The organism is Actinoplanes sp. NPDC021490 (assembly GCF_055562135.1).
Window position 1 is genome coordinate 114087 of sequence record NZ_JBVHFW010000002.1, and the last position, 707931, is coordinate 822017.

Annotated in this window: 608 protein-coding genes, 7 pseudogenes and 1 riboswitch (1 of these 616 cut by a window edge); of the genes and pseudogenes, 305 read left to right on the forward strand and 310 right to left on the reverse strand. The window is 71.0% G+C overall.

The genetic code is table 11. The features are described 5' to 3' along the window. Positions 1-735, forward strand: partial view of a methyl-accepting chemotaxis protein gene (locus tag ACZ3I4_RS05055; RefSeq protein WP_465380558.1) — the 3' portion only. It extends 780 nt beyond the left edge of the window; 735 of the gene's 1515 nt are visible here — the last part of the coding sequence; its start codon lies off the left edge, out of view; its stop codon occupies positions 733-735. 63 nt (positions 736-798) lie between these two features. Here ACZ3I4_RS05055 and ACZ3I4_RS05060 read toward each other — a convergent pair whose 3' ends face one another. Beyond that, complete coding sequence (locus ACZ3I4_RS05060) at positions 799-2379, reverse strand: methyl-accepting chemotaxis protein (RefSeq protein WP_465380559.1); 1581 nt, start codon at positions 2377-2379, stop codon at positions 799-801. A 174-nt stretch (positions 2380-2553) separates the two neighbouring features. Then, positions 2554-3294, reverse strand: coding sequence for an acetoacetate decarboxylase family protein (locus ACZ3I4_RS05065; RefSeq protein WP_465380560.1), 741 nt, complete (start codon positions 3292-3294; stop codon positions 2554-2556). Between the two features lie 65 nt (positions 3295-3359). On the opposite strand from ACZ3I4_RS05065, the gene ACZ3I4_RS05070 reads away from it, so the two are divergent. From ACZ3I4_RS05070 to ACZ3I4_RS05090, 5 genes are all read left to right on the forward strand, one after another. Continuing rightward, a complete protein-coding gene (locus tag ACZ3I4_RS05070; protein ID WP_465380561.1) occupies positions 3360-4490 on the forward strand; it encodes an NAD(P) transhydrogenase subunit alpha in 1131 nt (376 codons plus the stop codon). After that, positions 4487-4771 carry an NAD(P) transhydrogenase subunit alpha part 2 gene (locus ACZ3I4_RS05075; RefSeq protein WP_465380562.1) on the forward strand — a complete coding sequence of 95 codons (285 nt, stop codon included), beginning with the start codon at positions 4487-4489 and terminating at the stop codon, positions 4769-4771. The genes ACZ3I4_RS05070 and ACZ3I4_RS05075 overlap by 4 nt, the downstream gene beginning before the upstream one ends. After that, the gene (locus ACZ3I4_RS05080; protein WP_465380563.1) at positions 4768-6159 is read left to right on the forward strand and encodes an NAD(P)(+) transhydrogenase (Re/Si-specific) subunit beta; all 1392 of its coding nucleotides are present in this window, start codon (positions 4768-4770) and stop codon (positions 6157-6159) included. The genes ACZ3I4_RS05075 and ACZ3I4_RS05080 overlap by 4 nt, the downstream gene beginning before the upstream one ends. Before the next feature lie 81 nt (positions 6160-6240). Continuing rightward, entirely contained in the window at positions 6241-7389 is a 1149-nt protein-coding gene (locus tag ACZ3I4_RS05085; RefSeq protein WP_465380564.1) for an alpha/beta hydrolase-fold protein, read from the forward strand. Continuing rightward, positions 7386-7997 (forward strand): maleylpyruvate isomerase family mycothiol-dependent enzyme, encoded by a 612-nt coding sequence (locus tag ACZ3I4_RS05090; protein ID WP_465380565.1) that lies wholly within the window; start codon positions 7386-7388, stop codon positions 7995-7997. Before ACZ3I4_RS05085 ends, ACZ3I4_RS05090 begins: the two co-directional genes overlap by 4 nt. Here the strand turns inward: ACZ3I4_RS05090 and ACZ3I4_RS05095 are convergent. Further along, positions 7990-8829, reverse strand: a complete 840-nt coding sequence (locus ACZ3I4_RS05095; protein WP_465380566.1) for a hypothetical protein — start codon at positions 8827-8829, stop codon at positions 7990-7992. The two genes, ACZ3I4_RS05090 and ACZ3I4_RS05095, sit on opposite strands and share 8 nt — an antisense overlap. A 31-nt stretch (positions 8830-8860) precedes the next feature. Here ACZ3I4_RS05095 and ACZ3I4_RS05100 point away from each other — a divergent pair, with 31 nt between their 5' ends. From ACZ3I4_RS05100 to ACZ3I4_RS05110, 3 genes are all read left to right on the forward strand, one after another. Next, positions 8861-9616: a phosphotransferase enzyme family protein gene (locus ACZ3I4_RS05100; protein WP_465380567.1), complete on the forward strand. Its 756-nt coding sequence runs from the start codon at positions 8861-8863 to the stop codon at positions 9614-9616. 164 nt (positions 9617-9780) lie between these two features. After that, the gene (locus tag ACZ3I4_RS05105; protein ID WP_465380568.1) at positions 9781-10554 is read left to right on the forward strand and encodes a S1 family peptidase; all 774 of its coding nucleotides are present in this window, start codon (positions 9781-9783) and stop codon (positions 10552-10554) included. Between the two features lie 375 nt (positions 10555-10929). Further along, positions 10930-12123 (forward strand): cytochrome P450, encoded by a 1194-nt coding sequence (locus ACZ3I4_RS05110; protein ID WP_465380569.1) that lies wholly within the window; start codon positions 10930-10932, stop codon positions 12121-12123. 17 nt (positions 12124-12140) lie between these two features. On the opposite strand, the gene ACZ3I4_RS05115 is transcribed toward ACZ3I4_RS05110, so the two are convergent. The 6 genes from ACZ3I4_RS05115 to ACZ3I4_RS05140 all read right to left on the reverse strand — a co-directional run bounded on the left by ACZ3I4_RS05115 (position 12141) and on the right by ACZ3I4_RS05140 (position 21183). After that, positions 12141-13016, reverse strand: coding sequence for a DUF4253 domain-containing protein (locus ACZ3I4_RS05115; RefSeq protein WP_465380570.1), 876 nt, complete (start codon positions 13014-13016; stop codon positions 12141-12143). Positions 13017-13074: 58 nt separating this feature from the next. Next, positions 13075-13710, reverse strand: a complete 636-nt coding sequence (locus ACZ3I4_RS05120) for a hypothetical protein (protein ID WP_465380571.1) — start codon at positions 13708-13710, stop codon at positions 13075-13077. 241 nt (positions 13711-13951) lie between these two features. Then, on the reverse strand, positions 13952-15478 hold the full coding sequence (locus ACZ3I4_RS05125) for a pentapeptide repeat-containing protein (protein ID WP_465380572.1): 1527 nt from the start codon (positions 15476-15478) through the stop codon (positions 13952-13954). A gap of 1030 nt (positions 15479-16508) precedes the next feature. Next, entirely contained in the window at positions 16509-17660 is a 1152-nt protein-coding gene (locus tag ACZ3I4_RS05130) for a cytochrome P450 (protein WP_465380573.1), read from the reverse strand. 23 nt (positions 17661-17683) lie between these two features. Beyond that, positions 17684-18940: a glycosyltransferase gene (locus ACZ3I4_RS05135; RefSeq protein WP_465380574.1), complete on the reverse strand. Its 1257-nt coding sequence runs from the start codon at positions 18938-18940 to the stop codon at positions 17684-17686. Continuing rightward, a complete protein-coding gene (locus ACZ3I4_RS05140; RefSeq protein WP_465381154.1) occupies positions 18937-21183 on the reverse strand; it encodes a GH92 family glycosyl hydrolase in 2247 nt (748 codons plus the stop codon). The genes ACZ3I4_RS05135 and ACZ3I4_RS05140 overlap by 4 nt, the downstream gene beginning before the upstream one ends. A 161-nt stretch (positions 21184-21344) precedes the next feature. Here ACZ3I4_RS05140 and ACZ3I4_RS05145 point away from each other — a divergent pair, with 161 nt between their 5' ends. Next, a complete protein-coding gene (locus ACZ3I4_RS05145; RefSeq protein WP_465380575.1) occupies positions 21345-23771 on the forward strand; it encodes an Hsp70 family protein in 2427 nt (808 codons plus the stop codon). On the opposite strand, the gene ACZ3I4_RS05150 is transcribed toward ACZ3I4_RS05145, so the two are convergent. After that, a complete protein-coding gene (locus tag ACZ3I4_RS05150) occupies positions 23753-25147 on the reverse strand; it encodes a dynamin family protein (RefSeq protein WP_465380576.1) in 1395 nt (464 codons plus the stop codon). The genes ACZ3I4_RS05145 and ACZ3I4_RS05150 overlap by 19 nt on opposite strands. Then, a complete protein-coding gene (locus ACZ3I4_RS05155; RefSeq protein WP_465380577.1) occupies positions 25144-26874 on the reverse strand; it encodes a dynamin family protein in 1731 nt (576 codons plus the stop codon). The genes ACZ3I4_RS05150 and ACZ3I4_RS05155 overlap by 4 nt, the downstream gene beginning before the upstream one ends. Positions 26875-27071: 197 nt before the next feature. On the opposite strand from ACZ3I4_RS05155, the gene ACZ3I4_RS05160 reads away from it, so the two are divergent. The 7 genes from ACZ3I4_RS05160 to ACZ3I4_RS05190 all read left to right on the forward strand — a co-directional run bounded on the left by ACZ3I4_RS05160 (position 27072) and on the right by ACZ3I4_RS05190 (position 35637). Continuing rightward, positions 27072-28667 carry an acyl-CoA dehydrogenase family protein gene (locus ACZ3I4_RS05160; protein ID WP_465380578.1) on the forward strand — a complete coding sequence of 532 codons (1596 nt, stop codon included), beginning with the start codon at positions 27072-27074 and terminating at the stop codon, positions 28665-28667. Between the two features lie 49 nt (positions 28668-28716). Beyond that, the gene (locus tag ACZ3I4_RS05165) at positions 28717-30906 is read left to right on the forward strand and encodes a putative bifunctional diguanylate cyclase/phosphodiesterase (protein ID WP_465380579.1); all 2190 of its coding nucleotides are present in this window, start codon (positions 28717-28719) and stop codon (positions 30904-30906) included. 9 nt (positions 30907-30915) lie between these two features. Next, positions 30916-32127, forward strand: a complete 1212-nt coding sequence (locus ACZ3I4_RS05170; protein WP_465380580.1) for an MFS transporter — start codon at positions 30916-30918, stop codon at positions 32125-32127. Positions 32128-32176: 49 nt separating this feature from the next. Further along, positions 32177-33055, forward strand: coding sequence for an ABC transporter ATP-binding protein (locus ACZ3I4_RS05175; protein ID WP_465380581.1), 879 nt, complete (start codon positions 32177-32179; stop codon positions 33053-33055). Continuing rightward, positions 33052-33783, forward strand: coding sequence for a hypothetical protein (locus ACZ3I4_RS05180; RefSeq protein ID WP_465380582.1), 732 nt, complete (start codon positions 33052-33054; stop codon positions 33781-33783). The genes ACZ3I4_RS05175 and ACZ3I4_RS05180 overlap by 4 nt, the downstream gene beginning before the upstream one ends. 70 nt (positions 33784-33853) lie before the next feature. After that, complete coding sequence (locus ACZ3I4_RS05185) at positions 33854-34990, forward strand: sensor histidine kinase (protein ID WP_465380583.1); 1137 nt, start codon at positions 33854-33856, stop codon at positions 34988-34990. Then, a complete protein-coding gene (locus ACZ3I4_RS05190; protein ID WP_465380584.1) occupies positions 34987-35637 on the forward strand; it encodes a response regulator in 651 nt (216 codons plus the stop codon). The genes ACZ3I4_RS05185 and ACZ3I4_RS05190 overlap by 4 nt, the downstream gene beginning before the upstream one ends. 6 nt (positions 35638-35643) lie before the next feature. On the opposite strand, the gene ACZ3I4_RS05195 is transcribed toward ACZ3I4_RS05190, so the two are convergent. Then, complete coding sequence (locus ACZ3I4_RS05195; RefSeq protein ID WP_465380585.1) at positions 35644-37104, reverse strand: ATP-binding protein; 1461 nt, start codon at positions 37102-37104, stop codon at positions 35644-35646. A gap of 107 nt (positions 37105-37211) precedes the next feature. Here ACZ3I4_RS05195 and ACZ3I4_RS05200 point away from each other — a divergent pair, with 107 nt between their 5' ends. From ACZ3I4_RS05200 to ACZ3I4_RS05240, 9 genes are all read left to right on the forward strand, one after another. Beyond that, on the forward strand, positions 37212-38822 hold the full coding sequence (locus ACZ3I4_RS05200) for a glycoside hydrolase family 13 protein (RefSeq protein ID WP_465380586.1): 1611 nt from the start codon (positions 37212-37214) through the stop codon (positions 38820-38822). Positions 38823-38932: 110 nt separating this feature from the next. Further along, positions 38933-40312, forward strand: coding sequence for an alpha/beta hydrolase (locus tag ACZ3I4_RS05205; RefSeq protein ID WP_465380587.1), 1380 nt, complete (start codon positions 38933-38935; stop codon positions 40310-40312). A gap of 13 nt (positions 40313-40325) precedes the next feature. Further along, positions 40326-41282, forward strand: a complete 957-nt coding sequence (locus ACZ3I4_RS05210; RefSeq protein ID WP_465380588.1) for a DUF1996 domain-containing protein — start codon at positions 40326-40328, stop codon at positions 41280-41282. Continuing rightward, positions 41279-41992 carry an anti-sigma factor family protein gene (locus ACZ3I4_RS05215; RefSeq protein ID WP_465380589.1) on the forward strand — a complete coding sequence of 238 codons (714 nt, stop codon included), beginning with the start codon at positions 41279-41281 and terminating at the stop codon, positions 41990-41992. The genes ACZ3I4_RS05210 and ACZ3I4_RS05215 overlap by 4 nt, the downstream gene beginning before the upstream one ends. Positions 41993-42100: 108 nt before the next feature. Next, a complete protein-coding gene (locus tag ACZ3I4_RS05220) occupies positions 42101-44506 on the forward strand; it encodes a glycogen/starch/alpha-glucan phosphorylase (RefSeq protein WP_465380590.1) in 2406 nt (801 codons plus the stop codon). A gap of 46 nt (positions 44507-44552) precedes the next feature. Continuing rightward, positions 44553-45713, forward strand: a complete 1161-nt coding sequence (locus ACZ3I4_RS05225; protein WP_465380591.1) for an ROK family protein — start codon at positions 44553-44555, stop codon at positions 45711-45713. Between the two features lie 181 nt (positions 45714-45894). Further along, on the forward strand, positions 45895-46314 hold the full coding sequence (locus ACZ3I4_RS05230) for a hypothetical protein (RefSeq protein ID WP_465380592.1): 420 nt from the start codon (positions 45895-45897) through the stop codon (positions 46312-46314). Continuing rightward, a complete protein-coding gene (locus ACZ3I4_RS05235) occupies positions 46311-46631 on the forward strand; it encodes a winged helix-turn-helix domain-containing protein (protein WP_465380593.1) in 321 nt (106 codons plus the stop codon). The genes ACZ3I4_RS05230 and ACZ3I4_RS05235 overlap by 4 nt, the downstream gene beginning before the upstream one ends. Further along, positions 46624-47328 carry a class I SAM-dependent methyltransferase gene (locus ACZ3I4_RS05240; protein ID WP_465380594.1) on the forward strand — a complete coding sequence of 235 codons (705 nt, stop codon included), beginning with the start codon at positions 46624-46626 and terminating at the stop codon, positions 47326-47328. The genes ACZ3I4_RS05235 and ACZ3I4_RS05240 overlap by 8 nt, the downstream gene beginning before the upstream one ends. A 10-nt stretch (positions 47329-47338) precedes the next feature. Here ACZ3I4_RS05240 and ACZ3I4_RS05245 read toward each other — a convergent pair whose 3' ends face one another. The 4 genes from ACZ3I4_RS05245 to ACZ3I4_RS05260 all read right to left on the reverse strand — a co-directional run bounded on the left by ACZ3I4_RS05245 (position 47339) and on the right by ACZ3I4_RS05260 (position 53517). Further along, the gene (locus ACZ3I4_RS05245; protein ID WP_465380595.1) at positions 47339-47866 is read right to left on the reverse strand and encodes an AAA family ATPase; all 528 of its coding nucleotides are present in this window, start codon (positions 47864-47866) and stop codon (positions 47339-47341) included. Positions 47867-47994: 128 nt separating this feature from the next. Further along, a complete protein-coding gene (locus ACZ3I4_RS05250; protein ID WP_465380596.1) occupies positions 47995-49425 on the reverse strand; it encodes a hypothetical protein in 1431 nt (476 codons plus the stop codon). Positions 49426-49486: 61 nt separating this feature from the next. After that, positions 49487-52207, reverse strand: a complete 2721-nt coding sequence (locus tag ACZ3I4_RS05255; protein ID WP_465380597.1) for a trypsin-like peptidase domain-containing protein — start codon at positions 52205-52207, stop codon at positions 49487-49489. Beyond that, positions 52204-53517 carry a caspase family protein gene (locus tag ACZ3I4_RS05260; RefSeq protein ID WP_465380598.1) on the reverse strand — a complete coding sequence of 438 codons (1314 nt, stop codon included), beginning with the start codon at positions 53515-53517 and terminating at the stop codon, positions 52204-52206. Before ACZ3I4_RS05260 ends, ACZ3I4_RS05255 begins: the two co-directional genes overlap by 4 nt. Before the next feature lie 158 nt (positions 53518-53675). Between ACZ3I4_RS05260 and ACZ3I4_RS05265 the strand changes: the two genes are divergently transcribed. Continuing rightward, positions 53676-54083 (forward strand): hypothetical protein, encoded by a 408-nt coding sequence (locus ACZ3I4_RS05265; protein WP_465380599.1) that lies wholly within the window; start codon positions 53676-53678, stop codon positions 54081-54083. A gap of 232 nt (positions 54084-54315) precedes the next feature. On the opposite strand, the gene ACZ3I4_RS05270 is transcribed toward ACZ3I4_RS05265, so the two are convergent. Continuing rightward, positions 54316-54921, reverse strand: a complete 606-nt coding sequence (locus ACZ3I4_RS05270) for a TetR/AcrR family transcriptional regulator (RefSeq protein ID WP_465380600.1) — start codon at positions 54919-54921, stop codon at positions 54316-54318. Between the two features lie 22 nt (positions 54922-54943). Then, entirely contained in the window at positions 54944-56536 is a 1593-nt protein-coding gene (locus ACZ3I4_RS05275; protein WP_465380601.1) for an MFS transporter, read from the reverse strand. Between the two features lie 179 nt (positions 56537-56715). On the opposite strand from ACZ3I4_RS05275, the gene ACZ3I4_RS05280 reads away from it, so the two are divergent. Next, positions 56716-58962: a putative bifunctional diguanylate cyclase/phosphodiesterase gene (locus ACZ3I4_RS05280; protein ID WP_465380602.1), complete on the forward strand. Its 2247-nt coding sequence runs from the start codon at positions 56716-56718 to the stop codon at positions 58960-58962. Positions 58963-58970: 8 nt separating this feature from the next. Here the strand turns inward: ACZ3I4_RS05280 and ACZ3I4_RS05285 are convergent, their stop codons facing one another. Beyond that, positions 58971-60239, reverse strand: a complete 1269-nt coding sequence (locus ACZ3I4_RS05285; RefSeq protein ID WP_465380603.1) for an acetyl-CoA C-acetyltransferase — start codon at positions 60237-60239, stop codon at positions 58971-58973. Positions 60240-60315: 76 nt separating this feature from the next. Between ACZ3I4_RS05285 and ACZ3I4_RS05290 the strand changes: the two genes are divergently transcribed. The 3 genes from ACZ3I4_RS05290 to ACZ3I4_RS05300 are packed head-to-tail and all read left to right on the forward strand — an operon-like array spanning position 60316 to position 63722. Further along, positions 60316-61644: a 3-oxoacyl-ACP reductase gene (locus ACZ3I4_RS05290; RefSeq protein ID WP_465380604.1), complete on the forward strand. Its 1329-nt coding sequence runs from the start codon at positions 60316-60318 to the stop codon at positions 61642-61644. Positions 61645-61648: 4 nt separating this feature from the next. Further along, positions 61649-62467 (forward strand): MaoC family dehydratase, encoded by an 819-nt coding sequence (locus ACZ3I4_RS05295; protein ID WP_465380605.1) that lies wholly within the window; start codon positions 61649-61651, stop codon positions 62465-62467. Positions 62468-62510: 43 nt separating this feature from the next. Next, positions 62511-63722, forward strand: coding sequence for an acyl-CoA dehydrogenase family protein (locus ACZ3I4_RS05300; RefSeq protein WP_465380606.1), 1212 nt, complete (start codon positions 62511-62513; stop codon positions 63720-63722). Between the two features lie 12 nt (positions 63723-63734). Here ACZ3I4_RS05300 and ACZ3I4_RS05305 read toward each other — a convergent pair whose 3' ends face one another. Continuing rightward, entirely contained in the window at positions 63735-65102 is a 1368-nt protein-coding gene (locus tag ACZ3I4_RS05305; RefSeq protein WP_465380607.1) for a hypothetical protein, read from the reverse strand. Between the two features lie 68 nt (positions 65103-65170). Continuing rightward, the gene (locus tag ACZ3I4_RS05310; protein ID WP_465380608.1) at positions 65171-65386 is read right to left on the reverse strand and encodes a CDGSH iron-sulfur domain-containing protein; all 216 of its coding nucleotides are present in this window, start codon (positions 65384-65386) and stop codon (positions 65171-65173) included. A gap of 74 nt (positions 65387-65460) precedes the next feature. Here ACZ3I4_RS05310 and ACZ3I4_RS05315 point away from each other — a divergent pair, with 74 nt between their 5' ends. Both ACZ3I4_RS05315 and ACZ3I4_RS05320 read left to right on the forward strand, forming a co-directional pair. Continuing rightward, positions 65461-66456: an iron-containing redox enzyme family protein gene (locus tag ACZ3I4_RS05315; RefSeq protein ID WP_465380609.1), complete on the forward strand. Its 996-nt coding sequence runs from the start codon at positions 65461-65463 to the stop codon at positions 66454-66456. Between the two features lie 9 nt (positions 66457-66465). Then, the gene (locus ACZ3I4_RS05320) at positions 66466-67296 is read left to right on the forward strand and encodes an MBL fold metallo-hydrolase (protein ID WP_465380610.1); all 831 of its coding nucleotides are present in this window, start codon (positions 66466-66468) and stop codon (positions 67294-67296) included. Positions 67297-67338: 42 nt separating this feature from the next. Here the strand turns inward: ACZ3I4_RS05320 and ACZ3I4_RS05325 are convergent, their stop codons facing one another. Then, positions 67339-68922 carry an MDR family MFS transporter gene (locus tag ACZ3I4_RS05325; protein WP_465380611.1) on the reverse strand — a complete coding sequence of 528 codons (1584 nt, stop codon included), beginning with the start codon at positions 68920-68922 and terminating at the stop codon, positions 67339-67341. Then, positions 68919-69374: a MarR family winged helix-turn-helix transcriptional regulator gene (locus ACZ3I4_RS05330; RefSeq protein WP_465380612.1), complete on the reverse strand. Its 456-nt coding sequence runs from the start codon at positions 69372-69374 to the stop codon at positions 68919-68921. The genes ACZ3I4_RS05325 and ACZ3I4_RS05330 overlap by 4 nt, the downstream gene beginning before the upstream one ends. Before the next feature lie 125 nt (positions 69375-69499). On the opposite strand from ACZ3I4_RS05330, the gene ACZ3I4_RS05335 reads away from it, so the two are divergent. Together ACZ3I4_RS05335 and ACZ3I4_RS05340 are read left to right on the forward strand one after the other, a co-directional pair. Next, positions 69500-70435, forward strand: a complete 936-nt coding sequence (locus ACZ3I4_RS05335; RefSeq protein ID WP_465380613.1) for a DUF2332 domain-containing protein — start codon at positions 69500-69502, stop codon at positions 70433-70435. Between the two features lie 106 nt (positions 70436-70541). Next, on the forward strand, positions 70542-71765 hold the full coding sequence (locus ACZ3I4_RS05340; protein ID WP_465380614.1) for a PP2C family protein-serine/threonine phosphatase: 1224 nt from the start codon (positions 70542-70544) through the stop codon (positions 71763-71765). Here the strand turns inward: ACZ3I4_RS05340 and ACZ3I4_RS05345 are convergent. From ACZ3I4_RS05345 to ACZ3I4_RS05365, 5 genes are read right to left on the reverse strand one after another with little or no spacing between them, the layout of a single operon-like run. Beyond that, positions 71748-72956 (reverse strand): PP2C family protein-serine/threonine phosphatase, encoded by a 1209-nt coding sequence (locus tag ACZ3I4_RS05345; RefSeq protein ID WP_465380615.1) that lies wholly within the window; start codon positions 72954-72956, stop codon positions 71748-71750. The two genes, ACZ3I4_RS05340 and ACZ3I4_RS05345, sit on opposite strands and share 18 nt — an antisense overlap. A 10-nt stretch (positions 72957-72966) precedes the next feature. Next, positions 72967-73455, reverse strand: coding sequence for an ATP-binding protein (locus ACZ3I4_RS05350; RefSeq protein ID WP_465380616.1), 489 nt, complete (start codon positions 73453-73455; stop codon positions 72967-72969). Between the two features lie 30 nt (positions 73456-73485). Further along, entirely contained in the window at positions 73486-74601 is a 1116-nt protein-coding gene (gene menC / locus ACZ3I4_RS05355) for an o-succinylbenzoate synthase (protein ID WP_465380617.1), read from the reverse strand. Further along, complete coding sequence (locus tag ACZ3I4_RS05360; protein ID WP_465380618.1) at positions 74598-75227, reverse strand: MurR/RpiR family transcriptional regulator; 630 nt, start codon at positions 75225-75227, stop codon at positions 74598-74600. Before ACZ3I4_RS05360 ends, menC begins: the two co-directional genes overlap by 4 nt. Then, positions 75224-75904, reverse strand: coding sequence for a GNAT family N-acetyltransferase (locus ACZ3I4_RS05365; protein WP_465381155.1), 681 nt, complete (start codon positions 75902-75904; stop codon positions 75224-75226). The genes ACZ3I4_RS05360 and ACZ3I4_RS05365 overlap by 4 nt, the downstream gene beginning before the upstream one ends. 86 nt (positions 75905-75990) lie before the next feature. On the opposite strand from ACZ3I4_RS05365, the gene ACZ3I4_RS05370 reads away from it, so the two are divergent. After that, a complete protein-coding gene (locus ACZ3I4_RS05370) occupies positions 75991-77109 on the forward strand; it encodes a M20/M25/M40 family metallo-hydrolase (protein ID WP_465380619.1) in 1119 nt (372 codons plus the stop codon). Positions 77110-77204: 95 nt separating this feature from the next. Then, entirely contained in the window at positions 77205-78104 is a 900-nt protein-coding gene (locus tag ACZ3I4_RS05375; RefSeq protein WP_465380620.1) for a DUF5995 family protein, read from the forward strand. A 9-nt stretch (positions 78105-78113) separates the two neighbouring features. Here ACZ3I4_RS05375 and ACZ3I4_RS05380 read toward each other — a convergent pair whose 3' ends face one another. The 3 genes from ACZ3I4_RS05380 to ACZ3I4_RS05390 form a co-directional block, all read right to left on the reverse strand. After that, positions 78114-78593 (reverse strand): hypothetical protein, encoded by a 480-nt coding sequence (locus tag ACZ3I4_RS05380; RefSeq protein ID WP_465380621.1) that lies wholly within the window; start codon positions 78591-78593, stop codon positions 78114-78116. Positions 78594-78673: 80 nt separating this feature from the next. Beyond that, entirely contained in the window at positions 78674-79090 is a 417-nt protein-coding gene (locus ACZ3I4_RS05385) for an MmcQ/YjbR family DNA-binding protein (protein WP_465380622.1), read from the reverse strand. 81 nt (positions 79091-79171) lie between these two features. Continuing rightward, the gene (locus ACZ3I4_RS05390) at positions 79172-79915 is read right to left on the reverse strand and encodes a class I SAM-dependent methyltransferase (RefSeq protein WP_465380623.1); all 744 of its coding nucleotides are present in this window, start codon (positions 79913-79915) and stop codon (positions 79172-79174) included. A 77-nt stretch (positions 79916-79992) separates the two neighbouring features. On the opposite strand from ACZ3I4_RS05390, the gene ACZ3I4_RS05395 reads away from it, so the two are divergent. Genes ACZ3I4_RS05395 through ACZ3I4_RS05405 form a run of 3 tightly spaced genes read left to right on the forward strand, consistent with a single transcriptional unit; the run spans position 79993 to position 84095 of the window. Continuing rightward, entirely contained in the window at positions 79993-80568 is a 576-nt protein-coding gene (locus ACZ3I4_RS05395) for a hypothetical protein (protein WP_465380624.1), read from the forward strand. Beyond that, the gene (locus tag ACZ3I4_RS05400) at positions 80565-81464 is read left to right on the forward strand and encodes a nucleotidyl transferase AbiEii/AbiGii toxin family protein (RefSeq protein ID WP_465380625.1); all 900 of its coding nucleotides are present in this window, start codon (positions 80565-80567) and stop codon (positions 81462-81464) included. The genes ACZ3I4_RS05395 and ACZ3I4_RS05400 overlap by 4 nt, the downstream gene beginning before the upstream one ends. A 57-nt stretch (positions 81465-81521) precedes the next feature. Beyond that, a complete protein-coding gene (locus tag ACZ3I4_RS05405; protein WP_465380626.1) occupies positions 81522-84095 on the forward strand; it encodes a tetratricopeptide repeat protein in 2574 nt (857 codons plus the stop codon). Here ACZ3I4_RS05405 and ACZ3I4_RS05410 read toward each other — a convergent pair. Beyond that, positions 84067-86691, reverse strand: coding sequence for a PQQ-dependent sugar dehydrogenase (locus ACZ3I4_RS05410; RefSeq protein ID WP_465380627.1), 2625 nt, complete (start codon positions 86689-86691; stop codon positions 84067-84069). The two genes, ACZ3I4_RS05405 and ACZ3I4_RS05410, sit on opposite strands and share 29 nt — an antisense overlap. Positions 86692-86983: 292 nt before the next feature. Here ACZ3I4_RS05410 and ACZ3I4_RS05415 point away from each other — a divergent pair, with 292 nt between their 5' ends. Further along, a complete protein-coding gene (locus ACZ3I4_RS05415) occupies positions 86984-92245 on the forward strand; it encodes a diguanylate cyclase (protein ID WP_465380628.1) in 5262 nt (1753 codons plus the stop codon). A gap of 25 nt (positions 92246-92270) precedes the next feature. Here the strand turns inward: ACZ3I4_RS05415 and meaB are convergent, their stop codons facing one another. The 12 genes from meaB to ACZ3I4_RS05475 all read right to left on the reverse strand — a co-directional run bounded on the left by meaB (position 92271) and on the right by ACZ3I4_RS05475 (position 105773). After that, positions 92271-93230 (reverse strand): methylmalonyl Co-A mutase-associated GTPase MeaB, encoded by a 960-nt coding sequence (gene meaB / locus ACZ3I4_RS05420; RefSeq protein WP_465380629.1) that lies wholly within the window; start codon positions 93228-93230, stop codon positions 92271-92273. Positions 93231-93269: 39 nt separating this feature from the next. Continuing rightward, positions 93270-95450 (reverse strand): methylmalonyl-CoA mutase, encoded by a 2181-nt coding sequence (gene scpA / locus ACZ3I4_RS05425; RefSeq protein ID WP_465380630.1) that lies wholly within the window; start codon positions 95448-95450, stop codon positions 93270-93272. Continuing rightward, positions 95447-97240: a methylmalonyl-CoA mutase subunit beta gene (locus ACZ3I4_RS05430; RefSeq protein WP_465380631.1), complete on the reverse strand. Its 1794-nt coding sequence runs from the start codon at positions 97238-97240 to the stop codon at positions 95447-95449. The genes scpA and ACZ3I4_RS05430 overlap by 4 nt, the downstream gene beginning before the upstream one ends. Positions 97241-97364: 124 nt before the next feature. Next, positions 97365-98084 carry a tetratricopeptide repeat protein gene (locus ACZ3I4_RS05435; RefSeq protein WP_465380632.1) on the reverse strand — a complete coding sequence of 240 codons (720 nt, stop codon included), beginning with the start codon at positions 98082-98084 and terminating at the stop codon, positions 97365-97367. A gap of 150 nt (positions 98085-98234) precedes the next feature. Beyond that, positions 98235-98828: a hypothetical protein gene (locus ACZ3I4_RS05440; protein WP_465380633.1), complete on the reverse strand. Its 594-nt coding sequence runs from the start codon at positions 98826-98828 to the stop codon at positions 98235-98237. After that, positions 98825-100162, reverse strand: coding sequence for a hypothetical protein (locus ACZ3I4_RS05445; RefSeq protein ID WP_465380634.1), 1338 nt, complete (start codon positions 100160-100162; stop codon positions 98825-98827). The genes ACZ3I4_RS05440 and ACZ3I4_RS05445 overlap by 4 nt, the downstream gene beginning before the upstream one ends. Further along, positions 100159-101472 carry a hypothetical protein gene (locus tag ACZ3I4_RS05450; RefSeq protein ID WP_465380635.1) on the reverse strand — a complete coding sequence of 438 codons (1314 nt, stop codon included), beginning with the start codon at positions 101470-101472 and terminating at the stop codon, positions 100159-100161. The genes ACZ3I4_RS05445 and ACZ3I4_RS05450 overlap by 4 nt, the downstream gene beginning before the upstream one ends. Then, positions 101469-102269 carry an ABC transporter ATP-binding protein gene (locus ACZ3I4_RS05455; protein ID WP_465380636.1) on the reverse strand — a complete coding sequence of 267 codons (801 nt, stop codon included), beginning with the start codon at positions 102267-102269 and terminating at the stop codon, positions 101469-101471. Before ACZ3I4_RS05455 ends, ACZ3I4_RS05450 begins: the two co-directional genes overlap by 4 nt. Positions 102270-102282: 13 nt before the next feature. Then, positions 102283-103068, reverse strand: coding sequence for a hypothetical protein (locus tag ACZ3I4_RS05460; RefSeq protein WP_465380637.1), 786 nt, complete (start codon positions 103066-103068; stop codon positions 102283-102285). Further along, positions 103065-103616, reverse strand: a complete 552-nt coding sequence (locus ACZ3I4_RS05465; protein ID WP_465380638.1) for an RNA polymerase sigma factor — start codon at positions 103614-103616, stop codon at positions 103065-103067. The genes ACZ3I4_RS05460 and ACZ3I4_RS05465 overlap by 4 nt, the downstream gene beginning before the upstream one ends. A gap of 55 nt (positions 103617-103671) precedes the next feature. Beyond that, positions 103672-104133 carry a hypothetical protein gene (locus ACZ3I4_RS05470; protein ID WP_465380639.1) on the reverse strand — a complete coding sequence of 154 codons (462 nt, stop codon included), beginning with the start codon at positions 104131-104133 and terminating at the stop codon, positions 103672-103674. A 14-nt stretch (positions 104134-104147) separates the two neighbouring features. After that, positions 104148-105773, reverse strand: coding sequence for a copper resistance CopC/CopD family protein (locus ACZ3I4_RS05475; protein WP_465380640.1), 1626 nt, complete (start codon positions 105771-105773; stop codon positions 104148-104150). A 171-nt stretch (positions 105774-105944) separates the two neighbouring features. On the opposite strand from ACZ3I4_RS05475, the gene ACZ3I4_RS05480 reads away from it, so the two are divergent. The 4 genes from ACZ3I4_RS05480 (at position 105945) to ACZ3I4_RS05495 (ending at position 110289) form a co-directional block, all read left to right on the forward strand. Next, positions 105945-107015 (forward strand): FecCD family ABC transporter permease, encoded by a 1071-nt coding sequence (locus ACZ3I4_RS05480; RefSeq protein ID WP_465380641.1) that lies wholly within the window; start codon positions 105945-105947, stop codon positions 107013-107015. Beyond that, positions 107012-107953 carry an ABC transporter substrate-binding protein gene (locus ACZ3I4_RS05485; RefSeq protein WP_465380642.1) on the forward strand — a complete coding sequence of 314 codons (942 nt, stop codon included), beginning with the start codon at positions 107012-107014 and terminating at the stop codon, positions 107951-107953. Before ACZ3I4_RS05480 ends, ACZ3I4_RS05485 begins: the two co-directional genes overlap by 4 nt. Beyond that, positions 107950-108720: an ABC transporter ATP-binding protein gene (locus ACZ3I4_RS05490; RefSeq protein WP_465380643.1), complete on the forward strand. Its 771-nt coding sequence runs from the start codon at positions 107950-107952 to the stop codon at positions 108718-108720. Before ACZ3I4_RS05485 ends, ACZ3I4_RS05490 begins: the two co-directional genes overlap by 4 nt. Before the next feature lie 153 nt (positions 108721-108873). Next, positions 108874-110289 carry a PepSY-associated TM helix domain-containing protein gene (locus ACZ3I4_RS05495; protein ID WP_465380644.1) on the forward strand — a complete coding sequence of 472 codons (1416 nt, stop codon included), beginning with the start codon at positions 108874-108876 and terminating at the stop codon, positions 110287-110289. On the opposite strand, the gene ACZ3I4_RS05500 is transcribed toward ACZ3I4_RS05495, so the two are convergent. Then, positions 110283-111422: a DUF3500 domain-containing protein gene (locus ACZ3I4_RS05500; protein ID WP_465380645.1), complete on the reverse strand. Its 1140-nt coding sequence runs from the start codon at positions 111420-111422 to the stop codon at positions 110283-110285. The genes ACZ3I4_RS05495 and ACZ3I4_RS05500 overlap by 7 nt on opposite strands. 100 nt (positions 111423-111522) lie before the next feature. Here ACZ3I4_RS05500 and ACZ3I4_RS05505 point away from each other — a divergent pair, with 100 nt between their 5' ends. Beyond that, the gene (locus tag ACZ3I4_RS05505) at positions 111523-111834 is read left to right on the forward strand and encodes a hypothetical protein (protein ID WP_465380646.1); all 312 of its coding nucleotides are present in this window, start codon (positions 111523-111525) and stop codon (positions 111832-111834) included. A gap of 24 nt (positions 111835-111858) precedes the next feature. Continuing rightward, on the forward strand, positions 111859-112632 hold the full coding sequence (locus ACZ3I4_RS05510) for a (2Fe-2S)-binding protein (RefSeq protein WP_465380647.1): 774 nt from the start codon (positions 111859-111861) through the stop codon (positions 112630-112632). Here ACZ3I4_RS05510 and ACZ3I4_RS05515 read toward each other — a convergent pair. Genes ACZ3I4_RS05515 through ACZ3I4_RS05525 form a run of 3 tightly spaced genes read right to left on the reverse strand, consistent with a single transcriptional unit; the run spans position 112539 to position 116489 of the window. Further along, positions 112539-113030 carry a restriction endonuclease gene (locus tag ACZ3I4_RS05515; RefSeq protein ID WP_465380648.1) on the reverse strand — a complete coding sequence of 164 codons (492 nt, stop codon included), beginning with the start codon at positions 113028-113030 and terminating at the stop codon, positions 112539-112541. The two genes, ACZ3I4_RS05510 and ACZ3I4_RS05515, sit on opposite strands and share 94 nt — an antisense overlap. A gap of 4 nt (positions 113031-113034) precedes the next feature. Then, a complete protein-coding gene (locus ACZ3I4_RS05520; protein WP_465381156.1) occupies positions 113035-114030 on the reverse strand; it encodes a ribonucleotide-diphosphate reductase subunit beta in 996 nt (331 codons plus the stop codon). Between the two features lie 38 nt (positions 114031-114068). Further along, the gene (locus ACZ3I4_RS05525) at positions 114069-116489 is read right to left on the reverse strand and encodes a ribonucleoside-diphosphate reductase subunit alpha (protein ID WP_465380649.1); all 2421 of its coding nucleotides are present in this window, start codon (positions 116487-116489) and stop codon (positions 114069-114071) included. Between the two features lie 125 nt (positions 116490-116614). Then, positions 116615-116834: riboswitch (cobalamin riboswitch) on the reverse strand. 95 nt (positions 116835-116929) lie between these two features. Between ACZ3I4_RS05525 and ACZ3I4_RS05530 the strand changes: the two genes are divergently transcribed. Next, entirely contained in the window at positions 116930-117700 is a 771-nt protein-coding gene (locus ACZ3I4_RS05530) for a sulfite exporter TauE/SafE family protein (RefSeq protein ID WP_465380650.1), read from the forward strand. Positions 117701-117758: 58 nt separating this feature from the next. Here ACZ3I4_RS05530 and ACZ3I4_RS05535 read toward each other — a convergent pair whose 3' ends face one another. Continuing rightward, complete coding sequence (locus ACZ3I4_RS05535) at positions 117759-118184, reverse strand: PPOX class F420-dependent oxidoreductase (protein ID WP_465380651.1); 426 nt, start codon at positions 118182-118184, stop codon at positions 117759-117761. 91 nt (positions 118185-118275) lie between these two features. Between ACZ3I4_RS05535 and ACZ3I4_RS05540 the strand changes: the two genes are divergently transcribed. The 6 genes from ACZ3I4_RS05540 to ACZ3I4_RS05565 all read left to right on the forward strand — a co-directional run bounded on the left by ACZ3I4_RS05540 (position 118276) and on the right by ACZ3I4_RS05565 (position 126219). Beyond that, on the forward strand, positions 118276-119283 hold the full coding sequence (locus ACZ3I4_RS05540; RefSeq protein WP_465380652.1) for a hypothetical protein: 1008 nt from the start codon (positions 118276-118278) through the stop codon (positions 119281-119283). 26 nt (positions 119284-119309) lie between these two features. Next, on the forward strand, positions 119310-120302 hold the full coding sequence (locus tag ACZ3I4_RS05545; protein ID WP_465380653.1) for an SEC-C metal-binding domain-containing protein: 993 nt from the start codon (positions 119310-119312) through the stop codon (positions 120300-120302). Positions 120303-120318: 16 nt separating this feature from the next. After that, positions 120319-120525: a hypothetical protein gene (locus ACZ3I4_RS05550; RefSeq protein ID WP_465380654.1), complete on the forward strand. Its 207-nt coding sequence runs from the start codon at positions 120319-120321 to the stop codon at positions 120523-120525. A 49-nt stretch (positions 120526-120574) separates the two neighbouring features. After that, positions 120575-121444 (forward strand): NmrA family NAD(P)-binding protein, encoded by an 870-nt coding sequence (locus ACZ3I4_RS05555; RefSeq protein ID WP_465380655.1) that lies wholly within the window; start codon positions 120575-120577, stop codon positions 121442-121444. A gap of 937 nt (positions 121445-122381) precedes the next feature. Next, positions 122382-124568, forward strand: a complete 2187-nt coding sequence (locus ACZ3I4_RS05560) for a glycoside hydrolase family 3 N-terminal domain-containing protein (protein ID WP_465380656.1) — start codon at positions 122382-122384, stop codon at positions 124566-124568. A gap of 55 nt (positions 124569-124623) precedes the next feature. Next, positions 124624-126219 carry a diguanylate cyclase domain-containing protein gene (locus ACZ3I4_RS05565; protein WP_465380657.1) on the forward strand — a complete coding sequence of 532 codons (1596 nt, stop codon included), beginning with the start codon at positions 124624-124626 and terminating at the stop codon, positions 126217-126219. A gap of 7 nt (positions 126220-126226) precedes the next feature. Here ACZ3I4_RS05565 and ACZ3I4_RS05570 read toward each other — a convergent pair whose 3' ends face one another. Next, the gene (locus ACZ3I4_RS05570; protein ID WP_465380658.1) at positions 126227-127036 is read right to left on the reverse strand and encodes an alpha/beta hydrolase; all 810 of its coding nucleotides are present in this window, start codon (positions 127034-127036) and stop codon (positions 126227-126229) included. Between the two features lie 225 nt (positions 127037-127261). Between ACZ3I4_RS05570 and ACZ3I4_RS05575 the strand changes: the two genes are divergently transcribed. Continuing rightward, complete coding sequence (locus ACZ3I4_RS05575; RefSeq protein WP_465380659.1) at positions 127262-127843, forward strand: DUF6346 domain-containing protein; 582 nt, start codon at positions 127262-127264, stop codon at positions 127841-127843. On the opposite strand, the gene ACZ3I4_RS05580 is transcribed toward ACZ3I4_RS05575, so the two are convergent. After that, entirely contained in the window at positions 127803-128669 is an 867-nt protein-coding gene (locus tag ACZ3I4_RS05580; RefSeq protein ID WP_465380660.1) for an alpha/beta fold hydrolase, read from the reverse strand. The two genes, ACZ3I4_RS05575 and ACZ3I4_RS05580, sit on opposite strands and share 41 nt — an antisense overlap. A gap of 82 nt (positions 128670-128751) precedes the next feature. On the opposite strand from ACZ3I4_RS05580, the gene ACZ3I4_RS05585 reads away from it, so the two are divergent. Continuing rightward, a complete protein-coding gene (locus tag ACZ3I4_RS05585; RefSeq protein WP_465380661.1) occupies positions 128752-129198 on the forward strand; it encodes a CGNR zinc finger domain-containing protein in 447 nt (148 codons plus the stop codon). An 81-nt stretch (positions 129199-129279) separates the two neighbouring features. Next, positions 129280-129669, forward strand: a complete 390-nt coding sequence (locus ACZ3I4_RS05590) for a VOC family protein (protein ID WP_465380662.1) — start codon at positions 129280-129282, stop codon at positions 129667-129669. Positions 129670-129676: 7 nt separating this feature from the next. Here the strand turns inward: ACZ3I4_RS05590 and ACZ3I4_RS05595 are convergent, their stop codons facing one another. Then, complete coding sequence (locus ACZ3I4_RS05595) at positions 129677-130480, reverse strand: SDR family NAD(P)-dependent oxidoreductase (protein WP_465380663.1); 804 nt, start codon at positions 130478-130480, stop codon at positions 129677-129679. A gap of 83 nt (positions 130481-130563) precedes the next feature. Here ACZ3I4_RS05595 and ACZ3I4_RS05600 point away from each other — a divergent pair, with 83 nt between their 5' ends. After that, positions 130564-131487, forward strand: coding sequence for a LysR family transcriptional regulator (locus ACZ3I4_RS05600; protein ID WP_465380664.1), 924 nt, complete (start codon positions 130564-130566; stop codon positions 131485-131487). A 297-nt stretch (positions 131488-131784) separates the two neighbouring features. Here the strand turns inward: ACZ3I4_RS05600 and ACZ3I4_RS05605 are convergent, their stop codons facing one another. The 5 genes from ACZ3I4_RS05605 to ACZ3I4_RS05625 form a co-directional block, all read right to left on the reverse strand. After that, on the reverse strand, positions 131785-132348 hold the full coding sequence (locus tag ACZ3I4_RS05605) for a copper resistance CopC family protein (protein WP_465380665.1): 564 nt from the start codon (positions 132346-132348) through the stop codon (positions 131785-131787). Then, positions 132345-133511: a Dyp-type peroxidase gene (locus ACZ3I4_RS05610; RefSeq protein ID WP_465380666.1), complete on the reverse strand. Its 1167-nt coding sequence runs from the start codon at positions 133509-133511 to the stop codon at positions 132345-132347. Before ACZ3I4_RS05610 ends, ACZ3I4_RS05605 begins: the two co-directional genes overlap by 4 nt. Further along, complete coding sequence (locus tag ACZ3I4_RS05615; protein WP_465380667.1) at positions 133508-134089, reverse strand: copper chaperone PCu(A)C; 582 nt, start codon at positions 134087-134089, stop codon at positions 133508-133510. The genes ACZ3I4_RS05610 and ACZ3I4_RS05615 overlap by 4 nt, the downstream gene beginning before the upstream one ends. An 863-nt stretch (positions 134090-134952) precedes the next feature. Next, a complete protein-coding gene (locus ACZ3I4_RS05620; RefSeq protein WP_465380668.1) occupies positions 134953-136914 on the reverse strand; it encodes a bifunctional copper resistance protein CopD/cytochrome c oxidase assembly protein in 1962 nt (653 codons plus the stop codon). A 39-nt stretch (positions 136915-136953) separates the two neighbouring features. After that, a complete protein-coding gene (locus tag ACZ3I4_RS05625; RefSeq protein WP_465380669.1) occupies positions 136954-138063 on the reverse strand; it encodes an epoxide hydrolase family protein in 1110 nt (369 codons plus the stop codon). A gap of 89 nt (positions 138064-138152) precedes the next feature. Here ACZ3I4_RS05625 and ACZ3I4_RS05630 point away from each other — a divergent pair, with 89 nt between their 5' ends. From ACZ3I4_RS05630 to ACZ3I4_RS05640, 3 genes are all read left to right on the forward strand, one after another. Then, a complete protein-coding gene (locus ACZ3I4_RS05630; RefSeq protein ID WP_465380670.1) occupies positions 138153-138803 on the forward strand; it encodes a CGNR zinc finger domain-containing protein in 651 nt (216 codons plus the stop codon). 535 nt (positions 138804-139338) lie between these two features. After that, the gene (locus ACZ3I4_RS05635) at positions 139339-139812 is read left to right on the forward strand and encodes a hypothetical protein (protein ID WP_465380671.1); all 474 of its coding nucleotides are present in this window, start codon (positions 139339-139341) and stop codon (positions 139810-139812) included. A gap of 58 nt (positions 139813-139870) precedes the next feature. Next, entirely contained in the window at positions 139871-142018 is a 2148-nt protein-coding gene (locus ACZ3I4_RS05640) for a rhamnogalacturonan lyase (RefSeq protein ID WP_465380672.1), read from the forward strand. On the opposite strand, the gene ACZ3I4_RS05645 is transcribed toward ACZ3I4_RS05640, so the two are convergent. After that, on the reverse strand, positions 141985-142362 hold the full coding sequence (locus tag ACZ3I4_RS05645; RefSeq protein ID WP_465380673.1) for an STAS domain-containing protein: 378 nt from the start codon (positions 142360-142362) through the stop codon (positions 141985-141987). The two genes, ACZ3I4_RS05640 and ACZ3I4_RS05645, sit on opposite strands and share 34 nt — an antisense overlap. 131 nt (positions 142363-142493) lie before the next feature. Between ACZ3I4_RS05645 and ACZ3I4_RS05650 the strand changes: the two genes are divergently transcribed. Further along, positions 142494-145196 (forward strand): hypothetical protein, encoded by a 2703-nt coding sequence (locus ACZ3I4_RS05650; RefSeq protein WP_465380674.1) that lies wholly within the window; start codon positions 142494-142496, stop codon positions 145194-145196. Further along, positions 145183-145812: an ATP-binding cassette domain-containing protein gene (locus ACZ3I4_RS05655; protein ID WP_465380675.1), complete on the forward strand. Its 630-nt coding sequence runs from the start codon at positions 145183-145185 to the stop codon at positions 145810-145812. Before ACZ3I4_RS05650 ends, ACZ3I4_RS05655 begins: the two co-directional genes overlap by 14 nt. 83 nt (positions 145813-145895) lie before the next feature. Here the strand turns inward: ACZ3I4_RS05655 and ACZ3I4_RS05660 are convergent, their stop codons facing one another. The 3 genes from ACZ3I4_RS05660 to ACZ3I4_RS05670 all read right to left on the reverse strand — a co-directional run bounded on the left by ACZ3I4_RS05660 (position 145896) and on the right by ACZ3I4_RS05670 (position 149072). Further along, on the reverse strand, positions 145896-147410 hold the full coding sequence (locus tag ACZ3I4_RS05660; RefSeq protein ID WP_465380676.1) for a glycosyltransferase family 2 protein: 1515 nt from the start codon (positions 147408-147410) through the stop codon (positions 145896-145898). Next, positions 147407-148048, reverse strand: coding sequence for a hypothetical protein (locus tag ACZ3I4_RS05665; protein WP_465380677.1), 642 nt, complete (start codon positions 148046-148048; stop codon positions 147407-147409). The genes ACZ3I4_RS05660 and ACZ3I4_RS05665 overlap by 4 nt, the downstream gene beginning before the upstream one ends. Before the next feature lie 91 nt (positions 148049-148139). Next, the gene (locus ACZ3I4_RS05670) at positions 148140-149072 is read right to left on the reverse strand and encodes a helix-turn-helix transcriptional regulator (RefSeq protein WP_465380678.1); all 933 of its coding nucleotides are present in this window, start codon (positions 149070-149072) and stop codon (positions 148140-148142) included. Between the two features lie 62 nt (positions 149073-149134). On the opposite strand from ACZ3I4_RS05670, the gene ACZ3I4_RS05675 reads away from it, so the two are divergent. After that, positions 149135-149542, forward strand: a complete 408-nt coding sequence (locus ACZ3I4_RS05675) for a VOC family protein (protein ID WP_465380679.1) — start codon at positions 149135-149137, stop codon at positions 149540-149542. A 126-nt stretch (positions 149543-149668) separates the two neighbouring features. On the opposite strand, the gene ACZ3I4_RS05680 is transcribed toward ACZ3I4_RS05675, so the two are convergent. The 4 genes from ACZ3I4_RS05680 to ACZ3I4_RS05695 all read right to left on the reverse strand — a co-directional run bounded on the left by ACZ3I4_RS05680 (position 149669) and on the right by ACZ3I4_RS05695 (position 154209). After that, a complete protein-coding gene (locus ACZ3I4_RS05680) occupies positions 149669-151435 on the reverse strand; it encodes a hypothetical protein (protein WP_465380680.1) in 1767 nt (588 codons plus the stop codon). 7 nt (positions 151436-151442) lie between these two features. Beyond that, entirely contained in the window at positions 151443-152540 is a 1098-nt protein-coding gene (locus ACZ3I4_RS05685; RefSeq protein WP_465380681.1) for a MerR family transcriptional regulator, read from the reverse strand. 44 nt (positions 152541-152584) lie between these two features. After that, on the reverse strand, positions 152585-152923 hold the full coding sequence (locus ACZ3I4_RS05690; RefSeq protein ID WP_465380682.1) for a hypothetical protein: 339 nt from the start codon (positions 152921-152923) through the stop codon (positions 152585-152587). A 113-nt stretch (positions 152924-153036) separates the two neighbouring features. After that, positions 153037-154209: a hypothetical protein gene (locus ACZ3I4_RS05695; protein WP_465380683.1), complete on the reverse strand. Its 1173-nt coding sequence runs from the start codon at positions 154207-154209 to the stop codon at positions 153037-153039. A gap of 278 nt (positions 154210-154487) precedes the next feature. Here ACZ3I4_RS05695 and ACZ3I4_RS05700 point away from each other — a divergent pair, with 278 nt between their 5' ends. After that, entirely contained in the window at positions 154488-155117 is a 630-nt protein-coding gene (locus ACZ3I4_RS05700) for an ATP-binding cassette domain-containing protein (RefSeq protein ID WP_465380684.1), read from the forward strand. Here ACZ3I4_RS05700 and ACZ3I4_RS05705 read toward each other — a convergent pair. Beyond that, positions 155077-156207 carry an MFS transporter gene (locus ACZ3I4_RS05705; RefSeq protein ID WP_465380685.1) on the reverse strand — a complete coding sequence of 377 codons (1131 nt, stop codon included), beginning with the start codon at positions 156205-156207 and terminating at the stop codon, positions 155077-155079. The genes ACZ3I4_RS05700 and ACZ3I4_RS05705 overlap by 41 nt on opposite strands. A 46-nt stretch (positions 156208-156253) precedes the next feature. Here ACZ3I4_RS05705 and ACZ3I4_RS05710 point away from each other — a divergent pair, with 46 nt between their 5' ends. After that, positions 156254-156628 (forward strand): helix-turn-helix domain-containing protein, encoded by a 375-nt coding sequence (locus tag ACZ3I4_RS05710; RefSeq protein WP_465380686.1) that lies wholly within the window; start codon positions 156254-156256, stop codon positions 156626-156628. A 527-nt stretch (positions 156629-157155) separates the two neighbouring features. Here ACZ3I4_RS05710 and ACZ3I4_RS05715 read toward each other — a convergent pair. Both ACZ3I4_RS05715 and ACZ3I4_RS05720 read right to left on the reverse strand, forming a co-directional pair. Next, positions 157156-157614: a peptidoglycan-binding domain-containing protein gene (locus ACZ3I4_RS05715; protein ID WP_465380687.1), complete on the reverse strand. Its 459-nt coding sequence runs from the start codon at positions 157612-157614 to the stop codon at positions 157156-157158. 361 nt (positions 157615-157975) lie between these two features. Beyond that, a complete protein-coding gene (locus tag ACZ3I4_RS05720; RefSeq protein ID WP_465380688.1) occupies positions 157976-160408 on the reverse strand; it encodes a tetratricopeptide repeat protein in 2433 nt (810 codons plus the stop codon). A gap of 197 nt (positions 160409-160605) precedes the next feature. On the opposite strand from ACZ3I4_RS05720, the gene ACZ3I4_RS05725 reads away from it, so the two are divergent. From ACZ3I4_RS05725 to ACZ3I4_RS05750, 6 genes are read left to right on the forward strand one after another with little or no spacing between them, the layout of a single operon-like run. Continuing rightward, positions 160606-161523, forward strand: coding sequence for a hypothetical protein (locus ACZ3I4_RS05725; protein WP_465380689.1), 918 nt, complete (start codon positions 160606-160608; stop codon positions 161521-161523). 51 nt (positions 161524-161574) lie between these two features. Then, complete coding sequence (locus tag ACZ3I4_RS05730; protein WP_465380690.1) at positions 161575-162069, forward strand: RNA polymerase sigma factor; 495 nt, start codon at positions 161575-161577, stop codon at positions 162067-162069. After that, positions 162066-163154 (forward strand): hypothetical protein, encoded by a 1089-nt coding sequence (locus ACZ3I4_RS05735; protein ID WP_465380691.1) that lies wholly within the window; start codon positions 162066-162068, stop codon positions 163152-163154. Before ACZ3I4_RS05730 ends, ACZ3I4_RS05735 begins: the two co-directional genes overlap by 4 nt. Positions 163155-163202: 48 nt before the next feature. Then, positions 163203-163730, forward strand: a complete 528-nt coding sequence (locus ACZ3I4_RS05740; protein WP_465380692.1) for a PadR family transcriptional regulator — start codon at positions 163203-163205, stop codon at positions 163728-163730. Continuing rightward, positions 163727-164413 (forward strand): ABC transporter ATP-binding protein, encoded by a 687-nt coding sequence (locus ACZ3I4_RS05745; protein ID WP_465380693.1) that lies wholly within the window; start codon positions 163727-163729, stop codon positions 164411-164413. Before ACZ3I4_RS05740 ends, ACZ3I4_RS05745 begins: the two co-directional genes overlap by 4 nt. Continuing rightward, on the forward strand, positions 164410-166611 hold the full coding sequence (locus ACZ3I4_RS05750; RefSeq protein WP_465380694.1) for an ABC transporter permease: 2202 nt from the start codon (positions 164410-164412) through the stop codon (positions 166609-166611). Before ACZ3I4_RS05745 ends, ACZ3I4_RS05750 begins: the two co-directional genes overlap by 4 nt. 17 nt (positions 166612-166628) lie before the next feature. Here ACZ3I4_RS05750 and ACZ3I4_RS05755 read toward each other — a convergent pair whose 3' ends face one another. Then, positions 166629-167480 carry a helix-turn-helix transcriptional regulator gene (locus ACZ3I4_RS05755; protein WP_465380695.1) on the reverse strand — a complete coding sequence of 284 codons (852 nt, stop codon included), beginning with the start codon at positions 167478-167480 and terminating at the stop codon, positions 166629-166631. A gap of 103 nt (positions 167481-167583) precedes the next feature. Between ACZ3I4_RS05755 and ACZ3I4_RS05760 the strand changes: the two genes are divergently transcribed. Next, positions 167584-168489, forward strand: coding sequence for an SDR family NAD(P)-dependent oxidoreductase (locus ACZ3I4_RS05760; RefSeq protein ID WP_465380696.1), 906 nt, complete (start codon positions 167584-167586; stop codon positions 168487-168489). Here the strand turns inward: ACZ3I4_RS05760 and ACZ3I4_RS05765 are convergent. Genes ACZ3I4_RS05765 through ACZ3I4_RS05775 form a run of 3 tightly spaced genes read right to left on the reverse strand, consistent with a single transcriptional unit; the run spans position 168468 to position 169671 of the window. After that, on the reverse strand, positions 168468-168731 hold the full coding sequence (locus tag ACZ3I4_RS05765; protein ID WP_465380697.1) for a hypothetical protein: 264 nt from the start codon (positions 168729-168731) through the stop codon (positions 168468-168470). The two genes, ACZ3I4_RS05760 and ACZ3I4_RS05765, sit on opposite strands and share 22 nt — an antisense overlap. Further along, positions 168728-169333: a hypothetical protein gene (locus tag ACZ3I4_RS05770; RefSeq protein WP_465380698.1), complete on the reverse strand. Its 606-nt coding sequence runs from the start codon at positions 169331-169333 to the stop codon at positions 168728-168730. Before ACZ3I4_RS05770 ends, ACZ3I4_RS05765 begins: the two co-directional genes overlap by 4 nt. Then, positions 169330-169671, reverse strand: a complete 342-nt coding sequence (locus tag ACZ3I4_RS05775) for a PadR family transcriptional regulator (RefSeq protein ID WP_465380699.1) — start codon at positions 169669-169671, stop codon at positions 169330-169332. The genes ACZ3I4_RS05770 and ACZ3I4_RS05775 overlap by 4 nt, the downstream gene beginning before the upstream one ends. A gap of 165 nt (positions 169672-169836) precedes the next feature. Here ACZ3I4_RS05775 and ACZ3I4_RS05780 point away from each other — a divergent pair, with 165 nt between their 5' ends. Next, complete coding sequence (locus ACZ3I4_RS05780) at positions 169837-170547, forward strand: copper homeostasis protein CutC (RefSeq protein WP_465380700.1); 711 nt, start codon at positions 169837-169839, stop codon at positions 170545-170547. Here ACZ3I4_RS05780 and ACZ3I4_RS05785 read toward each other — a convergent pair. From ACZ3I4_RS05785 to ACZ3I4_RS05795, 3 genes are all read right to left on the reverse strand, one after another. After that, complete coding sequence (locus ACZ3I4_RS05785) at positions 170519-172714, reverse strand: putative bifunctional diguanylate cyclase/phosphodiesterase (RefSeq protein ID WP_465381157.1); 2196 nt, start codon at positions 172712-172714, stop codon at positions 170519-170521. The genes ACZ3I4_RS05780 and ACZ3I4_RS05785 overlap by 29 nt on opposite strands. 61 nt (positions 172715-172775) lie before the next feature. After that, on the reverse strand, positions 172776-173573 hold the full coding sequence (locus ACZ3I4_RS05790; protein ID WP_465380701.1) for an SDR family oxidoreductase: 798 nt from the start codon (positions 173571-173573) through the stop codon (positions 172776-172778). 9 nt (positions 173574-173582) lie between these two features. Further along, on the reverse strand, positions 173583-173939 hold the full coding sequence (locus tag ACZ3I4_RS05795; RefSeq protein WP_465380702.1) for an ArsR/SmtB family transcription factor: 357 nt from the start codon (positions 173937-173939) through the stop codon (positions 173583-173585). A gap of 246 nt (positions 173940-174185) precedes the next feature. Between ACZ3I4_RS05795 and ACZ3I4_RS05800 the strand changes: the two genes are divergently transcribed. From ACZ3I4_RS05800 to ACZ3I4_RS05810, 3 genes are all read left to right on the forward strand, one after another. After that, positions 174186-174557, forward strand: coding sequence for a hypothetical protein (locus ACZ3I4_RS05800; RefSeq protein WP_465380703.1), 372 nt, complete (start codon positions 174186-174188; stop codon positions 174555-174557). 517 nt (positions 174558-175074) lie between these two features. Then, complete coding sequence (locus tag ACZ3I4_RS05805; RefSeq protein ID WP_465380704.1) at positions 175075-176706, forward strand: fatty acyl-AMP ligase; 1632 nt, start codon at positions 175075-175077, stop codon at positions 176704-176706. Between the two features lie 110 nt (positions 176707-176816). Beyond that, a complete protein-coding gene (locus ACZ3I4_RS05810; protein WP_465380705.1) occupies positions 176817-177068 on the forward strand; it encodes a DUF397 domain-containing protein in 252 nt (83 codons plus the stop codon). Positions 177069-177115: 47 nt separating this feature from the next. Here the strand turns inward: ACZ3I4_RS05810 and ACZ3I4_RS05815 are convergent, their stop codons facing one another. Further along, a complete protein-coding gene (locus ACZ3I4_RS05815) occupies positions 177116-177907 on the reverse strand; it encodes a methyltransferase domain-containing protein (protein ID WP_465380706.1) in 792 nt (263 codons plus the stop codon). A gap of 122 nt (positions 177908-178029) precedes the next feature. Between ACZ3I4_RS05815 and larE the strand changes: the two genes are divergently transcribed. From larE to ACZ3I4_RS05835, 4 genes are all read left to right on the forward strand, one after another. Beyond that, positions 178030-178944 carry an ATP-dependent sacrificial sulfur transferase LarE gene (gene larE / locus ACZ3I4_RS05820; RefSeq protein WP_465380707.1) on the forward strand — a complete coding sequence of 305 codons (915 nt, stop codon included), beginning with the start codon at positions 178030-178032 and terminating at the stop codon, positions 178942-178944. Beyond that, positions 178941-180020, forward strand: a complete 1080-nt coding sequence (larB, locus tag ACZ3I4_RS05825; protein ID WP_465380708.1) for a nickel pincer cofactor biosynthesis protein LarB — start codon at positions 178941-178943, stop codon at positions 180018-180020. Before larE ends, larB begins: the two co-directional genes overlap by 4 nt. Beyond that, positions 180017-181270 carry a nickel pincer cofactor biosynthesis protein LarC gene (gene larC, locus ACZ3I4_RS05830; RefSeq protein WP_465380709.1) on the forward strand — a complete coding sequence of 418 codons (1254 nt, stop codon included), beginning with the start codon at positions 180017-180019 and terminating at the stop codon, positions 181268-181270. The genes larB and larC overlap by 4 nt, the downstream gene beginning before the upstream one ends. Positions 181271-181331: 61 nt before the next feature. Beyond that, a complete protein-coding gene (locus tag ACZ3I4_RS05835; RefSeq protein ID WP_465380710.1) occupies positions 181332-182171 on the forward strand; it encodes an alpha/beta fold hydrolase in 840 nt (279 codons plus the stop codon). Positions 182172-182523: 352 nt separating this feature from the next. Here the strand turns inward: ACZ3I4_RS05835 and ACZ3I4_RS05840 are convergent, their stop codons facing one another. Together ACZ3I4_RS05840 and uxaC are read right to left on the reverse strand one after the other, a co-directional pair. Beyond that, complete coding sequence (locus ACZ3I4_RS05840) at positions 182524-183744, reverse strand: mannitol dehydrogenase family protein (RefSeq protein ID WP_465380711.1); 1221 nt, start codon at positions 183742-183744, stop codon at positions 182524-182526. Beyond that, positions 183741-185138 (reverse strand): glucuronate isomerase, encoded by a 1398-nt coding sequence (gene uxaC / locus ACZ3I4_RS05845; protein ID WP_465380712.1) that lies wholly within the window; start codon positions 185136-185138, stop codon positions 183741-183743. Before uxaC ends, ACZ3I4_RS05840 begins: the two co-directional genes overlap by 4 nt. Positions 185139-185300: 162 nt before the next feature. Here uxaC and ACZ3I4_RS05850 point away from each other — a divergent pair, with 162 nt between their 5' ends. The 8 genes from ACZ3I4_RS05850 (at position 185301) to ACZ3I4_RS05885 (ending at position 193819) form a co-directional block, all read left to right on the forward strand. After that, positions 185301-186629, forward strand: coding sequence for an extracellular solute-binding protein (locus tag ACZ3I4_RS05850; protein WP_465380713.1), 1329 nt, complete (start codon positions 185301-185303; stop codon positions 186627-186629). A 60-nt stretch (positions 186630-186689) separates the two neighbouring features. Then, complete coding sequence (locus ACZ3I4_RS05855; protein WP_465380714.1) at positions 186690-187571, forward strand: carbohydrate ABC transporter permease; 882 nt, start codon at positions 186690-186692, stop codon at positions 187569-187571. A 166-nt stretch (positions 187572-187737) separates the two neighbouring features. Beyond that, positions 187738-188607, forward strand: a complete 870-nt coding sequence (locus ACZ3I4_RS05860; RefSeq protein ID WP_465380715.1) for a carbohydrate ABC transporter permease — start codon at positions 187738-187740, stop codon at positions 188605-188607. Then, a complete protein-coding gene (locus ACZ3I4_RS05865) occupies positions 188604-189545 on the forward strand; it encodes a Gfo/Idh/MocA family protein (RefSeq protein WP_465380716.1) in 942 nt (313 codons plus the stop codon). Before ACZ3I4_RS05860 ends, ACZ3I4_RS05865 begins: the two co-directional genes overlap by 4 nt. Positions 189546-189566: 21 nt before the next feature. Then, positions 189567-190394: a sugar phosphate isomerase/epimerase family protein gene (locus ACZ3I4_RS05870; RefSeq protein WP_465380717.1), complete on the forward strand. Its 828-nt coding sequence runs from the start codon at positions 189567-189569 to the stop codon at positions 190392-190394. Beyond that, positions 190391-191446: a Gfo/Idh/MocA family protein gene (locus ACZ3I4_RS05875; protein WP_465380718.1), complete on the forward strand. Its 1056-nt coding sequence runs from the start codon at positions 190391-190393 to the stop codon at positions 191444-191446. Before ACZ3I4_RS05870 ends, ACZ3I4_RS05875 begins: the two co-directional genes overlap by 4 nt. Continuing rightward, positions 191443-192306, forward strand: a complete 864-nt coding sequence (locus ACZ3I4_RS05880) for a sugar phosphate isomerase/epimerase family protein (RefSeq protein WP_465380719.1) — start codon at positions 191443-191445, stop codon at positions 192304-192306. The genes ACZ3I4_RS05875 and ACZ3I4_RS05880 overlap by 4 nt, the downstream gene beginning before the upstream one ends. Positions 192307-192541: 235 nt before the next feature. Beyond that, a complete protein-coding gene (locus tag ACZ3I4_RS05885; RefSeq protein WP_465380720.1) occupies positions 192542-193819 on the forward strand; it encodes a lactate racemase domain-containing protein in 1278 nt (425 codons plus the stop codon). Positions 193820-194005: 186 nt separating this feature from the next. Here ACZ3I4_RS05885 and ACZ3I4_RS05890 read toward each other — a convergent pair whose 3' ends face one another. Then, complete coding sequence (locus ACZ3I4_RS05890; protein WP_465380721.1) at positions 194006-195088, reverse strand: LacI family DNA-binding transcriptional regulator; 1083 nt, start codon at positions 195086-195088, stop codon at positions 194006-194008. A gap of 169 nt (positions 195089-195257) precedes the next feature. On the opposite strand from ACZ3I4_RS05890, the gene ACZ3I4_RS05895 reads away from it, so the two are divergent. Then, complete coding sequence (locus ACZ3I4_RS05895; protein ID WP_465380722.1) at positions 195258-196610, forward strand: SdiA-regulated/phytase-like domain-containing protein; 1353 nt, start codon at positions 195258-195260, stop codon at positions 196608-196610. Between the two features lie 13 nt (positions 196611-196623). Here the strand turns inward: ACZ3I4_RS05895 and ACZ3I4_RS05900 are convergent, their stop codons facing one another. Then, positions 196624-196839 (reverse strand): hypothetical protein, encoded by a 216-nt coding sequence (locus ACZ3I4_RS05900; protein WP_465380723.1) that lies wholly within the window; start codon positions 196837-196839, stop codon positions 196624-196626. Next, on the reverse strand, positions 196820-197371 hold the full coding sequence (locus ACZ3I4_RS05905) for a hypothetical protein (protein ID WP_465380724.1): 552 nt from the start codon (positions 197369-197371) through the stop codon (positions 196820-196822). Before ACZ3I4_RS05905 ends, ACZ3I4_RS05900 begins: the two co-directional genes overlap by 20 nt. A gap of 208 nt (positions 197372-197579) precedes the next feature. Between ACZ3I4_RS05905 and ACZ3I4_RS05910 the strand changes: the two genes are divergently transcribed. Beyond that, on the forward strand, positions 197580-199019 hold the full coding sequence (locus ACZ3I4_RS05910; RefSeq protein WP_465380725.1) for a lysyl oxidase family protein: 1440 nt from the start codon (positions 197580-197582) through the stop codon (positions 199017-199019). Here the strand turns inward: ACZ3I4_RS05910 and ACZ3I4_RS05915 are convergent. Beyond that, positions 199016-200395, reverse strand: coding sequence for an acyltransferase family protein (locus tag ACZ3I4_RS05915; RefSeq protein ID WP_465380726.1), 1380 nt, complete (start codon positions 200393-200395; stop codon positions 199016-199018). The genes ACZ3I4_RS05910 and ACZ3I4_RS05915 overlap by 4 nt on opposite strands. 130 nt (positions 200396-200525) lie before the next feature. Continuing rightward, positions 200526-201023, reverse strand: coding sequence for a nucleoside deaminase (locus ACZ3I4_RS05920; RefSeq protein WP_465380727.1), 498 nt, complete (start codon positions 201021-201023; stop codon positions 200526-200528). A 380-nt stretch (positions 201024-201403) separates the two neighbouring features. Here ACZ3I4_RS05920 and ACZ3I4_RS05925 point away from each other — a divergent pair, with 380 nt between their 5' ends. Together ACZ3I4_RS05925 and ACZ3I4_RS05930 are read left to right on the forward strand one after the other, a co-directional pair. Continuing rightward, positions 201404-201772, forward strand: a complete 369-nt coding sequence (locus tag ACZ3I4_RS05925) for a hypothetical protein (protein ID WP_465380728.1) — start codon at positions 201404-201406, stop codon at positions 201770-201772. A gap of 51 nt (positions 201773-201823) precedes the next feature. Further along, positions 201824-202939 carry a phospholipase D-like domain-containing protein gene (locus ACZ3I4_RS05930; protein ID WP_465380729.1) on the forward strand — a complete coding sequence of 372 codons (1116 nt, stop codon included), beginning with the start codon at positions 201824-201826 and terminating at the stop codon, positions 202937-202939. Here the strand turns inward: ACZ3I4_RS05930 and ACZ3I4_RS05935 are convergent. Together ACZ3I4_RS05935 and ACZ3I4_RS05940 are read right to left on the reverse strand one after the other, a co-directional pair. Next, positions 202917-203579 (reverse strand): response regulator, encoded by a 663-nt coding sequence (locus tag ACZ3I4_RS05935; RefSeq protein ID WP_465380730.1) that lies wholly within the window; start codon positions 203577-203579, stop codon positions 202917-202919. The two genes, ACZ3I4_RS05930 and ACZ3I4_RS05935, sit on opposite strands and share 23 nt — an antisense overlap. Beyond that, complete coding sequence (locus tag ACZ3I4_RS05940; protein ID WP_465380731.1) at positions 203576-205012, reverse strand: sensor histidine kinase; 1437 nt, start codon at positions 205010-205012, stop codon at positions 203576-203578. The genes ACZ3I4_RS05935 and ACZ3I4_RS05940 overlap by 4 nt, the downstream gene beginning before the upstream one ends. A gap of 143 nt (positions 205013-205155) precedes the next feature. On the opposite strand from ACZ3I4_RS05940, the gene ACZ3I4_RS05945 reads away from it, so the two are divergent. The 7 genes from ACZ3I4_RS05945 to ACZ3I4_RS05975 all read left to right on the forward strand — a co-directional run bounded on the left by ACZ3I4_RS05945 (position 205156) and on the right by ACZ3I4_RS05975 (position 212276). Then, complete coding sequence (locus ACZ3I4_RS05945) at positions 205156-206148, forward strand: carboxymuconolactone decarboxylase family protein (RefSeq protein ID WP_465380732.1); 993 nt, start codon at positions 205156-205158, stop codon at positions 206146-206148. 10 nt (positions 206149-206158) lie between these two features. Next, complete coding sequence (locus tag ACZ3I4_RS05950; RefSeq protein ID WP_465380733.1) at positions 206159-206659, forward strand: DUF6220 domain-containing protein; 501 nt, start codon at positions 206159-206161, stop codon at positions 206657-206659. After that, complete coding sequence (locus ACZ3I4_RS05955) at positions 206656-208476, forward strand: multicopper oxidase family protein (protein ID WP_465380734.1); 1821 nt, start codon at positions 206656-206658, stop codon at positions 208474-208476. The genes ACZ3I4_RS05950 and ACZ3I4_RS05955 overlap by 4 nt, the downstream gene beginning before the upstream one ends. Positions 208477-208567: 91 nt before the next feature. Then, positions 208568-209197, forward strand: a complete 630-nt coding sequence (locus ACZ3I4_RS05960) for a DUF899 family protein (protein ID WP_465380735.1) — start codon at positions 208568-208570, stop codon at positions 209195-209197. Between the two features lie 13 nt (positions 209198-209210). Beyond that, the gene (locus tag ACZ3I4_RS05965) at positions 209211-209768 is read left to right on the forward strand and encodes a dihydrofolate reductase family protein (RefSeq protein WP_465380736.1); all 558 of its coding nucleotides are present in this window, start codon (positions 209211-209213) and stop codon (positions 209766-209768) included. Positions 209769-209962: 194 nt separating this feature from the next. Next, positions 209963-210226, forward strand: a complete 264-nt coding sequence (locus ACZ3I4_RS05970) for a hypothetical protein (protein WP_465380737.1) — start codon at positions 209963-209965, stop codon at positions 210224-210226. Between the two features lie 103 nt (positions 210227-210329). After that, positions 210330-212276 carry an acyl-CoA dehydrogenase family protein gene (locus ACZ3I4_RS05975; protein ID WP_465380738.1) on the forward strand — a complete coding sequence of 649 codons (1947 nt, stop codon included), beginning with the start codon at positions 210330-210332 and terminating at the stop codon, positions 212274-212276. 62 nt (positions 212277-212338) lie between these two features. Here ACZ3I4_RS05975 and ACZ3I4_RS05980 read toward each other — a convergent pair whose 3' ends face one another. Next, the gene (locus tag ACZ3I4_RS05980; protein ID WP_465380739.1) at positions 212339-213388 is read right to left on the reverse strand and encodes a M48 family metallopeptidase; all 1050 of its coding nucleotides are present in this window, start codon (positions 213386-213388) and stop codon (positions 212339-212341) included. Positions 213389-213635: 247 nt separating this feature from the next. On the opposite strand from ACZ3I4_RS05980, the gene ACZ3I4_RS05985 reads away from it, so the two are divergent. After that, complete coding sequence (locus tag ACZ3I4_RS05985) at positions 213636-214493, forward strand: alpha/beta fold hydrolase (RefSeq protein ID WP_465380740.1); 858 nt, start codon at positions 213636-213638, stop codon at positions 214491-214493. A gap of 823 nt (positions 214494-215316) precedes the next feature. On the opposite strand, the gene ACZ3I4_RS05990 is transcribed toward ACZ3I4_RS05985, so the two are convergent. The 4 genes from ACZ3I4_RS05990 to ACZ3I4_RS06005 form a co-directional block, all read right to left on the reverse strand. Then, positions 215317-216423 (reverse strand): endo-1,4-beta-xylanase, encoded by a 1107-nt coding sequence (locus ACZ3I4_RS05990; protein WP_465380741.1) that lies wholly within the window; start codon positions 216421-216423, stop codon positions 215317-215319. 86 nt (positions 216424-216509) lie between these two features. Next, positions 216510-217043, reverse strand: coding sequence for a GNAT family N-acetyltransferase (locus ACZ3I4_RS05995; RefSeq protein WP_465380742.1), 534 nt, complete (start codon positions 217041-217043; stop codon positions 216510-216512). Positions 217044-217188: 145 nt separating this feature from the next. Beyond that, entirely contained in the window at positions 217189-219213 is a 2025-nt protein-coding gene (locus ACZ3I4_RS06000) for a serine/threonine protein kinase (protein WP_465380743.1), read from the reverse strand. A 296-nt stretch (positions 219214-219509) separates the two neighbouring features. Beyond that, on the reverse strand, positions 219510-220049 hold the full coding sequence (locus tag ACZ3I4_RS06005) for a TIGR03086 family metal-binding protein (RefSeq protein WP_465380744.1): 540 nt from the start codon (positions 220047-220049) through the stop codon (positions 219510-219512). Positions 220050-220116: 67 nt separating this feature from the next. Here ACZ3I4_RS06005 and ACZ3I4_RS06010 point away from each other — a divergent pair, with 67 nt between their 5' ends. The 3 genes from ACZ3I4_RS06010 to ACZ3I4_RS06020 are packed head-to-tail and all read left to right on the forward strand — an operon-like array spanning position 220117 to position 223056. Then, on the forward strand, positions 220117-220893 hold the full coding sequence (locus ACZ3I4_RS06010; RefSeq protein WP_465380745.1) for an AraC family transcriptional regulator: 777 nt from the start codon (positions 220117-220119) through the stop codon (positions 220891-220893). Positions 220894-220910: 17 nt separating this feature from the next. Continuing rightward, complete coding sequence (locus tag ACZ3I4_RS06015; protein WP_465380746.1) at positions 220911-221468, forward strand: phosphoesterase PA-phosphatase; 558 nt, start codon at positions 220911-220913, stop codon at positions 221466-221468. Between the two features lie 58 nt (positions 221469-221526). Beyond that, positions 221527-223056, forward strand: coding sequence for a sensor domain-containing diguanylate cyclase (locus ACZ3I4_RS06020; protein WP_465380747.1), 1530 nt, complete (start codon positions 221527-221529; stop codon positions 223054-223056). A gap of 14 nt (positions 223057-223070) precedes the next feature. On the opposite strand, the gene ACZ3I4_RS06025 is transcribed toward ACZ3I4_RS06020, so the two are convergent. From ACZ3I4_RS06025 to ACZ3I4_RS06035, 3 genes are all read right to left on the reverse strand, one after another. After that, positions 223071-224237, reverse strand: coding sequence for an RtcB family protein (locus tag ACZ3I4_RS06025; protein WP_465380748.1), 1167 nt, complete (start codon positions 224235-224237; stop codon positions 223071-223073). 159 nt (positions 224238-224396) lie between these two features. Further along, positions 224397-224669, reverse strand: coding sequence for a hypothetical protein (locus tag ACZ3I4_RS06030; RefSeq protein WP_465380749.1), 273 nt, complete (start codon positions 224667-224669; stop codon positions 224397-224399). A 40-nt stretch (positions 224670-224709) separates the two neighbouring features. Continuing rightward, positions 224710-225774 carry a hypothetical protein gene (locus tag ACZ3I4_RS06035; protein ID WP_465380750.1) on the reverse strand — a complete coding sequence of 355 codons (1065 nt, stop codon included), beginning with the start codon at positions 225772-225774 and terminating at the stop codon, positions 224710-224712. A 103-nt stretch (positions 225775-225877) separates the two neighbouring features. Between ACZ3I4_RS06035 and ACZ3I4_RS06040 the strand changes: the two genes are divergently transcribed. Genes ACZ3I4_RS06040 through ACZ3I4_RS06050 form a run of 3 tightly spaced genes read left to right on the forward strand, consistent with a single transcriptional unit; the run spans position 225878 to position 227786 of the window. Further along, positions 225878-226531: an HAD family hydrolase gene (locus tag ACZ3I4_RS06040; protein WP_465380751.1), complete on the forward strand. Its 654-nt coding sequence runs from the start codon at positions 225878-225880 to the stop codon at positions 226529-226531. A gap of 54 nt (positions 226532-226585) precedes the next feature. Next, positions 226586-227074, forward strand: a complete 489-nt coding sequence (locus tag ACZ3I4_RS06045) for an RNA polymerase sigma factor (protein WP_465380752.1) — start codon at positions 226586-226588, stop codon at positions 227072-227074. Continuing rightward, a complete protein-coding gene (locus ACZ3I4_RS06050) occupies positions 227067-227786 on the forward strand; it encodes a hypothetical protein (protein WP_465380753.1) in 720 nt (239 codons plus the stop codon). Before ACZ3I4_RS06045 ends, ACZ3I4_RS06050 begins: the two co-directional genes overlap by 8 nt. Before the next feature lie 21 nt (positions 227787-227807). Here ACZ3I4_RS06050 and ACZ3I4_RS06055 read toward each other — a convergent pair whose 3' ends face one another. After that, a complete protein-coding gene (locus ACZ3I4_RS06055; RefSeq protein WP_465380754.1) occupies positions 227808-228890 on the reverse strand; it encodes a PQQ-dependent sugar dehydrogenase in 1083 nt (360 codons plus the stop codon). A gap of 121 nt (positions 228891-229011) precedes the next feature. On the opposite strand from ACZ3I4_RS06055, the gene dacB reads away from it, so the two are divergent. The 3 genes from dacB (at position 229012) to ACZ3I4_RS06070 (ending at position 233439) form a co-directional block, all read left to right on the forward strand. Beyond that, positions 229012-230700: a D-alanyl-D-alanine carboxypeptidase/D-alanyl-D-alanine endopeptidase gene (dacB, locus tag ACZ3I4_RS06060; RefSeq protein WP_465380755.1), complete on the forward strand. Its 1689-nt coding sequence runs from the start codon at positions 229012-229014 to the stop codon at positions 230698-230700. A gap of 9 nt (positions 230701-230709) precedes the next feature. After that, positions 230710-232107 carry a serine hydrolase domain-containing protein gene (locus ACZ3I4_RS06065; protein ID WP_465380756.1) on the forward strand — a complete coding sequence of 466 codons (1398 nt, stop codon included), beginning with the start codon at positions 230710-230712 and terminating at the stop codon, positions 232105-232107. Positions 232108-232278: 171 nt separating this feature from the next. Next, on the forward strand, positions 232279-233439 hold the full coding sequence (locus ACZ3I4_RS06070; RefSeq protein ID WP_465380757.1) for a calcium-binding protein: 1161 nt from the start codon (positions 232279-232281) through the stop codon (positions 233437-233439). Between the two features lie 170 nt (positions 233440-233609). Here the strand turns inward: ACZ3I4_RS06070 and ACZ3I4_RS06075 are convergent, their stop codons facing one another. Next, entirely contained in the window at positions 233610-239057 is a 5448-nt protein-coding gene (locus ACZ3I4_RS06075) for an ATP-binding protein (protein WP_465380758.1), read from the reverse strand. A gap of 160 nt (positions 239058-239217) precedes the next feature. Here ACZ3I4_RS06075 and ACZ3I4_RS06080 point away from each other — a divergent pair, with 160 nt between their 5' ends. Further along, positions 239218-239718 carry a response regulator gene (locus ACZ3I4_RS06080; protein WP_465380759.1) on the forward strand — a complete coding sequence of 167 codons (501 nt, stop codon included), beginning with the start codon at positions 239218-239220 and terminating at the stop codon, positions 239716-239718. On the opposite strand, the gene ACZ3I4_RS06085 is transcribed toward ACZ3I4_RS06080, so the two are convergent. After that, complete coding sequence (locus ACZ3I4_RS06085; protein ID WP_465380760.1) at positions 239696-240349, reverse strand: response regulator; 654 nt, start codon at positions 240347-240349, stop codon at positions 239696-239698. The genes ACZ3I4_RS06080 and ACZ3I4_RS06085 overlap by 23 nt on opposite strands. A 90-nt stretch (positions 240350-240439) precedes the next feature. Here ACZ3I4_RS06085 and ACZ3I4_RS06090 point away from each other — a divergent pair, with 90 nt between their 5' ends. Beyond that, positions 240440-240706 (forward strand): DUF5999 family protein, encoded by a 267-nt coding sequence (locus tag ACZ3I4_RS06090; RefSeq protein WP_465380761.1) that lies wholly within the window; start codon positions 240440-240442, stop codon positions 240704-240706. Between the two features lie 76 nt (positions 240707-240782). On the opposite strand, the gene ACZ3I4_RS06095 is transcribed toward ACZ3I4_RS06090, so the two are convergent. Then, entirely contained in the window at positions 240783-242189 is a 1407-nt protein-coding gene (locus ACZ3I4_RS06095) for a sensor histidine kinase (RefSeq protein ID WP_465380762.1), read from the reverse strand. Between the two features lie 69 nt (positions 242190-242258). Further along, positions 242259-243035 carry a DeoR/GlpR family DNA-binding transcription regulator gene (locus ACZ3I4_RS06100; RefSeq protein ID WP_465380763.1) on the reverse strand — a complete coding sequence of 259 codons (777 nt, stop codon included), beginning with the start codon at positions 243033-243035 and terminating at the stop codon, positions 242259-242261. A gap of 111 nt (positions 243036-243146) precedes the next feature. Between ACZ3I4_RS06100 and melA the strand changes: the two genes are divergently transcribed. The 7 genes from melA to ACZ3I4_RS06135 all read left to right on the forward strand — a co-directional run bounded on the left by melA (position 243147) and on the right by ACZ3I4_RS06135 (position 250780). Further along, positions 243147-244463 carry an alpha-galactosidase gene (melA, locus tag ACZ3I4_RS06105; RefSeq protein WP_465380764.1) on the forward strand — a complete coding sequence of 439 codons (1317 nt, stop codon included), beginning with the start codon at positions 243147-243149 and terminating at the stop codon, positions 244461-244463. A 129-nt stretch (positions 244464-244592) separates the two neighbouring features. Continuing rightward, on the forward strand, positions 244593-245699 hold the full coding sequence (locus tag ACZ3I4_RS06110; RefSeq protein ID WP_465380765.1) for an SIS domain-containing protein: 1107 nt from the start codon (positions 244593-244595) through the stop codon (positions 245697-245699). A 34-nt stretch (positions 245700-245733) separates the two neighbouring features. Continuing rightward, a complete protein-coding gene (locus ACZ3I4_RS06115) occupies positions 245734-247038 on the forward strand; it encodes an ABC transporter substrate-binding protein (RefSeq protein WP_465380766.1) in 1305 nt (434 codons plus the stop codon). Next, complete coding sequence (locus ACZ3I4_RS06120) at positions 247038-247970, forward strand: carbohydrate ABC transporter permease (RefSeq protein ID WP_465380767.1); 933 nt, start codon at positions 247038-247040, stop codon at positions 247968-247970. Before ACZ3I4_RS06115 ends, ACZ3I4_RS06120 begins: the two co-directional genes overlap by 1 nt. Continuing rightward, positions 247970-248800, forward strand: a complete 831-nt coding sequence (locus tag ACZ3I4_RS06125; protein WP_465380768.1) for a carbohydrate ABC transporter permease — start codon at positions 247970-247972, stop codon at positions 248798-248800. The genes ACZ3I4_RS06120 and ACZ3I4_RS06125 overlap by 1 nt, the downstream gene beginning before the upstream one ends. Before the next feature lie 23 nt (positions 248801-248823). Further along, complete coding sequence (locus tag ACZ3I4_RS06130; RefSeq protein ID WP_465380769.1) at positions 248824-249786, forward strand: NAD(P)H-dependent flavin oxidoreductase; 963 nt, start codon at positions 248824-248826, stop codon at positions 249784-249786. 19 nt (positions 249787-249805) lie between these two features. After that, positions 249806-250780 carry a zinc-dependent alcohol dehydrogenase gene (locus tag ACZ3I4_RS06135; protein WP_465380770.1) on the forward strand — a complete coding sequence of 325 codons (975 nt, stop codon included), beginning with the start codon at positions 249806-249808 and terminating at the stop codon, positions 250778-250780. 437 nt (positions 250781-251217) lie between these two features. Here the strand turns inward: ACZ3I4_RS06135 and ACZ3I4_RS06140 are convergent, their stop codons facing one another. Continuing rightward, positions 251218-251805, reverse strand: coding sequence for a hypothetical protein (locus tag ACZ3I4_RS06140; RefSeq protein ID WP_465380771.1), 588 nt, complete (start codon positions 251803-251805; stop codon positions 251218-251220). A gap of 68 nt (positions 251806-251873) precedes the next feature. Here ACZ3I4_RS06140 and ACZ3I4_RS06145 point away from each other — a divergent pair, with 68 nt between their 5' ends. The 3 genes from ACZ3I4_RS06145 to ACZ3I4_RS06155 are packed head-to-tail and all read left to right on the forward strand — an operon-like array spanning position 251874 to position 254178. After that, positions 251874-252731 (forward strand): LysR family transcriptional regulator, encoded by an 858-nt coding sequence (locus ACZ3I4_RS06145; RefSeq protein ID WP_465380772.1) that lies wholly within the window; start codon positions 251874-251876, stop codon positions 252729-252731. 34 nt (positions 252732-252765) lie between these two features. Continuing rightward, positions 252766-253359 (forward strand): DUF6518 family protein, encoded by a 594-nt coding sequence (locus ACZ3I4_RS06150; protein WP_465380773.1) that lies wholly within the window; start codon positions 252766-252768, stop codon positions 253357-253359. Positions 253360-253371: 12 nt separating this feature from the next. After that, positions 253372-254178, forward strand: coding sequence for a poly-gamma-glutamate hydrolase family protein (locus ACZ3I4_RS06155; RefSeq protein ID WP_465380774.1), 807 nt, complete (start codon positions 253372-253374; stop codon positions 254176-254178). Positions 254179-254643: 465 nt separating this feature from the next. Here ACZ3I4_RS06155 and ACZ3I4_RS06160 read toward each other — a convergent pair whose 3' ends face one another. Further along, positions 254644-255549, reverse strand: a complete 906-nt coding sequence (locus tag ACZ3I4_RS06160) for a carbohydrate kinase family protein (RefSeq protein ID WP_465380775.1) — start codon at positions 255547-255549, stop codon at positions 254644-254646. 275 nt (positions 255550-255824) lie between these two features. On the opposite strand from ACZ3I4_RS06160, the gene ACZ3I4_RS06165 reads away from it, so the two are divergent. The 4 genes from ACZ3I4_RS06165 (at position 255825) to ACZ3I4_RS06180 (ending at position 260797) form a co-directional block, all read left to right on the forward strand. Beyond that, positions 255825-256754, forward strand: coding sequence for a 1-phosphofructokinase family hexose kinase (locus ACZ3I4_RS06165; protein WP_465380776.1), 930 nt, complete (start codon positions 255825-255827; stop codon positions 256752-256754). Further along, positions 256748-257620: a class II fructose-bisphosphate aldolase gene (locus tag ACZ3I4_RS06170; protein WP_465380777.1), complete on the forward strand. Its 873-nt coding sequence runs from the start codon at positions 256748-256750 to the stop codon at positions 257618-257620. The genes ACZ3I4_RS06165 and ACZ3I4_RS06170 overlap by 7 nt, the downstream gene beginning before the upstream one ends. 334 nt (positions 257621-257954) lie before the next feature. Further along, on the forward strand, positions 257955-259775 hold the full coding sequence (locus ACZ3I4_RS06175; protein ID WP_465380778.1) for a hypothetical protein: 1821 nt from the start codon (positions 257955-257957) through the stop codon (positions 259773-259775). A gap of 35 nt (positions 259776-259810) precedes the next feature. Next, on the forward strand, positions 259811-260797 hold the full coding sequence (locus ACZ3I4_RS06180) for a LacI family DNA-binding transcriptional regulator (RefSeq protein WP_465380779.1): 987 nt from the start codon (positions 259811-259813) through the stop codon (positions 260795-260797). Between the two features lie 172 nt (positions 260798-260969). On the opposite strand, the gene ACZ3I4_RS06185 is transcribed toward ACZ3I4_RS06180, so the two are convergent. The 3 genes from ACZ3I4_RS06185 to ACZ3I4_RS06195 form a co-directional block, all read right to left on the reverse strand. Then, entirely contained in the window at positions 260970-261299 is a 330-nt protein-coding gene (locus ACZ3I4_RS06185) for an ArsR/SmtB family transcription factor (RefSeq protein WP_465380780.1), read from the reverse strand. Next, on the reverse strand, positions 261286-261720 hold the full coding sequence (locus ACZ3I4_RS06190; RefSeq protein WP_465380781.1) for an SRPBCC domain-containing protein: 435 nt from the start codon (positions 261718-261720) through the stop codon (positions 261286-261288). Before ACZ3I4_RS06190 ends, ACZ3I4_RS06185 begins: the two co-directional genes overlap by 14 nt. 129 nt (positions 261721-261849) lie before the next feature. Next, entirely contained in the window at positions 261850-262878 is a 1029-nt protein-coding gene (locus ACZ3I4_RS06195; protein ID WP_465380782.1) for a class I SAM-dependent methyltransferase, read from the reverse strand. A gap of 153 nt (positions 262879-263031) precedes the next feature. Between ACZ3I4_RS06195 and ACZ3I4_RS06200 the strand changes: the two genes are divergently transcribed. Then, positions 263032-267399, forward strand: coding sequence for an AAA family ATPase (locus ACZ3I4_RS06200; protein ID WP_465380783.1), 4368 nt, complete (start codon positions 263032-263034; stop codon positions 267397-267399). Positions 267400-267521: 122 nt separating this feature from the next. Here the strand turns inward: ACZ3I4_RS06200 and ACZ3I4_RS06205 are convergent, their stop codons facing one another. Then, positions 267522-267731, reverse strand: coding sequence for a hypothetical protein (locus ACZ3I4_RS06205; RefSeq protein WP_465380784.1), 210 nt, complete (start codon positions 267729-267731; stop codon positions 267522-267524). Between the two features lie 298 nt (positions 267732-268029). Between ACZ3I4_RS06205 and ACZ3I4_RS06210 the strand changes: the two genes are divergently transcribed. Beyond that, positions 268030-268323, forward strand: a complete 294-nt coding sequence (locus tag ACZ3I4_RS06210) for a hypothetical protein (RefSeq protein WP_465380785.1) — start codon at positions 268030-268032, stop codon at positions 268321-268323. 79 nt (positions 268324-268402) lie between these two features. Here the strand turns inward: ACZ3I4_RS06210 and glpK (ACZ3I4_RS06215) are convergent, their stop codons facing one another. Both glpK (ACZ3I4_RS06215) and ACZ3I4_RS06220 read right to left on the reverse strand, forming a co-directional pair. Further along, positions 268403-269893: a glycerol kinase GlpK gene (gene glpK, locus ACZ3I4_RS06215; protein ID WP_465380786.1), complete on the reverse strand. Its 1491-nt coding sequence runs from the start codon at positions 269891-269893 to the stop codon at positions 268403-268405. Positions 269894-269913: 20 nt separating this feature from the next. Next, positions 269914-270666 carry an IclR family transcriptional regulator gene (locus ACZ3I4_RS06220; protein WP_465380787.1) on the reverse strand — a complete coding sequence of 251 codons (753 nt, stop codon included), beginning with the start codon at positions 270664-270666 and terminating at the stop codon, positions 269914-269916. A gap of 142 nt (positions 270667-270808) precedes the next feature. Between ACZ3I4_RS06220 and ACZ3I4_RS06225 the strand changes: the two genes are divergently transcribed. The 3 genes from ACZ3I4_RS06225 to ACZ3I4_RS06235 are packed head-to-tail and all read left to right on the forward strand — an operon-like array spanning position 270809 to position 274860. Beyond that, positions 270809-271651, forward strand: coding sequence for an MIP/aquaporin family protein (locus tag ACZ3I4_RS06225; protein WP_465380788.1), 843 nt, complete (start codon positions 270809-270811; stop codon positions 271649-271651). Further along, the gene (glpK, locus tag ACZ3I4_RS06230; RefSeq protein WP_465380789.1) at positions 271644-273161 is read left to right on the forward strand and encodes a glycerol kinase GlpK; all 1518 of its coding nucleotides are present in this window, start codon (positions 271644-271646) and stop codon (positions 273159-273161) included. Before ACZ3I4_RS06225 ends, glpK (ACZ3I4_RS06230) begins: the two co-directional genes overlap by 8 nt. 4 nt (positions 273162-273165) lie before the next feature. Continuing rightward, on the forward strand, positions 273166-274860 hold the full coding sequence (locus tag ACZ3I4_RS06235) for a glycerol-3-phosphate dehydrogenase/oxidase (RefSeq protein ID WP_465380790.1): 1695 nt from the start codon (positions 273166-273168) through the stop codon (positions 274858-274860). Between the two features lie 87 nt (positions 274861-274947). Here ACZ3I4_RS06235 and ACZ3I4_RS06240 read toward each other — a convergent pair whose 3' ends face one another. From ACZ3I4_RS06240 to ACZ3I4_RS06255, 4 genes are all read right to left on the reverse strand, one after another. After that, complete coding sequence (locus tag ACZ3I4_RS06240) at positions 274948-275334, reverse strand: Imm7 family immunity protein (RefSeq protein ID WP_465380791.1); 387 nt, start codon at positions 275332-275334, stop codon at positions 274948-274950. 2 nt (positions 275335-275336) lie between these two features. Beyond that, positions 275337-279095, reverse strand: coding sequence for a restriction endonuclease fold toxin (locus tag ACZ3I4_RS06245; RefSeq protein ID WP_465380792.1), 3759 nt, complete (start codon positions 279093-279095; stop codon positions 275337-275339). A 709-nt stretch (positions 279096-279804) separates the two neighbouring features. Then, positions 279805-280653, reverse strand: a complete 849-nt coding sequence (locus tag ACZ3I4_RS06250) for an LLM class flavin-dependent oxidoreductase (RefSeq protein WP_465380793.1) — start codon at positions 280651-280653, stop codon at positions 279805-279807. A 34-nt stretch (positions 280654-280687) separates the two neighbouring features. Next, on the reverse strand, positions 280688-282253 hold the full coding sequence (locus ACZ3I4_RS06255) for an FAD-binding oxidoreductase (RefSeq protein WP_465380794.1): 1566 nt from the start codon (positions 282251-282253) through the stop codon (positions 280688-280690). Between the two features lie 80 nt (positions 282254-282333). On the opposite strand from ACZ3I4_RS06255, the gene ACZ3I4_RS06260 reads away from it, so the two are divergent. The 4 genes from ACZ3I4_RS06260 to ACZ3I4_RS06275 all read left to right on the forward strand — a co-directional run bounded on the left by ACZ3I4_RS06260 (position 282334) and on the right by ACZ3I4_RS06275 (position 286323). Then, complete coding sequence (locus tag ACZ3I4_RS06260) at positions 282334-282804, forward strand: MarR family winged helix-turn-helix transcriptional regulator (RefSeq protein ID WP_465380795.1); 471 nt, start codon at positions 282334-282336, stop codon at positions 282802-282804. Positions 282805-283004: 200 nt separating this feature from the next. Beyond that, entirely contained in the window at positions 283005-283733 is a 729-nt protein-coding gene (locus ACZ3I4_RS06265) for a polysaccharide deacetylase family protein (RefSeq protein ID WP_465380796.1), read from the forward strand. A gap of 40 nt (positions 283734-283773) precedes the next feature. Then, positions 283774-285363, forward strand: a complete 1590-nt coding sequence (locus ACZ3I4_RS06270; protein WP_465380797.1) for a protein kinase domain-containing protein — start codon at positions 283774-283776, stop codon at positions 285361-285363. 57 nt (positions 285364-285420) lie between these two features. Then, positions 285421-286323: a phosphotransferase enzyme family protein gene (locus ACZ3I4_RS06275; RefSeq protein ID WP_465380798.1), complete on the forward strand. Its 903-nt coding sequence runs from the start codon at positions 285421-285423 to the stop codon at positions 286321-286323. 7 nt (positions 286324-286330) lie between these two features. Here the strand turns inward: ACZ3I4_RS06275 and ACZ3I4_RS06280 are convergent, their stop codons facing one another. Together ACZ3I4_RS06280 and ACZ3I4_RS06285 are read right to left on the reverse strand one after the other, a co-directional pair. Next, positions 286331-286714: a PNPOx family protein gene (locus ACZ3I4_RS06280; protein WP_465380799.1), complete on the reverse strand. Its 384-nt coding sequence runs from the start codon at positions 286712-286714 to the stop codon at positions 286331-286333. A 48-nt stretch (positions 286715-286762) separates the two neighbouring features. Continuing rightward, entirely contained in the window at positions 286763-287776 is a 1014-nt protein-coding gene (locus ACZ3I4_RS06285) for an alpha/beta fold hydrolase (protein ID WP_465380800.1), read from the reverse strand. A gap of 119 nt (positions 287777-287895) precedes the next feature. On the opposite strand from ACZ3I4_RS06285, the gene ACZ3I4_RS06290 reads away from it, so the two are divergent. From ACZ3I4_RS06290 to ACZ3I4_RS06300, 3 genes are all read left to right on the forward strand, one after another. Further along, complete coding sequence (locus ACZ3I4_RS06290; protein ID WP_465380801.1) at positions 287896-290823, forward strand: M36 family metallopeptidase; 2928 nt, start codon at positions 287896-287898, stop codon at positions 290821-290823. 112 nt (positions 290824-290935) lie between these two features. Continuing rightward, positions 290936-291616: a GTP pyrophosphokinase gene (locus ACZ3I4_RS06295; RefSeq protein ID WP_465380802.1), complete on the forward strand. Its 681-nt coding sequence runs from the start codon at positions 290936-290938 to the stop codon at positions 291614-291616. A gap of 94 nt (positions 291617-291710) precedes the next feature. Continuing rightward, positions 291711-292643 (forward strand): NADP-dependent oxidoreductase, encoded by a 933-nt coding sequence (locus tag ACZ3I4_RS06300; protein ID WP_465380803.1) that lies wholly within the window; start codon positions 291711-291713, stop codon positions 292641-292643. Here the strand turns inward: ACZ3I4_RS06300 and ACZ3I4_RS06305 are convergent. Then, the gene (locus ACZ3I4_RS06305; protein ID WP_465380804.1) at positions 292630-293829 is read right to left on the reverse strand and encodes an MFS transporter; all 1200 of its coding nucleotides are present in this window, start codon (positions 293827-293829) and stop codon (positions 292630-292632) included. The two genes, ACZ3I4_RS06300 and ACZ3I4_RS06305, sit on opposite strands and share 14 nt — an antisense overlap. A gap of 107 nt (positions 293830-293936) precedes the next feature. Between ACZ3I4_RS06305 and ACZ3I4_RS06310 the strand changes: the two genes are divergently transcribed. Continuing rightward, positions 293937-294719, forward strand: coding sequence for an SDR family NAD(P)-dependent oxidoreductase (locus tag ACZ3I4_RS06310; RefSeq protein ID WP_465380805.1), 783 nt, complete (start codon positions 293937-293939; stop codon positions 294717-294719). A 1-nt stretch (position 294720) separates the two neighbouring features. Then, a complete protein-coding gene (locus ACZ3I4_RS06315; RefSeq protein ID WP_465380806.1) occupies positions 294721-295245 on the forward strand; it encodes a GNAT family N-acetyltransferase in 525 nt (174 codons plus the stop codon). Here ACZ3I4_RS06315 and ACZ3I4_RS06320 read toward each other — a convergent pair. Beyond that, on the reverse strand, positions 295222-296271 hold the full coding sequence (locus ACZ3I4_RS06320) for a saccharopine dehydrogenase family protein (protein WP_465380807.1): 1050 nt from the start codon (positions 296269-296271) through the stop codon (positions 295222-295224). The two genes, ACZ3I4_RS06315 and ACZ3I4_RS06320, sit on opposite strands and share 24 nt — an antisense overlap. Before the next feature lie 85 nt (positions 296272-296356). Between ACZ3I4_RS06320 and ACZ3I4_RS06325 the strand changes: the two genes are divergently transcribed. Continuing rightward, complete coding sequence (locus ACZ3I4_RS06325; RefSeq protein ID WP_465380808.1) at positions 296357-296995, forward strand: TetR/AcrR family transcriptional regulator; 639 nt, start codon at positions 296357-296359, stop codon at positions 296993-296995. 26 nt (positions 296996-297021) lie between these two features. Here the strand turns inward: ACZ3I4_RS06325 and ACZ3I4_RS06330 are convergent, their stop codons facing one another. Next, positions 297022-297273, reverse strand: a complete 252-nt coding sequence (locus ACZ3I4_RS06330; protein ID WP_465380809.1) for a type B 50S ribosomal protein L31 — start codon at positions 297271-297273, stop codon at positions 297022-297024. Positions 297274-297357: 84 nt separating this feature from the next. Continuing rightward, positions 297358-299112 carry a GAF domain-containing SpoIIE family protein phosphatase gene (locus ACZ3I4_RS06335; protein WP_465380810.1) on the reverse strand — a complete coding sequence of 585 codons (1755 nt, stop codon included), beginning with the start codon at positions 299110-299112 and terminating at the stop codon, positions 297358-297360. A gap of 82 nt (positions 299113-299194) precedes the next feature. On the opposite strand from ACZ3I4_RS06335, the gene ACZ3I4_RS06340 reads away from it, so the two are divergent. The 3 genes from ACZ3I4_RS06340 to ACZ3I4_RS06350 all read left to right on the forward strand — a co-directional run bounded on the left by ACZ3I4_RS06340 (position 299195) and on the right by ACZ3I4_RS06350 (position 302351). Then, entirely contained in the window at positions 299195-299812 is a 618-nt protein-coding gene (locus ACZ3I4_RS06340; RefSeq protein WP_465380811.1) for a flavodoxin family protein, read from the forward strand. Between the two features lie 99 nt (positions 299813-299911). Continuing rightward, positions 299912-300685 carry a cyclase family protein gene (locus ACZ3I4_RS06345; protein WP_465380812.1) on the forward strand — a complete coding sequence of 258 codons (774 nt, stop codon included), beginning with the start codon at positions 299912-299914 and terminating at the stop codon, positions 300683-300685. Positions 300686-300716: 31 nt separating this feature from the next. Next, positions 300717-302351 carry a thiamine pyrophosphate-binding protein gene (locus ACZ3I4_RS06350; RefSeq protein WP_465380813.1) on the forward strand — a complete coding sequence of 545 codons (1635 nt, stop codon included), beginning with the start codon at positions 300717-300719 and terminating at the stop codon, positions 302349-302351. An 11-nt stretch (positions 302352-302362) separates the two neighbouring features. On the opposite strand, the gene ACZ3I4_RS06355 is transcribed toward ACZ3I4_RS06350, so the two are convergent. The 5 genes from ACZ3I4_RS06355 to ACZ3I4_RS06375 form a co-directional block, all read right to left on the reverse strand. Then, complete coding sequence (locus ACZ3I4_RS06355; protein WP_465380814.1) at positions 302363-303520, reverse strand: molybdopterin-binding protein; 1158 nt, start codon at positions 303518-303520, stop codon at positions 302363-302365. A gap of 223 nt (positions 303521-303743) precedes the next feature. After that, complete coding sequence (locus ACZ3I4_RS06360) at positions 303744-304715, reverse strand: hypothetical protein (RefSeq protein WP_465380815.1); 972 nt, start codon at positions 304713-304715, stop codon at positions 303744-303746. Next, positions 304712-305209 carry a SigE family RNA polymerase sigma factor gene (locus ACZ3I4_RS06365; RefSeq protein ID WP_465380816.1) on the reverse strand — a complete coding sequence of 166 codons (498 nt, stop codon included), beginning with the start codon at positions 305207-305209 and terminating at the stop codon, positions 304712-304714. The genes ACZ3I4_RS06360 and ACZ3I4_RS06365 overlap by 4 nt, the downstream gene beginning before the upstream one ends. An 84-nt stretch (positions 305210-305293) precedes the next feature. Then, positions 305294-306613 (reverse strand): FAD-dependent oxidoreductase, encoded by a 1320-nt coding sequence (locus ACZ3I4_RS06370; RefSeq protein ID WP_465380817.1) that lies wholly within the window; start codon positions 306611-306613, stop codon positions 305294-305296. 57 nt (positions 306614-306670) lie between these two features. Further along, on the reverse strand, positions 306671-307762 hold the full coding sequence (locus ACZ3I4_RS06375) for an alpha/beta hydrolase family protein (RefSeq protein ID WP_465380818.1): 1092 nt from the start codon (positions 307760-307762) through the stop codon (positions 306671-306673). Positions 307763-307862: 100 nt separating this feature from the next. Here ACZ3I4_RS06375 and ACZ3I4_RS06380 point away from each other — a divergent pair, with 100 nt between their 5' ends. Further along, positions 307863-308552 carry a hypothetical protein gene (locus tag ACZ3I4_RS06380; protein WP_465380819.1) on the forward strand — a complete coding sequence of 230 codons (690 nt, stop codon included), beginning with the start codon at positions 307863-307865 and terminating at the stop codon, positions 308550-308552. On the opposite strand, the gene ACZ3I4_RS06385 is transcribed toward ACZ3I4_RS06380, so the two are convergent. Next, the gene (locus ACZ3I4_RS06385) at positions 308546-309394 is read right to left on the reverse strand and encodes a MurR/RpiR family transcriptional regulator (RefSeq protein WP_465380820.1); all 849 of its coding nucleotides are present in this window, start codon (positions 309392-309394) and stop codon (positions 308546-308548) included. The genes ACZ3I4_RS06380 and ACZ3I4_RS06385 overlap by 7 nt on opposite strands. A gap of 44 nt (positions 309395-309438) precedes the next feature. On the opposite strand from ACZ3I4_RS06385, the gene ACZ3I4_RS06390 reads away from it, so the two are divergent. Both ACZ3I4_RS06390 and ACZ3I4_RS06395 read left to right on the forward strand, forming a co-directional pair. Then, entirely contained in the window at positions 309439-310461 is a 1023-nt protein-coding gene (locus ACZ3I4_RS06390; protein WP_465380821.1) for an ornithine cyclodeaminase family protein, read from the forward strand. Beyond that, positions 310458-311876, forward strand: coding sequence for an aromatic amino acid lyase (locus ACZ3I4_RS06395; protein WP_465380822.1), 1419 nt, complete (start codon positions 310458-310460; stop codon positions 311874-311876). The genes ACZ3I4_RS06390 and ACZ3I4_RS06395 overlap by 4 nt, the downstream gene beginning before the upstream one ends. A gap of 114 nt (positions 311877-311990) precedes the next feature. On the opposite strand, the gene ACZ3I4_RS06400 is transcribed toward ACZ3I4_RS06395, so the two are convergent. Then, entirely contained in the window at positions 311991-312971 is a 981-nt protein-coding gene (locus ACZ3I4_RS06400) for a LacI family DNA-binding transcriptional regulator (protein ID WP_465380823.1), read from the reverse strand. A 137-nt stretch (positions 312972-313108) separates the two neighbouring features. Between ACZ3I4_RS06400 and ACZ3I4_RS06405 the strand changes: the two genes are divergently transcribed. Continuing rightward, a complete protein-coding gene (locus ACZ3I4_RS06405) occupies positions 313109-313987 on the forward strand; it encodes an amidohydrolase family protein (protein WP_465380824.1) in 879 nt (292 codons plus the stop codon). Then, the gene (locus tag ACZ3I4_RS06410) at positions 313984-314478 is read left to right on the forward strand and encodes a cysteine dioxygenase (protein ID WP_465380825.1); all 495 of its coding nucleotides are present in this window, start codon (positions 313984-313986) and stop codon (positions 314476-314478) included. The genes ACZ3I4_RS06405 and ACZ3I4_RS06410 overlap by 4 nt, the downstream gene beginning before the upstream one ends. Before the next feature lie 150 nt (positions 314479-314628). On the opposite strand, the gene ACZ3I4_RS06415 is transcribed toward ACZ3I4_RS06410, so the two are convergent. Further along, entirely contained in the window at positions 314629-316077 is a 1449-nt protein-coding gene (locus tag ACZ3I4_RS06415) for an aromatic amino acid lyase (protein WP_465380826.1), read from the reverse strand. Positions 316078-316196: 119 nt separating this feature from the next. Between ACZ3I4_RS06415 and ACZ3I4_RS06420 the strand changes: the two genes are divergently transcribed. From ACZ3I4_RS06420 to ACZ3I4_RS06445, 6 genes are all read left to right on the forward strand, one after another. Further along, complete coding sequence (locus ACZ3I4_RS06420; protein WP_465380827.1) at positions 316197-317207, forward strand: ABC transporter ATP-binding protein; 1011 nt, start codon at positions 316197-316199, stop codon at positions 317205-317207. Then, positions 317204-317854 carry an ABC transporter permease gene (locus tag ACZ3I4_RS06425; protein ID WP_465380828.1) on the forward strand — a complete coding sequence of 217 codons (651 nt, stop codon included), beginning with the start codon at positions 317204-317206 and terminating at the stop codon, positions 317852-317854. Before ACZ3I4_RS06420 ends, ACZ3I4_RS06425 begins: the two co-directional genes overlap by 4 nt. Then, positions 317851-318507, forward strand: coding sequence for an ABC transporter permease (locus ACZ3I4_RS06430; RefSeq protein WP_465380829.1), 657 nt, complete (start codon positions 317851-317853; stop codon positions 318505-318507). Before ACZ3I4_RS06425 ends, ACZ3I4_RS06430 begins: the two co-directional genes overlap by 4 nt. Positions 318508-318518: 11 nt before the next feature. Beyond that, positions 318519-319451 carry an ABC transporter substrate-binding protein gene (locus tag ACZ3I4_RS06435; protein WP_465380830.1) on the forward strand — a complete coding sequence of 311 codons (933 nt, stop codon included), beginning with the start codon at positions 318519-318521 and terminating at the stop codon, positions 319449-319451. Positions 319452-319571: 120 nt separating this feature from the next. After that, the gene (locus tag ACZ3I4_RS06440; RefSeq protein WP_465380831.1) at positions 319572-320621 is read left to right on the forward strand and encodes an alpha/beta fold hydrolase; all 1050 of its coding nucleotides are present in this window, start codon (positions 319572-319574) and stop codon (positions 320619-320621) included. A gap of 4 nt (positions 320622-320625) precedes the next feature. Then, positions 320626-321261: a class I SAM-dependent methyltransferase gene (locus ACZ3I4_RS06445; RefSeq protein ID WP_465380832.1), complete on the forward strand. Its 636-nt coding sequence runs from the start codon at positions 320626-320628 to the stop codon at positions 321259-321261. 145 nt (positions 321262-321406) lie between these two features. On the opposite strand, the gene argG is transcribed toward ACZ3I4_RS06445, so the two are convergent. After that, positions 321407-322819: an argininosuccinate synthase gene (argG, locus tag ACZ3I4_RS06450; RefSeq protein WP_465380833.1), complete on the reverse strand. Its 1413-nt coding sequence runs from the start codon at positions 322817-322819 to the stop codon at positions 321407-321409. Positions 322820-322928: 109 nt separating this feature from the next. On the opposite strand from argG, the gene ACZ3I4_RS06455 reads away from it, so the two are divergent. Genes ACZ3I4_RS06455 through chrA form a run of 3 tightly spaced genes read left to right on the forward strand, consistent with a single transcriptional unit; the run spans position 322929 to position 325236 of the window. After that, entirely contained in the window at positions 322929-323402 is a 474-nt protein-coding gene (locus tag ACZ3I4_RS06455) for a Chromate resistance protein ChrB (protein ID WP_465380834.1), read from the forward strand. Beyond that, positions 323399-323827: a chromate resistance protein ChrB domain-containing protein gene (locus tag ACZ3I4_RS06460; RefSeq protein WP_465380835.1), complete on the forward strand. Its 429-nt coding sequence runs from the start codon at positions 323399-323401 to the stop codon at positions 323825-323827. The genes ACZ3I4_RS06455 and ACZ3I4_RS06460 overlap by 4 nt, the downstream gene beginning before the upstream one ends. A 41-nt stretch (positions 323828-323868) precedes the next feature. Continuing rightward, positions 323869-325236 (forward strand): chromate efflux transporter, encoded by a 1368-nt coding sequence (gene chrA / locus ACZ3I4_RS06465; protein ID WP_465380836.1) that lies wholly within the window; start codon positions 323869-323871, stop codon positions 325234-325236. A 601-nt stretch (positions 325237-325837) separates the two neighbouring features. Here the strand turns inward: chrA and ACZ3I4_RS06470 are convergent. Continuing rightward, a complete protein-coding gene (locus ACZ3I4_RS06470) occupies positions 325838-327085 on the reverse strand; it encodes a DUF1062 domain-containing protein (protein ID WP_465381158.1) in 1248 nt (415 codons plus the stop codon). A 304-nt stretch (positions 327086-327389) separates the two neighbouring features. On the opposite strand from ACZ3I4_RS06470, the gene ACZ3I4_RS06475 reads away from it, so the two are divergent. Continuing rightward, positions 327390-328418, forward strand: coding sequence for an NADPH:quinone reductase (locus ACZ3I4_RS06475; protein ID WP_465380837.1), 1029 nt, complete (start codon positions 327390-327392; stop codon positions 328416-328418). Here the strand turns inward: ACZ3I4_RS06475 and ACZ3I4_RS06480 are convergent. From ACZ3I4_RS06480 to ACZ3I4_RS06495, 4 genes and pseudogenes are all read right to left on the reverse strand, one after another. Beyond that, positions 328402-329550, reverse strand: a pseudogene (locus ACZ3I4_RS06480) (lycopene cyclase family protein); the annotation flags it as partial. The gene ACZ3I4_RS06475 and the pseudogene ACZ3I4_RS06480 sit on opposite strands and share 17 nt — an antisense overlap. Positions 329551-329593: 43 nt before the next feature. Further along, complete coding sequence (locus ACZ3I4_RS06485; protein ID WP_465380838.1) at positions 329594-330145, reverse strand: SigE family RNA polymerase sigma factor; 552 nt, start codon at positions 330143-330145, stop codon at positions 329594-329596. Continuing rightward, positions 330142-330759, reverse strand: a complete 618-nt coding sequence (locus tag ACZ3I4_RS06490; protein ID WP_465380839.1) for a permease-like cell division protein FtsX — start codon at positions 330757-330759, stop codon at positions 330142-330144. The genes ACZ3I4_RS06485 and ACZ3I4_RS06490 overlap by 4 nt, the downstream gene beginning before the upstream one ends. Before the next feature lie 62 nt (positions 330760-330821). Continuing rightward, positions 330822-331445 carry a TetR/AcrR family transcriptional regulator gene (locus tag ACZ3I4_RS06495; protein ID WP_465380840.1) on the reverse strand — a complete coding sequence of 208 codons (624 nt, stop codon included), beginning with the start codon at positions 331443-331445 and terminating at the stop codon, positions 330822-330824. Between the two features lie 105 nt (positions 331446-331550). Here ACZ3I4_RS06495 and ACZ3I4_RS06500 point away from each other — a divergent pair, with 105 nt between their 5' ends. The 3 genes from ACZ3I4_RS06500 to ACZ3I4_RS06510 all read left to right on the forward strand — a co-directional run bounded on the left by ACZ3I4_RS06500 (position 331551) and on the right by ACZ3I4_RS06510 (position 335249). Beyond that, a complete protein-coding gene (locus ACZ3I4_RS06500; protein ID WP_465380841.1) occupies positions 331551-332327 on the forward strand; it encodes a siderophore-interacting protein in 777 nt (258 codons plus the stop codon). 12 nt (positions 332328-332339) lie between these two features. Continuing rightward, positions 332340-334361, forward strand: coding sequence for a 2Fe-2S iron-sulfur cluster-binding protein (locus ACZ3I4_RS06505; RefSeq protein WP_465380842.1), 2022 nt, complete (start codon positions 332340-332342; stop codon positions 334359-334361). Between the two features lie 135 nt (positions 334362-334496). Further along, positions 334497-335249, forward strand: coding sequence for an alpha/beta fold hydrolase (locus ACZ3I4_RS06510; protein WP_465380843.1), 753 nt, complete (start codon positions 334497-334499; stop codon positions 335247-335249). A gap of 38 nt (positions 335250-335287) precedes the next feature. Here the strand turns inward: ACZ3I4_RS06510 and ACZ3I4_RS06515 are convergent, their stop codons facing one another. Continuing rightward, complete coding sequence (locus tag ACZ3I4_RS06515; RefSeq protein ID WP_465380844.1) at positions 335288-336106, reverse strand: SDR family NAD(P)-dependent oxidoreductase; 819 nt, start codon at positions 336104-336106, stop codon at positions 335288-335290. 30 nt (positions 336107-336136) lie between these two features. Between ACZ3I4_RS06515 and ACZ3I4_RS06520 the strand changes: the two genes are divergently transcribed. Then, the gene (locus tag ACZ3I4_RS06520) at positions 336137-336742 is read left to right on the forward strand and encodes a DUF998 domain-containing protein (RefSeq protein WP_465380845.1); all 606 of its coding nucleotides are present in this window, start codon (positions 336137-336139) and stop codon (positions 336740-336742) included. Here ACZ3I4_RS06520 and ACZ3I4_RS06525 read toward each other — a convergent pair. Further along, complete coding sequence (locus ACZ3I4_RS06525) at positions 336717-337922, reverse strand: helix-turn-helix domain-containing protein (protein WP_465380846.1); 1206 nt, start codon at positions 337920-337922, stop codon at positions 336717-336719. The genes ACZ3I4_RS06520 and ACZ3I4_RS06525 overlap by 26 nt on opposite strands. Then, positions 337919-339565 carry a diguanylate cyclase domain-containing protein gene (locus ACZ3I4_RS06530; protein WP_465380847.1) on the reverse strand — a complete coding sequence of 549 codons (1647 nt, stop codon included), beginning with the start codon at positions 339563-339565 and terminating at the stop codon, positions 337919-337921. The genes ACZ3I4_RS06525 and ACZ3I4_RS06530 overlap by 4 nt, the downstream gene beginning before the upstream one ends. 180 nt (positions 339566-339745) lie before the next feature. On the opposite strand from ACZ3I4_RS06530, the gene ACZ3I4_RS06535 reads away from it, so the two are divergent. The 3 genes from ACZ3I4_RS06535 (at position 339746) to ACZ3I4_RS06545 (ending at position 343835) form a co-directional block, all read left to right on the forward strand. Next, positions 339746-342142: a hypothetical protein gene (locus tag ACZ3I4_RS06535; RefSeq protein WP_465380848.1), complete on the forward strand. Its 2397-nt coding sequence runs from the start codon at positions 339746-339748 to the stop codon at positions 342140-342142. 95 nt (positions 342143-342237) lie between these two features. Then, positions 342238-343314 carry a hypothetical protein gene (locus ACZ3I4_RS06540; protein ID WP_465380849.1) on the forward strand — a complete coding sequence of 359 codons (1077 nt, stop codon included), beginning with the start codon at positions 342238-342240 and terminating at the stop codon, positions 343312-343314. Beyond that, positions 343311-343835: a SigE family RNA polymerase sigma factor gene (locus tag ACZ3I4_RS06545; protein ID WP_465380850.1), complete on the forward strand. Its 525-nt coding sequence runs from the start codon at positions 343311-343313 to the stop codon at positions 343833-343835. Before ACZ3I4_RS06540 ends, ACZ3I4_RS06545 begins: the two co-directional genes overlap by 4 nt. Before the next feature lie 161 nt (positions 343836-343996). On the opposite strand, the gene ACZ3I4_RS06550 is transcribed toward ACZ3I4_RS06545, so the two are convergent. The 7 genes from ACZ3I4_RS06550 to ACZ3I4_RS06580 form a co-directional block, all read right to left on the reverse strand. Continuing rightward, positions 343997-344398, reverse strand: coding sequence for a hypothetical protein (locus tag ACZ3I4_RS06550; protein ID WP_465380851.1), 402 nt, complete (start codon positions 344396-344398; stop codon positions 343997-343999). Between the two features lie 123 nt (positions 344399-344521). Then, complete coding sequence (locus tag ACZ3I4_RS06555) at positions 344522-345343, reverse strand: amidohydrolase family protein (protein ID WP_465380852.1); 822 nt, start codon at positions 345341-345343, stop codon at positions 344522-344524. A gap of 8 nt (positions 345344-345351) precedes the next feature. Then, entirely contained in the window at positions 345352-348054 is a 2703-nt protein-coding gene (locus tag ACZ3I4_RS06560) for a glycosyl hydrolase family 95 catalytic domain-containing protein (RefSeq protein WP_465381159.1), read from the reverse strand. Positions 348055-348417: 363 nt separating this feature from the next. Continuing rightward, a complete protein-coding gene (locus ACZ3I4_RS06565; protein WP_465380853.1) occupies positions 348418-350154 on the reverse strand; it encodes a beta-galactosidase in 1737 nt (578 codons plus the stop codon). After that, complete coding sequence (locus tag ACZ3I4_RS06570) at positions 350151-351092, reverse strand: carbohydrate ABC transporter permease (RefSeq protein ID WP_465380854.1); 942 nt, start codon at positions 351090-351092, stop codon at positions 350151-350153. Before ACZ3I4_RS06570 ends, ACZ3I4_RS06565 begins: the two co-directional genes overlap by 4 nt. Continuing rightward, positions 351089-352045: an ABC transporter permease gene (locus ACZ3I4_RS06575; protein ID WP_465380855.1), complete on the reverse strand. Its 957-nt coding sequence runs from the start codon at positions 352043-352045 to the stop codon at positions 351089-351091. The genes ACZ3I4_RS06570 and ACZ3I4_RS06575 overlap by 4 nt, the downstream gene beginning before the upstream one ends. Then, complete coding sequence (locus ACZ3I4_RS06580; protein WP_465380856.1) at positions 352042-353718, reverse strand: type 2 periplasmic-binding domain-containing protein; 1677 nt, start codon at positions 353716-353718, stop codon at positions 352042-352044. The genes ACZ3I4_RS06575 and ACZ3I4_RS06580 overlap by 4 nt, the downstream gene beginning before the upstream one ends. 160 nt (positions 353719-353878) lie before the next feature. On the opposite strand from ACZ3I4_RS06580, the gene ACZ3I4_RS06585 reads away from it, so the two are divergent. The 4 genes and pseudogenes from ACZ3I4_RS06585 (at position 353879) to ACZ3I4_RS06600 (ending at position 357926) form a co-directional block, all read left to right on the forward strand. Then, positions 353879-355078, forward strand: a complete 1200-nt coding sequence (locus tag ACZ3I4_RS06585; protein WP_465380857.1) for an ROK family protein — start codon at positions 353879-353881, stop codon at positions 355076-355078. Positions 355079-355195: 117 nt separating this feature from the next. Next, positions 355196-355780, forward strand: a pseudogene (locus ACZ3I4_RS06590) (alpha/beta hydrolase fold domain-containing protein); the annotation flags it as partial. 479 nt (positions 355781-356259) lie between these two features. Next, on the forward strand, positions 356260-356763 hold the full coding sequence (locus ACZ3I4_RS06595; RefSeq protein WP_465380858.1) for a hypothetical protein: 504 nt from the start codon (positions 356260-356262) through the stop codon (positions 356761-356763). An 854-nt stretch (positions 356764-357617) separates the two neighbouring features. Beyond that, the gene (locus tag ACZ3I4_RS06600) at positions 357618-357926 is read left to right on the forward strand and encodes a hypothetical protein (RefSeq protein ID WP_465380859.1); all 309 of its coding nucleotides are present in this window, start codon (positions 357618-357620) and stop codon (positions 357924-357926) included. Between the two features lie 401 nt (positions 357927-358327). On the opposite strand, the pseudogene ACZ3I4_RS06605 reads toward ACZ3I4_RS06600, so the two are convergent. The 4 genes and pseudogenes from ACZ3I4_RS06605 to ACZ3I4_RS06620 form a co-directional block, all read right to left on the reverse strand. After that, positions 358328-358492, reverse strand: a pseudogene (locus tag ACZ3I4_RS06605) (transposase); the annotation flags it as partial. 149 nt (positions 358493-358641) lie between these two features. Continuing rightward, on the reverse strand, positions 358642-359928 hold the full coding sequence (locus tag ACZ3I4_RS06610; protein WP_465380860.1) for a class I SAM-dependent methyltransferase: 1287 nt from the start codon (positions 359926-359928) through the stop codon (positions 358642-358644). Between the two features lie 90 nt (positions 359929-360018). After that, positions 360019-361302, reverse strand: coding sequence for a hypothetical protein (locus ACZ3I4_RS06615; RefSeq protein ID WP_465380861.1), 1284 nt, complete (start codon positions 361300-361302; stop codon positions 360019-360021). 97 nt (positions 361303-361399) lie between these two features. After that, entirely contained in the window at positions 361400-362353 is a 954-nt protein-coding gene (locus tag ACZ3I4_RS06620; RefSeq protein ID WP_465380862.1) for an alpha/beta fold hydrolase, read from the reverse strand. 244 nt (positions 362354-362597) lie between these two features. Here ACZ3I4_RS06620 and ACZ3I4_RS06625 point away from each other — a divergent pair, with 244 nt between their 5' ends. Continuing rightward, entirely contained in the window at positions 362598-363620 is a 1023-nt protein-coding gene (locus tag ACZ3I4_RS06625; protein ID WP_465380863.1) for a UbiA family prenyltransferase, read from the forward strand. A gap of 14 nt (positions 363621-363634) precedes the next feature. After that, the gene (locus ACZ3I4_RS06630; RefSeq protein ID WP_465380864.1) at positions 363635-364660 is read left to right on the forward strand and encodes a fatty acid desaturase family protein; all 1026 of its coding nucleotides are present in this window, start codon (positions 363635-363637) and stop codon (positions 364658-364660) included. A gap of 100 nt (positions 364661-364760) precedes the next feature. Here ACZ3I4_RS06630 and ACZ3I4_RS06635 read toward each other — a convergent pair whose 3' ends face one another. The 3 genes and pseudogenes from ACZ3I4_RS06635 to ACZ3I4_RS06645 all read right to left on the reverse strand — a co-directional run bounded on the left by ACZ3I4_RS06635 (position 364761) and on the right by ACZ3I4_RS06645 (position 367736). Next, the gene (locus tag ACZ3I4_RS06635; RefSeq protein WP_465380865.1) at positions 364761-365246 is read right to left on the reverse strand and encodes a hypothetical protein; all 486 of its coding nucleotides are present in this window, start codon (positions 365244-365246) and stop codon (positions 364761-364763) included. 32 nt (positions 365247-365278) lie between these two features. Beyond that, positions 365279-366056: pseudogene (locus tag ACZ3I4_RS06640) on the reverse strand (transposase family protein). Between the two features lie 1179 nt (positions 366057-367235). Then, positions 367236-367736 carry a hypothetical protein gene (locus ACZ3I4_RS06645; protein WP_465380866.1) on the reverse strand — a complete coding sequence of 167 codons (501 nt, stop codon included), beginning with the start codon at positions 367734-367736 and terminating at the stop codon, positions 367236-367238. Positions 367737-368117: 381 nt separating this feature from the next. Between ACZ3I4_RS06645 and ACZ3I4_RS06650 the strand changes: the two genes are divergently transcribed. Next, a complete protein-coding gene (locus ACZ3I4_RS06650) occupies positions 368118-370850 on the forward strand; it encodes a glycoside hydrolase family 3 protein (RefSeq protein WP_465380867.1) in 2733 nt (910 codons plus the stop codon). After that, positions 370847-371869, forward strand: a complete 1023-nt coding sequence (locus tag ACZ3I4_RS06655; RefSeq protein ID WP_465380868.1) for a LacI family DNA-binding transcriptional regulator — start codon at positions 370847-370849, stop codon at positions 371867-371869. The genes ACZ3I4_RS06650 and ACZ3I4_RS06655 overlap by 4 nt, the downstream gene beginning before the upstream one ends. A 262-nt stretch (positions 371870-372131) precedes the next feature. Here the strand turns inward: ACZ3I4_RS06655 and ACZ3I4_RS06660 are convergent, their stop codons facing one another. Further along, complete coding sequence (locus tag ACZ3I4_RS06660; RefSeq protein WP_465380869.1) at positions 372132-373109, reverse strand: hypothetical protein; 978 nt, start codon at positions 373107-373109, stop codon at positions 372132-372134. 293 nt (positions 373110-373402) lie between these two features. Between ACZ3I4_RS06660 and ACZ3I4_RS06665 the strand changes: the two genes are divergently transcribed. Together ACZ3I4_RS06665 and ACZ3I4_RS06670 are read left to right on the forward strand one after the other, a co-directional pair. After that, the gene (locus ACZ3I4_RS06665; protein WP_465380870.1) at positions 373403-374347 is read left to right on the forward strand and encodes a hypothetical protein; all 945 of its coding nucleotides are present in this window, start codon (positions 373403-373405) and stop codon (positions 374345-374347) included. A 20-nt stretch (positions 374348-374367) separates the two neighbouring features. Continuing rightward, positions 374368-376185, forward strand: coding sequence for a caspase family protein (locus ACZ3I4_RS06670; RefSeq protein ID WP_465380871.1), 1818 nt, complete (start codon positions 374368-374370; stop codon positions 376183-376185). Between the two features lie 4 nt (positions 376186-376189). On the opposite strand, the gene ACZ3I4_RS06675 is transcribed toward ACZ3I4_RS06670, so the two are convergent. The 9 genes from ACZ3I4_RS06675 to ACZ3I4_RS06715 form a co-directional block, all read right to left on the reverse strand. Further along, positions 376190-377311, reverse strand: coding sequence for a hypothetical protein (locus ACZ3I4_RS06675; RefSeq protein WP_465380872.1), 1122 nt, complete (start codon positions 377309-377311; stop codon positions 376190-376192). 195 nt (positions 377312-377506) lie between these two features. Then, entirely contained in the window at positions 377507-378235 is a 729-nt protein-coding gene (locus ACZ3I4_RS06680) for an SDR family oxidoreductase (protein ID WP_465380873.1), read from the reverse strand. 52 nt (positions 378236-378287) lie between these two features. Then, positions 378288-379103: a carbohydrate ABC transporter permease gene (locus ACZ3I4_RS06685; protein WP_465380874.1), complete on the reverse strand. Its 816-nt coding sequence runs from the start codon at positions 379101-379103 to the stop codon at positions 378288-378290. After that, positions 379100-380026, reverse strand: coding sequence for a carbohydrate ABC transporter permease (locus ACZ3I4_RS06690; RefSeq protein ID WP_465380875.1), 927 nt, complete (start codon positions 380024-380026; stop codon positions 379100-379102). The genes ACZ3I4_RS06685 and ACZ3I4_RS06690 overlap by 4 nt, the downstream gene beginning before the upstream one ends. Before the next feature lie 55 nt (positions 380027-380081). Then, positions 380082-381437 carry an ABC transporter substrate-binding protein gene (locus tag ACZ3I4_RS06695; RefSeq protein ID WP_465380876.1) on the reverse strand — a complete coding sequence of 452 codons (1356 nt, stop codon included), beginning with the start codon at positions 381435-381437 and terminating at the stop codon, positions 380082-380084. Positions 381438-381494: 57 nt separating this feature from the next. After that, positions 381495-382778 carry a zinc-dependent alcohol dehydrogenase gene (locus tag ACZ3I4_RS06700; RefSeq protein WP_465380877.1) on the reverse strand — a complete coding sequence of 428 codons (1284 nt, stop codon included), beginning with the start codon at positions 382776-382778 and terminating at the stop codon, positions 381495-381497. 164 nt (positions 382779-382942) lie between these two features. Continuing rightward, a complete protein-coding gene (locus ACZ3I4_RS06705) occupies positions 382943-383929 on the reverse strand; it encodes a LacI family DNA-binding transcriptional regulator (RefSeq protein ID WP_465380878.1) in 987 nt (328 codons plus the stop codon). Between the two features lie 60 nt (positions 383930-383989). Further along, on the reverse strand, positions 383990-384880 hold the full coding sequence (locus tag ACZ3I4_RS06710) for a tagatose-bisphosphate aldolase (RefSeq protein ID WP_465380879.1): 891 nt from the start codon (positions 384878-384880) through the stop codon (positions 383990-383992). Continuing rightward, positions 384877-386802 carry an FGGY family carbohydrate kinase gene (locus tag ACZ3I4_RS06715; protein ID WP_465380880.1) on the reverse strand — a complete coding sequence of 642 codons (1926 nt, stop codon included), beginning with the start codon at positions 386800-386802 and terminating at the stop codon, positions 384877-384879. Before ACZ3I4_RS06715 ends, ACZ3I4_RS06710 begins: the two co-directional genes overlap by 4 nt. A 188-nt stretch (positions 386803-386990) precedes the next feature. Here ACZ3I4_RS06715 and ACZ3I4_RS06720 point away from each other — a divergent pair, with 188 nt between their 5' ends. Then, positions 386991-389042, forward strand: a complete 2052-nt coding sequence (locus ACZ3I4_RS06720; protein ID WP_465380881.1) for an HAD-IA family hydrolase — start codon at positions 386991-386993, stop codon at positions 389040-389042. 250 nt (positions 389043-389292) lie between these two features. Here the strand turns inward: ACZ3I4_RS06720 and ACZ3I4_RS06725 are convergent, their stop codons facing one another. From ACZ3I4_RS06725 to ACZ3I4_RS06735, 3 genes are all read right to left on the reverse strand, one after another. Then, on the reverse strand, positions 389293-390297 hold the full coding sequence (locus ACZ3I4_RS06725) for a glycoside hydrolase family 6 protein (RefSeq protein ID WP_465380882.1): 1005 nt from the start codon (positions 390295-390297) through the stop codon (positions 389293-389295). Between the two features lie 244 nt (positions 390298-390541). Beyond that, on the reverse strand, positions 390542-391804 hold the full coding sequence (locus tag ACZ3I4_RS06730; protein ID WP_465380883.1) for a PQQ-dependent sugar dehydrogenase: 1263 nt from the start codon (positions 391802-391804) through the stop codon (positions 390542-390544). Between the two features lie 9 nt (positions 391805-391813). Continuing rightward, a complete protein-coding gene (locus tag ACZ3I4_RS06735; RefSeq protein WP_465380884.1) occupies positions 391814-392254 on the reverse strand; it encodes an Lrp/AsnC family transcriptional regulator in 441 nt (146 codons plus the stop codon). A 131-nt stretch (positions 392255-392385) separates the two neighbouring features. On the opposite strand from ACZ3I4_RS06735, the gene ACZ3I4_RS06740 reads away from it, so the two are divergent. The 5 genes from ACZ3I4_RS06740 to ACZ3I4_RS06760 are packed head-to-tail and all read left to right on the forward strand — an operon-like array spanning position 392386 to position 397682. After that, positions 392386-393468: a thiamine pyrophosphate-dependent enzyme gene (locus ACZ3I4_RS06740; protein WP_465380885.1), complete on the forward strand. Its 1083-nt coding sequence runs from the start codon at positions 392386-392388 to the stop codon at positions 393466-393468. Then, entirely contained in the window at positions 393465-394448 is a 984-nt protein-coding gene (locus ACZ3I4_RS06745) for an alpha-ketoacid dehydrogenase subunit beta (RefSeq protein ID WP_465380886.1), read from the forward strand. The genes ACZ3I4_RS06740 and ACZ3I4_RS06745 overlap by 4 nt, the downstream gene beginning before the upstream one ends. Further along, on the forward strand, positions 394445-395980 hold the full coding sequence (locus ACZ3I4_RS06750; protein ID WP_465380887.1) for a dihydrolipoamide acetyltransferase family protein: 1536 nt from the start codon (positions 394445-394447) through the stop codon (positions 395978-395980). Before ACZ3I4_RS06745 ends, ACZ3I4_RS06750 begins: the two co-directional genes overlap by 4 nt. A 43-nt stretch (positions 395981-396023) precedes the next feature. After that, positions 396024-397256 (forward strand): phosphotransferase, encoded by a 1233-nt coding sequence (locus ACZ3I4_RS06755; RefSeq protein WP_465380888.1) that lies wholly within the window; start codon positions 396024-396026, stop codon positions 397254-397256. Between the two features lie 18 nt (positions 397257-397274). Beyond that, positions 397275-397682, forward strand: a complete 408-nt coding sequence (locus ACZ3I4_RS06760) for an SRPBCC family protein (protein ID WP_465380889.1) — start codon at positions 397275-397277, stop codon at positions 397680-397682. A gap of 126 nt (positions 397683-397808) precedes the next feature. Here the strand turns inward: ACZ3I4_RS06760 and ACZ3I4_RS06765 are convergent, their stop codons facing one another. The 5 genes from ACZ3I4_RS06765 to ACZ3I4_RS06785 all read right to left on the reverse strand — a co-directional run bounded on the left by ACZ3I4_RS06765 (position 397809) and on the right by ACZ3I4_RS06785 (position 401010). Beyond that, positions 397809-398552: a class I SAM-dependent methyltransferase gene (locus tag ACZ3I4_RS06765; protein WP_465380890.1), complete on the reverse strand. Its 744-nt coding sequence runs from the start codon at positions 398550-398552 to the stop codon at positions 397809-397811. A 42-nt stretch (positions 398553-398594) separates the two neighbouring features. After that, positions 398595-398939: a DUF6174 domain-containing protein gene (locus ACZ3I4_RS06770; RefSeq protein ID WP_465380891.1), complete on the reverse strand. Its 345-nt coding sequence runs from the start codon at positions 398937-398939 to the stop codon at positions 398595-398597. Between the two features lie 118 nt (positions 398940-399057). Further along, positions 399058-399681 carry a S26 family signal peptidase gene (locus tag ACZ3I4_RS06775; protein ID WP_465380892.1) on the reverse strand — a complete coding sequence of 208 codons (624 nt, stop codon included), beginning with the start codon at positions 399679-399681 and terminating at the stop codon, positions 399058-399060. Positions 399682-399727: 46 nt separating this feature from the next. Then, positions 399728-400114, reverse strand: a complete 387-nt coding sequence (locus ACZ3I4_RS06780; RefSeq protein ID WP_465380893.1) for a DUF2255 family protein — start codon at positions 400112-400114, stop codon at positions 399728-399730. Beyond that, on the reverse strand, positions 400111-401010 hold the full coding sequence (locus tag ACZ3I4_RS06785; RefSeq protein ID WP_465380894.1) for an alpha/beta fold hydrolase: 900 nt from the start codon (positions 401008-401010) through the stop codon (positions 400111-400113). The genes ACZ3I4_RS06780 and ACZ3I4_RS06785 overlap by 4 nt, the downstream gene beginning before the upstream one ends. 184 nt (positions 401011-401194) lie before the next feature. Between ACZ3I4_RS06785 and ACZ3I4_RS06790 the strand changes: the two genes are divergently transcribed. Together ACZ3I4_RS06790 and paaK are read left to right on the forward strand one after the other, a co-directional pair. Continuing rightward, complete coding sequence (locus ACZ3I4_RS06790; protein ID WP_465380895.1) at positions 401195-402427, forward strand: aminotransferase class I/II-fold pyridoxal phosphate-dependent enzyme; 1233 nt, start codon at positions 401195-401197, stop codon at positions 402425-402427. Then, on the forward strand, positions 402424-403692 hold the full coding sequence (paaK, locus tag ACZ3I4_RS06795) for a phenylacetate--CoA ligase PaaK (RefSeq protein WP_465380896.1): 1269 nt from the start codon (positions 402424-402426) through the stop codon (positions 403690-403692). The genes ACZ3I4_RS06790 and paaK overlap by 4 nt, the downstream gene beginning before the upstream one ends. Positions 403693-403733: 41 nt before the next feature. Here paaK and ACZ3I4_RS06800 read toward each other — a convergent pair whose 3' ends face one another. Continuing rightward, entirely contained in the window at positions 403734-404816 is a 1083-nt protein-coding gene (locus ACZ3I4_RS06800) for a M15 family metallopeptidase (protein WP_465380897.1), read from the reverse strand. A gap of 27 nt (positions 404817-404843) precedes the next feature. Then, on the reverse strand, positions 404844-405434 hold the full coding sequence (locus ACZ3I4_RS06805) for a TetR/AcrR family transcriptional regulator (RefSeq protein ID WP_465380898.1): 591 nt from the start codon (positions 405432-405434) through the stop codon (positions 404844-404846). A gap of 95 nt (positions 405435-405529) precedes the next feature. On the opposite strand from ACZ3I4_RS06805, the gene ACZ3I4_RS06810 reads away from it, so the two are divergent. After that, positions 405530-406468: an LLM class F420-dependent oxidoreductase gene (locus ACZ3I4_RS06810; protein WP_465380899.1), complete on the forward strand. Its 939-nt coding sequence runs from the start codon at positions 405530-405532 to the stop codon at positions 406466-406468. 105 nt (positions 406469-406573) lie between these two features. On the opposite strand, the gene ACZ3I4_RS06815 is transcribed toward ACZ3I4_RS06810, so the two are convergent. Then, positions 406574-407314 carry a helix-turn-helix domain-containing protein gene (locus ACZ3I4_RS06815; RefSeq protein WP_465380900.1) on the reverse strand — a complete coding sequence of 247 codons (741 nt, stop codon included), beginning with the start codon at positions 407312-407314 and terminating at the stop codon, positions 406574-406576. Positions 407315-407541: 227 nt separating this feature from the next. Between ACZ3I4_RS06815 and ACZ3I4_RS06820 the strand changes: the two genes are divergently transcribed. Both ACZ3I4_RS06820 and ACZ3I4_RS06825 read left to right on the forward strand, forming a co-directional pair. After that, the gene (locus tag ACZ3I4_RS06820) at positions 407542-408207 is read left to right on the forward strand and encodes a DUF4097 family beta strand repeat-containing protein (RefSeq protein WP_465380901.1); all 666 of its coding nucleotides are present in this window, start codon (positions 407542-407544) and stop codon (positions 408205-408207) included. A gap of 57 nt (positions 408208-408264) precedes the next feature. Then, positions 408265-409053 (forward strand): alpha/beta fold hydrolase, encoded by a 789-nt coding sequence (locus ACZ3I4_RS06825; protein WP_465380902.1) that lies wholly within the window; start codon positions 408265-408267, stop codon positions 409051-409053. On the opposite strand, the gene ACZ3I4_RS06830 is transcribed toward ACZ3I4_RS06825, so the two are convergent. The 5 genes from ACZ3I4_RS06830 to ACZ3I4_RS06850 form a co-directional block, all read right to left on the reverse strand. Then, positions 409050-410465, reverse strand: coding sequence for a serine hydrolase domain-containing protein (locus ACZ3I4_RS06830; RefSeq protein WP_465380903.1), 1416 nt, complete (start codon positions 410463-410465; stop codon positions 409050-409052). The genes ACZ3I4_RS06825 and ACZ3I4_RS06830 overlap by 4 nt on opposite strands. Before the next feature lie 18 nt (positions 410466-410483). Next, positions 410484-413261 (reverse strand): peroxidase family protein, encoded by a 2778-nt coding sequence (locus ACZ3I4_RS06835; protein ID WP_465380904.1) that lies wholly within the window; start codon positions 413259-413261, stop codon positions 410484-410486. A gap of 203 nt (positions 413262-413464) precedes the next feature. Then, complete coding sequence (locus tag ACZ3I4_RS06840; protein ID WP_465380905.1) at positions 413465-414214, reverse strand: hypothetical protein; 750 nt, start codon at positions 414212-414214, stop codon at positions 413465-413467. Positions 414215-414388: 174 nt separating this feature from the next. Further along, the gene (locus ACZ3I4_RS06845; protein WP_465380906.1) at positions 414389-414568 is read right to left on the reverse strand and encodes a hypothetical protein; all 180 of its coding nucleotides are present in this window, start codon (positions 414566-414568) and stop codon (positions 414389-414391) included. 41 nt (positions 414569-414609) lie between these two features. After that, a complete protein-coding gene (locus ACZ3I4_RS06850; RefSeq protein WP_465380907.1) occupies positions 414610-415389 on the reverse strand; it encodes an LLM class F420-dependent oxidoreductase in 780 nt (259 codons plus the stop codon). A 116-nt stretch (positions 415390-415505) separates the two neighbouring features. Between ACZ3I4_RS06850 and ACZ3I4_RS06855 the strand changes: the two genes are divergently transcribed. The 5 genes from ACZ3I4_RS06855 (at position 415506) to ACZ3I4_RS06875 (ending at position 419020) form a co-directional block, all read left to right on the forward strand. Continuing rightward, complete coding sequence (locus ACZ3I4_RS06855) at positions 415506-417008, forward strand: amidohydrolase family protein (RefSeq protein WP_465380908.1); 1503 nt, start codon at positions 415506-415508, stop codon at positions 417006-417008. Between the two features lie 48 nt (positions 417009-417056). Then, the gene (locus ACZ3I4_RS06860; protein ID WP_465380909.1) at positions 417057-417257 is read left to right on the forward strand and encodes a hypothetical protein; all 201 of its coding nucleotides are present in this window, start codon (positions 417057-417059) and stop codon (positions 417255-417257) included. 81 nt (positions 417258-417338) lie between these two features. Next, positions 417339-418085 carry a hypothetical protein gene (locus ACZ3I4_RS06865; RefSeq protein WP_465380910.1) on the forward strand — a complete coding sequence of 249 codons (747 nt, stop codon included), beginning with the start codon at positions 417339-417341 and terminating at the stop codon, positions 418083-418085. A gap of 24 nt (positions 418086-418109) precedes the next feature. Further along, complete coding sequence (locus ACZ3I4_RS06870) at positions 418110-418448, forward strand: YnfA family protein (protein WP_465380911.1); 339 nt, start codon at positions 418110-418112, stop codon at positions 418446-418448. Positions 418449-418477: 29 nt separating this feature from the next. Next, positions 418478-419020, forward strand: a complete 543-nt coding sequence (locus ACZ3I4_RS06875; RefSeq protein WP_465380912.1) for a GNAT family N-acetyltransferase — start codon at positions 418478-418480, stop codon at positions 419018-419020. Positions 419021-419330: 310 nt separating this feature from the next. On the opposite strand, the gene ACZ3I4_RS06880 is transcribed toward ACZ3I4_RS06875, so the two are convergent. From ACZ3I4_RS06880 to ACZ3I4_RS06970, 19 genes are all read right to left on the reverse strand, one after another. Next, positions 419331-419786, reverse strand: coding sequence for an NUDIX hydrolase (locus tag ACZ3I4_RS06880; RefSeq protein ID WP_465380913.1), 456 nt, complete (start codon positions 419784-419786; stop codon positions 419331-419333). A 10-nt stretch (positions 419787-419796) separates the two neighbouring features. After that, entirely contained in the window at positions 419797-421689 is a 1893-nt protein-coding gene (locus ACZ3I4_RS06885; protein WP_465380914.1) for a hybrid sensor histidine kinase/response regulator, read from the reverse strand. 38 nt (positions 421690-421727) lie between these two features. Then, positions 421728-423029 (reverse strand): lysine N(6)-hydroxylase/L-ornithine N(5)-oxygenase family protein, encoded by a 1302-nt coding sequence (locus ACZ3I4_RS06890; RefSeq protein ID WP_465380915.1) that lies wholly within the window; start codon positions 423027-423029, stop codon positions 421728-421730. A gap of 4 nt (positions 423030-423033) precedes the next feature. Next, on the reverse strand, positions 423034-423672 hold the full coding sequence (locus ACZ3I4_RS06895; protein ID WP_465380916.1) for an isochorismatase family protein: 639 nt from the start codon (positions 423670-423672) through the stop codon (positions 423034-423036). 5 nt (positions 423673-423677) lie between these two features. Then, positions 423678-425267: a (2,3-dihydroxybenzoyl)adenylate synthase gene (locus ACZ3I4_RS06900; RefSeq protein ID WP_465380917.1), complete on the reverse strand. Its 1590-nt coding sequence runs from the start codon at positions 425265-425267 to the stop codon at positions 423678-423680. Then, positions 425257-426432 carry an isochorismate synthase gene (locus ACZ3I4_RS06905; protein WP_465380918.1) on the reverse strand — a complete coding sequence of 392 codons (1176 nt, stop codon included), beginning with the start codon at positions 426430-426432 and terminating at the stop codon, positions 425257-425259. Before ACZ3I4_RS06905 ends, ACZ3I4_RS06900 begins: the two co-directional genes overlap by 11 nt. A 17-nt stretch (positions 426433-426449) precedes the next feature. Beyond that, on the reverse strand, positions 426450-427169 hold the full coding sequence (locus ACZ3I4_RS06910; RefSeq protein ID WP_465380919.1) for a 2,3-dihydro-2,3-dihydroxybenzoate dehydrogenase: 720 nt from the start codon (positions 427167-427169) through the stop codon (positions 426450-426452). Continuing rightward, positions 427166-428500 (reverse strand): cation:proton antiporter, encoded by a 1335-nt coding sequence (locus ACZ3I4_RS06915; RefSeq protein WP_465380920.1) that lies wholly within the window; start codon positions 428498-428500, stop codon positions 427166-427168. The genes ACZ3I4_RS06910 and ACZ3I4_RS06915 overlap by 4 nt, the downstream gene beginning before the upstream one ends. Then, positions 428493-429275: a siderophore-interacting protein gene (locus tag ACZ3I4_RS06920; RefSeq protein ID WP_465380921.1), complete on the reverse strand. Its 783-nt coding sequence runs from the start codon at positions 429273-429275 to the stop codon at positions 428493-428495. Before ACZ3I4_RS06920 ends, ACZ3I4_RS06915 begins: the two co-directional genes overlap by 8 nt. Continuing rightward, a complete protein-coding gene (locus ACZ3I4_RS06925) occupies positions 429272-430060 on the reverse strand; it encodes an alpha/beta fold hydrolase (protein WP_465380922.1) in 789 nt (262 codons plus the stop codon). Before ACZ3I4_RS06925 ends, ACZ3I4_RS06920 begins: the two co-directional genes overlap by 4 nt. Further along, positions 430060-431757 carry an ABC transporter ATP-binding protein gene (locus tag ACZ3I4_RS06930; protein WP_465380923.1) on the reverse strand — a complete coding sequence of 566 codons (1698 nt, stop codon included), beginning with the start codon at positions 431755-431757 and terminating at the stop codon, positions 430060-430062. Before ACZ3I4_RS06930 ends, ACZ3I4_RS06925 begins: the two co-directional genes overlap by 1 nt. After that, positions 431750-433393, reverse strand: a complete 1644-nt coding sequence (locus ACZ3I4_RS06935; protein ID WP_465380924.1) for an ABC transporter ATP-binding protein — start codon at positions 433391-433393, stop codon at positions 431750-431752. Before ACZ3I4_RS06935 ends, ACZ3I4_RS06930 begins: the two co-directional genes overlap by 8 nt. After that, positions 433390-445032 (reverse strand): amino acid adenylation domain-containing protein, encoded by an 11643-nt coding sequence (locus ACZ3I4_RS06940; protein WP_465380925.1) that lies wholly within the window; start codon positions 445030-445032, stop codon positions 433390-433392. Before ACZ3I4_RS06940 ends, ACZ3I4_RS06935 begins: the two co-directional genes overlap by 4 nt. Then, positions 445029-459665: an amino acid adenylation domain-containing protein gene (locus tag ACZ3I4_RS06945; protein WP_465380926.1), complete on the reverse strand. Its 14637-nt coding sequence runs from the start codon at positions 459663-459665 to the stop codon at positions 445029-445031. Before ACZ3I4_RS06945 ends, ACZ3I4_RS06940 begins: the two co-directional genes overlap by 4 nt. Positions 459666-459746: 81 nt before the next feature. Then, positions 459747-459959, reverse strand: coding sequence for an MbtH family protein (locus ACZ3I4_RS06950; protein ID WP_465380927.1), 213 nt, complete (start codon positions 459957-459959; stop codon positions 459747-459749). Continuing rightward, on the reverse strand, positions 459956-461434 hold the full coding sequence (locus tag ACZ3I4_RS06955) for a tryptophan 7-halogenase (RefSeq protein WP_465380928.1): 1479 nt from the start codon (positions 461432-461434) through the stop codon (positions 459956-459958). Before ACZ3I4_RS06955 ends, ACZ3I4_RS06950 begins: the two co-directional genes overlap by 4 nt. Further along, the gene (locus ACZ3I4_RS06960; protein ID WP_465380929.1) at positions 461431-461679 is read right to left on the reverse strand and encodes a phosphopantetheine-binding protein; all 249 of its coding nucleotides are present in this window, start codon (positions 461677-461679) and stop codon (positions 461431-461433) included. Before ACZ3I4_RS06960 ends, ACZ3I4_RS06955 begins: the two co-directional genes overlap by 4 nt. A gap of 70 nt (positions 461680-461749) precedes the next feature. Next, the gene (locus ACZ3I4_RS06965; RefSeq protein ID WP_465380930.1) at positions 461750-462328 is read right to left on the reverse strand and encodes a GNAT family N-acetyltransferase; all 579 of its coding nucleotides are present in this window, start codon (positions 462326-462328) and stop codon (positions 461750-461752) included. Positions 462329-462345: 17 nt separating this feature from the next. Further along, positions 462346-463353, reverse strand: coding sequence for an iron-siderophore ABC transporter substrate-binding protein (locus ACZ3I4_RS06970; RefSeq protein ID WP_465380931.1), 1008 nt, complete (start codon positions 463351-463353; stop codon positions 462346-462348). Positions 463354-463538: 185 nt separating this feature from the next. Between ACZ3I4_RS06970 and ACZ3I4_RS06975 the strand changes: the two genes are divergently transcribed. From ACZ3I4_RS06975 to ACZ3I4_RS06990, 4 genes are read left to right on the forward strand one after another with little or no spacing between them, the layout of a single operon-like run. After that, positions 463539-464561, forward strand: a complete 1023-nt coding sequence (locus ACZ3I4_RS06975; protein ID WP_465380932.1) for a FecCD family ABC transporter permease — start codon at positions 463539-463541, stop codon at positions 464559-464561. Beyond that, complete coding sequence (locus tag ACZ3I4_RS06980; protein WP_465380933.1) at positions 464558-465613, forward strand: FecCD family ABC transporter permease; 1056 nt, start codon at positions 464558-464560, stop codon at positions 465611-465613. The genes ACZ3I4_RS06975 and ACZ3I4_RS06980 overlap by 4 nt, the downstream gene beginning before the upstream one ends. After that, on the forward strand, positions 465610-466455 hold the full coding sequence (locus ACZ3I4_RS06985) for an ABC transporter ATP-binding protein (RefSeq protein WP_465380934.1): 846 nt from the start codon (positions 465610-465612) through the stop codon (positions 466453-466455). The genes ACZ3I4_RS06980 and ACZ3I4_RS06985 overlap by 4 nt, the downstream gene beginning before the upstream one ends. A 49-nt stretch (positions 466456-466504) precedes the next feature. Further along, positions 466505-466873, forward strand: coding sequence for a VOC family protein (locus ACZ3I4_RS06990; RefSeq protein WP_465380935.1), 369 nt, complete (start codon positions 466505-466507; stop codon positions 466871-466873). Positions 466874-466878: 5 nt separating this feature from the next. Here ACZ3I4_RS06990 and ACZ3I4_RS06995 read toward each other — a convergent pair whose 3' ends face one another. Together ACZ3I4_RS06995 and ACZ3I4_RS07000 are read right to left on the reverse strand one after the other, a co-directional pair. Further along, the gene (locus ACZ3I4_RS06995; protein ID WP_465380936.1) at positions 466879-467799 is read right to left on the reverse strand and encodes a S66 peptidase family protein; all 921 of its coding nucleotides are present in this window, start codon (positions 467797-467799) and stop codon (positions 466879-466881) included. 335 nt (positions 467800-468134) lie between these two features. Beyond that, complete coding sequence (locus tag ACZ3I4_RS07000) at positions 468135-468485, reverse strand: hypothetical protein (protein WP_465381167.1); 351 nt, start codon at positions 468483-468485, stop codon at positions 468135-468137. 25 nt (positions 468486-468510) lie between these two features. Here ACZ3I4_RS07000 and ACZ3I4_RS07005 point away from each other — a divergent pair. Together ACZ3I4_RS07005 and ACZ3I4_RS07010 are read left to right on the forward strand one after the other, a co-directional pair. After that, a pseudogene (locus ACZ3I4_RS07005) lies at positions 468511-468636 on the forward strand (cellulose binding domain-containing protein); the annotation flags it as partial. An 84-nt stretch (positions 468637-468720) separates the two neighbouring features. Then, positions 468721-469368, forward strand: a complete 648-nt coding sequence (locus ACZ3I4_RS07010) for a cellulose binding domain-containing protein (RefSeq protein ID WP_465381160.1) — start codon at positions 468721-468723, stop codon at positions 469366-469368. A 57-nt stretch (positions 469369-469425) separates the two neighbouring features. On the opposite strand, the gene ACZ3I4_RS07015 is transcribed toward ACZ3I4_RS07010, so the two are convergent. Together ACZ3I4_RS07015 and ACZ3I4_RS07020 are read right to left on the reverse strand one after the other, a co-directional pair. Then, positions 469426-470817, reverse strand: a complete 1392-nt coding sequence (locus tag ACZ3I4_RS07015; protein ID WP_465380937.1) for a class I adenylate-forming enzyme family protein — start codon at positions 470815-470817, stop codon at positions 469426-469428. A 32-nt stretch (positions 470818-470849) separates the two neighbouring features. Continuing rightward, positions 470850-472412: an NAD(P)-binding domain-containing protein gene (locus ACZ3I4_RS07020; protein WP_465380938.1), complete on the reverse strand. Its 1563-nt coding sequence runs from the start codon at positions 472410-472412 to the stop codon at positions 470850-470852. Between the two features lie 62 nt (positions 472413-472474). Here ACZ3I4_RS07020 and ACZ3I4_RS07025 point away from each other — a divergent pair, with 62 nt between their 5' ends. From ACZ3I4_RS07025 to ACZ3I4_RS07055, 7 genes are read left to right on the forward strand one after another with little or no spacing between them, the layout of a single operon-like run. Beyond that, complete coding sequence (locus ACZ3I4_RS07025; RefSeq protein WP_465380939.1) at positions 472475-473971, forward strand: aromatic amino acid ammonia-lyase; 1497 nt, start codon at positions 472475-472477, stop codon at positions 473969-473971. 10 nt (positions 473972-473981) lie between these two features. Continuing rightward, positions 473982-475514 (forward strand): NAD(P)-binding domain-containing protein, encoded by a 1533-nt coding sequence (locus ACZ3I4_RS07030; RefSeq protein ID WP_465380940.1) that lies wholly within the window; start codon positions 473982-473984, stop codon positions 475512-475514. After that, positions 475511-476581 carry an alpha-hydroxy acid oxidase gene (locus ACZ3I4_RS07035; RefSeq protein WP_465380941.1) on the forward strand — a complete coding sequence of 357 codons (1071 nt, stop codon included), beginning with the start codon at positions 475511-475513 and terminating at the stop codon, positions 476579-476581. Before ACZ3I4_RS07030 ends, ACZ3I4_RS07035 begins: the two co-directional genes overlap by 4 nt. A gap of 34 nt (positions 476582-476615) precedes the next feature. Then, positions 476616-477941: a cytochrome P450 gene (locus tag ACZ3I4_RS07040; RefSeq protein WP_465380942.1), complete on the forward strand. Its 1326-nt coding sequence runs from the start codon at positions 476616-476618 to the stop codon at positions 477939-477941. 16 nt (positions 477942-477957) lie between these two features. Then, positions 477958-479208, forward strand: a complete 1251-nt coding sequence (locus ACZ3I4_RS07045; RefSeq protein WP_465380943.1) for a cation:proton antiporter — start codon at positions 477958-477960, stop codon at positions 479206-479208. Positions 479209-479266: 58 nt separating this feature from the next. Then, a complete protein-coding gene (locus ACZ3I4_RS07050; protein WP_465380944.1) occupies positions 479267-479923 on the forward strand; it encodes a response regulator transcription factor in 657 nt (218 codons plus the stop codon). Then, positions 479920-481215 carry a sensor histidine kinase gene (locus tag ACZ3I4_RS07055; RefSeq protein ID WP_465380945.1) on the forward strand — a complete coding sequence of 432 codons (1296 nt, stop codon included), beginning with the start codon at positions 479920-479922 and terminating at the stop codon, positions 481213-481215. The genes ACZ3I4_RS07050 and ACZ3I4_RS07055 overlap by 4 nt, the downstream gene beginning before the upstream one ends. Here the strand turns inward: ACZ3I4_RS07055 and ACZ3I4_RS07060 are convergent. Next, positions 481197-481559 (reverse strand): annotated as a pseudogene (locus tag ACZ3I4_RS07060) (MarR family winged helix-turn-helix transcriptional regulator); the annotation flags it as partial. The gene ACZ3I4_RS07055 and the pseudogene ACZ3I4_RS07060 overlap by 19 nt on opposite strands. A gap of 199 nt (positions 481560-481758) precedes the next feature. On the opposite strand from ACZ3I4_RS07060, the gene ACZ3I4_RS07065 reads away from it, so the two are divergent. Beyond that, on the forward strand, positions 481759-482874 hold the full coding sequence (locus ACZ3I4_RS07065) for an epoxide hydrolase family protein (protein WP_465380946.1): 1116 nt from the start codon (positions 481759-481761) through the stop codon (positions 482872-482874). Between the two features lie 327 nt (positions 482875-483201). Next, the gene (locus ACZ3I4_RS07070; RefSeq protein WP_465380947.1) at positions 483202-483534 is read left to right on the forward strand and encodes a YciI family protein; all 333 of its coding nucleotides are present in this window, start codon (positions 483202-483204) and stop codon (positions 483532-483534) included. 68 nt (positions 483535-483602) lie between these two features. Here ACZ3I4_RS07070 and ACZ3I4_RS07075 read toward each other — a convergent pair whose 3' ends face one another. The 4 genes from ACZ3I4_RS07075 to ACZ3I4_RS07090 all read right to left on the reverse strand — a co-directional run bounded on the left by ACZ3I4_RS07075 (position 483603) and on the right by ACZ3I4_RS07090 (position 488938). Then, positions 483603-485066: a protein adenylyltransferase SelO gene (locus ACZ3I4_RS07075; protein WP_465380948.1), complete on the reverse strand. Its 1464-nt coding sequence runs from the start codon at positions 485064-485066 to the stop codon at positions 483603-483605. Between the two features lie 1052 nt (positions 485067-486118). Continuing rightward, positions 486119-486763, reverse strand: coding sequence for a response regulator (locus ACZ3I4_RS07080; RefSeq protein ID WP_465381161.1), 645 nt, complete (start codon positions 486761-486763; stop codon positions 486119-486121). Between the two features lie 28 nt (positions 486764-486791). After that, positions 486792-488048 (reverse strand): sensor histidine kinase, encoded by a 1257-nt coding sequence (locus ACZ3I4_RS07085; protein WP_465380949.1) that lies wholly within the window; start codon positions 488046-488048, stop codon positions 486792-486794. Then, positions 488045-488938 carry a CPBP family intramembrane glutamic endopeptidase gene (locus tag ACZ3I4_RS07090; protein ID WP_465380950.1) on the reverse strand — a complete coding sequence of 298 codons (894 nt, stop codon included), beginning with the start codon at positions 488936-488938 and terminating at the stop codon, positions 488045-488047. Before ACZ3I4_RS07090 ends, ACZ3I4_RS07085 begins: the two co-directional genes overlap by 4 nt. A 109-nt stretch (positions 488939-489047) precedes the next feature. On the opposite strand from ACZ3I4_RS07090, the gene ACZ3I4_RS07095 reads away from it, so the two are divergent. Next, a complete protein-coding gene (locus ACZ3I4_RS07095; protein WP_465380951.1) occupies positions 489048-490091 on the forward strand; it encodes a hypothetical protein in 1044 nt (347 codons plus the stop codon). After that, positions 490073-490732 carry an alpha/beta fold hydrolase gene (locus tag ACZ3I4_RS07100; RefSeq protein WP_465380952.1) on the forward strand — a complete coding sequence of 220 codons (660 nt, stop codon included), beginning with the start codon at positions 490073-490075 and terminating at the stop codon, positions 490730-490732. Before ACZ3I4_RS07095 ends, ACZ3I4_RS07100 begins: the two co-directional genes overlap by 19 nt. Before the next feature lies 1 nt (position 490733). Here ACZ3I4_RS07100 and ACZ3I4_RS07105 read toward each other — a convergent pair whose 3' ends face one another. The 5 genes from ACZ3I4_RS07105 to ACZ3I4_RS07125 form a co-directional block, all read right to left on the reverse strand. Continuing rightward, complete coding sequence (locus tag ACZ3I4_RS07105; protein WP_465380953.1) at positions 490734-492257, reverse strand: diguanylate cyclase domain-containing protein; 1524 nt, start codon at positions 492255-492257, stop codon at positions 490734-490736. Positions 492258-492587: 330 nt separating this feature from the next. Beyond that, on the reverse strand, positions 492588-494018 hold the full coding sequence (locus ACZ3I4_RS07110) for an amino acid permease (RefSeq protein WP_465380954.1): 1431 nt from the start codon (positions 494016-494018) through the stop codon (positions 492588-492590). 437 nt (positions 494019-494455) lie between these two features. Beyond that, on the reverse strand, positions 494456-495067 hold the full coding sequence (locus tag ACZ3I4_RS07115; RefSeq protein WP_465380955.1) for a HEAT repeat domain-containing protein: 612 nt from the start codon (positions 495065-495067) through the stop codon (positions 494456-494458). Between the two features lie 135 nt (positions 495068-495202). Further along, positions 495203-496693, reverse strand: a complete 1491-nt coding sequence (locus ACZ3I4_RS07120; protein WP_465380956.1) for a DHA2 family efflux MFS transporter permease subunit — start codon at positions 496691-496693, stop codon at positions 495203-495205. Between the two features lie 84 nt (positions 496694-496777). Further along, positions 496778-497998, reverse strand: coding sequence for a M48 family metallopeptidase (locus ACZ3I4_RS07125; RefSeq protein ID WP_465380957.1), 1221 nt, complete (start codon positions 497996-497998; stop codon positions 496778-496780). A gap of 80 nt (positions 497999-498078) precedes the next feature. Here ACZ3I4_RS07125 and ACZ3I4_RS07130 point away from each other — a divergent pair, with 80 nt between their 5' ends. After that, the gene (locus ACZ3I4_RS07130; RefSeq protein WP_465380958.1) at positions 498079-499026 is read left to right on the forward strand and encodes a hypothetical protein; all 948 of its coding nucleotides are present in this window, start codon (positions 498079-498081) and stop codon (positions 499024-499026) included. Here ACZ3I4_RS07130 and ACZ3I4_RS07135 read toward each other — a convergent pair whose 3' ends face one another. Next, positions 499027-500199, reverse strand: a complete 1173-nt coding sequence (locus tag ACZ3I4_RS07135; protein WP_465380959.1) for an NAD(P)/FAD-dependent oxidoreductase — start codon at positions 500197-500199, stop codon at positions 499027-499029. A 170-nt stretch (positions 500200-500369) separates the two neighbouring features. On the opposite strand from ACZ3I4_RS07135, the gene ACZ3I4_RS07140 reads away from it, so the two are divergent. Continuing rightward, the gene (locus ACZ3I4_RS07140) at positions 500370-502172 is read left to right on the forward strand and encodes a peroxidase family protein (RefSeq protein ID WP_465380960.1); all 1803 of its coding nucleotides are present in this window, start codon (positions 500370-500372) and stop codon (positions 502170-502172) included. A 49-nt stretch (positions 502173-502221) separates the two neighbouring features. On the opposite strand, the gene ACZ3I4_RS07145 is transcribed toward ACZ3I4_RS07140, so the two are convergent. The 3 genes from ACZ3I4_RS07145 to ACZ3I4_RS07155 are packed head-to-tail and all read right to left on the reverse strand — an operon-like array spanning position 502222 to position 504668. Next, a complete protein-coding gene (locus tag ACZ3I4_RS07145) occupies positions 502222-502899 on the reverse strand; it encodes a GOLPH3/VPS74 family protein (protein ID WP_465380961.1) in 678 nt (225 codons plus the stop codon). A gap of 9 nt (positions 502900-502908) precedes the next feature. Beyond that, positions 502909-503511: a response regulator transcription factor gene (locus tag ACZ3I4_RS07150; protein WP_465380962.1), complete on the reverse strand. Its 603-nt coding sequence runs from the start codon at positions 503509-503511 to the stop codon at positions 502909-502911. Next, positions 503508-504668, reverse strand: a complete 1161-nt coding sequence (locus ACZ3I4_RS07155) for a sensor histidine kinase (protein ID WP_465380963.1) — start codon at positions 504666-504668, stop codon at positions 503508-503510. The genes ACZ3I4_RS07150 and ACZ3I4_RS07155 overlap by 4 nt, the downstream gene beginning before the upstream one ends. A gap of 109 nt (positions 504669-504777) precedes the next feature. Here ACZ3I4_RS07155 and ACZ3I4_RS07160 point away from each other — a divergent pair, with 109 nt between their 5' ends. Both ACZ3I4_RS07160 and ACZ3I4_RS07165 read left to right on the forward strand, forming a co-directional pair. Beyond that, the gene (locus ACZ3I4_RS07160) at positions 504778-505659 is read left to right on the forward strand and encodes an ABC transporter ATP-binding protein (protein ID WP_465380964.1); all 882 of its coding nucleotides are present in this window, start codon (positions 504778-504780) and stop codon (positions 505657-505659) included. A 32-nt stretch (positions 505660-505691) separates the two neighbouring features. After that, on the forward strand, positions 505692-506411 hold the full coding sequence (locus ACZ3I4_RS07165; RefSeq protein WP_465380965.1) for a hypothetical protein: 720 nt from the start codon (positions 505692-505694) through the stop codon (positions 506409-506411). Positions 506412-506416: 5 nt separating this feature from the next. Here ACZ3I4_RS07165 and ACZ3I4_RS07170 read toward each other — a convergent pair whose 3' ends face one another. The 5 genes from ACZ3I4_RS07170 to ACZ3I4_RS07190 all read right to left on the reverse strand — a co-directional run bounded on the left by ACZ3I4_RS07170 (position 506417) and on the right by ACZ3I4_RS07190 (position 509842). Further along, positions 506417-507127: a DedA family protein gene (locus ACZ3I4_RS07170; protein ID WP_465380966.1), complete on the reverse strand. Its 711-nt coding sequence runs from the start codon at positions 507125-507127 to the stop codon at positions 506417-506419. Between the two features lie 99 nt (positions 507128-507226). Next, positions 507227-507808, reverse strand: a complete 582-nt coding sequence (locus ACZ3I4_RS07175; RefSeq protein WP_465380967.1) for a hypothetical protein — start codon at positions 507806-507808, stop codon at positions 507227-507229. 6 nt (positions 507809-507814) lie between these two features. Then, complete coding sequence (locus ACZ3I4_RS07180) at positions 507815-508243, reverse strand: hypothetical protein (RefSeq protein ID WP_465380968.1); 429 nt, start codon at positions 508241-508243, stop codon at positions 507815-507817. A gap of 74 nt (positions 508244-508317) precedes the next feature. After that, entirely contained in the window at positions 508318-508779 is a 462-nt protein-coding gene (locus ACZ3I4_RS07185) for a 2'-5' RNA ligase family protein (RefSeq protein WP_465380969.1), read from the reverse strand. Between the two features lies 1 nt (position 508780). Next, entirely contained in the window at positions 508781-509842 is a 1062-nt protein-coding gene (locus tag ACZ3I4_RS07190) for a spore photoproduct lyase family protein (protein ID WP_465380970.1), read from the reverse strand. A gap of 89 nt (positions 509843-509931) precedes the next feature. On the opposite strand from ACZ3I4_RS07190, the gene ACZ3I4_RS07195 reads away from it, so the two are divergent. After that, entirely contained in the window at positions 509932-510825 is an 894-nt protein-coding gene (locus ACZ3I4_RS07195) for an ion transporter (protein WP_465380971.1), read from the forward strand. Between the two features lie 114 nt (positions 510826-510939). Next, on the forward strand, positions 510940-511650 hold the full coding sequence (locus ACZ3I4_RS07200) for a hypothetical protein (protein ID WP_465380972.1): 711 nt from the start codon (positions 510940-510942) through the stop codon (positions 511648-511650). A 162-nt stretch (positions 511651-511812) separates the two neighbouring features. Here the strand turns inward: ACZ3I4_RS07200 and ACZ3I4_RS07205 are convergent, their stop codons facing one another. Genes ACZ3I4_RS07205 through ACZ3I4_RS07235 form a run of 7 tightly spaced genes read right to left on the reverse strand, consistent with a single transcriptional unit; the run spans position 511813 to position 518043 of the window. Beyond that, positions 511813-512268 carry a MaoC family dehydratase gene (locus ACZ3I4_RS07205; protein WP_465380973.1) on the reverse strand — a complete coding sequence of 152 codons (456 nt, stop codon included), beginning with the start codon at positions 512266-512268 and terminating at the stop codon, positions 511813-511815. 56 nt (positions 512269-512324) lie between these two features. Continuing rightward, positions 512325-513524: a sensor histidine kinase gene (locus tag ACZ3I4_RS07210; RefSeq protein ID WP_465380974.1), complete on the reverse strand. Its 1200-nt coding sequence runs from the start codon at positions 513522-513524 to the stop codon at positions 512325-512327. Between the two features lie 3 nt (positions 513525-513527). Beyond that, positions 513528-514205, reverse strand: coding sequence for a response regulator transcription factor (locus ACZ3I4_RS07215; RefSeq protein ID WP_465380975.1), 678 nt, complete (start codon positions 514203-514205; stop codon positions 513528-513530). Positions 514206-514212: 7 nt separating this feature from the next. Further along, positions 514213-515070, reverse strand: a complete 858-nt coding sequence (locus tag ACZ3I4_RS07220) for a S1C family serine protease (protein ID WP_465380976.1) — start codon at positions 515068-515070, stop codon at positions 514213-514215. A gap of 56 nt (positions 515071-515126) precedes the next feature. Further along, positions 515127-516077: a VWA domain-containing protein gene (locus ACZ3I4_RS07225; RefSeq protein ID WP_465380977.1), complete on the reverse strand. Its 951-nt coding sequence runs from the start codon at positions 516075-516077 to the stop codon at positions 515127-515129. Then, the gene (locus tag ACZ3I4_RS07230; protein ID WP_465380978.1) at positions 516074-517036 is read right to left on the reverse strand and encodes a DUF58 domain-containing protein; all 963 of its coding nucleotides are present in this window, start codon (positions 517034-517036) and stop codon (positions 516074-516076) included. The genes ACZ3I4_RS07225 and ACZ3I4_RS07230 overlap by 4 nt, the downstream gene beginning before the upstream one ends. Further along, positions 517033-518043: an AAA family ATPase gene (locus tag ACZ3I4_RS07235; protein WP_465380979.1), complete on the reverse strand. Its 1011-nt coding sequence runs from the start codon at positions 518041-518043 to the stop codon at positions 517033-517035. Before ACZ3I4_RS07235 ends, ACZ3I4_RS07230 begins: the two co-directional genes overlap by 4 nt. Positions 518044-518127: 84 nt before the next feature. Between ACZ3I4_RS07235 and ACZ3I4_RS07240 the strand changes: the two genes are divergently transcribed. Further along, the gene (locus tag ACZ3I4_RS07240; protein WP_465380980.1) at positions 518128-518610 is read left to right on the forward strand and encodes a cupin domain-containing protein; all 483 of its coding nucleotides are present in this window, start codon (positions 518128-518130) and stop codon (positions 518608-518610) included. Positions 518611-518622: 12 nt separating this feature from the next. Here the strand turns inward: ACZ3I4_RS07240 and ACZ3I4_RS07245 are convergent, their stop codons facing one another. The 3 genes from ACZ3I4_RS07245 to ACZ3I4_RS07255 all read right to left on the reverse strand — a co-directional run bounded on the left by ACZ3I4_RS07245 (position 518623) and on the right by ACZ3I4_RS07255 (position 521003). Next, a complete protein-coding gene (locus tag ACZ3I4_RS07245; protein ID WP_465380981.1) occupies positions 518623-520170 on the reverse strand; it encodes a diguanylate cyclase domain-containing protein in 1548 nt (515 codons plus the stop codon). A gap of 117 nt (positions 520171-520287) precedes the next feature. After that, on the reverse strand, positions 520288-520542 hold the full coding sequence (locus ACZ3I4_RS07250) for a DUF3817 domain-containing protein (protein WP_465381162.1): 255 nt from the start codon (positions 520540-520542) through the stop codon (positions 520288-520290). 2 nt (positions 520543-520544) lie between these two features. Then, positions 520545-521003 carry a DUF2269 family protein gene (locus ACZ3I4_RS07255; protein WP_465380982.1) on the reverse strand — a complete coding sequence of 153 codons (459 nt, stop codon included), beginning with the start codon at positions 521001-521003 and terminating at the stop codon, positions 520545-520547. Positions 521004-521088: 85 nt separating this feature from the next. On the opposite strand from ACZ3I4_RS07255, the gene ACZ3I4_RS07260 reads away from it, so the two are divergent. Continuing rightward, positions 521089-522027 (forward strand): GlxA family transcriptional regulator, encoded by a 939-nt coding sequence (locus tag ACZ3I4_RS07260; protein WP_465380983.1) that lies wholly within the window; start codon positions 521089-521091, stop codon positions 522025-522027. Between the two features lie 76 nt (positions 522028-522103). Here ACZ3I4_RS07260 and ACZ3I4_RS07265 read toward each other — a convergent pair whose 3' ends face one another. The 6 genes from ACZ3I4_RS07265 to ACZ3I4_RS07290 all read right to left on the reverse strand — a co-directional run bounded on the left by ACZ3I4_RS07265 (position 522104) and on the right by ACZ3I4_RS07290 (position 527075). Next, positions 522104-522883, reverse strand: coding sequence for an ABC transporter permease subunit (locus tag ACZ3I4_RS07265; protein ID WP_465380984.1), 780 nt, complete (start codon positions 522881-522883; stop codon positions 522104-522106). Then, positions 522880-523761: an ABC transporter ATP-binding protein gene (locus ACZ3I4_RS07270; RefSeq protein ID WP_465380985.1), complete on the reverse strand. Its 882-nt coding sequence runs from the start codon at positions 523759-523761 to the stop codon at positions 522880-522882. Before ACZ3I4_RS07270 ends, ACZ3I4_RS07265 begins: the two co-directional genes overlap by 4 nt. Next, positions 523745-524140, reverse strand: coding sequence for a GntR family transcriptional regulator (locus ACZ3I4_RS07275; RefSeq protein ID WP_465380986.1), 396 nt, complete (start codon positions 524138-524140; stop codon positions 523745-523747). The genes ACZ3I4_RS07270 and ACZ3I4_RS07275 overlap by 17 nt, the downstream gene beginning before the upstream one ends. A 124-nt stretch (positions 524141-524264) precedes the next feature. Continuing rightward, positions 524265-524939: a YceI family protein gene (locus tag ACZ3I4_RS07280; RefSeq protein ID WP_465380987.1), complete on the reverse strand. Its 675-nt coding sequence runs from the start codon at positions 524937-524939 to the stop codon at positions 524265-524267. A 508-nt stretch (positions 524940-525447) separates the two neighbouring features. Then, entirely contained in the window at positions 525448-526443 is a 996-nt protein-coding gene (locus tag ACZ3I4_RS07285) for an LLM class flavin-dependent oxidoreductase (RefSeq protein WP_465380988.1), read from the reverse strand. A 23-nt stretch (positions 526444-526466) separates the two neighbouring features. Next, positions 526467-527075: a class I SAM-dependent methyltransferase gene (locus tag ACZ3I4_RS07290; RefSeq protein ID WP_465380989.1), complete on the reverse strand. Its 609-nt coding sequence runs from the start codon at positions 527073-527075 to the stop codon at positions 526467-526469. 127 nt (positions 527076-527202) lie between these two features. On the opposite strand from ACZ3I4_RS07290, the gene ACZ3I4_RS07295 reads away from it, so the two are divergent. From ACZ3I4_RS07295 to ACZ3I4_RS07315, 5 genes are all read left to right on the forward strand, one after another. Further along, the gene (locus ACZ3I4_RS07295) at positions 527203-528915 is read left to right on the forward strand and encodes a type IV pilus modification PilV family protein (RefSeq protein WP_465380990.1); all 1713 of its coding nucleotides are present in this window, start codon (positions 527203-527205) and stop codon (positions 528913-528915) included. Continuing rightward, positions 528912-529571 carry a PilW family protein gene (locus ACZ3I4_RS07300; protein WP_465380991.1) on the forward strand — a complete coding sequence of 220 codons (660 nt, stop codon included), beginning with the start codon at positions 528912-528914 and terminating at the stop codon, positions 529569-529571. The genes ACZ3I4_RS07295 and ACZ3I4_RS07300 overlap by 4 nt, the downstream gene beginning before the upstream one ends. Further along, the gene (locus tag ACZ3I4_RS07305) at positions 529544-531076 is read left to right on the forward strand and encodes a ricin-type beta-trefoil lectin domain protein (protein ID WP_465380992.1); all 1533 of its coding nucleotides are present in this window, start codon (positions 529544-529546) and stop codon (positions 531074-531076) included. The genes ACZ3I4_RS07300 and ACZ3I4_RS07305 overlap by 28 nt, the downstream gene beginning before the upstream one ends. Before the next feature lie 55 nt (positions 531077-531131). Continuing rightward, positions 531132-532943, forward strand: a complete 1812-nt coding sequence (locus ACZ3I4_RS07310; RefSeq protein ID WP_465380993.1) for a glycoside hydrolase family 9 protein — start codon at positions 531132-531134, stop codon at positions 532941-532943. Positions 532944-533025: 82 nt separating this feature from the next. Beyond that, on the forward strand, positions 533026-534018 hold the full coding sequence (locus ACZ3I4_RS07315; RefSeq protein ID WP_465380994.1) for a cation diffusion facilitator family transporter: 993 nt from the start codon (positions 533026-533028) through the stop codon (positions 534016-534018). Positions 534019-534085: 67 nt separating this feature from the next. Here the strand turns inward: ACZ3I4_RS07315 and ACZ3I4_RS07320 are convergent, their stop codons facing one another. The 6 genes from ACZ3I4_RS07320 to ACZ3I4_RS07345 all read right to left on the reverse strand — a co-directional run bounded on the left by ACZ3I4_RS07320 (position 534086) and on the right by ACZ3I4_RS07345 (position 540471). Beyond that, on the reverse strand, positions 534086-535165 hold the full coding sequence (locus ACZ3I4_RS07320; RefSeq protein WP_465380995.1) for an amidoligase family protein: 1080 nt from the start codon (positions 535163-535165) through the stop codon (positions 534086-534088). Continuing rightward, positions 535162-535998 (reverse strand): hypothetical protein, encoded by an 837-nt coding sequence (locus tag ACZ3I4_RS07325; RefSeq protein ID WP_465380996.1) that lies wholly within the window; start codon positions 535996-535998, stop codon positions 535162-535164. Before ACZ3I4_RS07325 ends, ACZ3I4_RS07320 begins: the two co-directional genes overlap by 4 nt. After that, on the reverse strand, positions 535995-536513 hold the full coding sequence (locus tag ACZ3I4_RS07330) for a SigE family RNA polymerase sigma factor (protein ID WP_465381163.1): 519 nt from the start codon (positions 536511-536513) through the stop codon (positions 535995-535997). Before ACZ3I4_RS07330 ends, ACZ3I4_RS07325 begins: the two co-directional genes overlap by 4 nt. A 92-nt stretch (positions 536514-536605) precedes the next feature. After that, a complete protein-coding gene (locus ACZ3I4_RS07335; RefSeq protein WP_465380997.1) occupies positions 536606-537535 on the reverse strand; it encodes a diacylglycerol/lipid kinase family protein in 930 nt (309 codons plus the stop codon). 10 nt (positions 537536-537545) lie between these two features. Then, a complete protein-coding gene (locus ACZ3I4_RS07340) occupies positions 537546-539111 on the reverse strand; it encodes an alkaline phosphatase D family protein (protein WP_465380998.1) in 1566 nt (521 codons plus the stop codon). 100 nt (positions 539112-539211) lie between these two features. Beyond that, the gene (locus ACZ3I4_RS07345; protein WP_465380999.1) at positions 539212-540471 is read right to left on the reverse strand and encodes a pyridoxal phosphate-dependent aminotransferase; all 1260 of its coding nucleotides are present in this window, start codon (positions 540469-540471) and stop codon (positions 539212-539214) included. Between the two features lie 319 nt (positions 540472-540790). Between ACZ3I4_RS07345 and egtA the strand changes: the two genes are divergently transcribed. From egtA to egtD, 4 genes are read left to right on the forward strand one after another with little or no spacing between them, the layout of a single operon-like run. Beyond that, positions 540791-541990 (forward strand): ergothioneine biosynthesis glutamate--cysteine ligase EgtA, encoded by a 1200-nt coding sequence (gene egtA, locus ACZ3I4_RS07350; protein WP_465381164.1) that lies wholly within the window; start codon positions 540791-540793, stop codon positions 541988-541990. Continuing rightward, complete coding sequence (gene egtB / locus ACZ3I4_RS07355; protein ID WP_465381000.1) at positions 541987-543288, forward strand: ergothioneine biosynthesis protein EgtB; 1302 nt, start codon at positions 541987-541989, stop codon at positions 543286-543288. Before egtA ends, egtB begins: the two co-directional genes overlap by 4 nt. Continuing rightward, positions 543288-544031, forward strand: a complete 744-nt coding sequence (gene egtC, locus ACZ3I4_RS07360) for an ergothioneine biosynthesis protein EgtC (protein WP_465381001.1) — start codon at positions 543288-543290, stop codon at positions 544029-544031. The genes egtB and egtC overlap by 1 nt, the downstream gene beginning before the upstream one ends. Further along, a complete protein-coding gene (egtD, locus tag ACZ3I4_RS07365; RefSeq protein WP_465381002.1) occupies positions 544028-544975 on the forward strand; it encodes an L-histidine N(alpha)-methyltransferase in 948 nt (315 codons plus the stop codon). Before egtC ends, egtD begins: the two co-directional genes overlap by 4 nt. Positions 544976-544978: 3 nt before the next feature. Here egtD and ACZ3I4_RS07370 read toward each other — a convergent pair whose 3' ends face one another. From ACZ3I4_RS07370 to ACZ3I4_RS07385, 4 genes are all read right to left on the reverse strand, one after another. Next, positions 544979-545791 (reverse strand): haloalkane dehalogenase, encoded by an 813-nt coding sequence (locus tag ACZ3I4_RS07370; RefSeq protein ID WP_465381003.1) that lies wholly within the window; start codon positions 545789-545791, stop codon positions 544979-544981. Positions 545792-547102: 1311 nt separating this feature from the next. After that, positions 547103-547519, reverse strand: coding sequence for a MerR family transcriptional regulator (locus tag ACZ3I4_RS07375; protein ID WP_465381165.1), 417 nt, complete (start codon positions 547517-547519; stop codon positions 547103-547105). 178 nt (positions 547520-547697) lie between these two features. Further along, a complete protein-coding gene (locus ACZ3I4_RS07380) occupies positions 547698-548009 on the reverse strand; it encodes a hypothetical protein (protein ID WP_465381004.1) in 312 nt (103 codons plus the stop codon). A 53-nt stretch (positions 548010-548062) separates the two neighbouring features. After that, positions 548063-548788, reverse strand: a complete 726-nt coding sequence (locus ACZ3I4_RS07385) for an alpha/beta fold hydrolase (protein WP_465381005.1) — start codon at positions 548786-548788, stop codon at positions 548063-548065. A 96-nt stretch (positions 548789-548884) separates the two neighbouring features. Between ACZ3I4_RS07385 and ACZ3I4_RS07390 the strand changes: the two genes are divergently transcribed. Further along, the gene (locus ACZ3I4_RS07390) at positions 548885-549475 is read left to right on the forward strand and encodes a TetR/AcrR family transcriptional regulator (RefSeq protein ID WP_465381006.1); all 591 of its coding nucleotides are present in this window, start codon (positions 548885-548887) and stop codon (positions 549473-549475) included. Here the strand turns inward: ACZ3I4_RS07390 and ACZ3I4_RS07395 are convergent. Both ACZ3I4_RS07395 and ACZ3I4_RS07400 read right to left on the reverse strand, forming a co-directional pair. Further along, on the reverse strand, positions 549418-549963 hold the full coding sequence (locus tag ACZ3I4_RS07395; RefSeq protein WP_465381007.1) for an AAA family ATPase: 546 nt from the start codon (positions 549961-549963) through the stop codon (positions 549418-549420). The genes ACZ3I4_RS07390 and ACZ3I4_RS07395 overlap by 58 nt on opposite strands. After that, positions 549879-550754, reverse strand: a complete 876-nt coding sequence (locus ACZ3I4_RS07400; protein ID WP_465381008.1) for a TolB family protein — start codon at positions 550752-550754, stop codon at positions 549879-549881. Before ACZ3I4_RS07400 ends, ACZ3I4_RS07395 begins: the two co-directional genes overlap by 85 nt. Positions 550755-551004: 250 nt before the next feature. Between ACZ3I4_RS07400 and ACZ3I4_RS07405 the strand changes: the two genes are divergently transcribed. Further along, positions 551005-551793 carry a G5 domain-containing protein gene (locus ACZ3I4_RS07405; RefSeq protein WP_465381009.1) on the forward strand — a complete coding sequence of 263 codons (789 nt, stop codon included), beginning with the start codon at positions 551005-551007 and terminating at the stop codon, positions 551791-551793. Here ACZ3I4_RS07405 and ACZ3I4_RS07410 read toward each other — a convergent pair. Next, complete coding sequence (locus tag ACZ3I4_RS07410; RefSeq protein ID WP_465381010.1) at positions 551790-552182, reverse strand: HIT family protein; 393 nt, start codon at positions 552180-552182, stop codon at positions 551790-551792. The two genes, ACZ3I4_RS07405 and ACZ3I4_RS07410, sit on opposite strands and share 4 nt — an antisense overlap. Positions 552183-552227: 45 nt before the next feature. Between ACZ3I4_RS07410 and ACZ3I4_RS07415 the strand changes: the two genes are divergently transcribed. After that, positions 552228-553658, forward strand: coding sequence for a hypothetical protein (locus ACZ3I4_RS07415; protein ID WP_465381011.1), 1431 nt, complete (start codon positions 552228-552230; stop codon positions 553656-553658). Here ACZ3I4_RS07415 and ACZ3I4_RS07420 read toward each other — a convergent pair. Next, positions 553655-554752, reverse strand: coding sequence for an FAD-dependent oxidoreductase (locus ACZ3I4_RS07420; RefSeq protein WP_465381012.1), 1098 nt, complete (start codon positions 554750-554752; stop codon positions 553655-553657). The two genes, ACZ3I4_RS07415 and ACZ3I4_RS07420, sit on opposite strands and share 4 nt — an antisense overlap. Positions 554753-554776: 24 nt before the next feature. Here ACZ3I4_RS07420 and ACZ3I4_RS07425 point away from each other — a divergent pair, with 24 nt between their 5' ends. Continuing rightward, positions 554777-555499 (forward strand): TetR/AcrR family transcriptional regulator, encoded by a 723-nt coding sequence (locus tag ACZ3I4_RS07425; protein WP_465381013.1) that lies wholly within the window; start codon positions 554777-554779, stop codon positions 555497-555499. A gap of 54 nt (positions 555500-555553) precedes the next feature. Here the strand turns inward: ACZ3I4_RS07425 and ACZ3I4_RS07430 are convergent, their stop codons facing one another. Together ACZ3I4_RS07430 and ACZ3I4_RS07435 are read right to left on the reverse strand one after the other, a co-directional pair. Then, positions 555554-556267 (reverse strand): GGDEF domain-containing protein, encoded by a 714-nt coding sequence (locus tag ACZ3I4_RS07430; RefSeq protein ID WP_465381014.1) that lies wholly within the window; start codon positions 556265-556267, stop codon positions 555554-555556. A 66-nt stretch (positions 556268-556333) separates the two neighbouring features. Next, positions 556334-557098 carry an IclR family transcriptional regulator gene (locus tag ACZ3I4_RS07435; RefSeq protein ID WP_465381015.1) on the reverse strand — a complete coding sequence of 255 codons (765 nt, stop codon included), beginning with the start codon at positions 557096-557098 and terminating at the stop codon, positions 556334-556336. A gap of 67 nt (positions 557099-557165) precedes the next feature. Here ACZ3I4_RS07435 and ACZ3I4_RS07440 point away from each other — a divergent pair, with 67 nt between their 5' ends. Genes ACZ3I4_RS07440 through ACZ3I4_RS07450 form a run of 3 tightly spaced genes read left to right on the forward strand, consistent with a single transcriptional unit; the run spans position 557166 to position 559413 of the window. Then, positions 557166-557993: an isocitrate lyase/phosphoenolpyruvate mutase family protein gene (locus ACZ3I4_RS07440; protein WP_465381016.1), complete on the forward strand. Its 828-nt coding sequence runs from the start codon at positions 557166-557168 to the stop codon at positions 557991-557993. After that, complete coding sequence (locus tag ACZ3I4_RS07445; RefSeq protein ID WP_465381017.1) at positions 557990-558616, forward strand: maleylpyruvate isomerase N-terminal domain-containing protein; 627 nt, start codon at positions 557990-557992, stop codon at positions 558614-558616. Before ACZ3I4_RS07440 ends, ACZ3I4_RS07445 begins: the two co-directional genes overlap by 4 nt. A gap of 38 nt (positions 558617-558654) precedes the next feature. Then, positions 558655-559413, forward strand: a complete 759-nt coding sequence (locus tag ACZ3I4_RS07450) for a 3-keto-5-aminohexanoate cleavage protein (protein WP_465381018.1) — start codon at positions 558655-558657, stop codon at positions 559411-559413. Here ACZ3I4_RS07450 and ACZ3I4_RS07455 read toward each other — a convergent pair. Further along, positions 559391-560308 (reverse strand): hypothetical protein, encoded by a 918-nt coding sequence (locus ACZ3I4_RS07455; RefSeq protein ID WP_465381019.1) that lies wholly within the window; start codon positions 560306-560308, stop codon positions 559391-559393. The two genes, ACZ3I4_RS07450 and ACZ3I4_RS07455, sit on opposite strands and share 23 nt — an antisense overlap. A 214-nt stretch (positions 560309-560522) precedes the next feature. Here ACZ3I4_RS07455 and ACZ3I4_RS07460 point away from each other — a divergent pair, with 214 nt between their 5' ends. From ACZ3I4_RS07460 to ACZ3I4_RS07495, 8 genes are all read left to right on the forward strand, one after another. Further along, on the forward strand, positions 560523-560963 hold the full coding sequence (locus ACZ3I4_RS07460) for an SRPBCC family protein (RefSeq protein ID WP_465381020.1): 441 nt from the start codon (positions 560523-560525) through the stop codon (positions 560961-560963). A gap of 3 nt (positions 560964-560966) precedes the next feature. After that, a complete protein-coding gene (locus ACZ3I4_RS07465; protein ID WP_465381021.1) occupies positions 560967-561491 on the forward strand; it encodes a GNAT family N-acetyltransferase in 525 nt (174 codons plus the stop codon). Between the two features lie 42 nt (positions 561492-561533). Beyond that, a complete protein-coding gene (locus tag ACZ3I4_RS07470; protein WP_465381022.1) occupies positions 561534-561944 on the forward strand; it encodes a helix-turn-helix domain-containing protein in 411 nt (136 codons plus the stop codon). Positions 561945-562065: 121 nt separating this feature from the next. Then, a complete protein-coding gene (locus ACZ3I4_RS07475) occupies positions 562066-562638 on the forward strand; it encodes a hypothetical protein (RefSeq protein ID WP_465381023.1) in 573 nt (190 codons plus the stop codon). Positions 562639-562870: 232 nt separating this feature from the next. Then, positions 562871-563743, forward strand: a complete 873-nt coding sequence (locus tag ACZ3I4_RS07480) for a class I SAM-dependent methyltransferase (RefSeq protein WP_465381024.1) — start codon at positions 562871-562873, stop codon at positions 563741-563743. A gap of 132 nt (positions 563744-563875) precedes the next feature. Then, entirely contained in the window at positions 563876-564760 is an 885-nt protein-coding gene (locus tag ACZ3I4_RS07485) for a hypothetical protein (protein ID WP_465381025.1), read from the forward strand. After that, positions 564757-565941 (forward strand): serine hydrolase domain-containing protein, encoded by a 1185-nt coding sequence (locus ACZ3I4_RS07490; RefSeq protein WP_465381026.1) that lies wholly within the window; start codon positions 564757-564759, stop codon positions 565939-565941. Before ACZ3I4_RS07485 ends, ACZ3I4_RS07490 begins: the two co-directional genes overlap by 4 nt. A 199-nt stretch (positions 565942-566140) precedes the next feature. Beyond that, positions 566141-567184: an alpha/beta fold hydrolase gene (locus tag ACZ3I4_RS07495; RefSeq protein ID WP_465381027.1), complete on the forward strand. Its 1044-nt coding sequence runs from the start codon at positions 566141-566143 to the stop codon at positions 567182-567184. Between the two features lie 45 nt (positions 567185-567229). Here ACZ3I4_RS07495 and ACZ3I4_RS07500 read toward each other — a convergent pair whose 3' ends face one another. Next, a complete protein-coding gene (locus ACZ3I4_RS07500; RefSeq protein WP_465381028.1) occupies positions 567230-568354 on the reverse strand; it encodes an erythromycin esterase family protein in 1125 nt (374 codons plus the stop codon). A 98-nt stretch (positions 568355-568452) separates the two neighbouring features. Between ACZ3I4_RS07500 and ACZ3I4_RS07505 the strand changes: the two genes are divergently transcribed. Further along, positions 568453-569685: an endonuclease/exonuclease/phosphatase family protein gene (locus ACZ3I4_RS07505; protein ID WP_465381029.1), complete on the forward strand. Its 1233-nt coding sequence runs from the start codon at positions 568453-568455 to the stop codon at positions 569683-569685. Positions 569686-569773: 88 nt separating this feature from the next. On the opposite strand, the gene ACZ3I4_RS07510 is transcribed toward ACZ3I4_RS07505, so the two are convergent. Continuing rightward, positions 569774-570148, reverse strand: coding sequence for a winged helix-turn-helix transcriptional regulator (locus ACZ3I4_RS07510; RefSeq protein ID WP_465381030.1), 375 nt, complete (start codon positions 570146-570148; stop codon positions 569774-569776). Between the two features lie 74 nt (positions 570149-570222). Here ACZ3I4_RS07510 and ACZ3I4_RS07515 point away from each other — a divergent pair, with 74 nt between their 5' ends. After that, on the forward strand, positions 570223-571215 hold the full coding sequence (locus tag ACZ3I4_RS07515; RefSeq protein ID WP_465381031.1) for a zinc-binding alcohol dehydrogenase family protein: 993 nt from the start codon (positions 570223-570225) through the stop codon (positions 571213-571215). 59 nt (positions 571216-571274) lie between these two features. Here ACZ3I4_RS07515 and ACZ3I4_RS07520 read toward each other — a convergent pair whose 3' ends face one another. Together ACZ3I4_RS07520 and ACZ3I4_RS07525 are read right to left on the reverse strand one after the other, a co-directional pair. Continuing rightward, positions 571275-572642 (reverse strand): hypothetical protein, encoded by a 1368-nt coding sequence (locus tag ACZ3I4_RS07520; protein ID WP_465381032.1) that lies wholly within the window; start codon positions 572640-572642, stop codon positions 571275-571277. Next, positions 572635-573426 (reverse strand): RNA polymerase sigma factor, encoded by a 792-nt coding sequence (locus tag ACZ3I4_RS07525; RefSeq protein ID WP_465381033.1) that lies wholly within the window; start codon positions 573424-573426, stop codon positions 572635-572637. The genes ACZ3I4_RS07520 and ACZ3I4_RS07525 overlap by 8 nt, the downstream gene beginning before the upstream one ends. 1544 nt (positions 573427-574970) lie before the next feature. Here ACZ3I4_RS07525 and ACZ3I4_RS07530 point away from each other — a divergent pair. The 4 genes from ACZ3I4_RS07530 to ACZ3I4_RS07545 all read left to right on the forward strand — a co-directional run bounded on the left by ACZ3I4_RS07530 (position 574971) and on the right by ACZ3I4_RS07545 (position 578380). Further along, entirely contained in the window at positions 574971-575360 is a 390-nt protein-coding gene (locus tag ACZ3I4_RS07530) for a hypothetical protein (RefSeq protein ID WP_465381034.1), read from the forward strand. Then, positions 575354-575581 (forward strand): helix-turn-helix transcriptional regulator, encoded by a 228-nt coding sequence (locus ACZ3I4_RS07535; protein WP_465381035.1) that lies wholly within the window; start codon positions 575354-575356, stop codon positions 575579-575581. Before ACZ3I4_RS07530 ends, ACZ3I4_RS07535 begins: the two co-directional genes overlap by 7 nt. Before the next feature lie 154 nt (positions 575582-575735). After that, positions 575736-576680: an NAD(P)-dependent alcohol dehydrogenase gene (locus tag ACZ3I4_RS07540; protein ID WP_465381036.1), complete on the forward strand. Its 945-nt coding sequence runs from the start codon at positions 575736-575738 to the stop codon at positions 576678-576680. Between the two features lie 953 nt (positions 576681-577633). Next, complete coding sequence (locus ACZ3I4_RS07545; protein WP_465381037.1) at positions 577634-578380, forward strand: methyltransferase domain-containing protein; 747 nt, start codon at positions 577634-577636, stop codon at positions 578378-578380. On the opposite strand, the gene ACZ3I4_RS07550 is transcribed toward ACZ3I4_RS07545, so the two are convergent. Then, positions 578347-578934 (reverse strand): GrpB family protein, encoded by a 588-nt coding sequence (locus tag ACZ3I4_RS07550; RefSeq protein ID WP_465381038.1) that lies wholly within the window; start codon positions 578932-578934, stop codon positions 578347-578349. The genes ACZ3I4_RS07545 and ACZ3I4_RS07550 overlap by 34 nt on opposite strands. An 81-nt stretch (positions 578935-579015) precedes the next feature. Here ACZ3I4_RS07550 and ACZ3I4_RS07555 point away from each other — a divergent pair, with 81 nt between their 5' ends. Both ACZ3I4_RS07555 and ACZ3I4_RS07560 read left to right on the forward strand, forming a co-directional pair. Further along, positions 579016-580032, forward strand: coding sequence for a methyltransferase (locus ACZ3I4_RS07555; protein ID WP_465381039.1), 1017 nt, complete (start codon positions 579016-579018; stop codon positions 580030-580032). Between the two features lie 924 nt (positions 580033-580956). Further along, positions 580957-582228: an SGNH/GDSL hydrolase family protein gene (locus ACZ3I4_RS07560; RefSeq protein ID WP_465381040.1), complete on the forward strand. Its 1272-nt coding sequence runs from the start codon at positions 580957-580959 to the stop codon at positions 582226-582228. 112 nt (positions 582229-582340) lie between these two features. Here ACZ3I4_RS07560 and ACZ3I4_RS07565 read toward each other — a convergent pair whose 3' ends face one another. Together ACZ3I4_RS07565 and ACZ3I4_RS07570 are read right to left on the reverse strand one after the other, a co-directional pair. Beyond that, complete coding sequence (locus ACZ3I4_RS07565; protein ID WP_465381041.1) at positions 582341-586462, reverse strand: hypothetical protein; 4122 nt, start codon at positions 586460-586462, stop codon at positions 582341-582343. A 55-nt stretch (positions 586463-586517) separates the two neighbouring features. After that, positions 586518-587447: a M56 family metallopeptidase gene (locus tag ACZ3I4_RS07570; RefSeq protein WP_465381042.1), complete on the reverse strand. Its 930-nt coding sequence runs from the start codon at positions 587445-587447 to the stop codon at positions 586518-586520. 83 nt (positions 587448-587530) lie between these two features. Between ACZ3I4_RS07570 and ACZ3I4_RS07575 the strand changes: the two genes are divergently transcribed. Then, positions 587531-588880, forward strand: a complete 1350-nt coding sequence (locus ACZ3I4_RS07575; RefSeq protein WP_465381043.1) for an MFS transporter — start codon at positions 587531-587533, stop codon at positions 588878-588880. Here ACZ3I4_RS07575 and ACZ3I4_RS07580 read toward each other — a convergent pair. The 8 genes from ACZ3I4_RS07580 to ACZ3I4_RS07615 form a co-directional block, all read right to left on the reverse strand. Continuing rightward, complete coding sequence (locus ACZ3I4_RS07580) at positions 588877-591450, reverse strand: tetratricopeptide repeat protein (protein WP_465381044.1); 2574 nt, start codon at positions 591448-591450, stop codon at positions 588877-588879. The two genes, ACZ3I4_RS07575 and ACZ3I4_RS07580, sit on opposite strands and share 4 nt — an antisense overlap. A 29-nt stretch (positions 591451-591479) precedes the next feature. Continuing rightward, positions 591480-592298, reverse strand: a complete 819-nt coding sequence (locus ACZ3I4_RS07585; protein WP_465381045.1) for a MetQ/NlpA family ABC transporter substrate-binding protein — start codon at positions 592296-592298, stop codon at positions 591480-591482. Positions 592299-592310: 12 nt separating this feature from the next. Then, on the reverse strand, positions 592311-592967 hold the full coding sequence (locus ACZ3I4_RS07590; protein WP_465381046.1) for a methionine ABC transporter permease: 657 nt from the start codon (positions 592965-592967) through the stop codon (positions 592311-592313). Beyond that, positions 592964-593962, reverse strand: coding sequence for a methionine ABC transporter ATP-binding protein (locus tag ACZ3I4_RS07595; protein ID WP_465381047.1), 999 nt, complete (start codon positions 593960-593962; stop codon positions 592964-592966). Before ACZ3I4_RS07595 ends, ACZ3I4_RS07590 begins: the two co-directional genes overlap by 4 nt. A 399-nt stretch (positions 593963-594361) precedes the next feature. Further along, entirely contained in the window at positions 594362-595957 is a 1596-nt protein-coding gene (locus ACZ3I4_RS07600; RefSeq protein WP_465381048.1) for an SLC13 family permease, read from the reverse strand. A 53-nt stretch (positions 595958-596010) separates the two neighbouring features. Next, on the reverse strand, positions 596011-597003 hold the full coding sequence (locus tag ACZ3I4_RS07605; RefSeq protein ID WP_465381049.1) for an ArsR/SmtB family transcription factor: 993 nt from the start codon (positions 597001-597003) through the stop codon (positions 596011-596013). A gap of 627 nt (positions 597004-597630) precedes the next feature. Next, positions 597631-597951, reverse strand: a complete 321-nt coding sequence (locus tag ACZ3I4_RS07610; protein WP_465381050.1) for a DUF3817 domain-containing protein — start codon at positions 597949-597951, stop codon at positions 597631-597633. Positions 597952-598085: 134 nt separating this feature from the next. Then, entirely contained in the window at positions 598086-599183 is a 1098-nt protein-coding gene (locus tag ACZ3I4_RS07615; RefSeq protein WP_465381051.1) for a ScyD/ScyE family protein, read from the reverse strand. A 253-nt stretch (positions 599184-599436) separates the two neighbouring features. Here ACZ3I4_RS07615 and ACZ3I4_RS07620 point away from each other — a divergent pair, with 253 nt between their 5' ends. Continuing rightward, positions 599437-599862 (forward strand): hypothetical protein, encoded by a 426-nt coding sequence (locus ACZ3I4_RS07620; protein WP_465381052.1) that lies wholly within the window; start codon positions 599437-599439, stop codon positions 599860-599862. 43 nt (positions 599863-599905) lie between these two features. Here the strand turns inward: ACZ3I4_RS07620 and ACZ3I4_RS07625 are convergent, their stop codons facing one another. Then, the gene (locus tag ACZ3I4_RS07625; protein WP_465381053.1) at positions 599906-600586 is read right to left on the reverse strand and encodes an MBL fold metallo-hydrolase; all 681 of its coding nucleotides are present in this window, start codon (positions 600584-600586) and stop codon (positions 599906-599908) included. An 81-nt stretch (positions 600587-600667) separates the two neighbouring features. Between ACZ3I4_RS07625 and ACZ3I4_RS07630 the strand changes: the two genes are divergently transcribed. Further along, on the forward strand, positions 600668-601372 hold the full coding sequence (locus tag ACZ3I4_RS07630; RefSeq protein ID WP_465381054.1) for a hypothetical protein: 705 nt from the start codon (positions 600668-600670) through the stop codon (positions 601370-601372). Here the strand turns inward: ACZ3I4_RS07630 and ACZ3I4_RS07635 are convergent. Continuing rightward, positions 601319-602656: an NAD(P)/FAD-dependent oxidoreductase gene (locus ACZ3I4_RS07635; protein WP_465381055.1), complete on the reverse strand. Its 1338-nt coding sequence runs from the start codon at positions 602654-602656 to the stop codon at positions 601319-601321. The genes ACZ3I4_RS07630 and ACZ3I4_RS07635 overlap by 54 nt on opposite strands. A gap of 336 nt (positions 602657-602992) precedes the next feature. Here ACZ3I4_RS07635 and ACZ3I4_RS07640 point away from each other — a divergent pair, with 336 nt between their 5' ends. The 3 genes from ACZ3I4_RS07640 (at position 602993) to ACZ3I4_RS07650 (ending at position 605563) form a co-directional block, all read left to right on the forward strand. After that, positions 602993-603835 (forward strand): helix-turn-helix domain-containing protein, encoded by an 843-nt coding sequence (locus ACZ3I4_RS07640; RefSeq protein WP_465381056.1) that lies wholly within the window; start codon positions 602993-602995, stop codon positions 603833-603835. Positions 603836-603888: 53 nt separating this feature from the next. Continuing rightward, entirely contained in the window at positions 603889-604680 is a 792-nt protein-coding gene (locus ACZ3I4_RS07645) for an SAM-dependent methyltransferase (protein ID WP_465381057.1), read from the forward strand. A gap of 148 nt (positions 604681-604828) precedes the next feature. Then, positions 604829-605563 carry a hypothetical protein gene (locus ACZ3I4_RS07650; protein WP_465381058.1) on the forward strand — a complete coding sequence of 245 codons (735 nt, stop codon included), beginning with the start codon at positions 604829-604831 and terminating at the stop codon, positions 605561-605563. 822 nt (positions 605564-606385) lie between these two features. Here the strand turns inward: ACZ3I4_RS07650 and ACZ3I4_RS07655 are convergent. Beyond that, complete coding sequence (locus ACZ3I4_RS07655) at positions 606386-607588, reverse strand: class I SAM-dependent methyltransferase (RefSeq protein WP_465381059.1); 1203 nt, start codon at positions 607586-607588, stop codon at positions 606386-606388. A gap of 62 nt (positions 607589-607650) precedes the next feature. Between ACZ3I4_RS07655 and ACZ3I4_RS07660 the strand changes: the two genes are divergently transcribed. Together ACZ3I4_RS07660 and ACZ3I4_RS07665 are read left to right on the forward strand one after the other, a co-directional pair. Then, positions 607651-608286 carry a TetR/AcrR family transcriptional regulator gene (locus tag ACZ3I4_RS07660; RefSeq protein WP_465381060.1) on the forward strand — a complete coding sequence of 212 codons (636 nt, stop codon included), beginning with the start codon at positions 607651-607653 and terminating at the stop codon, positions 608284-608286. Then, positions 608283-608720, forward strand: a complete 438-nt coding sequence (locus ACZ3I4_RS07665) for an acyl-CoA thioesterase (RefSeq protein WP_465381061.1) — start codon at positions 608283-608285, stop codon at positions 608718-608720. The genes ACZ3I4_RS07660 and ACZ3I4_RS07665 overlap by 4 nt, the downstream gene beginning before the upstream one ends. Positions 608721-609083: 363 nt before the next feature. On the opposite strand, the gene ACZ3I4_RS07670 is transcribed toward ACZ3I4_RS07665, so the two are convergent. The 4 genes from ACZ3I4_RS07670 to ACZ3I4_RS07685 all read right to left on the reverse strand — a co-directional run bounded on the left by ACZ3I4_RS07670 (position 609084) and on the right by ACZ3I4_RS07685 (position 613924). Then, on the reverse strand, positions 609084-611426 hold the full coding sequence (locus ACZ3I4_RS07670; RefSeq protein WP_465381062.1) for a putative bifunctional diguanylate cyclase/phosphodiesterase: 2343 nt from the start codon (positions 611424-611426) through the stop codon (positions 609084-609086). 56 nt (positions 611427-611482) lie between these two features. Then, entirely contained in the window at positions 611483-611971 is a 489-nt protein-coding gene (locus ACZ3I4_RS07675) for a nuclear transport factor 2 family protein (RefSeq protein WP_465381063.1), read from the reverse strand. A gap of 361 nt (positions 611972-612332) precedes the next feature. Further along, entirely contained in the window at positions 612333-613430 is a 1098-nt protein-coding gene (locus tag ACZ3I4_RS07680; protein ID WP_465381064.1) for a hypothetical protein, read from the reverse strand. A gap of 2 nt (positions 613431-613432) precedes the next feature. Then, entirely contained in the window at positions 613433-613924 is a 492-nt protein-coding gene (locus ACZ3I4_RS07685; protein ID WP_465381065.1) for a sigma-70 family RNA polymerase sigma factor, read from the reverse strand. A 137-nt stretch (positions 613925-614061) separates the two neighbouring features. Between ACZ3I4_RS07685 and ACZ3I4_RS07690 the strand changes: the two genes are divergently transcribed. Then, positions 614062-615270, forward strand: a complete 1209-nt coding sequence (locus tag ACZ3I4_RS07690) for a CobW family GTP-binding protein (RefSeq protein WP_465381066.1) — start codon at positions 614062-614064, stop codon at positions 615268-615270. A 587-nt stretch (positions 615271-615857) separates the two neighbouring features. Then, positions 615858-616154, forward strand: a complete 297-nt coding sequence (locus ACZ3I4_RS07695) for a hypothetical protein (RefSeq protein WP_465381067.1) — start codon at positions 615858-615860, stop codon at positions 616152-616154. Positions 616155-616181: 27 nt separating this feature from the next. Here ACZ3I4_RS07695 and ACZ3I4_RS07700 read toward each other — a convergent pair whose 3' ends face one another. Further along, positions 616182-616970, reverse strand: a complete 789-nt coding sequence (locus ACZ3I4_RS07700) for an ElyC/SanA/YdcF family protein (RefSeq protein ID WP_465381068.1) — start codon at positions 616968-616970, stop codon at positions 616182-616184. A gap of 240 nt (positions 616971-617210) precedes the next feature. Here ACZ3I4_RS07700 and ACZ3I4_RS07705 point away from each other — a divergent pair, with 240 nt between their 5' ends. Further along, a complete protein-coding gene (locus tag ACZ3I4_RS07705; protein WP_465381069.1) occupies positions 617211-618566 on the forward strand; it encodes a cellulase family glycosylhydrolase in 1356 nt (451 codons plus the stop codon). Positions 618567-618895: 329 nt separating this feature from the next. On the opposite strand, the gene ACZ3I4_RS07710 is transcribed toward ACZ3I4_RS07705, so the two are convergent. Then, positions 618896-619654 (reverse strand): SDR family oxidoreductase, encoded by a 759-nt coding sequence (locus ACZ3I4_RS07710; protein WP_465381070.1) that lies wholly within the window; start codon positions 619652-619654, stop codon positions 618896-618898. A gap of 320 nt (positions 619655-619974) precedes the next feature. Between ACZ3I4_RS07710 and ACZ3I4_RS07715 the strand changes: the two genes are divergently transcribed. After that, on the forward strand, positions 619975-620589 hold the full coding sequence (locus tag ACZ3I4_RS07715; protein WP_465381071.1) for a ribonuclease FAU-1 family protein: 615 nt from the start codon (positions 619975-619977) through the stop codon (positions 620587-620589). Between the two features lie 2 nt (positions 620590-620591). On the opposite strand, the gene ACZ3I4_RS07720 is transcribed toward ACZ3I4_RS07715, so the two are convergent. Both ACZ3I4_RS07720 and ACZ3I4_RS07725 read right to left on the reverse strand, forming a co-directional pair. Then, positions 620592-621461, reverse strand: coding sequence for a family 43 glycosylhydrolase (locus ACZ3I4_RS07720; protein WP_465381072.1), 870 nt, complete (start codon positions 621459-621461; stop codon positions 620592-620594). 205 nt (positions 621462-621666) lie between these two features. Continuing rightward, complete coding sequence (locus ACZ3I4_RS07725; protein WP_465381073.1) at positions 621667-622812, reverse strand: AI-2E family transporter; 1146 nt, start codon at positions 622810-622812, stop codon at positions 621667-621669. Positions 622813-622961: 149 nt separating this feature from the next. Between ACZ3I4_RS07725 and ACZ3I4_RS07730 the strand changes: the two genes are divergently transcribed. The 3 genes and pseudogenes from ACZ3I4_RS07730 (at position 622962) to ACZ3I4_RS07740 (ending at position 628413) form a co-directional block, all read left to right on the forward strand. Continuing rightward, a complete protein-coding gene (locus tag ACZ3I4_RS07730; RefSeq protein WP_465381074.1) occupies positions 622962-625991 on the forward strand; it encodes an ATP-binding protein in 3030 nt (1009 codons plus the stop codon). A 509-nt stretch (positions 625992-626500) separates the two neighbouring features. Beyond that, positions 626501-627442, forward strand: a pseudogene (locus tag ACZ3I4_RS07735) (ATP-binding cassette domain-containing protein); the annotation flags it as partial. Positions 627443-627630: 188 nt separating this feature from the next. Further along, complete coding sequence (locus ACZ3I4_RS07740) at positions 627631-628413, forward strand: ABC transporter permease (protein WP_465381075.1); 783 nt, start codon at positions 627631-627633, stop codon at positions 628411-628413. A gap of 173 nt (positions 628414-628586) precedes the next feature. Here the strand turns inward: ACZ3I4_RS07740 and ACZ3I4_RS07745 are convergent, their stop codons facing one another. Then, positions 628587-628931, reverse strand: a complete 345-nt coding sequence (locus ACZ3I4_RS07745) for an MmcQ/YjbR family DNA-binding protein (protein WP_465381076.1) — start codon at positions 628929-628931, stop codon at positions 628587-628589. Between the two features lie 123 nt (positions 628932-629054). Between ACZ3I4_RS07745 and ACZ3I4_RS07750 the strand changes: the two genes are divergently transcribed. Both ACZ3I4_RS07750 and ACZ3I4_RS07755 read left to right on the forward strand, forming a co-directional pair. After that, a complete protein-coding gene (locus ACZ3I4_RS07750; RefSeq protein WP_465381077.1) occupies positions 629055-629747 on the forward strand; it encodes a DivIVA domain-containing protein in 693 nt (230 codons plus the stop codon). A 32-nt stretch (positions 629748-629779) separates the two neighbouring features. Next, a complete protein-coding gene (locus ACZ3I4_RS07755; RefSeq protein ID WP_465381078.1) occupies positions 629780-630601 on the forward strand; it encodes a hypothetical protein in 822 nt (273 codons plus the stop codon). On the opposite strand, the gene ACZ3I4_RS07760 is transcribed toward ACZ3I4_RS07755, so the two are convergent. Then, on the reverse strand, positions 630598-632040 hold the full coding sequence (locus tag ACZ3I4_RS07760; protein ID WP_465381079.1) for an aldehyde dehydrogenase family protein: 1443 nt from the start codon (positions 632038-632040) through the stop codon (positions 630598-630600). The genes ACZ3I4_RS07755 and ACZ3I4_RS07760 overlap by 4 nt on opposite strands. A 149-nt stretch (positions 632041-632189) precedes the next feature. Here ACZ3I4_RS07760 and ACZ3I4_RS07765 point away from each other — a divergent pair, with 149 nt between their 5' ends. Then, entirely contained in the window at positions 632190-632876 is a 687-nt protein-coding gene (locus ACZ3I4_RS07765) for a S1 family peptidase (RefSeq protein WP_465381080.1), read from the forward strand. Between the two features lie 7 nt (positions 632877-632883). On the opposite strand, the gene ACZ3I4_RS07770 is transcribed toward ACZ3I4_RS07765, so the two are convergent. Beyond that, the gene (locus ACZ3I4_RS07770) at positions 632884-633540 is read right to left on the reverse strand and encodes a class I SAM-dependent DNA methyltransferase (protein ID WP_465381081.1); all 657 of its coding nucleotides are present in this window, start codon (positions 633538-633540) and stop codon (positions 632884-632886) included. A 385-nt stretch (positions 633541-633925) separates the two neighbouring features. Here ACZ3I4_RS07770 and ACZ3I4_RS07775 point away from each other — a divergent pair, with 385 nt between their 5' ends. Further along, on the forward strand, positions 633926-635155 hold the full coding sequence (locus ACZ3I4_RS07775) for an LCP family protein (RefSeq protein ID WP_465381082.1): 1230 nt from the start codon (positions 633926-633928) through the stop codon (positions 635153-635155). On the opposite strand, the gene ACZ3I4_RS07780 is transcribed toward ACZ3I4_RS07775, so the two are convergent. After that, entirely contained in the window at positions 635130-635918 is a 789-nt protein-coding gene (locus tag ACZ3I4_RS07780) for a class I SAM-dependent methyltransferase (RefSeq protein ID WP_465381083.1), read from the reverse strand. The two genes, ACZ3I4_RS07775 and ACZ3I4_RS07780, sit on opposite strands and share 26 nt — an antisense overlap. A gap of 169 nt (positions 635919-636087) precedes the next feature. Between ACZ3I4_RS07780 and ACZ3I4_RS07785 the strand changes: the two genes are divergently transcribed. Next, positions 636088-636585, forward strand: a complete 498-nt coding sequence (locus tag ACZ3I4_RS07785; protein ID WP_465381084.1) for a hypothetical protein — start codon at positions 636088-636090, stop codon at positions 636583-636585. 4 nt (positions 636586-636589) lie between these two features. On the opposite strand, the gene ACZ3I4_RS07790 is transcribed toward ACZ3I4_RS07785, so the two are convergent. Beyond that, entirely contained in the window at positions 636590-637546 is a 957-nt protein-coding gene (locus ACZ3I4_RS07790; RefSeq protein WP_465381085.1) for a TIGR03885 family FMN-dependent LLM class oxidoreductase, read from the reverse strand. 138 nt (positions 637547-637684) lie between these two features. On the opposite strand from ACZ3I4_RS07790, the gene ACZ3I4_RS07795 reads away from it, so the two are divergent. Both ACZ3I4_RS07795 and ACZ3I4_RS07800 read left to right on the forward strand, forming a co-directional pair. Then, positions 637685-638404 (forward strand): MBL fold metallo-hydrolase, encoded by a 720-nt coding sequence (locus ACZ3I4_RS07795; RefSeq protein ID WP_465381086.1) that lies wholly within the window; start codon positions 637685-637687, stop codon positions 638402-638404. 126 nt (positions 638405-638530) lie between these two features. Continuing rightward, positions 638531-639487 (forward strand): ABC transporter substrate-binding protein, encoded by a 957-nt coding sequence (locus tag ACZ3I4_RS07800; RefSeq protein ID WP_465381087.1) that lies wholly within the window; start codon positions 638531-638533, stop codon positions 639485-639487. Here ACZ3I4_RS07800 and ACZ3I4_RS07805 read toward each other — a convergent pair. After that, the gene (locus ACZ3I4_RS07805; RefSeq protein ID WP_465381088.1) at positions 639450-640451 is read right to left on the reverse strand and encodes a helix-turn-helix transcriptional regulator; all 1002 of its coding nucleotides are present in this window, start codon (positions 640449-640451) and stop codon (positions 639450-639452) included. The two genes, ACZ3I4_RS07800 and ACZ3I4_RS07805, sit on opposite strands and share 38 nt — an antisense overlap. A 151-nt stretch (positions 640452-640602) precedes the next feature. On the opposite strand from ACZ3I4_RS07805, the gene ACZ3I4_RS07810 reads away from it, so the two are divergent. Together ACZ3I4_RS07810 and ACZ3I4_RS07815 are read left to right on the forward strand one after the other, a co-directional pair. Further along, positions 640603-641367, forward strand: coding sequence for an esterase/lipase family protein (locus ACZ3I4_RS07810; RefSeq protein ID WP_465381089.1), 765 nt, complete (start codon positions 640603-640605; stop codon positions 641365-641367). 276 nt (positions 641368-641643) lie between these two features. Next, positions 641644-642090, forward strand: coding sequence for a DUF6918 family protein (locus ACZ3I4_RS07815; protein ID WP_465381090.1), 447 nt, complete (start codon positions 641644-641646; stop codon positions 642088-642090). A gap of 70 nt (positions 642091-642160) precedes the next feature. Here ACZ3I4_RS07815 and ACZ3I4_RS07820 read toward each other — a convergent pair whose 3' ends face one another. From ACZ3I4_RS07820 to ACZ3I4_RS07830, 3 genes are all read right to left on the reverse strand, one after another. Further along, positions 642161-642853, reverse strand: coding sequence for a GNAT family N-acetyltransferase (locus tag ACZ3I4_RS07820; protein ID WP_465381091.1), 693 nt, complete (start codon positions 642851-642853; stop codon positions 642161-642163). A gap of 98 nt (positions 642854-642951) precedes the next feature. Further along, a complete protein-coding gene (locus tag ACZ3I4_RS07825) occupies positions 642952-643902 on the reverse strand; it encodes an S-adenosylmethionine:tRNA ribosyltransferase-isomerase (protein ID WP_465381092.1) in 951 nt (316 codons plus the stop codon). An 11-nt stretch (positions 643903-643913) separates the two neighbouring features. Continuing rightward, positions 643914-644585: an SDR family NAD(P)-dependent oxidoreductase gene (locus tag ACZ3I4_RS07830; protein WP_465381093.1), complete on the reverse strand. Its 672-nt coding sequence runs from the start codon at positions 644583-644585 to the stop codon at positions 643914-643916. A 123-nt stretch (positions 644586-644708) separates the two neighbouring features. Between ACZ3I4_RS07830 and ACZ3I4_RS07835 the strand changes: the two genes are divergently transcribed. After that, positions 644709-645830: a GAF domain-containing sensor histidine kinase gene (locus tag ACZ3I4_RS07835; protein WP_465381094.1), complete on the forward strand. Its 1122-nt coding sequence runs from the start codon at positions 644709-644711 to the stop codon at positions 645828-645830. After that, entirely contained in the window at positions 645823-646455 is a 633-nt protein-coding gene (locus ACZ3I4_RS07840) for a response regulator (protein WP_465381095.1), read from the forward strand. The genes ACZ3I4_RS07835 and ACZ3I4_RS07840 overlap by 8 nt, the downstream gene beginning before the upstream one ends. 1 nt (position 646456) lies before the next feature. Here the strand turns inward: ACZ3I4_RS07840 and ACZ3I4_RS07845 are convergent, their stop codons facing one another. Further along, positions 646457-647020: a hypothetical protein gene (locus ACZ3I4_RS07845; protein WP_465381096.1), complete on the reverse strand. Its 564-nt coding sequence runs from the start codon at positions 647018-647020 to the stop codon at positions 646457-646459. A gap of 211 nt (positions 647021-647231) precedes the next feature. On the opposite strand from ACZ3I4_RS07845, the gene ACZ3I4_RS07850 reads away from it, so the two are divergent. The 3 genes from ACZ3I4_RS07850 to ACZ3I4_RS07860 all read left to right on the forward strand — a co-directional run bounded on the left by ACZ3I4_RS07850 (position 647232) and on the right by ACZ3I4_RS07860 (position 650549). Further along, positions 647232-647984, forward strand: coding sequence for a hypothetical protein (locus ACZ3I4_RS07850; protein WP_465381097.1), 753 nt, complete (start codon positions 647232-647234; stop codon positions 647982-647984). Positions 647985-648412: 428 nt separating this feature from the next. After that, on the forward strand, positions 648413-650005 hold the full coding sequence (groL, locus tag ACZ3I4_RS07855; protein WP_465381166.1) for a chaperonin GroEL: 1593 nt from the start codon (positions 648413-648415) through the stop codon (positions 650003-650005). Next, positions 649998-650549 (forward strand): hypothetical protein, encoded by a 552-nt coding sequence (locus ACZ3I4_RS07860; RefSeq protein WP_465381098.1) that lies wholly within the window; start codon positions 649998-650000, stop codon positions 650547-650549. The genes groL and ACZ3I4_RS07860 overlap by 8 nt, the downstream gene beginning before the upstream one ends. A gap of 82 nt (positions 650550-650631) precedes the next feature. Here ACZ3I4_RS07860 and ACZ3I4_RS07865 read toward each other — a convergent pair whose 3' ends face one another. The 3 genes from ACZ3I4_RS07865 to ACZ3I4_RS07875 all read right to left on the reverse strand — a co-directional run bounded on the left by ACZ3I4_RS07865 (position 650632) and on the right by ACZ3I4_RS07875 (position 654005). Further along, a complete protein-coding gene (locus tag ACZ3I4_RS07865) occupies positions 650632-651429 on the reverse strand; it encodes a maleylpyruvate isomerase family mycothiol-dependent enzyme (RefSeq protein ID WP_465381099.1) in 798 nt (265 codons plus the stop codon). 63 nt (positions 651430-651492) lie between these two features. Then, positions 651493-652446 (reverse strand): cyclase family protein, encoded by a 954-nt coding sequence (locus ACZ3I4_RS07870; protein ID WP_465381100.1) that lies wholly within the window; start codon positions 652444-652446, stop codon positions 651493-651495. A 125-nt stretch (positions 652447-652571) separates the two neighbouring features. Beyond that, on the reverse strand, positions 652572-654005 hold the full coding sequence (locus tag ACZ3I4_RS07875; RefSeq protein ID WP_465381101.1) for an LVIVD repeat-containing protein: 1434 nt from the start codon (positions 654003-654005) through the stop codon (positions 652572-652574). A gap of 130 nt (positions 654006-654135) precedes the next feature. Between ACZ3I4_RS07875 and ACZ3I4_RS07880 the strand changes: the two genes are divergently transcribed. The 7 genes from ACZ3I4_RS07880 to ACZ3I4_RS07910 all read left to right on the forward strand — a co-directional run bounded on the left by ACZ3I4_RS07880 (position 654136) and on the right by ACZ3I4_RS07910 (position 662474). Beyond that, positions 654136-654807, forward strand: a complete 672-nt coding sequence (locus ACZ3I4_RS07880) for a DUF305 domain-containing protein (protein ID WP_465381102.1) — start codon at positions 654136-654138, stop codon at positions 654805-654807. A 9-nt stretch (positions 654808-654816) separates the two neighbouring features. Beyond that, positions 654817-655932 carry an NAD(P)H-dependent flavin oxidoreductase gene (locus tag ACZ3I4_RS07885; protein WP_465381103.1) on the forward strand — a complete coding sequence of 372 codons (1116 nt, stop codon included), beginning with the start codon at positions 654817-654819 and terminating at the stop codon, positions 655930-655932. Then, positions 655929-657434 (forward strand): acetyl-CoA acetyltransferase, encoded by a 1506-nt coding sequence (locus ACZ3I4_RS07890; RefSeq protein WP_465381104.1) that lies wholly within the window; start codon positions 655929-655931, stop codon positions 657432-657434. Before ACZ3I4_RS07885 ends, ACZ3I4_RS07890 begins: the two co-directional genes overlap by 4 nt. A gap of 91 nt (positions 657435-657525) precedes the next feature. Continuing rightward, entirely contained in the window at positions 657526-657972 is a 447-nt protein-coding gene (locus tag ACZ3I4_RS07895) for a hypothetical protein (protein ID WP_465381105.1), read from the forward strand. Between the two features lie 89 nt (positions 657973-658061). Continuing rightward, positions 658062-660140, forward strand: a complete 2079-nt coding sequence (locus ACZ3I4_RS07900; RefSeq protein WP_465381106.1) for an MMPL family transporter — start codon at positions 658062-658064, stop codon at positions 660138-660140. A 257-nt stretch (positions 660141-660397) separates the two neighbouring features. Then, positions 660398-661270, forward strand: a complete 873-nt coding sequence (locus ACZ3I4_RS07905) for an RNA polymerase sigma-70 factor (RefSeq protein ID WP_465381107.1) — start codon at positions 660398-660400, stop codon at positions 661268-661270. Positions 661271-661340: 70 nt separating this feature from the next. Beyond that, positions 661341-662474, forward strand: a complete 1134-nt coding sequence (locus ACZ3I4_RS07910; RefSeq protein WP_465381108.1) for an NAD(P)/FAD-dependent oxidoreductase — start codon at positions 661341-661343, stop codon at positions 662472-662474. Positions 662475-662485: 11 nt separating this feature from the next. Here ACZ3I4_RS07910 and ACZ3I4_RS07915 read toward each other — a convergent pair whose 3' ends face one another. Further along, positions 662486-662713, reverse strand: coding sequence for a hypothetical protein (locus tag ACZ3I4_RS07915; RefSeq protein WP_465381109.1), 228 nt, complete (start codon positions 662711-662713; stop codon positions 662486-662488). A gap of 125 nt (positions 662714-662838) precedes the next feature. On the opposite strand from ACZ3I4_RS07915, the gene ACZ3I4_RS07920 reads away from it, so the two are divergent. Together ACZ3I4_RS07920 and ACZ3I4_RS07925 are read left to right on the forward strand one after the other, a co-directional pair. After that, positions 662839-663597 carry an aminoglycoside phosphotransferase family protein gene (locus ACZ3I4_RS07920; protein ID WP_465381110.1) on the forward strand — a complete coding sequence of 253 codons (759 nt, stop codon included), beginning with the start codon at positions 662839-662841 and terminating at the stop codon, positions 663595-663597. Between the two features lie 75 nt (positions 663598-663672). Next, a complete protein-coding gene (locus ACZ3I4_RS07925; protein WP_465381111.1) occupies positions 663673-663840 on the forward strand; it encodes a hypothetical protein in 168 nt (55 codons plus the stop codon). 42 nt (positions 663841-663882) lie between these two features. On the opposite strand, the gene ACZ3I4_RS07930 is transcribed toward ACZ3I4_RS07925, so the two are convergent. Beyond that, entirely contained in the window at positions 663883-666021 is a 2139-nt protein-coding gene (locus tag ACZ3I4_RS07930; RefSeq protein ID WP_465381112.1) for a beta-glucosidase, read from the reverse strand. Positions 666022-666337: 316 nt separating this feature from the next. Here ACZ3I4_RS07930 and ACZ3I4_RS07935 point away from each other — a divergent pair, with 316 nt between their 5' ends. The 4 genes from ACZ3I4_RS07935 to ACZ3I4_RS07950 all read left to right on the forward strand — a co-directional run bounded on the left by ACZ3I4_RS07935 (position 666338) and on the right by ACZ3I4_RS07950 (position 670154). After that, positions 666338-667522: a zinc-dependent alcohol dehydrogenase gene (locus ACZ3I4_RS07935; RefSeq protein WP_465381113.1), complete on the forward strand. Its 1185-nt coding sequence runs from the start codon at positions 666338-666340 to the stop codon at positions 667520-667522. 82 nt (positions 667523-667604) lie between these two features. After that, a complete protein-coding gene (locus ACZ3I4_RS07940; RefSeq protein WP_465381114.1) occupies positions 667605-667991 on the forward strand; it encodes a DUF6394 family protein in 387 nt (128 codons plus the stop codon). A 10-nt stretch (positions 667992-668001) separates the two neighbouring features. Beyond that, a complete protein-coding gene (locus tag ACZ3I4_RS07945; protein WP_465381115.1) occupies positions 668002-669750 on the forward strand; it encodes a potassium channel family protein in 1749 nt (582 codons plus the stop codon). 164 nt (positions 669751-669914) lie between these two features. Further along, positions 669915-670154 carry a hypothetical protein gene (locus ACZ3I4_RS07950; RefSeq protein ID WP_465381116.1) on the forward strand — a complete coding sequence of 80 codons (240 nt, stop codon included), beginning with the start codon at positions 669915-669917 and terminating at the stop codon, positions 670152-670154. 7 nt (positions 670155-670161) lie between these two features. Here ACZ3I4_RS07950 and ACZ3I4_RS07955 read toward each other — a convergent pair whose 3' ends face one another. Next, positions 670162-671181, reverse strand: coding sequence for a chemotaxis protein CheB (locus ACZ3I4_RS07955; RefSeq protein WP_465381117.1), 1020 nt, complete (start codon positions 671179-671181; stop codon positions 670162-670164). A gap of 100 nt (positions 671182-671281) precedes the next feature. Here ACZ3I4_RS07955 and ACZ3I4_RS07960 point away from each other — a divergent pair, with 100 nt between their 5' ends. Beyond that, positions 671282-671467: a hypothetical protein gene (locus ACZ3I4_RS07960; protein WP_465381118.1), complete on the forward strand. Its 186-nt coding sequence runs from the start codon at positions 671282-671284 to the stop codon at positions 671465-671467. A gap of 154 nt (positions 671468-671621) precedes the next feature. On the opposite strand, the gene ACZ3I4_RS07965 is transcribed toward ACZ3I4_RS07960, so the two are convergent. Both ACZ3I4_RS07965 and ACZ3I4_RS07970 read right to left on the reverse strand, forming a co-directional pair. Beyond that, positions 671622-672353: a DedA family protein gene (locus tag ACZ3I4_RS07965; protein WP_465381119.1), complete on the reverse strand. Its 732-nt coding sequence runs from the start codon at positions 672351-672353 to the stop codon at positions 671622-671624. 305 nt (positions 672354-672658) lie between these two features. Next, positions 672659-673711 carry an EamA family transporter gene (locus tag ACZ3I4_RS07970; RefSeq protein WP_465381120.1) on the reverse strand — a complete coding sequence of 351 codons (1053 nt, stop codon included), beginning with the start codon at positions 673709-673711 and terminating at the stop codon, positions 672659-672661. A 123-nt stretch (positions 673712-673834) separates the two neighbouring features. Here ACZ3I4_RS07970 and ACZ3I4_RS07975 point away from each other — a divergent pair, with 123 nt between their 5' ends. Next, a complete protein-coding gene (locus tag ACZ3I4_RS07975) occupies positions 673835-674386 on the forward strand; it encodes a CGNR zinc finger domain-containing protein (protein ID WP_465381121.1) in 552 nt (183 codons plus the stop codon). A gap of 16 nt (positions 674387-674402) precedes the next feature. Further along, on the forward strand, positions 674403-674888 hold the full coding sequence (locus ACZ3I4_RS07980) for a helix-turn-helix domain-containing protein (protein ID WP_465381122.1): 486 nt from the start codon (positions 674403-674405) through the stop codon (positions 674886-674888). A gap of 256 nt (positions 674889-675144) precedes the next feature. Here the strand turns inward: ACZ3I4_RS07980 and ACZ3I4_RS07985 are convergent, their stop codons facing one another. Both ACZ3I4_RS07985 and ACZ3I4_RS07990 read right to left on the reverse strand, forming a co-directional pair. After that, entirely contained in the window at positions 675145-675849 is a 705-nt protein-coding gene (locus ACZ3I4_RS07985; RefSeq protein ID WP_465381123.1) for a response regulator, read from the reverse strand. Continuing rightward, on the reverse strand, positions 675846-676682 hold the full coding sequence (locus tag ACZ3I4_RS07990; protein WP_465381124.1) for a sensor histidine kinase: 837 nt from the start codon (positions 676680-676682) through the stop codon (positions 675846-675848). The genes ACZ3I4_RS07985 and ACZ3I4_RS07990 overlap by 4 nt, the downstream gene beginning before the upstream one ends. Positions 676683-676783: 101 nt before the next feature. Here ACZ3I4_RS07990 and ACZ3I4_RS07995 point away from each other — a divergent pair, with 101 nt between their 5' ends. From ACZ3I4_RS07995 to ACZ3I4_RS08005, 3 genes are all read left to right on the forward strand, one after another. Then, positions 676784-677485, forward strand: coding sequence for an ABC transporter ATP-binding protein (locus ACZ3I4_RS07995; protein ID WP_465381125.1), 702 nt, complete (start codon positions 676784-676786; stop codon positions 677483-677485). Next, complete coding sequence (locus tag ACZ3I4_RS08000) at positions 677482-678240, forward strand: hypothetical protein (protein ID WP_465381126.1); 759 nt, start codon at positions 677482-677484, stop codon at positions 678238-678240. Before ACZ3I4_RS07995 ends, ACZ3I4_RS08000 begins: the two co-directional genes overlap by 4 nt. 101 nt (positions 678241-678341) lie before the next feature. Then, on the forward strand, positions 678342-678920 hold the full coding sequence (locus ACZ3I4_RS08005) for a hypothetical protein (RefSeq protein WP_465381127.1): 579 nt from the start codon (positions 678342-678344) through the stop codon (positions 678918-678920). A 370-nt stretch (positions 678921-679290) separates the two neighbouring features. On the opposite strand, the gene ACZ3I4_RS08010 is transcribed toward ACZ3I4_RS08005, so the two are convergent. After that, a complete protein-coding gene (locus ACZ3I4_RS08010) occupies positions 679291-679950 on the reverse strand; it encodes a hypothetical protein (protein WP_465381128.1) in 660 nt (219 codons plus the stop codon). A gap of 32 nt (positions 679951-679982) precedes the next feature. Between ACZ3I4_RS08010 and ACZ3I4_RS08015 the strand changes: the two genes are divergently transcribed. Continuing rightward, positions 679983-682109, forward strand: coding sequence for an endo-1,4-beta-xylanase (locus ACZ3I4_RS08015; RefSeq protein WP_465381129.1), 2127 nt, complete (start codon positions 679983-679985; stop codon positions 682107-682109). A gap of 490 nt (positions 682110-682599) precedes the next feature. On the opposite strand, the gene ACZ3I4_RS08020 is transcribed toward ACZ3I4_RS08015, so the two are convergent. Genes ACZ3I4_RS08020 through ACZ3I4_RS08045 form a run of 6 tightly spaced genes read right to left on the reverse strand, consistent with a single transcriptional unit; the run spans position 682600 to position 689725 of the window. Then, on the reverse strand, positions 682600-683703 hold the full coding sequence (locus ACZ3I4_RS08020; protein ID WP_465381130.1) for an LLM class flavin-dependent oxidoreductase: 1104 nt from the start codon (positions 683701-683703) through the stop codon (positions 682600-682602). Beyond that, entirely contained in the window at positions 683700-684740 is a 1041-nt protein-coding gene (locus tag ACZ3I4_RS08025; RefSeq protein WP_465381131.1) for an LLM class flavin-dependent oxidoreductase, read from the reverse strand. Before ACZ3I4_RS08025 ends, ACZ3I4_RS08020 begins: the two co-directional genes overlap by 4 nt. Then, entirely contained in the window at positions 684737-686347 is a 1611-nt protein-coding gene (locus tag ACZ3I4_RS08030; RefSeq protein ID WP_465381132.1) for a dipeptide ABC transporter ATP-binding protein, read from the reverse strand. Before ACZ3I4_RS08030 ends, ACZ3I4_RS08025 begins: the two co-directional genes overlap by 4 nt. Then, positions 686344-687189, reverse strand: a complete 846-nt coding sequence (locus ACZ3I4_RS08035) for an ABC transporter permease (protein WP_465381133.1) — start codon at positions 687187-687189, stop codon at positions 686344-686346. The genes ACZ3I4_RS08030 and ACZ3I4_RS08035 overlap by 4 nt, the downstream gene beginning before the upstream one ends. Continuing rightward, complete coding sequence (locus tag ACZ3I4_RS08040; protein ID WP_465381134.1) at positions 687186-688124, reverse strand: ABC transporter permease; 939 nt, start codon at positions 688122-688124, stop codon at positions 687186-687188. Before ACZ3I4_RS08040 ends, ACZ3I4_RS08035 begins: the two co-directional genes overlap by 4 nt. Beyond that, positions 688121-689725, reverse strand: coding sequence for an ABC transporter substrate-binding protein (locus ACZ3I4_RS08045; protein ID WP_465381135.1), 1605 nt, complete (start codon positions 689723-689725; stop codon positions 688121-688123). The genes ACZ3I4_RS08040 and ACZ3I4_RS08045 overlap by 4 nt, the downstream gene beginning before the upstream one ends. 143 nt (positions 689726-689868) lie before the next feature. Here ACZ3I4_RS08045 and ACZ3I4_RS08050 point away from each other — a divergent pair, with 143 nt between their 5' ends. The 6 genes from ACZ3I4_RS08050 to ACZ3I4_RS08075 are packed head-to-tail and all read left to right on the forward strand — an operon-like array spanning position 689869 to position 695546. Then, positions 689869-690738, forward strand: a complete 870-nt coding sequence (locus ACZ3I4_RS08050) for an amino acid ABC transporter permease (protein ID WP_465381136.1) — start codon at positions 689869-689871, stop codon at positions 690736-690738. Then, entirely contained in the window at positions 690735-691451 is a 717-nt protein-coding gene (locus tag ACZ3I4_RS08055; RefSeq protein WP_465381137.1) for an amino acid ABC transporter ATP-binding protein, read from the forward strand. The genes ACZ3I4_RS08050 and ACZ3I4_RS08055 overlap by 4 nt, the downstream gene beginning before the upstream one ends. 13 nt (positions 691452-691464) lie before the next feature. Then, on the forward strand, positions 691465-692433 hold the full coding sequence (locus ACZ3I4_RS08060; RefSeq protein ID WP_465381138.1) for an ABC transporter substrate-binding protein: 969 nt from the start codon (positions 691465-691467) through the stop codon (positions 692431-692433). Positions 692434-692435: 2 nt separating this feature from the next. Next, positions 692436-693524, forward strand: coding sequence for an LLM class flavin-dependent oxidoreductase (locus ACZ3I4_RS08065; protein ID WP_465381139.1), 1089 nt, complete (start codon positions 692436-692438; stop codon positions 693522-693524). After that, complete coding sequence (locus ACZ3I4_RS08070) at positions 693517-694851, forward strand: NtaA/DmoA family FMN-dependent monooxygenase (protein ID WP_465381140.1); 1335 nt, start codon at positions 693517-693519, stop codon at positions 694849-694851. Before ACZ3I4_RS08065 ends, ACZ3I4_RS08070 begins: the two co-directional genes overlap by 8 nt. After that, positions 694848-695546, forward strand: a complete 699-nt coding sequence (locus tag ACZ3I4_RS08075; protein ID WP_465381141.1) for a GNAT family N-acetyltransferase — start codon at positions 694848-694850, stop codon at positions 695544-695546. The genes ACZ3I4_RS08070 and ACZ3I4_RS08075 overlap by 4 nt, the downstream gene beginning before the upstream one ends. A 32-nt stretch (positions 695547-695578) precedes the next feature. Here ACZ3I4_RS08075 and ACZ3I4_RS08080 read toward each other — a convergent pair whose 3' ends face one another. Genes ACZ3I4_RS08080 through ACZ3I4_RS08120 form a run of 9 tightly spaced genes read right to left on the reverse strand, consistent with a single transcriptional unit; the run spans position 695579 to position 705963 of the window. Continuing rightward, entirely contained in the window at positions 695579-696274 is a 696-nt protein-coding gene (locus ACZ3I4_RS08080; RefSeq protein WP_465381142.1) for a hypothetical protein, read from the reverse strand. After that, complete coding sequence (locus ACZ3I4_RS08085) at positions 696271-697227, reverse strand: NAD-dependent epimerase/dehydratase family protein (RefSeq protein WP_465381143.1); 957 nt, start codon at positions 697225-697227, stop codon at positions 696271-696273. Before ACZ3I4_RS08085 ends, ACZ3I4_RS08080 begins: the two co-directional genes overlap by 4 nt. After that, positions 697224-698528 carry a nucleotide sugar dehydrogenase gene (locus ACZ3I4_RS08090; RefSeq protein ID WP_465381144.1) on the reverse strand — a complete coding sequence of 435 codons (1305 nt, stop codon included), beginning with the start codon at positions 698526-698528 and terminating at the stop codon, positions 697224-697226. Before ACZ3I4_RS08090 ends, ACZ3I4_RS08085 begins: the two co-directional genes overlap by 4 nt. Before the next feature lie 15 nt (positions 698529-698543). Beyond that, positions 698544-699419, reverse strand: a complete 876-nt coding sequence (locus ACZ3I4_RS08095; protein ID WP_465381145.1) for an endo alpha-1,4 polygalactosaminidase — start codon at positions 699417-699419, stop codon at positions 698544-698546. Then, entirely contained in the window at positions 699416-700252 is an 837-nt protein-coding gene (locus tag ACZ3I4_RS08100; protein WP_465381146.1) for an NAD-dependent epimerase/dehydratase family protein, read from the reverse strand. The genes ACZ3I4_RS08095 and ACZ3I4_RS08100 overlap by 4 nt, the downstream gene beginning before the upstream one ends. Further along, positions 700249-700977, reverse strand: coding sequence for a sugar phosphate nucleotidyltransferase (locus ACZ3I4_RS08105; RefSeq protein ID WP_465381147.1), 729 nt, complete (start codon positions 700975-700977; stop codon positions 700249-700251). The genes ACZ3I4_RS08100 and ACZ3I4_RS08105 overlap by 4 nt, the downstream gene beginning before the upstream one ends. A 24-nt stretch (positions 700978-701001) precedes the next feature. Next, entirely contained in the window at positions 701002-702405 is a 1404-nt protein-coding gene (locus ACZ3I4_RS08110) for a hypothetical protein (protein ID WP_465381148.1), read from the reverse strand. Further along, a complete protein-coding gene (pelF, locus tag ACZ3I4_RS08115; protein WP_465381149.1) occupies positions 702402-703892 on the reverse strand; it encodes a GT4 family glycosyltransferase PelF in 1491 nt (496 codons plus the stop codon). The genes ACZ3I4_RS08110 and pelF overlap by 4 nt, the downstream gene beginning before the upstream one ends. Positions 703893-703899: 7 nt before the next feature. Next, positions 703900-705963, reverse strand: a complete 2064-nt coding sequence (locus ACZ3I4_RS08120) for an Agd3-related carbohydrate-binding protein (protein ID WP_465381150.1) — start codon at positions 705961-705963, stop codon at positions 703900-703902. Positions 705964-706628: 665 nt separating this feature from the next. On the opposite strand from ACZ3I4_RS08120, the gene ACZ3I4_RS08125 reads away from it, so the two are divergent. Further along, a complete protein-coding gene (locus ACZ3I4_RS08125) occupies positions 706629-707837 on the forward strand; it encodes an alpha/beta hydrolase family protein (RefSeq protein WP_465381151.1) in 1209 nt (402 codons plus the stop codon). Positions 707838-707931: the final 94 nt, after the last annotated feature.

A 707931-nucleotide genomic window follows, 5' to 3' on the forward strand; every position in this document is an offset into this window, starting at 1 on the left:
GGACGCGCCTGGCGGGCCCGTGACCTGGTCTTCATCCGCGACATCGGCCAGCTCACCGACTGCGTCCGCGCGCCCGCGGCCCAGCGGGCGGGCGTACGCTCCGGCGTCTGCTTCCCGATCCTCAGCAGCGACCGCATCATCGGCACGATGGACTTCTTCACCACCGAATACGTCGACCTGTCGGAATCCCGGATGGACGCCCTGCGCAACGTGCAGCAGCTGGTCTCGCAGCGCCTCGACGTGGTGCGTGGCGCCGAGACCGCGGCCGGCAACGCCCGGGCGCTGCTCGACACCGTCGACCGGTTGCGCACGGCCACCGCCGACGCCAGCCGGGTCGCCGACGAGGCGGTCGGGCGGGCCTCGGACATGACCGGCGACGTGGCCTCGCTCAACGACGCGTCCGCGGCGATCGGCGACGTCATCCAGATCATCTCGTCGATCGCCGACCAGACCAACCTGCTGGCCCTCAACGCCACCATCGAGGCCGCCCGGGCCGGGGAGATCGGCAAGGGCTTCGCCGTGGTCGCGGGTGAGGTCAAGGAACTGGCCCGGGAGACCGCGGACGCCACCAAGAAGGTCTCCGAGCAGATCGCCGCCCTGCAGTCGAGCGCCGAGTCGGTGGCCGGCGGGATTCGCAGCACCAGCGACACCATCGCCCAGCTGGACGCCGTCCAGGCCCGGATCGGCGAAGTGCTCGAGGAGCAGGCCGAGATGGCCCACGCCTTCGAGCACTGAACCCCGTACGGCAGAACAAGAAGGCGGCCCCCGAACCGGGGGCCGCCTTCGTTCTTGTCTCGATCAGTAGCGGAAGCGGGACACCAGGGCCTGCAGCTGGGTCGCCGTCGTGGCCAGGTCGTCGGCGGCGTGCCGGGTCTCGCCGACCGAGGCCGTCGTCCGCTGAGTGGCCTGCGAGACGCTGCCGATCGTGGCCGCGATGTCACCCGCGCCCGCCGCCGCCTCGGACAACGTGCGGTTCATCTCCTGCGTGGTCGCGGTCTGCTCCTCCACCGCCGAAGCGATGGTCATCTGGATGCCGTTGATCCGCTCGATGATCGCCGAGATCTCGCCGATCGCCGTCACCGCGTTGCCGGTGTCGCCCTGGATCGTCTGCACCCGTCGCGAGATGTCCTCGGTGGCCTTCGCCGTCTCCTGAGCCAGATCCTTGACCTCGCCCGCGACCACCGCGAAGCCCTTGCCGGACTCACCGGCCCGCGCGGCCTCGATCGTCGCGTTGAGCGCGAGCAGGTTGGTCTGCTCGGCGATCGCGGTGATCGTCTTGACCACCGACGCGATCTCGCTGGACGACTCGCCGAGCCGGGCCACGATCGCGTTCGTGGCCGAGGCGACCTCGACGGCCTGCACGGCGACCTCGGTCGCCTCGGTGGTCGAGACGCTGATGTCCCGGATCGCCGAACCCATCTCCTGCGAGCCCGACGAGACGACCTGCAGGTTGTTCGACACCGCGTCGGCGGCCGCGGCGACCGTGCCGGCCTGCGACGACGCCTCCGAGGCGGCCGCGTCGACGGCCCCCGAGACCGCGCTGAGCTGCCCGGAGGCCGAGTGCAGCGTGCTGGCGTTGCCGGCCAGCGTCACGACGTCCTGGCGCAGCCGGGCCACGGCCTGGTCGAGCGAGGCGGCCATCCGGCCCACCTCGTCGTCCGACACCACGCCGGATGTCCGGGTCAGGTCGCCCTCGGCCAGCCCCTCGGCCACCCGGGACACCTCGCGGACGCTGTTGCGGACCCGGCCGGCCACCCGGAAGCCGAGCAGCAGGCTGGCCAGCACCCCCGCGGCCAGCAGACCCGTCACCAGCCAGGTCGCGGCGGAGGTCTCCCGCTCGGACTGCGCGATCGATTCCTCCCCCAGGGCACGAGCCCGCTCGAGCAGCGCGTTCTGGTCGGCGTTGAGGGCGCCGTAGAGCTTCTCGTACGTCTCGACCGCGGCCGCCAGCTGCGCGGGTGTCGCCTTGCTGAGGTCGGTGCCGATGAAGGCGAGGTAGGCCTCCCAGTCCGTGCGGGCCTTGGCCGAGGCCGAACTGCCCGTGGAGTCGCCGTCGAAGGCCGCGTCCAGCTCGTCGAGCGCCTTGGTGATGGCGGCCTTGTTGGCATCCATGTTCTTGCGGATGCCCTCGGCCAAAGTCGGATAGAGACGCAGGCTGGAATTGTTGCCGCTGAACGCCTCGATGTTCTTGGCGAACTGACCGGCCGCCGACTCCAGCACGATCGTCTTGCGCTGCGCGGCGGCCGTGTCGCTGTTCTGGCCCCGCAAGGTCGCGATGGAGACGCCACCCACCACGAGACCGCTGACGGTGCCCACCAGGACAGCCGTTCCGATCTTGGTGCGCAGCGAACGGTTGTCGAAAGCCCCTACCAGTCCCATGCCTGTGCCTCTCTGTCCTGACGTGCGAAGACGCAGATCGGCACCGGCGGCCCCCAGGTGAGAAGTCGCGACACAGTTCCGGCCAAGATCCGCCCTTACGCTAAGCGGATAGAGCCCCGGCCGGGCCGCGTTCACTACATCAGCGACTCGTGGGACGGGTGAGCACTTGCGCGGCTAGCGTCCTAGGAGGCTAGGGCTGATGGTCACCTGCTGAAACTCGGCCAGCGAGCCGTGCAAGTGGTCGGCATGAACGGTCAGCAGCGGCTTGCTGCCCATGCCGAGGGCCCTCATCCGGGCGGCCATCGGGTGCCGGCCCAGACCCACGCGGAAGGCGCCGCGGCCCAGGCGTACGCCGGAGAGATGCATCGGCACGACGCCGCGCAGCAGCTTGCCGGCCTGGGCGCCGTGTTCCATATAGGACCACGCGGGCAGCGACGAGCGGAGGTCGAACGGCAGGCGGAACCGGCCGTGGCGGAACGACGCGCGCATCACCTCGTCGGCGCGGTCACGCACCACGACGTCGGTCTCCATCTTGGAGAAACGCAGGTCGGCGTCCATCAGCCACTTCGGCAGGGCCCAGAAATCCTGGCCCGCCTCGCGGGTGAAGGCGCCGGTCACGGGCAGGTCGGCGAAGTGCAGGCCGGGCGGGCCGGACGGGCCGCGCACGAGCAGGCCGACGCCGACCTCGTCGTACGACTTCAGCGCCCACTCGTCGTAGTGGACGCACATGAGCACGCCGAACGCGCGGCCCAGCAGCGAGAACGGGCGCAGCGGGGTGCCCTCGAGGACGGCGCGGGCCGAGGCGACCGGCGTGGTGAAGACCGCGGACGTCAAGCGGGCCGACGTGATCTCCACCGGGAGGGTGACCGTCTCGCCCTGCAAAGTCCACACACCGTCGCCCACGCGCTCCGCCATGGGACGACCCTACCGGGCGCAGGGTGGTCGGGCCGAGCGCGAAGTGATAGGGCTTCGATATGTCGATGACGACAGTGGGCGTACTGCATGAGACCGCCGGCCGTGAACGCCGCGTGGCACTGACCCCGGACGGGGTGACCCGGCTTCGCCGTACGGGCGTGCGGGTCCTGGTCGAGACGGGTGCGGGACGCCACGCCTGGTTCGGCGACCCGGACTATGCCGCGGCCGGCGCCGACATCGGGGACCGCCGGCAGGTGTACGACGAGAGCGACGCGCTGCTGGTGGTGCGGCCACCCGACGACGTGGCCGCGCTGCCGCCGGGCCGGGTGCTGATCGGCATGCTCGACCCGCTGGGCGACCCAGCGCTGGCCGGGACGCTCGCCGCGCAGGGCGTGACGGCGATCAGCCTCGACCTGCTCCCCCGCACGCTGAGCCGGGCGCAGCCGATGGACGCGCTGACCTCCCAGGCCAATGTGGCCGGTTACAAGGCCGCGCTGCTGGCCGCCGAGGCGTACGGGGGCTTCTTCCCGATGCTGGTCACGGCGGCCGGCACGACCCGGCCCGCGCAGGTGCTCGTGCTGGGGGCGGGGGTGGCCGGGTTGCAGGCGATCGCGACGGCGCGGCGGCTCGGGGCGCTCGTGTCCGGCTACGACGTGCGCGCGGCGGCCCAGGCCGACATCGCTTCGACCGGCGCCGCCGTCCTCACGCTCGATGTCACCCAGAACGGCGCCGACGGCTACGCCCAGGCGCTGGCCGGGGACGAGGCCGCGACCCAGCTGCGGGCCCTCACCCAGGCCGTCCCCCGGTTCGACGTGGTGATCACGACGGCCAAGGTGCCGGGCGGCCGTTCCCCGTTGCTCGTCTCGGAGGAGGCGCTGCGGGCCATGCGGCCGGGATCGGTGGTGCTCGACCTGGGCGGCGGCAACGTGGCCGGCTCGGCTCCCGACACGCGCGCGGTGACCGACCACGGGGTCACGGTGATCGGCGCGCCGCAGCTGGCCGCCACGGTGCCGGTCGCGGCGTCCACGGCGTACGCGAGAAACATCGTCGCCCTCGTAAGCAATCTGATGCCCGAAGGGCGTCTTCGTATCGACAGCGCCGACGAAGTCCACGCGGCCGTGCTGATCTGCCGGGACGGCGCCGTGGTGCATCCCCGGCTGACCGCACTGCGGCAAGACCATGAGGAGATCCGATGAGCCCGCTGCTCCTGGCCGATCTGACCGTCTTCACGCTCGGCCTGCTCGTCGGGTTCGAGGTGATCAGCAAGGTGCCGGCCACTCTGCACACGCCGCTGATGTCCGGGGCCAACGCGATCCACGGCGTGGTGCTGGTCGGCGTCATGCTGCTGGCCGCCACGATCTCCACTCCGGCCGGCTACGCGCTGCTGGTCGTGGCCGCGTTCTTCGCCGCGATGAACGTCGCCGGGGGTTACGTGGTGACCGACCGGATGCTGGCGATGTTCCGGAGCCGGTCGTGAGCGCCTTCGACACGATCGTCCACCTGATCTATCTGGCCTGCGCGACGGCCTTCGTGATCGGTCTGCACCTGATGAACGCGCCTGCCACCGCCCGCCGCGGCAACCAGGTGTCGGCGGCCGGCATGGGGGTGGCCATCCTGGTCACGGTGGCCGTCCTGGCCGAGGACGGGCAGATCAACGCGTACGCCGCCTGGGCGCTCGCCCTGGGCACGGCCGGCGGCGCCGCGGCCGGCCTGGTCGCCGCGCGGGTGGTCCGCATGACGGCCATGCCGCAGCTGGTGAGCCTGTTCAACGCGGTCGGCGGTGGCGCGGCGGCCCTGATCGCGCTGGGCGACCGGCCGGTGTCCACGCAGGCCGAGGTCACCGGCGTGCTCGACGTGCTGATCGGCGCGCTCACGTTCAGCGGCTCCCTGATCGCCTCGGGCAAGCTCGCCGGCCGGGTGCCGGGCCGGCCGATCGTCGTGCCCTACGGCCGATGGATCTCGATCGGGCTGGCCGCGGCCGCGGCCGTCCTGGCGGTGCTGGTGGTCGGGTTCGACGGCGGCACGGCCGCGCTGGCCGGGGCGGCGGTCGCCGCCCTGGCCGCCGGGGTGCTGCTGACCCTGCCGATCGGCGGGGCCGACATGCCGGTGGTGATCTCGCTGCTCAACGCGTGCACCGGCACGGCGGTGGCGATGGCCGGGTTCGTGCTCGGGAGCACGCCGCTGATCATCGCGGGCGCGCTGGTCGGCGCGGCCGGGGCGATCCTGACCAAGCTGATGGCCGACGCCATGAACCGGCCGATCGGCGCGATCATCGCGGGTGGTTACGGCACCGGCGACGCCGTCGCGGTCGAGGCCGGGTCCGGTTCGGCCTCCGTACGCGAGATCACCGCCGACGACGCGGCGATCCAGCTGGCGTACGCGGGAAAGGTCGTCATCGTGCCCGGCTACGGGCTGGCCGCGGCCCAGGCCCAGCACGAGGCGGTGGCGCTGGCCCAGGCACTGACCTCGCACGGGGTGGAGGTGTCCTACGCGATCCATCCGGTCGCCGGCCGCATGCCGGGGCACATGAACGTGCTGCTGGCCGAGGCCAACGCGCCGTACGAGCAGCTGCAGGATCTGGAGGAGAGCAACCCGGCCTTCCCGCGTACGGACGTGGCGCTGGTCATCGGGGCCAACGACGTGACCAACCCGGCGGCGCGGCGGGCCGGCAACCCGGTGTCGGGCATGCCGATCCTCGACGTCGACCTGGCCCGGAGCGTTATCGTGATCAAGCGGTCGCTCGGGCACGGGTATGCCGGGATCGACAACGAGCTCTACTCCGACCCGCGGACGGCGATGCTGTTCGCGGACGCCAAAGCCGGGCTGAACGCGCTCCTCGCGGGCGTGTCGGCGTACGCGAAATAGGCTCTCGTCTTGACTAAGCAAGATCCACTTGGGACTCTCGGTTGCGGATCGCTCACCCTCCGCCGCCACAGGAGTGTCGCTGTGCAGAGTCCGCAGATCGCCCGGCTGCTCGAAGACCCGGCCGCCCTCCCCGAGTGGTGGGAACGCGTCACCGCGGCCGGCACCCCGCTGATCGAGCCGTGGCGCGACGGCTCGCAGCTCGTCACGTTCCTGTGGCGCGGATCGGCCCGCAGCACCCGCGTGTGGTGGGGCCTCGACGTCCCGCTCGAGCGGATGCCCGGCAACGACCTCTGGTACGCGACCCGGGTGATGCCCTCCGACCTGCACACCGTCTACTGCCTGGTGCACGACGGAGCCGAGGAGGCGCCGCGTGACGGCTCCGGGCGGGGCCTGTCCCACATCGACCCGTACAACCACTCCCCGCATCGCTTCCCGGCCGACCCGTCCGACCCGGGCGATCACGAGGTGTGGGTTTCGATGCTGTCGCTGCCGGACGCCCCGTCCGAGCCCTGGCTCGCCCCCCGGCCGGGCGTGACCCCCGGCCCGCTGATCGAGGCGCCCTTCGACCGTGACGTCGTCGCCTACCACCCCGCCGGGGTGCCGACAGCCGGGCTTCCGGTGCTCGTCGTCTTCGACGGCTGGGTCGCCCGCGAGGTGCAGCGGGTTCCGGCCATCCTCGACAACCTGATCGCGGCCGGTGAGATCCCGCCGCTCGTGGCGCTGTTCGTCACCAGCCTCACCGCCGACCGCGACCGGGAACTGTCGCCGGCCCCGGAAATGCGCGAGTTCGTGACCGGCGAGCTGCTGCCGTGGGCCCGGACGACGTTCGGGGCCGGGACCGACCCGCGGGCCAACATGATCACCGGCGCCTCCCGGGGTGGCCTCGCCGCGGCGTACATCGGGCTGACCGCCCCGGACAGCTTCGGCGCCGTCATCTCGCAGTCGGGCAGCTTCGGCTGGCCGGACGACGCGCCCGGGCAACTGATCCGCGACGTATCCCGGTGGCCGCTCGCCGACGTGCGGTTCTCGCTCGACGTGGGCATCTTCGAGACGTTCCCGGGGGCGAACGGCGGACCGTCCCTGATCGACATGAACCGGGCCATGCGCGACGCGCTCCGTAAACGGGGCTACTCGGTGGCCTACGCCGAATACTCGGGCGGGCACGACTACGTGAACTGGCGGCGCACCTTCGCCGACGGGCTCATCGCCGTGGCCGGGGTGAAGGCGTGAGCGCGGCCGGCACGCTCGGGGAGCTGTGGGCGGTCTGGGCCTCGTACGGGTCGAAGCTGACCGGCGAGCAGTGGGAGGCGCCGACCCGGTTGGAGCCGTGGACCGTACGGGCGCTGTTCGCCCACACCGCACAGTGGCCGCACTGGCTCGGGCACCTCACGACGCAGGTCCGCGACACGCCGCCCACCCACGAATCCGCGGCCGACCTGCTGCGGGCCTTCAACGCGCCGGACGGGGTCGCCACCCTCAACCGGTCCCGGGTCGCCGCCCAGGCCGTCGACGACTCGGCCCGATACTCGCCGGAGCAGCTGATCTCCGCCTTCGCCGAGACCGGGCCGCAGTCCCTCGACGCCGCCGGCAAGCTGGGCGACTCCGTCGTCGACTACTTCGGCCTGGGGCAGATGCGCATCGGCGAGGTGCTCGGCATCGGGATCGTCGAGGCCACCGTCCACCTGCTCGACCTGCAGCGCGCCCTGGGCGAGACACCGTCCGTGCCCGGGGCGGGGCTCGCGCACACGGCATCGATCCTGACCCGGATGACCGACCCGGTGGGCCTCATCGAGGTGCTCACCGGCCGGAACGCCGGCCTCACCCCGGTGCTCACCTAGCGACGGCGAGCACGGCCACGCCGGCGAATACCAGCGTGGCGCCCATCGCGGTGCGCATCGTCGGCCGGGCGTCCTCGCTTCTCGCGGCGAGCCACGACAGGAGGATGACGAACAGGATGCCGGTCTCGCGGAGGGCGGCGATCGCGGGCACCTGGGCCGTGCCGACGAGGGCGAGCGCGGCCAGGGTGAGCACGTGGGCGGCCACCGAACCGAGCCCGATGGCCAAGGTGATCGGCCTGACCTGGGCGTACAGGGAAACCGGTCTGGTCAGCAGCCGGATGGTGACCGAACCCAGAACGACCGGCGTCAGGGAGATCCAGAGGTACGTGCTGGGGTCCACATGGCCGAGGCCGCGCGAGGCGACGTACGTGTAGCAGGTCAGCGAGACGGCGACGGGCGCGGCGGCCAGCACCGAGCGGCGGTTCGCCCCGGACGCGGTGACCAGGATGCCGGCGCTGATGATCAGCACGCCGAGGCCGGCCCAGGCGGGAACGGAATCCCCGGCGATCACGGTCACGAGCAGCACGAGCACCGGGGCCAGACCGCGCGCGACCGGATAGGCGGCGTGCACCGGGACGCGCGCGTAGGCGACGTTGAGCAGCAGGAAATACGTCGCCGACAGGCAGGCCGACACGGCCAGATAGCCCCACGCGGCCTCGTCCACACGCCAGCGGGCCAGGGCGAACGGGGTCAGGACGAGCCAGCCGAGGGCGTTGCTGACGATCCCCGCGTCGAAACCCTGGGGCACGGCCCGGCCCAGCAACACGTTCCACAACGCGTGCAGCAGCGCCGACGACAGGATCAGGATCAGCGCCAGGGCGGGAAGACCCATGCCGCCAGTCTGTCCCACTATGGTGTGGGGCGTGGAGATCCTTTCCGGCGGGGGCATCAACGAGGTAGTGAAGATCGGCGATTCCGTACGCCGCCCGACCGGCCCGTGGTCCCCCCACGTGCACGCGTTGCTGCGGCATCTGTCGGCAACCGGTTTCCCGGGCGTGCCCGAGGTGCGGTCGGTCTCAGGCGGCTACGAATTCCTGTCCTACCTGCCGGGCGACGTCTCCAACTACCCGCTCACGCCCGCGGCCGAGTCGGCCACGGCCCTCACGTCGGCGGCCACGTTGCTGCGCGCCTACCACGACGCCACCGTCGCGTTCGCCCGGTCCGCCCCGCGCGACGGCTGGCAGGTTCCGGCCCTGGACCCGGTCGAGGTCATCTGCCACGGCGACTACGCGCCGCACAACTGCGTCCTCAACGACTCCGCGGTCACCGGCATGTTCGACTTCGACTTCGCCCACCCCGGGCCGCGCCTGTGGGACGTCGCGTACGCCGTCTATCGCTGGATCCCGCTGACCGACCAGCCCGGCCTCGAGACCCAGGCCCGGCGACTGCGGACGTTCTGCGACACCTACGGCCTGGACGCGGCCGGACGGGCCGCCCTGATCGACACCGTGGCCGACCGTCTGCACGCCATGGTCACCCTGATGCGCACCCGGGCCGCCGCCGGTGACACCGCCTTCGCCGGTCACCTCGCCGACGGCCACCACATCCTGTACCTCAACGACGCCGACTACGTCCGGGCCGAGCGGGCCACTCTGGAGCGCCACCTGCTGGCGGACTGACACCGAACGGGTTAGGCGGATCGGCGAGCCGGGGTGGCCGTCCTGCGGGCAGAGGCGATGGGACGGCTGATTCCCCCGGTTGCGCGACCTTCGTAGCGTGAGGTGGCGTCGTAGTTACGCGGCGTTCCGGGACGAGGGGGCGCGCTGTGACGAAGCCGGGGCTCATGCGCTCACTCTCCGTGGCCCTGACCGTCTTCGTCGGCTGGGCGATGACGGGCCAGGCATCGGCGCTGGTGGCCCCGCGGACCGCGACCGGTGGCTCCCCCGTGCTGCCGGTCGCCCGCGTCGAGGCCGACCACGGGCTGCTCGACCGGGGGCTGAGCTGCACCGGCACGTTGATCGCGCCGGCCTGGGTGGTGACCGCGCAACACTGCACCAACATCGGGCGGCGGCCGGGGAACCCGTACGGGCCGCAAGATTTTGAAGTGCACTTCGACATGCCCGTACGGGTCGTGGCCGTCTATCAGATGCCCGGCTACGACGCGGCGACGCTGGTCAACGATGTGGCGCTGCTCCGGCTGGCCACCCCCGTGACCTCGGTGACGCCGGCCCGGATCGCCCCGGAACCGCTGCCCTCGCCGGTCGCGGCCCAGGTCTACGGCTTCGGCGCGCCCTCCTCGGCGCTGCACACGGCCGACGTCCGGGTCACCTCGCGGGCCGCGGTCAACGACGGCCCGTGCCTGTTCCCGGCCGGCCCGCTGACCTTCGTGCAGTCCGTCCACGGTGGCTCGGCGCCGGGTGACAGCGGCGGCCCGATGCTGCTCTGGCGGGACGACGTGCCGCTGTTGCAGACGGTGACCGCGGGCGCCGCCGACCGGACGACCTGTGGGCCGCCCAGCCTCCAGGCGCACCCCGAGTCGTGGGTGGGCATCTACAACCGGGTCGACCGGACCAGCTCGGCATGGTCGTTCCTGTCCATGCACGTCCCCGGCCTCTGACGTTCCCACGGGAGGGTTAGGCCCATCGGCCTCCCCAACGCGAGGGGGTCGAGTGGTGGATCGGCCGATTTCCCGTGACAAGGTTCGTTCATAGCGTGGACTCGGCACTCCGAACTTCGCCGGAGAGCCGGCTCGCGGCCCGGGGAACCGGTGGCGACCGGCCTCGGTGGCCGCCGCCGGGGGGAACGCTTCGTCCAAGCGCGGAGGCGGTCACGTGCCGGGGTGGGCGGGCAGCGGGGCGGCGGCCCGCCCACCCGACGGCCGACTGCCCACCTGACGGCCGACCGACCGGGTGACGGCCGACCGGGCAGCAATGGCGGCGGCGGGCGGCGATGATGCAGGGGCACGGCATCGTCGATCCGGAGGCACAACCGCATGGACCACCTGACCGCGCTCGGCTCGCTGTTCGAGACCGAGGGACGCCAAGACCCGTATCCGGCCTACGACGTGATCCGGGCCCGGGCGCCCATCTTCCAGGCCCCCGACAACGGCTGGTACGTGACCACGCACGCGCTGACCAACCGGTTGCTCCGCGACACCACGATGCGAGTCGCCGACGCCGGCGACTACGACCAGTTCTGGCCGGACTGGCGGCAGAACCGCGGCGTCGCCTCCGTCGTCCTGTCCATGTTGCAGACCAACCCTCCGGACCACACCCGCGTACGCCGGGCCGCCGCGGCCACCTTCACGCCGAAGCGCATCGCCGCGATGCGCGACGTGATCGCCGGGCAGGCCCGCGACCTGATCGCGGCGATGCCCGGGGAAACCGACTTCGTGACCGCGTTCGCCTATCCCCTGCCCGTCGGGGTGATCTGCGCCCTCCTCGGCGTGCCCGCGGCCGACCACCCCTGGTTCCGCCGGCGGGCCCACGACCTCACCGTCGTCCTCGAGCCGATCAGCACCCCCGACGAGATGCAAATGGCCGACGCGGCCGGGCGTGAACTCGAGAACTACTTCGTCGGCCTGATCGCCGACCGTCAGAAGAACCCGCAGGAGGACCTGACCAGCGCTCTCGTCGAAGCCGGGGCGGGCGGCACCCTGACCGGCGAGGAACTGCTCGCCAACCTGCTGCTGCTACTCGTGGCCGGCTTCGAGACCACGGCCAACCTGCTCGGCACCGGCCTGCACCTGCTGCTTGAGCGCCCCGAGCAGGCCGACCGGCTGCGGGCCGAGCCCGGGCTGGCGCCCGCCTTCGTCGAGGAGATCCTCCGCTACGACAGCCCGGTCCAGCTGACGAGCCGCTTCACGACCATGCCGGTCGACGTGGGCGACGGCATCACCCTGCCACCCGGCGCCGCCCTGACCATGCTGCTCGGCGCGGCCAACCGCGACCCGGCCCGCTACGACGACCCGCACCGCTTCGACCCCGACCGCCCCAACATCCAGCCGGTCTCGTTCGGCGGTGGCGCCCACTACTGCCTCGGGTCTCCGCTCGCCCGCATGGAGGCCCAGGTCGCATTGCCGTTGCTGCTTTCCATGCTGCCCAAGCTGGCCCTCAACGGCGATGCCGTACGCCGTGACCGCCTCGTCCTGCGCGGCTTCTCCGAGGTGCCGATCACGACAGGCTGAGCCGCGGTCGTGCGGCGTCAGGGACGGCGATGGAGGAACCAGCTGTCGGTTGCGGGCAGGACGGTGGCGATCTCCCAACGGGTCAGATCCAGCGAGGAGGCCAGCTCCTTGAAGTCACCGGCCAGTTCCCAGGCCTCGTCACCCGGCGCCGGTGGCCGGTGGACCACGAACTGCAGCATGGTTCCCCACGAGGCGAACAGCCGAGCGTCCCAGCGCTGCTGCCACTGCCAGAGCACCGCGGCCAATTCCTCACTGCCCACCTCGAAGAGGCGGGCCCACGCTGCGGCCAACCAGGGTGTGGCCGTGGGCAACAACAGCAGGGCGGCTCCCTCCGGCGGCACATACCAGGAACTCATCGTGGGCTGCGCCGCGGCACGGACCCGGGCCTCCCGAGCCGGATCGGCGCGGATCCGCTCATAGACGAGACGTCCCAGATCGCCGTCGGTGATCGGGGACCGGACCTCCCGCAACTCGTCCTCGCTCAGCCCGAGGTCGAAGAACCCGGCGGCGAGGAACTCCGCCTCGTCCCAATCCCCGTCCAGCGGATCCTGCGGAAACAAGTCGAGCAGTTGTTCGCCCTCGTCGGACAGCCGCCAGGAGGCCCACGGGTCCCGCGTGCGCGCAGCCTCGTCCAAGGCGGCCAGCTCGGCCGGGGCCGCCTCCGCCTGTGCCCGCGTCCACGGGCCGTCCAGTTCGCTGACCGTGACCGGCCACCGCCCGGTCACGGGCACAAGGGCACACGCCGTCTGCCAGACCGCGAGCATGTCGGCCGGTGGGATCCCGCTGACCACCAGGGAGCCGCGGTCCCCGTGTGACAGCGGCAAACCATCAAGCCGCGTCCCCTGAACGGCGACGACAACCTCGTTGAGCTCGGCAGCAGGGTTTTCGTTCACGGCTCCATGATCCGGGCCGGCGCTCGCGCGGTCAGCCCCTCGCTGATTCGCTCCCCGCTCAACCACCCTCCGCGTCGCGGTGGATGAGTTCGTCGCATGACGTTGCGTTGGAAATTTGGTGCAGGACCCACAGAGACTGGTTCGCCTTGTTGAAGTTCGGCCAGTCAACATTCGGCCAACCCGATGTGCGCTGGAGCTGCAAGTTCCGTTTCCGGAGGACGCTCACCTGTTCAAGCGGCACGCGACTGACGTCACCGTCGGCCTCCAGGACGGATGATGCGAGGCGGATGACATCGGTGTCTGCGTGCCAGATTCGATGCGGCTTGCTCAACAGGAAGCTCAGTGCGAAGGTCGCGGCCCGTCGCGAATCGCCGTACCAGCGGGGCAGCAGAGTGGGGCTGGAGTCCGGCGATCGAGGGGTGCGCGACCCGAGCCGTTTGGCCTCTTTCCGACGGGCGGCATACGCGTCGATGTCCGCCAGCCACAGCCGGCGACTCGCCGTCAGCGTGTCCAGCGCGCGGAGTAACGCGGTCTCGTCACGGCGAAAGGCTCCGGCGACATGAGCGAGGTAACCGAACGTCGCCCGATATCCCAGAGGCTGGTAGAGCCGGACGCATCCGGCCAGGGCATTGACCCGCCGCCCGTAGGGCAACGAGCCATCTGTCACCTTGCGGGCGTAGGTCCCGAAACTCACGAGGCAAGGTTATGTGCCGCGGCCATCGACTAACGAGAAAGTCCACACTGTTTTCATGGGTGAGGGCCGGGCCTCTTCGGGCCCAACCTTCTGTCACCGTCGCGACGCAGCGACTCCAGGGCTGGGGCCGGCACCGCGGCCGTTCGCCGGCCAAGCGGCTGGCCAACGCGGTTCGTCGTTCGCACGGCTTCTACAGCGCATGTGGCGTTGTTGGGCACCATCGGTCGACGTGAAGCGCACACTAGCGTTTTATTCGGGCACGAATCGCTAGCGCGGCCAGGCCGAGCAGCAGAGGTCCGCTGAGTTTGAGAATTATCTTGAAGACCTCGCCTGCGAAAGTGAGCTTGGCATCTGGTCCGTTTATGAAAGCCGTTGCCGTCGCCAGGGTATACAAAAAACTTGCCGAAGGCGAGTGTGCAGCCTGGCCAGTAAAGCCGTATGCCAAAAACAGCAGCCAGAAGATCCCCAACGAGACACCGAGTGCCGCGTAAGCACGCCACGCTCGCAGGCCATATCCGGAGACCAGCCAATAGGCGGTAAGAAGAAAACGCTCAACTCCTCGAGTGGAACGCTTTCGCATCTCCATCTCACCATAATAGAAATCGGCGGCACCGGGCTCATCCTTGTTGTCCTCTCGGCCTTTGCGTAAGGCCCGATAGACACCGGCGAGCCCCACGGCCACAGTCTCGAGGTCATCTCCTTGCGAGAGCTGCTTTATCTCCTTGTACCAACCGCGATGATCTGGTCCTCGCCATCGCGAATTCTTGGTAAATCGCCATTGGCACTCTTGCGCAATTATTCGCCGACGCGTCTGGCCGCGGCCGCCAACGGTCAAGAACGTTGTACCAGCGTCCAGCCGGAGCCGATCCAGGTTCGTAGTCTCCTCGAAGTAGCAAAAAGACAGATCAACCTCAGCTACCGAAACATTGTTATTGAGATTACAACCCCTTAAGTAGCGCAACCGCGCAGGCGACGCGGGTTCGACACGCTCGGACCCCGCGTTGTACAGCTCCGCCCACATGGCGAGGGTAGCTGCCCTGCGGATTGTCGAGGGTGCTGTGAAGTCGACGGACCAGAGGCTGATATCGGCGTTGTACACCTCAATGGCAGCCGAACCCTGAAACACAACCGTGGAAATCTCGACGGCCGCCGGGGCGCCTAGCCGTCCGTGAATACTAAGCCGGGCCCGCTGCGTGAATACAACATTACGCAGCCGGATTCCGACACAGAACATAGGACCGATATCAACCGAAGCAAAGGTGCATCGACTGAAGTCAGGCGTGCTCCATGCGACCGCATCGGCGAAGCTGGTCGAAGCTCCAATGAACTTCGCCCCTTCGAAGCGGACGGCATGCAGCATCTGTTCCGCTTTCGTTCGCGGGCTGGATGATGTAGACACGCGTCGCGCCGGCTCGTCTGGATCGCTTGTCACCGGCTGCAGGATTGACTGCACGATTGCAGTCTGTCCGTAGAAAGCGCATTGGTTGAAGATTGCGGCGCCGCGGAAAGTTGTCATCCCGAAGTCAACAGGCCCGTTAAAGGTAACGCCACTAAAATCAGCGTCGGCTTCAAATATTGCGCCTTCGAAGTCGCACAGGTCTTCGAAAACGATCGCTTGCTGGTCGCTTCGAGGGTACGACCTCCCAAACCGGACGCTGGAGCTGAAAGTTGCGTTTCGAAAGTCAGCTCCAACCAGTCGAGGTTGACCCTCGTCCGTGTGCGGAACGTGCTCTGTCAACTCATCCAGTAGATCTTGATCGAATGTCATGCCTCGACCGAAGTCGAGCGGCTTACCCTCTCGTAGCCTTTGCAGCACAAGGTCGCGATCAGAATCTGTCGCATGACGATAGCATCGAGGTTCGGCCGACAGGCTCGAGATTGATATTCCAGAGCAACTTTCACAGGTCGCCGCGGCGGCCACATCGCACCCCTTCTCTTTAAGCGCTACGCGGCGTCTGCAAGACCCCATACCAAGGACTGAATGAGTTCGGCGTCCAGTTACCATGGGGCGGAGCCGGAAGATGTGTAGGTGGAGGGGGCGGAGGCGAAGCCATCATCCGCAGGTCATACCGCCAGTACAGATCTCGCTGGATGTCGCTCCCCTTTCTACTGTCCAGCTTGTTCTCGTAGAAAAGCGCGAGCAGGTCCCGGTAATACCTGGACAGGTCAAGGGTGACAACCATGAATCCTTCCGCCAGATCAGTCCGCGTTCTGCCGGCAAAGCTCCAATGATGTTCATTACGTGGCAGCATGCTTCCCCGGAGTGCCGTCCAGGCGAGGGCGCTGGCCAGGTCACCCATGACTGCTGGACCACGCTCCGTGATCCGTCTCGCAGCGTCGCGAACCTGCGTAAAATTGTCGACTCCTGCGGCCTCCCCATTGTGCAATGAGGCTCGAATCTTTTGAATCCGACTTTCCACGCCAGCTATGAGAATCTGATAGTCGTCGTACTCGCCAGCCATCGTCACCCTCTGTTCGATCGATGGAATTTCACATTAGACGAACTTGTTGCAGGAAGTCAATCATCCTGGTGTTGAAGCGATGAACCGATAAGCGCTCTCTCTCGACCACATTCCAGATTCGACAGGATGACCCATATTCGACGCCGACAAAATGTTTCTTCCGCTTACTCATGATTCGTACTTTTCCAAGGGAGTTGCTTACGCGGTGAAGGCCTGAAGGCGCTCTCGACGAGAGAGCTGGGCGCATCGCGACTTGCGCGGACGACGAAGCTTGGGGCAGAGGGCGACGCCTGAACGGGTCCGGTGCTGGGATGGTCGAGCGCGGGACCTGAGCGGTCAGCTTGTGGACAGCTGGATGGAACGGTAGGCGCGCAGCACGAAGGTCGGCCGGTTGACCGGCTCGGCCGTCAACGTCAGAGGCAACGGCAGCAGGGCCTCGAGGGCGGCCCTCAGTTCGATGCGGGCGAGGGGCGCGCCCAGGCAGAAGTGCAGCCCGGCGCCGAAACCGAGGTGCGGGTTGGGGTTCCGGGCGACGTCGAAGGCGTCCGGGTCGGCGAACACCGCCGGGTCGCGGTTGGCCGCTCCGAGCAGCGCGGCGATCGCGGCGCCGGCCGGGATGCGTACGCCCGCTATGTCGACGTCGGCGGCGGCCGTTCGGACGAACATGTGCAGTGGGGGGTCGTACCGGATCATCTCCTCGGCCGCCGTGGGGAGCAGGGACGGGTCGGCTCGCAGGCGCGCGAGCTGGTCGGGGTGGCGTAGCAGGGCGACCATGCCGCCGCCCAGGGCGTTGACCGAGGCCTCGTGGCCGGCGTTGAGGAGCAGGATGGCTGACGCCACGAGTTCGTCGGGGGTCAGCTCGCGGACGGCGACCAGGTGGCTGATCAGATCGTCGCGCGGGTCGGCGGCGCGTCGGGCGGCCAAGGAGCGCAGGTAAGCGGCGAACTCGCGGCAGGCGTCGAGGGCGGCCGCCTCGGTTTCGGGCGTGCGGGAGACCTCGTACATGCGCACGATCGCGGCCGACCAGGGACGCAGCTTGGCCCGGTCGGCCGCCGGCACGCCGAGCAGCTCGGCGATGACCGTGACGGCCAGCGGCTCGGCCACGTCGGCCAGCAGATCGAAACGCGGGCCGGCCGCGGTCACCAGCCGGGTCGCCTCGGCGGCGATCGGGTCGCGGAGGCGCTGGACGTGACCGCGGGCGAACGCCTTGGCGACCAGGGACCGCAGCCGGGTGTGTACGGGCGGCTCGTTCTCCATCATCTGGTTGCGGTGCAGCAGGTTGAACGGCTCGTAGACGTCGGCGGGCTCGCGGTCATGCCAGAACCGGCCGAGCCGGCGGTCCCGCAGGACCGCGTCGGCGGCGGCGTGGCTTGCGGCGAGGAACTGGCCGGTCGGCTCGTGCCAGGTGACCGCACCCCGGCGCCTCAGGGCGGCCAGGCCGGGGTACGGGTCCTGAAGGAACGCGGGGTCCGTGAAGTCGAGCGCCACGCTTGGCACGGTAGCGGCCGGGGTCAGCCCTTGCCGGCCAGGAGGGAGTCGAAGACGGCGCCGCGGTCGAAGGTCATGGCCTTTTCCAGGGCGCGGGCGGCCATCTTCTGCTTGTCGGCCTCGGTCATGTCGAGGACGGCGTGGTCCAGGGCCTCGGCCAGGCCGTTGATGTCGCCGGGCTCGACGATGACGGCGGTGTCGCCCACGGCCTCGCCGGTGCCGCCGGTGATCGTGGTGATGACGGGGCCGCCGCCGGCCAGCATCTTCTCGGCCAGGGCGATCCCGAAGGTTTCCACGAAGTCGGGTTCGGGCTTGGTGGGCAGGGCGTAGGCGGCGCAGCCGCGCATCAGCAACGGCTTCTCCTCGTCGTCGACGTCGGTCAGGAAGACGATGCGGTCGTCCTCCTTGGCCATCGCCTGGACGTGTTCCAGCGCCGGACCGGTGCCCGCGACGACCAGCTTCACCTTCTCGCGGGCGCGCATCTGGCCGTACGCGATGATCAGGTCGTAGATGCCCTTGGCCCGGGCCACCCGGGACAGGAACAGCACGTAGCCGCCGGGAGACAGACCCCGCCGGGCCAGGGCGGCCTCGACGGCCGAGGGGTCCAGGTCCAGGTAGGCCGAGGCGTCGATCGGCGGGTAGCTGACCGTCACCCTTTCCCGGCACTGCTCGGCGAACGACGTGCCGCAGGCCGCGTCGACCTCGACGGCCGAGGCGATGATCTCGTCCTTGGTGTATTCGGAGACCGCCACGACCTCGTCGTTGGCCAGGAACGTGGTGAACAGGACGGTCGCGGCGCCGAAGCGGCCCTCGCGCAGGCACTGGCGGATGACGTTGGTGACGTCCGAGCCAACCGCCTTGGCGATGGTGTGCACGTCGGGTTGGAGGCCGGCCGCCCGGGCCGAGTTCACCGCGTCGACCACGACCGTGGTGTGCGGCACCGTGTACATCGACAGGCAGACCGTGGGGATCGGCTCGGCCAGCAACTCGACCAGGCGCCCGGTGAGGCCGGCCAGATGCCGGCCGTCGGGCACGCGGTAGTCGCCGACCGCCTCGGGCCGTTCGATGGTGATGCCCTCGCTGTACGGCAGCAGCCGGTCGAGCGGCTTGAGCGGCAGACCGGCCGCCTGCAGCACCGGGATGGGCCAGGTGAGCAGGCGTACATCCGTGAAGCCCCGGGTGAGCGCGACCTCGGCGAGGTTGCGGGCCTCGCCGGAATGGCCGCAGATCACCGGGTCGGCGCGGACCACGATGACGAGACGACGGTCGGGCTGTTTCACCGTGCACCCTCCGGGACGGACGGATCGGAGAGGGAAGGCGGGCGGATCCCGTTCCCCCAGCTCGACGGCTCCGGACCCAGCCGCAGGTGCAACCGGCCGCCGCGATGCACCTCGGCGGCGCTCAGGTGGGTGGCGTGCAGGGGTTTGCCGTTCAGGGTGGCGCTCTGGACGAACAGGGCCGGCGGCTCGCGGTCGAGGCCGTCGACGCCGATCGGGGTCTCGCGGTGACCGCTGGTCTCGATCACGAACTCGCCCTCGGGCACCTGGATCGCCGCGCGTTCGAAGGCGGGCGCGTTGACCAGGAACAGCTGCTGGCCGGCCACCGGGAACAGGCCGAGCGACGCCCACACGTACCAGGAGGACAGCCCGCCCGAGTCGTCGTTGCCGGGCAGCCCGCCCGGGCCGGTGCCGAACTGCCAGGTCAGGGCGGAATGCACAACCTGGGCCGTACGGTCGGGGCGGCCCGCGTAGTGGTAGGCCCAGGGCGCTTCCATGTCGGGCTCGTTGTTGAGTCCTTCGAACCGCTTGAGGGCGTAGCCGGCCTGCATCTCGGCCGTGGGCGGGCGCTGCCCGGGTTGTTTGACCGGCTCGGCGCCGTAGCCGAAGAACCGGTCGAGTTTGCCGAGGAACGCGTTGTCGCCGCCGGCCAGCTCGATGCGGGCGCGCATGTCGTGCAGCAGCCGGAACGAGTAGTTCCACTTGCCGCCCTCGTAGAACTCGGAGTCGCGCAGCAGCCCGGTGACCGGGTCGAACGCGTTGACCCAGCCGCGGCTGCGGTCCTCCAGGTCGGCCGCGAGACGGTGGTCGCCGAGCGCGCGGGCCACCCGGGCGGTGCAGTGATACCCGTACGCGAGGTCGAGGGTGTGGGTGATCGGGTGCACCACGCCGTGCTCGTAGAAGTCCTCGCCGTACATGCGGCGCAGGTCGTCGACCATGTGCACGAGCGCCCACGACCAGTCGATGGGGGCGCGCCCGAGCGCGTGGGCGTCGGCCAGGGCGGTGTGGGCCAGGGCGCTGGCCTGGCGGAAGAACCGGTCGGCGCCGCGGGCCATGCGATAGCCGATCGGGAAGTTGCCCTCCTCCTCGCACACCCGGATCAGCGATTCGAGCAGGTCGGCGGCCCGGTCGGGGGCGATCGCGGCCAGCAGCGGGACCTGCGTCTTGTAGATGTCCCACATCGTGCAGACGTCGAAGGCGTACGGGCCGGAGTTGGGCCAGAACGGGCTCTCGTCGTCGGCGAAGCACGGCTTGATCAGCGCGTGGTAGAGAGCAGTGCCGAGCACCGTACGCCGGGCTTGAGTGCCCCCGTCGACCTGGACCTTGTCGAAGTGCTCGCCCCATTTGGCCCGCGTTTTCGCCCGTACGGCGGTAAAAGCCGGACCCTCCCCGCCGCACTCGCGCCGCAGGTTCTCCCGGGCCTGGTCGCATCCGCGCAGCGAGAAGCCCATCCGCACCTCGACCGTCTGACCGGCGCGGGCCGAACCGCGGAACAGCATGCCGAACGGGCGCAGGTTGGTGTGCCGGATGCTGTCGAAGTCGAGCCGGGTGCCGCCGTCGATGAGCCGCCGGTCGTACCAGAGCATCTGCCGCCAGCCGGGGCTGTCCACCTCGACGTAGACCGACAGCGGCACGCCCTCCATGACCACCGTGCCCTGGGCCCGGCCGTGGCCCATGCTCTCGATCTGCGCGCGCAGCGGCACCGTGCGGCCGAGCTCGGTGGCCAGGCCGCCGCAGGACAGGTCGAGCACCACGCGGGCGCTGCTCGCGGCCGGGAACGTGTAGCGGTGCACGGCCACCTTGTCGCCGACCGTGATCTCGCTGCGGATGCCGGTGGCCAGCGTGGCCGCGTAGTAGCCGGCCTCGGCCGTCTCGTCGTGCAGGGCCCAGGACTGGCCGAGGTCGTCCAGCGGCTGCACCATCGGGGTGACGCGCACGTAGTTGTAGTACTTGCGGATCGCGCCGGTGCCGGACTGCTGGAAGTGGGTGAAGCCGGACGCCTGGATCCGCTCGAACATCCTCTCGGGGACGCCCTCGGTGTTCTTCGTGTAGAGCCCGTAGCCGGTCGGGTACGCGCCCGAATAGGCGCACGCGGAGACCATGCCGAAGGGCGCCGTGGCGCCCGGGTGGGTGTTGCCCACCTGCGGTTTCGGGAACCACCACGTGGCGGCGAGACCGCGGGCGGGTGGCAGGTCGGTGGCCGCGGTGCCGATGAAGGGGTCAACGTTGTCGAGGATGGCGGGAATCTATCCAGAGGAGTGCGGCCGGAGGTTTCGCCGAAGTGAACTCCCCGGGTCGGAACCGGACACGCGGAGATCCACACTGTCGGACATCCGGCCCTTTCCGCACCGCGGATACCCGATCGGGCAGCGTCGCGATGTCGCACCCGGATGCGAAAATCCACGGCGTGGAGCGGACCTACGGCCTCGGCATCGACCTCGGCACGACCCAGACGGCGGCGGCCGTGCGCGACGACGCGCCGGCCGGGGTGGTCCGCCTCGGCGGGCGCCGGGCCGAGATCCCGTCGCTGGTCTTCGTCAAACAGGACGGCGGGCTGCTGTTCGGCGAGGCGGCCGAACGGCGGGGCCTGGCCGAACCGTCCCGCCTGGCCCGCGAGTTCAAGCGCCGCCTCGGCGACCCGGTGCCGATCCTGGTCGGCGGCGCCCCGTTCTCGGCCCACGCGCTCACCGGCAAACTCCTGCGCCACGTGCTCGACGAGGTAATCCGCCTGCGCGGCGCCGCCCCGTCGGCGATCACGCTGACCCATCCGGCGAACTGGGGACCCTACAAGCGTGAGCAGTTCGCCCAGGCCGTGCGGCTGGCCGGCGCGGAGGACGTTGCCTTCCGCACCGAGCCCGAGGCGGCCGCGCTGCAGCACGCGACCGCGCGGCGGATCGCGCCGGGCGAGACCGTGATGGTGTACGACCTGGGCGGCGGCACGTTCGACGTGGCGCTGCTGCGGCGCGACGGCGACGGGTTCACGCTGCTGGGCGAGCCCGAGGGCATCGAGCAGCTGGGCGGGGCCGACTTCGACGAGGCCGTGTTCTCTCACGTCGTGGCCGCGCTGGGCGACGCGGCGCTGGAGCTCGACGCGGACGACCCCGAGGTGGTGGCCGCGCTGTCCCGGCTGCGGCGCGACTGCGTGGAGGCCAAGGAGGCGCTCTCCTTCGACACCGAGGCGATGATCCCGGTGGCGCTGCCGGGGCTGCACAGCCGGGTGCGGCTCAACCGGTCCGAACTGGAGTCGATGATCTCGCCGGCGCTGGCCGACACGCTCGACGCCACCCGGCGGGCCATGCGGTCGGCCGGGCTCGACGCGACGGAGGTCAGCGCGATCCTGCTGGCGGGCGGGTCGTCGCGGATCCCGGTGGTGGCGCAGTTGCTGGGCGAGGAGTTCGGGCGGCCGGTCGTCGCCGACCCGCATCCGGAGCACAGCGTCGCGCTGGGCGCGGCGATCGCCACCGGCGAAACCGTCCCGGCGTCCACCCCCACCCAGCCGATGCCGGCGCAGCGGTTCGCACCGCCGCAGCAACGATCGGGGGCCGGGGTCCCGGTGGCGTTCCAGCGGGGCGCGGCCCCGGTTCCGGATCCGGCGGCCGCCCGGGAGCCGCTCACACCTACGGCGCAGTTCCCGTCCGAGCCGCCCACGCCCACGTCGGCATTCCCGTCCGAGCCGCTCACGCCGACGACGCCCTTCGCGAGAGACACCGCGCCGACAGCCGCGCCGAGGCCCGCGCCGACCACCCAGTTCGCCGCCGACCCGGCGCCGCCGTTCACCGGCACGACGCCCTTCGCGGCGGAGCGGCCGACGCCGCCCGTGTTCGACGGCCGCCAGGCGTACGGGAAGGAAAAGACCCGGCGCCTCGCGCTCGCGGCCGGGCTCTCGGTCGTGCTGGTCGTCGGCGCGGTCGTGGCCGTGGTGGCCTACAACAATCGTGGCCAGGGTGAGACGGCCGCCCAGCCCAGCACCCCGGTCACATCGGCGACCCCGCCGCCGCCCTATCCGACCGACGCCTCGATTCTCGTCCGGGTCGACACGGGCGCCGGCGACAGCGCGGGCCGGGTGTCGAAGGTGGTCTCGTTCAAGCCGGGCATCGGCACGGAGCGCACCGAGTTCGCCGGGACCGTTCCGGGTGACGTGCTGCCGCGCTGGTCGCACGACCGGGAACTGATCGCGCTGACCCACACCAACGCCGACAACACCAACGACATCGTGATCATGAACAAGACCGGCACCAGCCGGCACACGCTGGTCGAGGACGTCGCCAACAGCCGCGCCACCTGGTCGGGGGACGACTCGAAAGTCGCGTACATGAAGAAGGTCGACGGTTTCAACCAGATCTTCCGGATCGGGATCGACGACGGCGAGCCCGAGCAGCTGACGTTCTCGAAGGAAGCCAAGGACGACCCGTTCTACACGGTCGACAGCAAGGCGATCGTCTACTGGGTGTTCCGCGCCGGCGAGAAGCTGATCTACGTGCTCAACGCGAAGACGCTCGAGGAGCCGGGCCGCCGCATCACCAACCCCGCGGACGGTCCGGCGGTCGACCCGGCGCTGGCCCCCGACGACAGCTACATCCTGTTCACCAAGGAGAGCGCCGACGGCAACTCGGACATCTGGATCGTCGACAAGCTGACCAAGAAGCCGCCGCGCCGGCTGACCAGCGATCCGGCCCGCGAGATGGATCCGACATGGTCACCCGACGGCAAGTGGTTCGCCTTCACCCGCGGCGACTACGAGCGGCCGCAGATCGTGATCATGAAGCCGGACGGGACGGGCGAGACCGTGCTGACCGCGGCGGGCGACCGCGAGGGTCATCCCTGCTGGTTCTGACCGGCGACAATGCCTTCGCACGTACGGGTCACCGCGCGGGCCGCCGTGCGCAGGTCGCGATTGGACAGCGGGTGTTCGGCCAGGCGTTGCCAGCGGGCCTGAGCGGCCCGGGCGGCCTCGCCGACATCGCCGTCGCCGGGCAGGCCGAGCCGGGCCCGCGCGCCGCCGCCGGACCCGCCGAGGAGCCGATCCATCTCGGCCCGGCGGTCGTCGGCCAGCGCGAGCCGGCCCGAACGCAGCTGATGCAGCAGGCGCAGCTCGACGAACTCGTGCGCGCCGGCCCGGATCTCCTCGGCGCCGGCGGCCAGCGGTGAGCCCGGCGGCAGCCATGCGTCGGCCGCCGCCAGGGCGCTGCGGGCCTTGAGCACGTCGGCCCGGCCTTCGAGGTGGACGGCTAGCACCTCGCGCAGCCGGGTGATGCCGCTGTGCTCAGTCAGGGCCGCGGCCAGACCGGCGGCGTCGGTGACCGCGCTCTCGCGCAGCAGGCGGGTGCTCAGGCGTACGCCGAACAGCCCGACGCGGGTGAGCACCCGCCGGCGGTCCTCGCCGCTCGCGGCGAACCGGTCGGCGGTCAGCAGCAGCTCGACGATGTCGTCCATGGGCAGCGCGGCCACCTGGGCCAGCACCCGGAACTCGTCCTCGCGCAGGGTCGCCCCGGCCGCACCGAGCAGCCCGGCGACCGGGACGACAACCGGGCAGAGCCGCCGCAGCCGCTCGTCGGTGGCGTACCGGCCGGCCACCCGCCCGGCGGCGGTCATCGCGTCGAGGCGGCACCCGCCGATCTCGTCGGCCCGGCTGAGCACGCCGACCGCGTTGACCGGGGTGCCGCCCTCGCCGCCGTGGAAGGCCTCCAGGAAGCGGACGTCGCCGCCGTGCAGGTGCCGGAGCAGGTAGATCACCGCGTCGGCCTGGCCCTCGTCGTTGACGAAGGTGTGGGTGCGGGCGGACACGCCGGACGACAGCGACTCGATGCCGGGGGTGTCGATCAGGGTGTGGCGGCGCAGGCGTGCGCTCGGGACCCGCACCTCCAGCCGTTCCACCTGCTCGGCCGGGCGGCCCAGGTCGATGCGGACCGCCCTGTCGCGACGCGCGAACGGTCTCGGCTCGGCGGTGCCGTCGCGCAGGTGCGACGTGACCGCGTAGGCCGGGCCGTCGGCGTACCAGGTGACGATGCGGGTGCACTCCCCCGCGTCGGTCGGGGCCAGTTCCTCGCCGATCAGCGCGTTGAGCAGGGTGGACTTGCCGGCCTTGAGCTTGCCGGCGATCGCCACCCGCAGCGGCTCGTCGAGGCGCCGCCGGGCCCGGGCCAGCCGGGGGTCGCCGGTGGCCGTCACCGCCTGGTCGAGCAGGGCCCGGGTGCGCGCGATCAGGGTCACGAGGCCAGCCTGTCGAGGCGGCGGCGCTCGTCGTGCAGGGCGGCGGCGCGTGTGCGGCGCTGGTCGTCGCCGAGGGCGGCCACCTCGCGGACGGCGGCCTCGGCGGCCTGGGCCGAGCGGTGCAGCTCGCGGGCGCGGGTTGCGAACTCGTCGCGCAGCAGGCGCTGGGTGCGGCGTACCGCCTCGCGGCTGTCCCGGCCTACGTGGAAGCCGACCTCGTCGACGTAGCGGCGCAGTTCCTGCCCGGCCTGCGCGCGCCGCTGCTGCACCTGACGTTCCTTTTCGGCCTTGACCAGGCGGCGCCCCAGCGTGACCCCGGCCAGCAGGCCGAGCGGGGCGGCCCAGGCCACGCTGAACAGCGCGCCGACCGCGCCGAGCAGATAGAAGCCGCCGTACGCGACCCGGGCCGCGGTGAAGGCGCCGAGGAAGTGCGCCATGCCGGACTTCTGGAAGCTCAGCTCGATCTGCCGGGCCTTGTCCGCGCTCGTCGGCAGCGCGGGCAGGGTGGCGCTGAGCTCGTGCGCCTCCAGGCCGAAGCGCCCGGCGACCTCGGTGGCCAGCTGCTCGGCCCGGGTGACCAGCAGCATCAGGTTGTCGGCGGCGGCCCGGGAGGCCTCGCGCGCGGCCCACGCCTGGAAGTCGGGCCAGGTGTCGCGCGGGTCGGAGCCGGTCAGCTGCTCCTCGCCCAGCCGGATCATCAGGCGCAGGCGTTCGCGCAGGTCGTGGTCGACGTCGGCCGCCAGGTCCTGGATGCCGTCCTGCAGCACGACCTGCCAGCTGCCGTTCTGCAGGGCGGCGCTGCGGCGCGAGCGCTCGGCGTAGCCGTCGGTCACCCGCGGGTCGAGGGCGGCCGCGGCTCCGGCGTCGAGCCGCTGACGGAGCTGGGCGGCGACGAAGGCGAGCTCGGCCCGGGCGGCCTCGATGCGGTCGTCGAGGGCCGTGCCGATGACTTCCGTCCGCAGGAGGCCGACCAGCCGCGGGAAACCCGACTCGGCGTTGAGGGCGGTGTCGTCGCGGGCCTGGGCGCGCATCCGCAGGAACGACGAGACCGGCACGACCGGCACCTCGAGCCCGGAGCGGCGCAGGTGGGCCTCGTTGAGCTCGGCGATGCGCCGCCACTCGACGTGCAGGTCGGTCTTGGTCAGCACCAGGTACGTCCGGGGGCAGCGCTCGACCGTACGGCGGAGGAAGTCGACCTCGGGCGCGGTGAGCTCCTGGGCGGCGTCGGTGACGAACAGGGCCGCACCCGCCGTCGTCAGCGTGGCCAGCGTGAGGTTGCCCTGCGCCGAGTCGAGACCGCCGACGCCCGGGGTGTCGACGACCGCCAGGCCCGCGCCGAGCAGCCGCCGGTCGATCCTGATCTCGACCGCCCGGGCGCCGGGGCCGCCGCCGGTGATGTGCCCGGGAACGTCGGCGAAGTCGATCGGGGTCTCGCCGTTGTCGTCGAGCAGGGCCGCCGAGGGCGGGCGCCCGAAGCGCAGGATCGTCGGCAGCGCGGTGACGACGTCGGCGTCGACCGGGCACAGGTCGGTGCGCAGCAGGGCGTTGACCAGCGTGCTCTTGCCCTGCTTGAACTCGCCGGCCACGGCCACGGCGATGTCGCCGCCGGACCCGAGCCCCCCGGCCGCCCGCGCGAGCCGCTCGGCCAGGTCGTCCCGGCCCGCGGCGGCGGCGATCCGGCCGGCCTCGGCCAGCCGGGCGAGCATCTCGGCTGCCGTCGTGCTCAACCGTTCCCCCTCCGCGCTCGCAACGCCCGACCATAGCGCCCCACGCCCGCCGACCGGCCGACGGATTTCCGACACTCCCGTCCCCGTCTCAGGTGTGCGATGTTGTGCGCGCTTCGCACGCGCCGCTCCGGGACGGCACCTCCCTCCACCGGCGCGTGCGAAGCCTTCCGGGCCTAGTTACTGAGCGGTAGGCTGCGGTGGTGACGCACGAGGTCTTCAACCAGGCGCCCCCGCTGGCCGGTCACGACGTCGCCGGCGATGCTGCCCTGCTCGCGGCGGTGACCCGCGAGGGCGCGCCGTGGGCCGTCGACGACCTGCACCGGCTGGGCAAGCTCGCGGGCACGGCCGAGCCGCAGCGCTGGGCCGACGAGGCCAACCGGCACGAGCCGCGACTGATCACCCACGACCGCTACGGGCACCGCGTCGACGAGGTCGACTTCCACCCCTCGTGGCACCGCCTGATGGAGGTCGCGGTGGGCGAGGGCCTGGCCGGGAGCCCGTGGGCGGACAGCCGGCCCGGCGCGCACGTGGCCCGGGCGGCCGGGCTGTACGTGTGGTCGCAGGTCGAGGCCGGCCACTCCTGCCCGATCTCGATGACCTACGCCGTGATCCCGGCGCTGCGCCACGCGCCGGAGCTGTCGGCGCTCTACGAGCCGCTGCTGGCCTCCCGCTCGTACGACCCGGGCCTGCGCACCCCGTCGGCCAAGACCGGCCTGCTCGCCGGCATGGGCATGACCGAGAAGCAGGGCGGCTCCGACGTGCGCGCCAACACGACCGCGGCCACCCCGGCGGGCGACGGCACGTACCGGCTGCGCGGCCACAAGTGGTTCACCAGCGCGCCCATGTGCGACCTGTTCCTGGTGCTCGCGCAGGCCCCGGCCGGCCTGTCCTGCTTCCTGGTGCCGCGTGTGCTGCCCGATGGCACCCGTAACACCTTCCGCATTCAGCGCCTCAAGGACAAGCTGGGCAACCGCAGCAACGCCAGCAGCGAGCCCGAGTTCGACGACACGGTGGCCTGGCTGGTCGGCGGCGAGGGCCGGGGCGTGCCGACGATCATCGAGATGGTCGCGATGACCCGGCTCGACTGCGTGACCGGCTCGGCCTCGGGCATGCACGCGGCGCTGACCCAGGCGATCCACCACACCCGGCACCGGCACGCGTTCGGTGGCCCGCTGATCGACAAGCCGGTCATGCGCAATGTGCTGGCCGACCTGGCCCTGGAATCGGAGGCCGCGACCGCGCTGGCCATGCGGCTGGCGGGGGCGGTCGACCGCGACGAGCAGGCCTTCAAGCGGCTGGCCATCGCGGCCGGCAAGTTCTGGGTGTGCAAGCGGCAGCCGGCCGTGGTCGGCGAGGCGCTGGAGTGCCTGGGCGGCAACGGGTACGTCGAGGAGTCCGGGCTGCCGCGGCTCTATCGGGACGCGCCGCTCAACTCGATCTGGGAAGGGTCGGGCAACGTCCAGGCCCTCGACGTGCTGCGGACGATGCAGCGCTCGCCCGAGAGCGTCGACGCGTTCCGGGCCGAAGTGTCCGCGGCGGCGGGCGCGGACCGGCGGCTCGACGCGGCGGTCACCGCCTTCGAGCGCGACCGGCCGGGCGAAGCCGGCGCCCGACGGCTCGTCGAACGCATGGGCCTGCTGCTCCAGGCGTCCCTGCTGGTCCGGTTCGCCCCGCCCGCGGTCGCCGACGCCTTCTGCGCCAGCCGGCTCGGCGGCGACTGGGGACACACCTTCGGCACGCTGGGCCCGCAGGCCGACACCGCGGCGATCGTGGACCGGGCCGCACCGGCGTAGCAACCAGCGAATCGTCAAGCCGCTGCCGATCCGGCCGATCCGGAAGTCGATGAGGTTCTGGTGGAGCTGGATGGTGGCGGGCACTCTGGTGTCCTCCGGCTACCTGCTGCTGCCCGACGGCGACGTCGCCTCCGTGGCGACCTACAACGGCCTCGGCCTGGTCTCGATTGTGATGATCATGGTGGGCATCCGGCGGCACCGCCCGGCGGCCCGGCGCGGCTGGTGGCTCTTCGCGGCCGGCACGATCAGCACCGTCGTCGCCGACATCGTCTACGAGGTGACCGGGCTCGTCCTGGGCCGGCATCCGTTCCCGTACTGGGACGACCTGATCTACTTCGCCGCGTATCCGATGCTCTTCGCCGGTCTGCTGCTGATCTCGCGGGGCGAGGGCCCGCGGGAACGCTCCGGGATCATCGACGCGGCGGTCATCGCGGCCGGCGTCGGGCTCGTCTACTGGGTCCTCGTCATCGAGCCGGCGCTCGCCGACGCGGGCACCCCGCCGCTGGAGCGCCTGGTCACGGTCGGCTACCCGACGTTCGACGTGCTCATGTGCGCGGTCGTGACCCGGCTGCTGAGCCGCCCGGGCGCGCGGGCCCCGAGCCTGTGGCTGCTGGCCGCCGGCTGTGCGGTCAACTTCACCTGCGACGTGGTCTGGAGCCTCACCGAGGCGTTCTCCAGCTATTCGGGCGGGCTGATCAACGCGGGCTTCATGGTCATGTACGTGCTCTGGGCGGGCGCCGCGCTGCACCCGTCGATGCGCGACATCGGGCGGCGGACCGGCCGGACCCGCTTCGGCCGCGGCCGGCTCGTGCTGCTGGGCGGCGTCACGATGACGGTGCCGGCCGTGCTCTTCCTGCAGGGCGCCCGGGGCCAGACCATCAACTGGGCCGCGATCGGCGCCGGCGCGGTCGTGCTGTTCCTGCTGGTGATCGCCCGCCTCGGCGGGTTCGTCGGCCGGACCCAGCGGCAGGCGGCCCGGCTCGAGGAACTCGCCATGCGCGACGACCTGACCGGGCTGGCCAACCGCCGCCGGTTCGAGCTGCGGCTGCGCACCGCCGCGGCCACCGGCTCGCCCCAGGTGTGCCTGCTCGACCTCAACGGCTTCAAGCAGGTCAACGACCGGCTCGGGCACGCCGTCGGCGACCACCTGCTGATCGCCGTGGCCGCCCGCCTCGGCGCCGAACTGCACGGCGAGGGCCTGCTGGCCCGCATGGGCGGCGACGAGTTCGCCGTGCTGCTCTCCGACGCCAACGCCGAGCAGGGCGATGCCGTCGCCCAGCGGCTGAGCGGCGCACTGCGCCGGTCGTTCGAGGTCGACGGGCACGAGTTGCTGATCGGCGCCGCGATCGGCATCGCCGGGGACGGCGACCCGGCCGGCCTCCTGCGCCGCGCCGACGTGGCCATGTACGCGGCCAAGACCACCGAGACCCGCTTCCGCCGGTACGCCGTCGAACTCGACGACCGGGCCGGCGAGGAGGCCCGGCTCGGCGCCGAGATGCGGGCCGCCCTCGACAGCGGCCAGTTCCACCTCGTCTACCAGCCCATTGTGTCGCTGCCCGGCGGCGAACCGCGCTACGTCGAGTCGCTGATCCGCTGGACCCATCCGGCCCGCGGCTTCGTCAGCCCGGCCGAGTTCATCCCGGTCGCGGAGCGCAACGGGCTCATCGTCGAGCTCGGCGAGTGGATCCTGCGGACGGCCTGCGAGCAGTTCATGGCCTGGCGCGCCGCCGTCGGCGCCCCCGAGCGGATCAGCGTGAACGTGTCGGCCCGGCAGCTCGCCGAACCTGGCTTCGCCGAGGTCGTCGCCGAGGTGCTGGCCTCCTGCGGGATGGCTGCCGGGCGCCTGATCGTCGAGGTCACCGAGACCGCGGTGTCCGGCGGGGGCGTCGCGGTGCGCGCGGTCGAGGACCTGCACCGGCTGGGCGTGCGGATCGCGCTGGACGACTTCGGCACCGGGCATTCCTCGCTGACCCTGCTGCAGACCGTCCCGGTCGACGTGCTCAAGGTCGACAAGTCGTTCGTCGACAACATCACCGAGGCCGGCCGGCACGCGGTCATCGCCACGGCGCTGATCCAGGTCAGCGACGGTCTCGGGCTGACCGCCGTGGCCGAGGGCGTGGAGACGGCCGAGCAGGCGGCGGCGCTGTTCGAGCTCGGCTACCGGTACGCGCAGGGCTACCACTTCGGGCGACCCGTCGAACAGCCCGCCTCCCACGGCGCCGAGGTCGCCGCCCAGTAGGGTGCCCGGGTGGCGCTCAGCTCCGATTTCCGCCGGCTCTGGTCGGCGTACGCGGTCAGTGAACTCGGCACGGGAATCGGGTTCGGCGCGTTGCCGCTGGTGGCCGTGCTCGTGCTGGACGTGCCCGAGTTTCAGGTGTCGCTGCTGGCCGCGCTGGGCGGGCTCGCCGCGGCCGTGCTCGCGCTGCCGCTGGGACCGTGGATCGAGCATCGCCGCAAACGGCCCGTGATGATCGGGGCCGACCTCGTCCGCTTCCTGATCATGGTGAGCGTGCCGGTGGCGATGCTGGCCGGGGTGCTTTCGTACGCGCAGCTCTGCGTGGTCGCGGTCGTCCAGTCGGCCGGCACGATCGCGTTCGCCGCGGCCAGTGGGTCGCACCTCAAGGCGCTCGTCGGGCCGGACGACCGGGACACGGCCAACGGGCGCTTCGAGGCGACGTTCTGGACCGCGTACAGCGCCGGCCCGGCCCTCGGCGGCGCGCTGACCTCGTGGTTCGGGGTCGCGTGGACCATCACGGCCGACGCGGTGAGCTTCCTGCTCTCGGCCCTCGGTGTGCGTTCTCTCCGGACTCCCGAGCCGGCACCGCCCGTACGGGCGAAAGCTCCTCGGCTCGTCGAGATCACTGCCGGGTGGCGCTACATCGCCGGTCACCGCGGGCTGCGAACTCTGTTCATCAACTCTCAGCTGTTCGGCGGCTCCATGATGGCCGGCTCCCCGCTGCTCACCGTCCTGATGCTGCGCGACCTGGGCTTCGAGCCGTGGCAGTACGGCCTCGCCTGGGGCATTCCCTGCCTGGGCGGCATCGCCGGCGCGCTGCTGGTGCGCCCGCTGACCACCCGTTACGGCCGCCGCAAGGTGCTGCTCGTCTCGGGCGTGGGCCGCGCGCTGTGGCTGTGGACGCTCGCGTTCATGCCCCCGGGCCTGCCCGGCCTGATCCTGATCACCACGGTCGAATTCCTGGCGCTGTTCGGCTCCGGCGTCTTCAACCCGGCCTTCGCCACCTACCGCATGACCGAGACCGCCGACGGCTTCCTGTCCCGCGTGATCGCCTGCTGGCAGATCACCTCGCGCACGGTCCAGCCGGTCTGCATCGCGCTGGGTGGCCTGCTGGCCGCGGTGACCAGCCTCCGGACCGCCCTGCTGGTGTGCGGCCTCGGCGTCCTGGCCAGCTCGGCCCTGCTCCCCTGGCGCACCCGGCAGACCGCGGTAGTGCCCGGATAGCGACCGTGGGTGGTTCCGGCCCGGCCGCCCGGTTCCTAGCGTCGAAGCCATGATTGAAGTTCACGACCTTGTCAAACGCTACGGCTCGACCACCGCGGTCAACGGCCTGTCGTTCACGGTCGAACCCGGCCGCGTGACCGGCTTCCTCGGCCCCAACGGCGCCGGCAAATCCACCACCATGCGAATGATCATCGGACTCGACCGGCCGACCGCCGGGGCGGCGCTGATCAACGGCAAGCGCTACCGCGAGCACCGGGCGCCCCTGTGCGTGGCCGGCGCGCTGCTCGAGGCCCGCTCGATCCACCGGGGACGCACCGCCCGGACGCACCTGCTCGGCCTGGCCCGCACCCACGGCATCCCGGACGGGCGGGTCGGCGAGGTGCTCGAACAGGCCGGGATCGCCCCGGTGGCGCGGCGGCGGGCCGGGACGTTCTCGCTCGGCATGGGCCAGCGGCTCGGCATCGCGGCCGCCCTGCTCGGCGACCCCGAGGTGGTGATCCTCGACGAGCCGGTCAACGGCCTCGACCCGGACGGGGTGCTGTGGGTGCGCACGCTCATCCGTGAGCTCGCGGCCGACGGGCGTACGGTGCTGGTCTCCAGTCACCTGATGAGCGAGATGGCGGTGACCGCCGACCACCTCGTGATCATCGGCGACGGCCGCCTGCTCGCCGACACCACGGTGGACGGTCTGATCGGCCGGGTCGCTCCGGCCTCGGTCACCGTACGCACCCCCGACGCCGTACGGCTGAGGTCGGCGCTGCGGTCCCGGGGCGCCACTGTGTCCTCCCCGGACGCCGACCGGCTGTCGGTCTCCGGCCTCGGGGCGCCCGACATCGGCGCGCTGGCCGCCGCCGAGGGTGTCGTGCTGCACGAGCTGACCCCGCGGCGGGCCACGCTGGAGCAGGCGTACATGGAGCTGACCCGATGATCCGCGGAGTCACCTTCGCCCGGGTCGTCCGCTCCGAGTGGACGAAATTCGTGGCCCTGCGCTCCACGTGGACACTGCTCGCGCTGATCGCCGCGACCACTGTCGGCCTGTCGGCCACCATCGCGGCCAACGACACCGCGCCGTCGTCCTCGGCGCCCTTCCTCGGCGTCGACGTGGTGTCCCTGCTTCTCGGCGTGGTCGGCATCGTCATGATCACCGGCGAGTACGGCTCGGGGCTCGTGCGGGCGACGTTCGCCGCCGTGCCGGCCCGGCTGGCCGTGCTGGCGGCCAAGGCCGTCGTGCTGACCGTGGCAGCGCTGCCCTTCATGGCCGCGGTCGTGTTGCTCTCCGCGGCCGTGTTCCGGCGGGTGGCCGGGCCGCTGCCGGGGATGGGCGACCACCTCGTGGGCGCGTTCGTGGCACCGGTGCTGCTGGCGCTGCTCGGGCTCGGGCTGGGCGCGCTGATCCGGCACACGGCCGCCGCGATCACGACGTTCGTGCTGGCCATCATGGTGTTCCCGGCGTTGCTGGGTGCGGCGCTGCCCGACGATCTGGGTGACCGGCTGGTCAAGTACACGCCGGTGGCTGCCGCGCAGGCGCTCTACACGGACACGGCCCGTGACCCGGCGGGCATGCTGTCGCCGGGTCCGGCGGCTGCGGCGCTGGCGGTGTGGGTGGTGGTCGCGCTGGCCGTGGGAGCGGCCGTCGTGGCGCGCCGCGATCCGTGATCCCCTCATTGCGGGCCTGACCCCGGCCCGGGAGAGTACACCGCGACAGCACCGAGAAGGGCGGCCAACCATGCGAATCCGTCTGCACCCGGCCGACATCCTCGCAACGGCCCTGACCCTGGCCGCCTGCCTGGTGATCCAGACCGGTCGCACGGGCGCCACCTCCCCCGGCACGTCGTGGCTCGACTGGACGGCCGTGGTCGTGCCCTGCCTCCCGCTGCTGTGGCGAACCAGGTGGCCGGTCGCGGTCTTCTGGCTGGCCATCGTTCTCATCGGCCTGGGCGGCGCGCTCGGGGCCCGCACGCCGGCGATCTTCCTGGTCCCGCTGGTCGCGCTCTATGCGGTGGCCCGTCATCGACCGGCCCGGCCCACCTGGGCGGCGGTCGCCTTCACGCTGCTGGCCGGGCTGCTCGCCCAGCCCGGCGACGCGGCCGGCTGGGCGGGCTTCGGCGCCGTGGCGGTCATGACGGTCGCGATCGCCGCGATCGGCATCAGCCAGCACACCCGCCAGGCGTATCTGACCGCTCTCGAGGACCACGCCCGTCGCCTCGAGGTCGAGCGGGACCAGCGGGCCCGCCTGGCCGTGGCCGACGAGCGGGCCCGCATCGCCCGCGAGATGCACGACGTCGTGGCCCATCACCTGACCGTCATGGTGGCGCTCTCCGAGGGCGCTGCGGCGGCCCCGCAGCAGGCCCCGCCCGTGATGACGCAGGTCGCCGCCACGGGACGGCAGGCTCTCACCGAGATGCGGCGCCTGGTCGGCCTGCTGCGCGAGGGCGACCAGCCGGGGCGGGAGCCTCAGCCCCGGCTCGACGAGCTCGGCGAGCTGATCGAGCAGGTGCGCCGGGCCGGGCTCGAGGTGACGCTGACCCGTGAGGGCACCCGGCGGGACTGGGGGCCGGGCGCCGAGCTCGCGATCTTCCGCATCGTGCAGGAGGCCCTGACCAACACGCTCAAACACGCCGGGCCGGGCGCCGGTGTGCGGGTGCGGCTCGCGTACGGGCCGGACGGGGCGACCATCGACGTGGTGGACGACGGCGGTGGCCGGGCGGCGCGCGAACCTGGACCGGCCGCCCGGCACGGGCTGATCGGGATGGCCGAGCGGGCGGTCGCGTACGGGGGCCGGGTCGAGGCCGGGCCGCGCGAGGGCACCGGGTGGCGGGTGCACGCGCGGCTGGCGTTGCGGGAAGCGCCGGTGGACGCATGACGATCTCGGTGCTTCTGGCCGACGACCAGCCGTTGCTGTCGCTCGGGTTCCGGCTGGTGCTCGAGGCCCAGCCCGGCATCACGGTCGTCGGTGAGGCCCCGGACGGCGCAAAGGCGGTGGCGATGACCCGGGCGCTGAAACCGGACGTGGTGCTGATGGACATCCGGATGCCGGTGATGGACGGCATCGAGGCCACTCGCGCGATCGTGGCGTCCGGCTGCGCGTCCCGGAGCCTGGTGCTGACCACGTTCGACCTGGACGAGTACGTGTACGCCGCCCTGCGCGCCGGGGCCAGCGGCTTCCTGCTCAAGGACGTGCCGCCGGCCGACCTGCTGTCCGCGATCCGCGCAGTGGCCGGCGGTCACGCCGTGGTGGCGCCGGCCGTGACGCGACGCCTGCTGGAGAGGTTCGCGCCGATGCTGCCCACAGCCGGCGGGCCGGCGCCGCTCGAGCAGCTGACCACCCGGGAGCGGGAGGTGCTCGGCCTGGTCGCCCGCGGGCTCACCAACACCGAGATCGCGGCCGAACTGGTGCTGAGCGAGGCCACGGTCAAGGCCCACGTCGGGCGGCTGCTGGCCAAGCTCCAGCTGCGCGACCGGGTGCAGATCGTCATCTTCGCCTACGAGAACGGTTTCCGGAGCCCGTGAACCTCCTCACCGGGGGCCGAGCAGCTCCCGGACGCTGGCCAGCAGCTCGTCGGTGGTGATCGGCGCGACGTTCCCGCCCGTACGGGCGTCCTGCATCGCCTTGGACAGCTGCACCCGGCGCAGGATCTCCTTGATGTCGGCTCCGGTCAGGCCGTGGCTGGCCGTGGCCAGCGCCGCGATGTCGAGGTCGTCGGCGAACATCTGGAAACCGGGCGCCTCGTGCGCGGCGATCAGGCCGCGGATCATCTTGCGGAAGATCTCGGCCCGCGACGCGTCGTCCGGCTTGGGCACGCTGATCTTGACGTCGAAGCGGCCGGACCGGATCAGCGAGTCGTCGACCCGGTGCGGGAAGTTCGTCGTGGCCACCACGATCACGTTCGGGTTGGCCTCGATCAGGTCATTCATCTCCTGCTTGAAGATGCCGGCCACCGCGTTGATGGCCTGGCTGGCCGCGTCCCCGCCGGACCCGGCGTAGCTGATGATCGAGTCGAACTCGTCGAACAGCATGAGGGTCGGCACGCGGTAGCGCCGGGCGTCCCGGAAGATCTGCTTGATGTTGCGCTCGGAGCCGCCGAGCCACTTGTCGAGGATCTCCGGCGTCCGGATCTCGCGGAAGTCGGCGCCGATCTCGTTGGCCAGCGCGCGCGACAGCATCGTCTTGCCGGTGCCGGGCGGGCCGTACATGAGCAGGCCCTGCGGACGGCGGGCGCCCCAGCGGGCCATCGCCTCGGGGTGGCGGAACGACACGGCGATCTGCCGCAGCTCGGACACCACGTCGGCCAGCCCGCCGACCATGTCCAGCGTGACCTCCTGGGTGGTCACGGGCACCGCCGACAGCGTCTCGCGGCTCACCACGTACCGCCGCCCGGTCAGCGAATCGGGGCCGGTCAGCTCGATCACCGCCTGCAGCGTGAGCCCGACGAAAGCCTGCAGGTGGGCCGGCGTCACGTCGTCGCGCGGCACCTCGGCGTGCAGCCGCACGACCGTGCCGGTCTCGTCGTAGGAGATCTGCGCCTGCAGCCCCACCACCGCGTCGGCCAGCGTCCCCGGTTCCCGTTCGGCCACCGGCGGGGCCGGGCGATCAAGACCGAGTTTCTTGTACGCCGCCGCGGCCGCCGCGCCCACCCCGTCGACGATCCGGGTGGCGATCGGGTCGCCCGCCTCGATGCGCTTGGCCAGCAGCAGCCCGACCGGGTCGTTGCCGAGCACCAGCTTGCGGATGCGTTCCTTGCTCAGCGGCTCCTCGGCCGTGCTGATCGCCGCCGCGAACGTGTGCACCGGGCCGCCCGGGCGGTCGGCGCTGCTCACGGTCAGGTCGACGCGTTGCACGGGGGCGGGCCAGACGGACCGGCGAAGCAGCTCGACCGGGTTGACCCGGGCCGCGGCGAGCATGGTCGCCGCGTCGACGAGCTCGACGGTCGCGCCCGCGTATTCGAAGGTCTCGCCTCGTGGACGCGTGTCGGACATTGCTACCTCCCGGAGGGTGTCGGCCTACCAAGAGTGACACGGGTCCACAGCAGTTGCCGTTCGGTGCGACCCTGACTCCCCCCGGGGAACCAGCCGATCGGTACGGCATGTCAGCTGAGCCGATCGAAGACATGTGCCTGGCCACGCGCTCCGGGCGCGACGAATGGTGGCGTGACGCGGTGATCTACCAGGTCTACCTGCGCTCGTTCGCCGACGGGAACGGCGACGGCGTGGGCGACTTCGCCGGTCTCCGGTCGCGGCTGCCCTACCTGGCCGAGCTGGGTGTGGACGCGGTCTGGGTGACCCCGCACTACGTGTCGGGCGGCGCCGACGGCGGCTACGACGTGATCGACTACACGGCGGTCGACCCGGCCTACGGCACCGTCGAGGACGTCCGCTCGATGGTCGCGGACGCCCACGACCTGGGCCTTCGGGTGCTGCTCGACATCGTTCCCAACCACACCAGCGACCAGCACGAGTGGTTCCGGCGCGCGCTGGAGGACCCGTCCTCGCCCGAGGCCGCGCGCTACCACTTCCGTCCCGCTTCGGATTCGCCGCCCAACAACTGGCAGTCGATGTTCGGCGGTCCCGCCTGGTCGCGGACGCCGGACGGCCGCTGGTACCTGCACCTGTTCACGCCCCAGCAACCCGACCTGAACTGGGACAACCCCGCGGTGGCGGACGACTTCGACCGGACGTTGCGGTTCTGGTTCGACCTGGGTGTCGACGGGTTCCGGGTCGACGTGGCGTACGGGCTGTTCAAGGACCCGGCGTATCGCGACAACCCGGGCATCTACTCGCCCACGCTGTTCGGGCACGGCCCCGAGCAGGCCATGACCACCAACCAGGCCCGGGTGCACGGGATCTGGCGGCGGTGGCGGGGCGTCTGCGACGAGTACGCCGGCGAGAAGATGCTGGTCGGCGAGGTGTCGCTGGCCGATCTGGAGCAGGTCGGCCTGTACGCCCGCCCGGACGAGATGCACCACGCCTTCCAGTTCCGCCTGCTCAAGAGCGACTGGGACGCCCGGGCCTTCGCCGAGACGATCTCCGAGGCGCTCGCCGCGTTCGACGCGGTCGGCGCGCCCGCGCCGTGGGTGCTCGGCAACCACGACAAGGCCCGGCAGGTCACCCGGTACGGCAGCGAGCGCCGGGCCCGCGCGGCCGCGTTGCTGATGCTGGCCCTGCCCGGGTCGGCCTACCTGTACGCCGGGGAGGAGCTCGGCCTGCCCGAGGCGTCCGTGCCCGACGAGGCCCGCCGCGACCCGATCTTCTTGCGGTCGGGCGGCAAGCGCGCCGGCCGGGACGGCTGCCGCATCCCCATGCCGTGGGACTCGTCCGCCCCCGCCGCGGGCTTCACCTCCGGCGCCGACCCGTGGCTGCCGCTGCCCGCCGGCTGGTCCGGCTACGCGGTCGACCGGCAGGAGGGCGACCCCGCGTCGACGCTGACCATGTACCAGCAGGCGATCCTGCTGCGCGACCTCTACGAGCCGCTCGGCTCGGGCCTGGCCTCGGTCACCCGCACCGGCGAGCTGATCCGGATCGACCTGGTCGCCCGGCACGGCGACCCCGACCCGATCACGGTCTGGATCAACATGGGCGCCGAGCCGGCCTCGGTGCCCGCCCACCGCCTGCTGCTGGCCTCCGCCCCCGACGTCGGCGGCCCGGTCGCCGGCAAGCTGACGCTGGCCCCGGACACCGCCGTCTGGACCCGCGTCTGACCCCCCGGGTGCCCGGTCCGCCTCCCCCTGGCGGACCGGGCACACACCGGGGTCGGCTCAGGGATCTCACCGATGTCTTCTCGGTGCGCCGGTTGTCCAGGATGGACGCCATGAGTCGCCGCAGTGTCGTCGCGTCCCTTGTCGCCCTGGTCACCGGTCTGGCGCTGGCGGCCGGCCCGCCCAGCCACGCCGGGCCGAAACAGCAACAGCCGCCGATCACCTGGACGGTCTGCGGCAAGGACAGCGCCGTGCGGTGCGGCACGCTGCGATTACCGGTCGACTGGTCGCGGCCGGACGGCGCCACGTTCGAGCTGGCGGTCGCGCGGCGCACGGCCCGCCATCCGTCCGGGAAGGTTCTGGTCTTCGGGCCGGGCGGGCCGGGTGACTCCGGCGTCGACCGGATCCTGGCCGGCGACCGGTTCAGCGCCGAGATCCTCGACCGCTTCGACACGGTCAGCTTCGACCCGCGCGGGGTCGCCCGCAGCGGCGGGCCGAAGTGCGACCTCTCGCTCGATCGGCCGGGACTGCTCACCAGCCAGGCCGACTTCGACTCTGTCATTGCCTCCAACCAGGCGAAATGGGCGGTCTGCCGGGACACGAGCGCGGTCTGGGACCACGCCGGCACGGCGAACGCGGTCCGCGACCTCGACGCCCTGCGGCAGGCCCTCGGGCTTCGGCAGCTGACCTTCCACGGCAGCTCGTACGGCACCCTGCTCGGCCAGCAGTACGCCGAGCGCTACCCGGGCCGGGTCCGGGCGATCGTGCTGGAGAGCGTGTTCGACCACAGCCTCGGTGTGCGCGAGTTCGTCCGGACGCAGGCCCTCGCGGCGCAGGACGCGTTCGACGAGTTCGTGGCGTGGTGCGGGCGGAGCGACGACTGCGTGCTCCGCGGCCACGATGTCCGCGCCATCTGGAACGACGTGCTGCGCCGGACCGACCGGGGCGAATACCCGCCGTACACGGCGTTCGAGATCGCGATGCTGCCGATCGCCCGGCTGGCCGCACCCAACCGGGCCGGCCTGGCCGACGACATCGCCGGCCTGCGCGACGGCACCGCGCCGACGATCAAGCTGCCGCCGCTCGTGTCGTCGGTCTTCTGCGCCGACTGGCCCGCCGCGGTGCGTGATTTCGCAGCATACGAGCGATTGGTGGGCGACGCCCGCCGGGCCGCGCCCGATGTCCGGTACGGCGGGGGGCTGCTCGCCATCCGGGCCTGCCTGGGCTGGCCGCAGCCGGTCGCCAACCCGCCGCACCGGCTCGACGTGCACACCCGGACGCCGTTGCTGCTGCTCAACTCGCGGCACGACGTGCGCACCGGCTACGTCTGGGCCGCCCATGTGGCGGCCCAGCTCGGCCGGCACGGGCGGCTCGTCACCTACGAGGGGTCGGGGCACGGGGCGTACGGGAACACGCCCTGCACCACCGCCGCCGTGGACAGATATCTGATCGACCTGGTCCTGCCGCCGCCCGGGGCGACCTGCCCGGGTTGAGTATCGTCGAACCATGTCGATGGGTCGGGCGGCCGTCGCCCTCGAGGGGGCCCTGGTCGCCGTGGTGGCAGTCGCCGCCCTGGTGCCGGCGTTGCGCGGGCCCGACCTGGGGCCCTACTCGGTCAGCATGGCCGACGCCGATCCGGTCGCGGCCGCTCCCCCGGCCATGCCGGGCGCCTCGACCGGGTCGTACGCGTGGAACTGCGGCCGCAACGAGGGCGGCCACCGCAACACAGCCAACATCGTGGTCACGCCGGGCCGGCCGGGGCCACAACATCACATGCACGACTACGTGGGCAATCTGGGCGTGCGGGACGACTCGACCGTCGACAACCTGCTGGGAAAGCCCACGACCTGCACCAACGGTGACGCGTCGACGTATTTCTGGCCGGTGCTGCGCTACGTTGAGGGTGGCCGGGACGAGCACGGCGGGCCCATCCAGGTGCCGGTGTCGCTGACGATGACCTACCGCGGCAACCCGCGCGGGCCGGTGCTGGCGATGCCGCGGCTGCTGCGGGTGGGGGTCGGGGACGCGTACGCGCACACCAACGGCGGGCGGCTGGCCAAGGCCTGGTGGACTTGCTCCGACACACTGGACCGGCAGACGATGAGCTACCCCGCGTGTGAGGACGGAGCCCAGGTGGTACGGATCTTCGACTTCCCCAGCTGCTGGGACGGCCGTCAGCTGGACAGCCCCGGCCACCGTCAGCAGGTCGTCTTCCCGGCCGAGGGCGGCGGCTGCCCGGCCGGCACGTTCGCGGTCCCGCAGCTCAGGATCACGATGACGTACGCGGTCCCGCCGGGCACGCGCTACCAGATCGACGCTTTCGACGGACAGGACAACCACCCCGCCACCGATCACGGGTTCCTGGTCAACCTCATGCCCGACGCCGCCATGAAACGGGTCGTGACCTGCCTCAACAACGGTCTCACGTGCGACGAGACGGCCACCCGGCGGGCGGCGTCGTGACCACCCCCGAGACCGGCGACCACGTCGACCTCGCCGGCTATCTGGTCGGCGAGCTCACGCCCGGGCAGCGCGACGAGGCCGACCGGCATCTGGCCGGCTGCGCCGAGTGCCGGACCGAGGTCGAGTCGCTGCGCGAATGGACGTCGCGGCTGCAAGCCGTGCCGGAGGAGATGCTGCTCGAGGGCCCGCCCGACGGCGGCGACCTGCTGCTGCAGCGCACCCTGCGCGAGGTGCGCAGCCAGTCGTCGGGGGCCAGGCGCCGGCGGATGTTCCTGATGTCGGCCGCGGCCGCGGTCGCCGTCCTCGCCGCGGTCGGAGGCGGCGTCTTCGCGGGCCGGTCCACCGCTCCCCCGGCGCCGGTCGCGCAGGCCCCGCCGACCGCCACGACGCCCACGTCGGTGGCCGGCACGCGTACGGGCACCGCGGTCGACGCCACCACCGGCGCCCGGATCACGGTGGCGGTCGCCCCGGCTACGGGCTGGGTGCGGGTCACGGCGGCGGTCGCCGGCATCCCCGCGGGCGAGAAGTGCGTGCTCGAGGTGGTGGCCCGCGACGGGTTCACCGTGCAGGCCGGCAGCTGGATCGTCTCGCCCGCCGGCGAGGCGGGCGGCACCACGCTCAACGGCAGCGCGCTGATCGACCCGGCCGATGTCGCCTCGGTCCGGGTGGTCAACACCGCGGGCCGGCAGTTCGCCAGCGTCAACGTCTGACATTCAGCAACCTGACGGCAACCCGGGCGTTTGCACGGCTCACATCGAGGACTCGGCGTTCGCTGCGCAGTAAGTTGCTGGAAACGTCTATGGGGCAGGGTGCGGAACATGGACCTTCGCAACGGGCTGCGGCCGCTCGGAAGCACACCGGCCGAGTTCGAACAGGATCTGCTGAGCAACCTGTACTACCGCCGGGGCACGACGGTCGAATCGGCGAGCGCGCAGGACGCGTACGAGATGCTCGCCCTGACCGTGCGGGACCGGCTCGCCGCCCGCCGCGCCCGCACGGCCGCGGCGCACTACGAGAGCAACCCGCGCTGGGTCTACTACCTGTCCGCGGAATACCTGCTCGGTCCGCAGCTCGAGCAGAACCTGCTCTACAGCGGCACCGCCGACCTGGCGCCGGCCGCGCTCGAGGCGCTGGGCTTCTCGCCCGCGGAGGTGGCCGCGCTCGACGTCGAGCCGGGTCTGGGCAACGGCGGCCTGGGCCGGCTCGCGGCCTGCCTGCTCGACTCGATGGCCACCATGGACATCCCCGCGGTCGGCTACGGCATCCGCTACGACCTGGGCATCTTCAAGCAGGAGTTCGTCCACGGCGAGCAGGTCGAGCGGCCCGACGACTGGGCGTTCCAGGGCGACCCGTGGGAGTTCCCGGCCGCCGACGACTGGCAGACGGTCGGCTTCTACGGCTTCCTCGGCCCCGAGGGCTGGGTGCCGGGCGAGGTCGTGCACGGTGAGCCCAGCCATCTGCTGGTCCCGGGTTACGGCACCGAGACCGTCAACATCGTCCGGCTGTGGCGGGCCCGTGCGGCGCAGGCGTCGTTCGACCTGCGGCGGTTCGCGGCCGGGCAGTACGCCGAGGCCGTGCAGGACGCCGTGCGCGCCGAGAACATCAGCAAGGTGCTCTATCCCGACGACAGCACCGACATGGGCCGCGAGCTGCGCCTCAAGCAGCAGTACTTCCTGGTGTCGTGCTCGCTGCGCGACATCGTGCGGCGCTTCCGGTTCCGCAATTCCGACTGGGCCGACTTCCCGGCCAAGACGGTCATCCAGCTCAACGACACGCACCCGACGCTCGCCATTCCCGAGCTGATGCGGCTGCTGGTCGACGAGGAGCGGCTGGAGTGGGACCAGGCCTGGTCGATCGTGCGGCAGACGTTCGCGTACACCTGCCACACGCTGCTGCCCGAGGCGCTCGAGACGTGGCCGGTGGAGATGCTGGGCCGGCTGCTGCCCCGCCACCTCGAGATCATCTACACGATCAACGAGGCGTTGCTCGGCGAGGTCCGTTCCCGTTTTCCCGGCGACCTCGACCGCGTACGCCGGATGTCGCTGATCCAGGAGGAGCCGCAGCGCCGCGTCCGGATGGCCAATCTGGCCGTCACCGGCACCTTCGCGGTCAACGGCGTGGCCGAACTGCACTCGCAGCTGCTCACCTCGACCACGTTCACCGACTTCGCCGCCCTGTGGCCGGACCGGTTCACCAACGTCACCAACGGCGTCTCCCCGCGGCGTTTCGTCCGGCTGGCCAACCCCGGCCTGGCCGAGCTGATCACCTCGGGGCTCGGCAGCGACGCCTGGCTGCGTGACCTGTCCCTGCTGTCCGGCCTGGCCCCGCTGGCCGACGACGCGTCGTTCCGGTCGCGCTGGCGTGCCGAGAAGCGGCACGCCAAGGCGGCTCTCGGGCTCGGCGACCCGGGCGCGATGCTCGACGTGATGATCAAACGTTTCCACGAGTACAAGCGGCAGCAGCTCAAGCTCCTGCACGTGATCACGCTGTACCACCGGCTGCGCACCGACCCGGGCCGCTTCGGCGTTCCCCGCACGGTGCTGTTCGGCGGCAAGGCGGCCCCGGCCTACTACGCGGCCAAGTCGATCATCCGGCTGATCAACGCGGTGGCGGCGACGATCGCGGCCGACCCGAAAGCGTCGGGCCTGCTGCGAGTGGTGTTTCCGCCCAACTACAACGTGACGCTGGCCGAGCGGATCATTCCCGCGGCCGACCTGAGCGAGCAGATCTCGATGGCCGGCAAGGAGGCTTCCGGTACGGGCAACATGAAGCTCGCCCTCAACGGCGCGCTGACGATCGGCACGCTGGACGGCGCCAACGTCGAGATCCGCGACCGGGTCGGCGCCGGCAACTTCTTCCTGTTCGGCCTGGACGCCCCGGCCGCCGCCGCGCTGCGCGCCTCGGACTACCGCCCCCGTTCCGTCAGCGACTCCGACGAGGAGTTGCGCGCGGCCCTCGACGCCATCCGGTCCGGCGCGTTCGGCGGGGTGGGCCAGGAGGTGGCGCAGTCGCTGCTCGACCGCGACGAATACCTGACGCTGGCCGACTACCGCTCCTACGTCGACAAGCAGGACGAGGTCGCCGCGGCCTGGCAGGACCAGGAGAAGTGGACCCGCATGTCGATCCTGAACACCGCGAACAGCGGGTTCTTCTCGGCCGACCGGACGGTGGCCGACTATCTGTCGCGGATCTGGCACGTCGAGCCGGTGCGCGTGTCTCCCTGACCGGGGGCTTGGCAAGCGCAGCCCGTGCGCGTTGGATGTCGGTGGGATGCACAGACACCGGCCGAGCCTCGGGATCCTGCTCCACCACATCCATGTGAGCGGGCCACTCTCGCGTGCCGCGCTGGCCGAGCGGATGGCCGTCAACCGGAGCACGATCCTGGCGCTGACGGCCGAGCTGGTCGCGGCCGGGCTCGTCACCGAGGAGCATCCGGCCGGCACCCAGGGGGCGGGGCGGCCGTCGCTGGTGGTGCGCCCGTCCCCGCACGTCTTCGTGCTGGCGTTCGACGTGGCGGTCGACCATCTCACGGCCGCCCGGGTCGGGCTGGGCGGCCGGGTGCTCGACCGGCGGTCGGCCCCGCGCACCCGTACGGGCGTGGACCTCGACACCGTCGTCCGCAAGCTGGCCGGTCTGGGCCACGACCTGCTCGCCACCGCCCCGCCCGGCTCGACCTGCGCCGGGGTCGGCGCCTCGTACTGCGGCATGATCCGGCCCAATGACGGCATGGTCCGCTACGGCCCCGAGATGGGCTGGGTCGACCAGGCGTTCGGCACCGAACTGGCCAAGGCCCTCGACATCGGCCGTCCCGTGGCCGTCGGCAACGAGGCCCACCTGGGCGCGCTGGCCGAGTTCGAACGCGGCGCCGGCGCCGGGATCCCCGACCTGATCTATCTGCACGGCGACGTCGGCGTGGGCGGCGGCATCCTGGTCGGCGGTCAGCTCCTGGGCGGCGACGGCGGCTACGGCTGCGAGGTCGGCCACATGCTGGTCAACCCGAACGACGGCCGCCCGTGCCTGTGCGGCTCGCACGGCTGCCTGGAAGCCGAGACCGGCGAGTACGCCCTGCTGGCCGCGGCCGGCCGCACCCCGGGCCCGATCGGCGCCGAGGCCATCCGCGCGGTGGTTCGTGACGCCCGGTCGGGCGACCCGGCGGCGGCCGCGGCCGTGGCCGAGATCGGCGACTGGCTCGGCATCGGCGTGGCCAACCTGATCAACCTGTTCAACCCCGGCGTGGTCATCTTCGGCGGCATGCTCCGCGACGTCTACACGGCCGCCGCGCCCCAGGTGGCGGCCCGCATAGCCCGGCACGCGATGCCGGTCTCGCGAGAGCGGGCCCGGCTGACGGTCTCGGCGCTGGCCGCCGACGCCACCCTGCTGGGCGCGGCCGACCTCGGCTTCGCCGCCCTGCTCAACGACCCGATCGGCTAGCGTCCGCCGGTCCGGTGCCGATCAACGATCCGATCGGCCGGGGGCCGCACGGTCCACGGGCCCCCGCCGCGCCGCCGGTTCGGTCCGGGCCTGACTCCTTCTCGACGGTGTGCCGCTGCGACGACACTTTTCGAAGTGCTTAGTAGTTTCCAAGTTGGAAAGTAAGTCGTAGCCTGAGGACATGACGGGGGACGACGAGATGAGCCCGGCCCGGGCGGCCGTGGCGCTGGCGGGAATAGACCAGTCCGGGGCGGCGGTCCGGGATCACTCGTCGTGGGTGCGGCGCGCCCTGGCCGCGTACGGGATGGCCACTCTGGTGTTCTTCCCGGCCGGGGGCCTGACGCACGGGGCCTGGGCGGTGGTCACCGGTGTGGTGTGGGGCGGGTTTCTGCTGAGCGTCCTGAGTTATGCCCGGCCGCGGCGGGTGGTCGGGCACGGGTTCCGGCGGCTCTATCTGCGCGCGACCGCGGCCTGGACGGCGCTGTGGCTGGCCGGGACGATGATCGGGCATCTGCTGTTCGCCGATCGGGTGGCGTTCTGGGTTCCGGCCGGCGCGGTGGTGGCTCTGCCGATGGTCGCGGCCGCGGCGAGGGCCCGATGACCGGGCATCCCCGGCACGGGCTCGACCCGGTCATCCACTCGCCGATCCGGCTCTCCATCGTGGCCTGTCTCGCCGCCGCCGACAAAGCCGAGTTCGCGTTCGTCCGCGACACCGTGGAGGTGAGCGACTCCGTGCTCTCGCGGCAGGTGACGTTACTGAGCGAGGCCGGCTACGTGAAGGCGCGTAAGGGGTACGTCGGGAAGCGGCCGCGGACGTGGCTCTCGCTCACGGCGGCCGGGCGCAGCGCGTACGGGAAGCATCTGGCCGCTCTGACCGCGATCGCCACCATGCCGGTCCGGGACGAAGCCGATGTCTGAGCGCCCGCCCGGCAGTTACGGATTCGACGCGCCGCGCCTGATCGCGGTCCCGGCCCTGCTGATGGCCGCCGGTCTCGTCCAGGCCGTCGTCAGCCGCACCTTCTGGCCGCTGATCGGCGTCGTGCTGATCGGCGCGTGCTGCGGCCTGGGGTTCTACGCCTCGCGCTACGGCAAGTTCGTCGTCTGGGCGCGGCTGCTCGACGACCTGCGCGGCGACGAGGAGGTGCTCGACCTGGGCTGCGGGCGCGGCGCCGTGCTGATCACGGCGGCGATGCGGGTGCCGGCGGGCCGGGCGGTCGGAGTGGACCTGTGGCGGACGGGCGACCAGTCCGGCAACGGCCCGGAGGCCACGCTGCGCAACGCAGCCGCGGCGGGGGTGGCCGGCGTGGTGACGGTCGAGACGGCGGACATCACCGCGCTGCCCTTCCCCTCGGAGTCGTTCGACCTGGTCGTCTCGAACATCGTCCTGCACAACCTCAAGGCGTTCGGCGACCGCGACCGGGCCGTGGCCGAGGCCGTACGCGTGCTGCGCCCCGGCGGCCGTCTGCTGCTGGCCGACCTGAACCACACCCGCCAGTACGAGCTGCGTCTGCGCGGCCTGGGCCTGCAGTCGGTCTCCCGGCGCGACCTGGGCCGGCGGCAGTGGTGGTCGGGCCCGTGGTTGCCGACCCACCTCGTGAGCGCCCGCAAGCCCTAGAAGAGCGCGTTCACGCCTCCCGGACGACGTCGGCCGGCCAGCCCGCCTTGCCGAGGATCTCGCGGACGGACTGCTCGACGGTGACCGGGTGCGTGCTGACCTGGAAGTGCCGGATGCGCTCGTGGTCGGAGCGGGAGTGGTAGAGGTCGATGTAGTCGCGCAGCCGCTCCCGCCACTCGTCGGTGGGCTCCCGCTCGGTGACCCGCTGTTTGAGCACGGCGACGGGGGCGGTCGTCTCGCAGATGAGCAGACGCGCGCCGGGCACGGCCGCCCGCAGCAGCTCGACCTCCTCCTCGTCGGCGAACACGGTCGGGATGATCAGCTTGAGGCCCGGCGCGGCGGCCCGGTAGTTGGGCCAGAGGGCGCGCAGGTTGTCGCGCGGGAACTGCCGGCCGGGGTGCGGGTACACGATGCTCAAGTCGTCGAGGTCGATGACGCCGTGCGCCACCCGCTGGACGGCGAGCGTCTCGGACAGGGCCCGCGCCAGGGTGCTCTTGCCCGACCCGGGCGAACCATGCAACACCAGCACATCGGTCACGCCGCGATTCAACACGGCCCCTCGTCCGGCCGAAACCGATTTTCCGCGGCGCCGCGGCCGGCCGGGGAAGACCGGTGCCGCGGCCGGCCGGGGAAGACCGGTGCCGCGGCCGGCCGGAGGCGGGGCGGTCAGGCCTCGCAGGCCGAATCGGAGGTTCTCTGCTGCAGGCGGGCGGCGTGGGCGGGCCAGCCCTCGGCGGCGGCGAAGGTCGCGGCGGCGGTCAGGGCGGCCGGGGCCTCGGGGGCGGTCAGCAGGTGGTCGAGCAGGCGGGTCAGGGCGGCCCGGCGGTCGGCCCGCCTGTCCTCGTCGGCCGAGCGGCCCGCCGCGTACACCTGGACGAGGTCGTGGATCGCCCAGCGGCCGGGCGCGGCCGGGGTCACGAGGTGGTGCTGGGCCAGCTCGCGCAGCTCGTCCCGCGCGCAGACGCCGGCGAGGGCCTCGGCGGCGTCCGCGTCGAAGGTCGGGCCGGGGTGGTGGGCGAGCAGCCGCAGCAGGTCGCGGGCCCGCGGCGACAGGTTCCGGTAGGAGATGTCGAGCGCGGCCTGCACGCCCGGGTCGAGCCGGCCGGTGCGGCGGCGTTCGGCGAGCCAGTCGGCGTGGTCGGTGAGCGTCCAGCCGGGCCGGTTGCGCATGTGCCCGGCCACCAGCGACAGCGCCAGGGGCAGGTAGCCGCACGTGGCGGCGATGCGGTCGACCGCGGCCGGGTCGGGGCCGGCCGGGATCTCGGGCACCGCGGCCCGCAGATAGGCGCGAGCCTGGGCCGGGGTGAAGACGCCGACCGGCACGTGCAGCGCGTCGATGAGCCGGTCGAGGCGGCGGCGGCTGGTGATGAGGGTGACGCTGCCGGGGGCCTCGGGCAGCAGCGGGCGGACCTGATCCTCGTCGGCCGCGTCGTCGAGCAGGATCAGCGTGCGCGCGCCGGCCAGCCGCGACCGGAACGCCGTGGTCCGCGCGGCCAGGTCGTGCGGCACCTGCTGGCCGGCCATGCCGAGCAGCCGCAGGAACCCGTCGAGGACCGCGCCCGGCTCGACCGGCGGCTGGTCGGGGTGGCAGCCGCGCAGGTTGACCACGAGCACCCGGTCGAACGGGCCGGTCGCCGCCAGCTCGTGGGCCAGGTGCACGGCCAGCCGGGTCTTGCCCGCGCCGGCCATGCCGGACAGCACCGTGACCGCGGCCGGCACGACCGGGGCCCGGCCGATGTGGCCCGGCGGGTCGGGCGGCAGCGAGTTGAGCACCCGCACCTGAGCGTCGGGACGGGTCTCGCCGCTGACCACCCGCAGCGCCTGCCGCCACTGGGTGGTGTAGCCGACGTCGTCGTGCAACGCCTCGACGACCGCGACGACCAGGTCGGGGTCGAGCCGGCGGCGGCCCGCGCGGAAACAGTCGACGACCGTGGTCTTGCCGACCTGCTCGCCGGCCGGGCGCTTGGCGTTGACCCGGGCGGCGATGGTCTCGTACGACGGGTTGCCGGCCCAGGTCTTGAGCAGGCGCAGGCAACCGGCGACCTCGTCCAGGGTCTGGGCCTGGCCGGGGTCGGGCAGCACGGCGAACTGCGACACGGCGGCTCCCGCGGGGTTCGGGACGTCGGGACGATCGACGGTAGTCGGTTCCGGCCCGAGCTTATGTCGGCGGATCGACAGCGACCGCACCTTGGGACACCCGGCCGATGCGAACCGTGACATGCAGCGGCACCGACACCGTGACCTCGTGATCCGAAGAGGAGACCGAGGAGGAGACGGAGGAGGAGACCGCGGACGAGACCGAGGAGGAAGCCGAAGCCCGCGACGAGGGGGCCGAAGCCTCCGGGGAGGAAGGCACGACCACCGCGGCCGGCGGGCTCAGCACGTCGTGCAGGAGTCGCTGCGGGCCGTCCGGCACGGTCGCCGACGAGGCCTCCAGCCAGGCGATGATGCTGCTGATGCGGGCGCCCTCGTTGGCGATCCAGTCGATGCGCGTCTCCCCCATGCCCTCGGTCCACACCGCGCCGTCGGTGGTGAGGATGCGACCCTCGCCGTCGCGCCGCGGCACGCCCGAGTGGTGCAGCCCGACGACCTCCCACTGGTTGTTGTAGAGCGGCGAACCGGACGAGCCGGGCGCGGTGTCGGTGCGGTAGTGCAGGAAGTCGTCGAGGCGGTCGATCAGCTCGTTCTGCTGCAGGGCCAACTGCTTGGGCCCGCCGTCGGGGTGCTGGACGATGTTGATGCACTCGCCCAGCAGGATCTTGCCCTGGTCGCGGCTGATCCGGTTGAATCCGAGCCGGGCCAGCGGCTCGGGCGCCGGGCCGGCCGACTGCTCCTGCACCGCGACGACGCTGAAGTCCAGCTCGCGGTTGGTCAGGAACAACGCCTCGGGCATCAGGCCGAACGTCTGCGTGGTCCGCAGCCGCCCGTCCAGGCCGTTCTCGAAGTGGAACTCGACCCGCGAGGTGGCGGCCACGTCGGCCGAGGGCAGCACGTGGTTGTTGGTCAGCAGCACGCGGGGCGAGATCAGGAACCCGGTGCCGAAGCCGCGGCCCTGCACCCGGTCGCGGATGTGCACCCGTCCGACGGTGCGCGCCACCACGCTTCCCAGCTCCAGGAAGGCCACGCCGAGCAGGTTGTCGCCGCCGAGGACCCGTTCCAGCACGATGTCGTGCTCGACGCTGCCCAGCGATTCGAGCGGCCGCCCGAGAACCCCGGCCAGAGATTCCCGTACGAGGGGCTGCTGCATCACCCGCTGGGAGCGCAGCGCCACCCGGCTGGGGTCGTCGACCTCGGTGATCTTCAGGTCGCCGGCCCGGACCCGGGTGATCCGCTCGCGCGTCTCTTCCCGCTCGGCGGTCCGGGCGGCGTAGCGCAGCTCGGTGGCCGGCGTGCTCGTGAGCTGATCCACGGCGTTCTCCGATCCGGTGACGGGTTCCGGGGCCGGGACGGGTTCGGAGAGCGGGAACGCGACGACCAGGCGGGTCGGGTCGCCCTCGCCGGGCGGCGGTGTCCGCACCGGGTCGGCGCCGGGGGCGCACGGCGTCGACCCGGTGAAGCGCAGCAGCATCTTGCGGAAGTCGGTGACCGCCGCGAAGCGCTGCAGCAGGGCCAGGACCGCGCGGATCCGTTCCGACCGCGTGCCCGCTTCGGCGCTGTTCAGATAGAGCGTGAGGCGGTCGATGGCGACGCTCAGGCCTTCGTTGTAGAGCGGCAGCCCGCGGTCGACCATGCGCAGGAACGCGTCGATGGCCTCGTCGTGGCGGCACTGCCGGGCCAGGTACTCGCCGCGCAGGGCGGCGCCGTCGGGCAGCCAGCCGAAGTCGTCCTGCAGGGTGAGGGTGTACTGGTCGAGGTCGGTCACCCGGTTGAGCCGCAGCAGCGCGTACGCCTTGACCGCCGCGGCCACCGGGTCGGCCGGCACGCTCGCCGCGTCCTGGGCGGACAGGCTGGTCGCGGCCTCGGAGGTCAGGCCGAGAGCCCGGTAGCGCAGCAGCGCGTCGGCCTCCATGTCGGCCATGTGCACGTCCAGCGAGACGCCGTTGCGGGACCCGCCGGCCTCGTCGCCCTCGCCGACCACGGACAGCACCACCTCGCACCCGTGGCCCGCCGAGATCGGCAGAGCCACGTTGAGGGCGGGGTGCCCGGCCTGCAGCGCCTGCAGGAAGCTGGGCCGGTCGGAGCCGGGCACGCTGATCCGCAGCGAGCCCGGATGGCGGGCCGAGACGACCAGCGGGCCGACCGGCTGGGGCTCGGCGGCCGAGGTCAGCGCGTTGCCGCGGAACAGCCGGACGTGCACCAGCGCGCGGGCGTCCGGCGCGGGCCCGGGTTCGGGCCGGGGCGCCAGCGGCGGCCGCAGGACCGTGACGTCGGACCCGGGCATGCCGAACCCGAAGTATTCGCCGAGCAGGTCGTCGACGGCGACATCGGAGTCGGCGGGCGCCGCGGGGGCGCCGAGCGACTCGAGGACGACGGGCCCCGCGGTGTCGACGACCGAGGCGGCCGGCCCGTGCCAGGGTGTGGCCGGCGGCGGCGGTCCCGGCAGCAGGGTGCGGCCGGGGTTGCCGATGTAGAGCGAGATCTCGTCGCCGGCGTCGGACGGCGAGGCGGCCCGGGGTGGTGCGAGCACCGCGACCTCCGGCTGGTCGCTCGTCTCGGGGATGCGGACCTCGCTGGTGAGCAGGTGGCCGCCGGGCATCTGCGCGCTGACCACGTACGTCGCCCCGCGCGGGAGCCCGCCGACGGTCTGACCGCTCACGGTCTGCGCGACCAGCGACAGGTCGGCCCCGCGCACCTCGACCGGCACCGCCAGCCGGTTCAGTTCGTCGCTGTGGAACCGGGTCTCGATCCGCAGCTCCCCCGTCGTCTCCGGCCTGGTCATGGCGTCATCCTCGCTGTCCACATCCGTGGCCGGAGCGGCTCGACGAGGAACGGCTCGGCCGGGCTGTCCTGCAGGCCCGCGGTGGGCGGGTCGACCACCGCGGAGAAGTGGTAGTAGCCCGCGCGCAGCGACGGCGCCGGCACGCTGAACCGGGCCCCGGCCGCCGGGATCTCGCGGCCGGCGCCGGAGTCGCGGATGTCGCGCACCCGGATCCGGGTCGAGGCCGCGGCGTGGCCGGGCTCGACGAGCAGTTCGAACGGCACCTGCGGGCACTCCGCGAGATAGCACAGCACCGCGTTCTCGGTGAAGCCGTCGAAGATGACCGCCTGCTTTCCCCCGTACGCCCGGTTCACCTCGTCCATGCGCAGGGCCATCCCCTTGCTGAGCGAGAACGACGTGACGTGCCAGTCGGTCGCCCGGCGGCCGGCCGCACCACGGTCGGGGGGCTCGGCGGCGTCGCCGGACAGGCAGCGCAGCAGCGCGATGCTGAACAGCGTCTGCTGGCCGGGCACGGCCTGGGCCTCGCCGGACGGGATGGAGGCGTAGAAGACCGGCGCGCGGCGGTCGTCGAGCAGGTCGCTGCGTTCGCCGTCGAAGGCCGGCATGGCCCGCAGATCCTCGAACGAGAGCATGCGCGAGGGCGTGTTGCGGCACGCGTCGACGAAGTAGAACTGCGTACGGGCGATCTCCGGCCGGGCCGACGCGGATCGGCCGCCGCCGGCCTGATCGGCGTACGGGGCCATGCCGTTGCGCAGCGAGGCCAGGTCGACCGCGTTGAGCGCGAGCACCCCGCCGTCGCCGAAGCTGTCCATCAGCATCAGCTGGTCGCCGCGGGTGCGCTGGATGCCGTGGCCGGCGAAATAGAACATGGTCGCGCCGTCGCGGTGGTGTTTGGCGCTGTCCCGCCAGCCGGCGGCCGCCCGCACGAAGTTCGTCACGGTGCAGCACGGCGCCTGCAGCTCGTCGATCGGCGGGGCCGCGAACGACCGGCCGGGCTGCTCGGTGGCGGCGGCCTCGGCGCCCTGCGGCGAGAGCAGCAGGCGGACCGAGCCCAGCGGCAGGGCGAGACGGTTCTCGGCGGCGGCCCGCAGGAGCCAGTCGAGCATCAGATAGGCCGAGAGCCCGGTCGAGGAGAGCTGCCGCATGCCCAGTCCGGCCTCGGTCGCCGGTTGGTCGCGGGCGGGCAGGTTCGGGTAGGCGCTCACGCCCGCGATCAGCACGTGCATGGCCGGACGGCCGGCGACCGCCGGGTCCTCGTAGATCAACCAGGGCTGGCTGGACGGGCGGTTTCCCGGAGTCAGCAGAGGCATCGCTGTCACCTCCCGCGCGGGTCACCCGGACCCGCGGAAAGGCCAGTCTGCGCGCCGGGTGGCGGCCGCCGGAGGCTTGTGTCGGGATCTCGACCTACCCCCGTCACCCGGCCGGGCGGGCGACAAACTGCGGTTCTACTTGAAGGAGAGTGATCCCGTTGACCCCGACCCCGACACCGCTCCCGGCCCGAGTGTCCGGCACGACCCTGGTGGTCGCGATCGCCGTTCTGATGGCGTTCGCGTTGTTCGTCGTGTTCCTGATCGTCGAGCGCGATGCCTCCGAGCAGACCTGGACGCGGATGGCGTGGTTGTTCGCGTCGATCGAGGCGATCGCGTTCGGGGCGGCGGGCGCCATTTTCGGCTCGAGCATTCAACGGGAGCGGGCCGAGAAGGCCGAGGCCTCGGCCAAGGAGAACGCCGGTGCGGCCGAGAAGGGCAAGGCGCTCGCGGCTGTCGTCAAGGCCGACGACCCGGGGGCCGGAACGCCGGGGCTGGAGTCTCTCGGTGCCGGTGCGGATTCCGTCGCGGCCCGGCACGCGGCCGTGGCGCGGCACCTTTTCCCCTGAACGGACCGGACCTTTTCCGCTGAAAGTATGGGGTGCGAATCAGACATCCGGATTCGTTCGGATTCCGCATACGGGGGCCGGATGTGCCGCAAAGTAGTTGGTGCCGGACGGATCCGATAACGGGGGGTCGTTCCCGCACGGGGGCGTGAGCGACACGGTTCCGGACGGCGAGTACCGGGCGTGGCTGCCTTCGAGGCCCACGCCCGGTTCTCTTTTTGCCCCGTAACGGGCCTTAAGCGGCCGCGCCGCGCAGCACGCCGTCGACCAGCTTCTCGACGAAGCCCTCGTCGGGCACCCGGGGCTCCCACTGGAACAACCCGTGCATCATCGACGGGCCGGTCAGCATCAGCAGGGTGAGCTCGATGTCGAGATCGTCGCGCAGTTCCCCGGTCCCGATGCCGCGCCGCAGCACCGAGCGCATCAGTTCGCGCCGGGGCTCGACGACAGCCCGGTACATCTCCAGGATCGAGTCGTCGCGCACCAGCTCGGGCAGCAGACAGGCGGTGACCTTGCCGAAGCCGCGCTGGTGGCCACTGCGGTTGGCCCTGATCAGCGTGATCAGGTCGTCGCGGACGGACTCGCCGGCCAGCGCCGGCAGCGGGCCCTTCATCGCCGCGACGGCGTCGATGACCAGAGCCTCCTTGTTGGGCCAGCGGCGATAGATCGTCGCCTTGCCGACCCCGGCCCGCGCGGCGACCGCCTCGATCGAGATGGCGGCCACCGTCTGGCCCTCACTGAGCAGTTCGAGCACGGCGCGCAGAATCGCCTCGTCGGCCTGGGCGTTGCGTGGCCGGCCAGGAGCCTTACGCTCCTGGCCGGTCAACGAGGCACTGGTCATGGGGTTCATTGTTACCGACGCGTCACGCCTCGACCAGCTCCACGCCCTGCTCCTCGGCCAGGCCCTCGGCAGAGGTCGGCGCGGGAGCGGAGGCGGGGCGCTTGCCGGGCAGCCAGAGCAGCGCGACCACGGCGCCGAGCACGGCGAAGACGGCCGAGCCGATCGACGCGTAGTGCATGGCGTCGAGGAAGGCGCTGTTGGCCTGCGAGATCAGAGCGGGGGCGGCCGCACCGGCCTGCTCCGCGATCCCGTACGCCCCGGAGATCGACTCCCGGGCCGCGTCGGCCGCCCCGGCGGGCAGGCCGTCGGTCGCGTCACCGAGGTTGTTGCGGTAGACCGACGAGAGCACGGCGCCCAGCACCGCGACGCCGAGCGCGCCGCCGAGCTGACGGATCGTGTTGCTGACGGCCGAGCCGACACCCGCCTTCTCGCGGGGCAGCGCTGCCATGATCGACTCGGTGGCGGGCGGCATCACGTTGGCCATGCCGACGCCCATCACGAAGAACGCGGCGCCGACCACCCAGATCGGGGTGTCCTGACCGATGAAGATCCAGATCGACAGGCCGGCCGCGACCAGGAGCAGGCCGACCGTGCTGACCGCCTTGGGGCCGAACCGCTTGACCATCGCGGCGCTGCGCGGGGCGAACACCATCTGGGCGACCGCGAACGGGACGAACAGCGCGCCGGACGCGAGCGGGCCGTAGTCGCGGACCAGCTGCAGGTAGAACGCGCCGAAGAACATCGCGCCCATCGCGGCGAAGAAAACCAGGCCGATCACGCCGGTCGAGGCCGAGAACGTGCGGTTGCGGAACAGGCGCACGTCCAGCGACGGGAACTTGGTGCGCAGCTCCCAGATCACGAACACGGTCAGGACGACCACGGCGCCGGCCAGCGTGCCCCACGACCTGGGGTCGCCGAACCCGGCCTCGCCGCCTTCGATCACGCCGTACGTGAGAAGGGTGAGACCGACGATCGAGAGCAGGACGCCCGGGATGTCGATCCGGTTGGGCCGCGGATCGCGGGACTCGGGCACGAGGAAGCTCACGAGGAACACCCCGGCGACGGCGATCGGCACGTTGATCAGGAAGACCGAGCCCCACCAGAAGTGCTCGAGCAGCAGGCCGCCGACGATCGGGCCGATGGCCACGCCGAGACCGACGGCGCCGGCCCAGATGCCGATGGCGCGCGGGCGCTCCTGCGGGGTGAAGACGTTGGCGATGATCGACAGGGTGGCCGGCATGACGGCGGCGGCGCCCAGACCCATCAGCGCGCGGGCCGCGATCAGCTGGTTGGCCGTGTCGGCGTAGCTGGAGATCAGCGAGGCCAACGCGAAGATCGCGAGGCCGGTCACCAGCGTGATCCGGCGGCCGAGCCGGTCGGCCAGGATGCCGGCGGTGAACAGCAGACCGGCGAAGACCAGGGTGTACGAGTTGATCGCCCATTCGAGTTCGCTCTGCGTGGCCCCGAGACCGTGCTCCGGGTCGGCGATCGTGCGCAGAGCGACGTTCAGGATCGTGTTGTCGAGCACGACCACCAGCAGGCTGATGACCAGCACGCCAAGGATGGCCCACCGCCGGGGGTGACCGGCGGGAGCGGTCGTTGTGCTTGCGTCCATCTGGCGTTCCCCCATATTTCGAAACGGAACTGTTCCGTATCCGAAGAGCACGTTAGACCCTCCGGAAATGAAACGGAACGTCTCCGTATCGGAATGTGCCGCCGGTCACTCGCGGAACGCAACCCGCCTGCTCCCGGCCGTTCCCGCGACCGGCGGCCCCGGCGGCCGACATTGAGCGCATGGTGACTGGGACGCACGGGCTGTCACGCTGGCTGCCGACCGGAGGCGGATTGCGGGACGAGGACTGGTCCGGGCGGCATCTTCTGCTCACCCGGCTGCTGGCCGCCGCCCTGGCGGCGCTGATCGTCTTCGGCCGCTTCCGGGACGCGCTGAACGGCGGCGTGGCCACCTGGATGCTCCTGGTGATCATCGCGTGCATCTTCGCGGCGGCCCGGCTCCCCGGCCGGCGGCTTCCGTCGATCTTCGTGTCCTTCGGCTTCGTCTCGGCCTGCACCGCGTTCGTCGCGATGTGCCAGGGCACGACCGAGGCCCACTTCACCTTCTTCATCGTCGTCGGCGCGCTCGCCCTCTATCGGGACTGGGCGCCGTTCGGTGTCTTCCTCATGGCCACCACGGCCCACCACGCGATCTTCGGGCTGGTCGACCCCGACCTGACCTACGGGCACGAGGCCGGGCACACCCACCCGCTGTTCTGGGCGCTGGTGCACGGCGTCGCGGTGCTGTTCGCGGCCGCCTTCCAGCTGATCGCGTGGCGGCTCAGCGAGGCCGAGGAGCTGCGTGCGCAGGAGAACCTGGACGAGAGCCAGGCCCAGCTCAGCGTGGCCTTCGACGAGACGCCCGTGCCGATGGCCATGCTGTCGCCGGACGGCCGGATCCTGCGGACGAACTCGGCCTACCGGACCTGGCTGCGCCTGCCCGACGAGCTGCCGGCCGGCTATCACGTGTCCGACCTGCCGATCGAGCCGGTCGACGAGGACGCGGCCCGGATGATGGACCAGCTGGTCGCGGAGAAAGGCTCCGCGACACACCTGCGCAACTACCGCCGCAAGACCGACGGCGAGAACCTGTGGATCGAGATTCACGGCACCAGCGTGTACGACAAGACGGGCGCGCTGCGCCTGATCTTCGTGCACTGTCTCGACGTCACCGAGAGCCGCCGTCACCAGGAGGAGCTGCAGAACCAGGTGCGCCACGACGCGCTCACCGGCCTGCTCTCCCGCTCGGCCTTCGAGCACGACCTGGCCGAGCTGCTGGCCACCGGCGAGCCGGTCAACGTCCTCTACCTCGACGTCGACCGCTTCAAGTCGATCAACGACGGGCAGGGGCACGCGGCCGGCGACGAGCTGCTGCGCGCGCTGGCCGCCCGCCTGCGCGACTCGGTGCCGGCCGCTTCGCTCGTGGCCCGGCTCGGCGGCGACGAGTTCGTGGTCGCGCTGGCCGCCGCGCCCGAGATCGGCGCCCAGACCGGCTACGGCATGCTGGCCGCGTTCTCCGAGCCGCTGCTGCTGGGCGACGGTCACCTGCAGGTCGCGCTGAGCGTCGGGCTGGCCACCGGGCGCGGCGCCGGGCAGGCCGACGAGACCGTGCTGGCCGCGGACACCGCGATGTACGCGGCCAAGCGGGCCGGCGGCAACCGGCTGCACATCTTCAGCGACGACCTGCGGGTCAAGGTGCGCGAGCGCCTGACCGCCGAGGCCCGCCTGCGCGAGGCCCTGGCCGGCGACCTGGAGGAGACGCTGCCCATCTGGTTCCAGCCGATCGTCTCGGCCGCCACCGGCGAGATCACCGGCGCCGAGGCGCTGGTGCGGATGCGCGTGTCCTCGGGACAGATCCTCGCCCCCGGTCACTTCATCCCGGTCGCCGAGGAGACCGGGCTGATCGTGCCGCTCGGCGAGCACGTGCTGCGCCTGGCCGTCCGCCAGCTGCTCGCGTGGGGCGACCAGCTCGGCTACGTGTCGGTGAACGTCAGCCCGCGGCAGCTGGCCGAGGCCGACTTCGTGCCGATGCTGGCCAACCTGCTGGCGGCCCACCCGCAGCTGGACCCGTCACGGCTGGTCATCGAGATCACCGAGACCGCCCTGCTCGGTTTCTCGGTCGACGTCCGCGAGCGCCTCGAGATGATCAAGGCGCTGGGGGCCCGGATCGCCCTGGACGACTTCGGCACCGGGTACAGCTCGCTGACCTGGCTGCAGTCGGTGCCGGCGGACGTGGTCAAGCTCGACCGCTCGTTCGTGGCCGGGCTGTCGGCCGACCCCCGCAAGGCCTCGATCATCGAGGCCGTGCTCTGGCTGGCCCGCTCGCTCAACATGTCGGTGGTGGCCGAGGGCGTCGAGGACCCGGCCGACTGGGACGCCCTGCGCGGTCTGGACTGCCCGTCCTGCCAGGGCTACCTGTTCGGCAAGCCGATGCCGGCGGCCGAGTTCGGCGCGACATTGCGGCCGGCCCTGGAGGCGCAGGACGCGTGAGGCGCGGCTCAGCGCTCGAGGATCGCGACGACGCCCTGGCCGCCGGCGGCGCAGATGGAGATCAGGCCCCGGCCCGAGCCCTTGTTCGCGAGCAGCTTGGCCAGGGTGGCGACGATCCGGCCGCCGGTCGCCGCGAACGGGTGGCCGGCGGCGAGCGACGAGCCGTGGACGTTGAGCTTGGCCCGGTCGATCGGGCCCAGCGGGCCCTCCAGGCCGAGCTTCTCCTTGCAGAACTCCGGCGACTCCCACGCGGCCAGGGTGCTGAGCACCTGCGACGCGAACGCCTCGTGGATCTCGTAGAAGTCGAAGTCCTGCAGGGTGAGGCCGTTGCGGGCCAGCAGGCGCGGGACGGCGTACGCGGGAGCCATCAGCAGGCCCTCGTCGCCGTGCACGTAGTCGACGGCGGCGGTCTCGCTGTCGGTCAGGAACGCCTGCGGGGCCAGCCCGTTCTCCGACGCCCACTCCTCCGAGGACAGCAGCACGGCCGATGCTCCGTCGGTCAGCGGTGACGAGTTGCCGGCGGTCATCGTCGCGTCGGTGCTGCCGAACACCGGCTTGAGCCGGGACAGCTTCTCGAGGCTGGTGTCGGCGCGCAGGTTCTCATCGCGGGTCAGCCCCAGGTACGGCGTCATCAGGTCGTCGAAGAAGCCCCGGTCGTACGCGGCGGCCAGGCGCTGATGCGAGGCCAGCGCCAGCTCGTCCTGAGCGTCGCGCCCGATGTTCCAGCGCAGCGCGGTGAGCGCGGCGTGCTCCCCCATCGACAGCCCGGTACGCGGCTCGGCGTTGCGCGGGACGTCCGGCTTGAAGGCCAGCAGCGGGTTGAGCCGGGCCGCGGCCCTGAGCCGCTCGGGCAGCGTACGGGCGCGGTTGAGGGCCAGCAGCGAGCGGCGCATGTCGTCGTTGAGCTGCAGCGGAGCGTCCGAGGTGGTGTCGGCGCCGCCGGCCACGCCCACGTCGATCTGGCCCAGGGCGATCTTGTTGCCGACCAGGATCGCGGTCTCGAGCCCGGTGCCGCAGGCCTGCTGCACGTCGTACGCCGGGGTGCGCGGGTCGAGGCGGGACCCCAGCACGGTCTCGCGGGTGAGGTTGAAGTCGCGCGAGTGCTTGAGAACCGCGCCCGCCACCACCTCGCCCAGGCGCCGGCCGGCCAGCCCGTACCGCGCGATCAGGCCGTCGAGCGCGGCGGTCAGCATGTCCTGGTTCGAGGCCTGGGCGTACCGGCCGTTCGAACGGGCGAACGGAATCCGGTTTCCACCCAGCACAGCGACGCGGCGCACGGCAGCCTCCCACAGGGTCGGGCACTCATTACCGTTGAGTAGCTTAGCAACGCGGAGGCCGAGTAGGCTGCGGCGCATGGGCGACAGGTACGCGAGCTTCGCGAATTCCGGTCCCGGGCGCGGCCTGGTCAAGCGGCTGGGCCTGCCGGACCCGCCACGACTGCGGCGCTACCGGCCGGGTGACCCGCTGACCGAGGGGCCGGTGCTGATCGGCGCGGCCCCGGGCGGGCGCCTCGGCGACCAGGTGCGCAAGGTCCTGTCGGCCGCGGGGACCGAGACGCTCGACGAGCCGCTGACCGACGGCCGGCACGGCGCGCTGATCTTCGACGCGACCGGCATCACCGATACCGCGAGGCTCACCGCGCTGTACGAGTTCTTCCACCCGAACGCGCGGTCGGTGCACCGGTCCGGCCGGGTGATCGTGCTCGGCACCGCCCCGGAGCACACGGACGGCGCGCACGAGGCCACCGCGCAACGCGCCCTCGAGGGGCTGACCCGCAGCATCGGCAAGGAGTTCGGGCGGGGCATCACGGCCCAGCTGGTCTATGTGGAGCCGGGCGGCGAGGGCGCCCTCGAGTCCACGTTGCGCTTCCTGCTCAGCGGCCGGTCCGCGTACGTGTCGGGTCAGGTCGTCCGGATCGGCGCCGGGAACCCGCCCGCGCCCGCCGACTGGCAGCAGCCCCTGGCCGGCAAGACCGCGCTGGTCACCGGGGCGGCGCGCGGCATCGGCGCGGCCATCGCCCGGGTGCTCGCCCGCGACGGCGCCGACGTGCTCGCGCTCGACGTGCCGCAGGCCGGGGACGCCCTGGCCTCGGTGGCCAACGACGTGCGCGGCCGGGCGTTCCAGCTCGACCTGACCGCGCCCGGGGCGGGCGAGCGCCTGGCGTCCTATCTGAGCGGCCCGCTGGACATCGTCGTGCACAACGCCGGCATCACCCGCGACCGCACGATCGCCAAGATGGACGCGGCCGGCTGGCAGTCGGTGCTCGCGGTCAACCTGATCGCCCCCGAGCGCGTCAACGAGGCGCTGCTGGCCCGCGACCTGATCGGCGAGGGCGGGCGGATCGTCGGGGTGGCCTCGATCGCGGGCATCGCCGGCAACCGCGGGCAGACCAACTACGCGACCAGCAAGGCGGGCGTGATCGGGCTGGTGCAGTCGAGCGCGCCGGGCCTGCGCGAACGCGGCATCACGATCAACGCGGTGGCGCCGGGGTTCATCGAGACGGCGATGACGGCCAAGATGCCGGTCACGCTCCGCGAGGCGGGCCGCCGGATGAACAGCATGGCCCAGGGCGGCCTGCCGGTCGACGTGGCCGAGACGATCGCCTGGTTCGCGTCGCCGGGGTCGGGCACGATCACCGGCAACGTCGTCCGGGTGTGCGGCCAGAGCCTGCTGGGGGCCTGACGCCATGCCGGTCGTCGTGGTCAGCCGGCGCGACCTCGGGGGCACCACGCTGCGGGCGGCCCTGGGGCTGATCCCCCGCTCCCGGCCCGACCGGCTGCCCGAGATCGGCCTGGAGCAGCCGGGCGTCACCGTCGACCGGGACCATCTGGCCGCGTACGACCGGGTCTGCGGTTTCCGGTTGAGCGACCGGCTCCCGGCGACGTATCCGCACGTGCTGGCCTTCCCGCTGGTGATGCACCTGCTCACCCGGCCCGGCTTCCCGTTCCCCGCGGTCGGCCTGGTTCACATCGCCCAGTCGATCACCGTACGCAAGCCGATCGGGTCGGACGCCCGCCTCGATCTGGCGGTGAGCGCACGCGACCTGCGTCCGCACGACCGGGGCCGGCAGTTCGACGTCGCGGTGACCGCGCTCGTGGACGGCGAACAGGTGTGGACCGGCGTCTCGACCTATCTGTCCCGGTCGGGCCTGTCCACCCCGGGCGCCCGCACGGAATTCGAGCCGCCGGCCTCGACGGCGGCGTGGCGGGTCCCGGCCCGTACGGGCACCGACTATGCCGCCGTCTCGGGCGACCGCAATCCGATTCACACGTCCCGGCTCGGCGCGCGCCTCTTCGGCTTCCCCCGCCCGATCGCGCACGGCATGTGGAGCATGGCCCGCTGCCTGGCCGCGCTCGAGGGACGACTGCCCGACGCGTACACGGTGGACGTCCGGTTCCAGCAGCCGATCCTGCTGCCCGCGACCGTCCACTTCGCCTACGCCGGCGGCAAGTTCGAGCTCTTCGGCAAGCGCCCGCATCTTGCCGGGCAAGTTACGCCTGCGTAACGTTACCGGCCAGTAATTGCCGCCGGAGAGACAAGGCTGACGCATGGAGTTCTGGCTGGACCTCAACGAGGAGCAGACCGAGCTGCGCGACTGGGTACACGGATTCGCCGAGGGGGTGATCCGGCCCGCCGCCGCCGAGTGGGACGAGCGCGAGGAGACTCCGTGGCCGATCCTCCAGGAGGCCGCCAAGATCGGCCTGTACGGGTTCGAGTTCCTCATCAACACGTGGTCCGACCCGACCGGCCTGTCGCTGCCGATCGCCAACGAGGAGCTGTTCTGGGGCGACGGCGGCATCGGCATGGCCCTGTCCGGCACGTCGCTGGCGGTGGCCGCGATCTATGGCTCCGGCTCGCCCGACCAGCTCGTCGAGTGGGTGCCGCAGTGCTTCGGCGACGAGGCCGATCCCCAGGTCGGGGCGTTCTGCTCGACCGAGCCCGAGGCCGGCTCGGACGTCGGCGCGATGCGCACACGGGCCGTCTACGACGAGGCCCGCGACGAGTGGGTCCTCAACGGCCAGAAGGCGTACGCCACCAACGGCGGCATCGCCAACGTGCACGTCGTCACCGCGTCGGTCGAACCGGCGCTGGGCTCGCGCGGGCAGGCCGCCTTCGTCGTGCCGCCGGGCACGGCCGGGTTGCAGGCCACGAAGAAGCTGCGCAAGCTCGGCCTGCGCGCCTCGCACACCGCGGATGTCTTTCTCGACGACGTGCGGGTGCCCGGCAGCTGCCTGCTCGGCGGCAAGGACAAACTCGACGAGCGGCTGGCCCGTGCTCGCGAGGGCAAACGCGCGTCCGGTCAGGCGTCGATGCGCACCTTCGAACTGTCCCGGCCGGCCGTCGGCGCGCAGGCGCTCGGCATCGCCCGCGCGGCCTACGAGTACGCGCTCGGATACGCGCAGACGCGGGTCCAGTTCGGCCGGCCGATCGTCGACAATCAGGCCATCGCGTTCGCCCTGGCCGACATGCGCACGGAGATCGACGCCGCGCGGCTGCTGGTGTGGCGGGCGGCGTGGATGGGCCGCAACGACCGGCCGTTCAGCGCGGGCGAGGGTTCGATGTCCAAGCTGAAGGCGGGCGAGGTCGCGGTGGCCGTCACCGAGAAGGCGGTGCAGATCCTGGGCGGGGCCGGCTACCTGCGGGACCACCCGGTCGAGCGGATGTTCCGGGACGCCAAGATCTACACGATCTTCGAGGGGACGTCGGAGATCCAGCGCCTGGTCATCTCGCGCGCCATCACGGGACGGCAGATTCGCTGATCGGGCCGGGCCTCAGCTGACGAGGAGACCGGACGCCGCGCCGGATTCGCGCAAGCGGCTCAGGGCGTACGTCATCGTCATCGCCGGTGGCTGGGGGCGCTCGCCCGCGTCGGCCAGCACCCGCGTGGCGTGCCGGGTGGCGAGCGGCAGGGTCGGATAGCGGCTGGCCGCAACCCGGTCGACGGGCTCGCGCTCGCGGCCGAACGCGACGAGCGAGCGCCACTGCCCGAGCGACGCCACCCGGTCGCCCTCGTAACCGGGCGGGCCGGGCAGCACGGTGACGCTGTCGAACGACGGGCTGCCCCCCAGCCACCACTCGGCCGCCTCGACCGCGGTGCTCGAAGCCGACTCGCACCAGTACGGGATCAGGCCGGCCGCGCGCGCCTTCCACGGGTCGAGCAGCCGGCCGCATTCGACGACGCAGCGGTCGGCGGCCTGGTGGCGCCACTTGCGCAGCAGATCGGCGACGCTCGCGCTGAGCACCTCGGGCCGGGCGTAGAGCACCCGGTGCGAGGCGCGCCCGATGCGGTTGAGGTCGACGCCGAGGGCGGGTTCGCCGGACCGTTCGGCGTAGCGGGACGGGGAGGCCGGGTCGGGCGGGGCCCAGCTCAGCGCCCCGTTCTCCTCGAGCAGGTGCCGGAACTCCCAGTTGTCGGCGCGGTACGCCTCGGGCCGGACGCCGGACACGGGACTGCCGATCTGGAAGGCGAACCGGCGGGAGACCGGGACCACCGGCCAGGCGCGCAGGTCACGCAGCAGCAGGGTGCAGCCGCCGGCCACGATGCGGGTACGCAGGAATTTCTCGTACGCGGTGGGCAGCGCGTGCCAGCGCAGATAGAGCCGCACGGTGGAGCCGCAGATCGGGCCGCCGGCCATCGGGTCGTGCACCTGCCGGACGGTGACCGACGGGTTCCGGTCGTTGATCGCCGCGGCCAGCCCGGCGCCCCAGGCCAGCGCGCCGGGCCAGTTGCCGGTCGAGCCGCCGGGCCAGGTCACCGTGACCGGAATGCTGGTCGGCAGCCAGGCCGCGCCGAGCGCGACGGCCAGATGGGCGGCGGCGCCGTGCGGCGAGCCGAGCAGCACCGACGGATACGCGGAAGCCCGGTAGTGCCCGACGATCCACTCGGCGATCGCCTCGGTGTCGAGCACGGCGGCCGCCTCGTGCGGCACCGCCTCGGCGTACGCCTCGCGCGCCAGCTCACCCAGGCGGCGCTCGACGGGCAGCCGGCCGTGCCGGCCGAGGAGAGGAACGCGGTGGGCCCAGTCGCCGGGGGCGCCCGAGACTCCGGCGAGCAGCGTCCGGCTGAGGCTCTCGGCGCAGAACGCGCTGTCGGACGGCAGGCCGCCGCGTGCCCCGGTCACGGTCTCGAACGTGGTCACCAGCAAGGCCCTCTCTCATAGGCCGCGCCCGCCTACCCACAAGAGGAAGCCCTAAACATTTCGTTTGATCACCTCGGCGGCGGCGTCTCCCGTCCCGCTTCGGCGTGGAAGCGGACAACCTTGTGGGTGCCGTCACAGAACGGCTTGGTGGCCGACCGGCCGCACCGGCAGAGCGCGATGGTGCCGCGTCCGGGGTCGATCGGCTCGCCGTCGGGGGTCTGCAGCTCGAAGTCGCCGCGCACGATGAGGGGGCCGTCGGGGTAGGGAACGATCGTCGAGGACATGGCGCCGCGGATGCCCACTGAGCTGCGGGCGAAACAGATCGTTTACCGGCCGCCGGGTGGGGAAGCTTGCTGCCATGCACCTTCCTGCGGCCCGCGGCCGTGTCTCCGCCGCACTCATCGACGTGCTGAGCGGCCGGACCACCAAGCTTCCGGCCTTCGCCCGATTCGACGGCGACGAGGACCTGCACCTGACGTTGTTCGTCTGCTACGAGCTCGCCTATCGCGGGTGGGACGGCGTCGACGACGGCTGGGAGTGGGACCCCGGCATGCTGCGGCTGCGCGCGGTGGCCGAGCAGCGTTTTCTCGAGAACCTGTACGAGCGGGTGGGACCGCCGGAGCAAGGTGTGGACCCGGCCTCGGTGCCGGCCCGGCTGGCCGCGATCGTCGAGGCCGACGACGGGCCGGCGCTGTCGAAGTATCTGCGCGGCCGCGCCACCCACGAGCAGTTCCAGGAGTTCGTGACGCACCGGTCGATCTACCACCTGCGCGAGGCCGACCCGCACACGTTCGCGATCCCCCGGCTGGGCGGGCGGGCCAAGGCGGCCCTCGTCGAGATCCAGGCCGACGAGTACGGCGGCGGGTCCGAGCCGCGGATGCACCAGGAGCTGTTCAAGCGGACCATGCGGTGGTTCGGGCTCGACCTCACGTACGGGGCGTACGTCGACTCGGTCGGGGCGCGGACGCTGGCCGTGAACAACGTGATGTCGCTGTTCGGGCTGCACCGGGCCCGGCGCGGCGCGATCCTCGGGCACCTGGCGGCGTACGAGATGACGTCGTCGCTGCCCAACCGGGCGTACGCCAACGGGTTGCGGCGTCTCGGTGGCGACGCCGACGCGACCGCGTTCTACGACGAGCACGTCGAGGCGGACGCGGTGCACGAGCAGATCGCCGCGCACGACATGTGCGGCTCGTTCGCCGCGGCCGAGCCCGCCCGCGCCGGCGATGTGCTGTTCGGGGCCCGCTGCGCGCTGGCCGTCGACGCCTGGTGGGCGACCGGGGTGCTGGACGCGTGGAACCGGGGCGCCTCTTCGCTTCGGGATTCGGCGGTTGCGACGGAGCTGGCGGGGTAGACACGCGCGATGCAAGCCAGTGTCACGTTCGTCGGCAACGCCACCACCCTGCTCCGGCTGGGCCAGTTCACCCTCCTGACCGATCCCGCGTTCGGGGCGGCCGGCAGCCGTGTCTATCTCGGGTACGGCGCCTGGACCAAACGCGTACGGGATCCCGCCCTGAACGTCCTGACCGGAGTGAAGGTCGACGCCGTCGTGCTGTCGCACCTGCACGGCGACCACTTCGACCGTGAGGCCCGGCAGTGGGTCGAGCCCACGCTGCCGATCCTGACCACCCCGGAGGCCTCCCGCAAGCTGCGGCGCAAACGGTTCCTGTCGGTCAACGGGCTGCCGACGTGGGAGTGTCACGAGTGGACCCGCGACCGTCAGCGGCTGCGCGTGACCGCGGTGCCCGGCCGGCACGGTCCCGGCGTCGTGAACCGGCTGCTGCCCCAGGTGATGGGCTCTATCATCGAACTCGAGGTGGACGGCCGCCTGGCCACCCGCCTCTACATCACCGGCGACACCCTGATGGACGCCGTGCTCGAGGAGGTGCCGCGCCGGTTCGGGGAGATCGACGCGATGCTGATCCACCTCGGCGGCACCCGCCTGGCCGGCCTGCTGCTGACCATGGACGGCAAGCAGGGCACCGACCTGACCCAGCTGATCCGGCCCGGCCTGACGATCCCGATCCACTTCGACGACTACCAGGTGATGAAGTCGACCCTCGACGACTTCGTCACCCGCGCCGACCGGCAGGGCCTCACCGGCATCACACCGATCCCCCGCGGCGGCACGCTCGACCTTCCGCTGCGCCCGAGCGTCGCCGGTTCGAGCCGCCCGCACAACCCCGCCGGCTGACCGGGCAGGGCGGCGCCGGTCGCGCCGCCCCGCCCGTCGGGCTCAGGCTTCCGGGCCGGCCGGCGCCGGCTCGCGGGACGTGTCCGGCAGGTCGAGGCTCGACCGCAGCGTCGCCCGCGGCAGGAAGATCGCCGCGACCAGGCCGAGGACGGCGACGGCCGTGCTGATCAGGAAGATGTGGCCGGTGGCGTCGCCGTAGGCGGCCCGGACGATGTGCTGGACGGCCTCGGGCAGCGCGGCGATGTTGAGGCTGCCGCCGGCGTCGCCGCCGGATGCCGGAACACCGGCCGCGGCCAGGTCGTGGGTGATCCGGTCGGTGACGCGGTGGGCCAGCACGGCGCCGAGCACCGACACGCCGATCGCGCCGCCCATCGAGCGGAAGAACGCCACCGTGGCCGAGGCCGCGCCGATGTTGCGCAGCGGCACCGTGTTCTGCACGGCCAGCACCAGGTTCTGCATGCTCGCGCCGACGCCCAGCCCCACCAGCAGCATGCCGAGGCCGACGAAGACCAGCGACGTCTCGTGGTCGATCGTGCTGAGCATGAGGAAGCCGGCGAACAGGACGATCAGACCGGCGATGATGTACGGCTTGATCGTGCCGGTGCGGGTGATGATCCGGCCCACGATGATCGAGGAGAGCAGCACCCCGACCATGAGCGGGATGGTCAGCAGGCCCGCCTCGGTCGGGCTGTACCCACGGCCGATCTGGAAGTACTGACCGAGGAAGACCGCGCCGCCGAACATGGCCATGCCGACGGCCAGGCTGGCCACGATGGACAGGGCCGTGGTGCGTTCGCGCACGATCTCGAGCGGGACGACCGGTTCGGCCGCGCGCGACTCCACCAGGACGGCCAGGGCCAGCAACACCAGGGCGCCGCCGACCATCGTGTACGTCTGCCACGACAGCCAGGCGAAGGTCCCGTCGACGAACGACACCCAGATGAGCAGGACGCTCACGCCCGCGGCAATGAGCGCGGCGCCCAGGTAGTCGATCTTCACGTTGTCCCGCCGGGCGGTCTGCACGTGCAGGGTGAGCTGCAGCAGGAGCAGCGCCACGATCGCGAACGGCACGCCGACGAAGAAGCACCACCGCCAGCCCAGCCACGAGGTGTCGACGATCAGGCCGCCCAGCAGCGGGCCGCCCACCGTGGCCAGGGCCATCACGCCGCCGAGGTAGCCGTTGTAGCGGCCACGCTCGCGGGGCGGGATCATCGCGGCGATCACGACCTGGACGAGCGCCTGCAGGCCGCCGACGCCGATGCCCTGGAACGCGCGCGCGGCGATCAGCTGCCCGGCGGTCTGGCTGAAGCCGGCGATCACCGAGCCCAGCACGAACACCACGATGGCGATCTGGACGAGCAGCTTCTTGCTGAACAGGTCGGCCAGCTTGCCCCAGATCGGGGTGGTCGCGGTCGCGCTGAGCAGGGTCGCGGTGACCACCCAGGTGTACTGGGTCTGGCTGCCCTCGAGCGCCCCGATGATCTTAGGTAGCGCGGTCGAGACGACGGTGCTGCTGAGCAGCGCGACGAAGAGCACCAGCAGCAGGCCGCTGAGGGCCTCGAGGATCTGCCGGTGGCTCATGTCCCCGGCGGCCGGGGGCGCCGGGGCGGTGGTGCGTGCGCTCATCGCGCGGTCTCCTTTTCCAGTGCTACGGACAGGGCCGGCAGGAAGGTGCCGAGCCCGAGGCTGAGCCGCTGTACCTCGATCGGCTCCCAATCGGCCAGGGCGCGCTCGAGCAGGTTGCCGAACCACACGCGCGCCGCGCCGAGCAGCTCGTGCCCGGCCGGGGTGAGCGCCAGCTCCGACGCACGCCGGTCGGCACTATCGGTGCGGCGCTCGACCAGGCCCTGCCCGACGGCCGCGGCGACCGCCCGGCTGACCGTGGAGGGGTCGAGCCCGGCGCGCCCGGCGAGGTCCTTGGCGTGGCAGCAACGGTCGTCGCCGGCGCCGATCTCGTCGATCAGCTTGAGAATGCTGACGGTGCCGATCGGCACGTCGGGGCGCTCCCGCAGCCACTGCTGCCGTGCCTTACGGACGAGCTGCGACAACTCGAGGATCTGGGTTACCAGAACGTCCATCTCCGCCTGCCTCGTGCCGACGCCGGCCTCGCGCCGGCGTTTGCTTGAAGCAAGCATCCATCAATTCTTCCCAGTGAGCAAGTTTGCCCGACGGGCACTTAAAGGAGGAGTGCGATCATGCCACCATGACCACCACGGCCGACTGGTATCTCGACTTCGCCGAGCGGCAGGCCCGGGGCAGCTCCCCCGCCTACGAGCGCCTGACCCGGGCGGTGGCCGGCGACGACGAGCTGCTGGCCCTGCTCGACACCCTTCCGCAGCCGAAACGCCAGCCCAACCTGCTGCTCGGCGTCGTCCGCCTGCTCGGCGGCCCCACCGGCGACTTCCCGGCGTTCCGCTCGTACGTCGTCACGCACTGGGCGGCCATCGGAACCGAACTCCGCCGGCGCGCCACCCAGACCAACGAGATCGGCCGCTCCGCCCTGCTGCTGCCCGTCCTGGCCGCCCTCCCCCAGCCGCTGGCCCTGCTCGAGGTGGGCGCGTCGGCCGGTCTCAACCTCTACCCCGACCGCTACTCGTACGACTACGACGGCACCCGCGTCGGCCGGTCGGGCCCGGTCCTCTCCTGCCACCTGACCGGCCGTACGCCTCCGGACGCGCTGCCCGAGATCGTCTGGCGGGCCGGCCTCGACCTCAACCCGCTCGACATCACCGCCCCCGGCGACCGCGCCTGGCTCGACGCCCTGATCTGGCCGGAACACGACGACCGTCGCGCCCGCCTGCGGGCCGCCGCCGAGATCGCCGCCGCCGACCCACCCCGCCTGATCCGGGGCGACCTCGTCGACGACCTGCCCGCCCTGGCCGCCCGGGCGCCCCGCGACGCGACCCTGGTCGTCTTTCACACCTCTGTGCTCTACCAGGTGCCGGCCGGGCGCCGGGCCGCCTTCACCGCCCTGGTCGGCACGCTGCCCGGGCACTGGCTCGCGGTCGAGGACCCGGAGATCACCGGGCGCCCCGCACCGCCCGGCGACGGCCCGCACAAGAACGTGCTGAGCCTGGACGGCGAGCCGCTGGCCTGGGCCGAGGGACACGGCCGCAGCCTCGCGTGGTTCGCCGGCTGATCACCGTCCGCCGTTATCGTTCGCACAGGTTGGTGCCGGTCCGTGCCCGATCTGGTTGAATCGGCCTTCGTGCCGGCAGCTAGCCGAGCCGGGAAGAAGGTTCACGGTGAGCGCGCTCGACGCCGTACGGCAACTGCTGCGCCAGGGCTATCGGGCCCGCCCCGAGGAGCTGGCCGACATGACCATGGAGGCCGCCTCCCGGCTGGGTGTGACCGCCTTGATCATCTACGTGGTCGATCACCAGCAACGCGTGCTGCTGCCGCTGCGGGGCGCCTCGTCGCCGGCCGCCGAAGACGTGCGGATCGACGGCACGCTCGCGGGGCGGGCCTTCAGCACGATCTCGCCGGTGGCCGGCCCGGACGAGCAGGTCGTGTGGGTTCCGCTGCTCGACGGCAGCGAACGCATGGGTGTCCTGCAGGTCACGGCCGACCGGCCGTTGAGCGAGCAGGCCCTGGCCGACTGCGCCACCGTCGCCGCGGTTGTCGGTGAGCTGGTCGTGACCTGCGATCTCTACAGCGACACGATCGAACGGCTCCGGCGCCGCGAACCCATGATGCTGGCGGCCGAGATGCTCCGCGCCCAGCTGCCGCCGCTCACGTTCGCGACCAGCCGCACCGTCATCGCCGGCATCCTTGAACCCTGCTACGACGTGGGCGGCGACGCCTTCGACTACGCCGTCAACGGCGACACCGCCCACCTGGCCCTGTTCGACGCCGTGGGCCACGGCTCGACCGGCGGCATGCGCGCCGTCGTGCTGGTCTCGATCGCGATCGCCGCGTACCGCAACGCCCGCCGTACCGGCCTGGGCCTGACCGCCACCTATCACAAACTGGACGACGCGATCCGCGACCACGACCGCACCGGCATGATCACCGCCGTGCTGGCCGAGCTCGACCAGGACACCGGCATCCTGCAGGTCATCTCGGCCGGGCACCCCAGCGGCATCGTGCTGCGCGGCGGCCGCGTCGTCACCGTGCTGCCCAGCCCGACCGCCCTGCCGGTCACGCTCGGCCATCACCGGCCCCCGGTGATCATCCAGGAGGCCCTGGAGCCCGGCGACCAGGTGCTGCTCTACACCGACGGCATCACCGAGGCGCGCGACCGCGACGGCAAGCCGTTCGGCGTCGACCGGCTCATCGACTTCGCTCAGCGAGCCCTGGCCGACCACCTGCCCGCCGCCGAGACGACCCGCCGCCTCGTGCACGCCATCCTCGAGCACCAGGACGACTGCCTGCAGGACGACGCCACCGTGCTCCTGCTGCACTGGCTCGGGCCGCCCGCCGACGCGGCCCAGCTCCCGCACCCGGCCGGATCAGACGCGGCGCAGTGACAGGACGGCGACGTCGTCGCTCGGCGGCCGGCCGGCCATGACCGACATCGCGGTGCGGCAGGCCGACTCCGGGTCGTCGGCCCGGACCAGCCCGGCCAGCGCCTCGATGCCGGCGTCGATGACCTGGTCGCGTCGTTCGACGAGCCCGTCGGTGTAGCAGAGCATCAGCGAGCGCGGCGGAAAGCCGACCACGGTGCTGCGCCGCCGGGTGCGGGCGCGGACGATGCCCAGCGGCGGGTCGACCGGGATGTCCAGCGGGGCCGCGTCCTGCCCGGGCACGGCCAGCAGCGGGCGCAGATGGCCCGCGCACGAGACGAGCAGGGATTCCCGGTCGGCGCTGATCATGGCGTACAGGCAGGTGGTGAGGCTGCCCGCCTCGAAGTGCTGGATCTTGCGGTCGAGCAGGGTCAGCACCTCGGCCGGGTCCTCGGAGATCAGGGCGTAGGAGCGCAGCGCGCTGCGGACCCGGCCCATGACCACCGCCGAGGCCAGGCCGTGGCCGGAGACGTCGCCGATGACGACGCCGAGCCAGCCGGAGGGCAGGGTGAACAGGTCGTACCAGTCGCCGCCCACGCCGGAGCCGTGACCGGGCTCGTACCGCGCGGCCGCGGTCAGGCCGGGCAGCGCCGGCAGTTTCGGGGGAAGCAGGCTCCGCTGCAGGGCCAGCGCGGCGGTCTGCTCGATCTTGTGCCTGCGGATCCGCCCGGCCGCGCCGGCCCGGTCGGCGGCCAGCTGCAGCAGCTGCACGTCCTCCTCGCTGAACTGGCGAGGTCCGAGCGTGCCCACGTGCAGCACGCCGATCACCTCGCCGGCCACGAAGATCGGCACGCCGAGCAGCGACCGGACGCCCTTGCGGACCAGCAGCGGGCTGAGCACGTCACCCTCGCCGACCTCGCTCAGCACGACCGGCCGGCGGTCCTGCGCGATGCGCCCGGCGAAACCGCGCCCGAGCGGGATCCGGAGCCCCTGGCGCACCTCGTCCTCGAGGCCCTTGGCCGCGGTCGGCACCAGGCGGCGGGTGTCCGGGTCGAGCAGCAGGATCGCCGCGGTGTCAGCGCCGAGCAGGTCACGGACCCGGTCGAGAAGCTCGTCGAGCAGATCGGAGACGTCCAGGCGGGACAGGGCGGCGTCGGCCATCGACTCCAGACGCCGCAGCCGCTCCTCGGGGCTGCCCGCCATCGGAGTGTCCACGTTCGTCAGCCTAGACCCGCCGGTCGCCGCCCTCCGGATTCAGGTCACGTTCGTGTCGGCGTGATCGGGGCCCGGCCGGGGTGAGGGCGAACGTGGCCCAGACGCCCTTGCCGGCGCCGGTCCGATACCAGCCGACGTCCTGGGCGAGCCGTTCGGCCAGCACGAGCCCGAGCCCTCCCTCACCCGGCGGGCGCCGGTCGTCGACCGCCGGCCCCCGTTCGGGGTCGCTGTCGCGCACGTCGACGATGAGGCCCTCGCCGGCCCAGTGCAGGGTCACCACCGCCGGTGGCCGGCCGTGGCGCAGCGCATTGCCGGCCAGCTCGGTCGCGACGATCGTGAGCCGCTCGGTCAGATCGTCCCGGTCAGCGGCCGCCGACGTGTCCCGGATGGCGTCCTGCAGCCCCGCCCGCAACATCTCGAGCTGCGGGGCCGCGCCTAGCGTCCACCGGACGAGTTCTTCCTCCATGCCCGGCGGACGTCGCTGTTCCCACCCTGCCATAACCCTGCATTGTGCCCACTTTCCCGGATTTCATGGCTCCGGGGATGTCCACCGGCCGGTGGTGTGCGCCTCGATGAAAGCGGCGTCGGGGTCGCGGCCCAGGCCGGTGACGGCAGGCACCTCGACCAGGCCGTCCGTGCTGACGATGGGCGCCGTGGTGACGTCGCGGGCGTAGTACTTGTCGGAGCCCGACACGTCCGAGGGCAGCGTGAAGCCCGGCAGCGCGCTCAGGGCGACGTTGGCCGCCCGGCCGATGCCGAACTCGTGCATGCCGCCGCACCACACCGGCAGCCCGTGAGCGGCCGCGAGGTCGTGGGCCCGGACGGCCGCGGTCAGTCCGCCCATCCGCGAGACCTTGATGTTGAGGATCCGCCCCGACCCCAGCCGCAGGGCGGTGACCAGATCGTCGACCTCCTCGACCGACTCGTCCAGGCAGATCGGCGTGTCCAGCTGGGCCTGGAGGTCGGCGAGGCCGGCGAACGCCCGGGGAGCGTACGGCTGCTCGATCATCAGAAGCCCGAGCCCGTCCAGCTGCTTCATGATCGGCAGGTGGCCGGGGGTGTAGGCGCCGTTCGCGTCCACGTGCAGCGGCACCCCGGGAAAAGCCGACCGCACGGCCCGTACGGGCTCCACGTCCCAGCCCGGGGCGATCTTGAGCTTGATCCGGCGGTAGCCCTCCTCGACCCGGGGCGCGACCTGGGCCAGCAGCTGGTCGATGGTCGGCTCGATGCCCAGCGACACACCGGCCTCGACCGTGGGCCGGGTGCCGCCGAGGGCCGCCGCCAGCGGGACACCCCGCGCGGACGACCACACCGACCAGGCCGCCATGTCGAACCCGGCCCGGGCGAAGTGGTTGCCGCGCACCTTGGCCAGTGCGGCGGCGAGCGTGGCCGGATGGTCCCAGCCGGCGCCCAGCACGAGTGGCGCGAGGTGGTCGCGGGCCACGGCCCAGCAACTGTCGACGGTCTCGGCCGAATAGAACGGGCCGCTCGGCGACGCGATCTCGCCCCAGCCCACCGTGCCGTCGCCTGCGGTCAGCGCGACCAGGATGTGCTCGAGGGAGCGCTTGGCGTGCGAGCTGGTGGTGAACTCGTGGACGAGCGGCAGGCGAACCCGGCGCATCTCCACGCGATGAATCTGAATCATGCCGGGTCCGTGTAGAGGTCGAGTTCGGCGGCCAGGGCGTCGCGTTCGTGCAGGCGGCGACCGGCGCCCTTGGAGCTGGCGATGGTGAGCGTGGCCAGCAGGTGCAGCGCCAGCACGACCGAGGTGGGCGAGCTGGCGTAGGAGGCGGTGTCGGTCCCGATGACGATGCGGGTCGAGGCGCGGCCGGTCAGCGGCGCGTCCTCGGAGTCGGTGATCAGCACCAGCTCACCGCCGTGCCGGGCGTAGGCCTCAGCCACCCGTACGGTGTCCCGCCGGTACCGGGCCATCAGGATCGCCACGAGCAGGTCGCCCTGCCGGATGTCGCCGAGCACGTCGAGGGGCCGCAGGTTCGCCCCGTCGACCAGGTGCACGCCGGACAGGCCCGCGCTGAGGTCGGCGTTGAGCATCGAGGCGTAGCTCAGCGACTTGCCGTGGCCGAGCAGGTAGCGCCGGCGGGCCGACACGATGCGGGCCGCGGCCTGCTCGATGGCGTCGTGCTCGGCCGCCCAGGCCAGGGCCTTGCCGAACGCGTCCCGCTGCTGGTCGAGCACGCGCTGCTTGAGCACCTGGGCCGAGCGGCGCTGGACGTTGCGGTCGAAGCGCTCGGCCGGGCTGGAGGCGGTCACCGCGGGACCTGCTCAAAGGTGTAGACGGCCTGGTCGCCCTGCTTCTCCACGTCGATCAGCGCTTCCCCCGCGGCGAACCGCCCGGCCAGCGCCTCCCGCAGCCGGGCGCGTCCGGCCGGGTCGGGCGCGGCGTAGTGCCCGTCGGTCGCGGCACACAGCCGGTTCCCCCGGACCGCTCTGCCCGGCCCGGCATCCTCGCCGGCCAGCTTCCACGACACGAGCAGGCGGTCGGACGAGCCGTCGTCGTAGTAGTCGGGCAGGAACCGGATCGCCGAGGCGCCCAGCACCGCGAGATTGAAGTGCGCGTTCCGCAGGGCGTACGGGTCGAAGGTCCACCGCATCGTGCGGGCCCCGGTCGCCCGGGCCGCGGCCGCCTGGGCGAACTTGAGCCGGCGCCCGACCCCCTGACCCTGGGCCCGCGGGGCGACGGCGGCGGCCTGCGAATAGTGGTAGATCTCCCCGCCCTCGACCGCCGTGAACCCGTAACAGAACCCGACCAGCTCGGCCCGGTCGAAGGCGCCGATCACCGACCCCGAGTTCTCGCGCAGGGCGGCCAGCAACCGCGGGCTGATCCCGAACTCGGGTTCGCGGTATCCGAAGACGGCACGGTAGAGCGCCGACGCCGCCGCCCACTCGCCGAGGCCGGCCAGGTCCCGCACCTCGATCCCCACAGCCACCTCCAAGATACGAAACGTATGTCGCCCTCATCGTGCCCCTGTACGTGCACGTTGACAACGCCTGAGCGCGAACTTAGCGTTCGTATATGTCGCTCGACAAGCTGCACCACTACACCGGGCTCGAGTCGCCGACCGGCGATGCCCGCGCGCTCGCCGCGCTGGCCGAGGTGCTCGAGGCCGACGCCGCCGGGGCCGGGTTCGCGACCACCCGCGAGCACGGCCATCTGCTCTGGACGCTGCCCGCCCGCGGCGTCACCGGCGGGGAGCTGCTGCTGCTCAGCCACTACGACACGGTCTGGCCGGTGGGCACGCTGGCGTCGATGCCGTGGTCGGTCGACGGCGACACCGTGCGCGGCCCCGGCGTCTACGACACCAAGGCGGGCCTGGTCGCGCTGCTGGCCGCGGTCACCCGCCTCCGCACCGCCGGGCACGAGCATCCCGAGGTGCGGGTCATCGTGGTCGCCGACGAGGAGATCGGCTCGCCCACCGCCGGTGACCTGGTGCGCGCCGAGGCGGCCCGGGCCACCGCGGTGCTGGGCATGGAACCCCCGCACCCGGGCGGCGACCTCAAGACGGGCCGCCGCGGCAGCACCCGGGCCCGCATCGAGGTCACCGGCATCGAGGCGCACGCCGCCCTGGACCCTGAGGCCGGCGTCAACGCGATCGACGAGCTGGTCGATCAGCTGGTCCGGGTGCGGGCGCTGGTCGAGGGACGGCCGGTGCTGCTCAACGCGGGCACGATCGCCGGGGGTGGCCGCACCAACGTGGTCGCCGGGCACGCCCACGCCGACCTGGGGCTGCGCTTTCTCTCGCCCGGCGACGAGAAGGCGGTCCTGGACGGGCTGAACGGGCTGACCCCCGTACGGGAAAGGGCGGCTCTGAAAACGACGCTGCTGGCCCGCCGCCCGACATGGCGCGAGTCCGGACCCACCACCAGCCTGCTCGCTCGGATCGCCGGCCTCGCCGCCGCCGTGGGGCAGACCCTCGGCGGGCGCCCGGCCGACGGGGCCGCCGATACCAACACCACCGGCGCCATGGGCCGCCCCACGGTCGACGGCCTGGCTCCGCCCGGCGGCGGCGCCCACGCCCGACACGAGTGGGTCTCGGCCCGGGGCATCACCGACCGCACCGAGCTGCTCGAGGCTCTGCTCACCGGCCTGCACCGGACGACCGGAGAAACCGGCAAAGCTGACGGAACAGGCTGAGCCGGCCGCACCCGGCACCCGTGTGAGGGAACTCGCGGGACAGTTTGCCGACAGGGAGGTGGTGCGGGCCCGGGCGGAGGCGAAAAGTGTCCCGCATGAATCCGACGGTGTTTGACCGGGAGCTCGCGCGCGGGAGCGCCGAGCTGTTGCGCACCAAGCGAATCGAGCTGTCGGCGCTCGAGATCCCGGCCGGCCGCGGCTGGCAACCGCTGCACGAGAAGGTGACCGAGGTGCTGGCCGAGCATCCGGGCAGCATCGGCGCGGTCGTCACCAAGCTGGTCACGTTGCAGGCCATTCTGGACGAGCTTCCGCCCAGCCCGGCCGCCAACCGGGTCTCCGCGTTCAACGAGCTCTACCTCAAGATCACCCGGCGGGTGGAGCAGGCCATCCGCACCGGCGTCAACGAACCCGGCTTCCTCGAGCTGCTCGACGTCGAGTTCGCCAAGCGGTATTTCGACGCGCTCACCCTGTGGAACGACGACAACGAGGACACTCCCGACGTCTGGGAGGTGCTGTTCAAGCGGGCCTCCGACACGCGGATGAGCCGGCTGACCGCGGCCATGCTCGGCGTCAACGCGCACATCAACCACGACCTGGCGCTGGCCCTGATCGGCACGTGGAACGAGACCGGCGCCCCGCTGCCCGGCGACGACACCATCCACCCCGACTACCTGCTGGTCAACGAGATCTTCTTCCAGGAGATCCCGCCCCTGCGCCGCGGCTTCTCGACGAAGTGGCAACTGGAGCTGGACGAGTTCGTCGGCCCGCTCGACGACTGGAGCCAGCGCGTGCTGGTCACCGTGACCCGGGCCCGCGCCTGGGACCAGGCCCGCGACCTGTGGCTGCTGCGCCAGGACGCCGACGATTTCGAGCAGGCCCGCCGCACGATGGACCGGGCCGCCTCGCTGCTGGCCGAGTGGGTCATCATCGGCGACCGGATCGTCAACCGGGCGGGCGGCGGCCTGCGCCGGTTCCGCCGGCGCTACGTGGCCTGACCGGCGCGGTCAGTCCTCGATCAGCCCCGCCGAGCCGGGCGTCCAGCCCGACACGTCGGCCAGCCGGCCGCGCCACAGCGTGCCCACGTCGCTGAGGTGCATGCCCGGGCTGTGGATGCGCGCGTTCCGCAGGTGGATGTAGCGGGTCGGGGCCATCAGCGCCGTGTGCTGCCGGTGCGTGATCTCGCCACCGACGTCACGGATCTTGACGGCGTCGTGAGCAAGGTCGGACTGCTCCTTCACCTGCTCGGCCGTGCCGACATAGAAGGCGTCCTCGTGGTCGTTGAGCTCGCTGACCTCGGCGAACCACTGCCACTGCGGAATCAGCTCGCCGCTGACCAGCAGCCCGTGCACGCTCAGGCTGAGCGCCACGCCGGGGTCGACGCGCTCGATGAGGCGGTCCATCTGGGCGACGTAGGTGGCGAGCACACTGTCCGGCTCGCTCCAGCTGACCTGCGCCGCGCCGCCGTTGAGCATCGGATCCAGCATGTCCACGACTCTAGGAGCCGGGCCCGCCCTCCGTGGGCGTTATCGCCGGTTCCGAGCCGTAAGGTTGCCGGGACGGTCCCTCAGCCGGCGCGGGTCGCCCGCCAGGCCGCGGCCGCTCGTTTCGGGGCGCGGGCCAGCCAGGCGTCCTGCACGATCTCGGCCAGCTCGTCCCGGCTGAGCCGGCCGATGTCGCGGGCCAGCAGCAGCACGGCCCGATAGCCGTTCCAGTGCGGCGTGGTGAAGAACGGCGTGCTCTCGTCCCGCACCAGGGCCTGCTTGTCGTCCTCCGACTCGACGTGGAAGGCGATCACATCGGTGTACCGCTCGCCGGTCTCCGGGTCGAACGCGTCCTTGCGGGGCTCGCGAAAGAAGACGAACGTCTTGCCGCCGACCGAGAAGCCGGGAAGGTCACCCTCGCTGACCACCACATCGGGCATGGCCGTGGCCAGCTCGCGCACGTCCTCGACGCGGGCCGGGCGATTTTCGGCGGCAGACACAATCAACAGCCTATTCCCGTACGGGCGAAGGGTCGTCACCATGCTCGACAGGGTCAGATTCGGCGCGCTCTTCCGACGGCGTCAGATCCGGCGCGCGAAATGGCCGGTTACGTCGGCGATGACCTCGACGGTTGCGGGCAGGGCCCGGGCGATCCGATCGAAGGCCCGCTCGCGTACGTCGGCCGGCAGCTCGAGATAGGCCGACAGCGTCGACAGGTGCCCGACGTAGTCGGCGGCGCTCACCGGCAGGCGGCGCTCGATCACGAAGGGCCGGACATCGGCGAACCACTCCGACGCCCGGAGCTCCTGAGCCGGCCACTGCGGGTCGTCCCCTCCCGACGGGGCGTCGTCGTCGGCCAGGAAAGGGCTCCGCGCCGCGCGTACGGCTTCCTCGACGCCGGGGTCGGCCAGGTTGAACGGGGCTCCGAACGCGGCGAAGACGCCCCCGGGCTCCAGCAGCCCGGCCGTCCGGGACCAGCGTCCGAGCGGTTCGGTCCAGTGCATCGCCGCCGCCGCGTAGACGAGGTCGAAGCTGCGGCCCGGGCCGAAGTCCTCGAACGTGCCGGGGACGGTCTCCACGTTGGCCGGCACATGCTTCCGCAGCTCGGCCCGCATGGCCTCGTCGGGCTCGACCGCCGTGACCGCGACCCCGCGCCCGGCGAAGAGGCGGGTCGCCTTGCCGGTCCCGGCTCCGATCTCCAGGGCGGTCCGGACCGGCCGGCCGGCATAGCTCGTCACCGCGTCGAACAGCTCGGCCGGATAGCCGGGCCGGAACCGCTCGTACGCCCCGGCCACCGCCCCGAACGACAAAGCCCGATGTGTCATGGCGGCATCCTGACACGCACGGCCCCATGGCGTCCGGGGGTTTTCGGGCCGCGCCGGCTCTGGGCTAGATTCCGGCGGTGGCGGTTTACGAGACGCATCTGACGGTCGCGGCCGACGCCGACCACGCCCGGCTCGGCGCGTGGGCCGACCGGCACGGGTTCAAGCACGTGCGGATCCTGCTCGATCGCGGGGTCCAGCCCGACCAGCCCATGCTCAGCCGGCACGGCCCGGGCACGCTCGAGGACACCGTCCGGGCCGCCCGGGCCGCGACCAGGGAGCTGGCCGGTGCGGGGTTCCGCGTCGTGCGGCTCAAGGTGGAGGGTTCGCCCCGGGCCTTCGACGAGCACGGGCCCGCCCTGGGCCGCTACTTCGAGCATCACGTCAAGCTGGTGCTCAGCCCCGGCGCCGGGCTCGACGGTATTCGGGCGCTCGGCCGTCCGCACGGGGCCCGGCTGTCGCGCAACGCCCGCCGCGAGCGCCCCGACGGCCGGCGCGAGCACTTCCTCACGCAGCGCTGCCACGACGCCGACCGCGGGCGGGCCGAGACCGCGCTGGGCGCGCTGCTGGCGGCGCTCGACGGGCACGAGGTGGCGGAGGTCGAGCAGGAGTACGTGCTGCTCGACGACAACGTGGCCTGGGACGCCGGTTGGTGACCAACCATCACCGGGCGGTGCTCGACCACCTGCTCGGCCTGGTCTCCGAGTCGCCGTGCGCCGACGTCCTGGTGCTGCGGGGCAGCTTGACCATGCCGGCCTGGGTGGGCGCCCACGCCCGGACGCCGGGTGACATGGACTGGGTCGTCCGGCCGCGGGCCGTCGTCGTCCGCGACGCGCTCGACCCGTACCCGTACGTCGACAATCTCGACCCGGTGCAGCACTGGCCGGAGGCGGTGCACGGCGCCACCCGTTACGTGATGTGGGACTACGAGAACTTCGAGACCGGTGGCCGGCATCCGCGGGTGGCGCCGGAGGGCCTGCGCTGGGTCACCGAGTCCGACGAGTACGACGCGCCGCACGCCGACCTCATCGAACTGGCCGGCGAACGGCCGGTCACCGACACCGGCGCCGAACTGGGCGAGCCCGACCTGGACGACAGCTGGGGTTACGGCAGCTACGGGGGCACCGGGGGCGTCCGGGTGCACCTGCCCTGGACGGCGCCCGACGGGCAGAAAGGAAGCGTACAGATCGATTTCGCGTACGACGAGACCCTGCCCGAGCCCGCGGTGCTGACCGCCGTTCCCCGCCACGACGGCCGCGCGCCGCTGGGCCTGTGGACCGCGAGCCGGGAGCTCTCGCTGGCCTGGAAGCTGCAGTGGCTGAGCACCGACCAGGCCGAGCAGGGCGCGTCCGCGGCCAAGGACCTGTACGACGCCGTCCTGCTGGCCGAGCTGGACGGCCTCCGCCTCTCCCCCGCCCTGCGCCGGCTGTTCGAGGGACTCGACCCGCGGGCCGTTCCCGGCTGGACCATCGAGGGCCGGATGCCCGGCGACCGGCCCGCGGAGCCGTGGTTGCACCGCCTGCGCGCGGCGCTGGAACTGTCCACCCGGTAGCCGCGTGCCGGGCCTGAGTATGGTTCCGGGTTCGACCGAGATCAATGGGGGATCACCATGGGGACCTTGGCCAGCCTGCCCGGACCGGAACGGGCGACGTCCCTCGACGACCTCGTGGAGCGGCTCCGGCTTCTCAAGGTGTGGGCGGGTGACCCGTCGTACGAGACGATCAAGACCCGGATCAACACGGCGTGGACGGCGGCCGGGCGCCCGCGCAGCGAGCTGGCCCGGCGGTCCACGGTGGCCAACTGCTTCGTGCCCGGGCGGCGGCGCTTCAACACCGAGCTCGTGCTGGCCGTCGTCGAGGCGCTGCACCCCGATCCGGGTTACGTGGACCAGTGGCGGCAAGCGCTGCGGGTGATCGGCGGCGAGACCGAGGCCGTGGCCCAGGTGCGGGTGCGGGACGCGCTGCCGGCCGAGCTGGACACGTTCACCGGCCGGGCCGCCGAGCTCGACCGGCTCCGCGACGCCGTGCTCCGCAGCGACGGCCGGGCCGTGGTCATCTCGGCCATCGAGGGCATGGCCGGCGTGGGCAAGACCCTGCTGGCCGTCCACGCCGGACACCGGCTGACCCGGGAGAAGGCCGTCGACCGGGTGCTGTTCGTCAACCTGCGGGGCTTCCACCCGGACGACTCCCAGCCGCCGGCCGACCCGTCGGCCGTGCTCGACGGGTTCCTGCGCCTGCTCGGCGTGCCCGGCCACCAGATCCCGTACGGGCTCCGGGCCAGAACCGACGCCTATCGGGACCGGATCGCCGGCACTCGTGCCCTGGTCGTGCTGGACAATGCGGCCTCGGCCGAGCAGGTCCGCCCGCTGCTGCCGGAGGCCGCGGGCTGCCTGACCCTGATCACCAGCCGGCGCAGCCTGGCCGATCTGCACCCGGCCACCCGCCTGACCGTCGACGCGTTCACCCCGGGCGAGGCGCTGGCCTTCCTGGCCGATGCGCTGCCCGGCGTCGAGACCGGCCCGGACCCGCAGGCGGCCGCGCGGATCGCCGGGCGCTGCGGCCACCTGCCGCTGGCGCTGAGCCTGATCGCCGGGCACATCCGGGGCACCAGCGGCTGGACGCTGACCGACCACGCCGACCGCCTCGACGAGCGGCAGCGCGACCGGCGCCTGGACACCGGCGTCGAGCACGCCCTCGACCTGTCCTACCGCGCGCTGCCCGACGGCCGTCAGCGCCTGCTGCGCCTGGCCGCCCTGCATCCGGGTCAGGACTTCGACGCGTACGCGGCCGCCGCCGTCGCCGGTGTCCCTCTGGACGAGGCCGCCGACGGGCTGCGCGAGCTGGCCGCCGACCACCTGCTGCAGGAGACCGGTCCGGGGCGTTACACGTTCCACGACCTCGTGCGCGCGTACGCCACCGGCCGCGCCCACGATCAGGACCCTCCGGCCGCCCGCCGCGCCGCCCGGACCCGCCTCTACGACTTCTATCTGGCCACCGCCGCGGCCGCGATGAACACGCTGCACCCGACCGAGGCCGGGGCCCGCCCGCAGATCGCGCCGGCCGGGTCGCCCACGCCCGGCCTGACCGACCCGGCCGACGCGTTCGCCTGGCTCGACACCGAGCGGCCGGCCCTGGTCGCCGTGGCCGCGCAGACCGCCGCCGACGGCCGGCCCGGCCACACCACCCGGCTGGCCCGCACCCTCTACCGGCATCTGCAGGGCGGTTACAACGCCGAGGCGCTGACCGTCCACGGCCATGCCCTCGAGGCCACCAGGGGCAGCGGCGACCGGGAGGGGCAGGCGCACGCGCTGGCCGGCATCGGCGTCGCGCACCTGCAGATGGGCGACAGCGCGACCGGCATCGAGTGCTTCCGGCAGGCGCTCGAGCTGTTCCGGCAGATCGGTGACCCGGTCGGGCAGGCGTTCTCGCTGCGCAACCTGGGCGGGGCGGCCGACCGGTCGGGCCGGTTCGACGAGGCGGTCGACTGCTGGCGGCAGTCCCTCGAGCTGTGCCGGCAGGCCGGCGACCGGTCGGGCGAGGCCAACACGCTGGCCCTGCTGGGCGACGCGCTGGAACGGATGGGGCGCTTCGACGAGGCCATCGAGCACTGCGGGCAGGCCCTCGCGCTGGCCCGGGCGACCGGCAACAAGCACGGGGAGGCGTTCGCGCTCAACAGCCTGGCCATGGCCGAGACCGGGTCGGGCCGGTACGAGCCGGCCCGGGAGCACCTCGGGCAGTCCCTCGAGCTCTTCCGCGAGATCGGCATCCGGCACGGCGAGGCGATGGTGCTCGACACGCTCGGCCTGCTGCACACCCGCCTGGGTGAGCCCGGGCAGGCGGTCGACTACCACGACCGGGCGCTGACGATCATCCGCGAGATCGGGGGCCAGGACGGCGAGACCCACGTGCTCAACGGGCTCGGCGCGGCCCTGCTGGCGGCCGGGCGGCCCGCCGACGCGCTCGACCGGCACGCGGCGGCGTACGAGATCGCCACGGCCATCGGCGTCGGCAGCCAGCGGGCGAGCGCGCAGGCCGGGCTCGGCCATGCGCGACTCGCCCTGGGCCGGCCGGTCGAGGCCCGCGAGCACTACGAGCGGGCCCTGGCCCTCTATACCGAACTCGGTCAGCCCGAGGCCGCCCAGATCCGGGAACGGCTCACTGAGCTCGGGGTTTCAGCAGGGTGACCCGGGAGGCGCCGAGCTCGGTGACGTACAGGTTGCCGGTGGCGACGTCCTGGGTCACGTCGAGCGGCTGGCTGAACCCGGTGAAGCCGGTGATCCCGGTCGTGCGGCCGGACAGCGCGCCCGAGGCGGCCACGTTGAACGTCTCGATGTCCTGCCCGGACGAGTAGCGGACCACCAGCAGTTTGCCGTCGAGCGGGGCGCCGCGGTATTCGACCGCGCCGTTGGCCGAGGCGTGCAGGCCGGCGTCGTACGTTCCGGCCAGGTCGAAGTTCGGGTCGGGCTGGGTCCCGGCCGGGTAGGCGCCGACCTGGAACGGGTCGGTGCCCGCGGTCGGGTTGCCGCCGGCCAGCACCCATTCGCAGCGCAGCGGGTTCGGGTGGCCGTAGTAGCGGCCGGCGCGGACGTCGAAGACGTAGTCGGTCTCGGCGGTGGGCACGTTGGTCAGCGCGGGCACGGCCGGGCCGGTGTAGCCGCGGCGGGCGCACGCGGCGGGCAGGGTGGCCGGGGTGGCGGGGGTGTTGCCGCCGGCCGCCGAGCCGTTGGTCGGCGCGTACAGGCGGCCGTTGCGATGCCAGACCAGATCGAAGGCGTTCCGTACGCCGGTGGCGTACAGGGTCATGGGGGCGCCGGTCGCGTACGGGTCGTAGGTTCCGCCGTCCCCGGTCTTCACGTCGAGCGGCAGGGTGACCGGCAGCCGGGCCCGGTCGAGCCGCAGCACCGCCGCGCTGAGCAGCCGTTCGGGCCGGTTGCCCCAGGTCGAGTCGGCCGCGCCCATCGCGTTGTTGGCGCCCTGGGACACGTAGAGCGCGCCGTCCGGCCCGAAGGCGAGGGAGTTGGTCTCGTGGTCCTTGACCGAGCGGGGCAGGTTGACCACGACCGGGGTGTACGTGCCTAGGTCGGGTCCGCTGAGCCGGCCGATCCGCCCGGACCAGTCGGGCACGTCGAGCGGGCCGGTGTACTCGTAGTTGTCGGTCACCCACAGGATCGGGGCGGTGGCGGTCGAGGCGGGGTCGAACGCCATGCCGATGACGGTGCGGGCCGGGGCGCCGGGCAGGCCGAGCGCCGCGGCGTTGGTGCGTACGGTGGAAATGATCGTGGGGGTGCCGAGGGTGCCGCCGGAGTTGATCGGGAAGCGGAAGATCCGGCCGTCGAGGGTGCCCGCGTAGAGCCGGCCGTCCGGGCCCTTGACCACCGTCGTGAACGGCGCTCCGGTGGCCACGCCGACCGTCTTGTCGAAGGCCGCGGTGCCGCCGGTCGGGTTGCCGCTCGCGGTGGTGAAGACCATCGAGTAGGGCGCGAACGGCTTGCCGGTGACGTCGGTGACGCCGCTGGTGACGGTGAACCGGTACGCGGTCATCGGCGCGAGCGGCGCGGTCGGCGAGAGGTTGATGACGTCGCCGCCGCCGCTGGTGATCACGGTGGCGGCCACCGGAGCGCCGTCGCCGAGCCGGGTCAGCGTGACCGTCGAGCTGCTCAGCGAGGCCGCCCGCACCCCGCCGTTGGGCAGCACCAGATCCTCGACGATGCTGCTGGTGAGCGGGACTCCGGTCGCGCCGTTGGCCGGGGTGCTGGTGCGCACGGCCGGGATGGAATCGCCCCCGGCGACGGCGGTGATGTCGGCGTAGGCGATTTTGGTGTTGACGCCCCCGGCCGGGCTGATCGTGACGCGGCCGTCGGTGACCCGCACCGTACGGGTGGCGGTGGCGAACTTGGTGGTCGCGGTGGGGGTGAACGCGGCGATGGCGTTCTGGTCCTCGATCGACAGCCAGTTGGTGCTGTTGACCGCGGTGCCGGCGTCCCCGGCCGCGACGGTCACGGTGTAGAGGCCGGACGGCACCGCCGCCTCCCACGCGCCCGGGGTGGTCACGCCGGCCGAGCCCGCGGGCAGCTGGGCGTGCATGAAGGTGGCCAGCCGCTGGTCGGTCTGCCCGGCGGCCGGATTGCGGTTGCGGCCGTTGCCGGTCAGGTCGAGCGGGGTGCGTTCGCCCAGGTCGACCCAGCCGTAGCCGCGCGCGGCGGTGAAGGCGCCGCCCGAGTCGCGGACGTATCCGGCGGCGGGCGCGGTGGCCGCGTCCGAGAAGTCGGCCTTGAGCGGCGCGGGGTCGGCGGTCACCCGGCTGATCTCGACGTAGTTGAGCTTCGTGTTGGCGCCGCCCAGCGCGTCGACGGTCAGTCGGCCGTCGGCGACCGCGACGGTCACGGTGCCCGACCGGAACTCGGCGGTGGCGGACGGGACGAAACCGTCGACGGCGGTGACCCCCTCGGCCCGTACGGTGTTGCGGCTGTCGTACGCGGGCTGGTCGCCGGCCGAGACGGTCACCTGGTAGGTGCCGTTGGCCAGCGCGTACTCCCAGGCGCCCTCGGCCGCCACCCCCGCCGTGCCGCCCGTATCGCCGTACTGGAGGTGGATCAGCGTGTTGAGCCGGCTGTCCACGCCGGACCGGGCCCGGTCGCGGGTGTTGCGGGTCAGGTCGAGCGGCTCGCTGGTCCCCCGGCCGACCCAGCCGTATCCGCGCCCGGCGTCGAAGGCGGCCCCGGTGTCGGCGGAATACCCGGCCGGCCCGGTCGAAGTGGCGGGCTGAAAGTTGATTTTCACGAGCGGAGTGACCGCGGCATCAGCCGGAGTGGCCGGTGCGACGGCGGCGGCCAGTATGAGTGCGGCAACGGCTGTCCAGAGACGGGGGCGCATGGCCGACAACGTCGCACGTCGATGACCTGCTGGAAGAGTCGGAAATCGGCAGCCGGGCCGATTTGCGGGCCGGCGCGAACAGCGACCACTGCCGTCAAAGCGGAGTCGGCCGTACAAGCGATCGAATTCGCCCCGGAGGTGGTATCCCACCAGGAGCGGGGCGTACCGTCCGGGTAGCCCGCGGAAGAGGAAGGAAACGTTGACCGCCATCTTTGGGACGACACCGGGATCAATCGCCGATCTCGAAATCGTCGCGCAGCTCGGCCGCGGGGCCGAGACGGTGGTCTACCGTGTCCGGCGCCGCGGCGCCGACTACGCGTTGAAGGTCCTGGCCGGGGCCGACTCCGCGCGGGCGCTGACCGCGATCCGCCGCGAGGCCGCGCTGCTCGGCTGCGTCGGGCACCCCGGACTCCCGCAGATCTTCGAGGTCGGCCAGTCCGACGCCGGGGCCTATCTGGTCCTGGAGTACATCGACGGCGCCCCGCTGGCCCAGGTGCTGCGGCGCGGCCCGCTCGACGAGGACGACGTGGTGCGCCTGGCCGTCGATCTGGTCGGCCCGCTCGCCGCCGCGCACCGGGCCGGGCTGGTGCATCGCGACGTGAAGCCGGACAACGTGATCGTGGACCGGGCGGGCGGCGGCCGCCTGATCGACTTCGGACTGGCCGGGCGGGGCGGGGCGGCCGACGACGGTGTCGCGGGCACGTTGTCGTACAGCGCTCCCGAGCAGACCGGCATGCTCAACCGGCCCGTCGACGGTCGCTCCGACCTCTATTCGCTGGGCATCCTGCTCTACGAGTGCGTCACCGGCCAGGTGCCGTACTGGTCGGAGGATGTCGGCGAGCTGATCCGGCTGCACGCCACCGCGCCCGTTCCGGACGTGCGGGCGCTGCGCCCCGGGGTGTCGCCGACCCTGGCCGCCGTCATCGCCACCCTGATGGCCAAGGACCCCGACGACCGCTATCAGAGCGGCGAGGGCCTGCTGACCGATCTGCGGCGGCTGGCCGAGCGGCCGGGCGAGCGGTTCCCGGCCGGGACGGACCGTCGTGGCGTCCGGCCGATCGGCCCGACCCTGCTGGTCGGCCGCGATCAAGAGGTGATCGCGCTGGCCAACCGCTGGCTGCGGGCCCGCGACGGCGCGGGCGGCGCGGCCGTGGTCGAGGGTCCGGCCGGTGCGGGCAAGACCCGGCTGGTGCGCGAGCTGACCAAGGCCGTCGCCTCGGACGGCGACCTGGTGCTCTACGGCAAGTGCGTGCCCGACGACCCGGTGCCGCTGGCGCCGCTGCGCGGGGCGGTCGAGCGTTACCTGCGCAAGGTCGAACAGCTTCCGGACGGCCAGCGCGAGCAGGCCGTCGGCCGGTTGCGCCGGGCCGCGGGCCGGGGCGGTCCGCTGCTGCGCACACTGTCGCCGCTGCTGGCCGACCTCATGCAGGCGCCCCGGATCGGCGAACTCAACCGGCAGGAACAGTTCGTCAACGCGGTCGCGGCGTTCCTGGTCGGGCTGGCCGACGAGTTCCAGGGCGCGGTGCTGCACATCGACGACGTGCAATGGCTCGACGGCCCGACGCGGCGGGTGCTGCAGCAGGTGACCAACCGGCTGACCGGCACCCCGCTGCTGGTCATCGCGACCAGCCGGGACGACCCGGACAGCGCGGCCGCCCTCGACCGGTTCGGCGCCGACATGGACGCCACGCTCGACACCCGGCTCCCGCTGCGCCCGCTCGACACCGGCGCCGTGGTCCAGCTCGTCGAGGAGCATCTCGGGGGCGTCCGGCTGCCCGCCGAGCAGATCACCGAGCTGGCCGAGCGGGCTGGAGGCAACCCGTTCATCGTCGGCGAGTACGTGCGCGCGGTCTTCGACGCCGGGCTGGTCACCCCGGCGTGGGGCGGCTGGCGGCTCGACCTGGCCGGGCTCGACCGCCTCGAGCTCTCCGGCGACGCCGTCGACCTGGTGCTGCAGCGCATCGACGGCCTGGGCGAGGAGAGCCGCCGGCTGCTGATGGCCGGGGCCACGGCCGGCCGGTGGTTCCCGACCGAGCTGGTCGCCGCCGTCTGCGGCATCGACCCGCGGCACGCGGGCGGCCTGCTGGCCGAGGCCGAGTCGCGGCGGCTGGTGATCGCGGCCGGGACGGGCGGGTACCGCTTCCTGCACGACCGGATCCGCGAGGCGCTGCTGATCGGGCTGGACGAGCCGGCGACCCGCCGCCTGCACCAGCGCATCGCCGAGATACTGGACGCGGCCACCTTCGACGACCCCCGCTACGTCTATCTGACCGCCCGGCACTACGCGCTGGGCGAGCCGCACCGCCGTCCCGACCGGGCGCATCTGAGCGGGCTCGCCGCCGGTCGCCTGGCCCTGGCCGAGCACGCCCCGGCCGAGGCGCGCACATTCCTCGAGGCCGCCGGGCGCGCGGCCGAGGGCGCCGGGCTGACCCCGCAACCGGGCTTCTATGTCGCGCTCGGCACCAGCTGCGCCCGCACCGGACGCTTCGCCGAGGCTCTGCGCCACCTCGACCACGCGTTGCGCGACGAGCCCGACAAGCTGCGCCGGGCCGAGATCCGGGCCCAGGTGGCCCAGGTGCACAACAGCTCGTGGAACCCCGACCGGGCCTACGACGCCGTCCGCCGCGGCCTGGCCGAGCTGGGCCGGCCGCTCCCCCGCGGCCGGGTCGCGCTCATCGTCACCACATGCGTGTCGCTGCTGGTGGGCCTGGTCGTCGGGCGCACCAAGATCGGTTTCGGCACCGCCCGCGACCGGCGCCGCGAGCGCTACCGGCTCCAGGCCGTCCTGTACGACCTGGGCACGTTCGCGCTGTCCATGCGGATGCGCCGCCTGATGCGGGCGCTGATGGGCCTGCGCGCGGTGTACCCGATCAACCGGCTCGGTCCGGGCCGCGAGTACGCGCAGCACATGGCCGGGCTCGGCGTGATCGCCGACGTGGCCGGCCGGCCCGCGCTCGCCCACCGGCTCTTCGCCCGCGCCGCCGCGGTGGCCGCCGAGATGGGCGACCCCGAGCTGGTCGGCTACGTCGAGTGGAAGCGCGGCGCGGGCAGCCACCTGGGCGGCCGCGACGACGACTCGCAGGTCTGGGGCCGGGCGCTGATCGAGCACGAACGCTGGCTCGAGCTGGGCGACTACCTGACCGCGGTGGGCGGCGTGTGCCTGCAGTACTTCCAGCGCGGCCGCACCGCCGACGCCGAGGCCTGGCTCAAGCGGGCCAAGGCGCGCATCGGCCCGGGCGCCGAGGCCGAGGGGGCGGGCATCTGGGCGGTCGAGGCGGCCGTGGCCGCCCAGCGGGGCCGGCACGACGAGGCGACCCGGCACATCGAGGCGCTGCGCCGGTTCCTGCGGGCCAACCCCGACAACCCGGTGCAGCAGATCAACCTGTACGGGGCCGGGGTGATCGCGCTGGTCGAACGCGACCAGCTGGGCGAGCCGTTCGACCGGCTCACGGCCGAGTTCGCCGCGCTCGGGGTCAAGCCGGGCTCGCTCGTCCCCCAGCAGCGGGTGATCTACATCTTCGAGGCCCTGGGCCGGCTGACCCGGTGCCGCCGGGCCCCGGGCGCGGAGCTGCGGGCGGCCGCGGCCGAGGCCATCGACCGGCTCGGCGAGAAGGCGACGAGCAAGCCGCTGCGCGCGTTCCACCGGGTGACCCGGGCCGATCTCGAGGTGCTCGAAGGCCGGCCCGAGGACGCCGTACGCACGCTGTCCGGTGTCGAGTCCGACCTGCTGCCGATGGACGCGCCGCTGATCGCGTACGAGGCGGCCCGGGTCCGCGCCCGCGCGCTGCAGGCGCTCGACCAGCCGGTGCCGGCCGCGCTGTCGGCCACCCTGGCCCGGACGATCGCCACCGACCAGCAGTGGCCGCAGCGGGTGCGGTGGGTCGACGACGAGTTCCCGGAGAGCCGCCCCGAACCGCCGAGCCCGGCGCCGCTGGTGACCACCGGGGGCCGGCACGCGGCCGAAGGCGGGGCGGCCGCCCTTTACCGGCGGCGTCTGGAGGCCCTGCAGCAGGTCAGCCTGGCCTCGGCGACCGTGCTCGACCCGCGCGAGCTGGCCCGGGTGGCGCTCGACGAGACCCTGCGCTTCCTGGGCGCCGAACGGGCCTTCCTGTTCCTGCTCGACCGCGACCTCAACCAGCTCGTGCCGCACGTCGGCCGGGACGGCGCCAGCCACGACATCCGCCAGCTCACCGGTTACAGCGCGACGCTGGTCGAACGGGTCCGTGAGACCGGCGAACCGCTGGTGGTGACCGGCACCGAGGAGGGCGTCGCGCTCGGCTCGCACAGCATGCAGGCGCACGGCCTGCGCAGCATCCTGATCGCGCCGCTCAAGTTCGACGGGCACCTGCGCGGCGTGGTCTATCTGGACAGCCGGGTCGCCAAGGGCGTGTTCACCAACGACGACGTGGCGATCCTCAAGGCGATCACCAACCACATCGCGGTGTCGCTCGAGACGGCCCGGGCCGCCCAGCTCGAGGTGGCCGTGCAGACGGCCAGCCGGCAGCGCGACGTCGCCGAGACGCTGCGCGCGGCGATGGCCGACCAGAGTTCGTCGCTCGACCCCGACGAGGTGATGCGGCGCCTGCTGAGCAGCCTGACCCGGACGGTCGGGGGCAACTCGGCCGTGCTGCTGACCCGGTCGGAGGGTGACGGGCTGACCGTGGCGGCCTCGCACGGTGACGGCGCCGCGGTCGGCCAGCGGTTCTCGGTGCCGTCCGATCTGCTCGGCCTGACCGGTCCGCGCACCCGTACGGCGGTGCACGGCACCGAGTCGGTCGACGCGCTGCTCGGATCGCCGCACAGCTGGTGGGCGATCCCGGTGGCCGTGCGGGGCGAGTCGTTCGGCATCCTGCTCGTCGGCTCGGCCCGCGACGAGCCCATCGCCGAGGCGCAGGCCCAGATCGCGGCGGCCATCGCCGGGCAGGGCATGACCGCGTACGAGAACGCCCGGCTGTTCAGTCAGGTGCGCCGGCTGGCCACCATCGACGGGCTGACCGGCCTCTACAACCGGCACCACTTCTTCAGCGAGGCCGACCGCGAGATTCGCCTGGCCCGCGCGCACCGCACGCCGATCGCCGCCGTCATGGTCGACATCGACCACTTCAAGAGCATCAACGACACGTACGGGCATCCGGTCGGCGACGAGGTGATCCGCGTGGTCGCCGCCCGGCTGCGCCAGGCCCTCGGCGACGGGGACGTGCTGGGCCGCTACGGCGGCGAGGAGTTCGCCGTGGTCACGCCGCAGGACGTGGACACCGCGACCAAGGTGGCGGAGCGGTTGCACCGGGTCGTCTCGGACGAGGTCATCCCGACCGTCGCCGGCCCCCTGCCGGTCACCATCAGCGTCGGCCTGGCCTGCGGCAGCGGCGACGACCCCGACCTGCGGCAGCTGCTGACCCGGGCCGACCGGGCCCTCTACGAGGCCAAACAGACCGGCCGCAACCGCGTCTGCATCGCCTAGGGTCTGTTTCGTGGCGAAACAGACCCTAGCGCTCGTCGTAGGCGGACAGCAGCTGCCGGGCGGCCTGGGCCGGGGTGAGGGAACCGTCGAGGACCTGTTCCCGTACGAGGCCGGCGGTGGAACGCACGGCGGGGTCGGTGGTGAAGCGGGTCAGAACGGAGTCGCGGGCCATCGACCACATCCAGTCGAGCTGCTGGTGGCGGCGGCGCCCGGCCACGTCGGTCTTCGCGTGGTGGGCGGTGACCTGGGCCCACACCTCGTCGATGCCCGTGCCCTCCAGGGCGCTGCAGGTCAGCACCGGGGTGGTCCAGTCGGTGGTGCGCAGCAGGCGCAGCGCGCCGGAAAGCTCGCGGGCGGCGCGCCGGGCGTCCGGCTCGTGCGGCCCGTCGGCCTTGTTGATGGCGATGACGTCGGCCAGCTCGAGGATGCCCTTCTTGATGCCCTGCAGCTGGTCGCCGGTGCGGGCCAGGGCCAGCATCAGGAACGTGTCGACCATGTCGGACACCGCGGTCTCGGACTGCCCGACCCCGACGGTCTCGACGATGACGATGTCGTAGCCGGCCGCCTCGACGACGACGATGGCCTCGCGGGTGGCCTTGGCCACGCCGCCGAGCGTGCCCGCGGTCGGTGAGGGCCGCACGTACGCGTCGGGGTCGGCGGCCAGGCGGGCCATCCGGGTCTTGTCGCCGAGGATGCTGCCGCGGCTGCGGGACGACGACGGGTCGACGGCGAGCACGGCCACCCGGCGCCCGGCCGCGGTGAGCGTGCTGCCCAGGGCGTCGATGAACGTCGACTTCCCCGCCCCCGGGACGCCGCTGATCCCGATGCGGTGCGAGTTTCCCGCGTACGGGGAAAGGGTCGCCAGAAGCTCCTGGGCCATCTCCTGATGGTCGCGGCGGGTTGACTCGACCAGCGTGATGGCGCGCGCCACCCACGCCGGGGTCCGGGCGCGCACCCCCTCGGCCATCGCGGCGAGATCGGTCACAGCGCACGCCCCTCGCCGGTCGCTCCGGCCGCGGTGTGGTCAGTCACCGCGGCGCCGGGACAGCTCGGCCAGCAGCTCGATGGCGGCCTCGGTCAGCACCGTGCCCGGCGCGAAGATCGCCGCCGCCCCGGCCGCGCGCAGCGCGTCGTAGTCCTGCGGCGGGATCACCCCACCCGCGATGATCATGATGTCGGGGCGGCCCTGGGCGGCCAGCTCGTCGCGCAGCGCCGGCACCAGCGTCAGGTGCCCGGCCGCGAGCGAGTTGACGCCGACGATGTGCACGTCGGCCTCGACCGCCTGCCGGGCCACCTCGGCCGGGGTGGCGAACAGCGGGCCCACATCGACGTCGAAGCCGAGGTCGGCGAACGCGGTGGCGACCACCTTCTGCCCGCGGTCGTGACCGTCCTGACCCATCTTGGCGACCAGGATGCGCGGCTGGCGGCCCTCCTGCTCGGCGAACGCGGCGGCCGCGGCCCGAGCCCGCTCGAGGTCGGCCATCTGGCCCGCTTCCTGCCGGTACACACCGGAGATCGTACGGATCCGGGCCGTGTGCCGCCCGAACACCTTCTCCAGCGCCATCGAGATCTCACCCACGGTCGCCTTGGCCCGGGCGGCGTCGACGGCCAGGGCCAGCAGGTTGCCGTGGCCGGGCTCGCCCGCCGCCCGGGTCAGCGCGTCCAGGGCCCCGGTGCAGGCCGCCTCGTCACGCTCGGCGCGCAGCCGGCGCAGCTTCCCGACCTGATTGGCCCGTACGGCGGCGTTGTCGACCTTGAGGACGTCGATCGGCTCGTCGGCCTGCGGGCGGTACTTGTTCACGCCGATCACCGGCTGGCGGCCCGAGTCGATGCGGGCCTGGGTGCGGGCGGCGGCCTCCTCCACGCGCATCTTGGGGATGCCCTCGTCGATCGCCCGGGCCATGCCGCCGGCCGCCTCGACCTCGGCGATCCGCTCCCACGCGCGGGCGGCCAGGTCGTGGGTGAGCCGCTCGACGTAGGCGCTGCCGCCCCACGGGTCGATCGCCCGGGTGGTGCCCGACTCCTGCTGGATCAGCAGCTGGGTGTTGCGGGCGATCCGGGCCGAGAAGTCGGTGGGCAGCGCGAGCGCCTCGTCGAGCGCGTTGGTGTGCAGCGACTGCGTGTGCCCCTGGGTGGCCGCCATCGCCTCCACACACGTACGCATCACGTTGTTGTAGACGTCCTGCGCGGTCAGCGACCAGCCCGAGGTCTGGCAGTGCGCGCGCAGGCTGAGCGACCGCGGGTCCTTCGGCTCGAACTCGCGCACCAGCTTGGCCCAGAGCAGCCGCCCGGCCCGCAGCTTGGCCACCTCCATGAAGAAGTTCATGCCGACGGCCCAGAAGAACGACAGCCGCGGCGCGAACGCGTCGATGTCGAGCCCGGCCGCCCGCCCGGCCCGCAGGTATTCCACGCCGTCGGCCAGCGTGTAGGCCAGCTCCAGGTCGGCCGTGGCCCCGGCCTCCTGGATGTGGTAGCCGGAGATGCTGATCGAGTTGAAGCGGGGCATGCGCTGCGACGTGAACGCGAAGATGTCGGAGATGATCCGCATCGACGGCGCCGGCGGATAGATGTAGGTGTTGCGGACCATGAACTCCTTGAGGATGTCGTTCTGGATCGTGCCGGACAGCTTCTCCGGAGCGACCCCCTGCTCCTCGGCCGCGATGATGTAGAGCGCGAGCACCGGCAGCACGGCGCCGTTCATGGTCATCGACACGCTCATCCGGTCCAGCGGGATGCCCTCGAAGAGCCGCCGCATGTCGTAGATGGAGTCGATGGCCACCCCGGCCATGCCGACGTCGCCGGTGACGCGCGGGTGGTCGGAGTCATAGCCGCGGTGCGTGGGCAGGTCGAACGCCACCGACAGGCCCTTCTGCCCGGCGGCCAGGTTGCGGCGGTAGAAGGCGTTCGATTCCTCGGCCGTCGAGAACCCCGCGTACTGGCGGATGGTCCACGGCTGGTTGACGTACATGGTCGGGTACGGCCCGCGCAGGTACGGCGCGATCCCGGGATAGGTTTCGAGGAAGTCGAGCCCGTCCAGGTCCGACCGGGTGAACAGCGGCGGCACGGCGATACCCTCGGGCGTCTGCCAGATCAGCTCCCCGGCCGGGCGTCCGGTTTCCTCCCGTACGGCGGCCCGCCAGGCCTCCTCCGCCCCGGGTGCGAGCTCCGGCGTCGTCAGCCGCGCCGTGGAGAAGTCGGGAATCACTGCGCTACCCCCAGGTCGTCGAGCGTGCTCGTCAGCGCGGCCACGGCGTCGCATCCCACGTGGACGTACGCGTCGACGCCCGGGTAGTCGCCCCGGCCGGCCACCAGGACCCGGGTCGCGCCCGCCTCCCGCAGCCGCGCCGCCTCGGCCGCCGCGTGCTCCGCGTACTCCTTGTCGGGCCCGCACAGGCACACCACCGGCGAGGAGCCCTCGGTCGTGACCTCGATGCCCCCGGCGGCGAACAGGTTGGTGGTGAAGGTGAGCCGGGCGCCGTGCGCGGCCGCCGAGCCGGACATGACCAGCCGTACGGCGGGCCGCTGGCCGGTCGCGGCCAGGTGCGCGTCGCTGCGGTCGCGCAGCCGCTCGTACGCCTCCGCGTAGCGCCGCCGCGGCAGTCCCCCGCCGGGTGGCCCGGCCGCGGGACGCCGTTCGGGCCGCCGCTCGGCCAGGTCGGGGAACTCGCTGACCCCGGTGATCGGGTCGCGGCGGTGGGCCAGGTTGCTCTCGCGGGCGGCCCAGACCTCGGCCAGCCGGTCGGCGATCAGTCCGCTGCCGAGCGCGGCGGCCAGCCCACCCTCCCTCTCGATGCGGGTGAACCATTCCCAGGCTGCCCCGGCCAACTGCTCGGTGTACTGCTCGACGTACCAGGAGCCGCCGGCCGGGTCGACCACCCGGGCCACGTGCGACTCCTCGACCAGCAGGGTCTGCGTGTTGCGGGCCAGCCGGCGGGAGAAGGCGTCGGGCCGGCCGAGCTGGTGGTCGAACGGCAGCACGGTCACCGCGGCCGCCCCGCCCACCCCGGCCGCGAAGGCGGCGATCGTCGTGCGCAGCAGATTGACCCACGGGTCGCGGGCGGTCATCATCGCGGCCGAGGTCACGGCGTGCTGATGCTGGCCGCCGTCCCGCGCCGCCCCGGAGAGTTCGGCGATCCGGGCCCAGATGCGGCGGGCCGCCCGCAGCTTGGCGATGGTGGCGAACTGGTCGGCCGTGGCCGCATACCGGAACTCGAGCTGGCTCAGGGCGGCCGGCACGGACAGCCCGGCGCCGGTCAGCGCGCGCAGATACGCCACCCCCGCCGCCGCGGCCGCGCCCAGCTCCTCCACTTCGGAGCCGCCGCCGTCGTGGAAGACGGTGGCGTCGACGGTCACCGCCCGCAGCCCCGGCGCCTCGGCCACGCAGCGGGTGGCCAGCGCGGCCGCCTCGCCCAGGTCGCCCGGCGAACCGGTGCGGGCCAGCCATCCGAGCGGATCGGCGCCCAGGTTGCCGGAGACCTTGCCGAGGTCGATGCCCCGCGCGGCCAGCAACTCGAACCAGGCCCGGGCGGCCCGTCCGGTGGCGTCGCCGGCGTCCAGCACCACCGGGGCCAGGTCGGGGTAAACGCCGTCGAGGGCCTCGGGCAGCGAGTCGAGGGGCAGCGCGCCGTCGCCGAGCACCAGCCAGAGCGAGGTCGTGCCGTTCTCGAGATCGGTCAGGATGGCCTCGCGGGCCTCCTTGGGCTCCGGGTCGGCGTAGCGCTGCCGCACATCCCACCCGCCGGCCACAGAGCCGGCGGCCCGGGCGCCCCGGACGAACGGCGGCAGACCCGGAACACCGGCGTCCGGTCCCGTGGTGTGCAGCGCCGCGATCGACGGGCCACCGTAGGTCACCGAGGCGAGCAGTTCCTCGACCTGGTCCGGTGTGGTTTCCTCGGTTGCGGCCCCGGATTTGCGCAGGGCGGCCAAGGCCAGACGACGCCACTGCTCAGCGCTCGCGACGGGAAAGTCCGCCCCCAGCGACAGGTTCTCGGCCATGCCCCGCCCTTCGTCGTCCCGAGTCACATTTAGCGGGCCGGGACGCTCCGCTGCCAACCCCTACTCGACGTTACGGCACCCCTCGAACGAGCCCGGACGCTGGTCAGCCCCTGACCGGCCCGGCTCAGTCGCCGAAGGCCGGCCGGGGGTCGAGGAGCCGGCCGTGCGCGTGCTCGCGGGCGAACTCAGCCGGGCCCAGGGCGTTCAGCGCGGAGGCGCGTATGGCGTCCAGGTCCTTGGCGTCGTCCGGGTCGGGCACCTGCCCGAGCGCGGCGAACGCGGCATCGGTGACCCCGGTGAGCCGGGCCGCCCGCACATAGTCCTCCTCGGCCACCGCGAGCGCGGCGCCCGCCAGGCCCACGTACGGCACGAAGTCGTCCCAGCCGTTGCCGAACACCCGCTCCCGCACCTGCGCGAACAGCCGGCGGGCGACGTCGACGTGGCCCAGGCCCAGCTCGCAGAACGCCAGGTTGTGGTACTCCGAGTTGACCGTCTCGGGCCGGCCGAGCGCCTCGTTGACCGCGATGCTCTCCCGATAGAGGTCCCGCGCCCGCTCCAGATCGCCCGACATCCGCGCCACCGCGGCCAGCACGTGCCGCGGCCGCTCCTCGAGGCTGCGGTCCCCCGCCCGCACGGCGACCTCGAGCGCCTCCCGCGCCCGCGCCTCCCCGCCGACGAGATCCCCCTGCCGAATGGCCACTCGGGCCAGGCTGTACCGCGCCTCAACCTCGCCCGCCGGATCCCCCGCGGCCCGGGCCCGCCCGATCTCGGCCTCACTCATCCGGACCACGGCCTCGTTGTCCCCGCGCCGGAACGCCGACCGAACCTGCTCGCTGAAAGGCACGCCGCCAAGCTACCGGCCCGGCGCAAGCACCCGCCGTCAGCCGTCGTCGGAGAGGCGGCCGCGTCCAACTGCCGTCAGGGAAGCAGCCGCCGCCAACTACCGCCCGGGAAAGCAGCCGCCTCCAACTACCGCCGGGGAAGGCGGCCGCCTTCAGCTGTCGTCGGGGAAGCGGCGGGCCGGGCCGGCCAGGGCGTACGTGAGCAGGCCGATGACGGCGAAGGCGGCGGCCAGCACGGCGGCGGGCCGGCTGCCGGCCGGCTGGGTCTGCCAGGTTGTCACGGCGCCCCACGGACCCGGCTGGGGGAAGAGCGCGGCGACGACCGTCCACCCCAGCGGGACGAACCAGGAGCGGGACGCCCCGGCCGTGGCCGCGCCCAGGGCGGTCAGTCCGAGCAGGCCGGCCGCGTCCCGGAGCACCACGCCCGCGGGCCCGAGGCGGGCGCCGGTGTAGCGAGTGGACAGCAGCAGCACCAGGATGACCGCGAGCGCCGCCAGCAGGTGCAGCGACCGCCGCCACGGCCAGCGGAACGACGCCGTGCGTTCGAGGCTCTCGTCGGGGGCCGACAGCGTGGTCGACAGCACCGCCACCATCAGCACGACCGTCAGGATGACCACGAGCGGGCTGGCGTCCCGTTCGGCCGAGAGGGTCAGCCAGAGCACCCAGACCAGGCCCGCACCGCCGGCGGCGACGGCCAGGGCCAGCGGAACCCGCCGCGAGCGCAGGTAGAGCACGGCCCAGGTCATCGGGCGCTCCTCGTCAGCAGCGCGGAGCTGTCCCGGCAGTCGATGATCGCCTGGCGCACCGCGGCCACCCGGGCCAGCGCCTCGTCCTCGGGCAGTTTCCGCAGGCCGCGCCACTGTTCGACGGCCTCCTCGTTGAGGCCGGGGCCTTCGCCGGTCACGCCGGGCACCACGCCGACGTCCGAGACCGGTTCGCGGCCGAGCAGATAGTAGGCGGCGGCCCGTTCGACCGAGCTGCGCCGCTCGTCGCAATACCCGTCGATGGTCACGCCGAGCGAGTCGACCATCAGCGGCACGACGGAGGCCGGGTGGGCCAGGCGGCCGTGCCGGTCGGCGGTGATGCTGAGCAGGACGACGCGGGTCTCGGGGGGCGCCGCCGGCCGCTTCCAGGAGTTCGCCTGCCGGATGTCCTCGTGGACCTCGGCCGGCGCGCCGGGCAGCCGGGCCAGCACGGCCAGGCCCTCGCGGGCGAGCGGGGTCAGCTCGTCCAGCATCACGGCGTTGACCCGGCTGACGCACACCTTGGGGGCGTCGGCCGTGCAGACCAGCGCGGCCGCGGCCGGGTCGATCGGCGAGTCGAGCACGCTGTCGGCGCGGGGGACGACGGCGAACGCAACGCCCACCCCGACCACGGCCGGGAGCACGGCGGCGGCCCGGCGCCATCGACCGTCGGCAGCGAACAGCCACGCCCCGGTGAGGGCGAGGGCGGCCATCCAGATCGAGAACGCGGCGCTGACCCGGCCGTCGATGGTCTGGTACGGATACGACTGCAGCGTTCCGTGCATCGGGGACAGCACCGCACCCAGCCACATCGGCGGGACGACCGCGGTGAAGCCGACGAACACGACCCCGGCGATGGCGAGCACCGGGGGCGTGACGGGGAGGGGCATCAGGCGGCCGAGGCCCAGGCCCAGCCAGGCCGCGGCGATCAGCGACAGCGCCCCGGCCGCCCCGACGACGACGAAGCCGGGCGGGAGAAAACGCGCGGGCGACAGGAGCCGGACGGCCCCCGCGGCCAGGACCAGCCCGTACGCGAGGGTGACGGCGCCCGCCATGGCCAGGAGCAGCGGCACCGATCGCCGGGCGCGCGGCCGCGGCGTGGTCGCGAACAGCTCGATCACTCGCGCCTGATGGTCGCGGCGGCCCTGCCGGGCGCCCGCGGCCAGGACCAGCGGCCACAGGAACACCGTGTATTCGCGGGTGCTCAGGGCCAGCGGCATCCACCCGCCGGCCCACCGGCCGGGCGCGACGTAGAGCGCGGTGACCCCGACGGTCAGGGCGAACAGGGCCGCGCCGAAAGCGGAGGAACGCTTCAGCTCGACGCCGAGGACGGTCACTTGGCCCGCCGGGCGAGCAGGCCGGTGGTGTCCCGGCAGTCGCGGGCGGCATCCCGGACGGCGGTCACGCGGGCCAGAGCCTCGGCCCGCGGCAGCTTCCGCAGGCCCTGCCACAGCCGGACGGCCCGGTCGTTGGATTCCGGGTCCTCGAAGGTCACCTCGGGCACCACCCCGAAGTCGGATTCGGGTTCCCGTCCGAGCAGCCAGTACGCCGCGGCCCGCTCGGCCATGGCGTCGCCCGGGCACCGCTGTCTCCGCTCGACACCGAGCCCGACCACGACCTCGAAGGCCACGACCGACGGGTGCGCGAGCCCGCCGTTCTTGTCGACGCGCACGGGGATCGTCACGACCCCCGGGCCGGGCGCGGGCAGGCCCCGCCCGTTCTCCTGCACCGTGGTCGGCGCCCCCGGCATCTGGGCCAGCACGGCCAGTCCCTCGCGGGCCCGCGGCGCCAGGTCGCCGAGCACGGCGGCGTTGACCCGGGTGACACAGACCTTCGGGGTGTCACCGGTGCAGACGAGTTCGCGGGCGACGGGGTCGATCGGCCAGGTGAGCCGGTCGTGGTCGCGCGGGACGACCGTCGTCGCGAGTCCGAGTCCGATCAGGGCGGGCAGGACGGCCGCCGCGCGGGCCCGCCGGTCGGTGGCCACTAGCAGCACCACGCCGGTGGCGGCGAGCGCGGTCATCCAGATCGCCAGCGCGCCGCTGACCCCGCCGTCGATGGTCTGGTACGGGTCGAACTGGCCGGTGCCGTACATCGGGGACAGCACCGCGGCCAGCCAGTCCGGGTTGGTGACCGCGCTGAAGAAGACGAGCAGCACGCCGGCCACCCCGAGCGCGGGCGCGGTGGCCAGGGCGGGCAGCAGACGCCCGAGGCCCAGGCCGAGCCAGGCCGCGGCGACCAGCGACAGCACCCCGACGGCCGAGATGACCAGGAAATCGGGTGACACGTAGTGCGATCCCGCGGCCAGCTTGGCTCCTCCGGCCGCGACCACCAGCACGTAGGCCAGACCGATCGTGATGGCCGTGGCGCCGAGCACCGGGATCATCCGCTGCCGGCGGGGCCGCGGCGTGGTGGCGAACAACTCCCCCACCCGGGCCCGATGCTCGCGGCGGCCCTGCCAGGCGCCGGCGGCCAGGGCCAGCGGCCACAGCAGGACGGTGTATTCGCGGGTGGTCATGGCCAGCGACAGCCAGCCGTGCGACCAGCGGGCCGGTGCGACGTACAGCGCGGCCACCCCGACCACCAGCGCGATCAGGGCCGCGCCGAGGGCGGCCGAGCGGCGAAGTTCGACTCCGAGCACGTTCATCGGGCGGCCCCGGCCCGATGGCGGCGCAGGATCGCCGAATAGCCGCGCTCGGCGGCGCTGTCTCCAGCGAAACCCGCGTCGCCCTGGGCGTTCAGCGACGCCGGCGTGCCGTGCCAGAGCAGCTTGCCCTCGTTGATCAGCACGACCTCGGTGCAGGCCGCGGCGACGTCCTCGACCAGGTGGGTCGAGACCAGCACGCAGGCGTCCAGGCCCAGGTCGCGCAGCAGCTCGCGGAAGTCGAGGCGCTGTTCCGGGTCGAGGCCGACGGTCGGCTCGTCGAGCAGCAGCATCTGCGGGTCGTTGACGATGGCCTGGGCAATGCCGGCCCGGCGCAGCATGCCGCCGGACAGCGTGCGCAGCTTGGCGTCGGCCTTGGCCGCCAGTCCGACCCGGTCGATCGCGCGCTGCGCCGCCGAGGCGATGCCCGCCTTGGGCATCTCCTTGAGCCAGGCCATGTACGCCACGAACTCGCGCACCGTGAATCGCGGGTAGTAGCCGAACTGCTGGGGCAGGTAGCCCAGCGCGCGCCGCACCGGCCGCAGGTCGGCCCGCCCGTCGGCCGGCCGGCCGAGCAGGGTCAGGGTGCCGCCGGCCGGTTTCACGACGGTGGCCAGGGCGCGCATCAGGGTGGTCTTGCCGGCGCCGTTCGGGCCGAGCAGCCCGTGCACGCCGGTGCCGAGCCGCAGGTCGAGCCCGTCGACGGCCAGGTGCCGCCCGGCCCGGACCTTCAGGGCCTCGGCGTGGATGGCCCAGGGGTGGGTGGTGGCGGCCGTCTCGGCCGTGGTCACCGCACGCATCGTGATGAGCTCCTTAGAAGGATGTCCGGCGCCGGAAGCTGGGGGCGCGCAGGACGGTGAGGACGGTGAGGACGACCGTGAGCACGGCCCACGCGCCGGTGCTGGACGGCTCGAGCAGCACGGGCAGGTCGGCGGTGGCCAGGCTGGGGGCGACCACGGCGACGGTCCACGCGACCATCAGGCCGATCGCGGCGCGGTGCACGCCGACCACCGAGCCCAGCAGCAGCGCCGCCGCCGTGAAGGCGAGGCCGGGCAGCAGCATCAGCGCGAGCCCCTGGGAGCGGCCGGTGACGGCCAGCACCGGAATGACCAGGATCAGGACCGCGGCCGTACGCCGGAGAAGCATCGTCAGGCCCGTGGCCGGGGTGCTCGAGACCAGCTCCCAGGCCGGATCGCCGTGGCGGCTCCACGCGACCGCGACGCCGGGCAGGGGCGCGAGCGGGGCGAGCAGCAACACGACCGACGGCAGCTGGGGCAGGAACCGGGTCAGCAGCGCGGCCGCGGCCAGCACACTGGCCGTCATCGCAACCCAGGGCAGCAGCGCCGTCACGAACCAGCGCCGGGGCGTCCGCAACGGCCGGCCCGCGGGCGCCGGGCCGGTGGTGATCCGGTGCTCCAGCTCGGCGCCGACTTGGACGATCAGGTCGCGGGACTGGCCGGTGGTGCTGCCGGCGAGCCGGGCCCGGCAGTCGGCGCAGGTCTCCAGGTGCACCTCGATCGACCAGACCGTCGCCTCGTCCTGGCTCGCGTCGGAGGTCGCGTACCGGGAGATCTCGATCAAAGTGGGGTGGGTGCTCATGACAGGGCCTCCCGCAGGGCGATCCGGGCGCGGCGGACCCGGGACTTCACCGTGTTTTCGGGGACGCCCAGCAGCAGGGACGTCTCCCGGATCGAGAATCCGTCGAGAACCGTGGCCCGCAGCACCTCGCGGGCCTCGGGCGGCAGCAACGACAGGGCCTGTTCCAGTTCCTGCCCGACCCGGCCGGCCATCACTTCTTCCTCGGCAGCGGGCGCGATCGTCTCGGCGGTCGTCACCCGCGGCACCTGCTCGTGCCGGGCGCGGCGGCGGAAGGCGTCGACGAGCCGGTGCGCGGCGATGGTCCAGAGCCAGCCGACCGCGCTGCCCTTGGCCTCGTCGCCGGTGAAGCTCGCGGCCGCCCGCCAGACCGACAGGTAGGTCTCCTGCAGCACGTCCGCGATCACATCGGGGTCGGCGCAGCGGCGGCGCAGTCTCACTTCGAGCCACGGCGCCGTACGCCGATAAAGCTCCTCGAATGCCCGCCGGTCGGCACGGGCGACGCGACGGACGAGTTCTCCCTCGTCAACCGCGTCCAGGCTTCGTTTCACACCAGGTAAGACGCAGCGGCCCGCGGAATCGGGTTCAGCCCTGATGTGATCGCCGTCACGGCACCTCGAGGAGCCGGCCGAAGCCCGCCGACAGCAGGGCGCCGGAGTGGCCGACCGCCTCGAACGAGCGTTCCCCGCCCTCGGCCAGCTGCAGCGAGACGGTCACCTTGGAGGCCTCGGCCCGGCTCCGCGCATCGACCACCGACGACGCCGGAATGGTCTCGGTGGCCTGCCCCTGCTCGCGGCGGGCGACAACCAGCCACCGGGTCGCGCCGGTCAGGGCGGCCAGCAGCGCCAGACCGACGGCGATCCACAGCCCGAGATCGAGGCCGGGGATCCCCCGATCACCCGCGTTGACGGCGACCGCGGCCAGCCCGGCGCCGAGGATCAGCCCGCCCGCGCAGGCCCGGACGGCGCGCTGCCGGGCCTGCGACACCTCGCGCACCTCGACCCGGCCGTCGGAGAACTGCAGCGTCACCGGTTGCCCGGTGCCGGTGGTGACGTGGGAGATCTTCACCCGGCCAGGGTAGGTCACCGCACGGGGACGACCGTGGTGACGGTGGCCTGGTCGATGTCGGACACTCGCAGCGTCATGGACAGATGCCAGTCACCGGCGATCGGGAAGGTGACGGCGCCGAGCCCCTGGTTGTCGACGACCGTGGCGACCGGGGCGTTGATCGCCTCGATGCCCTGCGACGGCAGCGAGACCGACACCTTCCACTCGGCCACCTCGAGCGGCTTGCCCTCGGGGGTGTAGGCGAAGGCGTGCAGCGTGTTGTATTCGCCCACCGTGGCCGGGAAGATCTCGAACTGCACCGCGAACAACTTGCTGTTGAGGGTTTCGACGAAGCCGCGCGAGCGCTCCGCCGCGACCGCCTCCACGTCGACCGTACGGCCGGTGGTGGTCTGCACCAGCACGGCGCTGGCCGCGAGCACGAGCACGGCGAGGCCGACCTCGAGGCCGGCCGCGCGCCGCAGCCGTCCCGGGGTGGCCTCGGCGATCCCCCGCAGCACCAGGCGCCGCGACACGAAGGCGACCGCCAGCACCAGCGCCAGCAGCCCGGTCTTGGCCAGCACGAGCCGTCCGTAGGTGGAGGAGACCAGGGCGTCGAGCGTGCCGATCTGGATCAGCGCCTGGATCACCCCGGCCGCCACCAGCCAGTAGACGGCGAACGCGGCCCACCGCGACCAGGCCGGCAGCACGAGCCGCAGCTCCCGCGCCTGCATGCGCCGCAGGACGAATACGACCAGCGCAACGAGCCCGCCCAGCCAGACGGCCATGGCGGCCAGGTGGGCCAGGTCGGCCACGACCAGCAGCCAGGCCTGCGGTCCGGCCGCCGGGTGGCCGGTGAGCGGCCACGTCACCAGGATCCCCAGGGCGAGCGCGGTCAGCAGGGCGGCCGGTTTCCACCCGGCTCCGCGCCGCAGCCGGCCGACCAGCCCGGCCGCGACGGCCAGCAGGGCCAGCCGGAGGGCCAGGGTGACCCCGAAGTCGCTGCTCAAGACCTGTCCGAGCTCCCCCGCCGAGACGTCCAGCACGCCGGCGCCGGAGGACGCGGGCGCCTGCAACCAGAGGGCGGCCAGCGTTCCGGCGGCGATCAGCCCGAGGCCGGCCCGGGCCATCCGCACCGGCCCGTTCCGGGAGAGCCGCCGCGGCCACCACAGCGCGAGCAGCAGCACCGGGCCGGCCACCAGCACGAGACCGGCGTACCCGAACCACTTGGTGACGGCCGTGGCCGCCTGCACCGCCGGGTCGACCTCCTCCTTCGGCGCGGTCGGGGCATTCGCCGAGGGCGCGCCGACCGAATACGTGTACGCGCCTGAGACGGGGTGGCTGTCGGCCGAGATGATGCGATAACTGACGAGGTAGGTCCCGAGCGGCCGGTCAGCCGGGCGCACCTGGAAGACCAGTCCCTCGGGTGTGATCTCGGGGTCGCCGTCGTTGATCCGCTTGCCGTCCGGGCCGATCACCTGCGACCGGCCGGGCACGATCTGCACGGCCTCGCTGAAGGTCAGCACGATCCGCTCGGGCGCCACGCCGACCACCGAGCCCTGCTGCGGGACGGCCACTCTGAGCACGGCATGCGCGTACGCGGGCTGGGCCGGCCAGCAGAACAGGGCCATGAGACAGACCGCCAGCAGAGCGGACTTCCGCACTGAGACCTCCCAACGTCCGGCGCAATATACCGAGGCCCTCGCGAGCCTCTTAGGGCATACGGACGGGCACCCGGGCGGGGATCAATGATCACCTCCCCGATCCGCCGGTTGAGTGGTTGATCTCCCCTTGATACGTTGTTGCACATCTTTGGCAACAACGAAGGGATGGCGGTGACGATCGAGCTCGACGTGCTGGGCGTCGGCGCGCAGCGGCGCCGGACCGTGATCTGGCTCGGGGCGCTCACGGCCGGCCTGCTCGTCACCGGGGTCGCCGCGGTCGGCACGGGGGCGATCGCGATCGACCCGGCCACCGTGGCCCGGATCATCGGCCACCAGCTGACCGGCCTGGGCCGGGTGGCCTGGACGCCGCCGCAGGAGGCGATCGTCTGGCAGGTGCGGCTGCCCCGGGTGCTGCTGGCCATGCTGGTCGGGGCCGGACTGGCGGTCTGCGGCGTCGCGCTGCAGGCGATGGTGCGCAACGTGCTCGCCGACCCATATCTGCTGGGCATCAACTCGGGCGCGTCCAGCGGCGCCGCCGCGGCCATCCTGTTCGGCGCGGGCGCCGGCTTCGGCCAGTACGCGTTGCCGGCCAGCGCCTTCGCCGGAGCGCTGGCCGCCTCGCTGCTGGTCTTCCTGATCGCGCGCACCGGCGGCCGGGTCACCTCGATCCGCCTGCTGCTGGCCGGAGTCGCCGTCGGATACGCCCTCTACGCCGCGACGAGCTTCCTCATCTTCGCCTCGGGGTCGGCCGAGGGCTCCCGGTCGGTCATGTTCTGGCTGCTCGGCTCGCTCGGCCTGGCCCGCTGGGACGCGCTGCTGACAGTGGCCGCCCTGGTCATCGGCGGCACCGTCCTCTACCTGACCGTCTCGGGCCGCCGCCTCGACGCGCTCGCCGTCGGCGACGAGACCGCGCACACGCTCGGGGTCTCGCCCGACCGGTTCCGCCTGCGCCTGCTCGTGATCGTGTCCCTCTGCGTCGGCGTGCTGGTCTCCGCGTCCGGCAGCATCGGCTTCGCCGGCCTGGTCGTGCCGCACCTGGCCCGCCGCCTGGTCGGCGCCGCGCACGTCCGGGTCGTGCCCGTGGCCGCCCTGCTCGGCGCGATCCTGCTGGTCTGGGCCGACGTCATCGCCCGGGTCCTGCTCGCCCCGCAGGAGATCCCGATCGGCATCGTCACGTCGCTGCTCGGCGCCCCCTTCCTGCTGGTCCTCATCCGCCGACTGCACGCCGGAGGCAACGCATGAGAAAGCTCGCCGCCCTGTCCGCCCTGCTGCTGCTCACCGCCGGGTGCGGCGGGACCCGGGCCGAGGCCGGCTCGCCGGTCACCATCACCAACTGCGGCGTCGACGTCACCTTCGACAAGGCGCCCGAACGCGTCGTGATGCTCAAGAGCGCCGCCGTGCCCTACCTGCACGCCCTCGGGGTGCTCGACCGGGTGACCGCCCGCGCCGGGCAGTATCCGCGGGAGTACTACGACGCGGCGACGCTGGCCGAGATCGACAAGATTCCGCTGCTGACCGACAAGACCGACACCAGCGGCCACCTCCAGATCTCCCCGGAGGTGGTGATCAGCCAGCAGCCCGATCTGGTGCTCGGCCAGGTCGAGAATCTGTCCCGCGACAGCCTGTCGGCGGCGGGCATCCCGCTGCTCGAGGAACCGGCGATGTGCCCGGGCAGCACCGCGGCGCCGAGCTTCGACGACATCTATGCGCAACTGGTGGCGTACGGGAAAGTCTTCGATCGTCCGGAGCAGGCGGCCGCGGCGGTCACGGCGCTCAAGGCCCGGAAAGACACGATCAAGGCCGGCAAGGACGGGCGTACGGCCGCGGTGCTCTACCCGACGGTCGGCGGCGGGGTCACGTACGCGTACGGCTCGGCCAGCATGGCCCATCCGCAGCTGGAGGCGGCCGGCTTCACCAACGTGTTCGGCGAGAACAAGGAACGCGTCTTCGAGGTCACGCTGGAGGAGCTGCTCGGCCGCGATCCGGACGTGCTGATCCTGCTCCACGGCGACGGCGAGCCCCGGGCGGTCGAGCAGGCGCTGACCTCGCTGCCCGGGGCCGCGAAGCTCAAGGCCGTACGCGACAAGAACGTCATGACCCAGCTGTTCAACTTCACCGAGCCGCCGTCCCCGCTGTCGGTCGACGGCCTCGAGAGGATCGCCGAACGGTTCCCCGCATGATCACTGCCACCGGCGTCTCCTGGCGGTACGGCTCCCGGCCGGTGATCGACGGCGTCAGTGTCACCGCGCGGCCGGGCCGGGTGCTCGGGCTGATCGGCCCCAACGGCAGCGGCAAGACGACGTTGCTGCGGCTGCTCTACGGCGCGCTGCGCAGCCCGGCCGGTTCGGTGGCGGTCGACGGCAGCGCCTTGCCGTCGCTCGGCCCTCGCGAGGCCGCCCGCCGCCTGGCCGTGGTCGTGCAGGAGACCGGTGGCGAGACGGCGCTGACCGTGGCCGAGATGGTGCTGCTGGGGCGCGGCCCGCACCTGTCGGCGTTCCAGCGCACCGGCCGCGCCGATCACGAGATCGCCGCCCGTTCGCTGGCCCGCGTCGGCGCCACCCATCTGGGCCCGCGCCCGTTCTCGGCCCTCTCCGGCGGCGAGCGGCAGCGGGTGCTCATCGCCCGGGCGCTCGCCCAGCAGGCCACCCATCTGCTGCTGGACGAGCCGACCAACCACCTCGACATCCGCTTCCAGCATGAGATCCTTCGCCTCGTACGCGGCCTGGACACCTGCTCGGTCGTGGTGCTGCACGACCTCAACCTGGCCGCCCGCTACTGCGACGACCTGGTGCTGCTGGGCGACGGCGGCGTCGCCGCGGCCGGGACGACCGGCGAGGTGCTCGATCCGGCGGTCCTCGAGTCGGTCTACGGCATCGGCATCAAGCGGATCGAGCTCGACGGCCACATCCACCTGCTGTTCCACCCGTTCGCCGAGGAGGCCGCATGACCACCGCCGCCGCGAGCCGTTCAGCACTGACCGAGCGCGAAAAGGTCTGACTTCATTCGGACGGGTGGGGCCGGGAACCCGGGGCCGGGGAGCAGCGACCAACCGGTGCGCCCATCCCCTGCAGTCGCATGTGGACCCCGAGCAAGGAGCCCCATGACCGCCACCCCCGACACCGTCCGGCCCGCGCCCCCATCCCCAGCACCGGGGCGCCCGCGAGCCGGCCGCAGCGTCTTCGGACCGCTGCTCCTACGCCTGCACTTCTACGCGGGTGTCTTCGTCGCACCGTTCATTCTGCTCGCCGCGCTCACCGGCCTGGCCTACGTCTTCACGCCGCAACTGGACCGGGCCGTCTATGCGCAGGAGCTGACCGTCACCCCCGGCGGCGAGGCCCGGCCGCTGTCAGCGCAACTCGACGCGGCCCGCGCCACCCACCCCGAGGGCACCATCGCCGCGGTCCGGCCCGGCTTCGGCGAGACGACCACGCAGGTCGACTTCACGTCGCCCGGGCTCGATGCAGAGCACATGCACACCGTCTACGTGAATCCGTACACGGCCGAGGTCACCGGCCAGCTCACCACCTGGTGGGCCGCCACCCCGGCCCGGACCTGGTTCGACGACCTGCACACCCACCTGCACCTGGGCGATGCCGGTTACTACTACTCGGAGTTCGCCGCCAGCTGGCTGTGGGTCATCGCCCTGGGCGGCGTCGCGCTGTGGTGGCGCCGGCAGCGCGGCCGGCGCATGCTGCGGCCGGACCTGAGCGCCCGCAAGGGCGTGCGCCGCACCCGCGGCTGGCACGCCTCCACCGGCCTGTGGCTGTCGGTCGGGCTGATCTTCCTCTCGGTCACCGGCCTGACCTGGTCGAACCAGGCGGGCGAGAACTTCGGCAAGGCCGTCGACGCGCTTCGTGGCAGCCGGCCCGCCGTGTCGGCCGACCTGGGCGGCGCGGCCGCCGCACCGTCCTCCGGCGGTCACCACGGCGGAGGCGAGACGTCCGCGGGCAACGCCCCGGCCGACCCCGCGGCCATCGACGGCGTGATGCGGGTGGCCGACGCGAACGGGATCGGCGGAAAGCTCACGGTCACCCCGCCCGCCGAGGCCGGTACGGCTTGGACGGTCACCGAGGAGGACGCGTTGTGGCCGGTCGGCCGGGACAGCATCGCCGTCGACGCCGCGACCGGCACGGTGACCGACCGGATCGACTTCGCCGACTGGCCGGTGATGGCCAAGCTCACCCAGTGGGGCATCTACGCGCACATGGGCGACCTGTTCGGCCCGGCCAACCAGATCGTGCTGGCGCTGCTCGCGCTCGGCCTGATCTGCGTGATCGTGTGGGGCTACCGCATGTGGTGGCAGCGCCGCCCGACCCGCACGGACCGCCGCGCGCCGGTCGGAGCACCGCTCGGTGAGCGCGGCGCCTGGCAGAAGCTGCCGCCCTGGGCCATCGCCGCCGGCGTCCCGATCGTCTTCGGCCTGGCCTGGGCCCTGCCCCTGTTCGGCATCCCGCTGGCCGCGTTCCTGCTGGCCGATCTGGCGATCGGAAGGCTGCGCGACCGCTCGCGTCAGTGATGCTTGCGGCGGTGGGCGCGCAGGACGTCGAGGCCGAAGTCGTTCTCGGGGTCGCGCCAGACGGAGTGGGCGTGGTTGGCGTCGCGCTGGGTGTTGTCCCACTCGATCAGCAGGCCCGGCCCCTGCACCCGGTAGTAGTGCGGCTCGCCCGGCTCCGTCGCGCCCGCCCACGCGAAGTGCACGGCGTCCAGCGCGGAACCCTCGTACGAGGGCATCGGGGAAACCGCCTCGGGAACCCGGCCGAAATACGTTCCGAGCAGCGCGCGCAGCAGGTCACGCTGCTCGGCCGGCAGCTGGGAACCAGCCACCCCTTTCCCCCGTACGGTGTATTCGAGTGTCCGGTGCTCAGCGTCCCCGTAGCCGGCCGCTTCGTCGATCTTGTCGCTGAGCTCCTGCAGCTTGTCCTGTTCGGCCGGGTCGGAGAACCGCTCGTCGCGCCAGATCCCCGACAGCGGAACCACCCGGTCGCCCTCGCCGATCGTCGTCCGGTTGCCGGTCACCAGGTCGGACGGCGCCCGGCCGGACAGGATCGCGCGGCGCCGCAGCTCGTCCGGCAGCGATCGGACCAGCTCGCGGGCCAGATCTTCGACCCGGGCCAGGGGCCGGTTCACCGCCCCGCCGAGCAGTTCGGACGAGGCCGGATCGGCCCCCAGGAAACAGGGCGTGGTCGCGACCAGTTCGCCGTCGACGACCAGGTTGTTCAGCGACACGTGATGCCCGCCAAACCGCCACCCCCAGGTGCCGCGCCGCGGATCCCCGAAGACCCGCAGGTAGTACAGCCCGGGGTCGCGGCCGCGTTCGCGGTCGAACCTGGTCACGAACCCCTCGGTGTGGTCGAGGACGTTCTCGAGCCCGATCGTGGTGGCCACGGTGACGTAGCCGGCGCGGGACAGGCCGGTCGAGACGAGCCGCATGGCCGCCTGCTGCTGCGCCGGCCGCTGCTGGTGAAAGGTCAAACCGCCGTGGTCGGTCGGCGTGTAGAACCAGCGCCGCCGTTCGCCGTCGCTCGCGTCGTCCGACGGCATGGGCCCCACGGCCGTCTGCCGCTGCTCCGGCGTCAGCCGCTCCAGCCATGCCCCGGCGGCCTCGGCCATCACCGTGGCCAGGTCGCGGCGGTCCGACTCTGCAGCCATGACCCAATCTAACCCGCGTCAACGCCTCGGATCATGGCGGGCGCCCCGGGAAAGCGGCGTTTCCCCGGCCCCGCAACCGGCGGCCCCTAGTGTCGTTCCGGTGAGCGGCGAGGAGCGCGTGATCGTACGGGATCTGCTGATCGGGGCCGGTTATCCCGAGGAGTGGGTGACCGCCAAGGCCGCCCACGTCAGCCGGATCTACTACCACCATCGCCGGCCCGGCCCGAAGGCGCCGAAGGACAGCGCCGGGATCGCCGTTTACGGGCCGGAGGACCGGGCGGGCCTGCTCGACGCCGCCCGCGAGCTGAAGGACGGCCCGGGCAGCCGGTCCGAGACTGCCGCCGCCGGCACCTGCGACAACCCCGAGTGCATGATGTGGCGTCAGCAGCACGGCGGCCCCTGCGAGGTCTGAGACCGCGCCCGTAGAGTGGGGCCCGTGCCGGCCGAGAGTGATGCCGGGGCAGCGCTCGCAGCGGCGGCCCGGCTTGGACCCTATTTCGTGTGGCAGCCGCACGACGCCGGGGACCATTGGCGTCCCCTGTCCGATCTGCTCGATCCGGCGGTCGTCGCCGACCGGGTCACGGCCGGGCAGCAAGTGCTCATGCGCATGTCCGGGCTGGGCGCGGACGACATCGGTGAACGCGTGGTCGCCTCCACGATCTTCCTTGGGCTCGCGTCCCGGCTCGTTTCCCCGCTGCTGGCCGCGGCCGCGCTGACCGGCACCCTGCCCGTGGCCGATCCTGCCCGGCTCCGGTGGCGCGCCGTCCCAAGCGGTCCCATGCCCATCTCGTACGGGAACCTGGACGCCCTCGAAGCAACCGCGCACACGCTGAACCAGGTCGCGATCCGCGATCTCGTCGCGCCGGTGCTCGCGGTGTTCGAGCGCCGGTTCGTGCTGTCACCGCAGGTGCTGTGGGGCAACGTGGCGTCGGCGCTGGGCGGGGCCGCCGGCATGATCGCCGACGACCCGGCCGCTCCCGCCGCGGCCGCCGGGCGCAGCGCCACCCTGCTCGGCGAGCTGCTGGAATCGCCGCCGCTGAAGGGCATGGCCACCCTGCACCAGCCCGACCCGGGCCGGGCGCGCTGGTTCCTGGAACGCCACAACTGCTGCCTGTACTACCGCATCCCCGGCGGCGGCACCTGCGGCGACTGCGTCCTCACCCCGGCCGCGGATCGCCGCCGCCACTGGCTTGCGGTGCTCAGCCGCTGACCAGAAGCGCCGTCCGCCGGTGACTGCCAGCTCGCCCACCAGGACAGGCTGCCGGCGTCGACGAGGGTGACGCCCGCGCGGGCCGCCGCGTGCAGCAGTGGCTCGGAGGCCGCGCCCCCCAGGACGATCATCGTGCGGTCACCGCGGCGCCATTCGCGGGCGGTGCGGGCGAAGCGGTGCACGTCGGCCGGGGTGAGGCGGGCCGGGTCGGGGTGGCAGCGCAGCAGCCACCGCAGCCCGTCGGCGGCCGTGCCGACCACGTCGGTGCCGAGCTGCCCCATCGGGGCGGTCACCGTCACCTCACGCCAGCCGCCGGCGCGCATCAGGGCCGCGACGCGGCCGGAGAGATCGCCGGCGCCGGGAGTGTCCCGGCGCCGGCCCTGCTCGTGCCGGTTCACAACCTCAGAAGTCGTCGTCGAAGCTGACGGTTCCGGACACGCCGACCTGGTACGCGGAGACGCGGCGCTCGAAGAAGTTCGAGAGTTCCTGCACGTCCTGCAGTTCCATGAAGGCGAACGGGTTCTTGCTGCCGTAGAGCGGCTCGATGCCCAGCACCTGCAGCCGGCGATCGGCCACATGTTGCAGGTATTCGCGCATGTCGGCCAGGGACATGCCGGACACGCCCTGGGTGAGCAGGTCCTCGGCGAACTGCACCTCGCATTCGACGGCCTCGGCCAGCATGTCCCGGACCTGCTGCCGCATCTCGTCGTCGAACAGGTCGGGTTCCTCCTGCCGTACGGTGTCGACCACGTCGAACGCGAACGCCATGTGCATGCTCTCGTCGCGGAACACCCAGTTGGTGCCGGAGGCCAGACCGTGCAGCAGCCCGCGTGAGCGCAGGTAGTAGACGTACGCGAAAGCGCCGTAGAAGAACAGGCCCTCGATGCACGCGGCGAAACAGATCAGGTTGAGCAGAAACGCGCGCCGGTCGGCCTTGGTGGACAGCGAGCGCATCTCGTAGATCGAGTCGATCCACTTGAAGCAGAACTCGGCCTTGCGCGCGATCGACGGGATGTTCTCGACCGCGGCGAACGCCTCGAACCGCTCGTTCTCGTCCGGAACGTACGTGTCGAGCAGGTTCAGATAGAACTGGACGTGCACGGCCTCCTCGAACAGCTGCCGCGACAGATAGAGGCGGCCCTCGGGCGAGTTGACGTGCTGATAGAGGTTGAGCACCAGGTTGTTGGCGACGATCGTGTCACCGGTGGCGAAGAAGGCGACCAGCCGCGACACCAGGTGCTGCTCGGCCGGTGACAGCCGGCCGAGGTCGGTCAGGTCGGAGTGCAGGTCGACCTCCTCGACGGTCCAGGTGTTCTTGATGGCGTCCTTGAACCGGTCGAAGAAGTGCGGGTAGCGCATCGGCCGCAGCGTCAGGTCCATGCCGGGGTCGAGCAGCATCCGGCGGTCGGTGGGCGTGCCGGCTTCGGAGATCGTGGTCACTGACAGGCCTCACAAGACTCGGGGTTCTCCAGGGAGCAGGCCAGCGCCTCGTCGTCGGAGACGACGGCGATCGGGGCCGCGGCGGGTGCGACCGCCACGGTGGCCTGCTGGATGCGCGTCGCCGGGCGCGAGCGCAGGTAGTACGTCGTCTTCAGCCCGGACTTCCAGGCGTGCAGATACATCGAGGACAGCTTGCCGATGGTCGGCGCGCTCAGGAACAGGTTGAGCGACTGAGACTGATCGATGTACGGGGCGCGCGCGGCGGCCAGGTCGATCAGTGCGCGTTGCGGCAACTCCCAGGCCGTACGGAACAGTTCGCGCACCTCGGCGGGCAGTTCGCCGATCTCCTGCACCGACCCCTCGGCCCGCTTGATCCGCTCCCGGATCGCGGCCGTCCACAGCCCGCGAGCCTTCAGTTCCCGTACGAGATAGGCGTTGATCTGCAGGAACTCGCCCGACATGGTCTCGCGTTTGAACAGGTTGGACACCTGCGGCTCGATGCACTCGTAGCAGCCGGCGATCGACGCGATGGTGGCCGTGGGAGCGATCGCCACGAGCAGGGAGTTGCGCAGACCGCTCGTTTCGATGCGCGTTTTGAGCGCCGCCCATCGTTCGTTCTGCGCGGGTCGTTCGTTCTGCGCGGGTCGGTCGTTCTGCGCGGGTCGGTCGTTCTGCACGGGCGTGACGCCCCACAGCTCCGGATGCAGCTTTCCGTTCGAAGCGCGCGTTTCCCCGTACGCGGGATGCGGCCCGAAACGCTCGGCCAGCCCGGCCGAAGTCTCGAGCGCGGTCAGGAAGATCTCCTCCTGCACCCGGGTCGACAGTTCGCGCGCCCGATCCGAGTCGAACGGCAGTCGCAGCGTGAAGAACGCGTCCTGCAGGCCCATCAGCCCCAGCCCGACCGGCCGCCACCGCGGATTCGACTTCGCCGCCTGCACCGACGGGTAGTAGTTGATGTCGATGACCCGGTCGAGGAACACGACGGCCGTACGAACAGTTTCGCGCAACTTCGGCCAGTCGACGCCGTCCGCCGTGGTGTGCGCGCCCAGGTTGATCGACCCGAGGTTGCACACGGCCGTCTCGTCGTCGCTGTTCACTTCGAGAATCTCGGTGCACAGATTGGACAGGTGGATCGTGTTGCCGGGCGCGCCGGTCTGGTTGGACAGCGCGTTCGAACGATCCTTGAACGTCATCCATCCGTTGCCCGTTTGCGCAAGAGTGCGCATCATCCGCCCGTACAGGTCGCGCGCTTTGACGGTCTTGACGGCCTTCTTCTCGGCGGACCGGTAGGCCAGGTCGAACTCCTCGCCGAACAGATCCGGCAGCGAAGGGGCGTCGGACGGGTCGATCAGCGACCAGTCGCCGTCGGCCTCGACCCGGCGCATGAACTCGTCCGGGATCCAGTTGGCCAGGTTCAGGTTGTGCGTGCGGCGGGATTCCTCGCCGGTGTTGTCGCGCAGCTCCAGAAACTCCTCGATGTCCGGGTGCCACGGTTCCAGATAGACGCAGGCCGCACCCTTGCGCCGGCCGCCCTGGTTGACCGCGGCCACACCGGCGTCGAGCGTCTTGAGGAACGGCACGATCCCGTTCGACTTGCCGTTGGTGCCCCGGATCAGGGCGCCCCGGCCCCGCACCCGCGACCACGCGATGCCGATGCCGCCGGAGAACTTGGACAGCTTCGCGACCTGGTGATAGCGCTCGTAGATGGAGTCGAGCTCGTCGCGCGGCGAGTCGACCAGGAAGCACGACGACATCTGCGTGTGCCGGGTGCCCGAGTTGAACAGGGTCGGCGAGCTGGGCAGATAGGCCAGCGACGACATCAGCCGGTAGAAGCCGATCGCCTCGGCCGGGGTCTGCGACAGCCCGCACGCCACCCGCAGCAGCCAGTACTGCGGCGTCTCCACGACCTCCCGCGAGACCGGGTGGCGCAGCAGGTAGCGGTCGGCCACCGTACGGAGCCCGAAGTATTCGAACCGGAGATCGCCTCGCGGGTCGACGGCGTCGTCCAGTTTGCGCGCGTTCGCGGCCACGAACTGCGCGGTCTCGTCGCCGATCAGGCCCTGCTGATGCGCGTATCTGATCGATTGGCTGAAGCTCGCCACCGACTGCAGGCGAACTTCCTTGTCCACGTACGCGGCCAGCAGGCGCGCGGCCAGCTTGGAGTACTGCGGTTCCTCGCCGATCAGCTCGGCCGCCGTCTGGATCGACAGCTTGTCGAGCTCCGCGGTCGTCGCGCCGTCGTAGAGCCCGCTGATCGTCTTGGTGGCCACCCGCAGCGGGTCCACCTCGCCCAGGCCGTCCGCCCAGCGCTCGACTGCCTTGACGATCTTGTTGACGTCGACCGTCTCGAGATCGCCGTTGCGTTTACGGACCTGCATCCCGTGCCGGCGTTGCTCCGGCACCCTGGTGTCGGTCATGTCCCCCTCTTCCCAGCCCTCGTTGGGGTCGGAAGGACACGCAGGGGGACGCCACCGGGCACAGAGAGGCCCGGCTGTCACGGCGTCGGCCGTCCCGCGCGGCCTTCGACCACCGCACACCGAGGCCGGCGTGCGGTGCGCTGGCAGGTCTTCGGACTCGTGGGCGCGATCTCTCGACGAGATCTCCTACTGGCCGTCGCTTCCCAAGCTCGTGACGAGCCCAGTGCTGTGTGACGGCGGTCGTTCCCACTCACCGCTGCGGGGCAGTCCCGGTTTCACACCGGATTCCCTCTTGCCTCGGCCACCACGTCACGCGGCGGCCGAACCAGCTGCGAGAGACACCATATATGGACGCCGCCGCCGACGCGCAACACCACATCCTGTGCCCGGCGTGTCGTGTTCGCCGCGTCACTCCAAGATCGTCCGATACAGTTCCGGCCATGACATGGCCGACCGCGCTCGGCGGGTTCGGCGCGGGCCTGCTGATCGCGCTGGTGACCACGCCGGTCGGGGTGTCCGGGGCGGTCTTCCTGCTGCCGGTCCAGCTCAGCGTCCTGCACGTGCCCAACCCGGCCGTCACCCCGACCAACCTGCTGTTCAACGTGGTCTCCGGCCCGGGCGCGTTGCTGCGCTACGGCCGCAACGGCCAGTTCGCCGGCCCGCTCGCCCGCCTGCTGCTCACCGGCACCCTGCCCGGCGTGGTGCTCGGCGCCTGCCTCCGCGTGTTCCTGGTGCCCGGCCCCGGCGCGTTCCGCATCGTGGCCGGCGCGGTCCTGCTGCCCCTGGGCCTGTGGCTGTGCGTACGGGCGCTGCGTCCCGGCCGGCCCGACCGGCCACCGTTGTCGCCCCGGACAATCGTCGGCCTCGGCGTGGCCGCCGGAACAGCCGGCGGCATCTACGGCATCGGTGGCGGTTCCCTGCTCGGCCCGATCCTGGCCGGCCGGGGCACGCCGATGACCCAGATCGCCCCGGCCGCCCTGGCCGCGACCTTCGTGACGTCGGTCGCCGGCGCCGCCACGTACGGCCTGCTGGCCCTGGCCACATCCGGCGACATAGCCCCACACTGGACGCTCGGCCTGCTCTGCGGCGCCGGCGGCCTGATCGGCGGCTTCCTCGGCGCCCGCCTGCAGCCCCACCTCCCCGAAACCGCCCTGCGGCTCCTGCTCGGCACCCTCGCCACCGCGATAGCCGTGTTCTACCTGGCGTCGTGACGCCCGGACCGCTCCGGCCTCCCGACGCCGACTCCATCGGCGCTTTGACGGCCGGCGGTCAGCCCAGGCTCTGGCCGTAGACGTGGTCGACCTTCAAAACCAGCAGGACCCGGCGGTCGGAGACCATCACCTGGCGGTACTCGTCCCAGTCGGGGTGCTCACCGGCGGCGCGGCGGTAATAGTCGACCAGGGCCTCCACCTCGGGGCCCTGCGGGTCGCGGCCCGGGCCGATCAGCTCGACCGTGCCCTCGGCGGTGGCCCACGACCGGCCGTCGGCGCTGGTCACCTCGAGGGCGGCGCGCGGGTCACGGCGTACGTTGGCCGTCTTGGCCCGGCCGTCGGTGACCGACACATAGATGCGTTCGGCGTCGCGGTCGTAGAAGGGGGTCACGGGAGAGAGCTGAGGGAGGCCGCCGGCCTTGATCGTGGCCAGCACGCCGAGGCGGCTTTCGGCGAGCAGCGCCCGCGGATCGAATTCAGTCACCCGGCCATTGTGCCCCCGGCTGACATTTGTCATGGCCGATCCCGGTCGTTCGGCCCGCCCGCCCGGGTCGCTCAGGTTGTCCAGTAGAGACATGACACGTCGGATCGCTCCCGCACTGGCACTGTTCTTCCTGGCGCCGCTCGTGGCCGAATTCCTGCTGGGAAACCTGCCCATCACGTTCCTGCCCGCGGTGGTCGCGCTGGCGCCGATGTACGGCGGGGGCGCGCTGCTCATTCGCGAACTGGTGCGCCGCCGCGGGCTGGGCTGGCCCAACATCGTCGTGCTCGGGGTGGCGTACGGCGTACTGGAAGAGGGGTTGACCACGCAGTCGCTGTTCAACCCCAACTATGCCGATCAGCACCTGCTGGTCGACGGTTTCGTGCCCGCGCTGGGCATCGCCGTCCCGTGGACGCTGTTCGTGATCGGCCTGCACGTGTTCTGGAGCGTCTCCACGCCGATCCTGATGATGGAGGTCGTCGCCCGCGACCGGCGGACCACACCGTGGCTCGGCCGCACCGGTCTGATCGTGACCGGGGTGCTGTTCGCGGCGGGCATCGCCATCACGACGGCGATCAACATGTCGATGTGGCCCTACACGGCCACCGCCGGGCAGTTCACTGCGACCGGGGTCATTCTCGTGCTGCTGATTGCGGCCGGACTGCTGCTGCGTCTCCCGCTCAGAGCCACACCGGCAAGAGCACCCCGCGCCCGTACGGTACTGGTCGCGACCCTGATCGCGGGTGGTGTCTTCATGGGCCTGACGCTGGTGGACGTGCCGGCGTGGGCCGGCGTGGCCCTGTGGACCGCCGACGTGGCCGTGTTCCTGACGCTGATCGCCCGCTGGTCCTCCCGGGACGGCTGGGCCGACCGGCACCGGCTCGCCATCGGCGCGGGCGCACTGCTCACGTACGCCTGGCACGCGTTCGCCGAAACGCCGGTGGGCGCGGCCGCCGCCGCGGTCGACCTGATCGGCAACGTCGTCTTCGCCGCCGGCGCATTGTGGCTGATCTGGTTCGCCGCGCGCCGCCTGCGCGCGCAGAATCGCGCACGAACGAACAGAGATCTGCGCCATGCCGGACCGTCGATCAATAGCCGATGAGTCACGCGGCGCAGTACCGTGACGGCGTGGCTTTCAAAACCGAGCTGACCAGCGAAGACCTTAGTGAGATCCGGCAGTCCGCCCTCGGCGCGGCCGACCCCCTCGGCATGGCGGCCGATCTGGCCGACGCCGCCGAGGCCGGGCGCCTCGCGGACAAGGACGACGCGGGGTATGCCCTCGCGCTCGCCGCCGAGATCGCGGAGAGCCGCGCGAAGCTCGACGCCGCACTCCGCTACGTGGAGCGCGCCGTCGAGGCGTACGGGGAAAGGGACGACAGCCAGGCGGGCGGCGCGCGGGCCCTGCGCGCGCGCATCCTGTTCCGGATAGGCCGCGCCGACGAGGCGATGGCCGCCCTGGAACCGCTGCGCCCGCTGCTCACCCGCTATCCGGACGCGCCGGCCTTCATCACCGCCGCTCTCGGCGCCGGCCAGGAGCACAGGCTGGCCGAGAAGTGGCTGACCGAGGCCGTACAGGAAGCCCTGGCCTCCTCCGGCGGCACGGCCGAGCCGTCGTCGGCCGAGGACGCCGGCGTGTCGTTCTTCCTGCTGCAGCAGCGGCACCGCCTGCGGCACGCGCTCGGCCTGCAGCACGACACGCACGACAACCTGGCCGAACGGCTCGAGACCCGGCTGGCCAACGCCGGCGCCACCACGAACGCCGGTGTCGACCTGCTGTTCTGGCGGCAGGCCGAGTTCGACCGGCTGCTCACCCAGTTCCCGGCGCTGGCCTCGGTGTTCGGCGCCGACTGGGACGAGCACCGGGCGACCCTCGAGCGCGAGCTGGTCCGGCTGACCGGCGCCGGCCGTACGGGACTGACCCTGCTGCCCGCCACGGTCGTCGGCCTGACCGGTTTCGCCGGCGCCGACGGGGACGTGACCGACGCCGGGATCCGCTCCGGCTACGCGCAGCAGCTGGCCGGCCGCGAGGGCCAGATCCCCTGGCCGCCGGAGCGCAACGGCGCCTGCTGGTGCGGCTCGGGCAACAAATACAAGAAGTGCTGCCTGCCGCGTTCGCGGTGACGTCTAAACTCCTGGGGTGACCGATCCTGATGAGGATCCGCTGGTTCCTTATCAGGACTCGGATGCCGAACCTGGAACCCGGCGCGGCGACTGGCGATGGCTGATCATCACAGTCGTCGTGCTGCTGTTCCTGTGCGGCGGCATGGCCCTGGCCATCAACGCGTGGCTGGGCGACAACGCCGGGAAGGTCCGCGACTCGGTCGCCACACGTCTGCACCGTTAGGCCGCCGTTCCGCCGGAATATGTCGTACCCCCGGTGTTGCATGACAGCCATGACGATCGCCGTGACCACACCCACCGGAAATGTCGGCTCCCGTGTCGTCCGTCTGCTCGTTCAGGCCGGCGAACGACCGCGCGTGCTCGTCCGCGACCCCGGCCGGCTCCCGGCCGACCTGCGCCCGCACGTCGAGGTGGCGCGGGGCGACCTGCTCGACGAGTCGTTCGTGGCCGGCGCCGTGAAGGGCGCCGACGCGCTGTTCTGGGCCAGCCCCGAGCCGTTCACCTCCCCCGACCCGCTGGCCGACATGGTGACCATGGGCGCCCATGCCGCAGCCGCCGTCCGCGCCGCCGGCATCCCCCGCGTGCTGCAGGTCAGCAGCGTGGGCGCCGAACGCCGCCACGGCGCCGGCCTGATCGACGGCCTGTCCCGCAACGAGGAACAGCTCCGCGGCACCGGCGCCGACGTGCTGACCCTGCGCTGCGGCTATTTCTTCACCAACCTGCTCGGCATGCTCGACGCCCTCCGGGCCGGCGTGCTGACCACCACGATGCCGCTCGACCGCCCACAGTCCTTCCTCGACCCGCGCGACATCGGCGAGGTGGCCGCCGCCCGCTTGCTGGCGGGCTGGTCAGGCAGCTCGATCGGCGCGGTGCACGGCCCGGCCGACCTCTCATGGACCGACGTGGCGGCAATTCTGTCCGCCGCCACCGGCCGCCCGATCGAGCCCCAGCAGATCACCGACGACCAACTTCGCGAGGCCCTGCTCGCCGCCGGCATGACCGAACCAGCCGCGGCCGGCGTAGTCGGCATGACAGCCGGCACCCGAGACGGCTTCGAGCCCGAACAAAAACGCGACTACGTCAGCACAACTCCGACGACGCTGGAGGCGTGGGCCTACTCGACGTTGCGGCCGTTGCTCTGAGCCGGAGCCAACCGCCTCGTATGCCAGTCCCGCGTCAGTGCAGAACCGCCGCCTCCCAACGTTGGGACCATTGCACTGAGCCGGGAGCCAACCGCCTCGTACGCCGGGTCGTCCCGCGTCCGTGCAGATCCGCGCCTTCGACCGTTGCGGCCGTTGCGCTGAGCCGAGAGCCAGCCGCCCAGTGCAGGTCGTGCCCGTTCCGGCGCGCCCGTGCTGCCGGGCGTGGCCGTCCTGCTGCTGATCGCGACAGTGCCCAACCGCCGCCTCCGACGCTTGCCACCGCTGTGCGCTCATGGCCGTAGCGAGCAGCCGGATCTGACGGCACTCAGTCATCCGCAATCCCGTCGCCCGCCGGCATCTTCAGCTGGCCTTGAGCAGGACCGCTCACAGGGCCTTAAGCATCCTAGGAGGCTAGGAATTGGAGTGGGACACGAATGGCGGTTACAGCGAGCTCAAGCAAAGCGCCGAGGTGTGTGGGCCCAGCGAGAAGCTAAGGCCGGCGAAGGGGTCGCCGCCTGGAAGACACCGGCCAGCTCGATGGCCTCAGCGGGCGAGGTCGACCGGTTTCGGCTGGCTCCCGACGCGTCCGGTTCCAGGCGCGCGGCCCAGTCGCGGTCCAGCGGGTCGAACCGCTCGGACGCCCAGTCACGGTCCAAAGCACGCGTCCAAGCGCGGCTGAACGGATCGCGGGTCCAGTCGGGGGTCCAACGCGCGGGCCCAAGCGCGGTGAGACGGCTACCAGGCCCATCGAGCGGTATGCAGCCGCAAGAGAAACGAGTAAGCTTCGCGCTTACACGTGTAAGCGACAACTAAACCCGACCGGAACGGCAGACGCGCAATCGTTGCCCGGACGATGCTGGTCGGAGCGCATCGCCCGATGTTGTGGCTTGAGGAAAGTGGCACGCGGGCCGGTGCGAAGAGGCAGGAGAGGACGCCCATGGCGAACGTCGAGGAACTGCTGGCCGGCATGTCGGCCGAGGACAAGGCCGCTCAGCTGACGCAGTACTTCTATTTCAAGCTTCCGGCCGGCGCCCAGCCCGACCCGGCGCTCGGGCTCGACACCGATGCCCAGCCCCGCGCGGTCGAGGAGGCGCTGGCGCGCGGTGGGGCCGGGTCGCTGCTGTTCGTGACCGATCCGGCCGAGATCAACCGGCTGCAGCGTCAGGCCCTCGACGGCAACCCGCACGGCGTTCCGCTGCTGTTCGGCTTTGACGTCATCCACGGGCTGCGCACGATCTTCCCCGTGCCGATCGCCATGGCCGCCTCCTGGGATCTCGACACCATCACGCGTGGTCAGGCCGTCGCGGGGCGGGAGGCGCGCGCGGTCGGCATTCACTGGACGTTCGCCCCGATGGTCGACATCGCCCGGGACCCGCGGTGGGGACGCATCGTCGAGGGTGCCGGGGAGGACCCGTTCCTGGGCGCCGCCGTGGCCGCGGCTCAGGTGCGCGGGTTCCAGCAGCACATCATCGCCGGCCCCAAGCATTTCGCGGGCTACGGCGCGGCGGTCGGCGGGCGGGACTACGACGAAGCCAACCTTTCCGAGTACGAGTTGTGGAACGTCTACTTCCCGCCGTTCCAGGCCGCGATCGACGCCGGGGCCGGGAACGTCATGACGGCGTACATGGATCTCAACGGCATCCCCGCCTCGGCCAGCCACTGGCTGTTCACCGAGGTGCTGCGGGAAACGTGGGGTTTCGACGGCTTCGTGGTGAGCGACGCCAACGCCGTACGCAATCTGGTCACTCACGGCTACGCGCGCGATCTGGCCGAGGCGGGGGCCCGCGCGGTGACGGCCGGTGTCGACATGGAGATGGCGATCAGCGAGCCCGCGTACGACACCATCGCCAACCAGGTCGACGACAAGGTGCTGGACGAGCGGGCGCGCAAGGTTCTGGAGGCCAAGGACAAGCTCGGCCTGTTCGAGGACCCGTACGTGGATGAGGACCGCGCCCGCGAGATCCTGGCCGACCCGGCCCACCGCGACGCCGCCCGCGAGGCTGCCCAGCGTTCGGCCGTGCTGCTGCGCAACGAGGGCGGCCTGCTCCCCCTGGACGCCGCCGCGCTGAGCTCGATCGCCGTGATCGGCCCGCTGGCCGCCTCCCGCCGCGACATCCTCGGCCCGTGGGTGTTCGACTTCGACCTGGACGAGACCGTCACCGTGCTCGACGGCCTCCGCCACGCGGCCGGCGACGACGTGCGCGTCGACTATGCGCAGGGCATTCCGGTCGCGCAGCGCACGTTCCCGTCGATGTTCGACATGTTCGGCCGCAACCGCCCGTCCGACCCCGAGGGCTTCGAGCCGGAGGCCGAGTTCGAGCGGGCGATCGCCACGGCCACCGCGGCCGACGTCGCCGTGGTCGTGATCGGCGAGTGGCAGAACATGATCGGTGAGGCCGCCTCCCGGTCCTCGCTGGAGCTGCCCGGCCGTCAGCTCGAGCTGCTGGAGGCCGTCGTGGCCACCGGCACGCCGACCGTCGCGCTGATCATGAACGGACGCCCGCTCGATCTGCGGTGGGCCGCCGAGCACGTGCCGGCGATCCTCGACATCTGGTATCCGGGCACCCAGGGTGGGCACGCCGTGGCCGACCTGATCTTCGGCCGGGTCTCCCCCGGCGGCAAGCTGCCCTTCACCTGGCCGCGCACGGCGGGGCAGATCCCGATGACCTACTCGCACACCACCTCGCACGAGCCGGAGAACCAGGTGCGCCGCTACTGGGACGAGGCCAGCACCCCGCTGTTCCCGTTCGGTCACGGCCTCAGTTACGCCACGTTCGCCTACGACGACCTGACCATCAACCAGCATTCCCCCGTACGGGACGGGTCGGTCACGGTCTCGGTCGAGGTGACCAACGAATCAGATCGGGAGGCGGCCGAGGTCGTCCAGCTCTATCTGCACCAGCGGCACGGCAGCGCGTCCCGGCCCGTACGGGAGCTCAAGGGTTTCGAACGTGTCGTCGTGCCCGCCGGGTCGAGCCGCCGGGTCGAGTTCACGGTCGGTCCCGAGCACCGGCGCTACTGGAACGCCGTCGCCCGCGACTGGGTGCTCGACGCCTCCACCTTCGACGTCTGGGTCGGCGGCAGTTCGGAGGCCGACCTGCACGGAACGTTCCAGGTCGTCTAGGCCGCGGGCGGGCGCTCAGCACCGCGGCGTCCGAGCCGATTCACCCTATGTGCGCGTGTCAGCGGAGAGCCGCCGGCGCGGCTGGACCGGTGTGCTGCTGGTCCTGGCCGTGCTGGCCACCGGAGGCGCGGTCACCGCGGCGGCCTACGCCGTGGTCGACCGGGGCGAGAACCGCTACGCCGGGCAGGTCATGGACCGCTACGCCGACGACCTGTCGGCCGCGGTGACCGACCGGGCCGACCGTTACGCGGCCACGGTGAGCGATCTCGCCGCCGCCGTGGGCGCCCAGTCCGACCTGCGCGCCGACGACTTCACCCGGATCACCGCCACGCTCGACTCCACCCGTCTGCCCGGCGCCGCGGGCGTCGACTTCATCGTGCCCGCGATCAGCGCCGAGATCCCGGCCGTGCAGCGGTACTGGCGTGCGCGCGGCGCGGCCGGGATGACGCTGCGCCCGGCGTCCGGACAGTCCGAGCACCAGTTCATCGTCTTCGAGCGCACGTTCGACAGCGTCTCGGGCGTCGCCGGTGTCGACCTCGCGCAGCGTTCGCAGGCGAGCGAGGCGTTGCGCACCGCCCGGCAGAGCGGCCGGCCGGCCATCAGCCCGGCCTTTGAGCTGATCCGCGACCAGGGTGTCCGGGCGGGCACCCGGCAGACCTCGATCACGTTCGCCGCTCCCGTCTACTCCGGCCTGGGCTCGGCCGCGCCCGACGTCTTCCGCGGCTGGATCGTGATGCCCGTCCGCGGTCAGGACTTCCTGTCCCAGACCCTGCTCGACCGCGGCCACGGTGCGGTGCAGGTCCGGCTGGCCGAGGCCGGCCGCGGGACACCGGTGATCGCGGCAACCACGATCGGCACGAGGGTCGACGACGAGGGGCTGGACCGGCTGCGCGCAATCACGGTCGGGCAGCGCCACTGGGAACTGTCCCTGTGGCCGACCACGCGTCTGTTGCACGCCACCGACCGCGGGATGAGCCGGTTCACGCTCGCCGCCGGGGCCGCGCTGACCGTGCTGCTCGGTTTGATGACCGGGATGCTCACGGGCAGCCGGAACCGCGCCCTGCAGCAGGTCGACGAGGCCACCGCGGCGCTGCGCGACGACATCGCCCGCCGTGAGCACGTCGAGGCGCGGCTGCGCGAGCGCGAGCGGGAACTGCAGGACCTGGCGTTCCACGATCCGCTGACCGGCCTGGCCAACCGGCTGCTGTTCTTCGACCGGCTGACCCACGCGGTGGCGACCCACGCCCGTACGGGCCGCCTGCTCGCCGTTCTCTTTCTCGACCTGGACGGCTTCAAGCAGGTGAACGACCGGCACGGCCACCATGCGGGCGACCTCGTGCTGCGCACCGTGGCCGGCCGTTTGCGCACGGGACTGCGCGAGACGGACACGGTCGCGCGGTTCGGCGGTGACGAGTTCGCCATCATCCTCGAGAACGCGGCCGTGCCCGGCGACGCGCGCATCGCGGCCGAACGGGTCATCGGCGAGGTGCAGGCGCCGATCGACATCTCGGGCACACCGGCGGCGGTGTCCGCGAGCGTCGGCATCGCGATCAGCCGGGCCGGCGTCACCGCCGACGATCTGATGCGCGAGGCCGACGCGGCCATGTACGCCGCGAAGAACGCGGGCAAGAACCGCTACGTCGAGGCCTGAGCCGTCCTCAGCTGGCCGAGCGCCGGACGAACTCGATCACCTCGTCGATCACGTCGTCCGCGTTGAGCTCGTTGAACAGCTCGTGCCGGGCCTCCGGATAGGTGCGTTCGATGAAGTTCGGCCCGCGTAGGTGGTGGACGCCCGGACGCGAGCCGTCGATCGGGACCAGCGCGTCGTCCTCGCCGTGGATCCACATGAGCGGCAGGGTGCCGAGTTCGGGACCGCTCGCGACGGCGTCGATCCCGCGTTCCAGGGCCACCAGCGTCGGGCGTTTGAACGGGCCGTGCCAGACCAGCGGGTCGGCCGCGTACTCCTCGCCCACGGCCGCATCGCGCGAGAGCGTGGTGATGTCGAGCGGCACGTCCGGGATCTCCTCGAGCGCCAGCAGCTGACTCACCGCGTCCCAGCGGCCCACCACCGGGCTGGACAGCACCAGCCCGGCCAGCGTGTCGCCGTACCGCTGGGCGTACCGGGCCGCGATCAGCCCGCCCATCGAGTGGCCGAGCAGCACGACCGGCAGGTCCGGATGCTCTCGGCGGGCCGTCTCGTCGAGCGTGTGGAAGTCGGTGACCACGTCCTCGAAGTCCTCGATCAGCACCCGGTCGCCGTCGCTGCGGCCGTGGCCGGCGTGGTCGGCCGCGTACACGACCGCGCCGTCGGCGACGAGCCGGTCCGCGAGCCGCTCATAGCGGCCGATGTGCTCGCCGTACCCGTGCGCGAGAAGGACCACGCGGGACGGTTCCCCGGGGCCTTCCCACGTACGCGCGGTCAGTTTGCCCCGATGTCCCTCGTACGTCCATTCCCGCGAATCCGCCATGGCCGCCGCCTCCCTGACTCTCATATGTCCCGGGCGTCCCGGGGCAAACCCGGGACTGCGGACGTGGCACGCGGCCCGGCCCGCCCGGGACGCGCCCCGGACAGAGTTCTCCCTGTCCGCGAGGCAACCCCATGACAAGGAGAACGACAATGTCCGTCACCGTCAACCCGGCGCCCGATCCCGCCCGGGTCCGGCGGTTTGCCGTCACTCATCATGATGGATGCGATGAGGAACGAGAGGCTGCGCCGGCGTCGCCGGGCCGGACTGCTGGCGGAGCGCCCGGCGCCGGTTCCGGCCGCGGCGGCCCCGGCGCCCGCCCGGCCCGGCCGCTGGTATCACAACCTGCTCGCCCTGGTGCTTCTGCTCGCGCTGTCCTACGTGCTGATGGCCGCGGCCATGACCGTGTCCCGCTTCACCGGCCGCGACTTCGGCGACGCCGAGCAGACCGGCTACGCCACGGTCGAGCGCTGTGAGCGGCGCGGCCCGCTCTCACTCAAGGGCTTCGGCTACTACCAGCGCTGCACCCTGGACGTCGACTGGGCGGCCCCGATTCCCAAGTCCGTCACCGTGGACAAGCCCGGCTTCTTCCGGGACGCCGAGCCGGGTGACACCTTCGAGATCGGCCGGCACACGGGCAGCCGGGGCAGCGTCGGCTACTCCCGCGCCGACGTGCCCTCCCGATGGTGGGTCACGACGATCGGCGTCCTGCTCGGCGGCGCCGCCGTCCTGCCCCTGTTGATCGCGTTCCTCTACCTCCGCGACACCGTCAAGGACGGTTTCCGCCGGTTGCGCCGAACTTCCGGATGAGCTCGGCCACCTCGTCGACGGCCGTCTCCAGCAGGAAGTGACCGCCGGGCCGGAGGTGGATCTCGGCGTCGGGCAGATCGGTGGCGAAGGCACGCGCGCCGGCCGGGCCGAAGATCTCGTCGCCCTCGCCCCAGATCGCCAGCAGCGGGGGCCGGTGGGTGCGGAAATACTCGTGCAGCCGCGGATAGAGCGGCCGGTTGGTGGCGTAGTCGTAGAAGAGGTCGAGCTGGACAGCGTCGTTGCCGGGCCGCGACACCAGATGGAAGTCGTGCCACCACGTGCTCGGGTCGACCAGCGTCTCGTCGGCCACGCCGGTCACGTACTGCCAGCGGATCGCCTCCAGCGTCAGCGCCTGGCGCACGGCGGCCTCGGTGGTGGCGTTGCGATCGCGGTGATAGGCGAACACGCCCGCCCAGAATTCCGGGACAAAGCCTTCCTCGTACGCGTTGCCGTTCTGCGTGACGATCCCGGTGATCGCCGACGGGTCCCGCAACGCCAGCCGCCAGCCGATCGGCGCGCCGTAGTCCTGCACGTAGATCGCGTAACGCCGGACCCCGATCTGGTCGAGCAGCCCGGCGGTCAGCTCGGTGAGCGCGTCGAACGTGTACCGGAACTCGTCCGCGCCCGGCGCGTCGGACAGGCCGAACCCGAGGTGGTCGGGCGCGATCACATGGAAGTCCGCCTCGAGCCGCGGAATCAGCTCGCGGAACATGAACGAGCTGGTCGGATAGCCGTGCAGCAGCACGATCGCGGGCTTGGCCGGGTCGCCCGCCTCCCGGTAGAAGAGCCGCCGGCCGTCCACGATCGCATACCGGTGATGCACCATGACTCTAACCCCCTTGGTGTTCATTGATAGTTAGATCCTGCCGCCCGATCGTGTAACCTGTCAAGCGTCGATTGGAGGTTGGATGGAAGACGTGCTCCTGCTCAGGTTGCTCAACAGCACCCCGATGGCCGACGGCGTCCGCACCGACACGCTCGACATCGAGACCGACGATCCGGCCCTGCTGCGCGCCGGGCGGGACACCCTGCAGGACGTCGTACGCGGCACGCGGCCCCCGTCCGCGCTGACCCCGTTCCTGCAGGACGTGGTGTCACGCCCGTCGATCGACGACGAGGGCCGGCTCGCCTGGACGGTCGAGGCGCCGCACGCGCGGGCCCTCCTGATCCGGGCCATCGAGGCGTGGGACGAGCTGGAACGGACCCGCCTGGGCCGCCTTCGTGCGTGCGCGAACGACGAGTGCGCCCTGTTCCTGCTCGACCGGAGCAAGTCGAACAGCGCCCGCTGGTGCTCGATGTCGTCGTGCGGCAACAAACTCAAGGCCCGCCGCCATTACCAGCGCCACAAAGGCTGAGGACCACCCCGCCGTCACACCTGCGCGACGCGCTCCGTCAGAGGGATGAAGGACACGACGATCCCGTACGGAGGAACCATCATGACGCTCGCAGCGAACGCCATCGTGCTCGGAGTGCAGGACCTGGACCGGGCCAAGAAGTTCTACGGCGAGGGCCTGGGCGCGGCCGTCGTCCAGGACTATCCCGGATTTGTGATGTTCAGCCTGGGCGAGGGGTCGTCGTCCCTCGGCCTGTACGACCGGGAGGCCACCGCGCGGGAGGCGGGCGTCCCGGCGGAGGGCAGCGGCTACCGGGGTGTGGCCTTCCACCACCTCGCGGGGAGCCGGGCCGAGGTCGACGACGTGATGGGCCGGGCCGCGGCGGCCGGGGCAACGGTCGTCAAGCCGGCCGCCGAGGCGCAGTGGGGCGGCTACTTCGGATACTTCGCCGACCCGGACGGGTTCCTGTGGAAGGTCGCGTCGGCCTCGTAGGCGCCCCCTATTGGAAGGCGGCCTCGGACACCGGCTGCCAGTCCCGCCACGTCTGCAGGCGGTCCTCGTAGATGGCCTCGATGGCCGGGAGCAGTCGTCCGAGGATGAGCCGGCGGGGCGGCTGCTCGGCGTCGACCAGCTGCAGGATGGCCGGCTTGGTGGCCTCCGGGTCGCCGACCTCGAACTCGGGCGCGGTCGCGGCGCGAGCCTCCGCATAGGCGGGCAGCTCGGCGCTGCGCCGCGAACCCCGGTCGAGCCAGTCGGTGGCGTACGGGCCGGGCTCGACGCAGGTGACGTGAATGCCGAAGCCCGCGACCTCCTGAGCCAGCGACTCGGAGAGACCTTCGAGGGCCCACTTGGACGCGTGGTAGGCGCCGATGCCGGGGTATGTGCGCACGCCGCCCTCGCTCGTGACCTGCAGCAGATGCCCGCCGCCCTGGCGCCGCAGCACCGGCAGGACGGCCTGGGTCACCCACACGGATCCGAAGAAGTTGGTCTCCAGCTGCTGCCGCAGTTCGCGTTCGGTCAGCTCCTCGACCATGCCGAAGTGCCCGAAGCCGGCGTTGTTGACGACCACGTCGAGGCGGCCGAACCGCTGCACCGCCCGGTCGACGGCGGCGAAGACCCCCTCCCGATCGGTGACGTCGAGCTCGAGAGCCAGAACCGTCTCGGGGAAGCGCGCCACGAGATCGTCGAGCGCGGACACCTTGCGCGCGGTGGCGACCACCCGGTCACCCCGCTCCAGAGCCGCCTCGGCCCACAGTTTGCCGAACCCGCTGGACGTACCCGTAATGAACCAGATCTTGGACATGTCCCCAAGTCTCGCCTCCGCCGGGGCATGCCACCAGCGAATGGTCGTCAGGTCAGGCATTCCATGCTGGCATACTGGGCGGCATGAGCCTGGACGTGCATCCGCAGCTGTTGCGCGCCTTGCGGGCGGTTCTCGACACCGGCTCACTGACGGCCGCGTCCGAGCGCCTGGGCTTCACGCAGTCCGCCCTGTCCAAGCAGATCGCCGCATTGGAGACGGCCGCGGGCACCCAGCTGTTCCGCCGGGGCCCGCGCGGAGTCGAGCCGACCGAGGCCGCGACCCGCCTGGCCGTACGAGCGGCGACCGTTCTCGACCAGCTCGACGCGGCCGCACGCGACCTGGCCGCCCTGTCCACCCCGCTGGGCGGCCGGGTCGCTCTGGGCGGTTTCCCGACCACGGCGATGCGCCTGGTTCCCCGTACGATCGCCCGCGTCCGCGCCTCTCATCCGGCCATCGACATCGACTTCCTCGAATCGTCGACGCCCGTGCAGATCCGTCGCCTGCGAGCCGGACGGGTAGATCTGGCCATCCTGGGCGTCGGTCCGGACCTGCCGGCGTGGGATCTGACCGGCATTGAAATCGAAGAGCTGCCGGGTGGTCCCCTGCTGCTCGCCGTGGGCGTCCGGCACCGCCTGGCCCGCGCGGGCAGGGTGCCGGTGGCCGACCTGGCCGGCGAGGACTGGATCGCCGGGCGGGGCGCCCGAGGCGAACCCCAGTTCGGTCCGTGGCCGACTGTGCCGGACCCGCGGGTCGTGGCCGAGCTGAGCGACTGGTCGACCCGGCTGGGGTTCGTGGCGGCGGGCCTGGGCATCACCACGGTTCCCCGGCTGGCCGCCCGGAACCTGCCGCCAGAGGTGACGTGCCTGGAGGTCGACGACCCGCAGATGAGCGGACGCACGATGAATCTGGCCCGGATCGGCGCGCTGCCCGGGCCGGCCGCAGCGGTCCGCGCCGCCCTGGTGCAGGAAGCGCGCGAGATAGCCGGCTACAGCCCGCAGCCGTCCTGAGCGCGCCATTCCCGTCCAGGACAGCTACGTCCGGGCATCCGTGTCCGTCTCGGGAACAGCCACATCCGGGCATCCGTGGCCGTCCCAGGAACAGCCACGTCCGGGCATCCATATCCGTCCCGGGAACAGCCACATCCGGGCATCCATATCTGTCCCGGGAACAGCCACGTCTGGGCATCCGTATCCGTCCGGGGACAGCCCACGTCTGGGCATCCGTACCCGCCCGGGACAGCTACGTCTCGGGATCCGTATCCGTCCGGGACAGCTACGTCTCGGGATCCGTATCCGTCCGGGACGCTACGCCTGGGCATCCGATCGGTTTGGTGGCCGCGCATGGGTCGCCGTTCGGCGCCGCGCCAACAGGGCTCCGGCGGCGATCAGAACGAGGCCCGCCACGCCGGAGCCGATCAGCACGGCGGTCGTGGTGCCGTCCGATTGGGCAGCGGTCACGCTGCTGTCCGGCCGGACAGCGGGTGGCGCGGCCGGGGCGGACGACGACGGGGATGCGCCGACCGTGAAGGCGTACGAGCCCTGCACGGTGTGCCCGTCCTTGGACACGACCCGATAGGCGACCGTGTAAGCGCCGTCGTTCACCGGCGGGTCCACCGTCACCGTGGCCGTCCCGGCGGCGATCACCGGCGTACCGGCCGGAACTCGTCGCCGGGCGGCGTCACTGATCACGATCGTCGTGAACGCCGGGTTGAGCTCCTCGCTGAAACGCAACGTGACCACGGGCGGCGAGGCCGGAAGCGCGGCGCCCGCGGCCGGAACCGACGACAGCAGCTGCGCGTGCGCCCACGCCGGACTCGACGGCGCGAGTACTGCCAGCACGGCGGTCAGAGCGACCAGAACACGTCTCAACCCAGGACCCGTTCGCCGATCCAGCCGCCATCGGAGCAGCCGGGCGGCACCGCGAACACCGCCGAGCCGATCGGGGTGATCCACTCGTTGAGCAGATCCTTTTCGGCCAGGCGCTGCTGGATGGGGATGAACTGCTCGGTCACGGAACGCTGGTACGAGGCGAAGATGAGCCCCGAATCGGGATGCCCGGCCGCGTTCGGGGCGCCGTCGTAGTTGTACGGGCGGCGCAGGATCTTCAGCCGGGGATCGGTCACGCGGGCCCGGGTGACGTGCGAGTAGTCCGGCATCGCGGGCAGTCCGGAGGCGTCCAGCTTCGCGAAGTCCGGCTCGTCGCGCTCCTGCGTACCGCTCAACGGCGCCCCCGACTCGAGACGACGGCCGACCGCGTTCTCCTTGTCGGCCACGGCCAGGATGTCCCACGTCTCCATCTCGGCCCGGATCCGCCGCACGACCAGCGTGGTCGAGCCGTCCGGGTTCCACACCGCCGGTTCGATCTCGGCCCCGCGCGGGTTGGCCGTGCCGTCCAGCTGGCCGAGAACGTTGCGCTGGGTGTGTTCGGGCGCCTGAACCCCCGGGCTGCGCCGGAATCCCTGCTGCACCCAGCGGACCGCCGCGAACGGCCGGGTGTCCTTGATGAGCATCCGTTGCGTGTGGGCGACGGTCAGCGGGTCGTCGGCGCAGATCTGCAGCAGCAGGTCGCCGCCCGACCAGCGCCTTTCGAGCCGGTCGATGCGGAATCTGGGCAGGTCGTCCACCGGCGGCCGGAGACCGGCCGCGCGGTAGAGGCCCGGCCCGAACCCGAACGTCACGGTGAGCCGGGCCGGCAGCACGGCGAGGGTCGCGTCGGTGTCGCCCAGCGCGGGCACACCCGCGGTGAGCCGGGCGACGTCGTCGGTGAGCAGTCGCATCATCCGGGCCAGGGCCCGCCGGTCGGTGCCGGCGGGCAGGGTGAAGGCGACGAACGAGGCGTGCGCGGGCGGATCCTCGGCGACGCCGGCCTGGCGCGGACCGTGAAACGGCACAGTGGCCGTCCCCGTGGTCACCGAGGCCGCGGCCGCGACCGGCTGTTCCCGGCCGGTCGTGGCCACCACCGCGGCGCCCGCGGCCACGCCGAGACCGGCAACCGCCGCTCCCCCGGCCAGCACATGGCGCCGCGTCGTCACGGCGCGGTGCTTCCCATCGGCATGCCCGACCCGTGCGCGCCCGGCTCGTAGCTTTCACCCGCACCCGCGTACGGCTTGGCAATGGCCTTGAACGGAACCGTCGAGCCGTCACTCAGCTTGAGCGTGAACGACACTTCGTCGCCCGGCTCGATCGCCGCGGCCGGCTTCATGAGCATCAGGTGATCGCCGCCCGGCCCAAGCTCGTGCGTGCCCTTGGCCGCGATGACAAACCCGCCCTCCTTGGGCCGCATGACCATCTTGCCGTCCTTCATGGCCATCTCGTGCAGCTCCATCGGCGAGGCCGGCGACTCCACACCGGTGACCGTGATGTCCGCTCCCGTGTCGTTGACCAGCGTCCCGAAAGCCGCCGTCATCGTGCCCGCCGCGGCCGCCTTCACCCACGGATCCTTGATGGTCAGCGCTGCTGCAACCGCCGTAGCCGACGGCGCCACCGTAGGCGTCCCGCCCGAAGCGGCCGGCGTGTCGTCGCCGTTGGCGCATCCGGTCAACCCAAGCGTGGCCAGAGCCGCAACCACGAAAATCCGCCGCCGCGCACCGCCGATGAGAGTGTTTCGCATGATGTCCGTTCCTCGTAGGGGACTGCGATGCTTTGGTCCCGATCGAGGCCCGGGAAGTTCCCGCCGCCACCAAACTTTCTCGCAAACCGCTCGCCCGCAGGCGCTCTCTCAACACCACCCGACAGCCCACCGCCCGTCCGGCCGATCCACACCGACCACCATGATCGAGCCCCCGTACGCCATCTCGGCCGCAACCTCCCGAGCCCGTACGAGGCAGCCGGCGAGCCACGGTCAGCGGCGCTCGCACGCGCCCGAAGCCCGTGCCGAACAAGCCAATGTGCACAACAGGAGCAACACCCGCGCAACACGAGCAACCGACGCGCAACATGAGCAAGGAACGCGCAAGACGAGTTGCCGCTGAGCCCGCGTCAGGCGCAGACCGATCCGGGCGGTGCGGTGCACCACCGGGCCGGTCCCAACATCCCCGACATCTAGGCACTCCGCCAGTATCGCAGGACTAGTTGCTCAATGACCGGCATTAGACCCCGCAACGTATAGCCACCGCACTAGCCAGACGGCGCTTGCGCGAGGCGAGCAACACAGGACACCAGAACGCGCAACGCGAGCAACTCACGAGGCGGACGACGCGCAACGCGAGCAACGCCCCACGCATAGGCCGCGCAACGCGCAACGCGAGCAACGCGCAACGCAGCAACGCGCAACGCGCTACGCAGACGCCGCGCGACGCGAACAAGGCCCAACGCAGACGCCGCGCGACGCGAACACGCGCAACGCAGACGCCGCGCAACGCGCACAACGCGCAACGCACACAACGCGCAACGCGGACTACGCGCAACGCGGACTACGCGCCCGGCGCACATCGCGCGAGGGCGAGCAATGTGGGCGTGCGACAAAGATGCTCGTTATGGGTCCTGGCGTGCGGCGGTGGCGAGGAAAGCGTTGTAGCGGGCCAGCTCGTCCTCCTCTCCGGACGCGTCAGCGCGGTCGGCGGCGCGGTCCAGGCGGGCCTGTTCGCGTTCGTCGGAGCGGATCCACTGGCGTACGAGAATGAGCATCACCACGACCGCGGGTAACTCGCCGAACGCCCAGGCCAGGGATGCGCCCAGATGCTGGTCGTCCAGCAGGGACGCGGCCCATGGCGGGTGGACGGCGGTGTACCAGTTGGAGGCGATGACCGTGGTGGACTGCAGCAGGACGAAACCGAAGAACGCGTGCGCGACCATGGCCAGGAAGTGGACGACTGTGAACACGGCGGGATGCGCGCGGCGGCGGCCGGGGTCGGTGCCGATCAGGACCCAGAACAGCAGGTAGCCGGCCAGCACGAAGTGGACCAGCATGGCGAGGTGGCCCAGGTGGTAGCGCATGAGCGTGCCGAGCAGGCTGCCCATGTAGAGGCCGTACAGGCTGCCCACATAGATGACCAGCGCGACGATCGGATGGCTCAGGAAACGCGCAACGCGGCTGTGCAAAATGAGCAACAGCCACTCGCGGACGCCGCGCACCTGGGGGTCGGCGGGGCGGCGAAATGTGCGCAGGGCGAGCGTGATCGGGGCGCCACCGACGAGCAGGATCGGCACGGCCATCGACAGAATCATGTGCTGCACCATGTGGACGCTGAACAGCACGTACGCGTAGCGCGCGACGCCCAGCCCGGTGGCCGCGCCGAGCAACAGCATGCCGCCCACCCACGATGCGGTCCGGGTGGCCGGCCAGGCATGTCCGGCGCGTCGCAAACGGACAACTCCGGTCAGGTAGGCGGCGATGCCGACGGCCACGACGGTCAGGAAGAACATGTCCGGCAACGGGTTGACCAGCATGTCGCGGGCGGTCGGCGGGCCGGGCATCGCGAAGCCGAGCAGTTCGACCAGCGGATCGGGTTCGGTCACGTCCTCGGGTACAGGGGTGGGGCTGCGGGACAGCGCCACGGCCAGGCCGGTCGCGGCGGCCAGGACGATCAGTTCACCGGCGGCCAGGCGCACGAACGCAAACGTTGTCGAGGCGCGCAGCGTCCGCGTGCGGTGCACGGCCCCGATCGCGCCCACGGCGAGCAGGGCGGCGACCTTGAAGAGGACAATCAGCCCGTACGGGGAACTCCACAACGCCTCCCAAGTGCCCAGCCGGACTCCGGCGTTGACGGCGCCGCTGATCGCCGTGGCCACGAAGCACGCCAGGGCGAGCCGGCTGTAACGCGCGGCCGTCTCGGCGAAACGGCGGTGACGGCGTACGAGGAGAAGGCCCGTCAGACCACCCACCCACAGCGCGGCGGCCAGCACGTGCAGGGCCAGGCTCGTGACCGCGATCTGGTGGTTGCCCGCGCCGGCCGAGTGCCCGGTGAACGCCGGCGGCAGCAGCGCGATCATCGCCAGTCCGGCCGTGAGCGCGGCGGTGCCCCGGGAGAGACCCGCACGGGAGACGACGGCGACGGCCAGCGCGAACCCGATCTGCAGCAGTAGCGCCTGGCCCTGTGAGACGGAAAAGGCAAAGCTCACGACGACCTGCCGGCTCAGACCCGGAACCGGGATGCCGAGGATGTCGGACACGGTGAGCAGCACGAGCGCGGCTGAGGTGAAGGCCCAGGTCAAGGCTAGCCAGGTGACGCGGCGCAGCAGCAACCAGCCGTGCGCGGCGACGCTGCGGCCGTCGCCCGGCAGCAGGAACGCCGCCGTGACGGCCAGCCCGACGGTGAGCACGCCCAGGATCTCGCCGAGCAGGGTGAACGCCGGCAGCGCCCACTCGGTCACCGGCCCCGGGACGGGAAGGCCGGGCAGCGCCTCCGTGTCGACCGCGCCACCGAACACGAGCGCCGCCACCAGCACCGCACCGGCCGCCCCCGCGGCCGAACCCACCACAACCGGAGTCTTCACACCGGGTGGTCGCCCGTCGCCGTCCGGGAGTTCCCGCCGTCACCGCCGCGTGCGGAAGAACACCGTGATGTCGTCGGCGAGCAATTCGGTTTCCTCGTACGCGGCGAAGTGTCCTCCGCGCGGCATGACCGTGTATTGAGCGATGTTGTACGAACGCTCAGCCCAACTGCGCGGTTGCGCACCGGCGATGTCGGCCGGGAACAGCGCCAGCGCGGTCGGCACCTCGACCCGCTTGATCTGCGGAACGAGCTCATGGCGGCGCTCGTAGTACGGCCGGAACGAGGTCGAGATCGAGTCGGTGAACCAGTACAGCGACGCCTGAGTGAGCAGGAAGTCGTCGCCGAACTTGGCCGGATCGTCACTCCACGCCCGATACTTCTCCCCGATCCAGGCGAGCAACCCGGACGGCGAATCGGACAACCCTTGCGCGAGGGTGAGCGGACGGGTCGCCTGCTCGTGCGAATAGCCACCCTCGGCGGACAGCCACTGTCGCTTCGTGTCCAGGTACGTCCGTTCCTCCTCGGTCAGCGACGCCGGATCCCACTCGGGCGGGTCCGCGATGTCGAGCACGTGCATCCCGGCCAGCGCGTCGGGATAGGCCTGCGCGAGCCGGATGACGTCCCCGGCGCCGATGTCCGACCCGTGCACGCCATAGTGTTCGAATCCGAGCGCTTCGCGCATGAGCCGATGCCACAAGTCGTGCGTATGCGCACCACCGAGCTGCGGCCGTTGCGGGGCGACCCCGTAGCCCGGCAGCGACGGCACCACGACGGTGAACGCGTCCGCCGGGTCGCCACCGAAGCGCGACGGCGCCGACAGCCGCTCGGCCAGCCTGATCAGCTCGAGGAACGAACTCGGCCAGCCGTTCGAGAGCAACAGCGGAAGGGCGCCCGCACGCTCAGCCTCGAAGCGCAGGTAGTGAACGGCCTGCCCGTCGATGTCGGCGACCCCGGACGGCAGCGCATTGATGTCCGCCTCGTGCTTGCGCCAGTCGTACGCCGACCCCCAGTACTCGACCAGCCGGCGCAGCTCGTTCCCGTCGAAGCCGGCCTCCCACGCACCGACGGGCCACGGCTTCGCCCAGCGGGTCGCCCGCAGGCGGTTCCGCAGATCGTCGAGCTCGGCATCGGAAACGTTCAACAGCTTCATCGTTCCTCCTTGATCGCTCAACAACACCATCAAAAGCTAATACTGGTGTCGCGACCAAGTCAACACCAGTCAAGCGGTACGATGGTGTCGTGGCTGATCTGGACCTGATCGTGGCGTTCCTCAACACGGTCGACGAACGCACGTTCCGCCGGCACGGAACCGACCACGTCGCCGGCGAACAGCTGACCTCTCCCGAGGCCCTCGCGGACTGGCTGGCAGCCACCCCGGCCCTGCCTGCCACCAACCGATCCACAGCCGGCCCCGATCCTCGACCGGCCGCCGTCAACACGGGCTTCGGCTCTCAACGGGCAACCGGCAGGAACGTCGGCGACGCACCAGGGCCGGCCGACCTCCAGGCCACGATCGCGCTACGTACGGCGTTGCGCTCCGCCCTCGACGGCAAGGTGACTGCACTCGACGGCAACGCGACTGCGCTCCGCGGCGACGCGACGGCGCTCGCCGACTATCCGGTGCATCTCGCGCCCAGCCCGGCTGACGGCGAACTGCGCCTGGTCGCCGCGACCGGCAGGCCATGGCTCGACAAGATCGTGGAGGAGGTGGCGGAAAGCGTGGCCCGCGGCGACTGGAAGCGCGTCAAGCTCTGCAGCGCTCCGGACTGCCGCTGGGCTTTCCACGACACTTCCCGCAACGGCCGCGGTCGCTGGTGCGAGATGGGCGTCTGCGGCAACCGCCACAAGACCCGCGCCTACCGCGAACGCCGCCAGCAGCAGACCGCCTGAACCGGAACTTCTCCGCCACCGGAAACGACTACCAGCGCGTGAACAACGGGGACGCACGTGAGCGACCGCATGCGCGCAAATGAAGACGTACGCGCGCGTCACGACATACGAGCGCGTCACGACATGAACATCCGCAACGACACGCACGCTCGCGAGGCATACGCGCGGGCGACCGCCTACGCGCGAGTCCTGACATACACACCCATGACGACATACCAGCGCATGGCGGCATGCTCGCCCGGGACGGCATACGCGCAAGTTGCGACAAGCACGTCCATGACGACCTACGAGCGTGCGGCGGCCTGTGCGGGAATGACGGGCCTGCGCGCAGGAGTCGGGGACGCCCGTGGGTGACGGGGATGAGCGGGCTACTCGGCAGCACTGTCGCGCACGTGGACGGCACCCGGAGCCTCGATGGGCGCCGGTGGCCGTGCGGCATGTCGAGGGTGGGCTGGCGGTACGGTCTCGCCCTCGGCAGCGTGCCGCGCGCCCCGGCCGGAGGGGCCGGCTTCGCTTTCGCGGGGGCCTGGTCGCCGTGGGGGCGGCTGCGGTGCTGCTGGCGGTGTGCGTGACGGCCCTGCTGGGAACGCCCTCGTGGTCGCCGGTGGCCAGTGAGCCCTGCCCGGCCCGGAGCTCCGACGTGGCTACGAGCGGCGGGCACACCCTTCGCCTGTGGGCCGAGCCCGGCGGCGCGACGCTCATCCACCTGTGCGCGGGCTCGTCGACCGGCCGGGTCCGCGAATGGCGCGTCGCTGCGGCGACCGGGGCCGACGCGCCGGCCGATCCGGCGCCGGGGTTCCGCGATTCGTACGTGATGGTGCAAGCGCCCGGCCCCACAGCGACAGCGAAGACCGCGCTTCCGGTTCTGGCCGTCGGGGATCGGCTGGCGCTGGCCGCCGCCGTTCTCGCGCCGGGGCGGAGGACTTCGCTCACGGTCGAGGCCGTCCCCGAGTCCGGCCCGGCCGTCCGGTTTCACGCCTTTCTCACGGCGCCTTCGATGCATCCTTGACCAGTGACGTCCATCAATGGACACTCGTCAGGCAAGCGCTTTCCTCAGGAGGTTCGCCGTGAAGAGTGTCCTTGCTGCCGCGACCGCTGTCATGTTGCTGGCTGGTCCCGCGGCGGCGAAGCCCGGCGCGGGGCCCCGGCTCGAACGACTCGATCGTGGGCTCGTCGTGGCGGGTACGAGCGAGGGCGCCTTCCTGAGCTGGCGGCTGCTCAAGGGTGAGCGAACGAGCGCGAGTTTTGTCGTTTACCGGGACGGCGAGCGGATCGCCACGGTCACCGACAGCACCAACTACGTCGACCGCAAGGGCGGGCCGGCGTCACGCTACGTGGTGTCGGGCAGCCGGCCCACCGCGACCAGCAGCACGAACTACTTCGACCTGCCGCTGAAGAAGCCGGCCGACGGCGTGACCCCGGCCGGGGAGGCATACACGTATTCGGCCAACGACATGAGCGTGGGGGACGTCGACGGGGACGGTCAGTACGAGTACGTGGTCAAGTGGGATCCGTCGAACTCCAAGGACGTCTCGCAGGTCGGATATACGGGCCCGGTGTTCGTGGACACGTACGAGCTGGACGGCACCCTGCGGCATCGCATCGACCTCGGCGTGAACATCAGGGCCGGGGCGCACTACACGCAGTTCCTGGTCTACGACTTCGACGGGGACGGCCGGGCCGAGATCATGATGAAGACCGCGCCGGGCACGCGCACGCTGCGCGACGGCCGGTCGCGCTACATCACAATGCTCGCGGCCGATCTGAAGGCCGGATACCGCAACACCGACGACTATCGCCTCAGCGCCGCCGGCTACTACGAGCATCTGGTGGCCATGTTGGAAGGCTGGGACACCCACCCCGAAGTCGTGGCCGGACGGTGGCCGGCCACCCCGGAGGAGGCCCTCGGCATCGAACCCCTGGCTGATGCGCGCGCCGTGGCCGACTACTTCATCGACGTGTACGCCCCGGCCCGCAGCCCCCGCAACATGTTGCGCGCGTTCCAGGGCTTCATCGTCGACGGCCCGGAATACCTGACCGTGTTCGAGGGCGCGACCGGCCGGGAGTTGCAGACGATCCGCTACAAGCCGGGCCGCACCGACGACGGCCTGATGTGGGGCGACTACGCCATGCCGCGGATCGAGCCCGCCAACCGCGTCGACCGGTTCCTGGCCGGGGTGGCCTACCTGGACGGGCGGCGTCCGAGCGCGGTGTTCGCACGCGGCTATTACACGCGTTCGACCCTGGTGGCGTACGGGTGGAACGGACGGAAGCTGACCGAGAACTGGTATGTGGACAGTGGCTGGGTGCCGATGACCAACCCGTTCAACGACTCGCCGCACGGGCGGGACGGCACCGATCCGGCCTTCGGGACGCTGACCACGCAGGGCTTCCATTCGCTCAGCGCGGCCGATGTGGACGGCGACGGCCGGCAGGAGATCGTGTACGGCTCGGCCACCATCGACGACGACGGCAGCCTGCTCTACTCCTCGTTCGATGTGCTGCCCGAGGGCAGCGCCGCGCCGGGGCAGCGGGTGCGGCTGGGTCACGGCGACGCCATGCACGTGACCGACATCGATCCCGACCGTCCGGGGCTCGAGATCTTCACCGTGCACGAGAACGGCACGATGGCCCCGTACGGGATGGCCATGCGCGACGCCCGTACGGGAGAGGTGTTGTTCGGCTCCTACTCCGGTCGTGACACCGGCCGGGGCATGATCGGCGATGTGCTGCCCGAGGTGCGCGGCCTCGAGTCGTGGGCGAGCATGCCGGGCGGCTCCGAGGCGCTGGGACTGCACACGGCCCGGGGGGAGGTCCGGCCGGGCCCGATTCCTGGCACCAATCAAAGCATCCGCTGGGCGGCCGACCGGACCACGCAGGTCGTGAACGGCGCGGGTGACGTCACGCCGACGATCGACGACTGGCGGCGCGGCACGCTGCTGACCGCCGACGGCACCCGCGCGAACAACGGCACGAAGGGCAATCCGAGCCTGGTGGCCGACATCTTCGGGGACTGGCGCGAGGAGCTTCTCGTACGCACCACCGACAGTTCGGCCATCCGCGTCTATCTGAGCACTGAGCCGGCAACGTACAAGATGGTCACGCTGATGCACGATCCGCAGTACCGGGCCGAGGTGGCGCGTCAGCAGACCGCCTACAACCAGCCGTCGTACCCGGGCTTCTACCTGGCTTCCGACGCTCCCGGCGCGTCCTGAGTCACGTCGAGCAGCACGAGCAGGCCGGTGATCTCGAGGACCCGGTGCACGTTCGGCCCGGCGTGATCGACCGAGAACGACGCTCCGGCCCGCGCCGCGGCTTCCTGGCAGTCGAGGAGGGCATGGATGCCGCCGGAGTCGAGGAACGTCAGAGCGGACGCGTCGATGCGGACGGACTTGGGGGCGTCGCGATCGATCGCCGTGGTGATCGCGGTGACCAGCGGCCCGGCGTCGTCACGGTCGAGTTCGCCGCCGAGGCTGACGTGCAGCACCCCGTCGGGGCCGGGCTCACTCACCTGAACCGTGACAGCGGTGACCCGGTCGCCGTAATCTTGGTCAAACACGACATCTCCAGTCAATAGCGCGGCTAATCCCTCGCTGCTGAAGGCGTCGCGCAGACTTTACGCCCATTCGGCGTGAATAGCACCGGTGAACCGGGGCACATGCCGGACCCGCCGTGCGGCAGGATGGCCCCATGCTGGTGCGGGCCGCGTTCGGGGCGCTGTTGCGCGCCGGCCTGTGGTCCGTTCTGGTCGTGCTCGCGTTCGTGGTCGCGGGCGTGGCGTGCGCCGCGCCGGCCATGTTCGCCGAGGCCGGGCGCAACGCGGCCTTCCAGGCGGGACGCGACGCGGTGCCCGGCACGGCCCGCCAGGACGACGCCGCCCTGGTCCGGCTGACCGGCTCCCGCTCGCCGCGCAGCGCCGACCAGCAGCGGCTGCTCACCGAGTTGCGCACCATCCCGCATCTGACGGAACCGCGGCTCGACGGCGGCTCGACCGGCAAAGAGCTGGCCTGGTCGCAGCCGTGGTCGTCGACCCTCTCGGCGGGCTCCCGCCGGGCCGGGGCCCGGCTCTACGCGGTCACCGATCCCGCCCGCGAGTTGGTCGTGGCGGCCACCGGCGGTCCCCCGGGCGGTGTCTGGCTGCCCGGGCCGCTGGGCTTCCGCCCGGGCGAGACGGTGACGCTCACCGTCGGCCGCAAGCAGGCCACCACGACCGTCACCGGCCTCTACGTGGTCGTGCCGGGCGGGCGGCGACCGGCGGATGTGCCGGGCAGCCAGTCCTGGGCCCTGCGCGACCGCGACCTGCCGTTCGACCCGGCCACGACCACGCTCAAGGCCAACCTCGTGATCGCCGACGTGCCCACCACCGAGAGCCTCGCCGCGCGGGTCGGCGACCGCATCCTGTGGGCCGCCGAGTCCACGCTGGAACCCGGCGTGACCCTGGCCGAGGCGCGCGAGACCGGCCGCGGCGTCGCCGAGTTGCGCCGCCGGGTGGCGGCGCAGAGTTTCGACGGCGGCCAGGACGCGGTGGAGGGACGGCTGGCCAGCGGCATCGGGACGATCGCCGAGCAGGCCCGGACGGTTTCCGAGACCGTACGGCAGCGGACCCGCCCGACCGAGTGGGCCGCCGTCGCCGTCGCCTTCCTGACCGTGCTCGCGATGGTGCTGCTGTCGGTGCGGCGCCGCCTGACCGAGGTGCGGCACGCGGTCGGATCCGGGATCGTGCCGGTCGGCGTGGGCGGTCTGTGGGTGGCCGAGCACCTGCTGCCCGCCGTGCTGGGTTCGGCCGCCGGCTGGGGTGTGGCCTGGCTGCTCGTGACCCGGGCCGGGCCGCCGGGCGCGGTGACCGGCTCGTCGATGCTGCCCGCGCTGGGCGCGGCCGGGCTGGCCGCCCTGGCCGGGCTGGCCGTCGCGGGCGTGGCGCCGGCGCTGGCCGCGGCCCGATACGTGCGCCCGCTGCCCCCGGCGACTCTGCGGCGGCCGCTGCCGTGGGCCACGCCGGTGCTGATGCTGGCCCTGGTCGCGGCGGCCGGGCTGGCCACTTCGGGCGCTTCCGGCGGAGACGTACGGGAAGTGGATCTGCTCGTGCCTTTGCTCGTGCTGGCCGCCGCCGGGGTGCTGGCCGGGCTGCTGCTGAGCCGGCTCACCGGGTTCCGCCGCTCGGGCACCGGCCCGCTGCGGGGCGTCGGCTGGCTGACCCGGCGCCGCCTGGCCGGCCCGGCGAACGAGCGTCGTCTCGCGGTGGCCGTGATGACCGCCGGGCTGGGCATGCTGTTGTTCGCCTTGTGCGCGCTGACCGCGACCTCCACCACTGCCGCCGACCGGGTGGCCGTGCAGGCCGGCGCCGAGTCGGTGGCCGTCCTCGAGGGCGGCTCGTCCCAGCTCGATCCCGGGGCGGTAAAGGCGCCCGCAGAGCCGAGCCGGGATCCGGTTCCCGGCGTACGCACCCCGCCGCTGCCCGGATACGCCACGGTGGTCTGGCGCTACGACGTGTTCTCCGACCTCGACGGCTCCCAGCGCGACATGCTCGTGGTCGACCCGGTCAAATTCCGCGAGATCGCCCTCTGGGGCCGCGGCGCCGACCTGGCCCGGGCCCGCGACGCGCTCGCGCTGCTCGAGGCCCGGCCCGCCGGCGGCCGGGTGCCCGTCATCGTCGCCGCCGACCCGGCCGCCGACGGGGAGAGCGCCGTCTCGGCCGACACCGGCTCGTGGAAGGGCGCCCTCGACGTCGTGGCCCACGTCGGCGCCTTCCCCGGACTGGACGCCAAACCGATGTACGTGGTCTCCGAGAACGCCTTCTTCCCGCAGCTGGGCTCGGCCGATCCGCGTCTGGCCTCGCGCGACCTCAACACCTCCTCCGGCGGCTTCTTCCGGACGCTGCTGTGGAGCACCCAGGACACCGGCGCGATCACCTCCTCGCTCGGCGTCGAGCCCGAGCGCGTCAAAACGGCGGCCAGCCTGCGCCAGCACGACATCTATGTGGCCGCCGCCCGGGCCCGCGGCTATCAGGTGGCCGTCGCCGCCTACCTCGCGCTGCTGGCCGTGCTCGCCCTCTGCGTGCACGCCCAGCGCACCGCCGCCGCCCGTCGCGCGAGTGACCTGATGCTGATCCGCGTCGGTCTGGGGCGCGGCCGGGCCCTGCGCGCCCGCCTCCTCGAACTGTCCCTGCTCGGCGCGGCCGCCCTGGCCGGCGCGCTCGCCGGGGTCGCCGCCCTGCTCCCGCTGGGCTCCCGCCTGCTCGACGACGAACCCTTCCGGCTCCCGCCGCTCCACTTCGTCCTGACCGTGCCCGCGCTGACCATCACGGCCGCCGTAGCCGTGGCCGCAGTCCTTCTGGCCGCCCTGTCCACCATTAGCCGCTCTGCCGAGGAGGCCTCCTACCGTGACGACGGCTGATCTCGTACGCCTGCATGCCGTGACCCACGTGCGCGGCGCGACCACCGTGCTCAGCGACATCTCGCTGTCGCTGTCCCCCGCCCGGCTCGCCGTGCTGGCCGGCCGCTCCGGCTCGGGCAAGTCCACCCTGCTGCACCTGATCGCCGGCGTCATGTCTCCCACCTCGGGCAGCGTGCTGGTCGACGGCAAGCCCGCGGTCTCCCACCACGAGTGGGACCGGGTGGCGCTGCTCCCCCAGCGGCCGGCCCTCTCCCCCGAGCTGACCGTGGCCGAGAACGCCCACCTTCCGGCCCGGCTGCGCGGCCGGACCCCGCCGGCCGACCTGCTCAGCCGCCTGGGCCTGGACCCCTTGACCAACCGCCCCGCGCACGACACGTCCCTGGGCGAGCAGCAACGCACAGCCATCGCCCGCACCCTGGTCCTGACGCCGGCGGTGGCCCTGCTCGACGAGCCCACCGCCCACCAGGACGACGACCACGTGGCCCTGGTCCTCAACGCCCTGACCACCGCCGTCTCCGAGGGCACGCTGGTGGTGGTGGCCACCCACGACCAGCGCATCATCGACCTGGCCGACGACCTGCTCCCCCTGCACTCCGGCCACCTCACGATGGCCTGATCGCCGGTCCGGGCAAACGGAACCGTCCGGCCGATCGCGGGGATCGGCCGGACGGCAGAGACCGCGCAGCGGCGAAACGTGGGTCAGACGGCGAAGCCGCGGTGGCGGCGGACCAGCTTGCGGAGCATGAAGACGGTCTGGGCGATCGTGGCGATGTAGAGGATCGGCCAGCCCAGCGACAGGATCGCCGACTGGACGCCGACGCTCTGCTGGGTCCAGGCGAAGACCGCGCCGCCCATGATGGCCAGCAGGACGACCAGCGGCATGACGTAGGCGGAGCCCTTGCCCTTTTCGGCGTTGGCCTGGGCGGCCCAGTTGTCCTGGTCGGTCTTGGCCAGGAACTGCGCCCACGCGGAGACGAAGTGGCCCATGCGGACCCACATGTACAGCTCGGCGGGCAGCATGAACGCGGCGTACATGAGGTCGGAGGCGCTCTTGTCCTTCATGGCCAGGGCCAGGCGCAGGTTGAGCAGGATGGCCACGGCCGGCGGGATCAGCCAGATCGGGTTGAAGACGAAGGCGTCGATCGACAGGGCCGCCACGAGCAGCAGCATGAAGCCCAGCCGGGAGGCGATGTTGAAGCCCATCGAGATGTTCTCGAACCAGCGCAGCCGCAGGTTGGGGTGCAGCGGCTGGCCCTTGCTGTCGCCGCGCTGGCCGGGCCAGAACAGGTCGATGGCGCCGAAGTTCCACTTGACCTGCTGGCCGTGCAAGGCGCGCAGGTTCGTCATCGGGCCGACGAACGCGCGGGCGGTCGCGCTGATCTTCGTGCTGTAGCCGGCGTCCTTGATCTGCAGGGACAGCTTGCTGTCCTCGACCTCGGAGTCGCGCACCCACGGCGCCTGCTGGTGGTGGCGCACCATGACCATTTCCAGCGCGCGCACGTTGAACAGGCTGCACTGGCCGCCGAGCACGGCCATGTTGCGTCCGCGCAGCAGGTTGTCCATGTTGAACGCGGCGAACTGCGCGCGCTGGCCGGCGACCAGGAACCGCGCCATCAGACCCTTGTAGCGACTTTTGTCGATGGTGTAGATGGCGCTCAGACCGCCGATGCGCGGGTCGTCGGTCATCTCCAGCTCGAGACGCTCGACGGCGTCGCGGGCCAGCGTGGTGTCGCCGTCGACGCCCAGGATGAAGTCGTAGCCGCGCGACAGGAAGTAGCCGTAGTTGAGCGCGCCGACCTTCTTGTCGGGGTTGACGCCCATGTCGTGCACGTGGATATGCGTGGTGAATTCTTCACCCTTGACCGTACGGGTGTGCTCGCCCTCGAACGTACGGGCGATCTCGGGGGTGTCGTCGTCGGTGTTGTTGATGATGACGTGGATGACGTCGGGCAGCCGGGTCTGAGCGAGCAGGCTCTTGAGGACGTCGGCGATCGTGTCCTGCTCGTTGTAGCAGGGGATGATGCAGCTGATCGTGGCGTGCCGCGGCCCGTTGGCGGCCCGGGCGGCGATCTCGCCCGACACCGTCTCGACGGTCTCCAGGTCGGTCAGTTGCGGGGTGGCCGGCGGCAGAGCCAGCTGGCCGGCCTTCGCGCTGCGGGGCAGCAGAATCTGGCGATCGGAGGCCCGGCGGAATCCAGGCACGGTGTCGGTCACTGAGTGTCACCATTCGTGAGCAGCGGCAGGGTCAGGGTGTCAAGGGCCGTGGAGCGGTAGTAACTGTTCGACTTGGGAGCGGTCTCCACGAGGAGATCCAGCCGGACGGTGAGCGTGAGCGCCTTCGCGCCCGCGGTGACCGCCGGCAACGTCACGACCGTGTTGTAGGGGTACGGCGGGGTGACGTCGAACTTGCCGCTGTCGGTGGCGACCTCGGCCCGATTGGTGCCGTCGTCCTGCGTCACCTGGAACGTGGTGAGCCGGATGCGATGGGTGCTGTCGGCGTCCTCGATGTGGGCGGCGACGTTGATGGTCTTCTGCGACTCGGCGGTGTAGAGCTTCGCGTTGTCGGAGGTCCAGTAGGTCAGCTTCACCGAGAAGGTGCCCTGCTTGAGGCTGTGGGTGACGGTGCCCGTGTCCAGTGCTCCGCTGGCCCGGACGGGGAGCTTGACCGCCTGAGCCGTGGGGGAGGCCGAGGCGGACGGCTTGCTGCTGGTGGCCGAGCCGCCGGGGAGGAGCGGCTTGCTGCTGCTGGTGACCTCCTTGAGGCTTGCGCAGCCGGTCAGACCACCGCAGAGCAAGGCGGCGGCCATGGCGAGGGGGAAGCCGGCTTTGAGGCCGGCGAAGCTACGACTCATTCGGCGTGTCCCGCGGGGTTCGGTTCGGGTCTGGGGACGTTGCAGATCGGCTGCCGGGCCGCCTGGTTGAGCACTCCCTGAGTGACGACGGTCACTCGGACGCGTACAGCGCCGCCAGTTCCGACCCGATCCGGGCGAGTTCGGCCCGGACGGCGGCCGGTTCGAGCACCTCGACGGTTGCGCCCCAGCCGGACAGCGTCCGGGCGATGTCGGTCGCGGTCGGCGCCCCGACCCGGACGGGCACCCGGCCGTCGTCCCGTTCGTCACCCGGGTGGCAATGGCGCCCGAAGTGGTCGCGCAGCACCCACAGGAACCGGGCCGGAATCAGCAGCGTGGCCCAGGTGCGCGACCGCCGCTCCTCCATCGCCCCGACCACCTCGCCCCATGCCGCGTCCAGGGTGAAGTCGTCCGGCCGCTCGAACGTCTCCGCCGTCACCTCGAGCCCGCCGAGCCGGTCGAGCCGGAACGTGCGCCGCCCCGACGCGGTGCCGGCGATCAGATACCAGACGCCGTCCTTGTCGATCAGCCCCCACGGATCGGCCGTCCGCGGTGCGCCCCTGTAGCTGAAACGCACCCGCTGCCGCCGGACGACCGCCTCCTGCAGGCGCCGCACCTCCTCCGGCCGGTCGCGTTCCACCTCGCCCCAGCGCGCCGGATCGATCAGCGTGGCGTCCGCCGCCGCCCGCGCCTCGGTCCGGTACGTCTCCGGCAGCGCCCGCATCAGCTTGCGCAGCGCCGCCTTGACCTCCTCCGACGACTCCGCGGCCGGCCCCGCGAGCAGGAACAACGCCTGCGCCTCACGCGCCGACAGCCCGCTCAGATCGGTGCGCGCCCCACCCACCAGCTGCCAGCCGCCGTGCCGCCCCGGTTGCGGATAGACCGGGATCCCGGCCGCCGACAGAGCCTCCAGGTCGCGGCGCGCGGTGGCCACCGAGACCTCCAGCTCCCCCGCGAGCTCGGCCGCGGTCACCCGGCCCCGCGTCTGCATCAGCAGGAGGGCCGCCACAAGACGATCGGCGCGCATGCCCGGAATTCTGCCCGGAAAAGTGCTCAGAAGGTGAGCACTTAAGCTCCGAGAATGGGTTCATGACTTCCTCAGCGACCCTCCGCGGATTCACCACCGTCACGTTCTTCGCCGACGACCTCGGCGCCGCCCGCGACTGGTACACCCGCGTTTTCGAGCTCGAGCCCTACTTCGTCCGCGACGGCGCCTACCTCGAATGGCGGGTCGGCGACTACCAGCACGAGTTCGGCATTCTCAACGCCGCCTACGCCCCGCACGCCCATTCCGCCGGCCCGTCCGGCGCCGTCCTCTACTGGGCCGTCGACGACGTCGAGGCCGCCTATCAGCGCCTGCTCTCCCTGGGCGCCGCCGAACACGACAAGCCCACCGAACGCGGCCCCGGCTTCGTCACCGCCTCGGTTCTCGACCCTTTCGGAAACGTCCTCGGCGTCATGGCCAATCAGCATTACCGCGACATCCTGGCCCGATAACCACCCAGCAGCCGTACGCCTCGTCGCCGGAAAACAACCGCACCAGGCCGGCACCGGGGATTTCCCGCGACGTGCGCGATCGGAACGGCCGTAGCGCGACCGCCGGGACGTTCCCGGTGGTCACCCTCAAGCCCCGCGGCGGCGCCGCTGCCGGTCAATGGCCGAGGCGACCTCGCCCGGGCGCAGGCGGCGGTATTCGTGGTCGCTCTTGCCGTTGTCGATGTCGAAAAGCAGGAACGAGTATTCCCAGCCATCACGGGTGACCTGCTCGTCGCGGTCGGCGGACCGGCGCACCACCTGCAACTCCTGGCCGGTCGTTTCGTGGAGGACGGCGAAGTGCTGATAGAGCACCGGCTCGTCCGGGTGCAGCAGCCGGCGAACCAGGGCGACGTCAGCGCGGGCGCGGGCGCGGACGGTGTCCCAGCCCAGCCGCAGCGTGTCGCCGGACGCGGACAGGGCCGGCCACAAAGTCATTCCGGGCTGCTCGGTGAGCGCGTCGAACACGAACGAGCGGGCCGCGAACCCGGCGTCCTCCGGATCGAGGGCCAGGGCCAGCAGCAGCCGCATCACGTGGCGTACGGCGGCGTCCGAGGAGCCGAAATCGAACCGCACCGGACCGCCGTCGACGAGGGCGGCGGGAAGCGGATCGGCCCGGACACCACCGTCGGCCTCCGGAGTAAGCGCCAGCAGAGGGCCGGGCCGGTCGCCGGGACGGTCGGCCGACAGCACCGTCTGCGCGGTCCAGGTCGCGGCCACCGACGGGTCGCGGGGCCACTCGGCCCACAGAACCGGTTCCGGGCCGGGCAGCACCAGCACGTAACGGCCGGCCGCGTCCCGGTACACCTCGTCCGGCGTCCCGTGCTCGAGCAGGCGGGCGAGCCGGTGCCGCCGCAGGGCCGCGGCCCGGTCCCGTACGGGAACAAGGGTCTGCCGCCAGGCCCGGACCACCGGCCCCGACCAGGCGGCGGTGGCGGCAACCAGACCGGCGGCGCGAGCGCGATCGAAGTAAGGCTCCGGCGGCTCCCGGGCGATGATCCGGGACGTCACGTCCTGCGACATCAGGCGGGACAGCAGGCTGGTCGCGGTGGTGAACACCGCCACGCGCGGGTCGTCGCGGTCCAGGTCCCGCGCGGCCGCCCGCAAGGCGATGATCTCGTCGGCGGCCCGCGCGCCGCGGTCGGTGGACAGGGCCACCGCGGCCAGCAACCTCGGCAACGGATCGGGCGGCCGCGGCGGCTCCGCCCGGGCTGCGAAATACCAGCCCGGGCCCCGATCGGGCAGGCGGGCGTGAGCGGCCAGAATCCGGTGCAGGACAACGGCGTGGTCGGCGGCCAGGGTGGCCCAGAGCAGCGGATATGTCTCGGGCAGCCCGGCCCGGACCGCCTCCAGCAGCGCCGCCTCGTGCCGGGGCCAGGTCGTGGTGTCCGGCACCTGGACCGTGCGGCCCGGCTTGTCCCGGGCGGCGCGCGCGGCCGCCACCGTGGCCGAGTCCCGGCACCAGATCGGCAGGTCCGCGCCCAGCACCTTGCCGATCCGGGAGGCGAGATACTTGCGGCCCCGCCGCACCCGATCGCCGTCCACAAAGGAGGGCAAGAACACGTCGACGTGCGGGCCGGCCGCGATCTCGTGCGCCAGCCCCTCGAGCAGGACGGGATAGGGCCGGATCAGCACGGTGTGGGCGGGGAGCTGCAGATGATCGAGCAACTGCCGCACGTGAGGCGCCTGATCGGCTCCGAGCCATTCGTGGTAGAGAACCGGCCCGTGTGCGGTCTCCCAGACGATGACGTACGCGGGGACGGCCGTTGCCTCGACGACCTCGTGCCGCACCTCGCGGGCCGGTTGCCCCTCGGGCCGGGTCCGCCGGATCAGCCAGGGTTTCCGCGGGTCGGACATGCCCCCATCATGCAACGAGCAGGCGAAGACCCAGTTCGGCCGCGTCCAGGGCGGCGACGTCACGATTGCGGCCGGCCCACCGGCCCGAGCCGAGGTCGTCGCGCAGGGCGTCCACGGCCCGCCGCTCGGCCTCCGGGCCGACCCTGGTCCACACCGACACCGCCCGGCGTACGTGTTCGTCCAGATAGGCCTCGGGCCGGCGCCAATGGGCCTCGAAGAACCCGTCGGCGCAGTCCCACGGGATGAGCAACGGCTCCGCGCGCCCGCCGATCGCGCGGGTCATGTCGGCCAGCGACGGCCACCCGTCCAGCAGTCCGCCGAACTCGGGCAGATAGTCGCGGGTGAGCCAGAACCGCTGCCGCCACCCGGCCGCGTCGTAGGTGAACACGACCACCCGGCGGGCCACCCGGCGCATCTCCCGCAGCCCGGCGATCGGGTCCGGCCAGTGGTGGACGGTGCTGACCGCCATCGCGGCGTCGAACGACTGGTCCTCGAACGGCAGGTTCCCGGCGTCGGCGGCCACGCACGGCGCCGAGCCCGGCGGCCGCTGCGCCCGCATGACGGCCGACGGTTCCACCGCCGTGACGTCGCGGTCGAGGGGCTCGTACGAGCCGGTGCCGGCTCCGACGTTCAGCACCGTCCGGGCGTCGCCCAGCGCCTCCCAGAGGCGCGCGGCGATCCGCGGCTCGGTGCGCCGCGTCGCCGGGTAGGCCGAGCCGATGACGTCGTACAGCATCTTCAACTGCTCCTCAGGTGTCGTCGTGATCCCCCGGGCCCGCGCCTGGAGCTCCCGGTCGATGGCCGTCACCATCGCCGCCGCGCTGTCGCGCTGATCCACCAGCAGGCCGCGCAGCCGCCGCAGGTGCGCGACGGCGTCGGTGTCCGGATCGTCGACCAGGTCGGCGATCTCCCGCAGGCCGAACCCCAGCCGCCGGTACGCGAGCACCTCCCGCAGCCGCTCCACGTCGCCCGGCGCGTACGCGCGATAGCCGCCCGTGGTCCGCGCACCCGGCCGCAGAAGGCCGATCTCGTCGTAGTGATGCAGCGTGCGGACGGTGACGCCGGTCAGTTCGGCCACGCGCCCGACGGTCAGGTGCTCCTCCACGCCCCCGACTATGGAGCATGACGCCACGTGAGGGACAAGCCCGCTCAGGACAGAACAGCGCGGACCACGTCGGTCAGCGTGGTGATGATCATGACCACGACCCGCAGGTTTTCCTTGAGGATGGCGACGGAGAGCTCGCGGTTCACGGCGATGAGGATGAGAACGACCGCGGTCAGCGGCGCCCAGCTCAGATGCAGCCCGATCTGCCCGATGAGCTCCCTGCGGGCGATGGACCCGCAGATCAGTCCGACGATGCCCGCGATGGTGTAGACGGCGCTGAGCCTCAGCACCGGGGTTCCGTCCGAAAGCGCCGCCGCGATGAGGTCGATGGCGAAGGCGACGAGGCCGATCACCGCCGCCGTCAGCGAGCTGTAAGAGAACATCTCGTCACTTCCCCGTGGGCCTGGTCCGGCAAGACGCCGCTTCGTGGCCAGCGTGACATTCCACCCTTACGGAAGGAAGTGGGCGAATCGCCGGTTACGTCGGCCTGTTCCGGCTACCCCGATCGGGCTTCACCGGCCAGCTCCCGATAGACGGTGTGGACCAGGATCGGGCGGCGGATGCTGCGCAGGACCGGCTCGAAGAACTCGTGGCGGTATTCGTGGTTGGTCATCGAGGTGGTGGCGAACGAGACGCCGCCGAACGAGGCCAGCAGGGCGGCCAGCTTGAACAGCGCCACCGGCACCCCGAAGAACCCCGACCGTTCCGGGTCGTGGCCGATCCAGGTGGCCGCGGTCTCGTACTGCACGGTGATCAGGCCCAGCGCCACGAAGAAGAGGAACAGGCCCACGCCGATGACCGCCGCCTGCACCAGCTGCCGGACGGTCAGCAGGACGAGCACGTTGAGCGCCTGCCGCCGTTGCAGCGGCCGCAGCTCGGCGACGAGCGGGACTTCGACGTCGGCCAGCGGGGTGCCCGCGCAGGCCTCGGCCAGGTCCTCCGGCGTGGGCGGCGGGCCGGCCGGGTCCTCGTCGTAGCCCTTCACCACCCGCCAGATGGCCAGCGCCACGATGACGGTCAGCAGCACCAGCACGAGCCAGACGCGCGGCCACGGGAGGGCGTCGAGCAGCTGCCACAGCTCGCCGGTGAAGAACAGGAACACCGTGCCGAACAGCACCACCGGCAGCGACCGCCCGAACGAGCGCGGGATCTCGGCCAGCCCCCGGGCCAGATCACCGACGGCGTGCCGCATGGCCGCGATGACCCCGTACGAGGTGGCCAGGAACCCGGCGGCGAAGGTGGCGAGGAAGATGACCAGGCCCGCCACCCCGGCGATCAGCCAGGCCGGTCCGCTTCCCCCGGCCAGCTCGCGGCCGAACGCGCCGGGCCGGGCCGCGTGCACCAGCGGGCCGCCGACGACGAACACCGCCCCGAAGAGCAGGACCACCACGACCATTCCCGTACGCCCGAGCCGAGGCGGACGGCGGCCGTGCATCCCGGTCGTGAACGGCCAGATCGCGGCCACCACGAGCAGCGAGATGGCCAGGGACAGGAAGGTGCCGACCGATGCGACCTGCAGCAGCCAGTAGACGGAGGCGCCGGTCAGGAACGGCAGCATCCTCGGCACCACCTGGGCCCGCGCGGTGAAACCCGGGATCAGCTGGGGCAGCGCGGCTTGCACGAACCAGCGCTCGGTGCGGTTGAGGGTCGCCGCGCTCGGTTCGCTCACGGTGACGATCGAACCACGGCGGGCGTGACGCCGGGGGCGCGGGATGTCCCCGCTCGGCGCGGGACGGCCGTAGCGGTGAAGCAGCTCGACAACGGGGGCATCATCGATCACCGGAGCCCGCTGAAGCACTTCGATACGGGCGGCGTCATCGGGTGCCGGGGCCCGCCGAAGCACCTTGATACCGGGTGACATCATCGGGCGCCGGGGCCCGCTATGGACAGCACCTCAAAAGCATACTAAGTTCGTGGGGATTCTAGGCGATGCGAGCGGGGGGCCCGATGCGGGTCGAATTGAGCAAGGCCACGGTCACGCGGGACGGCCGCCGCATTCTGGACAGCGTCACGCTGACGCTCGAACCGGGCACGGTGACGGCTGTCGCGGGCGCGGGCGGATCGGGCCGGACCACATTGCTCGACCTCGCGGCGGGCCTCGCCCCCACTTCGGGAGTGGTGCGGTTCGACGGCATCGACGTACGCGGCCTGGATGGTGACGAGGTCGCGTCGAGCGTCGCGGTCGTGACGCGCAGGCCGTTCGTGCTGGCAGCGTCGATCCGGGAGAACGTCACGCTCGGGGTCTCGTACGGGGAACTCGAATGTGAAAGTGCCCTGCGGGTGGCCGGCATCGACGAGGCGCCGGACACGATGGCCGGGGCGGGTGTGCCCGACGGACTGCGGCAGCGGATCGGGCTGGCGCGGGCGATTCTGCGCCGGCCGCGGCTGCTGGTGCTCGACGACGCCACCAGCGCCCTCGACGAGCCGGCGGAACGTCACGTGCTGGAGGGGCTAGGTGTGACCGTGCTGGTGACGACGAACCGGCCGGCCGCGCTGGCGATGGCCGGCCAGGTTGTGCAGCTGGTGGCGGGCCGGGTCATTCACGGCGCGCCGGGACCGGCGTACGCCGCGGCGTGATGAAGGCGGCGCCCAGCACCAGGAGGCTGAAGGTGTTGAGCGCGGCGCCGAGTGAGGTCAGCGAGACGACGGTCGCCGCCAGCAAGGCCCCGGCCACGGCGGCCACCGCGTCGCCGGCGTAGAACGTCGCGGAAACACGGCCCAGCAGGGCGTTCGGGGTGGCGACCTGCAGCCGGTAGGTGACGGCGATCGTCGCGATCACGCCCGGCACGCCCGCCACGGTCACGGCCGCGACGGCCACCCAGACGGTGGTGGTGTTGACCATGACGAGGAAGCAGACCCCGACCGCGGCGTAGGCGACGGGCAGGACGATGCCGGTGTCGTAGCGGCGGACCACCCGGCCGCTCAGGGCCGAGCCGAGAAGGTAGCCGGCGCCGAGCCCGGCGATCAGGTGGCCGAGGACCGAACCGGAACTGTGCAGTCGCAGCATCGTGAAGGGAACCAGCAGGGCGGTCAGCGCGGCGTTCCCGGTCCAGTAGACCGCGCTCGCGACCAGCATCGCGCGCAGCAGCGGTGTCTCCAGGACGTACCGGCCGGCCGGTGGCGACGAACCGACGGGCGGCGACTTGATGGTGACACCGGCGACGACCAGTGCGGCGATCACGTAGCTGACCGCGTCGACGACGACGACCAACGGGAACCAGCCGTGCGCGGTCAGGAACGTTCCGATCACCGGACCGGCCATGCGCAACACGCTGTCGCTCAGGCTCGTGAGCGAATTGGCCCGGGCCAGGTCGTCCGTGACCGTCGGCAGAACGGCTCGGAGCGCCGGGCGGAGGAAGCATACGGCCACGCTTTCGGCGAACAGACCGGCGAACAGGAACGTGGCGGGACCGGCCAGCATCAGAGCCACCGCGCCCGCCGCGGCCACGTTGGACCCGACCAGGATCGCCTTGCGAGGCCCGCGGTCGATCGCCACCCCCGCCCACGGCCCGATCAGCACGGCCGGCGCCGCCTGCACGGCCAGCGCCAGCCCGGTCGACATGGCCGAGCCGGTGAGCTGGAAGACCTGCACCGGCACGGCCATGACAAGCAGCCACGACCCGAGCGAATCGATGGTCGTGGCCAGCCAGAACCGTCGGAAGCTCACGACACGAGGCTATTCCCACAGAAGACATTGTGGCAAGATGTGTTCCGTGGAGATAAGCGAACTTGGAGCCGAACTGCGGCAGCGGCGGGTGGCGGGCGGCCGCACGATCGCTTCGGTGGCGGCGGAGGCGGGCCTCTCGGTGCCCTACATCGCCAACCTGGAGAACGGCCGGGGCAACCCCACGCTGGCCGCGGTCAACCGGCTGGCCGAAACGCTCGGGGTCCGGCTCACCCTCGGCCACGAGGACCGGCTGACCGTGGAGGCCGCCCGCCTGGCCAAGGCCACCAGACAGCCGGAAGCCGTGGTGCGGCAACGCCTGCAGGAAGTCATGGCCGCGATGGGCGCGCTGGCCGGCCGGCCCCTGACCGAGCGCGACCAGCACCGCGTCCTCGACACGGCCCGGCTGCTCCTGCTCGATTGAGGCGCCGGCGGCCGCGCTCGCCCCAGAAGCGCTGTTGTTCCGCTCAGCTCGGGATCGCTGCTGCTTCCGGCCGCCCCGGATCGCTGCCGTTTTCCGGCCCGGAATCGGCGCCGTTTCCGCTCAGCCCGGAATTCGGTGCTGCTCCTGGCCGGCCCGGAATCACTGCCGGTTCCGGCCCGGAATCGGTGCCGTTCCCCGCTCAGCCCGGAATTCGGTGCTGCTCCCAGCCGGCCCGGAATCACTGCCGGTTCCGGCCCGGAATCGGTGCCGTTCCCCGCTCAGCCCGGAATCGGTGCTGCTCCCAGCCGGCCCGGGATCGGTGCCGTTCCCGCTCAGCCCAGAATCGGTGCTGCTCCCGGTCGGCCCGGAATCGCTGCCGGTTCCCGGTCGGCCCGGAATAGGTGCCCTCCCCGGCCGGCCGGGCTCGGTGGCGGTCAAGCTGATCGGCCGCCCCCGCCGGCCAGTGGATCGCGGTTGTGGCGGCGGACCGGCTGGGCGGCCTGAACCCGCCGCCGCCTACGGTGCGATCAGCCCAGGTACATCCCGCTGATCAGCGACTGCCACGTCATGCGCCCGACGATCCCGTCGACGCTCATGGCCGGTTCGTCGTTGTCGCGCAGGAACTCCTGCCAGCCGGTGACCGCGGTCTCCGTCCTCGGCCCGAAGATGCCGTCGACCAGGGGAGCATTGCTCGGATCGTCCGACAGATTGCGCGCTTGGAACTCCTCCTGCACCGCTTTCACCGCATCACCGGTGTCATTGCGGCGAACGGTCGTCACCAGCGCCTGCCAGGTCAACGGCCCGACCACGCCGTCCACGCCCAGATTCTTCTGCTTCTGGAACGACCGCACCGCGGCGTCGGTGAGGGGACCGAATTCACCATCCACGGTCACCGTGAACCCACGCGCCCGCAGGTGATATTGCAAACTCGAAACCGGGTGCGCCTTGGCGCTTTTCTTGATCTGTGGCCACGGTTGTAAAGCCATCTAGACCATCTCCTCCCGCATCACCGCCATCCTCACGCCGCACACCATCAGGCCCGCCCCAGAGTCACACTGCCGACACCCCCTTGGCACGCCCCGAGCGCGTCCCCACCGGCAAGGGATCGACGAATGCCACGACAGAAAGCATCCGATTCTTCCGGTCCTAAAGGTTCGGGCACCGGCCCTGCGGCGCTTTGTGATAGCCATTCCGGACAAGGCGGCTTTCCTCACAGACGGCCTTCCACTCAACCGGCCCATCAAACGGAATACCGAACAGCCCGCTGCTCAGGACTCTCAGCGCGGTGTTTTACGCAATCGCGATGACCCGGCCGTATGCTTGCATGATTCGATCGTTACACGAGCCTCAGCGATCGCCGAGCACCTTCAGCATTCGCTGCGTCTCATTCAGCTCGTCCTGCATGCCGGTCGCGGAGGCGACTTCCCGCGCCTCGACCACCGCGGCTCGCGCCTCTTCGCGCAGTCCCTGGTCGATTAGAACCGCGGCGAGCCGAATGAGCAGGGTTGCCACATTGGCGACGCTGCCGTGCACCCGGGTGAAGCGAAGCGCGCGCCGCAACATTTCGTTGGCGGTGGCGAGATTGCCCCGGCGGTATTCGACAACGGCCCGGTTCCCGATCAGAGCCAACGATCGCTCGAGTTCGTGCACCGGCCGTTGTCCGCCCTCGATCGCTTCTTCGAGCTGGTCGAAATCAAACACGCGGCTGGCCTGTGCGAAACACCGATCGGCCTCGTTCCAATCGGCGACGTCGCGCGCGATCTTGCCGCGCTCGAACATGATGTTGCCCCGGTGAGCCGGAGCCATCGCGGCCTCCAGTTCGGGCAGCACCTCCTCGGCCTCCTGGATGTAGCGGAACGCATCGTCCAGGCGGCCCTCCCGCCGGCAGGTCTGCGAGCAGCCGACCAGGAAGTGGATCCGATGGACGGGCGCCGTGATCGAGGTCTTCGCCCGCTCGAGACTCGCCCATGCGGCTTCGAAGTCACCCCGCTGGCTGTGCAACCAATTCAGCGTCCATACAGCATCCGACACGGCGTCGTAGTTGCCGGCAGTGCGACCGTGGGACTCCAGCTCGCCCGCGACATCGATGAGGTCGTCCCAGCGACCGACCACGTCGTAGTAACCGATCAAGCCCCCGGCCATTTCGACCAGTGCCTCCGTGCGCCCGAGGTCCTGCGCCATGGTGTACGCGGTTTCGAAGTGGGGGCCCACCGTGCGCAGACGTGCCCTGTCACGCCACAGTACGTTCGAGCCGCGATAGTCGGCCGCCAGGCTCAGGACAGCACCCAACCAGTTGTTCTCGGCAACCCGCCGGAGGTCGTTCCGCTCGGCCAACAGGCGAAGGGTGTAGGTACGGGTCAGCGGCAGCAAGGCGAAGCCCGTGGGACCGTGGTTGATGAGAGACAACTCGATGAGCATTTGCAGCGCGTCATCGCGCCCGACCACGTCAACGCCGAGCCCCGCTGCCCGGCCGAGCAGATCCCGGTCGACGGGCGCCTCGAACAGGGCGGCAGCCGTCAGCATCCGCAGCGCATCGCCGTCGCGCAACGCCTCGACGCTACGGTCGAAGCAGAACGCTGCGATATCCCCGGCGCCTGAGCCCAACCGGCGCAGCACCGACTCGGCACCGTGGCCGAGACTCATCAGCCCAAGGCTCCACACGATGGCCAGCGGAACGCCTCCGCTCTTGCGCGCAAGGGCGGTCACCTCGACATCGTTCAACGCCAGCCCGCGAAGAGTAGCCTCGGAACGGACAAGGTCTGCCGACTCCGCCGGATCGAGGCCTTCCAGGCGGATCGACAAAGCGACGTCGATCCGATGCCGCGAGGTGACGATCGCCTTCGCAGGGGTGGGGAGATCGCGCAGGAACGCCGTGATGGTCTCGTCGTCCACCGCTTCAAGGTTGTCGAGGATGAGCAAAACCCGACGTGGACCGCCGAGCAGCGTCTGCACAAGCGTTCGTTGTTGATTTTCCGGCAGTTGCGGAAGGTCGGGGCGTCCACATACCGACCCGATCGCTTCGAAGACGTCGCGAAGGTTCACGAAGTCCGTCCGCCGCGACACGATGCCGTGGGCGGTCAACGTATCTCGTTTCGCCGACGCCCACACCACAAAGTCGAAGCGCCCCTCTCCCTCGGCGAGCCGGTACGCCGCCTCAAGCGCGAGACTGGTCTTGCCGACGCCGCCGATGCCGTCGACAACCACCACCCACGTACGGTCCTGGGGGCTCATCCGGGCCAGAAGCGTCGCAAGCTCGACCGAACGTCCCACGAAACGTTCGTACAAGCGTTGCGGCAGATTGCTGGTAGTCACCGAAACCTGCGGGCCGGGCCCTGCCGGTGCCGCCATCCGGGTCAGCAGCTCCGTCTGCTGCTGCTGGTACATGAGGTCGAAGAGCGGACGCAGCTCGGCAAGGTTCTGAAGCTCGTCGCGCAGGCAGGTGACGAGGACGACCAGCGTGCGCTCGAGGCGATCCCGCGGCACGGTCGGCAGGAACCTACCGATCACGTCCACGAATTGGGCGTTGGCCTGGTCGCCTGCCCGTGCGGGCTTGAAGATCAGATCACGGAAGGCCGTCTCGACGGACGGCAGGTCAAGAACAGGAGCGTCGTCCAGAAGCATTGAGACCACGTCCGCGTCGACCGCGGACCCTACCTCCCGGAAACGCGAGACGGCCCGTTCGACGGCCTTGCGGAACCTGCGGTTGAAGTCGGCCTTCCGCACCTGATTGGAAACGACCGGCTCGATCGCCTTGATAAGCAGATTGGCGAGGGCCATCATCACCTCACGGTAGCGTCCACAGTCGATTTTTCGAAGAATGAACCGTGGCCGGTTAGTCCGAACCGGACGAGCTGCGCTGTTCAAGTCGCGCGGGACGGTGGCGCTTGCCCTTCGGACCCACGAGCCATTACCGAGCCCTCTTAACGTCGACGTAACCTGCCTGCTCGGCTCGATCACCGGCCCGCCATGATCGACGCGTGGAGCTGAGTGAGCTGACCCTGCAGAAGTGGTCACAACTGGATGAGCGGGCGGCCGCCGACCTTGTCGAAACGATCGCGAACGAGCACAACCTGTCGGTTGTGTCGATCGGGGCGGTCGAGTGCGGCGACCGGGTCAACCGGGCCGTGGTCTTCGAGCAGGACGGCCTGCGGTTCGGGCTCGTGCCGGGCGGGCCGGTGACGCTGGGGTTCGACGCCGCACGGTTCAGCCCGACCGCGGAGCAGGCGCAAAGCTATGCGGACAGCGCGAGCGAATACGGGCTGCCCGCAGTGCGCGACTATCTTGCGCGAACGCTCACTCCACTGCGCGAGGTGCGCATCCCGACGATGCTCGTTTCTGTCGACCCGTACGAGGTCGGTGTCAGCCCGGTGCCGGCGGACGATCCGCGGGTCGTGGCGATGCTGAAGAAGCACGGGAACGACGTCGGCGAGATCTACAGCCGGCGGATGCGCATCAAATCGCATCCGGACGGAACGATCGACGCGTGGCAAGTCGATCGGCCCGCTCATGGGGATGCGCTGGCCGCTCTGGCCGCCCGCGGGATGCGCGCCACCACGCCGGACGAATGGGAGTACGCGTGCGGCGCCGGGGCGCGGACCTTGTTCCGCTGGGGCGACGACAGTCCCGGTGACGGTTACCCGTACGACCGTCCCGACGGGCCGCAACACCGTCCGAACCTGTTCGGGCTGACGATCGGCTACGACCCGTACAAGCCCGAGCTCACCGCGGAACCCGAGGTCGTGTGCGGCGGCGACGGCGGCTCGGTCACGCACGGCGGGGCGGGGTTCTTCCTCGGCTGGGTCACCATCGCCACCGCCTTCCGCGACCGCTCGTTCGCCGAGTGGGACAGCGGCCTGGAGGAGCGGTTCTTCCGGCCGGCCCTTGTCGTGAATTGACCGGGAGCGTACGGGCCCGCTCGCGCGTCTACCCGCATGGACACTGACATCGTGTCGGAAACGCGCGACGATCCACCGGCGGACGCCACGTTCGAAAGCTTCTACGCGTCGACGGCGGACCGGGTCTATCGCGCGCTCGCGGTGGCGCTCGGCGACATCCATCTGGCCCGTGAGGCCACCGACGAGGCGATGGCCCGCGCGTTCGTCCGGTGGCGGCAGGTGTCCGCGGCGGACAACCCGGCCGGCTGGGTCTTCCGGGTCGGCCTGAACTGGGCCACCTCGTGGCGGCGCAAGCTGAGGCGGGAGCGCGCGTTTCCCGAGTCCGAGCACGGGCTGCCCGTCCTCGAGCCGGGCCTGCCCGACGGCGATGCCGAGGCCGCCCTGGCCCGCCTGCCCATCCCCACCCGCGCGGTCGTGGTCTGCCGGGTGCTGTTCGGCATGTCCACCGCCGACACCGCGGCCGCGCTGCGGATTCCCGAGGGCACCGTACGCAGCCGCCTGTCCCGCGCGATGTCGGCGCTGCGCGACACCCTGGAGGAGCGATGACCGATCTCGAGCATGTCGTCCGCAGGAGCGCAGCCGGGGTCCCGCCGGTCCCCCAGGATCTCGGTGCGGTCCTGGTGCGGGCCCGCCGGATCAAGCGCCGCCGGACGATTCTGACCGCGGCCGCGGCGGTCGTCACGGTGGCCGCCCTCGCCGCCACGGTGCCGCAGCTGATCCCCCGCCGCGACCTGATCGTCGGCGATCCCCTCGGCGGCCCGCCGATCGGGTTGTGGCTCGACCGAGAGGCCCCGCCGACCACGCAGGGCTTGCCCTCGGGCCGTCACGTCCCCGGTTCGTCCGGCGAAGTCGTCGCCCAGCTGCGCACGGTCGGCGGCCGGCCCGCGGTCCGTGCGGTCAGCGAGCCGCAGCCCGGCCTGGGCGACGGCACCTACCTCGGCCCGGCGCCCCTGCCCGGCGGCGGCCTGGCCACCGTCGGCTTCCCGCCCGGCCGCGGCGGCTACCGGGTGGTCGTGACCGACGCCGACGGCCGCACGACGAGCAGCAAGCCCCTGCCCGCGATGAGGTCGAACGCCGGCCGGTCGATGCCGATGACCGGGAACAGCACCTCGCTTTTCTGGTGGCACTTCCTGCCCGAAACCGTCTCGGAGACGCGCCCGGTGCTCGTCACGTACGACATCGCGCGCGGAACACTGAGCGAACGCACACCCAGCACCGCCCTCAGCGGCTGGGAGCTGCCGTACTTCGGCATGCAGGCCACCGAGGACCGGATCGTCGAGTGGCCGTCCGAGTTCGGGCGAACCTGCTCGTTCGAGATTCTCGACTCGGCCACCGGTGAGCGGCTCGCTCAGTTCCGGCCCGGCATCGCCGGCTGCAGCGACGTCTACTACGCGCTCTCCCCCGGCAACCGGCACGTCGCCGCGCTCGTGACGACCCGGTCCGGCGGCGAGCGCACCCAGCGCGTCGTGGTTCTCGACGCGACGACCGGGCAGGAGGTCAAGACGTTCGGGACGCCGGGCCCGGTGACGGCGAGCCTGTCCGGGCTGGCCTGGGCCGGCGACGACACCATCCGGTACGCCCGGGGTGACCTTGGCGCGGGCGTCCCGCTGGTGCTGACGATGAAGCTGTGAGCGCGATGCTCTACCCTGAGCGTATACTCTCGGCGTATAGTCCTCGGCATGACAGTGCCGCTCACCCTCCTCGGACTGCTCGAACGCGAGCCCCGCCATGGCTACGACCTCAAACGCGACTACGACGCGTTCTTCGGGCGCGACAAGCCCCTGTCGTTCGGTCAGGTGTATTCGACGCTGAGCCGGCTGGCCCGCGACGGCAAGGTCGTCATCAGCGACCTCGAGGCGGGCGCCGGCCCCGATCGCAAGCGCTACGTCATCACGGACCGGGGCGCCACCGAGGTCGGCGCCTGGCTGACCGAGCCGGTCGCGCCCGAGCCGCACCTGCAGACGGTGTTGTTCGCCAAGGTGACGCTGGCGCTGCTGCTGGACCGTCCGGCCGAGCAGTATCTGGACACCCAGCGCGCCGCCCACATGCAACGCATGCGCGAGCTGACCAAGGTCAAGCGGACCGGCAGCCTCGTCGATTCGCTGCTGGCCGACCACGCCATGTTCCACATCGAGGCCGACCTGCGCTGGATCGACCTCACCGCCGCCCGGCTCGACGCGCTCGCCCAGGAGGTCCGGTCACGATGAGCAAGACCCTTCTCGAGGCCCACGATGTGCATCTCTCGTTCGGGGCCACGCCCGCCCTGCGCGGCGCCTCGATCTCCGTGCGCGAGGGCGAGATCCTGGCCGTGATGGGCCCCAGCGGCTCCGGCAAGTCCACGCTGCTCCACTGCCTGGCCGGCATCCTCGTGCCCGGTCAGGGCGAGATCCGGTTCGACGGCCACCGCATCGACCGGATGAGCGAGACCGCGCGGAGCAGTCTGCGCCGCGACACGTTCGGGTTCGTGTTCCAGTTCGGACAGCTGGTTCCCGAGCTGAGCGCCGACGAGAACGTCGCGCTTCCCCTGCTGCTTGCGGGCGTACGCCGGCCGAAAGCGCTGGCCGAGGCGCGCGCCTGGCTCGACCGGCTCGGCCTCGACGGGCTCGGCGCCCGCACCTCCGGCGAGTTGTCCGGCGGTCAGGCCCAGCGCGTCGCCCTGGCCCGCGGACTGGTCGCCCGGCCGCGGGTCCTGTTCGCCGACGAACCGACCGGCGCGCTCGATTCGCTCACCGGCGAACAGGTCATGGACCTGCTGGTGAGCGCCGCGCGCGACGAGGGCACGACCGTCGTGCTCGTCACGCACGAGCCGCGCGTGGCCGCGTACGCGGATCGGGAAGTGGTCGTGCGGGACGGCAAAGTGCTGGCCCTGACCGCGGAGGCCGTCGCATGATCCGCTTCGGGCTGCGTCTCACGCTGGCGGGGGGACGTGAGGCGCTCGTCCGGCTGGTGGTCATCTCGGTGGCGATGGCGCTCGGCGTCGGCATGCTGCTGACCGCGCTGGCCGGCCTGGGTGGCGTCACCACGCAGGCCGACCGGTACGCGTGGCTGAACTCGGCCAACGAACCCGGGGCCGAGCAGGGCGTGGACCCACTGTGGTGGCAGCTGCGCACGGACGTGGTCGGCGAGGAGGTCGCCGGCCGGATCGACCTGGCCGCCACCGGGCCGCGGTCACCGGTTCCTCCGGGCCTGGAGCGGCTGCCCGCCCCGGGCGAGTTCTTCGCGTCACCGGCGCTGGCCGAGCGGCTGGCCCGCACCCCCGCCGATCAGCTCGGCAACCGCTATCCGGCCCGGCTCGCCGGCATCATCGGCGACGCCGCCCTGCCCGCGCCCGATTCCCTGATCGCCGTGGCCGGCTGGTCCCCGGCCGAGCTGTCGCAGCGGGTCGGCGTGTCCAGGGTGGGCACGATCGTCACGACACCGCCCGCGCAGTGCAAGAACTGGTGCTTCACCGGTGTCGATCCGGCCGGGGTCAAGCTGATCCTCGCGGTGGTGGCCGCCGCGCTCATCTTCCCGCTGTTCATTCTGATCGCGACGACCACCCGGCTGTCGGCGACCCGCCGGGAACAGCGGTTCGCGGCCATGCGCCTGGTCGGCGGCACGCCCCGGCAGATCGCCCTGGTGGCCGCGGTCGAGGCCACCGTGTCGGCGATCGCGGGCATGCTCGGCGGTTTCGCGGTCTTCTTCGCGTTGCGGGAACAGGTGGCCGCGATCCCGTCCACCGGCGCGCCGATGTTCGTCTCCGACCTGGCCCTGTCCGCCCCGATCGTGCTCGGGGCGGGGCTCGGCGTGCCCGCGCTGGCCGTCGTGGCGGCGCTGCTGGCCCTGCGGCGCGTGCAGATCTCCCCGCTCGGCGTGACCCGCCAGGTGCGGCCGCGCCCGCCCCGCGCGTGGCGGATCGTCCCGCTCCTGCTGGGGCTGGGCGAGCTGGCCTACTTCATCGGCCGGCGGCCACCCACCACGAACGAGCAGATCCTGGTGTACCTGCCAGGAATCTTCCTCACCATGATCGGCCTGCTGGTCGCCGGTCCGTGGCTCACGATGGCCGGCGCGCGTCTGGTCGCGCGGCGGACCGGCGGCACCGCGTCGCTGATCGCCGCCCGCCGCCTGGCCGCCAACCCGAAGGCCGGTTTCCGCTCGGTCAGCGGCCTGGTGATCGCGCTGTTCGTCACCACGGTCGCGGTCGGCATCATGGGCACGATCGCCGCCGAGCGCTACCCCGCGGCCCCGGACGCCGACCGGTCGATGCTCATTACGATGATGCGCGGCCAGGGAACCGACCCGGTTCCGGACGCCCTGCCCGGGCTCCCCGGCGTACGGGAGATCGCGGTGACCCGGCAGCCGACCGAATCGATGCCCGTGCCCCGCGGCGACATCGGCGACTGGGGTTTCCCGACCACCCTGGCCGCCTGCGCCGACATCGCCCGGATGCCGTCGAACGGCCGGTGCGCGCCGGGCGCCGAGGTGGCTTGGACGTGGCACGACCTGCAGGGCCCGGACGACTGGACCGGCATCTGGCCCACCGCCGCCATCCCGGCCGCGGCCCTGCCGTCGCTGCGCGCGGAGTCGTTCATCACGCTCACCGACGGCACGGCGGCCACCCTGGCCCGGGCCCGGACGACGATCGAGAACGCCATCCCCGCCGCGATGCCGCCGTACACCGACGACGAGGGCCGGGCCGAGGACGCCCGCGTCTTCAACGGCTGGAAACGCCTGGCCGATGTGGTCGTGCTGGCCAGCCTGGCCATCGCCGGGTGCAGTCTGGCCGTCAGCATCGCCGGCGGGCTGAGCGAACGGAAGCGGCCGTTCAGCATGCTGCGCCTGACCGGCGTCCCGCTGTCCACCCTGCGGCGGGTCGTGGCCCTGGAGAGCGTGACCCCGCTGCTGGCCGCGTCAGCCGTGGCCCTGGGCGCGGGCCTGCTGGCGGCGCATCTGTTCCTGCGGGCGCAGATGGGCGAGTCGTTGCGGCCGCCGGGCTTCGCCTTCTACGGCGTCGTGCTGATCGGCCTGGCCGCCTCGCTCGGCGTGATCAGCCTGACCCTTCCCCTGCTGCGCCAGATCACCGGCCCGGAGGTGGCGCGCAACGAGTGATCGCCGGCCGGGGCGGCTCAGCCCGCGGTCAGCGACTGGGTTCCGACCACGACGGCCAGGGCCAGCCGGTCGGCGTCCCCGGTGCCCGGCTCGGCGGTGTAGACCGTGATGCGCAGATCGTCGACCGCCACCATCAGGGTGTCGCAGTCGAGGGCGATCCGGCCGACCGCCGGGTGGTCGATGATCTTGCGCTTCGACGTCTCGCCGGGCGCCGGCGGCGGCACGTCGTTGTCCCACAGCTCGGCGAAGCGCGGGCTGGCCCCGGCTAGCTCGCCGACGAGCCGGCGCAACGCCCGGTCGGCCGGGTAGCGCGACGCGGTCAGGCGCAGGTCGGCGATCAGCCGCTGCACATGCTCGGCCTGCTCCTCGGGCGTGTGCACGACCCGGGTGTTCGGCTCGAGCAGATTGCGCCAGATCGCGTTGCGTTCCAGGCCACGCCAGCCGGTCGTCGCCCCCATCAGCGCGTCGTACGGGGCGTTCGCGAGCACGAGCGTCCAGGAAGCGTCATAAACGACCACCGGGGTGTGCGCGAGCCGGTCGAGCAGGCGCTGCACGCTCGGCGTGACCCGCGACGGCACCACGTCGGGCCCGGGAGCGGCGTGACCGGCCAGCCGATAGAGCAGATTCCGCTCGGCGCCGGCGAGCCGCAGCGCCCGGGCCAGCGACTCGACGACCTGGGCCGACGGCGCGGTCGCGCGGCCCTGTTCGAGCCGGGTCAGATAGTCGGCCGAAATCCCGGCCAGCCCGGCCAGTTCCTCGCGGCGCAGCCCGCCGGCCCGCCGTCGCCGGCCGACCGGCACCCCGACCGCCTCGGGGTTCACACGGTCACGCCAGCGGCGCAGCGTCCGGCCGAACTCCCACGACTCCATACGGTCGAGTCTGCGCGCCGGCCCGGCGGTTGTCCTGGCCCTGCCAGTCCTACGACAACCGGGCGACTGCCTGCCGCCGCGGCACGACCGCAGGCTGAACGGCATGACAACCGTGCTGATCACCGGCCCGACCCGCGGTCTGGGCCGCTCCACCGTCCTGGCCCTGGCCGCCCGCCCGCCGGCCGAGCGCCCCGATCTGCTGCTCGTCGGCCGTCCTGGCCCGGCCCTGACCGACGTCGCGGACGAGGCCCGGGCACTGGGCGCGACCGTGCACGAGATCGGCTGCGACCTGGCCCGGCTGGCCGACGTGCGGGCCGCGGCCACGACCGTACGGGAAATGCTCGATTCCGGCGCCGTGCGGCAGCTTCGCGCCGTGATCGCCAACGCCGGCGCCATGACGACCGACACGCGCAAAGCGTCGGCCGACGGCTACGAGATGACGTTCGCGGTGAACTATCTCGCGCACGCGCAGCTGATCGGCGACCTGGTCGACGTGCTGGACCGGCCCGCGCGCATCGTCATGCTCGGCTCGAACACCTATCACGCCAACTTCTGGCGCCGGCTGCTGAGCGTTCCCGAGGCCAAGTGGGCGGACCCGCTCGACATCGCGCGGCCGGCGGCCGGTTCGGCCGGTGTCGCCTACTCCAACGCCAAGCTGGCGATCCTCTACTACGCCCACGAGCTGCAGCGGCACGTCGGCGACGGCATCGACGTCACGGTCTTCGAGCCCGGCTGGATGCCCGGCACCGCCCTGGGCCGGGGCGCCCCCGCGGCCGCGCAGGCGGTCATGCGCGGCATCGCCCGCATCCCCGGCGTGGCCACCCCCGGGAGCTCCGGCCCCCAGCTGGCCTCGATGGCCCTGGACGCCCGATGGGCCGGCCTGCGCGACGGCGCGTTCGTCGTCCGCCAGCGCCTGACCGAGGTCCGTCCGGTGGCTGTGGACCGCGACCGCGAGCGCCGCCTGTGGGCCGCCACCAGCGAACTCCTTCAGCGGGCGGCCTCCGTCTGATCGTTGTCCGCCCGCTCGGTCGACGCCCGCAACCGGCGCGGACGTGCCCCGGTCGCGGCGGGCAGGCGGAAGGCCCGGACCAGTTCGACGAGGTTGGCCGTGCGGGCCGGGCTGGCCACGACCCAGCAGAGCGCGATCAATGTCAGGGTCAGGACCGCGGCCAGACCGGCCAGGGCCGGCCCACCCAGGGCGGCCGCCGCGGTGGCCGCGCTGCCGGCACCGGCGAGGGCGAGGGCTTTCACGGCCGGATCCGCTGAGGGGCGGGCGCCTTGAGCTCGGCCCGGAGCACCCACGCCTCGTTGAGAATGCGGAGCGCGTAGGCGAGCTGCGCCCAGCGTGAGGCGCCGGCCAGTGCGAGTTCGTACAGCTCCGCCCGCCATTCCTCGTCGTAGCGCGACCGTTCGGCCGCCGGCAGCACGCGAGCCGAGATCTGGGTCAGGCGCACCGCGCTCGACACCGGCACCGCCCGGCCGTCGGTGACCGGCACCGGGACGGACTGACGCTCGGTGGCGATCTGCTGCGCCAGCTGGCGAATGTCTTCGGCACACCGGGCCAGGTGCAGGACCAGCGAGTCGTCGGCTGACTCGTCGGCCAGGGCGACGAAGATCTCTTCGAGGTTCTGGAAGAGCCTGTCGATCAGGACATCGTCGAGCAGTCGCTCGTGAAAGACCGCGTTGTCGAGGATGCGCACGCAGATGATCGCCTGCCGGGTGCACGAGGGCAGCCGGATGACGTCGAGCAGGAACTTCTGCATCGACCGGCTGCCCAGGGCCCGGGACAGCGCGGCGCGATCACCGCGGGAACCGTGCAGCTCGGGAATGTCGGGGATCGGTCGGCCGGTCACGGGTGTCCCCCTTGGGCGAGCCCCGGCTTCTGGCCCCAGCCCAGGAAACGCCCGACGGGCAGACGTGCCTCGGCGAGGGCCTGGCGGGCAACCTCGGCGCCGTCGGGACTGAGCCGGTAGTAACGCCGGCGGGGCCGTCCCTCGTGTGCCGGGTCGACGTCCTCCCAGCGCGACTCCAGCCACCCGATCTTTTCCAGCCGGGCCAGGATCGGATGGATGGTGCCGGTGGGCAGTCCCGACGCGGTCGAGAGCTCGAGCCCGTAACGTTCATGCGCCGGGTTCTCGAGCAGGGCACGCAGCACGAGCTGCGTCTGCAAAGTCATCCTGGGCCGAGCCATGCTCTATCTCTAGCATGCCCCTAACTAGAGTTCGAGCAAGAAGCCGGAAAGTCGTCCCGGAGCCACGCGATCGTGGTCGCGCCGAGTCGGTGACGACCAACGCGGGAGATCGATGAAATACTGGGCCGGTCCCGCCCCGCCCAGACAAGTGGAGAACGCGCCCTGATGGTTGCCTTCGAGTTGGCTGTTCAGGACGCGTACGGGCTGGCCGTCGCGGCACGCCCCGGTGTGGACCGGATCGAGTTGTGCTCGGCGCTGCCGCTGGGCGGGGTCACGCCGTCGCTCGGGTTCATCGAGGCGGCCGTGGCGACCCCGGGCATCCCGCCGGTGCACGTTCTGGTGCGGCCGCGGCCCGGCGGCTTCGACTACTCGCCCGACGAGGTGGCGACGACCCTTTCCGACGTACGCCATGCGCTCGCGGCCGGTGCGTCCGGTGTGGTGATCGGCGGCGTACGGGACGGAAGGGTCGACGCCGACCTGGTCAGCCGGATCGTCGACACGGGCGCCGACGTGACCTTCCACCGCGCCTTCGACACGCTCGCCGACCCGGCCGGGGCGATCGACGACCTGGTGAAACTCAGGGTGCGCCGCATCCTCACGTCGGCCGGCGCGACCAGCGTGGCCGATGCCCTGCCCGCGCTGGCCCGCCTGGTCACCGAGGCCGCCGGCCGGATCGAGATCATGGCGGGCGGAGGCGTACGCCCCGAGGTGGTCGCCGCGATCGTGCGGACCGGGGTCCCGGCCGTGCACGCCTCGGCCAAGCGCACCCTGCCCGGCACCGGCGGCGTGTCGCTGGGCACGGCCGACGCCGGGCGCGAGACCACCGACGAGGCCGAGGCCGCCCGCATCATCGCCGAGCTTGCGACAGCCGGCTAGCGAACTCGGGCTCACGCACCGGCTTGCCGAAGTAGTAGCCCTGCCCGTACCGGTAGCCGAGCGACCGCAGGTAATCGGCCTGCTCGGCGGTCTCCACACCCTCGGCGACCGCGCGCAGGCCCAGCCCGTTGCTGACGTGGATGAGCGCGTCCACGATGACGGCCCGGCCACCGGCGATCTCGTCGACGAACGACTTGTCGACCTTGAGGACGTCGACCGGCACCGTGCGGAGCAGGCCCAGCGACGAGTGGCCGGTGCCGAAATCGTCCAGCGCGATCAGCACGCCCGCGTGGTGCAGGGCCTCGACCGCCTCGATGGCCACACCTCCGCCGAAGATCGCCGTTTCGGTCACCTCGACCAGCAGCGAACCCGGCTCGAGCGCGTGCTCGGCCAGGATCGCGGCCACCACCCGTGGGAAGCCGGGCTCGCTGAGCTGCCGGGCCGACACGTTGACGCTGATGTACTCCGGGGCGGCCTGGCCCTGCTCCTGCCGCCAGACGGCGAGTTGCCGGCACGCCGTGCGCATGACCCATTCGCCCAGCTCGACGATCAGCCCGTTGTCCTCGGCGACCGGAATGAACGTGGCCGGGCTGACGAATCCGCGCACCGGGTGCATCCACCGGACCAGAGCTTCCACCGCCACCGTACGGCCGTCCCCCAGCTCGACGATCGGCTGGTAGACGACGTGGAAGTCGCCGTCGGTGAGGCTGTGCCGCAGGTCGGCCCCGAGCCGCTCGGCCGCCTCGGCCCGCTCGTCGAGCTCGGCGCTGTAGACCACCAGATGCCCGCCCGCCGCCTTGGCCGCGTACCGGGCGGTGTCGGCCCGCCGGACCAGCTCGGCCGCGGTCACGTCGCTGCCCGAGGACACCCCGACCCGCGCGCTCAGCAGCAGCTCGTGCTCGCCGGCGTGCACCGGCCGGCGCACCAGGTCGGCCAGGCGCGCCGCGACCGTTTCGGCCTCGCCGGGCCGGGTGTCCCGCACCAGGACGGCGAACTCGTCGGCGCCCATCCGCGCGACCAGGTCGCCCTCGCGGACGCTCGTGCGCAACAGGTCGGCCACCGCGGCCAGGGCCTGATCGCCCACGGCCCGGCCGAGCCGGTCGTTGAGGTGCTTGAAACCGGCCAGGTCGAGCATCATCACCTGGCACGGTTCGGCGTCGACCGCCGCGCCGGCCAGCCGTTCGAACTCGCGGCGGTTGGGCAGGCCGGTCAGGTCGTCGCGGGTCGCCTGGTCGCGCAGCTGCCCGGCCTGGTTGTCGACGCGCGAGACATAGCCGTACAGCCGGGTGGCAACCAGGACGAACAGGGCCATGGACCCGAACGCCACCGCCTGCCAGCTGTCGTCGGTGCTGCCGCGCTTGCCCTGCACCAGCAGCAGAGCCGGCACCAGCAGCATCGAGCCGGTGAGCACGGCCAGCCGGGCCCGGCCCAGGCTGTCGTTGTCGGCCGCGACGGTCTGGGCCGCCGACGGATGCGCGGCGGCGGCGGCCCAGAGGGCGTACGCGAAAAGGTAGCCGGAGAACAGGAACGAGCCGAGGAAGGCGGTGACGCCCGGCATCAGGGTGTAGATGACGTTGAGGGCCAGGGTGATGCAGCTGCCGGCGGTCAGCATCCACAGGCTCGGCGTGCGGTGCCCGCGCCGCAGCAGGATCGGCACGATGACCGCGCACAGCAGCACGCCCGCGGTGGGATAGCCGGCGGTGGCCAGCCGGGTCAGCAGCGGGGCCGAGCCGTCGGCGAGAATCGGCGCGATCAGCAGCACCCAGTACACGATGCCGACGGCGACGGCGATGATGGCCGAGTCGATGAGGCTGCCCGACCAGAGCGGGCCGCGCTGCCGGGTGAGCCGGAACAGCGCCACGGCCAGCAGCGGATAGGCCGCCAGGTAGCAGGCGTCGGCCGGCGACGGGAACGTGAGCGTGCCGTGCGCGCCCTGCACGGCGTAGGCGATGTCGCCGGCCATCCAGACGAAGATGCCGGCCGCGAACGGATACCACGCCCCGGCCGTGCGGCCGCGTCGTGCGGCGGCCAGCATGGTCGCGCCCGACCCGGCCGAGACCAGGGCGGACAGCACCACCGAGGCCCAGCCCGGCGGCAGCAGCGGGTAGACCACCGTGGCCGCGCTGCCGACGGCGAGCCAGACGGCCCACCAGCGGGCGGACAACATTCTCGGCACAACTACCAGTTCGGCCGGTTTCGCGGGGACTTGAGTGGGTACGTGGCCCGCCCTATCGCGCCAGATCGTGCCGCCGATGCGTGAGCTTCTCGACCAGCGCCGCCGGCACCAGCCGGCTCAGCGGGAACACCACGGCGGCGTTGCTGCCCACCGCGTACCGCTGCTTGGGCTTGTCCGCCTCGATCGCGCCGACGATCGTCGTGGCGACCGTTCCGGCGGGCACCCCGGCTGACTCGTTGCGGTTCAGCGCGGCCAGCATGCGCTCGTAATCGGCGCGGTGCGGCGAATCCGGCTCGATGTAACTGGTGCGGCGCTGACTGATTCCGGTGGCGATCGAACCCGGTTCCACCGTGGTGAACCAGACCCCGTACGGCGAATACTCGTGCCGGGCCCCGTTGGCGAAACCCTTGATGGCCGCCTTCGTCGCGACATACGACGAACGGTAGGACAACGGGAACGACGCCAGCATCGAACCGACCATCACCACCCGGCCGTAACGCCGTTCCCGCATGCCGGGCAGGGCCAGCTGCGCCAGCCGTACGGGACCCAGGACGTTGATCTGGAAAATGCGGCGCAAGGCCTCGGCGGGTAGTTCCTCGAACGGGCCGGACTGGCTCTCGCCGGCGTTGTTGACCAGGATGTCGACCGTTTGCAGCGGCTCGGCCAGCGCCTCGATCGAGGCCGGGTCGGACAGGTCGAGCGGCAGATATTCGACACCCTCGACCGGCTTTTCGATGCGGCCGGGATCGCGGCTGGTGCCGAGCACCCGATAGCCCTTGGCCACGAGCGCGGCCGCCGTGGCCAGGCCGATGCCGGACGAGGCGCCGGTGACCAGCGCGGTGCGGTTCATCGATGCACCCTATCGGGTGGGCGCGCCCCCGTCGGCCGGTGTGTGGGCGTTCAGCTCGGCCAGCAGACCGTCCCGGTCGGCCAGCACGGCGCCCAGAATGCGGCGCCCGGCGGCCAGCAGATCGGCGACGTCCGGGGTGCTCAGCGCATACATGACCAGGCTGCCGTCGCGGAACGACACGACCACCCCGGTGCGGCGCAGAACGGCCAGCTGCTGCGACAGATTGGACGGCTCGACGTCGATCTCGGAGAGCAGATCCCGTACGGGGCGGGGCCCGGCCTGCAGCAGTTCGAGCACCCGGATCCGCACCGGGTGGCCCAGCGTGCGGAACATCTCGGCCTTCGCCTGGTAGAGCGGCACTGACATCGACGTCTCCCCCACCTGAATGCGTGCCGGCGATTTTACGGAATTCCCGGCGCGGCCCGATAAGCAGGCCCGGCCCCGCGACGATCCGAAATTGGTGATCTGCCCAATTGCAGAACTCTTCAATTCGGGGCCCGCACACAAACACCATGGCTTTCCCGTACGCGGCCACGACGGACCCGCTGTCCGATAGACACCCGCCGCTCCCCGTCATGCTGGCTCCAGGCGTACGGAAGGAGCACACGGGGCATGGCCGAGATGGACGTTGCACTCAAGGACGCGTTGCAGGTCGACGGCGCGATCGCGGTGGCAGTTGTGGACTGGACCAGCGGCATGGCACTCGGGACGGCGGGCGGCGGGTTCGGCTTCGACACCTCGGTCGCGGCGGCCACCAATACCGAGGTGCTGCGCGCCAAACTGCGTACCTTGGAAATGCTCGGAATGCGGGAAAGCGTCGAGGACATTCTGGTCACCCTCGACTCGCAATACCACCTGATCCGGCCGGTCACCTCACCGGACGGCCGGGGCCTGTTCGTTTATCTGGCATTGCACCGGGATCGCGCCAATCTGGCCATGGCGCGGCACCGGCTGCGCCTTATCGAGCAGCAGCTGGAGATCTGATCGGCACGTCGGCCGCGGTCCGACATCGACGACCGAATGCGCAAGTCCTGGTGGCCAGCCGCAGCGCGCAGACAGCTCGCCAGACCGGACGGTCGTGGGGGCCAAGCGCACTCACCGTCCACGCCGAGTCCCAGGCGCACGCAGCAGCTCGCCAGGCCGGATGGTCGTCGCGGCCAGACGCACTCACCGTCCACGCCGAGTCCCAGGCGCACGCAGCAGCTCGCCGGGCTGGGCGGTCGTAGCGGGCAGACGCACCCACCGTCCCGCCAAATCGACGCGCGCACGCAGCTCGCCGGGCCGGACGATCGTCGCGGCCAAGCGCACCCCCCGTCCCCAACTGGACAGTCCCCGCCCTCCCAGGGGGCTGGCCCGCACGGTAGCGCAAACCTGAGCCCAGCCGCGGGTTATCCACAGGCGACGGGAACGCATCGGCCCCTGTGGACAACGGGACGCGATCTTGAGGGTGGCCGCGTAGCGTGAGGGCGGATTCGAAGCCGTCCACCGTGGGAGGGGTCGCGTGAGTCGTTTCGTGGAGGGCGTGGTGGCGAACGCCGCCCGGGCCCGCACCGGCATGGTGACCGGCGAGCCCAGCCAGGCGGTCCGGCGCACGTGGGCCGACCTGCACGCCCATGCGCGTCGCGTCGCGGGCGGACTGATCGCGAACGGTCTGCGCCCGGGGCAGGCGGTGGCCGTGCTGGCCGGGATGCCGGCCGAGATCGCCCCGGTGGCGCAGGGCGTCTGGCTGGCCGGCGGCAGCGTGACGATGTTGCACCAGCCGACCCCGCGCACCGATTTGACCATCTGGCGCGACGACACCCTGCGCGTCCTGCGCATGATCGACGCGCAGCTGGTCGTCGTCGGCGCGCCTTTCGAGCAGATAACGCCGATCCTGGATGCGTACGGGATCAGGCACTCGAATCTGGCCGATCTCGCTCAGGGCGACGAGGCCACGCCGGTCGGCGCCGACGAGGACAGCCCGGCCCTGCTCCAGCTGACCAGCGGCTCGACGGCCGAACCCAAGGCCGTCCGCATTACGCACCGCAACCTGTTCGCCAACCTGACCGATTCCAGCGAGCATCTGCGCTGCGGCGAGGACGGCGTCATGGTGTCGTGGCTGCCGATGTTCCACGACATGGGCATGATCGGCTGCCTGGCGCTGCCCATGCTCAGCGGCCTCGAGCTGGTCTGCGTCACGCCCGCCGATTTTCTGAGCCGGCCGCTGCTGTGGGCCGAGCTGATCAGCAAGTACGGCGGCACGATCACCACCGCGCCCAATTTCGCGTGGGCCGTGCTCACCCGCCAGCTGGCGCGGGTCGAGCCGGGCACGCTCGACCTGTCCACGTTGCGCGTCGCGTGCAACGGAGCCGAGCCGATCGATCCGGCCACGATGCGCGCGTTCGTCACCGCCGCGTCCCGGTTCGGTTTCGATCCCGGCGCGGTGAACTGCTGCTACGGCGCCGCCGAGAGCACCCTGGCGATCTCGCTGTCCGAGGTGTCCGATCCGATGGCGTTCGACAGCGTCGATCCGGTCGCCCTCGAACGGGACCGCCTGGCCAAGCCGGGTTCGCGGGAGCTCCCGATGCTCGGCCGGCCTTATCCGAGCGTCGAGGTGCGCGTGGTCGACGACGACGGCAAGACGCTCGGCGAACGTCAGGTCGGCCGCCTCCAGCTGCGCGGCGAGTCGGTGACTGACGGCTACATCACGCCCGCCGGGTTCGAGCCGGCCCGCGACGCCGACGGCTGGCTCGACATCGGCGACGAGGGCTATCTGGCCGACGGGCAGATCGTGGTGTGCGGGCGGCGCAAAGACGTGATCATCATGGGCGGCCGCAACATCTATCCGACCGACATCGAGCGGGCGGCCGGAGCAGTTCCCGGCGTACGCGAGGGGAACGTGGCCGCCGTCCGCCTGTCGGCCGGGGACGGGGTGGCGCGCGAGTCGTTCGCGGTGCTGGCCGAGTCCCGTCAGGCCGGCGAAGCGGACACCGCCGCTCAGATCGCCAAAGAGGTCACGGCCCGGGTGGTGGCGGAGGTCGACGCGCGGCCGGCGGCGGTGCGGATCCTGCCGCCCGGTTCGCTGCCCAAGACTCCGTCCGGCAAGCTGCGACGAGCGGCCGCGCGGGCCCTTCTCGGAAATACAAGTGATTGACTGCGATCAATTAACAGTCGACTTCCGGACAGTCGCTGGACATAGCGACACTCCGTTTACTCCATACGATGGGCTGGGGGAAGCGATCCCATCTCTGGAGGTGGAGAATCATGCATCGGCCCGATTTTCGCGGGGCCCGGTGGCGCAAGTCCAGGAACAGCTCCGAGACGAACTGCGTCGAGGTGGTCCTGGTCGACGGGGTCATCGGCGTCCGCGATTCGAAGAACCCGGACGGTCCTGTGCTGGCGTTCACGAGGTCGGAGTGGACGGCGTTCCTGAGCGGCGTCCGGGACGACGAGTTCGAGCTTGAGGAACTGGGGCGCGCGGGTGGCCGACTGGCGCACCCTCGACCGCATCGCTAGCGATATTGACTGGCAATAATGGCGTTAGGGTCGACCGGATTGCTGTCCTACTCCAAAGACTCCGTTTGGATAATGCGTGAAAGCGACGCCCGGCCGGTGTACAACCACGCATAGCGGTGCAGAGTCAGGCGGTCACGGCCGTTCAGGTCGGCCAGCAGCCGGGTCCGGAACTCTTCGCGGCGGGCGGCGGGCAGGTCGTCGAGGAACTTGCGGGCCCCGTGCGTCTGATACCACCGCCACACGGTCTCGGCGTCGGGAACGGGCAGGTCGACGCGCAGGTCGGTCTCGGTGACGTCCGCGAAGCCGGCCCGGGCCAGCTCCTCGAACTCGTCGAACGGCCGGCCCATGCTGCCACCCGGGGGAAGGTGAACGGCGAACTCGGCGAACAGCTCGTTGGCGCCGTCGGCGAATTCGAACCCGTCGGGCACCCGCCCGGGCACGGTGAAGGCGATCAACCCACCCGGCTTGAGCACCCGGCGCACCTCGCGCAGCGCGGCCGGCGGATCGTCGAGGAGGTGCACGACCAGACCGGCCGTGACCACGTCGAAGGTGGCGTCCGCGAAGCGCAGGTCGGCGGCGTCCATGAGTTGCGCGTCCAGGCCCGCACCGAGCCGGGCGACCATGCCCGGGGCGGCGTCGATGGCGGTCACCGTGTAGCCGCGCTCGCGGGCCGCGAACGCCACCGCCCCGCGGCCGGCTCCGATGTCGAGCAGTCGCGCGCCGGGCGCCGGCGGCGGAAGCCGATCGGCCAGGCCACGGCCGAGTTCGCGGAAGAAGGGCAGCACCTCGTCGTACGAACCGGCGAGCCGGTCGAAGAGGTCGATTACGTCGGACGGCACAGTCCTGGAGCATGTCGGCTGCGGCGGGCCACCGCCAGCGATTAATCTCGATCGGTGAGCTCACAGGCGCAACAAATGGCAACCCCTTGCCTGCGACCGGGACGGGCGGCGTGAATGACAGCGTGACAAATCCGGATCCACCCGACGTCGAGCGGGCGCTGACCCACGTGGCGGAGCAACTGCGCGGGGTCGGACGGCTCGGCGTGGCGTTCTCGGGCGGGGTCGATTCGTCGGTGCTGCTCGCGCTGGCCGTTCGCACACTCGGACCTGAGCGAGTGTGCGCGATCCTTGGCGTCTCGCCCAGCCTGGCCGCGGACGAACGGACGGCCGCGCACGGGGTGGCGCGGCACATCGGCGTACCGGTGATCGAGGTCGAGACGCACGAGGGTGAGCGCGACGCGTACCGCGCGAACGGCCCGGATCGCTGCTTCCATTGCAAGGACGAACTGTTCACGCGCATCGACGACCAGGTCAGCGCGCGGCACGGGCTCGACGCGGTGGCGTACGGGGAGAACGCCGACGACGTACGCCGCCGCGACCGGCCCGGGGCGAAGGCGGCCGCGGCGCATCGTGTGCTGACGCCGCTGGCCGACGCGGGTCTCGACAAGGCGGCCGTACGCCGCATCGCGCGCGCCTTCGAACTGCCGTGCGCCGACAAACCCGCGGCGCCCTGTCTGGCATCGAGGATTCCGCACTACGAGATCGTCAGCCCCCGCAAGCTGAGCGAGGTCGAGCAGGCCGAGGCGGCGTTGCGCCGGCTGGGTTTCGGCGATCTTCGCGTACGCCACCACGGCGACGTCGCCCGGGTCGAATTACCCGCCGAGGACCTCGTACGGGCCGTCGTCGAACCGATGCGCGCGCAAGTGGTCGAGGCTGTGACCGGGGCGGGCTTCCGTTTCGTGACGCTCGACCTGGTCGGCATCCAGTCCGGCGCGTTCACCGGCGCCTTCACCAACACGTCCACCGGCGCCTCCACCCCGCCCAGCTCGGCCCGGGCTGGAACCGAGGACCGCCCGGCGGCCGGGACCGGCCGATGACCGACGACCTGTCCTCCTACGCGCACCTGGATCTGGACCGGACCCGAAGGCGCGGCTACCCCGAGGCCGTCTACTGCGCGGGCAAGACACCCGAGCAGGTGGCAGGCATCGCCGCGGCGCTACGCGACCGGTCCGACGGCGTCACCTTGTTCACCCGCGCCGGAAACGAACACGCTCGCGCAGTCCTGGCGACACTCCCCAGCGCTTTCCACGATCCGGTCGCGGGCCTGCTGGCCTGGCCACCACACCCACCGGCCCCCACCGGCGAGCCCGTAGTCGTCGTAGCCGCCGGCACGTCTGACCTGCCCGTCGCGCGCGAAGCGGCCCTGACCGCGCAGTACCTCGGCCGGGCCACGGAGCTGATCGTCGACGTCGGCGTGGCCGGTCTGCACCGGATCCTCGGCCACGTCGGCACTCTGCGCCGCGCCCGCGCAGTCGTGGTCGTCGCAGGCATGGACGGCGCGCTCCCCGGTGTCGTGGCCGGCCTGATCTCCGCCCCCGTGGTCGCCGTGCCGACGTCGGTCGGTTACGGCGCCGCCTTCGAAGGTCTCGCCGCCCTCCTGACCATGCTGAACGCCTGCGCCCCCGGCGTGGCCGTAGTCAACATCGACAACGGCTACGGCGCGGGTCACCTGGCCGCCCAGATCGCCGCCCCGCCCAGCCCTCCAAACAGCGAAACCACCGCCGACAGCGCCGCCCCGCTTGGCGCCACGCCCAGTGAGGCCGCCACACCACTCAAGACTCCGCCCGACGCCACAACCAACAATCCAGCCCCAGAGACCGCCGCCCCGCTCAACGCCGCGGCCAGCGAGGCCCCCGACCACATTGCCGTCCCACCCAGCAGCGGCACTGCCACAGAAAACGCCGCGCCACCCAGCACCGCCAGCAGTGAAGCGGTGGTGCTAGGGAACACAGACGGCGACGCGGGCCCGGCGGCTGACGGGCCGGACCTGGCCGCTGACGGACCGGACCTAGCCGCTGACGGACCGGACCTAGCCGCTGACGGACCGGAGCTAGCCGCTGACGGGCTGGACCTGGCCGCTGACGGGCCGGGCCCGACGGTGGATCGCCCGTGAGGCGGCATGCGTGGGTGGACGCGTCGGCCGGGATTGCGGGTGACATGTTGCTCGGCGCCCTGCTCGATGCCGGCGCTTCGCTCACGGTCGTGCAGTCCGCGGTGGACGCCGTCTCGGGCGGAACCGTGCAAGTGCGCACCCGCGAGGTCACGCGGGGCGGGCTGCGCGCGGTCAAGGCCGAGGTGCAACCGCTCGTCGACGACCCGCCGCACCGCACCTGGCACGACGTGCGCGAGATGCTCGGACGCGCAGGAACGGACACCCGGATGGCCCTGGCGGTCTTCCGGTGCCTGGCCGAGGCCGAGGGAAGTGTGCACGGCATGAAGCCCGACGATGTGCACTTTCACGAGGTCGGCGCGCTCGACGCGATCGCCGATGTGGTCGGTTGCTGCGCGGCGATAGCCGATCTCGGCGTGAGCACCGTCTCGGCGGGGCCGGTCGCGCTCGGATCGGGCACGGTCCGCACCCGGCACGGGCGGCTGCCGGTGCCCGCACCCGCGGTGGCCGAGCTGGCCAAGGGGTGGCAGGTGTCGGCGGGCGGCGACGGCGAACTGGCCACGCCGACCGGGCTGGCCCTGCTGCGCACCCTGGCCGGAGCGTGCGAGCCGCTGCCGCCGATGACGCTGGAGGCGGTCGGCGTCGGCGCGGGCACCCGCGACCCGTCCGGGCACGCCAACGTCGTCCGCGTGATGATCGGCAGCATCCAGGCGGGGACACCGCGGCCGATCGCTTCGGAAGTGCAGACACCCCAGCCCAGTGAGCCGGCCGGCGCGGCGGTGCTGCTCGAGGCGAACGTCGACGACCTCGACCCGCGGCTCTGGCCGGGCATCCTGACCGGCCTGCTCGCTGCCGGCGCCTCCGACGCCTGGCTGGTGCCGATCGTCATGAAGAAGGGCCGCCCCGCGCACACGTTGAGCGTTCTCTGTCCGCCCGGCCTGGCCGGTCCGCTGCGTGACCAGATCTTCCGCGACACCAGCACGCTCGGCGTCCGGCACAGCCCGCGCGGCAAGGTCGCGCTGGAACGCGCGTTCGCCGACGTCACCGTGGGCGACACGCGCATCCCGGTCAAGGTCGCGCATCGCGACGGCGTGGTCGTGCAGGTCATGCCCGAGTTCGACGACGTCGCCGCGCTGGCCCGCCGCCAGGAACGCCCGGAACGACTCGTGCTTCAGGAGGCCCTGGCCGCCGCCGGCGAGGCGGGCCTGGTCGTGGGCGCGGCCCTGCCGGAGAACCTGCGATCTGCCCAATAAGCGGCTCTCCGAAGAATCTGCAATCTGCCCAGTAACGAGCTCGCACAGTAGGCTCCCGATCATGACCAGCACCGTGCGGGCCGCCGACGGCCACACCATCGGCTACGAGCTCCGCGAGCCCTCGGCCGACGCCGGCCAGGGCACCACCGTCGTGTTCCTGCCGGCCCTGGGTGTGCCGCTGTCGTACTACGCCAAGCTGTTCGACGTCTGGACCGCGGCCGGGCGGCGCGTCGTCGGGATCGAGCACCGCGGCCAGCCGATGAGCCCGATCGCCGGGATCCGCCGGGGTCGCTTCGGCTACTCCGACATCATCCGCACGGATCTGCCGGCCATTTTCGCGCTGCCCGAGGTGCGCGAGGCTGAGCGAACGATCCTGATCGGCCACAGCATGGGCGGCGCGCTCGCCCTGCTCTCGACGGCCGCGGGCACGGTCGCACCGCACGCAGTGGTCACCATCGCGACCGGAACCAGCCTGTGCAGCGCCGAGTTCGGGACGCGGCTGCGTGTGCAGCGCTATGCCGGAATCCGGGTCGTACGGACAGTAACGCGCACTCTCGGCTACTGGCCCGGCCACCGTTTCGGTTTCGGCGGACGCCAGCCCAGCACCGTGATGCGCGACTGGGCGTACGAGGCCAGCCATGGACGTTTCCGCCTGCACGGCGACACGTTCGACTACGAGGCAGCACTCGCGGGCCTCACGACGCCGCGGCTGATGCTCGACATCGAGGGCGACGATCTGATCAACCCGCGCGCGGTCGCCCTGCTCGCCAAACGCGCAGCCAAGGCCGAGCGAATGCAGGTTCGCTCGGCCGACGGCGTACGGGTCAATCACTTCACCTGGGCACGCCGCATGCCGGCCGAGGTGGCCGCCCCCATCGACGAGTGGCTGGCCACGCTGTAGCGGCCAGCCGGCCACGCGCGCGCTCCTGTCGGCCATGCCGCCGGCCGGCCACGCGCGACCTCAGCCGGTACGCAGATCCGGGCGGGACGGACATCTGCTCAAGGAGCGGGTGCGCCGGGGTGGGGAATGCGCCGCGGTCGGGAATGCGCCGCGGTCGGGAAGTCGCCGCGGTCGGGAAGTCGCGAAGCTGTTGCCGGACAGGGCGGTCGCCGCGGTCAGCCGGACGGTCTCCTCGACGGTGTAGTTCCCTGGACGCGCTGCACCACGTGGCCACAAGGCGGCCCGGCCGCGGCGATGCAACGTTCGGCGACGACCGGGCCACGCCGCAGCTGTTCGTGACTGGCAGCCCGGGTTAGCCACGAAGGGCCGACTCGACCGCCTTGATGAGCTCGTCGTCGCCGGCCAGATCGGGGGCGAGCAGTGACAACACGTCCCGTACGGAACCGGCGCGGTCGATGTACGGCTGTGCGCCCGCATCGGACACCGGCGCGCCGGCTCCCCGCAGATGGCCGATCCACGCGGCCAGGACGCGCACGGCGCCGGCCGGCAGGCGGCCGGCGGATCGTTCACCGCGCAGGACCGGCAGCACGCGGATGGGGATCTTCTGCGAGCCGTCCGAAGCGATCTGCGCAAGCGTGTGTCGGATGCGCGGATTGGCGAAACGCTCAAGAAGCGCCACTCGGTAGGCGTTCAGTTCATCCGCGGCCAGCGGCACATAGCGGCAGGCCTCGTCCCACCATTCGTCGAGCCAGCCCCGGCACACCGGATCGGCCACGGCGTCCGACACAGTCTCGTGGCCGAGCGCGCTGCCGGCGTACGCGAGCAGGGAATGCCCGCCGTTGAGCAGCAGGAGCTTGCGCGTCTCGTACGGCACGACGTCGTCGACGAACCGGGCGCCGGCCTCCTCCCACGGGGGACGTCCGGCCGGGAAGTCGCCGCTGAGCACCCATTCGGTGAACGGCTCGGTCACCACCGGCGCCGCGTCGGCCCATCCACCGGCCGACTGCACATCCCGTACGTCGGAAGCAGTTGTCTTGGGGGTGATGCGGTCGACCATCGTGGTCACGAAGGAGACGTTGGCGGTGATCCACTCGTCGAGCGCGGGATCGAGACGGGCGGCCAGCTCGTGCACCACGCGCGCCGTCACCTCGCCGTTGCCGGGCAGGTTGTCGCAGGACACGACGGCCAGCGGGCCCGAGCCCGCCAGGCGACGCGCGGCCAGGCCGTTGACCAGGCGGTCGGCCACCACCCCGGACGGCGCGTACGCGGCCTCGGTCATCGTGATCGTCACGACGGCCGTCGACTGCGCGGACATGAGCGTTCGCCACGCCGCGGCGTCGCTTCCCGGATGCGCGGAGGTGAGCGCTTCCTGCACGAACAGTTCGTCGGTGGACGGACCGCGCACCACGAGCGTGTAGCGGCAGTCCTGAGCGCTCAGCGTCTCGGCGAGCGCGGCCGAGCGTCCGGTGAACGCGGCGATGCCCCAGTCACCGGAGCTGGCACCGGTGTACCAGGCCTGGTGGGCCCGGAAGAACCCGCCGAGCCCCAGATGGACGATGCGGGTCGGCCTCACAGTTTGAACACCTTCCGGGGTTGGGTGGCGACAAGCGCGGTGAGCGTATCGAGCGCCTCGTCCTCGTCCAGACGGTGCGTGGAGACGAGTTCGGCCAGAAAACCGGCGTCGAGGCGGCGCGACATGTCGTGCCGGGCCGGGATCGAGCAGAACGCGCGCGTGTCGTCGATGAAGCCGGACATCCGGCTGAATCCGGCGATCTCGGTGACGGCCCGCTGGTAGTGCCGGATCTCGCTCGGATTGTCGAGGAACCACCAGGGCGCGCCGGCGTACACGGCGGGGTAGAAGCCGGCCAGCGGCGCGATCTCGCGGCTGTAGACGTCCGGGTCGACCGTGAACAGCACGAGGTGCAGGTTGGGGTGCGTGCCGAAGCGATCGAGCAGCGGCTGCAGCGCGGCCGTCAGTTCCAGCTGGACGGGGATGTCGTGCCCGGTGTCGGGGCCGAAACCGGCGAGCGTGGCCGGGTGGTGATTGCGCCATACGCCGGGGTGCAAGGTCATCACCAGGCCGTCGTCGCACGACATGCGCGCCATTTCGAACGTCATGTGCCGGCGGAACGCGGTCGCCTCGGCCGGTGTGATCGTCCGTTCGAGCGCGGACCGGTAGATTCGCTCAGCTTCGCTCACCTCGAGCGGTTCGGTTCCGGCGTCGAAGTGACCGTGGTCGGCCGAGACCGCGCCGAGCGAGACGAAGTAGCGCCGCCTCTCCTCGAGGGCCGTGATGTAGCCGGCGTAGCTGCCGGTATCGCCGTGCAGCTCCTTGATCACTTCAGGCCAGCCGGGACGGCCGAGCTCGAGATACCGGTCGGGCCGGAAGGTCGGTGCGATACGCGTCCGGACGGCCGGGTCGTCACGCAGCGCCCGGTGGGGGGCCAGGTCGTCGGCCGGGTCGTCGGTGGTCGCCAGGAAGTCGATGTTGAACCGCGCCAGCAGCGCGCGGGGCCGATGGCTGTCCTGCCCGAGTTGCGCGCCGATCTGGTCGTACAGGGCGTCGGCGTTCTCCGACGACGGCCGCTCGGTCACCCCGAACACCTCGGCCAGCGACGACTCGAACCAGTAGCGCACCGGCGTGCCGCGCAGCACGTGCCAGTTCGCGCAGAACAGCCGCCACGCATCGCGGGCACGCTCCTCGGAGAGCGGTCCCTCCCCCACGCCGAGCGCCGTCAGCGGCACCCCGCCGGCGTGCAGCAGCCGCGTCACGTAGTGGTCGGGCTGGATGAACAGCGAGGCCGGGTCGACGAAGGGCTCGTCGTCGAGGATCAGCCGCGGATCGACGTGCCCGTGCGGACTGATGATCGGCAGCCCCCGCACCTGCTCGTAGAGACGGCGGGCGATCGAGCGGACCCCCGGGTCAGCTGGCAGCAGCCGATCGGGGTGCAACGTCAGAGCAGCCATGCGTCCGAGCCTGTTCGCCCACATTCGCCGCAGGCAATCAGTTGCCAGTTGTTGCCTGGGCGTCGCGGCAACAACTGGCAACTAATTGCGCTCAAGTTAACGGGAGACACACAGTGACCCCGATCACTCCCTACCGCAAGCGGCTCAGAGGAGACAACTTCCATGAATTCGAAACGGTTGACGGCGCTGGCCGCTGTGACGGCTTTGGCGCTGGGTGTTGCCGCCTGTGGTGGCGACGATGAGGGCGGCGAGGGTGGCGCCGGCAAGACGCTCAACGTGCTGATCGGCGCGAACACTCAATACCCCGAAGAGTTCCAGGCGTGGCAGAAGGACATCAGCACGAAGTTTAAGGCGGCCACCGGCGCCGAGGTGAAGTTCGAGACCTTTGCCAGCGCCAACGACGAACTGACGAAGATCCAGACCTCGGTGGTGTCGGGCTCCGGGCCCGACGTCTACGCGGTCGGCACCACGTTCACGCCGACGGCCTATTCGACCGGCGCCTTCGTGAAAATGGGCGACGAGCAATGGCAGAAGATCGGCGGCAAGGAGAAGTTCAACCCGGCCACGCTGGGCATCTCCGGCCCGGACGAGCAGAACCAGGTCGGCATTCCGTGGGTGAGCCGCCCGTTCGTCATGGCCTACAACACCGACGTGCTCAAGGCGGCCGGCATCGACAAGCCGGCGACCACGTGGGACGAACTGACCGCACAGGCCAAGCAGCTGACCAAGGGCGACCAGTACGGTCTGGCCATCGCCTACAAGGACAACTTCGACCCGTGGAAGTTCGTCTGGGGCATGTCGACCCAGGCCGGCAACCCACTGGTGGACGGCAAGACGGCGAAACTGTCCGACCCGGCCGTGCAGAAGGCGTACCAGACTTACTTCGGCTGGCTGGCCAACGACAAGGTGGTCGACCCGGCCGCCGTCGGATGGACGAACCCGCAGGCCCTCGCCGCCTTCGCCAAGGGCAAGACCGGTTACTTCCTGCTCACCACGACGACCGCGACCAACTCGCTCGATCAGGGTGCGGTCAAGGGCAAGTGGAAGTTCGCGCTGCTGCCGACCGTCCCGCCCGGCGCGACCAGCCGGCCGGCCAACGGCGTGGAGGCCGCGAGCATCCTCTCCGGTGACAACCTTCTGGTCGCCGACTACTCGAAGAACAAGGACCTTGCCTTCGAGTACGTCAAGCTGGTCACCGACCAGGAGGCGCAGCTCGACTACTACAAGAAGTTCGGCAACCTGCCGGCCAACGCGGCCGCGCTGCAGACCCTCGCGTCGGACGAGCAGCTCGCGCCGGTCACCGAGGCGGCCAAGAAGTCGGTGGCGACCCCGTTCACGGGCGCCTGGGCCGACATCCAGCTCGCGCTGACGAACGTCGCCGTGCAGACGCTGCCCGAACTGACCAAGGGCCCGCTCAACACCGGTCAGCTCGACTCGCGCATCGCCGACGCGCAGAAGTCGGCACAGAGCTCGCTGGACAGGGCCAAGTAGATGGCCACCCTCGCGCCCCCCGAGCAGAAAGCGCCACCGGGGCACGTACGCCGGAAAGGGGTGACGGAGCAGCAGCGCCCGCTGTGGCTCCTCACCCCCGGCGGGGTGCTGATGACGCTGGTCATCGTGCTCCCGCTGATCCTGGCCCTGTGGATCTCGCTGATCGACCTGGACCAGTACACACTGCGCCGGTGGGTGGAGGCGCCGTTCATCGGGCTGGACAACTACGTCGAGTCGTTCAGCTCGGGCCTGCTCAACTCGATCTGGATCAGCGTCTCGTTCGCGGTCATCTCGACCATCGCCACCGTGCCGATCGGCATCGCTGCCGCCCTGGTCACGCAGAACAAATATCGGGGCCGCGGCCTGGTCCGGGCGGTTTTCCTGATCCCGTACGTCCTCCCGTCGTTCGTCGTCGCGTCGGTGTGGCGCACGATGCTGCAGCCGGACGGGATCGTGAACGCCTGGCTGGCCAAGGTGGGCATCGACGGCGGCCTGTGGCTCAGCGGTCCCACGTCGTACTGGACCCTGATTCTGGTCGAGATCTGGGCGGCCTGGCCGTTCATCTACCTGATGTCGCTGGCGGCCCTGCAGTCGGTCGACCATGAGGTGCACGAGGCGTCGGCCGTCGACGGGGTGACCTGGTGGCCCAAGCTGCGCCGGGTGATCCTGCCCTACCTGCGCGGCCCGGTGCTGCTCGCCTGCCTGCTCGCCACGCTCAATCACATCAACAACTTCACGTTGCCGTTCGTCCTGTTCGGGGCACCCGCGCCGGAGGACGTGAACGTGATGCCGATGATCGTCTACGTCACCAGCTTCCAGAGCCTGAGGTTCGGGCTGAGCGCGGCGATGGCGGTGCTGTCGCTGGTGCTGATCGCCATCCCGCTGTTCATCTACTTGCGCGCGGTTCGGCTGGACGTGCACGAGGATGGAGGCCGGCGATGACCGCACTGAGCGAAGCGACCAACGAGACCGCTAGCGAAGCGACCAATGAGACTGCTAGCGAAGCGACCAACGGGACCGCTAGCGAAGCGGCCACAGGGACCGCCGGCGAAGCGACCTCAGAGACCGCCGGCGAAGCGACCAATGGGACCGCTCAGGAGGTTCGGAAATGAGCACTTCCGCCTCGGCCGAGGCCACCCGCCTGCTCCCCCGCTGGATGCTGGTCGTTCTGACCGCGATCCTGGTCGCCCTGGTGCTCATCCCGGTGCTGTACATCGTGCTCGCCTCGCTCAACAGCGACGTGGGCGTGGCGTCCGGCGAGTTCTGGCCCAGCTCGTGGAGCCTGGAGAGCTACAGCCGCATCTGGACAACCGCCGATCTGTCCACCGGCATCGTGAACAGTCTGATCGTCTGCGCGTTCACCGCCGTCGCGTCGGCGATCCTCGGCACCACCACCGCGTACGTGCTGGTCCGCTACACGTTCGTCGGCCGGCTGACGATCCTGCGCGGGCTGGTCGGCCTGCAGAGCATCCCCGGCACGCTCATGCTCCTGCCGGTGTTCGTGCTGTTCTCGTCGGCCGGGAACTACCTGGGCGTGACCGTGATCGGCACCCGGTGGGGCCTGTTCATCGCCTACCTGACGTTCGCCCTGCCCTTCTCGACGTGGGTGATGGTGACCTATCTGCGCGGGCTGCCGCGCGAACTCGAGGAGGCAGCGCGCACCGACGGCGCGTCGACCCTGGTCATCCTGTGGCGGATCATCTTCCCGCTCAGCCTGCCGGCGATCGTGGTGTCCGGGATCTTCGCGTTTCTGCTCGGATGGAACGACGTGTTGTTCGCTTCGGTGCTCACCCGGCCGGAAACGCACACCGCGGCCGTCGCTCTGCAGATCGTCGGCTCGTCGCAGGAAGGCGGCGCGCTACCGGTCTACTCGCAGATCATGGCCGCCTCGCTCATCTGCGCGGCCCCGGTCGTGCTGTTGTACCTGCTGTTCCAGCGCTACCTGGTCGGCGGCCTGACCGCGGGCGGCGTGAAGTGACCGGCCGGCCCAGGGTTGTGGTGATCGGTCTGGGCGACGTCTCCATCGTGCACCTAGCGGCGATCGAGAAGCTGGGCGCCTCGCTCGCCGGGGTGTGCGACTCGCACGGCGACTATCGCGCACTTCTGGACGACGTACGCCCGGATGTTGTCCATATCTGCACGCCGCACGACCGGCACGTGCAAGTCGCGCTCGCCGCGCTCGAGCTCGGTGTGCACGTCCTGCTCGAGAAGCCGGTCGCGCACACGGTCGAGCAGGCCGACCTGTTCGTCACGGCGGCCAAGGACCACCCGGAGCTCAAGGTCGGCGTGTGCCTGCAGAACCGCTACAACCTGACGTCGCAGGCCGCCCACGAACTGCTCACCTCGGGCGAGATGGGCCGGGTGCGCGGCATCTCGGCGTCGGTCCTCTGGCATCGCGACGCGACCTACTACGCCGCGCGACCGTGGCGGGGTGTGCGCGAACGCTCAGGCGGCGGCGTTCTGATCAACCAGGCGATTCATACGCTCGACCTCGTGCAGTGGCTGGCCGGTGAGGTCACGGTCGTCCGCGGGCACGCCGGGCAGTACGGCGGGGCCTCCGGGGACGTCGAGGACACCGCGCACATGGTGCTCGACCATGCGGGCGGCGCGCGCAGCGTCTTCTTCGCCACGACTACCAACGCGGTCGACTCGCCGGTCACGATCGAGGTCGCGGCCGAGCGCGGCACGCTGCTCATCCGCGGCGATCTGACGGTGGCGTACGCGGACGGCCGGGTGGAGACGATCGCCGAGCTCGCCCCGGACGGAGGCGGACGCGCGTACTGGGGCGCCTCGCACGAACTGCTCATCGCCGACTTCTACCGCTCGCTCGACGACCCGGAACCGTTTTGGATCGGACCGCAGGAGGCCCTCAAGAGCCAGCACCTGATCGACGAGCTCTACCGACAACACACCTGAGCTGCAGGAAGGGCATCCTCCATGTGGACTCTCTCCGGATTCTCCGACGAGATCTCACCCGACTTCACCGAGCAGTGCGAGGTCGTCTCGGGCCTCGGCATGAAGTTCGTCGAGGTGCGCAGCGCCTGGGACGTCAACATTCTCGACCTCTCCCCCGACCAGCTCGACACGATCAAGAAGACCCTTTCCGCGTACGGGCTGAAGGTGTCCTCGATCGGGTCGCCGATCGGCAAGATCCCCGTGACCGAGGACTTCGCGCCGCACCTCGAGCGCATGAAACACGCGGCCGAAGTGGCCAAGCTGCTCGAGGCCCCGTACATCCGGATCTTCTCGTTCTTCATGCCCGCCGGCGACGATCCGGCCACCCATCGCGCGGAAGTGATCGATCGGATGCGCGCGCTCGTGCGCGTGGCCGAGGACGCCGACCTGATCCTGCTGCACGAGAACGAGAAGGAGATCTACGGCGACGTGCCCAGCCGCTGCCTGGATCTGATCCGCTCGGTCGGCTCGCCCTACCTGCGCCTGGCCTGGGATCCGGCCAACTTCGTGCAGGTCGGCGTGCGGCCGTACACGGACGGATACGCGCAACTGCGCCCGCACGTCGAGTACGTGCAGATCAAGGACGCGCTGTTCGCCGACGGAACCGTGGTGCCGGCCGGGCAGGGCGACGGTGAGCTGGCCACCACGATGCGCGCGCTGCGGCACGACGGGTTCGACGGGTTCTTCTCGCTCGAACCGCACCTGGCCGCGGGCCACACGACCGGGGGTTTCTCCGGGCCCGAGCTGTTCACGACCGCCTGGCGGGCCTTCACCGGCCTGCTCGACAACGAGGAGATCGAGTACGCATGAGTGTTCCCAGGTTTGCGCTGGTCGGCGCGGGTGTGATCGGGAAGCACCACGGCCGGGTCATGAGCGAGCTCACCGACCGGCTCGAACTGGTCGCGGTGGCCGACGTGGTGCTCGATCGTGCGCGTTCGCTCACTGCCGAGCGCGGCGGACGACCGTACGGGTCGCTGCAGGACGCGCTGGCCGCCGAACAGATCGACGTCGTGGTCGTCTGCACGCCGACCGGGCTGCACGGTCCGGTCGCGATCGAGGCGCTCGGCGCGGGCAAGCACGTCATCATCGAGAAGCCGGCCGAGACGACCGTCGCGCGCACCGACGAGATCATCGCCGCCCGCGACAAGGCGGGCACGCTGGTCACCGTCATCTCGCAACACCGGTTCGACCCGTCCACCGAGCAGACCCTCGCGGCCATCGCGGCGGGCGAGTTCGGCCGGGTCAGCTCGGGCATCGCGGCGATCGACTGGTGGCGCGGGCAGAGCTACTACGACTCCGGCGACTGGCGCGGCACCTGGGAGCTCGACGGCGGCGGCGCGCTCATGAACCAGGGGGTGCACACGGTGGACCTGCTCGTGGCCGCGCTCGGCAAGCCGGTCGAGGTGTTCGCTTATGCGGGAACGCTCGCCCACGAACGCATCGAAGTCGAGGATGTGGCCGCCGGAGTTGTTCGTTTCGAGTCGGGCGCGCTGGGCGTGCTGCACGCGACGACCTCGGCGTACCCAGGCCTGAGCGCTCGTCTGCAGGTGCACGGCGACCGGGGGTCGGCCGTCATCGACAACGACGAGCTGGCGTTCTTCCACGCCACGCCGGTCGGTGCGCCGATCGAGGAGAAGCTGATGGGCACGACGCAAGCCGTGTCGGGCGCCGGCCCGGACACCGCCAGCAGCAACCCCGGCATGCTGTCGGACGCCCACCGCATGCAGTACCTGAACTTCCTGGACGCCCTGGCCGGTGATGCTGCCCTCCGCGTCGACCTGGAGACCAACCGGCAGTCGATCGCCGTGATCACCGGAGCCTACGAATCCGCGCGGACCGGAAAGCCTGTGAAGCTCGCATGAGCAGGATCGCGGCCAACCCCATCCCCTACTGGGCGTCGGCGGGCAAGACCAAAGAGGTGTTCGACGAGGCCTTCGCCGACTTCCACGCGATCGGTTTCACCGCGGTCAAGGCCGACGTCCCCGAGGGCATGACCGCGGACGACTATCGCGCCTGGATCGGCGGGTACGGGTTGTCGCCGTCGCTCAGCCTGTTCAACTCGCCGTTCGACGACACGGTCACGGCCGCGGGCGAGGTGGAGAAGGCCAAACGGTTCGCTGCCGACCAGGTCGCGCTCGGTCTCGACCGTACGATGGTCTCCTCGATGTCGCTTCCTGCGCGTCTGGAGCATCCGGCCGTGGGCGCCGACTTCGACGAGGGACGACTGAGCCGCGCCATCGACATGTGCGGCGAGGTGTGCCGGGCGCTGGCCGCCGAGGGACTCCGGCCGTTGCACCATTCGCACATCGGCGGAGTGTTCGAAACCGAGCGCGAAATCACCCGCCTGCTCGACGACCTGGGCGCGGACGTGATCGGTTTCGGACCCGACACGGGCCATCTGCGCTGGGCCGGCATCGAGCCGGCCGCGTTCATCCGCCGCTACGCGGACAGAATGGGCGGCATCCACATCAAGGACGTCTTCCCCGACTACCTCGACGGCTCGAAGCTGTCATACCGGGAGGCCACCGCTTCCAAGCGCCTGTGGGCCGAGCCCGGCCTGGGCGTGGTGGACTTCGCCGCCGTCCTCGACGCCATCCCGGCATCCTACGACGGCGACTTCATGATCGAGGTGGACGAACCGTCCGTGTCGTCGAAGCTGGAGTCCCACGAGATGTCGTTCGCGTGGGCCCGCCGCGCCCTCGCCGACCGAGTCACCGAGTGACGCCCGCAGCCGGCCCCGGCCCGTCCGTCACTTGCCGACTCAGCCGGCCCGGCGGTCGCAGGCAATGTGACCGGGTCGCGGTCGCGGCCAGGATCAGCCCGCTCGGGCGGGCACGGGCATAGTTACGAAGTGACGGCACTATCGGGCTCGGCGCCTGGCGTTCGCGGGAGTCACTGACTGGCGGTCGCGGCCGGGCTCGGCGTGCAACGATTTCGAGCAACGGGAAGGACCAGCGATGACTTCGACTGTTGCGGGACAGGCGGCACGGCTCGGGGGCGCCGATCGGGTGCTCACCGAGGACGAGGTCACCGCCTTCGTGCTCGAGCAACTCGGCGGCCTCGACGTGGACGGGCGCAGCGTGTGCGTGCTCGTGCCCGACGCGACCCGTACGTGTCCGTTGCCGTTGCTCGTCGGCGCCGTGCATCGCGCACTGCACGGGCGCGTGTCGCGGCTGACCGTTCTGATCGCTCTGGGCACACACGGCGCGATTTCGCCCGAGGCCCTGAACGCGCACGTCGGCGTCTATCCGGACACGACCGTCGTCAACCACGAGTGGTGGAAGCCGGAGACGTTCGCTCATCTTGGGACGATCCCGAGTGAGCGAATCGCCGAACTGTCCGGTGGGCGGATGAGCGGAGACGTCCCCGTCCTGCTCAATCGCGCAGTGGTCGAGCACGACATCGCGATCGTCGTCGGGCCGGTGCTGCCGCACGAGGTGGTCGGCATGTCGGGCGGCAACAAATACTTCTTCCCGGGCGTAGCGGGCCAGCAGATCATCGACGTGTCGCACTGGCTGGGCGCGCTCATCACCTCAGCGGAGATCATCGGAACGACCGGGCTCACCCCCGTACGGGCCCTGATCAACGACGGCGCCGCCATGATCCCCGCCGAGAAGTACGCGTTCTGCGTGGTCACCGCCGAGTCACCGCCCGAGGGGACGGACAGCGACAAGAGCAGCGCCCTGCACTCGGTCTCGTTCGGCGACTGCATCTCGTCGTGGGCGAGCGCCGCCGAGATCAGTGCGGCCACCCACGTCAGCTACCTCGACCGCCCCCGCCGCCGGGTGCTGTCCCTGGTCCCCCAGATGTACGACGAGATCTGGACCGGAGCCAAGGGCTTCTACAAAGTGGAACCGATCGTGGCCGACGGCGGCGAGGTGATCCTGTACGCCCCGCACATCCGCGAGATCGCGACCAGTCACCCTCAGATCCACGAGATCGGTTACCACTGCCGAGACTATTTCGTGAAGCAGTGGGACACGTTCGAACACGTGCACTGGGGAGTGCTCGCCCACTCGACACATCTGCGCGGGGCGGGCACCTACGACCCGCAAACGGGCATCGAGAAGCTGCGCGTTGATGTCACTCTGGCCACCGGCATCCCCGAGGACGTGTGCCGCGCGGTCAACCTCGGCTACCGCGACCCGGCCACGATCGACATTGCCGAGTTCGCCGCCGACCCGAACACGCTGGTGGTTCCCCGAGCCGGCGAGGTCCTCTTCCGCCTGAGATGAACGCCCAGTGCGCGCGGACACCATCGAACACTCACGGCGGGCCGTCGACGGCAACGCTCACAAACGGCCAAGCGATGGTGCTCCCTGCGCGCAACGACCATCAAGCGCTCATAGCGCGCGACAGACACGAGCACTCACCGCCCGCAACAGACACGAGCACTCACCGCCCGCAACAGACACGAGCGCTCATCGCGCGCGGATGACATGGGCGCGAGCGGGCTGGCTGTCGGTCAACGTGGGCGGGCGCCCGAGGGCGGTTCGCGGGCGGGGCACGGTTGTGGCGCCGCGCGGTGGGGCGGTCGACTCGCGGATCACGAGCCGTACGGGAAGGACCAGTGGCCGGCCGCTCGTGCGGGCGCCCTGGGCTACGGCAATGCAGTTCTGCACGCCGGTGAAACCCATGCGGTACAGCGGTGACGCGATGGTCGTCAGCTGCGGCTCCACCAGCTCGTCGAAAATGATGTTGTCGAAGCCGACGACGCTGACCTGCTCGGGCACGGCCACCCCGAGCCGGCTCAGTCCCTTGACGATGCCGATCGCCAGCTGGTCGTTGTAGGCCTGCACGGCCGTCGCATCGATCTCGGCCACGCGCAGCGCCGCGCTCAGACCGGCGAGCACCGTCGGCTCGTACGGGCCGAGCCTGCGCGCCTCGAGACCGAGCTCGGCGGCGGATTGCCGCAGGGACCGCCACCGTACGCCGTCCGACCAGCTCGTCTCCGGACCGGCCACGTACACGATTCGCTCATGTCCGAGCGACGCAAGATGCTCGACCGCGCGCCGGATGCCCCGCTCGGCGTCGTTGAGCACGCAGTTGGCCTCCGGGATGATCCGGTTGAGCAGTACGACGGCTTTCTGCTTGGCGACCATCCGCAGCGCCGAGTCGGTCATCCGGGAACTGGCGATCACCACGCCGTCGACCTGGGCCAGCTCCTGCTCGATGGTCTGCCGTTCGACCTTCGGTGACTCGTTCGTGTGCGACAGGATCAGCTGGTAGCCGGCCTCGCGAGCCGCCTCGTACGCCCCCTTGATGATGTCGCCGTAGAACGGGTTGGTCACGTCGGCCACGACAAGGGCGATCGCGTTCTGGACGACTCCGGTGCCGGGCCGCCGGGCCTGAGCCCCCGTCCGATATCCCAGCTTCTCGGCCGCCTCGAAAATACGCTGCGCGGTGTCCGCGTTGACCCGGCCGGGCCGGGCATAGGCCCGCGAAACGGTGGAGGCGGCTACCCCCGCCTCCCGCGCCACGTCATAAATTGTCGGGCGGCTCATGTCGAGGATGTTAAATCCGCGGGACGCCGCGAAACAGCCCTGCCGCCGATTCGCCGATCTCGTCGTCACCGAGTCCCGTGTATCGCAGGTGCGCACCGAGGTCCCCGGGTGGTTGATCCCTGTCATAGTCGGGTGAGCGATTTCGTTCCAGGAGGTTGAATCGGTCATCGTGCGCGTCCTCAGTCTCCTCGTCATCGCCGCCAGTGTCGTGTCCCCGCCGCCAACCGCCTTACGGCCCGCGCTCGCCCAGCTGACTGCCCCGCAGGCCGCGCGCGCCCAGCCACCGGCCTCACGGAACACGCTCACCCGCCAAGCTGCCCCACCGTCCGCCTTCACGCACCAAGCCCCGGGGTCCGCTCTCGCCTACCAGGCCGACCCACTGGCCGCGCTCGGCTACCGAGCCGACCAACCGGCCGCGCTCGCCCACCTAGCCACCAACGCAGAGCCGGCCGCCCTCGCCCAGCAGGCCGCCCTCGCCCAGCAGGCCGCCCTCGCCCAGCGGGCCGCCCCGGTGTGCACGATTCGCGACGAGCGGCTCGACGAACTGTCCGGGATGGTGGCCGTCCAGTCCGGCTATGTCGTCGTCAACGACGGCTCGGACTTCACGGCCCGCCGGAGGATCTTCTTCCTGAACTCGGCCTGCAAGGTGACGAAAACCGTGTCCTATCCGTCGCGGCCACGTGACACCGAGGATCTGGCGCGCGGCACCGACGGCACGCTCTGGGTCGGCGATATCGGCGACAACAGTGGCAGTCGAAGCACTGTCGCGGTGTGGAAACTCGCTCCCGGCGGCAAGCGTCCGGCCCTGTTCCGCATGGCTTATCCGGATGGCGCCCGCGACGCCGAAGCTCTGCTCGTGACCGCGGACAACACGCCGATCGTTATCAGCAAGGAAGGGGGAACGGCCGGGCTTTACGTGCCGACCGGGGCGCTCAGCCGCAATTCCACGACGCCGCTGCGCAAGGCGGGCGAGGTGACCGTGCCTCTGACCTCGACGAGCAATCCGTTCTCGTTTCTGGGCCGGGCCGTCGTCACCGGTGCCGCCATGTCGCCCGACGGCCGTCACGTGGTCCTGCGAACCTATGCCGACGCGTTCGAATTCGACGTTTCCGACGGCGACGTGATCAGCGCCCTCACGAGCGGAAAACCGCGTCAGATTCCGCTCCCCGACGAGCCTCAGGGCGAAGCGATCACCTACAGCGCGGACGGCCGTTCACTGCTCACCGTCTCCGAATCCTCGGGCGACGGCGCCGCACAACCAAGCATTCTCCGGTACGCCGTGGCCGACCGTCCCGCCGTGACGCCGGAGCAACCGGCCGAGGTCCCCGCGTCGGGCACCACAACCACGCCGACCAGCGCGGCCACCGACTCGCCCCGGAGCGACGCCCCTCGAAACGCCGCAGCCGAGGACGAGCCGCCGTCCAAATACATTGCCGTGGTGGCCGGGCTGATTGCCGCATCGGCTTTGGTCCTGGCCGCGGTTCTCGTCCTGGTCCGCCTGGCTCGTCGTCGTAAGCGATAGGCAAGCAGCGACGTTACTTTCCGTCGGGATCTGTCCGGCGGACCTTGCGCATCAGCATGGCCCACACGCCGTAACCGGAACCGATGTTGCCGGTCGTCACGCCGGCCGCCATTCCCATGAAGAGAGCCTGGGCGCAGTCGGGGCAGACCTCCCGCCCCGTCACCGTCTTCTCGAACGGCTCTCTCACCCGTCGCCGGCAATCCGGGCATTCACGCCCTCCGAACGCCATGCGCCGCCTCCTTCACGTCAATACCCATCTCGGCCCGGACGGCCCGATCGTTGAAGCCGGCAATCGGCATGATGAAACACAGCTCGCCCCGGCGCCGTTTGCGCGGCGCTCGCCGGCCGCCGCGGGCAATGTGAACAACGCGCGCAATGCCGGCCTCGCTGATATGGACTTCCAGCATGGCGAAGGGCCAACGACCGCGCACCCGTACGCGTTCGACGATGTCATGAGGCAGGACGACACCGTCACAACCGGCCGCCGCCAGCATGATTCCGTCCGGCCCGGATTCGAGCACGGACGGCCGCTTGTGGGACCTCAGGACAGAGAAGCCCGGATACAAGATCGTGAAAGTCACGACGTAGAGGACGCCGAAGGACGCGGACGGAAAGTCCCATCGACCGGCCAACGCCGAGGTCGTCAGGCCGGCCACCAACCAACCCAGCGCACCGGCGAACACGGCCACCGTCGCGGTCGCGAGCAGAAACCGCCGCAGCGACCAACCGCGGGCTGCCGAAGCCGTGCTCTCCGCGCTCACGGACAGATCATGACAGCCGCGCGCACCTCCGAGCAGGGTCAGGTTGTCGGATCGCGGACACGAGAGGCTACTTCGACCAACTTGGCGTACGGGCTCACAGCAGGCTCACAGGCGAAGGGATTCCATGGGCGGACATCCATTCGTACGCTCTGGGGGGATCTTTGTGGGACGGGCACGTAGATGGGGGCTCGCCGCGGTCGCGGGAGTCATGCCGGCCGCGCTGGCATTCACCGGCATCCAAGTAGCCGACGCGGCCGAGAACGACGGCGTCAAGCTGGTCAGCGCGGGCAAGAACATCAAGGCCGAACGGTATGACGACGGGGACGGCTACGCGGTCGATCTCGACCTGGGCCTCAACATCGTCGCGGGTCAGGAGCCTCTCGAGATCAGGGCCACCCGCAAGTCGTACGCGGACCCGATCGTGGCCCAGCTGGTCACGAAGAAGGGCAACGTGACGCTGCCCAAGGCGCTCGCGACGGACCTGTACACGCTCAAGCAGTTCACCACGGTGACGATCAAGAACGCCAAGGGCGCCGTGGTCAAGCGCTACTGGACCAACTTCTGCCCCAACTCGTCCGACTCGGTGCGCACGCGCCCGGACGCGCCGGCCCAGACGCCGTACCCGATGGGTTGCCCGGACGGTAACCCGTTCACGCTGGGCACGGTGTGGGGTGTGCAGGCCGGATGGAGCGCGGCGACAAGCGACGTGCCCACCCACGGCAAGGCGTTCGACCTGCCGCCCGGCAAGTACTCGGTCGGCGTCACCGTCAATCCCCCGTACCAGAAGCTCCTGAATCTGACCGCCAAGGACGCGACCGTCGCGCTCAACCTGACCGTCGTCAAGGAGTCCATCGAGGCCAAAGCGCGCACAAACGCTCATCACCACGGCCCGCAGATCTCCGACAGCCGCCCGGAGTATCGGGTTCCGGCCAAGCGGCCCACGACCCGGCAGGCCGCGCCGGCGACCGGCCCCAAGCCCGACCTGCGTTCGCTGCCCGCCTGGGGCATCTCGCTCAGCAAGGGCGCCAAGAACAAGTGGTACGTGAACTTCGGCGCGACGGTCTGGAACGCGGGCAACTCGCCGCTGCTCGTCGACGGGTTCCGCCGCAGCGGACAGGGTCTGATGGACGCGTACCAGTACTTCTACGACGCCCAGGGCAACCAGGTCGGCGCGGTGCCGGCCGGGACGATGGAGTGGGACGCGCGCGCCGGTCACATGCACTGGCACTTTACCGACTTCGCGCAGTACAACCTGCTCAAGTCCGATCAGAAGCAGGTCGCGCGCAGCGGCAAGGAGGCGTTCTGCCTGGCCAACACCGATCAGGTCGACTACACGATCCCGCTCGCGAAGTGGCGGCCGCTCAACACCGACCTCGAGACGTCGTGCGGCGTCGCCAACTCGGTCGGTGTGCGTGAGGTGCTCGACATCGGCAACGGCGACACCTACACGCAGGATCGGCCGGGGCAGTCGTTCGACGTCACGTCGCTGGCCAACGGCACCTACTTCATCCAGGTGAAGGCCAACCCGGCGGGCAAACTGAGCGAATTGAGCGCCGCGAACAACACGTCGCTGCGCAAGATCGTGCTCGGCGGCACGGCGTCGAAGCGGACGCTCACCGTGCCGCCGGTCAACGGCATCAAGGGTTAACGAGGCTCGTCGGTCCGCGGGGGCTGTCCGGGGTTGAAGCCCTCGACACGCACGACCCCGCGGGCCGACGACGAGCCGTAGACGGTGCCGGACGCCGGACGAGCGGGAGCGGCCGGCGGGACAGCGGGACTGGACCGAAGGACAACGGGAGCCGCCTGCGAGACAGCGGGACCGGCGTGCGGGACAGCCTGAGCAGGAGCTTCCGTACGGAGGGTGGGACTGATCTCGGTGTTGACCAGGGCCGGACCGCCACCGGCGCCGGCCAGCGCGGGGACGGGAACGGCAAGGCGTGGCCACAGCGACGCCTTCCGCTTGGCCGACACGTCCTCGACCCAGCCGAAGACGACCACCGCCCCGAGCACCATGACCGTTTCGAGCACGAGCATCCACACGATGTACTGGAATGTCGCCCACGGCACCTGGTAGTGCTCGAGCACGGCCGCGCCGACGGTGATGAGCGGGAAGTGCCACAGGTAGATCGTGATCGCGCGCGCGTTGATGACGCGAACGGACTCCGACAGCCATTTCACCTTGTCGAGAACGACCATCGTCGGACGGAAACGCAGCACGATCAGAACGAAGGCGAGAGACCACAGCGTACGGGCGATGGGCTCCTCGTTGAGGTCGAAGCCCCACGCCGTCGGGTGGGTGAACAGCCAGTACAGGCCGATGCCACCGATCACGGCGGTGACCGCGACCCAGACCGCGGCCGGCAGCCGGTGCAAACGGCCGTCACGATGGGCAAAACCGGCCATCCAGCACGCCGCGTAGGTGACGAAGTCCCACATGATGCCGTCGATCGGGTCGGGCAGACGGAAACCGGTCACGTGCAGCACGGCCAGAACAACCAGCGGCATCGCTACCACGGCCCAGCCGAGCTTCTTGTACGCGAAGTACAGGATCGGCGAGACCAGGACGAAGATCAGGTACGCCCGGAGGTACCACAGAACCTCCCAGAACGGCTCGCCCCACGAGCTGCCCGGCGGATCCTCCAGCGGGAACAGCCAGAAGATCAGGTTGAGCTTGTGCAGCGGGTGGTCGGGGTCGCTGGTCGACCAGCCGTGCCAGAACATGAGCGGCAGCGCCACCGCCGCGAACGTCCAGAGCGCGGGCAGCAGACGCCGGATGCGCGACCAGACCGCCTTGCGCGCGCCGCCCTTGGCGAGCGACGCGGCCATGAGCGAACCGGCGATCGCGAACATGACACCCATCGCGGGCAGCACATACGTCAGCCAGGCCCAGCCGAAGGCGTGGTAAACGACCACGCGGACGATCGCCAGCGCACGCAGAGAGTCGATGTACCGGTTGCGCGACGACGCCGGCACCGGTGGCTTCTCCTGCGCGGCGGGGGCCGCTGTGACGGGACTTGCAGACATGGATGAGGCCTCCGCCACGGTCGCGCATTGACAGCCTTCGTAGACGATCATGAAGAGTGGGGGCGCGTAAACCTCCTGTCGCACCCCGGCACCCATCCGACCGGTCAAGTCTCACTGGCCGTCCGGGGCCCTATTTCCAGAAGCCTCTATGCACGTCGGCGGCGCTGGCAAGCGCGGCCGGACCATCGATCACTATCGGGCGTCCGCCGCGCGCGAAGACCTCCCGCGACGACAGCCTGAGCGGCGGCACGCCGTCCTCGTCGTCGTCCTCGACGATCGAGCCGAGCTCATCGGACGAGAACGCGAACACCATCCGGCCGATCCCGGACCAATAGATGGCACCCGCGCACATCGCGCACGGTTCGGTGCTCGTGTAGAGCGTGCTGTCGTTCAGCACGGCCATCTCCCAGCTGCCGGCCACCCGTACGAGATTGGTCTCGGCGTGCCCGGTCGGGTCGGCCTGGGTGACCGTCGAATTCATCGCCTCGGCCACATTTCCGGCCGGCCCGACAAGCAGCGCGCCGAACGGATGGTCGCCGCGTTTACGCGCGTCCCAGGCCAGAGCGACTGCCCTCTCCAGGTACGCCTCGTCGGCCTCGGTGATCCCCCTGGACGTCACGAATGTCATCGAATCTCCCCGTTCGCTAGCACTCCGACCAGATCAGCAGACAAGTTGACGGCCGTTACACCGCCGTCCCGCTTTCGGAGGCCCGCGCCCGAACGCGCCGTTCCCTTGCGATGCGACCCGTCGGCCGGCAGCTCGCACACCGCGTCGACGATCGATTCGGCGCTCACCGGCCTGCGCATCATGCGCCCGCTTCGCGCCGCGCGGCCGACTGAGCGATCCCGGCGTCGGACGGCCACCGCCGTCGATCGTGACGACCAGCGCGCGCAACGGACCACTCCTCCGGCCGAAGTTGTCGTACCCCTGCCATAGCTTGAGCGACAAGTCCCGTGGAGCGCATCGGCTCACCGGCCGGGAGCGCTCGCCGAAGGAGGCGAACATCCATGACGGTCACCGGCCGCATGATTGCCGACAGCTTGCGGCCCGGCACCGAGTTCGCGCCGCCGGGCACCCGGATCGTGAAGGTGTTCCGCGCCGACGTGGGCGACTCGGCCGGTCCCGGTCAGCCCCGATTCTGGACGATCATCGACTTCGAGGCCGACGACGCCGGTGCGGTCGCTTCGGCGCTGGCCGAGACGCTCGATGCCGACGGCGGCTGGTACGCCGACTTCCAGGACGGCGACGACCATGTGGTCGTCTTCGCGCACAAGATCTTCCGGTACGCCCGTGACGACCGGGCGGCGTACGAGGCGGCGGTCGCCTACGGCCGCAGCGTGGGCGTTCCCGAGCATCAGCTCGACTGGGAGAGGTGACTCGTCGGGCAGGCGACACCATGGCAGCCCCGGGAGCGCCACACTGACCGCATGGGTGTGGATCTGGGCAGTGTGGAGTTCTATGCAGGACCGACTGTGCTCGGCGGGCCTGACGACCTCGACGCCGTGATTCGTGAGTTCATCGCGGGCGCCACCGACACGTTGCTGATCGCCGTGCAGGAGCTGGATTCGCGGGCGGTCGCCGAGGCGATCCTCGCGGCCAAGGCGCGCAAGGTCAGCGTGCAGATCGTGCTCGAGGGCGACTACCTGGTCGAGGATCCGCCCATCGCCGACCCGTGGAGCCTCACCGGCGACAACGAGCACAACCGCGTCATCCACTCGGCGCTGCTACGGGCGGGCGTCGATCTGGTCACCGATCTCAACCCGAAGATCTTCCATCAGAAGTTCATCGTGCGGGACCCGGGCGCGCCGACCGCGGCCGTGCTGACCGGCTCGACCAACTTCACCCTGACCGACACCGGCAAGAACGCGTTGGACGGCCGCGGCGGTGGCAACAACCTCAACCACGTGCTGATCCTGCGCGGCCAGACGGCCACGGGTCTGTACATGCGCGAGTTCGAGCGGCTGCGCAGTGGCACCTTCGGCGAGCTGCGGGAACGCCGGGAACCGCGGCCCCGTGAGTTCCGTCTCGGCGGCATCCGGGTCAAGCCCATCTTCGCGCCGCATCAGGGCCCCGAGATGGAGATCATGAAGCAGATGCTCAAGGCGCAGCACCGCGTCGACTTCGCGATGTTCACCTTCGCCCAGTCGTCCGGCATCGACGACACGATGTTCTGGCTGCTCAAGGCCGGCATTCCCGTGCGCGGCGTCCTGGATCGCGCTCAGGGCAGCCAGGCGTGGGCGGCCACGGCGCCTCTGCAGCAGAAGGGCGCCGACCTGCACGAGAACACGCCGGGCAACGGCGTGCGCAAGGTGCACCACAAGCTGATGGTGATCGACGAGCAGCTCGTGATCGTGGGCAGCTTCAACTACACCGCGCCCGCCGCGACGCTGAACGACGAGAACATCGTCGTGCTCGGCGACCTGGAGGAGAAGGACCCCGACGCGATCGCGGCCCAGCGTCGGCTGGCCGCGTACGTCCTCGATGAGATCAACCGCGTCATCGCGAACCTGTCCCGCCCGGTCAGCGCCGCCGCGGAGCGATAAGCCCCGACTCGTACGCCCACACGACCAGCTGGGCGCGGTCGCGACAGTGCAGCTTGGTCATGGCCCGGTTGACGTGCGTCTTCACTGTCAACGGGCTGATCACCATCCGCGCCGCGATGTCGTCGTTGGTCAGCCCCCGCGCCACCAGCTCGACGATCTCCTGCTCGCGCCCGGTCAGCACGTCCCGACCCGCGCCCGGGTCGGGCGGCGGTGGCCCGGTGACGAACTCGCTGATCAGCGTGCGGGTGACCGCCGGCGCCAGCAGCGCATCGCCTCGGGCCACGATGCCGATCGCCTGCAGCAGGTCGCCCGGATCGGCGTCCTTGAGCAGGAACCCACTGGCCCCCGCCCGCAGCGCGGCGAACACGTACGAGTCGAGCCCGTAGTTGGTGAGGATCAGCACCCGCACCCCGGCGAGCCCGGGTTCGGCGGCGATGCGACGGGTCGCCTCGATGCCGTCGAGCCCGGGCATCTGCACGTCCATCAACACGACGTCGGGCCGCAGCACCCGGCACTGCTGCACAGCACCGCCTCCGTCAGCGGCCTCCCCCACCACTTCGACGCCGTCCTCGGCCTCGAGCAGCGCCCGAAAGCCGGCCCGCATGAGCGCCTGATCGTCGACAAGCAGAACGCGAATCAACCCTGGCCATCCCGCGCCACGCCGTCCCGTTCGCCACCGCCTCGTATCGCGCGGGCCGCCGCCGAGCTCCCTGCCGGCGATGAGCCGTCAGGTGCGGAACCGTTCGTTGCTGAAGCGCTGTTCGTCGTTGAGGCAGCGCTTGTCGTTGAGGCAGCGCTTGTCGTTGAGGCAGCGCTTGAGGTTGAGGCAGCGCTTGTCGTTGAGGCAGCGCTTGTCGTTGAGGCAGCGCTTGAGGTTGAGGCAGCGCTTGTCGTTGAGGCAGCGCTCATCGTTGAGGCGCCGGCCCTCCGCATGGCCGAGTTGTCCGCCGACGTGCCCAGCGGCAACGTCGCTCGCACGGCAAAACCGCCGCCATCGCGCGCGGCCGCCTGAAGGGTGCCACCGAGGCCGGTGACCCGTTCGCGCATGCCACGCAGGCCCACGCCCGGTGTCACGGGACATTCCGGAGAAGCCAGACCGTCGTCGGTGACGGAGATTGTCAGGTTCGCAGCGGAGTATTCGATGTGGACCTCGGCCGTGGCTGGACCGGCATGACGGGCGATATTGGTCAGCGCCTCTTGCACCACGCGGTAGCCCGCCTGGTCAACCTCGATGGGCACCTCGGCGGGATCGCCCGAGACGGTGAGGCGTACGGGAAAGCCTGCCGCCCTGGTCCGCTCGACGATCTCCTCCACGAGAGCCAACCCGACGCCTTCCACATCGGACGGCGTCCGCAACACCTCGAGCGTTTCCCGCAGTTCGCGCATCGCCGCGCCGCCCGCTTCCTGAATCGCCAGCAACGCGGCCGGCGGCTCCTCGCCCCGCTTGCGCGCGAGGTGAACGGCAATGCCGGCCTGCACCTTGATCACGGAGATGCTGTGGGTGAGGGAATCGTGCAGGTCGCGGGCGATCCGCAGTCGTTCCTCCCCCGCCCGGCGCAGCGCCATCTCTTCCCGGGTGCGTTCCGCCTCGGCTGCCCGTTGCTCGACCTGCTCGAGATAGGCCCTCCGCTGCCGGCCGACCACTCCGGCGACGTTGGCCGCCACGAACCACCCCAGCAGCAGCGACGTACGTTCGACGAGTTGCTGCGCGACCTCCCCCTCAGGGGCCGCGGAGATGTCGCGCGCGAGAAAACCACTGAGGAACACGAGACTGGCCAGGGCCGCGGGCACCCGGCGACCGCGCCAGGCCGCGAGATAGACCAGGCCGAGCACGGGGAAGGCCGCGGCGACACCCGCATGCACACGCACGTGCAGAGCGAGCATCGACGCGGTCCCGACGGCGAGCGCCACCACCGGATAACGCCTGCTCACGGTCACTGCTGCGGCCATGGCGACGATCAGCAGGATGCCGATGCCCCCGAGCGGCCCGGCGTCGGGTGCGGCAGCGGCATTGCCCAGCAGCAGCGCCCCGAGGAGGAGGCCGCCGGCAAGGTAGGACAGGTCGCGTCGCATGCTGGCACTGTAGGACGGCGGCCCATCGACCGGCATCCCCTCGGCGCGGTAGTTCTGGCGTACTGCGAACGCAGTATCCGGTGGTGGTCAGGTGCCTGCGGCGGAGGGACGTTTTCGCGCGGCGGCCGCCCGAGCATCAGACCATGACCTACCGCTTCTTCACCCCGCCCCGGCCCGCCGGCCTCGCCACCGAGGTCAATCGCCAGTTGCGCGCGGACTTCCTGGGCCCGCTGCCCGCCTTTCAAGCCCTGTCACCGGTGCCGCCGTTGATGGCCGCGACGTGGTCGCTGATGCGCGAATCGCTCATCGCCGCCGACGCCGATCGTCCGACCGATCGGGTCGACCGCGAGCTGGTGGCGGCCGTCGTATCGCGGGCCAACCGCTGCCGGTTCTGCGTGGACGCTCATGTGACGCTGTTGCACGGCCTGGGTGAGCATGGCCTGGCCGAGACGATCGCGCGAGGCGACCCACCGCCCGGCCCCCGGCAGGCCGAGATCGCCGCCTGGGCCACGGCCAGCCGCAACCCCACAGCAAAGGCCTGGACCAGCCCGTACGCCCCTCAGCTGACCGGCACGCTGCTGGCGTTCCACTTCGTCAACCGGATCGTTTCCGCGCTCCTCGCCCCGGACCTGCTCCCCGGCGGACTGCAACGTCTCCCGGCCGTGCGGTCGGCCGGCGGACGGCTCATCGCCCGGACCACCCGGGAGCCTCGGGAACCCGGTCGCAGCCTCACCCTTCTTCCCGCCACCACCACGTCACCGCCCGCGTGGGCCGGAAACAGTCCGGTCGGGACGACGTACGCCGCACTGCTGAACGCCGCCGCTGAGGGTGGCCGCCTCTTGACCGGGGCGGGGCGGGAGACCGTCGTGGCCACCGTCCGCTGGGAGGACGGGCGGCACCCCGAGCGCCCGGCCGAGTGGGCCACCGAGCTGGTCCGCGAGCTGCCCGCCACCGATCGCGTCGGCACGCGCATCGCCCTGCTGGCCGCCTTCGCCCCGTCCGCGATCGCCCGGGGCGACGTCGGCCTCTGGCAGCTCACCCACCCCGCCGACGCCGACCTGGTCCGGTTGGTCGCCTTCGGGGCGATCACCGCCACCGACCACGTAGCCCGGGCTCTCGACCCGGCTCACCGTTAGGACCGTCATCATGCGCAAGGCCTTCGTCATCAGCAGCACAGCCCTGTTGATCGTCTTCGCTCTGCAGTTCGTCTTCGCCGCCGTGGGCGCGTTCACCAAGCCCCAGGCCGATTCCTCGTACGCCCTCCACAGCCTGACCGCCATGGCCGTCATACCCGTCCTGATCCTGCTGACCACGCTGCTCGCCGTTCTGGCCAAAGCCCCCGGACGTCTCGTCGCGCTGACGATCCTGCCGCTCGGCCTGACGATCCTGCAGGTTCTGCTGGCCATGCTGGCCAACAGTTTCACCGACGCGTCGGGCGGCAGCACGGTCGCCGGCCTGATCGTCGGCGGTTTGCACGCGGTCAACGGAATCGTCGCCGTGCACGTCGTGGTCGGCGTTGTCCGCGGAGCGAACAAACTCGCACAGCCCGCCCAGCCCGCCCAGCCCGCCCAGCCCGTACAGCCCGCACAGCCCGCCCAGCCCGTGCGAGCAGAATCGGCCACCACACCAACCGCGGATGTCGCATGACGACGGGCACGTTGCTCGCCGTGGACCTGGTCGTCGCGGTGCTGCTGGCCGCGGCCTGGCTCGCCGCCGGCGCCACGGCAGCGACCGGACGCCGGCGGATCGCGCTCGGACTGGCCGGATTCGCGCTGCTCGCCACGATCGGCCGGGCGGTCACGACCGTCGCGCTCGCCCGGACCGGGTGGTGGTTCGCCGCCGAAAAGGTCGTCGTGGCCGGACCGTTTCTGATCGCCGGACTGCTCGTCGCCGCGACGCCCCTGCTCCGGCGCCGGCTCAGCCCGGCCGCATTGCTGTTCGCCGGTTACGCGTCCGCCGCGGGCCTGCTCGTGACGGTCCTGCACGGCTACCCCGTCTCGGCGGGCACGGCCCTGTTCGCGATCTCGGGTGTAGCCGCGGCGACCGCAATCACGTGGCGCCTTCTCGGTCCGCGACCCGCACCCACGGCGCTGCGGACGGTAGTCATAGTGGCGGTAGCGGCCCTCGTGGCGGGGACCGGCTTGGCCGCTTCGACCGGGACGCCTCCCGCCGTGGAGCATCAGCATGCAGCGGTGGCCACGTCCAGAGTGGGCGAGCCGACCAAGCGCCTCACATTGACCGCCGGAACCGCCACTGTGAACGTCAGTGGCAAGAAAGTCGACGCCTGGGCGTTCAACGACCAGGTGCCCGGCCCGGAGATCACGGCCACGGTCGGTGACGTGCTGGAGGTGACGCTGCGCAACCGCGACATCGATCGGGGCGTAACGCTGCACTGGCACGGATACGACGTCCCGAACGACCAGGATGGCGTGCCCGGAGTCACCCAGGACGCGGTGTTACCAGGTCAGCAGTTCGTGTACCGCTTTCAGGCTGACCAGCCCGGAACGTATTGGTACCACACGCATTCGGCTTCCGACGTAGGCGTGCGCATGGGTCTGTACGGCGCCCTCGTTGTCCGCCCGCGTCCTGTAACCGGCGTCGACGTGACCGTTCCGGTGCACACCCTGTCCGGGCATGTCCTCCCCGAGCCGGCCGTCACTCCGGCCGAGCGTGGCTCTCCCGTACGACTCCGCCTGATCAACACCGACAACACGACGCACCGGTACGCCGTGGCGGCCGCGCCGTTCCAGGTGGCGGCAATCGACGGCATGGACCTGCAGAGCCCGGCGCCGCTCGAGAAGAAGGCATTGCTGATCCCGGCCGGCGGCCGCTACGACGTGACAACAACGGCCCCTGCGACGCTCTACGTCGACGGCCGCCAGATCTGGTCGACCACAGAACCGCCAAACGGAACGAAAACCGAGTCACCAATGACCAGATCACCCTCAGGCGCAACGCCGTCCAGTGTGACGCCATCGCTCGGACTGGAAGCGACCGAGACGTCATCGGGCGATACCGCTCAATGGCCGGTGTTCGATCCGCTCATCTATGGTGCGCCTTCACGCAGTCCATGGTCACGGTTCGATCGTTCGTTCACGCTCGTTCTTGACCGCGGGCTCGATCTGCGCGGTCTGCTGCCCCGATATGCGCATACGGTCAACGGGGCGGCCGATCCGGACATCCCCGTGCAGTCGGTCCGGCGCGGCGACATCGTCAAGTTCACGATCGTCAACCGCTCATTGGTTGTTCATCCGTGGCATCTGCACGGCCATCACGTGCTCGTGCTCGCGCGCAACGGCACCCCCGCACGCGGCAGCTCGCTGTGGCTGGACTCGTTCGACGTCCGGCCGGGCGAGGTGTGGGAGGTGGCGTTCGAGGCGGACAACCCCGGCATGTGGGCCAACCACTGCCACAACCTGCCCCATGCCGACGCCGGCATGATGCTGCACTTGGCCTACGAGTAAGACGAGCGTGCCGATCGGGACCGGTTGCGCACGATTGGGCGTACGAGGGAAGCGGGGTTTTGGAGCTGCGCTCAAGGGAAACGTCGCTTAGATGAACAAGCCGCAGGTAGTGACGGCCGAAGAGTGGGAGCGGGAACGCGCGGAACTGCTCGCGGCCGAGAAGGAGGCGACTCGGAAGCTGGACGCGATCGCGGCTCAGCGGCGCCGGCTGCCCATGGTTCTGGTGTCGAGTCATTACGTGTTCGACGCTCCGGACGGCAAACGCTCATTGCTCGAACTGTTCGAGGGTCGTCCGGAACTGGCCGTTTACCAGTTCATGGACAACGGACCCGATCACTTCTGCCCGGGCTGCACGGCGTTCACCGACAACGTGCCTGAACATGCGCTGCAGATGCTCGCCTCGCGCGGGATCAGCTGGGCGACGGTGTCGGACATGCCGATCGAGCAGATCGAACGCTACAAGGCCGAGCGCAAATGGACACTTCCGTTCGTCTCTTCGCGCAACACGACGTTCGCCGGCGACTGCGGGGCGGGCGGCGGCTTCCTGTTCAGCATGTTCCTGCGCGACGGCGACGACATCTTCCGCACCTACAGCACCACCAGGCGCGGCGTCGACCGGCTGCTCTTCTCGAACAACATCAAGGATCTGAGCGCGTACGGCCGCCAGGAGGACTGGGAGGACTCGCCCGCGGGCTGGCCCCAGCACCCCACGTACGGCTGACGGAAGGGCTTTCATGCGAGTCGTCGCGCAGCAGTGGATCTCAGTGGACGGGTACGCGTCCGGTCCGAGCGGTGAGGAGGAAATCTTCGCCGCGGTCACCCCAGAGGCCGACGCCGCGAGCCAGCGCTGGAACGAGGCCCTGCTCGACGAGGTGGACACCGTCATGCTGGGCCGCCGCTCGTACGAGACGTTCGTGCAGTTCTGGCCAAGCTCGGACGAACCCATTGCCGGCCGGGTGAACAGCATCGGCAAGGTGGTGTTCAGCCGGACACTGGACGCCGCGCCGTGGGGCAGCGGTTCGGTGGCCGTTCACTCGGACGCCGTCGCGTACGTGCGTGAACGCCGCCGTGACACGCCGGAGGCCACGCTGCTTCTCTGGGGCTCGCTGGCACTGATGCACGATCTGATCGCGGCCGGTCAGGTGGACGAGCTCGACCTGTTCGTCGCGCCGGTCGTGCTCGGCGGCGGCACCAGACTCGTGCTCGAACGAGCGGCTTTGACGCAGATCGACGGGCACATCTGGCCGGGAGCGACTCATCTGCGTTACGCGGTCGGCCGCGGCAACCCTTAAGGCCTGGCGAGAGGCTATCCGCATCGGCCCTTCCTTCGACGCGAGGAAGGGCCGCTCGTGTGACGGCGTCATAACTGCGGGCTAACGACGCGGGCGCGCAGCAGAAATTGTCGTACGCCGGGGCTAACTTGGCGATTAGTTCCCCACGGGCCACCGGTCCTATCTACGGAGAGTGTCAGACGAAGGAGGACCTCATGACCACCACCGCCCCGATGTTGACCGTTGCTCGCGCGGAAGCGCTGTTCACGAGCCATCTGCCGACCGGCAGCAGTCCGTCTCCCGTCGCAGTCGAGCAGGCGATCCGTCACGCGGTGCGCACGCACGGCGGTGTCCGAGGGTGCGCGGTCGATGTCGCCGGGGAATACGGCGATCATCCCGAGTGCGCCGCTCCGCGCATGCGCTGGGCCCGTGACGTCGTCGAGCGCCTTTACGGGTCCCGCTGGGTTCTGGCTGCTTGAAGGCCCGCGTGGCGTGCTTCACGTCCCGATAACGGCGGAGATCGGCGGAGTTTCCCCGCGGCGGGGTAATGTTGCTACTCACCAGTAACAAGGTGGAGGCGACATGCTCAGCGAACGACTTCAGGACGTCCTCGACGGCCGGTGGGCGCACGTCCGGAAGGCCGCGCGCACCCAGCTGGCCGGTGAAAAGTTCGTCACTGTGTACGGCGAGACGATCGACGAGGCGCGCGAACGCGTCACCCGGCTGTTGCGGGAGCTGCCGTCCGACCCGGGCGTCGCGGCGGGCTTCCCGATCGAGTACGGCGGTCAGTCCGATCCCGGTGGGTCGGTGGTCGCGGCCGAGATGCTCGCGCAGATCGACCTGTCGCTGATGGTGAAGGCCGGCGTGCAGTGGGGCCTGTTCGGCGGGGCCGTCACCGCGCTGGGCACCAAGTACCACCACGACCGCTATCTGGCCGACATCATCTCGGCCGACCTGCTCGGCTGTTTCGCGATGACCGAGACCGGTCACGGCTCGGACGTGCAGCAACTGCGCACCACGTGCACGTACGACCCGGAGACCCAGACGTTCGACCTGCACACCCCGCACGAGGCGGCCCGCAAGGACTACATCGGCAACGCCGCTCGTGACGGCCGGATGGCGGTCGTGTTCGCCCAGCTCATCACCGGCGGCAAACGCTACGGCGTGCACGCATGGCTGGTTCCGATCCGCGACGAGGACGGCAACCCGCTGCCCGGCGTGACGATCGGCGACGACGGGCACAAGGCCGGTCTGCTCGGCGTGGACAACGGGCGCCTCGCGTTCGACCACGTCAGCGTCCCGCGCGAGATGCTGCTCGACCGCTACGGCCAGGTCGCGCCCGACGGCTCGTACACGAGCTCGATCGACAACGACGTGCGCCGCTTCTTCACCATGCTCGGCACGCTCGTCCGCGGGCGCGTGGTGGTCGGCGGTTCGGCCGCGAACGCCGCCAAGAGCGCGTTGACGATCGCCGTACGGTATGGGGAAACGCGCCGTCAGTTCGCCGCGCCGGGCGAGGACCGCGAGATCGTGCTCAACGACTATCTCGCTCACCAGCGCATCCTCACGACGCACCTGGCCCACGCGTACGCGCTGCACTTCGCTCAGGACGAGCTGGTCAGCGCGCTGCATGAGGTGCAGACGGCCGAAGGTCCGGTTGACGAGCACCGGCAGCGCGAGCTGGAGTCCCGGGCGGCGGGTCTCAAGGCCGCACAGACCTGGCATGCCACCCGTACGATCCAGGCCGCGCGCGAGGCCTGCGGCGGCGCCGGCTATCTGGCCGAGAACAGGCTGCCGGGGCTCAAAGCGGACACCGACGTGTTCACCACGTTCGAGGGTGACAACACCGTCCTGCTCCAGCTCGTCGCGAAGGGCCTGCTCACCGGCTATCGGGATGCGTTCGGGTCGCTCGACGGCTGGGGCCGCGCCACGTTCGTCGCGGATCAGGTGCGCGCGATGGTCCTCGAACGTACGGCGGCCCGGGGTTTGATCCAAAGGCTGATCGACGCGGTGCCCCGGCGGGACGAAGAGGTCGCTCTCACCGACCGGGGCTGGCACCTGGCGTTGTTTGAGGATCGCGAGAAGCACCTGCTCGAGGGCGCGGTGCGGCGGCTGCGCAGCGGGGCCGCGCAGAAGAAGAACCGGCAGTTCGACATCTTCAACGACGTGCAGGATCACGTGCTCGAGACGGCTCGCGCACACATCGACCGGATCGTGCTCGAGGCGTTCGTGGCCGGCATCGACCGCGCGGCCGACGACGAGGTCAAGGCGCTGCTGTCCCGGGTGTGCGACCTGTACGCCCTGAGCACGATCGAGGCGAACAAGGGCTGGTATCTGGAACACCAGCGTCTGACGCCGGCCCGATCGAAAGCGGTCACCGGCAAGGTCAACGACCTGCTCCGGCAGCTACGCCCGCACATGACGACCCTGGTCGACGCGTTCGCCGTTCCGGAGGAGTGGCTGAACGCCGACATCCTCCGCGAGGAGCCGGGCCGCCAAGACGTGATGGCCGCGCACGACGCGCGGTGATTCCGGGGCGGCAGTGATTCCGGGGGCGGCACGGCCTCGATACCCGCGCCACCCCCGGAAGATCAGTTGCCGTTGCTGTCGCCGCGTCCGCGAGCCCAGTCGCGGGCGCCGCGCGCGGCCGAACCCACCAGGTCGGCCGCCCCGCCCGCGGCCTTGCGGGCGAAGGTGACCAGCGGATCCGGCGTGTCGCGCAGCGTGTCGCGATAGCTGGCCGCCGCGTCCTTGATGTCGGCGGTCACCGAAGCGTCACGGTCGTCGTCGCGACGCGGGTAGTCACCACCGAGGATCCGCGCGTACTCCCCCGAGTCGACCCACTTCTGCAGCTCGGCGGCCCGCGCCACCGGCACCGGCTCGCCGCTGAACGCGGTCATGCCGATCTTGTGGATGCTGTCGCGGATGTCGCCGCCGCCCTCGTACTCGGCCGCCTGCTCGAGGAACGCCGCCGTGTCGATCTGCGAGAGATCGCCACCACCGGCCATCTTCATGAACAGGCGCAGCGACGCCGCCGGGTCCTGCTCGGCGAGCAGACCGGCCCGGTCGGCCGACAGCTCGGCCTTGCGCCACCACTCGTACATCGCCGCGATGATCGCCCGCATCGCGATCACACCCACCGGCACCCAGCTGATGTTCGTGACCCAGCGGGTCAGGATCGTCATGATCGTCTGGTAGACGGCATGACCGCTGCGAACATGGCCGATCTCGCGGCCGAGCAGGGTGCGCAGTTCCTCGTCGTCCAGCTTCTCGACCGATCCCGTGCTGATCACGATGAACGGGCGGTCCATCCCGATCGCCTTGCCGCTGATGATCGGCGACTGGCTGACGTACAGCTCGGGGCGCTCGGCGACGTCGAGCGCGTCCGCGGCCTCGGCGAACAGGCCGTGGACCCGCGGGTACTGCCGGTGATCCACGCGGATCGCGCCGGCCAGGTACGACAGGCGGAACCCCCGCTCGTTCCACATGCCGAACAGGCCGCGCACCACGTCGTCGAAGCCGCGCAACTCGCGCAGCGCCGTCAGCGCGCCGCGGTCGGCGGGATGCTCCCAGGCCCGCGAGCTGATGCCGGTCAGGGCGACCCGCTGCCGCGCCGGCCGGTTGTCATCCTCGATAGTCATCGTGACCCTCCCGTGGTCGATTCCGGGAACAGAATCCCGGAGCCGGGCGGATCCTCGCATCGGCTCCGGGCCGGAAACATACCGGATCCACTCCGACTTTCGGCTGATGCTCAGGTGCTGCCTCGACCCAGTACCTAAGTCGGTTCCCCGCCCCCGGCCGGCGGGTCAGAATTTTCTCCGGCGGCACCGATGAGTTCAGCCGGCGAGGCAGGTCTTACGGGCAAGACTTGAGATGAGAGGCACTGAAATGAGCATTGAGACGCACACGCTGACCACCGACGGCGCCGAGATCACTTACGACGTACGCCCTGGAGACGGCCCCACCCTGCTGCTGATCGGCTCGCCGATGGAAGCGAGCGGATTCGCCACGCTGGCCTCGCACTTTCCTGACCGCAAGGTGGTGACGTACGACCCCCGCGGAATCAGCCGCAGCAAGCTCACTGGCGGCCAGAAGACGTCGACGCCCGAGCAGCACGCCGACGACGTCAGCCGCCTGATCGACGTGGTCGGTGGCGGCCCGGTCGACGTCTTCGCCAGCAGCGGAGGCGCCGTCAACGCGCTCGCGCTGGTCACCGCCCACCCCGAGCTGGTACGCACGCTGGTCGCGCACGAGCCGCCCGCCCTGCCCGTCCTGCCCGACCGGGAGAACGCGCTGGCCGCGGTGCAGGGCATCTACGACCTCTATCAGAAGTCGGGTTCCGGTCCGGCCATGGTGAAGTTCATCCTGAGCACCAGCGTCAAGGGCGAGATCCCGGCCGGATGGATCGACCAGCCCGGCCCCGGCCCCGAGGCGTTCGGCATGTCGGCGGAGGACGACGGCTCCCGCGACGACATGCTCCTGGGTCAAAACCTCATTTCCTGTACGCACTACCAGCCCGACTTCGCCAAACTGCGCTCGGCCTCGACGCGCATCGTGATCGGCGTGGGCGAGGAGTCGAAGGACGAGCTCGCCCACCGCGCCGGAGAGGGTGTCGCCGCCGGCCTCGGCGTCGAGCCGGTGACGTTCCCGAGCCACCACGGCGGTTTCCTGGGCGGCGAGTTCGGCCAGACCGGCGACCCGGACAACTTCGCGGCCAAGCTGCGCGAGGTGCTCGAGCAGGCCTGACCGGCCCACGGACACGGCCGCCCGGTGGTGATCCGCTCGCTCGCCCGAGTCTTGAGAAACGGGGGCCCGGGCCGGCGAGCGGGTCAGCAGCGGGCGGGCGTGGTCAAACCCTTCGGCGCGAGCGCACCCTGGCTTGTGCCGCTGAGCTAGCCCTGTTTGGCCGGCACCTCTGAACCGGGCGGACTGGCGTCCGCGATCGGACGCCAACGCAAATGCGACCTGCGATCCGACACTGCCCCGACACGGCCGCGGTCGGACGCCAGCCCAGACTCAGCCTGCGCTTCTCCACCGGGAGGGCCTGCGATTGGGTCCCAGCGCTGGCTCAGCCCGCGACTGGACACCAGCCCGGACGCGCCAGGCGGCCGGACGCGCCTCGGACTCGCCCGGCGATGACGCCAGCCCAGACTCTCCCGGCCAACGGACGCCAGCCCGGACTCGTCCCGCGATGACGCCAGCCCGGACGCGCCCCTGCGATTGACGCCAGCGCCGCCTAGTCGGGCCTCGGCGCCAGCCCAGACTCAGACAGCGGTCTCCAGCAGCCGAAACCGGCCCACGATTGGGTGCCGGCCCTGGCTGAATCGCGCTGAACAGTCCCTCGTTTCTGCACCGCTGCGACTTCGGCCGCACGTCCCGGCCCGCGCTCGACGTCAGCGTCAGCCCGGCCCACGATTCGGTGCCGGCCCTGGCTGAATCGCGCTTTGGCGTGAACAGTCCATCGTTTCTGCACCGCTGCGACTCGGCCGCACGTCCCGGCCCGCGGTCGACGTCAGCGTCAGCCCGGCCCGCGGGTCGGTGCGGGCCGGGCCGGTTGGCTGGTGACGCGTCAGCGGTGGGCGCGGGCCAGGGTGTCGCGGAGCGTGTAGTAGGCCGGCTTCTTCGTGAAGTCGTCCCACATCACCGTTGCGGCGCCCTCGGCCGGGAAGAAGACCGGCACCCAGGAGTACTTGTCGGTGAAGCCCCAGATCGTGAACGAGTTGCAGTCGTCGACCGCGAGGCACGCGTCCAGCACGGTCTTGTAGTACGACGCCTGCGTCTGCAGCTGCTCGGCGGTCGGAACGCTGCCCTCGGGCAGGTCCATGCGCACGTCCAGTTCCGTGATCGCGGTCTTGAGGCCGAGATCGTCGAAGCGCTGGAGCACGCCCGCGAGCTGGTCGGGCGCGCCGTAACGCGTGCTCAGGTGCGCCTGCGAAGCGAAGCCGTGCAGCGGGACACGCGCGGCGAGCAGCTGCTTGGCCAGTGCCTCGTAGGCGTCGACCTTCACGCCCGGCCACTCCACGCCGTAGTCGTTGAGGAACAGCTGCGCCCGCGGGTCGGCCTGGTGCGCCCACCGGAAGGCGTCGGCGACGATGCCCGGGCCGAGCTCACGGATCCAGATGTTCTCCTGGCGGTACTCACCGTTCTCGTTGAAGATCTCGTTCGCCACGTCCCACTGCTGGATCTTGCCCTTGTAGCGGCCGACCACCGTGAAGATGTGGCTCTTGAGGATCTGCCGCAGCTCGGCCTTGGTGAACGTGCCCTCGCTGAGCCAGGTCGGGTTCTGGCTGTGCCACAGCAGCGTGTGACCGCGGACGACCTGGCCGTTCTCGCGCGCGAACCGCACGATCGCGTCGGCCGGCCCGAAGTTGTACTTGTTGCGCTCGGGGTGGATGAACTCCCACTTCATCTGGTTCTCGGGCGAGACCGAGTTGAACTCCTTGGCCAGCACGCGACGGTACGGCTTGTCGTAGGTGAACGGGTCGGGATACGGCTGCTCGAGGTGATGACCGCCGCCGGCGACCGCGGTGCCGATCCGCAAGTCTCGGGGCGCTACCGATCGAAGTGTCTTGTCTTTGCCGTGGGAGCCGGAATGAGCTTGGACAGGTTGGACGACGAAACCCAGTGTGGCCGTGGTGGCGAGGACGGCCACCACGGCGCGGGTTGCTTTCTTCAAGTGAAACTCCTTCGAGGAACGTCGGTGGATTCGCTCCCGTAACTTCCGGAGGTTCCTCGTAAGTTATTTCGATAGAATGCCGTACGTCAATGTTGTCTTTCGCGGACGATCGTGGAGGAACTCTCGCCGGGCGCTTGCGGCTCGCGGATCTCGCGGCCGACTTCGGCGAACCCGGCCTTGATGGCGACCGCCGCCGACGCCTTGTTCTGCTCGTCGTGCTTGATCGCCACCCGCGTGATCCCGGGCAGCGTCAGCGCCACCCGCGTCAGCGCGTTGACCGCCGCCGTCATGTAGCCGCGCCCCGCGTACGGCGTCCGGGTCCAGTAGCCGATCTCGAGCACGTCCGGCCCCATCCGGGTCATCAGCCCGATCGAGCCGACCAGCTCCCCCACGCTGGTGAAGATCGCGTAGTTGAACTGTTCGCCCTCGGCCCAGCCCTCCCGTGACCGCGTGATGTAGTCGACCGAGTCGTCGAGGTTGTAGGCCTCCGTGGCCCAGGGCAAGAACTGCCGCAGCTCGGGGAGAGACTCTTTGATCGCGGCAAGGGCGTCCGGGGCCCAGGCCAGCTCCCATCGCTTGAGCACGAGCTCACCAGCATTGATCATCTCGGGTGGTTCCATGCCGGAAAGCCTCCCTGCATCCGCACACCGGACGCAAACGACATACCTCGCCTGCCGGCGACCGTGGAGGGCAGCGACACGCGCGACCTATCGCAGACGCGTCACTCCCGCCGATCGCGGGCCCGCGCCGGCCACCCCGCCGCGCTCAGGAGCCGAGGTCGATCCGGGCCACTGTGGTTACTTTGCCGCCGCGGATCGTCACGAGAGAGGGGCGCGGGGACGGTTCGGACAGGACCGTCACGTAGGTCTTGAACGGGACTGCGCATGTGCCCGCGTGGGTCCGCGGGTCGAGGCACTTCGCGGGGTCGTGGCGGTAGTCGAGGTACCGGGGCTTCGCGGCGATCGGCAGGCTCACCCGGGTGCCGCTCGCTATGGGGACCAGCTTCTTGGCGCACTGCGGGGACGTCGGCGGCAGTTCGAAGCGCCGGCAGTATTCGGTGCCGGGCACGTAGTCGGCCGGCTCCAGGATGGCCACCTTGCCCAGGTCGTAGAGCATGTGCATGCCCGCCGTGAGCTGGGCGTCGCCCGTCATGAAGGGCGGCACGTCGGTGGCGTCGCCCGAACGTAGCTGGGCGTCGGTGAAAGTGACGACGGCGCGGCGACCAGAGGCGACGGCACCCGAAGCGGCGGCACTAGGGGCAACGGCTTCGGAAGCAACGGCTCCGAGGAGCACGCGGCCGCCGGTCAGGGACGACTCGGTGAGCGGGCCCCGGACGGCCGCCTCGCCGTCGATGGACAGAGTCGCCTGCTGCTCGTCGGCGACCAGGCGCAGTTGGTGGGCGGCGCCGGTCGACGTCGTTCGTTTCGTCGTGGCGATGACCGTCTCGCTGCCGTCGATCATGCTGCTCAGGCGGGTTTCGCCGGGACAGACCAGGGCGCGATAGCCGTCGGCGTAATCGTCGTCGTCGTTCTCGACCCGGAAAAGCAGCGCCGCGCAGGATCGGTCGTCGGCGAGGGTGGCCCGTACGGCGATGCTCTGGTCGGACGGGAACACGGTGTCGGTGTACGGCGAGCACACCGAGGCCTTGGCCGCCACCACCCGGAGACCGTTGCGGTACGAGCAGTAGTCGGTTCTGGCGAAGATCGACTCGGTGCGCAGCGGATCGAAGATGTTCGGGCCCGCGACGATCGGCGGCGCGGCCGAGGAAGCGGAAGGAACCGGAGTCGATGCGGGGTCGAGTGAGCGGAACCCCACACCCGCGGCGGCGGCCAAAACGGTAGCGACCCCGGCGGAAAGCAGGACGGCCTTGCGACCGGGGCGGCGACGCGTCGAAGCCGACCGGAAACGGCCGGAGTGCGCCGCCGCCTCCGCCGAATGCTGCAACGCCGCGGGCAGCGGCGGACCGCCCGGCGCGCTGGTGACCAGCAGCCGGTCGAGCAGTTCAGGCGCGGTGGGCCGGTTCTCCGGGTGTTTGTCGAGTGCCGCGGTGACCAGCTCGGCGAGATAGGGCGGGAGGTTCTCGATGCGCGGCGGCTGGGTCAGGATCCGGGCCGCGGTCACCGCCGGGGTGTCGCCACCGAACGGGGTCCGGCCGTTTCCCGCGTACGCGACCACGGCGCCCCACGCGAAGACGTCCACCGCCGGTGTGAGCTGCCGGTCCGTCTCGGGGTCGAGGCGCTCAGGAGCCATGTAGGCCAGCGTTCCGACCACTTCCTCGGCGCGTGTGTGGAAGCTCGTCGGCTCGAGCGGCCGGGCGATCCCGAAGTCGATGACCTTGGGCTGGCCCAGCGCGAACAGCACGTTGCGCGGCTTGAGGTCGCGGTGGATCACCCCAGCTCCGTGGATGGCCGCCAGTGCGGTGGCCACCCCGACCGCGACGCCGTGCAGGCTTCCGCCGGCCAGCGGCCCGTTCTCGGCCACGACCTCGCTCAGCGTCGGCCCGTCCACGTATTCGACTACCAGGTAGGGCGTGGCGTGGTCGGGGTCGGCGTCGAGCACCTCGGCCGTGCAGAACGGCGGCACCTGCCGGGCCCGGCTGACCTCGCTGCGGAAACGCGCACGAAAGTGCTCGTCGTGCGCATACTCGGCGCGGATGACCTTGACGGCGACGAGCCGGCCGCCGGGCGCCTCGGCAAGGAACACCGATCCCATGCCGCCCTCGCCGAGCCGGGACAGCAGCCGGTAAGGGCCGATGAACGGCGGGTCGGTCGAGCGCAAGCGATCAGCCACGGGTGGCCAACCTACCGCGCACCGCACGAACAGCTGTCGCGCGGGTCGGTTGCGGTCACCGAAAAGAACAGCCATCAGCCAAGGACAACCAACCTGCCGCGCCGCGCGAACGACTGTCGCGCGCTCCGAATGCGGCCACCGAGCGGGACAGCGATCAGCCACCGATGGCCGACCAGCCACGCCGGGCCAACGGCTGTCGCGCGCGTGGGACGCGGCCACGGAGAGGGGTCGCCATCAGCCAGGGATGGTCGACCTACCGCGTGTTGGGCGAACGGCTGTTGCGCGGTTGGGTGCGGTCACCGGGAGGGATCACGACCGCTCAGGGCGAGCGCACGAACGAGCATCGGGGCGTCGTCCGGAACGCTCACCGATGGCGCGAAGATGCCCATTGCCCGACCCTGGTCGCCCATCGTGGTGACGAAACGCAGCGTCGTCGCGGCCACGTCGTCGTCCACGTGCAAGTTCTGGCTGGTGGCCCGCGCTAGGTCCCAGCCGTGGATGACCACGTCGCTGACCAGCATCGCAACGGCCATCTCGGCCGGCATCGGCATGGTGCCCATACGCACCGGGCGCTCCCAGGCCTCGGGGGCCTTCCACGCGTCGGAGGCGGCCACGTTGAACGGACGCGCAGAAACCGACACCCAGTGCTCATCCGGAATCGGCTCGCCCCGGCCGGCCAAGTCGAGGGCGTCGGCCACGAGCACCAAGTGATTGGTCAGGGTTTGTACGTCCCATTCGCAGCATGGCGTGGGCAGAGCCGACTGCCCGGGTGTGACGTCGCGGACGACCGCCGCGGACGAGGCGAGGGCCCGGACCATGATGTCGTGAAGTTCCATGCGGGGCAGCCTAGGAACGTCGCTCACCTGCGCGATTGAAGAAACGCGACTTGTTAGGCTTTCTCGCGTGCCGGCGATCCTCAATCCGGGCATGGGCCGGCAGAAGTTCGACTTCAGCGCGCATGCGGCCGCCCCGGAGCTGCGCCCGTACGTCGAGCACTACTGGGTTGTCGCCTGGGACCTGAGCGGTCAGAAGCCGTACGAGCAGCGTGTTCTGCCCTATCCCGCGGTCAACGTGACGTTCAAGCCGGGCCGCTGCCGCATCGCCGGAGTGGTCACCGGCCCCTTTCACGAAGTGCTCGAGGGTGCCGGACGCGTGTTCGGTGTGCGTTTCCGACCGGGCGGGTTCCGCCCGTTCCTCGGCGCTCCCGTCTCGACGATCACGGGCCGCTACCTTCCGGTCGGGACGGTGTTCGGCGACGACATCGCTCAGCGCGTCCTCGAAGCGGACGACCATGACGCCGTACAGGAAATGGACGCTTTTCTGACTGCTCGCGCGCCCGGCCAGCCGTCTCCCGCCGCCGAGCTGGCCGCAGCCGTGGTGGCCCGGACGTCCGAGGACACCACGATCACGCGCGTGGACGACCTGGCCCGCGAGTTCTCGGTCGGAGTCCGGCAGTTGCAGCGGTTGTTCGCGGACTATGTCGGGGTGAGCCCGAAATGGGTCATCCGGCGCGCGCGCCTGCACGAGGCGTCCGACCGCATTCAGGCCGGCACGCACGTCGACCTGGGGGCGCTCGCGGCCGGCCTCGGCTACAGCGACCAGGCTCACCTGACGCGCGACTTCACCAGCATGGTCGGCGTGCCGCCGGCGTCCTACCGGAAGGCCCAGGACCAGAGTTGAGAACCAAGGTTGCCCGCGTGATCACCGAGGTGTTCGCGCCGGGGGTGCTTGTCGCCGTGCTGCTCGTCGTGGTCGGCTTCCACGCGGGCACGCAGCCGGGCGTCTCGCGGTGGTGGGGGGCGCCGGCCGCGTTGTTCACCGCCGGCATTCCCATGGCGTACGTGGTCCGGGGTGTCCGCCGGGGGCGGCTCACCAGCCATCACATCCCCGAACGCGAGCACCGGCGCGGGCCCCTGATCTTCGGCATGGTGTCGGTCGCGATCGGCACCGCCGCGCTCGTCGCACTCGGCGCTCCCCGCGAGCTGCTGGCCCTGCTCGCGGCGGGCATGACCGGACTGATCGTGTTCGCGGCGGTCACGGCGTACTGGAAGATGTCGATCCATTCCGGGGTGGCCGCCGGGACCGCGGCCGTGCTGATCGCCGTCTACGGGCCGATCGCCCTGATCGCCGTGCCGCTGGTGCCGCTCGTGGGCTGGTCGCGGCTCGTGCTGTCCGCGCACACCGTCGCCCAAGTCGTCGCCGGGACCCTGGTCGGAGCCCTGATCGCCGGGACGGTTTTCCCCATTCTGCGGTGATCTGTCACTTCCGGCCATAACCTGGTCACGCTGACGAAGACGGCATCGGGAGGGGTGCATGTCTCTGCCCCGGCGGCCGGGCGACGAGCACGTCGAGGCGATCGAGCACGCGTACGCCCTCATCGAGTCGGCGCAGGGCGAGATGAGCCCGGCCGAGGTCGAGGCCGCCTGCCGGCAGATCGGCCGCCCGGAGTGGCCCGACGTCGAGATCCTGCTGCATTTCGCGCGGTCCCTGGCCGTACGGGAAACCGGTGTTGATCATTCGGCCCATCTGCAGGACATGCTGCGGTGCGCTGTCGACCTCGGGGATCCGGCTCTGCTCGCGCTGGCGCTCGGAGCCAGCGCGGCCCGGCGTGCCGACGCGCGCCACGCGCTGGACGTCTCCGAGGGCGCGGCCAGCCCGTTCGTACGCGCGGTCGGGTTGCTCGACGCGGCCGGCGGACCGGTCGTGCACCGGGTGGCCGCGCAGATCGAAGTCGGACAGGTCGCGCACCTCATGGGGTTCTGGGAGGTCGCACTCGAGCACAGCGACCTGGCCGAACAGGCCTTGGACGCCGCGGGCGGCGAACCATGGGCGACGACCGTTCGCAGGCAGCGGATCGTCATCGCGATCAACAAGGTCGATCTGGTGCTCGACTGGAGCTGCGCGCAGGCCATGATCGGCGATTGGGCCGGCGCGGCCGAACGCGCGGCGCCGCTGCTCGACGGGGCCGAGGAGGTGATCGGTGCGGACTGGCCGCCGACCTGGCGATTCCAGTATCACGGGCACGTGCTGCTGCTGGCCGCGCTGGCCGGACACCCGTTCGCGGACCTCTACTTCATCGAGTTCGACGAGGCTGTGGCCGCGCTGGCCTCGGCCATCCGCGCAGCCCGGGCCGGGGAAGCGCTCAAGGCCGCACGTCTCGCCGACGGGCTCGTGTTCCCCGAGATGACCCCCGGCAGCGTCCGGCTGCTCGCGATGAGCCTGGCCGCACACCGGCCGGGCACGCCCCCTGCGGCTGTGCGCTACGGCGACGAGCTGGCCCGGCTGCGGTGGAGTGACCGGATCGAGCGGATGACGGCGATGCGCGACGCGATCGAAGTCGAACGTCGGCGGGTCGAACACGAGCAGTTGCGCCGGGACGTGCTGACCGACGATCTGACCGGGCTGGCCAACCGCCGTGGCTACCAGGCATATCTGGCCGGTGATCTGGTGCAGCCGGACTACGCGGTCATGATGATCGACGTTGACCGTTTCAAGCTCGTCAACGACAGATTCGGACATGATGTGGGCGACCTTGTGCTCGCGGCGATCGGGGCGATCCTGTCCGAGCACGTCCGGCCGGCCGACTTGGCGGCCCGCCTCGGCGGCGACGAGTTCGTGGTGATCCTGGCCGGGGTGCGACCCGAGGTCACCGAGACCCGCGCCCAGGCCGTCGTCGACGCCGTACGGGATCACGCCTGGTCCCTGATCGCCGAGGGGCTAACCGTGTCGATCAGCGTGGGCGTGCACCACGGCGGCCCCGACCAGCTCGCCGCCCTGGCTTCGGACGCCGACAAGCGTCTCTACCAGGCCAAGAGCTCGGGCCGGGGCCGCGTAGTGGTGTAGCAGCGTGGCCGGTTCTAGTCGCCCTTCACGTTGACGATCTGACGCAGCGTGTGACGCACCTCGACCAGGTCGTCCGCGTCCCGCATGACCACGTCGATCGGCTTGTACGCGCCCGGGATCTCGTCCAGGAACGCGTCCGTGTCGCGGTACTCGATGCCCTTCATCGCCTCCCGCAGCTGGTCACGGGTGAAGGTCTTGCGCGCCTTGGACCGCGACAGCTGACGTCCCGCGCCGTGCGGCGACGAGTTCAGCGCGACCGGGTTGCCCTTGCCGACCACCACGTACGACGCGTCGCCCATCGACCCCGGGATCAGGCCCGGGCGGCCCTTCTCGGCGTTGATCGCGCCCTTGCGGGACAGCCACACCTTCTTGCCGAAGTGCGTTTCCTGCTCCGTGTAGTTGTGGTGGCACTGCACCCGCTCGAGTTCGCGCACCGGTCCGCCCACGAAGTCGGCGAAACAGTCGACGACGCGGTCCATCATCTCGTCGCGGTTGGCCAGCGCGAAGTCCTGGGCCCAGCGCAGCTGCCGGATGTACTCCCAGAACTCGTCCGTGCCCTCGGCCAGGTAGGCCAGGTCGGGATCCGGCAGGTCGATCCACCAGCGCTTGGCCGATTCCTGCGCCACCTTGATGTGATGCGTGGCGATCTTGTTGCCGACGCCGCGCGACCCCGAGTGCAGGAACAGCCAGACCTGGCCCTTCTCGTCCGCGGTGACCTCGATGAAGTGGTTGCCCGAGCCGAGCGTGCCCAGCTGCAGCTCCCAGTTCCCGGCGTACCGGCCCGGCTCGAACCCGGCCTTGCCGGCCTTGGCGGTGAGCTTCTCGATGCGCGTACGCGCAGTGTCGCTCACGCTCGTGTTGTACGAGCCGGCGCTGAGCGGCACGGCGTTCTCGATCGCCGTGCGCAGCTTGGCCAGGTTCGGCTTGAGCTCGTCGCGGTGATACTGCGTGCGCACGGCGGCCATGCCACAGCCGATGTCCACTCCGACGGCAGCGGGGATGATCGCCCCGAGCGTCGGAATGACCGACCCGACCGTCGCGCCCTTGCCGAGGTGGGCGTCGGGCATGAGCGCAATGTGCGGGAAGATGAACGGAAGGCGGGAGGCTTTCTCGGCCTGTCCCTTCGTCTCCGCTTCCAGCAGGCTGGCCCAGTTCACCAGTCGCTCGTTGATCTTCTCCATCGCTGCTCCTTCCTCAGGATCGGCTCCGTCACGCTAACCGCGCAAGATCGGGAACGCCTCCCAATTACGGTTCCTCTCGGCTGGCATGCGCCGGACGAAAGCGACGGCTTCGCGCGGTTCGCTCGTACGGTGGAGAAGTTTGCCGTCGTCAGGCGTCGATCAATGACTAAAGCTCCACGAGTCCATCGGCACCACGGGTTTGCCCGCGCGCAGCATGAAACTGATCTCGGAGAGAGTGCCGTTGCCGCCGTCTATCGCGATCATCGCCGCGCAGCATTGGACTGAACGCTCGCGCATTGAACGCTCGCGCACAGACCACTCGCGCACTGAACGCCCACTGAACGCTCGTGCACTGACCGGTCGCGCACTGAACGCGCGCGCCCGGTTCCGACGGCATGATCCGATCGTCGCGGGACGGCCCGCTGATCGCACCAGGAACCTCCGGGATCGAGCTGCGCGGCCGCGGCGACCTCTACTTCACGGATAGGGTGACCTGGCTGCTCGTGCCATAGGCGAGGGTCGTGCCGTTGGCGGCGATCACCCGGAGCGGCCACGTGCCCTTGGCGAAGGCCTTCCCGATTGCGTACGAGCCGTCGGCCTTGAGCGTGCTGCCAGCGATGGTCACCCAGGCACCGGCGGAGTAGCGCTGGAGGCTGACCTTGACGCCGGGCTTGATCGGGCGGGCGGCGCCGCTGATCGTGACCGTCTGGTTCGGCTTGGGCTTCATGGTGCTCGCCTTGATCGAGACGAGGAAGCGCACGGTGACCGTTCTGGTCATCGTGGTCGGCCAAGTGCCTTCCGAGCCGGCGTTGGAGACGCGGTAGGCCGTGGTCTCGGCCGGCTTGGTGACCAGCGTCCACTTCCGGTCCGCGCCGGTCCGGAGCGACCCGACCTTGATCCAGGCGGTGGTCCCGGCCGGGAGGCGTTCGAGCGTGGCGATCTCGCCGGCTTTCGGGGTCACGCCGCTGAGCGTCACCGGAGAGCCGTACACCGCCGTCGCGGGTGTGGTGGTCAGAAAGGCCGAGGCCGTCCGCAGAAGCTTGGGGACGTCGGCGCTTGTGCCTTGCGGGCCGTTGGCCCTGACGTGAACCTCATAGGTGACAAGCTTGAGCCCGGTGAAATCGGCCGAACGAACGGTGATCGGCAGGTTCTGCGACGCGACAGGCGTCGGCGGAACCGTCGGCGGCCCCGGAGTCGGGCTGGTCGGCACGGGGCCTGGCGTGGTGGGCGGCACGGTCGGCGGCGTGGTGTCGATAAAGAAGACGCTGTACGTGCTGAAGGTGACGCCGGACGGCGTCTCGACAGCTTCCCATTCGACGTGTGCCGAGCCGTCGGCCTTTCCGGTGACCGTGAACTTGACCGCCGGCGCCACCACGGGCGCGAACGTCAGCATCGGCTTCACCTTGACGGACCCGGGAGCCGGCTGCGTCGTGTCCGCCGAGGACTGCGCGGCGAAGACGATCATGCCGGTGCCCAGTGCCGCGGCGGCGGTCGTTGCGATGATCGCGCCGCGTACGCGGCCGTTCCGGAGCGCCATGAGTTCCCCTCGATCAGCCGTTGACGGCGGAACGCTACCGGACCGGCCTACACCCTCGCCTCCGCCGAACAACCGACCCCTTCCGGGCGGCGATACTGATCCGGTGACTCTCGATGCGCTGATCTTCGACTTCGACGGCCTGATCATGGACACCGAATCGACGCTGCTGGAGAGCTGGCGCTGGCTGTGGCGGCAACACGGCCTGGACCTGCCCGAGGAGGGCTTCTTCGCGGAGCACGGCGGGCCGGTTCCGGAGCGGTACACGATCCTGGCCGCCGCGGTCGGCGCGGGCTTCGACCAGCAAGCAAGCCATGAGCGGCGCAACGCGTACCGGGCCCGCCTGCACGAGACGCTGGAACCCGCGCCGGGAATCCGGGAATGGTTCGATCAGGCGTCCGCGCTCGGGCTGCGGCTGGCCGTGGCGAGCAGCTCGGCCGAGGACTGGGTGCACGGCAACCTGGCCCGCGCCGGTCTGCTCGATCGCATCGAGGTCACGGCCTGCGGCAACGAGGTCGGCGCGCCGAAGCCCGACCCGGCCGTCTATCGGCTCGCGCTCGACCGGCTGGGAGTCGAGCCCGCCCGGGCACTCACCTTCGAGGACACCCCGCACGGCGTCGCCGCCGCCCGGGCCGCGGGGCTGCGCTGCGTGGCCATTCCCAATGCGTTCGTGCAGCCCGAGCGCCTGGCCGCGGCCGATCTCACCCTGTCCAGCGCGGCCGACCTGACCCTGTCGGCGCTGATCGACAAGATCTCGTGAAACCGGGAGGCGGTCCCGCGGGTGTTGGTCAGTGACGACACCAAGGGAGGCGGGGTGGCCGATCATGACGGCTTCGAGGAGTTCTACAGCGGAACCCGGCATCGGCTGGTGACTTACCTGTACGCGATGACCGGCGACCGGGCCGAGGCTCAGGACGCGGCGCAGGAGGCGTACGTCCGGGCCTGGCAGCGATGGCCGGCCGTGTCCGCTTACGACAACCCGGAGGCGTGGCTGCGCACGGTCGCGTACCGGCTGTCCGTGAACCACTGGCGTAAGGCCAGGAACCGGGTCCGGGCGTACGTGCGGCACGGAGCCGCCGCCGACATCCTGCCCCCGCACCCCGACTCGGTCGCGCTGATCGCCGCGCTCAAGCAGCTCACCGTGGGCGAACGACAAGCGATCACCCTGCACCACCTCATGGATATGTCCGTCGCCGAGGTCTCCGCGCAGACCGGTGTTCCCGTCAACACGGTCAAGACCCGGCTGGCCCGCGGCCGCCGCGCCCTGGCCGGGCTGCTGGACGAGGAGTACGACCATGCCTGACCAGAGGTTCCGTTCCTTGCTGGCCGAGACCGAGAACACCGCGTGGGATCCGGTGGCGCGGGTTCGTCTGCGGGCCCGCCGCCGCACGGCCGTGCGGACCGGGGTGGTGGGAGCCGTCGTGGCGATCGGGATGGTCGCGGGCGGTGTCGCCCTGGCTCGTGATCCGCAGTCCAATCCGGCGCCGGCCGCCTCCGTACCGGCAACGGCTGACCCCGCCACGCCGCCGTCCGCCGACGTCACGCCGGCGATGATGTTGCAGCCGGCCGACGCCGGCGCCGGCTACCTTCCCGGCGGTTTCGAGGAGGTCGGCGACCGGAATTTCGAGTTGAACGGAGCGTCGATGGGCTGCTTCGGTGGCTCGAAGCCGGAGGCGATCACCGGACGGGTGCGGGCGCTCCGCAAGGGACCAGAGGCGGTCATCCTGCAGGAGACGACTTGGTACGCCGACGGCGGGGCAAGTGCCTACCTTTACGACGTACGGGAACAGGTATCGAACTGCAAGCCGCAAGCCGGGCAGTCGGTGCGGATCGCGAGCCGTGACTTCGCCGGCGACGAGTCGCTGCTGGTCGTCTTCGACTACGGCGGCGACCATCGGACGCAGATCGTGCTGGTCCGCAAGGCCGAGGTGCTGACCGAGATCTTCAGCGAGCCCAGCCTGGAGGAGTCGGTGAGCCGGTCGCTGGGCCGCAAGGCGGCGGCGCGGCTCGGATAGGCCCCCCGCATCTCATGGGCGCTACTGCGTGGCCGTCCCGGGCTGGGGTGCGATGCGCAGAATACGATCGTCACCGTCGCGGACATCGCCGCGGCCGTCCGTGTTCGACGTGGTCACCCAGAGCGAGCCGTCCGGGGCGGCTTCGACCGTACGAAGCCGGCCGTACTGCCCGTCGAAGAGCGCACGCGGTTCGCCCAGGCCGTCGCCCTCGATCGGGACGGTCCACAGCCGCTCGCCGCGCAGCGCGGCCACATAGAGGGTGTCGCCCGAGATCGCCAGCCCCGACGGTGACGCCTCGCTCGTCGGCCACGTGACCAGCGGATTTGTGAAGCGGCCGCCGCCGGTGTCGCCCTCGCCCTCGACGTCGGGCCACCCGTAGTTCCGGCCCGGCTCGATCAGGTTGACCTCGTCGACGTCGTTCTGGCCGAACTCCGTGGCGAACAGGCGATCCTCGTCGTCCCAGGCCAGGCCCTGAACGTTGCGGTGGCCGAGGCTGTAGACCGGGGAGCCGGCCGTCGGGTTGCCCGGCGCGGGATCACCCTCCGGGGTCAGCCGCAGGATCTTGCCGTTGGGGCTGTCCGGGTTCTGCGAGCGGCTGGTGTCGCCCGCGTCGCCGGTGCCGACATAGAGCATGCCGTCCGGCCCGAACGCGATCCGGCCGCCGTTGTGGTTACCGGCCTTCGCGATGCCATCGAAGATCACCTCAGGCTGCGCGTTGCCTTCCAGCCGGAACCGTACGATCCGGTTGTCGTCGGCCGCGGTGAAATACGCGTAGACCCAGTCGCCCCTCGCCGCGACGCCGAGCAGGCCGCCCTCTCCCCCGGCGGCGACGCCCGGGACCTCGTACACCTGCTCGGGTTGTCCCCCGCCTGGTTCGACGCGCAGGATGCGGCCGCTGTCGCGCTCGGCGATCAGGGCGTCGCCGCCGCGCCGGAAGGCCAGGCCCCAGGGCACGTCGAGGCCGGACGCGACCACCTCGGGGCTGCTTCCGCCGCCTCCTCCGGCACTCGGCGGTGCGGTTGTCGGGTCCGGGCCGGCGGGACCGGCCGTGGTGCCGCAGGCGGCCAGGGCGAAGACCGCGGCCAGGGCGGGGAGTGCTCGCAAGACAAACCTCCGTCGTCGTTACCGTCCATGCTCGCCGCCGGCCCCGAAATTCCGGCGAAAGGCGGTCCGCGTACGCAGACGTCCGGAGCCACGCATCAGGTTCCCGCTCGTTGATCAACACATGACCCGCGTACGAGCCGCCGGCGTGACGCTCGCTGTGGCGCTCTCCCTCGTGGCCCAGCCGGCACTGACCGCTCCCGCCGCCGCGGCGTCGCTCGCCACCTCCCGGCGCGCGCCCGTCCCATGCTTGACGGCTCCCTCGAGCACGACCGTCCCTGGCGCCACCGCTCCCCCGAGCGCGACCGTCCCCGGCGGCACGGCCGCCGCACGCGCGACCGTTTCCGGTGGCACCTCTGCCGCGCGCGCAATCGTGCCCGACTCCCACGTTCCGGCAAACGCGCATCAATCGGCCGGCCTGGCGCGGGCGATCGACGACGTCCTGGCCGATCCGGCGCTCGCGGGCGCGCAGACCGGCGTAGTGGTGGCCGACGCGCGCACCGGGGCGACGCTCGTTAATCGCCGGGGCGCGCGCCGCCTGCTGCCCGCGTCCAACGCCAAGCTGTTCACCTCGGCCGCGGCCCTGGCGATTCTCGGTCCGCAGTTCCGTTTCGCGACAGAGGCCAAGGCTTCCGGCGTACGCCGTGGAAGCTTGCTCACCGGCGATGTCTACCTGCGCGGCACGGGCGACCCGGCGCTCAGCCCCGGCGACCTCGACGCGCTGGCGCGGGACGTGGCCGCGACCGGACTCCACGAGATCACCGGCGACCTGGTCGCCGATGACACCTTCTTCGACTCGCAACGGCTCGGACTGGAATGGGCGTGGGACGACGAGACGTACCCGGGGGCGGCACCGATCTCGGCGCTCACGCTGGCGCCCGATGAGAACTATCTGGCCGGAACGGTGAACGTCCAGGCCGCTCCGGCGACGGTGGACAACCGTCCGGCCCGCATCTCGGTGAACCCGCCCAGCCGGCAAATGACCGTGGTCAACCGGACGATCACGGTGGGCACAGCGCCCGGCATCTCCGTCACGCGCCGCCACGGGACCAACGAGATCACGGTCACCGGGCGCGTCCTGCGGGGTGCTCCGCCGGTGACCGAGGCGGTGACTGTCCTGGAGCCCACGGCGCTGGTCGCGGACGTCTTCCGGACGGCGCTGCGTCGTCACGGCGTACGGGTGGAGGGTCTGATTGTCACGGGCCGGCCGACGCCGGCTGCGGCGAAGGCGCTCGCGCGGCACCATGGGAAGCTGCTCCGCGAGCTGATGAGTCCGCTGCTCAAGCGCTCGAACAACGCCATGGCGGAGCAACTGGTCAAGGCGATCGGGCAGCGGGCGGCCGGCGCCGGAACGTGGCCGGCGGGCACCAACGCCGTGGCCGCCTACCTGGCCCGGCTCGGCGTCGGCACCGGCGCGATGCGGCAGGTCGACGGCTCGGGCCTGTCCCGCCGCAACCTTGTGCCGCCCGCCGCGATCGCCCGGTTCCTGCTCGCGGTCCGGTCCGAGCCCTGGTTCCCGCTCTGGTACGCGGCGTTGCCCGTGGCCGGCGACCCCGACCCCCTAGTCGGAGGCACCCTGCGTGACCGGATGCGGGGCACGCCCGCCGCGGGCAACGTCCGGGCCAAGACCGGGACGCTCACCGGCGCCTCGGCGCTGTCCGGATATGTGACCGGCCCCGATCACCGTCCGCTCATCTTCTCGGTCGTGGTCAACAACCAGCTGTCATCGCCGGTGACGCCGCTGCTCGACCGGATCGCCGTCGCGCTGGCGAGTTGCCGACCTGAGCCGGAAGGTGCCGGGGCGGCCTTGTAGGTTCGCGAGATGCCATCGAACCAGCCGGATCTGCTGCCCGAGACCAGTCGCGCGCTCCGTCACCGCCTGGCCACCGCGCAGGTGTCCGCTCGGGCTCCGTCCGTGGTCGCGGCCGTGGTGCGCGACGGCCGGCCGGTCTGGCGTGAGGGCTGGGGCAGCGTCGACGGGGTGACGCCGGGCGGCGAGGTGCAATACCGGATCGGCTCGATCACCAAGACGTTCCTCACCGTGCTGGTGCTGCGCCTGTGTGACGAGGGCCGGCTCGCCCTGAGTGACCGGCTCGACGATCATCTGCCCGGCACGACGATCGGTGACGCCACCATCGGCGACCTGCTGGCCCACACCGCCGGTCTGGCCGCCGAGCCGCCGGGCCCGTGGTGGGAGCGCTCGCCCGGCGCGTTGCGGCCCGAACTGCCCGACGTGCTGCAGGCCGAGCCGCGGGTCTTCCCGCCCGGCCACCGCTTCCACTACTCCAATCCCGGCTTCGCGGTGCTCGGCGCCCTGGTCGAGCGGCTGCGCGGCGATACATGGACGGAGGTGCTGGCGCGCGAGGTGCTCGAGCCGCTGGGCCTGACCCGCACGGGTCTGCGGCCGTCCGCGCCGCACGCTTCCGGCTGGGCCGTGCACCCGTGGGCGGACGTGCTGCTTCCCGAGCCGGTCCAGGACTACGGTCCGATGGGTCCGGCCGGCGAGCTGTGGTCCACCGCGGACGACCTGGCCCGGTTCGCCGTCTTCCTGCTCGGGGGCGACGAGCGGGTGCTGCGGGCGGAGTCACGCGAGGCGATGCGCTTCCCGTCCTCGGCGCCCGAGGCGACGGCGTGGAATTCCTCGTACGGTCTCGGCACCCAACTGTTGCGCCGGGGCGAGCGGCTGCTGAGCGGCCACACCGGCTCGGTGCCCGGGTTCGTCGCCACGGTCTGGATCAGCCCCGACGACGGGCTGGGCGCGGTGCTGCTGGCCAACACGACCTCGGGTCTGCCGGTCGGCACCGTGACAGCCGACCTGATCGAGCTCGTGGCCGACCGCGAGCCCCGGATCCCGGAGCCGTGGCAGCCCATGACCGACGTCGATCCGGCCGTGCTCGAACTGGCCGGACCCTGGTATTGGGGACCGGCCGCGCAGGTGCTGCGCCCCCTGGCCGACGGCGGCCTCGAACTGGGCACGCTGTCCCCGGGCGGCGGGCGCGGGGCCAAGTTCCGCCCGGCCGGCGACGGCAGCTGGATCGGGCTGAACGGCTACTTCGCCGGGGAGCGCCTGACCGTGCAGCGCGGCGCCGACGGCGTGGCCACGCACCTCGACGTGGGCACGTTCGTCTACACGCGGCACCCCTACGACCCGTCCGCGCCCATCCCCGGCGGCCTCGACCCGACCGGCTGGCAACCGCATCCGCGTCCCGCCGCCCAGTAACCGCGCTCGACTGCCACCGGCTCCGGCTCTCCGCCAGAGAGTCGTGCCCGCGTCCAGTGGACGGCCCCGGCCGTCGCGCCTCTTATGATCAAGGCCGTCATGCTGGGGGCTCCTGTCCTCCGGCTCTCACGGGGGAGGTCAAAGGCGATGAAACGGGCGTGGATACCGGGCGTGGGTCTGGCAGTGATCGCGGTCGGTGCGGCCGGGTGGTTCGCGCTGCCGGCCGAGGCGGCGACCGGCGGGCTGGCGTCGGTCACGTCGAGCACGGTGGTTCAGTACGCGGCCGCGGCCAAGGCGACCAACAATGTCGTCGTCACGCGGTCGGGCCGCACGATCACGATCGACGACCGGGTCGCAGTGCGCGCGGGCAAGGGTTGCGCGGCCGTGAAGGGCGACTCGACGAAGGTCCGCTGCACCACGACGGGTACGACCGGTCAGGTGCGCGTGTTCACTTACGACGGCAACGACACGATCGTCAACAACACCAACGTGCCGCTGACGGCGAACGGCGGGCCCGGCGCCGACCGCATCACCGGCGGTTCGGCGGCCGACTACATCATGGGTGACGTGCTGGGCGCGGCCGGTTCGGGCAACGACGCGATCTGGGGCATGGGCGGCGACGACAAGCTGTTCGGTGGCAGCGGCGACGACGCGATCTCCGGCGGCGACGGCAGCGACTCGGTCAACTGGCCTACCAGCTTCGACCCGGGCCTCGGCAACGACCGCGTCTACGGCGGCAACGGCAGCGACATGCTGCTCGGCGGGGCCGGCAACGACCAGCTCTTCGGCGGGCCGAGCAACGACACCCTGCAGTCCGGCTCGGGCAGCGACCGGATCGAGGGCGGCACCGGCCCGGACTACCTCGACGGCGGCTTCGACCTCGCCCCCGACGTGATGCTCGGCGGTCCCGACAAAGACATCGTCGTGTATTACGGGCGCACCAAGCCCGTGCACGTCAGCCTGGACGGGGTCAGCGGCAACGACGGCGAGGCCGGTGAAGGCGACACGGTGGGCGCGGACGTCGAGGACATCCTCGCGGGCAAGGGCGACGACGTGCTGGTCGGCAACGCTCTCGCCAACGGCATCGCGGGCATGGGCGGCAACAACACCATCCGGGGCGGAGGCGGCAACGACGTGCTGGGCGGTGGGCCCGGCGCCGACAAGGTGTACGGCGAGGCGGGCGACGATCAGCTGAACTCCGGCGAGGAATCCGGGAATCCCAACGCCGCCGTCGACCTGCTGGACGGCGGCCCGAACGGCCCGACCGGCGACAAGTGCACCGGCCACGCCGAGGACACGTTGACCGCTTGCGAGCTGGTCGAACGCCGCTGACCTGAGTGCCCGCCCGGCACGCAGCGGCCCCAGCTCGCACGCCGGGTAAATCCGGCCAGTAGCGGTGGCGCGTCAGGCCGGCAAGCCGGTCCACATGTGCCGGGCCGCCAAGCACGCAGCAGCCCCGCTCTCGCGTTCGCGAGGGCGGGGCTGTCTGCTGAGTGCGGGCGTCAGCGCTGCTGGCGGCGCAGGGCGGTGTCGATGGCCTCGATGATGCGCGGGCGCATCTCGGTGGCCTTGATGACGGCGTCGACCGAGCCGACCTCGACGGCGCGCTGGATGCTGTGCACGCGGTCGAACTCGGCGGCCACCTCGCCCAGCTTCTCGGTGCGTACCGCGTTGCGCAGCTCCTCCAGTTCGGCCGCGAGGGCGCCACGGTCGGCGCCCGACGCGGCGGCCAGACGCTCCTCGGCGTCCTTGACCCGCTGGTCGGCCGCCGTGCGGCGGTTCACGTCGCCGGTGAACACCACCGCGGCGGCCGGGGCGCCGCCCAGCACCGAGGCGAACGAGCCCTCGAGCGCGAGCACGGTCATGTTCGGGTTGAGCATCTTGGAGAAGACGACGAACGCGCCGCCGTGGTAGCGGGAGATCACCGTGAAGACGATCGGGCCGCGGAAGTTGACGATGGCGCGACCGATCTCGGCCCCGTACTCGAGCTGCAGTTTCCGCATCGATTCGGGCGACCCGTCGAAGCCCGACAGGTTGGCCAGCACGACCAGCGGCCGGTTGCCCGAGGCCGCGTTGATGGCCCGGGCGGCCTTCTTCGACGACCGCGGGAACAGCGTGCCGGCCGTGTAGGTGTCGGGGCCGTCGGTGGGCGGGAATCCGCGCCGGGGCACCGACCGCGACTCGATGCCGAGCAGGCACACCGGGATGCCGCCGAGGTGCACGTCCTGCACCACGGCCGTCTCGGCGTCGGCCATGCCGGCCCAGCGTTCGAGCACCGGGTGATCCTGATCGGCCAGCGCGCGCATCACGATCCGGATGTCGAACGCCTTCTTGCGGTCCGGGTTGGCCGTGGCCGAGAAGATCTCGCCGACCGTGGCGAAGTCGCTGCCGGCCACGTTGTGCGGGAACGGCGAGATGTCGCGGGTGACCGGGTCGGTGGTCGCCGCGCGCCGCGGGAAGGCCTCGCCGGGCACGATGTACGTGTGGTCGTAATGCGACATGAGCACGTCGCGCGCCGCGGCCAGGTTGGGCGCCCAGTACTGCGCCTGCCCGTTCGGGCCCATCACCCGGTCGTAGCCGCCGATGCCGAAGTTGTCCTCGGCCGAGACACCGCCGGAGAAGTCGAGCGACTGCTTGCCGGTGAGCACCATCGCCGAGTCGGGCGTCATGACCAGGATGCCCTTGGTGTGCATGAGCATCGTGGCCTCGGCGTTCCAGTACGGCTGGGCGCCGACGTTGATGCCCGCGACCACGATGTTGATCTCGTTGCCGTCCTGGGTGAACTCGACGATCCGCTTGAGCGCGGCCGCGACCCAGTCCATGTTCTCGGTGCCCGACTCCATCGAGATCCGGGCGCCGGCCGAGAGCGCGTACCACTCCAGCGGAACTCGCATCCGGTCGGCCAGGTCGAGAGCGGCGATCACGCGGCGGCACTCGGCCTCCGACAGTGCGCCCAGGGCCTTCGTCGGGTCGCCGAGCAGAACGACGCGGGTGATGCCCTCGGGGTGCCGCTCGGTGCGGGACGTGACCACCCCGGCGACCAGGGCGGCCGTGTTGCGCCCCTTGGGCCGGTCGACCGGGACGAGCGCGTACGACTCGTCCAGGTCGTACTCCTGGAACTCGCCGAGCAGCGACGTCAGCTCGTACGGGTAAACGGTGTTGCGGGCCGCGGCGCGCAGAACCTTGAGGCGGTAGTTGTCGAGAGGTTCGACCGGCTCGTCCGTGGGCTCGCCGACGGTGAGAACGGGGGCGCCGGTGGCGTCGTTGGAGATGCGCACGGCGACCTTGGCCAGGGTGCCCGAGACCGGATCGCGGTAACGGCCGATGAAGAGGATCTCCTCGAGGCCCGCGCCCGCGCTGGTCGGCAGGATGCGCCGGGCGATCATCTCCATCTCCTCGCGGGTGATGGAGATCGGCGGCCACACGTAGATGACGATGCGGTTGGTGCTGAACCGCTTGTCCGACGGCCGCTGCGACTGGGCCCGGCGGATCGAGTCGAGGCAGGTCGCGATGGTCTCTTCCGCGGTCGGCAGGGCGACCAGGCGGCCGTCGTGCTCGCGCAGCTCGGTCAGGTCGCGCACCTGGGCGAACGCGATGAGCCGATCGTCGCCCGGGTTCTCCCGCGCGACGCCGCGGAACAGGTAGACCTCCTCGTCGGAGGACGGCAGCCGGGTCAGGTCGAACTTGCGCAGCCGCTCCAGTTGCATCCGCTGAGCGATGTACGGGTGCAGGCCGCGGATCAGTCGTTCCTCGGTCAGGCCGGCGCTCGACGGGCGCCACGTGAAGTGGTGGTGCATGACCGCACCGCCGCGGCCCGCGACCGTAGTGGTGAGCCGGCGCACCTGTGAGGGCAGCGGGTGGGCGCTGACCACCTCGTGCAGGGCGGCGGCCATGGCGTCGGGGTCGGCCGGCTGACCCTCCCACGACAAATAGATGTCGGCGTCGATCGCCGCGTCGCCGGTCAGTGAGGCGAGGTCGTCGAGCGCGGCCCCCAGCCCGTCGAACGGCACGGCGGCCGAGACGATCCACGAGCCGGCCCGCTCGGCAACCACGAAGATTCCCGACGTACGCAGGCCGGTCAGGTCCTTGTTCCCGTAGTAGCGGCGGGTCAGAACCTCGAGCATGACCGAGTTGTCGAGGTTGTCGCGCACCAGGCGCTGGCCGAGCAGGCGCACGAGCGGCTCGGTGCTGCGGACCATCTCGGCGATGCGCTCGGCGCGGTCGGGCGACTGCGGCTCGAGGTCGAGGTGGCGCAGGTGCTTGCGGATGCCGGAGTAGACGCGGGCCCGGTTGCGCAGCAGCAGCGGCTGGCCGAACCAGGAGAACACCACACCACGGGCCAGGTCGGCCAGGGCCGGATAGCGCACCTGGGTGGCCGCGATGAGCCGCTCGAGGGCCAGACCAGCCGGCTCGCGCAGCGTGTCGTCGGGCGGGGACGCCGGCAGCCACGCGCGGAGCAGGGCGCCGATGACCGAGGCGTCAGCCGACGTGCGCTGCTGGGCCAGGAAGATGCGGAAGACCGCGGCCTCGAGCTCGGGCGTACGCTCCAGGTCCTTCACGCCGTAGTGGCCGAGCGCCTTGGACAGCCGGGCCTGGAACGACTCGGGCAGGCCGGCCCGCTCGACGTCGAGGCTTTGCAGATAGGTGTGGAAGAACTCGCGCGCACTGTGCACGTGGGTGTCGCCGGGACCGTCGTCACCGGCCGGGCGGTTGCGGCTGAGCTCGGCCAAGTCGGCGAAGACCTCGATCAGCTCGACCTCGCCGGCCAGCGGGCGGTGGCTCGCGGCCGCGGCGGCGGCCAGGTAGTCGGCCAGCACCCGGCGCTCGTCGAGCGGATCGACGTCGAAGCCGAGCAGCAGACTGCGCAAATCTTCCTGACCGCGGACGACGCGGTGGGCGCCGGACGGCTCGTCCGGACCGGCGGGCAGGTCGATGTCGGCGTCGCCGGTCGCGGCCTCCTGCTCGGCCTCGGCGTCGCCGATCGGCTCGAGCCGCAGCAGCGCGGCCCCCGAGTCGACCTTGGCGCCGACGGTGACCAGCACCTCCTTGACGCGGGCCTTGAACGGCGCGCGGAGCACGGCCTCCATCTTCATGGCCTCGAGCACGAGCACGGGGGCGCCCGCCTCGACCTCGGCGCCCACTGTGAGCGGGGTGGCGATGACCAGGGCCGGCATCGGGGAGCGCAGCACGCCGCCCTCGTCGCGGCTGACGCGGTGGGTGACGCCGTCGACCTCGACCAGGTGGATCGGGCCGTGCGTGCCGGTGAGCACCCGGTGGCGGCGGCCGTTGACCGTGATGCGGCCCGAGTGCTTGTCGAAGCGCTCGAGTTCGACGTCGGCCGTGCGCACGACGTGACCGGCTTCGATGCTGACGCGGAACCGGCGGGCGCCGACCCGGGCGACGCGTACGCGATAGGTGGCGCCGCGCAGCTTGAGGTCGAGAGGCGCGCCGCTCTCGTGCCGCACCTGGGGCCGGCCGCCGAACGCGGTGGAGAGAAGGCGCTGCTGCTCAGTGCGCTCCTCTTCCTCGTACCCCTCGATGGCGGCCGCGGCCAGGGCGACGGCGGAGTGCTTGTGCGAGACGAGGCGGCCCTGCTCGCGTACGCGGTCGATCCACCCCGTGTCGGCCGAGCCGTCGATCACCTCGGGCTGATTGAGCAGGTCGAGCACGAAGCTCTTGTTGGTCGCGCCGCCCTCGATGACCACGGTCGTGTCGGCCATCGCCCGGCGCAGGCGTCCCAGGGCCTCGTCACGATCTTTCCCGTACGCGATGACCTTGGCGATCATCGAGTCGAAGTCACCGGGAATGGTGTCGCCCTCGCTCACCCCCGTGTCGACGCGGATGCCGGGACCGGCGGGCAGGTCGAGCCGGGCGATGCGGCCGGGCGACGGGGCGAAGTCGCGGTCCGGGTCTTCGGCGTTGAGGCGGGCCTCGATGGCGTGGCCGCGCTCGCGGGGCGGCTCGCCGATCAGCCGGTTGCCCGAGGCCACGTGCAGCTGGGCCTTGACCAGGTCGAACCCGGTGGTCGACTCGGTGATCGGGTGCTCGACCTGCAGACGCGTGTTGACCTCGAGGAACGCCAGCAGATCGTCACCCGGGTGGTAGAGGAACTCGACGGTGGCCGCCCCGCGGTAGCCGACCGCGACGGCGAGGCGCTCGGCCGACGCTTTGAGCTCGGCGGCGCGCTCGGGCGGCAGCACGGGCGAGGCCGACTCTTCGATGACCTTCTGGTTGCGGCGCTGCACCGAGCAGTCGCGCACACCGAGGGCCCACGCGGTGCCCTCGCCGTCGGCGATCACCTGGACCTCGACGTGGCGGGCGCCGGTCACCAGGCGTTCGAGGAAGACGATGCCGCTGCCGAATGCGCGGGCGGCCTCCTGGCTGGTGCGTTCGTAGGCGTCGGCGAGCTGGTCGGGGTCGCGCACGACGCGGATGCCCCGCCCGCCACCACCGGCGGTCGCCTTGAGCATGAGCGGATAGCCGATGTTGCCCGCGGCGGCCAACGCGGCCTCGAGCGTCTCGACCGGGCCGCGGCTCCACGGCGCGACCGGCACGCCGACCTCCTCGGCGATCAGCTTCGCGCCGATCTTGTCGCCGAGCTTGCGCATCGCCTCGGGGCTGGGCCCGACGAACGTGATGCCGATGCGCTCGCACAGCTCGGCGAACGCCGGATCCTCGGCCACGAACCCCCAGCCGACCCAGGCGGCGTCGGCGCCCGTGTCGATCAGCGCGCGCTCGAGGGTCTTGAGGTCGAGATAGGGCCGGGCGGCGGCGGGGCCCAGCTCGTACGCGATGTCGGCTTCCCGCACGAACGTCGATCCACGATCCACGTCGGTGAACAAGGCCACCGTCTCGATCGGGGTCGCGGTCTCCGCGGCCAGCTCACGGACGGCGTGGATGAGGCGCATGGCGGCCTCACCACGGTTGACGATGGCAATGCGACTGAACACCGGAAAGAGCCCCTACCTCACCTGGAAAGCTTCGTCAGGAGACTACAGGTGACCCGGAAGTAGGGGTACGGCCTTCGGTAGGGGGTAACCCCGGTCCTTCGGTACGAGATGCGTGCTAGCAGGAATGCGGCCGCCGGGACGAGCTGGGAGTCTGGATTTCGTGACCTTGCGCTGCCTGCTCGTCGACGACAACGCCCACTTCCTCGCCGCCGCCTGCGATCTGCTGGAGCGCGAGGGCGTGGAGGTCGCGGGCACCGCCTCCGACATCGCCGACGCGCTGGGGCGGGCCGGCGAGCTGAAACCCGACGTCGCGCTGGTCGACGTCAATCTCGGCGGCGAGAGCGGCTTCGACCTGGCCCGGCGCCTCTCCCCCACCCCTGTGATCATGATCTCCACCCATGCGAGCGACGACTACGCCGATCTGGTCGAGGAGAGCCCCGCCATCGGTTTCCTCTCGAAACTCGACCTTTCGGGCGCGGCGGTGCGTCTTCTGCTCAGCGGGCCGTCCAGTGCGCCGTCCAACGGGCAGTCCGGCGCGCCGTTCAGCGGGCCGTCCGGCACGACGTTCAGCGGGCCGTCCGGCGCACGGTCCAGCGGGCCGTCCGGCGCGACGTCGATCGGGCCGTCCGGCGCGCCGTTCAGCGGGCCTCCAGAAACGTGAGGACGGCCAGCACCCGGCGGTGGTGATCGTCCGTTTCGGGCAGTTTGAGCTTGGACAGCACGGCACGTACGTGCTTCTCGACCGTGCCCTCGGTGATCCACAGGCGGCGCGCGATGCCGGCGTTGGACTGCCCCTCGGCCATCTGGCCCAGAACCTCACGCTCGCGGGCACTGAGCACCGCCAGGGGATCATCGCGGCGGCGGGCGGAGACAAGCTCGGACACCAGTCCCGGATCGATCACCGAGCCGCCCCCGGCCACCCGCTCGACCGCGCCGAGGAACTCCTGCACGTCGGTGATCCGGCTCTTCAGCAGGTAACCGATGCTGCGACCGCCGGCCAGCAGTTCCATCGCCTGGTCCACATCCGCGTACGCGGACAGCACGAGCACTCCGGTGCCGGGAAACTCGGCACGAATGTCCCGGGCGGCCCGCAGACCCTCGGTCGTGTGCGTCGGCGGCATCCGCACATCGGCCACGACCAGGTCCGGCTTTGTTGCCCGTACGAGGTTCATCAGCTCGACGGCGTCCCCCGCCTGCCCGAGCACGTCCAGCCCCTCACGGGCGAGCAGGCTGGCGATCCCCTCGCGCAGCAGAACGTCGTCCTCGGCCACCACCACTTTGAGCCCCGTCATGGCAGGGATTATGCGGCTACCGGCTAGCCGGTATCGAGGAGTGGGGGTGGCCGCGATGTGCGAGGCGCTCAATTTCACGAACCTATGAGCATGTGTACGCATTCTCCCGAGTGCCCGCCGATCGACCAGCCGGGCTGGGACACCGCAGCGTTGCTCGTCCACCACGACGACCTGGGCTGGAGCATGTTGTGCAACGGCGCGATCCTGCTCGACGCGGACGTGAAGCCGGAGCCGGCGCCCACCGTGACGGTCACCGAGATCCCCGGACGAGCAAACCGCACCCGTACGCGCACTAGCCCACGCCGCGCCGCCACGGTTCGCCGCCGCAAGCCAGCCGCGCAACCACTCGCCGCTTGACTGCGCGTTCGCTCACCGACGGCCTGACCTCCCCGCCGGCGTCCGATCGGGCGCGAACGGCGCCGGTCCGCGCCCGCTACGGTTCGCTCCGGCCCGGTTGCGGATCGCTTGCGTTCGTTTCCAGTGGGATTCGCACCGACACGGTCGTTCCGGCGCCGACCGGGCTGCTCACGTCGAAGGTCCCGCCGAGCGCCTCGATCCGGTCCTTTAGCCCGAGCAGACCGGTGCCGCCCGAGAAGTCGGCTCCGCCCGTCCCGTCGTCGTGCACCCGCAGCCGCAGACTGCCGTCCTCGACCCACGCCGAAACCTCGACCACCTCGGCGCCGGCATGCTTGACCGCGTTGGTGAGCACCTCGGAGACCACGTAGTACGCCCCCACCTCGACCGGTTGCGGAAGCCTGCTCTCCAGCCGCACGTCCACTTCCACCGGCAACGGCGACCGCCGGGCCAGCGCCCGCAGGGCCGGTCGCAGCCCCGAATCGGACAGGACGGCCGGGTGGATTCCCCGCGACAGCTCCCTGAGCTCGTCGATGACCGTCATGAGGTCGCCGCCGATCTCGGCCACCTCCGCGCTCTTCTCCCCGTCGTGCGCGGCCGTCCGGAGCCGGAGGGCGAGTGCGACGAGCCGTTGCTGTGCGCCGTCGTGCAGGTCGCGCTCGATGCGGCGACGGGCCTCGTCCGCGGCGGCCACGATGCGCGCCCGCGAACTGATCAGTTCCGCGCGACTCTGCGCGTCGGCCACCGCGGTGGCCACCAGTTCCGTGTATTCGCTCATCCGCGCTTCGGTGTCGCCGGGCAGCTGGCCCTCGATCGATCCGGCCGCGAACATCCCCCACAACCGGCCGTTCACGTCGATCGGAACACCCACGGCGGTGGCGTCGAGCCGGGACGAATGCGCGGTCTCGCGGACCCGGCTGACCAGCCCGGCCGGAACCGTGCCTTCCGACGACCCGTCGCAGGCCAGCTCGGTGACCGAGCCGTCCAGTTCGTACCGGATCAGGGCTGCGGTGTCGCTTCCCAGGTGACGGCGGACCTCCCTGGTGGCCGCCTCGAACACCCGCTGCGGTGGCTCGCCCTGAGCGATGAGCAGCGCGAGGCGGCGCAGCGAGGCCTGCACCTCGGCCATGTCACCGCGGGCCCGCTCGGCCTCGACCGCCCGCCGGCTGGTCACGGTGGTCACCGCGCCGACGATCACGGCCATGCCGAGGAACGTCCCGAGCAGCGTGAACGCGGCCTCGTTGAGATCGCGAAAGGGCGGCAGGTAGAACCAGTCGTACGCCAGGATCGCCGCCATGCCGACCGGAAGCGCGAACAGGACGCCGGCCGCCCGCGCGACGAGCAGCACGACGGCGAGCAGGAGAAGCGCGTACGGAATCGGGTGAAGGTGGCCGACAGCCAGCGTTCCCACCGACCGCGCAATCACGAACGAGACGACGCCCGCCACGGCCGACAGCCCGACCTGGACCGGGAAGGGAATCCGCACGTCCCGAGGCTGCCACCGCTCAGCCCCGCGCACAACGACCGCGGTCACTCAGTTGTCGATGATCACGTCCTACTTCTCGTTCACGACGACCACCTCGATGCCCATGCCCCGGATCGCGTCGAGTTCGGCCGGGTCGGCGCTGGCGTCGGTCACGAGCCGGGCGACACCGTTGATCGGGCAGATGCCGGCGAGACAGATCTTGCCGATCTTGGAACCGTCGGCCACGACGATCACCTTCCGGGCTCGCTTGATCATCGTGGCGTTGGTGTTGGCCTCGATCTCGTCGTGTGTCGTCAGCCCGCCCCGCACGCTGATGCCGTCGACGCCGACTACGGCGATCTCGAAGTTGAGCCCGAGCAGCGCCTGGTCGGCGATCGGGCCGACCAGCTCGTAGGACTGAGTCCGCGAGACCCCACCTGTCATGATCAGTTTCAGTCGCGGGCGCAGGGAGAGCTCATGCGCGATGTTGAGCGCATTGGTCACCACCGTGAGGTCGACCCGGTCGGCGAGCAGACGGGCCAGCAGGTGGGTGGTGGTGCCGCCGGTGACGCCGAGCGAGAGCGGCCCGTGCGGGAGCATGGCCGCGACCGCCCGCGCGATCATCGCCTTCTCCTCCCGGTGCTGACCGGCCCGGTAGCGCACCGGCAACTCGTACGCGACGTCGATCGCGACCGCGCCGCCGTGGGTACGCGCCAGCAGCCGCTGATCCTCCAGTACCTGCAGGTCACGCCGGATGGTCGCGGGTGACACCTGGAACTTGTCGGCGAGCTCGCCGGCGTCGACCGAGTCACCGGCGGCGAGGTGGTCGAGGATGGCCGACATGCGGTCGGCGCGGCGAAGCGACATCGACTTCTCCCGGTACGGTGGATTGATCAAACGCGCAGTCAAAATAGTTCGTTTGTTAGCGGATAGCCAACTCATCTTGTGCGAATGTGATCGCCGTCCAAGAATCCGCTCATGACCGTGATCGCGTTTCTCGGTGCCGGCAGTGTCGTCTTCACCCGCGAGCTGCTGGCCGACATCCTGTCCTTCGACGAGCTCGGCGGAGTCACCCTCGTCCTGCACGACATCGACGCCGAACGGCTCGACACCGCCGAGATGATCGCTCGGCGTACGGCCTCGCAGCTCGGCGTCTCCCCCGTGATCACTACGCACCTCGACCGCCGGGCCGCTCTCGACGGCGCCGACTTCGTGATCAACGCGATCCAGGTCGGGATGTACGCGGCAACCGTCCGGGACTTCGAGATACCGGCGAAGTACGGCCTTCGGCAGACGATCGCGGACACGCTTGGCGTGGGTGGCATCTTTCGGGCGCTGCGCACGTTTCCAGTACTCGACGGCATAGCGGCGGACATGCTCGAGCAGTGCCCGGATGCGTGGTTTCTGAATTACACGAACCCGATGGCCATGAACGTCGCGTACCTGTCGGCGATCGCGCCGGGTCTTCGGGTGGCTGGGCTCTGTCACTCGGTTTTTTGGACGGTTCATGATCTGGCTGCGCTCCTCGAGGTGCCGCTGGACGAAGTGGACTACACCGGTGCCGGCGTGAACCACCAGGCGTGGTTGCTGCGCTTCGAGCACCGGGGCGAGTCACTGTATCCACGGCTCGACGAACTGCTGGAAAGTTATCCACAGCTGCGCCGGCGGGTCCGCATGGACATGTACGCCAGGCTTGGCTACTTCCCGACAGAGACGAGTGAGCACTCGTCGGAGTACGTGCCCTGGTACCTGCACCACGACGAGGAGATCGAGCGGCTGCGCATCCCGGTCGGCGACTATCTGCAGATCAGCGCGGACAACGTGGCCGAGTACCACTCGACGCGGCAGTCGTTGCTGGCCGGCGAGCCGCTCGACCTGACCCGGGAAGCGACGGAGTACGCGCCGCAAGTTATCCACAGCATCGTCACGGGCCAGCAGCGGCGCATCCATGCCAATGTGCCGAACCGAGGCCTGATCACCAACCTCCCGGCCGACTACACGGTCGAGGTTCCGTGCGTCGTCGACCGCCTTGGTGTGCGCCCCGAGCACGTGGGCGACCTGCCCGTGCAGTGCGCGGCGCTCAACCGCTCGTTCGTGAGCGTCGGCCAGCTGACCGTGCAGGCAGCCCTCACCGGCGACCCGCGCATGGTGCGCCAGGCCGCCATGGTCGACCCGAACACAGCCGCCACGCTGACCGTCGACCAGATCTGGGCCCTGTGCGACGACCTGACCGCCGCACACGGCGACCTACTTCCCGAGTCGCTACGCAAGCCACTCGCCCGCCGGTCGTCTTGAACCGGCCGCCACTGAACCGGCCACCACTGAACCGGCCGCCACCGAAGCGCGGCGCAAACGCTCACTCCAGAATGCTCGTTTGATGCTCGGATCTTGTTAAGCGAGCAGAAACGAGCATAATCCGCAGACATGAATGCCACCTCGGCCGAGATTGCCAGCCAGCCGGATGTCTGGGCCCGTGCCGCCGAGCAGCTGATCGGCTCGGCGGTGCGGGAGCTGGCCGCCCCCGGTGAACGAATGCTGATCCTGGGCTGCGGCACCTCGTGGTTCGTCGCGCAGAGCATGGCGGAGCTGCGCGAAGGTGCGGGCCTCGGCGAAACAGACGCGGTCTGCGCATCCGAATACCAGCCGCGCCGTCACTATGACCGGGTCGTCGCGGTGACCCGGTCCGGAACCTCCACCGAAGTCCTCGAGGCACTGCGCCACGTCCCGGCCGACGCCCGCCGCATCGCGATCACCGCGGTCGAGAACGAACCCGTCGACACCCTGACCGACGCCCAGCTCCTGCTCGACTTCGCCGACGAACGCAGCGTCGTCCAAACCCGCTTCCCCACCACCGTGCTAACTCTCGCGCGGGCCGCCTTCAAACGCGCAACAGAGTCACCAAAACCCACTAACGCATCAGACGCGCAATCCAGCTCCGCACAGCTCAGCTCAACCCCGGCAACCGACGCGGGGTCCAACTCCGAACAGCTCAGTCCCAGTCCGGCAACCGACGCGCGGTCCAACCCCGAACAGCTCAGTCCCAGCCCGGCGACCGACGCGCGGTCCACTTCTAAACCGCTCAACCCCGCGCCGGCGCCCGATGCGCGGTTCTCTCTCGAAGCGCTCACCGCCGACGGCCGCCGAGCACTCGCCATGCCGCTGCCCGCCGATCCCGCCGGTATCGATCATCTGGTGTTCCTGGGCACCGGGTGGACGGTCGGGCTCGCTCACGAAGCGGCACTCAAAGTGCGCGAGGCCGCCCAGGCCTACTCCGAGTCCTACCCGGCCATGGATTTCCGCCACGGACCGGTCGCCGTTGCGGGCCCGCGCAGCCTGGTCTGGTCGCTGGGCGACGTGCCCCCCGAGCTGGACGACGTCGCGACAAGCGCGGGCGCCACCGCGTACCGGAATGACCTTGATCCTTTGGCCCAGCTTCTGCTCGTCCAGCGATTCGCGCTGGCCCTGGCCGCCCACCGCGGCCTCGATCCCGACAACCCGCGACTGCTTACTCGTTCCGTCGTCCTCACCTGAACCGCGACATTCCTGCAAGCGGAGGTGCCCCGAGATGACCAAACAATTTCGACTGCTCGCCGGCGGCGTCGGCGTTCTCATGCTCGTCTCCGCCTGCATGGGCGGCACGACCGACGACGGCAAGGACTCGGCCGCCGGCTACGACCCCGCTGCGGCAGTCGAGCTGACCTGGTGGACCGGGCAGACCGAGGAGACCGAGAAGGTGGCCGAGGGCCTCGCGGCCGAGTATCACGCCGCCCACCCCAACGTCACGATCAAGACCTCACCAGGCGCTCCCACCACCGACGATCTGCTCACGAAGTTGTCCGCGGGCTTCGCCGGGGGCAGCTACCCCGACATCTCGTACGCGTACGGCAACTGGGCCGGCGACCTCGGCGCGAGCGGAAAGACGCAGGACCTGACCGCGTTCGTGCAGGATCCGTCGTTCAAATGGACGGAAATGCCCGAGGCCGCGCGTACGGTCGCCACCGCCGACGGCAAAGTAATCGGCATTCCGGCCCTCGTGGACAACCTCGCGCTCATCTACAACAAAGAGATCTTCGACAAGGCGGGCGTCGGCTACCCCACCGACGACTGGACCTGGGAACAGTTCCGCCAGGCGGCCAAGAAGCTGACCGATCCGGCGACCCGGACGTACGGAACCGCGTACTCGGTCTCGGGCAGCGAGGACACGACCTGGCACCTGTGGCCGCTGCTCTGGCAGAACGGCGGCAAGATCCTCGACGGCACCAAGCCCGCGTTCAACTCCGACGCCGGTGTGACGGCACTCGAGACGCTGAGGCAGATGGCCGTCGATGACAAGTCTATGTATCTCGATCAGACGGACGAGAAGTACCACCCGTTGTTCAACAGCGGCCGGGTCGCCATGATCCTGACCGGGCCGTGGGCGCTACTCGAGATCAAGGACGCCAAGCTGTCGTACGGGGTCACCGGTCTGCCCGGCGTGAACGGCGACCACCAGACGGTTTCCGGTCCCGACCTCTGGGTGCTGTTCGACCACGACGACGCCAACCGGGCCGGCGCCGCCCGCGATTTCGTGAAGTGGCTGACCAGCGCGCAGATCGACGCGAAGTGGAACCTCAAGGTGGGCAATCTGCCGCTGCGCTCGACCGAGCAGGACACCCCGGAGTTCGCCGCGTACGTCAAGGACTACCCGGGCGGGCAGAAGTTCTTCGAAAACCTCGCGAACGCCAAGCAGGCCCGCCCGACAGTGCCGGGCTACGAGGTGCTTTCGCGCAATGTGGGCGACGCGATCGCGTCCGTTCTGCAGGGTCGCGCAACGGCGAAGCAAGCGCTCGATGCGGCGGCCAAGAAGTCGGCCGACGCCGTGGTGAACTGATGGCGATCACGTTCGCGGCGTCCTCGCACGCGACCGTCCGGCAGGCCCGGCCGAAAGGCCGGGCACTCCGGCGCAACCTCACCGGCTGGGCCTTCGCCGGCCCGGCCACCGCCCTGGTCGTCGGCCTGTCGCTCTTCCCGGCGATCTGGGCGTTCTTCATCTCGCGTGCCCGGTGGAACGGCATCTCCCCCGGCATCCCCGTCGGCTGGAGCAACTATCAGCGCCTGGCGAGCGATCCCGACATGCTCGCCGCCGCGCGCCACACCCTGTTGCTGACCGTTCTGTTCGTTCCGTCGTCGATCGTGCTCGGCATCGTGATCGCGATCGCGCTCAATCAGCGCATCCGGCTGATCGGTTTCTATCGGACGTGCATCTTCGTCCCGTACGTGGCGTCCGCCGCGGCCACCGGCATTCTGGCCGGCTTCGTCTTCAACCCGCAGTTCGGCGCGGCCAACGACGTCCTGCGTCACCTGGGCATCCCGCAGCAACAGTTCCTCGAGAGCCCGACCCAGGCTCTGTACGTGATCTGCGTGATCGCGCTGTGGGGCGAGGTCGGCTTCACCACCGTGATCTACCTGGCCGCCCTCCAGGACATCCCGAAGGAACTGGTCGAGGCGGCCCGGATGGACGGCGCGAGCCGCTGGCGCGTGTTCCGCCACGTCACGATGCCGGAGCTGCGACCGGTGACCGTTTTCGCCGGGGTCTGGCAAACGATCACAGCCGTGCAGTTGTTCGACCTGATCTACACGACCACGCGCGGCGGGCCGCTCAACAGCACGCAAACGGTCGTCTACTACATCTACGAACTGGCCTTCCAGACCCAGCGGCTCGGGTACGGGGCCGCGGCCGCGTACCTGCTCTTCGCGGTCACTCTGCTGCTCACCCTCGGCATCATCTGGTACAGCCGTCGCCGCGGCTCGGAGGTGTTCTGATGCAGTCCCTCAAACGCCGGCTTCCGTTCAGCGCGTGGCATCTGCTTCTCATGCCGCTCGCCCTGCTGTTCGTGCTCCCCCTCGTGCAGATGGTGCTCACTTCGTTCATGAGCAGCGCCGAAATCAATCAGTTCCCGCCCAAGCTCCTACCGACGTCGTTGCACATCGAGGGCTACCGCGCGCTGCTCACCGAGACCCCGGCCCTGCGCTGGTTCGGCAACACCGTGCTCGTCTCGGTCGTCGCCGTGCTGGCCCACCTGGTGCTCTGCTCGATGGCCGGCTACGGCTTCGCGCGGCTCAAGTTCGCCGGCCGGGGCGCCGCGTTCCTCGTCATCATCGCCACGGTCATGATCCCGATCCAGCTGCTGATGATCCCGACCTACCTGATGTTCGCGCGCATCGGCATCGTCGACACGCTCGCCGCAGCGTTCGTCCCATGGCTGGCCTCGGCGTTCGGCATCTTCCTGATGCGTCAGTTCTTCCTGGCCCTGCCGGTCGAACTGGAGGAGGCCGCGCGCATCGACGGCTGCGGCACGTGGCGGACGTTCCGCAGCATCGTGCTCCCGCTCGCGCGGCCCGCCCTGGCCACCCTGGCCGTGTTCACCCTGCTGTCCAGCTGGAACGATCTGCTGTGGCCGCTGGTCGCCATCTCCGACGACAACCGGTTCACGCTTCAGGTCGGCCTGGCCAACTTCCAGGGCATGCGGCGTACGGAATGGTCGCAGCTGATGGCCGGCAACGTGCTGGCCACCGCGCCCCTGATCGTCGCGTTCCTGTTCGCGCAGAAGAGGTTCATCGCCACCATGACCTTCTCGGGGCTGAAAGGCTGACCCGGCCGCGCGATGATGCGCCCATGACGCTTTCCACGCGTTTCACCGACCTCTTCCACGTACGCCATCCGATCGCGCTGGCCCCGATGGGCGGCTCGGCGGGCGGCGCCCTCACCGCGGCCGTCTCCCGCGGTGGCGGGCTCGGCATCCTGGGCGCCGCGTACGGGAACCGCGAGTGGCTGACCCGCGAACTGCCGATGGCCGCGAGCAGCGGCCACCCGTACGGGGTCGGATTCCTGACCTGGGCGATCGACGCCGGCGCGGTCCACCACGCGCTGGATCTGGGCGCCACCACGGTCATGTTCTCGTTCGGCGACCCCAGCCCGTACGCGCACATTGTTCGTTCCGCTCAAGCGCGCATCATCGTGCAAGTCACCGACCTCGACGAGGCCAGACGGGCCGCCGATCTGGGCGCCGACCTCATCGTCGCGCAGGGCACCGAGGCCGGTGGTCACGGCGCACGGCGCGGCCGGTCCGCACTCCCGTTCGTGCCCGTCGTGGTCGATCTGGTGGCGCCGACCCCGGTGCTGGCCGCCGGTGGGATCGCGGACGGCCGCGGGGTGGCGGCGGCCCTGGCGCTGGGTGCCGCCGGCGCCCTGATCGGCACCCGTTTCCTGGCGACGACCGAGGCGCTGGTCGAACCGGCCACCACCCAGGCGCTCATCGAGGGCCGCTCCGAGCAGACCGAACGAAGCCGGGTACTCGACATCGCCCGGGGATCGTCGTGGCCGTCGCACTGGACGGCCCGGACGCTGGGCCACCCCTATCTCGACCGCTGGCGAGACCGCGAAGCCGAGCTGGCGGCCGATCCCCGAGCCGCGCGGGACTATCAGGACGACGTCGCGCGCGGTGTCATCCCCGCGATGCCGGTGTGGGCGGGCGAGGGCGTTGACCTGGTCACCGACGTGCCGTCGGCCGCCGACCTGGTCGGTGACCTGGCCGGGCAGGCGGAGGCGGCGCTCGAGCGAGCCGGTCGCCGGAGCTGAGCGATGTTAGCGTCGGAGCATGCTCGTTTCGCGTCTGCACGCCGCCGGAGATGTTCGTCTGCACACCGAGGACCGTCCGTCGCCGACTGGGCCTGATGACCGGCTGGTCGAGGTGACCTCGGTCGGGGTGTGCGGCTCCGACCTGCACTGGTTCACCGAGGGCGCGATCGGTGACGCCGCGGTGGCCGAGCCGCTGGTCCTGGGGCACGAGATGGCCGGTGTCATCCGCGGCGGGCCGGACGACGGCGTCCGCGTCGCGATCGATCCGGCCATTCCCTGTGAGCACTGCGAGCCGTGCCGCGAGGGCTGGCCCAACCTGTGTCTCAACATCGTCTTCGCCGGTCACGGCGCCTGCGACGGCGGCATGCGTCAGTTCATGGCCTGGCCGGACCACCGCCTGCACCGGCTGCCCGACTCGATCTCCGACGACGAGGGCGCGATGCTCGAGCCGCTCGGCGTCGCGTTGCACGCGGTCGACCTCAGCCACATGCGGATGGCCTCGACGGTCGCCGTCGTCGGGTGCGGCCCGATCGGTCTGCTGCTCATCCAGCTCGCCCTGCGGCACGGCGCCACTCGGGTCGTGGCGGCCGAGCCGCTGCCGCACCGGATGGCCGCCGCCGAGCGTCTCGGCGCCGAACGCGCCGACCCGGCGGCACCGACCGCCGACGTGGTCTTCGAGGTGTCCGGGTCCGAGGAGGCGATCGACACCGCGCTGCGTCTCGCGAAGCCGGGAGCCCGGGTCATCCTGGTCGGCATCCCCGACGGCGACCGCACCTCGTTCAGCGCCGCCCAGGCCCGACGCAAAGGCCTGAGCCTGATCCTGTCCCGTCGCATGGGCGAGGTCTATCCCCGAGCGATCTCCCTGGTCGCGAGGGGCTTGGTCGACCTGAAGCCGCTGGCCACCGACGTCTTCCCGCTCAAGGACGTGAATGCCGCCCTGACCACGGCCGCCGGCCGCCAGGGCCTGAAGGTGCTGGTCCACCCCAACGACTGACGGACCCAGCCCGTTCCGGCCTCAGGAAGGCGGCGTCCGCGGCTCGCCGATGGTGGCCTCGGCCTGCCAGGCAGACGAGCTCGCGTGGCGCTGCCTCGACTCGGGCGCTGGCCGTATCCCAGCCCGCACTGCGCGGTCGTATGCCGGCCCGCCCTGCGCGGTCGTACGCGAGCACGCCCTGCGCGGTCGTACGCGAGCACGCCCTGCGCGGTCGTACGCGAGCACGCCCTGCGCGGTCGTACGCGAGCCCGCACTGCGCGGCCGGTCGTATGCCAGCCCACACTGCGCGGTCGCACGCGAGCCCGCCCTGCGCGGTCGGTCGCACACCTGCCCGCCCTACGCGGTCGGTCGCACACCTGCCCGCCCTACGCGGTCGTATGCCGGCCCGCTCTGCGCGTCAGCCACGGCCAGCGTTTGCTGTCCTACGGACGAGCGGCTTACTGCCGGTCGTGCATGACCGTCTGAACGCTCATCTCAGCCGGCCGGCCGATGGCCGCCTCGACTTCGGCCCATGTGCGGGTGTGCAGCACCCACCCAGGCGCGGCGGAGCGCTGCGGGCCGAACAGATAGCGGTGCTCGACGACCCCGCGCAGAGCCTCGTGCACGTCGAGCTTGTCGTCCACGAAGTGCGTGATGCCCAGCTCCGCGCAGTGGACGGCCTTCTCCGGGCGGCGTAAGCAGAAGCGCACGTTGTCCGGCGGAATGCCCGTGCGGGCGGCGAAGCCGTGGTGGTCGAGCCACAGTCGTGTACTGCGTTGCACGCGGTCGCCGCACTTGGAGACCAGCCACACCTCCTCGAACTGCGGCATGAGCCGGGCCAGCGTCTCGAACGCACCCGGCACGGCCGGCGTGGCCAGCATGCGCGCGGTGTCCCCGCTGAAGAACTGGGTGTCGGCGCCGCCCGGGCCACCGCCCGCGATGATCACCCGGCCGATGTCGACACCCAGCCTTCGATGTCGTTCCGTTGTTCGTTCCTGCGCGTTCGATCCTTCTCGGCCGGGTCGCGCATCCATTCGCTCGTTCATACGATCAGCTTGAGCCGCGCACGAATAAAGCAGAACTAGTAATACAGCGGCGGCTATAGTGTGCCGCTATGAAAGTCCCGGCCGACGCGCTCGCCTGGTTCGCGGTGTTCGCCGACCATCTCAACTTCACACGCGCCGCCGAGGAACTGCACATCTCCCAGCCGGCCCTGCACGTGAAGGTCCGCAAACTGGCCGATTCGCTCGGCCGCCCGCTCTACCACCGCGACGGCCGAAGGCTCGTGCTGACCGCCGACGGCGAGGCGGTCGCCCGTTTCGCGCGCGAGCACGATGAGCGGCTCGCTCATTTTCTGAGCGAGTTCACCGGGACCACGTACGCCCGTCCGGTCGTTCTCGCCGCGGGCCAGGGCGCCTACCTGTATCTGCTCGGCGACACCATCCGCACCGTGCTCGCCGACAAGGCCACCCGGCTCCGCCTGATCAACTGTGATCACCGCCAGATGCTCGCCGCTGTCCGCAGCGGTCATGCCCACGTCGGTGTCAGCGTTCTCGATGTCATACCCGACGACCTGACCGTGACCGAACTCGCCACGTTTCCCCAGGTGCTTCTCGTTCCGACCGGACACCGGCTGGCCCGCCGGCGCTCGGTGACTCTGCGCGACCTGGCCGGCGAAGCACTGGTCGTGCCCCCTCAGAACCGGCCGCATCGCATTCTGCTGGAGCAGGGCCTACGATCGGCCGGAAGCGAGTGGACGGTCTCCGTCGAAGCGGAAGGCTGGCCCTTGATTACCCATTTCGTCACGCTCGGCGTCGGCCTGGCCGTAGTCAACGGTTGCGTCCCGGTGCCGCGCGGCCTCACCGCCAAGCCGGTCACCGACCTGCCGCCGGTCACCTATCACGTCGTGCACCAGCCTTCGGCCGCCAACGATCCCCGAGTGGCCGCCCTCCTGGAGCACTTCCCGTGGTGAGCTCGACTCCCACCGAACCGCTGGAGCGACGTTCGTGGTGAGAATCCTGGCCGCTGCGCTGGTCTTCGGCGCGATCGCCACGATCGTCAAGGGCGACCACGGCGGTATGCGCGACACGATCGGCAATCTGAGCACACCGTGGCTGCTCGTTGCGCTCATCGCCGGACTGCACACTCGCTCACTGACCCGCGGCGCCCTGCTCGGTCTGGCCGCGACTGTGATGGCGTTGCTCGGGTTCTACCTGGCCGTCGCCGTGATCACCGATGACCAGCTGCCCACGCTGCGCGAACACCTCGAGCATGTGCTGTGGCGCAACCGCCGCTGGCTGCTCTCGGGTCTGGCCAGCGGGCCGCTCTTCGGCGCGATCGGGGCTGCGGTACGCCGGCGCGCTCCGGACGTCACGTTGTTCGTCGCTCTCATTACCGGCCTGCTGCTTCTGCTCGAACCTGTCGTTATCGTCGGCGCCCGCATCGTTCCCGGCTGGCGGCACGTCATCCATTGGACGCTCGAGCCCATCCCGTACGTCGTGGAGGCCGTCCTCGGCTGCGCGATATTGCTGTTCGTCCGGCGCCGGTCCGGCCCACTTCGCTCACGTTCGCGCGGGACACACGACGCGGATGCCGCGTGAGATCCTGTGCCCATGGCCGCGCTCACTCGTCGTAGTGTCCTGGCCGCGCTCGGCGCGGCCGCCGTCCCGCCGATGGTTATCGCCGGTGCACGACCCGCGGCCGCGGCTGACGACCTGCCGTCGAACACGGCGCTTTACGGAGACGCGCGCTACAGCGAGGGCGTTGACTACGCCCGGCGCTTCCGGCGGCATGCCGCCCTCGACGACAGCGACGCGCCCGGCGGCTTCTTCCCCGACACGGCGATTCTCGCCCTTCATAGCGGCGGCATCGAGCCCGGCACGTCGGAGTTGTGCCTCGCCATCGCCGGCTACCACCCGGCCGGCGGCCTGGTCGGCGGCGCCACGTACGACTACTGGATGTTCGAGGGCATCAAGTCGTCCGGGAACGGGAAGCTGCACATCACCTCCACCCATTGCGACGACCCGGTCGCCCTGGCCACGGTCCGCGGAAGTCAGCGCGCGGTCTCGCTGCACGGCTGCTCTCCTGAGGAGGCCGGCTTCGAGGACGACGACGTTGCCGCCGTGCTGGTCGGCGGTCGGGACACGACCCTCAAGGCCGCAATGCTCGCCTCGCTGACCGCGGCGTTCATGGATACTCCGGTCCAAGTTGTCGATGCGAACACCGTCTCCAACCTCAGTGGCACCGAACCCGGCAACATCGTCAACAAGACCCTGCAGGACAGGGGCGTGCAGTTCGAACTGACCACGCCCTTGCGCGAGCAGATGTTCCGCACGAACACCCGTTCCGGCCGCAAGAACACCACGCTCGAGCCGTTCTGGCTCTTCGTGAACGCCACCCGCCAGGTCCTCGCCACCTGACGAGAAACCAACGCTTCTTTCATGGCCAGCCGGCCGTCAGCGACCCATCCGCGTAGCTGACGCCCAACGCCAGACGCCGCCCGTTTCGGGCCCAAACCCGCACCCGGCCACAGCGCACGACGTCCGCTCACGTCGGCGACGAATCAGCTCGGACCCCTCTTGCCGCGAAGGGCGGGGTGTCCTCGGGCATGACGATGACGGCGGTGGTGGCGGTGGGGGTGTGGTGGTGATGGTGATGGTGGTGGCGCCGAGTTCGCGGGCCGACAGGGCGACGGCCTGCGCGTGGTTGCCCGCGGTTGATGCTCAACTTCAACGCCGCCCATTTCGGGCCCAAGCCCACAACCAGCCCAGCGCGCGACGTCCGCTCACGTCGGCGACGAATCGGCTCGGTGCCCTCTTGCCGCGGTGTTGCCGGTTGGTCAGCACTTCAGCGAACGGCCGCTGCTGACCCGAGCGGATCGCGGGCTACTGAGTCAGGTCGGCCAAGGTTGCCTGCGCCGCTGTGCCGCCTGGTGCTCGGGTGCTCAAGGAGCCCGCTACCGCGGCCCAGCGGAGCGACTCGGGGACGTCGCGGCCGGAGAGCCGGGCGGCGAGGAATCCGGCGTTGAAGCTGTCGCCTGCACCGGTTGTGTCGACCACCTCGACCGCTCGGCCGGGGACTGTGCTCTCGCCGCCGGGCCACCAGGCTCGTGCGCCGCGGGCTCCGTCCTTCATGACGACCGTCGTGCCCGCTGGGATCAGCTTCGCGGCGGCTTCCTCGGGAGTGGCGGCGCCGGTCACGGCCAACAGTTCGGCGGCGTTGGGCAGGAAAACATCAGTGCGTTGAAGGATGTCGCTCAATGAGGCCCACGTGCCGGCCGGGTCCCAGTTCGTGTCGAGCGACGTGCTCAAGCCGGCGTTTCGTGCGCGTTCGAACACTCCAGCCAGGCCCGCTGCCAATCCGGGCTGCAGGTAGAGCGCGGCGACGTGCACGTGGCGAGCCCGCACCAGCAACGCGTCGGTCACGTCGTCCGGTCGGAGAGCGGCGATCGTTCCGGGCAAAGTGAGCATCGCGCGGTCGTCCGGTTCGGACAACACCACGGTCAGACCCGTCGGCACGCCGTCGCGCCGCACGGGCAGCACCTCGACTCCGGCCGCCGACAACCACTCGCGCACGATCGCGCCGAACGCGTCCTCAGCGACCGCCGTCAGGAACCCGACGCGCAGGCCCAGCTTGGCGCACCCGACCGCTGTGATCGCGGCCGAGCCACCCAACACCAGCTCCGCGCTGGTTAGCAGCTGCTCCTCCTGGCCGAACCGCGGGCGCACGTCGCCCCGCAGAAGCAGGTCAGGGTTGGCTTCGCCCACCACCAGAACGTCGAAATCGGCCATGCGAGCACTCCCGGATGTCCATATGAACATTTCAGAGGCACCATACGCGCATGATCGATGGTTGACACATGCGCGTTCGATCAGTTGAATCGAGTCATCGATCGACGCCCAGCCGGTAGCCAGTCCGGCAGTCAGGTCGCCAGGGCTGATCTCTGAGCCTGCGTCCGCCCGACGCTGTCGGCGCGTCCGGACACCGTCCGGCGGCGTCGCCGTCGACACCGGAAGCGCAGCTCGGCCGGCTCGAGGCGGGGCAGATCCGGCCCGGAAGCCTGCCCATGATCGTTACCGTCACGCTCAATCCGGCGCTCGACCTCACGTACGGGATCGACGCTCTTGTCCCCCACGGCACCCATCGTGTGTCGACGGTTGCCGAACGCGCGGGCGGCAAAGGCCTCAACGTCGCACGAGTGCTGAATGCGCTCGGCGAAACCGTGCTCGCGACCGGCCTGCTCGGCGGCCCGACCGGCATGCGCGTGACCGAGCTGCTGGCCGTCGAAGGCGTGGCGTCGTCGTTCGTCCCGGTCACCGGCGAGACTCGACGCACGGTTGCCGTGGTCGACGCCAACGACGCGACCGGCTTCTGGGAGCCGGGACCGGTCGTCCCGACGGCCGAGTGGCGCCGCTTCGTCGGCCACTTCCAGGATCTGATGCGCGAAGCGTCAGTGGTGGCCCTGTGCGGTTCGCTTCCGCCCGGCCTCCCGCTTGACGCGTACGCCACTCTGGTGCGCATCGCGGCCGCGGCCCATGTCCCGTCCGTTCTGGACACCAGCGGGGAAGCCCTCAGGCTCGGACTGCAAGCGCGACCCACCCTCGCCAAGCCGAACATGCATGAGTTGGCGGAGCTCCTCCCGACGGTGTCGCCCTCAACCATTCGCTCGCTTTCGAGCGGCGCCGTCGTCGTCTCCCGCGGGCCGGATGGACTGCTTGCGGTCACTCCCGACGGCGTACACGAAAGCGCTCCTCAAGAGGCGTTGACCGGGAACCCGACCGGTGCCGGCGACGGGTGCGTGGCGGCCCTTGCGCGTGGGTTGCGTGACCGCACGGAGTGGCCGGCACTGCTCGCCGACGCCGTCGCGCTGTCCGCCGCCGCGGTCAGTGCCCCAGTCGCCGGTGCTTTCGACCCCGACGTCTATCACCGCCTGCTTGCCGCCGGACCCGCTGTCAACCGAACACCGTTGCAACCGCGAAGGAGCCCGCTGTGCTGACCCCTACCGGCGACCTGGTCGATTCTGCGCGTTCGCGCGCGACCGCCATCGGCGCGTTCAACGTCATCACGGTCGAGCACGCCGAGGCCATCGTCACCGGCGCCGAGCAGGCCGGTCTGCCGGTCATTCTGCAGATCAGCGAGAACGCGGTCCGCTTCCATCACGGCCGTCTCGCGCCGATCGCCGCCGCAGCACGCGCGGTCGCGGCGTCGGCCTCCGTCCCGGTGGCACTGCACCTCGACCATGTCGAGTCCGAGGAACTCCTCGGCGCGGCCGCGACGCACGGTTTCGGGTCGGTCATGTATGACGCCTCGCGCATGTCGTACGAGCGAAACGTCGCCGCGACGGCGGCCGCTGTCACCCTGTGCCGTCGCGCCGGTTTGTGGGTCGAAAGCGAGCTGGGCGAGGTGGGCGGCAAGGACGGCGCCCACGCGCCGGGCGCGCGAACCGATCCGCAAGAGGCGGCCGCATATGTGGATGCAACCGGTGTAGACGCGCTTGCGGTGGCTGTTGGTTCGTCGCACGCGATGCACACTCGCACAGCACGGCTGGACCACAACTTGATTGCCCGCCTGCGCGAATCGGTGCGAGTCCCGCTCGTCCTGCACGGTTCCTCGGGTGTCCCCGACCATGAACTGTCCTCAGCCGTACGAGCGGGAATGGCTAAAATCAACATCGGCACCGCCCTCAACCTCGCCTTTACCGGCTCGGTCCGCGCCGCGCTGGGCAACAGCCCCGACCTGGTCGATCCCCGCCGCTATCTGGCCCCCGCCCGCGACGCGATGGCCGCGACCGTCGCCGACACCTTGCGCCTGCTGGCTCGCCCCGAGCCCGTGAGCACACCGGCCGACATCGCGACCGGATAACGCCTGGGCGGGGCCGGCGCTGGATGAGGTCAGCCGAGCCGGTTGAGGCCTACCTGGGCTGGGCTGATGAGGCACGAGCAGGATGACCGTGGCCAGGCGACAGGCTGACGACGCGACAACCTCGCCCTCGACCAGCCGGTCGGCCTGATGCTGATCGTGGTCCTGCACTTCGCCCACGGCGTCGAAAGATGCATGGTCCTGCGCCCGGCGACACCGCTGAGGAACGGTCATCGTCCGCGTCCGATCGTGAGCGAACGCGCTCGTATGGCTGAAGCGGTGAACCCGTACGTGCCGGAAGTTGAGTCCGGCGCCGAAATGCCCCATCCTTGCGCGCATGCCAAATGCCCCTTTTGTCCAGGACGAGCGTCATCGCGTAAGCGCGAAGGCCGAACGGGCCTGCGATCTTCGACAAAAGCGTCGGCAGAAGCTACGCCGGGGCCGCCTGGCCGGTATCAGCGGGTTGGGGCTTGTCGTTCTGGGCCTCGCCGTTCCTGCGCAAGCCGCGCCCACTCCCAATGTTGACTCTGGGTACGGGATCAACGGCGTCACCACTATTTCCGGCAAGCCGACTGACACGACGGTCGACGGCTCGGGCCGGGCCCGCCTGCTGACCACTGATGCTCAGGGTGTCGCGCGGCTGACCACGCTGACCCCGAGCGGCGCGAAAGAGCGCGAAGTCGTCGTCCCGTTCGCAGGGCTGCTGGCCACCGGCGCGGACGGCTCAACCGCGATCGTGGCCACCGGCCGACCGGGCATCCGGGTGCATCGAGTCGGCGGCGCGACATCCACTGCGCTCACGAACCGGACGATCGAACTTGTCCAAGCGGTCACCATCCGCCAGAACGGCTCGCTGATCGTCCACGGCGTCGACCAAGGCACGACGCCGGCGACACACCTGCTCGCGGCCATCAAGGCAGACGGCTCACTCGACACCACCTGGGCCACCGACGGTGTGCTCGAAACGAGCGATGAGATCCGCACGATTGCGGCAGCCGGCAATCAACTGCTGACCGCGACGAACACGTCCGTTGTTCGCTACACGGCCGGCGGCCGACCCGAACTGGCCATGTACAGACTGCCCGCCGGTTTTGTCCCCGAGGCGATGAGCGCCACGTTCATCACCGGTCGCTCAGCCGACCGGATGGCCCTGTTCAAGATCCTTTCCACCGGCGCGCCCGACACCTCGTTCGGCACCGGCGGCCTGGCCGTCGGGGCCACCCACGACTGCGCGCCCACCGCTCGCCGCGCGTTCACTACGAGCACGGGCGCCACGGCGATCGGCCACAACGCCGACTGCGGAGCCAGTCGCGTCTACGTCCAGCGCTTCACCCCGAACGGCAAAGATGCGGGCGAGCTGGTCGTGGATCAGGTGGGCACCCAGCAAGCCCGCGGCCACAGCGGCGGCGGGCTGCAGGCCGACGGCCGGACGATCGTCTCGTTCGAGTCGGCCGGCAGCACGACCAGCGTCGTCCGCCTGCTTCCGACCACCGTCGTTCAGGCGTACGTCCCGGTGACCCCGGCCCGCCTGCTGAGGCCCACTCAGCTGGGACCGAACAAGGAGGTCGACGTCACCGTCCGAGGGACGAACGTTTCGGCAGTGGCGATCGATGTCGCGGTGGCCCGCGGACGCGCACCGGGCGGCATCCTCGCCTACCCGAAGGGCACCGAACCACCGGCCGTCGCGACCAACCTGCACAATGCCGGGCAGTCCGTGACCCAACGCGTCGTTGTTCCTTTGAACAAGAGCGGCCAGATCACCCTGCGCAACGCGTCGAGCGGTTCTGCGCACTTGGCTGCGGACTTGGTCGGCTGGTATCGCACGAACGCGTACGTTCCGGTCACTCCTGTGCGCGTACTGAACGCTCGGGGTCTGAAAGCGCGCGCGGCGATCACTTTCGCCGTAGCGGGGCGCGCGGGAGTGCCATCGGCGGCCAAGACGGTGCTCGTCAACCTGTCGGTCAACGGTGTGACCAGCGCGGGAAGCCTCAAGCTGGACTCGGCGAGCACTTCGGTTCTCGCCACTCATGGTGCCAACCAGCCCGGCAATGCGACGGCCCGGGTGACGCTTGGCACAGGCGGGCGCATGACAGTCGTCAACAACGCTCCGGCTTCGGCAAATGTCACCGTGGACGTCGTCGGCTACCTGAAATATTGATCCCGCCGGACGCGAGCCCTCCCTACACTTGCCGGATGGCGCAGAGGAGACCGACGCTGGCCGACGTCGCCGCGGAAGCAGGCGTGTCGAAGGCGGCCGTCTCCCGGGTGATCAACGACGCGCCCGGAGTGGCGGCCAAGACCCGTGAGCACGTACGCCAAGTGATCACGCACCTGGGCTATCGGCCCGATCCGGTGGCTCGCGCGCTCGCGTCCGGTCATGGCGAAGTGGTCGAGCTCGTGATCGTCGACGACACGTCGGTGTTCGGCACGAGCCCGTACTACGGCCGCGTCACCGCGGGCATCCTGCAGGAGCTGGCGGGCAGCAACGCGCAACTTCGGGTGCACGTTATTGACGAATCGAACACGGCTGCGCTGCTCAACCGCATCGCCACGTCGGTCAGTCTCGGCGTTCTGCTCATCAACGTGCCGCCCGTGCTGGCCGCGGACTTCTACCGGCGGTGCGAACGAGTGGTCACGATGGGCCCGACGGTTCCCGGGCTCCCGTTTGTCGGGGTCGAGAACCCCGAGGGTGCGTACGCGGCCGTGCGGCATCTGCATGAGACCGGGCGCCGGCGGATCGCCGCCCTGCACGGCCAGGAGGGCAATTCGTGCGCGGACGGCCGCCGCGAAGGTTACCGGCGAGCGGTCAAGGACTTCGATCTGCCGGAAATCTCGGCGATGGGGAAGTTCCGGCGCGAGGCCGGCTATGAACTCACCCAGCGGCTGCTCGCCGAGCATCCCGACCTCGACGCCATCTTCGCCGGTTGCGACCTGATGGCCACCGGCGCGATGCAGGCACTGAGCGACGCCGGCCGCCGCATCCCGCAGGACGTCGCGGTCGTCGGCTTCGACGACAGCGTGATCGCCGCGTGTGCGAACCCGCCGATGTCCTCGGTACACCAGCCGGTCGAACAGATGGCCGCCGCCGCGACACGCGCCCTGGTCAACCGGCAGATCGCTCGACACTGGCGCTGCGTCTTCCCGGCCGAGCTGCAGGTCCGCCAGAGCACCGCCTCCTGACGGGATCCGCAGGCTCGGCCCGCATCGGGCACGCGCCGACGACGACGGCCGAGCGCCCCGGCCACGTTCAGATGGAGTTTCGCCACGCGGGACACGACGTCGGGCCACGTGCTGACCACTGGGCCATCGTGCTGACCAGCCGGTCCGTGCTGACCGTGGGGATGAGCATGGATTACCGCAAACCGTCCCGAAGGGCGGCCAAGGGGCCGTCCCAGTCGCGAGCCAATGCGGCCAGGAACTGCTGGGCCACCTTCATGGGGGCGGAGTCCAGGCGGTAGCGGACCCGGCGGCGCTCCCCGGGCTCGGCCACCACCAGGCCGGCCTCGGCCAGCAGTGTCAGATGCTTGGCGATGCCCTGCCGGGTGATCGGCAGCTTGGCCGCCAGGTCGGTGGCGGTTGCCGGGCCCCCGGCCGCCAGCGCGGCGAGGATGTCGCGCCGGCTCGGGTCGGCCAGGGCCGCGAAGACCTCCTGCGCCACGGACTCCAGGTCAGAGTTTTCCATCGAGATACGCGACCAGCTCACCCAGTTCGTTCGTCCAGCCCTCGGTGTTGCCCGAGAACGCGGTCTTGTGCTCGGCCTCGGGCATCTGCGCGAAGCCGGTTTCGACCATGGTCAGCGTAGTGCCGCTCGCCGACGACGCCAGCGTGAACTCGACGTAGGTGCGCCGCGGGTCGCTGTCGGGCAGACCGTAAATGGGCCAGGTGTACGCGAATACTGTCGTCGGCTCTACTCGCTCGATCGTGAGTGTCGCGGTGTCGCCGCTGCTCCAGGTCAGCTTGGCCTGCCCGCCGACCCGCAGGTCGACTTCGGCCTTGTTGCCGAACCATGTCCCCAGCCCTTCGGCCGTGGTCAGCGCCGCCCACACCTTGTCCACCGGATGCGCGATCTCGAGCGTTCGCTCAATGCGATCGGGGAAGGCCATGTCGATCTCCTAAATAGCAACTGGTTGGTTGCCATTAACGTATGGCAACCAACCAGTTGCGTCAAGCCCCCGGAGCCGAGAAGCGGGGGCCGGTTGAAACGAGACAGCAGGGTGCAGAGGTAGACGCGCTTACGGACGCACGTGGAAGACCAGGTTGAACGGTGTCTCGGCGATCCGCGTCAAAGACCCGAAACCGGCCTCGGTGGCGACCGCGCGCAACCGGGACTCCCCCGCCTGGGCACCCAGCGCCGCCCCGACCTCCTGAGACAGCGAGTTGGGGGTACACAGGAACGTGGAAGCGCCGTAGTACACGGCGCCCACCGGGTTCAGGTTGGCCGAGACGTCGTCGCCGGCGAAGGGTTCGACCAACAGGATGCCGCCGCCCGGAGCCAACTGGTCGCGCAAATGACGGAGGGCGCCGACCGGGTCGCCCATGTCGTGCAGGCAGTCGAACAAGCAGATCAGGTCGTACGTGCCGGACAACTCCGCCGCCCGGCCGGTCTCGAACCGCGTCCGGTTGCCGACGCCGGCCTCGGCCGCGCGTTCGCGCGCGGAAGCGATCGAACCCGCGTGATAGTCGATGCCCACGAACGTCGACTCCGGGTACGCCTTGGCCATCAGGACCGTCGACGCCCCCAGCCCACATCCGACGTCGGCCACCCGGGCGCCCGCGCGCAGCTTTTCCGCGAAGCCCGGCATCGCTGGAATCCACGACTCCACGAGGTACGCGTGGTAGCCGGGCCGGAAGAACCGCTCGCATCCCTCGAACAGGTCTTGGTGATGCTCGTGCCAGCCCACACCCTCGCCCGTACGGAACGCCTCGACCAAGCGGTCCGTCGACCGCACCGCCGCCAGCATCAGCTCGAACCCGCCGATCACACAGGCGGGGCTGCTCTCGTCGGTGAGGGCAATTGCTTGCTCGGCCGGGAGGGAGAACAAACCGTCACCCTCGTACGCGACATAACCGCTCGCGGCTTGCGCAGACAGCCATTCCCGTACGTATCGTTCGGCCGTTCCCGTACGGGCGGCGAGCTCACCCGCGCTCATCGGGCCCGCCCCCGCCATTGCTCGATACAGTCCGAGCTTGTCCCCGACGACCGCGAGCGCCCCGTTGAGCTGCGCGCCGAAGTCGCCGACTGCCTTGAACACAAACTCCATGAGCCGCTGCTCGTTCACCGTTGTCGTAGCCGTCATGACTTCTTGCCCCCCAGATGAAAAACGAACTTCGAAGGGCAAGTTAGTGAGGACGATTTCCGCCGGCTGTCCGTTTCCTGTCCGCACCGGAGCCGTTTGCGGTGGAGAATGGCGCGCATGCCCGCCGACCTGCGGATCCATCTGCTGGGCGGCTTCCGAGCGGAAGTCGCCGGCCGTACGGTCGCGGACACCGAATGGCGGCGCAGCGGCGCCACGGCTCTGGTCAAGGTCCTCGCCCTGCACGGGCAGCGCATGCACCGAGACCAGGCGGTCGACCTGCTGTGGCCCGAAGCGGACACGACGCTCGGCTCCAGCCGGCTGAACAAGGCACTGCATTTTGCGCGCCGAGTGCTCGGCAATGAGCGTTTGCTCCTGCGCGACGACATGCTCGGCCTCGCACCGGCCGGCCTGTGGGTCGATGTGGACGCATTCGAGCAGGCGGCGAGCAATGGCGACACCGCCCGGGCCCTCGAGCTCTACACGGGTGATCTGCTACCCGAGAACAGGTTCGAGGCGTGGGCCGAGTCCCGCCGCACGCGCCTGCGCGAAATCGCCGTGCCGTTACTGATCGAACGCGGCCACCGGGCCGACCTCGAGCGCGTGATCGAGCTCGATCCGCTCCGCGAGGAGGCGTACGCGGGCCTGATCCGTCTCGAGGCCGCGCAAGGTCACCGGCATCTGGCCGTGCGCTGGTACAACCGTCTCGCCGAGACGCTGCGCACCGAGCTGGACGTCGCCCCGCACGAAGACGTGCAACGACTACGCGCAAGCCTGAACGCGCAGCCCACTGAAGGGAACGCCCCCAATCAGGGCACGATCCCGAGCGCTTTGCCCGCCGCACATGCCGGTCCCCTCCAGCGCACGGAGCCGACCCGACCGCCCCGACAGCACAGCCACGCCCAGGGCACCGGCCCGGTCGTGCAGCCCGCCGAACATCACCCTGTTCACCAGCGCACGAACTTGACCTCGCCGCTCACCGAACAATCCCAGTCCGACCAGCGAGCGGACCAGGCCACGCCGCGGGCCGAACATCCCCGGGCCGACCGACGCGCGAACCTTGTCGCCCCGCCCGCCCAACAGCACAGGCCCAGCCAACGCGCGGACCAAAGTGCACCGCCTGCCGAACAACACACGCCCGGGCAACGCGCGAACCCGAGCGCGCCACCTGCTGAACAACACACGCCCGGCCCAAGCACAAACCCGAGCGCGCCGCCCGCTGAACAACACACGCCCGGCCCAAGCACAAACCCGAGCGCACCGCCCGCTGAACAACACACGCCTGGGCAACGCACAAACCCGAGCGCGCCGCCCGCTGAACAACACACGCCCGGGCAACGCGCGAACCCGAGCGCGCCACCTGCTGAACAACGCATGACCGGGCAACGTGCGGACTTGAGCTCACCGCTCATCGAACGGGGTCTGATCGAGCAACGCGCGAGCGCGACCGAACGAACGGCCGACCGCCGTCCGGGCGATGAGGACGCACGCCTTGCGACGGTGGTTGGTGGCGGCCGCGTGCTTGAGGAGCGGAAGCTTGTCACGGTTCTCGATGTGGACCTTCGCGGCGTGCGTGCGGAAGCTGCCGGCGCCGATCCGGAGCAGGCGCGTCGTGAGGTCGCGGAGTGGACTGCCCTGCTCACTGAGATCGTGACCCGCTGGGGCGGGGCGGCTCAGCCGCTGGTCGGCGGTGGGGTGATCGGGCTGTTCGGATATCCGATCGCGCGGGAGGACCATGCGGCTCGTGCGCTGTGGGCCGGGCACGAGATTCTCGCCCGGTTCCCTGTGCCGATTCGCGTGGGCGCCGACACCGGGGAGATCATCGCTCCCAGCGGGGGCGAGGAAGCGCCTCACGGGGTCAAAAGTCTGGTTCTGCCGGATCATCTTCTTTCCCAGGTCGGCGGCACGGTTCTCGACACGGCCGCTCGGCTGCGGGCGTCCGCTGAACCGGGGAGTCTTCGGGCCGCCAACCGCACCGGCCAGGCCGCCGGCCGCCACGGCACATTTCGGTTCAGTGATGTGCACGAATCTGGCGGGCGGCTTGTTGCTGCTTCGCGGGTGGCTGCGGAGCTTGAGGCAGAGCCGCCCATGGTGGGGCGAAGTGCTGAGCTGCGGGCGGTGCTCAGCCTCATCGACGAGGCCGCGGCCAGCAAGGACCCGCGGCTGATCACCGTGGTCGGGCCGGCGGGGATGGGCAAGACACGGCTTGTTCAGGAAGTGATCGCTCAGCGGCGGAACATGCGCGTTTTGAAGGGTCGGTGCCTGGCGGCGGGCGATGGCATCACCTACTGGGCGCTGGGAGAGATTTTGCGCGAAGCGTGCGGTATTTCGCTCGGTGACTCGGGGGAACAGGCGGGGCAGAAGCTCACCGAAAGGCTCGCGGTTCTTCTGCCGGAGCGGACGATCTTTGCCCTTGCGACCACCGCGGGGATTCGTCTGCCGGGCAATCCGCTCGACGACGCCGACCCGCGCGATGTGGACGGCGAGCTTGGCCGGGCCTGGCCTCGGTTGGCGACTGCTTTGGCCGTACGGGAACCGCTCTTGCTCGTTGTCGAAGATCTGCACTGGGCCGGCGCTCCGCTGATCGCCATGCTGAACCGCCTGGTGACGCGGGCCGAGGGAGCGGTGATCTTGTTGTCCACAGCGCGGCCGGAGTATGAGCGTCCGCAGCCGGCCGATGTGGTGTCGCTTCGTGCGCTGCCCGAAGCCGATGGTCGAGCGCTGCTGGAGGGCCTGCCGCATCCGACGTCGCCGGAGAACCGGACGCGCATCCTCGCCCGCGCCGACGGGAACCCTTACTTTCTTGGCCAGCTCGCCGCTCATGTCGCCGAGGGCGGCCACGGAACGCTGCCGGACACCTTGCACGCGCTGCTGGCGGCGCGGGTCGACGCGCTGCCCGCCGCCGAGAAACAGATCCTGCAGCGTGCGGCCGTGATCGGGCGGACATTCTGGGCCACTCCCCTGCATGCCGAACCGGGGCATCTCGAGGCGCTCGAGAACCGGGGGCTGATTCGTGCGCGTCAAGCGTCCACCGTCAGCGGCCAGGACGAATACGCGTTTCAGCACGCTTTGCTGCGCGATGTCGCCTACGCCGGTCTGCCCCGGGCCGAGCGCGCGACCGGGCACGCCGAGGCCGCCGCCTGGCTCGAGGAGGTGTCCCGGGAACGCGTTGGCGAAGTCATCGAGCTCATCGCCGTGCATTACGCGGCGGCCGCGGACGGGCCCCGGGCCGATGACTGGATTCGCGGCAAGGCATTTCGCTCACTTATCGCCGCCGGAGTGAGCGCACGTCGTCGTTTTGCCGTGCGGCGCGCACTCGACCTGCATCGGAAGGCTTCACCGTACGCGGCCAACCGCGCGGAACAGGCCGAGGCGATCGAGGCGATGGGCGACGACCACGAGACCGCGTACGCGGGCGACGAGGCGATCGCCGCCTGGCGTGAGGCGATCACCGCGCTGCCCAAGGATGACCGCCGTGCGCGTTTGTGTCTGAAGACCGCGCAAATGGTGGTCGCTCGCTGGGGCGGGTTCCGGACGCCGGCCGATCCGGCCCTGGGTGACCGGGTGGTCGACGAGGGCCTGGCCGCGGTGACCGATCCGACCACCAAGGCGCAACTTCTCGCATTGCGCGCCATGTGCGGTGGGCGATGGGCGTGGACCGGTCAACCCGACCCGATTCCGGTCGCGAGTCGCCGCCGGGCCGCCAACGAATCGCGTGCGCTCGCCGACCGGGTCGGGGCCGCCCCGCTGCGCGCGCTGGCCCTGGTCGGCGTCGCGGCCGTCCACTTCATGGAGGAACGCTACGAGGACGCGGTCGACGCCGTGCTCCAAGAGGTCGCGCTGGTCGAGCAGGAGGGCCGCGACCGGGACCGCGCGCTCGGCCACACCATCGCCTCCCTGGTCATCGGGGGTGTTCGGGGCGACTACGAGCGGGCGCTGTGGCATGCCCGGCGCTCGTACGAGTGGGCCCGGACGCTCTCCCCGCACGATCGCCTGCACGGTACTGCCGCCGTGCTGATCTGTTTGGAACAGCTTGGCCGCCACGACGGGGTCGACTCCTGTCTCGAGGAGCACCTGAGCCTGCGGAAAGGCCCGGTGGCCGAGATGGCTTGCCCGTATATCCGTAGCGGTCCGCTGGTCGGCGCGCTCTCGCTGGCCCGTCGCGGCGAACACGAACGCGCAAGAAAAGTGTCCGCGACCGTCGCGGTCGACCTCGACCATCCCGGCAACGCCGAGGTGCTGCGCGCCCGGCTCGCGCTGGAGTTCGGCGATGTCGCGACCGCGCGCTCGCTGGCTGAGCGGCTGATGAGCATGAACCGGCGCCCGGGCCCCGAGGAGATCCCGCACGAGGCGCTAGTGATGCTGCAGACCCTGGAGGCGGCCGGCGACCGTGACGCGCTGAAGGCCTTTCTCCCGCGGGCCCGCGCGGCCGCGAAGTACCTGGCGATCCTTACACCGGCTTGCGACCACGCGGAGAGCCTCGGATAACGCGCACGCCTGACGCGACAACCTACCGATGGCCGCAGGGACTCCCGGTGGCGCCTACGACCCGGTGGCGCCTACGACCCGGTGGCGCCTACGACCCGGTGGCGCCTACGAGAGCGCGACGCTCAAGACTCGCCGCGGGCACTTCTTCGCGACGCGATGAAGACGGCCCAGGCGGCCACGCCCAGGGCCGGACCCAGCGCGACACCGAGACCGACGTTGTCAAAAAGGACGCCGATGAGGAGGCCGGCGGCGGCGCCGAATGCGACCCAGACCCCGAGATTTCCCCACATTCCGGGGCCTGCGGCGCCCGGGGGCGTGTCGTTGCTCGTCATCGCATCTCTCCCAGGGACCCGGGCGGAAAGGCTGACAGTCCGGCGGCTCCCGCGACGGATGCGCGACCACCTTCTTCCACAAGCTATCACCGGACATCAAAGGCCATCCTCGTCGAGGAGTCGGGTGGTGCCTGAACTCGGTTCTGCTGTCACGCCGGCCTCGCCCTGCCGCACAGTTCGGGCCTGTGGAAGGCAACGTCAACCGGATCAAGATGCTGGAGAGGCAGATGTACGGTCGAGCCGGCTTCGGCCTGCTCCGAACACGAGTGTTGTTGGCACCTTGAAGTGGAGAACGCGGATGGCCATCGGCAGCGCGCAACGGCGTGAGGAACGCAGGCAGCGCATCGAAACGACATTTCCCAGCAGCCATGTCGAGGCCGCGCTTGACCTGCTGCATCTCACGGATATGGCCTGGCACGACTGCTACGGCCCCGAAGATCTCGCACTGCCCGACCAGGTCCTGGAAGACGTCCTGCTGCTGGCTGACGGCGATTTGGCAGCACTCGTCAGCATCGCTCGCCAAGCCGTCATCGATTTCAGGGACGTCCGGTGGCCAGCTGACGATCGTCGCAGCCAGGCTGGAAATACCTGACGGGGTCGAGCCACTGGGCGATCGATGTCGGGCTGGTTGACGGTTACCGGGTCGGGATCGTCGGTTCGAACGGGGGCGGTCAGGTCTGGATCCAGTCGAAGGTGCGTGAGACTGCTCGCTGCCAATTGCCGTATTCCGACTCTCGTTTGGTTGCCTCCATTGTCGGCTGCCACTGTGCGGCTCGGTGCCAATTGCGGCGCAGGCCCTCCAGGTCCGGCCAGTATCCGACGGCCAAGCCTGCGCCGTAGGCGGCGCCCAAGGAGACTGTCTCGCTGGCCAGGGGACGCACCACGGGCACGTCGAGGACGTCGGCGATGAACTGCATGAGCAGGTTGTCGGCGGTCATTCCGCCGTCTACGCGCAACGTCTTGAGCGCAAGACCGGAGTCGGCGTTCATTGCGTCGACCACTTCGCGCGTTTGCCAGGCGCTTGCCTCGAGCACTGCGCGCGCCAAGTGACCTTTGGTGATGTATGAGGTCAGGCCGACGATCACGCCGCGGGCCTCGCTGCGCCAATACGGGGCGTACAGGCCGGAGAAAGCAGGCACGATGTAGCACCCGCCGTTGTCGGTCACTGTGCGGGCCAGGGTCTCGATCTCGGGTGCGCTGGCGATCAGTTCGAGCTGGTCGCGGAACCACTGCACCAGCGAGCCGGTGATCGCGATCGAGCCTTCGAGGGCGTACGCGGCCGGCTCGCCCTTGATCTGATAGGCGACGGTGCTGAGCAGGCCGTGGGTCGAGCGCACCAGTTCGGCGCCGGTGTTGAGCAGCAGGAAGCTTCCGGTCCCGTACGTGCATTTGGCCTCGCCGGGGGCGAAACAGGTCTGCCCGAACAGGGCCGCTTGCTGGTCGCCGAGGGCCGCGCCGATGCGCACGCCGGGGAAGGCCGCGGTGGCCGTGCCGAACACGCCGATCGACGGGCGGACCTCGGGAAGCATCGCGCGTGGGATGCCGAAGAACTCGAGCGACTCGGACGACCAGTCGAGGGTGTGGATGTCGAGCAGAAGTGTGCGGCTGGCGTTCGTTACGTCGGTGACGTGCAGTCCGCCGGTCAGGTTCCAGATCAGCCAGGTTTCCATCGTGCCGAACAGGACCTCGCCGCGTTCTGCGCGTTCGCGCAATCCGGGATGGTGGTCGAGCATCCATCGGATGCGCGGGCCCGAGAAGTAGGTGGCCAGGGGCAGAGCGGACCGGTGCCGTACGCCCTCGGCCCCGGGAGCGTCGTCCAGGTGGCCGACCATCGTGTCCGTCCGCGTGTCCTGCCAGACGACGGCGTGCCCGACCGGGTTGCCGGTGATCCGGTCCCAGAGCACGGTGGTCTCCCGCTGGTTGGCGATGCCGACCGCGGCCACCTGGTCGATCGTGGCCCCGGCCCGCCGCAGCGCCTCGGGCCCGAGCCGTTCCACGTTGCGCCAGATCTCGGCCGCGTCGTGCTCGACCCATCCCGGTTTGGGGTAGTACTGCTTGTGTTCCTGCTGGGCGAGGGAGACGAGCTGGCCGCGCCGGTCGAAAACGATGCACCGCGTCGAGGTGGTGCCTTGGTCGATGGCGACGACATATCGCTCGGTCATGGTGTTCCCCCAAGGATCGTCTAGCGTCGGGCGGCTCCGAGGTCGCGGGACACCGCCCGGGCGGCGTCGCGCACGTTGGCCACCAGGTGGGGCCTCGGGCGGTATCGGTTGTCGCAGAGACGTTCGACGTGGCCGGAGATGCCGATGGCGCCGACCACCAGGCCTCCGTACGCCCGGATCGGCGCGGCCACGGAGGCCTCGCCGGGGGTGTGTTCCTCGATGTCGGCGCTCCAGCCGGCCTCCCGCACCGTGCGCAGCGCCGCGGCCAGTTCCCGGTGGCTGACCAGCGTGCGGCTGGTGAACCGGTCGAGCCGCGCGGGCGGCGTGGCCCCGTACGCGAGAAGCGACTTGCCGAGTGCGGTCGCGTGCATCGGCAGCAGACTGCCGACGTCGAGTGTCTGAAATGTGTCGTCGGGCCGGAAGACGTGGTGGACGACGAGCACCTGTCCCTCCAGGACGGTGCCGATGCGGACGGCCTCGCCGCTGCGCGCGGCGAGCGGGTCGGCCCAGTTGATCGAGCGGGAGCGCAGCTCGTTGACGTCCAGGTAGCCGGTGCCGAGGCGCAGCATGGCCGCGCCCAGCTGGTAGTGGCCGGACGCCCTGTCCTGTTCGACGAAGCCGACCTTGCGCAGGGTCTGCAGGATGCCGTGCACGGTGCCTTTGGCCAGGTCGAGCGAGCGGGAGATCTCGGCCAGCGACAGCCGCCCGGCGCCTCCCGCGAGCAGCCGCAGAACAGCTGCCGCGCGCTCGATGGACTGCACTGTTCCCGGCACGTGACGACCATATGACGATCAGTAGCCCCACTCCGAGACCAGCGTTCGACATTGTCGAATGGCGTTCATTGTTAGTGCCGGTGTGGCTACCTAGCGTCCACCGCAGGCGTCAACGAGGAGGCAACAGAGCGGGAGGGCGCAGATGGCAGCACGACTCAAAGTTCCTGGACTGGTGGCCGAACTGGCCGCCGAATTCGCCGGGACGATGATCCTCATTCTGTTCGGTGTCGGCGTGGTGGCCCAGGTGGCCGGCGCGGGCATCGGAGATCACGACAGCATCGCCTGGGCGTGGGGCCTGGGAGTGGTGCTCGGTGTGTACGTCGCCGGGCGCATCAGCGGGGCGCACCTGAATCCCGCGGTCACCATCGCGCTCGCGGTCTTCAAGGGCTTCTCGTGGCGCAAGGTGCTTCCGTACAGCATCGCGCAGTTTCTTGGGGCTTTCGTGGCGGCGCTGCTGGTGCGGTGGAACTACACCGAGGTGCTGCACGCGGCCGACCCGGGCCTGACCATCAAGACGCAGGGCGTCTTCTCGACCCTGCCCGGCAACGGGAGCCTGCCGGTCGGCGAGTGGGGGGCGTTCCGCGACCAGATCATCGGCACCGCGATCCTGTTGTTCCTGATCCTGGCGGTGACCGACGCGCTGGGCACTCCCCCGCAGGCCAACATGGCGCCGTTCATCGTCGGCCTGATCGTGGTCGCGATCGGCATGGCCTGGGGCACCAACGCCGGCTATGCGATCAACCCGGCCCGCGACTTCGGCCCGCGACTCGCCAGCTTCTTCACCGGCTACGGCGGGGCATTCCGGGATCAGACGGGGTATCTCTATTTCTGGATACCGATCGTGGCGCCCATCATCGGCGGTGTGATCGGCGCCGGCCTGTACCAAGGGCTGGTGGGCCGGTTCCTGCCCCAGTTCGGCGACTCCGAACCGGGACGGCTGCCCGAGCAGGACACCCGAGAGAGTGTGGAGGCACGTAATGGCTGACTTCGTCGGCGCCGTCGACCAGGGCACGACCAGTACCCGTTTCATGATCTTCGATCACGGCGGCAACGAGGTGGCCCGCCACCAGCTCGAGCACGAACAGATCCTGCCCCAGGCGGGCTGGGTCGAGCACAACCCGGCCGAGATCTGGGAGCGTACGGTCACGGTCATCCGGTCGGCGATGCAGAAGGCCAACCTGGGCGCGAGCGACCTGGCCGCGCTGGGTGTGACCAACCAGCGGGAGACCGCGGTGGTGTGGGACCGCAAGAGCGGGCGGCCCTACTACAACGCCATCGTCTGGCAGGACACGCGGACCGACCGGATCGCCTCGGCGCTCGACCGGGACGGCCGCGGCGACGTGATCCGGCGCAAGGCCGGACTGCCGCCGGCCACCTACTTCAGCGGCGGCAAGATCCAGTGGATTCTGGAGAACGTCGACGGTGTCCGGGAGGCGGCCGAACGCGGCGACGCGATCTTCGGCAACACCGACAGCTGGGTGCTGTGGAACATGACCGGCGGGGTCGACGGGGGCAAGCACCTCACCGACGTGACCAACGCCAGCCGCACGATGCTCATGAACCTGGAAACGCTCGACTGGGACGACGAACTGCTGGGCTTCTTCAACATCCCGCGCTCGATGCTGCCCGAGATCCGGCCGTCGTCCGACCCGAACACGTACGGGGTGGCGCGGTGGCCGGGCACGCTCGGCGGCGAGGTGCCGCTCACCGGTGACCTCGGCGACCAGCAGGCGGCCACGGTCGGGCAGGTCTGCTTCGCGCCCGGCGAGGCCAAGAACACGTACGGCACCGGGAACTTCATGCTGCTCAACACCGGCAACGAGCTCGTGCGGTCGGAGAACGGCCTGCTCACGACGGTCTGCTACAAGTTCGGCGACGCCGCCCCGGTCTACGCGCTGGAGGGGTCGATCGCGGTGACCGGCTCGGCCGTGCAGTGGCTGCGCGACCAGCTGCACATCATCAACGACGCCGCCGAGAGCGAGCGGCTGGCGTCCCAGGTGGAGGACAACGGCGGCGTCTACTTCGTGCCCGCGTTCTCCGGGCTGTTCGCTCCCTACTGGCGGTCCGACGCCCGCGGGGCGATCGTCGGGCTGTCCCGTTTCAACACCAGCGCGCACATCGCGCGGGCCACGCTCGAGTCGATCTGCTATCAGAGCCGCGACGTCGTCGACGCCATGGCTCAGGACTCCGGGGTGACGCTGGACGTGCTCAAGGTGGACGGCGGGATCACGGCCAACAACCTGGCCATGCAGATCCAGGCCGACGTGCTCGGCGTGCCGGTCAGCCGGCCCGTCGTGGCCGAGACGACCGCGCTCGGCGCCGCCTACGCGGCCGGTCTGGCCGTCGGGTTCTGGAAGAACACCGATGAGCTGCGGGAGAACTGGAACGAGTCGCAGCGCTGGCAGCCCACGTGGTCCGAGGAGCAGCGGTCCGAGGGCTACGGCAAATGGAAGAAAGCCGTCGAACGCACTCTGAACTGGGTGGACGTGGACTGAGCTCATGACAGCCCTATCTCCGCAGTATCGAGCCTCGGCGCTGGCCGCGCTGGCCGGCGCCGAGCTCGACGTCCTGGTGGTGGGCGGTGGAGTGGTCGGCTCCGGGGCGGCGCTGGACGCCGTCACCCGGGGCCTGTCCACCGGCCTGGTCGAGGCGCGTGACCTCGCGTCCGGCACGTCCAGCCGTTCCAGCAAACTGCTGCACGGCGGTCTGCGCTATCTCGAGATGCTCGACTTCGGCCTGGTCCGGGAGGCGCTGCACGAGCGCGACCTGAGCCTGTCGCGCCTGGCCCCGCATCTCGCGCGGCCCGTCCGGTTCCTCTATCCGCTCAAACACCGCGCATGGGAACGCGCGTACACCGGCGCCGGCATCACGCTCTACGACACGCTCGCGCTGGGCGGTGGCATGCCGCGGCATCGGCACCTGACCCGGTCCGGCGCCCTGCGGGTCTGCCCGGCGCTGCGCAAGGATGCCCTGGTCGGCGCGCTTCAGTACTACGACGCCCAGGTCGACGACGCGCGGCACACCATGTTCCTGGCCCGCACGGCCGCCGCGTACGGGGCGCACGTCGCCTCGCGCACCGAAGTTGTCGGTTTCCTGCGCGAAGGTGAGCGAGTCACCGGCGTACGGGTGAAGGACCTTGAAGTTGATCATACGTTCGAGGTGCGCGCCCAGCAGGTGATCAATGCGACCGGCGTGTGGACGGATGACACCCAGGCGCTCGTCGGTGAGCGCGGCCAGTTCCATGTCCGCGCGTCCAAGGGCATCCACCTGGTCGTTCCGCGCGACCGCATCCAGTCGTCAACCGGGCTCATCCTGCGCACCGAGAAAAGCGTGCTGTTCGTGATCCCGTGGGGCCGCCACTGGATCGTGGGCACGACCGACACCGACTGGTCGCTGGACAAGGCGCATCCGGCCGCGTCGAGCACGGACATCGACTATCTGCTCGAGAACGTCAACACCGTGCTGTCGACGCCACTTACGCGCACAGACGTGCAAGGTGTGTACGCGGGTTTGCGTCCGTTGCTGTCCGGTGAGTCGGAGGCGACGTCGCAACTGTCGCGCGAGCACATGGTCGGCAGTCCCGTGCCCGGGCTGGTCGTGGTGGCCGGCGGCAAGTACACGACGTACCGGGTGATGGCCAAGGACGCGGTGGACGCCTGCGTGCACGGTCTGGGCCGGTCGGTGCCGCCGTCGTGCACCGACCGGGTGCCGCTGCTCGGCGCCGAGGGCTATCCGGCCCTGTGGAATCAGCGGCGGGTGCTCGCCGCCCGCTCGGGTCTGCACGTGGCCCGCGTCGAGCACTTGCTCGGCCGGTTCGGTTCGCTCGTGCACGAAGTGCTCGCTTTGATCGAGGAGGACAAGTCACTCGCGCAACCGCTGGGCGGCGCCGACGACTACCTGCGGGCCGAGATCGTCTATGCGGCCGGTCATGAGGGCGCGCGGCATCTCGAGGACGTCCTGACCCGCCGTACGCGCATCTCGATCGAAACGTTCGACCGGGGCACCGTCTGCGCGCAGGAGGCGGCCGAGCTGATGGCCGGCGTGCTCAGCTGGACACCGGAGCAGACCGCCCGCGAGGTGGAGAACTACCGCGTACGGGTGGAGGCCGAACGCAGATCGCAGGAGCAGCCCGACGACGAGACCGCCGATGCCACCCGGCTCGGCGCTCCCGAAGTCGTGCCCGTCTCCGACTGATCCCGGTCCGGGACCGGGCCCAGCCCCGGATTGAGACCGGTCCCGGACTGAGACCGGCCGGGACTGAGGCCGGTTCGGAAACGGGCCTCAGTCCTCGATGGTGGGCTGGATGGGCGAGAGGAACGGGTCTTCTCGCTCCGCCAGCTCGCCCCGGGCCAGCACCCGCACCCGGAACGCTCCCGGGTCGGGCAGGTCGTCGGCCCGCTCATAGAGCAGGCCGTACGACCCGGGCAGGTGCTCGGCCACGTACCCGAAGATCCGCTCGACGTCCGCGGCCTCGTCACGCCTGCGGTTGACGAGGCCGTCCAGGTTGAGGAACGGCTGCCCGTTCAGCATCGACAGGCGCACCGTCGCGGTGCTCCAGTCGATGCCGGCGAGCAGGTCCCGCAGGCCGTCCAGCAGCGGATCCAGGTGACCGGCGTCCGCCTCTTCGGTGGACTCGGCCAGACCGATCCACCCGTGAAACTCGTACATGGTTAACCCAACGGACTGATGTCGATGACCGGTTCCACGCCGTAGCGCTGTGCGTACTCGTTGATCTTATTGATGACCGCCTGCTCGGGCGGGCCCTCGAAGTGGAAGTACGGCTTGCGGCCGGTCTGCTTGGCGTATTCGAAGGTGGCCTTGGCCTGGTTACGGAACTGGCTTCCCATCTTGAACCCGGCCGGCTTGGACTGCGCCACGTACTGGTCGCTGATCGCGTCGAACTCGCGGCCCTTGGGGTCGTTGGCGAACTTGACCCGCGACTCGCCGCCCAGCTTCTCGGCCAGCTTGTCGGCCGCCGGGTCGGGCTTGTTGACCTTCTGGAGGTCACCGAGGCCGAAGTTGCAGACCTCCGGCACTTCGGGGTCGGTGGCCGCGGCCGCGCGCAGGCCCATCACAGCCTTCGGTTTGCCCTTGCACCCCTTGCGGCTGCGCGCGATCTCGCGCAGTTCTTCCAGCTTCTTCTTGGCGCTCCGCACCTTGTCGAGGAACTTCTCGGCCTTGGGGATCAGCCGGATCAGATCCTCGATGAGCTTGGCTCCGCCCGAGAGCATCTTGCCGACCGGCAGGATGTTGACCAGCGTCCACAGGCACGCGCTGACGTTGCCGTCGACGAAACAGGCCTTGAGGTCGTCCAGGCCGAGCAGGCTGAGGATGAGGTCGCCCGCGTTGGCCTTGATGAAGTCGAGGATGCCCTGGTCACCCTCGGCCTTGTACTGCTCGTAGAGGGCCCGGTCCTCCGGGCTCATCTCGTCGAGCAGCTCCTTCTCCTGCTCCGGCGTGATCGGGTCACCGTTCAGGCTCTGCTGCAGAGCGTCCTGCGCCCTCTTGCGGTCAGCCGCCTCGGCCCGCTCGTACGCCTGCTGGGCCTCGACGGCGTGCGAGAGCGCCGTCTCGGCGGCCAGTCCGGCGTCGTCGGCCCAGCGCTGCGCGGCGTCGGCACTCACCCGGGCCGCCGCCGCGTCGCTCTCGGCGCTGTCCGCCGACGACCGCGCCGCCGCCGCGTCAGCCTCGGCCGCGCTCGCGGCCCGGTTGGCCGCGTCGGCGTCCCGCTGCGCGTCGGCGGCGTTGCGGCCGGCAATCGCGGCGTCGTTGGCCGCCTGGTTGGCCGCCTGCCGGGCCGCGGCCGCGTCGGCCCGGGCCCGCGCGTCGGCCTTGGCGGCGTTCTCCGCCGCCGTCCGGGCCGCCTTTCCGTCCACCGCGGCCTGAGCGGCGGCGGCCTTGGCCTCGGCCGCCGACTGCGCGGCCTCGGCGGCCGACTTGGCCGCTTCGGCGGCCGCCGCGAAGGCCGGCTTGACCTGTTCGTTGGCCTGTTCGGCAGCGGCCTGCGCCCGCTGGGCGGCAGTGAGCGCCTCGGCGGCCCGCCGCGCGGCCGCGGCGGCCTGCTCGGCGCCGATGGTGCGGGCCTGCTCGGCCACCAGGGTCACGAAGTCGGCGTCGATGTCGTCGCCGGTGAACGGGCTGACCAGCCCGATCGCGGCGTCGGCGGGGGCGGCGATGCCGGCCGCGGACTGACGGGCCGCGGCCGCGGCCGTCACCGCCATCTCGGCCTGGGCCGCGGCCGCCACGGCCTCGGTCGTCGCGGCCTGCGCCTCGTCCCTGGTGCGGTTGGCCGACCACAGTGCCTGCACCGCCTCGTCGGCGGCGGCCTCGGCCAGCCGGACCGCCGACCGGGCGGCGTCGGCCGCCTTGAGCTCCTGCCGGGTCGCCTCGGCGGCGAAGGCTTCCGCGCGCATCCGCTCGGCGTGGGCGACCCGGGATTCGGCCTCGGCCGCATCGGCCGCGGCATCGGCTCGCGCCGCGGCGGCCTGAGCGGCGTCGGCGGCCGCCCCGGCGCGGGCGGCGGCCTGCTCGGCCTGTCCGGCCGCGGCGCGGGCGTTGGCGGCCGCGCCGGTCGCGGTGTTGGCCGAGGACCGGGCCGAACGGGCCGCGGTGCCGGCCACGCCGGCCTGCCGGTCGGCCTCGTCGGCCTGTCGCTGCGCCTCGTCGCGCTCGGCGCCGCTGGCGGTCGCGGCCGCCTTCGAACGCAGGGCCGCGGCCTTGGCCGTGGCGGTCTGGGCGGCCCGCTCGGCGGCCAGGGCGTCGTCGCGGGCCCGTCCGGCGTCGGCCTCGCGGTCCCAGGCGCGGGTGTCGGCGGCCCGGGCCGACTGCTCGGCCGAGTCGGCGCGGGTCCGGGCGTCGCGGGCGATGGACGCCTGGGCGTCGGCGTTGCCGCGGGCCGAACGGGCGATCGCGGCCTGATCCTCGGCGCGGGCCCGGGCGGCGGCGGCCTTGGCGCGCTCCCGCTCGGCGATGACACGCTGCTGGCGGGCCGTCTCGGCCTCGGCCTCGGCGGTCAGCCGGTGCTCGTGCGCGCGGTCGGCGGCCGCTTCGGCCTTGGCCTCGGCCTGCTCCGCCTTGACCCGGGCGGCCTTGGTGCGGGCGGCCGCGGTCTTGGCCGCCGCCGCCTGCTTGGCTGCCGCGGCGGCGAGCTTCTTGGCCGCGGCGGCGTGGTCCTCGGCCAGCTTGCGCCACTTCTCGGCCTGCTTGGCGTGTGCCTCGGTCTTGGCCTGTGCGTCCTGCGCGTTGTTGGTCGCGATGGTGGCGTCGATGGCGTTGAGCGCGGTGGTGGTCGCGCCAACCGCGGCCGTGGAGGCCTCGGACATGCCGCTGACGATCAACGACCATTCGGCCCCGTACGTCAGTCCGGTGTCGACCAGGTCGTCGGCCGCGGAGGTGGCGATCCGGGCGGCCGTGGCGGCTTCTTCCGCGGCCTGCTCGGCGGCCCGCAACTGGTTCGTCGTCTGCGTCTTGTCGGCGTTCAGCTCGACGGCCTTGGCGGCCGGGGTGCCGGTGCCGGCGGTCAGCACCCGCTCGGCGTGCCGGGCCGCATTGGCCGCGCCGCCCATCGCGTTGGCCGCGCGCTGCAGTGCCCGGACCGCGTCGCCGTGCGCGCGCAGCAGCCGGGTCCGGGCCTCGGACGCCCGCTGAGCCTGCTGGGCGAGCTCGGACAGGTTCTCGGCGGCCTTGTTGCGCTCCTCGAGGTCGCGCAGGTACTGCTCGCGGGCCTCGGCGTCGGCGCGCGCCGCAGCCAGGTAGCCGGTCGCCCAGAACGCCGCCACCGCGGCGTCGTCGCCGGCCAGCGCCTGCTGCGCGGCCGCCTTGACCTGCGACTCGGCGGGGGCCGCGGCGGCGAACACGCTCAGCCGCTCGCGCAGCTGCGCCGCCCGCTCCTGCGCGTTCGCGGCGACCTTCTGGTCGCGGGCCCGGGCCACGTCGGCGCCGTAAGCGAGGAAGGCCGCCCGGTCGCTGTCGGTGCCCTTGAGCACCCGGTCGACCTCGGCGTTGAAGTTCGGCCCGCCGGTGCCGGCCATGGCCCGGATCCGAGCCAGGTTGTCGGCCGCCTCCTGCTTCTTGCGGGCGGCGACCTGCTTCTCCAGCGCGGGCTTGTCGACCAGCGCGAACTTCTGGACCGTGGCCGGGTCGCCGGTGGCCAGCGCGGCCAGCGCGGCCTCGCGGACCTGCTGCTCCTCGTGGAACGTGGCGACGTCGGCGACCGCCTTGCGCCAGCGTTCGGCCGTCGCGTCCAAGCCGGTCGTGCCGTCCCACGTGCCGGTCTGCAACGGCGGAACCGGAAGCGGATCGGTCTCGGCCCGCAGCACGACCGTCCGGCCCGCGGCCGGCGCGGCAGTCGCCGCCGGCGCGTGGAGCAAGGAGCCGAACAGGGCAGCAGCCAGCGACGCCGTGACCAGCACGGCTCGACGCGTTCTCATTATTCAATTCCCCCGTGACGAACAGCGTGACGCCGTCACCTGAGGCTGGTCCATCGATCGGCCACGATGCGGCCGGGACATCCAAACACGGATCTCCCGGCTGGGCCACCCCGCCCCGCCGGACCCCGGGGACTCGCCGGCCCGGGCCTGACCGCCGTGCCATTCCGGCGGGGCCCGAGGGCCGAGGCCGGACCGCCACGCCGCTCCGCTGGGACCCGAGGGCCGAGGCCAGACCGCCACGCCGCTCCGCTGGGATCCGAGGGGCAGGGCCGGAACGCCATACCGTTCCGCCAGGGACTGGCCGGCCCAGGCCAGACCGCCACGCCGCTCCGCCAGGACCCGAGGGGCCAAGGCCGGACCACTACGTCGTTCCGCTGGGACCCGAGGGCCAGGGCCGGAACGCCATACCGTTCCGCCCGGGACTCGCCAGCCCAGGCCAGACCGCCACGCCGCTCCGCCAGGACCCGGGGGCCAGGGCCGGAACGCCATACCGTTCCGCCCGGGGACTCACCAGCCCAAAGCCAGGCCCCCACGCCGTTCCGCCAGGACCCGAGGGCCAGGACCGGACCTCCATGCCGTTCCGCCCGGGGACTCACCAGCCCAAGGCCAGACCGCCACGCCGCCCCGCCCGAGGACTCGTCGGCCCAGGGCAGGCCGCCACGCCGCTCCCAACCCGGCGGGCGACGGCTCGGCCGGCGGGCGTGGAGAGCTAGCGGCGGCGCTCGCGCTGGACCAGGTCGCGGACCGCGGGGGCGGTCTCGGCGGCCAGCATTTCGGCCGTGGCGGCGTCGTCGGCGGCCACGATGAAGCCGCTGATGCCGTGGGTGAGGGCCAGGTCGGCCAGCGCTTCGACCTGCGCGTCCTGGGGGCCGAGGTTGAGCAGCCGCCGTACGTTCGCGGGGTCGCGGCCGGCCGCGGTGGCCGCCTCGTCGATGCGGGCGTTCATGTCCGGCAGGGAGCGGGCGCCGTCCGGCAGGTAGGCCAGCGAGGGCAGCCAGCCGTCGCCGAGCCGGCCGGTCAGCGCGAGCATCTTCGGCTTGTAGGCGCCGATCCAGATGCCGATGTCGTGGGCCGGGCGGGGTCCGCGCTTGGCCCCGCTGACCTGGTAGTACTGGCCCTTGTGGTCGACGCGCTCGCGGGTGTCGGTGTGCCACAGATCGCGGATGATGCCGATCGCCTCGGCCAGCGCCTCGATGCCCTGGCCGGGGGTGAGCCGGCGGCCGCCCATCGCCGCGACGCCGTCGGGGAAGGCTCCCGCGCCGAGGCCGAGCTCGATCCGGCCGCCGCTGAGGATGTCGAGCGACGCGGCCGCGCGGGCCAGCACAGCCGGGGGGCGCAGCGGCAGGTTGAGCACATTGCCGCTGATCCGGATCCGTTCGGTGCGGGCGGCCGCGTAGGCCATGAGCGTCCACGTGTCGAGGAACGCCGGCTGGTACGGATGGTCCTGGAAGGTCACCAGGTCGAGGCCGGCCCGGTCGGCCGTCACGGCCAGGTCGACGGCCCGGGCGTTCGGGGTGACGAAGGTGCCGAAAAGCAGGTCGTGCCCGTAGTCGGTCATCGGTTCTCTTCTTCCTTGGGGGACTCGGAAGCGGTCAGGTGATCGGGAAGTTGTCGCGGAACAGGTGCTCGGGGTCGTAGCGGCGCTTGAGGTCGCGCAGACGGGCCAGGGTGTCGGGCGGGAACGCGTCGTGCAGGCGCTCGGGGCGCTGGTCGGTCTCGAAGCTGAGGTACAGGCCGTCGAAGTGCTTGGTCATCAGCCGGTCCCACGCCTCGTCGAGGGCTGCCCGGTCCATGCCGATGGCCGCTACCGAGAATTCGGGCGTGCGGTGCGCGAAGGCCGTGGCATCAGCGGGGGTGTCGGCGATCGCGCCGCCCATGTGGCGCAGCTGGAAGAAGAACGTCGTGCCCGAGCGCAGCAACCGGGCGGCGTCGCGCGCGAACTCGTCGGTGAGGCGGGGCAGGAAACCGGACCGGGAGATCGGCTCGCCGCGGCCGTGGTGGCCCTCGGCGCCGACGTCGGCCGCCTGGGCCATCACGTCGGCGTAGCGGGCCACGACCACCTGCTGCTGGGCGAGCAGGCCGGTGGTGGCGAACGGGGTGAGCCGCTCGACGATCGTTTCGGAATCGCCCGAGTCGACCATCCCGTACATCTGGATGACGGACTGGCCCTGGCGGGGCTGGCCGGTGAGCCAGAAGACGGTCGTGTCGCGGGGGGCGTCGCGGGCCACCTGGCCGAACTGCTTCATCGACTCCTCGAGGTCCTCGGTGACCAGCACGAGCTGGGCCCAGCCGACCTCGGTGACCTCCTCGGCCTCGAACTCGAACGCGGTCGCCACCCCGAAGTTCGCGCCGGCACCCCGTACGGCCCAGAAAAGGTCTTGATTTTCCTCGGCGCTCGCCCGCACCGGGGTGCCGTCGGCCAGCACGAGTTCGACGGCGCGCAGCCGGTCGATGGTCAGGCCCTGCTCGCGGGAGAGGAAGCCGATGCCGCCCGCGGTGGCCAGCCCGCCCACGCCGACGCCGCCGTAGTCGCCCGAGCCGAGGGCCAGGTCGTACTTGTCGAGGGCCGCGGCGACCTGCTTCCAGGTGGCGCCCGGCCCGACCCGGACGAGCCCGTTGGCCAGCACTTCGATGCTGTTCAGGGCGCCGACGTCGATGATCAGGCCGCCGTTGTTGGTGGACCGGCCGCTGATGCCGTGGCCGCCGCTGCGCAGGCCGAGCGTCAGCTCCGGGTGCCGGCGGGCGAACGCGAGAGCCTCCGCGACCTCGGCCGGGATGCGAGGCCGCAGGATCAGGGCCGGCTTGCCGCCGCGCATGTAGGTGGAGCTGCGGCCGCGATAGCCGGGGTCGCCCGGTTCGAGCTTGGCCAGCGAGGTGGGCAGGTCGTCGAAGCGGCTCGCCCGGCCGGGAAGACCCACGCGGGGACCGGCCAGGGCGGTCAGGGTGTCGAGGGCCTTGTCGGCCATCTCCTCCGAGACCGCCGCCGGGGCCGCGGGCAGGGTGATCCGGAGGTTCTCGTCGCGGGCGGCCAGCCAGACGGCCGCCGTCCACGGGTCGAGGCCGCCCTCGTGGTCTTCGAGGATCGCCGTGCGGTCGAGGTGATCGGCTGCCGCCACGAACGTCGCGGGGTCCAGCGCGATCTTCTGTTCCGTGATCAAGGAATCCTCCGGTGATGCGATCGTCGTCTAGCTCGATAGTATTGCGGCAAGACGATCTGTCCAACAGATAGGATGGCCCGGTGAGCAACACGACAGCGGACTTCGGGGCGGCCCTCGGTCTCCTGCTGCGGTCGTACGCGGAGATGGTCGGCCCGAAGCTGAAGGACTTCCCGCAGGGCGAGCGCGGATATCAGACGCTCTGCGAGGTGGTGCAAGGCACGCCGCCCAGCCAGGCGGCGCTCGCGGCCAAGCTGGGCATCGACCGCACCATGATGACGTATCTGATCGACGATCTGGTCGAGGCGGGCCTGGTCGAGCGGCAACCCAACCCGGCCGACCGGCGTCAGCGGCGGATCGTCCCCACCGCCCGGGGCCGCGACGCCGTCGCCGCCCTGTGCGGGCAGGTGGCCGAGGCCGAGGAGGCCGTGCTCGGCCCGCTGGACGATCGGGAACGGGTCGTTTTCCGCCGCCTGCTCGGCAAGGCCGCCGGTGTCGTCCCCCTGCACACCGTCGAAGCCTGCGCGATCGTGACCGAGGCTCTGGAAGCCTGACCGCCGGCCCGCACGGGTGATCGACACCACACTTCCGCCGTTCGTGTGCCCAGCTCTTCGTTTGAGCGCGTCTCTGTACGGGCGAGTTCATTTACCGCAAGGGCGTGCACATGAGGTTGAGCAGGACATATGGCGCATTGGCGATAGCGATATCGCTGTCCGTGACAGCGGCCTGCGGCAGTCCCGCCACGCCGGCGCCCGTGGCCTCCTCGGCTCCTGCACCCTCCACCTCGCCCACGGTCGAGTCGGCGCCGGTCGCACCCGACCCGCGCCTGGCGCTCCCGGCCAATCTGCGCCCCCGGGTCCCCCGCTTCGCGCCGCCGCCCGCCGCCACCAAGGTGACGCTGCCGGCCAACGGCACCGCCGGATGGTTCAGCCGCATCCCGACCGATCAGAAGGTCGCGTTCATCACGATCGACGACGGCTGGGAGAAGAACCCCCTCGCAGTCCGGCTGTTCCGGGCAGCGAACGTGCCGATCGCCCTGTTCCTCGAGGTCAACGCGATCAGCGACAACCCCGGCTACTTCACCGAGCTGCAGAAGACCGGCGCGACCATCCAGAACCACACGATCAGCCACCCCGTCCTCAAGGGCCGGTCGTACGAGTTCCAGAAGCACGAGATCTGCGGCGGCGCCGACCAGCTCGGCCGGCTGTACGGCAAACGCCCGACCCTGTTCCGCCCGCCCGGCGGCGCGCACGACGCCACCACGCTGCGGGCGGCGCACGACTGCGGGATGAAGGCCGCGTTCTTCTGGAAGGAGGCCACCAACAAGGGCAAGGTCTTCTTCCAGGCCGGTCACACCGTGCAACCGGGCGACATCATCCTCATGCACTTCCGGCCGCGGTTCGTCGACGACTTCCTGGCCGTGCTCAACGCCATCCACAAGGCCGGGCTCACCCCGGCCCGGCTGGAGGACTACATCCCCTGACCGGTTTCGACCCCCATGATCGCGGGCACGGGGCTTCGTCATGGACAGCGGCATCCTGATCGGCGACCGGTACCGGCTGCGCGAACGGCTCGGCCACGGCGGGATGTCGGTGGTCTGGCGCGCCCACGACGAGGTGCTGGGGCGCGACGTGGCCGTGAAACTGCTGGCCCCGGAGCTCGCCGCCGACCCGGCGGTGCTGCGCCGCCTGCGCGACGAGGCCCGGGCGGCCGCGGCCCTGCGGCACCCCGGCATCGTCGAGGTGTACGACTACGGGGGCAGCAATCCCCCGTACGTGGTGATGGAACTGGTCAAGGGCCGCTCCCTGGCCGCGCTGCTGCGGGAGAGCGCGCTGCCCTGGCGGCTGGCGGTGACGATCGGCGCGCAGGTTGCCGCCGCGCTGGCCGAGGCCCACTCGCGCGGCCTCGTGCACCGCGACGTCAAGCCGGCCAACGTCATGGTCACCCCGGCCGGGGCCAAGCTGGTCGACTTCGGCATCTCGGCGACCGCGGGCGACGCCGACGACCCCGCGGGCGAGATGCTGGGCACCCCGGCCTACCTGGCGCCGGAACGCATCGCCGGTAGCGCCGTCACCCCGGCCACCGACGTGTACGCGCTCGGCCTGCTGCTCTATCTCGCGCTCGCCGGCACGCCCCCGTGGCGCGCGTCGACCGTCACCCAGATGCTCAAGGCCCATGTGTACGCCGAACCGGCCCCGCTGCCGCCGGTCCGGGGACTGCCGGCCGTGGTCGTCGACCTGATCCGTTCGTGCCTGGCCAAGAAGCCCGGCCACCGCCCGGCCGCGGCTACGGTCGCGGCCCGGCTGGGCGAGATCGCCGGCCTGGCTCCCGCGCCGCCATTGAACGTGCCCGGAACAGCGGACGTGCCCGGATCGGCGGACGAGGCCGCCGCCGCGCCGACCGTCGCGGTGCCCCTGCCCGCGGTGATGGCCGGCCTGCTCGCCGGTCGCCGCCGGACCCTGGCCGGCGCCCTCTCGGCCGTCGCCGTGCTCGGAGGCGGGCTCGCCGTCTGGGCCGGTTCCGCGCCGTCCGGCCCGTCCCGCGGGGCCGCCGCCGCGGCCGCCACCCCCACCGCCACGCCGCCGGCGCCGTCGCGGGCGGCCGCCGCCTCCTCGACCTCACCGCAGACCTGCACGGTGAGTTACGCCCTGCGGGGCACGGCGAGCGGCCGGGCCTCGGCCAAGGTGACGATTCACAACACCGGTGCGGTCGCCGTGCCCGCGTGGCGGCTGTCGTTCGCGTTGCCCTCCGGCCAGCGCCTGATCAAGGGCTGGTCGGCGTCGTGGAAACAGGACGGCCGGGCGGTGGTGGCCGCCGGTGGCAAGTTGCCCGCGGGGGCCAGCGCGGCGACCGGCTTCTCGACGGCCTACGGCGACGTCGCCGCCCTGCCCGTGACGTTCCGCCTCAACGGCACGGCCTGCCAGGCGCAGATGTCCGTGCAGGTGCTGCCGGTCGCACTGCCGCCGAGACGGGCCGTCGAACCGGCCGCCGGTCCGGCCGCTGGTCCGGCCGCTGGTCCGGCCCCGAAGGCCAAGGACAAGGACAAGGCGAAGGACAAGCCCAAAGCGAAGCATGAGGACGAGAACGAGGACGACGAAGACGAGGACGAGTAGGACGGCGTCGCGGGAAGTCGGTGGCGGGTAGCCGCCCCGGCTGCTTGACTGCCCGGCATGCTCAGCGAGGGGCGACTCCGCGCGGCACTGGCGGAGCGGTGGGGACTGGCGGACCCCACGGTCGCGGTGCACAACGGCGGCATGAACTCCGCGACATGGTTCGTCACCGGCGGTGGCGAGCGCTGGGTGGCCAAGGCGGTCGTTCCGGCGTCGCGACGGTCGTTCGCCGCCGGGCTCACGGTCGCGGCCGCGCTGCAGAAGGCCGGAATTCCCGCCGGGGCGCCGGTGGCTACCCGCCAGGGTGAGCTGGTGGCCGAGGCCGACGGTGTCCCGCTGGCCCTGCTGACCTGGGTCCCGGGCGAGGAACTGTCGGTCAGCGACCGGGGCGGCCAGCAGCTTCTCGGCCGGACTCTGGCCCGGGTGCACCGGACGCTCCTCGACGTGCCGTTTGCCGGCGCGGAACGGTTCCACTGGGTCGACCCGCGCGGCGACCACCTGGCTATCCGCCCGTGGGTGCGAGCGGCTGTCGCCGGCGCGGTGGCGGCGTACGACCGGCTCGGCCCCCGGACGCTGTCGTGGGGCCTGCTGCACACCGATCCCGAACCGGGGGCGTTCCGGATGGACCGGGCCGGGGGCGCCTGCGGTGTGCTCGACTGGAGTGTCGCCATGGCCGGCCCGTTGCTGTACGACCTGGCGTCGGCCGTGATGTACACCGGTGGCCCCGGCCGGGCCCGCGCGCTGATCGAAAGCTATCTGGACCAGGGAGTGGTTCCGCGGGCCGAGGCCGGCCGGGCCCTGGGCGTGATGCTCCGGTTCCGGTGGGCGGTGCAGGCCGACTACTTCGCGCGCCGCATCGCCGGCAACGACCTGACCGGCATCGGGAGCGCCGCGGACAACGAACGCGGCCTCGCGGACGCCCACGACTGGTTCAGCCGGTCCGGGACTTCGGCGGGCGGATGACAGTGGTCTAACGGGCGCGGTGCAGGAGGAGCCAGGCGTCGGCCGGGAACAGGTGCCGGGCGATCCACCAGGTGGTGCGGGAGTAGTACGGGCGGGCCTCGGCCTCGTCGAGGATCTGCGGGGCGCCGGCCGGGTGGTCCTGACCCTTCCAGCGGATGGTGCAGCTTCCGGCGGCCTGCACGTTGCGGACCCAGTTGGTGGTGGCGCCCCAGGGCAGGTTGATGACGAAGACGCCGGGGGTGGCGATCACCACGACCGGGACGGCCAGGTCGCGGCCCGAGACCCGGCCCCGGTGGCGCACCACCGCCCACGGGGAGAAGCGCCGGCCGGCCAGGGAGCGTACGAAAGGTGTGGTGGCCCGGGCGAAGCGCCACGATGTGTCGGTGGTCATGCGAGCAGTGTGGGCGCCCGCGTGCCGGGTTCGCTTCCCGGAAATCCGTTACACGCCGCGCAGCGCATAGGCCACAGCGGCAGTCCTTCCCCGTACGCCCAACTTGCGGTAGATGTTGGCCAGGTGCCGCTCGACCGTGTGCACGGCGATGCCCAGCCGGACTCCGATCTCGGCGTTCGTGTCGCCGGCGGCCAGCCGGTGCAGCACCTCGTGCTCGCGCCGGGTGAGCACCCGCGGCACCGGGGCACGGGCCACCCGGCCGCCGGTCACGAAGCCGGTGACCAGGGACAGGTCGGCCGCGGGGTCCTCGATGAACAGCGTGGGCGTCGAGCCGGGCAGCTCGACCAGGCGGGCGTCGGGCAGGGCGCCGGCCAACCGGCGGAAGACCTCGACGGGGATCTGCTGGTCGCTCTGGCGGTGCAGCACCAGGACGGGCGCCCGGACCGCGCCCAGCAACGGGGTCACGTCGATGTGGCGGGCGGCCTCGAACCACGCCTTGGCGATCGCCGGGGTGGTGGCCGTGCGGAAGGCCTCGGCGGTCCACCGGCCCGACTCGGCGCCGTCCCAGCCCAGCCAGGCCGTCGCGGCGGCGTCGGCGAACAGCGACCAGTCCTGGTCGACCAGGGAGAGCAGCGCCCGGGTCTGTGCGGGCAGCATGGCCTCGCTCATCCGCGGGGCGCCGCCGAACAAAATCAGCCGCTCGACCCGGGCCGGTTCGCCGGCCGCGAAGGCCAGGGCGGTCGCGACCGCGTGGTAATAGCCGAGCAGCGACACCTTGCGCAGGCCGGCGTGGTCGAGCACGGCCCGCAGGTCGCGCAGGTGGGCCTCGACGCCCAGGTCGTTCAGGTCGATCCGGCGGTCCGAGCTTCCGGTGCCGCGGCCGTCGTAGAGCACCAGCGTGCATTCGCGGGCCAGGGCGAGATAGGCGGCCCGGAGCGCGGGGATCCGCCACTGCGCGGTGATGTTGCTGAGCGAGGGCATCCAGACCAGCGCCGGTCCCGAGCTGAGGACCTGGTAGCCGATCGTCACGCCGTCGGTCGTGCGGGCGAAGCGTGTCTCCACCCGCTCAGTAAAACAGCATCACGTACTTATAGATGTATTTAGATGTTTGTACTATGTCGCGCAGGTCCCGGGTGCGATCGGATGTTGATTGGTAACAGCCGTTCCATATAGGAGGTACCGTGCGCACCCCACCCCGTGCGTTGGCGGGAACCGCTGCCGGGCTCTTGTCCGCCGCGATCGTGCTGACCGCCTCATCCGGCGGCAACGCGGCCCCCGCGGCACCGGCCCAGGCCGAGGCTCAGTCGAAGGTTCAGGGCGACAACCACAACGACCATGTGATCGACAACCGCAAGGGGCGCCTGGCCCCGACCAGCGGCCAGCGTGCGGCCGCGGCGGGTGCGGAGGCCCGCTGGAACGCGCTGGGCACGCCGGCCACGCTGACCGCCACCGGTCAGGCGCTCGAGGCGGGACTGCCGGCCGACCCGGTCGCGGCGGCCAAGGCGTACGTGGGAAAGAATCTGGATGTTCTCGGGCTGACCGCCCGCGGCGCCGGCGCCCTCGAGGTGCTGACCACCTCCAAGCTGGGCGAGGGCGCCGCGGTCGTGTTCCGGCAGAAGTTCGGTGACCTGGTCGCCGGGCGTGACGGCCTGCTCAGCGTCGGTGTGCGCGACGGCAAGGTGTGGTTCGTGAGCTCGTCGCTGTCGCGGGACGCGGTCGCGCCCGAGCCGGCCACCCTGAGCGCCGCCCAGGCCGTGACCATCGCCGGGCAGAACGCCGGGATCGCCACCCCGACCGTGATCGCCAACAAGCTGGTCGCCGTGCCGACCGCGACCGAGGGCGCCCGGGCGGCGTACCAGGTCACCTTTGGCGCCGATCTCAACGGCACCGACCCCGAGGCCTTCACCACCTATGTCGACGCCCGCGACGGCCGGGTGCTGGTGCGCGAGAGCATCGTCGACCACAGCGAGGACGACCCGTCCTGGGACGTCTTCCCGCATTCGCCGCCGCTCGACTATTCGTCCTCCGACGACCGCCGGACCTGGTGCTGGGGCCCGCTGCGGGGCTGCGACGAGGTCGTGGCCACCAATGCCTCGCCGCTCGCCTGGGACGTCGACCCGGCCACCGGCGAGCCCACGTTCACCACGCGCGGCAACAACGCCATCGCCGTGGAGAACTGGAACTCCAACGACGCGTTCACCGTCGGCACCGAGACCGCCACGCCGAAGCCGGATCGCGCGTACGACTACAAGTGGACCAACCAGTGGCAGCGGGAGCGCTGCTCGCCGGACGTGTTCACCACGCCGCAGCGCAACGACATCGACGCGGCCCGGGCCAACCTGTTCGGCATGCACAACCGCATGCACGACTGGTCGTACAACCTGGGCTTCACCGAGGCGACCTGGAACATGCAGGACGACAACCTGCGCCCGGGCGGCCTGCCGGACGACTACGAGCAGGGCAACGCCCAGGCCGGCGGCATCAGCGGCGGCCCGCCCAACTTCGAGGCCCGCAACAACGCCAACCAGATCACCCCGCCCGACGGCGAGGCGCCGATCACCAACATGTACCTGTGGCAGCCGATCGCGGCCGCTTTCTACGGCGCCTGCGTCGACGGCGACTACGACATGTCGGTGATCGGGCACGAGTACACGCACGCCATCAGCGGCCGCATGGTCGCCGGACCGGACGCCGGGCTGAGCACGCCCCAGGGCATGAGCGAGAGCTGGTCGGACCTGCTCGCCATGGAATACCTGAACGAGTACGGCTACGCGCCGCCCGGCAAGCGGGCCTACACGATCGGGCAGTACGTGACGACCGACCCGATCGCCGGCATCCGCAACTACAACATGAGCGACAACCCGCTCAACTACTCGAGCGTCGACTACGACTTCGTCGGCCTGCAGGTGCACGCGTCCGGTGAGGTGTGGAGCGCCAGCAACTTCGACATCCGCCAGGCGTTCCTCAAGCGGTACGGCTCGGCCTCGGCCGCGGTCAACAAGGCGTGCGCCAACGGCAAGCGGGCCGTGACCGAGTGCCCGGGCAACCGGCGCTGGGTGCAACTGGTGTTCGACTCGTTCCTGCTGCTGGCCAACAGCGCCAACAGCCAGGTCGACGCCCGGGACGCGCTGCTCGGCGCCGACCTGGTCCGCTTCGGCGGCGCCAACCAGGACATCATCTGGAACGCGTTCGCCAAGCGCGGCCTCGGCGAGGGCGCGGCCAGCAACGGCGCGGGCGACGCCAACCCGACGCCGAGCTTCGCCTCCCCGCACGCCGCCGAGGCGACGGTCAAGTTCCGGCCGGTCGACGAGAACGGGCAGCCGGTGCCGAACGCCAAGCTGTACGTCGGCGACTACCAGGCCCGCGCGGTCGCGGTGGCCGACACCGACCCCGCCACGGCCACGCCGGACGAGGTCAAGCTGGTCGCCGGCTCGTACGGCTTCATCGCCCAGGCGCCCGGCCACGGTCACGCCCGGGTCGCCGACACGTCGTTCAAGTCGGGTCAGACCCGCACGCTCACTGTGAAGATGCCGCGCAACCTGGCCTCGGGCACGGCCGGCGCGGTCGCGACCGGTGACGGCATCAACCTGGCCCGGATCACCGACGACGACGAGGCCACCAACTGGGCGTCGCTGGGCAGCGCGGTGGCCGGCAAGCAGGTCACCGTCGACCTGGCCGGGGCGGCCCAGACCGTACGCCGGGTGCAGGTCAGCGCCATGCTGCGGCCCGCGGTCACCGGGGACGTCGACGCCGGCACGCAGAACCGGTACACGGCACTCCGGCAGTTCAAGGTGCTCTCCTGCACCGCCACCGCCACGGTGACCTGCGCGAACGCGGCGGAGTTCAAGACCGTCTACACCAGCAAGCCGGACGCTTTCCCGTCCGTCTCGCCCCGGCCCCGGGTCAAGGACCTGGTGGTGAAGTCGTTCGACATCAAGCCGACGACGGCCACGCACCTGCGTCTCGAGGTCGTGACCAACCAGTGCACCGGCGGCCCGGACTTCCTCGGGGAGCAGGACGCCGACCCGCGGGCGAACACGGACTGTGCCACGGCCAGCCCGCAGGCGCTCAACGTCCGCGTCGCGGAGTTCCAGGCGTACGGGAAATAGCCTCTGATCGGAGTGGGCGGGCCCCAGGTCCGCCCACTTCACCCGTCTCCGGGATGATGGTGGCACGCTGCACTTACGGTTAAGTGCACGCCGGGCTCAGGAGACGGGAAAAGTGACGACCGAGGACGCCGATCGCGAGATCACGCGTTGGGCGAGCGGGCACCCTCTCCCCGAGCCGTTTCGCGACATCAGCGAGGAACTCTCCCATTTCCTGCTGGTCTACAAGTTCGGGCTGGCCGAGATCGGCACCAAGATCAGCATCCTGACCGAGGAACTGACCCACCGCGGCCGGCACAACCCGATCGAGCACGTCAGCCCGCGCCTCAAGACCACCGCGAGCATCACCGCCAAAGCCATCCGGATCGGCTGCCCCCTGACGCTGGACGACCTGCGTCAACGCGTCCGGGACATCGCCGGCATCCGGATCGTGTGCAGCTTCGTCTCCGACGTCTACACCGTGGCCGACATGCTGACCCGCCAGCCCGACATCACGCTGCTGCAGACCAAGGACTACATCGCCAAGCCGAAGGCGAACGGCTACCGCAGCCTGCACCTGATCGTCGAGATCCCGGTGTTCCTGTCCGAACGCGTCGTCCACGTGCCGGTGGAGATCCAGCTGCGCACGGCGGCGATGGACTTCTGGGCCAGCCTCGAACACAAGATCCATTACAAGTACGACCCCGCCATCCCGGGCGCCCTGCGTGAAGAGCTCGCGGCCGCGGCCGAGGACGCCGCCCGGCTGGATCGCCGCATGGAACGCCTCCACCGGGAGATCCACGGCCCGCGCCGCTGAGCTCCGGCCGATCGGCGGCGCTGCCCGTCGAGGGGTAGTCGGCATTTCCGCGCATCGGCCGAATGAACGCGCCGGATAAGGAAATATGCGTGTCATGAAGGCTATCGCGCTGGACGAGTACGGCGGCCCGGAGGTCATGACGCTGCGGGAGCTTCCCGACCCGCTGGTGGGGCCGGACACGGTGCGGATCCGGGTGCGCGCGGCCGGTGTGAACCCGGTCGACCATGTCATCCGGGCCGGCTACCTGCAGGGCGCCTACCCGCACCACCTGCCGCTCATTCCGGGGTGGGACGTGGCGGGCGTGGTCGACCAGGTCGGCCCCGCGGTCACGCGGTTCCGCGTCGGCGAGGAGGTCATGGCCTACGCCCGCAAGGACAGCATTCAGCACGGCACGTACGCCGAACTGGTGTCGGTCACCGAGCGGGCGTGCGCGCACAAGCCCGCCGCGATGTCGTTCGCCCAGGCCGGAGGTCTGCCGCTGGCCGGGCTGACCGCGCTGCAGTCGCTCACCGCGGCCAGCGTCGGGCCCAGCGACCTGCTGCTCGTGCACGCGGCCGCGGGCGGCGTCGGCCACCTCGCCGTGCAGATCGCGCGGGCGCTCGGCGTGACCCGGGTGATCGGCACGGCCTCGCCCGCCAACCACGACTTCCTGCGGTCGCTCGGCGTGGAACCGGTCGAGTACGGCGACGAACTGCCCAAGAAGCTGGCCGACCTGGTCGGCGGGGACGGCCGGGTGGACGTGGCGGTCGACTTCCACGGCGGCGACGCCCTGAAGGTCACGCCCCAGCTGGTGCGGCACCCGATCCGGCACGCGTCGGTGGTCGACCCGGCGGTGAAGGAACAGGGCGGCCGGTACGTTTTCGTCCGCCCCGACGGCGTCGAGCTGGAGACGCTGGGGTCGCTGGCCGCGGGCGGCCGGCTGCGGGTTCAGGTGGCCAGGGAGTTCCCGCTCGAGCAGGCGGCCGAGGCGCACCGGCTGATCGAGCAGGGTCACGTGCAGGGCAAGGTCGTCCTCATCGTGGAGTGAGCACGGGCTCCTCGGCCTTCGGCGCGGCCGGACCGCGCCGCAGGGCCGGGGTGACCACGGCGGCCACAGCGAGCAGGACCAGCACGACGATCATGGCGTTGCGCAGGCCGTAGTGCTCGCCCAGGAAGCCGAGCGCGGGCGGGCCGACCAGGAAGGCCACGTAGCCGGCGGTGGCGACCAGCGACACCCGGGCGGTCGGGTTGCCGCCCGAGTCGGCGGCGGCCGACAGCGCGACCGGGAAGCCGAGCGCGGCGCCGAGACCCCAGAGGAGCACGGCCGCGCCCGCCACGATCTGGTTGTCGACCGCGATGACCAGCAGCAGGCCGACGCCGCCGATGACGGCGCTGGCCCCGAGCACGGCCGCCCGGCCGAACCGGGTGAGGAACCAGCCGCCGCCGAACCGGCCGATCGTCATGGCCGCGGCGAACGCGGTGTAGACGGCCGAGCCCAGGGCGGCGTCGAGGCCGTGACCGTCGACCATGATGAGCGGCAGCCAGTCGTTGGCGGCGCCCTCGGCCAGGGCCATCGCGAGGACGACCACGCCGATGAGCCAGAGGCGCTTGTCCCGCCACACCTGGGGACCGCCCGCGTCCGTGCGGGCCTGCGTTCCCGCGCGGCCCACGCCGGCCGGGATCCGCCGCACGGCGAGCAGGGCGACCGGCACGCTGAGCAGGCCGGCCAGGATCAGATGCCAGGTCACCGGGAAGCGGGCCGCGGTCAGGCCGATGCCGATCGCCGCGCCGATCACCGTGCCCAGGCTGAAGAAGCCGTGCATGGTCGGCAGGACGGCCCGGCCGAGCAGGCGCTCGACGTCGGCGCCCTCGATGTTCATGGCGACCTCGCCGCCGCCCATGCCCAGGCCGAACAGGCACAGGCCCAGCGCGACCAGCCAGCTCTGCGACAGCCCGGCGCCCAGCCCGACGACCGGCATGCTGGCCACCGTGGTGAGGATGCCGGTCGTCACCACCGGGCGGGTGCCGAAGCGGGTCACGAACCGGCCGGAGCTGAGGATGCCGAGCATCGAACCGGCGGACAGTCCGAACAGCACCAGCCCCATCTCGGCGGTCGACGCGCCGAGCTGGTCGCGGATGTCCGGCGTCCGGGTCACCCACGACGAGATGGCCAGGCCGGGCAGGAAGAACAGCGCGAACAGCGCGAGACGCCGTCGTGCGGTGGTGCGATCCATGGGTTCCCTCCAACTGCGTACGAACGTACACAACTGCCGGGTGATCTCCCATGAGCTGACTCTCACCCCGGGTGCGGACAGGCCCGGGGCGGGGAAGAATCGTACCCATGCAGCTTGATCTCGATGGGAAGACGGCCCTGGTAACCGGTTCCACCCAGGGCATCGGACGGGCCATCGCGGCCGGGCTGGCGGCGGCCGGGGCCCGGGTCGGCGTCAACGGCCGGTCGGAGGAGTCGGTCGGCCGGGCTATCGCAGAACTGGGCGACGGCGACTTCGTGCCGGTTCCGGCCGACGTGACCACGGCCGAGGGGGCGGCGGCGGCCCTGAGCGCGCTCGGTGACGTCGACATCCTCGTCAACAACCTGGGGATCTTCGGCGCCCAGCCCGCCCTGGAGATCACCGACGACGACTGGCGGCGCTACTTCGAGGTGAACGTGCTGGCCGCGGTGCGCCTGACCCGCTCGGTGCTGCCCGGCATGCGTTCCCGCGGGTGGGGTCGCGTCCTCTACATCGCCAGCGACTCGGCCGTCGTCATCCCGGCCGAGATGATCCACTACGGCGTCTCCAAGACCGCGCTGCTCGGCGTCGCGCGCGGCTTCGCCAAGGAGGCGGCCGGCTCCGGCGTCACCGTGAACAGCGTCATCGCCGGCCCGACCCACACCGGCGGCGTCGAGGACTTCGTCTACTCGCTCGTCGACAAGGACCTGCCGTGGGACGAGGCGCAGCGCGAGTTCATGCGCGTGCACCGGCCGCAGTCGCTGCTGCAGCGGCTGATCGAGCCGGAGGAGATCGCCAACATGGTCGTCTATCTGTCCTCGCCGCTGGCGTCGGCCACGACCGGGGGCGCGGTGCGCGTCGACGGCGGCTACGTCGACGCCATCCTTCCCTGACATGGCCGTCGTGGAGGTGCGCCTGGCCCGCCCGGACGAGGCCACGCAGATCGCGTCGGTGTGCGCGGCCTCGTGGCGCGACACCTACGCCGGTCTGCTGCCGCCTGAGGTCATCGACGAGGCGATCGCCACCTATTACACGGCGACCCGCATCACCGGCGAGGTCGCCCCGGGCCCTTCGGACGGCTGGCTGGGTTACGCGGTCGCCGTGTCGGAGGGACGGGTGCTCGGCGCGGCCGGCGGCGGCCTGACCGGCCCCGGAGTAGGCGAGCTATTCGTCCTGTATGTGCATCCCGACGCGCAGGCGCGTGGCCTCGGCAGCCGCCTGCTCGACTTCGTCACCGGCCAAGTTGTCGCCCGGGGCGCCCGCGAGCAGTGGGTTTCCGTCTATCGCGGCAATCCGAAGGGTGAGCCGTTCTATCGAGCCCGGGGCTTCGAATTCGTCGAGACCAAGGTCCCGTGGGGCGGCCTCGGCGCCGAGCAGGGCGTCCGATCGAACCGCCTACGCCGTACGGTCGCCTGGTAGGAAGGCGCCTCCGGCGGCGACGGCCAGGTCGGGACCGAACACGGCGGCCGGGGTGAAGGCGCCGGGCCGGCCCTCCCCCTTCAGCAGGCGGAGGGTGGCCTCGGCGAGGACGGCGGCGGTGAACTCCATGCCGTCGCCGGCCCGCAACCAGCCCTCGCGGACCGTGCCATCGGGCCATTCGACGAGCGCGTGACCCCACGAGTGCGGACTGGGACGCGGGACGGTCTTGGAGGTCAGGCCGGCCATCCGCGCGATGGCGAAGCGGCGCATCGCCGGGAGTGCGAGCAGGCGGGACAGGGCCGGCAGCAGGGCCCGCACGACCGGGGACGCCGGCGCCAGCGCCGAGGTGACGGAGACATCGGGAGCCTGCGAGGCGGTTCGCGCGGCCAGAAGTTCGCCGGACGGGACCTCGGCCGACTTGACGGTGGTTCCGTCGGGAAGGGTGAGCGTCCGCGGATTGCCGGCCAACGGGGACCGCACCAGCCGGCCGCCGGAGAATCGGCGGCCGCCAGTGACGAGGACGTCGACCGCGGTGGTGGCGTAGCCCGCGCCCAGCCGGCCGGCCTCGAGGGCCACAGAGGCCAAGGCGTCCACCCGTACGCGACGGGGAGCGGGACGGTCCTCGCAGAGCCTGGCCACGACGGCCTCGGTGGCGAGCACGCCGAAGCCCGCCCCGGTCACGAGCGTGCTGCCCGCGGCGGCCGCCTCGCCATGAGCTCCGAGTAGGCGCGGGATGGCCACCAGGTCGTTGGCCACGTCGAGGTAGTGCGTGCCGCCGGGCAGTCCGGCCCGGGCGATCGTCAGCGCCGACGTCGCGTAGTCGCCGATGGCGTTGATGACGACCGCCGGGCGGCGGCGGGCGATCTCCCCGGCGATCTCGGCGGCGCCGTTCGCGACGACCGAGCCGGCCGGCATGGCGGGGTTGCGGCCCACCCACACCGGCGTGACGCCCCGATCCCTCAGCCGGGTGTCCACCGCCCGTCCGACTCGTCCGGTCGCTCCGAGGATCCAGACCTGGTCCGTCATGTCAGCTCCTAGTGATGTCTCACTGTGTCATCACGGACGCTAGCACTCGATGACACTGTGAGACATCAGTTGTTAGAGTCGTCTCATGGCGAGATGGGATCCGGGGGCCGGGGAACGACTGCGGCAGGCCGCGCTCGAGCTGTTTCAGGAACAGGGCTACGACGCCGTCACGGTCACCCAGATCGCCGAGCGGGCCGGCCTGACCCGGCGCTCGTTCTTCCGCTACTTCCCGGACAAGCGCGAGGTGTTCTTCGCGGGCTCCGACCGGCTGCCGGCGGCCATGGCCGAGGCGGTCCGCGCGGCCGGGGGCGACGTGTTCGCCGCCGTCGCCCGGATCGGCTCGCAGATGGTCGAGCTGCTCGACCGGCCCGCCGAGCGCCGGGCGATCATCGACGGCAGCGCCGAGTTGCGGGAGCGGGAGCGGACGAAAATGGCCGCCGTGACGGCGGCCGTCGGTGCGGTTCTCGAAGAGGACGGGGCCGATCCGGAGCACGCCCGATTACTGGCCCAGCTGGGCACGGTCGTCTTTCAGAACGCCTACGCCCGCTGGCTCGAATCCGGCGGCGTCACGCCGTTCCCCGAAGCGGTCGACGCGGTGACAGCGACGATCCGCGACGCGGTGACGGCGAACGTGCGCGACGCGGTGACGGCGAACGTGCGCGACGCGGTGACGGCGACGGTGCGCGACGCGGTGGCCGAAACAGAAAACGCCCGGCACCCCTGAACCAGGGGGCCGGGCGTCCGTCGCCTCTACTTGGCGAACTTCGCGTACTTGGCGCGGAACTTCTCGATGCGGCCGGCGGTGTCGAAGACCCGGGTGCGGCCGGTCCAGAACGGGTGGCTGGCCGCCGAGATCTGGACGTCGATCACCGGGTACGTCTTGCCGTCGGACCACTCGATGGTCTTGTCGCTGCGCTCCGTCGACCGGGTGAGGAACGCGTAGTCCGCGTTGCGGTCGCGGTAGACGACGGAGTCGTAGCCGGGGTGAATGCCGTTCTTCATGTCTCTGTCCTCCTGAGGAGATCGACGGCTACAACCTCGGCGGCACCGGCATTATTTCCGCCCGCCGACGGGGTGAGCCAGGCCTCAGAACCCGGGCACGCGGACGGCCAGCATGGCGACGTCGTCCTCGTGGTTGTTGCCGGCCAGACGGGTGAAAACCTTGTCCAGGAGTTCGGGCAACGGGGCTCCGACCAGGGCACTCACGGTGTCGCGGAGCTCCCGTTCGCGGTCGTCGAGCATGTCGGTGCGGGTCTCGACCAGGCCGTCGGTGTAGAGCAGCACGGTCGAGCCGGGCGGCAGCGGACGGGTGTGGTTGGTCCGCGGCGTGCGGCGTTGCACGCCGAGCAGGATGTCGCGGCCCTCGAGCGGGCTGACCGTGCCGTCCGGCTCGAGCAGCAGCGGCGCGGGATGGCCGGCGTTGGCCCACTGCAGGCGGTGGCCGTCCTCGGTGGCGAGCACGTAGGCCAGCAGCGCGGTGGCCGGGGTTCGGTCGCCGAGCACCTGCATGGCGTTGTCGAGCCGGCGCAGCAGGGCCGACGGCGGCTCGTGCCGGTCGACGACGAACGCCCGCAGCATGCTGCGCAGCTGACCCATCTGGGCCGCCGCCGCCATGTCGTGGCCGGTCACGTCGCCGACGACCAGCGCCAGGTGGCCGGGGCCGAGGCGCACCGCGTCGTACCCATCGCCGCCGACGTGCTCGCCGCGGGCGGCCGGCTCGTAGCGGGCGGCCAGGTCGAGCGGCGGGGCCTCGGGCAGGTCGCTGAGCATCGACTGCTGCAGCAGCTCGGCCACCTGCTCGCGCGAGAACAAATAGTCGGCGCGCTGGATGGCCTGCCCGACGTAACCGGCCAGGGCGGACAGCACCGCCTGGTCGAGGGCGTCGATGTCCTGCGGCTGCTTCCAGACGAAGGTCAGCGAGCCGATCGGGCCGGTCGGGCCGGGCAGGGGCAGGCTCGCGGCGGCCTGCCAGCCCATCTCGCGGAACGTCTCGGCGGCGTCGGGCGCCTGCGCGTGCACGGCGGCCAGGTCGGTCAGCAGAACCGGGTTGCCGGAGACCGCGGCCAGCGCCGACGGGGTCCGGACCGTCCGCGCGTAGCGGTTCCATTGCGCGGCCACGTTCCGCGGCAGGGAATCACCCGAGCGCAGCAGCATCCGGCCGCGATGGTCGAGCAGGGAGATGCCCACATAGTCCGGGTCGAGAGTGCCCACGACCAGTTCCCGTACGGTCCCGGTGACGTCGGCGACCGTGGTCGTCTGGGCCAGGGTGACGCTGGCCCGCAGCAGCAGCCGGTTGCGGGCCAGCGCGGCCCCGGCGGCGTGTTCCCGGCGGCTGGCGGCGTGCGTGGCGATCCGCAGGCGGAGGCTGTCCGAGCAGGCCGCGGCCAGGTCGGACAGCAGCTCGAGCTCGGCCGTCGTCCACTGCCGGGGCTCGGTGTCGATCGCGCACAGCGAGCCCAGCACGAGACCGTCGGCGTCGGTCAGCGGCATCCCGGCGTACCCGACCACGGCCAGGTCGGTGATGGCCAGGTTGCCGGCCACTCGCGGGTCGGTGCGGGCGTCGGTGACGACCAGCGGCTCCCCGCCGGTGACGACGTGCTGGCAGAACGAGTGCGACAGCGGGGTCTGCCGCCGGCCCATCCAGGGCTCGCCCAGCCCGCACGCTCCGGGGAACACCTGCCGCGACTCGTCGACCAGCGAGACGAGGGCCACGGGGATGTTCAGGACTTTCCGGACCATGGCCGTGAACCGGTCGAAGATCGGGTCGGCTGACGGGCCCAGTCCGGTGCGTGCCAAAGCGTCCAGACGGGCCGGGTCGTCGAGGCGGCCGGCATCGGTCATGCAGGAACCGTACAGGCGTTTGACCGGGCCCCGGCCGGGCACCCATCCGGCGACCCTGGTTGATCAACTTGAGGTGGCGACGATGCCTGACTCCCGTACGTTGCGCGCGCTTGTTCTGGGCTGCTCCCTGAAGTCGGGCGAGGAGGAATCCAGCAGCGAACTGCTCGGACGGCAGATCCTGGACGCGCTGGCCGACCACGACGTCGAGGGCGAGGTCGTCCGGGCCGTGGACCAGAACATCAAGTTCGGCGTGAGCACCGACGAGGGCGGCGGGGACGGCTGGCCCGCCGTACGGGAAAAGGTCCTCGCGGCGGACATCCTGGTGATCGCCACCCCGATCTGGATGGGCCAGCCGTCGAGCGTGACCAAGATGGTGCTCGAGCGCCTCGATGCCGAACTGTCCGAGACCGACGACCGGGGCCGCCCGTCGATGTACGACAAGGTGGCCGTGGTCGGTGTGGTCGGCAACGAGGACGGCGCCCACCACGTGATCGCCGAGGTGATCCAGGCCCTCAACGACGTCGGCTTCAGCATCCCGGCGAACGGCGGGGCGTACTGGGTCGGCGAGGCGCTGGGCAAGGTCGACTACAAGGACGCCGGCCCCAAGCCCGACACCACCGGCGCCGCCGTCAAGGCGCTCGCCGCCACCGCCGCCCACCTGGCCCACGCCCTGGTCGCGAACCCCTACCCGGCCGAATAGAAGCTGATCTTCCGCCGCGGCCGTTCGGGCACTCCCGGGACCGCCGCGCGCCGCCGTAGGCTCTCCTCGACGTGGCGGTGATCACAGGGTGGAGTGACGATGAGCGTTCTGCAGGAGCTGGTGGCGGCGATCCGGACCGGCTCGGTCGAGGTCGTCGATCTCACGGCCCCGCTGTCCAGCGAGACTCCGATCCTCAAACTGCCGCCGCCGTTCTCCGACACCATCACGTTCAGCCTGGAGGAGATCAGCCGGTACGACGACCGCGGACCCGCCTGGTACTGGAACAACATCCACACCGGCGAGCACACCGGCACCCACCTCGACGCGCCGGTGCACTGGGTGACGGCCCGCGACGGCGAGGACGTCTCGCAGATCGCGCCGCCCAAGCTGATCGCGCCGGCCGCGGTCATCGACGTGTCCGGTCGGGTCGCCGCCGACCCCGACTCCCTGCTCGAGGTCGAGGACGTGCGCCGGTGGGAGGAGCAGCACGGGCCGCTTCCGGCCGGCGGGTGGCTTCTCGTCCGTACGGGATGGGACGTGCGCTCGAACGACCAGGAGGCCTATCTCAACGCCGACGCGACCGGCCCGCACACGCCGGGCATCTCGGTCGAGTGCGCCAAGTGGCTGGCCGAGGAGGCGCCCGTGATCGGCGTCGGCGTGGAAACCGTCGGCACCGACGCGGGCCAGGCGTTCGGGTTCGACCCGGCGTTCCCCTGCCACTCGTACGTGCTCGGGGCGGGCAAGTACGGCCTGACCCAGCTGCAGAACCTCGCCTCGCTGCCACCGACCGGGGCGGTCGTGATCGCCGCGCCGCTGCCGATCGTGGGCGGATCGGGCAGCCCGGCGCGCGTGCTGGCTCTGGTCGAGCGATGACCACCCGGCCGTTCCGCGAGAGGACGAAGCGATGACCACGGTCGCCGAGGTGGTCGGCGCGACCCTGGCCAAACTGGGCGCCCGGCACGTGTTCGGCGTGGTCGGCAGCGGCAACTTCCACGTCACCAACGCCCTGGTCGAGCACGGCGCCCGCTTCGTCGCGACCCGGCACGAGGCCGGGGCGGCCACCGCGGCCGACGCGTACGCCCGGGTCGGCGGCCGGGTGGGCGTGGTCAGCGTGCATCAGGGCTGCGGGCTCACCAACGCGATGACCGGGATCGCCGAGGCGGCCAAGAGCCGGACGCCGATGCTGGTGCTGGCGGCCGAACCGGCGGCCACGGCCCTGCGGTCGAACTTCCGGGTCGATCAGGACGCGCTGGCCCGCGCGGTCGGGGCGTCGAGCGACCGGGTCCACGGTGCCGCCACGGCGGTCGCCGACACCGTGCGGGCGTGGCGCCGGGCCACGAGCGAGCGGCGTACGGTCGTGCTCAACCTGCCGCTGGACGTGCAGGCGGCGCCGGCCGAGATGACCGAGCCGCACGCCGCCATCGCCGTGGAGCCCCCGCAGGCCAACGACGACGCGGTGGCGACCCTGGCCGCCCTGCTCGCCGCGGCGGAACGGCCCGTCTTCATCGCCGGGCGGGGCGCGGCCGGCGCCCGCGACTCCCTGTCGTCGCTGGCCGGCGCGTGCGGGGCGCTGCTGGCCACCTCGGCCGTCGCGAAGGGCCTGTTCAACGGCATCCCGTGGAACCTCGACGTGTCCGGCGGGTTCGCCACTCCCCTGGCCGCCGAACTGATCGGCGCGGCCGACGTGGTGGTCGGCTGGGGCGCGTCGCTCAACATGTGGACGACCCGGCACGGCGCGCTCGTCGGCCCGTCGGCGACCGTGGTGCAGGTCGACGTCGACCCGGCCGCCCTGGGCGCGCACCATCGCGTCGACCTGGGCATCGTCGGCGAGGCCGGCAGCACGGCCCGGGCGGTGCGCACGGCCCTGCCCGGGCGCAACATCGGATACCGGACCCCCGCCATCCAGGAAAGGATCGTCTTTCAGGGACGGTGGCGCGACGTCTCGTACGACGACGACGGCGACGGCAAGCACATCGACCCGCGGACGTTCAGCATCGCGCTCGACGATCTGCTGCCGCGCGAACGCGTCGTGGCCGTCGACTCGGGCAACTTCATGGGCTACCCGTCGATGTTCCTGTCCGTTCCGGATCAGCGCGGCTTCTGCTTCACGCAGGCGTTCCAGTCGGTCGGGCTGGGCCTGGCGTCGGCGCTCGGGGCGGCGCTGGCCGCCCCGAACCGGGTGCCGGTGGCCGCGTGCGGCGACGGCGGGTTCCTGATGAGCATCGCCGAGCTCGAGACCGTACGCCGGCTCGGCCTCGGCATGCTGATCACGGTCTACAACGACGACGCGTACGGCGCCGAGGTGTACCACTTCGGCCCGCACGGGCATCCGCTGTCCACGGTGACGTTTCCCGAGACCAATCTGGCCGCCATCGCCCGGGGGTACGGCTGCGAGGCCGTGACCGTGCGCCACCCGTCTGACCTGGCGCCGGTCGCGGCGTGGCTGACCGGGCCGCGCCGGGTGCCGATGGTGGTGGACGCGAAGGTGGCCGCGGGCCGCCCCTCGTGGTGGCTGGAGGAGGCGTTCCGCGGCCACTGATCCTCTGATTGCTAAGGCAGTTCGAGCAGCAGCGCGGGGTCGCCGTCGGTCCAGTCACCGGGCAGCACGGCGAGGGCGTCGGCGGCGGCCGCGGCGGCCAGACCGGCCGAGCTGGTCGGCAGCAGGACGGCCCCGCTCACCGGCGCGATCCGCACGCCGCCGGGCACCAGGGTGGCCGTACCCCTCACCGGCACGGCGGGCCGGGGCGCGGGCGGGCGTCCGGCCAGCGTGCTCAGCAGCGGCTCGAGCAAGGTCAAGGCCGAGACCAGGCCCGCGTACGGGTTCCCGGGCAGACTGACGACCCAGCGCCCCCCGGGCAGGCAGGCCAGGGCCTGCGGGTGCCCGGGGCGGCAGGCCACTCCCCGGACGTGCCACTCGGCGTCCCGCTCGTCCAGAAGCTCGTGCAGGTGATCGGCCGCGCCCGCCGAGGAGGAGCCGCTGACCACCACGACCTCGGTGTCCGCCTGGTCGAGGGCCGCACCCAGCTCGGCCGGGCGGTCACGGACATGCCGGGAACCGCCGAGCGCGCCGCCGGCCCGGGTGGCGATGGCGTCGACGATCCCGGTGAAGCTGTCCCGCACCTGCCCGGGCCCGGGACGGCCGCCGAGCACGACCTCGTCGCCGGTGACCAGCAGCGTCACGGCCGGGCGGCGGTGCACGCGGACGTGCTCGACACCGGCCTGCACGGCCGCGGCGGCCCGGGTGGCGGTGACGATCTGCCCGGCCGGGACGATCAGATCGCCGGGCCGGACGTCGCTGCCCGCGCGGCGGATGTGCGTCCGGGGGCCGCGCGCGCCGTGAACCGTGGCGCCCTCGACATGGCAGTCCTCGTACGGGAGGACCGCCTCGGTTCCGGCCGGCACGGGGGCGCCGGTGGCTATCTCGACGGCCGTGCCCGGCCGGACCGGCGGCTCTCCCGTGGCGCCGGCCAGGACCAGGCCGACGACGGTCCACGGGCCCGGGCCGGACACCGCGTAACCGTCCATCGCGGCGCCGTCGAAGGCAGGCACCGGGGCCGCGGCGCGCACGGCCTCGGCCAGCACCCGGCCCCGGGCCGCCTCGGGCGTGCGGCTCTCGGCGGCGAGGGCGGCCGGCCGGTCACGGGCCGCGGCGTACGCGTCGGCCCACGCCAGACCGGCGACGGCCCGGCGCTGCTGAGTCAGGGGCACCGGGCCAGTAGACGGGCGCGGCGTGTCCGGAACATGGCGGCCCCTCGGCGACTGTGCGACCAAAAGCTCACTTCCCCGCCGCAGTGGTTGTGACATCCTCCGGCCATTCTGTCGTGCCGGTCATCGCGCACCGGGTTCCCCACGGCTAGCAGTTCATCCGCCGCAAGACTGCGGCCGGCGGCCTTCCGCCCCGCCTGCCGAAGGGCCGGCGGAGCGGGCGGGATCAGGGGCGGACTGTGATGCCGGCGGCCAGGCGAACGATCTCGTCGCTGGTCAGCGGGGCCGGGTCGGGGGTCCAGGAGAGTTCGAGCCATCGCTTGTGGCCGAGGTCGATCGTCAGGCTCGAGGTCGTGAACTCGCCGGGCCGGCCGTTGACCGTGACCGGCACGGTGGGCTCGGCCGGGGATTCAAGCTCGGTCACCACCTGGACGCAGACGCCGCCGCTGGGTTCGCGCTCCTTAGGCAGCGCGGCGGAGGCCACGCACATATAGTCCTCGCTCTCCTGCTGACGGATGAAGCCGGGCGGCAGGGACGCGAACGTCAGCGACGGCGCGGCGGCGGGAACGCTGCCGGTGGTCAGGCCGCGGGCGTAGCGCAGCACCTCGGACTCGCTGCGCGGGCCCATGCTGAGCACCTGGACCCAGCGGCCGTCGGGCAGGCGCCAGCGGACGCCGACGAACTCGTCGCCGGGGCCGGCGCCGTCGTAGGTGGCGGAGGCGTGGACCTCGGCGGGACGGCCGTTGACCGTGGACCTGTGCGTTTCCTCGGCCTCGACCTCCCACGACCCGGCCACCGGGCCCACCTCGGCCGACAGGACCGAACCCTCCCGCTCGTAGGACAGGTGGGTGTTGGGGCCCAGGACATGAACCGACCGGGCGCCCACGCCGGGCGGCACCCACGACGGGCGCATCGGGAAGACGGCCGGGGGCCAGCTCGGCTTGACCCAGTCGGACGTGGGCGACACGGAAACGGTCGGGAGCACGGCGGGCGGCGGGGCGGCCGAGCGCTTGGCCAGCAGCGGAGGCACGGCGGCCACGGCGACCAGCGCCAGCGCGGCGGCCCCGATGGCGGCGGCCCGCTGGTGGCGGCGACGGCGCCACACCCCGGCGGCCACGTTCTCCCACAGATCGGGGTGCGGCGAAGGGCGGGTGGCCCGGTCCTGCAGGGTGGTGCGGAGGTCTTCTTCCAGAGTCACAGCGACACTCCCTTCAAGGAGGCGGGGGAAAGGTCGGCGCGCAGGCGGGCCAGGCCCCGGGCGGCGTGCACCCGGACGGTGCTGGTCGAGCAGCGCAGCACGTCGGCGATCTGCTGGTCGCCGAAATCCTCGTAGTAGCGCAGGACCAGGACCGCGCGCTGGGCCCGGGTCAGGCCGCCCAGCCGCGACCACAGGTCGTCGCGCACGGCCTGCTCGTCGGCGAAGTCACCGCGTACGGGGGAATCGTCGTTGATCTCGCCGGGCTGCTCGGTGTGCGAGCGGCGGCGCAGCCAGGAGACGTGCGAACGGACCAGGGCCGTACGAAGGTAGTGGTCGGGTTGCTCCTGCTCGATCTTGGGCCATCGCCGGTAGGCCTTGACCAGCACCTCTTGGACCAGGTCCTCACCCAGATGCCGGTCGCCGCAGAGTAGGTACGCGAAGCAGCGCAGCGCATCGCCGCGCGCCTTCACGTACTCCTCGAATCCGCTGTGCACTCGCCCTCCCCGTGTGTTCGCGAGCCTTCACTTACAAAGACGCCTCGAACACCCGGAAGTGCTTACGGAATTCCGTCACGACTTTCAGCGCGTGATCAATTCGGCCAGCTCGTTCCGGGTCGGACCGGGGTGCGGCGGCGGCCGCCAGCCGCGGGCGAAGATGGCCCGGGCCTGCGGCTCGATCTCGTCCAGGGTGGACGGCAGCGCCTCCATCGCCATGTACGGCCCGACCACCCGCAGCAGCGACGGGTCCTGTTCGGCCGCCTCCATGATCAGATCGCTGGGCAGCCGCCGGGTCACATCGACGTCGCCACCGGCCCACCGGCGCAGGATGTCGGCGTCCCAATAGACGTGGTCGGAGAACCACGGGCGTACGTTGGCCAGGCACCACTGGTCGAATTCGAGCGCCACCGCCGACGAGTCGCCCGGGTGCTCGTCGAGCAACGCCAGCAGCCGCACCGCCTGGCGCAGCGAGACCGCGATGCCCCGCCCGGCCGACGGGTTGGTCGTGCACACCGTGTCCCCCACGTGCAGCAGCCCGGGCAGCGCGACCCGCCCCTCGTCGTCGAGCTGCCCGCGGTAGGTGTTGTGCAGCCGCCCGCCCGGCAGCACCGGCGTGATCGGCGTGCTGCGGCCGGACGTCACCCACGCGGCCAGAGCCGGAACCGCGAGGGCGGCCGCCTGGAACACCTCCGGGAAGCGGAGCGCGCCGAAGCGGCGGTCGTCGGCGGGCCGGATGAACAGCGCCGAGAACGTGCGGCTGTCCTGGAGGAACACCGCGACCAGATAGCCGGACAGGGTCTGGATGATGCCGATCGGCGCGTTCATCGGCCCCGGCCCGGCCCCGGGCTGCAGCGCGTACTGCCGGGACACGTACGCCTGGCCGCAGTCGCCGCCCTCGGCCGGGGCGCGCAGGTCGTGGGCGATCCGGGAGGACCGGCCCGACGCGTTGATCACCAGGCGGGCACGGACGTCGCGCCCGTCGACCCGCAGCCCGGCCGCGCGCCCGCCCTCGCGCAGCACGTCGTCGACGTGGCCCCGGGCCAGGGTGACGCCCGGCTCGGCCGCCGCGAACCCGCGCAGCACCTTCTCGAACACCGCACGGCGGCAGCGCAGGGCCGCGTACGGAGCCGGTTGGCCGTCGCCGCCGCGGAACACGACCGGCTCGGCGCCGGCAACGTCGAGAGCCGTCAGCACCTCCGGCATCTCGGCCTGGAGAGCCTGGGCGATCTGCGGCCGGAACCCGTGCGGGTGGTGGAACTGCATGACGCCGCGGCGCTCCCAGCTGCCGTCGGGGGCGGGGCCCGCGTCGCGGTCGACCACGGTCACCCGGTGGCCGCGCCGGGCCAGGGCGACCGCCATGAACAGGCCGGTCGGCCCGGCGCCCGCGACTGCCACGTCCATGGCGCCGAGCGTAGGCCCGCGCCCTCGCGGCGGCGGTGCTCGGTCGTGAACCCGACCTCAGTCGAGGTACTCGACCTCGGTGAACGCGCGGTTCGGGCCCTCGAGCAGGCGCTGCCGGCGGCGACGCAGGTGCAGGTCGAAGAACGCCAGCGGGTAGGCCTGCTGGATCCGCACGGCCCGGGCCGGGTCGAGGGTGCCGCACCAGTCGAGATACCCCTCCTCGCCCAGATCGATGAGCCGGGCGATCTGCGGGATGAGCCACTGCTGGTCGTTGTACGACCCGTGGACGGCGCCGACCGCCTGCACGTTGAGCCGCCACCCGCTCAACTGCTGCCAGAACTGCTCGACGCTGGGCTCACTGACCCGCGGGAACGAGGCGCTCATGATCATGAACGGCCGGTCGATCGGGGCCACCGTCGGCTGGGACTGCATCTCGCCGTCGAAGCCGATCCCGGCCCGGACGCGGCGGTCGGTGTTCATCATGAGGGCGGTCGCGGTGGCGCCCTTGGACCAGCCGAACATGCCGACGCGGCCCAGGTCGAGGACCGCCCCCAGCCCGTGCCGGTCGCCCGCCAGCCGTTCGAGGTGGTCGAGCAGAAGACGTACGTCGTGGGCGGAGTCCCAGGGCGTGGTGCCTTCCTCGTCCGGGACGGTGACCCGGCCGTCGGGAAACTCGCTGAACCCGTTGTCCGGATGATCGACGGTGGCCACGACGTATCCGTGGCTGGCCAGTTCCTGCACCACGATCGTGGTCTCGGCCCGGCTGCTGTTGCTGCCGTGGGAGTAGAGGACGATCGGGCGCCGCTCGCGGGCCGGCAGCACCGGCGCCCCCACCCGGCCCGCGGTCAAGGCCGGCTCGGCGACCGAGTCGAGCCCGACCGAGCCGAACAGGGCGTGCCAGGAGGCGGTCGGCATCCACGGCGCGAGCGGGTGGCGCCGGGCGTCATCGGTGGACGGATACCAGATGGTGGCCATCAGCTCGCGCGATCGCTGCCGGTCGGCGAGGCGGATCGCGACTGTGCCGATCGGGTGCGGGCCGGTGGGGAGGGGCAACGTCAGGCGTACGGGAGCAGCAATCGCGGGACCCGCGCCGAGCGGCACGGCGACCCCGGTGGCGAGCACGGCGGCAAGCAAGGAACGTCGTCTCATGCCAATAGGTTTCCATGGCCAACCAATTGGCGCTAGACCCAAATATCGATGGCATCAATCGGGGATTCGCGTGTCGGCCCCCGTACGTAGGGTCACCGGCATGCGTTTCACACGGGGAACCCTGATTGCGACCCTCGCCCTGGCGATAACGGCCACGGCCGGCTGTGCCCACCGCGACGCGCCGGCCAACGCGTCGCCCGGCGCGAGCAGCACGGCCACTACCGCGAAGCCGGACACCGGTTTCGGGGGCAGCCCGGAGGCGAGCCCGCCGGCCACGACCGCTCCGGCGGCGGCACCGGAAGCGGAATCGGAGCCGGAAGCGACAACGCCGCCGTCCACGAAGCCGCCGGCGACGAAGGCACCCGCCGTGAAGGACTGGGCCGCCGTGGTGAAGCCGTGCCCGTACGAGGGTCAGAAGCCGGTGATCCAGGATGTGGGCCACGAGGACGTCACCAAGGACGGCGTCATGGACACGATCGTGACCCGCAGCTGTGAGGCCTCCACCTCGTACTGGGCGTCGACGATCGAGGTCTTCAAGAACACGACCACCCCGCGCGGGGCCAAGCGGGCCGGGACACTGCTCGAGGACGTCGCCAAGATGGATCAGCCGGTCGTCGAGCAGGTGCTCTACAACAAGGGCATCATCGGCGTGAAGGCGTACGGGACCAGCGACAAGGGCACCCGGGCCTGCCCCGACCTGATCCTTTTCTACCGCTACGAGTACACCGGCGGGAAGTTCAAGCGGATCTGGCGCGACGCCGGTTTCAAGCAGGAGTGCGTGGGTCAGTAGGCCCAGCGGTCCACCAGCGCCTCGTGGGCCTCGAGCCTTTCCTGCGTACGCTGCGGGTCGGTGCCGGCGATGGCGTCGAGCAGACTGATCGCCAGCACCACCACGGCCGCGTGCGAGTCGAAGACCAGCCCCGTGCCCACGGGCGCGACCAGCAGCACGTCGGCCTCCGCGGCGAACGGCACCAGCGGACTGTCCGTGATCACCACGGTGGCCATGCCGAGCCGGCGCGCCAGCCGCAGCGACTCGACCGTGGCCGCCGGGTAGCGCGGCATCGCAAAGGCCAGCACGGCCGAGGCGCCCTGATGACGCAGCTCGAGCACCGAGTCGTCGAGGCAACTGGCGTCGGTCGCGACGCGCACGGACGGCAGGACGCGACGGGCGAAGTAGCCGAAATAGTCGGCCAGGGCGGCCGACGCCCGCAGGCCGATCACGCCGAGCGGTGAGGTGGGGGCCAGCAGGCGTACGGCGGCGGCCATCCGGTCGGTGCCGAGCACCCTCTTGAGCGCGCCGAGGTTGGCCACCTCGAGGTCGACGGCGGTGTGCCGGTCGGGGATGTCGCCGTGCCGGGACAGCACCACCTCGCGCATCGCGGCGCGGAACTCGGGGTATCCGGCGAAGCCCAGCGCGGTGGCGAGCCGGGTGACGGTCGGCTGCGACACCCCGGCCTGCTCGGCGATCTCGATCGTGGACAGGAACGCCACGTCGGGGAACATGCCGAGCATCCGCTGCACGATCTGACGCTGTGTGGGTGAGAGCCGATGCCGCTGCGCGAGGTCGAGCAGCCAGTCCTCGGCCCGGCCGGTATCCAGGCGTTTCGGCAACGTCATAGGGCCGCCAGTCATCCGAGCTGAATACTTCGAAACACCAAGGTTATAGGGTGCATTACATGATTCACACTCCGGCGGAGCTCTGGATCCGGTTCCTCAACAGCGCCGACATCGACACGCTGGCCATCACGCCGGCCGAGGTGATCACGGCGGTCGAGAACGTCGTCGCGGCGCACGGCCGGGGCGAGACCGTGTTCGAGCCGCGCACCCACCTGGTGCCCAACAACGGCGGGACCGGCCACTTCAACGTGCTGCGCGGGCACGTCGACACGCTCGGCGAGCGCGGCCTGAGCGGGGTCAAGGTGGTCGGCGACTTCGTGCCGAACTATCAGAAAGGCCTGCCCAGCGAGCTTGCGCTGATGAACGTGTACGACCCGACGACCGGCGTCCCGCTCTCGATCATGGATGCCACGTGGATCACCGAGGTGCGTACGGGGGCCATGACCGCCGTCGGCGCGAAATACCTGGCCCGGCCCGACTCGAAGATCCTCGGGCACGTGGGCGCGCGCGGCACGGCGTTCGCCAACGTCACCATGCTCGACAGCCTGTTCCCGCTGACCGAGATCCGGGTGACGAGCCGCCGGCCCGAGTCGCGCGAGGCCTTCGCCGAGCAGTTGCGGCAGGTCACCGCCACTCCGGTGCGCGCGGTGGCCACCGCCGACGAGGCGTTCGACGGTGCCGACATCCTCGTCGAGGCGTCCCGCCTGGAAAAGCCGGCCCCGCTTCTGCGTACGGCGGCGGTCCGGCCGGGCGCGTTCGTCGTCCCCTACGGCACCGTCAGCGCGGTCGAGCTCGACCTGCTCGACGTGATGGACAAGGTGGTCGTCGACGACTGGCGCGAGTCGCAGTCGGGACGGTTCGGGGCGTTGCGCGCGCACGTCGACACCGGGCGGCTCAGCGAGAAGACGCTGTACGCGCAGATCGGCGAGATCGTCAGCGGGCAGAAGCCGGGACGCGAGCGGGACGACGAGCGGATCCTGTTCTGGCACCGCGGGCTGTCGATCCTCGACGTGGCCCTGGCCCGCCTGATCCTGACCCGCGCCGAGTCGGCCGACGCGGGCACGATGCTCCGCTACCGATGACCAGACCTTTGCCCGTACGCCGGATCGAGCGCCCCGGAGACCTCGACCGCTCGGTCATCGGGGCGGTCGCGCGCGGCGAATGCCGGATCGAGCTCGGCGAGGAGCTTCTCGAGGCCGTCGCCGAGAGCCGTCGCGCCACCCTGAGGGACCTCGAAGGCAGGACCGTCTACGGCGTGAACACCGGCATGGGCGCCCTGTCCGGCGTGCGGCTGGATCCCGAGGCCCAGGCGCGGCACCAGGACACCCTGATGACGGGCCGCGCCGTCGGGTCCGCGCCGTGGCTGCGCGCCGACCAGGCCCGCGCGCTGCTCGCCGCGCGTCTGCGCACGTTCCTGCACCCGTCCGCCGGCGTCTCCCCCGAGCTGTGCCGGGCGCTGGCCGGATTGCTCGACTCCGGCGTCGTCCCAGCCATCCCGGCCCGGGGCAACGGCGCCGCGGGCGAGATCATCCCGCTCGCGCACGCGGGGGCGGTCCTCAACGGCACCGGCCGGACCCTCGACGGCACCCCTTTCGCGACGCCGCGCCCGTTCGGCCCCAAGGAAGGCATCGCGTTCCTGGAGGGCGTGCCCGGGCTGACCGGCCTGGCCGTCCTCGCGGGCGACGCCGTACGGGATCTGCTGCCCCGGATCGTCACCGGCGCGGCCGCCTCGCACACCGTGATCGGCGCCAGCCCCGACGCCCTGCACCCGGCCCTGGCCGACAGTCCCGAACTGCGCGACATCCTCGACGACCTGCGCAAACTGCGGGGCGAAGCGCCGGCCCGGGCGCTGCAGGCCCCGGTCTCGTTCCGCGTCACCGCCCCCGCCCTGGCCGTCGCCGTGCGGGCCGTGGACGCGCTCGACGCCGCCGCCGACCGGGCGCTCGAGTCGGTCACCGACTCCCCCGCGCATCTCGGCGGCGAGTTCACAGGGACGTTCGGCTTCGCCGGCACCGACCTCACCGCGGCCCTGTCCGCCCTGACCACGGCCCTGGTGCACCTGGCCGAGCTGGGCACGGCCCGCCTGCACCGCCTGCTCGACACCGGCCAGACCGGCCTCAACCGGCAGCTCTCGGAGTCGCCCGGCCTGCACGCGGGCATGGCTACCGTGCACAAACGCGCAGTCGGCGTCACCCACCGGCTGCGGCGCTTCGCCGTCCCCGCCCTTTCCGGCGCGATCGAGACGTCGCTTGGACAGGAGGACGTGCAGAGCTTCGGTTTCGAGGCGGCCGAATGCCTGGACGAGGTGATCACGGGGCTGCGCGACGTGCTGGCCTGCGAGCTGCTGGCGGTGGTCCAGGCCGGTCGGCTGGGCGGCCCGAAGTGTCTCGCCGAGCTCGACGCCCTGCTGCCGCCGGGCACCGCCGACCGGCCGTGGGGCCGCGACCTCGACAAGATCGTCGCCACTCTTCTAGAACGGCGACCCGAACAGCTTTAGACCGGCTGACCTCGCGGTGAACATAGTTCTAGACCGCGCGGCTCGGAACGGCACGATGGTTTCAGGCCGCGCAGGTCGAACCGCGCACGACCAGCTCGGAACGGCACGATGGTTTTAGACCGCGCAGGTCGAGCCGCGCACGACCAGCTCGGGCCGGAACAGCGGCACCTCGCCCGGGGTCTCGAGCTGGCTCACGGCCGCCTCGACGATCGCGTCCTCGTCCCACGCCATCGTGGTCAGGCCCGGCTCGACCAGCACCGCGAGCTGGTGGTCGTCGTACCCGATCACCGACAGGTCGCCGGGGATGCGCAGGCCCGCGTCGCGGGCGGCCCGATAGACGGCGAAGGCCAGCGAATCGCTCAGGCAGAACACCCCGGTCGGCCGGTTGGGGCCGGACAGCAGCTCCGAGACGATCTCGACGGCCTCGGTGGTGGCGGCGGGCGCCGAGATCGCGACCAGGTCGATGCCGAGCGCCTCGGCGATCTCGGACGCGAGCAGTTGGGCCGGCCGGCCGGGCGTCGACGGCAGCGCGGGCGCGAGCAGCCCGATGCGGCGATGGCCCAGCTCGGCCAGGTGGGCGAAGGCGGTCTCCACCCCGTACGCGTTGTCGAAGAGCACGCTGCCCGAGCCGGGCCGGTCGGTCAGCGCGTCGCCGATCGAGACGACGGTGACTTCGGGCCCGAGCAGCTGCCAGTAGGAGGCGGTCGGGTCGACGGGCGAGACGAGCGCGCCGTCCACCCGCTGGGCCGCGAACTGCTCGACGATGCGGCGTTCGAGCTGCGGGTCGGCATCGGCGTCGGCGATCGTGGCGAACCGCCCCTGGCGGCGCAGGGCCCGTGTGAGCAGCACCGACAGGTCCTGCTGCCAGAGATCGCGCAGGGAGCCGGAGACCCCGACCCATCCCGTACGCCCGCTGGCCAGCGCCCGCGCGATCGGGTCGACGGTGTAGCCCATGTCGTCGGCCAGCTGGCGCACGCGGTCGATCGTGGCCCGCGACCCGCGGACGCCACGCAGGGCATAAGAGGTGGCGGCCAGCGACAGCCCCGCGGCGGTCGCCAGATCCTGCAGGGTCCGGCGCCCCTGCTGCCGTGACATCGGCCGAATGTAACACCGTCCCGCCGCCCGGTCGCCCGCGCCCGTTCCGGTGCTTGAGAACACATTGCCAACCGCGGAGGGAAGCGCTTCACTTTCCTCAGAGTGAAGCGCTTCCCTCCCCCGCGTCAGGAGTTCGGATGTTGGTCGACTGCCATCAGCACCTGTGGCCGGCCCGGCTGGTCGACGCGCTGCGCCGTCGGCACACGTATCCGTACATGCGGGGCTGGACGCTGCACCTGCCGGGCGAGAACCCGTACGAGGTGGACCCGCAAGCGCACGACGTCGAGCAGCGCCGCGGAAGCGAGCGCGCCGACCGGGTCCTGATCTCGCTCTCCAGCCCGCTCGGCATCGAGCATCTGCCCGCCCACGACGGCGCCGAGCTGATCGACATCTGGCACGAGAGCGCGCTCGAGCTGGGCGAGCCCTTCCACGTGTGGGCCGCCGCCGGAGTGGGCGAACCGGACCCCGACGGCCTGGCCAAGATCCTGCGGGAGGACCGGGTCGCCGGGCTTCAGCTGCCGGCCACCGCGCTCGCCGATCCGCAGGCCATCGCCCACGTCGGCCCGCTGCTCGACGAGGCGCACAAGGCCAACAAGCCTGTTCTCGTCCACCCCGGCCCGGCGCCCGCGTGCGATCCGGGCCTGCCGTCGTGGTGGCCGGCCCTGGTTCCGTACGTGGCCCAGATGCACCAGGCGTGGCTGGCGTGGCACGTGGCGGGCCGCAAGGACGTGCGCATCGGTTTCGTGGCGCTGGCCGGCCTGGCGCCGCTGCACCACGAACGGCTGGCCGCGCGCGGGGGCCGGCTCGGCGCGCTCGACGCCAACGTCTTCTACGAGACCTCGTCGTACGGCACCCGGGCGATCGACGCCCTGGTCCGCGTGGTCGGCGTCGACCCGATCGTGTCCGGCTCCGACCGCCCGTACGCGGAAGCCACCGACCCCGGTCTCGGCGCGGCCTTCACCCACGCCCTGTTCACCGCCAACCCGCACCATTTTCTGACAGGAGAAGCGCGATGACCGTTCTGCCGGCCCTGCCCGGTCGGGTGCTCGATCTGCCGGAGCTCAAGCGCTGGGTCGCCGAGCTCGCCGCGCGGCCGGAGCAGTGGGAACACCTGGTGAGGCACGACACGGGCAGCCGGCATTACGCGTCGTTCTATCGGGACAGCGACATCGACGTGTGGATCCTGTGCTGGAACATGACCGACGACACCGGCTGGCACGACCACGACACGTCCTCGGGTGCGGTCGCCGTGACCCGGGGCGCGGTCACCGAGGCGACCCCGCGGATGGGCGGTGAGCCGGTGACCCGGGTGGTCGAGGCCGGGCGGACGTTCGCGTTCGGGCCCGACCACATCCACCGCATGGGCGGCGCGGCCGACGGATCGGTCTCGATCCACGCGTATTCGCCGCCGCTCTGGCGCATGGGCCAGTATTCGATCAGCCAGGCCGGGGTGCTGCGGCGCAAGGCGGTCAGCTACGCCGACGAGCTCCGCCCCATCGACGAGTAGGACGCCCGCCCGCGCGCCGGCCCATGGACGAGGACGCACGCCCGCGCGCACGAGCCGGCGGCCATGGACGAGGACGCCCGGCCGCGCACACAGGCCGGCCCATGGACGAGGACGCACGCCCGCGCACACAGGCCGGTCAACGGGGGCCGCCTACGCGCTGAGGCCCATCGAGGAATAGTCGAGCACCGCGCCCAGCTGCGGCAGCAGATCGGCGCCCTGCTCGAGGTCGGCGCCGAGCGGCCGGTCGTCCTCGGACACCTCGAGCGCCTCGTCGGCCATCTCGAACGCGTCCCGCAGCGGGCCGACAGTGAGCCGGCCGGGCGCCATCCGCAGCGCCCGCACGGCCGCGACCAGCTCGGCGGCGAGCAGCGTGGGGGCGAGCTGGGTCATCGCGCGCAGGGCCCGCGCGCCCTGGGTGGCGAAGCTGGCGTGCTCCTCCAGCCCGAGCGAGATGCTGAGCGTGCCGGCCGCGGTCGGGGTCATGCCGACGCGGATCTGGGTGAGCACGTCCTGCACCACGTATTCGCTGATCATCAGCCCGGAGCTGCCCACCGGCCCGGCCGCCAGGAACGCGCGCAGGCCGGTCAGGTCGGGGCGCATCAGCAGTCCCAGCCGCGCGGTCGACAGCGACAGCACCGGCAGGAACGCTCCGCGCGCGGCGTCCAGGCCGGAGGCCAGCGTCGCCGTGTGGAACTGCCCGTGATGCCGTACGCCCTCGGGGGTGACCAGCGGGTTCTCGACGGCCGCGTTGACCTCCTCGGTGAGCACGTCGTCGAGCGTGCGGGCGGCGTGGATGGCCGGGGCCGTCACCTGGGGCAGCACCCGCAGGCCGAACGGGTCCTGGATGCGCACCGGCGCCGCGCATCCGGCGACCAGGCGGCTCATCAGCCGGGCCACCTCGACCTGACCGGGGTGGGCCCGGTTGCGGTGCACGGCGACGTCGTACGCCTCCGGGTTGCCCCGCAGCGCCAGGAAGCTCAGCGCCGCCACCACCACTGATGCGCGCAGCTGGCTCTGCATCCGCTGCAGGGCGAGCGCGGCCGTCGCCACCGTGAGCGCGCTCGAACTGATCAGCGGGAGCGCGTCGGTCGCGTCGATGGTGGTGGTCGGCCCCTTGCCGTGCTGCCAGGGCCGCTCACCGGCCAGCGTGAGGCCCAGCTCGGCCAGGGAGGCCAGGTCGGCCGTGCCGATGGCGCCCCACGAGTGCATGGTCGGGACGGCGCCGTTCTGCAGAGCCTCGGCCAGCGCCTCGGCGACCCGGGTGGAGATGCCGGAGCCTCCGGCGAGGATCTGATTGAGCCGTACGGTCATGGCCGCGCGAGCCGTGATGTCGTCCTCGACCGGCCCCACCGCCGCGCAGTGACTGCGGAGCAGGCGCAGACCGCGTTCCTCGTCACTGGCGCGCTCGTGCCGGTTGGCGCCGACCCCGGTATTCGCCCCGTAGACTGCGCCGTGCGCCCGGGCGTGCTGCAACAGCGCGTTACTTTCCCCGACCCGACGCAGGGCGGCCGACTCGACCTCGACACCACATCGACCGGAAGCGATGGCCACGAGACCACTGATCGTCAGGTTCGCCCCGTCGAGCCGTTCTGCCTGCATAGCGCCACCATCACCAGTGTTACCAGACCGTAAAGGCCGCCCCGAGGCCGTTGACATTCTATTCACTACACCTGAAGTATGAATAGCCGTATTCAACAATCCGCTGCCGCAGGAGTGCCATGATCACATTCGACGATGTCGTGAAGGTCTATCCGGGTGGCAGCACCGCGGTCGACCACGTGTCGCTCGAACTGCCCACCGGGAAGATGACGGTGCTCGTCGGGCCGTCCGGCTGCGGCAAGACCACGTCCCTGCGCATGATCAACCGTATGATCAGCCCCACATCGGGTCGCGTGCTGATCGACGGCAAGGACATCGCGGGCCAGGACGAGGCCCTGCTGCGCCGCGGCATCGGCTACGTGATCCAGCACGCGGGGCTCTTCCCCCACCGCACGGTGCTCGACAACGTGGCCACCGTGCCGGTGCTGCTGGGCAAGACCCGCCGCGAGGCCCGTACGGCCGCGCTCGGCCTGCTCGAACGGGTCGGACTGTCCGAGGAGTTCGCCAAGCGCTATCCGGCGCAGCTCTCCGGCGGCCAGCAGCAGCGCGTCGGGGTGGCCCGCGCGCTCGCCGCCGACCCGCCGATCATGCTGATGGACGAGCCGTTCAGCGCGGTCGACCCGGTCGTCCGCGAGGGCCTGCATCGCGAGTTCCTGCGCCTGCAGCAGGATCTCGGCAAGACGATCGCCATGGTGACGCACGACATCGACGAGGCCATCAAGCTCGGCGACGTCGTCGCGATCTTCCGTCAGGGCGGCCGGCTGGCCCAGGTCGGCACCCCGCGGGAACTGCTGGCCGCGCCGGCCGACGACTTCGTGGCCGAGTTCGTGGGCCGCGACCGCGGGCTGCGCAGCCTGTCCTTCGACACCGCGTCCGACCTGCCGGTCCTGCCGGTCACCGACGACCTGGCGCTCGACGAGGCCGGTCGCCCGCTCGGCTGGCGCCGCGGCTCGGAGGTCCTGCCCACCGGGGGAACCTTCACCAAGGAGGACTCCCTGCGGCTGGTGACCGACCTCGCGATCGTCTCGCCGGTCGGCGTCGCCGTGCGGGTCGGGCCCGACGGCGCGGCCGACGGTGTGGTCAGCCATCACGCCGTGGCCGACTATCTGGCGGCCCGGCGCGAGTCATGATCACCTATCTGTCCAACAACTCCGAGACCGTGCTGGCCGCGCTCCGCCAGCACATCACGCTCGCGCTCATCCCGGTGCTGCTCGGCTTTCTCATCGCGCTGCCGATCGGCTACCTCGGCGTCCGGTTCCCGTGGCTCTACCACCCCCTGGTCAACGTGGCCGGCGTGCTCTACTCGATCCCGTCGCTGGCGCTGTTCGTCTTCCTGCCGGTGGTGCTGGGCACAAAGATCCTGTCGCCGCTGAACATCGTGGTCGCACTCACCATCTACACCGTCGCACTCATGGCCCGTACGGTCGCCGATGGTCTTCGCTCCGTCGACCGCCTGATCACCGAGTCGGCCACCGCGATGGGCTACCGGCGGGTGCGCCGGCTCTTCGACGTCGAACTGCCCGTCGCGCTACCGGTCATCCTGGCCGGCCTGCGGGTGGCCACGGTGTCCAACATCAGCCTGGTCAGCGTGGGCGCCCTGATCGGCATCGGCGGCCTCGGCCAGTTGTTCACCCGGGGCTTCCAGCTGTTCTACATCGAGCCGATCCTGGTCGGTATCATTCTGTCGGTGCTGCTGGCCGGGGTCGCTGACCTGATCATCGTGCTCATCCAGCGCGCGGTCACACCCTGGACCCGCGCGCAGGGGGGCCGGGCATGAACCTCGACTACCTCTTCGACCCGGCCCACTGGACGTTCGCCGCGGGCAGCATTCCGCAGCTGACCCTGTCCCACTTGTGGTACGTGCTGCTGGCCCTGGTGCTGGGCACGGTCATCGCGCTGCCCGTCGGCCTCTACATCGGGCACACCGGCCGCGGATCGTTCATCGCCATCAACGCGGGCAACGCCGGTCGCTCCCTGCCCACGCTGGGTCTGCTCATGCTGATGGTGACCCTGCTCGGGCTCGGGCTGCTCCCGGTGCTGATCGCTCTGACGGTCCTGGTCATCCCGCCGATCCTGACTTCCGCGTACGCGGGTCTGCGCACTCTCGACCCCGGCGTGGTCGACGCCGCGCGCGGTGTCGGCATGCGCCCCCTGCAGGTCCTGTTCCGGGTGGAGCTGCCGATGGCGCTGCCCGTGCTGATGAGCGGCTTCCGCAGCGCCGCCCTGCAGGTGGTGGCGACCGCGACCGTGGCCGCCGCGGTCGGCCTGGGCGGTCTGGGCCGCCTGCTGATCGACGGCCTGGCCGTCAACGACTACTCCCGAGTGCTGGCCGGCGCCATTGTCGTCGCGGTGCTGGCCGTTCTGCTCGACCTGGTCCTGGCGCTCGCACAGCGCTGGATCGTTTCGCCCGGCGTTCGGGTGTCCAAATGAAAGGTTCGTTCATGAAACTCTTCAAGCGACTCAGCGCGGCCGGCGCCGCCGTCGCCATGGCCGTCACGCTGACCGCGTGCGGCTCCGGCGACGACCCGCTGGCCGACGACAATTCGGGTGCCAGCTCCGCTCCGGGCACCGTCACCATCGGTTCGGCCAACTTCGCCGAGAGCGAGCTGCTGGCCGAGATCTACGCCCAGTCGCTCGAGGCCAAGGGCGTCACGGTCAAGCGGCAGTTCAACATCGGCGCCCGCGAGCTCTACCTCAAGGCGCTGCAGGACGGCTCGATCGACCTGCTCCCCGAGTACAACGGCGCCCTGCTGGCGGCGCTGTCCAAGGGCGGCGCGCCCGAGGGCGTGAGCAAGCCCGAGGACGTGCTCGGCGCGCTCAAGAAGGTGCTGCCGCCGGGCACCGAGGTGCTCGAGCAGTCCCCGGCCGAGGACAAGGACACGCTCACCGTCACTTCGGAGACGGCGACCAAGTACAACCTCAAGACCATCGAGGACCTGAAGCCGGTGGCCAAGGACCTCACGATCGGCGCCGGTCCCGAGTGGCAGGAGCGCTATCAGGGCCTCAAGGGCCTCAAGGAGCTCTACGGCATCGAGTTCAAGGAGTTCAAGCCGCTCGACGCCGGTGGCCCGCTCACGGTGAACGCCCTGACCAAGGGTCAGATCCAGGTCGGCAACATCTTCTCCACCGACTCGTCGATCGCGGTCAACAAGTTCGTGGTGCTCGAGGACCCGAAGAACCTCTACCTGGCCGAGAACATCATCCCGCTGATCCGCAGCACGGCGAACAACCCGACCGTGACCGAGACCCTGAACGCGGTCTCGGCCAAGCTGACCACCGAGAACCTGACAACCACCCTGGCCAAGATCCAGGTCGACAAGCAGGACACCCCCGCGGTGGCCAAGGGCTGGCTGACCGAGAACGGTCTCGCCTGACCCGCATCCGCAGCACTCGACGCCGCCCGGGCCACGCCCGGGCGGCGTTTTCTCTTGCCATCCGACTTTGCCCTCCGACGGTTCTCGTCCCGCGGCCGGGTCGTAGGCGACAATCGCGAGGTGCGGCAGCGGCTCGGGCGGGTGGTGCTGGCCGACGGCACCGCGGTGGCGTTCGCGTCGGCCGGGGCCGGACGGCCGCTCGTCTATGTGATGGGCTGGCTCACGCATCTGCAGCTGAGCTGGGAACTCGCGGCCGAGCGCGGGTTCTACGAGGCGCTGGCCCAGGGGTGCCGGCTGGTCCGCTACGACCGGGCCGGCTGCGGGCTGTCGGCGGAAACGGCCCGGCCGCCCTCCCTCGAGTTCGAGCTGGAGCAACTGGGCGCGGTCGCGGCGACGCTGGGCGAGCCGTTCGATCTGATGGGGACGTCGATGGGCGCGCCGGTGGCGGTCGCGTGGGCGGCGGCCCATCCCGAAACCGTGCGGCGGCTCGTGCTCTACGGCGGGTGGGTCCGCGGAGGCGAGTTGTCGTCCCCGGGCGTACGGGATCATGTCCTGGGGTTGATCGAGTCGCACTGGGGTCTGGGGTCGGATGTGCTGACCGACATCTTCGCCCCGGACGCCGATCGCGCGACGCGGGCCGAACATGCGCGATATCAGCGCGCGTGTTCGAGTGCCGCGACCGCTCGCGCGCTGCTCGCGCTCAGTTACGAACTGGACGTTTCTGATCGCCTCGCTCACGTTCGCTCACCCACGCTCATCGTGCATCGCACGGGCGATCGTGCGGCGCCGGTCGCGCAGGCTCGAGCACTTTCCGACGGCATCGAGCATTCCCGGCTGGCGATCCTGCCCGGACGATCCCATCTCCCGTACGCGGGTGACCACGCCGAACTGGTGCGCGTGATCCGCCGTTTCCTCGGCCTGCCGGTCCCCCGCCGCCGTGCCGACGGGTTGACCGCCCGGCAGCGCGAAGTGGCCGAACTGATCAGCCGGGGCTGCACGAACCGCGAGATCGCCGCGCGCCTGGGGATCGACGAGCGGTCGGCCGAGGGGCACGTCGAACGGATCATGCTGCGGCTCGGGTTCCGCTCGCGGGCCCAGATCGCGGCCTGGCACACCGCGCAGTGGGGTATTTCCCCGCCTGACCCGCCCGCCTCCGACCGGCCACGATGAGGGCATGTCCGACTTCAAGGTGAACCCGGGGCGCGGGACGTTCAACGCCACGTTCTTCAGCGTGATGGGCCCCTACATCGAGTTCAACGTGCGAGACCGCAAGCGGCGGCTGTTCGGCGACCTTCCCCGTACGGTCGTCGAGCTCGGCTCCGGCGTCGGCGCCAACCTGCGCTATCTGCGGCCGGGCTCGACGCTCGTCGCCATCGAGCCCAACCCGCCCATGCACCGGCGGTTGCGGGCCGCCGCCGAGCGCCGCGGCGTGCACCTCGACCTGCGCGCCCGCCCGGCCGACGACACCGGGCTGCCGAGCGGGAGCGCCGACAGCGTGATCTCGTCGCTCGTTTTGTGCACGGTGAGCGATCCGGGCCGGGTGCTGGCCGAGGTGCGCCGGGTGCTGCGCCCGGGCGGCGAGTTCCGTTTCGTGGAACACGTGGCCGCCCGGGAGGGCACCCCGACGCGCGCCCTGCAGCGGGCGCTGCGCCGGCCGTGGGCGTGGACCTTCGAGGGCTGCTCGTGCGAGCGCGACCTGGCCGCCCTGGTGCGGGCGGCCGGGTTCGCCCGGGCCGACATCGAGCCGTACCGGTTGCACTCGCCGTTCGTAACGTTCAACACCCAGATCTCGGGCGTCGCGTACGCCTGAGGCAGCCCCCGCCGACCTCGCTGGTCAGCGGTTCTTCACATCGCCGGTCTCAGTTTGTCAGCCCGGCCGCCGCCGGTCCCGTTGTCAGCCCGGCCGCCACCAGTCCCGTTGTCAGCCCGGCCGCCGCCGAGCTCCACGTCGCCGGTCAGTCCGTTCCGGACTCCATGGCGGCCTGGTCGAGCAGGTCGGACTCGGTGGCCGGGGCGCCGCGCGAGGCGATCTCCTCGGCGCCGCCGGCCGGCAGCGCGCCGACCAGGCCCTGCGGGCTGCCGACCATGCCGAGCTGCGCGTACTGCTCGAGTTTGGCCCGGCTGTCGGCGATGTCGAGGTTGCGCATCGTCAGCTGCCCGATGCGGTCGGCCGGGGCGAACGCCGGCGTCTCGGTCCGCTCCATCGACAGCTTGTCGGGGTGGTAGCTGAACGCCGGGCCGGTCGTGTTGAGCACCGAGTAGTCGTCGCCGCGCCGCAGCCGCAGGGTGACCTCGCCGGTGACCGCGTTGCCGACCCACCGCTGCAGGGCCTCGCGCAGCATGAGCGCCTGCGGGTCGAGCCAGCGTCCCTCGTACATGAGCCGGCCCAGCTTGCGGCCGTCGTTGTGGTAGCTGGTCACCGTGTCCTCGTTGTGGATGGCGTTGACCAGCCGCTCGTACGCGATGTGGAGCAGCGCCATGCCCGGAGCCTCGTAGATGCCGCGGCTCTTGGCCTCGATGATCCGGTTCTCGATCTGGTCGGACATGCCGAGCCCGTGGCGGCCGCCGATCGCGTTGGCCTCCAGCACCAGGTCGACCGCCGAGCCGAACTCCTTGCCGTTGACCGTCACCGGCCGGCCCTCGGCGAACCCGATCGTCACATCCTCGGTGGCGATGTCCACCGCGGGGTCCCAGAACCGGACGCCCATGATCGGGTCGACGAGCTCGATGCCGTTGTCGAGGTGCTCGAGCGACTTGGCCTCGTGGGTGGCGCCCCAGATGTTGGCGTCGGTCGAATACGCCTTCTCGGTCGAGTCGCGGTAGGGCAGGTCACGAGCCTGCAGCCACTCGCTCATCTCCTTGCGCCCGCCGAGCTCGGTGACGAAGTCCTTGTCGAGCCACGGCTTGTAGATGCGCAGCGACGGGTTGGCCAGCAGCCCGTACCGGTAGAAACGCTCGATGTCGTTGCCCTTGAACGTCGAGCCGTCGCCCCAGATCTGCACCCGATCCTCGAGCATGGCCCGGACGAGCAGGGTGCCGGTGACGGCCCGGCCCAGCGGGGTGGTGTTGAAATAGGTGCGGCCGCCCGAGCGGATGTGGAACGCGCCGCAGGCCAGAGCGGCGAGCCCCTCCTCAACGAGGGCCGCGCGGCAGTCGACGAGCCGGCCGAGCTCGGCACCGTACGCGATCGCGCGCTCGGGCACGGAGGTCACGTCGGGCTCGTCGTACTGGCCGATCTCGGCGGTGTAGGCGCAGGGCACAGCACCCTTTTCGCGCATCCACGCGACCGCTACCGACGTGTCGAGGCCACCGGAGAACGCGATGCCGACCCGTTCGCCGACCGGGAGAGAAGACAGAACCTTAGTCACTCCGTGATTATGCACCATCCCGCATTTTCATGCGAGCCGCCACCCCCGTACGGGGAAGGCTCTTGCTTGGTCTCTGTAACCGTGGTTACATTCGGCACGGAGGTGGAGCGTGGTCGGACAGTGGGTCTTGCTGGCCTACCGGGTGCCACGGGAGCCCGCGCGGCCACGGATCGCCATCTGGCGCAAACTTGAACGGCTCGGCGTGGCCCGGCTCGGCGACGGCCTGGTCGCGCTGCCCGCCGACGCCCGCACCCGGGAGCACTTCGACTGGCTGGCCGAGGAGGTGGCCGAGGCGGGCGGCACGGCGACGATCTGGCTGGCGGCGCCGGCCACCCCCGCGCAGGAGCAGCAGACCGCGGCCGAGATGCGCACCGCACGCGCCGAGGAGTACCGGGCCGTGATCGGCGAGGCGGGCGCGGCCGGGCAACTCGACCAGGCCGGTCGCGTGCGGGCGGTGCGGCGGCTGCGGGCTGAGATGCGCCGCATCGAGCAGCGCGACTACTTCCCTCCCCCGGAACGGGCCACGGCCCGCCGGGCGGTGCGTGAGCTGGCCGCCGCGGTCGACCGGGAGCAGGTCCGATGAGGTGGGTGACCCGGCCCGGCGTGCACATCGACCGGGCCGCGTGCGCCTGGCTGATCCGCCGGCACATCGACGCCGGCGCCGAGTTCGTCTTCGCCGACCCGGCCGCCGTGCCGGCCGGCGCGACCCCGTTCGACATGCGCGGCGCCGAACTCGGCCACCACGGAGGCGACTGTTCCTTCGAGACGATCCTGCGCCGCTACGACCTCGCCGACCCGGTGCTGTGGAAGATCGGCGAGATCGTTCACGAGGCCGACCTCGGCGACGAGCGCTTCGACGCTCCCGAGGCGCCGGGCCTGGACGTGCTGCTACGCGGCCTGTCCATGATCTCGACCGACGACCAGGTGCTGGCCGTCACCGGCCCACTGTTCGACGGCCTCTACGAGTACCACCGCCGGGCGATGCTGCTGGACCGCCCGCCCGCTTGAGCCGTTCTGTTCCGTCCGCCTGACCCCTGAGGAGATGCCGCATGACATCGCAGCCGTCCGTCGACGTCGTGCCCTTCGGCCAGGCCGTGCGCGCCTGGTTCGCCATCTCGCTGCAGACCTTCGGCGGCCCGGCCGGGCAGATCGCGGTCATGCAGCACCACCTCGTCGACGAGCGCCGGTGGATCGGTCAGCGCCGGTTCCTGCACGCGCTGAACTACTGCATGCTGCTGCCCGGCCCCGAAGCCCAGCAGCTGGCGATCTACGTCGGCTGGCTGCTCAACGGCCTGCGCGGCGGCCTGGTCGCGGGCACCTTGTTCGTCCTGCCGGGCGTCGTGGCTCTGCTGGCGTTGTCCGGCGTCTACGTCGCCTACGGCGACACCACCGTGGTGACCGCCCTGTTCGCCGGCCTGGCCCCCGCCGTGGTGGCGATCGTCGCGCAGGCCGTGTGGCGGGTCGCCGGTCGCGCGCTCACCAACCGGATGCTGGTCGGCTTCGCGGTCGCCGCGTTCGCCGCCCTGGCCGTGTTCGGCCTGCCCTTCCCCGTCGTCATCGCCGTCGCCGCGCTGGCCGGCTGGGGGCTGCACCGCTGGCGTCCGCAGCTGGTCGTGCCCGGAAAGAGCCACGAGTCCGGCGCCGACCGGCCGGCGCTGATCTCCGACGACATCCTGCACCACGAGCCGCCTTCCGGCCGCCGGACCGCAACGATCCTCGCCGTCGGCCTGGTCGCCTGGTTCCTGCCCGTCGCCGCGTTCGCCGTCCTGACCGGCGGCGACAGCGTCTACACCCAGCAAAGCCTGTTCTTTTCCGGCACCGCGGTGGTCACCTTCGGAGGCGCCTACGCCGTGCTGTCCTTCGTAGCCCAGCGCGCCGTCGAGCACTACGGGTGGCTCACGGCCGGCGACATGGTCCGCGGCCTGGCCCTGGCCGAGAGCACCCCCGGCCCCCTCATCATGGTCGTGCAGTTCGTCGCCTTCCTCGGCGCCTACCACCACCCCGGCCCGCTCGACCCGTGGACCGCCGGGATCACCGCGTCACTGCTGACCACCTGGGTGACGTTCGTGCCCTGCTTCCTGTTCGTGCTGCTCGGCGCCCCCTACATCGAACGGCTGCGCGGCAACCAGGCCATCTCGGCCGCCCTGACCGGCATCACCGCCGCCGTGGTCGGGGTCATCGCCAACCTCGGCCTCTACTTCGCCCTGCACACTCTCTTCGCCGGCACCCACGACATCGACGCCGGACCGTTCCACCTCACGGTGCCCGCGCTCGACACCCTGCGGCTGGTGCCGGTAGTCATCACCGTCGTGGCCGTCGCGCTGCTCTTCTGGCGGAAGTGGCCGGTTCTGCGGGTGCTGGCCGTCTGCGGGGCGCTCGGCCTCGCGGCCGGACTGGCGGGCCTTCCCGGCGTCTGATCACGTACGCCCAGTGGGCGGGGCGGCCAGAACCCGAGCCGGTTCGGCATAGCTCGGGCACCGCGTGGACAGCCCCTGCCGCTCATACCCGCCCAGCGGGCGCCGGGGAGTCCGCTGTGCAGAACCCCGGCACGACGCCCCCCGAACGCCGCCAAAGAAACCGCCGCGCACAACCCCGGCACGACGCCCCCCGAACGCCGCCAAAGAAACCGCCGCGCACAACCCCGGCACGACGCCCCCCGAACGCTGCCAAGGAAACCGCCGCGCACAACCCCGGCACGACGCCCCCCGAACGCTGCCAAGGAAACCGCCGCGCACAACCCCGGCACGAGCCCTCCAACGGCGCCGGAAGGCAACTGTGCAGAACCCGGTACGACGCCCTGCCCCGCCGCCAGAGACCGCTGTGCCGGACCAGCCACGGCCGCCCGTTAGTTTACGAAGCGCCGCGCCGGCCCGCGGAGTTATCCACAATGGAGGCCTCAAATGCGGCCCTGTGGATAACTCCGGTCCTCGAACTTGACACCGGGTAGTGTCCCCAGCTGTCATTCCCAGGGCGGGCGGGCGGGGGAGGCGGCGGCTGCTCCGACAAGCCGCACATTTCCTATAGGCGCATAATGAAGGTGAAGTCGTTGGCGGACTTCCCGGTCAGGCGCTGTGTTGACGAGATGGTGCCGTCGGCGATGAGCCGGTGCACCGCGGAGTGCGACACCCCCAGGCCGATCGACAGCAGTTGCGTGAGCCGCAGAGGGATCCGGTCGACAAAACGGACAGTCGTGTGGACCAGCACCGGAGGCCTGGACGCGGAACCGGCCCGGGCGTGGCCTATCAGCACCGGCTCAGTCCCAGCGGCGACGATCCCGGGTTCAGCGACTGTCTCGACTCCGCCGATAGGCCGACCTTCACCCACCGGCCACGATTCACCAATCGGCCACGCTCGCCCAACCGGCCGAGCTTCAGCAAGCGGCCGGGCCTCACCAACCGCCCGGGCTTCAGCAAGCGGCCGAGCTCCACCTATGGGTCCGAATCTCCCAATCGGTGCGACTTCACCACTCAGCCAGGAATCACCCATCGACCGCACTTCATCAAGCAGCCGGGCGTCATCACGCAGCCGGGCGTCATCACGCAGCCGGGCGTCATCACGCAGGCGAGCGTCATCACGCAGGCGAGCGTCATCACGCAGGCGAGCGTCATCACGCAGGCGAGCGTCATCACGCAGGCGAGCGTCATCACGCAGGCCGGGATCCCGCAGGCCGGGATCACCAATCGGCGGCACTTCACCAAGCGACCCGCCTTCACCAAGCGGCCCACGGCCGCCGAGCGGTTGAGCTTCACCGAGAGGCCAGGCTTCACCGAGAGGCCGAGTGGCACCACTCGGCCGGCCGGCACTAACCGGCCTCGCTTCACCATTGGCGCGGCCTCCAGCGCCGCCGCCGGCGTCAGCGGCGGAGACGTCACCGCGACCGCCGCGGTCGACGTCGCTGAACCCGGCGCCGGCACCAGCGTCCTGGACCGTCGTCTTGTCGATCGACCAGGCGCCGGCCCAGTCGAGCGTCACGCTGTTCCGGCGCAGCAAGGCCGGGTCGGTCAGCAGCTTGGCGGCGAGGGCGACGTCGTTGCCGTGGAAGCGGTCCAGCAAGGATGGGTCGATGGTCCGGACGTTGGCGCGTTCCAGGACCGTCAGCTTGATGGTTTCGCCGCATCGGGTGCACAACGCCAGCAGCCAGACGTCGAGGAGCTTGTGGTTGGCGTTGATGCGGAACTTTCCGTGTGCCTGGTAGAGCGCCGCGGGGCAGCGCAGGCAACGGCGGCGGATCAGGGGCAGGCCGCAAGCGCGTACCTGCCACAGCATTGTGAGCACGGGTGGGACCGATCTACTGCGACATTCCGGGCGGAGACACGGCTCCGCGGGGGATGTCCGCGCACGACGAGGAAGCGAGTGGCGGCCGGGTGTCACGACGGCACGCCGCACTCGCTCGGGTCGGTGCGGGACGTCAGATGCGCGCCGGACCGGCACGCCGCGGAACGCGGGCGTGCTTACTCAGCGCGCGGTGAAATGTCTCAGCTGGTGTACAACGGTCCGTCCTCGGTCGAAACGGCGAAGCGCCCGCACGCTAACAGCGCGCCGGTGAGGCGGGCCAGCGATTATGGACGGCATGAAGGCCATCATCTACAGCGACAACGGCGGCCCCGAGGTTCTGCGGCTCGCCGACCGTGACGTGCCGGAGCCGGGCCCGGGTGAGGTGCGCGTCCGCGTGGCCGTGTCAGGCGTCAACCCGACCGACTGGAAGACCCGGGCGGGAGTGACCAACCCCAAGCAGTTTCCCGAGGTCACCCCGCATCTCGACGGGGCCGGGGTGATCGACGCGGCCGGGCCGGGGGTCGACCCGGGACGGGTCGGTCAGCGGGTCTGGCTGTTCCTGGCCACCGCGGGCCGCCCGACCGGCACGGCCGCCGAATACACGGTCGTGCCGGCGAACCGGGCTGTGCCGCTGCCGGACGGCGCGAGCTTCGACCTCGGGGCCTCGCTGGGAGTGCCGGCCATGACGGCGCACCGCGCGCTCACGGTGAGCGAGGACGGGCCGCGGCGGCTGTCGAGGGGCGCGCTCGACGGCCAGGTGGTGCTCGCGGCGGGCGGGGCGGGGGCGGTCGGGCATGCGGCGATCCAGCTCGCCCGGTGGGCCGGCGCGACCGTGATCAGCACGATCAGCGGTCCCGGCAAGGCCCGCCTGGCCACCGCGGCCGGCGCGCACCACGTGGTCAACTATCGCGAGGGCGACCCGGCGGCCGAGATCCGCGCGATCGCCCCGGACGGCGTGGACATCGTCGCCGAGGTGGCGCTGGGCGCGAATCTGGCGCTCGACCTGGCCGTCCTGGGCACGCGCGGGACGATCTCGACGTACGCGAACGACGGCGGCCGGCCGGTCGAGCTCGACGTGCGGCAGAACATGATGCTGAACACGCGCTTCGAGTTCGTGCTGCTCTACACGGTCGGCGAGCAGGCGCTGATCGCGGCGGCCGAGGATGTGGCGGCCGCGGTGGGCGACGGTGCGCTGCCGGTGGGCGAGGAGCACGGGCTGCCCGTCGTCCGTTTCCCCCTCGGCTGTACGGGCGACGCGCACCGGGCGGTGGAGGACGGCACGGTCGGCAAGGTGCTGGTCGACGTCAGCGAAGACGCGCGATAGCGTCGCCGGCCGCCGCGCGGGTCATCGGCAGCAGCGGGGTGGAGGACATCAGCCGCAGGTCCTCCCCCACGCTGGTGGTGCCGTCGAGGAAACGCAGCACCAGCGGGGCCGGGTTGCGGTCGAAGAGCCGCTCGAAGAAGGCGACCCCGTCGACCAGGCCCCGGTCGAGCGCGCGCAGCTGCACGGCGTCCATCCACAGGTGCCGGGCCGGGTAGGGCGGCTCGGGCACGGGCGGGCGCCCGGCGGCGACCTCCCGCGCGATCTGGTCGGCCTGGCGGGCCATGGCCGAAAAGGTGAAGCCGGTCGACGGCCGGGTGGCGCCGCCCGCCGTGCCCAGCCGGACCACGCGCGGGGACGGCCGCGACTCGAACGGGCCGTCGGTCATCGGGATGACGCCGTCCTCGATCTCGCGTACGCGCAAACGGGTCAGATCGAGGCGGAGCAGGCCGGCATAGCCGCGAAGCGCGCGGTCGTATTCGGCGCCGGTCAGCCGGGCCGGCGAGAATTCGGTGTATTCGACCAGCGCGAACCGGTCGCTCACGGGCAGCACGTAACCGAACGAGACGCCGCGCGCGGGCTGCGGCGTCCGGAAATCCATCAGCACCGCACGGTGGGGGTCGAACACCGGACCGTCGGCCTCGAGCCACCAGCCGCGGAAATGCTGCAGCCAGTTCGTGCGGCCGGCCTTGCGCGGGGGCCGGGGCCGCGAGTCCAGAGCCCACCGCGCCCGTACGAGGGGTGTCCCGTCCGGATCCGACACGACCACTCGGTCGCCGTCGTCGGTCACGGTTCCGGCCGCCGCGGTGATCCGGACGGCGTCGCTCGCGGCGGCCAGCTCGTAGAGGGGCGCCGACCGCAGCATCGCGTACCGCAGCGGGTGCAGCGGCAGCACCCGGCGCCCGGCCGGTGTCACCACGTCGACGTCGTCCCAGCTCGCGCTGAGCAGCGGGTCGAGTGCCGTGCCGGGCGAGCCCCAGAACGCCCACGTACGGTCCTGGCCGCGCTTGAGCACCGGGTCGACCACCGCCACCCGTACGCTGGAAAGCCTCTCCCGGCCCAGGGCGGCCAGCACGAGCGAGGCCGCCCCGCCCCCGCCCACCAGCACGAGGTCGGCGTCGACGGGAGAGCTCACCGCCCCAGCCTGCCATGTCGGCGCCGTACGGTGATCGCGGGCCTCAGCGGTCGGGGAAGTCGTTCCCGAGCAGGTCGCGCAGCCGGGTCAGGGCCCGGGCGTTGCGCATCTTGACCACCGACACGGACACGCCCAGGATCGTGGCCGCCGTCTCCACGCTGTGGTCCTCGGCGTGCCGCAGCACCAGCACGGCCCGGTCCTCGACGCTCAGCCGGGCCAGCGCGTCGACCAGGGCGAGACGCAGCTCGGGTGTGCCCGCGCTGTCCGGCTGGTCGGGCAGCTCGGCCAGCACGAGTTCGGTGCGGCTGCGCCGCTTCTGCTGGTCGAAGACGAGGTTCATCAGCACGCGGCGGCTGTATCCGTCGAGGTTCGTGCCGGCGCCGATCCGGTCCCAGGCCGCGTACATCTTGGTGAAGGTCTGCTGGGTCAGGTCCTGGGCGAGGTGCCAGTCCCGGCACATCAGATAGGCGCTGCGGCGCAGCCGGGTGGCGGTGGACTCGACGAACGCCGTGAACTCCTCGTCGCGGGCCGCCTTGGCCCGGCGCCGGCCCTTGATCCAGCCGAGGGCCCGGGGCGGCACCACGGTGTCGGTCACTTGACCCCGCCGACCGGGGCGTCGGCCGGGCAGATCCGGCCGACGATGTCCTGGACGCCCGCCATGGCCGCGTACTGCCTGGCGAAGGCCGTGTAGTGCGAGCCGTCGGTGAGCCGCACCCGGAACGACGCGGGCACGTTCTCCGGGCCGACGGAGGCGACGAAGTCGGGGCTGTCCCGCCAGAGAACCTTGAAGCGCTCGTACGCCGTTTCGCTGCTCTCGTAGCCGGACGACTCGACCCGCGCGTCGCCCTCGAGCGCCGACCGGATCGCCGCCCGCTGCGCCTCCGTCACGGGGTTGCCGAGGAACATGGCGGCGTCGGTCGCGCCGCTCGGCACCGCGCCGGGCGAGCATCCCGGGGCGGCCATCGGCACCATCGCCGCGAGAACCGGGACCGGTGGGACAGCCGGCTCCGGGCCTTCGGACCGCAGGTTCACCCCGGCTGCCACCCCCATCACCAGCACTGCACCGGCCGCCACCCCGGCCGCGGTCATCTGCCGGCGACGCCGCCGCACCCGGCCGCCCTCGGCGATGGCCGCGTGCGCCATCACCCCCGGATCGGCGCCGGGGTCGTCGCTGACCGCCCGATCGAAATGCTCCCGCAGGTCGTCCACTGTCCGTCCTCACTGTCCGTCCGGTCCTCTGCCCACTAAGACCGGCTGGACCCCGGATTAGGTCACACCCGATCGCCGCGCAGGTAGCGGGTGACCATGTTGACCAGCTCGTTCTCGAACGCCTCGACGGTGATGGTGCGCGGATCGGCCATGATCTTGTGCGTGTTCATCTCGACGGTGAACAGGATCAGCTCGGCCGCGGTGCCGAGGTCGCTCACCCGCACGTCCGGGTGCCGGGCCAGCACGTCGCGCACCTGACCGACGCGCAGCTCGCCGTGCCGGTTGATGGCGTCCAGCAACTCCTGCGAGAACGAAGCCTCCTCGATCATGATGCGCAACAGCCGCGGGTCGTCGCTGTGGTTGTCGATCGCATCGCGGACCAGCGCCCGTACGGTGGCTTCCAGGCTGCCCTCCGTCAGGTCGAGATCGGCCGCCTCCGTCCACGTGCCGCGGTCGATGTGCCGCACCAGCAGGGCGGCCAGGATCGCGTCCTTGTTCGGGAAGTACTGATAGAGCGAGCCGATCGACACGCGGGCGTGCTCGGCGATGTGGTTGGTGGTGCCGGCGGCGTACCCGTGCTCGGCGAAAATGTGAGCAGCCGCGTTCAGAATGCGCTCGCGGGTGAGTTCGGCGCGCACCTGACGGGGCGTGCGACGTGGCTGAAGACGGCGGTCGGCCGACGGCATCCGGTGGTCCTTCCCTCCCGCGAAAAGCGAGTAGCCAAAGAGCTGAGCTATTACTCACAATAGTGTGGTGAGCTGCGAAAACAAGACCATGCCATGATCCCTAAGGTGCAACTTCCGGCCTCCCGCACCATGATCACGCTCCAGGTGCGCCGCCGCGAGTTCCGGACGCCGGGATTCGCGAGCGTCACTCTGGGCGGGCCGGCCGTCCGGGAGCTCGTCGTTGCCGGCCACGACCAGGCGGTCCGGCTGTTCTTCCCCCGCGAGGGCCAGAGCGGGCTGAGGATGCCGACCGCCTCCAACGAGGCCTGGATGGCCCAGCTGCTGCTGATGCCGAAGGCGGTGCGCCCCTGGGTGCGCAACCTGACGATCCGGCGGGTCCGACCGGCCGACGAGGAGGTCGACATCGAGTTCGCCGTGCACGGGGACTCGCCGATGTCGTCCTGGGTGCGCCGGGCCGAGCCGGGCAGTCCGGCCGGCATCTTCGACACCGGAACCATGTACCGGCGGCCCGGCGAGGTCAGCCATCAGGTGCTGGTGGGTGACGAGACTGCACTGCCCGCCGTCCTGAGCATCCTCGACAGCACGCCGCCGCCGGTCACGACCGAGGTGTTCCTCGAGGTGGCGGACGCGGCCGACGTGCGGCCGGTGGAGTCGGCGGCCCGTTTCCACTGGTTCGCCCGCGACGGGCAGCGGCCGGGCGATCTGGTGCTGGACGCGGTGCGCCGGGCGTCGCTGCCGTCCGGCCGTTTCTACACGTGGGTGGCGGGCGAGTCCCGGCTGGCCACGTCCGTACGGCGGCACCTGGTCAACGACCGGGGTGTGGCCAAGCGGGACATTTCGTTCGCCGGTTACTGGCGCCTGGGCCGATCCTCGCCCGGCTGAGAGGGATCACAAGTGAAGCAAGCGGAGCAACACCGGCTGACCACCGTGGACGAGGTCGAGGCGATCATCGGCCGGCCGGCGTCGATGATCATGTTGAAGCAGATCAGCGCGCTCGACGAGGGCTGCCGGACCGTCCTGGCCCGCTGCCCGATCGCGGCGTTCGGCTATCGGGACGCCGGCGGCACCAGCCGGACGACGTTCGCCGGGGGCACGCCCGGGTTCGTCCGGGTCGAGTCGCCCACCCGGATCTCGTTCGAGCTGCCCGAGGAGCCGTACGGGCCGGTGTCGTTGTTCTTCCTGCTGCCCGGCGTGGGCGAGGTGCTGCGCGTCAACGGTACGGTCGCCGCGCGCAAACGAGCACGAACGAGCATCGACATCGCCGAGGCGTACGTGCATTGCGCGCAGGCTGTTCTGCGCGCCGGGCTGTGGCAGCCACCCGTGACCGCCGAACCGCCCGCAGCGTTCGAAGGCGACGGTCCCCTGCGTGCTCCCGGGGTGGCCGAGTTCCTGGCCGCGGCGCCGTTCCTCGCGTTGTCCACCTGGGACGGGAGGGGCGGCAGCGACACCAGTCCGCGCGGCGACCAGCGAACAGTCGCGCGCATTCTGAACGGCCGGACGTTGGTCATCCCTGATCGAAAGGGCAACAAACGCGCAGACTCATTGCACAACCTGCTGCAGGACGACCGGCTCGCCCTGGCCGCGCTCGTGCCCGGACGCAACGGCGTGTTGCACGTTTCTGGCCGCGGCGTGATCACCGACGATCCCGCGTTGCTGGCCACGCTGGCGTTGCGCGGCCCGGCCCCGCACGCGGCGCTGCTGATCGACGTCGAGCACGCCGAGGTGACCGGCAACCACGCCGTGACCCGCTCGCGGCTGTGGAATCCGGGTTCCCACGTACGCCAGGGCGAACTGCCCGACCTCATGGCGATCGCGAGCGACCATCTCGCCGCCGGTGCCTCGCAGAGCTTCCTGCTGAGGGCGTTCACGGCCATCCCCGGGATAGGGCGCCTGCTGCGCTTCGTCATCAACCGCGCCTACCGGTCCGGGCTGCGCAAGGAGGGGTACGGGGAGGTTGCCGTCGGTGCGAGTCGCGAGGGCGGCACCGAGAGCCCGTTGCGTGAGGTGCGCGTGGCCGAGGTGCGCCGGGAGACGCCGAGCGCGGTCACCCTCGTACTGGAGGACGGCCTTGCTTTCGACTTCCGTCCCGGCCAGTTCTTCACACTGGTCGCCGACATCGACGGACTTCCCGTACGCCGGGCCTACTCGGCCTCGTCCGCGCCGGGCCCCCGCCTCGAGGTCACGGTCAAGCGCGTCGAGGACGGCCGGTTCTCCACCTACGTGCACGAGAGCCTGCGCGCCGGGGACCGGCTCGCAGTGCGGGGCCCGTCCGGGTCGTTCCACACCGGCCCGCAGCCGCCGGACGAGATCGTGCTGATCGCCGCGGGCAGCGGCGTGACGCCCATGATGAGCATGATCCGAGCGGGGACCGCCGGCCGGGTCTCGCTGCTCTACAGCAGCCGCAGCCAGGAAGAAGTCCTCTTCGCCGACGAACTGACGGACGCCACCCACGTCCTGACCCGGCGCGACGGCCGGCTCGACGCGGACGGTGTGCGGCGCTGGATTACCGGCCTGTCCCCCGGCCCGGACGCGCACTATTACGTGTGCGGTCCCGGTCCGCTGATGGACACCGTCCACGAGGTGCTGGCCGGGCTGGGCGTCCCCGGCGCGCTGGTGCACAGCGAGCGCTTCGCCGCAGCGGTCGACCTTGAAGCCGCGACGACGGTGCCACAGACAATGTCCGTCGAGGAGGGCGGTCACCCGATCGGCACAGCGGTGGTCGAGCCCGGCCAGACGTTGCTCGACGCCGGGCTGGCGGCCGGGCTGCCCATGCCGTACTCGTGCACGGTCGGCAGTTGCGGCGACTGCCGCGTCCGGCTCCGGGCCGGCGAGGTGACCCGAACCGAGGACGACGGCTCGGTGCTGGCCTGCCAGAGCTGCCCGCTGTCCGCGGTCACCCTGGACATCGCAAGCTGATAGATTGCGGCGCAGTTCCGACGGCCCGAGGAGGTGAGACCCATCAACGCAACACGTGGTCGGGTGCTCCCCGGGCTCGCCGTCTCCGGCTGAGCGGCCCGGGAGTGCCTCAACGGCATTCCGAAAGGGCACGTCATGAAGTCATTCCTGGTCAATGGCACCGTTCCCGGCACCCTCTGGGACACCCACCCGGACGGCTCGCTCGTCCTCATCGCCCACGGCGGCGGCCAGCATCGCGGCGCCCCGGCCGTCACCGGAAGAGCCGCCCTCCTGGTCGCGGCGGGTTTCCAGGTCGCCGCCCTGGACGCCCCGGGCCACGGCGACCGCGCCACCACTCCCCTCGACCGCGCCGCCCCTGCGGTCGATCGCGCCGCCACTCACACTGGCCACGCCGCCACTCCCCTCGGCTCCGCCGGCTCCGCCGCCTCTGCCGCGGGGAACGCCGGTTCTCCCCTGCCGGGTGCGGCCGACGATCTGGCCGGGCGGATCGCCCGGGTCAACGCCGACATCGCCGAGCGAGCCGTTCCGGAATGGCGGGCGGCCCTGGACCTGCTCGCCCCGGACGGCCCGGCCGGTTTCTGGGGCGTGTCGATGGGCGGGGCGATCGGTCTCGCCCTGATGGCGGTCGAGCCGCGCATCACCGCCGGCGTTGTCGGTCTGGCCACCATCGGACACGAACAGGCGGCTCGGATCACCGCGCCGATCGAGTTCACCCTCCAGTGGGACGACGAGCTCATCGCGCGCGAGGCCGGCCTGTCGTTGTACGACGCCCTCGGCTCCCCGGCGAAGTCGTTGCACGTCAACCCGGGCCGGCACGCCGACCTGCCGCGCTTCGAGGCCGAGAGCGGCGCCCGCTTCTTCACCCGCCACCTGAGGCCCGGCTCATAACCGAAAAGCTGTGGCCGCTCGTGATCGGCCGGGGCGATTTAAAAGACGGCGGCCAGGCTCGACTCCCAGAGCCGGGCCGCGCGTGACCGCGAGGTCGATCGGGGCGTGGCCGGGAACCGGGACCGTGAGGCGAAGTACCCGCCGGGCACGAGCGCCGCGGGGTCGGTGGCGAGCCATACGAGTGTGTCCGCCCCCTGCTCCGGAGTGCGGAACAGGGGGCGGGCCAGGCTGAAGGCGGGGCTCGACGTGCCGAAGCCGCTGCGCACCAGGCCCGGGAAGTAGCAGGTCGGCACGATGTGCGCGGCCGACCAGCGGCGGGCGGCCTCGACGGTGAACAGGATGTTGGCCTGCTTGCCGGCGCCGTAGGCGAGCCATCGCAGGTGCTTGCGGCGGCCGGGGCGGTCGACGTCCAGCGTCCCCCAGGCCTCGGCCGCGGACGACGTCGTGACGATCCGGGCCGGGACGGACGGCGTCGCCGTGGCCCGCAGGCGGTCGAGCAGCAGGTGGGCCAGCAGGAAACCGGCGAGATGGTTGATCTGCATCGACGGGTCGAAGCCGTCGGTGGTCAGCGGGCGTACGGGGGCCAACTGGCCCGCGTTGGCGGCCAGCACGTGGATGTGCTCGTGGTCGGCGGCGATCCGGGTGCCGGCCGCGCGCACCTCGTCGAGCACGGCGAAGTCGGCGCTGTAGGCGGGCGGCGTACGACCGCCGGCCTCGCGCACGGTTTCGACGGCGTGAGCGAGGCGCCGCGGATCACGGCCGAGCAGCACGACCTCGTCGCCGAGGCGGGCGAACGCCACCGCGGCCGCGAGGCCGATGCCTGAGCTTGCGCCGGTAACGACCACCGTACGGGGCATGGCTCGACCTTATCGATCATGATGGAGGGCGTGACCAGGGTGGCGGCAATCGGCGGTTCGATAGTGGTGACGGCGGGGGCCGTGATCATGCTGGTGGCGCTGGTCGCACCCGCGGGAAGCTGGTGGGACGGCTATGTGAGCGAGGCCGGCACGGCGGGGCAGCCGTACGCGATCCCGTACCGGACCGGTCTTGTCGTGCTCGCGATCGGCGTCGCGCTGATCGGGCAGGCGTTGCGCTCGCTCGTGCTGGCCTCGACGGCGCTGTTCGTGGCGGCGGCGCTGGCGGCCACGTCGGGGCTGGTGGCGTGCACCGACCGCTGCCCGTTACCCCCGTACGAGCCGACCACGGTGGCCGATGTCGTGCATGCCTCGGCCAGCGTCGCGGGCATGGTGATCCTGGCCGGGGCGATGGCGCTGGTGTGGCTGTCGAAGTTGCGTACGGCCATAACCCGCCTGGCCGGGGTGGCGGTTGTCCTGACCGTTCCGCTCGGTGCGACGCTCGGGATGCTCATGTTGTTCGTGGGGCGCAGTGATTTCGGGGCGCTCGTCGAACGCGCGGTTCTGTTCGTGGCCGTGTCGTGGCTGGCCGGGACGGGGCTGTTGCTCGCGGTCAGGCCACGCGCATACGTGCACTGAGCCCGCGCAGTTCGGCGCCGCTGTTGTTCGTTCGTGAGCGTTCGAGCAGGGTGTGGACGGCCTCGAGCACGTCGGCCGAGCGGTGCACGTGCTGTGGCGCGATCCGTTCGGCGGTGAGCAGCAAACGGACAGCGTCCCGGTCACGTCCGCGCAGTTTGGTGAGCGCTCGCGCAGTGTCGGCGTACAGGAAAACCTGCCGGAGGCCGACGGGGAGCGCTCCGGGGCTGGTCCGCCGGGCGATCTCCACCGCGTGCCCGGGGTCGCCGTCCTCGACCTCGATGCTGATCCGCCAGATGCCGACGTTGGTGGGGCCGAAGAACAGGCCCATCGCGTCCGTCTCCCCGGTGCGGGCGGCGAGCCGGGCCGCCTCGGCCGACCAGGACCGGCTCTCGTCCAGCCGTTCCAGGCCCTGACTGGCCAGCGCGCACATCAGATGCAGGGTGCCCAGCACCTCGGCGGCGCCCGGCCGGGACACGTGCCGGCTCAGATCGTCGGCGGCGCGCTCGGCCAGTGTCAGGGCCCGCTGGTAGGAGCCGGCGGCCGAGGCTGCGCAGGCCCGCGTGTACGCCGCGTACCCCAGCAGTGCCGGATCGCCCGACCCGGCGGCGGCTTCCCGGCAGCGTTCGGCGGCCAGCCAGGCGTCGGCGGGCAGACCGAGATTGCGCAGCACCGAGGAGGCAGTGTGCGCGGCCGCACAGAGCAATCGCAGCGCCCGTACGGCTTCCGGCCCGGCCGTCTCGGCGTGCAGATCGCGCAGCAGGCCGGGAAGCAGCCGGATGGCGCCCGCGTAGTCGCAGGCGTGCAACAGCGATTCGGCCAGGTCACCGGCGCGGGCCAGGTCGTCGAGGGCCGGCGGGACCCGGTCGGCGGGTTCGCTGAGGTCGATGTCGATCAGGGCCTGGCGGACGGCGTCGACACCGGCCAGCGCGGCCAGCGTCCGCGGATCGGCCGCGGGCATGGGCGCCTCGGCGAGCTCGGCCGGTGAGCATTCGAGGGCCTTGGCCATGGCGGCGAGCGTGAACCGGTTGTCAGCCGCCTGGAGCCCCCGTTCGATCCGGCTCCAGGTGGCGTGGGAGACCCCGGCCCGGCTCGCCGCGAACCGCACACTCCAGCCCCGGGTCAGGCGGCGCGACCGGATCCGGCCGCCGATTCCGGGGTCGGGGGTGGGGCGTGGCGTCATGGAACCGACGGTAGTCCGGCCTGCTCCACTGGTGGTACACGCCTGTACCGGCTGGTCACGTACTGGTTCTTGCCGGCGGTCTTGGCCGCGTACATGGCCTCGTCGGCGGTGTGCACGAGCTCGTCGGTTCCGGCCGGGTCACCCTCCGGGTCGCGCAGGGCGACGCCGACGCTGCAGCTGATGGTCACCGGCTGGCCGTCGATGTCGAACGGCGCCCGCAGGCCGTCCACGATCCGGGCGGCGACGGCCTCGGCGTCCTCGGCCGTGGTCAGCCCCTCGGCCAGGATCGCGAACTCGTCGCCGCCGAGCCGGGCCACGACGTCGCCGGCCCGCGCGCACTGCTCCAGCCGCCGGGCCGCCTCGACCAGCAGAAGGTCGCCGGCGCTGTGTCCGAGCCCGTCGTTGACCGCCTTGAACCCGTCGAGGTCGATGAAGAAAACGGCCAGAGCTTTCCCCGTACGGCCTTGAGCGCGCAGACCATGCGCGAGGCGCTCATGAAAAAGTGCACGATTGGCGAGAGCGGTGAGCGAATCGTGCTGGGCCAGGTGGCGCAGCTGGTCCTCGCTCTCGCGCAGCCGGGTCTCGACCACCTTGCGCTGCTCGATGTCGTGCCGCAGGGCGAAGGTGGCCTGGCCGACCTTCTTGAGCGCACGGCGCCGCGAGTCGGCCAGCCCACCGGCCAGGAACGTGACGAACAGGCCGATCGCCAGCGTGGCCCCGGGCAGGCGGCGATCGGTCTCGCTCAGCAGGCGGTTGGTCGGTTGCACGGAGACCTGCCAGTTCCGCCCGCCGACCGTGATCGTGCGGACACGGCGCAGACCCGGATCGGACAGTGAGGCGGCGGGCGCCGCGGTCGAGGCCACCGGAACGGTCGACGACCCGCTCAGGTCGCTCAGCGTCACCCGGACCAGCTTGCCGGCGAAGGCCTGCAGGGTCTCGTCGACGAAGTCGTGACCGCGCATCGACAGGACCACCCAGCCGATGAACTTGCCCGGCCCGGACGCGCTCGCCGCCTGGTTGACCGGGGCCGCCAGCAGGAAGGAGCGCTGCTGCTGCGAGGCCGGAAGCTTGCGGTCCTTGAGGAGCACGTACGGGCGGCTGGACGTGATCAGGCCGCTGGCCCGCGCGGTCCGCAGCGCCTCCGACGGCTCCTCGGCCGCGCCGAGATCGCGTCCGACATCCGGGGTCACCCTGTCCAGGGCCCGGCTGAAGATCAGGTAGTAGTGCTGGGCCGCGTCCCCGGCCGTGCGCAGGCGCAGGTTCTGGGCGCCGCGGTCACGCCAGTACGCCTGCACCGACGAGGCTCGCCCGGCCTCGGCCGGGACGACGAAGCTGACCGCGCTCGAGCCGGGCAGGCGGGCACGGTTGAGCCGGGAGGTCATCACCTCGAAGTCGGACAGGGTGAACGTGTTCTGGGCGGCCGCCCCGGCGCTCATGTCGGCCAGGGTCTCGGTGTAGCGGGCGGCCTCGTTGGCCACCGCGCGCTCGATCGCGTCGGCGTTGTGGTCCATCAGCAGACCCGCATGCCGCTGCTGCACCTGGCGTACCTCGGCCATCGCCAGGAACGACCCGCCCGTCCCGCCGGACACCACGGCCAGGACCAGCGCGATGCCGATCCAGCGGCGGCGGCCGGGTGACATCATGCTCGCGGTGTCCTCAACGTTTCAGCGGTGGTCGTCCCCCTCCTATCGACCGTTCCGGCCGCCGTGTGAGCGTTGCCGCGGCGTCTTCTCGGTCGGGTCACACGGGCCCGTGATCAAGTCGTAGAGTGTGCTGCCTCGCCCACGCATCGAGCGTGGTCGAGTTCTGCGGGAGGACCTCTCATGGCTCGGTGGTCTCGGTCGAGGCTGCGCGTTTTCGGTGTCGGACTGGCTGTCCTGGTGGGCGGATCACTGCTCGGCGCCGCCCCCTCCCCCGTGGCTGCGGCGGCTCCGCCCGCTGCCGACCGGGTCACGGCCCTGGGTAAGGGCTTCCGGTTTTCGGCGGCGTCGGGTGACGCGCGGGCGCCGTACGCGTTCGCGTCGACCGGCAGCACGCTGCAGGCGCGGGCGCTGGGCACCGGCGCGCGCCCGATCGCCCGGGCCGCCTCGGGCCGCCCGGCCCGCAAGGCCGCCGCGGTGTCCCCGTCGGCCGTCGAACACCGCACCACCATCACGATCGACTCGGCCAACGCGAGCGCCCCGTTCGCCCTGTTCGCGGTGTGGAACCGGCAGACGTGGACGCACATCCAGGTCGACAGCGTGCCGGACTCGCTGAGCGCCACGGCCGACCTGCCGCCCGGCGACTACTACGCGACCGCGCTCTACGGCGTCCCGAACGTGAACAGCTATCTGCTGACCAAGCCGTTCACGGTCACCGACGCCGCGCAGACAGTCGTGCTGGCCGAGAGCTCAGCCCGCGAGGTCGCGCTGCGGACCGACGACCCCACCGCGCAGCCGGAGAACAGCGCCGTCTGGCTGGCCCTGCCCCAGGGTGACCTGGTCGGCTTCGGCGGCGGAGGTCAGCAGACCCGCACGTACGCGACGTCCGCCTCGGTTCCGGGGCCGGAGCTGTTCGCCCACGAGGTGCTGACCCGCGGCGGCTCCTCGGTGAGCAACCCCACCCCCTTCCGGTACGACCTGGTCAAGCGGTGGGCGCACCCGCTGCCGGCCTCGCTCGTCGAGACGATTCCGACGGCCTCGCTGGCCCGGACCACGACCACGGTCCGCGGGCAGGGGGCGACCTCGCCGGGCACGTTCGGCAGCACATCGGGCGTCGGGCCCTATCTCGAGACCGCCATGCCGTTCCCGGCCACCTTCACCGAGTACGTGTCGCCCGGCGTGAGCATGTCCCGCCTGGTGCTGTACGGGTCGAGCCAGTACCTGTTCCTCGACGACCGGACGCTGCCCGCGGGTCCGGCGCCGGCCGGGACGATCGGAGCTGGTCCGCTGGTGCCCGGCCCCGGCGCCACCGTGGGCAACTCCCGGCGCACCGGCAACACGCTCTACTTCCGGGAGGCAGCCGTGGTGAGCGGCGCCGGCGCCACCGGCACCGACACGTCGGCCGCGTTCACGATGACGCTGAGCAGCGACGGCGAAGTGCTGGCGACCAGGGCGGGCGACGCGCTCGAGGTGGACGTTCCGGCCGAGGCCCGGACGTACGAGCTGAAACAGACCTGGACCCGGCAGGTGCCGTGGACCCGGCTGGCCACAGATGTGACCAGCGAGTGGACGTTCCGGTCGGGTGCGCCGGAGTTGGGCTTCCTACCCCTGATGGACGTCAAGGTCGCGGCGACCGGGCTCGACCAGCACAACCGGGCCGGGTCGGCCCCGGTCGGCCTGACGTTTACGCCGTCGGCCCGGGCGGCCCGCGAGACCAGCACGATCGACAAGGTCGAGTGGTCGGCCGACGACGGCGCGACCTGGACGGCGATGACCGGGTCGAGCATCCCGGTGCCGGCCACGGCGGCCTTCGTGTCGCTGCGGATCACGGCCTCCAACAATCTGGGCGGCAAGCTGGTCCGGACCGTGACCCACGCCTTCGCGGGCCCGGCCGAGCCCGGTGACGAGTCGGCCGGCGGCGCCACGATCTCCGGGCTGACGATCAACGACGGCCAGCCGGTGAACGTGGGTGTCGGCGGATCGCTGTACTTCATGGCCCGCTTCACGGCGACGCACCCGTCCGGCATCGCACGCGGCAGCCTGCGGCTGTGGCACGGCGACTATCGGACGCCGGACGGTGTGCTGGTGGCGCCGGCGTTCTGCTCGGATTCGACCTGTTCGGCCGAGTTCTATCTGCCCGACGTCCGCTCGGCGCTGGGGCGCAGCGAGCTGGCCGGAACCTGGCAGGCCGAGGCCTCGGTGACAGCCAAGGACGGACAGAGCTTCGCCGTACGCCATAACGCCAGGAGCGTGGCCCTGAAACGCACGACATGGCTGACCATCGACGCCACTCCCGAGCCGGCCCGCCTGGGCTCGACGATCACGGTGACGGGCACCCTGATTCGCGCCGACTGGACCACCGGCACTTACCTGCCGTACGGGAACCAGACCGTGACCATGCAGCGCGCCCGGTCCGGCGTGACCACCTGGTCCCCGGTCCAGTCGGGCAAGACGGACACCAGTGGCATCGTCCGGACCACCGCCGCGGCCGCGTACGACGCCAACTACCGCATGGTCTACCCGGGCGACTCCGCCACGGCCGCGGTCAGCAGCGCGGCCGACTTCGTCGACGTGCAGTAACACCGTCGCGGCCTTTTCCGCGCGCCGAGGGAACCGGATGCTCACCTGATGCCTTTGGGGAGGGTGACGGTTTCACCGGGCTACGGGGGCGGGCGATGACGGCGCACATCAAGGAGCTGCTGGACGACGCGGTGGCCGGGCTGGAGCCGGGCGCCCGCGACCCGGTCGCCGCCGTGATCGGGCGGAGCCGGGCCGCGCGGCGCCGGGCAGCGGTGACCGGTGTCGTGGCCGCGGTCCTGGCGGTCGTGCTGGCCGGCGGAGGGCTGGCGGTGAACCGTTTCGTCGTGAACCCGCCGCTGCCCGCGGCGGGCGTCGTCCCGTCCCGCACCACTCCGGCGATCCAGGTGATCGACGGGGTGGTGGTGGCGGGCGCGATGCGGCTGCCGGTGCCGACGGGGTGGAAGGTCGTCACCAAGGACTCGAAGGCGAAGTGCGGCGACCTGCCGAAGACCATCCTGCTGCGGGACGGGGTGAACGAACTTCCCTGCAACAACGCGCCCATCGAGGTCATGTCGAACACGTCGGCTTTCCCGCCCGGAAGCTGGGCCGGGCGCAAGGGCGACGGCAACATCATCACCGCTCCTGCCCACGTCACCCTGCCCGGCGGCGAACCGGGCTGGCTGCTGGACGCGCTCGACAGCGAGATGACCAGTCCGGACAAGGAACCCGGCTTCAGCTACTGGAACATCCTCAACCTGCCCTGGTCGCATGTGCAGCTGCAGATCCGGGTGGACGGGCCGACCACCCAGGGCATCCTGGACACGATGCGCAGCGAACCGGTCGGGGACGGCCGCCTGGCGCTGCCGGAGCGGGCCGCGGAGGCCGAGTTGTCGACCCCCGACGCGAAGGGGATGTTCCAGGAGGAGGGGTACGGCCGGACGACCGACCGCAAAACCGTCGGCCAGGTGCTGCGCCTGCTCGGCGAGCAGCGCGACGTGGTCGAGAACGGGGAGGCGTGCGCCCGCGGGGACCAGCCGGGCTATCGGCTGGCCCTGTCGGAACGGGTCACCGCACCGAGCCGGTCGCGACCGGACGATTCGCCGCAGACCCATGTCGTCATCGCGGTCGGAAGCGGTTGCCAGGAGGCAGTCTCGTCGGACGGTGGCCGGGTCCGGCTCGACGACGACGCCGTACGGAAGCTTCGCCGGATCTTCGGGCTCGGTGAGCGGTGAGCGGGGCTGAGTCGCCGGCCGGGTTCGCCGAGTTCGTCACGGCCCGTTATCCGGCCCTGGTGCGGTACGGCACGCTGCTGACCGGTGATCGCGGGCACGGCGAGGACCTGACGCAGGAGGCGCTGGTGAAGACGTACCGGGCGTGGCGGCGGCTTCACGAGCAGGGAGACCCGGAGGCGTACACCCGGCGGGTGATGGTTCGGGCGGTGTGGCGGGCGAGCCGGCGGTTGTGGCGGCGCGAGATTCCGGCCGCGGCGCCGCCCGAGCAGCTTTCCCCCGGGGACCCGTACGAGAGTCACGACACCGCGTCGGTGGTGCTGGCGGCGTTGCGGTCGTTGCCGGCGGCCCAGCGGGTGGTGCTGGTTCTGCGCTACTGGGCCGGACTGTCCGAACAGGAGATCGCGGCCCAGCTCGGCTGTTCGACCGGCACGGTCAAGTCGCGGGCGAGCCGGGCCTTGGCCACCATGCGCCGCACGGACGGGCCGTTCGCGCTGATCGAGTCCATGGACGGTTCGCGCTGAGCGGATCCATGGACGGCTCGCGCTGAGCGGATCCAGGGACCGTTCGCGCTGAGCGGATCCATGGACGGCTCGCGCTCAGCGGATCCAGGGACCGTTCGCGCTGATCGAATCCATGAAGCAGGGCCGCGTCCGGAAGGACGCGGCCCCGTGGTTCAGCTGGCTCAGCGGTGACGCCAGTGGTGCCACGCGCCGCGGTAGTCGCCGCCGCGCCAGCTGTTGTACCAGCCGCCGTACCAGTTGTCGTTGTCCCAGCTGCCGTTCCAGTCGTTGTCCTCGACCGTCAGGACCCACGAGCCACGGCCCCAGCCGAAGCCGGCCCGGTCGCAGTCGTAGTCGTCCCAGCGGTCGCGGATCTCGCCGATGCGGCCGACCCGCTCGCAGGCCCGCAGGGTGCGGAAGTAGCCGACGACCTCGTCGTCGTCCCAGCCCACCCGGGTCTGCGTCGAGGCGCTGGTCGAAGCACCCTGCGCGGAGCCGGTCGCGGCCTGAGCCGGAACGGCCGCGACCGCCACGGTGCCCAGCCCGAGGCCGGCGATGGCGAGAAGACGAGTAACGCGATTCATTGCTTTTCCCCTCTCGACATAACGTGTTGCCCACAAAGACAACCACGTATCGGACGAAAGGGACTAAATTCGCATTTTGATCACCCAATAGAGATCATTTGCCGGGCGGGCGCCCAGTCGGCCTCAACCCCGGAGCCAGAGTGGGCCGTACCAGCGGGCGGCCGTTCCGCCGAAGACGTCGGCGCGCTCGGCCGGGCTCAGCGACTCGGTGAAGCGCTCGGTCAGGGCGATCACGCCGTCGTAGTCGATGCGTTGCCGGTGGACCGGCCAGTCGGAGCCGAACATCACGCGCGCCGGGCCGAAGGTGTCGAGCACGTAGCGGGCGTACGGGGAAATGGTCTCGAGATCGGGGCCGGCCTCGGTGATCAGACCGGAGAGCTTGCACGCGACGTTGGGGTGGCGGGCGATCTCGGTCAGGTGGGCGCGCCACGGATCGGGGCGGCCGGCGGCGATCGGCGGCTTGCCGGCGTGATCGAGCACGAACCGTAGCTGCGGGAGCCGACGCACCGCTTCGGCTACGGCCGGTAACTGCTCGGCGGTGACAACCAGGTCGTATGCGAGGTTGGCGGTGGCGACCGCGGCGAGCCCGCGCTGCACGTCCGGGCGCAGCAGCCACTCGGGGTCGGGCTCCTCCTGAACCTGGTGGCGAAGGCCGACGAGGTGGGTGTCGCGGGGCAGCCGCTCGGCGACGTCGGGCGCGGTCAGATCGGTCCAGCCGACCACGCCGAGGATCCGCGGCTGGGAGCGCGCCAGGGCCAGCATCTCGGGCGTCTCGGCGGCGACCGTGACCGTCTGCACCAGGATCGTGCCGTCGATGCCGTGCCGGTCCAGATCCGGGGCCAGGTCACCGAACGTGAAGGTACGCCGGAGCGCGGGCAGGTCGCGGGTCCACGGCTGGTCACGTACGGAGAGATCCCACACGTGATGATGAGCGTCGATACGCATGTCGCAGCCTAGAACATGTCCGGCGTGACCGCGGTGGGCACTCCGGCGCGCGCCTTCACCTCGACACGGTCGTCGCCGAGCCGGACGGTGACCGCCCGGTCGGTGTCGCTGACCAGTCGCGCCTCGACCAGCGCGCCGCGCGACCAGGTGGCGTCGACGGTGATGCCGCCGCGGGCCCGGAGGCCGGAGAACGCGCCCTCGGCCCATTGCCCCGGCAGGCACGGCAGGAGGTGTATCTCGTCGCGGTGCGACTGCAGAAGCATCTCGGCCACACCCGCGGTGAACCCGAAATTGCCGTCGATCTGAAACGGCGGGTGGGCGCAGAACAGGTTCCGATAGACGCCGGCGTCGCTACCGGCCGGGCGGAGAAACCGTTGCACCGCCGCGAGCGCGTCACCGGTGTCACGAAGGCGGGCGCGCAGGGCGATCCGCCACGCGAGCGACCAGCCTGTCGACTCGAGCCCGCGCGCGTCGAGGGTGCGGCGAGCGGCGGCGGCGAGGTGAGGCGTGCTGTCCGGGTCTATCGAGCTCCCCGGAAAGAGGCCCACAAGATGCGACGTGTGCCGGTGCTCCGGCTCGACATCGGTGACATCGGCCGACCACTCGGCGAGGCGGCCGTCCGCGCCGGCCCGCTCCCCCGGAATCCGGCGCAGGGCGTGCGCGGCCCGCTCGGCCAGCCCGCCCTGCCGCGCCGACGCGGACGGCTCCTCGTGCTGAACCTGTGCGGACGGCCCGTGGGTCCGGGCCTGCCCCGACGGCTCGTGGTGCCAGACCTGCGCGGACGGCTCATGGCGCCCGGGCGGTGTGGACTGCCCTTGGTGCCGGGGCAGCGCTGACTGCTCCTGGTCCCCGGGCGGCGCTGACTGCTCCTGGCGCCGAGGCAGCGCTGACGGCTCTTGAGGCCGGGGCGGCGCTGACGACTCGTTGTGCGCGGCCTGTGCGGCCGGCTCGGGCGGGAAAGGGCGGTGACGGCGGGCTTGCTCGGCTGCGGTCGGCCGTAGGCGAACCACCGCGGTCAGCAAAGCCCGGATCAGCGCGAGGTCGGCGGTGGTGGAGACGCTCGCTCCGGCTGGTTGGCCGTCCGGGCCTACGTACTCGTTCTCGGGCGACGTCGACGGGGACGTGCCGAGCGAGCCGTCGGGCATTTCGCGCAGCCAGGCCAGGCAGAATTCGGCGGCTCCGTCGAGCAGGGGCAAGTATGAGCCGTCGCCGGTGTAGTCGGCGTGCTCCCACACGTGCCGGGCGAGCCAGGCCGCGGCCAGGGGCCAGAACGACCAGCGGACCTCGTCGCCGCCCACCCCGGCCGGATGCGCGAAACACCAGGCGTCGGAGTTGTGGTGCAGGGTCCAGCCGGGGAGCTCATACAGGTCGCGGGCCACGTCGGACCCTCGTACGGCGGCGTGGGTAAGCCAGTCGAGCAGCGGACGGTGGCACTCGGCCAGGTTTGTCACCAGGGCCGGCCAGTAGTTCATCTCGAGGTTGATGTTCGTCGTGTAGTTGGCGTTCCAGGGCGGACGCACCTGTTCGTTCCACAGGCCCTGCAGGCCCGCGGGCAGACCACCCGGACGCGACGAGGCAAGGAGCAGATACCGGCCGTGCTGAAATTGCAGGGCGGCCAGCGCCGGATCGTCCTCCCCGGCCGCGTGGGCGCGCAGCCGATCCGTGGTGTCGAGGCGGGCAGCGGCCTCCGGCGGTCCCAGCCGTACGCCGACCCGCCCGAACAACCGCAGATGCTCCCGCTCGTGCGCGGCGCGCAGCATGCTGTAGCCGTCCCTCTGCCGCAGAACCGTCGTCACTTCGTCGAGGCGCTGCCAAAGCCGCTCGGCGATCGGACCGTGCGGCGGCGTGAACGGGTCGACATAGTCGGTGACCGCCGCGACGACCACCATCAGCTCGGCACTGGCGTCGACGACAAGCTCATCCCCGTCAACTTCGACACGGTCCGCACCAACCACCCGCACGCCGACCATGGCGGTGACCGACCCCTGCTCGTAGGCGACTTTCCCCGGCATCGGCGGCACATCCGACGGCATGCGGACGGTCATCACGAGAGTCTTCTCGGCCTCGCGAGGCAGCGGACCCGGCGTCGTCCGTGGGTGGGTGGTCGCTTGCTCGTTTTGGCCAAGTGCGCTGCCCGGGATGACCGCGCCTGTTGAGTTCAGGTTCCCGCCCAGGTGTTCGACCACGGCCGTGGGGTGCGGTGATGTCAGGCGCAGCCGCAGCTGGGTCGGGTTTTGCATGCGGCGCCGGACGATGAGCGCCTGCGGTCCGATCCAGGATTCCTGGCTGACCCGGCCGTTTTTCCCGCTGTGGGTGTGCGACACCACCGCCGAGCGCATGTCGAGTGAGCGCTGGTAGACGCTGGGCGCCGCGCCCGCGGGCTGGGTGATCCACAGGTCGGCCAAAGGCTGGTAGGCCTGACTGTTGCCTCCCTGCAGCCCGTGCAGGTGCCGTTCGGCGGCGCGCACGTCTCCGCGAGCGAGCGCTGCGCGTGCCGAGGCCACCAGCGCGGGGCCGTCGGTGACCGGACGACTGCCGTACGCGCTCGAAGGCGACCCGCTCCAACACGTGTTCTCGTTGAGCTGGAAGCGGTCCTTCTCGATCCCGCCGAAGCACATCGCGCCCAGCCGGCCGTTTCCCAGCGGCAGCGCATCGGTCCACTCGGCCGCCGGCGCCCGGTAGCGCAGGGTCGTGCACGCGTCCGCCATCATCTCAGCCACGTCGCCCCCGCGGCCGACCCGGCGCGGGTCCACGGCAATGTTCCTCGCCTCCGTCCGCGGGATCTTCCCGGACGGCCAACGTCGCCACCCACGGCAATGCGGGAAGCCCGGCCCCGATCCGCCGACGCCGACCCTGTTCGGGTCGTTGACGTCGGGTTGGAGGCAGCGAGACGTTCGAGGCCTGTTCCCAAGCCGGAGCGAGAGGGGGTCGAGTTTTCGTGTGATGGCCCATGGAAGCGCGGCCCCCGGTGCCGGAACCGGCTCGGGGACGCCACCGAGCCGAATCCGGGCTTCTCCACAGCCCCGCACAGGTGATGTGGCCGGCCTCCGGCGAGGCGATGGAGAGTGCGTATGTCATGGCCTTACCCAACGCGTGAGGTCGTCCAGGTCAGCCGCGACATAGCGGACCAGTCCCCGGCCGTATCGGTGTTCGGTGACCACGGGACGGTCGTCGACGGTCAGAACGACTGAGGCGCCGACCGGCTCGATCTCGTCCAGCCACACGCCGCACTCCCCCGGGCGATGACGCACAACCCGTACGCCGGTCAGATCGTCGAATGACCCCGGTGTCATCCGGGAGTGCTCGTCGGTCAGGCCGCTGCCGAACGTCAGCACCAGCGTCCCGCCGCCCGCGACGTACGAGCGCAGCGCCTTGTGATCTGCCGCCGTCACCATATGGAGCAACGGCACAACCACGATCTCGTACGCATCCAGCGACGCTCCAAGCGGCACGACATCGACCGGCGAACCCGCCGCAGCCCCACCCGGCCCGGCATCGGCGGGTGGGGCCGCGGCGGGTGGGGCCGCTGGAGGGCCGAGTGGCAGCACGTTCACGGGCGAGTCCGCCGGCGGGGCGGAGCGCAAGGCGTGATGCCAGCGGTGGGCCGTGGCCGTGTAGTCGATGAACGGGGTTGGCAAGTGAGGGGACTGCCAGGCCCACATCGACTGCTCGTCGTAGAGCAGGGCCCGCCGGGCGTCGACGTGAACGGGTGTGCGGGTGGCCAGCCACCGGCCGATGGGAGCCAGCTCGTCCAGTTGCGGCACCATCGCGGGGTGCCACTGTTCGGCGCCGCCGCGGGTGGGGCGCCATTGGAAGTACATGACGCCGGTGGCGCCGGCGGCTACGTAGGTTTCGGCGGCGGCCCGGGCTGAGCCGGGGGGTAGGACACGAGTGACACCGGTGGCATCCCGGAGGGCGCCGGGGGCGTGTTCCATGAGGATCCACGGCTTGTGGCGGGCCCAGCCGCGGGCCAGGTCGGCCGTGAACGCGCGCGCCGCCAAGTGGCCGGCCAACGTTGACGGATAGTCGTCCACGGCCACGACGTCGACCTCGCGCGACCATCGGGCGTGGTCGACCGGCACCCAGCCGCCGAGCACGAAGTTGGTGGTCACCGGCCGGCCCGACGGACGCAGCAGGTCGCGCTGGGCCATGTAGTGCGCGAGCATCGCGTCCGACACGAAACGGCGGTAGTCCAGCACGTGGGCGGGGTTGCTCAGATACTGGGTGGCGCGCGGGGGCAGCACCTCGTCGAAGTGGCGGTAGCGCTGCGACCAGAAGTCGGTGCTCCAGGCGTCGTTCAGGACACCGGTGTCGCCGTACGCGTGGGAAAGCCAGCGCTGGAAGGCGAGCGCGCAGTGGTCGCAGTAGCAGGTGGTGCCGTACTCGTTGTGCACGTGCCACAAACGCAGCGCGGGATGCCGGCCGTAGCGCTCCCCCAGTTCGCCCGCGATCCGTTGTGACGCCTGCTGATAGGCGGGGGCGTTGACGCAGTACGTGTCGCGGGAGCCGTGCGTGAGCCGCACTCCGTCGGCGGTCACCGGCATGGCGCCGGGGTGAGCGCGGGTGAACCACGGCGGCGGCAAGGCGGTCGGGGTGGCCAGGACGACGCCGATTCCGTTGCCGTGCAGCAGGTCCAGCACCTCGTCGAGCCAGGCGAAGTCGAAGACGTCCGGCTCGGGCTGCAGCCGGGACCACGAGAACACCCCGGCCGTCACGAGGTTCACGCCCGCCGACCGCATCAGCGCGACGTCTTCCCGCCACACGGACGGGGGCCACTGCTCGGGGTTGTAGTCGCCGCCGAAGGAGATCATCCCTTGATCGCCCCGAGCAGCACGCCCTTGGTGAAGTGACGCTGCACGAACGGATAGATGAGCAGGATCGGGATCAGGGTCAGCGTGACCACGGCCATCTGGATCGCCAGCGGCGTGATCTCCTGGGTGCCGAAATACTGTCCCGTCGTGTTCTGGCCGCTGCCGGGCATCGCGTTGCCCTGCAACGTGTACGTGTAGATGACCATCTGCAGCGGCCACTTCTGGTTGTCCGGCAGGAACAGCAGCGCGTTGAAAAACGTGTTCCAGTAGCCGACGGCGTAGAACAGCGCCACCACAGCGGTGACCGCACGCGACGTCGGCAGCACAACCGACCACAACGTACGCCAGTCACCCGCCCCGTCGATGGCGGCCGCGTCGATCAGCTCCTGCGACGTCGCCGAGAAGAACGCCCGTACGACAAGGATGTTGAACACGCTCACGGCGGTCGGCAGGATCATCGACCAGTAGCTGTCGTATCCGCCGAGAGCCGAGACGACCAGGAACGTCGGAATCAGTCCGCCGCTGAAGAACATGGTGACGACCAGGATCAGCAGGATCGGCCGGTGCGCGAAGGAGCCATGACGCGAGAGCCCGTACGCGCAAAGGATCGTCACCACCATCGAGATCAGCGTGCCGATGATCGTGATGCCCAGGCTCACGAGCAGGGAATGCATGACGAGCTGGTTGGTGAAGATCTGCCGGTACGCGGCGAAGGTGATGCCGTCCGGCACGAGCACCATGCCGCCGGCCTCGTTGACCGCGCTCTGCGTGGACAGGCTGGTCAGCACGACCATCCAGAGCGGGATGAGCACGACGGCCACGACGATCAGCAGGACGACGCCCTTGCCGGTCTGCCCGGCCGCGGTGGGCGGCTCCTCCCAGTTGGGCCGGTTGCGGTGACGGCGGCTGGGATCCGCCAGGGGGGTCACGACAGTCATCGCCGATACAGTCCGTCCTCGCCCAACAGGTGCGCGATCTTGTTGGCGGCCAGCAGGAAGAGCAGCGACAGGACGCCTTTGAACAGGGTGGCGGCGGCGCCCAGGCTGAAGTTCGCGTTCACGACGCCGTAGAAGTAGGCGTACGTGTCGAGCACCTCGGCGGCATCACGCCCGACGGCGCCGCGCTGGATGAGCATCTGCTCGAAGCCGACGGTGAGCACGTTGCCCAGGCGCAGCACGAGCATGAGCACGATGACGCCGCGGATGCCGGGCAGCGTGATGTGCCACATGCGCCGCCATCGTCCGGCCCCGTCGGCGGCGGCCGCCTCGTAGAGCTGGGTGTCGATGGCGGCCAGCGCGGCCAGGAACACGATGATGCCCCAGCCCGCTTCCTTCCAGATCACCTGCGAGGTCACCAGGATCGCGAAGGTGTCCGGGTCGGTCATCACGTCCCAGGTGCCGAGGCCGTTCTGGCGCAGGAACTGGTTGAGCGCGCCGGCCCCGCCGAGCATCTGCTGGAAGACCGTCACGGCCAGCACCCAGGAGAAGAAGTGCGGCAGATAGACGACCGACTGCACGATCGTACGGACCCGGTTGCTCATGATCGAGTGGAGCAGCAGGGCCAGCGCGATCGGCACCGGGAAGTAGAACACCAGCTGGACGAGGCTGAGCAGGAGTGTGTTGCCGAGCGCGCTCCAGAACAGCGGGTCCGCGAACAGCTGGCGGAACGTGTCGAGCCCGGTCCACGGGCTGTGCCAGAAACCGGCGTAGATGCTGTACCGCTGGAACGCCGTCGCCGTGCCGACCATGGGCACGTAGTTGAAGACGATCAGCAGCACGACGGCCGGGACGACCATCAGGAGCAGGCTGCGGTCGCGGCGGAACCGGCTCTTCTTGACCGGCGGCTCGTCGGGCGTGCGAACAGCCGGTGGCGCCTCGTGCAGAGCAGTCACTGGCCCGTGCCGTACTTGCTGCGGATGTCCTCGTAGAAGGCCCGCAGCTGATCGCCGCCCTGCGCCTTCCAGGTCTTGAGCCCATCCTGGAACGCCGAGACCGGCTTGCGGCCGTACCGGATGTCCTTGACCAGGTCGACCATCGGCTGGTTGATGTTCGCGTACTGGGCCGGCTCGGTCACGTTCATGCCGTAGAAGGCGGGCTTGGCCGCGTACTTGACCATGTCGGCCTCCCACGCGGCGTAGTCCTTGGCCACCTGGGTCTGACCGGCGATGACGGTCGTCGGCGAGAGCGGCGTGACCAGGAACTGGTAGGTGGTCGCGACCTCCTTGCTGCCGCGCTCGGTGAGCACCGGGTTGCCGTCGACCATCGTGTAGTCGGTGCCCTCGACACCGAAGTTGACGGTCAGATACTCGGCCGACCCGTACGGCGCGGCCAGGTAGTTGGCGATGGCCAGGCACTCCTTGATCTGGTCGCCGCTCAGCTTGGCGTTGAGGAAGCTGTACATGCCGGCGCTGGGGTTCATCCAGATCTGCGGCTTGCCGTCGGTCGACAGCAATTTGAAGGCAGCCCTCTCGTACGAGGGATTGGCCGCCTTTCCGCTCTTGGCGTCGTCGCCCTTCCACGCGCCCGGCCCGTCGCCGGTGATGGCCACCTTGCCGCTCCAGAAGCGCTGCTTGGCCTCCTGGTTCTTGTCGGCCAGCGCGTCCGGGTGCACGTGGCCGGCCTTGGTCTGCGCCTGGAACCAGTTCAGGGCCTCGATGATGCCCGGAGTCTCGTACCGGTGAATGATCTTGCCGCTGTCGTCGATGACCCAGCGGTTGGGGTCGACCGGGAACTTGTAGATCTGCCCGAGCGAGTCGAACACGTCGTCGAACGCCCACCGCCCGGCCGAGGCGCTGGTGAGCTGCTTGCCCAGCTCGGCCAGGTCGTCCGGGTTCTTGATGTCGTCGGGGTTGATGCCCTCCCGGGCCAGGATGTCCTTGCGGTGGAAGATCGTGCCGGCGATCGTCGCGCCGCTGTAGTAGACGGGCAGGCCGAACAGCTTGCCGTTCCAGATGCAGCACTGCCAGGCGCTGGTCGGGATGGCGGCGAGGTTCGGATACGCCTTGATCGCGTCGCCGGACAGGTGCGGGCCGAGGTCGGCGAACTTGTTGACCGCGTCGGCGAAGCCCAGGTTGCCCATGTTCCAGCTCGGGATCTGCACCCAGTCGGGCAGCTTGTCCCCGGCGAACAGGGTGGGCAGCACCTTGTCGTAGTTGTTGCCGTCGGCCGGCTGCAGCTTGAGGGTCGCGCCGAGCGCCTTGTTGACGGCCGCGTAGTACGCGTTGCCGCTGGCCGACGGGATCGCGCCCCACAGCGGGGTCATGGTCGTGTAGCTGCCGCCCTTGCCCGGGACGCCCGTCGAGGCGGTGACCGGGTTGGCCGGGTACTTGAGGAAGGCCGGGCTGCTGAAGAACCCGTTCGCCCCCTGCACGCTCGGGATGTCGGCCTTGACGAGCTCACTGGGGGCGTACGCGGGAAGCAGTTTCTGCAGTTGATCCTGGGTGGTCGTGCCGGGGCCGCTGGACGTCTTGGCGTCGCCGCACGCCGACAGCAGGCCGCCGCCCGCCACCGACAGCGCGCCGAGACCGGCCAGCTCGAGGAAACGCCTTCTATCGAAATTATTCACTGTCTCGCTCCGTCTATGGGTATCTTTAGTTGGGACGGTAAACGAACTAATGGCGGGGCCACAAGCCCCGGGGGCGGCCGGTGCCGTAGTCTGCGGGGGTGGGTTGGGGGCGTTGGTGATCACTAGGGACGGCGGTCCGCAGCCGGCCGACTTCGCTGACGTGAGGGCGACGAACCTGGCCGTCGTGCTGCGGCACGTACGCACACATTCGCCCTGCTCACGAGCCGACATCGCGGCCACCACCGGCCTCAACAAGGCCACCGTCTCGTCGCTGGTGACCGACCTGATCGAACGGCGCCTGGTGCGCGAGGTCGGCATGACGGAAAACCGGATCGGCCGGCCGGCCATGATGCTGGTTCTCGACGGCTCCCCGTACGCGGCGGTCGGGCTCGAAATCAACACGGACTACCTGACCGCGGTGGCCCTCGACCTGGCCGGCGAGCGCCTGCTGTCGTGGCGCCGCGCCTCCACCGGCACGGCCGGCCAGCCCGGTCAGGCCATCGCCTCGCTGGCCGCGCTGGCCCGCCGGGCGGTGTCAAAGCTGGAACGCGAGGGCCGCCAGGTGCTGGGCCTCACGGTCGCGGTCCCCGGCCTGGTCGACGCGGACGGCGTCGTCGAGCTGGCCGCGGGCCTGGGCTGGCAGCAGGTCGACCTGCGCAAGTCACTGACGGCCGCGCTGGGCGAGCCGGCCTACCCGCTGATGGTCGAGAACGACGCCAACCTCGCCGTGCTGGCCGAGCAGCGGCTGGGCGACTCGTCGGCCGTGGGCGACCTGGTCTATCTGACCGGTGGCGCCAGCCTGGGCGCGGGCATCATCTGCGACGGCCGCCCCCTGCGCGGCGCGCGCGGCTTCGCCGGCGAATTCGGGCACCTGCCACTCGACCCCGCCGGCCCGCCTTGCGGTTGCGGGCGGCGGGGCTGCCTGGAGGCGTACGCCGGGCTGGGCACCCTGATCCGCCAGGCCCTGCCCGACGTGGGCATCGAGACAGCGCTGTCACCGTCGGAGTTCGGCCCGCACGTGGACGAGATCCACCGCCTGGCCAAGGCCGGGGATCCTCAAGTGCTGAGCGCACTCGCCGACGTGGGCCGCCACCTGGGCCACGGAATCTCGATCCTGACCAACCTGATCAACCCGGCGTGCGTGGCCCTGGGCGGCTACTTCACGGTCTTGTCCCCGTGGCTGATCCCGGCGGCTGCCGAGGAGCTGGCGACCCGCTCGGTGGCCGCCAACTGCGGCGGCACGCGCCTGGTCGCCTCAGCCTTGGACTCGAGCGCCGCGGCCGCGGGCGGGGCAACCCGCGTCCTGGACGCCATCGACGCCGGCGTCCTGCCTCCCCCACAGACGGCTGGCGCCCGCTGACCTCCGCCTTCACTGCGGGCCGGATGAGGTCACGGCCCGCGCTACTGACCACAACCCGTCAGCCATCCTAGGAACCTAGTTTGAACTGCCTGGGGTCTCGCACTCCGGTTCGCGCCCGAGCATCCCGATCTCTACCCGGTCGAGGACTGCTACGCCGGTCTGCTGTGGACCGCTGCCCACGCCGACGAGCTGGGAATCGACCCCGCGCGCATCGTGCTGACCGGGCAGAGCGCCGGCGGCGGACTCGCCGCGGGCACCGCGCTACTGGCCCGCGACCGGCAAGGACCACCACTGTTCGGCCAGATCCTGATCTCCCCGATGCTCGACGACACCGACTCGACCGTCTCGACCCGCCAGATCGACGGCGTCGGCGTTGCTGACCGCGCCATGACCCGCTTCGGGTGGACCGCCTACCTCGGCGACCGGCGCGGCGGTGACGACGTATCCCCCTACGCCGCCCCGGCCCGGGCCACCGACCTGACCGGCATGCCACCCACCTACCTCGACTGCGCGAGCGCCGAGGTGTTCCGCGACGAGACCGTGGCCTACGCCGGCAGGCTCTGGCAGGCCGGCATCGACGCCGAACTGCACGTCTGGCCCGGCGGATTCCACGGCTTCACCAGCATGATGCCCCAAGCAGCACTGTCCCGGACCGCCACCGCAGCACTGAAAACCTGGACCAGCCGGCTGCTCGCTGCATGACCGTCGGCAACGAGCAACCCTGCGTTCCGCCTCAGACGCGTGGTGGCTTCATATGGTTTTGCTTCTACGCCATCTCGGCCCGCCGGCGGGCGCTGCGCGGATCGTCGACGGATGTCCGCACACCGAGCGTCCCCGGTTCCGGCGGAGACGTGGCAGCGTCGGCGACTCCGAGACTTGCGTGACCTCCCAGCCCGAGTTCAATCCCGGAACGTGGACGGCCGGCTACATCTCTCAGTGGCAGAGTGCATGAAGCTTCGCCCGATTGCGGCGGCCTGGATGCGAAGCTGAGCCGAAGGGCTCGGCGGCGTCCGCGCTGGTGGATGACATGCCTAAGCCGCACGAATCTGATGAGAGGACACCGGTTCAGCTCTTCGGCTATACCAGTCTGGGTCTTGCAAGGGAACCATCGACGAACTGACCAAACCTCGATCGCCGCATCAGACCATGCCAGTTCAGACCGTCGAGAGCCTGAGGCAATCGTGACGTGGACCCGGGACAACAAAATCAACTTCGCCATGATGGTGATCACCCTGCTGGCTGCATGTGCTGCATGGATTCCGCCCGCAAAGGAATATATCTCGTCACGCCACCAGGCATCCGCCAAGATGCTCGAGCCAAAAAATAATGAAATGCTTCGAGGAGCAGAACACGAAGTGCGAGGAGAATCAAAGAATATTCCGCAAGGCAAAGACATCTGGCTCGTGGTCCGCATTGCCAGCGGCTTGTGGTTTCCCGTTGAGAAATGCGATCTGACAACAGATGGATCATGGTCCTTCCGGCCGGAGGACGTGCACTTAGGAGCGAAGACGGCGGGCAAAGATCTCGGCGTATACACGTTGAGCCTCTTCCTGGTGGGGCCATCTGAATCGCAGCCGTTCCAGGCGTATGTCCGCGGTCGCGACTCAGGTAGGGATCCAGGCCTGATGAGTTTGCCCGGTGGCGCCATCCACTTAAACAGCATCAGCGTCGCGCGGACCGCCTAGCAAAGGGCCGGCCGGCACTCGGGCCGGAAGAGCGAACCGCGAGTCGCGCGGTGACCCCGCAGAGAGGCTGTGAGCTAGCAGATCCATTAAGGTCCGCGCGCTGAATCATGCCGACAAACTTCACAACATGCCGGGCCCATCCGAAGCACCAGCATATCGGAGGTTAAGGTTTAAGGGTTTCGCGGACCGCATACAAGCCGTCACTCTCGCAATAGGCGTCCTGACGCTACTGTTAGGGGTTTTGACGCTTTACCCCGATCATCGGAGACGACGACGGCAGGCAACTCTTGAGGCCTATCTGCAGGCAGGGCAATATCGTCGCGAACTTCAAGACGCGGTGAACTAACTGCGTGCAGACGACGTAAGCCTTTATTCTCTGGAGTGGGCCAATGACCTCAGCTCGGGAAATTCGCGGCTAGCCGACAATCTGAGGGAGTACCTGAACTTCTGGGAGCAGATAGCCGTAGGTGTCCAAATGGTGTATTCGACCACAAGACCCTGAGGATCTTGTCCGAGTGGCACCTCAGCAACCTCTACAAGCGATACGCGTCCTACATATACTTCATCCGCCGGCACGAGCCCGAAGCGGATTTCTATCGGGCTTTAACGGATTTAGCGGTCGAGTTCGGCGCGGAAGTTGACGAACGACCCTTCGGGCAGTTCTTGGTGGAGCGGGCGAAGCGTGAAGACCGGCCCAGTCAGTAGCGGTCGAGGTTGCACTCTTTGCCGCTGATCGAGGTCGGGACTCGCCGGCGATCGTCCGTGTCTGCCTCCCCACCCCATGGCAGGAACTGCATCCGAGTCCAGCCGACCTGCCGATTGCGCAGATAACGTGACGCCGCGACGCTCGCAGCATGTCGCTGGAAGACGAGTTCGAGTCAGCGTGCGCCGAGGCGATCGACGCCTGCCGCAAGCTGTCCCCGCCATATCATCCGACCGTCTGGCAAGCGATGATCGATAGCCACGGCGCGGCGGAGGCGGCTCGCCGGCTTGTCATCAGCGGTGACATCCAGTCTGGGTATCAGCGCCTTGTGAGCTTGGGCCGCCCCGACCTGACCATCGAGTGGGCCGTCGTTGACCCATACTGGCGGCCGCTGTTCGGTCCCCAGTATCGAGAGGCCGCGCAGTGGCGGCTGGATCAAGCTGGCGTTACATACCACTAACGGGCGACTGGTCACGTGTTGTAACTCCGGCCGGGCCGACTCAGGCCGGCCCGGTACACCCTTGTGCCGATTAGCGGATACTCGTCTCCCGTTGGCTGCGGCTTGATCCGGGTGGGTCTCGCCGGGTCGTGGGCCGCGTCTGTACGGTGGTCAGGGTGCAGGCGCTGCCGGCATCGGTGCAGCCGGCGAACGAACCGGCGGAACCGAGAGGCGTCACCGAAGTGTTCGCACACCGCTAGTTACATGCAAAGCCCAACTGGCCGCGAGGATGAATCCTGCGCTCCTGATCGATAGGCCATATCAGCGCCACGCTGGCCGGGCGCGAGGCGCGCGGATGCCTTCCTAGCTGGTCTTATGCGGTGCCAGCGCCACAGACCGCGTCAGCCTCGGCTGACAACAGCCGCCTCCCGATCCGACAGCCCTTCCAGACGCTGCAGCACCATCACGACCGCCACCACCGACGGCGGCACCGACCGCCGCCCGGTCCGCGCGAACAAGTCAGCGAACAGGCCGTCGGGAAACAGCCGGTCGCGGTGCTCATGCAAGAACACGAAGATCGAATTCGGCGGCAACGTCTCCCCGCAGAACCGGCTGATCGGATCAAGAAGATCAAGCTGCAGCGACGCCCTACCCAAGGCCATCACCAGAACTAGCTGATATAGATAGAAAACGATGGCTGCCACTCCGTGGCAAGCCATCGTTTAACACCAGTCACCTAGGCCGTCGGGAGGATCGGCTTCTTTCGCATCGCTAGCTGCCAGACGTCGCAGTATCGCGCGCGGAAACCGGCCTCGAAGTAGGCAAAATAGAGCGTCCAGAGCCGGATGAAGGTGTCGTCGAAGCCCAGCGCGCGTACCTCGCTCGCCGCGTCGATGAACCGGTGTCGCCAATGTCGCAAGGTGCTTGCGTAGGAGTCGCTGAGCCGGCGAAGCTGAACGGTTTCCAGCGTCGTCTCCCGCCCGGTGATGCGGAAGAGCTCGCGGATGCTCGGGAACTGCCCGCCCGGGAATATGTAGCGGTCGACCCAGGAATAGCTGTCCCTCGACGCCACCATCCGGTGGTGCGGGAACGTGATCACTTGCAGAGCAAAATGTCCCCCTGGGGCCAGCAGTCGTTCGACCGCGGAGAAGTAGTCCGCCCAGTACTCTGCGCCGACTGCCTCGATCATCTCCACGCTCACCACGGCGTCGTACGTCCCCACGTGGTGCCGGTAGTCCTCTAGCAGGAACCTGATCCGGTCGCCCAGCCCATCCCGTTCAGCCGACCGGACCGCATACTCGAGTTGCTGCTGCGACAGCGTGAGGCCGGTGACCTGTGCGCCGCGCAGGCCGGCCGCTCGCAAGGCGAGGCCACCGAACCCGGAGCCCACGTCGAGCAGTCTGGTGTTCGCTCCCACCTGAGCCAGGTCGAGTATGGCGTCGACCTTTCGCAGCTGAGCCGCCTGCAGGTCGTCGCCGTGCTCGAACCAAGCCGACGAATATGACATCGACTGATCCAGGAAAAGCCGGAAAAGGCGGCTGTCTAGATCGTAGTGCGCTTGTACGTTGCGAAGCGCGCCCGTGGCGGAGTTGCGCTCGGCGATGGGCAGCACCTGACGCCACAGTCGACGTACGCAATAGAACAGTTTCGACTCGCGGGCGTCCAAGGCGGACGCGTACGTTGTCAGCCAGGCTGCGAGTTGATCGGACGCGGCCGGCTCGCCGTGGTGGCCATCGCCGGCGTCCCAGGCACGCAGCAGGTACGCCTCTCCGAAGCCGAGTGAGCCATCCTTGCCGAGTCGTACGAAGAAGGTCTCGGGATCAAGGATACGCAGCGTGGGGCATTCCGCCGGGTTCCCCTTCCCGAAGAGCTCACCCGACGGCAGCGAAACCAGCAGCGGGAGGTCGCGGACGCTCCGCAGAAAGAGTCTCCTGGCCAGCGCTGCGCGGATCGGGTGCCTGCCGTTCGTCCGCAAGTAGGGCCAATCCCGGCCGGCCGGCACGGCGGTTTCGATTCGTCGCATCGGAACGTCTCCCACGTTGGCCTCGGGTAATCGCAGCAGTCGACCGTCGCCTCCGGTGATCCCTCGGGCGAGCCTGAGGGCGGCGGCGGGTCAGAAGATCAATCTAACAATCTGGATGAACGCCCAGATGCCCGGGAGAATCTTGATCACGCCACCGCCGAGGTTGGCCACTGGTATGCGTCGCCAGGTCACCAGGTCGGAGGCGGCCACAACGTACTGCCCGGTGCTCATGGTGCTCAATTCGTGCACCGGGTCCCGGACGAGGCTGAGCTGCAGTCGGACCTTCACGGCCTGATGGGCGGCCAGCATTCGGGAGATCGAGGTGACGACGATCGTCAGGTTGGCCAGGATGCCGACGAGCGTGAACGAAGCGGCGACTCCGAGGGTCCAAGCCTCGCCGCGCAGCATGTCGAAGACCGCGAGCATGGAGATAGCGAAGTTCACGGTGGCGAAATAGATCAACATCAGCAGGCCGGTGACCGGACTCCAGCCGTAGCTCTTGTCCCGCCAGCGCGGAACGTAGTCCAGAGGGAGGTCCTCGGGCGCGGCCTTGCGGGTGGCAAGAAGGATGCCCCCCAACCTGACATAGAGCCAGACGGCTCGCGCCGCGTAGTAGACACCCACCGTGCCGATGAAGACGCACAGCGCGGCCAGGAAGGGGTGGGTGTGATAGTTGGCCCACCAGCCAGCGCGAAGCGCATCCGCAGTCACCGTCCTGCCCTCGTTCGAGTTGGCGAGCAGGGTGAAAAGGTGGCCCTCGGTCAAATTACGCAGGTATAGCCAGATCGTGAAAGCGGCCGACGCCGAGAACAGCAGGATCCTTTTCGGGGTGGTCAGGTCGACGGCAATGGTGAGGTGTTCGATGCTTCGTCGGATGGCCGATGTCGGCTCTTGGCGATGCAGAAGCCCGGTGGCGGTCGCCGCGTCGAGCAGGGAGGAGAGGCGGCGGCGGAGTAGTCGATAGGCGACCAGCGCGTAGGGCGAGGTAATCGACAGGAGCAGGCAGGGGATGTCCGACAGGAACGGCACCGACCGGCAATTCGTGCTCGTCGCCGGCAGGAAGAAGAGGTTGGCAACGAAGTTTCCGGCGCTGTTGCAGCCTGCGGCGTACCCGACTCCCTGCAGGCTGGTCGCGATGAGGACGACGCAGAACGTCAGAGCCGGAAAGAGAACCAGCAGCATCGCCTCGCGCACCCCGCTGACCGGGCCGTCCGCCGACAGCGGATCCAGACGGCGAGCCAGGGTCCGAAGGGTTCTACCAAGCTGCCGGTGCGCCACGACCAGCGCGCGCCACCGTCGGCTGATCCGGCCAGCAGGCGAACCGGCGGGAGGCGGGGGACTTGCCGGTTGAGGTTTGATGGTTCCGGTGTCCATGCGGGCCTCAGTCGTCTGACGGCGGAGCTTGAGACGACCCTAGCCGAGACGGTCAAGAACCGGCCCGGTCAATGCTTTCGGATGGCGCGGTGCCGGCCTAAGGCGCGGAACCCCATAGGTTGAGTGCCTTGAGCGTTTCGTACGGTAATTCGATCAGATGCAGGTGGCTGGCCTCGGTGAGGGTAGTGCACCGGGCGTCCGGTTGACACTTCATGAGCCGTCGCATGTCCTTCAGTGGGACGAACCAGTCGCTGTCCCCGAACGTGGCCCAGATGGGACACTGAATCTTCGCCCATTGGCGATCCGGATCGTATCCGTCCCCGTTTGCTGCAGTCTGGATCATGCCTTTCGGGTTGTGTTGAGTGCCTAGAGCCTTGACCACCGATTCCCGCAACCAGCCAGGATGCTTGGCTGCCGGAAAGGTCAGAAGCCGGAGAATTCCGAGCCGGTACAGGACTTTTACCAGCGACACCCCATATCGCCCGGCGAGGGCCAGAAGGTATTGCGACCCGAATGCGGCGGCGGTTTTGGCGGAGTGAAAAAAGCCAAGCAGCGGATGCTGTATGCAGGTAAGGATCGAGAAATAGGGGCCGGCCGCCAAATGAAGCGATTCGATCCGCCCGACATGGCGGCTGGCCATGTCCAAGGCCAAGAATCCACCCATGGAGTGCCCGACGAGCCGCACTTTCGGATAGCCCAGCGAAGCCGCGATCTCCAGGTACAGGTTGCCGACGTCCACGATGTTCAAGCTGTTTAGCTTGTTCTCGGAGTCCCCAAAACCGGGCATGTTGATCAGGATCTGATCGTGTACATCCATCTGGAGGGCGGCCTCAGCGGACAGGATCGGTGTCCAGGTCGTCCAGTCGGCCCCGATGCCGTGCAGGTAGATGGTGCCGACATCAGACCGGCGTTCTCGGCTGACCCGGGCCACCACCCGCCCGTACCGGGTCTCGATCGCGGTGGCGACCAGGTCGACGCCGGTCGGCTGTGGAGTGACATCGAATGGGCAGTAGAGCCGTCGTCGTGCCGTCCGTGACCGCTGATCGAGCATCGCCGAGTTCCCCTCTGGTGGCCTGCGTCTCGGCTGATGGCGACAGCCGTGCACAGGATAGCCACGGGAGCAGGGCGAAGCCTGTCAGTCGCTCGACGGCAGTAGGTGGCGCCTGCGGCGTACGCGTGGCCTGGCGCGGATCGTCGAAGCAGGACAGCCGTCGCCGCCGCGACGTAATATTGACCGGCGTCGTAGTTCGTGAGCTAATCAAGCGCCCAGGACGCCAAGGCATGAAAGGTCGCCAATGGAAAGTGCCGGTGCGGCCGTACGCTTGTGGGTGTTCGGCAGTTTCCTCCGGTTACCCCTATTTGGCTGGACGCTCGCCATGCCACTGTTCGGGCTGCAGAGTGTTCCGGAGGCGGCTGGGATTCGGGCTGTCATCCCCTTCCTCATGGCCATTCCGTTCCATGTTGTCTTCGCCGTGGTCAACGATCTCGCGACGATCGACCTTGATCGGCGTGACCCCCGAAAGGTGAACCGGCCGCTGGTCAGCGGTGCGGTGAGGTCGGCTACCGCCAAGACCCTCGTCGCGGTCGCGGTGTTAGCGGCGTTTCCCCTGGACGCGCTCCTCCTGGGCTTTGATCTGCAGCGAATCTCGGCCTTGGCGGTCGCATTTCTCGCGACTGCCGCCTACAACGTGTGGGGAAAGCGCACGCGGGTTCCACCGGTCATGGACTTTCTCCTGGGTGTTGGTTCGGCGGCGCTTATTCACTACACCATGCTTGCGGCGCACGGAGCGGCGACCGTAAGCGGACTCCTCGTCGAAGCCGCGGTGATCGTCTATATCACTCTCAATAACGGTGTTCATTTCGGCGTACGCGACATCGCGGCAGAATACGAATACGGCGAACGGACGACGCCGATCGCGTTCGGCGTCCGGGCCCGGCCCGGCCCGCCGTATCTGCCCCCGGGCTTCGTCGTCTACGCCTGTGTCCTGCAGGTCGTACTGACGATCGTGACCGTGGGACCCGTGCTGCTCGGCTTGCGACGCGGCGAAGTCGGCTGGCCCGCGGTCGTCGTCGCTCTCGCCCTCATGGTCGGCTCCTACGTGTTCATCTACCCGGCGATGTACGCGCCGACGGCGGCGACCCGCTACGCGACCGCCTATCTTCAGTCGTTGTGCGGCTTCGGCTCGGTTGCGGCCCTTGCTGCAGCGCGGCATGGCGGCGCGGCGATCGTGGCGGTGCTCGCCGTGCTGACCGTGCCGTTATTTGCCAAGCAGTGCGTGTCGGCAGTTCGGACTTCCATGCGTCGGCTCAACGCGTAACGAAGGGACCGCCCGTGGCAAGTACCTATGCGGAACTGCTGCAAAGGGTCAAGGCCGAAAAGCTGCTGAGCCGCCGGCCCGGCTACTACTTCGCCCTGGTCGCAGGCTGGTCGGTCGCGCTCGCCTCGACGTGGTGGATGTTCGTCGAGATCGGCGACTCCTGGGCGCAGTTGGCGACGGCTCCGGCGTTGGCCGTCATCTTCGGCCAACTGGCCTTCCTCGTGCACGATGCCGGGCATCGCCAAATCACCCGATCCAAGCGCTCGAACGACCTGATCGGCATGGTGCTCAGCACCCTGATGCTGGGATTTGCGTACGAATGGTGGATCAAAAAGCATTACCGACACCATCTGCATCCGAACCAGGACGGCAAGGACCCGGACATCGTCAACAAGTTCGTCGCCTTCGCGCCCGGCCAGGCCCGGCCCCGGAGTTGGCCACGACGGGTGGTTCTGCGCAGCCAGGCTTACCTTTTCATTCCGTTTTCCCTGCTGCAGGCGCTGTCGATGCATGCGCACAGCGTCCGGGCGCTGTTCACCACCGGATACCGCCACCGGCGGGTCGAAGGTGTGCTGATCTTCCTGCATGTCGCGGCCTACGGTCTCCTGGTCGTGACCACGCTTTCGCCGGCCCGAGCTGTCGTTTTTATCGTTGTGCATCAGGGCGCTCTGGGGTTGTACCTCGTCTGTGCTTTCGCGCCCAATCACAAGGGCATGGAAGTTCTGGGTGAAGGAGATGAACTCGACTTCTTGCGTCGGCAGGTGGCCCCCTCCCGGAATGTGCGTGGCGGTCCGTTTACGGACCATTTCCTGGGCGGCTTGAACTACCAGATCGAACATCACTTGTTTCCGTCGATGGCCCGGCCGAACCTGCGGCGGGCCCAACCCATCGTTCGTTCCTTCTGCCTGGATCATGAAATTCCGTACGTCGAGACCGGCCTGTTCGACTCGTACCGAGAGGTGCTTCGGCACCTGCATCGGGTTGGTCGCGGAACCACCGACGACGGCAAGTCCACACTCCGCGCCCCGCGGAGTGCATGACCAACGCGGGCTTCATCGGCAGGCCCCCGCGCGGCGGCCACGTGCCAAAGTGCATTCCGGGTCGGCCGTCTTCGTCAGTCTTTGGGAATGAGGCCTGCGATCAGTTGTTCGGGAGTGGCGAAAGCGAGCGGCGGGTGCCGAGCGAGAAGCTACGTGACACGTTGGACAGCATGGTTGGGCGCCGTTGCTCCGCCACGAAGGTGCTGATGGCGTTCATGATGTTGGTGGAGACATCGGCTGCCCTCCGGCCGCCCAATGGAAGTCCTGGTCGGTCTCTATCCTCCGAGAGCAGACCATGTGCGATGGTTCCACCGGCGTCCCAAGCGACCGCTGCTACCAGTCTCCAACCTCCGTTGACCGCGCCGGCCACGGTGCCGATCACGATGGCGGCGATGGTAGCCCAGCTGGCCGCATCCTTGCTGTTGCCATCCTGGCTGAGGCTTTCCACCGCGAGGATCGATTGATCGAGCAGGGTAAACACCGATTGCCATCGCCGAATGTAAAGAATCTTGCAGCAGATATGTTGATCCCGGACCAGCCGGGTCAGATGTTGTTGATTCGAAATTGCCGTATCCAGCGGCCGCATGAATTTGTCCCCGAAGCTATCGCTGAGCCTTTTCATCCTGCGTAGCGGTTGGCTTCGACGTGGTGCAGAACGAGGATGGCCCGCACGATCACGGTCGCTCGGCGGGGGCAGCGCAGCTTGGCCAGTAGCCTCCAGGTCTTCAAGGTCGCGATGGCACGTTCTCCACGTGTTCGGATCCGGACGTGCTAGCGGCTGTAGCGCTTCTGCCAGCGCTGGAGCTTCGGCCGGGACCGGTGCCGTTTGAACGGCACCCGAATGGTGCCGCGGGCGCCTTGGTATCCCTTGTCCGCGAATGTCATCACGTCTGCGCTGGTCAGGGCGTCGATGATGCCGAGTTGGGGGGTGGCGCTCAGGTCATGGGTTCGGCCGGGCAGTGCGGCGGAGGTCCAGATGAGCCGGTCGGCCGTGTCGGCTATGACCTGGACGTTCACGCCATGCCGCTTGTGTTTGCCGGAGTAGTACGGCCGCTGGTTGGCGACCCGGTTGATCACGATCAGGGTGCCGTCGAGGATGGCGAACGCCAGCCGACGGATCCGGTCCATGGCGGTGACCAGTTCTTCTGCGGCGCGGCGAGCAGGTCAACGGCTTCGCGGACGTAGCGCCAGGCGGTGTCCACACCGATACTGAAGCCTGCCGCGAGGCGGGTGTAGGTGTCGCCGTTCCGCAGGTGCGCAGAGCGGGTAATGCCTGCTCACCAGGGTTGAGACGTCGCCAGCGGGAGCCGCGTTCACGGCGATGGGCCCCGATACGGTCAGCGAGGTAGTTCAGACCCCGATTGGACAGCGGAATCTTGGCGGGGTAAGACAGCACAGCGAGGCTCCCGGTTGGGGCATCGGATCTTGGTCGACTGCTGTCTTACCGGGGAGCCTCGTCCTATGTCGACAGCCGCTCGTCTGCACCTGCGATGACCAGCACCGTCAGGTTGGAAGAGGCCAGTAGTGATTGGATCCTCCAAGCCGTAGGCACGGAGCTGGCTGGGGTCAGGGAGGCGTCGCTAGGGCAATGTGCTGGCGACGCTGGTCTGGGTTGTGCGCCGCCGCACGGCGGGTAGCGTCACAATTGGCCTCCTAAGCTGCGGGTATGCGGTTCTTATTCTGCCAACTATGGTCCGCCAGGTTCGATCCGCCCGACATCTACGATACGAGCGGATCGAGCCTTCACACCTCACACGGCAAAGCATGAGGTCTCGACGGCCGAGATGCGACCGTGGCCACGGCAGATCAACACGACGAGAGAGGCAGCCAGTCCTCAACCAGCGTCATAGTCGGCATTCGTTCAGCTGGCGAGCGAGCCCACGCAGCCGTGAGGCGCCGTTACACAGGTGTTCACACACCCCCTGGTCAACGCGAAGCCCAGGCGGGCCGCGAACACGATCCCCACGCCCATTGGCCAGCAGGCGGCTCAGTGCCGCGCCGGCCGGTACGCGAGACGCCCGGACGGCCTTGCGAGCTGGGCTTATGCGGTGTCAGCGCTTGATGGCCCGGGCAGCCTGCACCGGTAGTGGATCATCAATGAAATCTAGAACTGGTTCCGCATCTTGTTGGTTCGGGCCCACATAGGTGGCAATGCGCGAAAGCGCGAAGCGGAGGTCGCTGTGTCATCCGGGCCAGCGCTTTCGGTGTCGGGTGCACGATCGTCGACGCCAGTATCTGCAGCCGGATGGTCAGGGTGGAGCCGACCGTGAGCGCGGCGCCGGTGTGTACGCCCCGGCCCAGCTTGCTCGGTCGGTTCCGCGTTCGCGACGTTGATCTTCTGTCGATGACGGCGAATTCGTGAACCAGTTCTGAGGCCAGCCGGCGGGTCTGCTGACGACGTCACGGGGGCGCACGGTGTTGAGCAGGGCGCGGGCCCGCTGGGTACTCAGGGACGACTTGCCTCGCAGGGCACCCGGTCGAGCACGCTTGCCAGGATGAGAAGGCGCGGCGCAGGCATGGCCGGCCACCGGACCGCGGCCGACCACCTGAGAAGGCGGGTCGCCCCGCAGCGGGCTCAACACCATGCGGCGCCGTCGTGAGAGCCTCGGAGGGACAGGCCGTATTCGTCTTCGGGGGCCTTCTCCTGGTCCGGGAGGCCGTTGAAGTCGCTGGGGAACCACACCGACAGGTAGGCCGTGGCGCCGTCGATGTCCTTGGTCAGGCAGGTTGCGGCGGCGGTGACGGCCAGGCCGTTGGACGGCGGTGGGGAACCGTCGCCCTCCCACTTCCAGCCGTCGCCCTCGGCCGCCGCTCGGTAGAACTCGACGATCTCTTCGCGGCTCAGGTCGCTGCGGAAGTCGCGGCCCGCGAAGGCGAAGCCGTCGTCGTCGTCGCAACCGGAGTGGGCGCTGATCTCGTCGGCGCCGGGCGGGTGGACGGTGAGGATCGGGGCGTCGTCCAGCGTCACCGAGAAGTTTCTGTCGCGCTGGCTGCAGCCGTAGTCGAGCAGCTCGCCGCAGCCGCTCAGCGTTCCGGCGCACAGCAGCATTACGCCGGCCAGCGACATCTTGATCACGGCGGCAGCATAGTGAGGCGCGGCAACGCGGCAAGGCCCGGCAGGCAGCACAGCGAGGGGCAGCACTGAGCGAGGCACGGCAGCGAGCCAGAGAAACGGCAGCAGAGCGAGGCGCGGCAGCAGAGTAAGACCCGGCAGCAGAGCGAGGCGCGGCGGAAGCCCGCGGGCGGCGCGCGGGAAACTGCCCGGCCGTCGCGGCCGGCAGCGGATCGAAGATGGTCTCTTGACGGGTCCGGCACGGCTCGGGTAGACAGTTCGTCAATTCGCCGAAACACGGATGACATGTTGGCCGACCCGTGTCGAAGCGCTTCGAAAGGTGGGTCGGCGACGATCCCGTGGGACGCCTGTTGAAGCGCTTCGACGAATCCCCGGATGTGACCCATGAGCGAGACACCGCTGTTCCGCCGGTACGACGCACCGCTCGCGGAGCGCGTCGAGGACCTCCTGGCCCGGCTCACACTGCCGGAGAAGGTGGCGATGCTCCACCAGCATCAGCCGGCGATCGACCGCCTCGGCGTGGCCGCCTTCACCACCGGCACGGAGGCCCTGCACGGCCTGGCCTGGCTGGGCGAGGCCACGGTTTTCCCGCAGGCAATCGGCCTGGCCACCAGCTGGAACCTCGATCTCGTACGCCGGGTCGGCGCGGCCACCGGCACGGAGGTCCGGGCCGCGCACCAGGAGGGCCGGGCCGGCCTCAACGTCTGGGCCCCGGTGGTCAACCCGCTGCGCGACCCGCGGTGGGGGCGCAACGAGGAGGGCTACGCCGAGGACCCGTTCCTGACCGGGCTCCTGGGTGACGCGTACGCGCGGGGGCTGGCCGGCGACCATCCGCGGGTGCTGCGGACAGCGCCGACGCTCAAGCACTTCCTCGGCTACAACAACGAGACCGACCGTTGCCTCACGTCGAGCAACCTGAGCCCTCGGGTGCTGCGCGAGTACGAGCTTCCGGCCTACCGCACGGCCATCGAGCGCGGCTCCGCGGTGGCCGTGATGGCGTCGTACAACCTGGTCAACGGGCGCCCGGCGCACGTCTCGCCCTATCTGGAGGACGAGCTGCGCACGTGGACGGGCGACGAGATCTTCGTGGTGTCGGACGCGTACGCCCCGACGAACCTGGCCGATCCGATGCAGCAGGCCTTCTTCACCGATCACGCCGAGAGCCACGCCGCGGCCCTGCGTGCGGGCATCGACAGCTTCACCGACGCCGACAAGCGCAGCGACGTCACCGTCGAGCGGATCGACGAGGCGTTGCGCCGCGAGCTGATCAAGGAGGAGGACGTCGACCGGGCCGTGCGGCGCGCGCTGACGATCCGCGTCCGGCTGGGCGAGTTCGATCCGGCCGAGCAGAACCCGTACGCGGAAACCGTAGTTGATTCAGAACAACACCGGGAACTGGCCCGGGAAGCCGCGCGCGAGTCGATCACGCTGCTCAAGTCGGAGTGCTGCCTGCTCCCGCTCGACCCGAAACGGCATCGCACGGTCGCGGTCGTCGGCTCGCACGCCGATCGTACGTTCACCGATTGGTACAGCGGTTCCCTCCCGTACGCGGTGACCGCCCGCGACGGCCTGGCCGAGGTCATGCCCGAGGTGGTGCACGCCGAGGGCGCCGACCGCATCGTGCTCAAACTGGGAGCGCTCCATCTGGCCGCCGACGAGAACGGGCTGAGCCTGACGCCGGGTCCGGCCGCGTTCGACGTCTTCGACTGGGGCAACGGGGTCGTGACCCTGCGGTCCACGGTCAACGGCAAGTTCCTGCGGGCGCGCGACGGACAGGTGGCCGCCGACTCGGACGGCCCCTCCGAGTGGGTCGTCACCGAGCTGTGGAAGCTGGAGCGCCGTCCCGACGGGTCGGCCGGCCTGCGCACCCACCCGGGCCACGACGCGGTGACCGCGCAGCTGACGCTGGGCCCGCGCGCGGCCCGGTTCACCCTCGAGACGATCGTCGACGGCGCCTCGGACGCGGCCGACCTGGCCGCCACGGCCGACGCGGTGATCGTGGTGGTCGGCAACCATCCGCTGGTCAACGGGCGCGAAACCGAGGATCGGACGGACCTGGAACTGCCGCCGGCGCAGGAGCGGCTGCTGCGCGAGGTGTACGCGGCGAACCGGAACACCGCGCTGGTCCTGGTCTCGAGTTACCCGTACGCGATCGGATGGGCCGACACGCACCTGCCCGCCGTGCTGTGGATGTCGCACGGCGGCCAGGAACTGGGGCATGCGCTGGCCGACGTGCTGACCGGCCGGGCCGACCCGGGTGGCCGGCTGACGCAGACGTGGTATCGCAGCGCCTGCGAGCTGCCCGACATCCTCGACTACGACATCATCACCAACGACGCGACCTACCAGTACTACCGCGGCACGCCGCTGTATCCGTTCGGGCACGGCCTCTCGTACGCATCGTTCGACTACTCCAACCTCGACATCTCGCACACCACCGCGGCCGCGGGCGACCGGGTCACGATCACGGCCTGGGTCACCAACCTGGGCAAGCGGGCCGGTTCCGAGGTCGTCCAGCTCTACACGCATCAGCAGGTGTCGCGGGTGAAGCAGCCGCTGCGCCGGTTGCGGGCGTTCGAGAAGGTGCGCCTCGAGCCGGGCGAGTCGAAACTGGTCAGCTTCGACCTGGACGTGGCCGGCCTGGCCTTCTGGGATGTGACGTCGAACAGGTTCGTGGTCGAGACCGCGCGTCACAAAATCCTGGTCGGGCGCTCGGCCAGCGACATCCGGCTCACCGGCACCCTGCCCGTGCGGGGCAGCCGGGTCGGGGCGCGCCGGGCCGCCGACCGGACGATCCGGGCCGGCGACCACGACGAGTACAGCGGGATCACCCTGGTCGCGACCGGCGATCCGGTCCGGGGCGAGGCGGTCAAGGCGACCGAGGACGGCGCCTGGTGCTGTCTCAACGGCACCGACCTTTCCGGCGTACGCGAGGTGGCCGTGGACGGCGACGGGCCGGACGTGACACTGCGGCTCGACGACCCGTACGCGGGCGGGGAATTCGCTCTCGTGACACCGGGGTCATCGGTGGCCGTGCCCGAAACCGACGGCGTGCACGACCTCTACCTCGCCATGGACGCCGGGAGCCGGATCAGCGCGATCACGTTCCGGTCGTGACCCCTCCCCCGGTCACCATCGCCGACGTCGCCCGGCACGCCGGGGTCTCGGCCAGCACGGTCTCCTACGTGCTCAGCGGCAAGCGGGCCATCTCGGCCGGGACCCGCGAGAAGGTGCTGGCCAGCGTGCGGGTGCTCGGGTTCCACCCGCACGCCGGGGCCCGGGCGCTGGCCGGCAACCGGTCGAACATCATCGCGCTGGCGCTGCCGCTGCGAGCCGGGATGAACGTGCCGGTGGTCATGCAGTTCGCGGCGGCGGTGGTCGACGCGGCCCGGTCCTGCGACTACGACGTGCTGCTGGTGACGGCCGACGAGGGCCCGGCGGGCCTGCGGCGGGTGGCGGGCAGCGCGCTGGTCGACGGGCTGATCCTGATGGACGTCGAGACCGACGACGACCGGGTGCCCGCCCTGCGGGAGCTGAACCGGCCCAGCGTGCTGATCGGGCTGCCCGCCGACCCGACCGGCCTCGTCTGCGTCGACCTGGACTTCACCCGGGCGGGCGAATTGTGCGTGGAGCATCTGGCCGGGCTGGGTCATCGGCGGGTGGCGCTGCTGGGGGCGCCGCCGGCCGTGTACGACCGCGGGACCGGGTTCGCCCGCCGCACGCGCGACGGAGTGCGGGCGGCCGCCGTGCGGTGCGGTGTCGAGGCGTACGCCGTACCGCTGGAACCGCTCTTTCCCGCTGCTCTGGCCGCGCTGAACGAGATCGGGGACGCCACCGCCCTGATCGTGCACAACGAGAGCGCCATCGACCACGTGCTGACCGCGCTGCGCACGCTGGGCCGCCATGTCCCCGGTGACATGTCGGTGCTGGCGATCTGCCCCGACGACGTCGCGCTGGCCGCCACCCCGCAGGTGAGCAACGTCGGAGTGCCGGCCGCGTCGCTGGGCCGCCTGGCCGTCGAGCGGCTGCTCGCGCGGCACGAGGGCGACGACGTGCCGGCCGCCACCCTGCTGCCCCCGGCCCTGACCACCCGCCTGTCCTGCGAGCCGCCCGGATCCGCCGTCCGCCAGTTCTGAGTGTGTCCTCGACGGCAGGAGAAGGGACGATGATGAGACACGATTCGCGGCGGCTGGTTGATAATCGAATCATGATCATGGGGGATGTGCGATGCCGAGCGGCGGGGTAGGCCGCGTCATGGAGCTCACGCCGGCGCAGCAAGAGCGGTTGCAGCAACTCCTGGAGAACGAGTTACGGGATGCTCTGCGGGCCTCGCTGGGGCGCAACGATCCGGCGGCGGTCGCCGAACTGGTCGCCGAACGCCGCCGGGCTCTCGAACGGCTAGCCGGCGGGACCGCGCACGACGCGCAGGACCCGCTCGATCAGAAACTCGAGGGCGACGGGATCGTCGAGCAACGCTGACACCCGTTCCTCGCGACCCGTCCCCGCACCGGGCGCCAGAGCCATCTCGTCGGCTCCGGACCCGCGCTCGAACAGTTCCCGGAGAACATGCTGAACCGTGGCTGCGGCGTCCTCGCCCCGCCCCAGCCCGGCCCGGATGGCCTCGACGGCCACCGCGGCCAGCTCGCTCACCCCCGCCTCGACGGCCTCGCCGGGATCGGCCCCCGGCAGCGGACGCGGCTCGCCGGGCCCCTCGCCCGGGCAGCCGCCGACCGGCGCGACCTTGTGCCCGAGCGGGGTCTCGATGTGGTCGTGATACCAGTCCGGCCGTTCCCGCATGGCCGCCAGCACCTTTTCCACATCGGCCAGCACCTCGGCCGGGGAGATGCCCTCCTCGCCGGCCCAGCTGTCGACCGGCCACAGCGTGGAGCCGGCCCCACCCGGTACGCCCACCCAGTCCTGAATCTTCAGCGCGAGCGCGCACAACCACGGGTCGCCGCCCAGCGCCGCGGTCAGCCATCTGGTCTCGCGCGGCCGCTGCGGCGCGCCGATGGCCCCGCGGCGTTTGCGGTACGCGTCGATGGTGATGCCCCTGGCCCGGGTCGCGATCCACCCCTCGACGTCCAGGACCTCCTCGGTGGTGGTGAGCAGCCGCCCGACCACCGCCTCGAGGTCGTCATGGAACCCGTCCAGGCAGCACTCCCCCAGGAACCGCAGCCCACGCGCGCAGTGGTGGTGGCCCCGCCTGCGCGCGACGGGCCGATAGACCACGTCGAACACGATGGGGTGGGCGACCTTGTAGGCGGCCGGGCGCAACAGGTTACGCTCGGAATCGGACAGCGCGCCGAGCTCGCCGAGGCGGGCCAGGTCGCGCAGACGCGTCAGGTTGTTCTCTTCTTCGTCGTAGCCGCGCGTCACCGCTGCCCCCACAGGGATGACGCGTCCGGCGTTATCGGAACTTCACTCTCCGTGTATGTCTGCCCCCAGATCATCCGGTAATGATGTCGGCGCGAATACCCGGATCGAGGCCGTTCAGTGGCCTTTCTTTGGCCTACCGGTGGCCAGGATCGCCCGTCACCGTCCGTAGAGCTCGGCGGAGTCTAGACCCTGGCTGCGACTGACCGGATAGCTACACGACGGTCGCCGGCCGAGACGCACCCGGGTAACTTTCTGTCTGTTGTGTAATGACGGAACGTACGGCTAGGAGTCCCATGGCCCCCGCCTCCGATCTGTACAAGGAACTTCAGGACCTGCGCAGCCGCCAGGGTGTCTACCGCAGCGGCCTCTACGAGAGCCTCGGCCTGCGCCTTCGCATCCTGTGCGGGCTCAACCACAAGGACACCGACACCCGCACCCGCGAGGTGGTCGAGAAGTGGCTGTCCACCCTGGCCGCCACCCTGCACACCGATCTGCAGCAGGCGGCGCTGGTGTCCTTCGCCGTCGGCCGCCCGTACCGCCTGGCCACCCTGGACCTGCGGATCGCCGAACTGGCCAACCTGCAGCGGGTCTCCCGGCGTACCGCCCGGCGCCTGGCCGACAAGGCCCTCGAGGCGCTGGCCAACGCGGCCGACGAGGCGCACGTCCCGCCCGGCGACGACGGCTGCGGCTGGCGGGTGTCCTCGCTGTCCTCGCTGTTCCGGCTGGACACCCCCACCCCCGAGCTGTACGAGATCAGGACGATCGTGGCCACCCGGGCGATCACCGAGATCGTCGTGCGGATCACGCTGCCCGGCACCCCGCCCGGCGTCGGCGAACCGGTGGTCAACGCGCTGTTCGGGGCCCGCTTGCGCCGGACCGAACGGGTGAACGGCGGGAACAGCCGGCTGCTCACGCTCGACCTGCCGCATCTGCTGGAGCGCGGCGACACCCACGAGTTCTGGCTGCACGTGACGCTGCCGCCGGGCCAGCCGACCCGCCCGCACTACGCGATCGTGCCGCTCGCCCCGTGCGACTCGGGCAGCGTACGGGTGCGGTTCGCGGCCGGCCGGATGCCGGACGAGGTGTGGCTGCTCGACGAGGTGGCCTACCCCGACCTGGACGCCCGGCCCGGCGGCCTGGAGACGATCACGCCGAACCCGCAGGGCGAGGTGTTCCGCGAGTTCCGCAACCTGCACGAGGGACACGCGTACGGGATCGCCTGGACTCTGCCGGACTGAGCGGTCCGTCAGAGAAGGGCATGCGAAACCTGTACGCCCTCCTGGTCGGCATCGACCGGTACCGGGCGGTTCCCGGCCTGTCCGGATGCGTGCGCGACGTGACCGACGCCCGTGACCACCTGCAAGCCACGCTTGCGCCGGGCACCCGGTTCGTCCCGCTGATGCTGCTGGACGACCAGGCCACCCGCGCCGCCGTCACCGGCGCGATCGGGTCGCACCTGGGGCAGGCCGGGCCGGACGACGTGGCGCTGTTCTGGTTCTCCGGGCACGGCTCCGAGTGGCGCGCCCCCGAGTGGGCGAAAAGGTTCGAGCCGACCGGGATGATGCAGACCCTGGTCTGCGCGGACAGCCGCTCCGCGGGCGTCCCCGACCTGTGGGACAAGGAACTGTCGCTGCTGCTCGACGGGGTGAGCGACCGGGCCGGGCACGTGACGGTGGTGCTGGACAGCTGCCACTCCGACGGCGCCACCCGCGAGCTGATCAAACGGGAGCCGGCCGTACGGACCAGATCTGTGCCGCCCGGGCGCGGGACCGTGCCGGACAGCCTGGGCCCCGCGCTGCTCGAGCGGCTGGCCGCGGACCGGCCGGTCGAGCACGTGGTCCTGGCGGCGTGCCGGTCCTTCGAGTCGGCCGAGGAACGAACGCTCAATGGGCAGCGGCGCGGCGTCTTCAGCTGGTCGCTGTTGCGCGCGATGCAACGTCTCGGACCGGAGGCCACCTACAACGACCTGCTGCTGGCCGCGCGGACCGAGGTCGAGACGCACGCGTGCCGGCAGACCCCGCAGGGCCGCCCCCTGGCGTCGGCGCTGCTCGGCCAGCCCTTCCTGGGCGGGGCGGTGACCGCGACCGACCGCGGCATCCGGCTGCGGCACGGCCCGGAGGGCTGGACGATCGACGCCGGGGCGATGCACGGCCTGCCGTCCGGGGACGGGTTACGGGTGGGCGTGCGCGACGGGAAGCCGGGTGAGCAGGCCGACGTGGTCGAGGTCCGCGCGATGGACAGCCGGGTCGAGCCGGTCGCCGGCTGGGCGCCGGACACGCGGAACCAGTACCCGGTCGTGGTCACGTCGGTGCCCACGCCCGCCACGCTCGTGGCCGTCGACGACGAGGAGCTGCGAGCGGCGCTCGCCGGGTCGCTCGACGTGCGCGTGCCCGGCGACGACGTCGTTCCGGACCTGCGGGCGGACTACGAGGACGGCGAGCTGACCGTTATCGACCAGCACGGCGAGACCCTGCTGGAGCGGCGGCTCTTCGCCGGCGAGGCGGCCCCGGCGCTCGAGCACATCGCCCGGTGGCTGCAGGTGTGGCGCAGGCGCAACGACGCGTCGGCTCTCGGTTCCCCCGTACGGATCGAGCTGCTCGCGGCGGACGACGGCCGGGTGCTGAAGCCCGACGCCTCCGGCGAGTACGTCCTGCGCTACGACGGCGGCGACCCGCCCGAGGTGCTCATCCGGCTGCACAACACCGCCGGCCGCATGCTCTTCTGCGCGCTGCTCGACCTGACCCCGCGCTTCAAGGTGGACGCGGTGCTGTTCCCGGGCGAGTTCATCGCCGGGCACGGCGTGGGCCACTGCCTGAACGGCCGGCGGATCCGGGCGTATCTGCCGCCCGGCATTCCGGCCCGGCCCGGCGCGTACGTGCGGGACCGGCTCAAGCTGTTCGTCGCCGAGGAGCAGTTCGCCGTCGACCCCTACCTGATGCCGGCTCTCGCCGACACGCTCGGGATGCGGGGCGAGCGGCGCGACCTCGCCGATGCCGCGCTGCCCACCGGACACGACTGGACCACGGCCGAGGCGGTCATCAAGATCGAGGTGCCCGCGGTGGAATCGCACCGTTGAGCCGTCACTTGTCCGGCTCGTCGAGGATGGTCAGCGCGGCCGACACGATCGCGTTGACCCGCCGCTGGTCGGAGAGCGCGCCGGTCACCCCGCCGAGCGGGTCGGCGCCCCCGTGCGGGGCCTGGTCGAGGGTGCCGGTGAACATGCCGCCGAAGACCGTGCGGACCACCTCGACGACCACGTCCTGGGCCGGTTCGCCGCGGTCGATGCGGTCGCCGATGGCCCGTACGGCGTCGGAGGCCAGGCGGCGCAGCTCCGCCTCGACGTGGTCGTCCGGATCGCCCAGGCCGAGCGGGGCGACCGGTTCCCCGTACGTGTCGGTGGCCATGGCCATGACCGGCGGCTGCTTGGCGCCGAGCGGGCGCTCCACGAAGGACGCGTACCAGTCGGGGCGCCCGCGCATGACCGTGAGGACCCGGTCGATGTCGCGGCGTACGGTGCCCGGATCGCTGCCCTGCCAGTCGCCGGTGCAGGCCCCCCGGGTCTGGGCCCAGGCCTCGAGCGGCCACAGCTCGCTGCCGGCGGTGCCACTGACGCCCACCCAGACCAGGATGTCGACGGCGAGGGTGGTCAGCCACCGGTCGCGGCCGAGCCCGTCGGCCAGCCAGCCGGGCAGCCGGGGCCGCTGCAGCGCGCCGCGCTCACCCCGGCGGCGGCGGTGGGCGTTGACGGTGGCCGCGCCGACCCGGGTCGCGACCCAGGCCTCGAGCTGGCGGATCGGCCGGTCGGCGTGCGTGATCAGATCCTCGACCACCGCCTCGACGTCGTCGTGGAAGCGGTCGAGGCACTCGTCGGCCAGATTTTCGACCCCGGCGGCGCAGAGGGTGTGCCCGCGCTGCTTCTCGAACCGGCGGGTGACCCGCATGAAGACGATCGGCCAGACCAGCGTGTACGCCGCCCCGGTGAGCTCGGCCCGCTCGGCGCCACCCCCGGCGGCGACGGCGGCCAGCTGCCCGGTGGCGGCGAGTTCCCGCAGCCGGCGTTCCGGCGCCACCGGCTCCGGCGCGACGTCCCAGTCAGCCCAGGCCGAGCGCGAGACGTAGAGGCCGGCCGCCTCCCCGTTCCTCGGCCGGCGACGCAGGGCGTTGGCATCGAGATGCACCGTACGCGCGTTCGCAGTGCCCACCGAGGGCTCCTTTCGTCCGTGGCGATCGGTGGTTGAAGCCTCCTGCACGCACGCTCGGTCCTCCAGCTTCCACGCTTGGTTAGGCCTCTTCGTGGTCCGATTCCGAACACTCAGGCGACCTATTCCGGCTTCGCCTGACCGGGTGGCCCAGTCAGGTCTCCCACCGCGGCGCCACGAACGGGTGACGCGGGCGCCTCAGCGGGCCGTGTAGCCGCCGTCGATCGGTAGGGTCACGCCCGTGATCATCGAGGCGGCGTCGCTCAGGAGGAAGGCGATCGGGGCGGCGATCTCCTCCTCGGTGGCGTAGCGGCCCAGCGGCATCTGGGACAGGAACGGGTCCTTGATCTCGGGGCGGCCCCAGTAGGAGGCCGACATCGGGGTCATGACGACGGTCGGGTTGACGCTGTTGACCCGGATGTTGTGGGGGCCCAGCTCGAGGGCGGACACGCGGGTCATGTTGTCCAGGGCCGCCTTCGAGGCGCCGTACGACATGTGGCCGGTCAGGGCGACCACGGCGGCCTGGCTCGAGACGTTGACGATCGCGCCGCCCCGGCCGGCGGCGATCATCGTGCGGGCCGCGTACTTGGTCACCAGGAAGGCGCCGCGGGTGTTCACGGCCATGACGCTGTCGAAGACGTCCACGTCGGCGTCGACCAGCGGGCCGACCACACCGCCCAGACCGGCGCAGTTGACCACGCCGTACAGGGGCAGGCCGTCCAGGGCCTTGCGGACGCCGTCCTCCGACACCAGATCGAAGGCCAGCCCCCGTACGCCGGTCTCAGCCACCAGAGGAGCCAGAAGCTCGTCGCTCGGGCCCGCGGCGATGACGTCGGCGCCGTGTTTCTGCAGGAGCCGGACCGTCGCGGCGCCGATGTTGCCGGAGGCGCCGGTGACCAGGATCGGGCGGTCAGCGAAGTCGTACATGCGGATCCCGTTCTCGTTTCTCGTTCCGGAACAGTCGATCATGCCAAGGTGATCATTTCACCGCGCCCATGGAAAGTCCGCGTACCAGCTTGTTCTGGGCCAGCCATCCCGCGATCAGGACCGGCAGCGACACGATGGTCGCGGCGGCGCACAAGCGGGCCAGGAAGGCGCCCTCGGACGAGATGAACCCGACCAGGAAGATCGGCGCGGTGCTCGAGTTGGTGGCGGTCAGGTTGAGCGCCAGGAAGAACTCGTTCCAGGCGAAGATGAAACAGATCAGCGCGGTCGCGGCCAGGCCGGGGCTGACGATCGGCAGGATGATCTTGCGGATCGAGGTCAGCAGGCCGGCCCCGTCGACCTCGCCGGCCTCCAGCACCTCGCGCGGCACCTCGAGCAGGAACGACCGCATCATCCACACCGCCAGGGGCAGGTTCATCGAGGTGTACAGGATGACCATCGTCCACACGTTGTCGAGCATGCCCGCGTGCTTGACCAGCAGATAGACCGGCAGGAAGGCGGCCACGGCCGGCATCATCTTGGTGCTGATGAAGAAGAACAGCGAGTCGGACCACTTCTCGACCGGGCGCAGGCTCAACGCGTACGCGGCGGGGGTGGCCAGCAGAACCACGAGCAGGGTCGAGAACAGCGACGCCATCAGGCTGTTGAGCAGGAACGGCGTCATGTTCCGGTCGAAGACCTGCGCGTACTGGTCGAGGGTGGGCTCGAAGAACCAGGACGGCGGGTTCGAGGCGGCCGCGTTCTCCTGCTTGAAGCTGGTCAGCACCATCCAGATGACCGGGAACACGAACACGATGCCCGCGACCCAGGCCACCACACCCCACGCGGAATCGATCAAGCGGCGGTTCATCGGTTGGCCTCCACCTTGAACAGGCCCGAGATGACGCGCAGCGCGAACGTCGCCACGATGATCGTCAGCAGCACCACGATCACGCCGGCCGCCGACGCCTCGCCGTACTCGAACTTGCGGAACATCGTCAGATAGATCTCGTACGGGAGATTGGTCGTGGCCGTGCCCGGGCCACCCTGGGTGATCGTGAAGACCGCGTCGAACGTGTTGACCAGATAGATCGAGCCCAGCAGCGCGCCCAGCTCCAGGTATTGCCGCAGGTGCGGGATGGTCATCCGGCGGAAGATCTGCCAGGCGTTGGCCCCGTCGACCTTGGCCGCCTCGATGACGTCGTTCGACTGCGACTGCAGACCGGCGAGCAGGATCAGCATCATGAACGGCGTCCACTGCCAGACCAGCGTGGCGATCACGGCCGCCTTCGGATAGGACGACACCCAGTCGGTCGAGCCGCCGAAAAGACCATTGATCAGCCCGTACGTCGGGTTGTAGATCGCGTGTTTCCAGAGGAGCGCGGCGGCGATCGGCATCACCAGGAACGGCGTGATGAGCAGCGTGCGCACCACCGAGCGGCCGAGGAACTTGCGGTCGAGCAGGACGGCCAGGGCCAGGCCGAGGATCAACGAGAAGATCACCGCGCCGGCCGTCAGGAGAACGGTGTTGACCAGCGCGGCCCGCAGGCGGGTGTCGGTCAGCACGGTCACGTAGTTGTCGAGGCCCACGAACTCGCGCTGACCCGGCCGCAGCGCGTTCCAGCCCTGCGTCGACAGATAGAGAGTGACCAGGAACGGCACCTGGGTCACGATGATCGCGAAGATCAGGGCCGGCAGCAGCGGCGCGCGGCGGACCCAGCGTTCCTTCGCGCCGTGCCGGGCCGGGGCGGGTGGCACCGGCGTGGGGGCCGGCCGGGTGGCAACATCGGTCATGGTCGTGGCCTTCCGCGGGGGGCGCGCCGGACTCGGCCCGGCGCGCCCGCGAGCACTACTTGTAGTTCTTCGCCACGGCCTCGGCGAGCTTCTGACCGTCGTTCAGCGCCTGGTCGACCGTCTTCTGGCCGGTCAGCGCGGCCGCGATCTCCTGCGACACCTTGGTGCCGAGATCCTGGAACTCGGGGATGGCCACGAACTGGACGCCGGTGGCGGGCCGGGGCTGCAGGCCCGGGTTCACCGGGTCGGCGTTCGCGATCGAGTCCAGCGTGATGTCGGCGAACGCCTTGGCCGACTCCTTGTACTCCGGGATCGAGTACGTCGAGGTGCGCTTGCCGGCCGGGACGCGCGACCAGCCGAGCTCCTTGCCGACCAGCTGCTCGTAGTCCTTGCTGGTGGCCCAGCTGATGAACTTCCACGAGGCGTCGGCCTTCTTGGTGGTCTTGGGCATCGCCCAGTCCCACGACCAGAGCCAGCCGCTGTAGTCCGTCTTGTTGACCGGGGCGTACGCGTAACCCACCTTGCCGGCGACCTTGGAGGCGTTCGGGTCTTCGACCGTGCCGGCGGCCGACGTGGCGTCGTACCACATGGCCGACTTGCCCTGGCTGAAGATGTTCAGGCACTCGGTGAAGCCGGACTGCGCGACACCGGGCTCGCCGTGCGCGCGGGCCAGGTCGACGTAGAACTTGGTCGCTTCCTTGAACTCCGGCGCGTTCAGCTTCGGGGTCCAGTCCTTCTCGAACCAGGTGCCGCCGTACGTGTTGACGATCGTGGTGAGCGACGCGATGCCCTCGCCCCAGCCGGGCAGGCCGCGCAGGCAGATGCCGGCCACGCCGTTGGCCTTGTCGTCGACCTTGGCGGCCAGGTCGGCCACCTGCTGCCAGGTCGGCTTCTCCGGCATGGTGAGGCCCTTGGCCTCGAACATCTCCTTGTTGTACATGAGCAGCGACGACTCGCCGTAGAACGGGGCGCCGTACATCTTGCCGTCCTCGCCGCTGGCCACGGTCACCATCGGCTTGAGCAGGTCGGCCTTGTCGTAACTGGCGTCCGCGTCCATCTGGGTGGACAGCTCGTGCAGCCAGCCGTTCTTGGACCAGATCGGCACCTCGTACGCGCCGATGGTCACCACGTCGTACTGGCCGCCCTGGTTGGCGACGTCCTGGGTGACCTTGTCGCGCAGTTCGTTCTCCGGCAGGATCGTGTACTTGACGGTGATGCCGGTCTGCTTGGTGAAGTTGTCGGCGGTCAGCTTCTGGATGTCCTCCATCTGCGGGTTGCCGACCATCAGCACCGTGATCTCCTGAGCTCCCTCCGAGGAGCTCGTGTCATCCGACGTGCCGGCGCCCGAACAGGCGGACAACGCCAGCGCACAGGCCGCCGCGGCGGCTATGGCTGCTCTCGATTTCCACATGAAATGACCTCCAGAATGCGTGTATCAGCCGGGGAGGGCTGGTGGGGGTGGAACTGCTTATGCGGTGACGACGACTTTCACGTGGCGGCCGCTGCACGCGGCGGCGAACGCCTCGCCGATCTCGTCGAGCGGGTAGCGGGCGGTGACGATCCGCTCGGGTTCGACCGCGCCCGAGGCGAGCAGGCCGATGGCCGTCCGGATGTCGTCCCGGGTGTAGGTCGCGCTGCCCTGGATCCGGACCTGCAAGTCCTGGATCTCGGGCAGCGCAACGGTGACCGGCGCGGCCGGAACGCCGACGATCACGACCGTGCCGCCCTTGACGGCGATGGCGACGGCCTGGTCGACCGAGCTCTGCACGGCCACGCAGTCGAACACGACGTCCGCGCTGGTGCCGAGGTCGTCGCGGATGTCCTGAACCATCGCCGGTGACGCCGCGTCGTGCACGGAGTCGGCGCCGAGCGCCCGGGCCAGGTCTCGTTTCCCGGGGTTGAGGTCGCTGACGGCGATCCGCGCGGCGCCGGCGTGACGCGCGGCGGCCAGCGTGAGCAGGCCGATGGTGCCGGCGCCGAGCACGGCGACGGTCTTGCCGGTGAGGTCCGGGCCGGCGAGCCGGACGGCGTGGACGGGGGTGGAGAGCGGTTCGACGAGGACAGCGGCCAGGTCGCTGACCGCGTCGGGCAGGGGGATCGCGCGGTCGGCCGGGACGACGAGGTAGTCGGCCAGGCCGCCGTGCTGGGTGGTGCAGCCGAAGAACGTCATGGTCGCGCAGAGGTTGTAGCGACCGTCCCGGCAGTATTTGCAGTGGCCGCAGGCGAAAATCGGCTCAACCGCGACCCGGGTTCCCACCGCGAGGCCGTTGCCCGGCGCGAGGCCGTTGCCCGACGCGAGGCCGTTGCCCGACGCGAGGTCGTCGCCCGAGCCGTCACCCGCGTTGCGGTTTTCTGCCGGCCCGGAGCTGCTGCCCGCCTCGGAGCCGCTGCTCGCCGCGGGCTTGCCGCCCGCCGCGAGGCTGTTGACTGCCGCGGGGCTGTTGGCCGCCGCGGAGCTGTCGGCCACCACGGCGCCGTCGGCCCCTACGGAGCGGTCGCCCTCCGCGGGGCTGTCGGCCACCGCGGGGCCGCCGCTGGCCTCGACCACGCCGTAGATCTCGTGGCCGGGGCTGTAGGGCAGCGACACGAACGGGTGGCGGCCGTGGAAGGCGTGCACATCCGAGCCGCAGATGCCGGTCATCCGCATGCGGATGACGACCTCGCCCGGCCCGGCCTGCGGCACATCGGCGGGCTGGATCTCGACCTGGCCGGGCCCGGTGACAACGGCCCGGCGAGCGGCGAACGGCTTCATGCGAACTCCTCCAGGGCCTGTGAGCGGAACCACTTGTTAACTCGGTTGAAACGCACAGTAGGTCATGTCACCGGTGTTTGTCACCGGTGTCATGGGTAATTCTTCGGAATCATGTCATCGGTGTCATGACATAGATTGCCCAGCTCAAAGAGGGGCGTGCCGCTTTACGGCTTGGCGACCTTGCAGGACTCGCGCTCGATGAGCGTGACGTCCAGAATGTTGGTCCGCTTGAGCCGCCGCTTCGGGAAATCGGCGCGCTCGAACACACGGGTCGCGGCCAGCAGGCCGATCTGGTCGGGATCCTGATCCACGACCGTCAGGGCCGGCCGCAGCAGGTCGGCCATCGGGAAGTCACCGAAGCCGACCACCGCCACCGACTCCTCCGGCAGCACGCGCAGCAACAGCATCGAGCTGCGCGCGTTCGACGAGAAGACCGCGGTGGGCCTTTCCGGCAGCGCCATCAGCCGGGCCACCGCTTCCTGAGTCGACTCGCGATCCTTGACGTACGAGGCCACGAGCGCCTGGTCGAACGGAAGGCCGGCCTCCTCGAGGGCACGGCGATAGCCCGCGAGACGGTTCACCTCGGGCGACAGGTGGAAGCTGTCCCCGACGTACGCGATCCGCCTGTGACCGTGGTCGATGAGGTGACCCGTCGCCAGGTAACCGCCGGCCTCGTCGTTGTCGGTGAAGATGTCGGCCGCCAGACCGGTCGGCGAGCGGTCGACGAACACCACCGGGGTGTTGTCGGTCCACCGCTTGAGCCACGAGTGGTCGGTGCCGATCGGCGCGACAATCAGCCCCGCGAGACGCCGGCTGAGCAGCGACTCGAGCACGTCACGTTCGCGGGCCGGGTCGTCGCCCAGATTGGTGAGCAGCGTGGCCACTCCCCGCTTGCGGGCGACGTCGTCGACCGCACGGGCGATCGCGGCGAAGAACGGGTCGACGATGTCAGGCACCGCGATGCCGATGGCCGACGTCTTGCCGGACCGGAACGTGGTGGCCAGAACATTGGGGACGTAATTGAGCTCCCGCATGATTTGCTCGACGTGCGCCCGGGTCTCGGGCAGCACGTGCGGGTCCTCGTTGAACACCCGGGAGACCGTCTTGGCCGACACTCCCGCACGGGCAGCCACGTCACGCATCGTCGCCATGGTCACCTCCGCACGTCCGTCAGCGCCGACGCAGCATATCGGACCGGCCGCGGCACGTGCTCAGTTACGCCCGTCCACCACATCGGCAAGTTCGTGCAGACGAGGCAGGGCCCGCTTGGTCAGGTAATCCTTGCGGAGATCGTGCGACACCGAGAGGCTGTCCTTCCACAGCGACCGCCCGGCCATCGCCCCCGCCGCGCCATTGGCCATGGCCGTGGCGACCTGACCCAGGAACGTCTCGTGGTCGACGCCGGCCGACAGCACGGCCCACGGCACGCCCTGCGCCGCGGCGGTGACGGCCGCGCAGCCCTCGGCCGAACCCGCGTACTGCAGCTTGAGCACCTTGGCGCCGCATTCGACGGCCAGTTTGGCACCGTCGGCCACCAGCTGGGGGAACTTGGCCGCGTACTCCTCCTCGCTCTCGCCCTTGAGCTGATAGGTGAGCAACTCGACGATGAGCAGCAGACCCTCGTCCGCGCACGCCGCGACCAGCTCGCGCATCTCCTCGGCCACCCGCGAGTCCGGGCCCTGCTTGTCGGGCCGGATGTGCCACAGCATCTTGGCCACATCACCCCCGAGTTCCCGTACGCGGCGGGCCGTCATTCCCGGCACGTACTGCGCGTACCGGAGGCCGTCGACGGTCTCGTAACCCGACGCGTCCATGCCCACGACCAGCGACGTGCCCCGGGCCAGCACCCCGTCGTCGACGACCGCCGGCAGCGCAACCTCGGGGTCGAGCAGGATCGCCGGCGCGTTGTTGGCCAGGTAGCGCAGCAGGTCGGCCTTGGCCGCGGCCAGTTCCTCCCGGCTGATCGAGTCGGGGCCGCCCGGCGCGTCCTTCATCGCGGCTTTCATGCCGTTGCGCTGGTCGGCGGCGACGATGAGCATCCGGCCGCCCGGGGTGGAGATCGCGGACATGCCGCGACGTTCGAGGGTGGTCAGCGGGTTCACGGTGCGGTTCCAATCTTCGGTGGGATGGTGCTCAGCAGTCGTGCGGCGACGCGGGTGGCGCCGTACGCGGTCTCTTCCTCGCGGGTCGAGGCGGTCATCGCGGGCAGAACGTGGGCGCGGGCACGCCGGACAGCCGCCATGCCCGCCCAGCCGCCGGTGAGGGTCGAGGTCGACGCGGCCGGCAGCTCGCGGTCCATGGCCTCGACGAGCAGCGCGATCTCGTCGTTGCTGTGCCGCAGCACCGCCCCGAACACTTCGGCCGGGCTGATCCCGTCGGCCCGTACGGTCAGCTTGAGAACCCCGTCGTCGTTCCGGGCCCCCGCCACCTCGATCGCGCCGTCGGGCAGCCCACCCTCGTACGGCAGAGCCATCACCGCGGCATCGAGCGCGTCCCGCCCGGCCCGGTCCTGAATGCCGGCCCCCTGCAACACGCGGCGCAGCAGAAGGCCCGTCTTCACCCCCGCCACGAGCACGTGCTTGCCCGGCACGACGTGGCGCACCTCGTTGATGAGATGCTCGGCCAGCCGGCAGCGGGCCTCGAACCCGAGCGGCGCGTCGATGACCCGCAGCAGCACCTCGGCCGTGCCCAGCGAGACGTGATAGTGGCTCGGCGGAAGGCCACCAGTGGCTTCGGCCGCAACCAGATGGTCGTGGCCGGCCACGGTGAGCATCGCCCCCGCGACGTTGGCGGGCAGCGGGCCGATCGCGCTCAGACCGAGACCGCCGCCAAGACCACCGCGAGGGTTGCCGCCCAGACCACCGCGGGGGTCGACGCCGCGACCATCGCGGGGGTCGACGCCGCGACCATCGCGGGGGTCGACGCCGAGATCACCGCGGGCACCGGCGCCGGAACCGGCGCGGAGTACGTCGTCGGAGCCACCGCCAAGACCACCGCGTGAATCACCAGCAGGAACACCGCGGAAACTTTCGCCCGAGCCAGAGGCATAACCGTCACGGGAGCCACCGACAGGGCCACCGCGGAGAACGTCGCCCGAGCCACCACCGGGACCAGCGGGTGCACCGGCAGGACCGAAAGCGCCGACAGGACCGAAAGCGCCGGCAACACTGGGAAGGCCATCGCCGAGGTCGCCGGAGCTGCCGTCGCGGAAACCAACGGCGGGACCATCGGCGAGGTCGCCGGAGAGGCCGTCGCGGGAGCCGTCAGCGAGGCCGTCACCGGTGTCATCGTCGAATCCGGCTGCGAACGCGCCGTCGAGGCCGTTCGGGGTCGGGCCGTCGAGGCCGTTCGGGGTCGGGCCGCCGGCCTGGCCGAGTCGGGTGCCGGCGTGAACCAACGGGGGCAAAAATGATTCGTCGACCCCCAACTCGCGGAGCATGTCGGGCCACGGCAGGCCGGTGTCCTGGTCGAGCAGGCCGGTCCTCGAGATCAGGGAGTATTCGCTGACGGGGGTGCCACCGAGGGCGACGGCGACGAACTCCGGGAGGTTGAGCCAGCGCGTTCCGTGCAGGCGGACGCCCTGGTCGCGCAGGTAAGCCAGCTTGGCCACGCTGACCTGGGCGCCGAGCGGCAGGCCGGTGCGGCCGGCGAAGTCGGCTCGGATTCGCTCGGGGAAGGCCGCGGCCTGCTCGGAACCGCGCGGATCGAACCAGGCGTAGGCGGGGGCGATCGGTACGCCGTCGGCGTCGATCAGCATGCCGGTCTCACCCATGCCGGCCAGGGCGATGACCTCGATCGCGACATCGGTGACATCGGCGAGGCGGCAGGCGACCGTGGTGATGAGCTCGCGGACGGCGGCGAGCAGCTCACCGGCGTCCATCTCGGTCGTGCCGCCGGGCCCGGAGCGCCACGGCGTCGGCACCTGAGCAGCGGTGATCTCGCTGCCCGCCTCGTCGGTGACGAGCATCTTGAGGCCGGTGCTGCCCAGATCGATGCCCGCGACCAGACGTGCCGGATTCACCACGCGCGTTCTCCTGACCGCTGAAGGATGGTCGTGTCACCGGTGTCATGACAAGACATGACACCGCCGCTTTCTGAATTGATTCATGACCAGACGGGCCGGGTTCACCCCGAGGGCGTTTCACCGGCCGCTGACATTTGAGTCATGTCACCGGTGTCGTCAACGTCCATGACACCGGTAACATGACGCTCATGATGTGGCCCCCCTCGACGGATTGTCAACAGCCCGAGCGTCTCGTCGTTGCCGTTTCCGGCGCCGCCGGCAGCGGCAAGTCCACGCTGGGCCGAGCCCTGGCCACGACCCTGGCCGCTCCCCTGCTCGACCTCGACTCGGTCACGAATCCCCTGCTGGACGCGCTTCCGCCGGAATCGCTCGGCGGCCATTGGCTCGCCTCACCACACGCCGCCGTCATCCGCGCCGGTCGATATGCGGCCTTGTGCGCGACGGCCCGCGACGTCATCAGCACGGCCAACTGCGCCGTCCTGGTGGCCCCTTTCACCGCCGAACTACGCGGCGGCCCCGAGTGGACCCGCCTGCGCGAGGCCGTCGGCGATGACCTCCGTGTCATCCACCTCAGCGGCGCCGACGATCTGCTGGCCTCCCGCCGGGCCACTCGCACGGAACCGCGTGACCGTCACCGGGTGCCCGAACCGTTCATCCCACCCGCCGTTCCGGTCATCGAGATCGACGCCGAACTGACCACAACCCAGCAACTGTTGCGCGCGGTGGTCGCCCTGAGCCTGAGAGTCCCCATCCAGCGCGGCTCCCGCTCCGCCGCGCCCACCGCAACGCCGGCCGAAATCGGCTCAGCACCCGAACGGGACGGCCGGGCCCAACAACGAAACGACACAGCGCAGGAGGCCACCGGCTCACCACGCGACGGCACCCAGAGGACACAGCAACGACCCGGCACGGCCGGCAAGCCACACGACCGCGACCAGGCGGTGCAAGCCGGCACGGCTGGCACAGCACACGGCCGCGACCAGGCGGCGCAAGAAGGACCTGGCACGGCCGGCACGGCACACGACCACGACCACGACCACGACCACGACCACGACCACGACCACGACCACGACCACGACCACGACCAGACGACACAGCAACGACCCGGCACGGCCGGCAAGCCACACGACCGCGACCAGGCGGTGCAAGCCGGCACGGCACACGGCCGCGACCAGGCGGCGCAAGAAGGACCTGGCACGGCCGGCACGGCACACGACCACGACCACGACCACGTGGCGGACGCAAGGCGTGGCACGGCACGGGAGGCGAACAGCCCGACTCACGACCGCGGACGCACCGCGCAACCGGGATACAACATCGACGGCTCGACTCACGCGCACCACCACGCGGCGAACGGAAAGCATGTTGCGGCATGGCACACCAGCAGCCCGACACGCGAACACGCCAAGACGTCGCTGGAACGGCCCGGCCGCGACGGCTCGGCCGGGGAACACGACCACGCGGCGCAGGAAAAGCCCGGCGGCAACGGCTCGGCCGGGGAACGCGACCACGCGGCGCAGGAAAGGCCCGGAGCCGAAGGAGTCAGGGTGGGTGAGGGGCGCGTCGAGGGAGGGCGGCCTGGGGCTTACGGGCTGTTCGACCAAGACTTCGATGCGGTCCTGTTCGACCTCGACGGCACCCTCGCGGACTCGACGGCCTCGGTTCTGCGGTCGTGGCGCCGGTTCGCGGTCGAGACCGGCGTCGACACGCAACTGGTTGCGCAGAATCACGGCCGGCCCGCCCGTGCCCTCATGACACTTCTGTTGCCGCCGGAACGCACCGCCGAAGGGCTGGCCCGGATCCTCGACATCGAGATCGCCGACTCGGCCACCGTGCGCCCCACACTGGGCGCGGCCGAGTTTTTCGCCGCCGTGCCTGGGGAACGACGGGCGATCGTCACCTCCGGCTCGGCCGTGCTGGCCACCGCCCGGCTGCGGGGCGCCGGTCTGCCCGTCCCGGAGGTGATGGTCACGGCCGATGACGTACGGGTGGGGAAGCCCGATCCGGAGCCGTTCCGGCTGGCTGCCCGGCGGCTGGGTGTCGATCCCCGGCGTTGCCTGGCCGTTGAGGACGCGCCCGCCGGCATCCGTTCGGCCCGGGCCGCGGGTTGCACCGTGCTCGCCGTGACGGGAACCTCCCCTGCGCACGAGCTGGGCGAGGCCGACGTGATCGTCGACGGTCTCGACCGCTTGCGCATCCACTCGGCCGGCGGCCAGGTCCGGGTTGAGGCCAGGCACTGACCGTCAGCCCGGGCCAACTCCAGGGCGCATCCGAGCCGTCAGCCCCGGGCCAACTCCAGGGCGCACCCGGACCGTCAGCCGCAGGCCAACTCGGGGACGTATCGGACCGTCAGCCGCAGGCCAACTCCAGGACGTATCGGACCGTCAGCCGCAGGCCAACTCCAGGACGTATCGGACCGTCAGCCGCAGGCCAACTCCAAGGCGCACCCGAGCCGTCAGCCCGGGCCAGCTCCAGGGCGCACCCGAGCCGTCAGCCTCGGGCCAGTTCCAGGGCGTATTTGGGCCACCACTGGCCGGCCACCGGGGCGCCGTCGCCGCAGGCGCCGTCGGATTCGCCTGGGCGTTTGATCCAGAGGTAGGCGTCGACGAGTTTGTGGCCGGTGGACAGGGTCGGCGGGTCGCCCAGGGCGCGGCCCGGTGGGTTGCACCAGTGGTCGTCGCCGGCTGTTTTGCGGGCTGGGCCGTTGCCGTTGCGGCTGGTGTCGATGACGAAGTGGGCGCCGTTCAGTTTTTTCGACAACCTGGTCCCGTACGCGATGTTGCTCCTGGTTGTTTCGAAGTTGGCGACGTTGAGGGCGAAACCGTCGGCCCGCTGGACGCCGGCCTTCCTGAGCGCGTCGCTCATCCGGGTGGTGTCGGTGATCCAGCCCGAGTTGCCGCCGTCCAGGTAGACGCGCAGGCCCGGGTTCTTCTTCAGCGTGTCGATCGTGGTGGCGAGCAGGGCGTAGCGCGCGTTGCGTTCGGCGTTGCTCAGGCAGCCCTGCACGGCCTGCGCGACCGAGTCGGGCTCGAGGATGATGATGGCCTTCTGGCCGGCCAGCGCGGCCGCCATCGAGCGGATCCACGCCGAGTAAGCGGCGGGGCTGCTCGCGCCGCCCGCCGAGTGGCTTTCGCAGTCGCGTCCGGGGATGTGGTAGAGGGTCAGCACGGGCAGCCGGCCTGCCGCCGCGGCCGCCGCCGTGACCTCCCGGGCCCGGGTGACCTGCTCGTCGGCGAACCAGGCGGCCACCGGACGGGTGGCGATCTTGCGGATGAGCGCGGCGTCGGCCGTCCGGCCCGCGGCCTCGTACGCCCTGACCTGCTCGACGGCGGGGCCGGCCGGCTCGACGTACAGGGAAGGAGCGACCGAGGGCGACGGCTTGGCCGAAGGAACCGGAGCCGGGGTGTCCGGCTTGACGATCAGCCAGGTCGCCGTCAGCACCCCGGCCAGCCCGGCCGCGAGCACGACAAGCCGGCCCCGACGATGACGAGCCACTAGGCGACCCGCACCCACCGGGCGACCGAGGGCACGCCCCGGTCGTCGACGACAAGAAACGGCACGAGGGCCTTCGTCTCCGGGATGCTGATGGCCAATCCGTCCTCCGTCGGGCGCGACAACGTGCGTCACGTCGCCGGGCCGCCCACGCTGCACGTCCTTGCTCTCGGAGGGAACGTTACCGTCGTGCCGCGCCGGACGGTGGCAGGCCCGCCAATGACGGGAAGGGCCGGCCCTTCGCAGGTCAGGACGAGGCGACCCGGTAGATCGCGCCGGCCTGGTCGTCGCTGACATAGATCGCGCCGTCGGGGCCCTGGACCGCCATCACCGGGCGGCCCCAGCGGGAGCCGTCCTCGCGCTGGAAGCCGCTCAGCAGGGTCTGCTGCGGGCCGAGCGTGCCGTCCCGCCAGGCGAAGAACGACACCTCGGGCGGGCGGGGCGGCTGACGGTTCCACGAGCCGTGGATGCCGACCAGCGCGCCGGGGCCGTAGCCGCCCGGCACATCGGCGACGAAGCTCATCCCCAGGGGCGCCGAGTGCGCGCCCATGCCCTGCTCGGACGGCTTCAGCTTCGAGCAGTCGAGCTTCGCGCCGTTCCGGTTGGTCTGCACGTCGCGCACGAACGGGCGTCCGGTGTAGCTGATCTCGCCGTTGTCCAGGTCGGGGTCGGGGTTGCAGTACGGCCAGCCGAGGTCACGCCCCTCGGTGAGCAGCGCCAACGGCTCGAGCGGGTGGTCGTTGACGTACGACTCCTCGACGTCGCCGTTCTTCGGGTTGGCGATGTTGTCCCGGTTGTTGACGGCCGTCCACACCCCGCCGTCGGGGTCGATGGCCAGGCCGGTGCCGTTGCGGACGCCCCGCGCGAAGGTCTCGGCCGGCTTGCCCTTGCGCGCCCGCAGGATCGCCGCCCGCTCGGGCCGGGCCTCGCGGTCCTCGGCCGAGATGTTGCCGGTCGAGCCGATCGAGACGTAGATCGAGCCGTCCTTCCCGACGGCCACGCTCTTGAGCGCGTGCGCGTACTTGCCGCCCAGCTCGGGGCTCTTCTCGTCGGGCAGGTCACCGATGACCACGCGCTTGTCGCCGGCCCGGCCCGCGGCGTACGGGAAAGCATCGACCTGATCACTCTCGGCCACATAGAGCGTGTCGCCGTCGAAGGCCAGCCCGTGGGGTTGATTGAGGCCCTCCACCAGGGGCTGCTGCCGCTGCTGCTGATCGATGACGAGCACGTCGCCCGACTCCGGCCGCGACACCAGCAGCCGCTTGTCGGGCGTCCAGGCCAGCAGCCGCGCCCCCGGCACCTGCGCCCACACGCTGACCGTCCAGCCCGGCGGCGCCTTGATCCGATGCCCGTCGCCGCCTCGCACCTCGGTCTCGGCCAGCGCCGGCACCTCGACCGCCGCCGACGCCGAAACGGTCTGTTTCGGGGCCGCGGCCGGCTCGTCGCCGGAACAGGCGGCCACTCCGGCCAGCAGTCCCACGGCCGCCGCCGCACCCACGATTGCTCTCATTCGCATCCTTTACCCCGGTTCCGCCTCTTCGAAGACCAGCAGCGTCCGCGTGTTGACGACGCCCGGCATGCCCTGGATCCCGTCGAGCACCAGCCGGCCCAGCGCCGCGTTGTCCTCGGCCCGGACCAGCATGATCACGTCGAACTCGCCGCCGACCAGCGCGATGTGCACGACACCGGGCAGCGAGCGCAGCCGTTCGGCCACGTCACGCCACTCGGCCTGATTCAGATTCACCGTCACGTACGCCGTGGTCGGAAGACCCGCCGCGACATGGTCTACGTCCGCGCGGAACCCGCGGATCACTTTCGCCGTACGAAGCCGCTCGACCCGGGCGTACGCGTTGGCCCGGGAAATGTGCAGCCGCTCGGCCAGGGTGCGCATCGACAGCCGTCCGTCGTGCGTGAGCTCGGCCAGGATCTGCCGATCGATGTCGTCGAGGTCGTTGGCCACTTGTCTTGCCTCCCCGCCCACAGGGCCGTGATCGTTGGACGTTCGGCCGCTCAGGGACCGCACTTGACGAACTCTTTCTCGGTTCCGCGCCAGCACTGGAATCCAAATGGCAACGCTACAAGCATGGCGTCATGACAGGTGACACACACCACCTTCTGCCCTCGGGCACCCCGGTGACCCTGATCGGCATCGACGGCCACCCCGTCGCCGACTCGGGCCGCGTCTTCCCCTCCGACGCCGAACTGCGTCAGGCCCTGGCCGCCCTGATCACCGCCCGGCGGCTCAACGACCAGGCGTACGCCCTGGTCCGGCAGGGCCGGCTGGCGGTCTACCCGTCGTCGCACGGTCAGGAGGCCTGCCAGGTCGCCGCGGCCCAGGTGCTCGACGACGGCGACTGGCTGTTCCCGACGTACCGCGACACTGTGGCCGCGGTCGGCCGGGGCGTCGACCCGGTCGAGGCGCTGACCCTGCTCAAGGGCGACTGGCACTGCGGCTGGGACCCGTACGAGCACCGGGTCGCCCCGCACGCCACTCCCCTGGCCACCCAGCTCCCGCACGCCGTCGGGGTCGCGCACGCCGCCCGCCTGCGCGGCGAGCCGACCGTGGTGATGGCGCTCTGCGGCGACGGCGGCACCAGCGAGGGCGACTTCCACGAAGCGCTCAACTTCGCCGCGGTGCTGCGCTCCCCGGTGGTGTTCCTGATCCAGAACAACGAGTACGCGATCAGCGTGCCGCTCGCCCGGCAGACCGCGGCGCCGTCCCTGGCGTACAAGGGAATCGGTTATGGCATCCCCGGCGAACGGGTGGACGGCAACGATGTGGCCGCGCTGCTGACCGTGCTGGGCGAAGCCGTCGCGCGGGCCCGGGCCGGCGAGGGGCCGCAGCTGATCGAGGCGCACACGTACCGGATGCAGGCGCACACCAACGCCGACGACGCCACGCGGTATCGCACGCCGGCCGAGGTGGAGGCCTGGGTGGCCCGGGATCCGATCACCCGCCTGTCCCTTCATCTCGACCTGCCGCCGGCCGAGGTCGCGCTGCTGGAGGAGGAGGCCGAGCGGGTGGCCGCCCATCTGCGCGACGGCCTCAACCGCGACATCACGCCGGTTCCCGCGCGGCTGTTCGAGCACGTCTTCGCGACGCCGACGCCGCAACTGCGGGAACAACAGGCCCTGCTGGCCGACGAGCTCGCCCGGGAAGGAGCGGTGGGATGAGCCACGAGAAACTCACCATGGCGCAGGCGCTCAACCGGGCGCTGCGCGACGCGATGGCCGAGGATGACACCGTTGTCGTGTTCGGAGAGGACGTCGGCGCGCTCGGCGGCGTCTTCCGGGTCACCGACGGGCTCACGGCCGAGTTCGGCGAGAACCGCTGCTTCGACACCCCGCTGGCCGAGGCCGGCATCGTCGGCGTGGCGGTCGGCATGGCGATGAACGGCATGCGCCCGGTCGTGGAGATGCAGTTCGACGCGTTCGCCTACCCCGCGTTCGAGCAGATCGTCAGTCACGTCGCCAAGATGCGCAACCGCACCCTCGGGCGGGTCGCGCTGCCCATGGTCATCCGGGTCCCGTACGCCGGTGGGATCGGCGGCGTGGAGCATCACTGCGACTCGTCCGAGGCCTATTACGCCCACACGCCCGGGCTGCACGTGGTCACGCCGGCGACCCCGGAGGACGCGTACGGGCTGCTGCGCGAGTCGATCGCCTCGCCCGATCCGGTCGTGTTCCTGGAGCCCAAGAAGCTGTACTGGGCCAAGGAGGAAGTGTCGTTGCGGCCCTCGCCCCTGATCGGGCGCGCGGTCGTCCGGCGGGAGGGCACCGACGCGACGCTGATCGCGTACGGGCCGAGCGTGACCGTGGCTCTCGAGGCGGCCGAGGTCGCCGACCGCGAGGGGCGCAGCCTGCAGGTGGTCGACCTGCGCTCGATCGTGCCGTTCGACGATGAGACGGTGTGCGCGGCGGTGCGCTCGACCGGGCGGGCGGTGGTCGTGGCCGAGGCGGCCGGCTTCGCGAGTGTGTCGTCCGAGATCGTCGCGCGGGTCACCGAGCGGTGCTTCCACTCCCTGGCCGCCCCGATCCGGCGGGTGAGCGGGTTCGACATCCCGTACCCGCCGCCGAAGTACGAGCACCTGTATCTGCCCGGGGTCGACCGGGTGCTGGACGCGGTGGACGACCTGCAGTGGGAGGACTCGTGAGCGAGCAGGTCTTCACGCTGCCCGACCTGGGCGAGGGACTGACCGAGGCCGAGGTCGTGCGGTGGCTGGTGGCCGAGGGTGAGACGGTGTCGGTGGACCAGCCCGTCGTCGAGGTGGAGACGGCGAAGTCGCTGGTGGAGGTGCCGACCCCGTACGCCGGGAGGGTCGCGACCCGGCACGCGCCCGAGGGGTCCGTGCTCGAGGTGGGCAAGCCGCTGCTGACGGTGGCCCGGAACGAGTCGGCCGGCGAGACCTATCGCGAGGAGGAGCGGGCCGGGTCGGGCAACGTGCTGATCGGCTACGGCACCGCGGGCGCCTCCACGGCCCCGACCCGCCGTCGCCGTCCCCGAGCCGCTACTGCCGCCCCCGTCCCTGCTGCTGCCCCTGCCGCGCCCGTCCCTGCCCCCGCCGACGCCCCTGCCCCGATGCCCGCCGCCGTCCCTGCCCCCGCCGACGCCCCTGCCCCGATGCCCGCCGCCGTCCCTGCCCCCGCCGACGCCCCTGCCCCGGTGCCCGCCGCCGTCCCGGTTTCCGCCGCGTCCGTTCCCGTCCCGGCCGCCGCCGCGTCCATGTCACCGGTGACGAGCTCGGCTGTTTCACCGGCGGCATCGGCGCTCTCAGCCATGCCACCGGTGTCAGTTTCTCCTGTTGCTTTGCGGGTGCCTCGCGTGATCTCGCCGCTGGTGCGCCGCCTGGCTCGTGACACCGGTGTCGACCTCAAATCGATCGTCGGCAGCGGGACGGACGGGCTGATCGTGCGGGCCGATGTGCAGCGGGCGCTGTCCGCCCCGGCCCGTGACACCGGTGTCTCGTCCCCGGCTCCCGAGCCGCCTTTTTCGCCTGACACCGGTGTCTCGTCGGCCCCCGGGGAGCGGCGGGTGCCGTTCAGCGGTTTCCGCAAGGCAGTGTCGACAGCGCTCACCCGCAGCCGGTCCGAGATCCCCGAGGCCACGGTCTGGGTCGACGTCGACGCCACCCGGCTCTGGGAACTACGCGAGGCCACGCGCCCCGGCCCCGGCATCCTCGCCTACATCGCGCGCTTCACCGTGGCCGCGCTGCGCGAATACCCGGTGCTCAACTCGCGCGTGGACACCGAACGCCAGGAGGTCGTCGAACTCGAGCGCATCGATCTCGGCATCGCCGTACAGGGAAACCGGGGTCTGGTCGTTCCCGCCGTCACCGATGCCGGCGCTCTGACCACGGCGGGCCTCGACGCGGAGATCCGCCGGGTGACCGAGAGCGCGCGCCAGGGCACGGTGCTCGGCCACGGCACGTTCACGCTCAACAACTACGGCGGTTTCCGGGTCGACGGCAGCGCCGCCATCATCAACCATCCGCAGGTGGCGATCCTCGGCTTCGGCCGCATCCTCGACCGCCCGTGGGTCGTGGACGGCTCCATCTGCGTCCGCAAGATCACGCAGATGAGCTTCGTCTTCGATCACCGGGTCTGCGACGGCGGCACGGCGGCCGGCTTCATGCGCAGCGTCGCCGACGCCATCGAGGACCCCGCCTCGGCGATCGCGAGACTGTGACGTTCGCGGCCTGCAACGAACGGGAGGCTGCAACAATCGCCGGATGCTGAGCTGGCTGCCTGAGCCGACCATCGAAGCGTTGCGAGCCGCGCTCCGCACGGTGGCGCCTGCCTTGGCCGGGGGCGCCATCGTGCCGCGAGGGTTGGAACGTTCCAGCGATCCCGAATGGGCGGCGGCTACGGCTGTGGTCGACGACGCCTATGTGGTCAAGTTTGCCTGGGCGGAACCACCGGCCCGGCGAATCGTCCACCAAGCCCGCATCCTGGACGTGCTGCGAACGGCGGCCCCGCGCCTGCCGCTGCCCGAGGTGGTGGCGTTTTCTCCCTCGCCGGCCCTGCTCGTCACGCGCCGCTCCCCCGCGGTGCCGTTCTTCGACGTGCGGCATCAGCTCGCACCCCAACCCGCGGCGCGCGACCTGGCATCCGCGCTGGCGGCGCTGCACCACCCCGACGTGCTGCGGGCGGCCGACTCGCCACCCGCTCACAACACGGCAGACCCGGCGCGCGCAGTAGTCCAGTCGCCGGGCCACAACACGACCGAGGGCAAAACGACGGTCCAGCCGCGCGCGGAAGTCCAGCTGCCCGGTCATAACACGACCGGCCCGTCGGGTGCAGCAGTGCAGTTGCCGGGCCACAACACGACCGGCCCGTCGCGTGCGGCAGTCCAGTTGCCGGGCCGCAACACGACCGAGGACCGCAACACGAACGATCCGTCGCGCGCTACAGTCCAGCTGCCCGGCCGCAACACGACCGAGGGCGGCAACACGACCGACCCGGCGCGCGCGGCGGTTGAGCTGGGTGAGGCAACCGACCACACGTCGACCGGCGAGCTGCGGGCGCGGCTTCCCGCTCTGGTTGGGCCCGGCCGGGGTGCGCGGGTGGTGGCGTGGTGCGATTGGGCCGACGAGGTCCTGGCCACGCCGGGGCGGCGCGTTCTCGTGCACGGGGACTTCCACGGCGACAACCACCTCTGGCTCGGCGGACGCCTGCGGCTGGTCATCGACTGGGAATCGGCTGCGGCCGGGGAGCCCGAGTTCGACCTGCGGTGCCTGCCGTCGGACTGCGGGGCCGAGATGTTTGGTGCGGTTGTGGCCGAATACGAGAGGTTGACCGGGAGCTTCGTGGACCTCGACCGGGTCATGGCCTGGCATCTGCGCGCTGTGCTGGGGGACGTGTTGTGGCGGGGCGAGGCCGGTGTTCCGCTTCCGGGCGGCGGCACCCCGGCGCAGTGGGTGGACGACCTGGGGGCGAGACTTGCGGTCGCGCGGCGTTCCTAGGACGGGAGAGGCTCCACAATGGCCACAGTAAGGGTCGAGGCCGTCATCGAGGTGTCCGCGTCGCGGGTGTGGGAGGCGGTGGCCGATGTCGGGGCGGTGCACCGGCGGCTGCTGCCGGGGCGGGTCGCGGATGCCCGTCTCGACGGTGACGTGCGGGTGCTGACGATGCCGGACGGGTCAGAGATCCGCGAGCTGATCGTGTCGGTCGACCACGACGACCGGCGATTGGCGTACGCGGTGGTCGAGGGTCAGAAGATGCCGTTGACCTATCACCACGCGAGCTTTCAGGTGTTCGCCGACGGCGACCGGAGCCGGCTGGTGTGGCTGACCGACGTGCTGCCGCATCCTATGGCCGGCGCTGTGCGGGCGCGGACCGAACGCGGCATCCTCGAGATCAAGGACGTTCTGGAGGCGGCGCACGCTTGACCTCGGGCAGTGAACGGGTCCCCAGCGTCGGGCGACGGCCGGCGCCCGGATCGCTACACCGGTACCCGGGCCAGGACCGCAACACCGGCAGCCAGGATCGCTACACCGGTACGAGGGCCCGGATCGCTACGCCGGTACGCGGGCGTGGATCAGGAAACGGTGGGCGTACGCGCGGAAGAAGCCCTCGGCCCGGATTTGGGCGTCGACGCGGCGCAGGGCGGGGCGATACCGGTCGACGGTGAAGTCGGGAATCTGCCAGGGCACCGCCCGCAGTTGATAGACCAGCGCCCCGACGTCGTAGAAGTCGAACGGCGGCCGCTCCTCGCGGACGTCGACGATCGAGAACCCGGCCCCGGCCAGCCGCTCGGCCGCCACCTCGGCGGTCCAGTCGTGGCCGTACGCGGCGGAGGCGCCGAGCGTTTCGTTGACGGCCGCGCAGTCGTCGCTGCCGACTTGCTGGGTGAGGAGGGTTCCGCCGGGCTCGAGCACCCGCGCGACCTCGGCCGGGTCGAGGCGGCCGTGCCGGTTGAGGACGAGGTCGGCGGAGCGGGAGGCGACGGGCAGGGTGTTGCCGGGCGCGAAGACGACCGTGGCTCCGAGCGGGGCGAGGCGTTCCCGGGCGACGGGCACATTGGGCGGCCAGCCCTCGGTTGCCGTGGTGCGGGGCGGCAACGGCGCCAACCCGGCCAGGACCTCGCCGCCGCCGGTGTCGATGTCCAGCAGCGCGGAACTGTCACGCAGCAGGTCACCGGCGAGCGCGGGGTAGGACCACGACGGCTGGGAGCCGGCGGTGCGGCCCTCCAGCCAGCGGAAGTCCCACCCGTGCAACGGTACGGCGGCCGCCTCGTTCACGAGCTCCTCGAAGGCCATCCGGCGACCCTAGGCGGGACCGCGGGACGGTTCCATCGAGTTTCAGGACGGGGTGAGGTCACTGATCGCGTAGCAGGATTCCTCGTCCACGGCGTTCTTCTCGGGATCGATGTCTATGCGCGTCGGATTCCCGGCCGCGTCGGTCTCGAGGTCGGCCCGGTGGGCGCCCGTGCGCCGGGCCTCGTTGAGCTGGCCGATCAGCTGGGCGACGGTGGGGATGGGTTCGCTGCGGCCGGTCGCGACCATCTGGCGGCCGGCTTCGTCGAGGCCCTCGGCCTTGGTGACCTGACCGTTCTCGACGGTGATGCGGAAACGACCGATCAGCGCGCGCTCGCCGCAGGACGACTCCAGCACGTACGTGTAGGCGGCGGGCTCGGTCCAGGTCACCGGCTCGGACGGACCGCCACATCCGGCCACCAACAGAACTGCACCAACGGTCCACCGGCGTCCGCGTGAAGTCATGGCGTCTTGGACGGAGGCGGGAAGAGGGTGGTTCCGGTGACATTCAACGCCCGGAACGGGCCTTGTCGAGAGGCCGCCAGGAGCGCTGAGATGCGGGCGCCTGGTCCAGGACACGCGTCGGCCCGGCGTTGAGCGCGTCCAGCGGCCGCCAGGCAAGGAGCGCATCGCGCGGCGGCCCGGCGCTGGCGACATCGTGCGGCTGCCAGGCGATGAGCGCCAGCAGAAGCAGGGCGAGGGCCACGACGGGCAGATAACGGTCCTGCTGCACCCACAGGTAGGGCAGGCCGATCTTGGGGAGGCGCAATTGCACCACGCCGCGCAGCGACCCGGCGGGCACGGGGGCGCTGCCCTGCAGGATCAGGCGGCTCTGGTCGTCGTGGCCGATCAGGCGGTCCGGAAGCAGGCGTCCGGGCTCGGCCGGGTCCTCGACCAGCACGACGGTGCCCGGCTCCACGTTTCCGGCCTCGTCGATCGGGGCCGCGGCGACCACATCGCCCGCCTTGATGAGCGGTTCCATCGCTCCGGAGTCCACGACGGTGCTGCGCCAGCCGATCACGACGGGGGCCACGGCGGCCAGCAGCATGCCGACCAGGCCGGCGACGAGCGCGGTCCGCACGCCGAGCAGCAACCGGATCAGGCGCTCGCCGGTGATTCTCCTGCCCTGCATCACTGCCTTTCCGAGAACTCCCCCGTCCTCCGATCGGCCGGTGACGTCAACTGCTGAGCCCGTACGACCCGGCGGGGCTGAGCCGCAGGGTCGAGGCCGCGGCCGCATCCGTCACCATGGCGTCGACGCCGCCGGAGTATTTGGCACGGTAGGCCGCGTCGACGGCCGGGCGGGCCCGCTCCCCGACGTCCTCCACCACGACGTCCGTCTCCAGCGCACCGGCCCGGATCCGGGCCTGCCCGGTCCGGAGGACGCCGCCGAACCAGCCGGTGTCCCGCCGGTGCCAGGTCCGGACGAACACCTCGCCGTCCGCGCAGACGACCCAGATGGGCGTCCATCGTCCCTGGCTGCCGTCCTTCCGCCGCACGGCGATCTCGAGCTCCACGCTGTCCCCGATCGACCGCAGGTCGGCCGTTTCCCAGTTCTCGCTCATGCCCCAAGCTTGCCTCCCGGCCCGCCGGCATCGAGCAGGACCAGGTCGGCCAGTTCCTCCGGCAGGCCGGGCGAGAGGTAGACGTGACCCATGCCGGGCACGATGTGCAGTTCGGCCTGCGGGATGGCGGCGGCCAGGGCTTCGCCGTGCGCCACCGCATAGATCGGGTCCTGGTCGCCGTGCAGGATCACGGTGGGGGCGGTGATCGCGGTCAGCGGCGCGAACCTGTCGCGGGTCATCCGGGTGACGGCGCGGTTGTGGTTGGCCGCCGCGGACGGGTCTGCCGCACGGGCCCAGCACCGCGCGAGCATCGACCGGGTGGCGGGCTCGTCGAACGGCCGCACGTCGCCGTTCATCACCCGGAAAAGCGCGACGTCGGATTCGACACCGGGCGGCGTGTCACCGGTGTCGGCCAGGTGCTGCAGGAAGTGTGGGGCGGGCGGGGGCAGGTGGGCCGGGTCGGCGGGCTGACCGTTCATCGCGCGCTGCCAGAGCTGGCCGGGGTCGTAGCCCATCGGCGTGCTGGAGAGCAGGGTCAGCGACCGTACGCGGGCGGGCTCGTGCACGGCCAGCCACTGCGCGATCACGCCGCCCATCGACGCTCCGGCGATGTGGGCCGAGGCCAGCCCGTACGCGTCCAGGACGGCCAGGGCATCGTCCGCCATGTCGGATATGCCGTACGGATTCCTGTCGAAGTCGACGGTGCTGGATCGGCCGGTGTCGCGGTGGTCGTAGCGGATCACCTGCACGCCCCGGGCGACGAGCCGGTCGACCAGCGCGTCGGGGCAGGTCAGGCTCTGGGCCGCCGAACCCACGATCATCAATACGGCCGGGTGGTCGGGATTGCCGAACCGCTCTGTCCACAGACGTAGCGGGCCGGCCGTGATGAAGGTCATGAACGGCGACCGTAGCCGACCGGCTGGGCGGGCCACACCCCATTAACGAGCGCAGATCGAAGGTCGCCGACGTCTGCAATGATCTACACCGACAGGCCAGAAAACGATCGATCTGACCTTTCGGATTGACCGGCGGCCGCACGGGTACGGCAAATGTTGATCTCGCAAGGAAAGAGGTACCCAAGTGCCGGCCCAAACCCATGACATCGAAGACCTTCGCGTCAACAGCCGGATGTATGACGCGGTCATCGAGGAGATCGACGGCCGCAGGATCCGGATCGGCCAGGACTGGCTGGTGGACTGGGCGTCCTGCAACTACCTCGGGTTCGACCTGGACCCGGAGGTCATCGAGGCCGTCGAGCCCCAGCTGCGCAAGTGGGGCACCCATCCCAGCTGGTCGCGCATGCTCGGCAGCCCGCGGCTCTATCCGCAGCTCGAGGAGCGCCTGACCGACCTGCTCGGCGCCGAGGACGTGCTGCTGCTGCCGACGATCTCGCAAATCCACCTGGGCGTCATCCCGGCCCTGATCGGCCAGGGCACTCTCATCATGGAGAGCCGCGCCCACCGCACCATCTACGACGGCTGCGTGTTCGCACGCGGTCAGGGCGCGACCATGCGCCGCTTCCGTTCGGGCGATGTCGAGGAGCTCGAGCGCCTGCTCAAGGAGGCGACCGCCCGCCCGGTCATGGTCTGCATGGACGGCGTCAACAGCATGACCGGCGACATTCCCGACCTCAAGAAGTACGCCGCCCTGTGCCGCGAGCACGACGCTGTCCTCTACGTCGACGACGCGCATGGCATGGGTGTCATCGGCGAGCGGAGCCCGGACGAGCCTTCCCCGTACGGCCTGCGCGGCAACGCCATCGTGAAGCACGCGGGCGAGTCGTACGACAACGTCATCCTCGTCGGCGGCTTCTCCAAGGCGTACTCGTCGCTGCTGGCCTTCCTGGCCCTGCCGACCGCGGTGAAGAACAAGCTGAAGGTGGACGCCCCGACCTATCTGTACTCGGGTCCGTCACCGGTGGCCTCGCTGGCCACGGTCATGGCCGGGCTCGACGTCAACGAGAAGCGCGGCGACGAGCTGCGCACCCACCTCTACCAGCTGACGGCGAAACTGCTTTCCCACGTACGGGGAATGGGTGTGCACACGCTCAACGTGCACGACACGCCCGTCGTCGAGATCCCCATCTCCCCCGACCACGACCTGATCGAGGTGTCGGAGCGGCTGTGGGCGGCCGGCCAGTACGTCACGCTCGCGCCGTATCCAGGCGTGCCGCGCGACGAGATCGGCTTCCGCGTGCAGCTGACCGCCGCGCACACCGAGCAGCACGTCGACGACCTCAACAACGTGCTCACCGAACTGGCCCGCGACGGCGCCCTGCGACCGGCGATACCCCAGCAGCGGCGCCCGGCATGACATCGGTGACAGAGCCGATCGAAACCGCGTCCCTCGACGAGTTGCGGGCGCTCCAACTGGAGCGGCTACAAAGGACACTGCGGCACGCGTACGAGAATGTGCAGCTCTACCGCCGCAAGTTCGACGAGGCCGGCGTACGCCCGGAGGACTGCCGCTCGCTGGCCGACCTGGCGCGGTTCCCGTCCACGACGAAGCAGGATCTGCGGGAGACGTACCCGTTCGGCATGTTCGCCGTGCCGCGCGACCGGATCGCCCGCCTCCACGCCTCGAGCGGCACCACGGGCCGCCCCACCGTGGTCGGCTACACGCAGGCCGACCTGGACATGTGGGCCGGCGTGATGGCCCGTTCGATCCGGGCCGCGGGCGGCCGCCCGGGCGATCGCGTGCACGTCGCGTACGGCTATGGGCTCTTCACCGGCGGCCTGGGCGCGCACTACGGCGCCGAGCGGCTCGGCTGCACCGTGATACCGGTGTCCGGTGGCATGACCGAACGGCAGGTGCGGCTGATCGCCGATTTCGAGCCGGACATCATCATGGTGACACCGAGCTACATGCTGACCATTGTGGACGAGATGGAACGGCAGGGCGTCGACCCGCTCAAGACGACGCTGCGAGTGGGAATCTTCGGGGCCGAGCCGTGGACCGAGGACATGCGGGCCGAGATGGAAAGCCGGCTCGGGATCGACGCGGTCGACATCTACGGCCTGTCCGAGGTGATCGGGCCCGGGGTGGCGGCCGAGTGCGTGGAGACCAAGGACGGCCTGCACGTGTGGGAGGACCACTTCTATCCCGAGATCATCGACCCGGTCACCGGTGACGTGCTCCCGGACGGCGAGCAGGGCGAACTCGTGTTCACCTCGCTCACCAAGGAAGCCATGCCGATCATCCGCTACCGCACCCGCGATCTGAGCCGGCTGCTTCCCGGCACGGCCCGCACGATGCGGCGCATGGAGCGGATCACCGGCCGCACCGACGACATGATGATCGTGCGGGGCGTGAACGTCTTCCCGACCCAGATCGAGGAGCTCATCCTGCGCGTGCCCGGCCTGGCCCCGCACTACCAGTGCGTGCTGACCCGCCCGGGCCGCATGGACGAGCTCACCGTGCGGGTGGAGGCCCGGCCCGGCGCCACGCCCGAGGGCCGCGACCTGGCCACCCTGATCAAGCAGAACATCGGTGTCACGGCGGCGGTCGAGGTGCTGCCGCCGGACGCCCTGGAACGTTCCACCGGCAAGGCTCGCCGGATCGCCGACCACCGCGGCTGACGATCGGGTGGGCGCCGGTCCGGAGCGCCCACCCGGTCGCCTCAGCCGCCGGTGATGGACCAGTGCCAGGGCTCGGACGGCAAGTTGATGAAGCCGTACGCCCGGGCGTGCGCGACCAGCCACTTGTAGCCGGTGCTGGAGCGGGTCAGGGTCTTGCCGTCCTGGCTGATGTCGACGGCCATGCCCAGCTCGTGCAGTGAGCGGCCCGGGATGGCCGTGGGCACGCGGCAAGACGACGACGGCGCGGTCCACACGTCGGGGCAGCCGTTGGACTTGCGGAGCTCGATCTGGCGTTCCTTGGTGCGGAAACCCCCACCGGAGAGCACGATCCCGTTGGCCCGGGCGTCGCCGAGCATGCGCTTGAAGGCGTAGGCGACGCTCCGGTGCACGGTGATGCCGTAGACCTCGGTGGTGTCGGCGACCGCGAAGCCCGTACGCGACTGGGTCACCACGTCCCGGCTGAGCGCGCCGGCCTGGGTGGCCAGCGAGTAGGCGGTCGGCAGCGCGGCCAGCTTCTGCTGACTGGCCGTGACCGCGCCCGCGGCGGCATCCCGGTTGGTGATGGCGGTGGCGAGCGTGGTGGTGGCCGTACGGGCGTTGGTCCGGGCGGTCGTGAGGGCCGTGGCCGCCTGCTGGGCCGCGGTCTTGCGCAGGTTGAGGGTCTTGGTCGCGGCCGTGACCGCGTTCCGGGCCTTGGTGACGGCCGTCTTGTTGAGGGGCTTCTTCTTCGACGCCTTGGTCAGGTTCTGCTTGGCGGTGGTCAGAGCGGTCTGCGCGGCGGTCACCCGGGCCCGGGCGTTGGTGTCGGTCGTGGTGGCGGTGTTCAGCTGGGTCTGGGCGAGCGTGCCGGCGTTGGTGGCGTTGGTGACCTCGCTGTTGCGGATCACGACGTCGGCCTTCTGGGTGGTGATCGTGGCCTGCATGGTCGCGGCCGTCTGCTGGCGGGTCAGGCTGCGGTACATCAGCGTGTTCCAGGTCTGGGCCACCGCCGGCGGCGCGGCCTCGGCCGGCGTGGGGGCGGCCAGGGCGGTCAGGCCGAGGGCCAGAGCCGCGAGCGGAAGGGTGATGGCCCGGCGGGCTCGGCGGATCGTCGGATCCGGTCGGAGTTCCTGTCGTGTCGTCACCCGGAAGAGACTCCGGGGCGCCGGGAGCTACACCGTGCCCTCGCGGGTGCGGGCCGGTTGCGCCGGTTGGGCCAGCGCGGCGGCCGCCGCAGCGGCGCGGGCGGCGATGTCGTCGACACTGTGCGCGCTTCGGTTGAAGAAGCCGTCGTCGTACAGCGAGGCGTAGCCGTGGGCGACCGCGATCGTGGCCTCGACCAGCAGGAGCGACTGCTGATGGGTGGGCGCGGCGGCCCGCTCGAACAACGTCGCCATCAGGGCCCGGGTGTGCTCGCGGCGTTCCTCGTCGGGCACGGCGGCGAGCTCACCGGCGAAGATGACGGGAAACCCGGCGCCGGTGCGGGCCACGAACCGGACGTAGGCCTCGGCGACCGCGGGCAGACCGTCCCGGGCGTCCGCGAGGATCTCGGCGCGCAGGTCGCGGGCGGCCGCCCCGGACACCGCGCTGAGCAGGCCGGCCCGGTCGGGGAAATGCCGGTAGGGAGCGGCCGAGCTCACCCCGAGGCGCCGGGCCACCGCGGCCACCGAGAACTTCTGCAGCCCGCACTCGGCCAGCAGCTCGAAACTCGCCGCGATCAGCGCCGCCCGGAGATCACCGTGGTGGTAACCCTGCTTCGCCACGCCGTCCTCCCGCTTGCATCGGTGTAAGAGGGCTCTTACATTACCTGGTGATAGTCCTCTTACATGGAGGGCGCCTTCTTTCTCGTGGAGGAACAGTGACCATCCGGCTCGGATATCAGATTCCGAACTTCTCCTATCCCGGTGTCCCGAACGAGAACCTCTTCGACACGGTCGCCGCGCAGGCCCGCGAGGCCGAGGCCGCCGGCTTCGACACCGTGCTCGTGATGGACCACTTCTATCAACTGCCCGGCATCGGGACGCCCGACCAGCCGATGCTCGAGTCGTACACGACGCTGGGCGCCCTGTCCGGGGTCACCTCGACAGTGCAGCTCTCGACGCTGGTGACCGGCAACACCTACCGCAACCCAGCCATGCTGGCCAAGACGGTGACGACGCTCGACGTGGTCTCGAAGGGACGGGCCATCCTCGGCATCGGGGCCGGCTGGTTCGAACGCGAGCACCACGACCTGGGTTACGAGTTCGGCACCTTCACCGAGCGCTTCGAGCGGCTCGACGAGGCCCTGAACATCATCGCCCCGATGCTCAAGGGCGAACAGGCCACGTACGAGGGAAAGTGGTATGTGGCCCGGGGCGCGATGAACAATCCGCGGGTCCGTCCGAACATCCCGATCATGCTGGGTGGCTCGGGTGAGCAGAAGACGTTCCGGCTGGCCGCGCGGTTCGCCGACCACATGAACATCATCTGCGACCTGGCCGACCTGCCCCGCAAGATCTCGGTGCTCAAGCAGCGCTGCGAGGAGATCGGCCGCGACCCGGCCACCCTGGCCACCAGCTTCTTGATCATGGGCATGGTCGGCGAGACCGAGCAGGAGGCCAAGGAGCTGGGCGAGTCGATTCCCGACGACCGCCGCAACCGCGCCTTCCTGGGCACTCCCGGCCAGGTGGCCGAGCAGATCCAGGAGAAGATCCTGGACGCGGGGGTCGACGGCATCTGCATCAACCTGATCCGCAACGGCCACCGCCCCGGCGTGGTCTCCGCGGTCGGCGCCGCCCTCAGCCCGCTGGTGAAGTAAACCGGAACTCGTTGCCCTCCGGGCCGGCGAGCACCCACCACGGGTGCTCCCGGCCGGGTTCGGCCTTCAGGGTGCCGCCGGCCTCGAGAAGGCATGGCGCGGCTGTCACACAGAACCTTGATCAGCGGCTGACTGCTCCGGCGCGGAGCGGAGGACGGCCCGCGCCTGGTCGGCGGCCCGGGTGACGCTCTCGCTGATGAAATCCAGGAAGCGGGCCACATTTTCCAGGCGGGCCGCCGCATCGGTGCCCGGACCGAGAACGGCGGCACCCTGGCGAGCGACGGCGACGAGCTGGTCGTTGGCCCGGGCACTGGCGATGGTCGCCTGATAGAAGAGCTCGTCGTCGACGATGTAGCGGTCGCGGCGGCGCTCGTCGCGCTCCCGGCGGACCAGGCTCTGACTTTCCAGGAAGGCGATCGCCTTGGAGACCGACGCCGGGCTGACCCGCATGCGCAGGGCCAGCTCGGACGCGGTGAGGCTGCCGCTGTCGGTGATGAACAGGCAGGTCAGGACGCGGGCGCCCATGCGGGGCAGGCCCGAGGCCATGAGCACGGTCGTGAGCGTCTCCGCATAGTCGGTGACGGCGCCGATGTCGCGTCCCTCCGGGCCGCCGCCCGATGCGGGACCGCGGACGGCGGCCGCACGACTGCGGTGCGCGCGGCGTTCGGTGGCCCGGTGTGCCAGGTCGGCGCGGTAGCCGTTGGGGCCGCCGTTGCGCATCACCTCACGGGTGACCGTGGAGGTCGGCCGGTCGAGGCGCCGGGCGATCTCGGCGTAGGGCAGATCGTCGGCCAGACCCAGCGCGATCTGCTGACGCTCCTGCTGGGTGAGTCTGCCTCCCGGCATCCCGGTCTCCTCGATAGTCGATTGCGACCGGGCCACCATAGCGTTCACTTCTGGTCATTGCAAAGACAGTCCGGCCCGGCATTGCGTTACCGCACACCCGGTTGCAACGTTTGAACAGCTCTGAGCTGGCATTACCCGATCTCGTTGCAATATTGACGTTGCCTTGTTGTGGAAAGCAACGTAGCGTTTCGCATGTCAGAAACGAAACGCGAGCACCGGAGAAGACCATGCAGAGCTTCGCCACCCCCGCCCCGATCGCCGCCGTCCTCGACGTCCCGGCCGGGCGCATCCAGCTCATCGCCGTCGAGCGCGCCGACACCGTCGTCGAGGTGCGCCCGGCCGACCCCGGCCGCAGCCGCGACGTCCGGGCCGCCGAGCAGACCACGGTCACGTACGCCGACGGCGCCCTGCGGATCGCGTCGTCCCAGCCGTCGAACGGGCTGGTCGGCCCGACCGGATCCGTCGAGGTCACGGTCCAGCTGCCGGTCGGCTCACGGATCGAGGGCCGGACCGCGAGCACCGAGTTGCGGGGCGTCGGCCGGCTCGGTGACGTCAGCTTCGAAGGCGCCTACCGGCAGATCAAGATCGACGAGGCCGCGAGCGTACGGCTGACCGCGGTCGACGGCGACGTCGAAGTGGGCCGCCTCACCGGGCCCGCCGAGATCAGCACCGGCCGCGGTGACATCCGGATCGCCGAGGCCGTCCGGGGCACCCTGCTCCTCACCACCCAGCAGGGCGACATCACCGTCGGCGCCGCCACCGGCGTCTCGGCCACCCTGGACGCCGGCACCGGTCACGGCCGGGTCAGCAACGCCCTGAAGAACGACGGCACCGCCGGCCTCGACATCCGCGCCACCACCGCCCAGGGCGACATCACGGCCCGCAGCCTCTGACCCACGACGGCCGCCTCACACCCCTCGAAACGCTCGCCCCTCGGACAGGAGTACGACATGACCAGCACCGTCACCCCGTGGACCGGCATGATCCCGATCGACGACACAGCCCTCGCCTGCACCGACACCGGCGGCACCGGCATCCCGGTCGTCTACCTGAACGGGCAGTTCGCGACCCAGGGCTACTGGAAGAGAGTCATCGCCGACCTCGGCCCCGGCTGGCGGCACATCACGTACGACGAACGCGCCCGCGGCCGCAAGTCGAAACCGTCGGCCGACTACTCGTTCGAGGCCGGCATCCGCGACATCGACGCCGTCCTCGCCGCCCGCGGGGTGGATCGGGCGCTGGTTGTCGGATGGTCCTACGGCGCGTTCCTCGGGGCGCACTGGGCCGGCCGCAACCCGGACCGGGCGATCGGCGCGGTCCTGGTCGACGGCGCGATGCCGCACGACTGGCTCGACGACGCCATGGAGGAACGGATCCGGACGATGTTCAGGCGGATGGCCTGGTTCATGCCGCTGCTGCGCCCGACCGGCCTGGTCCCGCGCCTGAACGCCGACCAGCAGGCCACCAGCAACATCGAACTCGGGAAGCTCTCGCGGGAACGCGAACTCGGCCCGGTCATGGACAGCATCGCCGTTCCCACCCGCTACGTCCTGGCCTCCGGCACGTCGCTCGGCAGCAAGGGCGACGAGCAGGAGGCGATCCGGGCGAGTCTGGACAAGGTGGTGGCCCGCAACCCGCACATCCGGATCAGCGCCAAGGTCCCCAGCAACCACAGCATGATCCTGCGCAAGGATCACGCGGCCGTGGCCGCGGCGGCCCGGGAGGTGGCAACCGTTTAGGCGACATCGGGCCGGGTCATCAGGGGCGCCCGCAGGTGCAGGTCCAGCCGGGGGCCGGTGAGTGGCACGACGTTCCAGGTGGCGGTGGCCGTGGCGCCGTCGACGACCAGCCGGACCCGGTGCGGGGTGGTGATGACGCAGAGCTCGGCGACGAAGCGGCTCCCCTGCCATCCCGCGCAGGCGACGACGGGCCGGCCGAGGGGTGCGCTCTCGCGCCACTCGCCGGGCCCGGCCTCGATGTCGAACGACGGGCCGAGGCGCACGACCCAGCCGGAGCCGGTCGGCTCGACCGTGACGGTCGTACCGTCGGGCAGGGCCGAATCGGGGGAACTGCCGTCGATCCGCGCCTCGACGGGACGGTCCGGTCCGGCCGTCCCGGTCGTCACCGGCAACGCCAATCCGCGCAGGCGTTCCGCGAGCTCTTCGTCGTCGGCGGCGCTGCCGGCGGAGTCCAGGCCGGGCAGCAGGTTGTCCCAGAGGGCGTCGAGCATCGCCTGGGGCTCGGTCATGGCCCCGGTCACCGCGACCACCAGCTCGTGCGACGGGACGACCACGCACATCTGGCCGAAGGCGCCGTCGCCGCGGAAGCCGTGCCGCGACATCCAGAACTGGTAGCCGTAACCGTGCAGCCAGTCGGCGTTGCGGACGTCCTCCTCGACCGGCAGCGTCTCGATGTGGTGGCTGGTCGCCAGCCGCACCCAGCCGGGCGGAACCAGCTGCCGGTCACCCCACCGGCCGTCGCGCCGCAGGAGCTCGCCGAACGCGGCCACCGCCTCGGTGGTCAGGTGCAGACCATGGAACCCGAAGACGGCGCCACCGGCGACCCGGTCCCATTCGGCGTGTGTGACACCCATCGGGCCGAAGAGGCGTTCGTCCAGGAACTCCGGCAACCCCCGGCCCGTGACCCGCTCGACCATGCGGGCCAGCACATAGGTGGTCGCGTTGTCGTAGGTGTGGCGCGTGCCCTCGGCGTACGGGAAAGGCACCCGCAGGAACCCCCTGGTCAGGTCGCCCGGTTCCAGCTGCCATGCCTCGGCCAGGCTGTCATCGCCGTGCCCGGTGGTCATCGACAGCAGGTGGTGCACGGTGAGGCGCTTCGCCTGCTCCGGAGCACCGGGCGAAAGGTGGCCGGGCAGAACGTCGACGATCCGGTCGGCCGTCGAGAGCAGCCCGTCGCCCATGGCGATCCCGGCCGCGATCGAGGTGAACGACTTGGTCAGCGAGTAGAGCAGGTGCGGGCGGTCGGCCGAATAGGGCGCCCACCACCCTTCGGCCACCACGCGGCCACGGCGTACGACCATGAGCGAGTGGCACTCGACGGCTTCCGCGTCGAGCTGGTCCAGCATCGCGCCGACCGCGCGGGACGAGATCCCGGCGGCGGCCGGCGTCGATCGGGGCAACAGTGCGGGCATCCCGGCACCGTAACCAGGTCAGGCCCAGGGCGCGAACGCATTCTTCCCGGCGGGCAGCACCGCCGACAGTTCGGGGCAGTGGCGGTGAATGAGGTCGGTCATCGTCGTGCTTGCGATCCAGTCGAGGCCGAACTGGGTGTAGATCTCGGGGCGGTAGTCCGCGGTCAGGAAGCGGTCGCTCTGCAGGCGCCGGGACGCCATCAGGATGAACACCCGGAAGGCCGTGTCGGAGAAGCCGAAACCCTCGGGCGGTGTCTCGGCGAACAAGCCGACCATGGTGTCGATCTCGTCGATGCTGCGGTACACCGAACGCAGCTCCTCCACAGTCGACGGTTCGCCCAGATCCTCCCAGCGCGTGATGCGGGGCATGTGCAGGGCCTCGCGGAAGTCGTTGTAGCGCGGCACCCCACGCATCCGGGTGCGCACCAGGTCGACCACCGACAAGTCGATGAGCTCGCCGTCGCGCTCTAGGCTGAGCAGGGACAGCGGGAAGTTGTGCAGCGTGATCGCGCCCGGGTGGGCCGTGCCGAACGAATACAGGACGTTGGTGAGGCCCAGCGACCGCAGCTCCTCGTCGGCCCGGCCGCCCTGCAGGTCCAGGAACGTACGGGAACCCAGGGTCTGACCGTCCGGTGTGGAGAAGTTGTAGTCGTCGGGGATCAGCGGGTGCATGCGGTAGACGGTGACGAAATCCTCGGTCAGCGAATAGGGCGCGCTGTGGTGGTCGGGCGTGGTCTTCGGAATGCCGTGCAGCGCGTTGACATCGGTGAGCCACAACCCGATCCGGCTCAGCAGATCCTTGGCCGGTACGCCGTTCCAGTTCACGTTCATGCCGCGCCGCAGCACGTCGGTGGCGAGGATGGCGGGCGTCCACTCGACCGTGTGGATCTTCGCGATGAGCGCGGACACGATCAGCCGGGCGGTCTGGTAGACGCGATCGTCGTCCCACTCCGGGTGGCGCTCCCGCAAGCCGTCGCAGAGCAGGTTGTGCTCGCGCGCGAAGAGCGTGTGCATGCTGCTCAGGCCGAGCCACCAGGCCTCGTTGAAACCGGTGATCTCCGAGCCGGCCACGTCGACCGGCAGGTAGCCCTCGGGGGTGAGCCGGATCTTGGCGCCGTCGCGCAGCTCCCGGGCCTTGGCCGTGTCGGTGCCGTAGACCTCGGAGCCGTCCCACCAGTGCGAGGCGGCGTTGCCGAAGAGCAGTTCGGTGCCGTCGGGGCCGGTCCCCCGGCTGATGTTGCCGCCGATGCGCATCTCGGGTTCGAGCGGGCCGCCGGGAGTGTTGGCCCAGCCCGGCATGCCGGGCGGCAGCGGCACGCGCACGTCGTCGACGCCGAGCGGGTGGCGGGCGTGGACGACCCAGTCGTGCACCTGGAACTGGATCCAGGTGGCGGCCAGGATGTTCAGCGAGGTGGCGGGGCGGAACGTGTCGCGGCGCAGCAGCTCGCGGCTGACCAGGATCGGGTTCGGCTCGTTGACCAGGTCGGGCCGGTGCACGGCGGGCACGTTGCGCCCGAACGCGGCCCCGACGGCGCCCATGCCGGGGGCCGACAGATCATTGGACCGGCCGTCATGCGTACGGAACTCGCGCTCTTCGTCCTGAGGCGGCACGGGCACATCCCGTACGCGGGGAGGCGCCTCTCGATTCTCCGTGTCGATCAGGTTGTCGCGCCGGAGCACGTCGCGCAGCGCGGCCAGGTTGAGCAGGGCCAGCGCGTCGGGCAGGCGGTGCCAGGGCCGGAACCGGTTGACGGCGCCGAAGATGACGGTCATGGCCGAACTGGCGATCCGGTTGCGGGCCGGCACCTCGGTGAGCCAGCGTTGCCGGTCGCGGTGGGCGGCACTGGCGTCGTAGGCGGCCTTCCGGACGCGGTTGAGGTTGCCCAGCGGCCGGAAATCCTCGGTGGTGTTCCACGGGTTGAAGCGCATCGCGTGCACGACCGGGTTGTCGCACGAGCCCGACCGGATCGTCAGCGTGGCCACCGGTTCCGGCGGCGCGCCGGCCGACCGCCAGTCGACGGCCGCGTCCTCGATCGGCGTCTCCTGCGCGCTGCGGAACCGTTGCACGCACAACTCGAAGCGAACGTCGCCGTTCCGCAGCCGCGCGGCCATCTCGGTGGTGAGGAAGTCGGGGCCGTCCGTCCGGGCCGGCGCCTCCCCCGGCAGGGGCCGCAGCAGATATTGGACGGCGAGCTCACCGCCCCACGTGATCGGGATGCGGCTCCAGTACGTCTCGGTGGCCACGCTGTCGATACGCCGGCGGCCCTCGAGGACGTTGCGCACGATCCGCAGCGTCTCGACCGGCCCGATCGCGAAGGGCAGCCGGGCCAGACCCAGATAGCGCCCGGCGCCACCGCCCGCCGTGGCCAGCGCGAACTCGGCGAACTGGCGGGCGTCGCGGGCGTGCGAGACCGGGGCGTTGGTCATCAGCAGGTCATGCTGCTCGTCCGGGCTCACCGCCACCCGCAGCGCCGCCCCGCGCAGGTCGGGCTCGCGGTCGTCGAGGATGCGGCCCTCGGCGTTGCTGAACCGCACGGCCGTGCGGTAGACCGCGCCCGGCTGCGCGAACCCCACCCGCAGGTCGGCCGGCAGATCGTCGCGGAAACGCAGCTCGGCGTCGTCCACGGCGTACGTGCCCTTGGCCTGGAAGCCGGCCACGACCGGCTCGCCGTCCCGCCGGTTCTTGAGCTGCGTCCGCATGATCTGCACGGCCATCCGCTCGAACAGCCGCCGCTCAGCCTCGGGCGATCCACCGAGGTAGACCTCGCGCCATTGCACCCTGGTCCCCGTCGTCATCGGCACACTATGGCCCGGTCCGCTCCCCGGCGCTGTCGGTTAGCCGATCCCCCATCGACCTTTCTCGACAGGCCGCCCCGTTCCACCGGCGGATCGGCGACGGCCCTTTCGCCTCGTAGTAGACCGAGCAGCCCGACGGCGGCGCGGCCAACCGCATCGACCTGGCCCGATGGGCCCGATCGCGGTGACCGCGCCGGTTGCGGTTACTTCTTCAGCTTCTCGAGGTCGACGACCTCGGCCGCGGGCGGGGCCTTGATGTCGGTGAAGGTCTCGCCGAACTCGGTGAAGTTGAGCGCGCCGTCGGCCGGGTTCGGGCCGGCCAGGCGCAGCGGGTAGGGCTCGCCGGTGGTGGCGATGTAGAGCGTGCCGCCGTCCGCGCCGCTGTCGGTCAGCGCGATGGCCTTCTTGCCGTCGATGTCGGAGACGGCGCCCTTGGTGACCGTGCCCTCGGGGTCGAGGAGCTCGCTGACATCGGTGGTGCTGAACATGCCCTCGAAGCTCTTGTCGCCCGCCTTGACCAGCACCCAGCGGTCGCCGACGAGCTGGGCGATCGCGGCGCCCTGCTCGGCCCCGCCGCTCATCTTCCAGAAGTTCGCGTCCGGCTTGATGTACTTCCGGCCGTCGACGGCCAGCAGCTTGACGCGCGGCCCGTTCAGCGACATCGTGCCGAGGACCTCTTCGCCGGCGATCTTGAAGTCGAGGCCGATCTTGCCTTCCTCGGCCTTGACCGAGCCCTTGAAGTGGAACGACTTGGCCTTCGCCAGGGCCGCCTTGGCCTTCTCGAGGATCTGCGCGGCCTCGAGGGACTCGACGCCGTTGCCGGCGGGCGCGGCCGCGGACGCGGGCCCGGCCGGCTCCTCGAACTTCGCGCCGTCGTCCTGCCCGGCGCAGCCGCCGGCCAGCAGGGCGGCCGTGGCCAGGCCGGCCAGCGCACCGGCGAGTTTGCTCTTCATGGTGGTGCCCCCGTTCGGTCGCCCCGGCCGGCTCGTGCCGAACGGTAGCGCGCCCAAGGTACAGGGAGCCGTACAGCCGACTCACAGGTGACCGCCCCTCGGCCGTTCAGGCCAAGCCGGGCAGGTCACCTGCTTGTCGTCGTCAGAAACGCCTGCCGATTCCCGACACAACCGTCACGCCGGTTCGGGCACACCGCCCGGTTCGGGCGCCGGCTCGGTCGGCACGGGCGAGGGCTCGGCCGGCGGCGGGGGCAGCGGGTCGGGGCTGCCCGGCTCCAGCTCACCCGGGTCGTCCGGGATCGGCGCGCCCGGGTCGAGCGGCGGGTATTTGTCCGGATCAGACGGAATAATCATGCCCGCCTCCGTACCCTGGTGATCATTTGCCAAACACCGGGTCATCCGTTGACGGAGTCCCGCCAGGCGAGCCATTCGCGCAGGTCGGAAAGGTCGTAATCCGGACCGCTGGCACTCACCGTGAACAGCGAGACACCGAGGTTTAGCAGGGTCGGGCCGACCTCGGCGGGCTTGCCCTGGACCGCGGTGGAGATCTCGATCTCGGCCGGGTCGCGGCCCACGTCGGCGCAGTGCTGCCGGAGGATGCCGGTCTTGCGTTCGACGGTCTCGGCGTCGCCGAAGCTGTGCCAGATGTCGGCGTGCTTGGCCACCAGGCGCAGCGTCTTCTTCTCGCCGCCGCCACCGATCAGCGTGGGGATCTTGCGGGTGGGCGCGGGGTTGAGCTTGGCGTACCGCGACTCGATCCGCGGCAGCGCGTCGGCCAGCGCGTCGAGGCGCCCGCCGGCGGTGCCGAACTCGTACCCGTACTCCTGGTAGTCCTTCTCGAACCAGCCCGAGCCGATGCCCAGGATGAGCCGGCCGTCGCTGATGTGGTCGACGGTGCGGGCCATGTCGGCCAGCAGCTCGGGGTTGCGATAGCTGTTACAGGTGACCAGGGCGCCGATCTCGATGCGCGACGTCTGCTCGGCCCAGGCGGCCAGCATCGTCCAGCACTCGAAATGCAGGCCCTCGGGCTCGCCGTACAGGGGATAGAAGTGGTCCCAGTTGAACAGGATGTCGGCGCCGAGCTCTTCGGCCTCGGCGGCGGCGCGGCGGATGGTCTTGTAGTCGGCGTGCTGAGGCTGGATCTGCACACCGATCCGGACGGGCCTGGAAGTCATGATCGCCAGCCTAGGCGCTGACGGTGCCGTCGTCCTGCCGAAGTGGGGCTAGCCCTACCCGCGGACGGGCCTCAGCACCCGTGTGCCGGAGCGGCCACCGGACGAGCATTCTTCGCATGGGAATCTCACGACGTACAGTGCTGGCCGGCGGGGCGGCGGCCCTGGCCGGCGCCGCGGCCGGATCGGGCCCGGCTTCCGCCTCGGGCGGCCTCCTCGCCATCACCGGTGTCACAGTGGTCGACGCCGACGGGCGGCGGCGCGGGCAGAACGTGCTGGTCCGCGACGGCCGCATCCTCGATGCCGGCCGCGTCGCCGTGCCGCATGACACGCGTGTCATCGACGGGCGCGGGAAATACCTGATCCCCGGGCTCGCCGACATGCACACGCACGCGACCGGGATCGACCGCTTGGAGCCCGAGATGTACGTGGTCAACGGGGTCACGACCACACGCGAGATGTCGGCCAACGAGCCCGCGATCGGCTGGCAGCGCGAGATCGAGGCCGGGGTGCGGGTCGGGCCGCGGTGGATCGTCGGCAGCGCGATCGTGGACGGGTCACCTTCGCTGTGGGAGGGGCTCGGGGTCCCGTACGTCGCGGTGGCGGACGCGACCCAGGCCCGGGCGGCCGTACGGGCCCAGTCGGCGGCCGGCGCGGCGTTCATCAAGACGTACAGCCGGTTGAGCCGCGAGTCGTTCCACGCGATCGCCGCCGAGTCGCGCCGCGAGGGACTGCCGTTCCTGGGCCACGTCCCCGATTTCGTCCCGGTCACCGAGGCCAGCGACGCCGGGCTGCACACCATCGAGCACCTCTTCGAGTTCTGGTACGACACGTCGCACGACGAGGAGCGGCTGCGGCGGGACATCGCCCGCATCCGGGTGGACGGCGGGGACTACGCGAGCTGGTTCACCAAGCTGCACCCGGTGGAGTTCGCGGCCGCACGCAGCTACGACCGGGACAAGGCGGCGCGGCTGTTCGAGCGGCTGGCCCGCAACGGAACCCGGGTGACGCCCACGCTGAGCGTGCACCGGACCTGCGACACCCCGCAGGACGTGCCGCACGACGACCCGCGCTTCCGGTACGTCAGCGCCGACACCCTCGCGTACTGGCAGTGGGCCAACGAGACCATCTATCTGAAGGGGCGTACGGCGAAGGAGAGCTTCGAGCGGCGTGAGCTGTTCGCCCGGCGGCTGCGGCTGGCCGGCGAGATGGCCCGCGCGGGCGTGCCGCTGCTGGCCGGCACCGATCTCGGCACCGCCTATCTGCTGCCGGGTTTCAGCCTCCACGATGAACTGCGGCTGCTGGTGCGGGCCGGCGTCACCCCGGCGCAGGCGCTGCGGGCGGCGACCCTCGAGCCCGCGCTCACGCTGGGCCGTCGCGACCAGGGCCTGGTGAAGCGGGGGCACGTCGCCGACCTCGTGCTGCTCGGCGCCGACCCGCTCCGCGACATCGCCCACACCACAAAGATCGACAGCGTTCTCGTACGGGGTCGTCTGATCGACGCGGCGGCGCGGCGCCGGATGCTGGCCGAGATCGAGGCCGCCGCCCGCGCCCAGGCGCCCTCCGGGGTGCTGCCCGTGACGGCCGGATGCGCCTGTCATTCGTCAATTTCCCGAGCCTGATCGCGTGGCGCGCTGGGCGGTTCGCCGACGAGTCGCTATGTTGGACACATGGTGACGGGTGAGCTGCTCAGCGCGATGCTGTTGCTGCCCCTGATCCTGGCCTTCGCCGGTCTTCTTTCGCGGCCCGCTCCCCTTGTGGAGGTCCGGGTGGCCGCCGAGCCGGTCCCCGCCGACCGCGCCCCGGTTCTTCTCTCGCAGTTCACCGCCGGTGTCCGCGGTTCCCGCGCGCCTCCCGTCGCCTCTGCCTGACCATCCCGCCCCGCGCCGCGCCGGCGCGCCAGCCGATGGTCGCAGCCTGCCATCGACGACTCTCGCGGACGGAACTCCCCCATGAACGTAGTTGCGGAAATGCTCCTGGCCGACCCGGCTCCGGCCGCCATCTGGGCCACCCTGATCCTGCTCACCTTCCCGGCGCTGCTCGTGCTGGGCAGCCCCGAGGCCATGCGCCACCCCGGCCGGATGATCCGTGACCTGGTCCACGCGTTCCGCAAACAGGAAATTCCCGACACCACCCCTTCCTCGTACGCCGCCGAGGTGCGCGTCGCCGCCGACCGCGCGTCCGTCGCGGCGCAGCGCTGGCAGGAGCTGTGGGAGCAGGCCGAGACCACCATGAACGCCGCGTACGAGGCCTGGCTGGACGCCGACGCCCGCCTGCGCTCGGCGACCGTGGCGGCCCGGTGGGGCACCCCGTGGTCGGTGCGCACCTGCGAGGAGTACGCGGCCCGCGAGCGTTTCCTGCACCGCGCCGTCGCTGCGGCCTGCGACCGCGGCGACCTGCCCGCCGAGGCTCTGGCCGACGCCCAGGCCGGCCGCAACGGCTGGGACGCTTGCCTGCACCCGGTCGACCAGGAGCTGGTGATCGCCCGGGCGACCGCCGCCTGGCTGCGCCACCGCTACGAGACGGCCGCCGAGGCCGAGCGCACCGCCTGGCACGACGTCGACCTGGCCCGCCGCTCCGCCGCCAGCCTGCAGCGCGAGGCTCTGGAGGCCACCGACGAGGCCACCCCCGCCGGCGCCACCGTCGCGTCCCTCTCCCCCACGGCCACCCGCCGCCCCTTCGCCGTACCCGCCACCTGATCACCGCCGGGTAGGTTGCCGGGCATGACCGTCGTCCGCTCTCTGCTGCTGTTCATCCTGGCCGCGTTCGCGGAGATCGGCGGCGCGTGGCTGATCTGGCAGGGCTGGCGCGAGAACCGCGGCCTGTGGTGGATCGCCGCCGGTGTCATCGCCCTGGGCGCCTACGGCTTCGTCGCCACCCTGCAGCCCGACGCGAACTTCGGCCGGATCCTGGCCGCGTACGGCGGAATCTTCGTCGCCGGCTCCCTGGCCTGGGGCATGGTGGTCGACAAGTTCCGCCCCGACCGGTGGGACCTCATCGGCGCCGCGATCTGCCTGATCGGCGTCGCCGTCATCATGTACGCGCCCCGGACCGCTTCCTGACCAGCCGTCTACGCGATTCCTCTGGTTGGATGGCCACGATGCCCTCCACACCACGTGCCGCAATGTCGCCGTCGCTGCGTACCCGACGTCTGAGGCTGGACGCCTTCACCCCCGGCGACGCCGCCGAGCTGCACTCCCTCTTCGCTGATCCGGACACGCACACCATCGGATCCGGACCTTTCACCGCCTTCGAGCAGACCGAGCGCTGGATCACCCACCGTGTCGAAGCGCAGCGCGACCATGGCCTGTGCTGGTATGCCCTGCGCTGCGCCGAGACGGGCCTGCTGATCGGCAACTGCGGAATGCTCAAAGGCCGCACCAGCTTCGAAGAACCCGAGATCGGCTACCTGATCGGGGCCTCGCACCGGGGCCGGGGCTATGCCTCCGAGGCAGCCGCGGCGGTGCTGCAGCAGTGCCACGCCGCCGGCCTCCGCCGGGTGTGGGCCAGCATCCGCCCGCACAACCTCGCCTCGCGCCACATCGCCACCGGGCTCGGCATGCGCGTGGACCGCACGGACAACGACGAACATGGCGAGCTGCTGTTCTACGTCGTTGACTTGCGCGCCCGCTGACGGGCACGCGCGGGGACGGAACAGGCTCCGGTCAAGTTCACGGAGGGCTGATGGGCGGACCGACCGAACAGGACATGATGCGGGCCTCGGCGGCGCTGGCGCCGTTCGTGCGGCGCTGGGATCTGCCGCTCAATCCCGAGGACATGGACCAGATCATCTATGCCCTGCTGCTTCACTCCCGGTCGGCGGAGTCGTGGGACAACATCTCCGCAGCCGTGGAACGGCAGATCGATGAGCATGAGAAGTCGATGCGCGAGATGTACGAGTCGATGGGCGAGGCGATCCGAAAGCCGGCGGGCGGCGCGCGGGGTCAGTGCTGGATCGGGCCTCCGACGGGGACGGGCCCGACGTGGCCGGTGGCGGGACGCAAACGCGCGAGGGCCAGGCCGACGTCGACGAGACCGGACCGGCGTAACGAGGCCACGCCGTCGAGCGCGGTCCAGGCCGACGCCGCGGTTTCGCCGTCCGGCTCGGGGCGCAGCGAGCCGCCGGTGACCCGGACCTGATAGAAGATGCCGACGTTCTGGTGATCGGCCCCGGCGAGGGCCTCGGCGGCGGGGATCACTCTGGAGTCGACGCCCAGCAGGCACACGACCTCGCCGTCGCAGCCGGTTTCCTCGGCCAGTTCGCGGATCACCGTGTCGTACGGGTCCTCGCCGTGCTCGACGCGGCCTCCGGGCAGGGTCCAATGCAACCCGCGGTAGTGGGCCAGCAGCACCCGGTCGTCGTCGAGGCACACGGCGTAGGCGGCAAGGCGGAAACTCACCCGCCCGATGCTAGACCGCCGACGGGGTGCGGTGCAGGGCCTTGTGGACCGCGTGGAGCAGGTCGGGGGCGGTGAACGGCTTCTCGATGAAGGGGGCGGCCGGATCCAGCATGCCGGTGGCGTCGAGCATGCCGTAGCTGTAGCCGGACATGAAGATGACGGGCAGGCCGGGCGCCCGCTCGTGCAGGAGCTCGGCCAGGCGGGGGCCGGTCATGTCGGGCATCACGACGTCGGTGATCAGGGCGTCCACCGTACGGTCGCCGACCACCACCAACGCCTCGGGGCCGGTCGCGGCGCCGAGCACCTGGTAGCCGGCCACGGTCAGGATCCGGGCGGCCGCGCGCATCAGGGCCGGCTCGTTCTCGACGATCAGGATGGTGCGGCCGTCGCCGGACGGGGGCGGCCCGCCGTTGTCGGTGCCGGTCGAGGGGACGCCGGCCAGGGGTAGGTGGACGCGGAACGTGGTGCCGACACCAGGTTCGGAGTAGACGGCGATCGAGCCGCCTGCCTCGGTGACCATGCCGTAGACGGCGGCCAGGCCCATCCCGGCGCCCTTGCCCGCCTTGGTGGTGAAGAACGGCTCGAAGACCCGCTCGGCCACCTCGGGGGCCATGCCGGTGCCGGTGTCGGAGACCAGCAGCCGGGCCTGACCGCCCGCCATGCCGGTCTCGAGGACCAGGGTGCCGCCGTCGGGCATGGCGTCGCGGGCGTTGGCGGCGAGCTGGGCGATGATCTGCTGGAGCTGGCCGGGGTCGGCCCGCACGGTCAGAGGGCCCGGTCCGGGGCGGGCGACGATCGTGATGTTCTCGCCGGTCAGCGGTTCCAGGTCGGTGCGGGCCTCCTGGAGGGCCACGTTGAGGTCGACGTCGCTGGGCCGGCCGCCCGCGCCGCGGTTGAAGGTGAGCAGCTGCCGGGTCAGGTCCTGGGCCCGGTCGGCCGCCGAGCGCACCTGCTGCAGGTCCTCGCGTACGGCGGGCTTGTCCTCGGTCTCGTCGATCGCGAACTCGGTGTAGTTGACGATGATGCCGAGGATGTTGTTGAAGTCGTGGGCCAGCCCGCCGGCCAGTTTGCCCAGGCTCTCCATCCGCTGGGCCTGGTGGGCCCGGTCCTCGTCGGCGCGGCGCTGGTCGGCCGCCGCCTTCAGAGCGCTGATCTCGCGGGCGGTGACCGAGACCCCGGTGACGGCGCCGACCGAGTCGCGGATCGGGGCCATGTTGATCGACAGTTCCAGGGGGGCGCCGTTACGGTGCAGGCGGCGGGCCTCGTAGTGCAGGTTGCGCTCGCCGTGCCGGATCCGCGCGATCATCGCCATCTGGTCGGCCGCGCCGGTGTCGCCCGAGAAGATCGACATGGGCTGGCCGATGGCCGAGCCCGCGTTGTAGCCGAACAGCCGTTCGGCACCGCGGTTCCAGGCGGTGACCCGGCCCTCCAGGTTCACGCCGATGATCGCGTCGTCGGTGTGCTCGACCACGGCGGCCAGGGTCGCGCGGTGTTTCTCGGCCGCGTTGAGGGCGGCCTGCTCGCGGGCGCCGGCCTCCTCGAGCCGGTGCTGCTCGCCGGGCGACGTGAAGATCGAGCCGCCGCCGAGCAGCACCTTGTAGCTGCGGCGCAGCGTCCAGTAGTAGACACCGATCAGGGCGGTGAACAGGTCCCAGGCGGCCGACGGCCACTCCCAGCCGGGCTGCAGGTGCCCGTGCCCGCCCTCCGACGTGGCGCGGATGGCCATGAAGGCATGCAGGCCGTGTCCCACCGCGCAACTGAAGAAGATCATCGCGGTGGCCACGGCGAGCTTATTGCTCCACAACTGCCCCGCCTGGGTCACCGGCACCAGGATGGCCGTCATGATCGAGGCGTAGGCGACCATGATCACCAGGTTGCCCAGGATATAGAGCTGTTCCGGCACGATCGTCCTATCGGCGGCCGCCCGGCGGACCTGAGCGGTTAGCTTCGGACGACCGGGGCGTAGAGGCGGGCCGCGACCGAATCGACGATCTCCCCGGCCCGTACGGCCGCCGCGGAGAGCAGCGTGGAAGTTATTCCGTGCGCGTGTTCGGTGCCGCCCTGCAGGTACAGCCCGGCGTGCAGGCGGGCGTCGGTGACCAGCCGGTAGTCGCGGTGCACGCGCAGCAGGTTCTCGTCGTCGCGGTGGCAGTGGGCGCCGGCCGCCCCGAGCAGGCGGGTCGCGTCGACCGGGCGGTACCCGGTGGCGTACACGATCGCGTCGGCCTCGAGATCGGTGCGCTTGCCGGTGGGCAGGTGCTCGACGACCGCGGTGACCCCCTCGTCGCCGGGCCGCAGCTCGGCGATGCGCGACGCGTTCATCATGTGCAGCCGCTGCCGGCCGGTCACCTTCTCGCGGTAGGCGCGGCGGTACAGGTCCTCGATGAGGTCCCCGTCGACCACCGAGTAGTTGGTGTTGCGGTGATAGTCGAACAGCATCTGCTTGACGTCGGCGGGCGCGTCGAAATAGAGGTCGACCGCCTCCGGGTCGAAGATCTGGTTGGCGAAGTTGCTGTCGTCGGCCGGGCTGTAGCCGTAGCGGAAGAACACCGAGTGCACGTCGGCGCCCGGGTAGCGCTGGTGCAGGAACGACACCGACTCGGCGGCGCTCTGACCGGCGCCGACGACGATGAATCGCCGCGGCCGGGGCACGTCGAAGCGGGCGACCCGGTGCAGCAGGTCGAGGTTGTGCCACACCCGGGGTCCGGGCGTCACCTCGGGCGGCAACGACGACTCGAGCCCGACCGCCACGACCACGTTCCGGGCCCGGATCGTACGGGTCTCCGTGCCTTGGCGGGCGATGACGTCGACGGCGTGGAAATCCCCCCGCTCGTCCGCCACCGGCACGACGTCGGTCACCGTGTGGCCGTAACGGACCTGGTCCCGTACGCGGTCGGCGGCCCACCGGAAGTAGTCGTGGAACTCGATCCGCAGCGGATACACCGACTTGTAGTTGATGAACTCGGCCAGCCGGGCGTGGGCATGCAGGTACGACACGAAGCTGTAGTCGCTGGCCGGGTTGCGCATCGTGACCAGGTCCTTGAGGAACGACACCTGCATGGTGGCGTCCTCGAACAGCATGCCCCGGTGCCAGCCGAAGTCGTCCTGCTTCTCAAGGAAGACAGCGTCGATCCGGTCCTCCGTACGGGCGCAGGCGCGGTTGTGCTCCTCGACGGCGATCGCCAGGGCCAGGTTGGACGGCCCGAAGCCGATGCCCACCAGGTCGTACACCGGATTCTCCATGGTCTTACCTTTCGGTGAGGGCATCGGTGAGCTCGCCGGTGGTGGCGACCACGCCGCAGCGGTCGTTGACGTGCCGCAGCGCGTCGCGGTGGTGGGCCGGGCTGAAGTCGGCCACCGCGTCGGCCACCACGAACGGCTGGATGTCGCGCATGAACGCCTCGAGCGCGGTCGCGAGCACGCCGATGTGCGCGTAGACGCCGGTGACGATGATCTGGTCGCGGGTCTCGAACTGCGACCCCAGGGAGGTTCCCGCGAAAGCGCTGTAGCGCCGCTTGGTCAGCCGTACGTCACCGGGGCCGGGCGTGAGCCCGTCGGTGATGGCCAGCGCGTGCGGGTCGGCGGGCGGGCCGTCGCCCCAGAAGTCCTGCAGCAGCCCGCGTTCGCCGGGTCCCTGACCGCCGGGCTGGGCCGAGAAGACGACCGGGATGCCCAGCTCGGCGGCGTGTTTCTTGAGCGTCGCGATGTTGTCGACGACCCGGGCCAGCAGGGCGTTGTCGGCCGTGCCGAACGGGGCCAGGAAGTAGTTCTGCATGTCGTGCACGAGCAGCACGGCGCGGGCGGGATCGGGCCGCCAGGCGACGCGGGCGCGGTCCATGCCGAATCCGGTCGGGATCGGGTACGGGGTGATGCGGGGCAGCGACACGGGGGTCAGCCTTCTTTCAGGGAGGTGCGGAGGGCCGCGCGCAGCTCACGCCGGCTGATCTTGCCGACGCCGGTGACCGGGAACGCGTCGACGACGGTCAGCCGGTCCGGGATCTTGAAGGCGGCCAGGCCGCGCTCGCGCAGGTAGCCGCGCACCTGGGGCAGGGTGATCGAGGCCCCGGGACGCGGCACGACGAACGCGCAACTGCGCTCGCCGAGATAGTGGTCGGGCACGGCGACGACGGCGACGTCGTGCACGCCCGGATGGGTCAGGAGGTGGTTCTCGACCTCCTCGGCGGCGATCTTCTCGCCCCCGCGGTTGATCTGGTCCTTGGCCCGGCCCTCGACCACGAGATAGCCGTCCGGGCGCAGCCGCACGAGGTCGCCGGTGCGATAGAAGCCGTCCGCGGTGAACGCCGTCCTGTTGTGTTCCTCCGCGTTCCAATAGCCGCGGATCGTGTACGGCCCCCGGGTGAGCAGCTGACCGATCTCCCCCGGCGGCACGGGCCGGTCGTCGTCGTCGACGACCAGGATCTCGTCGTCGGCCGAGATGGGCCGTCCCTGCGTGTGGAGCACGATCTCGTCGGGGTCGTCGAGGCGGGTGTAGTTGACCAGCCCCTCGGCCATCCCGAAGACCTGCTGGACCCGGCATCCGAGCACCGGCTCGACCCGCTCGGCGACCGTGCTGCCCAGCTTGGCCCCGCCCACCTGCAGGATCCGCAGGCTGGACAGGTCGGGCCGGGACGCCAGGCCGCCCACCGCGTCCAGCCAGAGCAGGGCCAGCGGCGGCACGACGGCGGTGATGGTGACCCGCGCGGCGGCGATCAGCGGCAGCACGGTGGCCGGGTCGGGCCGCCGGGCCAGCACGATCCGCCCGCCCGTGTGCAGGATGCCGAGCACGCCGGGCGACGACATGGTGAAGTTGTGCCCGACCGGCAGGACGGCCAGATAGACGCTCTCCGGGCCGAGCTCGCAGATCTCCGCGCTGGCCCGGACGCTGTAGAGGTAGTCGTCGTGCGTGCGCGGGATCAGCTTGGGCAGGCCGGTGCTTCCCCCCGAGAGCTGCAGGAACGCGAGGTCGCCGGCAGCGGGCCCGACCGGCAGCCCGGCGGGATCGCCGTAGAGGGCGGACAGCGCCGTGAACTCCCCCGGGTCCCCGGCGATGATCACGTGGGCGTCCCCGGCCACCGCGGCCAGCGTACGGTGGTCGAAGCCCTCGTGTTCGCCGGTGGTGACGAAGGCCTTGGCCGACGTGTGCGAGCAGAAGTAGCCGATCTCGGCCGACCGGTGGGCCGGCAGCGCGAAGACGGGCAGCGCCCCCAGCCGGAACAGCGCGAAGATCACCTCGAAGTACTCGGCCACGTTGGGCAGCTGCACGACGACGCGGTCACCGTGCCCGATGCCGAGCCCGTGGAAGCCGGCCGCCAGCCGCTGCGCGTTCTCGTGGAGCGCGCGGTAGCTGACCTCGCGGTCGCCGTCCACGACGGCGATCCGGTCGCCGAACCGCCGGGCGCCCGAGGCGAGCAGGTCGTCGAAGGTCTGCCCGGTCCAGTAACCGAGCTTGCGGTAGCGCTGGGCGTAGTCGTCAGGCCACATCGTCGAGCTCCAACCCGAGGGCGGTGAGCATGGTGCCGAGCTTGGCCGTGGTCTCGGCCAGCTCGGCCCGGGGGTCGGAGCCGGCCACCACGCCGGCCCCCGCGTACAGGTCGAGCCCGTCCTCGTCGGCGGTGGCGCAGCGGATGGTGACCGCCCACTCGCCGTCGCCGGAGGCGTCGGTCCAGCCGACCGCGCCGGTGTAGAACCCGCGCTCGAACGGTTCCAGCTCGGCGATGGCCGCGCGGGCGGCGGCGGTCGGCGTGCCGCAGACGGCCGGGGTCGGGTGCAGGGCCGTGGCCAGGGTCAGCGACGACGCGGCGGGGTCGGAGACGACTCCGGTGATGAGCGTGCCGAGGTGCCACATCGTGGCCGTGGCGACCAGCGAGGGGGTGGGCGGCACGGTCAGGTCGTCGCAGTACGGCCGCAGCGCGTCGGCCACCGCGTCGACCACCACGGCGTGCTCGTGCCGGTCCTTGTCCGACCGCATGAGCGTGGCCGCTCGCCGCGCGTCCTCGGCCGGGGTCGCGCCGCGGGCGGCCGAACCGGCCAGCGGGTGCGCGGTGACCCGGCCGCCCCGCCGGGCCACCAGCAGCTCGGGGCTGGCGCCGAACAGGGTGCGGCCCGCGCCCAGGTCGACGCCGAACGTGTACCCGCCGGGGTCGCGGCCCGCGAGGGCGCGGACCACGGGGGCCGGGTCGAAACCGGGGGCGTCGACCCGCAACGAGCGGGCGAGCACGACCTTGGTGTAGCGGCCGGCGTCGATCTGGCCGACCGCCTCGGCGACGGCCGCCGCGTACTGCTCGGGCTCGGGCACCGGGCGCACCTTGTCGGCCCGGATCGCGGGCCGCTCGACGACCGTGGCCACCGGTGGCCCGCCCCGGCGCAGCCGGTGGGGCACGACCAGGTGGTCGGGGGCGCCGGGCGCGAACGGGATCGCGCCGACGACCGTGCGGACCTCGTGCCCGGCCGCCTCGGCCACGCCCAGCACGGCGTCGACGCGGCGGGCCAGGTCGGCCAGGTTGTCCGAGCGCCCGGACGGTGGAACCGCGAAGTAGCTGCCCTCGGCGAGCAGGGTCCCGCTCGGCGAGGTGAACAGGGACGAGCTGCCGGGGCGGTAGCCGGCCAGCAGCTCGGCCGCGGTGGATGCGGCGCTGACGGTAGTCACTGATGGTTCTCCCTTTTTCAAGCCCGGAGCGTCGCGCCGCCGTCGACGTACAGGTCGTGCATGGTGATGTGCCGGGCCCGGTCGGAGGCCAGGAACAGGACGGCGTCGGCGACGTCCTCGGGCTCGGCGATGCGGCCCAGCGGGATGCCGGTGCGATAGCTGGCCAGATCCCCCGCGATCACCGCGTCCGGGCCGCCGGTCGTCCACAGCGACCGCTGCATCGGGGTGTCGGTCGAGCCGGGGGCGACCACGTTGCAGCGGATCCCGTACGGCGCCAGTTCGAGCCCGAGGCATTTGGTGAAGGCCGTGGCGGCGGCCTTGGAGGCGGCGTACGCGGCCATCCCCGAGCGTGGGACGCCGGCCGCGTTGGACGAGACCGTGACGATGACGCCGGCGCGCCGGTCGACCATCCGCCGAGCGACCGCGCGGCTCGTGTGGAAGACGCCGTCGGTGTTGACCGCGAACGTTTCCCGCCAGTCCTCGTCGGACAGTCCGGTGACCGGTCCGGTGCGCAGGATCCCGGCCACGTTGGCCAGCACGGTGATCGGTCCGAGGTCCTTCTCGATCTGGGCGACGAGCGCGTCGACCTGCGACGCCGAGGACACGTCGGCGGTGTAGCCGCCGGGCAGCTCCGTGCGGTCGACGGCCGCCACTTGCAGGCCCAGCTTGGCGAACCCGTCGGCTACGGCCCGGCCGATGCCTTGCGCGGCCCCGGTGACCAGTGCGACGCCGCTCATGTAGAAGCTCCCGTCAGAATCCGTTCGCGTTCTATCTCGGCCTCGTTGGGCTGGACCCGGGACATCGACCAGCGCAGGATCGGCGGTCCCATCACCGAGGTGATCACCGCGATCAGCACGATGACCGTGTACGTGGCGATGGACAGCACGCCCAGGCGCAGCCCGGTGGTGGCCACCACGACCTCGACCACTCCGCGGGCGTTCATGCCGGCGCCGAGCGCGATGCCCTCCCAGTGCGACAACCGGCCGGACCGCGCCCCGAGGTAGGCCCCGGCGAACTTGCCGACCACGGCCACCAGCAGCAGGGCGACCGCGGCCAGCAGCACTTTCGGGTCGGCCAGCGCGGTCAGGTCCATCCGCAGGCCCGCGGTGGCCAGGAAGAGCGGCGCCAGCACCGACAGCACGACGGTCCGCAGCGGGGCGAGGTCGGGCCAGATGCCCCGGCCGGGCCGCGGGTCGGGTGGCTCGGCCGCCCGGGCCTGGCCGATCAGGATGCCCGCCACGAACGCGCCGAACAGCGCCTCCATGCCCATCGCGTGGGTCGCGGCCGCCCCGAGCAGGATGATGACGACCGACGTGGTGACCCGGGGACCACCGTCGGCGGCCCGGCCGCCCCGGTCGAGCGCCCACCGGACGAGCGGGCGGCCGGCCACGAGCGCCGCGACCAGGAAGCCGATCAGATAGGCCAGCGACAGCCCGACGGCCCCGGCCCGTACGCCCGTGGTCGCCGCGGCCGACACGACCGAGAGCAGGAACCAGCCGACGGCGTCGTCGACCATGCCCGCGGCCAGGGTGAGCTGGCCGATGTCGCGGTGCAGCAGGCCCATGTCGGACAGCGTCTTGGCGATGACCGGGATGGCCGTGACGCACATGGCCACACCCAGGAACAGCGCGAACGTGCCGCGTTCGGTGCCCTCGGTCAGCAGCGACGCGGGCACGAGGAAACCGGCCGCGATGCCCAGACCCAACGGCAGGATCAGACCCGCGAGGCTCACCCGTACGCCGGTGGCCCCGCGCTTGCGCAGCATGGCCGCGTCGAGCTGGACGCCGGTGACGCCGACCAGCAGCAGGACCCCGAGCTGCCCGACGGCGTCGAGCAGGTGCAGCTGCCCGGCGTCGGCCGGCAGCACCCACGTCAGCGCGCCCGGCGTCAGCGTGCCCAGCAGGGACGGGCCGAGCAGGACGCCGGTGAGCAGTTCACCGACGAGCGCGGGCAGGCCGAGCCGGACGGCCAGCCGACCCAGCGCGAGCGCGACCAGCAGGAGCAGCGACACTTGCAGCAGGAAGACGAGCAGGGTGTGCGGCTCCAGCGCGGGGAGCGGGCTACTCATCGTCGTCCTCGTGATGGTCCAGGTTGACCGTGCCGCGCTTCCAGTAGCCGTCGATCTCGGCCCAGTCCCGGTTGTGGCCGGCCGCCCGGATGTGGCGGCGGATCGGCTTGAGCCCGGTCGCCTCGCCCGCGACCCAGACGTAGCCGTCGCCCGGCGGCAGCTCGACCGCGCTCAGGGCGCCCGGCAGCGACTCGCCGCGGTCGCGGTGCAGCCAGCGGACCTCGCGGGCCAGCGGCTGCTCCTCGGCCGCCCCGGCGACCTCGGCGTACGCGTGCACCGGGGCGCCGGTGGGCAGCTGCTCCAGCCAGGCGGCCAGCGCGGGCAGGGCCGTCTCGTCGGCGCCGAGCAGATACCAGTCGAACTCGTACGGCACCAGGTTGGAGCCGCGCGGGCCGAGGATGCCGACCCGGTCCCCCGGCCGGGCGGCCGCGGCCCAGCTGCCGCCCGGACCGTGCTCGTGCAGCACGAAGTCGATGTCGAGCTCGCGCTGCCCGGGCCGCAGGAACCGGATCGTGTAGTCGCGGAAGATGGGCAGCGGCGAGCCGGGCGGCGGCGGTTCCAGGCCGTCCTCGCCGAGCGTCGGCATGACCGGCAGTTCGGCCCCCGGCTCGGGGAAGAAGACCTTCACGTGGTCGTCCGGCGCGCCGTAGCGGAAGCCGTCGAGATCCTCCCCGCCGAGCGTGACGCGGACCATGTTCGGGGTGAGCCGGATCGTGCGCCGCACCTCGAGCAGGCGGGGGGTGAGGTCGTGCCAGACGAGCTCGACCTTTTTCATGGGTTCTCCTTGAAGAATGCGATGAGCGCGGCGTTCACGGGTCCGGGCTGCTCGAGGTAGCCGTAGTGCCCGGCGTCGGGAATCTCGGTGTAGCGGGCGCCCGGCACCGCCCCGGCGATGCGGCGCCCGCCGGGCGGTGGCGCGATCAGGTCGTCGGCGAAGCTGATCACCAGACAGGGCACGGCGATTTCCCCGTACGCCTTGAGCCGGTCCTCGTCCTGTCCGGCCTCGAGCCGGCTCGTGCCGCCCCGCGGGCCGCCGCCGGGCAGCGGCATCTGGAAGACGTCGAGCCAGTCCTGCGCGTGCTGGTCGTCGGCCAGGGTGCGCGGCGACAGGTTGAACGCGGCCCGCACCACGGCCCGGTATTCGGCCGGCAGATCGGGCCCGGCCGCGCGTTCGCCGAGCGACATGGCGTTGAGGAACGCGCCCGGCCGGTCGAAGGTGGCCATCAGCGCGACCCGGTCGACCAGCTCGGGGCGCTGCAGGCACAGCTCGGCGGCGACCCGCGCGCCCATCGACGAGCCGGCCACCCGGCACGGGCCCAGGCCCAGGTGCTCGATCAGGCCGGCCGCGTCGGCCACCAGGTCCGGCATGGTGACCACCGGCGGCACGTCGCTCGGGGCCAGCCCGCGGGTGTCGAAGGTGACCACCCGGTAGCCGGCGGCGACCAGGGCCGGCACCTGATGCAACTGCCAGGTGCGGCCGTGGGCGCCGGTGCCGGCCAGCAGGAGAACTCCGGGACCGGTGCCGGACTCCTGGTAGGAGAGGCCGTTGTGGAAGGGCATCAGTGGTCCTCCTGGGTGAGCCGGCCGTGGTGCAGCCGCACGATCCGGGGAAGGCGGTCGATGGTGGACGGCCGGTGGGCGATGACCAGCACCGTGCGGCCGGCCCGGAGGCGGGCCAGGGCCTGTTCGATGCGGTGGGCGGTGCCCGGGTCGAGGTCGGCGGTGGCCTCGTCGAGGATCAGCACCTCGGGGTCGGTCAGGGCGGCCCGGATGAGCCCGGCGAGCTGCCGTTCCCCGGCCGAGAACCGTTCGCCGCGGCGGCCCAGAGGGGTGTCGAACCCGTCGGGCAGGGCGTCGACCCAGGCGGTGAGCCCGAGACTCGCGGCCGCCCGGGCGAAGTCGTCGCGTCCCGGGTGACCCGGGGCCAGGCCCAGGTTGTCGGCCAGCGTTCCGGCGATCATGTGCACCTGCTGCGGGATGAGCACGACCCGGCGCCGCAGTTCGCCCGCGTCGAGGGCGCTCACGTCGTCGCCGCCGAGCCGGACGACGCCGCTGTCCGGCCGGTAGAGCCCGCAGAGCAGCTTGGCCAGGGTGGTCTTGCCCGAGCCGGTCTCGCCCACGATCCCGGCGTGCTCGCCCGGCGCGAAGGCGGCCGTGATGCCGTGCAGCACCGGTTCGCCGGGCCGGTAGCTGTAGGTGACGTCCTCGACGGTCAGTCCCCGGTGCGGGGCGGCCGGAGCGGCCGGGGAGACCGGCGCCGCGGCCGCGGGGCGGGTCACGTCGAGCAGGTCGAGCAGGCGGGCCAGGCCCGCCCGGGATTCGAGCATCTCCCCGGCGACCAGCGTGAAGTCGTCGACCGAGCTGAACAGGTCGCGGCTGGCCAGCACGAAGGTCACGACCACGCCGACGGTGACCACGTCCTCGGCCGCCAGGAGACCGCCCGCCACGAGCAGGGCCGCCGAGGTCAGTCCCTGCACGATCCACGTGGCGTCGATCCAGTTGGCGCCGCGCTGCGCGGCCCGGGCCCGGCCCAGATAGGCGTCGGCGTCGGCGCGCAGCCGGTCGAGCCAGCCGCCGGTGGCCGCGTCGATCTGCAGCTGCTCGCGGGCCAGCAGGCTCTCGGCGAAGGTGGCGGTCAGCGCGGCCTGGGCGGCCGCCTCGGCCGGGTAGGCCTGCTGCGCCGCCCGCCGGAAGCGTCGCCCGAGCCACCACATGGGCGGCGCGAACACCAGCACCAGCAGCCCGAACAGTTCCCACGACGAGGACAGCAGCACGATCACGCTGAACAGCAGGTAGCCGCTGAGCGAGATCAGGTCGGGGAGCTGGCTGCGGACGAACGTGGCCAGCTCGGCGATCTCGACGGTGGCCCGCTGCAGCAGGTCGCCGCCGCGGTGGGCCTCCAGGAACCGCAGCGACGTGCGGCCGAGCCGCTCGACGACCAGGTCGCGCAGGCTGTGCACGACCTTCTCGCCGACCCGGGTCAGCAGCAGCTCCGACCAGCGCAGCAGCACGGTCCGGGCGATGACCAGGCCGAGCACGACGCCCGCGGCGACGAGCAGGCCGGTCCGGTCGCCGGCCAGAAGCTCGTCGACGGCGCGGCCGATGACCACCGGCACGAGCGTGAGCGACAGCGTGGCCAGCAGGTTGACCGCGACCGCGGCGGCCATCGCCCGGCGGTGCTCACGCAGGTGCGGCCAGGCCCGGCGCAGCACGTGCCGCTGGTCGGGCTCGTCGGTCAGCAACTGGACGTCAGCCATGACTCACCAGCCGGTCCTCGTGGACGCCGAGGTCGACGATCCGGTCGGCGCGCTCGGCGACGGCCGGGCGCGAGGTGGCGAAGACGACAGTGATGTCGCGCTCGCGCAGGCCGTCGAGGATGCGCTGCTCGGTCACGGCGTCCACGGCCGAGGTGACGTCGTCGAGCAGCAGCACCCGGGCGCCGCGCAGCAGCCCCCGGGCCAGCGCCAGCCGTTGCAGCTGGCCGCCCGAGACGGTGCTGCCGCGCTCTCCCACGAGCGTGCCGAACCCGTCGGGCAGCGACTCGATGTGGTCGAGGATCCCGGCCGTCCGGCAGGCGTCGCGCAGTTGCTCGTCGGTGAGCCCGGCCCGGCCGAGCCGCAGGTTCCCGGCGATCGTGCCGCTGAGCAGCAGGGGCCGCTGCCCGACGACCGTGATGGTGTCGCGCACGTCGGCGATCGCCGCGTCCGGCAGGCCGGTCCCGCCGTACGTGACGGTTCCGGTCACCGGGTCCTCGAGGCGGGCCAGCAGGCGCAGCAGCGTCGACTTGCCCGTGCCGACCGGCCCGACGACCGCAACGAACTCGCCCGGTTCGACCGTCAGATCGGGCAGGCGCAACGGTTCGCGCCCGTCCCGTTCGACCGTGAGACCTTGCGTGGCCAGCGCGCCCCCGCTCAGCACGACCGGCGCCGGCGGATCGGTCAGGGCGGGCGCGGCATCCAGGACCGCGCCGATCCGGCCGGCCGCGGTCCAGGCGTCGCCGAGCTGCCCGAACCGGAACGTCAGCATCATGACCTGGCGGCCGAGCAGCGCCATCCAGCTCGCGAACGCGACCAGGCCGCCGACCGAGAACCGCCCGTCGAGCACGGCCAGGCCGCCGAAGGCGAGGCCGATCGCGGTGGCCAGCCAGGGCACGAACGGCGCGTGGGCCGCCCAGCCGGCCGCCACCCGGGCCAGGGCGAGAGTGCGGTCGCGGACGACGGCGCTGGCCCGGTGGTGCCGCTCGACGAGTACCGTTTCGCCGCCGAGCCCGCGTACGGCCGTACTGGCCGAAAGAAGGTCCTCGACGGCGTCGGCCCGGGCGCCGTGGGCGGTCGAGAGCGCGGAGTTGGCGTTCTCGTAGCGCCGCGGATACCAGAGGTTGACCGCCACCAGCAGCGGCACCGTGCTCAGCCCGACGACGGCCAGGACCGGGTCGAGCGTGCCCACCACGACGAGCACCGCGAGGAAGCCGAGAACCCCGCTGACCAGCGAGGGCACGGTCGAGATCCAGATGGTGACCTGCTCGGTGTCGCGGGTGCCGCGGGTGACCAGGTCGCCCGAGCCGAACCGGTGCGCGGTGGCCGCGTCCCAGCCCAGCACCCGCTCGGCGATCCGCAGCAGCAGCCGGTTGCCGGTCCGGACGCCGGCCAGGGTCGCCCACCACCGCATCGCGAACTCGGCCCCGGTCAGCGCGACGGAGACGGCCAGGGTCGCGCCGGCCCAGACGAGCAGCGCGCCGGTGTCGCCGGTGGTGATGCCCTCGTCGAGCGCGCGGCCCAGGCACCAGGGCAGCAGGATGAGGCCGGCCTGATAGCCGAGCCCGCCCACACCGGAGGCGACCAGCCCGCGGCCGGAATCGCGCACGGCCCAGCGCAACAAGTCGGCGGGCCTCATGACTGCTCCCCTCGGGCGAGCGCGGCCACGGTGCCGCGGGTGATCAGGTCGCGCAGCGCGAGCGGCACCCCGGAGGATCGGGCCAGGCTGACCAGCCGCATGGCCGAGATGCTGTCCCCGCCGAGGTCGAAGAAGCTGTCCTCGGCCCCGACCGCGTCCAGCCCGAGAACCGTCGCGAACAGCCCGGCCAGCCGCTGTTCGGCCGCTCCGGAGGGCCCGCGCCCGGTGACCGCGTACGACGGCCTGGGCAGGCGGGCGCGGTCGAGCTTGCCGTTGACCGTGAGCGGCAGCGCGTCGAGCGGGACGACGGCGGCCGGCACCAGATAGGACGGCAGCCGCTCCCCCGCCCAGGCGCGCAGCTCGGCCGGGGTGACCGCGCCGACCACGTAGACGACCAGCCGCCCGCCGTCGGCGATCACCGCGACCCGCGCGATCGAGGGATGCTCGCCCAGCACGGCGGCGACCTCGCCCGGCTCGACCCGGTGCCCGCGGATCTTGACCTGGTCGTCCGAGCGCCCGAGGTAGTCGATCCGCCCGTCCGGCGTCCACCGGGCCACGTCGCCGGTGCGGTACATCCGGGCGCCGGGCGTGGAACCGAACGGGTCGGCCACGAAACGGGTGGCGGTGAGCCCGGCCCGGTTGAGGTAGCCGAGCGCCAGCTGCGCCCCGCCGATGTAGAGCTCCCCGGCCACGCCCGGCGGCACGGGCCGCAGACGCGAATCGAGCACGTACAGGGTCAGGTTGGCCACCGGCCGCCCGATCAGCGCCCGCGGCACCTCCTTGACCCGCTGCACGACCGCGTCGACCGTGCATTCGGTGGGGCCGTAGAAGTTGTACGACTCGGTGTCCGGCAGCGCGGCCATCGCGGCCCACAGCGCGTCGGGGACGGCCTCGCCGCCGACGCCGAGCACGGCCAGCCCGGCCGCGTCGAACCCGGCCGCCAGCAGCTGGTCGAGGTGCGAGGGGGCGACCTCGACGACGTCGATCCCGTTGTCGCGCAGCAGGGCCGCCAGCAGGGCCGGGTCGTGCTGCGGCTCGTCGGTCACCAGGTGCAGCTCGTGCCCGCCGAGCAGGGCGAGCAGCGGCTGCCAGGAGGCGTCGAACGCGAACGACCAGTTGTGGGCGACCCGCAGCGGCCGGCCGAGCCGTTCCGACGCCGGCCCGAGGATGCGGTCGGTGTGGCTGGCCAGCAGGTTCACCACGGTCCGATGCGGCACGAGCACGCCCTTGGGCCGCCCGGTCGATCCGGAGGTGTAGATGACGTACGCGGGATGGTCGGGGGTAATCGGCTTGGGCTCTTTGCGCATGTCCGGCCGCGGCCCGTCGAGCAGGAGCCGTGGGCTTCCGGCGGGCACCAGGTCGGCGGTGGAGGCGACGGCCAGGGTGACGATGGGCCGGGCGTCGTCCAGGATGCCGGCGATCCGGGCCGCCGGGTAGGCGGGGTCGATGGGCAGATAGGCCGCCCCCGACCCCATCGCGCCGAGAATGGCCGGGACGATGTGTTCGCCGCGCGGCAGCAGCAGCGCGACGATCTCGCCCGGCCCGGCCCCGAGCGCGGCCAGGGTCCGCGACAGGTCCTCGGCTTCGGCGACCAGTTCCCCGTACGTCCACCGCCGGCCCCCGACCACCAGCGCGGTCGCCTCCGGGGTGGAGCGGGCCCACGAGCGCACCAGCTCCGGCAGCGTGGCCGGGGTGACCGGGAGCGATCCGGCGTTCCAGTCCACCAGCACGGTCCGCCGTTCGTCCGCGGTGAGCCCGTCGGCCCGGTCCACGGCCTCCGACGGGTCCGCGGCGACCGTGGCCGCCAGCGTGACGAGCCGGTCGAGCAGCAGCCGGGCGGTCGGCCCGTCGAACACGTCGGGCCGGTATTCGAGGGCCAGGTGCAGCCCGTCGTCGTCGGCGGCGACGAGCGTGAGCGGATAGTGGGTGGCGTCGCGCCCGGAGACCCCGGCCAGTTTGAGCCCGGCCGCCCGCTGGCTGTCGTCGAGCCGGTCGGCGTCGACCGGGTAGCTCTCGAACACCAGCAGCGTGTCGAACAGTTCGCCCGCCCCGGCCAGGCGCTGGATCGGGGCCAGACCGAGGTGCTGGTGGGCGAGCAGAGCCGCCTGCTCCTGCTGCAGCCGGGCCAGGAACGCCGCCCAGCTCTCGCCGGGCCGCAGCCGTACGCGTACGGGAAGGGTGTTGATGAACAGGCCGATCGTCTCGCCGGACCCGGTCAGCTCGGGCGGCCGTCCACTCACCGTGGCCCCGAAGACCACGTCGTCACGCCCGGTGAGCCGGCCCAGGAGCACCGCCCACAGAGCCTGCACCAGCGTGTTGGGTGTGACACCGAGCGAGCGGGCCAGATCGGCGGCGGCCGGCGGCAGTTGCGCGGTCACCTCGCCGGGCAGATGCGCGGCCCGTCCGGTGACGCCCGGCGCGACCAGGGTCGGTTCGGCCAGGCCGTCCAGCGCGGCCCGCCAGGCCTCGGTGGCGGCGGCCGTGTCGGCGTTGCCCAGCCAGGCCAGGAAGTCGCGGTAGGGGCGGGCCGGGGCCGGCAGCATTCCCGCGTACGCATTGAGCAGCTCGCGCGCCACGAGGGGTCCCGACCAGCCGTCCACGAGCAGGTGGTGCTGGGTGAGCACCAGCCGGTGCCGGTCGTCGCCCAGGCGCAGCAGCAGGAACCGCAACAGCGGCGCACTCTCCAGGTCGAACGGCCGCACGCGCTCCTCGTCGGCCAGCCGGTCCGCGCCGGCCCGGCTGTTCACCCGCTCGACCCGGAACGGCACGGGCACCGCGGCCGGGACGACCTGCACCGGCGTACCGGCCGACGTGGTGGTGAAGACGGCGCGGAGGTTGGGATTCCGGTCGAGCAGCGTCATGGCCGCACGTTCCATTCGGGTGGCGTCGAGCTCGCCGTCGAGGTCGAGCTGCTGCTGCACGGTGTAGACGTCGCCCGCCCCGTCCAGCGTGTGCAGATAGAACAGGCCTTCCTGCAGCGGAGTCAGCGGCAGCACGTCGGTCAGGCCCGGGTAGCGGCGTTCCAGGTCGTCGAGCGCGGGCTGGTCCACGGCGGCCAGCACGTCCGAGGGGGTGAGCCCGCCCCGGTCGGCGTGGGCGTGCAGGGTCTCGAGGGCGGCGGTCCACGCGCCGAGCAGCGTTCGCACCGTTTCTAGGGTCACGAGCCTTCCCGCGTACGCCACCGACAGCACCAGCTCGTCGCCGGACACCGTGGCTTCGACGCTGACCACGTGCCGCGCGGGCCGGTCGTCGCCCGCGTCGCCGAGCAGTTCCCCCTCGCCCGTACGGCCGAGGTAGTTGAACAGGATCGGCGGTCGCGGGTCGTCCCGCCGGAGCAGCCCATAGCCGATCCCGCCGTCCGGGGCCGCGCGCAGCAGCTCCTTGACGTGTTTGAGCGCGTCCACCGGGTTCATGTCCGGCGCCGACAGCCGTACGGGGTGGGAGGTGGTGAACCAGCCGACCGTGCGGGACAGGTCGGCCCCCGCCAGCAGCTGTTCCTCGCGGCCGTGCCCTTCCAGCTCGACCAGCACGTCGCCGCCCACGGCCAGGGCGAGGCCGGTGAGCAGCACGTCCTGCGGGTTGGCCCGGACGGCCGTGGTGAGCCGGTCGGCCGGCACCCGCACCGCGATCTGCCGCAACGTGCCCAACGTGTCCCGCTCCGGGTCGGGCACGAGGTCGTCCAGGTAGGCCGGGCCGTGCACGACGCTGTCCCAGTAGGGCTGTTCGGCGCCGCGATCGAGGCCGTCGAGCGCGCGGGCCCAGGCCCGGAACGAGGTGCCCACGGCGGGCAACGGACCGTCGGCGGCCAGGTCCCCGAGCAGGATCGGCCAGGACACGGCGTCGACGGCGAGGTGGTGGATCGTCAGGCGCAGCCGGTCGCCGTCGACCTCGGCGGCGACCATGCGACCGGCGATCGGGTCGAGACGGCCGCCGATGACGTCCGCGGCCCGCACCGAGCCCGGGGGCGGGACGTGCAGGCCGTCGCCGGTCCAGCGGGCGCGCAGCATGTCGTGCCGGTCGAGCAGCGCCTGCAACCGGCGGGGCAGCTCGTCCGGCACGGGGATCACCATCGACTGGCTCAGCGCCGGGTCGGCCGCGTCCACGCCGCGCATGAACGCGGTCGCGGGCAGGTCACCCCAGCCGTCCCCGGGGGTGGCCGCGGCCGCGGCGGGCGTGGCCACGGCGGCCATCCCCTCGACGGTCGGGCGGTCGAACACGTCGCGCGCCGAAAGCCGCCAGCCCGCGGCCCGCGCCCGGGCGGTGAGCTGCAGCGCGAGGATGCTGTCGCCGCCGAGCGCGAAGAAGCCGTCCCGCACGCCGACCCGTTCCAGGCCGAGCACGGCGGCGACGAGACCGGCGAAGACCTCTTCGGCCGGGGTGCGCGGGGCGTCGCCGCCGGTCCGCGCGGCGAAGTCGGGGGCGGGCAGGCGCTTGCGGTCGAGCTTGCCGTTGGGGCTGAGCGGCAGCTCGGGCAGTTGCACGAACGCGGCCGGCACGAGGTGGCCGGGCAGCGTCCGGGCCAGCGCGGCGGCCAGGTCGTCCGGGGCGTCCGGACCGCCGGTCACATAGGCGACCAGACGGCGGGACGGGCCGTCGTCGCGAGCGACCACGGCCGCGGCGGTGATGCCGGGCAACGCGGTCAGGGCGGCCTCGATCTCGCCGGGCTCGACGCGCTGCCCGCGGATCTTCACCTGGTCGTCGGTCCGTCCCGCGTACTCGAGCAGGCCCTCCAGGGTGAAGCGGGCGAGGTCGCCGGTGCGGTAGAGGCGTTCGCCGTTCGCGTGGGCCACGAACCGCTGCGCGGTCAGGCCGGGCCGTCCGAGATAGCCGCGGGCGAGCTGGACGCCGCCCAGGTAGAGCTCGCCGACGACGCCCGCGGGCACCGGGCGCAGCCACGGGTCGAGCACGTGGACCTCGGTGTTCCAGACCGGGCGGCCGATCGGCACCGGGCCGTCCGCGGTGACGTCGGCGCGGTGGTGCGTGACGTCGACGGCGGCCTCGGTCGGGCCGTACAGGTTGTGCAGCTCCACCTCCGGCAGCACCCGGCCGAAGGTCCGGGCGAGGTCGCCGGGCAGCGCCTCGCCGCTGCAGATCACCCGTCGCAGCACCGCCGCTGTGGAGGCGGCCGACGGGTCGGCCAGGAAGGCGCGCAGCATCGACGGCACGAAGTGCACGGTGGTGACCCGCTCGGCCACGATCAGAGCCGACAGGTAGGCCGGGTCGCGGTGGCCGTCGGGGCGGGCCACGACGAGCGTCGCGCCGGTCAGCAGCGGCCAGAAGAACTCCCAGACCGACACGTCGAACCCGGCCGGGGTTTTCTGCAGAACCCGCTCGCCCGGTTGCAGGCCGTAGGCGTCCCGCATCCACAGGAGACGATTGACGATCGACCGGTGCGAGACGGTGGCGCCCTTGGGCCGGCCGGTCGACCCCGAGGTGTAGATGACGTACGCGGCGGCGTCCCCGGGCAGCTCCGGCGCTTCGGCCGGCGGACCGGTTTCCCGTACGGTCGTCGCGTCGATCGTCAGCGTCGCGCCCGAGTCGGCCCGCAGGAAGCCGTTGCGCTCGCGCGGATGCGACGGGTCGATCGGCAGGTAGGCCGCGCCCGCACGGTGGACGGCGTGCAGCGCGACGACCAGGTCGAGACCGCGGGGCAGCGCGACCGCCACGACCGTCTCCGGTCCCGCGCCCTGCTGCCGCAGCCACCCGGCCAGGGCCGCGACGCGCGCGTCCAGCTCGGCGTACGTGAGGCTTTCGCCCTCGAAGACGAGCGCGGTGTCCCCGGGACGGGCCCGGACCGCCTCGGCGAACAACTTCGGCAGCGTCGTCGCGGGCACGGCGTGGGCGGTGCCCGGGGCCGGCCGGACGTGGCTCGCGGCCCGGCCGATCGGGGTGCCCGGTCCGGCCGCCAGCTCGGCCAGCAGCGCGCCGTACCCGTCGAGGATCTCCGCCGCGGCGGCGTCGGTGAACACGTCGGAGCGGTAGGCCAGCCCGAGCCGCAGTCGCTCGCCCGGCGCGACCGCCAGGGTGAGCGGGTAGTGCGGCGCGTCGTCGCCGGTCACGTCGGTGAGGTGCAGGCCGCCGTCGCCGGTCGACGCGTGCAGGCCGTCGGCGTCGAGCGGGTAGCTCTCGAAGATGGTCAGCGTGTCAAACAGCTCGCCGATCCCGGCCAGGCGCTGCACGTCGGTCAGCGGCAGGTGCTGGTGCTCGAGCAGGGCGGCCTGGGCGTCGCGCAGCCGGTCGAGCAGCGCGTTCCAGCTGAGGCCGGGTTCGAGCCGCGCCCGTACGGGCAGGGTGTTGATGAAGAAGCCGATCATGTCTTCGACGCCGGGCACCTGAGCCGGGCGGCCGCTCACGGTGGTGCCGAAGACGACGTCGGTGCGGCCGGTGAGCTGCACGAGCAGGACGGCCCAGGCCGCCTGCACCACGGTGTTCAGGGTGACCTGGCGTTCCCGGGCCAGCGCGGTGAGCCGTTCGGTGACCTCGCGCGGCAGCTCGCGCTCGATCTGGCCGGGCCGCGCGTCGAGCACGGGTCCGGCGTCCGGCGCGACCAGGGTGGGCTGGTCGAGGCCGTCCAGGGCGTCCCGCCATGCGTCAACGGCGGCGGCCCGGTCGGCGCGGGCCAGCCAGCGCAGGTAGTCGCGGTACGGGCGGGGCGCGGGCAGGGCGCGGCCGGCGTAGAGGTCGAACAGCTCCCGTACGGCCAAGGGGGTGGACCAGCCGTCGAGCAGGATGTGGTGGTTGGTCAGCACGAGCCGGTGCCGGTCGTCGCCGGTGCGCACCAGCGTGAGCCGCAGCAGCGGCGGCGCGGCCAGGTCGAACGGGCGAGCCCGGTCGGCCGCGGCGAACTCCTCGAACGCCGCCTCGCCGGCCAGGTCCAGCTCGGCCCAGGGCAACTCGGCGGTGGCCGCGACGACCTGCCGGTGGGCGCCGCCGGGGCCGGGAACGAACCCGGCCCGCAGCGACGGGTGGCGGTCGAGCAGGGCCTGACCGGCCGCGCGCAGACGGGCCGGGTCGAGGGCGCCGTCCAGGTCGAGGACCTGCTGGACGACGTACGGGTCGACGGTGTCGGACACGGCGGCCAGGAAGAGCAGGCCCTCCTGGAGCGGGGAGAGCGGCCAGACGTCCTCGAGGCCGCCGGGCCGCTGTTCCAGGATGTCGATCTCGGACTGGGTGAGGCCGGGCAGCAGGAGGTCGGACGGGGTGTGACCACCCTCGGCGGGCAGGGCGCGCAGGGCCGCGAACCAGTCGTCGGCGAGCGCGCGGACCTCTTGCTCGGTGAGGACCTCCGCGGGATAGGTGAGCGTGGCGGACAGTCGCCCGTCGAGGACCGAGGCGTTGATCTCGAGTGCCCGGGTCAGCGGCATCCCGGGGTCGGCGCTGCCCCCGAGACCACCGATCGGCGTCCACGGCTCCGGCTCGTCGCCGCCGCTAGTGAACCGGCCCAGATAGTTGACGACGATCTGCGGCTCGGGCCGGCCCTGCAGCGCGGCCCGGCCCTCCGGGTTGAGGTGCCGCAGCACGCCGAAGCCGGATCCGTTGCCCGGCACCGCCCGCAGCTGCTCCTTGACCGCCTTGACGCCGCCGGCCGGGGTCAGGCGTACGGGGAACTCGGTGGTGAACCAGCCGACCGTGCGCGAGACGTCGGCGTCCGGAACGAGGTGGTCCTCGCGGCCGTGCCCCTCCAGCTCGATCAGCACGCTGTCGCGGCCCGTACGCGCGGTGACCGCGGAGGCCAGGCCGGTCAGCAGAATCTCGGCCACGCCGGTGTGGAACGCCTCGGGCAGCGCGCCGATCAGCGGGGCGGTCTGTTCCGCGTCCAGTTCGACGGTGACGGTGCGGGCGGTGGCCACCGTGTCGCGGGCCGGGTCGACCGGGCGGGCCCCCAGCGGCGGCTCATCGGTGTCGAGAACGTCCAGCCAGTACGGGAGTTCGTCGGTTCTCGTCGTCGGCAGCGCCCGGGCCCACTCGCGGAACGAGGTGCCGACGGGCGGCAGCGGCTTACCGGCCCAGGCGGTAGCCAGGTCGTCGAGCAGAATCCGCCAGGACACGCCGTCGACGACGCTGTGGTGGATGACGAAGGCGACCTCGTCGCCCTCCCAGGTCGTGGTCAGCAGTCCGCCGTCCGCGCCGGTCACCACCAGACCCTGCTCGGGCGACCAGGTGGCGCGCAGCAGGTCGTGGCGCTCCCGCAGGGTCCCGACCAGCTTCTCGAGCCGCTCCGCGGTCAGCCCGGCCGGGGCGCGCACGGTCATCGACTGGGTGTAGTTCGCGGCCGGGCCGTGGTCGCGCAGCCAGGCCAGGGCCGGCGTCAGCGGCACCGGGCCGGTCGCCTCGGTGGTCGGCTTCCGCACCGGCTCGGCCGATCCCGCCACGGCGGCCAGCGCGGCGACCGTACGGAGCTCGAAGATCTGCCGCGGCGTGACGGCCAGGCCGGCCGTCCGGGCCCGGGCCACCAGCTGCAGCGACACGATGCTGTCGCCGCCGAGCGTGAAGAAGCTGTCCTCGACACCGACGGCCGGGAGCCCGAGCACCTCGGCGAACAGGTTGGCCAGGATCTCCTCGCTCCGCGTGCGGGGCGCTTCGGCTCCGGTGAGCGCCCCGAAGTCGGGCGCCGGCAGGGCCCGCTTGTCGACCTTGCCCGCGACCGTGACCGGGATCCGGTCGAGCCCGACGACCGCGGCCGGAACCAGGTGGTCGGGCAGGCGCTCGGCCGCCCACTCCCGCAGCGTGCCGGTCTCGCCGACCACGTACGCCACCAGGCGCCCGTCTCTGGGCACAACCACCGCTTGCCGGACGTCCGGGTGCTCGCTCAGCTTGGCCGCGACCTCACCCGGCTCGACCCGGAAGCCCCGGATCTTGACCTGGTCGTCGGCGCGGCCCACGAAGTCGAGCTGCCCTTCGGCCGTCCACCGCACCACGTCGCCGGTGCGGTACATGCGACGGCCCGGCCGGAACGGGTCGGCCACGAACCGGGTCGCGGTGAGCGCCGCCCGGTCCTTGTAGCCGCGGCCGAGCTGGTCGCCCGACAGGTAGAGCTCGCCCGCGACGCCCTCCGGGACCGGGCGCAGCCAGCCGTCGAGGACGTAGGCGTGGGTGTTGCCGATCGGGCGTCCGACGATCGGGGTTTCGCTGTCGGCCACCCAGGCCATCAGCGTGTCGACCGTGCACTCGGTCGGGCCGTAGAGGTTGATTCCCTGGGTGGCCGGCGCCTCGCGGATCGCCGTCCACAACGCCGATCCCGCCGCTTCGCCGCCCAGAAGGATCAGCGCCGGGGCGTGGATGGTGCCGCTGTTGCTGCCTTTGTCACCGCTGTTGCTGCCTTCGTCGGCGCTGTTGCCTTTGTCGCCGCTGTTGCCTTTGTCGCCGCTGTCGCCGCCTTCGTTTCCGAGGAGGCCCGCGTTGACGAGCTCCTGCCCCAGTGACGGCGTGACATCGAGGGCGTCGATCCCGTGCTCGCGGACGTAGGCCACGAACAGCTCGGCATCCCTGCGGGTCTCGTCGTCGAGCAGGTGCAGCTCATGCCCGGCAACCAGCCAGAGCAGCCCCTCCCACGACGTGTCGAACGACAGCGACGCCGACAGAGCCACCCGGACCCGCCGCCCACCCGACACCGGCACGATCAGCCGCTCACGGTGGTGGTGGAACAGATTGGCCAGGCTGCGGTGCTCGACCACAACGCCCTTGGGCCGCCCGGTCGACCCCGACGTGTAGATCAGATAAGCGCCGTTGCGGGCTGCAAGATCGCCGGGGTGCCACCGCCTCCCCCGCCCACCCAAGGGCAGGGCGGTGACGCTACCCCGCGCCGAGGCCTCGTCCGGGGTTGTCCACAGGCCCTCATGTGCCAACTTTCCGGCCATTTCCGAGGCCGATCCCGATGACGGCCGGGCGGCTTCGTCGGCACCAGCGGCACCTCGCGGGGATGGGCTGTCCTCGACCGGTCGGTCCCCGCCGACCCGCGCCGAGACGTCACCCACGCCGGGGAGACCGTCGAACGAGCCACCAACGGCGTCGAGCAAATCCGGCGTCACCACAACAGCCGGTGCGGCGTCCGAGAGCAGATACTCGACGCGCTCCCGCGGATAGTCCACGTCGATCGGCAGATAGATGCCACCCGACCGCAGCGCCGCCAACCACGCCACCACGGAGTCCACGCCCCGCGGCAGCAGCACGGCCACCACCTGCTCCGGGCCAGCACCGTGCGCAGTCAGGACCGAAGCCAGACGGTCCACGCGAGCGGCCAGTTCCGCGTACGTGAGAGAAACCGCCCCGAACCGCAGGGCGACCGCGGACGGCATGCGGGCCACGGTGGCGTCGAACTCGTCGAGCAGCAGCCCGGGCGGTACGGGCAGCACGGTCGAGGACGCGGGCGGCAGCGCGGCCGGGCGGAGGGCCGCGAGCCGCCCCGCCGGATCGGCCGCGAAGGAGCGCAGCAGGGCGGCCAGGCGGTCGAGCACGTGCGCGGCCACGGGGGCGGGCAGCGCGTCGGGCCGGTATTCCACGCCGAGCACGAGGGAGTCGCCGGGTACGACGGTCACGGTCAGCGGGTAGTGGGTGGCGTCGTCGCCGGTGACCTCGGCCAGGCGCAGCCCGGCCGCGTCCTCCAGCGCGCGCAGGCCTTCGCTGTCGAGCGGGTAGCTCTCGAACACGAGCAGCGTGTCGAACAGCGGGCCCACTCCGGCCTGCCGCTGGATCGTGGCCAGCCCTATGTGCTGGTGGTCGAGCAGGGCGGCCTGGTCCTGCTGCACGCGGGTCAGCAAGGTCTTCCACGTGTCGGTGGGCCGGGGTCGTACGCGTACGGGAAGGGTGTTGATGAACAGGCCGATCATCTCGTCGACGCCGGGCAGCGCGGCGGGGCGGCCGGACACGGTGGCGCCGAAGACGAGGTCGTCGCGGCCGGTCATCTCGGCCAGCACCAGGGCGAGCGCGCCCTGCACGACCGTGTTGAGGGTCAGGCCGAGACGGCGGGCGGCCGCGGCGATTGCGGAGGCGTCGATCGTCGCGGTCAGGGCGGCCGATCCCAGCAGCGCCGGTCCGCGGCCGATCAGGGTCGCGTCCTCGAGGCCGCCGAGGTACGACTGCCAGGCGAGCAGCGCGGCCTCGCTGTCCTGCCGGGCCACCCAGGCCAGGTAGTCCTTGTAGGGCCGCGACCGCGGCGGCTCCCCGCCCGCATAGAAGGTGAGCAGGTCCCGCACGATCAGCGGCGCCGACCAGCCGTCGAGCAGGATGTGGTGGGCGGTCAGGATCAGCCGGTGCTGCCGGGGTCCGTGGCGCAGCAGCTTCCACCGCAGCAGCGGCGGGCGGGCCAGGTCGAACGGGCGGCGCAGCTCGGCCGCGGCGTGCGCGGAAGCCTCCGACGCCGGCGCCTCGGCCACCTCGAATGAGGCCGGAAGCGACGACGGGATCAGCTGCACGGGCTGGCCCGCCTTGCGCGGCCGGAAAGCGGCGCGCAGGTTGGCGTGCCGGTCGAGGACGGCCTGCGCGGCGGCCCGCAGCCGGTCGGTGTCGAGGTCGCCGTCGAGCGTGAGCACCTGCTGGACGACGTAGACGTCCGAGTCCCCGGCGTACGCGGACAGGAAGTACAGGCCTTCCTGCAACGGCGACAGGGGCAGGATGTCCTGCAGTCCGCCCGGGCTGGTCACGAAAGCCTCCAGTCGTCCTCGAAGTCGTCGATCTCGTCCTGGCTGAGGGTGACCAGGAGGTCGGATGGGGTGTGCCCGCCGCCGCCGGACGCGGCCTCGCGGAGCCGGTCCAGCGCCGCGAGCCACCGGTCGCCGAGCGTCGCGACGTCGGCCGCGGTCAGGACGCCGTCCACGTAGGACAGCTGGATGTCCAGTTCGGGGCCGGTGGGCCGGTCGGCGGTGGCGGCGTTGATGTCGAGGGCCGGCCCGGCCGGGAACGCCGGGTCGAGCCCGTGGCCGAGCGTGTCGTTGCCCGGTGCGGCCACCCAGTCGCCCGAGTCGGCGGCCATCCGGCCCAGATAGTTGAACAGGATCTCCGGTTCGGGGGTCCGGCTCAGCGACCCGCGCACCAGCCCGTAGCCGATTCCGTTGTCCGGCACGGCCCGCAGCTGCTCCTTGACGAGTTTGAGCGTGGTCGCGGCGTCGTCGGAGCCGGTCAGCCGTACGGGATATTCGGTCGTGAACCAGCCGGCCGTGCGGGTCAGGTCGGCCCCCGGCACCAGGTGTTCCTCACGCCCGTGGCCCTCCAGCCGCAGCAGGACGCCGTGGTCGCGGGTCGCCGGCCGCCACTCGCGCAGCGCCAGGACCAGCCCGGCCAGCAGCACGTCCTGCACGCCCGCGTGGAACGCCTCGGGAACCGTGGTGAGCAACGGCCGGGTCCGCTCGGCCTCGAGCCGCAGGGTGTGCTGCCGGATCCCGGCCACGGTGTCGCGTTCCCGGTCGACCGGCCGGCTTCCGATCGGTGCGGCCGGGGCGTTCACAACCGTTTCCCAGTACGGGATCTCGCCCGTACGGTCCACGGCGGTCAGGCTGGTCGCCCAGCCGCGCAGCGAAGTCCCGACCGGGGCGAGGGCGCCGCCCCGGGTGGTCGCGGCCAGGTCGCCCACGATGATGCGCCACGAGACGCCGTCGACGACCAGGTGGTGACCGACCAGCAGCAGTTCGCGCCGCGCCGGGAACCAGACCGCTTGCAGCATCACGCCCCGGGCCGGGTCGAGACGGCGTACGGCGGCCTGATGCTCCTCGCGGAGGTCGCCGTCGGACTCGCGGACGGCGGGGGCGACGGTGCCCTTGGGCGGGATGACGAGGCCGTCGGGGGTCCAGCGGGCGCGCAGGGCGTCGTGGTGGTCGAGCACGGCCCGCAGCGCGCCGGTGAGCGCCTCGCGGGTGAGGCCGGCGGGGACGCGTACGAGCAGGGACTGGTTGAAGGTGTCGATCGGCGCGCCCAGAGACCGCAGCCAGGCCACGATCGGGGTGATCGGAACCGGTCCGATCGCGGCGCCCGCGGGCTCCGTCCGGGTGGGCGCGGTCCCGGCCACCTCGGCCAGGGCGGCCACGGTCTGGTGCTCGAAGACCTGGCGGGCCGACAGTTGCAGACCGGCCGCGCGGGCCCGGGACACCAGTTGCAGGGCCACGATGCTGTCGCCGCCGAGCGCGAAGAAACCCTCGTCGGCGCCGACCTCGTCCAGGCCGAGCACTTCGGCGACGAGGGTGGCCAGCAGTTCCTGCCCGGGGGTGGCGGGGCGTTCGGCCGTACGCTCGACGACCGGCTCGGGCAGCGCGGCCCGGTCCACCTTGCCGCTCGCGTTGCGGGGCAGCGCGTCCATCACCACGACGGCCGCGGGCACCAGGTAGGCGGGCAGTGTCCGGGCGGCCGCGGCCTTGAGGGCAGCGCCGTCGGCGTCACCCTCGACGTAGCCGATCAGGCGTCCCTCGCGGGCGATCACGGTCGCTTGGCGTACGCCGGGCTGCCCGGCCAGGACGGCGGCGATCTCCCCCGGCTCGATGCGGAAGCCACGGATCTTGATCTGGTCGTCGGCGCGGCCCAGGAACTCGATCTGCCCGTCGCGGACGCGGCGTACGAGGTCGCCGGTGCGGTACATGGTGGTGCCGGCCGGGCCGAACGGGTCGGCCAGGAAACGCTCGGCGGTCAGCGCCGGACGGCCCAGATAGCCGCGGGCCAGACCCGCACCGGCCAGGTACAGCTCGCCGGGAACACCGGGCGGCACCGGACGCAGACGGGCGTCGAGCACGTACGCGCTCTTGTTGCGGTCCGGCCGTCCGATCAGCACCGGCTTCCCGGCCGCGCACTCCCAGTAGGTCGAGTTGACGGTGGCCTCGGTCGGCCCGTACGCGTTGAGCATGCGGTGCGTGGCGGCCCAGCGCGCGACCAGCTCGGGCGGCAGCCGGTCGGCGCCGACCACGACGGTGACGCCCTCGGGAATCGACGGCACCGCCGACAGGGCCGCGGGCGGCAGCGCGAAGTGGGTGATGCGCCGCTCGCGCAGGAACTCCGCGAAACCGTCGCCGAGCCGCTGCTCCTCGGGCACGATCACCAGGGTCGCGCCGCGCAGCAGCGACACCGCCATCTCGGCCACCGTCACGTCGAAGCTGGGCGAGGCGAACTGCGCGATGCGGTCCCCCGGGCCCACCCGCCAGGTTTCGGCGAACGTGTCGGCCAGGTCGCCCAGACCGGAGTGCGGCACGACGACGCCCTTGGGCCGGCCGGTCGAGCCCGACGTGTAGATGACGTACGCCGCGTTGGCGGGGTGGATCCGGAGGCCGAGCGGCGACGGGTCGTCGTCGAGCTCCTCGGGACGCACGATCGGCACCCCGGCCGTGGGCTCGTGCGCGATGGCCAGGATCGGGGTGGCGTCCTCGGCCAGGGCGGCGATGCGCTCGGCCGGATAGGCCGGGTCCACCGGCAGATAGGCGGCCCCGGCCTTGGCCACGGCCAGCTCGGCCACGAACAGGCCGGCCGACCGGGGCAACAGCACCATGACGATGCGGTCCGGGCCGGCGCCCCGGGCTTGCAGGGTTCGGGCCAGCCGGTTCGTGAGGCGATCGAGTTCCGCGTACGTGAGAGTGCGTCCGCCGTCCTCGATCGCGTCGGCCTGCGGGGTGCGGGCGAGCTGGGCGGCGAACAGCTCCGGAAGCGTGCCCGGCTCGCGCGGCTCGCTGACGCCCTGCCAGCCGGTTTCGAGGTCCGCTTTCTCCGCCGCGGACAGGATGTCCAGCTCGGACACCCGGCGCTGCGGGGCGGCGACCGCGTCGGCCAGGACGCGGACCAGTCGCTCGGCCAGCGTGGCGGCGGTGTCGCGGTCGAAGAGGTCGGCCGCGTATTCGACGACGCCGCGCAGCCCGTCCACGCCGTCCTGTTCGGTGACGACCACGCCCAGGTCGAACTGGGCCACGCCGGTGTCGATCGGCAGCGGCTCGCTCGTCAGGCCGGGCAGCCCGGGGTGCTCGGACGGCACGTGCTGGAAGGCGACCATCACCTGGAACAGCGGGTTGCGGCCCAGCGACCGTTCCGGGTTGACGGCCTCGACGAGCCGGTCGAACGGCACGTCGGCGTGGCTGAACGCGGCCAGGTCGGTGGCGCGGAGGCGGCCGAGCAGGTCGGCGAACGTGGGGTCGCCGCTGACGTCGGCCCGCAGCACGAGCGTGTTGACGAAGAACCCGGCGAGCTGGTCCAGTCGCGCGTCGGGGCGACCGGCGACCGGGCTGCCGAGCGGGATGTCGTCGCCCGCGCCGAGCCGGCTCAGCAGCGCGGCCAGCGCGGCCTGCAGCACCATGAACGGCGTGGTGCCGGTGCGGCGGGCCAGCTCGCGCAGCCGTCGGTGGCTGGCCGGGCTCACCTCGAAACCGACGATGCCTCCGGCGTGACTGGCCGCCGGGGGCCGGGGCCGGTCGGTGGGCAGGGCCAGCTCGGCCGGGGCGCCTTCCAGAGCCGTTTTCCAGTACGCCAGCTGGCCGTCCTGCTTGGCGTCGAGCAGTTCGCGCTGCCACAGGGCGTAGTCCGCGTACTGGACGGGCAGGGGCTCCCAGCCGGGGGCCGAGCCGCGGCTGCGGGCCTCGTAGGCGGTGCCGAGGTCGGCCAGCAGGCGGCCCTCCGACCACTCGTCGGTGACGATGTGGTGCAGGAGCAGCAGCAGGACGTGCTCGTCGGTTCCGGTGCGGGCCAGGTGCGGGCGGATCAGCAGCTCGCTCTCGATCGCGAACGCGTGCCGGGACGCCGCGGTCAGGCCCTCCTCGGTGGCGTCGAGCTCGTGCCACTCGGGGCGTACGCGATCGAGGATCTTCTGGGCCGGCCGCCCGTCGACCGTCGGGAAGACAGTGCGCAGGCTCTCGTGGCGGTCGAGCACGTCGTTGAGGGCGGCGTGCAGGGCGGGCACGTCGAGGGGGCCGGTCAGGCGCAGCGCGAACGCCACGTTGTAGGTGGGGCCGGGGCCGTTGAGCTGGTGGTGCAGCCAGAGCCGGTGCTGGGCGGGCGAGACGGGAAGCGTGCCCGGACGTTCCCGCGCGGAAAGCGCGGGCTCGCCGGCCGGCCGCGCTTCGAGATGCGGCGCCAGCGCGGCCACCGTGGGCGCGTCGAACACCGTCCGGACGGCCAGGGGCGCCCCGAACACCGCGCGGACGCGGGCGGCGAGGGCGGTGACGGTCAGCGAGTGCCCGCCCAGCGCGAAGAAGTCGTCCGACCGCCCGACCTCCGGCAGCCCGAGTACCTCGGCGAACAGTCCGGCCAGAATCTCCTCGGCCGGGGTGCGGGGCGCGTCACCGCCGGTCAGCTCGCTGAAGTCGGGTGCGGGCAGCGCACGCCGGTCGGCCTTGCCCGCGACCGTGGTGGGGATGGCGTCGACCGCGATGACCACGGCCGGGACGAGGTGGCCGGGCAGGCGTTCGGCGGCCCACTCGCGCAGCCCGGCGGTTTCCCCGGCCACCACGTACGCGACCAGGCGCCCCTCGTGCGCGAGGACAACGGCCTGCCGTACGTCCGGGTGCTCGGCCAGCTTGGCCGCGACCTCGCCCGGCTCGACCCGGAAGCCCCGGATCTTCACCTGGTCGTCGGCGCGCCCCACGAACTCCAGGAGCCCTTCGGCCGTCCAGCGCACGACGTCGCCGGTGCGGTACATCCGCTCGCCCGCGGCGAACGGGTCGGCGACGAAGCGGGCCGACGTGAGCGCTGCCCGGTCCTTGTAGCCCCGGCCCAGCTGGGCGCCCGCCAGATAAAGCTCCCCCGGCACGCCCGCTCGCACCGGCCGCAGCCAGCCGTCGAGCACGTACGCCCGGGTGTGGCCGATCGGTCGGCCGACGAGCGGGGTGCCGCTGTCGCCGACCCACGCGATCAGGGTGTCGACCGTGCACTCGGTCGGCCCGTACAGGTTGAGGCCCTGGGTGCCGCTCGCCCGCAGCGCCGACCAGATCTGCGGGTCGGCCGCCTCGCCGCCCAGCGCGATCATCGCCGGTTCGCTGCGCAGCACACCCGCGGCGACCAGCGGTCCGGCCAGCGACGGGGTGACGTCGAGGAAGCCGATGCCGTGGTCGGCCACGTAGGCCGCGAACAGCTCGGGGTCGCGCCGGGTCTCGTCGTCGAGCAGGTGCAGCTCGTGCCCGGCGACCAGCCAGAGCAGCCCCTCCCACGACGTGTCGAACGACAGCGACGCCGAAAGGGCCGCCTTGACCCGCCGCCCGCCCGCTGTCGCCTCGATGATCGCCGCCCGGTGGTGCGCGAACAGGTTGGCCAGGCTGCGGTGCTCGATCACGACGCCCTTGGGCCGCCCGGTCGATCCCGACGTGTAGATCAGGTAAGCGCCGTTGTGCGCTGCAAGATCGCCGGGGTGCCACCGCCTCCCCCGCCCACCCAAGGGCAGGGTGGGGACGCTACCCCCGGCCGGGACGCCGTCCGGGGTTATCCACAGGGCATCCGATGCGATCTCGCTGACAATCTCCGCCGCGACCACAACCGCCGGCGCCGCATCCGAGAGCAGATAATCGACCCGCTCCCGCGGATAGTCCACGTCGACCGGCAGATAGACGCCACCGGAACGCAGCGCGGCCAGCCACGCCACCACCGAATCCACACCCCGCGGCAGCAACACGGCCACCACCCGCTCCGGCCCCGCACCCCCAGCGGCCAGGGCCGAAGCCAGACGGTCCACCCGACCAGCCAGCTCCGCGTACGTGAGAGAAACCGCCCCGAACCGCAGCGCGACCGCGGACGGCATCCGCGCCACCGTGGCGTCGAGCTCGTCCAGCAGCGTCCCGCCGAGGCGCGGACCGTCCGCCGACGCATACGGCTGCGCGCCACCCACCGGCAGGGCCGCGAGCCGACCCGAGGGCGCCTCCACGAACGCGTCCAGCAGCTCCCGGAAACGGCCCAGCAGCCCGGCCGCGGCCGTGGTGTCGTACAGGTCGGGCCGGTGCTCGAGCCGCAGGCGCAGTTCGGCGTGCGGCACGACAACCAGGCTGAGCGGATAGTGCGTGGCGTCGACCGGGATCCCGCCGCCGATCTGCAGCCCGTCCACGGCCGGCATCGTCGTGCCGGCCGGGTAGCTCTCGAACACGGTCAGCGTGTCGAACAGCTCCCCGAGCCCGGCCATCCGCTGGATCTCGGCCAGCCCGACGTGCTGGTGGTCGATCAGGGCCGCCTGCGACGCCTGCAACCCCTGGAGCAGGGTCACCCAGGTGTCGTACGGCTTCGGGCGTACGCGGACCGGCACGGTGTTGATGAACAGGCCGACCATGTCCTCGACGCCGGGCAGCCCCGCCGGGCGGCCGCTCACCGTGGCGCCGAAGACGAGGTCGTCCCGGCCGGTCAGCTCGGTCAGCAGCATCGCCCAGGCGCCCTGCACGACGGTGTTGAGGGTGACCCCGTGCCGGCGGGCAGTCCCGGTGAGCCGGTCGGTCTCGCCCGCCGGCAGCACGATCTCGGCCACCGACGGCAGCACGGCCGTGGCCGGCGCGTCCGGGGCCACGAGCGTCGGCTCCTCCAGACCGGCCAGGGCCGTCCGCCAGGCCTCTTCGGCGGCGGCCGGCGACTGCGCGGCGAGCCAGGCCAGGTGGTCGCGGTAGGGCCGGGGCGCGGGACCGGGTTCGCCGGCGTAGAAGCCGAACAGGTCCCGCATGGCCAGCGGCCCGGACCAGCCGTCCATCAGCAGGTGGTGCTGGGTGAGCACGAGCCGGTGGTCGGTGTCGCTCAGGTGCACGAGCACGAAGCGCAGCAGCGGCGGGGCGGCCAGGTCGAACCGGCGCCGCCGTTCGGCCTCGATCAGCGCCGCCGGGTCGGGCGCCCAGACCTCGTCGAACGGAATCTCCACCGTGGGCGGGACGACCTGTACGGCCCGGCCGGTCGAGGTGCGGGCGAAGCCGCCGCGCAGGTTCGGGTAGCGGTCGAGCAGCGCCGCCGCCGCGTGCCGGAGCCGGGCGGCGTCGACCGGGCCGGTCAGCGTGAACACCTGCTGGACGGTGTAGACATCGGCGTCGTCGTCCAGCCCGGCCAGATAGAACAGGCCCTCCTGCAGCGGCGACAACGGCAGCACGTCGGCCACGCCGGGGCCCAGTGCGGCGAGTTCGGCCTCGTCCAGACCGGCCAGGGGTACGTCGGCCGGGGTGAGCGCTCCGGCGCCGGGTTCGAGGGCGGCGGCCCGCAGGGCGATCAGCGCGGCCAGCCAGTCGTCGGCCAGGCGCCGTACGATCCCGGCGTCGATCGCGGCCGCCGGATAGCCGAACGTGGCCCGCAGCACCGGCCCGTCCGCGGTCTCGACCGCCGACACGTCCACGGCGACCCGGTGCCTCAGCGGCATCTCGGGCGTGGCGACCGCGTGCGCCACCGGCAGTTCGGGGGCGATCCCCCACGCGTCCGCGGAGTCTGTGCCGCCGAACCGCCCGAGATAGTTGAACAGCACTTCGGGCGCGGCGACGGGCAGCGTCCCCTTCAGGTAGCGCAGAACGCCGTAGCCGAGGCCGCCGTCCGGTATCGCCCGCAGTCGCTGTTTGACACCGCGCAGCACGGCGGCCGCGCCCCCGGAGGCGGTCGGCAGCCGTACGGGATATTCGCTGGTGAACCAGCCCACGGTCCGCACCAGGTCGGCCCCCGGCACGAGTTGCTCTTCCCGGCCGTGTCCTTCGAGGCCGATCAGCGGCTCGGCCCCCGCGCGACGGCCCAGCGCGAGCGCCAGGGCGGCGACGAGCACGTCCTGCACGCCGGCCCGGAAGGTTTCGGGAACGCTGGTCAGCAGCGGCCCGGTGATCGACGCGTCCACGGTGACGGTGACCCGCGCGAGGGTGGCCGCGGTGTCCCGGGCCGGGTCGAGTTCGGGCCCGCCGAGCCCAGTGACCGGCCCGTCGAGCACCCGGGCCCACGGCGCGGCGTCGACCTCGGCCGCGTGCAGCCCGGTCGCCCACGCCCGGAACGGTGTGCCCTCGCGCTGCGGCTGCTCACCGCGGCCGGCCGCGGCCAGGTCCTCGGCCAGGATCCGCCACGAGACCCCGTCGACGACGAGGTGGTGCGCGACGATCAGCAGGCGTCCGCTCGCCGGGCCCCGGTCGAACCAGACGGCTTCGACCATCCGCCCGGCGGCCGGGTCGAGCCGGTCGGCCGCGGTCTCCCGTTCGACGGCGACGATCGGGCCCAGATCCGCGTCGCGCGCGTCCACCACGTGCACCGGGAGCTCGCCGCCCGCGCCGGTGGGCACGTCCAGCGTCCATCGCCCGTCGGCCGGGACCAGGCGGGCCCGCAACAGATCGTGCGGTGCGAGCGCGGCCGCCAGCACCCGGCTGACCTCGGCCCGGCCGGTCCCGGCGGGCGTACGCACCAGAAGTGCCTGCGAGTAGCGGTTCACCGGCGCGCCGAGTTCGCGCAGCCAGGCGATGATCGGTGTCTCGGGAACGACCCCGGCCGCGTCCCCGGTCCCGCTCGCCGGCTCGCTCAGCGGTTCGGCCACCCGGGCCAGCTCGGCCACGCTCTGGTGCTCGAACACCTGCCGCGGCGTGATCCGCAGTCCGGCCGCGCGGGCCCGCGAGACCAGCTGGATGGAGAGGATGCTGTCGCCGCCGAGCGCGAAGAACCCGTCGTGGCGTCCCACGGCGGCCGGGGCGGCGCCGACCAGGCCCGCGACGATTCCGGCCAGGGTGTGCTCGACCGGGGTGGCCGGGCGGTCCGTCGTCTCGGCGTCCGTCGCGGGCGGTTCGGGCAGGGCCTCGCGGTCCACTTTGCCGCTGGAGGTCAGCGGCAGCTCGTCGAGCGTCACGAAGGTGGCCGGCACGAGCGGTCCGGGCAGGATCGCGGCCGCGTGCGCGCGTAGTTCCTCGGGGCCGACCGGCTCGCGGGTGACGAGATAGGCGACCAGGCGGTGCGCCGAGGCGACCACGACGGCCTGGGCGACTGCGGGGTAGGCAGTGAGGACGGCCTCGATCTCGGCCGGCTCGACGCGGAAGCCGCGGATCTGGACTTGGTCGTCGGTGCGCCCCAGGAATTCGAGGTCGCCGGAGGCGCTGCGGCGGACCAGGTCGCCGGTGCGGTAGAGGCGGGCGCCGGGCGGGCCGTACGGGTCGGCCACGAACCGTTCGGCGGTCAGCGCGGGACGGCCGAGGTAGCCGCGGGCCAGGCCGTCGCCACCCAGATAGAGCTCGCCGGGGACGCCGGGCGGAACCGGGCGCAGGCGGCGGTCGAGGACGTGGGCGGTGCGGTTGAGCTCGGGGCGGCCGATCAGCACGGGGCCGTCGGTGGCGACCCAGCTGGTGGCGGTCACGGTGGTCTCGGTGGGGCCGTAGGCGTTGATCAGCCGCCGGTCGCGCCGCCAGCGGGCCACCTCGCCGGCCGGGGTCGCCTCACCGCCCACAATGACCGTGACCCCGGCCGGGATCGCGGTCTCGGGCAGGGCCGCCAGCAGGGCCGGCGGCAGGTCGACATGGGTGAGCCGCCGGGATGCGACGAACTCGCCGAGCGCCGGGCCCAGCCGGGCGTCCTCGGGCACGATGACGAGGGTTCCGCCGGAGAGGATCGTCGTGGCCAGCTCGCTCAGCGCGACGTCGACCGCGGGCGACACGAACTGGGCCGCGCGGGTGCCCGGACCGGCCCGGAAGACCGTCCGTACGCTCTCGGCGAAACCGGCCAGCCCGGCGTGCGGCACGACGACGCCCTTGGGCCGCCCGGTCGAGCCGGAGGTGTAGATGACGTACGCCGCCTGGGCGGGGTCGACCGGCACCGCGGGATCGGTGTCGTTCCCGGTCCGATCGGTGACCGGTACGGCGTCCGGCACCTCGGGCCGGTCGGTGACGACCAGAACGGGCCGGGCGTCGGCCAGCTGGTGGGCGATCCGCGCGGCCGGGTGGTGCACGTCGAGCGGCAGGTAGGCGGCGCCGGTCTTGGCCACGGCCAGCAGGGCGGCGATCTGGTCGGCCGAGCGGGGCAGCAGCACGCCGGCCACACGTTCGGGGGCCGCCCCGCGCGCGATCAGCCGGTGGGCCAGGCGGTTGGCCCGCGCGTCCAGTTCGGCGTACGTCAGAGACAGCGATCCGTCCTCGATCGCGACCGCCGACGGGGACGCGGCGACCTGCTCGGCGAACAGCTCGGCGAGGCTCCGGGGCGCCACCGGACGGCGTACGCCGTGGGAAGCGGAATGCTCGCCCGCGGTGAGCAGGTCGACCGAGCCGATGGGCCGCCCGGGCTCGGCCGTGACCACTTCCAGCAGGCGCACGAACCGCCCGGCGAGCGCGGACGCGGCCTCGGGAGAGAACAGGTCGGCCCGGTATTCGAGGCTTCCCTCCAGACGGCCGTCGCGTTCGGCCACGTCGAAGGTCAGGTCGAACTTGGCCGTCCCGGTAGGAACGAGCCGCGGCGTCACCGTGAGACCGGGGAACCCGGCGACCGGCGGCAGCTCGGCCTGGTAGGACACCATCACGTTGAACAGCGGGTGGTGGGCCAGCGACCGCTGCGGGTTCAGCTCCTCGACCAGGCGCTCGAAGGGCAGGTCCTGGTGGGCCAGGGCGGCCAGGTCGGTCTCGCGCACCCGGTCCAGCAGCTCGGCGAAGGCCGGATCACCCGAGACGTCCGTACGCAGGACGACGGTGTTGACGAAGAAGCCGACCAGGCGGTCCAGGGCGTCCTCGCCGCGGCCGGCGACCGGCGTGCCGAGCGGGATGTCGTCGCCCGCGCCGAGCCGGCTCAGCAGGACGGCCACGGCGGCCTGCACAGCCATGAACGGCGTGACGCCGTGCTTGCGAGCCACGTCGCGCAGGGCCGGGGTGACCGGGAACGTCACGGTGCCGCCGGCCGGCGAGGCTACGGCCGGGCGGGGGCGGTCGGTGGGCAACGGCAGGAAGGCGGGCGCACCGGCCAGTTCCGAGCGCCAGAAGGCGAGGTCGTCGGCGACCGGCAAAGCGTTGTGCCAGGCGGCGTAGTCGCGGTAGCGGACGGGAAGCGGCGCCCACTGCGGGGCCGAGCCGCCGAGCCGGGCCGCGTACGCGGTGGCCAGGTCGTCCAGCATCGGGGTCAGCGACCACTCGTCGCCCGCGATGTGGTGCACGACGAGCAGCAGGGTGCGGCCGGTGAGGTAGGCGCGCAGGGGCCGGTCGGTGGCCAGGTCGAACGGCCGGGTCAGCGGGTCGGTGTCCTCGAAGGAGACGGACGGCGGCAGCACGAGCGGGTACGGCGTTCCGTCCCGCGACGGGTAGACCGTGCGCAGCGGTTCGTGCCGTTCGACCAGGTCGTTGAGCGCCGCCCGCAGCGCCGCCACGTCGACCGGCCCGTCCAGCTCGAGCGACAGCGGCAAGTTGTACGTCGCGTCCGGACCGTTGAGGCGGGACAGGAACCACAGCCGCCGCTGCGCGTGGGACAGTTCGGCGGTCGCGGCGGCCACCAGCGGCGGGCGCGACGCGGCGGTTCCGGCGGAGACGCGCGCGGCCAGGGTGGCGACGGTCGGGGCGTCGAACACGTCGCGCAGGGCCAGATCGACCCCGAGGAGCGTACGGACGCGGGCGGCGACCCGGGCGGCCAGCAGCGAATGCCCGCCCAGCGCGAAGAAGTCGTCGTGGCGCCCGGCCGACGGCATCCCGAGGACGTCGGCGAAGACCCCGGCCAGCAGCTCCTCGGTGGGCGTGCGCGCGGCTTCGGCGGCCGCCGCGGTCAGGTCCGGCTCGGGCAGGGCGTTGCGGTCGAGTTTGCCGTTGGGGGTGGCCGGCAGCTCGTCCAGGACGACGAAGGCCGACGGCACCATGTAGTCGGGCAGTGTCGCGGCGAGCTTGTCGCGCAGGCCCTCGGCGGATCCTCCGGTCACGTAGGCGACCAGGCGCCGATCGCCGGGCCGGTCCTCGCGGATGATGACGGCGGATCGGCGTACGAAGGCCGAGAGCGCCGCCTCGATCTCGCCCAGCTCGATCCGGAAGCCGCGCAGCTTGACCTGGTGGTCGACCCGGCCGAGCACGTCGAAGTGGCCGGACGGGAGGCGCCGGGCCAGGTCGCCGGTGCGATACATGCGCTCGCCGGGGTGGAACGGGTCGGCGACGAACCGCGACGCCGTCAGTCCGGGCCGGTTCAGGTAGCCCTGGGCGACGCCGAGGCCGGCCAGATAGAGCTCGCCCGGGAAGCCGTCCGGCACCGGCCGCAGCGCCGCGTCGAGCACGTACGCGCGGGTGTTCCAGATCGGCCGTCCGACGGTGACCTCGTCGGACTCCAGCACGGTGGCGGTGGACCAGATCGTGGTCTCGGTCGGCCCGTACAGGTTGGTCACCGAGACGGCGTGCCGGCGCAGCGCGGCGGCCAGGTCACCGGGCAGCGCCTCGCCGCCGGCCAGCACCCGCACCCCGGACAGGGCCGCGAAATCGTCGGCCAGGGCCTGCCACAGCGTCGGCGTGGCCTGCACGACGGTGGCGCCGGTGTCGCGGATCAGCCCGGCCAGGGCGGCCGGATCCCGCACGGCGTCCTTGGCCGCGAGCACCACGGTGGCGCCGGTCAGCAGGGGCAGATAGAGCTCGAGCCCGGAGATGTCGAAGCTGACCGTGGTCACCGCGAGCAGCCGGTCGTCGGCGGTCAGCGGCACCTGCTCGCGCATCGAGAGCAGGAAGTTGACGAGGTTCTCGCGGGTGACGACGACGCCCTTGGGCTTGCCGGTCGAGCCGGAGGTGTAGAGCACGTAGGCGGGCGCGTGCGGGGCGGGCGGCGGTAGCGGCGCGACCGGCGCGTCGGTGAGCACGACCTCGCGGACGATCAGGGCCGGCGCGCTGTCCTCGACCATCCACTGCAGACGCTCGGCCGGGAAGTCCGGGTCGAGCGGCAGATAGGTGGCGCCGGTCCGCTGCACGGCGAGCAGGGCGACCAGCAGGTCGGCGTGGCGGGGCAGGCCGACGGCGACGATCCGGCCCGGCCGCGCGCCCCGGGCGGCGAGCACTCCGGCGAAGTTTTCGACCCGGGCGGCGAGCTCGGCATAGGTCAGGCTCGGCCCGCCGGGGACGGTGAGAGCAACCGCTTGCGGCGTACGCCGGGACTGCTCGAGCCACAGGTCGGTGAACTCCCGGGGCGGCAGGGGGCGGGTCGTGTCGTCTTCGGGCGGGGCGGCGGCGAGGGCCAGCCGCCCGGTCGCGGTGGCCACGTCGGTGCCGGCGACCGTGCCGAGGAGGGCGGCGAGCCGTTCGGTGTGCCCGGCGAGCGCGTCCGGGTCGTACCGGGAAGGATTGCCGTCGAGGACGAGTTCGAGCACGTCCCCGCCGCGGTCGTCGAGCGTGACGGACAGGTCGTCCACCGGTCCGGCGGCGAGGTAGCGCGGGGTGCCCGGCACTCCCCCGAAGTCGAGCGTGGCCCCGAACGGCTTGATGTTCACCCACGCGCCGGTCAGGCGCCGGTCCCCGCCGATGAGTCCGAGGTCGCGCCGGATGTCCTCGCCGCGGTAGCGCTGGTGCGGCCGGATCGCCTTGATCTCGGCGGCCACGCGGCGGATCAGCTCGCCGAGCGTGTCCGCGGGCGTGACCGCGACGCGCAGCGGCAGCACGTTGACCGCCGTGACCGGCACGCGGGCGGCCACCGAGCCGAGCCGTCCCATCATGGGCAGGCCGAGCACGACCTCGCCGGCGCCGGTGAGCCGGCTCAGATAGAGGGCCGTGGCGGCCAGCACCGCTTCGACCCGGGTGGCGTCCGCGGCCCGGCCGGTCGCCGCGAGACCGCGCCCGGTGGAGGCGGGCAGGGTCAGGCGGTGACGCAGGAAGGTGGAACTGGGTCGGGTGGGTCCGCTCGACAGGTCGGCCACCTCGGCGCCGGCCATCCGCTCGCGCCAGAACGCGCGGTCCTGCTCGTACCGGGCCGACGCCCGGTAGGCCGCGTCCTCGGCCACCACTTCGGCCAGTTTCCCGTACGGGCCGGGCTTGGCCGAACCGGAGTAGACGGCGGCCACCCGCTGCGCGACGAGGGCGGACGTGTACGCGTCCATCACGATGTGGTGGCAGCGCTGATACCAGGTCCAGCGGCCCGGCCCGCGCCGGATCAGGGCCTCGGCGAACACCGGCCCGGCGCCGAGGTCGATCGGGGTGGCCAGGTCGTCCCGCATCCACCGCTCGGCGGCCTCGTCGCCGAGGTCGAGCACGTCGAGCTCCCAGTGCGGTTCGGCGATCTCCTGGCGCGGTGTGCCGTCCTCGCCGGTGGTGTAGCGGGTCCGCAGGGCTTCCGCCTCGCCGATGACCTGGCGCAGGGCCCGCTCGAAACGCGCCGGGTCGATCTCGCCGTCGAGGTCGACGCACGCGGCGGTGGTGTAGGCCGGTCCCGGGTCGAGGTGCTGGGCGAACCAGACACCGGACTGGGCCGCGGTGAGGTCGAGACGGTCGGGCACGTGTTGCTCCTGGGGCATGGCGGGACGCGCCGCGCCGGGTCTCGGCGCGGCGGTCCACGGATGTTTCTCGTGAGGGCCGGGTCAGCCGTTCATCTGGTCGATCAGGCTCTGGGGCCGCAGGTCGGTCCAGTTCTTCTCGACGTATTCGAGGCAGGCGGCCCGGCTGTCCTCGCCGAACGCGACGGTCCAGCCGGCGGGCACGTCGGCGAAGACCGGCCACAGCGAGTGCTGGTTCTCGTCGTTGACCAGCACGAGGTAGCGGCCGTCCTCGTCCTCGAACGGGTTGGTCGTCACTTCGAGCCCTCCACCCACGACAGGCCGTCCGCGGCCGGCACGAGGCCGTCGGACAGCAGCGGTGTTTCGACTGCGTCGGCGCCCCGGACGCCGCGGACCTGGATGTTGTTCATCTCGGTCATGACCTCGCGGACCACCGGCGTGCCGAACAGGTGGTGCATCCGCTCGCCCGATTCGGTCTGCATGCTGCCGGTGCGCTCGACGGCACTGGCGAGCGCACCGGACGACTGCTGGAAGCTCTGGGTGAGAGCCTGTTCGCCCGAGTGCACGCCGCCGACGAGGGTCACGAACGCCTCCATGTCGGTGGCGTTGAGGTTGGTGACCTTGCGGGCCTTCCAGAAGTACGAGTCCTCGTTGCTCTGCATGTCGTAGAACGCCGAGAGGAACTCGTAGAAGACGCGGTACTCGCGGCGGTAGCGGCCCTCGAACTCGGCGAAGACCCGCTCCTCGCTCAGCTCGCCGGCCAGGACGCTGTTGATGGACCGGGCCGCGAGCAGACCGGCGTACGTGGAAAGGTGCACCCCGGTCGAGAAGACCGGGTCGATGAAGCAGGCCGCGTCGCCGACCAGCACCATGCCGGGCCGGTGGAACGTGCTGTTGGTGTACGAGTAGTCCTTGCGGGTGCGCAGTTGCCCGTACGTGCCCTCGGTGACGCGCGTGGCGTCGGCGAGGAAGTCCTTGACGATGGCGCAGCGGTCGACGAACCCGAGCAGCGCCTGTTCCTGGTCGCCCTGCAGCTTGGCCGCGTGCTCCCGGCTGATCACGGCGCCGACGCTGGTGAGGGTCTCGGACAGCGGGATGTACCACATCCAGCCCTCGTCGAACGCCGCGCACAGGATGTTGCCGCTGTCGGGGGCGGGCAGGCGCTTGCCGCCCTCGAAGTAGCCGAACAGGGCAATGTTCTTGAAGAAGTCGGAGTAGATGCGCTCGCCGCGGACGTGCTGGTGGACGCGGCTGCGGTTGCCCGAGGCGTCGACCACGAAGGTGGCCCGGATCTCGCGCTCGGCGCCGTCCGGATCGGTGTAGCGGACGCCGCGGACCCGCTCGTCGTCGTCGATGACCGCGGTGACCGGGCTGTTCTCGCGGACGTCGACGCCGTTGCGGGCCGCGTTGCGCAGCAGGATCTCGTCGAACTTCATCCGCTCGACCTGATAGGCGTACGAGGTGGGGCCGCTCAGCTCGGGGGCCACCGCGAACAGGAAGTTCCACGGCATGGGGTTGGTGCCCCAGCGGAAGCTGCCGCCGCGCTTGACCATGAACTTGGCGTTCTCGAGTTCCTCGGTGACGCCGAGCAGCCGGCCGATGCCGTGCACTGTGGACGGCAGCAGCGACTCGCCGATCTGGTAGCGCGGGAAGGTCTCCTTCTCCAGCAGCACCACCCGGTGGCCGCGCTTGGCCAGCAGCGTCGAGACGGTCGAGCCGCCCGGGCCGCCGCCGATCACCACGACGTCGGCGTTCTCCACCTGCGGGCTCACCTGGACTCCTCCGCGCCGGGCCCGGCGAGCAGGGTCCACCAGGCCTTGACGGTGGGCTCCTGGGCGAGTTCGAGATAACCGGCCTCGTAGCCGGCCTCACGCCAGCGGGTCGCGAGGCTCATGAGGCGGATCGAGTCGAGGCCGCGGTCGATGAGGTTGTCATCGTCGGCGAAGCTGCCGGGCTCCTCGGCGAGAACCTCGGCGACGTCGCCGCGGAGGCGGTCGAGGCTCAAGGGTGCGGTCATCTTCTGGGGTTCCTATCGCTTGGGTTAGGTAAGGCTTACCTCATGATTTCGTACGAGTAAAGCTGTTTTATTACGCGTCGGGCGATAAATCGCAAACGTGCAGCGCAGCCCGCTTGTGACCAAGATCCCTGATGCCCATCAATTGAAATCCGGCGCCCAGAAACATTCGGCGGGCCATCCGGTGACGCTCGTCGGGATCGGCGAGCAACCGGCGGCAGCGGGGATCGGCGGCCGCGAGACCGCCGGCCAGGGCGCGCACCATCGCCCGGCCGAGACCCTTGCCCGTACGCTCCCGGTCCCCGATCGCCAGGTGAAGTCCCAGGTCGTACGGGTCGGCGTCGTACTGCAGGCCGACGACGTCGCGCGGCGTGCGATAGATCTCGACGTACGCGAACGGCTCATCCTCGTACGCGACCAAAAAGGGACGGGAATAGTCGCCGGTCAATTGCTCCGCGATCGCTCGGGACCATTGTTCCGGCGGCCACGCCTGTTCCCAGAAAAGGTCGACATGCGGTTCGTTCATCCATCGGCTGACCAGGACCGGATCGGGGCCGTCGGCGCCGAGCAGCCGGAGACTCCACGGTGGCGAAAGCAGGGGCATCGGCGGAGGGCCCGCCGCGACGACCGCCGCGGCGAGACCTGCCGTCACTTCCCGGGTGGACACCCTTAGGCCTTGGCGGCTTCCGAGATCGCCGGGACGACGTTCTCGATGATGTACTGCACCGACAGCGGAGTCGGCGTGCGCAGCGAGGAGAACTGGGCGTCGGACAGCGCCTTGTAGGAGCCGCGCTTGACCGAACCGAGGTTCTTGAAGAGCGTGTTGCCCTCCAGGGCCGGCTGCAGGGTCTTGTCGGCGTAGTAGACGAGCGTGGTGTCGGCGTCGAGCACGCTCACCTTCTCGAGGCTGAGCTGCACGGCGAAGTCCTCACCCTTGAGCGCGGCCACGCCCGGGGCGAGCTTCATGCCGAAGTCGTTGAGCATCTTCACGCCGGCGTCCTTGTCGGAGCGCAGCACGCCGATCGAGCCCGCCTCCCACATCTGGCTGAGCGTGAACTGCTTGCCGGCCAGCTCCGGGTGATCGGTCTTGACCTTGGCCACCTTGCCCTCGACGTCGGCGATCACCTCGTCGGCCTTGGCGGTCTGCCCGACGGCCTGAGCCACCTGCTTGAGCGTGGTCTGCCAGGGGTCCTCGAAGGCGCCGGTGGTCTCGTACGCGGTGGTCGGCGCGAGCTTGCTGAGCTTGGCGTACTCGTCGTCGATGTAGTAGTCGCCGCCGGCCAGGATCAGGTCGGGGGCCAGGGCCGCGATCTTCTCCACATCGAACCCGGTGTCGCCGGCCGTCAGCACCTCGGGCTTGCCGGTGAGCAGCGGCTTGGCCCATGCCGTGATGCCACCCTCGCCCGACGACTCGGCCACGCCGACCGGCTGGATACCGAGCACCAGCAACGCGTCGAGGTCGGCGTCCGAGAGCGCGACGATGCGCTGCGGGGCCGCCTTGACCTCGGCCCGGCCCAGCTTGTGGGTCAGCGTGACCGGATATGCGGCCGCGGCCGGGGCTCCGGAGCCGCCGGGCGCCGCCGCCTCGCCGGTGTCGTCACCGCCGCACCCGCTGAGCAGGGCCAGACCCATGACGAGGGCCGCTCCGGCCGCGGAGGCTCGGATCGAAAAGGACATGTCGGACCTCACGTTCGGAGTTAGGTGAGGCTAAGCTAAGCGACGATCGTGAGGCAGGGCAAGGCGGGGTCCGAGTTTTGGTAAGGCTAACCTTCCATCGACCGATGACACGAGTCCCTCCGACGTGCGATTTTGGACCGGCGCGGGTCATCGCCGGGTTCTCAGAAAAATCTCAAAGGTGGTTCATGACGACGACACAGCGGGCGGCCCGGACGGATCGGCGGCCGCTGGTCCTGTTCGGTCTGTCCGTCGCGGTGCTGCTGGCCGTCGTGCTGTCGCTGGCGATCGGCGCCCAGTGGCTGCGCCCCGGCGACGTGTGGCAGGCCGTGACCGACCCCGAGCCGGCCGCCCAGGCCACCGCGATCGTCCGCGAGCTGCGCCTGCCCCGTACGGTGCTCGGGCTGCTGGTGGGTCTGGCCCTGGGCGCGGCGGGCGCGCTGATGCAGGGACACACGCGCAACCCGCTCGCCGACCCGGGGCTGCTCGGCATCTCGGCCGGCGCGTCGTTCGCCGTCGTCCTCGGCATCCAGCTCGGCGCGGGCGGGCTGACCGGCTACATCTGGTTCGCCTTCGCCGGTGCGCTGGCCGCCAGCGTCGCGGTGTTCGGCATCGCGTCCGGCCGCCGCGGCGGGCCCACCCCGGTCACGCTGGCCCTGGCCGGCATGGCGATCAGCGCCCTGCTCGCCTCGTTCACCCAGTCGATCCTGCTGGCCGACGACGCCAGCCTCAACGTGTTCCGCTTCTGGGTCGTCGGCTCCCTGTCCGGCCGCGACGCCGGCGTGGCCGCCCAGGTCGCGCCGTTCATCGCCGCCGGCCTGCTGCTGGCCCTGGCCAACGCGCCCGCCCTGAATGCGCTCGGCCTGGGCGAGGACGTGGCCCGCGCGCTCGGGCAACGGGTCTTCCTGGCCCGCGCGACCGGGGTGGCGGCGATCGTCCTGCTGGCCGGGGCGGCCACCGCGGCGTGCGGGCCGATCGGCTTCCTGGGCCTGATCGTGCCGCACGTGGCGCGGTCACTGGTCGGGCCCGACCACCGCTGGCTGGTCCCGTGCTCGGCCCTGGCCGGGGCGGCGCTCATGCTCGTGGCCGACGTGCTGGGCCGCATCGTGGTCAGCCCCGGCGAGCTCCAGACCGGCATCGTGCTGGCCGTCGTGGGCGCGCCGTTCTTCATCCATCTGGTCCGCAGCCGCCGGGGAGTCGTGAAACTGTGACCCAGGTCGTCGCCCCGCCCGGCCGCCGCGCCGTCCACATCGGCCGGCTCTCGGGCACGGTAGCCCTGCGCCCGGTGCTGATCGGCGTGGCCGGGTCGCTTCTGACCGCGACCGTGGCCGTCTACAGCATCGGCCACGGCAGCTTCACGATCGCGCCCGCCGACGTGGTGGGCACGCTGCTCGGCGGGGGCACGCCGGCCCAGAAGCTGATCGTGCTCGACCTGCGCCTCCCCCGCATCCTGACCGCCCTGCTCGTCGGGGCGGCCCTGGCGGTGTCGGGCGCGCTCACCCAGACCTTCGCCCGCAACCCGCTGGCCAGCCCCGACGTGCTTGGCGTGACCCACGGCGCGTCGCTCGGCGCGGTGGCCGTCATGGTGCTCGGCGGGGGCGCCGCGATCGGTCTGGTCCCGGTGGCCGCTCTGACCGGCGCCCTGCTGACCGCGGCGCTCGTCTACGTGCTGGCCTGGCGGCGTGGCATCGACGGGTTCCGGCTGGTGCTCGTGGGCATCGGCGTCGGCGAGGTCGTGACCGCGGGCGTGTCCTGGTTCCTCGTCCGGGCCGAGATCGTCGACGCGGCGCGGGCCACGATCTGGCTCAACGGCTCGGTCGCGGGAGCCGAATGGGACCAGGTGCGGCCGCTCTCACTGGCCCTGGCCCTGCTGCTGCCGCTGGCCGCGGCGACCGCGTTCACGATGCAGGCCATGCAGTTCGACGACGACGTCGCCCAATCCCTGGGCGTACGCCTGCAGGCCGCCCGCCTCGCCGTCGTGCTCACCGCCGTGGCCCTGGCCGCCGCGGCCGTGTCCGCCGCCGGCCCGATCGAGTTCGTGGCGTTCGTCGTCCCCCAGATCGCGCTGCGCCTGTGCGGCGGCTCGCGGCCCCCGCTGGTCGTCTCGGCCGTCCTGGGCGCGCTGCTGGTCTCCGCGGCCGACCTGGCCGCCCGCTTGGCCCTCCCCGGACGCGAACTTCCGGTCGGCCTGGTGACCGCCATGGTCGGCGCCCCCTACTTGCTCTGGCTCCTGATCCGTACGAACCGGAGGGTCTCCGCATGACCGATCCGTCTCCTGCCGCCCTGGAGGCGCCCCCGCGCACCGGCTCCCGTCTGCGCGCCCGCGGGCTGCGGCTGGCCTACGGCGACGACGTGGTGGTCGACGGCCTCGACCTCGACCTGCCCGACGGCGCGGTGACCGCGGTCGTCGGCCCCAACGGCTGCGGCAAGTCGACCCTGCTGCGCGCGCTGGGCCGACTGCTCAAGCCGCGCGCGGGCGAGGTACTGCTCGACGGCCACCGGATCGACCGGATCCCGACCCGCGAGGTGGCCCGCATCATCGGCATGCTCCCGCAGAGCCCGGTCGCCCCCGACGGACTGACCGTGGCCGACCTGGTCATGCGGGGCCGCCACCCGCACCAGAACTGGTTCCGCCAATGGTCCCCGGCCGACCAGCAGATCGTCACCGAGGCCCTGGAGTGGACCGACATGCGCGACCTGGCCGGGCGGCCGGTCGACGCCCTCTCCGGCGGTCAGCGCCAGCGGGCCTGGATCTCGATGGCCGTGGCCCAGGGCACCGAGATCATGCTGCTCGACGAGCCCACCACCTACCTCGACCTGAGCCACCAGATCGACGTCCTGGACCTGGTCGCCCGCCTGCACCGCGAACGCGGCCGGACCATCGTGATGGTGCTGCACGACCTCAACCTGGCCGCCCGCTACGCCGACCACGTGGTGGCCATGCGCGACGGCCGGATCGTCGCCCAGGGCTCGCCGTCCGAGGTGTTCACCGTGGAGTTGCTGGCCGAGGTGTTCGGGCTGGCCGCCCTCGTCGTGCCCGACCCGGCCACCGGCACCCCGCTGGTCGTGCCGCTGCCGCGCTCGGGATCCCGCGATCCGGCCTGATCGCTTCAGCCGGCCAAACATGTCGTACCCCTCCGGCAGACTCCCCCGCATGGCTGAGCAGACGACACACCACCACCACACGATCGACTACATCGAGATCACGGTCGGCGATCTGCCGGCGGCCAAGCGCTTCTACGCCGAGGCGTTCGGCTGGCAGTTCAACGACTACGGCCCCGACTACGCGGGCATCCGCCACCCCGACGGCGCCGGCGAGACCGGCGGTCTGCGCCCCGGCGAGCCGGTGGGCGTGGGCGGCCCGTTGGTCCTGCTGTTCTCCGCCGACCTCGACGCCTCGGCCGAGGCCGTGAGCGCCGCCGGCGGCCGGGTCATCGAGGGCCCCTACGAGTTCCCCGGCGGCCGCCGCTTCCACTTCACCGACCCGAGCGGCAACGAGCTGGGCGTCTGGTCCGAAAAGTAGCCGCCTCAGCGGACCGCCGGGTCCACCACGAGGGTGCCGGCCCCGGTGTCCAGGCGCGCGCGGACGCCGAGGCCGACGGCGATCTGCTGCCCGCCGTGCCCGATCGGCAGGCCGCCGAGCACCGGCACGCCGAGCGCGCCCAGTTGCTCCCGCAGCACCTCCTCGACGGGTGGATACTTCGGGTTCCGGTCGACGCAGTTCGTGAACTGTCCCAGCGCCACCCCGCGCAATCCCTCGAACCAGCCCGCCCGCCGCAGGTGCACGAGCATGCGATCAATCCGGTAAGGCTCCTCGTCCACGTCCTCGAGCAGCAGAATCGCCCCGTCCAGGCCGAGCGCGTGCCGCGTCCCGATCGTGGTCGCGAGCATCGCCAGGTTGCCCCCGAGCAGTGTCCCCTCGGCCGGCCCCTCCACCCGTACGCCGTAGGTCAGCTCCTGCTCCGACGCCACCACCGTGACCGGCTGGGCCTTGGTAACCGCCCTCCGGGCCGCGCGCACGGTCAGCGACGCGGCCCCGCGTTCGAACTGTCCCGCCGTCGGCCCGTGCACGGTGACCAACCCGGCTTCGCGCCACAGGGCCGCGTGCAGAGCCGTGATGTCCGAAAAACCCATCACCACCTTGGGATCGTTCCGCACGGCCCCGAAGTCGACGCCGTCGACGATCCGCTGCATCCCATAGCCGCCCCGCATGCAGAACACCCCGCGGACGGCCGGGTCCCGCAACGCGTCATTCAGGTCGGCCAGCCGCTCGTCGTCGGTTCCGGCAAAGAACAGATGCCGCCCACCCGCGTGCTCCCCCAGCCGGACCCGCAGTCCCCAGCCTTCGAGCGCCGAAACGGTCCGCGCCACCCGACCGGCCTCGCTGGCCCCCGACGGCGAAACCAGCGCCACCAGATCACCGGCCACCAGCCGGTCCGCTCTGATCATGAGCCGCAGCCTACTTCGGGCGCCCTGCGGCCACCCCATGCCCTAACGCAGCATGCATTTGTTCTCGCACAGGCCGGCCCGGATTACGCACGCCTTCCTTACCGCGGCGGGCATGCTCGACCCCCGCAGTGGGCGCCGCTCACCACCGCGGGGCCCTCAGCCGTGGCGAGCACCCTCCGGACCAGGTGGGCACAATGAGCCCGCCGTTCGCGCGGCCCATCCCGGCGCGGACCGCCTCGCCGTGGTCCGCCGGCTGGGCAGGGCAGCGCCAGAGCTGCGGCATGCTGCGGTGACTGACGGGTAGGCGTTGACAATCGTCGATGCGTCTTGGACGGTCAGGGCATGGGGACCCGTATTCGCTCGATCACTGTGGTGACGTTGGGCGCGATGGCGCTTCTGACCGGCATCGGGGGCGCGGCGGCGGCGAATCCGCCGCCGGCTACGACGCCCATCGGCACGGCGGGGCCGGCTCCGGTCCCCACGACTCCCGCCCCGCCGACCCCCACCAGGGCCAGCCCGACGCCGCCCGGTCCGCCCCCAACCCAGCCGGCGCCGCCCACCACGCCCGCGCCGCCCAGCACGCCGGCGCCGCCCACCACGCCCGCGCCGCCCACCACGCCCGCGCCGCCCACGCCCTCGGGGCAGGGGCCGAGCACGCCGACGGACTTCCGGGTCACCGCGGTCACGCCGACCTCGGTCACTCTCTCGTGGACGGCGTCCAGCCCAGGTTCGAGCCCGATCGCGGGCTACGACGTCAACTACACCCAGATGTTCAACGACATCTACTGGAACCAGCCGGTCGGCAACGTCACCTCGGTCACCATCACTTCGGGCATCCGCCCGACCAGCCAGTACCGGTTCTGGATGCTGGCCCGCGACACCGAGAGCCGGACGTCGATCTCCCCCGAGCCGATCACGGTGATGACCCCGGCCTCGGCCACCGGCGACACCACCCCGCCGTCCACGCCGGCCGACCTCCGGATCACCGGGACCACCGCCACCGGCCCCACCCTGGCCTGGAACGCCGCCACCGACAACCTCGGCGTGACCGGATACAACGTGTACTGGTTCGACAGCTGGTACACCTCGACGCTGGTCGGCACCACGACCGGGACGTCGTTCGCCGCGCCGTTCATGAGCGGCGGCTTCGCCACGCCCGGGTACTACGTGCGTGCCAAGGACGCCGCGGGCAACCTGTCGATCGCCTCGAACCTGGTGCCGTCGCCCGCCCCGCCCACCACTCCGCCCCCGGCGCGGACCTGCAGCGTCGCCTACAAGACCACGTCCGAGTGGCGCGGCGGTTTCGTAGCCGAGCTGACGATCACCAACCGGTCGGCCACCGCACTGGACGGCTGGACCCTGAACGTGACCATGCCCGGCGATCAGCAAGTCACCTCGAGCTGGAACGCCTCGTTCGCTCAGAACGGCCCGGCCGTGACCTTGACGTCGGCCCGCTGGAATTCCCGGGTCCCGGCAGGGGGAACCGCCACGGTCGGCATCCTGGGCCGCTGGACAGCGGACAACACCGCACCCACATCGTTCGCCCTGAACGGCTCCCCCTGCGACTGACCCCGAGTCGCCGGCGGGTCGCTCCGAAACGGCAAAACACTCACCGACAACCGGCACCTACCGATCGAGTGCGGCGATGGATGGCCCGCCGACACCCGAAGTCCAGGAATCGGCCGGGACGGTGAGGGCTTGTTTGTCGGGCTTGCCGCTCGGAGCGACAGGGACCTGGTCGATGAGGGTGACCGTGCTGGGCGCGGCGTGGGCGCCCAAGGTCCGGGCCACCGACGACGTCAAGGCGCGGAGATCGGGCGCCGGGCCGGGAGCGGGTACGACGAAGGCGTGCACCGCCTCGCCTGTGTTGTCGTCGGGGCGGCCGATCACGTACGCCTCGGCCACCGCGGGATCGGCCGCCAGCACCTGCTCGACCGCGCCCGCGTAGACGAGTTCGGCCTGCACGATGATGATGTCGCGGGCGCGGCCGGTCAGCCGCAGGAGGCCGTCGTCGCCGATGGCGCCGATGTCGCGTGTTCGCACCCAGCCGTCGACGAAGACGGCGGCCGTCTCGTCCGGATCGTTCCAGTATGACGACGCCTGCGCGGGGGCCCGCACATAGATTTCGCCGTCACGCACGTCGATGTCGACCGCGGGCCGGCCGACCGAGTCGAGGGCGGCGGGCGTCATCTCGTCGGGCGTCAACATGGCGATCATGCCGGTCTCGGTCTGCCCGTAGCCGTGGAAGACCACCGGCCCGAGCACGTCGACGGCCTCGGCGAGCCGGCCGGCGGGCAGCGGTGAGCCGGACACGAGCAGGGCTTGCAGGCTGCTCAGATCGGCCGGCTTCGCGCGCTGGTCCCGGACGAGTTGATTCAGCTTGCCCACAGTGATGACGCTGGCCGTGGCCCGATGCCGGGCGAGGGCGTCGGGGAAGCCGGGCGGCCGGGCCACCACGAGGGTGCCCCGGGCGGCCAGCGTCAGGACGCCGTATTCGAGCATGACCTGGCTGGTCAGCGACCCGAACACGAGATAGCGCCGCAACCGTGAGGCGAGGCTCCGGACGGCCGGCGGCCATCGGTCCGGGTGGGCCGCCCAGGCCGCCGTCATCGAGGCGTAGGTCTGGCCGCACCCTTTGGGGACGCCGCTGCTGCCGCTTGTCCACAGCACCCGGGCGACATCCCCGGGCCGCCCGGCGACTTCCTGTGGACGGTCCGGCCCGCGCATCCACAGGGTGACGCGCTCGTCATCGACCACGATCGACCCGGCATCCGGGGGAAGAACCTGATCCCGTACGCCGGACAGCCGGGCTCCCACGACGAAGGCGCCGATGATCGCGGCGAACGCCTCCGCGTTGACGCCGAGCCGCAGCACCACCCCGTCCCCGGCCACGACCCCGTCCGAGCGCAGACCCCCGGCCGCCCGCCGGACCATGGACAGCATCTCGTCACCCGAGACGAGCCGGTCGCCGTCCTCGAACACGGTCCGCCCACCGGCCGCCCCGAGCAGGTCCAGCACAGCCTGAGGCCAGATTCCGGTCGCGCCCCCGGTCACGGACGGCCGCCCGGCGGCGGGGTCTCGGCCAGCACGCCCTTGATGAAGACGGCCAGCGGCTCGACGTGCACGTGCGGCAGATTCCAGTCGTTCTCCAGGTTCTCGGCCAGGTGATGGGTCGCGACAACCTCCCCGGATCGGTAGGCGCGCACAACCGGGTGCAGATAGCTGGCGTCGTGCGCGGCCGCGGCGTCGTTCTCGGCTATCCGCGGCACCGTGATGTCGAACGGGTCCACCTGGTCGTGGTCGGGGCCGTACTCCAGCGTCACCACGAACGCCGAGTCGTAGGGCCCGAGCTCCCCCGACTTGAAGTAGGCGACCGGCACCTCGGGCAGGTACGACGCGGCGCCGTCCACCACCGTGATCACGTCGCCCAGAACAGTGAACTGCTGCCACAGCGCCGACGTGCGGTTGATCCGCTCGATGACGGCCCCGGTGATGGCCTCGGGCGTGTTGTCCACCGACGCCGACGGCCACGACTCGCCGCGGTGGCGCACGCCGAGGATGTGGTGGAGGGCCCGCACCGCGTACCGGAAGCCGTGGATGAACCCGCTCGTGGACTTCTTGAAGTCGCGCTGCTGCATGAGCGTCCCGGCGAAATACAGACCGGGCACGTTCACCGATTCCCACGCCGGGCTCTGCGCCGGAAACCGGTCGTTGATGGCCAGCTCGGGACGGGCCGGCTCGTCGAACGGCGAGGCGTCGAAGGCGAACCCGGTGCACAGGATGACCCGGTCGTATTCGAGCACGCGCACCGCCTCGGCCGTGCGCGCATAGCGGAACTCGACCCGATATCCCCCGTCGTCGCGCCGGACGATCCGCTCGATCGTCCCGTCCAGCACGGCGTTCTGCGACTTCAACTGGTACGTGTCGAGGAAGTTGTTGTTGACCGCGCGCAGGTGACCGACGTAGTGCGTCTGCCAGGCCAGCTTGATCGAGTGCGGCCCGGCCACATGGATGACGGCCGCGGTCTCGATCAGCGCGTCGGCCGTCTCGAAGCCCGAGTTGCCCTTGCCCACGATGAGGACACGTTGATTGACGAAATCACGAGGATCAACATTGACGGTGTCGTACCGTTCGGCCAGCTCGGCTCCCGGGACAGGCGGAACGTGCAGCCGGGACACGCCGGTCGCGACGATCACCCGCCGGCCCGAGAAGGTGCGATCGCCCGCGGTCAGCACGAACGCGTCGTCGGTGCGCGTGACCGAGTCGACGCGCGTGTCGTACGAGATCCGCAATCCCCGCGCGAAGTCGCCCAGGTAGCGGACCAGATCGTCGGCGGCCGGGAAATATCGCGAGCTGTACTCCTTGAACAGCAGCGCCGGGTCGTCGGTGAGCAGCGAGTTCCAGTCGGCCCGCAGGTTGAACTCGGGATCCTCCGACCCGGTCCACACCTTGTTGATCGAGATCAGCGTGCGATGCCGCGGATAGGTCCGGAAGAACGTGCCCGGCCCGTCGCCCGCCTCCAGGACGAGGTAGTCGTGACCGTCGCGCTCCAGCAGGGCGGCGAGTTGAAGCCCGGCCGGCCCGGCCCCGATGATCAGGTACTCGTGCGTCATGAGCCGGAACCTAACCGGACGATTTCAGAGGCTTCTGAGAATTCGGCCCTAGCGTCCGGCCCATGACGATTCAGGTAGACCTGGGCGGTCCACTGCGGGTGGCCGACCTGCTGGCCGCCCACCGGCCCATCGACGTCCGGACCGGCCCGGCCGTACGCGAGAGGATGGCGGCCGCCCGCGGCTTCCTGGACAAGGCGCTCGGCGACGACCGGGCCGTCTACGGCGCGACCACCGGTTTCGGCGCGCTCGTGGGCTACGCCGGCCGCCCGGACCAGCGCGATCAGGCCGACAACACTCTCGCCCATCTCGGCGCCGGGCAGGGCGCGGATCTGGATCCGGCGGTCGTGCGCGCGGCTCTGCTCGTCCGCGCCTGGTCGCTGGCCCAGGGCGCCTCGGGCGCCTCGCCGCACGTCGTCGACGCGCTCGCCGCGATGCTGGGCACGACGTTCACCCCGGCCGTGCCGCGGCTCGGATCGGTCGGCGCCAGCGGCGACCTGATCCCGCTCGGGGCGGCCGCCCAGGCGTTGCGGGGCCGCGGCCATGCCTATGTGGACGGCGAGCGCCTGCCGGCGTCCGAGGCCCTGCGGCGTACGGGACTGGAACCTCTGCCTCTGGACGGCCGCGACGCCCTCGCCCTGGTCAACGGCACCTCACTGACCACGGCCGCCCTCGCGCTCGCCCTGCACAGCGTCCGCCGATCGCACCGCTCGGCCCAGCTGCTCACCTGCCTGCTCGCCGACCAGCTCGGCTGCGATCCGCAGTTCCTCGACCCACGGCTGATCGCCCGTTTCCACCACCCGGGCGTGACGGCGGTGGCCGCGGACATGCGGGCCGCGCTGACCGGATGCACACCGTCGGGCGATCGGCCGCTTCAGGAGCCGTACAGCATCCGGTGTTCTCCCCAGCTGCTGGGCGCGGCCGAGGACGCCCTGCGCTATGTGGACAACGTCGTCGAGGCCGATCTCGGCGGGGTCAGCGACAATCCGCTGCTCTTCCCGGGCGACGACGCCGTCGTGCACGGCGGGAACTTCTTCGGGCAGCCCGCCGCCTTCGCCGCGGACCTGCTCGCGATCGTTCTGGCCCAGGTCGGCAACCTGGTCGAGCGGCAACTCGACCTGCTCGTCGACCCGCACCGCAACGGCGGGCTGCCGCCGATGCTGGCCGCCGGACCGGGCCGGCAGCACGGGCTGCAGGGGGTGCAACTGGCCTCCACCGCGCTGATCGCCGAGATCCGCCGCGACGCCACCCCGGCCAGCATGCAGAGCCTGCCCACGAACCTGCACAACCAGGACGTCGTCCCGTTCGGCACCCAGGCCGCCCTGCGCGCGCTCGATCAGGCTCACCTGCTGCGGCTGCTGTGCGGATCGCTCGCGCTGGGGCTGCGGCAGGCCGCGCACGTCGGCGCCCGGCGGCCCTCCTCCGCCGTCTGCGCGCGCCTGCTCGCCTCGCTCGAACACGCGATTCCGCCGATCGATCCCGACCGCCCGCTGGAGGCTGAAGTGCACATCTGCGCCCAGATACTCGAGGAAACTGATATTTCTCTGATTTCCGGTTCGTAGGGTGCGGTCCGTGACGCTCGACTACCTGATCATCGGGGCCGGGCCGGCCGGTCTCCAGCTGGCCGCCCTGCTCGAGGACGGCGACCAATCCGACTATCTGGTCCTGGAGGCGGGCGAGGCCCCGGGCACGTTCTTCCGGACCTATCCGCGGCACCGCACGCTCATCTCGATCAACAAGCCGCGCACGGGAACGAGCGATTCCGAGCTCAACCTGCGCATGGACTGGAACTCGCTGCTCACCGACGACCCGGCCCTGCTGTTCACCGGCTACACCGGACGCTACTTCCCGGACGCCGACGTGATGGTGCGCTACCTGGCCGACTTCGCCGCCAAGACCGGCGTGAAGGTGCGCTACGACACGCGCGTCACCAGGGTCGCGTGCACGGACGACGGTTTCGTGGTGAGCGCGGGCGACGAGACGTTCCGGGCCCGGCGGGTGATCGTCGCGACCGGGGTGTCCCGGGAGTACCGGCCCGCCATCCCGGGCCTGGAACTGGCCGAGGGCTACGGCGAGATGCCGGTGGATCCCGGCGACTTCCTCGATCAGCGGGTGCTGATCATCGGCAAGGGGAACTCGGCGTTCGAGACCGCGGACAACCTGATCGAGACGACCTCGCTCATCCATGTGGCCGGGCCCAGTTCGATCCGGCTCGCGTGGCGCACCCACTACGTCGGTCACCTGCGCGCGGTCAACAACAACTTCCTCGACACGTACCAGCTCAAGTCGGCCAACGCGATCCTCGACGGCACCGTCCGCGGCATCGAGAAGGACGGCGCCGAGTTCAAGGTGACGTTCGCCTTCGCGCGGGCCAACGAGGTGATCAAGGAGCTCCGGTACGACCGGGTGCTGGTCTGCACCGGGTTCGCGTTCGACCCGGGCATCTTCGACGACAGCGCCCGCCCGTCGCTGGTCATCAACGACCGCCTGCCGGCGCAGACCTCCGCCTGGGAATCGGTCGACGTCCCCGGCCTGTACTTCGCGGGCACGCTCACCCAGCAGCGCGACTTCAAGAAATCCACCAGCGGGTTCATCCACGGCTTCCGGTACAGCGTGCGGGCCCTCCACAAGATCCTCGAGCAGCGGTACGCCGGAAGACCGTGGCCGTCCGTCCCGGTGGACGACACGCCCGAGGGTCTCACCGACGCGATCGTCGCCCGGATCAACCGCACGTCGGCCCTGTGGCAGCAGTTCGGCTTCCTGGCCGACGTCGTGACGACCCGGGGCCGATACCTGGAGGAGGTGCCGGTCGACTACTTCACCGAGGGCGGGGTGGGCCCGGATCCGGCCTTCGTCGTCACCCTCGAATACGGTCCCGGCCACGACCAGGTCGACCCGTTCGACATCACGGTGAGCCGGATCGCCCAGGACTCCCCCGGCCAGGCCCACGACGCCGCCTACCTGCATCCGGTCGTCCGCTTCCACACGGGCGGCGAGGTGGCCGCCACCCACCACATGGCCGAGAACCTGGAGAACCGGTGGGACCGGCCCGATGTCCACGTCGCCCCGCTGACCGCCTTCATCTCCCGCTGCCTGCGGCGATGACGGCCGCCGACCGGGCCGCTGCGGTTGTTTCCGACGCGCTCCGCGGAAACAACCGCAGCCCGGCCGCGCAGGCCCGGGCGGTGCTGGACCCGAAGCACTGGGACTTCTTCGCCGGCGGGGCCGGGGAGGAACGCACGCTGCAAGCCAACGGGGAGGCGTTCGCCCGGCGCCGGTTAGTGCCACGGGTGCTGCGGGGCGTGGGGCAACCGCATCTGGGCACCTCGTTGCTCGGTTCCGACCTGAGCATGCCGGTGCTCATCGCTCCGACGGCGTTTCATCGGCTGGCCCATCCGGCCGGGGAGGCCGGGACCGCGCGGGCCGCGGCCGCGGCCGGAACCGTGATGGTCGTCAGCATGGCGGCCACCCAGCCGGTGGAGGACATCGCGGCGACCGGCGCCGGCCTGTGGATGCAGCTCTATCCACAGCCGGACGAGGCGTTCCAGCGGCATGTGGTCGAGCGGGCCGAGGCGGCCGGATGCCGGGCTCTCGTCGTGACGGTCGACTCCCCGGTGTTCGGCCGGCGGGAACGGGACAGGCACCACGGCTTCCACGATCTGCCCGACGGGTTCGCCTGCGAGAACATGCGGGACGCGGGCGGCCGCCTCCGGGACATCGCGATGGACCCCGAGCTGAGCTGGGAGCACATCGACAGGCTGCGGCGGTCCACCGGGCTGCCGATCGTGCTCAAGGGAATTCTCCATCCGGCGGACGCGCGGCTCGCCGTCGAGCACGGTGTGGACGCGCTGATCGTCTCCAATCACGGTGGACGGCAACTCGACGGCGCCATCGCGACGGTGGAGGCGCTCCCGGCGGTCGCCGAGGCTGTGGACAACCGGATCCCGGTCCTGCTCGACGGTGGCGTTCGCCGCGGCACCGACATCGCGGTCGCGCTGGCCCTGGGCGCCACCGCCGTCCTTATCGGCCGCCCGGTCATCTGGGGCCTGGCCACGTCCGGCCCGGACGGCGTCCGCCAGGTGCTGGAGTCCTTGCGGGACGAGCTGGCTCACACCCTGACCCTGACCGGGGCCAGGCGCCCGTCCGATCTGAGCGCGGACCAGGTCGCATGACCGGGCGGATCGTCGCGGCCGCGGGCGGTGGCAGATGATCGGGTTCGGGATCGCCGTCATCGCCGGGGCCGGATTGTGGAGCCTGCCCCGATGGTTGCCGCCCGCCGTCGTACGGGCCCGGGAATGGATCTTCAAGCGGATCAACGGCGAGGAAGGCATCCCGGTTCCGGGTCCGCTGGTGGGAGCCGAGGAGTTCGAGCGCGTCTACAGCGACCCGGCGGCCGACGGGCGCAGCCGGGGAGCGGGCCTGTCCGACCTGTTCTGGTACTGGCTCGCGCCTGGCCCTCAGATGCACCAGGAACACCTCGAACCCGGGGATCGCTACCGCACCGTGGCCCGCACGACCCGTCACGTGCTGGCCCTCCCGCACCGGCGCTCGGACGAGCTGGCCACGGCGGCCACCCGGCGCGTCCTCGACGAGCTCCGCCCGGACCGCACCAGCTTCACCCGCGTACGGGATCTGATGATGCCGGTGTGGGCCGAGGTCTACTACGAGCTCGTCTTCCAGCAGCCCTGCGACCGTCAGGCCCGCGACCTCATCGTGGCCAACGCGGACGACGTCGTCACGGCGCTCAAGGGAACCCGGCCGAGGCGGATGGGGCGGCGCGACCGGCTCACCCGCTATCTGCGGGCCCGGGTGGACGGCGGCACCTGTCCGGTGGTGCTGCCCGAACCGTTCACCGCCGAGGAGACGACCTGGTATCTGCAGGGCGCGTTCTTCAACACGGCTGTCGTGCAGATGTCCGAGGCGATGGCCCACATCCTGCTGTGCGCGTCGACCACCGGCACCGACCCGGAGGACGACGACGCACTCGACCGGCTGATCGACGAGACCCTGCGCGTGCACCCCCTGTTCGGAATCGCGCACCGCATCACGTCCGCGCCGATAAAGTTGGACAGCGGCGTCACGATCGCTCCGGGGTCCGTCCTGCTGTTCAACTATCTCGCCTTCCAGCGCACCGGTCCGGCCGGTGACGACGAGTTCCGCCCCGGCCGCTGGCTCACGCTCCGGCGCAAACAAGCACACTTCATCCCGTACGGGATAACCGCCAATCGGGCCTGCCCGGCGCGCGGGGTGGCTCCCGTGATGCTGCGCGCGGCGACCCGGGAGACGTTGCGACGGTTCGCCGTCACGTCGTCGGCCGCGCACACCCGCTCGTTGCCGAGCCGCGGGCCGGCCTATCTCACCCCGGCCGGACTGCCCGCGCCGGGCCGATGGCGGCAGAGCCTGATGCGCGTACGGGATCGCTGGGAGAACGCGGGCCGATCGGTGCTGCAGCTGGTCTTCGGCACCTGGATGGTGTTCGACGCCCGCCGCCGCCGGCTCTGCACCACCTATTTCGAGCAGGTCCACCCATGACTGAGGAGGCACGGCAGTGACACCGACCGAGCTGGCGCCACGGTTCTTCATCGCCGTCGCGGTGATTCTCCTGTTCTGCAAGCTCGTCGCCTGGCTGCTCGGCCGGGTGGGCCAGCCTCCGGTGGTGAGCGAGATGCTGGCCGGTGTCCTGCTCGGGCCTTCGCTTCTCGGTCTGCTTCTGCCCGGCGTACAGGAAACGCTCTTTCCCCCGGCCCTCTATCCCGTGCTCTATGTGGTCGGCCAGGTCGGGCTGGTGCTGTTCATGTTCCAGGCCGGCTACGCGTTCACGAGTCACCGCTCGGCCCGGCTGGCCGGCACCGCGGGCGCGGTCTCGCTCGCCGGGATCACCGCGCCCCTGGCTCTCGGCGCCCTGCTCGTCCTCGTGGCCGGCGGATCGATCGCCAAGGAGGGCGTGTCGATCGGCGTCACCGCGGCCTTCGTCGGCGTGGCCCTGTCCATCACCGCGTTCCCGATGCTGGCCCGCATCATCACCGAGCGCGGCCAGGCCGGCACCCGCCACGGCTCGCTCGCCCTGGCCAGCGGCGCGATCGACGACATGGTGGCCTGGATCATGCTGGCCGTCGTGCTGGCGTTCGCGTCCGGCGAGGCCGGACCGGCCTTCGTCACGGCGGGCGGCGCGGTGCTGTTCGGGCTGGCGCTGTGGCTGGGCGGGCGGCGGGTCACCGGCACCCTGATGGGCTCGCCGCGCATCGGCGAACCGGGCCGCCTGCTCGGCACGGTGGCGTTGCTGTTCCTGATCGCCTGGTACACCGACGAGATCGGCCTGTACGCCGTGTTCGGCGCGTTCGCCGTGGGCGTGGTGATGCCCCGCCGCCCCGAGACCGACCAGGTGGTGAACACGCTCACACCGCTCGCGTCGGCCGTCTTCCTGCCGCTGTTCTTCACCTTCTCGGGCCTGCGCACCGAGTTCGGGCTGCTCGGCGACCCGGCCGTGCTGATGTTCGCGGTGGCCTGCGTGACCGTCGCCGTCGTGGGCAAGTTCGGGGCCTGCTGGGCCGCGTCCCGGCTGCGGGGCGAGCCGAACGCCGTGTCGTTGCGCGTCGGGGCGCTGATGAACGCCCGCGGCCTGATGCAGTTGATCGCGCTCAACGTGGGCCTGGAGGCCGGCGTCGTCAACTCCTCGCTGTTCACCGTGCTGGTGCTGGTCGCCCTGGTCACGACGCTCATGACGACCCCGCTTCTGAGCCTGATCGAACGCCGCGAGCGGCGGCTCTCTCCCGTACGGGAAAAGCAACCGGTGGGATGAAGGTTGCATATTCAACTTTTTCCTATGCAAACACCGGGACATATGCCAGGGTCGATGGATGCACCGGCTTCTCCTCGTCGAGGACGACACCGAGCTGAGCGAGTTGCTGACCGACGCGTTGCGCGACGAGGGCTACGAGGTCGATCAGGCCCCCGACGGTCAGCGCGGGCTGCATCTGGGCCTGACCAGGCCGTACGACGTGATGGTGATCGACCGTTTGCTGCCCGCGCTGGACGGGCTGGACCTGCTGGCCCGGCTGCGCTCCCGGGCCGTGCCCGCCCGCGCCCTGATGCTCACCGCGCTCGGCACCGTCGGTGACCGGATCGCCGGCCTCGACGCGGGGGCCGACGACTACCTGGCCAAGCCGTTCGACCTCGACGAGCTGAGCGCCCGCCTGCGCGCCCTGTGCCGCCGCACACCGGACGCGACCGAGGTGCTGCGCGTCGGCAACGGCCTGCTCGACCTGGCCATGCGCGACGTCGTCAAGCCGGGCGGCGGCCGGGTCGCGCTGTCCTCGCGCGAGTTCGAACTGCTCCGGGTGCTGGCCACCCGCCCCGCGACCGTGCATCCGCGCCACCAGTTGCGGGCGCGCGTGTTCGACGAGGCCGCGGCCGCCTCCATCGTGGACACCTACGTCTACTACCTGCGACGCAAGCTGGGCCGCAACGTGGTGCGTACGGTGCACGGGCTGGGTTATCGGCTGGGCACGCTGTGACCGAGACCGAACGCGCGATCGTGCGCCGGGCGAGGCTACGGATGGGCCTGCTGGTCGGGCTGGCCGTGGGACTGCTGCTGACCCTCGTCGGCGGGGTGGCCTACGCGACCCTGGTGGCCAGCCAGGAACGCCAGATCCAGCGCGAGCTCGCCTGGGGCGCCGAGCACGGAACCGTCTCCGGCCCGGCCGGCTGCAACTGGATCATCACCCTCGACGGCGCCCGCCTCGAGGCCGGACCGGCCACGCCGCCGCCGGGCTTCCCGAGACGCGACGCGCTGGACCGGGCGGCCGCCGGAGGCCCCACCGAGATCACCACGGTCCCCCGGGGCGGCACGGTCTATCACGTACGCACCCAGACCACCGCCACCGGCGCCGTCCAGGTCGTGTTCGACGCCCGCTATCAGCTGGCCGACCGTCAGCATCTGCTGTGGGCGTTCGCGCTGGCCGCCGCGATCGGCCTGCTCGCCGCGATGGTCACCGGGCTGATCGTGGCCCACCGCTCGGTCGCCCCGCTGGCCGAGGCGCTCGCGCGGCAGCGCCGTTTCGTCGCCGACGCCAGCCACGAGCTGCGCACCCCGATCGCCCAGGTGCACACGCGCGCCCAACTGCTGGCCCGGCGCGCGCGAAGCGACGACCGCGGCGACCTGGAACGCCTAGTCGGCACCACCCGCCGCTTAGGCGAGATCGTCGAGGAGCTGCTGCTGTCGGCCCGCCTGGCCGGCACCCCCGACGACCGTCCGCCCACGACACCGGTCGACCTCACGGATCTGGCCGAGACCGCCGTGGCGCAGGAGGCCGACCGAGCCGCGGAGCACTCCGTCACGGTCACCCTGGCCACGCCGGGCCGGCCGGTCGAGGTCACCGGCATCGCCTCGGCCCTGCACCGGATGATGGGCGAGCTGCTGACCAACGCGCTCACCCACACGCCTGCGGGCGGCCGGATCGCCGTCACCGTACGCTCGGCGGGCGACCGCGCCGAGCTGATCGTCGACGACACCGGCGCCGGCTTCGACCCGGCCACCGCCGACCGCCTGTTCGACCGCTTCCACCGCGGCCCGGGCGCGGGAGAACCCGGCGCCGCCGGCGGGGAACGCCGTTTCGGTCTGGGCCTGGCGCTGCTCCAAGAGGTCGTGACCAGCCACGGCGGCACCATCGTGGCCGAGGGCCGCCCCGGCGCGGGCGCCACCTTCACGGTCAGTCTGCCCGCCGCCCCGCAGCCCCGCCGCCGCGAGCCGCGGCTCCGGAGCGTCCGCTGGTCCCACCCGCGCCGCGCCTACGCCCCGCGCCGCTGACCCGGCCCACCCCCGGGACCGGTCCGCAGCACCAGCTTGCGCAGCAGGCCGGCCAGCGTTCGGCGCTCGTCCGCGGCCAGGGCGGCCAGCAGCGACGCCTCACCCCGGTTCTCGGTGGTCGCGTGCCGTTCGAACGCGTCGTTCCCGGCCGGCGTCAGACGTACCCGCACCGGGCGGCGATCCCCCGGTCCGGGGCCCCGCTCGATCAGCCCGGCCTCCTCCAGCGGGCCCAGCCGGGCCGGCAGCGCTCCCCGGGTCAGCCCCAGCCGGTCGGCCAGTTGGGACGGGAGGGCCTCGTGCGGCGGCCCGCCGCGGCGCAGCACCAGCAGGATCTTGAACTGACCGTGCCCGAGCCCGCCCGCCGGGCTTGGGTGAGGACCCGGGCGATCGGAGGGGCCGCCGGCACCGGCAGGCCGAGTCCTTTCTGGCCGGGGAGCCGGTCGCCTAGCCGATCATCGGCCTGAGCAAATAACGAAAACCCATGGCTATCGATGGAGTGAATCGGGACACTACGGTGCCTCTCGGGCGGCTAGGGTCGGGCCCATGCCGATGCTGCCCCCAGCCGAGCCGGCCGCGCTCGACGATCTCCGTTCCCGGTTGCTGGCCACCCGCTGGCCCGACGCGCCCGAGGACGCCGGCTGGGAGCTGGGCACCGACGTGGACTATCTGCGCGAGCTGGTGGCGTACTGGGCCGGCGGTTTCGACTGGCGCAAGCAGGAGGCCGCGCTCAACGAGTTCCCGCATGTGTGGCGCAACGGCATCCACGCGGTCCACGCCCCCGGCCGAGGCCCCGACCCGTTCCCGCTGATCCTCTGCCACGGCTGGCCCGACTCGTTCTGGCGCTACACCAAGGTGATCCCGCTGCTGGCCGACCCGGGCGCGCACGGCGGCGACCCGGCCGACGCGTTCCACGTCGTGGTGCCCGACATGCCCGGCTACGGCTATTCCGAGAAGCCGGCCCAGCCACTCAACTCGATCGACGTCGCCAACCTGTGGGCCGCGCTGATGACCGACCTGGGCCACCGCCGTTTCGGGGCCGCGGGCGGCGACATCGGCAGCCAGGTCGCCCGCTGTCTCGCCCTCGACCACCCCGGACGCGTCACGGCCGTGCACCGCACCGACGCCGGCCTGCCCGTCTTCACCGGCGACCCGGCCACGCTCACCCCCGCCGAACGCGACTTCCTCGCCCAGGCCGCCGCGTGGGGCGCGCGCGAGGGGGCGTACGGGATGATGCACCGCACCAAGCCGCAAACGGCCGCCGTCGGCCTGAACGACTCCCCCGCCGGCCTGGCCGCCTGGATCGTCGAAAAGCTGCGCGCCTGGAGCGACGGCGACAGCCTGACCAGGGACGACATCCTCACCAACCTCACCATCTATTGGCTGACCGGCACGATCGGCTCGTCCATGCGCATGTATGCCGCCAACGCCGCAATCGACCCGGCCCAGCTGCAACGCCGGGTCGAGGTCCCGTCCGGCTTCACCTTCTTCCCCGCCGACCTGCTCCACCCACCCCGCCCCTGGCTGGACCGCGTGGCCAACACCGTCCGGGTGACCGAGGCCCCGCGCGGCGGCCATTTCGCCGCCATCGAGGAACCCGAGATCTACGCCCAGGAACTACGCGAGTTCTTCCGCCCCTACCGGGTGAACGCTCATCGCTGAAAACCGACGCATCCGTACGCCCCGGCGACTCCCCAACCGCACCAACCCTGAACCGGGGCTTCCTCGCAAGCCACCGGCGCTCAAGGCCCGTGCCGCGACCACCGGCCGTGGCGGGTGGTCACCCCAGCCCTTGCTGTAGCGCCAGTCTTCTCCTGGCGTCAACAAGCGCGCGGATCGCGGCAAAGCCGGATTCGTCGACGGGCGGCGGGACCGCGTTCGAGTCTCCGCCAACTGGTTGCATTGCGGGATCAGTCACGTACCCTCACTCTGGTTGCTAAATGCAATCAGTTCTGGCGCAAGCCTGACACCGCACCAGAGGGGACCACTATGGCCAAGTTCGTGACGATCGGATACGGCGACCAGGCCGGGTACGACCGCGTCGACCCCAGCGTCCGGGACGCAGCGCACGCGCACGACGCCCGGCTGCGCCACGATGGAACCGACATGGGCGTCGCGGGCCGACCGGTCCAGGTCCGCAACCACTATGGCGCCGAAGTGATCACATCCGACGGGCCGTTCATGTCCTCCGCACTGCCGGTGGCCGGATTCGCCATCATCGAGGCCGCGACATTGGCCGAGGCCATCCGCATGGTGTCGCGGACGCCCTGCGCCGTCGCGCATGGCGTAGTCGAGGTCTGGCCGCTGCACGAGTCACCGTGACCGCCGACCACACCATCCGCTCATCGGCAGTGGTCACCAAGATGAGCGTGGGTGGCGAGCGCCGGTGTTCAGGTGCCGCAGAAGGTCCGGTAGGCGCCGAAGTCCGGCGGGGCCGCAGTGGCGTACCGCTCGAAGCCGGGACGCTCGTCGTACGGTGCGGTCACGGCCTCCACCAGCCGTTGGAACGGGTCCAGATCGCCGTCGGTCGCGGCGGTCAGGGCTTCCTCGACGAGGTGATTGCGGGGGATGTACAACGGGTTGACCCGGTCCATCGCGTCGGTGTCCGGGCCCAGGGCGCGCCACCGCGTCACCCAGTCGTCGACCGCCGCGAGATCGACGAAGAGGCGACGCACCGGCTGGGCATCGCCGCGTCCGGCAACGGCGAGGGCACGGAAGAACGAGGTGTGGTCGACGTGGTCCTTCTGGAGCAGCAGAAGCAGCTCCTGCACCAGCGGCGACACGACTGTCTGGTCGACGCTGCCGGACAGGCCGAGCTTGGCCCGCATGCCGGCTGACCAGGCAGCATCGTACTGAGGCCGGAAACCGCCCAGCGCCTGCATGGCGAGCGCGACCGCCTGCTCCTCGTCGTCGTGCAACAGCGGGAGGACGGCCTCGGCCAGCCGGGCAAGGTTCCACTCGGCGATCAGTGGCTGGTTGCCGTAGGCGTAGCGGCCACCGTGGTCGATCGAGCTGTAGACAGCGGCCGGGTCGAAGGCTTCCATGAACGCGCACGGCCCGTAGTCGATGGTCTCGCCGGAAATCGTCATGTTGTCGGTGTTCATCACCCCGTGCACGAAACCGACCAGCATCCACCGCGCAATCAGTGACGCCTGGGCGGCAACCACCGCCTCGAACAGAGCAAGATAGGGCTGTTCGGCCTCGGCGGCACCCGGGTGATGCCGGCTGATCGCGTGATCGGCGAGACGACGCAGGAGAGCAACGTCGCCCGTGGCCCGCGCGTACTGGAAACTCCCGACCCGCAGGTGACTGCTGGCGACCCGGGCGAGCACCGCCCCCGGCAACAAGTCCTCGCGGCGCACCGTGCGCCCGGTCGCCACCACAGCGAGAGAACGCGTCGTGGGGATGCCCAGCGCATGCATGGCGGCGCTGACTACGTACTCGCGCAGCATCGGGCCGACCGCGGCCAGGCCATCCCCGCCGCGCGCGAACGGCGTACGCCCGGAGCCCTTGAGATGCAGGTCCCGCACACGGCCGTCGACGTCGACCAGCTCGCCGAGTAACAGCGCCCGCCCGTCCCCGAGCCGCGGACTGAACCCGCCGAACTGATGCCCGGAGTAGGCCTGCGCCACCGGCGTGGCACCGTCCGGGACGCTGGTGCCGACCAGCAGCCCCACACCGTCCGGGCTGCGCAGCCCGGCGGCATCCAGACCCAGCTCGCCGGCCAGCGCCTCATCGAGCACGAGCAACCGCGGGTCCGGGGCCTGTTCGGCTCGCCAGGCAACGGCCATCTCCGGCAGCTCACGCGCGAAACGATGATCCAGGGCGACGGCAGACAGCGGAGCAACACTCACCAATCAAGGGTACCCACCGGCGCCGACCACGGCCCCGCGTCAACGGCCGCCGAGGCCAGTCGCGGGGTCGCCGCGTGCTCAGCAGCCGAGGCGGCGACAGCAGAGCGCGATTGGGCGCCGACCACCCACGGGTCCAGGATTTTGCTCCCGCTCTCGTAATCCAGCGATGTGACGAGTGAGACCGGTCGTGAACCAACCAGTCGGGATACCTGTCCCAACACTTTCAGCGACGCCGCGCGGCTCAATGAGCAAAGCCACAACGAAGAGACCCGAGCCGGCGGCAACCAGGGACGCGGAAACGGACAAGTTCATCGGGTCCAATGTCCTTACTTCCTTGGATTTGCAGCGATGGCGGCCTCGTCTCGGCTGGGCCTACTGCAGTAGCAGTCGACCTCTGTGACCGTTACGAGAAAATGTGACCGAGAAGGAATCCGATGCCGAATGCCACGACGAGTAAGACAGACGCTCCAACGGTCCATGAACGCCGCTGCCGGCCAACGCGGGCCGCATAAGTAGGATTCCCGGCTAATTGCACGACCGCCTGAGGCCCCAGCGGCGAATGCAAGGCGATGTTTGCTGCGGCCCCAACTGCCGTCCAAATCGCCGCATCTTGACCAATCTGGAGACTTTCGCATAGAACATCAAGAACCTGGTGGCCGTCCCGGTTGCTTGGGATCGTGATCCAACTGCCACTGTGCCGTGGCGCATCGGCGCTTGTCATAAGCCCAGTATCAGAGCAGCAGGTATACAGGAGAAGCTTCACAGAAATGATCGTTTGAGAGATGGTGGGAAGAATGCCGCCGCTGGACGCAGTGCGACCGAAGCCCGCTCTCTTTCTCAGCATGACCGAGTGCACTCAACTCGGATGATTGCGAGGGCCGGGCGCCGCGTCGCTGTCCCGAGGGTCGGCGAAGGCCCGGTCGAAATCGGGGTTGCCGGCGGCCGTCTCGCTGGCGCCGAAGATGCTGTTCTTCAGGCAGAACACAGGCCCTCGTGGCTCGACCGGCTGCCGGGAGCGGCCGGCGCAGCGGAGGCAAGGCTGCTCGAGCGGCTCAGCCCTTGAGGTACCGCAGGACGGCGAGCACCCGGCGGTGATCGGTGTCGGCGGCGGCCAGGCCGAACTTGCCGAAGATGGCGCTGACGTGCTTCTCGACAGTGCCGTCACTGACCGCGAGCAGGCGGGCGATCGCGGTGTTGGAGCGGCCCTCGGCCATCAGGGTGAGCACCTGCTGTTCCCGGGCGGTCAGCCGGTCGAGAGTTTCCCGCTGCCGATTCGCGCCGACCAGTTGCCTGACGACGTCGGGATCCAGCACGGTTTCCCCGGCCGCTACCCGGACCAGCGCCGACACGAAGGCTCGGACGTTCGTGACCCGGTCCTTGAGCAGGTATCCGACTCCGCCTGCGCGGACGGCAAGCAGATCGGTCGCGTATCGCGCTTCGATGTACTGGGAGAAGACCAGAACACCGCGTTGCGGATAGGTGCGGCGTAGTTCGACGGCGGCGCGCAGGCCCTCGTCAGTGTGTGTGGGTGGCATGCGGATGTCCACCACGGTGACGTCCGGGTCGTGCTCGGCTACGGCGGCGAGCAGCGCGTCGGCGTCGGCGACCGCGGCGACGACCTCGTGGCCGTAGGAGTCGAGCAGCTCGGCCAGGCCGTCGCGGAGGACGGCGGCGTCCTCGGCGATGACGACCCGCAGTCGCGACGGGGATGGTGACCAGTGCGGGTCAGACATGATCAGGTACCTCCACGGTGACGGTGCTCGGCCCGCCCGGCCTGCTGTCGACGCGCAGGCGGCCGTCGAACGCGCGCAGGCGATCGATCAGCCCGTCCAGCCCGGTGCCGCCGCCGAGGCGGACGCCGCCGTTCCCGTCGTCGGTGACCACGAGACGGATCACACCGTGCCGATCGCTCACGTCGATGGTGACCCGTCGCGCGCCGCTGTGCTTGGCGGCGTTGTTGACCAGTTCGGTGGCGCAGAAGTACAGGCAGGTCTCGACGACCGCGGCGGGGCGGCGCGGCAGGGTGACGGACAGGTCGACGGGAACGACGCTGCGGGCCGCGACCGTGTGCAAGGCGGCTTCCAGACCGCTGTCGAGAATCGGTGGATGGATGCCCTGAGCGAGGTCGCGCAGGTCGGCGATCGCTTCGGTGGCGCCGCGGTGTGCCGAGTCGATCAAGGCGAGGACGCGCTCCAGGTCCGGCGGTGCGGCGTCGCCGGCGAGCATGGTGCGGGCCATGTCCAAGCGCATCGCCAGGGCGACGAGCTGAGGTTGGGCGCCGTCGTGCAGGTTGCGTTCGATGGCTCGAAGCTTCGTCGCCGCGTCCCGCACAACGTGCGCGCGAGTCTGTTCCAGGTCACGGATCCGCTCGTCGCTGCGGCGTCCGCCGAGCAGGCCACGGATGAGCCAGGCGTCCGCTGCCACCGCGGCGCGCACCGCCCACGGCGCCAGGATGAGCAGGACGAGCCCGGCACCAGCGGTGGCGACGGCGCGCGGCCAGCTGTCCAGGTAGGTGTCTCCGAGCAGGCCGAGACCCGTGTGAGCGCGACCGTGGCTGTCGGTCTGCACCGGCACGAACGACCACCACGCCGGATAGGTCAGAGCGAGCAGGCCGTACCCCCAGAAGATCACCGTGACCGCGACGGCCAGCAAAGCCGCCGGCACCTTCACGACGCGGTACAGCACGGCGCGCCACCCGGCTGCGTCCTGCAGCCGGCTCCGGACCCACCCGGCCAGACCACGTCCCGGCCTGCGCGGGCCCGGAGGCTGCACGGTGACTCCGAGCAGCCGGCCGGCCAGCGCGCGATCCACGGCCGCCGCAGATCGTGCGGTGACCAGTGCGACAGCCAGCACCAGCAGCCCGACAACGGTGATCGACAGGGCGGCGCCGGCAAAGAGGAGCGCGGCGACTGCCACCATGCTCACCGCGGCCCAGGGGAAGCCGATCACCGCATACAGGAGCTCGGTGCGGGTTCGTCTCATGCCCGGACCCCGGCCGGCTTGCGGGCGCGGCTGTGCCAGCAGTACCCGGCGATCAACAGGACCTCCAGCAGGATCGTGAGCAGATCGGTGTCGGCATTGTTGGGCCCGCCGACCAGCAGCGACGGCCCGTGGAGCCGTACGTGCACAAACGCGTTGTGATAGTCGGGCTCACCGGCGACCCCCGTCCCGAAAAGGTAGTCCTGGGCCCAGTTCCAGGCGGCATGGAAGCTGATCGCCATCCATAGGGCGCCGGTCCGGAGCCGGGTGAGGACCATCAACGAGGAGAAGAGTACGAAGTCGAGCAAGCCGATCGCGGCGTGCACCGGTCCGGACGAGCCGCCGAGGAAGTGTCCCGAGGAGAAGAGCAGGCCGGTGGCGAGGACCGCCCAGAGCATCGGCAGCCGCTCGCGCAGGTTCTGAAAGATGTATCCGCGGAAGGCCACCTCCTCGGTCACCGCAGCGGTCCCGTAATACAGCAGACCGACGGCCAGCAGACCGATCGTTGCGGTCACGCCGCGTTCGGTCAGTTCCCAACCGGTGACCTTCGCTGTGCCGAGCGCCACCTGGACCGCGAACCAGAGACCGACCGCCGTCACTCCGGCCACGAACCCGCCGCCGATCCCGGCCAGTTGCCGGCGATCCGGTACGACCAGGCCGATGTCGCACCAGGAACGCCGGTCGACGAAGCGCCGGAACACCGCGGTCAGGCCGGCCACCGCACCGACCACGACGAGGTGACCGAGCACATTCCGTACGACGGTCGGCTGCGGGCCGGCGACCAGGTTCAGCACACCCCCGTACAGCGCGAACCAGCAGACGAAGTACCCGAAGATGCGCCACCCCGTCCGAGGGCGGCGCTCGCCATCGACAACAACCTGTTTGAACGACATGAGCCGAAACTAGGACCGCCGGCCCGGGCCGGTAATGATGCTGCCCGCCAGCAGGATCTGGGGGACAGCCCTACCCCGGGTTTCGCTGGCGGCTCTCTATCATCGTGCGGTGATCGAATCGGGAGGGCTGGTCGCGGAGGATGTGGCTCTGCGGGCGGCCGGGGCGGATGCCGTGGTCGTGCAGGCCGGGCCGGTGACGTACGCGCGCGGAGCGGAGGCCTTCGTGATTGTCGTTCCGTCCGGTGAGGCCGGCAGCCGGCTGGCCGGGCGGGACGAAGTGGAACTGCGTGAGCCGTTTCCGGCGCCGGTCGCCGAGTGGCTGCACAGCTTCGACCGGCCGTGGCTCGGGTTCGTGCGCGGGAACGCAGGCTGTTTCGCGCTCGGCCGGCTCCGCCAGGTGCGCACGTACGGTGCGGACCGGCCGGGGCAGCCCGGCGGGGTGGAGCTGCGCGAAGTCGGTCTGGAGCTGGAGCAGCCTCTCTCCCCCGCGCTGCTCGACCGGATGCGGTCCCGTCCGGCGCAGGCGTTGGCGGGGATCGGCTGGGTGGCCGACGTTCCGCGGGATCGGGTCGCGGCGATGCGGGCCTTCCTGCGGGGCTGGTATGCCGGCGTTCCGGCGGTCGAGCCCGCCGCCGAAGTGGCCGCGGTGCCGGTGCCGCCGCCGCTCGCCGCCTTCTACGAGCTGGCCGCGCGCAAGCCGGTGATCTACGGCGCCGTTCATCCGCCGGAGGAACTCGAGTACGACGAGGACGAGGGTGGTGTCGTCTTCGCCGCCGAGGAACAGGGCGCGTGGGTCAAGGTCATCGAGCCCGGTGAGGACGACCCGGTGGTGTACGACGACGGGGAACCGGATCGTGAACGGCTCAGCGGGGTGTTGCTGCAGCTGGCGCTGGTCGAGGCGGCGACATCTTCCCCGTACGGCGGTCAGGCCGTGATCACCGGTGAGCAACTGACCCGGTTGACGTCCGGGCTGACCCGGGTTCCGCTGGCGCCGGCGACGTTCCCCGAGCGGGACAGCATCGTGCACGTGGCGCCCGGTCTGGTGGCCGCCGCTCACCCGCACGAGGACGGGTTTCTGCTATATGTGGGTGCTCGGCAGGCGGAAGCGCTGCAGCGGGAGCACGGGGAGGCGCAGTGGCCACGTTCGTCCTGATCCACGGTGCGGGTGACGTCGGGTGGTATTGGCATCTGGTCGAGGCCGAGCTGCGGTCCCGCGGCCACGACACCGTCGCCCCCGATCTGCCGTGCGACGACGACTCGGCCGGCCTCGCCGAATATGCCGACGCGGTCGTGCAGGCGATCGGCGGCCGCACCGACGAGCTGGTCGTGGTCGGGCAGTCGGTGGGTGGGTTCACCGCGCCGCTCGTGTGCGAACGCGTTCCGGCTGACCTGCTCGTGCTGGTCGCTCCCATGATCCCGGCGCCCGGCGAGTCGGTCGTCGACTACTGGGCGAACACCGGATACGACCGGGAGCCGACCGGGGACTTCGACGGCACCATCGCGCTGTTCTATCCGGACGTCGAGCCCGGGCTGGCCGCCGAGGCCGTCGAGCGCGGCAAGGACCAGTCCGAGGCGCGGATGGCTGAGCCGTCGCCGATGCAGGAGTGGCCCGCCGTGCCCACCCGAGTGATCCTGTGCCGCGACGACCGCCTGTTCCCGCCGCGCTTCGTGCGCCGGGTCGCCCAGGAACGGCTGGGCATCACGCCCGACGAGATCGACGGAGGTCACACTCCCGCGCTGAGCCATCCGCGGGAGCTGGCCGCCCTGCTCGACAGCTACGTCGGCCGGGCCTGAGTCAGCGGGGCGTACGCGCCGGGGTCTGCGAATAGAGCTTCCAGCGCCCCTTGCCGGCGTGCTTGGCGGCGTACATGGCCAGGTCAGCGCTGCGCAGCAGGCTGCCCGCGTCGTCGCCGGGCTCGGCGCACGCGGCCCCGATGCTCGCGTTGGCGCACACCACCGTGTCGTCGAACGGGATCGGCACGGTGAGCTCGTCGAGGATCCGCTCGGCCGTACGCGCCGCGCCGTCACCCGCGCAGTCGCGCAGCAGCACCGCGAACTCGTCACCGCCGAGACGGGCGACCAGGTCCCCCGGGCGTACGGCGGAACGCAGTTTCTCGCCCACGCCGATCAGCAGCGCGTCACCCGCGGCGTGCCCGAGCGAGTCGTTGACCGCCTTGAACCCGTCGAGGTCGATCAGCAGCACCGCCGTCCGGCCGGGCAGCGCCTGCGAGACCTCGTCGTAGAAGTGCGTGCGGTTGGCCAGCCCGGTCAGGCCGTCGGTCAGCGCCTGGTGCCGCAGCCGGGCCTCGTGTTCCCGCAGGTCGGCCAGGGTGGCGTCGAGCTGTTCGATGAGGCGCGTGTTGTCGCGGAAGGCGGCCAGCTGGCGGCCCACGACCAGCATGAAGATCAGGCCGAGCCCGGTGATCGCGCCCCACAGGCGGGGGTCGGGGCCCGCGGGCAGGACGACGACAACCGACACGAAGGCAACGGCGATGGACCCGTACGGGAGAAGGCTGTAGGTCTTGCGGCGACGGGAAGCGGTCGCGGTCTCGGCGTCGCGGGTCACCAGCTCCTGCAGGCGCGGGCCGATCAGGACGAGCATCGACGGCAGCAGACGGACGGCGTACACGTGGGCGGGCATCGGGCCGTCGGCGGCCGGCGCCAGGAAGAAGCCGAACGCGTTGACGACCGCCGCGGCGACCATCGACAGGGCGGCGCCCCGGTTCATCGGGGCGTTGCCGCTGAGCACCAGCTTCACCGCGGCGAACCCGGCAGTCAGGATGACCGCGCCCGTGGAGAGCGTGCTCAGCACGTGGCCCTGCGCGTCCGGTCCGACGGCGAAGCACCAGGCCACGACGGCGCCGCCGATGAGCACGGTGGTCGCGTCGAGCCAGAACGCGAGCAGCTCCGGGCGGGTGCGTCCGGGCATGGGGTGGGCCAGCATCGCGATGATCAGCGCGCCGACGCCGGCCGCGAAGCAGGCGCTCTGGAACGCGCCGCCCACCGTCGACCACTGGTCCTCGCCGCGCAGCGCGATGACCATCTGCGCCGTGTCACCGGCCACGAACAGCGCCGCCGCGCCGCAGAGCACCTTCCAGAACCGGCGGGCGGGTCCGGTGGTGAGCCGATAGACCCGCCACGACCCGTACACCAGCAGCGCGTCGAGCGGCGGCTGGAACGCCCAGAAGAGCTGGACCTGCCGGTTGGCCTGGCCCGCGTACGCGAAAAGCAGCACGCATCCGGCCAGCGCCCACAGCGCCGCCGCGATGATGACGGGATCCCGGCGGAACGCGACGAGACCCGACCTGTGCTGGTTCACTCAGACGGTATCGACACCGGGAGCCCCGGTCTGAGGGTTACGCCGCCCTTCAGGAACGGGATCGTGGGGAACGCGCCCCGCCCGGCCGGGAAGGCGACCGGCGCACCCTGATCGGCGCCACGTCGGCCGGCCGGACCCGCCGGCACCCTCCGCCGGTCACCGGTCGTGCGACCCCGTTGCCCGCCGGCGAGCACTGCCTCCGCCGCCAGAAGAACGACCACTGCATACCGCCACTCCTCACCACGCCCGGAACAGTGTCGGTCATCCGCCCGGCCCCCGGCCACCCGCCCTCAGCACGCTGTCAGCTTCGGCACACGGGATCGCCGCGGTTCACTCGCGGTGTGACCGCTCCGAGTTGAGCTTGGAATGGTGGCGGCCGTAGAAGTAGTACAGGATCAGGCCGAGCACGAACCACACGGCGAAACGCAGCCAGGTCACCGGGTCGAGGAAGGTGATCAGCCAGATGGAGAAGACCACGCCGACGGCCGGGATGATCGGCATGCCCGGCAGGCGGAACGTACGGGGAATGTCCGGGCGGCGGTAACGCAGCACGATGACGGCCACGCAGACGACGACGAAGGCCAGCAGGATGCCGATGTTCGTCAACTCGGCCGCCTCACGGATCGGCAGGAAGCCCGCGATGACCGCCGAGGCGATGCCGGCGATCCAGGTGACCCGGGTCGGCACCCGGCGCGTGGGGTGCAGTTTGCCGAACCAGGCGGGCAGCAGGCCGTCGCGGCTCATCGAATACCAGACCCGGGTGACGCCGAGCATGAAGGTGAACATTACGGTCAGGATGCCGATGATGGCGCCGACCGCGATGACGTCGGCCAGGCCGGAGAGCCCGACCGCGGCGAACGCCGAGGAGAAGCCGCTCTCCGGGTCGATCTCCCGGTAGTTCTGCATGCCGGTCAGCACCAGCGTGGCCATCACGTACAGGACCATCGAGATGATCAGCGAGTAGATGATGGCCTTGGGCAGGTGGCGGCGGGCGTCCTTGGACTCCTCGGCGGCCGTGCTCATCGCGTCGTAGCCGAAGACCGCGAAGAACACGGTGGCCGCGCCGGTGATCGCGCCGCTCCAGCCGAACGGGAAGAACGGGTCGTAGTTCGACCGGTTGATGTGGAAGACGCCGACCCCGACGACCAGCAGCACCACCAGGACCTTGAGGATGACCACGACGGTCTCGGCCCGGGCCGCGGCCCGGATCCCGCGATTGAGCATGTACGCGATGAGCAGGCACAACAACACCGCGAAGAGGTCGACCACGTGCCCGTCGCCGGTGCCGGGCGCGCCGAGCATCCAGGCCGGCAGGTCCACCCCGATCTCGGCCATCAGGAACGAGAAGTAGCCGCTGATGCCGATGGCCACCACGGAGACGATCGCCGTGTATTCCAGCAGCAGGTCCCACCCGATGAACCACGCGACGACCTCGCCCAGGACGACATAGCCGTACGTGTACGCCGAACCGGCCTTGGGGATCATGCCGGCGAACTCGGCGTAGCTGAGCGCGGCCGCGGCGCTGGCGATGCCCGCGATCAGGAACGAGAACAGCACGGCGGGCCCGGCCGTCTCGTTGGCCACCGCCCCGGCCAGCGCGAAGATCCCGGCGCCGATGATGCCGCCGACGCCGATGGCGGTCAGCTGCCACAGCCCGAGGGACCGGTTGAGGTCGGTGTCCCCTTCGCCGGACACGTCGTCGACCGGTTTGCGGCGGAAGATCCCCGATCCCCGGCCGAACCGCTGCGGTGACACGGACATGGCGGCCTCCTGACGTGAGCGCTCCTCTCGGAGTACCACGCCGGGCCGCTTTTCGCATCTACAGACATGGATGCGAGCGCCGCTCAGCCCCGGGCCAGCGCCACGGCGATGAACAGCCCGTAGAAGATGATGAAACCCGCGATGAGGGCGATCGTCGTTCCGGGCCCGATCGAGTGTTCCGGCTCCTCGTCATCCACAACTGCCCAACGAGCCCCAACGCCGCAAATCGACGCCCATTCACCCGTACGAGTCCCGGCCGCGACCTGGAGAGCGGCGAGCCGGGCGCGGTACGGCGGGCCGGGCGTGGCGGGCCGGGCGTGGCGGGCCGGGCGTGGCGGGCCGGGCGTGGCGGGCCGGGCGTGGCGGGCCGGCGTGGCGGGCCGGGCGTGGCGGGCCGGGCATGGACCCCGCCGGCGCGGTAAACCGGTGGAAGCGCGTCAGCGGCAGAGGCGGGACATCAGATCGTCGGCGGCGGCCTGCCACGCGCCCTCGGCGCGGTCGGTGATCTTTTCCAGGAGGGCGGGGACGCCGTCGACCTGGCGGCGGTCGCCCGACCAGCGCAGCAGCGTGTTGGCCGCGTGATAGCGGACCTGGAATTCGGGATCGCGCACCGCGGCCGCCAGCGACTCCACCAGGGCCGTGCTGGGCGGGAAGGCGCCCAGGGCGACGGCGGCGTCGAGGCGTACGAACTCGGAACTACTCTCGGCCAGGACGCCGGCGATCGGCGTGGCCCAGCCCGGGTCGCGCGTCAGAGCGTAGAGCGCCTCGGCCACCCGGATGCGGAACTCGCCGGTGGCGTGGATGAGCGCGGTGCGCAGGATGCTGACGGCGTCGGCGGGGGCGAGCCCGGCCGCGGCCAGGCCGGTGAACGACTGGGCCGCCACAGTGTCACCGGCGGACAGACCGGCCCGGAGCATGAGCTCGACCCGTTTGGGTTCGCGGCGCGCGGCCTCGATCAGGGCCGTGAACTGTGGCCCCTCGCGCCACACCACGTAGGGGTCGCCGAAGATCTCCTGTCGCCACTGCCGCCACTCCGCATCCCCGTTCATCGACGGACATTATTACCAGGTCTAGCTGAGAGTGGTCACATCGCCACCCGATCGATGCCCAACTGGCACAAATGTGAAGCCGCCGCGATCGAGATTCATGATCGCGGCGGCTGGGTGGAGCGGAGCGGGAAGGCGTCAGTGGGCCATGGCCTTCGGCGCGTCGGGGTCGACGGCCAGCGGGCCGGTGCGGAACAGCAGGGCCGACACCACGGCGCAGGCCAGGAACAGCCCGCACGACCACCAGAACACGGTGTGATAGCTGGCCAGCGAGGCCTCGGCCATCAGGGTGGCCGACTTGGGGTGCGAGGTGGCGTAGTTCGTAGCCGCGGTGGCCGCGAACGAGCTCAGCAGGGCCGTGCCGATCGAGCCGCCGATCTGCTGCACGGTGTTGATCATTGCGGAGGCCACGCCCGCGTCGCGGTGCTCGACACCGCTGGTGGCGGCGTTCTGGGTGGGCGCGAACACCAGACCGAGGCCGAGGCCGATGACGAGCAGGCCGGGCAGGACGCCGGAGGCGTACGTCGAGTCGAGGTCGAGGCGGGTCAGGAAGGCCATGCCGCCGGCCGCGATCAGCGCGCCCAGCGGAACCAGCGGACGCGGACCGATCTTGGGCGTGAGCATCGAGCCGGCCGTGGTGGCCGAGAGCATGATCGAGCCGAGCATCGGCAGGAAGGCCAGGCCGGTCTGCACGGGCGTGAAGCCGAGGTTGCCGACCAGGTAGTAGGTGAGGAACAGGAAGATGCCGAACATGCCCATGCCGGAGATGCTGATCGCGGCGTAGGAGCCGCCCCGGTTGCGGTCGAGCACGACGCGCAGCGGCAGCAGCGGGTTGGTGACGCGCAGCTCGATCACCACGAAGGCGACCAGCAGCACCACACCACCGATCATCGGGACCAGGGCGGTGGCCGAGGACCAGCCGTCGGTCTCGACCTTGCCCAGCCCGAACACCAGGCCGACGAGACCGGCGACCGACGTGATCACGCCGGGAACGTCGATGCGGGCCCGCGACCGGACCGGCTCGTCCGTGAGCTTGAGCAGCGCGCCGGCGACGGCGATGGCCGCGATGACCAGGTTGACGAACAGGCACCAGCGCCACGAGGCGTACTCGGTCAGCACACCGCCGAGCAGCAGGCCGACCGCGCCGCCGGCGCCCGAGATGGCGCCGAAGATGCCGAACGCCTTGCCGCGCTCGGCCGGCTCGGTGAAGGTCGTGGACAGCAGCGAGAGCGCGGCCGGGGCCAGGGCGGCTCCGAAGGCGCCCTGCAGCGCGCGGGCCACGATCAGCATCTCCAGGCCGTCGGCGGCGCCGCCCAGGGCCGAGGCCAGCGCGAAGCCGACCAGGCCGATGAGGAACATGCGCTTGCGGCCGAAGAAGTCCGACAGGCGCCCGCCGAGCAGCAGCAGGGATCCGAAGGCGAGCGCGTACGCCGTCACGACCCACTGCCGGTCGGCGTCGGAGAAGGCGAGGTCGGCCTGGGCCGTGGGCAGCGCGATGTTCACGATGGTCGCGTCGAGCACCACCATGAGCTGGGCCATCGCGAGCACCACGAGGGCCCACCAGCGCCCGGACGATGCCGGGGGTGCGGCCGGCGGCACCGCTTGGCGGGACTGAGTGTCGGTGGTCATCCGTAACCTTCCACGAGCGCGGGTTCGAGTCATGTCCCGCATCGGCAGAAGGCCGGTCGTTCATGAGCCACCTATAGGCGGAAGCTACCGATCGGCAACCAGATCGCGACGGGCCCGGTCCGCGTACGTCGCGAGTTCGTCGTCGATGCGCGCCGACTCCGGCTCGGTCAGCGTCACCGCGGCGTTCCGGGGCGGGCGCCGCTCGAGCATCTCGGCCCGCAGCCCCGACGGCGGGTGCGAGGCGAACAGCGACACGTCGGAGTGCCGGCTCAGCTTGCGCAGCAGCGGGATGTTCGGGGCCTGGTTGTCCCGCGCGACGACGGCGGCGGCCCGCCAGGCCTGCGGCCCGTTGCCGGCGCGGGCCTCCCGGCGGACGACGGTGTCGAGGGCGGTGGTGATCAGCAGGTGGTCGGCCAGGCGTACGGCGGCCGGGGTGCCACCGGCGCGGGCGCCCAGCTCGTCAGCGAGATATTCCGCGCGCTGCGAATCGCGCTGGCTGGTCCAGACGAGCAGCAGGTGCAGCGCCATCGCCGTACGGGAAAGGATCCACCCGATGCCCCGGGTGAGCATGCCGACGAAGCCCCCGTCGCTGCCGTCCGCGTCGAGCAGGTGCGCCACCCGTCCCAGCGTGGTCTCGGCGACCTGGGTGAGCGGGCCCCGGCGGACGTCGCCGTTGACGAAGTGCCCGAGCTCGTGACCGAGCAGCGCGACCCGTTCCTGCGAGCCGAGCGTCGCCCACAGCGGCAGGCCGAGGCCGAGAACCCGCCGTCGGCGCACACCGACCGTGGTGGTGTACGCATTCAGGTCGTACCCGAGCACGATGATCTCTGGCATGGGCGCGCCGATTTCACCGGCCACCCTCTGCACCAGCCCGAACAGCGCAGGCGCGGCCGCCGGGTCGAGTTCGGGGGCGCCGCCGAGCCGGCCGAACCGGGGCCGCAGCAGGATCGCGACCGACAGCAGCACGATCCCGAGCACCGTGGCCACGCCGAAGAAGTCAAAGAAGATCAACCACGTTCCGAGTACGCCCAGAGCCAGCACCCCGGCCAGCAAGAGAGCCGCGGCCGCGAGGGTCACCACGCGCGCGGCCCGGCCCGCCGGCCGACCGGCGCTGAGCGCCTCGAACTGCCCGGCGGTCAGCCGGTAGGCCACCCGGTGCAACCGCCGGTCCACCCACCGCCAGCCGAAGACGACGTCGGTGACCGCGTCGAGGTTCCAGTCGCAGGCCGGGCACCAGCGCTGCGGACGGCCGAGGGCGACGGTCGGCTCCGCGCACTGCGGGCAGGCGGTCACGGTGGTGGTCATGGGCGAAGATCATGCACGGCGGGGCGGCGGCGCGCGACCCCGTATCGACCGGTGTGGTTCTTGGCTGCGACCATGAGCGCATGCGTCGGCCGCGGCTGCCCGGGAGCAGATACTGGTTGTCCTATCTGTACGCCGGGATCGGCGCGCTGTTGCTGCTGGGCAGCTTCCTCATGCTCTATCCGCTGCGCCACACCGACGGCTTCGGCGACGAACTGCGCATCAACGTCGGCGCCAACCTGTTCGACCTGGTCCTCGCGGTGCTCGTGCTGCAACCGCTGGTGCTGTCGTTCAACCGCAACGCAGTGCGCTGGCGCACCCGGCTCGACTACCGCGAGGTGATCCGGCGCATCGACCGCTCGTCGGACCGCGTGGACATCTGGAAACACTGGACCGGCCTGCTCGAGCCGGCGAACCTGGACGCGTTCCGCGCCGCCGTGATGTCGGCGCTCGACCGCGGCGTCCATTTCCGCATCATGCTGACCGACCCGTCGTGCCCCGACGCCGCCGAACGGGCCCGGCAGGTCGCGCCGACCGACGCCATCGCGCTGATGCGGCTGAACATCGAGCGGCTCGACGCCTTTCTGCTGTCCCTGCCCGAGCGGCACCGCGAACGGTTCCAAGTCAAGATCAGCCAGGTCGGGCCGGCCCACGCCTTCTACCGGGTCGACGACTGGCTCTCGTACGGGCTGTTCCGCGACCGCCGGATGAGCGAGAACCACCAGCGTGAGGTCCGCGTCCGCGGCGATGTGGGCGGGCTCGCGCTGGAGGCGTTCACGACCCGGTGGAGCGCCGCCGGGCTGCAGAGCCTCCCGGACCACTACCGCGTCCGGGTCCGCGGCCTCGACCTGCGATATGTGCTGCACGACGGCGAGCACTGGGTCGACATCGGCGAGAGTGAACTGCCGCGTGAGGTGGCCGCCACCACCCTCGCCGACGTCGGCCCGGAAACGCGCAAGAACGTGCTGGCCCTGTACTCCGCGAAATACGGGCCGGGCCGGCACGCCGTGCTGCTGCGACTGGCGACCTGATCAGGCCATCAGCCTGCCGAGGTTTTCCGGAGCGAAGAACTCGGCCGGGGAGATGACCCCGGAGTTGAGGCGGGCGAACGCGTCCATGGCCGGCTGCTTGCCCGCGATCCCGGAGACGAGCTGGATCATCTGCTCGTCCGGCGGCTGCAGCGAGGCGATGCCCAGCGTCATCTGGTAGTGCGGCATCGCCCGGGTGTCGCGGCGGGACTGATAGCCGGCGAGCGCGTCGTCCCACGGCTTGCCCGCGCCCAGCGTCTCGTCGAGCGCCTCGGCCAGGCCCTCCGCGTCGAGGAAGGCGTCGGTGATGCCCTGCGCGGTGATGAAGTCGCGGCTGTAGCCGGCGTCACCGACCAGAGCCCAGCCTTTCCCGTACGGGACCCGGAAGTAGTTGGGGACCGAGGTGCCGGCGAACTTCTCCTCGCGCCGGGCGTCCCGGATCCGCTCGGCGAACTCGGGTGACGTCTCGAACGTGGCCATCAGCGTGGCCTCGACGTCGTTGCGGTGCTCGGCCAGTTCCGCGTGCGGCCAGCCGCCGATCACGAGCGTGAGATCGTCGTTGGTCGGGCACACCGCCCAGCCCCGGCCCGGCCGGCTGTAGGCCTCGAACGAGTCGGTCGGCAGGTTGCTCCAGTACGAGTAGTAGCCCACAGTCAGCGGCGGCACCTCCTCGTACGCGGCCGGTTGCACGGCCTTGGCCACCACCGAGTTGCGCCCGTCCGCGCCGACGACCACGCGGGCCCGCTCGACCTGCCCGCCGCTGCCCCGGATCCCGGTGACCCGCCCGTCCTCGACCAGCACGTCCTCCACCGTGAAGCCCTCGCGCACCTCGGCTCCGGCGGCCGCGGCGGCATCCACGAGGATCTTGTCGAGCAGCGGGCGGCGAGGCGCATAGGCGTACGGGGAATCGGCCGTGCCCGGCGCCCCGGCCAGCTTGAGCGGCCCGAAGTCGAACGAGTAGCGCCCGACCGGCGGGCACCCGGTCGCCACGACCTGGTCGAGCAGCCCCCACCGCTGCAGCGCGGAGGCGCCCGGCGGGTGGATGACATGGGTGGACACCGTGTCGCTGGGGAAGGTCGCCCGGTCGACCAGCAGCGTCCGGTAGCCCCGGCGGGCGAGCAACATGGCCAGCGGCGACCCGGCGCAGCGGGCTCCGATCACAATGACGTCGTACACCCCGCCATAGTGGACGACACCGCTCCCCCTGTCGATCCCCGATTCCGCATCGCCCGGTGTTGCTGGCCCTTGTCCGCTTGGGGACACAACTCTGGTGACCATTCCCCCATGCGCGCAAATGTGGGCTCGCGCCCTCTTCGGACGCTTGGCGCAAACGAGGGGAATGGACCATGACCGCACCAGACAAAAAGCAGTATCGCCGGATGCTGTCCAACATCCGGCACGGCAGCCAGGTATTACCGGATAGCGCACCCGGGGCGCAGCGGACCGCGGCCGGACTGGAAAGTGCCACACTGCTGAGCGCCGCCGCCGATCTGCCGGTGGGCGCTCAGGCCGAGATAGCGGAAGTGTCGAGCCCCTTCGATTACATGTTCGGCGATCTCGCGGCCGGTTTTCCGGCCCATCACATCCCGGGTGACCCGGCCGACGTGCGGCGGCAGCTGACGGCTCTCGGCATCGCGATAGCCACCGAGACGGCGGCCCCGGACGATCCCATGGAGGGCGCCGACACCTCGGTCATCCCGGCGATCTACACGTACTGGGGCCAGTTCATCGACCACGACATCACGGCCAACACCGACCGGAACAACGAGCTGACCGACCTTCGCAAGCCGGATCTGAAGCCGATCAACCCGCAGGTGGTCCGCGAATATCTGCGGAATCTGCGGCAGCCCACCCTCAACCTGGACTCGGTCTACGGCGACGGGCCGGACTTCGCCGGCGAGGGCACCACTTCGGCCGCGCTCTACAACGGGATCGAATTGCGCGTCGACGACACTTTCTCGGGTCCGGCAATCCGCGGCGACCGCATTCCGCCGGTCGACGACCTCCAGCGCGACCTGCCCCGGCAACTCGACGCCAATCTGCCCGCCGATGCCACCGAGGAACAGCGGCAGATTCACCGGACCACGGCGATCATCGGCGACGCCCGGAACGACGAGAATCTCATCGTCGCCCAGCTTCACGTGGCCTTTCTGCGATTCCACAACAATGTCGTCAAGCACCTGCGCGAAACCAGCAACGGGTATCAGAAGAGTGAACAGGAAATCTTCCTGCAGGCCCGTGACCTCGTCCGCTGGCACTACCAGTGGCTGGTGGTGCACGACTTCCTGAAGACCATCGCCATGCCTGGCACGGTCGACAAGGTGCTGCTGGACGGGAACCGCCACTACGTGCTCCAGGACGGCCAGGAGCCGTACATGCCGATCGAGTTCTCGGTGGCGGCGTACCGGTTCGGGCACAGCATGGTGCGGTCGCTCTACGACTACAACCGCAACTTCGGCCGCAAGGACGGCGGGCGGGGCGTTGTTCTGCCCTCGGCCCCGTTCGGGTTGCTGTTCGCCTTCACCGGCGGCCACAAGAACCCGTTCGCCGGCTCCAGCGACTCGACCCTGCCCTTCAACTGGGTGGTCGAATGGTCGCGGTTCGTCGACAAGGGCGACGGCACCTCCGACCACTTCGCGCGCCGGATCGACACCAAGCTGGCCGAGCCGCTGTCCAAGATGGTCAACCAGGTGTCCGGCGAAGACGAGAACGCCCCGGCCGACATCCAGGCGATGCTCAAGGGCCTGGCGATCCGTAACCTGCTGCGGGGCTACCACCTGTCCCTGCCGACCGGCCAGGCCGTCGCGGCCAAGGTCGGCGCCCGCCCGCTGACCACCGACGAGCTGCAGCGCGGCAATTCGCAGGAGGTCAACGACGCCCTCCAGCCGTTCCTCGAGCACACGCCACTGTGGTTCTACGTCCTCAAGGAGGCCGAGGTCCGCTGCCACGGCAACTTCCTGGGCGAAGTGGGCAGCCGCATCGTCGCCGAGACCCTGATCGGGCAGTTGCGCGCCGACCCCGAGTCCTACCTGGGCCGCTACCGCGGCTGGAACCCGGCCCAGGGCGTACGCCTGCCCAACGGCGAGCCGATCGTCACGATCACCGACCTGTTCCGCTTCGCCGGCGTCTTCCCGATCGACCCCACATAAAGCGCCCGAACGCACGGCGGCCGGCCTGCCCCGGCCGCCGTGTCGCACGCTAGGTCGTCGTGGTGATGACGGTGACGGCCACCGCGGCGGTCGAGGCGGCGATCGCGGCCGCGGTGCGGGTCACGGCGGTGTTCACGGCCTCGGCGCCCCAGTGGCCCTGCTCGAGTTCCTTGGCCCGCTTGATGACCGGGGTCGACCAGGCCAGCTGGGGCCGCAGCATCGGCAACGCGCCGCTGGAGGACAACAGGGCGATGAGGGCCGCCGTACGGGGGTCGGGCTGTTCGCCGTCGACCAGGACCGCGCGGATCCGGTCGCGTACCTCGGTCTCGTGGTTCGCATCCGTGGCCGGCAGCGTGTTCATCTTGAACAGGCCCAGCACCCGCTTCTTCTCGCGGCGGATGAGCCCGCGGCCGATCAGCCGCTCGACCACCGGATCGTAGAGCTTGCCGCCGATCTGCAGCAGCAACGACTGGGCGTCGCGTGGTTTCCCGGCCACCTTGTCGTACGCCTCCTGCAGCAGCGGATCGCCGAGCGGGCCGTCCCCGGCCGGGTGCACCTTGGGATCGCTGAGCCAGGATCCGCTGTTTCCGTCCGACTCGATCCGGCCCATCAGGGCCAGCTCGACCAGCACGGCGCCGCCCAGCGTGTAGGGCAGCGTGCCGGCGGCGGCCGGAACCCCGGTCTCGTCGTCGAGCAGCAACAGCATCAGGTCTTCCACCAGAAGCACGGTCTTACCTCACAACCAGTCGTGTTCGCGGGCATAGCGGGCCGCCTCGTGGCGGGTCTGGGTCTGGGTCTTCTGCATGGCACTGGACAGGTAGTTGCGGACGGTTCCGGGGGCGAGGTGCAGCCGCACGGCGATGTCGGCCACCGAGTAGCCGTCGCCGGTTACCCGCAGCACGTCCAGTTCGCGTTCGGTGAGCGGGCAGTCGTCGATGACGGCCAGGGCCGAGACGTCCGGGTCGATCCAGCGTTTGCCGGAGTGCAGGGTGGCGATGACGGTCGCGATGTGGGCCGGTTCGGCCGACTTGCTGACAAACCCCTGCACACCCAGTTTCAGAGCCTTCCGCAGTACGCCGGGGCGCGCGTGCCGGGTCAGCATGAGGATGACCTGCTGGGGGCGTTGCCGGCGGATCTCGGCGACCGCACCGAGCCCGTCCACGTTCGGCATCTCGAGGTCGATCACCAGGACGTCGGGCGTGTGCCGCAGCGTCTCGGTGATGGCCTCCTCGCCGTCCGACGCCTCGGCCAGCACGGTGATGGTCCCCTCGAGCGGCAGCAGGGCGGCCATCGCCTTGCGCAGCAGGGCCTCGTCGTCGGCCAGCACCACGCTCGTCATCGGGCACTCACCGCCGGAAAGAGGGCGGCGGTGGTGAACTCGCCGGACGTCACCGACACGGTCAGCTCGCCGCCGTCGTCGGCGATCCGCTGCCGCAGCGCCGACAACCCGCGTAGTTCGGGCGGCCCGTTCCGCGCGGCGCCGTCGTTGACGATCGTGATGCCGGCCGCGGTGAGCGTGATGCGCACCTGCGTGGCCTGGGCGTGCCGCAGGATGTTCGTCGTCGTCTCGCGCAGCACCTGGCCGAGCATCTCGCTCACGCGCGTGTCGGCCTCGGATTCGCGGGTGACGCGCACCCGGAGCCCGGCCGCCTCGAACAGGTTCTTCGCGTTCTCGAGCTCGGCCGACAAGTTCAACCGCCGTTGCGCGTACGCGAGCTCCTTGGTCTGCCGGATGGTGTCGCTCACCAGCCCGTGGATCTCGCGCAGCTCCTCCCCGGCCCGCGCCGGATCGCTGTGCACCAGCTTCTCGGCCAGCGCGGCCTTCAGCTTCACCACGTGCAACGTGTGTCCCTGGATGTCGTGCAGGTCGCCGGCGAAGCGCACACGTTCACGGATGACGGCCAGCTCGGCCTGACGTTCCCGGGACATTTCCAGCTCCTGCACGATGTCGTAGAACCGCTCGCCGACGAAGGCGAGCACGATGATCAGCACCGTGACGCCGGTCGGGATGAGCACGAACTGAGCCAGCACGTCACCGGCCCCGGCCAGGAACCGGGTGAGGCCGACCGGGGCCTCGACGTCGCCGTTGCCGATCAGCAGCCGGGTGGCGCCGATCGTGGCCACGAAGGCGATCAGGCCGGCGGCGGCCAGATAGCGGTGGCGGGGAAGGCGGGGAAGGGCCAGCGAGGCCACGCTGGTGACCCCCCAGTAGGCGTTGGGGCTGCCCACCACGAGCGCGCCGACCGGCCACGCCGCGGCCCCGACGATCAGGCACGGCCAGGCCACCCGGCCGATGTCGTTGGCCGTCCAGCGCTCGAAGGCCACCAGCGCCGCGATCACCCCCGGCGACAGCACGAGCACGTGCCACCAGGAACGCACGTCGACCGCCACCACGACCACCGCCGCCAGCATGATCGGCGGCATCGCGGTGTACAGGTTGAGGCGGCGCAGGCGTCCCTGGGTCGCCTCGGTGATGTGCAGCGATCTTGCCTTCACTCCCCCAGTATTCGCGGAAGCCGGGGCGGCCAGTAGTGACACCACGTCATATCCCGTTGGTGACACGGCGGCACTGACCGTACGGGTGGTTCGCTGGTGTCATCGAGTCATGCCGACAACGCCTGTCATCGAAGTCGAACACCTCAACCTCACGTACGGCGACTTCCACGCCGTCAAGGACCTCTCGTTCGAGGTCCGGCCCGGGGAGCTGTACGCGCTTCTGGGCACCAACGGCGCCGGCAAGACCTCGACCCTGGAGATCATCGAGGGGCACCGGGTCGCGACGTCGGGCACGGTCCGGGTGTTCGGGCACAGCCCGCGCGACCGTACGGCCGTGCGGCCCCGCATGGGGATCATGTTGCAGGAGAGCGGGTTCTCGCCCGACCTCACCGTCCGCGAGTCGGTCGGTCTGATCGGCCGGCTGACCCGGCGCACGGATGACGTGGACCGGGTCATCGACGTCGTCGACCTGACCCGCAAGGCGGGCACGCTGGTGGGTCAGCTGTCCGGCGGCGAGAAGCGGCGCCTCGACTTCGCGACGGCCGTCTACGGCACCCCCGAGCTGATCTTCCTGGACGAGCCGACCACCGGCCTGGACATCCAGTCGCGCGACGACCTGTGGAACGCCGTGGACCGGCTGCGCGAGAACGGCTCGACCGTCGTGCTGACCACGCACTACCTGGAGGAGGCGCAACAGCGCGCCGACCGCATCGGGCTGATGCACCGGGGTGTCTTCCACCGCGAGGGCACGGTCACCGAGCTGACCCGGACGCTGCCCGCCGTCATCAAGTTCACGCTGGTCGCCCCCGCGCCGCCGCTGCCGCTGCAGGCCACCACCGGCGCCGGCGGGTCGGTGCGGATCGAGACCTTCGGCCTGCAGAAGGACCTGCACGTGCTGCTGGCCTGGGCGCAGGACCACGGCCTGGAGCTGCGTGACCTGTCGGCCGGCGCGACCCGGCTGGACGACGTCTTCCGCGCCATCGAATCCTGACCGCACCGCCTACGCACGCCGAGGACACCGACATGCTTGCCATCGCTCGCACCGAGCTCATCCAGATCTTCCGCAACCGGCTGGTGCTGGTCACCAGTTTCATCATCCCGGTCGCGGTCAGCGTCTACTTCATCTATCAGCACGAGGTGTTCAGCCAGCTGGGCAGCCTGGGCTACATCGCCGCGATCGTGATGTTCACCGTCGGCGCGTTCGGGCTCTACACCTCGACCGTCACGACGCTGGCCTCGCGCCGGCAGAACCTGTTCCTCAAGCGCCTGCGCTCCACGGCCGAGAGCGACGCCGGCATCCTGGCCGGGCTGGTCCTGCCGGCCACCGCGATCGCGCTGGTGCAGCTCTCCGGCATCCTGATCGCGTTCGGCGTGGTCGCCGGGCGGCCCGCCAACGTGCCGCTGCTCGTGCTGGCCGTGCTGGCCACGGTGGCGATGATGATCGGCCTGGCGCTGGCCACGGCCGGGGTGACCAACTCCCCGGAGCACGCCCAGGTCACCACGCTGCCGGTCAGCCTCGGCGTCATCGCGGTGGCGAGCTGGGTCGGCATCACCGGCACCGAGGATTTCGAGCTGCTCAAGCGGCTGCTGCCGGGCGGCGCGGCCACCGAGCTGATGCTGAACGCCTGGAACGGCGGGGTGGCCCTGTCCGACTCGCTGATCCTGCTCGCGCCCACGTTCGCCTGGGTCGTCGTGGCCGTCTCGTTCGCCACCCGGATGTTCCGCTGGGAACCGCGCCGGTAGTGCGTTCAGCGCCGGTGGCTGCGGGGGCGTTCCCGCAGCACCGGCAGGACGACCGTGGCGTCGGTGTCGGCGGCCCCGAGACTGCGGGCGCGCAGGCGCTGCCAGACGAAGTAGCCGACCCCGATGACCACGCCGGCGATGACGATCTTCTGGAAGACCCCGGCGTACCCCTCGACGCGATGCCAGTTCTCCCCCAGGACGAACCCGGCCGTCACGAAGATCGTGTTCCAGATGAAGCTGCCCGCCGTCGTCAGCAGGGTGAACTTCCAGAAGCTCATCCGCTCGACGCCGGCCGGCAGCGAGATGAAGCTGCGGAACAGCGGGACCATGCGGCCGAAGAAGACCGCCTTGGTGCCGTGCTTGCCGAACCATTCCTCGCAGCGGTCGAAATCCTGCAGCTTGACCAGCGGGATGTACGCGACCAGGTTGCGGGTGCGCTCGCGGCCGAGCAGGGCGCCCGCCCAATAGACGATGATGGCGCCCACGACCGAGCCCAGCGTCGTCCACAGCAGGGCCTCGGGCAGGCTGAACACACCCCGGCTGGCCGAGAACCCGGCCAGCGGCAGCACCAGCTCGCTCGGGATCGGCGGGAACAGGTTGTCCAGCCCGACGATCAGGGCCGCGCCCACACCTCCCAGCGTCTCCATCAGGCCGACGGCCCACCCGGTCAGCCCTCCGGACGTGTCGGGGGCGGCTTCGGCGAGCACGTCGGTCACAAACGCTCCTCAACATCATCGGCGGCAGGTCAGTTCTGCCCAGAGAAGTATCGGAGACCTTTCTGAGAGTTCCCTGCCAGCCGGCGCGGCCGGCCCGAGTCAGTAGTACGTCGGCTGCCGCTCGTCCGGGTCCGCAGGCACGACGTCGAGGTCCGGGTCCGCGACGAGGCGGTCGACAACCTCACGGCCGGCGCCGATGCCGGCCCAGTGCGGGTCGACGTCACTGGCGAAACACCACGAATGATCCGCCGGCCAGACGAAGGCCGGCGCCGAGCCGGCCTCGGAGTCGAACAGGTCGCTCCACCCGGTCAAGTCGCTCAGGGTGCCGGTGAGCAGGACGTATCGCCGGTGCGGGAGCTCTACCAGGTTTCCGCCGGTCAGGGCCGGATCTCGGAACGTCGCGCCGCCCTCCCACACGCAGACATAGCAGTCGCGTGTGGAGGAGCTGTAGTCGGCGAGAGCTTCCATCGCTGCTCGCGCCATGTCGATCTCGGTAGTCCGGGGAGACGGCAGCCGCACGTCCGACTCGCGCATGTCCGGACGGACCGGATCGGGCAGATAGCGAAGACGCGCGTACGCGGGGAACGAGGCCGGCCCGAACGTGATCAACCGCGTCGGGCCGGCCTCGGTCGCGTACAGCCACGCCGCGGCAGAAAGCTCGTCAGTGGGCCGCAGTGTCATCGTCGGTCAGAACAGGTTCACGTAATCGATGGAGAGTTGCCCGCCCGGGGTGTTCAGATAGATCTCCACCCGGATCCGGGCCGTGCTGTCGAGGTGCATCGTGTTTTGCACGAGCTGGAACTCCGACGCGTTCTTCACCTGGAAAGGCGTGGTCGACGCGGCGTTGGTCGTCAGATTCCAGATAGCCAGCGCCCCGTCCGCTCCGGTCACCGACGTGACGTGGGCGAAACACGACACGCTGGCCGCCGTGATCGGGTCGGTGTCCTGGCCGATCGAGCCGCCACTGACCAGGGAGACCATGCTGGCGATGTTGTTTCCGGTGACCGGGGGCGGATTACTGCTGGGTCCTACGCTGAATGTCACGCTGCCCGCATGGTTGATCGGCTGCCAGAAGATCGGGCCCAATTCGAAACTCGGATTCCTCAAGAACGACATGGCGTCCTCCTCAGTCCTCGGATCGGGTCAGGCTATTCCGGCCGGCAAACGATGAGTGGCAGATCTCGGACGTCCTAGAGGTCGCGAATTGTGCGGGCGGAATTGTCGTAGCTGCGCGCGGCGACCAGCGACCCACGGGCCGGCGTCTCGGTCAGCAATTGGAGGGCCGCTGTCCGGTGTTCCTCGGGCATCCGCAGGGCCAGGCTGAGATGCGGCACCCATTCGGCCGACGGGGGCCACGCCTCCGCCAGCGACGACCACACCAGCGTGTGCAGTTCCCGCAGCGCGGCGTCCGGCGTCACGGGGAGCACCAGCGCGCGCCCGAGCAGGCGCGGCGGCTCGATCGCCACGTCGAGGGGCAACGGCAGCGGCGGCAGACCGTCCAGCGACGCCGCGGTCACCACGGTCAGATGCGGCCGGTTCGTCGGGTGCGGGTGCGAGGCCAGCGACGGCAGCCCGTGGGCACGCAGAAGATCCCACATTTCCCGTACGCGGGAAGCCAGCCCCTCGTCCGGCAACAGCTCGACGGTGTGCATGTCAGAACGCGTATCGGACGCGGCAGTAGGGCAGTCGCTCGCCGATCAGATTGACCAGGGCCGTCACGTACTGGCCCTTGGCGCCCGTCCGGTAGCGCACGTTCAGCGAGCCGTTCTGCGAGCGTTTCGGCTGCTGCAGGTCGGGCCGCCAGATCAGTTCCTCGGCCTTCGGATGCCAGCCCAGGTTGACCTCGTGCAGATCGCGGTTGTGGGTCAGGAAGATGACCTCGGCCGCGAGCTGGGCCCGCGCCGCCGGGCCGATCGAGGCGTCCAGCTGGTCGAGCAGCAGCGCCCAGTCCTCGAGCCAGCCGTCCCGCACGACCACCGGGCTGAAGTTGACGTGCACCTCGTAGCCGGCCGCCACGAAGTCGTCGATCGCGGCCATCCGCTCGGCGATGGGCGACGTACGGATATCGAGCAGTTTGGCGTCGCGCTGGGGCATCAGCGAGAAACGGATCCGGGTGCGTCCCTGCGGATCCCACTCGAGCAGGTCCCGGTTCACATGCTTGGTCGCGAACGACGCCTTGGCGTTCGGCATCCACCGGAACAGCGACACCAGATCGCGCACGTTGTCGCTGATCCGGGCGTCGACGCTGCAGTCCGAGTTCTCCCCGATGTCGTAGACCCAGGCCACCGGGTCACACTCGTTGGGCGCCGGCTTCGTTCCCTGCCGCGCCGCGTGACGCTTGACATAGCCTTCGATGCGGTCGATGTTGGCGAACACGGTGATCGGATTGCTGTATCCCTTGTGCCGCGGCACATAGCAGTACGCGCAGGCCATGGCGCACCCGTTGGCCGTGGACGGTGCGATGAAGTCGGCCGAGCGCCCGTTGGGCCGGGCCGTGAGCGTCTTTTTCACCCCGAGCACGAGGGCCTCACGCTTGATCCGCACCCACCGGTTGACGTTGGTCTCGTCTCCGTACAGCTCGTCGATTCGGTTGTGGCTCTCGACCTCGACAACCTGCGCCGCCGGGAACCGGGCCAGCACTTCCTTGCCCCGGGGCATCTCGGCCGCGGCGGGCTCAACGTAGATTCGGCGGAAGTCCAGCAGCTCAGAGCTCATAACCAGGCCAGCATATCCACCCGAATCGCCCCCCGCCCGGGCCACGCCGCGTCACCCCGGCGGCGGGGACGCTCCGTAGGCTGGCCGGCATGTTCGACGTGACACGCGTAGCCCGCCGTTGTTCGCGAATCGTCGATTCCCGCGCGTTCGAGGTGACGATCGTCGTCATGATCGGCCTCAATGCGGCCCTGCTGTGCGTCGAGACCTATCCGGTGGCCGAACGGATCTCGTACCTGCACTGGCTGGAGTGGTTCTTCCGGGCCGTGTTCGTGACCGAGATCGTGATCCGCGTTCTCGCGTACGGGCGGCGTCCGCAGGACTTCTTCAAGCACGGCTGGAACGTGTTCGACTTCGTCGTGATCGCGGCCGTGTTCATTCCCGGCCTGCACGGTGACACGGCCGCCCTGCGCATCATCCGCATGGCCCGGGTGGTCCGGCTCGTTCGTTTCTCGCCCGGCCTGCGCACGATCGTGACCGCCCTGCTGCGCAGCCTGCCCGGCGTGGGCGGGTTCCTGGCGCTGGCCCTGGTGACGTTCTACGTCTACGGGATGACCGGCTGGCTCATCTTCGCCGAGGCCTACCCGGAGCAGTACGGCACGATCGGCCGCGCCGTGATGACGCTCTTCGTGCTGCTGTCGCTGGAAACCCTCCCCGATCTGATCGAGCAGGGCCTGCGGGTGTCGCCGTGGACCCTCGTGTACTACGTCAGCTACGTGTTGATCACGGTGAATCTGCTGCTCAACATCCTGATCGCGGTCATCGTCAACTCGATGGAGGAGGCCCGCCGGCTGGAGATGACCGAGAGCCTGACCGTCGACGACGACCACGACGGCATGCCCGACGACATCGATCGGATCCTGATCAGTCAGCGTCTGGACGACCTGCGCACGATGATCACGGAGCTGGAGCGGGATCTGCGCATCGACCGGGACGTCGGCCGGGCCCGGCCGCAGATGGTCCGTCCACGCGGCGACGACGGATGAGCGGTCCCGATTGATTTAAGGATGTTTAAGGTTAGGTTCCTGATCCGTGATCATGGCCCGGGTCGTAGTTGTCGGTACCTGCATCGGAGCAGCCCGACACCGAAGGAGCCATGCATGTACCGGACCCAGCGCCGCAAGATGTCCTCGACGACCCGCAAGGTGGTGCTGGGGGCCTCGGCGGTCGTGCTCGCGGGTGGCGCGTTCGCCATCAGCACCGGCATGAGCAGCGCGGGCGAGAACTGTGCCGGGCTCGATCAGGCGCTGCGGCAGAACCTGCAGTTCATCGCCGGCCAGCGGGCGGCGCCGGACGCGCAGTCGGAGGCCCGGATCGCCAACCGCCAGGCCGTGGTCGACCTGATCAACCAGCGCCGCGGCGTGGCAGGCTGCACCGCCGACGTGGCCGGCGAGGTCCCGGGCGCCGCCGCCGGCGGCCAGCAGGGCGGCAACCAGGGCGCGAAGCCGCCCGCCGCCGCGAAGCCGCCCGCTGCCAACCCGCCCGCCGCCAACCCGCCCGCCGCGAACCCGCCCGCCGCCGGCAACCCGCCGGCCGCTCCGCCCGCCGCCGGCACCGGCGCCGGCGAGGTCGTTTGCAAGGGCTCGACGGTGACGCTGTCCGGCGAGGCCGGCGCCCCGTTCGCGTCAAGCGGCACCTTCCCGATCGGCACCACGCTCAAGGTGACCAACCTGGACAACAACAAGAGCATCACCGTGAAGGTCGAGACCACTTCCGGCAGCTGCGTCCTGCTCAACAACGCCGCTTTCGAGGGCGTCCGCGAGCCCGGCAAGTTCCTGATCCGCCGCGCCGTGATCGAGCGCGTCGGCTGACCACGCCCGGGGCCCGGCGAGCGCTATCGCTCGCCGGGCTTTGTCATGTGTAGAAGGCGAAGCGCGGGCCTGTTCAGCCGTAGAAGGCAAAATGCGGACCCGATCAGGCGTAGAAGGCGGAGCCCGGCCCGGCCTGGCGTAGAACGCGAAACGCGGACCCGGTCAGGCGTAGTACCGGTAGATCGGCCGGGCCACGCAGGCGGGCTTGTCCACACCGTCGATCTGCACGGTGAAATCGAGGGCCACCTGCACGCAGCGCCGCGCCACCTCCGACACCTCGGCGACCGTCGCGGCCAGCCGGATCTTCGAGCCGACGCGCACCGGGCTGGGGAAGCGCACCTTGTCGAGGCCGTAGTTGACGCCCATCTTGATTCCGTCAACATGCAGGATCTCGCCGAAGAACGGGATGACCAGCGACAGCGTCAGATATCCGTGGGCGATCGTGCCCCCGAACGGTCCGCTCCGCGCCCGCTCCGGGTCAACGTGGATCCACTGGTGATCCCCGGTCGCCTCGGCGAACGCGTCGACCCGCTCCTGCGTCACCTCGAGCCACGAACTGTGCCCCAGATCCCGGCCGGCCAGGGTCTTCAGCTCGTCCAGTCCACTCACGGTGATCATGCGGAGGTCTCCTGTCGTCGTGGGACGGTCGGAGCCAGTCTGAACAATCCCGGCCGTCAGGGCCAGGGGCTGCCACCGGGCGGCTGCTCCTCGTCGGTGCGGTCGGCCGCGGGCAGCCACAACACGAACGTGCTGCCGCGGCCCGGCGGCGAGAAGGCCGCGACCCGGCCGCCGTGCGACTCGACGATCTGGCGCACGATGGCCAGCCCGAGCCCGGTGCGGCGCTCCCGCCGTACGCCCGGGGCCTCGCCGTTCTCCCCCCGCCAGAAGCGATCGAAGACCCGCGGCAGATCGGCCGGGGCGATGCCGGGCCCCTCGTCGGCCACGGCCAGCCACAGCCACGATCCGGCCTGGCCGGTCGCCACGGTCACCGTGGAATGGGCGGGGGCCAGCCGCACCGCGTTCGACAACAGGTTGCCGGCCGCGCGCCGCAGCGCGTCCGCGTCGCCGATCAGATGCAGGCCGGCCGCCGTCTCGTAGCGCAGGCGCAGCGGCCGGTCGGTGACGAACGATTCCTCGCCGGCCTCGCGCGCCACCACCGACAGGTCGACGTCGGCGTCGGCCGTGGCGTTGGCGTCGCGTCGCGCGGTGGCCAGCAGATCCTCCACCAGCCGCGACATGCGGGTCGTGGCCCGGTCGACCACCGCGACGGCGCGGGTGCGTTCCTCCGGCGCGGCGTCGGGCGCGGTCAGCGAGGCGTCCAGGTTGGTCCGGATGATGGCGAGCGGGCTGCGCAGCTCGTGCGAGGCGTCGTCGATGAGCTGCCGCTGGGCCTGGAACGCGTGGTCCAGCCGGTCGAGCATGTTGTCGAGGGTGTCGGCCAGGTCGCGCAGCTCGTCGGGCGGCCCGTTGAGCCGGATCCGCCGGGACAGGTCGGTGGCCTGAATCTCGCGTGCGGTCCGGGTGATCGCGCCGACCGGCCGCAGCGCGCGCCCGGACAGCACCCACCCGATGCCGAGGCTGGCCACGAACAGGCCGCCGAGCGCGATGAACGACCACTGCCGCAGGCTGGTGAGCGTGTTGTAGTTGACCGCTTCCTCGATCTCGCTGACCTCGGCCACCGTGGTCGTGCCCAGGTATTCGCGGTCGGTGCTGTAGACCTTGGCGATGCGCTCGGTCACCGGCCGGGGTGACGTGCTCTGGGCGACCGCGATGTAGATCCCCCCGAGGGTCAGGCCGGCCAGCGCGAAAAGCACCGTCGAATAGATGACGGTGAGCCGGAACCGGATCGACCGGAACACCTCGGGCCGTTTCACGACTCATCCCTCCCGCAGCCGGTAGCCCCGGCCGACGACCGTCTCGATCGAGCCCTCACCCAGCTTGCGCCGCAGTGTGCCCACCGTGACCCGGACCGTCTGGGTGAACGGGTCGGCGTTGGCGTCCCACACGTGCTCGAGCAGTTCCTCGCTGGAGACCACGTGCCCGGGCCGGGTCATCAGGTATTCCAGCACCCCGAACTCCTTGGGGGTCAGGGCCAGCGGACGACCGGCCACGGTCACCTGGTGGCGGGCCGAGTCGAGCACGATGTCCCCCACGGTGAGCCGGGCCGACGCGCCCGCGGTGTCGCGGCGCAGCAGAGCCCGTACGCGGGCCTGCAGTTCCGCGAGATGGAACGGTTTGACCAGGTAGTCGTCGGCGCCGCCGTCCAGGCCGCGGACCCGGTCGTCGAGCCCGCCGCGCGCGGTCAGCATGAGCACCCGCAGGTCGCCCTGACCGGGTAGCGGCATCTCACCGGCGCGCAGCGAGCGGCACAGCGCGAACCCGTCGCCGTCGGGCAGGTTCACGTCGAGCAGCATCAGGTCGTACTCGTTGACGGTCAGCCGGTCGTAGGCCTGGGCGACGTCGAGCGCGACGTCCACCGCGTAGCCGCTGCGGGCGAGCCCGACGCGCAGGCCCTCCGCCAGATCCTCTTCGTCCTCCACCACCAGCAACCGCATCTGTCGACTATCCCCGCGCGATGAGCGAATCGGCCACCTGGCGGGCCCGTTCGATCGGAACCGCGAAACCGATCCCGATGGATCCGCCGCCCTCGAGCGTCGCGATGGCCGTATTGACCCCGATCACCTCACCCCGGGCGTTGACCAGCGGTCCGCCGGAGTTGCCGGGGTTGATCGAGGCGTCCGTCTGCACCGCCGTCTGTCGCGTTTGCCCACCAAGCCGTACGGGCCGGTCGAGCGCGCTGACGATGCCGGCGGTCACAGTTCCGCTCAGGCCGAGCGGCGAACCGACCGCCAGCACCGGCTCGCCGACCCGGGTCGCGCGGGGGTCGGCCAGCGCCAGCGGCGTCGGCGCAGATCCCTGCGTGACTCTCAGCACAGCGATGTCGCTGCCCGGGTCGGTGCCGACGATTTCGGCCTCCCGGCGCTGACCGTCGGAGCCGACGATGCTGACGCTGCCGCCCCGGCCACCGGCCGCGACGACGTGGTTGTTCGTGACGATGTGCCCGCGGTTGTCGAACACGAACCCGGAACCCGACGCGCCGCCCAGGCCGGTGCGCACCTGCACCGACACGACGCCGGGCAGCACCCGGGCCGCCGCGCCGACCAGGTCGGCCGGAACGTTGCCCTGAGGCGGCGGCACGGCGGTGGCGGCCTCGTCCGCGTCGCGGCCGGCGACGTAGCCGGCCGCCCCGCCGGCGCCAGCCGAGAGGCCGACGACGGCGAGAGCGGCCAGGGCAGCCGCGGGAAGTCGCTTGCCGCGGGCGGCGGCGTGCGCCGGACCCGTGACCGGGGCGGCACCGGGGGCGGTGGCCCAGTCCGGCGAGTGGAACTCAGGTCCGCGAGGCGTCCCCAGTCCAGACATGGCATTCCCTTCCAATGGTCCGGCCGTGACGGGCACGGCCGGGGCGGGGGGCGGGGTCAGGGCAGGCGGGCGAACCAGAACATCGACGCGAGCGCCGCGATCAGGGCCAGCCCCAGCCCGATCCCGATGAACCGGGCCGACACATCGCGGACCTCGGTCTGATAGCCCACCGAGCTGCCGATGTCCGCGTACGCGTCACGCAGCTCCTCGGTGCTGGCGGCCTCGAAGTAGCGCCCGCCCGTGGCGTCGGCGACCGACCGGAGCGTCTCGCCGTCGACCGGCACCTGCTGGCCGTCGCCGATCGTGCCGGTGGGCGTGCCGAACGAGATGGTGTCGACGGGCACCCCCAGCTCGCTTGCGGTCCGGGCCGCCACGGCCGGGTCCTGTCCGGACGTGTTGGCGCCGTCCGAGAGGACGACCACCCGGGCCGGGGGCACGTCCTCGTCCGCGGCCGCGTCGATCGAGCGGATCTGCTCGAGCGCCGAGGCGATCGCGTCGCCGATCGCCGTGCCGGCCTGCCCGGCCGACCCGTCGGACAGCCGGTCGATGCCGGTGCCGATCTGGGTGCGGTCGGTGCCCGGCGGCACGAAGACCGACGCCTGCCCGGCGAACCCGACCAGCCCGACGTTGAACTGCTCGGGCAGCTCCCCGACGAAGTCGCGGGCCGCCGCCTTGGCCGCGTCGAGCCGGTTGGGCGCGACGTCGGTGGCCAGCATCGAGCGGGACACGTCGACCGCGACGAGCACGGTCGCCCGCTCGCGCGGCACCCGCACCTCGGCCTGGGGCTGGGCGAACCCGACCACCAGCAGCCCCAGCATGGCCAGGAAGAGCGAGGCGGGCAGGTGCCGCCGCCAGCCGGGACGCTTGGGCGCGACCCGGTCGAGCAGCTTGAGGTTGGTGAAACGGACGGCGTACCGGCTGCGGCGGCGCTGGGCGATCACGTAGGCCACGGCGAGCGCGGCGACGCCGAGCAGCAGCCACAGTCGTTCCGGGGAGAGCCAGGTCATTGCGATGTCCTTTGTGGTCTGTGCGCGGCCCGGCTGAGACGTCGCCGCGCGTGCACGTGGCGCACGATGTCGGCGACCCAGTCACGGTCGGTCCGCAGGGGAAGGTGCGCGGCTCCGGCCCGTTTCACGGCGGCCGCGATGGTGGCCTGTTGCTGGGCGGCCGCGGCCGCGTATCGGGCGCGCAGCTTCCGGCTGGCGGTCGGCACCTCGCGCCGGCGGCCGGTCTCGGGGTCGACCAGGGTCAGCAGTCCGACGTCCGGCAGTTCTTGCTCGCGCGGGTCGCCCACCTGCACGGCGAGCACCTGATGGCGGGCGGCCAACCGGCGCAGCGGCTCCTCCCACTCGGGGGCGGCCGGTCCGAGTCCGTCCTCGTCGAGGCCGTCCAGAAAGTCCGAGACCACAACCACCAGTCCCGTACGGGGGGTCTGGCGGTGCAGGGTCTCGATGCCGGCGCCGAGGGACACGGGTCGCTGGTCGCGCGGCGTGAGCATCATGGCCCGCAGCAGGGCGAGCAGCGAGGCGCGTCCGCCCCGGGCGGGATACCGGCGTACGCCGTCGCCCGAAACCAGGTGGGCGCCCAGCCGGTTGCCGTTGCCCAGGGTGAGGAAGCCGACGGCGGCGACCGCGGCCAGGGCCAGCTCCCGTTTCTCGAGGCCGGCCGTGCCGAAGTCCATGCTCGCGCTGGCGTCGACCAGCACGTGGGTGGCCAGTTCGCGGTCGGCGTCGACCGTTCGCACGTGCGGCACGGTGGTGCGGGCGGTGACGGCCCAGTCCATCCGCCGCACGTCGTCCTCGCCCGGGTGGTACTCCTTGCTTCCGGCCGGTTCGCTGCCGATGCCGGGGAGCAGGCCCAGGTACGAGCCGTGGAGCAGACCGTCGAGCCGTCGCGTGATCATCAGTTCGAGCCGTCGCAGGCGCCGTTCCGGGAGGAGCTCGGGCGCGAATCCCCCTTCGTTCATGCGGCCATCCCCAGGCCCGGGCCGCGCTCCTCCTGCTGCGGGGCGATCACCGGCAGCGGGACGGCATCGGTGATGCGGCGCACGATCTGCTCGGGCCGCACGTCGTCGGCGACCGCGTCGAACGAGAGAACAAGCCGGTGCGCGAGCACGTCCGGGGCGATCTCGAGCAGGTCGGCCGGCAGCACGTAGTCGCGGCCGCGCAGCACGGCGAGGGCCCGGCCGGCGGCGACGAGACCGAGCGTGGCGCGCGGGCTCGCCCCGTACGCGAGCTGACCGGCCACCTCGGGAAGGCCGAAGCGCTCGGGCTCGCGCGTCGCCAGCACCAGCCGGACGACGTATTCGGCCAGCGCGTGATGCACGAACACCCCGCGGGCCCGCAGCTGCAACTCGTGCAGGGTCACCGGATCGAGCACCGGCTGCGCCACCGGCCGCGCGCCGCCCATCCGGTAGAGGATGCCGAGCTCCTCCTGCTCGGTCGGGTAGCCCACCACCACCCGCATCAGGAAACGGTCCCGCTGAGCCTCGGGCAGCTGATAGACGCCCTCGCTCTCGATCGGGTTCTGGGTCGCCAGCACCAGGAACGGCTGCGGTACGGGATAGGTCTGCCCGCCGATCGAGGCGTGGCCCTCGGCCATCACCTCGAGCAGCGCCGACTGCACCTTGGCGGGCGCCCGGTTGATCTCGTCGGCCAGCACGATGTTCGCCATGATCGGGCCGAGCTCGACGTCGAAGGCTTCCTTGCCGGCGCGATAGATGCGGGTGCCGATGATGTCCGAGGGCACCAGGTCGGGCGTGAACTGGATGCGGTGGAACGTGCCGCCCACCGCGACGGCGAGGGTCTCGGCGGCCAGCGTCTTGGCCACGCCGGGCACCCCCTCGAGCAGGCAGTGCCCGCCGGCCAGCAGCGCGGTCAGGAGCCGCTCCACGAGCCGGTCCTGCCCGACGATCACCTTCTTGACTTCGAACAGGGTCCGCTCGAGCCGGCGGTCCGTAACGTCATCTGTCATGTGTCGATGACAGCAACTGACGCCGAAAGCGGGCCGAAGCCGGACCGAAAGAAGAGCGAAGGATCAACGGGCAGAATGGGTGGCATGACGTATCCACCACCGCAGTACCACGGGGAAACCGGAGAAGTCAGCGCTCTCTATCGGCCGGACGGCACGCCACCCGAACTGGTCTATCCCAACGGGACGAAGGTCCACTACCTGTCGTCCGGCCCGTCGACGGGGGGCCTGTTCGGGCTGTACCGCTGGGAGTGCGGGCCTGGAGTCACCGGGCCCGACCCGCATTTCCACCGCTCGATCTCCGAGTCGTTCTACATCCTGAGCGGCAGCATGCGCATCTACACGGGCGAGAAGTGGATCGACACCGAGCCCGGCGACTACGTGCACGTGCCGATCGGCGGCATCCACGCGTTCAAGAACGAGTCAGGCGAGCCCGCCTCGATGCTGCTGCACTTCTCCCCGGGCGCGCCGCGCGAGGCCTACTTCGAGGGCCTGGTCAACGTCGCGCAGATGAGCGAGGACGAGAAGGCGAAGTTCTATCTGGAGCACGACAACATCTGGCTCGGCTGAGACCTTCGCCGGTCACCTGAGCACGGCGCCGGCAGGGCGCGTGGCGGTCATCCGAGGATGGTGGCGCCGCCACGTGCCCTTGCCCTCGTGCTTGGCGGCGTACATGGCGATGTCGGCCTCGCGCAGCAGCGTGGTCACATCCGTGCCCGGGGTCGCCGAGGCCACGCCGATCGAGGCGGCCGCCCGCACCGGGACGCCGTCGATCTGCTCGGGGACGGTGAGCGCGGCCAGGATGCGTACGGCGGTCTGCTCGGCCTCCGCAGCCGGGCAGTCGGGCAGCAGCACCGCGAACTCGTCACCGCCGAGACGGGCGGCCACATCCCCGGCGCGGATTGCCCCGCGCAGACGGTCGGCCACACCCATCAGCAGGGCGTCGCCCGCCGCGTGGCCCATCGTGTCGTTCACGGCCTTGAACCCGTCGAGGTCGACCAGCAGCACGGACACCGACGCGGGCTCCGCGGTGAGCGCGTGCCCGACCTGCTCGTGGAAGTGCCCGCGGTTGGCCAGCCCGGTCAGCCCGTCGAAGTGGGCCTGGTGACGCAGCCGGCCCTCGTGCTCGCGCAGCCGGGTGATGAGCGCCTGGTTGTCGTGGAACGCCACCAGTTGCCGCCAGGCGACCAGCGCGCAGATGAGCGCCAGCCCGGCGACCACACCCCAGAGACGCGCGTTCACCCCGCCCGGAAGCGTGGCCGCCAGCACCACGAAAGCCACGACCATGGCCCCGTATGGGAGCAGACTGTAGGCCTTGCGGCGGCGCTCACCGAACGCTGTCCGGTCGGAGCTGGCGAGCAGGAACTGCACCCGCGGTCCGGCGCAGATCAGGATGCTAGGCAGGTAGCGGATCAGATAGACCGCCGGGTGCACATCGGTGCCGGCCGGGGCGATGAACATGCCGACGCTCATCACCATGGTGGCGCCGATCATCGGGATCGCGGCCGCCCGGTGCATGGGCGCGTTGCCGCTCAGGATCATCTTGACCGAGGCGAACGACGCCGTGATGGCCACGCCGGTCGCCGCGAGCACGGCGAGCATGTCCGACCGCGTGGTCCCGTCCGGCGTCACCAGCGAACACCAGGCGACCACCGCGCCGGCCACGAGCACCGTGGCCGAGTCGAGCCAGAAGCCCAGCCTTTCCCGGCCGGTCCGGTTCGGATGCGGGTGAACGAGCATCGCCGCCACCACGGCCGCCATGCCGGTGCCCAGGCAGATCGTCTGCACGATGCCGCCGTTGGTCGACCATTCCCCGGGCAGGAACGTCAGCAGCGCCTGGGTGCCGTCGCCGAACGTGAACAGCGCGCCCGTCGCCGCCAGAACCAGCCAGAACCGCCGGATCGGCCCGGTCGCGAGACGCGCCACGCGCCAGGAGAAGAACGCGAGCAGGGCGTCAACCGGCGGCTGGAACGCCCAGAACACGCGTACCTGCCACTCGGGGTGACCGTCGAGCGCGGCGAACAGGACGAACGTGAGGCCCGTCCAGGCCACCAGGCCGAGCAGCCACGGGTCACGGCGCAGCGCGGAAAAGGCCGAGGCCCGTCCGTTCACGTGCGCCGAGCCGACCACACGGCCTCCTCTGAGTGTCGAAAGGGACCACGCTGGTCCGTGGTGGTCCCAATCGACACCGCGCAGGTGGCCTTGAGGAAACGCCGCCTGTCTGCATGCTGTGCGTCTGCCCGGCCGCTACACGTCCGCGGTGCTCGCCTCCCGCCTCAGGCCGCGCCGGGCCAGCACGCCCCCGATCCCGGGAACGAGGGCCAGAAGCCGGGGTCGCACGCGTCTGGTGGCGGAGACGGTCGCGCCGATCACCACCAGGTAGGCGCACCCGTGCAGCGGGCCGAGCAGCGTGGCCACCCACGGGACGTGCACGGTGGCCAGGTTGGCCAGCAGAACCAGCAGAGACAGCAGTTCGACGCGCGCGGCGACCTTCAGCAACATGGTCACGCTCCCGTCGTGGAGCCGGGCCGCACGATCATCAGCACGACGACCGTGGCCCACAGCAGGTTGAAGACGCCCGACACCATGCCCAGCCGCCGGGCCCGGTCGCTGTCGGCGGCCACCGCAGCTGGGGCCGGGGCCGGGTCGCTGTCCCCGCCCGCGAGCGCAGCCTGGGCCGGCAGGATCGCGTAGGACAGGACCACGGCGGCCACCGCGGTCAGCGCGATCGAGATCAGCAGCCAGACGTCGGTCAGGACACCCAGGGAGGCCGCCGTGGCGAAGCCGAAGACGGGGACGGACAGGCCGAGCACGGCGTAGACGCGGCAGATGCGGTGGAGCGTGCGCATCTGGGCCAGGTCGGCGCGGCGGACGGCGGCGGGAAACATGCTGGCCGCGACGGTGACCGGGCCGATGGCCACGATCGCGGCCAGAACATGCAGGGAGAGCAGCACTTTTGTCACGATCACCGACCGTATGGGCGGCCCGATGGCGAGGACAGTGGCTTGAATGCCATAGGCCAACGGATTCTGGCCATAGGCTGGGCGCATGCATCGGATCGTCGTGCTCGCCCTCGACAACGTCGTCGCCTTCGACCTCGCCACCCCGCTCGAGGTCTTCGACCGGGTCCGCCTCGAGGACGGGTCGCGGCCCTACGACGTACGGGTGTGCGCCCCGGCGCCGTCGGTGAGCGCGGGCGCCTTCACCCTCCAGGCGCCGCACGGCCTGGAGGCCCTCGACACGGCCGACACGATCATCCTGCCCGGCTGCCACGACGGCCCCCGGCAGGTGCCCGCGCCGGTGGTAGCCGCCCTCCGGGCCGCGGCGGAGCGGGGAACACGCCTGGCGTCGATCTGCGCCGGCGCGTTCGTGCTCGCCGCGACCGGCCTGCTCGACGGCCGCCGGGCCACCACACACTGGGTCGGGGCCGCCCAGTTCGCCGAGCTGTTCCCGCGCGTGGACCTCGACCCCGGCGTTCTCTACGTCGACGAGGGCCAGTTCCTGACGTCGGCCGGCGCCGCCGCCGGGCTCGACCTCTGCCTGCACCTGGTGCGCCGCGACCACGGCTCCGCGGTGGCCGCTCAGGCCGCCCGCCTGTCCGTGATGCCGCTGGAACGCGAGGGCGGCCAGGCCCAGTTCATCGTGCCCGAGCAGCCCCCGGCCCCGCGCGGCTCGCAGCTGGAGCCGCTGCTGCGCTGGCTGGAGGAGAGCGCCGGGCGCGATCTGACCCTCGACGACATCGCCGGGCACGCCGGCATGAGCGTCCGCACACTCAACCGCCGCTTCCGCGAACAGACCGGCACGACCCCGTTGCAGTGGCTGCACCTGTCCCGGATCCGCCGGGCCCAGCACCTGCTGGAGACGACCGCCCACCCCGTGGACCGGATCGGTTCCCAGGTGGGCTTCGGCTCCCCGACGGCTTTCCGGGATCGTTTCAAGCGGGTGGTCGGCACGAGCCCGCAGAGTTACCGCCGCAGTTTCCGCTGAGGCATGTTTTTCGGCTGGGCCCGGCGCCGGCCGGATCCGGTCGCGAAGACGCTCGGCCCACGTGAGCCCGCGGGCGTCAGCGCGAGTCGCGGACGGCCCGGGGAGCCAGCAGCACGAGGATCACCACGCCGACGCCGGCGACCACGCTGATCAGGTAGGCGAGCGGGTCCGTGGTGAACAGGTCGTCGACGAAGGGATGGGCGCTGGTCGGGGTGCCGGTCGGTTGCGGAAGGAGGTAGGCGAGCGGGACGGCGACAGCGGCGGCCGTCATGATCGCGAACGGTCCGGCCACCACGGTCAGCACGAGCGTCCGCAGGGTCCGGCCGGTGCTCAGGCCGAGCACACCGGCGAGCGCGGTGAGGACGGCGGTCTGAGCCACCATGTAGGCGGCGTTGTTGAGGTGCAGGAGCTGCAACATCTCGTACGTGTCGCTGGCCAGGGCGGTGTATCGGGTGGCGACGAGGCGGTGGGCCAGGGCGACACTCAGCGAGCAGACCGAGCCGGCCGCGAGGGCCCAGCCGAACTTGGTGAGGATCCAGCGCCGGCGTGAGATGGATTGGGTCAGCGCGAAGGCCATGGTGTCCTCCTCGCGCTCGCGGGCGAACAGGGCCACGCCGAGAATCAACCCGAGCAGGGGCGGAACGAAGGCCGCACACAGTTCCATGCCCAACACGGCGTTCAGGGCCGCCCCGCGGGGATAGCAGTAGTTCGGGTCGAGACAGCCCGGCAAGCCGTCGCCGTTCAGCTGCCGCCGGACGACGGCGGCCGCGTGGAAGATGTAGCCGGTGGCGGCCGCGGCCACCGCCGCCGCCACCACGAGGTACGGGCGGAGCAGGCGAAGCGCGAGCCACGTCATGCGACGGTCATCTCCCTCATCGACTGCGAGGCGTCCGCGCGCAGATATCCCAGCAGCAGTTCCTCCAGGGTCGGCCGGTGCCACGCGAGGCCGTCGTCGCCCGCCTTCCCCAGCTTGACCAGCGCGGTGAACTCGCGGCCGTCCCGGCGCATCTCCACGACGGTGTGGTCGTCGAGGGCGGCGAGTTCGCCCGCGGGGCCGACCGCGATCCGGTGCTGCCGGATCGCCGAATCGAGGTCGGCGGCCAGGCGCGCCCGGCCGCCGCCGAGGACGACGACGTGGTCGCAGATGTCCTGGAGGTCGGCCACCACGTGCGAGGACATCAGGACGGTCGTGCCGCGCTCGGCGACCATGGCCATCAGCGCCCCAGTCAGCTGGGCCCGGGCGACCGGGTCGAGGCCGGCCAGCGGCTCGTCCAGCACCAGCAGGTCCGGCTGTTTGCCGAGAGCCATGGCGACCGCCAGCCGGGTCCGCTGCCCGGCGGCGAGCGAGGCGACCTTCGCCGTGCCGCGCAGTCCTCCGGCGTCGACCAGGCGCTGCGCGTACGCCATGTCCCAGCGGGGGTTGAGCCGGTCGCCCAGGCGTAAGGTCTGCGCGACGGTCAGCATGGGATACAGCGAGGCCTGCTGCCCGACGTAGCCGATGCGGGGCAGCACGTCCGGGCCGAGCGGCCGCCCGAACACGCTCAGCCGGCCCCGATCCGGTCGCAGCAGCCCCACGACGGCCCGGATCAAGGTCGTCTTGCCGGCGCCGTTGCAACCGAGCAAGGCCACCACGGCTCCGGCCGGCACGACGAAGGAACAATCCCGCAGGACGGGCGTGGCGCCGAACCGGTGAGAGACGCCCTCCACGGCCAGCGCCTCACCGGACGGGTGCATGGGACTCACCCCGATCGGCGGCGACGTCGGCGACGAGCGCCTGGATGTCGGGCAGGTCGAGACCGGCGGCACGGGCGCGACCGACCCAGTCGGCCAGCTCCTCCCGCAGGTCCGTGACGTCGATCGACGGCCGGGACAGCGTCTGGCTGACGAACGTCCCGGAACCCTGCCGGGGCTCGACCAGACCGGCCACCTCGAGTTCCCGGTACGCCCGCAGCACCGTGTTGGGGTTGATGCCGTTGCGCTCGGCCACCTCGCGGGCCGTCGGCAACCGATCGCCGGGAATCAGCCGGCCGGTCCGCACGGCCTGCCGCACCTGATGCACGAGCTGCGCATACACGGCAGTGCCGGAGCGCCGGTCGATCCGAAAGCTGATCATGACACCAAGTCCACTAGTTCATTAGTGGATTGAGTATCTGATCCGGCGACACGGCCGTCAAGACCGGCAACGGGCGGCGGCCGGGGACTTGGGTGGCCAAGGCGGGGTCGACGACGCGCAGGGGTCAGGCTGCGGGCGGCGCCTCGTGGATGGCCTCGCCGGCGATCTCGATGCGGACCGTCTTGCCGACCAGGAAGCCGCCGCTCTCCAGCAGCACGTTCCAGACCAGGCCGTAGTCCTCGCGCTCGAACTCGGCCCAGGCGCTGAAGCCGAAGATGTCGCGGCCGTACGGGTCGCGACGGGCGCCGCCGTACTCGACGTTCAGGTCGACCGGGCGGGTCACGTCCTTGATCGTGAGCAGGCCGTGCACCACGAACTTGCCGCTCGGCTTGGCCGCGGGAACGACAGCGGCGCCGGGCCGGCGGGACAGCGGGTTGCTGCGCAGCCGCGCCCACAGGAAGATCGCCTCGTTGTTCTCCTGCCACTCGACCCCGGTGCTGCGGAAGTCGAGCGTCGGATACTTCTGCACGTCGAGGAAGTCGGGGCCGGAGAGGTGCGTGTCCCGTTCGGGGTTGTGAGTGGTGAGGCTGGCGGCCTCGATGGTGGCGGTGACCGACGAACGCGCGGGATCCTCGGCCACGAAGATCGTCGCACTCCCCCGGGCGAATTCGCCGCGGACCGGACTCACCATCATGTGCTGGGCGTGGAAACCGAGCCGCTTGTGAGCCTCGTCCAGTTTGTACACACCCGGGTCGGGAATGGTCAGCCCGTTCCACTCACGGATCGGTCGGTCGACCATAGCTTCGCTTCACCCCTCGGCCACATGAGATGGAAATGCATTCTCCGAATTCATAGGATCTTAGGCCCACGAGGCCGATCGCGGATTCCCGGCTGGCCACTCTAGGTACGGACGGGCAGGTCACAGCGCTGCACGGCCGTCACAATGGTGCGGTAATCGCCCGATTTATACGGCGACCGGCGTCACATCTTTCAGGCTCTCGTGACGCACTGTTTCATTGGCTGAAACAAAAGCGTTTCCGGTGACGATGAACACGCCGCATCGATCGGTTCGAGTCATTTCAATGTCCGCACTTGTCCGCGCCCGGCGGTGACCTGAATATCCATTTTGGACCCGAATGATCGCCGCGGAGATAAGCAACAGAAGTGCGCAATCGCCGGGCACGGCGCCCGCGGCGCCAGAGACCCGACGCCGCGGGGCGGTAAGGCAGGACGCCGCGCCGCGGGATGGAATGCCGCCCGGGCAGTGAGGCGGCCCCGTCAGCTGTCGGCTTGGCGGGCCTGGCCCGTCAGCTGTCGGCTCGGAGGGCCTCGCCTGTCAGCTCGATCGAGCGGACCCGGTCGTCCAGCTCGGAGGCGTGGTGAGCCGTGATCAGCTCGTCCGCGCCGGCCTCCTCGGCGAACTTCAGGAGGTATTCGCGGACCTCGTCCGGCGTGCCGACGGCCGTGTAGCGCGTCATGTTCGACAGCTGCGCCCCCGCGGGCGAGGCCAGGAAGGCGTCGATCTCGGCGTCGGTGAAGTTGCCGCCGCGGGCTCCCCGGGTGATGAAGGCGCGGGTCCGCGAGCGGTACGCCCGGACCTTCTGGTCTTCGGCCTCGTCGTGGCCGGGGGCGGCGAAGACGTTGACCCCGGCGATCACGTACGGCGACTCGAGCTGCTCCGACGGGCGGAACGTCTCGCGATAGACGGTGACCGCCTGGTGCAGCGCGTCGGGGGCGAAGTGCGAGGCGAACGCGTACGGCAAGCCGAGCTGGGCGGCCAGCTGGGCGCCGAACAGCGACGAGCCGAGGATGTAGAGCGGGACCGGGCCGTCGGGGGTGGGCACCGCTTGGACGCCGGGGATGCGGGAGTGGCCGGTGAGGTAGCCGTTGAGCTCGAGCACGTCCTGCGGGAACTTGTCGGCCGAGCTGTTGTCGCGGCGCAGGGCCAGCATCGTGTTCTGGTCGCTGCCGGGCGCGCGGCCCAGGCCCAGGTCGATGCGGCCGGGATAGAGCGTGGCCAGCGTGCCGAACTGCTCGGCGATCACCAGCGGCGAGTGGTTGGGCAGCATGATGCCGCCGGCGCCGAGGCGGATGGTCGACGTGTGCGCGGCCACGTAGCCGATGACGACGCTGGTCGCGGAGGACGCGATGGTCGGCATGTTGTGATGCTCGGCGTACCAGACCCGCCGGTAGCCACTGGCTTCCGCGGCCCGGGCCAGCGCCACGCTGCCCTCGAAGCTCTCCCGGGCGGTCTGCCCCTTGCTGATCGGGGCCAGGTCCAGAATCGAGATCGCGAGCGACATGAATCGAACCTACTCCGCGCTCCTTACACCGGCACCGTGCGCCGGAACACATCCAGCACGAACCACTCGTCCTCGTGGCGGACGACCCGCTCCAGCTCCGGCCGCGCGTCGAGCGCCGCGCTGACCTGGAAGCCGTCGTAGTTGCCGTGGCCCCGGTCGCGGAAGTGCACGGACACGAGGTCGCCGTCCGGTTCGAGCAGCCGCACGAAGCCGTCCAGCGCGGCCGCGAGATCGGCCGCCGAGAAGTAGTACAGAAGGTCGCCGATGACGATCAGGTCGAACCGGCCGTCCGGGAGCTCGGCGGGCAGGCTGGCCCGTTCCACCCGTACGTGGGAAAGGTCTTTGACTGTCTCGCGGGCCTGCTCGACCGCGGAGGGCACCGAGTCGACGGCCAGCACCTCGTCACAACGCTCGGCGAGCAGCCGGGTAAGGAGCCCGATCGACGCGCCGGGCTCGTAGCAGCGGCGATAGCGCTCCCGCGGCAGGCTGGCCGTGGTCACCGCGTATTTGCGCTGGTTGTGCCACTTGGAGGCGACGTCCCAGGGGTCGTCCTTGGCCTCGTAGAGCCCGGAGAAGTAATCCAGCGACACCGTGTCGGCCGGCGGTTGCGCGTCGTCGAGTGCTCGTACCACTCGTCACAACCTACAGATTCGCTTGAGGAAACGAGAAACCGGCCGATGGGGCTGATGACTGGTTCCGTGCCCGGGGGGAGGCTCTGCCATGTGCGGCCGGCTTCAGCGCGCCCGGAAACGGCCGGAGATGCCCCGGCGCCGGGCCACCGACGAGGGGTTCACCCTGGTCGAGACACTCGTGGCCCTGGCTGTGCTGGCGATCACCCTGCTGGCCAGCACCCCGTTTTTCGTCGGCAGCCTGCAGAACGTGAACAAGCAGCGGACCCGGCAGGCGGCGATCCAGCTGGCCAACACCGCGATGGAGCAGGTGCGCGGGCTCAAGGGCAGCTCGCTGCTGAGCGGGCACGGGCGGCAGGCCGGCGAGGATCAGTTCGCGGCCGCCCCCGACGTGGTCAAGCCCTATCTGGCGACGATGCAGGTCGGACAGGACGAGGACAGCGCGGTCGCCACCACCGAGGGCGCCGACGCGCCCATCTCGACCGAGGCCCAGCTCATGACCGTGGAGGGCACCACCTACACCCGGATGATCTACGTCGGGGCGTGCGAGATCTATCTGACCAACTCCTCCGGCGCGTGCGTCTATCCGGTCGGCAAGCCCTCGGAGCCGGCCGACACGACCAAGATCTTGAAGTTCTTCCGCGCCGTCGTCCTGATCACCTGGCCCGACAACTCCTGCTCGGCCACCGTCGGAAACCCGCCCGGCACCTGCTCGTACGTCGCCTCAACCCTGGTTTCGCGGGCGCCGGAACCCAATTTCGACCTCAAGCGGCCGTCGCCGCTGGTCATGACCACGTCGCTGACCTTCTACCGCGACTCCCCGGTCCCGGACGACACCCGGCTCGAGGCACGTGGCGGCCAACTGCCCAACACGTGGACCGTGTCCACGCTGCCGGCCGGTCTGTCCCTGGCCGCGGACGGAACGATCACCGGCACCCCGACGACGGCCGGCACCACCCCGGCCCGGGCGACCGTCACCGACAAGCTGAACCGCAGCAACGCGGCCGACATCACGTTCATCGTGGTGCCGCCGCCCACCCTGACCATGCCGGCCGCCGCCACCAACCACGTCGGCGAGGCGGTCAGCCTGCAGGCCACCGCGGCCAACGGGGTCGGCCCGTACGTCTACAGCGCCGTCACCGCCACCGGAGTCTCCACGCTGGCCCCGGGCCTGGCCGTGAACGCCACGACGGGCGCGATCACCGGCACGATCACCTCAGCCGGCTCGTTCCCGTCGACCGTGGTCGCGACCGACCAGAACGGAGTCTCCGCCAAGGGCACCTACACCCACGTGGCGCTGCCCGCCGTCGCCCTCAACCCCGTGACCGACGAGGCGATCGACCTGAATTCGAGGCTCACCATGAACGCCTCCGGCGCGGGCGGCGACGGGAAATACACCTACAGCGCCACCGGCCTGCCGGACGGCGTGTCGATCAACAGCAAGACCGGCGCCATCAACGAGAAGGTCAACGTCTCCGGACGCTTCCTGCCCACGATCACTGTCACCGACAACCTGGGCGGCACCGGTGGGACGGCGAGCAGGCGCTTCGTCCTGCTCGTCGGCACCACGAAGTCGCTGATCTTCACGGCGCCCGCCCTGGCCGCGCCTGACCAGACCACCCCGCGGGGAACGGCGGCATCGATCACGCTGGCCACCAACGGCGGGCTGCTGGGCCTGAGCCCGGTCGTCGCGGTCACCGGACTGCCGCCCGGCCTGACCTACAACGCCCTGACCGGCGCCATCTCCGGAACCCCGACCACCGAGGGCGCCTACACGGTCACCGCGACGGCGACCACCGTGACCGCGACCAGCGTCCTCACCCTCGTCTGGACGGTCACATGAACGACGATCACGACCCCGGCGCCGGGCCGGTGGGGTCCGACGACCGCGGAGTCAGCCTGATCGAGCTGATCGTCGGCATGGGGCTGATGTCGGTGGTGCTGATCATCGCGATGGGCGGGCTGGTCGAGATCTATTCGAACGTGAACCGGGTCGACTCGGTCAGCGTCGCCCGGGATCAGCTCACCAACAGCTTCCGCCGGCTCGACAAGGAGCTGCGCTACGCCAGCTGGGTCTCCGTCCCCGGACAGGTCGGCGGCAACTGGTATCTCGAGTACGCCACGTCCGGCGGATGCCGCCAGCTCGCGCTCAAGAGCGGCGTGCTGACCACGGCGAGCTGGACCCTGCCGGCCATCACACCGGGGACACCGACCACGATCGCCACCAACCTGGACCGGACCGGATCGATCGCGCCCTTCACGGTCTACCTGCCCAATTCCCAGCCGTACGCCTCGGCCAGTCCCGGGGTTTCCGGGGTGGGACGCGACTACCAGCTCGCGCACAGCCAGGTGCGGCTCCGGTTCACCGGCCGGGTCGGCGTGACGAGCCTGCCGCTCGATGTGCTCTTCACCGCTCAGAACACCAATGCCAGCAACGTGTTCTCGGACAACGGCAAGCTGGTCGACAACGCTTGCAGCAAGGCGAGGCCAAGCTCATGATGCGCGTACGGGCCGGCCGGGACGACCGGGGATCGATGCTGATGGCGATGCTCATCGTCACGGTCGTGTTGTCGTTGTCGGCCCTTCTGACCCCGATAGTCATCCGCCAGATCCGGACCAGTCAGAGCCTGGCCGACCGCAACGCCGCCCTCAACGCCTCCCAGTCGGGCATGGACATGATGATGGCGCGCGTGCGGGCGGCCGCCGACCAGGACACCCAGAACGGGTTCCTGGAGAACCTGCCGCCGTGCACGCTCACCGGCGACGCCGGCGTGGGCCCGGCCGGCGAGCGGCTCGGGTACTCGGTGACCCTGAAGTACCGCGACCAGGACGGTCTCGACCTGCCCTGCCCGACCACCGACGTGCCTGCCACCGCGATCGTCAGCTCGGTCGGCGTCGGCGGCGCGGTCAAGCGGACCCTGACCGCCACCTACGTCTTCTCCACCAGCAACACCAACATCCCGGGCGGGCAGATCCGGATCGCCAGCTCCACCCTCGGCAACCAGTGCATGGACTCGGGCGCGAACCAGGCCCCGGCGGCCGACTCGCCGGTTCTCATGGCGCCCTGCGACGGGAGCAGCCGCCAGCAGTTCGGTTACACGGCCGACCTGTACCTCAAGATGATCAACTCGGAGTCGTCGGGGGCGCCGTCGGGCATGTGCCTGTGGGCCAGTGACGCCCGCAAGTCGGGAACGGCGGTGGTCTTCCGGCCCTGCCCGACCGTGCGGACCACGACCTTCCAGTGGGCCCTGGACGGCAGCTCGTTGTTTCACTCCACGACTGAGGCCAGCGTGTCCGACCGCAATTCCTGCGTCAACGTGCAGGCGCCGGGATCGACGGCGAATCGCGCGGTGGTGCTCGGCGGCTGCTCGGTCAACAACAGCACGACGGTGTGGCGGTCGGCCACCGGTGTCGGCGCGGGCATGGCCGGCGACAACACCAACCAGCTGGTCAACTACGCCCAGTTCAGCCGGTGCCTGGACGTGACGAACAAGGACACGAACGCGTCGTACATGATCGCCTGGTTCTGCAAGCAGGACCCGGGTGGCGTCGTCGACTTCAACCAGCAGTGGGTCCACCCGACACCGGTGATCCCGGCTATCACCGCGACCGGGCCGATCATCGTCAACAACTCCACCACTACCAGCAACAGCAAGAACGGCACGGCGGCCAAAAACTTCTGCCTGCGCTCGCCGGGTGTGGTCAACGCGACCTCGTGGGTGACGGTGGTGAACTGCCCGACCGCCGTGTCGCAGACCGCGCAGAACCTGCAGTGGACCGTCTATCACGACACCGGCGACTACGGCACGAGCTACCGGATCAAGGACTACCAGGGCTACTGCCTGCAGCCGACCAACCAGAGCAGCGGCGTCGCCAACGACTTCCACGGCGACGGCACCAGCAAGGTCAAGGTCTCCTTGTGCAACACGTCGGAGCTGCAGAAGTGGAACGCGCCGGCCAACATCAGCCAGCCGACCCCGCTGGTCGACCTGATCGAGAAGTAGGCCCGGCCGCACACCACGTGCGGCTTGATCTTCGCGCAAACGTCAGACTCTTGCGGTGCGAGCTTTGGCCCTTTTCGCGCTGGGCATCCTGATCCTCGCGTCCGGCGCCTGCGAGCGTGCCGGCGCGCCCAGTGCCGTGATCCGCGTGGATCAGGTGGGCTATGCCCCCGGCGAGACCAAGGTCGCCTACCTGTTGTCGCCGCGGGACGCCTCCGGCGCGCGGGTGACGGTCCTCGACGCGTACGGGAAGGAGGTCTTGAAACCGCAGGTGGGCGCCGGTCGGGGGCCGTGGAACGAGGCGTATCCCGACGTGCGGCCGATCGACCTCAGCGGGCTGAGCGAGCGCGGCGTCTATCGGGTGCGGGTGGACGGGACCGTGCGGGCCGAGTCGCCGCCGTTCCGGGTCGCGCCCGCCGCCGAGCTGTTCGGGCCGGCGGCCCGCGACGCGCTCTCCTACTTCCAGAACCATCGGGACGGCGCCAACCAGGTGACGAGCCGCTGGCGCCGCCCACCGGCCCACCTCTCCGATCGCCGGGCCACGGTCTACGCCCGCCCGTCGTTCGACGCCTCCGGCCGGCTGACCGGCGACCTGACCAGCGCGGGCGGACCGGTCGACGTCGAGGGCGGCTGGTACGACGCCGGCGACTTCCTCAAGTTCACCCACACCACCGCGTACGCCCTGAGCGCGTTGCTCATCGCCGAGCGCGACGGTCTCGCCCCCGGCGACCTGGCCGCCGAGACCGGGCACGGCCTGACCTGGCTGGACAAGATGTGGAACGACGGCGACGAAGTGCTCTACACGCAGGTCGGGATCGGCAGCGGGCACACGGACGGCGGCTTCCTGGGCGATCACGACACCTGGCGCCTGCCCGAGACCGACGACACGCTGGACGTGCGGCCCGGCGACGAGCGCTATTACCAGCGCTACCGGCCCGTGTTCGCCGCGGCCGGCGCGGGCGAGCCGATCAGCCCCAACCTGGCCGGGCGGGTCGCCGCCGCGTTCGCGCTGGCCGCCCAGGTGCGCCCGGACCGGGCCCGGGAGCACCTCGACACGGCGGCCCGGATCTTCGGCCTCGCCCGTACGGACGATGCCGGCGAACTGGTGACGGCCGAGCCCCGCAGCTTCTACCCCGAGGACCGCTGGACCGACGACATGGCCCTCGCGGCGACCGAGCTGGCGCTGGCCGGCCGGGCGCTCGGCGATCCGCGCACGCGGGAGTGGACCGACGCGGCGACGAAGTGGGCCCGGGCCAACGCCGGCGGCACCGGGCCGCTCAGCGTGTACGACGTCGGCGCGCTGGCCGACGCCGAGCTGATCCGCCTGCTCGGGGCCACCCCCGAACCGCTCGAGGACCTGCGGCGGCGGCTCGACGCCGGGATGCGGGCCGCGGCCGGCAACCCCCTCGGCGCCGCGGCCGGCAACGGCGGCTACGACTACGCGGCCCGCCAGCTGGGCTACGCGGCGACGGCCGAACTGTACGAGCATGCGTCCGGCGACGAGCGGTACGCCGCCTTCGCGACCGCCCAGCGCGGCGTCGTCCTCGGGGCCAACGGCTGGGGCACGTCGATGGTCGTCGGCGTCGGCACCACGTATCCGCGGTGCCCGCACGACCAGATCGCCACCCTGACCGCCCCCGGGCTGACCATGACCGGCGCCGTCGTCAACGGCCCCAACCGGGCCGACCGCGTGCGGAGCCTGCAGGCGACCAGCGGCCCGGCCACGTGCCACAACGACGCCTTCGCCGCCTTCGACCGCGACGACACCCACTACGCCGACGACAGCCGCATCTCGGCCACCACCGAACCCGCGATCGACTTCAGCGCCACCGGCCTGCTGGCCTTCGCCCTCATGGCGGCCCAGCGCTGAGCTGTCGCACAGTCGGTGTTTCTGCAGGTCATTGGCATTTACCGCGTTGTCGCACACGTGTGTCAGCACCTACAGTCCGCACATGGACCATCACCACCACGGCGGCTTCCGGCATCGCTTGAAGCCGCACTCGCACGACAGCGCCGACAAGGTCGATCCGGCGCTGGAGGCCTCCCGCGAGGGTCTGCGCGCGCTCTGGATCTCGCTGGCCGGGCTGGGCGTCACCGCGCTGCTGCAGGCCCTGATCGTGATCTGGTCCGGCTCGGTCGCGCTGCTCGGCGACACGCTGCACAACGTGGCCGACGCGCTCACCGCCGTCCCGCTGGGCATCGCGTTCCTGATCGGCCGGCGCGCGGCCACCCGGGCGTACACGTACGGCTTCGGCCGCGCCGAGGATCTCGCGGGCGTGGTGATCGTGCTGGTCATCGCCGCGTCGGCCGGCACGGCGGGCTGGCTGGCCGTCGACCGCCTGATGGACCCGCGGACGATGACCCACCTCCCCTGGGTCGCCGGGGCCGGTGTCGCCGGCTTCCTCGGCAACGAGCTCGTCGCCCGGTACCGCATCTCGGTGGGCCGCCGCATCGGCTCGGCCGCCCTGGTCGCCGACGGCCTGCACGCCCGCACCGACGGCTACACCTCGCTGGCCGTCGTGCTCGCCGCGGCCGGCGCCGGGCTCGGCTGGGGCTGGGCCGACCCGGTCGTCGGGCTGGCCATCACCGTCGCCATCGCCTTCGTGCTCAAGGACGCCGCCCGCGAGATCTACCACCGGCTGATGGACCGCGTCGATCCCGCCCTGGTCGATCAGGCCGAGGCGGCGCTGCGTTCGGTGCCGGGCGTGCACGACGTGCGGGACCTGCGGCTGCGCTGGATCGGCCACCGGATGCACGCCGAGGCTGCCCTGGTCGTACGGGCCGATCTGAGCCTGGTGGACGCGCACGAGATCGCCGCCGACGCCGAGCATGAACTCACCCACCGGGTGCCCCGCCTGACCGGCGCCACCGTGCACGTCGACCCGGCCAGCCACCCCGGCGACGAATGCCACCCCGCCCTGTCGCACCGGCGGCGCGCCGGCTGAGGGTCCCGCCCGCTCAGCGCCGTGCCGTGGCGTCAGCAGCCCAGCGGCGGGCCGTGGCCTCAGGGGCTCAGCGGCGGGCCATGGCTTCGGCCGCGAAGTGCATCAGCTGGTCGGCCGCGGTCGCCGGGTCGGGGTCGGCGGCGGGCAGTGACGACGACACCAGGCAGCGTTCGAGCAGCAGCTCGACCAGCGCGGCCCGGTTGACGATCTCGCCGGTGTCGATCGCCCCGGGCAGGATGCGGATCTCGACGGTGTCGCGGATCGGGTGCTCGGCGAACAGCTGGGTGAGGTTGATGTCGAAGAACTTGGTGAGCCCGCCCTCGTCGGCGGCGGCGCTCAGCTCGTCCCACCCGGGCCGGCCGCCAGGACCCGAACCACTGGTGGTGGCGGCCACCAGCGGCTCGGGCAGCGGGGCGAGGCGGCGGCAGGCCGGATTGGTCTGCAGCAACGCCCGTAACGGCTCACGCCAGTGCGCGAACAGGCGCACCACGTTGGCCAGGGCCTGCGGCCGGCGGAAGGGTCCGCCGTCGAAGTGCAGATGGACGGCGGCCTCGACCGGCACGGTGAAGCCGAGCTCGCGGGCGGGCCCGAGCAGCTCGTCGAGGGCCTCGTGATGACCGGCGGCCAGCGGCGGGGTGACGATTTCGCACGGCCGTTCGCGTTCGCCACCGGCCGGCGCGGCCAGCGCGATCGTGCTGCCCGCGCCGTCGTCGAGGCGGACGACGTCACCGATCCGCTCCGGTTTGACGCCCCACAGCGCGGCCGCGCCGTCGAGCACCGTGTCGATCGGACCGGCCGGGTCGCACTGCCCGGCCAGCAGGCCGAGCAGCCGGGAGTCGTCGCTGAGCACGCGGAACCAGCCCGGTGGGGCCGGCCTGCGCGGGTCCAGGTCGTCGACCAGGGTGATGTCATCGACCAGGGTGCACAGCGGGCTGCCGTCCGGCCGGTCGACCGCGAAGCCCAGCGTGAGGTTGAGGAAACGGCCCAGGCCGGGCACCAGCGACGGCTCACTGTCGCGGTGCCAGACCGGGCGGACCCGGCCGCCGATGCGGGCGGCCAGATCCTCGGCGAGGCTGCGCCGGCTGACGCCGGGGGGCGCCATCAGCTCGATCTCGAAGCCGATGCGCCGGCGCAACCGGGTGGTCACGGCTGGATCGGCAGCGTCTGGCCGGCGAGGATCCGCTTGCCCGCCTCGACCTTGGCCGACCAGGTGTCCTTGAGGTGCCAGAGCTTGGCCAGCTTCTCGGCGTCCTTGATCTCGTAACCGGCGTCCCAGAACGCGCTGGCCCGCTTGCCCGCGAGGGCGGCGGCGACGTTCTCCTTGGTCGGCTTGACCGGCAGTTCCTGACCCGCGAGCAGGCGCTTGCCCGCCTCGAGCTTGGCGTCGCCCGGGTCGGCCAGCTTCCAGATCTTGGCCAGTTTCTCGGCCTCGGTCCAGGTGTAGCCGGCATTGAAGAACGCCTGGAACTGCTTGTCCTGTTCGGGGGAGATCGTCTCTTCCTCGACCGGGTCGTCCGGCGACGGCTTGATCGGCAGGGTTTCGCCGAGCAGCAGGCGGCGGCCGGCCTCGGCCTTGACCGCGAGCCGGTCGTCGTCGCTCATCCGCCACAGCCGGGCCAGCTTGCCGGCGTCGTCGTAGCCGTAGCCGGCGTCGGCGTAGGCCTCGAGGTTGAGATCCAGACCGGCCGGCTTGCCGGCTTCCGCGGAGGCGGACGGCGCGGCGGGAGCACCCGCGGGCACCCCGGCGGAGGTGTTGGTGACAGCGTTGTTCGCAGGCAGGAACGCGGGCAGGTTGATCGCCCCGGCGATCAGGCCGGCGCCGAGCACACCACCGGCGGCAATCTGGGCGCCCCGCCGGCGCCGCTTGTATTTCTGGGAAAGCTCCTGGACGCGGGCGTAGACCGCGGCCGGGTCGGGGGTGTTCTCTTCGTGGGACTCAAAGGCCTCGCGCAGCTGATCGCGGTGCGGCTGCTCAGTCACGACTTCTCCTCGGCGGGAATGCGTTCCATGAGCTCCGGTGAGAGCCGGAGCAGTTTCAGCGCCCTCGAAGCGTGGCTGCGGACCGTTGCCGGGGAGCACCCCAGCAGGTCGGCGATCTGCTCATCCTCCAGCTGCTCGTAATAGCGCAGCACGAGGACAGCCCGCTGTTTGCGCCCAAGTGTGGACAGGCGCTTCCAGAGGACGTCGGCCATGACGACACCGTCGGCGTGGTCGCGCACACCACCCCGGGCGTCGTCGAGGTCGACGAGCCTTTCACCGACAGCGTGCACGTGCCGGACGGCCCAGCTGCGCCGCCACGACAGGTACTCGTTGAGCACCATGCGCCGTACGTACGCCTCGGGGACTTCCGCCTCGCTGATCCGCCGCCATCGAACCTGGGCCCGGGCCAGAACCTCCTGGACTATGTCCTGTGCGAGTTCACGGTCGCCGGTGAGGACGACCGCGTAGCGCAGGAGACTGGGGAGCCGGGCCATCGCGAACTGCTCGAAGGTCACATCCACTACGACGCACCCCGTACCGAATCTGTGCAATCCCTCCGCGGACATTTTCCGCGGGTTCGTGCATCTGCGGCTGGAAGTCGAGAACCCTACCGGTCGGGGGCGCCGGCCGGGGCCATCACCCGCAGCGCGTTCGCGGCCAGGCCGATCCGCATCGGGGTGCTGCCGCTGGGCTCACCGTCGACCTCGACGCGGGCCGGGCGGTCGGTTTCCAGCCACAGCTCCCCCATCGCCAGGAACGGTTCCTCGCGCAGGGTCCGGGACGGTCCCTTGGCCGCGTTCCGGGCGGTCTCGACCAGCAGTTGGCGGCGTTTCGGACCCCCGACCGCGTACGTCACCAGGAGCCGGTCGTCCGCGTCGGCGTCACCGGCGATGGGCCGGCCGGCGTGGTGGCCGCCGTTGGCCACGTACACCTGATGGCTCTGGAACTCGTGGCTGCGCCCCTCGGCGCGCACCGTGATGCGCAGCGGCCGGTGCCGGGTGAGCAGGCCGAGCGCGGTCAGCGGATAGGCGAAGCGGCCGAGCGCGCGCTTGAGCGGGCGCGGCGCCTTGAGCATGACCTCGGCCGACAGCCCGACCCCGACGTGGTTGGTGAACGGCTCGTCCCCCGCCAGCCCCAGGTCGAGGTCGATCACCTTGCCCTTGACCAGCACCTCGACCGCCTCGCCGAGGTCGAGCGGGGTGTGCGCGGTGCGGGCGAAGTTGTTGGTGGTGCCCAGCGGCAGCAGACCGAGCGCGACATCGCGATGGGCCAGCAGCCTCGCCGCCGTGCTGATCGTGCCGTCGCCGCCGCCCGCGATGAGCAGGTCGGGCCCCTTGGCCAGGCCCTCGGCCAGGATGCGCGGCAGCTCGCGGGGGCGGTCGACGGCCTTGGCGCCGAGCAGCGTGAAGCCGGCCTGCTTGAGCCGGGCGAAGGCGGCGTCGTAGAGCAGCCGCCCGCGCCGCGAGTGGGTGTTGACCACCAGCACCGCGCGTCTGTGGTCGCGGATGTCCTCGGTCAGCTGCTCCTTCGTGCGCATCCCGCCGACCCTATCGGGTCAGCACGCTCGTCCCCGACTCGACGGCCCACGACGCGCTGGTGGTCACCGGCGTCTCGCGCACGTCGATGGTGCCGACCGTACGGACGTCGGTGTGCCAGGCCGACCGGGTGACCAGGCAGCGCAGATAGCCGCGCCGGGATCCGTCGAAGTAGCGCACGTGCGGGTTGAGGGTGGGGTTGACCTGTTTGAGCGGGGCGTCGAAGGCGATCGGGAAGTCGGAGCTGACCGAGGTGGCGGTGAACTCGACCGCGACCGGTTCGAGTTCGGGCCGGTCGAAGTCGGTGCGCAGCTCGGAGAACCAGGTCGAGTGGATGTCCCCGGCCAGGATCACCGGATTTTTGACCCGCTGGTCGGCCAGGTAGTTGAGGAAGCGGGTGCGCTGCGGGGCGTAGCCGTCCCACTGGTCGAGGTTGGCCACGATCGGCGGGACCGGGGCGCCCGTCGGGTTGGGGAACTTGATGCGGCTCATCATCACCTGCTGGGCGACCACGTTCCAGCGGGCCGGCGAGTGGTCGAGGCCCTGCCGGAGCCAGCGTTCCTGGTGCTCGCCGGTGAGCGTGCCGGTCGCGTTGGCCAGCCCCGCCTCGGCCAGGCCGAAGTCGCCGGGGAAGCCGCCGGGCTGATCGGTGCGGTATTGCCGGGTGTCGAGCACGTTGAGGCGCAGCAGCCGGCCGAAGTCGAAGCGCCGGAAGATGCGCAGGTCGTCGCTTCCCGGCCGCAGGTCGGCGCGGATCGGCATGTGCTCGTAGTAGGCCTGGTAGGCCGCGGCCCGCTGCCGGGCGAACTGCGCGGCGTCCTGCCGTTTGGCGCCGGTGTCGTCGAGCTCGTCGATCAGACCGGCGTAGTTGTTCTCGGTCTCGTGGTCGTCCCAGGTGACGATCCACGGGAAGGCGGCGTGCGCGGCCTGCAGCGCCGGGTCGGACTTGTACTGCGCGTGGCGGGCGCGGTAGTCGTCCAGCGTGAGGAGCTGGTCGAGCCCCGGGGTGGCCGGCGTGGTGTGGTTGCGGTCGGCGAAGCGGCTGCTCGGGTCGTATTCGTAGATGTAGTCGCCGAGATGCACGACCACGTCGAGGTCTTCCGCGGCCAGGCCCAGATAGGCGGGCCAGTAACCGTTCTGGAAGTCCTGGCAGTTCACGATGCCGAAGCGCAGTCGAGCGGAGTCGTTCCACTTCGAGACAGCGGTCCGCGTACGCCCGGTGGGGCTGATCTGACCGAGCGCGCGGAAGCGGTAGAAGTAGTCGTGGCCGTCGTCAAGGCCGCGCGCGTCGACGTGCACCGAGTGGGCCAGCTCGGGCCGGGCGATCGTGCGGCCCTGACGCACCACGCGGCGGAAACGGTCGTCCCGGGCGACCTGCCAGTCGACCTCGACCGGCCGGCGCAGGTCGGCCCGGATCAGCCGGGTCCACAGGATGACGGCGCCGGGCAACGGGTCGCCGCTGGCCACGCCGAGCGGAAACAGGCTCCCGCCCGCGCCGGCCTGGGCGGCCCCGGCCGGCAGCGCGGCGGCGCCGGCGGCCACGGCAGCACCGGCGAGAATGTGACGGCGGGTGGGCATCGTTGCCTCCTGAGTGGACGTCTCGTCGACTCTCACCCTTCCGGAGGCTCGTGGCAAGCGAGTGACGTGATGATGACCGCCGCCCGAACGGCGCGGTCGCCTAGGCGTTGGCGGCGCGGCGGGCGGTGTATTCGGTGGAGCGGCGGGACGGGTACTGGATGAGGTTATCGGGGGCCTCGTCGAGCCCGGCGTTCCAGCTCCGCCGGGGCTCCACCGGCTGCTCCTCCTCGTACGAGCGCACGCGGAACTGACGGCCGTAATCCATCATGCCGTCGATGAGCCGGTCGACGTCACGGGCCGGGCGCACCACGAGCCGCATGAACTGGCTGGTCATGCCGAGCTTGTTGCCGCACTCGCGGGTGTAGACGCCGTGGTTGGCCACCAGGTAGTCGCGCAGCGCCACGCCGGACCACTCGGTGGGCAGCTTGACCAGGATGAAGTTGCCCTGCGAGGGGAAGACGGTCAGCCCCGGGATGCGGCCCAGCTCGCCCGCCATGGCACGGCGGTCGCGGCTGAGCAGGCGCAGGCTGTCCTCGTAGTCCTCCTCGTGGTCCTGGATCATGAAGACGACCTTCTCGGCCAGCGAGTTGAGGTTCCACTTGGGCAGGGCCTTGCCGATCTTGCCGGCGATCGCCGGGTTGGCCATCAGGTAGCCGAACCGGATGCCGTGCAGGCCGAAGTTCTTGCCCAGGCTCTTGAGCACCACCGTGTTGGGCCGGATGACCGCGTCCGGGCCGACCGACGGGTACTGCTCCAGGTCGCTGAAGTCGATGAACGACTCGTCGATGATGACCAGGTCGAGGTCGCCCAGCATGTCCATGAACCGGATGACGTCGCGGCGCGGCAGATAGCAGCCGTCCGGGTTGTTCACGTTGCACACCACGGCCACCCGGGAGCCGCGATCGCGGATGAAGCGTACGTAGTCATCGAGGTTGAGCCGGAAGCCGTCGCGCTCCTGCAGCGGGAACATGTCGACGCGCTTGCCGGTCTCGAGCGGCTGGTCGGTCCAGCGGCCGAACGTCGGGATCGGGATCGCGACGCTCTCCTTGATCAGCAGATGGTCGATCCAGGTGATCAGCTCGGTCGAGCCGTTGGCCATGGCCACCGTCTGCGGGTGCAGGCCGAGCACGCTGCAGAGTTTCTTGGTGATGCTGGTGGAGTCGCTCGGGTAGTACTTCAGGATGTTCTTGAGGTCGCGGCTGAGCTCGTCGAACATGTCGGGGGTCGGGAAGTACGGATTGCAGGGGATGCAGAAGTCCACGATCTCGACGCCCTCACCCGCGCTGCGCGACAGGTCGAAGTACGACGCGCTGTGCGCTCCCTTGTGCAGGATCGAGGTGTCGATTCCGGTCCCGGCCATCGCGACTCCCTTGCTCGTGCGCCGCGCCACTCCGCCGTGACGCGCCGCCCTCAGGTACGGGATGTGTCCAGGAAGAGTTCAGGATTTTCGAAGTAGTAACCGACAAATTCGGGTTTATGCAGGTCAATGCCGCTGCCATATGTCCCGGGGGTCTTAAGCGGCCCTTAACGGCACGGCCCGTGGAGCACCGCTCGGGTGACCCAGATCACTGTGCCGCGTACGCCCTGCTCGATGCCCGTACACAAAGGACGCTTCGGGCGCTGTTCGGAAAAATGTCGTACCGCGGTTCTAGGTTCGGGGCATGACCAAAAGCATGCGGTTGCTGACGGATGGTGACGCCGAAACGGCGGCCGTCCTGCGCGCCCCGAGCGACGTGGAGGCGCGGATCCGCGCCATCTGCTTCAAGACCGGCCCACCCGCTCTGATCGGCGCCGAACTCGAATGGACCCTGCATCACACCGCGGCGCCGGCGGCGCCGCTGGCCGCCGAGACGCTGCGGCAGGCGCTCGGCCGGCACACACCGGCGACGCTGAGACATCCCGGTGACCCGGAACCGCCGCATCCCCTCCCCGCCGGGGGCACGATCACGGTCGAGCCCGGCGGACAGGTCGAGATCTCCTCCGCCCCGGCCCCGTCGCTCGCCGCTCTGCACGCGGCCGTCAGCGCCGACACGGCCCACCTCAACTCCCTGCTCGGCCCGGCCGGCCTCGCCCTGGGCGGGCACGGCATCGACCCGCATCGCGAGCCGCGGCGCCTGGTGGACACCCCGCGTTACGCCGCGATGGAACAGTCCTTCGACGCGCTCGGCCCCGAGGGCCGGGTCATGATGTGCAGCACCGCGGGCCTGCAGGCCTGCCTCGACGCGGGCACCGAGACCGAGCTGGCCGTCCGCTGGGCCGCGGTGTCGGCGCTCGGGCCGCCGCTGCTGGCCGCGTTCGCCAACTCGCGACGCCACGCCGGTCGCGACACCGGTCTCGCCTCGGCCCGCATGGCCGCCTGGTGGGCGATGGATCCCCGGCTCACCCACCCGGTCGGCGTCTCGGCCGACCCGGCGGGCGACTGGGTGCGATACGCGCTCGCCGCCCCGCTGACCTGCGTGCGCCGTGACGGCGACTGCTGGGACGCTCCGCCCGGCACGACGCTCGGCGACTGGGCCCGGGGCGAGCTGCCCCGGCCGCTCACCACCGAAGACGTCGACTACCACCTGACCACTCTTTTCCCGCCCGTACGCCCGCACGGCTATCTCGAGGTGCGCTACCTCGACGCCCAGGCCGGTGACGACTGGTTCGCGCCGGTCGCCGTGCTGGCCACCCTGCTGGCCGACCCGGCCACCACGGACGCCGTGCTCGACCTGGCCCTTCCGGCCGCCGACCGCTGGGAGGCGGCCTTCCGGTTCGGGCTGGAGGATTCCGCCGTGCGCCGCGCCGCCACCGCCGTGCTCGACCTGGCCGCCCGCCGCCTCGAGGCCGGCCCGCTGACGGCCGGCGTCCTCGACTCGATCGAACGGAAGCTGCGATGACCATCGAGACCGACCGGCTGCGCGACCGGGTCGCGGCCGAACTGCTGCGCACCCGCGACCGCACCGCCCTGCTCACCGACGCCGTCGACGACGGCGACCTCACCCGCCAGCACTCGCCGCTCATGTCGCCGCTGGTCTGGGATCTCGCGCACGTCGGCAGCCAGGAAGAGCTGTGGCTGGTGCGCGACGTCGGCGGACGCGACCCGCTGCGCCCCGACATCGACGAGCTGTACGACGCGTTCAAGCACGCCCGCCGCGACCGGTCGGCCCTGCCGCTGCTCACCCCGGCCGAGGCCCGGCGTTACGTGGCCGAGGTGCGCGACAAGGCCCTGGACGTGCTCGACCGGACCCGCATCGACGACGATCGCCGCCTGGTCGCCGACGGGTTCGCCTTCGGCATGATCATCCAGCACGAGCAGCAGCATGACGAGACGATGCTGGCCACGCACCAGCTGCGCGCCGGTGCGCCCGTGCTGCCGGCCTCGCCCCCGCCCGCCGCACAGTCACCCGTCGGCGGCGAGGTGTTCGTTCCGGGCGGGCCGTTCACCATGGGCACCGACACCGAGGCGTGGGCGCTCGACAACGAACGCCCGGCCCATCAGGTGCCGGTGCCGGCCTTCCACATCGACCGGGCCGCGGTCACCAACGCCCAATACTCCGCCTTCATCGACGCCGGAGGCTACGACGACCCCCGCTGGTGGAGCGCGGCCGGCTGGGAGCACCGGCAGGCGGCCGGGCTGTCCGCGCCCGCGCACTGGCGGCGCGACGGCGACGGCTGGTCGGCCACGACGTTCGGGCGCACGGCCCCGGTCGTAGGAGAGGAACCGGTTGTCCATGTGTGCTTCTGGGAGGCGGAGGCGTACGCGAAATGGGCCGGGAAGAGGCTGCCGACCGAGGCCGAATGGGAGAAGGCCGCGCGCTGGGACCCGGCGACCGGCCGCTCGCGCCGCTACCCGTGGGGTGACGAGACACCCGAGCCACGACACGCGAACCTGGGGCAGCGGCATCTGCGGCCCGCCCCCGCCGGGGCCTATCCCGACGGCGCGTCCCCGCTCGGCGTACACCAGCTGATCGGCGACGTGTGGGAGTGGACGTCCACCGACTTCCACGGCTATCCCGGCTTCGCGCCCTTCCCCTATCGCGAATACTCCGAAGTGTTCTTCGGCCCCGGCTACAAGGTGCTGCGCGGCGGCTCGTTCGGCACCGACCACAACGCCGTACGCGGAACGTTCCGCAACTGGGACTATCCGATCAGACGGCAGATCTTCAGCGGCTTCCGGCTGGCCCGGGACGCCTGATGTGCCGTCACCTGGCCTATCTCGGCCCGCCCGTCCCGTTGTCGCGGCTGCTGTTCGAACCCGCGCATTCACTCGCCCATCAGTCGTGGGCGCCCGGCGACATGCGCGGCGGCGGCACGATCAACGCGGACGGGTTCGGCGTGGGCTGGTTCGCGGCGGGCGGCCCGGTGCGTTATCGCCGGGCCACCCCGCTGTGGAGCGACACGACCCTGCCCGGCCTGGCCGCCTCCGTGTCGTCGGGGGCGGTCCTGGCCGCGGTCCGCAGCGCCACCGTGGGCATGCCGGTGACCGAGCAGGCGGCGGCCCCGTTCGGCGAGGGTCCGTGGCTGTTCAGCCACAACGGCAAGGTCACCGGCTGGCCCGGCTCGGTCGCCAAGCTCGCGTCCACCCTGCCGCCGGTCGATCTGCTCACCCTGGAGGCGCCCACCGACGCCGCCCTGCTGTGGGCCCTCGTCCGCGACCGGCTGCGCCGCGGCGCCGGCCCGCGCGAGGCCGTCGCGGGCACGATCGCCGAGGTGGCCGCGGCCGCGCCCGGCTCCCGGCTCAACCTGCTGCTCACCGACGGCGAAACCGTGGTGGCCAGCACGTACGGCCATTCCCTGTCCGTTCTTCAAGGGGCCGGCTCGGTCCTGGTCAGCTCCGAACCGCTCGACGACGACCCGTCCTGGCTGGCCGTCGGTGACCGCGTTCTCGTGGTCGCCACGACCGCCGAGGTGCATCAGATCCCGTTGGGAGAAGCATGAAGGTCCTTCTCGACGCCGACGTCCAGGAGAGCGCGCTGCGCGCCGATGTGGTGGCCGGCCTGACCGCCCCGCGCAAGTGGCTGCCGCCGAAGTGGTTCTACGACGCCCGCGGCAGCGAACTGTTCGAGCAGATCACCGAACTGCCCGAGTACTACCCGACCCGCACCGAACGGTCGATCCTGGCCGAACGCGCGGCCGAGGTGGCCAGCCTGACCGGGGCGCGCACCCTGATCGAGCTCGGCTCGGGCTATTCGACCAAGACCCGGCTGCTGCTCGAGGCGCTGCCGCTCACCTCGTTCGTCCCGATGGACGTCTCACCGTCGGCCCTCACCGCGGCGGCCGGCCAGATCGCGGTCGACTTCCCCGGCCTGGCCGTGCACCCCATCGTCGGCGACATCACCGAGCACCTCGATGCGCTGCCCGACGCGCCGGACCGCCTGGTCGCGTTTCTGGGCGGCACGATCGGCAACTTCGAGCCGGCCGAGCGGAGCCGCTTCTTCGCCGGCGTGCGGGGCGTCCTGCGGCCCGGCGAGCATCTGCTGCTCGGCACCGACCTGGTGAAGAGCCCGCGGGTGCTGGTCCCCGCCTACGACGACGCGGCCGGGGTGACGGCCGAGTTCAACAAGAACGTGCTGAACGTGCTCAACCATCATCTGGCCGCCGACTTCGACCCGGACGGCTTCGCCCACGTGGCCCTCTGGAACGCCGACGACGAGTGGATCGAAATGCGGCTGCGGGCCCGCTGGCCCATGCGCGTGACGATCCCCGCACTCGACCTGATCGTCGAGTTCGCGTCGGGCGAAGAGTTGCGCACCGAGATCTCGGCCAAGTTCCGCCGCGAACGGGTCGAGAAGGAGCTGGGCGAGGCCGGTTTCGCCCTCGACGAGTGGTGGACCGACTCGTCCGGCCGCTTCGCCGTCTCTCTGGCCCGGGCGCTGCCGTAGCCCCTATCCCATCCATTCCGCCAGCTCGGCCGCGATCTCGGCCGGCCGGTCCTCGGGCAGGAAGTGCAGCCCCTCCCCCACGTCGCGAACCCGCACGTGCGGCGCGTGGCGGCTCACGTCCCAGACCTTGTCCGGGTCGAGGATCGCCCCCGGGGTCGCGGTCAGGAGCAGCAGCGGCACGTCGGTGGTGGCCAGCCAGTCCCAGTTGGCGCTCAGGACTCGGTGAGTCTCGGGCGGGTCACCCCCGATCGGAATCTGCGTGACCCACTTCCAGATCGGGTGCCGCGACGCCGGTGTCGGGAACGGTTCGGCGTACGCGTGCCGCTCCTCGTCTGTGAGCCCGCGCATCATCCCGCCCGGCAGAACCGCCGACAGGAAGAAGTTGTCATCCTCGACCAGGCGGCGCCCCTCAACCGGATCCCGCAGACGGCGAAACAGATCGCGGCCGCCGTCATCGAACTCGTCCCATCCCTTCAGCGGGCGCAGATGCCCTTCGGTGACGGCGACGCCCCGCACCCGGCCGGGGTGGGTGCGGGCGTACTCGACGGCGAGGCCGGCCCCCCAGTCGTGCCCGACCAGCCAGAAGGGCCCGTCGAGGCGGTCGAGCACCGGCGTCAGGTGGCCGCGGTGGTCGTCCCAGTCGTAGGCGATGGCCGGCTTGGGCGACCGCCCCATCCCGATCAGGTCAACGGCAACACACCGAAACCGCCCCCGAAGAGCCGCAATGACGTTGCGCCACAGGTAGGACGAGGTGGGATTGCCATGCAGGAACACAACCGTGGGCCCGTCGCCGCCGGTATCCGTCGTATGCAACATGCCCGCCCCTCACCTCTCACGGCCGCCGCCGCTTCCCGTCCGGATGTTGCCTCGCGCCGCTTTCCGTTCCGGTGTCGCCTTCACCTCGGGGCCGCCCCATGCCTTGCGGCGCTCTTGCGCTGCGCTATCCGATATCCCCGCGCCGCTTCTCGACCCGGCGCCGCCTGATACGTGGCCGCCCTCTTGCCTCTCGCTGCTTTGCCGTACCCCGCGCGCAGTCCACGTCATACCGGGCGCCGCCTTATGCCTGCGCCATCTCAAGTCCCTTTACGGACAAGCGCCGCCTGATACTCGCCAACCTCTTTCCCCGCGCGGCCGCTACTTCCGGCCACCTCGTACTTTGCGCCGCCCCACGTTGTGCGCCATCTCAAATCGCGCACCGCTTCTCACTCCGCCGCCACCTGATACCCGGCTGCCCACTTGTGCCGCACCGCTTTTCGCCCCGGTGTCGCCTTCGCCTCGCGCGGCCCCACCTCATACCTAGTGCCTGCGCCATCTCATATCCCGCGCCGCTTTTCGCCCCCGGTGCCCGAAATTCCGCCGCGCGCCTGCCCCAACGCCGCCTCTGATTCGCACCGTACAGACCGTGGGTGACGTACAAGTGAAGCCGGCCGCTGAGGCGGTGGAGCGCTATTGGTCCGGCCCTGACCGGCGGCATGACCAAGCAGACCAGGCCGGCTCTGGACGAGGTCAGCCCCGCGTGTTTCCGGAACATCCGCAGGACCAGTGGCTGCGCCAAGTGACCCTGAGGACGACCGTCAGTGCCCGGCGCGGGGTTCAAGTACTTAGCACAGAAGTAGCGGCAATGTTCCGCTGTCCACAGTTGGCAGTTGTCCACAGGACGCCCGTAAAGATCGCCAAATCCCAGTAAAATGGCTGCTGGTGGGGGTCCCCCGGTGGAGGGCGGGCCCCTGTGTCGAGCTGGCCCCACGGCGGGGCCGGCTCTACAGCCGGTCGGCCCCACAGCGTGCTGGCGCCACACCGTGCTGGCGCCACAGCGTGCTGGCGCCACAGCGTGCTGGCGCCACAGCGTGCTGGCGCCACAGCGTGCTGGCGCCACAGCGTGCTGGCGCCACAGCCGGCCGGCCCCACAGCCGGCCGGCCCCACAGCCGGCCGGCCCCACAGCGCCGGGCAGGCCGGGCCCGAGCAGCAGGCGGGCCACCGGCGCCCCGTCTGCGCAGAGACGTTGGCGCGGCCAGGTCCACTTCGGCAGCGCTGCGGCTGTCAAACACGACGGCAGACGAGGGCTGCGGCGTTCGCATGACGGCAAACATGTGCGGAGCCGGGCCCGCCCATCTCGACAGTCGGTCCTATCGGGTCGGCCCCGGAGTGAGGCTGATGGCGGGAAGCGGGCAGTCGGGGCACGTGCAGTTGGTGAGGCTCTCGCATTGGGCGTCGACGACCTGGGCCAGCGTGGAGCGGATGGCGGTCAGGTCGGCGATCTTCCGGTCGATCTCGGCGATCTTGTCGGTGGCTCGGGCGCGGAGGTCCGGGGTGGGGTGCGGGCGGCGGCCGGTGGCCAGCAGGCCGGCCACCTCGTCGAGGGTGAAGCCGAGGCTCTGGGCGGCCTTGATGACGGTGAGCAGAGCGACCGTGCCGGGCGGGTAGAGGCGATGGCCGCCGTTCGTGCGGGTCGGCCTGGCCAGCAGTCCGCGCCGCTCGTAGTAGCGCAGCGTCTGAATGTTGACGCCGGCCCGAGCCGCCACCTCGCCGCTACGCAGGGCCATGGTCACGACTGGGCCTCCGCGGCCGGCAAACCGGTGTACTCGACCGCGGTCACGACTGGGCCCACGCGAACGGCAAACCGGTGTACTCGACCGCGGTCACGACTGGCCCCCGCGGCCGGCAGACGGGCGTGCTCGACCGCAGTCACCGCTGCCGGCAAACCAGCGTGCTCGACTGCGGTCACGACTCGGCCTGCGCGATCAGCGACGTCAGCACGTCGGCGTACTCGGGTGGCACGACGATGTCCAGGTGCAGGTCGTTGCCTCGGGAGAGGGTGAACTGGAAGAAAGAGCAGCACCTGCTCTCGCGGGCGATCAAGTCGCGCACCGTCGCCTCGGATGACGGTAACGGGTCCAGCCGGAGGCGGGCGTGAGTGGGGCTCGGGCGGCCGGCCGAGCGCAACGCGGTGGCGAAGAGGGCGTCGAACTCGGACAACCGCAGCGGGCGGTCGGCGGTGGGCAGGGTGCATGCTTCCGGTACGTCGAAAGTCATGGCTCGACGGTAAACCCGTACGTGGGTACCGGTTGCAAGCCCGAGGACCCCGGTCAGGCCAGCTTGAGCAGGAGGCCGGCCAGGTCGGCGGGGGCGGTGATCATGCAGTCGTGGCCGCTGGGCAGCTCCCAGACCTGGGCGGGGGTGCCGTCGGGCTGGACGGCGGGGACGGGACGCCGGGTGATGCCTTCGACCTCGAGGCCGACGCAGTGGATGTGCGTACGGGGAACCGCCTTGGTCTTCGGGTTGTCGAGACGCACCGGCTGCTCGTAGGCCAGCACCGGCTCGTCGACCAGCATGGACCGCACCCAGGCGGCGTCGGCGGGGTCGGTGACGCCGAACAGGCCGTGCGGGGGTGGCATCTCGGGCAGCGGCGGCACCCGCCACGGCGTCTCGGACTTCGCGGCCGCCTCGACCAGGACGCGGGTGATCGGCATGACGTCGACGGCGGTCTCGCCGTGGACCGGGACCATGGCGTCGAGGTAGACCAGGTGCCCGATCCGTTCGGGGACGTCGTTGGCCACCGACGAGATGACCAGACCGGCGTAGCTGTGGCCGACGAGCACGACATCGGTGAGGTCCTCGTCGACGAGCACCCGGACGACATCGGCGACGTACGTCTCCAGTCCGATGCCGGGATGCAGCGGATCGGCGGCCCCGCCATGGCCGGTCAGGGTGGGCGTGAAGACGCGGTGGCCGGCCGCGGTCAGGAGCGGAACCAGCCGGTCCCAGGCCTGCCCGCCGTGCCAGGCGCCATGAACGAGCACATACGTTGTCATCGGGTGGTCCTCTCCCCAGGTATCATCGCGCCAAGTGGGACGACGTCCCGTTTGACGATACGGGACACTGTCCCGTTTAACTACCGTGGAGGTGATGTGGTGAGCGACACGGCTTCGCGGCCGAAGCGGGCCGACGCGCGCCGTAACCAGGAGGCGCTGCTCACGGCGGCCGCGACGATCTTCGTGCGGTCGGGGGTGGAGGCGCCGATCCGCGACATCGCCGCCGAGGCCGGGGTCGGCACCGCCACGATCTACCGGCACTTCCCGACGCGGGCGGATCTGATCGTCGCGGTCTACCGGCATCAGGTGGAGGCGCTCGCCGAGGCCGGCCCCGAGTTTCTCCGGACCAGCCCGACCCCGTACGCGGCCCTGCAGCAATGGGTTGATCTGCTCGTCGATTTCGTGGTGACCAAGCTCGGCCTGGCCCGGGTGCTGCAGTCCGACGACCCCTGCTACGACCCGCTGCACTCGTACTTCCTGGAACGCCTCGAACCCGTCTGCACGAGCCTGCTCACCGCGGCCGCCGACGCCGGGCAGATCCGTCCCGGTCAGGACGCCGCCGAACTCATGTGGGGCGTCGGCGGTCTCTGCGCCGGCACCAATCCCCGCTACGACGCGCGACGGCTCGTTCAGTTGCTGGTGGCCGGCCTGGCGAACTCCACCAAGGCGTCCAGTCCGGGCGCGTAGCCGTCGCCGGTGTCGACGTCGAGCGTCGGCACGTCCAGGCGTACGGGATCGAACCGGGTCGGCCGCGGCGATCTGCCCCGCAGCTCGAGGCGCCGGTTGAGCACGTCGATCGGCGGCCGGCAGCGCACGATCCGCACGTCGGCCTGCCCGAGCAGCGGCTCGAGACCGCGTGCCCAGTTCGGATGCTGGAAAGCCGCTTCGGCCACGTGGGACACGTGATGGGTGAGGTAGAGACGGATCGCGGCGAAGAAGACGTCGTAGGCGCGGTCCAGGTCGGCCGGCTCCATGCCGGCGAAGATCTCGTCGCGGTGCAGCGCCGGCCGGCCCAGTTCGAGGGCCAGCCGGCGCGCGAGGGTGGTCTTGCCGGCGCCGGGCGGGCCGGTGACGACGAGCAGCGTGGTGGTCAGGGCTGGTGCCAGCTCGTCGGGACGCCGTTGACGCCCAGAGCGTGGCCGGTGTCGCCGCGGGATCGGGCCGGGCGCAGCCACACCTGGGTTGTCGTGGCTTCGGCGGCTTGGCGGCCGAACGCCAGCATCCGGCCGTCGGGTGACCAGATCGGGCTCGACTCGACGATCCCGGCCGTGCCGGTCAGGTTGGTCGTGGCGCCGGTGCGCACGTCGACCGACCACAGGTCGCCCAGGGCTTCGACAGCCAGCGTACGACCGTCGGGGCTCCACGCGATCCGGTACGGATCCCAGGCCTCCGCGCGGTTGGTCAGCCGGCGCGCGTCGTTCGAGCCGTCCGACCGGGCGATCGTGACGTCCCGGGCGTAGATCGGGTCCCACGGCTCGCCGCCGACCATCCACGACTGCACGACCGCGATGAACCGGCCGTCGGGCGACCAGTCGAAGGTGAGCGAGCCGCTGTCCGACGAGCCGAAGACCGAGCGGCCGGCCGGGGTGGCCACCGTGCCCGCCATGATGTTGCCGGACTCGAACCCGACCTCCTTGCCGTCCGGCGACCAGCGCGGATAGGCCGGCACCGAGGGGCCGTCGATGACCCACCGGCGGTCGGTGCCGTCGGCCTTGACCGTGTAGACGCTCCACTGGTCGGCGTAGGTGACGCGCCGGCCGTCCGGCGAGTAGTCGGGATACCCGTACGCGGGAATGTTCAGGCCGAGACTGCGAACATCGCCCCCGCGAGCACGGACGCTGAAGACGTCACCGTCGCCGACCACAAGGATCCGGCCGCCCGGCCCGGGAGGCGCGGCGTTCACCGGACCCGCCTCGATCACCACGACGGCCAGGGAGAACACGAGAATTCCGGGGATGAGACGCATTGCCGACCCCTCCTACCTAAGGACGTGCGCTCACCGTAGAACGCGGCAGTCCCTTTCGGAGGCCCGGACGGACGCCGGAGTTCGCAATAGGCGTACGTCGTTCGGTTCTTTCGCATCGGCACCGGGCGACCCGGATCCTCCGGTTCCGCGCTCCGCCCGCAAAGAGGCTTCGGCGGTTCGGCTCTTTCGCGGAGGGGTGGGGGGCCGAAGTGCCGAAGCGCGGGAGCGAAGGGACGTTCAGACTTGCGCGGTGACTTATCCGACACCGCACCAGCCGGGTCCGGCGTGGCCCGGGCAGCCGCCCCGACGACCGGGATTCTGGCAGCGGCTCACGCCGTTGCAGCGCGTCGGGCTGATCGCGGCCGCGCTCGCCCTGCCCTGTCTCGGCGGCGTCGCGGTGATCGGCGCCTTCGCGGGCGGCGACAGCCCGAAGAGCGGGACGTCCGCCGACCGGCTCGCCGACGTTCAGCCGATCGGGACGACGGCGGCCGCGGATCCGGGCGCGGACACGGCCTCGACGACGGCGCCCGATCCGGCGGCGCCGGACGCGGTCACGACCACGGAGCCGGGGGCCGGCGCGCCGGGCACGACCGTGGGCACTCCGGGGGCGCCGGCGACGACCGCGCCCACCGTCGTCAAGAAGAACATGACGGTGAACGGCTCCATCCCGTTCAAGACCCGGAAAGTCAAGGACAACGACCTGGCCAAGGGCAAGACCCGCGTACGGGTCGAGGGTGTGCCCGGTGTCAAGACGGTGACGTGGCAGATCACCTATACGAACGGCAAGCCGACCGGACGTCGCGTGGTCAAGACCGTGGTCACGCGCAAACCCGTCACCGAGGTGATCGCCGTCGGGACCCAGCAGGCGCCGTCGAACGAGTGCGATCCCAACTACAGCGGCTGCGTGCCGATCGCCAGTGATGTGGACTGTGCGGGCGGCAGCGGCAACGGGCCCGCGTACGTGGACGGCCCGGTCAACGTCATCGGCGAGGACATCTACGACCTGGACCGCGACGGCGACGGCGTGGCCTGCGACTAAAGGGCGGCCTGGATCCGCGCGAGGTCGTCGTCGAGGCGTTCGGCGGGCACGTTCGGGTCGGCCCGGGCGAAGTCGAAGTCGGCCATCTCGTACGCGGGAAAGACGTGCACGTGGGCGTGCGGAACCTCGAAGCCGGCGATGACCAGGCCGACGCGCGGGGAGCCGTACGCCCGCTTGAGCGCCGCCCCGATCGTGTGGCTGACCGCCATGACGTGAGCGACCAGATCGGCGGGCATCTGGGTCCAGTCGTCGATCTCCTCGCGCGGCACGACCAGCGTGTGCCCGGCGGTGAGCGGCGCGATGGTCAGGAACGCGGCCACCCGGTCGTCGGAGTGGACGATCCGCCCGGGCAGGTCGCCGTTGATGATCTGCGTGAAGATGCTGGCCATTGCCGTCCTCGCCTAGATGGTGGGCTCAGGTGGCAGAGTATCGCTGTGGATTTCGACTCCGGCGCCGGACTGCTGCACCGCCTCACGTCCTATTCGACCGACCGCGAATGGGACGTCCCCGCCGACGACCCCCGGGTGCGGCACGATCTGAGCCCGAACGATCCCGCGACGAGCCCACCGCAGGTCAAGAGTTATCCGGACGGCCTGCCGGTGACGCCGCTGCCCCGCGAGCTGCCCGATTCCGGCGTTCCGGCCACCGACGTCCTGTCCGGAAAGGCTTTCCCGGCGCAGCCCTTGGACGCCGCCCAGCTGGGCCGGGTGCTGTTCCTCGGGGCCGGCGTGGTGCGCACGATGACCCGCAACGGCCGCTCGATGCTGTTCCGCGCGGCCGGCTCGGCCGGGGCGAGATTCCCCCTCGAGGTGTACGCGGTGACGCGCGGGGTGGCCGGGGTCGAGGACGGCGTGCACTGGTACGACCCGGTCGCGCACGCCCTCGTGCGGATCGGCCCGGCCGCCGAGAGCGGCACCACCACCCTGGTCGTGACCGGCGTGCCGTGGCGCACGGGCTGGCGGTACGCCGAACGCGGTTTCCGTCACCTCTACTGGGACGCGGGCACCCTGCTGGCCCAGCTCGAGGCGGCCGCCGCCGCTTTCGGCCCGCGCCTGCGCACCGTCTTCCCCGACGCCCGCGTCACGTCGCTGGTCGGCGCGGACGGCGTCCACGAGTTCCCGCTGGCCCTGCTGACCTTCGGCGACGGCGAGCCCGCGACGACCCCGGCCGGTCCGGCCACCCCCGGTGACCTGCCCACGGTCGAGTTTCCGCTGGTGACGACGGCTCAGCGGGCCGGTGACGGCGACGAACCGGGGCCACCCTGGCCGGTCGGCGCGGCCATCGGGAGCACCGGGGCGGGCGACACGCTCGACGCGGTGATCCGCCGGCGTGGCTCGCAGCGGCGCATGGACCGCACCAAGACAGTGCCGCGCGAATCGCTGACGTGGCCGATGGCCGCCGCGCTGCGGGGCATCGAGATCCCGCACTGGGTGGCGGTGCACGGCGTGGACGGGGTGGAACCGGGCGTCTATCGCTGGCCCGACCTGGAGCACCCGATCGCGACCGGCGACCTGCGGGCCGAGCTGGAACGCGTCTCGCTGGGCCAGTCGTTGTCGGCCGAGGCGGCGTACGTGGTGATCGCGGCCGTCCCCGCCGCCGACCTGGACGACCGCTCCTACCGCACCGCGCAGCTCGCCGCCGGAATCGTCGAGGGCCGCCTGCACCTGGCCGCCTACGCCGTCGGGGCGAGCGCCACCGGCATGACCTTCCTGGACACCGAGGTGCCGCCGCTGCTGCACGAGCCGGACGACCTGGTGACCCTGCTCTTCACGTGCGTCGGCGTCCCCGAGTACACGTCGAAGGCGGGCGGCGGCCCCGGCGATCCGGTCGCTGTGCGCCGGGTGACGCCTCGCCTCGTCGACTAGGCGGGCTGGAAGAAACGGACGATGTCGTCGGCGGCGGTCGGGGACAGCATCATCGCCTGGACCCGTGCGGACATGGCGGCGATCGGGTCGATTCGGGAGAACATCGTTTCCTCGTACGCCCGGATGGCCGTGCCGGGGTCGGCGACGAGCCGGGCCGCGAGGTCGGCCGCGTCGAGCATGGCCTGGTTGGCGCCCTCCCCGACCGGCGGCATGAGGTGCGCGGCGTCGCCGATGAGGGTGAGGCCGGGCCGGTGCGCCCAGCGGGTTCCGGCCGGCATCGCCTCGATCCGGCGGGGAACCGGCGGGCCGTCGCCGGCCTCGATGAGGGCGGTGAGCCGGGGGTCCCAGCCGTCGAACATGTCGAGCAGGGTGCGCTTGCTGCGATAGACGTGCAGGTGGCGTTCGTCCGCGGGCAGCGTGATCCCGACCCGGAGGCTGCCGTCGCTCTGGCGTTGTGCGGCCAGGATCCGGTTCTCGCCGATGCCCCAGAGGTTGCCCGGGCCGACCAGCTCGGCCAGTTCGGGGTGGCGCCGGTCGGCGTCGGCGATGCCCAGTTCGACCAGGGTGGCCACCGGCGACAGGGTCACCCCGGTCAGCAGCGGCCGGACGACCGAGCGGGCGCCGTCCGCGCCGACGAGCACGTCGCAGTCGGCCCGGTGGCCGCCGTCGAACACCAGGTCGAAGCCGCCGCCCGTACGGGGTGTGGCCGCGACAAGCCGGTGCTGCCAGGCCACCGCGTCGCCGGGCAGGGCATCGAGCAGCAGGTCACGCAGGGCGCCGCGGTCGATTTCAGGGCGACCGGAGAACGAACCCGGCTGGGGCCGGTGGTGCACGAGGACGCGTCCGGCCGGGTCGAGGATGCGGTGTTCCTCGCCCTCGGGCCGCGCCTCGGACCGGAACCGGCCGGCCAGGCCCGCGTCGGCCAGGGCCTTCTGTCCCGATTCCGGGTGCAGGTCGAGCGACCCGCCCTGGGAGCGCGCGGATCGGTCCGCCTCGCGTTCGTAGACCACCGCGCCGACACCGTGCCGGTGCAGGATCCGGGCCAGGGTGAGGCCGCCCAGGCCCCCACCGGCGATCGCGATACGCATCGTCATTCCCCTTACCGTACGCTGTACCTCATGGATACGCCGTACGGTAGCGCCCCTCTGCCCGTCTGGGAACGCCCCGAGCCGCAGCCGCGGGCCGCGCCGGTGCCGCTGAGCCGGGCAAAGATCGCCGCCGCGGCGATCCGCATCGCCGACGAGCACGGTCTCGAGGGCCTGTCCGTCCGCAAGATCGCCAAGGAGCTCGGTGTCGGTCCCATGCGGCTCTACGACTACGTGACCAACCGGTCCGAGCTGCTCGATCTGATGGTCGACACCGTTTACGCCGGGATCGCCCAGACCGGCGAGCATCCCGGGTGGCGCGAGACCGTCCTGGCCATCGTGCACCAGACCCGCGATGCTGCCCTCGAGCACGAATGGTTCGCCGATCTGCTCGGCGCGCGGCCCCACCTCGGACCGCATGCGCTGGCCGTGGGCGAGTCGACCGCGGCGGCGCTCAGCGAGGCGCCCGGCGTACGCGGGCTCGACGGTCTGCAGCGGGCCGTGGGCGCCCTCAACGCGTTCCTGGTCGGAGCGCTCCGCCGGGAGATCACCGAGCGGCGTACGGCCCGGACCACCGGCACCGACGAGGCCGCGTGGCAGGCCGCCCTCGGTCCCTATCTGACCCGCATGCTGGATACCGGCCGCTATCCCACCCTGGCCCGGCTCGTCTTCGACGGCGCCCATCTCGACGCCGGAGAGACCTTCCACCACAACCTGATCACCGTCCTGGACGGCCTCACCCGCGGTGGTGATTAGGGTCTGTTTCGTGGCTTGGGCGGGCTGCGTCGGGGCCCAGCCACGAAACAGACCCTAGGCTGCGGCCGGGTTGTCCTGCTCGAAGGACTCCTGCCAGACGGCCCAGCGGGTCTGCGGGCCCTGCCGCTTGGCCCGGTGCATGGCCAGGCCGGCCCGGTGCACGAGCACGTCGTGGGTCAGCTCGCCGGGCGCCGACACGGCGAGGCCGATGCCGGCGGCCAGCGGCATCAGGCGGCCGTCGAGGACCACGGGGGCCAGCGCCGAAGCCAGGGCGCCGGCGACGTCGTACGCCTGCTCGGGGAAGTCGAGGCCGGGCAGCACCACCGCGAACTCGTCGCCGCCCAGCCGGCACGGCAGCCCCCACGACGGCACGACCGAGCGCAGCACCCTCGCGAACTCGACCAGCACGAGGTCGCCCACCTTGTGCCCGAGCGTGTCGTTGACCTCGTTGAAGCCGTTGAGGTCGATCAGCAGGACGGCGGTGTGCCGTCCGGTCCGCTCACCCCGGGTCAGCGCGCGGTGGGAGGTGGCCCGGAAGCGGGCCCGGCCGGCCAGGCCGGTCAGCCGTTCGTCGCTCTCCCGCCGCACGAGCCCCGGCCGGGTCAGCACGGTCGCGCTGATCACGGCGCCGCCGAGGGCCAGGCCGCCCCACGGGAACAGGGCGCCGTCCCGGATCGCGGCCGTCAGCATCAGACCGTGCGCGACGGCCACCGCCGCGCAGAGCAGCACCACACCCAGGTGGGCGCCCGGCGTTCGTCGTGTCTGCACGAACGCCCACGATCGGACGCGGCGGAACCTACTTGAGGCTGAATCCGCTCGAGCTCGGCGCGTTCGTCAGGGCTTGAACCCGAGCTGGGCCGAGACCCGGGCCGCGCCGGCCAGCAGGTCGTGGGCGACGCTCGAGTCGGCGTCCGGGTCGAAGCGCTGGGCCGGGCCGGCCACGCCGATCACGGCGGTGACGTGGCCGTCGTGGTCGAAGACGGGGGCGGCGATCGACGACGCGGCGGGCTGCCGCTCGCCGAGTGAGGTGGCGTAGCCGCGCTCGCGGATGCGGGCCAGCTCGTCGCGCAGCCGGGCCGGGTCGACGATCGTGTGCTCGGTGAGCGGCTCCAAGGGGCTGCGGTCGAGGTAGCCGTCGAGGTCGTAGGCCAGGAAGGTCTTGGACGCCGCGCCCGCGTGCAGCGGGAACGGGACCCCCACGGTCACCTCGAGCCGCAGCTCCTGATCGGGCACGACCTGGTCGACGTACAGGCGGGTGTCGCCGCGCCGCAGCGAGAGCGTAGCCGTCTCGCCGGTGCGCCCGGACAGATACTTCAGTTCCGGAGCAGCCATTTCCCGTACGTCGGCCCGCGCCAGATAGGCCCGCCCGAGCGCGACGGCGGCGTGGCCCAGCGCGTACCGGCGGCTCCGCGGGTCCAGGGTGATCAGCTCGCGGTTGCGCAGCGCGGTCAGGATGCGGTGCACGGCCGCCTTGGTCAGCCCGAGCGCGGTCGCGATCTCGGTGACGCCCAGGTCGGGCCGCTCGGTGCGGCCGAACAGCAGCAGCACGTCCATCGCCCGTTCGACCGCCGCCACGGACCGGGACCGGGTCTCCTCCATAGAGATGATCGTAAATGTCTTGGGTGGGCTGTCGGATCCGGGGCGGCCTCGCGTTGAATAGGCGCTCATGAACGCTTTCCGAGAGCTGCTGTCGGCCGGTCGCGTGACGCACGTGCCGGGCGTGTTCGACCCGTTGAGCACGACGCTCGCCATGCAGGCCGGCCATCGCGCGGTCTATCTCGCGAAGGCGGCGGTGGCCGCGGTGATGATGGGCCGCCCCGACATCGACTACGTGCCCGCCACCCAGCTCGCCGACCGCGCGGCCACCCTGACCCCGATGCTCGGCGGCGTGCCCCTGCTGGCCGACGCGGGCACGGGTTTCGACACCGAGCAGAACGCGGTATGGACGGCCCTGTCCTATCAGCGGGCCGGCATCGCGGGCGTGGTCGTCACCGGCATGTTCGCCGCCCTGCGCACCCAGGCGCCCGACATCGCGATCATCGCCAGGACCAACGCGTACGCGGAGGGCGGGCTGGACGCCGTGGTCGAGGACTGCCGCACGTTCGCGGACCAGGGCGCGGACGCCGTGCTGCCCGCCGGGGTGACCACGCACGGCGAGTTGTCGCTGCTGCAGGCCACGCTCCCCGGCGTCCCGCTGGTGCTGTCCCGTTCCGAGGCGGCCGCGGCCCCGCCCCTGCTGCCCGACGCCCAGCTGGCCGCCCTCGGGGTGCGCCTCGTCCTGCACCCCTTGGCCGCGTTGCTGGCCGCGGCCCGCGCGGCGTCGCAGGCCTACCGCGCGATCCTGGACGACGGCACCGCCGACGCCGTGGACCGCATGCCGTGGGCCGCCTTCACCGCCCTGGCCCCCGCCCCGCCGGCCTCCGCCCCGGCCCCGGGTCGAGGCCCGGGCCCCGACACCGTCCCCGTGTTCGTTCCCACCAACCTCGACACGTGAGGCAGCCCTTCCTCGAGACCGCCGGGGTGGTGTCCGGTCTGCTGCACTCCCCCGCGCTGGCCGCCCGCTGGGAGGAACCGAGCGCGTTGCCGTCGTTCCGGGTCAGCGGCCTGGCCGGTCACCTGGCCCGGGCCGTCTTCAACGTGGAGCGCTGGCTGGAGCGGCCGGCGCCCCGGGACGGCAGCCCGATCGACGCCGTCGCGTACTACCTGGCCGGCGCGGCCCCCGCCCCCGACCTCGGAGATGCGGTGCCGAGCCGCATCCGGTCGCTGGGTGAACAGGAGGCCGCCGCCGGTCCGGTCGCGCTGGCCGCCGAGTTCGACGCCGCCCGGACCCGGCTGGGGGCGCGGCTCGCCGAATTGCCGCCGTACCACCCTGTCCAGGTCTTCGACCACTGGCTTCCGCTCGACCAGTGCCTGCTCACCCGGCTCGTCGAGCTCGTGGTGCACCTCGACGACCTGGCCGTCAGCCTCGACCGGCCCACGCCCGCGGTTCCGGACGACGCCGCCGACGTCGTGGCGATCTGCCTGGCCCGCCTGTCGGTGGCCCGGCATGGCTTCCTGCCGGTGCTGCGCACGTTGTCCCGCCGCGAACGCGCCGACGGACCGGTCGCGGCCTTCTGAGCCGGTCCCGGCCGGGGCCCGGTCGTTAGATTGGGTTCATGACCATGCTGCAGGTGACCCCGAACGGGCCGTGGGGCAAGGACGTGCATCCGTCGATGCCGGTCAGCCTGGACGAGGTGGTGGACGAGCTGACGGAGTGTTTCGCGGCCGGCGCCACCGGTGTTCACCTGCACGTGCGGGACGAGTCCGGCGGCGAGACGCTCGACCCGGCGGTCGTGAACGAGACGTGCCGGCGGGTGCGCGAGGTCGCGTACGGGAAGATCGAAATCGGCCTGACCACGGGCGCGTGGATCGTGCCGGAGCTCGCCGGCCGGGTTGCCATGATCCGTGAGTGGGAGGGTGTCGACGTCGCCACGGTCAACCTCTCGGAGGACGGCTTCGAGCAGGTCATGGCCGCGATGCTGGAGGTGGGCATCGGCATCGACGTGGGCCTGTGGGCGCCGCAGGAGATGCCGTCGCTGATCGCCTCGGGCCTGCTGCCGCACGCGGCCCGGGTCAGCATCGAACTCGATCCGGGCGAGCCCTACTTCCTGACCGGCCCGCCCGAAACGGTGGCCCGGCGGGTCAACGACCTGCTCGACGAGGCCGGCTCGACCTGCCCGCGCCTGACCCACGGCATGAACGACTGGACGTGGCCCCTCGTCCGCGACGCCTTTCACCGCGGCCACGACACCCGCGTCGGCTTCGAGGACTCGACCCTGCTTCCCGACGGCACTCCGGCCACGAGCAACGCCGACCTCGTACGGGCGGCCGTGGCCCTCCGGGACGGCGGCGTCAGGCCCGCGGGCACTGCTTGACGAGGATCTGCCGGGCCGCGTCCAGTTGGGGCTTGACCAGGGACATGTCGTTTCCCTTGGCCTCGTACGCCGCGTAGAGCCGGACGGAGCTGTCGAGATGCGGCCGGGCCACCGCGCAGTCGCCCCGCGCCACCTCGACCCGGAACCAGTTCATCTCGGTGTAGCCCTCCTCCGACCACTTCAGAGCGTCACCCTCGCCCGACGACCGGATCGTGGCGTTGGCCTTCTCCAGCGCCGCCCGGCCCTCGGCGATCCGCCCGCCCCGGCCGAACAGGAACACCCCGAGACCGCGTAACAGGGCCAGCTTCGTCGACAGGTCCCGCGCCCTGACGATGCCCTTCTCGTAGTAGTCGATCGCCCGGACGTCCCCGAGATCACCGAGGAAGGCCGCCACGGCGTAGTACTCCGTCGCATTGACCTCATCGGGAATCGCGTCGACCAGGGACACCGCCTGATTGCCGAGAATAATCTTCTGGGTGTGGTTGAAGGAGCCGGCCAGGCCCATTGCTTGCGTGTTTCCGCTGTATTTGGTGCTCAATTCGGTGAACTGGATCGAGATGTCGGCCATTTGACCGATCGTCTGACGGAGTTCGTTGCGTTTCGTCGCCAATTCCTGATCGGCCGCCCGCCGTTCCGAATAGAACGTCGCCAGCCCCGAGACGAGCAGGGCAGCCACCGAGACCAGGACGGCCATCTGCTTGAACCAGGGCACGCCCCGGGCGGCCTGCGCGATCTGCAGGGCGTCGACCTCCTGCTTGATGATCGCGACCTGGTCGGGCAGGGACAACGACGGCGTACGCGGACCCGGGAGGCCGAGGTCGGCCGGATTGACGCGGCCGACGGCCGGAAGCGGCGCGGCGTGCTGACCGCCGGCCTTCGCGGCTCGATCATTCATCGAAGTCACCCCGCAGCAATTCCGTCGCTTCGGTCAACTCATTATCGAGCCGCCCGGACCGGAGCCGGAACACTCATCCGGGAATACGCACGATCATCCGAATACCGATAACCGGATCGATGCCGGCGTCCACCTTGTCGGCCGGTCCGATCCGCTTGGGCCACGCGGGGCGGCGGGATGGATCGGAGGCGCGTCCGCGTGCTGAGATGGGCGCATGATCGAACGAGTCGTGAGCGCCGGGCGTGAGGTCGCCGCCCCGGCCGCCGAAATCTTCGAGCTGATCGCGGACCCGGCCCAGCAGCCCCGGTGGGACGGCAACGACAACCTGGCCGAGGCGGTGGCGGGCGGTCGCGTGCGCGCCGTCGGCGACGTCTTCGCCATGAAGCTCACGTCGGGTGCCGTACGGGAAAATCATGTCGTCGAATTCACCGAGGGACGTCTGATCGCGTGGCGGCCCAGCGAGCCCGGCGGCCCCCCGCCCGGTCACCTGTGGCGCTGGGAGATCGAGGAGCTGGCGGCCGGCCGGTGCTGGGTCACTCACACGTACGACTGGACGAACCTGAACGACGAGCAGCGGCTCCCGCGCGCCCGGGCCACGACGACCGTCAAGCTGCAGGCTTCCGTCGATCGCCTGGCCGACCTGGCCGAAGGCTGAGGCATGCATCGGCTGGAGCGCCTGACCGCGGAGCACGCGCCGCAACTCCTCCGGTTCGAGATCGAGAACCGGGAGTACTTCGCCCGCTCGATCTCGGATCGCGGGGACGAATACTTCGCGGAGTTCGCCGAGCGGCATGCGGCGCTGCTCGCCGAACAGGCGGACGGCGTAGCGCACTTCCACGTGCTGATCTCCCCGGACGGCGCCGTGGTGGGCCGGTTCAACCTGTTCGACGTCTCCGGGGGCGCCGCCGAGCTGGGATTCCGGGTGGCGGCCGCGGCGTCGGGCCAAGGCTTGGCCACGGCGACCGTACGCCGGGTGACCGCGCTCGCCCGTGACTCGTACGGGCTCTCGCGGTTGATCGCCGACGCCGCGGTGAGCAATGCCGCGTCACGGGCGGTGCTGCGCAAGACCGGGTTCGTGCCCGTGGGCGAGACCGTGCGCGGCGGGCAACCGGCGATCCGGCACGTGCTCGAACTGGGCCGTCCGGAACCGTCCGGACAAGACCCCGGCGCTGGACGCGGGTGAGAACAATCGACGCCATCGCGGACCGACTGGGGAGGAAACGCGATGGAGATGAACGAGAGGCACACCAGATTAGTCACCGAGTTGCGGGCGCTGCGCGCCGAGGCCGGGCTCACGCTGCGCGAACTCAGCGTGAAAGCGCACGTCAGCGACTCGTCGTTGTCCCGATACTTCGCCGGCCAGGCCCTGCCGCCGTGGGAGGTGGTGGCCGTCCTGTCCGATCTGGGCGGCGGCGATCACGTGGAGATGCGCTGTTTGTGGGACGAGGCGCAACGCGAGCGCAGGCAGTCGCGCTGGCCCGTCGGGGCGCTGCGCCCGGCTGAACCCGTCGAGGCGCTGCGCCCGGCTGAACCCGCCGGGGCGACGCCGGACGAGCGGCGGCTCGGGCCGGTCGTGGGCATCTGCGCGTTGATCGCGGCTTCCGCAGCGGTCGGCTGGGCCCTCGGCCGGCGGTGACCGCCGCCGTCCCGGGATGTTCCCGAGAAGCGTTGCCGCTGGTCAGGGCGTTGCGACCGGCGGCACGCTGTGGCCACGCCCCACTTCGGAGGGCGGAACCGAGAAAACGGGGGCATCAGCCATGAACCGAATCGCACGCCGCGGCCTGATCGTGCTGGGGACCGGAACCGCCGTCGTCGGCGCCGCGCTGCTGGGCGCGGGGGTGGGCGGGGCGGCGCTGGCCGGCAAGGGGGTCACCGCCGTGGAGACAAGCGTGGCCGGCACCAACTGGGACGGCGTGGAGCATCTCGCGAGCGCCGCGCAGTTCGGACGGGGCAAGCCGACCGCCGACGACTCCTCGAGGGCCACTGTTGTGCTCGCCGGTCGCGGCAAGCCGAGCGGCCAGGAGACTTGGGTGGGCACCCCGTACGTCGTCCAGGCCGCGTGGGCCGGGCCGACGTGGGCGGGGCCGACGGCCGTGGAGGCCGCGTGGGCCGGGCCGACTTGGGCGGGGCCGACCGCCGTGCAAGCCGCCTGGGCAGGACCCACGTGGGCGGGGCCGACCGCCGTGCAAGCCGCGTGGGCCGGGCCGACTTGGGCCGGGCCGACTGCTGTAGAGGCCGCCTGGGCGGGACCGACGTGGGCCGGACCGACCGCCGTGCAAGCCGCCTGGGCGGGACCCACGTGGGCCGGGCCCACGGCAGTCGAAGTCTAGGTCACGCTTTCCAGATCAACGCCGTTATCCACAATGCAGGGTTATCCACAGGGCCGCCTCGGAGGATCTCCATTGCCGGTAAAATGGTCGGTGGCGGGGGTCCCCCGGTGGAGGGCGGGCCGCGCCTTGGGCACCCGCACAGATCACTGCGGCAAGACGTTCCAGATCACGTTTCCATTGCCGCGCGTTGATGTCTCGCCCATCGAGAAGTCCCGTGCCCTACGGTGATCCGATGGCGACGGACGAGTGGACGCGGTGGCTGTTGACGCGCCGCGACGGCGGGGATGCCGAACTGCGGGCGCAGCACGCCACGGCGCTGGAGGTTTTCCGCGACGAGGTGCTCGACCGGGCCGCCCTCGCGCCCGCCGACACGCTGCTCGACGTGGGCTCGGGGACGGGGCTCATCGCGTTCGGCGCCCTCGAGCGGCTCGGCCCCGACGGCCACGTTATCTTCAGTGATGTCTCCGACGCCGGGCTCGAGGAATGCCGCTCCCACGCCGGTGACGACAAGCGGTGCAGTTTCGTGCACGCGTCGGCCGAGGATCTGTCGGCCATTCCGACCGCGTCCGTCGACGTCGTGACGACCCGTTCCGTGCTCATTTACTGCGACCACAAGCCGGACGCTTTCCGCGAGTTCTTCCGCGTGCTCAAACCGGGCGGCCGGCTGTCCATCTTCGAGCCGATCAACCGTTTCCTGCTCGAGCACCGGGCCGACAGCCTTTTCGGGCTGCGGGACAGCGAGGTCGGCGATCTGCTGGCCAAGGTGGTCGCCGTCTATCGCGACGGCGCACGGCGCGGCGAGAACCCGATGACCGATTTCGACGAACGCGATCTGCTGCGCTGGGCGGCCGAGGCGGGGTTCGACGGCATCGAGGTCGACTACCGGGCCCAGCTGGATGTGCCGGCCGAGCCGATCGGCGACTGGGAGGCGCGTAAGAAGGTGGCCCCCAATCCGCTTGCGCCGACCTACGGTGAGGCGATGGCGACGGCCCTCACCGACGAGGAACACCGGCGCCTCGACGCGCGGATGACGCATCTTGCCCAGTCAGGTACGCCTACGCGGCGTACGCTCGCGACCGCCTACCTTCGCGCTCTGCACCCCTGACAGCCAGGGAAAATCTACTCTGCGCAGTCGAACAATCACGTTACGTGCGTGCGTTATGCCCGAAGGCTAAGCCTGCGAGTACTACGCACGTGCGCACTTGAAGGTCGCCGGATTCCAAGCAGAATCACCTGCATGACGTACGGCAAGAACGACCTGCCCTACCCCTACTGCGCGGACTTCTCGGGCATCGTCACCCGGGTCAAGGGGGTGCGCGAGTCGACGCGTGCTGCCCTGGTCAACTCGCTCAAGGTGGCGTCGTACCTGAAGGCCGGCGCCAACCTGATCGAGCGCAACCTCGGTGCCCAGCGGCCCGCGACCGCGACCGGTGACGGCCGCAAGCAGTACTGGTCGGGTCTGAGCTTCCTGACCGAGCGGGCCCTGTCGGCCGAGGTGGAGGAGCTGGAGCTGCCCTTCCTGCGGCAGAAGGGCGCGGGGCCGTACCGGTCGACGTGGGCCAGCCACGACGACTACCTCAACGACCTGCTCGCGTTCATGCTGCACGCCATCAACTACGACCCGCAGTACGGGGCCGATGTCGAGACGCGCGGTGACTGGCTGGCCACCGACGACAGTCTGGTCGACGCCGTGGACCGGTCCAGTTACCACGAGCTGATGGCCCTTTGCCGGATGCCCCTGTTCAAATTGCAGCTCATCATGGTGGCAACCGCCCACCGTAACGACGGCATCCGGGGCGCCATCGCGAACAACTACGCGGGCGCGCTCGAGCCGTGGATGAAGATCTACGAAGAGACGATCGCCGCCCGGGGCTACCAGCTCCGCCCCGGCATCACGATCCAGGAGTTCACGAACCTCCTGGCTGCCGTCACTGAGGGTCTCGCGGTGCGGCATCTCGGCGATCCGAGCGCGGACATCGCCGACCACGGGCCGGTCGAAAATCTCGTGGGCAAGGGGGTCCTCGGGATCATGGCGGCTTATCTCGAACCCATCAAGAACCCGACAGGTTTGACATTGCGCGAAGTGTTCGAACGATCGGCTGATAACGGGGGACCCTCATGACAAGTACGACGGAGCGCCCTGCTGCCTCCCGGGATCCGTCCTGGTGGGACAAGCAGGGCGATCTGATCATGCGCCGGCCGTTCAACGAGTGGACCTTCACCCACATGAACTGGTTGATGCCGACCGAGCGCGTGGCCCGGGGCGTCCACCACCTTCCCCTCCCGGTCGACGCCCGGCCGCTCGACGTGTCGTACTCCTTCGCCGGCCGCGACCACACCCTCGCCGAGCTGCACCGCCGCACGTTCACGACCGCGTTCGTGGTGCTGCACCGGGGCACGATCGTGCACGAGGCCTACCCGGGGGCGTTCTCCGGACCGCGGTCGCGCATGCAGCTGTTCTCGCTGTCCAAGTCGGTGACGTCGATCCTGGTCGGCATCGCCCTCGACGAGGGTCTGATCGCCAGCGAGAAGGACCTGATCACGGATTACCGGCCTGACTTCCTCGGAACGGCGTACGAGGGGAACACGATCGCCGAACTCCTCGACATGACCACCGGCGTCGGCGACCTCGAGACCTGGGAGGTGCCGGACAGCGGCATCAAGCAGTTCGAGCAGACGATCATGGGTGGCGGAGACATCGCCGACGTGGTCCGCGCGGCAACGCGGACCGCGCCGGCGGGTGAGCGGTTCAACTACTCCACCTTCGACACGCAGATGCTGGGCTGGGTTCTCGAGGCCGCGACCGGACAGACCCTTGCCTCGTACGCCTCGGAAAGGCTCTGGCAGAAGCTGGGTTGCGACCGCGACGCGTACTACTGGCTCACCCGCGGACGCCCGCGCACCGCGATCGGCGGCGGCTCCCTGAACGCGACCGCCCGTGACGTGGCCCGGATCGGCCTGCTGATGGCCGGCGACGGTGTCGTCAACGGCGAGCAGATCGTGCCGCAGGACTGGGTACGCCGCAGCCGGGGCAACGACAAACCGCAGCTCGCGGTCGGTTCGCTCGGCCCCAGCGGCTACGACCACTACGGCTACGCCAACCAGTGGTGGACCCTCGGCAGCGAGCACTTCGAAGCGTTCACCGGGCTGGGCGTCCACGGCCAATACCTGTATGTCGACCCGGACGCCGAGGTCGTCATCGTCAAGTGCAGCGCCTGGCCCACCCAGGACGACCCGCTCCGCGACGCCGAGACCGTCGCCGCCCTGCGGAGCGTGGCCGACCACTTCGCCCGGCCGCGCTAGAAAAGCCCCCACCGGCAGCACCCTTGTCCGGACCTGGCCCGCCCATGGCCAGGTCCGGCCCTGTTCCCTCGCGTCCTCGCCGCGCCCCACACTCCATTTCCGAAAGGCACTGTTGATGAACCCTGCCCTGAAAAGGCACCCGGTCGTGGTATTTCTGGCGGCGGTCACGGCCATTGTCCTAGCCATTTCCGCAGCACTTATGCCCGGCTCACCGGCGCGCGCGGCCCAGCTCACCGGAACCGTTCTGTCCAGCGCCGCGGCCACGCTTCCGGCCGAATTGGCGCCGCTGGCCAACGGCAAACGCGTCTCGTATCTGTCGACCAATGTGAACGCTATTCCGATCACCGCGACCGGTCTGATCCTCACTCCCAAGACCGGCAAGAACAACAAGATCGTGGTGTGGGGTCACGGCACCACCGGCCTGGCCGACCAGTGTGCGCCGTCGGTGAGCCAGTCGGTGTTCTGGCCCGAGGCGCGGGCCGCCATCGCCGAACTGCTGCGGCGCGGCTGGACGGTCGCCGCCCCCGACTATCCCGGGCTGGGCACCGCGCTCCCCCACCCGTACCTGGTCGGCGCCAGCGCGGCCCGCTCGATGATCGACAGTGCCAAGGCGGCCCGGAACCTGGACGCCACGCTGGGCACCCAGTACGTGATCGACGGCCATTCGCAGGGCGGGCAGGGCGCCTTGTTCGCCGACGAGCTCGCTCCCTCGTACGACGGGAATCTGACCTTGAAGGGGGTCTCGGCGATCGCGCCGGTCTCGAACGCCGACCTGTTCGCGCCGCTCATTCCGGGCACGCCCGCGCAGGGTTACCTGGTCATGGCCCTGTACGGCCTGCAGGCGGTGGACCCGACGGTCGTGCCGGCCACCATCCTGGCCCCACCCGCCCGGGCCAAGACGGGTGTGCTGCAGAGCGGCTGCCTCTACGAGATCCTCGACGCGTACGCCGACCTGACCGCGTCGCAGCTGCTGGTCGGGGGCGCCCTGCCGCCGGCCGTCGTCACCAAGCTGTCCCGTTACGCCAACCCGGCCCAGAAGGCGCCCAGCGCCCCGATCCTGCTGGTCCAGGGCACGGCCGACGAGGCGGTCCCGTACATCATCACCGCCGGCCCGCTGCTGACCCAGCTCAGCGCCTACAGCCAGCCGGTGCAGTTCGTGGAGATCGACGGCGCGACCCATGACGGGGCGGTGTTCCAGAGCACCACCCTCGTCGCCAACTGGATCGCCGGTCGGTTCTCCTGAGAACGGACGGCCTCCCCCGTGTCCGACCCCGCACGGGGGAGGCCGTCACCGCCCTCCCGACCACAGTGCCTGCTCGGTGGGGGTGCTGACCGGGACGCAAGCCACCGCGTCGAAGAATTCGGAGACCGGTCCTTCGGCGTACGTCTCCAGCAGTCTGATCTTGTCGGCCGCCGATTCGCGCACGTCGTGCAGACCCGGGCCGGCAAGCTCGATGCTGCCCTCGACCGGCGGCTCGAGATCGACGAGAACGGTCTCCACCAGGGCGGGCGCTTCGGGGGCGAGCCGGCGGGTGGCGACCCGGCCGGATTCGGCGGTCACCCCGATCGCGCGGTAGTCGTCGCCGAGCATCGCCGACAGGTGCGTGCCGAGCACTTCGAACAACGGATGCCGGCGTTGAATGTGCGAATTGGCGGCCAGGACGATCAGGCGCCCCGGCGTTCGTTCCAGAATCCATTCGACCGTACGGGCCATCGCGGCGTCACGCACGTTCAGACCGGCGTGCTGCTTCGAGCCCTCGACCGCCGCCACCTGCGCGCGCAGCATCTGGTCGAGCAGCGTGACCATGAGCAGTTCGTGGCGCGCGATGGCGTCATCGGCGTCGCGCCGGCGCGGCCGGGCCTCGAAACGCGCAGCCGCCTCGGCCAGGGTGAGCGTCAGCGCGTCCCGATCGATCAAAGCCATTTCCCGGTACGCCGCGAAGGCCGGCACCGTGTACTTTCCGGCGAACTTCGCGGTCTGACGGCGTACGAGGGAAAGGGTCTCCAGGAGCGCGGGCGAATGCCGGTCGAGATGGTCGAGCGCCGGGCCCATGCTCGCCAGGTCACCCGGCAGATCCAGACCCCAGAAGTCCAGTTGCGCGTTCTTGACGTAACCGAGCAGATCGCGCATCTCCGCGCAACGGGCGAAACGGTACGTCAGACCGTCCGCGGGCGGGTCGCCGTCACCTTCGCGCATCCATTCGCGCACCGCCAGGCCCTCGCTGAAGCCGGACTCCATCGCCACGACCGTGAAGCCCAGCTCCTCGTGCAGGAAACGAACCATCCGCTGGCGTATCCGGTGGTATTCGCGCACGAAGTGAGCGGATTCGCCGATCGCGACCACCCGCGCGTCGCCGACGAGTGCGCGAAGGTGTTCGAGGTCGTCCAGGGCCGCGTCCGGGTTGAGATCCACGGGCGTGGACCCTACCGGGTGGCCGGGCGGTGAACTGTCCACGTCGGAGGGCACGTCCGCATGGCACGACCGGGGATGGTCCGGTAGACACGGGGGTCATGAGGCGACTACTTCTTGGCGCGGGGCTGGCTTTGGCCGTGCTCGGTGTTGCGGCGCCGGCTTCGGCGACCTCGCACGGGCCCAGCGTCCGATTTGCTACCTACAATCTCTCGCTCAACCGGCCGGCCGAGGGGCTGTTGCGCGAGCATCTGGCCAATCCGGGCGTCGACGACGTGTATCGGCGGCAGGCTCGCAACGTCGCCGAGGTGATCCAGCGGGCGCACCCCGATGTGGTGCTGCTCAACGAGTTCGACTACGACCCCGAGGCCGCCCGCCTGTTCGCGCAGAACTTCCTGGCGGTGTCGCAGAACGGCGCGCCCGCGCAGAAGTATCCGTACCGGTATGTCGCGCCGTCGAACACGGGAATCGCGTCCGGTTTCGACCTGAACAACAACGGGACTGTGGACGCCACCCCCGGTGACCAGGCGTACGGGGATGATTCCTTCGGTTTCGGGCTCTTCCCCGGCCAGTACGGAATGGTCGTGTACTCGAAGTACCCGATCAACTATTCCGCGATCCGCACGTTCCAGCTGTTCAAATGGAAGGACATGCCGGGCAACCTGCTGCCGGCCGACTTCTATTCGCCCGAGGAGCAGGCCGTCCTGCGGCTGTCGTCGAAGAGCCACTGGGACGTGCCGGTCCGCGTCGGCGGGCGTACGGTGCATTTCCTGGTCTCGCACCCGACGCCGCCGACCTTCGACGGCCCCGAAGACCGGAACGGCCGGCGCAATCACGACGAGATCCGCTTCTGGTCCGACTACGTCAAGTCCGCCCGCTACATCTACGACGACCGCGGCCGCCGGGGTGGCCTCAGGCCCGGCGAGCCCTTCGTGATCGCCGGCGACCAGAACGCCGACCCGTACGACGGCGACTCCTACGACGGCGCGATCAACCAACTCCTGCGCAACCCGCTCATCAACGCGCGCACAGTTCCGTCCTCCGCGGGCGCGGCCGAGGCCACCGCCCTGCAGGGCGGAGCCAATGCCTCACACATCGGCGACCCGCGCAACGACACGGCCGACTTCGCCGACACCACCCCCGGCAACCTGCGTGCCGACTACGTCCTGCCCCGGGTGGGCTTGAAGGTCAAGGCCTCCGGCGTCTTCTGGCCGGTGCGGGCCGACCCGCTGTCCCGGTTGAGCGGCGTCTACGACCCGGTGTGGGCCCCGGTCAACGGCTTCCCCACCTCCGACCACCGACTCGTGTGGCTCGACCTCGCTTTGCGCCGCTGACCTGCACTGTCGTGTTTCACCGAGGGTCGCCGGGCTGGTGCTCGGCGGCCCTCTTCAGCTTTACGCCACCGGCTGGGCGGCCTCGGGGTCAGCGGGCTCTTGCCGGGACGGCCTGCTCGGGGAAGCGCTCGATGTTCGCGACCACCCACTCGCGGAGGGCGGCCAGCGGGGCGCAGGCGTCCCGGCCCAGCGGCGTCAACGAATACTCGACGTGCAGCGGGACGCTCGGGAACACCGTACGGTCAACCAGCCCTTGATCTTCGAGCCGGCGAAGTGTGGCGGTGAGCACCTTGGGGCTGACCCCGTCGAGGCGTTCGCGCAGGGCGCCGAAGCGGCGCGGGCCGTCTTCGAGCGCGCCCAGGGCGAGGGCGCTCCACTTGTTGGCCAGCAGATCCAGCACTTGGCGGCACGGGCAGGAGGCGTCATAGACATCGTGTTGGCGGTCGCAGCTCGTCGTCGGCACCCACCCACCGTAGTACCTTTCGGAAACCAATGAGCCTTGCCGGTAACTAGGGTCATCGGAATACCGTCCCGCTCATGACCGAAACGATGCGTGCCGTGGGCTACCGCAAGAGCCTGCCGATCTCCGACCCGTCCGCCCTGCTCGACCTCGAGGTGCCGGTGCCCGCACCCGGTGAACACGATCTTCAAGTGCGGGTGCGGGCCGTATCGGTCAACCCGGTCGACGTGAAGGTGCGCGCGGGCGGCGACCCCGGCCCGGCGCCGCGGATCCTCGGTTTCGACGCGGCCGGCGTGGTGGAGCGGGTGGGTTCCGCGGTCACGCTGTTCCAGCCCGGCGACGAGGTCTGGTACGCCGGTTCGATCGCCCGGCCCGGCACGAACTCCGAGCTGCATCTGGTCGACGAGCGGATCGTCGGTCCCAAGCCGGCGTCACTGGACTTCGCCGAAGCGGCCGCCCTGCCGTTGACTGCATTGACGGCATGGGAATCATTGTTCGACCGCTTGCGCCTGACGTCCTCCAGCCGGGGCCGCCTGCTCGTGCTCGGCGCGGCCGGCGGCGTCGGCGCGATCCTCGTCCAGCTGGCCCGCCGGCTCACCGACCTCGAAGTCATCGGCGCGGCCTCCCGCCCCTCCGCGCGCGACTACATCCTGGCCCGCGGCGCCCACTCGGTCATCGACCGTCACGCCGACCTGGACGCCCAGCTCCCCGGCGGTGTCGACTACGTATTCAGCCCGCACTCGGCCGGCATGATCGAAACTTTCGCCCAGATCCTCCGCCCGTACGGCGCCGTGGTCGCAATCGACGAGCCACCGCTCGACCTGCTTCCCCTCAAGTCGAAGAGCATCACGTGGCACTGGGAACTGATGTTCACCCGTCCCCTGTACGACCCCGCCAGCACCGCCCAGCACGACATCTTGACGCAGGTGGCCGGCCTTGTGGACAAGGGCATCATCCAGTCAACATTGACGACCCGTCTCGACGGCATCAACGCGGTCAACCTGCGCAAGGCCCACGAGGCCCAGGAATCCGGCGCGACGATCGGCAAGACAGTCCTGGCCGGCTTCTAGGCAGAACCCACTACTGCGCCGCCCTTGTCCCCCGCCGCCCCATTCCGGACGGCGGGGCTTCAGGAATCCGCGGACTCGAAGCGGTCCGAGTGACGCTGTTCCCACTCCGCACGAGCGATCTCGCGGACCGTCTCGGCCGGAAGGTCCAGCTCCTCGCCGATGTCCTCCACGGTCCTTCCCGCATTGACCAGCACCACGATCCGCGACACCGTCGACTCGGCTTTCCCACTCCGCCGCCGGGCGTTCGCATGCCGGTCCGGAACGGCGACGACCTCCGGGATGAACCGCACGGCGACACCGGCCAGGAAACCGAGATATCTGGGCAACGACAAAGTTCCCGGCCCGTCCAGCGACACCCCCTCCGCGACCGTACGATCAACCAGCCCCAGGACGGTTTCCTCGGCCCCGATCGAGTCCAGGCCGTATTCGATCCGGAGGCATTCGTAGAGCACCGCGATGCCGTCGTACACCTCCCGTTCGTACGGGAAATGCAGTCTCCTGACCGCCTTGTGCAGTCGAGCCGGAAGCTGCCACGCCCGGGCTGAGGTGGCAATCTGTTTCATCGCCTGGCCGAGACGCTCGACTTCCTCACGAGTTCCGGGGTCCGGCTTTGCGGGCGGTTTCGGCGGCGCCACCCATGCCCAGCCGACGCCAGTCTCGGAAGGCGCTGATCGGCTCGAAAAGTCGCTGAGGTACGCGGAGGGCGCCGAGGTGTCGCGCCGCACCCGTACGGCGCATTCGCTGGCCAGTCCGGCCGCGGCCAACACACGCACGAGCGCTTGTTCAATGGACAGTTGCAGGTTGAGCGAGGCGATTTCCGAGCGGCCGATCAGCTCCGAGGCACCGCCGGAAGCGTCCACGGCCTGCGCGACGAGAACCGAAGTCATCTCGGTCAGGCCGGCTTTCAGTGCGACGTCGGGCCGCTCCAGTTTCCAGCGGATCGCCGCATCGACGCACCAGCCTTCGAGGGACCGATCGGAATATGTGAGCACCGATCGGCAAGCACCCTTGCGGGCGGCCAGCAGTTGCCACCAGCGCCGCTCTGCTCCCGACGGAAGACGATCCCCGGGCGAGCGGAGAGCCAGCGCCCGCGTGTCGCCGTCCCGGCCGTACAGCCAGCCGCTCGACCAGTCGAAGTCAGACGTGAAGGAACCGTCGGCCTCCGGGAATGCCATCCCCACGTCATCGAAGACCGCGGTGGTCTCGTGATCGGCGAACCAGGACCCTTCCGGAAATTGCGAGCTCCACCACGGCGCATTCCGGTCGCATTGACGAATGCGCTCCCGCAGATAGATCGCATCCTCGGACTGATCGTCGTCAAACTCCCCGTCCGAGGCTTCACCGACCCCCGGAGGCAGCGTGCCGAACGACGACTGAGCGATCAACCCGGCCAGAGAGTCGAGATCCGGGGCATCGTAGTCAGTCACCGAGTCCTCCCATCCGCTCCAGAAACGACCGCGCCTTGGCCTTGCCTCGCTGCAAGCAGCCGTCCACGGCTTTGACCGTGATGCCCGTCCGCTGGGCGATCTCGGCGTACGTGAAACCCTCGGCGTACAGGGTGAGGACGGCGCAGTCCCGGGTGCCCAGCTCCCGTCGCAACTGGTGAACGAGAAGCTGCTCGGGCACATGCCGTTCGGGCCCGTCGTGCGGGACATCGGGAAGCCGTTCCGTGATCAGCAATTCCCGCAGTGCGTCGCGCGACCGGAACCATCGGCGGAAAATGCTCGGATAAACCTGCACGCACGAACCGATGTAGAAGGTCGCCAGCGAGGCCCCGCCGACCGGCGACCATCGACCTTCGAGCAGTGCGACCTTGCGAAACAGCGCCGCCCCTTCGACCGCGGTGTCGGTGGCCAGATCCCGGCGGTCCTGCACGTCCACTCCCAACGGAAAAGATCCCACCGGACGGCCCTGCTCAGCACACTCGCGATGCATGGTGCCGTTACCTATCCACGCCATACAGACGCGCTGCCCATAGACCACCATCCGGGTGTGAAACGCCTCGTACTCCCGCCCGGCGAAGCCCTGCGCCATCAACCGTTCGACGAGACGCCGATCCGCGGTCCCCGACCGATTCGGCACACCATCGAGAAGTACCGTGCTGCCGATTCCGAGGGCTTCCGCGGCCGAGCTCTCCCGGCCGTCATCGAGCCGGTTCCGCATGCGAGTGTTCGCCCGCTTCACCTGATCGACCGGGGGCGGATCCTTCAAGGCGTTACCCACTCGACGGTCCGCTCCGCCCGCGTGACTTTCCATAGGCCGCGAACTCCTCTCGGGCACCTGCTTCGACATCGCCGTCGGCACCTGCTTCGACGCCTTCCACGGCACTTGCTCTGACGCTTCCCCGGGCACCTGCACTGACGCTTCCCCGGGCACCTGCTCTGACGCTTCCCGGGGCACCTTCTCGTGGCGTCTCCGTCGCCTGTTCTGCCGTCTCCGTCCGCATCCGCTGGTGACGCCTACGTCGGAACCTGTTCGGGACGCCTCGGGCGCCTGCTTGTGACGTCTCCGTGGACCCCTGCTTTGGCATCTCCGTCGTATGTCCAGCCGTCCCGAGTCTCCACGCCAGATCTCGCCGATCCGACAACCCGGCGCATCCAAGCAGTCGCGAAAACCGCCAACTCCCAGCTACGAGGCCGCCTGCCACTTCCCCGGCGCTCATTCCTTTCCCACGGATTTCACTCGAATGGCGTAGCGGGTGCCGGCGGTCCATCCCGAGGCGCCGTCCTGAGGAGCCCCGGACGCTGATCACCCTCCCGCCTTCTTCTCGCCTGCGGTTCTCCGTGGGCTGAAGCTCGCGCGGCTATGTCAGACAAAGCCGGTCCTCCACGGACTGCGACAAGCGGAAAGTGTGGAAAACGCCATAGTCCGCCGGCGAGGAGCCCTCCACCCCTCAGCCATAGGAATCGAACGAAAACGCCGAACTGATCCCGATCCCCATTCAGGAGACTCCGATGCGCACGCCGTCCGATTCCCCATGTCCTCCCGCCGGCCCCCGCCGAACATGGCTGCTGATCATGTTGCTGTTCTCCGCCGTAGCCGGGGCCGCCGCAGGCTTGCTGCTCCATTCCAGCGGCTCCGACACCCCGTCCTGCCTCCTGACCGGCGGCGGCGCTTTCGTCAGCACTTTGTGCGCCCTCTTGTCGATCGCGCGCTACGCCGGTGGCCGATGAGTGACGCACGAACCCCACTACTGATCCCGACTGCCGCCCTCGCCGGTCGCCGGAGGCGGGTCTCCATCACCGTCGCGCCGCTCGTCTCCACCACCGTCGCCGCAGCCCGTCTCCACCACCGTCGCCGCAGCCGGGCTTCCTACCGCTGCGCAGCCCGTGCTTCCACCGGCGCCGCAGCAGGTCCCACCGCCGCGCAGCCGGTCATTCCACCGGCGCCGCAGCCGGCCCCACCGTTGCAGCGGCCCTTGCGCTGCCGCTCAGCCGGTTCCCACCGTTGCGCAGCCGATTATTCGAACGTCGCCGCAGCCAGCCCCCACCGTCGCAGCCGGTCCTTCCACTGCCGCGCAGCCGGCCCCCACCGTCGCGCAGTCGGTCCCCCACCGTCGCGCCGCAGTTCATATAACCGTCACCGTAGCCAGCCAACGGCGCCATCACTCTCACGGCAGCCGGTCATCTTCGCCGGTCACAGCTAGTTCCGCGCCGTTGTCGTCGCTCGTCGAGATCCCCTGTCACCTGAGGCGACGCTGAGAATCATGTAAAGAAAGTTTGACTTGATGTCCGGCATTCTTTACCTTCGGGAGCATGACAACCCAGGAGCGGCGGGCTTGGAGCTTGGCCGTCGTCAGCCTCATCGCGTACGGGATCTATCTCGTGCTCTTGGCTGTGGATATCTCGTATGTACCGGCCTTGCTGTGGACAGTGGTGGGCGCGATCGTCGTCAACATCGCTGTGGATGTCTTGTTCGGCGGCAGGCAGAAGGCCGACCAGCGCGACCGGGAGATCGCCCGGTTCGGCGAACACATCGGCCAATCGCTGGTCGTGGCCGGCGCCGTCGCGGCGATGGTCATGGCCCTGCTCGAGGCGCGCCACTTCTGGATCGCCAACGTCATCTACTTGGCGTTCGTGCTCTCCGCGGTCCTCGGCTCAACCGCCAAGATCTTCGCCTACCGCAAGGGCTTCCACCCGTGGTGAAGCCGACCCGCATCACCAACCAGATCCGTGCGCTGCGCTTCACCGCGGGCGAGATGACCCAGGCCGACCTGGCCGAACGCATCGGCGTGACCCGCCAGACGATTATCGCCATCGAACAGGGCCGCTACTCCCCCTCGCTCGAGGTCGCGTTCCGCATCGCTCGGGTTTTCGGCGTCAGCCTCGACGACGTCTTCCAATACCCTGCGGAGGAGCCCACGTGACCGCCCATGGCAAGCCATCTCGGATCGGACCCGGCCGCACGCCGGCCGCCGCCCTCGACGTGAACGTGCAGCGCCCGGCCCGGACGGGAACCGTCGTCAGTTGCGATGCCTCGCACTTCGGCCCGTCCGGCCGCACTCGATCGGAGAAGCTCGCATGAAGGCCGTTGTCCACAACGCCTATGGCGATGCCGACGTCCTACACATTGACGACGTCCCCAAGCCCACAATCAAGCCGAATCAAGTTCTCGTACGGGTGCACGCAGCCGGAGTGGATCGCGGCGCCTGGCATGCGATGACCGGCCTTCCGCTGGTCGCCCGCCTCGGTTTCGGGCTGAGGGCCCCGCGCAACCGCACTCCCGGCCTGGATCTGGCTGGCGTCATCGAGGTCGTCGGCGACCAGGTCACCGATTTCAAGGCCGGCGACGAGGTCTTCGGCCAGGGTTCGAGCAGTTGGGCCGAATACGCCCGGGCGAAGGCGTCCCGACTTATCCACAAGCCCGCGCACCTGTCCTTCGAGCAGGCCGCCGCCATCCCCACGTCAGGCGCGACCGCCCTCCACATGTTGACGCCGCAATCCACTTCCTCAACACGTCAGGTCCTCGTGATCGGCGCAGGCGGCGGAGTCGGCTCGTTCACGGTCCTCCTGGCCAAGTCCCGCGGTGACCACGTCACCGCCGTCTGCAGCCCAGCCAAGACCGACGCCGTACGCCGTTTCGGCGCCGACCGCACGATCGACTACACACGCGAGCCGCTGACCGGTTCGTACGACTTGATCGTCGACATCGCCGGCAACCGCCCGTTGTCCACACTGCGCGCCCTGCTGAAACCCACAGGCACCCTGTCGATAGCCGGCGGCGAAAACGGAGGCCGCTTCTTCGGCGGCCTCGAGCGCAACCTCCACGCCTTGGCCATCACCCCGTTCGCCAAGCAGAAGCTCCGAGCCCCCGTAGTAATAGCCACCCGCAGCGACTTGACCGCCTTGACCGACATACCTTCGCCGCTCGGAAGCACCCACCCCATGGCCGAAGCCGCCACCGCCATGGACCACCTAGCAACAGGCCAGATAGCCGGAAAAACAGTCCTAACCATGCCCCGCTAACCGCTGGCCGATGACCGATGACCGATGGCCACGGCCATGGGGTACCCGGTGGCCGATGCCGTGGCCAGCACCGTGACGACGGCTGCGGTTAGCGACCGGTACGGCCGCGGTTGGCGACCGGTAGACGGTGGGCCGTGGCCGGGGCCAGTGGAGGGCGGTCGTGCCGGGGATAGCGGTGATGCCGTAGCGAGCAAGTAAACGACAGCCGGGGTCGGCGCCATTGGACGACGGCCGTGGCCGTGGCCGAGGTCGAGACGACGGCCACCGCCGCGACCAGCAAGCGGCGAACGAAGGCCATGGCCGAGATCGACACAGACAGCCACCGCCGCAACCAGCAAGCGGCGGACAAAGGCCATGGCCGAGATCGACACAGACAGCCACCGCCGCAACCAGCAAGCGGCGAACGAAGGCCATGGCCGGGGTCGGCAAGCGGTGGACAGTGGCCGTGGCCGGCAAGCGGTGGCTTGTGGCGGTGGCCGACGGTCAGGCCAGGGGACGTCGTCCGGGGCCGAGGCCGGGGCGACGGACGTGGCCGACAATCGGTGGACGGCGGCCGTGCCCAGTGACCGACGGCCGGTTTTGGACGCCGATGATGGAGGCACCGATAATGAGCAGGACCTCGATGAGCCGAGGCCGCTGACGCGTCCCACCGCACGACAGCACCGGCGCCGCTCGTTCGGCAAGAACCACCAAAGCGCAGCGCATCCATTGCCGTGATTAGGTCGTAGTTCGGCCCCCGGCCGGCGTAGTGGAACGAGTTGCGCGGCAGGTGGTTTGCGCTGGTCTGGATCACGGCCTGGGGCGTGGGCCGAGGTGGTCGGCGGGTGACGCTCTCTCTAACCCCGACGGCTCGGGGGATGCTGGCGGTCGGTGTATCGGCTCGTTCCCGGATACGTCTGAGATCTGCACACTTTCGTTACCACTGCCGGATCGGGGCGTGGTGGGGTGGGGCGGTGACCGATCAGATCGCGTACATGGATGACGCTGCTGCTACTGCTGTGGGGCGGGACTACAAAGAGCGTCTACTTCGTGGGCTTGCGCTTGAGGCTGGGCACACCGTTGTGGATCTGGGGTGTGGACCGGGGACTGACCTCGGGAGCCTCGGGGCTGCGGTGGGGAGCGCGGGGGCTGTCGTTGGGGTTGATCGGGATCGGGGGATGTTGGACGCGGCTCGGCGGCGGCATCCGGGAGTTCTGCTTCGGGAAGGGGATCTGGCGGCGCTGCCTCTGGACGACGGCAGTGTTGACCGGGCCAGGGTTGATCGGGTGCTTCAACATGTTGATTCGCCTGGTCGAGCTATTGAGGAGGCGGCCCGGGTGTTGAAGGTGGGTGGGCTCTTCGCCGCGGCCGAGCCGGATTGGGACACACTGGCCGTGGCGGATGAGGACTTGGAGACCAGCCGGGCCTTTGCGAGCTACACAGCGGAACGGGTGCGGAACCCGAGCATGGGGCGGGACCTAGTTCGGTTGTCCACAGCGGCGGGGCTTGCGGTCCGCAGTGTGGAAGCCATGGCGGTGCTGTTTCGGGACTTCGGCACGGCGGACCGCATCCTTGGGTTGCGCCGCAACACCGAACGTGCTGTTGCGGACGGGCGCCTTGCTCCGGCGTACGGGAAAGCATGGCTGGAAAGGCTCGAGGCGGGACCGGTCGTTGCCGGGTTCACCCTTTATTTGGTCGTGGCGGCGAAGATTCGCTCGTAGATCTGATCGATGACGTCGCATTTCGCCATGTTGTAGTCATCGGCCTCACCGGCCAGCCGGCGTTTCGTCTCGGCGTAGAGGTCACGGTCGTCGGGATGTGCGCGGAGCCAGTCGCGGAAAAGGCGATGCCTGATCGGTTCGGCGGCATCGCGCGGCCAGACGTGCAGATTGATGTCCTCGTCGCCGCCGAGCAGCATGCGATGACCGAACCACCATGGTTCGCGCAGAATCAATCGGTAGCCGGCGTCAGTCAGGGCGGGAACATAGAGCGATTCGTCGGCGGTGTCGTCGAGCAGCAGGTCGATGTCGACGATCGGTTTGGCAGCCAGGCCGGGCACCGACGTTGATCCGACATGCTCGATGCCGACGATCCGGCCGCTCAGAGCCGCCTCGATGCCGGCGCGTGCGGTGTCGAAACGCTGGACCCAGTCCGGGTCGTAATCGACGATGACGATCGACGACCATCGCCTCGGACGTTCCCCGACCAGTCCCGATCTGTCCTGCTCGGGAGTGCCGAGGAACCGCTGCGTAACCTCCGGTGGATAGCCACCCATGCCGTACCTCCTGAAAAAGGGAAGTCGGCCAGATTAACGGAACTCGGGCGCGTCGGCGTACCGATTTGCGATGATCGATGCATGTTGACGCCGACGCCCCTGATGGGGCTCGTTACCGGGTTCTGGAGTTTCAAGACGTTCGCGGCCGCGGTCGAGCTTGACCTCTTCACGCTGCTCCAAGGTGGCCGAACGCTCACAGTCGCGCAAGCCAAGACGGAGTTCGGGCTGCCTGAGCGTCCCGCCGATCTACTGCTCGCGGCGTGCGCCTCGCTGGGGCTGCTCGAGAAGGACGGCGACGGCTATCGGAACAGCGCGCTGGCCGAGGAGTTTCTGGTGCGCGGCAAGCCTTACTATTTCGGCGGCCAAGTTGCCTACTGCGACCAGCGTACGTATCTGCCATGGCATCGGATCGGCGAGGCGTTGCGCACCGACCGGCCGTTGACGTGGGATCCGTCCACGCAGGACTCGATGTTCGACACGGCCGATCCCGAGATGCTGGAAAGCTTCTGGGGCGCCATGTATTCGACGTCCATCTTCACGGCGCAGGCCCTCGCCCGGGCGATCGATCTGAGCGGCCGGCGCCGGCTGCTCGACGTGGGTGGCGGTTCGGGCGCGTATCCGATCGAGTTGTGCCGCGCACTGCCCGAGTTGCGCGCGACCGTGCTCGATCTGCCGCACGTGTGCACGATCGCTCAAACGAACATCGAACGAGCAGGGTTGAGCGATCGGATCGCCACGCATCCCGGCAACTTCCTCACGGACGCGCACCTGCCCGGCGACCATGACGTCGTGCTCTTCAGCATGATCCTGCACGACTGGGACGAGGCGACGAACCGAGAGCTTCTGACCAAGGCGTACGCCGCCCTCGCGCCCGGCGGCCAGGTCATCATCTCGGAGCTGCTGCTGAACGCCGACCGCACCGGCCCCGCGCCGGCGGCCCTGATGGGAATGAACATGCTGGTCGAAACCGAGGCCGGCCGAAACTATTCGGACGCCGAATACGCGCAGTGGCTGACGAGCGCGGGCTTCACAAACGCGCACACGATCCACTTCGACGCCCCTGGCGCCAATGGCGCAGTGATCGCCACCAAGCCGTAACCAGACTTGGCGTCTTGGCGCGCGGCTTCAGCGCGCCAGGACGGTCCGGCTTCGCCAGCGAGAGGCCGAGAGGAGCCGATCGCCAGTCGCTGACGTAACTCCCTGGTCACCGATCATCAGCGCGCATGGCAGGTTGCGCATTCGACGATACGAACGGGAAGCGGCCGCGGACCGCGCACAACCGCGCGGTCCGCGCACCTTCGTGCAGCCGTGCGCTGTCCGTGCAGTCGCGGAGTCGCGCGGTCGGCCGTTGCACAATCTTCGCAGCGTGCCGTCGCCCAGTCCCCGCAGTTGGCCGTCGCCAGTCCACGCAGCGTGCCGTCACCCAGTCCACTCGGTCGGCCGTTGCGCAGTCCGCGAAGCGTGCCGTCGCCCAGTCCACCTGCGGCCGCCGCGCAGCCCGCGAAGCGTGCCGTCGCCCAGTCCACCTGCGGCCGCCGCGCAGCACGCGAAGCGTGCCGTCGCCCAGTCCACCCGGTCGGCCGATGCACAGTCCGCACGGCCGGCCGTTGCACAGTCCGCGCAGTCGGCCGCCGCGCAGTCCGCGCAGTGGGTGCTCGGTCGCGCACTTCGCCCGTCTCTGCAGATTGCGCGTCGGCTGCTCGACCAAGTCTTCTGCGCGACGTCTTTGCTAGGGCGGCCGAACGAGCATGTTGGCAGTTGCGTGCTGCGGTTCACACCGGGACGGGGTTGAGCGTTGGGCTTACTCAGGTCGCCCGCGTGGGTGGAGCGTTCTCGGCGCGCCAGCGCCCTGCTCGCCTCGCCCGGGTCCTCGGCGGGAGCGGCGGTCTGTGACACCCGCCCGGATGCGAAATCTTGTTCTTGATCTTGTGTTGTGGGGGATGCGTGACTCAGCCCACTATCAGGAATCTCCCAGGTCACGCGGTGCGGGATCGGGTGTGCCGACCCAGTACCGTGGGCGCGGTGAACTGGACCCGGAAGACGACGATCTCGGTCGCGGCGGCCCTCGTGGTTCTGGTTGTGGCGGTGGTCGTGTTCGTGCGGCGTGACTCGGCCGGCAGCGGGAACGGTGGCGGGGACGAGGCGGGCCCGACCGGTGCGAGCAGTGTGGCGCCGAGTGCTGATGCGAGCTCGGCGGGGACGCCCTGGACCGGCAGCTGGGCGGTGGCCGTGCAGAACGGCGGGCCCGGATTCGAGCGGCAGACGGTTCGGCAGATCGTGCGGACGAGCATCGGCGGGGACACGGTTCGGGTGAAGTTGTCGAACGAGTTCGGCAGTGATCCGTTGACCGTCAGTGCCGTTTATGTTGCGCGCCATTTGAGCGCGAACACTGTTGATGCGAGCACGAACGCGCATGTGACATTCAACGGTGGGGACTCGGTGACGGTCGAGGCCGGTCAGACCACGGTGAGCGATCCTGTTCAGTTCGCCATGCCGGCCGGTGCGGACGTGTCGGTCAGCGCCTATGTGCCCGAGCGGATCGGGTCGGTGACTCAGCACGCGTTCGCCAACCGGCACAACTACGTCGCCGCGGGCAATCAGGCGACCAAGGCGTCGCTTTCGGGTGCGCGGACGTTCGACAACTACGCGTTCCTGGCCGGCTTGGACGTGCAGAACGCGCAATCGGAGGGCGCGGTGGTCACGCTCGGCGCGTCGATCACCGATGGCTACGACTCGACGTTCGGGGAGAACCGGCGCTGGCCCGACCAGCTCGCGCGGCGGCTGATCGAGGCCGGGCGCAATGTCGGGGTGCTCAATGCGGGCATCAGCGGCAACATGCTCCTCAAGGACGGGGCCGGACAGGGGGCGGTCAACCGGTTCGACCGGGACGTGGCCGCCCAGACCGGGGTCAAATGGGTGGTCTTCTCGGACGCCGCGATCAACGACCTCGGCGACAGCAACCCGCCCAGCGGCGAGCAGCTCATCCAGGGTCTGCAGCAGCTCATCCAGCGCAGCCATGACGCCGGCATCAAGATTTTCTGCGCGACGCTGACCCCGTACAAGGGGACGGATTACTGGAATGAGGAAGGCGAGGCCGGGCGTGCGGCGGTCAACGACTTCATCAAGGGCGACGGCAGCGGCTGCGACGCGGTGATCGACCTGGACACGGCGATCCACGATCCGAACGACCCGCAGCGGTACAACAGCCGCTACAACACGGGCGACAGCCTGCACCCCAACGACGCCGGCATGGAGGCGATCGCGGCGGCGATCGACCTGAACCTGTTCCGGTGACAGCGACAGCGACAGCGACAGCGACAGCGACAGCGACAGCGACAGCGACAGCGACAGCGACAGCGACAGCGACAGCGACAGCGACAGCGACGGCGACGGCGACGGTCAAGTTCTAGACGCCGTCGCGGCCGAAGCGCCGGATACGCTGGGCGAGGTCGGCCTGCCCGCGCCGGGCCAGGAGACCAAGCCAGTGCCCGGCCGCGTTCGGCGTGCCCGCGATCATCTCGGCGTACACGCCCTCGATGTCCCCACGCGCCGCCAGCAGGTCAACGAGGCGGTCGGCGGCGTACCAGTCACCGGATTCGGCCCGTTTGCGTAGCTCGTCCAGGTCACCGCGACGCGCGATGACCTCGACGAACCGGGCCGCCGACCTTCCGTCACCGGCTGCGGCGCGGGCCGCCAGCCGGTCGATCTGTCCGCGATCCACCAGAACGTCGGCCAGCGCGTCGGCCGCGCCGTATCGGCCGGCGTCGGCGCGAGCGGTGAGGGTTTCGAGATCGTCCCGCCGCACCAGCAGCTCCGCGAGCCGGCGTTCAGCGTCGTCATCACCGTTGTCGGCGCGGACGGTCAGTTCGGTGACATCCCCGCGCCCCGCCAGCACATCAGCCAGCCGGGCGGCCGCGTGGTCGTCGCCCGCCTCCGCGCGCCGGCGAAGTGTCTCCACATCTCCACGGCGCACCAGAGCGTCGGCCAGCCGCCGTTTTGCGTGCTCGTCACCGCGGTCGGCCCGCTCCGTCAGCCCCGCATAGCTTTCCGCATGGATCAGCAGCTCGGCCAGGCGGGAGGACGCCGTGACGTCGCCGTCGTCCGCGCGCGCCCGCAGCTGGTTCACGTCCCCGCGTCGACCCAGCGCTACGGCAAGCCGATTTTTCGCGTTGTCGTCGCCCGCGTCGGCCCGTCGGCGCAGCTCATCCCACTCGCCGCGGTGCGCCAACAGGTCACTCAACCGATCCGCCGCCCAGGTGTCCCCGGAGTCAGCCCGGGCCGCGAGCCGTCCGGTGTCGCCCCGGCGGACGTACAGATCGGCCAGCCGGATCGCCGCAATGTGATTGCCCGTCTCCGCCCATCGCACGAGCTGCTCGTGTTCTCCGCGGGCAACCAGAAGGTCACCGAGGGCGATCGCCGCTCGATCGTCGCCACCGTCAGCGCGCGCACGAAGCCGGTCGGCATCTCCTCGCTGGACGAGCACGTCCACCAGCACGCCCGGCGCCCACAAGCCTCCGGCATCGGATCGCCTGATGAGGTCGTCGAGATCGCCGCGGTCGGCCAGCAGGCTGCACAGAGTCGAGTCGGCCCAGGAGTAGCGGGCCGGGTCCAGAGCGCCGAGTTCTTCGACGGCACCACGCCGAGCGAGAAGGTCCACCAGGTCGTTCGCGGCTTGCACGTCGCCGGCGTCGCCACGAGCGCGGAGCCGGTCGATCTCGGCGCGGCCGACCGACCTGTCGATCAGGATCGCGGCGGCCTGCTCGTCTCCGGCCGCGGCCATCATCTCGAGCGCTGCCGTATCTTCGCGGCTCATCAGGAGATCCCGCAGACGTTTCGCGGCCGCCTCGTCACCTTGCTCGGCGCGGACGCCGAGCCGCTCCCGGTCGCCCCGGGCCGCCAGGACATCCGCCAGTGCGACCGAGGCGGCGTTGACACCTTCGTCGGCCAATGCCGTAAGCGCTGACCGATCGCCCTGGTTCACCAGGTGCTCGACCAGTACGTCTACGGCGTTCTCGTCGCCGGCTGCGCCACGCGCACGAAGTCTTCGCAGCTCACCGAGATCAGCCAGCATCCGGTTCAGCTCACTGGCGGCGTCGGCATCGCCCGAGGATGCGCGCGCGGAGAGTTCAGCGCGATCACCGCGGCCAACAAGCATCTCGGCCAGGCGGGAGGCGAATGCTTCCCGGCCCTCGCGTGCGCCGGCCTCGAGGCGGTCGATCTCGCCTCGATCGACCAGGATCTCCGCCAGGTCCGCATTCGACGCCAGACCTTCCTGATCGATCCCGTGACCCATCAGGAAGAAATCGACGAGTCTCAGCGCGGCGAAGAAATTGCCCGCCTCGGCCGACGCTCGAAGTCCGGCAAGGTCTCCCCGATCACCGAGAACGTCCGCCCACTCGGTCATGGCCCACAAGGCGTCATCGCCCCCGTTGGCGAGCTGCTCCCACTCTCCGCTCTCCACGAGGAGCCCGGAAAGACGAATAGCGGCCCAGGAATCGTCGGCATCGGCGCGGATCCGGAGGGACTTCAGGTCACCGCCGGCCGCCAAGGCTTCGGCCACTTCGCTTCCGCCCTCGCGGTTGCTCCGGGCCAGCGCCGCCAGCTCGTCGTGCCGCCCATTTCGCAGGAGCCACCGAGCAAGCCGGCCCACGGCAAAGGCGTCCCCACCGTTCGCACGCGACCGGAGTTCGTCGACACGTCCCACGTCCACCAGCAGATCGGCCAGGTGGTGGTCGACCCACTCGTCACCGGCATCGGCCCTGGTCCGAAGGGCGTCGACGTCGCCCCGGTCGGCCAGCAGAGCTACCAGCCGATACTGAGCACGCCAGTCTCCGGAGTCAGCTCGCGCTCCCAGTTCCTCGACGTCACCGTGGCCGGTCAGAAGCTCGGCCAGCTCGTAGCCGGTCCATTCGTCGTCGCCGTCGGCGTGCGCGCGAAGCTGGGCGACGTCGCCCAGCCGGAACCACACCACCGCGAGGCGTTCGCGAGCGTCCTCGTCCCCCGCCTCAGCGCGTTCGCGAAGCCCGTCGAGGTGGGCCGGCTCCGCCAGAAAGTCCGCCAGCCGATCAATCGAATCGTGATCGCCGGTAGTGGCCTGACGCCGGTAGATCGCGGTCGCCCGCCGGTAGAGCAGCCGGTCGACGGCATTGCCCGCCAACCGTTCGAGGTCGTCCGGCGGCGCGTGCTCAATCAGGGCGTCCCAGGCCACCTCGGGCAAGGGTTCCTTCCGGCGCTCCGGGTTGATCCGTTGCAGCAGGTAGTCGGTGACCATGTAGCCGACGACCGCGCGGTGATCGGCGCCGGATCGTTCCAGCATCGGGGCCGTCGCCTTGTCCTGCGGGCGGTCGTTCCGGGCCAGCTCGGCCAGCTCGGCCGTGACCCATTCGTCGTCGGCGCGCACACCCGTCAGATATCCACGGGCCGCCGCACGAAGGAGCTCTTCCGTCAGGGGCGACTCGATTCCGACCCGGCGCGCATCGACCGCCGCGTGCAGAATCGCGCGCTGGTCGTCGGTCGCCCGCTCATACCGTTCCACGATCTCGCGCGCTCCGGCCAGCGCCTCGGTGACGTTGTAGTCGCGATCGGCGACCGCGGCGCCCAACCGCGGATCCGCCGCCGCCAGACGAACTGCTTCGAGCCGTTCCACCCGCGAAAACGTGTCCAGACGGATCTGACGTACGGCCGGAGCCCGGAGGATGTCCTTGGCCGCCGGGAACCGGTCCTGATCTTCGTTTCGCTTGCCGTCGTCGGATTCCACCTTGTCAGTGGCCTGCAGCTTCGACGCGTGTTCGGGCCAGAGCGTGCCCAGGATGACCACCGGGCTGGATGACTCCATGAGGCGGCGGATCGCCGCGGCGGTGATCGGAGCGGAGTTCTGGGTCAGATAGGGGCCGGGCAGGAATCGTTGTAGTTCATCCAGCCAGACGATCAGCTTCGCCGGCCGGGACCGAGTGGCCAACGCATTGACTTCGTCGCCGTTACCGAGGTCGGGCGCGAGCAGGGTGAAGTCGCCCAGTTCGTCGCGCGCGGTCTCGTAGAGCAGCCGGGTCTTACCCACACACGAGTTGCCGATCAGGATGAGGAAGCCACCGTGGTCACGAGCCGACCGCATCCACCGCCGTACGGCCTCCTCCTGATCGCGGCGTACGAAGGAAGGCAGGTCCGCGCCCGCCGTGACCGGATGCTCGGCCGCTGGATGGACGCGGAGTGCCAGCGCCGAGACCTCCTTGGCGGACATCCGCGGAAGCTTTCCACGCCGGTCGTAGGCCGGAGACGCGCTGGAGGGCGCGGCGGCCGATGCGGCACTGCGGGGGCTGCGCAGCTGCATCACTCCGAAGACCGACGAGACAAGCAGCGACGCGATTCCGACGGTCATGCTGATCACGCTGGACAGGCTGTCCTGGTCTTCCAGGCTGCGGCCGGCGAACGCCGCCAGCAGCGGAAACAGCCACCACCCGGCAATCCCGAGCAGCCCGAGGACAGCGAAGAGGGCCGCGAGGACCCTCCATGACGGACGCCGCCGGCGCATCACCACACCCTGCCCCGGACGGCAAGCCGGAGCAACCCTCCCGCGGCGGGACGTCTCAGTGCAGCATGCCGGCCGCGTACAGCAGCTCGCCCAGGTCGGCCACGCACTCGCCGGTCCAGATGACCGAGCCGGCGGCCACCGCCACCGGCAGGGCGACCAGCGTCAGCAAGCCGGCCGCGTAGCGCGGGGCCAGGAGGGACGCCACGCGGCGGGGCACGACTCCGGCGTTGCGCAGGTCGCGGCCGGACGGGGCCATCGGCAGACCGACGCGCGTGTGGGCCGCGCGGAGCGCTGCCGCGCCGATCGCCTTGGCCACCACTCGGCGGTCGCCGATCTGCTCGGCCGCGCGCTCGTCGGCCGCCCGCTCGACCAGGAACTCGATGCGCCGGGTCAGCCGCCCGAACGCCGGGTGCACCGCCGCGGCCAGCTGGGCCAGCAGCACCAGGTGGTGGTGCCGGGCGTCGAGGTGGGCGCGCTCGTGGGCGAGCAGCGCGTCGTACTGCCGGTCGTCGAGCGCGGCCCGCATGCCGGTGGTGACCACGACGCGGGCGGGCGTTCCGGGGACCGCGAAGGCCTCCGCGCGCGAGTCGTCGATCATCGTGACGCGGTCGGCGTCGACGGGCAGGCCGCGGAACTCGGCGGCGATCGCGTTCTCCCGGCGGTGTGACCGCCAGACGCGGGTCAGGCCGGCCAGCGCGGCCAGCAGCAGGGCTGCCGACAGCCAGGACACCCACGGCTCGCGCGAGGTGTCGGCGCGCACCACCGCGTCGGAGAAGCCGAGACGCACGGCGACCGGATGCAGCTCGGCCACCGCCTTGAGCGCGAACGCGGTCAGGCTGACCAGGCAGGCCGCGGCGGCAGTGACGATCGAGATGACCAGAACCGTGACCGCCGCCTCGGGGCGCAGACGGTCGGCCAGCCAGCGCACCGCCAGCGCCACCAGGATCGGGCAGACCACGACGGAGACCACGAAATGGTCGAACACGGGGCCTCCTTAGCCGGGCCCTACAGTCATACACCCCCGTGGCGCTGGACCTGAAGGGTGCTTCAGGTCATACGGTGGTCGCCATGGGGGTCATCCAAGGTCACGTCCGGGTCTTCTATCAACTGCTGGTCAGCACGCTGCTGGTGTCGGTCACGAACTTCACCGTCTGGTTCGCGATCACGTTCTACACGTACCTGGAGACTCGGTCGGTCTTCGCCACCGGGGTCATCTCGGGCATCTTCCTGGTGATGACGGCGCTGACCGGGATCTGGTTCGGCAGCCTGGTCGACCATCACCCCAAGAAGACGATGATGCAGATCTCGGCCGGGGTCTCCCTGACGACGTACGTGCTGGCCCTGGGTCTTTATCAACTGACGCCACGCGAGGAGTTCCGCGATCCGGCGAGCGTGCCGTTGTGGGGCCTGATCGTGCTCTTGATGGCCGGGGTGATCGCGGGCAACATCCGGACGATCGCGCTGCCGACCATGGTGACGGCGCTGATCTCGGCGGGCACCCGGGACCGCGCGAACGGCCTGGTGGGTACGGCGTCGGGGGTGTCGTTTCTGGTCACCTCGGTGATCAGCGGCTTGCTGGTGGCGCTCGGCGGCATGTTCTGGGTGCTCGTGCTGGGCATCGTCGTCCTGGCGCTGTCGCTCGTCCACCTGGCCCTGGTCAAGGTCCCCACCGATCCGGCCACCGCGGACGGGAGCTCCGGCGACGAGGATGGGGCGGGCCGGATCGATCTGCGGGGCACGATCCGGGTCATCGCCGCGGTGCCCGGGCTCACCGCGCTGATCATCTTCTCGGCGTTCAACAACCTGCTCGGCGGCGTGTTCATGGCGCTGCTCGACGCGTACGGGCTCTCGATGATGTCGGTGCAGGGCTGGGGCCTGCTGTGGGGCGCGCTGAGCACCGGGTTCATCGTCGGCGGCCTGCTCATCGCCCGCACCGGGCTGGGCAAGAACCCGGTCTGGCTGCTGCTGATGATCAATATCGTGTGCTGGAGCGTGACGCTGCTCTTCCCGCTGCGCGACTCGATCATCTGGCTCACGGTCGGCCTCTACGCGTACATGCTCGTCATTCCCTACGCCGAGGCGGCCGAGCAGACAATCTTGCAAAGAGTCGTCCCGTACGAGCGTCAGGGCCGGGTTTTCGGCTTCGCGCAGAGCGTCGAGCAGGCCGCGTCGCCGCTGACCGCGTTCCTGATCTCGCCGATCGCCCAGTTCGTCTTCATCCCGTTCATGACTGACGGAGCCGGCGCCCGCCTGATCGGCCCGTGGTTCGGCACCGGCGCGGCCCGCGGGCTGGCCCTGGTCTTCATGATCACCGGAGTGCTCGGGCTGATCGCCACGACCATCGCCCTGCGCAGCCGCCCCTACCGGCGTCTCAGCAACCGGTACGCCACCGCGGAACCGGCTCCCACAACCTCTTAACCGTCCCTGCCACCGGCGGCCTCACCCGCATGGGCGGCGTCCGGGAGGCCGAGCCCGCGCTGGATGACGGCGGCCCGATCCAGATGGGTCTGGGCCTCGGCCGGGTCGCCGAGGTCGCGGTGGGCGTGACCGAGCCCGGCCAGCGCCCGAGCCTCCTGCCCGGGATTGCCGATGGCGCGCGCGATGTTCAGGGCGGCCCGGTGGCGGGTGAGGGCGTCGGCGGGCCGTCCGGCGGCCCGGGCCGCCTCCCCCAGGCCGTTGAGGGCCCACAGCTCGCCGTCCTGGTCCTCGTCCTCGCGATAGATCAACAGCGCCCGCTCGTAGTAGCCGGCCGCCTGTTCGACCTGACCGAGCCGGGTGTGCAGCTGGCCCAGGCTGTCCAGCCCGTCGGCCACGCCGGTGCGGTTGCCGAGGCGCTCGTTGAGTTCCAGAGCCTGGCGCAGGTGGTCGGCGGCCGGCTCGTAGAGGCCCGAGTTGAGCTGCGCCTCGCCCATGCTGGTGAGCGCGTTGGCCACGCCGTACAGGTCGCCGTTGCTTTGATACAGCGGCAGGGCCTGACGGGCGTACTCGATCGCCGTGGCCCAGTCGCTCGTGCGCTGCGCGATGACGCCCAGGCTGACCAGCGAGCGGGCCGTGGCGATCGGGTCGCCGGTCGCCCGGTGCAGGGCGAGCGCCTCCCGGCCATATCCGGCGGCCTCCGCGTACCGGCCGGCGCGCTCGGCCACGAAGCCCAGGTTGGCCAGCACCCGCCCCTCGCCCGTCCGGTCGCCGGCCTGCCGGAACAGGGCCCGCGCGCGCAGCAGCAGCTCGTCGGCCCGGTCGTGCCGGCTCAGCTGCAGATGGGTGACGCCGAGATCGGTCAGCGCGTGACCCTGCCCGGCGATGTCGCCGTCGCGCAGCGCCGCCTCGTACGCGCGTCCGTGCACCACCTCCGCGTCCGTGTGGTGGCCACCGGCCAGATAGCGGAACAGCATGCGGGCCAGCCGGGTGGTGTGGCCGGCCCCGCCCTGGGCGGCGGTGTGCACGACGACGGCGACCAGGTTGTGCCGCTCGGTGTCCAGCCACTCCCGCGCCGGATCCGGGTCGGACAGGTCGGGGGCGGGCGTGGCGGCCGGGGCGTACTCGGGCCGCTGGTGGGCCTCGGCCGGGTACAGCGCGCTCATGGCCGCCCCGGCCGTGGCGAAGTAGTGGTCGGACAGCCGGGTGAGCGCGCCCCGGCGTACGGCCGGAGGGTCCTCGTCCTTGGCCTGGTCGGCGGCGTAACCCTGGACGAGGTCGTGGAACGTGTAGCGGCCCGGCGCGGGTTCCTGCAGCAGGTGGTCGGCGCGCAGATCGCGCAGCAGCGCCCGGGCGTCGCCGAGCTCGACGCCGGCCAGCGCGGCCGCCGCGTACGGGTCGAAGTCCTGGCCCGGATGCAGCGCGCAGAGCCGCAGCATCCGCTGGTGGCCGGCGAGCAGATGCCGGAAGGACAGGTCGAGGGCCAGGCCGATGCCCGTGTCGACCTTCCGGTCCCGCCGGCTCTCGTCGAGCCGGTCGGCGTGATCGGTCAGCGTCCAGCCCGCGGTGTTGCGGATGTGCCCGGTGACCAGGCTGAGCGCTAGCGGCAGATAGCCGCAGCGGCGGGCGATCCGGTCGCCCGCCTCGGGGCTCGCGCCCGCCTCGACGTGCGGCAGTTCCTCGTTGAGGAAAGCCACCGCCTCGTCCGGGGTGAACACGTCCACCGCGAGGTGCGCCGTCGACGGCAGGCCGGTCAGCCGGCGGCGGCTGGTCACCAGGGCCAGGCAGCCGGGCGTGGCCGGCAGCAGCGGGCGCACCTGGTCGGCGGTGGCGGCGTTGTCGAGGACCACGAGCGCACGGGTGCCGGCGAGCTGATCGCGATAGAGCGCGGCCCGCCCGTACAGGTCGTGCGGGATCTGCTGGCCGGGCACGCCGAGCAGCCGCAGGAACCCGTCGAGCACAGCGGCCGGGTCGGCGGGCGGCTGGGCCGGGTCGGGGTGGAAGCCGCGCAGGTTGACGAAGAGCACGCGGTCGAACGGCTTCTCGCGGTGCAGCAGATGGCCGGCATGGACGGCCAGCTGGGTCTTGCCGACCCCGGCCATGCCCTCGATCGCCGAGATCACGACGGCGTCGTTGTGGTTCAGCGCCCGCCGCAGCCGGTCGAGCTCGCCGGTGCGGCCGGTGAACGAGGGGAGCTCGTCGGGGAGGCTCGACCGTACGCGCACCTGCGAGGCGGCCGCGCTCTCGCCGATGACGACGCGCAGGGCCTGGCGCCACTCGGCCACGTAGCCCGTGTCGGGATGCAGCGCCTGCACCACCGCGGCGACCAGGTCGGCGTTGAGGCGGCGGCGGCCGCTGCGGAAACAGTCGGCCACCGTCGACTTGCGGGTCAGTTCCGCGGTCGGCCGGCCCGCCGCGGTCCAGGCCGTGTTGACCAGGGTCTTGATGGTCTCGTAGGACGGATCGCCCGCCCAGACCTTGAGCCGGCGCAACGTGTCGACGAGGTCGTCGAGGCTGCCCGCGCCGGCCGGATCGGGCGGTGTTCCGGACGCGGCCCCCGGCGTAGTGGTCACCGTCAATTTATACCGGGGGCGCGCACCCGTCAGAACGCGGGCAGGACCGAGCCCTGGTACTTGTCCTCGATGAACTTCTTGACCTCGGGCGAGTGCAGCAGCTTCTCCAGCTTCACGACCCGCTGGTCACCCTCGTCACCGGTGCGGACCACGACCAGATTCGCGTACGGGTTGTCCTCGCCCTTCTCCAGCGCCAGCGAGTCGGTGGCCGGCTTGAGCCCGGTCTCGATCGCGTAGTTGCCGTTGATCACCGAGACCGCCGTGTCCTCGAGGCTGCGCGGCAGCTGAGCCGCCTCCAGCGCCTTGAACTTCAGGTTCTTGGGATTGGCGGTGATGTCCTTCTCGGTGGCCTTGACCCCGACGCCCTCCTTCAGCGTGAGCAGGCCGTTGGCGGCGAGCAGGTTGAGCGCGCGGCCCGAGTTGGACGGGTCGTTCGGGATGCCGACCACACCCCCGGCCGGTACGTCGTTGAGGCTCTTGACCGTCTTGGAGTAGACGCCCAGCGGCTCGATGTGCACGGGCTTGAGCGCGGTGAACTTGTAGCCCTTGGACGCGACCTCTTCCTCCAGGTACGGGATGTGCTGGAAGTAGTTGGCGTCGAGCTGCTTCTCCTGAAGGGCGACGTTCGGCTGGATGTAGTCGTTGAACTCGACGATGTCCAGCTTCAGGCCCTCCTTGGCGGCCAGGTTGTCGGCGACGTACTTGAGGATTTCACCGTGCGGCACGGGGCTGACCCCGACCTTCAGCGTGTCGCTGGAGGATGCGGCCTCGCTGTCATTGCCTCCGCACGCCGCCATTCCGAGCAGGAGAGCGGCGGACGTGACGACTGCGGCGAGTGAGCGGCGCATGGTCGACCTTTCTTATTTGTGGGAGAGCCGGCGGACGAGGACGTCGCCCGCCATCTGGACCAGCTGGACGAAGATCACGAGGGCGACCACGGTGGCCACCATGACCTCGGTCTCGAAGCGCTGGTAGCCGTATCGGATGGCCAGGTCGCCGAGACCGCCGCCGCCGACCACGCCGGCCATCGCCGAGTAGCCGACCAGCGCGATGACGGTGATGGTCAGGCCGGACACGAGACCGGGTCGGGCCTCGCGCAGCAGCACCTTGCCGACGATCTGCGTGCGGGTGGCGCCCATCGCGGTGGCCGCGGCGACCACGTCGGGCGGCACCTCGCGCAGCGCGGCCTCGACGATGCGGGCGAAGAACGGGATGGCGCCGATGGTCAGCGGCACGATCGCGGCGTCGGTGCCGATCGTCGTGCCGACCACCGCGCGGGTGAACGGGATGACCGCCACCAGCAGGATGATGAACGGCAGCGACCGGGTCACGTTGACGACGAAGCCGAGCACCGACGATACGACCGGCGCGGCGAGCAGCCCGCCGGGCGCGGTCAGCACGAGCAGCACGCCGAGCAGCAGGCCGCCGATCGCGGTGAGCACGGTGGAGACACCGACCATCCAGGCCGTCTCCTGCAGCCCGACGGCCAGCAGGTCGGACAACTCGGACCAGGTCACGGCTTCTCCGTCTCATCGGCGAGAACCACGTTGGCCCCGCGGGAACGCAGGTGGTGAATGGCGGCGGCGCCGTCGCCGGGCAGCGCGAGCCGCCACCGGCCGGCGCGTCCGGCGGCGAGGGTCTCGACCGAGCCGCCGAGCACCCGTACGTCGATGTCGAGCTGCCGGGCCACCTCGGTGAGCAGCGGGGCGTCGGCGTCCTCGCCGCTGACGGTCACGTCGACCACGGTCTGCCCCGGGATCCGGGTGAAGTCGTCGAGCGGGAACAGGTCGCGCGCGAGCTCGGAACCGGGCTGGTGCAGCAGGTCGGTGACCGCGCCGGACTCGACGAACCGCCCGTCGCGCATCACGGCGGCCGACCGGCAGATCCGCTTGACGACGGTCATCTCGTGGGTGATCAGCAGGATCGTCAGGCCGAGCCGCCGGTTCAGGTCGAGCAGCAGCCGCAGAATCGAGTCGGTCGTCTCGGGGTCGAGCGCCGAGGTGGCCTCGTCCGACAGCAGCACCTTGGGCCGGGCGGCGAGCGCGCGGGCAATGCCGACTCGCTGTTTCTGACCCCCGGAGAGCTGTCCCGGGTACGCGTCGGCGCGCCCGCTCAGCCCGACGAGCTCGAGCAGTTCGGCGACTCGCGTGCGGCGTTCGGCCCGAGGCACGCCCGTCACTTCAAGGGCAAAAGCAACATTCCCGGCCACCGTACGGGAGGAGAGCAGCGCAAAGTGCTGATGGATCATCCCGATTCCGTGGCGGGCGACTCGCAGCCCCCGCCGGTTCAGCCCGGTGAGCTCGACGCCGCCGACCGAGACCGTGCCCGCGTCGGGCCGCTCGAGCATGTTGACACAGCGAAGCAGCGTGCTCTTGCCCGCACCGCTGCGCCCGAGCACGCCGAACACGTCGCCCTCACCGACGGTGAGATCGACACCGTCGACCGCCACGACCTCCCGGTCGCGCCGCCCCTTGGCCCGGTAGGTCTTCCGGAGCCCCTTGATCTCAATCACACCGCACCCTGACAGCCACGTCGCCGAACCCGGGAAAGCCCACAAATCCCATAGGTTTATGGTCATCGACACGCTAGCTTGCGAGGGCGGGGGGTTTCCACTCGCTGTAACGACCGTCACGGCGGTCGACCCTGACCGCCTACTCCAGCAAGACTAGCCATCACAGTCAGCAATCCGCTGGTGACGCCACTCACCGCGGGCCGGCGCCGCGCCGGGACAGGTGCCGGCGCCTGTCCCGGCCGCGTGCGAGCCCCTACCCCCGAGCCGACGTGCAAGCGCCCAACCCGGCCAGCGTGCAAGCATCTCCCAGGGGCCGACGTGCAAGCGCCCAACCCGGCCAGCGTGCAAGCATCTCCCCGGGGCCGACGTGCAAGCGCCCACCCCGGCCGGCGTGACCCCTCAGCCCAGGCCTACGGCCGCGACCATCAGGGGCAGGATCAGCAGAATGATGAGAGCGCCCACCACGTCGAACGAGGCGCCGGAACGGATCATCGTCGTGATCGGCACGACGCCCGAGCCGTAGACCACCGCGTTCTGGGGTGTCGACACCGGCAGCATGAAGCCGAACGATGCCGCGAACGTGGCCGCCAGGGCCGGCACCAACGGGTTGACCCCGGCCGCCACCGCGATCGGGATGATGATCGGCACCACGACGGCCGCCGACGCCGTGTTGCTGGTCGTCTCGGACACCACGATGGCCAGCACCACCGCGAACGCCGTGATGGCGAACATTCCGCTCAGCCCGAGGGAGTCGGCGCTCGACCGGCCGATCGTCTCGGCCAGCCCGGTGTCGGCCAGCAGCGAGCCGAAGATGATGCCCGTGCCGAACAGCACGATCGTTCCCCAGTCGATGCGCGCGGCGTCGCTCCAGTTGAGCGTGAACTCGCGCGAACGCCACGACGTCGGCAGCAGGAAGAGCAGCGAGGCGCCGAGCACGGCGACGATGCCCTCGTTCAGGCGCGCGCTCACGGTGTCGTAGACGGCCGACTCGGTGCCGGCCACGACCGCGACGATGCCCGGGAAGATCCACAGGCTGACCGTGACCAGGAACGCGATCAGGGTGTTGCGCTCGGCCGCCGAGAACTTGCCGAGCCGGGCTCGTTCCTCGGCCACGTACTCGGCCACGCCCTCGATGCGGCGGATCTCGGGCTTGTTGAGCAGCAGCAGGACGATCGCGAGCACGGCGAACATGACCAGGCAGATCGGCGCGGCGATCGCCATCCACTGCGCGAATGAGATGCGCTCACCGGTGGCCTCCTCGATCAGCCCGCGACCGATCAGGTTGGGCGGCGAGCCGACCGGGGTGAGCAGTCCACCGACCGAGGCGCCGTACGCGAGCATCAGCATGAGCGCCGCCCCCACGCGCAGCCGGGTCGGGTCGAAGCCCGGCTCGACCATTCCCCGGTCCTGCAAGAGCTTCGCGATCACCGAGAGGATGCCCAGCGCCGTGGGCAGCAGCATCGCGACCGTCGCGGTGTTCGAGACGAACGCCGAGAGCAGGCATGTCACGACGCCGAACGCGATGATGACGCGCGCCGTCGAGCGGCCCACGCCGGGAAGCGACAACATCCGGAAGGCGAACCGGCGGGCCAGCCCGTGCTTGAGCATGGCCTGGGCCAGGATGAACGCGCCGATGAAGGTGAACACGGTCGACGATCCGAACGGCGCCAGCACGTCACTGGCCTCGGCCACCCCGAACACGACGATCAGGGCGACGCCGAGCAGGCCGCCGATCGGGATCGGCACCGCCTCGGTCACCCAGAGCACGATCACGCCGAGCAGCAGGCCGCCGAGCACCTGCTGGCTGGGCGGGATACTCAGCGGAAGCGCGAGGAAGACGATCACGACGGCCGGGGCCAGGAACAGGCCGACCGTACGGCGGCCCCGTTCGAAACGCTCCTCGGCCGGGGACAACTGCTGCTCGCCCAGGCTGCGGTAGGTGGCCCCACCGAGCAGGCGGTTCTCGACATCGGTCTTGGCGGGTGCGTCGGTCATTGCGGTTTCGCCCCCTTGATCGAGTGATCTACATCACTCGATGGTAAGGGTCGTCATTCTGCGTCGCCCAGAAGCGCCTTCCCCAGCGGCGTCAACGTGTGCACGACGGCCTTGCCCGCGCGGCTCGTCTGGATCAGCGCGGCCTCGCGCAGCACCGCCGTGTGCTGGCTGACCGACGCGGCGCTCACCCCGACCCGGCGGGCCAGCTCGGAGGTCGTGCGCCCGTCCCCCAGCGACTCGAGCAGCGACGTGCGCGTGCGGCCGATGAGCGCCGCCAGCGACGCGCCGTCGGCCGGACGCAGCCCCGGGCGCAGGGTCAGATCGTGCTCGATCGGATAGACCAGAACCGGCGGCAGCGTCGTGTCGCGCAACGTGTCCGGCGTCCCCCACGACAGATAGGACGGGACGAGCAGCAGGCCACGGCCGTCCAGATACAGCGACTGCTCGAACGGCGTGTCGACCTCGAGAACCGGCGGCTCCCACCGCATTGTCGGCCGGAAACTGTCGAGCAGGCCTTCCGCGCCCTGATCGAGCAGAACGCGCGCACGGCGGGAACGCTCGGCCTCGATATGGGCGCGCGCCTCCCCCCAGAACGGGGAGATCGCGCTCTCGTACTGCGACTGCAACGCACCGGCCAGGCGCTCGAGAATCTCGGTGTCGCCGTCGGCGAGCTGCCCCATCCACGCCGGTTTCGGACCGGCGTAACGAACCAATTCCTCCAGCTCGTCGCGCAGCCGCGTGGCCGGGGTGGACTTGATGGCCTCGATGGCGGCCTGCAGACCGGACGCACCCTCGGCCGGCGTCAGGAAATCGGGGTAATAGGCGCCGCGCACCAGCGGAAGCAACAGCTCGAGGTCGTCGCGGCGGCTGGCCCGGAGAGCGTGCCCGCGCCACCGCCCATAGATCAGCTCGGGCCCCGGCCGGCGCAGCCGCCACACGCTGAAGATGGTCTCCCACATCGGGTCGGGCTCACCGGCGATCCGCACACGGCCGACGTCGTCCGGCGTGAAGTGGATACGCAACACGTCGGGCCCCCAGTTTGCCATCTAGCAAGCATTCACGGCCGGGAGTCTATCCGGCGGGCGCGACAGGGAGACAGCGGTCCACGACAAATATCCGCGCGGCCCGCGATTCGCCGAACGGATGCGCCGGGCGTCGCCACGAGCAGGATCGACGATTGGCAGTCCGGATATGCACCCCCGATAACGGCATATCCGACACGACTGGCGTCCGTCGACCCGGCTCGTGGCCGACCCGGCCAAAAGACAATGGCCGCCCGGCCCAGGTGACAACAAGACGTTTAATGCGTACCTAAATAGATGCCGTAGGGTTCACCCGAACGGCCGAGCCCCAGCCAAACGATCGGCCCGATAAGGACAAAAAAGGCAATTCCCGAAATGTACGCCTCGTAGCCCACAACAAACCCCCGAGGGGCCCCACCCCAAGACCGCGAATACACGCGGCACCCGCGCAGAAACGCGCAACAAGCGCCGTGCACGACCGCGCAACCGCCATCGCGCACGAACCGCACAACCAGGCCGTGCACGAACGCTCAACCGGCGGCAAGCAGGAACGCTCACCACCGCTGTCATGTACGGCTCAACACCGGCGCCGCGCACGAACGCTCAACCAGTGCCGTCCGCGAAGCGCTCAACCGGCGGCGCGCGGGACGGTCAGTTTGCTACCGAGGGCTCTGCGGTCTCGTTGGCCGGCCGGCGGTGGGCGACCCAGCGTTCGAAGATGAGCGAAGTGAACGGCGGGATCGACGCGGCCAGGCCGACCAGCGTGCGCGGCAGCGACCAGCGCTCGGTCCGCGCCACCCAGAGGGCGGCCACGATGTATGCGACGAACAGTGCGCCGTGCAGGCGCCCGAACAGCCAGACGCCCATGTCGGTCACCTCGGCGACCCGCTTCAGGTACATGCCGACGAGCAGGCCCGCCCAGGAGAACGCCTCGGCCACGGCCGTGATGCGGAAGATGCGGTACGGCTGCACGATATTGACGCCCCCTGAGCGATTCGGGTGATCCGTTTCAGACGAGGCGTCCGATAGTACAAAAACTCCCGAACTGCGCAGACACACGCCGCCGGGGTGAGAAGCAAGTCACCCCCGGCGGCGTGCGGATATATCTAGCGGAATGCTGATTGGTCGACCCGGACCAGCCGACCGGCGTGCTTGATGCCGAGCAGTCCGGCGATGCTCCACGACGTCGAGTAGAGCTTGCCGCCGGCGTACTCGATTCCGGTCGGCATGGTGACGGGGGCGTGCGTCACCCGGCCGTGGTCGATGCGGGTGAGGCGGCCCACCCTGGACGGGTCGAACCCGGGCGGCGGCGGGTCGCCGGCCGGGGCGCCGAACAGCACCTCGGAGGCGAAGATCGTGCCGTGCGGGCTGACCGCGACGCCGGTGAGCGACGTGAAACCGCCGTACTTCCTGAGCACCTTGCCCGTACGGCCGTCGAGCTTGTAAATCGCCGCCGAGCCCGGCTTTTCGGCGCCGAGCGTCGACACGTACACGTGCGGGCCGCGGACCGCGATGCCGGTCGGCACCGAGTCGCACCCGATCGTCCCCGGGTTGGCCTGCGCGCCCTTGGCCAGGCACTCCTTCGTCCGCGGGTTCGGTGGCACGAAGAACGTGGACACCCGGCCGGTCCTCGGGTCGACCCGCAGCACGTCGTTGGCCCCGCCGTCCGCGACCAGCAGGCCCCACCGGGTGGCGGTCATGCTGAACGGGTTGGAGAGGGCGTCGTACGGCTTCCCGGCCTTGTCGAACTGCTTCTGACCGTCCGGATTCCGCTTCAATTCGTATTTCAGAAGATCGGCCAGAACGCGAACGTGCTTACCATTTAGATCGGCCACCAGCACCGAGGCCGGCGGGTATTTCGACGGCGCGGGCGCCCCTTCCTCGTTCGGCCCGCCGAGCAGCACAAAGATCTTTCCCCGGTACGCGGCGACGCCCGCTGCCCCTGGGACTTTCGAGATCAAGGTGGTGCGGGCGCCCGTTTTCAGATTGACCGCCGTGATCTCGCCGCTTTCCGACTCCGCGACCAGGGCGGCGTGCGGCGAGAGCACGTCGAGGCCGAACGGCCCGTCGAGCTTCGTGGTTATTGTCCTGATCGGCGCCTTGCTGACGTGGCCGCCACCGGCATAAGCCGGGACACTTGCCACCATCGTGACCGCGCCCGCCCCCACGGCCGCGACCATTTTCAGCGCATGCTTGATTTCCATCCCTGTCCCCCCAGACAGATTCTAGATCGATCAGACAGATGCTAGATCGATATTTGCCAACGTATTTATCGGCACATTCAAACTAGGAACGCATTGCGCACCCGGCAACCATCCGTTCGGACGAACCGGAAAGAAATCAGCCCTCCGATCCGGCCGTCATTAATCTGACAATTAACGCTGATCAGTTCCGGTCGGATGTGCCAGATTTCAGCATCTGCTTCTACGGCCTCGGCCACGGTTCTACAGTCGACCCATGGAGTTGCGCTGGTGGTCGATCGAGGTGCTGGACGGGCCCCGCGGCACTGCGCGTGCCTGGCACGAGTCGCTCGGAAACAGTCTGGTCGAGGCGGCAGTGACCAACGGCGCGTACCGCTGGGAGTGGACCTTCCATCAATGGGGCGTGCTGTTCGAGATCGCCTTCCACACCGACGAGGCCTGGTCGGCGTACCGGGGCCTGCCCCTGGTCACGGCGGCGCTCGACGCCGTCCCCGATGTCGCGCACGGGCTCTATGTCTATCCCGGCCGCGGCGGCAGCGGAGGCCGCAACGAGCCCAGGCACACCCACCCCCAGTCGGGAGCCGGCGCGGCCGAGATGCCACTCCCCGAGATCCGCGAGCTGCTGACCCTGCCCGACGGCCGGCGCCCCACGTTCACACTCGGCATTCACCAGCTGATCTGAGGCTCACTCCCCGGCGGAGGCACGTAGCGGAAACGAACCCCGCTCAGGCCGGCCCGGTGGCGTACTCGCGGAAACGCTCCACCGCTTGCCCCGACACGGCCCGGCCGTGCCCGAAGACGGCGTGCTCGAAGTCGTAGGTCGCGAGCTTGGCCAGGCTGCGCCCCTGCTCGGCGGGGTCGGCCGACACCTGGGTCGGGCCGAGGACCACCTTGCCGTCACGGGTGCCCGAGGCCGTGTCGCCCGCGAACAGGATGCCGCCGGCCCGGTCGAGCAGGAACGACACGTGACCGCGCGTATGGCCGGGGGTGTGCAGCGCCGTGAACCCGGTGAGCGGCTCGGACCCGTCGCCGGTGATCAGCTGGTCGAGTTTCGTCGGCTCCGCGCGGCCGATCAGCCGGGTCGCCAGTTTGGCCAGGCCCTTGGGCTCGGGGCCCTGGATACCGCCGGTGATGATCGGCGCGTCGGCCGCATGCGCGAAGACGCGGGCGCCGGATCGGCGGCGTACGTCGGCGACGTTCCCGACGTGGTCGAAGTGGTGATGGGTGAGCAGCACAGCCGTCACGTCACCGATCTGCTTGCGCATTTCGTGCAGCGCGCGGTCGATACGCTTGGAGTTGCGGGGCAGCCCCGTGTCGACCAGCACAACCCCGTCGTCGGTCACGACGAGGTGCATGTTGACGAATCCCAGGCTCAGTTCGAAAACGCCGTCCACCACTTCTCGCACCGCACCATTCTGCGGCATCCGCGGGACGAACTTTCGGCAGAAGACCACGCTGGGTCATTTGTCCGGTTAACGTCGCATCTCATGGATCGCAGGGCATTTCTGGCCGCCGGTGGGGCGGCCGTCGTGGCAGGACTCACCGGAGGGGCCGCGCATGCCGGCGTACGGTGGCCGATCTTCGAATGGGCCCGGCCGACCGGCTTCTTCTTTCCGGGCAAGCTGATTCAGACTCCGCCGCCGCTCGCGGTCTACGACAACCGGACCGCCTACGCCGATGCCGCAGCCAGCCTGCCGCTGCGGGCCCGCGAGGCCGAGTCCCTGCGTGCCCACGCCGTCGCTGTCCTGCGCGACCCGCGCCACACCCATCGCGATCCGGACAAGCCGCCGGGGCGCGATCAACCCCAAGACCGTTTGCGCGTACGCGATGACGACGGCACCTATCTCACCGCGGAGCTCGCCGGTTGGGGCGACGGCGACCCCGGGCACGCCTACCCCGACGCCCTGCACGAACTGGCTGACCACGTGCAGCGGCTGCGCCGCAAGGTGCTCAGGGGCGAACCCTGGCGGCCCAACACCGTCCTGCTCGCGGCGGTGCGGCTCGACTTCGAACCGGACGATGCCGCCCCCTGGCCGGACGGGATCCCGCTGCCGGCCCGGCTCGAGCACCGGCTGAGCGGCGAGCAAGCCCGGATCGTACGGGCAAAACTGGAAACCGGGCTGCGGGCCTATCGCCTCTCACCGACGGGGTATGTGGCCGCGACCTGGCGTCACGCCCTCCCCCACGAGTGAGTCGACGAGTTGCAGGGCGTTGCGGGCGTGGATCTGCTGCGAGGTGGTGACCCGTTCGGCCCGGCCGCGCCCGAGAAAGCTGACCAGCCAGTGCAGCAGCGTGGTCACCTTGTTCTTGAAGCCGACCAGATAGAACAGGTGCACGCCGAGCCAGCCGAACCAGCCGATCAGCCCGCTCAGGTGCAACGGGCCCATGTCGGCGACCGCCGAGAACCGCGAGATGGTCGCCATGTTGCCCTTGTCGAAATACTTGAACGGCTTGGGCGCGGGCCGGCCGGTGACGCGCCGCCGGATCACCTTGGCCGCATAGGCGCCGCCCTGCATGGCGACCTGCGCGACGCCCGGCAGCCCGGTCGCCGCCATGTCACCGACCACGAAGATCGACGGGTGCCCGGGCACGGTCAGGTCCGGCTCGACCTGGAGGCGACCGGCCCGATCGGTCGGCGCCGCGGTGGCCAGCGCGATCTTCGCGGCCAGCGGCGGAGCCGAGACACCCGCGGCCCAGAACTTGGTGCGCGCCTCGATCCGGCCGGCGTCGGACATGACCCCGTACGCGTCGACGTCGGTCACCCGCTCCTCCAGCCGGACCTCGACGCCCAGCCGGCGCAACTGCTTGAGCGCGGCGGCCGACAGCGACGGGTCGAACGCCGGCAGCACCCGGTCGACGGCGTCGATCAGGACGACGCGCGTGTCCGCGAGCGACGCGCGCCGATATTGACCCTTGAGCGACCGGTGCGCCAGCTCGGCGATCTGCCCGGCCAGTTCGACCCCGGTCGGCCCGCCCCCGACGATGACGAAGGTCAGCCATTCCTGTCGCTTGACCGGGTCCTCCTCGAGCTCGGCCATCTCGAACGCGTGGAAGATGCGGCTGCGCATTTCCAGGGCGTCGTCGATGTTCTTCAGCGCCGGGGCGTGCTCGGCGAAACGCTCGTTGCCGAAGTAGGAGTTGCTCGCCCCGGCCGCGACGATCAGGGAGTCGTACGGGATCCGCTTGGAAACCCCGTCCGGCGAGCTGACGACGACCTCCCGGGCCGCGGTGTCGACGTCGGTGACCCATCCGAGCCGGATGTCGAGATTGTCGTGACCGCGCAGGATCTCGCGGATCGGCGGCGCCACCTCGCCCTCGCTGAGGATGCCGGTCGCGACCTGATAGAGCAGCGGTTCGAAGAGGTGGTAGGTGGTGCCGTTGACCAGGGTGACGTGGGCGGGAATCTTGCGCAGCGCCTTGGCGGCGAACAGGCCGCCAAAGCCGGCGCCGACGATGACCACTCGATGTTCGTTCATGCCGTCGGGACGACCGGGCCGGGCCAGACGTGACGCGCGGCGAGCCGCATCACACCGGCTGTGCCCGGCGCCACTGGCCGTTACGCCGGAAGAATCAGCCGGAGAGTAGGCGCCGGACAACGCGGGGTGCGGTACTGTCCGAGCCCGGCGCTCGCTATGATCGCCTTCGTCATGCATAGAGGATCCACACTGGACGCCGTGGTCCATCGAGGTGAGGATGTTCAGGTGGCAGATCACTTCCTGGCCCGTGCCGCCCGGCGTGAGCCGTAGCGGAGTGGCCACCCATTTGATAAGCAGAACGTCGTGACCGGACGGGCGGAAAGTGGCGGGTCGACAGTGCGTCGGCTCCAGCTCGGCGCGCGCCTGCGCGAGTTGCGTCTCGCCGCCGGGGTGAGCCGTGAGGCCGCCGGGTATCGCATCCGCGCGTCCGAATCCAAGATCAGCCGCATGGAGCTGGGCCGGGTCGGCTTCAAGGCCCGCGACGTGACCGACCTGCTGCTTCTCTACGGCATCGAGGATCCGGAAGAGCACGACCGGCTCCTCGAGCTGACCAAGGCGGCCAATTCGCCGAGCTGGTGGCACACGTACGGGGATGTGCTCGAAAGCTGGTTCCACAGCTATCTCGACCTGGAGCAGGCCGCCGAGCTGATCAGGACGTACGAGATCCAGTTCGTTCCCGGGCTGCTGCAGACCGAGGCGTACGCCAGTGCGGTCATCCGTCTCGCGCACACCAACCCGGGCAAGCACGAGGTCGAGCGGCTGGCCAAGCTGCGCATGACCCGCAAGGAGACGCTGGAGAGGACGGATTCGCCGACGTTCTGGGCAGTGCTCGACGAGGCTGTGCTGCGCCGGCTCATCGGCGGCAAGGAGGTGCTGCGCGAGCAGATTGCCGCCCTTCTCGAGGCGTGCGACAACCCGAACGTACGGCTGCAGGTGATTCCGTTCGACTCGGGCGGGCACGCGGCGGCCGGCGGCGCGTTCAGCATTCTGCGCTTCCCGCACTCCGAACTCGACGACGTGGTCTACATCGAGCACCTCACGAGCGCGCTCTACCTGGACAAACGCGAAGACGTGGACGATTACGCGGCGGCGTTCGGGCGGCTCATCATCGAGGCCGCTCCCCCGGCGCGCACCCCCGACATATTGAAGGGCGTCATCGCCGATCTGGACGCTTCCTGAATCTCCACTTTGGGCGCTTGCGCATCGCTGACCGGGCCGATAGAAACTTCCCCATGACGGACCAAGAGGCCCCCGCCGACCTGCAGCCCGACGTGCCGCACGCGGCACGCATGTGGAACTACTGGATGGGCGGCAAGGACAACTTCGCCGCCGACCGCGCCGCCGGCGACGCCGTGGCCCAGGTCTATCCCGAGATCGTGGTGATGGCGCGCCAGTCGCGCAAGTTCCTGATCCGGGTCGTCCGCCACCTCACGGCCGAGCTGGGCGTGCGCCAGTTCCTCGACATCGGCACCGGCCTGCCGACCATGCAGAACACGCATGAGGTCGCCCAGACCATCGCCCCCGAGTCCAAAATCGTCTACGTCGACAACGACCCGATGGTGCTGGCGTACGCCCGTGCCCTGCTGGTCGGCACCACGACCGAGGGCGTGACGACGTACGTCCACGCGGACTACCACGACCCCGAGAAGATCCTGGCCGAGGCGGACGGCCCGCTCAACTTCGACGAGCCGATCGCCGTCATGTTCATGGGCGTGATGGGCTACGAGCCCGACCTCGACGTGATTCGCTCGATCGTCAGCACGGTCATGGCCCGCGTCCCCTCCGGCAGCTACCTGGTCTTCTGGGACGGCACAGACACGTCCCCGGCGGTCGTCGAGGGCGCGGAGAAGCTTGCCCAGAGCGGCGGCGTGCCCTACATCCTGCGCAGCCCCGCCGAACTGGCCACCGTTTTCGAGGGCCTCGAGCTGGTCGAGCCCGGCCTGACTCAGATCAGCTCGTGGCGTCCCGACGGCGACGGCATCGAGACGATCGAGGCCTACGGCGCGGTCGGCCGCAAGCCCTGACCTGCCTTTCTGTCGCCGGGTGGGGCCCAGGTCCCACCCGGCGATGATCTCCCCCGTTGATGCCACGAACCCGCCGCCGACCGCTCACGGGCCGGTATGTCCGGAAAGCTTCACCTCAGCAAGGCACCCCACACCTGAGGAGAAGCTCGTGCGTCACGTTTCCCGGCTCGTGCCCGCCGCCGCCGTCCTGTCCGGGCTGCTGTTGACCTCAGCTTGCGCCGGCGCAGAACCCACGAACGCGGCCGCTCCCGGCCCGTCCTCCACACCCAGCGCCGCCAGCTCGTTCGGCTCCGCGCCGTCGCCTGCCCCCTCTTCCGCCACGCCCGAGGCGACCACCAAGGCACCCCCCAAGGCCACGGCCGTCGCCACCAAGACGCCCGCGACGGGCGGCGTCTTCAGCGGCACCCGCCAGGTCCTGCTAACGCCCAAGAACAGCGAAACGACCCTCGGCGTGGTGCAGAAGGGCAAAATCGGCCTCTCCGAGAAGTTCGGCGCCGCCGACCTGTTCGTCATCAAGCCGCTGGAGCCCGGCGGCAACCGCTACTGGATCCAGACCGCCAAGCTGCGCACCGGCGGCGAGCCCTTCTGCCTGTCGGCCAAGCTCGGCCCCGGCGGCAAGCCGGCCGCCGTAGTCACCACCGCGTGCGACGCGTCCAAAACCGACCAGCAGTTCCGCTTCCGCAAGGTCGGCGAGTCCAACGGCAAGCCCACCTACACCATCTACACCGGCACGGACACCTTCATCATCCGCGACGAGACCGGCGAGATCGCCCACACCGGCACCGGCGTGGCCGCCGTCCAGATCGGCGAGGGCACCCCGGACATCGACACCCCGTTCCTGATCGCCGACCGCGGCAAGGCCACGATGCCGGCCCTCGACTGACGGCCACGGCGGGGCTCACCGACGCTGGGCTAACCGCGGCGGGCCTCGCGCCGCGCGCTCGCGACTTGCAGCACGGATCGCTGCTTGCGCCTCCGGACCCACGGCACGCGGCACGCGGCACGCGGCACGGCTCACGGCGTGGGAACGCCGGCCCGCCGCCCTACGGATGTCGCCGCTTTTCGCAACGGTCATCAAAAGCCCGACCGTCCAAGCTTGTGTCCTGCCGATCATCCAGCACCCGATCGGCAGGACACGTCCATGCGCGCACACGATCCGCCAACGCCCAGTGCAGTTGCACGGCGGAGCCATCACGTGGAATCGGCACAGGCGCATCCCGCACACCAGTGACGGTGACTGTCCAGCAATCCGACGGTTGCGTCTGTAGAAGCCGAACCGCGACCGTGCCCCGTCGGGTTGCTCGCATCAGCGACGCAATTGCCGGCGCGGGTCGGTGAGAAGATCCTGGCCTGGTGCTCGACGAAGGCGGCGTTCGCAGTGGGTCAGATACCGTCTCTTACGGCAATCGGCTCCACCACACCGGACGAGTCGGTGAGCTGGGCGGAAAGCCTGCGTCGTCGGAACGCCAGCCCCCGAGTTCAGGGAAGGGGCGGCGATCTCTAGGCATGTCGGCGGCTTTCGTCACGGCGGTCGAAGGAGAACGGTCGGCACGGGGCGGTCGCTGCCTGCGGGCTCGCCTGTCGCCGGACGACCGCGCCCGTCTCCAACATTCTGCTTACGCCCCTGCCCAGCATGGGTGTCCGGAAGCCGATGACGTGGATGATTTCGGGCGATCCCCACGGCCGATCGACTGAGCCGAACCCGTCAGGCGGCCTCGCGGCGGAGAACCAGGGTGGCGAAGCCGAGGACTCCGCGGTAGCCGCGCAGCCACTGGGTGCGGTGGGTCCGGGCTATGTGCATCAGCTCGGGGGCGTCGGGGTGACCGGGGTTGTCCAGGGCCCACTCCAGCAGCGAGCCCGTCCGCGACCACTCGTAGTCGTCCCACTCGGCGGGGTCGCTGACGTGGGCGTAGATCGGATGCCAGCCTGCTGTGGCGGCCTTGTCGACCAAGCCGGCCAGGTCAGTGAGATCTGCCGACTTGGCGTCCAAGGCGGTCCGGGCGCCGGCGGCAGGCCAAACGTCCCCCGCAGCTACAGCGTTGGCGGTGGGTGACGCATCCAGCGCGGCTGCGGCCTCGACGGCAGGCGAAGCATCCAACGCGGCTGCGGCGCCGACGGTAGGCGGAACATCCAGCGCGGCGGCGCCGTCAACGGCAGGCGAAACATCCAACGCCGCCGCGCCGTCAGCAGGCGAAACATCCAGCGCGGCGGCGCCGTCAACGGCAGGCGAAACATCCGGCACCGCTGCGCCCTCAACGGCAGGCGAAACATCCGGCACCGCTGCGCCGTCGACGGTGGGTGAAGTATTCAGCGCGGCAGCTGCGCTGGCAGTGAATGAGCTGTCCGGTGCGGCGGCGGCGTCGGCCGCGCGGGATGAATTGCGTGCGGCCATGGCGTTGGTGGCGGGCGGGGCGTTCAGTCCACCTTTAGCGGTCGCGGTGGGCAGGGCTTCCGGGGCGACCGTGGGTGGGGTTTCTTGGAAGTGTTCGCCGACGATCAGGATGCCGTGGGCGTTTGCGTGGCGGCCGGCCGAAGTGAGCGTTTCGGTGAAACCGCCGAAGACGTGGGTGGCGCCTACGCACAGGACCAGGTCGTAGTCGCCGTCGGGGACGTATGTGCGGGGATCTCGCTGGTGCAGCGTCAGGCGGTCGGCCAGTTCGCGCATTGTTGCGGCTGTTTCTGCGCGTTCGAGCGCGTACGGGTTGCTGTCGACGGCATCGGCGTGGCCATCGGGGCTGTGGGCCAAGGCCTGCATGGCCCACGCGGCCTGTCCACAGCCCAGGTCGAGGATGCGCGCAGCCGGTCCGCGGGCGGCGCGGCGCAGAAGTTTGTTCACGTTGACGCCTGCTATCGGGGCCGCGATCGGGTGGTGCGTGTGGGCGATGGCGGTGACGCGTTGTTGATCCACGTGGTCCAGTCAACACGAAAAGAATGTTTACGAGCGGTCGGTCGTTTTGTAGGCTCGGGGGCATGAGTCAGGACGGCCGGTTGATGCGCGGGGAGCGGACGCGCGTCGCCGTGCTCGATCGGGCGCTGGGACTGGCCACGGCGGCCGGTCTTGATGGTCTCTCGCTCAGTCAGGTCGCCGATTCGCTCGGGGTGAGCAAGTCGGGGTTGTTCGCGCACTGGCGGTCCAAGGAGGCGCTGCAACTGGCCGTGATCGAGCATGCGCGCGCCCAGTGGACCGATCGGGTGATCCGCCCGGCCATGCCGGAGCCGCGCGGCGTGCGCCGGCTGTGGGCCGTTCACCAGCGGCGACTGGATTTCTACGAGGCTGCGGTCCTGCCCGGCCGGTGCTTCTTCGCGAACGCGCACTTCGAGTTCAACGCGCGGCCGGGCGCTGTGCACGACCGGCTGGCGGCCGAGCTCGCGGAGTGGATGGAGTTCCTGACGAGCCTGGCTGTGCACGCCGTCACCGTGGGCGAGGTGCGCGCCGGCACCGATCCGGGCGATCTCGCGTACGAGGTCGAATCGCTCGGGGTTTGCGCCGTGATGCAGGCGCCTGTGCTGGGGCCCGGGGTCACCTTCCCGCGCGCCCGCCGAGCGTTGTTCAACCATTTGCGAACCGTTGCCACCGACCCGACGATCCTTCCGGAGCTGACATGACCACCGCTGTTCAAAGCCATGGCGCCGTTGTCCCGCAGCCTGTGCACTTCGACGATCTGGACGCGATGGGCGTTCTCCACAACGCGCGGTACGCCGTGCTGGTCGAGCGGGCCATCGTCGTCTGGTGGACCGAGCGCGGCGTGTCGTTCGCGGGTGCACGCCCGACCACGCCCGACGCGTTCAACGTGGTCCGCGAATACCAGATCACGTTCCACCGGCCGATCCGCGGCACCGGCCAGGTCGAGATCCGCTTCTGGCTCGACCGCATGGGCACGACCAGCGCCGAATACTCCTTCCAGGTCACGTCTCCGGGCGGCGAAACCGTCTATGCCGAGGGTCGCCGGGTCAACATCTGCCTGGACCCGGCAACCATGCGCCCGGCACCCTGGACCGACCAAGGCCGGGCAATCGCCGCCACCCTGCTCCGCGCCTGAACGTACGGTCTCCGCAGGACTTCCGGCACTGCACGCGCAGCGACCCCGCCTGTAACAGCACGTCCACCGCCGAGACAGCGCCGACAGGCGAAGGCTGATCGGACGGCCCGAATGAGCTGTACTGCCGGCCACGGCCCGCGGATTTAGGCGCGGCCCGGCTCACTGGTGATCCGGCCTCGGGGATTCCCCGTGCGGCCGACTCGCCAGTGACCTCGGCCCCGGGTACCCCCGGCACGCCCCGCCTCGCTGGCGACCTCGGCCCCGGGAACCCCGGCACGCCCGCCTCGCTGATGACCTCGGCCCCGGGAACCCCGGCACGCCCCGCCTCGCTGGTGACCTCGGCCTCGACGGGCGGCCGCTGAGCTACGCCGGGCTGACGGCGGCCGAGCTCGATTCGAGGCTGGCCAGCCAGTGTGAACCGATCTCGGCCGGAGGCAGCGGGCGCGCGAACAGGAAGCCCTGCCCGTAGCGGTAGCCCAGGTTCTGCAACAGCGCGAGCTGCTCGGCCGTTTCGATGCCCTCGGCCACCGACGCCAGCTCGAGCGAGGCGGCCATCTGGCTGACCGCGTTGGCGACCGCGGCCTGACGACCGACCGTTGTGATCGATTCGACGAACGAGCGGTCGAGCTTGAGCGAAGTGACCGGGGTGGTCAGCAGCAGGCCGAGCGAGGACGCGGCGGTGCCGAAGTCGTCCAGCGACAGGCGCACACCGTGGCCGCGCAGGTCGAACAGAACCTCGGTGGACTCCTCGTCGTCGAAGACGGCCGTCTCGGTGACCTCGATGTTGAGCAGGGACGGCGGCAGGCCGGTCTCGGTCAGCACGGCGTCGACCTCGTCGACGAAGCCGGGTTCGCGCAGCTGGCGACCGGCCACGTTGACGCCGACGGCCACGCGCGGGGCGGACGGATAGTCGCGGTGCCATTGCGCGGCCTGACGGCAGGCCTCGCGCAGCGCCCAGCGGCCGATGGCGACGATCTGGCCCGTACGCTCGGCGACCGGGATGAACTCGCCCGGCGCGACCAGTCCGCGCGTCGGGTGGTTCCAGCGGATGAGCGATTCGGCCCCGGTGAGCACGCCGTCGCTCAACCGGACGATCGGCTGATACAGCAGCATGAACTCGCCACGGTCGACGGCCTGGGCCATCTCCCGGCTGAGCAACGCCTCGGCGCTGATCCGCGCGCCCATCGCGTCGGTGTACTCCACCCACATGCTCTTGCCGCGCCGCTTCGCCTCGTACATCGCGATGTCGGCGTTGCTGAGCAGCACGGACGGGTCGTCGCCGGGGCTCGAGCGGGCCACGCCGATGCTGGCCCGGGTGACCAGGACGTGCCCGCGGACATCCATGGGCTCGGTCAGCCGGCGTTCGATGTCGTCGGCGACCCGGCCTGCCGCGGCGGCGTCCGCACCCCGCAACAGGATCGCGAACTCGTCGCCGCCGAGGCGCGCGACGACGTCACCGGAACGGACCGCGTCAAGCAGACGCTCGGACACGCTCACCAGCAGCGCGTCGCCCGCCGCGTGTCCCATCGTGTCGTTGACCGTCTTGAAGTCGTCCAGATCGATCAGCAGCACGGCCACGCCGCCCGGCTCGGACAGGGCGTCGGCCAGCAGCGTGGAGAAGCGGGTGCGGTTGGCCAGGCCGGTCAGCCCGTCGGTGTCCGCCTGCTTGCGGAGCTGCGCCTCGTGCCCGCGGACCTCGTCCAGCGCCACGTCGAGGCGGCCGATCAGCAGCATGTTGTCGTGGAAGGCGACGAGCTGACGCCCGGCGACCAGGCAGCTGATCACGACGACGCCGATGGCCGCGCCCCACAGCTGGGACGACGCGCCCTGCGGCAGCATCGAAAAGAAGATCACGAAGGTCAGACCGATCATCCCGTACGGGAGAAGGCTGTATGGACGGCGTTTGACGGTGCCGGCCGTGTGACCGCTGCGCACCACGATCGCCTGGATCCACGGCCCCGCCGCGATCAGCAGCGACGGCGCGAGACGGATCGTGAGGACGTACGGGTGGCCGGTCTCCTGGAAGTCGCCGGGCAGGAACGTGCTGGTCCCCTGGATGCTCGCCGCGGCTACCATCGGCCAGGCGGCGATCCGGGACATCGGCGGCACCTTGATGAGCGCGACCTTCGTGGCCGCGAACGCGGCGACGATGACGAGCGCCGCGGTCAGGCTCGCGGTCAGCCGGTCGGTGTGCGCGCTGCCGAGCGGATTGACCGCGAAACACCATGCGGTGACACCGCCGCCGACGATGACCGTCGTCGCGTCCAGCCAGAAGATCGACTTCTCCCGGCGCGTCTCCAGGCCCTGCGGGAAGATCAGGCAGGCGATGACGTTGCTGCTCATGCCGACCGCGAAGAACGCCGTCTGCACTATGCCGCCGTTCATCGACGGGGTGCCTGGCGCGACCAGGTTGACGATCGTCTGGAACGTGTCACCGACGGTGAAGCATGCACCGGCGAACGTCAGCATCGACCAGAAACGCCGGAAACGCTCAGGGGCACTTGCGCGCAGACGCCAGGAGCCGAGCGCGAGAGCCGCGTCGAGCGGCACCTGAAACGCCCAATAGACCTGGGTCTGGCGTACGGAATCGCCGTCGAGGAGAAAGAAAAGCGCACAACCGAGCACAGTGATGCCGGTGAGAACGCGCAGCGCGGGATCACGCCACAGTTGGTCGAACGGGCGGGTCACCCGCGCCTCAGTCTTCACCTGACCTCCCGTATTCACCGGAAGGAGGATCGGCCGGTAGGCGCCGAATCCGAGGATTAGCGGGGTACAGCCTTCGGCATGAGCCGTTTTTCGCCCGTCTCGGCCATGGAGTGCAGCATGCCCGCGGCGACCGGAATGAGGCGGGCGAGGCCGGGTTGCCCGTTCCGGCGCGCCAGTTCCGGTCCGAGGCGGGTCATCAGCCGGGTGAGCGCGGGCAGCGGCCGGATGAACAGGGTGATCTCGCGGATCAGGCCGTCGTCGTCCAAGCGCAGCCGCTGAGCCTCGAACAGGCGCGTGCTGCCGAGACGGCCCTCGTAGAAGAGCGCCACCGTACGTCCCTCGGCGACCTGATCGGTGTAGGCAATCTCGTCGATGACGGACAGCGCGACTTCGAGCAATGTGCGCACCTTCGCGCGTCCGTCGAACGTGAATTGCTCGGTGATCGGGGAGATCAAACGAACGTCTTCGCTCAGTGCGGCGACGGCCGCGGCTGCGTCCCCGGCCTCACCCGCGGCCCTCCAGGCGGTGACTGCCTCGTAGCTCATCGTTTCAGGGTGGCAGCACGGCGCTACCCGTACGGCCCGAAGGCGCGGGCAATCGTGCGTGTGCCGGCCACTCCCCTGCCCGGTGCGTCGGCCACTCGGTGCGCCGGTCGCTCATTGCGCGGCCGCTCAGTGCGCCGGCCGCCCGGTGCGCCAGCCGCTCAGTGCACGAGCGCTCAGTGCACGAGCGCTCAGTGCGCCAGCCGCTCAATGCACGAGCGCTCAGTGCACGAGCGCTCAGTGCGCCAGCCGCTCAATGCACGACCGCTCAATGCACGAGCGCTCAGTGCACGAGCGCTCAGTGCGCCAGCCGCTCAATGCACGACCGCTCAATGCACGACCGCTCGGTGCGCCGGCCGTTCGCTCATGTGGGGATCGTGAACGGTTTCAGGACATGCAGTCCCGGACCGCTTGGCACGGCCACAACGCGCAGGTTTCGCTCATCCAGCCAGGCGACTTCGACGCTCGTCTGGACCGTCTTGTTGGTGGTCGTGGCCGCCGGGTGATCGGCCAGGATCGTGCCGTCCTCGGTGCTGAGCACGGCGACGCGTACGGCGTTCTTCTTCTGATACGTCACGGCGACCCGCCCGGTCGACGGCGACAGGCGCAAACCGCTCACCGACTGGCAGCCCAACGAGCTGAGGGGCAGGTTGCGCAGGCCCTGGAGTGCTACGAGATCGAGGACCAACGGGCGGCACGGACTCGAGGCCTCGGCGATGATGAGCCGGTTGCCGACCACGTCCGAGGCGACCGGCGCGGGCCCCTCGTCGTCGCCGGACTCCGTCACGGACCGCATCGCCAGCTGCTCGAGCCCGCTGGCCAGCTCGTACTCCACCAGGCCCTGCGGCCGCCAGAGGTAGGCCAGCCTGGCGTTGGCCGCGACCAGAGTGACCGATTCGCCCTCGCGCCGGATGTCGCGTTGCACCGCCTCGCCGCCGGGGTCCTCGACCGTGAGCAGCATCTGGAGGTTCGGAACGGCACTGCCGTCGGGACGGTCGACGTCCGGCGCGGTGTCGCGCGGCCCGAGCGAGACAACCCGCCCGTCGGGCAGGCCGATCGTCTTGTCGTAGCCGTCCGTTCCGAGGACCGGATGAGGGGTGAGCGTGCCGTCGGGCGCGAGCTCACCGACGGCCAGTTTGCCGCCGAGCTCGATCGGATCGGTCTGCTGCGCCGTCGCGTACCGGCCGAGGGCGTTGGAGAGCATCAGCCGTTGAGCGGGATAGCTCGGCGTGGCTCCGACGGCTGGCTGGACGTCGTCGGGAGTCAGCCGGTTGTGCCGCACAACGAGCCCGCCCCCGACGAGCCCGGCCGTCACGGCCATCGCGGTGACAGCGGCTGCGGCCCGCCGGTTGCGACGGCGTCGCGCGCGGCGGTAGACGTCCGGCAGCTCTCCCGCGTACGGGCGGCTGCTCTTGCCCGCGGCACGCACGGCGACCTCGACGTCCGAAGGAATCCGGTCCATGCTCACTCCTCGGTGCTCAGCTCGGTGCGGAGGGCGGCCAGGCCGCGCGAGAGGCGGCTCTTGACCGTTCCTTCGCTCAGGCCCAGGGCGTCGGCCGTCTCGGCGGTGGACAGGTCGAGCAGAATGCGACACGTGATGACCGCTCGTTGCGGCAACGGCAGCCCGGCCAGCGCGAGCAGCGTGCCGTCGGGTGTCGAGTCGGCCGCCGGGTGGTCCTGACCGGCGATCGTCGGTGTTTCGCGGCGCAGCTTGCGCCACCACGAGGTCGCCCAGTTCAGCCCGACCCGGAAGACCCAGCCGGCCGGGTTGTCAAGCACGGCGACCGTCGTCCATTTCGCGTACGCGCGGGCCATGGCCTCGTCGACGGCCTCCTGCGCGAGCTCGTCCCGTCGCAGAGTGACCGCGAGCGCGCGATACACCCGGTCGACGTTCGCCCGGTAGAACGCCTCGAACTCGTCCACCTGGCCGGACGTGAGACGAACGGCCGGCGACATTGTCGGAACCACCATGCCCGATACACGCGCTCGCACGGTGAGACGTTCCCAGAGATCCGCATTTTTTGCAGTCAGCCCGGCCTTACAAGCGGCCCGGCATGGTTGATAATGGGAATCGTTTCCAACAAGATGGGGGCATGACTGATCCACGTCCTCGGGTGACTGTTCTGGCCGGGTTCTCAACGGCCGCCACGGCCGCGGCCGCGCGGGTGCTGCTGCTGGCCGACCCGGCCCTGGTGCTGCTGAGTCACGATCTTTCCCGCGTACGGGAGGAAATCGTTCGTCGCACTGTGCGCGATGCTGCGCGAACGCTTGAAAACGTGCAGACCCGGCTCGTGCACGGCTGCGTGTCCTGCACACTTCGCGACGATGTGCTGCCGGCGCTCGTACGGTTGGCGCGTGATCGGCCCGGGCGCGACATCGTGCTGGCCCTTCCCGCCGTGGTCGAACCCGAGGCCCTGGCCGCGGCCTGCGCGGCGTCGGCGGAGGTGCGCGAAGCCGTTCGCCTGGACTCGTTCGTGACCGTGGTCGAGGCGGCCACGTTCCTCGACGACCTGTCCAGTTGTGAGCGTTTGCGCGATCGCGGCCTGCATGCGGCCGGAAACGATCGCCGCCGGGTGGCCGACGTCGTCAGCCGGCAGGTCGAGTTCGCGGACACGCTGCTCGTCTGGGACCGTCCCGGCAACGACGCCTTCACCACCGGCCGGGTCGACTCGCTGCTGCACCGGCTCGCGCCGTGGGCGGTGCACGTCCGGGTCGGCTCGACGCCCTCGGTCAACGTCACCGCGCTCACCGCCTCGCTGCGCAACCGAGACCGGCACGATCCCGCGGTCCCGGGCATCCTCGGCCGCGCGATGTGCGGTCTTCCGATCGGCTTGCACGACCCTTCGGGCGAATACGGCGTCAACGCGATGCTGTTCCGCAGCCGCCGCCCGTTCCATCCCGAGCGCCTGTACGACGCCTTGGCCCCGATCGCCACCGAGGCGCTGCGCGGCCGCGGCCAGGCGTGGATCGCCAGCCAGCCCGACACGGTGATCGGCTGGGAGTCCGCCGGCGGCGGCATCGTGCTGTCCGGCCTGGGCCCATGGCTGGTCTCCGTTCCGCCGAAACGCCGACTCGAGGCGAACGACTTGCGCCGGCTGGCCGCCGACGTCGACTGGGACCCCTACTACGGCGACCGCCGCACCGTTCTGTCGCTGGTCGGCCTGGAACTGGACGTGCCCCTGACCACTCGCCGCCTCACGGCCTGCTTGCTGGACGACGCCGAACTGTCGGCAGGCGAAAACGGTTGGCGCGAGCTGAGCGATCCGTTCGCCGGACTGCTCACCCCAGCCGCAACCGACTGAGCGACACGAACAGTCAGCGGACGCACAGTTCGCGCGAATTGCGTGATCTGTTCGCCCGAACGCTCACCTCGACCACAACCGACTGAGCGACGCGAACAGTCAACGAGCGCACAGTCGGGGCCAATCACACGATCCGGACGCCCGACCGCCCACCCCGGCCACAACCGACCGAGCGACACGAACAATCAACGGACGCAGGGTTCGCGCAAGCTCGACGACCTGGTGGCGGGACTGCTCGCCCCGGGCGAAGCCGAAGCTGGCTGATCGGCGCAAATAGTCGGGGCGTCACTGACGCCAGCCGGAGGGCAGCCGCTGGCGCGGCGCCCAACTCGGAGGCTGGCCGGACGCTACGGCTCGGGCGGTAGCTATGCCTGCGGCGCCCTGCCATCGACATTTCGCCGCAGCGGATACGTCCGCCTCTCATCGGCGTTGGAAGAGGCCACGGAGCTTCCCCGGGAGGCATCGGTGCGCTATGTTCGAGGGCTTTGCATTCGGCTGGACGGCTGGCCGAGAAGGAGGAGATGACGGTGCACCCGATCTAGCGGCCGCCCCAGCCCGGGGTGTCACGGAACCGAAAGGTGCCCGTTGTGAGCAGAACGGACAAGACCCGACCCTGGTGGGTCCAGATGGCCGATGCGCGCATGGTCGCGTGCAAGCCGTACCACGATCACCGGTTCGGGCCGTGCACGCTGCCCGAGAACATCACCGCCGAGACGGCTTCGCTCAGCCCGTACGGGCGAAGCGGCTGTTTCTGGCTCGGAACGCAGTCTTATTGGTGGCGTCGTTGTGAGAGCGACGGCTACCGCGAATGGGCAGCCTGGCGACGCGAGTCGGCTCGCCGCAGCCGTCGCGAGGCCCGGCGCGAGCTGCGGACATGGCGGTGAGTGCAGCCCCGTCAGCGCTGAACTGACTCAAGTGTCGGCCCAGCGCTGGTCGGCGATTCGCGGGGTCGTTGTGCCGGACGATTGCAAGGCGCGGTATGCGTTGGTTACCGCGGGTGGCATGTCGACGTGGGCGATGAAGTTGCGGCCGGCGGGGCCGTATCCGCTCTCGTCGTCGGTCAGGCGTGGGATCTCGCCCATCAGCAGGGACAGGTAGCGGGTGGGCGTCCACATGCCGGCGGGCGGTGAGCGGAAGGCCAGGTCGCCGTCGATGAACTCGATGTGCGTTTGGTGGGCGGCGTAGTTGACGATTCGCGCATGGGGGGCGTGCCGGCGGAAGCCCGCGTCCATTCGTCGTTGCATCGAGGCGTCCTGGACGATCAGGATGCGTCGCTGGGGGATGCGCGCTTCTTCGAGAAGAGCCAGGGCGTTCCGTACGTTGTTGCCGCAATTCGTCGAGTCGTGTTCCAGCAAGTCGACGCGGATGTCGTAGCGGTCGCGCAGGTATTGGTCGAAGAGCGCGGCCTCCGTACGGGCGTCTACGTCGGTCCAGCCCAGCTCGCGCCGCAGGGCGTCACGCAGGGCGTCGGTGGAGTGGCCCTGCCCTCCGACGATCATGTAGCGGGTTGCCAGTTCGCCGGTGACTGCCTGTGCGAACACGTCGGCGCCGGCCAGGATGCTGCCGCCGAACAGGATGGCCACGTCGGGACGGCCGCCTGCTATGTCGTTGACGGCGTCGGGCGTCAAAGCGTCGACATCGCGCATCGCGCAGAAGTCCACGAGCGTGTTGGCGTTCGCGGCGACGCTTGAATCGATCATCGAGCGAGCGTATCCGGACGCTCGGGCGAGGCCGGGATGCATCGATCGATTGCGATGGAGTTCGGGGAGGATTACGGTGTTGTCACCGCGGCTGCGCCGAGGACCGTACCCGGTCGGGCGTGGGCGCGGTGAACGGCGCGATGCGCTGCACCGGCCCGCGGCTGAATCCCGTACGAGCTGGTCAGGCCGCATAAGTGGGCGCGCTGACGGTATGTCACGTCCCCCACTTTGAGGTAGGTCATGAAGAGGAAACTCACCGTCCTCGCCAGCGCACTGCTCGCCGCGGCCGCATCCATCCTGTTCTTCACCGGGCCCGCCTATGCGGCGACCGGACTGCACGTCGTCGGCCGCAACATCGTCGAGGCCAACGGGTCGACGTTCGTGATGCGCGGCGTCAACCATCCGCACGCCTGGTACGCGAACCGGACCGGCTCGTTCGCCGACATCAAGGCGGCCGGCGCCAACACCGTGCGTGTCGTGCTCAGCGGCGGCCGCTGGACGGCGAACTCGGCGTCCGACGTGTCCAGCGTGATCTCGCTGTGCAAGCAGAACAAGCTGATCTGCGTCCTGGAGAACCACGACACCACCGGGTACGGCGAGGACAGCGCCGCGTACACGCTCGATCAGGCGGTGAACTACTGGATCGGCCTCAAGAGTGTGCTGGCCGGCCAGGAGGACTACGTCGTCATCAACATCGGCAACGAGCCGATCGGCAACACCAATCCCGGCCAGTGGACGGCCGCGACGGTCGCCGCCATCCAGAAGATGCGCACGAACGGATTCGAGCATCTGCTGATGGTCGACGCGCCCAACTGGGGACAGGACTGGACGTACGTCATGCGCGACAACGGCCAGGCCATCCTGGACGCCGATACGCGCAAGAACACCGTGCTGTCGATCCACATGTACGCGGTGTTCAACACGGCCAGTTCGATCGTCAACTACCTGGACACGTTCCAGAGCAAGGGCTGGCCGCTGGTCATCGGCGAGTTCGGATGGCAGTTCGCGTCGGGAGAGGTGGACGACGCGACGATCCTGTCCGAGGCGGTCAAGCGGAACCTGGGCTATCTGGCCTGGTCCTGGTCGGGTAACACCGACCCGATCCTGGACATGACGACCAACTTCGACGCCACCCAGCTGACCACCTGGGGTCAGCGGATCGTGAACGGCCCGAACGGGCTCAAGGCCACCGCGAAGCAGGCCACGATCTTCGGGAGTACGCCCACGTCGTCGCCCACGCATCCGACGGACTCGCCGTCACCGACGCCGTCGCAGACCACCCCGCCCCCGCCGACCGGCGCCTGCACAGCCACGTACGCGGTGGCCGGGCAATGGGGCGGTGGCTTCCAGGCCGACGTCAAGGTGACCGCGGGCAGCAGTGCCATCAAGGGGTGGACGGTCAACTGGACGTACGGGAATGGGCAGACCGTGTCGCAGGCGTGGAACGCCACCGTGACCAGCAGCGGGTCCGCGGTGACGGCGAAGAACGCGAGTTACAACGGCAGCCTGGCCGCGGGTGCTTCGGCGCAGTTCGGCTTCCTCGGCTCGTGGAACGGAACGAACAGCGCACCGGCGCTTTCGTGCACCGCAAGTTGAGCGAACGCTCATCAGTCGACCGGGCTGGCGCGGTCGTGCACTGCGGGGTGCACGCTCGTGTTCGCCGTGTTAATCCTGAGCAAACGCTCATCAGGTAACCCGGCTGGCGCCGTCGTGCATCGCGGACTGAGCGAACGCCCACCGCGGGCGACGGTTGATGCAGCCCTGCAACGCGGACTGAGCGAACGCTCAAGACGGTCGACGGGCTGACGCAGCCGTCCAAGCCGGCTGCGCGAACGCTCGAGGCCGGCTGCGCCAACGCTCGAAGCCGGCTGCGCGAACGCTCGAGGTGTGGGGGCGGGTCCTGGCGGGGACCCGCCCTCGCGGTGCTAGTTGATCGGGGAGATCATGCCGCCGTTGCAGTAGATGGTCTGGGCGGTGACCCAACGGTTCTCGGGGGCGACCAGGAAGCGCATCACCGGCACGATGTCCTGCGGGTCGCCCAGGTCGCCGCTGATCGTCATGCTCTTGAGCCATGCGATCGTCTCGTCGGTTTCGACGTCGTAGAAGAAGTTTGTCTTCTGCGGGCCGGGGGCGATGCAGTTGACGGTCACTCCGCGCGGCCCGACCTCCTTGGCGAACGCCTTGGTGAAGTGCTCCACCGGCGCCTTGCTTCCCGCGTACGCCGAATAGGTCGCGGCGGTCACGGCCACCTGTGTGGTCACCAGGTTGACGATGCGGCCGTTGTCGGCCATTCGCCGCGCGGCCTCGGCCATCAGGAAGAACGGAATCTTGGCGTTGATGGCGAACGAGGCGTCGTACTCCTGCTCGCTCGTGTCGGCCAGCGGCTTGCGCACGATGAGGCCCGCCGTGTTGACCAGAATGTCCCAGTGGCCGAAGCGCTCGATCGTGGCGTCCACCAGCGCCGTGATCTGGCCGGGCGCGGTGAGGTCGCCCTGGTGGGCGATCGCCTCGACACCCCGCTTCTCGAGGTCCGCGACGACGGCCTCGGCCTCCTCCTTGCGTCGCGGGCTGTTGTAGTGCACGACGATGTTCGCGCCGTCGTCGGCCAGCGCCTCGCCGAACAGCTTCCCGATGTTGGCCGAACCGCCCGTGACGACGGCGACCTTCCCACTCAGTCCTGTCATGCATCGCGTCTTGCCCGGACGCCACCGCAGTGTTGACCCCGAAATTGCGCTAGTGGCGCTCGATATTGCTGCAACCATCCGGCAGCCGCCTGCAGTGCTTGCCGGGAGCCAACGGCCGACATGCCCGACCCAGTGCCGCCGCAACTGACTGCGGAACCGCCACACACAGTGCTTCAGGAGGGCCGAGAGCGATTGCGGCAAAGGCCGGGCGCGAGACGCGGCAAAGGCCGGGCACGAGGCGCGGCAAAGGCCGGGCACGAGGCGCGGTACAGGCGGGAGACGCAGGCCAGGCGCGAGACGCGGGCCGATAGGGTCACGCCATGTCGTTCGCTTTCGGTCAGGTCGTGTTGCGCAGGTACTGGCGGGACGGCCGGAACACGTTCGCCAAGCCGATGTATGTGGTCGCCGACGACGACGCGGGACTGCTGCTGTGGATGGCGGCCGGCAGCGAGATCGCCGTGATGAGCGATACGGACGGCCGGACCTTGCATGATGTCGCCCTCGATCAGATGCGTGCACCGCGACTGGTGCGTAAGCACTTCCGTGACAACGACATTCTCGTGCTGATGCCGCCGGGCGCCGCCTACTCGGTGTGGTGGTTCTTCCGCGATGGCGAGTTCCGCGGCTGGTATGTGAACCTCGAGACGCCGTTCATCCGGTCTGCGGACGGCGTCGACACCACCGATCACGTGCTCGACATCGTGGTCGAACCCGATCGGAGCTGGGCGTGGAAGGACGAGGACGAGTTCGCCGCGCGCACCGGGCATCCGCAGTATTTCGACGACACCACCGCGGCCGGGATTCGCGCCGAGGGCGAGCAGCTGATCAAGATGGCCGAGAGCGGCGCCTACCCGTTCGACGGGACTCATGTCGGGTTCCGGCCCGGCCCCGGATGGGGGCCGTTGACGCTTCCTCCCGAGAATCGAGCCGGCTGAGGCTACTTCGGGATGGCGGTGCCGTGGCGGCAACCGGAGCAGGACACGGCGGTCAGCCCGGTCCAGGTGTTGAGGTCGGTGCTGGTGGCTGTATAGATGCCGCCTCCGGTGCTGTAGCGGTCGACGTAGATGCGCCAGCTGCCGTCGTCCAGGCGGACCAGGGACGGGCCCTCGTAGCCCGAGGAGAACAGCCGGCCGCGGTTGATCCAACCGGTGGTGAGGCTCGCTGTGGTCGTCCAGTGCTCGATGTACTTGCCGGTCTCGTCCTTGGTGAACGCATGCCAGATGCTGCCGGACTTGACCACGTGCGTGTCGATGTGGTTGGTGCCGAGACCCCACATCTGCGCGGGCCCGCTCCAGGACGTGAGTGCGGTGTTCTGCGCGGTGTAGACGTACGGGCGGAAGCAGTTTGAACATGTGGTGGCCGCGACGCTCGTGATGATGCGGACGGTCCCGCCCTCGACGTAGAACTCCGGGGCCCAGGTGGATCGGGTGTTCGCGATGCCCGATGGGATGCTGGCGATGTTCGTCCAGGTTGTCAGGTTCGTGCTGCTGGCCACGTTGAAGTACGTCGAGTTCGTGGTCCAGGACTGCACGGTGTACGCGATGTAGTACCGGCCGTTGTACTTGAGGATGCTCGGATCGCGCAGGACGCCGGTCGGGCCGTGGAAGTTCGTGTCGGACAGCACGCTGTAGGTCGTTCCGCCGTTCGTCGACTGGTAGAGCCAGAGCTCCTCGTCGGCCTGGGCGTCGCCCTTGAACGTGGCATAGACGAGCGTCGTGGCCGCGTTCGCCGGGGCGGGGACGGTCAGGACGGCGACCGCACCGAGGAGCGCGGCCATCCAGCGGGCGAGCCGTCGTCGAGTCTTCATCGCACACTCCCTTGTTATCGCTAACACGTCACTGCAGAAGACGACCATGGGCACTCACAGCGACAGCCCTGCGTAAGAGTGAAGTTTCTGAATGTTTACGTTAACGTTGCCATGCTGTCAAGCATGAGTGGTGCGGGAGAGGCCGACGGCGGGCGGGCACGAAAAGGGGCACGCCACTGTGGCGTGCCCCAAGGGGAAGTGCTTGTCAGACCATCGACGGCTGTCCGCCTTCGGGGGCCGGATCTGGTGGGACGTCCGGCTCGGGGCCGGGCGCGGGCGGCGGAGATTCGTCGCTCAGCTGTTCGCGGATGTAGGTGTAGACGACCGACACCAGTGCCGCCACGGGGACGGCCAGCAGGCTGCCGATGATGCCGGCCAAGCCGCCGCCCAGGGTCACTGCCAGCAAAACCACCGCGGCGTGCAGGCCCAGGCCACGGCTCTGCACCATGGGCTGGAAGACGTTTCCCTCGAGCTGCTGTACGGCGACGATGATGGCCAGCACGATCAGCGCGTCCACCCAGCCCTGCGTGACCAGCGCGATCAGCACGGCCACCAAGCCGGCGAAGAGGGCGCCCACGATGGGAATGAACGCGGTGATGAACGTGAGCACGGCCAGCGGCAGCACCAGCGGGACGCCGACGATCCACAGTCCCAGGCCGATGAACACCGCGTCGAGCAGACCGACGAACGCCTGCGACCGTACGAACGCGCCGAGCGTGTCCCAGCTGCGGCTCAACACCGCCGGCACGTCTTCGGAGAGCCGGCCGGGCATCTGGCGGGACAGCCAGGGCAGGAACCGCGGCCCGTCCTTGAGGAAGAAGAACATCAGAAACAGCGCCAGTACGGTGGTGACCAGGCCGCTGACCACCGTGTTGAGACCGGTCAGCGTGTAGTTGACGATGCTGCTGGCCCGGCTCTGCAGTTCGGTCACGACCGTGTCGAACGTGTGGCTGATGTCGTCGTCGCCGAAGTTGAGCGGCGGGCCGGACGCCCATTCGCGCACCTGCTGGATGCCGTTGACCACGCCGTCGGCGAGCTCGCCGGACTGGCTGGCCACCGGCACGATGATGACGACCATGACGCCTGCCATGATCACCAGGAAGAGCACGGTGACGACGCCGGCGGCCAGGGCGGGTTTCCAATGCCACCGGTTGCGCAGGAAGCGCGCGATGGGCCAGGTCAGCGTGGTGATCAGCAGGGCGATCACGAGCGGCCAGATCACCGACCAGGCGCGGCCCAGCATCCACAGCAGCACGTACGCCATCAGCAGCACGACCAGTGTCTGCGCCGAGAGCACGGCTGTGGTGCGTAACGCGGACTTGGTCTTGTCCGCATTCAGAGAGGCAGGCATGCCGATCACCTTAGAGAGGGCTTGCCGTCCCCGCTGGACGACTCCCCCGAGATCACGCGACTTGGGACCGGGCCGTGTCCCTGCGCGGCAGCAGCCGACGGCCCGGGTGTGACTCGCTGCCGAAAACCGGCACCTACAAGAATGGACCCATGCCGTACGGGATCCTGGGTCCGACGCTCGCCGGCCGGTCCCCGGCGACCGGCGGTCTCCGGCTGCGCGCGTTGCTTGCGCGTTTGCTGCTCGACGCCGGCCGGATCGTGCCTCTCCCCCGGCTCATCGACGACATCTACGGCGACGATCCGCCGGCCGGCGCGGTCAACGCGGTCCAGTCCGGTGTCTCGCGACTGCGGCGTGACATTCCCATCTCGTACGACGGTTCCGGCTATCGCCTCGACGTCGAGCCGGACGAAGTGGACGTGCACCGGTTCGCCCGGCTCGCCGCGGATGGGCGCGACGCCCTGCGCCGGTCGGATTTCGCCGCAGCCTGCTCACACCTGACCGAAGCGCTCACCTTGTGGCGGGGAGAGGCCCTGGCCGACGTACGTTCGGCGCCCTTCGCGGCCGAGGCAGCCGGCCGTCTCGAGGAGGCGCGGCGGCAGGCCGTCGAGGACCGCGCCGAGGCCGGACTGGGCCTGCGGCCGTCGGGCGACGCCATCGACGAGCTGCGCGCCCTGCTCGCCGCGGCGCCGTTGCGCGAACACGCATGGGCCTTGCTCATGCGCGCACTCGTCGCCGGTGGCCGGCCGGCCGAGGCGCTCGCCGTGTTCGAGGAGGCGCGGCGGGTTCTGGCCGAGGAGTTGGGCGCCGACCCGTCGGCCGAGCTGATCGACGTGCACACCTCGGTGCTGCGGGGCCCGCCCGCACGGTCTCGCCTGCCCGCCCAGCTGACCAGCTTCGTCGGCCGCCATGACGAGCTGGCCCAGGTCGCCGCCGCGCTGCGCCGGGCCCGGCTGGTGACCCTGCTCGGCCCGGGCGGCGCCGGCAAGACCCGCCTGGCCGTCGAGGCGGCCACCCGGCACACCGGCTCCGAGGCGTTCCTGGTCGAGCTGGCCGCGACCGGCCCGGCCGACGCGCCGCAGGCCGTATCGGACGCGCCGCGGGCCGTATCCGATACGCCGCAGGCCGCCACGTTCGACGTGCCGCGGGCCGTGTCCGACCCGCCGCAGGCCGCCGAGTTCGACCTGCCACGGGCCGTATCCGACGCCCCGCAGGCCGTATCCGACGCGCCGCAGGCCGTATCCGAGGTGCCGCGGGCCGTGTTCGACGTGCCGCGGGCCGTTTTCGACGCGCTCGGGCTGCGCGAGACCGGCCTGCTCGACCGGCGCAGCGACGGCCCCGACACCGTCGGACGGCTGGTCGCGGCGCTGTCCACCCGGGACGTGCTGATCGTGCTGGACAACTGCGAACACGTCGTCGCCGCGGCGGCCGCCCTGGCCGCCCGGTTGCTGGCCGGCTGTCCGGGCCTTCGCATCCTGGCCACTAGCCGCGAACCGCTCGGGGTCACCGGCGAGGTGCGGTTGCCGGTCCCGGGGCTCGCGCCGGAGCCGGCCGTACGCCTGTTCGCCGATCGGGCGGCCGAGGTGGCGCCCGGGTTCACGCTGGACGCGAGCACTGAGCCGGCTGTGCGCAGCATTGTGCGTACGTTGGACGGGTTGCCTCTCGCCGTTGAACTGGCCGCCGCCCGGTTGCCTGTTCTGCCCGTGGACGAGCTGGCCCGGCGCGTCGGCGACCGGTTCCGGGTGTTGTCGCGCGGCAGCAGCACCGCCGCCGGGCGTCACCGCACGTTGCGGGCCGTGGTCGCGTGGAGCTGGGATCTGCTCACCGGGCCGGAGCGGATCCTGGCCGGCCGGTTCACGGTGTTCCGGGGCAGCGGCGGGCTCGACGCGATCGAGCAGGTGTGCGGGCTCGGCGCCGACACGCTCGACGTGCTCGACGGGCTGGTCGGCAAGTCGCTGATCGAACGGGATGGTTCGCGCTACCGCATGCTGTCGACGATCCGCGCGTTCTGCGCGGAACAACTGAGCGAACGTGACGCGCTCGTGCAGAGCCACGCCGCGTACTTTCTGTCGTTCGCGCAATCCGCCGATGTCCACTTGCGCGGACCCGAGCAACTCGAGTGGCTCGACCGGCTCGACGCCGACCGCGACAATCTGCATGCCGCCCTGCGCCACGGCTCCGAGACCGCCGGTCTGCGGCTGGTGGCGGCACTGTCCTTCTATTGGTGGCTGCGCGGGGCGCGCGGCGAGGCGTCGGCTCTGGCCCGCGAACTGCTCGACCGGGTCGGCCCGGTGGCGCCGGACGGGCTCGACGAGGAGTACGTGCTGTGCACGCTCAACGCCGGGCTGACCGGCCCGGTCGTCCCGGGCCCGCACCCCGCCCGCTATCTGGAGAACCTGGACCGGCCTCCGGCCCAGCCGTTCCTGCTCTATCTGTCGGCGATCGCGGCCGGTCCGCCCGCCGAACTGCAGGACCAGCTGCTCGAGATGCAGGACGCGCTGATGGCCCGGCTGCGGGCCTCGCCGTGGAGTGCGGCCCTGGCGTCGATCGGCGGCGGCTGGCTGGCCCTGTTCCAGGGGCAGTCCGAACGGGCCACGAACGATTTCGAGCAGGCGCTGGCGGGCTTCCGGGCGCTCGGCGAACGCTGGGGCATGATGCTGTCCCAGTCCGGGATCGCCGAGATGGCCCTCATGCGCGGCGACCACGCGGCCGCCCGCGCGCCCATGGACGAGGCGCTGCGCCTGGCGGCCGAGCTGCGTTCCTCGGTCGACCTGGCCGACCTGCTGCGCTCCCGCGGCGAGGCCCGCATGATCGGCGGCGACCACGAGGGGGCGGCGGCCGACTTCACCCACGCGATCGCCCTGGCGACCGAGTGCGGCGCGCCCGAACTGGCCGCGGCGTCACGAGCGGCCGAGGGCAAGCTGGCGCTGCGCATGGGCGACCCGGTGCGGGCCCGCGAACTCTGCCTGGCCGCGCTGGCCGAGTGCCCGTCGGGCTGGTACACCGCCGACGGCACCCGCCTGATCATCTATCTCGCGCTCGGCCGGATCGCCGAGGCCTTGAACGAGCCGCGGGAGGCGGCCCGCTGGTATCGGCGGGTGACCCCGGAGGCCCCCGGCCCGGACGGCGCCGGCATCGCCGCCGAGGCCGCCACGGCCCTGGCCGCGCTACCTCTCGACTGAGTTGCCTGAGGCGCCATTCATGACGGGGGTCGGCCTGCGGCGAGGTCCCGACTCGTCCGCGTGTGGCCCACGCGCGGGTCGGGTCCAGTCGTGAAACGCGCCCTGTCTCGGTGAAGTCGTGCCCCGGAAGCGAGACGGCCATCGCGTTGATCGTGAAGTCGCGGCGCTCGGCACAGGTGGGGATGGTTGCGTTGCCGAGTGCGGCTACGTGACCGGTTTCAGAGGTCGTTGTTCGCCATTGCCGTCCGACCGGAGCAGCGCAACCGCGGGGGTGATAACCCGCCACGACCCGTCCGAGCACTAGGACAGGCGAGCCGGCCGGAGAAACCGAGGCGGCGATGGCGCTGGAGTGCGAGCGTGGTAGCTCGCGGGACGCTCTGCCGTCTGGGGTAGCGAGTGACCTGGCGTGCGGCCTGGGACGGACGGGGTGCGCGGACGCTGACCGGGTTGGATGGTGGCGGTCAGCGGTTCGTGCGTGGTTGGTCAGTGGGCGGCGGCAAGCTCGCCGCATGACTGATACCGCCATCGTGGCCGAGGGGCTGCGGAAGAGCTATCGGGGTGTGGCCGCGCTCGACGGGTTCGGGCTGCGCGTGCCGGCCGGAACCGTCTGCGGGTTGCTGGGTCCTAACGGCGCGGGCAAGACCACGGCCGTACGCATTCTGGCCACGCTTCTGCGATTTGATGAGGGGCGCGTCGAGGTGGCCGGGGCGGACGTGGCCCGGCAACCCGGGCTGGTTCGCGAGCGGATCGCGCTGACCGGGCAGTATTCGGCGGTCGACGGCTCGCTGACCGGGCGGCAGAACCTCGTGCTGTTCGGTCGTTTGCAGCATCTCGGCCGCCGGGCGGCGCGGGAGCGGGCCGATGAGCTGCTCGAGCAGTTCGATCTTGTCGATGCGGCCGGGCGGTCGGCGTCCGAATACTCGGGCGGCATGCAGCGGCGGCTCGATCTTGCGGCCAGCGTGATCCGGGCGCCTCGGGTGCTGTTTCTCGACGAGCCGACCACCGGGCTGGACCCGCGCAGCCGCAATCAGGTGTGGGACACCGTACGCAAGCTGGTCGCCGCGGGCACCACCGTGCTGCTGACCACGCAGTATCTGGACGAAGCGGACCAGCTGGCCGACCGGATCTCGGTGGTCGACACCGGCCGGGTCGTCGCCGAGGGCACGCCCGACGAACTCAAGGCCCGGATCGGCGCCGACCGTCTCGAGGTCGTGATCCGCGACCCGGACCGGATGGCGGACACGGCGGCGATTCTGGAGCGGGTGACCGGGGCCGGGGCCGACGCCGATCCCGACACGCGGCGCCTGCGGGTGGCGGTCACCGACCGGGTGGACGCGCTGGTCGAGGCGGCTCGGGCGATGCGCGACGCCGGGATCGTCGTCGACGACCTGGGCATCCGGCGGCCCACGCTGGACGAGGCCTTCCTTCGCCTGACCGGCCATCACGCGGCGGACGCAGGCAAAGCTGCGAACGGCCGCAACGCCACGAACCCCCGCAACGCCACGAAGGCCCGCAACGCCACGAACGCCCGCAACGCCACAAACGCGGACGATGCCGCGGACGCCGACAGAAACGCGGACGCCAACCGAGCCGCGGATGACAACCGAGCTCCGGGCGACAACAGGAAAGAGGTGTCCCGATGACCACCGCCATCGCCGATGGGTGGGTCATGACCGGTCGCTATCTGCGGCACGTTGTTCGCGAACCCGAGCAGATCGTCATCTACTTCTCGTTGCCCATCATGTTCACACTTGTCTTCGGGTACGTGTTCGGCAGTGGCATGGCGGTGGGCGGGGCCAGTTACCGCGAGTTTCTGCTGCCCGGCGTTTTCGTGATGACCCAGCTGTACGGGCTGGGCGCAACCGCCACGGCCATCTCGCTCGACATCAACCGGGGGGTGGTCGACCGGTTCCGTTCGATGCCCACGGCCCGCTCCGCGCTCATGGTCGGCCGGAGCACCGCTGATCTCGTACGGGCTCTGATCGAAATGGCCGTGCTGCTCGTCTGTGGTGTGCTCGTCGGCTGGCAGGCGCACCGGGGCCTCGGGCCGGCCCTCGCCGCGATCGGCCTCATCCTGCTGCTGCGCCTGGCCCTGACCTGGGTCGGCATGTATCTCGGCAGTGTCGTGCCCAACCCGGACACGGTCAGCCTCATCGTCTTTCCGCTGGCGTTCCCGCTGACCGCGCTGTCCAACGTCTTCGTCGCCCCCGAGCAGATGCCGGCCTGGCTGGGCGCGATCTCGCAGTGGAACCCGATCTCGGCCACGGTGGCGGCGGCCCGGGAGCTGTTCGGCAACCCGGGTCTGGGCAGCGACGCCTGGCCGGCCGAGCACGCGATTTTGCTCGCCGTGGCCTGGCCGCTCGCCCTCATCGCGGTCTTCGCCCCGCTCGCGATCCGCCGCTACCGCCTGCTCGGCAAGTAACGCGAGAGGGAGGGGGTAGCGCGAGAGCGAGAGGTAGCACGAGAGCGAGAGGTAGCACGAGAGGAAGAGGCAGCCCGAGACGGAGAGGCAGCCCGAGACGGAGAGGCAGCCCGAGACGGAGAGCGAGCGGGGACACGGCGGCAGCCCCGCTCGTTCTGGTCAGCGGTTGCGAACTATTCGGGTGGGCGTCTCATGTCCCAGGCGTCTGTGATGAGTTCCTCCAGGCGCGCCACCGTTACGTGCGGGAGCCGGCACATCACCAGTGGTAGGCCGTCGTAGGAGGGGACCGTGAAGAAAAGGCCGGGTTCGCCCAGGACCAGTGCCTGCTTCTCGGCCTCGTCGCCGACGTAGAGGACGGCCACGTCGAGCCGGATGACGCGCGGCTTACCCGGCTCACGCTGGGGATATGACCAGACGAAGCCCCGATTGCCGACCCGGAAGTCGAAACCGTCGCTCTCGATCTCGACGGCGCCGGGCAGGGCGAGGGCCAATCGGCGTACGTCGTCGGCGTCGGCCACCGCAAGATCCTCTCGTGCCTGTCTGCTCGGCGACTGATGCTATGCCACGCCAAGCGGGACTCCAGGATCTGTGCGTAGTATGCGGCGGCACAGTTGTAACAGCAGGGAAAGTCGAGGAGCACGATGCCGCTAACGCCAGCCGACGTCCACAACGTGGCTTTCAAGAAGCCGGCGATCGGCAAGCGGGGGTATGACGAGGAGGACGTCGACGCGTTCCTGGACGAGGTCGAGCAGGAGCTCATCCGCCTCCTCGAGGAGAACCGCGCCCTTCACGATCAGGCGCAGCGTCCCGGCCCGGGTGGCCCGGCCGCTCCGGGGCCGAACAGCCGCGCGCTCGAGGCCGAGCTGTCCGACCTGACCGCCCAGCTGGGCCGGCTGCAGGAGGCCCGCGCCCGCGCCGAGCAGAACGCCCGCAGCATGCAGACGCAGCTGGAGCGCGCCCGCCGCGAGACGCCCTCGGGTCCGCCGCCGACGGCGTCCGACGCGGCCGACTCGCCGGTGCTGATGATGGCCCGCCGCACGGCCGACGACCACATGCGTGATGCCCGGGCCGAGGCCGAGACGCTCATCGAGGGCGCCCAGTCCGAGTCTGACAAGATCACCAGTGACGCCCAGCTGACCGCCAGCACGATCGAGACCGACGCGCGCCGCAAGCACACCGAGGCCATGAACGGCCTGGTCGACAAGCGGAACACGCTGCTCGACGAGATCGACAAGCTGGGCCGGCTCGCGCAGACCTATCAGCAGGCGCTGGGCGACCACGTTCAGCGTCAGCTGCAGGAGCTGGACAGCGCGTCGGGGCGTGACCTGGACTGATCCGGTGGCCCGCCGGGGTATCTTCTCATGCCATGAGGACGGTGAGCCGCCGCCTTGCGCTCTGGCGGGCTGATCTCGAGGGCGGCGTGTGCGCGGCCCCCGAGGAAGCGGCCGCGGAGGAAACCGGGCGAAGCGTACGCGTGGTGATCGAGCACCGCGGTCAGCACGACGAGTTCGACTCCGCGCTGCAGCAGGACGTCGAGTGGCAGTTCGCCGGGCTCACCTGGCCCGCCGACATCCCGCCGGGCACGTTCGTCACCGTCGAGTGGCACGAGCGCAAGGGCGAGGCGGTCATCCGCACCACGCCGCTCGAGGAGCCTCTGCGCGTCGACGGGGTGGAGTATTTCCACGAGTACGACCCCAAGGTCGTCACCCGGGACTCCCGTCCGGACAAGTCGAACCGGGGCGCGGTGCTGCACACCGTACGGAAGCTGGGCCGGGTCTTCGACGACGGCAGCGCCGTGCTGACCGAGGAGCTGCTGGCCCGGCGCTCGGGGCTGGGCCGTGGCCAGAAGGGCGCTTTCCTGCTGCGCAACGCGGTCGACCAGCTGATCCGCGAGGGTTTCCTGACCCGGGTCACCGGCAGCGTCGACTCCACCGGCCACCCGTCCTACCCGCCGGTCGACGGTCAGGCCACCGCCGACATGGTCTTCTACGCCCCGATGGTCGAGCCGATCCCGGTGGAGTCGAACCGCGGCGAGCACTGGGTGACCGGCTTCATCCGCAAGCTGCCCCGCGGCGCCCAGCCCACCCAGAAGCAGCTCGACCTCTATCACCAGGCGCGCAAGTTCCAGGACATCGGCCCCTTGCAGCCCGGCTACACGTTTGTGCAGAAGCACCACCGCAACGGCTAAGGGCCGCCGATGATCACCGTCTGCAGTTCGGTGAACGCCTCCATCGGATGGCTGCCGCCGACCCGGCCCAGGCCGCTGCCGGAGCCCGAGCGGCCGCCGAACGGCAGGTGGCTCTCCCAGTAGTTGGACGACTCATTGATGTTGACCCAGCCCGTACGGACGGCGTCGGCGAAGTCGAGCCCGGCCCGCAGATCACCGGTGTAGATGGCCGCGAGCAGCCCGTACGGGGAAGCGTTGGTCAGGGTGATCGCCTCGTCCAGGGAGCCGATGCCGACGATCGGCGCGACCGGCCCGAAGGTCTCCTCGGTGGCGACCAGGGCGTCGACCGGGACGTTGTCGAGCACGGTGGCCTGCCAGTACAGGTCGGTCGGGTGCGAGGTGTCCCGGCCGCCGCCGGACAGCAGCACAGCCCCCCGGTGCAGAGCGTCGGCGACATGGCCGTCCATTTTGGCCGCCACCCCGGCGTTGTTGAGCGGACCCATCGTGGTGGCGTCGTCGAAGGGGTCACCGAGCCGGATCCGGTCGTGCACGGCCGCGGTCAGGCGAGCGGCGAACTCGGCCCGCACCTCGTGGTGGACCAGCAACCGCTCCCCCGCCGTGCAGCTCTGCCCGGCACACAGGAAGCAGGCCGTCAATGCCCCCGAGACGGCCCGTTCGAGGTCGGCGTCGGCCATCACCACGACCGGCCCGTTGCCGCCCATCTCCAGCAGCGCCGCCTTGCCCGAGGCGGCGGCGGCCACCTTCCGGCCGGTCGCCGTCGACCCGATGAACGCGACCGCGTCCGTCCCGGGGTTGCGTGCGAGCTCGTCGCCGACCACCGGCCCCGGCCCGGTCACCAGGTTGAGCACGCCGGGTGGCAGGTCGGCGTCGGCCACGCAGCCGGCCAGCGCGACCGCGGCGACCGACGTGGACGGCGCCGGTGTCCACACGACCGTGTTGCCGGACGCGAGCGCGGGGGCGATCAGCTCGGCCGGCATCGTGTACGGCCAGTTCCACGGGGTGATCACGCCGACCACGCCGCGCGGGCGCCGGATCACCAGCGCCCGCTTGCCCGCCGAGGCCGAGTTGGGCAGCTGCCCGCCGAGCCGTTTGCCGTCCTCGGCCGCCATCCGCCAGTACGTGACCAGCTCGTCGACCTCGTCGTAGGCCTCGGCGCGCAGCGGCTTGCCCTGGTCGAGCGTGAGGATGCGGGCCAGGTCGTCGCGCCGCGACTCGATCACGCCGGCCACCCGGTGCAGCAGCTCGGCCCGCTCGAAGGCGGACCGGCGCGCCCAGCCGTCGGCAGCGCGCCGGGCGGCCGTGATCGCGGCCCGGGCGTCGTCGCGGTCCCCTTCCGGTACGCGGCCCAGCGTCTCGCCGGTGGCCGGGCTGGTCGCCGTGGTGGTCTCGTGCGAGCGGGCGGGCACCCAGGCGCCGCCAACGAACATCAGGTGATCCACGGGTCCACGCTATCGGCGGTCATCACACGGTGATAGGTGCGAAGTGGGCTTGTGCCGGGGCGGTGGGGCCGTCGTACCGTACTTCGACAGCCTTCGATCCGGGGCCGCAGCGGGGCGCCGGGCCGAACGACCCCCCGAAAGGAGTCGGCGTGCGTATTCGCATCGTCGTCGCTTCGCTTGCCACCGCCCTCACCGGCGCCCTCGCCATCCCCTCGGCCGCGCTGGCCGCCGTCGACGACCCGAGCACCAACATCATCGGTGGCAGCACGGTCTCGTCCGCGCCGTGGGCCGCCGCCGTGCTCAGCAACGGCAGCTTCACCTGCTCGGGCACGATCATCTCGGCCAACTACGTGCTGACCGCGCGCCACTGCATCTCGGGCACGATGTCGGTGCGGGTGGGCAGCGTGAACCGCACGTCGGGCGGCACCACCCGCGCGGTGAGCAGCACGTCGACCCGCTCCGACCTGGCGCTGATGCGGCTGGCCTCGCCGATCACCACGTCGTACATGCCGCTGTCGAGCGCGTACCCGCCGGTCGGCTCGACCAACTCGATCTACGGCTGGGGCATGACCTGCTACAGCGGCTGCAGCGCCTCGACGACGCTGAAGACCGCGACCGTGCAGGTCACCTCGACCAACCAGACCGACGCGTACGGCGGTCGCGCGATCGGCAGCACCCGGATCAACGGCAACGCGTGGCGCGGCGACTCGGGCGGCCCGCAGGTCTACAACGGCGCGCAGGTCGGCGTGGCGTCCACCGCGGACGGCACCAGCCGCCAGTACTACGGCAGCGTCGCCTACAACCGCGCCTGGATCACCTCGGTCGCGGGCGTCTGACCGGTTCCTACGCCGGTGGCGCGCCGGGATGGGTCCGGCGCGCCACCAGGTAGCCCTGCGGGGTCGACTCACCCTCGCCGCGCGGCCGGCTGCCCTGGAACACCAGCTCGCAGCCCGCGTCGTGCAGACGCTGCACCATCTCGGCGGCCGACAGCCAGTACGCGTCGAACTCGATGCCGACCGTGCGGCCGCCGCGAGTGAGGGTGCCGTCACCGTCCTTGAAGGCGCAGACGAGGTGGCCTCCGGGCTTGACCACGCGGGCCAGCTCGCCGAACGCCGGGTCGCGCGACTCGGGGGGCAAGAAGATCAGCGAGTACCAGCAGACGACGCCGGCCAGCGACGCGTCCGCGAACGGCAGGGCGCGAACATCACCCACCTCGTACGGGAAACCGGGATTGTCGCGGCGGGCAACCTCGATCATGCCGGGCGACAGGTCGATCCCGCGCGGCGTCACCCCCCGCCCCGACAGGTAGGGCAGCAGCCGGCCGGTGCCGCAGCCGACGTCGGCGACGTCCCGGCCCAGCCCGGCGGCCAGCGTCAGCTCGCAGAACAGGTCGAGCACGGCCCGTTCGACCGGCATTTCGGCTAGCAGGCCGGCCAGCCGCTCGGCGTAGAACTCGGCCAGCTTGTCGTGCGCTTCCCGCAACTCGTCCGTGGCATCCACGCCGGAACCCTACCGGCCGCCATTTCCTCCAAAACGTTCAGGCAGTTCCCAGAAATGGTCGCCGAACCATTTGGCATCGCCGCCCGCGAATGACATCCAGGATGAGCGTGGAAACCAAAAGCCCCCGAAATCGGGCAGCGGAGTGGGCGGTTCCTCGATCTCCGTCGAACAATGGACAAGACCGCTCGGCGCGATCGGACCGCTACCCAGCGTACGGAAAATCGCGGCTTTTGAATCCGAAACGTTGTCGCGGGGTTACCGCTTGTCCAGCAGGGTTGACTAATAGATCTCAAACCTATATCTGTTTCCACGGCGTTGAGCCCGGCGCGGGCGGTCTCCGTACTCGGAGTTGCCTAACGCCCGTGTCACGAGGGAGCTTTCACGTATGCCGCCAAAGACCGCCATGCCGGGCGATCGGGTAGTCCGCCAGCGCCGCAGCAATACTTACGGCGGCGGCGGAGGCGGCACCAGCTCCGGCTCCAAGGGCTCCTCCGGCAAAAAGCCGCCCAAGCGCCACAAATCACCACTCTGGGCCAAACTGCTGACCACATTCGGCGTCATTCTCGCCCTGGTCGGCGTGGGCGGCATCGTGGTCGTGAAGTACTTCCTGAATCAGCTGACGTCGAACATCCAGACCACGTCGAGCGTGCTCGACAACAACGGCCTGGGCAACAAGACCGTGCAGGCCGGCAAGCTGCCCGACGGCGCGATGAACCTGCTGATGCTGGGGCTCGACACCCGCACCGGCTGGGCCGACGGCGAGTCCCGGTCGGACACGATCCTGATTCTGCACATCACCGCCTCGCACGACCAGGCGTACATGATCTCCATCCCCCGCGACACCGTGGCCAAGATCCCGGCCGACGACAAGATGGGCTTCCGCGGCCAGACCACCAAGATCAACGCGGCCTATCTGTTCGGGTCGCAGGGCGGCCGCGGCTGGCAGGGCGGCGCGAAGCTGGCCACCAAGGCGGTCCACGAGCTGACCGGCATCGAGTTCGACGGCGTCATGGTGATCGACTTCAACGGCTTCAAGGGCATCCTCGAGGCGATGGGCGGCGTGCACCTGTGCGTCGACAAGCGCATGTGGTCGAGCCACTACGTGGTCAACGACGGCAAGGTCGAGTACGCCCACGGCAAGGACCCGACGTCGCCGCCGCGCAACGCGCTCTGGTTCGAGAAGGGCTGCCGCAACATGCAGCCGTGGGAGGCGCTCGAGTTCTCCCGCCTGCGGCACTCGACCAACGGCGACTACGACCGCCAGCGGCACCAGCAGCAGCTGCTGCGGGCGATGGCCAAGAAGGCCAGCAGCTCGGGCATCATGGGCAACCCGAACAAGGTCTCCAAGATTCTGGCCGCGGCCGGCAAGTCGCTCAAGATGGACACGCACGGCGTTCCGGTCGACAGCTTCATCTTCGGCCTCAAGGGCCTGGCCGCCGGCGACCTGATCCCGATCAAGACCAACGGCGGCACGTTCGCCGCGGGCGCCGAGGGTGGCGAGGGCATCAGCGACGACACCCGCAAGCTGTTCGAAGCGACCTCGGCCGACCGGCTGCCCGAGTTCCTGGGCCGCCACCCCGAGATGCTGATCAACGACGCGGCCGCCGCCTCCTGACGACCGCGGACCACGCGGGGATCCGCTGGACCGGCCCGCCCGGCTCCAGCGGGATCCCGTAGACCTCGGTCGCGCCCTGCTCGACGATCTCCCACTCCGCGGCCGGGAAGACCGCCGCGGTCTCGTCGGCGCCGAACCGCCGCGGCGCCCGCACCCCGGCCCGGATCAACCGGTCCACCAGCGGCGGCAGCCGGGTCGGCCGGGCCCCCTGGTCGAGCAGGTAGTCGAGCGGGTCGCCGGTGTGGTTGGTCTCGCTGAGGAAGAGCGTGCCCTGCCGCCCGAGCAGCGCGGCGACGTTGCGCGCCACCGCGAGGCGGGACGCGTCGTCCAGCACGTGGAGCACCCCGCGGATGTGCACGTTGGCGTCACCCAGCTCGTCGTGCAGCCGCTCCCCCAGCCCGGCCGCGCCGATGTCGGCGGCCCGGAAGGTGACCCGATCGTCGCCGGCCTCCGCCCGGGCGATGGCGGCCGCCGACCCGTCCACGCCGAGCACGCGAGGGGCCAGATCCTTCAGCGCGTACGTCCGGCGGCCGGACCCGCACCCGAGGTCGATCATGGGCAGACCGGCCGTGGCGTGCCGGCTCAGCGCCGAGGCGAGGCGCTCATGCTCGGCCGGCTCGTCGGCCTCCCACAGCACGTCGCCGCCGGGGCCCGTACGGGAAACGCCGCTCCAATAGCGATCCCACGCGCGGGACTGGTCGCGGGGTGCGCCGAGCGCGGTCAAAGTCAGGCGGGGGATCAACAAGTACTTGCGCCAAGCCACCGCGTCATCCTGCCGGTCGTCACTCGCGGTGGCCAGAGCGTGGCGACCGGGCACCGGAAACAGTGCTTGATCGATCTGCCTACGAGTGAATCCGTCGTCGCGGACGGCAATGACATTCAATTACGCACCGAGATCGGGCCGTAACAATACGCGGGTACGGTCCCGTCCCATGATTCGGCGGAGTGGCCTGGCCACGGTCGGTATAGCGATGGTCATCGCTGTTTCGGGCTGCGGTTCGGACAGTGACAACGAGATGGTTTTCGGTGGCGACCCGGTGACGCTGTGTGTACGGCTGCCGCAGGAGGCCTCCATGGTGGTCGGCGAAGTGGTGCGCGCCCCGGCCGGCGCCGACCTCGTCGTCCAGAAGATCGAACTGGCCGACGCCAGGAACGTCACCATCGGCAAGACGTTCATCGTGCCGCTCGGCAGCGGACGCACCCCGATCGCGAGCGCCGCCTATCCCCCGGCGGCCAACTCGACCTGGGCGGCCCGGATGCCCGCCGAGAACGCGACGATCCGCGCCGGCGAGGAGGCGAACCTGCTCGTCGTGGTGGAGCGGAAAGGCGCTCTCGACGGGTCGGCGTCGGGCATGCGGATCGACTGGCCCGGCGGTTCCAAGACCAACACGACCACGTACCAGTTCCGGACCGCCTGCGGCGGGGCCTGAGGCGTCAGCGCAGGGCCGGCAGGACCTTGGCCCCGAACGTCTCGATGAACGGGGCGAGGTCCTGCCCGACGTGGTGCAGATAGATGCGGTCGAAGCCGAGCGCCGCATAGCCGCGCAGCTTCTCGATGTGCTCCTCGAGGTCGGCCGAGATGTTGACGACCTTGCCGACCTGCTCGACGGTGACGTTCTCGGAGACGACGTCGAAGTGGTCGACGGTCTCGAGGTCCCAGCAGATCGGCGGCGGGAAGATGTTGCTGCGCCACTGGTCGTGCGCGATCGCCTCGGCCTCGTGCTGCGTCGGCGCCCAGCTCAGGTGCACCTGCAGGCACACCGGACCGCGCCCGCCCGCGCCGCGATACTGCTCGATCATCGCGCGCAGGTGATCCTCGGGCGCGTTGACCGTGACCAGACCGTCGGCCCAGCGCGCGCACCAGGCCGCGGTCTTGGTGCTCACCGCGGCGCCGATCAGCGAGGGCGCCGTGTCGGGCCGGGTCCACAACCGGGCCCGGTCCACCTTGACCAGTCCGTCGCGGGTGACCTCCTGGCCGTCCAGCAGGTCGCGGATCACGTCGACGCACTCGAGCAGCCGGGCCTCGCGAACCTCCTTGCGCGGCCACGGTTCGCCGGTGATGTGCTCGTTGCTGTATTCGCCGCTGCCCAGCGCGGTCCAGAACCGGCCCGGATACATCGAGCCGAGCGTGCCGATTGCCTGCGCGATGATCGCCGGGTGGTACCGCTGGCCGGGCGCGTTGACCACGCCGAACGACAAGTTGGTCGCCTGCAGCGCCGCCCCCAGCCACGACCAGGCGAAAGCCGATTCACCTTGCCGGCTGCTCCACGGCGAGAAGTGATCGGAGCACATCGCGGCTTCGAAGCCGGCGCGTTCCGCCGCCACCATGGCGGCCAGCAACTCGGCGGGCGGGATCTGCTCGTGCGAGGCGTGGATTCCGTACTCCGTCATGCCAGCTTCTTACCCCGCCACACCACAGGTTTACTCCGCCTTCAGCAAACCCTCAGCCGGACGGGCCGCCGGACAAGAATCGGATACGAAGGGCGGCATCCGGTGGCGATCACCCACCCGGCCGGACCAGCATCGGGTATGCGGATCAGTCGAAGGCTCCTGTTCACGGCCGGCTCCGGGGTCATCGGCGTGGCCGTCCTCAACGCTTGTTCCGGCTCCAGCGACTCCAGCGACTCCCCGCCGGCGAGCACGGCGCCGAGCGAAGAGCCCCGCAGCGGGGGCTGGCAACGGGTCAACCTGTCGTTCGTCTCGGCCTATCTGCTCGTGCGCGGCAACGACGCGGCCATCGTCGACCTTGGCACGGGCGGCTCGGCCGACGCCATCGGGCAGGCGCTCACCGCGGCCGGCAGCAGCTTCTCGGCCGTACGCCACGTGATCCTCACCCACAAGCACGACGACCACGCGGGCGGGCTCAGCGGCGTCGCTCCCCAGACGACCAACGCCAAGATCTACATCGGGCAGGCCGACGTCTCCGGTGTCACGTCGGAGAAGCAGCTGACCGCACTCAAGGACGGCGACGAGGTGTTCGGCCTGCAGGTCGTCGGCACGCCGGGCCACACCGCCGGGCACATCTCCATCTTCGACCCGTCGACCGGCACCCTCTGCTCGGGCGACGCGCTCAACAACAACAGCGGGCTGGCCGGTTCCGACCCGCAGTACACCGAGGACGAGGCCCAGGCCGCCGCCTCGGTCAAGAAGCTGGCCGGTCTGGACATCCGGACGATCCTGCCGGGCCACGGCGACCCGGTCACGTCCGGCGCCGCCGACGCCCTGCGCAAGCTGGCCGCCTCGCTCTGAGGACCCCGATTCACGGGGAGACCCGGGCAGACATTGAAATTTCCCTTTACGCACGACCCCGGAGAGCGATTGATCGTGTACTTTTCGCCGGGCGGCCGTTGCGCCGCGTAGCCCGAGGAGTACACCATGCGCCGGATCCTTGCCGCCGCCACCGCCGTGATGTTGATGATCAGCACGGCGGCCTGCACCGATAAGGACGACGACGCGGCCGCGGCGGGCGCGGCGACCAGGATCAGCGTCGGCGTGATCCCGATCATCGACGTGGCGCCGATCTACCTCGGCAAGCGGAAGGGCTTCTTCGCCGCCCGGGGCATCGACCTGACGCTCTCGCCGGAGCAGGGCGGCGCGGCGATCGTCGACGGCGTGCTCGGCGGCAAATACCAGTTCGGCTTCAGCAACGTGACCTCGCTGATGGCGGCTCAGGCCGGGGGCGCCCCGCTGAAGGCGGTGGCGGCCGGCGTGTCGTCGAACGGGCGGCCGGGCCGCGACTTCTCGGCGATCGTGGTGGACGACGACAGCCCGATCCGTTCGGCGCGCGAGCTGGGCGGCAAGCGGATCGCGGTCAACACGCTGAAGAACCTGGGCGACACGACAGTACGGCAGTCGGTGCGCCGGGCCGGCGGGAAGGCCGACAATCTGGCGTTCCAGGCGATGCCCTTCCCGGCCATGCCCGGCGCGCTGCAGAGCGGCAAGGTCGACGCGGCCTGGGTGGTCGAGCCGACGCTGAGCGCCGTGCTGACCCAGGGCGGGCGGGTCCTGGCGTCGAACTTCGTGGACACCGCGCCCGACCTGACCGTGGCGCTCTATTTCACCAGCCAGGGCACCATCACGGCCAAGTCCAAGCTGGTCACCGACTTCACCGAGGCGATCCGGCAGTCCCTGCGGTACGCGGCGGCCCACCCCGACGAGGTGCGCGACGTCGTGGGCACGTACACGCAGATCACCGAAACCGTGCGGATCGCGATGATCCTGCCGACCTGGCCCGAGGACATCAACCGCCCGTCGATCCAGCGGGTGGCGACGCTGGGCGAACGGGACGGCATCTTCAGCAAGGCTCCGGTGCTGGACCAACTCCTGCCCTAGGGTTCGCCCGGCCGATCACGGGTGATTCACCGAAGGCATCACGGTAGGCGGCGGCGAAGCGGACCGGCCGGGGAAAGCCCCAGCGCAGCGCCACCGCGGCCACGGTCGTGCCGTCACCGGGGTGGGCGGCCCGCAGGTCGGCCCGGGCCCGTTCGAGCCGCACCCGGCGCAGGGAGGCCAGCGGCGCGAGGTCGTAGTGGCGGCGAAAGGCGGCCTGCAGTGCCCGCGGGTTCACGTCGGCGGACGCGGCGATCTGGGCCACGGTCAGCGGGCGCTCCGCGTTGGCGTCCATGAATTCCAGGGCGCGCCGCACGACGGCCGGGCGGGAGTGCCCGCCGGTCGGCATCCGGGCGACGGTCATGGTGGTGTTGGGGAACGAGCGCAGCAGGGCGGCCGCGGCCAGCCGCTTCATCTGCGCGGCGAGCAGCGGCGGGATCTCGCGCCCGGGATCGTGCAGGTGGCCGGCGAGGAAGGCGACCGTGGCCGACCAGTTGTCGCGCTTGGCGGCGGTCAGCGGGCGTACGGACAGAAAGTGCAGCTCGCCCGCGGGCAGGCCGGTGAGCTCCTCGGCGAGGTCGGCGACGAACGCGGCCGGGAGGCGTACGAGCGCCTTGTCGGGATCGAAGTTCTCGAAGTCGAGGGTGCGGCCGAGCGGATAGACGAAACCGTCGCCGATCCCCATGCCGAAGTCCTCGTCACCGGTCCGCATCGTGCCGTGCCCGCCGCGCCACACGCCCGCGATCAGGGTCTCCGACGGTTCCACGATCGAGCGGTAGCGGACGCCGTCGAACTTGACCCGATCGACTCCCCACTCCGGAAGGCCGACGGAGAGCACCGAGAATTCCACGGCCTCCGGGCGGGCCACACGCAGGCGTGGGCGGTGCACGGCGATCCGCATCATCGCCTCGACCGCCGTGTCCTGGTCCCTGGTTCGTATCTCGCTGCGTACCGGGCCGTCCGGCATCGCGATCCCCTCCCGGTCCGAGTCTGATTATTACGTTTCACCGGGGCACCATGTTCAAACGATTGCCCCAGGGATCGAGAAGCACGGCGATCGAGAGGCCGGGCCGCGCGTTCGGCTGAGCGGCGACCCGGGGCTGCGGCATGATGATCTGGTGCGGTGGTGGCTGCTGGGAGCGGCCGGACTGGTGGCCGTCGTGTTGCTGGCGCTGGTCGGGGTTCGGGTGCTCGGCGGCGACCAGGACGACGGCCCGCGGCCCGATCAGGCGCAGCCGGGCCCCGTTCTGCTCGTCCCCGGCTACGGCGGCGGCCGCACGGCGCTGACCAAGCTGGCCGGGCGGCTCACCGCCGAGGGGCACACGGCCACCGTGCTGACGTTGCCCGGCGACGGCACCGGCCCGCTCGAGGAGCAGGCGGGCATCCTCGACGCCGCGGTCACCGAGGCCCTCGGCGCGGGCGCCCCGAGCGTCGACGTGGTCGGCTATTCGGCGGGCGGCGTGGTCACGCGGCTCTGGGTCGCCGAGCACCGCGGCGCGGAGAAGGCACGCCGGGTGGTGTCGCTCGGCTCGCCGCTGCACGGCACCAGGCTGGCCGGGCTGGGCGCCACCTTCGCCCACGACCAGTGCCCGGCCGCCTGTCAGGAGCTGGCTCCGGGCAGCGACCTGCTCGCCGGCCTCGACGACCGGCTGCCCGCACGGCTGCCCTGGCTGTCGATCTGGACCACGAACGACGAGACCGTGCAGCCGCCGGACTCGGCCCGCCTGGACGGCGCGATCAACCTGGCGCTGCAGTCGCTCTGCCCCGCGGCCCGGACGACCCACGGCGGGCTGCCGACCGACCCGTACGTGACCGCGCTGGTCATCGACGCGCTCGCCGCCGAGCCGATGACCGAGCCGGCGAGCTGCCCGGCGGTGCCGTAAACCCGCGGACTTCGCCCGGCGGGTGCTGTCCCACGCCGACGAGAGACCGTGCACGCAGTGTCACCGGCTCGAATACCTTCGCCTCCCGGCCTAGCAGACGTCGCAGCGGCGCGCGACCCCGAAACACCGGCTGGACGGACCATCCGAAACACCGATCAGACGGAAGATCGTAGCCACGCCGGGGCATCTCACGAGACGGGAGAGGCAGGAGTTGAAAGTGATTCTTCATTGAGTAGTCTGCTGGCCGTCGTCTTGTGATGAGGAGCGCGCACACCCATGGTTTCCAACCTTCTTGACCTTTCCGCGAACCCGGCCACGAAGGAGGCCATCGTCAAGGACGCCCAGGCTCTGGTCGAGTCCGAGCTCGCCAGCAAGTCGGGCCTGTCGGCCGGTGCCGTCAAGCTCGCCTACAAGGCGGTCACCTCGTTCGCGCCCGGCTACTACGTCGAGACCCTGAACATCATGGTCCCGTCGATGCTCGAGCAGCTGCAGCCGTTCTGGGCCGACTACCAGGTCGCCGGCGGCGGCTCGTTCGGCGACTACCTGGTCAAGCGCCAGGACGAGGTCACCCCGGCCCTGCTGAAGGTCACCGACGACATGGCCCACTCCTCGGAGAAGGCCGTCGTCGTCAAGGCGTACAACACCGTCCGCGGTGGCGCGTCGAAGCACATCGAGGCCGCCCTGCCGGCTCTCGGCACGCTGGTGGAGAAGTACGCCGCCTGATCGGCTCGGTGAAAGGGGCCGCCCCTCGGGGCGGCCCCTTTCCGCTTTCTACGGCAGCTTGAGGGTCGTCTTAGCGCGCGGCCGCCCGATAGGCGTGGAAGTTGATGTCGCGGCGGTGCCGGAACCCCATCGCCAGATAGAGCCGGATCGCGTTCTCGTTGGTGCCTGCGGCGTGCAGGAAAGGTGTCTCGCCCCGCTCCCGGATGCCGGCCGCGACGGCCCGCACGAGCCGGTTGGCCAGGCCCTGGCCCCGGTACGCCGGGTCGGTGCAGACGGCGCTGATCTCGGCCCAGCCCGGCGGGCGCACCCGCTCCCCGGCCATCGCCACGAGCGCTCCCCCGCGGCGCAGGCCCCGATAGCCGCCCAGCTCACGGGTGCGCGGGCCGAACGGGCCGGGCCGGGTGCGGGCCACCAGGTCAAGCATCTCGGGCACGTCGGCCTCACCCAGAGGGACGACCTCGGGGTCGGGAGCGGCGATCAGACCCTCGCCGGTCAGCTGCACACCCTTGCCCCCGCCGACCAGCTCCCAGCCGGGGACGGGACCGTCCGGCGCCGCGGGCATCAGGACGGTGCCGCCCGGTTCGACCAGCTCGGCCAGGTCGGCCCAGGCGGCGGGATCGGCCGGGTCGGCGACGGCCACGAACGGGGAGACCTCGGGCCGGTAGCGCGCGGCCTGACCGCGTACGTCGGCGAAAGGTCTTTGCGGGCCGGTCAGGGCGGACCAGACGGGGTTGTCGAGCACCGCCCGATCCACGGTCGTCATGTGTGGGTTCCCTCTCGCCGCCGGAACTCCTTCCTACCGCTCGCCGACCCGGCCGAGCGGCTAACGAGGCAAGAGTGTGACCGGCCGCATATAGGCCGTCAGCGCAGGAGTAAATGGACATCGCCGAATTCGTGCCACAAATAGCGTTCCCGCAAAGCTGACGCGTAGCTGGCCCGCAGGGCGGCCTCGCCCGCGACGGCGGTGAGCATCTTGAGGTGCGACGCGCGCGGCTCGTGCAGCCCGGTGAGCAGGCCGTCGACAGTCCGGATCGGGTGGTCCGGCTCGATCACGAGTTCGGTCCAGCCCTCGCGCGTCCCCGTTTCCAGGGCCCGGACGACCGTCGTGCCGACCGCGATCACCCGGCCGCCGTTCGCGCGCACGTGTGAGATCAGCCGGGTCGTCGAGGCGGGCACCCGGAACCACTCCGGGTAGGGCGGCTCGTCCACCTCGGCCGAGGCCACCCCGGTGTGCAGCGTGATCGGGGCGACCAGCACGCCCCGGCCGGCCAGCGCGGAAAGGACCGCCCCCGTCAACGGCCTTCCCGCGCTGGGCATCTCGGCGCTGCCGGGCTCGGTGGCGTACGCGTTCTGATAGGTCTCGATCGGCCAGTCGCGGTCGGTGTAGTCGTACCGGATCGCCGTGCCGTGCCGGGTCAGATAGCTCACGCGGTTGCCGGGAACGTCGGCCGCCGCCACCCACAGCCGCGACGTGAACGGGCGCAGGAGCGTCAGCGACCCCTCGGGCACCCGCAGGCGCAGACCCGGCCGGGCGGCGTCGAAGTCCCGCGGCTCGACGAGCCAGGTGCCGTCGGGTTGTTCGGTCGAGACGTGCACGCGTACGCCGTCCAAGGTCCGGATCGCTGCCGGAAGCGTGGCCGAGTTGTTGACCACCAGCAAGTCGCCCGGGTCGAGCAGGCGGGGCAATTCGGGAAACCGGTGGTGGCTGACCGTCGTGCCGCGGCTCACCATCAGCCGTACGCCGTCGCGTGCCACACCCCGGGCCTCGGCCGGTGATCGCGCCTCGAGACCGGCCGGCAGTTCGAAATCCACAGTGGTCAGCATCATCGGGCCACGTACCTCCCCGACTCCGGCCGCTCGTCGAGCAGCGTGAGGAAGAACGGCACCACCGCCGAGGGCAGCGGCCGGTCCGAGATGTCCTCCCCCGGGAAGGCCTCCTGCTGCAGCCGCGTCCGCAGGTCGCCGGGATCGACCGACCACACCCGCACCCCGGGTTCTTCCTTGGCCAGCACCCGGCTCGCATGGTCCAGCGCGGCCTTCGCGGCGCCATAGCCACCCCAGCCCTCGTACGCCTCCACGGCCGCGTCGGAGCTGATGTTGAGGACCGCGCCCCGCTCCGATTGGCGCAGCTGGGGCAGCAGAAGCTGGGTGAGCGCGATCGGGGCGAGCACGTTGACCTCGAACGTGTCGAGCAGCGCGGGCAGCGGGAAGCCGGCCAGTGCGGGCGGTGGGCTGCCGCCGAGGGTCGACGCGTTGTTGATCAGCAGGTCGGCGCCGCCCAGCTTGTCCGCGGCCGCCGCCAGCTCGGCCCGGTGATCGTCGTCGACCACGTCGCCCGCGATCGCCACGACGTTCTCCAGCGATGCCGCGACAACCTCCAGGTCTTTCCCCGTACGGGCGTCGATGACGAGATTCCATCCGGCGGCCGACAGTCCCCGGGCGAGGGCGGCGCCGAGTCCCTGCGAGGCTCCGGTGATCACTGCTGTCTGTGTCATGTCCCGACCCTGCTCGCCGGCACCCCTGTCCGGCCTCGGCCCAGGGTCGCCTTCCCGACCGGACCTTGGTCCTAGGACCATCGGCCCAGGGTTTTCCGCGCGCGCCCTGGCTAGGGTGGGCCCGTGGCCCTCGAACCCCTGCACACCGCGCGCCGGTTGTCGGCGGCCGTGCTGGCCGTGAGCAATCAGCTCACCGTGCCCGAGGTGTTGCAGACCATCGTCGACACCGCCCGCGAGCTGGCCTCGGCCGAGTACGCGGCGCTGGGCGTCCCCGAGGAGGGCGGCGCGTTCGCCCAGTTCCTCGTGTCCGGTGTCCCGGCCGAGCAGCAGGCGGCGATCGGCCCGCTCCCCCGGCAGCACGGTTTCCTGGCCGTGATGCTGCACGAGCCGCGGGCCCAGCGCCTCGACGACATCCGGGCCGATCCGCGCTTCGCCTGGTGGCCGTCGGCCCATCCGGTGCTCGAGGCGTTCCTCGGCGTGCCGATCACCAGCGGCGACGAGATCCTGGGCGCGCTCTATCTGGCCAACAAGCCGGGCGGTTTCACCGACGAGGACGAGGAGCTCGTGGGTGTCCTGGCCGCGCACGCCGCGATCGCGCTGACCCACGCCCGCCTGTACGCGCGCAACCGCGAGCTCACGATCGCCGAGGAGCGGGCCCGGATCGCCCACGACCTGCACGACGCGGTCGCCCAGCGCCTGTTCGGGCTGCGTCTCACCGCCCAGGCGGCCGACCTGCTGATCGACCGGGATCCGGTGGCGGCCCGGGCCCGGCTGGCCGAGGTGTCGACGCTGGCCCGCGAGGCCGCCGAGGAGCTGCACGCGGCCGTGCTCGAGCTGCGCCCGGCCCGCCTGGAAGAGGACGGCCTGCCCGACGTGCTGCGCAAACAGGTGCAGATTCTGGACCGTGCGTCCGGCGTCGGCGGCCCGCGGCTGGTCTATCGCGAAACCGATCCGGCGGTGCTGCCCCCGGCCCAGCAGACAGTGATGCTGCGGGTGGCTCAGGAGGCCCTGCACAACGCCGTACGCCACGCCGGCGCCCGTCTGATCTCGGTGAGCCTGGCCGGTCCGGTTCTCGAGGTGGCCGACGACGGCACGGGCTTCGACGTCGACGAGACCGTCAAGGCGGGCCGCAGCCTGGGTTTGCGCTCGATGCGCGACCGGGCCTGCGCGGTGCGGGGCAAGGTCACGATCACGTCGTCGCCCGCGGCCGGCACGGTCGTGCGGCTGGAGGTGCCCGGTGTCTGAGATCCGCGTGCTGATCGTCGACGACCATCCCGCCGTACGGCGTGGGCTGCGGACTTTTCTCGAACTGGCCGGGGACATCACGGTGGCCGGGGAGGCGGCGGACGGCCCCACGGCCCTCGACCTGGTCGAGCAGACCCGGCCCGACGTGGTGCTGCTCGACATGGTGCTGCCCGGCACGGACGGCGTCGCGGTGCTGCAGGAACTGCGCCGGCGAGCCTTGCCGGCCAAGGTCCTGGTCGTCACCAGCTTCACCGACCGGGCCCGCCTGGTGCCCGCGGTCCGGGCGGGCGCCCGCGGCTACCTGTCCAAGGACGTCGACCCCAACGCGCTGGTCGCCGCCGTCCGCTCGGTGCACGCCGGCCACCTGCTGCTCGAACCGGACGTGGCCGCCACCCTGCTCGGCGCCCCCTCCGACACACCGGCCCTGACCGCCCGCGAACGCGACGTGCTCGCCTTGATCGCCGACGGCCGCTCGAACCGCGAGATCGCCCGCGCCCTGGTCGTGGCCGAGAAGACGGTCAAGACCCACGTGTCCAGCATCCTGATGAAGCTCGGCCTGGCCGACCGCACCCAGGCCGCCCTGCACGCCGTACGCACGGGCCTGGTCCCCGACGACCACCAGTAAGTCAGGCAAACCGTTCCGTGGTCACCGGAATCAGCCCCCGCCCCCGGGCGCCGGCGATCAGCACGCGCAACACCACCCCGGCGGCCCCGTCGTCCTCGCCCGCCAGCAGCACGGTGACGTCGAGAGCCCACGCGATCCCGCCTCCGACCCGGTGCAGCCGCCACTCGAACTCGTCGCCGCCCACCCGCCGTTCGCCATCCGCCGGCCCGGCCGTGGTGTCCCCGGCGAACAGCACCCGATAAACCCGCCGCTCCAGAAACCCGTACGGCGTGGGCTCGTCCCTGAGCCGCAGCACCGGCGCGCCGGAAAACGCCTCGAACTCCCAGGGCAGTTCCTCGCGAACCGGCAGCGCCCCACCATAGGCCGCCTCGGCCCCCGCCCGATCAACCGGCATCACCCCAGCCAGCAGCGCCGGATCACTACGCCACTGCCGCCCAGAAACCCCGCGCCACTGGCCGTCGCTCCACAGCGAACTACGCAACCCCACAGTCGTGTAATCGAGGCCAAGCTCGAATTCCTCAACAAGCAGCCCCAGCCCCCGAACCAGGTAGTAATCGATCGTCATCGCCCCGTCCCGCCTTCCCCTGCCCCACCGCACCCGGGAAATGCCATGAAGGTACGGCAGTGTCGAACCGGCTGGCTTGCCGATGAGCGGCATCCATGGTCGACAGCACTCACGGCCAGGACCGCCCTTCCGCCGCCGTTCACCGAGGCGTTGAGCACGTAAGCGACCCGGTCTACGCTGCACACATTCCGTATTCGTCAGGGAGCGAGGAGTGCGGGTGCAACAGGGCCGGATCGAGCCGCCACTCATGGACGACTCGGGTTACTGCGTGACCGCGGAGGACCTGGCGTTCCTCGGCATCGCCGAGACGTCACTTGCGGCGTTTCGCCAGCAGCTGTATCCGCTGGGCTGTGAGCCGGACGAATGGAAGCAGTTCGTCGAGTCGCTCCAGGAGGCGCTCGCCGCCGACGGCATCACCGACGCCGACGTCCGGCTCCAAGGCAGCGCCGCGCGTTTCTTCTCCGGCCTTCACAAGACCATGCCGTACGAGAAGGAAGAAATCGCCGCGCTGTTTCTGAAGCTGCGCGAGCGCGTGCCCACACGATTCGAGACCGAACGCACGGCCAAAGCACTGGCCGAGGTCTGGCCCCCAGGCGCCGGCCGGCCTCGTCGGCGCCCGTTCGACGCGCTCTTCCAGCTGAACATCGACCGGTTTCCGTCCGACATCGACGTACAGATCTCCAGCGCCGAGATCGTCGAGCGAGTAAAAACCCACCTTGAGCACGTGGGGCTGCCGCCGAGCAAGATGCTGACGGAGAATCCAAAGTACGCGTTCGTGTTGAAGGAGCACGTCGGCATTCTCTGTCCATACCTGACGCATTGGGCCCTCCTGCAGACGGACATCCTCCGCCGGCCGGTGACGATCGCAGTCTTCGACCTGTCGGGACCTCCCGAGATCCCCGGGCTGCAGTCCAGCCACCATCAGGCCGAGGACTGGCTGGTAACGCTGGGAGCTCAGCGATGACCTTCGCTTCTCCCACGGTGCATTGGCGTCACGATCTTGTCCGTCCGCTGACTGAACGGGACTCCGAATTCCTCGAGACGGAGCTCGGTATGACCTTTCCCTGGCTCTTTCGGTCAGAGGAATGGATCGTCGGCTTCCGCTTGCTGGAGGCCGCCGATGACGAGATCGCTCAACTGCGGGCGACGCGGCTGCCCGAGGGGGACGGCCTCGCCTTCGAGGCCGTCACAACCAGGGCCGACTACGACCCGGCACAGCTGCGAGCACTGGAACGCCGCGTCGTCGCGGCGCTCGCCGCAATCACTCGCAAGGCAGAGGGTCCAGTGCGATTCGGACCTGTCGTGCCAGTCCGGCGCGCCGAGCCGTCGGCCGGCCTTCGGGCTCGACCGGCAAACGCGACGCCCGCACCCGCTCAAACCCCCTCAGCTAAGATCATCGCTTTTGGTGAGGAAGCTCGTCGCGGCCTCGAGAGTGGTATGAACCAGCTCGCCGACGCCGTCAAGGTGACGCTCGGCCCCAAGGGCCGCAATGTCGTGCTCGAGAAGAAGTGGGGCGCTCCCACCATCACCAACGATGGTGTGTCGATCGCCAAGGAGATCGAGCTCGAGGGCACCTTCGAGAAGATCGGCGCCGAGCTGGTCAAGGAGGTCGCCAAGAAGACCGACGACGTCGCCGGTGACGGTACGACGACGGCGGTCGTTCTGGCCCAGGCTCTGGTTCGCGAGGGCCTGCGCAACGTAGCCGCCGGCGCCAACCCGATGGCCCTCACGCGGGGCATCGAGGCCGCCGTGGCCAGCGTTTCCGAGGGCCTTCAGCAGCTCGCGAAGGACGTGGAGACCAAGGAGCAGATCGCGTTTGTCGCCTCCATCTCCGCCGGTGACTCCACGGTCGGCGAGATCATCGCCGAGGCCATGGACAAGGTCGGCAAGGAAGGCGTCATCACCGTCGAGGAGAGCAACACCTTCGGTCTCGAGCTCGAGCTCACCGAGGGCATGCGCTTCGACAAGGGCTACATCTCGCCGTACTTCATGACCGACGCCGAGCGCATGGAGGCCGTCTTCGACGACCCCTACATCCTGATCGCCAACAGCAAGATCTCGGCGGTCAAGGACCTCCTCCCCGTGCTGGAGAAGGTCATGCAGGGCGGCAAGCCGCTCGTCATCATCGCCGAGGACGTCGAGGGCGAGGCCCTGGCCACCCTGGTCGTCAACAAGATCCGCGGCACCTTCAAGTCGGTCGCCGTCAAGGCCCCCGGCTTCGGTGACCGTCGCAAGGCCATGCTGGACGACATCGCCATCGTGACCGGTGGCGCCGTCATCAGCGAAGAGATCGGCCTCAAGCTGGAGAACGCCGACCTCAGTCACCTCGGCACCGCCCGCCGGGTGCTCGTCACCCGGGACGAAACCACGATCGTCGACGGTGGCAGCGACGCCGAGCGGATCGAGAGCCGGGTCAACCAGATCCGCGCCCAGATCGAGAAGTCGGACTCCGACTACGACCGCGAGAAGCTGCAGGAGCGCCTGGCCAAGCTGGCCGGCGGTGTTGCGGTCATCAAGGTCGGCGCGGCCACCGAGGTCGAGCTCAAGGAGCGCAAGCACCGCATCGAGGACGCCCTCCGCAGTGCCCGGGCGGCCGTCGAGGAGGGCATCGTGCCGGGCGGCGGCGCCGCGTTGATACAGGTGGGCCTCCGCGCCTTTGACAAGCTGAACCTGTCTGGTGACGAGGCGACGGGCGCGAACATCGTCAAGGTTGCGCTGGATGCCCCACTGCGTCAGATCGCTGAGAACGCGGGCTTTGACGGCGGCGCGGCGGCGGAGACTTTGCGCGGCCTCGAGGCGGGTCACGGCCTCAACGCCGCGACCGGCGAGTACGTCGACCTGCTGGCCGCGGGCATCATCGACCCGGCCAAGGTCACCCGCTCGGCGCTGCAGAACGCCGCGTCGATCGCCGCGCTGTTCCTCACCACCGAGGCCGTCGTGTCCGCCCAGCGGTCCGAAGCAACCACCGAGCCGACCCGTGACTGACCCGGCCCGTGACGAGACGCAGCGCCAGCGCGACGTCGTCGATCTGATGGCGAGCGCCCACTCCGCGCTGCGTGACAGCTACCGACGCCGTGCCACGACCATGACATGCACGTTGCTCGCCCTTTCCGTCGTCGCGACCGCCTTCGCCTTCGCCGCCGGCGACACGAAGGTCACTCTGCTGGGCTTGACCCTCGAACGATCGACGTGGCTCGGCTGGTTCGCAGCGGCCACCTTCACGTTGACTCTTGCCGACCTGGTGATCGACTGGCGGGGAAAGGCGCGCCGCCACGAGGACGCGGTTCGTCAGCTGAGCAGCTTGAAGGCCGAGTACCGCAGGCCCGTCCCGCTCAGCGCCCAAGACGCAGTGCGGGACCGGCTCACCGAGCGCTACCAGTTCGTCATGGACACCATTCCGGAGATCCCGGAGCGCCGATTCCTCGCACTCAAAGCCGCGCATCTGCGCAAGTCGGTGCTCAGCCGGGCCTTGTCGAACAACCCCGGAAGCACAGTGCAACAGGCACGCCGGGCGCTCAAGAAGCCATAGCAAACGGGGCTCGTACGGTCGCGCCCGTGAACGATGGACCGCACAAGGGGGCCGCCGTTCGTCATCGGCTGATCGGTGGCGGTCAGCCGGCGACGTGGGCGGTGCTGTCGAGCCAGTGCCGGGCCAGGCCGGCGTCGCCGTCGATGCTGACGCCGGGGGCTTCGGTCAGGGGGAGGCGGCGGGTCAGGATCAGCAGCAGCGACTGCGCCGGGCCGGTCACGGTCACGTCGGCCGGTCGGGCGCCGGGCTGCCACGTTGCCCCGTCCGGGCCGCGCTCGACGAACCAGGCGCCCGGTTCGTCCGCGGTGTCGGTGGCCTGCCAGGCCAGGGTCTGGCCCGTGCCGCGGATGGCCTGGGCCGACTCGGGTCGCGCCCAAGCCCACGTGGGGGAAGTGAGCATCGCGAAGTGGTTGCTGATCAGCGCGGCGGCGATGCCGGGCTCGATGTGAGGTGACCGGCCGGCCGCGCGGGCCGCGTCGGACCCGTGGATGACCGACTCGTTGAGCATGCTCATCATCCAGAACCGCGTTCCGGACCGCCCGTCGCCCGCGGCGTTGAACACCGGCGCGTCGAGCGCGTCGTCGGAGCATGCTTTGGCGACCCGCCGGGCCGACTCCGCCAGCCACGCCGGCCACTGGCCGGGGTCGGCGGGCCGGACGGCCATCTCCGTGGGCAGTTTCGCCGGGTCGGTGATGCGCCGCTCGATGATGTCGGCGACCCAGTGCTGGGTCTGGCCGATATGCTCGACCAGCTCGGTGACGGTCCACTCCGGGGCGGTCGGCACGGCGGCGCCGGGCCCGGCCGCGGCGGCCCATTCGGCCAGACGCCGGGTGTGCTCGATGATGGCCCGCCGGGCGTGTTCGGCGTTCAGCTCGGTCATGGAAGTGCCCCTCTCCGCGGTTCGTTGCCCTCAATGACCCGGCGAGCCGGGCGAACTCATCGCTCAGAAGGTGGCGATCGGGTTGACCGGGCTCCCGGACGTGCCCGCGAAACGAACCGGCGCGACCGCGAGCTGGAAGTCCCACTGGCCGAGCCCGGCCGCCGTCGTCGCGCACGCCTCCAGGTCGCAGTTGTCGAGCAGCCACAGACCCATCGCGACCAGGCTGACGGCATGGACCGGCATCAGCACCTCGGCGTAGCCCGACGGCTGAACGTCCTGGGGAGTGTCGGCGCCGATCAGGGCGGCCTCGCGTTCCCGCAGCCACGGCAGGCAGGACGCGTGCCAGCCGGCCTGCCGGAAGTCGCTTGTCGCACCGTTCTCGTGCCGGAAGCGGCCGTAGCCGGTCCGCAGAAGCACCGCATCGCCGGACCGCACCCGCACACCCTGGCGGCGCTCGACCTCTTCGAGATCGTCCGGGAACACCGCCTGTCCCGGTTCCAGCCATGGCACGTCGCGCACCCGGGCGATGTCGAGCAGGACGCCGCGCGTGACGATCCCGTTGGCCGCCGCGGTGACCGCCGCCCAGGCCGACCCGGTGCCGGCGTCGACCAGCGAGTGCGACCGCCCGTTGTACATCTTGCCGTCCCAGAAGATGTGGCACGGCGAATCGAGGTGGGTGATGGTGTTGCCGTGGAAGGCGATGCCGAGCCGCTCGGACGAGAAGCCCCAGCGCCGGTCGGCGTGGAAGGCGGCGGGCATGCCGTCGGCGCCGGGCATGTCGGCGGCGCAGGGGCACGTCGTCGTCGACCGTTCCATCTCGCCCGGCACCGCCACCTCCCACGCGCACGACACGCTCCGGCCATGACGTACGGCTTGCGCCGCCGCCAGCCGTACGTCGTCGGTGATGTGGTTCAGAGTGCCGAGCTGGTCGTCGTCGCCCCACCGCCCCCAGTTCGACAGCGTGCCGAAGTATCCGAGCACGTCGTCCCGTGTGGGGACCGATCGTCCTGCCGCCATGCCCGCACCGACTCCTCCGGTCGCCCGCCCCGGGCCGTCAGGGCCCGCTGAACTGGCGTAATGATCGCAGGTCGACACGACGGTGCCCGCCTCGCCAAGGGCGGGGCGGGCACCGGGTCAGTGCTTTACCACCTCAGGAAGTTGTCCTGGGTCTGGGCGTTGAAGGTGTCCGCCCGGAAGTACTTGGCGATCGCCGTGCGGGCGTCTTTCAGTTCCAGCACGTCGATGCCCTTGGTGATGTCGTTCGAGTAGATGTAGCCGTTGTACCAGTACGCGGACCATGAGCCGCCGCCGGTGAGCTGGGTCGTGGACAGCGGGCCCCGCTCCCAGAAGGCGATCTCCTTGGGGCGGCGGGAGTCGGTGAAGTCCCAGACCGAGACGCCGCCGAGATACCAGGCCTGCACCATGATGTCGCGGCCCGGCACCGGGATGAGGGAGCCGTTGTGGGCCACGCACACCTCGGTGTCCGCGTTGTAGCGCGGGATCTTGTAGTAGCTGCGGAACTCCAGCTTCTTCTTGCCCCGCTTGGAGACGATGTCGTAGATGGCGTCGGCGCCGCGGTTCGGGCCGACCTCCTCGTTGCAGGTGGCCGCGCCGCCGCCGCCGAGCTCATCGGTGAAGATGACCTTGGTGCCGCTGTTGTTGAACGTGGCCGAGTGCCAGAACGCGAAGTTGACCTCGTCGCGCACCGTCGTGATGACGGTGGGCTTGGCGCGGTTCTTGATGTCGAAGAGCACGCCGTCACCCATGCAGGCGCCCGCGGCGAGGTCCTTCTCGGCGTACACGGTGATGTCGTGGCAGCCGGTCGTCGGGATCTGCTCGGGGTTGTCGCTGCCCGGGAAGCCACCGCCGGGGAACACGACGGGGGTCGCGACCACGGCCGCGGCCGTCGGGGTGCGCAGCGGCACCTTGACGATCGAGATCTTGTCGTGCGGCAGCGCGCAGTTGGGCAGGTCGGCGCCGGCCAGGTTGTACGACGAGACGTACAGGTAGACGTTCTTCTCGCCGCGCTTGCCGGGCACCAGCGTCTGCGTGTGCGAACCGCAGTCCGTCTTGACCGACTTCAGGTACTTCGGCGTCAGCGGGTTGCTGATGTCGAAGATCTTGATGCCTTCCCAGCGGTCGCCCGGCGCCGCGGTCGTCGACGCCACGTTGTCGCAGGTGTCGTTCGTGCGCTGCGAGTCGGTGCCGAGGAACAGCAGGTTGCCGGTGACGGAGATGTCGTTCTGCGAGCCCGGGCAGAGGACCTGCGCGGCGACCTTGGGCTCCTTGGGCTTGCTGACGTCGTAGACGTAGAAGCCGTTGTAGTTGCCGCCGTATGCGTACTTGCCCTGGAACGCCCAGTCCGTGTTGGTGCCCGTGAGGGGGCCGGACTTGTCCAGGTGGGCGACCTGCTTGAGGTTCGGGCTGCTGACGATCTCGTCGACGCCCGGTATGGTGCCCGGATCGGCGGGTGCCGCGCTGCTGGCTGGTGCCGTCATCAATCCGGCAACCAGGACGGCCGCGCTGACGGCGGCCCAGCGCTTGAGCAGCCGCCCTCGTGGGGCAGTGTGCTTCATGGGGCTCCCTTCCCTTGACGCATCCCCCGCGGCGAAGGTGAGCGCGCAACGATGCGTATTCATCTTGGTCGTTACAGTAGTGGCCGGGGCCGGTTCCGGAAACATCTTCAAAGATCAATGTGGAGGCGCGGTGGCTCGGGTCAGGACATCGACACTCATCGCGGCCGTGGTGATCGTGGCCGGCGCGGTGACCGTGGCGGTCGCCGCCCGGATGGGCTCGGACGACTCGGCCGCGGCGCCCCGGCCGAGTGCGAGCGCGCCCCCGCCGCAGCGTGTGGTGCTTCCCGGCGCCCCCGGCGACGAGGCCGTGGTGAGCGACACCGACAAGGTCAAGGCGCCCGACGGGTCGACCTACAACGGCATCGACACGACGTTCGTCCAGATGATGATCGTCCACCACGAGCAGGCGATCACGATGGCGAAACTGGCACCCGGTCGCGCGGACAACGCCAAACTGACGGCCCTGGCCGAGCGGATCAGCGCCGCGCAGCCGTTCGAGATCAACTTCTTGAAGTCGTGGCTCCGGGAGCGCGGGCTGCCCGACAACGACCCCAGCCACGATCACAGCACGATGCCGGGCATGCAGACCGAGGCCGACATGGCCGCGCTGACCGCCGCCCGGGGGCCCGCGTTCGACACCAGGTTCGCCGCCATGATGACCGCGCACCACCGCGGCGCCCTGCGGATGGCGGGTGACGTCGTGAAGGGCGGCAACGACGAGAAACTGCGGGAGATCGCCGGTGAGATGGCGGTCGAGCAGGGCAGCGAGATCCGGCGCCTCCAGCAAGTGACTGCCGGGTAACGTGTCGGCATGCGTACGGCCCTGACCGAACTGCTCGGCGTCGAGCACCCCATCGTCGGATTCAACCGATCGCCGGCCGTCGTCGCCGCGGTCACCAACGCGGGCGGCTTCGGAGTGCTCGCCGCCTCCGTCTACGGCGCCGAGGAACTCGACGCCCAGCTCACCTGGATCGAGGAGCAGGTCGGCGGGAAGCCGTACGGCGTCGATCTGCTCGTTCCCGAGAAGTTCGTGCCCGGCGACCCGGCCGACCTGGTCGCCAGCATGCGGGCCCAGATCCCCGAGGAGCATCTGGCGTTCGTGCGCGGGCTGCTCGACAAGTACGACATCCCGCCCGCTCCGACGGTCGACCACCAGCACGTCGCCGCGTCGCTGACCACACCCGGCGCGGTCGCGCTGCTCGACGTCGCGTTCCGGCACCGCATCTCGCTGATCGCCAGCGCGCTCGGCGCCCCGCCGCCCGAACTGGTCGCGCGGGCCAAGGCCCAGGGCATCGTGACGGCCGCGCTGGTCGGGCAGGGCCGGCACGCGGAACGGCAGATCGCGGCCGGGGTCGACGTGCTGGTCGCGCAGGGCACCGAGGCCGGCGGGCACACCGGCACGATCGCCACGATGGTGCTCACGCCCGAGATCGTCGACATCGCCGGTGACCGCCCGGTGCTCGCGGCCGGCGGCATCGCGGACGGCCGGCAGATGGCCGCCGCCCTCGCGCTGGGCGCGGCCGGGGTGTGGTGCGGCTCGGTGTGGCTGTCGAGCGAGGAAGACGTCGCGGTGGCCGCCATCAAGAACAAGTTCCTGGCCGCGAGCAGTGCCGACACGTTGCGCTCGCCGACGCGTACCGGAAAACCGGCCCGCCAACTGCGGACCGCCTGGCACGACGAGTGGGACGCGGCGGGCAGCCCGCAGCCGTTGCCGCTTCCGCTGCAGCCGATGCTGGTCGACGACGCGTGGCAGCGGATCGACGCCGCCGCCGAGGCCGGGCACGAGGGCGCGCTCAAGCTGGAGTCGTTCTTCGTCGGGCAGGTCGTGGGCTCGTTCCGCGACATCCGGCCCGCGGGCGAGATCACCCGGCGGATGGCGGCCGACTGCGAGCAGCGCATCCGTGAGCTGGCGGGGCGGCTTTCATGACCCTTGCCCGTACGCCGGTGCTGGTCGGAGTGGGTGAGGTGAGCGAGCGGATCGGCGAGCCGGGGTATCGGCGGCGCTCGCCCGCCGACCTGGCCGCCGACGCCGCGCGGGAGGCGTTGCGGGACGCCGGAATCGACGCGTCCGCAGTGGACACCGTGGCCGGCGTGCCGCAGTTCGAGATCTCGCTGCCCTGGGCCACCCCGCTGCTCGGCGCGTCGGACAACTTCCCGCGCTCGGTCGCCGGTCGGCTCGGGGCCCATCCACGCCGGGCCGTGCTCGAGACCGGCGGCGGGCAGGCCCCGCAGCATCTGGTCAACGAGTTCGCGGCCACGATCGCGGCCGGCGACGCCGACGTGGTTCTGCTGTTCGGCTCCGAAGCCATCTCGACGATCACGTCGCTGGCTGCCTCGGACGACAGGCCGGACTTCACCGAGAGCCCCGGCGGGTCGCTGGAGGCGCGCGGGCCGGGGCTGGACGGAATCGTGTCGATGCACCACGTCGCGCACGGCCTTTCCGATACGCCGTCGCAGTATTCGCTCATCGACAATGCTCGGCGGGCCCGGCTGAAAATGTCGCGGGAGGCGTACGCGTCGGCCATCGGGCAGCTTTTCGAGCCGTTCACGGCGGTGGCCGCGGCCAATCCGCATGCGGCCGCGCCGGTTTTCCGCGACGCCGTTTCCCTGGTCACTCCGACCGCCGCCAACCGGCCGATCGCCGACCCGTACACGCGTTACGTGGTCGCGCGCGACAAGGTGAATCAGGGCGCCGCCGTGGTGCTGATGTCGGTCGAGGCGGCGCGGCGGCACGGCGTACGGGAAGAGAATTGGGTCTATCTCGCCGGGCACGCCGACCTGCGGGAGCGCACGATGGCCGACCGGGCCGACTACGGCGACTCGCCCGCCGCGCAAAGGGCCGCGCAGCACGCGCTCGAGGTCGCCGGAATCACGGAATCGGAGCTTTCCGTACTCGACCTCTACAGTTGTTATGCCGCACCGGTGTTCATCGTGGCCGAGGCCCTGGGCGTGGCCCCGGACGACCCGCGCGGGCTCACCGCGACCGGTGGGCTGCCGTTCTTCGGCGGGCCGGGCAACAACTACTCGATGCACGCGATCGCCTCGGTGGTGCGGAAACTGCGTGCGGCGCCCGGCACTTACGGTTTCGTCGGGGCCAACGGCGGCATCATGAGCAAGCATTCCACGGGCGTTTACACCACGATCCCGTACGAGTGGAAGCCGTCGGACAGCGAGCGAATCCAGTCCGCATTGGACGCCGTTCCCGCGCCCGGCGAGGCGATCGAGGCGGACGGTGAAGGCGTCGTGGAGACGTACGCGGTAAAGCATCTGCGCGACGGCGAAAGGGAGGGAATCGTGCTCGGCCGCCTCGACGACGGACGCCGTTTCGTGGCCCGCGCCGACGCGATCCTCGACCTGCTGACCGAGGGTGAACCGATCGGCGAAAGGGTCGTCGTCCGGCCCACGGCGGACGGAAATGTGATCGCCTGAGCTGATTCACAGAACTCAGCGAACCCTCTGGCCCGGCCCGCGAATTCGAGAAGGTCCACCACGAGGTCGTGCGGCCGGTACGCTCCGCCGGGTGACCGTCCGCCTCCGCCTCCTGCTCGTGTCGCTGGCCATGCTCGCGGTGGGGCTGATTCTGCTCGGGGCGTCGCTGTTGTCCGAGCGGTCAGCCTACGACCCCACGGCGTCGTCGGTGGGGTCGTTCTTCCTCCTCCTCGCCGGCGGGCTGGTCCTGCTGGCCGCGGGCACATTCCGGGGCAGCCGCGCCGCGTGGATCGGCACTCTGGTCGTCGCGGGGACGGTGGTGCTGGTGCCGGCCGCGTTCTGGGTGTCCGACATCGTCGACAGTCTCGGCCGGCCCGAGCCGGAAAACGTGATCACGCTGGAGGCGACGGCCACCGCGACCGCCGTGGCGCCGGGCTACGCGTACGCCGACGTCGGCGGCCTCCTGACGCTGGTCGGCGCGGCGTTGGCCGTCGTCCTGCTCGCGCTGCCGGCCACCCGCCGTGACCTGCGCTTGTAAGGGCTTGCAACGTCCTTTAGGCCGCTCGCAAGCGGTTCGCAAGCAGCCCGGGTGAGGGTTCCCTCCGAGAAACTCACGGAGGAGAAACCATGTCCCGCTTGCTCGGCCGGCTCGGAGGAGCGGCCGCCGCCCACCCTTGGCGAACGATCGGCGCCTGGCTGATCGTGCTCGTTGCGCTCACCGGGCTGTCGGTGGCGTTCGGCGGTACGCCGCAGGACGACTACAACGTGCCCGGCACCGAGTCGCAGGCCGGCACCGAATTCCTGCGCGGGCACCTGCCGCAGATGTCCGGCACCGAAGCCCGCGTCGTCGTGCACTCGGACCACCCGATCGACCCGGCCGCGCTCGACACGCTGCGCGCCCGGCTGGCCCGGATGGACGGTGTCGCCGTGATAGCGCCGCCGCGCATGTCGGCCGACGGGGACACCGCGCTGGTCGGCGTCCAGTACGACGTCCCGGTCACCGATTTCCACGGCGCCGAGGGCCTGGACGCTCTCGAGCGGGCGGTCGCGCCGCTGGCCGATCGGGGCCTGCAAGTCGAGCTGGGCGGGCAGGTGGCCGAGAACGTGCAGGCGCCCAGCGGCACGGCCGAGCTGGCCGGAATCGTCGCCGCGCTGGTGATCCTGGCCTTCGCGTTGCGTTCGGTCGTGGCAGCCGGGCTGCCGATCGGGGTCGCCGTGGCCGGGCTCGGGGCCAGTGCCGCGGGCATCGCGCTGCTGGAACGGGTCACCGACGTCAGCGGGATCGCGCCAACCATCGCGACCATGGTCGGGCTCGGGGTCGGCATCGACTACGCGCTGCTGCTCGTCGCCCGGCACGTGGAAGGGCTGCGGGCCGGGTTGTCGCCGCGGGAGGCGGCCGCGCAGGCGAACGCGACCGCGGGCACGTCCGTGGTGGTGGCCGGGCTGACCGTGCTGACCTCGCTGTTCGGGCTCAAACTGTCGACGCTGCCCGCGTACTCGTCGTTCGGCTACGCCACGTTCTTCGCGGTCACGGCCGTGATGGCGGCCGCCCTCACGTTGGTGCCGGCCCTGTGCGGGCTGGCTGGTGATCGCGTACTGCCCCGCCGGACCATGGGGAACGGGCCGGCCCTGACCGCGCGCTGGGCCACCCGGGTGGGCCGCCGCCCGGTGCTCGCGACGGCCGGGGCGCTGCTGGTGCTGGCCGTGCTGGCGGCGCCGATGCTGAGCATGCGCACCTGGCCGCAGGACGCGGGAAGCCAGCCCGGGTCGAACACGACCCGGAAGGCGTACGACCTGGTGGCCTCGGAATTCGGTCCGGGCGTGAACGGGCCGCTGGTGCTGGCCGTGGACCGGACGAAGGTGACCGACCTGGGCGCCGTGACCGCGGCGGTGCGGGCCGAACCGGGCGTGGCCGCGGTGGCTCAACCGGTGGTCGAGGGCAACGCGGCGGTGATTCTGGTCGAGCCGTCGACCGGGCCGCAGGACGAGGCGACCACGGCGCTGCTGCACCGGCTGCGCGACGACGTGCTGCCCGAGGGCGTGCTGGTGACCGGTCTGGTGGCGGTGTTCGCGGACATCTCCGACCGGCTCGCCGAACGCTTGTGGATCGTGGTGGTGTTCGTGGTCGGGCTCTCGCTGGTGCTGCTGACCGTGCTGTTCCGCGCGCCGGTCGTGGCCCTCAAGGCGGCCGCCATGAACCTGCTCTCGGTCGGGGCCGCGTACGGGGTGCTGACCTTGATCTTCCAGAACGACGCCACCGCCCGGCTGGTCGGGCTGCCGCACGCGGTGGCGGTGTCCAGCTGGGTGCCGGTGCTGCTGTTCACCGTCCTGTTCGGGCTGTCGATGGACTACGAGGTGTTCCTGCTGTCGCGCGTGCGGGAAGACTGGCTGCGGACGGGCGACGCGCACGGCAGCGTGATCCGAGGCCTCTCCGCCAGCGGCCGGGTGATCAGCAGCGCGGCGGCCATCATGGTCGCGGTCTTCACGGGTTTCGCGCTGGACCCCGACGTGACAGTCAAGATGCTCGGACTGGGCATGGCCACGGCGGTGCTCATCGACGCCACCGTCATCCGCCTCGTGCTGGCGCCGGCCACGATGACGTTGCTCGGCCGCTTCAACTGGTGGCTGCCGCGCCCGCTGAACCACCTCCGGGCCCAAGCCCCGGCCGACACCCAGCCGGAACGCACTCCGCAGCCGGTCGGATGAGGTTTCGTGACAGCGCGTAAGGTCTGCCGTCCCGTTTCCGGAGCTTCCACAGCGTGACTACCTGCAGTCGAAATAGTAAGAAGTCTTAAAAGTGACCTGGGTCACGGTCGCAAAACCTTCTCTTGGATACGCACCGTAAGGCAGAGTCTCGGCTCAAGAGAGCATGGGCGGCGGGCGCTGAATGGCCCCGCCGCTCATTTGCGTCCGGGCCCTATTGTCCGGCCCATGCGATCCCCGTCGGCCGAGGGGCGAGGGGCGTGACCCCGGAGCGGCTGCAACGGTTCGAGGCCAACCGCCGGCGCCTGTTCGGGGTGGCCTATCGGATGCTGGGCGAGGCCTCCGAGGCCGAGGACGTGGTTCAGGACGCGTACCTGCGCTGGGAGCGCCACGACTCGGCGATCACACCGGAGGCGTGGCTGACCAAGGTGGTCACCAACCTGTGCCTGGACAGGCTCACGTCGGCGCGGGTGCAGCGCGAGCGCTACGTCGGGCCGTGGCTGCCCGAGCCGATCATCGCCGACGGCGGCGCGCTCGATCCGGCGGAGACTGCGGAGCAACGGGAATCGTTGTCGCTGGGCCGGCTCGTGCTGCTGGAGCGGCTGACCCCACCCGAACGGGCGGTGTTCGTGCTGCGGGAGGCATTCGGCCACAGCCACCGCGAGATCGCGGAGATTCTCGAAGTCAACGAGCCGCACGTACGGCAGCTGTACCGCCGGGCGCAGCACCACGTCGCCGTCGCGCGCCCGCGGTTCACGGCCACGCCGGAGCAGCAACGCAAGCTCGTGGAGCGGTTCCTCGAGGCGGCTTCGAGCGGAGACGTGCCGGCGCTGGAGGGGATGCTGGCCGAGGACGTGATCGCCTGGGCCGACGGGGGCGGCAAGGCCCGGGCCGTACGGCATCCGCTGGTTGGCCGGGACGAGGTCCTGCGCCATCTGCTCGTGCTGACCAGGTATGCGCCGCGGATCCGGATGGCGCCGGAGCTGGTGAACGGGGAGTTCGGCGTCGTGCTGTACCTGGACGGCCGGCTGTCCGGGGTCACCGTTCTGGAAATCGACGGCGACCGCATCAAGGCCATCCGCACCATCGCCAACCCCGACAAGCTGGCTTTCCTCAGCCAGCAAAAACTCTGACCCCGGTTGTTGTCACGAACTGCCGGCCTCTCCCGTTCATCCGGTGCTGGACGACGGAGGGACAGGTTCCATGACGACAACCCCGCGCATCTTGGTTCTGGGCGCCGGATACACCGGCGTGTCGATGGCCAAGCTGCTCGCCAGGCGCACCGGCGCGACGGTCACGGTGGTCAACAACCGCGACCGTTTCGTGGAGCGGATGCGCAACCACCAGCTCGCCTCGGGCAAACAGGTACGCCACATGCCCTTGCCGGACGTGTTCCGGGGCACCGGCATCCGGCTGCTCATCGACCGGGCCACCGGCATCGACACGCAGCAACGGCAGGTCCGGCTGGCCGGCGGCGATCAGCCCGTCGACTACGACCTGCTCGTGTACGCGCTGGGCAGCCACGCCGACACCGGCACCGTTCCCGGCGCGGCCGAGCACGCCTACGCCGTTGCCGTCGCCGAGCAGGCCGAGCGGCTGCACGATCGGATGCGCACCGCCGGCACGGTCGCTGTCGTCGGCGCCGGCCCGACCGGCCTGGAAACGGTCACCGAGCTGGCCGAGACCTACCCCCATTGCACCGTACGGCTGCTCACCCGCGGGAAGCTGGGCGAGTCGCTGTCCGAGCACGGCCGGGACCATCTGCACCGGGCCCTCGACCGCCTCGGCATCCAGGTGTCGGAGAACGCCGACGTCGCCAAGGTCGACGCGAACGGCCTGGTGCTGACCACCGGCGAGCGGATGGACGCCGACGCGGTGGCCTGGACCGCCGGTTTTCAGGTGCCCGAGCTGGCGCGGGCGGCCGGGCTAGCCGTCGACCACCGCGGCCGCATGGTGGTGGACGGAACTCTGCGTTCGCGGTCGCACCCCGAGATCTACGGCGTCGGGGACGCCGCGGCCGCGCACACCCCGGACGGGAAGCTGCTGCGCATGGGCTGCGGCCCCGGCGGGCTGGCCGCCGCTTGCGCCTTCCATGCGATCACCGCTCGCATGACCGGGCGCACCCCCAAGCCGCTACGCGTGAAGCAGGACGCCTTGTGCATCAGCCTCGGCCGGCGGGACGGCATCCTCCAGCCCACAGACCTCGACGGCACCCCTTGCGGCAAGGTGCGCACCGGTCTCCCGGTGGCCGTGCTCAAGGGCGCCGTCCTGCAAGTCACCGGCCGTTTCACACCGCGCTATCCCGCCTTGCTCATGGCCGGCGCGCGGCAGGGCTGAGGCCCACAGTGCTACGCGCGATCATCGGCGGACTTCGCCCGGGAGCGGAGCCGCAACATCGCGATGATCTGCACGACGAAAGCCAGCATGCACACCCCGAAACAACCGGCCACAATCCAATTGCGTTCCTGAACGTTGTCCACGAACGCCCACGCCTGCAGCCCCACGACGGCGCCGAGCAGCCAGGGCACCCACGACCAGAACCCGCGCAGCACCGGCTTCGGCTCACCATCTCCCATAGCCGACTGCTACCCAAGAAGCCCAAACCACAAGCGCGGTTGCCCCAAGACCGGCCGGTCAACCTCCTTGCGGCTGAGGCCGAATGGTGGAGCGGCGTGGGGCGGCAGCGGTTACCGTCGCGGGCATGGCTGATCATGAGATGTTGCAGGACAAGCCGCATCGGGAGGTGGTTCGCGTCGGGGACACCGTGCGGCGGCCGATGCAGCCGTGGTCGGGCAGCGTTCATGAGTTGCTGCTGCATCTTGAGGACATCGGGTTTCCGTACGCGCCGCGGTTCCTAGGTGTTGACAATGACGGGCGCGAGGTTCTCACGTTTCTCGGCGGCGAGTCCGGGGCCGACGGGTGGGCCAAGGTGGTCGACGAGCGTGGCCTGGTCGCCATGGCGCGCCTTCTGAGGGAATACCACGATGCCGTACGGGGATTCCGCCCGAAGGCCGAGGCGGGCTGGGCGGCGTTCGACGGCGACGGGGAGATTGTGCTGCACGGTGATTTCGGGCCGTGGAACCTTGTCTGGCACGGGCTGCAGCCGGTCGGAATTCTGGACTGGGACTATGCGTGGCCGGGGCGGCCGGTCCATGATGTCGCGTACGCGCTGGAATATGTGGCGCCGTTCCGCGACGACGCCATGTGCCTGCGGTGGCTGGCCTATCCGGAGCCGCCGGATCGGCGCCGCCGCCTGGAGCTCTTCGCCGAGGCGTACGGGATGGCCTCGGAATCTCTGGTCGACGAGGTGATCGCCCAGCAGGAGGCGGTGTGGCAACGGGCCCGGCGGCTCGCCGCGCAGGGCATGCAGCCGCAGGCCGAGTGGCTGGAGACGGGCTTTCTCGACACGACGGCCGACCGGGTGCGATGGAGTCGCGCGTACCGCTTTTTGTTCGAGTGACCGTGGTCTCGCCGCCGGGTGAGGCCGAGTGGTCGAGGGTAGAGCGAGGGCAACGAAGACCAACGGAGGTGCGTGATGTCGGATCTGAGCAAGGACACCGAGGCCAAGCTGGAGCAGATCGCCGAGGAGCGGATGGAGGAGCTGCCGGGCGAGACGGCTCTGGGCCACCGCGACCCGGCCGCCGGCGGCGAGGGGGAGCCGCAGGACTTCCACGGCAACAAGGACGTCGAACTGCCCGAATGAGATCGGTGGCGGGGGCCTCGGCAACAAGGCCCCCGCTCGCGATTACAAGCGGAAGCCCACGCTCAGACTGCCCACCTGCATCCGGTAGGCGCCCTTGGCCGTCTTCCACTCGCCCGACCAGTACTGCAACAGGTGCAGATCCCGCAGGTCGGCCCGCGACAGCGTCAGGTCGACCGTCCGGCTCCGGCCCGCGGCCAGCGTGACCCGTTCGAACGCGACCAGTCGTTTCGACGGCTCCCCGGTCGAGGCGGGCAGCGTCGCGTACGCCTGGGCGACCTCGGTGCCGGCCCGCTGACCGGTGTTGGTCAGCCGGACCGTGACCCGTACGTTCCCGTGCGACGACGAGACACGCAGGTCCGAGTATGTGAACGTCGTGTACGAGAGTCCGTGGCCGAACGGGAAGAGCGGTTCGATGTTCTCGCTCTGGTACCAGCGGTAGCCGACCTTGAGGCCCTCGCTGTAGTCGACCTGACGGATGCCATCGACGACGACCCCCGGGTACTGCGCCGGGCTGCCCGCCGTAGGCGTGTCGGCCAGCGACTTCGGGAACGTCATCGGCAGCTTGCCCGACGGGTTGGTGTCGCCGAACAGCAGCGACGCGATCGCCGGGCCCATCTGCTCGCCGGCGTACCAGGTTTCGAGCACGGCCGGTACCCGCGACAGCCAGGGCATCTCGACCGCGCTTCCGGTCTGCAGGACGACCACCGTACGGGGATTGGCCGCGGCCACCGCCGAGACGAGCGCGTCGCCGTTGCCCTGCAGCTTGAGGTCGGTCAGGTCGTTGAACTCCCCCATCCGCACGTACGCGAAAACCACCGCGGCATCGGCCGTCCTCGCCGCCGCCGCGGCCGCCGCCACGTCGCTGCCACTGTTGAAGCTGACCGTCGCGCCGTTCTTGGCCGCACGCGTGCGCAGGGCGTCCTCGGGGGCGACCAGATCCTCGCACCGCAGCGTCGTCGGGTCACCGAAACGCCAGGGCAGGCTGCACACCGACGAGGCGCTGACGCCGTCGGTGGGCGTACGGGAAGCCGTGGCTCCGATGACCGCGATCTCGTCACCCGTGCGCGGATCGAGCGGCAGCAACCCGTCGTTCTTCAGCAGCACCGAGCCCTGCTCGGCCATGGTCCGCGCGATCGCCTTGTGGGCCGGCGTCGAGGCGTCCCCGACCGGCGTGGCGGGCAGGGCACGATCGAAAAGACCACCGCGGATGTACGACCGGACGACCCGGAAGGCGGCGTCGTCGATCTGCTTCCGGGTGATCCGGCCGGCCGCCAGCGCCTCGTCGAGACGGGCCGGGGTGAACCAGATCGGCCGGTTGAGTTCCTGGTCCAGTCCGTTGACGAGGCTGGGCGCGGTCGAGTGCACCGACCCGAAGTCGCTCATGACGTAGCCGTCGAAGCCGATGTCGTCCTTGAGCACCTGGTTGAGGCGTTCGTTCTCGCAGGCGTACACGTGATTGATCTGGTTGTACGAGCACATGACGCTCTCCGGCCGACCGCGCTTGACGGCGATCTCGAACGGCAGGTCGTAGATCTCGCGCAGCGTCCGCTCGCCCGCGTTGGACGAGCTGGTCTGCCGGTCCAGCTCCTGCTCGTTGGCCACGTAGTGCTTGAGCGCGGCCGGCACGCCACGGCTCTCGATGCCCCGGATGCCGGCGGCGGCCATCACCCCGCCGAGCAGCGGGTCCTCCCCCAGGTATTCCGGCGTGCGGCCCGACAGCGGCGTGCGCCCACCGGCCAGTCCGGGCGCGAGCAGCACGTTCTTGCCCTTCCCGTACGCCTCGGTCGCCTGCGCGGCCCCCTTGACGTACGCCAGCGGCTGGTTGAAGGTGGCCGCGGTCGCGATCGTGGCCGGGAAAGCGGTGACGCCCGGGGTGAACCGCACGCCGTCGGGCCCGTCGGAATAGACGACGGTCGGCGTGCACGGCACCTGCGCGGGATAGACGACGCCGCCGGTCCACTCGGTCTGCTGCGGACTGTTGGCGGGCTGCTCGACCAGCCAGCGGTACTTCTGATGCTGGGTGCTGGCCGCCAGCAGCGCTAGGGCCCGCTTCTCGGGTGACTTGCGGGTGTCCATCCAGGGATAGGTCTTGCAGTCGGGGGCGGCGGCGGCCTGGGCGGGGGTCGCCGTTACGGCCAGGGCTATGGGCGCGAGCAAGGCCAGGACGAGCGGTCTTCTCATCGACGGTCCCTTCTGTTTGATACGTTTCAGTCGCAGCGGAAGAGGTGGGGTGGCCCATCTGTTTCCGTTGAGTGGCGAAGATGTCCACATCCTGCGGTCGCAGTGATGGACGTCGCTAGGACGACGTGCACGGCAACTAGCACAGAACACACTTGCGCTGGGGGTGGCCTGTGGACGATCGCCCCCTGTGGACAACCCCGCCGACCGGCTTGACAGCCCTTAAGGTCTTCCTTACTCCCCAGGGCGGGTGGGGGCTAGGGAAGGCCGTACACAAATGCGTGCGATTGTGGCAAATCTGTCTGTGCCCCGATATTTGGTGACCAAAGCCCACCACCGCGCCGGGCGGATGCTCTCGTTGCGGGAGGACTGGCCGGAGCCGCGACTGCCCCGGGCGCCGGGCTGGGTGCGTCTCCGGCCCGAGCTCGCGGGCATCTGCGGCAGCGACGTCGGGGTCGCGCGGGCCAAGTCGTCGCTGGTGCTGAGCGCGTTCTACACCGCTCGCCACCAGATTCTCGGGCACGAGATCGTCGCGGTCACCGAAACCGGCCGGCGGGTCGTCGTCGATCCGATCGTGTCCTGCTTCCACCGCGGGTTCCCGCCGTGCCGTTCCTGCCAAGACGGTTTCCCGTACGTCTGTGAGCGCTTCGATCAACCGGGCGTCTCCGGCTGCCACGCCCCCTCGCTCGGCTTCGACGCCACGCTGGGTGGCGGCTGGGGCGAATCCCTGGTCGCCCACGAGTCGCAGCTGCACCCGATCGGCGACCTGCCGTCGCGCCGCGCGGTGCTCGCCGAGCCGGCCTCGATCGCGCTGCACGCCGCCCTGCACTGGAAACGCCGCGGCGACCGCGCGGTCGTCATCGGACCCGGCACGATCGGCCTGCTAGTCATGGCCGCACTGCGCCGCCTGCACCCCGACCTCGACATCACCGCCGTGGGACCAGGCCCGACCAGAACGACAAGCGCCGACCCGGATATCACCGCCATGGGGCCGGGCCCGGCGAGCACGACAAGCGCCGACCGCACCCTGCCGCCCGGCCCGCAGGTGGTCGAGACGCTGGCCGAGCTGCACGGCGGCCGCGTCATCCGCCCCCGCCTGACCCGGGTGCCGCTGCTCGAGCAGGGCGTCGACGTCGTCTTCGACTGCGTGGGTCTGCCCTCCACCATCGATCTGGGCCTGCACCTGCTGCGCCCGAGCGGCATGTTCGTGCTGGTCGGCGCGGCCGGCAAGCAGACCGTCGACTGGTCACTGGTCTGGAACCGCCAGCTCACCGTCCAGGGCAGCGTCAACTTCGGCCCCGAACCCGCTCTGGGCGGCCGGCACACCATGGCGCAGGTCGTCGAGTGGCTGGGCGACCCCTCGTACCCGGTCGACGACCTGGTCACCCACGTCTTCGGCCTGCCCGAGTGGCGTACGGCCCTGGACACGGCCGCCGCCGGTCCCCGCGCCTCCGCGGTCAAGGTGACCCTGCGCCCCGACCCGGGCCTGGCACTGGTCGAGTAAGAAAGAGCCGGGTGGGAAGAAACGGCCCGACAAGCGGGCGCGGCTTCGGTCGCTGCACTAGCGTGTGTGCCGAGGTGAGCGCGTGAGTCTGGAAAAAGTGATCTTCGGCTTCTTCGTGCTGCTGGCCGCGACTCTCAACTTCGGTTTCTTCATCGGGGACATCTCCGACGCGGCCCTGCACAACGAATACGAGCTGTTCGCGGCCGTGGTGGTCAACCTGGTCGCCACCGTACTCAAGTTCGGCGACCGCACCCAGATCGGCGCGGTCCACCTGGCGACCAGCCTCGTCGCCGACCTGCAGCTGATCGCGGCCACCCTCACCTGGGTCTACGCCACCCAGGTCTCGGGTGCGGGCATGACCCCGGAGAACACGGCCAGCGTGGTCTCGCTCTCCGGCGGCGCGCTGCTGGCGAACCTGGTCTCGGTCGCCCTGCTGGTGATCGAGACGACGACGTTCCGCCGCCGGTAAGCCGGCCAGCATGAAAAAGCCGGGACCCTACCGCCGTACGAGGATCGCCCGCCCCACCGAGAGCTCGTCCACCGTCTTCCTCGTGCTGCGCCGGATGCGCGCGCCGCTGATCGTGCTCATTCTGATCTTCGCGATCAGCGTGTTCGGCCTGACCCTGATCCCCGGCCAGGACGACGACGGCAACCCCGTGCGGATGGGCTTCTTCGACGCGTTCTACTTCATGAGCTACACGGCCACGACCATCGGGTACGGGGAGATCCCGCACCCGTTCACCGGCGCGCAGCGGCTCTGGGTGACGGCGACCATCTATCTCACGGTGATCGGCTGGGCGTACGCGATCGGATCGCTGCTCGCCACCCTGCGCGACCGGGCCTTCCGCGAGGCGCTGGCCCTGCGCCGCTTCACCGGCACGGTCCGGCGGATGCGCGAGCCGTTCCTGCTGATCGTCGGCTACGGCCAGACCGGTCAGCTGCTCGGGCACGCCCTCGACGCGCTGGGCCGGCGGATGGTGGTCATCGACAACACCCCCGAGCACGTCGACACGCTGGACCTCGACCCCTATGTCGCCGACGTGCCGGGCCTGGTCGCCGACGCCACCAACCCGCACACGCTGGGGGTGGCCGGGCTCGAGCACCCGGCGTGCGAGGGCGTCGTCGCGCTGACCGACAACGACGAGGTCAACCTGACCGTGGCCATGACCGCCGCGCTCATCCGGCCGGGGCTGCCGGTCCTCGCCCGTACGGTGTCGCCGGCCATCGAGCACCGCATGCACGCGTTCGGCTCGCCCACCGTGGTCAACCCCTTCGACCGGTACGGGGACCACCTGCGCCTGGCCCTGCACGCGCCGTCGGCCTACCTGCTGATGTCGTGGCTGGTCCAGGGCGAGGGCGCCGAGATGCCCCCGCCGGCCCGGCCCCCCGACACCGGGCGCTGGGTGGTGTGCGGCTTCGGCCGGTTCGGCCGCAAGCTGGCCGATGATCTGATCGCCGACCATCGCGAGGTGACGATCATCGACCTGCATCCGGAGGCCCGGCCCGGACCGGTCGTGATCGAGGGCGACGCCTCCGATCCGTCGGTGCTGGCCGAGGCCGATCTCGCCGGCGCGGCCGGTTTCGTGGCAGGCACCGACAACGACGCGACGAACCTGTCGCTGGTCGCGGCGGCCCGCAAGGAGAACCCGTCGCTGTTCATCGGCGCCCGCCAGAACCGGCCGGCCAACGCGCCCCTGTTCGCCGCGATGGAGATCGACTGGCTGCTGGTGCCGAGCGAGATGGCCGCCCGCGAGATCTACGCGCGGCTGAGCACGCCGCTGCTGTGGCGGTTCCTGCAGGAGATGTCCGAACTGGGCGAGGACTGGGCGGCCGGCACCATCGAGCGGATGCAGGCGTACTGCGGAATGCGGTTGGGCCCGGTGTGGAAGGTGAACCTGACCGAGCAGGAGGCGCCCGGGCTGCGGCCGTGGCTGGGCGCCGGCATCACGCTGGGCGACCTGCTCCGCTCCCCCCGCGACCGCAGCCGTCTGGACGCCGTGCCGTTGATGCTGCTGCGCGACGACGAGACGGTGCTGCGCCCGGACGACGACGTGACCGTGACGACGAACGATCAGGTGCTGCTGGTGGGCCGGGGCCACGCCCCGCGCGCGCTGCTCGAGACGATGACGAACCGGGTCGTGGCCGAATATGTCCTGACCGGACGCCACATCCCGGCCGGCTGGGTGGCCCAGCGAGTGACCGGCCGGATCCCCGCCTCCACGGACTAGCAGGGGCGTTCGTCGGACAACACCTAGGACAATCGGACAATTCTGCTCGTGCAAGCGCACGTGCACGTGCATATGCCCTTGTGCAGCTGCAATGCACAGCGCACGATGGACGCCAGCGTTCCTGATTCGAATGCCCTGGAAGAGGGCCCGGCCCGCGAGGTGAGATGACCATCGACGACAGACCCGCGGGCACCGTACGCACCTTCGCCGAGGAGGATTACCGCTACGGCATCGGCCCGCTGCGCATCCGCATCGACCGCGTGCTGGCGGGCTCGCCCCTGCAGCACGACGGCGACATCTGGTACGAGGTGGAGGGTGTGGAGGTGAGCGATCAGGGCCAGGTGATCGGGCCGCGGCGGGCCACCGTACGCGCCTCGCGCCTGCCCGCCATCCGGCGCACCTAAGCTTCGCCTAGTTGTCGAGCACGATGTCCGGGAAATGCTTGCGGATCACGTCGGCCGCCCCGCGGATCTCAACGGCCGCGGCCCGCTGGTGTTTTCCGCCGATCGTGCCGCTGTCGGCATGCCGCTCGGCCAGCTCGTCGTAGACGCGGGCCTGCTCCTCGAGGATGCTCAGCGCTGTCCACAAGCCCTCCTCGATCTTGTCCTGCTGCGCGGCGAGCAGGCTGAGGGGAGACCAGATGTGCCCGACGTGACAGGTGTAGTGCACCGCGCGGCCGGACTCGACGACGTTCATGCCGCCGGTGCAGTCGGGGCAGCTCAGCGCGACGGGACGGCCGGGTTGACGGTCTGGGGGAATCACCGTGTTGTTCTCGGCCATGTCGGTCTCCGCTATCAGGTTGGCGTCCGGGCTCGCCGCCCGCGGCTCGATGCTTTCGGCCACCAGCGCCGAGATGCCTTTTCCGATCTGGTCGGCGGGCAGGATGCGGGCCTGCGGGACGACGGCCAGCGCCGCGTCCGGCATGCCCGGAAAGAGGGCGTCGCCACGGTCCTGGACGATGCAGGCCCCACCCGAGGCAGCCACGGCGGCCAGACCCACGGCGCCGTCGTCCAGGCTGCCCGACAGGACCGCCGCGACCGTGCGGTGGCCGTGCCAGCGCGCCGCGCTGCGGAACAACGCGTCGATCGCCGGCCGGGCCCGGTTCTGCTTCGGGGCACCGCTGAGCAGCATGTGCCCGTCGCGCACGATCAGGTGACGGCCGGGCACAGCCACCCAGACGTGGCCGGGCCGCAGCGAAGCTCCGTGCTCGGCCGAAGCCACCGGCAGGGGGCCGCAGCGGTCCAGGATGGCCGACAGGTTGCCCGCGCTGTGCGCCGGCACGTGCACCACGACCAGCACGGCCGCGGGCAGGTCAGCCGGCAGCCCGCCGATCACCTCGCGCAGCGCCTCGACGCCGCCGGCTGATCCGCCGAGCACCACCAGGTCACGGCGTGAGCCGCCGTCGCTCGTCATCGCTGAGGTATCCCCCATCACCGCCGGTCTAAACGGGCGTCCGAGATCGTCCGGGGTTGCCCGGCCCGCGGCCCTCGGCCCCGACAATCGGTTCATCGGCCGACTGGATCGGGGAAACATGAAGAAGACGAACCGGGTCGTCGCGCTTCTCGGCGCCGGCCTCATGGTGGCCACGGCGCAGGCGGCCGTCGAGGACCGCAACAGCAAGGGCTTCACGGTGATCGGAAACAGGCAGTGGGGCCTGGACAGCTGGGCCGCCATCGACCTGGACACGGGGACCCTGCGGCTCGACCAGCATTTCTGAGCGGGGGGGCGCGGGATGCCGGGCGATCATGGGGGCGCCCGGCATCTCAGCGTGCCTGCTCCGAACCTCGGCGATCCGCACGTCGGTGCGCTCCAGGTCGCCCGGTTCCTCGTACGCGGCCCGCAGATTCTGCCTGCCGCCTCCGCGAGCGTGATCAGGCCGCGACCGGCACCTTCGCCGGGACCGGGACCTTGGCGGCGACCGGCACACGTGCGGCGACCGGAGCCGGGGCCGGGGCAGCCACGGGGGCCGGGGCAGCGAGCTGGGCCGGGGCCGGACGGCGCAGGCGGCGGGCCACGAACGGGACGACGCCGAGGCAGGTCGCGCCCACGGCGGTCAGGACGAGGCCCAGGCCGCCGGTCGCGTCGGCGCCCGCGGTGATCAGGCCGACACCGGCGAACGCGCCCACCCAGAGTGTCGTGCCCAGGCCCGACCACAGGATGAACCGGCCGAACGGCATGCGCACGACGCCGGCCACGATCGGGACCACAGCGTGCACGACGGCGACGAACCGGACCGCCACGAGAGCGGGGGCGCCGCGTTCGCGCAGATAGGTCTCGGCGCGGTCGAAGCGCTCGGCGCCGATCCGGCGGCCCAGGCGGGTGCCGCGCAGACGAGGGCCGAACGCGCGGCCCACCGCATAACCCGCCATCTGACCGGCCAGGGCACCGGCCGTGCCGACCGCCAGCACGGCCACGAAACCCGCGGGACCGTCGGGCAGCGAGCCGGCCAGCATGACCACGGACTCGCCCGGCACGAGCAGACCGGCCAGGAACGTCATCTCGACGGCGGCGGACAGGAACGTGAACAGAAGGACCGTCCACCGGTCGAGAGTGGACAACCAGTCGACGAAGGCGGTGGCGGTGTTCAGCAGGTCGGTGAGCACGGGTTCAGCCTGCCGGTCCGGTGCCCGCCGGGCCATCCGGGCCTGACCCCTAGTTCACCCTGAGAACGCTCAGGGCCGCACGCTAGGGGTCGCCACTACTGGGGGTCCGGCCGGCTTGCGCGCCGGGCCGGATTCGGACGTCGCTCAGCGGCTTGTCGTGATCATCGACTCGCCGGTCGGCTCCGGTTCGGCCTTTGCGACCGGCCCCTTCCGATCCTCGCGAGCGGGTCGCCACAGCCTTCACAGCCCGGTCCCGTTCAGCGTTTGCAACCCCGGTCGCCTTCCGGCTTTGCAAACTGGTTGCCTTACAGCTTCGCGAGCGGGTTGCCTTCTACACTTGCGCGCGGGTCGCCTTCCGGCTTCGCGAGCGGGTCGCCTTCCGGCTTTACGAGCGGGTCGCCTTCCAGCTGCACGATCGGGTCGGGGGCGTCTGCGGGCGGCTCGGCTACGGCGGCCGGCTGCTCGGACGGGATGGCGGCGATGCCGGCCAGAATCAGGACGCCGCCGAGCATCTGCAGCACGGTCAGCGACTCGCCGAGCACCAGCCAGGCGAAGATCGAGGCGAAGACGACCTCGAGCAGGCCCAGGAACGACGCCAGGCGCGAACCGAGGCGGGAGGAGCCGGCGATCCCGGTGGCGTACGCGATGGCCGTGCCCGCGATGGCGACGACGCCGAGCGGCACCCACCAGGGGGCGGTGGTGCCGACCATCGGAACCGTGCCGCCGACCGTCTCGAACGGGATCGCGCCGGTCAGGCCGACCAGGCCGAGCGTGAGACCGCCGAGCAGCAGGCCGGAACCGGCCAGGGCCACGGGCGGCAGGCCGTCGGAGGGGCGGGCCGCGACGACGAAGTAGATCGCGCAGCCGACCGCGGCGGCCAGCGCGAGCAGCAGACCGGCCGGGTCGACGGCCTGCAGCGCGCCGGGGCCGATGACGAGCACCAGGCCGCCGATGGCGAGCACGCTGCCGAGCAGGACGGTCGGCCGTGGCAGGCGGCGGGTGGTCGCCCACGCCCAGAGGACGAGCAGCAGGGGCGCCTGGTATTCGATCAGCAGGGCCGTCGAGACCGGGATGCGGGAGATGGCGGCGAAATAGGCGAGCTGGGTGAAGGCGACGGCGATCAAACCCATGCCGAGGACCCGCCAGCGGGCCCGCCACAACGCCGACCAGCGGCCCCGCAGCGCGAAGAGGACGAACGGGAGCAGGACGACGCTGCCGGTCAGGGCGCGTACGGTGACGGCGGCGGCCGGCGACCAACCGGCCTCGAGCAGCGGCTTGATGAAGGCGCCGGACGTGCCGAACGAGATCGCGGAGAGGATCATCGCGATCAGGCCGACGTGCCTGGGTGCGAGCTTCATGATGCTGCCTCCCGGTGGTGTCACGGCCCCGGCTCCTCGGCTTCGTCGCCTCAGGCATCGACCTTGTCATGAGCTAAATTGCTTATGACCCTGACGCTAGGCCGCTCCCAGTGAGGAGTCAAATTGCTTTTTGCCCCTGACACCGAAGAGTCGCTGAACTTCGTGGTGGCCCTCGGCAACACGGAGCCCGGCAGCTCGCGCACCGGCGAGGACGAGCTGTCGACGATCGACCAGCTGGCCGCCCTGCTGACCCGGTGGACGTACACGGGCCGCATCGACCACGACGAGGCCGAGCTTCGCGAGGTGCGCGACACACGTACGTTGCTGCGGTCGGTCTGGGTCCTGGATCGCGACGAGGCGGTCGAGGTCGTCAACGGCATGCTGCGCGACGCCAAGGCGCTGCCGTTCCTGGTCCGGCATGATCAGCTCGACTGGCACATGCACGCGACCTCGCCCGACGCGCCGCTGGCCGAACGCATCCGGGCCGAGGTTGGGCTCGCGTTCACCGACGTGATCCGCATGAACGAGATGAGCCGGCTGCGGATCTGCGAGGCCGACGACTGCGACGGCCTGGTGCTGGACCTGTCACGCAACGGCTCCAAACGCTTCTGCACCGTACGCTGCGGCAACCGGATGAACATGATCGCTTTCCGGGAACGCAGGGCGGGCGCGTAGGCGTTAATGTCGGTTCATGATGCTGCGGGAGCTGATCGGTCGCGTCCTACGACGCACGCGCAAGGCGCAGAACCGCACGCTGCGCGAGGTGGCCGACGCCGTCGGCATGTCGATCGGCCACCTCTCCGAGGTCGAGCGCGGCCGCAAGGAACCGTCGTCCGAACTGCTGGCCGCCATCTGCCGCGCGCTGGGCCTGACGACGGCCGACTTGCTGATCGCCGTCCTGCGCGACCTGACCCCGCAACAGCCCCGCCTGACCCGCCTCGAACTGGCCCGCCTGGAGCTGGCCCGCCTAGAACTGGCCCGCATGGAGCTCGCCCGCCTCGAACTGGCCCGCCTCGATGCGGTCCATCTCGATACCGCCCACCCGGAGCCGGCGCGCCTCGATGCAGCCCGCCTCGAACTGGCGCGTCCCGAACTGGCGCGTCCCGAACTGACGCGCTCGCGGACCCAGCCGCAACCGCAGGCCCTCCGCCGGATGGACTTCGACCTGGTGGCCTGAGCCCCATCGGGAGCGTGCAGCTTTCGTTGCACCACGGCCGCAGCGCGCGCTACGGCCGATACCCACCACTCGCTTGCGTGCGGCAGCCGCCGAAGGCGGAGTTCTGTCCTCTTGCTGTTGTCTCGGTCGACGAGGCGTACGTTCGCATGGGGTTCTAAGGCTTTCGCGCCGTTCGCAGTCGAATCAAAGACGTTCGCATTGGGTTCTAAGGCTTTCGCGCCGTTCGCAGTCGGATCTAAGACGCTCGCATGGGGTTCTAAGGCTCGCGACAGTGTCCCGGCTGGACAGTCGGCCGTGCAACCCGGGGTCGCACCAGCCCGGAGTCGTACGCGGCGATCACCAGCTGGGCCCGGTCGCGCGCCTGCAGCTTGGCCAGCAGGTGCGTGAGGTGCGTCTTCACGGTCTTGACCGAGATCACCAGGGCGGCGGCGATCTCGTCGTTGGACAGTCCGCTGCCGACGAGCGTGAGCACGTCGATCTCACGGACGGTGAGACCGCGCAGCGAGGGGCGCTCGCGGGTGATGCCGACCGCGGACACGAAGTGGTCGATCAGCCGGGTGAGGATGGACGGCGCGAACAGGGACTCACCCCGGTGCGTGCGGCGGACGGCGTCGAGCAGCTGCTCGGGGTGGGCGTCCTTGAGCAGGAAACCGGAGGCGCCGGCGCGCAAGGCCTCGTGCACGTACTCGTCCAGTTCGAACATGCTCAGGACCAGCACCCTCGTACGGCCGAGGGCGGGATCGCGGCAGATCCGGCGGGTGGCCTCGAGGCCGTCGACGCGGGGCATGCGGACGTCCATGAGGATCACGTCGGGCCGGGTCTCGTGCGCCCGCTGCTCGGCCTCAGCGCCGTTGCCGGCCTGGCCCACCACGTCGAGGTCGGCCTCCTTGTCGATGATCATCGCGAGGCTGTGCCGGAGCAGGGGCTGGTCGTCGGCGAGCAGCACCCGTACGGGGGTCACGCGGCGACCTCGTCCGGGATGCGCGCGGTCAGCTGGAACCCGCCGTCCTTGGGCCGGGCGGCGAGCGTGCCGCCGAGCGCCGTGATGCGTTCCCGCAGACCGGCCAGGCCGTGCCCGGCGCCCGGGGCGTGGGGCCGGCCGGGGGCCGATCCGTTGTCGACGACGGTGACGATCACCGTTTCGGCGTCCCGCCGGACCACCACCCGTACGTCGGTGGGACCGGCGTGACGGGCCGTGTTGTTGAGGGCTTCCCGTACGGTCTGGCAGATCGCCAGCTGCACTCCGGGTGACACCGGACCGAGGTCGGTCACTGTCAGTTCGGGTCGCAGGCCCGCCCGTTCCGCCGCGCTGACGATCTCCGGCAGCGCGGTCAGATCGGCCGTCGGATTTCGCGGAGCCTGGTCGGAATTGTCGCGGAGGACGTTGAGCATCCGCCGTAGTTCGGCCGTGGCGGCGCGACTCACCTGTTCGATATCGGTCAGGGCGCTGTCCACCTCGGCCGGTTTCTCCAGATGTCGGGTGGACGCGGCCCGGACCGTGATCAGGCCGAGCCCGTGCGAGACGATGTCGTGCAGCTCGCGCGCGATCTTGAGACGTTCCTCGACCACGGCCCATTCGGTCAGGCGCCGCTCGTACGCCCGGCGGTCGGCGCGCAACCGGCGCACCGCCCAGACCGCGGCGGCCACCGCGGCTCCGACGAACACGAACGGCACGATCGTCGCCGCCGTGCCCTGCGCGCCGCCCGTGACCATCGCCATGACCGCGACCGCAGCCACCGCGACCAGCACCGGAACGGCCTTGGAACGCCACTCGGGACGACGGCTGGAACTCATGCGGCGACTGTAGTTCTCCAACCAGGGTCCGAGACCCGAGCGCCCAAAGATGGACCCGTGGTTTGACGACTCCGGCACGCCCCCTCCGGTTGACTCCTCCCATGATTTCGATCGACGCGGTGAGCCGCCCGGGCATCCTGCACGAGGTGTCCTTCGAGGCCCGGCCGGGGCGGGTGACGGGCTTTCTCGGGCCGAACGGGGCGGGCAAGACCTCGACCGTACGCATCCTGCTCGGCCTCGACCGCCCGTCCAGCGGCACGGCGTTGATCCTCGATCGGCCCTACGCGTCGTTCCCCCGCCCGCTGACCGTGGTCGGGGCCCTGCTCGATGGCAGCGGCGCCCACCGCGCCCGCTCGGCCCGGGCCCATTTGCGCTGGATGGCCGCGAGCAACGGCCTGCCGCGCAAGCGGGTCGACGAGGTGCTGGCGATCGTCGGCCTGTCCGACGAGGCGGGCAAACGGGCCGGGCGGTTCTCGCTGGGCATGAACCAGCGGCTCGGCCTGGCGGCGGCCCTGCTCGGCGACCCACCGGTGCTGGTGCTCGACGAGCCGATCAACGGCCTCGATCCGGCGGGCATCCGCTGGATGCGGACGTTCCTGCGCCAGTGCGCCACCGAGGGCCGCACCGTGCTGCTGTCCAGCCACCTGATGACCGAGCTCGCCTCCACGGCCGACGATGTGGTCGTCATCGACCGCGGCCGGGTGGTCGCCCGGGGCACGGTGGCCGAGGTGAGCGCCGGCCACGACTCGCTGGAAGACGCGTTCCTGGCCCTGACCGGCTCCTCGTCCGAGGCGGCGTGGTGAACCGTCACCTGATCGGGGCCGAGCTCCGGAAGCTGCTGGGCCTGCCGACCGCGTGGGTCGGTCTCGTGCTCGGACTGATCGCCGCGCCCGCGCTGGCCTTCGTCAACGCGCCCGGGCTGCGGCGCCTGGCCGAGGCCGGGCAACTCCCCGACCGGGCCGATCTGGGCTACCAAAATCTCGGGATCGGCCTGCTGGGCGCCCTGATTCTGGGCGTGGTCGCGGTCAGCAGCGAATACACGCCCACCGGCGACGACTCCCCCGGCGCCCACCAGATGACCTCGACCGTGCTGGCGACGCCGGTCCGCACCCGTCTGCTGGCCGCCAAGGGCGCGGCGCTGGTGCTGGTGGTGGCCGTGCAGGGCGCGCTGACCGCCGCGGCGACGGTGTGGCTGACCGGCGTGATCATGCCGGATCTCGCTCCGCCGTTCTCCCCTGGGCGGGTCGGGGCGGCCGTCCTCTACTGGGTGCTGCTAGCGCTCCTGGCCTACGCCATCACCCTGATCTTCCGGAACGGCATCATCACGTTGACCGTCTTCATCGTGAACAGCTCGGTCGTCTCGGTCTCGTACCTGCTGACGAAACTGACCCCGCTGGCCGCCTACCTGCCCGACATCGTGGGCGCTCACATGTTCCTCCGCACGCACGCCACCGACGACGTCACCATCCCGCCGGTCACGGCCGGAGTGGTGATGACGGCCTGGGTGGCCGCCCTCCTGGCCCTGGCCACCTACCTCTTCCGCCGGCGGCCGGCATGACCGTTCCGCCTCATCCCGCTCTCGCGGCCGGTGGGACGCGGCCGGCTCCGATTTTTCGCCTTCGTTGCCTCCTTCACGCCGAACTGGACAAGCTGGTGACGTTGCCGTCGCTGCGCTGGACCGCCTTGCTCACTTGGGCGGCCACCGCCCTGCTGGCCTTCGCCGCCCATCGTGCCGCCCCGGCCGACGATCCGATCCGCACGGCGTTGCGCTGGACCCAGGCCGGCTTCCTGATCCTCGGTGCCCTGGCCGCATCCCAGGAATACGAGGCGGGCGGCCAGATCCGCGCAACGTTGCTGGCCTCCCCGCGGCGCTACCGGCTGGCGGCAACAAAGGCGACAGCCGTGATGCTCACCGCCTTGGTCGCGGCCGCACCGCTGCTCGCCGCGTCTCTTCTCACCACGTCCTCACTCGTTTCCGTCGCCGCCTACCTCACCGGCGTAACCCTCATCGGTGCCGCAGTGGGTTCGTTGTGCCGCAGCGCGCCGGCCGCCACTACCGCGCTGCTCACCACCTACTTGATCGTCTGCCCGCTTCTCCGCACCGGCGCTCCAAACTTGGCTCCCTGGTTGCCCGACACCGCTTTGCTGGACTCTCCCCAAGGCGCAGCCGCCGCCACGCTCTGGCCTTTGGCAACCACCGCGGTCGCGGCCGCGACCTTCCACCGCCGCAACGCGTAAGCCCACTGTTGTTCGTCCGCTGCGAAACCGCTTCCCCACCCTGCGCAGTCGCTCATAAGCCCTTCACCGCGCGGGCATCGACGTACAGCCCTCGCATCCGGCGGTGTTCGGACCAGGGGCGGCAGACGCGCGTGTCGTGCCGGTCGGGCGAGCAGCCCAGCGACGTCTGCCCTTCGCCGGCCCAGGCCGGGCGTCCGCTGCGCGAGAGTGTCGACGTGCCCATGCGGAGTTCGTACCAGGTGCCGCCGACACGCGCGTGGCGCCGGTCGGCGAACAGCTCCGCTACATCTGCCGTTCGCCGGCCCCCGGCCGGGCGTCCGCTGTGCGAGGCGGTCGACGTGCTGGAAATGACCGAGCGGCCTGCGAGCGGTCAGAAGCAAGGCCACTGACCTATTTCGGCTGAGAGGCCCACGTAGGCCCGGACGGTGACGTGCTGCTCCAGGCCTCCGACGTAGATGGCGGTCAGGCGGGCGTGGCCTTCGAGCACGACGAGTTCGCTCAGATCGGGCGTCGCCATCACGATGAGGTCGTTGACTGCGTCGGCGGTGGAGAGCCGGGCCGCCAGCTGGAAGCACCAGTCGGTTCCGAGGTCGGTCAGCCACGTCGGCAGCCGACCTGACCGCAGCGTGGCGCGGACGTCGGCCGGGCGGCGGGAGCCACCGGACAGCTCGTTCCAATACGAGTAGTCGATGAAGCGCACCCGCGCCAGGACTTCGGGTGTCAGCACCCCGTGGTACCAGTCCACCCGCTCGGGAAAGCCCTCGAACAGTTGCGTGTCCGGCCATCCCCGGGCCGTCGTGAGAGCCCGCTCGCGCGCACGGTTCTCCTCGTCGGACGTCAGGTCTGGGCTACTCACGAGGTGCGGACCGCCGACCTCGGCCAATGCGCGGCGCACACGCTCACCGAAACGCTCCGAGCCGGCCTCGCCCCGGAGGAAGGCCAACACCACCTCGGCCTCGCCGGCCGGCCGGAATTCGCGTCCGTGCGTCATCAGTAAGTCATAGCCGCTTCGGTCCGGGCGGCGGTCCACCGCCGTTGCCTTGGGAGCGCTCCCATGTAACTATGACGGTCTATTTGTTTGCTGTGTTTCTAAGGACTCCCATGCGTGCTTCTCTGCGGCTTGCTGTTGTGTCGCTTGTGGCTGCCCTGCCCGCGGTGGCTGCGATCGTGGCGGCCACCAATGCGAGTGCTGCCGAAGAACCGGCCCCCACCGTGGTGCTGACCAGCGACTTCGAGGACGGGACCAGCCAAGGCTGGTCCGGTCGGGCCTCCGAGACGGTGGCTCACAGCGCGGCGGTGGCGCACGGCGGGACGGGCAGCCTGGCGGTCACGGGGCGTACGGCGACGTGGCAAGGGCCCTCGCTGGACGTCCTCGGCACGCTGGAGAAGGGCACGGCGTACACGATCTCGGCCTGGGTTCGGATGGCCGAGGGCTCGGACAATGCCCGGCTCAGCGTCGAGCGGCACACGGACGGGGTGGCCTCTTACGACCAGGTGGTGGGCAACACGGCGGTCACGAGCAGTGGCTGGATCAACCTCACGGGGCGTTACACGCTGGCGAGCGACGTCGATTTTCTGCGCATTTATGTGGAGACGGCCTCGAGCCTGGGCGGCATCTATCTCGATGACGTGACGGTCAGCTATGTGCCGGCGCTGCCCGTTCAGACCGACATTCCCTCCGTACGGGATGTGGTCCGCGAATTCCCGGTCGGCACGGCAATCACGGGAGCCGAAATTCTGGGCGAGCACGGCCGGCTGCTCGACAAGCATTTCAACAGCGTGACACCCGGCAACGCGCTCAAGTGGGACGCCACCGAACCGTCCGAGGGCAATTTCACGTACGGGCAAGCGGATCCTCTGATTTCCTTTGCCAAGGCGCACGGGATGGCGATTCGCGGGCACACGCTGGTGTGGCACAACCAGACGCCGGCCTGGGTGTTCACCGGGGCGGACGGGCAGCCGATGACGGCGACGGCCGAGGACAAGGCGTTGCTGCTCGAGCGGCTCGAAACCCACATCCGGAATGTGGCGGGGCATTACGGCACGGACATCGGCGTGTGGGATGTCGTGAACGAGGTCATCGACGAGAACCAGACCGACGGTTTGCGGCGCAGCAGCTGGTTCACCGTGGCGGGGCTCGATTACATCCGTACGGCGTTCCGCGTGGCCCGCGAAGTTGCGCCGCAGGCCAAGCTGTTCATCAACGACTACAACACCAATGTCCCGGCCAAACGCGACAAGCTGTACGCACTGGTCGCGCAGCTGAAGTCCGAAGGGGTGCCGGTCGACGGGGTCGGGCATCAGATGCACATCAACGTGAACTGGCCGACCGTCTCGGACACGAAGGCCATGCTCGACAAGTTCGTGGCTCTGGGTGTCGAGCAGCAGATCACGGAGATGGACGTAAGCATCTACACCGGTGACGGAGAGTCGTTCCCGACGCCGCCGGCCGATCGGCTGTTGAAGCAGGCGTACGTATACCGGGACATGTTCGAGCTGTTCCGCCAGTACGAGGACGAGATCACTTCGGTGACGCTGTGGGGGCTCGCGGACGACAACACGTGGCTCGACACGTTCCCGGTGACCCGCAAGGACGCGCCGTTGCTGTTCGACACGCGGCTGCAGGCGAAGTCCGCGTACTGGGGCGTCGTCGACCCAAGCAAAATCGGCACAACGTCATCCCCCACCACGACGACCCCGACACCGACCAGCCCCACGCCGACGACTCCGACGCCCACGCCAACCACGCCGACGCCCACGCCGACCAGCCCCACGCCTACGCCAACCACTCCGACGCCCACGCCAACCAGCCCGACGCCCACGCCGAGCGTGAGCAGCCCGGGCTCGACGGGCGGCACGCCGGGAACGGCGGCCTGCTCGGTGAGCTACCGAGTGACAGGCTCGTGGCCGGGCGGCTTCCAGGCCGACGTACGCCTGACCAACACCGGCACTACGTCATGGACGAGTTGGACGCTCGGCTGGCAGTTCGGCGCCGGCCAGACGATCGCTCAACTCTGGAACGGATCCATGACCCTGTCGGACGGCTCGGTCGCGGTCACGAACGCGTCGTGGAACGGATCGCTGCCGCCGGGCGCATCGGCCTCGTTCGGCTTCCTGGGCTCGTGGAACAGCACCAACCCGGCACCCACCTCCTACTCACTCAAAGGCACCATGTGCGCCGTCGCCTGACACCCGGCGGGCCCGGGCGGCGGGGATGGAGGCGACCATACTGCCGCCAAACCATGATCGTTGAGTTATCCACAATGGTCGGTTATCCACAGCCCGGACACACGCCGCCCGCGGAGATCACCGAATCTCGGTAAAATGGCTGCTGGAGGGGGTCCCCCGGTGGAGGGCGGGCCTCTGTTGTTCTGGGGCCAGGCGGCTCCCGGGTGTCACCCGGGCAAGTTCTGGCGTTCAGCGGGGTTGGTTATGACGTCCAGCGCAGGGCTGTCCCGACACCCAGCGGGGGTTCGTCCCAGCGTCCAGCGGGGGCTCGTCCCAGCGCCCAGCAGAGGACTCGTCCCAGCGCCCAGCGGGGGGCTCGGCCAGCGCCCGGCTGAGGGCTCGTCTCGACACCCAACGGCGGGCTCGGCCAGCGCCCAGCGAAGGACTCGGCCAGCGCCCAACGGAGGACTCGGCCAACGCCCAGCACAGGCCTGCACCCGGCGGACAACGGTCACGACGCGGGCCAATGTTTGGCCAGCAATTCGAACGAGCGGACCCGGTCGGCGTGGTTGTGGGTGATCGTAGTGACCAGGAGTTCGTCGGCGGCGGTAGCCCGGCGCAGGGTTTGCAACTGGTCGACCACGGTTTGCGGGGAGCCGGTGAACTGGGTGTCCAGGCGGTCGGCCACCAGCTCGCGGTCCTCGTCGGTCCAGTTGTGGGACAGGGCCTCCTCGACGCTGGGATACGGGATGGCGCCGGTGCCGTTGCGGATGCTGCGGACCCACAGGGCGTACGGGATGGCCAGTTCCTTCGCTTTTTCGTCGTCCTCGGCCACGACCACGTCGGCGCTGACCATGACGTGTGGGGATGACAGGGTTTTCGAGGGGCGGAAAGCGGAGCGGTAGGCCTCGACCGCCTCCAGGACCTTGGCCGGGGCCACGTGGTAGTTCGCGGCGAAGGGAAGGCCGCGGGCGCCGGCTACCCGGGCGCTTTCGCCGCCGCTGCTGCCCAGGATCCAGAGTTCCAGGTCGGCATTTTCTCCCGGTACGGCGTGGGCCTCGTTGCCCAGATCGTCGGTGTAGGGGCCGGCTATCAGGGTCTGGATGTCGTCGACGACCTGGTCGAGGTCGAGCGGCTCGGCGTTGGGCTGTTTGAGCAGCTTGCCGAAGAGGGCCGCGCGCGAGGACGTCATCAGCGGGGTGAAGTCGAAGTGCTTGGGGATGAGCAGGCCGTCGACAACGGACGGGCCGGAAGGAGCGGCGGGGGCGGAGGGGCGGCGCTGCGCGGAGCGGCCCAGGCCCAGGTCGAAACGGCCGGGGTACAGGGCGTCCAGCAGGCCGAACTGCTCCAGCGCGGCCAGCGGCGTGAGGAAGCCGGTCTGCAGGGCGCCCGAGCCGAGCCGGAGGCGTTCGGTCGCGGCGGCTATCTGGCCCAGCAGCAGGGCCGGCTGGGAGCTGGCCACGCCGGGGGTCAGGTGGTGCTCGGCCACCCAGTAGCGGTGGTAGCCGAACTGTTCGGCCTTGCGGGCGAGGTCGAGCGTGCGGCGCAGGGCGTCCCCGACGGTGCCGCCGGAAACCAGCGGGGCCAGATCCAGGATGGAAAGCGGCACGGTCATGCGGGTCCTCCGAAGGAAAAGGGGCGGCTGGGGATGTCGCGGCGCAGGATGGGGGCGACCTCGGACTGGAACAGTTCGAGGGAGGCCCGGTGCTGCTTGTCGGTCAGGCCGTCGGCGTCGGCGTGCAGGTGCATGACCTCGTGGCCGAACTCGGCGTGGTAGCGGTGCACCTTGTCGATGATCTGCTGGGGGCTGCCGACCAGGATGGAGCTGCGTTCGATCGCGTCCTCCAGGGTCGGGAAGACGGGCTCCACGCCGACCTCGCGGAACAGCGCGATCCGGGCCTCGTACAGGGGCCGGTAGGTCTCGATGGCCTCCTGCGAGGTGCGTGCGGCGTAGAAACCGGCGCTGCCGGCTCCCACGAGGGCTTCGGCCGGGTCGTGGCCGTAGTGGGCCCACCGTTCGCGGTAGTAGCGGATCAATTCGGCGTACGGCTCGATCGGGTTGGTGACGTTGGCCGAGAACAGCGGGTCGCCGAAGCGTGCGGCGAGGTCGACGGATTCGCGGCTGGTGGCGCTGCCGTGCCAGACCCGGATGGGTTGCTGCAGCGGGCGGGGCCAGGTCTCGGCGTCGGTCAGCGACGGGCGGAAGCGGCCCGACCACGTCACCTTGGGTTCGCGCCACAGGCGGCGGAACAGTTCGTAGCTTTCGCGGTTGCGGTCCCACTGGTCGTCGGCGGTGACGTGGAACAGCTTGGCCTGCGCGGCGCCGTTGCCCTTGCCGATGATGAGTTCGAGGCGGCCGTCGGAGAGGTTGTCGAGCGTCGAGTAGTCCTCGAACGCGCGCACCGGGTCGAGCAGGCTAAGCGTGGTGACCGCGGTGAACAGGCGGATCCGCGAGGTCACGGCGGCGATGTGGCTGAGCACCACCGGCGGCGAGGACGAGAAGAACGGCCGTTCGTGCCGCTCCCCCACTCCGAACCCGTCGAAGCCCAGTTCTTCGGCCAGCACGGCGTTGTCCACCACCTCGCGCAGGCGGGCCCGGGCCGGCCGGTGCGCGTCCTTCTCGGCGATCAGGGTGATGAGCAGGAATTTCATCGCGACACCTCCAGGGTCGGCACCGCGTCGAGGAGCGCGCGGGTGTATTCGTGCCGCGGGTTGTGGAAGACGTCGTCCACCGGGCCCTGTTCGACGACGGCGCCGTCCCGCATGACCAGGACCCGGTCGGCGAGGTGGTGGACGACGCCGAGATCGTGGGAAATGAACAGCAGCGCGGTGCCGTCGGTGTCGCGGATGCCGGCCAGAAGGTCAAGGACTTGCGCCTGTACGGAGACGTCGAGCGCGGAGACCGGCTCGTCACAGATGATCAGGCTGGGCCGGGGGGCGAGTGCCCGGGCGATGGCGACCCGCTGCCGCTGCCCACCGGAGAGCTGGCGTGGATATCGGTCGAGGACGTCGGCGCCGAGCCCGACCCGGTCGAGGAGCTCCGCGACGGGCGGGTGTGCCCCACCGGCTTGCGATCGGGTGCTGGGAAGGGCTTCGGCCACGATGCGGGCCACGGTCCAGCGCGGGTCGAAGGCGGACAGGGGGTCCTGCGCGATGAGCTGGAGGCGGCGGCGCCGCGAACGACGCCGCCGCTCCGTGAGCCCGCTCCATGGCGCGCCCTCGAACGCCACGGAGCCGGACGACAGGGGGGTCAGCCCGAACAGCAGCTGGGCCACCGTGGTCTTCCCCGACCCGGACTCCCCCACGAGCCCGACGATCTCGCCCCGGCGCACGGTGAGGTCGACGCCGTCCACGACGGTGTGCGACCCGTAGCGTTTGCGCAGCCCCAGCGCCTCGACGATCACGTCAGAGGGCGGCGGGGAAGGCGGCCCCGGCCGGGGAGGAGCCGATGGGGGCACCGAGGACGAGAGCCGACGGCCGCGGGAGGCGGCGGACGGGACGGCGGCCAGAAGCTGCTGCGTGTACGGATGGGTGGGGGCGGACAGCAGGCTCCGGGTGTCGCCGGACTCGACGATCCGGCCGTCCTTCATGACCAGCACCCGGTCGGCCAGCCGGGCGACGACAGCCAGGTCGTGGCTGATCAGCAGGAGGGTCTCGCCGGCCCGGCGGCGTTCGGCGAGCAGGTCGAGAATCTGGGACTGAACGGTCACGTCCAGGGCCGTGGTCGGTTCGTCGGCGATGAGCAGGGGCGGGCCGGCCGCCAGGGCCGAGGCGATCAGTGCCCGCTGGCGCAGCCCGCCGGACAGCTGGTGCGGATGCTGGCCGGCGCGCCGGTCCGGCTCGGGCACGTGGACCGCTTCGAGCAGGGAGCGCACGCGCCGGTCCCGGTCGCGGCGATCGCCGACGGCGTGAACGCGCAGGACCTCGCCGATCTCGGCGCCGACCGTGCGCAGCGGGTCGAGCGAGCCGAGGGCGTCCTGCAGGACCAGCCCGGCGAATCCGCCGCGCAGGGCGCGCCAGTCGAACGGTCCGGAGCGGCCGTCGATCTCGAACCGGGAGCTGCTGACCCGCGCGTGCGGGCCGGCCAGGCCGACGAGCGTACGGGCGGTGACGCTCTTGCCCGACCCGGACTCCCCGACGATGGCCACGCACTCGCCGCGGTGGATGTCGAGGTCGATTCCGCGTACGGCGTGCACGTCGGCCCGGCGGTGCAGGAAGGTCACGTGCAGGTCGCGCACGGAAACCAGCGGTTCGCTCATGCGGGCCTCCCCTCGAAGCGGCGCTGGAGGTGACGGCCGACGACGGTCAGCGAGATGACCAGGAGGGTGACGACGGTTCCGGGCAGGACCGTCGTCCACCACGCGACGCTCAGATAGCCGCGGCCCTCGGAGAGCATCGCGCCCCACTCGGGCGACGGCGGCTGCGGTCCCATGCCCAAGAAGCTCAGGCCCGCGGCGGCCAGGATCGCCTCGCCCAGGCCGATGACGGCCAGCACCGGGACCGGTCCGAGCACGTTGGGCAGCACGTGCCGGACGACCAGGCGGGCGCGCGAGCCGCCGAAGGACACGGCCGTGGTCACGTACGGGGCCTGGCGCACCCGGAACGTCTGGGTGCGCACCACGCGGGCGTAGTTGGGCATCGTCGCTATGCCGATCGCGACGACGAGGCCGGCCGTGCCGGGGCCGGCCACGGCGACGAACAGCAGCGCCAGCAACAGCAGCGGGAAGGCCGACAACGCGTCGAACGAGCGGCTCAGCGCCTCGTCGGCGTACTTGTGGGACAGCCCGGCGGACAGGCCGAGCAGGAGCCCGGCGGTGACCGCGATGAGGGTGGCGACGATGCCGATCAGCAGCGAGTGGCGGGCGCCGTGCACGACGCGGTCGAAGACGTCGCGGCCGAGCTGGTCGGTGCCGAACCAGTGGGTCCCGGACGGCGCCTCGAGCACGTGCAGCGGGTCGGCCGCGAGCGGATCGCCGGCGAACAGGGCCGGGTGCAGCGCGGCGGCCAGCGCCAGCAGGAGGAACAGGGCCGCGGCGGCCACCCCGGCCCCGGGTGGGCGCCAGGGGCGGACGGCGAGGCCGCGGTCGAGGGCGATCGTCATGTGCGTGCCTCCGGGGAGACAGCGGCCGGAGCCGGGCGCAGGCGGGGGTCGATGAGCAGGCAGGCGAAGTCGGCGAGCGTGTTGATGAGCACGTAGACGAAGGCGGAGAACACCACCACGGCCAGGACCACGGGCATGTCGGCGCTGTTCACGGCGGCCAGGGTGACCTGGCCCAGGCCGGGCCGGCCGAAGACCGTCTCGATGATGACCGCGCCGCCCAGCAGGACGCCGAACAGCCAGCCGGTCAATGTCACCGCGGGCAGCAGGGCGTGCCGCAGGGCGTGGCGGACCAGCACCGCACGCTCCCCCAGGCCGCGGGCCCGGGCGGTGACCACGAACGGCTCGTCCAGCGCGCGGTCGACGCCGTCCCGCAGCACCTGGGTGAGCACCCCGGCCACCGGCAGCGCGAGGGTGACCGCGGGCAGCACCAGGGCGGCGAGACCCTGGCCGCCGCTGACCGGGAACCAGCCGAGGCGGAACGAGAAGACGCTGAGCAGCACGATCCCGATGAGGAACGGCGGCGTCGACACCAGCACGAGTTCGGCGGTCGAGCTGACCCGCCGGGCCCACGGCCGCCGGGTGGTCACGGCCAGCACCAGGGCGAGCAGCACACCGAGCACGGCGGCGGTCACGGCGAGGGTCAGGGTCGGCCCGATCTGGTCGGCGATCACGTCCCGTACGGGCCGTTGCAGCAGATAGGACCGCCCGAGGTCGCCTTGCCCGGCCCGCCACAGGTAGTCCAGGTATTGCTGAACGGCGGGCCGGTCGAGGCCCCACTCCTGGATGATCTGGGCCCGGATCAACGGGGTGTCGGCGCCGTCTCCGATGATGCTGTCCACGGTGGATCCGGGCGCCGCCAGCAGGGCGAGATAGGCGGCGGTCGCGGCCGCCCACAGCACGACGAGCCCGGTCAGAAGGCGGCGCAGGACGATCACTTGCTGAGCCAGATGTCATAGGCGCCGGCCGGCACGCCCGCGGTGGGTTCGAAGCTCAGCCCGCCGACCTTCTTGGAGGCCGCGATCTGGTCGGCCGGGGCGTAGAGGGGCTGGATCAGGGCCTGGCCGGCGATGACGGTCCGCTGCAGCGATTGATAGATCTTCGCCCGGGCGGCGGGGTCCCCGGCGGCCTGGCCCTGGGCGAGCAGGCCGTCGATCTTCTTGTCGGCGATGCCCAGCCGGTTGATCGCGCCGGACGAGGAGAGCAACAGGTTGAGGGCGGCCCCGGCGTCGGTGTCGGCCCGCGAGTTGTCGAAGATCTCGTAGTCGCCGTTCTCGAGGGCCGCCGTGGCGGTGCCCTGGTCGACCACGGAGACCTTGAGGTCGATGCCGGCGCTCTGCTTGACCGCGGCCTGCACGGCCTGGGCCAGGATCTCGCGGCGGTCGCGGACGAACGGCGCCGACTGCACGAGGCGTACGGTCAGCCGCTTGCCGTCCTTGACCCGGAAGCCCTCGGAGTCGCGCTGGGTCCAGCCGGCCGCGTCCAGGGTGGCGTTGGCCCGCGCGGGATTGTTGCCGTACGTGCCTTCGAGCGACTTGTCGTAGAGCGGGCTGGTCGGCCCGATCACGCTCCAGGCCCGGGTCGCGGTGCCGCGGTAGACGCCCTGCAGCACGGTGTCCACATCGAGCGCGTCACGGAACGCCTGCCGGATCCGGAGGTCGTCGAACGGCGCGTGCGTGACGTTGAAGTAGTACGAGTACGCGGATCCAGAGTTGAGCCCCTTACTCAACGTCAGGGCGGGGTTGCCGGTGATCTGCGCCTGGTCGGTGGCCGGCACCCCCTCGATGACCTGCACCTGGCCCGAGGTCAGCGCCCCCACCCGTACGGACGGCTCCTTGAGGAACCGGTAGGTGACCTCGTCGAGGTAGGCGGCCCGGTCGCGATACGCGGGGTTGCGCTTGTAGTGCAGTTCCTGGCCCGGCGTGTACCGGTCGAGGATGAACGGCCCGGTTCCGGCCAGCTGCGGGCCGCCCGCCTTGAGGTTGGCCGCCTCCCGGAGCGACTTGGGTGACACGATCGCGCCCTGCGGCGAGGACAGGAAGTCGAGGATCAGCACGTCCGGCCGGGTCAGCGTGTATTTCACGGTCAGCGGGCCGGCGACGTCGACGGATTTGAGGTTGCCCAGCTGGACGGCGGCCACCCCGGGCGCGTAGCCGTCGGAGAGCAGGAGGTCGGTGTTGGCCTTGACCGCGGCCGCGTCCAGTTTGGTGCCGTCGCTGAAGGTCACGCCGTCGCGCAGCTCGACGGTGTAGGTCAGGCCGTCCGGCGACACCCGGTAGCCGGTGGCCAGCCAGGGCACGTAGCCGCCCTTGTCGTCGTGGGTGAGCAGCGCCTCGAAGTTGTTCCAGACCAGCAGACGGGCCTTGGCCTGGGCGTACTGGTGCGGGTTCAACGTGATCGGCTCGGTTTCGATCCCCCAGGTGAGGGACCCTCCGGAGACCGGCTCGCCGGTGGCGGCGGAGTCGGTGCCGGCCCGGCCGGAGCAGCCCGCGGCCAGCGCGGTTGCCACGACGGCGATCAGCAGGGAACGGCGACGCATCTCCACCTCCAGGTGAACGGACTCCTATTTTCCTATAGCTGAAATAGGATATAAGCAAGGGCTGAGGCCGTTGACAAGTTCGTAAAACATATACACCCGATAGGTATTGAGGGTTTTGGTCCGGCGGCCCTAGCGTCGGTGGCGTGAGCCTCTTGTCCTCGCCTCCCCAGGTGGCCGGCCGCGCCACTGACGATCTCGTCGTGGTGCCGGCCCGGCATCCGTGGCGCTGGATCGCCGCCGCCGCGGTCCTCGTTGTCATCGCCCAGTTCGTGCACGGCCTCATCACCAATCCGGGCTGGGACTGGGGCACCTTCGCCGGCTACTTCTTCGAGAAGTCCGTGATGCAGGCGCTGCTCATCACCCTCGAGCTCACCTTCGCGGGGGCCGTGCTCGGCTTCGCGGGCGGGATCGTCCTCGCCCCGATGCGGCTCTCGAAGAACCCGGTGCTGTCCGCGGTGAGCTGGACCTTCATCTGGGTCTTCCGCTCGGTGCCGCTGCTCGTGCAACTGCTGTTCTGGGCCAACCTCGGTTACCTGTACGACCGGCTGCAGATCGGCGTCCCGTTCGGCCCCGGCTTCCTGCACTTCGAGACGTCCAGCCTGGTCAGCGCGTTCGGCGCGGCGCTGCTGGGTCTGGCCCTGCACGAGGCCGCGTACGCCGCCGAGATCGTCCGCGCCGGCATCCTGTCGGTCGACCCGCGGCAGCTGGAGGCCGCGGCCGCCCTGGGCATCCCGCGCCTGCGCCAGTTCCGCCGCATCCTGCTCCCCCAGGCCATGCGGGCGATCCTGCCCAACGCGGCCAACGAGCTGGTCAATCTGCTCAAGAGCACCTCGGTGGTGTACGTCCTGGCCATCGGCGAGCTGTTCTACCAGGTGCAGGTCATCTACGGCCGCAACGGGCGGGTCGTGCCGCTGCTGCTGGTGGCCACGGTCTGGTACGTGATCCTGACCGCCGCCCTGTCGGTCCTGCAGCACTACGTCGAGCGCCGCTACTCGAGGGGATACGTCCGATGATCGAGCTCGAAGGCGTGCACAAGTCGTTCGGCTCGCTGGAAGTGCTGCACGATGTGACGCTCACCGTTCCGGCCGGCAGCGTCACGGTCATTCTGGGCCCGTCCGGCTCGGGCAAGTCGACCCTGTTGCGCTGCATCAACCACCTGGAGAAGGTCGACCGCGGCCGGGTTCGCGTCGATGGCGAGCTGATCGGCTACCGCCGCGCCGGCAACAAGCTGTACGAGCTGAGCGAGCGACACATCCTCAAGCAGCGGGCCGGGATCGGCTTCGTCTTCCAGACCTTCAACCTGTTCTCGCACATGACCGCGCTGCAAAACGTCCGGGAGGCCGGCGGTGGCATCGCGCTGCTGGAAAGGGTGGGCCTGGCCGAGAAGGCCGGCAGCTATCCCCGTCAGCTCTCCGGCGGCCAGCAGCAACGGGTGGCCATCGCCCGCGCGCTGGCCCGCGAACCCAAGCTGATCCTGTTCGACGAACCCACCTCGGCCCTCGACCCCGAACTGGTCGGCGAGGTGCTCGACGTCATGCGGGACCTGGCCCGGGCCGGCACCACGATGGTCGTCGTCACCCACGAGATCGGCTTCGCCCGTGAGGTGGCCGATCACATCGTCTTCCTCGACGGCGGCCGCCTGCTCGAACAGGGCCCGCCCGGCGAGGTCCTCGACAACCCCCGGCACGAACGCACCCGCGCGTTCCTGTCCAAAGTTCTGGTCTAAGGAGCACCCCTTCATGCGTACGAGATCCGCTCTGCTCCTGGTGGCCGCGCTGGCGGGACTCGCCGCCTGCGCCGCGCCGGACGAGCAGACCCCCGCGGCCGCGGTCGCACAGGCCGCCGCGGTCACCATCAACGACGGCCCCGACCAGCAGCGCATCGTCCCGGCCAAGGTCGACGCGGCCGCGGCCCTGCTGCCCGGCGCCATCAAGCAGAAGGGCGTGCTCGCGATCGGCGTGGGCGCGGCCGGCGCCGGTTTCGCCCCGCTCGCGTTCACCGCCACCGACAACAAGACCCTGATCGGCAGCGAGCCCGACATCGCCGTCGCCGTCGCCGGTGTCCTCGGCCTCGAGCCCGAGCTGCAGAACACCAGCTGGGAAAACCTGTTCATCGGCCTCGACAGCGGCAAGTTCGACGTCGGCGCCTCGAACATCACGGTCACCGAGGAACGCAAGCAGAAGTACGACTTCGCGACCTACCGCAAGGACGAGCTCGCGTTCGAGGCCAAGAAGGGCAGCGGGCTCAAGGTCACCGGCCCGGCCGACGTGGCCGGCAAGCGGGTCGCGGTCGGGTCGGGCACCAACCAGGAGAAGATCCTGGTCGAGTGGAGCGAGGAGGCCGTCAAGCAGGGCCTGCCCAAGGTCGACATCAAGTACTACCAGACCAACCAGGCCACCTATCTGGCCCTCGGCTCCGGGCAGATCGACCTTTACCTGGGCCCCAACCCGACCTCGGCCTACCACGTGGCCAAGGCGGGCCAGACCGAGATCGTCGGCACCTACTCCGGGGCCGGTTCCACGCTGCAGGGCAAGATCGCGCTCACCACCAAGAAGGGCAGCGGCCTGGTCGAGGCGTACAAGGCGGCCCTGGACGAGCTGGTCCGGTCGGGCGACTACCAGAAGATCCTGGACCGCTGGAACCTCGCGAGCGAGGCCGTCGACGCACCTGAGATCAACCCGCCGGGCCTGCCGATCGAGGGGAAGTGACCATGACCGACCTGCATCTCGCGGTGGCGCTGGACGGCGCCGGCTGGGCCCCGGACGCCTGGCGCGAGCCCGGCGCGCGGCCCGCCGAACTGTTCACCGCCCGCTACTGGGTCGACCTGGTGGCCGAGGCCGAGGCGGGCAAGCTCGACTTCGTCACCATCGAGGACGCGCTCGGCGTGCAGACCGACGACCCGGGCCAGGTGCAGGGCCGCCTCGACGCGGTGCTGATCGCCGCGCGGGTGGCCCCGCTGACCCGGCACATCGGGCTCGTCCCGACGGCCACGGTCACCCACACCGAGCCGTTCCACATCTCCAAGGCGATCGCCACCCTCGACTACGTGAGCCGCGGCCGCGCGGGGTGGCGGGTGCAGCTCTCACCGAAAGCCGCGGAGGCCGCGCACTTCGGGCGGCGGCCGATCGATGTGGACACTCCGGAGGCGATCCAGGAGCTGTTCGACGAGGCGGCCGACTACGTGGAAGTGGTCCGGCGGCTGTGGGACAGCTGGGAGGACGACGCCGAGATCCGCGACGCCGCCACCGGCCGGTTCATCGACCGCGACAAGCTGCACTACATCGACTTCGAGGGCCGGTTCTTCAGCGTGAAGGGCCCGTCGATCACGCCCCGGCCGCCGCAGGGGCAGCCGCTGGTGACCGCGCTGGCCCACAACGAGATCCCGTACCGGTTCGCCGAGAAGTCCACCGACGTCGTCTATGTGACGCCGAAGGACGCCGACGACGCACGGCGGATCGTCGGCCAGGTCGCGGTGCGGCACGTCTTCGCCGACCTGGAGGTGCTCCTGGAACCCACCGCGCGCAAGGCCCACCAGTCGGACGCCGCGGTCTTCGCCGGCACCCCGGCCCAGCTCGCCGACCTGCTGCTCGACTGGCAGGAGGCCGGCATCACCGGGTTCCGGCTGCGCCCCGGCCGCCTCCCCTCGGATCTGCGGGGCATCACCCGCGGCCTGGTCCCCGAGCTGCAGTCCCGGGGCGTTTTCCGCACCGGCTACGAGCCCGGCACCCTGCGCGAACGCCTGGGCCTGCCCCGCCCGGCCAACCGCTACGCCGCCGCCGAAGGAGCCCGCGTTGCCTAAGCAGATCCATCTCGCCGCGCATTTCCCGGGCGTCAACAACACCACCGTGTGGAGCGACCCGGCCGCGGGCAGCCACATCGAGTTCGACTCGTTCGTCCGGCTCGCCCAGACCGCCGAGCGGGCCAAGTTCGACTTCTTCTTCCTGGCCGAGGGCCTGCGGCTGCGCGAGCAGGCCGGCCAGATCTACGACCTGGACGTGGTCGGGCGTCCCGACACCTTCACCGTCCTGGCCGCGCTGGCCGCCGTCACCGAGCGCCTGGGCCTGGCCGGCACGATCAACTCGACGTTCAACGAGCCGTACGAGGTGGCCCGCCAGTTCGCTTCGCTCGACCACCTGTCCGGCGGCCGGGCCGCGTGGAACGTGGTCACCAGCTGGGACGCGTTCACCGGCGAGAACTTCCGGCGCGGCGGCTTCCTGGCCGAGTCCGACCGGTACAGCCGGGCCACCCAGGCGCTGGCGACCGCCCAGGAGCTGTTCGACTCGTGGCCGGCCGACGCGATCGCCGCCGACCAGGAGAACGGCGTCTTCCTGCGCGACCCGGACGCCGGCCGGTTCCGCCACACCGATCAGCACTTCGACATCGCCGGCCGCTTCAACGTGCCCCGCAGCCCGCAGGGCGGACCGGTCATCCTGCAGGCGGGCGACTCCGACGCGGGCCGGGAGTTCGCCGCGGCCACCGCCGATGCCATCTTCAGCCGGCACGGCACCCTGGAGGACGGCCAGAAGTTCTACGCCGACGTCAAGGACCGGCTGGCCAAATATGGCCGGGACCGGGACTCGCTCAAGGTGCTCCCGGCCGCGACGTTCGTGCTCGGCGACACCGACTCCGACGCGCAGGAGAAGGCCCGGGTGATCCGGCGTCAGCAGGTCAGCGGGGCGACCGCGATCAAGTTCCTCGAGCAGCTGTGGAACCGCGACCTGTCCTCGTACGACCCGGAGGGGCCGCTGCCCGAGGTCGACCCCGACGTGTCCGGCGAGCACATCGCGCGGGGCCGGGCCAGCGTGCGGATGCACCGCGACCCGATCGCCGTGGCCCGCGAGTGGCGGGCCAGGGCCGAGGCGGAAAAGCTGTCGATCCGCGACCTCATCATCGAGGTGACCGGCCGCCAGACCTTCGTCGGCTCGGCCGCCACGGTCGCCGCGAGCATCAACCACCTCGTGCAGGAGGACGCTTCCGACGGTTTCATCCTGGTGCCGCACGTGACGCCGGGCGGCCTCGACGAGTTCGCCGGCACGGTGGTGCCGTTGCTGCAGGAGCAGGGCGTCTTCCGCACCGAGTACGAGGGTTCGACGTTGCGCGAGCACCTCGGGCTGGCTCCGCGATGACCACCGTCGACACGGGCCGGTCGGTGCTCGACGACCCGGTCGTGAGCTCACTGCGCGGCACCCATTCGCGCTTCGCCCAGGCGTACGGGAAGGCTCTTCGCTATCACCCGGACGTCGCGCCGTTCCACGCCCTGGAGGATCCCGGGGATCCGCGGGCGTGGGCCGACCTGGCCGTCCTGACCGGTCCGGGCGCCGAGGTGGCGGTGGCCGGAGCGGTCCCGGCCGCCCATCCCGGCTGGGAGATCGCGGGCGAGGTGGCCGGCGTCCAGTTCGTCGGCGAGTCGCTGGTTGCGGCGCCGTTTTCCCGGGCCCGGCCGCTCCACGCCGGCGATGTGCCCGAGATCCTCGCCCTGATCGCGCTCACCCAGCCGGGTCCGTTCCGGTCGCGCACGATCGAATTGGGCACCTATCTGGGCGTACGGGAAAACGGGAAGTTGATCGCGGTGGCCGGTGAGCGGCTGCACCCGCCCGGCTGGACCGAGATCAGCGCGGTCTGCACCCATCCGGCGTTCCGCGGGCAGGGCCTGGCCACCAGCCTGGTGCGGGCAATCGCGTACGGGATCCGGCAGCGCGGCGAGATCCCGTTCCTGCACACGTCGGCCGCGAACACGAACGCGATCCGCCTCTACGAGTCGATCGGTTTCCGACTGCGGAAGCGGACCACGTTCGCGGTCTTCCGGACGGCAGACGCGTGAAGCGGCCCCCGGTAAAGCGGCCCCGCAACCCGTCAGACGCGTGACAGGGCCCGGTCGCTGACGATGCACTGCATGCCGAACTGCCGGGCCCGGCGGATCGCGAAGTCGGTCAGGCCCGGATCGTCGGCGTAGTCCAGCGCGTACAGGTCGACCTGCAGCCGCAGCAGCTGCTCGGCGATCTGGGCGTGGAACTCCAGCACGTCGGCCGGCCAGGCCGCGTAGCCCTCGTCGGTCCAGCGCGCCGAGAACGACTCGAACACCACGCCGTCGACCAGCTCGGCCAGCCGGGGCAGCATGCCGAAGCCGCGGTTGGCCAGGATGTACGCCGACTCGTCGACCGCCCGCACGGCGGCGACCAGGGTCAGCAGGTGCGGCACGTCCTCGGGGAAGGTCAGCTCGACGTTGAGCGTGTCGAGGAACAGCCCATCGAAGCCGGCGTCGAGCGCGGCCCGGGCCTGGCCGACCACGTGCGAGACCCAGCCCGGATGCCCGACGTGCACAAAGGTGCCACCCCAGTCGGGGTTGCGCTCGGTGCGCTGCCACTCGGCGGGCGGCCCGGTGTCCTCCGACAGGGTCAGATAGGCCAGGCACTGCACGTCCTTGCCCTTGAGGTAGGCGATCTCCTCGGGCTTGTAGAAGTCGGGCTGCAGCACCACGCGCGGGTAGTCGGCGAGGTCGAGAAGCTTGCCGTTGCCGTAGTAGAAGCAGATCGGGGCGCGCTCGGTCATGATGGCCTCCCGTGTTCGGCGTACCACGCGAACGTCGTCCGGACGCCCTCTTCGAGGGTGACCGTCGGCTCGAAGCCGGTCAGCTCGCGCAGCTTGGACAGGTCGGGACAGCGGCGGCGCACCGATCCCGGTGGTGCGTCGGCGGTCTCGATGGCCGGGCTGACCCCGGCCACGCGCAGCACCAGCTTGGCCAGATCGCCGATGTTGGTCTCCTCGCGGTCGTTGCCGATGTGCACGATCTGGCCGGCGGCAGCGGGCGTGGCCATCAGCCGGACCATCGCCTCGACGGCGTCGCCGACGTGGCAGAACGCGCGGAACTGGTCGGCCCCGGGCACCCGGAACGGGTCCTCGCCGCCGCGCGCCCGCAGCGACATCTCGGGGATGACGTGGTCGGCGCCCATCCGCGGCCCGTAGACGTTGTGGAAGCGCCCGACCACGGCGTCGAACCCGCGGGCGCGCGCGGTGTGCAGGAACGCGGCCTCGCCGAGCAGCTTGCTGACCGCGTACGCGAACCGGGGCGCCGTGATGTCCGAGATCATCGTCGGGATGTCCTCGGCCGTGGGAACCGGCACGATGCCCGCGTCGACGCCGCCCGCGTAGACCTCGCTGGTCGAGGCGAAGAAGACGCGCTCGCCCGGCTGCAGCCAGTCGAGCAGGTGCATGGCGACGAGCGTGTTGACGCGGACGACCCGGGCCGGGTCCTTCTCCACGTTGCGCACCCCGACGACGGCGGCGAGCAGATAGATCTGGTCGTAGCCGTGTTCCAGCCCGGCATAGAAGGCCGGGTCGGTGAGGTCGGCCGACACGACCTCGGCGCCCAGTTCGGACACCACCGAGTCGGAGCGGCCGCGGGAGAAGTCGTCGACGATCGTCACCTGGTAGCCGTCGGCGATCAGCCGCCGGGCCAGGTGCACGCCGATGAAGCCGGCCCCGCCGAGCAGCAGCGCCCTCATGCGGTCACCACCGGCAGGTAGCCGAGGCCGGCGTAGCGGATGCCGGCCGCGCGGATGGCCTCGCTGTCCAGGATGCGCCACGAGTCGAAGATGAGCGCGGGCCGGGCGTCGCCCAGCATCGCGCTCACGTCGATCCCGCGGTAGTCCGGGTGGTCGTTGATGACGAGCACGGCGTCGCTGTCGGTGAACGCCTTGTCCAGGCTGATCGGCTCGCCGCCGTACTGGCGGACGACCTCGGCCGTGACCATCGGGTCGTGGCCGGTGACGGTGATCCCGGCGGCCGAGAAGATCGGCATCATGGTGGCGATCGGGGTGCCGCGCATGTCGTCGGTGGGCGGCCAGCCCTTGTACGCCCACCCGAGCACGGCCAGCCGCAGCCCGCGGGTCTCGCCGCGGATCTCGCGCAGCAGCCGCACCACGATCTCGGCCACGTGCACGGGCAGGTGCTCGTTGAGGGCGCGGGCCTGACCGACCAGGAACGGCGTGTAGCCGCCGGCGCTGTCCAGCATGATGTACGGGTCCTTCGACAGGCAGCCACCGCCGACGTATCCGGGCTTGGACAGGTCGGGACGCGGATAGTTCACGTTGGCGGCGCGGATGACCTCGAGCGGGTCGAGGCCGTGCTGCTCGGCGATGAGCGCGATCTCGTTGCCGAACGAGTAGATCAGGTCGGTGTGGCAGTTGTTGGACAGCTTCACCAGCTCGGCCGTCTCGAGGTCGGACACCGGCACGACGGTCTGGGCCAGGCCGCTGAAGAACTCCACGCCGGCCCGCGTGCTCTCCTCGTCCAGGCCGCCGACGACCTGCGGCAGCTCGACCAGCTCGCGCAGCGCCTGGCCCTGGATGGTGCGCTCGGGCGCCATCACCAGCCGCACCTGGTCACCCCAGGCGGCTTGCAGTTCGGGCAGGACCACGCGGCGGCTCGTGCCGACGGGCACGGTGCTGCGCACGACCACCAGCGTGCCCGGCCGGCACGTCGCGGCGACGCTGCGCGCGGCGGCGGCCAGGTTGGCCAGGTTGGGGCGGCGGGTCGACTCGTCCACGGGCGTCGACACGCTGATCACCGCGACGTCGACGGTGTCGCGGGGCAGCGACTCGGCCACGTGGACCGTCGTGCCGACCTTCGCGGCGAAGATGTCCTCGACGCCGGGTTCGAAGATGTGCGACCGCCCCTGGGAGAGGGTGTCGAGCACGTGATTCGACACGTCGGCGCCGTGCACGATGTAGCCCTTGTCGGCCAGCGCGGCGGTCAGTGTCAGACCGACGTAGCCGAGGCCGACGACTCCAATCGTCTGGGGCATGCGGGGTTCTCCTTCTTACGCGCAGGGTTGGGCGGGTCTGTCCAGTTCCAGCACGGTGACCGTGCCGATGAAGCGTTCGGTGGCGTAGTGCTCGCAGGCGGCGCGCACGTCGGCCGCCTTGGTGGCGTAGTCGACGCTGAGCACGAACTTGCCCGCGTCGCGCAGCGCCCGGGTGTCGGCCAGGTTCTCGGCGCACCAGTCCTCGGCGCAGCGCTCGTCGGTGGCCCGGAAGAACAGCTCCTCCATGCCGATGCCGTCGATGGCGCCGGTGTATCCGGGCTGGTGCCGCAGTTCCGGCGAGTTCTGCGGCACGACCAGAAAACCGGGGACCCGGCCTTTCGCGTACGCGCTGATCCGCCGGACGAGCGAGGCCATGTCGCGGGCCAGGGCGTCGCGGTCGCGTCCCGGCACGGCGTCCAGCGAGATCTCCTCGTACGCGAGCGGGGTGTCCAGATAGACGCCGTTGAACCCGGCCCGGATCGCCCGGTCGACGCGGGGTTTGACGACCAGCTCCCACCAGCGGTCGTCGTAGTAGCGGACGAAGTACTCGCCGGGCCAGTCCGCCCACTCGTTGCCGATCAGATCCCGGGGCAGGTTCTTGTACTCGGGGCGAAAGTCCTCGATGCTGCCGATCTCGAAGTAGGCCAGGACCCGTTTGCCGGTGGCCCGGACGGCGCCGATCTCGCCGGCGGTGAAGAAGTCGGCGTGGGCGTCGCGGGCCAGGTCGATCACCACGGTCCCGTACGGCCCGGCGGCGAGCTGGTCGAGGCGGTCGTCCCGGTAGTTCTGCAGCTGGTAGGCCCACGCCTCGGACGGTTTCGACGGGGCGGGGGACGACGTGCAGGCGGCGACGGTCAGCGCCGCCAGCAGGACCGTCACCGCCCTTCTCACGCGTCTTCCCAGAGGCTCTTGATCGAGGCGTCCAGGTCGTACGCGGGCGCCCAGCCCAGATCCGCGGCGGCCCGGCTGTTGTCGGCCCGGATCCAGCCGACCGCGGCCGACCGTTGCGGCCCCGCGCCCTGTTCCCGGATGGCGCCGGTGAACCCGGCCTCGCGGGCCAGCATCCCGACCGCTTCCCGGACGGTGACCGCCCGCCCGCTGCCCGCGTTGTAGACCGGGTGCGGCACGTCGTCCGCGACCACCACGGCCCGGATCAGCGAGGCCACGTCGCGCACGTCGACGAAGTCCCGGTACGCGCCGAGCGGCCCCAGCGACAGCTCGGTGTGCCCGGCCCGCAGTTGCGCGGCCGCGCGGCCCAGCACGTTCTCGGCCGGCTGGCCCGCCCCGATCGGGTTGAACACGCGCAGCGACACGGTGTTGGCGGCCAGCGCGAACAGCCGCGTGCCGGCGGCGTGGCTGACCCCGTACGCCCCGACCGGTTCGAGCGGGTCGTCCTCGGCGACGGCATGCCCGTCGGGGACGACGCCGTACTCCCCGGCCGAGCCCAGGCGCACCAGCCGCGCGTCCGGGGCCGACTCGAGCAGCTTGGCCGCCACCATCGCGTTGGCCCGCATCAGCTCGCCCGGCGTGCCGGTGAGCGCGCCGACGCAGCAGACCACCGCGTCCGGCCGTTCGGCCCGGACCAGCGCCTTGAGGTCGTCGACCTCGCCGTTGACCAGGTCGTGGCGGTCGCGCCGCGGGCAGATCAGGTCGCCGGCGTCCTCGAGAGCCTCGCGGACGTGGCGGCCGATGAAACCGGACGAGCCGAACAGCAGAATCCTCATACCGGCTCCCCCGCGCGTTCGCGCAACAGGATCGGGCGCAGCTCGTCGAAGTTGCGGTTGGCCTCGTCGTAGTCCTCGGGACGGCCGATGTCGAGCCAGAACCCGGTGAACGGGTAGGTCGACGGGTGCTCGCGGCGGGCCAGCAGGTCGAGGACCAGCTCGTCGAAGCCGAACGCGAGCCCGGCCGGGTACGGGGCCAGGGTGCGCCGGCTCATCCCGTACACACCCATGCTGACCTGGTAGCGCAGGCTGGGCTTCTCGCGGAACCCGGTGATCCGCGACGCCTCGACGTCGAGGACCCCGAACTCGACCTTGTGGGTGCGTTCGGCGATGGCCACGGTCAGCCCGGCGCCGGTCAGCACGTGCTGGTTGAGCAGGTCGGCGTAGTCGAGGTCGGTCAGCACGTCGCCGTTCATCACCAGGAACTGCTCGGGCAGGGTGTCCTTGAGCCCGAACAGCGGTCCGACGGTGGACAGCGGACGGTCCTCCTCGATGTAGTCGACGCGCAGCCCCCAGCGGGTGCCGTCGCCGACGAACGCCTTGATGAGCGGGCCGAGATGGTTGATCGCGAGCGTCACGGAGGTGAAGCCGCATCCGGCGAGCTGATCCAGGACGATCTCCAGGATCGCGTGCTTGTCGCCGATGGGCATCAGTGGCTTGGGCAGCGTGGTGGTGTACGGCCGCAGCCGCACCCCCTTGCCGCCGGCGAGAATCACCGCGTGCATGCAGATCTCCCCTTTCCGGTGGACCTACCGGTAGTGGCGTACCTGGCGGACGGACGGGGCCAGGCCGAGCAGGAACAGCGCCAGCAGCGCGAGCACACTGCCGGCGAACAACACCGTGTCGATCAGCGGGGCGACCGCACGGCCGAGCAGGAACACGGCGCCGAGGTGCAGCACCAGGGCGGCGATCAGCGACGCGCAGAGCCGGCCGAAGCGCTCGAATCCGGCCAGCAGGAACGCGACGTAGTAGGCGCCGCCGAGCAGCACGTGGGCGACGACCATGACGAAGACGGCCGGGTCGGTGGCGCGCAGGCCGATCAGCAGCACGACACCGAGCACGGCCGGGACGGCCAGGCAGAGCAGGATCTCGAAGCCGATCACCCGGGCCAGATGCTGCTCGAAGTCGGACGGTCGGCGGCTGCTGCGGGTCAGGCCGACGGCCCGGGCCCGGAACCGTTCGGCCCGCCACTCGACGAAACCCATGGACAGGATGAGCGGGGCCACCGCGACGGCGATGTCGAGCCGGCCCGACAGATAGGGCAGGGCGGCGTGCAGCAGCAGAAGAGCCGAGAGGATCCCGTACGCGGTGACGCCGCCCAGCGCCCGCCAGGGCAGCCGGGCCGGCAGCTCGTCCGGGCTGCCCTTCCTGAACGTGCACCAGAGGGCCACGGCGAACGCGGCCAGCACCCCGGCCCCGGCGGTGATCAGCACGGCGTCGCGGGCCCGATCGCCGAGCAGGTAGACCAGGCCGGCGACGACCGCGGGGGCCATCGCGGCGGCCTGCCACAGCTCGCGGCGGTAGAACATCAGGACCGTGCCGGCCAGCTGGTAGGTCAGCTGACCGGCAGACAGCAGCACCAGGCCCCAGCCGCCGCCGATGCATGCCCCGGCCAGGGCGCCCAGCAGCGGGGCGGCCAGCGCCGAGAAGCGCAGCAGGCGGGCGGCGCGGTGCGGGCGGTTGGAGCCGAGAAGCTTGTAGGCGGCGAAGGCCACCGTGCCCGCGTACGCCCAGCCGACGACCCCGGCCACGGTCAGGGCGAGGACGGCGTGGCGCGGCCCGAGGACCGCCAGCACGGCCGGGAACACCGCGCTGGGCAGGGCGTACAGGGGGCCGTGGAGCAGCAGACGGAGGGTCCGGCGGCGCCCGTGGCCGGCGGCGGCCGGGGCGGGCGGGTCGTCGGCGGGCGGGCCGAGGCGGCGGAACACCTCCTGGGCCAGCGCGAACACGTCGGGGAAGCCGTACTCGACCCGGGCGATGCGGTCGGTGACCCCGTCGGCCTCCAGCGCGGCGGCGACCTGAAGCGCCTCGACGGCCCGGGCCAGGGCGGGCCGCATCCGGTCGACGAGCATGTCGAGCGGGTCGGTGGAGACGCGCGGCAGGACGACCGGATGGGTCTGCGGCGCCGTCGCCGGTTTGTCGTCGACGGTCATCGCATGCCCAGCCAGGCGGGTGCGGCCGGGCGCAGCCGGGGCGCCGGGATCGCGCCCTCGAGCGGCAGGGCCAGGCGCTCGTAGACGTCGCGGTACATCTGCAGCGACTGCGCGAGCGTGAAGTGCTCGAGCACCCGCGCGCGGGCCGCGTACCCGAGGTTGAAACGCAGGTCGTCGTTTTCCAGCAGCTCGATGCAGGCCTCGGCCACGGCCACGTGGTCGCGCGGCGCCACCACGCGTCCGGTGTCGGCGACCGCCTCGGCCACGCCGCCCACGTTGGTGCACACGCAGGGCCGCCCGCAGGCCATGGCCTCGACGACCGTGTACGGGAACCCCTCGGAGATGCTGGTCAGCGCGACGATGCTGCCGGCGTGGTAGGCGTCGACGGCCCGTTCGATGCGGCCCTCGAGCACCGCCGCGCCGTCCAGGCCGAGCTCCTCGATCAGCCGCCGGCACGACTCGTGGTACGTGCGGTTGACCGCCGGGGTGCCGCCGAAGATGCGCAGCCGCGCGGCCGGGATCCGGTCCCGCACGATCGCGAACGCGCGGATGAGCGTGTGCAGGTCCTTGAGCGGGTCGACGCGGCCCATGAACGCGATCGTCGGCACGTCGGGCTCGCTGGTCGCGGCCGGGAACTCGGCCGGCTCGACACCGTTGTACATGGTCCACATGCGCTCGGGGTCGGCGCCGTTGTGCAGCTGCCACCGCCGGTTGTACGCCGAGTGCGGCGCGAGCACGTCGGTGATCAGGTAGGCGGCGCCGGCCAGCGAGCGGAAGAAGCTCAGGGCCATCACCCGTACGGCGTGGGGTGCGTCGTCGTGCAGGTAGGACATGTAGCGCTCACGCAGGTAGATGCCGTGCTCGCTCATCACCAGCGGAGTGCCGTAACGCCACTTGGCCACCATCGCGACCAGCATCGACAGCCCGTTCATCGAACAGTGCACGATGTCGGCCTGCACGGCCGGGGCGCTCAGCGGGCGCAGCATGTGCTCGAGCAGCCAGGTCGCCTGGATCGCGTCGGCCACCGTGGGCGCCGGGGCGCTCTGCTCGACGCGCAGGTCGTGCCACGCGTCGAGCATCATCGTGACCGCCTCGTTGGAAACCAGCGCCTCGCCGAGGTCCCCGCCCGAGGCGGCGTACTCGTAGAGGCCCCGCAACGCGAGCAGGAAGAGCCCTCGCCCCTGCTCCGGTTGCAGCGTGTCCACCGGGGTGACCAGGGCCCGCAGGAACATCTCGTACGGGCCGGTGAACGCCGTTCCGGGGTCCCCGGCGGGACGGCCGCGGTCGCGGCCGCCCCACAGCGGCACGGAGTGCACCCGGTCCAGGTTCGCCGGCTCGGCGAAGACAGACTGCTCGGTGCCGTCGACAGTGAGCGCGACGACCTCCCAGCGGTAGTCGGGCATCCCCTTGATGAGCTGCTCGCACCAGATGCTGACGCCGCCCATCGCATAGGGATATGTCCCCTCGGACACGAGTGCGATCCGCATTGACGTGTTACGCCCTCGGCGCGGCGGTGACGGTCACCGCGGTCCCGGCCGTGAGCGCCAGCGGGGTGGTGACATCCGACCCGTACGTGGTCGAGGTCGCCCCCTGCACGCCGCTGACCTGAACGGTTCCGGCGGCCGGCGAGCTCACCGTGACCGCGCCGGTGGACCGGTCGTAGACCGCGTCAACCCCGGCCGCCAACTGTCCGAAGTGCTGGGTGCGGACGCTGGTGTAGGCGCCGATCTGGGCCCAGTCCAGGTTGAGCAGCGGCACCGAGTAGATCGCGTGGTACTTGGCCGCGACCGTCTCGGTCCAGTCGGTGGCCAGCGTGCGGCCGTTGCCGTAGTCCCGCACGTTGGCGATGTGCAGCGTGTGCGTGTTGATGCCGCCCGACGCCACGTGCTGCAGCGCGATCCCGGTCTCGTAATCGAGGATCTGCTGGTACGTGCGGTTCGTCGGCCAGTACGGGAACTTGCCGTTGGGGCCGTAGAAGGAGTTGTAGAACGCGGTCTCCTCGTCGGGCGTGGTGCAGAAGTAGGCGAAGTTGGTCGGCCAGTCGGGCACGACCTCGACGGCCGGCTCCAGCGGGTGCACGATCGACGCGTTGAAGTGCTGCGGCTTGTGGCTGGTGAACGACATGTTGCCGTGCAGGTACCGGACACCGAGGTCCTTGGCCGCCTGCAACATGTTGGGGTTCGAGGCCTGCAGGCCGTGGTCGACCGGCACTCCGGTGTCGTCGTTCGGGTCGACCGTGTAAACGCCCAGGCCCGAGTATTCGGGAGTCTTGAGCACCCCGGCCGCCTCGGTGAGGCCGATGGCCGCCCCCGCGTTGCGGTTGTTGAGAATTTCGCCGTACGTCGTCGCGTAGCTGGAGTTGTTGAGTTCCGGGTGGTTCAGCGTGTGGTTGACCCAGCGGAAGTCGTTGGCGAGGCACTTGGTGGTGGCGGTCAGGTCGTTCGGGCCGCCGTTGGGCGCGCACTGGTTGCCGGCGAACGGGTCGATGTCGGCGCCGTTGAAGGCCAGGTTGAACTTGAAGCCGTTGCCGATCGCGTCCTGGCGCTGGTCCAGGTTGACCATGTCGTGCCCCGACACCTTGAACCCGGGGTCGTACTCGATGTGGCCGTCCGGGTAGTAGTGGTCGGCGGTGTTGAACCAGTCGTCGATGTCGACGTTCAGGTGGTGCCGCTGCTCGCCCAGGAACATGCCCTTGGTCGCCCAGCGGACCAGGCCGTAGACCAGCACGTCGGACTGCAGCAGGTACTGGTTGAGCGTGAAGGTCAGCGCCAGGCGCTCACGGCCGTCGGACGAGGTCGAGCGCACGCCGAGCACGTTGGTGCCGTCGGTGGCGATCGGGTCGGCGGCACAGCCGGGGGCGATGGTGGTCCGGTAGACGTACGACTGCACGACCGGGATGGTGGCGCCGGCCTTGAGGTAGTCGAACACTCCGGCGCCGGCCGGGGTGAGGCTCACGTTGAGCGGGGTGTCGCCGACCGAGGTCTCCCCGGCCGAGCGCAGGCAGTAATCCTCGGGCCAGGAGCCGTAGCTGGTGTAGAGCGCGGCCTGCCGGACCCCGAAGTTCCGCTCGTACGCCCAGAGGGTGTTCCACTCGGCCGGGTCGAGCCCGTTGGAGTAGCCGCCGCCGTCGGCGTACACGAGCATGGTGTTGGTCAGCAGGATCGCGTTGTACTTGCCGGTGCCGTCGGCCCGCGTCAGGGTGCTCACGTTCAGCGGGGTGGTGGCGCTGTAGAGCACGTCGTACGAGGCGCCGAGGCGGTCCAGCGTCGTCTTCCAGGTCGGTACGCCGAAGTCGTCGGTGTTGGTGGCGATGACCAGCGCGCGCAGGGCGACCTTGTCGTTGAGCCCGTCGGCCAGCTTGGCGGTGGACCGGGCCGGCTTGGTGACGGCGACCTTGCCGGTGCGCCGGGGCAGGGGCTTGGGCGGGGTCACCCGGGGCGGGGCGACCTGGCCGTAACCCGGAACCTGGGGTGGGGCCTGGGGCCGGGCGGGCTTCGCGTCCGCGGGCGCCGCCGCCATGATGGTCCCTGCGCACAGGGCGGCGACCAAGACGCTCACCGCACGGCGGTAGGCGGGTATGCGGGCAGCAGCCATCGACAAAAACCTCCACGGTGGACGGAGTGAGGCGGGGTGGGGTGGTGCGTGCCGACGGCGAGTCTAAGCAAAAATTAAGGATTGCCGGTGCTCGATCGGCCTGTCCGCGGCACGACCATTCCCGACCGTTGACGGGAATCGACGGCAGTGATAACCACACCGATGCCCGATCGACTTCTGAACACTGTTCTCTCGTGCTGACAAGCCATTTCCCCCGGTACGGGTAATCTGCCGTTAACAATTCCCGGGGGCCCGGCCGCCGGGTCTATGTCAGCCAACAAGAGCAAACGTCCCGAGTTGGTCGGGTTGCCGGGATCCACGTCGGCGGTGCAAACCGTCAGGTTTAGACAGTCGAAGTTGGACGGAGCGTGGCGAGGCGTCCACGGAACGCCTATGTGAGTGATTGAGACGTATCAATCGGAAATCGCGTTTCCCTGCACCGCGCGCTCCTCCGTGGTAAATGCTCGCGACACCTCCACGAAACGCCCGAAGGCGACAGCAAATTACCCGGGAGTAATTGCAGGCGGGGGCGTTTTATGACAGATGTCAGCGATGCCTCATGCACTCTGCACTTGATCCGGTGATCGCCCGCACTGCAACGCCCGGCGGCTGCTCGGGATCGTTGAGCCATGAGAACCGCTGCCCTCACGCTGGCCGCCGCCCTCGCCACCGCCCTGCCCGCCACCTCTGTGCCGGCCCGGCCTGCGCCGGCCGTGGTCGCCGGCGCCCACCTGACGCCCGCATCCGCCACCGATGTCCAGCTCACGCTGCCCGCGCCGACCGGGCGGCGGCCGGTCGGCACGGTCTCGCTCCATTTGGTCGACCCCTCCCGGCGCGACCCCTGGGTGCCGTCGGAGAAGCTGCGCGAGCTCATGGTCCAGCTTTGGTACCCGGCCGCCACCGTCCGCGGCTACCCCCGGGCGAACTGGGTGTCCTCGCAGATCGCCGCCCGGCTCGCCCCGCCCGGCTCCGGCGCCGTGCTGCCGGTGACGCACGGGCACCTCGGAGCACCGGCCGCCTCCGGTCGCCGTCCCGTCGTGCTGTGGTCCCCCGGCCTCGGCATGGAACGCACCACCGCCACGGCGCTGGTCGAGGAACTCGCCTCGCACGGATACGTCGTGGTCACGGTCGACCACACCCACGACGCCAACTTCGTCGAGTTCCCCGACGGCCGGCTGGCCACGCTGGCCATCCCGCCCCCGGCGAGCCCGCAAGAGGAGCAGGCCATGCTGGCCAAGGCTCTCGCCGTCCGGGTCGCCGACACCCGCTTCGTCCTCGACCGGCTCACCGCGATCACCCGCGGCCACAACCCGGACGCGTCCGGCCGGCCACTGCCCCGCGGGCTCGGCGGCGCGCTCGACCTGCGCCGCGCCGGCATGGCCGGGCATTCGATGGGCGGCGCCACCGCGGCCGAGGTGATGCGCGCCGACCCGCGCGTGCGGGCCGGGGCCAACCTGGACGGCACCTTCTTCGGGCGGGTCCTCACCACCGGCCTCACCCGCCCGTTTCTCATGATGGGCGCCGACCCCGGCGACGCCGGTCAGGACGAGACCTGGACCCGCATGTGGGCCGGGCTGCGCGGCCCCCGCTACTGGCTGCAGCTCGACCGCACGGCCCACCTGTCCTTCACCGACCTGCAGACCTTGCTGCCCCAGCTCGGCACGCCCGCCCAGGACAGCGAGCCCCTGATCGGTAGCATCGACGGCGAGCGGTCGATCGCCGTGCAACGTCCGTACCTGCTGGCCTTCTTCGACCGCCACCTGCGCCACGGCGACGGCCGCCTGCTCGACGGGCCTACCGCCCGCTATCCCGAGATGCATTTCTTCCCGGATCTCTGAGTGAGTGTTTGAGAGAGGGTTTATTCGGGCGTGGCGACCAGCTCGCGGCGGCGTTGTCGGATGGCGGGCCGTCGGCGTTCAAGGCGACGGACCA

Bases quoted from the DNA above. Each gene is read 5' to 3' on its own strand.
- ACZ3I4_RS06730 (WP_465380883.1), bottom strand. From the start codon at position 391,804: ATGAGAGCAATCGTGGGTGCGGCGGCGGCCGTGGGACTGCTGGCCGGA.
- ACZ3I4_RS07750 (WP_465381077.1), top strand. From the start codon at position 629,055: ATGCCGCTAACGCCAGCCGACGTCCACAACGTGGCTTTCAAGAAGCCG.
- ACZ3I4_RS06920 (WP_465380921.1), bottom strand. From the start codon at position 429,275: ATGAAAAAGGTCGAGCTCGTCTGGCACGACCTCACCCCCCGCCTGCTC.
- ACZ3I4_RS06110 (WP_465380765.1), top strand. From the start codon at position 244,593: ATGAATGCCACCTCGGCCGAGATTGCCAGCCAGCCGGATGTCTGGGCC.
- ACZ3I4_RS05430 (WP_465380631.1), bottom strand. From the start codon at position 97,240: ATGGCCGAGAACCTGTCGCTGGGGGCGGACTTTCCCGTCGCGAGCGCT.
- ACZ3I4_RS07635 (WP_465381055.1), bottom strand. From the start codon at position 602,656: ATGAACGAACATCGAGTGGTCATCGTCGGCGCCGGCTTTGGCGGCCTG.
- ACZ3I4_RS05485 (WP_465380642.1), top strand. From the start codon at position 107,012: ATGAGAAAGCTCGCCGCCCTGTCCGCCCTGCTGCTGCTCACCGCCGGG.
- ACZ3I4_RS05205 (WP_465380587.1), top strand. From the start codon at position 38,933: ATGAGTCGCCGCAGTGTCGTCGCGTCCCTTGTCGCCCTGGTCACCGGT.
- ACZ3I4_RS07420 (WP_465381012.1), bottom strand. From the start codon at position 554,752: ATGACGATGCGTATCGCGATCGCCGGTGGGGGCCTGGGCGGCCTCACC.
- ACZ3I4_RS07065 (WP_465380946.1), top strand. From the start codon at position 481,759: ATGCCGATGCTGCCCCCAGCCGAGCCGGCCGCGCTCGACGATCTCCGT.
- ACZ3I4_RS05785 (WP_465381157.1), bottom strand. From the start codon at position 172,714: ATGTTGTCCGCCCGCTGGTGGGCCGTCTGGCTCGCCGTCGGCAGCGCG.
- ACZ3I4_RS06145 (WP_465380772.1), top strand. From the start codon at position 251,874: ATGAAAGTCCCGGCCGACGCGCTCGCCTGGTTCGCGGTGTTCGCCGAC.
- ACZ3I4_RS06900 (WP_465380917.1), bottom strand. From the start codon at position 425,267: ATGTGGCCTGACGACTACGCCCAGCGCTACCGCAAGCTCGGTTACTGG.
- ACZ3I4_RS06180 (WP_465380779.1), top strand. From the start codon at position 259,811: ATGGCGCAGAGGAGACCGACGCTGGCCGACGTCGCCGCGGAAGCAGGC.
- ACZ3I4_RS06700 (WP_465380877.1), bottom strand. From the start codon at position 382,778: ATGAAGCCGTTCGCCGCTCGCCGGGCCGTTGTCACCGGGCCCGGCCAG.
- ACZ3I4_RS06305 (WP_465380804.1), bottom strand. From the start codon at position 293,829: ATGGATCGCACCACCGCACGACGGCGTCTCGCGCTGTTCGCGCTGTTC.
- ACZ3I4_RS07410 (WP_465381010.1), bottom strand. From the start codon at position 552,182: ATGGCCAGCATCTTCACGCAGATCATCAACGGCGACCTGCCCGGGCGG.
- ACZ3I4_RS07865 (WP_465381099.1), bottom strand. From the start codon at position 651,429: ATGACCGAGCTGAACGCCGAACACGCCCGGCGGGCCATCATCGAGCAC.
- ACZ3I4_RS05750 (WP_465380694.1), top strand. From the start codon at position 164,410: ATGATCCGCTTCGGGCTGCGTCTCACGCTGGCGGGGGGACGTGAGGCG.
- ACZ3I4_RS06395 (WP_465380822.1), top strand. From the start codon at position 310,458: ATGACCAGACCTTTGCCCGTACGCCGGATCGAGCGCCCCGGAGACCTC.
- ACZ3I4_RS07150 (WP_465380962.1), bottom strand. From the start codon at position 503,511: ATGACGAGCGTGGTGCTGGCCGACGACGAGGCCCTGCTGCGCAAGGCG.
- ACZ3I4_RS06680 (WP_465380873.1), bottom strand. From the start codon at position 378,235: ATGTACGACTTCGCTGACCGCCCGATCCTGGTCACCGGCGCCTCCGGC.
- ACZ3I4_RS05930 (WP_465380729.1), top strand. From the start codon at position 201,824: ATGGGTGTGGATCTGGGCAGTGTGGAGTTCTATGCAGGACCGACTGTG.
- ACZ3I4_RS06470 (WP_465381158.1), bottom strand. From the start codon at position 327,085: ATGCTGTGGCAGGTACGCGCTTGCGGCCTGCCCCTGATCCGCCGCCGT.
- ACZ3I4_RS06185 (WP_465380780.1), bottom strand. From the start codon at position 261,299: ATGGAAAACTCTGACCTGGAGTCCGTGGCGCAGGAGGTCTTCGCGGCC.
- ACZ3I4_RS06025 (WP_465380748.1), bottom strand. From the start codon at position 224,237: ATGGAGAAGATCAACGAGCGACTGGTGAACTGGGCCAGCCTGCTGGAA.
- ACZ3I4_RS07265 (WP_465380984.1), bottom strand. From the start codon at position 522,883: ATGACGTGGCTCGCGCTTCGCCTGCTCCGCCCGTACCTCGTGGTGGCG.
- ACZ3I4_RS08060 (WP_465381138.1), top strand. From the start codon at position 691,465: ATGCGTACGAGATCCGCTCTGCTCCTGGTGGCCGCGCTGGCGGGACTC.
- ACZ3I4_RS08105 (WP_465381147.1), bottom strand. From the start codon at position 700,977: ATGCACGCGGTGATTCTCGCCGGCGGCAAGGGGGTGCGGCTGCGGCCG.
- ACZ3I4_RS06850 (WP_465380907.1), bottom strand. From the start codon at position 415,389: ATGACTTCCAGGCCCGTCCGGATCGGTGTGCAGATCCAGCCTCAGCAC.
- ACZ3I4_RS06780 (WP_465380893.1), bottom strand. From the start codon at position 400,114: ATGAGCGAGAACTGGGAAACGGCCGACCTGCGGTCGATCGGGGACAGC.
- ACZ3I4_RS05585 (WP_465380661.1), top strand. From the start codon at position 128,752: ATGGAAGACGTGCTCCTGCTCAGGTTGCTCAACAGCACCCCGATGGCC.
- ACZ3I4_RS06250 (WP_465380793.1), bottom strand. From the start codon at position 280,653: ATGACCGACTACGGGCACGACCTGCTTTTCGGCACCTTCGTCACCCCG.
- ACZ3I4_RS06565 (WP_465380853.1), bottom strand. From the start codon at position 350,154: ATGATCTCCTTCGGCGGCGACTACAACCCCGAGCAGTGGCCCCCGTCC.
- ACZ3I4_RS06890 (WP_465380915.1), bottom strand. From the start codon at position 423,029: ATGGAGAATCCGGTGTACGACCTGGTGGGCATCGGCTTCGGGCCGTCC.
- ACZ3I4_RS06855 (WP_465380908.1), top strand. From the start codon at position 415,506: ATGGGAATCTCACGACGTACAGTGCTGGCCGGCGGGGCGGCGGCCCTG.
- ACZ3I4_RS07345 (WP_465380999.1), bottom strand. From the start codon at position 540,471: ATGGCCGGGACCGGAATCGACACCTCGATCCTGCACAAGGGAGCGCAC.
- ACZ3I4_RS07950 (WP_465381116.1), top strand. From the start codon at position 669,915: ATGACCATCGACGACAGACCCGCGGGCACCGTACGCACCTTCGCCGAG.
- ACZ3I4_RS07715 (WP_465381071.1), top strand. From the start codon at position 619,975: ATGTCGTTCGCTTTCGGTCAGGTCGTGTTGCGCAGGTACTGGCGGGAC.
- ACZ3I4_RS05960 (WP_465380735.1), top strand. From the start codon at position 208,568: ATGAACAAGCCGCAGGTAGTGACGGCCGAAGAGTGGGAGCGGGAACGC.
- ACZ3I4_RS06420 (WP_465380827.1), top strand. From the start codon at position 316,197: ATGATCACATTCGACGATGTCGTGAAGGTCTATCCGGGTGGCAGCACC.
- ACZ3I4_RS05275 (WP_465380601.1), bottom strand. From the start codon at position 56,536: ATGGACGCAAGCACAACGACCGCTCCCGCCGGTCACCCCCGGCGGTGG.
- ACZ3I4_RS06570 (WP_465380854.1), bottom strand. From the start codon at position 351,092: ATGACTGTCGTGACCCCCCTGGCGGATCCCAGCCGCCGTCACCGCAAC.
- ACZ3I4_RS07495 (WP_465381027.1), top strand. From the start codon at position 566,141: ATGCCCGGCTCACCGGCGCGCGCGGCCCAGCTCACCGGAACCGTTCTG.
- ACZ3I4_RS07195 (WP_465380971.1), top strand. From the start codon at position 509,932: ATGTTCGACGTGACACGCGTAGCCCGCCGTTGTTCGCGAATCGTCGAT.
- ACZ3I4_RS05850 (WP_465380713.1), top strand. From the start codon at position 185,301: ATGAATTCGAAACGGTTGACGGCGCTGGCCGCTGTGACGGCTTTGGCG.
- ACZ3I4_RS05260 (WP_465380598.1), bottom strand. From the start codon at position 53,517: ATGCCTCTGCTGACTCCGGGAAACCGCCCGTCCAGCCAGCCCTGGTTG.
- ACZ3I4_RS05800 (WP_465380703.1), top strand. From the start codon at position 174,186: ATGGCCGAGATGGACGTTGCACTCAAGGACGCGTTGCAGGTCGACGGC.
- ACZ3I4_RS05720 (WP_465380688.1), bottom strand. From the start codon at position 160,408: ATGATGGCCCTCGCCAATCTGCTTATCAAGGCGATCGAGCCGGTCGTT.
- ACZ3I4_RS07830 (WP_465381093.1), bottom strand. From the start codon at position 644,585: ATGACACAGACAGCAGTGATCACCGGAGCCTCGCAGGGACTCGGCGCC.
- ACZ3I4_RS06745 (WP_465380886.1), top strand. From the start codon at position 393,465: ATGAGCCACGAGAAACTCACCATGGCGCAGGCGCTCAACCGGGCGCTG.
- ACZ3I4_RS07920 (WP_465381110.1), top strand. From the start codon at position 662,839: ATGGCTGATCATGAGATGTTGCAGGACAAGCCGCATCGGGAGGTGGTT.
- ACZ3I4_RS08015 (WP_465381129.1), top strand. From the start codon at position 679,983: ATGACGGTCTATTTGTTTGCTGTGTTTCTAAGGACTCCCATGCGTGCT.
- ACZ3I4_RS05580 (WP_465380660.1), bottom strand. From the start codon at position 128,669: ATGGTGCATCACCGGTATGCGATCGTGGACGGCCGGCGGCTCTTCTAC.
- ACZ3I4_RS06975 (WP_465380932.1), top strand. From the start codon at position 463,539: ATGACGACGACACAGCGGGCGGCCCGGACGGATCGGCGGCCGCTGGTC.
- ACZ3I4_RS06085 (WP_465380760.1), bottom strand. From the start codon at position 240,349: ATGACGGGGCTCAAAGTGGTGGTGGCCGAGGACGACGTTCTGCTGCGC.
- ACZ3I4_RS07295 (WP_465380990.1), top strand. From the start codon at position 527,203: ATGCCCCGGCGCCGGGCCACCGACGAGGGGTTCACCCTGGTCGAGACA.
- ACZ3I4_RS07125 (WP_465380957.1), bottom strand. From the start codon at position 497,998: ATGACCACCACCGTGACCGCCTGCCCGCAGTGCGCGGAGCCGACCGTC.
- ACZ3I4_RS05270 (WP_465380600.1), bottom strand. From the start codon at position 54,921: ATGACCAGTGCCTCGTTGACCGGCCAGGAGCGTAAGGCTCCTGGCCGG.
- ACZ3I4_RS06345 (WP_465380812.1), top strand. From the start codon at position 299,912: ATGAGCGTTCTGCAGGAGCTGGTGGCGGCGATCCGGACCGGCTCGGTC.
- ACZ3I4_RS06210 (WP_465380785.1), top strand. From the start codon at position 268,030: ATGGCCATCGGCAGCGCGCAACGGCGTGAGGAACGCAGGCAGCGCATC.
- ACZ3I4_RS06995 (WP_465380936.1), bottom strand. From the start codon at position 467,799: ATGATCAGAGCGGACCGGCTGGTGGCCGGTGATCTGGTGGCGCTGGTT.
- ACZ3I4_RS07925 (WP_465381111.1), top strand. From the start codon at position 663,673: ATGTCGGATCTGAGCAAGGACACCGAGGCCAAGCTGGAGCAGATCGCC.
- ACZ3I4_RS06410 (WP_465380825.1), top strand. From the start codon at position 313,984: ATGACCGTTCTGCCGGCCCTGCCCGGTCGGGTGCTCGATCTGCCGGAG.
- ACZ3I4_RS05665 (WP_465380677.1), bottom strand. From the start codon at position 148,048: ATGAGTCGTAGCTTCGCCGGCCTCAAAGCCGGCTTCCCCCTCGCCATG.
- ACZ3I4_RS06720 (WP_465380881.1), top strand. From the start codon at position 386,991: ATGATGTGGCCCCCCTCGACGGATTGTCAACAGCCCGAGCGTCTCGTC.
- ACZ3I4_RS06445 (WP_465380832.1), top strand. From the start codon at position 320,626: ATGTCCGACTTCAAGGTGAACCCGGGGCGCGGGACGTTCAACGCCACG.
- ACZ3I4_RS06840 (WP_465380905.1), bottom strand. From the start codon at position 414,214: ATGAAGAGCAAACTCGCCGGTGCGCTGGCCGGCCTGGCCACGGCCGCC.
- ACZ3I4_RS07160 (WP_465380964.1), top strand. From the start codon at position 504,778: ATGCCGACAACGCCTGTCATCGAAGTCGAACACCTCAACCTCACGTAC.
- ACZ3I4_RS06510 (WP_465380843.1), top strand. From the start codon at position 334,497: ATGAAGTCATTCCTGGTCAATGGCACCGTTCCCGGCACCCTCTGGGAC.
- ACZ3I4_RS05495 (WP_465380644.1), top strand. From the start codon at position 108,874: ATGACCGCCACCCCCGACACCGTCCGGCCCGCGCCCCCATCCCCAGCA.
- ACZ3I4_RS05290 (WP_465380604.1), top strand. From the start codon at position 60,316: ATGGGCGACAGGTACGCGAGCTTCGCGAATTCCGGTCCCGGGCGCGGC.
- ACZ3I4_RS05955 (WP_465380734.1), top strand. From the start codon at position 206,656: ATGACGACGGGCACGTTGCTCGCCGTGGACCTGGTCGTCGCGGTGCTG.
- ACZ3I4_RS07815 (WP_465381090.1), top strand. From the start codon at position 641,644: ATGGTTTCCAACCTTCTTGACCTTTCCGCGAACCCGGCCACGAAGGAG.
- ACZ3I4_RS08100 (WP_465381146.1), bottom strand. From the start codon at position 700,252: ATGAGGATTCTGCTGTTCGGCTCGTCCGGTTTCATCGGCCGCCACGTC.
- dacB (WP_465380755.1), top strand. From the start codon at position 229,012: ATGACCCGCGTACGAGCCGCCGGCGTGACGCTCGCTGTGGCGCTCTCC.
- ACZ3I4_RS05295 (WP_465380605.1), top strand. From the start codon at position 61,649: ATGCCGGTCGTCGTGGTCAGCCGGCGCGACCTCGGGGGCACCACGCTG.
- ACZ3I4_RS05775 (WP_465380699.1), bottom strand. From the start codon at position 169,671: ATGGCTCGGCCCAGGATGACTTTGCAGACGCAGCTCGTGCTGCGTGCC.
- ACZ3I4_RS05890 (WP_465380721.1), bottom strand. From the start codon at position 195,088: ATGAGCCGCCCGACAATTTATGACGTGGCGCGGGAGGCGGGGGTAGCC.
- ACZ3I4_RS07600 (WP_465381048.1), bottom strand. From the start codon at position 595,957: ATGACCGACGCACCCGCCAAGACCGATGTCGAGAACCGCCTGCTCGGT.
- ACZ3I4_RS07585 (WP_465381045.1), bottom strand. From the start codon at position 592,298: ATGCGCCGCTCACTCGCCGCAGTCGTCACGTCCGCCGCTCTCCTGCTC.
- ACZ3I4_RS08065 (WP_465381139.1), top strand. From the start codon at position 692,436: ATGACCGACCTGCATCTCGCGGTGGCGCTGGACGGCGCCGGCTGGGCC.
- pelF (WP_465381149.1), bottom strand. From the start codon at position 703,892: ATGCGGATCGCACTCGTGTCCGAGGGGACATATCCCTATGCGATGGGC.
- ACZ3I4_RS05780 (WP_465380700.1), top strand. From the start codon at position 169,837: ATGGTTGCCTTCGAGTTGGCTGTTCAGGACGCGTACGGGCTGGCCGTC.
- ACZ3I4_RS07090 (WP_465380950.1), bottom strand. From the start codon at position 488,938: ATGTCGTTCAAACAGGTTGTTGTCGATGGCGAGCGCCGCCCTCGGACG.
- ACZ3I4_RS06960 (WP_465380929.1), bottom strand. From the start codon at position 461,679: ATGACCGCACCCTTGAGCCTCGACCGCCTCCGCGGCGACGTCGCCGAG.
- ACZ3I4_RS08090 (WP_465381144.1), bottom strand. From the start codon at position 698,528: ATGCCCCAGACGATTGGAGTCGTCGGCCTCGGCTACGTCGGTCTGACA.
- ACZ3I4_RS05235 (WP_465380593.1), top strand. From the start codon at position 46,311: ATGACCGGGCATCCCCGGCACGGGCTCGACCCGGTCATCCACTCGCCG.
- ACZ3I4_RS07215 (WP_465380975.1), bottom strand. From the start codon at position 514,205: ATGCGGTTGCTGGTGGTGGAGGACGAAGAGGATCTGGCGGAGGGCCTG.
- ACZ3I4_RS07485 (WP_465381025.1), top strand. From the start codon at position 563,876: ATGACGTACGGCAAGAACGACCTGCCCTACCCCTACTGCGCGGACTTC.
- egtD (WP_465381002.1), top strand. From the start codon at position 544,028: ATGAAGGTCCTTCTCGACGCCGACGTCCAGGAGAGCGCGCTGCGCGCC.
- ACZ3I4_RS08080 (WP_465381142.1), bottom strand. From the start codon at position 696,274: ATGACCGAGCGCGCCCCGATCTGCTTCTACTACGGCAACGGCAAGCTT.
- ACZ3I4_RS06340 (WP_465380811.1), top strand. From the start codon at position 299,195: ATGCCTGACTCCCGTACGTTGCGCGCGCTTGTTCTGGGCTGCTCCCTG.
- ACZ3I4_RS07130 (WP_465380958.1), top strand. From the start codon at position 498,079: ATGCGTCGGCCGCGGCTGCCCGGGAGCAGATACTGGTTGTCCTATCTG.
- ACZ3I4_RS05255 (WP_465380597.1), bottom strand. From the start codon at position 52,207: ATGACCAGGCCGGAGACGACGGGGGAGCTGCGGATCGAGACCCGGTTC.
- ACZ3I4_RS07085 (WP_465380949.1), bottom strand. From the start codon at position 488,048: ATGAGACGAACCCGCACCGAGCTCCTGTATGCGGTGATCGGCTTCCCC.
- ACZ3I4_RS06825 (WP_465380902.1), top strand. From the start codon at position 408,265: ATGACCAGCACCGTCACCCCGTGGACCGGCATGATCCCGATCGACGAC.
- ACZ3I4_RS07440 (WP_465381016.1), top strand. From the start codon at position 557,166: ATGAACGCTTTCCGAGAGCTGCTGTCGGCCGGTCGCGTGACGCACGTG.
- egtB (WP_465381000.1), top strand. From the start codon at position 541,987: ATGACCATCGAGACCGACCGGCTGCGCGACCGGGTCGCGGCCGAACTG.
- ACZ3I4_RS07205 (WP_465380973.1), bottom strand. From the start codon at position 512,268: ATGATCACCGTGAGTGGACTGGACGAGCTGAAGACCCTGGCCGGCCGG.
- ACZ3I4_RS07990 (WP_465381124.1), bottom strand. From the start codon at position 676,682: ATGAGTTCCAGCCGTCGTCCCGAGTGGCGTTCCAAGGCCGTTCCGGTG.
- ACZ3I4_RS08075 (WP_465381141.1), top strand. From the start codon at position 694,848: ATGACCACCGTCGACACGGGCCGGTCGGTGCTCGACGACCCGGTCGTG.
- ACZ3I4_RS05795 (WP_465380702.1), bottom strand. From the start codon at position 173,939: ATGTCAGTGCCGCTCTACCAGGCGAAGGCCGAGATGTTCCGCACGCTG.
- ACZ3I4_RS07775 (WP_465381082.1), top strand. From the start codon at position 633,926: ATGCCGCCAAAGACCGCCATGCCGGGCGATCGGGTAGTCCGCCAGCGC.
- ACZ3I4_RS06200 (WP_465380783.1), top strand. From the start codon at position 263,032: ATGCCCGCCGACCTGCGGATCCATCTGCTGGGCGGCTTCCGAGCGGAA.
- ACZ3I4_RS08110 (WP_465381148.1), bottom strand. From the start codon at position 702,405: ATGACCGTCGACGACAAACCGGCGACGGCGCCGCAGACCCATCCGGTC.
- ACZ3I4_RS07700 (WP_465381068.1), bottom strand. From the start codon at position 616,970: ATGATCGATTCAAGCGTCGCCGCGAACGCCAACACGCTCGTGGACTTC.
- ACZ3I4_RS07505 (WP_465381029.1), top strand. From the start codon at position 568,453: ATGAGGCGACTACTTCTTGGCGCGGGGCTGGCTTTGGCCGTGCTCGGT.
- ACZ3I4_RS06405 (WP_465380824.1), top strand. From the start codon at position 313,109: ATGTTGGTCGACTGCCATCAGCACCTGTGGCCGGCCCGGCTGGTCGAC.
- ACZ3I4_RS05690 (WP_465380682.1), bottom strand. From the start codon at position 152,923: ATGTTCTCTTACAGCTCGCTGACGGCGGCGGTGATCGGCCTCGTCGCC.
- ACZ3I4_RS05070 (WP_465380561.1), top strand. From the start codon at position 3,360: ATGACGACAGTGGGCGTACTGCATGAGACCGCCGGCCGTGAACGCCGC.
- ACZ3I4_RS06335 (WP_465380810.1), bottom strand. From the start codon at position 299,112: ATGACCGATGCCGGCCGCCTCGACGACCCGGCCCGTCTGGACGCTTTG.
- ACZ3I4_RS06740 (WP_465380885.1), top strand. From the start codon at position 392,386: ATGACAGGTGACACACACCACCTTCTGCCCTCGGGCACCCCGGTGACC.
- ACZ3I4_RS07475 (WP_465381023.1), top strand. From the start codon at position 562,066: ATGAACCGAATCGCACGCCGCGGCCTGATCGTGCTGGGGACCGGAACC.
- ACZ3I4_RS07450 (WP_465381018.1), top strand. From the start codon at position 558,655: ATGACCATGCTGCAGGTGACCCCGAACGGGCCGTGGGGCAAGGACGTG.
- ACZ3I4_RS07515 (WP_465381031.1), top strand. From the start codon at position 570,223: ATGACCGAAACGATGCGTGCCGTGGGCTACCGCAAGAGCCTGCCGATC.
- ACZ3I4_RS08045 (WP_465381135.1), bottom strand. From the start codon at position 689,725: ATGCGTCGCCGTTCCCTGCTGATCGCCGTCGTGGCAACCGCGCTGGCC.
- ACZ3I4_RS07455 (WP_465381019.1), bottom strand. From the start codon at position 560,308: ATGAATGATCGAGCCGCGAAGGCCGGCGGTCAGCACGCCGCGCCGCTT.
- ACZ3I4_RS07010 (WP_465381160.1), top strand. From the start codon at position 468,721: ATGACCCCGGCCTCGGCCACCGGCGACACCACCCCGCCGTCCACGCCG.
- ACZ3I4_RS08125 (WP_465381151.1), top strand. From the start codon at position 706,629: ATGAGAACCGCTGCCCTCACGCTGGCCGCCGCCCTCGCCACCGCCCTG.
- chrA (WP_465380836.1), top strand. From the start codon at position 323,869: ATGACATCGCAGCCGTCCGTCGACGTCGTGCCCTTCGGCCAGGCCGTG.
- ACZ3I4_RS05670 (WP_465380678.1), bottom strand. From the start codon at position 149,072: ATGCGCGCCGATCGTCTTGTGGCGGCCCTCCTGCTGATGCAGACGCGG.
- ACZ3I4_RS05335 (WP_465380613.1), top strand. From the start codon at position 69,500: ATGACCACCACGGCCGACTGGTATCTCGACTTCGCCGAGCGGCAGGCC.
- ACZ3I4_RS06135 (WP_465380770.1), top strand. From the start codon at position 249,806: ATGCTCGTTTCGCGTCTGCACGCCGCCGGAGATGTTCGTCTGCACACC.
- ACZ3I4_RS06495 (WP_465380840.1), bottom strand. From the start codon at position 331,445: ATGCCGTCGGCCGACCGCCGTCTTCAGCCACGTCGCACGCCCCGTCAG.
- ACZ3I4_RS05200 (WP_465380586.1), top strand. From the start codon at position 37,212: ATGTCAGCTGAGCCGATCGAAGACATGTGCCTGGCCACGCGCTCCGGG.
- ACZ3I4_RS06475 (WP_465380837.1), top strand. From the start codon at position 327,390: ATGAAGGCCATCATCTACAGCGACAACGGCGGCCCCGAGGTTCTGCGG.
- ACZ3I4_RS06870 (WP_465380911.1), top strand. From the start codon at position 418,110: ATGACCGTCGTCCGCTCTCTGCTGCTGTTCATCCTGGCCGCGTTCGCG.
- ACZ3I4_RS07370 (WP_465381003.1), bottom strand. From the start codon at position 545,791: ATGTTGCATACGACGGATACCGGCGGCGACGGGCCCACGGTTGTGTTC.
- ACZ3I4_RS05950 (WP_465380733.1), top strand. From the start codon at position 206,159: ATGCGCAAGGCCTTCGTCATCAGCAGCACAGCCCTGTTGATCGTCTTC.
- ACZ3I4_RS06435 (WP_465380830.1), top strand. From the start codon at position 318,519: ATGAAACTCTTCAAGCGACTCAGCGCGGCCGGCGCCGCCGTCGCCATG.
- ACZ3I4_RS06460 (WP_465380835.1), top strand. From the start codon at position 323,399: ATGAGGTGGGTGACCCGGCCCGGCGTGCACATCGACCGGGCCGCGTGC.
- ACZ3I4_RS07755 (WP_465381078.1), top strand. From the start codon at position 629,780: ATGAGGACGGTGAGCCGCCGCCTTGCGCTCTGGCGGGCTGATCTCGAG.
- ACZ3I4_RS07945 (WP_465381115.1), top strand. From the start codon at position 668,002: ATGAAAAAGCCGGGACCCTACCGCCGTACGAGGATCGCCCGCCCCACC.
- ACZ3I4_RS07620 (WP_465381052.1), top strand. From the start codon at position 599,437: ATGGAGTTGCGCTGGTGGTCGATCGAGGTGCTGGACGGGCCCCGCGGC.
- uxaC (WP_465380712.1), bottom strand. From the start codon at position 185,138: ATGGCTGCTCTGACGTTGCACCCCGATCGGCTGCTGCCAGCTGACCCG.
- ACZ3I4_RS06130 (WP_465380769.1), top strand. From the start codon at position 248,824: ATGACGCTTTCCACGCGTTTCACCGACCTCTTCCACGTACGCCATCCG.
- ACZ3I4_RS07070 (WP_465380947.1), top strand. From the start codon at position 483,202: ATGGCCAAGTTCGTGACGATCGGATACGGCGACCAGGCCGGGTACGAC.
- ACZ3I4_RS07260 (WP_465380983.1), top strand. From the start codon at position 521,089: ATGCATCGGATCGTCGTGCTCGCCCTCGACAACGTCGTCGCCTTCGAC.
- ACZ3I4_RS07240 (WP_465380980.1), top strand. From the start codon at position 518,128: ATGACGTATCCACCACCGCAGTACCACGGGGAAACCGGAGAAGTCAGC.
- ACZ3I4_RS08055 (WP_465381137.1), top strand. From the start codon at position 690,735: ATGATCGAGCTCGAAGGCGTGCACAAGTCGTTCGGCTCGCTGGAAGTG.
- ACZ3I4_RS05945 (WP_465380732.1), top strand. From the start codon at position 205,156: ATGACCTACCGCTTCTTCACCCCGCCCCGGCCCGCCGGCCTCGCCACC.
- ACZ3I4_RS08030 (WP_465381132.1), bottom strand. From the start codon at position 686,347: ATGAGCGAACCGCTGGTTTCCGTGCGCGACCTGCACGTGACCTTCCTG.
- ACZ3I4_RS05530 (WP_465380650.1), top strand. From the start codon at position 116,930: ATGACATGGCCGACCGCGCTCGGCGGGTTCGGCGCGGGCCTGCTGATC.
- ACZ3I4_RS05575 (WP_465380659.1), top strand. From the start codon at position 127,262: ATGAGGAACGAGAGGCTGCGCCGGCGTCGCCGGGCCGGACTGCTGGCG.
- ACZ3I4_RS05965 (WP_465380736.1), top strand. From the start codon at position 209,211: ATGCGAGTCGTCGCGCAGCAGTGGATCTCAGTGGACGGGTACGCGTCC.
- ACZ3I4_RS06425 (WP_465380828.1), top strand. From the start codon at position 317,204: ATGATCACCTATCTGTCCAACAACTCCGAGACCGTGCTGGCCGCGCTC.
- larB (WP_465380708.1), top strand. From the start codon at position 178,941: ATGACCGACGACCTGTCCTCCTACGCGCACCTGGATCTGGACCGGACC.
- ACZ3I4_RS05195 (WP_465380585.1), bottom strand. From the start codon at position 37,104: ATGTCCGACACGCGTCCACGAGGCGAGACCTTCGAATACGCGGGCGCG.
- ACZ3I4_RS07025 (WP_465380939.1), top strand. From the start codon at position 472,475: ATGACGATTCAGGTAGACCTGGGCGGTCCACTGCGGGTGGCCGACCTG.
- ACZ3I4_RS05300 (WP_465380606.1), top strand. From the start codon at position 62,511: ATGGAGTTCTGGCTGGACCTCAACGAGGAGCAGACCGAGCTGCGCGAC.
- ACZ3I4_RS05440 (WP_465380633.1), bottom strand. From the start codon at position 98,828: ATGACCTGGGCCGTGCTCTACCTGCGCTCGCGGCGGGTTCCGCTGGCC.
- ACZ3I4_RS05315 (WP_465380609.1), top strand. From the start codon at position 65,461: ATGCACCTTCCTGCGGCCCGCGGCCGTGTCTCCGCCGCACTCATCGAC.
- ACZ3I4_RS06430 (WP_465380829.1), top strand. From the start codon at position 317,851: ATGAACCTCGACTACCTCTTCGACCCGGCCCACTGGACGTTCGCCGCG.
- ACZ3I4_RS07705 (WP_465381069.1), top strand. From the start codon at position 617,211: ATGAAGAGGAAACTCACCGTCCTCGCCAGCGCACTGCTCGCCGCGGCC.
- ACZ3I4_RS05380 (WP_465380621.1), bottom strand. From the start codon at position 78,593: ATGCTGGATCCGATGCTCAACGGCGGCGCGGCGCAGGTCAGCTGGAGC.
- ACZ3I4_RS06245 (WP_465380792.1), bottom strand. From the start codon at position 279,095: ATGAGAACGCGTCGAGCCGTGCTGGTCACGGCGTCGCTGGCTGCTGCC.
- ACZ3I4_RS05570 (WP_465380658.1), bottom strand. From the start codon at position 127,036: ATGGCGGATTCGCGGGAATGGACGTACGAGGGACATCGGGGCAAACTG.
- paaK (WP_465380896.1), top strand. From the start codon at position 402,424: ATGACATCGGTGACAGAGCCGATCGAAACCGCGTCCCTCGACGAGTTG.
- ACZ3I4_RS06140 (WP_465380771.1), bottom strand. From the start codon at position 251,805: ATGAACGAGCGAATGGATGCGCGACCCGGCCGAGAAGGATCGAACGCG.
- ACZ3I4_RS07960 (WP_465381118.1), top strand. From the start codon at position 671,282: ATGAAGAAGACGAACCGGGTCGTCGCGCTTCTCGGCGCCGGCCTCATG.
- ACZ3I4_RS07615 (WP_465381051.1), bottom strand. From the start codon at position 599,183: ATGGAAATCAAGCATGCGCTGAAAATGGTCGCGGCCGTGGGGGCGGGC.
- ACZ3I4_RS07680 (WP_465381064.1), bottom strand. From the start codon at position 613,430: ATGGACCGGATTCCTTCGGACGTCGAGGTCGCCGTGCGTGCCGCGGGC.
- ACZ3I4_RS07530 (WP_465381034.1), top strand. From the start codon at position 574,971: ATGACAACCCAGGAGCGGCGGGCTTGGAGCTTGGCCGTCGTCAGCCTC.
- ACZ3I4_RS06190 (WP_465380781.1), bottom strand. From the start codon at position 261,720: ATGGCCTTCCCCGATCGCATTGAGCGAACGCTCGAGATCGCGCATCCG.
- ACZ3I4_RS05615 (WP_465380667.1), bottom strand. From the start codon at position 134,089: ATGCGAAACACTCTCATCGGCGGTGCGCGGCGGCGGATTTTCGTGGTT.
- ACZ3I4_RS06380 (WP_465380819.1), top strand. From the start codon at position 307,863: ATGCGTTTCACACGGGGAACCCTGATTGCGACCCTCGCCCTGGCGATA.
- ACZ3I4_RS06310 (WP_465380805.1), top strand. From the start codon at position 293,937: ATGCAGCTTGATCTCGATGGGAAGACGGCCCTGGTAACCGGTTCCACC.
- ACZ3I4_RS06275 (WP_465380798.1), top strand. From the start codon at position 285,421: ATGCTCAGCGAGGGGCGACTCCGCGCGGCACTGGCGGAGCGGTGGGGA.
- ACZ3I4_RS06930 (WP_465380923.1), bottom strand. From the start codon at position 431,757: ATGGCTGACGTCCAGTTGCTGACCGACGAGCCCGACCAGCGGCACGTG.
- ACZ3I4_RS05745 (WP_465380693.1), top strand. From the start codon at position 163,727: ATGAGCAAGACCCTTCTCGAGGCCCACGATGTGCATCTCTCGTTCGGG.
- ACZ3I4_RS06090 (WP_465380761.1), top strand. From the start codon at position 240,440: ATGTGTACGCATTCTCCCGAGTGCCCGCCGATCGACCAGCCGGGCTGG.
- ACZ3I4_RS08035 (WP_465381133.1), bottom strand. From the start codon at position 687,189: ATGACGATCGCCCTCGACCGCGGCCTCGCCGTCCGCCCCTGGCGCCCA.
- ACZ3I4_RS07040 (WP_465380942.1), top strand. From the start codon at position 476,616: ATGATCGGGTTCGGGATCGCCGTCATCGCCGGGGCCGGATTGTGGAGC.
- ACZ3I4_RS06830 (WP_465380903.1), bottom strand. From the start codon at position 410,465: ATGCCCGCACTGTTGCCCCGATCGACGCCGGCCGCCGCCGGGATCTCG.
- ACZ3I4_RS05835 (WP_465380710.1), top strand. From the start codon at position 181,332: ATGACCAGCACCGTGCGGGCCGCCGACGGCCACACCATCGGCTACGAG.
- ACZ3I4_RS06985 (WP_465380934.1), top strand. From the start codon at position 465,610: ATGACCGATCCGTCTCCTGCCGCCCTGGAGGCGCCCCCGCGCACCGGC.
- ACZ3I4_RS05980 (WP_465380739.1), bottom strand. From the start codon at position 213,388: ATGACTATCGAGGATGACAACCGGCCGGCGCGGCAGCGGGTCGCCCTG.
- ACZ3I4_RS07335 (WP_465380997.1), bottom strand. From the start codon at position 537,535: ATGCGCACGAAGGAGCAGCTGACCGAGGACATCCGCGACCACAGACGC.
- ACZ3I4_RS06820 (WP_465380901.1), top strand. From the start codon at position 407,542: ATGCAGAGCTTCGCCACCCCCGCCCCGATCGCCGCCGTCCTCGACGTC.
- ACZ3I4_RS07930 (WP_465381112.1), bottom strand. From the start codon at position 666,021: ATGAGAAGACCGCTCGTCCTGGCCTTGCTCGCGCCCATAGCCCTGGCC.
- ACZ3I4_RS06690 (WP_465380875.1), bottom strand. From the start codon at position 380,026: ATGACCGATGTTGCCACCCGGCCGGCCCCCACGCCGGTGCCACCCGCC.
- ACZ3I4_RS06635 (WP_465380865.1), bottom strand. From the start codon at position 365,246: ATGCGGCCGCTGGATACGGCAATTTCGAATCAACAACATCTGACCCGG.
- ACZ3I4_RS05370 (WP_465380619.1), top strand. From the start codon at position 75,991: ATGTCGCTCGACAAGCTGCACCACTACACCGGGCTCGAGTCGCCGACC.
- ACZ3I4_RS06385 (WP_465380820.1), bottom strand. From the start codon at position 309,394: ATGACTGGCGGCCCTATGACGTTGCCGAAACGCCTGGATACCGGCCGG.
- ACZ3I4_RS07955 (WP_465381117.1), bottom strand. From the start codon at position 671,181: ATGGGGGATACCTCAGCGATGACGAGCGACGGCGGCTCACGCCGTGAC.
- ACZ3I4_RS06280 (WP_465380799.1), bottom strand. From the start codon at position 286,714: ATGACCACCGACACATCGTGGCGCTTCGCCCGGGCCACCACACCTTTC.
- ACZ3I4_RS06760 (WP_465380889.1), top strand. From the start codon at position 397,275: ATGGCCACAGTAAGGGTCGAGGCCGTCATCGAGGTGTCCGCGTCGCGG.
- ACZ3I4_RS05220 (WP_465380590.1), top strand. From the start codon at position 42,101: ATGGACCTTCGCAACGGGCTGCGGCCGCTCGGAAGCACACCGGCCGAG.
- ACZ3I4_RS08025 (WP_465381131.1), bottom strand. From the start codon at position 684,740: ATGAAATTCCTGCTCATCACCCTGATCGCCGAGAAGGACGCGCACCGG.
- ACZ3I4_RS06775 (WP_465380892.1), bottom strand. From the start codon at position 399,681: ATGCAGGGCAGGAGAATCACCGGCGAGCGCCTGATCCGGTTGCTGCTC.
- ACZ3I4_RS07250 (WP_465381162.1), bottom strand. From the start codon at position 520,542: ATGTTGCTGAAGGTCGCCGCGCGCGTCGAACTGCTGTCTCTGCTGGTT.
- ACZ3I4_RS06785 (WP_465380894.1), bottom strand. From the start codon at position 401,010: ATGACCTTCATCACGGCCGGCCCGCTACGTCTGTGGACAGAGCGGTTC.
- ACZ3I4_RS07665 (WP_465381061.1), top strand. From the start codon at position 608,283: ATGACCACCGCTGTTCAAAGCCATGGCGCCGTTGTCCCGCAGCCTGTG.
- ACZ3I4_RS07470 (WP_465381022.1), top strand. From the start codon at position 561,534: ATGGAGATGAACGAGAGGCACACCAGATTAGTCACCGAGTTGCGGGCG.
- ACZ3I4_RS07175 (WP_465380967.1), bottom strand. From the start codon at position 507,808: ATGACACTGCGGCCCACTGACGAGCTTTCTGCCGCGGCGTGGCTGTAC.
- ACZ3I4_RS05375 (WP_465380620.1), top strand. From the start codon at position 77,205: ATGAATCCGACGGTGTTTGACCGGGAGCTCGCGCGCGGGAGCGCCGAG.
- ACZ3I4_RS05190 (WP_465380584.1), top strand. From the start codon at position 34,987: ATGACGATCTCGGTGCTTCTGGCCGACGACCAGCCGTTGCTGTCGCTC.
- ACZ3I4_RS05460 (WP_465380637.1), bottom strand. From the start codon at position 103,068: ATGAGCACCCACCCCACTTTGATCGAGATCTCCCGGTACGCGACCTCC.
- ACZ3I4_RS05735 (WP_465380691.1), top strand. From the start codon at position 162,066: ATGACCGATCTCGAGCATGTCGTCCGCAGGAGCGCAGCCGGGGTCCCG.
- ACZ3I4_RS05350 (WP_465380616.1), bottom strand. From the start codon at position 73,455: ATGGCAGGGTGGGAACAGCGACGTCCGCCGGGCATGGAGGAAGAACTC.
- ACZ3I4_RS07630 (WP_465381054.1), top strand. From the start codon at position 600,668: ATGGATCGCAGGGCATTTCTGGCCGCCGGTGGGGCGGCCGTCGTGGCA.
- ACZ3I4_RS06550 (WP_465380851.1), bottom strand. From the start codon at position 344,398: ATGAATCGCGTTACTCGTCTTCTCGCCATCGCCGGCCTCGGGCTGGGC.
- ACZ3I4_RS05560 (WP_465380656.1), top strand. From the start codon at position 122,382: ATGGCGAACGTCGAGGAACTGCTGGCCGGCATGTCGGCCGAGGACAAG.
- ACZ3I4_RS07115 (WP_465380955.1), bottom strand. From the start codon at position 495,067: ATGAACGGGGATGCGGAGTGGCGGCAGTGGCGACAGGAGATCTTCGGC.
- ACZ3I4_RS05075 (WP_465380562.1), top strand. From the start codon at position 4,487: ATGAGCCCGCTGCTCCTGGCCGATCTGACCGTCTTCACGCTCGGCCTG.
- ACZ3I4_RS07740 (WP_465381075.1), top strand. From the start codon at position 627,631: ATGACCACCGCCATCGCCGATGGGTGGGTCATGACCGGTCGCTATCTG.
- ACZ3I4_RS06925 (WP_465380922.1), bottom strand. From the start codon at position 430,060: ATGCCCTTCCACAACGGCCTCTCCTACCAGGAGTCCGGCACCGGTCCC.
- ACZ3I4_RS05995 (WP_465380742.1), bottom strand. From the start codon at position 217,043: ATGGAACCACCCGAGATGATCAATGCTGGTGAGCTCGTGCTCAAGCGA.
- ACZ3I4_RS07490 (WP_465381026.1), top strand. From the start codon at position 564,757: ATGACAAGTACGACGGAGCGCCCTGCTGCCTCCCGGGATCCGTCCTGG.
- ACZ3I4_RS05590 (WP_465380662.1), top strand. From the start codon at position 129,280: ATGACGCTCGCAGCGAACGCCATCGTGCTCGGAGTGCAGGACCTGGAC.
- ACZ3I4_RS07185 (WP_465380969.1), bottom strand. From the start codon at position 508,779: ATGCACACCGTCGAGCTGTTGCCGGACGAGGGGCTGGCTTCCCGCGTA.
- ACZ3I4_RS05165 (WP_465380579.1), top strand. From the start codon at position 28,717: ATGAGGTTCTGGTGGAGCTGGATGGTGGCGGGCACTCTGGTGTCCTCC.
- ACZ3I4_RS07140 (WP_465380960.1), top strand. From the start codon at position 500,370: ATGACCGCACCAGACAAAAAGCAGTATCGCCGGATGCTGTCCAACATC.
- ACZ3I4_RS06835 (WP_465380904.1), bottom strand. From the start codon at position 413,261: ATGACGACGGGGACCAGGGTGCAATGGCGCGAGGTCTACCTCGGTGGA.
- ACZ3I4_RS06320 (WP_465380807.1), bottom strand. From the start codon at position 296,271: ATGACGGACCAGGTCTGGATCCTCGGAGCGACCGGACGAGTCGGACGG.
- ACZ3I4_RS05455 (WP_465380636.1), bottom strand. From the start codon at position 102,269: ATGCGTGCGGTGACCACGGCCGAGACGGCCGCCACCACCCACCCCTGG.
- ACZ3I4_RS08085 (WP_465381143.1), bottom strand. From the start codon at position 697,227: ATGAGGGCGCTGCTGCTCGGCGGGGCCGGCTTCATCGGCGTGCACCTG.
- ACZ3I4_RS08020 (WP_465381130.1), bottom strand. From the start codon at position 683,703: ATGACCGTGCCGCTTTCCATCCTGGATCTGGCCCCGCTGGTTTCCGGC.
- ACZ3I4_RS07425 (WP_465381013.1), top strand. From the start codon at position 554,777: ATGGATACGCCGTACGGTAGCGCCCCTCTGCCCGTCTGGGAACGCCCC.
- ACZ3I4_RS05105 (WP_465380568.1), top strand. From the start codon at position 9,781: ATGCGCTCACTCTCCGTGGCCCTGACCGTCTTCGTCGGCTGGGCGATG.
- ACZ3I4_RS07845 (WP_465381096.1), bottom strand. From the start codon at position 647,020: ATGACGATCGATTACTACCTGGTTCGGGGGCTGGGGCTGCTTGTTGAG.
- ACZ3I4_RS07720 (WP_465381072.1), bottom strand. From the start codon at position 621,461: ATGAAGACTCGACGACGGCTCGCCCGCTGGATGGCCGCGCTCCTCGGT.
- ACZ3I4_RS07235 (WP_465380979.1), bottom strand. From the start codon at position 518,043: ATGACAGATGACGTTACGGACCGCCGGCTCGAGCGGACCCTGTTCGAA.
- ACZ3I4_RS06620 (WP_465380862.1), bottom strand. From the start codon at position 362,353: ATGCTCGATCAGCGGTCACGGACGGCACGACGACGGCTCTACTGCCCA.
- ACZ3I4_RS05390 (WP_465380623.1), bottom strand. From the start codon at position 79,915: ATGACACATCGGGCTTTGTCGTTCGGGGCGGTGGCCGGGGCGTACGAG.
- ACZ3I4_RS07685 (WP_465381065.1), bottom strand. From the start codon at position 613,924: ATGTCGCCGGCCGTTCGTCTCACGTCCGGCCAGGTGGACGAGTTCGAG.
- ACZ3I4_RS05810 (WP_465380705.1), top strand. From the start codon at position 176,817: ATGCATCGGCCCGATTTTCGCGGGGCCCGGTGGCGCAAGTCCAGGAAC.
- ACZ3I4_RS05230 (WP_465380592.1), top strand. From the start codon at position 45,895: ATGACGGGGGACGACGAGATGAGCCCGGCCCGGGCGGCCGTGGCGCTG.
- ACZ3I4_RS06315 (WP_465380806.1), top strand. From the start codon at position 294,721: ATGGCCGTCGTGGAGGTGCGCCTGGCCCGCCCGGACGAGGCCACGCAG.
- ACZ3I4_RS06555 (WP_465380852.1), bottom strand. From the start codon at position 345,343: ATGCGTATCGACGCTCATCATCACGTGTGGGATCTCTCCGTACGTGAC.
- ACZ3I4_RS07820 (WP_465381091.1), bottom strand. From the start codon at position 642,853: ATGACGACCGTGGATCGGGCGGTGCTCGACAACCCCGTCTGGTCCGCC.
- ACZ3I4_RS07120 (WP_465380956.1), bottom strand. From the start codon at position 496,693: ATGACCACCGACACTCAGTCCCGCCAAGCGGTGCCGCCGGCCGCACCC.
- ACZ3I4_RS07035 (WP_465380941.1), top strand. From the start codon at position 475,511: ATGACGGCCGCCGACCGGGCCGCTGCGGTTGTTTCCGACGCGCTCCGC.
- ACZ3I4_RS07890 (WP_465381104.1), top strand. From the start codon at position 655,929: ATGACCCTTGCCCGTACGCCGGTGCTGGTCGGAGTGGGTGAGGTGAGC.
- ACZ3I4_RS07970 (WP_465381120.1), bottom strand. From the start codon at position 673,711: ATGAAGCTCGCACCCAGGCACGTCGGCCTGATCGCGATGATCCTCTCC.
- melA (WP_465380764.1), top strand. From the start codon at position 243,147: ATGACCGTGATCGCGTTTCTCGGTGCCGGCAGTGTCGTCTTCACCCGC.
- ACZ3I4_RS07565 (WP_465381041.1), bottom strand. From the start codon at position 586,462: ATGCGCCGGCGGCGTCCGTCATGGAGGGTCCTCGCGGCCCTCTTCGCT.
- ACZ3I4_RS06115 (WP_465380766.1), top strand. From the start codon at position 245,734: ATGACCAAACAATTTCGACTGCTCGCCGGCGGCGTCGGCGTTCTCATG.
- ACZ3I4_RS06225 (WP_465380788.1), top strand. From the start codon at position 270,809: ATGGCAGCACGACTCAAAGTTCCTGGACTGGTGGCCGAACTGGCCGCC.
- ACZ3I4_RS05125 (WP_465380572.1), bottom strand. From the start codon at position 15,478: ATGACATTCGATCAAGATCTACTGGATGAGTTGACAGAGCACGTTCCG.
- ACZ3I4_RS06685 (WP_465380874.1), bottom strand. From the start codon at position 379,103: ATGAACCGCCGCTTGATCGATTCCGCGTGGGGTGTGGTGGCCTGGGTC.
- ACZ3I4_RS05175 (WP_465380581.1), top strand. From the start codon at position 32,177: ATGATTGAAGTTCACGACCTTGTCAAACGCTACGGCTCGACCACCGCG.
- ACZ3I4_RS05405 (WP_465380626.1), top strand. From the start codon at position 81,522: ATGGGGACCTTGGCCAGCCTGCCCGGACCGGAACGGGCGACGTCCCTC.
- ACZ3I4_RS06400 (WP_465380823.1), bottom strand. From the start codon at position 312,971: ATGTCACGGCAGCAGGGGCGCCGGACCCTGCAGGATCTGGCGACCGCC.
- ACZ3I4_RS06050 (WP_465380753.1), top strand. From the start codon at position 227,067: ATGCCTGACCAGAGGTTCCGTTCCTTGCTGGCCGAGACCGAGAACACC.
- ACZ3I4_RS05240 (WP_465380594.1), top strand. From the start codon at position 46,624: ATGTCTGAGCGCCCGCCCGGCAGTTACGGATTCGACGCGCCGCGCCTG.
- ACZ3I4_RS06175 (WP_465380778.1), top strand. From the start codon at position 257,955: ATGCCAAATGCCCCTTTTGTCCAGGACGAGCGTCATCGCGTAAGCGCG.
- ACZ3I4_RS06120 (WP_465380767.1), top strand. From the start codon at position 247,038: ATGGCGATCACGTTCGCGGCGTCCTCGCACGCGACCGTCCGGCAGGCC.
- ACZ3I4_RS05450 (WP_465380635.1), bottom strand. From the start codon at position 101,472: ATGAACGTGCTCGGAGTCGAACTTCGCCGCTCGGCCGCCCTCGGCGCG.
- ACZ3I4_RS06865 (WP_465380910.1), top strand. From the start codon at position 417,339: ATGAACGTAGTTGCGGAAATGCTCCTGGCCGACCCGGCTCCGGCCGCC.
- ACZ3I4_RS07795 (WP_465381086.1), top strand. From the start codon at position 637,685: ATGCGGATCAGTCGAAGGCTCCTGTTCACGGCCGGCTCCGGGGTCATC.
- ACZ3I4_RS06560 (WP_465381159.1), bottom strand. From the start codon at position 348,054: ATGATGGCGGACGCGTGCACGACCCTGCGCTACCGGGCGCCGGCGGCC.
- ACZ3I4_RS07375 (WP_465381165.1), bottom strand. From the start codon at position 547,519: ATGGCCCTGCGTAGCGGCGAGGTGGCGGCTCGGGCCGGCGTCAACATT.
- ACZ3I4_RS07220 (WP_465380976.1), bottom strand. From the start codon at position 515,070: ATGTCTGGACTGGGGACGCCTCGCGGACCTGAGTTCCACTCGCCGGAC.
- ACZ3I4_RS07340 (WP_465380998.1), bottom strand. From the start codon at position 539,111: ATGCCCACCCGCCGTCACATTCTCGCCGGTGCTGCCGTGGCCGCCGGC.
- ACZ3I4_RS05910 (WP_465380725.1), top strand. From the start codon at position 197,580: ATGCCGGCCGCGCTGGCATTCACCGGCATCCAAGTAGCCGACGCGGCC.
- ACZ3I4_RS07710 (WP_465381070.1), bottom strand. From the start codon at position 619,654: ATGACAGGACTGAGTGGGAAGGTCGCCGTCGTCACGGGCGGTTCGGCC.
- ACZ3I4_RS07020 (WP_465380938.1), bottom strand. From the start codon at position 472,412: ATGACGCACGAGTACCTGATCATCGGGGCCGGGCCGGCCGGGCTTCAA.
- ACZ3I4_RS07400 (WP_465381008.1), bottom strand. From the start codon at position 550,754: ATGCGTCTCATCCCCGGAATTCTCGTGTTCTCCCTGGCCGTCGTGGTG.
- ACZ3I4_RS05225 (WP_465380591.1), top strand. From the start codon at position 44,553: ATGCACAGACACCGGCCGAGCCTCGGGATCCTGCTCCACCACATCCAT.
- ACZ3I4_RS05095 (WP_465380566.1), bottom strand. From the start codon at position 8,829: ATGGGTCTTCCCGCCCTGGCGCTGATCCTGATCCTGTCGTCGGCGCTG.
- ACZ3I4_RS05600 (WP_465380664.1), top strand. From the start codon at position 130,564: ATGAGCCTGGACGTGCATCCGCAGCTGTTGCGCGCCTTGCGGGCGGTT.
- ACZ3I4_RS06615 (WP_465380861.1), bottom strand. From the start codon at position 361,302: ATGGACACCGGAACCATCAAACCTCAACCGGCAAGTCCCCCGCCTCCC.
- ACZ3I4_RS05915 (WP_465380726.1), bottom strand. From the start codon at position 200,395: ATGTCTGCAAGTCCCGTCACAGCGGCCCCCGCCGCGCAGGAGAAGCCA.
- ACZ3I4_RS06330 (WP_465380809.1), bottom strand. From the start codon at position 297,273: ATGAAGAACGGCATTCACCCCGGCTACGACTCCGTCGTCTACCGCGAC.
- ACZ3I4_RS06300 (WP_465380803.1), top strand. From the start codon at position 291,711: ATGAAGGCTATCGCGCTGGACGAGTACGGCGGCCCGGAGGTCATGACG.
- ACZ3I4_RS05490 (WP_465380643.1), top strand. From the start codon at position 107,950: ATGATCACTGCCACCGGCGTCTCCTGGCGGTACGGCTCCCGGCCGGTG.
- ACZ3I4_RS07675 (WP_465381063.1), bottom strand. From the start codon at position 611,971: ATGAGCTACGAGGCAGTCACCGCCTGGAGGGCCGCGGGTGAGGCCGGG.
- ACZ3I4_RS05625 (WP_465380669.1), bottom strand. From the start codon at position 138,063: ATGAAGCTGTTGAACGTTTCCGATGCCGAGCTCGACGATCTGCGGAAC.
- ACZ3I4_RS05110 (WP_465380569.1), top strand. From the start codon at position 10,930: ATGGACCACCTGACCGCGCTCGGCTCGCTGTTCGAGACCGAGGGACGC.
- ACZ3I4_RS06990 (WP_465380935.1), top strand. From the start codon at position 466,505: ATGGCTGAGCAGACGACACACCACCACCACACGATCGACTACATCGAG.
- ACZ3I4_RS05065 (WP_465380560.1), bottom strand. From the start codon at position 3,294: ATGGCGGAGCGCGTGGGCGACGGTGTGTGGACTTTGCAGGGCGAGACG.
- ACZ3I4_RS07980 (WP_465381122.1), top strand. From the start codon at position 674,403: ATGATGCTGCGGGAGCTGATCGGTCGCGTCCTACGACGCACGCGCAAG.
- ACZ3I4_RS06815 (WP_465380900.1), bottom strand. From the start codon at position 407,314: ATGCCGGGAGGCAGACTCACCCAGCAGGAGCGTCAGCAGATCGCGCTG.
- ACZ3I4_RS07460 (WP_465381020.1), top strand. From the start codon at position 560,523: ATGATCGAACGAGTCGTGAGCGCCGGGCGTGAGGTCGCCGCCCCGGCC.
- ACZ3I4_RS06860 (WP_465380909.1), top strand. From the start codon at position 417,057: ATGGTGACGGGTGAGCTGCTCAGCGCGATGCTGTTGCTGCCCCTGATC.
- ACZ3I4_RS06160 (WP_465380775.1), bottom strand. From the start codon at position 255,549: ATGGCCGATTTCGACGTTCTGGTGGTGGGCGAAGCCAACCCTGACCTG.
- ACZ3I4_RS07165 (WP_465380965.1), top strand. From the start codon at position 505,692: ATGCTTGCCATCGCTCGCACCGAGCTCATCCAGATCTTCCGCAACCGG.
- ACZ3I4_RS05180 (WP_465380582.1), top strand. From the start codon at position 33,052: ATGATCCGCGGAGTCACCTTCGCCCGGGTCGTCCGCTCCGAGTGGACG.
- ACZ3I4_RS05060 (WP_465380559.1), bottom strand. From the start codon at position 2,379: ATGGGACTGGTAGGGGCTTTCGACAACCGTTCGCTGCGCACCAAGATC.
- ACZ3I4_RS05920 (WP_465380727.1), bottom strand. From the start codon at position 201,023: ATGACATTCGTGACGTCCAGGGGGATCACCGAGGCCGACGAGGCGTAC.
- ACZ3I4_RS06375 (WP_465380818.1), bottom strand. From the start codon at position 307,762: ATGAGACGACGTTCCTTGCTTGCCGCCGTGCTCGCCACCGGGGTCGCC.
- ACZ3I4_RS05650 (WP_465380674.1), top strand. From the start codon at position 142,494: ATGCTGGTGCGGGCCGCGTTCGGGGCGCTGTTGCGCGCCGGCCTGTGG.
- ACZ3I4_RS07315 (WP_465380994.1), top strand. From the start codon at position 533,026: ATGGACCATCACCACCACGGCGGCTTCCGGCATCGCTTGAAGCCGCAC.
- ACZ3I4_RS07645 (WP_465381057.1), top strand. From the start codon at position 603,889: ATGACGGACCAAGAGGCCCCCGCCGACCTGCAGCCCGACGTGCCGCAC.
- ACZ3I4_RS05185 (WP_465380583.1), top strand. From the start codon at position 33,854: ATGCGAATCCGTCTGCACCCGGCCGACATCCTCGCAACGGCCCTGACC.
- ACZ3I4_RS07435 (WP_465381015.1), bottom strand. From the start codon at position 557,098: ATGGAGGAGACCCGGTCCCGGTCCGTGGCGGCGGTCGAACGGGCGATG.
- ACZ3I4_RS07200 (WP_465380972.1), top strand. From the start codon at position 510,940: ATGTACCGGACCCAGCGCCGCAAGATGTCCTCGACGACCCGCAAGGTG.
- ACZ3I4_RS07190 (WP_465380970.1), bottom strand. From the start codon at position 509,842: ATGAGCTCTGAGCTGCTGGACTTCCGCCGAATCTACGTTGAGCCCGCC.
- ACZ3I4_RS06765 (WP_465380890.1), bottom strand. From the start codon at position 398,552: ATGGCCTTCGAGGAGCTCGTGAACGAGGCGGCCGCCGTACCGTTGCAC.
- ACZ3I4_RS06665 (WP_465380870.1), top strand. From the start codon at position 373,403: ATGGCCCCCGCCTCCGATCTGTACAAGGAACTTCAGGACCTGCGCAGC.
- ACZ3I4_RS07800 (WP_465381087.1), top strand. From the start codon at position 638,531: ATGCGCCGGATCCTTGCCGCCGCCACCGCCGTGATGTTGATGATCAGC.
- ACZ3I4_RS06035 (WP_465380750.1), bottom strand. From the start codon at position 225,774: ATGGCGCTCCGGAACGGCCGCGTACGCGGCGCGATCATCGCAACGACC.
- ACZ3I4_RS06100 (WP_465380763.1), bottom strand. From the start codon at position 243,035: ATGTCGCTTCGCCGCGCCGACCGCATGTCGGCCATCCTCGACCACCTC.
- glpK (WP_465380789.1), top strand. From the start codon at position 271,644: ATGGCTGACTTCGTCGGCGCCGTCGACCAGGGCACGACCAGTACCCGT.
- ACZ3I4_RS07660 (WP_465381060.1), top strand. From the start codon at position 607,651: ATGAGTCAGGACGGCCGGTTGATGCGCGGGGAGCGGACGCGCGTCGCC.
- ACZ3I4_RS05210 (WP_465380588.1), top strand. From the start codon at position 40,326: ATGTCGATGGGTCGGGCGGCCGTCGCCCTCGAGGGGGCCCTGGTCGCC.
- ACZ3I4_RS05790 (WP_465380701.1), bottom strand. From the start codon at position 173,573: ATGAACCGCACCGCGCTGGTCACCGGCGCCTCGTCCGGCATCGGCCTG.
- ACZ3I4_RS05760 (WP_465380696.1), top strand. From the start codon at position 167,584: ATGACAACCGTGCTGATCACCGGCCCGACCCGCGGTCTGGGCCGCTCC.
- ACZ3I4_RS06650 (WP_465380867.1), top strand. From the start codon at position 368,118: ATGAGCGAGACACCGCTGTTCCGCCGGTACGACGCACCGCTCGCGGAG.
- ACZ3I4_RS05715 (WP_465380687.1), bottom strand. From the start codon at position 157,614: ATGGCTTTACAACCGTGGCCACAGATCAAGAAAAGCGCCAAGGCGCAC.
- ACZ3I4_RS05860 (WP_465380715.1), top strand. From the start codon at position 187,738: ATGAGCACTTCCGCCTCGGCCGAGGCCACCCGCCTGCTCCCCCGCTGG.
- ACZ3I4_RS05675 (WP_465380679.1), top strand. From the start codon at position 149,135: ATGACTTCCTCAGCGACCCTCCGCGGATTCACCACCGTCACGTTCTTC.
- ACZ3I4_RS06910 (WP_465380919.1), bottom strand. From the start codon at position 427,169: ATGAGCGGCGTCGCACTGGTCACCGGGGCCGCGCAAGGCATCGGCCGG.
- ACZ3I4_RS05500 (WP_465380645.1), bottom strand. From the start codon at position 111,422: ATGGCTGCAGAGTCGGACCGCCGCGACCTGGCCACGGTGATGGCCGAG.
- ACZ3I4_RS06165 (WP_465380776.1), top strand. From the start codon at position 255,825: ATGATCGTTACCGTCACGCTCAATCCGGCGCTCGACCTCACGTACGGG.
- ACZ3I4_RS07385 (WP_465381005.1), bottom strand. From the start codon at position 548,788: ATGACAACGTATGTGCTCGTTCATGGCGCCTGGCACGGCGGGCAGGCC.
- ACZ3I4_RS06270 (WP_465380797.1), top strand. From the start codon at position 283,774: ATGGACAGCGGCATCCTGATCGGCGACCGGTACCGGCTGCGCGAACGG.
- ACZ3I4_RS07270 (WP_465380985.1), bottom strand. From the start codon at position 523,761: ATGCACCCGTCCGGTGAGGCGCTGGCCGTGGAGGGCGTCTCTCACCGG.
- ACZ3I4_RS07870 (WP_465381100.1), bottom strand. From the start codon at position 652,446: ATGGCGGCAGGACGATCGGTCCCCACACGGGACGACGTGCTCGGATAC.
- ACZ3I4_RS07550 (WP_465381038.1), bottom strand. From the start codon at position 578,934: ATGGGTGGCTATCCACCGGAGGTTACGCAGCGGTTCCTCGGCACTCCC.
- ACZ3I4_RS05520 (WP_465381156.1), bottom strand. From the start codon at position 114,030: ATGCTGCTCGACCCCGGCATGGACCTGACGCTGCGGCCGATGCGCTAC.
- ACZ3I4_RS06205 (WP_465380784.1), bottom strand. From the start codon at position 267,731: ATGACGAGCAACGACACGCCCCCGGGCGCCGCAGGCCCCGGAATGTGG.
- ACZ3I4_RS05680 (WP_465380680.1), bottom strand. From the start codon at position 151,435: ATGTCCGACCCGCGGAAACCCTGGCTGATCCGGCGGACCCGGCCCGAG.
- ACZ3I4_RS05740 (WP_465380692.1), top strand. From the start codon at position 163,203: ATGACAGTGCCGCTCACCCTCCTCGGACTGCTCGAACGCGAGCCCCGC.
- ACZ3I4_RS06235 (WP_465380790.1), top strand. From the start codon at position 273,166: ATGACAGCCCTATCTCCGCAGTATCGAGCCTCGGCGCTGGCCGCGCTG.
- ACZ3I4_RS05310 (WP_465380608.1), bottom strand. From the start codon at position 65,386: ATGTCCTCGACGATCGTTCCCTACCCCGACGGCCCCCTCATCGTGCGC.
- ACZ3I4_RS06350 (WP_465380813.1), top strand. From the start codon at position 300,717: ATGACCACGGTCGCCGAGGTGGTCGGCGCGACCCTGGCCAAACTGGGC.
- ACZ3I4_RS06240 (WP_465380791.1), bottom strand. From the start codon at position 275,334: ATGTACGAGTTTCACGGGTGGATCGGTCTGGCCGAGTCCACCGAAGAG.
- ACZ3I4_RS06845 (WP_465380906.1), bottom strand. From the start codon at position 414,568: ATGATTATTCCGTCTGATCCGGACAAATACCCGCCGCTCGACCCGGGC.
- ACZ3I4_RS05595 (WP_465380663.1), bottom strand. From the start codon at position 130,480: ATGTCCAAGATCTGGTTCATTACGGGTACGTCCAGCGGGTTCGGCAAA.
- ACZ3I4_RS07280 (WP_465380987.1), bottom strand. From the start codon at position 524,939: ATGGTCGACCGACCGATCCGTGAGTGGAACGGGCTGACCATTCCCGAC.
- ACZ3I4_RS06515 (WP_465380844.1), bottom strand. From the start codon at position 336,106: ATGCCCCGTACGGTGGTCGTTACCGGCGCAAGCTCAGGCATCGGCCTC.
- ACZ3I4_RS05280 (WP_465380602.1), top strand. From the start codon at position 56,716: ATGGTGACTGGGACGCACGGGCTGTCACGCTGGCTGCCGACCGGAGGC.
- ACZ3I4_RS06695 (WP_465380876.1), bottom strand. From the start codon at position 381,437: ATGTGGAAATCGAGAGCAGCCATAGCCGCCGCGGCGGCCTGTGCGCTG.
- ACZ3I4_RS06325 (WP_465380808.1), top strand. From the start codon at position 296,357: ATGGCGAGATGGGATCCGGGGGCCGGGGAACGACTGCGGCAGGCCGCG.
- ACZ3I4_RS06915 (WP_465380920.1), bottom strand. From the start codon at position 428,500: ATGAGTAGCCCGCTCCCCGCGCTGGAGCCGCACACCCTGCTCGTCTTC.
- ACZ3I4_RS05875 (WP_465380718.1), top strand. From the start codon at position 190,391: ATGAGTGTTCCCAGGTTTGCGCTGGTCGGCGCGGGTGTGATCGGGAAG.
- ACZ3I4_RS07300 (WP_465380991.1), top strand. From the start codon at position 528,912: ATGAACGACGATCACGACCCCGGCGCCGGGCCGGTGGGGTCCGACGAC.
- ACZ3I4_RS06625 (WP_465380863.1), top strand. From the start codon at position 362,598: ATGGAAAGTGCCGGTGCGGCCGTACGCTTGTGGGTGTTCGGCAGTTTC.
- ACZ3I4_RS05880 (WP_465380719.1), top strand. From the start codon at position 191,443: ATGAGCAGGATCGCGGCCAACCCCATCCCCTACTGGGCGTCGGCGGGC.
- ACZ3I4_RS07910 (WP_465381108.1), top strand. From the start codon at position 661,341: ATGACGACAACCCCGCGCATCTTGGTTCTGGGCGCCGGATACACCGGC.
- ACZ3I4_RS07275 (WP_465380986.1), bottom strand. From the start codon at position 524,140: ATGATCAGCTTTCGGATCGACCGGCGCTCCGGCACTGCCGTGTATGCG.
- ACZ3I4_RS05975 (WP_465380738.1), top strand. From the start codon at position 210,330: ATGCTCAGCGAACGACTTCAGGACGTCCTCGACGGCCGGTGGGCGCAC.
- ACZ3I4_RS05925 (WP_465380728.1), top strand. From the start codon at position 201,404: ATGACGGTCACCGGCCGCATGATTGCCGACAGCTTGCGGCCCGGCACC.
- ACZ3I4_RS05985 (WP_465380740.1), top strand. From the start codon at position 213,636: ATGAGCATTGAGACGCACACGCTGACCACCGACGGCGCCGAGATCACT.
- ACZ3I4_RS06125 (WP_465380768.1), top strand. From the start codon at position 247,970: ATGCAGTCCCTCAAACGCCGGCTTCCGTTCAGCGCGTGGCATCTGCTT.
- ACZ3I4_RS06415 (WP_465380826.1), bottom strand. From the start codon at position 316,077: ATGCAGGCAGAACGGCTCGACGGGGCGAACCTGACGATCAGTGGTCTC.
- ACZ3I4_RS05325 (WP_465380611.1), bottom strand. From the start codon at position 68,922: ATGAGCGCACGCACCACCGCCCCGGCGCCCCCGGCCGCCGGGGACATG.
- ACZ3I4_RS07785 (WP_465381084.1), top strand. From the start codon at position 636,088: ATGATTCGGCGGAGTGGCCTGGCCACGGTCGGTATAGCGATGGTCATC.
- ACZ3I4_RS06530 (WP_465380847.1), bottom strand. From the start codon at position 339,565: ATGATGTCACCCGGCCGCCGCCGCTGGATCGGCATCGCGCTGGTCCTG.
- ACZ3I4_RS05885 (WP_465380720.1), top strand. From the start codon at position 192,542: ATGACTTCGACTGTTGCGGGACAGGCGGCACGGCTCGGGGGCGCCGAT.
- ACZ3I4_RS07915 (WP_465381109.1), bottom strand. From the start codon at position 662,713: ATGGGAGATGGTGAGCCGAAGCCGGTGCTGCGCGGGTTCTGGTCGTGG.
- ACZ3I4_RS05555 (WP_465380655.1), top strand. From the start codon at position 120,575: ATGACGATCGCCGTGACCACACCCACCGGAAATGTCGGCTCCCGTGTC.
- ACZ3I4_RS07875 (WP_465381101.1), bottom strand. From the start codon at position 654,005: ATGAAGCACACTGCCCCACGAGGGCGGCTGCTCAAGCGCTGGGCCGCC.
- ACZ3I4_RS07725 (WP_465381073.1), bottom strand. From the start codon at position 622,812: ATGCCTGCCTCTCTGAATGCGGACAAGACCAAGTCCGCGTTACGCACC.
- ACZ3I4_RS05970 (WP_465380737.1), top strand. From the start codon at position 209,963: ATGACCACCACCGCCCCGATGTTGACCGTTGCTCGCGCGGAAGCGCTG.
- ACZ3I4_RS07285 (WP_465380988.1), bottom strand. From the start codon at position 526,443: ATGTCGCTCGCGATCTCGATTCTGGACCTGGCCCCGATCAGCAAGGGG.
- ACZ3I4_RS07805 (WP_465381088.1), bottom strand. From the start codon at position 640,451: ATGCCGGACGGCCCGGTACGCAGCGAGATACGAACCAGGGACCAGGAC.
- ACZ3I4_RS07790 (WP_465381085.1), bottom strand. From the start codon at position 637,546: ATGACGGAGTACGGAATCCACGCCTCGCACGAGCAGATCCCGCCCGCC.
- ACZ3I4_RS07480 (WP_465381024.1), top strand. From the start codon at position 562,871: ATGGCGACGGACGAGTGGACGCGGTGGCTGTTGACGCGCCGCGACGGC.
- ACZ3I4_RS07380 (WP_465381004.1), bottom strand. From the start codon at position 548,009: ATGACTTTCGACGTACCGGAAGCATGCACCCTGCCCACCGCCGACCGC.
- menC (WP_465380617.1), bottom strand. From the start codon at position 74,601: ATGATTCAGATTCATCGCGTGGAGATGCGCCGGGTTCGCCTGCCGCTC.
- ACZ3I4_RS07225 (WP_465380977.1), bottom strand. From the start codon at position 516,077: ATGACCTGGCTCTCCCCGGAACGACTGTGGCTGCTGCTCGGCGTCGCC.
- ACZ3I4_RS06670 (WP_465380871.1), top strand. From the start codon at position 374,368: ATGCGAAACCTGTACGCCCTCCTGGTCGGCATCGACCGGTACCGGGCG.
- ACZ3I4_RS05940 (WP_465380731.1), bottom strand. From the start codon at position 205,012: ATGCGACGCGACCTGTCCTACCTTGCCGGCGGCCTCCTCCTCGGGGCG.
- ACZ3I4_RS06705 (WP_465380878.1), bottom strand. From the start codon at position 383,929: ATGGCGACGATGCGTGACGTGGCTGCCCGTGCGGGAGTGTCGGCCAAG.
- ACZ3I4_RS06540 (WP_465380849.1), top strand. From the start codon at position 342,238: ATGACGGCGCACATCAAGGAGCTGCTGGACGACGCGGTGGCCGGGCTG.
- ACZ3I4_RS06875 (WP_465380912.1), top strand. From the start codon at position 418,478: ATGGCCACGATGCCCTCCACACCACGTGCCGCAATGTCGCCGTCGCTG.
- ACZ3I4_RS07995 (WP_465381125.1), top strand. From the start codon at position 676,784: ATGATTTCGATCGACGCGGTGAGCCGCCCGGGCATCCTGCACGAGGTG.
- ACZ3I4_RS05540 (WP_465380652.1), top strand. From the start codon at position 118,276: ATGACACGTCGGATCGCTCCCGCACTGGCACTGTTCTTCCTGGCGCCG.
- ACZ3I4_RS07555 (WP_465381039.1), top strand. From the start codon at position 579,016: ATGTTGACGCCGACGCCCCTGATGGGGCTCGTTACCGGGTTCTGGAGT.
- ACZ3I4_RS07575 (WP_465381043.1), top strand. From the start codon at position 587,531: ATGGGGGTCATCCAAGGTCACGTCCGGGTCTTCTATCAACTGCTGGTC.
- ACZ3I4_RS07605 (WP_465381049.1), bottom strand. From the start codon at position 597,003: ATGGCAAACTGGGGGCCCGACGTGTTGCGTATCCACTTCACGCCGGAC.
- ACZ3I4_RS07230 (WP_465380978.1), bottom strand. From the start codon at position 517,036: ATGAACGAAGGGGGATTCGCGCCCGAGCTCCTCCCGGAACGGCGCCTG.
- ACZ3I4_RS07730 (WP_465381074.1), top strand. From the start codon at position 622,962: ATGCCGTACGGGATCCTGGGTCCGACGCTCGCCGGCCGGTCCCCGGCG.
- ACZ3I4_RS06610 (WP_465380860.1), bottom strand. From the start codon at position 359,928: ATGCGACGAATCGAAACCGCCGTGCCGGCCGGCCGGGATTGGCCCTAC.
- ACZ3I4_RS05900 (WP_465380723.1), bottom strand. From the start codon at position 196,839: ATGGCGTTCGGAGGGCGTGAATGCCCGGATTGCCGGCGACGGGTGAGA.
- ACZ3I4_RS07540 (WP_465381036.1), top strand. From the start codon at position 575,736: ATGAAGGCCGTTGTCCACAACGCCTATGGCGATGCCGACGTCCTACAC.
- ACZ3I4_RS06390 (WP_465380821.1), top strand. From the start codon at position 309,439: ATGATTCACACTCCGGCGGAGCTCTGGATCCGGTTCCTCAACAGCGCC.
- ACZ3I4_RS07465 (WP_465381021.1), top strand. From the start codon at position 560,967: ATGCATCGGCTGGAGCGCCTGACCGCGGAGCACGCGCCGCAACTCCTC.
- ACZ3I4_RS07690 (WP_465381066.1), top strand. From the start codon at position 614,062: ATGACTGATCCACGTCCTCGGGTGACTGTTCTGGCCGGGTTCTCAACG.
- ACZ3I4_RS06600 (WP_465380859.1), top strand. From the start codon at position 357,618: ATGTCGCTGGAAGACGAGTTCGAGTCAGCGTGCGCCGAGGCGATCGAC.
- ACZ3I4_RS05320 (WP_465380610.1), top strand. From the start codon at position 66,466: ATGCAAGCCAGTGTCACGTTCGTCGGCAACGCCACCACCCTGCTCCGG.
- ACZ3I4_RS06005 (WP_465380744.1), bottom strand. From the start codon at position 220,049: ATGGAACTTCACGACATCATGGTCCGGGCCCTCGCCTCGTCCGCGGCG.
- ACZ3I4_RS05330 (WP_465380612.1), bottom strand. From the start codon at position 69,374: ATGGACGTTCTGGTAACCCAGATCCTCGAGTTGTCGCAGCTCGTCCGT.
- ACZ3I4_RS07900 (WP_465381106.1), top strand. From the start codon at position 658,062: ATGTCCCGCTTGCTCGGCCGGCTCGGAGGAGCGGCCGCCGCCCACCCT.
- ACZ3I4_RS06535 (WP_465380848.1), top strand. From the start codon at position 339,746: ATGGCTCGGTGGTCTCGGTCGAGGCTGCGCGTTTTCGGTGTCGGACTG.
- ACZ3I4_RS06935 (WP_465380924.1), bottom strand. From the start codon at position 433,393: ATGAGGCCCGCCGACTTGTTGCGCTGGGCCGTGCGCGATTCCGGCCGC.
- ACZ3I4_RS06065 (WP_465380756.1), top strand. From the start codon at position 230,710: ATGCCATCGAACCAGCCGGATCTGCTGCCCGAGACCAGTCGCGCGCTC.
- ACZ3I4_RS07110 (WP_465380954.1), bottom strand. From the start codon at position 494,018: ATGTCCGTGTCACCGCAGCGGTTCGGCCGGGGATCGGGGATCTTCCGC.
- ACZ3I4_RS06970 (WP_465380931.1), bottom strand. From the start codon at position 463,353: ATGTCCTTTTCGATCCGAGCCTCCGCGGCCGGAGCGGCCCTCGTCATG.
- glpK (WP_465380786.1), bottom strand. From the start codon at position 269,893: ATGACCGAGCGATATGTCGTCGCCATCGACCAAGGCACCACCTCGACG.
- ACZ3I4_RS06020 (WP_465380747.1), top strand. From the start codon at position 221,527: ATGTCTCTGCCCCGGCGGCCGGGCGACGAGCACGTCGAGGCGATCGAG.
- ACZ3I4_RS05700 (WP_465380684.1), top strand. From the start codon at position 154,488: ATGCGGGTCGAATTGAGCAAGGCCACGGTCACGCGGGACGGCCGCCGC.
- ACZ3I4_RS05755 (WP_465380695.1), bottom strand. From the start codon at position 167,480: ATGGAGTCGTGGGAGTTCGGCCGGACGCTGCGCCGCTGGCGTGACCGT.
- ACZ3I4_RS06525 (WP_465380846.1), bottom strand. From the start codon at position 337,922: ATGACGCCACGCCCCACCCCCGACCCCGGAATCGGCGGCCGGATCCGG.
- ACZ3I4_RS06755 (WP_465380888.1), top strand. From the start codon at position 396,024: ATGCTGAGCTGGCTGCCTGAGCCGACCATCGAAGCGTTGCGAGCCGCG.
- ACZ3I4_RS07180 (WP_465380968.1), bottom strand. From the start codon at position 508,243: ATGTCGTTCTTGAGGAATCCGAGTTTCGAATTGGGCCCGATCTTCTGG.
- ACZ3I4_RS05525 (WP_465380649.1), bottom strand. From the start codon at position 116,489: ATGACCGACACCAGGGTGCCGGAGCAACGCCGGCACGGGATGCAGGTC.
- ACZ3I4_RS06195 (WP_465380782.1), bottom strand. From the start codon at position 262,878: ATGGAGTTTGTGTTCAAGGCAGTCGGCGACTTCGGCGCGCAGCTCAAC.
- ACZ3I4_RS05870 (WP_465380717.1), top strand. From the start codon at position 189,567: ATGTGGACTCTCTCCGGATTCTCCGACGAGATCTCACCCGACTTCACC.
- ACZ3I4_RS07050 (WP_465380944.1), top strand. From the start codon at position 479,267: ATGCACCGGCTTCTCCTCGTCGAGGACGACACCGAGCTGAGCGAGTTG.
- ACZ3I4_RS06155 (WP_465380774.1), top strand. From the start codon at position 253,372: ATGGCCGCGCTCACTCGTCGTAGTGTCCTGGCCGCGCTCGGCGCGGCC.
- egtC (WP_465381001.1), top strand. From the start codon at position 543,288: ATGTGCCGTCACCTGGCCTATCTCGGCCCGCCCGTCCCGTTGTCGCGG.
- ACZ3I4_RS07885 (WP_465381103.1), top strand. From the start codon at position 654,817: ATGCGTACGGCCCTGACCGAACTGCTCGGCGTCGAGCACCCCATCGTC.
- ACZ3I4_RS06370 (WP_465380817.1), bottom strand. From the start codon at position 306,613: ATGGACGTGGCAGTCGCGGGCGCCGGGCCGACCGGCCTGTTCATGGCG.